The 922746-nt window shown below is 39.2% G+C and carries 857 protein-coding genes, 10 tRNA genes, 1 other RNA gene, 8 pseudogenes, 2 riboswitches and 2 other annotated features (1 of these 880 only partly in view); of the genes and pseudogenes, 184 read left to right on the top strand and 692 right to left on the bottom strand.

Annotation, left to right across the window (positions count from 1 at the left end; genetic code table 11):
• Positions 1-84 precede the first annotated feature (84 nt).
• A complete protein-coding gene (locus QE450_RS06750) occupies positions 85-1260 on the top strand; it encodes a stalk domain-containing protein (RefSeq protein WP_307298009.1) in 1176 nt (391 codons plus the stop codon).
• A gap of 161 nt (positions 1261-1421) precedes the next feature.
• Here QE450_RS06750 and QE450_RS06745 read toward each other — a convergent pair whose 3' ends face one another.
• Positions 1422-2087, bottom strand: a complete 666-nt coding sequence (locus tag QE450_RS06745) for a hypothetical protein (RefSeq protein ID WP_307298008.1) — start codon at positions 2085-2087, stop codon at positions 1422-1424.
• Between the two features lie 246 nt (positions 2088-2333).
• Between QE450_RS06745 and QE450_RS06740 the strand changes: the two genes are divergently transcribed.
• On the top strand, positions 2334-3503 hold the full coding sequence (locus QE450_RS06740; RefSeq protein WP_307298007.1) for a stalk domain-containing protein: 1170 nt from the start codon (positions 2334-2336) through the stop codon (positions 3501-3503).
• Positions 3504-3672: 169 nt separating this feature from the next.
• Complete coding sequence (locus QE450_RS06735) at positions 3673-4857, top strand: copper amine oxidase N-terminal domain-containing protein (protein ID WP_307298006.1); 1185 nt, start codon at positions 3673-3675, stop codon at positions 4855-4857.
• A 366-nt stretch (positions 4858-5223) separates the two neighbouring features.
• On the opposite strand, the gene rpsN is transcribed toward QE450_RS06735, so the two are convergent.
• Both rpsN and QE450_RS06725 read right to left on the bottom strand, forming a co-directional pair.
• Entirely contained in the window at positions 5224-5493 is a 270-nt protein-coding gene (gene rpsN / locus QE450_RS06730) for a 30S ribosomal protein S14 (protein WP_273615930.1), read from the bottom strand.
• Between the two features lie 175 nt (positions 5494-5668).
• On the bottom strand, positions 5669-6874 hold the full coding sequence (locus QE450_RS06725) for a GTP-binding protein (protein WP_373462041.1): 1206 nt from the start codon (positions 6872-6874) through the stop codon (positions 5669-5671).
• Between the two features lie 279 nt (positions 6875-7153).
• On the opposite strand from QE450_RS06725, the gene nikA reads away from it, so the two are divergent.
• The 6 genes and pseudogenes from nikA (at position 7154) to QE450_RS06695 (ending at position 13414) form a co-directional block, all read left to right on the top strand.
• Positions 7154-8689 carry a nickel ABC transporter substrate-binding protein gene (gene nikA / locus QE450_RS06720; RefSeq protein WP_307298003.1) on the top strand — a complete coding sequence of 512 codons (1536 nt, stop codon included), beginning with the start codon at positions 7154-7156 and terminating at the stop codon, positions 8687-8689.
• Positions 8690-8691: 2 nt separating this feature from the next.
• Positions 8692-9642 carry a nickel ABC transporter permease gene (gene nikB, locus QE450_RS06715; protein WP_307298002.1) on the top strand — a complete coding sequence of 317 codons (951 nt, stop codon included), beginning with the start codon at positions 8692-8694 and terminating at the stop codon, positions 9640-9642.
• Positions 9642-10493, top strand: a complete 852-nt coding sequence (gene nikC / locus QE450_RS06710) for a nickel transporter permease (protein ID WP_307298000.1) — start codon at positions 9642-9644, stop codon at positions 10491-10493. The genes nikB and nikC overlap by 1 nt, the downstream gene beginning before the upstream one ends.
• A gap of 3 nt (positions 10494-10496) precedes the next feature.
• Positions 10497-11300, top strand: a complete 804-nt coding sequence (locus tag QE450_RS06705) for an ABC transporter ATP-binding protein (protein WP_307297999.1) — start codon at positions 10497-10499, stop codon at positions 11298-11300.
• On the top strand, positions 11300-12088 hold the full coding sequence (locus QE450_RS06700) for an ABC transporter ATP-binding protein (RefSeq protein ID WP_307297998.1): 789 nt from the start codon (positions 11300-11302) through the stop codon (positions 12086-12088). The genes QE450_RS06705 and QE450_RS06700 overlap by 1 nt, the downstream gene beginning before the upstream one ends.
• A gap of 371 nt (positions 12089-12459) precedes the next feature.
• Positions 12460-13414: pseudogene (locus QE450_RS06695) on the top strand (LCP family protein).
• A gap of 26 nt (positions 13415-13440) precedes the next feature.
• On the opposite strand, the gene QE450_RS06690 reads toward QE450_RS06695, so the two are convergent.
• Entirely contained in the window at positions 13441-14025 is a 585-nt protein-coding gene (locus QE450_RS06690) for a TetR/AcrR family transcriptional regulator (RefSeq protein WP_307297997.1), read from the bottom strand.
• Between the two features lie 183 nt (positions 14026-14208).
• Here QE450_RS06690 and QE450_RS06685 point away from each other — a divergent pair, with 183 nt between their 5' ends.
• The gene (locus QE450_RS06685) at positions 14209-15405 is read left to right on the top strand and encodes an MFS transporter (protein WP_307297996.1); all 1197 of its coding nucleotides are present in this window, start codon (positions 14209-14211) and stop codon (positions 15403-15405) included.
• An 86-nt stretch (positions 15406-15491) separates the two neighbouring features.
• Here the strand turns inward: QE450_RS06685 and QE450_RS06680 are convergent, their stop codons facing one another.
• The 11 genes from QE450_RS06680 to QE450_RS06630 all read right to left on the bottom strand — a co-directional run bounded on the left by QE450_RS06680 (position 15492) and on the right by QE450_RS06630 (position 29370).
• Positions 15492-16250 (bottom strand): SDR family oxidoreductase, encoded by a 759-nt coding sequence (locus tag QE450_RS06680; RefSeq protein WP_273615920.1) that lies wholly within the window; start codon positions 16248-16250, stop codon positions 15492-15494.
• 395 nt (positions 16251-16645) lie between these two features.
• Positions 16646-17476, bottom strand: coding sequence for a LutC/YkgG family protein (locus tag QE450_RS06675; RefSeq protein ID WP_307297993.1), 831 nt, complete (start codon positions 17474-17476; stop codon positions 16646-16648).
• Positions 17466-19004 (bottom strand): LutB/LldF family L-lactate oxidation iron-sulfur protein, encoded by a 1539-nt coding sequence (locus QE450_RS06670; protein ID WP_307297990.1) that lies wholly within the window; start codon positions 19002-19004, stop codon positions 17466-17468. Before QE450_RS06670 ends, QE450_RS06675 begins: the two co-directional genes overlap by 11 nt.
• Entirely contained in the window at positions 19001-19729 is a 729-nt protein-coding gene (locus tag QE450_RS06665; RefSeq protein WP_274170222.1) for a (Fe-S)-binding protein, read from the bottom strand. The genes QE450_RS06670 and QE450_RS06665 overlap by 4 nt, the downstream gene beginning before the upstream one ends.
• Before the next feature lie 239 nt (positions 19730-19968).
• The gene (locus tag QE450_RS06660) at positions 19969-20727 is read right to left on the bottom strand and encodes a DeoR/GlpR family DNA-binding transcription regulator (protein ID WP_273615916.1); all 759 of its coding nucleotides are present in this window, start codon (positions 20725-20727) and stop codon (positions 19969-19971) included.
• 20 nt (positions 20728-20747) lie between these two features.
• Positions 20748-22223, bottom strand: coding sequence for a rhamnulokinase (rhaB, locus tag QE450_RS06655; protein WP_307297985.1), 1476 nt, complete (start codon positions 22221-22223; stop codon positions 20748-20750).
• Positions 22220-23434 carry an L-rhamnose isomerase gene (rhaI, locus tag QE450_RS06650; protein ID WP_373461955.1) on the bottom strand — a complete coding sequence of 405 codons (1215 nt, stop codon included), beginning with the start codon at positions 23432-23434 and terminating at the stop codon, positions 22220-22222. The genes rhaB and rhaI overlap by 4 nt, the downstream gene beginning before the upstream one ends.
• Before the next feature lie 588 nt (positions 23435-24022).
• Positions 24023-26092, bottom strand: coding sequence for a bifunctional aldolase/short-chain dehydrogenase (locus tag QE450_RS06645; RefSeq protein WP_307297979.1), 2070 nt, complete (start codon positions 26090-26092; stop codon positions 24023-24025).
• 359 nt (positions 26093-26451) lie between these two features.
• Positions 26452-27174: a ThuA domain-containing protein gene (locus tag QE450_RS06640; protein WP_307297976.1), complete on the bottom strand. Its 723-nt coding sequence runs from the start codon at positions 27172-27174 to the stop codon at positions 26452-26454.
• Between the two features lie 39 nt (positions 27175-27213).
• On the bottom strand, positions 27214-28158 hold the full coding sequence (locus tag QE450_RS06635; protein WP_307297972.1) for an oxidoreductase: 945 nt from the start codon (positions 28156-28158) through the stop codon (positions 27214-27216).
• A 51-nt stretch (positions 28159-28209) separates the two neighbouring features.
• Entirely contained in the window at positions 28210-29370 is a 1161-nt protein-coding gene (locus QE450_RS06630; RefSeq protein WP_307297969.1) for a Gfo/Idh/MocA family protein, read from the bottom strand.
• A gap of 182 nt (positions 29371-29552) precedes the next feature.
• On the opposite strand from QE450_RS06630, the gene QE450_RS06625 reads away from it, so the two are divergent.
• Positions 29553-29714 (top strand): hypothetical protein, encoded by a 162-nt coding sequence (locus QE450_RS06625; RefSeq protein ID WP_204824426.1) that lies wholly within the window; start codon positions 29553-29555, stop codon positions 29712-29714.
• 193 nt (positions 29715-29907) lie between these two features.
• Here QE450_RS06625 and QE450_RS06620 read toward each other — a convergent pair whose 3' ends face one another.
• From QE450_RS06620 to QE450_RS06605, 4 genes are all read right to left on the bottom strand, one after another.
• Positions 29908-32571: a cation-translocating P-type ATPase gene (locus QE450_RS06620; protein ID WP_307297967.1), complete on the bottom strand. Its 2664-nt coding sequence runs from the start codon at positions 32569-32571 to the stop codon at positions 29908-29910.
• Positions 32572-32825: 254 nt separating this feature from the next.
• Positions 32826-33875, bottom strand: a complete 1050-nt coding sequence (locus QE450_RS06615; protein WP_307297964.1) for a pectinesterase family protein — start codon at positions 33873-33875, stop codon at positions 32826-32828.
• Positions 33876-34129: 254 nt separating this feature from the next.
• The gene (locus QE450_RS06610) at positions 34130-34285 is read right to left on the bottom strand and encodes a hypothetical protein (RefSeq protein ID WP_273615907.1); all 156 of its coding nucleotides are present in this window, start codon (positions 34283-34285) and stop codon (positions 34130-34132) included.
• A gap of 224 nt (positions 34286-34509) precedes the next feature.
• Positions 34510-36108 (bottom strand): catalase, encoded by a 1599-nt coding sequence (locus QE450_RS06605; RefSeq protein WP_274172941.1) that lies wholly within the window; start codon positions 36106-36108, stop codon positions 34510-34512.
• 760 nt (positions 36109-36868) lie between these two features.
• Between QE450_RS06605 and QE450_RS06600 the strand changes: the two genes are divergently transcribed.
• Positions 36869-37591, top strand: coding sequence for an AAA family ATPase (locus QE450_RS06600; RefSeq protein WP_307297956.1), 723 nt, complete (start codon positions 36869-36871; stop codon positions 37589-37591).
• Between the two features lie 231 nt (positions 37592-37822).
• On the opposite strand, the gene QE450_RS06595 is transcribed toward QE450_RS06600, so the two are convergent.
• Together QE450_RS06595 and QE450_RS06590 are read right to left on the bottom strand one after the other, a co-directional pair.
• Positions 37823-38269, bottom strand: coding sequence for a nuclear transport factor 2 family protein (locus QE450_RS06595; protein WP_307297953.1), 447 nt, complete (start codon positions 38267-38269; stop codon positions 37823-37825).
• A gap of 18 nt (positions 38270-38287) precedes the next feature.
• Positions 38288-39502: an MFS transporter gene (locus QE450_RS06590; protein ID WP_307297950.1), complete on the bottom strand. Its 1215-nt coding sequence runs from the start codon at positions 39500-39502 to the stop codon at positions 38288-38290.
• A 445-nt stretch (positions 39503-39947) separates the two neighbouring features.
• Between QE450_RS06590 and QE450_RS06585 the strand changes: the two genes are divergently transcribed.
• The gene (locus QE450_RS06585; protein WP_307297948.1) at positions 39948-41594 is read left to right on the top strand and encodes an esterase/lipase family protein; all 1647 of its coding nucleotides are present in this window, start codon (positions 39948-39950) and stop codon (positions 41592-41594) included.
• A 244-nt stretch (positions 41595-41838) separates the two neighbouring features.
• Here QE450_RS06585 and QE450_RS06580 read toward each other — a convergent pair whose 3' ends face one another.
• The 20 genes from QE450_RS06580 to QE450_RS06485 all read right to left on the bottom strand — a co-directional run bounded on the left by QE450_RS06580 (position 41839) and on the right by QE450_RS06485 (position 66163).
• Entirely contained in the window at positions 41839-42648 is an 810-nt protein-coding gene (locus QE450_RS06580; protein ID WP_307297945.1) for a histidinol-phosphatase HisJ family protein, read from the bottom strand.
• 150 nt (positions 42649-42798) lie between these two features.
• Positions 42799-43959, bottom strand: a complete 1161-nt coding sequence (locus QE450_RS06575; protein ID WP_273615900.1) for an NADH-dependent flavin oxidoreductase — start codon at positions 43957-43959, stop codon at positions 42799-42801.
• Between the two features lie 182 nt (positions 43960-44141).
• Positions 44142-45620, bottom strand: a complete 1479-nt coding sequence (locus QE450_RS06570) for an MDR family MFS transporter (RefSeq protein ID WP_273615899.1) — start codon at positions 45618-45620, stop codon at positions 44142-44144.
• Positions 45595-46521 (bottom strand): TetR/AcrR family transcriptional regulator, encoded by a 927-nt coding sequence (locus QE450_RS06565; RefSeq protein WP_273615898.1) that lies wholly within the window; start codon positions 46519-46521, stop codon positions 45595-45597. Before QE450_RS06565 ends, QE450_RS06570 begins: the two co-directional genes overlap by 26 nt.
• Before the next feature lie 325 nt (positions 46522-46846).
• Positions 46847-47860, bottom strand: coding sequence for a metal ABC transporter substrate-binding protein (locus tag QE450_RS06560; protein ID WP_273615897.1), 1014 nt, complete (start codon positions 47858-47860; stop codon positions 46847-46849).
• Between the two features lie 60 nt (positions 47861-47920).
• Positions 47921-48841 carry a metal ABC transporter permease gene (locus tag QE450_RS06555; RefSeq protein WP_273615896.1) on the bottom strand — a complete coding sequence of 307 codons (921 nt, stop codon included), beginning with the start codon at positions 48839-48841 and terminating at the stop codon, positions 47921-47923.
• The gene (locus tag QE450_RS06550; protein WP_273615895.1) at positions 48787-49491 is read right to left on the bottom strand and encodes a metal ABC transporter ATP-binding protein; all 705 of its coding nucleotides are present in this window, start codon (positions 49489-49491) and stop codon (positions 48787-48789) included. Before QE450_RS06550 ends, QE450_RS06555 begins: the two co-directional genes overlap by 55 nt.
• 295 nt (positions 49492-49786) lie before the next feature.
• The gene (locus QE450_RS06545; RefSeq protein ID WP_307297935.1) at positions 49787-51145 is read right to left on the bottom strand and encodes an alkaline phosphatase; all 1359 of its coding nucleotides are present in this window, start codon (positions 51143-51145) and stop codon (positions 49787-49789) included.
• Positions 51146-51358: 213 nt separating this feature from the next.
• Positions 51359-52360 (bottom strand): aldose 1-epimerase, encoded by a 1002-nt coding sequence (locus QE450_RS06540; RefSeq protein ID WP_274170239.1) that lies wholly within the window; start codon positions 52358-52360, stop codon positions 51359-51361.
• Between the two features lie 94 nt (positions 52361-52454).
• On the bottom strand, positions 52455-53462 hold the full coding sequence (locus QE450_RS06535) for a Gfo/Idh/MocA family protein (protein WP_204824443.1): 1008 nt from the start codon (positions 53460-53462) through the stop codon (positions 52455-52457).
• Positions 53463-53555: 93 nt separating this feature from the next.
• Complete coding sequence (locus QE450_RS06530) at positions 53556-53918, bottom strand: replication termination protein (RefSeq protein WP_069325894.1); 363 nt, start codon at positions 53916-53918, stop codon at positions 53556-53558.
• Between the two features lie 668 nt (positions 53919-54586).
• Complete coding sequence (locus tag QE450_RS06525; RefSeq protein WP_307297928.1) at positions 54587-57763, bottom strand: bifunctional cytochrome P450/NADPH--P450 reductase; 3177 nt, start codon at positions 57761-57763, stop codon at positions 54587-54589.
• A 12-nt stretch (positions 57764-57775) separates the two neighbouring features.
• A complete protein-coding gene (locus tag QE450_RS06520; RefSeq protein ID WP_274170241.1) occupies positions 57776-58354 on the bottom strand; it encodes a TetR/AcrR family transcriptional regulator in 579 nt (192 codons plus the stop codon).
• A gap of 271 nt (positions 58355-58625) precedes the next feature.
• Positions 58626-59786 (bottom strand): acyltransferase, encoded by a 1161-nt coding sequence (locus tag QE450_RS06515; RefSeq protein WP_307297925.1) that lies wholly within the window; start codon positions 59784-59786, stop codon positions 58626-58628.
• 45 nt (positions 59787-59831) lie between these two features.
• Positions 59832-60041, bottom strand: a complete 210-nt coding sequence (locus QE450_RS06510; RefSeq protein WP_204824447.1) for a hypothetical protein — start codon at positions 60039-60041, stop codon at positions 59832-59834.
• A 231-nt stretch (positions 60042-60272) separates the two neighbouring features.
• On the bottom strand, positions 60273-60935 hold the full coding sequence (locus tag QE450_RS06505) for a general stress protein (protein WP_273615889.1): 663 nt from the start codon (positions 60933-60935) through the stop codon (positions 60273-60275).
• Between the two features lie 145 nt (positions 60936-61080).
• Positions 61081-63627 carry an ATP-dependent helicase HrpB gene (gene hrpB, locus QE450_RS06500; protein WP_307297921.1) on the bottom strand — a complete coding sequence of 849 codons (2547 nt, stop codon included), beginning with the start codon at positions 63625-63627 and terminating at the stop codon, positions 61081-61083.
• A gap of 182 nt (positions 63628-63809) precedes the next feature.
• A complete protein-coding gene (locus tag QE450_RS06495; protein ID WP_307297918.1) occupies positions 63810-64175 on the bottom strand; it encodes a DnaJ family domain-containing protein in 366 nt (121 codons plus the stop codon).
• Positions 64176-64346: 171 nt separating this feature from the next.
• Positions 64347-65153 carry an SDR family oxidoreductase gene (locus QE450_RS06490; RefSeq protein ID WP_273616290.1) on the bottom strand — a complete coding sequence of 269 codons (807 nt, stop codon included), beginning with the start codon at positions 65151-65153 and terminating at the stop codon, positions 64347-64349.
• 176 nt (positions 65154-65329) lie between these two features.
• Positions 65330-66163 (bottom strand): hypothetical protein, encoded by an 834-nt coding sequence (locus tag QE450_RS06485; protein ID WP_307297914.1) that lies wholly within the window; start codon positions 66161-66163, stop codon positions 65330-65332.
• A 388-nt stretch (positions 66164-66551) separates the two neighbouring features.
• Here QE450_RS06485 and QE450_RS06480 point away from each other — a divergent pair, with 388 nt between their 5' ends.
• Together QE450_RS06480 and QE450_RS06475 are read left to right on the top strand one after the other, a co-directional pair.
• Complete coding sequence (locus QE450_RS06480) at positions 66552-66791, top strand: hypothetical protein (protein ID WP_204824451.1); 240 nt, start codon at positions 66552-66554, stop codon at positions 66789-66791.
• A 358-nt stretch (positions 66792-67149) separates the two neighbouring features.
• Positions 67150-67503, top strand: coding sequence for a winged helix-turn-helix transcriptional regulator (locus QE450_RS06475; protein ID WP_204824452.1), 354 nt, complete (start codon positions 67150-67152; stop codon positions 67501-67503).
• Between the two features lie 169 nt (positions 67504-67672).
• Here QE450_RS06475 and QE450_RS06470 read toward each other — a convergent pair whose 3' ends face one another.
• The 3 genes from QE450_RS06470 to QE450_RS06460 all read right to left on the bottom strand — a co-directional run bounded on the left by QE450_RS06470 (position 67673) and on the right by QE450_RS06460 (position 70737).
• Entirely contained in the window at positions 67673-67816 is a 144-nt protein-coding gene (locus QE450_RS06470) for a hypothetical protein (protein ID WP_273615885.1), read from the bottom strand.
• A 279-nt stretch (positions 67817-68095) separates the two neighbouring features.
• A complete protein-coding gene (locus QE450_RS06465) occupies positions 68096-69568 on the bottom strand; it encodes an aldehyde dehydrogenase family protein (RefSeq protein ID WP_301263810.1) in 1473 nt (490 codons plus the stop codon).
• A 356-nt stretch (positions 69569-69924) separates the two neighbouring features.
• Entirely contained in the window at positions 69925-70737 is an 813-nt protein-coding gene (locus QE450_RS06460) for a class I SAM-dependent methyltransferase (RefSeq protein ID WP_301263811.1), read from the bottom strand.
• A 149-nt stretch (positions 70738-70886) separates the two neighbouring features.
• On the opposite strand from QE450_RS06460, the pseudogene QE450_RS06455 reads away from it, so the two are divergent.
• A pseudogene (locus tag QE450_RS06455) lies at positions 70887-72111 on the top strand (MDR family MFS transporter).
• 2 nt (positions 72112-72113) lie between these two features.
• Here QE450_RS06455 and QE450_RS06450 read toward each other — a convergent pair.
• From QE450_RS06450 to QE450_RS06440, 3 genes are read right to left on the bottom strand one after another with little or no spacing between them, the layout of a single operon-like run.
• Positions 72114-72482: a hypothetical protein gene (locus QE450_RS06450; protein WP_307297909.1), complete on the bottom strand. Its 369-nt coding sequence runs from the start codon at positions 72480-72482 to the stop codon at positions 72114-72116.
• A 41-nt stretch (positions 72483-72523) separates the two neighbouring features.
• A complete protein-coding gene (locus tag QE450_RS06445) occupies positions 72524-73408 on the bottom strand; it encodes an NAD-dependent epimerase/dehydratase family protein (protein ID WP_307297907.1) in 885 nt (294 codons plus the stop codon).
• A gap of 12 nt (positions 73409-73420) precedes the next feature.
• Complete coding sequence (locus tag QE450_RS06440; RefSeq protein ID WP_274170251.1) at positions 73421-74017, bottom strand: hypothetical protein; 597 nt, start codon at positions 74015-74017, stop codon at positions 73421-73423.
• 205 nt (positions 74018-74222) lie between these two features.
• Between QE450_RS06440 and metE the strand changes: the two genes are divergently transcribed.
• Positions 74223-76523: a 5-methyltetrahydropteroyltriglutamate--homocysteine S-methyltransferase gene (metE, locus tag QE450_RS06435; protein ID WP_307297905.1), complete on the top strand. Its 2301-nt coding sequence runs from the start codon at positions 74223-74225 to the stop codon at positions 76521-76523.
• A gap of 85 nt (positions 76524-76608) precedes the next feature.
• Here metE and QE450_RS06430 read toward each other — a convergent pair whose 3' ends face one another.
• From QE450_RS06430 to QE450_RS06415, 4 genes are all read right to left on the bottom strand, one after another.
• Positions 76609-76914, bottom strand: coding sequence for an NIPSNAP family protein (locus tag QE450_RS06430; protein ID WP_307297903.1), 306 nt, complete (start codon positions 76912-76914; stop codon positions 76609-76611).
• A gap of 15 nt (positions 76915-76929) precedes the next feature.
• On the bottom strand, positions 76930-77484 hold the full coding sequence (locus QE450_RS06425) for a nitroreductase family protein (RefSeq protein WP_273615876.1): 555 nt from the start codon (positions 77482-77484) through the stop codon (positions 76930-76932).
• Between the two features lie 132 nt (positions 77485-77616).
• Positions 77617-78273 (bottom strand): stalk domain-containing protein, encoded by a 657-nt coding sequence (locus tag QE450_RS06420; RefSeq protein WP_274170253.1) that lies wholly within the window; start codon positions 78271-78273, stop codon positions 77617-77619.
• Positions 78274-78681: 408 nt separating this feature from the next.
• On the bottom strand, positions 78682-79140 hold the full coding sequence (locus QE450_RS06415; protein WP_274170254.1) for a DIP1984 family protein: 459 nt from the start codon (positions 79138-79140) through the stop codon (positions 78682-78684).
• Between the two features lie 134 nt (positions 79141-79274).
• On the opposite strand from QE450_RS06415, the gene QE450_RS06410 reads away from it, so the two are divergent.
• A complete protein-coding gene (locus tag QE450_RS06410; RefSeq protein WP_307297900.1) occupies positions 79275-79760 on the top strand; it encodes a CYTH domain-containing protein in 486 nt (161 codons plus the stop codon).
• A 109-nt stretch (positions 79761-79869) separates the two neighbouring features.
• Here the strand turns inward: QE450_RS06410 and QE450_RS06405 are convergent, their stop codons facing one another.
• The 7 genes from QE450_RS06405 to QE450_RS06375 all read right to left on the bottom strand — a co-directional run bounded on the left by QE450_RS06405 (position 79870) and on the right by QE450_RS06375 (position 88423).
• Complete coding sequence (locus QE450_RS06405; RefSeq protein WP_307297898.1) at positions 79870-80274, bottom strand: hypothetical protein; 405 nt, start codon at positions 80272-80274, stop codon at positions 79870-79872.
• A gap of 320 nt (positions 80275-80594) precedes the next feature.
• Positions 80595-82013 (bottom strand): sugar porter family MFS transporter, encoded by a 1419-nt coding sequence (locus QE450_RS06400; RefSeq protein ID WP_273615872.1) that lies wholly within the window; start codon positions 82011-82013, stop codon positions 80595-80597.
• A gap of 290 nt (positions 82014-82303) precedes the next feature.
• Positions 82304-82789 carry a hypothetical protein gene (locus QE450_RS06395; RefSeq protein ID WP_307297896.1) on the bottom strand — a complete coding sequence of 162 codons (486 nt, stop codon included), beginning with the start codon at positions 82787-82789 and terminating at the stop codon, positions 82304-82306.
• Between the two features lie 30 nt (positions 82790-82819).
• Complete coding sequence (locus tag QE450_RS06390) at positions 82820-83149, bottom strand: low molecular weight protein tyrosine phosphatase family protein (RefSeq protein WP_307297894.1); 330 nt, start codon at positions 83147-83149, stop codon at positions 82820-82822.
• A 139-nt stretch (positions 83150-83288) separates the two neighbouring features.
• Positions 83289-84584 (bottom strand): 2-oxoglutarate dehydrogenase complex dihydrolipoyllysine-residue succinyltransferase, encoded by a 1296-nt coding sequence (odhB, locus tag QE450_RS06385; RefSeq protein ID WP_307297892.1) that lies wholly within the window; start codon positions 84582-84584, stop codon positions 83289-83291.
• Positions 84581-87478, bottom strand: coding sequence for a 2-oxoglutarate dehydrogenase E1 component (locus tag QE450_RS06380; protein ID WP_274170260.1), 2898 nt, complete (start codon positions 87476-87478; stop codon positions 84581-84583). Before QE450_RS06380 ends, odhB begins: the two co-directional genes overlap by 4 nt.
• 495 nt (positions 87479-87973) lie before the next feature.
• Positions 87974-88423 (bottom strand): GNAT family N-acetyltransferase, encoded by a 450-nt coding sequence (locus QE450_RS06375; protein ID WP_307297889.1) that lies wholly within the window; start codon positions 88421-88423, stop codon positions 87974-87976.
• A gap of 176 nt (positions 88424-88599) precedes the next feature.
• On the opposite strand from QE450_RS06375, the gene QE450_RS06370 reads away from it, so the two are divergent.
• Positions 88600-89547 carry a metallopeptidase domain-containing protein gene (locus QE450_RS06370; protein ID WP_307297887.1) on the top strand — a complete coding sequence of 316 codons (948 nt, stop codon included), beginning with the start codon at positions 88600-88602 and terminating at the stop codon, positions 89545-89547.
• A 169-nt stretch (positions 89548-89716) separates the two neighbouring features.
• On the opposite strand, the gene QE450_RS06365 is transcribed toward QE450_RS06370, so the two are convergent.
• From QE450_RS06365 to QE450_RS06325, 9 genes are all read right to left on the bottom strand, one after another.
• A complete protein-coding gene (locus QE450_RS06365) occupies positions 89717-92125 on the bottom strand; it encodes a glycoside hydrolase family 94 protein (RefSeq protein ID WP_273615866.1) in 2409 nt (802 codons plus the stop codon).
• 108 nt (positions 92126-92233) lie between these two features.
• Positions 92234-93058: a carbohydrate ABC transporter permease gene (locus QE450_RS06360; RefSeq protein ID WP_273615865.1), complete on the bottom strand. Its 825-nt coding sequence runs from the start codon at positions 93056-93058 to the stop codon at positions 92234-92236.
• Between the two features lie 51 nt (positions 93059-93109).
• A complete protein-coding gene (locus QE450_RS06355; protein WP_274170263.1) occupies positions 93110-94015 on the bottom strand; it encodes a carbohydrate ABC transporter permease in 906 nt (301 codons plus the stop codon).
• A gap of 145 nt (positions 94016-94160) precedes the next feature.
• A complete protein-coding gene (locus QE450_RS06350) occupies positions 94161-95423 on the bottom strand; it encodes a sugar ABC transporter substrate-binding protein (RefSeq protein WP_301263943.1) in 1263 nt (420 codons plus the stop codon).
• Positions 95424-95532: 109 nt separating this feature from the next.
• The gene (locus QE450_RS06345; RefSeq protein ID WP_273615862.1) at positions 95533-96792 is read right to left on the bottom strand and encodes a sugar ABC transporter substrate-binding protein; all 1260 of its coding nucleotides are present in this window, start codon (positions 96790-96792) and stop codon (positions 95533-95535) included.
• A gap of 76 nt (positions 96793-96868) precedes the next feature.
• On the bottom strand, positions 96869-97861 hold the full coding sequence (locus QE450_RS06340) for a LacI family DNA-binding transcriptional regulator (protein ID WP_273615861.1): 993 nt from the start codon (positions 97859-97861) through the stop codon (positions 96869-96871).
• 336 nt (positions 97862-98197) lie between these two features.
• A complete protein-coding gene (locus QE450_RS06335) occupies positions 98198-98500 on the bottom strand; it encodes a hypothetical protein (RefSeq protein ID WP_274170265.1) in 303 nt (100 codons plus the stop codon).
• Between the two features lie 138 nt (positions 98501-98638).
• Positions 98639-98905: a hypothetical protein gene (locus QE450_RS06330; RefSeq protein WP_273615859.1), complete on the bottom strand. Its 267-nt coding sequence runs from the start codon at positions 98903-98905 to the stop codon at positions 98639-98641.
• Positions 98906-99171: 266 nt separating this feature from the next.
• Entirely contained in the window at positions 99172-100251 is a 1080-nt protein-coding gene (locus QE450_RS06325; protein WP_307297877.1) for a lactonase family protein, read from the bottom strand.
• A gap of 205 nt (positions 100252-100456) precedes the next feature.
• Here QE450_RS06325 and QE450_RS06320 point away from each other — a divergent pair, with 205 nt between their 5' ends.
• On the top strand, positions 100457-101137 hold the full coding sequence (locus QE450_RS06320; RefSeq protein ID WP_307297874.1) for an S-layer homology domain-containing protein: 681 nt from the start codon (positions 100457-100459) through the stop codon (positions 101135-101137).
• Between the two features lie 157 nt (positions 101138-101294).
• On the opposite strand, the gene QE450_RS06315 is transcribed toward QE450_RS06320, so the two are convergent.
• The 12 genes from QE450_RS06315 to QE450_RS06260 form a co-directional block, all read right to left on the bottom strand.
• Positions 101295-101846: a GNAT family N-acetyltransferase gene (locus QE450_RS06315; RefSeq protein ID WP_307297872.1), complete on the bottom strand. Its 552-nt coding sequence runs from the start codon at positions 101844-101846 to the stop codon at positions 101295-101297.
• Positions 101847-102036: 190 nt separating this feature from the next.
• Positions 102037-103752, bottom strand: coding sequence for an ABC transporter ATP-binding protein (locus QE450_RS06310; protein WP_273615853.1), 1716 nt, complete (start codon positions 103750-103752; stop codon positions 102037-102039).
• 158 nt (positions 103753-103910) lie between these two features.
• Positions 103911-104624 (bottom strand): GntR family transcriptional regulator, encoded by a 714-nt coding sequence (locus tag QE450_RS06305; protein ID WP_307297869.1) that lies wholly within the window; start codon positions 104622-104624, stop codon positions 103911-103913.
• 61 nt (positions 104625-104685) lie between these two features.
• Entirely contained in the window at positions 104686-105771 is a 1086-nt protein-coding gene (locus tag QE450_RS06300; RefSeq protein ID WP_307297866.1) for a CehA/McbA family metallohydrolase, read from the bottom strand.
• Between the two features lie 4 nt (positions 105772-105775).
• Entirely contained in the window at positions 105776-106222 is a 447-nt protein-coding gene (locus QE450_RS06295) for a hypothetical protein (RefSeq protein ID WP_307297863.1), read from the bottom strand.
• A gap of 41 nt (positions 106223-106263) precedes the next feature.
• A complete protein-coding gene (locus tag QE450_RS06290; RefSeq protein ID WP_307297860.1) occupies positions 106264-107616 on the bottom strand; it encodes a hypothetical protein in 1353 nt (450 codons plus the stop codon).
• A 5-nt stretch (positions 107617-107621) separates the two neighbouring features.
• The gene (locus tag QE450_RS06285; RefSeq protein WP_274170271.1) at positions 107622-108455 is read right to left on the bottom strand and encodes an ABC transporter permease; all 834 of its coding nucleotides are present in this window, start codon (positions 108453-108455) and stop codon (positions 107622-107624) included.
• A gap of 2 nt (positions 108456-108457) precedes the next feature.
• Positions 108458-109612 carry an extracellular solute-binding protein gene (locus QE450_RS06280; RefSeq protein ID WP_273615847.1) on the bottom strand — a complete coding sequence of 385 codons (1155 nt, stop codon included), beginning with the start codon at positions 109610-109612 and terminating at the stop codon, positions 108458-108460.
• A 57-nt stretch (positions 109613-109669) separates the two neighbouring features.
• The gene (locus tag QE450_RS06275) at positions 109670-110722 is read right to left on the bottom strand and encodes an ABC transporter ATP-binding protein (protein WP_273616289.1); all 1053 of its coding nucleotides are present in this window, start codon (positions 110720-110722) and stop codon (positions 109670-109672) included.
• Positions 110723-110783: 61 nt separating this feature from the next.
• Positions 110784-111608, bottom strand: coding sequence for an ABC transporter permease (locus QE450_RS06270; RefSeq protein ID WP_273615846.1), 825 nt, complete (start codon positions 111606-111608; stop codon positions 110784-110786).
• Between the two features lie 412 nt (positions 111609-112020).
• Complete coding sequence (locus QE450_RS06265) at positions 112021-112704, bottom strand: HAD family hydrolase (RefSeq protein ID WP_307297854.1); 684 nt, start codon at positions 112702-112704, stop codon at positions 112021-112023.
• A gap of 223 nt (positions 112705-112927) precedes the next feature.
• Positions 112928-113443 (bottom strand): DUF3939 domain-containing protein, encoded by a 516-nt coding sequence (locus QE450_RS06260; protein ID WP_307297852.1) that lies wholly within the window; start codon positions 113441-113443, stop codon positions 112928-112930.
• Positions 113444-113747: 304 nt separating this feature from the next.
• On the opposite strand from QE450_RS06260, the gene QE450_RS06255 reads away from it, so the two are divergent.
• From QE450_RS06255 to QE450_RS06245, 3 genes are all read left to right on the top strand, one after another.
• Positions 113748-114731, top strand: coding sequence for a YpdA family putative bacillithiol disulfide reductase (locus tag QE450_RS06255; protein ID WP_273616288.1), 984 nt, complete (start codon positions 113748-113750; stop codon positions 114729-114731).
• Between the two features lie 114 nt (positions 114732-114845).
• Positions 114846-115298, top strand: coding sequence for a DUF441 domain-containing protein (locus tag QE450_RS06250; protein ID WP_373461954.1), 453 nt, complete (start codon positions 114846-114848; stop codon positions 115296-115298).
• Positions 115299-115437: 139 nt separating this feature from the next.
• Complete coding sequence (locus QE450_RS06245; RefSeq protein WP_204824496.1) at positions 115438-115944, top strand: ADP-heptose synthase; 507 nt, start codon at positions 115438-115440, stop codon at positions 115942-115944.
• A gap of 81 nt (positions 115945-116025) precedes the next feature.
• On the opposite strand, the gene QE450_RS06240 is transcribed toward QE450_RS06245, so the two are convergent.
• Complete coding sequence (locus QE450_RS06240; RefSeq protein WP_273615840.1) at positions 116026-116325, bottom strand: HesB/YadR/YfhF family protein; 300 nt, start codon at positions 116323-116325, stop codon at positions 116026-116028.
• Positions 116326-116844: 519 nt separating this feature from the next.
• Between QE450_RS06240 and QE450_RS06235 the strand changes: the two genes are divergently transcribed.
• A complete protein-coding gene (locus QE450_RS06235; RefSeq protein ID WP_273615838.1) occupies positions 116845-118590 on the top strand; it encodes an ABC transporter ATP-binding protein in 1746 nt (581 codons plus the stop codon).
• Between the two features lie 9 nt (positions 118591-118599).
• Positions 118600-120735: an ABC transporter ATP-binding protein gene (locus tag QE450_RS06230; RefSeq protein WP_307297847.1), complete on the top strand. Its 2136-nt coding sequence runs from the start codon at positions 118600-118602 to the stop codon at positions 120733-120735.
• A 75-nt stretch (positions 120736-120810) separates the two neighbouring features.
• Here the strand turns inward: QE450_RS06230 and QE450_RS06225 are convergent, their stop codons facing one another.
• Positions 120811-122082, bottom strand: coding sequence for a methyl-accepting chemotaxis protein (locus tag QE450_RS06225; RefSeq protein WP_274170280.1), 1272 nt, complete (start codon positions 122080-122082; stop codon positions 120811-120813).
• 342 nt (positions 122083-122424) lie between these two features.
• Here QE450_RS06225 and QE450_RS06220 point away from each other — a divergent pair.
• Positions 122425-123592: pseudogene (locus tag QE450_RS06220) on the top strand (AI-2E family transporter).
• 142 nt (positions 123593-123734) lie between these two features.
• Here the strand turns inward: QE450_RS06220 and QE450_RS06215 are convergent.
• The 4 genes from QE450_RS06215 to QE450_RS06200 form a co-directional block, all read right to left on the bottom strand.
• Positions 123735-124664 carry an S-layer homology domain-containing protein gene (locus QE450_RS06215; protein ID WP_307297844.1) on the bottom strand — a complete coding sequence of 310 codons (930 nt, stop codon included), beginning with the start codon at positions 124662-124664 and terminating at the stop codon, positions 123735-123737.
• Between the two features lie 115 nt (positions 124665-124779).
• Positions 124780-126489 (bottom strand): arginine--tRNA ligase, encoded by a 1710-nt coding sequence (gene argS / locus QE450_RS06210; RefSeq protein WP_307297841.1) that lies wholly within the window; start codon positions 126487-126489, stop codon positions 124780-124782.
• A gap of 582 nt (positions 126490-127071) precedes the next feature.
• Complete coding sequence (locus QE450_RS06205; protein ID WP_274172944.1) at positions 127072-127410, bottom strand: four-helix bundle copper-binding protein; 339 nt, start codon at positions 127408-127410, stop codon at positions 127072-127074.
• A 79-nt stretch (positions 127411-127489) separates the two neighbouring features.
• Complete coding sequence (locus QE450_RS06200) at positions 127490-128509, bottom strand: CobW family GTP-binding protein (protein ID WP_307297837.1); 1020 nt, start codon at positions 128507-128509, stop codon at positions 127490-127492.
• Between the two features lie 149 nt (positions 128510-128658).
• Here QE450_RS06200 and QE450_RS06195 point away from each other — a divergent pair, with 149 nt between their 5' ends.
• Complete coding sequence (locus QE450_RS06195; protein WP_307297835.1) at positions 128659-129171, top strand: MogA/MoaB family molybdenum cofactor biosynthesis protein; 513 nt, start codon at positions 128659-128661, stop codon at positions 129169-129171.
• 200 nt (positions 129172-129371) lie between these two features.
• On the opposite strand, the gene QE450_RS06190 is transcribed toward QE450_RS06195, so the two are convergent.
• From QE450_RS06190 to yfmF, 24 genes are all read right to left on the bottom strand, one after another.
• A complete protein-coding gene (locus tag QE450_RS06190; protein WP_307297832.1) occupies positions 129372-130370 on the bottom strand; it encodes an acrylyl-CoA reductase family protein in 999 nt (332 codons plus the stop codon).
• A 157-nt stretch (positions 130371-130527) separates the two neighbouring features.
• The gene (locus tag QE450_RS06185) at positions 130528-131982 is read right to left on the bottom strand and encodes a nicotinate phosphoribosyltransferase (protein WP_273615829.1); all 1455 of its coding nucleotides are present in this window, start codon (positions 131980-131982) and stop codon (positions 130528-130530) included.
• 91 nt (positions 131983-132073) lie between these two features.
• Entirely contained in the window at positions 132074-132616 is a 543-nt protein-coding gene (locus QE450_RS06180) for a cysteine hydrolase family protein (RefSeq protein ID WP_301261314.1), read from the bottom strand.
• 48 nt (positions 132617-132664) lie between these two features.
• The gene (locus QE450_RS06175) at positions 132665-133438 is read right to left on the bottom strand and encodes an NUDIX domain-containing protein (RefSeq protein ID WP_204824509.1); all 774 of its coding nucleotides are present in this window, start codon (positions 133436-133438) and stop codon (positions 132665-132667) included.
• Between the two features lie 71 nt (positions 133439-133509).
• Positions 133510-133908 carry a PaaI family thioesterase gene (locus QE450_RS06170; protein WP_273615827.1) on the bottom strand — a complete coding sequence of 133 codons (399 nt, stop codon included), beginning with the start codon at positions 133906-133908 and terminating at the stop codon, positions 133510-133512.
• 30 nt (positions 133909-133938) lie between these two features.
• Complete coding sequence (locus QE450_RS06165; protein ID WP_307297824.1) at positions 133939-134979, bottom strand: GNAT family N-acetyltransferase; 1041 nt, start codon at positions 134977-134979, stop codon at positions 133939-133941.
• Between the two features lie 132 nt (positions 134980-135111).
• Entirely contained in the window at positions 135112-135495 is a 384-nt protein-coding gene (locus tag QE450_RS06160; RefSeq protein WP_307297821.1) for a YlbF/YmcA family competence regulator, read from the bottom strand.
• Positions 135440-135574: a hypothetical protein gene (locus tag QE450_RS06155; RefSeq protein WP_307297820.1), complete on the bottom strand. Its 135-nt coding sequence runs from the start codon at positions 135572-135574 to the stop codon at positions 135440-135442. The genes QE450_RS06160 and QE450_RS06155 overlap by 56 nt, the downstream gene beginning before the upstream one ends.
• Before the next feature lie 32 nt (positions 135575-135606).
• Complete coding sequence (gene miaB, locus QE450_RS06150) at positions 135607-137157, bottom strand: tRNA (N6-isopentenyl adenosine(37)-C2)-methylthiotransferase MiaB (RefSeq protein WP_273615825.1); 1551 nt, start codon at positions 137155-137157, stop codon at positions 135607-135609.
• 169 nt (positions 137158-137326) lie between these two features.
• Positions 137327-138064 (bottom strand): L,D-transpeptidase family protein, encoded by a 738-nt coding sequence (locus tag QE450_RS06145; RefSeq protein ID WP_307297816.1) that lies wholly within the window; start codon positions 138062-138064, stop codon positions 137327-137329.
• Positions 138065-138176: 112 nt separating this feature from the next.
• Positions 138177-138749, bottom strand: a complete 573-nt coding sequence (gene pduL / locus QE450_RS06140; protein ID WP_273615823.1) for a phosphate propanoyltransferase — start codon at positions 138747-138749, stop codon at positions 138177-138179.
• 278 nt (positions 138750-139027) lie between these two features.
• Positions 139028-139288, bottom strand: a complete 261-nt coding sequence (locus QE450_RS06135; protein ID WP_017813748.1) for a stage V sporulation protein S — start codon at positions 139286-139288, stop codon at positions 139028-139030.
• A gap of 156 nt (positions 139289-139444) precedes the next feature.
• Complete coding sequence (locus tag QE450_RS06130; protein WP_273616286.1) at positions 139445-140239, bottom strand: TIGR00282 family metallophosphoesterase; 795 nt, start codon at positions 140237-140239, stop codon at positions 139445-139447.
• Between the two features lie 65 nt (positions 140240-140304).
• Entirely contained in the window at positions 140305-141846 is a 1542-nt protein-coding gene (rny, locus tag QE450_RS06125; protein WP_069327318.1) for a ribonuclease Y, read from the bottom strand.
• A gap of 366 nt (positions 141847-142212) precedes the next feature.
• The gene (locus tag QE450_RS06120) at positions 142213-142974 is read right to left on the bottom strand and encodes a regulatory protein RecX (RefSeq protein ID WP_273615822.1); all 762 of its coding nucleotides are present in this window, start codon (positions 142972-142974) and stop codon (positions 142213-142215) included.
• 143 nt (positions 142975-143117) lie between these two features.
• Positions 143118-144185, bottom strand: coding sequence for a recombinase RecA (gene recA / locus QE450_RS06115; protein WP_273616285.1), 1068 nt, complete (start codon positions 144183-144185; stop codon positions 143118-143120).
• A 320-nt stretch (positions 144186-144505) separates the two neighbouring features.
• Positions 144506-145774, bottom strand: coding sequence for a competence/damage-inducible protein A (locus QE450_RS06110; protein ID WP_307297808.1), 1269 nt, complete (start codon positions 145772-145774; stop codon positions 144506-144508).
• A gap of 165 nt (positions 145775-145939) precedes the next feature.
• On the bottom strand, positions 145940-146527 hold the full coding sequence (pgsA, locus tag QE450_RS06105) for a CDP-diacylglycerol--glycerol-3-phosphate 3-phosphatidyltransferase (protein ID WP_274170290.1): 588 nt from the start codon (positions 146525-146527) through the stop codon (positions 145940-145942).
• A 128-nt stretch (positions 146528-146655) separates the two neighbouring features.
• Complete coding sequence (locus tag QE450_RS06100; RefSeq protein ID WP_204824518.1) at positions 146656-147144, bottom strand: YajQ family cyclic di-GMP-binding protein; 489 nt, start codon at positions 147142-147144, stop codon at positions 146656-146658.
• Between the two features lie 126 nt (positions 147145-147270).
• Positions 147271-148335 (bottom strand): helix-turn-helix domain-containing protein, encoded by a 1065-nt coding sequence (locus QE450_RS06095; protein WP_273615819.1) that lies wholly within the window; start codon positions 148333-148335, stop codon positions 147271-147273.
• A gap of 37 nt (positions 148336-148372) precedes the next feature.
• Complete coding sequence (locus tag QE450_RS06090) at positions 148373-149140, bottom strand: DUF3388 domain-containing protein (protein ID WP_069327324.1); 768 nt, start codon at positions 149138-149140, stop codon at positions 148373-148375.
• Positions 149141-149462: 322 nt separating this feature from the next.
• Complete coding sequence (gene ymfI, locus QE450_RS06085; RefSeq protein WP_273616284.1) at positions 149463-150191, bottom strand: elongation factor P 5-aminopentanone reductase; 729 nt, start codon at positions 150189-150191, stop codon at positions 149463-149465.
• Between the two features lie 44 nt (positions 150192-150235).
• The gene (gene yfmH, locus QE450_RS06080; RefSeq protein ID WP_273615818.1) at positions 150236-151519 is read right to left on the bottom strand and encodes an EF-P 5-aminopentanol modification-associated protein YfmH; all 1284 of its coding nucleotides are present in this window, start codon (positions 151517-151519) and stop codon (positions 150236-150238) included.
• A gap of 2 nt (positions 151520-151521) precedes the next feature.
• Positions 151522-152805 (bottom strand): EF-P 5-aminopentanol modification-associated protein YfmF, encoded by a 1284-nt coding sequence (gene yfmF / locus QE450_RS06075; protein ID WP_273615817.1) that lies wholly within the window; start codon positions 152803-152805, stop codon positions 151522-151524.
• A 396-nt stretch (positions 152806-153201) separates the two neighbouring features.
• On the opposite strand from yfmF, the gene QE450_RS06070 reads away from it, so the two are divergent.
• Positions 153202-154278 (top strand): stalk domain-containing protein, encoded by a 1077-nt coding sequence (locus QE450_RS06070; RefSeq protein ID WP_204824522.1) that lies wholly within the window; start codon positions 153202-153204, stop codon positions 154276-154278.
• Between the two features lie 156 nt (positions 154279-154434).
• Here QE450_RS06070 and QE450_RS06065 read toward each other — a convergent pair whose 3' ends face one another.
• The 73 genes and pseudogenes from QE450_RS06065 to QE450_RS05705 all read right to left on the bottom strand — a co-directional run bounded on the left by QE450_RS06065 (position 154435) and on the right by QE450_RS05705 (position 232949).
• A complete protein-coding gene (locus QE450_RS06065) occupies positions 154435-157236 on the bottom strand; it encodes an FtsK/SpoIIIE family DNA translocase (RefSeq protein WP_307297801.1) in 2802 nt (933 codons plus the stop codon).
• 170 nt (positions 157237-157406) lie between these two features.
• Positions 157407-159086 (bottom strand): ribonuclease J, encoded by a 1680-nt coding sequence (locus QE450_RS06060; RefSeq protein ID WP_273615815.1) that lies wholly within the window; start codon positions 159084-159086, stop codon positions 157407-157409.
• 491 nt (positions 159087-159577) lie between these two features.
• Entirely contained in the window at positions 159578-160456 is an 879-nt protein-coding gene (gene dapA, locus QE450_RS06055) for a 4-hydroxy-tetrahydrodipicolinate synthase (protein ID WP_307297798.1), read from the bottom strand.
• Between the two features lie 51 nt (positions 160457-160507).
• Entirely contained in the window at positions 160508-161746 is a 1239-nt protein-coding gene (gene dapG / locus QE450_RS06050) for an aspartate kinase (protein ID WP_273615813.1), read from the bottom strand.
• 18 nt (positions 161747-161764) lie between these two features.
• On the bottom strand, positions 161765-162811 hold the full coding sequence (locus QE450_RS06045; protein WP_273615812.1) for an aspartate-semialdehyde dehydrogenase: 1047 nt from the start codon (positions 162809-162811) through the stop codon (positions 161765-161767).
• A 204-nt stretch (positions 162812-163015) separates the two neighbouring features.
• On the bottom strand, positions 163016-163471 hold the full coding sequence (gene dut / locus QE450_RS06040; RefSeq protein WP_373461953.1) for a dUTP diphosphatase: 456 nt from the start codon (positions 163469-163471) through the stop codon (positions 163016-163018).
• Entirely contained in the window at positions 163455-164708 is a 1254-nt protein-coding gene (locus QE450_RS06035) for a M16 family metallopeptidase (RefSeq protein WP_274170296.1), read from the bottom strand. The genes dut and QE450_RS06035 overlap by 17 nt, the downstream gene beginning before the upstream one ends.
• Positions 164709-164934: 226 nt before the next feature.
• Positions 164935-167043: a polyribonucleotide nucleotidyltransferase gene (gene pnp / locus QE450_RS06030; RefSeq protein ID WP_273615809.1), complete on the bottom strand. Its 2109-nt coding sequence runs from the start codon at positions 167041-167043 to the stop codon at positions 164935-164937.
• 225 nt (positions 167044-167268) lie between these two features.
• Entirely contained in the window at positions 167269-167538 is a 270-nt protein-coding gene (gene rpsO / locus QE450_RS06025) for a 30S ribosomal protein S15 (RefSeq protein ID WP_273615808.1), read from the bottom strand.
• 163 nt (positions 167539-167701) lie between these two features.
• A complete protein-coding gene (locus QE450_RS06020) occupies positions 167702-168652 on the bottom strand; it encodes a bifunctional riboflavin kinase/FAD synthetase (protein WP_273615807.1) in 951 nt (316 codons plus the stop codon).
• A 33-nt stretch (positions 168653-168685) separates the two neighbouring features.
• A complete protein-coding gene (gene truB, locus QE450_RS06015; RefSeq protein ID WP_307297789.1) occupies positions 168686-169627 on the bottom strand; it encodes a tRNA pseudouridine(55) synthase TruB in 942 nt (313 codons plus the stop codon).
• On the bottom strand, positions 169624-170601 hold the full coding sequence (locus QE450_RS06010; RefSeq protein ID WP_307297786.1) for a DHH family phosphoesterase: 978 nt from the start codon (positions 170599-170601) through the stop codon (positions 169624-169626). The genes truB and QE450_RS06010 overlap by 4 nt, the downstream gene beginning before the upstream one ends.
• 57 nt (positions 170602-170658) lie before the next feature.
• Positions 170659-171016 (bottom strand): annotated as a pseudogene (gene rbfA, locus QE450_RS06005) (30S ribosome-binding factor RbfA).
• Between the two features lie 17 nt (positions 171017-171033).
• Positions 171034-173562, bottom strand: coding sequence for a translation initiation factor IF-2 (gene infB / locus QE450_RS06000; protein WP_307297783.1), 2529 nt, complete (start codon positions 173560-173562; stop codon positions 171034-171036).
• Entirely contained in the window at positions 173537-173878 is a 342-nt protein-coding gene (locus tag QE450_RS05995) for a L7Ae/L30e/S12e/Gadd45 family ribosomal protein (protein ID WP_204824537.1), read from the bottom strand. The genes infB and QE450_RS05995 overlap by 26 nt, the downstream gene beginning before the upstream one ends.
• Entirely contained in the window at positions 173871-174179 is a 309-nt protein-coding gene (rnpM, locus tag QE450_RS05990) for an RNase P modulator RnpM (protein ID WP_273616283.1), read from the bottom strand. The genes QE450_RS05995 and rnpM overlap by 8 nt, the downstream gene beginning before the upstream one ends.
• A 119-nt stretch (positions 174180-174298) precedes the next feature.
• Positions 174299-175396 carry a transcription termination factor NusA gene (gene nusA / locus QE450_RS05985; RefSeq protein ID WP_273615802.1) on the bottom strand — a complete coding sequence of 366 codons (1098 nt, stop codon included), beginning with the start codon at positions 175394-175396 and terminating at the stop codon, positions 174299-174301.
• Between the two features lie 34 nt (positions 175397-175430).
• Positions 175431-175892, bottom strand: coding sequence for a ribosome maturation factor RimP (gene rimP / locus QE450_RS05980; RefSeq protein ID WP_204824539.1), 462 nt, complete (start codon positions 175890-175892; stop codon positions 175431-175433).
• 309 nt (positions 175893-176201) lie between these two features.
• Positions 176202-180521, bottom strand: a complete 4320-nt coding sequence (locus QE450_RS05975; RefSeq protein ID WP_273615801.1) for a PolC-type DNA polymerase III — start codon at positions 180519-180521, stop codon at positions 176202-176204.
• Between the two features lie 204 nt (positions 180522-180725).
• Positions 180726-182183, bottom strand: coding sequence for a proline--tRNA ligase (gene proS, locus QE450_RS05970; protein WP_273615800.1), 1458 nt, complete (start codon positions 182181-182183; stop codon positions 180726-180728).
• 273 nt (positions 182184-182456) lie between these two features.
• Complete coding sequence (gene rseP, locus QE450_RS05965) at positions 182457-183728, bottom strand: RIP metalloprotease RseP (RefSeq protein ID WP_273615799.1); 1272 nt, start codon at positions 183726-183728, stop codon at positions 182457-182459.
• 231 nt (positions 183729-183959) lie between these two features.
• Complete coding sequence (locus QE450_RS05960) at positions 183960-185108, bottom strand: 1-deoxy-D-xylulose-5-phosphate reductoisomerase (RefSeq protein WP_273615798.1); 1149 nt, start codon at positions 185106-185108, stop codon at positions 183960-183962.
• Positions 185109-185156: 48 nt separating this feature from the next.
• On the bottom strand, positions 185157-185957 hold the full coding sequence (locus QE450_RS05955; RefSeq protein WP_273615797.1) for a phosphatidate cytidylyltransferase: 801 nt from the start codon (positions 185955-185957) through the stop codon (positions 185157-185159).
• Between the two features lie 55 nt (positions 185958-186012).
• A complete protein-coding gene (locus QE450_RS05950; protein WP_273615796.1) occupies positions 186013-186780 on the bottom strand; it encodes an undecaprenyl pyrophosphate synthase in 768 nt (255 codons plus the stop codon).
• Positions 186781-186846: 66 nt separating this feature from the next.
• A complete protein-coding gene (gene frr, locus QE450_RS05945; RefSeq protein ID WP_273615795.1) occupies positions 186847-187401 on the bottom strand; it encodes a ribosome recycling factor in 555 nt (184 codons plus the stop codon).
• Positions 187401-188129, bottom strand: coding sequence for a UMP kinase (gene pyrH / locus QE450_RS05940; RefSeq protein ID WP_069327350.1), 729 nt, complete (start codon positions 188127-188129; stop codon positions 187401-187403). The genes frr and pyrH overlap by 1 nt, the downstream gene beginning before the upstream one ends.
• Before the next feature lie 203 nt (positions 188130-188332).
• Positions 188333-188983 (bottom strand): translation elongation factor Ts, encoded by a 651-nt coding sequence (tsf, locus tag QE450_RS05935; RefSeq protein ID WP_204824548.1) that lies wholly within the window; start codon positions 188981-188983, stop codon positions 188333-188335.
• Between the two features lie 135 nt (positions 188984-189118).
• Positions 189119-189814 carry a 30S ribosomal protein S2 gene (gene rpsB, locus QE450_RS05930; RefSeq protein WP_069327352.1) on the bottom strand — a complete coding sequence of 232 codons (696 nt, stop codon included), beginning with the start codon at positions 189812-189814 and terminating at the stop codon, positions 189119-189121.
• A gap of 228 nt (positions 189815-190042) precedes the next feature.
• Complete coding sequence (locus QE450_RS05925) at positions 190043-190672, bottom strand: MltG/YceG/YrrL family protein (RefSeq protein ID WP_307297770.1); 630 nt, start codon at positions 190670-190672, stop codon at positions 190043-190045.
• Positions 190669-191268, bottom strand: a complete 600-nt coding sequence (locus QE450_RS05920) for a DUF6115 domain-containing protein (RefSeq protein ID WP_273615793.1) — start codon at positions 191266-191268, stop codon at positions 190669-190671. The genes QE450_RS05925 and QE450_RS05920 overlap by 4 nt, the downstream gene beginning before the upstream one ends.
• A gap of 29 nt (positions 191269-191297) precedes the next feature.
• Positions 191298-191609: a hypothetical protein gene (locus tag QE450_RS05915; protein WP_273615792.1), complete on the bottom strand. Its 312-nt coding sequence runs from the start codon at positions 191607-191609 to the stop codon at positions 191298-191300.
• Positions 191610-191634: 25 nt separating this feature from the next.
• Positions 191635-193041, bottom strand: a complete 1407-nt coding sequence (locus QE450_RS05910) for a flagellar assembly protein A (protein ID WP_273615791.1) — start codon at positions 193039-193041, stop codon at positions 191635-191637.
• Positions 193042-193075: 34 nt separating this feature from the next.
• Entirely contained in the window at positions 193076-193864 is a 789-nt protein-coding gene (locus tag QE450_RS05905) for a FliA/WhiG family RNA polymerase sigma factor (protein ID WP_273615790.1), read from the bottom strand.
• Between the two features lie 15 nt (positions 193865-193879).
• Positions 193880-194329, bottom strand: a complete 450-nt coding sequence (locus tag QE450_RS05900) for a hypothetical protein (protein WP_273615789.1) — start codon at positions 194327-194329, stop codon at positions 193880-193882.
• A gap of 3 nt (positions 194330-194332) precedes the next feature.
• Positions 194333-194830, bottom strand: a complete 498-nt coding sequence (locus QE450_RS05895) for a chemotaxis protein CheD (RefSeq protein ID WP_273615788.1) — start codon at positions 194828-194830, stop codon at positions 194333-194335.
• Entirely contained in the window at positions 194823-195449 is a 627-nt protein-coding gene (locus tag QE450_RS05890) for a chemotaxis protein CheC (protein WP_273615787.1), read from the bottom strand. The genes QE450_RS05895 and QE450_RS05890 overlap by 8 nt, the downstream gene beginning before the upstream one ends.
• 4 nt (positions 195450-195453) lie before the next feature.
• Complete coding sequence (locus tag QE450_RS05885; RefSeq protein ID WP_204824557.1) at positions 195454-195915, bottom strand: chemotaxis protein CheW; 462 nt, start codon at positions 195913-195915, stop codon at positions 195454-195456.
• Between the two features lie 27 nt (positions 195916-195942).
• Positions 195943-198045, bottom strand: coding sequence for a chemotaxis protein CheA (locus QE450_RS05880; protein ID WP_274170304.1), 2103 nt, complete (start codon positions 198043-198045; stop codon positions 195943-195945).
• A 44-nt stretch (positions 198046-198089) separates the two neighbouring features.
• A complete protein-coding gene (locus tag QE450_RS05875; RefSeq protein WP_307297761.1) occupies positions 198090-199607 on the bottom strand; it encodes a protein-glutamate methylesterase/protein-glutamine glutaminase in 1518 nt (505 codons plus the stop codon).
• A 26-nt stretch (positions 199608-199633) separates the two neighbouring features.
• Positions 199634-200518, bottom strand: coding sequence for a MinD/ParA family protein (locus QE450_RS05870; RefSeq protein WP_273615784.1), 885 nt, complete (start codon positions 200516-200518; stop codon positions 199634-199636).
• The gene (gene flhF / locus QE450_RS05865; protein WP_307297758.1) at positions 200515-201864 is read right to left on the bottom strand and encodes a flagellar biosynthesis GTPase FlhF; all 1350 of its coding nucleotides are present in this window, start codon (positions 201862-201864) and stop codon (positions 200515-200517) included. The genes QE450_RS05870 and flhF overlap by 4 nt, the downstream gene beginning before the upstream one ends.
• Positions 201861-203894 carry a flagellar biosynthesis protein FlhA gene (gene flhA, locus QE450_RS05860; protein WP_273615782.1) on the bottom strand — a complete coding sequence of 678 codons (2034 nt, stop codon included), beginning with the start codon at positions 203892-203894 and terminating at the stop codon, positions 201861-201863. Before flhA ends, flhF begins: the two co-directional genes overlap by 4 nt.
• A gap of 27 nt (positions 203895-203921) precedes the next feature.
• Positions 203922-205010, bottom strand: a complete 1089-nt coding sequence (flhB, locus tag QE450_RS05855) for a flagellar biosynthesis protein FlhB (RefSeq protein ID WP_307297755.1) — start codon at positions 205008-205010, stop codon at positions 203922-203924.
• Positions 205011-205035: 25 nt separating this feature from the next.
• Positions 205036-205827 (bottom strand): flagellar biosynthetic protein FliR, encoded by a 792-nt coding sequence (fliR, locus tag QE450_RS05850; protein WP_273615780.1) that lies wholly within the window; start codon positions 205825-205827, stop codon positions 205036-205038.
• 11 nt (positions 205828-205838) lie between these two features.
• On the bottom strand, positions 205839-206108 hold the full coding sequence (gene fliQ, locus QE450_RS05845; protein ID WP_069327369.1) for a flagellar biosynthesis protein FliQ: 270 nt from the start codon (positions 206106-206108) through the stop codon (positions 205839-205841).
• A 37-nt stretch (positions 206109-206145) separates the two neighbouring features.
• The gene (gene fliP, locus QE450_RS05840; RefSeq protein WP_204824565.1) at positions 206146-206913 is read right to left on the bottom strand and encodes a flagellar type III secretion system pore protein FliP; all 768 of its coding nucleotides are present in this window, start codon (positions 206911-206913) and stop codon (positions 206146-206148) included.
• Entirely contained in the window at positions 206910-207440 is a 531-nt protein-coding gene (locus tag QE450_RS05835) for a flagellar biosynthetic protein FliO (RefSeq protein ID WP_273615779.1), read from the bottom strand. Before QE450_RS05835 ends, fliP begins: the two co-directional genes overlap by 4 nt.
• A gap of 12 nt (positions 207441-207452) precedes the next feature.
• Entirely contained in the window at positions 207453-207818 is a 366-nt protein-coding gene (locus QE450_RS05830; RefSeq protein WP_069327372.1) for a response regulator, read from the bottom strand.
• Positions 207819-207845: 27 nt separating this feature from the next.
• Positions 207846-209135: a flagellar motor switch phosphatase FliY gene (gene fliY / locus QE450_RS05825; protein WP_273615778.1), complete on the bottom strand. Its 1290-nt coding sequence runs from the start codon at positions 209133-209135 to the stop codon at positions 207846-207848.
• Entirely contained in the window at positions 209125-210123 is a 999-nt protein-coding gene (gene fliM, locus QE450_RS05820) for a flagellar motor switch protein FliM (protein WP_273615777.1), read from the bottom strand. The genes fliY and fliM overlap by 11 nt, the downstream gene beginning before the upstream one ends.
• 53 nt (positions 210124-210176) lie before the next feature.
• A complete protein-coding gene (locus tag QE450_RS05815; protein ID WP_204824569.1) occupies positions 210177-210659 on the bottom strand; it encodes a flagellar basal body-associated FliL family protein in 483 nt (160 codons plus the stop codon).
• On the bottom strand, positions 210656-210880 hold the full coding sequence (locus QE450_RS05810) for a flagellar FlbD family protein (RefSeq protein ID WP_069327376.1): 225 nt from the start codon (positions 210878-210880) through the stop codon (positions 210656-210658). The genes QE450_RS05815 and QE450_RS05810 overlap by 4 nt, the downstream gene beginning before the upstream one ends.
• A 79-nt stretch (positions 210881-210959) precedes the next feature.
• Positions 210960-211775 (bottom strand): flagellar basal body rod protein FlgG, encoded by an 816-nt coding sequence (gene flgG, locus QE450_RS05805; protein WP_204824571.1) that lies wholly within the window; start codon positions 211773-211775, stop codon positions 210960-210962.
• Between the two features lie 93 nt (positions 211776-211868).
• The gene (locus QE450_RS05800) at positions 211869-212249 is read right to left on the bottom strand and encodes a TIGR02530 family flagellar biosynthesis protein (protein WP_069327378.1); all 381 of its coding nucleotides are present in this window, start codon (positions 212247-212249) and stop codon (positions 211869-211871) included.
• Positions 212246-212989 (bottom strand): flagellar hook capping FlgD N-terminal domain-containing protein, encoded by a 744-nt coding sequence (locus QE450_RS05795; protein WP_307297741.1) that lies wholly within the window; start codon positions 212987-212989, stop codon positions 212246-212248. Before QE450_RS05795 ends, QE450_RS05800 begins: the two co-directional genes overlap by 4 nt.
• A 20-nt stretch (positions 212990-213009) precedes the next feature.
• Positions 213010-214467 (bottom strand): flagellar hook-length control protein FliK, encoded by a 1458-nt coding sequence (locus QE450_RS05790; protein WP_301261334.1) that lies wholly within the window; start codon positions 214465-214467, stop codon positions 213010-213012.
• Between the two features lie 100 nt (positions 214468-214567).
• Positions 214568-215497 (bottom strand): magnesium transporter MgtE N-terminal domain-containing protein, encoded by a 930-nt coding sequence (locus QE450_RS05785; RefSeq protein WP_307297737.1) that lies wholly within the window; start codon positions 215495-215497, stop codon positions 214568-214570.
• A gap of 69 nt (positions 215498-215566) precedes the next feature.
• Positions 215567-216010, bottom strand: coding sequence for a flagellar export protein FliJ (gene fliJ, locus QE450_RS05780; RefSeq protein WP_273615772.1), 444 nt, complete (start codon positions 216008-216010; stop codon positions 215567-215569).
• Positions 216011-216016: 6 nt separating this feature from the next.
• Complete coding sequence (fliI, locus tag QE450_RS05775; protein WP_273615771.1) at positions 216017-217336, bottom strand: flagellar protein export ATPase FliI; 1320 nt, start codon at positions 217334-217336, stop codon at positions 216017-216019.
• Positions 217323-218180 (bottom strand): FliH/SctL family protein, encoded by an 858-nt coding sequence (locus tag QE450_RS05770; RefSeq protein WP_273615770.1) that lies wholly within the window; start codon positions 218178-218180, stop codon positions 217323-217325. The genes fliI and QE450_RS05770 overlap by 14 nt, the downstream gene beginning before the upstream one ends.
• Positions 218173-219189, bottom strand: coding sequence for a flagellar motor switch protein FliG (gene fliG / locus QE450_RS05765; protein WP_069327385.1), 1017 nt, complete (start codon positions 219187-219189; stop codon positions 218173-218175). Before fliG ends, QE450_RS05770 begins: the two co-directional genes overlap by 8 nt.
• An 11-nt stretch (positions 219190-219200) precedes the next feature.
• A complete protein-coding gene (fliF, locus tag QE450_RS05760; protein WP_273615769.1) occupies positions 219201-220796 on the bottom strand; it encodes a flagellar basal-body MS-ring/collar protein FliF in 1596 nt (531 codons plus the stop codon).
• Positions 220797-220841: 45 nt separating this feature from the next.
• Entirely contained in the window at positions 220842-221150 is a 309-nt protein-coding gene (fliE, locus tag QE450_RS05755) for a flagellar hook-basal body complex protein FliE (RefSeq protein ID WP_069327387.1), read from the bottom strand.
• Between the two features lie 30 nt (positions 221151-221180).
• Positions 221181-221633, bottom strand: coding sequence for a flagellar basal body rod protein FlgC (gene flgC / locus QE450_RS05750; RefSeq protein ID WP_069327388.1), 453 nt, complete (start codon positions 221631-221633; stop codon positions 221181-221183).
• Between the two features lie 3 nt (positions 221634-221636).
• Positions 221637-222048 (bottom strand): annotated as a pseudogene (gene flgB, locus QE450_RS05745) (flagellar basal body rod protein FlgB).
• Positions 222049-222886: 838 nt separating this feature from the next.
• The gene (gene hslU / locus QE450_RS05740; RefSeq protein ID WP_273615767.1) at positions 222887-224287 is read right to left on the bottom strand and encodes an ATP-dependent protease ATPase subunit HslU; all 1401 of its coding nucleotides are present in this window, start codon (positions 224285-224287) and stop codon (positions 222887-222889) included.
• Positions 224288-224415: 128 nt separating this feature from the next.
• On the bottom strand, positions 224416-224958 hold the full coding sequence (gene hslV / locus QE450_RS05735) for an ATP-dependent protease subunit HslV (protein ID WP_204824583.1): 543 nt from the start codon (positions 224956-224958) through the stop codon (positions 224416-224418).
• 35 nt (positions 224959-224993) lie between these two features.
• A complete protein-coding gene (trmFO, locus tag QE450_RS05730) occupies positions 224994-226325 on the bottom strand; it encodes an FADH(2)-oxidizing methylenetetrahydrofolate--tRNA-(uracil(54)-C(5))-methyltransferase TrmFO (RefSeq protein WP_204824584.1) in 1332 nt (443 codons plus the stop codon).
• A gap of 176 nt (positions 226326-226501) precedes the next feature.
• The gene (topA, locus tag QE450_RS05725) at positions 226502-228607 is read right to left on the bottom strand and encodes a type I DNA topoisomerase (protein ID WP_307297724.1); all 2106 of its coding nucleotides are present in this window, start codon (positions 228605-228607) and stop codon (positions 226502-226504) included.
• Between the two features lie 37 nt (positions 228608-228644).
• Positions 228645-229784: a DNA-processing protein DprA gene (gene dprA / locus QE450_RS05720; protein ID WP_307297722.1), complete on the bottom strand. Its 1140-nt coding sequence runs from the start codon at positions 229782-229784 to the stop codon at positions 228645-228647.
• A gap of 275 nt (positions 229785-230059) precedes the next feature.
• Positions 230060-230989, bottom strand: a complete 930-nt coding sequence (gene sucD, locus QE450_RS05715; RefSeq protein ID WP_273615764.1) for a succinate--CoA ligase subunit alpha — start codon at positions 230987-230989, stop codon at positions 230060-230062.
• A gap of 42 nt (positions 230990-231031) precedes the next feature.
• Positions 231032-232189: an ADP-forming succinate--CoA ligase subunit beta gene (gene sucC, locus QE450_RS05710; RefSeq protein ID WP_273615763.1), complete on the bottom strand. Its 1158-nt coding sequence runs from the start codon at positions 232187-232189 to the stop codon at positions 231032-231034.
• Between the two features lie 277 nt (positions 232190-232466).
• Positions 232467-232949 carry a MarR family winged helix-turn-helix transcriptional regulator gene (locus QE450_RS05705; protein ID WP_273615762.1) on the bottom strand — a complete coding sequence of 161 codons (483 nt, stop codon included), beginning with the start codon at positions 232947-232949 and terminating at the stop codon, positions 232467-232469.
• Between the two features lie 231 nt (positions 232950-233180).
• On the opposite strand from QE450_RS05705, the gene QE450_RS05700 reads away from it, so the two are divergent.
• Both QE450_RS05700 and QE450_RS05695 read left to right on the top strand, forming a co-directional pair.
• Complete coding sequence (locus QE450_RS05700; RefSeq protein WP_204824589.1) at positions 233181-233609, top strand: organic hydroperoxide resistance protein; 429 nt, start codon at positions 233181-233183, stop codon at positions 233607-233609.
• 384 nt (positions 233610-233993) lie between these two features.
• Positions 233994-234632, top strand: coding sequence for a hypothetical protein (locus QE450_RS05695; protein ID WP_307297715.1), 639 nt, complete (start codon positions 233994-233996; stop codon positions 234630-234632).
• Positions 234633-234806: 174 nt separating this feature from the next.
• On the opposite strand, the gene QE450_RS05690 is transcribed toward QE450_RS05695, so the two are convergent.
• Positions 234807-234962, bottom strand: coding sequence for a hypothetical protein (locus QE450_RS05690; protein WP_301261341.1), 156 nt, complete (start codon positions 234960-234962; stop codon positions 234807-234809).
• A gap of 19 nt (positions 234963-234981) precedes the next feature.
• A complete protein-coding gene (locus QE450_RS05685; protein WP_307297711.1) occupies positions 234982-235656 on the bottom strand; it encodes a sulfite oxidase-like oxidoreductase in 675 nt (224 codons plus the stop codon).
• Between the two features lie 736 nt (positions 235657-236392).
• Here QE450_RS05685 and QE450_RS05680 point away from each other — a divergent pair.
• Positions 236393-237640, top strand: coding sequence for a replication initiation protein (locus QE450_RS05680; RefSeq protein ID WP_307297709.1), 1248 nt, complete (start codon positions 236393-236395; stop codon positions 237638-237640).
• Between the two features lie 85 nt (positions 237641-237725).
• On the opposite strand, the gene QE450_RS05675 is transcribed toward QE450_RS05680, so the two are convergent.
• Both QE450_RS05675 and QE450_RS05670 read right to left on the bottom strand, forming a co-directional pair.
• Positions 237726-238799 carry a glycosyl hydrolase family 18 protein gene (locus QE450_RS05675; protein ID WP_307297706.1) on the bottom strand — a complete coding sequence of 358 codons (1074 nt, stop codon included), beginning with the start codon at positions 238797-238799 and terminating at the stop codon, positions 237726-237728.
• A 402-nt stretch (positions 238800-239201) separates the two neighbouring features.
• Positions 239202-239831 (bottom strand): TetR/AcrR family transcriptional regulator, encoded by a 630-nt coding sequence (locus QE450_RS05670; RefSeq protein WP_307297703.1) that lies wholly within the window; start codon positions 239829-239831, stop codon positions 239202-239204.
• A 119-nt stretch (positions 239832-239950) separates the two neighbouring features.
• Here QE450_RS05670 and QE450_RS05665 point away from each other — a divergent pair, with 119 nt between their 5' ends.
• Positions 239951-241531, top strand: a complete 1581-nt coding sequence (locus tag QE450_RS05665) for an FAD-dependent monooxygenase (protein WP_307297700.1) — start codon at positions 239951-239953, stop codon at positions 241529-241531.
• Positions 241532-241630: 99 nt separating this feature from the next.
• Here the strand turns inward: QE450_RS05665 and QE450_RS05660 are convergent, their stop codons facing one another.
• The 28 genes from QE450_RS05660 to QE450_RS05525 all read right to left on the bottom strand — a co-directional run bounded on the left by QE450_RS05660 (position 241631) and on the right by QE450_RS05525 (position 267792).
• A complete protein-coding gene (locus QE450_RS05660) occupies positions 241631-243394 on the bottom strand; it encodes a YifB family Mg chelatase-like AAA ATPase (RefSeq protein WP_307297699.1) in 1764 nt (587 codons plus the stop codon).
• Positions 243395-243518: 124 nt separating this feature from the next.
• Entirely contained in the window at positions 243519-243887 is a 369-nt protein-coding gene (locus tag QE450_RS05655) for a YraN family protein (protein WP_274170325.1), read from the bottom strand.
• Positions 243884-244189, bottom strand: coding sequence for an EscU/YscU/HrcU family type III secretion system export apparatus switch protein (locus tag QE450_RS05650; RefSeq protein WP_307297697.1), 306 nt, complete (start codon positions 244187-244189; stop codon positions 243884-243886). The genes QE450_RS05655 and QE450_RS05650 overlap by 4 nt, the downstream gene beginning before the upstream one ends.
• Entirely contained in the window at positions 244186-246330 is a 2145-nt protein-coding gene (locus tag QE450_RS05645) for a hypothetical protein (protein ID WP_307297695.1), read from the bottom strand. The genes QE450_RS05650 and QE450_RS05645 overlap by 4 nt, the downstream gene beginning before the upstream one ends.
• Positions 246331-246652: 322 nt before the next feature.
• Positions 246653-247273 (bottom strand): ribonuclease HII, encoded by a 621-nt coding sequence (locus QE450_RS05640; protein WP_273615749.1) that lies wholly within the window; start codon positions 247271-247273, stop codon positions 246653-246655.
• A gap of 17 nt (positions 247274-247290) precedes the next feature.
• Positions 247291-248151 (bottom strand): ribosome biogenesis GTPase YlqF, encoded by an 861-nt coding sequence (ylqF, locus tag QE450_RS05635; RefSeq protein WP_204824600.1) that lies wholly within the window; start codon positions 248149-248151, stop codon positions 247291-247293.
• A 52-nt stretch (positions 248152-248203) separates the two neighbouring features.
• The gene (lepB, locus tag QE450_RS05630) at positions 248204-248875 is read right to left on the bottom strand and encodes a signal peptidase I (protein ID WP_204824601.1); all 672 of its coding nucleotides are present in this window, start codon (positions 248873-248875) and stop codon (positions 248204-248206) included.
• A 306-nt stretch (positions 248876-249181) separates the two neighbouring features.
• Positions 249182-249526 carry a 50S ribosomal protein L19 gene (rplS, locus tag QE450_RS05625; protein WP_069327410.1) on the bottom strand — a complete coding sequence of 115 codons (345 nt, stop codon included), beginning with the start codon at positions 249524-249526 and terminating at the stop codon, positions 249182-249184.
• A 197-nt stretch (positions 249527-249723) separates the two neighbouring features.
• Positions 249724-250095, bottom strand: coding sequence for a hypothetical protein (locus QE450_RS05620; protein ID WP_307297691.1), 372 nt, complete (start codon positions 250093-250095; stop codon positions 249724-249726).
• Between the two features lie 184 nt (positions 250096-250279).
• Positions 250280-251011 carry a tRNA (guanosine(37)-N1)-methyltransferase TrmD gene (trmD, locus tag QE450_RS05615; protein ID WP_307302605.1) on the bottom strand — a complete coding sequence of 244 codons (732 nt, stop codon included), beginning with the start codon at positions 251009-251011 and terminating at the stop codon, positions 250280-250282.
• Complete coding sequence (gene rimM / locus QE450_RS05610) at positions 251011-251532, bottom strand: ribosome maturation factor RimM (protein ID WP_204824604.1); 522 nt, start codon at positions 251530-251532, stop codon at positions 251011-251013. Before rimM ends, trmD begins: the two co-directional genes overlap by 1 nt.
• Positions 251533-251642: 110 nt before the next feature.
• Complete coding sequence (locus tag QE450_RS05605; protein WP_069327413.1) at positions 251643-251873, bottom strand: KH domain-containing protein; 231 nt, start codon at positions 251871-251873, stop codon at positions 251643-251645.
• Between the two features lie 22 nt (positions 251874-251895).
• Positions 251896-252168, bottom strand: a complete 273-nt coding sequence (gene rpsP, locus QE450_RS05600; RefSeq protein WP_273615747.1) for a 30S ribosomal protein S16 — start codon at positions 252166-252168, stop codon at positions 251896-251898.
• A 55-nt stretch (positions 252169-252223) separates the two neighbouring features.
• Positions 252224-253606, bottom strand: a complete 1383-nt coding sequence (ffh, locus tag QE450_RS05595; protein ID WP_273615746.1) for a signal recognition particle protein — start codon at positions 253604-253606, stop codon at positions 252224-252226.
• Positions 253607-253690: 84 nt separating this feature from the next.
• Positions 253691-254047, bottom strand: coding sequence for a putative DNA-binding protein (locus tag QE450_RS05590; RefSeq protein ID WP_273615745.1), 357 nt, complete (start codon positions 254045-254047; stop codon positions 253691-253693).
• A gap of 178 nt (positions 254048-254225) precedes the next feature.
• Entirely contained in the window at positions 254226-254876 is a 651-nt protein-coding gene (gene trhA, locus QE450_RS05585; RefSeq protein ID WP_273615744.1) for a PAQR family membrane homeostasis protein TrhA, read from the bottom strand.
• A 226-nt stretch (positions 254877-255102) separates the two neighbouring features.
• Positions 255103-256110, bottom strand: a complete 1008-nt coding sequence (ftsY, locus tag QE450_RS05580; RefSeq protein WP_307297686.1) for a signal recognition particle-docking protein FtsY — start codon at positions 256108-256110, stop codon at positions 255103-255105.
• A gap of 149 nt (positions 256111-256259) precedes the next feature.
• Positions 256260-259829 (bottom strand): chromosome segregation protein SMC, encoded by a 3570-nt coding sequence (gene smc / locus QE450_RS05575; RefSeq protein ID WP_307297684.1) that lies wholly within the window; start codon positions 259827-259829, stop codon positions 256260-256262.
• 158 nt (positions 259830-259987) lie between these two features.
• The gene (gene rnc / locus QE450_RS05570; RefSeq protein WP_069327420.1) at positions 259988-260680 is read right to left on the bottom strand and encodes a ribonuclease III; all 693 of its coding nucleotides are present in this window, start codon (positions 260678-260680) and stop codon (positions 259988-259990) included.
• 12 nt (positions 260681-260692) lie between these two features.
• Positions 260693-261931, bottom strand: a complete 1239-nt coding sequence (fabF, locus tag QE450_RS05565) for a beta-ketoacyl-ACP synthase II (RefSeq protein WP_273615741.1) — start codon at positions 261929-261931, stop codon at positions 260693-260695.
• Between the two features lie 123 nt (positions 261932-262054).
• Positions 262055-262288, bottom strand: coding sequence for an acyl carrier protein (gene acpP, locus QE450_RS05560; RefSeq protein ID WP_307297680.1), 234 nt, complete (start codon positions 262286-262288; stop codon positions 262055-262057).
• Between the two features lie 83 nt (positions 262289-262371).
• Complete coding sequence (gene fabG, locus QE450_RS05555; RefSeq protein ID WP_204824612.1) at positions 262372-263121, bottom strand: 3-oxoacyl-[acyl-carrier-protein] reductase; 750 nt, start codon at positions 263119-263121, stop codon at positions 262372-262374.
• Between the two features lie 55 nt (positions 263122-263176).
• Entirely contained in the window at positions 263177-264109 is a 933-nt protein-coding gene (gene fabD / locus QE450_RS05550; RefSeq protein WP_307297676.1) for an ACP S-malonyltransferase, read from the bottom strand.
• 46 nt (positions 264110-264155) lie between these two features.
• Positions 264156-265145 carry a beta-ketoacyl-ACP synthase III gene (locus QE450_RS05545; RefSeq protein ID WP_273615739.1) on the bottom strand — a complete coding sequence of 330 codons (990 nt, stop codon included), beginning with the start codon at positions 265143-265145 and terminating at the stop codon, positions 264156-264158.
• Between the two features lie 86 nt (positions 265146-265231).
• Positions 265232-266215, bottom strand: coding sequence for a phosphate acyltransferase PlsX (gene plsX / locus QE450_RS05540; protein ID WP_274170334.1), 984 nt, complete (start codon positions 266213-266215; stop codon positions 265232-265234).
• Positions 266199-266795, bottom strand: coding sequence for a transcription factor FapR (gene fapR / locus QE450_RS05535; RefSeq protein ID WP_204824616.1), 597 nt, complete (start codon positions 266793-266795; stop codon positions 266199-266201). The genes plsX and fapR overlap by 17 nt, the downstream gene beginning before the upstream one ends.
• 322 nt (positions 266796-267117) lie before the next feature.
• Positions 267118-267291: a 50S ribosomal protein L32 gene (rpmF, locus tag QE450_RS05530; RefSeq protein WP_069327428.1), complete on the bottom strand. Its 174-nt coding sequence runs from the start codon at positions 267289-267291 to the stop codon at positions 267118-267120.
• Positions 267292-267351: 60 nt separating this feature from the next.
• Positions 267352-267792 (bottom strand): YceD family protein, encoded by a 441-nt coding sequence (locus tag QE450_RS05525; RefSeq protein WP_273615737.1) that lies wholly within the window; start codon positions 267790-267792, stop codon positions 267352-267354.
• A gap of 225 nt (positions 267793-268017) precedes the next feature.
• Between QE450_RS05525 and QE450_RS05520 the strand changes: the two genes are divergently transcribed.
• Positions 268018-269238: a nucleotidyltransferase gene (locus QE450_RS05520; protein WP_307297667.1), complete on the top strand. Its 1221-nt coding sequence runs from the start codon at positions 268018-268020 to the stop codon at positions 269236-269238.
• Between the two features lie 22 nt (positions 269239-269260).
• Here the strand turns inward: QE450_RS05520 and QE450_RS05515 are convergent, their stop codons facing one another.
• The 4 genes from QE450_RS05515 to QE450_RS05500 all read right to left on the bottom strand — a co-directional run bounded on the left by QE450_RS05515 (position 269261) and on the right by QE450_RS05500 (position 272101).
• Positions 269261-270286 (bottom strand): YlbL family protein, encoded by a 1026-nt coding sequence (locus QE450_RS05515; RefSeq protein WP_273615735.1) that lies wholly within the window; start codon positions 270284-270286, stop codon positions 269261-269263.
• Positions 270287-270378: 92 nt separating this feature from the next.
• Complete coding sequence (coaD, locus tag QE450_RS05510) at positions 270379-270894, bottom strand: pantetheine-phosphate adenylyltransferase (RefSeq protein ID WP_307297662.1); 516 nt, start codon at positions 270892-270894, stop codon at positions 270379-270381.
• Positions 270887-271492, bottom strand: a complete 606-nt coding sequence (rsmD, locus tag QE450_RS05505) for a 16S rRNA (guanine(966)-N(2))-methyltransferase RsmD (protein WP_373462039.1) — start codon at positions 271490-271492, stop codon at positions 270887-270889. The genes coaD and rsmD overlap by 8 nt, the downstream gene beginning before the upstream one ends.
• Before the next feature lie 225 nt (positions 271493-271717).
• Positions 271718-272101, bottom strand: coding sequence for a NucA/NucB deoxyribonuclease domain-containing protein (locus QE450_RS05500; RefSeq protein WP_273616281.1), 384 nt, complete (start codon positions 272099-272101; stop codon positions 271718-271720).
• 451 nt (positions 272102-272552) lie between these two features.
• Here QE450_RS05500 and QE450_RS05495 point away from each other — a divergent pair, with 451 nt between their 5' ends.
• A complete protein-coding gene (locus tag QE450_RS05495) occupies positions 272553-272729 on the top strand; it encodes a YjfB family protein (RefSeq protein ID WP_069327434.1) in 177 nt (58 codons plus the stop codon).
• A gap of 141 nt (positions 272730-272870) precedes the next feature.
• Here QE450_RS05495 and QE450_RS05490 read toward each other — a convergent pair whose 3' ends face one another.
• From QE450_RS05490 to QE450_RS05475, 4 genes are all read right to left on the bottom strand, one after another.
• Positions 272871-273782 carry an SMP-30/gluconolactonase/LRE family protein gene (locus tag QE450_RS05490; protein ID WP_307297650.1) on the bottom strand — a complete coding sequence of 304 codons (912 nt, stop codon included), beginning with the start codon at positions 273780-273782 and terminating at the stop codon, positions 272871-272873.
• Positions 273783-273796: 14 nt separating this feature from the next.
• Positions 273797-274459 (bottom strand): SGNH/GDSL hydrolase family protein, encoded by a 663-nt coding sequence (locus tag QE450_RS05485; RefSeq protein ID WP_273615731.1) that lies wholly within the window; start codon positions 274457-274459, stop codon positions 273797-273799.
• 54 nt (positions 274460-274513) lie between these two features.
• Entirely contained in the window at positions 274514-275293 is a 780-nt protein-coding gene (locus QE450_RS05480) for an alpha/beta hydrolase (RefSeq protein ID WP_307297647.1), read from the bottom strand.
• Positions 275294-275481: 188 nt separating this feature from the next.
• The gene (locus tag QE450_RS05475) at positions 275482-276315 is read right to left on the bottom strand and encodes an AraC family transcriptional regulator (protein ID WP_204825023.1); all 834 of its coding nucleotides are present in this window, start codon (positions 276313-276315) and stop codon (positions 275482-275484) included.
• A 111-nt stretch (positions 276316-276426) separates the two neighbouring features.
• Here QE450_RS05475 and QE450_RS05470 point away from each other — a divergent pair, with 111 nt between their 5' ends.
• Positions 276427-278463, top strand: a complete 2037-nt coding sequence (locus QE450_RS05470) for a beta-galactosidase (protein WP_307297643.1) — start codon at positions 276427-276429, stop codon at positions 278461-278463.
• A 204-nt stretch (positions 278464-278667) separates the two neighbouring features.
• Here QE450_RS05470 and QE450_RS05465 read toward each other — a convergent pair whose 3' ends face one another.
• The 30 genes from QE450_RS05465 to rpiA all read right to left on the bottom strand — a co-directional run bounded on the left by QE450_RS05465 (position 278668) and on the right by rpiA (position 314339).
• A complete protein-coding gene (locus QE450_RS05465; RefSeq protein ID WP_307297641.1) occupies positions 278668-280176 on the bottom strand; it encodes a UxaA family hydrolase in 1509 nt (502 codons plus the stop codon).
• Positions 280173-281672 carry a tagaturonate reductase gene (locus QE450_RS05460; protein WP_307297640.1) on the bottom strand — a complete coding sequence of 500 codons (1500 nt, stop codon included), beginning with the start codon at positions 281670-281672 and terminating at the stop codon, positions 280173-280175. The genes QE450_RS05465 and QE450_RS05460 overlap by 4 nt, the downstream gene beginning before the upstream one ends.
• Positions 281673-282024: 352 nt before the next feature.
• A complete protein-coding gene (locus QE450_RS05455; protein ID WP_274170345.1) occupies positions 282025-283074 on the bottom strand; it encodes a phosphotransferase in 1050 nt (349 codons plus the stop codon).
• A gap of 504 nt (positions 283075-283578) precedes the next feature.
• A complete protein-coding gene (locus QE450_RS05450; RefSeq protein WP_307297637.1) occupies positions 283579-284103 on the bottom strand; it encodes a (2Fe-2S)-binding protein in 525 nt (174 codons plus the stop codon).
• Positions 284100-286475: a xanthine dehydrogenase subunit D gene (pucD, locus tag QE450_RS05445; protein WP_307297636.1), complete on the bottom strand. Its 2376-nt coding sequence runs from the start codon at positions 286473-286475 to the stop codon at positions 284100-284102. The genes QE450_RS05450 and pucD overlap by 4 nt, the downstream gene beginning before the upstream one ends.
• Positions 286476-286481: 6 nt before the next feature.
• Complete coding sequence (locus QE450_RS05440) at positions 286482-287438, bottom strand: FAD binding domain-containing protein (protein ID WP_307297634.1); 957 nt, start codon at positions 287436-287438, stop codon at positions 286482-286484.
• 319 nt (positions 287439-287757) lie between these two features.
• Complete coding sequence (locus QE450_RS05435; protein WP_307297632.1) at positions 287758-288414, bottom strand: nucleotidyltransferase family protein; 657 nt, start codon at positions 288412-288414, stop codon at positions 287758-287760.
• Positions 288380-289411, bottom strand: a complete 1032-nt coding sequence (locus QE450_RS05430) for an XdhC family protein (RefSeq protein ID WP_307297630.1) — start codon at positions 289409-289411, stop codon at positions 288380-288382. Before QE450_RS05430 ends, QE450_RS05435 begins: the two co-directional genes overlap by 35 nt.
• Positions 289412-289480: 69 nt before the next feature.
• Positions 289481-290803 carry a 5'-deoxyadenosine deaminase gene (locus QE450_RS05425; protein WP_273615720.1) on the bottom strand — a complete coding sequence of 441 codons (1323 nt, stop codon included), beginning with the start codon at positions 290801-290803 and terminating at the stop codon, positions 289481-289483.
• A 29-nt stretch (positions 290804-290832) separates the two neighbouring features.
• Positions 290833-292422, bottom strand: coding sequence for a gamma-glutamyltransferase (ggt, locus tag QE450_RS05420; protein WP_373461951.1), 1590 nt, complete (start codon positions 292420-292422; stop codon positions 290833-290835).
• Complete coding sequence (locus tag QE450_RS05415) at positions 292419-293675, bottom strand: pyridoxal-phosphate-dependent aminotransferase family protein (RefSeq protein WP_301261364.1); 1257 nt, start codon at positions 293673-293675, stop codon at positions 292419-292421. The genes ggt and QE450_RS05415 overlap by 4 nt, the downstream gene beginning before the upstream one ends.
• Complete coding sequence (gene allC, locus QE450_RS05410) at positions 293662-294936, bottom strand: allantoate deiminase (RefSeq protein WP_307297629.1); 1275 nt, start codon at positions 294934-294936, stop codon at positions 293662-293664. Before allC ends, QE450_RS05415 begins: the two co-directional genes overlap by 14 nt.
• A complete protein-coding gene (locus QE450_RS05405) occupies positions 294929-296320 on the bottom strand; it encodes an allantoinase (protein ID WP_307297627.1) in 1392 nt (463 codons plus the stop codon). The genes allC and QE450_RS05405 overlap by 8 nt, the downstream gene beginning before the upstream one ends.
• A gap of 81 nt (positions 296321-296401) precedes the next feature.
• Positions 296402-296752 (bottom strand): hydroxyisourate hydrolase, encoded by a 351-nt coding sequence (gene uraH, locus QE450_RS05400; protein ID WP_274170354.1) that lies wholly within the window; start codon positions 296750-296752, stop codon positions 296402-296404.
• Positions 296753-296812: 60 nt separating this feature from the next.
• Positions 296813-297331, bottom strand: a complete 519-nt coding sequence (gene uraD, locus QE450_RS05395; protein ID WP_307297624.1) for a 2-oxo-4-hydroxy-4-carboxy-5-ureidoimidazoline decarboxylase — start codon at positions 297329-297331, stop codon at positions 296813-296815.
• Between the two features lie 257 nt (positions 297332-297588).
• Positions 297589-299181, bottom strand: a complete 1593-nt coding sequence (locus QE450_RS05390; protein WP_307297622.1) for a PucR family transcriptional regulator — start codon at positions 299179-299181, stop codon at positions 297589-297591.
• 241 nt (positions 299182-299422) lie between these two features.
• The gene (locus tag QE450_RS05385; protein ID WP_273615713.1) at positions 299423-299860 is read right to left on the bottom strand and encodes a GNAT family N-acetyltransferase; all 438 of its coding nucleotides are present in this window, start codon (positions 299858-299860) and stop codon (positions 299423-299425) included.
• Between the two features lie 96 nt (positions 299861-299956).
• Complete coding sequence (locus QE450_RS05380; protein ID WP_301261368.1) at positions 299957-300718, bottom strand: class I SAM-dependent methyltransferase; 762 nt, start codon at positions 300716-300718, stop codon at positions 299957-299959.
• Between the two features lie 137 nt (positions 300719-300855).
• Positions 300856-302583: an ATP-binding protein gene (locus tag QE450_RS05375; protein WP_307297621.1), complete on the bottom strand. Its 1728-nt coding sequence runs from the start codon at positions 302581-302583 to the stop codon at positions 300856-300858.
• A gap of 28 nt (positions 302584-302611) precedes the next feature.
• Positions 302612-303706, bottom strand: coding sequence for a cobalamin B12-binding domain-containing protein (locus tag QE450_RS05370; protein WP_301261369.1), 1095 nt, complete (start codon positions 303704-303706; stop codon positions 302612-302614).
• A 235-nt stretch (positions 303707-303941) separates the two neighbouring features.
• On the bottom strand, positions 303942-304409 hold the full coding sequence (locus QE450_RS05365) for a hypothetical protein (RefSeq protein WP_307297618.1): 468 nt from the start codon (positions 304407-304409) through the stop codon (positions 303942-303944).
• Complete coding sequence (locus tag QE450_RS05360; protein ID WP_307297617.1) at positions 304406-306418, bottom strand: S9 family peptidase; 2013 nt, start codon at positions 306416-306418, stop codon at positions 304406-304408. The genes QE450_RS05365 and QE450_RS05360 overlap by 4 nt, the downstream gene beginning before the upstream one ends.
• Before the next feature lie 67 nt (positions 306419-306485).
• Positions 306486-307349, bottom strand: a complete 864-nt coding sequence (locus QE450_RS05355) for an ABC transporter permease (protein ID WP_273615707.1) — start codon at positions 307347-307349, stop codon at positions 306486-306488.
• 32 nt (positions 307350-307381) lie between these two features.
• Complete coding sequence (locus QE450_RS05350) at positions 307382-308299, bottom strand: ABC transporter permease (RefSeq protein WP_307297614.1); 918 nt, start codon at positions 308297-308299, stop codon at positions 307382-307384.
• A gap of 96 nt (positions 308300-308395) precedes the next feature.
• A complete protein-coding gene (locus QE450_RS05345) occupies positions 308396-309931 on the bottom strand; it encodes an ABC transporter substrate-binding protein (RefSeq protein ID WP_307297612.1) in 1536 nt (511 codons plus the stop codon).
• A gap of 37 nt (positions 309932-309968) precedes the next feature.
• Complete coding sequence (locus tag QE450_RS05340) at positions 309969-311198, bottom strand: M20 metallopeptidase family protein (RefSeq protein WP_307297611.1); 1230 nt, start codon at positions 311196-311198, stop codon at positions 309969-309971.
• Entirely contained in the window at positions 311198-311953 is a 756-nt protein-coding gene (locus tag QE450_RS05335) for a FadR/GntR family transcriptional regulator (protein ID WP_273615703.1), read from the bottom strand. Before QE450_RS05335 ends, QE450_RS05340 begins: the two co-directional genes overlap by 1 nt.
• 268 nt (positions 311954-312221) lie before the next feature.
• On the bottom strand, positions 312222-312704 hold the full coding sequence (locus tag QE450_RS05330; RefSeq protein ID WP_273615702.1) for a MarR family winged helix-turn-helix transcriptional regulator: 483 nt from the start codon (positions 312702-312704) through the stop codon (positions 312222-312224).
• Between the two features lie 130 nt (positions 312705-312834).
• Entirely contained in the window at positions 312835-313461 is a 627-nt protein-coding gene (locus tag QE450_RS05325) for an FMN-dependent NADH-azoreductase (protein ID WP_273615701.1), read from the bottom strand.
• 194 nt (positions 313462-313655) lie between these two features.
• Entirely contained in the window at positions 313656-314339 is a 684-nt protein-coding gene (rpiA, locus tag QE450_RS05320) for a ribose-5-phosphate isomerase RpiA (RefSeq protein ID WP_274170364.1), read from the bottom strand.
• A gap of 177 nt (positions 314340-314516) precedes the next feature.
• Here rpiA and QE450_RS05315 point away from each other — a divergent pair, with 177 nt between their 5' ends.
• The 4 genes from QE450_RS05315 to QE450_RS05300 all read left to right on the top strand — a co-directional run bounded on the left by QE450_RS05315 (position 314517) and on the right by QE450_RS05300 (position 322336).
• On the top strand, positions 314517-314714 hold the full coding sequence (locus QE450_RS05315) for a hypothetical protein (protein WP_273615699.1): 198 nt from the start codon (positions 314517-314519) through the stop codon (positions 314712-314714).
• A gap of 487 nt (positions 314715-315201) precedes the next feature.
• A complete protein-coding gene (locus QE450_RS05310) occupies positions 315202-316959 on the top strand; it encodes a methyl-accepting chemotaxis protein (RefSeq protein WP_307297608.1) in 1758 nt (585 codons plus the stop codon).
• A gap of 182 nt (positions 316960-317141) precedes the next feature.
• Entirely contained in the window at positions 317142-320852 is a 3711-nt protein-coding gene (locus QE450_RS05305; RefSeq protein ID WP_307297607.1) for a non-ribosomal peptide synthetase family protein, read from the top strand.
• Positions 320853-321127: 275 nt separating this feature from the next.
• The gene (locus QE450_RS05300; RefSeq protein WP_307297606.1) at positions 321128-322336 is read left to right on the top strand and encodes a S8 family peptidase; all 1209 of its coding nucleotides are present in this window, start codon (positions 321128-321130) and stop codon (positions 322334-322336) included.
• A gap of 267 nt (positions 322337-322603) precedes the next feature.
• Here the strand turns inward: QE450_RS05300 and QE450_RS05295 are convergent, their stop codons facing one another.
• From QE450_RS05295 to QE450_RS05280, 4 genes are all read right to left on the bottom strand, one after another.
• Positions 322604-323389: a hypothetical protein gene (locus QE450_RS05295; RefSeq protein ID WP_273615695.1), complete on the bottom strand. Its 786-nt coding sequence runs from the start codon at positions 323387-323389 to the stop codon at positions 322604-322606.
• A gap of 325 nt (positions 323390-323714) precedes the next feature.
• A complete protein-coding gene (gene fumC, locus QE450_RS05290) occupies positions 323715-325103 on the bottom strand; it encodes a class II fumarate hydratase (protein WP_307297605.1) in 1389 nt (462 codons plus the stop codon).
• Positions 325104-325212: 109 nt separating this feature from the next.
• Entirely contained in the window at positions 325213-325887 is a 675-nt protein-coding gene (locus QE450_RS05285) for a uracil-DNA glycosylase (RefSeq protein ID WP_307297604.1), read from the bottom strand.
• Positions 325888-326019: 132 nt separating this feature from the next.
• Positions 326020-326919 carry a methyl-accepting chemotaxis protein gene (locus QE450_RS05280; protein WP_273615692.1) on the bottom strand — a complete coding sequence of 300 codons (900 nt, stop codon included), beginning with the start codon at positions 326917-326919 and terminating at the stop codon, positions 326020-326022.
• A 489-nt stretch (positions 326920-327408) separates the two neighbouring features.
• Here QE450_RS05280 and fsa point away from each other — a divergent pair, with 489 nt between their 5' ends.
• From fsa to QE450_RS05265, 3 genes are all read left to right on the top strand, one after another.
• Positions 327409-328089, top strand: a complete 681-nt coding sequence (gene fsa / locus QE450_RS05275; RefSeq protein WP_273615691.1) for a fructose-6-phosphate aldolase — start codon at positions 327409-327411, stop codon at positions 328087-328089.
• A 144-nt stretch (positions 328090-328233) separates the two neighbouring features.
• Positions 328234-328692, top strand: coding sequence for a MarR family winged helix-turn-helix transcriptional regulator (locus tag QE450_RS05270; protein ID WP_273615685.1), 459 nt, complete (start codon positions 328234-328236; stop codon positions 328690-328692).
• A gap of 33 nt (positions 328693-328725) precedes the next feature.
• A complete protein-coding gene (locus tag QE450_RS05265; protein WP_274170367.1) occupies positions 328726-330108 on the top strand; it encodes an MFS transporter in 1383 nt (460 codons plus the stop codon).
• A 185-nt stretch (positions 330109-330293) separates the two neighbouring features.
• On the opposite strand, the gene yicI is transcribed toward QE450_RS05265, so the two are convergent.
• Positions 330294-332606, bottom strand: a complete 2313-nt coding sequence (gene yicI, locus QE450_RS05260) for an alpha-xylosidase (RefSeq protein WP_307297603.1) — start codon at positions 332604-332606, stop codon at positions 330294-330296.
• Positions 332607-333448: 842 nt separating this feature from the next.
• Between yicI and QE450_RS05255 the strand changes: the two genes are divergently transcribed.
• Complete coding sequence (locus QE450_RS05255) at positions 333449-334381, top strand: AraC family transcriptional regulator (RefSeq protein ID WP_307297599.1); 933 nt, start codon at positions 333449-333451, stop codon at positions 334379-334381.
• Positions 334382-334516: 135 nt separating this feature from the next.
• On the opposite strand, the gene helD is transcribed toward QE450_RS05255, so the two are convergent.
• The 12 genes from helD to QE450_RS05195 form a co-directional block, all read right to left on the bottom strand.
• On the bottom strand, positions 334517-336874 hold the full coding sequence (gene helD / locus QE450_RS05250) for an RNA polymerase recycling motor HelD (protein ID WP_307297598.1): 2358 nt from the start codon (positions 336872-336874) through the stop codon (positions 334517-334519).
• 231 nt (positions 336875-337105) lie between these two features.
• Positions 337106-337849 (bottom strand): type I methionyl aminopeptidase, encoded by a 744-nt coding sequence (gene map / locus QE450_RS05245; protein ID WP_274170371.1) that lies wholly within the window; start codon positions 337847-337849, stop codon positions 337106-337108.
• Positions 337850-338134: 285 nt separating this feature from the next.
• Positions 338135-338467 carry a four-helix bundle copper-binding protein gene (locus tag QE450_RS05240; RefSeq protein WP_307297597.1) on the bottom strand — a complete coding sequence of 111 codons (333 nt, stop codon included), beginning with the start codon at positions 338465-338467 and terminating at the stop codon, positions 338135-338137.
• Between the two features lie 80 nt (positions 338468-338547).
• Complete coding sequence (locus tag QE450_RS05235) at positions 338548-338988, bottom strand: MarR family winged helix-turn-helix transcriptional regulator (protein WP_069326325.1); 441 nt, start codon at positions 338986-338988, stop codon at positions 338548-338550.
• A gap of 50 nt (positions 338989-339038) precedes the next feature.
• Complete coding sequence (locus tag QE450_RS05230; RefSeq protein WP_307297594.1) at positions 339039-340124, bottom strand: FUSC family protein; 1086 nt, start codon at positions 340122-340124, stop codon at positions 339039-339041.
• A 96-nt stretch (positions 340125-340220) separates the two neighbouring features.
• Positions 340221-340757, bottom strand: a complete 537-nt coding sequence (locus tag QE450_RS05225; protein WP_273615677.1) for a DUF2062 domain-containing protein — start codon at positions 340755-340757, stop codon at positions 340221-340223.
• A gap of 168 nt (positions 340758-340925) precedes the next feature.
• Entirely contained in the window at positions 340926-341666 is a 741-nt protein-coding gene (locus QE450_RS05220; RefSeq protein WP_307297591.1) for a glycerophosphodiester phosphodiesterase, read from the bottom strand.
• Between the two features lie 158 nt (positions 341667-341824).
• Positions 341825-343261: a serine hydrolase domain-containing protein gene (locus tag QE450_RS05215; protein ID WP_273615675.1), complete on the bottom strand. Its 1437-nt coding sequence runs from the start codon at positions 343259-343261 to the stop codon at positions 341825-341827.
• Positions 343262-343468: 207 nt separating this feature from the next.
• Positions 343469-344497 carry an ABC transporter substrate-binding protein gene (locus QE450_RS05210; RefSeq protein WP_307297588.1) on the bottom strand — a complete coding sequence of 343 codons (1029 nt, stop codon included), beginning with the start codon at positions 344495-344497 and terminating at the stop codon, positions 343469-343471.
• Positions 344498-344729: 232 nt separating this feature from the next.
• Positions 344730-345344, bottom strand: a complete 615-nt coding sequence (locus tag QE450_RS05205) for a hypothetical protein (RefSeq protein WP_273615673.1) — start codon at positions 345342-345344, stop codon at positions 344730-344732.
• A 97-nt stretch (positions 345345-345441) separates the two neighbouring features.
• Positions 345442-345915, bottom strand: a complete 474-nt coding sequence (locus QE450_RS05200) for a DinB family protein (RefSeq protein ID WP_307297583.1) — start codon at positions 345913-345915, stop codon at positions 345442-345444.
• 33 nt (positions 345916-345948) lie between these two features.
• The gene (locus QE450_RS05195; RefSeq protein WP_273615671.1) at positions 345949-346155 is read right to left on the bottom strand and encodes a hypothetical protein; all 207 of its coding nucleotides are present in this window, start codon (positions 346153-346155) and stop codon (positions 345949-345951) included.
• A 288-nt stretch (positions 346156-346443) separates the two neighbouring features.
• On the opposite strand from QE450_RS05195, the gene QE450_RS05190 reads away from it, so the two are divergent.
• Positions 346444-346797, top strand: coding sequence for a sigma factor-like helix-turn-helix DNA-binding protein (locus QE450_RS05190; RefSeq protein ID WP_273615670.1), 354 nt, complete (start codon positions 346444-346446; stop codon positions 346795-346797).
• Positions 346743-346958: a helix-turn-helix domain-containing protein gene (locus QE450_RS05185; RefSeq protein ID WP_273615669.1), complete on the top strand. Its 216-nt coding sequence runs from the start codon at positions 346743-346745 to the stop codon at positions 346956-346958. The genes QE450_RS05190 and QE450_RS05185 overlap by 55 nt, the downstream gene beginning before the upstream one ends.
• Positions 346959-347131: 173 nt before the next feature.
• On the opposite strand, the gene QE450_RS05180 is transcribed toward QE450_RS05185, so the two are convergent.
• Complete coding sequence (locus QE450_RS05180) at positions 347132-347734, bottom strand: cupin domain-containing protein (protein ID WP_274170376.1); 603 nt, start codon at positions 347732-347734, stop codon at positions 347132-347134.
• Positions 347735-347897: 163 nt separating this feature from the next.
• Positions 347898-348467 (bottom strand): DUF1572 family protein, encoded by a 570-nt coding sequence (locus QE450_RS05175; protein ID WP_273615667.1) that lies wholly within the window; start codon positions 348465-348467, stop codon positions 347898-347900.
• Between the two features lie 386 nt (positions 348468-348853).
• On the opposite strand from QE450_RS05175, the gene QE450_RS05170 reads away from it, so the two are divergent.
• On the top strand, positions 348854-349573 hold the full coding sequence (locus tag QE450_RS05170) for a TetR/AcrR family transcriptional regulator (RefSeq protein WP_307297570.1): 720 nt from the start codon (positions 348854-348856) through the stop codon (positions 349571-349573).
• Here the strand turns inward: QE450_RS05170 and QE450_RS05165 are convergent.
• Entirely contained in the window at positions 349568-351520 is a 1953-nt protein-coding gene (locus QE450_RS05165; protein ID WP_307297567.1) for a bifunctional 2',3'-cyclic-nucleotide 2'-phosphodiesterase/3'-nucleotidase, read from the bottom strand. The two genes, QE450_RS05170 and QE450_RS05165, sit on opposite strands and share 6 nt — an antisense overlap.
• A gap of 352 nt (positions 351521-351872) precedes the next feature.
• On the opposite strand from QE450_RS05165, the gene QE450_RS05160 reads away from it, so the two are divergent.
• The 4 genes from QE450_RS05160 (at position 351873) to phnE (QE450_RS05145) (ending at position 355382) form a co-directional block, all read left to right on the top strand.
• Positions 351873-352820, top strand: a complete 948-nt coding sequence (locus tag QE450_RS05160; RefSeq protein ID WP_273615664.1) for a phosphate/phosphite/phosphonate ABC transporter substrate-binding protein — start codon at positions 351873-351875, stop codon at positions 352818-352820.
• Between the two features lie 146 nt (positions 352821-352966).
• Positions 352967-353806 (top strand): phosphonate ABC transporter ATP-binding protein, encoded by an 840-nt coding sequence (gene phnC, locus QE450_RS05155; RefSeq protein WP_273615663.1) that lies wholly within the window; start codon positions 352967-352969, stop codon positions 353804-353806.
• Positions 353807-353808: 2 nt separating this feature from the next.
• Positions 353809-354588: a phosphonate ABC transporter, permease protein PhnE gene (phnE, locus tag QE450_RS05150; protein ID WP_273616278.1), complete on the top strand. Its 780-nt coding sequence runs from the start codon at positions 353809-353811 to the stop codon at positions 354586-354588.
• Complete coding sequence (gene phnE, locus QE450_RS05145; protein ID WP_274170380.1) at positions 354585-355382, top strand: phosphonate ABC transporter, permease protein PhnE; 798 nt, start codon at positions 354585-354587, stop codon at positions 355380-355382. The genes phnE (QE450_RS05150) and phnE (QE450_RS05145) overlap by 4 nt, the downstream gene beginning before the upstream one ends.
• A 91-nt stretch (positions 355383-355473) precedes the next feature.
• Here phnE (QE450_RS05145) and QE450_RS05140 read toward each other — a convergent pair whose 3' ends face one another.
• The 4 genes from QE450_RS05140 to QE450_RS05125 all read right to left on the bottom strand — a co-directional run bounded on the left by QE450_RS05140 (position 355474) and on the right by QE450_RS05125 (position 358905).
• Entirely contained in the window at positions 355474-356091 is a 618-nt protein-coding gene (locus QE450_RS05140) for a sugar O-acetyltransferase (RefSeq protein WP_307297562.1), read from the bottom strand.
• Positions 356092-356210: 119 nt separating this feature from the next.
• Complete coding sequence (locus QE450_RS05135) at positions 356211-357359, bottom strand: hypothetical protein (protein WP_307297560.1); 1149 nt, start codon at positions 357357-357359, stop codon at positions 356211-356213.
• Between the two features lie 186 nt (positions 357360-357545).
• Positions 357546-358274: a class I SAM-dependent methyltransferase gene (locus QE450_RS05130; protein WP_307297557.1), complete on the bottom strand. Its 729-nt coding sequence runs from the start codon at positions 358272-358274 to the stop codon at positions 357546-357548.
• A 121-nt stretch (positions 358275-358395) separates the two neighbouring features.
• Positions 358396-358905, bottom strand: a complete 510-nt coding sequence (locus QE450_RS05125; RefSeq protein ID WP_301261394.1) for a hypothetical protein — start codon at positions 358903-358905, stop codon at positions 358396-358398.
• Positions 358906-359369: 464 nt separating this feature from the next.
• Here QE450_RS05125 and QE450_RS05120 point away from each other — a divergent pair, with 464 nt between their 5' ends.
• Positions 359370-360101, top strand: a complete 732-nt coding sequence (locus QE450_RS05120) for a superoxide dismutase family protein (protein WP_307297553.1) — start codon at positions 359370-359372, stop codon at positions 360099-360101.
• Between the two features lie 212 nt (positions 360102-360313).
• Entirely contained in the window at positions 360314-360625 is a 312-nt protein-coding gene (locus QE450_RS05115; RefSeq protein WP_273615656.1) for a hypothetical protein, read from the top strand.
• A gap of 32 nt (positions 360626-360657) precedes the next feature.
• Here the strand turns inward: QE450_RS05115 and QE450_RS05110 are convergent, their stop codons facing one another.
• Together QE450_RS05110 and QE450_RS05105 are read right to left on the bottom strand one after the other, a co-directional pair.
• Positions 360658-361197, bottom strand: coding sequence for a hypothetical protein (locus QE450_RS05110; RefSeq protein WP_307297549.1), 540 nt, complete (start codon positions 361195-361197; stop codon positions 360658-360660).
• 77 nt (positions 361198-361274) lie between these two features.
• Positions 361275-361796, bottom strand: a complete 522-nt coding sequence (locus QE450_RS05105; RefSeq protein ID WP_307297545.1) for an HPP family protein — start codon at positions 361794-361796, stop codon at positions 361275-361277.
• 115 nt (positions 361797-361911) lie between these two features.
• On the opposite strand from QE450_RS05105, the gene QE450_RS05100 reads away from it, so the two are divergent.
• Positions 361912-362811: a LysR family transcriptional regulator gene (locus tag QE450_RS05100; protein ID WP_307297543.1), complete on the top strand. Its 900-nt coding sequence runs from the start codon at positions 361912-361914 to the stop codon at positions 362809-362811.
• On the opposite strand, the gene QE450_RS05095 is transcribed toward QE450_RS05100, so the two are convergent.
• The 3 genes from QE450_RS05095 to QE450_RS05085 form a co-directional block, all read right to left on the bottom strand.
• Positions 362806-363294, bottom strand: a complete 489-nt coding sequence (locus QE450_RS05095; RefSeq protein ID WP_307297540.1) for a GNAT family N-acetyltransferase — start codon at positions 363292-363294, stop codon at positions 362806-362808. The genes QE450_RS05100 and QE450_RS05095 overlap by 6 nt on opposite strands.
• Before the next feature lie 46 nt (positions 363295-363340).
• Positions 363341-363829 (bottom strand): tetratricopeptide repeat protein, encoded by a 489-nt coding sequence (locus tag QE450_RS05090; RefSeq protein WP_307297537.1) that lies wholly within the window; start codon positions 363827-363829, stop codon positions 363341-363343.
• A gap of 142 nt (positions 363830-363971) precedes the next feature.
• The gene (locus QE450_RS05085) at positions 363972-364541 is read right to left on the bottom strand and encodes a ribonuclease domain-containing protein (RefSeq protein ID WP_307297535.1); all 570 of its coding nucleotides are present in this window, start codon (positions 364539-364541) and stop codon (positions 363972-363974) included.
• 201 nt (positions 364542-364742) lie between these two features.
• Between QE450_RS05085 and QE450_RS05080 the strand changes: the two genes are divergently transcribed.
• Positions 364743-365024: a hypothetical protein gene (locus tag QE450_RS05080; RefSeq protein WP_307297532.1), complete on the top strand. Its 282-nt coding sequence runs from the start codon at positions 364743-364745 to the stop codon at positions 365022-365024.
• A 1-nt stretch (position 365025) separates the two neighbouring features.
• Here QE450_RS05080 and QE450_RS05075 read toward each other — a convergent pair whose 3' ends face one another.
• Positions 365026-365478, bottom strand: coding sequence for a WapI family immunity protein (locus QE450_RS05075; protein ID WP_307297529.1), 453 nt, complete (start codon positions 365476-365478; stop codon positions 365026-365028).
• A gap of 54 nt (positions 365479-365532) precedes the next feature.
• A complete protein-coding gene (locus tag QE450_RS05070; protein WP_307297526.1) occupies positions 365533-365985 on the bottom strand; it encodes a WapI family immunity protein in 453 nt (150 codons plus the stop codon).
• A gap of 146 nt (positions 365986-366131) precedes the next feature.
• On the opposite strand from QE450_RS05070, the gene QE450_RS05065 reads away from it, so the two are divergent.
• Positions 366132-366407, top strand: a complete 276-nt coding sequence (locus QE450_RS05065) for a hypothetical protein (protein WP_307297523.1) — start codon at positions 366132-366134, stop codon at positions 366405-366407.
• Here the strand turns inward: QE450_RS05065 and QE450_RS05060 are convergent.
• The 6 genes from QE450_RS05060 to QE450_RS05035 form a co-directional block, all read right to left on the bottom strand.
• Positions 366402-367214 carry an imm11 family protein gene (locus QE450_RS05060; RefSeq protein WP_307297521.1) on the bottom strand — a complete coding sequence of 271 codons (813 nt, stop codon included), beginning with the start codon at positions 367212-367214 and terminating at the stop codon, positions 366402-366404. The two genes, QE450_RS05065 and QE450_RS05060, sit on opposite strands and share 6 nt — an antisense overlap.
• A gap of 54 nt (positions 367215-367268) precedes the next feature.
• Positions 367269-368111: an imm11 family protein gene (locus tag QE450_RS05055; protein ID WP_307297519.1), complete on the bottom strand. Its 843-nt coding sequence runs from the start codon at positions 368109-368111 to the stop codon at positions 367269-367271.
• 67 nt (positions 368112-368178) lie between these two features.
• Positions 368179-369525, bottom strand: a complete 1347-nt coding sequence (locus QE450_RS05050) for a copper amine oxidase N-terminal domain-containing protein (RefSeq protein WP_307297515.1) — start codon at positions 369523-369525, stop codon at positions 368179-368181.
• A 203-nt stretch (positions 369526-369728) separates the two neighbouring features.
• Positions 369729-369920: a stalk domain-containing protein gene (locus tag QE450_RS05045; protein ID WP_307302597.1), complete on the bottom strand. Its 192-nt coding sequence runs from the start codon at positions 369918-369920 to the stop codon at positions 369729-369731.
• A 12-nt stretch (positions 369921-369932) separates the two neighbouring features.
• Positions 369933-370187 carry a stalk domain-containing protein gene (locus QE450_RS05040; protein ID WP_307297511.1) on the bottom strand — a complete coding sequence of 85 codons (255 nt, stop codon included), beginning with the start codon at positions 370185-370187 and terminating at the stop codon, positions 369933-369935.
• Positions 370188-370201: 14 nt separating this feature from the next.
• A complete protein-coding gene (locus QE450_RS05035; RefSeq protein ID WP_307297508.1) occupies positions 370202-370639 on the bottom strand; it encodes a hypothetical protein in 438 nt (145 codons plus the stop codon).
• 178 nt (positions 370640-370817) lie between these two features.
• On the opposite strand from QE450_RS05035, the gene QE450_RS05030 reads away from it, so the two are divergent.
• Positions 370818-371768, top strand: a complete 951-nt coding sequence (locus QE450_RS05030) for a copper amine oxidase N-terminal domain-containing protein (protein WP_307297506.1) — start codon at positions 370818-370820, stop codon at positions 371766-371768.
• A 159-nt stretch (positions 371769-371927) separates the two neighbouring features.
• Here QE450_RS05030 and QE450_RS05025 read toward each other — a convergent pair whose 3' ends face one another.
• The 5 genes from QE450_RS05025 to QE450_RS05005 all read right to left on the bottom strand — a co-directional run bounded on the left by QE450_RS05025 (position 371928) and on the right by QE450_RS05005 (position 376106).
• Complete coding sequence (locus QE450_RS05025; RefSeq protein WP_307297503.1) at positions 371928-372215, bottom strand: barstar family protein; 288 nt, start codon at positions 372213-372215, stop codon at positions 371928-371930.
• Positions 372216-372311: 96 nt separating this feature from the next.
• Positions 372312-372752 carry a ribonuclease gene (locus tag QE450_RS05020; protein ID WP_204824707.1) on the bottom strand — a complete coding sequence of 147 codons (441 nt, stop codon included), beginning with the start codon at positions 372750-372752 and terminating at the stop codon, positions 372312-372314.
• Between the two features lie 371 nt (positions 372753-373123).
• Positions 373124-373444 carry a cupin domain-containing protein gene (locus QE450_RS05015; protein ID WP_307297497.1) on the bottom strand — a complete coding sequence of 107 codons (321 nt, stop codon included), beginning with the start codon at positions 373442-373444 and terminating at the stop codon, positions 373124-373126.
• Positions 373445-373493: 49 nt separating this feature from the next.
• On the bottom strand, positions 373494-374696 hold the full coding sequence (locus QE450_RS05010; protein WP_307297493.1) for an MFS transporter: 1203 nt from the start codon (positions 374694-374696) through the stop codon (positions 373494-373496).
• 294 nt (positions 374697-374990) lie between these two features.
• The gene (locus QE450_RS05005) at positions 374991-376106 is read right to left on the bottom strand and encodes a glycerol dehydrogenase (RefSeq protein WP_307297490.1); all 1116 of its coding nucleotides are present in this window, start codon (positions 376104-376106) and stop codon (positions 374991-374993) included.
• A gap of 389 nt (positions 376107-376495) precedes the next feature.
• Between QE450_RS05005 and QE450_RS05000 the strand changes: the two genes are divergently transcribed.
• Positions 376496-376993: a YhjD family protein gene (locus QE450_RS05000; RefSeq protein ID WP_274170406.1), complete on the top strand. Its 498-nt coding sequence runs from the start codon at positions 376496-376498 to the stop codon at positions 376991-376993.
• Positions 376994-377352: 359 nt separating this feature from the next.
• Here QE450_RS05000 and QE450_RS04995 read toward each other — a convergent pair whose 3' ends face one another.
• From QE450_RS04995 to QE450_RS04880, 24 genes are all read right to left on the bottom strand, one after another.
• On the bottom strand, positions 377353-377604 hold the full coding sequence (locus QE450_RS04995) for a hypothetical protein (RefSeq protein ID WP_273615638.1): 252 nt from the start codon (positions 377602-377604) through the stop codon (positions 377353-377355).
• 135 nt (positions 377605-377739) lie between these two features.
• Positions 377740-378069 (bottom strand): hypothetical protein, encoded by a 330-nt coding sequence (locus QE450_RS04990; RefSeq protein ID WP_069327821.1) that lies wholly within the window; start codon positions 378067-378069, stop codon positions 377740-377742.
• Between the two features lie 321 nt (positions 378070-378390).
• Positions 378391-378960 carry a xanthine phosphoribosyltransferase gene (locus tag QE450_RS04985; RefSeq protein WP_273615637.1) on the bottom strand — a complete coding sequence of 190 codons (570 nt, stop codon included), beginning with the start codon at positions 378958-378960 and terminating at the stop codon, positions 378391-378393.
• A gap of 80 nt (positions 378961-379040) precedes the next feature.
• On the bottom strand, positions 379041-380219 hold the full coding sequence (locus tag QE450_RS04980; protein ID WP_273615636.1) for a glycosyltransferase family 4 protein: 1179 nt from the start codon (positions 380217-380219) through the stop codon (positions 379041-379043).
• A 102-nt stretch (positions 380220-380321) separates the two neighbouring features.
• The gene (locus QE450_RS04975) at positions 380322-381134 is read right to left on the bottom strand and encodes a Cof-type HAD-IIB family hydrolase (RefSeq protein WP_307297472.1); all 813 of its coding nucleotides are present in this window, start codon (positions 381132-381134) and stop codon (positions 380322-380324) included.
• 22 nt (positions 381135-381156) lie between these two features.
• On the bottom strand, positions 381157-381924 hold the full coding sequence (locus QE450_RS04970; protein WP_307297467.1) for a pseudouridine synthase: 768 nt from the start codon (positions 381922-381924) through the stop codon (positions 381157-381159).
• On the bottom strand, positions 381915-383570 hold the full coding sequence (locus QE450_RS04965; protein ID WP_307297464.1) for an RsmF rRNA methyltransferase first C-terminal domain-containing protein: 1656 nt from the start codon (positions 383568-383570) through the stop codon (positions 381915-381917). Before QE450_RS04965 ends, QE450_RS04970 begins: the two co-directional genes overlap by 10 nt.
• A gap of 179 nt (positions 383571-383749) precedes the next feature.
• The gene (locus QE450_RS04960) at positions 383750-384229 is read right to left on the bottom strand and encodes a DUF309 domain-containing protein (protein WP_307297460.1); all 480 of its coding nucleotides are present in this window, start codon (positions 384227-384229) and stop codon (positions 383750-383752) included.
• Complete coding sequence (yjbM, locus tag QE450_RS04955; RefSeq protein ID WP_273615632.1) at positions 384213-385037, bottom strand: GTP diphosphokinase; 825 nt, start codon at positions 385035-385037, stop codon at positions 384213-384215. Before yjbM ends, QE450_RS04960 begins: the two co-directional genes overlap by 17 nt.
• 52 nt (positions 385038-385089) lie before the next feature.
• Entirely contained in the window at positions 385090-386184 is a 1095-nt protein-coding gene (locus tag QE450_RS04950) for a quinone-dependent dihydroorotate dehydrogenase (protein WP_273615631.1), read from the bottom strand.
• A gap of 214 nt (positions 386185-386398) precedes the next feature.
• A complete protein-coding gene (locus QE450_RS04945) occupies positions 386399-387820 on the bottom strand; it encodes a L,D-transpeptidase (protein ID WP_307297455.1) in 1422 nt (473 codons plus the stop codon).
• 237 nt (positions 387821-388057) lie between these two features.
• A complete protein-coding gene (locus QE450_RS04940; RefSeq protein WP_273615629.1) occupies positions 388058-388300 on the bottom strand; it encodes a ferredoxin in 243 nt (80 codons plus the stop codon).
• Between the two features lie 214 nt (positions 388301-388514).
• The gene (locus QE450_RS04935) at positions 388515-389804 is read right to left on the bottom strand and encodes a DNA polymerase IV (RefSeq protein WP_274170412.1); all 1290 of its coding nucleotides are present in this window, start codon (positions 389802-389804) and stop codon (positions 388515-388517) included.
• 438 nt (positions 389805-390242) lie between these two features.
• Complete coding sequence (locus QE450_RS04930; RefSeq protein WP_307297448.1) at positions 390243-390452, bottom strand: Imm26 family immunity protein; 210 nt, start codon at positions 390450-390452, stop codon at positions 390243-390245.
• Positions 390445-390951 (bottom strand): DUF6756 family protein, encoded by a 507-nt coding sequence (locus tag QE450_RS04925; RefSeq protein ID WP_307297444.1) that lies wholly within the window; start codon positions 390949-390951, stop codon positions 390445-390447. The genes QE450_RS04930 and QE450_RS04925 overlap by 8 nt, the downstream gene beginning before the upstream one ends.
• Before the next feature lie 14 nt (positions 390952-390965).
• Positions 390966-391412: a DUF6386 family protein gene (locus QE450_RS04920; RefSeq protein WP_307297442.1), complete on the bottom strand. Its 447-nt coding sequence runs from the start codon at positions 391410-391412 to the stop codon at positions 390966-390968.
• Between the two features lie 90 nt (positions 391413-391502).
• Positions 391503-391850 (bottom strand): hypothetical protein, encoded by a 348-nt coding sequence (locus QE450_RS04915; protein WP_307297439.1) that lies wholly within the window; start codon positions 391848-391850, stop codon positions 391503-391505.
• 11 nt (positions 391851-391861) lie between these two features.
• Positions 391862-392239, bottom strand: coding sequence for a hypothetical protein (locus QE450_RS04910; protein ID WP_307297436.1), 378 nt, complete (start codon positions 392237-392239; stop codon positions 391862-391864).
• Between the two features lie 42 nt (positions 392240-392281).
• Positions 392282-392659 carry a hypothetical protein gene (locus QE450_RS04905; protein ID WP_307297434.1) on the bottom strand — a complete coding sequence of 126 codons (378 nt, stop codon included), beginning with the start codon at positions 392657-392659 and terminating at the stop codon, positions 392282-392284.
• 38 nt (positions 392660-392697) lie between these two features.
• Entirely contained in the window at positions 392698-394314 is a 1617-nt protein-coding gene (locus tag QE450_RS04900; RefSeq protein ID WP_307297431.1) for a HEAT repeat domain-containing protein, read from the bottom strand.
• A 158-nt stretch (positions 394315-394472) separates the two neighbouring features.
• A complete protein-coding gene (locus tag QE450_RS04895) occupies positions 394473-394949 on the bottom strand; it encodes a hypothetical protein (RefSeq protein ID WP_307297429.1) in 477 nt (158 codons plus the stop codon).
• 13 nt (positions 394950-394962) lie between these two features.
• Entirely contained in the window at positions 394963-395505 is a 543-nt protein-coding gene (locus QE450_RS04890; RefSeq protein WP_307297427.1) for a hypothetical protein, read from the bottom strand.
• The gene (locus tag QE450_RS04885) at positions 395502-395957 is read right to left on the bottom strand and encodes a hypothetical protein (RefSeq protein ID WP_307297424.1); all 456 of its coding nucleotides are present in this window, start codon (positions 395955-395957) and stop codon (positions 395502-395504) included. Before QE450_RS04885 ends, QE450_RS04890 begins: the two co-directional genes overlap by 4 nt.
• 81 nt (positions 395958-396038) lie before the next feature.
• On the bottom strand, positions 396039-396599 hold the full coding sequence (locus QE450_RS04880) for an Imm50 family immunity protein (RefSeq protein ID WP_307297421.1): 561 nt from the start codon (positions 396597-396599) through the stop codon (positions 396039-396041).
• A gap of 186 nt (positions 396600-396785) precedes the next feature.
• On the opposite strand from QE450_RS04880, the gene cimA reads away from it, so the two are divergent.
• Both cimA and QE450_RS04870 read left to right on the top strand, forming a co-directional pair.
• Positions 396786-398405, top strand: a complete 1620-nt coding sequence (cimA, locus tag QE450_RS04875) for a citramalate synthase (RefSeq protein WP_307297419.1) — start codon at positions 396786-396788, stop codon at positions 398403-398405.
• A 306-nt stretch (positions 398406-398711) separates the two neighbouring features.
• The gene (locus QE450_RS04870) at positions 398712-399281 is read left to right on the top strand and encodes a M67 family metallopeptidase (RefSeq protein ID WP_307297416.1); all 570 of its coding nucleotides are present in this window, start codon (positions 398712-398714) and stop codon (positions 399279-399281) included.
• Between the two features lie 26 nt (positions 399282-399307).
• Here QE450_RS04870 and QE450_RS04865 read toward each other — a convergent pair whose 3' ends face one another.
• Genes QE450_RS04865 through QE450_RS04855 form a run of 3 tightly spaced genes read right to left on the bottom strand, consistent with a single transcriptional unit; the run spans position 399308 to position 402547 of the window.
• Entirely contained in the window at positions 399308-400045 is a 738-nt protein-coding gene (locus QE450_RS04865) for an exonuclease domain-containing protein (protein WP_307297413.1), read from the bottom strand.
• On the bottom strand, positions 400042-401124 hold the full coding sequence (locus QE450_RS04860; protein ID WP_373461950.1) for a DUF294 nucleotidyltransferase-like domain-containing protein: 1083 nt from the start codon (positions 401122-401124) through the stop codon (positions 400042-400044). The genes QE450_RS04865 and QE450_RS04860 overlap by 4 nt, the downstream gene beginning before the upstream one ends.
• Before the next feature lie 40 nt (positions 401125-401164).
• On the bottom strand, positions 401165-402547 hold the full coding sequence (locus QE450_RS04855; protein WP_273615611.1) for an ammonium transporter: 1383 nt from the start codon (positions 402545-402547) through the stop codon (positions 401165-401167).
• A gap of 478 nt (positions 402548-403025) precedes the next feature.
• Between QE450_RS04855 and QE450_RS04850 the strand changes: the two genes are divergently transcribed.
• Both QE450_RS04850 and QE450_RS04845 read left to right on the top strand, forming a co-directional pair.
• Positions 403026-403460, top strand: a complete 435-nt coding sequence (locus QE450_RS04850; protein WP_204825033.1) for a MerR family transcriptional regulator — start codon at positions 403026-403028, stop codon at positions 403458-403460.
• 27 nt (positions 403461-403487) lie between these two features.
• On the top strand, positions 403488-404171 hold the full coding sequence (locus tag QE450_RS04845) for a zinc metallopeptidase (protein ID WP_301261440.1): 684 nt from the start codon (positions 403488-403490) through the stop codon (positions 404169-404171).
• A 261-nt stretch (positions 404172-404432) separates the two neighbouring features.
• Here the strand turns inward: QE450_RS04845 and QE450_RS04840 are convergent, their stop codons facing one another.
• Positions 404433-405116, bottom strand: a complete 684-nt coding sequence (locus QE450_RS04840; protein ID WP_273615609.1) for a rhomboid family intramembrane serine protease — start codon at positions 405114-405116, stop codon at positions 404433-404435.
• Positions 405117-405237: 121 nt separating this feature from the next.
• On the opposite strand from QE450_RS04840, the gene tpx reads away from it, so the two are divergent.
• Positions 405238-405756 (top strand): thiol peroxidase, encoded by a 519-nt coding sequence (gene tpx, locus QE450_RS04835; protein WP_273615608.1) that lies wholly within the window; start codon positions 405238-405240, stop codon positions 405754-405756.
• Positions 405757-405919: 163 nt separating this feature from the next.
• Here the strand turns inward: tpx and QE450_RS04830 are convergent, their stop codons facing one another.
• The 4 genes from QE450_RS04830 to cshA all read right to left on the bottom strand — a co-directional run bounded on the left by QE450_RS04830 (position 405920) and on the right by cshA (position 409489).
• Positions 405920-406315 (bottom strand): DUF1499 domain-containing protein, encoded by a 396-nt coding sequence (locus tag QE450_RS04830; RefSeq protein WP_069327075.1) that lies wholly within the window; start codon positions 406313-406315, stop codon positions 405920-405922.
• A 204-nt stretch (positions 406316-406519) separates the two neighbouring features.
• Positions 406520-406709: non-coding RNA, 6S RNA (ssrS, locus tag QE450_RS04825), on the bottom strand.
• A gap of 122 nt (positions 406710-406831) precedes the next feature.
• Positions 406832-407698 carry a YesL family protein gene (locus QE450_RS04820; protein WP_307297403.1) on the bottom strand — a complete coding sequence of 289 codons (867 nt, stop codon included), beginning with the start codon at positions 407696-407698 and terminating at the stop codon, positions 406832-406834.
• A 207-nt stretch (positions 407699-407905) separates the two neighbouring features.
• On the bottom strand, positions 407906-409489 hold the full coding sequence (gene cshA, locus QE450_RS04815) for a degradosome RNA helicase CshA (protein ID WP_273615606.1): 1584 nt from the start codon (positions 409487-409489) through the stop codon (positions 407906-407908).
• Positions 409490-409882: 393 nt separating this feature from the next.
• Here cshA and QE450_RS04810 point away from each other — a divergent pair, with 393 nt between their 5' ends.
• The 4 genes from QE450_RS04810 to QE450_RS04795 all read left to right on the top strand — a co-directional run bounded on the left by QE450_RS04810 (position 409883) and on the right by QE450_RS04795 (position 414129).
• The gene (locus tag QE450_RS04810) at positions 409883-410704 is read left to right on the top strand and encodes a YitT family protein (protein WP_373461949.1); all 822 of its coding nucleotides are present in this window, start codon (positions 409883-409885) and stop codon (positions 410702-410704) included.
• A 251-nt stretch (positions 410705-410955) separates the two neighbouring features.
• On the top strand, positions 410956-411150 hold the full coding sequence (locus tag QE450_RS04805; RefSeq protein WP_204824744.1) for a hypothetical protein: 195 nt from the start codon (positions 410956-410958) through the stop codon (positions 411148-411150).
• Between the two features lie 256 nt (positions 411151-411406).
• Positions 411407-412579, top strand: a complete 1173-nt coding sequence (locus tag QE450_RS04800) for a putative glycoside hydrolase (protein WP_273615605.1) — start codon at positions 411407-411409, stop codon at positions 412577-412579.
• A 182-nt stretch (positions 412580-412761) separates the two neighbouring features.
• Positions 412762-414129 (top strand): MATE family efflux transporter, encoded by a 1368-nt coding sequence (locus tag QE450_RS04795; RefSeq protein WP_274170430.1) that lies wholly within the window; start codon positions 412762-412764, stop codon positions 414127-414129.
• Positions 414130-414219: 90 nt separating this feature from the next.
• Here QE450_RS04795 and QE450_RS04790 read toward each other — a convergent pair whose 3' ends face one another.
• The 4 genes from QE450_RS04790 to QE450_RS04775 all read right to left on the bottom strand — a co-directional run bounded on the left by QE450_RS04790 (position 414220) and on the right by QE450_RS04775 (position 418084).
• On the bottom strand, positions 414220-415101 hold the full coding sequence (locus QE450_RS04790; RefSeq protein WP_307297394.1) for a DUF72 domain-containing protein: 882 nt from the start codon (positions 415099-415101) through the stop codon (positions 414220-414222).
• 28 nt (positions 415102-415129) lie between these two features.
• Entirely contained in the window at positions 415130-415726 is a 597-nt protein-coding gene (locus QE450_RS04785) for a TetR/AcrR family transcriptional regulator (protein ID WP_273615602.1), read from the bottom strand.
• Positions 415727-416006: 280 nt separating this feature from the next.
• Positions 416007-416978 (bottom strand): 6-phosphofructokinase, encoded by a 972-nt coding sequence (gene pfkA / locus QE450_RS04780; protein ID WP_069327067.1) that lies wholly within the window; start codon positions 416976-416978, stop codon positions 416007-416009.
• Between the two features lie 26 nt (positions 416979-417004).
• On the bottom strand, positions 417005-418084 hold the full coding sequence (locus tag QE450_RS04775) for a tetraprenyl-beta-curcumene synthase family protein (RefSeq protein WP_273615601.1): 1080 nt from the start codon (positions 418082-418084) through the stop codon (positions 417005-417007).
• A gap of 396 nt (positions 418085-418480) precedes the next feature.
• Here QE450_RS04775 and QE450_RS04770 point away from each other — a divergent pair, with 396 nt between their 5' ends.
• Positions 418481-419794 (top strand): multi antimicrobial extrusion protein MatE, encoded by a 1314-nt coding sequence (locus QE450_RS04770; protein ID WP_273615600.1) that lies wholly within the window; start codon positions 418481-418483, stop codon positions 419792-419794.
• A 311-nt stretch (positions 419795-420105) separates the two neighbouring features.
• Here QE450_RS04770 and QE450_RS04765 read toward each other — a convergent pair whose 3' ends face one another.
• Positions 420106-420303, bottom strand: coding sequence for a cold shock domain-containing protein (locus tag QE450_RS04765; protein ID WP_069327064.1), 198 nt, complete (start codon positions 420301-420303; stop codon positions 420106-420108).
• A 153-nt stretch (positions 420304-420456) separates the two neighbouring features.
• Here QE450_RS04765 and QE450_RS04760 point away from each other — a divergent pair, with 153 nt between their 5' ends.
• The 5 genes from QE450_RS04760 to QE450_RS04740 all read left to right on the top strand — a co-directional run bounded on the left by QE450_RS04760 (position 420457) and on the right by QE450_RS04740 (position 424569).
• Positions 420457-420687, top strand: coding sequence for a hypothetical protein (locus tag QE450_RS04760; protein WP_204824752.1), 231 nt, complete (start codon positions 420457-420459; stop codon positions 420685-420687).
• A 9-nt stretch (positions 420688-420696) separates the two neighbouring features.
• Complete coding sequence (locus tag QE450_RS04755; protein WP_069327062.1) at positions 420697-420885, top strand: hypothetical protein; 189 nt, start codon at positions 420697-420699, stop codon at positions 420883-420885.
• 111 nt (positions 420886-420996) lie between these two features.
• Positions 420997-422787: an oligoendopeptidase F gene (pepF, locus tag QE450_RS04750; protein WP_307297389.1), complete on the top strand. Its 1791-nt coding sequence runs from the start codon at positions 420997-420999 to the stop codon at positions 422785-422787.
• A gap of 153 nt (positions 422788-422940) precedes the next feature.
• A complete protein-coding gene (locus QE450_RS04745) occupies positions 422941-423291 on the top strand; it encodes a LapA family protein (protein ID WP_273615597.1) in 351 nt (116 codons plus the stop codon).
• A 237-nt stretch (positions 423292-423528) separates the two neighbouring features.
• Positions 423529-424569, top strand: a complete 1041-nt coding sequence (locus tag QE450_RS04740; protein WP_307297387.1) for a M42 family metallopeptidase — start codon at positions 423529-423531, stop codon at positions 424567-424569.
• A 143-nt stretch (positions 424570-424712) separates the two neighbouring features.
• Here the strand turns inward: QE450_RS04740 and QE450_RS04735 are convergent, their stop codons facing one another.
• From QE450_RS04735 to hemE, 8 genes are all read right to left on the bottom strand, one after another.
• Positions 424713-426653: an ABC-F family ATP-binding cassette domain-containing protein gene (locus QE450_RS04735; protein ID WP_307297384.1), complete on the bottom strand. Its 1941-nt coding sequence runs from the start codon at positions 426651-426653 to the stop codon at positions 424713-424715.
• The gene (locus QE450_RS04730) at positions 426650-427273 is read right to left on the bottom strand and encodes a TetR/AcrR family transcriptional regulator (RefSeq protein ID WP_274170436.1); all 624 of its coding nucleotides are present in this window, start codon (positions 427271-427273) and stop codon (positions 426650-426652) included. The genes QE450_RS04735 and QE450_RS04730 overlap by 4 nt, the downstream gene beginning before the upstream one ends.
• A 12-nt stretch (positions 427274-427285) precedes the next feature.
• On the bottom strand, positions 427286-428122 hold the full coding sequence (locus QE450_RS04725; RefSeq protein WP_273615593.1) for a DUF92 domain-containing protein: 837 nt from the start codon (positions 428120-428122) through the stop codon (positions 427286-427288).
• Entirely contained in the window at positions 428122-428745 is a 624-nt protein-coding gene (locus QE450_RS04720; protein WP_307297378.1) for a fumarylacetoacetate hydrolase family protein, read from the bottom strand. The genes QE450_RS04725 and QE450_RS04720 overlap by 1 nt, the downstream gene beginning before the upstream one ends.
• Positions 428746-428791: 46 nt before the next feature.
• On the bottom strand, positions 428792-430306 hold the full coding sequence (locus tag QE450_RS04715; RefSeq protein WP_307297375.1) for a CapA family protein: 1515 nt from the start codon (positions 430304-430306) through the stop codon (positions 428792-428794).
• Between the two features lie 268 nt (positions 430307-430574).
• Positions 430575-432008: a protoporphyrinogen oxidase gene (gene hemG, locus QE450_RS04710; RefSeq protein ID WP_273615590.1), complete on the bottom strand. Its 1434-nt coding sequence runs from the start codon at positions 432006-432008 to the stop codon at positions 430575-430577.
• Positions 432008-432955, bottom strand: coding sequence for a ferrochelatase (gene hemH, locus QE450_RS04705; protein ID WP_273615589.1), 948 nt, complete (start codon positions 432953-432955; stop codon positions 432008-432010). Before hemH ends, hemG begins: the two co-directional genes overlap by 1 nt.
• A gap of 53 nt (positions 432956-433008) precedes the next feature.
• Complete coding sequence (gene hemE, locus QE450_RS04700) at positions 433009-434067, bottom strand: uroporphyrinogen decarboxylase (RefSeq protein WP_273615588.1); 1059 nt, start codon at positions 434065-434067, stop codon at positions 433009-433011.
• A gap of 345 nt (positions 434068-434412) precedes the next feature.
• Here hemE and QE450_RS04695 point away from each other — a divergent pair, with 345 nt between their 5' ends.
• On the top strand, positions 434413-435669 hold the full coding sequence (locus QE450_RS04695; protein ID WP_307302593.1) for an MFS transporter: 1257 nt from the start codon (positions 434413-434415) through the stop codon (positions 435667-435669).
• A 131-nt stretch (positions 435670-435800) separates the two neighbouring features.
• Here the strand turns inward: QE450_RS04695 and QE450_RS04690 are convergent, their stop codons facing one another.
• Positions 435801-436445: an O-methyltransferase gene (locus QE450_RS04690; protein ID WP_307297370.1), complete on the bottom strand. Its 645-nt coding sequence runs from the start codon at positions 436443-436445 to the stop codon at positions 435801-435803.
• 316 nt (positions 436446-436761) lie between these two features.
• On the opposite strand from QE450_RS04690, the gene QE450_RS04685 reads away from it, so the two are divergent.
• Together QE450_RS04685 and QE450_RS04680 are read left to right on the top strand one after the other, a co-directional pair.
• The gene (locus QE450_RS04685) at positions 436762-437913 is read left to right on the top strand and encodes a THUMP domain-containing class I SAM-dependent RNA methyltransferase (RefSeq protein ID WP_204824767.1); all 1152 of its coding nucleotides are present in this window, start codon (positions 436762-436764) and stop codon (positions 437911-437913) included.
• A gap of 63 nt (positions 437914-437976) precedes the next feature.
• Positions 437977-439995 carry an LTA synthase family protein gene (locus QE450_RS04680; protein ID WP_373461948.1) on the top strand — a complete coding sequence of 673 codons (2019 nt, stop codon included), beginning with the start codon at positions 437977-437979 and terminating at the stop codon, positions 439993-439995.
• A gap of 128 nt (positions 439996-440123) precedes the next feature.
• Here QE450_RS04680 and QE450_RS04675 read toward each other — a convergent pair whose 3' ends face one another.
• From QE450_RS04675 to QE450_RS04650, 6 genes are all read right to left on the bottom strand, one after another.
• On the bottom strand, positions 440124-440363 hold the full coding sequence (locus QE450_RS04675) for a YuzB family protein (RefSeq protein WP_204824768.1): 240 nt from the start codon (positions 440361-440363) through the stop codon (positions 440124-440126).
• A gap of 24 nt (positions 440364-440387) precedes the next feature.
• The gene (locus tag QE450_RS04670) at positions 440388-440690 is read right to left on the bottom strand and encodes an iron-sulfur cluster assembly accessory protein (protein WP_307297366.1); all 303 of its coding nucleotides are present in this window, start codon (positions 440688-440690) and stop codon (positions 440388-440390) included.
• 306 nt (positions 440691-440996) lie between these two features.
• Positions 440997-441257 (bottom strand): hypothetical protein, encoded by a 261-nt coding sequence (locus QE450_RS04665; protein ID WP_273615585.1) that lies wholly within the window; start codon positions 441255-441257, stop codon positions 440997-440999.
• A 239-nt stretch (positions 441258-441496) separates the two neighbouring features.
• Complete coding sequence (locus QE450_RS04660) at positions 441497-442135, bottom strand: class D sortase (protein WP_307297362.1); 639 nt, start codon at positions 442133-442135, stop codon at positions 441497-441499.
• Between the two features lie 6 nt (positions 442136-442141).
• On the bottom strand, positions 442142-444463 hold the full coding sequence (locus tag QE450_RS04655; RefSeq protein WP_307297359.1) for an autotransporter outer membrane beta-barrel domain-containing protein: 2322 nt from the start codon (positions 444461-444463) through the stop codon (positions 442142-442144).
• A 31-nt stretch (positions 444464-444494) separates the two neighbouring features.
• Positions 444495-445883, bottom strand: a complete 1389-nt coding sequence (locus QE450_RS04650; RefSeq protein ID WP_307297358.1) for a hypothetical protein — start codon at positions 445881-445883, stop codon at positions 444495-444497.
• A gap of 759 nt (positions 445884-446642) precedes the next feature.
• Here QE450_RS04650 and QE450_RS04645 point away from each other — a divergent pair.
• The 4 genes from QE450_RS04645 to mtnK all read left to right on the top strand — a co-directional run bounded on the left by QE450_RS04645 (position 446643) and on the right by mtnK (position 451645).
• Positions 446643-447737, top strand: coding sequence for a sugar ABC transporter substrate-binding protein (locus QE450_RS04645; RefSeq protein WP_307297356.1), 1095 nt, complete (start codon positions 446643-446645; stop codon positions 447735-447737).
• Positions 447738-447845: 108 nt separating this feature from the next.
• On the top strand, positions 447846-449375 hold the full coding sequence (locus tag QE450_RS04640; RefSeq protein WP_307297354.1) for a sugar ABC transporter ATP-binding protein: 1530 nt from the start codon (positions 447846-447848) through the stop codon (positions 449373-449375).
• Entirely contained in the window at positions 449372-450358 is a 987-nt protein-coding gene (locus QE450_RS04635; RefSeq protein WP_069327040.1) for an ABC transporter permease, read from the top strand. Before QE450_RS04640 ends, QE450_RS04635 begins: the two co-directional genes overlap by 4 nt.
• A gap of 72 nt (positions 450359-450430) precedes the next feature.
• Positions 450431-451645, top strand: a complete 1215-nt coding sequence (gene mtnK / locus QE450_RS04630; protein ID WP_307297349.1) for an S-methyl-5-thioribose kinase — start codon at positions 450431-450433, stop codon at positions 451643-451645.
• Positions 451646-451822: 177 nt separating this feature from the next.
• On the opposite strand, the gene racE is transcribed toward mtnK, so the two are convergent.
• The 6 genes from racE to QE450_RS04600 all read right to left on the bottom strand — a co-directional run bounded on the left by racE (position 451823) and on the right by QE450_RS04600 (position 455548).
• Positions 451823-452632: a glutamate racemase gene (gene racE / locus QE450_RS04625; RefSeq protein ID WP_273615578.1), complete on the bottom strand. Its 810-nt coding sequence runs from the start codon at positions 452630-452632 to the stop codon at positions 451823-451825.
• 81 nt (positions 452633-452713) lie between these two features.
• Positions 452714-453028: a YtxH domain-containing protein gene (locus tag QE450_RS04620; RefSeq protein ID WP_273615577.1), complete on the bottom strand. Its 315-nt coding sequence runs from the start codon at positions 453026-453028 to the stop codon at positions 452714-452716.
• Positions 453029-453154: 126 nt separating this feature from the next.
• A complete protein-coding gene (locus QE450_RS04615) occupies positions 453155-453796 on the bottom strand; it encodes a helix-turn-helix transcriptional regulator (protein ID WP_307297343.1) in 642 nt (213 codons plus the stop codon).
• 168 nt (positions 453797-453964) lie between these two features.
• Positions 453965-454438 (bottom strand): DUF86 domain-containing protein, encoded by a 474-nt coding sequence (locus QE450_RS04610; protein WP_274170453.1) that lies wholly within the window; start codon positions 454436-454438, stop codon positions 453965-453967.
• Positions 454439-454453: 15 nt separating this feature from the next.
• Entirely contained in the window at positions 454454-454741 is a 288-nt protein-coding gene (locus QE450_RS04605; RefSeq protein WP_204824780.1) for a Dabb family protein, read from the bottom strand.
• A gap of 153 nt (positions 454742-454894) precedes the next feature.
• Positions 454895-455548 carry a 50S ribosomal protein L25 gene (locus tag QE450_RS04600; RefSeq protein WP_274170454.1) on the bottom strand — a complete coding sequence of 218 codons (654 nt, stop codon included), beginning with the start codon at positions 455546-455548 and terminating at the stop codon, positions 454895-454897.
• 547 nt (positions 455549-456095) lie between these two features.
• On the opposite strand from QE450_RS04600, the gene QE450_RS04595 reads away from it, so the two are divergent.
• Positions 456096-456698 (top strand): transcriptional regulator, encoded by a 603-nt coding sequence (locus QE450_RS04595; protein ID WP_069327033.1) that lies wholly within the window; start codon positions 456096-456098, stop codon positions 456696-456698.
• 141 nt (positions 456699-456839) lie between these two features.
• On the opposite strand, the gene QE450_RS04590 is transcribed toward QE450_RS04595, so the two are convergent.
• From QE450_RS04590 to QE450_RS04520, 15 genes are all read right to left on the bottom strand, one after another.
• Positions 456840-457445 (bottom strand): hypothetical protein, encoded by a 606-nt coding sequence (locus tag QE450_RS04590; protein WP_307297337.1) that lies wholly within the window; start codon positions 457443-457445, stop codon positions 456840-456842.
• Between the two features lie 56 nt (positions 457446-457501).
• Positions 457502-458596, bottom strand: a complete 1095-nt coding sequence (locus QE450_RS04585; protein WP_273615572.1) for a GntR family transcriptional regulator — start codon at positions 458594-458596, stop codon at positions 457502-457504.
• Positions 458597-458642: 46 nt separating this feature from the next.
• Positions 458643-459104: an NUDIX domain-containing protein gene (locus tag QE450_RS04580; protein WP_307297334.1), complete on the bottom strand. Its 462-nt coding sequence runs from the start codon at positions 459102-459104 to the stop codon at positions 458643-458645.
• A 79-nt stretch (positions 459105-459183) separates the two neighbouring features.
• On the bottom strand, positions 459184-460347 hold the full coding sequence (locus QE450_RS04575; RefSeq protein WP_307297331.1) for a sn-glycerol-1-phosphate dehydrogenase: 1164 nt from the start codon (positions 460345-460347) through the stop codon (positions 459184-459186).
• 223 nt (positions 460348-460570) lie between these two features.
• On the bottom strand, positions 460571-461497 hold the full coding sequence (locus QE450_RS04570) for a prenyltransferase (RefSeq protein ID WP_307297328.1): 927 nt from the start codon (positions 461495-461497) through the stop codon (positions 460571-460573).
• Positions 461498-461711: 214 nt separating this feature from the next.
• Positions 461712-462170, bottom strand: coding sequence for a PTS sugar transporter subunit IIA (locus QE450_RS04565; protein WP_301261462.1), 459 nt, complete (start codon positions 462168-462170; stop codon positions 461712-461714).
• A 129-nt stretch (positions 462171-462299) separates the two neighbouring features.
• Positions 462300-463682, bottom strand: coding sequence for a PTS fructose transporter subunit IIC (locus tag QE450_RS04560; protein WP_273615568.1), 1383 nt, complete (start codon positions 463680-463682; stop codon positions 462300-462302).
• A 105-nt stretch (positions 463683-463787) separates the two neighbouring features.
• The gene (locus QE450_RS04555; RefSeq protein ID WP_307297325.1) at positions 463788-464552 is read right to left on the bottom strand and encodes a DeoR/GlpR family DNA-binding transcription regulator; all 765 of its coding nucleotides are present in this window, start codon (positions 464550-464552) and stop codon (positions 463788-463790) included.
• Between the two features lie 424 nt (positions 464553-464976).
• Positions 464977-466950 (bottom strand): PTS fructose transporter subunit IIABC, encoded by a 1974-nt coding sequence (locus QE450_RS04550; protein WP_307297322.1) that lies wholly within the window; start codon positions 466948-466950, stop codon positions 464977-464979.
• Between the two features lie 37 nt (positions 466951-466987).
• Positions 466988-467899, bottom strand: coding sequence for a 1-phosphofructokinase (gene pfkB, locus QE450_RS04545; RefSeq protein ID WP_273615565.1), 912 nt, complete (start codon positions 467897-467899; stop codon positions 466988-466990).
• A gap of 2 nt (positions 467900-467901) precedes the next feature.
• On the bottom strand, positions 467902-468648 hold the full coding sequence (locus QE450_RS04540; protein ID WP_273615564.1) for a DeoR/GlpR family DNA-binding transcription regulator: 747 nt from the start codon (positions 468646-468648) through the stop codon (positions 467902-467904).
• A gap of 367 nt (positions 468649-469015) precedes the next feature.
• A complete protein-coding gene (locus QE450_RS04535) occupies positions 469016-469978 on the bottom strand; it encodes a DUF1861 family protein (protein WP_273615563.1) in 963 nt (320 codons plus the stop codon).
• 20 nt (positions 469979-469998) lie between these two features.
• On the bottom strand, positions 469999-471078 hold the full coding sequence (locus tag QE450_RS04530) for a mannose-1-phosphate guanylyltransferase (RefSeq protein ID WP_273615562.1): 1080 nt from the start codon (positions 471076-471078) through the stop codon (positions 469999-470001).
• Positions 471071-472180, bottom strand: a complete 1110-nt coding sequence (locus QE450_RS04525; RefSeq protein WP_307297316.1) for a prenyltransferase/squalene oxidase repeat-containing protein — start codon at positions 472178-472180, stop codon at positions 471071-471073. Before QE450_RS04525 ends, QE450_RS04530 begins: the two co-directional genes overlap by 8 nt.
• 1 nt (position 472181) lies before the next feature.
• Positions 472182-473363: a glycosyltransferase family 4 protein gene (locus tag QE450_RS04520; RefSeq protein WP_204824797.1), complete on the bottom strand. Its 1182-nt coding sequence runs from the start codon at positions 473361-473363 to the stop codon at positions 472182-472184.
• Positions 473364-473746: 383 nt separating this feature from the next.
• On the opposite strand from QE450_RS04520, the gene QE450_RS04515 reads away from it, so the two are divergent.
• Positions 473747-474367, top strand: coding sequence for a 50S ribosomal protein L25 (locus tag QE450_RS04515; RefSeq protein ID WP_273615560.1), 621 nt, complete (start codon positions 473747-473749; stop codon positions 474365-474367).
• Between the two features lie 138 nt (positions 474368-474505).
• On the opposite strand, the gene QE450_RS04510 is transcribed toward QE450_RS04515, so the two are convergent.
• Positions 474506-475495, bottom strand: coding sequence for a D-cysteine desulfhydrase family protein (locus tag QE450_RS04510; RefSeq protein WP_307297313.1), 990 nt, complete (start codon positions 475493-475495; stop codon positions 474506-474508).
• A gap of 157 nt (positions 475496-475652) precedes the next feature.
• Positions 475653-476306 (bottom strand): serine/threonine protein kinase, encoded by a 654-nt coding sequence (locus QE450_RS04505; protein ID WP_307297310.1) that lies wholly within the window; start codon positions 476304-476306, stop codon positions 475653-475655.
• 224 nt (positions 476307-476530) lie between these two features.
• On the opposite strand from QE450_RS04505, the gene QE450_RS04500 reads away from it, so the two are divergent.
• Positions 476531-476908 (top strand): ribosomal protein L7/L12, encoded by a 378-nt coding sequence (locus QE450_RS04500; protein ID WP_274170464.1) that lies wholly within the window; start codon positions 476531-476533, stop codon positions 476906-476908.
• Between the two features lie 127 nt (positions 476909-477035).
• Here QE450_RS04500 and QE450_RS04495 read toward each other — a convergent pair whose 3' ends face one another.
• Together QE450_RS04495 and QE450_RS04490 are read right to left on the bottom strand one after the other, a co-directional pair.
• Positions 477036-478481: an FAD/NAD(P)-binding protein gene (locus tag QE450_RS04495; RefSeq protein ID WP_307297307.1), complete on the bottom strand. Its 1446-nt coding sequence runs from the start codon at positions 478479-478481 to the stop codon at positions 477036-477038.
• Between the two features lie 467 nt (positions 478482-478948).
• Positions 478949-480787, bottom strand: coding sequence for a UbiD family decarboxylase (locus QE450_RS04490; RefSeq protein ID WP_307297304.1), 1839 nt, complete (start codon positions 480785-480787; stop codon positions 478949-478951).
• Positions 480788-481095: 308 nt separating this feature from the next.
• On the opposite strand from QE450_RS04490, the gene QE450_RS04485 reads away from it, so the two are divergent.
• Complete coding sequence (locus tag QE450_RS04485) at positions 481096-482172, top strand: polysaccharide deacetylase family protein (RefSeq protein ID WP_273615553.1); 1077 nt, start codon at positions 481096-481098, stop codon at positions 482170-482172.
• A 222-nt stretch (positions 482173-482394) separates the two neighbouring features.
• On the top strand, positions 482395-483483 hold the full coding sequence (locus QE450_RS04480) for a low temperature requirement protein A (protein ID WP_307297302.1): 1089 nt from the start codon (positions 482395-482397) through the stop codon (positions 483481-483483).
• 143 nt (positions 483484-483626) lie between these two features.
• On the opposite strand, the gene QE450_RS04475 is transcribed toward QE450_RS04480, so the two are convergent.
• The 8 genes from QE450_RS04475 to QE450_RS04440 all read right to left on the bottom strand — a co-directional run bounded on the left by QE450_RS04475 (position 483627) and on the right by QE450_RS04440 (position 494001).
• Positions 483627-484301, bottom strand: coding sequence for a TetR/AcrR family transcriptional regulator (locus QE450_RS04475; RefSeq protein WP_274170469.1), 675 nt, complete (start codon positions 484299-484301; stop codon positions 483627-483629).
• Between the two features lie 276 nt (positions 484302-484577).
• Entirely contained in the window at positions 484578-486032 is a 1455-nt protein-coding gene (locus QE450_RS04470; RefSeq protein WP_307297298.1) for a glycoside hydrolase family 1 protein, read from the bottom strand.
• Between the two features lie 35 nt (positions 486033-486067).
• Positions 486068-487969: a beta-glucoside-specific PTS transporter subunit IIABC gene (locus QE450_RS04465; RefSeq protein WP_274170471.1), complete on the bottom strand. Its 1902-nt coding sequence runs from the start codon at positions 487967-487969 to the stop codon at positions 486068-486070.
• 422 nt (positions 487970-488391) lie between these two features.
• Positions 488392-488760 carry a hypothetical protein gene (locus tag QE450_RS04460; RefSeq protein WP_307297296.1) on the bottom strand — a complete coding sequence of 123 codons (369 nt, stop codon included), beginning with the start codon at positions 488758-488760 and terminating at the stop codon, positions 488392-488394.
• Between the two features lie 93 nt (positions 488761-488853).
• Complete coding sequence (locus QE450_RS04455) at positions 488854-491670, bottom strand: hypothetical protein (RefSeq protein WP_307297294.1); 2817 nt, start codon at positions 491668-491670, stop codon at positions 488854-488856.
• A gap of 20 nt (positions 491671-491690) precedes the next feature.
• A complete protein-coding gene (locus QE450_RS04450; RefSeq protein ID WP_274170474.1) occupies positions 491691-492212 on the bottom strand; it encodes an ABC-three component system middle component 1 in 522 nt (173 codons plus the stop codon).
• 2 nt (positions 492213-492214) lie between these two features.
• Positions 492215-493738 (bottom strand): hypothetical protein, encoded by a 1524-nt coding sequence (locus QE450_RS04445; protein WP_274170475.1) that lies wholly within the window; start codon positions 493736-493738, stop codon positions 492215-492217.
• A gap of 190 nt (positions 493739-493928) precedes the next feature.
• Positions 493929-494001 (bottom strand) — tRNA-Ala (locus tag QE450_RS04440).
• 234 nt (positions 494002-494235) lie between these two features.
• Between QE450_RS04440 and QE450_RS04435 the strand changes: the two genes are divergently transcribed.
• Complete coding sequence (locus QE450_RS04435; protein ID WP_307297290.1) at positions 494236-495210, top strand: ABC transporter substrate-binding protein; 975 nt, start codon at positions 494236-494238, stop codon at positions 495208-495210.
• 268 nt (positions 495211-495478) lie between these two features.
• Positions 495479-495562, top strand: a tRNA-Leu gene (locus QE450_RS04430).
• A gap of 73 nt (positions 495563-495635) precedes the next feature.
• Here QE450_RS04430 and QE450_RS04425 read toward each other — a convergent pair.
• A complete protein-coding gene (locus tag QE450_RS04425; protein ID WP_307297287.1) occupies positions 495636-496598 on the bottom strand; it encodes an aldo/keto reductase in 963 nt (320 codons plus the stop codon).
• Positions 496599-496994 carry a tautomerase family protein gene (locus QE450_RS04420; RefSeq protein WP_301261480.1) on the bottom strand — a complete coding sequence of 132 codons (396 nt, stop codon included), beginning with the start codon at positions 496992-496994 and terminating at the stop codon, positions 496599-496601.
• A 166-nt stretch (positions 496995-497160) separates the two neighbouring features.
• On the opposite strand from QE450_RS04420, the gene QE450_RS04415 reads away from it, so the two are divergent.
• On the top strand, positions 497161-498042 hold the full coding sequence (locus QE450_RS04415; protein WP_307297283.1) for a LysR family transcriptional regulator: 882 nt from the start codon (positions 497161-497163) through the stop codon (positions 498040-498042).
• Between the two features lie 208 nt (positions 498043-498250).
• Here the strand turns inward: QE450_RS04415 and nrdR are convergent, their stop codons facing one another.
• The 17 genes and pseudogenes from nrdR to QE450_RS04330 all read right to left on the bottom strand — a co-directional run bounded on the left by nrdR (position 498251) and on the right by QE450_RS04330 (position 517047).
• Positions 498251-498730: a transcriptional regulator NrdR gene (nrdR, locus tag QE450_RS04410; protein ID WP_204824817.1), complete on the bottom strand. Its 480-nt coding sequence runs from the start codon at positions 498728-498730 to the stop codon at positions 498251-498253.
• A gap of 123 nt (positions 498731-498853) precedes the next feature.
• The gene (locus tag QE450_RS04405) at positions 498854-499417 is read right to left on the bottom strand and encodes a lytic transglycosylase domain-containing protein (protein WP_273615540.1); all 564 of its coding nucleotides are present in this window, start codon (positions 499415-499417) and stop codon (positions 498854-498856) included.
• Positions 499414-500010, bottom strand: a complete 597-nt coding sequence (gene coaE, locus QE450_RS04400; protein ID WP_273615539.1) for a dephospho-CoA kinase — start codon at positions 500008-500010, stop codon at positions 499414-499416. Before coaE ends, QE450_RS04405 begins: the two co-directional genes overlap by 4 nt.
• A gap of 9 nt (positions 500011-500019) precedes the next feature.
• Positions 500020-500865, bottom strand: coding sequence for a DNA-formamidopyrimidine glycosylase (gene mutM / locus QE450_RS04395; protein ID WP_273615538.1), 846 nt, complete (start codon positions 500863-500865; stop codon positions 500020-500022).
• A 545-nt stretch (positions 500866-501410) separates the two neighbouring features.
• Positions 501411-504077: a DNA polymerase I gene (gene polA / locus QE450_RS04390; protein ID WP_274170481.1), complete on the bottom strand. Its 2667-nt coding sequence runs from the start codon at positions 504075-504077 to the stop codon at positions 501411-501413.
• Between the two features lie 169 nt (positions 504078-504246).
• A complete protein-coding gene (phoU, locus tag QE450_RS04385) occupies positions 504247-504906 on the bottom strand; it encodes a phosphate signaling complex protein PhoU (RefSeq protein WP_273615536.1) in 660 nt (219 codons plus the stop codon).
• A gap of 25 nt (positions 504907-504931) precedes the next feature.
• Complete coding sequence (gene pstB / locus QE450_RS04380; protein WP_204824823.1) at positions 504932-505687, bottom strand: phosphate ABC transporter ATP-binding protein PstB; 756 nt, start codon at positions 505685-505687, stop codon at positions 504932-504934.
• Positions 505688-505819: 132 nt separating this feature from the next.
• The gene (locus QE450_RS04375; RefSeq protein ID WP_307297273.1) at positions 505820-507007 is read right to left on the bottom strand and encodes a methyl-accepting chemotaxis protein; all 1188 of its coding nucleotides are present in this window, start codon (positions 507005-507007) and stop codon (positions 505820-505822) included.
• 125 nt (positions 507008-507132) lie between these two features.
• On the bottom strand, positions 507133-507864 hold the full coding sequence (locus tag QE450_RS04370) for a response regulator transcription factor (protein WP_204824825.1): 732 nt from the start codon (positions 507862-507864) through the stop codon (positions 507133-507135).
• Positions 507865-507953: 89 nt separating this feature from the next.
• A pseudogene (pnpS, locus tag QE450_RS04365) lies at positions 507954-509772 on the bottom strand (two-component system histidine kinase PnpS).
• On the bottom strand, positions 509769-510743 hold the full coding sequence (locus tag QE450_RS04360) for a bile acid:sodium symporter family protein (protein WP_273615533.1): 975 nt from the start codon (positions 510741-510743) through the stop codon (positions 509769-509771). The pseudogene pnpS and the gene QE450_RS04360 overlap by 4 nt, the downstream one beginning before the upstream one ends.
• 239 nt (positions 510744-510982) lie before the next feature.
• On the bottom strand, positions 510983-511843 hold the full coding sequence (locus tag QE450_RS04355; protein WP_307297270.1) for an SDR family oxidoreductase: 861 nt from the start codon (positions 511841-511843) through the stop codon (positions 510983-510985).
• Positions 511844-512169: 326 nt separating this feature from the next.
• Positions 512170-512595, bottom strand: coding sequence for a hypothetical protein (locus tag QE450_RS04350; protein WP_307297267.1), 426 nt, complete (start codon positions 512593-512595; stop codon positions 512170-512172).
• Positions 512596-512820: 225 nt separating this feature from the next.
• On the bottom strand, positions 512821-513765 hold the full coding sequence (mdh, locus tag QE450_RS04345) for a malate dehydrogenase (RefSeq protein ID WP_273615530.1): 945 nt from the start codon (positions 513763-513765) through the stop codon (positions 512821-512823).
• Between the two features lie 12 nt (positions 513766-513777).
• Positions 513778-515073: an NADP-dependent isocitrate dehydrogenase gene (gene icd / locus QE450_RS04340; protein ID WP_307297264.1), complete on the bottom strand. Its 1296-nt coding sequence runs from the start codon at positions 515071-515073 to the stop codon at positions 513778-513780.
• A 249-nt stretch (positions 515074-515322) separates the two neighbouring features.
• The gene (locus tag QE450_RS04335; protein WP_307297260.1) at positions 515323-516435 is read right to left on the bottom strand and encodes a citrate/2-methylcitrate synthase; all 1113 of its coding nucleotides are present in this window, start codon (positions 516433-516435) and stop codon (positions 515323-515325) included.
• A gap of 414 nt (positions 516436-516849) precedes the next feature.
• Positions 516850-517047 carry a helix-turn-helix domain-containing protein gene (locus QE450_RS04330; RefSeq protein ID WP_307297258.1) on the bottom strand — a complete coding sequence of 66 codons (198 nt, stop codon included), beginning with the start codon at positions 517045-517047 and terminating at the stop codon, positions 516850-516852.
• A 114-nt stretch (positions 517048-517161) separates the two neighbouring features.
• On the opposite strand from QE450_RS04330, the gene QE450_RS04325 reads away from it, so the two are divergent.
• Entirely contained in the window at positions 517162-517380 is a 219-nt protein-coding gene (locus tag QE450_RS04325) for a helix-turn-helix domain-containing protein (RefSeq protein WP_307297256.1), read from the top strand.
• A 246-nt stretch (positions 517381-517626) separates the two neighbouring features.
• On the opposite strand, the gene QE450_RS04320 is transcribed toward QE450_RS04325, so the two are convergent.
• A complete protein-coding gene (locus tag QE450_RS04320) occupies positions 517627-517983 on the bottom strand; it encodes a hypothetical protein (protein WP_307297254.1) in 357 nt (118 codons plus the stop codon).
• Positions 517984-518106: 123 nt separating this feature from the next.
• Complete coding sequence (locus QE450_RS04315; RefSeq protein WP_307297251.1) at positions 518107-518649, bottom strand: accessory gene regulator ArgB-like protein; 543 nt, start codon at positions 518647-518649, stop codon at positions 518107-518109.
• 823 nt (positions 518650-519472) lie between these two features.
• On the opposite strand from QE450_RS04315, the gene QE450_RS04310 reads away from it, so the two are divergent.
• Together QE450_RS04310 and QE450_RS04305 are read left to right on the top strand one after the other, a co-directional pair.
• Positions 519473-519943 carry a PH domain-containing protein gene (locus QE450_RS04310; RefSeq protein ID WP_307297248.1) on the top strand — a complete coding sequence of 157 codons (471 nt, stop codon included), beginning with the start codon at positions 519473-519475 and terminating at the stop codon, positions 519941-519943.
• Entirely contained in the window at positions 519940-520656 is a 717-nt protein-coding gene (locus tag QE450_RS04305; RefSeq protein WP_307297246.1) for a hypothetical protein, read from the top strand. The genes QE450_RS04310 and QE450_RS04305 overlap by 4 nt, the downstream gene beginning before the upstream one ends.
• Positions 520657-521026: 370 nt before the next feature.
• Here QE450_RS04305 and QE450_RS04300 read toward each other — a convergent pair whose 3' ends face one another.
• The 27 genes from QE450_RS04300 to QE450_RS04170 all read right to left on the bottom strand — a co-directional run bounded on the left by QE450_RS04300 (position 521027) and on the right by QE450_RS04170 (position 543189).
• Positions 521027-521290 (bottom strand): holin, encoded by a 264-nt coding sequence (locus QE450_RS04300; protein ID WP_307302588.1) that lies wholly within the window; start codon positions 521288-521290, stop codon positions 521027-521029.
• A 36-nt stretch (positions 521291-521326) separates the two neighbouring features.
• The gene (locus QE450_RS04295) at positions 521327-522238 is read right to left on the bottom strand and encodes a peptidoglycan recognition protein family protein (protein ID WP_307297244.1); all 912 of its coding nucleotides are present in this window, start codon (positions 522236-522238) and stop codon (positions 521327-521329) included.
• Positions 522239-522240: 2 nt separating this feature from the next.
• Positions 522241-522648, bottom strand: coding sequence for a hypothetical protein (locus QE450_RS04290; RefSeq protein ID WP_307297242.1), 408 nt, complete (start codon positions 522646-522648; stop codon positions 522241-522243).
• 64 nt (positions 522649-522712) lie between these two features.
• On the bottom strand, positions 522713-524215 hold the full coding sequence (locus QE450_RS04285; protein ID WP_307297240.1) for a phage tail protein: 1503 nt from the start codon (positions 524213-524215) through the stop codon (positions 522713-522715).
• Positions 524216-524222: 7 nt separating this feature from the next.
• The gene (locus QE450_RS04280) at positions 524223-524831 is read right to left on the bottom strand and encodes a phage distal tail protein (protein ID WP_307297238.1); all 609 of its coding nucleotides are present in this window, start codon (positions 524829-524831) and stop codon (positions 524223-524225) included.
• The gene (locus tag QE450_RS04275) at positions 524824-525192 is read right to left on the bottom strand and encodes a hypothetical protein (protein WP_307297237.1); all 369 of its coding nucleotides are present in this window, start codon (positions 525190-525192) and stop codon (positions 524824-524826) included. The genes QE450_RS04280 and QE450_RS04275 overlap by 8 nt, the downstream gene beginning before the upstream one ends.
• A 12-nt stretch (positions 525193-525204) precedes the next feature.
• Complete coding sequence (locus QE450_RS04270; RefSeq protein ID WP_307297235.1) at positions 525205-526101, bottom strand: pyocin knob domain-containing protein; 897 nt, start codon at positions 526099-526101, stop codon at positions 525205-525207.
• A gap of 12 nt (positions 526102-526113) precedes the next feature.
• On the bottom strand, positions 526114-526491 hold the full coding sequence (locus QE450_RS04265) for a phage tail fiber protein (protein ID WP_307297233.1): 378 nt from the start codon (positions 526489-526491) through the stop codon (positions 526114-526116).
• A gap of 9 nt (positions 526492-526500) precedes the next feature.
• The gene (locus QE450_RS04260) at positions 526501-527061 is read right to left on the bottom strand and encodes a phage tail domain-containing protein (RefSeq protein ID WP_307297231.1); all 561 of its coding nucleotides are present in this window, start codon (positions 527059-527061) and stop codon (positions 526501-526503) included.
• Entirely contained in the window at positions 527058-532193 is a 5136-nt protein-coding gene (locus QE450_RS04255; RefSeq protein WP_307297229.1) for a phage tail tape measure protein, read from the bottom strand. The genes QE450_RS04260 and QE450_RS04255 overlap by 4 nt, the downstream gene beginning before the upstream one ends.
• Before the next feature lie 196 nt (positions 532194-532389).
• Entirely contained in the window at positions 532390-532752 is a 363-nt protein-coding gene (locus tag QE450_RS04250; RefSeq protein WP_307297227.1) for a hypothetical protein, read from the bottom strand.
• The gene (locus tag QE450_RS04245; protein WP_307297226.1) at positions 532752-533360 is read right to left on the bottom strand and encodes a major tail protein; all 609 of its coding nucleotides are present in this window, start codon (positions 533358-533360) and stop codon (positions 532752-532754) included. Before QE450_RS04245 ends, QE450_RS04250 begins: the two co-directional genes overlap by 1 nt.
• 8 nt (positions 533361-533368) lie before the next feature.
• Complete coding sequence (locus QE450_RS04240; protein ID WP_307297224.1) at positions 533369-533704, bottom strand: hypothetical protein; 336 nt, start codon at positions 533702-533704, stop codon at positions 533369-533371.
• The gene (locus QE450_RS04235) at positions 533704-534078 is read right to left on the bottom strand and encodes an HK97 gp10 family phage protein (RefSeq protein WP_307297223.1); all 375 of its coding nucleotides are present in this window, start codon (positions 534076-534078) and stop codon (positions 533704-533706) included. The genes QE450_RS04240 and QE450_RS04235 overlap by 1 nt, the downstream gene beginning before the upstream one ends.
• Entirely contained in the window at positions 534075-534380 is a 306-nt protein-coding gene (locus QE450_RS04230; protein WP_307297222.1) for a phage head-tail adapter protein, read from the bottom strand. The genes QE450_RS04235 and QE450_RS04230 overlap by 4 nt, the downstream gene beginning before the upstream one ends.
• The gene (locus QE450_RS04225; protein ID WP_307297220.1) at positions 534367-534675 is read right to left on the bottom strand and encodes a head-tail connector protein; all 309 of its coding nucleotides are present in this window, start codon (positions 534673-534675) and stop codon (positions 534367-534369) included. Before QE450_RS04225 ends, QE450_RS04230 begins: the two co-directional genes overlap by 14 nt.
• A complete protein-coding gene (locus tag QE450_RS04220; protein ID WP_307297218.1) occupies positions 534662-535000 on the bottom strand; it encodes a hypothetical protein in 339 nt (112 codons plus the stop codon). The genes QE450_RS04225 and QE450_RS04220 overlap by 14 nt, the downstream gene beginning before the upstream one ends.
• A 25-nt stretch (positions 535001-535025) precedes the next feature.
• Complete coding sequence (locus tag QE450_RS04215; RefSeq protein ID WP_307297216.1) at positions 535026-536336, bottom strand: phage major capsid protein; 1311 nt, start codon at positions 536334-536336, stop codon at positions 535026-535028.
• Between the two features lie 90 nt (positions 536337-536426).
• Positions 536427-536990 (bottom strand): HK97 family phage prohead protease, encoded by a 564-nt coding sequence (locus tag QE450_RS04210; protein WP_307297215.1) that lies wholly within the window; start codon positions 536988-536990, stop codon positions 536427-536429.
• Positions 536959-538218 (bottom strand): phage portal protein, encoded by a 1260-nt coding sequence (locus tag QE450_RS04205; protein WP_307297214.1) that lies wholly within the window; start codon positions 538216-538218, stop codon positions 536959-536961. Before QE450_RS04205 ends, QE450_RS04210 begins: the two co-directional genes overlap by 32 nt.
• Positions 538215-539915 (bottom strand): terminase large subunit, encoded by a 1701-nt coding sequence (locus QE450_RS04200; protein ID WP_307297213.1) that lies wholly within the window; start codon positions 539913-539915, stop codon positions 538215-538217. Before QE450_RS04200 ends, QE450_RS04205 begins: the two co-directional genes overlap by 4 nt.
• A complete protein-coding gene (locus QE450_RS04195; RefSeq protein ID WP_307297211.1) occupies positions 539912-540283 on the bottom strand; it encodes a hypothetical protein in 372 nt (123 codons plus the stop codon). Before QE450_RS04195 ends, QE450_RS04200 begins: the two co-directional genes overlap by 4 nt.
• Positions 540284-540402: 119 nt before the next feature.
• Positions 540403-540711, bottom strand: a complete 309-nt coding sequence (locus QE450_RS04190; RefSeq protein ID WP_307297209.1) for an HNH endonuclease — start codon at positions 540709-540711, stop codon at positions 540403-540405.
• A 3-nt stretch (positions 540712-540714) separates the two neighbouring features.
• Positions 540715-542109, bottom strand: coding sequence for an SGNH/GDSL hydrolase family protein (locus QE450_RS04185; RefSeq protein ID WP_307297207.1), 1395 nt, complete (start codon positions 542107-542109; stop codon positions 540715-540717).
• Positions 542110-542175: 66 nt separating this feature from the next.
• A complete protein-coding gene (locus tag QE450_RS04180) occupies positions 542176-542448 on the bottom strand; it encodes a hypothetical protein (RefSeq protein ID WP_307297206.1) in 273 nt (90 codons plus the stop codon).
• Positions 542449-542577: 129 nt separating this feature from the next.
• Complete coding sequence (locus QE450_RS04175) at positions 542578-542790, bottom strand: hypothetical protein (protein ID WP_307297202.1); 213 nt, start codon at positions 542788-542790, stop codon at positions 542578-542580.
• Between the two features lie 159 nt (positions 542791-542949).
• Positions 542950-543189, bottom strand: coding sequence for a hypothetical protein (locus QE450_RS04170; protein WP_307297201.1), 240 nt, complete (start codon positions 543187-543189; stop codon positions 542950-542952).
• A 128-nt stretch (positions 543190-543317) separates the two neighbouring features.
• Here QE450_RS04170 and QE450_RS04165 point away from each other — a divergent pair, with 128 nt between their 5' ends.
• Positions 543318-544361 carry a hypothetical protein gene (locus tag QE450_RS04165; protein ID WP_307297200.1) on the top strand — a complete coding sequence of 348 codons (1044 nt, stop codon included), beginning with the start codon at positions 543318-543320 and terminating at the stop codon, positions 544359-544361.
• 34 nt (positions 544362-544395) lie between these two features.
• On the opposite strand, the gene QE450_RS04160 is transcribed toward QE450_RS04165, so the two are convergent.
• The 15 genes from QE450_RS04160 to QE450_RS04090 all read right to left on the bottom strand — a co-directional run bounded on the left by QE450_RS04160 (position 544396) and on the right by QE450_RS04090 (position 550535).
• Positions 544396-544911, bottom strand: coding sequence for a sigma factor-like helix-turn-helix DNA-binding protein (locus QE450_RS04160; protein WP_307297198.1), 516 nt, complete (start codon positions 544909-544911; stop codon positions 544396-544398).
• Positions 544912-544923: 12 nt separating this feature from the next.
• Complete coding sequence (locus QE450_RS04155) at positions 544924-545232, bottom strand: hypothetical protein (RefSeq protein ID WP_307297196.1); 309 nt, start codon at positions 545230-545232, stop codon at positions 544924-544926.
• Positions 545233-545291: 59 nt separating this feature from the next.
• Positions 545292-545609, bottom strand: a complete 318-nt coding sequence (locus QE450_RS04150) for a hypothetical protein (protein WP_307297194.1) — start codon at positions 545607-545609, stop codon at positions 545292-545294.
• Positions 545572-546090 (bottom strand): hypothetical protein, encoded by a 519-nt coding sequence (locus tag QE450_RS04145; protein WP_307297192.1) that lies wholly within the window; start codon positions 546088-546090, stop codon positions 545572-545574. Before QE450_RS04145 ends, QE450_RS04150 begins: the two co-directional genes overlap by 38 nt.
• Positions 546087-546440: a hypothetical protein gene (locus QE450_RS04140; RefSeq protein WP_307297190.1), complete on the bottom strand. Its 354-nt coding sequence runs from the start codon at positions 546438-546440 to the stop codon at positions 546087-546089. The genes QE450_RS04145 and QE450_RS04140 overlap by 4 nt, the downstream gene beginning before the upstream one ends.
• A gap of 25 nt (positions 546441-546465) precedes the next feature.
• Positions 546466-546639: a hypothetical protein gene (locus QE450_RS04135; RefSeq protein ID WP_307297189.1), complete on the bottom strand. Its 174-nt coding sequence runs from the start codon at positions 546637-546639 to the stop codon at positions 546466-546468.
• A 158-nt stretch (positions 546640-546797) separates the two neighbouring features.
• Positions 546798-547079 carry a hypothetical protein gene (locus tag QE450_RS04130; protein ID WP_307297187.1) on the bottom strand — a complete coding sequence of 94 codons (282 nt, stop codon included), beginning with the start codon at positions 547077-547079 and terminating at the stop codon, positions 546798-546800.
• Between the two features lie 150 nt (positions 547080-547229).
• Positions 547230-547562 carry a hypothetical protein gene (locus QE450_RS04125; RefSeq protein WP_307297185.1) on the bottom strand — a complete coding sequence of 111 codons (333 nt, stop codon included), beginning with the start codon at positions 547560-547562 and terminating at the stop codon, positions 547230-547232.
• Positions 547559-547723: a hypothetical protein gene (locus QE450_RS04120; protein WP_307297183.1), complete on the bottom strand. Its 165-nt coding sequence runs from the start codon at positions 547721-547723 to the stop codon at positions 547559-547561. The genes QE450_RS04125 and QE450_RS04120 overlap by 4 nt, the downstream gene beginning before the upstream one ends.
• An 11-nt stretch (positions 547724-547734) precedes the next feature.
• Positions 547735-548637: a DnaD domain protein gene (locus tag QE450_RS04115; protein WP_307297182.1), complete on the bottom strand. Its 903-nt coding sequence runs from the start codon at positions 548635-548637 to the stop codon at positions 547735-547737.
• Between the two features lie 5 nt (positions 548638-548642).
• The gene (locus QE450_RS04110) at positions 548643-548972 is read right to left on the bottom strand and encodes a hypothetical protein (RefSeq protein WP_307297180.1); all 330 of its coding nucleotides are present in this window, start codon (positions 548970-548972) and stop codon (positions 548643-548645) included.
• Positions 548973-549101: 129 nt separating this feature from the next.
• Positions 549102-549338: a hypothetical protein gene (locus QE450_RS04105; RefSeq protein WP_307297179.1), complete on the bottom strand. Its 237-nt coding sequence runs from the start codon at positions 549336-549338 to the stop codon at positions 549102-549104.
• Between the two features lie 90 nt (positions 549339-549428).
• Entirely contained in the window at positions 549429-550079 is a 651-nt protein-coding gene (locus tag QE450_RS04100; RefSeq protein ID WP_307297178.1) for a Rha family transcriptional regulator, read from the bottom strand.
• A gap of 14 nt (positions 550080-550093) precedes the next feature.
• The gene (locus tag QE450_RS04095; protein WP_307297177.1) at positions 550094-550282 is read right to left on the bottom strand and encodes a helix-turn-helix domain-containing protein; all 189 of its coding nucleotides are present in this window, start codon (positions 550280-550282) and stop codon (positions 550094-550096) included.
• Positions 550283-550298: 16 nt separating this feature from the next.
• Positions 550299-550535, bottom strand: a complete 237-nt coding sequence (locus QE450_RS04090; protein ID WP_307297175.1) for a helix-turn-helix domain-containing protein — start codon at positions 550533-550535, stop codon at positions 550299-550301.
• A 158-nt stretch (positions 550536-550693) separates the two neighbouring features.
• Between QE450_RS04090 and QE450_RS04085 the strand changes: the two genes are divergently transcribed.
• The 3 genes from QE450_RS04085 to ytvI all read left to right on the top strand — a co-directional run bounded on the left by QE450_RS04085 (position 550694) and on the right by ytvI (position 553565).
• The gene (locus tag QE450_RS04085; RefSeq protein ID WP_307297173.1) at positions 550694-551035 is read left to right on the top strand and encodes a helix-turn-helix transcriptional regulator; all 342 of its coding nucleotides are present in this window, start codon (positions 550694-550696) and stop codon (positions 551033-551035) included.
• A 12-nt stretch (positions 551036-551047) separates the two neighbouring features.
• Positions 551048-552235, top strand: a complete 1188-nt coding sequence (locus QE450_RS04080; protein ID WP_307297171.1) for a site-specific integrase — start codon at positions 551048-551050, stop codon at positions 552233-552235.
• A 214-nt stretch (positions 552236-552449) separates the two neighbouring features.
• Positions 552450-553565 carry a sporulation integral membrane protein YtvI gene (gene ytvI, locus QE450_RS04075; protein WP_273615527.1) on the top strand — a complete coding sequence of 372 codons (1116 nt, stop codon included), beginning with the start codon at positions 552450-552452 and terminating at the stop codon, positions 553563-553565.
• Between the two features lie 220 nt (positions 553566-553785).
• Here the strand turns inward: ytvI and QE450_RS04070 are convergent, their stop codons facing one another.
• The 6 genes from QE450_RS04070 to QE450_RS04045 all read right to left on the bottom strand — a co-directional run bounded on the left by QE450_RS04070 (position 553786) and on the right by QE450_RS04045 (position 562484).
• A complete protein-coding gene (locus QE450_RS04070; protein ID WP_373461944.1) occupies positions 553786-554196 on the bottom strand; it encodes an FxsA family protein in 411 nt (136 codons plus the stop codon).
• Between the two features lie 30 nt (positions 554197-554226).
• Positions 554227-554745, bottom strand: a complete 519-nt coding sequence (locus QE450_RS04065) for an acyl-CoA thioesterase (RefSeq protein ID WP_273615526.1) — start codon at positions 554743-554745, stop codon at positions 554227-554229.
• Between the two features lie 123 nt (positions 554746-554868).
• Positions 554869-556296 carry a pyruvate kinase gene (gene pyk / locus QE450_RS04060; RefSeq protein ID WP_204824835.1) on the bottom strand — a complete coding sequence of 476 codons (1428 nt, stop codon included), beginning with the start codon at positions 556294-556296 and terminating at the stop codon, positions 554869-554871.
• Between the two features lie 159 nt (positions 556297-556455).
• Positions 556456-557556 carry an acetyl-CoA carboxylase carboxyltransferase subunit alpha gene (locus tag QE450_RS04055; protein WP_307297169.1) on the bottom strand — a complete coding sequence of 367 codons (1101 nt, stop codon included), beginning with the start codon at positions 557554-557556 and terminating at the stop codon, positions 556456-556458.
• Complete coding sequence (accD, locus tag QE450_RS04050; RefSeq protein WP_273615524.1) at positions 557557-558456, bottom strand: acetyl-CoA carboxylase, carboxyltransferase subunit beta; 900 nt, start codon at positions 558454-558456, stop codon at positions 557557-557559.
• Positions 558457-558689: 233 nt separating this feature from the next.
• Positions 558690-562484, bottom strand: a complete 3795-nt coding sequence (locus QE450_RS04045) for a DNA polymerase III subunit alpha (protein ID WP_307297168.1) — start codon at positions 562482-562484, stop codon at positions 558690-558692.
• A gap of 232 nt (positions 562485-562716) precedes the next feature.
• Between QE450_RS04045 and QE450_RS04040 the strand changes: the two genes are divergently transcribed.
• Together QE450_RS04040 and QE450_RS04035 are read left to right on the top strand one after the other, a co-directional pair.
• Positions 562717-563481 (top strand): PDC sensor domain-containing protein, encoded by a 765-nt coding sequence (locus QE450_RS04040; RefSeq protein ID WP_307297166.1) that lies wholly within the window; start codon positions 562717-562719, stop codon positions 563479-563481.
• A 22-nt stretch (positions 563482-563503) separates the two neighbouring features.
• Complete coding sequence (locus tag QE450_RS04035) at positions 563504-564670, top strand: methyl-accepting chemotaxis protein (protein WP_307297164.1); 1167 nt, start codon at positions 563504-563506, stop codon at positions 564668-564670.
• A 429-nt stretch (positions 564671-565099) separates the two neighbouring features.
• Here QE450_RS04035 and QE450_RS04030 read toward each other — a convergent pair whose 3' ends face one another.
• The 6 genes from QE450_RS04030 to QE450_RS04005 all read right to left on the bottom strand — a co-directional run bounded on the left by QE450_RS04030 (position 565100) and on the right by QE450_RS04005 (position 572054).
• Entirely contained in the window at positions 565100-566437 is a 1338-nt protein-coding gene (locus QE450_RS04030; RefSeq protein ID WP_273615521.1) for a DRTGG domain-containing protein, read from the bottom strand.
• A gap of 227 nt (positions 566438-566664) precedes the next feature.
• On the bottom strand, positions 566665-567012 hold the full coding sequence (locus QE450_RS04025) for a YlbF/YmcA family competence regulator (RefSeq protein ID WP_204824841.1): 348 nt from the start codon (positions 567010-567012) through the stop codon (positions 566665-566667).
• Between the two features lie 132 nt (positions 567013-567144).
• The gene (locus QE450_RS04020) at positions 567145-567831 is read right to left on the bottom strand and encodes an HAD family hydrolase (RefSeq protein ID WP_307297160.1); all 687 of its coding nucleotides are present in this window, start codon (positions 567829-567831) and stop codon (positions 567145-567147) included.
• Between the two features lie 96 nt (positions 567832-567927).
• A complete protein-coding gene (locus tag QE450_RS04015; protein ID WP_274170488.1) occupies positions 567928-569316 on the bottom strand; it encodes a hemolysin family protein in 1389 nt (462 codons plus the stop codon).
• A 63-nt stretch (positions 569317-569379) separates the two neighbouring features.
• Positions 569380-570513, bottom strand: coding sequence for a radical SAM/CxCxxxxC motif protein YfkAB (gene yfkAB, locus QE450_RS04010; protein WP_273615518.1), 1134 nt, complete (start codon positions 570511-570513; stop codon positions 569380-569382).
• A 98-nt stretch (positions 570514-570611) separates the two neighbouring features.
• Positions 570612-572054, bottom strand: a complete 1443-nt coding sequence (locus QE450_RS04005; protein ID WP_274170489.1) for a bifunctional metallophosphatase/5'-nucleotidase — start codon at positions 572052-572054, stop codon at positions 570612-570614.
• Between the two features lie 110 nt (positions 572055-572164).
• Between QE450_RS04005 and QE450_RS04000 the strand changes: the two genes are divergently transcribed.
• The 3 genes from QE450_RS04000 to QE450_RS03990 all read left to right on the top strand — a co-directional run bounded on the left by QE450_RS04000 (position 572165) and on the right by QE450_RS03990 (position 574821).
• On the top strand, positions 572165-572896 hold the full coding sequence (locus QE450_RS04000; RefSeq protein WP_273615516.1) for a molybdenum cofactor biosynthesis protein: 732 nt from the start codon (positions 572165-572167) through the stop codon (positions 572894-572896).
• An 87-nt stretch (positions 572897-572983) separates the two neighbouring features.
• Positions 572984-574030, top strand: a complete 1047-nt coding sequence (locus QE450_RS03995; RefSeq protein ID WP_273615515.1) for an HD-GYP domain-containing protein — start codon at positions 572984-572986, stop codon at positions 574028-574030.
• Between the two features lie 161 nt (positions 574031-574191).
• Positions 574192-574821 (top strand): 3'-5' exonuclease, encoded by a 630-nt coding sequence (locus QE450_RS03990; protein WP_373461942.1) that lies wholly within the window; start codon positions 574192-574194, stop codon positions 574819-574821.
• Between the two features lie 68 nt (positions 574822-574889).
• Here QE450_RS03990 and QE450_RS03985 read toward each other — a convergent pair whose 3' ends face one another.
• The 8 genes from QE450_RS03985 to QE450_RS03950 all read right to left on the bottom strand — a co-directional run bounded on the left by QE450_RS03985 (position 574890) and on the right by QE450_RS03950 (position 581913).
• Entirely contained in the window at positions 574890-575216 is a 327-nt protein-coding gene (locus tag QE450_RS03985; RefSeq protein WP_307297151.1) for an MmcQ/YjbR family DNA-binding protein, read from the bottom strand.
• Between the two features lie 101 nt (positions 575217-575317).
• On the bottom strand, positions 575318-576715 hold the full coding sequence (gene sufB, locus QE450_RS03980; protein ID WP_204824849.1) for a Fe-S cluster assembly protein SufB: 1398 nt from the start codon (positions 576713-576715) through the stop codon (positions 575318-575320).
• A 33-nt stretch (positions 576716-576748) separates the two neighbouring features.
• The gene (gene sufU, locus QE450_RS03975) at positions 576749-577174 is read right to left on the bottom strand and encodes a Fe-S cluster assembly sulfur transfer protein SufU (RefSeq protein WP_273615513.1); all 426 of its coding nucleotides are present in this window, start codon (positions 577172-577174) and stop codon (positions 576749-576751) included.
• Complete coding sequence (locus tag QE450_RS03970) at positions 577164-578384, bottom strand: cysteine desulfurase (RefSeq protein ID WP_274170493.1); 1221 nt, start codon at positions 578382-578384, stop codon at positions 577164-577166. The genes sufU and QE450_RS03970 overlap by 11 nt, the downstream gene beginning before the upstream one ends.
• Positions 578381-579682, bottom strand: coding sequence for a Fe-S cluster assembly protein SufD (gene sufD, locus QE450_RS03965; protein ID WP_273615511.1), 1302 nt, complete (start codon positions 579680-579682; stop codon positions 578381-578383). Before sufD ends, QE450_RS03970 begins: the two co-directional genes overlap by 4 nt.
• 29 nt (positions 579683-579711) lie before the next feature.
• Positions 579712-580494, bottom strand: coding sequence for a Fe-S cluster assembly ATPase SufC (sufC, locus tag QE450_RS03960; protein ID WP_069326962.1), 783 nt, complete (start codon positions 580492-580494; stop codon positions 579712-579714).
• 248 nt (positions 580495-580742) lie between these two features.
• Positions 580743-581339 carry a DUF1802 family protein gene (locus tag QE450_RS03955; protein WP_274170494.1) on the bottom strand — a complete coding sequence of 199 codons (597 nt, stop codon included), beginning with the start codon at positions 581337-581339 and terminating at the stop codon, positions 580743-580745.
• Between the two features lie 109 nt (positions 581340-581448).
• A complete protein-coding gene (locus QE450_RS03950) occupies positions 581449-581913 on the bottom strand; it encodes a Dps family protein (protein WP_204824853.1) in 465 nt (154 codons plus the stop codon).
• Positions 581914-582146: 233 nt separating this feature from the next.
• Between QE450_RS03950 and mtnA the strand changes: the two genes are divergently transcribed.
• Positions 582147-583244, top strand: coding sequence for an S-methyl-5-thioribose-1-phosphate isomerase (gene mtnA, locus QE450_RS03945; RefSeq protein ID WP_301261498.1), 1098 nt, complete (start codon positions 582147-582149; stop codon positions 583242-583244).
• Between the two features lie 320 nt (positions 583245-583564).
• The gene (locus QE450_RS03940) at positions 583565-584107 is read left to right on the top strand and encodes a hypothetical protein (protein ID WP_273615508.1); all 543 of its coding nucleotides are present in this window, start codon (positions 583565-583567) and stop codon (positions 584105-584107) included.
• Between the two features lie 158 nt (positions 584108-584265).
• Here the strand turns inward: QE450_RS03940 and QE450_RS03935 are convergent, their stop codons facing one another.
• Positions 584266-584649 carry a DUF423 domain-containing protein gene (locus QE450_RS03935; protein ID WP_307297135.1) on the bottom strand — a complete coding sequence of 128 codons (384 nt, stop codon included), beginning with the start codon at positions 584647-584649 and terminating at the stop codon, positions 584266-584268.
• 117 nt (positions 584650-584766) lie between these two features.
• Between QE450_RS03935 and QE450_RS03930 the strand changes: the two genes are divergently transcribed.
• Both QE450_RS03930 and QE450_RS03925 read left to right on the top strand, forming a co-directional pair.
• Positions 584767-585354 carry a hypothetical protein gene (locus tag QE450_RS03930; protein ID WP_307297132.1) on the top strand — a complete coding sequence of 196 codons (588 nt, stop codon included), beginning with the start codon at positions 584767-584769 and terminating at the stop codon, positions 585352-585354.
• 178 nt (positions 585355-585532) lie between these two features.
• On the top strand, positions 585533-586390 hold the full coding sequence (locus tag QE450_RS03925) for a DegV family protein (RefSeq protein WP_301261501.1): 858 nt from the start codon (positions 585533-585535) through the stop codon (positions 586388-586390).
• Positions 586391-586484: 94 nt separating this feature from the next.
• On the opposite strand, the gene QE450_RS03920 is transcribed toward QE450_RS03925, so the two are convergent.
• On the bottom strand, positions 586485-589514 hold the full coding sequence (locus QE450_RS03920) for a PAS domain S-box protein (protein WP_307297128.1): 3030 nt from the start codon (positions 589512-589514) through the stop codon (positions 586485-586487).
• Between the two features lie 100 nt (positions 589515-589614).
• A complete protein-coding gene (locus QE450_RS03915) occupies positions 589615-590469 on the bottom strand; it encodes an alpha/beta hydrolase (RefSeq protein WP_273615503.1) in 855 nt (284 codons plus the stop codon).
• Positions 590470-590576: 107 nt separating this feature from the next.
• On the opposite strand from QE450_RS03915, the gene QE450_RS03910 reads away from it, so the two are divergent.
• The gene (locus QE450_RS03910; RefSeq protein ID WP_273616271.1) at positions 590577-591251 is read left to right on the top strand and encodes a 4'-phosphopantetheinyl transferase family protein; all 675 of its coding nucleotides are present in this window, start codon (positions 590577-590579) and stop codon (positions 591249-591251) included.
• Positions 591252-591652: 401 nt separating this feature from the next.
• Positions 591653-592897, top strand: a complete 1245-nt coding sequence (locus QE450_RS03905; RefSeq protein WP_307302583.1) for a pectate lyase family protein — start codon at positions 591653-591655, stop codon at positions 592895-592897.
• 111 nt (positions 592898-593008) lie between these two features.
• Here the strand turns inward: QE450_RS03905 and QE450_RS03900 are convergent, their stop codons facing one another.
• The 16 genes from QE450_RS03900 to QE450_RS03825 form a co-directional block, all read right to left on the bottom strand.
• Complete coding sequence (locus tag QE450_RS03900; RefSeq protein ID WP_307297123.1) at positions 593009-594466, bottom strand: hypothetical protein; 1458 nt, start codon at positions 594464-594466, stop codon at positions 593009-593011.
• Positions 594463-595758 (bottom strand): type III PLP-dependent enzyme, encoded by a 1296-nt coding sequence (locus QE450_RS03895; protein WP_307297121.1) that lies wholly within the window; start codon positions 595756-595758, stop codon positions 594463-594465. Before QE450_RS03895 ends, QE450_RS03900 begins: the two co-directional genes overlap by 4 nt.
• Before the next feature lie 109 nt (positions 595759-595867).
• On the bottom strand, positions 595868-596962 hold the full coding sequence (locus QE450_RS03890) for a Gfo/Idh/MocA family protein (RefSeq protein WP_307297119.1): 1095 nt from the start codon (positions 596960-596962) through the stop codon (positions 595868-595870).
• Positions 596962-598101 carry a UDP-glucuronosyltransferase gene (locus QE450_RS03885; RefSeq protein ID WP_273615499.1) on the bottom strand — a complete coding sequence of 380 codons (1140 nt, stop codon included), beginning with the start codon at positions 598099-598101 and terminating at the stop codon, positions 596962-596964. Before QE450_RS03885 ends, QE450_RS03890 begins: the two co-directional genes overlap by 1 nt.
• 94 nt (positions 598102-598195) lie before the next feature.
• Positions 598196-599626, bottom strand: coding sequence for an ATP-binding protein (locus QE450_RS03880; protein WP_307297117.1), 1431 nt, complete (start codon positions 599624-599626; stop codon positions 598196-598198).
• A gap of 30 nt (positions 599627-599656) precedes the next feature.
• Positions 599657-600469 carry an ABC transporter permease gene (locus QE450_RS03875; RefSeq protein WP_273615497.1) on the bottom strand — a complete coding sequence of 271 codons (813 nt, stop codon included), beginning with the start codon at positions 600467-600469 and terminating at the stop codon, positions 599657-599659.
• A gap of 4 nt (positions 600470-600473) precedes the next feature.
• Entirely contained in the window at positions 600474-601280 is an 807-nt protein-coding gene (locus QE450_RS03870; RefSeq protein WP_301261509.1) for an ABC transporter permease, read from the bottom strand.
• Positions 601270-602262 carry an ABC transporter ATP-binding protein gene (locus tag QE450_RS03865; RefSeq protein WP_274172951.1) on the bottom strand — a complete coding sequence of 331 codons (993 nt, stop codon included), beginning with the start codon at positions 602260-602262 and terminating at the stop codon, positions 601270-601272. The genes QE450_RS03870 and QE450_RS03865 overlap by 11 nt, the downstream gene beginning before the upstream one ends.
• A gap of 30 nt (positions 602263-602292) precedes the next feature.
• On the bottom strand, positions 602293-603309 hold the full coding sequence (locus QE450_RS03860; RefSeq protein WP_273615495.1) for a BtrH N-terminal domain-containing protein: 1017 nt from the start codon (positions 603307-603309) through the stop codon (positions 602293-602295).
• Positions 603302-603547 (bottom strand): acyl carrier protein, encoded by a 246-nt coding sequence (locus QE450_RS03855; RefSeq protein WP_204824870.1) that lies wholly within the window; start codon positions 603545-603547, stop codon positions 603302-603304. Before QE450_RS03855 ends, QE450_RS03860 begins: the two co-directional genes overlap by 8 nt.
• Positions 603548-603587: 40 nt before the next feature.
• Entirely contained in the window at positions 603588-604946 is a 1359-nt protein-coding gene (locus tag QE450_RS03850; RefSeq protein ID WP_301261512.1) for a preATP grasp domain-containing protein, read from the bottom strand.
• 15 nt (positions 604947-604961) lie between these two features.
• Positions 604962-606164 carry a radical SAM/SPASM domain-containing protein gene (locus QE450_RS03845; RefSeq protein WP_204824872.1) on the bottom strand — a complete coding sequence of 401 codons (1203 nt, stop codon included), beginning with the start codon at positions 606162-606164 and terminating at the stop codon, positions 604962-604964.
• A gap of 216 nt (positions 606165-606380) precedes the next feature.
• Positions 606381-606674 (bottom strand): acyl carrier protein, encoded by a 294-nt coding sequence (locus QE450_RS03840; RefSeq protein WP_204824873.1) that lies wholly within the window; start codon positions 606672-606674, stop codon positions 606381-606383.
• Between the two features lie 385 nt (positions 606675-607059).
• Positions 607060-608595 (bottom strand): methyl-accepting chemotaxis protein, encoded by a 1536-nt coding sequence (locus QE450_RS03835; protein WP_307297101.1) that lies wholly within the window; start codon positions 608593-608595, stop codon positions 607060-607062.
• Between the two features lie 188 nt (positions 608596-608783).
• Positions 608784-610223 (bottom strand): amidase, encoded by a 1440-nt coding sequence (locus QE450_RS03830; RefSeq protein WP_274170506.1) that lies wholly within the window; start codon positions 610221-610223, stop codon positions 608784-608786.
• Positions 610224-610390: 167 nt separating this feature from the next.
• Positions 610391-610582: a hypothetical protein gene (locus tag QE450_RS03825; protein WP_301261515.1), complete on the bottom strand. Its 192-nt coding sequence runs from the start codon at positions 610580-610582 to the stop codon at positions 610391-610393.
• 194 nt (positions 610583-610776) lie between these two features.
• Between QE450_RS03825 and QE450_RS03820 the strand changes: the two genes are divergently transcribed.
• The 3 genes from QE450_RS03820 (at position 610777) to hepT (ending at position 612122) form a co-directional block, all read left to right on the top strand.
• Entirely contained in the window at positions 610777-611217 is a 441-nt protein-coding gene (locus tag QE450_RS03820; protein ID WP_273615490.1) for a GNAT family N-acetyltransferase, read from the top strand.
• Positions 611218-611310: 93 nt separating this feature from the next.
• Positions 611311-611724 (top strand): type VII toxin-antitoxin system MntA family adenylyltransferase antitoxin, encoded by a 414-nt coding sequence (gene mntA / locus QE450_RS03815; RefSeq protein WP_273615489.1) that lies wholly within the window; start codon positions 611311-611313, stop codon positions 611722-611724.
• A complete protein-coding gene (hepT, locus tag QE450_RS03810; RefSeq protein WP_307297095.1) occupies positions 611721-612122 on the top strand; it encodes a type VII toxin-antitoxin system HepT family RNase toxin in 402 nt (133 codons plus the stop codon). Before mntA ends, hepT begins: the two co-directional genes overlap by 4 nt.
• Positions 612123-612198: 76 nt before the next feature.
• On the opposite strand, the gene QE450_RS03805 is transcribed toward hepT, so the two are convergent.
• From QE450_RS03805 to QE450_RS03785, 5 genes are all read right to left on the bottom strand, one after another.
• Positions 612199-613803 (bottom strand): glycoside hydrolase family 32 protein, encoded by a 1605-nt coding sequence (locus QE450_RS03805; RefSeq protein WP_307297093.1) that lies wholly within the window; start codon positions 613801-613803, stop codon positions 612199-612201.
• Positions 613804-613956: 153 nt separating this feature from the next.
• Positions 613957-615468 (bottom strand): glycoside hydrolase family 68 protein, encoded by a 1512-nt coding sequence (locus QE450_RS03800; RefSeq protein ID WP_307297090.1) that lies wholly within the window; start codon positions 615466-615468, stop codon positions 613957-613959.
• Between the two features lie 486 nt (positions 615469-615954).
• Entirely contained in the window at positions 615955-616800 is an 846-nt protein-coding gene (locus QE450_RS03795; protein ID WP_273615485.1) for a PRD domain-containing protein, read from the bottom strand.
• On the bottom strand, positions 616775-618328 hold the full coding sequence (locus tag QE450_RS03790) for a PTS transporter subunit EIIC (protein ID WP_307297086.1): 1554 nt from the start codon (positions 618326-618328) through the stop codon (positions 616775-616777). The genes QE450_RS03795 and QE450_RS03790 overlap by 26 nt, the downstream gene beginning before the upstream one ends.
• Before the next feature lie 233 nt (positions 618329-618561).
• Positions 618562-619146, bottom strand: a complete 585-nt coding sequence (locus tag QE450_RS03785; RefSeq protein ID WP_307297085.1) for a TetR/AcrR family transcriptional regulator — start codon at positions 619144-619146, stop codon at positions 618562-618564.
• 158 nt (positions 619147-619304) lie between these two features.
• On the opposite strand from QE450_RS03785, the gene QE450_RS03780 reads away from it, so the two are divergent.
• A complete protein-coding gene (locus tag QE450_RS03780; RefSeq protein ID WP_307297082.1) occupies positions 619305-619994 on the top strand; it encodes an SDR family NAD(P)-dependent oxidoreductase in 690 nt (229 codons plus the stop codon).
• Positions 619995-620131: 137 nt separating this feature from the next.
• Here QE450_RS03780 and QE450_RS03775 read toward each other — a convergent pair whose 3' ends face one another.
• The 7 genes from QE450_RS03775 to QE450_RS03745 all read right to left on the bottom strand — a co-directional run bounded on the left by QE450_RS03775 (position 620132) and on the right by QE450_RS03745 (position 629999).
• A complete protein-coding gene (locus QE450_RS03775) occupies positions 620132-621895 on the bottom strand; it encodes a glycoside hydrolase family 2 protein (protein ID WP_307297079.1) in 1764 nt (587 codons plus the stop codon).
• Positions 621896-621982: 87 nt separating this feature from the next.
• Entirely contained in the window at positions 621983-622795 is an 813-nt protein-coding gene (locus QE450_RS03770) for a carbohydrate ABC transporter permease (protein WP_273615482.1), read from the bottom strand.
• Between the two features lie 17 nt (positions 622796-622812).
• Positions 622813-623697 carry a carbohydrate ABC transporter permease gene (locus tag QE450_RS03765; protein ID WP_273615481.1) on the bottom strand — a complete coding sequence of 295 codons (885 nt, stop codon included), beginning with the start codon at positions 623695-623697 and terminating at the stop codon, positions 622813-622815.
• Positions 623698-623927: 230 nt separating this feature from the next.
• Positions 623928-625094, bottom strand: a complete 1167-nt coding sequence (locus QE450_RS03760; protein ID WP_307297073.1) for an ABC transporter substrate-binding protein — start codon at positions 625092-625094, stop codon at positions 623928-623930.
• A 185-nt stretch (positions 625095-625279) separates the two neighbouring features.
• Positions 625280-626884, bottom strand: a complete 1605-nt coding sequence (locus QE450_RS03755) for a response regulator (protein ID WP_307297071.1) — start codon at positions 626882-626884, stop codon at positions 625280-625282.
• A 28-nt stretch (positions 626885-626912) separates the two neighbouring features.
• Complete coding sequence (locus QE450_RS03750; RefSeq protein WP_307297068.1) at positions 626913-628703, bottom strand: cache domain-containing sensor histidine kinase; 1791 nt, start codon at positions 628701-628703, stop codon at positions 626913-626915.
• Positions 628704-628706: 3 nt separating this feature from the next.
• On the bottom strand, positions 628707-629999 hold the full coding sequence (locus QE450_RS03745) for an extracellular solute-binding protein (RefSeq protein WP_307297065.1): 1293 nt from the start codon (positions 629997-629999) through the stop codon (positions 628707-628709).
• Between the two features lie 369 nt (positions 630000-630368).
• On the opposite strand from QE450_RS03745, the gene QE450_RS03740 reads away from it, so the two are divergent.
• A complete protein-coding gene (locus tag QE450_RS03740; RefSeq protein ID WP_307302580.1) occupies positions 630369-631715 on the top strand; it encodes a family 43 glycosylhydrolase in 1347 nt (448 codons plus the stop codon).
• Positions 631716-631904: 189 nt separating this feature from the next.
• Here QE450_RS03740 and QE450_RS03735 read toward each other — a convergent pair whose 3' ends face one another.
• Positions 631905-632882: a DMT family transporter gene (locus QE450_RS03735; RefSeq protein WP_204824889.1), complete on the bottom strand. Its 978-nt coding sequence runs from the start codon at positions 632880-632882 to the stop codon at positions 631905-631907.
• A 137-nt stretch (positions 632883-633019) separates the two neighbouring features.
• Positions 633020-633178, bottom strand: a riboswitch (FMN riboswitch).
• Between the two features lie 386 nt (positions 633179-633564).
• On the opposite strand from QE450_RS03735, the gene QE450_RS03730 reads away from it, so the two are divergent.
• Complete coding sequence (locus tag QE450_RS03730) at positions 633565-633861, top strand: hypothetical protein (protein ID WP_274170519.1); 297 nt, start codon at positions 633565-633567, stop codon at positions 633859-633861.
• A 64-nt stretch (positions 633862-633925) separates the two neighbouring features.
• Here QE450_RS03730 and QE450_RS03725 read toward each other — a convergent pair whose 3' ends face one another.
• From QE450_RS03725 to QE450_RS03715, 3 genes are all read right to left on the bottom strand, one after another.
• A complete protein-coding gene (locus tag QE450_RS03725; protein ID WP_301261528.1) occupies positions 633926-634798 on the bottom strand; it encodes a hypothetical protein in 873 nt (290 codons plus the stop codon).
• A 122-nt stretch (positions 634799-634920) separates the two neighbouring features.
• On the bottom strand, positions 634921-635496 hold the full coding sequence (locus QE450_RS03720) for a hypothetical protein (RefSeq protein WP_307297060.1): 576 nt from the start codon (positions 635494-635496) through the stop codon (positions 634921-634923).
• Positions 635497-635621: 125 nt separating this feature from the next.
• Positions 635622-636497, bottom strand: coding sequence for a LysR family transcriptional regulator (locus QE450_RS03715; RefSeq protein WP_307297057.1), 876 nt, complete (start codon positions 636495-636497; stop codon positions 635622-635624).
• A 217-nt stretch (positions 636498-636714) separates the two neighbouring features.
• Between QE450_RS03715 and QE450_RS03710 the strand changes: the two genes are divergently transcribed.
• From QE450_RS03710 to QE450_RS03695, 4 genes are all read left to right on the top strand, one after another.
• The gene (locus tag QE450_RS03710; protein WP_301261530.1) at positions 636715-637698 is read left to right on the top strand and encodes an ABC transporter ATP-binding protein; all 984 of its coding nucleotides are present in this window, start codon (positions 636715-636717) and stop codon (positions 637696-637698) included.
• A 77-nt stretch (positions 637699-637775) separates the two neighbouring features.
• The gene (locus tag QE450_RS03705; protein WP_273615471.1) at positions 637776-638810 is read left to right on the top strand and encodes an ABC transporter substrate-binding protein; all 1035 of its coding nucleotides are present in this window, start codon (positions 637776-637778) and stop codon (positions 638808-638810) included.
• 11 nt (positions 638811-638821) lie between these two features.
• Positions 638822-640510 (top strand): ABC transporter permease, encoded by a 1689-nt coding sequence (locus tag QE450_RS03700; protein ID WP_307297053.1) that lies wholly within the window; start codon positions 638822-638824, stop codon positions 640508-640510.
• The gene (locus QE450_RS03695; RefSeq protein WP_307297051.1) at positions 640507-641829 is read left to right on the top strand and encodes an MBL fold metallo-hydrolase; all 1323 of its coding nucleotides are present in this window, start codon (positions 640507-640509) and stop codon (positions 641827-641829) included. The genes QE450_RS03700 and QE450_RS03695 overlap by 4 nt, the downstream gene beginning before the upstream one ends.
• 191 nt (positions 641830-642020) lie before the next feature.
• Here QE450_RS03695 and QE450_RS03690 read toward each other — a convergent pair whose 3' ends face one another.
• Together QE450_RS03690 and QE450_RS03685 are read right to left on the bottom strand one after the other, a co-directional pair.
• A complete protein-coding gene (locus QE450_RS03690; RefSeq protein WP_069326918.1) occupies positions 642021-642269 on the bottom strand; it encodes a type B 50S ribosomal protein L31 in 249 nt (82 codons plus the stop codon).
• Between the two features lie 115 nt (positions 642270-642384).
• Complete coding sequence (locus QE450_RS03685) at positions 642385-643440, bottom strand: globin-coupled sensor protein (protein WP_307297046.1); 1056 nt, start codon at positions 643438-643440, stop codon at positions 642385-642387.
• 269 nt (positions 643441-643709) lie between these two features.
• On the opposite strand from QE450_RS03685, the gene QE450_RS03680 reads away from it, so the two are divergent.
• Positions 643710-644429, top strand: coding sequence for a DUF2161 domain-containing phosphodiesterase (locus QE450_RS03680; RefSeq protein ID WP_307297044.1), 720 nt, complete (start codon positions 643710-643712; stop codon positions 644427-644429).
• Here the strand turns inward: QE450_RS03680 and QE450_RS23555 are convergent.
• Both QE450_RS23555 and QE450_RS03665 read right to left on the bottom strand, forming a co-directional pair.
• Positions 644426-645644: pseudogene (locus QE450_RS23555) on the bottom strand (aminotransferase-like domain-containing protein). The gene QE450_RS03680 and the pseudogene QE450_RS23555 overlap by 4 nt on opposite strands.
• A gap of 48 nt (positions 645645-645692) precedes the next feature.
• Positions 645693-646412 (bottom strand): response regulator, encoded by a 720-nt coding sequence (locus QE450_RS03665; RefSeq protein ID WP_274170528.1) that lies wholly within the window; start codon positions 646410-646412, stop codon positions 645693-645695.
• Between the two features lie 248 nt (positions 646413-646660).
• Between QE450_RS03665 and QE450_RS03660 the strand changes: the two genes are divergently transcribed.
• Together QE450_RS03660 and QE450_RS03655 are read left to right on the top strand one after the other, a co-directional pair.
• Positions 646661-647068, top strand: a complete 408-nt coding sequence (locus tag QE450_RS03660; RefSeq protein WP_373461933.1) for a hypothetical protein — start codon at positions 646661-646663, stop codon at positions 647066-647068.
• Positions 647065-648132: a phosphodiester glycosidase family protein gene (locus QE450_RS03655; RefSeq protein WP_301261535.1), complete on the top strand. Its 1068-nt coding sequence runs from the start codon at positions 647065-647067 to the stop codon at positions 648130-648132. Before QE450_RS03660 ends, QE450_RS03655 begins: the two co-directional genes overlap by 4 nt.
• A gap of 135 nt (positions 648133-648267) precedes the next feature.
• Here QE450_RS03655 and QE450_RS03650 read toward each other — a convergent pair whose 3' ends face one another.
• The 15 genes from QE450_RS03650 to QE450_RS03580 all read right to left on the bottom strand — a co-directional run bounded on the left by QE450_RS03650 (position 648268) and on the right by QE450_RS03580 (position 666302).
• The gene (locus QE450_RS03650) at positions 648268-648522 is read right to left on the bottom strand and encodes an AbrB/MazE/SpoVT family DNA-binding domain-containing protein (RefSeq protein WP_069326911.1); all 255 of its coding nucleotides are present in this window, start codon (positions 648520-648522) and stop codon (positions 648268-648270) included.
• Positions 648523-648718: 196 nt separating this feature from the next.
• A complete protein-coding gene (gene trmL, locus QE450_RS03645; protein WP_204824902.1) occupies positions 648719-649183 on the bottom strand; it encodes a tRNA (uridine(34)/cytosine(34)/5-carboxymethylaminomethyluridine(34)-2'-O)-methyltransferase TrmL in 465 nt (154 codons plus the stop codon).
• Positions 649184-649322: 139 nt separating this feature from the next.
• The gene (gene serC, locus QE450_RS03640) at positions 649323-650411 is read right to left on the bottom strand and encodes a 3-phosphoserine/phosphohydroxythreonine transaminase (RefSeq protein ID WP_273615463.1); all 1089 of its coding nucleotides are present in this window, start codon (positions 650409-650411) and stop codon (positions 649323-649325) included.
• A gap of 395 nt (positions 650412-650806) precedes the next feature.
• On the bottom strand, positions 650807-652231 hold the full coding sequence (gene glnA, locus QE450_RS03635) for a type I glutamate--ammonia ligase (RefSeq protein ID WP_274170531.1): 1425 nt from the start codon (positions 652229-652231) through the stop codon (positions 650807-650809).
• Positions 652232-652617: 386 nt separating this feature from the next.
• A complete protein-coding gene (aroF, locus tag QE450_RS03630) occupies positions 652618-653682 on the bottom strand; it encodes a 3-deoxy-7-phosphoheptulonate synthase (protein ID WP_274170532.1) in 1065 nt (354 codons plus the stop codon).
• Positions 653683-653971: 289 nt separating this feature from the next.
• Positions 653972-654946: a 4-hydroxy-3-methylbut-2-enyl diphosphate reductase gene (locus tag QE450_RS03625; protein WP_273615460.1), complete on the bottom strand. Its 975-nt coding sequence runs from the start codon at positions 654944-654946 to the stop codon at positions 653972-653974.
• 142 nt (positions 654947-655088) lie between these two features.
• The gene (locus QE450_RS03620) at positions 655089-656600 is read right to left on the bottom strand and encodes a sensor histidine kinase (protein ID WP_273615459.1); all 1512 of its coding nucleotides are present in this window, start codon (positions 656598-656600) and stop codon (positions 655089-655091) included.
• Positions 656601-656620: 20 nt separating this feature from the next.
• The gene (locus QE450_RS03615; RefSeq protein WP_273615458.1) at positions 656621-657310 is read right to left on the bottom strand and encodes a response regulator transcription factor; all 690 of its coding nucleotides are present in this window, start codon (positions 657308-657310) and stop codon (positions 656621-656623) included.
• Positions 657311-657515: 205 nt separating this feature from the next.
• The gene (locus QE450_RS03610; protein WP_307297022.1) at positions 657516-659171 is read right to left on the bottom strand and encodes a S1C family serine protease; all 1656 of its coding nucleotides are present in this window, start codon (positions 659169-659171) and stop codon (positions 657516-657518) included.
• A gap of 187 nt (positions 659172-659358) precedes the next feature.
• Positions 659359-660018, bottom strand: coding sequence for a response regulator (locus QE450_RS03605; RefSeq protein WP_273615456.1), 660 nt, complete (start codon positions 660016-660018; stop codon positions 659359-659361).
• A complete protein-coding gene (locus tag QE450_RS03600; protein ID WP_307297020.1) occupies positions 659987-661057 on the bottom strand; it encodes a sensor histidine kinase in 1071 nt (356 codons plus the stop codon). Before QE450_RS03600 ends, QE450_RS03605 begins: the two co-directional genes overlap by 32 nt.
• A gap of 3 nt (positions 661058-661060) precedes the next feature.
• Entirely contained in the window at positions 661061-662149 is a 1089-nt protein-coding gene (gene liaF, locus QE450_RS03595; protein WP_301261538.1) for a cell wall-active antibiotics response protein LiaF, read from the bottom strand.
• A 188-nt stretch (positions 662150-662337) separates the two neighbouring features.
• Positions 662338-664278, bottom strand: coding sequence for a threonine--tRNA ligase (gene thrS, locus QE450_RS03590; RefSeq protein ID WP_307297015.1), 1941 nt, complete (start codon positions 664276-664278; stop codon positions 662338-662340).
• 432 nt (positions 664279-664710) lie between these two features.
• Complete coding sequence (gene yfcE / locus QE450_RS03585) at positions 664711-665256, bottom strand: phosphodiesterase (RefSeq protein WP_273615452.1); 546 nt, start codon at positions 665254-665256, stop codon at positions 664711-664713.
• A gap of 134 nt (positions 665257-665390) precedes the next feature.
• The gene (locus QE450_RS03580; protein WP_274172954.1) at positions 665391-666302 is read right to left on the bottom strand and encodes a LysR family transcriptional regulator; all 912 of its coding nucleotides are present in this window, start codon (positions 666300-666302) and stop codon (positions 665391-665393) included.
• A 117-nt stretch (positions 666303-666419) separates the two neighbouring features.
• Between QE450_RS03580 and QE450_RS03575 the strand changes: the two genes are divergently transcribed.
• The 3 genes from QE450_RS03575 to QE450_RS03565 all read left to right on the top strand — a co-directional run bounded on the left by QE450_RS03575 (position 666420) and on the right by QE450_RS03565 (position 667915).
• Positions 666420-666752: an antibiotic biosynthesis monooxygenase family protein gene (locus QE450_RS03575; protein WP_307297010.1), complete on the top strand. Its 333-nt coding sequence runs from the start codon at positions 666420-666422 to the stop codon at positions 666750-666752.
• A gap of 193 nt (positions 666753-666945) precedes the next feature.
• Positions 666946-667521, top strand: a complete 576-nt coding sequence (locus QE450_RS03570; protein ID WP_307297008.1) for a nitronate monooxygenase — start codon at positions 666946-666948, stop codon at positions 667519-667521.
• Complete coding sequence (locus QE450_RS03565; protein ID WP_307297006.1) at positions 667469-667915, top strand: NAD(P)H-dependent flavin oxidoreductase; 447 nt, start codon at positions 667469-667471, stop codon at positions 667913-667915. The genes QE450_RS03570 and QE450_RS03565 overlap by 53 nt, the downstream gene beginning before the upstream one ends.
• 117 nt (positions 667916-668032) lie before the next feature.
• Here the strand turns inward: QE450_RS03565 and mqnC are convergent, their stop codons facing one another.
• The 5 genes from mqnC to metA all read right to left on the bottom strand — a co-directional run bounded on the left by mqnC (position 668033) and on the right by metA (position 673184).
• Positions 668033-669169, bottom strand: coding sequence for a cyclic dehypoxanthinyl futalosine synthase (gene mqnC / locus QE450_RS03560; RefSeq protein WP_204825060.1), 1137 nt, complete (start codon positions 669167-669169; stop codon positions 668033-668035).
• A 477-nt stretch (positions 669170-669646) separates the two neighbouring features.
• Complete coding sequence (locus QE450_RS03555; RefSeq protein ID WP_273616264.1) at positions 669647-669733, bottom strand: putative holin-like toxin; 87 nt, start codon at positions 669731-669733, stop codon at positions 669647-669649.
• Between the two features lie 98 nt (positions 669734-669831).
• Entirely contained in the window at positions 669832-670998 is a 1167-nt protein-coding gene (locus QE450_RS03550; RefSeq protein ID WP_307297003.1) for a trans-sulfuration enzyme family protein, read from the bottom strand.
• 6 nt (positions 670999-671004) lie between these two features.
• Positions 671005-672195, bottom strand: a complete 1191-nt coding sequence (locus tag QE450_RS03545; protein ID WP_274170538.1) for an aminotransferase class I/II-fold pyridoxal phosphate-dependent enzyme — start codon at positions 672193-672195, stop codon at positions 671005-671007.
• 47 nt (positions 672196-672242) lie between these two features.
• The gene (gene metA / locus QE450_RS03540) at positions 672243-673184 is read right to left on the bottom strand and encodes a homoserine O-acetyltransferase MetA (RefSeq protein ID WP_307296999.1); all 942 of its coding nucleotides are present in this window, start codon (positions 673182-673184) and stop codon (positions 672243-672245) included.
• Positions 673185-673321: 137 nt separating this feature from the next.
• Positions 673322-673455: riboswitch (SAM riboswitch) on the bottom strand.
• A 466-nt stretch (positions 673456-673921) separates the two neighbouring features.
• On the opposite strand from metA, the gene corA reads away from it, so the two are divergent.
• Positions 673922-674857, top strand: a complete 936-nt coding sequence (gene corA, locus QE450_RS03535) for a magnesium/cobalt transporter CorA (protein WP_204825064.1) — start codon at positions 673922-673924, stop codon at positions 674855-674857.
• Between the two features lie 266 nt (positions 674858-675123).
• On the opposite strand, the gene QE450_RS03530 is transcribed toward corA, so the two are convergent.
• From QE450_RS03530 to QE450_RS03460, 15 genes are all read right to left on the bottom strand, one after another.
• Positions 675124-677907 carry an HAD-IA family hydrolase gene (locus QE450_RS03530; protein ID WP_273615446.1) on the bottom strand — a complete coding sequence of 928 codons (2784 nt, stop codon included), beginning with the start codon at positions 677905-677907 and terminating at the stop codon, positions 675124-675126.
• 241 nt (positions 677908-678148) lie between these two features.
• Complete coding sequence (locus QE450_RS03525; RefSeq protein WP_204825066.1) at positions 678149-678613, bottom strand: disulfide oxidoreductase; 465 nt, start codon at positions 678611-678613, stop codon at positions 678149-678151.
• A gap of 4 nt (positions 678614-678617) precedes the next feature.
• Positions 678618-679361, bottom strand: a complete 744-nt coding sequence (locus QE450_RS03520; protein WP_273615445.1) for a DsbA family protein — start codon at positions 679359-679361, stop codon at positions 678618-678620.
• A complete protein-coding gene (locus tag QE450_RS03515) occupies positions 679351-680253 on the bottom strand; it encodes an ROK family protein (RefSeq protein WP_274170541.1) in 903 nt (300 codons plus the stop codon). Before QE450_RS03515 ends, QE450_RS03520 begins: the two co-directional genes overlap by 11 nt.
• 124 nt (positions 680254-680377) lie before the next feature.
• Complete coding sequence (locus QE450_RS03510) at positions 680378-681463, bottom strand: phosphodiester glycosidase family protein (RefSeq protein ID WP_307296993.1); 1086 nt, start codon at positions 681461-681463, stop codon at positions 680378-680380.
• A complete protein-coding gene (locus QE450_RS03505; RefSeq protein WP_274170543.1) occupies positions 681464-682342 on the bottom strand; it encodes a 5'-3' exonuclease in 879 nt (292 codons plus the stop codon).
• 148 nt (positions 682343-682490) lie between these two features.
• Positions 682491-682934: a GNAT family N-acetyltransferase gene (locus tag QE450_RS03500; RefSeq protein ID WP_307296989.1), complete on the bottom strand. Its 444-nt coding sequence runs from the start codon at positions 682932-682934 to the stop codon at positions 682491-682493.
• A 100-nt stretch (positions 682935-683034) separates the two neighbouring features.
• On the bottom strand, positions 683035-683469 hold the full coding sequence (locus QE450_RS03495) for a hypothetical protein (protein ID WP_307296987.1): 435 nt from the start codon (positions 683467-683469) through the stop codon (positions 683035-683037).
• Between the two features lie 211 nt (positions 683470-683680).
• Positions 683681-684043: an arsenate reductase family protein gene (locus QE450_RS03490; RefSeq protein WP_307296986.1), complete on the bottom strand. Its 363-nt coding sequence runs from the start codon at positions 684041-684043 to the stop codon at positions 683681-683683.
• A 70-nt stretch (positions 684044-684113) separates the two neighbouring features.
• Entirely contained in the window at positions 684114-685025 is a 912-nt protein-coding gene (locus tag QE450_RS03485; protein ID WP_307302577.1) for an RluA family pseudouridine synthase, read from the bottom strand.
• Between the two features lie 84 nt (positions 685026-685109).
• Positions 685110-685673: a cob(I)yrinic acid a,c-diamide adenosyltransferase gene (locus QE450_RS03480; protein ID WP_307296984.1), complete on the bottom strand. Its 564-nt coding sequence runs from the start codon at positions 685671-685673 to the stop codon at positions 685110-685112.
• A gap of 30 nt (positions 685674-685703) precedes the next feature.
• Entirely contained in the window at positions 685704-686249 is a 546-nt protein-coding gene (locus QE450_RS03475) for a hypothetical protein (protein WP_307296981.1), read from the bottom strand.
• A 165-nt stretch (positions 686250-686414) separates the two neighbouring features.
• A complete protein-coding gene (locus QE450_RS03470) occupies positions 686415-686669 on the bottom strand; it encodes an aspartyl-phosphate phosphatase Spo0E family protein (RefSeq protein ID WP_307296979.1) in 255 nt (84 codons plus the stop codon).
• A 117-nt stretch (positions 686670-686786) separates the two neighbouring features.
• Complete coding sequence (locus QE450_RS03465; RefSeq protein ID WP_204825077.1) at positions 686787-687989, bottom strand: aminotransferase class I/II-fold pyridoxal phosphate-dependent enzyme; 1203 nt, start codon at positions 687987-687989, stop codon at positions 686787-686789.
• Between the two features lie 90 nt (positions 687990-688079).
• A complete protein-coding gene (locus tag QE450_RS03460) occupies positions 688080-688580 on the bottom strand; it encodes an Lrp/AsnC family transcriptional regulator (protein WP_069327277.1) in 501 nt (166 codons plus the stop codon).
• A 204-nt stretch (positions 688581-688784) separates the two neighbouring features.
• On the opposite strand from QE450_RS03460, the gene QE450_RS03455 reads away from it, so the two are divergent.
• Positions 688785-690035, top strand: a complete 1251-nt coding sequence (locus tag QE450_RS03455; protein ID WP_307296972.1) for an NAD(P)/FAD-dependent oxidoreductase — start codon at positions 688785-688787, stop codon at positions 690033-690035.
• A 117-nt stretch (positions 690036-690152) separates the two neighbouring features.
• Here the strand turns inward: QE450_RS03455 and QE450_RS03450 are convergent, their stop codons facing one another.
• The 3 genes from QE450_RS03450 to QE450_RS03440 all read right to left on the bottom strand — a co-directional run bounded on the left by QE450_RS03450 (position 690153) and on the right by QE450_RS03440 (position 693695).
• Entirely contained in the window at positions 690153-690773 is a 621-nt protein-coding gene (locus tag QE450_RS03450; protein WP_273615434.1) for a hypothetical protein, read from the bottom strand.
• Positions 690774-690815: 42 nt separating this feature from the next.
• Positions 690816-691214 (bottom strand): DUF350 domain-containing protein, encoded by a 399-nt coding sequence (locus tag QE450_RS03445; RefSeq protein WP_204825671.1) that lies wholly within the window; start codon positions 691212-691214, stop codon positions 690816-690818.
• Between the two features lie 108 nt (positions 691215-691322).
• Positions 691323-693695 (bottom strand): endonuclease MutS2, encoded by a 2373-nt coding sequence (locus tag QE450_RS03440; RefSeq protein WP_307296969.1) that lies wholly within the window; start codon positions 693693-693695, stop codon positions 691323-691325.
• Between the two features lie 304 nt (positions 693696-693999).
• On the opposite strand from QE450_RS03440, the gene QE450_RS03435 reads away from it, so the two are divergent.
• Positions 694000-694446: a cytochrome c oxidase subunit II gene (locus QE450_RS03435; RefSeq protein WP_301261549.1), complete on the top strand. Its 447-nt coding sequence runs from the start codon at positions 694000-694002 to the stop codon at positions 694444-694446.
• A gap of 91 nt (positions 694447-694537) precedes the next feature.
• Here QE450_RS03435 and zapA read toward each other — a convergent pair whose 3' ends face one another.
• From zapA to QE450_RS03400, 7 genes are all read right to left on the bottom strand, one after another.
• Positions 694538-698176, bottom strand: coding sequence for a cell division protein ZapA (gene zapA / locus QE450_RS03430; RefSeq protein ID WP_307296965.1), 3639 nt, complete (start codon positions 698174-698176; stop codon positions 694538-694540).
• 179 nt (positions 698177-698355) lie between these two features.
• Entirely contained in the window at positions 698356-700797 is a 2442-nt protein-coding gene (gene pheT / locus QE450_RS03425; protein ID WP_307296962.1) for a phenylalanine--tRNA ligase subunit beta, read from the bottom strand.
• Positions 700798-700816: 19 nt separating this feature from the next.
• The gene (pheS, locus tag QE450_RS03420) at positions 700817-701830 is read right to left on the bottom strand and encodes a phenylalanine--tRNA ligase subunit alpha (protein WP_204825672.1); all 1014 of its coding nucleotides are present in this window, start codon (positions 701828-701830) and stop codon (positions 700817-700819) included.
• Between the two features lie 483 nt (positions 701831-702313).
• Entirely contained in the window at positions 702314-702943 is a 630-nt protein-coding gene (locus QE450_RS03415) for an ATP-binding cassette domain-containing protein (RefSeq protein WP_307296959.1), read from the bottom strand.
• Positions 702927-704309 (bottom strand): ABC-F family ATP-binding cassette domain-containing protein, encoded by a 1383-nt coding sequence (locus tag QE450_RS03410; protein WP_307296957.1) that lies wholly within the window; start codon positions 704307-704309, stop codon positions 702927-702929. The genes QE450_RS03415 and QE450_RS03410 overlap by 17 nt, the downstream gene beginning before the upstream one ends.
• A 552-nt stretch (positions 704310-704861) precedes the next feature.
• Positions 704862-704932 (bottom strand) — tRNA-Gly (locus QE450_RS03405).
• A 9-nt stretch (positions 704933-704941) separates the two neighbouring features.
• Positions 704942-705018 (bottom strand) — tRNA-Pro (locus QE450_RS03400).
• Between the two features lie 161 nt (positions 705019-705179).
• Between QE450_RS03400 and QE450_RS03395 the strand changes: the two genes are divergently transcribed.
• On the top strand, positions 705180-705503 hold the full coding sequence (locus QE450_RS03395) for a YbjQ family protein (protein ID WP_301261553.1): 324 nt from the start codon (positions 705180-705182) through the stop codon (positions 705501-705503).
• A 356-nt stretch (positions 705504-705859) separates the two neighbouring features.
• Here QE450_RS03395 and QE450_RS03390 read toward each other — a convergent pair whose 3' ends face one another.
• The 7 genes from QE450_RS03390 to leuB all read right to left on the bottom strand — a co-directional run bounded on the left by QE450_RS03390 (position 705860) and on the right by leuB (position 713055).
• Positions 705860-706831: an aldolase catalytic domain-containing protein gene (locus QE450_RS03390; protein ID WP_273615425.1), complete on the bottom strand. Its 972-nt coding sequence runs from the start codon at positions 706829-706831 to the stop codon at positions 705860-705862.
• A 113-nt stretch (positions 706832-706944) separates the two neighbouring features.
• A complete protein-coding gene (locus QE450_RS03385; protein WP_307296954.1) occupies positions 706945-708279 on the bottom strand; it encodes a DUF4129 domain-containing protein in 1335 nt (444 codons plus the stop codon).
• Positions 708276-709430, bottom strand: coding sequence for a DUF58 domain-containing protein (locus QE450_RS03380; protein WP_307296951.1), 1155 nt, complete (start codon positions 709428-709430; stop codon positions 708276-708278). The genes QE450_RS03385 and QE450_RS03380 overlap by 4 nt, the downstream gene beginning before the upstream one ends.
• On the bottom strand, positions 709431-710429 hold the full coding sequence (locus tag QE450_RS03375; RefSeq protein ID WP_307296946.1) for an AAA family ATPase: 999 nt from the start codon (positions 710427-710429) through the stop codon (positions 709431-709433).
• A 128-nt stretch (positions 710430-710557) separates the two neighbouring features.
• On the bottom strand, positions 710558-710965 hold the full coding sequence (locus tag QE450_RS03370; RefSeq protein ID WP_307296944.1) for a hypothetical protein: 408 nt from the start codon (positions 710963-710965) through the stop codon (positions 710558-710560).
• 182 nt (positions 710966-711147) lie between these two features.
• Entirely contained in the window at positions 711148-711696 is a 549-nt protein-coding gene (locus QE450_RS03365; RefSeq protein WP_273615421.1) for a peroxiredoxin, read from the bottom strand.
• A 264-nt stretch (positions 711697-711960) separates the two neighbouring features.
• A complete protein-coding gene (gene leuB, locus QE450_RS03360; protein ID WP_307296939.1) occupies positions 711961-713055 on the bottom strand; it encodes a 3-isopropylmalate dehydrogenase in 1095 nt (364 codons plus the stop codon).
• Positions 713056-713433: 378 nt separating this feature from the next.
• Here leuB and QE450_RS03355 point away from each other — a divergent pair, with 378 nt between their 5' ends.
• Positions 713434-714414, top strand: a complete 981-nt coding sequence (locus QE450_RS03355) for an aldo/keto reductase (RefSeq protein ID WP_204825093.1) — start codon at positions 713434-713436, stop codon at positions 714412-714414.
• A 214-nt stretch (positions 714415-714628) separates the two neighbouring features.
• Here the strand turns inward: QE450_RS03355 and QE450_RS03350 are convergent, their stop codons facing one another.
• The 13 genes from QE450_RS03350 to QE450_RS03290 form a co-directional block, all read right to left on the bottom strand.
• A complete protein-coding gene (locus QE450_RS03350; protein ID WP_307296937.1) occupies positions 714629-715708 on the bottom strand; it encodes a hypothetical protein in 1080 nt (359 codons plus the stop codon).
• Positions 715709-715912: 204 nt separating this feature from the next.
• On the bottom strand, positions 715913-717448 hold the full coding sequence (locus tag QE450_RS03345) for a 2-isopropylmalate synthase (protein ID WP_307302574.1): 1536 nt from the start codon (positions 717446-717448) through the stop codon (positions 715913-715915).
• Positions 717449-717654: 206 nt separating this feature from the next.
• Positions 717655-718647 carry a ketol-acid reductoisomerase gene (gene ilvC / locus QE450_RS03340; RefSeq protein ID WP_204825095.1) on the bottom strand — a complete coding sequence of 331 codons (993 nt, stop codon included), beginning with the start codon at positions 718645-718647 and terminating at the stop codon, positions 717655-717657.
• Positions 718648-718851: 204 nt separating this feature from the next.
• The gene (ilvN, locus tag QE450_RS03335; protein WP_273615417.1) at positions 718852-719340 is read right to left on the bottom strand and encodes an acetolactate synthase small subunit; all 489 of its coding nucleotides are present in this window, start codon (positions 719338-719340) and stop codon (positions 718852-718854) included.
• Positions 719337-721085 carry a biosynthetic-type acetolactate synthase large subunit gene (ilvB, locus tag QE450_RS03330; RefSeq protein WP_307296934.1) on the bottom strand — a complete coding sequence of 583 codons (1749 nt, stop codon included), beginning with the start codon at positions 721083-721085 and terminating at the stop codon, positions 719337-719339. The genes ilvN and ilvB overlap by 4 nt, the downstream gene beginning before the upstream one ends.
• 976 nt (positions 721086-722061) lie before the next feature.
• Complete coding sequence (locus tag QE450_RS03325; protein WP_273615415.1) at positions 722062-723024, bottom strand: ABC transporter permease; 963 nt, start codon at positions 723022-723024, stop codon at positions 722062-722064.
• Positions 723024-724103, bottom strand: a complete 1080-nt coding sequence (locus QE450_RS03320) for an ABC transporter permease (protein ID WP_204825098.1) — start codon at positions 724101-724103, stop codon at positions 723024-723026. Before QE450_RS03320 ends, QE450_RS03325 begins: the two co-directional genes overlap by 1 nt.
• The gene (locus QE450_RS03315) at positions 724096-725634 is read right to left on the bottom strand and encodes an ABC transporter ATP-binding protein (protein WP_274170557.1); all 1539 of its coding nucleotides are present in this window, start codon (positions 725632-725634) and stop codon (positions 724096-724098) included. The genes QE450_RS03320 and QE450_RS03315 overlap by 8 nt, the downstream gene beginning before the upstream one ends.
• 200 nt (positions 725635-725834) lie before the next feature.
• The gene (locus QE450_RS03310) at positions 725835-726872 is read right to left on the bottom strand and encodes a BMP family lipoprotein (RefSeq protein WP_273615413.1); all 1038 of its coding nucleotides are present in this window, start codon (positions 726870-726872) and stop codon (positions 725835-725837) included.
• 408 nt (positions 726873-727280) lie between these two features.
• The gene (gene rplT / locus QE450_RS03305) at positions 727281-727640 is read right to left on the bottom strand and encodes a 50S ribosomal protein L20 (RefSeq protein WP_204825101.1); all 360 of its coding nucleotides are present in this window, start codon (positions 727638-727640) and stop codon (positions 727281-727283) included.
• Between the two features lie 27 nt (positions 727641-727667).
• A complete protein-coding gene (gene rpmI, locus QE450_RS03300) occupies positions 727668-727868 on the bottom strand; it encodes a 50S ribosomal protein L35 (RefSeq protein ID WP_273615412.1) in 201 nt (66 codons plus the stop codon).
• A 15-nt stretch (positions 727869-727883) separates the two neighbouring features.
• Positions 727884-728378 carry a translation initiation factor IF-3 gene (gene infC / locus QE450_RS03295; RefSeq protein ID WP_204825674.1) on the bottom strand — a complete coding sequence of 165 codons (495 nt, stop codon included), beginning with the start codon at positions 728376-728378 and terminating at the stop codon, positions 727884-727886.
• A 456-nt stretch (positions 728379-728834) separates the two neighbouring features.
• Positions 728835-730073, bottom strand: a complete 1239-nt coding sequence (locus QE450_RS03290; protein ID WP_273616261.1) for a glycosyltransferase family 2 protein — start codon at positions 730071-730073, stop codon at positions 728835-728837.
• Positions 730074-730778: 705 nt separating this feature from the next.
• Between QE450_RS03290 and QE450_RS03285 the strand changes: the two genes are divergently transcribed.
• On the top strand, positions 730779-731306 hold the full coding sequence (locus QE450_RS03285) for a phosphatase PAP2 family protein (RefSeq protein ID WP_307296925.1): 528 nt from the start codon (positions 730779-730781) through the stop codon (positions 731304-731306).
• 118 nt (positions 731307-731424) lie between these two features.
• Positions 731425-732558 (top strand): MGDG synthase family glycosyltransferase, encoded by a 1134-nt coding sequence (locus tag QE450_RS03280; protein WP_307296923.1) that lies wholly within the window; start codon positions 731425-731427, stop codon positions 732556-732558.
• 37 nt (positions 732559-732595) lie between these two features.
• Here the strand turns inward: QE450_RS03280 and trmB are convergent, their stop codons facing one another.
• A complete protein-coding gene (trmB, locus tag QE450_RS03275; protein WP_307296921.1) occupies positions 732596-733303 on the bottom strand; it encodes a tRNA (guanosine(46)-N7)-methyltransferase TrmB in 708 nt (235 codons plus the stop codon).
• A 477-nt stretch (positions 733304-733780) separates the two neighbouring features.
• On the opposite strand from trmB, the gene mnmL reads away from it, so the two are divergent.
• The 5 genes from mnmL (at position 733781) to QE450_RS03250 (ending at position 737979) form a co-directional block, all read left to right on the top strand.
• Entirely contained in the window at positions 733781-734737 is a 957-nt protein-coding gene (mnmL, locus tag QE450_RS03270; protein ID WP_307296919.1) for a tRNA modification radical SAM protein MnmL/YtqA, read from the top strand.
• A 1-nt stretch (position 734738) separates the two neighbouring features.
• Positions 734739-735332, top strand: a complete 594-nt coding sequence (gene mnmM / locus QE450_RS03265; RefSeq protein ID WP_274170560.1) for a tRNA 5-(aminomethyl)-2-thiouridylate-methyltransferase MnmM — start codon at positions 734739-734741, stop codon at positions 735330-735332.
• A gap of 54 nt (positions 735333-735386) precedes the next feature.
• Entirely contained in the window at positions 735387-735776 is a 390-nt protein-coding gene (locus QE450_RS03260; RefSeq protein ID WP_307296914.1) for a VOC family protein, read from the top strand.
• A gap of 85 nt (positions 735777-735861) precedes the next feature.
• Positions 735862-736830: a type I phosphomannose isomerase catalytic subunit gene (locus QE450_RS03255; RefSeq protein ID WP_307296912.1), complete on the top strand. Its 969-nt coding sequence runs from the start codon at positions 735862-735864 to the stop codon at positions 736828-736830.
• A gap of 192 nt (positions 736831-737022) precedes the next feature.
• A complete protein-coding gene (locus tag QE450_RS03250; protein WP_307296909.1) occupies positions 737023-737979 on the top strand; it encodes an alpha/beta fold hydrolase in 957 nt (318 codons plus the stop codon).
• A gap of 62 nt (positions 737980-738041) precedes the next feature.
• Here QE450_RS03250 and QE450_RS03245 read toward each other — a convergent pair whose 3' ends face one another.
• From QE450_RS03245 to QE450_RS03150, 20 genes are all read right to left on the bottom strand, one after another.
• Positions 738042-738680, bottom strand: a complete 639-nt coding sequence (locus QE450_RS03245) for a LysE family translocator (RefSeq protein WP_274170563.1) — start codon at positions 738678-738680, stop codon at positions 738042-738044.
• A 213-nt stretch (positions 738681-738893) separates the two neighbouring features.
• Positions 738894-740294 (bottom strand): phytase, encoded by a 1401-nt coding sequence (locus QE450_RS03240; protein WP_307296903.1) that lies wholly within the window; start codon positions 740292-740294, stop codon positions 738894-738896.
• A 125-nt stretch (positions 740295-740419) separates the two neighbouring features.
• A complete protein-coding gene (locus tag QE450_RS03235) occupies positions 740420-740884 on the bottom strand; it encodes a GNAT family N-acetyltransferase (protein WP_274170565.1) in 465 nt (154 codons plus the stop codon).
• Positions 740885-740906: 22 nt separating this feature from the next.
• A complete protein-coding gene (locus QE450_RS03230; RefSeq protein ID WP_307296897.1) occupies positions 740907-741209 on the bottom strand; it encodes an antibiotic biosynthesis monooxygenase family protein in 303 nt (100 codons plus the stop codon).
• Between the two features lie 166 nt (positions 741210-741375).
• Positions 741376-742113 (bottom strand): Bax inhibitor-1/YccA family protein, encoded by a 738-nt coding sequence (locus QE450_RS03225; RefSeq protein WP_273615399.1) that lies wholly within the window; start codon positions 742111-742113, stop codon positions 741376-741378.
• A gap of 155 nt (positions 742114-742268) precedes the next feature.
• The gene (locus QE450_RS03220; RefSeq protein ID WP_307296892.1) at positions 742269-742991 is read right to left on the bottom strand and encodes a hypothetical protein; all 723 of its coding nucleotides are present in this window, start codon (positions 742989-742991) and stop codon (positions 742269-742271) included.
• Positions 742988-743482: an NUDIX hydrolase gene (locus QE450_RS03215; protein WP_307296889.1), complete on the bottom strand. Its 495-nt coding sequence runs from the start codon at positions 743480-743482 to the stop codon at positions 742988-742990. The genes QE450_RS03220 and QE450_RS03215 overlap by 4 nt, the downstream gene beginning before the upstream one ends.
• 13 nt (positions 743483-743495) lie before the next feature.
• Positions 743496-744272 (bottom strand): hypothetical protein, encoded by a 777-nt coding sequence (locus QE450_RS03210; protein WP_307296886.1) that lies wholly within the window; start codon positions 744270-744272, stop codon positions 743496-743498.
• Positions 744273-744299: 27 nt separating this feature from the next.
• Positions 744300-744830: a peptide-methionine (S)-S-oxide reductase MsrA gene (gene msrA, locus QE450_RS03205; RefSeq protein WP_307296882.1), complete on the bottom strand. Its 531-nt coding sequence runs from the start codon at positions 744828-744830 to the stop codon at positions 744300-744302.
• A 168-nt stretch (positions 744831-744998) separates the two neighbouring features.
• Positions 744999-745121, bottom strand: a complete 123-nt coding sequence (locus tag QE450_RS03200) for a hypothetical protein (protein WP_273593517.1) — start codon at positions 745119-745121, stop codon at positions 744999-745001.
• Between the two features lie 141 nt (positions 745122-745262).
• Positions 745263-745574, bottom strand: a complete 312-nt coding sequence (locus QE450_RS03195; protein WP_273615394.1) for a hypothetical protein — start codon at positions 745572-745574, stop codon at positions 745263-745265.
• Between the two features lie 31 nt (positions 745575-745605).
• Complete coding sequence (locus QE450_RS03190; RefSeq protein WP_274170570.1) at positions 745606-746040, bottom strand: GNAT family N-acetyltransferase; 435 nt, start codon at positions 746038-746040, stop codon at positions 745606-745608.
• A 101-nt stretch (positions 746041-746141) separates the two neighbouring features.
• On the bottom strand, positions 746142-746642 hold the full coding sequence (locus QE450_RS03185) for a DinB family protein (RefSeq protein WP_273615392.1): 501 nt from the start codon (positions 746640-746642) through the stop codon (positions 746142-746144).
• A gap of 38 nt (positions 746643-746680) precedes the next feature.
• Positions 746681-747430, bottom strand: a complete 750-nt coding sequence (locus QE450_RS03180; protein WP_307296875.1) for a YhfM domain-containing protein — start codon at positions 747428-747430, stop codon at positions 746681-746683.
• 184 nt (positions 747431-747614) lie between these two features.
• Entirely contained in the window at positions 747615-748319 is a 705-nt protein-coding gene (locus QE450_RS03175; protein ID WP_307296872.1) for a hypothetical protein, read from the bottom strand.
• Positions 748320-748423: 104 nt separating this feature from the next.
• Positions 748424-749494: a hypothetical protein gene (locus QE450_RS03170; RefSeq protein ID WP_307296870.1), complete on the bottom strand. Its 1071-nt coding sequence runs from the start codon at positions 749492-749494 to the stop codon at positions 748424-748426.
• Entirely contained in the window at positions 749491-751329 is a 1839-nt protein-coding gene (locus QE450_RS03165) for an HSP90 family protein (protein ID WP_307296867.1), read from the bottom strand. The genes QE450_RS03170 and QE450_RS03165 overlap by 4 nt, the downstream gene beginning before the upstream one ends.
• A 23-nt stretch (positions 751330-751352) precedes the next feature.
• Positions 751353-751790: a DUF7716 domain-containing protein gene (locus tag QE450_RS03160; protein ID WP_307296865.1), complete on the bottom strand. Its 438-nt coding sequence runs from the start codon at positions 751788-751790 to the stop codon at positions 751353-751355.
• A gap of 30 nt (positions 751791-751820) precedes the next feature.
• Positions 751821-752447: a hypothetical protein gene (locus QE450_RS03155; protein WP_307296861.1), complete on the bottom strand. Its 627-nt coding sequence runs from the start codon at positions 752445-752447 to the stop codon at positions 751821-751823.
• Positions 752448-752716: 269 nt separating this feature from the next.
• The gene (locus QE450_RS03150; RefSeq protein WP_273615385.1) at positions 752717-753391 is read right to left on the bottom strand and encodes an HD domain-containing protein; all 675 of its coding nucleotides are present in this window, start codon (positions 753389-753391) and stop codon (positions 752717-752719) included.
• A gap of 312 nt (positions 753392-753703) precedes the next feature.
• Between QE450_RS03150 and QE450_RS03145 the strand changes: the two genes are divergently transcribed.
• The gene (locus QE450_RS03145) at positions 753704-754612 is read left to right on the top strand and encodes a methyl-accepting chemotaxis protein (protein ID WP_373461922.1); all 909 of its coding nucleotides are present in this window, start codon (positions 753704-753706) and stop codon (positions 754610-754612) included.
• A 51-nt stretch (positions 754613-754663) separates the two neighbouring features.
• On the opposite strand, the gene QE450_RS03140 is transcribed toward QE450_RS03145, so the two are convergent.
• From QE450_RS03140 to QE450_RS03125, 4 genes are all read right to left on the bottom strand, one after another.
• On the bottom strand, positions 754664-755065 hold the full coding sequence (locus tag QE450_RS03140; RefSeq protein ID WP_483874645.1) for a DUF3592 domain-containing protein: 402 nt from the start codon (positions 755063-755065) through the stop codon (positions 754664-754666).
• A gap of 223 nt (positions 755066-755288) precedes the next feature.
• Positions 755289-756098 carry a PP2C family serine/threonine-protein phosphatase gene (locus tag QE450_RS03135; protein WP_307296854.1) on the bottom strand — a complete coding sequence of 270 codons (810 nt, stop codon included), beginning with the start codon at positions 756096-756098 and terminating at the stop codon, positions 755289-755291.
• A gap of 15 nt (positions 756099-756113) precedes the next feature.
• Positions 756114-756764 (bottom strand): DUF3885 domain-containing protein, encoded by a 651-nt coding sequence (locus tag QE450_RS03130; protein ID WP_307296851.1) that lies wholly within the window; start codon positions 756762-756764, stop codon positions 756114-756116.
• An 8-nt stretch (positions 756765-756772) separates the two neighbouring features.
• Positions 756773-757243 carry a VOC family protein gene (locus QE450_RS03125; protein WP_307296849.1) on the bottom strand — a complete coding sequence of 157 codons (471 nt, stop codon included), beginning with the start codon at positions 757241-757243 and terminating at the stop codon, positions 756773-756775.
• 129 nt (positions 757244-757372) lie between these two features.
• On the opposite strand from QE450_RS03125, the gene QE450_RS03120 reads away from it, so the two are divergent.
• Together QE450_RS03120 and QE450_RS03115 are read left to right on the top strand one after the other, a co-directional pair.
• Positions 757373-757909: a hypothetical protein gene (locus QE450_RS03120; protein ID WP_307296844.1), complete on the top strand. Its 537-nt coding sequence runs from the start codon at positions 757373-757375 to the stop codon at positions 757907-757909.
• A gap of 103 nt (positions 757910-758012) precedes the next feature.
• A complete protein-coding gene (locus QE450_RS03115) occupies positions 758013-758537 on the top strand; it encodes a hypothetical protein (RefSeq protein WP_307296841.1) in 525 nt (174 codons plus the stop codon).
• 30 nt (positions 758538-758567) lie between these two features.
• Here the strand turns inward: QE450_RS03115 and QE450_RS23550 are convergent, their stop codons facing one another.
• The 5 genes from QE450_RS23550 to recQ form a co-directional block, all read right to left on the bottom strand.
• On the bottom strand, positions 758568-758678 hold the full coding sequence (locus QE450_RS23550; RefSeq protein ID WP_373462037.1) for a helix-turn-helix domain-containing protein: 111 nt from the start codon (positions 758676-758678) through the stop codon (positions 758568-758570).
• A gap of 51 nt (positions 758679-758729) precedes the next feature.
• A complete protein-coding gene (locus QE450_RS03110; RefSeq protein WP_307296838.1) occupies positions 758730-760499 on the bottom strand; it encodes a B12-binding domain-containing radical SAM protein in 1770 nt (589 codons plus the stop codon).
• Positions 760496-761221, bottom strand: coding sequence for a thioesterase II family protein (locus QE450_RS03105; RefSeq protein ID WP_273615377.1), 726 nt, complete (start codon positions 761219-761221; stop codon positions 760496-760498). Before QE450_RS03105 ends, QE450_RS03110 begins: the two co-directional genes overlap by 4 nt.
• Positions 761222-761294: 73 nt before the next feature.
• Positions 761295-762134, bottom strand: a complete 840-nt coding sequence (locus QE450_RS03100) for a hypothetical protein (RefSeq protein WP_307296835.1) — start codon at positions 762132-762134, stop codon at positions 761295-761297.
• 145 nt (positions 762135-762279) lie between these two features.
• Complete coding sequence (gene recQ, locus QE450_RS03095; protein ID WP_274170589.1) at positions 762280-764163, bottom strand: DNA helicase RecQ; 1884 nt, start codon at positions 764161-764163, stop codon at positions 762280-762282.
• A gap of 168 nt (positions 764164-764331) precedes the next feature.
• On the opposite strand from recQ, the gene QE450_RS03090 reads away from it, so the two are divergent.
• The 5 genes from QE450_RS03090 (at position 764332) to QE450_RS03070 (ending at position 769952) form a co-directional block, all read left to right on the top strand.
• The gene (locus tag QE450_RS03090) at positions 764332-765999 is read left to right on the top strand and encodes an AraC family transcriptional regulator (protein ID WP_307296831.1); all 1668 of its coding nucleotides are present in this window, start codon (positions 764332-764334) and stop codon (positions 765997-765999) included.
• Positions 766000-766085: 86 nt separating this feature from the next.
• On the top strand, positions 766086-767066 hold the full coding sequence (locus QE450_RS03085; protein ID WP_307302568.1) for an ABC transporter substrate-binding protein: 981 nt from the start codon (positions 766086-766088) through the stop codon (positions 767064-767066).
• Positions 767067-767084: 18 nt separating this feature from the next.
• Complete coding sequence (locus QE450_RS03080) at positions 767085-768092, top strand: FecCD family ABC transporter permease (protein WP_307296828.1); 1008 nt, start codon at positions 767085-767087, stop codon at positions 768090-768092.
• Positions 768085-769110, top strand: coding sequence for a FecCD family ABC transporter permease (locus QE450_RS03075; RefSeq protein ID WP_307296825.1), 1026 nt, complete (start codon positions 768085-768087; stop codon positions 769108-769110). The genes QE450_RS03080 and QE450_RS03075 overlap by 8 nt, the downstream gene beginning before the upstream one ends.
• Positions 769111-769181: 71 nt before the next feature.
• Positions 769182-769952, top strand: coding sequence for an alpha/beta hydrolase (locus QE450_RS03070; protein WP_307296822.1), 771 nt, complete (start codon positions 769182-769184; stop codon positions 769950-769952).
• Between the two features lie 152 nt (positions 769953-770104).
• On the opposite strand, the gene QE450_RS03065 is transcribed toward QE450_RS03070, so the two are convergent.
• A complete protein-coding gene (locus tag QE450_RS03065) occupies positions 770105-771031 on the bottom strand; it encodes an alpha/beta hydrolase (RefSeq protein WP_307296820.1) in 927 nt (308 codons plus the stop codon).
• A gap of 38 nt (positions 771032-771069) precedes the next feature.
• The gene (locus QE450_RS03060; RefSeq protein ID WP_307296818.1) at positions 771070-771987 is read right to left on the bottom strand and encodes a LysR family transcriptional regulator; all 918 of its coding nucleotides are present in this window, start codon (positions 771985-771987) and stop codon (positions 771070-771072) included.
• A 113-nt stretch (positions 771988-772100) separates the two neighbouring features.
• Between QE450_RS03060 and QE450_RS03055 the strand changes: the two genes are divergently transcribed.
• A complete protein-coding gene (locus QE450_RS03055) occupies positions 772101-773396 on the top strand; it encodes an APC family permease (protein WP_307296816.1) in 1296 nt (431 codons plus the stop codon).
• A 118-nt stretch (positions 773397-773514) separates the two neighbouring features.
• Here the strand turns inward: QE450_RS03055 and QE450_RS03050 are convergent, their stop codons facing one another.
• The gene (locus tag QE450_RS03050; protein WP_307296813.1) at positions 773515-775497 is read right to left on the bottom strand and encodes a fibronectin type III domain-containing protein; all 1983 of its coding nucleotides are present in this window, start codon (positions 775495-775497) and stop codon (positions 773515-773517) included.
• 244 nt (positions 775498-775741) lie between these two features.
• Between QE450_RS03050 and QE450_RS03045 the strand changes: the two genes are divergently transcribed.
• From QE450_RS03045 to QE450_RS03025, 5 genes are all read left to right on the top strand, one after another.
• Positions 775742-776563 carry a hypothetical protein gene (locus tag QE450_RS03045; protein WP_307296808.1) on the top strand — a complete coding sequence of 274 codons (822 nt, stop codon included), beginning with the start codon at positions 775742-775744 and terminating at the stop codon, positions 776561-776563.
• Between the two features lie 200 nt (positions 776564-776763).
• Complete coding sequence (locus QE450_RS03040; protein ID WP_274170598.1) at positions 776764-777507, top strand: response regulator transcription factor; 744 nt, start codon at positions 776764-776766, stop codon at positions 777505-777507.
• A complete protein-coding gene (locus QE450_RS03035; protein WP_273615364.1) occupies positions 777507-778868 on the top strand; it encodes a sensor histidine kinase in 1362 nt (453 codons plus the stop codon). Before QE450_RS03040 ends, QE450_RS03035 begins: the two co-directional genes overlap by 1 nt.
• 37 nt (positions 778869-778905) lie before the next feature.
• A complete protein-coding gene (locus tag QE450_RS03030) occupies positions 778906-779934 on the top strand; it encodes an RluA family pseudouridine synthase (RefSeq protein ID WP_307296804.1) in 1029 nt (342 codons plus the stop codon).
• Positions 779935-780047: 113 nt separating this feature from the next.
• On the top strand, positions 780048-780563 hold the full coding sequence (locus QE450_RS03025; protein WP_274170600.1) for a hypothetical protein: 516 nt from the start codon (positions 780048-780050) through the stop codon (positions 780561-780563).
• 104 nt (positions 780564-780667) lie between these two features.
• Here the strand turns inward: QE450_RS03025 and QE450_RS03020 are convergent, their stop codons facing one another.
• Both QE450_RS03020 and QE450_RS03015 read right to left on the bottom strand, forming a co-directional pair.
• Complete coding sequence (locus tag QE450_RS03020) at positions 780668-782782, bottom strand: methyl-accepting chemotaxis protein (protein WP_307296802.1); 2115 nt, start codon at positions 782780-782782, stop codon at positions 780668-780670.
• A gap of 319 nt (positions 782783-783101) precedes the next feature.
• On the bottom strand, positions 783102-785216 hold the full coding sequence (locus QE450_RS03015) for a methyl-accepting chemotaxis protein (protein ID WP_307296799.1): 2115 nt from the start codon (positions 785214-785216) through the stop codon (positions 783102-783104).
• A 428-nt stretch (positions 785217-785644) separates the two neighbouring features.
• On the opposite strand from QE450_RS03015, the gene speD reads away from it, so the two are divergent.
• Positions 785645-786466, top strand: a complete 822-nt coding sequence (gene speD / locus QE450_RS03010) for an adenosylmethionine decarboxylase (RefSeq protein WP_273615359.1) — start codon at positions 785645-785647, stop codon at positions 786464-786466.
• Between the two features lie 5 nt (positions 786467-786471).
• Positions 786472-786981 (top strand): DUF6985 domain-containing protein, encoded by a 510-nt coding sequence (locus tag QE450_RS03005; protein WP_307296794.1) that lies wholly within the window; start codon positions 786472-786474, stop codon positions 786979-786981.
• An 80-nt stretch (positions 786982-787061) separates the two neighbouring features.
• Here the strand turns inward: QE450_RS03005 and QE450_RS03000 are convergent, their stop codons facing one another.
• Genes QE450_RS03000 through QE450_RS02985 form a run of 4 tightly spaced genes read right to left on the bottom strand, consistent with a single transcriptional unit; the run spans position 787062 to position 790596 of the window.
• Positions 787062-787718: a cyclodeaminase/cyclohydrolase family protein gene (locus QE450_RS03000; RefSeq protein WP_273615357.1), complete on the bottom strand. Its 657-nt coding sequence runs from the start codon at positions 787716-787718 to the stop codon at positions 787062-787064.
• Between the two features lie 38 nt (positions 787719-787756).
• A complete protein-coding gene (cysW, locus tag QE450_RS02995) occupies positions 787757-788629 on the bottom strand; it encodes a sulfate ABC transporter permease subunit CysW (protein WP_273615356.1) in 873 nt (290 codons plus the stop codon).
• Between the two features lie 24 nt (positions 788630-788653).
• Complete coding sequence (cysT, locus tag QE450_RS02990; RefSeq protein WP_307296787.1) at positions 788654-789520, bottom strand: sulfate ABC transporter permease subunit CysT; 867 nt, start codon at positions 789518-789520, stop codon at positions 788654-788656.
• Positions 789520-790596, bottom strand: coding sequence for a sulfate ABC transporter substrate-binding protein (locus tag QE450_RS02985; protein WP_307296784.1), 1077 nt, complete (start codon positions 790594-790596; stop codon positions 789520-789522). The genes cysT (QE450_RS02990) and QE450_RS02985 overlap by 1 nt, the downstream gene beginning before the upstream one ends.
• Positions 790597-790917: 321 nt before the next feature.
• Between QE450_RS02985 and QE450_RS02980 the strand changes: the two genes are divergently transcribed.
• Together QE450_RS02980 and QE450_RS02975 are read left to right on the top strand one after the other, a co-directional pair.
• On the top strand, positions 790918-791904 hold the full coding sequence (locus QE450_RS02980) for a Gfo/Idh/MocA family protein (protein WP_273616258.1): 987 nt from the start codon (positions 790918-790920) through the stop codon (positions 791902-791904).
• Between the two features lie 62 nt (positions 791905-791966).
• A complete protein-coding gene (locus tag QE450_RS02975; protein WP_307296781.1) occupies positions 791967-794063 on the top strand; it encodes a YheC/YheD family protein in 2097 nt (698 codons plus the stop codon).
• A gap of 111 nt (positions 794064-794174) precedes the next feature.
• Here the strand turns inward: QE450_RS02975 and QE450_RS02970 are convergent, their stop codons facing one another.
• From QE450_RS02970 to QE450_RS02955, 4 genes are all read right to left on the bottom strand, one after another.
• Positions 794175-796040: an S-layer homology domain-containing protein gene (locus QE450_RS02970; protein ID WP_307296778.1), complete on the bottom strand. Its 1866-nt coding sequence runs from the start codon at positions 796038-796040 to the stop codon at positions 794175-794177.
• A gap of 210 nt (positions 796041-796250) precedes the next feature.
• Positions 796251-796979, bottom strand: coding sequence for an HAD family hydrolase (locus tag QE450_RS02965; RefSeq protein WP_307296775.1), 729 nt, complete (start codon positions 796977-796979; stop codon positions 796251-796253).
• Positions 796976-797413, bottom strand: a complete 438-nt coding sequence (locus QE450_RS02960; protein ID WP_273615350.1) for an HD domain-containing protein — start codon at positions 797411-797413, stop codon at positions 796976-796978. Before QE450_RS02960 ends, QE450_RS02965 begins: the two co-directional genes overlap by 4 nt.
• A 101-nt stretch (positions 797414-797514) precedes the next feature.
• A complete protein-coding gene (locus QE450_RS02955; RefSeq protein ID WP_273615349.1) occupies positions 797515-798222 on the bottom strand; it encodes a DUF4241 domain-containing protein in 708 nt (235 codons plus the stop codon).
• 460 nt (positions 798223-798682) lie between these two features.
• Here QE450_RS02955 and QE450_RS02950 point away from each other — a divergent pair, with 460 nt between their 5' ends.
• Positions 798683-799408: a threonine/serine exporter family protein gene (locus QE450_RS02950; protein ID WP_273616257.1), complete on the top strand. Its 726-nt coding sequence runs from the start codon at positions 798683-798685 to the stop codon at positions 799406-799408.
• A gap of 29 nt (positions 799409-799437) precedes the next feature.
• Complete coding sequence (locus QE450_RS02945; RefSeq protein WP_273615348.1) at positions 799438-799860, top strand: threonine/serine exporter family protein; 423 nt, start codon at positions 799438-799440, stop codon at positions 799858-799860.
• A gap of 65 nt (positions 799861-799925) precedes the next feature.
• Here the strand turns inward: QE450_RS02945 and QE450_RS02940 are convergent, their stop codons facing one another.
• The 3 genes from QE450_RS02940 to QE450_RS02930 are packed head-to-tail and all read right to left on the bottom strand — an operon-like array spanning position 799926 to position 801800.
• On the bottom strand, positions 799926-800297 hold the full coding sequence (locus tag QE450_RS02940; protein WP_274170612.1) for a hypothetical protein: 372 nt from the start codon (positions 800295-800297) through the stop codon (positions 799926-799928).
• Positions 800298-800321: 24 nt separating this feature from the next.
• Positions 800322-800822 carry a hypothetical protein gene (locus tag QE450_RS02935; RefSeq protein ID WP_301261605.1) on the bottom strand — a complete coding sequence of 167 codons (501 nt, stop codon included), beginning with the start codon at positions 800820-800822 and terminating at the stop codon, positions 800322-800324.
• A 9-nt stretch (positions 800823-800831) separates the two neighbouring features.
• Entirely contained in the window at positions 800832-801800 is a 969-nt protein-coding gene (locus QE450_RS02930) for a DUF4261 domain-containing protein (protein WP_307296768.1), read from the bottom strand.
• Between the two features lie 220 nt (positions 801801-802020).
• Between QE450_RS02930 and QE450_RS02925 the strand changes: the two genes are divergently transcribed.
• Positions 802021-802527: a DinB family protein gene (locus QE450_RS02925; protein WP_307296765.1), complete on the top strand. Its 507-nt coding sequence runs from the start codon at positions 802021-802023 to the stop codon at positions 802525-802527.
• Between the two features lie 278 nt (positions 802528-802805).
• Positions 802806-803894, top strand: coding sequence for a M24 family metallopeptidase (locus QE450_RS02920; RefSeq protein ID WP_307296763.1), 1089 nt, complete (start codon positions 802806-802808; stop codon positions 803892-803894).
• Positions 803895-804043: 149 nt separating this feature from the next.
• Here the strand turns inward: QE450_RS02920 and QE450_RS02915 are convergent, their stop codons facing one another.
• Together QE450_RS02915 and QE450_RS02910 are read right to left on the bottom strand one after the other, a co-directional pair.
• Positions 804044-804805: a queuosine precursor transporter gene (locus QE450_RS02915; RefSeq protein ID WP_307296760.1), complete on the bottom strand. Its 762-nt coding sequence runs from the start codon at positions 804803-804805 to the stop codon at positions 804044-804046.
• Positions 804806-805106: 301 nt separating this feature from the next.
• The gene (locus QE450_RS02910) at positions 805107-806504 is read right to left on the bottom strand and encodes an L-cystine transporter (RefSeq protein ID WP_274170616.1); all 1398 of its coding nucleotides are present in this window, start codon (positions 806502-806504) and stop codon (positions 805107-805109) included.
• A gap of 509 nt (positions 806505-807013) precedes the next feature.
• On the opposite strand from QE450_RS02910, the gene QE450_RS02905 reads away from it, so the two are divergent.
• Entirely contained in the window at positions 807014-808705 is a 1692-nt protein-coding gene (locus tag QE450_RS02905) for a methyl-accepting chemotaxis protein (RefSeq protein WP_307296754.1), read from the top strand.
• Here QE450_RS02905 and QE450_RS02900 read toward each other — a convergent pair.
• A complete protein-coding gene (locus QE450_RS02900; RefSeq protein ID WP_307296751.1) occupies positions 808695-808892 on the bottom strand; it encodes a hypothetical protein in 198 nt (65 codons plus the stop codon). The genes QE450_RS02905 and QE450_RS02900 overlap by 11 nt on opposite strands.
• 433 nt (positions 808893-809325) lie before the next feature.
• Between QE450_RS02900 and lplA the strand changes: the two genes are divergently transcribed.
• Both lplA and QE450_RS02890 read left to right on the top strand, forming a co-directional pair.
• The gene (gene lplA, locus QE450_RS02895; RefSeq protein WP_274170618.1) at positions 809326-810327 is read left to right on the top strand and encodes a lipoate--protein ligase; all 1002 of its coding nucleotides are present in this window, start codon (positions 809326-809328) and stop codon (positions 810325-810327) included.
• Between the two features lie 30 nt (positions 810328-810357).
• Positions 810358-811155 carry a Cof-type HAD-IIB family hydrolase gene (locus tag QE450_RS02890; RefSeq protein ID WP_273615338.1) on the top strand — a complete coding sequence of 266 codons (798 nt, stop codon included), beginning with the start codon at positions 810358-810360 and terminating at the stop codon, positions 811153-811155.
• 130 nt (positions 811156-811285) lie between these two features.
• Here QE450_RS02890 and QE450_RS02885 read toward each other — a convergent pair whose 3' ends face one another.
• The 11 genes from QE450_RS02885 to cysT (QE450_RS02835) all read right to left on the bottom strand — a co-directional run bounded on the left by QE450_RS02885 (position 811286) and on the right by cysT (QE450_RS02835) (position 821926).
• A complete protein-coding gene (locus QE450_RS02885) occupies positions 811286-812206 on the bottom strand; it encodes a response regulator (protein WP_273615337.1) in 921 nt (306 codons plus the stop codon).
• Position 812207: 1 nt separating this feature from the next.
• A complete protein-coding gene (locus QE450_RS02880) occupies positions 812208-813614 on the bottom strand; it encodes a sensor histidine kinase (protein ID WP_307296742.1) in 1407 nt (468 codons plus the stop codon).
• 118 nt (positions 813615-813732) lie between these two features.
• Positions 813733-814383 carry an amino acid ABC transporter permease gene (locus QE450_RS02875; RefSeq protein WP_069327184.1) on the bottom strand — a complete coding sequence of 217 codons (651 nt, stop codon included), beginning with the start codon at positions 814381-814383 and terminating at the stop codon, positions 813733-813735.
• Between the two features lie 71 nt (positions 814384-814454).
• Positions 814455-815108 carry an amino acid ABC transporter permease gene (locus QE450_RS02870; protein WP_273615335.1) on the bottom strand — a complete coding sequence of 218 codons (654 nt, stop codon included), beginning with the start codon at positions 815106-815108 and terminating at the stop codon, positions 814455-814457.
• A 114-nt stretch (positions 815109-815222) separates the two neighbouring features.
• Entirely contained in the window at positions 815223-816065 is an 843-nt protein-coding gene (locus QE450_RS02865) for a glutamate ABC transporter substrate-binding protein (RefSeq protein WP_273615334.1), read from the bottom strand.
• A 50-nt stretch (positions 816066-816115) separates the two neighbouring features.
• Entirely contained in the window at positions 816116-816844 is a 729-nt protein-coding gene (locus tag QE450_RS02860) for an amino acid ABC transporter ATP-binding protein (RefSeq protein WP_204825180.1), read from the bottom strand.
• A gap of 232 nt (positions 816845-817076) precedes the next feature.
• Positions 817077-817886, bottom strand: a complete 810-nt coding sequence (locus tag QE450_RS02855) for an MBL fold metallo-hydrolase (RefSeq protein WP_307296732.1) — start codon at positions 817884-817886, stop codon at positions 817077-817079.
• 220 nt (positions 817887-818106) lie between these two features.
• On the bottom strand, positions 818107-819171 hold the full coding sequence (locus QE450_RS02850; protein WP_307302564.1) for a sulfate ABC transporter substrate-binding protein: 1065 nt from the start codon (positions 819169-819171) through the stop codon (positions 818107-818109).
• 75 nt (positions 819172-819246) lie between these two features.
• Positions 819247-820311, bottom strand: coding sequence for a sulfate/molybdate ABC transporter ATP-binding protein (locus QE450_RS02845; protein ID WP_273615332.1), 1065 nt, complete (start codon positions 820309-820311; stop codon positions 819247-819249).
• 2 nt (positions 820312-820313) lie between these two features.
• Positions 820314-821111: a sulfate ABC transporter permease subunit gene (locus tag QE450_RS02840; RefSeq protein WP_301261613.1), complete on the bottom strand. Its 798-nt coding sequence runs from the start codon at positions 821109-821111 to the stop codon at positions 820314-820316.
• Positions 821111-821926 carry a sulfate ABC transporter permease subunit CysT gene (gene cysT / locus QE450_RS02835; protein ID WP_307296726.1) on the bottom strand — a complete coding sequence of 272 codons (816 nt, stop codon included), beginning with the start codon at positions 821924-821926 and terminating at the stop codon, positions 821111-821113. The genes QE450_RS02840 and cysT (QE450_RS02835) overlap by 1 nt, the downstream gene beginning before the upstream one ends.
• 303 nt (positions 821927-822229) lie before the next feature.
• Here cysT (QE450_RS02835) and QE450_RS02830 point away from each other — a divergent pair, with 303 nt between their 5' ends.
• The gene (locus QE450_RS02830; protein ID WP_273615329.1) at positions 822230-822631 is read left to right on the top strand and encodes a secondary thiamine-phosphate synthase enzyme YjbQ; all 402 of its coding nucleotides are present in this window, start codon (positions 822230-822232) and stop codon (positions 822629-822631) included.
• A gap of 222 nt (positions 822632-822853) precedes the next feature.
• On the opposite strand, the gene QE450_RS02825 is transcribed toward QE450_RS02830, so the two are convergent.
• The 3 genes from QE450_RS02825 to QE450_RS02815 form a co-directional block, all read right to left on the bottom strand.
• A complete protein-coding gene (locus QE450_RS02825; protein ID WP_273615328.1) occupies positions 822854-823435 on the bottom strand; it encodes a TetR/AcrR family transcriptional regulator in 582 nt (193 codons plus the stop codon).
• A gap of 38 nt (positions 823436-823473) precedes the next feature.
• The gene (locus QE450_RS02820; RefSeq protein ID WP_273615327.1) at positions 823474-824115 is read right to left on the bottom strand and encodes a YigZ family protein; all 642 of its coding nucleotides are present in this window, start codon (positions 824113-824115) and stop codon (positions 823474-823476) included.
• Between the two features lie 191 nt (positions 824116-824306).
• Entirely contained in the window at positions 824307-825662 is a 1356-nt protein-coding gene (locus QE450_RS02815; RefSeq protein ID WP_069327173.1) for a glucose-6-phosphate isomerase, read from the bottom strand.
• A gap of 125 nt (positions 825663-825787) precedes the next feature.
• On the opposite strand from QE450_RS02815, the gene QE450_RS02810 reads away from it, so the two are divergent.
• Positions 825788-826684 carry an NAD(P)-dependent oxidoreductase gene (locus QE450_RS02810; protein ID WP_273615325.1) on the top strand — a complete coding sequence of 299 codons (897 nt, stop codon included), beginning with the start codon at positions 825788-825790 and terminating at the stop codon, positions 826682-826684.
• 167 nt (positions 826685-826851) lie between these two features.
• On the opposite strand, the gene ppnP is transcribed toward QE450_RS02810, so the two are convergent.
• A complete protein-coding gene (gene ppnP / locus QE450_RS02805) occupies positions 826852-827163 on the bottom strand; it encodes a pyrimidine/purine nucleoside phosphorylase (RefSeq protein ID WP_204825190.1) in 312 nt (103 codons plus the stop codon).
• Between the two features lie 112 nt (positions 827164-827275).
• Complete coding sequence (gene tkt, locus QE450_RS02800) at positions 827276-829336, bottom strand: transketolase (protein WP_301261615.1); 2061 nt, start codon at positions 829334-829336, stop codon at positions 827276-827278.
• A 482-nt stretch (positions 829337-829818) separates the two neighbouring features.
• Between tkt and QE450_RS02795 the strand changes: the two genes are divergently transcribed.
• The gene (locus QE450_RS02795) at positions 829819-830295 is read left to right on the top strand and encodes a hypothetical protein (protein ID WP_307296712.1); all 477 of its coding nucleotides are present in this window, start codon (positions 829819-829821) and stop codon (positions 830293-830295) included.
• Positions 830296-830591: 296 nt separating this feature from the next.
• On the opposite strand, the gene purU is transcribed toward QE450_RS02795, so the two are convergent.
• Together purU and QE450_RS02785 are read right to left on the bottom strand one after the other, a co-directional pair.
• A complete protein-coding gene (gene purU / locus QE450_RS02790; RefSeq protein ID WP_274170625.1) occupies positions 830592-831491 on the bottom strand; it encodes a formyltetrahydrofolate deformylase in 900 nt (299 codons plus the stop codon).
• A 153-nt stretch (positions 831492-831644) separates the two neighbouring features.
• The gene (locus QE450_RS02785; RefSeq protein WP_274170626.1) at positions 831645-832763 is read right to left on the bottom strand and encodes a deoxyribonuclease IV; all 1119 of its coding nucleotides are present in this window, start codon (positions 832761-832763) and stop codon (positions 831645-831647) included.
• Positions 832764-833161: 398 nt separating this feature from the next.
• On the opposite strand from QE450_RS02785, the gene QE450_RS02780 reads away from it, so the two are divergent.
• Positions 833162-834064: a TIGR01777 family oxidoreductase gene (locus tag QE450_RS02780; protein WP_301261618.1), complete on the top strand. Its 903-nt coding sequence runs from the start codon at positions 833162-833164 to the stop codon at positions 834062-834064.
• A 287-nt stretch (positions 834065-834351) separates the two neighbouring features.
• Here QE450_RS02780 and QE450_RS02775 read toward each other — a convergent pair whose 3' ends face one another.
• The 10 genes from QE450_RS02775 to QE450_RS02730 form a co-directional block, all read right to left on the bottom strand.
• The gene (locus QE450_RS02775) at positions 834352-836214 is read right to left on the bottom strand and encodes a DUF6382 domain-containing protein (protein ID WP_307296706.1); all 1863 of its coding nucleotides are present in this window, start codon (positions 836212-836214) and stop codon (positions 834352-834354) included.
• A gap of 110 nt (positions 836215-836324) precedes the next feature.
• Complete coding sequence (locus QE450_RS02770) at positions 836325-836837, bottom strand: A24 family peptidase (protein ID WP_273615318.1); 513 nt, start codon at positions 836835-836837, stop codon at positions 836325-836327.
• A 48-nt stretch (positions 836838-836885) separates the two neighbouring features.
• Positions 836886-838052, bottom strand: coding sequence for a TadE/TadG family type IV pilus assembly protein (locus QE450_RS02765; RefSeq protein ID WP_307296704.1), 1167 nt, complete (start codon positions 838050-838052; stop codon positions 836886-836888).
• Complete coding sequence (locus QE450_RS02760; protein WP_307296702.1) at positions 838021-840303, bottom strand: TadE/TadG family type IV pilus assembly protein; 2283 nt, start codon at positions 840301-840303, stop codon at positions 838021-838023. Before QE450_RS02760 ends, QE450_RS02765 begins: the two co-directional genes overlap by 32 nt.
• Positions 840304-840322: 19 nt before the next feature.
• Entirely contained in the window at positions 840323-840994 is a 672-nt protein-coding gene (locus tag QE450_RS02755; RefSeq protein WP_307296699.1) for a TadE/TadG family type IV pilus assembly protein, read from the bottom strand.
• A 1-nt stretch (position 840995) separates the two neighbouring features.
• Entirely contained in the window at positions 840996-841196 is a 201-nt protein-coding gene (locus tag QE450_RS02750) for a Flp1 family type IVb pilin (RefSeq protein WP_307296695.1), read from the bottom strand.
• Between the two features lie 12 nt (positions 841197-841208).
• Positions 841209-842087, bottom strand: a complete 879-nt coding sequence (locus QE450_RS02745; RefSeq protein ID WP_307296693.1) for a type II secretion system F family protein — start codon at positions 842085-842087, stop codon at positions 841209-841211.
• Between the two features lie 43 nt (positions 842088-842130).
• The gene (locus QE450_RS02740; protein ID WP_273615312.1) at positions 842131-843003 is read right to left on the bottom strand and encodes a type II secretion system F family protein; all 873 of its coding nucleotides are present in this window, start codon (positions 843001-843003) and stop codon (positions 842131-842133) included.
• A gap of 49 nt (positions 843004-843052) precedes the next feature.
• Complete coding sequence (locus tag QE450_RS02735) at positions 843053-844321, bottom strand: TadA family conjugal transfer-associated ATPase (protein WP_273615311.1); 1269 nt, start codon at positions 844319-844321, stop codon at positions 843053-843055.
• Positions 844318-845457 (bottom strand): P-loop NTPase family protein, encoded by a 1140-nt coding sequence (locus QE450_RS02730; protein ID WP_274170634.1) that lies wholly within the window; start codon positions 845455-845457, stop codon positions 844318-844320. Before QE450_RS02730 ends, QE450_RS02735 begins: the two co-directional genes overlap by 4 nt.
• A gap of 419 nt (positions 845458-845876) precedes the next feature.
• Here QE450_RS02730 and QE450_RS02725 point away from each other — a divergent pair, with 419 nt between their 5' ends.
• Positions 845877-847124, top strand: coding sequence for an outer membrane protein assembly factor BamB family protein (locus QE450_RS02725; protein ID WP_307296688.1), 1248 nt, complete (start codon positions 845877-845879; stop codon positions 847122-847124).
• A 102-nt stretch (positions 847125-847226) separates the two neighbouring features.
• Here the strand turns inward: QE450_RS02725 and QE450_RS02720 are convergent, their stop codons facing one another.
• The 3 genes from QE450_RS02720 to QE450_RS02710 all read right to left on the bottom strand — a co-directional run bounded on the left by QE450_RS02720 (position 847227) and on the right by QE450_RS02710 (position 848854).
• Positions 847227-847724, bottom strand: coding sequence for a thiol-disulfide oxidoreductase DCC family protein (locus QE450_RS02720; RefSeq protein ID WP_273615308.1), 498 nt, complete (start codon positions 847722-847724; stop codon positions 847227-847229).
• Between the two features lie 98 nt (positions 847725-847822).
• The gene (locus QE450_RS02715; RefSeq protein WP_273615307.1) at positions 847823-848098 is read right to left on the bottom strand and encodes a hypothetical protein; all 276 of its coding nucleotides are present in this window, start codon (positions 848096-848098) and stop codon (positions 847823-847825) included.
• 342 nt (positions 848099-848440) lie between these two features.
• Positions 848441-848854 carry an organic hydroperoxide resistance protein gene (locus QE450_RS02710; protein ID WP_069327155.1) on the bottom strand — a complete coding sequence of 138 codons (414 nt, stop codon included), beginning with the start codon at positions 848852-848854 and terminating at the stop codon, positions 848441-848443.
• A 164-nt stretch (positions 848855-849018) separates the two neighbouring features.
• Between QE450_RS02710 and QE450_RS02705 the strand changes: the two genes are divergently transcribed.
• Positions 849019-849528: a glutathione peroxidase gene (locus QE450_RS02705; protein WP_273615306.1), complete on the top strand. Its 510-nt coding sequence runs from the start codon at positions 849019-849021 to the stop codon at positions 849526-849528.
• A gap of 129 nt (positions 849529-849657) precedes the next feature.
• On the opposite strand, the gene QE450_RS02700 is transcribed toward QE450_RS02705, so the two are convergent.
• Positions 849658-849740 (bottom strand) — tRNA-Leu (locus QE450_RS02700).
• A gap of 190 nt (positions 849741-849930) precedes the next feature.
• The gene (locus QE450_RS02695) at positions 849931-850293 is read right to left on the bottom strand and encodes a helix-turn-helix domain-containing protein (protein WP_204825209.1); all 363 of its coding nucleotides are present in this window, start codon (positions 850291-850293) and stop codon (positions 849931-849933) included.
• 215 nt (positions 850294-850508) lie between these two features.
• Between QE450_RS02695 and QE450_RS02690 the strand changes: the two genes are divergently transcribed.
• A complete protein-coding gene (locus tag QE450_RS02690) occupies positions 850509-850715 on the top strand; it encodes a helix-turn-helix domain-containing protein (RefSeq protein ID WP_273615305.1) in 207 nt (68 codons plus the stop codon).
• A 216-nt stretch (positions 850716-850931) separates the two neighbouring features.
• Here the strand turns inward: QE450_RS02690 and QE450_RS02685 are convergent.
• The 3 genes from QE450_RS02685 to QE450_RS02675 form a co-directional block, all read right to left on the bottom strand.
• Positions 850932-851014 (bottom strand) — tRNA-Leu (locus QE450_RS02685).
• A 35-nt stretch (positions 851015-851049) separates the two neighbouring features.
• A tRNA-Lys gene (locus QE450_RS02680) sits at positions 851050-851125 on the bottom strand.
• A 14-nt stretch (positions 851126-851139) separates the two neighbouring features.
• Positions 851140-851214: transfer RNA gene (locus QE450_RS02675), tRNA-Glu, on the bottom strand.
• A 159-nt stretch (positions 851215-851373) separates the two neighbouring features.
• Between QE450_RS02675 and QE450_RS02670 the strand changes: the two genes are divergently transcribed.
• Together QE450_RS02670 and QE450_RS02665 are read left to right on the top strand one after the other, a co-directional pair.
• Entirely contained in the window at positions 851374-852159 is a 786-nt protein-coding gene (locus tag QE450_RS02670) for a DeoR/GlpR family DNA-binding transcription regulator (protein ID WP_307296674.1), read from the top strand.
• The gene (locus QE450_RS02665) at positions 852156-853031 is read left to right on the top strand and encodes a Cof-type HAD-IIB family hydrolase (protein WP_307296671.1); all 876 of its coding nucleotides are present in this window, start codon (positions 852156-852158) and stop codon (positions 853029-853031) included. Before QE450_RS02670 ends, QE450_RS02665 begins: the two co-directional genes overlap by 4 nt.
• Positions 853032-853221: 190 nt before the next feature.
• On the opposite strand, the gene QE450_RS02660 is transcribed toward QE450_RS02665, so the two are convergent.
• From QE450_RS02660 to QE450_RS02650, 3 genes are all read right to left on the bottom strand, one after another.
• A tRNA-Ser gene (locus QE450_RS02660) sits at positions 853222-853313 on the bottom strand.
• 3 nt (positions 853314-853316) lie between these two features.
• Positions 853317-853392 (bottom strand) — tRNA-Asn (locus tag QE450_RS02655).
• Positions 853393-853431: 39 nt separating this feature from the next.
• On the bottom strand, positions 853432-853917 hold the full coding sequence (locus tag QE450_RS02650; RefSeq protein WP_273593461.1) for a SprT family protein: 486 nt from the start codon (positions 853915-853917) through the stop codon (positions 853432-853434).
• A gap of 131 nt (positions 853918-854048) precedes the next feature.
• Between QE450_RS02650 and QE450_RS02645 the strand changes: the two genes are divergently transcribed.
• Positions 854049-854414, top strand: coding sequence for a hydrolase/acyltransferase (locus QE450_RS02645; RefSeq protein WP_307296666.1), 366 nt, complete (start codon positions 854049-854051; stop codon positions 854412-854414).
• A gap of 245 nt (positions 854415-854659) precedes the next feature.
• Here QE450_RS02645 and QE450_RS02640 read toward each other — a convergent pair whose 3' ends face one another.
• From QE450_RS02640 to QE450_RS02595, 10 genes are all read right to left on the bottom strand, one after another.
• Entirely contained in the window at positions 854660-856885 is a 2226-nt protein-coding gene (locus QE450_RS02640; RefSeq protein ID WP_274170640.1) for a Tex family protein, read from the bottom strand.
• A 193-nt stretch (positions 856886-857078) separates the two neighbouring features.
• Positions 857079-857429 (bottom strand): type II toxin-antitoxin system PemK/MazF family toxin, encoded by a 351-nt coding sequence (locus tag QE450_RS02635; RefSeq protein ID WP_069326106.1) that lies wholly within the window; start codon positions 857427-857429, stop codon positions 857079-857081.
• A gap of 3 nt (positions 857430-857432) precedes the next feature.
• Entirely contained in the window at positions 857433-857714 is a 282-nt protein-coding gene (locus QE450_RS02630) for a CopG family ribbon-helix-helix protein (RefSeq protein ID WP_069326107.1), read from the bottom strand.
• A 222-nt stretch (positions 857715-857936) separates the two neighbouring features.
• On the bottom strand, positions 857937-859124 hold the full coding sequence (gene alr, locus QE450_RS02625) for an alanine racemase (protein WP_373461907.1): 1188 nt from the start codon (positions 859122-859124) through the stop codon (positions 857937-857939).
• 248 nt (positions 859125-859372) lie between these two features.
• Positions 859373-860038, bottom strand: coding sequence for a hypothetical protein (locus QE450_RS02620; RefSeq protein WP_307296657.1), 666 nt, complete (start codon positions 860036-860038; stop codon positions 859373-859375).
• A 67-nt stretch (positions 860039-860105) separates the two neighbouring features.
• Positions 860106-860861, bottom strand: a complete 756-nt coding sequence (locus QE450_RS02615) for a hypothetical protein (protein ID WP_307296655.1) — start codon at positions 860859-860861, stop codon at positions 860106-860108.
• A gap of 1 nt (position 860862) precedes the next feature.
• Positions 860863-862119: an SPFH domain-containing protein gene (locus tag QE450_RS02610; protein ID WP_307296653.1), complete on the bottom strand. Its 1257-nt coding sequence runs from the start codon at positions 862117-862119 to the stop codon at positions 860863-860865.
• A gap of 182 nt (positions 862120-862301) precedes the next feature.
• Positions 862302-862793: a ferric iron uptake transcriptional regulator gene (gene fur, locus QE450_RS02605; protein ID WP_373461906.1), complete on the bottom strand. Its 492-nt coding sequence runs from the start codon at positions 862791-862793 to the stop codon at positions 862302-862304.
• 323 nt (positions 862794-863116) lie between these two features.
• Entirely contained in the window at positions 863117-864190 is a 1074-nt protein-coding gene (locus QE450_RS02600) for an SDR family oxidoreductase (RefSeq protein ID WP_307296651.1), read from the bottom strand.
• Between the two features lie 69 nt (positions 864191-864259).
• Positions 864260-864841, bottom strand: a complete 582-nt coding sequence (locus QE450_RS02595; RefSeq protein WP_307296649.1) for a TetR/AcrR family transcriptional regulator — start codon at positions 864839-864841, stop codon at positions 864260-864262.
• A 249-nt stretch (positions 864842-865090) separates the two neighbouring features.
• On the opposite strand from QE450_RS02595, the gene arfA reads away from it, so the two are divergent.
• From arfA to QE450_RS02575, 4 genes are all read left to right on the top strand, one after another.
• A complete protein-coding gene (gene arfA / locus QE450_RS02590; protein WP_273616253.1) occupies positions 865091-866578 on the top strand; it encodes an arabinosylfuranosidase ArfA in 1488 nt (495 codons plus the stop codon).
• A gap of 96 nt (positions 866579-866674) precedes the next feature.
• Positions 866675-868018, top strand: a complete 1344-nt coding sequence (locus QE450_RS02585; RefSeq protein WP_273615295.1) for an ABC transporter substrate-binding protein — start codon at positions 866675-866677, stop codon at positions 868016-868018.
• 117 nt (positions 868019-868135) lie between these two features.
• The gene (locus tag QE450_RS02580) at positions 868136-869026 is read left to right on the top strand and encodes a carbohydrate ABC transporter permease (RefSeq protein ID WP_204825221.1); all 891 of its coding nucleotides are present in this window, start codon (positions 868136-868138) and stop codon (positions 869024-869026) included.
• Between the two features lie 28 nt (positions 869027-869054).
• The gene (locus QE450_RS02575) at positions 869055-869897 is read left to right on the top strand and encodes a carbohydrate ABC transporter permease (protein WP_069326116.1); all 843 of its coding nucleotides are present in this window, start codon (positions 869055-869057) and stop codon (positions 869895-869897) included.
• A 94-nt stretch (positions 869898-869991) separates the two neighbouring features.
• Here QE450_RS02575 and QE450_RS02570 read toward each other — a convergent pair whose 3' ends face one another.
• Positions 869992-870945, bottom strand: a complete 954-nt coding sequence (locus QE450_RS02570; RefSeq protein WP_274170645.1) for an ArsR/SmtB family transcription factor — start codon at positions 870943-870945, stop codon at positions 869992-869994.
• 173 nt (positions 870946-871118) lie between these two features.
• Here QE450_RS02570 and QE450_RS02565 point away from each other — a divergent pair, with 173 nt between their 5' ends.
• The 3 genes from QE450_RS02565 to QE450_RS02555 all read left to right on the top strand — a co-directional run bounded on the left by QE450_RS02565 (position 871119) and on the right by QE450_RS02555 (position 873514).
• A complete protein-coding gene (locus QE450_RS02565; RefSeq protein ID WP_307296638.1) occupies positions 871119-872600 on the top strand; it encodes an alpha-N-arabinofuranosidase in 1482 nt (493 codons plus the stop codon).
• Between the two features lie 19 nt (positions 872601-872619).
• Positions 872620-872907 carry a hypothetical protein gene (locus tag QE450_RS02560; RefSeq protein ID WP_307296635.1) on the top strand — a complete coding sequence of 96 codons (288 nt, stop codon included), beginning with the start codon at positions 872620-872622 and terminating at the stop codon, positions 872905-872907.
• A gap of 79 nt (positions 872908-872986) precedes the next feature.
• Positions 872987-873514: a hypothetical protein gene (locus QE450_RS02555; RefSeq protein WP_307296632.1), complete on the top strand. Its 528-nt coding sequence runs from the start codon at positions 872987-872989 to the stop codon at positions 873512-873514.
• Positions 873515-873637: 123 nt separating this feature from the next.
• Here the strand turns inward: QE450_RS02555 and QE450_RS02550 are convergent, their stop codons facing one another.
• The 4 genes from QE450_RS02550 to QE450_RS02535 all read right to left on the bottom strand — a co-directional run bounded on the left by QE450_RS02550 (position 873638) and on the right by QE450_RS02535 (position 881417).
• Positions 873638-875914 carry a S8 family serine peptidase gene (locus QE450_RS02550; protein ID WP_307296629.1) on the bottom strand — a complete coding sequence of 759 codons (2277 nt, stop codon included), beginning with the start codon at positions 875912-875914 and terminating at the stop codon, positions 873638-873640.
• Positions 875905-876915, bottom strand: coding sequence for a S8 family serine peptidase (locus QE450_RS02545; RefSeq protein WP_307296625.1), 1011 nt, complete (start codon positions 876913-876915; stop codon positions 875905-875907). Before QE450_RS02545 ends, QE450_RS02550 begins: the two co-directional genes overlap by 10 nt.
• A gap of 394 nt (positions 876916-877309) precedes the next feature.
• The gene (locus QE450_RS02540; RefSeq protein ID WP_307296624.1) at positions 877310-880540 is read right to left on the bottom strand and encodes a S8 family serine peptidase; all 3231 of its coding nucleotides are present in this window, start codon (positions 880538-880540) and stop codon (positions 877310-877312) included.
• A 322-nt stretch (positions 880541-880862) separates the two neighbouring features.
• Positions 880863-881417 (bottom strand): GbsR/MarR family transcriptional regulator, encoded by a 555-nt coding sequence (locus QE450_RS02535; protein ID WP_273615288.1) that lies wholly within the window; start codon positions 881415-881417, stop codon positions 880863-880865.
• A 333-nt stretch (positions 881418-881750) separates the two neighbouring features.
• Between QE450_RS02535 and QE450_RS02530 the strand changes: the two genes are divergently transcribed.
• On the top strand, positions 881751-882953 hold the full coding sequence (locus tag QE450_RS02530; RefSeq protein ID WP_273615287.1) for a quaternary amine ABC transporter ATP-binding protein: 1203 nt from the start codon (positions 881751-881753) through the stop codon (positions 882951-882953).
• Positions 882940-884781: pseudogene (locus QE450_RS23545) on the top strand (glycine betaine ABC transporter substrate-binding protein). Before QE450_RS02530 ends, QE450_RS23545 begins: the two are co-directional and overlap by 14 nt.
• A gap of 132 nt (positions 884782-884913) precedes the next feature.
• Here QE450_RS23545 and QE450_RS02515 read toward each other — a convergent pair.
• From QE450_RS02515 to QE450_RS02505, 3 genes are all read right to left on the bottom strand, one after another.
• A complete protein-coding gene (locus QE450_RS02515) occupies positions 884914-885072 on the bottom strand; it encodes a hypothetical protein (protein WP_161594229.1) in 159 nt (52 codons plus the stop codon).
• Positions 885073-885126: 54 nt separating this feature from the next.
• Entirely contained in the window at positions 885127-885573 is a 447-nt protein-coding gene (locus QE450_RS02510; protein ID WP_204825230.1) for a NucA/NucB deoxyribonuclease domain-containing protein, read from the bottom strand.
• Between the two features lie 192 nt (positions 885574-885765).
• Positions 885766-887454: a methyl-accepting chemotaxis protein gene (locus tag QE450_RS02505; protein WP_307296613.1), complete on the bottom strand. Its 1689-nt coding sequence runs from the start codon at positions 887452-887454 to the stop codon at positions 885766-885768.
• A 435-nt stretch (positions 887455-887889) separates the two neighbouring features.
• On the opposite strand from QE450_RS02505, the gene QE450_RS02500 reads away from it, so the two are divergent.
• Positions 887890-888666: a sporulation protein gene (locus QE450_RS02500; protein WP_301261641.1), complete on the top strand. Its 777-nt coding sequence runs from the start codon at positions 887890-887892 to the stop codon at positions 888664-888666.
• Between the two features lie 172 nt (positions 888667-888838).
• On the opposite strand, the gene QE450_RS02495 is transcribed toward QE450_RS02500, so the two are convergent.
• Positions 888839-889600, bottom strand: a complete 762-nt coding sequence (locus tag QE450_RS02495; RefSeq protein WP_307296607.1) for an MBL fold metallo-hydrolase — start codon at positions 889598-889600, stop codon at positions 888839-888841.
• 118 nt (positions 889601-889718) lie between these two features.
• Here QE450_RS02495 and QE450_RS02490 point away from each other — a divergent pair, with 118 nt between their 5' ends.
• The 3 genes from QE450_RS02490 (at position 889719) to QE450_RS02480 (ending at position 891395) form a co-directional block, all read left to right on the top strand.
• Complete coding sequence (locus QE450_RS02490) at positions 889719-890129, top strand: Lrp/AsnC family transcriptional regulator (RefSeq protein WP_274170657.1); 411 nt, start codon at positions 889719-889721, stop codon at positions 890127-890129.
• Between the two features lie 71 nt (positions 890130-890200).
• Positions 890201-890518: a hypothetical protein gene (locus tag QE450_RS02485; RefSeq protein WP_273615279.1), complete on the top strand. Its 318-nt coding sequence runs from the start codon at positions 890201-890203 to the stop codon at positions 890516-890518.
• Between the two features lie 208 nt (positions 890519-890726).
• Positions 890727-891395: a PsbP-related protein gene (locus QE450_RS02480; RefSeq protein ID WP_307296603.1), complete on the top strand. Its 669-nt coding sequence runs from the start codon at positions 890727-890729 to the stop codon at positions 891393-891395.
• 155 nt (positions 891396-891550) lie between these two features.
• Here the strand turns inward: QE450_RS02480 and cls (QE450_RS02475) are convergent, their stop codons facing one another.
• Entirely contained in the window at positions 891551-893005 is a 1455-nt protein-coding gene (cls, locus tag QE450_RS02475; RefSeq protein WP_307296602.1) for a cardiolipin synthase, read from the bottom strand.
• A gap of 280 nt (positions 893006-893285) precedes the next feature.
• Here cls (QE450_RS02475) and QE450_RS02470 point away from each other — a divergent pair, with 280 nt between their 5' ends.
• Together QE450_RS02470 and nagA are read left to right on the top strand one after the other, a co-directional pair.
• Positions 893286-893948, top strand: coding sequence for a DeoR/GlpR family DNA-binding transcription regulator (locus tag QE450_RS02470; RefSeq protein WP_307296599.1), 663 nt, complete (start codon positions 893286-893288; stop codon positions 893946-893948).
• A gap of 150 nt (positions 893949-894098) precedes the next feature.
• Entirely contained in the window at positions 894099-895238 is a 1140-nt protein-coding gene (gene nagA, locus QE450_RS02465; RefSeq protein ID WP_373461905.1) for an N-acetylglucosamine-6-phosphate deacetylase, read from the top strand.
• 144 nt (positions 895239-895382) lie between these two features.
• Here nagA and groL read toward each other — a convergent pair whose 3' ends face one another.
• From groL to QE450_RS02420, 9 genes are all read right to left on the bottom strand, one after another.
• On the bottom strand, positions 895383-897023 hold the full coding sequence (gene groL, locus QE450_RS02460; protein ID WP_204825240.1) for a chaperonin GroEL: 1641 nt from the start codon (positions 897021-897023) through the stop codon (positions 895383-895385).
• Between the two features lie 85 nt (positions 897024-897108).
• Positions 897109-897390, bottom strand: coding sequence for a co-chaperone GroES (gene groES / locus QE450_RS02455; protein ID WP_069326136.1), 282 nt, complete (start codon positions 897388-897390; stop codon positions 897109-897111).
• 290 nt (positions 897391-897680) lie between these two features.
• A complete protein-coding gene (locus tag QE450_RS02450) occupies positions 897681-903044 on the bottom strand; it encodes a diguanylate cyclase (protein WP_307296592.1) in 5364 nt (1787 codons plus the stop codon).
• Positions 903044-904213 carry a small-conductance mechanosensitive channel gene (locus QE450_RS02445; RefSeq protein WP_307296591.1) on the bottom strand — a complete coding sequence of 390 codons (1170 nt, stop codon included), beginning with the start codon at positions 904211-904213 and terminating at the stop codon, positions 903044-903046. Before QE450_RS02445 ends, QE450_RS02450 begins: the two co-directional genes overlap by 1 nt.
• 341 nt (positions 904214-904554) lie before the next feature.
• Complete coding sequence (gene tatC, locus QE450_RS02440; protein ID WP_307296589.1) at positions 904555-905322, bottom strand: twin-arginine translocase subunit TatC; 768 nt, start codon at positions 905320-905322, stop codon at positions 904555-904557.
• A 65-nt stretch (positions 905323-905387) separates the two neighbouring features.
• A complete protein-coding gene (gene tatA, locus QE450_RS02435) occupies positions 905388-905621 on the bottom strand; it encodes a twin-arginine translocase TatA/TatE family subunit (protein ID WP_307296586.1) in 234 nt (77 codons plus the stop codon).
• Positions 905622-905794: 173 nt separating this feature from the next.
• The gene (locus QE450_RS02430) at positions 905795-906292 is read right to left on the bottom strand and encodes a MogA/MoaB family molybdenum cofactor biosynthesis protein (RefSeq protein ID WP_204825245.1); all 498 of its coding nucleotides are present in this window, start codon (positions 906290-906292) and stop codon (positions 905795-905797) included.
• Between the two features lie 121 nt (positions 906293-906413).
• The gene (moaC, locus tag QE450_RS02425) at positions 906414-906935 is read right to left on the bottom strand and encodes a cyclic pyranopterin monophosphate synthase MoaC (protein ID WP_307296582.1); all 522 of its coding nucleotides are present in this window, start codon (positions 906933-906935) and stop codon (positions 906414-906416) included.
• A 52-nt stretch (positions 906936-906987) separates the two neighbouring features.
• Positions 906988-907614: a 5-formyltetrahydrofolate cyclo-ligase gene (locus QE450_RS02420; RefSeq protein WP_307296579.1), complete on the bottom strand. Its 627-nt coding sequence runs from the start codon at positions 907612-907614 to the stop codon at positions 906988-906990.
• Positions 907615-907860: 246 nt separating this feature from the next.
• On the opposite strand from QE450_RS02420, the gene QE450_RS02415 reads away from it, so the two are divergent.
• Entirely contained in the window at positions 907861-909804 is a 1944-nt protein-coding gene (locus tag QE450_RS02415) for an ABC-F family ATP-binding cassette domain-containing protein (RefSeq protein WP_307296576.1), read from the top strand.
• 323 nt (positions 909805-910127) lie between these two features.
• Here the strand turns inward: QE450_RS02415 and QE450_RS02410 are convergent, their stop codons facing one another.
• From QE450_RS02410 to gltB, 9 genes are all read right to left on the bottom strand, one after another.
• Complete coding sequence (locus QE450_RS02410; RefSeq protein ID WP_307296572.1) at positions 910128-911732, bottom strand: 2-isopropylmalate synthase; 1605 nt, start codon at positions 911730-911732, stop codon at positions 910128-910130.
• A 94-nt stretch (positions 911733-911826) separates the two neighbouring features.
• Positions 911827-912113: a binding site (T-box leader), on the bottom strand.
• Between the two features lie 102 nt (positions 912114-912215).
• Positions 912216-912503 (bottom strand) — a binding site (T-box leader).
• Between the two features lie 63 nt (positions 912504-912566).
• Positions 912567-913646 carry a tRNA (adenosine(37)-N6)-threonylcarbamoyltransferase complex transferase subunit TsaD gene (gene tsaD, locus QE450_RS02405; RefSeq protein WP_307296570.1) on the bottom strand — a complete coding sequence of 360 codons (1080 nt, stop codon included), beginning with the start codon at positions 913644-913646 and terminating at the stop codon, positions 912567-912569.
• A 2-nt stretch (positions 913647-913648) separates the two neighbouring features.
• Entirely contained in the window at positions 913649-914155 is a 507-nt protein-coding gene (gene rimI, locus QE450_RS02400; RefSeq protein WP_273615264.1) for a ribosomal protein S18-alanine N-acetyltransferase, read from the bottom strand.
• 15 nt (positions 914156-914170) lie between these two features.
• A complete protein-coding gene (gene tsaB, locus QE450_RS02395; RefSeq protein WP_307296567.1) occupies positions 914171-915007 on the bottom strand; it encodes a tRNA (adenosine(37)-N6)-threonylcarbamoyltransferase complex dimerization subunit type 1 TsaB in 837 nt (278 codons plus the stop codon).
• On the bottom strand, positions 915004-915501 hold the full coding sequence (gene tsaE / locus QE450_RS02390; RefSeq protein WP_307296563.1) for a tRNA (adenosine(37)-N6)-threonylcarbamoyltransferase complex ATPase subunit type 1 TsaE: 498 nt from the start codon (positions 915499-915501) through the stop codon (positions 915004-915006). The genes tsaB and tsaE overlap by 4 nt, the downstream gene beginning before the upstream one ends.
• A 160-nt stretch (positions 915502-915661) precedes the next feature.
• The gene (gene cls, locus QE450_RS02385) at positions 915662-917092 is read right to left on the bottom strand and encodes a cardiolipin synthase (RefSeq protein WP_273615261.1); all 1431 of its coding nucleotides are present in this window, start codon (positions 917090-917092) and stop codon (positions 915662-915664) included.
• Positions 917093-917401: 309 nt separating this feature from the next.
• The gene (locus QE450_RS02380; protein WP_307296560.1) at positions 917402-918091 is read right to left on the bottom strand and encodes an ABC transporter permease; all 690 of its coding nucleotides are present in this window, start codon (positions 918089-918091) and stop codon (positions 917402-917404) included.
• Entirely contained in the window at positions 918088-919044 is a 957-nt protein-coding gene (locus QE450_RS02375) for an ABC transporter ATP-binding protein (protein ID WP_307302562.1), read from the bottom strand. The genes QE450_RS02380 and QE450_RS02375 overlap by 4 nt, the downstream gene beginning before the upstream one ends.
• A 278-nt stretch (positions 919045-919322) precedes the next feature.
• On the bottom strand, positions 919323-922746 hold the 3' portion of the coding sequence (gene gltB / locus QE450_RS02370) for a glutamate synthase large subunit (RefSeq protein ID WP_273615259.1). It continues 1178 nt past the right edge of the window; the window shows 3424 of its 4602 coding nt (coding positions 1179-4602); the start codon falls outside the window, past its right edge; its stop codon occupies positions 919323-919325.

Raw genomic sequence — 922746 nt, 5'->3', positions numbered from 1 at the left:
TATCTGACCTTCTGCAACTTCTTCCTTTCATATGCGTCCATATACATAACCACCTTATCACAACCAGGAAAGGAAATCCTTACCATGAAGAAAAAAATGATCTTCTCTGCTTTACTGTCGTCCACTTTGCTGTTGCAATCATCTTTATGTAATCCTGCATCAGCATCTAGTTCTTCCTTTCCAACTACATACACTTTTTATTTGGCTAATGATCCTAAAGGATTTATTGTAAATTCTACACTTATCCAGAATGGTACTATCTTTTTAGATATTCGTGAGTTAGCGGAAGATTCAGGGTTAACATTGGCTTGGGATTCAACAGGTCAACGTGCTTCGCTTAACGGATTTATGAAAAAAGCAGCGATTCGCTTAGGAAGTCGTACCGCTATGCTAGATGGGAAAATCGTTACACTGAGCGCAGCCCCTTTTAAAAAGAAAGAGAAAAAGACTAATAATGAAATTGTATATGTCCCTGTTCGATTTGGTGTACAACTACTGGGTGGTGATCATATCCAAGTAGATCGACAACAAGTTCATGTTACAGCCCGCAACATCAAGTATTATGATGTCATTACTGATGTCTACAATGGCTCTACCTATACTTTGAAAAAGGATGGTGGAGACTTATATGTAGCTTATGGGAAGCAGGCTCCGGTGAAGTTAGTCTCACTCGGCATCGATTTTGATTCGGTAGGTATGGAGTTTGAGTCAACTGCGGGTGGATTGTTGATCCTTACGATTAATAATGCTTACGGAGAACCACATATTCATAATCAGCAAGTAAAGCTTATTTTCCAAAAAGGAAAGTTGATCCGAAAAGCATATGCAGACTTTACCAGAGTCAACGACTCCGACATTGCTACGTACCAAGATAAGATTGTGCTAAGCGATGGGAAAATATTACGCATGATTGAAGATGGTACAGGAAATGTTGTCGATGAACTTGATCTGGTCAAGCTTGGTGGTGGGAGTAACGAAAAATACGCGGTAGAAGGACTGTACGATGATGTTATTCTTATGCGGACTGCCTCCAAAGGAAGACTTCTGCTGATCGATCGCCATACCAACCAATCTGTCACATTATACAAAGAACTACTAGATGCTTCGTGGCAAAAACAGATTAGCGAAGATGTAGATATCGATTCTTTTGGCTCAGGGGATTATCTGCAATTTGATAAAAGAGTTAATAACACCTTCTATTTTACTTTTCGTGCAGGATCTAATCAGGAAAAGCATTTCACCTATACTTTGAAATCGTAGATCGGCTTTTCGCATGTGTGTGGCAAGTTACTCGTACTCTATCTTTATTACATTTTCAAATAAAAATACACCTCGGATAGATACCAGACAACGTTGAACGCTATTCATATCTATCTGAAGTGTATTAGATTGTTATGAGCAATGAGCTACAACAGTTACAATTACGAATTCAATTCTGCTAATCGTGCACCTACTCTAGCTACAGCAACACCTTTGATCGGTGATCCATTAGAAGTAAAATTAACATAATACGTACCTGATTCCCAAGGCTTGGTTGTATATATCGACCAGTTGGTTCCACCTGCGATAGTAACTACACGTTCAGTCACAAGGTCACCTGTTGGTGAATCTTTGGATATGGATATAGCAATTCGTTGCTTCCCTTTGTTATTGACCCAGATTTTCGCATAACGATACCCTTTTTCTACTGTAAAAGGCTTGGACATCTGTGTCCCTGTTAAGCGTTCAACCAATACCGTTTGAGTCGATTGCGGTGGGTTTTTAGGATCATCTTTTTTTAACATAGTAGGAATGCCAGACTCTCTTTTGAAGAAAGAACTTCCTACTCTTTCTATTCTTCCTACTTTAGAACTTAATACGAAAGGTAATGGATCAACCGGCGCTAATATCGTATTATTTGCCACGTTGTTATCTGGACTGCTAATCACTTGAGTCTCTTCTGATTGTATATTGTAATACGTAATGATCGGTACGACTACGAGCAATACAATGAATGCTAGCGCGGTAAGTGTAATAACACGTACTTTTTTCGGCTTATCCCATTTTGCCCAAAAGTTCGAACTTGATGTCGATTTATTTTTTTCCATTACTAATACCCTGCTCTCTATGACTTAAATAGCAAAACTAAACTTGCTTCATACATCCTATGTATCGTTAAATGAACTCCTTTCTATGCAGTAGTGGTATCTTTGCTTTCAAAAAAAGTAACACTATCGCTTCCTAACACAAAAGCAATAAGTGTTACTATTTATATATAATTTATCTTTTTTATTGTTTAATTGTCAATTATAGTATAAAAATCAGCCGTTATCATCCAAAGGAGAATTTAAGTGATGTATAAAAAATGTGCTTTGGCAGTTATGATTACCACCTTATTAGCATCGACATTTCCCCCTATGTATGCTAAGTCTGCTACACCTGTTACTCCTTATAGTTACGAATTGAATTACGCTCAAAAAGAAGGTTATTATAGTCCGTCACATGGAAGCACAGTTACCCGTCAAGGTACAACGTTTGTCGCTATGAATGATTGGCTTACTGATCAATCTGGATTACAGATTACATGGGATCAAAGTGGTACACGCGCTTCTTTAGATGGCTTTATCAAAAAAATCGCTGTTCGTGTAGGTAGCCGTACTGCTCTGTTAGATCACCAAAAAGTGACTTTAAGTGCAGCTCCATTCAAAGCAATAGATCCTTTAAGTGAAAAGTCAGAATTATACCTTCCTATTCGCTTCGTTGTACAAGCTCTCGGTGGAACGGAGCTTCGTATAGACGCCGCAAATCATATGCTAGTTGCAGATCATCTACAATCTCTTAATGTTCTCAAAGATAGTTATCAAGGCACAACATATGCAGTTAAGAAAGCAAACGGAGATATTTATATAGCGCAAGGCAAAAATCTGGCTAAACGAATCGCCTCTATCAATGAGACACTGGATTTGGCAGGTATGGAAGTCACGGCTACGCCTAAAGGATTACGAATTATGCGTATCCATGATTCCTATGGAGAACCTCATATTAACTATCAGGATTTTACTTTAATTTTCAAAAATGGTGCTTTGATCAGGCAATCACATATGAATTATCATTGGGGTGTAGGTACAAATATTGAAATGTATAATGGAAATATTGTATTAAATGATGGTCAGACCTTACGAATGATTGAAGATGGTACAGGCAAAGTAGTAGACACCATTGATCTCTTCAAACTTGGCGGTGGCGAAGACATCTATACTGTCGAGGGATTACAGCCTGATTTCATAGTAGTACGTTCTATTAAAAATACACACTTAACTTTAATAGATCGCCAAACCGGGAAATCAGTTATTTTGTACAAAGAACTATTGAATGCGAATCAACAAGAAAAAGTCGAAGATGACGCACCCCCTATGGGTAGCGATGATCGACTGACTTACGTGAAGCGTAATGGGAATACCCTCTATTTCACATATGATAAAGGCTCTAAAAATGAGAAGAAACTAACGTATACGTTGAAATGATATGTGATCTGTAATCTATTACAATTCCATCTCTGTTGTTATTGATATAAAAAGTATAAATACACCTTGATCACTACTGCATCGTTGCGTATAAGATCAGAGTGATCAAAGGTGTAGTTTTTTTTAAGATCTGACTTAACCCATAGACAAGTAGAAAGGAATTACAGACATGAATCATAAATTAGCTTTTGCTGCTCTATTGGTGTCGAGTGCATTATTTTCAAGCTTTACACCTTCTACTTCGATTCAAGCTGCTTCTATATCTTCGCCTACCTATGACTTCAATTATGCTCAAGATCAGAACAATTATTATGGCTCTTCAAGTGGTACTACGATCACTCGACATGGTGTTACTTTTATTGAAGTGAAGGAATTATTAGCAGGCACATTAGGATTGAAGCTGTATTGGGATCAAAGTAAACAACAAGCGACTTTTAACGGATTTATGAAAAAGATCGTTTTTCGTATAGATAGCCGTACAGCCACAGTGGATGGTAAGTCTATAGCGATGACTAGCGCACCATTTATACTGCAAAATCCTACAACTCAACAAAAAGAAATCTATGTGCCGATTCGCTCTGTTGTACAATTTCTTGGAGGACATTCTTTACATATGGATTCACAAAAGCATGTGATTACTGCTGATCAATTACAAGCATTTAACGTCATTACAGATGTATACCAAGGTGATACGTATACGATGAGAAAGATCAATGGCGATCTGTACCATTCTCACCATAATAGCCAACCTGTTAAGATCGCTTCAATTCACACTCCTTTAGATTTTTTTGAATTTTCTAATATAGGTGTAAGTTCTACCTCCAAAGGATTACAGATGGTTCGTATCCAAAATGCTTCAGGAGAACCTCATATTTATCATGAAGATTTCACCATGATTTTCAAAAATGGATCTTTAATCCGTCAATCTTCTATGGATTATCATTTAAATAAACACACCAATAGTACAATGTATAATGGCAATATTATACTTAACGATGGTCAGAACTTACGAATCATTGAAGATGGTACAGGCAACGTATTAGAAAATATAGATTTGGTCAAACTGGTGGGTAAAAAAGATAAGTATGTCGTTGAATCTCTTCAGTCTGATATTGTGTTACTACGGGCGATCAGTGACTCTCATCTCACATTAATTGACCGCAAAACGGGTCAATCTGTTGTTCTATATAAAGAATTGCTTACTACTGAACAACAAAAATTAGTCGATCCTACGACCATGCCTTTCGGTGTTGACGACCGCTTAACTTATATCAAGCGTATTCATAACATGCTCTATTTCACTTACGGTAAAGACTCTGAAGATGAACAACAAGTAACTTATACGTTGAAGTGAAAAATCATTTATCTACCAATTCTCAAAACTTTGCTTTATGGTTGGTGTATACCAAAGTTCTTCTCAAATGAGATGGCTACTCTCCTGTATTTTATTTTGATACCGATCAGATTTTGAGTCGGTACAGATTTGATCAATGCGGATTTGAGTAGTATGTTGATTATTTATACTAACAACAAAAAGGTGCACACTTCTATGTAAAAAATCGTAGAAGTGTGCACCTTTTTAGTAACATATATGCAAAATTAAAGTTCATTCTAATCAATAGATTTATTTTACTAGATCCTATTTAACTCTATTTAATATATTCAGGCTAATAGAATGCGGTAGTGCAAAAATTATATTTTAGAATATGCCATTTTACTGTTACCAGCTTGCTTTCTGTACCCCGGGAATCTGACCTTTGTGTGCTAACTCACGAAATACGATACGGGATACTTTGTACTTTTGTAAATATCCTCTTGGTCTTCCTGTGATCTGGCAACGGCTTTTGAGTCGAGTTGGCGAAGAATTGCGTGGTAATTTTTGCAATGCTTCATAGTCTCCTTTTGCTTTCAGTTCACGACGCAAATCTGCATATTTAGCAACCATTTGCTCACGTTGTTGTTGACGAACGACTTTTGATTTTTTAGCCATAGTGTAATAACTCCTTTGTTATTCGTAATATTTATTGTTTATTTACAAAACAATTTATTCATTTTGTAGCACATGATTATTCTCTTGTTGATATGGTGCTATATATTTAGTGTCGATTCTAAAATCAATCTATGACACTAAAAAAAATAACGATATTACTACCTTATCGATCTGCTTATTGACCTAATTGTGGAAAAGGATCTTTGAACTTTTTCCAATTGGAGTTCATTTCTTCTTCAGTCAGTAAAGTCTGATCCAAAGACTGTTCAATCTGCGCACGATCCAGATGTATTCCAATCAGTACAAGCTTGGTTACGCGATCGCCCCACACCTCATCCCAATCTGTAGGTAAAGGATAATTTTCTCCCAAATGATATTGTCGTTCTTCCTCCGTCAGAGCAGCAATCCATAAGCCAGCCGGCGATAATTGCTTGGAACTGCCTGCTTGACTGAACGAGATCGCTGTCAGATTACGTGTAGCTAACCAGAGAATCCCTTTCGCACGTACTACTTCTTGTGGCCATTGTGTAATCCATTGCAACAAGCGCTCTGGATGAAAAGGAACTTTGCGTTTATACACAAAAGAACTGATTCCATACTCTTCTGTCTCTGGTGTATGCTCTTCTTTCATCATTTCCTGTATCCAGCCTGCCGATTGACTCGCTTGTTCGAAATCAAATCGCCCTGTATTCAATATCTCCTGTGGATCTACTTTGCCATAAGTGGAACGGATGATTTTGGCATTCGGTTGCAGTCCTCGTAGTGCTGTTTCTAATCGTTCTAATTCATCAGGCTCAATCAGATCACATTTATTCAAAATCAATACATCGCAAAATTCAACTTGTTCGATCAATAAATGCACAATACGGCGTGTATCGTCCTCCCCTGCGGCTTGTCCACGATCTGCAAGAGATTCACGCGAATAATAATCGTTCCAGAAGCCTTGAGCATCCACCACAGTGACCATCGTATCCAGACGGGTAAACTGCGTCAGATCGATTCCCTGTTCTTCATCAATATAGCTAAATGTCTGAGCGACAGGAACTGGTTCGCCAATGCCTGTCGATTCGATTAATAAATAATCATAACGTCCATCACGAGCAAGCCGTTCTACTTCGACAAGCAAGTCTTCGCGTAATGTACAACAGATACAACCATTAGACATTTCGACTAATTTCTCATCAGTTCGCGATAATCCTCCGCCATCACGAATAAGGTCTGCATCAATATTCACATCACTCAAATCGTTTACAATAACTGCTACTTTCAAGCCTTCGCGATTGTTTAACACATGATTAAGCAATGTCGTCTTCCCTGCGCCTAGATAACCACTCAATACCGTTACCGGAATCTTAGAAGATTGTTCGATCATCGTCATGATTGATTCCTCCACTTCTTTAATCGTAATTATTACTATTAATTCTATGAATACACTGTACTCCTCTTATTTCTGATTTGTCAAATGATTTTCAAAATATAAATGATATGAAAATACGGTCATACGATGATCATGTATATCAATTTTTAGTTTACAATCGTAATCGTAACGATTATTATTTAAGAGGTTGATCTGTTGATAATGTACTTCATTTACGTTGGAAGAAATCAACAGGAGTAAGCATAGTATGTACAGACTGACTATATATAAGGGGGATTTTTCTTGTTACTATCTTTTGCTCGCACATTACGTTACCCGGTCTCATTATTGATAATTGTTCTACTATTAAGCGGTTGTACTTCGCCATCTCCATCTTCTACAACTAGTGAAGCAACTCCCAAAAGGCTAACACTTCTATTTAATGTTCAAAGCAATACGATTGATCCACATACTGATGTGAACTATACCGCTTCGCGCGCAGGAATTAGTGAAACACTGGTTAAAGTCGATGATCAGCAACAATTACAACCCTGGCTAGCCACTTCTTGGGAAAGTAAAGATGGACAACACTGGACATTCCAGATTCGTCCAGATGTCACTTTCCATAGTGGTACACCCGTCGATGCTCAAGCAGTTAAAGATTCTCTCGAACGTGTGATTCAAACCAATCCTGCGATTCGTAATGCTCTACATATCGAGAAGATAACTGCTAAAGGGCAAACGTTACAGATTGTGACCGATACCCCTCTTCCTCAATTCCCGTCAGAACTGGTACATCCGAATACCGGTATTATAGATACAACTGTAGATGCAGGTACACCCAGTGGTACAGGTCCTTTTGTACTGGCTCAATTTAAGCCGGGGATAGAAGTCGATGTGAAGCGTAATCCTACGTACTGGGATGGACAGGTGAAGTTAGATGAAGCGACATTCTCATTTAATGAAGATGCTAATGCTCGTCTACTGGCTCTACAATCAGGGAACGCCGATGTGGTCTATCGTTTTCCTGTAGAAAGTCTATCTCAATTACAAACCGATCCTAATCTAGTGATCGAATCGGTTCCCGGCTTACGTGCTCATCAATTAATTTACAATATGAACCATACACATCTGGCAAAATTACCTGTACGTCAAGCCATCGATTCCCTTTTGAATCGTCGAGAGATTGTAGATGCTGTCATGTCAGGTCAAGCTTCTGTAGCCAAAGGGCCTTTTTTGACAGATTCACCATTCTCTCCCCCATACACAGACAAGCCATTTGATATACAGCGTGCACGTACCTTATTCGCTCAAGCTGGATATACAGTAAGCAATGGAGTAGTGACTGATAATGGAACACCGCTAACGTTCAAACTGATCACTTATCAATCACGTGCTGAGTTGCCTTTGATTGCACAGTTATTGCAAGCTAATGCTGCTCAATTAGGAATTAAGCTAGAGATTCAACAAGTGGATAATGCGGATGAGTATTTAGCAGAAAATAAAGATTGGGATATGGCGATCTATAGCTTTATTACAGCACCACGCGGTGATGCAAGTTACCTGCTCAATTCGGTCTATACCCCAACAGGCGGACTGAATTACGGACAAGTGAAAGATGCTCAATTAAATACATTAATCCAACAATTGAATCAAACGGTAGATGGTGATCAACGTAACCGTATTGCTCAACAAGCTGTCGAAATGATTGATCGCAACTTGCTACATTCGTACATTATTCATCCGAATAACTTTGTCGCTCATCAAAAAAATGTGAGTGGCTGGGTTACAAGCAAAAGCGAATATTACATGTTAACGAAAGATCTGGATGTGAATTAATTATGCGTATGTTGATACAAAAAATAACAGGATTATTGCTATTTCTGTTCATCTTATCGTTTATCAGCTTTTGCCTGCTCAAGCTTGTACCCGGTGATCCGGTACGTAGTATGTTGCGGGTAGATGATGTAGCTGTAACCAATGAGCAGATTCAGCAGATGCGAGCACAATTAGGATTAGATCAATCTGTGTTTGTTCAATATGGGTACTGGCTTCAAAATCTATTTTCATTAGATCTGGGGAACTCATATATGACCGGACGACCTGTATTTATTGAATTTATCGAAAAAATTCCGTATACACTGATGCTGACAGGTACTTCGCTATTAGTCATGATGATCATTTCGCTACCACTCGGGATTCTATCTGCTTTATACCGGGGTCGATGGACTGATCATATTAGTCGCATTTTTGCGCTAATCGGTTCTTCGATTCCAAGCTTTTGGTTAGGTTTATTATTAATCGATCTATTTGCAGTAAAGCTTAGAATACTGCCTTCTATGGGAGAAGGTTCATGGCAACATCTTATTCTGCCATCTATTACACTTGGTATCGCTATGTCTGCGGTATATGTGCGATTGGTGCGAGCCAGCATTTTGGAAAGTAGTCATCAAGAATTTATTCGTTCTGCTCGGGCTAGAGGAATTGGCAAAAAGCGTATTTTCACTTTTCATCTCATGCGTCATAGTCTAATTCCGCTATTAACTGTTTTTAGTGAAAGTATAGGTAGTCTACTTGGAGGAACGGTCGTGATCGAAGTTCTGTTTGCTTATCCTGGTCTGGGTAAATGGATTGTCGATGCGATTACAGCGCGGGATTATCCGATTATTCAAGGCTATATGCTATTTATGAGTATTTTTATCGTATTACTGAATATGGCTGTCGAATGGTCGTATCGTTATATCAACCCAGCGATTGCTATCGGTCAGCGGAAAAAAGGAGCGACTTCATGATGAATTTAAGAATAGGACTACGTTATTTCCTCTTGAGTCTATTCCTTTTATTCCTGATTCTCGCTCTAGTCTGGACACCGTATAACCCCTATCATATTCAAATGAGTGATAGGCTTCAGACTCCTAGTGCACTGCACTGGTTAGGAACCGATCATCTTGGAAGAGATCTGTTATCTCGTATTATGGAAGGTGCTCGGACAACGGTAGGGATCAGTCTTACGATTATGTTCGTATCGCTTCTTATCGGTGTTCCGTTTGGATTGTTATCCGGTTATATCGGCGGCTGGTTAGATAAAGGATTCAAAAAAATAATAGATGCATTTATGACATTGCCTGATTATATTTTTGCTCTGATTTTAAGTGGATTACTCGGGCCTGGATTAGTGAACTTGATCTTTGCGATTACAGCGGTCAAATGGGTTAGTTATGCAAGGTTAGTACGAAGTATTGTACTGGAACAACGACAAAAAGATTATGTCCGTCTTGCAGAAATCAGCGGAATGAAGCCATGGACATTAGTGATAAAGCATATTTTGCCTCATACGATCGGTAATCTTCTCGTATTGGCTACGCTTGATATCGGTAAAATTATTTTGATGATCGCTTCGTTATCGTATATCGGTCTTGGGCCACAGCCACCTAGCCCTGAATGGGGAGCGATGTTAAGCGAAGGAAGAACGTATTTTCAGACTGCTCCGCATCTTATGATTTTCCCGGGATTATGTATTGTGATTACTGTTCTACTGACTAATAGCTGGGGTGATATCCTACGTGATCGGTACGATGTTCATGTTCAACCCGTATTATCCAAACGTTCTGTTTCTTCGATTCTATCGCGCAAAGGAGTGTAACCTATGTTATCTATACAAGGATTGACTGTTCATCACCAATCACATACCCTTGTCCATCCGCTTGATCTTCAGCTAGAACGTGGAGAATGGTTAGCTCTTGCCGGTGAAAGTGGAAGCGGAAAAACATTAACCAGTCTGGCGATAGGTGGATTGCTATCAGCAGATCTTCATGCTCATGGCAGTATTGAGTTAGAAGGTCAACAATTATTGCATTTGCCAGAATCCGAACTTCGATTGATTCGAGGACGTGATATTGCATATGTATTTCAAGATTATCAGGGAGCATTCACTCCATTTATTACAGTTGGCAAGCAAATGGATGAAATGATACGTGCTCATACTTCCTTGTCTCGTCAACAGCGTCACTCTATTTGTATAGAACGATTAGAACAAGTAGAATTACCTGCCAAGCAAGTCTATCATAGATACCCGTTTGAATTGAGTGGCGGACAGTTACAACGTGCTGCGATTGCTACAGCATTACTTTTATCGCCTAAAGTATTGATTGCTGATGAACCCACTACAGCACTAGATAGTCTAACTTCTCGCTCTATCATTACGTTGATTCAGCGTATACAGCAAGAAACAGGTATTGCTATTTTGTGGATTACTCATGATCTACGTCAAGTACAGCGTACAGCAGATACATTGCTAATTATGAAGTCAGGTCAAGTCGTAGAATCTGGGAAAAGTCATAGTATCTTTTTCCATCCTACACATCCGTATACGATTCAACTGTTATCGTCGATTCCCAAGTTACCTTCTCGTTATCGTCTAGAATTACAAAATAAGCAGGTGAACATATAATGACTACTCTATTGCCTACTATTTTAACAGCAGAGCATCTAACCAAAACGTACAACGATCATAATCATCCTGCACTGTCTGATGTATCATTGACGATCCGTCAAGGAGAATGCGTAGGGATTGTTGGTGAAAGCGGTAGTGGTAAAAGTACACTGGCACGCTGTCTATTGCGTTTGGAATCGCTAGATCAAGGGACGATTGCATTTCGAGAACAACCGTATCATTCGCTAAAAGGATCTGCTTTGCGCCAAGCCCGTCAACGTATTGGAGCTGTATTTCAACATCCGACAGCCGCACTCAATCCGAAGCTTACTATTATCGACTCATTAATGGAACCACTTGATCTACAGCCAGCATTACGTCCTTCGTTTATCTCGTCTTATCACTACAATCGACAACAGATCGCGACTCAATTGTTAGAACAGGTTCATTTGCCGGCAACATTGTTATCTGCTTATCCACATGAATTAAGCGGTGGACAAAAACAGCGTGTAACGATAGCACGGGCAATTAGCGCTGAACCTGATCTGATTGTATTGGATGAGCCTACAGCAAGTCTGGATGTTACTAGCCAGGCGGCTGTATTGAAATTGCTACAAGAACTGCAACAATCTCTACATCTATCCTACTTATTTATTTCGCATGACCTAGCGGCAGTGTACCAGATGAGCGACCGTATTGTGGTCATGCGTCATGGACAGATTGTAGATCAATTTGTTGCAAATGATCTGTATCATAAAGAGCGACATGAATATACAGCTTCCCTGCTGGATGTATTTTTAGCGTAAAATTATCTATTGCTTCGTTTAAATTCAGCAAGTACTTTTCACTATTTTTTGAGAAGACGAAGTTGAACATATACTTTGAATAGATGCTTTTTTACAAGTTTGAAATTTGCTACTCTTATGACTTTGTAGCTCTATCTTATGAAAGCCTTTTTGACAGTAGATATCTTTCTCTACTTTTGAAAAGGTTTTTTTATTTATCATATTGTAATCATTATGTATATAAAATTATCTTTTCGATAGTTTTAAAGTTATATGTTATCTATTTATAAAGTAAATAATCTATAATATTGACAAATTGTTCATACATCCATATGATTTATAAAGACGTTTGAACTATAATAATAAGTGAGGTTGGTCATTTGCTAAAAAAGATACTACAGAAATGGAAATGGATTGTAAGCCTTTGTCTTATTGTAGGTGTAAGTACAGTTGGATATTATACATATTCGATTTACCAGTTTGCTCATACCATTTCGATTGCAGATGATACTTATCATTCGCCTGCTACTGATCACGAGCAAGCTACTCCTGTATCGATTCCCAAATGGGATGGTAAAGAACCTGTACATATTTTATTGATGGGTACAGATACCCGGGATGCAGATAGTAATGGACGCTCGGATTCGATGATGGTTGCCACGATTGATCCTGTGACCAAAAAAGCCTATATCATGTCTATTTTGCGAGATACGTATGTAGATATTCCGGGTCATGGAAGCAGTCGATTGAATGCGGCATATTCGTATGGTGGTGTAGAACTTGCCAAAGAAACGGTAAGTAATCTACTGGGGATTCCGATCGATTATTATGTAACGATCGACTTTGAAGGATTTAAAACGTTGGTCGATACAATCGGTGGTGTTGAAATCGATGTAGAGAAAAGATATGAATTATACCGATGGCGGTGATCAGCACCGATATGATATTCATTTAACCAAAGGATTACAGCATTTGGATGGAACGCATGCGCTTCAATATGTACGCTTTCGTCATGATGCTACATCAGACTTTACCCGCACCGAGCGTCAACGTAAGTTTTTAACTGCTCTAGCAGCAGAATTGCAAAGCTCGACTTCGATTGTCAAATTACCTAGTATTTTGAGTTCGATTGCACCTTATCTGCATACCAATCTTTCGCTGACTGATATGATCAAATTATCTTCACTCGGCTTAGATATCAATCTCGATAAAACCGAAAAATTGCAGATTCCTCCGAATCATTTACTGCAAGAAATCAAAGTTAAAGGTGCTTCAGTAATCGGCGTAGATAATCGCAAGTTGCACGAATATGTGCAGGAACAATTATCTGAGAGCAACGATAATTGAAGTTCAGATACAAAGTAGACATACAATTAATCTTTTAACAAAGACAAAATGCCTGTGATCGAATGTTGGATAAAAGAACGTTCCGGTCGTGATTTTAACATTACCGTAAGCCCTATTAACGATACGATTAGCGTCTGTGCCAGTGACTTGGTATGGACGCTTTTTGGTAGTTGTCCTGCTTGTACCCCCTCTTCTAAGCGTTCCTGAAAAATAACCGTCAAATACATCTGATGTTCGCGCGTTAAAATTTCGATCTTCTCATCATGGGTGGCTAGCTCCACCATTGTATTAATACAAAAACATCCTCTGCTTGGATTCTCTCCATAAGCTTCCTCAGCAATCTGTTCAAAAAAAGCACGAAATGCTTCTTGTACCGATACATGACTCTGCAACTGCTGATGAACAGATACCGCATGCCATTGATTGTATTTGCGCAAAGAAGATTCAAATAGTTCTCGCTTATCGCCAAAAGTAGCATATAAACTAGGACGCTGTATGCCCATTCCTGTTGTTAGATCTGTTAGAGAGGTCGCTTCAAATCCATTTGCCCAAAATAATTGCATTGCCGCATCCAACGCTTGTTCTTCGTTAAATTCGCGCTTACGTACCATTAGAATTTCACACACCTTTCTGTACTTATCAGTACAATATAATTTTACATATTATTATTCTTAATGTCAAAGGTAATGATTTTCTATTGACAAACGCTTTGCGCTAAAGGTATATTTCTTGCGAATCATTTTATACCAATCGGTATTTAATGAAAAAAATGACTACAAAGGAATGATTGATTCATGCAAACACAGACTGTACATAGACCATTTACTCGTTCTATCGCTTTTTTATTTGCTATTACTTGTGGATTAGCTGTTGCCAATATTTATTATGCGCAACCTTTATTGGACTCGTTAGCTGTAGCATTTGGTATTACTCATTCATTGATCGGTATCGTGATCACAGTCACTCAACTCTGTTATGCAGTAGGTCTATTTCTACTTGTTCCTCTAGGAGATCTGATACCGCGAAGACCGTTAATTATTGGACATATGGCATTGTCTGTGATTGCCCTTGTCGTTGTAGGGTTGTCTCCAACGGTATACATCTTGTTTGGAGGATTAGCTGTGGTAGGATTGTTGGCAGTAGTCACTCAGACACTGGTGGCTTATGCTTCTTCTCTTGCTAAGCCTATAGAGCGTGGACAGATCGTAGGTATCGTCACCAGTGGAATTGTGATCGGAATTTTATTTGCCCGTTCGCTTGCAGGATGGTTGACTGATCTAGCAGGTTGGAGGTCTGTCTATCTGGTATCTGCTTTTCTTATGAGTGTTATGACTATCATCTTGTTCAACATATTGCCGACTGACCGCCAAGTGAAATCCTCGTTATCTTATCCTCAGTTACTTTTTTCTGTGCTGCAATTGTATAAACAACAGCGCCTTTTACAAATACGAGGTGTACTCGCGATGTTGATCTTTATAGTGTTTAGTATATTATGGACTTCAATGGTATTGCCTTTGAGTGAGCCTCCATTTTCACTTACACATACAGCGATTGGAGCATTGGGATTAGCAGGGATTGCTGGCACACTTGGAGCAGTACGAGCAGGCAAATTAGCAGATCAGGGAAAAGCACAATGGACAACAGGTATAGCGCTTGTATTGTTACTGCTGTCATGGATTCCTTTGTCTTGGATAGGGCACTCGTTGTATTGGTTGATCTTAGGGATTGTATTATTGGATCTAGCGGTACAAGCTGTTCATGTGACCAATCAGAGCATGCTTTTTACTATTATGCCAGAAGCACGTGGTCGCTTAACCGCCAGTTATATGATTTTTTACTCTATCGGTAGCGCAATCGGTTCGATGGCTTCAACGATGATGTATAGTTATGCAGGTTGGAGCGGAGTATGTTATCTTGGTGGTGGAGTCAGTATTATTGCTCTACTATTCTGGTTAGTAACGCTAAAAAACCGGCTAACCACAAGTCTTTGACTTGACCTGTGATTAACCGAAGTTCTATTGGGGATGTATCTATGGATAGACTATATTTAGATATATAATAGGCAATAAAGTATCACTTATAATATCTGCGGAGAAGCTTTTTGACCATTCATATTTTGAAATATTTCATCCAATTCAGCTCGTGAAGCCAGACGGGATTTCTCTGAGCTACCGTAACCTACTTCTACTTCACCTGCTTCAATTCGCTCCATAATACTATCTGCAAATTCGTCTACAGGCACGCCCCAATCATGTAATCCTACTCCACCGAGATCCGTATTTACACCGGGTGGTATAATCTCAACTACATCGATCGGTGAACCTAATAATTGTTGACGTAACGATAAGGTAAACGAATGTAATGCTGCTTTGGTTGCGCAGTAGATTGGTGCAGACGCCTTAGGCGAGAACGAAAGCCCTGAAGTGACATTGATAATAGCCGCATTTGTCTGCTGACGAAGATGAGGTAAAAATAACGTCGTCAAATGAATTGGTGCATCCAAATTGATCGCAAGCTCTTGGCGATGAGCTGACCAACTAATTTGCGTATCTTGCATTGAAAAATTACGCTGGATGCCTGCATTATTCATAATCATATTTAATTTTGGGAACTCGGTTAGCACACGATCTGCCAGTCCAACACGATGAGCTTCTTCAGCGATATCGGTTACGATCGTATGTAATGCCGGGTATTGTTTTTGCACATCTTCCAACCACTCTTTACGTCTTCCACAAATAATAACAGTATTGCCCAGTGCCATAAATCGTTTGGCAAAAGCCAAGCCAATTCCTGAAGCTCCACCTGTAATCAATATTGTATTTCCTGACATTTTCATCGTATACCCCTCCATCTATTTATAAAAATAGGACTTCTATTCATATACCCATTTTTACACAAACGATAGCTTAAATAGGATAAAACCGTTTAAAAATAAGCTATTATTGGGATGGAGTGATACCGACAACGCTCTATACTTAGTGATTTAACATCTTCTTATTTTACGCCAAATGATCTATTTAAAATGACTAAAGGAGATGATAATAATGAAACAGCACAATCGATCTCACCGTCAAAAATGGAAGATGTTTTGGATAGTTCTATTATGTATTTTGATGTTATTTGTATTGATGGGAGTTTATCAGTTTATCTTTGCTATATAAAAAATACTGACTACAAATAACTGTAATCAGTACGTTTTATATACATATCTAGCTAGTTATCAGCAGTTCGTTAATCGATAGATTCAATCAACAACGTATACACAATACCAGGGCCATGTACACCGATCGTTAGTTCATTTTCAATATCCGAAGAACGGCTTGGACCTGAGATAAAATGAATACCCGCAGGTAGATGTTCTCTGCCTTTCGTATCCCATGGTAGTAGTAGTTCACCTAACCGTGTATGCAGTCGATCTATAGGAAGTAGGATTATACAGACTGTCGGTAATAAACTAACCGATCGACCTTGTAATTCAGAAGATGTGACCATAACTGTGCCTGTATAAGCGGCGGCTCCATCTGCGAATACAACCCCAATATCAGCTTCGGCGGCTCGTGCTTTCCATGCTTCTTCTGGATCGCTATTCCATGCTGAAATCTGCACATCTGGTAAGCGTTGTTCCAGTGTTAATGCTTGCATTTCCGGTAATTGCTGGCGAACAATATAACGGGCTTTGAGCAGATGACTCTGGTCTGCAATAAAAGTGCCTGCTTCTTCCAACGACTTCATCCGTAAGACATTGCCACCTACTTCGGTAAAATGCTTGGTGAATTTTTCGATCTTTTCAGCTTCATCCCAGTTGAAATCGTGCCAGAAATCCGGTGCACCACGAAAAGGATGTGAGGGTGCTTCTTGGATGCGTGGACGCTGTAGACGATCAGCAATATGATTCATAAACGCCTGCTGTTTGGATTTGGACTTTTGTTCCAATTCTTTAAGCCAATCTGCTTGTGATGATATAGATTGTGCAGAATCAGATGTAAGATGAGAACTCACAGGATTGGGTATAACTGGTGGCTTGCTAGAAGAAGGAGTATGTGATGTATCTTTATTGGTCATGCGACATCCCTCCTGTTCGGCTTGTATGCTTGCCATTTTGACGATCTGCAAGTACCTGTTCCATCCGCTTCTGTACAGCAGGGTCTATCGTTTTCGATTGACGTGCAGTGTCTGTCGATAATTCCTCCCATTGATCACGGAAAGAATGATCAGCTAATGTGGGTGCTACTCTGTACGTATTCCATCCTTTTAAAGGGCCTAATTTGAGTGTGATGCCTTTGTTATGCACTAACGGTTTTTGAGCGATTTTACCAAGTCTCATTGCCATAGCGAACCGTTTGGAATTCGCCATAAGAGTTGCGAACCCTTTCATGCCCAGTGCTTCAAGCTTATCGCCATGACCTCTTTCCACTTTGCGTCGTCGTAATGAGACAAGCATATCATGGAGCGGAATTTTGACAGGGCAAGCTTCATAACAAGCACCACATAGACTGGATGCACTGGCGATATCGTCCCACTCTGCAACATTTTTGTTAAGTGCAGGTGTTAAGACTGCTCCGATCGGCCCACTATATGTTCCACCATAAGAGTGACCACCGATCTGACGATATACCGGACAGACATTCAGACAAGCCCCACAACGGATACAATTTAGCAATTCTTGAAATTCAGGATCACCCAATTGCTGAGAGCGACCATTATCTACAATAATAATATGCATTTCTTCCGGTCCATCAGCATCTGCTGTCCGCTTCGGGCCACTGATTCCAGACATATACATCGTTAAGCGCTGTCCTGTAGCTGAACGGGGCAGAAGTGTAGCCATTACTTCAAGATCCGCCCATGAAGGCACAATCCGCTCCATACCCATCAAAGTAATTTGTGTCTTGGGAACGGTCGTCACCATCCGAGCATTGCCTTCATTTTCAAATAGCACCATAGAACCGGTCTCTGCAATCGCAAAGTTACATCCAGTCATCCCAATATCAGCTTCTAAAAATTTCTGCCGTAGTTTGCGCCGTACATATCCTGCTAGAATCGTAGTATCCGGTTCTAATGTTTCCCCGGCATCTTCAGATAATAATTCCGCAATCTGATAACGATTTTTGTGAATAGCTGGAATAACGATATGCGAAGGCCCTTCACCGGCTAATTGAATGATGTACTCTCCTAGATCACTTTCAATCGCTTCGATCCCGGACAATTCAAGCGTGCGGTTAATATGCACTTCTTCGGATACCATCGATTTGGATTTGATCACAGACTGCGCTTCTTTATGCTTGGCAATGGTCATAACAATGTCGGTAGCTTCTACTGCATTATCTGCGAAATGGACATGGACTCCATGACTACGAGCATTTTCTACAAATAGATTCAGATAATAATCCAGATGAGCAATCGTATGCAGACGAATCTGTCTACCGCGCTCACGCCACTCTTCCCAGTTACCATGTTCGGTAGATGCTACTTTTTTACCACTACGTAGACGATCGGTTGTAAAACGAACGGCATTGCGTAGAAAATCATCATTCAGCGCGATATCTGCCCGTTCTTTCACTGTTCCACGTGTCGAAGATGCTGGATTCATCGTATATTCACTCCTTCATATAGAAGTTCTGCAAGGTGCATCACTCGCACCTGTTCACCACGATGTCTAAGATTGCCCGCTATATTCATCAGACATGCCATATCAAGACCGACCAATACTTCAGCTTCTGTTTCTTTGATATGATCGACTTTCTCGGTCACCATAGCACCTGAGATATCTGCCATCTTTACAGCAAATGTCCCTCCAAATCCACAACAATCTTCCGCAAAAGGTAACGGCACTAACTCTAATCCTTGTACCTGATGTAACAATGCAATCGGTTCGTCTTTGATCCCGAGTAGGCGGCTACCATGACAGGACGGATGATACGTAACTTTGTGAGGAAAGGCTGCTCCGATATCGGTAATTCCTAATACTTTGACTAGAAATTGTGTAAATTCATATGTTTTGCTTTCTAGCTCATGGGCTAATGCTAGATATTCTGGTTCGTCTTTGAATAATTCAGGATAATGATGGATCATATACGTACAAGAACCAGATGGAGATACAACAAAGTCGCTAGATTCAAACGCTTTCAAAATCGTGCGTGCTGCTGTTCTCGTCTCATCCCAGTACCCACTATTGTAAGAAGGCTGACCGCAACAGGTCTGCACTGGAGGGAAATCAAGCTGGATACCATGTGCAGCCAATAGACGTACCATCGCTTCACCGACTTTGGGATAGATTGCATCACTCAGACAAGTAATAAATAACGATACTTTCAATCTGCACACCTCTTTCATTTATAAATAAGATGACAGCCATATCGTCTACGACTGCCATCTGTTATTTACATATCTATGCGCTATTGCTACCTATACTTGTATCCTGTTGTTATTCATGTCTTTGTTTATATCCATGCTATATTTTCGATATCAATAACGTCATTTTATTAGACAACAGACAACCATGTATCTTGACTGCCTCATTACAGGCTAATTCCATTTGTATAATATCAGCTTCCTCAAACTACCGTAACATTGATCGATTGTTCTTTGAATTGGTCGATGACAGCAGTAGATAGACGACGATCTGTGATCAATTCATGTACTTCACTAAGATCCATCACATGAGTGAATGCTTGTACACCGAATTTACTTGCATCCGCAAGCAAAATCACTTTATCCGCCATACCAACCATTTTCTGCTTCACTCGTCCTTGCATTTCATTAGACTCGCTAATGCCACGTTCAACATGAATCCCTTTGCAGGACAGAAATACTTTATCTACATAATACGTATCCAGTGAACGCTCAGCCAACGGCCCGACAAAAGACAATGAACGTGACAATAACAATCCACCTGTCGAAATGACATCTATCTTTTCTTTATTGCTAAGTTGAGTCGCAACACGAATCGAATTGGTCAGTACCGTTAACGGAATATCTGGTAGGCTTTCTGCCATATACCATGCCGTTGTACTGGCATCCAGTATAATGCGATCTTGCGGTTGAATAAGCTTAATCGCTTCTCTAGCGATACGCCGTTTTTCTTCTGCATATGTGATCTCACGTTCTGAAAATGGGGTCTCCGGTTGTTCATCTTTGACACTGACTGCGCCACCATGGGAGCGACGTAGTAATCCTTGACGTTCCAGTCGATCCAGATCACGCCGAATCGTTTCTTCGGTCACCTGACACTGTTCACTGAGTTCTGTTACACGCATACTTCCTTTTTCATTGACCAGTCTTACAATCATATCGTATCGTTCTGCCACCAACATATCAGCCACACTCCGTATCGTTATTGGGTAGACACTGTAATCAATCGCAGAAATTGCCCGTACGCTTCTTCCCAAGCTTGTACCTGCTCCGGTTCATAGATTTCGATAGGAAAAGAATGACGGATCACTGTTCTTGCTTCCTGCATGTTTTTGAATGTCCCCTGTGCTATCCATTGTACCGCTAAATTGCCAATTGCGCTTCCCTCTGCAGGCCCCGCCCATACCGGACGACCGATTGCATTCGCTGACCACTGGCATAACAGTTTATTTTGGATACCGCCACCTACCATATGCAATCCTTCAAAAGTATTACCTGATAATTGCTCGGTAAGTTCCAGCACATAGCGATATTTCAAAGCTAGACTTTCAAAAATACAGCGTGTAATCGCTCCATACGTATCTGGTGGTTGCTGACCCGTCTGGCGACAATACTGCCTAATCCGTGAACGCATATCACCTGCATGAAGAAACAACACATCATCTGGATCGATAAGAGCGGCAAAAGCTGGAGCTTGCTCTGCATCATGAATCCATTGTTCAAATGAATAGTGATGTCCTTCTCGCTCGGCTTCACGTTTCACTTCTTGGAAGATCCATAATCCCATAATATTTTTGAGCAAACGATAGGTACCGTAAGCGCCGCCTTCATTAGTAAAATTCCATTGCATCGCTTGTTCTGTAATCACCGGTTCACTCACTTCTGTACCCATCAGCGACCATGTACCACAACTCAAGTAAGCAAAATCTTTCGATACAGCAGGTACAGCTACTACAGCAGAAGCAGTATCATGTTCGGCTACAGCCGTCACAGGGATCGACGGAATACCAAGATCAACCATTAATGATGAGCGTAAGCGTCCTGCCGATGCTCCAGGTTGAACTGGTGTGCTGAACCATGAAGCTGGAATACCGATACTAGATAACAATTTGCGATCCCAATCCCTCTGTCTAGCATTAAAAAGTTGGGTTGTTGTCGCATTCGTAAATTCATTGATCATTTCACCAGTTAGAAAATAACGTAATAAATCAGGAATCATCAAAAAGCGTTCGGCTTCACTCAGTAAAGGTGAATCACTCTGACGTAATGATGCTAACTGATAGATCGTATTAAACGAAAGAAACTGAATCCCTGTCGTCTGGAAAATAGCACTCTGAGATAGATGTTCCTGTACTTTCTCCATCACTCCATGCGTATGCCAATCTCGGTAATGATAGGGATTGCCTAATAATTCTCCATGTCGCCCGATCAATCCATAATCGACAGCCCATGAATCAATGCCAATACTATCTGGCAACATATGCTCTTGCTTGGCAATTATCAATCCTTGCTGAATTTCATGATATAGACGCAAAATATCCCAGTGTAGACGATCGCCTACTTTGACCGGATCATTAGCAAAACGATGAATCTCTTGTGTCACGATCCGGTTATCGGTCAGTCTGCCAATAATCGCTCGTCCACTGCCTGCTCCTAGATCGTAAGCAAGGATACTCACCAGCTTGCACCACCTTTGCCTCTCGCTAGAATCGATTGACCGTAATGATCAGCCATATATGCTTTCATCGGATCAACAGGAACACCTATCTCTTCGCGAATCGAATGTAACAATGGAGTGACGTCAAATTCAAATGCTTTACGTACCGCATCTTCTGCTCCAAGTACATCGCCTTTACGCTGTGCTTCAGCAACTTCTTGATGATCGATCAACAGTGCTTTGGCATATTGAGTCTGTACATTCATCACCGAGCGAATCATCGCAGGAATTTTGGATTCAATATTATGCGATTGGTCAATCATATAGAGCATGTTATTAACGGTATTGACTAATTTCTGTTCCTGACTATCCAGCGCATCCAAAATCTGATAAAAGATTAAAAACAGCTCATACGGATTCATTGTACCGACAACCAGATCATCATCTGCATATTTATAACTGTTAAAATGAAATCCTCCCAAGCGACCTTCATCAATCAGATACGATACAATATGTTCGACATTGGCTCCGGGTAAATGATGACCGGTATCTACTAATACCTGTGCTTGCTCTCCTAATTTGAGCGACAAATTGTACGCCATGCCCCAATCGGCTATATCCGTATGATAAAAAGCCGGTTCAAAACATTTGTATTCAATCAGCATCCGCATATGAGGATCTAGCACTTTGTACATTTCTTGTAATCCTTCTAACATCCAGTGTTTCCGTTGACGAATACTGCCTTGACCGGGATAATTCGTTCCATCTGCAAACCAGAGACTGAAATCTGTTGATTTGGTTTCTTTGGCGATATCGACACACTCTTTCAGATGAGCAATAGCTTTGTTACGGACAGCAGGATCTGCATGAGTCACGCTACCTAGCATATAATCTTCATCTTGAAACAGATTGGGATTGATTGCTCCGATCGTAATTCCCAGACTTTCTGCATGACTTCGTAACTTGCTGTAATCATCTACCTTATCCCATGGAATATGAATAGCAACGGATGAACAAGCACCTGTTACTTTATGCACTTGAGCCGCATCTTCTAATTTTTCAAACGGCGTCCGAGGCACACCGACTTTTTGAAATACTTTGAAACGAGTTCCTGAATCTCCATATCCCCATGAAGGGGTTTCGATTTGTAGCGCTTTCAATCTTGAACGGACAGTGGTCAGGTCGATTCCGCGGGACTGTTGCTGTGCTTCAAATAAGGTGTAGGCATTCATCATATGTGCTCCTTTGGCAATTTTATGGATAGGTATCTTTGAGGGGGAACCGCTATGGGAATACAATTGTTCTTGTCGTCGCTGTTGAAGTCATATCCCTTTGATTTCCGCTTTGCGGTAGGGATATGGCTTCAAAGGCGAGCGCAGTTTATGCTTTCGAAGTAGCTTTCTGCGAAAGCTTTTAGCTCTTTCAGAACTATTGTATTCCCTCCGTTCCAAGAGGTGAGATACCTATCAAGTAAAGATTTTAAAGGTTAGGTTTTCGGGTAGCTAATGTTACTTTATTGGGAGATCATTTAGAGTGTTTAGAGTACTTTTTTAGCATAGGATGTTCATTTAATCATTGGAATGATTATCTGATTAATTTTATATTTTTGTTTTTTGTTTTTTTGAGTTTGATTTTGGCTATTTTTTAATCATTATGATCGGGATGCAATGATGATAATAAGTTTGAATAAAGAATTCTTATGATATAGATGATTTATGATTTCCATATTATACCTGTTGTTGAATAATAGAAATGAGTTTATTGATAGTTGTGATTTGTATTGCTTTTGTTTAGTATCTTCTATTTTTTTCTAACAAAGATTATCGGGTAAATGCGGCTGGGACGCCGCCGTCGATGGTTAGCATACAGCCGGTTGTTTTTTCGGCTTTGGATGAAGCAAAGAATGCGATACCTTCGGCGATATCTTTTGGATAAATATTGACGAGCAATGTGGTGCGTTTGCGGTAATGTTCTTCTAATTGATCGGGTTCGATGCCGTATGCTGCGGCACGTTCGTTACGCCAGTTGGAATTCCAGATCGCTGATCCTTGTAAAATGGCATCTGGTAATATCGTATTGACACGAATACCGTATTCTCCACCTTCTGCGGCGATACAGCGGGCAAGATGGGCTTCCAATGCTTTAGCAGAGCTATAAGCAGTTACACTTTTGCCTGCATAGATTGAATTTTTGGAACCGATAAATACCATGCTTCCGCCTAGTGCTTGTTCTTTCATTATTTTGAATGCTTCGCGGGCAACTAAGAAATAACCTGTACCCAGTACATTCATATTCAAATTCCATTCTTTAAGCGTTGTCTCTTCAAATTTACTCGAAGTGGCAAGCCCTGCATTATTAACAATAATATCGATTCCACCGTAATGGATTGCTGTCTGAGCATACGCTTGTGACACTTGCTCTTCGCTTGTTACGTCCATTTGTACTGCTAAAGCACGATGTGGTCCGTATTGTTGATTGATTTCATCGGCTACTTTTTGCGCACCTTCTAAGTTCAAGTCTGCCAATACTACATGCGCGCCTTCGCTTACAAGGCGACGAGCCGTTTCACTGCCGATTCCTCCTGCTCCACCTGTAATCAAAGCAATCTGACGCGAAAACTCTGTTTCCACAGGAGCAAGTGATAATTTGTACAATTCCAAAGGCCAGTACTCTACATTATATGATTCTGATTCACTTAGGGACACAAATTGTCCAAGTGAAGTTGCTCCACGCATTACTGCAATCGCACGATGATAGAGGGCTCCACTTACCAAAGACATCGCATGACTTTTGCCAGTATTAATCATGCCGATTCCCGGAATTAAGATGACACGCGGAGCGGCTTCAAACATCACATCGCCTTCATGTGCATTCTGTTCAAAATAAGCTTGGTATTTCTTTTTGTAATCGTCAATTCCTTGGATAACAGCTTGTTTGAGTCCTTCACTGTCCTCAGCGCTTGGTGTCCAATCAATAAATAGTGGTGTCATTTTGGTATGTACAAGATGATCGGGACAAGCTGCTCCTACTTGAGATAAAGAGTGAGAATCATTGGCGTTTACAAAAGAAAGTACATCTTCTGCATCATCAAAAGTTAAAATCATGTGCTTGCTGTCACTGACTGCTCCGCGTACTGCTGGCATAATATGAGCTACCAGTTCGCGACGTGTATTACTTTCTAGCGACTGTACTTTTTCGCCGCCAAACAAAGGTTGTTCTGATGCTTTTTGCTCGATATATAGAGCTGCTTTGTTAATCATTTCGATTGTTTTGGCATAGCATTCTTCCTGTGTTTCTCCCCATGTGACCAGACCATGCTTTTCCATCAATACCAGTTCAGCATTTGGATGATCCAGTACGCCTTGAGCGATCATTTTAGATAATGTGAAGCCCGGACGAATATAAGGAACCCATACAAACGTATCTCCAAAAATTTCTTTAGCAATTTCTCGACCATTATCTGCACAACACAGACTAATAATCGAATCAGGATGGGTATGATCCACATGTTTAAATGGTAAAAAGGCATGCAGTAATGTCTCAATCGATGGACGAGGTGCTTTGGCATCAATCATACAATTCGCAAGATAAGCAACCATTTCATCATCAGGCATCTCTTCTTTTTCAAATAATGGACGAATATCATCAAGTCGTAATCCTGTAAAATGCTTGGCTTCCATCGATGCCAGATCAGAACCGCTACCTTTTACATACATCACTTCAATCTCATGACCTCGAAAATCGGTAGTGATTTCTTTACTAGAGGTATTTCCTCCACCCCAGTTACATACACGACGATCTGAGCCAATCAGGTTAGAGCGATACACCAGTTGATCTACACCTTCTTTTATGTCTGCAACCTGCTGTGTGTTCCACTGATTCGGTATCATGATATTCCTCCATTGATTTATAAAGTTTGGATAATGATTTGAATATGTTTGTTTTGCTTTGATAGGAGTATATCATCTTTGAATACGTTTGAAAAGTTATAAAACAAAAATAAACGGATTTTATAATCATTTTGTTAACGCTTACTCAAAATATTACAGAAAATAAACCAACATAATAAAGATTCCTTTGTAATCAATTTGCAGATAAAAAGCCATTGTATGTGCGTCAGTTATTGCTCATAACATAAATAGAGTAATATGCTGATCAAGCACCTTCTACAATGGCTTCATAATATTATATCAATTTGGTACATCTATTTTATTGATTAATAATGCTTCCTTACATATTACTACAGCGTTTATTGACTATCTGCCATACCTGAATATAGTTGACTTGTAGTATTGGTGTCTGCATTTGCTTTTGTTTTGCCATCTGCTGCCCATAGTAATCCACGACGCATCATTTCTTTGACAGGCGGCATATCTACAATATCCGCATGGTGACCGAGCGAATTGTAATATACTCTTCCGACACCCCATCGTTTGGTCCAAGCCACAGGCATCTGCACCTGACCGTTAAGGCGATGTGGCCCGTCTACGATTGGAAATGTAGTTGTCGCTAACACTTCTACTGCGGGATCAATATGCAGATAATATTGCTCTGATGTCACTTGAAAATCGGCAATCCCTTCGACAAGCGGACTGGAACTTGATTTGATATTAACGGTATAGTCTACTCCATCATTTCCCGGATGAGCGACCCATTGACCACCTGTCATGAACTGCCAATCGACATTTTTACGAAAAGCATCGCACATTCCTCCATGACAACCAGCAAGCCCTGTACCTTGTTGTACCGCAGCAGAGACATGTTCCACCAATTCTTGTTCAATATCATCCATTGTCCATACCGGTACAATGAGATCAAGTCCAAGTAATTTATCTGCGTCTCTAAATGCTTCTAGATCATTAGCAAGCTCTACCTCAAATGAAGCTTCCTGTAGCACATCTGCGAATATTCGGGAGACTTGTTCTGGCTCATGTCCATCCCAGCCACCCCATACAATCAATGCTTTTCTCATCTTTAACACTCCTTAGTCGTCTAATGGATCGTGCCAAAATTAAGACAGTGTTGCAAATTCAGGTTGCTTCCATTCATACTGAACGCCTGTTAACGATTCAGATAGTGTCCATAATCGCTGAGAAATATCGGCTTGATATAGCTTATCAATATGATCATCTAATTTGGGATATCCTTTACGTCCACCTTTGCCATCCGGTCCTACATATTCTCCGCCATGAATAGTTGGAGAGGTTGCCGCATACAATGTAGGTAATGCACCCATCAAAGCTTTTTGTCCAAATGAACGAGATAACAGTCCAAATATGCCACTGACCGGCTTGCCTGAACCGCGTGAAGCCAGATTGGTATGCGTGAATCCCGGATGGCAAGCAACACTAATCGTATCTACTTGATGCTGGGCTAGACGCAACTGTAATTCACGGGCAAATAACATATTGGCAAGCTTGCTTTGACTATAAAATTTGAAAGAACGATAGCCTTTGCTACCATCTAAATTGTCAAAATCGATCTTACCTGCATATGCCGCTATACTGCTTAACGTCACAATACGAGCATGAGGTGTAGCTAACAATTGAGGTAATAATAAGCCAGTCAAAGCAAAATGCCCTAAATGATTACTACCAAATTGCAATTCAAATCCATCCTGTGTACGACTATAAGGAGGCATCATCACACCTGCATTATTGATCAAAATCGATAATTGATGATGATTTTGTCTGAACTCTTCTGCAAAATGACGAATACTCGCTAACTCGCTCAGATCCAGACGCATCAATTGTAATTTGGCGCTTGGATGAACATTCTGAATCGCTTGAAGTGCTTTTTGACCTTTGTCATAATTGCGTACAGCCATCACTATCTCTGCGCCCCGACCAGCTAGTATAGTAGCGGCCTCGTAACCGATACCACTATTTGCACCTGTAATCACGATTGTTTTGCCTTGCATGTCTGGCACTTGTAATTCATCCCAGTGTGTAGTCATTGAATGTCCCTCCTTTATATCGCTATCTTTTCTTACTTGACTGACATTGCGTTACATATCGGCGATATCGATCCAGCGACGTTCTTCTATCGAACGCTCAACCGCTTCTAATACCGCCTGACATTTCACCCCATCTTCAAAATTCGGTGAAGCTTGTCGTTCTTCTGTAATAGCATTCATCAGTTCTAACATTTCATGAATAAAAGTATGTTCAAATCCGATCGTATGTCCGGGTGGCCACCAGGCATCCATATAATCATGTACAGCATCTGTCGCTACTACCCGGCGGAATCCCTGTGTATCTGCTTCATCAGAAGTGAAATAAACTTCCAATTCATTCATCCGTTCAAAATCAAACTTTACACTTCCCAGACTTCCATTGATTTCAAATGAATTGGTCGAACGATGCCCTGCTGCAAAACGAGTCGCTTCAAAACTTCCTAAAGCTCCATTCACAAATCGACTCATAAATAACGTAGCATCATCGACAGTCACTTCACCTTGCGGGCCATCTTGATTTCCTTTTGCACTTAATCCTGTCATTTCAGTAGCTAGCGGACGCTGCTTGATAAAAGTCTCACTCATACCGATGACTTCTTTCATATCGCCTACTAAATAATGAGCAAGATCTATTAAATGAGCACCCAGATCACCATGTGACCCGGAGCCAGCAATTTCTTTTTGCAGACGCCAGACTAAAGGGAATTGGGGATCAAGCAACCAATCTTGTAAGAACCAGGCGCGAAAATGATGAATCTTGCCCAGCCGTCCACTATCGACTAGCTTTTTCGCTAAACGTACTGCCGGGGAGAAGCGATAATTAAACCCGATCATATGCACAATGCCTGCTTGCTTCGCCGCTGCTAACATTTCGCGCGAATCGGCAAGAGATAATGCTAACGGCTTCTCACAAAAGATATGTTTACCCGCTTGTACTGCTGCTAACGCAATTTCTTTGTGCATATTACTAGGTGCATTAATATCAATCAGATCGATATCAGGACGAGCAACTAAGTCTTGCCAGTCTGTGACATGCTCTGCCCAACCAAGTTGCTCTGCTGCTTGCTCTACTTGCTTGGAATCCCGACCACAGATTACAGACATTTGAGGCTTGGTTGCTTGTGGAAAAAACATCGGCAGACTGCGATAAGCATTACTATGCGCTTTCCCCATAAATTTATACCCAATCATACCAATATGTATATCTTTCATCTGATCTCCTCCTTAGAAATATAACGCTTTCATAAATAAGAATATCAATAATTCATCTAATTTTATTATGGCAGAATCCATAGTCGATCACAATCGAATCCAAAACAATGTTTGTCCGAAGCGATAACGGGTATATATAAAAAGGAACACTATACTGATTTCATTTCGAGGAGGAGTTAACCATGACAGAAGAAAACAAACAACCCGAAACTCATTCAGAAGATACACTGATGGAGAAAAAGAGAAAAGAGGATGGCTCCAATATCGAACCGCAAGCCGATGAATGGACAGCCAAACCTTCTCCAAAAGCAGCTGGAGATGACGATAAAACTGAGAAAGAGTAATCTTTGTCAGAACTCTTTTTAATCTAAATCCAATATGCTAGAGTAAATCCTATTTTGATTCTATACAGTATCATTAATAAATATAGATCTACTCTACTATTACAACATACAGCCTGTGATCAAGCATTTATCCGCTTCGATCACAGGCTGTTTTTTATCTGTTATTTTACATTTGAAATGTAATTTCTAACGTTTAGGACGAAGTTACTTGTTGGTTCCTTGTTACTCTAGTACGTATCCATTTAGCTACTTCCATCAACAATACTGCTCCTAATGCAAGCCCGGTAGCTACAGCCCACTGCTGTACACCAAACTCTACAGGAATAGAGAATATATCGCGTACGCCTGGAAGTAATGTGACTCCATATAGACACAGACATAGAGCTACTGCTCCCAATACATATTTGTTGCTAAATATTCCTACTTCAAATGCTGTCTGTACATTAGAACGTGCAGCAAAAGTCTGGAATGTTCTCGCTAAAATCAATGTTGTAAATGCCATAGCGACACTCATTTCTGGAGAGTGTTGTAAGCCGATATACTGCGACAAAATCACTGCAATACCGATCAGCACACCGCGTGTAATAACAGCTTGCATCGTTCCACCTGCAAAAATACCTTCATTGATATCTCGTGGCTTCCGACTCATCACGTCAGGTTCTGCCTTTTCCATCCCTAATGCAATAGCTGGTAAAGAATCATTTGCTAGGTTAATAAAAAGCAATTGAATCGCTGTAAACGGATTGATCCAATCCATAAGTAATGCAAACAAAATAGCAATGATAGCCCCTAAATTGCCTGCAAATAGATAGGCTATCGCTTTTTTGATATTATCAAATACGGTTCTACCTACACCGACCGCATTAACTATAGATACAAAGTTATCATCTGTCAGTATCATTGCTGCCGAGTCTTTGGCTACGTCTGTTCCACTCCCCATCGCAACTCCGATATCTGCTTGCTTGAGTGCTGGTGCATCATTTACACCATCTCCAGTCATGGCTGTAATTTTACCTTTTTTCTGCCATGCACGAACGATTCTAATTTTATTTTCAGGAGAGACACGCGCATAGACAGCGATTTTTTCTAATTGATTGTCTAGCTCCTGTTCAGACATTTGATCCAGTTCTTGACCGGTAACAGCAATATCCTGATCGTCCATAAGACCAATATCTCTACCAATCGCTTGCGCTGTTGTTTTGTGATCACCGGTAATCATCACAGTACGAATACCTGCCTTTTTGGATTCGGCAATCGAACCGGCAACTTCTTCACGAGGTGGATCGATCATAGCGCTCAATCCTACCAGAATCAGTTCCTGTTCATCATCTATACCAACTTCAGTCTGATCATTCGGTATAATCTTATATCCATAAGCCAGTACACGTAATGCACGATTGGAAAAGTCTTCATTCGCAGTCTGCATCCGCTCACGAATTTCATCGGTCAGTGGAACAACTTCATCCCCTACAAATACTTGTGTACATCGACCGATCAATACATCTGGCCCACCTTTGGTTAACATCGCTTTTTGATCATCAAAGGTATGAATTGTAGACATCAATTTGCGGTCAGAATCAAAAGGAATTTCTCCTTCACGTGGAAATTGTTCACGAATCTCATTGTAGTTTTTATTCTTTTTATTACTAAAAGCGATCAATGCTACTTCGGTGGGGTCACCTAATTCTTTGCCTTCATCATTGATATTAGAGTCATTACATAATACCGCGATATGCAGTAATCGGCGTTCTCCTTCTGACCATTGTTCTGGGTCATCGGGGAAATCGTCAGTACTTCCATCTGGCAAAAAGTAATCGACAACTGTCATTTTATTTTGTGTTAACGTCCCTGTTTTGTCTGTACAGATTACACTGGTCGAACCTAACGATTCCACAGCAGGCAATTTGCGAATAATAGCATGCTGTTTTGCCATTTTATTTGTTCCTACGGATAATACAATCGTGACAATCGATGATAATGCTTCTGGAATAGCGGCTACAGCTACAGCCACCGCGAACATTAATGCATTTAAGATTGCCGCTGTCATATCTACCACTTCATTAGCAAACCAGATCCGTCCTGCTTCTACGCCAAAGATCACAATACATAATAATAAAATAAAAATGCCTAACTTTTTGCTAAAACTTTCAAGCTTCCGTTGTAAAGGAGTCTGCTTGGCTTCTGCACTTTCGATCAGTCCAGCGATTTTACCTATTTCGGTATTCAATGCTGTTCCTGTAATCACTACTGTACCTCGCCCATAGACGACAAGTGAACCACTAAAGACCATATTACGGCGATCCCCGATAGGCGCATCGGCACCGATCACATCAATATGTTTGTCTACAGCTTCTGATTCTCCGGTTAGCATGCCTTCATCGACTTTGAGACTGCCTGATTCTAATAATCGTCCATCTGCCGGTACATAATCTCCAGCTTCCAGTAACACAATGTCTCCACGAACTAATTCTCTGGCTGCTACACTTTGCTTTTTACCATCTCGAATCACTTTGGCTTCAGGCGCAGACATTTGCCTCAGTGCATCTATAGAACTTTCTGCTTTGCGCGTCTGTACGACACTGATAATAGCGTTCAGTATTAACACAAAGAAAATAATAATCGATTCTACCCACTGCCCTAATACCAGTTGTACAGTAACAGCGACTAATAATACGATAACCATCGGATCTTTAAAATTTTCTAAAAATAATTTCCATGTCGGTGTTTTCTTTTTACCTTTCAGTTCATTATATCCTTCTGTTTCTATACGCTTCTCAGCCTCTTGCCCGGATAACCCTTGCGTAGAACTATCGACATCCTGTAGCACTTGATCGGCTTCTTGACGATAATACTCCATTCCACCACTCCTATTCATTGTAGTATCTTTGTTATGGCAATGTTGATATGTAGATGTTTTAATAACGTATAACAACGGTTTTATGTACTTTTTTTACCCAAAAAGTGCTACGGATTACCTGTATTTCATATGACGTTTTAGTGACAGATCAAAAAAGCACATCTACCACTTCTGCCGATGACAAAAGGAAGATCTGCTTTTTCAATAATGATGTGTATATAAAAGTATATTGAGAATATAAGCAAAATGATGTATTAATTCGCTTGTGTAGGATTCCACTGGTCATTTCCAGCAAGTACACTTTGAATAGTAATGACTTTGGCTTGATCATCGTTTAAAAATTTTGCCCATTTCACGCGTGCATTGTTGTTGGCTCCTGCACCTTTGCTTGCATATTCATAATAACGAGCAGTCGCCTCATTCGCTGGATCACGCCAGTTATCCCAGCCTGTAGGTTGAATATGTGCTCCCATATCTGTATTGATATACGTCACTGCTGAATAAGGACGCCATGGTCTACCCAGATACACGGATTGATTAGCCGTTCCACCACTGGTCAGACGGCTATTTAGAAATACATAGCCATATTTCGTGTCTGCTCCTGTAGAAGCGGCAGTTATATAACCTGCACCCAGACTATGAATCTGACATTGATCAAACACTGCTGTCGCTGATCCGAAAATAAAATCAACGGTTCCTTCAATATAACAATTTTTGAAATACTGTCTGCCTGTACCCGGTGTATATAAAGTATCTTGATACCCTAGAAAGCGTACATCGGTATAGATCGCTTTATCTGCATTATTATAGAAAGCTACAGCTTGCCCTGCATTCATACCTGCATTGTTGCGGAACGTAATCGTTTTGGCTTGAAAATAATCGCCTTTGACAGTCGTACTTGCACTATTGGTTGTACTTCCACTACTAGCATTGGTTGCATTGTAGCTAAGTATCGTGCCTGTTGCACTTTCACCTTGTAATGTAATATGGGGCTGAGTGATTGTTAATTTCTCTGTATACGTTCCATTTTTGATATAAATAATTTTCTGTTGAGTATTGTTAGCTGGAATCGAATTGATCGCCGCTTGTACACTTTTGTATTGACCTGAGCCTTTCAGATCGACCACTATGGCGCCTGACGGTATAGACGCTGTAGCTGTAGCCAATTCTGTAGCACTTGATGATGTGAGAGAATTAGCAGGTGCAGAAGAAATATGATTTGTATCCGCAGAAGTAGTTCCTACCATAGATAAAGATAACGCAGTAACAATCGCTGTTGTTCCTAGCACTGTCCATGTTTTCATCCAATCACTCCTTGTATGAGATAATTTCCCCAGAAAAAGATAACGCTTACATAAATCACTAAAATAAATATATTTTTAAATATTATTGGTACGGGTTTATATTACCTTTTATATCCTATTTTGGAAATATAAACATACAGAGATACTACCCAATAAAAAAGACCACTCTTAGTGAAAAGAGTGATCTTTGTGTTGAAATGTTTATTGGTATAATGCTTCCCTTTGTCTTGTATTTACGATGATGATATTTGTACTTATGCGATCAATTGCAATTCTTTCGCCTGTTCTTCAGTCAAAATAAACTGTTCATTTGCATACGTATCATCGTCTTGATCGACTCCAAACATTTGCATTACTTTGTCCCAGATTCCTTTTTGGACTGCTTCTTCACGTGTAATAATAATTTTCATTGTTTTCTCCGCCTTTGCTATATGTATATCGTCTTTCTTATCATTAAACCGTTTTCATCATAGACTAAACGACTAGCTGACAATCTGTGCATCTATCAGGCTCTATTTATGGCAAAATAAAACTCTCTATCGCATCGCTATGATCAGCGAATACAATAGAGAGCTTCTATAAGACTTTGTATTAATCATTTAATTACAGAGCAAAGTCAGTAATAACGACCGTATTAATACGGCTTCGCGTCATTTCCTTTTTCTTCTGCTAAATTAGCGGCTTTATGAGCACGATGTCTTGGTTTTTTAGAAGGATCAGCTTTGAGTTTAGCTAATTCATCTGTTACACGCTGTGCATACTCTGTGTCTGCTTGTTGTAAATTAGCGATAAATTTATCACTGATCACATCAGAGCATTCAAACAGATTAGCGGCGATATTTGCTACTAATTCATCGCGTTCCCAATCTTCAAAGTCACGATAAGTCTGACCTGCTTGTGCAAAATCGTTAGGACGATCTAGCTTCTGACGCATTAGATTCACATCATAATAATGCGGTTCATGATCAGCACCTGCTTTGGGAGATTCTTTAAGACCACCTAGAGAAGAAGGCTCATAATTGACATGAGGATTCTGCTTCGGTGCCGCATCCGGTGCATAACGCATTTGTCCACCCGATTGGTTAGTGGCTACGTTAGACTTCGGTGCATTAATCGGCAATTGTTGATAGTTTGCTCCTACCCGATGACGCTGAGTATCTGAATAAGAGAATGTGCGACCTTGCAACAACTTATCATCCGAGAAGTCCAATCCATCAACCAGTACACCTGTACCGAAAGCCACTTGTTCTACTTCTGTAAAGTAGTCTACTGGATTACGGTTGAGCGTCATTTTACCTACTGGAAGGAATGGGAATTGATCTTCCGGCCATAATTTGGTCGGATCCAATGGATCAAAATCCAATTCAGGATGATAATCATCACTCATAATCTGTACACATAATTCCCACTCTGGATATTCGCCACGATCGATCGCATCATACAAATCAACGGTTGCATGATTAAAGTCTAACCCTTGCACTTGATTCGCTTGTTCTTGCTTCAAATTCTGAATACCTTGTTCCAACGGTTCCCAGTGATACTTAATCAACACTGCTTCTCCGTCTTTGTTTACCCATTTATACGTATTCACACCGGAACCTTGCATTTGCCGGTAGTTGGCAGGAATCCCCCATGGTGAAAAGAGGAATGTTGCCATATGTGTAGACTCCGGACTATTTGCCAGAAAATCGAAAAAGCGTTCCATATCTTGCACATTTGTGATTGGATCAGGCTTAAATGCATGAACCATATCAGGGAATTTCAAAGGATCACGAATAAAAAATATTTTTAAGTTGTTACCAACCAAATCCCAGTTCCCATCTTCGGTATAGAATTTAGTCGCAAATCCACGCGGATCACGTAAAGTTTCCGGTGAATGATTACCATGCACAACGGTAGAAAAACGTACAAAAACAGGCGTTTGCTTTCCTTTTTCTTGAAAAAGCTTAGCACGTGTATACTTGGAAATAGGCTCATCGCCAGCCGTTCCATATGCTTCGAACACACCGTGTGCTCCAGCACCACGAGCATGCACGACACGCTCTGGAATACGCTCCCGATCAAAGTGAGAGATTTTTTCTAAAAAGTTGTAGTTCTCCAGAGTAATCGGACCTCGATTACCTACTGTTCTTACATTCTGATTGTCAGTGACCGGATGTCCCTGACGATTCGTTAACGTCAATTCTTCATCGTGTTCACTTGCTTGCGGGTGCTTCTGATTATCGTCTGCCATGGATAGTCCGCCTTTCGAGAAAGTATGAACTTGCTGTATTCCAAATGAACAATAATACACAGGTGCAAATTGTACAATTGCTTCTACTCTAATCTCCTTCAATAGAATGTACATCAATACAACGTACAATCATGAATAAAGAGAATAAAAGTATTACCTTTTTTTACCTGCCTGAGCACATTATAAAACATTTTTTGTACAAATAGTGTACTATTTTTAAATTTATGTCTGAAATGTGAATGAAGATATGATGAAGTTGGTAACGTTTGCTTTTCATTTTACACTTCCTTATAATAGAAATAATCAGGCTATGGTGCCCCTTCCTTCTACTTTCGCAAATGGATGTTTTATTAGGGATACCTGTTTCCTGATTTTTTTATGTTGTAAAGTAAGATGATTTTGCAAATATTATTTTTGAATAAGAACAGTTAGCGCTTATCGTATTAAGCGTTTAAGGAGTGAGCCTGATCTACGGATCAATTTTCGATTTATTTACAGCGTGAATTAAAAGTAATTATACATACTCAGCAACAGGAAACCCCATTGTCTCCACTAGATCAAGATCAGATTTTAGCGGACTTTCTGTAATAATGGCTATATCAGATCGCTATTTTTTGTTTCAAACATAACTCTTTGTACGTCTTAGAAGTGTAGTACCTGATGATGGCTTATAGATGCTCATTAGTTGCTGCACTTTTATTTATGTCAACAATTTGATAGGTATTACAAAGATAGATATCTCAAAAAGGAGTTCTTTATCATGTCTCTTCGAAAAATTACGTTATTGAAAGACAAAATTGAAGATTTCGATAGCTATCCATTTTCGCTTCCTTTTATTCGGCATATGGATCAGCTTTATCTGGAACATCCAGTTACATTTTTTGTGGGTGAAAATGGATCGGGTAAATCGACGTTGTTAGAAGGGATTGCTTATCAATGTGGATTTCATACAGCAGGTGGTTCGCGTAATAACAGTTATGAAGTCGATCAAGCCGACTCTGCTTTAGGTAAATATCTGCGTTTGTCATGGCTTCCCAAATTAACAAATGGCTTTTTCCTTAGAGCCGAATCTTTTTACCAGTTCGCTTCTCATATCGATGATGTAGATAGTACTCATAATTACGGGGGCAAGTCACTTCATCATCAATCTCATGGAGAATCATTTTTAACATTATTTACGCAAAAGTTCACCAAAGCACGCGAACAATCGATCTACCTGCTAGATGAGCCCGAAGCCGCTTTATCTCCTGCCAGACAACTCTCTTTAATGCGGATCATCAAAGACCTTTCGCCACGATCGCAGTTCATTATCGCTACCCATTCTCCGATCTTACTCGGCTACCCTAATGCTGAGATTATTAGCTTTGATCAAGATCGTTTACAACCGATAGACTATCAGGATACCGATCATTACCAGATCACCAGACGATTTCTGGAAAATCCAAAAAGAATTCTGGATGAGCTGTTTAACGATAACGACTAGAATTATAATTATTAGTAGTTTATTTTACAGAATGTAAACGACGATATTCTATCTAGCGAACATATTAACAATGATTTATGCAAATAGTCAGGTTACTTCTATCAGATCAACTACTCATTTCGTAAAAACTGCAAAATAAAAAGCCTTTATAGCTACAACTCCACTATAAAGGCTTTTTTATTTTCGTGATGATAAGAGCAATACCATTATGGTGAGCTTACTTATTCAGCACTAGATCACATCAAATTTCAACCGTTCCAATCGTGTATGTTGAATATACCATTGACCATCTATCGCTACAAACGTCTCATAGTAATAACCATACCCGTGAAATGATAGATGTTCACTTCCTTCAGGAAAAGTGACGTAATCCTCCATCGGCGAGATTACTTTTGCTTCGGTTGCAGAAATCAATTCAATTTCGGCACTATGTACCTGATGCACCGTTTCCGCAGGATGAACGAGGTCTTTGAATACTTTTACAATGATATCCCTGCCCTCTAACAAAGGAATCGGATTGCCTTCTGTGCTGAAATCAGCTACTGCATCAGGAGCAAATACATTGCCTAATTCATCCCACTGCTTCATATCAATAAGACGACAGTACCGGGATTTGGTTGTACGAATACCTTCATAAGCGAGTAACACTTCGATATCAGTCATAAATGAATATTTCATGGCTTGGCCTCCACTTTATCAGTCCAGTTCTAACCCTTTAGTCTCTTTCCCTAGAAAAGCAACTGCGGCTACTCCGATAAGAATCGTAACAAAAAAGATAGTGAAAATCGTACTAATCGCTACCCCTTTACCTACCAGCATCCCTACAAGAAATGGAGCGATAACTCCACCTATACGTCCAAATGCAGCCGCCATACCTACACCGGTTGAGCGTACTTTGGTTGGATACAATTCAGGAGTATACGCATATAATCCGCCCCATGCCCCTAGATTAAAGAAAGACAAACAAATTCCTGCCATCAATAGCGATGCTGTTGTGGTAGCAAATCCAAACCAAATTGCGCTAACCGCTGTCAAAACAAGATATACGATCAATACAAATTTACGACCGAATTTCTCAATAAAATAAGCAGCTGTAAAATAACCTGGCAACTGCGCCAACGTCATAATTAACACATACTCAAAACTTTTGATCAAAGTAAAACCTTTCAATCCCATCACAGAAGGTAACCATAAGAACATACCATAATAAGAAAAAACGACTGTAAACCATAATATCCACGCCATAATCGTTGTACGGCGATGTTCACTGCTCCAAATATCTGCTAATCCTTTCACAAACGAAGCCCGTCTGCCTGCTCCATTTTTCACAAACTTCGGCGAATCTTCGATGGCTCGGCGTAAATATAATGCATATAGCGCAGGAACAGCTCCTATAATAAAGCCCCATTGCCATCCATATTGAGCAATAACAAAATACGCAACAACCGCTGAAATAATCCAACCGAATGCCCAGAAACTTTCCAGTAATACAACTGCACGTCCGCGATCTTGTACCGATACGGATTCAGAAACCAGTGTAGAAGCAACAGGAAGTTCTCCACCAAGACCAAAACCTGCGATAAATCGTAACACTAACAACATTCCAAATCCTGTTGCTAATGCAGACAACCCACTAGCAATAGAGAATATGAGTAGTGTCCATAGCAAAATCGATTTACGTCCATAACGATCTGCCAGATATCCAGCAGTTGCTGCACCTACTGCCATCCCTACCGAGTTGATACTAGTTAGATAACCAATTTGTTGTGGTGCAAGATTCCAATCTTTTGCAAGTGCTGCTGCGATAAATGAGATCATTCCCACTTCCATCGCATCAAACATCCAGCTAAATCCAGCACTAACCAGCAACTTACGTTGCTTTGGATTTTGCAACATTTCTAACTTATTCATGCACTTTGCCCCTTCTTTCTCTGCGCTTGTACTTTTTGTTACATACTTTGCCAAACTCAATATCCGCTCATCGAAAATGAACGATGTGGACGTGTATAACAGCAGTTCTATTCCTAACACTACTGTTATAGTAGAGATCGCTAACAACAGATGACCTCTTTGCTATCGTCCAAAGTGAATATAGCATGTTCACGAATTCTATTATAACCAGATTTCTAAAAATATACCTCTCATCTTTTCATTTCAGCTATAAAAATTTTAAATTTTTATTAATAATAAGCATATCTATATAATCAGATGATCGATTATGTATTAATTTTCCAATAAAAAGACTAGATTTGTAAAACCATTTTATACATAAATAAGTATCGCTTCTAATATTTCAAAATTAAAATCTTTCTGAGGATAATACTTATTATCCAGACCACATTACAGGAGGAATATAATGAACATCAAGCGCACGCTTTTAGGGGTATCTTTTACAATGATTCTTGGATTAACTGCTTTGCCACAACAAGCATGGATGGCTCCCATTAATCCTGTGGTAGCACCTTCACCGGGTGCATGGGCAACAGGACAGACTCCTGCCAATGTTTCTCCCAACAAACCTGCTATTTTATTTGTACATGGTCTGACCAGTAAAGCGAATGTCTGGTATGAAGATAACGATATGTATGAGTACGCATACAAAAATGGATATGAGACTGCTTTTATCAATATGTATGATATTACAGGCACACCGGAAGACATGTGGAAAGACGGAGAATTACTTGCGAGCAAAATTCAAGAAATCAGCAAATATTTTGGCAAAAAATTAGTTATCGTGGCTCACAGTAAAGGTGGAGTAGATACCCAATCTGCGCTAGTGCGTTATAATGCTTACCCTTATGTTTCTCGCGTCATTACACTCAGTACACCCCATCATGGCTCACAATTAGCCGATCTAGCTTATAGCAGTTGGGCAGGATGGTTAGCAGATCTTGTAGGATCGCAAAGTCCGGGAACTAGCTCTCTTCAGACATCATATATGGATTATTTCCGCTCTGAAATGGCAAAAGATCCTGATGTTAATAAAGTGCCTTTTTACACAATGAGCGGTAACAAATGGTCTGGCTCTGGTAAAGCTTCTTATACATTCGGTGGGTCTTACTTATCATTGTTCGGTAGTAATGATGGTGTTGTGACTACAGAGAGCGCTCTATTGCCAGGTGCTACATTGATTCAGTCTGGTGCTTGGAATCATAAGACCGTTCGTACAGGGTCTTTTACTTTTGATCTATTTAAATCTTATCTAGGTACGGTGCCTGCTGCTGTTGCTAGTCTACATGCTCCTTCTGCGGTAACCAAAGACACGTATAACGTAGACTCAGATATACAAGACACCCCTGCATCTGTTAATTATATAGCTCAATCTTCTCCTTCGACCAATACTAATAGTGCTACCTCAGAAGAAGGTCATGGACAATATTATATTCGCGGAGGTCAACATTCCGGCACAGCCAATGAAATCTTAACTGTCGAAAATAATGTAAATCAAATCTCGCTTGATTGGATCAGCGATCAACCATTAACGCATTTAGAACTGATCTCCCCAAGTGGCAAAGTGCAAAAAGTCAAATTGCAATCTACTCCAGACGATGAATTTTTCCATGGGGCTTATCACCAGCTAGTTACTTTACCACAACCTGAAGCAGGAGAATGGAAAGTACAAGCAACCAGTGCAACGAAAGGCGCTTATCTAATGACAGCCGTCTATACACCAGGTGCAGAGCAAGCCGAATTGAAAACAAATCTTTCTAACAACCAACTACGTATGAATGTGAATACAGAAGGTCTGGATCAACAACGTACTCACCTGAACTATACAGTGAATTATTACCATCCGGACGGTAGCAAGCTTGCTCCTCCTACAGAGCGGAGCAATCGCTCGATGGCTACTTCAGAATCGGTGACTACACCTGTTACCAATACACCGTCTATTTATGTGGTGACAACCGATATTGATGGCTATACAGAAGCAGGTTATCCTTATCGTCGTACATTAGTGAAATCTGTTTATATAGATGAGCAAGGCAATACGTACGGCAATTAACATTATATCTGACGACAAATTTTGTACTTGATCATTCATTTGATTATATCTAAAGATCAGATAATTTACAGAGAATACGTATAAGCTCAAGATAGAGAAAAAGTTAGTCTCTATCTCGAGCTTTTTTTCTATGTTGAACTTTTTTTCTTATTTTATATATCTACTGACATGTATTGGTTTATCATTGAATGGCTTGATAGACACCTGCTAAGATGCTCTTATCCACCCCCTGTTGCTTTTGTATCTATTTCTTATCAAGATAGTATTCATCTAGTGCAACAGCTTGTGGTTGTCTTTGGTTATACGTATATATAGCCTTGAATCCACATTCTTTTGCCAATTGTATAGCATCACTAATCTCTGCTCCTGTATGTTCTACAAAATGTGAATCAGAACCGATCGTTAGCAATTCTCCACCCATTTGACGATATAACTGTAATACTTCTTTGGAAGGAAAAGGTTCTCCTGCTCCACCACGCCAGCCAGACGTATTGATTTCGATACCGATATGACGTGTGATCGCGGTCTGCAATATCGCTTCGATAACATCGTGATAATCACTCAGCTTATAATTTCCGATAGTACCTACTGCGTACCTTTTTAACAAATCTAGATGAGCAATTATATCAATGTCTGCATGCTGTACCATCTGTAATACTTCTCTAAAATACAGTTCATAATGATCGATACCTTCTTGAGCCAGAAAAAGTCTTAGCTTGCGTTCGTTCATATTATGTACAGATCCGAGAATAAAATCGAGCGGTTGATGCGCCAATGCTTCTTCGTATTGCGTCTGCATATAATGAGGTTCACACAATTCAATGCCTGCTTTGATGATTAATTTCCCTTCATATTGCTGTTTACACCTTTCGATCTCTGCCAAATACTGTGTAAAGTCTAAATGCCCGTACGTAGGCAATACAGGATTGACCGCATAGTGTTCTGTAAAACAAATCTCTTGCAGTCCACGCTCTACTGCTTCTGCACATACGTCACTCATCACAGCGCGTGAATCAAACGAATGATTTGTATGAACATGGTAATCATATATCATTGCTATTTTCCTTCTTTCTTTACAATTCTGTATGGCTTCTATTCAAGCCAATAACAGCTATCTATTCATAATATATATTCGTTTTACATCATAAAAAAGACTGCCCTTCTTCTACCGTAGCAGAAAAAGAACAGTCTGTATATTGAATGCTTATTTCGTTAATGTGCTTGATTCTTCTGCATCTTTCACCGGGAACCAACCAGTCATAGACATGATAGAGTTCCACAATGGATCTGGAACGACCAGACGATCTTGATCATGCTTGGTTAACGAATAATCGATTTCTGACTCACGACCGGATTCTACTTTTTCTACCCAGTCTGGATCTACGATCAATTCGCGTCCAAGTGCTACCAATGGTACACCCGTATTCAATACGTTTAATGCATCGTCAGGTGTATTAACAGCACCTACACCGATAACAGGAACTTTAGCGCCTACACGTTCTTGAATAATTTCAAGACGGGAGCGTTTGTCATCGACACCACGACGTGGAGTAGAAGCATATTCCATAAGAGATACATGCAAGTAGCTCAAGTTTTTCTCAGCTAGCGCATCGATCAATGTCAATGTATCCGCCATTGTGATACCAGGTGTTTCTGGTTCTTCTGGAGAGAAACGGTAACCTACGATAAAAGGTCCTTTAGCATGTTCTTTGACTGCGCGTTGTACTTCGTCTACCACAGCTAATGGGAAAGTAAGACGTTTTTCTAAGCTTCCGCCCCATTTGTCTTCACGACGGTTCGCATGTGGAGAAAAGAATTGTTGCACCAAGTATCCGTTAGCACCATGAATCTCTACACCATCAAATCCAGCTTCGATTGCATTTGCAGTCGCTTTACCAAAATCAACGATAATATCATCGATTTCTTGAGCTGACAATTCACGAGGAGCTGGAGCTTCTGTACCATCATTCGTACGATCTGTTGGAATAGCACTTGGAGCCGCTACATCGCCATTCACTAGATCAGGAGGACTTAGACGACCAGCATGGAAAATTTGCAAAACAGCTTTGGCACCGTTAGATTTCAACGTTGTCGCTAGTTTGCGTAGACCTTCTGTAAATTCAGCACCTGTTGCGCCGAATTGATTTTGGAAACCGATACCGCCTTTGGTTACATAAGCAACCGCTGTTACAGCCAAGCCTACACCTGCTGTACGGCGTGCATAATATTCAAGTTCTGCATCAGATACAGTAGCATCTGTATTAGAAGAAAAATGTGTCATAGGAGCAAGGACAATACGATTTTTTAATTCGATACCGTCATTCAGTTGGAAAGGTTCAAATAAAGATTTGTATTTTGTATTCAAAGGATATCTCTCCTATTCTCTTTATCGTTCATATTATTTAATGTGACTATATATATTATAGTAACCAATTCAATTTTATGCAAGTAATATACTAAAAATAATTAGGTATATTAAAATACCTATTGTCACCCTACAATGAATGTGAACAATAGGTATTTTGTCTATCTGTATTACAAGCTATTTTATGATTGAGAAACAGCTTTGCGTTTGTTGCTCATTTGAGACGATGAAGCTTTTTCTTCTTGTGAAGCTGTACGTTTATGTGGTGGTTCTTTTAAGAAGAAAATTAAGATTAATGCTAACACCGATAAGCCCGATGCCACTAAGAATGCCATATTGGTACCATGAATCAAAGCATTTTCAGTAGAATTTCCTAATAGAGCAGATGAAGAACTAGCATTCGTCAAAATTGTAATCAATACGGCTGTTCCGATTGAGCCACCAACTTGACGTAATGTATTGTTCATCGCTGATGCGTGAGATAACAGATGTGTAGGCAATTGGTTCAGACCTGCTGTTGTCACAGGCATCAATACCATCGACATCCCGAACATGCGCAATGTAAACATAATCGTAATATAAGTAATCGAAGTCGTAGACGTTAAAAACGCAAACGGAATCGTTCCACCTGCCATTAACACCAGACCGATCGTACTGATTACTTTCGCACCGTATTTATCAAAAATACGTCCTGTAATCGGCGACATAATTCCCATTAAGATCGCACCAGGTAACACAATCAATCCTGAATGTAATGCCGACATATGACGTGCATTTTGAATATACAAAGGCATCAATGTTGATGCACCGATCATCGCGGTAAATACGATTACTGTAATAATCATCGAGACAGTAAATACACGATCTTTAAATACGCGGAATTCTAACAATGGTTCTTTTAATTTGAATTGACGAGTTACAAATAAATACAAACTGATTGCACCTATTAAAATACTAATAATAACAATTGGATCACTCCAGCCTTTGGAAGCACTACTGAATCCGTACAATAGACCACCGAATCCAAGTGTCGATAACGTTACTGAAGTCATATCTAGCTTAGGATTACGAAGTTCACTTACATTTTTGAGAGCAAATACAGCAATTACAAGGTCGATCACTGCGATAGGTAAAATAATGTAGAACAGTGTACGCCATGAGTAAGAATCTACGATCCAACCCGACAATGTAGGTCCGATAGCTGGGGCAAATGAAATAACTAACCCGATCATACCCATTGCGGCACCACGTTTTTCTTTTGGAAAAATAACTAAAAATACAGTTTGCATCAGCGGCATAATAATACCTGCTCCTGCTGCCTGTACGACACGACCTACTAACAATGTTCCAAAGTTAGGTGAAATCGCTGCGATCAATGTTCCTAATGCAAATAATCCTACAGACGTAATAAAAAGCGCCCGTGTTGAAAATTTATCAATCAAATACGCTGTAATTGGAATCATAATTCCGTTGACTAACATAAAAATCGTTGTTAACCATTGGGCTGCTGTTGCATCAATATTCAGATCAGCCATAATATGCGGTAATGCAGTGACCAGTAGCGTCTGATTCAGTATGGCTACAAAAGCACCTGCTAGCATAATAGCGACAATAAGCGTAACGTTTAATTTCGGCTTATTCTGTGTTGAGATATTCTCCATCTTTCTTTTCCTCCCATGTTGCACGATATACATGTTGTAGTTGAGCTACTTCCTGTTGAAGCTCTTCTCTCTTCTGTAAATATGCGATTAATGCTTCCATCATAAATGTTTGTGGTATAACCTTTTTGCGTTCTGTGTTTAATCGTTCGGTGGCGGCAATCAGATCAGGACGATTAGATTCAGGCGAACGCTGATGAATCGCCAGATTCAGTTCTCTCATCACTTTACGCCATTCACTTTCGCCAAAATATTTCTGTCTAACATCTGGAACAGACAAATCGAATTGTTGCGCCATTTGCTCGGTAACTAAAGGCACACTGTGACTATGTTTTTGGATCATAGCTTCCAGACTTTCAACAACAAAATCAGATAAAGCAGACAGCTCAAAAACAGTGTTGTTGTTCCAACGTAATAAAAACATAAATTCTTTCACAATTCCTTGCATACACAAGGCTAAATCCCACACAATCGGCTCTACTTTGTTTCCAAAAGCCTGAAGGATCGCTTCTTTTTGCCAGTTCAACATAGTGCGCTTGAACTGCAACATCGCTGTGCGAATTTGTGTGCTTAACTCTAGGGGCATAGTCTGATTCAACACTAAGAAAAACTCATGCTTTAACACAAATTCTTGAAATTGTACTACGAGTTTCTGTGTAAATTGTTCTTTGGGTGATACATGATCTTCAAAATGTAATCGATTCGCTGCTAATAAAATCTCTTCATGCATCTGCTTCACAATCTGCAACAAAATGTCTTCTTTCGATTCAAATAACTTATAGATCGAGGCTTTGGACATATTGCACTGTTCTGCAATATCCTGCACAGTTGTTGAGAAATAACCTTTTTCTGCAAACAACTGCCCTCCTGCTACAAGAATCAAACGTTTACGTTCTTCTACCATAATTCATAACCTCTTCTGCACTATACTTTCACACATTTTCTCTCTATTGAAACGCCTAAAAACTTTATAGTACTCACGAAACTCTGTAGTTCTTATACTTACTATTTTATACCCCGTTACGAATGAAGTCAATCTTTGCAACCAATAAAATATGTAAAATTGTTCATAAAATTTTCTTTCACCATCTGATCGATATTTTTGATAACGCCTTACACATCTCTATGTATAACAAAAAAGACAGCCTCTATATACGATAGAGAAACTGTCTTTAAGATTAGATATATAATGATAAACGCAACGCAAACATTAACGTATACATACGTTATTATTCATTTAAAGCTTTTTCAAGCGCTGCTAAGTTAGTACGCATGACTGAGATGTAATTTTCACCAGCAGACGTTTCTTCACTTGTTAAGCCTTCTAATGGATTCAGTACAGCCGTTTTGGCACCGACTTCATCTGCAATTGTTTTGGCTACATTAGAAGAAACCAATGTTTCAAAGAAAATCGTTTTTACATTATTTTGTTTAGCAAAATCTACGATTTTGGCCATTGCTTCAGCGGATGGTTCTTGTTCAGGGGATAGACCTGCAATCGGTACTTGAGTCAGACCGTAATCATGAGCCAAATAAGCAAAAGCAGCATGTTGCGTAATAAAGTCTTTGCGTTTTACGTTAGATAGACCTGCTTTGTATTCAGCATCTAACTTTTGCAGTTCTGCAATATACGCATCTGCATTCTTTTTATAATCGGCTGCATGGTTAGGATCCAGTGCAGTCAAAGCGGTTTCGATATTACGTACTTCAGTCTGTGCCTGGATAGGAGACAACCACACATGCGGATCAAATTCTCCATGATCATGACCTTCTTCAGTAGCGTGTTCTTCTTCATGACCTGCTTCTTCGCCTTCATGTTCTTCTTCTGTACTTGCCATCAGTTGAATCCCGTTACTTGCATCGACTAATTTGGGACCACTGTCTCCTAATGTATCTTTCACTTGATCGATCCATGACTCTACGCCACCACCGTTATATACGAGCATATCAGCATCGGTCATTTTAGCGATATCTTGAGCAGTAGGTTCCCAATCATGAGGTTCTGTACCTGCAGGAACTAACACCTGTACATCGGCTAGATCACCGGCAACTTTGGAAGTGAATTCTTGCATTGGATAAAAGCTAGTCACGATATGTAACTTATCTCCACTTGCGGTAGAACTACTCGTACCTGCTGTTGATGATGCTGAATCGGAATTATTACCACAAGCTGCCAGCAACGTACTCATACTTAACAAAGCGATTAAAGGAAGTTTGATCCAACTCTTTTTTTTCATATTCATGTGTAATCACTCACCTTTCCTGATTCCTCTTTATTTATATATGATATGTGTTGATAGGATTTATCGTTTATTCAACACTTGTGTTTTCACTTTGCTATTTTGCTCACTACGATTTTGCCGTTGCCAGAATCGGCGACTATCAATATCAGGTGTATATCCATCACTGTTGTTACGATTCAAGCGATAATAGATACGTTGAATCCCCATACCTACTAATAAGAACGTAAGCAGTAATAGCGCTACTGTAGCACCTGGAGGGGTATTCACATAATACGAAGTCGTTAATCCTCCGAACATGCCGATCAGACCAATCGCTACAGCAATAATAAGTGCAGATGTAAATCCTTTGGCAAATCGAAGCGCTAGAGCAGCCGGTAAAGCCATCAAAGCAGATACTAACAACACGCCTACAATCGGCATCGCTGCTGCTACGGTCATTCCTGTTAATACAGCAAATGTCTGTGATAACCAGCGTACATGAGTACCACCGATCTGTGCAGTTTCTTCATCAAATGTTAGGTTATATAATGGACGTCTCATACTCACCCAGTAAATAATAACAAGTGCAAAGACAGTGCCTATAATCCATAGTTGCGTGGTGCTGACGGCTACAATCGAACCAAAGAGATAAGAACTAAAGCTACGGGTTAACGATGAGCTCATACTCATTAATACCAATGCCAGTGCTAGACCACCTGTCATAATCACAGCAACAGATACTTCTCCATATCCACGAAAATTACGTCTTAATCGTTCGATAATCAATGAGCCTAATAAAGCGATAATAAATCCACCAATTGATGGGTTGAAACCAAGTACAGCACCTATCGCTACGCCTGCCAAAGATACGTGAGAAAGCGTATCAGCCATTAATACCTGTCTGCGTAAAACAAGGTAAACGCCGAGCAGTGGAGCGATAACAGCAATCATTCCTCCGGCCCAAAACGCGCGCTGCATGAACTCGTAGTCAAACATGCCCATCCTCCACCCTCCTCTCTCTCCAAACGAATAATACGATCCAAATACGGCTCTGCTTCTTCTAATCCGTGTGTTACCATCACTACAGTACGTCCATGTTTTTGCACATGATGACGCATCAATTCATAAAATCCTTTACGGCTTTCGAGATCCATCCCTGTTGTCGGTTCATCCAGAATCAAAACATCGGGTTCTTGAGCGAGTGCACGAGCGATACAGACACGTTGCTTTTGTCCGCCAGATAATTCTCCTATTTTACGATCACGCAATTCCCACATGCCTACCGCTTCTAGTGATGATTGAACCAATTGAGCTTGCTGAGGGCCAAAGCGTCGAAATAATCCTAGATTCATATGACAACCGGAACGAACCAGTTCATAGACTGTACTAGGAAATCCACTATTAAATGAAGATACCTGCTGAGGTACATAACCGATTACAGGTTTGGATCCTTTTTCATTGCGCTTAATCTGTACTTGTCCACTCCAGGGTTTTAATATGCCTAACAATAATTTGAGTGAAGTGGTTTTGGCAGCACCATTGGGGCCGCTTAACGCCAAAAATTCATTACTATATATTTCCATCGATAATCGATTAACTACCGGTTCACGATCATATCCAAAGATAACGTCTTGCATCGAAGCTAATAACAAGATATAGCGCTCCTTTCATTGTTTCCGTTCTTATCGTAATTTTTACGAATACCACCTGAATAACTTTACTCCTATGCTATTCCTCTTGTCAACCTATTTAAACAAAATAATTACGATTTAGATTTTTTCGTTTCATTTACTTCATTTAGATGTCTAAATTACTTCAACATGATCTATCAAAAGCAAAAAAACAAGCCCTGTCCCTACCTTCGACTATTACGTCTGCAAGGTAAGAAGAGAGCTTGTTCATTCATGTATTCATGTATTCATGTATTCATGTATTCATGTTCAATGATTATTGTTTTAATAAAGAAAAGATAATTTTAGCGTTATCTGTATTATCAATTAAGCCAGCAAATCTTTCTTTTTGTGGGCCAAAAGCATATACAGGAACATCTTCACCTGTATGTCCGCCTGTTGTCCATCCTGTAAAGGAGCGCGTATCAAAAATCTTCTCAATCGCATTATCGATAGTAGTTACATCTTTTTTCACAGCTGCTTTTTGTACAGATTGAATCTCTGCTGCTGTTAACGGGATAGAGATATATTTTCTTAGTGTGCTTTTTACATTGGCACCTTTCGCGATTTCATTCGCCATAAAGTCAGGTGTACGTTTAGCTGCTTTTAACGATTCTACTTTGAAATTATATTCGCCACCAGCACCTAATGTCATTCCGCCTGTAGAGTGATCTGCTGTTGCTACGACTAATGTTTCACCATCTTTTTTAGCAAAGTCGATCGCTGCTTTGTACGCTTTTTCGAAATCGCCCATTTCGCTCATTGCGCCAACAACATCATTATCATGACCTGCCCAGTCGATCTGACTGCCTTCTACCATCAAGAAGAATCCTTTATCATTTTGATCCAGACGTTTGATCGCTGCATTGGTCATTTCTTCTAATGAAGGTGTTTTGTTCGTGCGATCAATCGCTTTGTCTAATCCACCTGGAGCGAACAATCCTAGTAATTGAGTAGTATTATTGTTCAACAAGCCATTGCGATCTGTTACATAAGCATAGCCTGCTTTTTTGAACTCTTCCGTTAGATTACGGTCTTTACGTACAAAATAGTCTTTTCCTCCGCCTAGCAGTACATCGACTTTATGCTTACCATTGATCATTTCATCAAAATAATCATCAGCAATTCCAGCCATATTTTTACGACTCGGATCATGAGCACCAAAAGCCGCTGGAGTCGCATGCGTGATCTCCGAAGTTGCTACAAGCCCGGTAGATTTACCGTTTTCTTTCGCTTGTTCCAACACCGTTTTCACGTTCGATTTGTCGTTATCTACTGCGATTGCAGCATTGTATGTTTTGACTCCGCCTGACATTGCTGTTGCAGCTGAAGCCGAATCGGTAATATTTTCTGCATCGTCTTCAGGATATGTAGTCTGTGCCCCTACAAGATAAGCATCAAAAGCTGTTTTTTCAACTGTTTTTGTTGCAGGGTTATCTTTGAAGTAACGGTAAGCAGTCATATAAGAAGGCCCCATACCATCACCAATTAAGAAAATAACATTTTTTACTTTAGCTGGTTGATTCAAAGCGGTCATGCCATCATCCTGAGCAAGTGCAGTCTGCGATACTCCACCTGTCAATGTGATTCCAGCAAGCGCCGCAATCGTAATCATTTTTTTCATCGTTTGTTTCATTTTGTACAAATCCCCTTTTTTATCAATTAGAAAATATATGTATCAACAACCATATTCAATATACCGATCATTTGTGAATTCTAAACCTCACTAATATCAACGCAATGTAAATTTATAAAACGCTGTAAAAAAGCATAAAAAAACGCTATCAATCTATCGATAGCGTTTTTAATATTATGTTCAAGTTCACTTAACACAACACTTCTATATCTGTTACTTCTGAATGGTATACAAACGAGAACTTTCTTCCCAGATTTCACCTTGTTGTAGACGGTATAATCCTTTTTCATCATCAGGTAGATCTACATTAGGTGCATTCACCAGATTAGTCTGTGGCTCAGGGCAGATAAATTCACCACACGCAATATTGTTCCAGATCATCCAGTGCTTATATGCTGTTCCTACATCATAGACTAATGTTACACCCAGACGTGTATCTGTAATTTCGGTAAAGTTACGTCCACGCTGAGGTACAGCTGTATAGTGATTGTCTGCTTCTTCACCAGAAGGATTCGCTCCATCTGCTTGGAACTGTTCTTCCCATGCCGACAATGGTTGGAATTCGCCAGTTGGTAACATACGCTCTGTCATCTGATAACGCTTACCAATAGTCGCTTTAAATGACATATCTTCTGACGAACTATCTTTCGCAAAAGGAGCATTTAACGCGGTATGGAAAGCAAGCATCACTGGCATATCTTCTGCGCCGTCATTACGGATTTGTATTTGTTGCAACAATCCATCGACAGACAATGTATATTTCAACTTCACTGTAAATTGATGTGGGAAATATTTATATACTTCATGGTGTTCATCTACACTTACACTAAGCAATACAGAACTGGATTGTTCATTAGCTTCGTACACATCTACATTCCAAGGAATGGTATGCAAAAATCCATGCAAATGATTATGTGTTTCTACTTCATTGATCGGGAAAGTATATGTTTTGCCATTCCATGTAAAAGTTCCATCTTCATAGCGATTCGGTGGGAAAAGAACGGGAATCCCATTTACCCCTGGATTCGCACGAAAAGCATCCATCTCATTTTCTTTGGGTTCACGCAAAAAGCGATATCCTTTTTCATGATCACGATAAGCAATAAGATTGGCTCCAATCGCTGGTAATACAATCGCTTCTTGCTTAGCATACGTCAATACAATAGCAGGTTCTCCTTGATACGATTGTTCAGAAGCGCTGGTAAGATTAGACATGAACAAATTCCCCTTTTCTTATTGTAAGATGTAAGATAGTTTGCTTGGCGAAAATTACTTTTCATTAGAGAAGTCGCGTTTATACTGCCAAACGCTAAACCAAACGGATTTTTTCTCCGCGTTTAGCAGATTCTAGGCATGCTGCGATTACTTTTGTATTACGAATAGCATCTTCAGGGCTGTAAGGCAATGGCGTGCCATCGATGACAGCCGCCGCGAACGCATCGACTTGAAGAGCGAAATGATTCGCTACCTGTACATTTTCTTCGCGTTTACCTTCATCGGTATAGATCATTACTTGAGGCTCGCCTTCGCTATCATTGCGTCCAAAAGCATACGGTAATTTAATGCGTCCTTTGGTACCTACAATTTCTAGAGCACAGCTAGGATACGCCCACATTCCACATTCAAATGTTAACGCCGCTGATCCGGGAAATTCAATCAGACCGGAAGCCATCATATCAACATGATCATGCTTGGCAGAAAAGAAACCTTGAACCGTCACTGCGACAGGTTCTGATCCAAAGTACATACGTGCAGCAGATACAGGATAGACACCCAGATCGTATAAGGAACCGCCGCCCATTTCACGACGATAGCGCACATTATCAATATCTTCAGCATTGTTAGATGTAAACCTTCCATGCATCGAACGAATCGTTCCTATTTCACCTGATTCAATAATATCCCGTACACGTGCATGCTTGGGATGATAACGATACATAAATCCTTCAGCAAATAGTACGCCTGACTTGCGACAGACATCTACCATTTCAGCCGCTTCCTGTGCATCTAGTGCCGCAGGCTTTTCGCATAATACATGCTTGCCGGCTTCCGCAGACTTGATCGTCCATTCTTTGTGCAAATGGTTCGGCAATGGGATATAGACTGCATCAATATCAGGATCTGCTAATAACTCTTCATAACTACCATAAGCTCTTGGAATATTACATTGTTCTGCAACCACTTGCGCCAGTTCTAGAGAGCGACTTGCGATAGCGAGTGTCTCATTACGTAGTGACTCATGAATAGAAGGGATGACGGCGCTTACAGCAATCCCGGCGGTGCTCATAATGCCCCACTTTAATTTACGTTCAGTCATGATTGTATTCCTTCCCTTCGTTTTAAATTAAATGATTTTAACTTTCCGGCAAGGAGGTTGCTTCGTTTCTTGCAGATTAATCCTTTTAGGACTTTATTTATAATTGTCTGTGGCGGCTTTGGTGAGCATACCAATACAACGATCGAGATCCACTTTGACTTGTTTTTTGTAGAGATTCGCTTTCTCATGTCCATCATCGGTAAAGTGATAGATAACAATCTCTTGAAAATCTACTTTGGGATCATTCCCTTTCAATTGCTTGGTTCGGTAAAGCACACCATCATGCACCAATTCGTGCAAAGCCCGATAAATTTCGCTCTGTGGAGGAGAATAACCAAACGACTCAAATCGTGCTTTCATCTCTTCTAGCATCTCATATCCATACCCATGATGTTCTTCAACCATAGAAATTAGATATAATTTGATAAAGGCTCGTTGTGCGATCATAAATGCCATTTCCTCGTCCCCCTTCTGCATACTGGTATGTGACCCGTTATCCAAAGGGTTAACCCATCAGAACATCTGTCCATGTTCTATTATATGAAATTTTCACTGGTTTGAAAAGTTAAGCAGTCTGTAATGACATAAGTAAAGTCAATAACAACTGTAATACAAGCGGAATGGATAGTCATATATTTGTGATTTGTGTCTTTAATGATTTTGGGATTTTAGCTTTCACGGTTGATACGAGATTTTGATTTTTTTATTATGAATTTTTCATATGTTGAAATAATTATAATAATAGTTATTGGAGTACTATTTCACGTTTTGCTATTCTATTCTTCTTCCTGTTTATTTCCGTCTATTTTCAATCGTTCTTATCCTGTTTCTTCCTATTTTTCGTTATGTAATGATAGAACTATTATCAATGTCTTCTATTTGTTCAGATATATTATCAGTTAATTATTATGAATTTTTCATGTATTTAAATAATCTTATAGTATGGAATTATATTCGTAAAATCTATATGTTTAATCATGAGATATCGTTGATTGAACACCCCACATGAAACATGAAAAAACACCTTCAATTATTCACTTCAACTTGTCTAAGAATAAGCTGATATGAATATTGAAGGTGTGATTTACAAAGGATGATAATATTTTTTTAGATTTTTGCTTATTTTAGATTCCTGTCCATACATCTTTGGCATATTGACCTTTACTTAGTAATTGGTCTAGCCATTGAACAGATTGTTCTTGATTCACTTTATGCACTTCTTGATAAGCTTCACATAATGTCTGTTCTACATCAGGAGCCATTTTGGTTCCATCCCCACAGATATAGAAATGAGCACCTTGATCGATCAGTTCGATTAATAAATGACTATCTTTTTTCATTTGATGTTGAACATATACTTTCACTTCTTCTTTTTCACGAGAAAATGCAGTATGCAATATGACAATGCCCTCACTTGCATATTTTTCTAACTCTTCTCGATACAAAAAGTCATGTTCGGGATGACGGCAACCAAAGTACAAGTGAGCTTGACCGAGTGTATTGCCTTCTTGTTGTAACGCTTCTCTTGCTTGCAAAAAGCCGCGGAAAGGAGCGATACCTGTTCCAGGTCCTACCATAATAATAGGTGTAGCTGGATCGTCCGGTAATTGGAAACCTGATTGTGGTCTACGAATAAACATCACAACAGATGATCCGATCGATTGCTCGGCAAGGTAATTAGAAGCGATACCACGGTATTCTCCCTGACCACTACGTGCTGCCCCGCGTACCACACTGACTGTAATACTGATTCGATCAGGATACGCTTTGGGCGAACTAGAGATTGAATAGTAACGTGGTTTGAGCGGTGGCAACAATTCTAAGAAACGATCAAATGGAATTTCGCAAGCTTCATACTTTTCAATCAAATCTAACATCGTAATTCGCTTAGCAAGCACTTCTGTTTTGTATGTTTCTTCATCTAATAAAGCTTCTAATTCTTTGCGATGTGGAGGACATATCGTATAAGCAGCAACTTCTCGAATCTGTGCGCGTGTGGCTGCATCTTGTAATTCTACGCTGTGTCCTAGCAAGTCCGGTAAGCTTACAGGGCGTTCTAACGGCAAGTGTGCTGCACTGCGTCCACTGCCTTTTAGCAATAAATGATCTGATAATTTTAAATGAAAACGTTCTGTTACTCGCTTGATCAGACTGGCTGGATTCTGCGGTAATATTCCCAGATGATCGCCTTCACGATACGTTGCTTCAGCAGGCAAAGACACTTCTATATGACGTGTACTGCGCCCACTATCATGATACTGTAGTTCACGATTTTCTAGAATTTCCGAATGAAAAGCATCATATGTCTCTGCAAGCGGTGTACCTACCATACCACTTACAAAACTAACTGATAGATTGCTATGTTCTTTCTTTTCTCCACCGCTATAATTCAGGTCAAAAGCACCCATCAATTGCGGCCATAGCTGCTCTTTCCAATCATCTAATTGCTTTTCAAAATCATCACTGGCATCGCCTTCACCTGCTTCATAGATACGACCTGCTCCTAGTTCAGCCAATCGTTGATCAATCAAATGGGGGATTTTTTGATACGTACTTGCCCAGTTATGATCTCCACAGCCAAACACTGCATATTTCACACCTTGTAATTCACCTGCTTCTGCTCCTTGCAACCAATCTACAAAATACTTCGCATTATCCGGCGGATTACCATTGTACGAAGCAGATACGATCAGCACCGCGCCTTCAGTTGGAAGTTTGGCTGCGTAATTATCCAGTGTAGCCACTTCACTACGGAACCCTAGATAATGACCGGTTTCTGCTAATTCACGTGCTATGCCTTCTGCGGTACCTAGATTAGAACCGTATAAGACCAGTAGCGGTGTATGATGACCTGCTAATTGAGGATCGGCTTCGATTTTTTGAGCTTTTTCTTGTTCTGGATTGGCTTTTTCCATAACTGCTACAGCTGTCGGACTTTTACGTACTTTGACTTGCATGGTGAAATGTTCTGGCTTGAGTGTTAAAGATTCTTTGATTTTGAGCTGGTAATCAGTATGATCTATTAATTCAAAATGCTTCAATACCATACCCAGTACCATAGTAGCTTCATGCATAGCAAATTGTTGCCCGATACATGCACGTTGTCCATTTCCAAACGGTTTGTAGGCATGATGAGGTACTTGACTATCATCTTCAAAACGTTCAGGACGGAATTCTTCTACATCTTCGCCCCATGCTTCTGTATCACGGTGTAACTTAGGAATTAATACACTGACTGCATCGCCTTTATTCAAATGATATTGTCCATCTAGAACAGTATCTTCTTTAGCATATAGAGAAAATGCAGGTGCTGTTGGCCATAGACGCAAAGCTTCATTCAAAATCATACGCACATAATCTAATTGTCGCACTTGCTTATACGACGGCACTGGATCAACGAGTATGCGATCTACTTCTTCATATGCTTTTTGCAATTTATCTTTATTTTTAAGTAAATAGTAAATAGCAAACGATAACAGTCCACTTGTTGTCTCATGCCCGGCAATCAGAAAAGTGATCATTTGATAACGAATATTTTCATCGTCTAAGGTTTCACCTGTCTCTGGATCTTTACCATTGAGCATATGAGATAGCAGATCGTCTGTACCTTCTGTTATTCCTGCACGACGCTCTGCAATCATTTGATCTACGGTAGCAAACATGTGTTCAATATCTTCCTTGTGCTGTTGCTTACGATCTATCGTTAAGTTATCTTGACTGTCTACATTTTGCAATTGACCCATCGCTTCTTCAAGAGCACGGCTCATACTTAAAATGAAAGGATGAGGTTGATCGCGGTAAAAGCTGTTAAAACGATAATTGAATCCACATAATCCAATCGTATCCAGTGTCAATCGAGTCATATCTTCAGGAACGTTGACACTTTCATTAGGATTCAAACGCGCCCATTTCTGTACCAGTTGAGTCGCAATATCCACCATCATGTTCTGATATCCTTGCATAGCCCGTTGACTAAAGCTAGGAAGTAAGATGTGATGAGCTTTTTTCCAATTAGGTTCATGTGTCCAGCTTGTGAATAATCCATCTCCTGTGAATGGGCGCACATTTTGAAGCGGAGTCCATATATTTTTATCAAATCGAGATTCGTCACAAGCTTCTTTTACTAACCGATGGCCGGAAAGATAAATCTGTTCTCTTCCTGGCAATTCCATACGAAAAATCGGTCCGTATTCATAAGATAATTTGATAATAGACTGTAACGGTGTCTCTGCATCAAGTAAGTGTAAATTGCCAAGTGAGCCTTCTTTTTTCGGTTGCGGAATATCAGTATAGGTGGTCATTATGATTCCTCCTTATTTCTTATATTCAATAGCGTTCCAACAACATTCTTCCACTTGCTCTATCAATTCTGCGGATAATACGACGCCTCCTAGACGAACGGCATTATACAATTCTTTGAAAGCTCCAAATACAATTGCTATTAATACAGGTGATGACATAGAACGAATCATTTTTTGTTCGATTCCATAATCACAAAAGGCATATAATCCTTTTTGTAACTGTTCAAATAATTGTTTATTTTCTAGAGTTAAATACCATCCCTGTGCATGAGTAACCAGAAAGTGCAGTCCGTTAATATCTTGCTTGGCAAAGGTAACCATTCCATAAAAAAAATGCCTGAACTGTGTTCGAACATCGTCGCCTTCTTGATACAATTGACCTACGGTAGCTTCTGTTAATGCCAATGTACCTTGCTTGAACAATGTATTCACCAGAGCTTCTTTATTTTCAAAATAACGATAAATGGTCCCTGCTCCAACTTTCGCAGCTTCTGCAATCATAGGCACTGTGGTGCCATCAAATCCACGATCAGCAAATAAAGAAAGAGCCGCCGATAAAATTAAATCTTGTTTGTTTAATGTAGCTTCCATTGACTTCACCCCTTCCATATTCGTTATATGCATGTTCTATACTTTTTAAAATTCATCATCATATTTTTTACATAATCCCTGTCTTAATTATTACCTTAATAAGAGCGGAATGAATATTCATTCCGTACTTATACTATAAACTGGATCAACTATCAGTTTCAACTTTGGTGATCTAAACCCTTGAAAAATCTACGTTTTGGCGTATATCTTATAGTAGATATACAGAAAAAAGCAGACATCGGTCTACAATCGATGTCTGCTTTTTTTATGATCATATTTTAACTTCACGCTTTTTACGTAACGACATACCTGTTAACCAGTGTCCATAAGGAATATGCGAGATCACATAGGTTACCAGTACCGATAACACAAGTGTAATAATCCATACCAATAACATTCTAATCGTAATATTCATTCCTGCTAATAATGATTCTTCAATGATATAACTGATTCTCAACATTAAAGCATGAGCTAAATAACCACCATATGAGTAACGACTCAATGTGATCCATAATTGTCGATGATACGTACCACCATTAGATTGAATACTCAAAGCTACAATATAGATCAACGCTAGAAAAGCAATCAAAAACAATCCCATAGCTGGTTGTAATAATGTTAATGCTATAAAACGTCGACCAAATGGAACTTCTGGAGGAAAATGCCCTAAAACGAGCCCTGTATAATACACCGCAAACAACCCGCATATCACTATCACAGGAAATTTAACCCGTTTTAGGATATCCAGGAACACATTTATATGTAATCCAGCCAAGGCACCTAATAGAAAATAAAATAAATAATAGATCACATTACGATCAGCATAGGTTGTAAAATAGGCACTAATTACCGGAATATGCAACGATGTTGCGGTATCCGTAATCAAAGGTCTTGCGAATAAAATAAGCTCATATCCAGCAATCAATCCGATGATTAGTAACCATGCACGTTTTCGTTGACCATTGACCCATTTCACTATTTTTCTGACAGCTATACGTAAAGGTGGAAACAATAAATACATCGGAATAATCATTACAATATACCATAAATGGTAACTTGATTTGCCAGTAAGCCAAAAGCGAATCATTGTAGTTATCGATTCCCAGAAGGGATGGTTATAAATGCCTACCATAAACGAATAGATAACGGACCATAACAGATAAGGCACAATAATATCTTTAAACCGTTTACGTACAAACGATACATAATTGATTTTGCCTTCATAGTTATAAAAAAGCACCAGCCCTGTGATGAAAATAAAGGCCGGTACTGCAAATTTGGCCGCTAATAGCAAAAGAGTAAGCCGAGCCCCATCCTCCATTTTCAATTCTGGGACTACAGAAAAATGAGCAATCGAATGCTGAAGCACGACAGCGGCAAAAGCCATACCACGCAGAATCTCGATTTCTCTTAATCTAGGTTTTTTTGTCATAATGTACTCCTGAAGGAATATTCAATACTTCTTCATAAGTCGGTCTTATGAAGTCAATCGTGACCCACAACCCCAGCTTGCTGTATTAGACATTGTTGGTGTTGGCATACGCTGTGATTCATTTTTGGGTGATGGTGACGGTGCACCTGGAAGACGAAGTTCGTTGCGTAATTTGTTGATCCATTTACGACGATTTCTCTTTTTGTCCTTTGCAGAACCAGATGTAGGCTGAGTCAGTTTATCCTGTACGTCCATGATTATAACCTCCTCATTGATATAGTAAAGGGGACATAATACATACCCTTTCACTGTCAGTATACCTCTTCTAACGATAATCTAACAGGGCATTTATAACCTAATGCACATTTTTTTGGGAAATTCATTAGCGAATCTAGTAGAATAATGACGAAAAGCTTACCTCCAGTCAATAATTTGACCAAAGATAAGCTTCTCTGCTGTCTATCTATTTAGATAATTTATTATCGATTATACGCCGTAACCGCCATTAGAATACGAAGTTAATTTGTTGTCTGATCCCTGACTATCATCATTTAGGCTATCTTTATCGACACCTTTGTGCACTTTGGATGCATTGGGATCTTCGGTAGTACGTGTCTCAGGTTGCGCTTGAGTAGTTGTACTCGTTTCTTTTGCACGGTAACGTGTTTCATTCAATGTACGGTTGTTACGGAATACACCGTATACATTATCATAACGATCATCATCTTCTACTAAGACAAGAATTTTACCGTTATTTACATAATCTTGGTACTCTGTAGCTTCATCTTCTGGAATACCCATACCGATCAAACCACCTAAAAGACCGCCTGCGCCTGCTCCAACAGCGGCACCAGTAATCGTTGCTGCAATTGGACCTGCTGCTAGAATTGGACCGATACCAGGAATCGCTAATGCTCCAAGACCTGCTAACAATCCTGCTGTTCCTCCAAGCACTCCACCTGTTGTTGCGCCTGTCGCTACGCCTTCAGGTGCTTTGGTATCTGTTTCTTCTGTAATATTGCGTAACTCTTCACGATCTTTAGTAATAACAGAGATTTCTTCTGAAGAAAAGCCCTGACTTTTTAATTGTTCAATCGAATTGGAAGCTTCTTGTTCTGTATTAAATACACCTACAATTTTCTTATCCATTGTAATTACCTCCCGAGTATGAACCTTCTTTAACTTACTATTATAAGGTTGTCTGTGAAGTTATTACCCGTCCTTAGATACCTTCAATCGGAATCAGAAAAAATGTATTGACAAATCAATATTTTTGTAGTTAGACACTTAGCATTTAAGATTGGCGAGGTTTCGCTCGATGTGTAGGTTCCGCTGTTAACGGATTATCTGGCCAATAATGTTTGGGATATCTACTTTTTAAGTCTTTTTTAATATCAAAATAAGCATGTTGCCAAAAGCTGATCAAATCATTAGTAACCTGTACCGGTCGTCCTGCTGGAGATAATAAATGTATCGTCAAAGGAATATGATGACCAATCATCGGTGTAGTCATACATCCAAATAGCTCCTGTAATCTAACAGCGATAAACGGGCGCTTTGGATCAGTATAGTTCACAGCAATACGTGATCCGCTAGGCACTTCGATATGTGTCGGCGCTAGTCTATCTATGGCTTGTCGTTGTTCCCAGGATAAGCGATGTAGCAATAATTCCGCTAGATTTATTTTTTTTAATTCATTGAAGCGACGGATTCCTTCTATATAAGGAAGTAACCATTCATCCATTTCTGCTAATAAAGTGCTATCATCCATTGCAGGATAATTAGTGTCAAGCTGATGCATAAAAGAGATCCGTTCTCTCCATTGTATGGCAGCTTTGGTCCAGTTCAAGCTATTCAGACCTTTATAACGAATCGCATGCATTATAGCTAATTGAATCTGTTCTGCGGAAGGCTTAGGATCAGATACCGATTGCAATAAGATTGCGCCTAGATAAGTATCGATTCGTGCAGATATTGATTCACGTTCTTCATCATAATCAACTTGGTGTACAGATTGAATATGATGGGCATGTATTCGACGAAGTTGTGATTCATTCACTTCAGCCGCTAGTCGAATCACACTATCTGTTCCTGTATCATCTAGTTGTGCTGCTACAATATAAGAAGCTGTTGTCAGATAGTCAGAACGATGTGCAGAAGAAGCAAATGAAGCACCACGCCCTATACGTAATAGAAATGTACCATTACCACGATTTTTGGCGATACGATCAGGATACGCTAACGATAACAACATCCCTGTATTGGATGTGGAAAGATCAGGATCAATTGAGCTAGGAGTATCATATCCTTGAATCAGACGTGACTGTTGTTCAAAACGCCGACTCCATTCTTTAATACGCTGAATAGCTCTAGGATCTACTTGATAAGAAGAATCACCCTGAAGAGCCTGTACCCGATGTTCCATATCTGCACCTGCTTCATGAAAAGATAACAGATCACGTTCTTGCAACAATGCCGCAAGATCACAAGCTTGTTGAACCATGCCCAAAGGAATAGCATGTACAATCATATGAGCGAGACGGGGATGTACACGTAGCTTGGACAATTCGCGTCCATGCGCTGTAATGCCTTTCTGCTCGTCTAATGCTTCTAAATCAATAAGCAACTGACAAGCTTGCTCATAAGCAGCTTGCGGTGGCTGATCCAACCAGCTTAATTCATTTATATCAGTTCCCCAGACAGCAATATGCAAAGCCATAGATGTTAGATCACTTTGGACAATCTCTGGTGAACGAGTAGTTGCTAAATAAGATTGTTCTTCTTCACTCCACAGTCGATAACATATACCTGCTTCTGTGCGCCCTGCTCTACCTCTACGCTGATCTGCACTATCTTGTGATACACGTTCTGTAGCTAGATGCTCCATCCCTGTACGAGCGGAAAAGACAGGAATACGGGTTAGGCCACTATCAATCACAATCCGAATCCCTGTAATCGTAATACTTGATTCAGCCAGTGAAGTAGCTAATACTACTTTACGCATCTTTTTTGCAGAAGGAAGGATAACCTGATCTTGCTCCGATGCAGTCATACCACCATGCAGAATCAGCAATTCGGTAGAATTATTGATCAAGTCGATAGATGATCTACATTCTCGCTGTACAGCTCGAATCTCACGTATACCTGGCAAAAAGACTAAAATATCACCTTCATGTTGTTGTAATGCTTCTTGGATGATATTAGCTACTTTTTTCGCCCAATCGGAATAAGGACGTTGATACATTTTAAAAATCGATTCACCCTGTATATAATACGTATGCACAGGATAAGTTCGACCTACACTAGACAGTATAGGAGCATCTCCTAATAAATGAGCTACAGGCTTAGGATCCATCGTAGCTGACATCACTATCACTCTTAAATCTTCACGCAAAATAGACCTGCTCTCTATCGTTAGAGCAAGCCCTAGATCAGCATGCAGATTCCGCTCATGAAATTCATCAAAAATAATCAAACCAATTTGTTCTAATGAAGGATCATGTTGCAACATCGCTGTCAAAATCCCTTCAGTAACGACTTCGATCACTGTGTTCTGACTTACTTTGTTATCCAGTGCCACCCGATAACCTACCGTTTCGCCTACTTGCTCTCCTAAGGAAGCTGCCATAAAACGTGCGGCAGAAATAGCGGCTACCCGCCGCGGTTCTAACATGATGATCCGCTTTCCTTGTAACCACGGTTCATGCAATAAAGCGATAGGAATACGAGTCGTTTTCCCTGCTCCGGGTTCTGCTGTGACTACGGCTACTCCTTGTTGCTCTAAATATATTTTCAAATCAGGAATCAACGCATCTACAGGCAAATTCAATAATTCAGTCAAAACATAATTCCTTTCTATAAGCGCCTGACGATATAAGCACTATTTGTTCTACTTTTATCAAAATGATGGTTAGCACAAAATGATTTAAACTCTTCTATTCAAGTCAGATATACTATCAAGATAATAGCATTAAAATAGTAGGTATATGATTGATCATTTTTATTTAGATATCTAGTATGATGTTAAGTTAATCGCTTACGAATTTGATGTTCATAGCGGTGATAAGAAGCATTGTCTTGTAGCCCTCGCTGGCTAGTAATTAGTTGTAAACGTAACGTTTTTTCATCCAATTTGCGATGTAACGCTTGTCGTTCACCTGCATGTTCACAAGCTGCAATCAGATCGGTTAACGTCAACATCTCTTGTTGCAATTGTAACTCCTCTGGAATAATACCTGCATTTTTCATAACTTTATAAGCCGCTCTTAATTCTTCAGGCACATGAGATAAATCTTCCAGTGCTAACGGTTTTCCTTTACCTTCCAGATCATCAAATTCTCCTTGTTGTATAGCTTCATTGATTTTCTGTTCTGCTAACCACGATAACATAGGATAGTCACCTCTTTGTTATAATGTTTGTATATATCATCTTCATTATACCTATTTAATTCACAGCGATCGATAGAATGACATGATAATATAACAAAAGAAGCTCCTATAACAGAGCTTCTTGATATGATACCATCATTTGATCTTTGTAATTAGATAGTCAGCAATAGATTAACACAATAGAGATTCGGCTCCATCAATCGTAATCTGTGCTCCTGTAATATGAGCCGCTTCTGGAGAAGATAAGAATGTGACCAGATCTGCTACATTATCTGCTGAACCGGATTGTCCAGCTAACGGTTGACGACCATGTGGGAATTCGATAGGAATCGCTATATTTCGTACCAGCTCATTTACTTCTGTACTTTGATCGATATTTGTAGAGATCGCTCCCGGACAGATTACATTGACACGTACTTTAAATTTAGCCAGTTCAAGAGCTGCCATTTTGGCAAAAGCAACTTGCCCTGCTTTGGAAGTACTGTATGCTGACATACCGAAGCTTGCAAATGTCGTGTTACCATTAATTGAACTGGTAATCACAATACTTCCACCACCATGCTCTTTTAAGAAAGGAAGCGCATACTTGATGGTGAGGAAAGTACCACCCAAATTCGTATTGATTGTACGTTGCCAATCTTCAAATTTAATTTCATCTATTGGAGCAAGAACTCCGTTAATACCTGCATTAGCGAAAACGATATCCAGACCTGTAAAATGCTCGGCTCCTGTTTGAATAGCATGTTTTACCTGTTCTTCATTTGCAATATCCATCTCAAAAGCCAATGCTGCATCAGGACGAATCGCATTTGCTTCTGCTTCTGTTTCACGTATACGTTCAAGCGATAGATCACATAAGATCACATTCGCTCCTTCAGCTACGAATTTAAGAGCCGTCGCTTTACCAATGCCAGAACCTGCTCCGGTAACCAACGCTGTTTTTCCTGCAAAGCGATGTATATTGATTGTAGATTCCATCATTTGCTCCACCCCTTTTGAATAAAATATGTATACACAGGCATTCTACCGTGTGCTTCAACAATTTACCCAATATAGATAGGGATGGAATCACTTTTTTTTATTTATTTAGCAAAATCGACAATATAAAACCGAACAGCACAATTCTGCTCGGTTTTATATTGTCGATTTTTAATTTAAGAAGGATCAGGTTGTTGTACCCAATCAAGTAACATACGTCGTAATTGCTTTTTATCTACAGGAACAGCAATTACCCAATCTTCATCATCTTGATTACTCATTCGAACGATCCAATTTGTATTCTGATCGGCTAACAATACCGCTCCTTGACGTTGCCAATTATCTTCTTCCCATTGAGAAAATTGAATTTCAGCACGCAAACTATAGTTATGCAACACTTTGGCAAAAATACGTGAACCTTCTGAATCACCTGTCATTTGCGTCAATTCTGTTGTGATCTTCTCTAAATGAATATGTTCTCCATGATGAAAATACTGATCAAACCAATGTTTGGAAAAAGTTAAAGCAGGCATTTCTCCAATAGCATTATTACTTAGTTTCATTCGTCGTAACAATAAAGTACAGGCTTTGTTCAGACTTCCGAGTTCTGTTAAAGTGTAACTTCCTGGCAAAGCAGAAGCTTGCTTAATATCAACTACTGTCTCATGAGTAAAATAGCTATTTCCTTCACGAACTTTATTAGTCGTATCTGTAGCATAAAAGTAACGGATACAACAGCCACGCTTGTAAGTGCCTACGAATTTCCCTTGTAAATAAGCATCTGGCGGGTGAAGCGATATTTCATCTTGATTATCTATCGTTAAACATCCTTTTTGTACAAGAGATGTACTTGCTTGCTTCCATATATCAGCCAATTCTTCGACTGTACTATCTTGTAACGGATTATCCATTCCCATGATCTGATCAAATCCAAGCACATTGCCTAAAAAGAACAGTTCTTTGTCTGTCAACGTTATCATAGTTTCTTTGGAAGAGTTCAAAGTTAACATGTAGGTCCATCTTCTCCCTTCAATACTGACATGTGAGCTTTTGTAACTATATAAAGGGCAATGATGTAGTAAATTATACAATAAAGGTTCTTAGTACCTATTCCAATGTAGCACTATAGACTTAATTTTGTCAATTGTTTCACAAAATATATTCCATTTTTACCCATATATGATTATTATAAGTAATATGGTATGTAGGTTTTAATGTAGCTTCATGAACATTATGTGTCTCACTTTAAAATTAATGCTCAGGTTTTAGGTGAAAATCATGTAATTTTAAGTTTTCTTTAAGGAAAGGTGATTACAATAAAGTCAAGTTAGTCGAAAGGCTAACACATATCAACTTTTGAAATCAAATTACTTATAACAATAAACGAGGTGATTAATAGTGAAAACGACAATTCTTTTAGAGAACAAGATGGTTCCGGTTTACTTTAACGCCGAGAATACACAACCAATGTCCAAGCTGTTAAGACTATTACGCAGAACGATTGAACACAAAATTGTAAATGGTAAAAAAATGATTAAAACGTGTCTAGATACTGTTATTAGTATTGAAGTTGTAGGTTCTGAAGCGATTTTGCATACTTATCGTGAAAGTGACACTCTAGCTTTATCTTTATACTAAAATGTAAGTGTTTTTCCTACTTCTTTATAGACATTACGATGGGCCTAACAACGGGAAGACTCCGTACGGCCCTTTCTGTCTGATGCTACTCTCTACTTACATAAATGACGTACTTGTCTATCATCAAATCGGTAATACTTATGAACAGATTATGTTCTATAGGCGTTATCGATTTTTTGCATACAATTTTATAGTTTTCAACAAAAATGCCTAATAATCAATTGTTCCCCAATTAACTTTAAGTAATCTAGTGTAATTTAAAAAGAAATATCTTTAAAGTTATTAAATTACTGAAGTGATAGTCTGTATCAAATGTATATTATGTGATATAATAGGTTTATTAAAAGAGGTGATATAGATGGATACATCAATGCTTTGTCCTCGATTCGAAAAGGGGATGCAGATTTTAAGTAAACGTTGGAATGGCTTAATTATTTATCAACTGATGGGTGGTCCTCAACGCTTTTGCTCTATTCAATCATCACTCCCGGTAAGCGGTCGTCTTTTGTCCGAACGCCTGAAGGATCTAGAGCATGAAGGAATGGTTGTCCGCCATGTATACCCTGAGACGCCGGTACGAATTGAATATGAATTAACTCAAAAAGGATTGGCATTAGAATCTGTGATACGCGGTATTCAGGATTGGTCTCAATCATGGGTAGAACCAGAAGCAATGGTTTTAGAAGCCGAGTATGCTCAAACAGCTAAATAAACAACCATGATAACTATAAAAAACATCCGCTCCCTTTAAGGAGAACGGATGTTTTTTTGTGAACTATCATTTTATACTATATGCATCATCAAATCTCAATGATTATCTATTTAAGATAAAAGAACTCTTTACAATAAAAGATTAGTATTACACATCATATAAAATCATGTTAGCTGATATACTGTTTATTTCTGCCTGCTTCTTGCTTTTCTGCACTCCGAATACGAATAACAAATAAGCGTAGTAAATTGGTACGAGTATGCTCATCGGCTTCACGGTTTAATTTACGGAGTATAAAACGATCTATTGACATGCCTGCTCAACTCCTTCTCAATTCACCAGAAGCATCGTTACCAATGACAGAAGCTATAATAAGATTATGGTAAATCTTCCGGTAAGAATTAATAACCGCATTTCCTATTTTTCAAACTACGATTATCATTTTTTTTGAATAAAATATATCTATTCTTTAACATATCTTTGTACAAAAAAACTGCTTTACGATCCCTAAAGAATCATAAAGCAGCTTGGCTTATATCATATGATTTTTTTAATTTTATATAAAAAAACTAATAAATATTATCGCTTTTTATTAAATATTAGGAAACTCGCGGTATTCGTGTTGAATACTGATCCAGCGTGTACGCGTAAATTTCTCAATAGCCCATTCTCCGCCAAAGCGTCCTAGACCGGAAGATTTCTCGCCCCCAAACATAACATGTGCTTCATCGTTTACAGGTTGATCATTTACATGGATCATACCACTTTCTACTTCTTGAGCCACACGATAACCACGCTCCAAGTTCGATGTAAATACAGAACCACTTAATCCGTATTCACTGCTATTTACTATGCGAATCGCATCTGCTTCGTCTTTCGCACGAATTAGCAAAGCAACCGGACCGAATAATTCATGTTGTGCTGCTGAATTTTCTGGAGATACTTCACTCAGAACAGTTGGTTCAAGTACACTACCTTTACTTTTACCACCGTATAACAATGTTGCGCCTTCTTTTTGCGCATTTTCGATAACTTCAAGTAGACGGTCTACTTCTTTTTCATGAATCAATGGGCCTACTAATGTTTTGGCATCAGCAGGATCGCCGAATTTTAGACCTTTGACTGTATTGGTGAATTTCTCTACAAATGTATCGTAGATAGAATTATCAATAACGATACGATTCAGTGCCATACAGATTTGTCCTTGATGGAAAAACTTCCCGTAGACTGCTGCTTCTACAGCTTTATCGATATCAGCATCATCCAATACGATCATCGCATTGTCTCCGCCAAGTTCTAAAGCGACATCTTTCAGATGTTCACCTGCTAATTTACCAATACCGCGTCCTACTTCGGTAGAACCTGTAAAGGAAATTAATTTAGGGATTGGATGCTTAACAAAAGCATCTCCGATTTCGCTACCACTACCACTTACAACACTGAGTACTCCTTTAGGCAAGCCTGCTTTTTCAAAAATATCAGCAATGAGTAATCCTGCTGTAATCGGTGTATCAGAAGCTGGCTTAATTACAACACCGTTACCTACTGCTAATGCAGGTGCTACCGAACGCATACATAAATGTAACGGGAAATTCCAGGGCCCGATGACACCAATAACACCTTTTGCTTCACGCACAACACGATTTTCTTTACCTGGAATATCAGAACCAATCAATTCCCCTTTGATACGGTATGGGAATGAAGAAGATTCTTCCAAAATGCGTACTGTTGTCATCCATTCACGTTCTGCTTTGACACGAGTACTGCCTGATTCAGCGATAAGCAAATCTACAATTTCTTCTTTACGCTCATTCATTTGCATCATTGCTTCACGCATTACTTTAGCACGAGCAGCAAGTGGCATTTTAGACCACTTTTTACCTTCTGTTTGTGCAGTTTTGTACGATTTATCCAGATCATTCTCATCCGAAGAACGCCACTCTACTAATATTTCTCCTGTATAAGGATTTTTATTTTGCATCATTTTATCTGAAGAACCTTCTACCCATTCTCCAGCGATAAATTGTTTATTCCAGTGTGCGTATTTCGATTGTACTAATGTCATTGTAATATCCTCCTTGGTGTACGTTATATATTGTTATTAATCCATTGACATACATTTTTGAATGGTATTTGTTATTTGATTCAGGTTGAGAAATTTGTAAAAGAATTTATTTGTATTTATAAAAACTGCTACACATCCAAATTCTAACTGAACGCTAAAAATAAATACTAAAAGCTAAATCATAACAATTAGTTAGTATATTACTATTGTTACAATAGCTTCTCGTATTCTTTACCCTTGTCTATAGATAAGCAAACATATATTGATAATTCATATATCATTATTGGTATATAAAAAAGCCAGTATCCCTTGAGATAGCTAGCTTTACACATATATTATTTTATTTTTAAATTAATCTATTTTGATTTGCGTCCTACAATAATTCCATGTGTACTCAAGCCTAATATGCTACGTTCTCGACAAGTGCGGAGATGATAATCTAACCATGTCTGGTACATACTTTCTTCAAGATGATCTATAGAACCGTCTATCGTATGAGTGACTCCGTCTGCGCCAGCATGGTCAATAATCTGAGCATTGGCGGCTAATATATCCTGTTCCATTTGTTCAGGTGATGTTACATACAAGTCTGTCCAAAAGCTGTCTTCTGCTCCATCGTAAAACACACCTTCTTGCAATACTTTGTCAATCACAGAAGAACGTAAATAACCTTGCTCTTTGACAGCTAACATAGGCACAATCGAATATTTATTGATATAAGCAACAATCAATATGCCTCCTGGACGCAATACACGCATACTTTCAGATAAACAAGATGCTCGATCTTCAGCAGAAGTAAGATGATAATACGGCCCTAGACAAAGCACCATATCCAGCGATTCAGTAGCTATTGTAGATAATGTAGTAGCATTTCCAATTTCAGCTTGTAAAGAATAGTTAAGTTCTAGTTGTAACGATTTGGCTTGAATCTGTTGTATATGCTTAGGGGTAATATCGATCGCTTTTACTTGATGCCCTTGTTTTGCATAATGAATCGCATATGCTCCGCTTCCTGCTCCACTATCTAAAATAGAAGATACTGGAGGTAACTGGGATAACCATGTATCTATAATATGTATAGTCGTAATATACTCTACCGCTCGAGATGGACGCTCAAATCGTGAATCTTCATCGTATAACTGATAAAACTTAGCTACTTGTTCCGACATTTTCAAGACCTCCTTTGTCTATTTCATCCCATTATATGACAATAAATAGGAAATGATAAGTATAAGTTAGTAAGCGATCTTGACAGCTTTTTATAACGGTGAGAAAATATTTTTTTGTACGATGTAGAGTAAAGGAGTGATTTGGAACGATGAGAACGTCTTTTTTACAATTGCGCGGTATCCATCCTTTGGCATGGACGATCATTGTAGGCACACTTTTTGGACGAATGGCGACTTCGATGAGTATTCCTTTTTTATCGATTTATCTGACTCAATCGTTAGGAGCTTCGCCTACACAGACAGGAATTACTGTAGCTGTGAGTTCTTTAGTAGGCGTATTTGCTAGCTTTTACGGAGGTTATATATCAGATCGTATTGGTCGCAAAAAGGTTATGATTTTGTCGATAGCTGGTTGGAGTATTGTATTTTTCGCTTTTGCTGCTTCGAATCAAATATGGATGTTTTTTGTAGTCAACACTTTAAATGGACTATGCCGCTCTTTATTTGAACCGACTTCGCGTGCATTATTATCTGAAGTTACACCTCAAGAACAAAAATTATTAATTTTTAATATGCGTTATACAGCGATTAATGTCGGTGTTGTTTTTGGCCCATTGTTAGGTTTATGGTTCAGTACCAATGGATCAAGCAGTGCTTTTATAATGGCTGGCTGTATCTATGTACTTTATACTGTTGTTCTTATGTTTCAATTTGGTAAACATCCTATACAATATTGAATCTACCTCTACGACAGAACAACGAATTACTTTGAAAAAAGCATTACGAGTTATTTCTCAAGATCGAATCTTTTTATACATATTGATTGGAACAACATTCTGTGTACTCGGTTATGGTCATCTCAATTCAACGTTGCCGCAATATTTAGCATTAGTTCCTGATCTGCACGATGGTGCTACATGGTTTGCGTATATGTTAACACTGAATGCGATCACAGTACTGATAGTACAATATCCTTTGGTCAAATGGGCTTCACGTTTTGCTCCTGTAGTCTCATTGATTATCGGTAATATTTTTGTAGCTACGAGCTTACTATTGTATGGGCTTGCCAGTACAGGTCTGGCATTTATGATCATTACTGTTATTTTCACAATAGGGGAAGTCTTGTTATTTACGATGATGGATATGTTAATTGATCGAATAGCGAAACCAGAATGGAAAGGAACGTACTTTGGAACGATTGGCTTTAACAATTTAGGTAATGTGTGCGCCCCTATACTTGGAGGTTTTCTACTTGATGTTAGAGGCGCACAACATAGTATGCAAATATTTGTACCACTAGCATTGACCTGTGCACTTGGTTTGCCATTTCTTATTGGTGCTTATCGGCGTATGAATCTATCTCATAAACATTGATCTCATTGGCGCTGAGTACGTATCTCACTAGCTACAATATCTAGAATAGAATGATCACCCCAGCTACTAACAAACGAATACATGGAAAGACTACTTAACCATTCTTCGCTTAATTCACCTTGCTCTACTTGAGCTAACAGATAATCACGTACAGGAGCTTCTGTACGTGACCAGGGAACAGTTCGCATTCCGCCTATTTCTTGTCCGGCGGAGCGACGATCCCATACAGCCGCTACTTGTTCTAACGAAAATATAATCGAATCCCCTTGTTCTGTCTGAAAATATACTTTCACCTGTTCCGGTAAAAGTATCACTTGCTGTATAACTCCATCTACCAAAGGAATATCTGCTATAAAAATATCAGTTACCATCGACGTACTCCATTCTTCCGTTACTTCTTTTATTAATACTGTTATTTAGTTGCTGAAGCAATATGCTTAATCAATTCAGGCATCCATTTTGACAATACATAGAATGTAAATCCAGCTTGCTTCGCTTTGGATGTATCCATAATCCACGAATCAGGAACACCAAAAGGAGATTGTGCTTTTTCATCTGTCTCGCTCTGTACGATAGCCTGTTGACCGGTTCCCTGCTCTACCCATTTGATAAATTCACGCAAGCTGACTTCTCCATCAGAACGTGCATTTACAGGTCCTGTTAGATCAGATGAAATCCCTAACCAGAACAAAAATTCTGCGGCTTCTTGCTCATGTATAAAGTTCATCTGTGCTTCGATATTCGAAATGCCTATTACTTCATTATTTAACACACGTTCTACATGAAAATGGAGCCGCTTAGTATAATCATTCGGCCCTAACACAATAGGGAATCGTACCGCCGCTAATGGAAAATCGGCTTGTTGAAAAAATACAGCTTCCGCTTGACGCTTGCCTTCTCCATAACTCAGCTTCGCTTCTGGATCTTCATCAATTGTATAATGATAGGTATCGACATCCGGTTCATGCAATACCGCTTGCCCAAACTCATAGACAGATAAGCTTGACGTTAGAATATAACGCTTTGCTTTGTGTTGGAAAATCGCTACAGCTTCACGTGCTTGCTGTGGTGTAAAGCAAATATTATCGTAGACCACATCATACTGCTGATCTCCGATCGCTTTTTCCAAAGCGACAGCATCTTCGCGATCAACAACTAACCGTTGAACCCGATCACCAAATTCATCTTCAGTCTGACCACGAGTCAGCAAGGTAACTTGGATATTTTCTTTCAGTAATAATTCCACCAGATTTTTGCCGAAAAATCGTGTTCCACCTAATACCAATACGTTAGTCATTCTTCATTCCTCCTATTTTATATCTAGTAGTTGGTGCGCTTTCCAGATGAATGTAGCCATTAAAATATAAACAAGTAGACCAAAAACAACATAGATCACTCCTAGCAACCCAGCTAACGTCACCATACTTCCTGTACTTGTAGATGATACAAATGCACTTATCGCTAATACTGCTAACGCTAAAATTTGATTGCATACATAAATAATCCAGCGCTGATAAGATACTTTTTTGAAATCTGGCAAGTTCTGCGCTTCTGCCATCTGCCCTATCCCTTTACATACCGTATAAATAATAAACAAATCAGCAATAATGACTAACAACGATACAATAGTTAGCCACCACGGTAAAGGTAATACATTGGCTTGATCAGGTAAAAAGATTTGAATAACGGCAAGTACAGCCGCAGCTATCGCAAATGGTTTACCTTTGGCGAATTGCGGATTTACTTTTTCTAATTTCATAAATCCAATAAAATACAAAATGCTTACAATGACAGTCGGGAAATAATCTAACCAGATTGCGGCTAATCCTAATCTGTTCAATCCTGTAATCACTATTCCTAATATAGCTTGACCTACAAAAGCCCAAAACAAATACAAAATACTCATGTTGTCCCCCTTTTTATTCCTTGCCTTTAACTATGTATACTGTTTCTTTCCTTTCTATCTTACCATCAAATGACTTTGTTACCAAAAAGGCAAATCTAGCTATAGCGTGGAATCATGATAGGATATAGGCAAAACGTATAACCATATCCTGCCAGAATACGCTATGATGATTGTACTAAACAATCAACTTTCAGGGGGAATAATAATGCCAAAAGTACTCAGTAGCAATATTGGTTATCCGCGTCTTGGTGAACAACGTGAATGGAAAAAAGCGCTAGAAGCATTCTGGAGTAACAAATCTTCGGAAGCTGACTTTTTACAAACGATGAAAGAATTACGCCTTGCTCATCTAAGCAAACAAAGCAAAGCTGGTATCGATCTAATTCCTGTAGGCGACTTTTCATATTATGATCACGTCTTAGATACGGCTGTTACTTTCGGATTAGTACCTGAACGCTTTGGTTATACAGGTGGCGAAGTATCCTTACAACAATACTTTGCGATTGCTCGTGGTACAGATCAAGCAACCGCAGGTGAAATGACCAAATGGTTCAATACCAATTACCATTACATCGTACCTGAACTGGGTGGAATTACACCGCAATTAACAGAAAACCGTCCATTGCGATTATATTTAGAAGCCAAAACAGAATTAGGTATTGAGACCAAGCCGGTATTGATCGGCCCGTATACGTTCCTCAAACTTTCTAAAGGATATGAAGCTTCTGAATTTAAGCAATGGTTAGATCAGTTAGCTCCTTTATATGTAGAGATATTGCAAGGATTGAACAAAGCAGGTGTACGCTGGGTTCAAATAGATGAGCCTTCACTAGCACTAGAAGTATCTGCTGAAGAATGGCAATGGGTGCAAGAGATTTACACTCAATTCAATCAGGCGGCTCCTGATGTCAATTTGCTGGTACAGACTTATTTTGAAGGTGTAGATGATTTTGGTAAATTAATCGATCTCCCTGTTCAAGGAATTGGCTTGGATTTTGTACATGGATTAGAGCAGAATCTGAATAATCTGGATGATTGGGGCTTCCCTGAAGACAAAATTCTAGGCGTAGGTCTGGTCGATGGACGTAATATCTGGCGCTCCAAATTAGAAGATAAAATTCAATTGATTCAAACGATCTCTCAAACGGTACCTGCGGATCGCTTGCTTATTCAGCCGTCTTGCAGTCTACAACATGTACCTGTGACAACTAACAGTGAAACGTCTCTTGATCCAATTATTAAAGACGCTCTTGCTTTTGCCGATCAGAAATTAGAAGAACTTGCGCTATTAACCAAAGCAGCTAATATCGGTGCTCCTGCTGTACAAGAAGCATTAGATCGCAGTCGTGAAGCTGTTGAACGCATTGCCAATTCGTCATGGCGCGCTCCGCAAGAAGAACATCTACAGCAAAATGAAGGTTCGGCTACACGTAATGTTCCTTTTGCACAGCGTCAAGTTATTCATGCAGACAAATGGAAATTACCATTATTGCCGACGACTACAATTGGTAGCTTCCCGCAAACTGTAGAAGTACGTCGTGCCCGTCAACTATGGCGCAAAGGCGAATTATCTCCAGCAGATTATAATCGTTTTATCGAAGAGCAGATTCAAGACTGGATTTCGATTCAAGAAGAATTGAATTTGGATGTATTGGTACATGGTGAATTTGAACGTACTGATATGGTTGAGTTTTTCGGAGAGCAGTTAGATGGATTTACATTTACACGCTTTGGTTGGGTTCAATCGTATGGTTCTCGTTGTGTCAAACCTCCTGTGATCTACGGTAATGTTCATTTTGTGAAGCCAATGACGGTGACAGAAACCAAATATGCTCAATCTCTAACCAGCAAACCTGTCAAAGGGATGCTAACAGGTCCGGTTACTATTCTGAACTGGTCTTTTGTACGGGATGATATTCCACGTAGTAAAGTGTCTTATCAGATTGCACGCGCTATCTCGGATGAAATTCTGGCGCTTGAAGCGGCAGGTATTGAAATGATTCAGGTCGATGAACCTGCTCTACGTGAAGGATTGCCTCTTAAACGTAACAAATGGCAGGAATACCTTGATTGGGCAGTAGGCTCGTTCCGTCTATCTACAGCGGCTGTACAAGAAACGACTCAAATTCATACTCATATGTGCTATTCGGAATTCCACGATATTATTGATGCTATTAAAGATATGGATGCAGATGTTATCTCTATTGAGACTTCACGTAGTCATGGCGAATTGATTTCTTCTTTTGAAGTGCATGGCTATGATAAAGGTATTGGTCTGGGTGTCTATGATATCCATAGTCCACGTGTGCCTGCCAAAGAAGAAATGGTACAATTGATCGAACGTGCTCTACGTGTACTCGATCCCAAATTATTCTGGATCAATCCAGACTGCGGATTGAAAACACGTGCTCATCCTGAAACGGTAGCTGCTCTTCAATTAATGGTTGAAGCGGCAGACGATATCCGTCACAAATTAGGACAAGAAGTGAGCGCAAGCAAGCTTTAATTGCACATAAAAGCCTTTCATGACTAGAGCATATTCCGACAGATGCTCTTGATCGTGAAAGGCTTTTGATTTATACATATCCTACTTATTCAAACACAGGACGCATAAAGCTACGTTCGTAACTAATAATACATTTGTTATGATTGGCAAATTCAAACGCTTGCTGGCATTCTTCATCTACCATCATCTTCTGACGATATTCTTCGTAATCAGCAAGGCTTGGAAAAGAAAACAAAGCATAGGCGATGTTATTCGCACCTTCATGTGGAAGAAAATACCCATGATGGGTCCCACCTAATTTGTGAACTAGCGGTATCCACATCTTAGCATACTGTTCAAATTCGTTTACTTGATAAGGATCTATCACATATTTGAGATAGCATGTAATCATCGTGTTCCTCCTAGTTTACTCACTAATCCAAACTGTTTTTTCAGCAAAAGGAGTACGTTTGCTTTGTTGATCGTTATTTTCAGGTACACCGATATAAAGGAAGCCTAACATTTTACCTTTTTCGCTTAGATCAAATGCTTTGCCCATCAATTCATGGTAACAAGGTTCGCCACTTCTCCAGACTGCACCCAGTCCTAACTCATGAATTTCCAGCAACATATTTTGAATCGCTGCAAATACTGCACCATATTCTTCAAGCTCAATAATTTTAGGATTATCAGCAGGTTCTACCGCTACAGCAATAATTAGAGGTGCGCGTTCTACCTTTTTACGTGCAGAAGAAAGACTTTCTTCGGTTACTTCACCATTACCTGCTACACTAGCAAGTGCTTCTGCTAACTTGTTACGTCCGTTACCTTCTAAAACGAAAAATTTCCAAGGTTCAGTCAAACGATGATTTGGTGCCCAAATTCCTGCTTCCAAAATACGCTCAATACTTTCACGCGGAATAGCATCCTGCTTCACTTTACCGATCGAACGACGATTACGAATACTTTCTGAAATACTCATCTATAACTTCCTCCTCTATGATAATCATTCTCAGTCTCTTGTTTATTGTACACGAAGTAGAAAGAAATCTCTAATTTTAGGACTATAAAATAAAAATAACTCCTTAAATAAGGAGTCATTTTTTTCTATTTATTACTTATAATACGAGCTTGGATAAATTACTACATTAGTTTTACTTTTCAATTCCACAGGAGACACTTTAACATACACACTCTGTTTACCAACTACACTAAACTCAACTTGACTTATTCCATCTTCTACTTTTACAAATTCTTTTCGCATTGGCTCAAAAGTTTTAGCATCTTCTATTTCTACTTCTAAATCATCCTCTATAGCTTGAATATTCAAAACTACAGTTTGGTATTTATTATTCGGATATAAGGCTATTCGATTTACAGCATCATTGAATAAAATAACTTCTTTATTTTCTTTTCCATCACCTGAAACAAACTTACTATCTTTTGTTAAAGCCACGCCAAAATCATAATCAATTTTCTCATTCATAATTGGTGTTTCTGCTAACTTTTCACCAAAATTGATTTTACCTGATTTAGTATCTACAGTAACATTTGTTTTTAAAGCTTCTTTAACAACACTTGCCGGTATGTATGTCTGTCCATTGATCGTGACCGGTTTAGTAGAATTAGAAGGTGCGAAGTTAAAACCGTTTACTGTGTACTTAAAGTTGGCTACTGTTGCTTGTACTGTTTTACTAGATGCTGCGTATGTAGTCGTTCCTCCGACTAACATCATTGCTGTTAACATTAAAACCAAATTTTTCTTTTTCATCTTTTCTTTGTATCCCCTTTCTGAATATGTATTCAGTATAAGTCTTAGGGATCAATTATTTAATAGTTCAAATTACCTAATTTTATTTTATGCATCATTTAATAGAGTCTTTATACTTATAAATTTAATTATATTAACAGATTTAACTTTATTTATGTAAAAATGAAGTTCATCTTACAAATCCCCGAACCCGCCCTCGCCTATATCTATGATCAGCATGTGGTAGTAACAATAATATGTGAATTGTACTCATGTAACAATACAAGGCTAATTTATTATTAAAGGACTCGAACCTTCAGAAATTGCCCCTAATTCCTACCCAGCGTCCAACTTAAACCAGTTGGCGGTTTGTATGCTCGCCTCAATAGATAATAGACTACCAACTTGTAAGTTTATATTTTTTAATGATTAATCGACTAATTCTGTTCTCCAGTTCAACTCTTGGATACGTGTATCCAGTTGGCGATAGGTTTTAGCAAGATTGTCCATCTCTTCTTGCAGTGTTCCAATATTGACTGTCGCTAGAAATCGAACTTCAGACTTTGTATAACGATCTTGCTTGATACTCGCAGTATGCATAAGATCATTCAATATATTTCGGCGTAAGCCTAATGTATCTCGATCGGCTAGAGCATCTGCTAATGTCATTTCATTTTCAAAAATCACTTGTGAATTAGTGCGATTAATACGTTTGATCAGTACATTCAATTCGGTCAATAAATGTCCCATTTCTTTCAACAATTCATTAGGACGCTCAGGAGGTTTTTCACCTTCTTGGACTTTGGCACTTCGGCTCAGACGTACTTTCATCTGTTCGATTCTTTTTTGCACATCAGAACGTAATATTAACGCTTCTGCTAATTTCATTCCTTTCACCTCCATTACCTATTTTTCATTATTCCGTAAATGTCCCTATCATTATAGGTATAACCAAACACTGTATCAATAAACCTTGTACAATATGCTAAAATAAAGAAAATAGTTATTCAGGAGGGCTTATCATGGGTAAAGAAATCGAAAAAAAATACGTATTACATACCTATCCAGCAGATTTAGATATTATACAGACCCAAGAAATTCATCAGACTTATCTGGCTACCAGTGAATCAGAGACACTACGTGTACGTAAATTAGTGATTGATGGTCAAGAACAATTCACGATGACACACAAAGCGGGTAAAGGTCTGGTTCGAGAAGAAACGGAATTTGATATCGGTGCTGGTATTTACGAGCAATTGATCAGCAAGTTGGATGTGATTCCATTGATAAAAACACGTAAAAAAGTAAAGTGGAACGATGATCAATTTGATCTTGATATTTATCATAACACTGTCCAACCTGATCTGATCACAATTGAGATTGAATTTGCAGAAGCAACGGATGTAGAACATTTTCAAAAGCCTGATTGGTTTGGTGAAGATGTTACCGGACAAAGCCAGTATGTGAACAGTGTACTATGGGAAGATATTCAATCAGCATCCAAGTAATATACAATGTATCATTGATATCGCCTACAAGTAGAGTCTATTAATAATCAATCATTCAAAATAGCGCATTTTCTTAGTGAACGTGGACTGTAGATGATGCGCTATTTGCTTATGATTCCTCTGCTTGTAATAAAGTATCCAAGCGAGCTATCTCTTGCTCAAATGCTTCTTGTTCGACAAATGGACATTCCCCTGAAAAATACCAATCGGTTAATAAAAAGATCAATTCATAGACTGATTGATAATAGGTTTCAGGGTAAGGATTTTTAGCGCGAAACGATTCATGAGAAGACCAATCTTTTACAAAATTCGTAAAAAACCAAAATCCGCGTGCGATATGACGCTCTAAAGAAATATTCGATTCCAAAGCAGTTATGTATGTAACCATCGTTCGTAATACTTGCGCTATATGTTCATGATCCCATTCCAAGTCTACACGTAACCGCAAAATAAAACTACCTTTCTCTCCTTCTAACTCATGCAAAAGTTGCTCTGTTACCCTCTTGTGATCCATCCTTTTCTCCTCCTGAACTTCAAAATCATACTATCTGCAAATGATACTTTCCAACTACCTAACGTATACTCAACCAGATCGCCCCACCATTACTGTTAAAATAAATCTTTGACGATAAGTTATGTATAGAAGTTATACTCTACCTTAATTGTAACGATAAGCGATATACAAAGCAAAAGGCTACTTTTAAACCAATATCTACGTGAATATATGTAAATACGACTTCTGTATAAAAAGTAATTTCTATAATAAAAAGCGACTTCCCAGGATCATTCTATCCTCACGAAGTCGCTTCTCTGTAACGTTAGATAATAATTATATTATTTAGCAGGAGCTGGTTTAACTTTAGCTTTTTTAGGTTTCTTTTTACCATAATTGCGGAATTTCTCTTCCAATTCTTCTAACGTAAAGCCTTTGGTTTCTGGTAAATACTTTTGTACAAATGTAATCGCCAATAAGCCCAAAGCAGCGAATAAGTAGAACGTCGCCGATAGTCCAATACCTGCCATCAATACAGGGAATGTTAATCCGACTAAGAAGTTAACAATCCATAAGCAGAATACGGTAACACCCATTCCGAATCCACGTAATTGTAAAGGGAATATCTCAGATAACATCAACCAGGTTACCGGAGAGATCGCTCCTTGTTGGAAAGCAAGGAATGTAACAGTTAAGGATAAGATCACATAAGGCAAAGCAGGTGAACCTTCCAGTACTGTTGAGAAAATCGCGATCAACAATAATACACATGTTGTACCGATCAAACCTGTTCTAAGCATAGGTCGACGACCAATTTTACCTAGCAACCACATTCCTAAAAATGTTGCTGCTACAGAGATGACACCATTAGCAATATTACTAATCAATGCTGCTTTTGTTTCAAAACCAGCATCTTTTAAAATTTCAGTTCCGTAGTAAATAATTGAATTGACACCGGTAATCTGTTGAACGACTGCGATACCCAATCCAATAAACATCAGGCGACGTATCCACGGTACAGCAAGATCTTTAAATCCTGCTTTTTCTGTACTTTCTTCTGCATCAAATGAAGCTTTGATTTCTTCTACTTCGATTTTTGCTTGTTCTTCTGTACGAATTTTGCGAAGTGCTTTTAATGCACGCTCATTTTTACCTTTTGCAACTAACCAGCGTGGACTTTCAGGAACACGTAGCATTCCAAAAAATAAGAAAATTGCTGGAATCGAAGCAATTGCTAACATGTAACGCCATACATGTGTATTATCGCCCATTGTTATACCTAGAATCGCATTAAAGATAAATGCAAGCAATTGTCCGCTGACAATCATCAGTTCATTACGTGTAACGATACCGCCACGTTTGTTAGCAGGAGACATTTCTGCTAGATAAGAGGGTACTGTTACTGAAGCACCACCTACAGCAAGCCCTAGTAAGAAGCGACAAATCACCATAACAGTTACGTTAGGAGCGAGTGTCGAACCCACTGTAGCAACGAAAAACAAAACAGCTAAATAAATAATATTTTGCTTACGTCCTAAATAATCTGAAAGTCGCCCTCCTGCAATAGCTCCGAATGCTGCACCAAATAAAAGAATACTAGCCACTAATCCTTCTGTAAACGAATTTAATCCTAGTGCAGCTGACATAAATGGTAAAGCTCCATTGATTACCCCTGTATCATAACCAAATAGCAATCCACCTAATGTAGATATTAAAATTATTTTGCGTAAAAAAGCTTTTTGACTTGCTCCCTTTTCCATCATCATCTCTCCCTATTGATTCCTAAAGCGTCATTGCAACTTGTTCTGTCTATGTACTTGCAACTATTGAGTCTATCGTTTGACACACTTTTCGATAAATCAAGATGTGTACTCGATTGATTCTAGCAATGACTAAACGTACTTTAGTTTCAGAAAAAACGCATTTACTTTCAACCTGTAATCAATATACCCAAAAGCATACATATTGAATAACATTATCAAGAGGATAGAAATTACATATAGTAATTAGATAGAAGGAGAGATCAAAGATACTTGATACTTATCATTTACTATTGATCTAAATATTTTGTGTCACTATACAGTTCAATAACAAATTCTAAAAACAAACTATCGACTACTTCAACTTGTACTTTTTCATCTGTCCACTTCAACGTTGTACCTGTTTTATTCTTCAACACAGTAGCCTTTCCATATTGTCGATTGAATACATCTGTTGCTTTAGTTAAATATTGATCTTTATGCTCATAATCATAGTAATTGATCATTTTTCTATATAACTTTTCAGTTTTTCGATCAAAATAATACATAATAACAATCTGACGATTCGTATCCTGATAAACCAACATATCCAAGCTTTCATCTTCTATACTTACATCCATAGGCTTTAATGTTTCAATCGATCTCACTTGTTCTTTATTTTGACCCAAAGCTATCGAATAAAAAGTTAAATCTGGATATATATGATGCTTGGTATGACCTAATCCAATACAGATTGCTACGTACAGCAAGCTCAATAAAATATATCTTTTAATCATTTTATCTCCTTTACTATTGAATCTTATACGTTATGTAATCTCAATATATTCGCTAACACTGGATTCTAGTAATCCGATCAATTCTTCATCCATAAATCCATAGTCGTCTGGAATATTCAAACAAATGATCGTTTTACCTATTAGTTCTTCATTGAATTTAGATTGGATTTTACGTTTATGCTTTTTTTCCATCGCAAAAATAATATCTGCCCAACCGATATGACCTGCGGTTACTTTGATGCGTGCATTTTCTTCTGTGCCTGCTGAGCGTACTTGATATCCTTCCAGATGTTCAAATATTTTTTCAGCCGTTAAGCTACGCCATTGATTACGACTACAGATAAATAACAATTTGTTCATTTCACTTTGCTCCCTTCTATCTGAAAAGTTAGATATCCTATTTTTCTCACAGCTCACCTTATTATACTGAACAGATGATAAATAAAACATCAAAAAGGAGCTCCCAACCTTCTGGAAGCTCCTTTTATTTACTTATAAATTAGCCTTCGATCAACAATGTTTCTGGATCTTCAAGCAATTCTTTTACTTTTACAAGGAAGCTTACTGCTTCGCTACCATCAATAATACGGTGATCGTAAGACAATGCAATATACATCATCGGACGATTTTCCATACGTTCTGCATCAATCGCTACCGGACGAAGCTGGATTTTGTGCATACCCAGAATCGCTACTTGCGGTGCGTTCAAGATCGGCGTAGATAGCAAGGAACCAAATACACCACCATTAGTGATTGTAAATGTACCGCCTTGCAACTCAGACAATCCTAAGGTGTTAGAACGTGCTTTGGAAGCTAGTGTGGCGATCTCTTTTTCGATTTGTGCAAAACCTAGACGGTCTGCATCACGAACAACAGGAACCACAAGACCTTCTTTAGCGGATACCGCAATACCGATATCATAGAATTTCTTCACAATTACATCATCGCCATCGATCTCAGCGTTGACCATAGGGAATTTTTTAAGCGCCCCTACCACTGCTTTGGTGAAGAAAGACATAAATCCTAAACCTACATCATATTTTTCTTTAAAAGCATCTTTACGACGTTTACGAACGTCTAAGATCGCTGTCATATCCACTTCATTAAATGTTGTTAACATTGCAGCATTATGTTGAGCTTCTACCAAACGATTAGCAATCGTACGACGACGACGTGACATCGGTTGACGATCTGCTGGCTTAGCAGGGTTATGTTCAACAGGTTTTTTAGCAGGAGCACTTTCAGACTTCGCTGGTGCTGGTTTGTCACCATGTTTGCGTACATCGTCTGGATTCACTCTGCCGATCGGATCATTGCTTTGTACAGATCCTAGATCGATTCCACGCTCACGAGCTAACTTGCGAGCAGCCGGTGTACCGATAGCATCTCCATTATCTGGTTTGCTCGTTACAGCGTTAGTGGATTTATCTGTTGTTTTTTCAGCAACCGGTTCAGAACCTTTAGCTGGATAGTTGATTGTAACTACATCATCTGATTTGCTTTCAGGCTTGGATTCTGGAGCTGGTTTGGATTCAGAAGCAGCAGGTTTGCTACTTCCACTTCCAGCACCGATCACACCTACAGATTCACCGACTTGTACCGTTTCACCTTCTTGCTTGGTGATTGACTCTACAACTCCGTCTTCTTCAGCGCTGATCTCCAAGTTGACTTTATCTGTCTCAAGTTCAAGTAGTACATCACCTTGACTGACAGTGTCTCCTTCTTTCACAACCCATTTTGATACCGTTCCTTCGGTTATAGACTCGCCCATTTCGGGTACTTTAATTTCACTCACAGCCGACTACCTCCCAGGGATATGTTGTTCTGTAAAGAATTTTGTTTGAGTGCTAATCCTAGTATACGTTGTTGTTCGATGGCGTGAATATGTTGATAACCACTAGCAGGGCTAGAACGTTCTGGACGACCGATATAACTTACAGCTACACCTTCTTGTGCTAGATCGCGCAAGCGTGCATCGGTATATCTCCAGTATCCCATGTTTTGCGGTTCTTCTTGTAGCCAGATAATTTCTTGTAAGTTCGTGAATTCTGCAAGGACTGCATTGATCTCTTCTTTCGGGAATGGATACAGTTGTTCTACACGAATCACATGTAACCAAGAGTAGTCTTCTTCTTTGTTTTTATCCAAAGCTTCTTCTAGATCGATCGCTACTTTACCCGTACAAAGAATCACGCGTTCTACAGCATTCTTTTTATCGCCCAACCCTTTTTGTTGCAGTATCGGTTGGAATGTTCCTTCGTTGAATTCCTCAGGTGAGGAAGCCACACGTGGATTACGAATCAAGCTTTTCGGTGCCATAACGACTAATGGACGCACAGTTTCTTCCTGAGTGCTACGTGCCTGACGGCGAAGTAGGTGGAAGTATTGTGATGCAGAAGTCAGGTTAGCCACTGTAAAGTTATCTTCTGCTGCCAATTGCAAGAAGCGTTCTGGACGAGCACTGGAATGCTCAGGACCCATACCTTCATGACCATGTGGCAACAACATTACAAGACTGGATTTTTGTGTCCATTTACTACGGCCAGCCGAGATGAACTGGTCAATAATAACTTGCGCTGCATTGGTGAAATCGCCATATTGTGCTTCCCAGATCACTAATGTCTCCGGTGCATATACATTGTATCCATATTCAAATCCAAGTACTGAAGCTTCAGACAATGGACTATTATGAATAGCAAATGATGCTTTCGCTTCTGGTAAACGATGTAATGGGCAGAAAGGTTCACCTGTCTGAGCATCATGCAATACCAGATTACGATGAGCAAATGTAGCACGTTCTACATCTTGTCCGGTAATACGAATAGGCTTGCCATCTGCTAAGATCGAAGCAAATGCCAGTGTTTCAGCATGTCCCCAATCGACTTTTCCTTCAGCGTTCAGTGCAGTCGCGCGGCGTTCTAGAATACGCTGTAATTTAGGATACACATTAAAGTTCTCCGGCCATTTCAGCAATCCTTCGTTAATTGTCTGTAGCAGACTTGCAGAGACTCCTGTAGAAGCTTCAGGTGCTTTGCTATCTGTATCAAGACGATTTACTGGTGCATTTGAATCTTCCGTATGATCTGTTTTCACTTCTTCGTAGATCGATTTGAGATGATCTTGGATTTCTGTTTTGAACTGTTCATAGCGTTTGTCATCAACTACACCTTGTTGTGCCAGTTTGTTACCGTAAAGTGAAGCCACACGAAGGTGATTTTTCACTTTGCTATACATGATAGGTTGAGTTGTCTCAGGATCGTCCGTTTCATTATGACCATAACGACGATATCCAATAAGATCAATCAAGAAATCTTTTTTAAATAGATTACGATATTCAGTCGCCATTGCTACAGCACGTAGACAAGCTTCTGGATCATCTGCGTTCACATGGATAATAGGAATTTCATATCCTTTAGCAAGGTCACTTGCATAATGAGTAGAACGTGAATCTCCGCTGTCTGTTGTGAAGCCTAGACGGTTATTAACAATAATATGAATTGTACCGCCATTTTGGTAACCTGTCAGCTGATTAAAGTTAAGCGTCTCTGCAACAATACCTTCACCTGCAAATGCGGCATCACCATGCATGATGATTGCTGCTGCTTTGTCAGGGTCCTGGCGTGGATAACCTTTGTCTGTACGATCATCCTGTGCAGCACGTGTAAATCCTTCAACCACCGGATTAACATATTCCAAGTGACTTGGATTATTTGCCAGTGTCAGACGGGTTTCAAAGCTTTGTCCTTCTGGAGTTACAGAACGGTGTGCACCTAAATGGTACTTCACATCACCTGTCCAACCAAAAGTAACACCCATCGAGCCTTCAGAAGGCATTGTATCTTTGTTCGGTGAATGATGGAACTCGGAGAAGATCTTACTGTATGGCTTACCAAGAACATGAGCCAGTACATTCAGACGACCACGATGCGCCATTCCCATAAGTACGTGTCTTGCACCACTGCGTGCAGCAATACGTACAATTGAATCTAACATCGGTACAAGGACATCATTACCTTCAATAGAAAAGCGTTTTTGTCCAATAAATGTACGATGCAAAAATTCTTCAAATTGCTCCACTTCTACCAGACGCTTGAATAACTCAATACGTTCTTCATCATCTAATGAAAGTGTAGATGAACCTGTTTCTACCTGACGGTTAAGCCAGTTCCGTTCTTTTTCATCATGTACATGTGCAAATTCATAAGCCAGTGGACCTGTATACTTCTTACGCAAAATTTGGATAGCTTCCCATCCGTCTTTTGCTTCTGGAGGTGCATTTTCCCAGATCAAAGATGCTGGTAGTTGTGCGAGGTCACGTTGTCCCAGTCCGTATTGCTCTGGATCGAGTAAGCGAACATCAGTCGCTGTACTTAGTCCAAGCGGATCAATATCCGCTGCCAGATGCCCGTATGTACGGATATTCCATACCAAACGTTCGGCTGCAACCGCTTTCTTCAACAGATTAGTGTCTACTTTAGCTGGTGTTTCTGTACTACTTACCACTGATTGACCAGATGATACGGTAACAGGAGCAACAGGCTCTCCATAACGTTCAAAAAGTTCACGGTATCCTTCATCTACAGAATTCGGATCTTGTTTGTACAGTTCATATTGTTCTTGTACATACCCCAAATTGGGTCCGTAATACGATTCCCACAGCCATGGTTGGTTTGATTCGTCGATAGTCATCGAGGATTCCCTCCGTCTTGAATTTTTTGTGAATATATTTGTGACGGAATTGCAACATATTTAATTATACCTCTATATGATAGATCACAAAATAGCCTAAAATTAGACTATGAACGAGTAAAACGTCTTTTTTTCAAGAAAACGTTTTCTCTCGCTGCACATAAAGAGTTATTCAGGTTTTTTAGCCCTTTTACGGCTATTTTTAATCCAAATACAGGAAAACAGAGATTTTGAGAATAGATATATCGCATTTTGTATATATCATTCTGCATATTCTAGTTGAATACTGAGCAGTGCATGCCCCCTCATTCGTACTAAATTACTCTTTACTCTTCCCATTCTACAATACATAGGTATGAATTTCCAATTTAAATGCTTACTATTTTTACCCAAATCTTCCTAAGATTGATTTCAAGCCAAAAAGGATAGATGAAAAAGTGTCACCACTGCTTCACATATCCTTCTTTTTTTGTTCACTTTTTGAGTGATTGGTAGTTATGTTGTTGTGATACGCATCATATCAATATGAGGAATATCATCTTCCAAATATACGTCTGAGATCGGTTCAAATCCATAACTATTATAGAATTTCTCCAGATAATGTTGTGCTTGAATTTTAATTTTATCTTCTTTTAATTCGTGCTGAATAAATTCGACACTGTTGCGAAATAACTCTTGTGCTAATCCTTTGCCACGATATTCACGCTTAACAATCACTCTGCCGATCGAAGCTTCTGTATAAGCGATACCTGCTGGAAGAAGTCTGGAGTAGGCTACAATCTCTCCATTTTCCTCTTTATATAAATGATAGCTAGCTAGATCTTTGCCATCGACTTCTTGATAAGGACAGTTCTGCTCTACAACGAAGATAGCCGTTCGTTCTTGTAAAATACGATACATTTCTAACGATGTTAATTCGTCAAATCTTTTGATATACCAGGTCATTATTGTTCTCCTTTTGTATCATCTTTTGAATTTTTGCGGAACACTCTTTAGTAATCGATATCAAGATTTTATATTTGATTAAAATTTAAAACAATAATTTCGATAATAATAAAGTAGAATGTTTTATTTGTACAATAAACATTTTAAATTATATCTTTCTAGCAGGAGGCAATAAAATGAGTATATGGAGTAAAGCTTTACTTTTATCTACTTCTATTACAGTTTGTGCTTCACTATTTGCATGTTCACCCCATTCTCTTTTCGCTACTCCAGTCAAAAAGAAACCGACTGTTGCTCATTCAGCCTCTATCGTTAAGACTACATTAAAAAATATGCCTGCCCGTTACAAATCTTCGATTGAATGGGTCTGGAAAAATCGGATGGTTCAAGAAGGATCCACGCTTCGTAAAAATCTTATTTTTGATCAGATTTTTGCAGGTAAAGGAACTTTAAATTATGTAGTACGCTGGCAATCTGACAAAAGTGTAACGTTAAAACAACGCCAACAAATCGAAAGTATGTTAAGTCGACAGGTTAATCATTGGAACGATTTATTGGTAGGTTATGAAAATTGGCCTTATTCTTCGATTAAAGTCAAAGTGGTCGGCTGGGCTTGCACAAATCCTGCACTCATTTTAAATAAACAAGCTAATGAAATAGTTTATACCGATTATATTATAGACGAATTAAATAAAACAGTACCTACTATTCCAGCTAAATTACCAATTGCTCCTACAAGCTTATCTCGTTTTGAACATTTTGAAGAACCACAATATATGTATCCAGGTGGTTTAGATAAACGATTCGATATGTATCTATGGGCAACAACTAGCTTTGGTGGAGGTGCTGGTGGAGACTGGGGACAACGGATGGCTGATGATTATATTTTAAACATTTTAAAAGCAGATCAAGATGAAATTATGGAACATGAACTTGGTCATGGCTTTGGTTTTCCTGACTTTTATGAACCACAAGATCGTCCACCCGGCGGATTCCCAGATAAAACATTGATGTGGGTAGGCAGTTCGATAACAATTACTAACTGGGATGCATGGTTATTACGATATACATGGAGTCAGCTTCGCAAAGATACCACTCGCTTTCCAATCACTTCATTTCAATGATCTATACGAACAAATAATATAAAATAGCTCTAATCTATCCAATACTGCCACTTGTTCTAAGTTAGCATAATGAACAGATAGAGCTATTTATAGTTTGCTTAGTATTTCATTATTAGGTTACATCGAATAATGTTACAACGATCTATTCAGATCAGATGTAGTAAACAGATTAACCCATAATCACTTTCACTTCGTGCTCTTTGCCATCACGGAAGTCTGGTAAAATATTGCCTTCAATCACTTTACCATCAACTTTGATTTCTTTAATACCACGAGCCACACCTGCTGCATTATCTACATGTAGATTATACGTAGCTCCGCGGAATGCACGACGATAAGTGAACTCTTTCCAATCTTTCGGAATACTTGGATCTACTAACAATCCTTCATTTTCAGCACGTACACCTAGAATCCAGTTGGTTGCCATGCGTTGTAACCATTGAGAAGAACCTGTATACCAAGTCCAACCACCACGACCATAGTTAGGTGAGATTGGGCCATCAGAGTTACCTGGTGTTACATATGGCTCGCCTACATAACCATTTGGATCGTCAGAACGGTTAGGAGGACAGATTTTGCTGTATGCTTCGTATGCTTTTTCTGGTTGACCGATCAATGTATATGCCCATACTGCCCATGTAGCAGCATGCGTGTAGACACCACCATTTTCACGTAACCCTGGAGCATAGCGTGTAATATAACCAATATCACGACGGACTTTGGTATAAGCAGGATATAGAAGCAATGCACCATGATCACGTAATAGATGTTTACTTACGCTATCCATTGCTTGTTGTCCACGTTCTTGATCAGCTACTCCCGAAATAACAGCCCACATTTGTGGATTCAAGAAGATTTGACCTTCTTCGTTTTCTTTTGAACCGACTTTTAATCCATCATCGTTGGTTGCTTGTAGATACCATTCGCCATCCCAACCATATTTGTTCAGTGCTGCTTTTAAGCTACCTTGTACTTCAATCATTTTATCTGCAAAAACTTGATCGCCACGTTTGGCAGCTACTGGTGCAAAGTTACCTAGAATAAGGTACAAGAACTCGCCTACCCAGAAACTTTCACCTCTCCACTCGTAACCGATCGCACTTAGACCATCATTCCAGTCATGCTCACCCATCAATGGAACACCACGCGGGCTAAAGCGTAAGAATGTTTTCTCGATCGCTAATTTACAATGTTCATACACTGTAGCTTCGCCACCATCTAAGAATGGAGTGACTTCATCCAAGATATCGTAATCTTGTGTTTCTTTCAGATAGGCATCCATGATGAACGGAAGCCATAGCAAGTCATCAGAACAACGAGTACGAGGACCGCCACCACGAATCGTGAACCACCAGTGAAGTACATCGCCTTCTTGGAATTGTTGGGAAGCATGCATAAGAATTTGTTTGCGCATCAATTCTGGTTTGCTTGTTAAGAAGATTTGAGAATCTTGCAATTGGTCACGATATCCATAACCTGCGCTTGTTTGATAATATGCTGTTTTACCCCATAGACGACAGGAGATCGATTGGTATTTCAACCATACGTTCGTCATAATATTCATTGCTGGATCAGGTGTATGAATTTCTTCCACATCGATCAATTCACTCCAGAATGCATGTACATCTTGAAGAGTACGTTCTGCTGCTTCAACAGTAGTGTATTTCTGGATCAATGCATCTGCATCTTCTTTTTCTTGCTCTGCTGCACCAATAGTGAATACAACCGTATGTGAAGCTCCTGCTTCTAGATTAATAGCGACACGTAGAGAAGCAGTAGCATCTCCAAAGCGTCCACTATTTCCTGCTAGTTCTTTGTCAATCATCGCTTGTGGACGAGATTCTTCACCATACATACCTACAAATGATTCTTTGTCTGCATCAAATGAAGATGGTGTTTCACTTGCCGCATGGAACGCTGTGTAAGGCCAGCTTACATTGTTACTGCGTCCTTTCTCATCCGGGAAGCTCCATAAGTATTTTTCAAGCTGAATCGCGTTCAGATCTTGTTTATATTCAGAATTCATAAAGATTTTGTGGAATTCACGATGTTCATCCGGTGCAAAACCTGGAGCCCATTCAAAATAAGTCGTTGCATCCAATTCGCGTGCTGTTGTGCTGTTATTGGTTACTTTCAATTGCATAATTTCAAGCGGTGCATCTGGAGCTACAAATACAGTCAATTCACTGCGAATTCCATCCACTTGTTGCGTAAATACGCTATAACCGATACCATGACGCACTTCATAAAATTCATATTCAGCCATAACCGGTTTCCAGCCTGCTGACCAGAATTTGCCTGAATTGCGATCACGTAGATAAATAAATTTACCCCATGAATCTTTGATTACATCTTGGAAAAGACGAGTGATCCGGTTCTGCCCTGCATTTCCACGCCATGAACAACCGCCACCTGCTTGCGATACCATAAAGGAATAATCGCCATTACTGATAATATTACTCCATGGACGTGGTGTACGTGGATTTGTAATTACATATTCACGACCATTTTCTGTAAAATAACCATATTCATTTTGGAAAAGTCCTGTTTGCTGTGTTTGATTTTGTATCGTTGACATTCAATATCCCTCCAAAAAGTAAACTTATATTCTATCCAAAATACGTTCTCGTAGAACGACTTGTCTCTAGTGCTACTGCATGACTGTGTTGTGCACTCAGGTATGAAATTACTTCATACCTGAAATAGTATATCCTTCGATAATATGACGCTGCATAAAGATAAACAGAATAACGATTGGCACTACCATGAATGAAGCACCTGCCATCTGAATCGCAAAGTCACCACCGTATTGACCTTTCAACAATGATAATCCAACAGACAATGTGTATAGATTTTCATCATTGGCAATAATCAACGGCCATAGGAAACTGTTCCAACCGCCGATAAAAGTCAAAATCCCTTGTACCGCAAAGATTGGCTTCGCAATTGGAATAACCAATTGGAAAAAGGTACGTAACTCACTTGCTCCATCCAATCGTGCTGCTTCGATCAAGTCAGCAGGAATGGTCGTCATAAATTGACGGAATAAGAAAATACCAAACGCATTAACCATACCTGGTAAAACAATACCTGCCATTGTATTGGTCAGATTCATTTGATTCAGCAATAGATACACTGGAATCATTGTTACTTGAGAAGGAATCATCATTGTTCCGAGTACAAGATAGTACAGAACATTACGACCCGGGAATTCAAATTTGGCAAACGCATATCCTGCTGCCGCATTTAAAAATAGACCGATAAAAGAGAAAAATACGATAACTAATGTGTTCCACAAATAGGTCGCAAATCTCATTTCTGTAAATAGACGTACATAGTTCTCAATCGTAGCTTGTTGAGGCCAGAACTTCGGCGTTAATGCAACTACTTCACTTTCTGGTTTGAAGGATGCAAGAATCATCCATACAAAAGGGATACACATCGCTATACTACCAATAAGTAGAAGCGCAATAATGACTGTTTTATACATCGGTTTGACTTGAATATCCATTTTGGAACCTCCCTTCATACTTTGTTCTGTGTTTACATTAATCTACAGAACTTAGTATTCTACATCGCTGTCTTTTTTACGTACTTTAAACTGGATCATAGTTACAAGAATAATGATGGCAAATAGAACAATAGAGCCTGCTGCTGCATAACCAAAGTTATTGCGTTGGAACCCTGTATTGTAAATAAACAATGCCATAGACATCGTACTGTTGATTGGACCACCTTTGGTCATAACAAGCGGCTCTTCAAAAAATTGAATCCAGCCGATTAGTGTTGTAATCGATACGAAAAAAGTAGCAAAGCTTAGTAAAGGAACCGTAATCTTAGTCAACTGTGCCCAGCGGCTTGCTCCATCAATCTGAGCAGCTTCGTAATACGTACGCGGAATCCCTTGCAAGGCTGCTAAGAAAATAATCATATTCAAACCGATTGCTTTCCAGACCGCCATAATGATCAATGAGAATTTAGCAATAACCGGATCTTGTAACCAGCTCACCGGATCAATCCCGATAAAGCCTAACATCTGGTTAATTAGACCGTATTGTGAGTTGTACAAATATCCCCAGATTACAGCTACTGCTACGATATTTGTAATCGAAGGCATATAGTAAATTACTCGGAAGGATTTGAAAATCCAACTGGTTCCTTGATTAATCAAAATCGCTATAGCCATAGAAATAATAACAACTGAAGGAACACCAACCACTACAAAAATAAGCGTATTAAACATCGACTTCTGGAATGTTGCATCCGAGAACAGTCGAACAAAGTTATCAAATCCATTAAATTTGATATTTGAGAAGTCCGCCAATCCCGATAAGTTCATGTTCGTAAAACTGATAAAAATAGCAATAAAGATAGGAATAAATGAAAACAAAAACAAAATAATTAGCGTAGGTGCTATAAACAAATATGGATATTTATATTTGTTTAATTTTTGCAAAGCGTTTTGCATATTGGATTCCCTCCTTCACAGAAGTTTTGACGTTCTGATATGCTATCGTTCTCTTCCAGATCCATATCAGTTGGTTATATCTGAGTATGAATCTGGCGAGAAGGATAGTTGATGTACATAAAATAGATGCTGTTATTGCGGAAGCTTATTCAGCTAATAAACTATCTGCTCCTGTATTCACTTCTTCCATCTGTTCTTTGATATCTGCTCCACCAATTGTAATTTGTTGTAGAGCAGCTTTGATCAAGTCACCGATAGATTCCCATGATTTCACAAATGGAGAAGGACGTGCTGTGTCTAATTGGTCACGGAAAGTTTGAACAATAGGTTTATTGTTAAATACTTCGTTATCCCAAGCTTTCATGTTGGCAGGTAGATCCTGATCGTGTTTATATTTAGCAACTTGTGTTTCAGGATCACTCATGAAAGCAATAAATTTAGCGGCATCGTCTTTATTTGTTGCACTGCTGAATACACTCCAGTTGGAACCACCAAGAATAGAAGCGCTTTTGCCACCTTCTTCTTTTGGAGGAATAATAGCTGTTGCCCATTGATCTGCTTTTAGATCAGGCAAATCGGTTTTGATCTGATTGGCAGACCACGGACCACTGACGAACATTGGAATTAATCCTTGACCAAATGAAGGTAACAATTTGATATCACTTTGATTAGGTGTTAGACCTTCTTTGAAGAAGCTGGTCAAATACTCAATCGTTTCGATATAAGCAGGTTGATTAAATTGTGCTTTGTTATCACTGCTGATGACTTCACTCCCATTTTCCCAAGCGTACGGAAGAGTGAAAGCTGCATCTTGAGTATCTAACAAAATACCGTATCTGCCTTTGCTTTTATCTGTTAATTTGGTTGCAGCATCTTTCAATTCAGCCCAACTTTTCGGAGCTTCGTTATAACCTACTTGTTTCAACAAATCTGTGCGGTAGAACAATACGCGAGTCTCCAAGTACCAAGGAATACCCACTAATTGATCATTGACCGTCATCGTTTCTTGTGCACCTTTGAAAAAGTTCTCTGGTTTGAGATTAGGAAACTCTTCTGTATAAGGAGTCAGATCAAGCAATGCTCCAGCATCAGCAAATTCTGGAATCCATGTTGTACCCATTTGGATAACGTCCGGTCCTTTTTTGGAAGCGACCGCTGTAAGCAATTTGTCATGAGCGTTATCCCATGGAATAAATTGCGTTTCTACTTTGATATCCGGATATTTTTTTTCAAAAGCCGGGATGAGTGTGCTAATAGCGTTATCTTCTCCACCCATACCCCATACTTTCAATACACGTTTACCATCTGATGTTGTAGGTACGCCTGCTTCTTCTTTATTTCCACAAGCCGCTAATACTAATGAACTGATCAGTAACAATACCAACATTGATTTCCACATTTTAAACATCCATTTCACCCCGTTAGTTTAGTAAAGGCATATGAATCTTTGGCAAAGGTACTACACGAACATGCAAAGCTTGAACGGGCAGAACCTCTGCCCTGTGGATATCATTAGATTAGTTGGCTAACAAGTCATCAGCCTGGCTGTTCACCTGATCCATTTGTTCTTGAACATCAGCACCACCGATTGTGATTTCTTGCATAGCTGCTTTGATTAGATCTGCAATACTTTCCCACGGTTTTACAAATGGTGCTGGACGTGCTGTATCCATTTGTGTACGGAACGTTTGGATATCTTTGTTAGATGCAAGTGATTTGTCTTCCCATGCTTTAGTAGTAGAAGGCAAATCTTTTGTCAATTCGTACCATTTCACTTGTACTTCTGGTTCATTCATATACGAAATAAATTTAGCACCATCATCTTTGTTCGTAGCACTGCTAAATACCGATAGACTTGATCCACCTAAGATCGAAGCACTTTTACCGCTTTCATCTTTAGCCGGGATCGTAACTGTTCCCCATTGATCGTCTTTTAGATCAGGCAATTCATCTTTGATTTGTTGTACAGACCAAGGGCCGCTAATAAACATAGGGATAATACCTTCACCAAATGATGGTAGAAGTTTTAAATCTACTTGCGAAGGTGCTAATTTTTCTGTAAAGAAACTGCTCAAGTATTTGACAGCATCCACATATGGTGGTTGGTTAAATTGAGCTTTGTTATCACTACTAATAACTTCGCTACCATTTTCCCAAGCGAATGGAAGTGTAAATACTTGATCCTGGCTGTCTAGCAAAATACCATAATTGCCATTTCCTCTAGCTGCCAGTTTGGTTGCTGCATCTTTCAATTCAGCCCAAGTTTTAGGTGGTTCGTTATAGCCTACTTCTTTAAGTAGATCTGCACGATAGAACAATACGCGAGTATCGATATACCATGGAATGCCTACAAGTTGATCGTTGTATGTCATTGTTTGTTGAGCGCCTTTGAAGAAGTTATCGACTTTCAGATTCGGATATTTGTCTGTATAAGAAGATAAATCTAGCAAAGCTCCAGCGTCTGCAAATTCAGGAATCCAACCCAATCCCATTTGCACAACATCAGGGCCTTTTTTGGAAGCGACTGCTGTTAGCAATTTATCATGGGCATTATCCCAAGGAATCGCTTGTACTTCGACTTTGATATCAGGATTTGCTTTTTCAAAATCAGGTACGATTTTGGAAAGAGCAGTACCTTCCGCACCCATTCCCCATACTTTTAGAACACGCTTACCATCCGCTGTTGTTGCAGCTGCTTCTTCTTTGTTGCCACATGCTGACAAGATCAGAGAAAAGATCAACATACAAGCTACAACCGATTTCCATGTTTTTGTCATTAAATTCACCTCGTTGTTATGATAGAAAATGCTTGCTGCTCGATATCGCTTTCAAAAAAACGATAAGGTACATCCATTATGGAGAACGTACAGTACCACGAGAAACTAATTCAGTATCCAGTTTATACTGTGGACTAACCGTTTCTCCTTTTAAAATCTGAAAAATCAGATGTACAGCTAATGCCCCTACTTCATAATCAGGCTGACGTACTGTCGTTAAAGACGGTGTCAAAAACCGCGCTTGTACAATATCATCAAAGCCTATGACTGATATATCATCAGGAACAACAATACCAGCTTCATTTAAAGCAGTTATTCCTCCTAATGCCATCTCATCATTTGCAAAAAATACAGCCTCTGGAATCTCGCCTTGTGCAATCATTAATTTGACTGCGCGATAACCGCCTTCTTCTGTAAAGTTGCCGATTAGATTCCAGCGTGGTTCAATCGTCAATCCATGTTTGTTCATCGCTTGCACAAAACCGTTATAACGATCTTTATTGTGCTTACTGCTTGCTGGCCCAGATACATAAGCAATTTTGCGATGACCGGCTTCGATTAGATGTTCAGTAGCTAAAATGCCACCTTTTTCATTATCTGCTTCAACATAACAGACACTTTCATGCTCTAATCTTCGATCTAACATTACGATAGGAAATCCTTCACGAGCCGATTCCAAAATCGTACGGTCTGGAATATTATGAGCAAGGATAATAGCTCCATCTACCCTTTTCTCTTTAATAAATTTGACCGCTGTTGATGATTCCCCACCAATAGAGCTACAAGCAATTAAGTCATATCCATTGTTGAGGCTGACTTCTTGCACGCCTTTGATCAATCTAGAATAGTACGGACCAGACAGATCACTTAACAACAAAGCAATCGTATTTGTTTTGGAGCGCTTAAGATCAGAAGCAATCCCATTCTTCTGATAATTCAACTGCTTAGCAGCAACAATCACTTTATCGCGTGTCTTAGGACTAACTCTTCCGATTCCATTTAGCGCATAGGACGCAGTCGATACTGCGACACCCGCTAAAGCGGCTACATCCTTGATCGTTGCTCCCATTGACTTCCCCCCTGGTGTTAATTAGCTAATCGAAACGTTTCGATAAAATCATAAAAAAATGATTTATCCTTTTCTATCCAGATGATAAACAAAGAGCTATAAAAATGGATTTTTATGGATTTTAAGCTAAAAAAGCTAATTTTATACGGTTTATTCACTAATTATTAATGGATTCTGTATAAAATTCATCATGTAGAGTTTTATATCATTTTGTCGAAACGTTTCTACACGCTTATTATATATCTGCTTGTAACCGATTTCAATACCTTTTAAAATTTTTTTGTTATTTTGTCGAATGTAGTGGTGTGAATCGCGGGTTAAACAAGGTGTCTTTTTTCAATCAAGTCCAAATCGATCGATATGATCTTGTAGTCCTTCTTGTTTTAAAATACGCAATTGCTCTACTCCAAATAAATCGAAATGTGGATAACGATCACGAAAATGAATATAACGAGGGTTAAGTTGGTGTTCTCTACACCAGTTTTGCAACTTTTCGATATCTGCACAACCTACTTTAGTCACTGTACGCATATTGGGAAATCGATCATCGATCCAATAATGAGTTAAAAAAGCGATTTGTCCATCACTTACTTGTTGCTTCCAATAGTTTAATTGTGATCGATCTATACCAAATGCCATATTTTTCACCTTTCTTAGACAAACATATCTTCATTTAAAGTGTTATCGGAAATAACTGTAGCAAAAAAGATCAACTCTATTGTCAGCAGCTGATCTGTTGCCTTAATGATCTTACTCTATTCGAACGCACTCAAGCGCTTAACTATTTTTTTCTTTTTCTTGCTCTTCTAGCTTTTTAGCCATACCTTCAGGATACGCATTTTCACTAGAGGACGAAGATTTAGTCGCATCTTTATCTTTTTCTTCTTTTTTCTCCATATTTAAATCTTCCATAGGCATAGGGTCTACATTTTGTTCGGATTCAAAACGATCGAACAGACTTTCATTTTCAGTTGGATAATGTTCAGGATGATCACGCTTGCCTTGTTGTTCTTCAATTTTATCGTTTTTTCTTGGCTCAGTCATCATTAATCTCTCCTTTGGCTATATCTACATCATAGAAAGTATAGAATTAATAGTAGTTACTGTACTTTACCTCTCTACGAAAAATTGAAACAATTTCTTCATCATCCTTATCAGAATTAGACTTATTCTCTGCAAAAGCATATGCGATACATAACAAAAAAATCGTGTCTATTTAGAACACTCTACAGCGACTAAAAGACACGATTTCCTTATTTACAGATAAAATGATTTGAATAGAACTTATATTCAATAAAGATTACATTCTATTACATGTATACAGACCATACACATACAGGTTTGGAGACTTCTACACTTTTACCTGTATATGTTAATTTACCTGTTGCAGCATCTACAGTGAAAGTAACAATATTATTGCCATCGCGATTCGCAGCAAGCAAATAATTACCATTCGGTGTCAATGAGAAATGTCTTGGATGTCCACCTTCTGTAGATACATGTTGTACTAGAGTTAATTGACCTGTTGCTTGGTCAACTTCATATTGCACAATACTGTCATGACCACGGTTAGATCCATAGACAAAGCGACCATCTTTGGAGATCGCAATTTCTGCACAACCATTTTCACCATCATAATCAGCTGGCAATGTAGAAATGCTATGAATTTCGCTTAATGTACCGTTGCTACCATCATATTGGTAAGCTGTTACAGTTGAATTTAACTCATTAATCACAAACGCATATTTTCCATTAGGATGGAATACAAGATGACGAGGGCCTGCGCCTGGTGCAGTCACTTGTTCTGCTACTCGCTCTAATTTGCCTTCTTCTTGATCGAGTGCATACGTATAAATACGATCCAATCCTAAATCCTGAACCAATACATATTTTCCAGTAGGATCATAGAACGAAGAATGAGGATGTGGACGATCTTGATTCGGATGTACACTATGCCCTTCATGTTGTTGTACATCTAACGATTCACCAATTTGACCATCTTCACGGATAGCAAATAATCCTACCATACCTCCATGATAACTGGTTACGCTTAAGTACTTACTATCGTCAGAACGCTGAATATGACAAGTAGGAGCCCCTACTGTATTTAGACGATTCAATAAATGGATACTTCCTTTTGCCGGATCAATAGCAAAAGACGAAGCTTCACCAATCTTCGTGCCATCAGAATAAGCAGCTTCCCCGATCGCATACAGTCGACCTGCTGGAGCATCGATATTTAGAAATGTAGGATTTTTAAGTCCCATAAAAGCATCGGTCTGAGTCAGTTCACCTGTTGCTTCATCAAAACTGTATACATACACACCGTTATCTGTTGATTCTGCATAAGAGCCTGCGAATACAAGCAAGCGTTCATTTGGGTTAGTCATATGTGATTCCTCCACTCTATTTATATGTTATTTATTAACTATGAACAAAAAGTTCCTCTATATAAGGTAACGCCTTCTGCACAAAAAATCAAAGTTCACGATCCAAATCCTCATATAGATTTATAAGAAACTGTAAGTTACACTGTAGATAATCCAACTTTTGTAAAGTCTATCTATTCTAATCTATCCAAGTGGGGTGAGTTCAATGATGGTTCGCAAATGTACATTAGGGCTTGCAAGTTTTCTATTACTAGCTTCAGGTAACCAAGCTTTTGCCGCTTTCGATGATCTGGATAACACCGTAGACAAAAAGAAGATTGAATATTTGGATGAATATCATATTTTGACAGGGATGACCGAAACTACCTATGCTCCAGAACGTTCATTAAATGTTGCACAAGGGGTAAGCTCACTTGTGAAAGGGCTTGATCTCAATATCGATAATATGCGATTTATCAAAAAGCCAGAAGCAAGTGATTACTATACACGTATCAGTAATGACGCATGGTATAGCCATGATATGATTGTCGCTCATCATAATGGACTGGATCTTCCAGCAGATGTAGATGTGACGACAGCAATGACACGCAGTCAATTTGCTACTTTACTCTGGCAAGCTGTCGAACAAGTCGATCCTGATATCAATGAATCCGGTGGTAATAATATAACGTCAACTAAATCTGATCCACAAATAGCTGATCATCACTCACTATCTGCTATAGATCAACAAATGGTAGAACAGATGATTCATAATGAGATCGCTACGCTGGATCAAAAAGGCAAATTTTATCCCGATGAACCGATTACCCGCGCAGAAGCCGCAGTCATGTTATACAATGCGATAGAATTAACAGGCAAACTGGGTAGTGTAGGCACAATCGAATAACAGAACAGAATTAGCATTATTTTATAAATAAAATATATTTAAAATAAAAATCCCTTTGACACAGCGCTTTTATAAGCATGAAGTCAAAGGGGTTTTTAGATTGATTTTAAAGTCATGTATTCTACTAGCTTTCTACATCGTAAGAAAGATCTGGCTTTTAATTTATCGCAAAACGTTGCCAATCTTCTATCGTAATCGCATATAGAACATGATCTTCCCAATTACCATTGATATGTAAGTAACGTTCAGCTAGACCTTCACGGCGAAATCCAGACTTTTCTAGCACACGTAATGATGGCGTATTCCATGGCATCACTCCTGCTTGTAACCGGTGAAGCTGTGCTTCGGTAAAAGCAAATTGCAGACATTGCTGAACCGCTGCTGAAGCATATCCTTTTCCATGATGATCTTGATCTACAAAATAGCCAAGATTTCCATTTTGAAAAGGTCCACGAGCCACTCCACTAATTTCGATTCTTCCTACCAATTGTTCACTAGCCGTTTCAAATATCCCAAATACATACCCTTGACCTGCTTCAAAATTATGTTCCCCATTAATTAGCATTTCTTGCTGAGCTTCAAGTGTCCAATACGATTCCGGACGAATAGGCTCGTATTTTTTGAGATAATCTCGATTGCGATTCCGTAGTTGCAGAACTTGCTCAGCATTCGCTAGAGTGAGTGGTTTTAAATAGATATTCGAATTCATGATTTATCCTCCTTTGTTGCATGTATGATCAAATACTTATTTGTGTTGTTCTATGATGATTAGCTAGACACAATCGTCCTATTATTCAAAAATCCAGTACCTTCTATAAGAACAATATGTTCTCTAGAAGAATACTGGATTTGAAGTAGATTAAAAAGATTAAACGATATTTTTATCAAGAATATAATGATTACGTACCGAATTGAGCGGCATGTAGACGGCTGTATGCACCACCAGCTTGAATGAGTTCATCATGAGCGCCTTGTTCAGCGATACCTTCTTTGGTAACAACGATAATACGATCTGCATTTTTGATCGTAGCCAGACGATGCGCAATAATCAATGTTGTTCTACCTTGCGACAATTCATTTAGAGATTGCTGAATTGCTGCTTCTGTCTCGGTATCAAGCGCAGATGTGGCTTCATCTAGAATCAAAATCGGTGGATTTTTGAGGAACATACGAGCAATCGATAGCCTTTGCTTCTGTCCACCGGATAGCTTCACGCCACGTTCTCCGATAATTGTATCCATTCCTTCTTCATACGAAGTAATCACTTCTTCAAGCTGTGCTTGACGAGCAGCTGTCCATATTTCTTCTTCGGTTGCTCCCAATTTGCCGTAAGCAATATTTTCACGAATCGTACCATCGAATAAAAATACTTCTTGTTGTACAACACCGATCTGGGAGCGTAATGAAGATAATGTCATCTTGCGAATATCAATACCATCTATCGTCACTTCACCTTCAGCAATATCATAGAAGCGTGGCAATAAACTACATATTGTTGTTTTACCAGCACCAGAAGGGCCTACAAGAGCCACTGTTTCTCCTTCGCGAATATGAAGATTGATCCCTTTCAAAATATAATCTTTACCTTCATAACCGAACGATACATCGTTATACACAATATTTCCTTTAAGCCCACTTACCTCTTGAGCATCAGGTAGATCATGAATCTCTGTATCAGTATTCAGCAATTCTTCAAAACGGCGGAAGCCTGCTATTCCTTTAGGATACGTTTCAATAACTGAATTCAATTGCTTAATCGGCGCTAAAAATACATTAGATAGCAGTACAAAAGCGATAAAGTCGCCGTAACTCATCCCTTTTTCAATCACAAACCATGTACCACAGACGAGTACAAAAATAGAAACGAATTTCATCAAAATATAGCTAATTGACGAATTCCACGCCATAATGCGATACGCAACAAGCTTAGTACGACGAAAACGTCCATTGTTGATCGCAAATTGACTGATTTCATGATCTTCGTTAGCAAAAGCTTGTACAACACGCATTCCGGTAACGTTATTTTCGACACGTGCATTAAAATCAGCGATATCTCCAAACATACGCCGGAAAGCGACTGACATTTTGCGTCCAAAAAAGAGTGATAAATAGATCATCAAAGGCACAACTACAAAGGTCAAAATTGCTAGATCCATATTAATACTAGCCATCAAAGCAAATGCACCAACAAGTGTCATCACAGCGATAAATAAATCTTCAGGTCCATGATGAGCAATCTCACCAATATCCATCAGATCATTGGTCATACGAGATACGAGATGCCCTGTCTTCGCATTATCGAAAAAGCGAAACGGTAACCGCTGCACATGATCAAATAGCTTTTTGCGCATATCGGTCTCAATATTGATTCCTAGCTTATGTCCCCAATAAGTTACGACATAATTGAGAAATGAACTGACGACAAATATGCCTAATAATCCCACACATGCCCATAAAATGACACGCCATTCTCCACCCGGAAGTAAATCATCGATAACGCGGTTTACTGCTAATGGAAAAGCTAATTCAAGAATAGCTGCAATAATCGCACAGCCAAAATCGATCACAAATAATCCTTTGTAAGGACGATAATAAGCAAAAAAACGTTTTAACATTGCTGTCTCCTTTTCTCCACATCATTGATGTGTAATTTAGAAATATATGTATTGTAGCTAAAAAAATAACCACCGGTGTAGTATAAAACTACATCCAGATGGCTATTATAGCATTAATTTTCTCCATTGATAATGATTATCATTTAATTTTAATTTATTTATCGTGTTCGTCTTATCCAAAATGTGAAAATATCGTTGCGAACATAGTCGTAAGAATATAATACTTTCCGATTCATTTCATCATAATGCGTCTGTTTAAGCAATAGAACAGCAGATTGTGGATGAACACATAACTTTTGACTATGTGGATCTGCAGAAAGTGGCACTGTCAATTCTGAGTCTGCTCCTACAATCTGAATACCTACCTGTTGTTCTAAATGTTGAAATAAAGATCCTGTAAATACACTTTCATCAAATGTATTGCCCACAAGTTGCACCGGCATATAGTTGATTGAATGAGCGACAATTTCGCCATTTGCCATTCGTGAACGTTCCAAAACGATCATCGGTTCATCGACAGATAGTTCCATTCGTTCAGCCACTTCACTAGGACACTTTTCTGAAATAATATAAGCTAATCGCTGGTCTTCTGTTAGACCTGCCGAACGAATCATATCTCCTATACTATACAGTCGATCCAGTGAACTTGGGATATGTTGCAATGTACGTGTCAAAAACGTACCACTGCCATGTTTGACAAACAATTTCCCTTCATCTCTTAGCTTACGAATGGCTCCACGAACAGTAGTACGACAGACTCTAAATTCAGTAGCTAATGTAGATTCAGAAGGTAATTGGTCTCCAGCATGAATATGATGTTCTGCGATCCATTGCTCGATACGAAGTTTGACGGTTTCCTGCTTGGCAGACATATGAATCTATACATCCTTTCTATAGGCAAAATATAAGAGTGTCGTAATTATAATCAGTTCATTATAGTGAATGAGTGATATAGATAGCATTGGTAAAAGCAATCATGCTATACGTTTCCGCAAAATATCCATACAGCTCGACCCGTACCCAGCTTAATACTTGGGTCTGTTCTAATTCACAATCATATACTTCTGTTTGCACTGGAATTTGTTGTTCGAACAATATTCCCCGGTTGCTATTTACTACTAAGCGTAACGATTGATCGGCTAATGTGTAATATTGCTGACGACAAATCGTATCTAACGCTATTTCTAACTTTAATTTTTCATAGGGTGGGCAATAGAGTTCTTGTCCAATATGATAACGCTTAGATTGATCATCATGAATTGGATGGGCAATATGAGCAGTAAAAGTAAGCAAAGGCCCCATCGTAACAGTGAGTGCTCCTTGACGAAGAGCGGTCAGAGCAGAATGATCTTTGGGTTCTAGCTCTACACGATCTGTATACGATACATCTGAAGTCTGCAACATATCTAATGAATGCCACAACTTTTCTTCATCTTCTGTACCTATGTATGTAATAGCCGCTGGAGCATCGTGATCTTCTGTGCGATGCCAATCCCGACCACTGGTAGCTGTTATTTGATGCCCTTCATTTAGTAAAGACGTCCACCAGGCAAAAGCACGCTGGCTGTCTTTTTTGATAGCTGGCATTAATGTAGACCAGACTTCAATATAATCTACTTTTTGCCAATTTTTTATTGGATATTCCCAATAACAACCTGTACAGATAGGGCTACCTATTCGAAATGGATGAGCAATACCTACAAGACCGCCCTGTGCATGTACCTGATCGATCCCTTTTTCAATATCATGTATACCCAGATTACGCCAATCCACATATTTATGAATTCCCATCGTAATCATATGCCCGTAGAACGTAGTCCATTCCATACCAGGAATAATATGAATACCTGTCTCGTGTTGAATACGCTGACGATCTTGTAGACCCGACTGTGTATTATGATCGGTGAGTGCAATACAATCAATACCTAGATGCAGAGCTGACTGTACCAGCTCATCTAAAGTGTGTTGTCCATCACTATGAAGTGTATGAGTATGCAATTCAGAAGGTATCCATTTCATATTGTTAATCCCCCCATACTTCAAGTTGATAATGACATTCTGGTGTCACAATCGAATGAACACTTAATATTACTTTCCATTCTCCTACAGGATTAGAACCTTTCCAAAATCCTGGCGAAGCATGATCTATTGATAAAAAATGAGTCTGTTGTGAGTCTTGCCGATGCGCTTGTCCGCGATGGGTTTGTGGATCATCGACAGATAGTGTAATCAGATTTTGTAGCGGAGCATACTTTTGCCATTCATGCTCTTGTGGCGCATCATAGCCGTATCGAACCATCGCAGATTCAATTATAGTTTGAGCTTGAGCGGTATCTGTTAACGTTTTGGGAGCATACTTGAACTCGATACGAATCATCGATGCTTGTTCTAATATCGGAAAAGTATACGTAATATGAGTCTGTGAAGCTAACGGATCAATACTACCAGATACGTGTAACCATTTTTCCATCGACAACTGTCTCCTTTTCCTTATCTGCTATATCCACTTCTCTAAATCAACGTCAAGCAATTCCACAATGTCTGTACAGGAGAGATCGAAGTCAATTCAACCTGTGTCTGTGATTGGATACCGATGGTTGGTCTATATTCCTGATCTAACATAAACGCATATATTCCTTTGACACCGATACGTTCTACCCCTTCTGGCAAAAGATTCACCCGAATCTCGGCAATATGATCAATCTGAGTGCCCGGTGGTAACTTAATCGTAGTCGAAAAATGTAAATCTGGTCCTTGATAAGCTGCGCGAAAATCAGCAACTCGCAAATCGTTAAAGCTCGATGACCACCATTCTTCTTGTCCTTGTAAGCGCACTTGATAATCAAGACAAGTCTGTTGGACATCTATACGAGCATTATAGACATCCAAAGCATATTTCGAACTCTGAATAAATACATATTGACGCTGATCTCCCAATTTCCATGAAGACGGATCGTTGTTACGATCTACGATATACTGACGATTCATTTCCCAATTGGTAATCTGATACGTGAACGGATACACACTCATAATCTGTTCACGTGGTTCTTGTTCAGGATACCAACGATAAGATGGTGGCAGAATCAAGCGATAATTCGACCATACTTCATCTACAAAGTTACCGTTAGCTGTAGCGGCTTGTAATACAGGTAGACCACCACAGTCGGTTTTACCTTGAAATGAAGTTGTCACATGATGAGGACCTTGATATGTAGCAGATAATACATGACCTGCATGATCAATTTCGACACGATACATCCATTCAATATCTGTAGTTCTGCCCCATTTACTCATCAATAATCCAGAAGGTGTACCTTCATCCTCATGACTGAATACCATATGATATTCAATTACCGTGCGATTTTCTTTCTGTTGCATCCAATACATGACAAGAAGCGGTGTATCTGTAAATGTACTTTCATAATCATGAGTCAGATTACGTCCATAGACAATCGGTGTATGCTGGTAGACCAGTGCTGACGAAGAAGTGACATCGATCCAGTGTGCCTCATAACTTTCCAAGCGAATCTCTTCTACTTTGGAAGGAGATTCAGGATCACGAAATTCCAATTCAATCTCATAAGTTCCTGCTTCCAGTTGCCCGAGCAAGCGGGGATATACAAAAGAGTCTTTACCATAAAATAAAATCAAATCTTGATTGTACTGTTGATTGACATAGATACGAACCATAGCTGACTCATGATTTTTCTGTTGCCAGTGACTATTACTCATAGCCTTTAGATGCAACTCTACAAACCCTTTTGCTGGAACATCTATTTGAAAATAACAACGTTGAGCACGTGTCAATAAAACATCTAATGTTGCTGTACTAATAACGTTAGCGTCATGTTGAGTGTTGTTCATCAATGTTATCCCTCTTTCCCCATCGTTCGAATATAGAAATAACCCATGACTGAACACAGTAAAAACATCAATACAGCCATCGCACTTGCAGTATGAGTCTCCTGATAATTAGAAAAGACTTGTTGCATAGCGACCCCTAATACTTGAGGAGCATTAGCACCAATTAGAAAAGGAGCGGTAAAACTACCGATTACGCCCATAAAAATAAATGTGATTGCTACCCACATCGTTTTGTAAGAGAGTGGCAAAACAAATCGAAAAAATAACTGCCAGATATTTGCCCCTGCATCACGTGCACTTTCGATAACCGAGTTAGGTACTGCCGCTAGAGCAGAACTTAGTAACATCGTTGAAAATGGAATATTAAACCATAAGTTAGCAAGTAATAACCCTTTGTAATCGTAAATAATTTTGGGAAATACATCGATTCCGATCAATAATAACAGTCTTGATAACCAACCATGATTACCATACATCGTAATCAGACCATAAGTGGCAATCACACCGGGTACAAACATGGGGATAAAATATAAGCGGTTGATCCATTGCACCACCCACCCATGACCAAACCGCAGATAGACGGCTAACGCATAACTGATCACTAACGATAACAAAGTAGAAACAACGGTTACATTTAATGTGTAGATAATATTTTTGCGCATCGTTGGCTCTGTAAATAAACGAATATAATTGGCTAATCCAAATCCACTACCATTTTCATCGATTAAGCTTTCTCGAATAGCATACAAAATAGGCAAGATCACGACAAAAAACAAAATAAGAAAGGAAGGGATAACTAGAGCAAGCCCTAGTATCCCTTTTTTTACAGTAGAATTCATCATCATTGACCTGCAACATCGGTCTGCCAGCGTTTGTAAATCTCTTGTTGTAGATCACCACCATTAAATTGACGGTACGATGCAGACACACTTGCAAATTTATCTTGTAATTCTTTGGACATTAGATCCCATTTGATCCCAGGGTAACCGTACATTTTGTTCACTACAATCGTCTGAGCTTCCGGTGTAAGTATATAATCAAGCAATTTTTGCGCAGCCTCTTTTTTGGTCGACATTTCAGGAACCATCAGATATGCAGGGCCACCTGTAAAAGCAGGGCTGATCTGAGTTAGCTTGGTTGTATCTGGTAATAGCTGTTTGTTGATCTGTTCTAGTGCCATATCTGACCATGCTGGAACCATATCTACTTCACCATTAGCAAGTAAATCGAGTGTGCCTTGATTTTTTTTCGGATAGATTCCTTGCTGATACATAGACGGCCCTAATTGTTTTAACAAATTAAATCCTTGATCCCATTTCTGTGCGATAGCAGGATCGCTACTATTCATATCTTCAGGGGGTAAAAAATTATAAATGGCTGTAGTTACAAATGAACTGCCTGCTCCACCTGTAGAAGGGTCATTATAAGCAAATTTGCCGGGATGTTGACGAATCCAATCGTATAACTCGTCTGCTGTCTTCGGAGGGTTAGGTACATTTTGGCTATTGTACGCCAGTACTACTGACGAAGCGCGGTAAGGAACAGCCATATCATTTACTTGTTTTAATATCGATGTGTCAATATTTTTGAGGTTAGGTACACTTGCTGTATCTAATTTGGCCCAGATTCCATTTTTGTTGCCTTTTGTAATATCGTCCAGACTACCTTCATATAGATCTACATCTACATTGGTCTGTCCACTTTGCTTGGCAGCTAAAAGGCGATCCAGTGCAGATTGTCCACCTGTTCCTGATGGAAGATATACCAATTTAACTTTGATCGTTGGATTAGCTTTTTCAAACTCTGGAATTAACGTTTCCCATAATTCTTTTACATTTAACGAACCACTGGTATACAAAGAAATCTCTGTGGTGTTTGCAGAAGAACTACTTGCATTGGCTTCGTTGGTCGCGGATTTGCCTCCACATCCGGCTAACGCCATAACCATACATAATCCAACCATCAGTAGAATACTCATTTTTGCTTTGTTTAACACAAGAACATCCTCCTTTAAAATAACTGCTTTTGAGATGAATTTAGCATGAGCTTCTTGTTATTTGTCTGCTTCCGATACACTGATTTCTGGAAAAACATTCATTTTACTAAACATCAGCGATATCGGTTGACCTGGATGTAAGGTAGCCGCTTGTTGACGAGGTACAAATACTTTAAGAACTTCTTCTTCATAATTGACTGATACTTCTGCATAATGACCGAGTACCATGACCTGACGAATATGACCTGTTAAGCCTTCTTCTTGTTCAGACAGGTACATGTCTTCTGGACGAACAGCAACGATACAATGTCCGATAGGCAATTCTAACTTTGGATTAGGCAGACGCAATCCACCCACTGTAATATGCTGTCCATCACTCACCCCCTTTAATACATTGATACGACCGATAAAATTAGCGACAAACAGCGATTGTGGCGTATCATAGATGTCCTGTGGTGTAGACAATTGCTCAATCTGACCACCATGCATAACTACAATTCGGTCTGAGATCGATAAAGCTTCTTCTTGATCATGTGTTACAAAAACCATCGTCATATCGGTAGCCATCTGAATATCACGTAATTCTTCACGCATCTCCATCCGTAGCTTGGCATCCAGAGCGGAAAAAGGTTCGTCTAGCAGTAATACATCTGGCTTTAATAGTAGTGCTCTGGCTAGAGCCACCCGCTGTTGCTGTCCACCGGATAACTGGGTAGGATGCTTGCTTGCTGCACTACCGAGTTGCACCATTTCTAAAGCGGCTTTCACTTCACGCTCCATATCTGCCTTAGTATATTTGCGGATTTTCAGACCAAATGCCAAATTTTCATATACCGTCATATGTGGCCACAGATTATAACTTTGGAATACCATAGCAGTTGGTCTTTTTTCAGGAGGCAACTGTAATATGCTGTTCCCACGAATTAAAATATCTCCACTATCCGGTTCCAAAAAGCCACCAATCGATCGTAAAACAGTGGTTTTTCCGCAACCCGATGGGCCCAGTAATGTCACCATTTCGCCTTTGGCAATCTCAAGCGAAATATTTTTCACACCATCGCCTGTTTTGAATATTTTGCTTATATTTCGAATAGATAATTGAGACTGCATGATTGTATTCATAACTCCTCCTGCTTCTTGGGTAACCATAGAATCTGCAATATAGTCCACTTTATTTCACTTGAAACCCACCAGATAATACATCTGCACTTACAAATTTGCGGGCAGCTACTAACAGAATCACTGTCGGTAATGTCAAAATTACAGAGAATACAGCACCTGTCGTATTCGGATAATCTGCGATAATAGAGTACATAATAATCGGCATCGTTTTGAAATCAGGAATCCCTACCAACAACGTGCCTTGCGCTTCATCCAATGAAGCTAAAAAGGTGAAAATCGAAGCGACCATAATACCGGGAAAAGCCATCGGGAATGTAATTTTCCAAAATACTCGAATCGGGCCTGCTCCTACATCGCGTGCCGATTCTTCTTGAGCCTGATGCACACTGCGAAAAGCAGACGCTGGAATCCATGTCATATACATCAAAGTGTTGACCATATGAATCAGTACAATGCCTACAAAAGTATTCATTAAGCCGAATTTGTAAAACAGAACAGCAATAGAGACATACAAGCCCATTTTCGGAAATGCATGAGTAAGCAAAAACGAAAATAAAAACCATTTACTTAGCGGAAATGAGATGCGTGCAAAAGCATAAGCAGCTGGTACACACACAATAATCGAACATACCGTTACTACCGTCGCAATCAGAAAAGACAGCGAAATAGATTGCAACACATCATCCTGACTCAACACAAATTGCCACCATTGTAGCGACCAGCTCTGTGGTAAAGCTGACGGGTACTGCCACTTACCGGATACAGCCAATATCAATAAATTTAGCAATGGTCCAAGAAAAAAAATCACAAAGACGATCAACAACAAAAACTCTACAATTTTGCGTTTACCTAACGCATGTAAATACCACTTCATAATTCATTCCTTTCTCTCACTGATCTGAACATATGTACTTTCACAAAGCGCTTATTTCTTAAACGTTAGTTATCCAAAGTTGTTTAGACGTCTATATCACTGACACTTCTGAGTATAGAAATGATTTATTTTCGCAAAATATGTCGAAATATAGGTTTACGTAAATATTGAAAACTATTTTTGTTTAGATTTAATATGTAATTAATAAAATAGCGCTACTTTGAGCTTGAATGGTTGGCAGTTTATATAGTACATACATTCAAAATAGATGCTTAGGTATGTAAATGTAAGTTGTAGGTATAGACATGCTCTTTTCAACAATATACCTAGCTTTTAGCAAACGAAAAAAAGAGACCTTACAATCAAGGTCTTTAGTGATGTTCTTTAATAATCGTCTTCGTTTATCGATAGGTTACTTCTTAACCCCCTGCCAAATATCCTCCAACTCATTCAACTCCTCAATCACATACCAGGGTTCTACACCCAACTGCTTATCCCACTCAAAACTTCGACGTAGAAAAATACCGCGCATGCCTGATTGGGAGGCTCCCCAGATATCGTTGGTAGGATGATCACCGACAAATATTGTTTCTTCTCCGGTTGTGCCTAATTTCTCTAATATCATCTCGTAAATCTTCGGATCTGGCTTTTTGATCCCTGCTTCACCTGAAGTCAAAATGACATCAAAGTAAGATTCCAATCCCAAATGCTTTACTTTGCCATATTGTATTTCATGTGCTCCATTGGTTAACATGCCTAACTTATACCCTTGATCCCGACATGCTTGAATAGCATCGAGCGCATGATTCATTAGTCGGGCTTCTTTCATATAGTGCTCTGTATAATAAGCAAATAATTCATCTACAGTAGGCTTCTCTGTCCAGGGTAGGAGTTCAACTAATTCTTCAAAAAATCCACGTTTAGGACGATACCCATCGGCATCAGCAATACGCATATACCCTAGTATATCTCTCGCTTTCTCTTCATTGATATGACCTAAATAATGACTGATCAACTTTTGCGAAAAGGCTCGAAACGTATAATCTCGATCCATCAATGTATTATCCAAATCAAAAATAATTGCACTAATCTTCATATTCTATCCACTCCTACAAGTAAATTATGTATACATTCTGCTAAAAGTATACCAAATCTTGTCTGGCTTCGCTTTTGCCTATCCTAAACATCTATCAAAATAGCAAACAACACAGCAAAAAACCCGCACATTGCTAAGCGGGTTTTATTAAGTATACAGTTTGCAGAGAATAATCTCTCTTTGGTCTGTGAATATTCAACTTTATGATAACCTGTAAATCATTTTACAATAATACGTAAGAATGATCTTCCTGTGCTTTGACATCAGGTAATGCCACAGGTTGACGATGGGTAACCATCATTTCTTGATCGGTCATATACAATTTGAATTCAGGAATCTCATGCAAATAATGCTGTTGATACAACATACGACAATCCACTTCGAAATACACAGAATCTTCTACAATCGGTAATTTTCCAGTCTCATTCATATAATCATCGACAGCAAGCTGTACACGATCCAAATGGTACGGAATAGACTGTTCTTCTTCTGCAAAAATTTCAAATGTCTCACGTGATAAATAGAACTTCTGGTCACTCACTCCGCCTAAATAACGAGCAATTCGTGGCAGATCGAGACTTCGATCTTCTTTCATCAACACCGTACGATTAATACCGTTATCCATTTCGCGTTCAAATTGCAATACGGCACACCGCAACTCATCTAATGTGACATGAACAGATGGTAACTTATTGACGTCTTCTTTGTCTTTTCTTCTAAATAGTCCAAGTACAGACATATCGGTCTCTCCTCCCTCAAGCTGGGATTATTAAGCGATCGAGTGCGAAAACGTTTTCAGATACGTGTAAAGAAAGTTGCTAACTTTTTTGTGCTTACTATCATTGTACCTCATTTAACATACATTGATTCAATTTTTTACAAATTTGTGCGTTTTGAACGTTAAATTGTGTCTATGTGCCTAAGTACGCTAGAATTTTATAACATATTAAGGTAGGATAAATATGGTTCTATTTTAATAACGATCTGAACGGATAAGATCGTTTATACAGAAAAGAGATTATGGAAGGAGCTAGACCACTGTGATGGAAGATGTAATTATTATCGGTGCAGGGCCTTGCGGGCTGTCTGCTGCAATCGAATGCACACGTTTAGGTATGAAGACATTATTGATCGAAAAGTATAATATGGTACATTCTATTTATTTGTACCCCACGAATATGCAATTTTTCAGTACCCCGGAACTGTTAGAAATCGGAGATTTGCCATTTTCAACTCCGTATGACAAGCCTTTCCGCCATGAGGCTTTAGCTTATTATCGTCGTGCAGCAGGTCATTATGATCTGCGTGTTCAACCTTATACAGAAGCGCTTGAGGTACAGCCACTACAAGACGGGACATTTGCAATTCAGACCACCAATCGTCATGGTGAAGACAAAACTTATACGGCACGCAAAGTGATTCTGGCGACAGGTTATTTTGATCATCCTAACTACTTGGGTATCCCGGGCGAAGAATTGGATAAAGTCACTCACTATTTCCGCGAAGCTCATCCTTATGCAGGTATGAAAGTAACAGTAATCGGAGGAAGCAACTCTGCTGTCGATGCTGCGCTTGAAATTGTACGTGTAGGGGCTCATGTCGATATGGTCTATCGTGGTAGTGATCTTTCGCAAAATATCAAATCATGGGTACGCCCTGTATTTGAAGGTCAGGTACTCAAAGGCAATGTGACTCTTCATCTTAATTCTAAAGTAACCGAGATCACTCCATCTCAAGTTATTATTACGCAAAATGATGGAGAAACAGCGACGATCGAAAATGATTTTGTACTTGCGATGACAGGCTTCCATCCTGATCGTAAATTACTCACTTCTGCTGGTATTGAAATGAGTGATGACATGGATAAGCCGAAGTTCGATCTGGAAACGATGGAATCCAATATTCCAGGCCTCTATGTAGCAGGCGTTATCGCTTCTGGTCGTAATGCTAATGAAGTATTTATCGAAACCGGTCGTCGTCATGGTAACAAAATTGCTAACCATATTCATAAGCAAATGGCTCATTAATCATTGTAGAATTTATACAGATCAATTACATGTAGTTGATTACCTGTAAAAAGTGTCCGCTTAGGCGGGCATTTTGCTATGTAAAGACATCATGAAAGGAGTGATCTTATCAAAATGGCTGCGATTGATACACCGGCAATAATTTTGTTAGTGCTTGTCGCTCTTGGGATTATCGGCAACAACTCTACCGTTACGATTGCAATGCTTGTGTTATTGCTTATTCGTGTATTAGGCTGGCATCAAGCATTCCCATGGTTGCAGAAATATGGCTTAACGATCGGAATTATTATTTTGACAATTGGTGTGATGACTCCACTCGCAAGTGGCAAAATTTCACTAGATACGATCCTTTCTTCTTTTTTAAGTTGGAAATCACTTGCTGCGATCGGGATCGGTTTATTTGTCGCTTATTTGGGCGGACGAGGAACCATATTAATGACCAATCAACCGACAGTAGTAGCCGGGTTATTGATCGGAACACTGATCGGTGTCGCTTTTTTCAAAGGTGTTCCTGTTGGGCCATTGATTGCAGCAGGTCTGCTCTCTTTATTAATCGGCAAATCCTAGCAACTATTCTACATGAGGACAAACTCTATTCAACGATTGTGCTTATCCGATAGGCTTAGGTGTGGTATACTTTCTAAATATGAATCGATGATAAAATGCTTATATTGAATGTGTTAGCATCATCCAGGAGGATACACCTATGTCTCAAACTTTTGTTATTGAAGCGGTTATGATCGCTATCTATGGTCAACTGCTTGATCCGGAAAAACCGGTAGAATATATTGTGCCATACACAAGTATTATGGAATTATACGAATTTGCTGAAAGTACTGAACCTCTAATGAATGAAGACAATGAGAATCAGTATGTCAAAACAAGAATTCAGCAATTGATTGCTTATTTCGAAGAACCGCTTAACAAAAAGAAAATTCAACGTTCACTGAATGTTCCGTGGGCTCAAAGTTCAGCTATTTTACTCAGTGAAAAAGTACAATTGAAAATTATCAATGCAATGGATAATGCTCATTATGGTGAATCGTTTGATCCGATTGAGACCGAAATGATTCTTTCTGCTCTAAAAAAAGAAGTTCCTATGTTAACCGATCAATTTGAAATGATTCATCGGATTATTGAAGCTAAAATCCCTGTTCAAGTGTATGATATTGAAGACTTTTCTTTTGCGCTTGAAGGAACACCTACAGTGTAATGTAAGTTGTAATATGTGGATCAATAAGCAAAAAAGCTTCTTCCTTATTCGAGGAAGAAGCTTTTTTCAGGTCTGTTCTGTTTACTGAGATTGCGGCATATAGGCGTACCGAATATCATCTTCATGCTCAATATATTCTACATTCAATTGATATCCGTTGATATACCACAAATCTTGATCTTCCATATAAAAATGGATATTTTCGACATCCTGCGTTAGTGCCGGACTCACTGGCGGTTCTACAGAAATACCTAATGAAAATCCAGGATGAATTTCACTATTACTACTGTATCGTGCATAAAAGCGCACAGCATCACCTTCTGCTAAACTCAATTCTTTTTTATACCAGCGTGCGGCTTCATCAGATACAACTATACTCATGATTTATACCACCTCTCTTTTTAACATTTACCCTATTCTCTAGCCTATTATAACACGATATCACTATTGCTTTTTTATTCATTTCCGTATATCCAAATAACGATACCTTAAAAAAATATGAAGATTTTATGAATTTTACGTTGACAATGCAAAAATTGCAATGATACAATCAACAGCAGACAGGTACTAATTTAGAAGTTATTACCATCTGCATACTACATTTGAGAAGAAAGGGTGAATCTCCATGGATAAAATGATGAACGTACATATTGACGCTTATATTCCCGTAGCTTTATCACAATTAAATATCGGAGCACCCCGGCAGATGGAATTCTTCAAGTAGATTGTGTACTTTAAATCACGCTTGATCTTTATCCACAATGATATCTATTTTTCATATGGCGGTTGCTCAGCAATCGCGCTATATGATGTCCATACAAGACACGTCGTTTGCGTTTGCAGACGACGTGTCTTTTTATGTGGATTTTGACCAGTGTTCGAAAGAAAGGTAGTGATGATATGTTTGCAGTTTTCAAAAATTTAGGCTGGTTTTTCAGTCGTGAACGAAAGCGGTACTTGATCGGTGTTATTTTATTGATCATTGCCGGCGTGCTTGAATTAGCGCCTCCCAAGCTGTTAGGAAGTGCGATTGATGAGATTTCAGGAGGAACGATTACTGTCTCTTCATTGGTTTATTATATTTCAGTCACGTTAGTTATTTTGGTTGTTATTTATGGAATTACGTATGTATGGATGCACAGTCTATTCGGTGGATCGAATCTAGTAGAGCGTCTTTTACGGACTCGATTTATGGCTCATCTATTGCGTATGACTCCACCCTTTTTTGAACGGAACCGTACAGGTGATTTGATGGCTCGCGCTACCAATGATCTACGTTCTGTTTCTATGACGGTTGGATTCGGAATGCTTACTCTTACCGATTCCACATTCTTTTTATTAACGATATTGTTAGCGATGGGATTTGTGATCAGCTGGAAATTAACGATCGCTGCGATTCTCCCTCTTCCCTTTATTGCTCTTGCTATGGCGATTTACGGAAAAGTCGTACATGAACGCTATACTCTGGCGCAAGATGCTTTCGGGGATATGAATGATCAGGTACTTGAATCAGTCGCAGGTGTACGTGTTATCCGTGCCTATGTACAAGAACGTTTTGATGAGAATCGTTTTGAAAAGATTACCGATGATGTCTATCGCAAAAACTTACGTGTCGTTATGGTCGATGCGCTGTTTGAACCGACGATCCGACTATTTGTTGGACTCAGTTATATTATTGCACTCGGTTATGGAATCTATCTGGTATTTCATAATGAGTTAACACTTGGCGATCTTGTATCGTTTAACTTGTATCTAGGAATGATGATCTGGCCGATGTTTGCAATTGGTGAATTGATCAATTTGATGCAACGTGGTAGCGCTTCGCTAGATCGTGTGAACGAAGTTCTCTATGTCAAACCGGATGTCGAAGATATCGCTCAACCGGTTCATGTACCATCGCTTCATAAGATTGAATTTAAAGATGTCACTTTCCGTTATCCTACTTCTACAGTGGATAATCTAGAGCATCTGAATCTACAGATTCGAGCCGGGGAAACGCTAGGCGTAGTCGGTAGAACAGGTAGTGGTAAGTCTACTCTACTCAAACAACTACTCTATGAATATCCTACAGGAACAGGTGAACTTGAAATTGGTGGTGTATCTATCCACGATATCGCCAAAGACCAATTACATGGATGGATCGGTTATGTTCCGCAAGAACAGATCTTATTCTCGCGCAGTGTGCGTGAAAATATTCGTTTCGGCAAATCAGATGCATCCGATGATGAAGTATTGAATGCGATCCATACAGCAGCATTTGACAAAGATTTGCATACACTTTCTGATGGTCTAGATACGATTGTCGGTGAACGCGGTGTTGCTTTGTCCGGTGGTCAGAAGCAGCGTGTATCTCTGGCGCGTGCATTTATCGCTGAACCTGAAGTATTGATTTTAGATGATGCTTTATCTGCTGTCGATGCTCGTACCGAAACTAGAATTATCGAGAATATTCGTACCAAACGTGCGGGTAAAACAACTCTAATCGCAACTCATCGCCTATCAGCGGTAGAACATGCAGATCATATCGTAGTACTCGATCGCGGTAAAATTATTGAAGAAGGAACTCATGCTGAATTGCTACAGTCGGATGGCTGGTATCGTGAGCAATATGAACGTCAGCAACTGGCAGATTCCTTAGAGGGGTAGGTGTCTTTATTGGAGACTCAAGATTATAACGAGCAACCCACAACGAAGCTCGATAACAAAACAATTACCAAAAGGCTTTATCAATACGCATTACGTTCGAAAAAAACATTTATTATCGCGTTGATTATGTTAGCGATCGGTGTAGGGGCTGAGCTTGCCGGCCCTTTTATCGCTAAAAATATTATTGATAATCATTTATTTGCAATTGAACAACCTTTTTATCAGACTTCTTCTAGTACCAATGCTGTCTTGTATAACGGTAACTATTATAAACGCGAAGGATTCTGGACAGCAGGCGAAACCAAAGGCGCACAGGCTCATGTGATCCAAAGTGGGACGAGCTTTTATTTTATCGAAGGTGCTGTTGAATCAACCAAAGGAGAACGCACGTACAGTAATGGTGTCTTAACAATTCAAAATAACCAAAGTACAGCGAAATATCCAGCGGTGCCGTTAACAGCCAACAAATTATTTTCATTTTACCAACCAGAATTATCAGGTATTTATAAGCTGATTGGCTGGTACTTTGTATTCTTGCTTATTACAATCATTATGGAATTCGGGAAAACCTACTGGTTGCAATCGTCAGCTAACAAAGTTATTCAGCAATTACGCTTAGATTTATATGCTCATATTCAGCGATTGCCAATTCCTTTTTTTGATAATCTGCCAGCAGGTAAAGTCGTATCACGTATTACCAATGATACGGAAGCGGTCAAAGATTTATTTGTCGCAGTACTGGCTAACTTCAGCTCAGGAATTGTATATATGATCGGTGTCTATATTGCACTGTTTTTACTAGACTTTCGACTGGGTCTGATCTGTTTGTTTGTTGTTCCATTGCTTGTTTTGTGGATTGTGTTATACCGCAAAGTTGCAACCAAATACAACACTATTATCCGTTCTAGACTTAGTGAGATTAACGCTATTATCAATGAATCGATTCAAGGAATGTCGATTATTCGTGTATTCCGTAAGCAACGTCAGACTCAAGAAGAATTTGAAAATCTAAACAACGATTATCTGTTTTATCAGAATAAAATGTTAAATCTAAATGCTTTTACTTCGCATAATCTAGTCAATGTGTTGCGTAGTCTTACATTTGCTATTGTATTATGGTATTTCGGTGCTTCTGCACTGGGCGGAGTTGAAGGTGTCATTTCACTAGGGGTACTATATGCGTTTGTCGATGTATTGGGAAGATTGTTCCAACCGGTTACAGGTATGGTCAATCAATTAGCAGCACTCGATCTTTCTATGGTATCTGCAGGACGTGTATTTGAATTAATGGATGAAAAAGGCGAGCCAGTAACCGATGGTGGAATGCCTCGTTACAAAGGTAATGTCGAATTTAAAGATGTGACTTTTGCTTATAAAAAAGATCCTGTTCTCAAGCATATCACCTTTGAAGCGAAGCAAGGACAGACAGTCGCTCTGGTGGGTCATACAGGTTCGGGTAAAAGTTCTATCATTAATCTACTGTTCCGCTTCTATGATCCACAGCAAGGCACGATTACGATTGATGGACAAGATGTACAACAGTTGCCCAAACAATGGTTACGTCAGCATATGGGCATTGTATTGCAAGATCCTTATCTATTTACAGGAACGATTGCTTCTAACGTCAATTTGGAAAATGAACAGATTTCACGCGAACGCATCGAACAGGCTTTACGTGATGTCGGCGCCGAGCAGATTTTGTCTGATCTTCCTAAAGGCTATGATGAACCTGTTATGGAAAAAGGAAGCACATTGTCGGCTGGACAACGTCAATTGATTTCGTTTGCTAGAGCACTTGCTTTTGATCCAGCGATTCTTATTCTGGACGAAGCTACAGCCAATATTGATACTGAGACCGAAGCTTTGATTCAATCGGCTTTGGATGTTTTGAAAAAAGGTCGTACGACTTTTATTATTGCTCACCGCTTATCCACTATCCGTAGTGCAGATCAGATTCTAGTCCTACATCGCGGTGAAATCGTCGAACGTGGTAACCATGATGAATTGATGGAAATCGACGGACGCTATCGCCAGATGTACCGAATGCAAGTTGGTTCTGGTTCTAACGCTATTGCTGATGGTACAGAGTCTGCCAAAGACAAAGAAGTTCCTGTACCTGCTCATCTAATTGGACGCACCACATAATAAACAAAAGAAGCCTGCATTATCCGTCAATTTGGATAAAGCAGGCTTCTTTTTATTTACTTATTCTCTCAATTTTTACAACGAAAACGCTTTTGTTTTTTCTAATAAACGACTGGTCATCATGCTCAGTTCATCAGACGATGATGAGATTTCTTCCATAATCGCTGTTTCTTCATGAGTAGCCATTGAGATTTGTTTGGCTCCTTCATAAAATTTATCAGCCATTTGACGAATCGTATGCACATTCTGGTATGTTAATTCTACACGATCGGTTTGTTCTGTGATCGAATGTTCCATTCCTTGAACAGCAGACATAAATTCATAAACTACATTTGCAAATTCAATCAGTGTAGATTCGACTTTATGCGTATTGGATGTTTCATTTTGTACCAGTTCATTTTGATTATGAATCAATTGCACTGTATCATGAATCTGAGATTGGACTGCCATAATCAGACTATGAATTTTTTGCGCAGAATCGTTACTTTGTTCGGCTAATTTACGAATTTCTGTCGCTACTACTGCAAATCCTGCTCCATGCTCCCCTGCATGCGCGGCTTCAATAGAAGCATTTAATGCTAACAAATGAGTCTGTTCGGCTAATTCTTTGACCGTTCCTGTAACAGCACCGATATCAGAAGCTTGATGATCCAGTAGACGTACCGTTTGTTCCGCTTGTGTCTGAGAGTCTGCAAGGGTGCTCATACCTGATTTTAACGATGAAAAAATATGCTTGGTTGCTTCTACCGATTGCTCCATATTACTGGACAATGCGCGCATATGAGATGACTTCTCTTTCATTTCTTGGAAAGAACCTAACATCTGCTCTGCCGTCTGTAGTGAAGATTCAGAAGATTCACGTTGCTTACCGACACCATGATAAATATCATCGGCTACTGCTGCCATCGATTCAATCTGGCTAGTCGCTTCTGTAATAGATTGACTTAAATTCTCTGCATTATGCGATGTTGTAGTGGTATTGTTAGAAATATCATTAATAATATCTTTAATATTAGTAACCATTACGCGAAACGCATCGTTAAGCACTTTGATCTCATCTTCTTCACGACGTTCTGGAATATCTACCATCAGATCACCGTCTGATACCCGTTTGGCGGCTTTGGATAAATTAACAATTGGCTTAGTTAAAAATTTAGAAATAACAAATCCTAATATTCCGCTCCATGTAATACCCATAAGCAATATAATAGATACATATAACCAATCACTCATCGCTGTTGCTAAATACGCTTTCAAGTAAAAAATAAAAAAAGCACTTGTTCCATACGTAATAATAGATACGCCGATAAAACTCAACACTAATTTTGAACCTAAAGATAATTTCATGATACACCTCATATATCTAAGATTTGGAGTAGAAATAAATAAGGTCATATACTGGATAATGAGTCAAAAGATGAGCCATACTTTGCTCCTACTTGTATTTACTTTTCTACCACTTGAGTCACTTATTAATTTAAATTTTAGCAAAAAATAAGAGAAATCGGTGTGATAAAAGTCATAGCAAAGTAAATTTTATGAGTCTTTCGACGCAATAATTATTTTTGTGTCTTTTTACATATCCTTGTATATGTAACTTGCTCTCTTGCTTGTAGCAAGCTATTCTTAACTTAAAGCTTTTTCACTAACCTAATTAGAGCATAACGTCGTCAAAGGGGATGAATCACTATGGAACGAACTCGGCTTTGGAGCGAGCGATTCAAATTATTTTTTCTAAACAATCGGTTTGTTATTTTTTTACTCGTCTTATTGTTAATCTCACTAAATATTTTTCTACTTTCCAAAATACCTTATGTGTTTACTCCTCTGTTTGTTTTGGTCAAAACGGTCATCTTACCGATCGTTTTAAGTGGTATATTGTTTTACTTACTAAATCCATTAGTGAATTTTCTGGAAAAACGTAAAGTAAAAAGAATTTATTCCATCATTTTGCTGTACCTTCTTATTATCGGTCTGATCGTATTAATTGTTAGTCTTGTGATTCCTGTCATTCAGACACAGATTCGAGAATTAATCCGTAATATTCCTGCCTTTTATGATGGAATTGTAAATCAGATTCAATACTGGTTGGGCGGCGATGTTTCCAAACAAATTCAACATACATTTAGTATCAATCCTAATGATCTGGTACAAAATTTATCGGAAAAAGGTTCTTCGATTATCAATCAGACGTTTACCGGTATCGGTGGGTTTTTGGGAGCATTAACAGAAACGATATTATCTATCGTTACAGTGCCATTTATTTTATTTTACTTATTAAAAGATGGTGCCAAATTACCGGGCTTTATTATGAAATTTGTACCGGTCACTTTACGTAGTCAGACAGGCAAAGTGATGTCTGAAATGAACCACCAAATTAGCTCATATATTCGTGGACAGATTATTGTAAGTCTATGTATAGGGATTCTACTATATATAGGGTATCAGATTATCGGACTTGATTATTCATTAGTGTTAGCCATTGTTGCTTCTTGTACGAGTATTGTTCCTTATCTAGGACCTGCGATTGCAATCACACCAGCATTGATTGTCGCCTTGGTGACTTCGCCATTTATGTTGCTCAAAATGGTAATTGTATGGACGATTGTTCAATTGGTTGAAGGTAAGCTTATCTCGCCACAAATTATGGGTAAATCACTTAAAGTGCATCCTATTACGATTATCTTTGTGATTTTAACAGCTGGTAAATTATTCGGAGTGGTTGGTATTTTGGTTAGCTGTTCCTGGATATGCAGTACTCAAAGTAATCGTGACTCATCTATTCGATTGGTTTAAAGTTAGCTCCAATCTATATGAGACCAAAAAAGCAACTGAACCACCTGTTATCAAGCCTTAATGAAATAACGTGTATTGCGATTTTCTTATTACATTAATCCATCAAAAAGACCTGAACCGACTGTCTATGTCAGCACAGTGGGATTCAGGTCTTTTTTGGTATAAAGATTTATTAACGTTGCAGATATACAGGAATTAATGCTTTATTTAGCTAGTTCTGGTGTATAACCTGCTGGTATTGTTGTTGTTACTTTACCTTCTGTAATCACTTGAGGATTCATTTCACCTGGAGCTGGTTTGGCTGTAGTATAACTAATCACTGCACGCTTATCATCTGTCAACTTTACATCAGTAATTTTGACCGAGTATCCCGGGTTAGGAAGCTGTACTGTCAATGTTACTGTTTGTTGATCTGCTGTATCGGCGGGTGCAATGCTAAGTTCTGGATCATAACCCATTTGACCACCATCCGTTTCGCCCGGTGTAGGAGTTGTTGTATCATCATTAGCTTTATTGTAGCGATCTACCATTTGTACGGCATGATATACCCACTCTGCTGCTTCCATACGTGTAATATCTTTGGTAGGCATAAATGCTTTACCCATTGTACTACGATCGATCACATTCATATTGACCAAATCTTGAATCGCTGCTGAAGCTGTTTTGCTGATTTTGTCTTGATCGGTAAAGACGACAAACATTTTTGTACTCGGGTACGTTCCTGTAACATTAATCGCTTCATGTAACCATAAAGCAAATTGCTCACGTGTTACTTTTTCTTCAGCATTAAATGTTTCTGGCAATGATAAGTTGTTTGCTTTGGCAATAAGCAAAGAATCGGTATACCATGCTTTACGTGCAAGATCATCACCTGGTTCTGTTACATCACCTTTAAGATCAAATGCTTTTACAAGGATTTGAATGGCTTGTGGTTGTGTTAATGTCATATCCGGCTTAAATTGAGTTGAGCTCACTCCGTTAATAACCCCTTTGTCATGTAACGCGTTGACAATTGTTTGATTATCTTTATCTTTTACATCTGTAAACGTAGAAGCTGCACTTGCACTTCCTGCCCCAGCAATTGCCAATGATAATGTTAATACTGCTACCGCTTTTTGTTTATGATTCCACATATATTATATTCCCTCCATTTGAATAGGTCTGTTGCTGAATAATGGTATGTTATTCAACCTTACAATGCCCTAGACGTACAGAAGTAATTATTTGTTGCACCTTTTTGATCTTATCTTACATCTGAGCTGGCGTCTCTATTCCTAATAACGTCATCACTCGTTTTAAATATAATCCGGTTTGTACCGTTAATGCTACACGCTGATTTTTCAATGCTGTAGGGGCATCTACAATACGATCTTTATTATAAAATTGGTTAAATAACTTCGCTATTTCGATAATATATCTAGCCAAAATGGATGGTTCATGTTGAGCAACCGCGCGCTCTAACTGCTGTGTATACGTAGATAAATGAACCAACAAAGCCCAACTTTCATCACTCCAAGGATGGTTGGATATTTCTTGTTCAACAGCATTAGGGTCTGATGTGACTTTTCTCAAAATACTCTGGATTCTAGCATACGTATATTGAATATAAGGCCCTGTTTCTCCTTCAAACGTTACAGCTTGTTGTAATGAAAAATTGATTTCGTTTTGACGATTATTTTTGAGATCACCGAAAATAATTGCACCAATACCTACTTGTTCAGCTACACGCTCTTTATCCGGTAAATCAGGGCTTTTTTCAGAAATAATTCGACGTGCCTGTTCTACTGCTTCATCCAGTACCTCCTCTAAAAAGACGACTTTTCCTTTACGTGTAGACATTTTTTTGCCATCGACTTTCATTAATCCAAATGATACATGTGTACAATCTTTTGCCCATGTGTAGCCCATTTTGCGAAGTACTTCAAAGACTTGTTTGAAATGAAGAGTCTGCTCTCCGCCAACCACATAGACTAATTGATCTGCACCCATCACTTCTTTGCGGTAAATAGCAGTAGCCAGATCACGTGTAGGATAAATCGTTGTACCGTCTGATTTCAAAATCAAACATGGTGGTAATTGGTGCTCATCCAATCTAACTACCTGCGCTCCATCGCTTTCTACTAACAATCCTTTGCTCTGCAATTGTTCGATCACCGCAGGCATTTTATCATTATAAAAACTTTCTCCCAACACATAATCAAATTCCACACCTAACCGTTGATACATGGGCTGAAGTGACTCTATACTCACATCTATAAAATACTTCCATAATTCTATCGCTTGAGCATCACCTTGTTCTAATCTGGCAAACCATTCTCTTGCTTCATCTTCTAACTCCGGTGCTTGTAGAACCTCTTCATGAAATTGAATATACACTCTTAACGATTCACGAATCGGATGATGCTTGAGCTGTTCTGGATCGCCCCAGCGTAAGTATGCTGTAATTAATTTACCAAATTGCGTTCCCCAATCTCCTAAATGATTGACTCTAATCGCTTCATATCCTGCTGCCTCATAGATCCGATGCAAAGCTGCTCCGATTACGGTAGAACGTAAATGCCCTACGCCAAATGGCTTAGCAATATTAGGTGACGACATATCGATCACAATTCGCTGCCCTGCGCCGATCTTAAGTTCTGTATTTTGCTTTTCTGCTAAGCTGGATAATAATTGAGCTCCATAATGCTCACGATTCCATTTCAAATTAACATAAGCACCTACAGCGGTAGCTTGAACCCAAGAATCGGGATGATTTTGAATCGTAGCTGTTAATTCAAGTGCAATCGCTTGAGGGGAACGTCTCCATGTTTTGGCAAGTAAGTAACAGGGAAATGCCAGATCACCCATTTCAATCTGTGGTGGAACTTCTAACATATGTATCAATTGTTCTTCAGTAAGCGATGTTAATGGTTGTAAAATCGAAACGGCTTGGTGTTGGAAAAAAGATGCTAATTTCATCGTTCTAGTCTCCTTTGAATAATATGATGGTACGTTGGTAATACTCAAAAAAACAGCAAAAAAGCACTCATCTTTTAAGTGAATTATCACTTAAGAGACGAGTGCTTATGATTAGCATTCCCGCGGTACCACTCTTTGTACAGTGTATTGATGATCGATCAGGACATACAATCCTATCACATTCATCAACTTTACTGTCACTTGATTACGATAACGGTGTCAGCCGGACTTATCTATACAGGTTCGCAACAGTATCTATGCGATCGCCCTTTCAATAAATCATTTCCCGAGTGCGGTTCACCTACGAATGTTTTACCGGCTCTCACTCTCCCGGCTCGCTGCTTAAACAGTGATCGTTATGGCTACTCTCTCGTTCATTAACGATAAATATTAAAGTTAGAATGTATTATACATACCATGTTAGGTTGAAGCAACTTTATTTTAAAAAAAATGTTTTCTCTTTTCGTAAAATGCATTCACCGCTAGGCTATCAATAACACTCAAACAAAAAGACCTTCGCAAATATGCAAAGGTCTTTAGCAATAGATATTTATCACAGTCATCTATGTATAAAGTAGTAGATTATGCAGCTACCATTAGGTCTTTACACATTTCTACACAATGACGGCAAGCTTCGATACATTCACGAGAATGTTGATTATCGTGCTTAGCACATTCAGCGATACAAGCTTCACATACTTTTGCACATAATTCAGCAATTTCACCTGCAAATTGACTACCTTGACTTAGCGATTGCGCGGTAAAAGAGCAGATTTCTGCACATTCACGAGTAATACGTATACATTCACATAATTTTTCAAGATTATATTCTTTCAAATTAGCCACATACGAAAGGTTACAAGCATTCATAGCCTCGACACAAGCTTCAATATGAGCATGGTATAATTTTTGATTAGTCATCATTAGTATGACCTCCGTTGAGATTGTAATAGTTATATCGAACTATTACCCCGGCTATACTCATATTGAAACTGTGTACTTACGATAATTTAGCAGCTTGCTCTTCTAATGCTAACAACTGTTCCTTTATCTGCCGTTTGTCGAAATGTTCACCGATAAAAACAGCCACATCCGGTACTTCTTTTTGCGGAGTAATCTTCATAAAATCCATTTCGCGATAAGCATACTGGAACAAAAATCGACTTGCGGTGTCGTTAAATGTTAGAATTCCTTTCGCCCGATATACTTCCGTTGGTAAAGACCGAATCACATTCTCAAAATCTTCACTATTGATCGGATGTTCAAAATAATGTGTATAGGCCATCACATGACTATGAGAACCATGCATATGCTCTGCATGATCATGAGTATGGTCATGTTCAGAGTGATCGTGCTGATGTTCACTAGCAGATGAAGTAGACTTATTTCTGTCCAGTGTTTCTTTGGCATCGACTACCGATGACAGGTCTGTATACAGTGTGCTTGGTACTTCACAGCGTATAGTAGTATGGATAGGTGCATACGCATTCCAGCCCCGCAAAATGCCTTCTAATTGAGTAATCGTTTCCGTATCAACACGATCGCTTTTATTCAAAATCAATACAGAAGCACAGCGAATCTGTTCTTGCATAAGACGATACGTTTTACCTTTTTGCTCTTGATACAATTCCCATAGATGAGCAGCATCGACAACGGTAATCAAATTTTTTAATTCCATACGGTTGTATAATGAAGTCTCGGTGACAGCATCTAAAATTTCGATTGGATTCGCCACTCCAGAGGCTTCGATAATAATCACATCAGGCTTTTCGGTTTCCATCAGATTGTACAATTCCATACTGAGATCTGCACGAATCGAACAACAGATACATCCACTTAATAATTCAGCCATTGCTACATCTTGATCAACCATCATCCCATCCAGATTGACATCGCCGATCTCATTCATAATGACAGCAGGTGTTTTGCCAAGTGCTTTCCATTCTTGAATCATATGTTGAAGCAATGTAGTCTTGCCACTGCCTAGAAATCCAGACAAAATATATACAGGTGTTGTCATTGATATCCTCCTTGTGCCTCTTTCTTTACTTTGTTCATTATTGGTCTACTCTTTTATTATACACTGACCTGGCAAGTGTTCATGATCAATCATGACCTGTGTTACAATGGCAAAGATGCTTGAATGAGAACAAAGGAGTGAATAATCATATGAGATCAGTGGATGAACATCGCGCAGAAGCACCTAATACTGTACACTGTATGGTAATTACAGTATCTGATACACGTACGATAGAAACGGATACAGGTGGACAATTATTGCAATCTCTGTTAACTGAACATGGTTATGAGGTTATCGATTATACGATTGTTAAAGATAGTTATGTAGGTATTCGTGAATTGCTTCATGATGCCGCAGAACGTCCGGAAGTCGAAGCTATTTTGTTAACAGGCGGAACAGGTATCGCACCACAAGATGTAACTTTTGAAGCGGTACAAAGTCTTTTAACTAAAGAATTGCCTGGCTTTGGAGAAATTTTCCGCTTTTTGAGTTTTACTGAAGATATTGGTTCGGCTGCGATTATGAGCCGTGCAATTGCAGGTACAATCGGAGGAACCGCTGTGTTCTCCATGCCTGGTTCACGAGGTGCTGTTAAGCTAGCAATGGAACGAATTATTATTCCCGAATTAGGTCATGTTATGCGAGAAATTTATAAAAAATAATTTTAATAGTTAAAAATGGAAAGTAATTATTATAAAATAGTTATTTTCTCGATAAGAAATGATGTATACCGCTGGTTATACTAATTACAATATATAGATGAAATTAGCGCAAAAAAATATAGCAAAAAGCACACTGTGATTGATAAACAGTGTGCTTTTCTATGTTATTTGTTATCTGATACAGTCACATGAGATGAACGTTAAGATGTTACTTTAATCAACTGACGACCTACTGCTTTGCCTGCTAGAATCGTTTCTAACGCTTGTGGTATCTCTTCCAGTGTATATTCGGTCACTGCCTGATTAATCGCTGTTGTCGGTTTCCAGTCGCTTGCTAGATGATTCCAGACTCGTTGTCTAATCTCTAACGGACAGAACACTGAATCAATACCGATTAGATGCGCTCCACGTAAAATAAACGGAAATACTGAACTTTCAAAATCATTACCTGCGGTCATACCAGATACAGCTACTACACCGCGATATGTTAATGATTTGAGACGCTCTCCTAATCCTTTACCACCTGTAGGATCAATAATACCTGCCCATGTAGATGTACCTAATGGACCTTTTACAGTCTGCTCTGCTTCTTCTCTAGAAATAATAGAGGTAGCACCTAATGTGGTTAACCATTCTTTTTGCTCTGCTTTGCCACTTGCTGCATAGACTTCATAGCCTAATGCACTTAGTATCGATATTGCGATCGTACCGACTCCACCGGTAGCTCCAGTGACAAGAATAGGGCCATCTTCAGGTTTCACTCCATGTTGAACCAATGCGTCGACAGACATGCCCGCTGTAAAACCAGCTGTACCAATAATCATCGCTTCTTTGGCAGTTAGCCCTTGAGGTAGCTTGATCAACCATTCTGCTGGTACACGAGCATATTCACTATATCCGCCATAATGACTAACTCCAAGCTTATAGCCTGTACAAAGTACTTGATCTCCTACTTGAAATTGTTCATCAGTAGAATGTACTACTTCTCCTGCCAGATCAATACCCGGTACAAATGGGTACTGCTTGACGATTTTGCCTTCTGCGATACTTGCCAGTCCATCTTTATAATTGACATCTGAATAAGATACTTTAATAGTTACAGACCCTTCTGGTAATTGATCCAACTGTAACGATTGAACCCCACCTGTAACTTCTTGATCTGTCTTTTCTAAAACAAAAGCACGAAATGTCTGTTCCATGTGATTCATCCTTTCTGTATTTCCTTGTTGATTATAATGATTAACGTATAATAAGGCAGCGATAAATTGTACAGTATACGAACAACACTCTCCTATGTATATAACCAAAAAACCTACCTTTAGCAAAAGGCAGGTCTGGTATAGGATTGAATATGAATTACAATTCTTCTTCTGGTAAATATTGCGCAAGTAATTTCTGCTTCATTTCCCAAGCTTTCACACTTACATTTACACGATAAATCTCAGGATTTAATTTACGCAAATATTCAGGCCAGAATTCATCCAATTGACTCACATGATAAGCGCGAATCTCTTCCAAATTAGGCATCGTATACACTTGCTTGCCTTCGATAAAAATAGGTTCTAACATCGGAACAGCTTTGTAATCTGATACATATTTACGGATATATGGATGTGCCGGGTTAAATAATTTAAGACGCTTGCCTTCGAGCGGATCTTTCTCATCAGGGAAACAGATATAATCAGCGATCGCTTTACCGTTGGTTGGATTAATAATCCGGTATACTTCTTTGGTGCCCGGTGTAGATACTTTTTCAGGATTAGCTGAGATTTTGATCGTTGGTACCATTTCACCATCAATCTCACATTCGACTAATTTGTATACTCCACCTAGAGAAGGTTGATCGGATGCTGTTATCAACTGTGTACCTACGCCCCATGTATCGATACGTGCTCCTTGAGCTTTTAGATCGAGAATCGTATTTTCATCCAGATCATTAGAAGCAACGATTTTGACATACGATAATCCGGCATCGTCCAGCATTTTGCGCGCTTGAATCGATAAGTAAGCAAGGTCACCACTATCCAGACGAATAGCGATCATCTTTTTACCACGAGCTTCCAAGTCTTTAGCTGTTTTGATCGCATGAGGAACACCGCTACCTAATGTATCAAAGGTATCGACTAGCAATGTTACTCCGTCTGGCATCGCATTGGCATAACGATCAAACGCTTCTTGTTCATTGCCAAAGCTCTGTACCCATGCATGAGCATGTGTGCCTTTGGTTGGAATGCCAAATCTTGCTCCTGCTAACATATTGGATGTTGCATGAAAGCCTGCGATATAGGCTGCTCTGGCTCCCCAGATCGCCGCATCTGCTTCTTGAGCGCGTCTTGTACCAAACTCCAATAGAATATCGTTACCGCCCACCTGCTTAATACGTGAAGCTTTGGTAGCGATTAGGGTCTGATAGTTCATAAAGTTAAGCAAAGCCGTTTCTACCAACTGTGCTTCAATAATCGAACCTTCTACGCGAATCAATGGCTCATCTGCAAAAACAACTGCTCCTTCTTTCATCGAAAACAGATTGCCATGAAAACGGAACTGGCGCAATTCTTCTAAAAACTTAGCGTCATAGTTTTCTTCCTGTTCTGCCAGATAAGCAATATCTTCTTCACGAAAACTCAAGTTGGTTATATAATTCACAATCCGTTCCAGACCTGCAAAAACGGCGTAGCCATTACCAAAAGGAAGTTTGCGGAAATAAGCTTCAAACACTGCTTTCTTATGATGTGTACCATTAATCCAATGAGCATACATCATATTGATCTGATACTTATCTGTATGTAAAGCCAGTCCCATTTCATTCATTACCATGTCACCTCTTCATTGTTGATCATGCAAAAGCAACTCTGCTTGCACGTCTTTCTGCTGCACAAGCAGAATTGTGAATCATTGCACATTAATAGCTATCAATAAGTTCTGCACCCATACTTTGTTCAAAATGACTGATTGCCCATACATGGCCTTCTGGATTAAAACTTGCGATTGCATCCGTATGGATCACTAATTTGAACCCTTTATTATAAGCATCTACCGCTGTATGCAAAACACAAATATCTGTGCATACTCCAATCAGATGCACTTCTGTAATTCCACGTTCACGTAACTTTAATTCAAGATCAGTACCTGCAAAAGCGCTATATCTAGTCTTGTCCATCCATACGATCTGCTGTTGATGATTCGCATACACTTCACTCAGTCCACCATACAATTCTCGACCTGCTGTACCACGAATATTATGTGGTGGAAAAAGATTGGTTTCTGGATGGTAAGCATCATTAGGCTCATGCATATCAACAGCCATCACTACATAATCATCGTTATTAACAAATTTCTCGGTCAACTCCACCATACGCTGTTCAATATCTATCGCAGGTTGTCCTACAGGTAAAGCACCATCTACAAAGTCACGAGTATAATCGATTACAATTAGAGCTTTCATAATATACGCCTCCAGATATCGAAATAACAATAACGACTCAGAATATCTTTACGAATAAATTGAAAGACGTGGTACAAGACCTGTAAAACGATATAATTGTGCAGGACGCTGAGAATACTGATTAGAACTTAACAAGTTCCCTTCTTCATCGTGAACCTCTTCAATAATCCCTTTGCGACTACGAGTTGATGTAATTTTACGAATAAAATTCGGTTCTTCAAAATCAGGCACAACTGCTTTGATCACCTGATACAATTCACTTAATGTAAATTCTGGCGGTAAAAACTTTTTAGCGATGACTGTACTAAGCATCTGTTCTTGAATCCGCATATATGCATCACGAATAATATCATGATGATCAAATCCAAGTTCTAGCTTTTCCAGTGCTTCTTCAATCGTAAATAGACCTACTTCTTCTGCATCGTCAGCCGCCTGCCGTTTCTCTAACACCTGCTCTTCTACTAAAGCAAAAAACGCATGAGAGATAATCCAACCACGAGGATCACGCCCTGGTTCACTATAGACACCGAGATACTCCAGATGGCGACCATCTACTCCTGTTTCTTCTTTGAGCTCACGTTGTGCTGCTTCAAATAACGATTCATCGTCGTGTGAAAATCCACCAGGCAACGCCCATTTCCCGGCAAAAGGCCATGAGCGGCGACGAATCAACATTACTTTCAATTCACGTAAAGGTAATGTTTTGGTAAAAGTCTTCCGCTCTTTTTTAGTCAAAGTAAACATAACAATATCGGCTGGTGCGCCATCGGGCGTACGATACTTTTTGACATCATACGAATGCTGTTTGCTGTTATCCGTCATCGTTATCACCACTGTTCATTTTATCTATTTGATAATATCATTATGAATGATTCTCTCAAATAGGTCAATCTTTATTTGCGAGTTGCTATAAATGTTGCAGTTGAGATAGCTCCTATTGTTCCTTCTGCGTTAGATACTTCTGCTTGCAAAGTCACTGTTCTACCAGCGAGATGAAGTATACGAGCTGTCGCAAACAGTTCGCCTTCTTTCATCGATTCTACAAAATGAGTGTTCATATTTGTGGTTACACAAGGTTGTCCATCTTGAATCGCCATCGACAACATCCCCATCACTTGATCCATCATCGACATCTGTACACCACCATGCACAATATGCATATGATTTAAATGTTGAGGTGTCGCTGTAAGCCCGATCGTAATATAATCCTGTTCACTTGCAATAAGACGGCAACCTAGTAGTCCCCAGTATAATTGTTCGCTTTTTTTTAATATTTCATCCCAATGTGTCAAAAAAATGCTCCTCCTGTTCAAAACGGCTTGTTACAATAACAATCCCATTTGTATCAAATCTACATAGCGCTGTTCAACCACTAATGCGTTTTTTTGAATCCCTTCAATCCGAAAACCCAATGAACGATATAAATGTAAAGCGCGTTCATTATTACCTTGCACATTCAATTCAAGACGGTGCAAATGACGATCTTGCGCCCAGTAAATCATTGTCTGAAATAACCGTCGTCCTATACCACGATTTGCATACTCTTGCAGTACACCTACAACAATATATACACTATGGCGATTACGTGCAACTTTGCCACCAATCGCTTCCAAATATCCAATAATCTGACCTTCGTGTTCAGCTAGAAAAATATTAGAATTAGCACTACGCAGTGCATAACGAATCATATCCCGTTGTTCTGCTTCATTCAAATTCCGCTCACCAGGCTCAAGCAACATAAAGGTAGTCTGCTCGTCTAATTTCTGCTTCATCCGAATCAAAGCACCAGAATCTCGAATCTGAGCAATTCGTACAGAGACAACCATCGCCAAATAAGGTTCTTTGCTATAAGGATACATATAAGATAGAGAGTTAGAATCGCCCCAACTCTTTTGCAAAATAATTTGATCCCGACATACAATACCATTTTCAATAATAGGATGTTCATAATGAGTAGTGAAATGATCATGTTCTATTCTTATGATGCGAAACCCATGTTTTTGATAAAAGGCAAGTGCGCCCAGACTGGAATTACCTGTAGCTACTGTAATAACGTTAGCTTTGAATTGCTTGAGTTGCTCTAATACTTCGTCCAATAACTTACTGCCTATACCTTGCCCTTCATAACCCTCTTCGACTGCGATATTCATAATTTCCCATTCTTGTGCTGTACGTTGAAGCACTCCACAGACTCCTACTATATGATTCGCTATCTCTGCTGTCCACCAACGACAATATGCTTTGTAACGCTGTATCGCTTCTAGATCAGGATCAGCAAGCATTAATAATGCAATAGGTATACATTCGTGATTGGATTGAGTACGGATTAACACAGAATCATAACCATAATTAGAAGATTCCATGACCATTCACTTCTTTCTGCATGTAGAGTCAACAATATGAAATCATATGGCAGGTACCTATAGAGATAGCCCATAGAGTTCTACAAAAATCAAAAAAGACGCGGCTATATGCTCCGCGTCTTTGGATTTGTTCTAGTCATTGCAGGACGATGGAGGTGAATCCTTACCGCTCTCTACATTGATTTTCTCAGAAACGGTATCATGAATAACTGAAATAACCATTTGTAACATGTCGTTAATTTCAACCTGACTTTCTTGATAATCCGATACTAATGGAATATCATCCAGTTCTTGTTGTAAGGCTGTTAATTCGCCTTCAATTCTAGCAATCATTTTTTCGTTTTTCATCGATTCAAAAGCAACAACTTCTTTTTGCTTTTTCTTAATCGTACGAATTAATTCTTCGATTCGTGGATGAGATTGAATCATTTTTTCTGCTCTTTTGAAATGATCCACTTCTTCACTTTCTGAGATCAGCGCAGCCAATTGCATTGGTTTTTGCCATAATATCTTCACGAATAAAAAGACCCTGTGTATTTAATTCAAGTGGTGCTCCGCCTGTCGTTGATTCAACATTGCGATCATGATGCTCCATCGACAATCCTCCGTTTACTTGCTCAAATTTAATTAATAGGCTACAGCAGGTTCAGCAACCAGTTCGCCTTTGATATAAAACGTTTTGTAATCGGTAATCTGTACGTGTACGAATTGACCGATCAAGTCTGCTGATCCTTCAAAATGAACTAATTTGTTAGAACGCGTGCGTCCTGCCAAAACCGTTGAATTGTTTTTACTTTCACCTTCAACCAGTACTTCAACCACTTGACCTAAGAATTTTTCACTACCGATTAAGCTGTAGTCTTTAATCGTTTGGTTCAAGCGTTGCAATCGTTCTTTTTTCACTTCCATCGGTACATTGTCTTCCATCACAGCCGCCGGTGTGCCTTCACGTGGTGAATAGATAAATGTATATGCCGAATCAAATCCAACTTCACGTACAAGTGATAATGTTTCTTCAAATTGCTCGTCTGTTTCGCCAGGGAAACCTACGATAATATCGGTAGTCAGTACAGCATTCGGAATAGATGCTTTGATTCTACCTACCAGATCCAAATACAACTCGCGTGTATATTTACGACTCATTTTTTTCAATACAGCACTGCTACCTGATTGTACAGGCAAGTGAATATGTTCTACCAGATTACCACCTTTAGCCAATACTTCGATCAGACGATCATCGAAATCTCTTGGATGCGATGTGGTGAAGCGAACACGCGGGATATCAATTTTGGAGATATCATCCATCAAATCTCCAAATGTATAGTTCATACCTGTCAAGTCTTTGCCATAAGCATTAACATTTTGACCTAGTAGTGTAATTTCTTTAAATCCTTGACGCGCTAATTCACGCACTTCAGCAATCACATCTTGCGGAAGACGACTGCGTTCTTTACCACGTGTAAAAGGCACGATGCAATACGTACAGAATTTATCGCATCCATACATAATATTTACCCAACCACGCATACCCTGCCGCTTTTTCGGTAAATTTTCGACGATATCTCCTTCTTTGGACCAGACCTCGACGACCATTTCTTTACTGAATAGCGATTCTTGAATCAAATAAGGCAGACGGTGAATATTATGTGTACCAAAGATCATATCGACAAAACCATGCTTTTGCATAATACGATTAACGACGCCTTCTTCTTGAGACATGCAACCGCATACGCCTAATAATAGGCCTGGCTTTTCAAGTTTTAATGTTTTGAGATGACCCAATTCACCAAATACTCGATCTTCTGCATTTTCGCGAATAGCGCACGTATTTAACAAAATAATATCTGCTTCTTCACGACTTTCTGTGGCTTGATAGCCCATCTGTTCTAACATACCTTTGATCGTCTCAGAATCATGCTCATTCATCTGACAACCAAATGTATAGACAAGATAATGCTTGCCTATCCCAACAGTACGTAGTTCTTCTGGAATACTTTCCTCATAGACAACTTGCACATCTTGTTTACCACGTTTCTTTTCTTCACGTTGATTCGGTTCAGATATAATATGGATTTCCCGACCTCGGATACGAATTTTTTTGCCGTTTTCATCTTCTGAAATCACTTTAGCATCCGAAAAATCAAAGTACTTGGAATAATCCTTAATTTCTTTTGACATGCTGCCACTCCCCACTGTAAGCATCATTCTAAAGTTTCTGTATGCCTCTTCCAACATCTTAAAAAAGCATTACTGCTAATTATATCATGCTTACTCTATTATAAAAAGCTGTCAAATCGTACCTGTTCCACCAGTACAATGGTTCATGTTCTTAGTTACTTAACAAGATTTAACGAGCATTTACTGTACCGATACGAATCTTAGGTGATTTGGCAGGATCAATTGCTTTTAATACTTTTAACAAATTGGCTTCTGATAAAGCGATACACCCATCTGTCGGTTGGGTGGAACTTCTCCATTTGTGTACAAAAATCGCACTGCCTTTACCTTTTACAATTGGATTGATATTGTACTTAACCACCATTCCATATTTATAAAGAGGATTATTCATTTTCTCATAAGATGCCCAGCGTTGGTTGGGGTCGCCCGATTCTGTCACTTTCTGATTATAATCACTAGAATTCACATCATCGACCCAGTAATCTTGAGCGGTGTATTGTTCATAATCTACTTGTAACCCTGTAGGCTTAGATGCTGTGCCAAACGCTGTTCCTAATGAATATGTACCGATTGGTGTTTTACCATCACCTTCTTTGGTTTTGCCCAGTCCATGCTTACCCAAGACCACAGGTAATGCCGATAATTGCAATGTCCATTGTCCATTTTGTTTGGTATATACCTGAAGTCTGCCTTTAAATGTATTGTTGTGCGCAGCGGTAACGAGAACCACCTGTTCTGTATGCAATTGATCAAATGTCCGAAAAAGATTTTGCTGATACGCATCTTGTTGAGCGCTAGGCAGATTGGATGCTGCTATACTTACCGATGTGATTGTATTCGTGATAGCACTTAATGTATACAAAATGATCGCTAACGATATCCATTTGCCTATACTTTTACATGACATCTATATTCCTCCATCGTACATTTGATTTTAATAAGGAATGTACCATAAAAAACATAAACAAAAAAGCCTATTTCTATAAAGCGAAATAGGCTTTTGGTATATCTATTTATGATTAATCGATAATTTCAGCAGTGTCGCCAGTCGCAGCACCGGAAGCATTTGCTTCATCTGTATCAATGTGCATATCCAAAGCGAAAGAATCGGATACACGTGCAATGACGTTTTCAAGAACAAGACCACGTTCACCAGACAAACGCACTTTTAACAACTCTTGATCTTTAATTCCCCATTTTTCTGCATCAGAAGTATGGAAATGAATATGACGTGCAGCTACAATCACGCCTTCTTCGATTTGCACTTCACCAGCTGGTCCTTTTAGAAGTACACCCGGTGTACCATCGATTTTACCAGACTCACGAACAGGAGCTTTCACACCAATAGCGAAAGAATCCGTACGAGAGATTTCCAATTGTGTTGCTGGACGAGCAGGTCCCAAAATACGAACTTTTTCAAACGTTCCTTTGCTTCCTACTACAGCAACCGTTTCATTAGCAGCAAATTGTCCTGGTTGGGACAACGGTTTGAATTCTGTTAATTGGTAACCTTCACCAAATAATACTTCGATATGTTCTTGGGTTAGATGAATATGACGTGCTGACACGCCTACAGGTACGATTTTACTCATGTAATCACTCACTCCTCTATTATTCTCTATTTCATTTGCACTTTGTAACAAAACGCACATACTCGTACATTTGCAAAATGCATGCTACTTTATTATACATCTTTTGTACCAAAAATGAAAAGCAACTCAGCAAAAAGACCTCCAAGCTTATAAAACAAGCTTACAGGTCCCAAGTATGCAAACAAATGACCACTTTCACCATCATCTCTGTTGCAAGAGGTATACACTATGATCGTTAGGACTATAGGTATCTACTTACGTTCAGGATAGCAGCAGTATTATCTAGGTTCTACAATCAATTTCATGGCGGTTCTGTCTTCTCCATCAATCACAATGTCCGTAAAGGCTGGAATACAAATCAGGTCAACTCCACTTGGTGCTACGAATCCCCGGGCAATAGCTACTGCTTTAATCGCTTGATTAAGGGCACCTGCTCCAATGGCTTGAAGTTCAGCGGCACCTCTTTCACGCAATACACCTGCCAATGCTCCTGCTACAGAATTCGGGTTGGATTTTGCTGAAACTTTTAATACTTCCATGATAAGTACCTCCCCTGGGAATGAATGATGGCTTGATTCCATGATTAGTAGATAATATTCGACAACATCTCTACTGTTCCTGCTGAATTAAATCAAAAATCGATTATTTTCAGAGAAAATTTATAAAGATTTTAAACATCCTGCTTCTACTTGAAACTATTCCATATGCCATTCATCTTCATACATGCGAATCTTTTCGATCTTTTTCGCTCTACCGGTCTGATCGTCTATATCCACATACACAGCATGAAAATGCCATTTGCCTTCACAAACTTGAAAACGTGCTGGCAACTGTGTCTGAAATTTATATAATACCGCATCACGCTGCATACCGAGTACGCCTTCATACGAGCCTACCATCCCTGTATCGGTCAGATAAGCTGTTCCGCCGGGTAGTAAGGTATCGTCATTACTTTGTACATGAGTGTGTGTACCAACGACCATAGAAGCTCTACCATCCAAATGCCATCCCATAGCAATCTTCTCAGAAGTGGCTTCTGCATGGAAATCAACTAATACGCAATTTACTTTCCCTTTAAGCTCATCCATAATCTCATCGACTTTGCGAAAAGGACAATCGATCGCTGGTAAAAAGGTACGACCCTGTAGATTAACAATACCTAACTGCTTACCGCCAGCTTTGATAATCGTATATCCACGACCAGGTGTACCTGGAGGAAAGTTAGCGGGACGAATCATACGAGGTTCATCATCTATAAATTCAAAAATCTCTTTGTTGTCCCATGTATGGTTACCCATCGTTATACCATGTACACCCATTTCAAAAAGTTGACGTGCAATCCCTCGTGTAATTCCTCGACCTGAAGCAGAATTTTCGGCATTCGCTATGATGATGTCCGGGGTATACTTTGATTTTAACCGAGGTAGCGTCTCTTTAATCGCTTTACGACCTGTACTTCCTACAATATCTCCAATAAAAATAACTTTAATGATAATTCCTCCGTCCACGAAGAGAAAAAGTGACCTGATTGCCAGGTCACTTTTCGCATCGTTCTTTATTTTGCGTAATCGACTGCTCTCGTTTCACGGATTACAGTGACTTTGATATGTCCTGGATAATCCAGTTCATTTTCGATCATTTTGGTAATATCACGTGCCAAACGGAAACTATCTGCATCATCCACTTTATCCGGTTGAACCATAACACGAATTTCGCGTCCGGCTTGAATAGCATAAGATTTCTCTACGCCTTCAAAGGATTCAGAGATTTCTTCTAGTTTCTCCAGACGACGGATATACGTTTCTAATGTTTCACGACGTGCGCCTGGTCTTGCGGCAGACAATGCATCTGCTGCACCAACAAGCATCGCTATAATAGAAGTGGCTTCCGTATCGCCATGGTGAGACGCAATACTGTTAATAACGACTGGATGTTCTTTGTATTTCTTAGCCAACTCTACGCCAATCTCTACATGAGAACCTTCCACTTCGTGATCTAGTGCTTTACCGATATCATGCAGTAAGCCTGCACGTTTCGCTAATGTGATATCTTGTCCCAATTCGGAAGCCATTAGGCCGGTAAGGTAAGCCACTTCCATGGAGTGCTTGAGTACGTTTTGACCGTAACTGGTACGGAATTTGAGACGACCCAAAATTTTGATAAGATCTGGATGAAGTCCATGTACGCCAACTTCAAATGTAGATTGCTCACCGTATTCACGGATACGCTCATCCACTTCGCGGCGTGCTTTATCCACCATTTCTTCAATTCTTGCAGGATGTATACGTCCATCTGCTACCAGTTTTTCAAGAGCTGTACGGGCAATTTCACGGCGAATCGGGTCAAATCCAGAAAGGATAACAGCTTCCGGTGTATCATCGATAATTAAATCGATACCTGTAAGTGTCTCCAATGCACGAATATTACGACCTTCACGACCGATAATTCTGCCTTTCATTTCTTCATTAGGCAAGGTGACAACAGAGACGGTAGTCTCGGCTACATGATCAGCAGCACAACGTTGAATAGCAAGAGTAATAATCTCACGAGAACGTTTGTCTGCTTCATTTTTCGCCTGTTGTTCAATATCCTTGATCATTTGTGATGTTTCGTGGCGAACTTCCTGCTCCACGTTGCTCAAAATGATACCACGAGCATCTTCCATCGACAGATTAGAAATTCGTTCGAGTTCCGCAACCTGACTGGTGTGAAGTTGTTCGATTTGTTGCTGAGTCTCTTCAATACGTTTCTCTTTGTTAGCCACTTGTTCTTCTTTGCGTTCTAATGATTCAATTTTTTTATCCAGCGACTCTTCCTTCTGCAACAATCGTCTTTCCAGGCGTTGATTTTCATTACGACGCTCACGAATGTCTTTTTCAGCTTCAGTTCTGAGTTTGTGCACTTCGTCTTTTGCTTCCAGAACTGTTTCTTTCTTTTGTGCTTCTGCTTCTTTCTTCGCACTTTCTACGATTTGGATAGCAGCTTGTTCAGCACTAGAAATTTTAGCTTCTGCAAGAGACTTGCGAATAAAATATCCGACCAAGAACCCAAAGAATAATGCGGCAACAACGAGAATTGTGGTCCAGAGAACTTCCATTCTGTTCACCTCCTCGCTGATTCCTCCAAGGTATTCCCTGGGAATTACATGTTCATTGGTTAATCGATGATTCGTCCCTTATGCATTTGTTTCATTGCTCATGCGGGTACATGTGCTAATTCCCTGTTCATAGGGAGATCAAACATTCTAAAATTCTTCAGAAATGCCTTGCTACAGAATCCATGATCACCTTCATCTTATCACCTGCCGGGAAAAGATGACGTAAAAATGACAATCTGCACAAGTACATTTTATTATTTGCCAAAAGACATTGTCAAGCAATTGCCGTAACCGTATTTATAGATGTCAAGTTTGTTACCCCAAATAAAGCGGTTATTCTGTTTTATTATATTTGGATTTTGGCGGTTATTCCCAATCATCTTCTGGTTTTTGTTGAACAGCTTCCAATGCTTTCCTTACAATATCCGAAGAATATCCTCTTCTCATTAAAAAAGCCATTGTTTTTCTTTTTTTATCAAAAACTTCTCCCGAAGTGGATTTCCATTTTTTTTCTGCCAATATAGTAGCACTGGCTATCTCATCATCTGGATCGATATCTTCCAAAGCTTGCTCAATATTTTCTTTATTTACACCTTTTTGGCGTAATTCTTGTCTGATCCATACTTTACCTTTTTTCTGACTTTTGACTCTCTGCTTCGCCCACTGTTGAGCATATAACTCATCATCGATCAATTTCTCTTGTTGTAATCGAACTAGAGTCGTTTCGATAATTTCAGGATGGATTTCTTTTTCTTTAAGTTTGCGTGCAATCTCGGTACGAGTTCTTGCTTTACGGCTTAAATAATTTAAAGATTCTGCATATGCTGTTTGACGTTCATTCGCAATAACAATATTTTCTAGTTCTTCTTTAGAAAAAGACATCCCTTTTAACAGCCTATATTTGATCATAACATCTTCATGTACCATAAGAGCCAATTCCCCGAAAGATAACTTGTAATGATGCCTAGGCTTACGTAGAGGGGTTACAGCCGTAATCTCTACTTCACCTTCCTCGGGAAACCCATCTAAGCGTTCTCCTTCATCTGCATAGATATCCCATTCTTCATCGCCCTCAGGTTCAGATGTAGTATTTGATGTTTTTTTGGAATAACGACGATAATCAGCCATAATTGTTTCCTTTCGTCTATCTATATTTTAAATCAGTGTATAGTGCTCATATGAATCTCTTATTAAATATAAATAAAAAACGCCCTGAACGTATTTCACGTCCTGGGCGCTACAGGATTTAAGCTTGAAGCATCTTAAAGTTATTATTCAGTTGCTTTAGAGAATAATTCTTGCTCTTCAAGACTCTCTTTTTCTTTTTCTTCAGCAGATGGTTCTTCAACCACTGTTGTTAAATTGCTAGATACACGAATTTTTTGCTCGATGATATCTGCAATATGCGGATTTTCTTTTAAGAATTGTTTAGAGTTCTCGCGACCTTGACCCATACGTTCACCTTCGTAAGAGTACCAAGCACCACTTTTATTTACAATATCGTGTTCTACACCGATATCGATCAAGCTACCTTCTTTAGAGATACCTTCTCCGTACATGATATCTACTTCAGCTTGTTTGAATGGAGGAGCAACTTTGTTTTTAACAACTTTGATACGTGTACGGTTACCAACAACATCGTTACCGTTTTTGATTGCTTCTATACGACGTACGTCTAAACGTACAGTGGAGTAGAATTTAAGCGCACGACCACCTGGAGTTGTTTCAGGGTTACCAAACATAACTCCAACTTTTTCACGAAGCTGATTGATAAAGATTGTGATTGTTTTGGATTTGCTAATTGCACCAGACAATTTACGCAAAGCTTGAGACATCAAACGCGCTTGCAAACCAACGTGAGAATCTCCCATTTCGCCTTCGATCTCTGCTTTTGGTACCAATGCTGCTACAGAATCGACAACGATAATATCAACAGCACCACTACGTACAAGTGCTTCAGCGATTTCTAGACCTTGCTCACCTGTATCTGGTTGAGAAAGTAGTAATTCATCAATGTTAACGCCTAAGTTTTTAGCATATTGAGGATCTAGAGCATGCTCTGCATCGATAAATGCTGCTTGTCCTCCAGCTTTTTGAACTTCTGCAATTGCATGAAGCGCTACAGTTGTTTTACCAGAAGATTCTGGTCCGTATATTTCGATAATACGTCCTCTTGGCATACCGCCTGTACCCAAAGCAATATCTAATGCAATAGATCCACTAGGAATAACTTCAACTTGCATATGAGTGGATTCTCCAAGTTTCATAACTGAACCTTTACCGAATTGCTTCTCTATTTGACGAAGCGCCATATCTAACGCTGCACGACGATCTGACAATAAACTCACGTCCCTCTTCTTCTTATTTATACTCTAATTATACTACTTTTTTTCTCATTTGCCAAGCTTTTTTCGAACATATATTCGTGTTTTTGATATGAAATCCATATTATATTACATTTATTGGTAATAAATCAGGATTTCATTTTTTTACGTAACTTTTTTACTTTTTGGGGTGTAAACATAAAAAAACCGCAACAAATAAATTTGCTGCGGTTCTTCCGTCTGCGCTTATTTTAACATAGTAGAACTATACATTGCAACATATGCTTGGCATGATAAGACGTCTGTCACACACGTCTGTACGCATTTTGTTACTGTTATAAAGATTCCTTCTGAAGTTCACTTAAACGAAGCCACAAACGGTATAGAATACTTTTGGCAGCGCGAACACGAATCGACTCACGATTGCCACGTATATTTAATTCAAATACCTGTGTAGGTTGATTCCGTTCTGCGAGTCCAATATAGACCAATCCCACAGGTTTGCGTTCTGAAGATCCTGGGCCAGCCACACCGGTAATCGAAACAGCAAAATCAGTATCTAATATCTTTCTTGCTTCATCGGCTAATACTTCGGCTACTTCCGGGCTTACTGCTCCTGGAGCTTCTTCGCCTTCTAACAATTCACGAGGTACATTTAACATTTTTTCTTTCATTTCGTTGGAATAGCAGACGATTCCACCAAGAAATACATTTCCACTTCCCGGAATAGCAGTTAGATTCTGCATCAATAGACCACCTGTGCAACTTTCTGCTGCTGTGAGTGTCAATTTCATACCTGTCATCATCAGCAAAATCTGTTCTTCGATTCCGATATCTTGATCAGCATACATATGGTCAGGCAAACGTTCCCGAATTTGAGATTCCATCTGTTTGAGTTTGACCATGGCTTCTTTTTCTGTAGCGGCTTTGGTTGTCAAACGAATCGTGACTTCGGCTTCTTTGGCATATGGAGCAATTGTAGGATCACTTTGATCGTTAATCAGATCAATCAATGCTTCCTCCAATGCAGATTCACCAATACCAGCAAATTTAAGCATTTTCGAATAAATAGGATGCTCATCTGTTAATACATGTTCTAACAACCATGGTTTTGCTTCATTTTCAAACATAGGCTGTAACTCTTTTGGTGGGCCTGGTAGAACAATATAATATTTTTCTTTATCTTCAATTGCTATACCGACAGCAAGCCCTGTGGAATTTGCCAATACATGGCTATTCTCAATAACCAGTGCTTGACGACGATTATTTTCAGTCATCGTAATATTTCTACCTTCAAAAAAGCTTGCGACTTTTTCCATAGAAGCAGGATCTATATAAATAGATCTGCCTAGCACTTCAGCTAATGCATCTTTGGTTAAATCATCTTGTGTTGGTCCGATGCCGCCTGAAAATAAAATAACATCTGCACGACTACTGGCAAGCTCAATCGCTTGTTTGAGTCGATTTAAGTTATCCCCTACTACAGTCTGATAATATACATCTATTCCTATATAGGATAATTGTTGAGATAAATATCTGGCATTCGTATTCGTAATTTGACCTAGTAATAGTTCTGTACCTACTGCGATAATTTCTGCTTTCATTACAAGTGCCTCCTCGTTATTAGGGTTGCTCTGTGATGTAAGTACTTAAAAAATAAACCAATCATACGTATGGCAAAAGGAAAAGGCAATAGAGAGAACCCTATTGCCACTTACGCTGCATTACTTGTTATATCACCTATTTGCTGTTAAACAGAAACAGGTAGTTTATTCGGAAAAATGAATAACCGATTTATTTTTGACAAAATAATCAATCCCTGAATAGATGGTAATCAACGTAGCTATCCAGATCATAATTTCTGCAAATGGAATACCTAGTAGAGCAAATGGAAAATTGTTAATCATCAAAGCAGAAATCGCAATAATTTGTGTAATCGTTTTGGCTTTGCCCCAATTGCTAGCAGCCATTACTTTACCATCTAATAAAGCGATCTGACGAAGTCCTGTGACTGCAAATTCGCGACTGATAATAACTACAACCATCCATGCTTCACATTTACCCAGTGCAACCAAAGAGATCAAAGCGGCAGATACTAATAATTTATCAGCCAAAGGATCAAGTAATTTGCCTAGATTCGTTACCAAGTTACGACTACGGGCAATATGTCCGTCAATTCCATCTGTACTGGCTGCAATAATAAAAATTAATGCTGCAATCAGATCGTTATAACTGACCTCAAAAGATGCTCCAATTTTTAAAAGCCCTTCTCCAAACGAAAAATTAACGAGCAGGAACAACATCATCACTGGTACTAAGAAAATACGTGTAAGCGTTATGCGATTAGGTAAATTCATTGTGTATCCTCCTTGCTGTATCTATTGTCCACAGCGAACCAATGATATGTAATTGCTCCCGCCTGCATCTTTTGTTTCATACTTTTACTGCCTCCATCAATTCTATAGCAAATAGGATAATACCGTGTTTATTTCATATTGGTGAATTGAAGATCCACAGTAAGGTCAGCTTTGCGAAGCAATTGAATCACTGCTTGCAAATCATCTCTATTCTTTCCGGTAACCCGAATCTGATCGCCTTGAATCTGACTTTTTACTTTCAGCTTCGCATCGCGAATCAATGTATTGATTTTTTTGGAGTTTTCTTGATCGATGCCTTGTTTTAATTTGAGTCGTTGACGTACTGTTCCCATCGAAGCAGACTCTATTGTTCCATATTCTATATTTTTGATCGGCAATCCTCTTTTGATCATTTTAGATTGCAAAATATCGATCAAAGCACCCAACTTATAATCGTCATCCGAAACAACAACTAATGTTTCTTTTTCCAAAGTTAGACTACTTTTGCTTCCTTTAAAATCAAAACGGCTCGCTAATTCTTTCTCCGTTTGAGTAATAGCATTGGTCATTTCTTGCATATCCATTTTGGATACGATATCGAATGAACTATCTGCCATGTGATCTCCCCCTTTTAGATAAAATTATAGAATATATGTTGTTACAAGTCTAATGGCACAAAAAGGACATCCTTAATCTGCTGTCTTATGGCAGCTTGAAGGTATGTCCTTTTGTGTGACTGACCATTAATTTCCGCTTGTCTCTGTAGAAGTTGATTCGTCAGTAGTTCCATCTGTAGAAGAATCTGTAGATGTGCTTGTAGAATCAGTACTACTATCTGTAGCAGCTTCTTTTACTAATTTTAGAACAATACGTGAAGTTGCTTTACCATCTGTGATTGGTTGTCCATTGATTGTAATATCAGTCGCTGGAGAATTACCAGATTTGATATATAATCCTGTATCACCTAGATCATAAGAAAGGTCTTGTCCACTTTCCGTATTATTGAAAAATAAACGTTCTCCACTAGAATCTGCTGATTTGTATACTTCAAGCCAACTTTGACCTGTTGCTTTGATACTTACTTTAAGCGGTGTTGTACCTGTGTAATTCACATTAAAAATAGTATTTCTTCCTTCTTTACCTGCTTGTGTAACGACAGGTTGTGATGCTGTATCTGTAGGCGGTGTTGTAGAATCTGTTGCTTCTTCATCCGTCCCAGTTGCATCAGGTGTTGATTGTTCTTGCTCTGTACCTGCTCCAGTAGGTGGTGTTGTCGTTGTACTTTCTGGAGTCGTTGTTGTGCTTTCAGGTGTTGTAGTCGCTGGCGGTGTAGTGGTGGTCGTTGGCTTCGTTGTTGTTTCTTGTTGCTGTTGACCTTTGTTATTACTTGCCACTTCAGGAGCGCCATTATCGTTACGTACTACAAAAATATAGACCAACACGACAATTAACAATGGGAATATCCACATTAATGTGGTTGATAACCATTTGCCGCTTCGTCCTCCTGATGAAGATGTTCTTCTTGCCGCTCGCCTTTGTTGCACTACCGGTTCCATCACTGCTTCTGTTTCGGTCTCTGGAACATCGTCTTGATGCTCTTGTAACAACTCGTCCGCACTAAGACCTACCGCTTCCGCATACGTTTTAATAAATGCACGTACATAAAAACTGCCTGGAAGCACCTTAAAATCTCCTGCTTCAATTGCTTCCAAATAGCGTTTACGTATTTTGGTCATTTCTTGCACATCATCAAGTGATAAACCTTTCGCAAGGCGGGCATCCCTTAACTGCCGACCTAGATCTGACATACTATTACCTCCTGCTTAGAATGTTTTTTGACTTTTTTTATATATCATCCGCATAACTTTCCGTGAATGTATCATAGACGATCTCTTCTCCCGGATTGTTGCGCAATTCAATAATAATGTTGAAATCACTGTATTCATAATCAGATTCCCGCACAAAAATATCGGGATGTTCGATCACTTTGGTACTTGGCATCGCCATAATATCTTGAAGCAATTGATGGTGACGTTCATTGGAACGAATCGTACTGACAATCCCATCGATAATAAAGATGTTGTTTGGATTGTTTTCCTCTTCCGATAATTGGCTTCGTACAGTTTGTCTTAGCAATGTCGAGGATACAAATGTCCAGCGTTTCATCGCACATACGCTACCTGCAATAATCGATTCTGTTTTACCAACACGAGGCATTCCGCGTAAACCGATAATTTGATTGCCTTCACGTTTGAAGATTTCACCTAAGAAATCAACCAGTAAGCCCAATTCATCTCTTGTAAAACGGAATGTTTTTTTGTCATCCGAATCACGCTCAATATAGCGTCCATGACGTACCGCTAAAATATCAACAAGCTTGGGTTGACGCAAAGCCGTCACTGTAATATTGCTAACTTTGGCAAGCATATCACCAAGTAGACGAATCTTCTCATCATCATCCGTCTCTAATAGCATACCACGTGTCTTACCCTCTACACCATTAATGGTCAAAATGTTAACATTCAGCATACCTAATAAAGACGCTACATCTCCCAATAGACCAGGACGATTTTTATGTATCCTGTATTCCAAATACCACTGTTTTAGTTCCACGTTCACCTCTAACCTTTCTATCGCATGAATACTTTCTAGCCCGAATCCTATGTCGATGGATCACACATTTATTTTTATAACGGCACTGCTATATAGTCATCAAAGCAGATAGTCTATACCAACTCCGACCCTTTTCTGCTATTCAATGCAAAGTCATTAACACGTTAATGATATATAAAATAAAATAGAAAGGCAAGAAGCAGACAGTAACAACTTCGTAATCACTCAAACTACAAGATTATAGCATGATATGAATAGAAGCTTCTATACCTAAATATAGAAGCTCCTTCATCGTATAATATCTTATGGATCGATAGCAATATCAGGTCAAAAATCCACCGTTAGGACTCACGACTTGACCTGTCATATAACCTGATTCCGGCAAAGCCAAAAAGTAAACCATCGAAGCAATCTCATCTGGTTCAGCGATTCGTCCTGCTGGAATCTCTTCTTCTAGTGACTCAATCTCTGCAGGTTCCAGATGAGCAATCATTTCAGTCCGAACGACTCCGGGGGCGATAGCATTCACTGTCACACCTGAAGGGGCTAGTTCTTTGGCTAACGCTTTAGTAAAAGCATTGATACCACCTTTACTTGCCGAATACAATACTTCACAAGAAGCGCCTGTAATGCCCCAGATACTAGATACATTAATAATCCGCCCATAGCGTTGATTGATCATATGAGGCATAAAGACTTGAGTACAGAGAAATACACTTTTGAGATTTGTCGCTATAACATCGTCGAAATCTTGTTCTGTCATATCGGTAAGCATGCCATAATGAGCAATTCCTGCATTATTTACCAAAATATCAGGCAACATATCATGCTGTTCTAACTTATCACGCATTCGCTTAATCTGCTCCATACTGCGTAAGTCTGCGGCAATGGTCAACACTTTCACACCATATTCCAGACATATACGAGCAACATCATTTGCTTCTTCATGCGAACTGCGATAATGAACAGCTACATTGATTCCAGCCATAGCAAATCGCTTTGCTGTAGCAGCCCCTATTCCTTTACTTGCACCTGTAATCAGTACAGTCATTTGCGAAAAAGGCTTGCTACTTGCAGCTACAGATTGGGGCTGATTCACGGACTAACAACCACCGATACAGCCAGTTGATCCCAGTTCATATGTTCACGCAAGCGAGCATTCACATCTTCTACTGTAAGCGATTCATAGATTGGAAGAATATCGAAAAAGTCGCTATCACGGAAACGATTGCGTGTGAATTCATGAGCGATACTTTCAGGTGAATTCAGCATACGCAAGTATCCACCAATTTTTTTACGCAATGCACGATCAAATGCATCCTGGCTAAATCCTGTAGCAATCACTTTATTGATCTCTTCTTGCAGACGTTGTACAAGTAATTTAGGATCGCGGGTATCTCCACCCATCATCGAATAACCATACTCTGTTGTACTGCTATAATCACTACCGAAATCATCGGAAATTAATTCTTCATCATACAATGTCTGATACAACTGAGTACTGTTACCAAGTAACAAATCAAGCATCAGCTTGGTCGTTAATGTACGACGTTGCAATGCTTCACCAGTCAGACCATTTTTGACTTCTTTTAGACCTAATAGGCATTTAGGCTCTGATACAGGCAAACGAACTTCATGCCATGGTTCACCTACAGCTACCGGTTCTTCTTCAAAGAAACGACTGATCGAACCTTGTGGTTGATAATCTTTGGCTTGCTGATTAGCACGCACTTGCTCGATCACTGTCGCAGGATCTACTCCACCTACTACAAATAACATCATATTGGAAGGATGATAAAACGTGTTGTAACACTCATACAGTGTATCTTTTGTAATCGTACTGATCGATTCAATCGTACCTGCGATATCAATACGTAATGGATTTTTTTGATACATTGCTTCTAACAATCCATAATATACACGCCAGTCGGCATTATCTTGATACATTTGAATTTCTTGACCGATAATCCCTTTTTCTTTATCTACATTTTCTTTAGTAAAGTAAGGGTTTTGTACATAATTAAGCAATGTTTCTAAATTATCTTCAATCTGTTCAGTTGCAGAAAATAAATATACCGTCTGCTCAAAGCTAGTAAATGCGTTAGCCGAAGCACCTTTAACCGAAAATTTAGAAAATACATCGACACCATCAGGTTCTTCAAACATTTTATGCTCCAAAAAGTGAGCAATCCCATCCGGTACTTTAACTTCTTCTTGTCCTTCTACTTGGAAATGATTATCTACAGAGCCATATTTGGTAGCAAATGTAGCATATGTTTTTTGAAATCCTTCTTTGGGAAGCACATATACTTGTAATCCATTATCCATAGTTTCGAAATATAAAGTTTCTTGTAAACGATCATAGCGGATACTTTCCATAATTATGCCTCCTTCTGTTCTGTCGTAAGGAAATAAATCGTATCAAGCGTTAATACACTTGCAGCAGACTGGATCTGCTCTGGTGTAACCGATTCTACTTCAGACAACAATTGTTCTACAGGACGATCTTTATCTGCAAAACGACCATTAAAGTCATAACCGATCATTTGATACGCAGAATCACGAGACTCTAACAAATCGTTACGGATCATGGCTTTGGTCTGACTAATCTCTGATTCACTGATGTCTCCAGCTTGTAGATTAGCCAATTGTTCTTTGATAATATTTAATGCTTTATCAAAGTTCTGTATTTCAATTCCTGATTGGATCGTTGTAATGCCTTTATATGGATCAAAGCGTGAGCCTACATAGTAAGCCAAACTTTCTTTTTCACGTACATTGGTAAACAATTTAGAATGCGGGAAACCACCCAAAATACCATTTGCTACCCAAGCGGAAGCATAACGATTATCTCCGTACGTAATCGGTGTACGTAATCCCATATTTAGTTTACCTTGACTGATTTCCATTTTTTCAACAATATGTTTGACTTCTGCACCAGCAGAGCGTGGAATCGATATTTTGTAAGCATGTAGTGTATTTGTTTTGCGAGCAAATTGACTGCCTACAAGTTCTAACACTTCTTCAAGTGTAGTATCACCTACTACATACAGATCCATCGTGCTATTTTCAAGCCATTGTTGATAACGTTCATATACATTAGCACCATTAAGCCCATCCAGATCACTTAATTGTCCCAAAGCGTTTAAGCGATAAGGCTCATCTTTGCACATTTCTTGAATACAACGTTCAGCAGCATAACGAATTTTATCGTTTACTACAGACTCCAAGCGTTTACGAACATTTTCACGTTCTGCGGTTACATATTTTTCACGGAATGCATTATTTTCAAGTACAGGATTGGTTACGGCATCTCCTAGAAAAGAAATGCTTTGTTTTAACAGCGATTCATCGGCAGATACAAACGAATCATTGATCGTATCCATACGGAATTGCACCATCTGATAATCGCCTTTTTTGTATACATCAAATCCAAAGCCTGCACCATACATATTTTCTAAAGCTTCACGAAATTGTGTTGTTTCTGGATACTTGGCTGTTCCTCTACGCAAAATAAAAGGAATCAAAGCTGTAGGAGTAACTGTATCTTCTGCAAGGGGGGTTCCCATATAAAGTGAAACGGCAAATGTTTTGAATCGTGTAGTTGGCATTACATGTACACGTATCCCATTTACTTCACCGCGTTCGAATCCGGTATTATTCAACGTCAAAACTCCTTTATCAAGCCAATTTGGTAATACTCTAACTTTACTTATTTTATACTAATCGAAATACAAGAAGCAAACGAGATGGTAGGTATTTCGTTATACTGCAATATAAGACAAAGTATTCAAAAAAGGCGTTGGGTTTCTTTCCTACCTCTATTTGTGATAAAATTTAGTCTCTGATAGAGGAATATAGACGTTCTAATGTCGAATTTCTGGAAATCAGCATCTTTATAGCAACATATTTTATACACACTTCGTCATACTATACGAGGAATGGTCATGCTCAACCTACCGAGCAAAAACAAAAAGGATTACGAAGGGGTCATACTTTAGATTACGTATAGTAAAAAAGTATATCTCCAAATCTAGAAAAAAAGGAGCTCGACGAACAACATGAAACTAAGAAAAAAACCTGTGATTATTGCTACTGTGTCCGCTCTTGCTATTTCCGGCAGTATTTTTGTAAATAGCACTTATGCTTCGCAAGCGACCAAGCAACTGAAAGCGATGTACAACAATATTAAAGTCATTTACAACAACCAGGAAGTGACTGTAGATGCCAGCCAAGAACCATTCATGGTCAATGGTACTACATACATTCCACTTCGTATGATGGGTGATGTATTTGATAAAAAAGTAACTTGGGACAATACGAACAAAATTGTAAATGTTGCTGACAAAACAACTCAAGTACCGCAAACGACTGTAGATACATTGAATTCTCAAATTCAAAATCTACAATTGCAATTGAATACAGCAACAGCACAAAATACAACAAAAGATACAACGATTGCTCAATTGCAAGCTCAAATCACAAGCTTAAATACTCAAATTACAGATTTGAAAAACAATAACACTAGCTCAAATTCAAACAGCACTACTTTGAACAAATTACAAACAACGCTTAACAATTCTTATGCTGATTACAAAGGTACAAGTGCTAATATTGAATTAACAGGTAATTCAGACAAATTGAAAGTGAATATCAAAGTCACTGAAAGTGTATGGAATGATCTGTCTACTTCTAACCGTAGAACATTGTTACAAAATATCGTAGACGCTATTCATGATAACAGCACTTATGATGATGCTACAGTAACAGGAACTGTAGTTAACAAAAACTCTGTTAAATTGCTAACATTCTCAACAAATAGCAGTAACAGTATCATCATCGGTTCAAATGTTGATTTGAGTACAGTTCAAACGACTTTGAATAACGACTTCGGTACGTACAAAGGTGTTAAATTATCGATTGAATTGTCTAACGATAATGATGAAGAAATCGTATTCCGTATCTATGCGAACAAAGGCGATTGGAATTCTTTAACTTCATACCAAACCAATACTTTGTTCAATAGTGTTGCTGAAGAAATTGACAGCGCCTATAGCAATATGAACAAAAAGATTTATGGATTTGTATATGATAGCTCTAACAAAACAAGTATTTTAGATCGTTATAACGGTTCATAAGATTCCGTTCGTTGAGCATTGAATACTCATAACAAAAAGAAGCGCTACTCGCTAATACATAGGAGTGGCGCTTCTTTTTGTTATAGTCTAGTCTATACCGAAAGCATCTACTTTAGACAGATAGATTGGATCTTCTACCGTCTATTTTAAAGCATATTATGAATTACTGGCTAACTTCTGCTGATATTGTTCAACAGTAATCAACACTTCACGAGGCTTACTGCCTTCATAAGGCCCCACAATACCATGAGCTTCCAGCGAATCAATCAGACGTGCAGCACGAGTATATCCAACTCTCATTCGGCGTTGTAATAGCGATACAGAAGCTTGCTTCCCTTCTACTACAATCTGCACAGCTTGATCATACAATTCATCCAACTGTTCATCTATATTGTTAACTGTATCATCAATCTCTGGCACAAGGTCTTCTACATATTGTGCATCACCTTGACCACGACAATAAGATACAATCGCTTCAACTTCTTCGTCAGACATAAATGCTCCCTGTACACGAGTAGGCTTAGAAGAACCTACAGGCATAAATAGCATATCTCCGCGCCCTAACAATTTCTCGGCTCCGCCCATATCCAAAATAGTACGTGAATCAATTTGTGAAGATACACCAAAGGCAATACGCGAAGGAATATTCGCTTTGATCACGCCGGTAATAACATCAACTGAAGGACGCTGAGTAGCAATAATCAAATGAATCCCTGCTGCACGCGCCATCTGTGCTAGACGTGCAATCGCATCTTCTACATCGCCCGCAGCTACCATCATGAGATCGGCTAACTCATCGACAATAACAACAATGTACGGTAAAACCGCTGCTGGATTATCTTTCATCAGGTTGTTATAACCTTCCATATTACGTGTACCTGATTTGGAAAATAGCTCATACCGTTTTTCCATTTCGACAACGATCTTTTTGAGTGCTAATGATGCACGCTTAGGATCGGTTACTACAGGTGCTAACAAATGTGGAATACCGTTATAAATATTCAACTCTACCATTTTGGGATCGACCATTAAGAATTTTACTTCATCAGGCTTAGCTTTGTATAAAATACTTGTAATAATCCCGTTAATACATACCGATTTACCCGAACCTGTAGCTCCTGCTACAAGTAAATGGGGCATTTTGGCTAAGTTACCTACAATCGTCTGCCCTGCGATATCCCGTCCAAAAGCAATCGACAATTTAGCTTCGGATTCTTTGAAAATAGATGTTTCCATTACTTCACGCATCGTGACCATAGCAACTTCGTTGTTCGGTACTTCTATACCGACTGCCGCTTTACCCGGAATCGGAGCTTCCATCCGTATATCTTTGGCAGCTAGTGCCAGTGCAATATCATCGGTTAAGCCTACGATACGACTTACTTTTACACCTACATCGGGTTGTAGCTCATAACGAGTTACCGCTGGTCCGCGAACAACTTCAACTACTTTCGCCCGTACTCCAAAACTTTCAAGTGTAGTCTCTAGCTTACGTGCAATCACCATATAATCATTCTGATCATTAGCAGTACTAATATTCTTCGGTTTGGCTAATAATGCAAACGAAGGCAATTTGTAAGGCTTAGGCTGTGGCACAGGAGGTGGTATAAGGGTTCCACCTTCTACTACAGAACCACTATTGGAATGTGGATGTCCTTCTCCAGCTTGATTATTTTCAGACGACATAGATTCTTCATCTGTATGGGTGATATCTTCTTCAACTACCTGTAATGGTGTTCCATTGGTGTCATTTGAATCAGTCTGAAGAATAGCTGTTAAAGCTTCTGCTTCTATATCTGTTGTTGAAGCATCAGTGCCTATATTCTCACTATGTGTGTCCTCTTCATTACGTTCTCCACGTTCATACTGCATTTGTGCAAAAAAATCACGAATAATAGGTGGTTTCTCATCTACCTGTCCTTCTGCATCTGCATTATCCCAGAGATCACTTTCAGGCGTAGTAGCTATCGCAGGTGAAGATAAGATATCTGCTTGTTGAGTAAGCTCTGCTTTTGAAGACACACGACTTTTGGATCTTGTTGGCATAGCAGTAACAACAGATGCTGGTGTAAGTTCTTCTTCTTCAAATTGAGCATCTATCGCTGCATATGGATTTTCCTCATCTTGTTCTGCTTGACGATTCCGTTTACGACTCCACGGAAATAGACCTGATGCAGAACGTTTGGAATCTTGTTCCTGTTCTTCTAGTTCGTCTTCATATGCTTCCATCTCGGCGGCTTCCGCTGCTTGCAGTTCACGTTCTTCTTGACGTTCAGCTTTGGCAATCTGCATCAATTCCAGCTTTTCTTGACCCCATGCCGATAATTGTTTTACATAACCACGTATACGCTGTACTAGATCAGCAACGGATAATTGAGTAATTAACATCAGACTGATAATCACCATAACTGTAGCGATTAATTTGGTTCCGATCACACCGAATAACATCATAAACAACCACATTTGCACAGCACCAATATAACCACCTGCCGCTTGTCTTGCTGGCAAAGAAGTTAATTGTTCAACCGGTACATATGTCAAAATACTGATTAATGTCGCCGCGCAAGTTAATAAAACCAAGCCTGATAATCTACCATTCCATCCTCGTGGCCATTTGCGCCGAAGCATAATAGCCAGCCCTATGTAAATGCCAACCAAAGGCAACACAAAATAGACCTTGCCTAGTATAAAAGCAGTTATGTAATGCAAAAATTCGCCTACTGCCGCTTGTCTGGATAAAGCAATCACAGAAAATGTGATTAAAATAATACCATAGACTTCATATTTTAACGTTGCCCAAGCCGAAGCTTTTACTTTGGTATTTCGCTTACGGGCAACCGGTTTGCGCTTTGTTGTCGTTGTTGTTTTCCGAGTCGCAGACGATGATTTGGACACCACTTTTTTTCGTGGTGAACTTTGTGCTGACTTGGACTTCTGGGTTGTTGTTGGCTTCGCCATTTGTCACCACCTCCGATGCACTATTATATCATATACCAAGCAAATGAAGTCTATTTGACTTCTAAAAAAAACGCAAAACCCCCGTTCATCACATGGGACCGTCCAATATACCATGTGATGAACGGGGGCGACTGGTTGCCTCTTACCCGTTTATTCTATATTTCATGAACTCAGACTTCCATAATGATCGGAAGGATCATTGGTCTACGGCGCGTTTGCTCATATAAGAAACGACCAAGAGAGTCTTTAACACTTGTTTTCAATGATGCCCACTCGTTCACACGTTCGCTCATTAAGCGTTGCAATGTGCTTGTTACGATGCGGTTCGCTTCATCAAGTAATCCTTCAGATTCACGAACATATACGAATCCACGAGAGATAATATCTGGTCCAGATACGATCTGTCCATCTTGTTTGCTCAGGGTAACGACAACAACAAGGATACCATCTTGTGACAATAGTTTACGATCACGAAGAACGATATTACCTACATCACCTACGCCTAATCCATCGATCAACACGTTACCAGAAGTGACTTTACCGGCTTTGCGTGCTACTCCACCTTGAATCTCAACTGTATCACCGATATCAATCATAAAGATATCTTCTGGAGCGATACCCACTGCTTCACCTAGTAAAGCATGTTTGCGTTGCATACGGTGTTCACCATGAATTGGGATAAAGAATTTCGGTTTCATCAAGTTAAGCATTAATTTAAGCTCTTCTTGTGATCCGTGTCCAGATACATGGACGCCTGAGTTAGAACCACTATAGATAACGTTTGCACCTAAGCGGAACAATTCATCAATCGTACGTCCAATATATTTTTCATTACCCGGTACAGGTGTAGCTGCAATAATAACAGTATCTCCCGGTAAAATATCGACTTTGCGGTGTGTCGAACGGGCCATACGTGTAAGTGCTGACATCGGTTCGCCTTGGCTTCCTGTAGACAGGATAACGACGCGATCTGCTGCCATTTTGTTTACTTCTTCCGGCTCAATAATCATGCCGTCTGGAATATCAAGATATCCAAGATCAGAAGCAATACCTACTACATTTACCATACTTCTACCGATTACAGTGATCTTACGACCTGTTGCAGCAGCAGCGTTAACTACTTGCTGAATACGGTGAACGTTAGATGCAAATGTAGCTACAACTACACGTTGTGTTGCTTTGCGGAAAATATCTTCCAACACAATACCTACATTGCGTTCTGAAGGTGTAAAGCCTGGTTTTTCTGCATTTGTACTATCAGATAGTAGTGCAAGAACACCTTTACTACCAATTTCAGCCATACGTTGCAAGTTAGCGAACTCACCATTTACAGGCGTATGATCAAATTTAAAGTCACCTGTGTGTACAACGTTACCTTCTGGAGTAGCTACACATACACCTACAGAATCAGGAATACTGTGGTTCGTACGGAAGAATGTAGCAGTGAGGGTGTTACCTAATTTAAGTTCAGAGTCTTCGTTGATAAGGATACGTTTCGTTTCGCCAAGCAAATTAGCTTCTTTCAGCTTGTTCTCCACTAATCCAATCGTTAATTTGGTACCGTATACAGGTACATTTAAATGTTTCAATACGTATGGTAGACCACCAATATGATCTTCATGACCATGCGTTAAAATGATAGCGCGCACTTTGTCACGATTTTCAGTAAGGTAAGAAATATCAGGGATAACGATATCGATCCCTAGCATATCCTCCTCTGGGAATTTAAGACCTGAATCAATCACGACAATGTCATTACCATATTGAATGACGTACATATTTTTACCAATTTCACCGACGCCGCCCAAAGCAAAGATCGTCAGTTTTTCGTTATTCGTTTTTTTCGACAATGTTATCTAGACCTCCTATAAGTATTGGACGTTATTACTAAATATTTTTAAACAAAATTTAATGTGTACATACAATTAATTACAAAACCTTCAATAAAGGTGGGTTCCCTTTTCAAAACGGATATCTATCAAACCGTTTCGATTCCGCAAGGAATCAGCACCCGAAAGCTTTATCGGTTCGTTGACCGTCTGCTGAGTTACACGAATACTTTGCCTGACAAAGGATTCATTCAGCAAACCTCTATTTCTTTATACCGCACCCAGTCACTTGAGATTATTATACATGATTAAAAAACAAAAACACAAGTCATGTTTACTTGAGTCTACTAAAGCCTTTATAATCTGCACGATTTCATACAAATTTTATGTAACGATTCGCTATATTTTGCTAACTACTTGCTATGTATTTATAAGAAATAGTTCTATGTTCATAAAAAAAGCTGCTCCAAAATGAGAGCAGCTTGTCTATTTATTCTATACTCATGATTTACTTATACAAACAATTGATCAATAAATTGTTGTTCTTGCTCTGTAGGCGGCAATAATGGCAATCTTACGTTACCATTACCAAAACCGCGTTTGGATAATTCATATTTAACCGCAGATGGATTAGGAAGCGGCTCAGGGCTCTCAAATAGCCCTTTGAAAATAGGGAACAGCTTTTGGTTAAGCTTCGCTGCTTCTACAGGACGACCGGCAAGATATGCTTCGATCATATCGGTCATTTCTGTTCCTACCACATGACTAGCTACACTAATAATACCATGAGCACCTACTGCAAGTGCTGGCAATCCTGAAGAGTCATCACCTGAATAGACGAGAAATCCTTCTGGTGCATGAGCCACAATCTGTGTCACTTGTTCAAGTGATGCACATTCTTTGGTTCCTACAATATTAGGGATCTCTGCTAACTTGAGTGTCGTGGCTACAGACATACTGGTGATCGTACGTCCAGGTACATTATACATAATAACAGGCAAGTCTGTTGCTTCTGCAATTACTTTAAAATGTGCATATATTCCAGCCTGATTAGGTTTATTGTAATAAGGAACAACAATCAGTACACCATCTATGCCTAATTTGGATGCTTCACGCGTCAAATGAATCGAATGACGTGTCTCGTTGCTTCCTGTGCCAGCAATAATTTTACATCGTCCTGCTGCATGTTTAACTGCAAATTCAAACATTTGTAATTTTTCTTCATCGCTTAGTGTAGGCGATTCACCAGTTGTACCGCATACGACTAACGATTCTGATTTTTGCTCATCAATTAAATAATCGATTAATCTTGCTGTAGCATCCCAATCAATCTCATCTTGTTCATTAAAAGGGGTAATCATCGCTGTCATTAATCTTCCAAAGTCTACCACTCTATTTCCTCCTTCAAATACGGAGCTATCCGATGACCTGTATTCAGCACATTATAGATGCAATTGGAATTGAGAATGCAGAGCACGTACCGCTTGCACCATATCTTCTTTTTTCACAAGCACCCATATCGTTGTATTCGAATCAGCAGATTGCAATATAGGAATGTTTTGCCCTGTCAGTGCAGCTACGATACGAGCCATAATTCCAGGCACTCCATTAATTCCGCCACCGATCACAGAAACTTTAGCGCAACCTGATAATCCTGTTGGTTGCAGACCCATTCCTTCCAATACTGCAAGCGCACGTTCTGCTTCGCTATCAAATACGGTATACACCGCTCCAAATGGCGTTACATTGATAAAATCGACACTGATACTATTTTCAGCCATCGCTTGGAACACTTTCAATTGAAGATGTTCTACCCCTTCTTGTTGGCCTACCGTAATCTGTGTAACGTTATTCACATAAGCGATACCTGTTACCAGACGATCGACGACACCTGTAGGTGTATCTGCAAAACGCTCCGATTGAGTGACAAGGGTTCCTTCGGTATCTCCAAAGGTAGAACGAACACGTACAGGTACTTGAGCTTGCATCGCAATTTCTACTGCACGCGGATGAATCACTTTTGCACCTTGATGTGCCATATTACAGATCTCATTATAGCTTACATAGGCAAGTGGCTTAGCATCTTCTACAATACGCGGATCAGCTGTTAAGATACCATTTACATCGGTATAAATATCAACCATATCGGCATGTAGTGCTGCTCCAAGCGCTGTGGCTGAAGTATCACTTCCGCCGCGTCCAAGTGTTGTTAGATCACCTGCTTCGCTTTGCCCTTGAAAACCGGTAACGATCACTACTTTGCCACTCTCTAATTCGCGTATCACGCGATCTGGACGGACAGCAAGAATACGGGCATTACCAAAATTATCATCTGTAATAAATCCAGCCTGTGCTCCTGTTAAAACGATCGAAGCAATTCCTTCGCTATTCAAAATACCACTTAACGTCACTGCCGAAATCATTTCTCCGCAGCCCATTAACAAATCACGTTCACGTGGAGAAGGAATACTGCCATTCAGTACAGTGCTCTCAAGTAATGTATCTGTAGCATAAGGATCTCCGCTACGTCCCATGGCTGAAACAACGATAACGAGCTTGACTTGCTCGGCAAGCTCGCGTTTGATATGACGAAGTACATGAACTCTCGCTTCAGGTGTAGATAGCGAAGTTCCTCCAAATTTTTGCACTAAAATATTTTGCTTTTCTACCACAGTAGACATAATAACTATGCGCCTCCGTTAGCTAATTGCTGGTGTTTTTGCTGCAATAATCTCGGCAATTTGCACGGCGTTCCAAGCTGCACCTTTAAGCAAGTTGTCAGATACAATCCACATATTCAAGCCACGTTCATGACCTAGATCACGACGTAAACGTCCTACAAATACATCATTTTTACCTGCTGCGTCTGTAGCTAGCGGGTAAGCTTGATTAGCCGGATCGTCTACTAAAGTGATACCTGGTGCATTTTGCAATAAAGCTTTCACTTCATCTAGATCATAATCCTGTTTTAATTCGACATAGACAGATTCAGAGTGACCATAGACAACAGGAATACGTACACATGTTGTTGTAACATGGATCGACTCATCTTCCATAATTTTTTTGGTCTCATTGACCATTTTCATTTCTTCCAGTGTATATCCGTTGTCCTGAAATTTATCGATTTGCGGGATCGCATTGAAAGCGATTTGGTGTTTGACCGGTAATGAGCCTACTGGCAAAATATCCGGATTCACTTCTTCGCCTTCAAGCACCGATTTGCTTTGACGTTTTAACTCATCAATCGCCTGATTCCCTGCTCCAGATACCGCTTGATACGTAGAAGCAATAATACGATCAATACCATAACGATCATAAAGAGGTTTCAGAGCTGCAACCATCTGGATCGTAGAACAGTTCGGGTTCGCAATAATACCGTTATGATCTGCTATACGGTCGCTATTGACCTCAGGAACGACAAGAGGGGTATTAGGGTCCATACGGAATGCATTTGTATTATCGATGCATACAGCGCCATGTCTGACGGCGTGAGGAGCGAGTGCCTTACTGATATCTCCTCCTGCGCTAAATAAAGCGATATGTACACCTTCAAAACTATCCGGTGTCGCTTCCTCTACTGTAACTTCCTGCCCTTTAAAGATTACCTTTTTCCCAGCGGAACGTGCAGAAGATAATAACTTCAATGTGTTCACCGGAAAATCTCGTTCTTCAAGCAATCTTACGATTTGTTGACCCACTGCTCCTGTCGCTCCTACGACAGCCACATTAAACGATTGATTAGACATCTGGCATATCTCTCCCCTTCGATTTCAAAAAGTCCATTTACATCTGAATGTAAACGTAAACGGCAGTCGCAAAGACTACCGTCAACTTTTAGCCAGTTTGCACTGGATTATAATTTCAGTGTTCTGCAATAATTGTAGAAATAATATCATTCCCTGTTATATCTTTCAACTGTTTTCGCAAAAACATTTTAATCATGTAAAGCTTTACTTCGTTCCTGTATGTCCAAAACCACCAGCACCACGTACCGTTTCTGATAATTGTTGTACTTCAATCAGATCTACCTCAGGTACAATTTGGAATACCATTTGCGCAATTCGTTCACCACGAGCGATAGCAAACGGTTCTTCTCCTAGATTGATCAATAACACTTTGATCTCTCCGCGATAATCCGCATCAATCGTACCCGGTGTATTTAGACAAGTGATTCCATGCTTATACGCAAGTCCACTGCGCGGACGAATCTGTGCTTCCAGTCCAGCAGGCATTGCTAATGCTAATCCTGTAGGTACTAATGCTCTTTTGCCTGGTTCTAACACCATGGGCTCGGTCACGGCAGCATACAGATCAAATCCAGAAGCAAGTTCAGACATTTTACGAGGTAATTCTAATCCTTCACTTCCGGGTAAAGCCATAATTTCAACATTAATAGACAAGTTCATCTCTCCTAACATGAGCAAGACTTCGTTCAGAATGACCTACCATTGCAAGCGCATAAGGCTCTGCAAACATATCATCAATCACTGAGCGAATATCTTCCATCGTTACTTCTTCAATATATTGCAATGTCTGATCGACAGTATTGTGTTTTCCAAGCATGATTTCGTTTTTACCCAAACGATTCATAATACTGCTTGTACTTTCTAGACTTAGCACCAGACTTCCTTTCAATTGTTGCTTTCCTTGATATAATTCTTGTTCAGTAATGCCATTGACTTTGACATCATGTAAAAGTGCATGTGTCAATTCAAAAACATCTTTGGTCTGCTTCGGTGCTGTTCCTGCGTAGATCGTAAACAGTCCGCTATCTGCATGAGCCGTATAATAAGAATAGACAGAATACGCCAATCCTCTTTTTTCACGAATCTCCTGGAAAAGACGGGAACTCATTCCACCACCCAGTGTATTATTCAGAAGAACCATAGCATAATACCGTGGATCATCTATTTTACCACCCGGGAAGTTCATACAGATATGATTTTGTTCTGTTTTTTTCTTATGAAAAATCTGTCCACCTGCAAAAGAAGGTATACTTAACTCTTGCTTGGTTCCATGATTATCAAAATCACCAAAATGTTTCTCCAGCAAAGGAATAACACTGTCGTCTATATTCCCCGCCACACTGATGACTGTATTTTCTATCGTATAATGTTCTTTCATGTATGCTCTAAGCTCGTCACTACCCATAGGATGAAGTCGCTCTTCGGTTCCCAAAATAGGATAAGCTAGTGGATGATCGCCATACGAAGACATCGTGACTAGATCGTGTACCAGATCATCTGGATCATCTTCATACATCGAGATTTCTTCCAAAATGACATTCTTTTCTTTTTTCAATTCTTCTGGATCCAGCAAAGAGTGGAAAAACATATCTGATAAAATATCAACTGCTATCGATAAATGCTCATCTAACACTTTTGCATAAAAACATGTATATTCTTTGGCGGTAAAAGCATTCACATCGCCACCGATACCATCAAATACTTCAGCTATCTTTTGCGCATCAAAGCGCTTTGTTCCTTTAAATAACATATGCTCGATAAAATGTGAAATTCCATTGGTCACTAAATCTTCATAACGTGAACCTGTTTTGATCCAGATTCCAATTGTGACAGAACGGAAGGTCGGCATTTTTTCCATAACTATTCGTAGACCATTGTGTAGTTGAACTCGTTCCATGCGAGGGCCTCCCATTCGATAAATGCATACCTATCCTACCAGACTTTTAAAAACGGCTCAAGGCTTCGCTTTCTTCACCTTGTCTAATCAGTCCATGTACTTCTCGCTATTTTTTCGCAATAGCGAAAATAAAATGCTACAAAAAAAGAGTCAGAATAAAATCTTCTGGCTCTTTGAATTGTTTTACTTTATTTAATCATTGCTACGTAAATAGCCATAGATGATCTTACGATTGTGTTTTCGCTGTTCCTTCAGCAACAAGTACAGCTTTGCGAGAAAGATTTACGCGACCTTGATTATCAATTTCTGTAACTTTAACAGTAATCGAATCACCGATAGCAATAACATCTTCTACGTTAGCTACACGCTCTGTAGATAGTTGAGAAATGTGTACCAGTCCATCTTTACCTGGAATAATTTCTACAAATGCGCCAAACTTCTCAATACGTTTTACTTTACCTAGATACGTTTCGCCAACTTTCACTTCACGTACCAAGTTTTCGATCATCGTTTGAGCTTGTTTGATCATTGCTTCATCCGAAGAACCGATAAACACGCGACCATCTTGCTCGATATCAATTTTTACGCCAGTCTCATCAATAATTTTGTTGATGATTTTACCACCCGGTCCGATAACATCGCGGATTTTGTCTGGATTGATATTGATAATCATGATTTTCGGAGCATAAGCAGAAAGGCTTGTTCTTGGCGTTTGAATGATTTCCATCATTTTGCTAAGAATAAATAAACGTCCTTCGCGTGCTTGGGATAATGCATCAGATAAAATTTGACGACTGATTCCGTCAATTTTGATATCCATTTGAATCGCAGTTACGCCTTCAGCAGTACCTGCCACTTTAAAGTCCATATCTCCCAAATGATCTTCCATACCTTGAATATCACTTAGAATCGATACATGCTCTTGATCTTTGATTAGACCCATTGCAATCCCTGCTACAGGTGCTTTGATTGGTACACCAGCATCCATCATCGCAAGTGTACTTGCACAAATACTTGCCTGTGATGTAGAACCATTAGATTCCAATACTTCAGATACAAGACGAATTGTATAAGGGAATTCTTTTTCAGAAGGAATAACTTTCATTAGTGCACGTTCGCCTAGAGCACCGTGACCGATTTCACGACGACCTGGTGGACGAAGTGGACGAGCTTCCCCTACGCTAAATGGAGGGAAATTATAATGATGCATAAAGCGTTTAGAAGATTCTGGTGCGATACCATCTAAAATTTGTCCGTCTCCAAGAGCACCCAATGTACAAATACTCAACGCTTGAGTTTGTCCACGAGTAAACAATCCTGAACCGTGTGTTCTTGGTAACAAGTCTACATCACATTCGATTGCGCGAATTTCAGCCAGACTACGACCATCTGGACGTACTTTTTCGTGAGTGATTAGACGACGTACTTCTTCTTTCACGATATCATGTAAAATTTCTTTTACGTCTTTCATGAGGTCAGGAGTCTCTATGTACTTCTCCTCAAAAAAGGCTACAGCTTCATCGTTAATCTCATCGATAGCATCTTGACGAGCTTGTTTTTCAGCTACACGTACAGCGTCAACCAAACGAGCTTGAGCATATTCACGAACTGCTGTATTTACATCGCTATCTACCGTATGAAGTTTAACTTCCATTTTCGGTTTGCCTGCTTTGCTTACTAGCTCTTCGATCGCTGCTACGATATGTTGAATTTCATCATGACCGAACATGATTGCTTCTAGCATAACGTCTTCTGGCATTTCGTTAGCTTCTGCTTCAACCATCATGATCGCTTCTCTTGTTCCTGCAACCACAAGATAAAGGTCACTCACTTCTTGTTGTGCAACTGTTGGGTTCACAATAAATTGTCCATCGATGCGTCCAACTGCTACGCTACCTACAGGACCATTGAAAGGAACATCTGAAATACTTAATGCTGCTGAAGTACCGATCATTGCCGCAATTTGAGGCTCGCAATCTTGCTCTACACTCATTACAAGGTTAGCAATTTGAACATCATTACGGAAACCTTCAGGGAATAACGGACGAATAGGACGGTCTGTCAAACGGCTTGCCAAGATTGCTTTCTCACTTGGACGACCTTCACGTTTGATAAATCCGCCTGGAATTTTACCTACTGCATATAATTTTTCTTCGTAGTTTACGGTAAGTGGGAAAAAGTCTAAGTCTTTAGGACCTGATGATGCCGTTACTGTACATAGTACTGCTGTATCACCGTAACGTACCATAACTGCTGCATTCGCTTGTTTTGCTAAACGACCTGTTTCAAATGTCAGCGTTCTTCCTCCGAGCTGCATTTCAACTCGCTGTTCCATGAAATTCCTCCTTTTTTAAGTCCATTATTTGTATTCTATAAAAAGGTGATGATTCCCTGCTTCAAGGAAATCTCACCGCTAGACTCTAAATCACTATTATCATTTCAATATTTATAAGAATAGTCAAATTACCTCTACTTACAAAAAGCAACCCGGCCGTCACCGTCGGCTCCGAAAAGACCATACGGCTGAACAACCAGGCTGCTTTGGACATACTGTTTAATTTTAGCGACGAAGACCTAATTTTTCGATCAATGCACTATAACGTTTAACGTCAGTCTTTTTGATGTAAGCCAAAAGCTTACGACGTTGACCAACCATTTTCAACAATCCGCGACGGGAATGATGATCCTTCTTGTGAGCGCGAAAATGCGTTTGCAGGTTCACGATGTTCTCAGTAAGGATAGCGACTTGCACCTCAACAGATCCTGTATCGGATTCGTGAGTTCTGTGCTCTTCGATCAATTGGTGCTTGCGTTCTTGTGTTAATGCCATCCTATTCACCTCCTAATAGTGTAATTCATAATAACCGTTAGCCTCGTTACCGACGGTGAGATCGTATAACCAAGCCAAGGTTTTGAAGACTGTCATTTATTAGAATGACAACGTTGATTAGTATAGCACAAACCAACATTAAATATCAACGGTATTCTTATGATTAATCTTCAAGGTTAGATAATAAGAAACGTGCACGATCTGCATCTTTGCGAATTTGAGTGACTAATTCTTCAATCCCGCTGAACTTCTGCTCGGGACGAATATAATCGATCAATTCTACCGCTAGTTGCTGACCATACAGATCACCTTGAAAATCAAGAATATGCGCTTCAAAGCTAGGTCTGGTCTCTCCTGTCTGGAAAGTAGGTTTGTACCCGATATTCATTACGCCTGCACGCCATGCTCCTTCAGCAAGAACACGCACAGCATATACACCGGAAGAAGGTACAACATAATTTCCATCCAGTTCTAGATTAGCTGTAGGGAAACCAATCGTCCGTCCACGCTTGTCGCCATCAATGACTTTTCCGCGAATTTGATAAGGACGACCCAATAGCTTATACGCGTGAGCAACATTGCCTTCACGCAATGCACTACGAATAGCTGAACTGCTTACTTTGTCTCCCTCTAACAAAAAGGCAGGAACTGTTTCTACAGATAATACATTTTCGCCAAATGTACGGAGTAGATCCGGATTCCCTTCCCCTTTATAACCAAAGTGGAAATCAAAGCCTACTACTACCGTATGCACTTGTAACGGACATAGCATTTGCTCATAAAATTGCAGCGGCGTTACCTGTGAAAAAGCATGATTGAATTCAGCAATGTATAACGTATCGACACCCATTGCACGCAACAGTTCTTCTTTCATTGCTAGCGGTGTAAGATAGCCTTCATAATCGCCTTTTCCCATAACTTCTTTAGGATGAGGATTGAAAGTCATCACTGAAGCAGGAACACCCAGTCGTCTAGCTAGACGAATCCCATGATCAATCACACTTGCATGTCCAAGATGCAATCCATCAAACTGTCCAATCACAAGTACTTGTGGTTTGGAAGCATGTTTCACTACATCTTCAGGCCATGGATAAGATAAATGTACTGTATTCATTACGATATCACCTGCAATTCCACAATGGATTCGTTACGGTAAAAATACTTTAACAGGTACAATTTCTTGTGCGGATTGTTCCAGACGAAAAATACCGATAAAAATTCCATCTGGTGCATACAATTTAAATACAGGCGAATCTGTTGTCTCATCAGTAGGTAGAAGTTGAGATTCGTCATGTGGCTTAATAGTATCAATACTGATACGTTTGCCCTGTAATGTATGCTTATATACCGAAGCGTCTACTGTATAAGAAGGTAGATTAGACATAGCTTGATCTGGCTGGATCAAATGTTGTTCTAATACGCCTTGTTCTACAGCTTCTGCAATTTGTTCAAAAGTTACACACTGATCGAGTGAAATACCAGCCGATTGTGTACGGATCAATTCAACCATCACCGAAGGTACGTGTAAAGCACGTCCAATATCTACACAAAGCGTACGAATATAAGTTCCTTTGGAACATAATGCTCGAAAAGAAACTTCAGGATGATCTCCTGCTTTGAAATCGATAATTTCTAATTCATAGATCGTTACTTCTCTTGCTTTGCGTTCAATCGTTTTGCCTTCTCGTGCTAATTCGTATAGACGTTTACCATCTACTTTGATAGCAGAGTACATAGGTGGTACTTGAGAGATCGTTCCAATCATTTGTCCGAGTACATGACGTACTTGCTCTTCCGAAACGTCTACAGAGTCAATCTGCTCCGTAATCGTACCGGTCATATCTTCGGTATCTGTAGCTATTCCTAATCGAAGTGTGGCTACATATTCTTTGGGCATTTCTTGCAAATATTCAACAATTCGCGTAGATCGTCCCAGACATAATGGTAATACACCTGTTACTGCTGGATCAAGTGTACCGGTATGCCCTATTCTTTTCATGCTTACAAGACGCCGAACTTTGGCAACTACATCGTGAGACGTAAAGCCCGCCGGTTTATGTACCGCAAGCACTCCATCAAATTCATTCATAATGACTCCTTCACCTGCTGGATCACCTGTGCTGTAACTTCTTCCAGAGTACCTTCCAAACGGCAGCCTGCAGCTTTGATATGACCTCCACCGCCAAAATGTTGAGCAACGGCTGCCACATTCACTTTACCTGCAGAACGGAGACTTGCTTTGACAGCATGATCATCAATCACTTTGAAAAAGATACCAACTTCGACGCCTTGAATATTGCGAGGATAGTTAACAATACCTTCTAAGTCTTCATTATCGGCTCCAGCTATAATCATATGTTCAGGTGTAACATGGACATGAGCAATTTTGCCATCTTCACTCAATTGTAATGTCGATAATGCCATCCCTAATACTTTTACTTGTGGTAAAGTCACTTCTTCTAACAACGTTTCTGCTAGATCAGGTCCATTTACACCAAGATCAAGTAATCGTGAAGCAATCTCCATCACTTTAGGAGAAGTACTAGAATAACGGAATCCACCTGTATCTGTTAACAGACCAGTATAAATAGCTTCTGCTACTTCTGTCGTCCATTTCACATCAAAACATTCAATCCAGTCATATAAAATTTCAGCAGTTGCGGCTGCATCTGCTTTGATCAGATTTACTTCGCCATAATTATCATTGGTTGGGTGATGATCAATATTTAAAATAGAGGCTGTATCGCTCATCCAATGGCTAACTAAACCGACACGTTTGAAATCTGCACAATCTACACAAATAACATGTTGATATTGACGTTCACTACCATCTGCTTGTTGATCAATAATCTGATCAGACAAAGTTAAATAGTGCATTCTTTTGGGAATCGGTCCTTCATTCACTAGTGTGAATTTTTTGCCTAGACAAGACAGAAGCCAGCCCACTGCTACAGTGGAACTGACTGCGTCTCCGTCCGGCTGAACATGCGAAACCACTAGAAAATCATCGTGCTCCTCAATAAATGCTTTCGCATTCAGAAGCCCCTGTTCATAGGTCTGCATCGCCGTCTCCTTTAAAGATCAAGCTATATGGCTTGATCCTTGTAAAAGTGTTTATCCTTATTCGTTCGTTTCGTCTTTTTTGATCTCACCCAAAAGTTCTTCGATACGACTGCCATAAGCAATCGACTCGTCGATTTTGAAAATCAACTCAGGAGTGTGACGCAAACGGATACGTTTGCCCAATTCAGAACGAAGGAATCCTGTTGCTTTTTCGATACCTTTTAAAGAATTTGCTTTTTGCTCTTCATCACCCATCACACTAAGGTATACCTCAGCTTGTGATAGATCATTAGTGACATCTACACCTGTTACCGTTACAAAACCGATACGCGGGTCTTTCATTTCACTTTGAATAAGCAAGCTTAATTCTTTTTTTGATTTGTTCTCCGACTCTACCTGTTCGGATTTTAGCCATGTTTTTTCACCTCGCACTTAGCGCTCTACGGTTTCCATTATGAATGCTTCGATAATGTCGCCTTCTTTGAGGTCATTGTAGCCATCTAATGTAATACCACATTCATACCCTTGAGCCACTTCTTTAGCATCGTCTTTGAAACGTTTAAGTGAATCAAGTTTACCTTCAAAGATAACAATACCATCGCGGATCAGACGGCTTTCAGCAGCGCGGACCATTTTACCGGAAGTAACCATACATCCTGCAATCGCTCCAACTTTACTGATTTTGAATACGCTACGTACTTCAGCGTGACCAACAACAACTTCTTTATATTCTGGATCTAGCATGCCTTTCATAGCTTGCTCGATTTCTTCAATAGCATTATAGATAACACGATGTAGACGGATATCTACTTTTTCTTGTTCTGCTGTTTGTGTTGCTTGGCTATCCGGACGAACGTTAAAACCAATAACGATCGCATTGGAAGCAGCAGCAAGGATAATATCAGAATCGTTAATCGCACCTACACCACGGTGGATAATTTTGACGCGAACGCCTTCGACTTCGATTTTTTCCAATGAACCTTTAAGAGCTTCAACCGAACCTTGAACGTCACCTTTGATAATAACGTTAAGATCTTTGATTTCGCCATCTTTGATATGTTGGAAAAGATCATCCAATGTTACGCGAGTGTTCGCACCCAATTCAGACTGGCGATGTGTAATCGCACGTTTGTCAGCGATTGAACGAGCTTTACGCTCATCTTCAAACACCATGAACGGATCTCCAGCTAAAGGAACTTCAGTCAGACCTGTAATTTCTACCGGTGTAGAAGGTCCTGCTTCTTTGAGGCGACGACCTTTGTCACTTACCATTGCACGAATACGTCCGAAACAGTTACCTGCTACAAAAGCATCTCCAACTTTAAGCGTACCGTTTTGAACAAGGACACGAACTACTGGACCGCGACCTTTATCTAGCTCAGCTTCAATAACTGCACCACGAGCACGTTTATCAGGGTTTGCTTTGTAATCATTGACTTCAGCAACCAACAAGATCATTTCAAGCAAGTCTTCGATACCATTACGTTTTTTTGCAGATACATTTACGAAGATTGTATCTCCACCCCACTCTTCCGGTACCAATTCATACTCTGTCAATTCTTGTTTTACTTTATCAGGGTTAGCGCCTGGTTTATCGATTTTGTTTACAGCAACAATAATAGGAAGACCCGCTGCTTTCGCATGGTTAATCGCTTCTACTGTCTGTGGCATAACGCCATCATCTGCTGCAACTACGATAATTGTAATATCTGTTACTTGTGCACCACGAGCACGCATAGCTGTAAACGCTTCGTGACCCGGTGTATCCAAGAAAGTGATTTTCTTTTTGTTAATTTCAACTTGATATGCACCGATATGCTGAGTGATACCACCAGCTTCGCCACCTGTTACATTCGTAGAACGAATCGCATCAAGCAATGTTGTTTTACCATGATCGACGTGACCCATGATCGTTACAACTGGAGGACGTGTGCTCAAATCAGCTTCATCATCGACTTCTTCAACCGTTTCAAAACGATCATCTTCAACCGCGATTTTGATTTCGACTTCTACCCCATAGTCACTAGCAAGCAACTGGATCGTATCTAAATCAAGCTCTTGGTTAATCGTAGCCATTACGCCACTTGTGATCAACTTTTTGATAACTTCTGAAGCATCTTTATGAAGCAATTTAGCTGTTTCACCAACAGTCATTTCACCGCGAACGATGATTTTCTTAGGTGTATTATCAATTTTCTCACGAGGAGGTTGGTTGCTATATTGATTTTTGCCGCGACCTTTACCACCACGACCGTTATTGTTACGGTTACCGTTGTTGCTTCCATAACGGTTACCACCACCGCCACCGGAGCGATTGCCTCCGCCTTGACCGCCACCAGTACTGTTGTTGCGTTTAGGACCGGCATTACCATTTCCAGCACCGCCACTAGCATTACGGTTACCATTGCTGCTAGTACTGCTGTTACCGCCTGTAGAACCAGCACTTCTTACTTGACCAGAAGGTTGACGGTTTTGAGAGCTGGATTGAGATGGTGGACGAGAAGCGCTGCTTGGTTGACGGCTGCTTTGTCCTGATGTTGAAGATGTTCTAGAACTACTGTTATTGCTTCCCGTACTTGGACGGTTACTTGATTGACTAGACGACGAGTTACTACGGTTACTGTTAGAGGAACCGTTTTGGGGTTTGTTATTCCCACTATTTGAGTTGTTCTGCGTTTTCGTATCCATACCTACCTGCTTTTCCTGTTGAATTTTTGGACGAGTACTATCCGCACTCGTGTTTTTGGTTGTTGCATTGACATGCTTATCCTCAGCATTGGATTTGATATCTTTGAAAAACTTTTCCACTTTGGATACAGCATCATTTTCCATAACACTCATATGATTATTGACCGGTACATCCAGTCTTTTTAAGATCGTAATGATTTCCTTACTACTCATATTGAGAGATTTCGCATATTCATAAACTCTCAGTTTATCCTTCTGCTCCTGTGTGCTCAATATATTCCACCTCCGAGGAATTCCCCATTCGTTTGCGGAATAACTCTGCGAAACCCTTGTCGGTTAGAGCCAACACGACTCGCCCATCTTTACCTATGCTTGAGCCGAGCTGATCACGATCATACCCAATAAGAAGCGGAATAGTGTAACTTCCGCATTTATCACGGAATTTTTTTTGTGTATTATCTGAAGCATCTCCAGCTAATACGACAAGGGTGGCTTCGCGAGAACGAATAGCTTTGAGAACCAATTCGTCTCCCGATAACACTTTGCCGGCTCGCATCGCAAGCCCGAGTAGGGATAGTTCGTTATTCATTAGCGCCTCTTTCCTGTACTGTACAAAAATCGTTTTCTACGTTGCTAAATTCGTTGGCAAGTTGCTCATATATTTCCGCACTAACAGGCGCTTTGAGTGCACGATCAAACGCACGACTCTTTTGTGCCAAACGAAAACAGGCCATGTTGCCACAAATATACGCACCACGTCCCGATTTTTTACCGGTCAAATCCATTTCTACCTGATCGTCTGGCGTACGTACAATACGCACTAGACTTTTTTTCGGCATCATCTGCTGGCAAGCTACACATTTGCGCAGTGGCACTTTTTTGGTTTTTATCATTATCTCATGTCCCCCTTCGAACTCCCCATATTGTTATCATAACATCAACATCCAAAGCGGCACCTGTCCCCTGCCATTTTGAGGGAAAGTCCTATCAGGCATACAAATGAAAATGTTTAGTCAACCGATATTGAATCTTGATGCATTTCTTCGCCGGCTTCTTTAGGACGACCATACTCTTCTTCTGCTTGCGTCTCGCTCTTGATATCAATTTTCCATCCTGTCAATTTGGCAGCAAGACGAGCATTTTGCCCTTTGATACCAATTGCTAGAGATAGTTGATAATCAGGAACGATTACACGTGCCATCTTCTCATCTTCAAATACTTGAACTTCAAGCACTTTGGATGGACTTAGAGCATTAGCAACATACTCTTCAACACTTTCAGAATAGCGAACGATATCGATTTTTTCACCGCGAAGTTCGCCAACGATCATCTGTACACGTATACCACGAGGACCTACACATGAACCAACTGGATCCACTTCTTCATTGCGTGAGAATACAGCAATTTTAGAACGGAAGCCTGCTTCACGTGCTACAGAACGAATTTCAACTACGCCATCAAAAATCTCAGGCACTTCAAGTTCGAACAAACGTTTAAGTAATCCTGGATGTGTACGTGATAAAATAATTTGAGGGCCTTTAGTTGTATTTTCAACTTTAGTGATGTATGCCTTAATACGTTCATTCATGGTGAATTTCTCGTTAGGCATCAATTCAGTTAAAGGAAGTACAGCTTCAATTTTGCCTAAATCTACATAGATGTTACGCGCATCTTGACGTTGAACGATACCTGTTACAATATCTTCTTCTTTGTCAATAAATGCATTGTAGATCAGACCGCGCTCAGCTTCACGAATACGTTGAGTTACGACTTGCTTCGCTGTTTGTGCAGCAATACGTCCAAAGTCACGTGGAGTCACTTCGATCTCAGCTACATCATCTAACTGAAAATTCGGGTTAATCTCACGTGCAGATACGACAGAAATTTCTGTACGTACATCCATGACTTCTTCTACTACATTTTTACGAGCAAATACTTTGATAACTCCTGTATTACGGTTCATATCAACACGTACATTTTGTGCCGCATTAAAATTACGCTTATAACTGGAAATTAGGGCTGCCTCGATCGCTTCAAACAGGATGTCTTTGCTAATCCCTCTGTCTCTTTCCAATTCATTCATTGCTTCAATAAACTCCATACTCATGTGCTTCAAGTTCCCCCTTTCAAAAAACTACCGTTTAAAAAATGATTGCCAGTCTTGCGCTGGCTACTTTTTCATATGGAATAGTGTGCGTTTTTTTGCCCGCTTCGATCAGCAATTCTTCATTCTCGAATGAAAGCAATCGTCCTTCAAATTCCTTCTGTCCGTCTAAAGGTGCATACGTCGTTACAAAAACATCTTTGCCAACTGCTTTTGCAACATCTTCACTCTTTTTAAGTGGACGCTCTGCACCTGGAGAAGATACTTCTAGAAAATAAGCTCCAGAGATCGGATCATTACCATCCAATTGTTCACTTAGATATTCGCTAACCCGACTGCAATCTTCGATATCAATACCGCCGTCCTTATCCACGAACACTCGCAAAAACCAGTTGTTACCCTCTTTTACATATTCCACATCGACCAACTCGAAGCCATGCTCACTCAAAAATGGCTGTACCATTTCTTCTACGGTCGTTTTAATCTTCGGTGTGCTCAAACAATTCAACCCTCCATCACCTTAAAATCCTATATGCAAAACATGTTGTTGAACAAATTCATTATTGCCGCTTTTTGTAGAAAATCGAACCAATTTAATTCTCTCGGTTCGATCGTCTGCGTCATTATTTCCTGTAAATGTATTCAACAACCTTATACCAAAGAGTAAAGAGTGGGTTTCCCCACTCTTCACAAAACGGTTTTATCTTCCTTATCACCTTAAAATTATATCATAATTCCAAAGGAGTGACAAGTAAATAACCTTGACTACACAGCGCTAGCGCTTGATGTAATCTTATCACAAGCTTTCTTAAAACAGCGACAACTGATTACTTTCTGGCAAGCCACGGAAGCAACCCATTTGAGTCATCAATTCTACAATCGTTTTACTTGCTTTGGACTTCTGTTGGAAATCTTCTATCGATAAATATTCTCCATGTTGGCGTGAAGCTGCAATATTACGTGCTGCATTATCACCAATACCCGGTACTGCGGAAAATGGAGGAATTAAGCTATCTTCATCCACTGTAAATGTTGTCGCTTCTGAGCGATACAGATCAACCGGTTGGAATTTGAATCCACGGGCTGTCATTTCCAGTGCCATTTCTAGCATCGGAATCATATTTTTTTCTTTGGTTGGCGCTTGGAATCCCATTTGCTCGATCTCTACAATTTTGCGATAGATCGCTTCGTATCCCTGACAACATAGATCAGGATCAAAGTCTTCAATCCGCACTGTAAAATAAGTCGCATAATATTGGATCGGATAATACAGTTTGAAGTAAGCCGTCCGCACTGCTGAAATAACGTATGCAGCCGCATGGGCTTTCGGGAACATGTATTGGATTTTAAGACAAGAATCAATATACCATTGTGGTACTTTGCATTTCTTCATCTCATCGATCCACTCTTGTGATAACCCTTTACCTTTACGTACACTCTCTGTAATTTTAAAGGCAAGACTGGCATCCATACCTGCTTTGTAAATTAAGAACAACATAATATCATCACGACAACCAATAACCGTTTTGATATTACATGTATTATTTTTGATCAAATCTTGCGCATTGCCTAGCCATACCCCTGTTCCATGAGACAGACCGGATATCTGTAATAAATCGGCAAATGAAGATGGCAAAGATTCAATCAACATCTGACGTACAAATTTGGTACCCATTTCTGGCACTCCATAAGTCGCTACAGGGCTACGCAATTGTTCTGCTGTAATTCCTAATGCTTCTGTCGAGTTGAACATACTCATGACTTTAGGATCATTCATTGGAATTTGAGTTGGATCGACACCAGTCAAATCCTGCAACATCCGCATCATCGTCGGATCATCATGTCCCAGTATATCAAGCTTGAGCAAGTTCGCTTCAAATGCATGATAATCAAAATGGGTGGTTTTCCATTCTGCTGTCACATCATCCGCTGGAAATTGAACCGGTGTAATATCTTCGACATCCATATAATCCGGCACAACAACGATACCGCCGGGATGCTGTCCTGTACTCCGCTTAACACCTGTACATCCAGACGCAAGACGACTGAGTTCAGCATTACGCCATTTTTTCTGATGTAACTCTTCATACTTTTTAGCAAATCCAAACGCTGTTTTCTCGGCCACTGTACCAATCGTACCTGCACGGAATACATTTTTTTCGCCAAATAATTCTTTGGTATAATTATGAGCTTTCGGTTGATAATCTCCAGAGAAGTTCAAATCGATATCGGGAACTTTATCCCCTTTAAATCCTAAGAACGTTTCAAATGGAATATCTTGACCTTCCCCTTTAAGCTTACCATTGCAATCAGGGCAGTCTTTATCAGGTAAATCAAATCCACTAGGAATACTACCATCTAAAAACCATTCGCTATGTCTACACTCTGGATTGGTACAGATATAATGAGCAGGCAATGGATTTACTTCAGAGATCCCCAGAAACGTTGCTACTACTGAAGAACCTACTGAACCCCTTGAACCTACTAGATACCCATCTTGATTTGACTTTTTAACCAATTTTTCTGAAATCAAATAGTTGGCAGAAAATCCGAACTTGATAATAGGTTCTAATTCTTTTTCAAGACGTTTTACTACTACATCTGGCAGATCTTCACCATAAATAGATTTCGCTGTATCATAACAAGTATTCCGAATTTCTTCATCTGCTCCATCTAAAATCGGTGTAAATAATTTATCCGGGAACAGTTCAAATGCTTCAAAACGTTCTGCTAATGCTTGCGTATTGGTGATAACAACTTCTTTTGCTTTGCTTTCACCCATAAAGCTAAATTCTTCTAGCATTTCATTGGTAGTACGTAAATGAGCATCCGGTTTACGTTGATCTTTAAGCGGGCTAAAGCCTGTAATCCCGTTAATCGTAATATCGCGGAACAATTTCTGTCTTGGTTCTAAATAATGAACATTTCCTGTAGCCACTACAGGCTTTTCTAATTTAGCTCCAATATCATAAATCTTATTTACTGCAATCTCTAACTCACGAGGACTTGCAACCAATCCTTTGTCTACAAGATGCATATACATCGTTAACGGTTGGATTTCTAGTACATCATAAAATTGAGCGATTTCTTCTGCTTCTTCAACCGATTTGTTCAAAACAGCTTCGAAAAACTCTCCCTTTTCACAACCAGACAGTACGATTAATCCTTCTCTATATTCAGTCAACACTGACTTAGGAATACGAGCTACCCGTTTGAAATACTGAGTATGCGATAAAGTGACTAATTTGAATAGATTCTTTTTACCAATCTCATTTAATGCATAAATGCCACAATGGAAAGGACGTACATTGGATAGATCCTGTCCTACAAATTCATTTAGCCGATCCAAACGAGTTAAGCGACGCTCTTTATCCGCATCACTTAATAAGCCAAATAAGATGCCTCCAAGTGCTATCGTATCATCTATCGCCCGGTGATGACTTTCCAGTGAAACTTTATATTTGGCTGCTAATGTATTCAGACGATGATTTTTCAATGTTGGATAGAGTAAACGGGCAAGTTCCAGTGTATCGAGTACCGGATTTTCCATTTCAGGTAAATCATGATTTTTGAGTGTTGCTTGAATAAATCCTATATCAAAACGCGCATTATGCGCGACGAGAATACCATCGCCAGCGAATTCTACAAATTCACGAATGACTTGATCAATCTCTGGCGCTCCGCGAACCATATCGTCTGTAATATTCGTCAATTGTTGAATATTATAAGGAATACGTTCATGCGGATCGACAAAAGTAGCATAACGATCTAACTCTTTGCCATCTACCATTTTGATCGCTGCAATTTCTATAATTTTGTTCTGTGTTACAGATAAACCTGTGGTCTCTATATCAAAAACGATATACGTAGCTGTTTTCAGATCAATCGGTTGAGGATTGAGTACAATCGCTACAGCATCGTTCACTACATTCGCTTCAAGTCCATACATGATTTTGATACCATGCTTTTTAGCTGCTTTATAAGCTTCTGGATAACATTGCACTCCGCCATGATCGGTTACAGCAATCGCTGAGTGTCCCCATGCTGCTGCTGTTTTCACATATTGATCGATCGGTGTAATTCCATCCATCGAACTCATTGTCGTATGCAAATGGAATTCAACGCGCTTTTCATCTGCATCATCTTTGCGTCCAGCCGGTGCTTTGACTTCACTAAGATCAGACGGAATCATAACAAGTTCCGGTATTGTCATAAAGCGATCATATTCCACTCTACCGCGAGCTTTCACCCATTTACCATTAGCCAGTAGATTCATAATTTTGAGATCTTCTTTATTTTTGGCGAACATTTTCATTTGTAACGAGTCACTAAAATCAGTTAAGAAATACGTAAATAATGTACTACCGTTACGAAGCTCTTTGCTTTCGAGTCCGAAAATTGTTCCTTGAATCGTAATTTTCTTTTCTTCATCTTGAATATCTTGTAGCGGTGTCGGTTGCTCTTTGATCTCATAACCGACTTGCAAGCGAACAGGTTCTCCATCTGCATCGGTATCTTCTTCAAACTCAGATTCCATACTGGTCATCAATTTCTCGATTTCTTCCAGTTCTTCTTTCCGACGTTGTACATGGAATTCTTCTACAGCTTCTGTTGTATTCTCCCCGACTTGAAGCTTGATCCGCAAAGTCAGATTAAAATAATCTTGATAAAAACGAATAATCGCTTGATCGATTTGTTTCTTTTTAGCCAGTTCCAATGACATATTATCGCTCATCGTCACTGTGACGGTATGATCATCTACCATATATTTAGCACGTGTCATCCAACCGTTGACCGAAGGAATTTCGCGTTGTACCCATTCCAAAAACATATTCCAATATTCTTCTACAATCTGTACAACATCTACAGCTTCATCGTATTGAAAAAGAAAACGAATTTTCGCGATATGTCCCATTTTCTCCTGAATATGCAAGCAAAATGCACGATAGGTAGGTGCTGCGACTAATGTTTCTTTAGCAATCACGATTTTCCATTCTTTGTTACTACGACTAATCTCTACACGATCAATCATCCCATCTGCAAAATGAGGCTCCATTAATCCAGCAGGTACTTGTGCCTGATTCATTAACAGCTCGAATCGTGTTCTTTTCTCTCCACTAACGCTCATAAGATCCCCCTTTCCAAAAAGCAACAAGCCTCCACAAAAGTTGGTATCAGACTGCCGTCTACTCCACTCTGTTGGAAGCTTGCCTGCTTCAATAGCTTTGAACCTTTAGCTATATGTTCATTTCAGCCCTATACCAACAGCAGCTAGAAATTGAATTGTACATGTATTTGATCTACCTGAATAGATCTTGTATGACCAAATATCTTAATACGCACGAGCGAATACAACAGTGTGTTTCGCTGGCTCTCCAGTTACTAGACATTTTTCTTTTTGAACATCTAATTGGAAAGGAATATTACGGATCGTTGCTCCTGTTTCTTCTTTAACTTTGGCTTCGGATTCGATCGTACCATCCCAGCCTGCGATAAAGAAGCCACGTTTTTCTTCCATAATAGCTTTCATTTCATCTAGTGTATCTACTTCATGCATGTTTTCTTCACGGAAAGCCAGTGCACGATCATACATTTCTTGTTGTACTTGCTCTAACATATTTTGAACTTCTGTAACGATATTTTCAAGAGCGACTTGTTTTTTCTCGCCTGTAATACGAGAAACCAATACGCATACTCCATTTTCCATATCACGAGGGCCAATTTCCAGACGAACTGGAATACCGCGCATCTCATACTCGTTGAATTTCCAACCTGGACGTACATCTGCACGATCATCAATGCCTACACGTACACCTGCTTTTTTCAACTCGGCAAATAATTCGTCAGCACGTCCTACCACCATATCACGTGTTTTAGGAGGGCCAATCGGAATAATCATGACTTGTTTTGGAGCTACTTTAGGAGGCAATGCTAATCCACGATCATCACCATGCACCATGATCAGCGCACCAATTAGACGTGTACTTACACCCCATGATGTTGTATGTGCATACTCTTGTGTATTTTCACGACTTAAGTACTGAATTTCAAATGCTTCCGCAAAGTTAGTACCCATAAAGTGAGATGTCCCTGCTTGTACTGCACGTCCATCTTTCATCATAGCTTCGATCGAATACGTATCACGTGCGCCTGCAAATTTCTCAGAAGGGCTCTTCTGTCCTGTAATTACAGGGATGGCTAAGAAACTTTCTACAAAGTCACGATATACTTCAAGCATACGCATAGTTTCTTCACGTGCTTCTGTTTCTGTCTCATGAGCTGTATGACCTTCTTGCCACAAGAATTCACTTGTACGTAAGAACGGTAATGTACGTTTCTCCCAACGAACAACGTTTGCCCACTGGTTAATCAATACAGGTAGATCACGGTACGATTGAATCCATTTAGAATACATATGTCCGAACATTGTCTCTGATGTAGGACGAATTGCCAAACGTTCTTCTAGCTTATCTCCACCTGCTTCAGTTACCCATGGCAACTCAGGGTTAAATCCTTCAATATGCTCTTTTTCTTTTTCAAAAAAGCTTTCTGGAATAAACAATGGGAAATATGCATTACGATGACCGGTTTCTTTGAAACGACGATCTAGATCTTGCTGAATATGTTCCCAAATTTCGTATCCATCCGGGCGGAATACGATACAACCGCGTACAGGTGAATAGTCCATTAATTCAGCTTTTTTGATCACATCAATATACCAGCGTGAGAAGTCTTCACCTTGTGGTGTAATTTCAGTTACGAATTGTTTGTCCTGCTTATCATTCGACATAAAAATGGATATCCTCCTGTAAGTAACCAAATATTTAGCGAGTGTACATCAATAATGGTAGCATTGATATCTGCCACTATTGCTCACTCATTTTATCTTATTGTATCACGATTGGTAGTGCTTGTTGAATGATTTCAGACAAAGAAGCAAAAGAGTGAGTATTGCAACATCCTTCAACTTTACGCTGAGGCGTACATGTTGCATTTCCACCCTTCTGCTTCTGTGGTCTTTCCTTTAGTATATCATGTCTGTCTAGATGTTAAAGGAGAGAAATTATCCTTTAATTAAACGTACAATATCATTATAAGTTACAGCAATCATAAGCAAGAATAACATTCCGAATCCGATTAAATGAACCAGACCTTCTTTGCTTGGTTCAAGTGGCTTACGACGTATCCATTCCACAAGTAAGAAAATCAAACGACTTCCATCTAATGCTGGAATAGGGAGCAAATTGAATATACCCAAGTTGGTACTGATTAGCGCTGTCCACAGAATCATACTGTCGAGTCCTTGTCTAGCCACTTCAGTCGTTACTTGAATCGTACCTACAGGCCCTGCAAGATCGTTCAGATGGAACTGTCCGAAAATCAACATTTTCAAACTTGTCAAAATCGTTGTACTCATATCGATAAAACGTTCACCTGCATAGCTGAATGTTTCACCAAATGAAGCTGAACGAGTCTGAGGTTCTACTGCTACACCGACTTTACCTACATTTTTTTCATTGGCTTTCGGAGTAATAGTCACCGTTTGTTCTTTACCACCACGTTCAATCGTCCATTCCATTGGTTTCCCAGCAGAAGATTCAATCAAACTAATCATTTTCACAGAATCCCCAGCAATGTTAGTTCCGTTAACCTTTTCAACTAGATCGCCTTTCATCAGTCCACTAGATTGAGCAGGAGAATTAGAAGTAACTTGACCCAAAATAACGCCAGTCGGATTCTCTACAGGTACACCTGTCATACGTACTAAGATCAGACAAAGAATAAATGCAAGAATAAAGTTCATCGCAGGCCCTGCAAAAATAGACAATGCACGTTGACCTACAGTTGCACTATTAAACTGACGATTACGCGGTGCAATCTGAATATCTTGACCTTTAATCGACATCATCGCTTTGGGATCTACATTAAAAGTCTGAATATCACCATCAACATCCAGTACAATTTTGAGATCGTCTATAATGTCTATCGATTGTACTTCACCACGAATTACATTTTTGCGATTATCTAATTGATCTACAAAAATCGTTTTTACCACTTCATTTGCTGTGCGAATAGCGATCGTCTGTCCGGGTTGAATCTCAACCAGTTCAGGATCTTCACCAGCCATACGTGCGTAACCACCGAAAGGTAATAGACGCAATGTAAATACAGTTTCATCTTTTTTATATGAAAACAGTTTTGGGCCGAAGCCAATAGCAAATTCGCGTACTAAAACTCCTGCACGCTTGGCAAAATAATAATGCCCCCACTCATGCACCGTTACAATAATAAAAAACATGAGTACCGTCATAACTACTACTTGAAGTGTCTCCAAATCGCCAAATCCTCCTTTTTCGCTTGCGACCGAAGGTCTGCACTTTTAGATTATCACTTTTGTACGGTCTGATACAAGCAGAGCATGGCGAACATCAAGAAATAAATTCCATTTCTGTTGATAATCCCGGTTATAGGCATAATCGTAATGATACAAAACCACTACCGCATAATCGATACGAAACGTCTATATTCTGATCACTTCATGATTTAAAATATATGATCTTCATACTTATAATACTGAAAATGCACTTGCTCTCGCTCTTGTCTGTGCATCAGTAGCATAAATAACTTCCAGTTCTGGATTGGCAATCACTTCATGCTGTTGTAGCGCATCTGCAATAATGTCTTCAATCAGTAAGAAAGGAATTTCTCCATTTAGAAACCGAGAAACTGCAATTTCATTAGCAGCATTAAATACTGTTGGAGCTGTACCGCCCAGACGACCCGCTTCAAAAGCCATACTCAAGCAAGGAAAACGAACATAATCCATTTCACGGAAATTCAATTGCCCGATCTGAGCTAACGATAGACGCGAAGAAGGAGCTTGCTGACGATCCGGATAAGTTAAAGCATATTGAATCGGTACACGCATATCAGGATTACCTAGCTGCGCAATAATACTCGTATCTACAAATTCAACAAATGAATGAATAATACTTTCAGGATGTAGCAATACAGAAATCTGATCATACGGCATATCAAATAACCAGTGTGCTTCGATCACTTCTAGTCCTTTATTCGCCATTGTTGCAGAATCAATCGTAATTTTAGAACCCATAGACCAGTTAGGATGTTTGAGTGCATCAGCAACAGTCACATGCTTCAATTGCTCTCGTGTACGATCACGAAATGAACCACCTGAAGCAGTCAACGTTAATTGATGTATACGTTCACGAGGTTCTCCATTTAGACATTGAAATAATGCTGAATGTTCGCTATCAATCGGCAACAATTGAACACCTTTTTGTCTAGCACGAGCTGTCACTAAATGTCCTGCTGTTACCAATGTTTCTTTGTTAGCCAGACCTATCGTTTTGCCAGCATCAATCGCTGCTAGTGTAGAAGGAAGACCCATGCTACCCATCACTGCTGTTACTACCGTATCGGCATCTGTTCCGGCTGCAATTTCAATCAGTCCTTGCTCGCCATAAAATACCTGAATATGAGCAGGCAATTGCTGTTTGATCTGTTCTGCTGATTCTTTAGAACCTACAGAAATTTTAGATGGCTTAAATTCCAACACTTGCTGCATTAACAATTCTATATTGTTGCCTGCTGCAAGTCCTTCCACTTCAAAAGCTTCAGGATGAGCACGTACAACATCTAATGTTTGAGTACCGATTGAACCTGTAGAGCCAAGAATAGCTAATTTTTTCATTGTGCACCCCGTTAGATTACAATAGGTTATCGTTTAAATGATTATTTATTAAAAAGGTAAAAGGAACGCAATATGAACAAGCGGAAATACCATTAACCAGCTGTCACAACGATCCAAAATGCCACCATGACCAGGTAGTAATTTACCAGAGTCTTTGATTCCATAGATACGCTTGTATGCCGATTGAATCAAGTCACCCATTTGTCCTACTACAGCCGCAGCAATACCTATACATATCGCATTGGTCATTGGAAGTAGTTGTGGTGATATCAGTGAAAAAATAACAGCCACTACAATAGCAAATACAACTCCACCAATCGCACCTTCCACTGTTTTGTTAGGGCTGATTGAAGGCCACAGCTTATTTTTACCCAACATTTTGCCTGTAAAATAAGCTCCAATATCACTAGCCCAAATCGAAGCAAGCAACATAAAGGTCCAGAATAATCCATGTCCATCTGGTGTCTGACGTGTATCTGCAATATATGCAAATCCTGTACCTATATAAACGGCTCCGATAAACAGTAGCGCCATTTGTTTAATATCCACTTTATTTTTGGAAATAACAGTAATGGATAACAACAATAGCATCACAATCCACATACTGTGATCATTAGACAACGGCGGTTCAAGATTCATTAATGTCCATGGGAAAAGCATATACAGTACACTAATATATCCGATTACTGCCGGTGCTCCAAACGGAGTCGACTTTGTCATGATTACAAACTCATAATATCCAATAAGAGCCATCACCACCAGCAGGCCATGATAAGCATAGCCACCGAGCAGGCAAAGCCCTAAGTAGAGTGTTCCGGCTACAATGCCAGTGATTATCCGCTCTTTCACAATCCATCCTCCATCCGAACAAATGGATATCCCCTGCCATTGCAGAGATTCCCATTCATTTCAAACCACCATATCTACGAGTTCTACGCTGGTATTCTACTACCGCTTCGATCATATGTTGCTTGCCAAACTCTGGCCAAAAAATAGGAGTAAACCACAATTCTGTATAGGCAAGTTGCCACAACATAAAATTACTCAGGCGAAGTTCTCCGCTTGTTCGTATAAGTAAATCAGGATCAGGCATCCCTGACGATTGCAAAACACGCTCAAAACTTTCAGAAGTGATATCTTCTATACGCATTGTACCGTTTTGTACCGCTTGTGCTACTTCTTTAACACCTTCAGTAATTTCATCACGACCTCCATAATTCAGAGCAAATGTAAGTACCAGCCCTGTATTATTAGCAGTATCGCGAATCGCTTTTTCCAAAGGCTCTATCGTATGAGGAGGCAATACCTCTTTGTGTCCCATCAAACGAATCTGTACATTTTTTTCAATCAATTCATCCAATTCAGATACTATAAATTCACCAGGAAGTTTCATCAAAAAGTCAACTTCCTCTTTGGGTCTTTTCCAATTTTCAGTAGAGAAAGCATACATGGTTAAATATTGAACTCCCAAGTCATCCGCAGCAATTGTGGCACGCTTTACAGCCTTCATACCATTTTGATGACCCATTACACGCGGTAATCCCAAACTTTTCGCCCATCGTCCATTGCCATCCATAATGATAGCGATATGCTTTGGAATATTATCTTGCGAAAGCTCGGCGGAAACCTGTAGCTCTTCCTTTTTCCACCACGAGCGAACACGCTTGAGCATCACTTTTCCTCCATGCCAGTAGTGAAAAGAGACAAACCCCACCTATTCGGAGGGGTCGTAAGTCTCTTACACTTCCATAATCTCTTTTTCTTTTGAAGCAAGTACATTGTCGACTTCCGCAATGAATTTGTCCGTAAGTTTTTGAACATCTTCTTGGTGACGACGTGATTCGTCCTCAGAGATATCTGTTTTTTCTAGCTTTTTGATATCTTCATTTGCATCACGACGAATATTACGAACCGCAACTTTAGATTCTTCGCCAAACTTTTTAGTTAATTTCACTAATTCAGAACGACGTTCTTCTGTCAAAGCAGGAATACTCAAGCGTACGATGTTACCATCGTTAGCAGGTGTAAGACCCAAATCTGACTTCATAATCGCACGTTCAATATCAGCTAAAGAAGATTTATCCCAAGGCTGAATAATCAATGTACGAGAATCTGGAGTACTGATATTAGCCAATTGATTAAGAGGTGTCAAAGCACCATAATATTCAACTTGTACGCGATCTAAAATAGAAGATGAAGCGCGTCCAGCACGAAGCGTGGATAGATCACGACTTAACGCTTGAATCGCTTTTTCCATGCGTTCTTCTGCACTTTTTTTGATTGATTGAGGCATTAATCTACACTCCCTTTGACGATCGTCCCGATCTTCTCGCCGAGCACGACCCGTTTGATGTTTCCTTCTTCGGTAATCGCAAACACGATGAGTGGAATATTGTTATCCATACATAACGATGAAGCTGTAGAGTCCATTACACCTAGATTTTGGTTCAAGATATCCAGGTATGTAAGCTGTTCGAATTTTTGAGCATTTTCATCTTTAAATGGATCTGCTGAGTAAACGCCATCCACTTTGTTTTTCGCCATCAAAATAACTTCTGCTTCGATTTCAGCAGCACGTAAAGCAGCTGTTGTATCTGTAGAGAAGAAAGGATTACCCGTACCCGCTGCGAAAATAACGACACGACCTTTTTCTAAGTGACGAATAGCTCTTCTGCGAATATAGGGTTCTGCGATTTGTTGCATTGCAATAGAAGTCTGCACACGAGTAGGAACTTCAATTTGCTCTAATGCATCTTGCAAAGCTAAAGAATTCATTACAGTAGCAAGCATACCCATATAATCGGCTGTCGCGCGGTCAATACCATTTGCGCTACCCGCGATTCCCCGCCAGATGTTGCCTCCTCCACATACAATCGCAACTTCTACACCCAACGCGACGACTTCTTTGATCTGATTGGCAATTGAGACGATTGTATCGGCATCAATACCGTATCCGTTTTGACCCGATAATGATTCACCGCTGACTTTCAAGACAACTCTTTTAAATACAGGTTTATTCAATTGTATACCCTCCACTTTGTGAAAATTAGTCCTGATGGTAATAAAGCCGGATAGGGCGCTAATACTGCCTGTTCCGGCTCTGCCATGAGGTTCTCGGAATGATAAGATTTTACAAAAGAAGGAACACAGTCTGTGTCCCTTCCTTCTGTTCTATTCTTAAATCGTGTTCCGGTTATTGTAAATCGCTTTGTCGCTAGTCGCGATTATTGATTTACTTGTGCCATAACTTCTTCAACAAAGTTGTCTTGTTTTTTCTCAAGACCTTCACCTAGTTCATAACGAACGAAGCGACGGATTGAAATATTTTCACCGATTGTGCTGATTTTTTCATTCAACAATTGATCGATTGTTTTATCAGGGTTTTTAACGAAAGTTTGCTCCATCAAGCAATACTCTTCATAGTATTTACCGATGCGGCCTTCAACCATTTTTTCAACGATTTTTTCTGGTTTGCCTTCGTTTAACGCTTGAGCTTTCAAAATTTCTTTTTCTTTCTCAAGAGCTTCTGTAGGAACTTCTTCACGACGAACATACAATGGGCTAGCTGCTGCGATTTGCATAGCGATATCGCGTGCAAACTCTTTAAATTGGTCTGTTTTACCAACAAAGTCAGTTTCACAGTTGATTTCTACCAATACGCCGATACGACCACCAGCGTGGATGTAAGATTCAACTACGCCTTCTGTTGCAGCGCGTCCAGCTTTACCAGCTGCTGCAGAAAGACCTTTTTCACGAAGTACGTCTACTGCTTTAGCGATATCACCATTTGTTTCTTCAAGCGCTTTTTTACAATCTAACATTCCTGCGCCTGTTTTTTCACGAAGTTCTTTTACTGCGCTAGCATTAACTGCCATTGTTGTAACCTCCATATAATTAAAAATTTAGTTTTTTTATACATCATCTTAAAAAAAGGGCAGTGAGAGGTTATCCACCTGCCAACCACCCTTTTTATTTTGTCATTCATTTAAAGACAATATGAATAGAAACAATTATGCAGTTTGCTCGCCTTGGTTAGCTTCAACCACAGCATCAGCCATTTTTCCAGTCAACAATTTAACAGCGCGAATCGCGTCATCATTACCAGGAATAACATAATCGATTTCGTCTGGATCACAGTTAGTATCAACGATACCTACGATTGGAATACCCAATTTACGTGCTTCTGCAACAGCGATACGCTCTTTACGAGGATCGATGATGAACAACGCGCTAGGCAAACCTTTCATGTTTTTGATACCGCCCAAGAATTTCTCAAGACGATCTTTTTCTTTGCGAAGCAAGATTACTTCTTTTTTAGGAAGAACTTCGAAAGTACCGTCTTCTTCCCATTTTTCCAACTCTTTCAAACGATTGATACGTTTTTTGATCGTTTCAAAGTTAGTTAGAGTTCCACCCAACCAACGTTGGTTGATGTAGAATTGACCAGAACGCTCAGCTTCTTCTTTAACAGAATCTTGAGCTTGTTTTTTCGTACCAACGAACAATACTGTACCGCCGTCAGCAGCGATGGATTTTACAAAGTTGTAAGCTTCGTCAACTTTTTTCACTGTTTTTTGCAAATCAATGATGTAAATTCCGTTTCTTTCTGTAAAAATGTAACGATCCATTTTCGGGTTCCAACGACGTGTTTGGTGACCGAAGTGTACGCCAGCTTCTAAAAGCTGTTTCATGGAAATAACTGCCATATCCATGTACCTCCTATTATTTTGGTTTTTTGTGTGCCTCCGCAAACGTCAACTTTCGGTAAAACTTTTCGTCTGAAAAGCACCTTTACCTGAAATCAGAATGCGTGTGTTTTAACACCATTAGTTAATATATCACATCAAATAGCTATTGCGCAACACCCAAATTGATCATTATGTATATGGGATCATATTCAGACGTGAAGCCGTCTTAATAATGCAGTAATCACATTATTGAGACGGCTCATGTGTAATCTTATCAATAATCGAATCCAGATCTTCACCCGCATTTAGCGTAAAAGTACCAACCTGTAATTTAGTATTGGCTTTGAGTTCTGAAACACGATTCACAAATTCTTTTTGACTGTTGATCACACCTTCTGTTTTTAAATTATAAGCGATATCATTAAGCATTTCTCCGCTTGTAATCTTAAAAGTAGTTGGTGTATTCGGTTGTGCCGGAGAACTTGGATTACTTGTTTTAGGCGTTGTTGAATTAGTGGTCGTTTTGGTTTCTTTAGACTCTGGTGTTGTCGGATCTTCTGGCGTCGTCGGTTGCTCACTGGTCGGTTCTTTTGTAGTAGACTGACCGTTCGCTTTTTCCTTCGCCTGTTTGGCTGCTTCTTCTTTTTGCTTTTCTTCTTGTTGCAACTGTTTCCACTCGTCGCTACTATAGACTTTCTCTGTTGAAGCATACACCTGCATATTTTGAGCTTGAGCCGCTTCTCGAATCTGCTCAGCTGTTAGCTGTGTACCATCAAGCATCGTTTGTCCTTTGCCAATATTGAAAAGTTGAAGCAATACAGCACCAATAATAATTCCTATTCCTATCCCAATCATCAAAGAACGGTTTTTAATCACGTATGATCCTCCTGTTTGGCCAACTGCAAAATCAATTGAACTTCGCCACGTTGTAAACCTACCGTTTTGGCTATTGTATCAATTGACTTCCCATTTTTGTAAAGGGCAAACAGTTCTTGATAGCGATCCTGAATACGTTCTGTCGTATCTGCTTGCTGTTCTACAATTGGCTCACTATGCTCTTGCGCCATTCGCGCAGCTGACTCTCGTAACGCATCTCCTTGCGTTCCTGTGCCCTGTGATGGCATATAAGAAGGATTCTGCGTAGGAGGTATCGGCTGAGCAACAGGTTGCATTATAACAGGATCTGGCTTTTGTTCTAACTGTATCAAACGTTGTCTCATTTCGGTTAACTGCTCTTGCAGCGCTAATTGCTTCGCTGTAGACTCTTGTTTGATTTTGGAGACTAGATCAATAATCTCTTCGTTCTCTTTCTCGATCTCGGCCATATAATGTTCCAATGTATCCTCTACTTTATCCACAGTAGCCATAGACTGAGCGGTAGCTGCCACATTACGAGCTTTGGGTAACAAAAATCCATATACAATCGCGACTGCCCCGATCAGAACAATATATATCCATCCTGGCAAATTCATTCAACTCACTTTTTATGTGGTTTACATTTTTAGAAAGACAAATCGATATTCTTGCCTTTGTAAGGATGTTCCGCTGGCGTAGCTTCAGGAGTAGGGTGTTCGTCTGATTGATGCTCGCTCGCCGTATGATGATGTTCTCCAGCTTCTCCATCATGAATAAAGTTGGAAGACGACTCGCTTACTTCTCCACTACGGTTACGCATACGCTCTGTATGCTCATTTATTTGCTCGGCCAGTAAAGTCTGATCAATCGCTGGACGCAACAAGTGCGCTTGTTGAATTTTACTCACTTCACTGGTTCTAGGAATAGCAATTTGCAATTCAATATTTCGCATACTCATTTCAAACACCCCACCTTATGGTCAATTAATGGTTGGAAACCATCACAATATCACCATCATCATATGTGAAGCTAACACGTTCAGAGGTATCCTTAATATATTTGGTATATCGACCGATCACAACTTTGGAACCGCCAAAAATCGTATGAATCACTTCAACTTTGGCTTTTGCTGATTCTTCAAGTGTTCTTTCAATTTCCCAAATACTTTCTTTGATTTCATCATGTTCACGCAGTTGGCTTTTTTTAGTCGCCGATAATTTAATACGCAAAGCCAATTTGTCTGAACCTAGTTGTCCAGCAGAAGCAAGCTGATCGAGTAAATGAAGTGCTTTCTCTGTTTTTTCCAAATTTTCCACATGCGTTTTTAATTCTTTACGCAACACACCTAATTGATTGCGTAGTTCAGGCAATACGCCTACTTCAATATCCGTTACTGTAAAGCTCGTATTACCAATGGTTCGCGCAACAACTGTTTCACCTGCTTGTAATTGTCCACCTACAATTAACCCTTTAGGTCCATTACAGAAAATACTTTTACCAGCACGCACGTTAGAATGCATAATACTTTGAGAAACAATTACCGCTTCACCAGCTTCTACATTTCCATCCTGGATAAATGAACTTTTGACATTGACGGCTGCTTTGACCAGACCTTTATGATAACCGATCACTCCGCCTGTGATTTCAATTGAACCACCAGCTTCTAGCTCTGCGCCTTCTACACCGCCAACAATTCTAATATCTCCAGATGCTTTAACGCGAAAATTAGATAACACATTACCACGAATAACGACTGTTCCTACAAAGTCGATATTACCTGTATGGTAATCTATATCTCCGTTAACTTCATACACAGGAAATACATTAATTTTACTTTTTTCGGTTAAAGATATCATACCATCCAAAGCAGCATATATAACGGTATGTTCAGGATTTAATACAATATTTTTACCTACTTTAAATCGAGCTTCTTTACCTGCTTTGTAAGGAATAGGTTCTCCTGTAACAGATATTCCATCTTGCCCTGGTAAAGGATCGATTTTTTTACCGATCATTTGTCCTTTACGAACATTGTTCAGTTGTACTAATTCTTTGTAGTCTACTTTACCATCTTGAGTTTCGAGTGGTCTTCTACCAACATCATCAAATGATACGGTATATTCAATTCTTCCATCTATTCCATTCACTGGCTTTTGTCCTTGAGCAACGATCACTTTGTCCAAAGTATAAGCTTCAGGATTGCTAGAAATTTGTTGTAAGATGATTGAATCAATTCCATTACTCAAGCCTTGCGTACGCAAAAATCCCTCCAGTTGTTCGGCTGTGCATTCAAATTCTTGATCAAACTTAGTAAATTCAAGATAGGCGACAGATTTATCATCAGAAAAAATAACTTTTAAATACGGGTCTATTGCTAATTGAGAGGTCACGCCTAATTCACCCTTTCATACAAGTAGCGGCGTCTCACATGTCTTGCATTAATAGACCTTTTTGCTTATCCAGTGCTCCACGTAATCGTAGAATAGCTTTGGAATGAAGTTGAGAGATTCGTGATGGTGATAATGACATGACTTCAGCAATCTCACTGAGTGATAGGTCTTCATAATAAAGTAGTGATACAACCGTTCTCTCTTTATCGGTAAGCTTTTCAATACCTTTCATAAGCGATTCTTTAAGTACAAAATCGTTTACAGTACGATCTGGATTTTTGGCTTTCTCATCTACGATCAAAGACATTCTTGTTTCAGACTCTTCTTCACGAATAGGATCTTCCAATGAAGTAATCGTCATAACCGCTACGTCTTGAAGCATATTTTGAAAGTCTTTTTCTGTAATATCCAAATAGTTACTAATTTCTGCATCCGATACAGAACGTAGATATTTTTGTTCCAATTGCTGATAGGCGTCTTCAATTTTGCGCGCTTTCTCACGTACCGATCTTGGAACCCAATCTCCTTGACGAAGACCATCCAATATCGCACCACGTACTCTCCAAGAAGCATATGTTTCAAATTGAAGTCCACGTTTATAATCAAACTTTTCAATTGCATCAATTAAACCCATAACTCCATTACTCATCAGATCATCTTTAGAGACATTTTTGGGTAATCCAATTGCAAGGCGGCTGGAAACATATTCAACGGTGCCATAGTAGTTTTCAATTAGCTTCTTCTTGGCTTCGACGTTTCCATACTCCTTCCACTGTACCCACAACTCTGAATGATTTAGATGGGTTGCTTTTTGCTCGCTCAATTGCTTTCACCCTCCTTACTTTTGTGTCAGGTGACGAACAGCCTTCGCCATTTCCTCCGGATCTTGTTGCTTGGTTGAAACCAGTTTGGGTGGATTAAGAGGAGCAAAGCTATCCTTTTCCACTGTGTCTGTTGGTTTCGGTGTTAGTAAGTCACTTAATTCCTGATCTTGATCAGGTGTGACTACATCAAATTGGCTGCCTCTATTTGGATCATCTGCGGAAACAGAAGTTGATTCATTTCCCGAAGAAGTAGGGCTAGAAGGCTTATTCGATGTTGCGCTTGCAGGATTGGCTAGAATCCCTAAAACAAAGCGCAACACGAATGCCAAGAAAAACCATAATGCGAATCCTAAAACCCCTCTAAATAAACTCGTGGTCCATAAATTGTTTTCGATAGAAGCAAAAAAAGTAATCAAAAAACCGATAAAGCCTAACCAGAGATTAATTTTAATATTCCCTACCATAGGCTATAATTCCTTCTTACCCATTTGTACACTTCTTATGAACAAAATCCCAGAAATACAATCCATCTCTATGGTTCGTCCGTAATTAGCGCCAGTGTCCTCTGCTAACAATGGAATTTTGTACTCTTCTAAAAACAATTTACATGCTTCCACATTACGAGGACCAATTCGCATGTGATCACCACCACTAGAAAAATTAAACATTTGAGCACCACCAGCCATTTTGGCAACCAATCGTGAGCGTGAAGCGCCAAGCTCAGTCATTTTGCGAACTAATTCTGGAAGTGCAGTATCTGCGTATTTTGCTATATTCAATTGTCCGTCTCTAGCAATATCCGATGAAGGAAGCATCACATGAGCCATCCCTGCAAGTTGAATGTTTTTGTCATATAGCGTTAGGCCCACACAAGAACCAAGTCCCGTCGTTCGAATAATTCCGGATGTTTTCACGACGTTTAAATCCGCCATACCCACTTTAACAATGTTTTGCTCTTCAATCATCAGTCAATGGAACTCCTAATGATTTGAAAATTTTATCAAAAGATTCAGGGTCCGGAATCAAGAAAAACTGCCCTTCCACTTCTTCTTTTCCTTCTAAAAATGTAGTATCGATCAACAACGCATCGTCACCCATTTCTCCGAATTGGATCAGACCGTAGTTCAAAATTGCGCCTGCCATATCCATTGCGAGTCCAGGCACTGTAGGTGTCATTGAAAGTTTGGTAAAGTCTGCTAATGAAGATAAATACGAACCTGCCAAAATATTTCCAATTTCTGAAAGTGCAGATTGTTCCATCTCATTAAAAAATTCTTCATCGCTGGCTTCAATCCCTGCTAAACGATGAAGCAATCCTTTACCTGCTTCAGGAGTTAGAATAAAAAACAAATTGCCCGGTGCTTCACCTTCTACACGAAAGAAAACAGCAAGAACGATTTGTTCAGGTCCGCCAACTTTATCAGCGATTTTTTCAAAAGGTAGAATTTGAACTTTCGGTACTGCCATATCAATCGGTTTATCTAAAAGCTGGGAAAGGGCAGTGGCTGCATTGCCTGCCCCTATATTTCCCACTTCTTTTAGAACATCCATTTTGAACCCTTCAAGATTACCAAAAAGGTTCATAAGCTTAATCCTCGATATTTTCTAGTTGACTGACTTCGCTTCGGTTCAAGACTTCAGCAAGGTTAAGCATAATCAGCAGCCGTTCTTCGTCCAGCTTAGCAACTCCATCAAGATATCTTGCTTTCACTCCGCCTACAACTTCTGGCGGTTTCTCAATACGTCCGCGATCTAAATCTACTACATCGTTAGCTGAATCTACAATAAATCCAACTTGAGTTGTATCTACCTCTACGATGATAATACGTGTTTGATCGTTATATTCATTTTCTGGAAGGTTAAAACGACCACGAAGATCGATAACTGGAATAACCACACCACGTAAATTAATAACACCTTTTACAAAATCAAATGTTTTAGGTACACGCGTAATAGGTAACATACGCTCAATCGTTTGTACTTTATCTACTTCAATACCGTATTCTTCTTTTGCAAGTTTGAAAACAATAACTTTTATATCTTCTGCCATGGTAAATCCTCCTTGTTATAAACTACATCACTTGATAAATGCATTCGGATCAATAATCAAAGCCACTTGGCCGTCTCCAAGAATCGTTGCTCCTGAAACGCCTTGAATATCTGGAAGATATTTGCCCAAGCTTTTCAGAACGATTTCGTTTTGACCAATGAAGTTCTCAACAGCTAGTGCTGCTAGTTTGTCACCTTTACGGATTACAACAATCTCTGTTTCTTCCTCTTCACGCTCATCAAAGTCTGGAACTTCGAATACACGACTTAGTGAAAGTAACGGAATATGCGTTTCACGATAAGGAATCAATTGACTACCATGCAAATCACGTACCTGTTTGGATTTGATAATGCCTGTTTCCACAATCGAAGTTAATGGAATCGCATATTTCTCCGAACCTACGCGGATCAACATTGCTGAAATAATGGACAATGTGAGTGGTAGTTGTACAGAGAACTTGGTTCCTTTACCTGGTGTGGAGTATACCGTTACATGTCCACCAAGTGATGAAATTTTGGATTTAACCACGTCTAGACCTACACCGCGTCCAGAAATATCAGAGATAACTTCTGCTGTACTGAATCCTGGTGCAAAAAGAAGTTGGTATACTTCTTCATCTTTCATTGTGACCGATTGCTCTTGAGTCACAACACCTTTTTTAATTGCGCTTTGAAGAATCTTATCGCGGTAAATCCCACGTCCATCATCTTCAATTTCGATAAATACATGATTACCACTATGGAATGCGCTTAGTTTGACTACACCGGTCTCGTCTTTACCTGCTGCAATACGATCTGCAATTGGCTCAACACCATGGTCAACTGAGTTACGCAATAAATGCACCAGTGGATCACCGATTTCGTCGATAACTGTGCGGTCTAGCTCGGTTTCAGCACCTGTGATAATCAAGTCTAGTTTTTTGTCTAATGATTTGGCCAAATCACGTACCATACGAGGGAAACGGTTAAACACTGTGTCTACCGGAACCATTCTCAATTTCAGTACGATATTTTGCAAATCACTACTTACACGTCCCATATGCTCGACAGCATCTGTTAATGCAGGTACTTTCACTTCACTAGCCAATTGCTCTAAACGTACACGGTCAATTAGCAATTCGCTGAATAAGTTCATAAGAACATCTAGGCGATCGATATCTACGCGAATTGTGCGAGATGGAGCAGCAACTGGAGATTTCGCAGCTGCTTTTGCTTGTGGTGGTGCTACTACTGCTTTATCTTCTACTACAGGAGCTGAAGTGGAAGGTGTAGCTTCTAAAGATACTGTTTCAGCAGCAATTGGAGATGATTGATTTGCTGGAGCAGACATTTCTTTCAAAGATTCTGCATCCAAACGTGTCATCGTTACATTCTCAATCTCAGATACGCCCAGAATCATCGTTTTAAGTTCATCTTGATCTTTTTGCGTAATGTAATACAGAGAGAAGCTACGATCGAATTTGTCTTGTTCGATATCTTGTGTAGACGGTTCGGATTTGATGACTTCACCGAAACGCTCTAACATATCGAATACCATGTATGCGCGAACCGCTTTTAATTGACAATCTTCACGAATAAAAACTTCAACGTAAAGTGCTTGATGACCTTCAGACATCGATTGTTCAATAACAGATTGCTGGAACTCATCCAATTGGATTCCTTTGCTCTCTTGAACAACTTCAGCATCAGCAGTTACAGCAGACGGTGTTGGCGTAGCAGCTACAGTTGCTGCCGGTGCAGCAGGTGTCATTTCTCCGCGTACAATCGCTTGCAGAGATTCCACGATTGCTGTTACATCCGCTTTACCTTCTCCACCTTGTGTAATGTCTTGAACCATGGATTCCAAAGCATCTAGACTTTTAAATAATGTATCGAAAATAAATTCTTGCATGGCTAATTTTTCATTACGTACCAAATCAAGTACATTTTCCATTTGGTGCGTCAATGCTGCTAAATCTTCAAATCCCATTGTTGCAGCCATACCTTTAAGCGTATGTGCTGAACGGAAAATAACTTGGACAATCCCAAGGTCAGCCGGGCTGCTTTCCAATTCCAGCATTTTTTCATTCAACGATTGTAGATGATCGTTCGACTCATCAATAAACATGTTTAAATATTGATTCATGTCCACCGTGAGACACCTCCTCCATAAGATAGCATATAGCTTGTTGTAAACTATTTAACGATTTGTATAAGTTTAGGCGCAATTTCTGGCAGTGGGAGCAGATGATTTACACATCCGAGCTCTACAGCCGACCGCGGCATTCCGTACACTACACAGGTATCTTCGTTTTCTGCGATGGTAGAGTTTATACCGCTATCATATAAATTTTTCATTTCTCTTGCGCCATCGCTTCCCATACCGGTCATTAGTACAGCATGACGCTGTAGATCGGTAAAAGGTTGGATAGAGGCAAAAAGCGTATCCACTGAAGGGCGATGTCCATTGCGTGGTGGTTCTTGAGAAAGCTGTATTCGGTAACTTCCTTGGCTACGAGTGACTGTCATATGATAGCCACCAGGAGCAATATAAGCTGTACCTGCTTGAAGAACCATTCCCTGTTCTGCTTCAACCACAGTAATACGACTTAAACTGTTCAAACGCTGTGCCAGAGATCGTGTAAAATTCGGCGGCATATGCTGAACAATCACAATCGGAGCCGGGAAGTTAGCCGGAATATTTTCTAGTAAGCTTTTAAGCGCCCTAGGACCGCCGGTAGAGCATCCAACTGCTACCAGTTGACGCCAAGGAGCTGTGTTACGTTCAACGGCTGCTGGGCGATTTAACGCAGGCGTAGCCGTTGGTGGTGAAGAAGGTGCTACTGGTTTTTCGATTTCTTTTTTGAAAACAGGTGCTACCGGCGGAGTAATAACCGGTTTTGTTCGTTTTGGTTCTTCTTCGCGCACAGGTTTAGTTGGAAGTTCCGGTTGCTTTTTAGCCGGAGTTCCAGTAACAAAAGATGGCTTGGACACAGGACGTGTATCAGCGGGCTTAGGAGCTACTGAACGTTTATCTTGCGCTGTTTTATCTGTTGATACTTCTGGACGTGAAGGACGTACATTTGTGTTTGGAGTCTGTGGTGCCGGTTTGACCTGAAAGCGCTCTGGACGACCTTGATCCAGACGTTTGTCAGCGTCGCGTTTTAATAGTTTTTTCTCAGAAGGTGCTGCCTGAGGCTCTGTGGAAGGTTGTTGACCTTCTTCGCGCAGCTCTTGACTGTCTTGCAGATATGGCGACGGAGCAACGTCAGCCGCCATGTTTTTTTGTTCAGCCCGTTTGCGGTTTCTTTCCAGTGCATGAACAGCGGTATGAAGTTGTCTGCGTAATTGTTGCCCAACTTCTTCGATATCTTGCGAATTACTGACCGAAGGCTTACGGATAAAGTCAAAAGCTCCGTTCTCCAACGCCATAATTGTTTCTCGCATACCCTGTTCATTAATGCCTGATAACATAATTATCGGCAGAGGACGCTGAGACATTATAATTTTTAGTGCTTCCAGACCATTCATTTCTGGCATTTCTACATCCATTGTAACAACATCGGGTTTAAGTTCGACTACTTTTTTAGCAGCTTCACGCCCGTTATTTGCAGTATCTATTACTTGAAACAGAGGATCTGTCTCAATTAAATCTGAAATGATTTTTCTCATAAAAGGAGAATCGTCAACAACTAATATTTTATAAGTTGCCATTATCAGCACCTCTGTTCCCTACAGAATCATTTAGTCCGTTTGAGCCATTTTTGCATAAATCCTTTGATTCCTGTTAAGGTTCCTTCTGAACTTGCATTTGGTGCAACCATGTAGCGTTGAGCCAACTGTTGAATGTCTTTAGAAGCAAGACATCCTGGAGAGTAAATTGAAAAAGGAACTTGTTTTTTTACGGATTGACTAACATGAGAATCGTCACTTACAAATCCCAAAAGCGGAATTTCCAAGTTCAGAAAGCGGCTAGTAACCAATCTAATTTTGTCTGATGTTTGTACGGCTTCTTTTTCATTTTCAGCCCGGTTTACTACTAGTTTGAAAGACACATCTTCTTCCATACCATGCACCACTTTAATCAAAGCATAAGCATCTGTAATCGAAGTTGGTTCTGGAGTAGTCACTACTATACATTCGTCAGCTGACATAATAAATTGTAGTGTTTCTTTTGATAAACCTGCGCCGGTGTCAAACAAAATGTAATCCATGTCTGTGGCGACTTTCTGAATCTGATCTGTAAAATAGATCAAATCTTTATCAGATAAAGAGAACAATGAAGACAGTCCAGACCCACCTGCAATATAAGGTAATGATCCTGCTCCCTTTTCAATAATCTCGTTGATCTGTTTCTCTCCGCTAAGCAGATGAGATAAATTGAATTTAGATCGCACACCCATCAGTACATCGATATTCGCCATTCCAATATCGGCATCAAATACCAGTACTTTCCGCCCTAGTCGCTGAAGTGCAAGCGCAAAATTAAGCGTGAAATTCGATTTCCCTACTCCACCTTTACCGCTAGTGATTGTAATAAACTTCGCACTGCGTGGTTCTGTTTGAGGAGGTTGCACCGTTTTAGACGACATCAAATTTCTTAATGATTGGGCTTGATCCATCATGGCAATATCTCTCCAAGTAATAGATTAGCGAGAAAATCTGGACTTGGCATCAACAGATCGTCAGGTACATTTTGTCCATTGGTCATATATGATAGACGTAATGGATATTCCTGAAGAAGATTGAATAATGCACCATAGCTTCCTGTTTCATCTGCTTTGGTGAAGATCACTTTGTCCAATGGGTATTTGCTGAAATGTTCTGTGATCGTTCTCATATCTTCCGTTTTGGAAGTAAACGATAACACTAGATACGTCTCACTATTTTCCAAAGGAGCCAACAAACTTTGTAATTCAGAAACAAGTAATTCGTTACGGTAGTTACGTCCTGCCGTATCCATTAGAATCAGATCACATTCAGCTAAACGTTGTAGTGAGCGCTGCAAATCTCCGGGAGATTGAACCACTTCTAAAGGAACACCTAAAATAGAAGCATAGGTTCTAAGCTGCTCTACTGCCGAGATACGATATGTATCCGAAGTAATAAAACCTACTTTACGTTTATATTTGAATAACTGTTCAGCAGCCAACTTTGCAATTGTAGTCGTCTTACCTACTCCCGTAGGACCTGCGACGTATACAATTTTGGTAGAAGTGTTGATGCCTCCACCGATGCGTGATTGCGTAAACTGTTCGATCTGAAATTTCATTGCTGCTTTGGCATCTACCGTAGTAATTAATTCAGGCGCTGGAAATTGCCCCATCGCTTCGCTTAACCACGTATCTAGCAGTTCTTGTTGAATGCCTTGTTTCTTTAAACGATCTGCGATTTCGATCAATGATTCAGGTAATGCTTCCATTTCTTTTTCGCGGCTCAATTCAGCCATCATTTTTTTCATTTCACGCAATTCTTCAAACAACTTCTCTTGTTGAAGTCCATCTGCTGACCCATTATATTCTGAGACGCGATGTACAGATTCCTCAGGTACTAAAGGAATATGCTGTAAAGTTGGTTGCGGAATCTCCGGTACCGATGGATTAAATGATGGAGCTGGTGCTGAAGAAGCTACCGAGTTACCTTCTGCTGACTGGGTTGGTTCTCCAGCAAGTGCTTGGCGCATCGATTCAGCAAAAGCTTCGCTTGATTTGCGATAAGCATCCGGTACTACACGTTTAGGTACAGCAGAGGCAGCCGGAATAATCGTTTCTGGCTGCGCTTTGACTGGTTCAGAAGCTTGCTCTTTTTCTACTGCGGCAATGACTTCAATCTTTTTCTTCTGAAACATTCCTAGAAAACCACCGGTTTTTAGCTCTTTTGTACTTAAAATTACAGCATCGCTACCAAGATCAGTTCGAATTTTTAACATCGCATCGGGCATTGTATCAACGATATATCGTTTTACCCTCATAAGTTCACCACCCCGACACTTTGAATTTCAACGTTAGGTTCAAGTTCACTGTAAGAAAGAACCGGAATATCCTGCATCGTGCGTTCAATCACTTGACGCAGATACATGCGTATAGCTGGCGAAGTCAAAACGATCGGTTGTTGTCCCATTTGTAACAGTCGATTTACTTGTTCGTTCATCTTCTGATACATCGATTGAGTCGATACCGGATCAAGTGCCAGATAACTTCCTTGTTCAGATTGCTGTACACTTTCGGCAATCTTTTTCTCCAGATTAGGTCCTACTGTAATCACACGTAGTGTTTCACCCTGGCTTGTAAATTGCTGCGTAATTTGTCGGGATAGAGCTTGACGTACATATTCAGTTAATACATCTGGATCTTTGGTATATGTTCCATAATCGGCAAGTGTCTCGAATATTGTAACCATATCCCGAATAGAAATTTTTTCTCTTAGCAATTTAACGAATACTTTTTGCACATCCCCTACTGCTAACACAGAAGGAATCAAGTCATCTACAAGTACAGGATAGTTCTCACGTAAGTTGTCAATAAGCGCTCTTGTTTCTTGACGACCCAGTAATTCGTGACAATGTTTTTTGATTAATTCTGTCAAATGCGTAGCTACTACAGAAGGTGGATCAACAACGGTATACCCTGATAACTCAGCGCGTTCTTTTGTTAATTCATCTATCCATAATGCAGGCAATCCAAAAGCTGGTTCTAAAGTCTCTATACCCGTAATCGAATCATCATCAAACCCAGGACTCATAGCGAGATAGTGATTTAGTAGTAATTCACCACCACCTACAACATTTCCTTTAATTTTGATGACATATTCGTTCGGTTTTAATTGAATATTATCCCGAATACGGATAACAGGTACCACAAGACCTAGTTCTAGCGCACATTGACGACGAATCATAATAATACGGTCTAATAAATCTCCGCCCTGTTGCGTATCTGCAAGAGGAATCAAACCATATCCAAATTCAAATTCGATTGGATCAATCTGCAATAAATTGATAACACTTTCTGGACTACGTACTTCTTCAATCTGCTGTTCTTCTTGTTGCTGTTCTGCTTCGACCACTTTTTGATCCAGATTCGACTGCATCTTCCGAGCAGCAAATACTAACAGAATAGCTAGAGGGAATGTTGTAATAAAGTGAATCGGTGTAAAAATACCTAACAGTGTAATTACGCCTGCTACGATATATAACAATTTGGGATATGAGAATAGTTGTGAAGTGATATCATCTGCTAAGTTACCCTCAGAAGAAGCACGGGTTACAATCAGACCAGCAGCTGTGGAAATAAGCAATGCTGGAATCTGGCTCACGAGACCATCACCAATTGTTAAAACAGAATACGTTGAAAGTGCATCAGCGAATGCCATTCCGTGAACAGTCATCCCGATAATAAATCCACCAATTAGATTAATTAAGAGGATGATAATACTCGCAATAGCATCCCCTTTAACAAATTTACTCGCACCATCCATAGCTCCGTAGAAATCGGCTTCACGTTCGATTTTGCTACGACGTTCTCTCGCTTGATGTTCATTGATAAGACCTGCGTTCAAATCAGCATCAATACTCATCTGCTTACCAGGCATAGCATCGAGTGTAAAACGGGCTCCAACTTCTGCTACCCGTTCCGAACCTTTGGTAATAACGATAAATTGTACAACCACAAGAATAAGGAAAACTACAAATCCAATAGCGATTTGTCCACCAGCGATCCAGCTACCAAATGTAGCAACAACTGAACCCGCATCCCCTTGTCCCAAAATCAATTTTGTTGTAGATATATTCAAAGCCAGCCGGAATAATGTAGTGATTAGCAACATAGCTGGGAAAATAGAAAATTCTAATGCTTCTTTCGTATTCATTGCAATTAAAAGAATAATCATTGCCAGGGAAATATTTATAATTAGCAATATATCGAGTAGCCATGTCGGGATCGGAAGAATCATCATCATAACAATTCCTATGACACCCGCAAGCACAACCAAATCTTTAGTTTTCAATGCTATCCAGCCCTCCGATCCCCTGGTTTACTTTGTTTTGCCTTTCATCTTGTACACATAAGCAAGAACTTCTGCTACCGCTTGAAACAGATCTCCAGGAATAGAATCTCCAATTTCTGATCGAGCAAACAACGCTCTTGCAAGCGGTTTGTTCTCCATCACGACAACTCCATGTTGTTTAGCTAGTTCTCTTATTCGCAGGGCGACGTAATCTTGTCCTTTTGCGATCACTTGCGGTGCAGCCATCTGACCATTGTCATATTTCAAAGCTACTGCAAAGTGAGTCGGGTTAGTGATAATAACGTCTGCATTGGGAACGTCCTGCATCATTCGCTGCATCGCCATTCGGCGTTGTCTTTCACGAATTTTCCCTTTTATCAACGGATCCCCTTCCACTTTTTTATATTCATCTTTAATATCTTGTTTGGACATCCGTATACCTTTATTGTGCTCATATCTTTGATACATATAATCAAAAATAGCAAGTACCAGTAAAGCCACCCCTACTTTGATTCCCAAGTTCATTGTTAATCCAGCTGTGTAATGAAGAATCGCTTCTACAGACATAAATGCTGTTTTGGATAATTCATGAGAAGCACCGGATAACGTCTGATAGACTAAATATCCTATTACTGAAAGTTTTAATATTGATTTTAAAAACTCAACAACCGAGCGCATAGAAGCAATATTTTTAAACCCTTTAATAGGATCAAGCTTGCTGAATTTAGGCTGTATAGGTTCTCCAACTAACAAAAATCCAACCTGTGCATAGTTGGCAACCAGAGCAAGTACGACGACTACGCCAAATACCGGTGATACTAACAACATAATTTGTATCGCATATTGACCTAGCATCTGCATAATATTAGCAACGGTAACATCTGTAGATAAACGATGTAGAAAAGAATCTGTGAATAGCCATTCAATTCGTTTCATAAAAAAACTGCTAAACATCATCAAAGAAAATAATCCACCTAGCAATACAGCAGAACCAGGTATATCCATACTTTTGGCAACTTGACCTTTTTTACGAGTTTCTTGCTTTTTCTGAGATGTTGCTTCTTCTGTTTTTTCTCCAGAAAATAATTGCAGATTGATCCGTAATCTGAATGCCAATTCACAACCTCCTTCCAAACGAAGTTTATTGTGGTCTGTTACCTACTACTTTTAAGAACGATTGCATTGCTTGAAATAATTGACCAAACAAATGTTCAAACAGATATCCAAAGCTTGGAGTTAACAGCATTAACATAAAGAGCCCAAGAATAATCTTTACAGGTACACCGATAACAAAAATGTTAAATTGCGGTGCACTACGTGCAAGAAATCCAAGTCCTACGTCTGTTAAAAACATTGCTACTACAATCGGAGCAGCCATTTGAAAAGCAATTAAAAACGAATTGCTAAATGTTCGTATCAAAAACTCACTCATCGAGCCGTCCATCATCTTACTCATAATTTCAGAATCAATCGGAATCCAGTCATAACTGTAAAGTACAGACTGAATTAAATAATGATGACCATTCATGCTCAAAAATAAAAGCATTGCAATCATATATTTCAGATTACCGAATAGAGGTGAAGAAGCACCTGTTAATGGATCAAGTACGCTAGCGATACCAAAACCTGTTTGAATATCAATAAACGCACCAGCCATTTGTATAACAGTAAACATTAAATATGCTACATATCCAAGCATCAAGCCAATCATAACTTCTCTCATCACGAGCAGAATATAAATTTCAGGGCTTTCGGATACCGTTACCGTTGTGCTTTTGATCAGATAAATCAGAAGCGAGATAAAGAATGCAATGCCTACTTTAAACGTATTTGGAACCCCTTTTGATGAAAAGACGGGTGAAACTACAAAAAAAGCAATCATTCGACAAAAAACAAGCAAAAAAACAGGAAAACTTTGCTGTAACATCTCCATAAGCAATCAGCCTAACCGACATATTTGTATAAATTGTCGAGAATATTATACGTGTAATCTACTAAAACACTCAGTATCCATGGACCGAATAGCAGAAGTGCAAGCATAACAGCCACGATTTTAGGTACAAAGGCAAGCGTTTGCTCCTGAATTTGCGTAGTCGCCTGAAAAATACTTACTAATAGACCGACTACAAGTCCAAGTACAAGCATCGGTGCGCTGACTTTGAGTACTGTATACACTGCCTGTCCCGCCATACCGATGATAAACTCCGAACTCATGATTAACCTCCCTTAATTAGGAACATCTCTAACTTCGCTAATTGAAGCTGAGTAAGAGGGACTTAACGACCAAATACCATCCGTCTACGAGAACGAACAGTAAAATTTTAAACGGTAATGAGATCATAATCGGCGGTAGCATCATCATACCCATAGCCATCAGTACACTGGCGACTACAATATCAATAACTAGAAACGGTATGAAAATCATAAAGCCCATTTGAAAAGCTGTTTTCAATTCACTGATTGCGTAAGAAGGCACCATAACCGTAAGCGGAATATCTTGAATATTGCTAGGTTTTTCTGCACCAGTGTAATTGAGGAAAAGAAGTAAATCTTTTTCACGTGTATGTTTGAACATAAATTCTTTAATCGGTATTTCAGCAGCTTTCAAAGCTTCCGTCTGTGTGATGCTACCTTTTAAATAAGGTTGAAGCGCTGTTTGATTCATTGTTGATAATACCGGCGACATTATAAAAATAGTTAAAAATAAAGCCAGCCCCACCAATACCTGGTTAGGAGGCATCTGGTTAGTCCCGAGCGACGTCCGGACAAAGCTGAGCACGATAACAATACGTGTAAAACTGGTCATTAAGACCAAAAATGCTGGCGCAACACTGATAATGGTAAGCAGCAACAGGATAGATAACGAGCTAGTTGCTGGTGCTGCATCTCCTGAGCCACTATCATTGCCGATCTGAATATCAATATTAGGTATCGGATCGGCAGTGGCAAATGCTGAACTTACAGATGTCAGACTAACGATAAAAAGCAGTACGAGCGTTATAATCAGCTTTTTTTTCATGAATCCCTCGACCGATCTGTAGAGTTTTCCTCCTTCATCAGCTCTTCCATCTTCTGTTTGCGATTTGGAATTTGGCGCAGCTTGCTTTCAAATACTTCTTGAAAAGCTTCTGTTTCGCCTAATTCCTCTTCTTGTACATCCGATTTTGGACGAAATCTTTCACTGATTTTGGAGATCAGTGGAGAAAGAATATTTTTCTGCTCCACCGCTTCTGTCTGAAATGAATTGATAATCAGCATAGCTTCTTCTGGATCAGAGATTTTATCTACTAACGTAATATCATCTCCAACACCAACTAAATATATACTGCTACCAATTTCAATAACTTGTAATGATTTATTTGGTCCCATTGCTACCCCGCCGATTGTGCGTATTGCACGACGTGATAACCAGGTTTGACTTTTGCGACCAAGAAATTTAAGCAATAAAATAATGAGCGCTATAATTACAGCCAAGACGATTATAACCCAGACTATGCTTAGGAAATAATCGCCTGTTCCTCCCATTGTGGCTGTTTCACCTGACATGGGAATAATCTCCTACACGCCAAGCGTTTTGCTAATAGCTTCGATAACGCGGTCAGCCTGGAAGGGTTTAACAATAAAATCTTTAGCTCCTGCTTGAATAGCATCAATAACCATTGCTTGTTGCCCCATCGCAGAACACATAATTACTTTTGCAGCTGCATCTAGCTTTTTAATTTCTTTAAGAGCAGCGATACCATCCATTTCAGGCATTGTGATATCCATAGTAATTAAATCAGGACGCAATTCTTTAAATTTCTCGATAGCTTGTGAGCCATCTTGTGCTTCCCCCACTACTTCATATCCGTTTTTACTCAAAATGTCTCGAATCATCATTCTCATAAAAGCTGCATCGTCCACGATAAGAATTCGGTTTGCCATTGATTTAAAATCCTCCCTAAATGATCATTATTGTATTTTTTGAATGCGGTCCCATTGGCTGATGATATCCGTAACACGAACACCAAAGTTTTCATCAATAACAACAACTTCGCCTTTGGCGATCAGTTTGTTATTTACAAGGATGTCTACTGGTTCACCTGCCAATTTGTCTAGTTCAATAATTGCGCCCTGAGACAATTCGAGGATATCTTTAATCTGCTTTTGGGTTCTACCTAATTCTACGGTTACTTTGAGCGGTATGTCCATCAATAAGTTCAAATTATTTTCATCCATGTTTGTTACTGATGGTGATTGGAAGTTTGCAAATTGAACTGGTTGAACATTAACCTCTCGTCCAGCCATACCACCGTAATGCTGTGGAGCCTGTGGTGGATAAGGCTGTGGCGGCATCGCATACCCTGGTGGATACTGCGGATACGGCGGGTATGGTGGATATGGTTGTTCAGGCGCTCCATATGGAGGCTGTTGGCCATAATCCGGTTGCATACCAGGTTGTGGCATAGCAGGCGGTGCAACGGGTTGCTGTGGAGCCTGTTGAGGTGGTACGGCAGCCGTAGGTGCTGGTGGTGCGACTGGAACTTCTGGTTCGGCTACAGTTTCTTCAACACCTCCATTAATTAATATATCTACCATATATTTAGCAAATTTGACTGTCAACAATTGCATGATTGTAGAATCAATCAAATCACCAATCAAAAGTCGGAATGAGATTTTGATTAATGTCTCATCATTAGGAAGCATGGTTACCCCTTGATCATTGCTTACATCAAGGATATCAATTCCCGGTGGTGAAATATTAACAAAGCGGTTAAAAATAGTAGACATTGAAGTTGCAGAAGAACCCATCATCTGATTCATCGCTTCTTGAACAGCACTAATATGAATCTCATTTAATTCTTCGTCTTTCGGATCTCCTTCGCCGCCTAACATCAGATCAGCGATTACCTGTGCATCTCTTGTTTGAATTACTAATGAATTGATACCTTGAAATCCATCTACATATTCAACATGAACAGCAACATGTGGTTTTGGAAATTCATTTTCAAACTCAGGACGTGTGATAATTCCTACTTGAGGAGTTGTAATATCTACTTTTTGTCCAAGTAGTGTAGATAAAGCTGTCGCTGCACTACCAAAAGTAATATTACCAATCTCACCAAGAGCATCCTGCTCCATAGGAGTCAAAAAGTCGTCTACCGTTTTGACAGACGATGACGAAGAAGTATCATCATCGCTTGCAGACTGTTTTAGCAAAGCGTCGATTTCTTCTTGTGACAAATAATCCTTACTCGTCAAAATCTTCCACTCCTTCACTCACAATTTCATCAATCTGTATAGCTACCCGGTCTTTTACAGTTCCCGGACTACCAATAAATTTAACTTTGTTACCAATTTTGATCGATAAAGCATCATGTACCGGTTTGTTTAAAGAAATCACATCGCCTATCGATAACCCGATAAACTCCTGAATAGATAAGTTTGATTCTCCCAATTCAGCAATAACAGGCAATGTAGCACGATTCACACGATGTTGTAGAGCTTCTACCTCTTCAGGAGCAGGCTCTTTTTTCTGAGAAACGAACCAGTGATGCGCAGATAGTTTGGTCATAATTGGTTCAATAACTACGTGAGGAATACATAAGTTGATCATTCCTGTAGTATCACCGATTTTGGTGCTTAGTGAGATCAAGGCTATCGTTTCATTGGGTGAGACAATCTGCATAAATTGAGGATTGGTCTCTAGTGCTTCCATTCTTGGTGAAAGATCAATAACGGTTTTCCACGCTTCTTGCAAACTATCAAATGTACGGCTGAACACTCTTTCGATAATAGTCGTTTCAATTTCTGTCAACGCATTTATTTTTGAAGGAGCGTTTCCTACACCACCAAGTAAGCGATCTAACATCGCATAAGCAATATTAGGATGAACTTCCATAACCATTCTACCTTCAAGTGGTTCAGCTTCAAAAATATTAAGTATCGTCATTTTAGGAATAGAACGAATAAATTCATCGTAAGGAAGCTGTTCTACCTGTACAACGCTAATTTGAACAAAAGTACGAAGTTGAGCAGAAAAATAGGTGGTCAGATATCTGGCAAAGTTTTCGTGAATCCTTGTCAAACTTCGAATATGATCTTTCGAAAAACGGACAGCCCGTTTAAAATCATATGCTCTAACCTTTTTCTGTGTATCTTCTTTTTTTAGTTCTTCTGCATCCATCTCACCGGAAGAAAGTGCTGCTAGAAGAGCATCTATCTCATTTTGGGATAATACATCTACCATAATCTCACCCCCCTTGCTAGTTTATTTATAATGAGAACTATCTTATTCCAAGATTAAATCGCACTCACAATAAAATTAGTAATCTCAATATCTACCACTTTACCTCCGTCTTCTGGAAGAGAACTGTTGATCAATTTAAGCAACTTATCATTAAGAGCATCTTTTCCTTTTGCTCCGTTCAAAGCATCTGGGTTCGTATCAGCAAGTGTTTTGATAATTAATGGCTTCACTTTCAAGTCTTTAATTAATTCAAAAGCTTCTTTTGTTTTGGCATCTTGAAGTTGGAATGAGAAACTCATATTGACTACATATGAAGGATCACCCAAGTTCGTTTTAATATCGTCTATTGTCGAAGAAACATCAGCAATTTCAGAAGCAGTCATTTTAGATAATGCTTCTTTTTCAGCTGCGGCAGCAGCTGCGGCACTTACTGGCTCTTTTTCTCCAAACATATTCCCCATCAAGAAATATGCGACCACACCGATTAATCCTACTGCTAATACCCCGCTAACGATCCAAGGTAGTAACTTCTTCATGATAATTCCTCCATATGCTGCACTTTAATAGTTCCTGTCAGTGTACCTATACTTTTATTGTATTCGTGGATGAGCTTGTTTAATTGATCTGCTTTTTCTAAAACGATAATTCGCTTACCTGTAGTTAATGTGACATACGTATCCGGTGTCTCTTCAATCATCTCGATCAATAGAGAGTTAAGCCACATCGGTGAGCCGTTCAATCTTGTTACAGGGATCATTTTGCCCCTCCTCAAAAAATGTCCTTATACAGCAAAAGGATGAGAAGGATAGCAATATCCTTCTCGAACCTTTAATTAATTATCGTTTCAAGTTAACGATTTCTTCAAGAATAGAGTCAGACGTTGTAATAATACGAGAGTTCGCTTGGAAACCACGTTGAGCTACGATCATTTCTGTAAATTCACTTGTCAAATCAACGTTAGACATTTCAAGCTGACCTGCTACGATTGAACCTGTACCTGTTTCAGCATTATTAGCTGTAGTCAATTCGATTGCACCATCAGTGATCGCATTTGGTGTTACACGATACAAGCTACCTCCAATTTTTTCCAAACCTTCAGGGTTAGTCACTTTAGCAACTCCCAAAGTCTGCCCAGTAGCTGTTGTACCATCAGCCAATGTATACAATAATTGACCATTTTGCTGAATAGTGAATGAAGTTGCTTCTTCTCCAACGACTACAGGAGCGCCGTCACTATCTACTACATAAGCACCATCAGAAGTTACAAGGTTACGGTTAGCATCGACGTGAAAGTCCCCTGCGCGCGTTAAATAAGGAGTTTCTTGATCTGCCGATAATTTAACAGCAAAGAATCCATCACCATCTAGACGTAAGTCTGTAGGGTTGTTTGTTGTCTGTGCACTACCTGCTAAATGAAGAGTATCGATAGAAGATACAGATGAACCCAACCCGATTTGTTGAGCATTTACACCACCGGCTGTATCTGTAGGAGCTGAAGTTCCTTTGACTGTTTGGCTCAAGATATCCTGGAACATTACACGAGATTGTTTGAAACCTACTGTATTTACATTGGCAATATTATTACCAATAACATCTAATTTTGTTTGAAAGCCTTTCATACCTGAAATTCCTGAATATAAAGATCTTAACATTGTGTTTCCTCCTATGGATGTTCAATTAGTGGGTTGAGACTGCTTCAGTCGGTCGGCAGTCTCCTGACTTTCCAGTGATGGTCCAGTCAGCAATCAAATAATTACGGCACTGTCGATTTGAGTAAAAACGTTGTCTTTCATTGATTTGCCATCCATGGCGGTAACAACGGTCCGATTGGGTACATTCACTATTAAAGCAACGCTATTCTGCATGAGTATCAGTGACTCTTTAGCACCTTTGGCAGCGGCTTTATCTATTGCTTGATTTACACTTTTCAACTGATCTGCACTAAGTTCTATTCCTCGCTGCTCTAATCGTTTAGAAGCATGATTGCTGAACTTTAGTAATTTGTTATCTAAAATATTTTGAAAGTCAGATGTTGAATTTTCGTTGTTTACGTTTTTGGTACGTCCCAGTAGACCTGAATTGAGATTAGTCGGATATAACTGACCTACTTGGATAGGACCACTCATGATGAACCTTCTTCACTAGCCGGTGTTGTTGTATCCGTTACAGGTTCTGATGTTGTCGGTGTTGCTTCTGTAGACGTACTTGCTTGTTCTCCTGAAGATGGAGTAGCTGTTTCTTCAGTAGTTGTAGTAGGCGTTGTTGCTGCTGGTTCAGTTGTTGTAGCTGGTGTTGTTGTTTCTACAGGTGCTGTTGGTGTCTCAGTTACGCCTGATGGTGGTGTTGTCGCTGGTGTTGTCGCTGGTGTAGGCGTTGTTGTATCTGTTTTGGTTGGTGTTGTCGTTGCATTTGCTGCTTCTACCATAGCAATGATACTAAGCGGAACCGCATTTTCTCCTACCTGCGCATATTGCACGCCAGCTTTGAGAACGATTGATCCTACAACTCCGGATTGATACGTTGTTGTTTTTTCACCTGTTGCACTATCGGTTTTTTCTTCAGGCCACGTGATTTTTTTACCGATCAATTGTGAAGAAGCTCCGAGTGAATTATCTACAGATGAACCTACAGAATCAATTTTTTTACCGATATTAATCAATTGTTCTAGTGAGGAGAACTGAGCCATCTGTCCGATAAATTCTGTGTTTTCCATAGGAGACATTGGATCTTGGTTTTTCAATTGAGCGACTAAGATAGTTAGAAATTGATCTTTACCTAGTTCACTTTTACTTGTCGATGCTGCTTTTTGTACATTGCCTGTTGAATAATTAGGCCACATGTTGGATGTTGATATTGCATCTGCCAATTATATTCACCTCCATTCGTTTATGCTTTCGCTACATACGTACTACCGTAATTCATAGTGCTTGATGCTGTAGCTGCTTTTGTTTCTTCGCGCCATTCTTTCAATTCACCATTCAACTCAACAGCAAGGATTGCATCGTCATTTTGTTCTTCTCTTCCGTTAGAACGTCTTCCGGATTGTTGTTGACCTGCACTAGAACCAAATCCTTGTCCGCCGTTATACATCTGTGATTGTAATGAAGAACTTTGCGTTACTTCTAGCTTTTCAACTTGAAGCCCTTGAGATTGAAGTGCTGAACGTAATTGAGACATTTGCTGATCTAACATATCTTTAGCCATATGCTTTTCAGTAATAAACTGAGCTAACACTTGACCATTTTGTATCGTAATTTTGACATCCACTTGACCCAAGTTTTCCGGGTTTAAAGAGATAGTCGCTTCAGACATTCCTTTAACTTGTTGAACGTCTAATTTATTAACGATAAATTTACTCATTTCATCTGGAAAGTTCTGAATGTTTACTGTAGTAGTTGGCACTACAACTTTAGCGGTTGGAGCAGCTTCAGCACGCATTGCAAATTGTCCTACAGTCATTACTACTGGTTCAGGTTGCTCGTCTGATTGATCAGATGTTGCAGCTTGATCTCCACTTGCATCTTTCGCAGCATTTTGAACAATGCTTTGTACTGCACCTTGTTCAGCAGCTTTTTTTGTTTCATCCACTACTGTGATCTGTGCCGCTGTATTAGCTTTGGCTTCATCTTTAGGTGCTGTGATAATAGCTCCTTGATTATTTACAGAAGTTGTTACTGCATCAGGTGTTTGAGTACTCGCTTTTTGTAACATCGTTTGTAATCCTGTTAACAATTGTTCAAGTTCAGGATTAGCAGCCTGTGTACCATTTTTAACAGCTTGTAAAGTATCTACAATTTGTGTCACAGCATCTGCAACTGCAAAGCGAAGTGTTTCCGGGTTTTTCGCTAGATTGTTCATCGCTTCCTGACCTGTATTCAAAACGTTAGCACCTGTTACATTTTGTGCTTCTGTTCCTTCTGTAGAAGAAGTCTGTTCTGAAGAACCAGATAAAACTTGTTGAACTTGTGTTAGCCAACCTTGTAATGATTGAACAAGAGCAGGATCCGTTGTAATCGCTTGATCCATATCTTGCAGTTTGTCTAACAAGTCATCTAGAAGTTTACCTACTTTTTCAACTTGTTCTCCATCTGTGCCCTCACCTGTAACATCAGTAGATTGCTGACCACCAGAAATCATCGCCTGTAGTGTTTCTAATAAAGAAGCAGCTGTACCCATAATTCCAGAAGCTGTTTGAGCTAGTGGATTAGCTGGTGTACCGTTTGTCCCCATCACTTGCACAAGAGCTTGATTAAATCCTGGAGCCGAAGCTACATTCGTACCTGATGCTTTGGTTGCCGTCGTTGCGCCTGCATTGCCTAATAAGTTTTGAAGTATCATACTCATTTATTATCACCTCCTTTAAGGAAAAGGTTAATAAGACAGACTTCCCAACTGTGCCCTATAGCCATACAATAGGAAATGCTTCCGACTGTTCTTATCATTATTAATTACCTGCCATAAGCTGATTAATAATTTTCACTGTTGCTGCTGGATCTTTAGTAGACATCGCAGAAAGAATTCCTGCTCTTGTAGTGTCATCCATTGTGTTTAACACTTTCAATACTTTCGCCTGGCTACCTTTAGCTGTTTGCAATAATAAATCTGCTGCACTAGCTGCTGGCATACTTGTAAATGTTTGAGCCAATGCTTGATCATCTAATTTAGAACTGGTAGTAGATGAAGCTGGTGTAGGAGCTACTGTTGTTGTAGCATTTTGCAAAGCTAGCGAAGTCACTGAAGCAACTTTGGCATCCATTTTTTGCAAAATTCCTGCTTGGTCTGTCGCATTCATTGCATTTAATATTTCTACTTGTTGAGGTGTAGTCATATTTTGCAAAATTGCTGCTGCTTTGGAAGAACTCATATTAGAGTATATTTTCGCAACATTTTTAACTTGTTTTTGATAATCATTAAGTGTTGATGTGCCTGTACTCGTAGTACCTGTAGCTGTTGTTCCAGTTGTCGTGCCTGTAGTTGCTGGTGTGGTTCCAGTCGTTGCCGGTGTTGTCGATGTTCCGTTCGTATTTGTTGTAGCATTCTTTTTAAGAGTCTCAATTTCTTTTGCTTGTTCTTCTTGAGTTGCTTTGGAAGCAGCAAGTTCTTTTTTTAATTTATCTACTGTAGCACTATCACTTTCTGATTGAGTAGTACTTGCAGTAGCACTACTATCTTTATCGGCAGAAGGCACCCAATTTTTCACTATAGGAATTTGGTCTAGTGTACTAAACATACTTTTACGTAAATCTACGTTAAATAACATAACAATTACGCCAACTAATACAAGGGTAAACAGAATTGGAGTCGCAATAAAAAGGAATCTTCCCATTCCGCCTGATTCCTTTTCTACTTCCATTTCTGGACTTTTCTTCGCCACGGTAAACCTCCTTGATCACAACATGCTTATTTCTTATTAGCGTCATTCAGGTATAGTTTGGTGTATATATTACTTGGAGTTCATTACATACCGTACTGTAGCCATTTCATCAAGATCGTTTTGTTCACGAACCATATATTCATGATTGAATTTAGTCTTTGCTTTGTCTTTAGCTTGTAGCCATACTTTTTCATCTACCATTTTTTCAGTCAAATGAAGTTTTTTGTGTTCTACTTCTACTTGAGCTTCACGAATATCAACAATTTTGCGCGATATGCATTGGTCTAGATAAACGACGTAACGCTGTAAATCTTGCAATTCAGAAATAGGTGCTCTATTTTCAATTGCCTGATTAATCATTTCCAACGTGCGACCCTGATCTTCCAGCAGTTGATCTAATGTTTGTTCCTGTGCTTGTAATTCTCCCAGTGCTGAAGATAGGAGCCATTCTGCCTGGTTTTTTGCACTTGATTTAATATCAACAACTTTTTGAAAAGTATACTGGAATTTCATAATTTATCAGCTCCTCGCAAATTCGGCAATCATCTGTTCTTGTGCTCCAGATAGTGTCGTTTTTTCATGTACTTTTTGTTTGGTAAATCTCCATATATCCTGTATACGTTCAATGGCTTCATCAATATCAGGACTTGATCCTTTTTGATAAGCACCAATATTAATCAAATCTTCGGATTCTTTAAAAACAGACATTAATCGTTTCATGTTATCTGCTGCATCTGTCTGTTCTTCTTCTACGATGTCTTTCATAACCCGGCTAATACTTGCTAAGACATCAATAGCTGGAAACTGTCCTTTATTGGCAATAGAACGATTTAGTACAATATGGCCGTCTAAGATACCTCTGACTGCATCGGCGATCGGTTCGTTCATATCATCACCATCTACCAACACCGTATAGAAAGCTGTGATAGAGCCTGTAGGCCCTGTACCTGCTCGTTCTAGCAATTTAGGTAAGCCTGCAAATACAGATGGAGTATATCCTCTCATTGCTGGTGGTTCACCAACTGCTAACCCTACTTCACGTTGAGCCATAGCATAACGAGTGACAGAGTCCATCATGAACATCACATTCATTCCACGATCTCTGAAATATTCAGCTATCGTTGTAGCAATCAAAGCACCTTTGATACGAATGAGTGCAGGTTGATCAGATGTAGCTACGATAACTACAGAACGTTGTAGACCTTCTGGACCAAGATCGCGTTCGATAAAATCGCGTACTTCGCGTCCACGTTCTCCAATAAGTGCAATGACATTCACATCTGCTTCTGTATTACGAGCAATCATTCCCATTAACGTACTTTTACCAACACCAGAACCAGCGAAGATACCTACACGTTGACCTTTGCCTATTGTAAGCAGACCGTCTATTGCTCTTACTCCTATACTGATAGGATCTTGAACCCTTGGTCTTGAAAGTGGATTAGGCGGTGTATTGAATGTAGAATAATGAGTCATTCTAGCTGGAATCAATGAACCATCTAAAGGTTGACCCAATCCATCTAGCACTTTACCTAGTAGTTCTGAACCTACTTGAACCGTAAGTGGTTTACCTGTACCTACAACATCGCATCCAGGGCCAATCGATTGTAATTCACCGAGTGGCATCAATAGCACTTTATTATCTCGAAAGCCAACAACTTCTGCTCTTAAAGGAGCAATACCTTTGGTTGGATAGATGTAACACACATCACCAATACTTGCGTCCGGCCCTTCAGACTCAACCATTAATCCAATTACTTGAGTGACCTTGCCATTAATACGAACCGGATCAAGTTGTTTGAGATATTCTAAATACCTTGAAGAATTAAGATCCTGCATTACTATTCCCCCGCTCTTCGTCATGAAGCGCTAAGCGAACCAATTCTTTTTTAATTTCGCTTAGTTGAGTATCAATACGAGCATCTACACTACCAAATGCTGACCGAATGACACATCCGCGATCGGTTACCGTCGAATCCGGTAAGATTTGAAGTTCTGCTTGAGAATCGATTGACAGTGTTAACTCTTCTCTAGCAGCATGTACAAAATCAAATTGACTAGGACTAATACATAATGTGATAACACCTTGTTCGCGTTTACGAGCCAGTGTTCTTTTAATGAGATCAATTACATAATCTTGTTGTTCTTCAAGCTTTTTATTGATTACTTTTTCAGCTATACCGCAACTTAGATTAACTAAAAAAGGTTCTGCTTCTTGAATAATTTGTTCTTTTGCTTCATAAGCTTGACCCAGAACTGTTTGTGCTTCTTGCATAACTTCACTCATATGAATTTGCATTTCCGCTTCTACACGTTCTCGACCTTCTTCAAAGCCTTCTTGAAAAGCTTGTACTTTGATCGCTTCAATCAAATGTTCATCTTGCTGGCGACGCTCTTCCCACCAAGCTGCTATCGTTTCTTGAGCATTTTGGAGGATACGTTCTGCTTCTTCTGCTGCTTCGCGTACTTGACGTTCTGCAAATTCTTTGGCATCTGTCAGCATTTCTTCTTTTAAACGAACGGTATGTTCATCCACATGAGGTTGATCATAAGCATGTGGATGAGAAACCGTATAAGTGTCTTGAGTAGCTCCATCAGATTGCTTGTAATAATCACGGCTGAAATCGAGCTTTTTAAGCACTTCTACCGGAATATATTGGGATGATTTGATCAAATTAGACAATGATATCATCTCCTCCACCGCGTGCTATGATAATTTCACCTGACTCTTCAAGTCTTCTAATAATTCCAACTATACGAGTCTGTGCTTCTTCTACATCTTTCAAGCGGACAGGCCCCATAAATTCCATTTCTTCTTTGAATGTTTCAGCCATACGTTTGGACATATTTTTGAATACCGATTCGCGTACATCTTCGCTTGCCACTTTGAGTGCCAATTGAAGATCGGCATTCTCGACATCCCGTACAATCCGTTGAATCGAACGATCGTCGATATTGACAATATCTTCGAAAACAAACATCCGTTTTTTGATTTCTTCAGCAAGTTCAGGATCTTGAATTTCTAGTGAATCAAGGATCGTTCTTTCTGTTCCTCGGTCAACACCGTTCAAGATTTGAACAATCGATTCGATACCACCCGCATTTGTATAATCCTGTGTAACCGTAGCTGATAATTTCTGCTCCAATACACGTTCAATTTGCGAGATGACTTCCGGTGATGTACTATCCATCATCGCCACTCTTCTTGCTACTTCAGCTTGTTTTTCCTGAGGTAGCGAAGAAAGAATAGCAGCCGCTTGTTCAAATTGTAGATAAGAAAGTACCAAAGCAATCGTTTGTGGATTTTCATTTTGAATAAAATTCAAAATCTGACTAGGATCAGCTTTACGAGCAAAATCGAAAGGTCTTACTTGTAATGTAGCTGTTAGTCTGTTAATCACTTCAAGAGCTTTGTTCTCACCTAATGCTTTTTCCAAAATTTCTTTAGCGTAATTAATACCGCCTTGAGAAATATATTCTTGAGCTAAGCAAATCTGATGAAATTCAGAAACGACTGAATCTTTCTCAGCACTTTCTACTTTACGTACATTAGCAATTTCAAGCGTTAATTGTTCTATTTCTTCATCCCGTAGATGTTTAAATATTTGAGCCGATACTTCCGGTCCGAGTGAGATTAATAATATGGCTGCTTTTTGTCTTCCGTTAAGCGCCTGAGTACTTCCCTTTGCCATCGATTCACCTCTTATTCATCAGCAAGCCATGTACGTAATAAGTTAACAAATTCATCCGGTTTCTTTTTGGCAAGTGATTCAAGTTGCTTACGTACCTGACTATCATTCGTCAAGTTATCCAAACTAATCGAAGGAAGCTCAGTTACTACTGGTAACAGCATATCTTCTTCATAGTCTCCTGTTTGTTGCTGTTTGCGACGACGTAAGATTATAAACACAACAGCCGCGATAACAAGTGCTGCGATTGCTGCAATAATCCAAGTCATATTATTAGCAAAAAATCCTTGATCTGTTGTATCTGTAGCGAATGCTTGTGAGAACACATTTACTTTAGAAGCTAAAGCAGGATCATTTTCTGCATAGGTCACACCATTTTCTGATAACGAAGTTCTAACAATACTTTCAAGCATGGTTTGAACTTGTTTATTCAAATCAGATTGTTGCGTAACCGTTTGACCTGCTACTGGATCAATAGCTACATTAATTGTTAAATCTTTTACAAAATAAGGACTAGATACAATCTCATTATGAATTTTATTTACATCATAATTGATTGTACTTTGAGATTTTTCGGATTCGTTACTACCTGATGATGAACCACCTGGATACGTTGGAGTATCTGTGCCTCCTGTTCCAGCAACACCACTATCTGGAGTAGAAGTACCTGTACTGCTTTCTTGGATCTGCTGTGCACTGATTTCGATACCTTTCATATTCTCGACATCTACAGGCTCTACACGATCTTCTTTAGAATTTTTTTGATCAAAATTCAAGTTCGAAGCAACCAGTACATTTACACGTTCAGGTCCTAGCAATCTTCCCAAAAACTGTCTTACATTATTTTCAACATCAGCTTCATATTTTTTCTGTAAAGCCATGTTTTCTTGTACTGCTCCAGCCAGCCCAGAAGGCCCGCCACCTTTAACAGTAGATACCAGTTCACTACCATCTGTTCCATTCGTGATTGTAATATTCGCAATCGGTAAATGTGGAACAGCAGTACTTACTAAATTGTAATAACCATCAACTGCTTCTTGCGTTACACGAAATCCTGGTTTGAACTGCATAACTACTGATGCTGTTCCTGTATCTTCGTCTTCTGTACTAGCAAAAAGACTTTCTTCTGGTAAATTCACCAACACTTTCGCATTGCTTACTCCGTTCATCTGTTTGAGCAATTGCGATACTTCACCATTCAAAGCGTTATTATATTTCACGTTAAATTCATTATCTGTCATACCAATAGCAGAAGAGCTTGCATTAAATTCGCTAAATCCGATCGTTCCGTTTTGCATTAATCCTTGTGATCCTACAGCGACTTTGGCTCTAGCAGCACTTTCACTTGCTACAGAAATGCTTGTACCATCACTACTTAACTGGTAAGGAATACCTTGTCCATCTAAATATTCCATAATCGCAGCGGAATCTGTAGCATCTAAGTTTTGGAATGCTACTTCATATTGGACTTTAGAAAATTGAATAGTTAGTACAACAATAGCAATAATAATAAATGCCAGCGTTGAGATCAGTAATATTTTTTGGTTTTTATTAAAATTCTTCCAGTATTGGACAAGTTTATCTCTATACTGGGCAACTCTTTCATTCACAATGTCACCCCACTCGAAACTATGCTATGGAACATATACAGCTACTTACAATTGAGTACGCATGATTTCCTGATAAGCTTCAAGCGCTTTGTTACGAACTTGAGAAACCATTTGTAGACTAAGTAGTGATTTCTCAGAGGCGACCATTACTTGATCCACATCTACTTGTCCTAGCAAGAACTTGTCGTTCATCTGGTGAACTGTTTTCTCCTGTTGTCCAACTTGATTCATAGCATCTTCTAAGTAAGAACCAAATTGTTCCATCGCTTCACCAGGTGTTGCTTTGGCTTGTGTCGTCATTCCCGTCGTCATCTTCAAAGGGGATGCAGCATTGAACATTGTGTTCTCTATCATTATTTACCCCACCTTTCCATTTTTGATCGTTTATTTACCAATTTGTAAAGCTTTGGTAATCATTGCTTTGGAAGCATTAAGTGCAGTTACGTTAGCTTCATATGAACGCGAAGCCGATATCATGTCCACCATTTCTTTTAAATTATCGACGTTAGGCATTTTTACATAGCCATCTTTGTCTGCGTCTGGATGTGTCGGATTATATACAAGTTTGAAAGGTTCTGGATCTTCTTGAATGGCTGAAGCTTTAACACCGTTAATCCCGTTGCGGCTTCCATTCATTGCGGAATCAAGTGTATCTGCGAAAGATGGTTTGTTTGTCGATAACACAACTTCTTTACGACGGTAAGGAACAGCTTCACCATTAACGACTTGTGCTCTTGTTGTCTCTGCATTCGCAATATTGGAGGAGACAACATCCATTCGAAGTCGTTGTGCTGTTAACGCAGAAGCACTAATATCAAAACTGCTACTAATTCTCATGGATTAGCTTCCTCCTTGAATAGCGGTTCGCATCATTTTAATCTGATGGTTAATTTGTTCGATGTAAGCATTGTAACGAAGTTGGTTTTCAGCAAGGTTACTCATTTCTACATCCATGTCAACATTGTTTAAGTTGTTGTTCATGACTGTACTTTGATTACTAGTGACCATTGCTTGCGGAACAGAGTTAGTATTACCAATTTGGAAATGTCTTTTATCTTCAACTTTACCACTAAATGGCATTTGAGAATCATCCATTTGGCTTTGAAGCATATTTTCAAAAGAAACATCTGATCTTTTTAAAATAAGGGGTATCTGCATTTGCTATATTGTTTGAAATTACTTGTTGTCGAAGTGTAGCAGCTCCCATTGCTCCTTCTAATCTTTTAAATCCAACATCATTTAAAAGGTTCATTGACATCACTCCTTTCAATATCCATGCTGTTCTGGAAAGTAAATTCCATATTTTTATCATAATTCTTTTTTTTTCGACAAAATCATCACAAAACTCATTCTCAGTTTATAGCTCTTTGTGCGTCATTCTTCCTAAAATCTTATAACATAAGTTTCCTAGAGAATTGGTCATAACACAATGAGAATAAAGCCCTATCTTTTGACAAAAACTGAGTCTTTTTGTCTTGTTTTAAAAATATTCTTCCAAATTACATGAAGAAAATACCATTTAAGAACAATAAAACCATGTAATAATTGTCGATTATGCACGAATTTAACTAACTTAACTTTTAAAGTCTAATATTAATTTTAAATATTTTAGGTCTTTTATCATTCATCTTATCATGATAAAAATTAACCAAATAAGTTAATAGATGAGCATAACTTATTTTTTCACGACATATAGCCTAGTGCATATTACTTACTGCAAAATAATTTTTAAAGATTTTGTGAATTTTCTTGCGTATAATCATTTATTTTTAGACAAATTTGCTTTTTTATAGAATAGTACATGCTGAGGAGAAACAATTTGCATGTTTGCGAAAATGAATCAATCATAACTTATTCATTGTAAAATGGCTAGTATAATATATACGTGTTGTTTACTATATCGGATCATCTAACAATAACTTGTACAACGTTTTTCTTTCTGTACTCATCATACCTCTTTCGCGACTACGAAAATATAGGAAAAAGGCGGGGAACTTTGAGAAACAGTACCCCACCTTTTTCCTAAAAAGATGATTTCCTATTCAATTTCGGTCTTTATCGACTAGTACAGGTGCTAGAGACGTAGCTCTTTACAAAATATATTGACTTAAATCTCTGTTTTGAGCAATCTCACGTAATTTTTCTTGTACATATTGAGGTGTAATAATCATTTTCTCTAACGTCAATTCTGGCGCTTCAAAAGATAAATCTTCTAACAGTTTTTCTAAAATCGTATGCAAACGACGTGCACCAATATTCTCAGTATTTTGATTAACTGCCGCTGCGATCGAAGCGATTTCTCGAATAGCTTCATTAGAAAATTCCAATTCTATATTTTCCGAACGTAAAAGATAGACATACTGTTTTGTTAATGCATTTTCAGGCTCTGTCAAAATATTTACAAAGTCCTCTAATGTCAAACTATCCAGTTCTACCCGAATTGGGAAGCGACCTTGCAATTCTGGAATCAGATCAGAAGGTTTAGACGTATGGAAAGCACCGGCTGCTATAAATAAAATATAATCTGTTTTGACCGGGCCATACTTCGTCATAATCGTAGAACCTTCTACAATCGGAAGGATATCACGTTGTACCCCTTCTCTAGAAACATCAGGGCCTGTACCACGTCCAGAACTGGTTACTTTATCTATCTCATCGATAAAAATAATACCTGTTTGTTCTGCACGACGTAGTGACTCTTGATTCACATCGTCCATATCCATCAATTTGTTCGCTTCTTGCTGTGTTAATATTTTGCGAGCATCTTTAATCGGAAGTTTACGTTTTTTTGTTTTTTTAGGTAAAAAGCTACCTAACATTTCTTGCATATTCATCCCCATTTGATCGTTGCCCTGACCTGCAAACATATCCATCAAAGAAGGCATAGAATCTTCTACTTCTACTTCAATCACATCATTTTCTAATTTGCCTGCTAACAGATCAAAACGCACTCTGCGTCTTTTATCTTGAATCGAACCATCTTGCTCAAAATTAGTCTGAGGTTCTTCCGTTTGATTTTGATTACCAAATAGCATTTCAAGCGGATTACGTTGTGATTTGTTTTTAAAGCCAGAAGGCACTAAAATTTCGACAATACGTTCATTTGCCATTTCTTCTGCTTGGTCTTTTACTTTTTCAGTACGTTCCAATTTGACCATACGAATAGCTGTTTCTACAAGATCACGCACCATAGATTCTACATCTCGTCCAACATAACCTACTTCAGTAAACTTGGTTGCTTCTACTTTGATAAACGGAGCATGAACGAGCTTCGCGAGCCTACGGGCAATCTCTGTTTTACCTACACCTGTTGGCCCGATCATCAAAATATTTTTTGGTACAATCTCATCCTGCATATTTTCAGGCAAAAGACTACGGCGATAACGATTACGAAGTGCAACTGCAACCGATTTTTTAGCATTTTTTTGTCCAACAATATACTTATCCAATTCGGTAACTATTTCTCTAGGGGTCAAAGCAGTGGTTGTCATGATCTTACCTCCATATCGATAAAAGTAGTGAACTGATAGTAACTATAGTGATTAAACAATATAACGATTATATAAAAACCGGTGCTTATCGCACCTGTTACTAAAGTACGCAGTAGCACCGGTCCATCTTACAATTCTTCTACAATAATATTATCATTCGTATATACACAAATTTCCGCAGCGATATGCAGTGAAGCTTCGACAATGTCTTTTGCTTCTAAATCTTTACCATGACGTTTAAGTGCACGTGCAGCAGACAAAGCAAAATTACCTCCAGAACCGATCGCAATAACATCGTCATCCGGTTCGATAATTTCTCCGCCACCAGAGATTAACAAAATTCCGCTTTGATCCATAACAATCAATAAAGCTTCTAATTTGCGAAGTACACGATCAGAACGCCATTCTTTAGCAAGCTCTACTGCAGCACGTTGCAAATTACCGTGATGCTCTTCAAGCTTCGCTTCAAACTTTTCAAATAACGTAATCGCATCAGCTACCGAACCAGCAAATCCAGCTAATACTTGTCCACGATAGAGGCGACGTATTTTTTTAGCATGTTGCTTCATAATAACATTTTGTCCGAATGTGACTTGACCATCACCAGCGATAGCTGCTTTACCATTGTGACGAACAGCACATATCGTTGTAGCGTGAAATGAGAGATCCATTTATACTTCCCCTCCTCTACATAATCAAACGTGAATTATTGTGTAACTTCTGTTTGCTCTAGCTCAAAAAATGTTTTAATACTTTCTAAAGCCTGATTTGCCAGCATTTCATTTTTTTCTTTTTTATTACGAATACGTTTTTCTGGTTTAGGTAATAGACCAAAATTGGCATTCATCGGTTGGAAATGATCTGGATCAGCATGTGTAATATAGTGAGCCATACTTCCTAGTGTACTCTCCAAAGGTAAATGAAGCAATTCTTGCCCTTTAGCTAGACGTGCAGCATTCATACCAGCAATCAAACCAGATGCGGCAGATTCTACATATCCTTCTACACCTGTCATCTGTCCGGCAAAGAAAATACGATGATCATTTTTAAGCTGATATGTATCTTCTAACAGCTTAGGAGAATTGATAAACGTATTACGATGCATCACACCAAAACGAACATACTCTGCATTTTCAAGACCAGGAATCATAGAAAATACACGACGTTGCTCGCCCCATTTCAAATGCGTTTGGAATCCAACTAGATTATAAAGAGTACCTGCTGCATTATCTTGACGCAATTGAACAACCGCATAAGGTAATTCACCTGTATGAGGATTAACCAAACCTACTGGTTTCATCGGTCCAAACAAAGCTGTTTGTCTACCACGCTTCATCATCACTTCGATAGGCATACAACCTTCAAAATAGATTTCTTTTTCAAAATCTTTTAATTGAGCCGTTTCTGCTTCGATCAGTGCTTCATAAAACGCATTGAACTCTTCTTCGTTCATCGGGCAATTCAGGTAAGCGGCTTCACCTTTATCATAACGCGAAGCTAAATAAACTTTATTCATATCAATTGAATCTTTTTCTACAATAGGAGCTGCTGCATCATAGAAATAGAAATATTCTTCACCCAAAAGTGATTGAATTTGTTGCGACAATGCAGGCGATGTTAAAGGTCCTGTCGCAATCACTACAATACCGTCTGTAGGAATTTGTTGTAATTCTTCATTAACTACGGTCACCAAAGGATGATTGTGTAGCGTAGAAGTAATCTCACCAGAGAATCCATCACGATCTACAGCAAGTGCTCCACCGGCTGGAACGGCATGACGATCTGCTGCTCCAAGAACTAACGAATTCAGCATACGCATTTCTTCTTTCATTACGCCTACTGCATTTGCTAAAGTATTGGAACGTAAAGAGTTACTACATACCAACTCTGCAAATTGATTTGTATGATGCGCTGGTGTTTTTACCACAGGACGCATTTCGTATAAGGTAACAGGTACACCTTGACTTGCGATTTGCCATGCTGCTTCACTACCTGCAAGACCTGCTCCAATAACCGTTACTTTTTGAATATCTGACACAATAAAAAACCTCCTGCATAATGCACTTAATCTAAATAGTTATAACTTGCACCCTGTTTAAATAAACAAGATACAAGTTATGATAGGTAACGTGGATCCAAAAGATCCACACTGTATTTAATGATACGTATTATACGTGAAAAAGTCTCAAAATCCTATTTTGTAGAAAGGAAACGTTAATCCACCTCTAATGCCTCATCTTCTGGTTCTTCCACCATTTCAGTATGATCACAATGAGTACATTGCAACTTCACACCTTGTTTGTTACGTTTTTCGACCATCATTGATTCACAGACTGGACAAGGTTTAGGTGATGGACGATCCCATGATACAAAATCACAATCAGGATAACGATCGCAACCGTAGAATACCCGACCTTTTTTACTACGACGTTCAACGACATGCCCTTCTTTACATGTTGGACAAGTAACCCCGATATCTTTAATAATCGGTTTGGTGTTACGACAATCTGGGAAACCAGAACATGCGAGAAATTTACCAAAGCGTCCTAATTTATAAACCATTGGCAATCCACATTTGTCACACAGCTCGTCAGACACTTCGTCTTCAATCTCAATTTCTTTCATTTCTTCTTCAGCAAATTCTAAGCGTTTTTCAAAAGATTCGTAAAATTCACTTAATACGTGAACCCAGTCTTCTTCCCCATCTTCCACATGGTCCAAGTTCTGTTCCATATTCGCTGTAAACTCAGCATTTAATATTTCAGGGAAAAATTCTTCCATCTGCTGAATAACCAATTCGCCCAGTTCTGTCGGCATAAATTTCTTTTCTTCAATCGCGACATAACCACGTTTTTGAATCGTTTCGAGTGTAGGTGCATACGTACTTGGTCGTCCTATCCCTAACTCTTCTAACGTTTTTACTAGACGTGCCTCTGTATAGCGTGGCGGCGGTTGAGTGAAATGCTGTTTGGGTTCGATCTCTTCTTTTTGAAGTTGATCGCCTTGAGCAAGTGGTGGTAAAAATTTGTCGCCTTCTTCTTTACCATCATCATTGCCTTCAACATATAATTTCATAAATCCTTGAAAACGTACTTTGGAACCTACCGCACGAAAAGTAGTAGGACCTGCTGCAATATCAACAGATAATGTATCCAATACTGCGGAAGACATTTGACTTGCAGCAAACCGTTCCCAAATCAATTTATAAAGACGGAATTGATCACGACTCATTAATGGTTTGAGAGAATCTGGATCACGTACAGCAGAAGTAGGACGGATCGCTTCATGCGCATCTTGAGAATTAGCAGCTTTTTTAGAATATTGGCGTGGTTCATCAGGAACAAACTCTTTACCGTATTTTTCTAAAATAAACTCTTTCACTTCTTCTTGTGCTGATGCAGCGATACGAGTAGAATCTGTACGCATGTAAGTAATAAGACCAACAGTACCTTCTTTGCCTAGATCAATACCTTCATACAACTGCTGAGCTACAGACATTGTTTTTGCTGCACGGAAATTCAATTTACGAGCCGCTTCTTGTTGTAAAGAAGATGTAGTAAATGGAGCTGAAGGATGACGCAAACGTTCACGCTCTTTTACATTGGTGACTTCAAAAGAAGAATCTCCAATAGCCGCCAAAATTTCTTTGACTTCTTCTTCATTATGAAGATCTTTTTTCTCACCGTTCAATTTGTTGAACTTGGCTTCGAACGTAGTATCATTGATCCTTAACTTCGCTGTAATACTCCAGTACTCTTCAGCTACGAAATCAGAGATTTCATTTTCGCGATCAATAATAATTTTAACGGCTACAGATTGTACACGACCTGCGGACAAACCTTTTTTTACTTTTTTCCATAATAATGGACTGATTTTATAACCCACTAAGCGATCTAATATACGACGCGCTTGTTGTGCGTTAACAAGATCCATATTAATTTGGCGTGGTGTTTTGAAAGCATCTTTGACTGCTTGTTTGGTGATTTCGTTAAAAACAACTCTACACATTTCGGATTCGCCAACATCAAGCGCATGGGCTAAGTGCCAAGCAATTGCTTCACCTTCGCGATCCGGATCGGCTGCGAGATAGACTTTTTTTACTTTTTTACGGGCATCTTTTAATTCTTTGAGGATAGAGCCTTTGCCACGAATAGTGATATATCTAGGATCAAAATTATGCTCAACATCAACACCGATTTGGCTTTTCGGCAAATCTCGAACGTGTCCCATGGATGCTTTCACAATATACTTACTGCCCAGGTACTTACCGATTGTTTTCGCTTTCGCTGGTGATTCTACAATAACAAGTGTATCTGCCATTAGGTTCGTCCCCCTTTCATTTTATCTTTTATATGATTTATATTAAGGTATATAACGCGCCAGAGCGTTGACTGATCTGTTTTTTTATGATTAAAGATAACAGAACCGTATGCAAAAGTCCAAAATCAAAATTCGATTGAACATGAAGTTCATCGATTGTTGCATCACCCTGCTCCAATATAAGGTATATCGTTTTTTCGTCTGTTGTCAAATCGAATTTTTGAGAAAAGGGTGAAATCGAAGCATTTGAGTCGTTAATTTCACTGGAATTTTCTTTCATTTCGTACGGATTATCACACCGTTTAATTAAACTTGAATCATATTCCTTCATTATATCTTCTGTAGATGTAACCAGAATGGCTCCTTGTTTGAGTAAAGAAAGTGTACCCTGACTTTTGGGAGAAGTGATCGGACCCGGTACAGCAAATACATCACGATTCTGTTCCATTGCAAAATCGGCTGTAATTAACGATCCACTTCTAGCATCTGCTTCGACAACAACAGAGCCATAGGAAAGCCCCGATATAATTCGATTACGCTGTGGAAATAGACCTGGCGAAGATTTGGTTCCTATCGGATACTCGGACAAAATCAATCCTTGATCTGCTATTCGATGATACAGTGAACGATTTTCCGCTGGATAGATCATATCAATAGCTGTACCTAGTACTGCGATCGTTGATCCATTTACTCTAAGCGCTGCATCGTGACAGACACTATCTATTCCTCGAGCCATCCCGCTTACTATCGTAACACCACGTTCTGCCATTTCACCAGCAAGTAACTCACCAACTTTACGACCATAAGCTGTCGGAACCCTTGTTCCAACCATGCCTATACAGAAGCTCGATAATAATTCTAATCTTCCTTTAGCATATAAGATCCAGGGTGGTTGAAAAGTTTCCTTCATTAAAGTAGGATACTCTTCATCTAGCATAGTAATAATATGAATCCCTTGATCTTTATACTTCTTCATTTTGGACATCAGATATTCCGGTTGTAACTGCTGTGGTAAAGATTGAGCAACTTTTTCAGGCATGCCTAATCCACGCCAGCTTCCGGCATCCCATTCCGGCAGTTCGCGCAGATCTACATGGTTCTGTAATATATCGCTCATTCTTTTCCAACCTATTCCAGAAGCTTCACATAGTCCAAGCCATACTAATTTCTCATTCATAATATAATCTCCTTTTCAGGAGCAGGAACAAATCATCCTTCTCCATTTAATCGTAAACCTAACTATTTTGCAAGCGTTTACTTCATTTTTAGGTATTTTCTTCCATTATTTCGATCTCTTTTTTCAAAATAAACGAAAAAGAACGCAAAAAAAGCAACCTTTGTCTCCTCAAGAGAATACAAAGGTTGCTTACCTTATACGTCTGTCACTATCTAATTACACCCATTATAAAGAACAGGCCATTAAAAGTCTATACCGATAGATTAAAGTCCTTTTTAGTGCGTAGTGCACTCACTTAAAAGACCTTTTTCTTCTAAAACTTCAACAAGTGTTGAACCCATTTCAGAAGGAGTAGGTGCTACTTTAATACCGCAAGATTCTAATTTAGCAATTTTTTCAGCAGCAGTACCTTTACCACCAGAAATAATTGCGCCTGCATGTCCCATACGTTTGCCTGGAGGAGCTGTTGCGCCGCCGATAAAGCCTACAACAGGCTTCGTCATATTCGCTTCAATCCACTCTGCAGCTTCTTCTTCTGCTGTACCACCGATCTCACCGATCATGATAACAGCACGTGTATTAGGATCTTCGTTAAATAATTTCAGAATATCAATAAATTCTGAACCTTTTACTGGATCTCCACCGATACCTACTGCAGATGATTGACCAATTCCACGAGTAGACAATTGATGAACAGCTTCATACGTTAATGTACCACTACGTGATACAACACCTACATAACCTGGCTTGTGAATGTAACCTGGCATAATACCAATTTTACACTCACCTGGTGTAATCACACCCGGGCAGTTAGGTCCGATAAGAACTGTTTTTTTGCCTTCTAGATAACGGGATACTTTGACCATATCCAATACTGGAATACCTTCTGTAATACAGATAACCAGATCTAGTTCAGCATCGATTGCTTCAAGAATAGAATCAGCTGCAAATGCAGGAGGTACATAGATAACACTTGCTGTAGCACCAGTTTTTTGTTTGGCTTCTACAACTGTATTAAAGACTGGCAATTTTACAGTTTTGCCATCTTCGAGTGTAATCTCAACATCAGTTCCACCTTTACCAGGTGTTACGCCGCCTACCATTTGAGTACCGTAATCTAGCGCACCCTTAGTATGAAAGAGTCCTGTTGCCCCGGTGATACCCTGAGTGATGACTTTTGTATGCTTATCTACCAAAATACTCATTGTTTAGACACAGCTCCTATCACTTAATTTAGGTCCTGGATTTTATACGAGAGCTACGATCTTCTGTGCTCCGTCCGCCATAGAATCCGCGGCAACGATGTTTAGCCCTGATTCAGCGAGAATTTGTTTACCTAAATCTACGTTCGTACCTTCAAGTCTTACAACTAAAGGACGATCCAGACCGATTTGTTTGGCAGCTTCAACTACGCCGTTAGCAATAACATCGCAACGCATAATACCACCAAATATATTAATGAAAATACCTTTTACACTACTATCGGACAAAATAATTTTGAAAGCTTCTGTTACTTTCTCCGTTGTTGCACCGCCCCCTACGTCAAGGAAGTTAGCCGGTTCGCCGCCATAATATTTGATAATATCCATTGTAGCCATCGCTAGACCTGCACCGTTGACCATACAACCGATATTACCATCAAGAGCGATATAACTTAGATCGTATTTAGAAGCTTCAATTTCTTTTGCATCTTCTTCATCCAGATCACGAAGTTCAAGAATATCAGGATGTCTAAAGATCGCATTAGAATCAAAGTTCAATTTCGCATCCAAAGCAATTACTTCACCATCGCCTGTTACAACCAGCGGATTGATTTCTGCAATTGAGCAATCTTTTTCGATAAAAGCAGTATACAAGGCAGTCATAAATTTAGCTGCTTTGTTCACTTGCTTAGTAGGAATATTGATTGCATATGCTAGTTTGCGAGCTTGGAACATTTGTAGACCAATAGCCGGGTCTACAGTTTCACGGAAAATCTTTTCAGGTGTTTTTTCAGCGACTTCTTCAATCTCAGTGCCGCCTTCTTCAGAAGCCATCATGACGACTCTACCTGTAGCACGATCGATAACAACGCCTATGTAATATTCTTTTTGAATATCACAGCCTTCTTCGATTAGAAGTCGTTTTACTTCTTTTCCTTCAGGTCCTGTCTGATGCGTTACAAGCACTTTACCCAAAATTTCTTGAGCATACGTACGTACTTCATCTAGACTTTTAGCTACTTTAACTCCGCCAGCTTTACCTCGGCCACCAGCGTGAATTTGAGCTTTGACAACACACACTGGGCTGCCCAGTGACTGAGCTGCTTCTACAGCTTCTTCTACCGTGAAAGCAACTTTACCTTCCGGTACTACTACTCCGTACTGTTTAAGTACTTGTTTTCCCTGATATTCATGGATATTCATTCAATAAATCCTCCTATCAACATGAATGCATTCCGGCAACATCACCCGGCAAATCAATAACCTTCAATATTGTAACATGTTTTTAAAACGCTTTCCTTAAAAATTTCGCCAATTTACTCCATTTACTGGAAGTTATCTTGAGTAAGCTAGCTCTTACTTAATATATCATGTATACGCTATCAAAGTAAAAAAATAAACACCCTTTTACCAAATTTCGATAAAAGGGCTGATTTTAAAGCTTTATTCTATTGCACAAGATACACGTATTTTGTATCCATTAAGACTTGTTATTCGCCATTTCGACATTCGTTTGGTGAATGTTATGAAGTAGCTGTTTAAACTCACCTAATAATTCTTCTAGCTTCTTCGTATTCATACATGTTCCGGTTAAAACATCATTCGGAATATTAACTGCTTCTTCTTGCAAATTTTGACCAGCTTCAGTCAATGTAATATGCACTTTACGCTCATCTTCTGTAGAACGCTTACGAATAATTAAGCCTGCTGCTTCCAGACGTTTAAGTAATGGAGTCAATGTACCTGAATCCAAATACAATGCATTTCCTAATTCTTTAACTGTACATTCTTGTTTCTCCCATAAAACAATCATCACTAAATATTGAGAATAAGTTACTCCCAAACGATCTAGCAATGGCTGATACATTTTAGTCATCTCACGAGAAGAAGCATAAATAGCAAAACAAAGTTGATTTTCAAGCTTTAACTGCGGGTGTGGATACTCATTTGATTCTGTAGTCATGCTATATCACCTACCTATAATTAATATGAAATATAAATATTCTTATCTAATATTTACCCAAAACGACAAAATTAGTGACGAACAAGAGTGTGCGAAATCTACTTTATACGTATGATTATATCATAAAATCTACTGATTTACATAAATATAGCGAAAAATATTTTACTTTTCATATTAATTGTGTTAAATTTAATTTTGTAAAATAAATCGTTCGAAAAGGTGGAGTTATTCATGTTAACAATTCAACAAAAAATGTATGAAACTACAGTAAAAGCAGTCGGCGGACGTGCAGGTTATATTGAATCTTCTAGTCCTGAACTTCGTTTAGATATTGCAACACCAAAAGAAATGGGTGGCGCTGGCGGTGCTGGTACTAACCCTGAACAATTATTTGCAGCAGGTTATTCTGCTTGTTTTGATAGTGCTCTAAATATGGTTGCTCGTATGCAAAAAATCAAACACGAAGGTACAGAAGTAAACGCTACTGTTATGTTTGGTAAAGCTGAAGATGGCGGATTTGCGCTAGCTGTAAAAATGGATGTTTTGGTTAAAGGTGTAGATCGTGAAGTAGCTACTAAACTTGTAGAAGAAGCTCACAATGTATGTCCTTACTCTCGTGCAACACGTGGAAACATCGCTGTTGAATTAAACGTTATCTAATTTTAGATTGTCCAACTTGTACACTATCCCTATAAACCCTTTCTAACTCTACCCCCTTATATAGAGTTTAGAAGATCATTTTGATATCGATTTAACGAAAGAAGCAGTCCCCTAACTGCTTCTTTTTTGTCTGTACATAAAACAATTTTTTTTATTATGATTTATTTTCAGAAAGAACAATTTCGTTACAAATCCTTCAAACCCTTGATATGACAGGAATATCATCATTCTTATAATGGATTGACATTTGTTACAAAATGTAAGGTTCGTGTCAAAATCGACTGTTATGTGTATGTATGTTATAGTGAAAAACGTTATTTCGTTATTCATATTCAAAAGATTCATCAACGTAAAGATGAACTTAACAAACAGGAGGTCCATTTTATGAAACTCAAAATCAGTACTTTTCTACTTGCACTAACCGTTGTAGCTGCGACCGCCGGCTGTTCTAATAACAGCACTCAAACACCAGCTAGCACTACAACACCAACAACAACGAATGAATCTACAGCGACAGACTCCTCTACAACAACAGGAGGAAGTACAGCTGTAACTGACAACGACAACAGCACAAGCGAAGACGCAACTGCGACAGACGAAGCAACAGAAAGCACAGACAAAACGACAACGGATACGACTACAGATAGCGATAAATCTGATATTTCTGTTGATAAAGTAGCTAGTGCAATCAAAACACAAAAAATCGATTTGATTTCTGCTCCAGATGAACAAAACAGTTGGGTATTGAATGATGTGAAAGCAACTCGTTTTGTTACTGATAAAGATTTAAATAAACAAGAAACGGTTTCAATTTATAGCTTCAAGTCTGCTGACGATGCTAAAAAAGGTCTAGAAGATTTGAAAACTCAAACAAGCAAAACTCCTTATGACTTGTTGAACAAATCAACATATATTAAAGGTAATGCTGTAGTGGTATATTGGTTTGAACCTTCTTTAAACCAAGGTAGCAAAGAAAAAGGTATGTTAGATGCTAAATTGCAAAAAGCTGTAGATAGCTTGTAATTGTAGTTTATCCCCTTTGAAGTAGTATTTATGTACATCAAGTATCTACTTTTCTAGGCTCACATTCGATCAACGAATAAAAAGAACCGTCCTTAGGGAACGGTTCTTTTTTGTATTCATTATTTTAAGTATTCTAGCTGTACTCAGTGTTGCTACGATCAACTAACAGAATATTTACTTTCTTCCACCTGTAAAAGGATTGATCTCATACGTAAGATCTCGCCCTGCTTTTTTTTCTTCTTCAGCGATACGTTTGCCAATTCCTGCATAATACAGTACACCAGCTACCGCAGAAACTACTGTTACGATAATAAAGCCTAATCCATTCATAGTTATCAGCTCCTAATGGTTAGTCCGCTTCACAATACTTCCATTCATCTTCTGGCATTTCATATTCATCTGAAGAAAAACGTTGTTCTTGGAAAGGATCAGCTACATTGTGAAAGCCATGATTTTCCCAGAATCCCCGTCGATCTTCTTTCATAAATTCAATGCCACGTATCCATTTTGCACTTTTCCAAAAATAAAATTTCGGTACAATCATACGCAATGGTCCACCATGTTTGGCTGTAATAGGCTTATCGTCGTAATTCCAAGCTAACAATACATCTTCATCCATCAAATCTTTCAGTGCTACATTGGTCTCATAATCAGGATCAGCATGAATCATTACATATTTGGCTTCAGATTTCACTTTTAGTAGTTTCATCAAATCTGAAAACTTAACACCTTCCCATACGGTATCAAACTTAGACCAGCGAGTTACACAATGAATATCGCTCACGGTACGCGTAACAGGTAGCTTTTGCAAATCTTCAAATGTAAAAAACTGCTCTTCTTCTACTTCTCCAAAAATACGTAGATTCCATAGATTCATATCATACTCAGGTACACTACCTTCATGCAAAATCGGAAAGCTTTCAGTAAGTGTCTGCCCTGGAGGTAAACGATGTTGCATATCTTGCCCTAATTCAGGCGTTTGAGGAACTCTAGCGCCTTTTAGACGATCTGCTTTATTTTGCATCATCAACTCTCCCATCTATTTCATGTATATTCTATATTTTAACATTAATCATTACCCATTTATAGCAACAGTTACTGATATGTGTGCTGACAAATACTTTGTTCAAATGCTTTATATACAGGATCGATTTTGATCATAAATTGAAATCGGACAAATATAGGGTCATTTACTTTAAAATCGCTTGTATTCGGTATATTTTCAGCAAAATAAGCTCATTTTAACTTTACTATGGACAAAAATAGGGTCAATATTTTGATTTTTGTATCATCACCCTATTTTTGTCCGTAGAAAAGCATTATTTGCTTATTTATGACCCTATTTTTGTCGCATTTCGTTTTATACTCAGCTTTTATTGGATCATATTGCTCGTTGATTTAGACCCTATTTCTGTCCATAGTATGCCCTACTATTGTCTATACTTTGTCCTATTTTTGTCGCATTCTACCCTACATTTGTCTATACTGTCACCCTAAATCTGTCTCAGGATTACCCTCTTTTAGTCTATAGTTGACCCTATAATTGTCCATCTTTCACCCTATTTTTGTCTTATTTTATGACTGCAAAGCTATAAGTACCAACACATTTACCAAGTGCTAAACAAGTAAATATTTTAAAACAATAAAAACAAGGTATGTAAAATAAGATAAACAACTCAAAGGAAATCATTGTGCTGATTAAGCTACTTTTATACCAGATAATCTATTATAATGAAGGAACGTCTTGGAGGTTATAACATATGAAGAAAAATAATTTAGTTACAAAGTCTAATGATCTTATTGAAATGCCTTTAAAAATGAGTGTAGTAGAGTTACGTATTATTTATGTGCTTATTAGTATTATTTCGCCTGATGATCAGGAGTTTCAACGATATCGTTTTAAGATTAGTGAATTCGCCAAATTAGCTGGTGTTAAAAACAAAAATATTTATGCACAAGTGAAAGAATATACGCTTAATCTAATGTCGCACCCTTTTTACATAAATGAAAACTTACAAGTAAACTGGTTAGCGTCTGCTGAATACTTTCCTAATGAAGGTATTATCGAAGTAGAATTTTCACCCAAGTTAAAACCTTATCTGCTTCAGTTGAAAGAAAAATTCACTTCTTTTCGGTTAAACGATATTTTAAAATTGAAAAGTGCTTATTCGATGCGGATTTATGAACTATTGAAACAATACGAAAAGTTAGGGCAACGAACTCTTAAAGTCCAACGTTTAAAAGAATTACTTGGTATTGAAGATCAGTATCCAGTGTACTCTGATTTTAAAAAGCGTGTAATTACCAAAGCACAGCAAGAAATCAATAAAAGTACCGATATCGAATTCAATTATGTAGAACGAAAAAGTGGTCGTAAAGTAGATGAAATCGTATTTACGATCAAAACCAAAGCCAAGCAAACAGTCACCATTCTTCCTCCTACCGAAGCATTAGCTGCTGTACAACCTCATACAGCCAATCGGTTAAGCGATCGTTTAAAAAAAGAATTTGGATTAACTACAGTCACGATTCAGACTATTCTAAAATCATATGAGAAAGAATATATTACAGAGATTTTGGATGTAGTCAAAATAGATGTACTAAGCGGACGTGTACATGATATTCCAGCTTATACTGTTGCTGCTCTAAAAAATGACTATCGTAAAAAGAAAACAGAACTGGATATCGAACTGGATCGACAACAAGCTCTCAAATTAGAAAAAGAACAAAAGTCTCAGTTACAACAACAATATTATGCAACAGTAGCTGAAAAGTTAAATCAGTATATTGTGGATATGAGTCAAGAGCAGTTAGAAATAGAAGTTGAAGCGATGTTACAAAGTGTGGCTGACAAAGATATCGAAATCATCACAGCAGATGTTCGTGATCCACAATTAATGTCAGGTGGTTACTTTAGGCAATATCTCAATAAAAAATACTTTTATCATTATACGTTTGATGTATTTATATCAGAAGTAACTGAACATGAAAAAAGAACCACTCTATAGAGTAGTTCTTTTTTTTACATTTCACTGTGTTTATACTGGAAATTCCTACATTTCTTCTGTCAGCTACTGCTAATACAATAATTATTTATTTTGTTGCGCTGACTCCTTTTTGTACTGCCTGCCAGAACTGTTGATCTTCCATACCTATCGCATACATAGATACCCCGGCAAGATTGTATTGCTGAGAAAGTTTTGCTTTTTGCTCAATACTTGTTGCATCTTCATACCACACCTCATGTTGATCGCCCTGACTGTCTGTGTAGCGTGCGGTCATAGAACCAGAAACGTTATCTCGTTTACCTGTAAGATGATATTTTGCCAGTAAAGCTGGAGTGTCTTTCCAACTGAGCATCACATTTTGATCATCATGTTCTTGTGTAGTCTGTGTAACATTCCAATCGTTACCGTATGCTGGTAATCCCATTAATACTTTATTGGAAGGTACTTGCTTTACAGCAAAAGCGAGTGAAGATTGTATCCACTCTTTGCCGGCAGAAGAACCAGGCTCACTCCATACGCCATGTTCATCATAGGTCATCACCTGTAACCAATCTGCTGCGCTTCCGATCGCTTTATAATCATAGGCTCCAGACCAGCCATCTTTGGGATCATCTTTCTGTTTGGCTGGTACAGATACCATCGTTTGAAATCCATTAGCTTTCATGACTTTGGCTGTATCTCGTACAAAGGTGCTAAGTGCTTGACGGTCTGCTGGCACAAGAGATTCAAAGTCTAGATTAACCCCTCGATATTGATTTTGTTTGACAGTTTGTAAAAGCCCTGCAATCAGCTTTTTCTTAGCTATAGGGTCTGTTATCACGTCATGTGCTGCTTCTGGATCCCAATCTGTTTCCCCGTAGTTAGAAACAAGCGCAAATGTATCGATCTTCCACTTATTCGCTTGTTGAACAGCTTGCTTAGGAACGCTCCCGATCAGATTGCCAGATCCATCTGTGTTTAATGTATCTGTAGACATTTGATTCATATAACTGTGATATTTATTAAATGCTGCTGGCGATGCATCAGTATAATAACCGAGCACAAGTGGCTTTGTCTGTGCTATTGATTTGCCTTTACTATCAGATGCCCATCCAATCGCTGTACAAATCATAAATATACCAACTACCATCACTACAATAAACGTACTTTTTCTAGTCATATGTGTTCCTCTCTACTAACGATTATGTGTTACATAGCATATCCTTTATGTTTATCATATAGTACCATTATATTCCATAAATACATATGTCATATATACAATTAAGCTATCACATGGAAAAAGAACAAAAATTTTATGCAACAGTTGCTGAAAAGTTAAATTGATATATTGTAGATATGAGTCAAAAACAATACATATAGAAGTTCAAGCAATATTACCACGTCTAGCTGATAAAGGCATCGAAATTATTTATCATAGTAGAGTTATCCACCGTTAATGTCAGGTGATTACGTTAGGCAATATTTGAGCAAAAAATACTTTAGTGATTACACATTTGACGTATGTTAGAAATCAATCAATCTTAAAAAGAGAAGTAGCTATTATAGCCACTTCTCTTTTTGATTATATAGTAGGCGCATAAGCACGAAGAAAAACGCGTACACCTTCAGTAATAATATGCTTCACTTGTTCTTGATCCAAAGCTTCAGGTTTCGGCTGATTAAATACAAGAAGAATAGTTAAAGCAACAAAGTGCTTTACAGCCATACGAGGATCAGGTATATCCAGCAATTTATTTTTTCCAAACTCTATAAATCTTTTGATAATACTTTCCTCTGTTGCTTGATCCATATTTTCATAAAAAGATTCTGGCAAATTAGCAACCTCTACCATAGCTAGGCGAATCAAAGCTTTGTAATCAGATGAACCATTTGCAGAGGCAACAATTTGTTCACAAAATAAAATAAGAGCTTGCTCCAAATCATTGAATTCCAAAAGGTGATCTGAAATCCCTTGTTCAATCATGTTCAGAACAGTTACACTCGTTTCTTCCATAACAGCAAGTAATAAGTGTTGTTTATCTCCATAATAATCATACACTGTGCGCTTAGACACTCCTGCTCTATTAGCAACAGCATCAACACTCGATTGATTAAATCCTTCAGATAAAAAAAGTTCTCGTGCTGCCGCAATAATTTTGGCTCGTTTATCTAAAGAACCTTTACGAATCTTTTTATTTTCTATCGTATTCATTCTCATATTCCCCCTTATTAAGTATATTATCAAAATTTGATTCAGATTCCACTTTACTAATTACACTGCACGGTGTAGTATAATTTATAATCTGCTATATTCCAAGGAGGATTTTATACATGGACACTCTATTTTCTTCTGTTGATGTGCTTATTGTTGGAGCTGGGCCTACAGGACTTACACTTGCTTGTGATCTTGCACGTCGACACATTAACCATCGTATCATTGATAAAAATTCCGTCTATAACGTAGCATCCCGCTCCAAAGCTATTCAACCTCGTTCACTTGAAGTCGTTGATGATTTGGAAGCGATTGATTACATTTTGGACACAGGTGTTGTAGATTTGCCTGTTCGTTATCATACTCCAGATGGTAAAAGCATAGACAAACCTTCTATTACTGTGGCTGTCAGTAGTAAGTTTGAGACACCTTACCGTAATCCCGTTTGGATTGCTCAATTTGATGTAGAAAAAGCATTACGTGATCGCTATGCTGTTCTTGGTGGTCAAGTCGAGTTAGGCGGCGAAGCTCTAAACCTTGTTCAAGATTTGAATGGAGTAACAGTAACGGTCAAGACATCACAAGGAGAAGAGCAAATTCATGCTCGTTATGTAGTCGGTGCAGATGGTGGTAAAAGTAATATCCGTAAGTTTATTCAATTTCCACTGGTTGGGGAAACATATGATGATGAGCGGTGGTATCTTGGGGATATCCAATTAGAAGGTCTGGATCATGATCATATTCATATTTGGACATCTTCAGAAGGAATGTTAGGACTAACTCCACTACCCCAATCGAATATTTGGCAACTACAAGCTACTATTTCAACAGAAATTCAAAATCCCGTAGAGCCGTCATTAGAAATGTATCAAGCTATGTTGGATCAGCGTGCTGGTGCCGGTCTTGTTGAGATTACTCATGCATCATGGTTGTCTATTTACCGAGTTAATGTGCGGATGGTGGAATGTTATCATAACAACAGAGTATTCCTTGCTGGTGATGCAGCACATGTTCATTCTCCAGCAGGAGGCCAGGGTATGAATACAGGTATACAAGATGCTTACAATCTTGGATGGAAGCTAGCCGCTGTCCTTCAAGGAGCAGATGCTACTTTACTGCATACTTATGATGAAGAACGCCGTCCTATTGCTCAAGCTGTTCTTCAAGATAGTTCTAAGAAAATCAAAGCAATTACTTCAACGGTGACTGAAAGTAGATCCTTGTCGCAATCTTTAAGTACAGTATCCGATGATCTGACAAGCGGGCTTCCTATTTCCTATCGCTCCAGTTCTCTTACTCGTTCATTTAATGGAAAAGATACTCTTCTTTTATTACCTGGAGATCGTGCTCCTAATGCTGACATTCTGCAAAACAAAGAATTTTCCGGAAATATTTTTGATCTGCTCCGTGGTACACATTGGACAGTTTTGGCTTTTGTAAATCATACTGATTCTTCTGTATTAGAAAATCTTACTCATGATCAGCTTCGACTATATTGTATACTTCCATCTGATACAAAGAGAACAGATCATATCATTGATCACGCAGGAAATGCTTATCGAATTTACAATATATTAAGTGAAGAACTCCTATTAATCCGTCCAGATGGCTATATTGCACTCCGTACTTCTATAGAAGAATCATCGTCTATTTTGCAATATTTAAATTCCATCTATTGCTCACATACTCCAGTGAAATAGAATATATGATGCAAACGAACAAAAAAGAAAAGAAGGAATCACATTAGTCATTCCTTCTTTTCACTCTTTAATCTATATTCTATTGATACATAGCACTACTTATCCATTCACTGGCTGACTCAGATCCAATTGCCGATATTGAATCGCTTCTGCAATATGAACCGCTTCTATCTGCTCCATATTTTCCAGATCAGCAATCGTTCTTGCCAATTTCAAAATACGATCTCTAGCTCGCATACTCATGCCTAATTGTTCAAATGCTGTTTCTAGCAATTGATTACCTGCATCTGATAAGAATGTATACTCACGTAACCATTTACCCGACAATTCACTATTCCAATGAATATCCAAATGCTGATATCGTTTCAATTGAATCTGATGCGCTTGCTCTACGATTGTGCGCATACTAGCCGAATCGTAACCGATATCTTCTGTGCCAGCTTTTGCCCGTTGCCAGTCTTGCTCAGTAGGTCGAGGCACTTCTATTTGCAGATCTATCCGATCTAACAAAGGACCTGATATTTTGGAGCGATAACGAGCAATCTGACTATGGCTACAAGTACAAGGATGAGCCGCATGGGTACTTCCAAGATATCCACAAGGACATGGATTCATTGAACCTGCCAATAAGAAATTAGCTGGGAATGAAAATACCGCGCGCGCACGGCTGATTGTCACTTGATGATCTTCTAATGGTTGTCGCAATACTTCTAATACCGATCTCGGAAATTCTGGCAATTCATCTAAAAATAAAATGCCTTGATGCGCTAGGCTCACTTCTCCTGGCTTGGGTATACTTCCTCCTCCAATCAACCCTGTGACTGTTGTACTGTGATGAGGCGCACGAAAAGGACGTACAGAGATCAAGCCAGCGTTAGAGTCTTTGAATCGTCCTGACACACTAAAAATCTTAGTTACTTCCAATGCTTCCGAGTCAGTTAATACCGGTAAAATCGTAGGTAGACGTTTAATGAGCATCGTCTTCCCTGTACCCGGAGGTCCCAGTAACAAAATATTATGCATTCCCGCAGCAGCAATCATCAATGCTCGCTTCACGTGTTGTTGTCCAAATACATCTCCATAATCTTCTTGCATCGTTGAAACAGAATGATTGATATATTGCTTTTTTGATCTTTGCACAAGTAATGGCGGAAGCACTACCACTTTACGTGGATCGGATTTCTTTTTAGTTATACCTGATATATCATTAACAGATTGAGATGTATTTATAGGATCATTTGAAGACGAGTTGGTCTGGATTTGTTTGACTACAATCTCCGGTTGACCTGGCAAAGACATTCGAAATGATTCGATATGATCCTGCTGAGCAGACTGGTCTTTTGGGAGAGTAGGCTGATGTAGTGCATCCGCAAATAAATCATTCAAATGATGAATTGCATACACATTGATTCCTTCAACCAATACTGCTTCTGCTGCATTTTCTTGAGGAACCAATACCGATTTCATACCATGTTGACGAGCTGTATCCACCATTGATAATACACCCGGCACAGGTCGCAATGTACCATCTAATGCTAATTCTCCGATCAGCAACATCTGCTCTGCATCAGGTAATATAATCTGATCACTTGTGGTCAAAATCCCCATAGCAATTGCAAGATCAAAAGCCGATCCTTCTTTACGCAAATCGGCTGGTGCTAGATTGATCGTTACTCGTTGATTAGGAAAAGTAAATCCACAATTTTTGATAGCTGAACGTACTCTTTCGATTGATTCTCGAATAGCTGAATCTGGCAACCCGATAATAGCAACCATCGGTAGACCATTTGACAAATCGGTCTCTACTTCAACCATTACTCCATTGATTCCCTGTAAACAAGCGCTAAATAATTTACCATACATACCAAAAAACACCCTTTCTCCAAAACCTTCTAAATCTCGCTCCTGATCACAGTGCGGATATACATGATGGTTTACTGAAAAAGGGTGCTTCCTCTATTTTCAATAGATTTTATTTTGACATCCATTAGACAAAAGCAGCTACAATATGCTCTAGTTCTACGACTTGATACGAATAATTCATCTGAATCGTTATGACATCATATCGAAAAGGAAAATGAGACTGCTGATTCTGATGAGCATAGACTTCAGCTGTTTCACGAATTTGTTTTTGCTTACGCCAATCTACCGATTCAGCAGGTGTACCAAATAGATCACTTGTACGACTACGCACCTCAACAATCACAATCGTGCCTTCATGATAAGCAATAATATCTAATTCACCACTACGACAGCTCCAATTGCGATAGCCGATCTGATAACCTTGCTGTTCTAAATAATAAGCTGCTGTATCTTCAGCGATACGTCCTTTATATTTGCGATCATCTGTTTTCACCGACCACGACCGCCTCGACTCAAATTCTTATCTGCACGATAAATAAAGCTAAGAATTTCGGCAACCAGTTCAAATAATTCACCTGGGATTTGTTGATCGAGATCAAGTTTGGACAGTACTTCTACCAAAGCAGCATCTTGTTGAACAGCGACACCAGCTTCTTTGGCTTTCTCAAGAATACTTTCAGCGATACGCCCTTTTCCTTTGGCGACTACTACTGGAGCTGTATTCTGATTCGGATCATATTTGAGGGCAACTGCTCTTTTGGCTCTCATGGCCATATCGTCTTTGGGTTTATTCATATTTTCATATCCACCCCTTTGTAATCAGGCGGTGCATACCGTTGTAAAAGATCGCTATCTGACATGCCAAGACTGTTGTCGTTCACTGTATCTGATCGAACTGGCATCGTATCTACTTTGAGCGATAGCAATTGGTATCCGAGCGCTCCCATAGCAGTAGCCATCTCTTCGCGTTTACTTTCGACAAGCGGAGCAAGCTGTTCTAGATCATTATGCACTTTAAGAGTCACAATTTTGTCTACTACATGTACATCGACAAGTGTTGGTCCTAGTGAATGCATATCGAGGTCGAACCATAGACGGCAGTTAGAAGCGTCTAGTTCTCCTTTAGGGCCACGACGAGACTGAATCTGTACAGAAGCCGTTTCTTGTCCGTCTGGTCCTCTAAACGGGACAAACATCGTTACTTGTGCAAAGGGTGCTGTACGATCAGTATTTAATAATAATTGCTGACCAGTTAATTGCTGAACCAATTGTTGTGCAGCATCTTTCAGTGCAGGTGGCACATCATCTGCGGCAGTTAGTTGAAGCAAAAGCCCTTTTAAAGTATCTTGAGCTTTACTAACCGCATCATCTGTATGAGAAGCCATCTGTTGAGCGATATGAGCCGGATTGGTGGCTTCTAGACTATTAGCATTTTTCAACAGAGCAGCATTCGGTAGAAGATCATCTGTTGGTACATTTTGCCCGTTCACTACTGTCTGTGCATTGGTAGTGGCTTGTTTGCTAGTTGCTGGATTGTTTAATTCTATTTCTGGATCTATTAGTAACTCATTAGCTGCTGTTTGCTGCAGTGCATTCGGATTCGCAGGATTCGCAACACGAGACGCAGGTGCAGGTAATTGCTCTTCTACTCCATTATTTAATGTACTATGCAGTACATTAGGCGCAAGAGCTGGATTTCCATTACGAGACGTTGCCGGATCTAAAGATGCCTGTGCTTGCGTTAGCCCATTAGCACTTAGAGATACTGGTGTCTGCTCAGTGCGTGTAGCTACTGCTTCAGGTGAAGAGTTATTGACACTTGCACGTACCATTTGTTGTTCATGCTCTGCTCCTAATAATTTCAGCACACGGCCTAACCAGGGTTCTGTGGTTTGAACTTTGGGATTGACTATTGATGCTGTATTTGTAGAGTTCGCTGTAACAGGTTCGGCATCATCTGTTGTTGCAGATAACGATGGGCTAACCGTTGTCGAAGCAGATGGAGTGATATCATCTGCTTGCTGTGCTTGAGTATTGACTGTTGCCATCGTCGCAGATGCTGTTGGTGCTTGAGACACAGTAGGATTTGGTACAGCTGGTGAAGTTAATTTACCACCAGTTGCATCTGTAGCCTGATCTCCAGATTGAGCCACTATACTTCCTAATTGATCAAGCACAGTCTGTAATTTTCCCAGTAAAGCAGACGTTGTGTTATTGCTTTGTGCTGGATTGGTATTTCCGTTAACTGCCGGGTTATTTCCAGATGTGTTTGAAGATACAGTCTCTGGATCTTGATTGGCATTTGTGCCTGTATTTACATTGGCTGCATTATCTTGTACTTGTGTCACTGTAGCACGAACAAGATTATCCAGATTACTTAATAGATCATGAAGCGGAGGTCCGAATATCGCTTGCTGTAGACCGCTCACGCTTTGCGCTGTAACAGGTAGACCTCGCTGAATAGCTACAGCCGCAGATTGTACCCATTCTCCTACAGGTACACCGGCTGGCTTTTGAGAAAGAGTTGCTTGTATATTTTTGACGTTATCTGCATTAAGTGTGATACCGGATGCTCTCATTTGAGTAATCATTTCACGATTTTCTTTGGTATCTGGTAAATTAAACGAATCTAATACTTCTCCCATAGATGCATTAGGTAAAGGATTCGCTGGATTGCCTGCTACAGGTTTGAGCACAGGCATTCCATCTTGATCAGGAGGCTGTACTTGTAGTAAAGTGGTTGCGCCTTGTTGTAAAGGAGTCTCTAATTTGGCTCTTACTTTGACTCCTTGAATTTGGACAACAGCTTCTTGTCCATCTTCAGATACGCTTGTCACCACTCCGCGGACAACTTGCCCTTCTTTCAATTCCATTTGTCGTGCTTCACCTGGTTTGCTATCTCCTATAAGTCCACGGAATAGTGATCCAATATTCATAGTAATCCCTCCTATCATTGTTTCTACTTGAACGTTGCCTACATTGAGGTATAGATAACAAGTAGACTATAAATAAATTCATAGTAATACAGACAATTTATAGTCTATGCTTATGTATATTTTGATTTAACGTTCGTCTGCTTGATTATCTTATTTATCGGTTAAAAAGGCATGGATCATGAGCGCCTATCTGTACAAAAAAAGAACCCGCTCTTTATAGTAAGATGCGGGTTCTTCCCTTAGCATGTCTATTTCTATCTTCACATAAAGTAATATAGATGCATGATAAATCATTCTATACTATAATTCAATCCTTTTATGCTTAAAATAAAGTCGGTTGTTCCAGTAACAAATTACCTAAAAAGCTTTTGCGATGTAATGGTGTGATTCCCTGCGCAATAATCTGAGCACGATGAACTTTGGTTGCATATCCTTTATGTCCGGCGATTCCGTAGCCAGGATATTGCTCTTCCCATTCACCTACACACAGACGATCACGAGTGACTTTGGCGATAATGGAAGCTGCTGCAATACTATGACTATTCGCATCTCCTTTGATAATAGAACGTTGTGGAATATCCAGATCAACCTTTTCAGCATCGACTAGAATATAGTCAGGAGATACGCTTAATTGTTGCAAAGCGATCTTCATTGCTAATCGAGCGGCTTGCTTAATATTGATCTCATCAATCGTTGCTGCATCAACATAACCTACACCTACAGCAAGTGCTTGCTCCATAATCTGATCATAGAGTTGCTCACGCTTTTTCTCAGATAGCTTTTTGGAGTCGTTCACGCCTTCAATGATTACACCTTCTGGCATAATCACCGCAGCAGCGATCACATCACCAAACAGACATCCTCGACCCACTTCATCTACACCAGCAATATAATGGTAACCTTCCAGTAGACATTCACGTTCATACTTTAACAATTCTGACATGATGATTCCTCCAATACTTAAGGAGTCTCCATGGAGATTCGTCCCATTTTACCTGCACGCAATTCACGTAATATGACTTTGGATGCTTTTTCTAAATCTATACGTCCACCGCTCATTAAGCAACCACGTTTGCGTCCGATTTCTTCCATAATTTCTACGATTTCATTCGGATTTTCAAAATCTTGTGGTTGTTCAGATAATTCAAAACGTTCAGCGATATTGTCCCAATAATGCTGACAGATGTATTTCATACCGAAGTAAGCAACATCTTCTACATTTAGAATTTCTTCACGAATAGCGCCTGTTACAGCCAGCTTATAACCGATAATTTGATCTTCAAATTTAGGCCATAGAATACCTGGTGTATCTAGCAATTCCATTTCTGTTCCTACTTTGATCCATTGTTGTCCTTTGGTTACACCTGGACGGTCACCTGTCAAAGCTATACTTTTTCCAGCAAGGCGATTGATTAATGTCGATTTACCCACATTCGGAATACCTACAATTAATCCGCGCATAGGACGTTGATTCATTCCTTTAGCTGCACGTTTGTCGCGCTTGTCTTTGAGCAATACTTTAGAGCGTTCAGCAATTTCTTTGATACCTTGTCCGCTTGCTGAGTCTAAAGGAAGAACAGCATGTCCTTCTTGCTTAAAATATTCAACCCATTCGGCAGTTACTTTAGGATCAGCCAAATCGGATTTGTTCAAAATAATCATTCTCGGTTTGCCCTGCAAAATCTCATCAATCATCGGATTACGACTGGAGAGTGGCAGACGTGCATCCACGAGTTCAATAACCATATCGATCAATTTAAGCTTCGATTCGATCTGGCGACGTGCTCTTGTCATATGTCCGGGAAACCATTGAATAGCCATCGGTTTTCCCCCTTACTTCTTTAAATTAGCTGTCCATATATGTTAGGCAGCTTTATTGTTCAACCCACTTCGCATCACTAAACGGCCAGAAAATAACATCTGCACGTCCAATAATATCTCCAAGCGGTATATAACCGATCATACGACTGTCTTGACTGTTGGAGCGATTATCTCCCATAACAAATACATGACCTGCCGGTACTGTTCCATCAGGGAAGTTCTCTGTTGGGAAATTATTGATATTATAATCGCTACCTTGTGCATGTGCCTTATCTAATGCAGCTTGGATATAAGGCTCACTGATTTCTTTACCATTAACGGTTACTTTGTCGCCTTCTACTTTGACGGTATCTCCAGCAACAGCGATTACACGTTTGATAAAGTCACGATTTTGAGAAGGTACTTTCAGTACAACCACTTCTCCAGGTTGTGGGGTACGGATATCATACAGAATTTTGTTCACGATCACACGTTCACCTGTATGAAAATTCGGTTGCATGGATGGACCGTCTACAATAAACGGTTCAAACAAGAACCAGCGGATAACGACAACGAGCAACAAAGCAACCACGATCGCTTTGATCCACTCTTTCGTTTCACTTTTCTTTTTCTTTTCAGGTTGAATCGTTCCTGAATCTGGAGTTCCTGTGTTGACAGGTTCTTGTACTTCTGTCGTATTTGCTGCATGTACTTCATTGTTAGATGGTTTTGTGTCTTGCTCCATAGGCCATGCCTTCTTTCCTGGTTGAATTGGCGCTTTGTATATGTACTGACTACCATATCCGGCTAAGCCTTATGTAGTGTATACCAAGTACCTATACGATTTCACTCTATCTATTTTACACACAATTTTATAAAAACCAAATTTTGAAGGATTCTATTCGTCAAGAAATACAAAAAATCCCGTCTACAGCCGTGTATAAAGGCTGTCCGGCGGAATCGGATGTTAATCATTATCATAAATAACAGCTTAAAAATAACGAAAAGGGCTTGTTTCACCAAGCCCTTCTCAATCGCGTATCCGAAAGGATTAACGACGCAATTCTTTAATTCTAGCTGCTTTACCGCGAAGCTCACGAAGATAGTACAATTTCGCACGGCGAACTTTACCACGACGAGCTACTTCTAGTTTATCGATTTTAGGTGAATTTACTGGGAAAGTTCTTTCCACACCGACACCGTAAGAAATTTTACGTACTGTAAAAGTTTCACCGATGCCGCCACCTTGGCGTTTGATTACAACTCCCTCGAACAACTGAACACGTTCGCGAGTACCCTCAATTACCTTAACATGCACTTTTAAAGTGTCTCCTGCACGGAAATTAGGGATATCTTTACGAAGTTGATCTTGAGTAATTTCTTGAATGATATTCATTAATAACTTCCTCCTTCCACACAGATGTTCATACGTCTCAGGGAATAATTCCTCATCATTGATCGTAGAGGACCATCAGATTCACACAACAGTCTAATACTATCATAGAACATCATAGAATAACAATACTTTTTCAAAAAAATTATAAAATAGTTGATTATTTGAGATCAGCTATAAGTATGCCTCGTCATTGCCGCTTACTCAAAGTCGCTATGTTCTAATAAAGATTGCAGACTTCTCAAGCGATTGATTTCTTGCTCAAATAGATGATGATCGGTTAAGCGACTATTTTCTAATGTGCGAAGTCTGGCTGTTTTTTGGTGATCGATACTACGATCAATTAATTTTACTACTGTATTGCGACCGCTATAATCAGAAATAAAATATTTTTTGTATGATTCGACTTCGATATAGATCAGATGCGTAAATTCCGGTAATAAATGATTCAGTACGATCGTAGCATCACGCTCTACAAACTCTTTATTTAACACCGAAGCATATCCTTGACTGCGCAAGTCACTGCTTAACCGATCTAACCATTGTGAATACTCCTTCTGCAATTCATTCATGATGTCTGAACTCCTATCTTTGTTACCTTGTTATGAGCGCTCTTACTGTAGGCTCAGTCTTATGCTCTAAATGATGACTTGAGCTTATTTATTGTTGCACCTATGTATATAGGGGGTATATAAAAAAGAATTTCCCTATAAGGGATCGATGAAGATCTTCCTACAGCGAAATTCTGATGTATATTTAGTTAAGCTGATTTTTGAGCCACTCGCGCTCTTTGGTTGTCAAATCAGCCTGTTCTAACAATTCTGGACGACGTTCTAATGTACGCAGTAACGATTGTTCACGTCGCCACTTCTCGACATTGGCATGATGACCGGATAATAAAATATCAGGTACTTTCATTCCTCTATATTCTACAGGACGCGTATAATGTGGATATTCTAACAGCCCTGTACTGAATGAATCGGTCACTGCACTGTTAGCATTTCCTAATACCCCTGGTAAAAGGCGCACAATACTGTCTACAGCCGCCATAGCGGGTATTTCCCCACCGGTAAGTACATAATCACCGATTGATATCTCATCGGTCACCAGATGCTCTCTAATGCGCTCATCGTAACCTTCATAATGACCACAGATAAAAATCAAATGTTCTTCTTGAGCAAGCTCTTCAGCTTTGTGCTGCGTAAATGGCTCTCCCTGTGGACACATCAAAATAATACGTGGAGATGTAGAAGTAGACGCGGGTGCTAAATCTTCTACAGCATCAAAAATAGGCTCTGGCTTGAGTACCATTCCCCCGCCTCCACCATAAGGTGTATCGTCTACAGTACCATGTTTGCTTTTAGAATACGTGCGGAAATTAATAGCATTCAATTCTACAATGCCTTTAGCTGCTGCTTTACCCAGAATGCTAGAACCAAAAACACCGGTAAACATTTCTGGAAATAACGTCAGCACATCGATCTTCATCATTCCAAAAGACCTTCCATCACATGGATCAGTACTTTTTTCTCTTCTACATTAATATCAAGCACGACATCATGGATGTAAGGAATCAATACTTCTTCGCCTTTATCTGGACGGACGACCCATACATCATTAGCACCCGGTTTTAAAATATCTACGATTTTACCAATTTTGGTTCCTTCTTCAGTAAATACTTCACAATCTAGAATCTCGTGGAAATAAAATTCGTCTTCTTCTAGCTCGATCGTATCATCTTTAGATACTTTCAATGTCCAGCCTTTATATTTCTCTACTTCGTTAATATTGCTGAATCCTTTAAAACGAACCACATACATATTTTTTTGCAAACGAGAGCTTACAATTTGAACTTCTAATTTACTGCCATTTTCTTCATTGATCATCCATAGCTTTTTACCTTCTGCAAAGCGAATTTCAGCAAAATCGGTATTTGGATAGATTTTGAGTTCTCCACGGATGCCATGTGTATTAGCTACTTTACCTACCGTTAAAAATTGTTCAGTCATGTTATTCTCCTCTAACAAATAATCTATCATTGATGCTATATTACCTTAAATTTGATTGAAAATGTACGAAAAAGGGCTAGGACATCATCCTAACCCTCTTTCGTATATTTTTAAGACATTATATCAACGGTCACCCGTTTATTAGTCTTGACTGCTGCTGATGTAACGACCGTGCGGAGAGCCTTGGCGATACGTCCTTGCTTGCCGATGACTTTACCGGCATCGTCCGGATGGACGCTAAGTTCGTATACGATCAAGTTCTCTTTTTCCACAACGTTCACTTTTACATCATCGGGATGATCCACGAGAGCTTTAGCAATAACCATTACTAATTGTTCCATAGATTCTCCTCCGAATCAGCAATTATTTTTGCTGTTTAAGCTCATGAAACTTTTTCATAACGCCCGCTTTGCTAAGCAAGTTGCGAACGGTATCAGAAGCTTGTGCTCCTTGTTGAAGCCATTGAAGAGCTTTTTCCTCATCAATCTTAGTTACAGAAGGTTCTGCAATTGGATTATAAGTACCGATTTCTTCGATGAAACGGCCATCACGAGGGGACCGAGAATCGGAAACCACGATACGATAGAAAGGCGCTTTATGAGCACCGATGCGTTTTAGACGAATACGTACTGCCACGAAAATTCACCTCCTTCAAATTAGTTCAATAGTATATACATTGCATTTCCTGGGCTTAACGGAAAGGAAATTTCATTCCTTTACCACCCATTTTTTGCATTTGTTTCATCATTTTATTGTTTTTGCCGCCGCCCTTAGGATCCATCATATCCGAGAACTGCTTCATCATACGGCGCATCTCATCGAACTGCTTGATCAGACGGTTTACTTCTGCAACAGACGTTCCGCTCCCTGTAGCAATCCGCTTACGACGACTATGATTAATCACTTCTGGATGTTGTTTCTCCTGAACAGTCATCGACTGAACAATCGCTTCGATACGTCCTACTTGCTTATCATCTACTTGTAGATTTTGATTTTTCATTTTTCCCATACCAGGAATCATGTCCATAATCTGATCAAGCGGTCCAAGCTTTTTCACTTGATCCATTTGCTCTAAGAAATCTTCGAATGTGAACTCGGCATTACGCATTTTGCGTTCCATTTCTTTTGCCTTGTCTTCATCGATATTCATTTGAGCTTTTTCGATCAGTGATAACATATCACCCATACCTAGAATACGTGAAGCCATACGTTCTGGATGGAAAGCTTCCATAGCGTCTAGCTTTTCACCAAGTGTTGTGAATTTAATCGGGCAACCTGTTACGGCTTTGACAGACAATGCTGCACCACCACGAGTATCTCCATCAAGCTTGGTCAATACTACACCTGTTAATTGCAATTGACTGTTAAAGTTCTCGGCTACATTAACTGCATCCTGACCTGTCATCGCATCTACAACTAACAGCACTTCGTCTGGATTCGTTAATTCATGAATCTGACGCAATTCATCCATTAATTCTTCATCAATATGCAAGCGACCTGCTGTATCAATAATCACGTAATCATTATTGTTCGTTTTGGCTTCTTGCAACGCTTGACGAGCAATTTCAACTGGACTTGTCTGATCTCCCATTGTAAATACAGGCGCATTGATTTGCTCTCCCAGTACTTGCAACTGCTTGATCGCTGCCGGACGATAAATATCGCCTGCAACCAGTAAAGGACGATGATTTTGTTTTTGAAGCATTTTAGCTAGTTTACCGGATGTGGTTGTTTTACCAGCACCTTGCAAACCGACCATCATAATCACTGTTGGTGGTTTGGCTGCTTTGGCAAGTTTGGACTGTGTTCCACCCATCAACTCGGTCAATTCTTTATTAACAATGTCGATAATAACCATGCCAGGTGTGAAGCTTTCCATCACATCTGTACCGACCGCTTTTTCTTTTACTTTGGAAATGAATTCTTTAACGACTTTGAAATTAACGTCTGCTTCAAGCAACGCTAACCGTACTTCGCGCATTGCTTCGTTTACATCTTCTTCAGATACTTTACCTTTACCGCGAAGTTTGCTAAATACGTTTTGCAGTCGTGTTGTTAAGCTTTCAAATGCCATGTGTCTTCACCTCCGTTTATTTCACCTAAATGTACTACGTGTGTATCTATATCGAATATCGTTACATGTATAAGTATATATGAATTAATCGTTACCTTCCAAGCGCTCTACGATATCCATCATATGCGATTGCTGATCATGAGCTATCCCGCTTGTAGATAATGTGTTTTTAAGTTCTTCTAGATCGCGTAAACGACGATAATGCTTTTCCATCAAACCAAGCTTTTCTTCATACATCTCTAATACTTGCTCGGCACGTTTGATATGTTCGTACACCGCTTGTCGACTAATACTGAACTCTGCGGCAATCTCTCCAAGAGAGTAATCATCGTGAAAATAGTATTTAAGGAACATCTGCTGTTTGTCTGTAAGCAGAAGCTCATAGAAATCAAATAATGAATTAACACGGGTCGTTTTATCGAGCCGATTCTCTTGACTCATCTGGGGCACTCCCTCCGTCAAGGAAAAACACTTTACACCTCATCAACGTTCTATATCATAGCAAAAAATAAAATAAGATGTCAAGCATAATTACTTAACATCTTATTACTTTTATAAATGGACCCAAAATATTGATATTTTAAGACCAAAATATGAACTTTTTAGGTCGATTTCATTCTTATAGATGAATCGGCAACACATAAAATAAAATCATAAAGAAATGCAAAATGCTTCCTGCGAGTACGAATAGATGCCAGACCGCATGATGAAAAGGAAATCCGCGCCATACATAAAAGATCGTTCCAAGTGTATACATCAGTCCGCCAATAGCGAGTAAAATAATACCACCGCTTGCCATATTGGTCGTTAACGGTTCCCAAGCGACAACGATTAACCAGCCCATTAAAATATAAAAAATCGTCGACATAAATAAAAACCGTTTGACGAAATACGCTTTAAACGCACAGCCCAAAATAGCTATACCCCATACGATTCCAAAAATACTCCAACCTAGAACTCCTTTAACAACAATAAGCATTAAAGGTGTATATGTGCCTGCAATAAATAGATAAATCGCTGAATGATCAAAAATTTCAAACAAATCTTTGGCTTTACCATCTCTAAATCCATGAACCAATGTTGAGCTAATATATAACAACAACATACTAACTCCATAAATCGTAAAACTGACTACATGCCACGGGCTACCTTTTAATGTAGCAAATACAATCAAAATAACAAGGGCAGCAATACTAAGAGCAGCTCCTATACCATGAGTTACAGCATTAGCTACTTCTTCTTTACGGCTATAAGTATGTGTATCAGCCATAATTCACTTCCTTTCTCCTAACCAATATCCCAAATCTACTATATCTACTTGATGCGTAAAGGTTATGTATACCAAACGAATTGGTGTCTATTTAGATATAAAAAAACAGTAGCCAGCGAACGTTATCTCTTATTATAATGTTCGACGGCTACTGTCTGAAATGATATATCTTATACTTCTAGTATAACGCAGTTGCTAATTCAGATGCTAGTTTTGCTATTCTTACTTACTCTTTAGAGTCGGCTTGTTCTGTCTCTTCCTCTTCTTGAATCAAACCAGCAAATAGAGCATGTACAAATTGCTCACTATCAAATGGTTGTAGATCATCGATCTTCTCACCCAAACCTACAAATTTCACAGGTAAATCTAATTCTTGACGAATCGCAACAACAATTCCGCCTTTAGCTGTTCCATCTAACTTGGTCAGTACCAGACCAGTCACGCCACTTTTCTCACCGAATAATTTAGCCTGACTTAATGCATTTTGACCTGTTGTCGCATCCAATACCATCAGTACTTCATGCGGAGCGTCTGGAATTTCACGTTGAATAACACGGAAAATTTTATTCAACTCATCCATTAGATTACTTTTATTTTGTAAACGTCCTGCGGTATCACATAGCAATACATCTGCTCCACGTTGCTTAGCTGCACGTACAGCATCGTACATTACGGCTGCCGGATCAGAACCTGATTGTTGCTTGATGACTTCTACCCCTGCACGTTGACCCCATACTTCTAATTGCTCGATAGCTCCGGCACGGAATGTATCTCCTGCTGCCAGTAGTACTTTTTTGCCTTCTTGTTTGAAACGGTGTGCCATTTTACCAATTGTTGTTGTTTTACCAACACCATTTACACCAACAAACAGAATAACTGTAATTCCATTTGGTTGCATATTTAAGCCTGTATTTTCGTTTCCACGAAGTAAACCTGTTAATTTCTCAGATAATACAGGTTGTAGTTCAGCAGCATTTTCGATTCTACGAATACGCACTTCATCACGAAGATCATCAATCAGTTCCATCACTGTGTTGACGCCCACATCTGCTCCGATTAGGATCTCTTCTAATTCTTCATAAAATTCTTCATCGATTTTTTTGCGACGAATTACAAGGTCAGATACTTTTTCGACAAAACCTTTACGTGTTTTTTCCAGACCATCACGGAACTGTTTGGTCACTGTTTCTGTTTTTGTAGAAATACTTTCTTTTAACTTTTTAAAAAAGCTCATGAGATTCCTCCAGATGATCTATAGTGTAAAGTGCTTAATATCAAGATATCTAACGATCCTATACATCCCGTTAGATATCTTAACGGTATTGATGTTACTTCAATCGTTATCGCTGTATACGAATATGCTGTCGTTCAAAAAAATGATTATTACGCAATATCTGCTTCTTCATCATCTAATTTGACAGAAACTAGCTTCGATACGCCGCCTTCTTCCATCGTGACTCCATAGAGCACGTCAGCTTCTTCCATCGTGCCTTTACGATGAGTGACTACGATAAACTGGGTAAGTCCTGAAAACTCTCTTAAATACTGTGCAAACCGCACTACATTCGCTTCATCAAGTGCTGCTTCTACTTCATCCAGTACACAGAACGGTACAGGTTTGACTTGTAAAATTGCAAATAATAATGCCATCGCAGTTAAAGCTCGTTCGCCACCAGAAAGTAATTGTAGATTTTGCAATTTTTTACCCGGTGGTTGTGCCACAATATCAATCCCTGTTTCTAGCATACGTTCAGGATCAATCAATACAAGATCAGCACGACCGCCTCCGAACAGTTTACTGAAGACCGTTCCAAATTGACCACGAATCGCATCGAATGTAACTTTGAAACGTTTGGACATTTCTTCATCCATTTCGCGAATAACTTGATATAGTGTTGTTTTGGCTTCAACCAGATCATTTTGTTGAAGTGTCAAAAATTCGTAACGCTCATTGACGCGTTGATATTCTTCGATCGCTCCTAGATTGACTTCACCCAAGTTGGTAATTCTAGATTTGAGATGACGTACCTCTTTTTCAGCAAACTCGATATCTTCAGGTAATTCATAATCTCTTTTTGCCATTTCGTAAGTGAGTTCATAATCTTCGCGTAATTTAGCTAGAATATTTTCCAACTCTACATCCAGACGATTGACTTGAATCTCTATTTTGCGAAGTTCATCTTCAACGACTTTGAGTTCATTTCGTTGTTCGCGCGTTTCGTTTTCTTCCAACTCTAACTTTTGTTGTAATCGCGCACGTTCTGCACGTTTTAACTCTAGTTGTTCGCTGGTCTCTGTACGTTTACGGCGTAGACGTTCCAATTCTTCACACTGACGCTTTTGTTCTCGTTCATTTTTTTCCAAATCTTTGACAATCACAGCCAGTTGATCACGATTGCTCTGTAACTCCTGACCATAATCTTGCGATTCTTCCTGTGAACGAGACAACTGCTCTTCCAGCGAAAATATTTCCTGACTGAGCTTACCTTCACGAATTTTGAGATCAGTCACTTTTTCTTGCAATTGCTCTTTGGCAGACTCATTTGATTTACGCATTTTTTCTGCATTTTGAATACCGTCTTGAATCGCCTGTTCTTGCTTTTGCAATTCAATCAGTTTCTGTTCTGCTTCTTTACGAGCTTTCGCAATAGTGGCTAGCTCTTCGGTATAGCTGCTTTTCTCTTGCCCATATAATTCATATTGTTCATTCACATGGCGTAACTCATGTTCGATTTGTTTGAGTTCACTTGCAACTTGCTGTTCTTCTGTACGTTTGCGATCACCATCTGCTCGCAATTGATCCAGACGATTTTCATGATCTTGCAATCGTTTTTGCACATCGATAATTTCTTTTTGTAGACGTTTGACTTGAGATTCACTTTCAACAATCTCATGTTCTAGTTGATCAAGTTGACGCTTGCGTCCTAGTAGATTGTTGTTCTTTTTGTGTTGACTACCACCGGTCATCGATCCACCCGCGTTTACCACATCACCTTCAAGCGTAACGATCCGGTAGCGATAACCGAGCTTACCTGCTATACGGTTGGCTTGTTCTAACGTTTCTGCTATAACTACACTACCGATCAGACTGCCTACGATCGCTGCATAACGCTCATCATAACCTACAAGCTCAGCACCGATACCAACAAAACCTTCTGCATTTTCAGCAAGTCGTTTGTCATTATCTTGCATTTTACGTGGACGAATAACATCTAGTGGCAAAAATGTAGCTCTGCCTAATTGACGTTGCTTCAAAAAAGCGATCGCTTTACGCGATACTTCTTCATTTTCCATAACGACATGCTGTACGGACGCGCCTAGTGCTGTCTCCATAGCCAGTTCTAATTTTTCAGGAACTGTAATAAGTTCAGCAACAGCTCCGTGTACACCTTGAAGCTGAGAATTGCGTGAAGCTTTGAGTACTTCTTTGACTCCTAGCATAAAGCCTTCAAAATCTTCTTGCATTTCCTGCATCGTATCACGGCGAGATATCAACGCTTCACGGCGCTGTTCCCATTTGCGAATAGCTGTCTGCATTTCTTCGCCAGACTTTTGCAATTTATGCAATTGCTCACTATGTTGAATATAATCAACACGTACTTTAGCGATTTCTTTGGCCAACTTATCGGTTTGTACCGCAGAAGCGGCTTTGCTATCTTCAAGCCGTTTTTTCTCAGTCTGCCATTTACCCGATTCGCTTTCAGCTCGTACCATCCGCCGCTGAGTATTCTCTGTCTGTTGATCAGCATACCGAATTTCATTACGAGCTTGTGCCATCGTATTCATCAATTCCAAAAGTTCACCTTTTAAACTTTCTTCTTGATGCTGTCCAATACCACCATTAATCTGCAACAAACTATTTTCTTCTTGAGCAATCATTTGTTGTAGTTCATGTAACTGCTTGGTCAATGTGGCAAATTTGGTCTGTAGCTGTTGACTTTCATCTGTGCGCTGACTGGTACGTTCTTCACTACGCTCTAAAGCTACACCTAATTGCTTTTGATTTTGCTCTAAATTAAGGCGGCGTTCTTTGAGTAATTCGCCCAGACCTTCAGACTTCTCTGTCTGCTCGCTATATTGCAACAACAGTCCTTGTAATGTTTCTACGGCTTCTTCAGCTTCACGTAGAGCACCACGTTCATTTTCAAGCTTCTCATCATGACCGGATACGACACTAGCTAGTCGTTGTTGTACTTTTTCCAGTTCAGCCATTTTGGCACTTGCTGTACTCCAAGCTGTATGAATCCGTTCAATCCCATGAACATAGAGAGAGATTTCTTTATGTTTAAGTTCTTCTTTCAGTTCTTTAAAATGAATCGCTTTGGTCGATTGTTCTTTGAGCGGTTCTATTTGATCTTCAAGCTCATGCACAAGATCATAGATACGCAATAAATTTTGCTCGGTATCATCTAATTTGCGAACAGCGTCTTTTTTACGAGATTTGTATTTTACAATACCTGATGCTTCTTCAAAAATACCCCGTCGATCTTCAGAACGAGTACTTAGTATTTCTTCGATCCGTCCTTGCCCGATAATCGAATACGCTTCTTTTCCGATTCCTGTATCCATAAATAACTCGGTGATATCTTTGAGACGACACGATTGTTTGTTAATCAAATATTCGCTATCTCCACTACGATGTACACGACGCGTAATCGTGACTTCACCGAAATCAAGTGGTAATGTCTGATCTTCATTGTCGAGTGTCAGCGATACTTCTGAATAGCTGACTGCTTTTCGACTATCGCTACCTGCAAAAATGATATCTTCCATTTTGCCACCACGAAGAGACTTGGCACTTTGCTCACCAAGCACCCAGCGGATTCCGTCAGATATGTTACTTTTACCGCTACCGTTTGGTCCGACAACGGCGGTAATGCCTTTTACAAATTCCATTTCTGTCTTATCAGCAAAAGATTTAAATCCTGCTAATTCTATTCTTTTCAGGAACATAGTTCGTTGTTCACCTCTACTGCTATTGTAGCATAATTACCTGCTGCTTCATCAATGGAAAAAGAGCAAAAAGCGGTCGATGCCTCTTGATTCACGCAAGCTGGCTGTGACTGCTCTTTGCTCTTTGTTTGTCCTGTAATTGTCAGAAAAGAGAACGGTTATTTCAACTTCAACCGATTCAATGCCGCGGCAGCTGCCCGTTGCTCTGCTTCTTTTTTAGAACGCCCGGCTCCCTGACCTAAACTCTCTTCTCCCATACATACTTCCGAGACAAACTCCCGCTCATGTGCAGGGCCTTTCTCTTCAATAATACGATACTCCAGTACTCCCATATTGTGATGCTGAGTTAATTCCTGAAGCTCGGTCTTGAAGTCCATCATCTGGAACTGCCCACCTGGAGAAATGCCTGAGAATACATGTGCGTTTAGAAAAGACTTCACAGCTTCTAAGCCTTGATCCAGATATAATGCTCCAATAAAAGATTCAAAAACATCAGCGAGCAGTGCTGGACGCTGACGTCCGCCTGTCAATTCTTCTCCTTTGCCAAGCAAAACGTATCTGCCAAAGTCGAGCGCTTCTGCAAATTTCACTAACGAAGGTTCGCATACAATCGCTGCACGCAATTTCGTAAGTTCACCTTCAGGACGCTCAGGATATGCATTGTACAGGTACTCCGACACTGTCAATTCCAAAACCGCATCGCCCAAAAATTCGAGACGCTCATTATCTTGATGCTGACTAAACCGATGTTCATTCACATAAGAAGCATGAGTGAACGCCTGTTTGAGCAATTGACGGTTTTGAAATTGGATTTGAATTTGCTGTTGTAGCTGTTTCACATCTCCGTTCAAGAAACTGACTCCTTACACTTCAAATTTCTTCAGGATGATTGAGGCATTGTGCCCCCCGAATCCAAAAGAGTTGGACATTACTACATTCAAATCTGCTTTACGCGCTTCATTCGGCACATAGTCTAAATCACATTCAGGATCTTGATCATGCAAATTGATCGTTGGAGCAATAATCTGATTTTCTAAAGATAGTGCACAGATTACAGCTTCGATACCACCAGCTGCTCCTAATAAATGACCTGTCATCGACTTGGTCGAACTTACAGCGATGTTATACGCATGATCGCCTAATGCCAATTTGATTGCTTTCGTTTCGGACTTATCGCCTACAGGAGTAGATGTACCATGAGCATTGATATAATCAATATCTTCCGGTGTAATTCCTGCACTGCGAATTGCCATTTTCATACAACGAGCTGGGCCATCAGGATCAGGCTCTGTCATATGATGAGCATCTGCGCTTAATCCATAACCGATTACTTCAGCATAGATATGAGCACCACGCTTTTGAGCATGTTCCAACGATTCAAGAATCATAATTCCTGAACCTTCACCCATTACAAATCCATCACGACCGGTATCAAACGGACGACTTGCTGTTGTTGCTTCATCGTTGCGTGTAGACATCGCACGCATCGCACAGAAACCACCCAATCCCGAAGGACGAATCGTTGCTTCAGCACCACCAGTGATCATAACGTCTGCTTCACCATCACGGATAAATTTAAATGAATCTCCAATCGCATGACTACCACTTGCACAAGCACTTACAGGAGCCAAGTTCGGTCCTTTTGCGCCGTGAAGAATAGATACATGACCAGAAGCCATATTAGCGATCATCATTGGAATAAAGAATGGACTAATCCGTTTAGGTCCTTTTTGCATCAGAATAGCATGTTGATCTTCAAACGTTCCTAGACCACCAATACCAGATCCGATAATAACCCCTACACGTTCAGGATCAGTATCTTCTGCAATATTAAGCTTACTGTCTTTTAATGCTTCTACAGTTGCTGCTTCTGCAAATTGAACAAAACGATCCATTTTACGTGCTTCTTTGCGTTCCATATAATCTTCTGCATTGAAGTCTTTGACTTCGGCAGCAATTTGCGTAGGATAGCCACTGACATCAAAACTTTCAATGGTACTTACACCGGATTGACCGGTAATAATATTATTCCAAAATGTATCTTTATCTTTACCAAGGGAAGTCATAACTCCCAAGCCTGTAATTACTACTCTATGCTTCAAACACATTCACCTCTATATCGACTGCATGTGTATATTTTTTGTTCCATCCAAAAGACAAAAGACGCCAAAATGAGGAGAAGTCCCGGCCCGCTAACAAGCAGGTAACGGGACTTTTGTTAAGCCTTAGGTATGAGATTGTATGTAATTTACAACTTCACCTACGGTCGTAATTTTCTCCGCATCTTCGTCAGAAATTTCCAAGTCAAACTCATCTTCCAATTCCATAACCAGTTCCACTACATCAAGCGAATCTGCTCCAAGATCATCTTTAAAAGATGATTCTAATTTAATTTCAGCTTCGTCAGCTCCCAAACGGTCAATAACGATGCGTTTTACACGATCCAAAACATCAGACATCCGTTTCACCTCCTCTTCCAAAGTATTATACGAAAATCACACGCAAAAAGCCACATATCCATAAAAGGGATATTGTACTTCTTTTACATGTACATACCGCCATCCACATGAAGCGTCTGCCCTGTCATGTAAGAAGCTGCTGGTGATACCAAGAAAGAAACAACCGATGCAATTTCCTCGGGTTGACCGAGACGTGCAAGCGGAATCCCTTCTAGCATTTTGTTACGCAGTTCTTCACTCAGTTCATCCGTCATATCTGTTGCAATAAATCCGGGCGCCACACAATTCACTGTGATGCCACGTGAAGCTAATTCTTTTGCCGATGCTTTGGTTAAACCAATCACACCTGCTTTGGCTGCGACATAGTTAGCTTGACCAGGGTTACCTAGTACACCAACTACAGAAGAAATATTAATAATGCGACCGTAACGTTGTTTCATCATGGGACGAGTCACCGCTTTGAGGCAATTGAATACGCCTTTGAGGTTCGTCTCAATCACTTGATCAAATTCGTCTTCTTTCATTCGCATGATCAGGTTATCACGGGTAATACCTGCATTATTAATCAAAATGTCGATTTTACCAAATGTTTCATTAACTTGTTTGACCATCGCTTCTGCTTCCGCAGCAATACCTACATTGGCGCGAACTGCAAAAGCTTTGACACCTAATTCTTCGATCAGACGTACTGTTTCGTTAGCAGCATCTTCACTACCTGCATAGTTGACTGCGATATCTGCTCCAGCTTCTGCTAGTGCAAGCGCAATACTACGACCTATTCCTCGTGAAGCTCCTGTAACCAAAGCAGCTTGTCCTTGAAGTGGCTTACTCATAACATACGCATCTCCTTTTCAAATGAATCATCTGATCCGGCTTCTGGAGGGAAGATTATACTTCCACTTGAAGTGCTTCTATACTTTCCAGACTGCTTATATTAATCAAGCGTACATTTTTATCTATTTTTTTGATCAATCCTGTCAATACGTTCCCAGGACCAATTTCGATAAAAGTATCCACACCTTCATTGATCAGAAAGCGAACACTATCTTCCCATAATACAGGAGAGTATACCTGTTCTACCAGTAATGCTTGAATCTCGCTTGCTGTGGTAACGGTTGTTGCTGTGACGTTCGCTACTACAGGCACTGTAGCATCGCGGAAAGATACCGACTGCAAACGTTCAGACAATTGATCTGCTGCTGATTTCATCAATGAAGAATGGAAAGGGCCACTGACTTCAAGCATGATCGCGCGCTTCCCACCAATTTCTTTGATTCTTGCAGATACAGCATTAACACCTTCTACCGAACCGGATACTACAATCTGTCCAGGACAGTTCACATTCGCAAGTTCAACAGCATGCCCTGTAGCCGAGATTTCAGCACATAATGCTGCTAAAGGTTCACGTTCTGCTCCAAGTACGGCTGCCATAGCTCCTTGACCGGATGGTACGGCTTGTTCCATAAATTGTCCGCGTGCACGAACAATAGCCACCGCTTCTTCAAAATCTAAAGCATTAGCTGCTACAAGAGCGCTATACTCACCAAGACTATGTCCTGCTACATAATCAGGTGTAATATTTTTAGATTTCAAAGCTTCCAGTAAAGCGATACTAGCTGTTAACAAAGCAGGTTGTGTATTCGCTGTTTGTTTCAATTGCTCTTCCGGTCCTTCAAAAGCAAGCTCACTGATACTAAAACCTAGTGTTTGATCAGCTGTTTTGAATAATTGTGCGGCTTGAGGTAGTGCATCATGTACATCTTTTGCCATACCTACTTTTTGCGCACCTTGACCTGGAAATACAAATGCTATTTTACCCATAGGAATAATCTCCTCCCTATTACTTCTACTCGTCCAATATATATCCTTACCAGACTAATACGGATGCGCCCCAAGTCAGACCGCCACCAAAACCAACCATGACTACACGGTCGCCTTCTTTGATACGTCCTAATTCTACTGCTTCTACCAATGCAAGCGGAATCGAAGCCGCTGATGTATTCGCGTATTTGTCTACATTAATCATGACACGATCTTCTGATAATTCCAGACGATTCATTGCGGATTGAATAATACGAATATTCGCTTGATGCGGAATTAAGATATCGATATCGTCTTTGGTCATTCCAGCTTTGCGAAGGACTTCATCTGTTGCTGAACCCATAACACGAACAGCAAATTTGAATACTTCACGTCCACCCATACGGATGTAATGTTGATTATTGCTTAACGTTTCTGTTGAAGCTGGCAAACGGGAACCACCGGCTGGCATCGTCAACAACTCGCCACCAGAACCTTCAGCGCCTAGATCGAATGATTTGAAACCACGACCTTCGCCTACTTCACCGATAATAACTGCTCCAGCACCATCACCGAACAATACACAAGTGTTACGATCTGTATAATCTGTAATACGAGATAGTGTATCTGCTCCGATAACAAGCGCATTTTTATATAAACCCATTTGCAACATACTCGTTGCAGATGCTAATGAATAGACAAATCCAGAACAAGCTGCTGATAAATCAAAAGCCGCCGCGTTTTTTGCACCTAATTTATCTTGCAAAATACAAGCGGTTGATGGGAAAAACGTATCCGGTGTAATCGTAGCTACAACAATCAAATCCAATTCTGTTGCATCCATACCTGCTGATTCTAATGCTTTGAGGGCTGCTTCATAAGCCAAATCAGAAGTTGCTTGCTCAGGAGCTGCAATATGACGTTCACGAATACCTGTACGACTGACAATCCATTCGTCATTCGTTTCTACCATTTTTTCAAGATCAGCATTTGTTAATATTTTTTCAGGAACATATTTTCCTGTTCCGATAATTCCGATAGGTAAAACATTAATCATTGGTGTCACTCTCTTCCCACTAATTTCCTCATCGTTTTCATTCCATGTCATTACGGTGGGGATGGATAAAACATGACGCAAGATGCTTATTGTATAACTTCTTTAGATATATTTTCAACTAACTGATTGCTGATCGCTATTCTTGCTTGACGAACAGCATGCTTAATGGCTCCGGCATCAGATGAACCATGACTTTTGAGAACAAGCCCGTTCAATCCTAGCAAAGGAGCGCCTCCGTGCTCTTTGTAATCCAGCTTGCTTTTTAGACCGCGAAGTTCAGGCATCAATAATGCTGCTCCAATCTTCGTTTTTAGCGATTTGCTAAATTGTTGCTTGAGCAGCGAGAACATAGCCGATGCTGTACCTTCAAGTGACTTTAACATAATATTTCCTGCAAAACCATCACAGACCAACACATCACATACACCATTAAGTACATCACGCGCTTCTACATTGCCTACAAAATTAATAGGTAATGCTTCTAGTAACGGATACGCTTCTTTGGTTAATTCATTTCCTTTGTTCGCTTCTGTACCTACGTTTAATAAGCCGACACGCGGGTTAGAAATGCCATGAACTTTATCTCTGTAAATGCTTCCCATTAGTGCATACTGGGCTAGATGTTCTGGCTTCGCATCCATATTCGCTCCAAGATCAAGCGCCAGTGTACCGCCATCATCAATCGTTGGAATCATAGGCGCCAGCGCAGGACGTTCGATGCCTTTGATACGACCGACAACCAGTAGACCTGTTGTCATCAGTGCACCTGTATTTCCTGCTGAGATCATTGCTTGAGCATTGCCTTCTTTGACCATACGACCTGCTACCACCATCGAAGCGTCTTTTTTGCGACGAACCGCTTTGACAGGCTCATCTTCAGCTTCAATGATTTCAGTCGTATGTACTATTTTTAAATTGGATGGAATCTCTGTAAGTAGTGCCCGGATACGAGATTCGTCTCCTACTAGAATGATCTCGGTATCTTGCCATTCTTTGGCGGCTTCTAGCCCACCTAATACATTGCTGTCTGGAGCGTGATCTCCGCCCATCGCATCAATGGCGATTATCATGATCTACTCCTCCTTCATGCTGTTCTTCACCGTCTGATCGATAAATCGTAAAGTTTCCTTGAAATACCATTTCTTCACCAACATAGGTCAGCACTTCTACTTTAGCTTTTCCTTTGCGTGAAGGGTTTGATTGTACGTATGCTTTGGCAATACATTTTTCACCTAGATGAACCGAACGAACAAAACGAATATCTGCCGATGCTGTCAAAGCAATCGCATCGTTAATAACCGCTACTGCTAATGAATTCGCCTGTGCAAAAATATGATGTCCACGTGCAATCTGTGTACGAGAAAATATATGTTCTTCACGAATTTCAAAAATTGAAATTCCGCTTTTGTCGAGTTGCAGATCAACAACATCTCCGATGACTTCATCTAGAGGAAGTGATTTTACCTGATCGTAGGAGCGCTCAGCCATCAACTTCATTCGCTCGCGCAACTCCGGTATTCCGAGTTCCATTCGATCCAGACGAATCGTCTGAATACTGACTTTTAGTTGTCTGGTTAATTCTTGATCAGTCACAAACGGATTCTCTTCGATAATCTTCACGAGCCGTTGTTGTCGCTGCCGTTTGGGCAAACGTTCGATGGCTACGCACCTCCTTGGTGTTACGCATATCGCACACAGATTTAGAATAGTTATAGAACATACCAACTATAATCTCTATATTGTTTATTACAATTCATAATATATGTAAACCTATGTGGTTTTAGTTGTTATTCATTTTTTAGAACCTGGTACTAAGAATGTAGTATAAAGCATATTGCACCAAAAAGAAAGTGCCTGGTCTAGGTTATACTCCAAACTTCTTTTTTCTGTGAACATTGTGTTGTATAGATAAAAGTCTACATACAAAAAAATAGTACTTCACCAAAAGATGAAGTACTACCTTTGTGAAAGACTATTGTTTGATAATCTCTCTTGATTTGTATGTTCCGCATACTTTGCAAACGCGGTGAGCCAATTTCATTTCTCCGCATTGCTCGCATTTCACCAAACCAGGTACTGCCAATTTAAAATGTGTACGACGTTTGTCACGACGTGTTTTGGAAGTTCTCCGTTGAGGTACTGCCATTGTTCCCACCTCCTTCATCTAATCAATCTTATCCAATGAACATATTACATGATCATTAAATCACTTAAAGAAATCTTTGAGTCCTGCCATTCTAGGATCGATAGGTGTGTTGTCACAACCGCAATCCTGCTCGTTCAGGTTGACTCCGCATGTCGGGCAAAGACCTTTGCAGTCTTCACTGCATAATACTCCAGGTGGAAGTTCAAGTACAGCAGCTTGTTCCATATATGGAGCTAGGTCAACAGTATCTGTATTCACATACAGCGTATCGTCGTCTTCTGCTACATCTTCTGGTTCTTCACCATGCTTGAATTCTTCCTGAATCTTGAACTGTAAGTTCAAATCCACAGGCTTCAGACAACGTACACACGCCATCTGTAAGTCAAGTTTCAGTGTTCCTTGTACATCAACCACTTCATTGACTCTTTGCGCCGCTTTCACATCTACTTGGAGAGGTGTATAAGACAGAACATCGCTATGTTCCTTTAAAATGGAACTCATGTCAAGCGTGTCATGAAACTCTATCGGTTGATCGCTTTGCGCCAATTTTCTAAATTGAAATTGCATCATTATCACTCCAAACAAACAAAAATTATTATACCGATTATACGCAAGCTTTGTCAATGAATATTTGTTAAGTTATGTATTTTGGTTAACACCTATTTTCGTTTATACTTATACCTATATTCGATCTGAAAGCTTGAAATTTGATAAAGGAGCCTACCTATGAAAGTCGCAGGAATTATTGTTGAATACAACCCGCTTCATTACGGACATTTACTTCATTTGCAAAAAACGCGCGAACACACACAAGCTGATGCTATTGTAGCTGTGATGAGCGGTGGCTTCACACAACGTGGTGAACCGGCTATTTTTGACAAATGGGCACGCACAGAAATGGCATTACAAGCTGGCTGCGATCTGGTAATCGAACTGCCTTCTGCTTATACAGTACAACCTGCTGAATGGTTCGCTTATGGAGCTGTATCACTTCTTGAACATACTGGAATCGTACATTCACTCGTATTCGGCAGTGAGTCTGGTTCGCTCTCCCAATTACAGGCTTTAGCTGACCTGCTAACGAATGAATCACCTGAACTGCGTCTGTTGATACAGAATAGTCTCAAAGAAGGCATGAGCTATCCTCGAGCGCTTGGTCAAGCAGTAGCCCGTCTCTATAGTATACCAGATCAAGCCGCATCTTTGTTAGCACAACCTAATAATACACTCGGACTTCAATATATTATTGCGCTTAATCGTCTACATAGTTCGATTGTTCCTGCTACGATCCAGCGCGAACAATCTCAGTATCATGATCTGCAACCGACTCATCATCAAATTGCAAGTGCTACAGCGGTACGTCAGTTACTTCTTAATAATGATCAGCAAGCCTCTTCGTATTTGCCAGAGACTACGATGAGTATTATTCAGCGTGAAGTTGCAGCAGGACGAGGTGCTGTAGAGCTTAATCAACTATGGCAATCTTTATTTCAAATGATTACAACTCATTCACCTGAACAATTGGCACAGTATTATGATATGAGTGAAGGCTTGGAATACCGCTTCAAAAAAATATTACCTACTTTGCAAAATTGCAGTATTACCGATCTGATTACAGCACTCAAAACCAAACGTTATACGTATACCCGATTACAACGGCTTATCGCTCACTTGCTATTAGGTCATACGACATCTGTATTAAATACTGCTAATTTGAAAAAAGGACCCGGCTATATTCGTGTACTAGGCTTTACCGATACAGGTAGAGAATTATTACGGCAAATGAAAAAGACCGCTTCTCTGCCGGTGATTACACGACCAACAGATACCGATCATCCTCATATGGAACTAGATATTCGTGCTTCCGCGATTCAAGCTTCTTGCTTTGCGGCGCAACAATCTTCTTATTTATATTCGGATTATCAACGTTCTCCGATAAGAGTATAGACATGTACAATCCAAATTAATATTACGAAGTAGATAATGTATTTAACGCTTTGAGTGCATCATCCAAAGTACTGACAGGAATCAATTGCATAGAGGATTTCATTTTGGATAACTGTGCTTTGGCATCTGCATAATTACCTTGAGGCACTAGAAAAATAGTAGCTCCTGCTTGCTGGGCAGCGACTACTTTGTGCTGAACACCACCAATTTCTCCCACTTGACCTTGAGGATTAATCGTTCCTGTACCTGCAATACGATGTCCTCGGGTCAAATCTCCTGCTGTTAATTGATTATAGATTTCTAACGTAAACATCAATCCAGCCGAAGGCCCACCGATATTCGTATTGGCAAAATTGACTTCATGTCTGGCATCCTCAGGTGCAATTTTTTGCACTTCTCCGATCGACACGCCAAATCCGACACGTGTTTGTCCCTGACTATCTTTAAATTGGGTTAGACCAATTTGCTCGGTGACTTGAGAGCCTGCACGTTCTAGTACTACTTTCACTTGCTGACCGTCTTTTTTAGTTTTTAAGACTTGTTCCAACTGTTCAAAAGAAGTAATCGATTGACCATCAATAGAGACGAATTTGTCTCCTGCATGAATCGTCGTATTCGTATCCGGTACACTGACGACAAATACATATTGCGGCTGTACACGATAAGGAATACCTGCTTTTTTGTAGGCAGCAGCGATCGCATAAGATTGTGAACTACTCATGTAATACAACTGCTCTGCTTCGTATTCAGCACGATTACTCTGGATCGTTTTGCGGACAATTTCTTCGTTAGAATCAAACAAAGAAGCAATCAGCATCGCTGTATTAGCATACGTTACAGAGATAGTCGTTAGCATAAATGTTCCTTTTTCATCGTTCTGTCCACCTGTCACACTGACAATCGGCTTCAGTTCATCTGCGCTACCAGGTCCATTGATCATATAAGGTGTTGGCATATACACAAGCACATACACAAGAATAACAACACAGATGATATACAACAAAGATTGTTTGCGACTCATCGGGGATTTTAATAATCGGCCAGGCATGGTTTTCGCTCCTTTGATTCTTTTACAGCCTATATTCATGGCTACTCTTATTATCCCATGCTTATGTTTTCAATTCCATATTGGCAATCTAGTTACTCGCTATCCGGTCCTTGACTGAATTTTTGCTTTAAATGTTGCTCTATAATAGGAGGTACAAAGTCAGATACTTTTCCATTAAAGCGAGCAATCTCTTTGACCACGCTAGAACTTAAATAAGAATATTTTGGATTGGTCATCATAAAAATCGTTTCTGCATCCGGATTGAGTTCACGATTGATTGAAGCCATCTGTAATTCATACTCAAAATCAGTCACTGAACGAATACCGCGTACAATCACCTGTGCTTGACGTTCACGTATGTAATTCGCTAACAGATCACGAAAACTTTCAATCGTCACATTAGGTAGATCGGCAGTAACTTCTTTTAACAATTCGACCCGTTCTTCTACACTAAATAAGGGCTTTTTGCTCATATTGTTTAGAACGGCTACAACCAGATGATCGAACTGTTTAGCAGCGCGATGAATAATATCCATGTGTCCCATCGTAACAGGGTCAAAACTGCCTGGATATACGGCTAGATGGGACTTGGTGATATGTTCATTCATGAGATGGTTGTCCTCCCTGTTGTTGTGGCTCATATTCGTATACATTAATCGCTGTTTCTCCATATACTGCATGACGAATACCTACAAAATGTTCTACTTCTTGTGGATAATCATGACCTGACTCATATTCCAAAACAATCGTGGCGGCTGGCGCTAACAATCCACGTTCATGCATTTCGTTCATCAGTTCAATACCATTTTTCATTTTATAAGGAGGATCGAGAAAAACGAGATCAAATGTAGCTTCACGTTTGGCTAATACTTTTAGCGCACGTCCTGCTTCATTACGGTACACTTCTGCTTGTTCCGTTAACCCTGTTGCTTGTAGATTGCCACGAATCACTTCGATACTTTTATGTTCCAAATCTATAAATACCCCTTGCTCTATACCACGGCTGAGTGCTTCGATCCCCAGACCACCTGTACCTGCAAAAAGGTCTAATACTTTACCACCATCAAAATAAGGTCCAATAATGCTAAAAATTGATTCTTTAACTTTATCTGTTGTCGGACGTGTTCCATTACCGGGTACAGCTTTTAATGGACGTCCTTTGGCACTACCTGATATGACTCTCATCTTACGCTCACCTGTCTTTATAATATTTCGTAGCACAGTCTATTTTTGCCTCATATGTTAGTTCTACGATGTACAAAGCTATCGTATCATATCATGTCTATGGTTCAAAAGGAATGTATCTTAGGCTTAGATCAGCAGGATAAATATAGTAATAGATATAGCGATATATAAATTGAAAAGCCCCTACAATGACTGTAGGGACTTTTTGTATTTTAAAATAAGTATACATATGACATCTAAAGTTGATTATTGCACTATGAATTTCACTTTGGTTCCATCTGGATATTTGGTGAGTTGGTTGCCGACCCAAGAACCTGCTCCACGATTATCTGACGGGGTCACATAACGGATATCTGCTCCTGTTCCGCCTTCCAGACACATCGCCATTGGCCATTCATCACGATCATAACCGGACTTAGTAGGTACTCCTTTTAAAGAATCTTCACGTCGTTGGTCTGCTCCATCACGATCAATCGTACAGACATCAGAATGTCCATCTGCAATGGCATCTTTGATATGATCTGCTGTTTCAGGGTAACGACTGGTTGGAAAAGTAAGCGTGTAATCATAGGCTGCTGCTGCGTATACCGTATTATGTATTTTGCCCTCGCCTTGAAATAAAACCGACATCGTAACCAACATCATAAACGTCATAGCTGTAAACAAAATCTTTTTCATACATCAACTTCCTTCCATTTTTTATTTAAATAATATAAGAACTGAGATTATTTTAACTTACATTTATGATTTTTAAAATAGGTTTATGTAAATTTAACAAACATAAATTGTGAGTAATATTTAATAATGTCCTACATTTCAGATTACATTTTACATGTAGTTAACACCTACCTTACATAAATAAACAAAAAAAGAACCCTGCCGATAACCGACAGGGTCTATATTTATATTTATTTCAAAAGGGGTATGCATGTATCTTAACCACTCCAGATGAAATTAATCTGATGATTGCCTGAAAATAAGATTAAATTTCTATACTTTTCATTTATATTTTAAAAAAGTTGTCCGATATATATTAGGTATGCCTTCTCATCCAATAAAGGCAACGAAAGGAGGTCCTATCATGGATATCGCTTCATTATCCACGGCAATGAGCCAAAGCTCGCTTTCACAAGCTGTAGGTATCAAAGTACTTTCGTTATCTAAAGACATGGCTGAACAACAAGGTCAACAGATGGCAGAAATGCTCAAACAAGCACCTCACCCGAATTTGGGAGGATCACTAGATATTCGCGCTTAAAAGAAGTTAAGATCACTTTTTTTTCTTCTATTTCTGCGGAATATGTAGCCTTGTCTGTGTTACACAGACTTGGGAACAGCGCAAAAAGCTTCAGTCTCGATCGATTGAAGCTTTTTGCGCTGTTTTTATAGATATTTACTATTACGATACGGATTGCTCAAGACTAGGTGCACGCTGCCCCTGATTAAAAGCAATAGTAGGCATGCCTTTTACACCCGGCTTAACCATAAACAACCCGCCTGCTAAAGGTTGATCTTCGCTATCATCTTGCGCTGTAGTGATATACAGTTCATCCAGATGTTCACCACCAAAAGCACAAGAAGTCACACAATTTACAGGTAACGATACTTCACCTATGACTTCTCCACTGGTCGGATCAATACGTGAGACACGTTGACCTCCCCAACGAGCGACCCATAACATACCTTCTGCATCGATCGTCATTCCGTCAGGGTATCCTTCACTTTCATCTACTGTAGCAATCACTTGTTTGTCCGAAATTGTACCTTCTTGCACATCATAATCAAAAGATACAATTTCAAGTGTTGGTGTATCAATATAATATAAAGTGCTATGGTCTGCACTCCATGCTAATCCATTAGACGTGGACACTTCATCTATTAACAAAGAAACATTGCCCTCTGTACTCAAGCTGTAAAATGCGCCTTGCTCTGATTCTCCATTCAAACTCATTGTTCCTGCAAGAAAACGCCCTGCTGGATCGCATTTACCATCATTAAATCGGTTACCCGGTCTACCTTCTTCAGGATCATGAATCAAGATTTTCTCACCTGTCTGAATATTCAAGCGATACAGACCACTAATCAGTGCGACAATCACTTCATTTTCCAAATAAGGCACTACGGCACTAATATGTTCCCCCACATCTACTGTACGATCTTGCTGAGTAGATGGATCATAAATATGCAATTGATATCCTTCGATATCTACCCATAATAATCGCCCAAATGATTGATCCCAACTTGGCCCTTCACCTAATTTGGCTTTGGCATCGATTACGATATTTGCTGTATAGGTTTTAATAAGTATCACTCCTTACATTTCCATTATGTCGTAGAACGGTTCCAATCGTATTGAACAGCTTGCAAGAATGAACGAGCAAGCACTAAATGTCCATTTTGATTCGGATGAACATGATCCCATCCATTGGATAATGAAGCTGGATATACATAAGCGGATAATGCGTCAAAAGCAGCTTGAGTATCAACAAAGATCGCTCCTGTTTCTTGCGCAATTCGCTTCACTGCTTCTCCGTATACATCCATTGTGGCACGCATCGGATCTTCAGTCGTTGTCGATAAGTAATATGGAGTCATTAAGACTAATCCTTTTACTTTCGGTAACGTCTGTTGTACCAGTTCACGCAAAGTCTGTTCATATTCTTCTAAATATACATGCCAATCGGTTTCTAGCGGATGACTGAATTGTCTCCATACATCATTGATCCCGATCATAATAGATACCCAATCTGGATCATGTTTGAACACATCTTCTTCCCAGCGTTCTTTGAGATGTTTGACTTGATCTCCACTTGTTCCTGTATTAAGAACACGAATATTATAATCAGGATAAACCGTTTGCAAAAGAGAATCGACTAAAGACACATACCCATTGCCAATCTCCCAGTATTGCCCTACAGGTCGACCGCGTCCACAATCTGTAACCGAGTCACCAATCATCAATAATGTGCTGTTTTTTTCAATTTTCATCTCTATCCATCTCCTCTACACTGACAAAAATAGGGTCATCGGCTAGTGTATAGATTACCAACCCTGACGTTGAAGCCAAATCATACATTGCTTGGTCCAGTTTCCCATAACTGGGTGTTCCAAAGCAAGCCCCTGCCCATGTCCACCACTCTCATAAATATGTAATTCAAATGGAACATGATGCTGTTCTAAAGCCAGTGCCATCTGCAAACTATTTTGTACAGATACTACATCATCATCTGTATTGTGCCAGATAAATGCAGGCGGGGTCTGTGCGGTAACACGTTGCTCTGCACTATAATCAGCTATCTGTTCCTCTGAAGCATCTGCTCCCAAAAGAGCTAATCTAGATCCTTCATGCCCGTAGTGCTTCATCGTAATAACCGGATAACACAAAATCATCGCATCCGGTCTCGAACTGATCGATTGAGTGATTCCTGCTACAGTTATCGGTTGTTCTTCATACACCGTACCGGTAATAGCGGCTAAATGACCACCTGCTGAAAATCCCAATATCCCTATTTTGGACGAATCGATTCCATATTCAGCCGCATGCGCCCGAACATAACGAATAGCACGTTTACCATCTTCTAACGGAATACGTTGCTGTTTCGGTGATAAACGATAATGAAGTACAAAAGCAGAAATACCATGTTCATTTAACCACTGTGCGACAGGCGCGCCTTCATGATCTGCACGATGTTCATATCCTCCACCTGGCAATACAATAACCACACTATCCGAAGAATCCACTATAAATGGTACCAAATAAGCTTTTTCTTCTGTAGTATTTATATCTTCTTCTACATCAATCCATATCTTTTCTACACTCACCTGATCATCCCCTTTCTGATATCACACTGGTTATCAATATATTGTAAGCGCTTAATAAAATCAACTCAATAATTGAAGCAGACCGGACCTATCCGCTTCATGATTCATTGATTAGACAAATATTAATGTCATTTATAGATTGCCTCGAACTCACATGCAATCCAACTTACATGCACTAGAAATTATATTTAATACAAATTACGAAATTGTTCAGGCGTTACATCTTCTAATCTACGGAATGTAGCTACAAAATGACTGGAATCCCTAAATCCTACCTGACCTGCCACTTCTTTGATCGTCATTCGTGGATAAAGTGTCATCAGTTCTTTGGCTTTACGAATACGTAGTAAAATAAAATACGCATACGCGGTCATACCGAATGTCTGTCGGAATAATGTATTTAAATGCCTTGCACTTACGCCTACTTGATCTGCCATATCTTCAAGCCCGATATTAGGATCGTCATAATGAGATTCCATAAATGACATCAGTGGCTTGAGTCGTTCGACTGTATGCGATAACGAAGGAAGATTGTTTACACGTCCATGCTTTTTGAGCAATGTTAAAAATCGGTATAGATCTGAACTGGTATCTAGACCGGATAGATCACGATCACTACGAATCTGTCCCAATAGACCACTAGCAAAAGTCTCTAATTCACATCCACGATCCCACTCATAATAAGCTGAATGCGATAACCCCAGTGTAGATACAATCGCAAGAGATTGCGGGCCACCAAATGTTAAATAAGCCGTCTCCCATACTCCGCTTATTGGACGATATCCATGAGCATCTCGGGGTGCCAGTAATACACCTGATCCTGCTTTGACCGTATAGCTGGTTCCGCCAAAATAAAGCTCGCCTTCTCCATTTACCGCTTGAATCCAATGATAACAAGGATACCCGTCTGGACGATCAATCGATTCTTGATCAGCATTGTACCCGATACTCTCCATATGAATAGGTAACTGTAAGTCTCTGAGCTCTGTAAAAAAACGGCGGTCAGGTATAGTTACGTACATATTTTTCACTTCCAATCTCCATATTTTTATATACTAAGCGCATTTTATTATATTTTATAAGGGAACGAGTTGAATTACTATAGAGTTATTCTTATACAAGGAGTGACAGTCATGATTAGCAGCAAACTTCCTAAAATTTTTTATGGTGGTGATTATAATCCTGAGCAATGGGATCAACAGACTCACCAAGAAGATTTACAACTATTTAAACAAGCAGGAATCGATATCGCCACAGTCAATGTATTCTCTTGGGCACGCAATCAACCCGATGAGGTTCATTATCAATTTGAATGGTTGGATGAGTTGATCGATAGCCTTTATGAAAGCGGTATCTATACCTGCCTTGCCACAAGTACGGCTGCTCATCCGGCATGGATGGCGAAAAAGTATCCTGATGTATTACGTACCGACAAAGACGGCAGAAAACGCAAATTCGGTGGTCGTCATAACTCTTGCCCTAACAGTCCAACTTATCGTAAATACTCGACAGAGATTGCTAGTCGACTTGCAGAACGCTACAAAGATCATCCAGCTATTGTGGTCTGGCATGTATCTAACGAATACGGTGGCGATTGTTATTGTGACAACTGCGAACGGGCTTTTCGTGTCTGGCTCAAAACACGTTACCAGACGCTAGATGCATTAAATACAGCATGGAACACTTCTTTCTGGGGTCATACGTTCTATGACTGGGATGAAATTGTATTGCCAAGTAATCTAAGCGAAGAATGGGGAGACGATAATACGAACTTTCAAGGGATGTCTCTTGATTATTCCCGCTTCAACTCGGACAGCATGCTCGAATGTTATCAACTAGAGTATGATGCGATTAAAAGTGTTGTTCCAGATGCACTGATTACGACAAACTTGATGGGCTTTTTCAAGCCTTTAGATTATTTTAAATGGGCAAAACAAATGGACATTATCTCATGGGATAACTATCCAGGGCTCGATACACCTGTAAGTTATACCGCTCTTGCACATGATCTGATGCGTGGTATCAAAAATGGTGATCCATTTATGCTTATGGAACAAACGCCTAGTCAACAAAACTGGCAAGCTTACAATTCGCTCAAACGTCCGGGTGTAATGCGCTTATGGAGCTATCAAGCCGTGGCTCATGGTGCAGATACGATTATGTTTTTCCAACTTCGCCGTTCAGCAGGTGCATGTGAAAAGTTCCATGGCGCTGTGATTGAACATGTAGGTCATTCCAATACTCGTGTTTTCCGCGAAACAGCAGCACTGGGTAGCGAACTTCAGACATTGGGTGATACTTTGCTTGATTCGCGTATTGAATCCAAAGTTGCTATACTGTTTGATTGGGACAACTGGTGGGCGATTGAGAAATCAAGTGGGCCAACAATTGCGCTCAAATATGTAGATCAGATACATAAATACTACAAAGCCTTTTATAACCGTAATATTCAGGTCGATGTAGTTGGCGTAGATTCTGATCTTAGCGCATATGAGCTGGTCATCGCCCCTGTTCTGTACATGGTCAAACCAGGTCTAGCCGATAAACTAGAACAATTTACACAAAATGGAGGCACATTTATCACCACATTCTTTAGCGGCATTGTAGGCGAGAGTGATCTGGTTGCACTTGGTGGTTATCCTGGCGAGCTACGCAAACTGCTTGGCATCTGGGTAGAAGAAACAGACGCTCTACTTCCTACGATGCGGAACCAGATTGTAATGAATCAATCATTAGGTGATCTAAGCGGCGATTATGAATGCGGAATGCTCTGCGATTTGCTTCATACCGAAGGTGCCGAAGTTCTTGCCCACTATGGTGATGACTTTTATAAAGGAATGCCTGTGCTTACGCGTAATACGTACGGCAAAGGAGAAGCATGGTATATCGCTTCCGATGGAGAAGAAGCGTTTATTGCTGGTCTTATGAAATTTGTAGCTGATCAAAAAGGAATTCAACCTGTTCTAGATACCCCAGCCGGTGTAGAAGCTGGACGACGTGTCAAAAACGGCGAACAATTCATTTTCTTACTCAACCATAATGCTGAAGCAGCTACTGTAGAACTGAACGATCTACAAGTAACCAATCTGCTCGATCCTGATCATACGAGTCAATCGATTGAAGTGCCTGCACGCGGTTCAGTGATTCTAAGTGCACCGTATAGCAGTTAAAACCAATTTAGAGTAATATCAATCTCAATTGGTAATATATGACATAGCAATCGATTAACATCCTTATTTTACCACGAATGAAGCGATACGTAAAATGTATTTAATTACATTTACGTATCGCTTTTTTTAATCTTATTTCTAGTTTTTCTTGTATGCTGAAGAGTGAATTTGCTGGCTTATATTGAGATACTAGACAGCTCTTTTTTATAAAATTACACCGTCTTTAAAAATAGCAATTTCACGAAAACCATGCTTTTCACTATTAGTCTGCTTACGTCCTGAAGCAATATCTACAATTGATGTTAATAGATCAAGTGATACTTCTTCCATCGTTTTTCCTTCTAATAATTGACCTGCATTATAATCGATCCAATGTTTTTTGCGATTGGCTAGATCGGATTGAGTAGCAATTTTCATAGTCGGTACAGGCCCGCCAAAAGGAGTCCCTCTACCGGTTGTAAATAAAACAATATGAGCGCCTGCCGCTGACAAAGCAGTAACAGACACAAGATCATTACCCGGTGCTTCGATAATATTCAATCCAGACTGATGTACCCTTTGACCGTATTTTAGTACATCGATGACTTGGGAGTGTCCACCTTTTTGCGTACAGCCTAGCGATTTTTCTTCCAGTGTTGTGATCCCTCCAGCTTTGTTGCCGGGTGAAGGATTTTCGTAAATATTTTGACCATGATTAACAAAGTATTGCTTAAATCCATTAATCAAATCTACCAATTCGTCAAATACTTGCGGAGTCTGAGCACGATTCATTAAGATGGTCTCTGCACCGAACATCTCGGGCACTTCGGTTAAAATAGCTGTTCCACCAGCAGAAACGATAAGGTCGGCTACAGAACCGACTAATGGATTGGCTGTAATTCCAGATAACCCATCCGAGCCTCCACATTTTAAGCCTATTTTTAATTTGGACAAAGGTACAGGCTGACGCGATATTTGTTCTGCTTGAGTAGCCAATTCTTCTAACAGTAACAATCCTGCTTCGATCTCATCATCTTCTTCTTGAGCTTTGAGATAACGAACTTTGTGAGCATATTCGTTTGGAATAACTTCAGCAAATTGTTCAATCTGATTGTTCTCACAACCTAATCCAATTACCAAAACACCTGCGGCATTCGGATGAAGTACAAGTGAAGCTAACAACTGCTTCGTATATTCCAGATCATCGCCTAATTGCGAACAGCCAAATGGATGTGGAAAATGATACACGCCTTCTACACGTCCTTGCATATCTGCATGAGCAGTACGCGCTAGTGCTTCGCAAACTTTATTAATACAACCCACCGTATTGATAATCCAGATTTCGTTACGAATACCCACTTCACCATTTTCACGTACATATCCTTCAAATGTCTGTAAATGTTCAGGTACATGATTAGGATTCCAGCTAGGCGTAGGTTCATACCGATAATCTAATGTGCCTTCTAAGCCTGTGCGTAGGTTGTGCGTATGAATCCATTGTCCGGGTTGAATATGCTCTTTGGCTTTGCCGATTGAAAATCCATATTTAATCACATCTTGATCTGGAGCAATATCATGTACCGCTATTTTGTGACCACGTGGAATATGATCGCTGACATTTAGGATAGTCCCATTTTCCAAAATAATCGATTCGCCCGGTGATACATCTCGAAGTGCAATCACAACATCATCTTGCTTCTGAATCGTTATGCAATCTTTTATCATCGTATTCATTGCCGTTGCTCCTCCAATATATGAATATTTGATACAATAGCTGCTTCTAATCCTTGAATCTGTGTTAAATCTTCTTCCCATATCTGCTCATCAGACAAAATAGAAGTCACAACTGTTAATAACTGTGATTGTTGCCAGTGTTCTGCAAGACGCTCAATATAGTCTTTATTATCTTTGATCGTCAGTGTTGCACCTGAGAATGTCTGAGCTTGATGAGGTTGTCCTTCTTCTGCTGGTTGTAATCGGTATAATAAGATCAAAGCCGCTAGTGAATATACGATCTCAGCAGGCAGTTGATTATATTTTTCTGTATACGCTTTCAATGTTGGTAAAATTCTTGTTTTGAATTTGCTTAGACTATTCAGTGCGATATCTTGTAATCGGTGTTCCAGATAAGGATTACGGAAGCGTTCAAATGTTTCTGTCGCATAAGACTTTAGCTCTTTCTCATCTAATGTGAGTGACGGAATCACTTCTTCTGTAATCGTTGAAATCATCCATTGGCTAAGATGTGGATCGTCCATCACATCACGCACAGTGGTTTTGCCGTACAATAAACCAACAGGTGTCATTAACGTATGAGCTCCATTTAGGATACGTACTTTACGTTCTTGAAAAGGCTGTAAATCTTTCACCCAGTGTACATTAAGTCCAATCTGTGCCAGTGGTAGCCTTTTATCTAATTCAGGCTCTCCTTGAATCGCCCACAGATGATAAGGCTCTGCTGTATTGATAAATGAATCTTCATATCCGTATTGCTCTACTAAACGTGCATATTCTTCTTCCGGTGGTAACCCCGGTACAATCCGATCAACAAGATTGTTCAAAAAGCGCTGTGATTGTTCTATCCATTGCACAAAATCAGTACCAAATCCAAAGTCATCTGCATAACGAAGCACATACTGTTTGAGTACATCACCATTATTTTCAATCAATTCACAAGGTAAAATTAATAACCCGTGACTTGAATCTCCTGCAAAATGTTGAAATCTTCGATATAAAAATACAGTTAATCGTGCAGGATAATTACGCAATGGCTCTCCTGCAACATAATTGATCGGTTCATACGTCAATCCTGCTTCTGTCGTATTCGATATAATAATATCCAGCGACTCTAATTCAGCTAACTGTAGAAATTGCTCCCATTCGGTATACGGATCGATAAACGTTTTGAAAACAGGAATAATCGATCGGTGCTCGGTCACTTCTCCATGTTGTACTCCTCTTGTAATTAAGGTATACAATCCATCTTGCTCTGCTAACTGTTGTAATTTGACTGCTCCATTCGGTGTCGGTGGGGTCAACGCAATACTGCCATGATATTTTCCTTGGGTAATACTTTCATAGATCATCCAATCAAAAAAACCTCTCAAAAAGTTACCTGCCCCTATTTGTAAAATTTTGATCGGCAATTGACGAATATTTTCAATCTTACGACGTTCATCCTGACTATTTATTCCGATTCGCAATGGTTGCATATATTTTCCTAGCGACATCGTATTCCTCCATTCCTTTATACATTTTCTTTTTGCTCATTTATAAATGGGTGTTATGCCTTTATACAGATCACTTGTTAAAGGATACACAATGACGTTCTCAATCGCTAAAATTGATGCATCAATATTGTTCACGTTAACATTTTACAAAATATGACTCTTATTTGCTACCTATTGTAGCATCAAATGAATAAAAATAGTCAAATAAAATATATTTAAATATTGTGAAATATCTTTTTTTACAATAGATATCCTGCATATGGTTTGGTTATACATAAAAAAATAGCGAATATCGATAACTTTTTCGACATTCGCTATTTTTATTTTCATTTTCGCGTCAATACAAAGTTCATTATTTAAAGATACGACGGCACAGTAATTGCAAAAGAGGCCCACTCTTCTCATACCATTGTAGTCCAGCATCCAGACGTTGTGCTTGCGCAATTACCACGTCAGCATCATCGATCCCTTCAAAATAACGACTTAAAAAATGCATAAATACATCGATACGACGCAACAAAATAAGTAATGGGATTGCTTCAATCTCTTGATCTGACAAATGAATTCGGGTCGCATACCCTTGCAAAAAAGCAGTACACTGCTTCTCATCAGCTACATTCCATTCCACTGTCTGCAACATATCTGACAAACAGACTGCCGGTTCCATCGCCCGTAAATCGCGTGTCACAAATTCAAAATCTAAAATCGCTGTAATCTGTCCATCTGTAGATTCCAGCATATTGGATGCGTTCAGATCACCATGAATCAATTGATGAGGTAATGATACCAGACGAGTGATCCGCATCAACTGCTCACCCAGACGTTCTCCAATACGATATAAAATATCTGCGATACTATTAAAGTCTTCAGGCGGATGAGCACAGAATGCTTCTAATCGACCTGGACTGCATAAAGGATACGATTGTCCCAACCGATAATACGGCGGATATACCGGATGCAGATCAATATCAATCTGCGCCAATGCGGCAGATAACTGCCCGGTCACCTGACCAAAGTGAAAAATCTCTTCTGTTGTTCTTAATTGAGGTGTATGACCATCCATATAATGAAATAACGCGGCTATTCTGCCAGCGCTACGAGAATCCTCTTCATTGACTGGCCCTGTAACATGAATTGTCTGTCCTTGGGTATCTTTTACAGGCTTCGGCGTATTCAGTCCAACTAGAACCGCAGGAAGCGCAGATAACACTTCATGTTCATAGCGAACTTTGTCCGGTTCTTTATGGGTTTCGTATCGTCGTAGCACATAGCGGCTAGACGCGTGATCTATAAACATCGTGGTATTATTCATACCGCCTTTGCCTTCAACCATATGCCAATTTCCAGATGGAAAATAATGATCTGCCAGTTGTTCCATGGAATCTATATATTCGCTTTCCAAAGGTTCCCCTCCTTGCTGCCTTTTGTAATGCGGGTAATGGAGAAGCTGATTGAGTCCATATCCATAAGAACTCTAGGTGCAGACACTGACTTATCACAAGCCCAAGTATGTTAGCCATAAAATGAGCTATTCAATCATACTTCATCTATTACATTGTCTGTCTACTATTCAGCAATCCTATCAGCTTATTGCATCTTATTTTCCGATGAAAAGCCAACGCATAACCTTTTACCTGTTCGTTAATAATATAACAATTCAGGTGTCCTTACCAATCCAAATTTTAGCGAATACCAAAAGTTTTACATTACACTTTGGTTACAGATCATTTATGAAGGGATAGAGGTTATATTGATGATGATAGTCCTTTGTTACAGGATGTATGAGGTATCTCTGGAACAACTATATGTACAAAACAAAATCCTTTCCCTCAATGCAATAATCTGCTGTAAGGAAAGGATTCACTCATGTATAGCATAGATCTATACGATATTTGTTCCTATAGATTCAACGAACGATGTGGGATGTATCTGATAATTCTTGCTGTTGTTGCTGGCATTTGGTAGCCGCACTCTGTACTGCGCGCATAATGCCACCGTATCCTGTACAACGACATAGATTACCGCATAATCCTTCTTTGATCTCATCATCATTAGGATGGGGGGTCTGATCGAGCAATGCTTTGGTGGAAATAATCATACCCGGTGTACAATATCCACACTGAAATCCCCCTTCTTCCAAAAAAGCTTCTTGAATTGGATGCAATTGCTCTTTGCTTTCTCCATGTAATCCTTCAATCGTTGTGATTTCTTTACCAGCACATTGGTATGCCATAGTCAGACAAGAATTGACCGGTTCTCCATTGATCATCACCATGCAGGCACCACAGCGACCAATTTCGCAAGAAACTTTAGTTCCTGTTAGATTCAAGTCTCCACGAATCACATCGACCAGACGACGCGAAGGATCAATATCCAATTCACGATGTTCTCCATTCACAGTAGCTTGCCATGTTGTATCTGTTGTTTTCATCGTGGACTCACCCTTTCTGCTTGCCATGTCTCTATCGGTTGAATCAGTAATTCCCTTGCCACTGGTAAATGAGGAACCCATACTCCGACAGCATCACGAATCGCAGCCGTGATTGCTGGTGCAAGTGCAACCGAGCCAATCTCTCCTATGCCGCGCGGGCCAAAAGTATCGCCTTCTGGTAAATCTTCGATTGCTTCAACTTCAAGTGAGGTATGCATGTCTTTGATTGTAGGAATAAGATACGTATCCATATTTTTGGTCAAATAATGTCCTTCATCCATCACTGCATCTTCGGTTAATGTAAATCCTAGTGCCATCACACTACCGCCTTCAATCTGCCCTAAAAATCCCATCGGATTAATGACAGGGCCTGCAGCAACAGTATGATAATTATCCAACAATTTTACATGTCCTGTTAATGTATTCACTTCTACTTCTGCCGCAACAGCCGCATACGTATATAAATAATGCCCGCCTACTACCGCATCCGGTGTAGTGGGATAAGCAAATTCCGTATCGAAAATCAATTCGTTTGACTTGCCTGCTACACTCATATGTGTTGCAATTTCAAGGTACGTAATAACAGGTTCAGATTCATCTACAACGATAAGATCGTCGCTCAGTAACCAGATACCTGCTTTCCCTGTAGTTAACTGCTCGTAAGGTACACCGGTAATCTCAGACGCTATCGTTAAAATGCTTTGGAGAAAAGGTGTCTTTAAGCGCTGTAATGCCATCCATGCCATCGTTGTTGAGCGTGAAGCTGTACTTGATCCACTATGAGGAACACGATCTGTATCTCCGATAACGATACTCAGATCATCAGGTTCACATTGGAACAGATCGATTAACATGATCTCTAACGTCGCAATCAGTCCTTGCCCGAATTCTTCATAGCTAAAGAAAACTTCAATCTTTCCCTGTTCATTTAGCGCAAGTCGTCCACCTGCTGGATCATCTATACCATAACCGAGACCTGCACCATGCATAGCCAGTGCTGCTCCTATCCCACGCTTGATCCACGGTGGCTGAAATGCAGACTTCTGTTCACTCATCCCACTCATAATCTCCACAGAACGATCTTGTTCATACTCTTGTGAAGGGTGTAGCTTGCGCTGCCATAGCTTGGATTGAGTCAGTGCTTGCATCACTTGTTCAAGACCATTGGTTTGTAAAATGCGTTGTTCTAGTGGCCCTGGATCATTTTGCTGGCGCCGATTCAACATCCGAAACTCCCACGGGTCCATCTGGATTAATTCAGCCAAGCGATCCATTTGCCCTTCCATCGCAAATATCGCTTGATTTCCACCAAATCCACGAAATTCGCCGGATAATCCATTATTGGTATACACAGATACCCCTTCTACATCTACATGCTCTATACGATAAGGTCCCATTGAATGCTCTGTGGCAAAATTAAGCACCGGCGCTCCAAGTGTTGCATAAGCTCCTGTATCAGCTACGATACGCACATAATGAGCGACTAAATGACCGTATTCATCAATCCCTGTTTTCATTTCAATCTTCATTGGATGACGCTTGAGTCCAGCACGAACCGATTCTTGTCTTGAATTATGCATTTTGATAGGACGACCACTTTTCAGTGCTAATAATGAACCATATGGTTGTACATTTAATTCATCTTTTCCACCAAATGAACCGCCGATTGGACTGGAGATGACACGAATCCGTTCTTCTTCCCATCCTAGAATACGAGCAATTTGCATCCGGTCTTTATATCCATGCTGTGTAGGGGCATAGACTGTTAGACGACCATCTTCTTCAGGAACAAATAATCCGCCTTCTGTTTCCATATAAGCATGCATCTGTCTTGGTGTACGATACACTTGATGAACAACATGAGCACAGTTGGCAAGAGCAGTATCGGTGCTGCCACGCTTCACTTGAGTCCGATGTAATACATTACCTTGTGGATGAAGTCTTGGCGCCGATTCTTCCAGTGCTCTATCTGTATCTGTAATCGTCTCTAACACTTCATATTCCACACGTATGAGAGAAAGAGCATGCTCGGCAATCTCTAATGAAGTTGCTGCTACAGCAGCTATTGCATCTCCAATATAACGCACTGTATCTTCGCATAATGCCGGTTGATCTGGTGTAGCTATACCAAAGCGATTCAGTCCTGGAACATCATGATGAGTAATTACAGCGATAACCCCTTCATATGCTTCTGCGGCAGATACATCCAATGATAGAATACGTGCATGAGGATGAATACTGCGTAATACGCGTCCATATAACATTCCTTCAGCAGTCATATCGGTCAAATACTGCAATTCTCCTGTTACTTTTTCTTTGCCGTCTCTCCGCTTACGCCAGCGTTCTCCACTACTTTCTCGATTCAGCAACATAGGCTATCATCTCCTTTCGATCTGTGCATGTATCGTTTCCCATAATCCTGCTGCTAATAGATTTCCTGCTGTTTGTTGACGATACTGTTCACTGGCAAAAGGATCGCTGTATGTTATAAATTCATCGCTTGCAAGTCGTGCTAAAGAAGTAATCATATCAGCTTGATATCGATTGCCTTCTAATAACTGTTCACATGTAGATAAGCGCATTGCGATACCAGAACCACCACCTGCGGCTATTCTTACCTGTGAAAAGTATCCTAATGGATCTATTTTGGCGCGAAATGCTACTGTGACAAGCGATGGTGTGAATGCTTCTCTGCGACCAATTTTCCGAAAAAAAGTAATCTCTTGTTGATGATCGACAGACTGTTCTATCGATTCTGTAGCTAACAAGCGATTCTGTTTCTCCAAATTTATTCCTAACAACACGGCATTGATACTTTTTCTACCGCTTTTCACGATCTCTAACCAATCGCTAAGATCCTGTTCGATCGTTGTCACTTCACTTCCAATATCTGCCCAATGAAGCGAGGCATTGTGTACCAGTAGAGCAGGAATAGCATCCCCTACAGCAGAAGCTATATTTCCGCCAATCGTAGCTTGATTGCGAATAGAAGGTGCTGCAATATGACGACACGATTCATATAACGCAGCTCCATGATGAGCGATATAAGCATCTGCTCCACATTCACGAAGCCTTGTTAATGCACCAATATATATATGTTGATCACTTTCATGAATTCCGCATAGATCAGCAATCGTATCCAGTCGAATAAAGTGCTCAGGTCTATTTACAATACCGCCTTCCCACTGCGTACGTAGTAATGTTCCTCCTGCTACGAATACTGCGTCGGCTCCATATTGACGTTTGATCATCATGGCTTCTTCTGCATCTGCTGGCTCCCAGACTTTACGTGAAAAAGGATCAGGAATCCTGCTCGTCTCTATATTCATTTCCATGATGTCACCTCCATTTGTTCTTTTCGCACGTTAGATGATCGAATATACCCTCCATCATCTATCAATTGAACAAATCTTAATGAAATTACGGTATTATGTCAATTATTCTTACTTTAATTTGTAGTAAATATAAATAAAGAGCTTTATTTTGTGCTTTGTGCACTTTTTAATTCTTCAAAATCAAATTAATATGTAATATATACTAACATATTAGAAATGAATTGATTTAATCATTATTTATGTAGAACTTATGTTACATAAGATGCTTGTAATTTCTAATGAAGCAGTAATTCAGTTATTAATAGATTATGATAGTTAGTTATGTAGCAGAACGTATATAATGCTGGATTTGAGCTAGAGCTTCAGGCGTATCAGCATCCCAGAAAAAATGATCTGGATATTTAACGATATTGCTATAGAAATCTGGATTCATGAATACTTTACGAGCTCCTTGATCACCTTGCAGTTGCTCTAGATAAGTCCACATATGGGCGGGGAAAATTACAGGAGGTTTGATGCCTTCATGATCAGCAGAAGCGATATAGTCGACATCAGGCTGATACTGATAGATTGTTATTAGTTCTGTTAACATGGTTGAGGTGATTAAAGGCTGATCGCCAAGCAAAATAAGTACGGCATCTGCTTGAGATAACCGTACTTGCTTCATACCACAACGAATAGAATATGACATTCCTAAATGAGCTTGTTCGCATACAACAGGTTGCATTTTGGAAGGATACTGGTCTGTCCAAGCTTGAATTTCTTGTTGCCATTCAAGCGAAGAATACGGAGCAGTCACTGTGACTACATGCTGAATCTGTGGATTGGTCAAAACGGTCGATAGTACTTTACCTCCGATCGTCGGTACAGGCTCAGATACAGGCGCGCTATCTGCTGTATACAAAGGCATACTCAATTTGTCTTTGCCCATCCGACTACTTTTACCCGCTGTAAGCACTAAGGCGGTGATGTTCATGTGTAACATCCTTTCTCGGTACAAGTACACGTCCACGTTTGACAGCGATCAGTTCGGCGATAATACTGATTGCAATTTCATCCGGTCCATCTGCCCCAATTGATAAGCCTACAGGAGAATGTAACGAAGGGTATGCTGGTAATTGATCCATTAATCGGCGTGTTCGTTCTTTGGAACCCATAATGCCTAGATAAGCACAATGCTGATCTACCATCAATTCCACCCATTCTCGTTCACGTGGAAAATTATGACTCATTAAGATCATATAGTCTTGTTCACCCGGTTGTATTTGTTCATATAAAGACTGTGGAAATCCTACGATACAGGTAGCGCCTGCAAACCGCTCCTCTGTACACAATCCAGCACGCCAATCCCCTATAACTACATCAAACCCGGATAACTGTGCTAGCGAACTTACAAGTATACTGTCATCACCAGCACCGATTAGAATAAGACGTGGCTTAGGACGATAAGTACGAACAAATGTATACTGATCCTTTTGCCCATCAGACAGAGATTCAGTACCTGAATTGGCATCATGAGCAAGCATTAACGGTTGATCTGATAATTGATAATCAATCTGCTCACCATTTTTTTGAAAAGAACGAGTAAGCACTACATTTTCACCTTGATCCAAACGATCATTTAATTCACGAATCACATTCAAAAAGGAACCTCTGACTGGCTCCAACAAAATATTTAATAACCCACCACAGCCGATATTTTCGCCCCATGATAGATCATCTGCTGGACGCATATCGTATTCCACGATAGATACTTGGGAACTGTTCCAGACATCATCTACACGAGCTACAAGATCGCTTTCCAGGCAACCCGGGCTTATACTGCCGAATTGTTGTCCATCAGCAGTCAGAATCATGGAGACTCCTTCTTTGCGGTATGCATGTCCTTCTACATGGACAACAGTAGCAAGAACTGTACGCATTTGTTGTTGATGTTGAGATAAAGCGATTTTGCACAGGTCTTTCATATCCATGAGTCTCCAGCTCCTTTGTTTTTTGAATGTGAATATTGCAAATATTCTCAGGTAGCAAGTAAGCCTGTATTACATACGTGTCATCAAACGTTTGATCGAACGATCGGATTCGCGTAATACAATACTGCGATCGATTGTTTTGACACGGCGATTTTCCAATACAACACTGCCATCAATAATAACGGTATCTACATTGCTGCGTGTTGCCGAGTACACGACTCTGGAATACACATCTACATCATACGAAGGGAATGTATGATAATCTTCCAGATCAAGCAAGACCACATCGGCTTTTTTGCCTACTTCTAGACTGCCGATTTCTTTTGCCATTCCTAGCACTTCTGCTCCGCCCATCGTCGCCATACGCAATACTGTTCTAGCATCCATAACCGTTGGACCATGAGGAACTTTCTGGATTAATGCAGCTAAGCGCATTTCTTGAAACATATCGAGGTTATTGTTACAAGGCGCTCCATCGGCTCCAAGACCAACATGGATATGACGATTCATCAAGTCTGGAATTTCAGCGATACCGGAAGAAAGTTTGAGATTTGAACCCGGGCAGTGGGTGACTTTCACTCCACGTTTGTACAAAATCTGCTTTTCTTCTTCACTGAGCCATACGCAGTGCGCCAGAATCAGACGTGGATTAGCAAGACCGATATGATCCAAATACACAATATTACGCATTCCTCGTTCTTGTTCGACCAGTGAAATTTCTCCACGATTTTCAGAAGCATGAGTATGGACTTTAACATGGTATTGAGCGGAAAGATCACGTACTTCGGTAAGCAGACGCTCTGTACAAGAAACAACAAATCGTGGACAGAACGCGTATTGAATACGTCCACCACCGAAGCCATTCCATTTTTCTAATAAATCTACACTTTTTTGAAGAGATTCGTCGGTGTCTTCCTGTAACGGTTCAGGGACATCGGTTCCATGATCCATCATTACTTTACCGGAGATGACCCGTAGCCCACTTTGCGCCATCGCTTGAAAAGCAGAATCGGTATGATGTACCGTCTCCATATCACAGATCGTTGTCGTTCCACTGGAAATCAATTCTCCAATTCCTAACAATGCAGAATAAAAAATCGATTCTTCATCATGAGCAGCTTCCAATGGCCAGATACGCTTACGTAACCAATCCATCAGTTCCATATCGTCTGCTCGACCACGAAATAATGTCTGGCACAAATGAATATGAGTCTGAATAAATCCTGGCAATAACGTTTTGCCTCGTCCATCTATTTCTTGATCGGCATGATCATCCAAACGTGGAGCCATTTTGACAATTTTATTATTTTCGATCAATAAATCCCCAATAAATACTTCTTCTCGCTCGTTCATTGTGACCATCTGTGCTTGTCTAATCATGATGCTTCCCATGATGCGTCCCCCTCTGTCTCTATCCCGCTCTATATTCCGATAGCAATCCCATCACTACGAGGATCAGCCGCACCGCTAAATACACCTTGTTCATTAATCATAATTCCTTGCGCTTCACCCATTACTGCATCATAATCACGAATTGGTTCTACGATATGCCCGTAAGCTTCTAAGCGCGAATAAATATCTTCATATGAACGGCTTTCGATTTTTAACGTATCGCTCATATCGCCCCATGTCCGTCCATACAACCATCGTGGCAATCCAATCGCCTGCTGGATCGTTAATTGATAATCAATCACACCGGTCAAAATAGATAATTGGGTCTGAGGTTGTCCTTCTCCACCTTGCGTTCCTAACAGCAGATAAGGTTTACCATTTTTCGTTACCATTCCTGGCATTAATGTATGGAAAGTGCGTTTACGTGGTTCCAATACATTCGGCGCCCGATCATCGAGTGAAAAGAATGAGCCTCGATTTTGCAAAATAAAACCACTATCACCCGGCACATAAGCAGATCCAAAATCAAAATAAAGACTTTGAATAAATGAAACTGTATTGCCTTCATCATCAGTTACAGCCGCATAAGCCGTATCCTGACCCATTGCAGGTGAAAGATGCGGAGACGCTTGAGGATGATATTGCATGTCATACCATAATTTTTTGGCATAGTCTTTGGATAATAATTGTTCTATAGGAATATCTCGAAAAGCAGGATCGGTTAAATAACGATCTCGATCTTGAAAAGCTTTTTTCACGGTTTCTACTACCAGATGATAAAATTCAGGCGAAAAGCGAGCAATAGACGACAAATCAACATTTTCCAAAATATTAAGCATCATCAATAGCGAGAATCCCTGTGTATTCGGTGGCATTTGATATACCCGGTGTCCTCGATAGGTGGTCGATACAGGTTCTACCCATTCTCCTTGATGCGCTGCCAGATCTTCCTTCGTTAACACACTACCATCTCGTTCTGTCGCTTCACCGATCATCTGTCCGATAGATCCACTGTAAAAACATGCACTTCCTTGTTCGCCAATCAAACGTAGCGTCTGAGCAAGCTTAGTCTGAATAACAATATCGCCTTCTACTAACGGAATACCATTAGGGCAAAATACCGATTGAAGATGAGTATCTTGCTGAATCCATTCCAGATCACGCATAATCCAGCGTGCTAGACTTGGTGAAGCTGGAAAGCCTTCTTCTGCGTATCGAACCGCCGGAGCGATAATCTCAGCCCATGGCAAACGTCCATACTTTTTCCAGACCGCTTCCCAGGCATCTACCATACCCGGAACAGTGACAGCCGCTAACGGGCCACGACTTGGAATAGTCGTATACCCTTGCTTGGTATACCATTCAGGTGTTGCTTTGGCAGCAGAACGCCCACTTCCATTATAGCCTTCAATCTTGCCCGTATGACCATCATGAATTAGAAAAAAAGCATCTCCACCAGGCCCTGTCATATGAGGATAGACGACACCCAGTACAGCACTTACCGCAACCGCAGCATCGAATGCATTGCCACCGGACTGCAAAATAAAGGCACCTGTCTGACTTGCTAAATAATGCGGTGCTGCAACCATTCCTCTACGCGATTGGGGCATAATGTTCACTGGTACGTCACCTCTTTCTGACCAGCATACACACTAAGTGCCGCTTGCACACCTTGTCCTGCCGGTAATTTCACACCATGGTGGATTAATACTGCTTCCAGAGCACCTAAAACATGAAGTACATTTTTGCGACTACTGCTATATCCCATACTACCGATCCGCCAGATTTTACCTTGTAGTGGACCAAAAGAACTGGCGATCTCAATCCCAAAATCATGAAGCAACATCGAACGTACACTTTCGCCATCTACACCTGCTGGAATTTGGATACAAGTAACAACAGGCAATCGTGCACTGTCATCGCCAAATAATTCTAATCCCATTCCGCGGATACCAGCTACAATCGCTGCTCCATTTTCTGCATGACGGGCAAACCGTGCTTCCAGACCTTCTTCTAACAAAATACGCAACCCTTCACGTAATCCATATAACATCGTTGTAGCTTCTGTATGATGATTAAGCCGCTTAGGACTCCAATAATCTTGCAATTGTGCCAGATCAAAATAATTACTGGCGATACGATTATGACCGGACATGCCTGCTAACGGAAGATCATTTGCCGTCCGAAGTCCACGCTCGATACTTTTACGTCCTAGAATCTTACGTTCCACTCGATCATTATACGTAATCGGTGCCATGCCTGAAGGAACAGACAGACATTTCTGAGTACCACCCATCACTGCATCGACTTTCCATTCATCCGTATAAAAAGGAACCCCTCCGATTGTAGCTACAGCATCTACGACAAAGAGCACATCATGTTCCCTACAAAAATGCCCTATTTCAGATAAAGGTTGCATACATCCTGTAGATGTTTCACCATGTACCATCGCTACAATGGTCGGTTGATATTGGACAATAGCTTGCTTTACGACTTCAGGATCAAATACAGTTCCCCATTCGGTCTCAATAGTCTCAACCTCTGCACCGCAGCGCTCAGCAATTTCAGTTAGTAAATGTCCAAATCGTCCGTAGATTGGAACCAGCACTTTATCACCCGGTTCGATTAAGCTAACCATCACTGCTTCAAGCCCTGAACGTGAAGTACCATCGACAGGAAAAGCCCATTGATTAGTAGTCATATACAACTCGCGTAACATTTCCATCGTTTCATTCATAATATCGGTAAAAGCAGGATCAAATTGCCCCAAAATAGGCATCGACATCGCTCGCAATACACGTGGGTCCACTTCCACCGGACCGGGTGTCATAATCGTGCGCGGGGGTGGCGATAAGTCTTTATAACGCTTCATGGTCTTCACCTCGATAAGCATATTGATATAGCAATTCGGTTAGTACTTTGAAGCCCTGTATAATATCAGCTTCGGCTGTATATTCTAACGGGTTATGGCTAATGCCTTCACGACTCGGTACAAAGATCATTGCAGAAGGACATTCTACACCGAAAATCTGAGCGTCATGCCCTGCTCCACTTGGTAACGATAGCGACGATATACCTGCTTGATCGCATACATGTTGCAGATCATCAATCATCGCTTGATGCATAGGAACAGGTTCTGCCCGTAAATGCTCTTTCCAGGATAATGTTAATCCTTCTTGCTCTGCTATCGCTGAAATTTCTTCATATAAAGCATCTGTATAATCATTCAATATCTGATGATCCAGATGACGAATATCCAATGTAAATGTTGTCTCTCCTGCAATCACGTTCGGTACATTCGGTGATACTTGCAGACTTCCCACCGTAGCGACCAATGGATCGCCCCATTCTAATGCAGAACGCTTGACGCTACTAATCATCAAGGCTGCACCTGCTAATGTATCTCTACGCCATTGCATCGGTGTTGTGCCTGCATGATTACTTTCACCGAGTACTTTCACTTCAATCCGGCGCTGACCTACAATCCCTGTAACTACACCAATCTGATGCCCTGTGCGCTCCAATACAAATCCTTGTTCAATATGAAGTTCGATATAAGCAGCAAATTCACGCTGACATGAAGAGTATATGGATTCACCTCCGAATCCTGCTTGCTTCATCGCCTGTTCCAAGCTAACCCCATCACGATCTTTCACTACCGGAACTTCGCTCACTTGATATGATCCAGTAATATTGCCTGATCCCCAATACGTTAAAGGAAATCGGCTACCTTCTTCTTCGGCTAGTGATATCACTTCAATCGTTCGTAAAGGCTCTCCATAGGTTTCTTTCAAATAAGAAAGTGCCAGTACACCTGCAACAACACCTAACGCACCATCGTATTTACCTCCAAATACAACAGTATCAATATGCGAACCTGTTACAATCGGTAGTCGTTCAGATTGCTTGCCTACTAACCGACCTGTAAGATTCCCGACTTGATCGTAAAAAGGTTCTAATCCTTGCATTTCCATATAATCAAACAATGCTTGTTGTGCTTCTAACCATGCAGGAGTGTATAACAACCGAGTGACTCCGCCTTGTTCATCAGCTCCAAATTGAGCCAGCCATTCCACCATACTGTGTAACTTTGCACTGTAATTTTCGATCATTGGCGCTGCTTGCTTAGCCATGAATCACTCCTCCTGTCTGATAAGCAATAAATTGTCCGATACATGTATCCGTCAATCCAGATGACTGGTCATATACAATGTGTCCGCGTACTATCGTCTTGTGCACCGTCGAGGAAAAGGAATATCCTACATAAGGGCTTTGACGATGTTTATCATACAGATCATCATGTTCCAGCGTATACGATTGCTCCAGATTCACAAGTACAAGATCTGCATCTAAACCTACTTTAATCTGACCTTTAGATTGAGACACTCCTACACGTTCAGCCGGATGCTTTGATAACATATTTGCTATCGCTGGCAACGAGATCTGACGCCGATGATAACCTTCTTCCAGCATCAATAACAATGTGCTCTGTGCTCCCGATATACCGCCCCATGCTTCAAAAAAATTGTTCGATTGCTTCATTTCAGGCGGGCAAGGCGAATGATCTGAAGCAATAATATCAATAAGCCCGAGTGCGACTGCATCCCAGAGAGCAGACTGCTCTGTAGCACTACGTAAAGGCGGTGCACATTTAACAAGCACACCTTGATCTTCTACATCTTGATCGGTTAGCACTAAATAATGAGGACATGTCTCTACAGTTACATCCAGTCCTTCTTGCTTAGCAGCGGTAATGATATCGACCGCTTCCCGGCTACTAATATGCACAAAATGGAGCGCACAATTTGTCTGACGGCTATACTCCAGTGCACGCTTCACAGCTATCACTTCAGCTTCAATCGGTCGGGAATCCAGATAATCTCTTACTCCTGTTCTTCCTTCTGCTACTGCTTGATTGGCTAGTGCAGATACAGTGGGTTCATCTTCAGCATGTAATGCAAGCACATGACCTAATCTAGCAATCTCTGTCATTCCAGATCGTAACGTAGTATCGTCTGCTCTGGTGAAGATATCTTTTCCTTCTCCACCCGGTTCTGACATAAATGCTTTGAACCCCACTACACCGCCTGCTGACATTTCTGCTAATTGATCAACATTTCCTTCTACCAGTCCACCCCAGAGTGCATAATCAACATAAGAATGTTGCTTGGCTACTTGCTTTTTGGCATCCAAATGTTCAGCATTTGTAGTCGGTGGTACACCATTTAAGGGCATATCAACATAGGTGGTTATTCCTCCTGCGGCAAGAGCTGCCGAACCTGTCTGAAATCCTTCCCAACTGCCTAATCCGGGTTCATTAAAATGAACATGAATATCAACGGTTCCCGGTAATATGTGCAATCCATCCGCTTGAATCACAGTCACTCCATGTGTATAAGGGATAGAAGGAGTTAGTGATTGTATTTTGCCATTTCGAATACCAATATCCATTTTGGCTACACGATCTGGTAATACAACAGTGCCTCCAGTAATAATCAGATCCAGTTCTGGTTGCATCCTCTACACTCCTTCCTTATTTCCTTTGATTCTCATCCTATAATCATGAGTTGTATGTCTAACGCTGGTATATCTAATCTATTAGCTTCCACGATAAGTGCTATATCCACCGGGAGCGACCAATAAAGGAATATGATAATTTTGTTCAGTATCTACAATATGGAAACGTAAAGGAACCTTTTCCCATAATAAGGTGTCTGCTGTACTGGTACCGATCGCACGATGATAATCACCAACATAAAAGATCAATTCGTACAATCCAGCTTGTATATGTTCGCCTGCTAATAATGGTTGATCGACACGTCCATCTGCATTAGTAAAGGCTGTAGCAAGTAATAGATTCTTTTCACTATAATAAAGTTCGATTTTGACACCCTCGGCTGGTGTGCCTTGTGCCAAATTCAATACATGAGTTGTTATTTTACCGCTCACTTGCTTCACCTGCTTTCTTTGTGACCTGTTTCTTGTTTGGCGGTATAAGATCTAGAATCACTAGGAAAGAAGTAATCCTTGCTCATCTGCCCACATTTGCAGTCTCAACCCTGCAATCGTATGTACCTGTCCAAGTGCTGTCTGAAATTCTTCTTCAGCCGGCTTTCCTGTCCGATGACGCATAGATTCCAGAATCTGATCAGTCGTTTTTGCTTTGACTGCTAAAATAAAAGGAAATTGATATTGCTCTGTATACACTTCATTCAATTTCGCTAATTGTTCATATTGCTCTGCCGATAGTCCAGTCAATCCTGCTCCTGCTTGTTCTGATTGTGAGTGGTCACTCATTTCGATTTTGGTTCCCAAATCTGGATGTTGTCTTAATAATGTTAATTGTGTCGATATATCAGAATCAGATACAATCTTTTTCATCGTATTTAACATGTCTTGTAAAGTATTAAACGGTCTTTGCTCCCATGCTTGTTCAGTAATCCAAGCGGAATGTTCATATAATCCACCAAATTGCTGTAAAAATTGTTCTTTAGTCCATGTCTGCCATGATTTCTGTGTATTTTCCAAAGGTTTTCCTCTTTTCGTTCGTTCTTTTTTATCATTTTACGTAAGGTTATAGAACATATCAACTAATCAGCTATAATTTTGTTATATAACATAACATTGAAGTAGTGTTTTGTGAATAATACAAAAAACCCTCACCAAAAGGTAAGGGTCTTTAGCATAATAATATGCCACTTGTATAGAGTTAATTTTGATGTAATCTTCAATCATTGATCCTTATATATCGATAACTTCTTCTAGCATCGTTACCATAGATCGACTTACGATTGTTGTTTATCTTTCAAAAATTTGCGGAATGTAAATACCATTTTAAGTTTGAGCAGATCGTTTGTCTTTTTAAAATCCATCTGAAGCAGACCACCGATCTTATCCATCCGATAGGTTACAGTATTACGATGCACATATAACTGCTTAGCGGCTTCATTAATAAGTCCGTCATTTTCAACAAAAGCTTCAAGTGTATTCATCAGCACTTGATTGGGATCGCTGTCTTTGATCAGTAACGGTTCCAGTATTTTGTGACAATACGTCTCCATAATATTCTCAGGAACATGCTGGAATACATAGGCAAATTCTAACGTCTGAAATTGTAAAGCAATATGTGTCATTCCAAAGCGCTTCGCTAACTTGCGAGTCTCCAATGTTTCTTGATGAGCTTCACGCAAAGAACTAGGTTCTGTCTTAATTTTGCTAATCCAGAAGCGTGGACTACCTCCATCATGACTAAGAGACTCCATATCTTCAAACCGATTGATCAAAAAAGCAGATAGTTCCTCACCATAATCTCGCTCAGATGGACAAGCATAGATCGATAAGATCCCTTCTTCGATCCGAAAATGTTGAGAAGGAAATAACTGCATCAGCGGATTATACTGCAACTCTTGATGAATCTGGGCTAGACGCTTTTCTGAAGAAAATGCTTGTGGCTCAAGTGTGGTTAATACACATTGATACGGCCCGGGAAATAAGTTCACTCCTAATCGCCCTGCACCTTCTGTAAGATCATCGAGAGACATTCGTTTGGATAGATATTGCGTGACCAGTGTACGCATTTTGTCTTGTACACCGGGATTCACATGCTCACGGTATGTCGTATCCATATGAAAAGCTAATACTTCAGCGGCTTGCTGGAATAATTCTTCTTCTTCTTTCAGTGGCATCGAGCTATCTGTAAATACCAGTAAAAATCCGTACTGTTCACTACGCTTCATAATCGGTACACGATAACAGCTACCCGAGTTCCATTTCACACGTGTTGGTGACATTTTCCACGGCCATCCTTGAAGTACACTGTCTCCGCCTTCACCGCCATTGTACAGAATATGTCCGCGTGAACCGATAATGGCTATCGGGTATTTCAAAATATCTTCCAGCACAGCAAACACATTTCCCTGTTGATCCTGATTAAGCGCAAACTGCATGAGACGCTTTTGCTTATGTAGAACTGATTGCAACAGTTTGGTACTCCGTTCGTGTTCTGCTTGAAAAAGAGCATTCATCTGATCGGAAAAAGTAAATTGAAAAGGAAGCTCAAGCAGTGGAAATTGTAAACGATCGGCTTCATCAATAATCGCCTGCGGAATCACTTCCCAAAATCGTCCTAACTTTACTCCAAGCCCTGCACAACCGCGCTCATTTAACTTGCGCATCAATTTGATCGCTTCTTCTTCACTGTCTTTCATAATAAAAGCAGTCGTAAATAACATTTCTCCGCTTTTGATCCAGTCGGCGATATCTGGCGCGTCCATAACATTCACAGACTTCATGAGTCGTGATGTTCCCCGGGCACCCGCAACAAGGCGCGCTTCAGACAGAGGATACACTGCGAGCGCTTCTTGAACCGTTAATTGCATACGAGTACCTCCTATTCCGCTAACATCTATACGAAATTCCAAATAATATTGTCATGTATTATAACATACAAATCATTTGCATTAGTATAACGATTATTTATACCTTTTCTCTTATCAGGCATCTTAATGCAAAAAAATACACCCTTTTCTCTTCTATAGTTAATGTCTGGTTTGATAATGATCCAGACCTATAGGGACAAAAGAGTGTATATAGATTAATAATGAGATTGCAATGTGTCTGTTATTCTTCTTCCTCTTCTACTTCATAACGGCACAGGTAACGTTCAGAAGCTGCATTTAGCTCTCCATTACCGATAACAGTAAAGCCGATATTGCGATAAAATTCTGCTCCTTCATCATCTGCTTCAGCAAGCAAAACAGAAGGTTGAGCAGTTTCTATCAATTCTAACAAAATACCACGTCCATACCCTTTACCACGTTCATTCGGAGCAATTGCTAAATGACGGATACGTAAAACGTCTGGTGTATCAGCTTCTTCTACACAGCCGATTACACCAATCCATGCGCCGTCTTCTTGATATCCATATAAATGCATATGATCCTGTGTATGATACTGTTGAATAACAGCCTCCAATACTTGTGGATCAGGAAATACGGCATATGATAATAATTCCTGTAATTGAGGTTGCTCTAATTTTTGATCGATCCGTTCTAACACACTGTATTCCTCCTGTACGGTTTGCTTGACTACTTCTCTATTTTACATGATGTGTCAAACAGTTACACAGTACAATATGTTTATCCTGCTTATAGCTTACTTGTCGGTAGATGACTGTACTTGTTGCAACACTTCAGGATGAGGCTGTGGATCTTCTTTACAAGCTGCAAATGTGATCCAATTGCCTTGTAGTTCGATCTCTTTGCCATCTTTGGTTTCTTCGATTGCTTGAGCAACTGCTTTGCGCTCGATAATATTCCAACCTTCATAATATTCATTTAAAAGTTCTAACAATTGTTCTGTGGTCAAATTCAGCTCGATATTGCCTTCTTCAGCTTCTTGCGTCTTTTGATCCACTTGTTGAACCGAAGAAGTCATAGAGATTAGATGAATACCACCTGTACGAGTACCTGCTTGCATGCTGTTAATTACTTTTTGCAATGAATCTTGGGAAGATACATGCTCTAAGCATCCGGTAGCAATCATATAATCATAAGCATCCGGCTCAATAGTGTAACTTTCTACATCACTGGTAACCGCTTCGATCCGATCAGCCACGTTGTATTCTTCTGCATATTTCTGCAATTGCTCAATCGCAGAATCTAGCAAATCGACCCCTACCACAACACCGCCTTCAGTTAATTGTTGAGCAACTGGAATCGTATGTCTGCCGACTCCACAAGCCATATCCAATACTTTTGGTGCAGGTGTATATTTTTGCAGACGTTCTAACAACTCCATCACAATCGGTGTAGGCCCTGCCATCCAAGTTCCAGGTTCAAACAATTTATTTTCTTCATAAAACTTTTCGTGGTAATCGGATTCTGATTCTCTAGCTGTGTCAAATGCTGCGCACATCATGTATCTCCCCTTATCATCAATTGGTATATCTACCATTACCCAAGTAATCACATATTATAAAGGGGAGCGCTCATTTATTTATAGATGTATACAAAAAAGGAACCTGCAAAGTGCAGATTCCCTGATCATTCTTTTTATTTGACTAAATATTCTAGTTCCCGACAAGCTTTTTCATAAGCAGGAGCTAGCAACTGGACGAGTTCTTGAACTCCTCGCAAATCATCTTCTTTAGCCAATGTTTCAATCTGATGCAACAATTGCGCCATATATTGAATTCCTATACTCAAGCTACCTGATTTGAGTTCGTGTGCAGCTTCAGACAATGCTGCTGCATCTTTACGGAGTACTAGCTTTTTTAATCGTTCTAGCTTGGTAGGTGTCTCACTTTTGTACATTTCGATAAGCGTCCGCAATACTTCTGGATCACCATCATCATTCAATTCCAGTATTTCTTGAATCACACTCATATCCAATGCTTTTTCATGAACGATATCTGGAAGCCATTTACGCATCATGACGGTTAGACTTTCAAGATTAACCGGCTTGGTCAAAATATCATTCATCCCTGCATCCAGACACTTCTGCCGATCTTCCTGACTGGTATTACCAGTCAAAGCAATAATCGGTACCGGTGAGCGCATCTCTGCTGTTTCTAATTCACGAATTTTGTGAGTAGCTTGCAGACCATCCATAATAGGCATACGGTTATCCATTAAAATTAAATGATAGGTTTGTCCAAGATATTTGGAGATGGCTTCTTGTCCGTTGCTGACTGTATGGACTTGTTCCATTCCCATCTTTTTCAGTTGTAGTTGAATCACCTGACGATTAATGGGATTATCTTCTACAATTAATATAGCTTTATCCGTCTGTTTATGATGCAAATGAGAAGGAAGTTGATGATGATCGATCTGCTGTTCATCGAGACTCGTATGGATTAACGCTTGAGTGTCCGAAGAAGCTTGAACTTTTTTGAGCGGAATATCGAACCAAAAAGTTGATCCTTTATTTTCTTCACTTTTCAAATCAATCGTTCCTTCCATCAGCTCTACAAATGACTTACAAATGGAGAGCCCCAGCCCCGTTCCTTCTACATCGTTTTTGCCAGGTTGATCAGCTTGTGCATAAGGCTGAAACATATTTTTTTGATTTTCTTCAGAGATGCCGATTCCTGTATCTGTAACTTCGATGTGAAGAACCTGTAAATTTGCACTGTTGTGTTTCAATTGTATACTGACTTCGATCTTTCCTTGTTTGGTAAATTTATTAGCATTACTGAGCAAATTAAGCAAAATTTGTCTTATTCTGCCGCCATCGCCCACCAATTCATTTTCTACCCGGTAATCAATAAAAGCCGAAATCACATTCTCATTTTTTTGCGCTTTGGGTTCACTTAACCGAATAATATGATCCAATAATAATCGCAAATCAATAGGTTCTTCTTGCAGTCTCATTTTGCCGGCTTCCATTTTGGAAAGGTCCAGCATATTGTTAATCATACTGAGCAATAGTTCAGCCGACTCTTGAATTAACATTACAGACTGTTGTTGCTCTTGCGATAATCCAGAACTCATTAAAATTTCGGACATACCGATCATTCCATTCATCGGTGTACGTATTTCATGAGTCATAATTGCCAAAAAGCGAGCACGTGCTTGATTGGCATGGATAGCTTCTTCTTTTGCCGCATTCAACTCAGCATTGGTTTTGGCTAACTGACGTTGTAGCGTAACCATTTCATTATTCATTGCTGAAAATTCAGCTAGTATTTGCTCTTCTTGATACTTGCCTTTAATCATCTTATGGGAAAGATCTTCTATCGTTTTACGCAAAATAGTGATTTCTTGTTCAGCATTCGTCATTGCGTTCATCTTCCCTTCTAAAGGCTATTCAACCTTTTACCGAGGGCTGGCTGCCTGACTCATTCAGGGCTACTAAGCTTGTCGCTATTTCAACAGCTTCATTTGCATCAGGTGCAAAACCATCTGCCCCAACTCGCTTCCACAGTTCCCTGTCAATATTAAACGGCAATCCGCCGACAATGATTTTGACATCTCTGGTTGATTCTTCAGCGCGAATTTTTTCAATTAAGTCTTGCACTAAATGAACGTGAAAGGTCATTGTTGCAGAAATAGCAATTACATCCGCCTGATGATGCACAATGGATTGTAAAAGACTGTGATCTGGAACATTAGCACCTAAATAATAGGTGTTCCAGCCTTCCATTTCAAAAAAATCAGCCAACATTCGAATCCCGATCTCATGTTGTTCTTCTCCGACACAGGCCGCAACTAAGCGATATCGTTCCTCACCTGCGCTTATCCAATATGGATACAGACGTGAAATGATACTTTGTGTTGCCGCTGTACAGAAATGTTCTTGAGCAATATTAATATCGCCAATTTGCCATAACCGACCGATCTCATATTGTACAGTCTGGAATATATGAATGTATATATCTTTGATAGGAGTATCGTTTTCAAGAAGATGTACGATAAGCGCGTAGGCCTCTTTGCGTTCTGTACGTAGCAAACAATCTAGGTATTGTTTTGCTTCTTTTCCTAATAACGAGGTATCCAACATGTACGATGTTTGCGATTCACTGGTTTGAACATGATGTATCCCCATATCCAGATAATCAATCACATTGGATTTGTGGGGATGATCAAAACTTTTTTGAAGCGCTTTTTTGATCGCATGTAAATTTACTAATAAATCTTGTTCGGATACTCGATATCCATTTAACAGTACTTTGAGCCATGAAATATAATTCATAAACAAACTTGGACTCTTCATCAGTACACTTTCAGCTAAATAGCTAATCGTATATAAAGAATCTTGCTTGGTTCTTATTCTGCCATTAGATCCAAATCGTTGCATTAAGTCTGGCTGCTGACGATACTGCATCTGTGTTACTTTTTCTGCAAATCGATCTGCTTGCGATATGAGTTGTTGTCCTGCTGTTTCTTCTCGTTGTAGTGCCATCGCGCCTGACCTCCTTGTCATAAAGACCTTACGAGGATCAATTCGCTTGCACAGATCGTAAGATGTGTTTATAACTGCTGATTATTCAGCTTATCATTTATATCCAGAATGTATACCTTGGTGAAATTTTCCCATAGATTGACGAATTAAGCAAGTTCTATAGGTTGCATTTCGCATATAAAACCCACTTTTCATATCTATATTAAAGTAAAAAAACAGAAAAAGCTGTCATGAATCAACAGCTTTCGTTTTTTAAACGTATTTGCATTGTCTGCGTATTTGATAGCGTTTGCGTATCTATCACAATTTCCCACTGAATACCGATTTTTTCGTTTATATTCGATATCATGTCTGAATGCAATAACAATCCTGATAATTGATTTCCGCTTTGTTGGTAATCCCGATGTTCTTGCAGTTGATATCGGAAGTATAAAAGTCGTTTGACACCACCGATATGAATAAACTTGAACCTGTATCCTTCAAGTATCGCTTGTTCCCATGGATCATTCATATCTGTCGCAATCTGTAGACGATCTAACATATCCATTTGCGGATCAGCTACATTTGACAATAAGAGTGTCCAATCTTTGTTATGAATATAAGCGATAATGGTTGCTGGATCTAATCCACTACTCATACAGTTCTCAATCCACAATCCTACAGGTAACGATAGCTTCACTTTTTCCAAAAATGGTTCTGTCATAAATGAACCTCTAGCGGACTATCTATATATTGCTTGATCCAATCATTCACATGAGTTAACAAGTCTACACGATAGCTAGGCTTACCACTTTTGAGTACCATATGATTAGAATCAGGATAGCGAACCATTTTGGTCACTTTGCCTTGACGTTTGAGTGCAGTATATAACTGTTCTCCTTGTTCGATAGGACAGCGCATATCTTGCTCTCCATGAATAATCAGTAGTGGTGTCTCTATCTGTTGCACATGAGCAAGTGGCGATTGCGACCATAACCGTTCTGTATCTTCCCAGGGATTACCACCGATTATCCCTTCTGTATAGGAAATACCAATATCGCTAATTCCATAAAAGGAAATCCAATTGGAAATACAACGCTGTGTAACAGCTACACGAAAACGATCATCATGAGCAATTATCCAATTGACCATAAGTCCGCCATAACTACCACCACATATACCTAACTGTTGGTCATTACATTCAGGATGATGTTGCAGTATATAATCTACTGCTTCTAGTAGATCACGATAATCGCCACCCCCGAAATCTTGACGACAAGCTTGAGCAAAATGCTGTCCATAACCGAAGCTACCACGCGGATTAATCATCATTACCGCATAGCCCTGTGATACTAATGCCTGCATTTCGTGGCTATAAGCATCAGAATACATCGCATGTGGCCCACCATGAATCTGTAAAATCAAAGGAATTTTAGAATCATGATCTACTATATCTGTTGGTTTCATCAACCACCCTTGAATCTGGATACCTTCTTTATTGGTATACCAAAATAATTCGGGTACCGATACACTGTAATCAGCTAGCCATAGATGAGTATTTGTTAACGGTTTTACTTCGTCCCATTGGATATTGGATACTGGAAGAAATGGAAATGTTACTAACTCATATGGATGAGTAGCATCAGCAACTAGCGCTACCATAATATCTTGTTGTGGAGCATAGACGATCTGATGAATATCTTTTCCACCTGTTGTTATTGGAGTACATACTCCTTCTTCGGTGATACGATATAGATCTACACTACCTTGATAAGTTCCTAATACATAGATAGATTGTCCATCTGTACTATAGATTGGCCCGGGTATCGCAGCCGCAGTCTTCATATCATTCAGTATAAAATTACCGAACTGAATCTGTGATTGTGGTGTTAACGAACGTATTTGCTTCGTTGATCGGTCTATTCGGTACACTTGATTCTGAGTACCACTGCCATATTCTCGATCATTAGCTATACATGTCCATGACTTTCCATCCGGTGCATATGCAAATTGGCTAATCATAAGATCATGATTGGTCTGTATTTCTGTATGTCCAGAAGCGATTTCTAGCGTGTATAAATCTTGATAAAAAACTAGATCCATATCACTATATATAATAGAAGCATTTTTTTGAGCAAGGTAACTTATTTCGGTTCCATCTGGTGACCAGACAGGTGATGAAACATCAAAATCGCCCTCTGTTATCTGTGTCATTTGACGAGTCGATAATTCAAGTAAAAACAGATGTTGATACGTTCCATTCCACAATCCAGAACCTTCTGCTTTGGGTGTAGTTCGCTCTACAATTTGTCCACGATCAGGTGCATGAGCTTCTACTTCACGCTCTCCTATCACTCGACTTGTCAATATGATAGATCGTCCATCTGGAGACCAGCGAAACAATCCTATTCCACGTTCAAGCTTGCTGTATTGATTTATTGAGCTATCAATCATATCCAATATCCACAATTGTGGCTTATGATCTGTTTTACGAATAAAGGCTAAATATCTGCCATTAGGCGACCAGTCAGGTGCATAATCATAATCCCCATCGGTTATTCTTTTCTTTTGCTTTCGATCGGCTGATTGATAATAGATATGCGTTTTGTATTGATTACGTTCAGCATCAATACTTTTGTACACATAAGCTATAGCTCCATCAGGATGAATCGAAGGATCACTTACCCAGTTATACTTATACAGATCTTCAGGTTGTATCGTTGTTTGACTCATCAGAATAGGCTCCTTTACAGATCGAATCGTTATTGATACCGCAACTATTTATCGCTTTTGTTATATGCTAGGACTGATCATTAGTAATGCGAGGATCTAATTTGTCCCGTAACCAGTCTCCTAGAAAAATAACTCCCAATACTGTAAATGTAATCGCTAATCCCGGAAAAGTAGCTACCCACCAGCTAGTCGCAATATATTGTCTACCATCACTGAGCATTCCACCCCATGATACATCAGGCGGTTTAATCCCTAGCCCGAGAAAGCTTAACGATGCTTCCATTAGAATCGTTGTTGCTACATTCATACTGGAAATTACAATTAATGATGACATCACATTCGGTAAAATATGACGGAATAATAAGCGACCTTGCCCTGCTCCTGCGGATTGCGCCGCTTTGACAAAATCGCGTTCTTTGAGACCTAAGACTTCACTTCGGATCACTCTAGCATAAGACACCCAATTGGTTAACCCGATTACGATAATCAAAGTTATCAATCCAGGCTGAGTTACAGCAAGTACAACCAATGCTAACAATATCGAAGGAATCGCTAGAAAAGAATCTGCTACTCGCATAATAATTGCATTGATCCATTTGCCATAATAACCGGATAACAATCCTAAGACTGCTCCAATCATACCGGATACCAGTACTGCACCTACACCAACAATTAAAGATACACGAGCACCATATACAATACGGCTCCAAATATCACGTCCTAGATTATCTGTACCTAACCAGTAACTAGATTCTCCTCCATCTAACCATACGGGTGGTTTGAGTCGTTTTAGCGGTGCAACTGAACCAGGATCATGAGTTGCTAACCACGGTGCCAGCAGAGCGCATAATACTACCGCCAAAATAATCAGCAATCCTAATGTGCCGGTTTTACTTTTTAATAACTGACGGATCATTCCTTGATCAGGCATATCTTATCATCCTTTCTAACATTCATTCCTGATCAACGGTACGTAATACGAGGATCAAGCAGACGATACGTAATATCTGTTAATAGATTTCCTATAATGACAATTAACGCAATCACAAATACGGATGCTTGTACAATCGCCATATCATGTGTATTCACAGCAGTTACTAGAAGTTGCCCCAACCCTGGCCAAGCAAATACAGTCTCTGTAATCAATGTACCGCCGATCAGACTGGTAAATTGTAGACCTACAATAGTCACCACAGGAATCAATCCATTGCGAAAAGCATGCTTCATAATAATAATAAATGGACGTAATCCTTTACTTTTGGCTGTGACTATATAATCTTGATTTAAAATTTCCAGCATACTGGAACGAACCAACCGCGTCATCTGTGCTCCAATACCGATACCAAGTGTAAAAGCAGGCAATAATAAATGTTCAATGCCACCTCTGCCTGATACAGGTAAAGCACCTAATATGACTGAAAATAACAAAATCAGCATAATTCCCATCCAAAAGTTGGGCATTGCTTTGCCGATCACCGAAATACCTGATATTAATAAGTCAGTAAATGTATTACGTTTTACTGCGGACAAAATACCAAGCGGAATCGCCATCACAATTGCAAAAATCATCGCTGCCACTGCTAACTCAAAGCTAGCTGGTAAACGCTCTAACACAAGCGGTAAAGCCGATTCTCCATAGCGAAATGAAGTACCAAAATCACCTTGAATCGCACTTCCTAAAAATGTAATGTATTGCTTATACAATGGTTGATCTAAGCCTAATGCTTCTGTAAGTACAGCACGATCTTCTGCTGTTGCTGTCTCGGGTAACATCAACGCTACAGGATCACCAGTCACCCGTACCAGAATAAAAACGATTAACGATACAAGTAGCAATACCGGAATAATTTGAAGTAGTGATTTCACAATATAACTTTTCAAGCTAATCACCTCCATACCTAGCATATAGTTCTTACATTTCAATGATTACGATAACAAAAAGCAGGGACGATACATTTCCATCCCTGCTGCATTTTTTTATCCATTCACAGGTGTAATATCATCTGCATAGAACATTTCATCACTTCTTGGTGTAAATTTCACACGACCATCAGCTCCATAAATACCTTCCATTTGGAACAAATACACAGCCGGACGTTCTTCTGCCAAAATCTGCTGTACTTCTTGATATTGTTTTTCACGAGATGTCGAGTCCATATTTACAAGTGCATCTTGTAACAACTTTTCAACTTTCGGATTGTTGAAGTCTGTTTCTCCTGCTGCTTCTGTTTTTAGATAACGATTGTAGTTATTAGAAGCATCGAACAATGAATTACCGATACCGATCATAAAGATTTCTTTGAATGACTTGGAGCTATAACGTTCACTAAAAGCACTAGGTTCCAACACTTCCAGATTGGCTTTGAATCCTGCTTCATTGAGCATCGCTGCTACAACTTCTGCATATTCTTTATACTGAGAAGATACGGTCATATTAAGTTCTGCTCCTGTATGACCTGACTCTTGTAACAATTGCTTGGCTTTGGCTGGATCGTATAAGGTCTGTTTGTATAGTGAAGGATCTGCTCCAAAGTTACCTGGCGTTACAGAAGTACGCGTCACAATCCCTGCTCCACCTGCAATACTATCTACAATCCCTTGCTTATCAATTGCCAAATCAATCGCTTCACGTACTTTAGGATCAGCCGTGACTGTCCCTTCGGTTTCACGCAAAATCAATTGCAATACACGTTGGATCGGAGCTTTCACAATTTGTTTTCCTTCTTCGCTTTGAATACGTTCGACATCAGTTGAAGGAATACCTGAAGCAATATCAATCCCACCTGCTAACAATTCCGATACACGTGTCGAAGCTTCTGGAATCGAACGGAACACCACTGTATCCCATTTCGGTGCATCGCCAAAGTATTTATCATTTTTGACCAGTTCTACACGATCATCTTTGATCCATTTGCTGAATTTGTAAGGGCCTGTTCCGACTGGATTTTTAAGAAAAGCATCGATTCCTTTATCTTTGATATATTTTGACGGAAGGATTCCTGCACCCATTTTGGATAAACGATTTAACAATAATGGATCAGGGCCATCGGTAATCATATCGACAGTATAATCATCAATCACTTTGACTTGTTGGATAGATTTGAAATACGAATTTTGTTTGAGTGCACTATCTTTGGCAACACGATCAATCGTATATTTCACGTCTGCCGCTGTAAAAGGATCACCATTATGGAATGTGACGCCTTCACGTAGTTTGAATCTCCATGTTGTATCATTTACCTGTTCCCATGATGTAGCCAGTACAGGCACTTTCTTTTGTTCATTATCATTTTTGACTAAATAATCAAACATATTTACCAGTACCGCTTCACTAGACGTATTGTTATTGTTATGCGGATCAAAGCTTTCGATATCTGTTGCATGCCCGATTGTTAATGTTTTGCTATTGGTCGCTGAATCAGTAGATGTTCCTTTGTTACTCCCACAACCTGCTACCACTATCGCTACTATAAGCAGTAATACTGTACTCGTTATCCAAGATTTTGTTTTCATACCTTCCACTCCTACCCTTTTGAGATCATATTTATTTTTATTTGTGATGATTCACTGGTTGATCCAAGTAATGTAATGCAAGTGCAGACAACGTGGCCACACCGTAAGGAAGTGCTGATTCATCCAGATCGAACATGGGATGATGTAATGGATAAGAAGTCTCTGGCTGTCCATTGCTTGTCCCTAAGCGGAAAAAGACAGCCGGTACTTTTTCTGCATAAAAAGCAAAATCTTCGCCACCTGTTGAAGGACGCGTATATTGCCATTTCGGCCCTGCTGCCATCAGATCACAAGTGGCTGTTAAGAAATCAACCATCTGGTTATCATTTTTGACAACAGGATAATTCATTTGATAATCCAGCTCATAATCAGCACCAAATGACGATACAATTCCTGCTATGATCTGCCTGATCTTGATCGGCATTTGCTGACGAACTTCCGCAGACAATGTGCGTACTGTTCCTAGCATTTCGACTTCTGAAGCAATAGCTGCCGCCATTGTGCCCCCTCGAATCTGACCGATACTCACAACCGCTGTCTCCAAAGGGTCTATCATACGACTTGTAATTTGTTGCAAAGCAGAAATGACTTGAGCAGACACAGCAATCGCATCAATTCCTTCATGTGGACGTGCTCCATGTCCTCCTTTACCAACAATACGAAGCGTAAAAAAGTCAGCAGAAGCAAAAGCCACTCCTTTGCATACTGATACTTCTCCTACCTGCAAACTCGGAAAAACATGTAAACCAGCCATTGCATCCACATGAGGATGCTCTAATACACCATCTTGAATCATTGCATCTGCTCCTGCTAATCCTTCTTCTGCGGGCTGAAATACGAATTTGATATTGCCGGATGCAGGTCGACCGATAGACGTTAACAATTGAGCGGCACCCATAAGCATAGTGGTATGAGCATCATGACCACACAGATGAGCTTTACCTTCCGATTGAGAAGCATAACTGGTTTGCTTGGCATCTTGAATCGGTAAAGCATCCATATCCGCTCGCAGTCCAATGGTTGGGCCGGGTTCTAACCCACGCCATAGCCCGACAACGCCTGTTTTCCCAATACCTGTCTGCACTTCAAGTCCCAGACTTTGTAAATGTTCAGCTACAATCGCTGAAGTTCGAACTTCTTCATACCCGATCTCAGGATGAATATGTAGATCACGGCGCCATGCGGTTAAATTCTCCTGCATAGACTGCGCAGCTGGTAATAACTGCGCCAGTCTAATCTGGATATCTTGCTGATCAGGATGATTCATTATGATTCACTCTCCTTTTCCAGAATCGATACCGGTTGATCAAATACGCGATGATAAATAGACGAAGCAGACTGCTCGATATGTTGACGCATTAATAGTCGGGAACGTTCGCCATCATGAGCACGAAGCACATCTAACAATTCAAAATGACTATCTGAATTGCGTACACGTACTTCCTGACTATAAGGCATCAGATCAAGCGCAGGATTGATTTTGGTACGAATCTCTCGCACTGCTTTTTCAAAATAAGAATTACCGGATGCTTTGGCAATCATCAAATGAAATTTCACATCTAGAGCACGAAATAACTCGCGTGAACAATCTTGTTCAATACTCATCTCCAGATACAGTTGTAATTGATGTAACTCTTCTGCTTGAATACGTTTTGCTGCTAAAAAAGCAGCTTCAGGTTCAATAATAAGACGGTACTCAAATACTTTGCTCCAGGACTCCCAATTGGTCGCAATTTGTTCATGATGACGATGATGTGAATTGAGCGTTAAAGGCAACACAAATGTTCCACCTTTAGCACCTACACGCTTCTCAATCAATCCTTCTTCTTCTAAGCGAGAAAGAGCTTCACGTACGGCTAATCGACTAGCATTGAACATCACTGCCATATCGCGTTCATTGGGAAGTTGTTCTTCTGGCAATAATTCTTTTAAAATAATAGATTCTTCTAATTGATCGAAAATAAAATCACTAACTTTTTTAGGAGAAACTTTCTCAAATTGTTGTGGAAAATAAGTTCGCATGCTTTCCTCCTGATTGAACAGATAATAGTGCAACGTAGAAGATTTATTGTGATAAAGTGGTATTTCGGATCATATGTCATATCAAATGGTCTTATTCATGACTATAATGGTATAAGGTACGAACTTTAGACCATTTAAGCAGACGACAAAAAGTGACTTTTATTTAATATACCTTCTGTGTACGCAGAGGTCAACGATTATTCATACCAAATTGATAGGTTTTATAAATATTAAATAAAAAAAGCCTAATCAGTGGTATAATCCCTGATTAGACTTCTTTATTAGCAGCGGCATATCCTAACTTTTTGAGCAATGGAATAATATCTAACTTTTCATCATGATTCAGACCTTGAGTCGCTTTCATAATCGCTTGTTTGTGACCGGTAAAAATACTTTCAAAAAATTGATTACCTTCTGCTGTAAGCTCTGCAAAAATAACACGACGATCATTATCACAAGCTCGACGGCATAACATTTTTTTCTTTTCTAATTTATCAACAACATACGTAATATTCCCGCTTGAAATCAATACTTTTTGTCCTATTTTCTGCAATGGCTGTGGATTTTCACTGTGGTACAAAAAGTCCAGCACACCGAATTCAGTTGGATTAAGACCATAACTTTGAATATCATCGTTGACTTGATTCATGACAGCCTGATAAGCACGTGATAAAATAATAAGCAAATGAAGCGATTCTTTTTCTTCATCACTTTCTGTGTTGGGATTAGGTTGTATGGATGAGTGTTTCATAGCTGAAACCTCCTTACACTAAGAATAGGTACATGCTAAACATATAGCGCCTGCGATTCTTTTTCATCGATTATTCCGAAAAATACACGCAGACGCTTTATTATTATATTACAATGGTCATAACTGTAACTTAGAAGTTTTGTGCAACTGTTGCTGCATTTTGAAGACCATCAGCAACGATTTGTTGTGAACGATCTGGGAATGCGTTGTGACCTTCGATGATGAATTTCTCAACATCTGTAATACCCCAGAATCCAAGCAATGTTTGTACATAACGTACAGCCAATTCGATATCAGCCCCAGGACCTTCAGAATATACGCCACCACTAGCGTGTAACAACATTACTTTTTTACCGCCAGCAAGTCCTACAGGACCTTCAGCAGTATATTTGAATGTTTTACCAGCTTGAGACAAGTAATCGAAGTAGCTATGCAATACAGCAGGAACTGCAAAGTTCCACAATGGGAATGCAATAACAACTTTATCAGCATCCAAAAATTGAGTTAAGTATTTGTTTACACGGTCAACAGCCGCTTGCTCTTCAGCAGATACTTCCATACCTTGAGAAGCTTTGAAGTTAGCACCCAATACAAAAGCATCATAGTAAGGGATATTTTCAGCGAATAAATCAAGTTCTACAACTTCATCTTGTGGATGAGCAGTTTTGTAGCTGTTAAGGAATGCTTCGTATAGTTGTACACTGACTGCTTGATCAGCAGGACGGTTGTTTGCTTTGACAAAAAGAACTTTAGACATGGATAAAATCTCTCCTTTTATTTGGACACTGTAATAGTATCAATTCATAAATCTTAATTTAAAGATAATATATAAACAAACTTTTGTCAACTATAAATTATATAGTGCCTTTTTCAATATTACATAGAGATAACCGCCTGATCACTTCCTCTATCAGACGGTTATTTTATGTTTTGCATACAACCTTTATCTCATCAGCGACGTGATGGTGCACGCAATACTTCGATTACGCCACTTTCATAAGCTACAACGACAGCACTAGCCATATGAATAAATAGTCCATTATCTACAATACCTGGCACATTATTCAGTTGATGATGTAAGCGAACAGCATCTTCAATCACGTCAAAATGACAATCGACTGTATAATTGCCATTGTCTGTTTTGAAAACATCGCCTTCTTTAGTTTGACGCAACACAGGCTTGCAACCAAAGCTGGCTAACTTTTCTATTGTCCATTCATGAGCAAATGTAACTACTTCTACAGGTAAAGGAAATGCACCTAATTTCTGCACTACTTTATTCTCACCTGTAATAATCATCACCTGACGACTGCGAGCGGCTACAATTTTTTCACGTAATAGTGCTCCACCGCCACCTTTGATCAAGTTAAGATCAGGATCGACTTCATCTGCTCCATCAATAGTCAGATCAATTTCGCCTACTTCTGCAAAAGGAATAATAGGAATAGACCATTTGCGAGCTAAATTTTCAGACTGAACGGATGTCGCTACTGCACGTATATGTAGTCCTTGCTTTACACGTTCACCGATTTTTTCGATAGCATACGCTGCTGTAGAACCTGTCCCCAGCCCAACCATCATGCCATCTTCTACCCAATCCACTGCTTTTTCTGCAGCCAACTTTTTAATGTTCATTACCTGTTCACTCCATTATTAGTCTAATAATTTATTGAATACCATGTTCATGATATGAAATAACAGAATGAATACCATCCATAGATTTCATGTAACATTTGAACTATACTGATATACGGGTGAATATTCTTAGCATCATACTATACACATTCACAAATTAAAAGGAGCCTAAAAACCATGCGAACCGAAAATCAGATCAAATCCAAACTCAACGAATTGACACTTCAAAAAAGAAATATCCAAACTCGTCTTGCCGATTTAACACCTGAAACTGCTTCTTATACCTCGCTCAATGAACAACTTGTTCGTATCGAAGATATGTCCAACATGCTTGAATGGGTACTGAATGAGCCTCTAGGAAAATATCATGCGTAATCATGCTATATTCTATTTTATCTGAATCAATTCAGAATTACAAAAGCAATTCCTCTCTATATTCCTGCCTTTTTTATTTCAAAAAGTGACATAATATACGCTTTTTTAAATTTTTTTAGGTCTTTTGATTCAATTCTATTGAACTATGTTTATAAAAATAAAGAAAATTGATTTTAACTATAAATTATTGGAATACAAATTCCGACATATAGAATTGAGTGTTACTGTGCCATATTTTACAGCGTTCTGGAAATAAAGCGACAAATTATTCGATAACGGCAAATTTTCTAATCATACTAAATACCTAATTTGCTTAATTTTTATTTGGTGTAATTTGTCACTTGTATTTCTTTTCGTTGTTTTCAACAGTCTCGTAACGGGTCCTCTATCAAATCTAAAAAATCTTAGATTGTTGGCTATCCTGACCGATAAGCTTTATAGGGGCACACAATCTTAGATCCACCAATCAAAAATAGGAGTGAGAGCATTGAAGAAAATCAGCAGACTATCTTTTTTCGCCAAAAACTTATTAATCTCAGCAGTTAGCATCATACTTATTGGTGTTATTTTGCTAGTGAGCAGCTATTTTACGCAGAAAACGATCTTAATTAATCAACTACATGGTCAAGTTCAGGCGGTAACAGATACTTTTGCTCAAGGTATTACAAATGCTGATGTTGAAAAACTTGTGGCAGAAAAAAGCTATGACGGTGCTAAACAAACCGAAATCCGTAGCTACTTAGATAATATTAACAAATACAACCCTAATATTTCACAAGCTTATATTTTTGGTACAGAACTAGCAGATGGCAACAAAACGTCTCTAATCGCTGTTCCAACTAAAGTTATGGAAGCTTTGAAACAAGGAAATATAAACATTGGATATTTGTATGAACAACCTACTGAAATCGTAAATGGTATTCAAGAAATGCTCAAAACTAAACAACCAACATTTACAAGTTTTTATACAGATGATCTTGGACTATGGACAACTATTTTGTATCCAATCCAAAATGCTGACGGTAAAGTTGTTGCTTATTTTGGCGTTGATGCTGATGCAAGTGCTGTTCCTGAAGGTCTGAATCAATTGTTAGTACGTGGTATTACAATCATGGTGCTATTCTTGATCGTTATCTTCTTACTTCAATTCTTTGTTGTTCGTAGAACACTAGCTCCTCTTCGTGAATTGATTCGCGGAATTGAAGATGTAAGTAAAGGTAATTTGGATATTCATATCAAAACAGGTAAAGACGATCTCGGTATTATCAATCACAAATTTAACCAAATGGTTGAAAAAATGAACAGTGTTATCGTCAATGTACAATCTGCTTCTCAACAAGTTACTGAATCTGCCAAAATGCTGATGGATACTTCATCTGATAATAGCGAGCGTTCATTAACATTAATTACTAATATTCAAGATATTGCAAATGGTATGAAATATCAGGAAGAAGCTACAGAAGATACAGCTAAAGCAATGAGCGAGATTTCAACAGTTATCCACTCTATAGCAAATAACTCTTCTAATGTGGCTGACCAAGCATATTCAATGGAACAAAAATCAGTTGAAGGTAACAAAGTAGTCAATCAAGTCACCGAACAAATGACATTGATCTCTCGTTCTGTACATGACACGTCCAAAGCTGTTGAATTGCTAGAAAGCCGTTCACAAGAAATCGGTAATATTTTGGGTATTATTACAGGCATCTCTGGTCAAACGAACTTGCTTGCATTGAACGCTTCTATTGAAGCCGCTCGTGTAGGTGAACATGGACGTGGATTCGCAGTTGTTGCTGGAGAAGTTCGTAATCTTGCAGAACAATCCGCTCAATCGGCTAACCAGATCAGTACGTTGATTACAGAAATTCAAACCGAGATTCAAAATGCTGTTACAGCAATGAAAAAAGGAACAGAAGAAGTAGAATACGGATTGTCTATTGCTGACCAAACTGGCAAATTGTTTGCCGAAATTCAATCTGTTACCAAACAAGTAACAGAGCAAATTCAAGATATTTCTAGTGCTACTCAAGAAATTTCCGCAGGTACAGAAGAAATGACAGCTACAACTGAGAACCTTAAAACAACAGCAAGTGTTGCAGCAGAAAATAGTGCTAAAGTATCTCAGCATGTAGAAGGTCAAAAATCTTCTATCATTTCTACAACAGATGCAGCTAATCAATTGTCTACAATGGCTGAGCAATTGCAAGAATTGATCTCTCATTTCCATGTACGCAAAATCGATTAATCATTAAATGGTATAAAGAATGCCTTCCACAGAACTTGTGGTTGGCATTCCATTTATATCCTAATATCTCTATGTTAAGAATTTTTTTGTTTATGTTATGAAGTCATATTTAATTCACATATATCGCGTATCCTTTTTTATATCCACCATTACAGCGATCAACTTCAAAGGAGAGATGTTTTATGTCCCTGTCGGAAAATGCCTTTTTACCTAATGATTATATTCAACTGCCTGCTTTGCAAATTCCACTAGATAATACAAGACAACAACAAAAAGACACTTTTGCTGTTTATCGTTTTGATCTTGGTGCCAAAATCGCTTTATACATCGGGACATTAGTCAACCCTATTGAGCGTCAAGCTGTTCTATTTTCTGCTTATCTTGGCTGGCTTTATCGTATCTCTGGGGAACATGAGATACATGCTGTATCTGGATCACCAACAGGATTATTTCCTTTCTCTCTTTCTATTGAAGATTATCCTCACTTTCAATCATTAGTAGATTATGTTCATGCTCAACTTGATACTACCCCTGCTACATCACCTGTTAAAAGTGAAACGATGTTTAATTTTGGTCAACAGATTCCTGCACAACCTGGACAAGTCATGAACTGGAATTTAGAAGCTCATGCCACTTCATTATCTATTGCTATCGAATATAACGATTCTCTGTTAACGGCTGCAACGATTGAAAGATTTGCAGATTATTATATCCGTTTGCTAGAAGGATTATTAGATAATACAACACTTCCTATTGGCTCTATTGATATCTTAAATGCTCAAGATCAAGCGGTATATCAAGAGATGAACAATACCACTTTCCCTTATCAACAGCAACAAACGTATCATGGTGCTTTTGAAGCTGCTGCACAACAATATCCTCAACATATTGCAGTCTCATTTCAAGGAACAGAATATACGTACGAAGAGTTAAACCAACGCGCTAACCAAGTTGCACATTTGTTGCTAAGACAAGGGTTACAACCAGGCGAGTTTGTTACGATGTACATTGATCGTAGTCTATATAGTGTGATTAGTTTATTGGGTATTATGAAAGCTGGCGGTGTCTATGTTCCTGTAGATCCTTCTCACCCTGATGAACGTAATCATTATATTGTTCAAGATACACAGTCTGCTTTTGTATTAATTCAACATAAATACAACAACAAAGTACTTCAATTAACAGAAGGCATTACTACATTACGTGGAATTATTGATATTGAATATCTTACAATCACATCTGATCCTCAATTTTTGTTAAATCCTAATGTTACCGTATTACCTGATGATCTGGCTTATGTCATCTATACTTCTGGATCTACGGGTAAACCTAAAGGTACATTGGTAGCTCATCGTGGTGTTGTCAATCTAGGCGAAATTTTACAAAGAGAATTCAATGTAACTTCTCAAGATGTAATGACTCAGTTTGCTACTTATAGCTTTGACGGCTCTGTCTGGGAAACAATTGCAGCCCTTTTCCATGGTGCTACATTATTCTTATTAGATGCTGAAGAACGAGTATCTATCGAGGAATTTGCAATTGCGGTTGAGCGTACACAGACAACGATTGTAACAGCTTTACCTACTGTATTTTTCAATCAATTATCAGCTTATTTGTCGGACGAAGGTTATGCACGCTTAGCTAGTCTCAAATTGATTGCAGCCGCTGGTGAAGCTTTGTATGGCAAACGTGTACGTACGTTCCAACAGAAATTTGGCAAGCCGATCCATCTGGTTAATGCGTATGGCCCTACAGAATGTACTGTATGTGCAACGATGCATAAAGTCGACCAAACGCTAACCGAAGATATCGTCAATGTGCCTATTGGACGCCCCATTTCTAATTATAAAGTCTATATTATGAATGAGTTCCAAATGCTTGCTCCTATCGGTGTTACTGGCGAAATCTACATTTCGACTGTAGGTATTGCACATGGTTATTTGGATCAACCTGAAAAAACAGCTGCTGCTTTTCTTCCAGACCCTTCCGGTAACGGTGAAAAAATCTATCGTTCAGGTGATCTGGCGAAATTGTTAGCGGATGGCACAATTGAATATGTAGGTAGACGCGATTCTCAAATTAAAATCCGAGGTCATCGTATCGAAATCGGTGAAATTGAAGATAGCTTAAATAAATATCCTAATATGCAAGATGCGGTTGTTGTTCCTAAAGTGGATGAAACTGGTCAAAATATGCTAGTGGCTTATTTTACTACGATTGATGGTACAGCATTGTCTCCAGCTGCGATTAAGCAATTTTTGTCAGATCGACTGCCTTCTTATTTTGTGCCACGATTTGTATGTCAGTTAGATGAGATTCCAATCTCTCCAACAGGCAAAGCAGAACGTAAAAAATTGATTGCTTATGATCATATTGAAATGCAAGAAACAGCTATAGACTATGTAGAGCCTCAAAATGAAACACAACTATTGATAGCTAACGCATGGTCTGAAGTATTGAACAAGCAACAAATTGGTATTCATGATGACTTTTTTGAAATTGGCGGAGATTCACTGAAAGTACTTCATGTTCTTACATTGCTAAAACCACAATTTCCGAATCTCAAAATTGCGGATCTGTTCACTTACAAAACTGTTATCCAATTAGAAGAGTATGTAAAAGAATTGGATAATGAAGTCGTCACCGAATCGACAGAAGTAACTATTCAACAAACGATAGATTTGGTTGAATACCCTGCTCGTATTCACGATAACTATTCAGGAGTATTGAATACGACTCATGTATTGCTAACAGGTGCTACTGGATACTTGGGATCACATTTACTGTATGAGCTGTTACAACAAAGTAATGCTCATGTATATGCACTGGTACGCAAAACAGGTAGTGCAGCCAGTATAGAGCGTCTTAAAGGCACAATGGAGTTGTATTTTGGACAAGAAATTTTACAGCACTTCGAAGATCGTGTTACTGCTGTAGAAGGCGATTTGGAAAGTGTACGTCTAGGACTTAGCGATAACGACTACCAAATGATTACAGATCGTATTGATGCGATTATCCATAGTGCGGCAGATGTAAGACACTTTGGAGATACAGAGCAATTTGCCAAATCAAATATCTATTCCACTGCTGAATTACTATCTATTGCAAGTACGCGTCCGGGTATTCGTTTCCATCATATTTCTACGATGGGGATTCCTGAAGACTTATCACTAGAGGGCAAATGGGATCAGGTCAAACAATCCGGTGCTCTTCTAGATGGTCTACACACAGAAAATATGTACACAAATAGTAAATTAGAAGCCGAAAAATTAATATTTGCAGCCGGTGAGCGTGGTATTCCGGTGAATATTTATCGTGCAGGTAATCTATCCAGTCAATCAGTAACAGGTCGCTTCCAGCGTAATATAGACAGTAATGCTATGTATCGTATGATCAAAGCGATGCTATTATTAGGCAAAGCACCAGCGGCTAATCAATGGATGGATTTTACACCGATCGATTATGCAGGTCGTTCGATTATTCATCTTGCTTTACAACCAGATACTGCCGGTCAACTATTCCATATCTGCAATCCGCAACAAGTTCATTACGATCATTTGATAGACATGATTAAAGAATTTGGATATGAGATAGATGTTTTACCTGCTAAACAATATGCTGAATGGTTATTAGATTCTTCGATTGAGAAGCAAGCAGAAGCTCTTTTACTTGCGATGGGACAATTAGATGGAGACGGAGCGAAAGATTCTGCTTATCGTCTAGCGAATCCGAATACTGCTCAACAACTGGAACAACAAGGTGTATTATGCGCCAAACCAGATTATGAATTTATTTCTGCTATGTTGAGTTATGCATCCAGTATTGGTTACTTCCCTACTGCACCTGTCAAAGAAGATGTAACGTTAGATGAAATGATTTCTAGCGATTATTAATCTATATCATGCTCAAAAAACGATAAAAACATGCAAAAGACCCGGCAAAATTAACCGGGTCTTTTATTTTTCTAAAAAGATTTTACACAACTTAATTGAAAACTATAAACTTATTGAAAATAAATCCGATATAAATAATACATAATAAGACATTTTAAGACAAAATAGAACAAAATAATTTTTGTCGTTTATTGTAATAATATGTTTCACAGTGTATAATCTGGTTAAATATATAATACTTAATACCTAATAATAAGCAGGGAGACCTAAGACTAATGAACTTTAAAAACACTAAATTAAAATTAACGGCGCTGATCGCCACTCTAGCTATTCCATTAACATTTTCATTATATACATCTTCTCTAAATCATACAGACTCAACAACTCATCGTTATCTTGTTGCTTACTCTGATACTCAGGGCAAACAAAATATCGAGAATGTTGCTGGTCAAGCTAATGATATTCATGCCTTTAACCATCTTAATATGGTAGCTGTCAATTTGACAAATGATCAAAAAGATCTTCTTGCTACTCAAACAGGTATCACAAGCATTGAACAAAATACAACTTATAAGTCAGCAGCTCAAGCTTTTGGCGCTAACATCAAAACTGTTAATGTCAAAGGCAATGAACAAGCTTCATGGGGATATGGCACAGTCGATGCTCAGATCGCTTCTAACGATAACTACACTGGTAAAGGTGTCAAAGTAGCTATTTTAGATACAGGTATCTCTGCACATCCTGAATTGAATATTGCTGGCGGTGTATCTGAAGTGGGCTACACTCAATCTTATGCTGATGATAACGGACACGGAACTTTTGTAGCAGGTGTTATTGGTGCTCAATCTAACGGTAAAGGTCTTGTAGGCGAAGCACCTGATGCTCAAATTTACGCTGTTAAAATTCTAGACAGTCAAGGTAATGGTTCTACCGAAGATCTAGCAAAAGGAATCGACTGGGCTATTCAAAATCATATGGATATTGTAAATATGTCTATCGCTTTTCCTGAAGATTCTCCTGTTGTAGAACAAGTACTTGCTTCTGCTGATCAAAATGGAATCTTGCTAATTGCAGCAGCTGGTAATAAAGGTACAGCTGATGCGGCTACAGATACTGTTCAATACCCTGCTAAATCCAGTCATGTTATCGCTGTGGCTGCTATAGATGATAATTTACAACGTGCTGATTTTTCTTCTAGCGGTTCTGAGATTGAACTGACAGCACCGGGTGTAGACATTGTAAGTACTTCTAGTAATGGTAAATATGAACTTCGTAGCGGTACATCTGTTGCAGCTCCATTTGTAACGGGTATGGCTGCTATTCTTAAAGAAGCTTACCCGGGTAGTACAAATACACAAATTCGTCAGGCACTGGATCAAGGCAGTATTGATTTGGGCGCAACTGGCAAAGACAATCTGTATGGTAACGGTATGATCAGCTTCCAGCATTTATTAGGTAAAACATCTATTCTTGCTTCTAATTAATGATCCCATGTCCGCTTTCCCTTGAAAGGCTGACATGTTCATATAGAGAATACTTTTCCCTGTTTTGCACTTGATGACGCAGCCTATATGTACTACAACCTATTCTATTCATATAGTATGATGATGATTTACATCAAACAACAATATGCATCCAAATAGCTAAGGTTATACCTGGGCTCATCCAAAAATAAAAGCGCCGTTCTCAGCCAGAGACACGACGCTTTTATTTTGTTCTGTTACTGCTTAATTTATCATTTGGGTAACTACTTATAATTCTGCAACCGATAAGCTTCCTTGCATCCAGTGTAACTCACTATCCCGAATGACATAATCAGCCCATTTCATATCTCCTATACCCCAGTTACGGAATTCGGTGATATGACGATAAAATTGCTCGATCATTGCTTCTTTCGGCTCAGCCATCAATGATTGAATCTGTTCACGTAACCGTTCAGGCTTCTCTCTAACGCCTTCTAAGACTCGCATCATCCACTTATGTCCCGGGTATAGCATTTCATTATGTGCAAGTACCATGCGTCCGCCAAATAACACCATATTCATTACCGCTTGATGCAACAAATACGCATCGTCACGCTTCAACGCTTGTCTACATTCTCCATACCAAGCTTCAAATTGAGCATAAAATCGGTGAATATTATTTTGCTTGAGCGACATCGGATACTCGGTAATCGTATTTAATACATCTCGTAATTCTGGAATATCTGAAAATACAACGATTGCACCCAAAAAGGCAAACCGTGCAGGTTCACTACCAAAGCGAGCTACTTTTTCCAAATAAGCCATACTAATGTACTTGCCATCTATGTTGTGCAAAGAACGTCCTACTTTACATTCGGCTCCATCATAATGTAACGAACCCGATTGGAAACGTTCTTCAAATTCTTGATCGGATACGATAATCATAATATTCATATCTGAATGAGGTGAAGAATAGCCATAAGCGACCGAACCAGTAATCAACAGCCCTTTCACTGATGAATCACCACGAAGATGTTCTGTCAGTTGTGAGAGACAATCCGATAATATATTCACACTGGCCCTCCTTGATTTCAATTTTTTTAGTTATCCATTGATAATGATAATTATTATCAATTAACTTGTATCGATATTGTAGCTTATTCAATTTCACTTGGCAAGCATTTATGGCGAATCTGTGTCTATAAATTTTAAAGTTGATAGCTATGTATTCACAATTCAGTGTAAAAGCAAATCTAGCGTTGATATGCTGTGGAACTAATCTAGCTTTTCCCCTATCAAAAAAAGCCTTTTTCATGTATCTCTGAAGATTGCATTCAGAAGATTACTTGAAAAAGGCTTGCTGATTAAAAATTAGATTATAGTTAAGTTTGCGATTCTATTATGCTTTTGGATGAATCATTTGTGAAGGATCGACATATTTATCGAACTCTTCTTCTGTTAATAATCCACTTTGCAATACAGATTCTTTCAAAGACAATCCTTCTTGGTGCGCATGCTTGGCAATCTTAGCTGCATTTTCATAACCGATATGCGGATTCAGCGCCGTCACTAACATTAACGAATTATCCAGATTGTGTTTAATTTGATTTACATTGGCTTCGATTCCGATAGCACAATGATCGTTGAAAGAGATCAACGCATCCCCAAGCAATTGAACCGATTGTAAGAAGTTATAAATAATAACAGGCTTGAATACATTCAATTCAAAGTTACCCTGACTTGCAGCAAATCCAATCGCTGCATCATTACCCATCACCTGCGTTACAACCATAGTCATCGCTTCGGATTGTGTCGGATTTACTTTACCCGGCATAATAGAGCTACCCGGTTCATTAGCAGGAATTGTAAGCTCTCCTAGTCCGCTACGAGGTCCACTAGCAAGCCAGCGCACATCATTAGCAATCTTCATCAGATCAGCCGCTAGCGCTTTGACAGCGCCGTGTACATAGACCACTTCATCATGACTGGTTAGAGCATGGAATTTATTCGGAGCAGTCACAAAAGATTTGCCTGTTAATTCTGAAATTTTCTCAGACGTTAATCGTCCAAAATCTGGATGGGCATTAATCCCTGTTCCTACGGCTGTACCACCGATCGCCAGTTCTTTCATTTCTTCTACACTCTGTGTGATCATACGTGTACTTTTCGCTAACATCGCTTCCCATCCACTGATCTCTTGCCCCAGTGTAAGTGGCGTTGCATCTTGTAAGTGAGTACGTCCGATTTTGATCAGATCTTTGAACTCTTCTGATTTCTGTGTAAATGTTTGTTGAAGTTTAGCAATCGCAGGAATCAAATGATCTTCTACAGCTAATACACCTGCTACATGTAATGCTGTCGGGAATGTATCGTTAGAACTTTGCGACATATTTACATCATCATTAGGATGTAGACGTTCGCTTTTGCCTTGTTCTTCAAGCAACTGATTACCACGATGGGCAATCACTTCATTGACGTTCATATTGGACTGTGTACCGCTTCCTGTCTGCCAGACTACCAACGGGAAATGCTCATCCCATTGACCTGTTAGAATCTCATCTGCGGCTTGAGCGATCGCATGTGCTTTATCAGTCGATAATTTACCTAATTGTTCATTAACAAGTGCTGCGCTTTTTTTTAGTAATGCAAAAGCATATACGACTTGCTTCGGCATTTTTTCTTGACCAATTTTGAAATTTTCTTTACTGCGCTGTGTTTGTGCACCCCATAATTTATCAGCAGGTACATTAATTTCACCTATTGTATCTTTCTCTACACGGTATTCCACTCGACAAAATCCTCCTTTGGATCAAATCATCTGTAAAATAGTAGGACAGATTAGCATTATATTGCTAAAGATTAACCTCTATGATTGTAACGCTTACATGCTCTGCAAATCAATCCTTTATACACCAATCGATCGGTTCCATTCCCTGAGACTGCAAAAATTGATTGGTATTGCTAAAAGGTTTACTGCCCATAAATCCTTTGTGCGCTGAAAATGGGCTTGGATGCGGAGATGTGATCACATGATGTTTGGTACGATCAATCGCTGCTCCTTTGCGCTGTGCATGACTTCCCCACAATATAAAAACAGCCGGTGTTTTTCGTTCGTTGACAGCCTGTACAATCCGATCTGTAAATGTTTCCCACCCTTGATTTTGATGAGAAGCGGCTTGTCCACGTCGTACGGTCAATACAGCATTTAATAATAGAACACCTTGCTCTGCCCAATGGATCAATGATCCATGCTTAGGAATAGCGCATCCGAGATCATCATGAAGCTCTTGATAGATATTATGTAATGAAGGTGGAATTGAGACCCCCGGTTTGACAGAAAAGCTTAATCCATGTGCTTGTCCTGGCCCATGATAAGGATCTTGCCCTAAAATAACGACTCTGGTCGATTCAAGTGATGTGTAATGTAAGGCATTAAAAATATCATACATATCTGGATAGATCGTTGCTGTGCGATATTCTTGTGCCAAAAATTGGCGTAACTGCAGATAGTATGGCTTTTGCAGTTCCGATTCTAATACGTCTGCCCAATCGTTACGAAAAATAGCACTCATAAATAAAGTTCTTCCTTTCATTGACTAGATTCTTGTATTATTAACCCTTTTTAACCATAACAAAAAATAGCAGTCTCTTCATCTCTCAGAAGAAAACTGCTATTTCTCGACATACGATAAATACTAATAATATTACAGACGAGATTTCAAAAAGTCGTTTGTAAAGTTTTTAAATTTGTGACTCATTTGATTCAAGCTATCTACCACTTCACTAAATTCATTAACTAAAATAGCTTGTTCTTGAGAAGATTTGGCTATTGCTGAGATCTCCTGCTCCATATATTGAATCGATTGTTGTACAGTTGATAGCGATTGTTCGATATTTTGAGTAGCTTGTTTGGTATCAACAGATAATTTACGCACTTCAGAAGCAACAACGCCAAAGCCTGCGCCTGCTTCACCTACACGAGCAGCTTCAATCGCTGCATTCAGACCTAATAAATTGGTTTGTTCTGAAATTTCGCGGATAAATCCAGCTACTTTATTAACATCTTTGGAATTTTCAACAGCTTCACGTGTATTGGACTGAATATCTGTTGTTGTTGCAGATAGTTGTTGAGATTGAGCAGCTACAGTCTGTACCATTTCGCTTAACTGTTCGCTAATCGTTTCTAGATTCGTTGTAAAATCAGCCAATAATTCATTATGTTGCAATGTATAAGCTGTTGCTAACGCACCGACAACTTTGCCATTTGCATCTTTAATAGGAACTGCTGCTGCATCTAATTCAAATCCATACGCAGAAGCCGGCACACGAGTAACAGAAGATACTCCATCTACCAGGGCAGTCCGTAGATTGTTATCGTCAGGTGAAACAGGTGTACCCGGACGCAAGCCAAGATCCAATTCTCTAGCAGGACGATAATATTTGAACTCTGTCATATCACAGACGCCTAACATAATATCGTTACCTACGATTTTTTCAAAATATTGCATACAAATTACCATCATATCTACAATGCTTATCGATCCATGACCTGTAATCGCAAAATTACCAGAATCATTTGTTGAATTTACAGATGTATTAGCCAAGTTGTTCACTCCTCATATCATAAATTGCTCATAATTTAATTTCGTCATTTTCAAGTTATTTATGAATAGTAGACTTTATATTTATTGTATATTACATAATGAATCTATCATTTTAAAATTATTTTTATTTCTTTTGAAAGTCTCATTTTGACAATAATAAGTGCATTTTTCTACTATATATGGTTTATTACAATTCTTAAAATCAACATATCGATTTGGGTTTGTCTTTGGTTCCCTTTCATTTGACCTCAAAACCAAAAGGAAGAGTTGTGTGAATGCTTTAATTATGGTAAAAATGATACATAGACATTGTTTTTCAGCAATTTGTCTTGGATAATAAACAATCGCTTAAAAGTGTACATATCGATCATTTTGGGTAATAGAATGATAGGTGTTTATTTCTAAGCGTGTTGTAGATACATGTTACAAATTGCAGTTTGATGCCTAACGTTATACAAATTATAGAATTTTACGAGGAGGAAAAGAGAAATGAAATTTTTCTTAGACACAGGTAACCTTGAAGAAATCAAACGTATTGCGCGTTTGGGAATCGTAGATGGTGTAACAACTAACCCTTCATTGATCGCTAAGGAAGGTCGCGTATTTAAAGATGTAATCGACGAAATTTGTGAGATTATTGAAGGACCAGTAAGCGCAGAGGTTGTAAGCCTTGATGCTGAAGGTATGTTAAAAGAAGCTCACGAAATCGCAAAATGGGCACCAAACGTTGTTATTAAATTGCCTATGACTGAAGAAGGATTGTACGCTTGTAACCAACTTTCTAAAGAAGGTATCAAAACAAACGTAACTTTGATCTTCTCCGCAGCACAAGGTTTGATGGCAGCTAAAGCTGGCGCTACATTCATCAGCCCATTCGTAGGTCGTCTAGATGATATCGCTGTTGATGGTATGAAATTGATTCGCGATCTTCGTACAATCTTAGACACTTATGGTTTGAAATCAGAAATTATCGCTGCAAGTATCCGTAATGTAGGTCATGTAGAAGCAGCTGCTCTTGCTGGTGCTCACATCGCTACTATTCCAGGTACTTTGGTTCCTGTTTTGTGGAAACACCCATTGACAGATAGCGGTATCGAACGTTTCTTGAAAGACTGGGAATCTGTTCCTCAAGCTAAAGAACAAGTAAAAGAAGAAGCTGGAACTAAATAAGCTATCAAGTATAATTGATTTATACTTTCCAAGCAGGGATCTTCGGATTCCTGCTTTTTTATTGCAAATTTTAATTGTTTTAGATATAATTGTTATAACATCTATTTTGGATCGTATCTTGATATGCTGAAAGGAGTACCTATTATGCAAGAGTTAGAATCGATCGGTTTTGTATTAGGAACGACCTACCGCAAAGTCAGTCAGTCGCTGGCCGTTCATTTAAAAGAACATGATATTACCCCTGAGCAATGGAGTGTTCTATATTATGTATGTGCACAAGAAGGAATGAATCAGAAAGTACTGGCTTCGCATGTATACAAAGATCAACCGACTACCGCTCGTATTTTGGATGTATTGCATCGCAAAAATTTAATTCGTAAAGAAACAGATCCGCATGATCGAAGAGCTTTTCTTGTCTATCCTCAACCTGCCGGGCGTGAACTTATGGAAACCATATATGCGATTGAGCAAAAACATAATCAAGATTTAACCGATCTGCTTACACCAGAGCAATTCAAAGAACTGCATCATTTACTGCATTTGTTACGCAACAAATTAGAGATAGATCCTGATACACATGAGACACTGAACAGTAAAGTATAGGATTGGTTACAGAAATGGAGAGAAATATAGACTATGGAGCATACTAACAAAGAGAACCTTTTATCAAAAGAACATATTCCATCCCAACAATCAAACCCCTCAATAGAGACAACACCTATAGCAGATATCGAGGAAGACGCCCCTTCTCGTCTGTGGACGAAAGAATTTTTGATTTTAACAGCTTGTAATTTACTTGTTTTTTTGAATTTGCATATGATCTTATCGTCCCTGCCTTTGTATATGCGAGAGCATTTCAATGCAGGCGATTTCTATGTAAGTCTATGTACTAGCTTGATGGCATTAGCTGCTATTGTGTCACGGTTATTTTCGGCTAGAGCACTAGAACTTGGTAAGCGAAATGTGATTTTGTTTGGTGGATTATTGATCGCCTTACTCGGTACTGTCGGATATTATTTTAGTGCGACGATTATTTTATTATTAGTAATGCGTGTTATTTTTGGATTTGGATTCGGAATGTACAGTACCACTTTCCCAACTATGGTATCCGATATTATTCCTCGCAAACGTATGGGTGAAGGTATGGGATACTTTGGTCTGTCGACTACTATCTCTATGTCGATGGGGCCACTAATCGGTATGAGTATTGAAAAGCAATATGGATTTACACCGCTGATTATTATTGGTTCGATATTTATTTTGATCCTATTCCCACTTGCTTATAGCCTTGTCAAAGGACAAGATAAAAAGATTGCTGAGCAAAAAATCGCAGCCGATCAACGTAAACTAGCTGCACAAGCCAAAGCACTTTCAGAAGGAATAGTTGTCGAAACAATAGATACTCCACCACTTCCTACAAAAGCTTCCAAATTTGAAAAAAGATTATTATTGCCGAGTCTGTTAAATTTCTTAATGTCATTAACATATGGTGGATTGGTAAGCTTTATCGCTTTGTTTGGTAAAGAAGCTCATCTTGCGAATCCGGGTTACTTTTTCTTATTTAATGCTTTGGCTGTAATTATTGTTCGTCCTTTCTCCGGTAAAATCTATGATAGTAAAGGGCCCAAAGCACTTATCGTACCTGGAGCAGTGATGTTAATTGCTGGTCTATTGCTGTTATCTTTCGCTCATTCTACATGGGGATTATTTGCTTCGGCAATCTGTTATGGTCTTGGCTGGGGAGCATTACAACCTACAATGCAGACATGGATGATTCAAGTAGTTAGCCCACATCAACGCGGAATGGCGAACGGTATGTTCTTGAACTCGCTTGATATGGGTGTAGCGCTTGGTGCTATGATCTTAGGAACTGTTGCAGGAATCACTAGTTATACTTCTATGTACCGCTTCTCTGCATTATTTATCGTCCTTTATATTGTGGTCGGTATTGTATATATGATCAAAGCCAAAACAACGCCTGCTCAGACACAACATAGTATTCATATCAAAATTAAATAATATCGATTTTATATTAAAATAAAACAATACTTCTGTTTCTATTAAAAAGACTGCCTCTACTAAATGTAGGAGCAGTCTTTTTTTAATATTTTATGGAGAATGATCTTCAAGTATTCATGAGATCATCTTAATCGTACAAACTTATAGATTGTTACCTAGACTGTGTTTAAAGGAATATTTATCAATTACAGTGTTACAGTCACTTTTTGGTCTTGCGATTTCAAAATAATGCCATGTTCACCAGTCAATTGATTCGCTCCTACAACTCCGCTTACGTCTGTAATACCACGTAATACGATAGACCATGATTTAAGCGTACCTTCTGCGGAGATATCAATGGTATTATTTTGACGGGAAGCTGTTACAACTGCTTCTTGCCCACCTTGCATATTGACCAGACGGATCGAAGTAGATTGCCCTTCTTCCAATTCAAAAATATGAAGTTCTACGCCATCGGTATAATCGTAATCTGGTTTGTTCTCTTCTGCACCTAGCGCAATAATGCTATTAGGCTTAACCAGTAATGGTAAATTCATAAAGTCGAACGTTTCATTGTACCAGCGTCCACCTTGTACTACATCTCCAGTTAAGAAATTAGTCCATTTTCCTTCTGGTACATAATATGTTGCTAACCCTTCACTATTAAAGATCGGAGCAACTAATAACGAATCTCCGAACATATACTGACGATCTAATGTATGTGTTGTTGGATCTTCATGGAAGTCCAACACCATAGGACGCATCATCGGTACACCTTGTTCAGACGCATTAACAGCCGCATCGAACAGATAAGGCATCAGACGGCATTTCAGCTTCGTAAAGGTACGCAACACATCAACAGACTCTTCATCGAACAACCACGGCACACGATATGATTCATTACCATGCAGACGGCTATGAGAAGACAACATTCCGAATTGTACCCAGCGCTTGTACACTTCCGGTGCAGCCGTCATTTCAAAGCCTGAAATATCATGACTCCAGAAACCAAATCCAGACACTCCTAGAGATAATCCACCACGTAATGATTCTGCCATTGATTCAAATGTAGAAGAGCAATCGCCGCCCCAGTGTACAGGGAATTGTTGTCCACCGACTGTAGCAGAACGAGCGAATAATGCCGCTTCATTTTTGCCAAGTGTTTCTTCCAACAATTCAAATACTACTTTGTTATATAAGAACGTATAATAATTGTGCATTTTCACAGGATCAGAGCCATCATAATACACAACATCGGTCGGAATACGCTCACCAAAGTCTGTTTTGAAAGAGTCTACCCCTTGATCAACAAGCACTTTCAGCTTGCTCTTGTACCATGCGACTGCATCTGGATTGGTAAAGTCGACCAGACCCATCCCAGCTTGCCATAGATCCCATTGCCATACACTTCCATCTTTGCGTTTGACAAGATATCCATTTTCCATACCTTCATCAAATAAATACGATTTCTCTGCGATATATGGATTGATCCAAGCACAGATTTTGAGCCCTTTTTCTTTAAGACGGGTAAGCATTGCTTCTGGTTCCGGGAACATCCGCTCATCCCAGACAAAATCACACCATTGGTATTCACGCATCCAGAAACAGTCAAAATGGAATACAGACAATGGAAGGTCGCGTTCTTTCATTCCATCGACAAAATGATTCACTGTTGCTTCATCATAATCTGTTGTAAACGAAGTCGTTAGCCACAGTCCAAATGTCCAAGCCGGTGGCAATGCAGGCTTACCTGTTAGAGTTGTATAGTTATCCAATACTTCTTTTGGATTGCGACCGCCGATAATGTAATATTCTAAGCTTTCGCCTTCTACGCTAAATTGTACTTTGGATACATTTTCAGAAGCGACTTCATAGGATACTTTTTCTGGATGATTAACAAATACACCGTATCCTTTGCTAGACAGGTAAAACGGAATATTTTTGTAAGCTTGCTCACTACTTGTACCGCCATCTTCGTTCCAGATATCAACGACCTGACCATTTTTAACAAACGGTGTAAAGCGCTCGCCTAGTCCATAAATATATTCACCGATCCCTAATTCCAATTGCTCGCGGAAAAAGACGCTATCTTCAGGTCCGTTAATATAACCAGGCCCACGATGAACACTACCGGTTAAATGACGACCGGCAAAATCAAAGCTAATCCCCCAATTGGTATTTTTACGAATGGTTGCTGTTAAATCTCCAGATTGAAAAACAGTACGATCCTCATCTTCGATCACTTGAACATCGGTCTCTAATTGAGCCAGTTCAAATTCAGGCAGTTTTTGGATTCCACCTTTGTGATGATTAAATTGTACTTTGATCACGTTAGGCATTGGAGAACTCAAAGAAGCTTTGAGCAATGCTCCATTTAACGTATCGCCTTTATGTACAATTTTTTTGGTAGCTGCATATAACGTTAATTCATTATTTTTGTTAACAATATCGCGAATATCTACAGGATGTTGCATACTATACCCTTTGCGTGTCATCCAATAGCCATCAGTAAATTTCATGTCATTTCCCCCAATAGTCTTTATTTGGTTATTAAAATGTATTTGTGCAAATCGCTTACCTATAGTTATAATAATATTGATAAAGAAAGCGCTTTTCTTCTTTTATTTTGATCATATGTGTAAGGATATTGATCTTTGGCTGATTTGGTGAGGAGTGGGGGATCTTTGATGGGGGTTGCTGCGTGAAGAAGGCGGTGCTTGTCGTCGCTGGTGAAGGAAAATGCCTTGAATAACTGCTCAAGCAGTTGGCATTTTTCTTCAAAGGCGAGCGCTTCGCTCTTTCAGCACCTCCTCCTTCCCTCCGCTCGTGGTAGTAGATCATCCGCTTCTCACAAGAATGCAGGAAATTTCAATAGGGTGGTGGGTAGGAAGTGCCCAATAACAGAGAAATGCGTTTGGTGAATATGATGGTGATGACTATTATGTATAGTGATGAGGAATTTAGCTTTTGGTGCTGGATATAGTATAAGAATATAATTACAAAGTTGTAGATATTATATCTGCTTATGGACTAGATCGTGCCTAGTATGTGGTTATAGAAATGTTTTATATATCAACCCTCGTTTGAAGAGTTAGTCGATATTATCAAAGCTGGGATTCCGATTGATGAGGTTTTAACCTTTAGAGATATCCCTTTATCTGATTAATATGTTCCACAGCGGAGCAGATGGAATGATTCTGGAGAAGTGAAGTGCTCGCCTTTGTGAACTAGTCTCACCATAGAGCGGTAATGAAACAAATTCGATGACAACAGCGATCGTAACAATAATCTATTTGTGGAACGTAAAGTAACTTCTAATATGAAATAGAAATTATTGCATACTATTTAAGGCGGTGATTGGATGATTCAGGAGCAGTTGCGTGAAGAGTTAAAAGAAGATCGGATTCACGGGAGTCTGATGTATCCGGTGAGTGTGTATCGGATGGATGATATTGAAGAAGAGACAGTGCTTGAATGTCACTGGCATGAAGAACCTGAATTGATTTTGGTGACGCAAGGAAGAGCGTTGTTTCAGATCGGTACGATTCCTTATGAAGTGCATGCAGGTGAAGCGGTATTTGTGAATAGTGGTGAGATTCATACAGCGTATCAGATGGAACATGAATCCTGTAGCTTTGTAGCGACCGTGTTCAGTATGTCTTTGTTAAATAGTGCAGGGTATGACATGGTACAAGCACGATTTATAGATCCGTTGTTACGTAAGCAAATGGTATTGCCTGTGCATATTCGTGGACAAAAAGTCTGGGAACAAGAAGTGTTGAAATTATTGACTGCGATTGTTGATATCAATGAACAACAGACAGCGACTTGTGAACTGACTACCAAAGCTTATCTTTATCTTCTTTTTGCTCAAATGATTGAACATATGGATACTCAAGTCACTCCTTTGCCCGCTCCAAGTGATAAAGTAGAACGTCTCAAAACAGTACTCGGTCATATTCATGATCACTACCAGCAACCGCTGCGTTTGCGAGAATTAGCAGAACAGATCAATATGAGCGAAGGACATTTTTGTCGCTTTTTTAAAAGTTTAACTCAAAAAAGCCCGATCGATTATATCAATCGCTATCGGACGCAACAAGCTTGCCGATTACTCGAAAGCAGTGATCGCAAAATTGTTGATATCTCTCTTGAAGTCGGATTTGATAGCTTGAGTTACTTTATTTCTGTATTCAAGCAACACCGGGGCTCTACGCCTTCTCAATATCGCAAACAGACCAATGGTGTCTCTAATTCATTGATTACTGAATTACAAAAAAGCAGTCTGGAATAAGATATGATAACAGCAGGATTACCTATAAAAAAAGGAGAACAACAGTAAAGTTCTACTGATGTCCTCCTTAGCGTATTTCATAGTTATTTCAATGTATTCTTAGTGAACGACTTGGATATTGTGATCTATGTGTAATCAACCACGATGATCATTCAATACATATCGCTCTTCGTCCATACCCGTAATAAATGGAGTCACTTCATCAATAGCATATAAATGTAACAAATGCATCGCCCGCGTACATGCTGTATAGAATAATTTGCGCTCTGCTTCACGATGATATTGTTGGCTGGAAGCATCATATAATACAACAGCGTCAAATTCTACACCTTTGGCAAGATAAGCAGGAATAATAACTGTTCCTTTTTCAAAAGCAGGTGTATTTTTAGTAATTTTGCGCAATGTGATCTGTTCTTTGAGCACTTGATAAGCTTCTTCACATTCACTTTCTGTTTTACAAATAATCGCTGTATACTGATAACCTTGCTGTTGCAGCCCATGAATATCTCGAATGATATCGTTATGCATCGATTCACGATCATCATATAGCGACACTTGTGGCTTATCTCCGCGGCGATTAAACGGAATAATATGCTCTCCGCCTTTCATCATCCCTCGTGTAAAGTCTACAATTTCATATGTCGAACGATAACTACGGGTCAAACGAATAATCTCGCTATTTTCTTTACCATACAATTCTAACAATGGATCTTCTTCATCAAACACCGAATTATGGCTATAAATCGCTTGATTCAAATCCCCCAAAGCAGTCATTCGCGCACGCGGGAATAATCGCTTCATAAATTCCAACTGGAACGGTGAATAATCTTGCACTTCATCGACAATCACATGCTTAATCGCATGATTGGAACGGAATCCTTGCAATTGTTCTTTGAGATACAGATACGGGGTTGCGTCTTCATATCCCAATTCTCCTTGATCGAGCCGGCTAACTGTTTGCCTTGCAAAATCTTCCCAACCTTCAGGCAATATACCATTATTGATTTTGGCAAATAACACTTCATCGGTAAACATTTTGCGATAAACCGCTTTGATATCTGCAAAACGAAGTCGTTTGACCCATTTGCGTAACGGTTTGAGCCAGTCATTCACAACCATACGTGCTGCTAATTCTGCTTCTAATTGAAAATCATCAAAAGAAGGCATTTTCCCTTTTTGCTTACGACGCATCATCGTATAAGCACGATGATAATCATCCGTACTCATCAACTGTACTTGTTCTTCTACCCATGCTTCTTTACGCTCTTTGCGTCCAAATAAACTGACTTCTTTAAGCAACCAATCACGCATTAATTCGATCCGATTTCCTAATTTGACAGCCGAATCAAATCCATAGAACTTATCTAGCATCTGTTGACGGGTTACGATATCTTTACCTTGAAAACGAATCGGACGGAATACCATGCCATCTGTTAATAATAGCTCGGTATAACGGCGAATGGCTTTGAGATAAGTTGCTGATGATTTGTAACGAATCCCTTGCACTCGTGCATCATGCTCCAAATCGTCTCTCCAGGCTAACAAGTATTCCATTTGTGAAAAGACATCTTCCAGATCAAATTCTCTGCCGATACGACGTTCTAGATACGCCTGAAATGTAGTCTGTAACATATTCTCTTCACCAAGCTCTGGCAATACAGTCGAGACATAACTATTAAACATCGAGTTCGGGGAAAAGAGTACCATCTGATCGGCACGTAAGCTATCCCGATAACGATACAGTAAATAAGCTACACGTTGTAACGCTGCTGACGTTTTGCCGCTTCCTGCTGCACCTTGTACGACCAATAGCCGACTACGATCGTTACGAATAACACTATTTTGTTCTTTTTGAATAGTGGCTACGATATTTTTCATTTGGTTATCTGCGGTATGACTAAGCACTTGCTGTAACAATTCATCACCGATCGTAACCCCTGTATCGAACAACACATCGATCTTCGCATCACGAATGACAAACTGACGTTTTAACTCCATATTTCCTTCGATATTTCCGACAGGTGTCCGATAAGAAGTAGGGCCCGGTGCTCCATCGTAATAAAGACTCGATACCGGAGCACGCCAATCATAGATCAAAAATGTCTCTTCATCATCATCTAAAAAAGAACCAATCCCTAAATAAATATGATCTGTTGCAGGTTCACCGACTTCTTTAAAATCGATCCGTCCAAAATAAGGAGAACCTGATAAACGACGTAATTTATCTAAAGTCAGACTCGAACGTTTGTGAGCCAATTCAATCTCGGTCAATACCTGTGATTGCTGACGTAGACTCGTTGAAGTTTCTCCTACATCATCCGGCTCACTGAAGTTAACTGTCACTTCATCCCAGAAGTCTTTACGCATACCGACAACATCGCCACGCGCCGCTCCAACTTCTTGTTCAAGCACAGCCATTTTTCGATTGATTTTGGTTGTTACATCATCTACTCGTGCTTGTTCATCTTTCCAATCCTGATCATCTATTGCCATACTGGATCATCTCCTTTGTCTATGTCTACACATTCTATGCAATTATAAATTTGACAATATATATTAATTATGTTATGTTAAATCTATATTGATAATTTTGGAATATTTATGCTCTTTTGCAGACCAAATTTTATTGTACGCTCATCTATTACAAATTGCAAATACCAAAGCCGCATGTCTGGAATAATCCAGCAATGCGGCTTTTTTTGATGATTGCATGTATATCTTTTTTTATTTAGTCAAAATAATAGGCTCGCCTTTGGTAATAATCATTGTATGCTCATATTGAGCTACAAAGCTACCATCATCTGTTTTGAGTGTCCAGCCATCATTACCTTCCGCTACTTCTTCGGCTTTGGTAGATACGAACGGTTCGTAAGCAATAACCATTCCTTCTTTCCATAATCCGTTATCGGTAGGATCGTAATAACTCAAAATATATTCAGGATCATCGTGTAACGATTTGCCGATACCATGTCCGGTCAGATTAGTGATGATAGTGAATCCTAATTTTTTGGCTGTATTATAAGTAGCTTTACCTGCATTGCTTCGCTTGGAACCTGCACGAATTTTCTGCGCTCCTGCTTCAAATGCCAAAATAGAAGCTTCACATAGCTGAGTTAATTTGGGATCACCGTTACCAACTACAAATGATACACCTGTGTCTGCAAAGTATCCATCTAATGAAGCAGATACATCTACATTGACTAGATCGCCTTCTTGAATAATACGATCACCTGGAATACCATGAGCCACTTCTTCATTTACACTAATACAAGTAAATCCAGGGAAATCATAAGTCACTTTAGGACCTGATAATGCACCATATTGTTCAAATAACTTAGCCGCATGCAGATCTAGATCGATCGTACGCATTCCTGGTTTAGTCATTTCTTTCAATTCATCACGAATAATCGCGACCACTTTACCTATTTTTTTTAATCCTTCGATATCTTGTTCTGTTTTAGCAATCATATCTTTTTCTCCTTTGTCGTAAACGTCAGGAAACGCCGACAAATAAGCAGGTATGATAGAACCTGTTTTTTGTCGACGACTTCGTGTCGCACTTCGGTATAATTCCTGATTCATCTTCTAGCTCATATTCTATATTGTATAATTAATCTTCACTCGTTACAAATAAATCTACTATTTTTCATTATTTATCATGTCATCTTTATAAGGATTATCGTTGACAAAGCAACGCAAAAAGGAGAGAATCGCTCTCTCCTTTTTGTACATATTTAGTATGACAATCGTTTGTCATGCAGCCATACTCCGACAAGCTTCAGCGCAGTGACGGCAGGCTTCGGCACAACGTTGACAATGGTCATGATCATGTTTGACACATTCTTGAGCACAATCTTCACAGATTTGCGCACATAGAGCACAAATTTGTTGCATATAAGGACTTTGCGAAGTCATAGCTTTGGCAGTATATGCACATATGTCTGCACATTCACGATCAAGTCGCAAACAGCCTCGCATCATATCCAAATGTTTTTCTTCCAGACAAGCGGCATAACATTGATTACAAGCTTCCATACATTCTAGACAAGCTTCTAGACACTTTTGTCTTTCCTCTACAGAGATCATGTTAATTCCTCCTTGGTATTAAGTTTAGCTCTACTTGTCATTTAACCAAAATAGAGAACCTTAATACAAAACAAACGGAATTAATCCAAGTTATCGATAATACGATCAAGCATTTTAATCGTTATATTGCGCTCTTCTACAGTAAATCCATTAAATACATCTTCGATCGTTTGACTGGCTTTATCACCGAGATCATCTACAATACTACGGCAATAATCCGTCAAATAGATAAGATTGGTACGGCGATCATCAGGATGAGGAACACGTACCACCATCCCGCGTTTGATCATATTATCGATCAACCTCGATACACTGGGTTGATCTTTGCGAGACAGACGTGCAAGACGATTCTGTGTCTGCCCGTCCCGTCTCCACAAAAATGAAATCAAAATCCATTGTTCATGTGTAACCGGATAGCCACCATCACGAAAATATTGATTTAAGCGATTGTGTGCAAGACGTGTAGCAATAGAAAGTTTGTAACCAATTGAGTTCTCTAATGTGTAGGGGATATTCGTCATTCCCATAAGTCTCCTTTTAAACAGTCATCTTCGATGTATCGACTTGGGTATTATTGCTTCCAAGGCCAAGTCGGAAAATTTCTGCGTTCCTGTTTCTCTTCGTTTTCTTTTTCAAATGTATCATGTTTAGAACTGGTATGATCTACTAAGCGATTAAGGCGTTCTAATTGATAGCCATAATCATACATCACAGCGGCTACAATAGACAACCTTAGAACACCGCTAAAATTTTCTTGATAGCGATCAATCATTGTATCCAAAAATTGATCGTTTGCTTGTTCTACTTCTTCAGCCTCATGGCCATCATTTTTAATCTTATTATCCAGCTTCAGCAAAATATGCTCATGGAACTTAATTAATTGTTCCAAATGATTATCGAAATAATCATCTAACTGCGGAGTACGTTCTGCTTGAAAATAATGTTGCTCTATAGCAGTTAGCACATCTACTCCCTTCCTAAGCGCTGTTAGCATTTGTTTGTTCACTACAATGTGTCGATGACGACTGAATGAAGCTCGTTTTAATTTTTTGAGTTCTTCTTCCATCAGATTGTACTTATCGCTTAATGACTGAATCGAATTTTCCAGTGCTTTTTTTTCTTCGCGAAACACAGATTCTTTGATTTCATCTGAAACCGCTGTCCGTAAAAGCAAAGATAACTTAGCAAATGTATTCTCAATCTGCCCTTTAAATTGTTCTAATGGCTTAGGTGGTGCAACCAGTATATTAATTAAAAAGGCAGATACGATACCAATAATACTGAGTGAAAAACGATTAAGCGCAAATTGCCATTGACCTGAAGCTTCCATTACCGAAATAACAGTAACTAATGTCAGGCCAATCGTATCTCCCATTTTGAGACGCAAACAAATCATAATCACCACAACACACATTAAGCCAATCGCGATCGGCTCGTTAGAGAAAAACATTCCTCCAAGTAGTGCTAGTATGGCTCCTAATGTATTGGTCTGAATCTGATCCAGAAAATAACGGAAAGAGCGGTAAATCGATGGCTGCATCGCAAAAATAGCAGCAACAGCAGCAATTACCGGTGGCGTCAGATTAAGCCAGGAGCTAATGTATAAAGCAAGCGTAACCGCAATTCCGGTTTTGAGCATGCGGGCTCCAAAATTCACATGTGTTCCTCCTTCTGAATAATACGGGTTCGAATAGATTAATCTTTGAGTATAATAGTGTTGTGAAAATAGTGGAATATATAGTATTACCCCAGATTAGTCCTTTTGTGAAGCAGAAGGATGAACTTTTTTACCTCGAAGTCTACGCAGTAACGGTATACGATACTTTAACATCACCCATTTGATCACAATATAAATAATAATTGCAAAAATAACACTGTTTACAGCAGCTCCTGTAATAAAATCAACCCCTGCATCACGCCAATGATGAGACTGGTGTATCGGTTGCATATAATCTTCAGGCCAGTCTGGAATATCAATCTTAGGCATACTAGCAGGAAGACTGGAAGAACGCCATAATGTCACTAAAAAATGCCCTGTATGATAATTAAGAAAAAATGTTAAGGGCCAGACAAAAGAATCCAATGAAGCAGCAAAAATCGCTGCTGGCATAGCTCCTTTGAACAAACGCGTTAATCCTAATGACAATATGGGACCGATCCCTATCAGCGGATACCAACTCGGGAATAATCCTACAGAAAAACCAATAGCTACTTGATGTGCTCCTTTTTTTAAGCGCAGCAGGCGAATCATATTTAATTTCAAAAATCGTCCCGGGTGAATTTTTTTCATCAGGACCTCCAATCAGAGCCTTATCCATGTCAGTATTCTTTATTGTAACTGGTTCTTTTACGTAAAGAAAGTCTGGCTTCATGGAATTTGTCGAAATATGACAAAAAGCGCCCTTCCGTATGATAACGGCATTAGGCGCTCTGAAATGTATAGCAATATACCTACTACTCAAACAATAATTTTATCGCGGAGTAATTGTGCCAAAATATCGGGATAATCGGTGATAATACCGCCAACTTCCATCTCTATCAGCTTACGCATCATAGCAGGATCATTCACCGTCCATACATTATAGATCACGCCTGCTTGCTGTGCGTGTTGAACAGCTTCTGCTGTCACTGTAGCATAATGAGAATGTAGAGCAGTAGCGCCTATACTGTTAGCATAATTCCACGGTCTTACCAGATTTTCCACATACAAAATCCCTGTCTGAATATCAGGTGCCAATTGTTTACACGTTTCCAGCGTATAATGATCAAAGCTTGAAATCACTACCCGATCAGCTAGACCATATTCATGGATAGCATCTACTAATTTCTGCTCAATCCCTATGTACGGCTCAATATTATTTTTGATCTCAATATTCAGGGTCATCTCTGTTGGTGCGATCCAGTTCAATAATTCGCTTAATAATGGCACATGTTCATTAGCAAATTGTTCACCATACCATGAACCTGCATCTAACGCTTTGATTTCATCATAAGTGACATTTTTGATTTGACCATCATATCCGGTAGTACGTTTTAAGTTTTCATCATGGATAAGAACAAGTTGTCCATCTTTGGTCATTTGTACATCAGTTTCAATCCCGGTTGCTCCCAATTCCAAACTTTTCTCAAAAGCCGCCATTGTATTTTCTGGGCAATACCCGGAAGCTCCTCTGTGCGCGTAATTGATAATCGATTTCATGGAATAGCTCCTTTTCGATATAGCTGATTTGTAATGTAAGTATTTACTTTACCAATTATACACTTTAATGATTAGCAGAATATAAAAAAACCACCTTTTATATATTCTAAAAGGTGGTTTTTTGCACAAGCGATTCATCGCCTATTCATGTTAAGCTATTATTTTACAAGGGCTTTATTCGCTAATACTTGTGTATCAGCTAACATTTTTTGCATATCCATACCGTAATGATTTCCTAGTAAAATAACGAGAACATCATCATCCAAATTATGCGTAAATCCTGTTGCATAACCTGTTCCACTACCATTGTGATAGATAGTACGTTTGCCGTCTACATTTTTGATCAAAAAGGCATAGCCATATGGCTTCAGATCCGAATACGTTGTAAACATTTTGTTTACTGTATCTTCACTCAAAATCGTATGATTATCAAACGATTTATACCATTTCATCATATCGTCCAGTGTCGAGTAAAATGTACCTGTACCGGATTGAGAAACATAGTAGCCCGCTTCATCCCAAGCATCGCCATCTTTTACATATCCAGTGATCGTTTTGGTTGCAGGTGTAGTCTCGCCTGTATCTTTCATATTCAATGGATCAAGGAACGTATGTTGAATATACTGTCCGTACGATTCTCCAGATACTTGTTGAATAATGTAAGCTAGCAATACATAACCCTGATTACTATAGTTAAATCGTTCACCTGGCTCAAAACGCAATGGTTTGGTTTTGATCTCATCAACAGTCTGCTCTAACGTCATTCCTTCAGTACGGGTAAAGTTAGAGTTAAAACCTGCGGTGTGAGATAACAGCATATGCACTGTAATTTCGTTACCACGCGGGAAATCTGGAATATAATCAGATAGATGATCAGTTAATTTCACTTTACCATCTTCGATTAATTTCATCACTGCGGATGCAGTAAACGATTTGCTTAATGAAGCGATACGTGATTTGCCATCAGGTGGTGTTGCTTTTTCGCCACCAGCTAATCCGTATCCTTTACGCATAATCACTTTTCCTTTGTAAGCTATCAGAGCAAGACCTGAATAATTTTGAGACTGTAAATACGTATCTACTGTTTTGGCAGAGCTTGCATATACAGTAGATTGATCTGGCGTCAAATTAATCGTAGTCACTTCTGGGGTAGAACTTACCGTCAAATTAGCTTTTAGAGAATCTGACAAAAATCGTGCAGGAACCATCATCGTACCGTATACGTTACGAGACACTTCTGGCATTTCAATCTCATATCCATCTAATGTAATCTTATTGGTATTCGGTGTATGTACAACCTTGTCTCCATGACTATACATAACAACAGAACGAGTCGAGGCATCCCATTGCGCTGTGGCTCCTAATTCACGAGCAGCTTGGCGTAAAGGAACCAACGTTGTTCCTTTGGTTACAAATGGTGCAGTCTCCCAGGTAACTTCTTTACCAGCAATCGTAATGATAGCGGGCTTTTCTGTAGTTGCTGCTTGAGCTTTGGGAGCGATATGCGAAGCAGGCGCAATTGTAGCAGTTAGTGCAGTAACGATTAGCAATTTGGTCGTTAATGATACCCAATTGCTCTTTTTAACAAATGTCATAACGGTAAAATCCTCCTAAATCAGATGTAGCATCAAACGCATGCTCACGTGGCCGGTAATATGCAGCAATATCTATTATAGTATTTCAGCCTTCGTACAAGCAAGGCGAATCATTTATTCGCTACCTTATACTTTACCAAAACCTTATTATAAGTGTGTACGCTATATCTCCTCTAAAAGTTGTGCTGATCTCTGATTTAGTCTATTTTATGACGATGAAGTGAGTTGTTGTACGGTATCTTTTATTTTGAATTGATCCGCAATAGGGCCTGTACTGATCCAATACTTGGCATTTACAGTATATAGATGCTTATGTTGAACAGCCGGCAAAGCTTGCCAGATAGGAGACTTCTGTAATTCGGCAAATTGAGACTGATCTTTCTGCAAATCTTCACTTGTGCCACCTGCGCTACCGGATGTGACAAATACATAATCAGCAGTGACTTCAGGAAGTACTTCTGTAGATAGATTTACATTTTGCTTATCAGGGTTTTCTGTGTGTAATTGAGATACAAGAGGCATAGGCATTAGCCCTAGATCGTTGTATAACATACCTGCATAACCTGGCAACTCTTTACCTTCTCGATCTTTATACCCTGGCAAATACAGGCGAATATCTTTGCTAGTCGTCCGCACAAAAGCAATCGTAGCTTTTGAACCTACGGCTGTCGTTATTGCTTTTTTGGCTTGTTGAACCTGAGTATTATGATCTGCTATGACTTGTTGCGCTTGATCTTCCAAATCTAATGCTTTACCTATTTTGACAATAGATGTTTTCCAATCTTCACGATCATACACAATCGTAGGAGCAATTAAGCTTAACTGATCATATGTAGTTCGATCAATCGTTGCACTGGCTACAATCAGATCGGGTTGTGCTTCTGCAAAAGCTTCTAAATTAGCTAATCCACTATCCATATTTAGAATAGATGCATTTTGAGCTTTCAAGCGATCTTCCAGATAATAGTTTTCACCTACAGATACACCTAATACTAATGGGGCTTGAAGTGAAAGTAAGATATCTTCCAAATTGTATGAAGCAATTCGCTTCGGATGTACCGGAATTGCTGTTGTGCCAAATACATGTTCTACTGATACTGTCTGTGCAGAGTCAGCTTGTTGATTGGATGTAGCTGATGATTGTGATGTACCTGTATTCGCTCCACACCCTGTGATGATTACACATAGCATGATTACAAACAAAGGTAACATTTTAACCCAAGATAATTGTTTCATTTTTTCACTCCTTATGTTAATTGAGAATAATTATCATTTATAAATATAACATAAGTTAGTCTATTGTGACGCTATAATGAGTATATTTTTAGATTTCGCTGTATACATATCCAAATGCATACAAAAAAACCTGCTAGTTCCCTTTAAGATGACTATGCATCTATGAGAATGTAGCAGGCTTAATTTTTTATCACATTATAAAGAATTGCAACCACAATAAAACAATAGAATATTAGAAAAATTCGTTATAGTGTATCACTACTTGCTTTAAAAATTGCAAAGATTGATCAATACTCGGCGCTTCTAGCAAATGATTCGCGTCAGGAAAAACAACGGTGTCTATATAAGGTAAATGGTTTATTTTGTCCTGACTAAGATGACTGAACATAGGATCATTGGTGCCATAGATTAACAATCCCTGAGATTGAATAATATACGGTACAGTCTGATCTAAAGGCGTTAAAAAAATATGACGTACCGGCAATGATTTGTATTGTTCAAATACGCCTCCTGCTATCAATGTACCGAGACTTTTGCTAATACTGATGTAGTTGGTATATCCAAACGCACTTAACTGTCTAATCACATCTGTACATTCTTTAATCAAAATATCTCGTTGATCTGATTCCAGTTCGGTTCGAGCCGCTTGATACCCGTATTCTAATTGCAATACATCATGCCCTTTTTCTAAAGCACTTTGGGCTGCGTAATACAATAAAGAACGTTCACAAGAATAACTTTTTCCCGGAAATAAAATGATTAGTGTAGAGGAACCTTGTGTCATATGTATATGTCTACATTTTGTCCCCCAATAAGAATCCGTTTCGATCATCTTCTTTTTAAGCAACATCATCGTCCCCCTCTACAAGCTAGCCTGATTCCCCATTGCACAAGCTATCTAGTATTCAAGTCATACAAAAGTAAAAGTTGTGTTCACATCATCCTTATCGTTGTAATCCTCTACGAATAAGATTGGCACTCACTGGCTCACGTCCCACTTCTCGCGCCCATACCGATAACTGCCCGACATGATGAATCTCGTGTGCGATCACATGACGCATCACTTCTCCATACGTTAATTGTTCTGTAGAGCCATCTTTACGTACATTATGCAGAATTTTGGTTTCTTGATCAGGTGTCCATGCTTTTACATAAGCGCCTACTTCTACATGCAATTGAGACGATAATGCACGTAATCGTTCTACCGTCTGATAATCTGCAAAATCAGTAAGCAAGCTGTTCTGATCTCTCAAATCATTAATCCAGCTATACTCTACATCGATAATATGATAGAGCGTATACAAGATACTACCGACTCCGCCTGTACGTTGTTGTAATAGTTCCTGTTGTGATAATGATTCACACCAATCGAACCATTCTTGACGTACTTGCCAGTTATAACGAAATAACATCTCCATAATAATCCCTCCTTTCTTGTTGGTATAGATATGCTATTGAAAACAATGATACAGATAAGTCTTCCCATTCATACTGCGCTGTTCGGGATCATAGATATGAGAAGTAAGTAATTGTTCTACGGTTAATGAAAGAATAAATTTCTGCAACTGAATCTGATCATCAAATTGCAAACGCAGTACCTGATCATGTTGGTCATCTTCTAATGTAATATCCCAAGTTCCTATATTCGCGTTTGTCATTTTCAAGCACTCCTTGTTGATGTGTGTTAACCCATAGTATACATGACATCCCTTTATTTTTCCTATCATTTCCTCTACCTGATTGTACAAATAAAATTACTTTGCGAGAGAACGACAGGCAAGCTATTTATCTATAGCAAAATAGAATGTATTAAGAATATGAACGCTATGATAGGGTACTTCTGTTTTATTATGTAATTTCTTCCTTATCCAAGTTGTATTTTTATCCAAATTTTTACTATAGATATGAAAGCTATTTTATCGCAAAGGAGGTACATACATACAATCATGTCAGACCTAACCACCAATCAGACGTACGAACGCTATAAGCAACAACTTCAGCGGATCGCGTGGCGCTTACAATATCGTACTCATACACGCCTCCGTAAAGAATTACCTATCTTATATGATTTTAGTAGTTCACCTTCTTTTGCAGAAGAAGTTGATTCTCAATTATTGGTGGAACAGTGGATTCACTCTCTACCTACTGTCAAAGAGCAAGAAGTTATACGTTCCCTTTTTATTCAAGAAAAAACCGAAAAACAAGTTGCCCAACAATTTAATATTTCACAACAGGCGGTGAGCAAATGGAAAAAGAAAGCACTCCAATCCATCTATCAGAAGATGAATTATGCCAATTGATTCGTCAAGCAGCTACATCCGACAAAAATGCTTTGCAAAAGGTAATTGATTTGTTTGAACAAGAAATGATTTCATTAAGTCGATTTATTAAAATGCCTCAGGAAGATGCTTTGCAGACTCTTAAGCTTGCACTGATCGAACTTATTTTAAGCGGCTTTTAAAACAACAAATAAGATCGTTTCTAGAAGATGTAGAAATGATCTTATTTGTTCGTTTTTAATAAAAATAAATGGACATCATAATACCCGATACCTCTGAAAGATAACTCCAGAGGATATCGGGTGTTTTAGTGCTTTGATTCAGAAAGAGTGTGATTACTGATACTAAACTTTAATTACTTTTTGCATTTTTTGCTGTCTTTATCATCGGTGTCTTCATCTGAGCGTGGATCATTATCAGTATCTGTACCTACTTTAAGTGTATCATCTGTTTCTGGATCGACAGGTCCAATCACTACCGTACTTGTGATAGGAGATACCAATTCTTCATAATCTTCTGCTGGAATACCATAAGCCAGATCGAATACTTCTCCCGGTGTAAATCTTAAAATATCTGAACCCGCAACTGTTGTCGGTTCATTGTTATTGAATACGACCAGAATATGCGTTTTGTCTGTTAGTGGCGTAATCCAGTGCCAGTAACCTTGTGGAATAAACAGTACATCCCGAGCTTTAAGATGATATTTCTGCAACTGTTTGTATACAGGATCGAAAATAACAAATTCCAGCTCGCCTTCAATCACATAATCGTATTCCGCGGAATTGGGATGCCAGTGTGGCTCACGAATATTACCTTTGGTCATATACAAATCAGTTGATGCGACCCCTTCAAGTGAAGGAATTTGCGAAACATTCGTCTCATATCCTACATTGTCTGCGTTGCGACGAAATAATACATTACCTTGTGTGTTGAATTTTAGATTCGGTGATCCTGCCATGTGAATATCCACCCTTCTCTTATCCATAATAGTGTTAGGTTCGAAAAGGAATCCGGTAAGGAGTCGCTATTCCCTCGCGTGCATCCTTCCGTTTCGTTCCTACACTGGTATGGTAATTAGAGCGTGATGTATACAACCTGATTACCGATTTATTTTCAACTGATTATTGTTTTAATTCACTATCAGTAAAATGGCGTATACCTTTTTCTTGTTCAAATTTGTTCTGATTATACGTAGCAGAGCTTTTACGCGGGATCGATAGGCTGTCCCAAGGACTGGTTTTGAGCATTTTGGCAATATAGACGATCTGTCCAACATGATAAGGATAATGAGCCAACTGCCGATTGATCGCTTCAAGCAACGTATGCCCTTCATTACGGATATAGATAATATCTTCTAATTGGTGAGGTTCAACCTGATCTAATGTAGCAAATAAACATTGCCAGCCTTCTTCCCATTTGGCTATAACGTCTGTGGCGGTTGCGAGATCATTTTCAAATTCTGCATCTCGATTGCGCCATTCTTTTTCACCATCGGTTGTCCATATATCAGTCCAACGTGATAACATATTTCCCCACAAATGCTTGACGATCATAGCAATACTATTACTTTCTTCATTAGGAATCATAAATAACTGTTCTTCTTCTAACTGAGCTATCGCTTTATCGCCTAATGTTTTGTAATACAGAAATTGCTTGCGCACGCTTGATAATATATTAGTATAGATATCCATCGTTACACGCTCCTCTGGTCATTTTGTAATATTTCCCTTTTCCTGTTATATAACAGTGTAAAGTACTGCAAGCGCTATTCCCAATTCTTTTTTATCATGTAAGCGATTAAATATTTATATAAGTAACTATTTACACTTTAGAAATAGGGATAAAATGTCGAAATATATATTATCGTGTAGTATTATTCTTCAATCAAGTCATTCATTTCAATATACTGGCTATTGGCATGAATAGGATAGATTGCAGTATGATAGATATACCGTAGCTTTTTCTACACAAATATTACTGATTAATAACTTTTGAATTGGTTTAACCATCTTATACCGTATAATGGTACTGCTCATTTGGATTGTGCATTGTTATATGCAGAAAGGAACTAACTATCATGAAGCACCATGCTAGACGCCAACGAGATAATGAACAATTACGAAGCAAAATTATGGATGCGGCACGTACTCTTTTTGTTACAGAAGGATACGCTCATGTGTCGATGCGTAAAATTGCAGATCGTATTGAATATTCACCAACAACGATTTATCATTATTTTGCAAATAAAGAAGCGATTGTACAAGAATTATTGCGTGAAGTGTACTCTCAATTCTTCACCGTTTTAACCAAGCAAGCAAATGAATTAGAAGAAAATGGATACGATATTCCAGCACGTCTATTTCTGGTTTCCAAAACGTATGTAGAATATGGTATTACGCATCCTGATCATTACGATATTATGTTTATCAGTAATCTTGAAGCGGTATCTAATGCAGAACTTGATGTTAACGATCGTCTCAATGGATATACGTTTCTCCATGAAGCGGTACAGATTGCGATTGATCAAAACTATATTATCCATGCAGAAGCAGATATGATTGTACGCTCACTCTGGGCAATGTTACATGGACTGACTACAACATTATCTAGCTTTGCAGAGAATATTGGTCAAGAAGAAGAGCAATCAGCACAGACAACACAAAAGGATATACCGTCTAAAAAAGACAACAGTATATCCCCGTATAAACAGCAAATTGTCGACTTTACCCTTCGTCATTATATGAACAGTATTCTCAAGCCAGGTACAGCGTTACCCGATTCTGATCCTGTTCTATAATTTCAAATGATAAATAGCAAATCCTTCCCCGTTTATTCCACTGTAAGATAGCTGTGGATAAGCGGATAGGATTTTTTGTGCATCCGGTGAAGACAATATCGTAATCGTGGGCTGTAATGATAAAGATGCGCGTTTTTTGTCTGATCCCCCCAGTGTAAGCGACCAATTATGATCAGCTTCTGGATGAATGATCTTCTGCTCTCGAATATACTGAATTAACACTTCTCGATTTTCTACAGGTACATCCAAGATCACACGCTCTCCATCTGGATTAGCAAAAGGTGTAGAATAGGCCCGGTATTGATTGGTGACCACTATATATTCAGAATGATCTTCGATCTCTTTCCCCTGATAACATAAAGCTTCGATTCGATAGGCTTGCGGATTCAATATATATCCTGCTGGATGATAACGTGGTGGCTGACATACATTAATCTGATACGTTATTCCGTCGATTATATCAAAGTTAAACGATGGGAACTCAGGATTAATCAGCGCTTGCTCTGCTGTAGATTGTAGATCAATCTGCTGATAAAGACCCGCAGACCATTCGAGCCATTCTCGAATCTCTGCTCCGGTTAGACGAACTGCACATAACGTATTAGCGTAATTATAAATATCTGAAGTATGCTGTAGCGTCAATTCGCCTGCTTCTATATAAGCGTAATAGTGAGGCCCATAACGTCCGCCTGTTTTAAAAGCAGAAGCAGCCGACAATATAGGCAGATGACCATACGTATGATCTGATAACGCTTGCTCTGCATACCATACTTGCGCATTATTAATCACTTGCACATAAGCGCTATCCATAATGAGTGAAAAATAACTGTACAATGGAATATCACTTTCACCTACAGGCGTCTGAATATGATCCAATATAATCTGATGAGCAATAGAAGCTATTTGTTCTAATTCAGTATCTGCTTCTACACTGGCAAGCCCTTGTTCCCGGTGATAGATCGCTCGTAATTGAGAAGATCCAGATTGTACTGTCCAGATATCATTTTCATATTGTAAATGTAGATCGATCATACCGAGATGGCTTCCCCATACTCCTGCTTCTACAGCAGGTATCCCGTTAATTGTTCCTCGCTCCAGGTCTACCCCTTGTTTACCTGCAAATTCATTGCTCGGAAATAGCTTATGCGCATGACCAAAAAAAATCGCATCTATACCCTGTATCTGGCTAATCGGTAACACCGCATTTTCAGTGAGTACACCCGGATCTTCCGAATCTACATATCCTGTATGTGCAAGCATAACAATAACATCAGCGCCTGCTTCACGCATCTGCGGAATCCAATACTCTACCGCTTCTACCATAGGTTGTACTGTAACTTTACCTTCCAGATGGGCTTTGTCCCATTGCATAATCTGAGGTGGCACTACACCAATCACACCGATACGAATAGGATGTATTTTTCTATCATCAGCTACAATCTGTCGCTCTAAGATTAGATAAGGTGGCAGTAATGTATCTGCTGTTCCTTCTCCTCTATCTGTTGACGAATCAATAGTGTCTATCGAAGTTTGATAAATATTAGCATTCGTATATGGAAAGTTCGCTCCTGTTATACATTGCTGCAAATAATCCAATCCATAATTAAATTCATGATTTCCTACTGTCGCTGCATCATAAGACAATCTATTCATTAACTGATACATCGGATGAACTTTTTCCCTACCTTCTAGCTCTGAATCCTGTTGCCAGAACAGACTGGAAGCGGCGTAATCGCCTAACGGATTCCCCTGCAAAATATCTCCATTATCAAACAGCAGATGATTATTCACTTCTTTACGTGCTTGATGAATCAGAGTAGCTGTGCGCGATAATCCAATATCTACAGTCTCTACATTTCGATAGTAATCATATCCTGTAAGACTTACATGTAGATCCGTGGTTCCTAATAAACGCAACTGAGCTGTAACCGGTTGCCTGGTATTCATGATAGACTCCTTCTTTCGCGTTCATAATCATAACCATTTTACAAAACATTTGACCACTGTTTAATATTTTACAAATAATTGACAGAATTCATCATTTGCGCTGACCCTTTGTATCCCATAAAAAAGTAGAATAGCATTTGTGGGTTGTTGATCATCATTTACAAATGTATAACAACTTTAAAAGTGATATTAACTATCATAGTTATACCTCAGCTGTTCGTAAATAGTAAATATCTAACCTACAAATGATTACATAAGGGAGTTTTGCATACTTCAAACTTGGCTATGGTCTACGTCATGTCTAGCTTTACCTACACAACCAGTAAGACTACTTTTCTAGGGGGAACTAAAAGTGTTTAAAAAAATATTAATGTTAAGTATGACTGTTGCTCTAGCAACAGGACTTGCCGCTTGTGGTAATCAAGCCGCATCTACAGGAACAAGCAATGCAGCCGAGTCTTCTAGCTATGTACCGACAGAATTGAAAGTACAATTTGTACCTTCACAAAATGCAGATACACTGGAAGCCAAAGCCAAACCACTTGAACAATTATTAGGAGATAAATTAGGGATTCCGGTCAAAGTTACTGTATCCCCTGATTACAATACAATCGTAGAAGCGATGGCTTCCAAACAAATTGACGTTGGTTTCTTGCCACCAAATGCTTATGTATTAGCTCACGACAATCGCAAAGCTGCTGATCTATTGCTACAAGCACTTCGCTTCGGTGTTAATGATGAGACCGGTCAACCAACAACCGATAAAGTAAACTTTTACAAATCTATGATTATCGTTAAAAAAGATTCCAATATCAAAACATTGGCTGATCTTAAAGGTAAAAAAATGGGCTGGCAAGATGTAACTTCTTCTGCGGGTTATGTATTCCCGGCGGCTGAAATGAAAGCAGCAGGTATTGATCCTGATACCGATGTACAAGGTGTAACGATCAAAGGACATGATGCAGCAGTAATGGCTTTGTTAAATGGACAAGTTGATGCTGTCGCTGTATTCCAAGATGCTCGTAACAATGTTAAAAAAGACGTTCCAGACGTATTTGAACAAACACGTGTCCTTCACTTTACGGCTCCAATCCCGAACGATACGATCAGCGTACGTTCAGATATGGATCAAGCATGGCGCGATAAAATCAGTCAAGCATTTATCGATATTGGTAATGATCCAGAAGGTAGCAAAATTATCCAAGAAATCTACAGTCATGTAGGTTATGAAAAAGGCGACGATAAAAACTTCGAACCTGTTCGTAAATATGCTGAAGCTGTAGGTCAAGCTACGAAGTAAACCAAGAATGTAGTGAGCATTGAGCAGCACCGTCCTTTTTTACGGGCGGTGTTTGCTATTTTACATAGCACACTGGATAGTAAGCTTACTTATTTCGCGGACAGCATCATGACATTATTATTCTGAATATAGAAAGTTGGCAAATCATGATTACATTCAATAACGTTTCCAAAGTCTATCCTAACGGCACCAAAGGACTTAAAAATATTAATCTTACGATCCATGAAGGTGAACTGGTTGTGATTGTAGGTTTGTCCGGTGCAGGTAAATCTACGTTGCTTCGTTCGATCAATCGGTTGATTGATATTAGTGAAGGCGATATTCAGATCAATAGCCAATCAATTACATCCGCTTCCGGTGCCAAATTGCGCCGTATCCGTCGTGGGATCGGGATGATTTTCCAAAGCTTTAATCTGGTCAAGCGCTCGACTGTGATGCGTAATGTATTATCCGGTCGAGTCGGTCATCATTCTACATTACGTACTGTGTTCGGCATGTTTCCCAAAGAAGATCATGAATTGGCTCTAGATGCTCTAGCTCGTGTTAATTTGCAAGAAAAAGCATATAGTCGTGCAGATCAATTATCCGGTGGACAGCAACAACGGGTATCTATTGCACGCGCATTGGCGCAACAACCTCAGATTATTTTAGCTGATGAACCTGTTGCTTCTCTTGATCCTTTAACGACCCGTCAAGTGATGGACGATCTTCAACGTATTAATCAAGAACTTCAAATTACGACGATTATCAATCTACACTTTATCGATCTGGCTCGTGAATATGCAACTCGTATTATCGGGTTACGGGCAGGAGAAATTGTATTCGATGGTACGCCTGCTGAAGCAACAGACGATGTATTTTCTCATATTTACGGACGACCGATTCATCGTGATGAAGTATTGGGCGCTAATGCACCGGGTGAAGATATCGTTACTGTTATTCCAGATGCTTCGGATATCAAAGTAACTTCTGGAGAACCATTATGAATATGACGATCGAAGCACCGACAGCTCCCAAAAAATATAAAAAAATCTTAACATGGTTGTTCTTTGTCGTTGTACTTGTGTTATGTAGTATCCAAACGGAAGTGACCCCTTATCAGCTTATACGTGGACTACCGCAAATGGGTATTTTACTGGGCGAAATGTTTCCTCCTGATTGGAGCTACTTGCCTACGATCTGGAAGCCTATGGTCGAAACGGTACAGATTGCATTAGTAGGGACGATGTTAGGTGGATTGTTAGCGATCCCTGTATCGTTATTGTGTGCTTACAACATTGTACAGAGTCGATTAGTGTCTTTGCCTGTACGATTAATTCTAAATCTGGTACGTACGATTCCTGATCTATTATTTGCTGCTATCTTTGTAGCGATTTTTGGAATAGGGCCGTTTGCAGGGATGTTAGCGATTCTATTTTTCTCTTTTGGACTGATAGCCAAGCTTACATTTGAAGCGATTGAAGCGATCGATCCAGGCCCCATGGAAGCTATGACAGCTGTCGGAGCGAATAAGATTCAATTGATTGTATTTGGAGTGATTCCGCAAGCATTGCCTTATTATATGTCTTATCTACTATATGCTTTTGAAATCAACGTACGTGCTGCTTCGGTACTCGGTCTTGTCGGTGCTGGTGGGATTGGTCTGTTACTGGATCGTTCTCTCGGATTGTTCCGGTATGACCGGGCAGCGATGATTATTTTGCTCACGCTTGTGATTGTACTGGTTATCGATTATGGAAGTAATGTATTGCGGAGGAAATTACTATGAATCATACCTTACCTGCTAAGCCACTTTGGCACAAAATTCGTCCGTATTGTTGGGTTCTTTTTCTAGTTGTTGTGTATGTATGGGCATTTAACGGTCTTCAATTTGAAGGTATTCAATCGACTGCCAAAAGTGTATCGTTATCGATTTTAGATGGATTTTTGCATCCAGATTGGTCATTTGTCTATGATCCAGCAGGCGAAGATTTACTGCGTGGATTGTTAGATACGTTAATTATTTCGATACTGGGTACATTCATTTCTGCATTTTTGTGTATTCCGTTTGCTTTCTGGGCGGCATCCAATATGAGCCGTCGTCGCCCTGTTTCTGGAACCGGCAAGTTCAGTCTTAGTGTGATTCGTGTATTCCCTGAAATGATCGTAGCTATCTTATTTATCAAAGCGGTAGGCCCGGGTTCATTTGCCGGCGTACTGGCATTAGGTATTCATTCGATCGGGATGCTTGCCAAATTATTTTCTGAAACGATAGAAAGTATAGATACCGGCCCCAGTGAAGCGTTAACTGCTGCTGGAGCCAGTCGATTACAAATTTTGTGGTTTGCTGTATTGCCACAAGTGATTCCGCAATTTCTGTCATACTCATTGTATCGATTTGAAATCAATATTCGCTCTGCTACCACACTCGGTCTTGTCGGTGCAGGCGGTATCGGAACACCACTTATTTTCGCGTTAAATATGCGTAATTGGAATCGAGTCGGTGTGATTCTATTAGGTATTATCATTCTTGTTATTTTAACTGACCTCATCTCCGGTTGGATTCGGAAGCGGATTGTATAAATGAAAAAAAGCATGATTACTCAAGTGTTATACAAGAGTAGTCATGCTTTTTTCGTTTGCATGGGGCACTATATGATTTTACATGTAAATACTATTGTTCAATCTCTGCTTCATATTCTGCTTTTTGCTGTTCCCAATACTGCTTATCTTCCTCTGTAATAGCACGTAGTACTTTGCAAGGATTTCCTACAGCGATTACGTTGTCAGGAATATCTTTAGTTACAATAGATCCTGAACCAATGACAACATTATTCCCAATCGTTACACCCGGATTAATCACTGTATTCCCACCTACCCACACATTATCTCCTATTGTAATTTCTTTGCCGAATTCTAAAAGGGTATTACGCACATCAGGATCAATCGGATGCCCCGCAGTATACACGCCTACTCTGGGACCAAAAAACACATTGTTCCCTATCTTCACTTTGGCAACATCAATAATAATACAATCAAAATTCGCATAAAAATAATCGCCAACCGTAATATGACAACCATAATCACAACGGAATGGCGGTTCAATAAATACCTTTTCACCCACCGATTCAAATAATTGCTGAAGTAATTCCGTGCGATACTCCTGTTGTTCTTCGGTTGTGTTATTAAATAATCGGGTAAGCATCCGAGATTTTTTATTATCTAGCGCAAGCTCTCCGACCCCTGCCATATATAACTTTTGTGCTAGCATTCTTTCTTTATCTGTAGGCATATGTATGTTCCTCCTTAATTCTTCATATTATTTAATAATCTGATGGATAACAAAAACCATCCCTTATAATACAGGAATGGTTTTTCTAAGTATATCTATTGTATTAAATTATCTTTATATTACTCTATCATCAGAATATTGCGAATCATTTTTAAATTACCTTGTGATTCCTCTTGTTGTTGCTCTGCTTGTTCTATCATCTTCAAATGTTCTTTGATTTCTTGGAGGTATTTTTGCTTTTGTTCTTCAAATTCGCTAAGAACATAACTGAGGTAAAATAATGCTGTTGATTGTTCGTCTGACTCTACATACTCTGTTACTGATTTTTTCCATGCAGGTAATAGATCATTCGAAATATCGTTAATATTTTCGGCTAACGCTTCAATCGCATGATATTCTGTTTTGTAATAATGTTCGAATATACTTTCACCTATAGAATTCTCATTATTGTCGATTTCTTGAAGCCAGTAATTGACTTGTTCATGAAAGGAACGTTGTTGTAAGTCCATCTTTAATTGTTTAAATTTAAAATCACCTTCATGTAATTCAGGAAGAGCTTTGTACAGTACTTCACGTTCCACAGTTTGTCTCATCATGATACTTCGATCAGTTCCAGAATAACCAATAGCACCAAAAAAGATAAAATCAGAAGTCTTATTTATTTTTGCTTCAATGCCTGTATCTTTTAAACGCTTAACTACTTCTTGTACAGCAATATAATGACCAAACTTAATAAGAGATTGGTTTATAATTATTAAAATATTGTTAAAATCCCCTTCATACAATGGAATAGACAATTCATCAACTTCAAAGTCAGATACTTTGTCCTCAATCATGTGAACTCCAGTTAAAATATCCAGAATTTCATCATTATGAAGTTGATTATCAAAAGAGAAATTCCCTAAATTATACTTATTGTAATTCAATTCTAGTATGTCTTTTTTTTCTGTAAAATATTTTTCTTGAGAACGTTTATATCGTTCCTCTGTATTTATATACAATTGAAAATCATAATATTCACTGGTAGCAACAGCCATTATATACACATCTTTATTATACTCAGAAGATATAAATTGCTCTATTTCATCCACACTTTGCTTATATAATTGCTCTATCATTTGTTCTTGTGTTATGTAAGGCACACCTGCTGGTAACTCGGGTAACTGATACAATTCATCATCTGTTGTCAAAATATAATTTGTAGGATTCAATACAAATGGTTTTCGATGTTTCATAGCTTTAGCAATATCAACCTCATAAAAATGCATAGTTGACCTTCTTTCTACGTCTACATAATAATGTTTCTTTTATGTATCGGTCATTTTATTACTCTGGATTAACATTTACTCAAAACAAAAAGGAGATTGCTCTCCTTTGGTATAGATCTATGTGATATTGATCTTCACTAGTACAAATATACATTCAATCATCCACTTGTACTTTTCATTGTTATTTTACAATTTGACCGCTTTAAACAAAATAAAAGAAGGCTTTCTTCGTTCTTGTTCAAGCTTCGGCATTTTCTCCAAACCTTCGGGAGTCGATTCGGGTTCGGTGATTTGTTGTATCATCAGTCCATGAGCAATCATGCCATTTACCAGTGTTGATACTTTCCGATGGTACTTAATCACATTGTCGACCACCCAATGTGTACTGCGCTGTCCTTCTTCTCCATAATTATCTATCGCATAATGCAGTCTATTCCCTTGCTCATCTTCTATCCACCCGTCCATATCTAACTTGGCTGTCGTGATCGGATGCTCGGTTGAAAAGACCAATGTTCCTCCCTGGCGTAACCACTTTGCAATCTGTGCCATCAGGCGATTATAGTCTGCTACATAATGAAAAGCTAAAGAACTTACAATCAAGTCAAACGATTCTGCTTCAAACTCTAATTCTTCCATCGGTGCATGAATATATGTAATTTGCGGAATCTTCGGCGCAATACTTAACATCTTACTTGAAATATCAGCTCCAGTGACATGTTCTGCTCCTTGCTCGACCATAGCTAAAGCTAACTTACCAAATCCACAGCCCATATCAAGTACCTGCAATCCTTGTAGATCTGGTAATAATGCTTTCAAAGCAGGTTGCTCTACAAAATCATTAAATGTAATCCCTGAGCTCCGCAACTCTTTATAATATTCAAAAAAAGTAGGATCATCATAAATATTTTGACGCATAGCACATAACCTCCTAGACGCATTTACTTTTTGCGATAAACTAAAATGTTCTGTCGTTTAAACCCATTATACAATATAAAATAAAACAAAAGAGCCACTAAATATGGCTCTCGTGTATGTATTAATAACCGCCTGTATTTGAAGCCCAGACTGGACCTTTGCCAGTAGCATAAAGAACAACGTTTCCATCATCTTGTACAACCAGGCTATCTCCAATTAATCCAGCAGGTACATTACCTTTATAATGTGCATTGCTCCATCCTTTAACATCTGCTGTCCAAAATGCGATACCTTTAGAAGGATCAGTAACGCGCAGTGTGTTAGGGAGAAGTGTTAATGCTTCTGGATATCTTTGAAATTCACGACCTAAAAATGTGTCATAGTATCTGAATACATCACCATCTGTATTGGTATCCCACATTGGAATGCCTGCATCGCGATACAATACCAAATTGCCATCGTTTTGCATAACTAGATTAAATCTACCACTTGGGGAGGATAACATCTGACCTTTAGCCAATGTCTCGCCAACGTTCAGTGTACTTTTAGCAGATGCAGCTGAAGCATGGTTGAACTGAAGCATAAATACTGCAAGTAAAACTAGAACAAACTTTAACGAAATACTTTTCATCATCATTTCTCCCTTTAAATATAATTTTAATTCCTGCCATAATATATTACAAATTTCAGGTATTATCAACTAATATTTAACATTATATATAATTAAAGGATTTAAAGAGTGATCGGTTATTTTATATAGTTTTTAATACAAATCGGGTATATTTTAATAAAATTATTACATTATAAGTATGATTGCTAGCTTCTAAATATAGGAAAAACAAAGCTAAATAGCTTCATTTACTTCAATCGATATCTATTTTTAAATCAACGCTAAAAAGTAATTTTAATAATTCTAATGATTATTTGATCATTTCTACTGGTTTTATTTCTATATCTTTATACAAAAAGATCACATATCGATATCTATTATTGTATGTATATATTCCTGTAACTTTGAGCACTTCTGCTTACAATATATTTTTAAGGGTATAAATGTAAAAAGAACCTATTTATTCAAAGGAGGAATTTGAACTTATGAAGAAGCCTTTAGGTAAAAAGCATATGGTACTTTCTTTTCTTGGTGGAGCTTTATTTTTCTCAGGAATTTCGTTTGCGGCAGATGCGACGACAGTCACTCCGAATACAGAGGCTTTAAAATTTTACGTAGATGGTGAACAAAAAGTCACTTCAGCTCAATATAATAATCAAGGTAGTGTTGTCCCGCAGTCTTTTACGTATAGTGGAACAACCTATGTACCTATTCGTCATGTAAGTGATCTACTTGGAAACAAAATGTACTGGGAACCTCATTCTGCTACGATCTCTGTAAACAGTCCAGTCGTCGAGATCAAAAATGCTAAAGGCGAGTCCATAGGTACAGCGATGCTGACACAAGATCAGAATAATGTGGATATCAAAATTAATGTCAAAAATCTACCGGCAGGCAAGCATGGAATTCATGTTCACCAATCGGCTATTACCAATAACGATTTTGCGACAGCAGGATCACATCTTAATCCAGGCGGACATGAACATGGTCGACTCAATCCCAAAGGACAACATACAGGCGATCTACCTAACTTAGAAGTAGCCGCAGATGGTACAGCTAATGCCACCATGGTATTACTAAATGCCAGTCTAGAAAAAGGAGATGAACATTCTCTTTTAGGTGCTTCTATTATTATTCACGCTGCTCCTGATGATGAAATGACGGATCCAACCGGAAATTCAGGAGATCGTATCGCTGGAGGAAATATTCCACAGTAATCTATAGTCTACACGTTGCTAAATAGAACGCTAGCTAAAAAACTCTCTATATCACTAGAGAGTTTTTTAGCGTTAACATATAATATATATCTTCTACTTTTAATTTGTTCTTTGCCGTAGGCGTAATGTCCAAAATAGTCTAAAATAGAAGTATCTTTCTCTATAGACTATACTGAGGATATCGCATTCCTTTGTGAAAGAGGTGTACATTCATGCCTATTCTTCGTAAGCCGATCAGACGCACAAGACAGATTATCACATTGATGGCTATTGTTGTCGTGGCTGTAACGTTTCTATATGTGAGCAGTATCAAGACTACAGAAGGTGTGTTCCGCGTAATTGGAGTGACCGATCAAGGAATTGTTGTTCAACAAGGTCAGCAAACAGCCAATCTCAAAACGACACCAGACATTATGCAATTGGTACAGATCGACCAGCTTTACTTTATCCGTTATCATTCAGACTGGATACGTAATCCCAAGTTAGAAGATATTCAACTGGTTGCTCCAAAAAGTGCAGGGTAAGGCAAAATATATCTGTTGCTTACCTGCACTTTTTATTTAAGAAATCGTTCTACTAATCCTGTAGCACTGACGTACTTGGGATTATAGTGCAGACGTAGAAGTACCTCATCTGTTGCTTCCCCTTTCACTCCTTTTACATAGAGAGTTCCTTTTCCTTTGTCTTTCAAATAACGACTGGTTTCTCTGTTAGAAGTGGTATCGCTAGTGTTGGTATGTTCATTGTCTTGTGAGTACATAAATGCAGTTTCAAATGTTCGATATCCTTTACCAAATACATACATATACTTATATCCATCGTTTGGATCATCATCTGTACCCAGACTCAAAAAGTAAATCTGCTGTTTCTTATGGTCTGCATGAGACTCTTGTAACCATTCATCTACAAACTTTTGGTGCTGCGGTTCAATCTGATTGAATTCGTATGTATAAATGTCTTGCAGTAACGGTTTCTCTACTTCTTGTTGGTGCTGTAAGATAGTTGGCTTCGTATATGTAGAAGGTTGTTCTGTACTTGTGCAACTGGTCAGCAAGATCATACTTGCGATAGAAGTATTAATAAAGATTTGTCGCATATCTTCTCCTGTCATAAGGCTTGGTAATAGAAAAAGGATCCTATCAAAAGATATAACCTTGATAGGATCCTTTTTTATTATATCCAAAATGTAGGATATTTTCTATTTTTGATTAAATTATTGTAGAGCACAGCTACGCATACGATGACAATTGAGCCGATTAACACCGGAGTCACTAGAAAAGACCACGTACTTGCTGCGGTTATAACTACAATAGGATTGGCACCAGCAGGCGGATGAGTCGTTTTGGTCAGTAACATTAGCGCGATGCCTAATCCAACAGCAACCGACAAAGACCAAATACTATTTCCCCAAAGATGATACACTGCTAGACCGCACAAAGTTGTGACCATGTGTCCACCTATAATATTTCTTGGCTGTGATACAGGAGCCTCTGGCAGTACAAAAGCCAGCACACAACTTGCTCCAAAAGGAGCTATTACTAAAGACCATTGCAATCCTTCAGCAATACTTTCTAATAGAAGTATCGTCAAAAATCCTCCTACAAAAGCAACGACAGCCTGCCATATATTTATTTTCAAAGGCGACCTCGCATGTGTTACGAATTTAGCAAAATAGGCTTTTATTGCTTTCTCCACTATCATTACTCCTCTATCCATAATGTTCTCTATTCAGAGTATACACGAATATAAGGTATCTATATAATGAATAATATTGATAAGTATTATCTAATAAAGTGATGGAGTGTTTATGATGCTAAATCAACTGGATGGTAAATATATTTATACGTTTCTCAAAACATATGAGCAACGCAATATCAGTAAAGCTTCGATAATGTTAGGCTTTTCTCAATCAACGGTGACGAATCATATTCAGATTCTGGAAGAACTATTACATGTGCAGTTATTCTATCGAACGATTAACGGTGTCATTCCTACAGAAAAAGGAAATATATTTGCAACATATGCTTATACGTTATTACAACTGACCGAAAAGTTACACGATAATCTTCATGAAGTGCAAGGAATTGTTCGAATTAAAGCGTTGGAATCATTTTGCGTGACTCACTTCTCCAAGCCCATCTTCGATTTCCTAGAAGATTATCCGACATCAGAAATTAAATTAACAACAGGTTTTCATCAAAGTATGATCGATGATGTGATTAACCAAAAAATCGATTTGGGTATTGCGCCTATCGATCCCAAGCTTAGTGCTATTCGCTATACGCCTATTTTAGAAGAAGAATTTGTCTTGATCGCCTCTACCCGGGTAAGTGAGGAAAAGCTACTGAGTCATGAAGTTCGGATGATAGGCTTCGGCAGTAATTGTATTTATCAATCTATAGCTAATAAAGTGCTTGTCGATCATGGCAAGTTGGATTATCAGAATATTGAGTATGCTAGCTTAGAAATGATCAAACAAACAGTGCTAAGTGGTATAGGTATTGCGCTCGTTCCCAAGTGTTCTGTAGAAAGTGAACTTCAAGCCAATACGTTAAAAATAGTATCTCTCGGTGAACCTATTATGATAAGTCATGGCATTATCGAATTAAAGTCCAAACCTCATAATGAAATTACAGAGTTATTCAAACAACGTATTATTGATCACTTCCAAGTGAATGATTCACTATCCACCTCATCTATACATTTATAAGACGAATAACATTGTAATCGATGTGCCAACAGTACCTACTTCTTGAAATCCTAGCCGCTTATACAAACGCACCACTGGATTGCTCGGGTCAACACTTAATGAGACTTGAGCAATCTGCTGTTGTCGCAATTCAGTAAGCAATGCTTCCATCAGTGCTGTACCGATACCCTGCCCGCGATAATCATCCAATACAGCTAATCCTAACTCTGGCGTCACATCATCAATATAACCATATCCCTGATTATCTTCGGGTAAGACTCTAGCGGTTACAGCTCCAATCGGTTGTTGTTGGTCGTTGATTGCTATATAACCCACATCTCCAGCTTGACCCCAATGTTCCACATACTTTGCTAAATGTGGTTCATGAATTACTTCCCGCTCAAAAGGCTTTTCCCCTTCACGTACATATAGCGACAAATACAACGTCTCCCACAAAAAATCCTGATCATCTGCTGTAACTGCTCGGATACTCCATGTATGCATATTAAACAGCTCCTTTTATTTATCTATGTAATCTGTGCATTCCTGCTTACTCCCACACCTGATCTAACTTATCGGCATAAAATAAAATCGCTCGATGATACTGTTCAATCCCTTTATCACTGGTTGTCTCTGCAAGTTCAGTCATTAATAACTTCATTCCTTCTGCATATTGTTCTAGATTGTACAGTACCATCGCATAAAACACTTTAAATTCTCGTTCTTCAGGATACTCTTGAATCGCTTGCTTGAAAAGAGCCGCTGCCTTGTCATAATGAGCTAATGTGCGATAAGTACTACCGAGTCCCAGCATCGCTCCTTGACGATCTTCCCCCTGTAATCCATTGGCGAGAGCTTGTTCATAATAAGGCACAGCTTGCGCTTCTAATCCTAGATTATCATACGTCCATGCCACCTGATATAACAACACAGGATCTTTGGGATCTGAAGACAACAGATTCAGTAAAATCGTCTTTGCTTGTTCGGCTTGTCCATTTTTGCGTAATTCAATCGCTTGTTGCATCTGATTATTTGTCATCTTGGTTTTCCTTTCCACTTGTTGTTATACTCCATTCTTGATTCGATTGATCATCTGTACGTATAAGATCGCTATCATTATAACAAAAGACCGACAATCATTGTCGATCTTCGCTATTGAATATAGAGTTGGAAATACCATTTTATTTGATCTGTTGAAATGAATCGTAATGATCGGTTGTTTTATAGATCAAGCCATCGGTAGAATACAATATCCGATTGGCTCCCCGAAAACCAGATGTGTAGTTGATATCAGCTTCATGCCATTTGCGCCCTTTGGATGTAGGCAACAATTTTTCGTAGTTACTAAAATAATCGCCACCAATACTTTTACCAGGGGCAACTTTATCCAGATTACCTTTCGACGATTCCCAGCCCAACGATTCTGCTTTGGACTTGGTGATGTAGTTACAAGGCAATTTTTTGTATTCTTTTAGATAATTCGCAACGCCATCAAAGGTATTGATGACTTTGCACGTATTCGATGCATTAGACTTGCTGGTGTTGCTACTCTGGTTATTTTGGGCTTGCCTAGTGTTGCTTGTCGATTTACTTGATGATTGATTCGGTGTCTGCGAATCATTTGAATCAACCTGTGCGGTCTGATTAGATGCTGTCGTACTTGTATTTGTAGAAGATCCATCTTGTAATTGGGTGATAAAAATAACACCCAATACCAGAATCAGTACAATACCTGATAATATCTTTTTCAACAAAAATGCCCCCTGTTCGATCTCTCTGTGTTGTGATTGATTATACTCTCCATGATAACATACCCTTTTTAGAGAGTATTGATGTAGGTTAGCGATATGATGTTGTTGCGGTATACTGATGAGATGATTTTATTGAATGTATACTCTATTACATAGTAAGAATTGAAAACATTGATCATAATTTAAAAGGAGTACTTCCTATTGAAATCCAAAATGGTATTACTAACTATAGTGCTTAGTCTGGCTTTATGTATCACTATGATCCAACCTCAGCTTGTCTATGCTGAACCATCTAATCAAAGCGATCAAGCAATAAAAGATCACCTGATGAAACAATATGGTCTATTACCTGCTCCACCTGAAAAACAGCCTTCTCTACTTGATCCATATCAGGCGGATTTTGGAGTCAGCTTTGGAGAAAGTGATTCTGTATCTTCTTTCTTACCTACTGCACTTTTACGCGTTTATTTTCGCTTGATCTGATCTAGTTATTATATCGACTGCATCGCTCTGGAAATTTTTTTAGCATCTCATCAATTTCTTCAATCTTTTGTTGTAATACTTCTTTTGTAGAGCAGATGATAAACTTTTTCTCATATTCATCTTGATCCGATTTTATTAGCTTTTGCGGATAAAACGCATGACTTAATCTAAGCTCAATCTGCCCTTCTTCGATATAAGAAACTTCAATTTCCGGATCCATAAATGCTGCGAACTTCCATGTCATCTGGTTATCTCGCACCGAAATTAACCAATCTCGTAACCCTTTCAATTCCGAAGTCATCATAGACGGACTGATGGCTTCCCAATGAAATCCATTTTGATCTTGAGCAATAATCTGTACGGTTAGCCAATCATCATACCATTCTTCTATACCTTCATACTGATACCCTAAAATCTTGATTTCTACTCTTGCGTTACCATCTATCCATAACATATGATATACCGCCTTATTTTAAAAATTTATGTATAAGATATTCTATACATCAGCTTATTGCTTGGTGGAACGCTGTGGAAATTCTACAATCATGTGATCCAATTGCTGTATGAGATCGTACAAAACGTCTTCAGGCAATTCCATAATGAGATTTTTTTCTATCGTTTGTCTACCATGCTCCATTAAGGCTTTAGGATAAAAAGACTGAGATATGCCTATTTCTACTGTTCCATTTGGAATATATGTAAAGCTTAATTCAGGTTCCATAAAATAGAACGTCTGCCACACCACATTCTGTACTCGTATCGAACCAAACCAATCTCGTAAGTCCTGTAATTCTTTAGCAAACATACAAGAACTGCTCGCTTCCCACTGTAATCCATTCTCATCTTGAGCGATCAACTGTACAGTTAACCAATCGTCATACATATATTCAACTTTTTCTAGGGGATAATCATAATGTAAGATGTTGAGTTCAAATCGGATATTTCCACTAATCCATAACATGTGATGTACCGCCTTTATTAAATTTAAGTGCAAGTAGTCAGTATACCAAACTTCACGAGTGACATCACTTTGCTATCAGAGTGACCGTATACAGCTAAAATAAGCGATGCTACGATAATGGCATCACTTTTTTGGAGGTTTACATTATGGACGATTTTGAAAAAGATTTTAATCAGTTTAAGTCGATGCGGATGGAAAGTATAGCGAATACCATTATTTATGGATCAGAAGAGTATAAGAAGTTGATGTTGGATAGTGATCGACTGTTTACCGAGTTATGTACATATGTGAAGCCAGAGGGAAGGAAATTGTTGATAGATTATTGTAATGTAGTGACTCTGCTACAGGGAATAGCAGAGTCGGTAATGTATGAGCAGGGGTTAAGAGATGGAATCAAAGTATTATCAGCAAAAATATTATAAAGTTTCTTTTTCTACTTCGTGCCATTTCAATTCCAACCAGTTAGGCGGTATATATACAGGTTCATAATATGAATATTCTAACTCTTCTGTAAATTGTCTAACAATCCATTCGCCATTCTTAGCTAACTGTATTTGAATGGTTTCATGGGCTACTGCTTTTCCATCTTTTATTAATTTTTCAGCATCTGACCAGTTCATTTCTAAACCTTTATTGAAATTAACTTGATCTATATATGTCTGATATTTTTGTTCTTTTTCTTTTTGCATATCTTCTGTGAACTCAGAGTTCCATACTTCTATAAATAAGAAACCTTTGAGTTTAGATTTTAATACCAACTCTTTGAATTCATCCGATACATAACATCTTGTACTCAATGATTCTGGAATTTTAAAGATATGTCGTCTAGTGTCTTGTAGAAATTCTTCTTTAAAAAAGATTTCATTATACCCTATAACTAAATCCAAACTTTTGTAAGGAACAGACTTAGATTTATCAACACAATCCATTACATTCAAAATATTACACATATACATTTTGTAATCAGGATTAGACATAGGTAAAAATTCTACATGCTCTTGAATAAGTGGCTCCATGATTTTTTTAGCTTTACCACTAAAAATAGGACGGCCCAATCCATATTCAGGAAAATCTTTTCCTTTACCTTTTTTCGCCACTTCTACTTCAACCGATTTCCAATTACTTTGAAGAGATTCTCCTTCTAAATAAGGAAGAAGTTTACGATCATTATCATTTTTAGTATATACACGCATACCTTCTGGATCAGATTTTAACAACCAAATTTTCATATAATACTCCCATTACAAATATTTATACATAAGCAGAATGATCAAAATATAGTTTTAAATAGTACTTTTATCTACCTCTTGCCATGTAAGATCAAGCAATATAGGTGGTATATACACAGGACTAAAAAACTCATACTCTAGATTTCTATTCAGTTGTCCGATTAAAATCTCACCTTTGGAATTGTATTGAATTTTCCAATCTGCACTAATGGCTGCTTTATCTAGTTTTAATTTTTCAATGGCTTCGTTCCAACTTAATGGATCATGTGGCTGATTATTAATTTTAATAATGTAAGCATCATATTCTTCCTTTATACGTTGTTCGTGTTGTTGCTCCAATTCAAAATCAGCTTCAGAATCCCAAATTTCTATAAAATCAATCCCTTTGATATCATTAACTAAAAGCAGTTCTCTAAATTCATCAGATACAAAATACGTCAATCTAGTCAGTCCAGGTATTTTAAATATATGCCTTTTTTCATTATCTTTTAATACAGATTCTAAAAAACAGATTTTACTATAGCTTCTTATTTCTCCATCAAGGATGGTATCAGGAATAGATTTTTCAGCATCTACGCATTCAATCACATTAATAATATTGCATATATAAAAATTAAAATCAGAATGTTGTACAGGAAGAAATTGAACCAAATCATTAACAAGTGGTGTCACAATCTTGAATACCTTCTCGCTAATAACAGGGATATAATTTAAATAAATAGCATAATCATTGTATTTATATTTTTGGTTGACTGTAATTAACTTATATTCTTCTGGCCATGATACTGGTAAAACTTCTCCATCAAAATAAGGAAGTTCAAATTCTATAGACTTTTGTAGATCAAAAATATCTAAACTGATACTGCTTGTATTAGGTTTTATTTTCCAAATTTTCATCTGATACTCCTCTTTAAAAACATTATTTTTCAAAGTTATTGAGTTCTAATTTAACTTTTATCCTATATTAAAAAAATGAAATATAAGATTTCACACTAGGATCATTCAAGTAATAATCATCAAAAGACATAAATTCATATTTGCGATTAGTATAATTGCCTCTTATAACACTTCCAGAAATATGATGACCTAATCCTAAACCATAATGAGTTTTAAATTTCCATTGTCCATTCGCATCTTTATCCATAGTAATAAAATCTTCGTCGGAACTAATAGAATACTTATCTAAATTCTCATTAGTTTGTTTAAAAGACCAATTGTATTCCGTATATACATAAGCGATCTGATCATCCGCATATAATACTGCAACATTTTTAGGGTATGTTTTATATTCTGCTTTTCCTCCTTCAATCGCTTGCTTCTTACTATTCGCAACTTCAAATGAAGCATATAATGCTTTTTTAATTTCTTTTACCTTCTCAGGTTCATTCATTTTAAGGTTGTTCACTTTATCATGAATATCATCTAAATAAAGAGCCTGATTCCAAGATGTTGAAGTATCTACTTTCCAAGCGTTATTCACTCTTATTAAGCGAAGCCATACTGCTCCAGGTTTTCGTGATACTTTACCTATCTCTAAATAAGGAACTTTCACCATTACTTCATCATGAGATATAAAAAACAGATGTTTAATTGTCCAATTTGTTACTGTAAGATATGGTTCTGGCCATTGTTCATCAGAGAAGGCTGTTTCGATCCAACCTTCATCATGTTCTAAAAAAGCAGCAGTATACATTGATAAATCTGGACTGTATCCTTCTGATGATCCTGTCATATAATGATTCACAAATTCTTTGACTTGATTCACTTGTTCAGTTTTATTATCCCAAGAATCCATTTTAACTATATTTTTTGAAACATCGTATTTCACATCATAATTTAACAAAGCAGCTATAAAATTAACCGGTATATACAAACGCCCATTTTTAAAAGTTGCAGTTGTTGGCATTGTTATATACTCGTCTGCAAAATCATATATGTTATTATTAATATAAATTTCTATAGTATTATCACCATCTCTAAATACTAGACGATTAAGAATTGTACTTGAAAGAGACTCTTTTCTTTCTACCAAAGACCTCTTTTCCCAACCTAGTGGTCTGCCTACTTTGAATCCAGTATTATTCAACAAATCTGCTGCTGATACCATCATTAATCCATCCTGCATAAAACCTTGTGTTTGAATAGTTTGTTGATTACCTTCTGTATTAATTTGTAGTGAATATGATTCTAATTTTGAAGGTTTTAGCTTATTCTCACTATCTGCATAAGCGATTGTAGACACAGGCAAACACTGCACGAGTAGTCCTGCTACAAGTACTCCTTTGATAATCAATCCATATATTTTTTTCATGTACAAACCCCTTTTATGTATGTTTTGTTACTAATAAGTACTCTTCCTATTAACGGCATTTGCTTCTATTTAATTTACATTTTTATTTTCTAGTTATTATCTTATTAAGCACAACATTCAGAATTTGAAATTTGACTACATCTACTAACAAAAAAAGGCTATTACTGCATCACACAGTAATAGTCTTTTTCCAATATATCTTCCTATCTATCACTAATATTCACATGCAATATTCCATCTACAGTAGAAGCATCCACTTGTGCACCTATCACTTCAGATACAAATCGCAAAGGAACCATCACATGATTAGGATATAATGGCATAACTGGAGCATCTACAAGTGTTTTGGCTTCGCCATCAACATAAGCTATTTTTCTACCTATTGTTAGTTCAATCTTTGTACCTGATTAGGCTAAGATAATGACCTGTTGCTTTTGTTTATCCCAATCTGTTGTCCCTCCTAGATGATCGGATACAAAACGAATTGGAACATATGTTATATTCGTTGTTTGCTCGATATAAGGTCCAGCATCTCCATTTTTTTCTATAGCTATAAGTGTACCATTGACTTGGACTTCAACCGTAAAGATCGCTCTAGCTTCTGCATGATTGGCTGTAATCATCATTAGAATTAGGCCACACCCTAATATCCATTTATACATATGTAAATTCTCCTCTATTTTAAAGTTATCTCTTTCTGCTCGATCACATTATTATCCCTTGTAAATACTACCTTATATACTCCACTTTCCCACTGTGTATTATGTAATGGCATTTCCCAAGCGGCTAAATCTCCCGATTCTTTTTCTTCCTTGATCTGCATGACTTTGCCATCTGACTTGCGGGTGACTGTTAGTTTAGCTTTTTGATTTAATTGTACATAAGGTTCATCTGGATAGATTGCTATAGCGAACAGTTGTTGATCGTTCGTAAAAGTTACGTCATCATCTACCATACCCGGTAGATCATCTCGATGTTGATGTCCAATTTGTAGATCGAACGATTGGACTCGTGTAGGATGTAATAACTGATAGAGTAGTATAGATAAACATAAGCTACCTAAGATAACCATCACCACTATCCATAATCTGAATGATTTGATGCGAATTTGCACATTATTTGCTCCTTTATTGGTCATAGTACTTTCACTTTCTTATAGGTAGAATCTTCATTTCTATATACATATGTAATAACAAAATAGAGATTAATCATAGGGACAAACTTTAATATATGTTATATTTTATATAATGCAACAAGAAACATCCATTATTTCAGCAAAGGAGACTATCACTATGCCATTTAGCAACCTACATATTAAGTTATTAACTACATGTATTCTCACTACTGCTCTACTTTCAACCGCTACTCCTTCTATTTCTGCTGCCACTAAGCCTATTGAAGTCGTAACTGCAACAGGAGTCGTTCCAACCGATGTCCCTCCTTATATGTTCAAAGGAACAGTAATGGTATCTTTACAAACGATTCAACAGATTCAACCTTCTGACATTCGCTTAACTTGGGATCAGGCGAAGCAGACAGCTACACTTTACTATACCGATAACGCTCAATCTCCATTACAGTTCCAAGTCGGAAGTACTTATGTTAAGGTCGATGGTAAACATGTAACCCTTGCTCAACCTGTGATCATCCACAACAAGCGTGTTATGGTTCCTTTACGTGCTATTAGTCAATTGATGGGATTGTCTGTACAGTGGGATCCTAAGCAAAATCGTATGGTTATTGGCAATACGGATCATCTATCTTCATCTGTTACGTCTACAGATTCTCTCGCGCAACAATTAGCCGTAGCACGTAGACACACACTGAATCTCAAGCAAGTTATGGTTCCACCTGAATTGCCTAGCATGGGACTGATGACAGTTACTTCTTATTTTCCTATAGGTGTATCCAATCGATATTTCCAAGATAATGGTGGACGAATTATTTATTATGAAGTTCGCAATAACCAGGCACAACAACTCTGGGCTGCGACATATGATGATAATAAGCCAGCGATTAATAAAGGTCTTTTATTCTTGCCTTACCAGATTACTAAAGAAGTCGGGACAAGACCTGTGGTATCGACACCTTTAGCTTATTACAAGGTCAATGCTTCTGTAGATAATCTATTCTACGGGTTGATCGATATCAATGGAAACCAACAAGAGATCGGACGAGTAGATGCTTCTTCGGCAAAACAAGCTTTACCCGTTATAGAGCAAGAATCAACTGATTTAAAATAATCAGCTTTGCTTATGATATGCTAACTCTTAGCACTTCTCTAGCAATCCAACTGTAACCAAACACAAAAAAAGCCGTCGCTCTTATAAGCGCAGCTTTTCTTTTTACCTTCTCAGTGATACATGAAATCTCTCTATATTGCCTATCTTAATCTTCTATATTCAATCTTCCACTTCATCCCTTACCCATATCCGAAAGCCATTACCTTCCGCTTGAGCTTCTTCCAATACACTCAGCACCTGATCGGCTTTGTCACCTAGACGTTGACGGCTTACACCATAGTTCAGCCACTCCATTTGTAATGGCAATTCGATCATACCTGTTAAGCAATCCCATAGTGCATCTAGATTTTTCCCATAAAATTCAGGCAATTCTAGCTTCTGCTGTAAAGTCTCATGTAATTCGGCGATTGTATGAAAGTCTTCGCCATTGATCGTTACCATTTTCATTATTATCTCATCCTTTACATCTTAAAGTGCTATTCATAGCGATATGCCAGAAGCAATTATCTGCTCTGGCATACGCGTATGAACAACGTTTATGTTCTACATTTTGGTAAATGAAGCATAGTGATCTGTTGTTTTGTACACTAGACCGTCGTTAGAGTACAAGATACGATCGGAGTTGCGGAAGCCGGAAGTGTAGTTAATATCTGCCTCACGCCATGTGCGTCCACTTGCTGTTGGAAGTAATCCTTCGCGGTTGCTGAATACATCTCCACCAATACTTTTACCCGGAGCTACATCTGCCAAGTTTCCTTTAGAAGACACCCATCCAAGCGCTGATGCTTGAGATTTCGTAATAAAGTTACAAGGCAATGTCTTGTTCGCTTTGATGTAATTCGATACACCTGTAAATGTGTTGATAATCGTACAAGTCGCTGCTGAAGCTTTTTCTGGCTGCGCAACAGGTGTTACTTGTGAACCGGTAAAGAAGACAACCGTTAACATCAATGCAAGTAGTGCTGTGGACAAAAATCTTTTCATTTTCCAGCCTCCTATGTAGCTTGTATTGGATGAACGTTGTTAACTTATAACGTCCTATGCACATTATAGGTAACAAGCATTCTCTTTACCATTTATATCACACAAGTTTGTTTAAAATTTTAAAATTAATCGCTTTATTTGTAAATATTTCTAAATATAACGTAAAATGAGAGTAAAAAGGACGTATTATGTACTACCTATTAGCTATATACGTATCATTTATATTAATATACACACTCTTTTTAATTTTACCATATTAATCCATAGAAATCTGAGATTCTCTAATTGGTTCTAGGTATGCCTTCTATATAGATAAGGATATAAAAATAGCTACCTCTTCACTTCATGTAAAGAGATAGCTTGATGTGCGTTTACAATTTTAACAAATCTTCGCGAATCGGAGTAAATACATCTAGCAGAGCAGAATCTTCTTCCAGTGCTACAACTCCATGACTGGCATGAGGCGGAATATTGATAGACTGTCCTTGAGTAAGTGTTGTCTGCTGATTATCGATCGTGAATGTAAATGAACCCCGTAGACAATAACTCATCTGCTGATGAGGATGGTGATGCTGGTATCCTTCTGCTCCTTTGGCAAAGTGAACTTCCATCATCATTAAGCCTGCATTGGCATTGAGAATACAGCGTTTCACCCCTGGTTCTGCATCTTCCCATACACCTAGATTGCTCATATCGATTCTGCCTCCTTTTGGCGATTAAGCAGTATACATTCTATTATCATCATGCCTTTACTGCTTCGTGTGCATCTGTACGTTTCCATTTGCGATAATTGCCCATAATAATCAATAACAGAATTAAAAAGGCTACCGCATAACTAGCGATCAACATTAAAGACACTTGAATCGGTGCACGATCCATCGTATAGCCGATCAATACAGGGAATACTGCATTACCGAAGCCTGCAAATCCTGTAATCAGACTGGTAACAGTACGCGCCATACCGGGTAGTGTATGATTGGCATAGACCATTGTGATCGAATAGACACCCGACATCGTAAATCCTAACAATGGCACTAACAGATACCCTGCCCATTCTTGACGGAATACAAGGAAGGCTAGCAGAACCAATAGACTAAGCGACATACTAATCAATAGAAAACGACTGTAATTCACACGACGAATAATCCAACTGGTTGCAAGTCGTCCAACGACCATCGCTCCCCAGAATGCACCAATACTGATCGAAGCATAATATTCCGAACTACCGAAATACGTAATAAAGATAGATGATAAGAAATTATTGAGACTGCCTTCAATTCCACAATACACAAAAATCATCAGCAAAAATATGCTTAATAATACTATTTTATGTCTGCCTGTTACCATAGCAGAAGGTGCAACTTCTACCGCATCGACAGCTTGATGAGCTGAGGACTCTTCTTCACCAGAGTATTGAATCCGCATCCATACGATCCCCATCACAAGCGAGATCAATCCTGTTACTGCAAATACCCATTGCCAGTGCCCGAGTGCGATAAAACCGCTTGCAAAAACAGGCATCCCTAACGCTCCCAGACCAAACGACACTTCCAAATAACTCATCGTTACTGCTCTACGACTTACAAATCGCTCCATAACTAGCGCAGCGACTACAACTTCAATTGCAGATACACTTAGACTGTTAAAAAAGTTCAAGACTGTAATCCACGAATACTGCGGTAATGTTAGCATCATCCCCTGCGTTATAGCGATAACAAGAGCAGAACTTGCCAGCGTTACCTTTTCACCAAAACGGTGCATCATATAAGCAGACAATGGAACTCCGATCAGGAATCCGATTGAACCGATGAATACCAGTGTTCCACCTTCAGTATAACTTAGATTGTAATGCCCGAGTAACTGCGGCATGATCGCTCCAATCGTAGTGACGACTAATCCTGCTAGAAAATACATCAGATATGAAGCAAACGCAAACTTTCTCATATTCCCAACCTTCCTTGCACTTACGCAACCATCTTTATTTACTGGATAAAAAAATACTTGTTGATCTCTACATTCTTATATCCTATCTTTCCTACCCTATCAGAAAATGTCGAATAATGAAAGCAAAAAAGCCTACTTTCACCAAATCAATGGTAAAAGTAGGCTTTTGTTTGTACTATAAAAAATCGTATGATTATATACTCACTTCTATATTATACCGTTACTACAGTACATCACTACAAAAATACTATAGTATGCATCACTAAAAGTGTCATATATTCAGATACGGTTTTATTAATTTTTCAATTTAGCTTTGTATGCTTTGGAGTATTGATCGGCAGCGATAATAGCATCTTTGACATCATCGGCGGTCACAGGGAACGGAAGATTATGAGCAGTCTCATCTGCTTTGGTAGCTGCTTCTGCTACACGATAAAGATCTTCATCTGTTGCATCTTGTAAATGTAGATCTTCTAATGTAACAGGTAATTCCAAGCTGATATAGAAAGAAATATAACGCTCGATTTCTTCAATAGAACGTTTTTCAAGTGCCAGTTGCGACAATGTACCAAAAGCGACTTTTTCACCATGTGTCATATGATGAATCTCTCCATCTAATACAGTGAATCCGTTATGGATCGCATGTGCCGCGGCTAGACCACCACTTTCGAATCCTAGTCCACTTAGTAGCGTATTCGCTTCTACAACTGATTCAAGCGCAGGTGTAACCACTTTGCGTTTGACCGATTCATAAGCAAGTACACCATAATCGAACAATACTTCTTCACATTTACGGGCAATCGCTTCAGCCGCAATCGTAGTCAGACCGCCCGCCATGGTTGTTGCACGCGCTTCGATAACTGCTCTTGCTTCTACCCATGTTGCCAGAGCATCTGCTATACCTGACGACAAGAAGCGTGGCGGTGCCCCTGCAATCGTTTTGGTATCGACAAGAATCAAGTCAGGATTTTTATTGTAAAATTTATAACTTTCGAATACACCTTCATCTGAGTAAATAACAGAAAGTGCACTGGTTGGCGCATCTGTAGAAGCAGTTGTCGGGATAATCACACTATATCCACCCAACTGATCGCTAACTGCTTTGGCTGTATCTAACGTTTTACCGCCACCTACACCAACCACGATAGTGGCTTGACCTTCTTTACCCAGTCCAGCTAGGCGATTGATCTCATTGGTTGAAGCTTCACCGTTAAATACGGCTTTGGTGTACTGTACACCCGCTTTGTCCAAGCTTTCTAATACCCGGTTACCTGCAATATCCCAGACAATATCATCGGCAATTACCAATGCTTTGCCATCGCTAATTCCTTTTACATATTCTCCTGCTTTATCAGTAACATCTCTACCCTGTACGTATTTTCCCGGGCTGATAAATATGCGTTCTGTCATGAAGATCTTCCCCTTCCAATATATCCATATTTGGTCGAATCGATCCTATTACTCCGCTATGTACCTGATGTGTGTACTTCCTTTTGTATTGCAAATCCTATTTATTCATTACAGTATTGATTAGGAAACGGCAATGCGGATCAATAGTCTCTTCTTATAATTTCACCAAAACTGACCTTTATGAACACTAAGCAGGTTAGCTTTTTCCTTTTCATAGGGTAAATTATTAATTGATCATGATGTTAATAAGGTGTAATCAAATATCTATAATTCTGCTAACAGCGAATCATATTTTATTTTGTTCGCCTTTTTTACGAACAAAGTATTGCATCTTTACAAGTTATACCATATAATAAGAACATAAGTTCTTATACTAGGTGGTGATATGAATGGCTGTATTTTTATCCGAAGAAGAACGCTCTCTGGTAAAAAGCTATCTGTTGCTTGTTTATATTCAAAAGAAATTTGATCGTGATGCTAAGTCGTTAGAAGAAAGCAATCAACTACCGTCGGCTGGATTATATATGGAAGTGATTCGTAGCGGTATGGACCGCACTAATCTATTGTTGTCAGAAGTTCGTCGTGATCTACGTAGCCATAATTTGCGATTGTACGAGATTGATCAATCGGCTACTCATGTTGAAGCTCAGATTCTGTGCAGTGGTCATCATGGTACTTTTCAATTAGGCATCACCGAGTTTCATCAAGAAGCGAACGAACGGATGCGTGCTTATCTGGGATTGTCTCCTGTTCCAGCTGTTCATACACCTTCGTCTTATGAAGATCAGGGTTCTCCACATCCTGCAACCGTGTCTAACAATACCAAGTTACGCGAACCTTCTCGTTACTCTGGTTATCGTCCTTATCGTACAGGTACTCTTGGTTAATTACAGTTGTTCTAGGGGTTAACAGATAGATATGACCTAGATTCAATCCTAATCATTGTTAGTGAAACCACACATTTCGCTATACTATATTTTCATTCAACTCCTTGAATGGCTTTTATATAATAAAAGCATCTATGATCTGTCTGCTATTTAGACGATCAATAGATGCTTTTTTTTGTGCAATTGTGCATTACTTTTCTATAGAACTTTGGATCACTCTCTGTAGAGCTTTAGATCAATCTCTCAAGTTCTTATTTTAATTACGATCATTTTGGTTATAGATAGATCCTAATTATGATATCGTTCGCGTGCTATTTAGCCTCACATACATGCTATATAGTATTTACAAGTATAAAGCTTTATTCCTCAGATGCTGGATGTACTGTATCTTCCATTTCATCTAAAGGGCTTCGACGCTCTTCTTTGGAAGGTTGGTAGATATAGCTACGGCTTAATTTCACTACATTACGATTCGGGCGACGAATCAATACCTGTTCATCATCCCATGCTACTACAATACCACGAATATCATTTTCTCGAATATCGTCACGAACGACACGGACTTTCTCACCGGATACCCGATATGCATCTAATTCATCATCTGTAATCATCATGTCACCCTCTTTTCTATTGTATTTATGTGTACAAAAAAAGACCTAAATGAAATCCCATTTAGGTCTGATAATTTGTTGAAATGTCTGTAGATTCTAGTTGACTGTAACGACAAAGGATTTTCCTAAAGCGGATTAACGCTGTGCAGGTTCTTTGGTATCATTTTTCTCGAACCAGAAATCAAGCACTTTAGCTGACATCACACGTTGTTCTACATATTCTACTTGATGAGCTGAAAATTCTTGCTCCCAAGCAAAATCCAGGTCTTTACACAATCCTACAATGGTCAATAGTTCTGACCAGGCAACATAGCGTTTATACCAAAAGAACTGAGGATGTTCAATCATATAGGGATACAGGTCATCAAATTCAGTGTGCTTACAATCCAAAGCACGCTCGAAGTGAATTTTTGCATCGGCTAGTTTTTTGATGAAGAACTCTTCAGTAATCGGTTCTTTCCCCATTGGTCTGCCTCCCCTCGATAACATATCTTTATTATAAGACAAATATACCCCATTTGGAAAGAGATTGCTCATATTTTCAACAAAAGGTTAAAGATATTTGTAAATGTAGTGACAGATGTGTAGATCGTTCACTTCATAATCATCTGTTGATTACTATGAGTTGCGTCTATACAACCAAACAAGAATATGGGTTATATTGTAACATATCGGAATCTTCTTTACCGAATATAAGACTTTGTTGCAACAAATTTTATTCAACTAGAAACTAATTGGTGAAATTGTCTATCTACATCCTAACTACGTCTAGTATACCACTTTGGATCACCCGAATGTAATTTGTCCATCTTGAAGTGAAGTAATTTTGACCAGTGAATCCAGACGAATATTCTGATCACGAATCGCTTGTGCTCCACTTTGGAAACATTTCTCGATTACAATACCTACTCCTACCAACGTTGCACCGGAACGTTCAATAATTCGAATCATTCCACGCGCCGCATCTCCATTAGCAATAATATCATCAATAAATAAAATACGATCATTCTCGGTAACGAATTGACGAGATAGCATAATATCAGTCACTATCCCTTTGGTAAAGGAAGGCACTCGCTCGATCAAAGAATCAGGATCAGCAAGCAAAGTCTTTTTACGGCGTGCAAAAACAAGCGGCACCCCTAATTCAAAAGCTGTTGTAAAAGCGACTGGAATCCCTGAAGACTCAACAGTGACTACTTTGGTCACACCTTCTGTACGATATAAATCTGCAAATTCTTTACCCATACGCATAATCAGTTGTGGATCAACTTGATGATTCAATAGTGCATCTAATTTCAGCACATCGTTAGACATAACCGATCCTTCTGCCAAAATACGTTCTTTTAATTCTTCCATTTTCTCCGACCCCCATCACCGGTATTCTTGTGTTGCCTTACTGTAATCATATCATTTATTGTGTGCTAAGATTGGCTTTTCTATTCTGGTTCATTCGGTAATATAGATACATTCGATACCGACTCTACTGAATTTTCAGGTTGAAATTCAAGGTATAGCTTTTTGAGTTCATTTACAATATGGCTTAATGAATATTGAGTTTTGGCTTTTTCCCAGCCTGTACGCGCCAATTCATACCGATACGAAGGATCATTGATCACTTTCTCTAGCGCATCAGCAAGTAGCACTTCATTTTCGGGTGGAACTAATAATCCATTGACACCATCTTCAATCTGCTCGGCAATTCCGCCAATATCTGTCCCTACCAATGCTAACCAGCACAATGCGGCTTCTGCAAACACAGAACCGAATGCTTCTGCGCGCGAAGGCAGAACAAAGATATCAAAGAAAGGCATAAACTCTTCTGGATGTAATGTATATCCGTAAAAAATCGTTTCTTCATAAATGCCTAACTTTTTCGCTAAGTCTTCAAGATCGGTACGACTCGGGCCATCTCCGATGATATGCAGTACATACGCTTGTCCACGCTGTTTGAGAAGCGCGCAAGCTTCTAGTAAGGTATCTAGCCCTTTGGCAGGAACAAGGCGACATACGGTGATCAGCTGAGCCACTTCATTTTCATGAGCGATTGGCTTGAATCGTTTCTCATCAAATCCATTCGGTAATACTCTAACTTGTTCAGGACGATCTAAAAAAGGCGCTAAGTATTGACGGAACGAATGAGACACCGTCATCAAAATATCTGCTTTATGTTCTAGTTCACGGTACAACGATGTCAAAAATTGATCTTCCAATCCACCACGTTCGATTTTACCATTCAAAATCAGCTCACGTTCATAACTGGAGTGAATCGTCTGTACCAGTGGTGTATCCGGGAATACTTCTTTCATCACCATACCGACCAGTGGATGATGAGAGTGAATCAGATCGTACGGTTTATTCAATCGCATTTTCGCCCACCAGCGATAATCTTTATACGTCTGAATATACTTTTGTACGATAGGGCTTGCACTATAGATCGTCCAGTCAAACGTTTCAAAAACTACATCTTCTTTTCCTTTATTACGAATCCGTTTGGGCAAAGAAAATAATTCCATCTCCCAGCGTGCAGAACTGAACCGTTCCTGCAAATAAGGGATCATGGACGATACGCCCCCTGGCTGTTCAGGAGGAAAAAACAAAGCTTGCAACAATCTCAAAATTGTTCCTCCTTCCTGTATGCTGATAATTATTGATTGTACCATGTATTGAAGTCAACCAACACAATAAAACCGCTCAAATTAGCGAGCGGTTTGGTAAATTTAAGCAGATATCAGTCCATGCTTGACTAGAATGTGATGAATCCCATCTTCGTTGTTAGATAACGTGACCTCATCTGCCGCCGCTTTGACTTCAATTGGAGAATTGTCCATAGCGACTCCGAGTCCAGCATACGTAATCATTGATAGATCATTGAAATAGTTACCAATAGCTATCACTTCGGAAGGAGCAATTCCTTTACTTTCAGCCAGTGCTTGTAGTGAAGCACCTTTGGAAGATTGAGGATGCATCAGATCGACAAAAAACTCTCCACTGCGTAGCATATTGAACTCTGGATTCCACGTACTCCATTCTGCATACGCTTGATCTAACTGCTCAATCGAAGCAAAAGCACTTAGCTTGAGCACAGGTTCTGTAAATTCGCTCCATGGTGGCAACACTTGAGGTGTCATCAGAAAGTTATCATACATTTTGCCAGCATCTGCTTGTAATTGATCTATAGAATCCACGTATAAGCCAAACGCAGTATTGATATCAAAATGGATATGATGTTGCTGGCAGTACTGGATATAGGGATCAAGCCCTTGCGCAGCTAACGGAAATTGATGCACAATCTCTCGCGTACCTGCATGAACAGTTGCTGCCCCATTGTGGACAATCACATAACCATCCTCGTGTAATCCTAACTGTTCCATGTACGGAATCGAGTTAATCGGTGTTCTCCCTGTGCAAAATACGATCTCTACCCCCTGCGCGGCGACTTGCTTGATCGATGCTGCGGTCTGTGGCGAAATCTCATGCTGATCATTTAAAAGAGTTCCATCCATATCGAGTGCAATTAAACGGTATGTCATTGTTCACCTGTCCTTACATTTATTATTCAGTTCCTCGCCCAATCTGAACCAGTTCTTCAGCAGTCAATTCGCGGTATTCTCCAGTTGGCAAAATTGGATCTAGTTGCAAAGCACCCATAGAGACACGCTTGAGGAAGGTTACTTTTTTGCCTACAGATTCAAACATCCGTTTTACTTGATGGAATTTGCCTTCCGATATGGTGAGACGAATCTGGGACATGGTTCCTTCTGGACTTGGCGTATGAGCAAGAATCTGTAATTCAGCAGGCAATGTCACATATCCATCTTCTAGTGTAACGCCTTTGCTGAATTGAACGATATCGTCTTCGGTGACTTCTCCAAGTACATCGGCTTCGTATGTTTTGGGTACATGTTTGCGTGGTGATAACAGTTCATGTGCTAATCGACCATCATTGGTAATCAGTAGCAATCCTTCGGTGTCTTTATCCAACCTACCTACAGGGAACGGTTCAAATACCTGATATTCGATATCCAATAGATCCACCACCGTAGAATCATGACGATCTTCAGTAGCTGAGATCACCCCTTGCGGTTTGTTCATCAGCAAATAAATATATTCCCGGTAATTCACCTGTTCGCCGTCAAATTCTAACTTTTCTTGATAAGGATCGATCTGTAGTCCGCTGTCTTTGATAACTTCATCATTGACTTTGATTCGTCCTTGCTTGGCTGCACGTTTGAGTTCGCTTCGTGTACCGTAACCTAGATTTCCTAATATTTTATCGACGCGTTGTTTTTTGACTGTTTTCTTCATAACCTTTATGTCCATCTCCATCCTGCTGGATATTCATTTTTAAGCATACCATCTAGCCATTTGCCCCATCCGACGGAATAACCGTCTATACATACCAGTACGTATCCTTTGGGCAAAGTATCTGCATTCCGTTCTACTCGCTCGGCATCTATCGTTAATGTTTCTCCTTTTAAATAAGAAATCGCTTCGGCTGAATGAGATTGCAGTTGAATACAGCGCTTCGCTTCTAAAGGTTGCAATGCGGTAGCAAGCGCATGCGATGGGGTGAAACGTCCATTCTTTATCGTACCTACAAACCAACCCGGGCGTACCACTTTAAGACCTTTGAGTTGCTCTTCTGTAATCGGAGATTGATAGATACGTCCACCGAAATGAATCCAGTTCTGCGACCATTCCAATTGTAGTTCACGTGCTGTAAATTCTTCGATCACTTCAATCATAGATAAAGATTCATGCTGATCGGCAGATGGAGCTTTGCTATCCGAACGACGTTCTTTACCTTTTTTACCTGAACGGCGGTCGCTTTTCCAATCTTGTTGCTCTTTAGCAGATTGGCGTTTATCTGCACGTTTGGGTTTGTCAGTATACGCTTTGGAAAATGTAGATGATTGTGTTACTTGTATCAAATGACTCTCTTCCAACTCTTCTGCTACTCCCTGATGATCCAGTACACAGATATAATGACCTTCTCCTTCAATGCGATGAGGCCATAGTCTAGCGCTTTTGGCAGTCTGTTCTAGTGAAGCTGTTGAGAGCGATTGATACGGAGTATCGCTATCGACATCCAAAGCTGTTCCGCTCAATACTGATGTTCCTGCTTGTAATTCCTGTTCTACTTGATGTGCCCAATCGCTATGACCGGTGGCGAAATGTTCTGCTTGTCGTGGTGTAGTCACTTGAAAGTCAGCATGCTGATCCAAAAATACAGCGATACTGCGCTCATTTTCTTCTGGAGCAAATGTACAGGTCGAGTACACGATTCGTCCGCCCGGAGCTAGCATTTTAGCGACAATATTCAAAATATCTTGTTGCATGATCGCACAGCGTTCGACTGAATGATTCGCCCATTGGCGTGCCATATCTTCATCTTTGCGGAACATGCCTTCACCTGAACAAGGAGCATCGACTAATATTTTATTAAAAAATCCTGCAAACTGCTCTGCGATATGCTCTGGCGTTTCATTCAACACAACTGCGTTACGTACACCGTATAATTCCATATTTTTGGCAAGTGCTTTGGTACGATCTGCGCTGATATCATTGGTCACCAATATTCCTTGACCACGTAGAGCCGCTGCAATCTGTGTAGACTTGCCTCCAGGAGCGGCACATAGATCAAGTACCCGATCCCCCGGCTGTACGTCTAACGCTTCTACAGGAGCCATTGCACTAGGTTCTTGAATATAATAAAGTCCTGCATGGTAATAAGGATGTTTGCCCGGGCGTGTGCCTTCTTCTACATAATATCCGGTAGGACACCATGGGATCGAACGCAACGCAAATGGAGTTATATGTTGAAAATCCTGATCGGTGATTTTGAGTGTATTGATGCGTATACCTGCATGGGGAGATTCTTGGTAGCTGTCTATAAAAGACTGGAATTCATCACCGAGCAAATCTTGCATCCGCTGCACAAATAGCGGCGGGAGTTGCAAAGCCATAATTGGTCGTTCTCCTTTAATTGGGGTGGTTAATAGATACACTTGTCTGAATCGATCCAGACAAACGTCATTTTATTTTACCATAGTTTAAAGCTATCCATAGCAAAAAGCTTGCCATTACGGCAAGCTTGATGTGTATTTAATGTGATTATTTTGCCAAGCGCTTATTTTGCCAAGCGCTAGAGTTCTTTTGATTTTGGGCCTCGTTCGTAGCCCATGCGCATTGGTAGATTCGGTTGAATAGTCTGATACGCTTGAGCTACTTCTTTTTGTAATAACGGATCAGTGATCTCGATATTGAGATCATAGAAATCAAAAGTTTGTTCTTGATAATGTTCTAGTCGCTCGATATACAATCTCACATCTGCCATTAGCTTTTCCATATTTATCCCTAGTGCATGATGTTGATAAGGCAGTAACTTACGATAACTGCTTTTCATCATCTTAATCGCACCAACGATTTTGTTATACGTATGATTCACTGTTCCATTACGGAAGTGAAATAGGGCTACTGCAATTTGTAGCAATCCTTGATATACCGGTTCTCGCTCTTTTTCCAGCCATAACTCTTCCAGCACTTCATGACATTCAAAGTAATCACGATCCCGATTAAAGTAGACCAGATACGCTACATACAGTGGCTCAAAATTGGCTTTCATCTTCTTCTCCACTTACTTTGACAGACTCTGCTCGAAGCATGGCTTTGATATCGCTGGATAATTCTTTGAGCCCTTCAAAGTCATGTTCTTGCCATAATTCATCAAATCTCCTGCGGAAGTCGATCGCTTCTACAATCAGATGGAAGAAATATAGCTTATGGATATCGGTCAGAATCCGATGGACGATACTGGAATCGTCTTCGAAGCTCTTCTGTGCTGACAAAATGTCTTCACGAATACTGGACATTTCATTATCAAGCACCATCGCTGCTTCCGCAGCCGTTTTAAGTCGGCTCCGAATATCATCAGGTAGACTATTGTGGTATTTATAATTTAAAGAGTGTTCAATCGTTGCCCAGAAATTCATAGCCAGTGTACGAATCTGAATTTCAGCAAGCACCATTTTTTGTCCAAAAGCGGTCTGTACCGGATATTCAGCAATCATATGGAAACTACGGTATCCGCTATCTTTGAAATTAGTAATATAATCTTTCTCGTATAACACTGTTAAATCTTTGCGAGAACGTACATACTGGGCAACCCAACGAATATCTTCTACAAATTGGCACATGATACGGATGCCAGCGATATCCTCGATTCCAGTTTCAAGCTGATCCATAGGTACGTCTAGACGTTTGGCTTTATCCAGAATACTCGATATCTTTTTGACACGACCGGTTACAAATTCAATCGGTGCATACTCCTGACGTTTTTTCAGTTCTGCACGCATTGTTTTGAACTTGACCTTTAATTCTTCAACCGCTTGCTCATAGGGAAGCAAGAATAATCCCCAGTCTCTTCCGTCCATCTTCATGCCTCCTCAGTCTATGACCTCTTCCTTGAGTCGAGGGTATATTGGATTAATGATGATCTGCTCCCACTGCCTGGGAAATGTGTGTGAATCCGTCACGTAGCATACGCTCCCGGATATCCATATGTATCTTCCGGGTCACTTCCGGTCCTTCATAGATAAATGAAGTATAGATTTCGACCAGACTTGAACCTGCTCTGATTTTCTCATAAGCATCCTGTCCCGAAAAAATTCCTCCACAACCGATAATAGGCAGTTTACCTTCTGTTTGACGATAGACTTGAGAAATAATCTCTGTCGATCGCTTGGTGAGCGGTCTACCACTTAATCCACCAGCTTCACTTGCATGCTGATGAGTTAATCCATCGCGGGATAATGTGGTATTGGTAGCAATCAGACCCGCTACTCCACTTGCAGCGATCGTATCGACCATATGTTCAAGTTCATTATCATTGACATCCGGTGCAATTTTGACCAGTACAGATTTGGAAATGCCATTTTGCTTCGCCTGGCGCTTCATTTCACCCATTACCAGTCTAAGCAAATCTTTCAATTCATCACCATGTTGCAAGTTACGCAGATCAGGTGTGTTAGGTGAACTGATATTCACTACAAAAAAATCAGCGTATCGATACAATGTGCGAATACAAGTCTCATAATCGCTAGCTGCATCCGCATTTGCAGTGACTTTATTTTTACCGATATTGACTGCTATAGGAATAGGTCTAGAAGATAACGAACGTAATCTTCCCGCCATAGCAGCTGCCCCTTCATTATTGAAGCCCATTCGATTCACAAGCGCTCCATCTGAAGGTAAACGAAACAAACGTGGCAATTCATTACCGGATTGTGCTTTGGGCGTTACTGTTCCGACTTCCATAAATCCAAAGCCTGACGCAGACAATCCTGGAACTGCCTGAGCATTTTTGTCGAGTCCTGCTGCAAGACCAACAGGACTCGGAAATGAAAGTCCAAACAATTCAGTCGTCATATCGGGTGTACTTTTCACTCCATACATCGACTTCATCGCAGCTAATGTGCCTGGTATACGCACCCCCGCGCCCAGACCTCCAATAACCATGTGATGTGCTTTTTCCGGATCCATCCGAAATAACATAGGTTTGAAAACATTGCGGTAAAGCAAGTTACATTCACTCCGTTCCTGGCATTTGCAAAAAGCCTTTATGCATGATTTTGCAGGAATTATTATCTATTAACCTGTAAAATCATTCTCTATACCAGTTTATCCTTTTCGGGGACAAAAGAAAAGCGCTCTTCTCATTTGAAAAGAGCGTCCACTGTGTACATAAACTCAAACGGTATATAATGAATCAATCCAGTCGCTACAAGGAACGATCCTAATTTAACCAGTGATAATGACGTGAAGGATCTGTCTGATCTTGTGTACGTTTTGTCTGGAATCGCACAGAGGGAACAGAAGTGTCTCCTGGCAATACATTACTGGCAATGGTTACTTTTGTTCCTAACGGAATCATATCAAATAATTCCTCTACATCGGCTTGATCCATCCGCACGCATCCTAATGATTCATCTTGACCTACACTATCAGGATCATTGGTACCATGAATAGCATAATTCGTATCCGATAACTGCATACCCCGACTGCCAAATTCTCCATTAGCTTTGCCATTTGGATTCATCACTTTAATCGATACTTGAAAAGTACCCTCGGGCGTTTTACTTCCACCAAGCCCTACTTCATAATTACGTAAAATAATCGATCCGCTAACTATAGCTAAACGATGCTTTTGTTTATCGACAATCACTTCAAGTGGTTTTGTAAAATAAGGATGATTCCCGAGTGTAGATGAGAATGCTTCGTCTCCGATTGTATTGCCGCTATCGTCAGTACTTTGGCTGCCACTGCTCTGTAGCTTCTTTAAAGCGGTAAACGTCTGGTTCATCGTATCCGAATTACCTGCTAACCAATTGCCTGGAAAAGGCGCTTCCAACTGATTCATTTGCTCTGGAAGATTTCCTTTAGCAGTTATATAATTGATCATCGCTGTTCTCATTACAACCAACTGCTCTTGTTGCTGTACCCAAGCCGCCGATTCATTTGGATAATGATCCAATTCTCCGGGTTTACACTGGCATGCTTTGGGATCATACGATTGAAGATCGATCTGTCCGGGCTGATCGGTGGCTGCCATCGTATATAAGACAGGCATATTCGGTGTCCATAATAGCCAATCGTCTTGCTTTTCCATACCTAGTACTGCTGCAACTTGTGGGGCTGTTTTTAACATTTGTTGTCTCATATATTTAGAAACGGCAGACAATGAAGCATTGGTATTATTTAGCGAAGCTTCTGCTGTAAAGCTAAGTGGAGCCGAGTATCCTTTGAACGTATCTGCTGGTTTCTTTTTTGAAGTAGCTGATGCTACTTTGGTCGGTGGCTTGGTGATATGTTGAGAAGAACGATCTGCAAGCGTCTGATCTGTGGCATGAGGAGCTTCTACAGAACGCAACGTAATTAAAAACAGTAACAATATAGCAAACACACTGTATCGCCAACGACGAATTTTGCGATCTCTTTTTTCAGCCATTTCCATAAGCTTGGCTTCGTAATCTTTCAAAATATCCGCAGGCACTTTACTATGTTCAAAAGCTTCATATACATCTCCAGCTTTGTTGTAACAGTAATTAGCTTTACCCATTTGTCCATCGGATTCATATTCTTTGCCAAGCAAATACCAGCCCATTCTGTTGTTGGGGTGCATTTTGACATAACGCTTTAGATAGAGTAGATTTTTCATTTATTACCTCCAGCATGGACACTACGCTCCAATAGTCTATATTGTCTCTATAGTATGTACAGTTTAGGGATAGCTATTTTATATTTAAAATATAATGCAATACTATGTATATCGGCTAATCTGTGTATTTCTTCAAGTTACTTCAAAATGAGATTATAAAAGGCGTTGAGAGACACATTTCGTCTCTGCAACGCCTTTTATCGGACCATGTACTTCTATTCAGTACACTAGTAAAACTTATTCAGCTTGAGCGAAAGGCTCATCAGCAATTTTGATTGAATCTGTAGGACAACCGTCACAAGCATCTTGCAAATCATCAAACATATCGTCTGGAATTGCCATAATACCGCGGTTAGCATCACCTTCATAAATCACTTCAGCCAAACCTTCATCATCATAATCATAAATGTCTGGAGCTGTTGCTCCACAAGCACCACAAGCGATACATGTATCTTTGTCAACCCAACTATATTTCCCCATCTTTATATATGCCTCCTATCGTTACTTACCAGTTGTCTTTTTTTAAGAACTGACACCAGTGTACATATACTCACAATATAATATAAAAGATATATTATTTCAAATGAATAACCAACAATTACCAGTACACAAATTGTAACACACCTGTACTACGAATCCAATTATTGATTAAAATTTAAACAATATAGATCAATATTGAATCATTACTTACTGATTATTCTTCCATGCCTGGCAAAATCATACCATCTTTTTGCAATGAAGTGCCTCTAATTTTGTGATTACGAATCAGGACTGAAGGATCATTGCCTAACATACCTGCTGTTAGTATCGCACTTTCACCAAATTTATCGCGTAACTTATCCATTACTTCATTTAACTGCTCTTTGACCGGCTGACGATTATAATCAAACAAGTCCATTTGCAAAGCAGCTTCTTCTTTGGGCTGTAAATTCTGAAGAGCCACTCCTAATAATCGAACAGGCGCACGATCTCCCCAATGACGATCATATAGTGCACAAGCTTCACGATACACTTCATCCGCCGTTTCTGTAGGAACAGCTAGTGACTTGGAGCGAGTGATTGTTTTCATATCAGGTGTGCGAATCGTAATCTGAATCGTCTGAGCGATTAATTTCTGACGACGCAATCGGCGACATACTTGATCGCTTAGATTAAGCATCACTCTTCTGATATCGTCACGATCTTGAATATCAGCAGGCAATGTTGTAGTATGCCCTATCGACTTACTGACTTCCCGATCAATCTCTACAGGCGAATGATCTATCCCATTTGCCGCTTGCTTGAGCCAGCTTCCCATTACACCAAATCTAGCTGTTAATCTGGCTTCATCTGCTGCTGCAAGTTGCCCTATCGTGCGAATGCCCATATCTACTAATTTGGCAGATGTTTTCCCGCCGATGCCAAACAATTGTCCACATGGCTTATCCCATAATAACTTGGGCATATCCCGTATACGCAATATCGAAATACCTTTAGGTTTTTTCATATCTGAAGCCATTTTTGCTAGTAATTTATTAGGCGCAATTCCTATCGAACAAGGTAAATGTAACTCTTCCCAGATCCGTTGTTGCAACTGTTCCGCAATCTGAGGTGGCGTGCCAAATTGACTTGAACCTGTGATATCCAAGTAGCATTCATCAATTGACGTTGCTTGCAACATCGGTGTGTAACTATACGCAATATTCATGAATGCCATTGAGTATTGTTTGTATAAATAAAAGTCAGGCGAAATTAAGATCAGATTCGGACATTTCTGCAATGCTTCTCTAACCAGCATGCCTGTTTTTACGCCACGCTTTCTCGCTTCGTAAGAAGAGGTAACCACAATTCCTTTGCGCAGTTCAACACTACCTGCGACAGCTGTGGGCTTGCCTTGATATTTTTCCGGTTCTTCTGCTGTATGAACAGAACAATAAAAAGCATTCATATCTACATGCAAAATGACTCTTCCTTTGGCAGGGTAGTAATTGGCATGGTGCCTCAAGCTGATCATCCTCCTTGCCTGTGCAGTCTTTACCCTATGGATTATGCTCTATCAGCCGAATCGCCTACAATAGATATCGTATGATTCTATTATATCGTATCTGTTTCATTTAGCCTATGATATGACGCAAAAATAAGTACAAATGTTCGGAGTTATTGAAATAGACATTGGGATATGGAGAGTCATGTGGATCATTTCAAATCTTTATTCCACTTGGAGATCATGCTAATTCGTGGTGAACGCAATATTACAATTGGCGGAATTGGTTCGATGAGATATTAGATGCTGAAGTTGTATTACAAAAAGCCGCAATGGCGTCTAACGGATCAAAATCGTTATTTGAATATGTAGCTCCTTTTGCGATAAGTCGGGAAAAGGACTTACTATTCTGGGATACACGTCCATCAAATTGTACAGAAGAATACCCGATCTATACTGTTAATACAGATCACTGGAATCATCAGGCGACCTGTCGTTATGTTGCTCACTACGATAGACTTGATCTTCTTGGATACAGAGTACACCAAATGAAAAAACTTTTTTAAATCGGTCATACAGAGTACTAATAACCTGACAGATCGCCAAGCGATTGTCTTTTATTGGAATGACCAAAATATCGCCTGCTTTATATTTTGCTTTTTCAAACATCGTCTAGCTCTTTTTTGCGTTTCTGAATACGTCCACTTATTGGTTCACCTATACCGATAATGACTTCATGATGAGTCTCGCACAATAACCATTGTAGCTTTTTGGAGACGATATAATATTCAGTCATTCCTGTTTGTTCAATTATCCATTGAATCGCATCTACATAAGCTTCATACACCCAATATTGTTTACCACTGTAAAAGCGTTCAGGAGCGAGAAACCAGACTTGTTCGGTGCGATCAATCAGTTTAGCAATCTCTCGGTACCCTTCTGCCCCTACCTGATAACTTACATACGGTTCTTGCAAATGATTGTATCCTCGCATTAATGCAGATTCGCTTCCTGCATGTGAAGACGTGATAAATCTTTGTGTGATTGTTGAAAGTATAGATGACCACTGCATTTTACCTACTTCGTGAAAGCGAGGAGCTGGAATACGATAGTGTTGTACGAGGTGTTCTATTTCATCCCTTGTACTAGCATAATGTTGACCAGACATATATACTGACCTCCTTATCCAATACGAATCAAATCTTCAAACTGATTGTTAGCGATTGCCTGTTCAGTTCGTAACAAAGCAAATTCAATATTTTGCTGTGTTCGTCCTATTTTCAAATGATATACGCCTGACTCAACCGTTATATATTGTCCACTGTCCCCATCTTCTGGTTCTAGCTCGCCCCCTGTCACATTTTCTGCTGCTCCTGCATACAATTGACCCGAAGGAAAATTGATCCATAATTGAACTACGGGTTGCTCGATCTCATCTACCTGTTGCATAGTATATAATCCATCTGCGCCTACATTGAGAAAAGCAATATTCCCTAGATTCACTTCTAACAATTCATCTTCAGGAATAGACCACCAATCTGATGTGTCTTCCAATCGATGCTTCAGTGCTTGCAGATCATAAATACAAAGTGTTGCTGTATCTGTCATCACTTGAATTTGGTTAGGCATTGGATCGTTCCTCCTTAATTATACTCATTTCATCATGTGCACATCTGATCCTGATTACAATCTCATCTCTTCCAGTATTCTTATGATTATTTACAATTCAATCCACTGTTCTTCTGTAGAAATACTCGTTTGGATGATATCAATCATTCGCCGTACAGGTGCATCATGTCGATGAAATAAACAATAAATATACACTTCACCTTCGGCTATAGATTCGATTGCTAGATCAGCCTGCTCCACTTGAATCTGTGCCACATCTGGCCAATCTGTATTAGAAGGATCTTTGATAACTAATCCAGCTTCTACCTGCTCAATCACCATATCACCTAGATCTAACGTAACCAAAGCTTGGCTCAACTGCTCGATTAACTGCCTGGCTTGCTGTTCTTTACTTATGCCCTCTTCTTCTATACATTGAATACCGTATTCCCAACCCACGATGACTCACCTCATAAATTTCCGAAAATAATAATCTCATCTGCCCATTCTAATTGAATCTCTAACCAGGTAACCAGCGAGCGGATAAATGCTTTGAGCTCACGATCTTTGGTCTGATAAGCTTTCATTTCTGCTAATATATTAGTCCAGAGCGCTTTGGCTATCGGATTAAAACCAGATGTATCAAAGTAACCATACCGATCATTGGTCACTGGATCAACAATAGGATAATGCTTTTTCAAATAAGGAATCAAATAATCAAAATCACCGGCATAAATAAAAACAGAATCGGCTTGAATCTGATCCCACTTCTCACCATAACGTGCAGGCAATAATTCATATCCTAGTAGTCCGTCAGCTTTACTATACTTATACGTAATCGTTCTCATTTGTTCATCCTCATTTCCTATTGAATGACATCTGTTCACAATTTAGGTTTGATTCGAAGATAGAAATGGATACATATACGACTTCATGATTTCGTTGGCTTGTTCTTGAGACGGTGGCTGTACATAAGGTTGTTCTTGTTCCAACCGTTTTACTTTTTGTTCAACAAATGCTTCATTCACCAGTGACGTTTTATTGTAAAAAGAAGCTTCAAGCTCAGCCATATCGCTTGCTTTCATCATTTTATAAAGTAGACTATTGAGCGAATCGCTACCAGCATACAATAATGAATCTGTTTCCTCACAAGAAAATTTCAAGTACAACATCGCTTTTTGAAAAGCAATAATCTCGGCTTGATTCACCTCTATCGCTCGTAAGCGTCCATCTCGATGATCATTTTGCTCTCTAAGAAATTCATTCATTTTGTACTCCTCCACTCTTATTGCCTTCTTGCCATCAATTACTTGCTATCCAGTTGAATAATCCATTCCAGAGTACGATGCTTACCTTGACCCAATACATTCTTACTTTGCTCTAAATAGCATAAAAGCTGTTTTTTCATTTCAATAGGAAGTTCTGCTCGAAATTGAGAATTTGCTTTGGTGATCCAACTGTCTAGTAAATGATTCACTGTATGCTCTACTATTCTATGCTCGGTTTGGACTAATATTCGCAATAAACTATCTAAACTTTGCCAGGAGTCAAAAGCAAACAGAATACGAAGAGCATTGCGCGAAATATGGGACAATGGACAATTTAGCACCAGTTGGATCAATCGTTCTCGATCTAACATATACGTGTATTGGATAAGCGTCTGTTTCGCTATTTTGGATACGCCGGGTTGCGGATCTACTAAAGCTTGAGAGAAAACATCTATATAAGCGGTAGGCTTTAATTTACCCAAAGCTGTCAACACAGCTTTACGTACTTTAATCTGTGTATGATCTTTGTATTCAGCTATAACTTCAGCATCTTCTGCTGTCCCCGTCTCTCCTAATCCAACGATTGCGACAGCCAGAGAGGACTCATTTCCATTCCATATCTGATCCAAATAATATTCGACATAGGGTATTGGTTTGATTTTGGGCAAATGACGACGTGCTGTCTCGCGAATCGTCAGATTATGACTCATCAGACCATCAATTAACGCAGTCTCGGCTTGCATTGGAAAATGATAACTTAGTATATCCAACGCCAGACGACGCAACGCCGGGAAATGATCGGCTAACATCATATACACGATATCCAGCCATTGATTCGATATCTTCTCAGACGACTTTTCTACTTCGATCGCTTGATCAATTTGACGAGCAGCCCATAGACGAATCGCTAAAGCATGATCTTGTAAAGCAGAAGTGAATAAAGCATATCGATCTGCCGCTTCTGTTTTCAACATCATGTTGTAGCAAAACTGACGAATATAGACATCTGTCGAATGCATATAATGTTCCAAAGCAGACCGAGCTTCAGGTTGCGCAATAAGCTGTTGAATCTGTGTATTCAACAATTCATGATGCTCTTTGCCACGCCCTACTAATCGCTGTACTAACCAGATCGACTGAATAAAGTATTCAGTATTACGAATATGTATTTTTTGTTTCAATGCACGATAAGCTTTGAATCGAATAGGAGATACCCAATCATTTAATCGAATCAGCAACCATGGAATTTCTGATCCATTTTGAAATTGGCTTAATCGTTGTACTGCCACTTCACGCACATATCCATCCCAATGAAAGCTAGCCATAATGATCTGAATAGGATGAATATCGTTAGACCAATGCAATACTGTCTCTGGGCGCAGCTCAATCCATGCTTTGCCACGTTGTTGATAATGAAAAGGAAGTGTTTCGCGACAGCGTTCACTTAACCAGATCAATTCACTCACAGGGCATTGTAGTAACAGATCACTAATTGCATTTTCAGCAGCTCTCACGATGTCAGCTCGTTCTGAAAATAAAAAAGATTTGAGATACGGAATAGCAGCTAACTGTCCACTTTCTTTAATTTGGACAAGGAGGTCGACCGATTCTTGCTCATACAATTGATCTAATAAATACTCTACATGAATAGACATACGCCTACTCTTTTTGATGCCACTCATATATTCACCTTCCTATTTTTCTGCGTTCTATGTTTGAGTCTGATATTCAGAAATCATAAAAAGATCGTGATACAACAATCTCTGACCCATAGATCATCGTAGCAAGCTCCTTTCATTACATGATTATCAGCTTATACATGGTCAACAGTACACTGATCCAATTGTACCCATAAGTTCTGTTCATCGTACCCGCTCACTCTACCTACTATTACAATCCCTATTCCAAGCGGAAGTCCTTCAATTTCTTCAGGTAACATCGCTCGATCTGCAATAGCATACGTATGCTCATCTAACTGAATAATACATCCTTGCGGATAGAACATGCGTAATACTCCTGTTACTGAATCACCGGGTAGATACCGTTGTTTGTAATAATCCCACTGTTTGCGATATTTGGAGATCGCTGATTCCCAGGCAATTTCAAATTCAACCACAACGATCTTTTCATCAGATTCGTATTCAACTTCTGTTTCAGCGAGCATAAAATCAGGAGCAATAGACACTTTGGAATCTGTGTCTGTCACTACAATTTGGCGATAAGCAATCTGTTGATCATCCACTTCAAAATAATATATTTCGTCTTCAAAAAATGATTTGATATACTCCACAAATCTATCCTCCTTATTCCAAGTACTCCATGCAGTCCTGTAACGTATTTTGCATATCTGGATCAGTCGTGTGACGTGAGATATTTTCAAATACAGGTAGAGCTTGCTTTAGAAGGAGATAACTGTAGACATAATAATTGAAAAAGACTTCTGAATCATATCCACGAGGTTCTTCATTTTCCCACTCTAATTCATCGTCTTGATCATCTTGATCCCAAAGATACACTTCTTCTAATAAAAGAGGCATCGGCTCCAATGTCTGCTCCGTATCTTCCAACTGTTCATGTTCAGAAAGAGCTTCTATCACTCCTGCATACAAATCGATCTCTACTACACTGACTTCATCTGGCGATTGAAGAGATAATTCTTTTAGCAAAAAGAATAGTATCCATGGGGTGACCTGCCATAATGTCAATTGATGTTCTACGATATTGGACAGACCACTATAATTTCTTTTAGCGATCATTTGAGGGACTTCTGTGGCTCTCCCATAAGGCGTAGTGATCCGATTCCACGGAATGTCTTGAATCGTTAATTGATCCAAAGAAACTGTCATTTGACCTCTCCTTTCTCCACTTGCTTCATCTGTGTATAGAATTGTAGATATTTGTGATCAAATCCTTGAAAAGCACGTGCTCCCCCGAATTGATGCGCTTGTTCAAACCATGTATATGCGTCGGACATAGCACCTGTTTCATAACAAGTTATACCGACATTAATTTTGGCTGAAGTATGTCTGGGATTATCTTTTACCGCTTCTACAGCAATCAACGCCCATTCGTGAGCCTGTTGATAATCTTGGCGATCCATATAGATGCTCATTTTACAAGAAGCAATCCATTCAGTAAGATCCCAATGCACTATAGGCTCTGGAAGCAACTCCCAAGCCTCTGTATATTTGTCTAACGCTTGCTCCCATTTGTGATCTTGATGCAACCGATTTCCTTGTTCTACAATAAACACAATTTGATCAGATAGCGGTTGATTATAATCTTCTAAATTAGGCACATTTCAGCCTCCTTTATACCTTACCTATCAATATTCATTCGAAGTTCTTCATCTTAAATCTGCTGTCACTTTCAACTCAACTTATGATTTGAATTCGGCTTTGATTCCGCCACAGAAGAAACTTCCTGACATCCCTTGTGCTGCTTCAATATCAACCACCATTAATGTCTCATCATAACGAAAATCCATTTCAGCAATTTCATTTTTTTCTACATCCGGTGCAGAAAATTCAATCTCTGTCGCTTCTAAAAACGTAAGCTTGATTGTATGATCTGCAAAAGGTTCTGCCAATTGAACATCTAACTCTACCTGATCTTTGCCAATATGATGATCGGTAATGATTCCATGTTCAAAATCAGGGAAATGACCTAATTTTGCAATAATATCTTTGCTACCTACAATCGATACCGTTGGCGAGAATGCTAATTGAATCACAATTTGGTCGCTCCATTCTAGCGGCTCATCTGTTGAAATGTATAATTGAATATGCTCTGCTGTTAATTCACGTACACTTGCCACAACATAATCACCCGCAGATACCATCACTACATCGTGTGGATCAAAAGGTAGTGGTTGTTCAGACGTATAATAAAGTGTGAATACCTTGTTATTTTGTTCAACTTTTTGAATATGTAATTGCATGTTGTAATGCCTCCTAGTAAACTAAATAAAATCAAAATTATCGTATCCCTTACATGAGTCAGGTGATATAATAATAAATTATACTAAAAAACAATGCTTTATTGACACCCCACTTCACAAATGATTAACGAAACACTAAAAAACAAGTATTCATTTTTTTGCACAAATGAAGGAGGACTCCCCATTATGTCAAAGTCCATATCGATTTTCGACACTACGCTTCGTGATGGTACTCAAGGTGAAGGGATCAGCTTGTCCGCAGATGACAAACTCAAAATTGCCAAAAAACTTGATGAGCTTGGTGTTCATTATATTGAAGGCGGTATTCCAGGCAGTAATGGTAAAGACATCGAGTTTTTCAAACGAGTACAAACACTTGGACTGAACGCCAAAATCACAGCATTTGGTAGTACACGTCGCAAGGGGAGTATTGCCCATCAGGACGATAATCTCAAACGGATGATTGAATCAGGTGCACAAGCGGCTACATTGGTCGGCAAATCTTGGGATTTCCATGTGCATACTGCACTTCAGACGACACTCGAAGAAAATCTAGCGATGATAGCAGACTCGATCTCCTACATGAAGCAACAAGGCATGGAACTGATTTTTGATGCCGAGCATTTTTTTGATGGATACAAAAACAATCCTGAATATGCTGTATCCGTATTGCGCACCGCGCGTGAAGCTGGTGCTGATTGGTTGACTATGTGCGATACCAATGGTGGTACACTTCCTCATGAAATTTATGAAATCGTATCCAGATTAAATCTTGAACTAGGCGGCGCTCCTCTAGGAATTCATACACATAACGATTGCGAACTAGCTGTAGCTAATACATTAAGCGCTGTTCAAGCCGGAGCAAGACAGATTCAAGGTACGATGAATGGATATGGTGAGCGTTGTGGTAATGCTAATCTGTGTTCGATCTTACCAACATTACAGTTGAAAATGGATTACACCTGTATCAGCAATGATCAATTGTCTCAACTTACCAACACCGCACGATATGTCAGTGAGATTGCGAATGTGCATATGCCTGTAAATCAGCCTTATGTAGGTAATGCTGCATTTGCTCACAAAGGTGGCATTCATGTTTCCGCTATTTTGCGTGATTCTAGAACGTATGAGCATATCGAACCTGAGAAAATCGGTAACAAACAACGTATTCTCGTCTCTGAATTAGCAGGTCAAAGCAATATCCTTTCCAAAGCAAAAGAAATGGATCTAATCCTTGACCCTGAAAATGAAAACACCAAACAGATCATCGGTAAAATCAAAGATCTGGAACATCAAGGATATCAATTTGAAGGTGCAGATGCTTCTCTTGAATTGCTGTTGCGTGAAGCTAATGGTGAGATCAAAGAGTTATTTGTTTTTGAATCTTTCAAAATGTTAGTTGAAAAAAATGCGGGATCTGCTGTTGTGTCTGAAGCTTTTGTCAAACTCAGAATCGGCGGAGAAAGTATCTATACAGCCGCAGAAGGTAATGGACCTGTGAATGCACTGGATAATGCACTTCGTAAAGCATTGGTCGAACATTATCCGAATTTGCGTGAAATGCATCTATCCGATTATAAAGTTCGTGTATTGGATGAAGCCGACGCAACCGCTTCTAAAGTTCGTGTATTGATCGAGTCGCAGAATTTGAGCAACACATGGAGTACGGTCGGTGTATCTGCTAACGTTATCGAAGCCAGTTGGGAAGCATTGGTAGACAGTATTCGTTATGCATTGATTGGTCAAGCTTTACCGGATCAGAGTGTCTCGAATGGCCCTTCTGTTCATGGGATCGTTAATCATTAATTATGAATGTACGTATCTTCAAGATAACTTCGCACTGTAATGCTTCATAGCGTTACAAGACGTTATTAAAGGCTCTCATTATGATGAGCTACTATGTCGTATGCCTGTAATCGATATCTGTATTTAGAATTTATAATTTGTATAATTTATATCAAAATAAGGTTCTGGATCGTATATCTTTTTGAGATATGCTTCTAGAACCTTATTTTATGACATCCTTCTAATGATAATGACTATACACAACACAATAAAAAAAGTGACTCCCCATAGCGTATGGAGAGTCTAATAAAGAGAGGGGTAAATACAATGGCAGACCTGCTGTGCACTGATAGAGAAACTACCATTTTTATTCGTCCAACAGCCCTACAGCTACTGACCGACCATATGAATAGCTCTCTATCCTCAGAAGTCTGCGGGGTCTTGCTCGGTAGAAAAGCAGCGGGCGGTATGCGCATCGAATCCTATCGGAAGTTACGCAACGTTGCACCTGACCCGCTGCACCACTTCCTTTTTGACCCTATTGAATGGGTTCAATGTTGTTATCAAGAGTCTGATCTGATCGGCATTTTCCACTCTCACCCTTTGTCAGCTCCAATTCCTTCGTCAACCGATCTTCATCAATTACAGTCATTTGGTGCTTTGACTCCTATCTATCTGATAGGATCACCCTCTACTTCCTGGGTAGATCATATACAAGCGCTTAATCAGCAATGGATTTCAAATCCACATCAACATCATTCAGACGATGTATATCCTGATCATACGCAACCTTTTACGATAGCAGGTTATTCTGTAATCCCTACTCCGCTAACAGACATTAAGACATCCCCACTGCCTTTGTATACATTGCAATCTTCTACATTACAATTATTTTAAATTATACTATTTTTTTGATATCAATCTTAAAAATTACTCAAATAAGCATACAAATCTTCCAGTGTATCCACCTGTTTGTGACGCATTAGACGAAGATACTCTCCCCATAACGATGCCGTCATTTTGGCATCTTCTAGTGCATGATGGCGAAGTGTAATTGGAATACGTGCTTCTTCCAATAATTCATCTAATCCGTAACTACCAAGTGAAGGCTTGAGCCATTTACCAATCATCATCGTATCCAGTATCCGATGTGTTAATTGAATTTTGGATGTTTTCCACAATGCTGCATTTAGAAATGCTTTATCATGACCTGTACCATGAGCGATCAATACCGATCTCCCGACAAAAGCCATAAAATCATGCAAACCATCTATCAACGACGGTGCTCCTTCAATCATTTCCTGGGTAATACCGGTAAGTTCTGTAATATTCTCAGGTACACTTGTTTTGGCATTGACCAAAGTATAAAAGTGTTCGTCTGTTACTTGGTCACCGATCATTTTGACTGCTCCGAAAGACAATATTTCATCTCCATGTTGCGCATGAAATCCCGTCGTCTCCAAATCGAAAACGACGGTTTCTAGCTTGCTCAGTGGCATATACAATACTTCAGGGCGACGCTGTTCACGAGAAAGAGATCTTATAAATGCCATTTGCTGTGCAGAAGGTGCACCGAATACGGAAGCAATAGCAGATGGAACCCCACCACTACGCAGACTTCTCCAAAAACCATTGTTCGCTGTTTTCACTGGCTCTTTCATAAGCGTCTCCTTTCTAAAAAGCGTAATTGCCGTTGAAGCACACGATGTGCTTTTTTAACCGTTCCCAGACTATCTCGAAGCTCGTGAAAAAACGGTCGTTGTTTCCAATCTTTTTGGGGCATAAATCCAGTACTAATATACAATCCATCGACTATTTGTACAGGCGTTGAATTACGCATACGCAGTGCTGTCAAAAAAGCTTCTTGCATCATTTCAAGCAATGATAACGTAGCCGCTTCTAATTGAATTAATCGCTCTAATCGCTTCAATGTAGACGATTCATAGATACCATGCTGTAACGCCAGATAGCGTGATGCATTTACGAGTGGAATATAGATACCATATTTCACATCAAAATCACCTGCATGTTCTCCAAATCGTTCTGCAACCACCTGACCTAATACATTAAGTGTAGCTTTGTGACGAACCGTATTACGAAGTACCGCCGCAGGCAACTGTGGTGTTTCTTTCACACCGCTATATAATGTATCTAACCATGCCGCTGAAAGTTCTGCATCGCCTGCCATATGACGCATATCGGAAGCGATAATCCAATTGCGAACAGGTTCCCAGCTCAGATCATTACGCCAACTATTCAATTGCGTACGCCAATCGGTTAGTGTTTTGCGCCACATCGGTTCAGAGCACATGACTTTACCCTGACATTTCTCATACCCTATAGCTTCTAATATATCGGCAAGTACACTTCCGAATTGCTTAAAATAAGTCTCTTTGCCCTCATGAGGTTCATCACTTATGATCAATCCGTTATCTTGATCACTCCACAATGTGGATTCCAATCTCCCTGCGCTACCGAAAACAATAAAAGAATATGCAACAGGAGGCGGACCGTAGCCCGCCTCACTCAATTGTTTTTCACAAATGATAACTGCCTGTTGCATCACATGATCGTGCATCTCATTGACCTGCTTCACCCATTGGCGTGTATCGCTATCAGGCAAAGCTTGATACAGTTCGGTCTGCATCGATATGCGCTTTTCTTTCAATAATTGCGGAGTATCAGCATCGGCAAGATCGCGCAAGGGAAGATCAAAAGAATGTTCATTCATCAGCTTCATCCCCTACTGCTCTTTCTTCATGATGTTGGAGAAAAGAGCGTTATTTGCGCGCGTCTTCGCCTAATGCTCTCATTTGCTCAGGATAACCATAAGAACCATGCTCACTAATATCCAAGCCCATCATTTCTTCTTCTTCAGTAACACGGATACCGTTGATCGACTTCATCACCCATAAGATAAGAAGAGAGATCACTAGAACAAAGATAAATGTACCGATCATACCTAACAACTGAACACCCAATTGATGGAATCCACCACCGTAGAACAATCCTGGCGAACCTACGCCTGTTTTTTCTACTAATTCTGGTGTAGCGAAGAATCCAGTAGATATAGCTCCCCACATCCCTGCAATACCATGTACAGAGAATGCGTAGATTGGATCATCGATTCCTGCTTTTTCAAACCATTGTGATGTAAAGAAGGTAACAATACCAGCTACCAGACCAATAACGATCGCTGCCCATACATCTACAAAAGCACAAGAGCCTGTGATTGCTACTAGAGCAGCCAGTACACCATTTAACATACTTGGAATATCTGCTTTACCAAAAACAACCCATGAGATCAATAGAGCGGCTACACCACCTGCTGCTGCTGCAAGGTTAGTCGTTAGCGCAACATAAGTGAAGAATCCATCATTTAATGTAGATAACGCACTACCTGGGTTAAAGCCCATCCATCCGAACCAGAGAATAAATACGCCGACTACAGAATAAATTTGGTTATGACCTGGAATGATGTTAGGTTTACCATCTTTATTGTATTTACCAAGACGTGGTTTAAGCATTAATGTAGCAGCTAGACCTGCTGTTGCACCTGTCAAATGGACAACGGTAGAACCTGCATAATCCTGCATTTGCATAGCGCCTAACCATCCGCCGCCCCATACCCAGTGAGCAATGATCGGATAAATAATAACTGTAAATAAAATACCGAAGATAATATACACACTCAACTTCGCACGTTCAGCAAATCCGCCAAAAGCAATTGACAAAGATACTGCTGCAAAGGCAAGATGGAAAAGGAACATCATCGAGATCGGAATACCGAGTCCAGATAGTGCATCAAAGGACCCCATCATTCCTTCACCACTTAAGAAAAATCCTTCATAACCGAAAAATCCATTACCATTACCAAATCCAAGACCAAATCCAAAAGCCCAGAAAGCAATGAGTGCAATACCCAGTGTTAGAATTGTTTTACCTGCAACGTGTCCAGCATTTTTCATACGGACTGAACCTGCTTCTAACAGTGCAAAACCAGCTTGCATGAACAACACCAGTGCGAACGCAAGGAACACGAAGAATGTGTTTAACCCTGTGGATACTTCAGCTGTTGTTACCTCAGCTGCTGCAAAAGCACTTAATGGAAAAGCAAGAAGGGTTGATGCCGCTAACCCCATAACGGCCCATTTTTTTCTCATATAACCCACTCTCCTTATGTAATATTACTTCACATGTCGTGAAATCCTTAATGTCATTATAATCAGAATAATGAAAGAATGACAAGAGTTAATTTTCAATTTTTGAAAATACTTTTTTTGTTACATCTATAGATTCTTTAATTCTTCACCGTTTAACATCGTCAAAGTCTATATTCATCAAGCTTTTGAGCTGTTTAGATGCTAGTTGTGATGATCTTTTTAATATTTATTTTCAATGCCTTTATTTATAGTACTTATATAGTATTCAGATCATTTTCATCTAAATTTAAGGGACAATGGTTATACTCATTGATAAGGTACCTAATCAATAATTACAGAATATGTAAAAGTAAGCATAACGTGAAACTGTATGGTTTGACTGTAACGTTTGTATTCCTGTAATATAAACAAACAGGATGCAAACTCAAGGGATCCTGTTTTGATCATGACTATAAATGGGGGTGGATACCTTGGGGATATGAAGCTTTACCGGATTGGCGAATTAGCTAAGACTGCCGGTATTAGTGAGCGAACAGTAGATTACTATACAAAGCTCGGATTAATACAACCAGAAAGTCGTTCCTTAAAAAACTATAGGCTCTATAGTTTTGAAACCTTAACACGCTTGGAACGTATAACAAAGTTAAAGCAGGATAAATACACTCTTGATGAAATTAGAGATAAATTGCACGCCTGGGATCGGGTTTCAGACGAAGAACAGGTTACGCAGCGACTTACCGAGTTGGAACAACACATGCTTCAATTACAACGTGAAGTACGTGAACTCGAACCTTTACTTTCGCAAATGAAGCCTAATCAAGCCAAACGTGCATTTGTTAATCTGATTCCTCAAAGTGCCGCCTGTATCGAGGCGTTAAAATTCCTGCTAGGTCAAAGTTCAGGCATGATGTAATTTGTCTATACTATGGAGGAATGAGAAATGAGTATTAATGCTTTCTTTTGGATTTTAATTATTCTTGCGTTTGGATTAACCATCTGGGCACAATTTAGAGTTAAAGGTACATTTAAGAAATATTCTCAAGTACCCAATGCACGCGGTCTTACCGGTTATGAAGCAGCTCGTCATATGTTAGATAGTAACGGTCTACAAGATGTTCCTATCGAACCTGTACGTGGCTCGCTAAGCGACCATTATGATCCTGTTCATCGGGTGGTACGTCTTTCAGAAGATGTATATTACCAAAACAGTATTTCGGCTGTATCTGTAGCTTGTCACGAGATTGGTCATGCGATTCAACACAAAACGCATTATCCGATGCTTGCACTTCGTCACCGTATCTTCCCGGTTGTTAATTTCACATCCGGTATCGCACCATTCTTAATTATTGCAGGTGCTATTTTCAGTTCATTTAGTCTTTTAGGACTTGGTATTATCTTCTTCTCGGCTGCTGTTGTATTCCAATTGGTCACTTTACCTGTTGAGTTTAACGCTAGTAATCGTGCAAGAGATATTATGGTTGCTGAAGGTTATGTGACTAATGAAGAAGAACGTAGTGTTGGTAAAGTATTGAATGCTGCTGCTCTTACGTATGTAGCTGCTGCATTGCTATCTGTACTTGAATTGTTACGTCTTGTATTTATGTTCGCTGGTAACCGCGACTAATATAACAATAGCGTGATCATACGAATCATACAAAATCGCAAATCGATTCAAAAAAAACCACTTTTGTTTAAACAAAAGTGGTTTTTCTTGTTCATTATTTTATTTTTTAATATTGCTGGTTAATTATATCTGTATAAATTGTATATTTTATTCAACCTTATTATAAACAACAGTACACTTTATTGATTTTCACATTTCGTACGCCTGTATCTACACCTTAGCGAATGTTATATCTATCCATTGTGCAGATACTATTAAACATTATTCAATCTTGTTCTGATTTTCTTGTTCAGACAGTGCTTTGGCATACGCTTCTGCTAGACGTCTCCATCTTCCTCGCAAGCCAGTTAATCTCAACATCAATCCGTAAATAAAGAATCCTGCTATTAACCCACCTACATGAGCCCAGATGCCGATACCAGGAACAACAAAGGTGAAAATAAGCCCTAGCACCAAAATCGTGTACATCGTCTTACGAGAAGCCTCATCCATAATCTGACGCTGGAACAACGCTATATACAAAAATGCTCCATAGATGCCATAGATTGCTCCTGAAGCACCAACAGCTACCACACTATTACCGGATTGTTGATATAATTCCAAACTGATTACATTTCCGATAATACCACTCGCCATATACAGAACTACATAACGCCAGCTTCCAATTAAACGTTCTAATGGAGGCGCAAATACAATCAGTCCAAAGCTATTCGATAACAAATGACTGAATCCATTATGCAAAAATATAGCTGTAATGACTCTCCACCATTGATCATACATAGGTACATTTGTGACAGCACCATAATCGGCTAGCGTCTGTGGATTCGTAGAACCACCGTTAAAGCTCAAAAAGATAAACACTGCCAGATTGATCAATAAAATCAACGAAGTGACTGGATAATACCGTAAGAAACTTTTCCAATTCTCATAACGGACAAATAACATAAGATCTTCCTTTACTGAATATAGTAGTGAATCGCATTTTTGATTTATTACCCTTACTCTATTATAATGAATTCTGGTTACGATTGCGAAATGATAGCAATGAATAAGGAGGCAATATGATATGGTACAAGAACGTACAGGTGTAGCTACTTTCAAAGGAAATCCTATTACACTTATTGGGCCTGAACTTAAAGTAGGCGATCAAGCGCCTGACTTCAATCTTAGTAAAAATCTACTTGAACAATCCACACTTAGCGATTATGCAGGTAAAGTAAAACTAATCAGTGTTGTTCCTTCTTTGGATACAGGTGTATGTGATGCACAGACACGTCGTTTTAATGAAGCCGCTTCTGAACTTGGTGACGATGTAATTGTGCTGACCATCAGTGCTGATCTTCCATTTGCTCAAGCACGCTGGTGCGGTGCCGCTGGAGTAGACCGAGTGATCACATTATCCGATTATCGTGATAATTCATTTGGTAAAGCCTATGGTGTATTGATTAAAGAATTTGTGATCGATATGCGTTCTATTTTTGTGATTGATCAAAATGATGTTATTCAATACGTTGAATATTTACCAGAAATGGCAGAACATCCAGACTATGATCAAGCTGTTGAAGCTGTAAAAAATCTACTATAGTATCATTATGATAGGTTGTACGCTAAAAGTGCTCATTCTTAGTATTACGATACAATCTCGGTAACGTTCCAAAAAAAGAAGCTTCCTTTTCACATATGATGTGAGTAGGAAGCTTCTTTCTAAATAGTATACCAAATACGTATGTATGAAGCATCTGGCTTCATTAAGTACTGGTTGTTTTGTATTGTGCTAGTTTTTTATCCAAAGAACCAAAAAGATTCAGGATGTTGCGATAATTCGCTCCCAGATCACCTAATGATCCACGAGAAGCTGAATAAATATCGATCGCACTACGCACAGGGCTTACCGATACAATCGATACCGTAATATCCATTGTGCGTCCAAAACCTGTTTTTTTCTCCAGTATAATTTCGCCTACACTTGGAACCTCATGTAATACTTTATAACCCGGAATTTTTTTGAGTGTTGAAGAAACCTCTTCCCATGCTCTTTCGCGGGATAGATTGTAATATCTTGTTTTCATTTGAGGATCTTTGGCACGATCGCCAGTTCCTTCTTGGCTACGTATAATCCCCACTAATGTTCTTTTTAACGACAAGATTTTTCCTCCTTTACATGTAAAGCCTACCTTATTCTAAGTGTATCATTAGTATATGAATAATAAAACTAATATTATGTAAGCGCACACGAAAAACGCCCTATTCTATCAATTCTGATTCAGAACTGTAGCTAGAGCGCTCTCGTATTCAATGTTTCGATCATTCACACTACACCAACTTCTTGCTTACTGATGAATCTACTAAAAAGTCCCGCATATGCCGTCTGATTACATTGTCTTCGAACCTGCGTAGCAGGTGGGTGATCGCAAAACTGTTTTTGAAGTCCCCGCATCCAATGGATAGGGCTGGTCAGCTACAGTTCAATTTGAATCTCCCAAGACATTGTTATTGGTTCAAAACAACAGATAATCAAAACGTACATTGCAGGATGTAAATTCATTATAAACCTGGTAGCGAGAAATGTAAACCTTTACACCAATTTTTTCCTGATACCTATTTTTATACCATAATACAGAGGGAAATCGATAGATAATCCGTGTATTGTTTTCGCTATGTTAACGTTCTTTATTTTTGGTCAAACTTTTTTTGACGTTCTCGTTCATCGAAGTAGGCTGTTTTTCAACATTAATCTGTTGCGCTTGTTCGGTAGGAGACTGATCTCCAATCACTAATTGTTCGTCTGCTTTTAATTCTTTTTCTTCATCTGCTAGTGCTTGCTTCTCAGACTGTTCTTGCATTTTGAGGAACATGCCATAGAAGTTAAAGAAAGCGAACCAAGCGATACCTGAAGCTAAAAAGAATACAAACAATACTGGATACTTTGTACCAATAAACAACAACGCTACTGTCCCTAGTAATGTAGAGAATAAGCGAAATGGTCTAACGATAGATAATAAAATTGCATTTTTGATAATATCTTTTAATTTCATATGATAATGAGCAATCATCGCAAAGAAATTAAATAATGATACAAATAATACTAATAAGAAGATTAACATCACAATTCCAAGCAGTTGAAGATTCGGGAATTGGTTCATATAGACGGTATAATCGACATACATAATAATAAACAATAAAGTATAGAAAAATCCGCCTAGCATACTTTGTTTATAATTTTCTTTATATCCTCTAAAGTACGTTTTAAAAACAGATACATCCCCTTCACCCATCACCCATTTACGAACAACGGTAAACAGAGCCGCTGTAGCTGGAAATAAAGTGAACGGTGCCATAATGCCCATTCCCCAATTGGCTTGCAGAATATCATTAGCCGTAAACCCTGGTTGCCCGAAAATAAATCGCATGACTAGAAAAAACAAAAATGGTGAAGAACAAATTACCCATAATAGGTTGCTACCTGCCAAGCGCATAATCCACTCGGATAGCCTGTATATTCCACCCATTACCCCTCTAAATTCCAAATCAATTTCCCCCTCACGTCTGCATCAGCATTTGGTTCTATGCCTATTTTCTCTGAACCTACATATATTAAATATACCTAACTCTTCATTATAATACCAGTGCCTATTAAGTATGTACGAGAATTGAAGGTTTCTCCTTCTTGTAAAACAAAAAAGAAAGTCAGGCGATTAGACCTGACTCTCTTATCTATATTGTATTTATTTTAATTATGCGTTGAAAGAATCGTCACGTTTTGGAGCTGGACGACGGTTTTCGCTGCTAGTTGTACGTGGTTTGTTACGATCACGTCCAGCATCTTTGTTACCTTTGTATCCGCCACCGCTAGAACTTCCGCCGCTGCTGTATCCACCGCGTCCGCCACTGCTGCTGTTGCCTTTGTATCCGCCTGTGCTACTTCCACCACGGTTATAGCTACCGCCTGGTTTACGTCCACCAGAGCGAACATCAGGTTTACGACGTTTTGCACGAATTGGATCTTCAGGAGTCAAGTCAACCTGTGCGTCTTTTTTCTCACCAGTTAACAATTTGATTGCTGCTGAAAGCAAGTTCACAGAATCATATTGTTCTAACAATTGGATAGCAATACCTTTGTATTCGTTCAAAGGAGTTGTATCGTCTTGTACTAGCTCAAGCAAGCGCTCAGCTGTAATACGTTGTTTACCTTCAATCGCTTCTGCCAAAGATGGTAGAGGTTTGCGCGCGATTTTTTGGTTCGTTACACGCTCGATAAAGTGCAAATGATCTAATTCGCGTGGTGTTACGAAAGAGTAAGCTGCGCCTTCTTTACCAGCACGTCCTGTACGACCGATACGGTGAACATAACTTTCTGGATCTTGTGGCAAGTCAAAGTTAACAACATGAGTTACGCCAGATACATCAAGTCCACGTGCTGCTACGTCTGTAGCAACTAGAACATCAATACTACCATCACGGAATTTACGCATAACGCTATCACGTTGGTTCTGAGACAAGTCACCATGCAAACCGTCTGCTGTATAGCCACGTTTTTGCAAAGCTTCTGCTAACTCATCAACACGACGTTTTGTACGTCCGAAAACGATTGCTAGCTCTGGAGATTCCATATCTAACAAGCGAGACAATGCATCAAATTTTTGACGCTCATTCACTTCGATATAAGATTGATCAATCAAAGGTGCGCTAACGTGTTTTGGAATTACAGAAACATGTTGAGGGTTTTTCAAGAATTGTTGCGCTAAACGCTTGATGTTAGCAGGCATAGTTGCTGAGAACAACATTGTTTGACGCTCTTCTGGAACTTGTTTCAAAATAGATTGGATATCTTCCATGAAACCCATATCAAGCATTTCATCTGCTTCATCCAATACTACAGTTTGTACATCATCTAGTTTGATTGTTTTACGGTTGATATGGTCAAGCAAGCGACCAGGTGTACCGATAATAATTTGAGGTTTCTTTTTCAAAGCGCGGATCTGACGAACGATATCTTGTCCACCGTAGATTGGCAATGAACGGATACCTTTAAAGCGGGATAATTTCTCGATTTCTTCTGCTACTTGGATCGCCAACTCACGAGTTGGTGCCATAATCAATGCTACAATTTTATCTTCCGAACGTTCGATCTTGTTAATAAGGGGTATGCCGAATGCTGCTGTTTTACCTGTACCTGTTTGAGCTTGTCCGATCATGTCACTGCCGCTCATAGCAATTGGAATAGCTTGTGCTTGGATAGGTGTTGATTCTTCAAAACCTAGTTCCATTACCGCTTGTAGTACTTTTTCATCTAACCCGAAATCTGCAAATTTAGTCAAAATATTCGTGCTCCTTCTATATTGTGGACAATCCACCAACTTGTTTGTATTCTTAAGTAGCAAATGAGTAGTATATACCTGCATCGCAGGAGGCCTTGTGGACCGCCACTTATTCTTTTTTTTGTTATGAACTATTGAATAATTCAGTAGTTAGTATAAACTATACCTTTGTTCAATAGTTTCTATGATGAAATAAATCAGTCTTGCGTTTATAGAATAGTCAACATAATTCAGCAAAACATCCCTACTCAAGAATATCTAAATCATTATATCACAAAATACACAATGATTACTAGCTGAATCATAATATAATTACTTTTGTGAAAGATACTTCTTATAAATTAACAGGTATACTTTCCATAACTTACTAACTTACAACCCGAGGTGATTTTTGTGTCAAAAAAAATCGGTGCCCTATTTGTTGTTTTTCTGGGCTCCTTATTCACAGCTGCTGCGTTTAACCTGTTCCTGATTCCCCATCAATTATTAAGTGGTGGTGTATCAGGACTTGCTATGTTAACCGGTTATTTCACACCGCTTAATATTAGTCTGCTTTACTTTGTATACAATATACCTCTTTTGATCGCGGGTTGGTTTTTGCTAGGCAAACGCTATATTTTACTTAGTATCGTTTCTGTTGCAGCTACCACATGGATGATGACTATTATTCCTGTTGAGGCCGCAGCACCCGATTTATTGTTATCTGCTGTATTTGGTGGTGTACTGATCGGAATAGGAGTTGGTATTTCGTTCCGGGTAGGCGGTTCTTCCGGTGGATTCGATATTCTGGGTTCTATCATTACTCGTTATCGTGATTTCCCTGTTGGTAATGTTATTGTTGGATTAAATGGTCTTGTTGTACTTGCAATGGGTTACTGGTCTAATGACTGGAATATCGCTCTTGCTTCAATGGTATCGATCTACATTGCTGGTAAAGTGCTTGATCTTATTCATGTCAGTCATGTCAAAGTAACGCTATTTATCGTATCGAACCATACTGATTTGTTGCTTGAAAAATTAATGCCTCTTCAACGCGGTGTAACTATGATCAAAGCAGAAGGTGCATTTTCTCATACGCCTAAAGATATGCTGATGACAGTAACGACCCGTTATGAATTAGCTGAATTGCGCAGAATTATTAAAGAAACCGATCCTGCTGCTTTTGTTAATATGGTCGAAACCGTTGGGGTTATGGGATCTTTCCGTAAAGGCTAATTGGGATTGATTAGACCTGTATAAAATTTTTATTCGAAAAATGTAAACTATTTTGGTTTTGCTATACACTGAAAGTCGCTTTTTGTCGTAATATATAGTAGACTAAAAACACGCCACCTCTACTTTTTATTATTTGCAGTTTGTGTTCAGTCCCTAACATTTGTTACACAGCCATGCTTTTCCTAAAGTTCTCATCAGAATGATTTCGTTCATTAAGCGTAATGATTCCAGAATAGGAAAGGGTGATTATTGTGGAAATGGAAACGGTCAAATTGTCACAAATCGTCATGAAATGGTTTCCTGATATGATGCCTTCCCTAAAACAGCAAGAATTGAACGCTGTTATCGTTTTACGTGATGGGTTGCGTATTTTGGAACCAGAGGATGCTATGGAAATTATCCACCACAGTATTTGCGAAAATCAAAGCCAGCAATTCATGCAATAAGATTAATTGATAACGATATTAAAAATGTCACTGTTACATCTTTTATAGATGATTGCAGTGGCATTTTTATGTTGTATACTTATATTGGTCACTCACTTGTTTCGCTATGGTTTTACATGTTTAAATAGTGAAGATGGGTATTTTTAGGCACTAACGGTAACAATTATGTTGCTTTACAGTTGATGGACATCCGTTATACTTAAAAAGTAAATCCATTCTGACGTCATGATTATACATACAGAGAAGGAGCTAACACATGGAAATTTTATGGGCAATTATGCTGCTCGCATCGACAACGCTTAGTGGTGGACAAGATGGACAAGCTACAGCTAAGTCCACTACGCTTAAATCCGCTTTGAACCAGGCGGCGATTCACAGTCAATTAAGTAACACAGAGGTAGATGCAGATAATCCTCCTGCCAAAATTGATCCGCAAGTAGATGCGCCTAAAGTAAAAGGTGTCTATGTTACTGCTTATAGTGCTGGTGGTTCGCGTATGACTACCCTGCTTGATCTTTTGGATAAAACAGAGCTAAATGCTATGGTTATTGATCTAAAAGATGACGCTGGATACATAACGTATCAAACCAAAAATGCCAAGTTAAAAGAAATGGGCAGTCCACAAAAATTTATCGCTGATCCAGACGCTATGATGAAACGCTTGAAAAAACATGATGTTTACCCTATTGCTCGTATCGTAGTATTCAAAGACTCTATCCTTGCCAAAAAACATCCTGAACTTTCTTTTGTTAAAAGCAATGGACAAGTATGGAGTAATGGTAAAGGTGACAACTTCGTAAATCCATATAACAAAGATGTATGGGATTACAATATTGAATTGGCTAAAGAAGCAGCAGCAATGGGCTTCAAAGAAATTCAATTTGATTATGTTCGTTTCCCGGAAGGATTCGAAAATCATGAATCCGAGTTGAAATTTACTAAAACCAAACAATCGCGTGTAGATGTGATTGCTGAATTTGTACAATATGCTCGTAAAGAGCTTGCTCCTTTGGGTGTACGTGTATCTGTAGATATTTTCGGTTATGCGGCTTCTGTACCTGCTGCTGAAGGTATCGGACAAGATTTTGCCAAAATTTCAGAAAACGTAGATGTTATTAGCCCTATGGTCTATCCAAGTCACTATTCTACAGGTTGGTTCGGTGTAAAAGATCCTGACAAAAACCCGTATGCAACGATTAAAGGTTCTATGGAAGATACATTGAAAAAGCTGAAACCACTTGGTGATCAGACGCCTATTATCCGTCCATGGATTCAAGACTTTACAGCAAGCTGGTTAGGTAGCGGTCATTATACACAATACGGTGCAAAAGAAGTCAATGACCAGATTCGTGCAATGCATGAAAAAGGAATCGACGAGTATCTATTATGGAATGCCGGTAACCGTTATACCGCTAATGCTAATTATTAATCTTTAATCTGTGCTTTATATATTAGAGCATACGTTATGGATCAGTAAGAACCCGGATCATTGTCCGGGTTCTTTTTTTGTCTATCCAAAAGAAATGATATCCTGTACAATCATTTTTTAATGGACTTATCTGAAAGTTCGTTCAAATACACATAATTGATTATCGTAAATGAGGTTAGTCTATGATCCCTACTGTTACACTTTTGCAGAAGTTCAGTCAGTTTTTGAAAATATTATTTCCTATTCTGATTACCCAGATTGCTTTATCTTTAATGACTTTTTTCGATACGAATATGTCCGGTCATGCCAGTGCAGAAGATTTGGCTGGTGTCGCGATAGGATCAAGTCTGTGGGTTCCGATTCAAGCGGGTCTTAGTGGTATTCTAGTAGCAGTGACACCGATTGTGTCACAATTAATCGGTTCGAATCAACGATCAAAAATCAGCTTTAATGTAGTGCAAGCTTTGTTATTATCAGTTGTTGTATCGATTGTGATTCTAATTATCGGTGGATTGTTATTAAATCCAATTCTGGATCTGATGAGTCTAGAACCTTATGTACGTGAAGTGGCTCATGGTTTTATTGTATGTTTATCTACAGGGATTATTCCTTTATTTGCTTACACGGTGCTGCGAAGTTATATCGATGCTCTAGGTCAAACACGATTTTCAATGATGATTACATTATGTGCGTTACCGATCAATGTCGCGATTAATTATTTATTGATTTTTGGTAAATTCGGATTCCCTAAGTTAGGCGGAATCGGAGCTGGTGTAGCATCTGCGATCACTTACTGGTGTGTATTTTTGATCGCCGTACTCGTTATACGTATCGCAAAACCTTTTCGCCAAGATCAGTTGTTTAGTAGATGGCATTCCCCTTCTTTGCAAAAATGGGGCGAAATTTTAAAATTAGGTATTCCGATGGGCTTTGCAATCTTTTTTGAAGTAGCTATTTTTGCTGGAGTCACTTTATTTATGAGCAACTACGATACGATGACGATTGCAGCTCATCAGGCGGCTCAGAACTTTGCTGCAACCCTTTATATGATACCGTTAAGTATTTGTACAGCGTTAACGATTCTAGTCGGTTATGAGGTCGGTGCTAAGCGTCTGAAAGATGCACGGCAATATACAAAGCTTGGTCTTGGCTTAGCGCTTGCTTTGTCATTATGCACCGCTGTGATTCTGCTTGCATTTCGTCAATCGGTATCAGCGCTTTACTCTTCTGATCCTGTATTGATTGATCTGATAGCTCATTTTATGATCTATGCTGCTTTTTATCAAATATCAGATGCTATTGCTACGCCTGTACAGGGAGCACTCCGAGGATACAAAGATGTGAATCCTGCTTTCGTTTTAACATTTATCTCGTACTGGATTATAGGATTACCTGTCGGTTACCTGATTGCTAATTATACCGATTATGCTGCTTTTGGGTATTGGATTGGTCTCAGTACAGGACTTGCAGTAGGCGCGATCACATTGCTGTCTCGTTTACTATGGGTACAACGACAAGCTATACATTTTGTACCTTCTGAATCTAAATAGTATTAAGTGATTCTTGATATTTATGTCAAACAATCATCGCTCAAAAAAAACAAAAGCGACATTCTCCTCAATCGGGAAAATGTCGCTTTTCTATTCTTGTCCACTCCAGTCGAAAAGATCAATCTGTTCCATTTCTACTTTCTTTTCTTCTGGAATAGCAGGTATCTCTTGTCCTAACATGCCCATCAATTGTCTGGCGTTATCTGCTGCATCTCCGCCAGAATTATTATTGAAAATCACACACACTTCATCCGATTGTTGTTCTAATCGTTGTAAGCGGTCTGCCCATTCTTGTAATTCTGCCTCATTATAGCGATACAGATAACGGACTTCCCGCCAATTCGGTTGACCCGATGAATTCCAGCCTGATTCATTACGGCCATGCATACGCACGACTGTTAATTGACGATCTGTGACCTCTTCTACAATCGGTACAGAACCAATTCCTGCTTGTGGTTCATCACAGATACTATGAATCCAGTTTTCTTTGCGCATGAATTGGATCGTTTTGTCTCGCATTTCAGGCGTGTACCAACTTTGATGACGAAATTCGAGTGCACATGGGTAATCTCCCATCAGTTCACGAATATGTCGAAGTGTTTTGACATTTTCTCGATTACAATCGAACCAGGGTGGAAATTGAAATAGTGCAGCCATCAATTTACCCGCTTGCTCCATCGTGCTAATCGATAAGCGAAATGCTTCAAACATTTCGGCTTCACTATCAAAAGGAATCTTGCCACGCGAATGCCCGGTCATACCCTGAAAAGCTTTTACAAGAAAACGAAAAGAACCAGGTGTTTCCTCGGTCCATTTTTCCATATTCCGCCGGGACTGGATCGCATAAAATGAACTATCTACCTCTACGGTGCGGAATAGTGAGCTATAAGTGGGTAATTTGTTCTTATTTGCTTCTTTGGTTAGATAAAGAGAATCATGATCTCCCCATCCGGTTAAACCGACAGTAATCATATGAAAATGAACCTCCTAGCTCTATCGATTACACTTTGCTTTGTTTCATTCCAATACCTGATACATATAAGTTAACAATATCTAATGCTAATTGTTCTGGTGCAACTTTGCCAGGAAGAAGCTGTGTAAATACAATACGTTCGATCGTGCCTACCAAACATTCTGCGACCATATTCATCCGAAAATCAGATTTGAATTGTCCAGAACGTTGTTCACCCGATAACATCTGCTCAACCCATTGAACCAGTTCTTGTTTCATATTTTGCGATTGTGGTGCCAAATGAAATCCTATCCGAGTTAAATAAGGGTTAGCATAAAAATAATCAAACATTAATGTCAACGTATGACATAATTGGTTCAATACCCCATCGGTTGAATTGATTTCAGGAAGACGACTTTCATTAATAACTGTCGTCAAGCGAACATGGAAAAGCTTCACTAACTCCTCAAAAACAGCATCTTTACTTTCAAAATACAAATAAAATGCGGGTTGTGAAAGCTTGGCTTCTGCAACAATAGAACTCACTTTCGTTTCGTGAAAACCATGAATAGCAAATTGTTTAGCAGCAGCGTGTAGCAAACGTAAACGGCTCTCCCTTCCTTTTGCTCCTTTTTCTCTCGCCAATGTATGGTAGCCCCCTTCTAGTTGGTCTCTCCAGTTCCTACGGAGTGAGGATATAAATGACTTACTCCCTTATAGTACAATAATTTAACCGTTACTTCTAATCTTTAATTCAAAATTTTTACCATTTCTTATCATATTTTTTACAAAAGTGATATCTAAAAACAATTTTTAACAAAATAAAAAGCGCGCAAATATTAGCAATCCGAAGATTACGTAAGATTTAGCACGCTTTTTAAAGTTAATGATTGAAACATTTACTTTTTTCTAAAGATAGCACTGATTATTGAGATAAACGAAGTGCCAGCTCATAAGTTTCATGATCGAACTCTTTTTTGCTATTTACTACTTTATCGATATCTGTCAATACGATTTCGCCTTTGATTACACCGCAAGCTTTATCGGATTCACCTTCGATTAATTTACGAACTGCAAAGTCTCCTAGACGACTTGCTAAATTACGGTCACGAGGAGTTGGTGTTCCACCGCGTTGAATATGTCCAAGAACCGTTACACGAGGCTCCAAGTTAGGATAATGGATATGCAATTGTTCTGCGATATCTTCTCCACGACCTGCGCCTTCAGCTACGATCACGATACTATGACGTTTACCACAAGCAAAGTTGTGATGCATACGATCAGCTACTTCTTTTAGATCATACGATACTTCAGGTACAAGAATAGTTTCTGCACCAGAAGCTAGACCAGAATGAAGAGCGATATCGCCACAATGACGACCCATCACTTCTACGATAGAGACACGTTCATGAGAAGACATCGTATCACGTAATTTGTTTACTGCATCTACCACAATACCTACTGCTGTATCAAAACCAATCGTTGTATCTGTATACGAAATATCGTTATCGATTGTTCCTGGCAATGCCATTGTTTTGATACCTAATTTACTCAATTTGTTCGCACCTTGATAAGATCCGTCTCCGCCGATAACAACCAATCCGTCGATACCGTGTTTGCGCAGAATATCAGCGCCTTTTTGTTGACCTTCAAGTGTCATGAATTCTTTACAACGTGCAGACTGAAGTACTGTTCCCCCGCGTTGGATAATATCACCTACACTACGTAGATCCATAGGGAAAATATCTTCATTTAGTAACCCCTGATATCCACGTTGAACCCCGCATACTTCAAGACCGAAATAAAGTGCGCTACGTACAACTGCACGAACCGCAGCATTCATTCCTTGGGAGTCTCCTCCACTTGTTAGTACTGCAATTTTTTTGACTGCTGACATTTCAAATTGCCCCCTTGTTAATATGTTTACAAATACTTGCGGATCACCTGGCTATTCAAGATAAAAAAGGCACGCATAGGAGGACCCTTTCGCAATAGCCGTTTAGAGATAGCACGCACTTCTTGTTGTGTTTTGACCTTGGGGTCTGTTAAGTATAGTGCGACTAAACCTTCAACAATCATAAGATGGAATGAAGCACCCGGCAGTTGATGTACATCTGCACGCGCCCAATCAACGATCTTCTCAATTCGATCAATGACTTTAATCGATGGGTCATAATAATCGCAAAAATTAAGATCGCCAGAATGCTGATCTTCTTCCTGATCAATCACATAATCCAGCATAATATGAAGGCAACATACATTTGGAAAATAAGCAGCATGTGCTTGCTTGGCAGCCGCATCATTCATGCCTGGAAGACCACTTGCTGCTAAAAACATCATAAATATACCTAACGTTGAACCTGTTGCAGCAGCAAACTCGTGCCAGTATAAATGAGGTGTACGATGCTTATGCTCAGACCACCACTCCATCAATGTCGCTTGACGTAATTCAGGAGCGATATGTTTGTATGTTTGTAAACCGCAATATAATTCAACCAGATCACGCAAATAAGGATATACAATATCGTAATCTGGAAGTTCACTAATATATCCCTGGCAAGCTTTTACCAGTGTAGACATATAACCAACTTCACTTTCGCTATTAAATACATAATAGTCTCTTGGTTCTACGCCTGGAACAATCGCATCAAGCAAAGCCTGGTGCAATAGACGAAAATCTTCAACATTTGTACATTGAGGACGATCCGATAAGTTATCGGCATAATCGCAAATCGTCTGGAATGCTACAATTAAAGGTAACAAATTATGAAATTGAGCCATATTCGCTACGGCATATACTGACCCACCATCACAGTGGAATTGCTTATTGCTTAGACTATCAAGCGCTTGATATCGCAATTCTGCATCAGGTATCAAGTTTGCCTGTTCGCGCCAGCGAGCAAACTCTTTACGGACTTCCGGTATTCCGTGTTTGTATACGCGTCTCATCAAAGAAACAGCATTACGCGGAAACGGATAACGGACTTTCATCATATCATTCAATGGGCTTCCTCCACATAGTTGTCTGTTGAACCTATCAGTATTATCATACATTATATTCAGAGTGCTCACAACGTACAATTGAATTTATCACACCGCGCCCTATATGGGTTTTGCTCATTTTCTTCTTCATTTTAAGGACATATATTTCTTATTTTCACTATGGTCTTTGAATAGAATACAAAAAGGATATTCAATGTTGGAAATCGGATCAAAAACACTACTTTTTGTTTTGACTTTCCACATAGACGCTTATGATCGTTTCTCCTCGCCAAATATACATAAAAACAGATAGAATTTTAAATAAATGTAACTTTTTGTTGTATAAATCATACTTTCTTCAAAACGGTTATGATATACTAACCATAATTTTTATAGACCAAAGGGAGAAGATTACATATGTCCACACAAGAACCGCTCTCATGGAGGCGGTTGTTTTCATTTTTTGTACCACTTGGAATTTCAGCTTCACTGGTCACCATTTCACATGTCATTATTAATCGTACACTTGCTTTTGCTGTGGATGCTGAAGTGGTGATTGCTAGCTATGCATTGGCAATGAGTCTGGTGACGATTACAGAACGACCGTCTACTTTATTACGCCAGACTTGTTCTGCTCTGGTTCGAGATCGACTTTCATTTAAAGCTTTGCTTAAAGTGACTTGGATTTTTCTAGCTTTTGTTTTAGCGATTGGAATACTGATTGTGTACACGCCTATAGGAAAATGGATATTCAGTACATTGTTCGGCATCAAAGATTCTATGGTTCCTCTGGTGATTGATGTGTATGCTATTTTGATGTTTGTGAGCATCTTTTCAGTTATTCGCAATATTTATCAAGGTATTATTATTACTAACAATCGTACCAAATGGTTAACGATTGGCATGGTATTCCGTTTGGCAGGAATGTACTCCTTATCGCTTTATTTTATTTATTATCATCACATTACAAGTGGAACTGTCGGTGCTATTTTATTTTTGACTGGTATGATTATCGAAGCGATTGTTAGTTATAGTGAAGGACGGAATATCGCCAAAAAAATGCCTGAAAAGCGTCCTGAACATCCTGTAGAAACACGAGCAGATGTGTTTAAATTTTATAAACCGCTTCTTTTCTCATCTTTTGTTGCCATGTTAATCGGCCCTGCTATCAATGTAGTGCTAGGTAAAACAGAAGGGATTGCTCTCGCTATTTCTTCGTTTGCGATAGCAAGTAGTCTATTGCAGTTAATGCTTAGCTTTTTTACTTATATTCATCAGATTGTATTGAATTTCTATCATATTGATCCCAAAAAAGTACGTCGATTCGGATTAGTGACTGGGTTTATACCTGTGACGTTGTTAGCTCTGATTGCTTATACACCTATGAGTTATTGGGTGCTCGGACATATTATGAATGTAAATGGAGAGCTATTAACTCAAAGTCTATATACACTGCGAGCTTTTGTATTATATGCACTGGTTATGCCCTGGTTAGATTATTCTAATGGACTTATTCTTTTACGTGGACAAACCAAAGCAATGTTCCGCTCTCAGATGGCGAATGCTATATGTACTTTTATTGTTCTGATTATATTATTGTTTATATTTCCGGCATGGAATGGTGTTATCGGAGCTTTGGCACAGTCATTAGGGCTTGCTGCTGAATTGGCTATTATTACGCTGGTCATCCGACGGACGGGCAGACGTTCCGGACTTCAAGTAAACAACTGATCATATGTGTAGCATGTTATAGATGAGAAAATAAGATTAATTCAAATACCTTTTGTTTGTTCTAGATTATGGTGGAGCAAATAAAGGGTATTTTTTGTTCATTTTGATAGATCATTTGAAATGATCTGCTTTAGAAGAGAACTTGATCTACTTTAAAAAAGACCTATTTGTTTGTATCTAGGATTTGTTTGTAAACATGAAAAAGCGCAAGCCCCTTGAAATGAATCAAGGAAACTTGCGCTTTTACTAACATATGGATGAACATTCAATGAATGCTCAATATATAAGTGATCCGTTACCGGATATCGGTCTTATAATTTAATTACGTTAGCTGCTTGAGGACCACGGTTACCTTCAGTGATGTCGAATTCTACCGCTTGACCTTCATCTAACGATTTAAAACCATCGCTTTGAATAGCTGAGAAATGTACGAATACGTCTTCTCCACCTTCAACTTCAATAAATCCGAAACCTTTTTCTGCATTAAACCATTTAACTGTACCTTTCATTCAAAAAACCTCCTAGAATATCGCCATATATGACGCATGAACCTAGTATAACGTACATGTTCTGAAATAGCAAATAAAACAGCTGTTATGATTTGCAATTAATGAAGGCAAAGGGTATGATTTTAGCAAACGAACAGGGAGTAGAATACTATAATGATAAAAAAACACCAGATTTATAAAAAAGACAATTGGAACATGATGACTGTTGAAGTTCAAGGACGCAAAATCGTACTGAGAGAAATCTCTGACGAATGGGGCGAAGAAACACATGATTTCTTGAGTCGTCCAGCTTTGATGCAATGGGCAAGTGATCGTTTTCCTAAAGAACGCTTTGAGACAGAAGCCGAATGGGAAGAAATTATGAATGCTTTCCGGGAGGTATAACCTTTTCCAATGAATTATACAGCGATTGTCATATTTATTATTCTTGCTTTTTTGCAAGGGTTTGTACTGATTGCTTATAAGGAAACCATTCCAGCGCCTTTAAAGCGCTGGCTTGCTATTTTTGCTATTGTCATGCTACTGGTTGCGTTCTTCTTAATGATCTACGGATTTTTGGTTGCCGTTAACCCTAACACATAATATAGCTTGATGTAGATCAATGTACTCTGGCGCTGAATGGATTATACCCGAATCAGTGCTATTCATTTCAAATATCTATTCATAATTATTGCTCAAGAGGAGGATTTATTTATGCAGCAAATACTTAAACGGTCTGAAGTGTCACAGGAAAATTGCTGGAATTTATCCGATCTGTTCGCAGATCAACAAGCTTGGGATCAAGCGTATGACAAAGTAAAACAAGAATTGCCTGAAGCGGCTCAATTACAAGATAAACTTCATACTGCTGAAGCAGTTAAGTCGGCATTTGAGCTAGAAGATCGTATCGGTCTACAGGTAGAACAATTATATGCGTATGCTCATATGCATCAGGATGAAGATACAACGAATCCTACATATCAGGCATTATCGCAAAAAGTTAAAAAATTAGGCGTAGAATTGGGACAAGCTCTTTCTTTTATCACACCTGAAATTCTAGGTCTGTCTGATGAGAAGTTAGATGAATTGCTAGAGTCTTCTCTTCTCGCTCCTTACCGCTTTACGCTACAAGAAATGAAACGGGAAAAAGCACATGTGTTATCACAAGCGGAAGAAGCTTTGTTAGCACAAGTAGGTAACCTGTCTCAAGCCCCACAGACGATTTTTGGGATGTTGAATAATGCAGATATGAAATTCCCTAACATTATTGATGAAAATGGTAATGAAGTAGAACTGACTCATGGCCGTTATATTCAATTTTTGGAAAATCCGAATCGTGAATTACGTGAACGTGCATTCAAAGCGATTTACAGTGCATATGCTCGTCAAAAAAATACGATTGGTGCTACACTAACTGCCAATATCAACAAAAATATGTTCTATGCAAATGTACGCAAATATCCATCTGTTCTGGAAAAAGCACTTTATGGAGATAATATTCCTAAAGAAGTGTATACGAACCTGATTGATACGATTCATGAAGGTCTTCCTCTACTACATCGTTATATTGCGTTACGCAAAAAATTACTTGGTGTAGATGAACTGCATATGTACGATCTATTTGCTCCACTTGTCGATGAATTCAAAATGGATATCACTTATGAAGAAGCAAAAGCGACAGTAGCAGAAGGTCTCAAACCACTCGGTGAAGATTATCAACAAGCGCTTCAAGCCGGTTACAACGAAGGCTGGATCGATGTGTATGAAAATGAAGGAAAACGTACAGGTGCTTATAGCTGGGGCGCTTATGGTGTCCATCCTTACGTTCTACTAAATCACAAAGACAATCTAAATAGTATGTTTACACTTGCTCACGAAATGGGTCATGCACTGCATAGTTATTATTCAGACAATGCTCTTCCTTATCGTGATGCACAATACACTATTTTCCTTGCAGAAGTGGCTTCAACTACGAATGAAGCATTATTAATGGATTATCTTTTGAAAAAATCGACTGATCCAAAAGAAAAAATGTACTTGTTAACTTATTATGCAGATCAATTCCGTACGACAGTTTTCCGTCAGACGATGTTTGCAGAATTTGAAATGATTACACATGCTCGTGCAGAAGCTGGCGAGTCCCTAACTCCACAAGAACTATCCAAAATCTACTATGACCTGAATGTGAAATATCATGGTGAAGGTATGCATGTAGATCAAGATATTGAAATGGAATGGGCACGTATTCCGCATTTCTATAACAGCTTCTATGTATATAAATATGCGACAGGCTTCTCTGCTGCAACTAGCTTCTCCAAACAAATTTTGGAAGAAGGACAATCTGCGGTAGATCGTTATACTGGTTTCCTGAAAAGCGGCGGTAGCGATTATTCTATCAATATTCTTGCCAAAGCAGGTGTTGATATGTCTACTCCAGCTCCTATTCGTGAAGCTATGAGTGTATTCGAAGCTCTAATTACTGAAATGGAACAGTTAGCAAAGTAAGTATTGAACATCGGTGAATCACACCCAGACCTTGCATTTCCTCCAATATTCGCCCAATACTTGTAAAGATATGTTTACAATAGGACTGATTGCGTTTTATAGATTAGATAAGGAAAGATTTGACCTTATGCTAATTTGAGGAGGTTATTTATTTTGAAAATGCAATGGATGCTTATTTTAGGTTTGATATTTGCACTGATTACCGCGGTGTTTGCCGTAATTAACGTGAATCCAGTACAGGTCAATCTTTATTTCAATGTAGTACAAGTACCTTTAATTCTTTTGATTATTGGATGCGCTTTGTTAGGTGGTCTAATTGTAGGATTTTATGGTATCTATCGTCAGTACCGTTTACAGCGTGAGATCAAACAACTGAAAGCAGAGTTAGCTCAGGTTCCAGCTGCTACGACTCCTTTGACTACATCATCTGTAGACAATGATCCGCTTAAACCGATGTATACTGATAATGATACGACTGCAACTTCTTTTTCTAACCGTAAGTAATTCATGCTGAAAGGCTACATGTAATTACTTGCTGATCAAGATGAAAAACCACTTATCTTTTGTTGTCTGATTTCAGTCAACAGATAAGTGGTTTTTTTGTTGGTTATTTTTTGAATCCATGATGGATATCCTATTTATAAAAGCAGAATATGAATCCATCTCCATTCATCAATAGCATATTATTGTAGTCAACGGATATTGTTAAAATTGGATTTATTATAAAGGAGACCTTTTATTATGACGATAACGATCAATCAAGATTATACGATCTCTTTGCTTACAGAATTATTATCTACTGTTAGTCCTACAGGATTCACTCACGATATTATCAAGCGGATTGCAGAAGAAGCAGGCAAATTTGGTGTAACTACAGAATACAACCAAAAAGGCGGTCTGATTTTGACAGTAGACGGTCAGGATGATTCCAAAACGATTGCTTTAAGCGCACATGTTGATACACTAGGTGCAATGGTACGTGCCATTAAGCCACAAGGAACGATTCGATTTACAATTCTAGGTGGATTCAGTATGAACAGTATTGAAAATGAATACTGCACGATTCATACACGTAGTGGCAAAACGTATACAGGGACTATTTTGTCTATTCAACCTTCTGTGCACGTATATGATGAAGCTCGCGGACTCAAACGTGAAGAAGAAAATATGGAAGTTCGAATCGATGAATTGGTAGATTCCAAAGAAGATGTCCAACAACTTGGTATAGAAGTTGGAGACTATATTTCATTTGATGCACGTCCTGTTGTTACATCAAGCGGATATATCAAGTCCCGTCATTTGGATGATAAAGCAAGTGTCGCTGCATTGTTTGCACTTTTAGAATCACAATACACCCAGAAATGGAAACCACAGTATCGCACTCAATTTCTTATTTCCAATTATGAAGAAGTAGGACATGGTACAGCTTATATTCCTGAAGGGATTCATGAAATGATCGCTGTAGATATGGGTTGTATTGGAGACGATCTCAGCTGTAAAGAAACAGATGTGTCTATCTGTGCAAAAGATTCTTCCGGCCCTTATGATTATGAAATGACAGGCAAATTAATTGAACTGGCTCAAGCAGGTAATATTGCTTATGCGATCGATGTATATCCTCACTATGGCTCAGATGCTTCTGCTGCTCTACGTGCTGGTAATAATATTCGTGCAGCCTTAATCGGGCCTGGTGTACATGCTTCCCACTCTATGGAACGTACGCATACCGATGCTGTTATCAATACAGCCAAGTTGCTAGGTGCTTATATTACTGCTAAATAAACATAGGGTGCATCCCTTGTGAATCAACAAAAAAACCTTCTTTCTTATCATTTCTGACGAGAAAGAAGGTTTTTTGATATATATACTGCTGATATCCTACTAACATGCTTGTACAATAACAGTCGTTGCAAATCGAATCTGATTTAGTTCTGACTTTGTGCTATCTTTTCAGCCAGTTCAGTTAGATACGTCCAGCGTTCCATAAGATGCTCTAGATGCTTCTCGGTTGCTGTCTGCTCAGCCATCAGCTCTTGCAGTCTTACAGAGTCACTGAACGCTTTCTCCATATCACTTGTAAGATCGACTAGCTTCTGCTCTGTTGCTGCAATATCATCATCAATTTTTTCATATTCTAATTGCTCTTTGTATGAGAATTTTAATTTATTCCGCCAAGCGTTTTTGTCTGGCGCAGGTGCTTTTTCTTTTACAGGTTCTACTGCTTTGGGTGCTACGACTGGTGCACTAGCTGCTTTAGCACTTTTGGCAAGATCAGCGATTCGCTCTTCATAATCACTGTAATTCCCTGCATGAATACTAACCTGACCTTCACCTTCAAAAGCAAAGATGCGATCACACGTACGATCTAGGAAGTAGCGATCATGTGAGACCGAGAATACAACGCCAGGGAACTCATCAAGATACTGTTCCAGAACGGTTAATGTAGTGATATCTAGATCATTGGTAGGCTCATCCAGTAACAATACGTTAGGTGCACCCATCAATACACGTAGCAAATACAATCTACGCTTTTCGCCACCCGATAATTTGGAGATCGGTGTCCATTGTGCTGCTGGTGTAAATAAGAATCGCTCTAACATTTGTGAAGCAGAAATTTTGCTACCATCTGCGGTTTCGACTACTTCTGCTACATCTTTGATATATTCGATCACACGCATCGATTCATCCATTTCTTGATGTTCCTGCGTGAAATAGCCAAATTTAACAGTCTGACCTGTAACCACATTACCTTCACTAGCAACCAGACGACCGGATACTAGATTCAGTAATGTCGATTTACCACGTCCATTAGGTCCTACAATTCCGATACGATCTCCTGGAACCGCATGATACGTCAGATCGTGAATGAGTTCTTTACCACCCAGTGTTAAAGATACATGATCCAACTCTACAATTTGCTTACCAAGACGAGATGAAATGGCTGACATATCCATCGCTTCATCACGACGACCAGGTCCATCATTTTTCAATTGTTCAAAACGGTTAATACGTGCTTGTTGCTTGGTTGTACGTGCTTTGGCTCCACGTCTGATCCATGCTAATTCACGACGTAATAGATTTTGACGTTTGTCTTCTGATGCTGCTTCTCGTTCTTCACGCTCTGCTTTGAGCTCAAGAAAACGTGAATAGTTGGCTTCATAACGATACAGACTACCATGATCCAGTTCGATCATGACATTTGCAACACGATCTAGGAAGTAGCGATCATGGGTGATCATTAGTAAAGCGCCACGACGCTTTTGCAAAAATTGTTCTAACCATGTAATCGAATCATGATCAATATGGTTGGTAGGCTCATCTAAAATTAATAGATCAGAGGGTTGAATAAGTGCAGACGCTAGCGCTACCCGTTTACGTTGACCACCGGATAGTGTACCCATCAAAGCATCATAATGATGAATACCTAATTTGGACAAAATATTTTTGGCTTCACTTTCAAGTGACCATGCATCCAAACGTTCCAATTCTTGATTCAAATGAATCAATTGCTCTAATACAGCTTCGTCTTCGGGATGAGTCTCTAATTGTTCAAGTACGTTCATATATGCACCGACAATTTGAAGTTCTTCTCCGCCACCATCAAATACCTGACGCAATACGGTTGCTTCTGGATCATAAGGTGGATTCTGTGCTAGATAACGAATACGCAATCCATTATTTAATGTCACACGTCCACTTTCTGTACTTTCCATCCCTGCAATTACTTTAAGAAAAGTCGATTTCCCTGTTCCATTGACTCCGACGATTCCGATTTTATCTTGATCTTCCATCCCAAATGAAGCATTTTCAAACAATACTTTTTCGCCGTAACTTTTGGAGATTGACTCCACTGTCATAATATTCATTGTGACTCACCTTCTTGGGAATTGTCCCGGTCTATTTGATCCTGATGATCTACCGAATGATTACATCCTTCTAAAAACAAACGTGCTACAAAATCTGTCCGTTCATGAAGTTGTTCTATCGGAAATTCAGGGTTGAATAAAATATCCATACGTATGCGATCCAGCATTCCAATATAGGATTCTGCACACCATACAGGCTGAGATACGCCACCTTCTGTGAGTACTTTCTCTACAGCTTGCATATAACGCAACATGAACTGCTTCATATAAGCCATAAGTTCAGGATCATTGTTGGGCGTACGGAAAAATAACTTGGTACGATGTTTGCGTTCAAAATAATACATCGAATGATGCTTAGCAATGACCAGTAAGCGTTCTGCCATCGTACTACAATTTTGCAAATTAGTATCTAAACCGCCGAGAAAATGTTCGCAATCTCGACGAGTAACTGCCATAAATAGTTCTTCTTTGCTTTTAAAATATAAATATACAGTGCCTTTCGCTATTCCCGCCTGGTGTGCGATATCTGAAATTTTGGTCTCATAAAATCCATTGGAACCAAAAAGATCGTAAGCAGCATCCAAAATCAATTCTAACTTTTCACCTGTGGTGCTGCTCATTAGCCCACTCTCCTATACCCATAAAAATATCAATGCTACCACTCCACCGATAATAGAGCTAAGCCCATTTACAATATCATTAGTCATCCATGACCAGCCACGTAAGTAGGATGTTGGACGATTACAGTGTACTTTGGTTTCTACGACTTTGCCGCAGACCTCGCATTGATACATGACTTGTACGGTTGCTCCTAAAAACGAATCGGCAAAACAACCGGCTAATCCGCCAATCAATCCAACAAGTGGCAATAGACCAATAGTAAGTATACCATCTTTAGCTCCAACACTGCTTGATTCTATAGATGCACCTGACCATAACGAAAATGCCCATGCGGCTAGACCGATCATCAATGCTCCTATTGCGGCTGCGACTGTACCACGAACCGATACCCCACCTGAAGCTCCTGGTTCTAATACACGACCATTCAATACAGAGCGCGGAGGCTTGCGGCTAAGGCTTCCCCATTCAGTCGCCCATGTATCTGCTGTAACAGTCGCCATCACGCCTACAAAAGCATATATCCATGCTGGATGAGGTATCACAGCATGACCCAGGCACAGAATCATACCCAATCCACCGTTCGCAAATACTTGCCCTGCATCACGACGTGACGTTTTGGCATAATCTTGTTCTAATTTACGTTTGCGTTCGCCTTTCATTTTGGACAGCAGACTACCACTGATAAAAAATAAAATAAGCAATCCAAACCATAATAGATTCCCTGCTCCATAATAAATGGTACCCATAATAGCTGCCGCATAGGCACCCGAACCGGATAACCACTGCTTTTTATACGCAAGTGCAGCGATCAATCCGGCGCATACTGCACCAATCAACCAATCTAACATTATTCAGCGATCCGGCACTTACCTACAGAAGCGCCTGCATAGATTAATTCAAATGTATCGCCAGTTGCTACAGGGCCTACACCTTCAGGCGTACCTGTAAAAATAATATCGCCGGCTGCAAGTCCATAATTGTCTCCGATATAAGCAATAATCGTTTCAAGAGAAAAGATCATATTGCGTGTGTATCCTAGCTGAACTTGTTGATCGTTTTTGAGCAAAGCAAAAGGTTGTTCAGCCCATGTAGCGGCATCCGGGAAAGGCACAAAAGCAGTCAATGGTGCCGAGTTTTTGAATCCTTTCGCTGCTGTCCATGGATGTCCTTTTTTCTTGAGTACACTTTGTACATCACGCAATGTAAAATCGATTCCCAGTGCTAATCCATCTACCATTTGTTCTACCGAAAGACCGGGTTCATAATCGCGTCCAATTCGAATCACTAACTCAGCTTCGTAATGAATCTCACCTTTGTCTTTGGGTAATACCAATTCAGCCTGTTCTAGAGGTACAGCTGCATGAGAAGGTTTCATAAAAATCATCGGTTCAGTCGGTACTTCATTCCCTAATTCTTCAGCATGAAGACGATAATTACGACCTACACAATATACGTTTTGAATAGCAGTCATTGTACATTCTCCTCTGTGATCAATAATATATGATGTATACATGAGATTAATTAGCAATAGCATTTCCTTTGGTATCAAATGCAATACTACTCGATAGTGTTTGTAATCGTTTGAGTAATGCTTGTGCTTTGTCTGATGTCATAGGTACAGGTTGACCTAACTCTGCGGTATATGGAATCACCTGCATACTGCAATCACCGTTTACTGTACATTTGGCTTGGAACACACCCGTATCCCATGTCTTTTCTACCAGTGAACGAGTAAAAATAAAATTGCCTGTACTGTAAGCAATCCATTTTCCTTTGTAATGCTCTAGCCCTTGCAACACATGCGGATGACCGCCAATAACAAGATCAGCTCCTGCATCGACAAATGTATGTGCTAGATCACTCTGATGATCTGCGAGAGTATCTGAACGTTCGACGCCCCAGTGAGCGACGACAACGACAAGATCGGCTTTGCTTTTGGCCTCGCGAATAGCCGCCTGTGCGGCTGTTGCATCATAAGCTGTTGCTACCCCTGCTTGATTCTTACCAGCATTCCAACTCGTTTCTGGAATGACTCGACTAAATCCCAAAAGAGCAATTTTAATTCCTTTACGATCAAAATAAACCGGGTGGTACGCACGAGCGCTGTCTTTGCCAGCTCCGACATAAGCAATCCCACTTTGATCCAGTTGAGCAATCGTATCGGTTAATCCTGTAATGCCTTGATCCAAAATATGATTGTTTGCTAAATTTACTGCGTCAATACCTGCTTGCGCCATATGTGGAAGCGCTTGAGGCGATGATTTAAAAGCATATGTTTTGTCAGCGGCCGTTGTATTTGAATCAGTCACAGGCGTTTCTAGATTCACCACTGTTAGATCATCCGAAGTAAACGAACCTTTAACATATTGATATGGATAATCATATCCTGCTTTTGCTAACTTTTCACCGACTTTTCCTGAAAACATCACATCTCCGCCAAAATTAAGCGTCACCGTCTGACCGGATGGTGTTTTGTTAGTAGCAGGCTGAAGTGCTTTGTTGGACGAATCCGAAGATGGTTCAGAAGGTGCTGACGTATTGGTAGATGAATCCGGTGTTGTTGTCTGTTCTGGCGCTTTATCGGTTGCTGTAGATTCATTAGATGGTGTATCCGATGATTGCGAGTCCGTTTCTTCAGCATTTTGCTCCAAATCAGAAGGTTGTGCTTCTTGATCATCAGTTGACGTCTGATCTAGATGCTCTACATCCCCTTCTGTCGTAGAAAGTGAAGGATCATTCTCATTGTCGTTGTCATTTTCATGATCTGACAGCTCTGAAGAATCATTGTTTTCTATAGCAGGATCAGGTACATCTTGATCTGATCTGTTTGCCGGATCTAATGTATTATCTGTCTGAACACTCGAAGCTTGCTGTACTTGCTGTGGCTTGATATGAAGCCAGTAATAACCGCCAAGCGCAACAATAGACAGAACCAGCACAGTGTTAAACATAATCCAATAACGGATCCGTTTTTGACGCTGTTTTTTTGCTTGCTGACGCTGACGAGATTGTTGAGACCTTGTTGTGTACATAACGAACTCCTTTAAAGCATAAAATAGTTTACTATACCAAATGTCTTTTTGACTATATCGAATCATATAGACCATTTGTAGCATTTTACACTTTGTCTATTATAACAGGTTATAGTTGTTCGGCAAAAGCTGACGTCTCTATACAAAAAAACCTTCTGTTGTGTTTGATCTCTATGACACATCTATCCAAGTGTATAAAAGATACGACGGATAGATGTGTTCAAAAGACTTTGCACAACAGAAGGTTGCTTATACAGCTATATGGTTATTACGAATGACTATTAGAAAATGAAGTCACTCGTTCTGCTTCTTTTATCGCCATTTCTTTGGCTGTACGAATACAGTCAGGTAGTCCTACACCATCGTATCCTGCTCCAAGTGCTAATACGCCTGGATATTGTGCTGCTAATTGAGCACGTAGCATCGCAATATTATCCATATGCCCTACTGGATATTGAGGCATCGAATGATGAAGTCGTGTAATCTCGGTAAATAATGGCTGTGCATCAATACCCATCAATTCACGCATATCATGTAGCACTTTCGCTGTAATCTGTTCATCCGTTTCATCAACAACTTGCTCATCACCAGAACGTCCTACATAGAAACGCATGAGTACACGATCATCTGGACTGGTATGAAGCCATTTAGTGGATGTCCATGTACATGCTGTAATCGTGCGACCTTCTTTACGCGGTACAAGGAAGCCAGAACCATCATATTCTGTCTCAATATCTTTGCGGTCAAATGCCATAACGACATTGGCTACAGATACATAATTGATCATCTCTAACGCTTTGGTATCTACCAGCGGCTTCAACAATTTGGAAGCAGCAAATGTCTGTACAGTGACAATCACATGATCGGCAACAACTTCTTGTCCATCACTTAATAACACAATATACGTACCATCTGCTTGAGGCTGAATCGATTGTACACCTGTATTCAGACGTAGATCTGCTGTAGATAATGATTCACCAAGACGATTAATCAGACTTTGTAATCCATTGCGGAACGTTAGAAATGCACTTTTCTTCGTACCTGTGTGCGTTTCTACAGGCTTACTCCCTGTATTCATTCCTTTGATCAAGCTACCATATTCACGTTCCACGACACCAAATTGCGGAAAAGTGGCTTGTAGACTTAACTTGCGTGTATCTCCAGCATAGATGCCTGCTAGCAATGGTTCGGTTACATTTTCCAATACTTCTTTTCCCAGACGACGTTCGATAAAGTCACCTAACGATTCGTCTTTGCCATCCATTTTGGCAGGTAATAGAAAATCATCCAATGCACGAATTTTGCCATCCATCGACAATAGATCACTTTCCATAAATGATCTTAATTCTGTAGGAATACCCAGCACCAGACCGGAAGGCATCGGGTGCAATTGACCATCATGCAAAATATACGTTTTCTTCGCATCAGGATTCGTGGTAACCAATTCATCTTCCATTCCAAGTTCTGTTGCTAGATCCACCATCGCTGTTTTGCGAGCAAGAAAAGAATCCGGCCCGCGTTCGATTACAAAACCATCACGTTGTAAAGTATTAACTTTTCCACCAATATGATCATCTTGATCTACAATCGTGATCTGTGCAGTAATTTCTGCTTCTTGCAAAAATTTGCGCATGTAGTAAGCGGCACTGAGTCCAGTCATCCCTGCGCCAATAACAACTACGCGGCGAGTAGATTGACTCATTACGCATACACCTCTTTATATTTACGAATGACTTCGTCTGCTAATACTTCCATATATAACGGATCAGTATTTAATGAATCAATACGCATAAGACGCATATCAATTTCAGTTGCTAATTCTTGTGCTTCAATATCCAGATCATACAATACTTCTAGATGATCAGATACGAATCCAATAGGAGCTACCAATACATATTTAACTTGTTCTTTAGCTAACTCTTGCATCGTGTCTAATACATCTGGCCCTAACCAGGGCTCAGCAGTACGTCCAGCACTTTGCCATGTGAACTGCCATGAAGGTACATTGGCACGTTCAGCAATCGCTTTGGAAGTCTCCATCAATTGATCACGGTAAGGATCACCCATAGTCAAAATACGTTCAGGTAGACTATGTGCACTAAACAATACACGTACTTGCTCACGCGTCGCACCTGTTTCTTCAAATAGCTCTAATTTAGCATTAACACGATTCGATAAAGTTTCGATTAATTTAGGATGCAAATGATAACTTTCGATAAATGAGATCGGCAAGTTATGTTTTTCTGCTGTTTCTTTCGCACGTTTGATATAGCTTGCTACACTCATTGTAGAATAATGAGGAGCGAGTACTATACCGACTGCTTCTGTAATCCCATCGGCTGCCATTTGTTCCACACCGTCTTCAATAAATGGAAAAGCATGTTTTAACCCCTGGTAACATACAAATTCCAATTCGCTGTCTTTGGTATGTTCATTGAGCATATCTTGCATGCCTTGAACTTGATTATCTGTATTCTCACGTAACGGAAAAACACCGCCGACAATCGCTTCATAACGATCTTTTAACTCTTTTAATTGTTCAGGAGCAGGTGGATTCCCGCGACGGATATGTGTGTAATAAGCTTCTACATCATCCAAGCTTGCTGGCGTACCATAAGACATAACCAAAACACCAATTTTTTTACTCATGATTCATTCTCTCCTTCAAATCGTATCGTTATTCTAGATTACCTATACATCCATTATTTCGAAGTGATGCGCTGACGAAGCACTTCTGCTGAATACTCATGGACATAATCTGTTAATTCTTTTAACTTATCAATCGAAGCTTCCGGGAATAGACCATGACCCAAGTTGAAAATATACCCTGGATCTTGTAAGCCTTCATCAATAATCAATTTGGCTTGTTCATGGATCAGTGAAGAAGGCCCGGTGAGCAAATAAGGATCAAGATTACCTTGTACCGCATATTTGTAATCTAACCGTTTGCGTGCTTCAGCAAGTGATACACGCCAATCAATACCGATCACATCTACAGGCAATTGACGAAGTTCCGGCAACAATTCTCCTGAACTCACTCCCGGGAAATAAATTTTCGGTACGTCCAAATCTTGAAGCTGATCAAAAATATATTGAATCGTTGGCAATACATACGTTTTGAAATCTCGTGGTGACAATGCTCCTACCCAGCTATCAAATAACTGGAATGCTTTGCCGCCATATTGTACATGGGCACGTAAATAGGTCGCTACCATATCTCCTAGCTTACGCATCAAGGAATGCCATAATTCCGGTTCACTATACATCATCGTTTTGGTACGAATATAGTTTTTGGAAGGTCTACCTTCGATCAAGTAGCTGGCAATGGTAAAGGGCGCCCCTGCAAATGTAATCAACGGAACTTCTAATTCTTTATCCAAAATCTGAATCGTTTCTAAAATATGAGACAAATCTTGCTCTACTTGAATAGGACGTAACCGCTCGATATCAGCAGCACTACGAATCGGATTCGCTATGACCGGGCCAATATTTTTGACAATATCAAAATCGATACCGATCGATGCTACAGGGTTCATAATATCTGAATACAAAATAGCTGCATCTACACCTAACTTGCGTACAGGCATCATCGTCACTTCTGCTGCAAGTTCTGGTTGCAAGCAAATTTCAAGCAAACTGTAATTTTCTTTAATTTTGCGATAATCGGGATCATAACGTCCTGCTTGTCTCATATACCAGACAGGCAAACGATCTACGTCTTGTTTTCGACATGCGCGTATAAAGGAATCATTATATGTCATCTTTTTTCCTCCGCTGCTTAATAAAAATCTTTCTCCTATAGTGCATCGCACGATAAGATCTATATCTGCCGTTTCAATCTATAATGATTTTGGCATAACAAACTATGGTTCCTGTCTACAATCTCACTTATTAATTATGCCCTTTTTTAAGTGGTGGGACAACTCCCCAACCATGAACATCCCATGACAATCCGATGAATCTAGCGCTTGGCACCATAAGCGCGACATCTCCTACTCCAATAAAAAGTGATTTTACATAGCAAAATTTCTTCCTTTTCACCCCTAAAAAGTGTCTTCAATTATGGTATACTATATGAATGGACTTTTTTAAGGAAGTGAAACATGATGCAAGCATGGAAAGTAAATCTGATCGTGTTATGGTTTGGTCAATTTCTGGTTAATGCAGGAACCACAATGATCATTCCTTTTATAGCGCTCTATTTATCACAAGATATCGGCGTGCAAGGTGAACACCGGGTAGCAATCTGGTCCGGGGTTATTTTTGCTGCCAACTTTGTGACTTCATTTTTGTTCCAACCGTTGTGGGGCAAATTATCAGATCAGTATGGACGCAAAGTAATGCTACTTCGCTCTGGATTCGGGATGGCGATTGTATTTACAGCGATGGGCTTTGCAACTCAGCCGTGGCATCTACTTGTACTGAGATTATTGAACGGAACGATATCTGGCTTTAATCCAGCTTCGATATCTTTGATCTCCAGCAGTACACCCAAAGAAAAAATGGGCTTTGCAATGGGAATCAGCCAATCGGGAACAGTTGCCGGTAGTATACTAGGCCCGTTAATCGGTGGAATTATGGCAGATACAGTTGGATTCCGCTCGATTTTCTATATTACAGGAACATGTATTTTTATAGCGACATTGTTAGCTTTATTCCTTGTACGGGAGAAATTCGATCGTCTAGCTGCATCTAAAATGCCTAAAGTATCGGTGCTATCGGGATTCCGCGAACTGAGCTTAACCCCGCAATTGCCTGCATTATTTACAGTGACTTTACTTCTACAATTTGCGATGATCAGTCCGATGACACTAATGCCTTTGTATGTACAGAAATTACATGGGACAGCCGAAAATGTAGCTTTCTGGGCAGGGCTGGTAAGTGCAGTCACCGGATTGTCCAATATGTTAATGGCTCCGATTCTAGGCAAAGTTAGTGATAAGTACGGAGCTCATCGAGTACTCACATTTTCATTAATAGGAGCAGGATTAATGCTAATCCCGCAAGCTTTTGTTCAAAGTGTAGAGCAATTGATTATTGTGCGCTTTATGATGGGGATCTGTATGGGCGGTCTACTCCCTAGCGTCAACTCATTAATTCGTTATTACACACCGGATGGTATGGAAAGTCGAGCATTTGGATTTAACAGCAGTACGACAGCACTTGGTAATATGACAGGAGCAGTTATGGGCGGTGTGTTGGCAGGCTTTATCGGTATTGAAGGGCTCTTTATTATGGCTGGGGTCTTATTATTGCTTAATATGGTATGGGTACGTACCAAATTGTACGTTAAACCTGGTGCACTAAAACACAATCCATCTAGCGCTATAGAGTCTAAGCAAAGTCAATATACTAAAAAGTGATGTTGTCTTCATGATCTGAACGATTTAATTATGATTCGATATGACACACAAAGAACCATCCGATCTCTTCTATAAGATAACCAGAAGAAATCAGATGGTTCTTTTATCAAAGTAGTTCTATATCCGTTGATCTATTTGACCATTGCTAATGCTAATCCATCGTAAGCAGGTAACAGCGTTCCAGTAAGTCTAGGATCAGTCACCATACGACGGTTGAACTCACGTACTGCTTGTACAGCAGGTCCATTTTTGTCTGGGTTCAGTGTACGTCCACGCAATAACAGATTATCACCGGCAATAATCGCTCCCGGGCGAGCCAATGTAATCGCATATTCCAAATAGTTCAAATAATTTCCTTTGTCTGCGTCGATAAAAAAGAAGTCAAATTGTCTTCCTTCTTGCTTCAATTGCTCCAGACTATGGATCGCTTCGCCAATCCGATATTCAACTTGATTTCCCAAACCAGCAAGTGTCATATGTTGTCTGGCAAGTTCTGCATAATCTGCTTGTAATTCTAATGAAGTAATGTGACCTGTAGATGTTAATCCTCTACCAAGACAGACACCGCTGTAGCCACCAAGCGCTCCGATCTCAAGCACTTGTTCTGCACGTGCTAACTGTACGAGCATGGTTAATAGTCGACCATATCCAGGCGCTACAGACACTTCTGGCATTCCTTTTTCACGAATCGTTTGTTTAATTTGAACTAATAATGGATCTTCTTGAAGCAATTCATCCATATATTGTTCAGCATCGGGCAATGATTGTTCTGTCATTATCTTGATTTCTCCTTTGGATATTATGATCACTGGTTATCATTTTATAGTCTGTTGATCATTTTTGTTTGGTTTTACATGGCGTTAACCTGTTACAATAGAAATTAAAATCAATATGTGCGGAGTACCTTATCCTATACAATCACGTATATAAGCGCAATATCCTTTTTAAAATAGCGATATGCCCTCAAATGATGCCTATTTATTTTATTTATATTGGCATAGAAACGTTTGTAAGTATAGCCTCATTCACCTATACTAGATTGTATGGTTTTCGGAACTACCCTACAAGTTTAAATGGAGTTGACATTGTAAAATGAAAGAATTGAAATTAATAGCGACTTGTCCGATGGGACTTGAAGCTGTAGTCGCAAGAGAATTAAAATTACTCGGTTATCATGATACTCAAACTGAAAATGGACGTGTTACTTTCAGTGGTGACTTTGCTGATATTTGCCGTTGTAATTACTGGTTGCGTACTGCTGATCGTGTATTGATCAAAATGGGCGAGTTCAAAGCTACCACTTTTGATGAATTATTTGAAGGCACCAAAGCCTTACCATGGGATCAATTTATCCCTGCTGATGGTGAATTCCCTGTATCTGGTCGTTCGCAAAAATCTCAACTAAGCAGTGTTCCTGCAAGTCAGGGGATTGTGAAAAAAGCGGTTGTTGAAAAGCTCAAATTAACGTATAACACCGAATGGTTCCCTGAAGATGGTGCATTATACAAATTAGATGTCTCTTTATATGATGATATCGCTTTGCTAACTTTGGATACAACAGGTCCTTCTCTTCACAAACGGGGCTATCGCAAACATGCAACAGAAGCACCACTCAAAGAAACATTAGCCGCTGCGTTAGTGTTACTTAGTCGCTGGGGTCCTCACCGTCCGTTATATGATCCATTCTGTGGTTCAGGTACATTATTGATTGAAGCCGCAATGATCGGTTGGAATATTGCTCCTGGACTTCGTCGTTCATTCCCTTCTGAAGGTTGGTCGATTATTCCTGATGAACTATGGGAACAAGCACGTGACGAAGCTTATGATGCTGTCAAAGACGATGTGCCTTTACAATTAGTCGGTAGTGATATTGATCCAGAAGCGATCGAAATTGCTCAAGCTTGTGCGAAAAGTGCAGGGCTTGGTAACGAGATCGAATTTAAAGTTATGCCTGTATCTCGTGTTCAACCACAAGGTAAATTCGGTTGCATTATCACCAACCCTCCTTATGGTGAGCGTCTAAGTGAAGTAAAAGAAGTCGAAAAAATGATTCGTGATCTAGGACGTGCCACGATTTATTTACCTGATTGGTCTGTATTTGCAATCAGTCCGACCCGTCAATTCGAACAATATTTCGGTCGTAAAGCAGACAAACGTCGCAAACTATACAATGGACGGATTGAATGTCAATTCCTTCAATATCTTGGACCTTTGCCTCCTCGTCAACCCAAAGTAGAAGCATAACCAACGTGTTATACAAATCAGATTCGTTTGATTTATTTTTTTCAACCGTAAGGAGGTCTGGCTTTGCCATACTTAACTTCTCGTTCAGAGCGTGGCAGTTGGCTTGATCGCCTGAAGTGGCTGGTGTCGTTTAGTCGAATAGATTATATAATTTTTATTATCCTAATGCTGACCAAATTAGTCATTTTGCATAGTCATTTGCATCTGCAAAATATTGATATGAATCCACTTGATGTGGTTACGGCTGTGGGTTCTATTATGCTTGCCTCTTTTTGGACGATCTTTTTGCCGTATCGTGGACGGATTATTGCTTTGATTGTATTAGATGTATTGTTAACTTTTTTAATTTTTTCAGATCTGGTTTATTTCCGTTATTTTCAAGATTTCATCACGATTCCTGTATTATTGCAAGCAGGTCAAGTCGACTCGCTTGGAGATAGTATCTGGGAATTGATCTATGTAGAAGATATATGGATGTTTGCGGATTGGATTGCGTTGTTACTTGTTGGGTTATTTTTGCTGATACGTCGTATACGTAGACGCACTCCGCGATATTATTCATCGAATCGCCAGCATTCCTCTATGTATAATGATCGTTTGCCCAAGCGCTTTTCCAAACGGTTTGTCCAAGGAATGATTATATTTGTGCTTGGTCTGGTATTGACAGTAGGGCCGATCAAATTTGCTACATCTACATGGGCAACAGGACTATTTGTAGGGAACTGGTGGAATATGTCTCTTTACAATGTAACCGGTCTACTTGCTTTTCATGGATATGATGCTTATCGATATGCTGATGATCATTTTGGCCCTCAAGATCAATTGTCGACAGACAAAACAGATGAAGTTAAACAATGGTTCGATGCCAAACAAGCCACTAGATCCAAAGCAGGTGATGATGATCTATTTGGTGCTTATAAAGGTAAAAATGTGATTGTAGTTCAAGGTGAAGCTTTTATGAATTTTGTGATTGGCAAAAGCTACAATGGACAAGAAATCACACCGAATATTAATCGTTTGATGAAAAAAAGTATGTATTTTAGCCAGTATTATCATCAGACCGGTCAAGGTCGTACATCCGATGCTGATATGGCTTCTAATGCTTCTCTTCATCCGCTACCGACAGGTTCGGTATTTATCCGTTATCCTGATCATGAATTTGATACGTTACCCAAAATACTCAAAAGCAAAGATTACAGTACCAATGTATTTCATGCTTATGAAAGTAGCTTCTGGAATCGGTCAATCATGTATCAAAATATGGGCTACGATACTTTTTACAGTAAGCCTGATTTTACGATCGATGAACCACTTGGCTGGTCTCTTGGCGACAAATCCTTTTTCCGTCAATCGCTTGATAAAATGACAGAGTTGAAACAACCGTTTTACTCTTTTTTGATCACTTTATCCAGCCATCATCCATTTAGCTTGCCTGCTTCTGTGCAAGAATTAGATATGGGCGATCTAAGCGGAACGACATTCGGTGATTATATTCAATCACTTCATTATGTCGATGCCGCATTAGGTGAAATGGAACAAGAAATGAAAGACAATGGATTATGGGATAAAACGATTCTTATGTTCTATGGAGATCATGATAATTCATTAAAAGAAAAAGAACCGATGGAAGAATTCCTAGGTCGTTCTTTATCTGATCTGGATATGGAACAATTGATGAATCAAGTGCCAATGCTTGTTCATTTGCCGGATGATCGTCATGCAGGTACTTATAATGAACCTGCCGGGCAGTTAGATATGACGCCTTCGATCTTGCATTTACTCGGTATTCAAGCGAGCCCTTATTATCTGATGGGTAACGATATGTTCAATCAGAAAGAAGATAAACTTGTTGTCTTACGTACTGGCGCATTTACCGATGGCAAAGTATTTTATATTCCTTCAGCAGATGGCATATTTGAAAATGGTACTGCTTATGATATGAAAACACGTGAAGTGACCGATGTGGAGCAAGCTCGTTCAAGTTATGATGAAGCACAAAAACGACTCAATATATCGGATGAACTCATCACGTACGATCTGATTCGTCAATTTCATGAAGCTAAATCTTCAACATCCAAATAATTGTTGGGAGTGTATAGTCTATTCGCTCATAGATTCACAACAGATAGATGGTTCAACAAAAAAAGCCTTTGTCGATCTACACATTATCGTGTGATTGACAAAGGCTTTTCTATTTTTATCCCTAATGATTATGCTTGCACAGATGGTTTTTTAATGAATTTAGATGCTTTTTCTAGAACTTCATCTTCTGTAGGTGCACTGACATAGCGACCGTTAATATAGACAAAAGCACGCTTGCCACAAGGCCCACAGTACGATTTACATCCTATTTTAATTTCAGCATCAGGAGCCATTTTTTCCAACTTTGGAATCATCGTTTTCAAGCGAACATGATTGCATTTATCACATACGCGAATATCGTTAGCCATTATACTTTCCCTTCTATAGCGGTCTTAGTGATCGCCATGATTGCCTTTGGAAGGGTTAGTAATAACGAAGCCTTCTTCTGGCAAATATAAATAATCAATCTTGATTCCATCTAACCAGGATTCATTTGGATCTACAGCTACATCAATTTCTTTATCTGTGCTTACTAATTCTTCTGCACCTTCTGGTTGACCTAAATCCATTCCATAATGAACATGATCACCATGAGAATTCGTAATAAATACGCGCAATTTTAGACCTTCATTTTCGGGTTTATCCAATTCAGTTTGAATCACTTTCGCTGCATTACGTGTAATTTTGACTTTCATAAGATCAGCTCCTCTTCATCGACTAGCCTGCTATATGCAGGAACCATATTTGGAATATCCGACCATTATATTCTTTTTTGAAAAAGAAATGAACCCAATACTACTTTTTGGGTTTCCTTTACTTCAACATTCATGATCGGTTCAGATACTTATTCCGTAACTTTAACCTATACTATTGTATAGCTCTACTGCGCAATACGCAAGACTAAGAGCGCTTAGAACTGCAAGCGCTCTTTATTTTATTCTACTATAAAAATAGACTTGGAACAGTGAACTATGATGCTATTCACAATTTGAATACTTTACTTAGCGAAGTTTCTTGTGTTCATAGACCATTGCTGTTTTGCGCTCTGCCCGCGTTACGAACCAGTTCATCATTAATAAAGTTACTCCAATATCATCTATAGGCATAAACGGCATTACATCAGGCAATACCCAATACGTTAACACAGGTATAAGAAACAATAATTTTTCTCCTAGAGGTAATTCCCGGGAGGTTAACAAGCTTGGCAGTCTTTTAAATACATGCGCCCATTGTTGTAACGAAAAAAATCGATTCCATTTCACAATCCATCTCTCCCTTTTCTATAACAAACCAATATCTACCGACACTTTTAGCGTCTTGCTCTAGTATTACGGTAAACTAATCAGAAAGTTTCAATTTTCTATAAGAACCTGTTCTAAATTTCCAATATCTATAGCTTTTCTCACAAAAAAGGCTCTCTTCGTTATAGTACTCGAAGAAAGCCTTAATTTATTTTATGATCTTGCATCTACAAACCTATTCTCTCTATCTATGCTACTTATTACGTTGATTGTGAGACGAGTTTTCCTTTGACAATAAGACGGTATTGACTGGAATGATCAGGGTAGCAAGTAATCAGCGTCACAATCGATTGCCCAGATTCAGGTTGTAGTACTTCGACTTGATCCGGTTCTACAATCTGAATATCGTAGACCTGATAAGCATACTTACCTGTAGATGTCTGTAACTGAAAAGCATCATGCTTATTCAATTCATGCAGACGATTAAAAAACTTGCCATATCGACTGGAACGGTGACCTGCAATAGAATAATTGCTATTGGTCTGCCCTGCTTCGCCACCACCACGAATATGCCCTAGAGCAGATTGTAATTGTTCTGGATCAGCGCCTTCTACAATAGCTGCTTCCAGATTCAACTTAGGAACAGTAAGGATTCCCTGTACACGAAGACCATTTACATTTTGACTGATCGTAGATGTTTGCTTATTTGTATTACTTTTGCTTGTCACAGATTGTATCTTAGCTTCTACTTCTCTACCTTGATCCAATCCTGTAGCAAACGTCTGCTTGAGTGAAGCTTGTACTTGATTCGTATGCCAGTTGGAATACAGTGTATAGCCAATCGTCGCTATACCTAGCAATAATAATAACGTTCCACATCTAGCTACAAATTGGGACATTACTGCTCACCGTCCTTGACGATCAAAGCGTAAAGAACGACGAACGATCCATCCGAGTATCACCATCAAGCTACCTAATGTGTAAAGTACTGTCGAGTCTGCCCATTCCCCTGTTTTTGGCAAAACAGACAAGGAAGGTGTAGACATATTGGTTGTAGCATCTGCGTTATTAGAATTTACAGTAGCCGCAGTGACGACTCCACGCGCTGGCTGTGAAGAGCGATCTGTAGATAAAGATACCAATTGTGGTACATCGGCAAAAGCTGTAATTACACGATTCGGTTGATTTGAATTGATATTATCGGATGGCAAAGCTGTGGCTTCCATATCGTCAATCATTACTGGACTAGGATCAGTAGTAGACGTTGTTGTTACAGTAGATGATCCAGTGTTAGTAGGAACAGGGTTAGATGTTGCACTATCACTAGATATATCTACAGGTACACGACTACCATTACTTGCAGATGAAATGCCATTATTTGTACTAGCTGTGTCGCTATTATTGCCAGTGTTTCCATTAGAGTTGTCACTGGTACTGCCTGTATTGTTGTTAGGATTAGAGCCATTATTGCTATTTCCACTTGTTGTATCATTATCGTTGCTATTATTATTGCCATTTCCGTTATTCCCATTATTTCCTGTATTACCTTCTGTTCCATTACCGTTATTGTTATCTGGTTGTTGTGGAACCGTCGGTGTATTGTTGTCTGGAGTTGTCGTATCTGGATCGTCTGTATTTGGTGTTGGTGTAAATGTTACATTTTCCAATACAGCTACATCGATACCAGGCAATACATTATCCAGTAACCCTACTGAAATAAGAGAAGAACGGTCTGTTTGACCTTCTGCATTTTGCTGACTGCTATTTTCCAAAATAGAAAGGTCTATCGCATCTACAATTAGATCAGTTGTCGCTACTTGCACAACAGCTTGTTGGTTAGTATCTGTGTTGTCGGTAGATGAATTATTGTTATCTAATACGCCTACGTGTAAGTCATCGCCGACTACAACAGTGTCCGTTCCACTTACTTCGACCACAGCTTCATGGTTGGTATCTGTAGTGTCGGTAGATGAATTATTGTTATCTAATACGCCTACGTGTAAGTCATCGCCGACTACAGTGTCCGTTCCACTTACTTCGACCACAGCTTCATGGTTGGTATCTGTAGTGTCAGTAGATGAATTAGTGTTGTCTAACACTCCTACATGTAGGTCGTCTCCTACCACAGTGTCAGTTCCACTTACTTCGACCACAGCTTCGTGGTTGCTATCTGTAGTGTCGGTAGACGAATTAGTATTGTCTAACACTCCGACATGCAAATCGTCTCCGACTACAGTGTCCGTTCCACTTACTTCCACTACAGCTTCGTGATTGCTATCTGTAGTATCGGTAGACGAATTAGTATTGTCTAACACTCCGACATGTAAGTCGTCTCCGACTACAGTGTCCGTTCCGCTTACTTCGACTACTGCGTCATGGTTGCTATCTGTAGTATCGGTAGACGAATTAGTGTTGTCTAACACTCCGACATGTAAATCATCGCCGACAATAGTATCCGTTCCACTTACTTCCACTACAGCTTCGTGGTTAGTATCTGTAGTGTCTGTGGAAGAATTAGTGTTGTCTAACACACCAACATGTAAGTCGTCTCCGATTACAGTGTCAGTTCCGCTTACTTCAACTACTGCGTCATGGTTGGTATTTGTAGTGTCGGTAGACGAATTAGTATTGTCTAATACTCCGACATGTAGGTCATCGCCGATAATAGTATCCGTTCCACTTACTTCCACTACGGCTTCATGGTTGCTATCTGTAGTGTCGGTAGACGAATCGCTGTTATCTAATACGCCTACGTGTAAGTCATCGCCGACAATAGTATCCGTTCCGCTTACTTCGACTACTGCGTCATGGTCATTGGTACTGTTGTTAATGGATTGGTTGTGTTGATCCAATACACCAACATGCAAGTCGTCTGCTACGATACTATCTGTTCCTGTCACACCCACTACAGCTTGATGATCTTGTTGATCAGTTGCCGTAGTTGTATGATTTTCTGGCAAAATATCAACGTCTAGTTCATCACCCAATATAGTATCTTCTGTCTGGATACTAATCACTGCATTCGATTCAGCAGTGTCTGTTGAAGATGACGTATTTTTATTTTGCAAAATACCAACCTGAACAGTACTTGAAGAAGATTCGTCGTGCTGAAGATCAACATGTACTAATGCATCACTTGTTGAATCTGCTGATACTGTTCCTTGTGACCATCCCAATACCGCCGCTAGACAACCTGTTGCTACCATTGTTTTCATTGACCATTTCATTGTTAATCGCTCCCTTTAATTTTTTATTTTTTCAAATAAAATAGGGAGCTTGCTGTGGTGGCTGTCCTGGTGGTGCATGTGTCCATTGATTACTGCCATGCTCAGATTGAGCACGATACGTTAGAAGATGGATACGATAATGCTTCCAATTAGCCAAACGATTATTGACAAATACATTTTGCGAATTGGAAGTATTACTATTAGACAATTCTGATACATTCGAAGAACCCGCAACGATTAATCCTTGAATGCCTTTAACATCAAGCCAGATAGCTGCTGCTGGAGAAACCGGTTGTGTACCTTGTTCACTTGAAATAGCAGGAATATTCTCTGATTGAGGTTGAACTATTGCTTGAGCTGTAGCAACATCTGTATCCGATACATCAGATACATTCGATACATTCGATACGGTCTCATCTAATGGTACAGCAGTTGTTTTGGATGCAGGATACTGAGGTTTTCCTTTTGGTTGTACTGGCTGTGGGACTACAGGTACATATTGTGTTGTCCCTTTCTGAATTGATGCAATCATAGCTTGTGGATCTTTATCGTTAGACTCATGAATCGGTGAAGATTGTACTGCCTCTGTTGATGGGGACTGGGTTGTTTTATGAACTGATGGGACAGCAGGTAGAGGCGGTTGTGAAGATGGTGTGATTTCCGGATTACCTTGAGTACTATTTTTCTGAGTATGGTGGGTTGTATTGGTGTTCTTAGATGGAGTTGGTGCTATCACATCATCCGGTACCGGAGTAGGTGTAACTTCTACTGGAAGCTGCGGTACAATCGGCGGAAGATGGATCACCGGTACATCTGGAACAACAGGTACTACTTCTGGGATAACGGTTGTCGTTGTATCTACAACAGAAGTCACAGCATCACTAGCAGTTTGAACAGTAGATTCAATAACACCTGTTACTGTATTGGTTGTATTTCCAACTGTATTTTGCACTGTTCCTGTAACATTGTTTACAGTTTGGTCTACAGAAGAAGTTACACTACCCAGTACGTCAGAAGATTGTCCTTTTGTTGCTTTATCTACCTCGGTAATTACATCAGCAGGGATATCTACAGCTTCTTTGACAACTTTATCTACGTCTGTCGTAACTTGATCTACAGTTGTAGATACTTGAGTTGTAGTATCTGTTACTGTGTTGGCTACATTATCTACTGTTTTGTCGACAGTCTCGGTTGTACCTTTGACAGTGTCTTGTACTACATCTGCAACTGTACTTGTTGTTTTATTTACTATATTACCGACTAGACTTGGTGTTGACTTCGAGGAGTCATTACCAGTGGATGATGTCTGAGTTGAAGACGATTCTGGATCAGGCACTTCTCCATGTGCACGTGCGATATCATGATGAGTAAAATAATATAAAAACAAAGCAATCAATAAAGCTAACACTCGATATTTCATAGGAGCTTTCACCTCCTTTCTATATAAGAATGTTGAGACAACTATGTTTAGACAATTATTACAACAGTTAAAGTTTTAATTACTTATATATTACCCTTTAGGTTACTCATTGATATCCATTTTTATACTTTTTTAGGATTAATATTTATTCTTATCGCATACTTTAAGCATATTGTTATTCGTATTGCGTCTATAGCCAATATCTATATAAAATGCTGGTTAATACGTCAAAAACCCCTTCAACATTTTGAAGGGGTTTTTGGTGATTTAGATAATACAACATATGAGTTGCAATATCTGATTTGATTTCTTTTATTTCGTATACGTGTCTGTTGTCACTTCACTATTCCTCAAAAGATCGAAGTCTACATCGTCTCCGAATACTGTATCTGTTCCTGATGCTTGAAGTGCAGAACTTGATTCGCTATCCATATTTTCACACTCTGATTCTTTGTTGTTCAAAATGTTCAGATTCAGATCATCTCCTAGAATACTATCTGTTGCTGAAACATCGATCGCCTGGCTATTTTTTTCTTTTTTGAAATAGAACAGTAAAAACAGCTATAAAATAAGGAATGAACTGCACCTCGAAAACCCAAAATACTGTCTTTCACATCATATTCAAACTGCATTTTTTCGACAAAAATCATCAAATAAAATAAAACCCATTGACATACTTGGTTTTAGCTTCTATATTAAATTTTAACATTATAAATTACTTGAAAGCTTTAAAGCGATTATGTACAGGGGGAAAAGAAAATGAAAAAAAGTTCAAAGTTTGCTAGCTTGCTTACATTAATGGTAGTTCTGCTGCTCGCTTTAAGTGCTTGCGGCAACGGTGCAGCTAGTAACGATACGGCTGCTACAGGTTCATCTACAGATCAACCACTTAAAGGTAAAAATATCGCTTTGATTATGCGTTTGAACAATGGTACATTTTCCGCTCAATATGTCGATGGTGTAAAAGATCAAGTAGCAAAATACGGCGGTACAGTCACAGTCATTACAGCAGATAATGATCTCAGTAAAATGGCATCTGCTCTTGATGCGGCTGTCAATCAAGGTGAATTTGATGGAATTTTACTAGATCATGGCGATGCAGGAGCACTAACAATGGGTGTGCAAAAAGCAGTCCAAGCCAATATTCCTATCGTTGCATTTGACTCTGCATTAGATGGTGTACAAGGTGTCACTAATCTAGCTCAAAATGATCAAAAAATGGCAGAGTTAACATTAGACCAACTTGCTAAAGATGCAAATGGTAAAGGCAATATCGTCAAAATCTGGGTAGCTGGCTTCCCTCCTATGGAATCTCGTCAAATTTCCTATAAAGCGTTTCAAGCTAAATATCCTGACATTAAAGAAATCGCTGCTTTCGGTACAGCAGACAATGCCCAACTAGATGCACAGACTCAGATGGAAGCTATTTTAAAACAATATCCGAACAAAGGTGATATTACAGCTGTCTGGGCAGCATGGGACGAATTTGCTAAAGGAGCAAGTAATGCGATTAAGCAAGCTGGACGCGATGAGATCAAAGTATATGGTATTGATCTTAGTGATGAAGACTTAGCATTGATTCAAGATAAAAATAGTCCATGGATCGCTTCTGCTGCTGTAGATCCAACAACGATCGGACGTGTACAAGTTCGTTATTTGTACCAAAAATTCGATGGAAATACAAAAGATGAAAAAGTAGAATTGGAACCTGTCTATGTACAGCGTGATGATCTACCAAAAGATAAAAAAGTAACAACAGCCGACCTGAATGAATATGTAAAAGGCTGGGGTGAAAGTGATCAAGGCAATACAGATAACCTAAAAGCACTTGAAAAATCTGTCGCTGGGAATTAATTAAATATACTTATTTCTACTTCACAGTAGACTCCAATTCCGGCGGTTTCTTAGGAGACCGATCCGGATTTTGTCTATATGGATAACGATTAAGAAAGGAAGAATCCGATGACTACTTCGATCGAACCATCATCTAGCAGTCTGGTGATGAGCGGAATCTACAAATCATTTGCTAATGTGCCCGCATTAACTGATGTTGAATTTACAGTAGGTAGCGGTGAGATTCATGCTCTACTCGGTGCTAATGGTGCTGGCAAAAGCACACTAATGAAAATTTTGTCCGGCGCTTATACAGCAGATCAGGGTCAGATTGTGATTAATGGTCAGCAAGTTCATATTGATTCCCCAGCCGCCGCCAAGCAAGCCGGTATTCAGTGTGTGTATCAAGAAGTGGATACTTCGCTTATTCCGCAGTTGTCGGTAGCCGAAAATATTTTATTAAGTCGTCTGACTTCTTCTCAAGGTAGTCCGATTCTGCATTGGAAATCGATATACCGACAAGCTGAAGATATTTTACAAAAACTTGGATTTGCTATTTCAGCCCGTCAGCCTGTGAGCGAATTATCGTTAGCCGAAAAGCAGTTAGTATTGATTGCACGTATTATGGCAGAACAAGCCAAATTTGTTATTTTCGATGAACCGACAGCTCCACTTAGTATGGAAGAAGCAGAACGCTTATTTACTATTATGGAAGACCTCAAAGCACAAGGGATTGGCGTTATTTTTATCTCTCATCGATTACCTGAAATTTTCAGAGTGTGCGATAAGATTACAGTGATGCGTGATGGCAAAAAAGTAAGTACTGTTCTTACAGCAGAGACAAATGCTAATGAAGTGGTACACTCTATGCTCGGTAGAGCTTTTGCAGAAGAATATCCCAAAACATTTGTACCGATTGGTGAACCTTTACTAACCGTATCTGATCTTGCGGCAGGTCGCTATGTGCAAGGGGTTAATCTTGATGTTCGGCGTGGTGAAGTGGTTGCTGTAGTAGGGTTAGTCGGAGCAGGCAAAACAGAATTGTCTAAACTCTTATTCGGAGCAGATCAACCGGAACGAGGATCGATTCAATTAAATGGTCGTACTATTCATTCCAAAACTCCTTATCATGCAGTCAGTTCTGGCATCGTGCTTGTTCCTGAAGAACGTCGCAAAGAAGGTATTCTGGTCAAAGAATCGGTATTGCATAATTTAAGCTTGCCTGTATTAAAAAAAATTACGAATCTTGGTATTGTATCCAAATCAGCCGAAAAACAGCATGGGGATCAATTGATTCAATCGCTAGGTATCAAAACATCGTCTGACCAGCAATTAACAGGCTATCTTAGCGGAGGGAATCAGCAAAAAGTAGCGATTGGAAAATGGATGCAGACCGATGCTGAACTTTTTATATTAGATGAACCGACCAAAGGGGTCGATATTGGTGCCAAACGCGATATTTTCAAAGTGATCGGAGAATTAGCGGCTCAAGGAAAAGGAATACTCTATCTCACATGTGAATTTGAAGAAGCGATCGGGCTGGCTGATCGTATTCTCGTGATGTGTGACGGTAAAATCATGAAATCTTTTGCTTATGGAGAAGCTTCACAACAAGAATTGTTATACTATGCCAGCGCTGGCCGGGAGGAACTTGTATGAACCACAAAATCGCTCAGTTTTCGTATCGTTATGGAGCTTTAATTTTTATCGGATTGGTATTACTATTTTTCTCTATTTATAATCAACACTTCTTCACATATAACAATATAAGCGATATTTTACGTTCGATCTCGATTGTTACATTTGTAGCGATAGGCATTACGATCTCACTTACGGTTGATGGATTCGATCTTTCTGCTGGATCGACAGTATCGCTGACTACGGTTGTAGTGGCGGCAATGATGGTCTGGCACCAGATGCCGTTGATTTTAGTATTGATTGTTCCGTTGATTATTGGTGCTCTAGTAGGCTTATTGAATTCCTTTTTAATTGTCAAAATTCGGATTCCTGATCTACTGGCAACGTTAGCTGTAATGTATATCGTCAGCGGGATTCATCGAACGTATACCAAAGGCTACTCGATCTACAATAATATGCAATTTCAAGATGGAACCAAAGCGCCCGGGGTAATGCTGGATTCGTTTCTCTGGATTGGTCAGGGTAAATTGTTAGGCGTTCCTTTTCCAGTTATTCTGATGCTGGTTGCCGTAATTGGTATGCACTTATTTTTCAAATATACACGTGGTGGACGGCAAATGATTATGACAGGTAGCAATGAAGAAGCGGCTCGCTTATCTGGATTGCGAGTGAATCGTGTACGTACTCTTGCTTATGTGGCTTCCGGTGTGTTTGCAGCGGTAGGCGGAATTCTGTTCGCAGCTCGTGTAGGTTCCGGTCAGATTGATGCAGGATCATCGATGCAAATGGATGCGCTAGCGGCTGTTTTTGTCGGCTATTCTGTATTCGGTGCAGGTCGTCCGAATGTAATCGGTACTTTTTTCGGTGCTGTATTAATGGGCGTACTGGTTAACGGTATGACTATGCTTCATGTGCAGTATTACACAACAGATATTATCAAAGGAGCAGTACTTGTTCTCGCTTTGGCAGTAACTTTTGTTCATCGTAAACGGCAAAAAGTATAAGACTTCTTTTTTATAAATGATCAATTAGCATTGTACTAAGTCACATCTTTTTTTATGAGGAGGATATACAGGATGACTCGTTCTGAACCATCATATGAAGCACTAACAGAAACAACCGCAATCGCCCTTGCCAAAACGTTAGAACTTTTCAGCTCAGATGCTGATCTTATCTGTCATGAGATTGGTGATGGTAATCTGAATATGGTTTTTCGGATCACCGAACCTGCGGCTAAGCGTGGCATTATTATTAAGCAAGCTCTTCCTTATGTACGTGTGATTGGTGAAGGATGGCCTTTGACACTGAATCGGGCTGTGATTGAAAGTAAAGCGTTACGACATTTTGCCAAACATGTTCCTCAATATGTACCTGAAATTTATTATACTGATCCTACTTATGCTATTACAGTGATGGAAGACTTGTCTCATCTCACTATTGTACGTACTGGATTAGCTAGCGGCTCTACTTATCCACTGCTTTCTACACATATTGGTGAATTTTTGGCAAAGACTCTGTTTGCAACTTCAGATTTTGCTATGGGTCCGCAAGAGAAGCGCGAACTTGCATTACAATTTCATAATCCTGAATTGTGTAAAATTACAGAAAACTTTGTATTTACGTATCCTCTATTCGACCATGAGACAAATGATGTAGAACCTATACTGCGTCCCATTGCTGAACAGATATGGGGAGATCAATTCCTTTTACTTGAAGCGGCAAAGTTAAAGCAGACATTTATCACTCATGCGGAAGCATTGTTACATGGTGATCTGCATACAGGAAGTATTTTCGCTAGTGATGAAGAAACGAAAGTGATCGATCCTGAATTTGCTTTTTACGGGCCGATTGGATTCGATATTGGGCTTTTTATAGCCAATACATTATTGTCTGCGCTCGCTCGTGAAGAAGATGGACGGGATGCTCTTTTATTCCATATCACCAATGTATGGGATGTATTTGTAGACACTTTTTCTACTCTATGGCAACAAAACAATGTAGAAGATTTTGCATCTATCGAGGGTTATCTGGAATATCAATTACAGCATATATTTGAAGATGCTGTTGGATTTGCTGGAAGTGAAATAATCCGCCGCATTTTCGGGTTGGCTCATGCACGGGATATCGAAGCGATCATAGAAGATGCTCATAGACTCACTGTTAAGCGCAATGCAGCGGCACTAGGACGTGACTTTATCGTCAACCGCTCTTTATACCAAAGCCCTGCACAACTCGTACAGGCGCTACAACAGGTCGTTACAGGAGCATCTATCGTTCATCCCTCATTGTAATAGACTACTGAACCTGTCTATTTAGATAAATGATACTTGCTCATCATAAGGATAAATGCTTAATCTATTCTTTAATCATATGTAATTCAATTCAAAATATAATCAAAAAAGCTACCTTCAACTTATACAGCATGAAGGTAGCTTTTTTATGTACTTATTGCAAATAGAATCATCCATTTACATCATTCGCGAGACTTGCCATAGTACTGGAGTAAGCTTGATCTGCTCTCCTAACCATTGACGGGCAATCTGTTGAAAAATCTCGGCTGTTCCACTACAGAAAAATTCATGTACAGGTAGATCTTCTGTAAGAGCAAGTTTTCCTTTATTGTACAAAATGGTACTGATCTCGCGTGCAGTCTCTTCGGCTGAATTGATCAATTTCACATCAGGCCCGACTGCTGCTTGGATCGCTTCTGTTAGAAACGGATAATGCGTACAGCCTAGAATCAGACAATCAATAGGATAACTGCGCACAGGTGCTAACACTTGCTGAGCTACCTCATAAGCTTCCTGATCCAAAAACACTCCACGCTCCACCAACGGTACGAAATCAGGACACGCCTGACTATACACTTGTACAAACGGTGATAATTGCTTCAACGCTGCTGAATATGCCCCACTGTTAATCGTTCCTAATGTACCGATTACACCGATAAAGCCTGTTTTGGTCGCGCTAATCGCAGCTCGTGATCCTGGATGGATAACACCAATCACCGGTATAGATACCTGTGCACTGATATGTTCCAATGCTGCTGCCGTTGCGGTGTTACAAGCAATCACAATCATCTTCGGCTGAAAGGTCATCAAATAATTCACAATTTGCTCGGTGAATTCTTTCACTTCTTCTAGAGAACGAGGCCCATAAGGTGCACGTGCTGTATCTCCAAAATAAATAATTTTTTCGCGTGGTAGTTGTCGCATCACTTCTTTAGCAACAGTTAATCCTCCCACACCTGAGTCGAATATAGCTATCGGTTGTTGCACGTACATATCGCTTCCTTTTCGTAAACTGTACCTATTATACCGTATACACAATTAGTAGCAAGTGAAAGATGTAACGTTTGTTTAGACGCTATAATTTCCTTTAGTTTGTGGACCTGGTTGATCCGCTTGTTCTGCTTTGAGAGCAGCTAGTTCTACTTTCACTTCTGCTGTTGCGATATTGATCTGTTCTTTCCAATCTTTGACTACGCCTACCACTTCTCTGCTCAGTTCTGCCAATTCACGACCTTTTGCTCCTGCAATACGAGCATTGGTGGAAATATCTGAACGCAGTTCACGACCGCCTTTAGGAGCTAGCAAAAGTGCTGTCGATCCTCCTACTAATAGTCCTGTCAAAATACCACATGTTAAACTTTTCGATTTGTTATGATTTGGCATCGTTATCTCTCCTTCGTTTCACTTATCTTTTCTATATGTGTATTACCCACACACCGCTTAAAAATCCCACCTGTTGATAGATCATCATCAGATAAATCAAAAAGCAGACCGATAATCGATCTGCTTTTACTCTGCATCTGCTGCTGAATTGGACGGAAATTGAATCTGATATACGCAACAATGTCCACCTTTGGCGATACATTCAGTTCGCTTTACATCTGCTTGTAGCAATTGTTCAAATAACTGTTGCTCACACTGACAAGCAATATCATAGCGATTCGCAATCTGATTGATCGGACAGTTATATTCATAAATCGTATACTGATCCTCACTTTGTTGCTCATAACGTGCCATATATCCACCATGATGCTGAATATCAGTCAAAGCAGCTACTCGTTCTTGGTGATCTTGAGTATCTGCAATACTTTGATAACGAGATAACAATTTCTGCTTACGTCCTTCAAATAATACAGCCACTGCGTCTTCATCCAACTCACTTAGCAGATCCAACGCTAGTTGATGATAATTATGAGGAAAATGTTCTTCCGCACGTTCACTTAACCGAAAGCGCAAAAACGGTCTGCCTGTTGGAATACGTACCGTTTCGGTAATCAATAATCCTTCTTGATCTAACGTATGAATATGACGTCTAACCGCCATCTCTGTAATATTCAATTCCCGTGCTAGCTCAGATACACTGAAAGGTCCTTGTGTTTTGAGCATAATCATAATACTGCGCCGGGTCGATGGTTCCTGATGGGACTTCATCGTATGACCCCCTTGCTCTAAATTGAAATAAAAATGACCCGATCCGCTTTGTCAGCGAAAAGGGTCACATTATCCCTTTGTGGATTAACGCTATTGTAGCGTATCCACTCAGCGATGTAAATTCCAAAGCATTCATTTCAAACAAGATATTTACAATATTATTCTATCTTATGTAGACGTCGAGGTACCTGATGCTCTGTCTACATTTACCACTGTTAACGAATCTAATTCTTGATCTAGATACGTATAAATGCGTTGACCGAATTCTTTTAATACCTCTACTAGAGGAGTAGTTAGCGGATGAAGTTCAGTGCGATTCCAATCATAATACTCTTGTACTAACGGACGACGCAGACGCACCAGTGCTGTCAACATTTCACCCATCGGTTGATCGATTACTTTTTCATCACGCATAATATCTACGATATCGTCATAACTACTAGCATCTCGCATAATAAAACCATCAATTAAATAACTGCCGATATCAGTTACACATTCAATCGCTAAATGAAGTGCCCGCTCTTGAACAAAACCAGAAATAAGACTGTTATCCCAATCCGTAGACACTTGTTGTAATGCTTCACATACATCTTCTAAGGCTACAATTCTTCGTTCAATCTGTTCACGGTTTATATAGTACAAAAGAGTCACACCGCCTTAGTATTCGTAGTCTGCTGCTATTGAACTTTCTCTCACACTATTCATGTATTCAATGATTTTCACATGTTCTGGATGTACTTGATACGCTTGTAAGCCTTCTAATGTCTCAAATGTAGCTGTTAACGCCACATCATAAGAACGTTCTGTACGCAAAATGTCTGCCCCGATTTCCAAAGCAATCAGTGAATCCACTTTTCCTTCCAAACTTCTTAATTTGGCTACGGTTTCATTCACGACTTCAGTTGTAGGATTTTTCAACTTAAATAAGACAATATGTTTGATCATAACAGAATAGCTCCTTTATATAGACAATAAGTTTCTTTCTTATCGTATCATAAATAATCAATAGATGCGCTGATAAAAAAAGCTGACACTCTTAAAGAGTATCAGCTTTTTCGTTATGCTATATAGTACGCATTGTACAGATAGATGCAACTATTATTCTTTACCTACTTCTGGAACTTCTTCGCCTTGATCATTTGTAGAAGCATCCGTAGTTTCAGCTTCTTCAGCAGTTGTAGGCTCAAGATCTTCTTCAGCTACACGAGGTACGATAACAGAAGCGATGATCTCTTCTTCACTTGATACCAATGTAACGCCAGAAGGCAATTTAACATCGCCAGCAGTTACTCTGTCGCCGATTTCCAATGCGGAAATATCAACTTCAAGGCTACTTGGCAAGTTTTTAGCCAAACCGCTTACTTCTAATTCTGTTGCTTGGTGTTGTAACACACCACCAGATTTAGTACCGATTGCTTCACCATGGAAGTCAATTGGCATGGTTACATGAATTGGTTTGGTATCGGAAACTTGCATAAAGTCAGCATGCAAGATGCGACCGTCTACACGTTGTACATCTTTAATAAGAACTTGTACTTCTTTTCCACCTTCTACAGCAAGTGAGAACATTTCTGCTCCACCACGTTTAACGTGAGCTAGAAGTTGTTTGGAATCTACATGTACAGGAACACTGCCCAAATCCGGGCCATATACTACACCTGGAACGCGTCCTTTTAGACGAAGTTCACGCATTTCAGAACGTTTTGAACTTTCTCTTTTTGTTGCTGTAAGTTTTTCATGACTTGTACTCATAAGTATTGGCCTCCTAATAATATAAAACGATTGTATGTTAGTTTTTTAATGTTGCAACCAATTTAGTAAGCAAATTGGCTATCGTCTTATTTAATACCCCATTACACAACAAATGTATCAGAAATGGATTTATTTTTTTCAAATAACAACCTGTATGTTCATCGATATCCTTCCAAAAGTGAGTGATATCAAGGAAAAAGAAGGCTTCTGTCTATACGCAAAAATATCTGGTTTTTTTCTCCAGTCTTCTGTGTATTTTATAAATGATAACGATATATCTTCCAAAAAAAGGATATAAGGATCACTTTTTTATCTTATTTTGTACGCATCAAATATCAATGACTTCTATTAAAATAAAGCAGATGGTTGTGATCCATCTTACTGATTTGGACAAGTAAATATGCTTATAATCATTCTTATTTGATAAATATTCTTAAATGGTCAAAAATAGTGACCATGTCAGCTTGAAACGAGCGTCTGGGTGTTGTAGGATGTTGAAAGGACACTAAACCTAATATCAAGAAAAAATAGATTAATCGGAGGAAATATGCCTAATCAACCAGAACGACACTTTATAGAGGCGTGGTCTCTGATCAACCGTAAGTACCTCGGCAAAGGAGTGCGAGTTAAGCGATTCCGCAGACCAACACGTTGTCAAATCCGCAATCGAGTATTGCTCGCTGTGCTCATGGTCAATGATATCAAACTATCTGAGCTTGCAGAACGGTTATCGGTTTCATCACGAAGCGTAAGCGCTTGGGTCTATGAAGGCCGCCTCCCTGGCAAAGCCAATCTTGAAAAAGTATGCCGGGAATTGGGATACCCGCACCACATTTTGTTTAACCAGCAGGTGATCAATAATAGCCCTGTGATTTGCCAGCAAGAACCATCTCGCTTTATGAAAAGAACGATTACTCGTTCACCGGTACGTAATCACATTTTGACAGGCTTATGTATGGTACATGATCTATCAGTAACCGATGTTAGCCATTGGATTGGTGTTCATCCAGGTACTTTCCGTAAATGGTTACATCAAGCTACACTGCCTTCACCAGCATTTCAAGAAAAAACAGAACAATTTTTCCGTATTCCCAAATCCGTCTTATTCGCTGACTGTGTATTGGGCGAAGATGAGAAATCTCAAGCGTAATTTAGCATATTCACATTGAATGTATAGGTACAACCAAATAAGCAGCACAAAAACTCCGCTTTCCCACGATATCTAGTGAGAAGCGGAGTTTTTATTGTGTCTGTTCTATAGACATGTCCCCTATTGAACTATAAATAACGATTATCCGTAAAAGTAATCATAGAAATTCGCAAATAATTCCGCTCCCAGAATCGGTTCAATCGCAGTCTTGAGCTGTTCTTCAAACGCTGGTAGAACTACACTATCATCATCTGTTATTTCAAAAATCTCAAATGATCCGTATACAACCTCAATAAGTAAGCTCATCGCTACAAAAAAATCTGCCAGTGTAGATGCAATCAAAAAAGGCTCGCCTGTATCATACCCTGCATATACAGGCGTCCCTTCTTCACTAGTTGCGACGATAATAGGATTACCTTTGCCCAGATCATCTGCAATAATCACAAAGTCTGCACGCCATGTATCGCTTTCTGTAAAAGGCTCTGACATGCCTACCCAGCGATAACCAATCAATGCTTGTTGCAACTGATCGATAGGCCAGAATATAATCGGAGCAAATCCAGTCTCAACCAGTACATCAGACGGTTTATAATGACTTAGATAATAATCCAATTCAGGTGAACTTGGAATTGTATCTGGCCATTGGTGCTGCAATGTATCCGGTGATACAGGTGTATATTGCCCGCTAACTTTATATTGATGATGAGTCTGTACCCATTGTGATAATGCTTGTTCTAATGATTTCATACATACACTCCTAATTACAATCTAGCTTATCTAGAGATCTTCACTGATCCAGACAGTTATGTGGGTATTACAGCAGGAGATGATGTCGATTCACGAATAATCAGCTCAGGGGTATGTATCTTTTCGCCTAAGCCCCGTTGTTCTCCATCTAACATTTGCAAAATCATTTCTGCTGCCGCTGTTCCCAATGCATGCTTGGGGTGACTAAGTGTTGTTAGCTTCACTTCTGTAGCTGTAGCTAGAAAAGAATCGTCAAATCCGACTAACGATAGATCATTCGGTACCGAAAGACCGGCTTCACGCACAACTTGAAGCAGATTAATAGCTAATTCGTCGTTATAGAGTACCCATCCGGTTGCACGCTCTTGAGCAGATTGCTTAATAAGCTGTTGGGCTTGTTGAATCGGTGCAGTGCTTTTGTCATCTGTAGTATACGTAAAAATCAATGACGGTTGTAAAGCAATCCCGTGCTTGCGATGCGCCGCAACGAATCCTTTCATACGGCGTACGCCTTGCATATCATCTGTTTTGAAAAAGCCAGCAATCCGTTGATGTCCCAGTTCTATCAGATGTTGAGCCGCTAAAAATCCTCCACGCTCATCATCCATTCGTAGACATGCGGAATCCATTTCTTCATAACTCGCATTAATCATCAGATAAGGTATTGAACGATTTTCAATAGTAAGAAAATAATTGAGATTAGCACTGCGTTCTCCACTTCGAGTAGGTTCTACAATCAAAGCCGCAGGAGACTGATTGAGCATCATTTCAAGACACTCGCGCTCTTTGGTTGGATCATTCTCTGTACTCGCTAGCAGTAGACGATATCCTTCGCTACGTAGTCTCGTTTCGATACCTTGCACAATTTGCGGGAAAATATAATCCGAAATATACGTAGTAATCACACCTACCGTTTTGTTGTCATCGACTGATTTGACAGCAGGATCAGCAACAAATGTCCCTTTGCCTTGCATCCGGTTCAACCAGCCTTCTCGCACCAATTCCCCTAAAGCCTGACGTACCGTTTGTCGACTGACACTGAATTGATCAGCAATCTCATGTTCCGAAGGCAATCGGCTACCTGGTAATAATTTGGATGAATGAATCCACGATAATATTTCATCTCGAACTTGTCTGTATTTTGCGGCCATAATTCCTCCGAACGATTGATAAAGACATAAGATAGATTTTATAAATCTATGTCACCATGTTAATCCACTTACTCTGATGATTGGTTTGTAAATAATGAGCAACTAATTTCCATGTATGCTTGTTACTTTCCCAATATAAATAACTTGCTACCTGATCGCTATCTATCCATGTATAGTTGTCATGCTCCTTGTTAGAAAGTTGAATTTGATCTATATCTACATAAAGAATATACATTCTTTTTAAAATAGTAAGTTCATCCAATTCAACTTTGATAGGATCTGACCATGTACATAAATCTGTGAGATTAGCGATGATTCCTGTTTCTTCATATACCTCACGTATACAGCTATCTACATGCTCTTCATTATTTTCGACACCACCAGTGATAGGTTGCCAAAATGCAATATCGGTTTCTTCTGAAATCGGAACATGTAGAATCAATATTTGTTTAGTTTCTCGGTGGATAATCCAACATTCAATACTATGTTTTACTTTTTTTGTCGACATTAGCGCGCTCACCTTAAAATCAATAATACATTTTGTATTATCGAATATAGATATTTTATTTTACCATAAACACAACTGATTAGATCAATTGATGTTCATTCATATATTTTAACCCTGTATAGCGGTTACGTAGCGTGTGAGCGGAATGTAGAGCCAGTTCTAACCATTCGGCTGGCATATCTAATTGTTCGTATTCACTTGGGCCACCTACTGCGGATAACCACTGCTTCATCTGTGCGCTGGTTGGAATATCTTTGTAAGCGGCAAAAGCTTGAACTTCTGGATGATCGATTGCTAATTGACGATAATGATCGGCTAGAAGTGCTGATGCTACTCCTACTTTGGCTCCATGTAAAATTTGTCTGTGTCCACCTTTGATCAGTTCCATTTCCCAGCGGTGAGAAATATGATGTTCTCCCCCTGACGCTGAGCGCGAATGATCAGCGATCAACATAGCTATTCCTGAAGCAAGTAATGAATACATAACCGTATAGATACCTTCTGCACTACCTGAAGCAATCAAATCTACTTTTTCAATACATTGATGAAGCGCTTCTTCTGTAATATCGTATACCAACTGATTATAAGGTTCTTGTCCAAGATCACGGGATACTTTCCAATCTGCTAATGAGGTGCATTTGCCTAACATATCACCAAATCCTGCGGCGGTTAATGTTTGCGGAGCATTGATCAAAATATTAATGTCTGCAAAAATAGCTTCTGGTGCTTTGGCTTGAAATGTTTCTTTGGTTCCATTCACAATAAGTGGTGCGCCGGCAGACGTAAATCCATCTACCGAAGCCGCAGTAGGAACAGACAAAAATGGCTTATTCATTTTGTGACTGACAATTCGCACAACATCATGAATCGTTCCTGAACCAATCGCTACAATTGCATCGGTCTGAGGAGTAACAGCTAACAACAATTGTACAATTGTCGCTTCATCCGCAATTACATCGCCTACTTTATTTTCACGTAACTCTAATTCTGTAATACCTACCTCAATACTTTGCAGTAAATCTATCGTTTGCCGACCTGCTGCTTCATACGTGAATTTATCATAGACAACCATAATATGCTGATAACGCTCGGTATGGATATATGCGGGTAACTTTCGAATAGCTCCTGCTTCTAATTCAATATGAATCCCTATCGTCTCAAAAGATTGATTACCTGCAATTAAAGCTGACTTTTGATTCCAGATCGTAATTTGCTCGTTAATAGATAATGATGGCTGCTTCATGTTGTCATCCCCTTTTGTATAATCAAGATACCGCTTACAATATTTTTCAACTTGTACATATAATTTATTAAATTATGCGCTTTTACATCTAACTTGTACATACATTTTAGAAAAATTTTGTAGTTATGTCTATCTTTTAAAATCATTTTGGCTTTGCTAAACAAAAAAAGACATCTTATTATAGATATCTTTTTTGCTTAACCTGTTTAAGTAGGATCTACTTTTACATAAACCATATCCAGCGCCCGACTAACAATACTAAAATCATTACTGTTCCGCATTGTAGCGAGGTTCGTAATGACAACCATAATAATTGCTGATGTGTCTGCAAGTTGCGCTTATTTTTCATATGCTGGTACATACGACATAACGGAATAGCTGTTAACAGCGCAAGAATACCGTAGATCGGCAATCCACCGACAAGTACACAGAGTAAAATACTGCACAAAGCCAGACATAATAAGAAAATCGAAAAGCGAAACGATTTTTGTTCTCCCCATACCACGACCAATGTACGTTTACCAACCTGTTTGTCTGTTTTCCAGTGTAAAAAGTGATGATTGAAAAAGGTCAATGTCGTTAGCAACCCCATAGGCAATGATAAAAAGAATAAACGTATATCAAAATGACCTGTCTGCACATAATAAGCACCCATCACCGGGAACACACCAAAACATAATACATGCGCCAGTTCACTACTGCCTTTACCGATATATCCATATTTGATCGGGGGAACGACATAAAATAAAGCAAGCAATCCGCCAATTCCTCCGAACAATAACACACCCCATCCACTTAAAAAGTATAATGTTAACGCGCAGACGATTGTGATAGCGAGCATACTCCATGTTACTTTTGCAAACGTTTGTTCACTCCATTTACCAGTCGTCAGATATCCTGAATCTGTCGAAATCGATTCTTCGGATTGATAAGCTGCAACATCAACACCACTGCGATAATCCCATAGATCATTAATCATCATCGAAAAAATATGTATTGCACTTGAACCAATCAATGTTAAAAGGAAAATCAGTACGCTAAATTGATCATTCCATATCCATGCTGCTAAAGCTCCCTGCACTACACAAATCGCCATCAAAGGCACAAAATGCAACCGCGAAGCCTGGCTAAACTCTACCCATTTACTCATTATGTTCCACCTTTGTATTAGATTCATCTTCTTGTTGATTTGCTTGGAATCAGATAATCTTCATTAACCGTATGTATGACTTTCAAACGCGTATCTATTTTAGATGTAGAGATCAGAATCAATAGATGATGATGCCAACGTATATTAAAAAAAGCGTATCACCTATAAACAGGCAATACGCTTTTATTTACATATCTATTCTATCTAATTAGGATTAACCGATCGTACGAGTTAAAATATCTATAATTTCTTGTTTGCTCTGAGCATTAATCAATTCAGCCCGAAATTCTTCATGAATTAATTTGCGAGAAAGAGCTACCAGAATCTGCAAATGTTCATTTCCTGCATTGGCTTCAGGTACACCGATCATAAATGCAATCTGAGCAGGCTGATCATCTAAAGATTCCCAATCAAGCGGTTCTGCAAAGCGTGAGAAAGCTAATGCTGCTTTGGCAACCCCGGATGACTTGCCGTGAGGAATAGCGACGCCAAAACCAATACCTGTTGAACTTTGTTGTTCACGTGCCATAACCGCATTAACATAAGCTGCTTCGTCCGTAACTGCTCCAGAAGCTTTCATACCTGCTGCCATTTGTTGAATCGCTTCTTCACGTGTTGTTGCTGTAGAAGGTAAAAATATACTTTCTGTGCTTAATAGTTCGCTGATATTCATGGGTAGTGTCACTCCTTCTAATAGTCATCATCTTATAGTTAACTGGTAGAACCTAAGCGAAAATAATGAAAATATGGACAGCGACCGGACAAATCATCGTTCCGGTCGCTTGTAGTGAATTATAATTACTTATAATTTAGCAGGTGCTTTGCGTTTAAGCAATAAGACCATCAATGCTGTAACGACAGTACCAATAACAATAGACAATACATACTGTGGCAAATGATCGATTGCATTCGGGATAAAGAGAACGAATACACCACCATGAGGAGCATGTAGACCTGCACCGAAGTACATTGATAATGCACCAGCTACAGCCGAACCTACCATAAAGGAAGGAATAACACGAATCGGATCAGCCGCACCGAACGGAATAGCACCTTCGGTAATAAACGATAGCCCTAGAATCGAAGCCACTTTACCAGCTTCACGCTCTTCTTTGGTAAAGCGATTTTTAGCAATAACAGTTGCTAACCAAATACCAAGTGGTGGAGTCATACCTGCTGCCATAACAGCCGCCATTGGCGTATAAAGAGAAGCACCTAGCAATCCTACTGCAAACGTATAAGCGGTTTTGTTGAAAGGACCACCCATATCGAGTGCCATCATTGCACCAAGAATAGCTCCTAGAATAATAGCATTTCCTGCACCCATATTCGTCAACCAAGCTGTCAAACCTGTCAACAACCATTCAATCGGTTGACCGATAACATAAACCATCAATAGACCAATAGCAAGTACAGACAATACAGGAACGATTAGAATAGGTTTGAGACCTTCAAAGTTTTTAGGCATTTTGATTGTTTTGATCAAGTAATGTGCAATATAACCAGCTACAAAACCTGCGATAATACCGCCGATAAATCCAGCGCCCATATCTTTAGCAAGTACACCGCCTACCAAACCAGGTGCAAGTCCGGGTTTACCAGCGATAGAGAATGAAATGAATCCAGATAATACGATAACCATCAGTCCCATTGAAGCGCCACCAATTGTGGATAAAGCGGCTCCGAACGAACCCTCTACTTGATCGACTCCGCCTTTAGTGAAAGCGAATAAGAATGAGAATGCGATAATCAGACCACCTGCAATAACAAGCGGTAACATATTGGATACACCATTCATCAAATGTTTGTAGAACATATTAGGCTTACGACCTGCATTTTCTTCAGGTGTCGCTGTTGGTGAAGCAGCAAGACCACTGGAAGCTTCTTTAGCTAATGCACGATCGATTAATTCTCCTGGAACTTTGATCCCTTGTGCAACTGCTACACGAATAACAGGTTTGCCTGCAAAGCGATCTTCATCTACATCTGTATCAGCAGCGATAATAATAGCATGTGCTTCAGCGATTTCTTGAGCGGTTAGACCATTCTCGACTCCAACTGCACCACGAGTTTCTACTTTGATCGGTACACCTTTTTGATCTGCAGCTTTTTGCAATGACTCAGCAGCCATGTACGTGTGAGCAATACCGGTTGGACAAGCGGTAACAGCCAATAATTTTTTCATGGTAATATCCCCTTATAATGAGTAATGGTCTAACCTTTATCGCCTTTATTAAAACGCTTTCAAATTCATCATGATGTATCATGTATTTCTGATCCTAACGTGTAGTTAAGCGATCGTCACACCTATACCTAGCTTTTTCAGTTGATGAATAATATGAAGCGGTACTCCAGCATCCATAATACAATGGTCAATCTCTGATACGTCTGCAAATTTGGCATAAGCGATATTACCAATCTTGCTATGATCTGCTAATAAAATAACTTGCTTAGCAATATCAATCATTTTGCGCTTAATAGCAGCTTCTGTCAGATTAGGGGTGGTTACACCTTCTTTGAGATCCAGACCGTTTGTTGCAATAAAAGCTTTGTCTACACGTACCATATCCAGTGAACGTTCTGCTATCGGCCCAACAAATGCTAGTGTGTCTGGCCTTAACAATCCGCCAATAATAGACAATTCAATATTCCGACAATCTCGAAGTTCGCTAAGAACAATGACCGAGTTCGTGATCACTCGAATACCGGACATATGCTTTAGTTCTTTTGCTAATGGAAGAGTTGTCGTTCCCGAGTCAAGCAAGATCGTATCACCTTGATGGATCATCTCTACCGCTCGTTTCGCAATGCGCTCTTTCTCTTCTCGAAAAGAATCTTCTTTGTCCACCATATTGGGTTCAAAATTAACACTTTGCAGTGATACGGCTCCCCCGTGTGTCCTTTTCAATCGCCTTGCATCTTCTAACTCTTTGAGATCCCGACGAACTGTTGAATCTGATACTCCAAAAGCTTCCCCTAGTTCTTGAACAGATGCCCGGTGATTCTCTTGTAAATATTGAACCATTTTATGCTTTCGTTCTTCTTCAAAAAGCATGGGACATTCCACCTGTCTACATATGTTAGCTAATAATGACGTTGAACATGTGCTCATGATCGATGATGATCGTTTACTGATTTTTTTCGACAATTTTCGTGATCGTTTGTGATTACTATTGATTGATTTTGATTATAACAGCGTTTTCATAGACTGTAAATAGATTTTTATAATTCTTTTGAACTATTTAATATACTAGGAGTTATAGATTATATATCGTCATTATCTTGCCTAATATTTACATTTATTTGCATGAATTCGCTCATTTTCTTTATTTTTTTTATAAAATAGTCATACAATACAAAATTCGACATTTAAATATGTTACTTTTGCAAAATGATACCAAAAAAACCTCTGTGAAAAGAACATTAGCTATATCCAATCAGCTTGATCTTCACACAGAGGTTTTGAGTATTATCTTTTATTATTTAGCTACAAGTGCTTTTTTCCAAAATCCTAAAATCAAACAAGAGATAACAGCACCAATAATAACTGCAACTAAGAACAATAAAGCAGCCATCAAATTACCATTATTAGCTAGAGCAGCTACAAATATTCCGCCATGTGGTGCAGGAATATTCAAATGCCAGAACTGAGTTAATCCGCCAGCAACCGCAGAACCAATAATACAAGACGTTAGAATACGTAATGGATCCGCTGCTGCAAAAGGAATCGCACCTTCGGTTATGAAGGACAATCCAAGCACATAGTTAGTTAGACCAGACTTACGTTCTTGCTCTGTAAATTTGTTTTTGAAGAATGTTGTTGCAAGTCCAATAGCAAGTGGTGGAACCATACCGCCTGCCATAACAGCCGCCATCATCGCACCGTTTGTATTACCACTTGATGTAAATACACCAATCGCAAACGCATAAGCGGCTTTGTTAAATGGCCCACCCATATCGATTGACATCATTCCGCCTAAGATCAGACCTAGAATAACAGCATTTCCTGTTCCCAGGTTATTCAAGACGTTAACCAACCACGTATTAATACCACCAAAGATTGGATCGAAGATATAGTATGAAATCGTACCGGTAATTAACAGACCAAGTACAGGATATAACAAAATCGGTTTGAGACCATCTAATGTTTTTGGTAATCCAGCAAGTAACTTACGTAGAGCAAGGATTACATAACCTGCCAAGAAACCAGCTGCTAGACCGCCGAGGAAACCAGCGTTAGAGTTCGCTGCCATTAGACCGCCGACCATACCAGGCATTAATGCAGGACGATCCCCAATACTCATTGCGATAAAACCAGCTAGGATTGGAATCAAGAAGAAGAATGCGCCTTCTCCGCCACCAATCGTTTGCAATAGCTTGAAGATTTGGCTATTTTCGCCTGCTGTCTGCTCGATTAAGAACGAGATCGCAAGTAAAATACCACCACCGACAACGAACGGCAACATATGAGAGATACCATTCATTAAGTCTTTATAAATTTTACTACCTATTTTTGTTTTTTCATTTGAAGATGAAGCTTCAGAAGAAGATTTGCCTCCAGCACTATGATAGATCGGAGCGTCTCCATTCATCGCTTTGCGAATCAACTCTTCGGATTTGCGAATACCATCACTAACCGGTCTTTGCAAAACAGGCTTACCATCAAAACGCGCCATTTCTACATTTTTGTCAGCGGCTACAATAACACCACTTGCACGACGAATTTCATCGTCAGTTAGTACAGTCTGAGCACCTTCGGAACCGTTTGTTTCGACTCTGATCTCTACGCCCATTTCTTGCGCTTTTTTGATCAATGCGTCTTCAGCCATAAAGGTATGAGCAATCCCTGTAGGGCAAGCGGTAACAGCAACCACGAATGGTTTGTTGTCTTTGCCTTCCAGCGTAGCTTCTGCTTGTTGCACTGTTGCATTTTCTTGTTGTTTGGCTTGTTCTCTTGCTGCTTTGGCTTCAGCTTTTGCTTTTTCCGCTGCTTCTTTTTCAGCTTGTTGTGTATCGAAAAGTGCGGATACTTCGTCAGGACTGGTTGTATTCATCAATTTTTCGATGAAATCGCTATCAATCAGTAGCTTAGAGAGCGCAGCTAATGTACGCAAATGTGTATTTGCTGCTCCTTCTGGTGCTGCAATCATAAAGAACAAATGAGCAGGTTCACCATCAAGAGACTCGTAATCTACACCTCTTGTACTTTTAGCAAAAACAACTGTAGGCTCGTTTACCGCTGTTGTTTTGGCATGAGGCATCGCAATACCGCCACCGATACCCGTACTTGATTCACTTTCACGTTTCAAAATCTTTTCTTTAAATAGTACTTTGTCATTGATTCTTCCACTGGTTGCAAGACTAGCGATCAATTCATCAATCGCAGCTTCTTTGGTTGTTGCCTGTAAGTCCATGATCATCGTTTCTTTGATCATTAGATCTGTAATTCTCATTAGGTTACACTCCTTTATTGGATTCAATCAATAGCTTCTATAATGTAACAATAGTAACTTGTGGGCGTAATTCTTCAATTTTTTCACGTGTCGCTAGATCGTCTGAAAAAGCAGTTGCACTACCAGAAGCAACACCTGTACGGAAAGCTTCAAGAGGATCATGAGTCGATACCAGTGTACCGGTAAATCCAGCGATCATAGAATCGCCTGCTCCAACAGAGTTTTTGACGGTTCCTTTAGGCACATTAGCGTGATAGACTTCTTCCGGTGTAATTAATAATGCACCATCACCAGCCATCGAGATCAATACATGTTGAGCACCAAGTTCTAGCAATTTGCGACCGTACGTAATAATATCTTCACGACTTGCAATCACAACGCTGAACAGTTCTGCTAATTCATGATGATTAGGCTTCACTAATAATGGACGATCTGCAAGTGCTTTGAGCAATGCTGGTCCTGTCGTATCAATTACAAATTCTGCTCCTGTCTGCTTACATACTTCGATCAGACGATCATAGAAATTCGCTCCCAAAGACGGTGGTACACTTCCTGAAAGAACAACCACGTCTTCTTTGTGCAATTGAGATAATTTGGCTACCAGTGCATCAGCTTCTTCCGTACTGATATTCGGCCCTTGACCATTAATCTCTGTTTCTTCTCCATGCTTGAGCTTTACATTGATACGTGTATCGTCTGCCACATGAACAAAATCAGTCGAAATATGTTCAGCATGAAGTTTATCTTCTATATATTGACCGGAAAATCCACCGACAAATCCAAGTGCTGTATTCGGTGCATCCAAACGATTCAAAATACGAGATACATTAATGCCTTTACCACCCGGAAGCTTTAAGTCACGCTTCATGCGGTTCAAGTCACCTAACTTCAATTCGTCCACTTCCACGATATAGTCTATGGAAGGATTAAGCGTTATTGTATATATCATGGTTATCCCTCGATTATTTTAGTTTTTTGAGCAATCGAACGTTGCCATTGTTCTGGCATCGCTTCTGTGATCAATACGGCTTCATTAAGACTAAACAATTTGGCAAACGTAATCTCACCGATCTTACTAGAGTCAGCTAATATATACGTCTGACTGGACAATTCATGTGCACGTCTTTTAATTAAAGCTTCTTCAGGGTCTGGAGTCGTATATCCCATCTCTGCATCAATACCGTTTGCTCCGAGAAAACATTTATCAAAGCGGAAGTTGTCCATATTTTGGAGCGCTATACTTCCAATAACGGCTTTGGTATGCATTTTCATCATCCCTCCCAACAAATAACTGCGGATCTGTTGATGAACGAGCGCTTCTACATGAGACAATCCATTGGTCACGACTGTAATGTCTTTGGCTTCAATATAAGGAATCATGGCAAGCGTAGTGGTACCTGCATCTAGATAGATACATTCTCCATCCAAAAGCTCTTGTGCTGCTAATTTGGCGATTACATCTTTTTGTTGAACGTTTGTGAATGTTTTTTCGTCCATACCAGGTTCCTGGCTTTTTTGATGAACTAGGGCTGCTCCCCCATGTATACGCTTTAGCAGTTGGCGACTTTCAAGATCGATCAAATCACGTCGAATCGTTGATTCAGAAGCACCTAAAATATCAACTAATTCTTGTAATTTAACTATGCTTCGTTCCTGTAAGCGCTGTAGAATTAAATGGTAGCGTTCTTCTGTCAGCATGTTCATTCCTCCAACTCCAACTATCGTATCACAAACCTAACAAAAAACAATCATTTTCGTTCAAAATAATCCATAAAAATTCAATCAATGACTGTTTTCGTTCACATTTTGATAAATATTTGGAGGAAATTGGATTGTTTGATAAGATTCACTATTATTCTTTTCGGTAAACTAATACATTTTGTAAAGCAATCTGTATCATATGTACGTTATTGATCTCTATTCTAATTGGGAGCGTTTCTATACCAATGATCGGAAAGCTTAATCTGATCATAAATAAAAGGCTATCCCTTATCAGATTACTGACAGGAGATAGCCTTCTTTATTTGTATCGTAATTCTATCTAAAATAGGATCTTGATAGACTCTTATGACATCGCTTCTGCCAGAACAATCTGCTCGTACTCTGTAAATGGATCAGGAATATCCAGACAATACGATTCTACATCACTAGCACCTACGTACAAGATCGCACGATCATTCGCTTCACGAGTCATTCCGCCACTGAAAATAACATCTACCAGATCAGGACGCTTAGCAGGTCCTTCAGGAAAATCACTTCGAACTGCTATAATTTTCATTGCAGATTTCTCACGTGTCCATGGATTCACGACAAAAGACATCGCATGATAATGAAGCATTTTCTGTTCGTCTCGATACGCTATATGCCCCAATACACCCAATAAGCCATTTTTCAATAAATGAATTTCGTTAGCGCCGCCCCATTCATTTTTATCAAATTGATCTTTAAATACAGGAGCGCTAATAATATTAGACTCTGACAAATTTTGAAACGATTCAAAAATACCAAATCCAATCAAAGCTACCGCTCCTTCTACACCAAAAGGTCTAGAAAAAACAGCTATATTACCATCAGCCATTTCATTGAGACGAAGATCTTTCATACTCCAGGGCCCACTGACTGCATATTCAAAATCACGAATCGTTTTGCCACGATACAATAAAGTACGCCATCCGATGATTTTATGATCTGGTTCTTGATTACGATAAATTTCAACGCCACCAAAAATCAATTCATTATCCAGCCTTGTAATAAATGGATCTTGTAATTGAAACGGAGTTAAATCTTCTTTCGGTTCCCAAACATCTCCATTACGAGTAAAAAAGATTACTTCAGAATCTTCGGAATTTCTTGCTTCGACACGTCCAGCAATATACAATTCGCCTTCATTCCAAAACGGAGCTGTAATATTATACACATCCAGATTATCTACTCCTGTAAAGTGAATCTTGGTTCCTTTTTCCTTAGCAGGTGTATATTCTAGCAGTAGTTCCCGGCACGTTTTGATATCCCATTCTAATTTCATCATGAGGTAAGAGGCAACCTTTCTCAGGTATATTCCTGAAGTCCTTTTTCTTTTAGCATGATTACCATATCTTTGATATCTTGCGCACGATCTTTGGCACAGATCAACAACGCATCTTCCGTATCAGCAATAATTAAATGGTCAATTCCTATCGTAGTAATCAATCGCTTTTCTCCATAAATAATCGAATTACGCGTATCAATACCTACATAATTGGCTTTGACAATATTGCCTTCTTCATCCGGTGGGAAAATAGCTCCCAATGCATCCCAGCTTCCGATATCATTCCAACCAAAATCGCCTTCAAGCACAACCACTTCATCACAACGTTCTAGAATACCGTAATCGATCGAAATGTTTTGCAATAGCGGATAAATCTGATTGATCATTTCTTCTTCTTGATCCGTTCCTAGATAAGCAATCAAAGGAACCATCGTTTTGTACAATCTCGGCAGAAAACGCTTAAAATTATCAATAATCGTAGACGTTTTCCAGATAAACATACCACTATTCCATAGATAATGACCTGTTTCCAGATAAGACTTCGCTTTGACAAACGTAGGCTTTTCTACAAATTCAGCCACTTCATATACAGGACAAGGTACACTCATCATAGGTTCACTTTTACATGAAATATAACCATAGCCTGTTGCTGCAAAAGTAGGCTTAATTCCTATAGTCACAATTTTATCAGTTTCCATAGCAATTTGGCATGCTTCTTCTAATTTAGCACGAAATTTTTCTTCCTGAGTGATATGATGATCGGAAGGAAAAACAATCATTAACGAATCCCCATGATTTTTTTCGATATAGAGAGCCGCTAGCAAAATACTGGCGGCTGTATTTTTGGATACAGGTTCGACAAGAATATTAGAAGCTTGCACACTGGTATGCATAATACTTTCCAGTAAAACAGCTTGAGAACGATGAGTCACAATAATCGTATTCTCCATCGGGATAACTCCATCAAAGCGCTGAATTGTATCATTTAACATAATATCATTACCACTGATATTTAATAATTGTTTGGGAAGATCTTGACGGGATAGAGGCCAGAATCTTGTACCTCCGCCACCTGCCAGAATCGTTGCAAATCTATTCATTACCCATCACCGCATGAGCCATGCAGTAAGAGACGATATTCTCTGACCCTTGATTGAGATTTAAGCCTACCGCATGAATTCCATCATAACATCCACCTGTTTGACGATCGATTAACGATTCATTGCGTGAATTGCGACCGTGGAACCATTGATAACATAGCAAAGCTTGATCATGATACTTTTGCACGCCAAGCACTTTGTACGCTTCATAACAAGCCATTAACATTTCCGAAGCTTCAATCGGTTGCTCATCATACGGCGCAGCAGGCTTGCCACGCTGTAACCAACCATGACTACCAATCGGTTTGAAATAACCTTCATCTGTAAATGTTAATTCTGCTAGAAAATCTAAGCTTTCTCGCGCTGTCTGCTGAAAAGCAGCAGTGTTCGAAAATTGAGATGCTTTGAACAAAGCCCATGGTAACATAGCATTACCATAAGTCACTTTATCTTCAAACCAATGCCAATCTGCACTGGCATGACCTTGATATAGATTATGCAGACGAATACCCATATTCTGAATCAATGCTTCAATTCGTGCACGTGGTAAGAAAGAAGCGCCTGATCTTTCCCCTGTAGCAAATGGGAATGTATAGGTTAGTGCATCCGGTGTTTCTAACATCGTCGTCAGACCAATTAATGCATAACCGATCGCTCTTGGCGCGCGGATATTTTCCAAAAAGGGAAGCGCACGATTAATCATAAATTTACACGTATTCTGCAAATTATCTGGAATCGAAGGTTCAGCAATCGTTACACCCAGTGCCCATAGGCATCTGCCCTGACAATCTTCTGAACCTGTTTTTTCTATAAATGTACGGTTATAATCCATAAAGTTACGGAAACTACCATTTTCATTTTGAGCATGATAGATAAACGCAAGATACGTATGAACAAGATCCAGAGACGCTTGATCTTGTTTGGTTTTGTATAGTAATACCGCTGCTATTAATGCTCTTGCATTATCATCAGAAGTATATCCTTTTGAACGGTCAGGAATACCAAATTTGGTATGTTGAAAAATACCTGTATCATCGGTTAAGCGTCGTAAATAGTGTGCTGATAGAGTAGATGTTGGCGTTGAATCGATGACATTTTCCATTTTAAACTGCACTCCCTTTTAATCCGTAACTGCTTGACATGACTTCACGAAACAACTGAGCATAAGACTTCGCAACTTCGCTCCACATCATTGTTTTTCCCAAAGCCATCGTTTTTTCTTCCATTTCTGCTTTAAGTGCTGGATGATCTAATATATTCAAAATATGCGTTTCCAAAGAAGCCGAGTCGTTAAATTCTGCCAGCAGTCCTCTTCCATCTGCTAACATTTCTATTGCATAACGGTAAGGAGTCGAAATAATAACTCTTCCATACCCTATGCCATAAGCTAACGTGCCACTAACTGCTTGATCTTTGCCTAAATAAGGAGTCAAATACACATCAGACAATACTAGCGACTGAACCACTTCTTCTTGTGTTAACAGTCGATCGACAAAAGCAACATTATTTTCAAGTCCAAGTTCAGATACCAAATCAGTTAGCTTCTGACGATATACTTCACCTACTTGTTGCTTAACCACAGGATGCGTTTTGCCCCAGATAATATAAAGTGCTTCTGGATGCGTTTTGACTACACCGCTCATCGCTTGAATAGCATATTCGATCCCTTTACCTGGACTCAAAAATCCAAATGTAGATAAAACTTGGCGATCGCTATATCCATAACGCTCTTTCAATTCTGTACGACTACCTGTGTCAACAAAAGGAACACCATGATGATACATTTTTATTTTTTCAGCAGGAATATTATACACTTCGATTAAGTCCTGTACTTTATTCTCTACCATTGTTACTACTTTATAACTAAGATCAGCAAGTTGTTTCATAATCTGACGCTGTTTATCACTAGGTTCAGATAGAACAGTATGGAAAATAACTATAAAAGGTATCGTTAACTGTGCTGCAAGTTCGACAACATATTCTCCACTTTCGCCGCCGTAAATACCGAACTCATGTTGAATAACCAGTACATCTGTATTGGATTGATTCAAATCATTAGCCGCTCGCAAGTAATCTGCCCGTTCAAATTGATTAATTTCACCCATTACCTGACTGCCGTATTCATAAGATTTATCATTATTAACCGCCATAATATGCGGTGGATTAAAGTCATTTATTTTTTTGATTTCATCAAGCATATCTTGCGAGAACGTAGCCAACCCGCATTCTCTTGGCAGACTTGTTCCCAAAAATACAATATTGCGTTTTGTTGTCTCTTCATTCATAGTTATTATCTCCCTTTTATTATATTTTTTTCCAAAATCAAATAACAAAAAAGAAATAAAGATATCTTTATTTCTTAAGATCGAGTTGATTTTATATTGGAGTGTGTATTTATAGTGTGCGTTATTAAATGTAGTCATGATGTATGTTCTTAGCTGATATGTGTATCTTTCCGTTCCTATCTGCTTCCCTAACTTTACCATTGTATAGATAAGTTGTCAAATAATTCACTTTCTAAGGTAACATATTTGACAAGCACTAAACTTGTAGTAACATATTAGATAACAACAAGAAAATGTGTTCGCATAGCGAGCTGATTAGACATTCATTGCTAATCGGCTTTTTTTGCGTAAAATTTTCTTGAATGTCCAAGGAGGCAATACAAATGAGTAATGCTATCGTATTAAATGAACGTAGTAGCCAACAAACAGGTTCGCAAATTCGCGGTCTAAGAAACAGTGGTCATATTCCTGCTACTGTGTACGGCAAAGACATTGGTAGTGTTTCTGTGATGGTGGAAGAGAAATTGTTTTTAGCTACTATTAAAGAAAATCCTCGTGCTATTCTTATGGCTGACATCCCGCAAAAAGGTAAAAAGCCGGTTACGATTCAACATATTCAAAAAGATCCGATTAGTCGCAAAATCTTGCATATCGATTTTCACCAATTGAATATGAATGTAGCGATGGACACTAAAGTAACGATTCATTTCTCTGGCGAACCTATTGGTGTATACGAAGGTGGCGTTATGCAAGTTGAATTGTATGAAGTTGAAGTTCGTTGTATGCCTGATGACTTGTTAAGTGCATTTGAAGTCGATATTACCAAAGTCGGTATCGGTGATCATTTATTAGTATCTGATCTTGAATTCCACAAAGGAATTGAAGTATTAACAGATCCTACAGCTGTTGTAATCAAAGTATCTGCTGCGATTGAAGCTGAGCTAGAAGACGAATCAGCAGAAGCTACTCCAGTCGTTCCAGAAGTAGACAAACCATCAGCATAATCATTTTTTGTAGATTTTATACGATATAAACTTATGTCAAAATAAATTACCATCGTATAATGTACTTATTTATCCACAACTTATAAGTCTGCTAACACTTTATTATTGTGTGTTTAGTGGACTTTTTTGTGTTCACTTTCAAAATTGAAACGATGAAGCATGTGGAAACAATCCATACAGACCACCTGTATGAATAAATAAAATGTTTTGCATATCCTCGAATGTGCCTTTGTGAATTTCTTCTAATAACCCGTAAAAAGCTTTGCCCGTATATACAGGATCAAGAATCACACCCTCTAATGAAGCTAAGTCTTGGATACATTTTAATTCTTGCGGTTGACTCTGAGCATAGCCTTTCCCTACATAACCGTCTATGATTTCTATCGCTTTTAACGGTATATGTACAGGTTGATCAATATATTGCGAACTTTCTTGGATAACTGTAGAGATCGCTTTTTGAAAATATTGTTCATCATCACATACATTGATCCCTATGATCCGGTGCGAAGTCTCAAGTAGTTGTTGAGCTAGCAGTAATCCAGCATGTGTCCCACCCGACCCTAATGCTACAACAATCGCATCAAATGAAATTCCTAACTCTTGTTCTTGCTGTACGATTTCTTGTAGCGCTGTATAATATCCAAATGCACCGATCCCACTGGAAGCTCCTTCTGGAATAACATAAGCTTGTTGTCCATGTGCAGAGATTTCACTAGCAATATCATTCATAATATCCATCCGGTGATCACGGTACGCTTCACTACTAATCCAGCGTACTTCTGCACCTAACAAATGATCCAATAAAACATTTCCTTCATACGTATCAGGTTGCTCACCACGTAATACAACGATAGCTTTTAAGCCTAACTTTGCTGCTGCCGCGGCGGTAGCCCGACAATGATTAGATTGAATCCCTCCACAAGTAATCAATGTATCGCACCCTTGATCCAGTGCTTCACGAATACAATATTCCAGCTTACGAATCTTGTTACCTGCAAATTCAGTTCCTGTCTGATCATCTCGTTTGATATACAAAGAAGGCCCTTGCAACTGTGCAGATAAACGATCTAATTTTTCTATCTTGGTCGGTAGATTAGCCAGTACAACCCGTTCTGGAAGATGAATCATAAGTTAGACCTCCTTAGTAGATGTTAGTATTACAGTAACCAGTTCAATATTGATTGCATAGAGCATAATCCTATCTATTACCTTCTTTTTGATAAAGACAAACACAATCAGCCATATATAAGGTATGAGTATAACTAAAAAAAGACACTACATAAAGTCAGTGTCTGGCAAGTTGGGCTTTTTTACGTTTGCGGTATACTTGATAGCCTTTGCGCACGCCTTCTAACATGACGCCGGGAACAGGAAATAAGATGCGAGAAGCTACTGGTAAATACAAACGGTAATAGGCTTTTTTGAAGTCGCTCCACATTTTACATTCTTCTTGTTTGTAAAAGTCAGAGATATCGACGATTAATCCTCGTCCATTTTCGACCATGACATTTTTGCCATGAATATCATGAGGACGTAATCCTTTGGAGCGAGCATAATCTAGTGCTGCATCAATATCTTTGATCGCTTGCTCGGATACGAGAATCCCTTTTTTCATACATTCATAGACGGTTACACCACGTAGACGTTTCAATACCAAAAAGTTTGCCCCTACATAATAACAAGCAGAATAGGCAGGATGTACGCCTAGCTTTTCATATACTTTAGCTTCTTCTTGTAAGCCGGGCTTACCGACTGCATATACTTTGACAGCATAATCTTCATAATCAGGATGATAAAATACAGCAGCATAATTCCCTGCACCGAGTAAAATCCATGGCTGAGGTGCATTTTTTACTTTTACAGGCTCCATAAAATGAAAACTTTCTACTATCACATTAGCGATTAATTCATCTGTTACCTGCTGTAATAATTTTTCCATCTAATACGCTCCCTATAGCTTCATTCGTAAAGTCATTATTGTGTGGCTACATATGTAAATGCTGTAGATAATCTACTATATTATTTTACGTTATAATGTGGCAAAAGGCATCATTATTTAATCTATTTATAGTATAAATGATATTCAATCTGTTGATCATATGACCCTATAATTGATCTATGCTATACTCTTGTAGATGAGTACATATAGAAAGGAGTTATCAAATGAATACATATGAAATTGTAGCGATAATTGCGCTTGTGTTGTCCGTACTGTTGCTATTGCGCGTCATAAGCTTGCAAAGTCAACTGAATGAAATGAAATCAGATCTAGAATGGCTCAAAAATCGACCGGGTAATGGAGGACTGACTTCTACCCATCGTCCCAAACCTCTCTCATCGTCTACAAGTGCTCCAGAACATACAAGCGTACCCTCAACGATAGATCAAGCTTCATTTGAAGAACGAATATTGTTTTTGACTCATGAAAACAAAAAAATTCAAGCGATCAAAGAAGTACGGGAAGTTCGTGGTTGGGGACTAAAAGAAGCTAAAGATTATGTAGATCAACTAGAAAATGAATACAAACAAAAAAACCTGTAAGCACGCTTTATGTGTTTACAGGTTTTTTACGTGCTAGACTTCTTTGCATATAAGCACTTTTTGGATACATAAGCTCGTTTAGTTGTATATCCGAAATCTTTATAAGAAATCTTCGTTACTATACAAATTATACATCGACAGTGTTGACTACTTTAGGCCACTGTCCGATAAATTCGTCTTCTGCATAAGCAAAAAATTGATGTAAAATATCTGCTCGATCATCTAAAAATAATTCGTCAGCTATCGCCCCGACTAACTTCGGTATCGCAAAGCGCATTCCTGAAATCGCAGAAGCCGACAACCCACAACTAACCAATGCAGAATAGTTAAACACATACAGCCCATGCAATTTGTCTTTCCCTACTTCATCTCTGCTCTGTAATGCAAACCCCGGACTAAGATAAGGATGAGCATCCAATAGTGGATTGGCAACTTCTGCTGGTGGTGTATATTTGTCACTCCAACGTGCAATATAAGATTCTACATCTTGCAATTCTGGACGTAACGCTGGATCACTTAACAATCCTGTACTGATAATTAAAAAGTCGAACGAAAATGTACCTTGCGGTGTAGTGACAACAGCTTGGTCGCCCACTTGCTCTACTTTTAGCCACGGTGCGCCTAAATGAAGTTGAAATCCATCCCAAGCCGATGCACGTTCAAATGTATCATTGGTAGGTGGTTGATTATATTTAAAAAAGTGCCCGATAGCTGCATATTTATCTTCATCTTGTAAAGCGGCAAACCGTTCGATCATCCCCGAGACTTCCATTTGGCGAATAGGATTAATACGTGGTAGATGTTCACGTCTTACAAATACATGAGCTTCACCGACACCTTGAGAAAGTGCAAAATTCGTATTATCAAAAGCAGAAGCTCCACCGCCTAATACAGCGACTTTTTTACCTCGTAATGGTTCGAAATCAATATTTGCCGAGGTATGAGCATAGAGATGTGCAGGTAAATGATCACGAATCATCGGTGGCACATGCCATTCTCCGCCCCCTTGTATGCCTGTTGCCAGTACTACTTTGCGTGCTAACAATATTTCTGTAGATGATACAGTCGATGATTGTGTACTTTCGATATGCAGACGATGAATTCCCTCTTCAGTCGGTTCAATCCGCTTCAAGCGAGTATGATTACGCACTGGAAGATTCAGAATCTGGCGATACCAGCGTAGATAATTCATCCAATCTCCACGTGGAATTTTATTGACTGCTTCCCATCCTTCTGCACCTGTCTGCGCTTCCCACCACGAACGGAATGTTAATGAAGGAATACCTAGATCAATCGAAGTTAAATGCTTGGGTGTACGCAACGTTACCATCCGCGCATATGTTTCCCAGGGGCCTTCGACGCCTTCTTTATTTTCATCAATAATCAAAATATTCGATATCCGCTCACGTAACAATCCAAAACCTGCACCCAATCCACTCTGACCGCCACCTACAATAACCACATCATAGACATGTCCTTCAGGGTGTTGCAATGGACGTACCCAATCGGCTCCTCCATATGCTAGATAAGAAAGGTCTGTTTTCACACGTTGATTCAGTTCTGCCAAGCTCATACTCTCTCATCCTTCCTGTGCTCTGTATCTATTTGAAGATAGAACAAATCTATATGATTCAGAACTGTTCTATATCAACTCTGCTTTTATTTATTAAAGATTATTTTTAACTTTTGAATTTTGATGTAAGAATTGCTAAGGAATAGACTTATTATATATGTATTATTCTTATTTTTAAAAGTTAATGATAGATTTATTGTCATCATTTCTAAATAAGCAGGTGCAAATTGGTATAATTAACGAATATAATTTCAAATTTTATAAATTATATGTCAGTTAATATTCCATTATAACTTTTATAAATAGTATATTCATCTATATATCACTTCAATATTTAACTTTTCTTACTCTTCATTTCTTACCATTTGAACTACGAAACGTTTGAAAATGTTTGCTACAACAAAAAGAACCTTTCTCTATAGGTAAGAGTAAAGGTTCTTTTTGCAATATTTCTGTGATTCTATTGATTATGACTTGGCTAATGAATTCAAACTAGCTCCCTGTACAAATAGTCGCTCAATATGTTGCGCTACCGTAGGATCAGGGATTAATGGTGGAGCTTGATGAGGCTTAGTGCGTGCATCGATAATGACATTATCGCAACCCCAATGCTTGTGCTTGGTAAAGCTATTTACTCCATATATATCATGAGATGGATTGCTACGGGTAAAGGTAACCCATAAGAAATTATCAATCGTCGCACTTAAAAATGGACTATCATCACACAAAATAATCAATGGACAATCTGGTAATTCACCACGATCGGCAATCACCTGACAGAGATCATTTAATTGCTGTTCGTTATGCTCATAATCTACAAAGCTAGCTCCTTGCAAAGCAACTACACCCGGCATGACCAGATGAGCTGTTCCACATTGTGGTAGATCATGTAAAATCGCTGGAACTTCTGTACATAACTCTCGCTTTGGCTCTCCTACAGCAGCGAAAATCACTTTACTACCTGTATTCAATCCTGTTCCTGAATAATCCAGTGTATCAATCGTTGTATTCGTATAGAAATGAATATCACGATGCAAATTGATTCGTTTCAAGATATAAGTAAGAAAATGTTCAACATCGTGAGAATCTAATGTCTCTTCTTCTTCCGCTGTCATAAATAAGTACTTGGCAAGACTTAACTGTCCTGTACCTAGAATCCGATTGGCAATTGTTAAAATTTCAGCCGGTTGCTTTACTTTCTGGTAAGGCGTGTATCGTTCACTACCAATTGCAAATAGTAATGGATGTACACCTGCCGCATCAACAGCATGCACTTCTTTGACTCCGGGAATCTCTTGCTTGATCGCTCCACCTGTTAACTCATGAATCAAAGCACCAAAAGCTGTATCTTCTTGTGGTGGTCTGCCTACTACAGTAAATGGGAAAATAGCATTTTTGCGTGCGTATACTTTATGCACTCGTAACATCGGGAACTCATGTGTCAGACTGTAATATCCAAGATGATCGCCAAACGGCCCTTCAGGCTTTGTCTCATCCGGGTAAATCTCACCTGTAATCACAAAATCAGCATCATTACTGATACAAAATTCATCTACATAACTGTAACTAAAGTGTCGCCCTGCTAACAATCCTGCAAATGTTAATTCACTCATTCCTTCAGGCAAAGGCATCACCGCAGATAATGTATGGGCTGGAGGGCCACCGATAAAACAGCTTACTTTCAGCGGTTTACCTTGACGATTAGCTTTCTCCTGATGAATCCCAATCCCCCGATGAATCTGATAATGGATACCGATCTCTCGATTCAGTTCATACTCATTCCCATTCAACTGCACCCGATACATACCTAGATTCGAGTTCATGATACCGGGCTTTTCTGGATCTTCACTATAGACCTGTGGCAAAGTCACAAAAGCTCCACCATCATCTTGCCAGTTCTGAATAAGTGGTAGATCAGCAATCTGAATTTCTTCAAATTCCGCAGGTAATCCACTCGATTTTTTCAAAGGTAATGCTTTACGAGCAGACAGCCCTGTACCTACATATTGAAAAGGATGCTTCAGTGCTTGCATCGGATTATTGCGTAAAGCAATCACATTTTGTGTCGATTCCCATGTATCTCTAAAAATAAATTTACTTCGTTCGACAGTGCCAAATAGATTAGAAACGGCACGGAATTTAGAACCTTTTACATTTTCAAAAAGCAGTGCAGGCCCACCTGCTTCAAATACACGCATATGAATCGCAGCCATCTCTAGATAAGGATCAACTTCTTCACGAATCCGAATCAAATGCCCGTTTTTTTCCAGATCATTCACACATTCTTCCATATTACGGTAGTTCATATTCCAGCTCCATTCTGCGTTCATTACTTGATCTATAATATCAGTTTACATTGGTTAAAATTTGATTTAAAAATAAGTATATATGTTATATCCCCATTATGGCATGGCGTAACGATATAGAGATGGTACTATTATGTGAACATGAGATCACTTCTTTTTAGTGTACGATATAATGCTGCAAAACGCATCTTATAGACTACATACGAGTCAGAATGATTTTTTACACTGTATATGTTATATCCCACTCTCTATTTTCCGATATTATGTCTATGGATGCCTCTCACTTTCTAATAAAGGATGATCTATGTATGAAATTATTCAAAACATCTGTGTATGTGGTTACGGGCCTTGTAACGACAGTAGCGATTGCGCTTATCTTGATGGCAGTGTATTCGGATCGAAATTTCTTCTCATCTTTTACCACTGCACAAGCAGATCGCTTGGGAGATTCTATTCAAGGAACTTCCAACGTAACAGTAAATCCACCATTATCCGCAGATCAACTTCCACCTGTAGAACAATTTGCTTCGATTGCCAAAAAAGATCATTATCAAAATAAAGTGGCTGTACTGATGTATCATGATATTGATCCGATCAAACAAGGTGGAGATATTATTACACCTGCTCTTTTTGCTTCTCAATTGGATTATTTGCGTTCTAAAGATATGAATTTTATTTCACTGGAACAGTTCCGTCTTTTTATGAAAGGTGGCAAAGTACCGGATAATGCGGTCTTAGTGACGTTTGATGATGGATATGAGAATTTCTATACTACAGCGTATCCGATTATGAAGGAGCGCCATATTCCCGGTGTAAGCTTTGTGATTACAGGAGATTTCAGTAAAGGCGCTCTTGTAGCCACTCCTCATATGACCAAAGCCGAAATTAAAAATATGACTAGCTCTGATCCGAATATGGAAGTTCAAGCGCATACCGACAAATTACATTATAAAACAAGCGATACTACTGATGCCCTTACAGCTCCACTGGTAAAAGATGGCGTAACCGAGACTCATGAACATTATCTAGCACGGATTGAGAACGATCTTAGACGCTGTGTAGAAGCACTTCGTCCGCTTACTCCTCATGTGATTAATACATTTGCGTATCCTTACGGATTGCATACACCAGAAGTAGAAAAAGTCGCTCAAAACGTAGGTATTCGTTATGCTTTTACAACTGAACTTGGTCTGGTCACACGTGATACTGATCTTATGACGATTCCACGTATCAATGGGGGCTCTCCACTGATTGATCCAGAACGTCTGTACAATTCAATCATGTGGGAAAACAAACTACCTGGACGCAATCTATTTATTCCTGATTCGATCCAGCATAGTGGTCGTGAAGCAGGAGAATCGGAAAAGTCTGACACTTCTAAATAAAGAATATGATCCACAATTAAATACAATCTAGTACCTGTATAAAAATGAATCCGTATAGGTATACCGTCCGCTATCAGTTACTCTAGATAGCGGACTTTTAGGTTGTACTTTTACATATAACAACTACTCAATTACGATAATGCTAAAATAATAAGCTGACACTTTTCTTCCAATTCTATACAATAGATATGGAAATAAGTTTGGTGAAAGAGGGGGCAATTGATGTTAGAAAAAAAGGTGACCTGGCTAGAGTTGTTTTATGATCTGCTATTTGTAGCTGCTGTATCCAAAGCGACCCATGTCTTACTTCATGTAGAACATGGTGGCATTTCACTCGAACAGTTAGGTAAGTTTTTACTTATTTTTATTCCGATCTGGTGGGCTTGGGTCGGGCAAAGTGTATACAACAATCGCTTTGGCAAAGACAGCTCCAAAGATCGGATATTTATGAGTGTGCAGTTATTTTTTGTACTGATTATGACCGCCAGTCTCAATATCGATTTTGATTCAAATTACATACCTTTTCTGATCGGATATATTGGGCTCAGGGCATTGATGGTTATTCAATACATGATCACCACTACGCAGGAGAAGCATCATCGCCAAGAAACGGCTCGTTTTTTCGGAACGTATTTCTGGGTCGGGATTGTTATTTCATGTTGTTCTTTATTTTTCGATTCTTGGATTCGTTATCTTATTTTATACGCAGGTATAGCTGTCGATATTATCGTGCCTTTGATCGGTCGCAAAAATCTGGTCAAAACGCCGATTCATACTGCACATTTGCTAGAACGATTTGCTTTATTCACATTAATCTTATTAGGAGAGTCCGTAATCAGTATGTTGTCTGTACTGCAATCTGATCAATTCACTCCTTCGTCGATCTTGTTTGCAGCAATGGCATTTGTGTTGATTATTGCAATCTGGTGGCAATATTTCGAAAATGTCGAAAAGCATGTTGATAAAGAAAAACAAACTGCCGGACAAACGATTATGTATGGGCATCTATTTATTTACTTTTCACTAAGTATGATTGCCGCTGCAATTCAACTGCTTTTTTTAGAGCAACTTTCGTATCTATTTATTTTGAGCTTTACCTTTGCGTCTGTACTGATTTATTTCTTAGCAGTAATGATCGTATTCCATCGCTATCGCTACCATAATTTCAAGCCACGATTTCAAGTGATGATCGGACTTGCACTGACACTGGGTATATTATTCGCTTTCGATTGGTTGGTGATGGTATCACCGCATGTGGTATTAGCAGAATTGATGATATTCTTTATTTTATTTGCTAAAGTCACTACGTAATATGTGTATCGTTAGACTTATAATTCATTGGTAGCGGATCATTTACCAAACACTTGCAAAATCCCTGTACTCCTTCCTTGATTAAGGTTAGAATACAGGGATTTTTTAGATATCATAACTATTGCTAGTGATGCTTAGGCTGATCATAAATTGGCTGCAATTCGTTGTTCGATTCCACTTAGAAAAATATCCAGCCCTGCTTCAAACATCTCATCTGTACCTACTTCTCCAAATAAGCCGTTTGTATACATTCTGCGAATAATACTGACTTTTTCAGGAGGAACTTGTTCAAATGCACGAAGTGCCCATTCTTCTAGTGACTGTTGATTTTCATCTTCCAGCTCATTCTCTACTTGTTGACGTTCATACTCGTCTAATTCATGACACAATACATAGTTAATAATACAGATAATATAGTTAAACTTTTCTTTGTCTGTAAGAGAGAGTGGTTCCAGAGCTTGTAGAAATTGATCAATCATCTGTAAATAATCACTTTCTAAAGGCAATGTTTGCATTAATAATTGTGCAGAGCAAGGATACTTTTTTAACTGATTGCGCATTGTAACAGCATAATGATGTAATTGTTCTTTCCAATCTCCCTGTGGCTCCATAGCCAAAAGAACATCTTTAGCTACATGATTGGCTAGTGCCTGAAAAAGCAATTGTTTGCTTTTAAAATACCAATAAATCGATGGTGCTTGAATCCCGATCAGCTTGGCTAATTTACGCATACTGAACTTTTCAATTCCATCTTGAGTTAACAATTCCCACGATGCTTCTAATACTCTGGCTTCTGTCACTGCTAGTTTTTTATTCATGTTATCCCTCTTATCTAACCCTACAAGATGGGTATTTACTTCTTATTGGTTCATGATACCATCTAACAGTGTTAGATTCAACTTGTAGAGTTAGAATGGCAGTTTACATATTTTAATTTGATGATTCTGCTTTCAAATTATGACTTATTGGCTTAGATAATTACAATATATTAAATTGCTAAATATTGAATTAACATAAAAAAAGTCTGCTTACCTCTTTTTAAGGAGCACAGCAGACTTTTTATTGTATCGTAGCAATAATTTATTCAAATATCTCTATTCCAACATGGCTCCATTACTCTCAATCACTTTCTGATACCAGAAAAAGCTATCTTTACGTGAGCGATCTAGTGTACCTTTACCTTCGTTGTCTTTATCCACATAGATAAATCCATATCGTTTCTTCATCTCGCCTGTACCGGCACTCACAAGATCAATACAACCCCATGGCGTATAACCGATCAGGTCGACTCCATCAGCGATCGCTTCTTGCATTGCGACCACATGTTGCTTCAAATACTCAATCCGGTAATCGTCATGAATACTGCCATCTGTTTGTACTTCATCGACAGCACCCAGACCATTTTCTACAAGCATTAATGGAATCTGATAACGGTTATAAATATTATTTAGTGACCAGCGTAATCCTTGTGGATCGATCTGCCATCCCCAATCACTTGCTTTGAGGTACGGGTTTTTGAGTCCCATCGATAGATTACCGCCTACTTGTTCTTGATCAGGATCAGCGCTCACACAAGTGGAAGAATAATAGCTAAATGTATAATAATCGACACACCCTTCTTTCAAAGTCTGCTCATCTTCCGGTTCGATCACAAGTTCAATCCCATGATCTGCAAAATAACGCTTAGCAAAGCCCGGATAAGCACCTCTCACCTGTACGTCTGAACACAAGAAGTTCGTTAAATTATCTTTCTGTTGCGCTAAAATCACATCTTCTGGATTCGAAGTCAGCGGATACGAACACATATAAGCAATCATACAACCGATTTTGAAATCAGGATTGATTTGATGCCCTAACTTCACAGCTTGGGCACTAGCGACAAATTGATGATGAAGTGCTTGATATCGTGCTTGCGGATCATCTTGTGATGTATCAACTAATTCTCCATTGCCTTTGGGAATCATCGCTCCAGCTAGAAATGTTCCAAACGGTAGCGTCAAAATATTGATTTCATTAAAGGTCAACCAGTATTTCACTGTGTCTTTATACCTTGTAAATAAAGTCTCGCAATAACGTATATAAAACTCTATCAGACGACGATCTGACCATCCGTTATATTTTTGCGCCAGAGCAAAAGGGGCTTCATAGTGAGATATCGTTACTAATGGCTCAATATTATGTTTTTTCAATTCAGCAAATACTTGATCATAGAACTGTAATCCTTCTTCATTAGGTTCCAGATCATCGCCATTCGGGAATATACGTGACCACGCAATCGACATGCGGAACACTTTAAATCCCATTTCGCCAAAAAGAACAATATCTTCTTTATACCTATGGAAATAATCAATCGCTTCATGGCTCGGATAGTTTAATGCAGGATCGAGTTCCGTTGTGATTCGGCGAGAAGTCGTATGTGTACCTGCGGTTAACATATCCGAGGTGCTTAGACCTTTCCCACCTTGATCATATCCGCCTTCTAGCTGATTCGCTGCTGTCGCTCCTCCCCATAGAAATCCTTGTGGAAATGTAGGCTGTAATGCGCTCATTGTGCAATTCCTCCTGTTAGATAGTTGTCAGTATATTAGATCAAAACAGTGATCAGATCTTCTTTGAAATGAATCGCTTGTTTATCTGTCTGTACTACATCTTGGAAATTAGCTGTATTGGAAATAATAACCGGTGTAGTCACGATATATCCAGCGGCTTTGATCGCTTCGATATCGAATTCCATCAATAATTGTCCTTTGGTAACGATATCGCCTTGTTTTACTTTTGGTGTGAAATGTTTGCCTTTTAACTTCACGGTATCTTGTCCTACATGGATCAAAATATCGACTCCATGATCACTGGTGATCCCAAGTGCATGCCCTGAGGACAACATCGAAGTTAATACGCCATCAACAGGCGAATATACTTTACCTTCAGACGGTTCAATTGCTATCCCTTTACCAAGCGCACCTGAGGAAAATGCTTCATCTTCTACAGCACTAAGTGGAAGAATCGTTCCTTGTAATGGACTTGCAATCGTTTCTTGAGCGATTTGGATCGTTGTTTTGGGTGCTTGTGGTTCTGTGACTTTTGCTGTTTCTTTATCGTCTTGGAACATAGCATACATAATGGCAAATCCAAGCACAAAACTAACTCCGATACCAATCAACATTCCATAGAATCCAGCATCGATACCATTTGGACCGATATAACTTGGAATCCCGAAAATACCCAATCCACCCATAATATAAGCTTTAGTACCTGCAAACCCGATAATACCTCCACCTACCGCAGCTGCTATACAACTGATAATAAATGGTTTTTTACGAGGAAGCGTGATTCCATAGATCGCAGGCTCTGTTACACCGAAAATACCCGAGATAAATGCCGGAATCGAAAGCGATTTGAGTTTGACATTTTTCGTTTTAAGTAAGATCGCCAATACAACACCTGTCTGTGCAAATGAAGCTCCGAACATCCCTGCTAAAACTGGATCGAATTTCATCACTGTTAAGTTATTGATCACAATCGGAACCAGACCCCAGTGTAAGCCGAAAATAACAAATACTTGCCAGAATGCACCGATCAACATTCCTTCAATAATCGGGCTTAAATTATAGACAAATAGTGTGCCTGCCCCTAACAATTGACCTGCCCATGTAGCGATAGGTCCAATAATAAGTAGCGTTAACGGAACAATAACAAGCAATGTACAGAACGGAACCAAGAATGTACGAACAACACTTGGAATAATTTTTTTGAAAAATACTTCTAATTTCGAACCTACATACGTTGCTAAAATAATCGGAATAACACTAGACGAATACGTCATCAAAATGACAGGAATTCCTAAAAACGTAATATGGATCGGCGATTCAAACAATGTACCTGCAAATAAAGTATACAATGGAGCGCCAGCGGTTAAGCCACTAAGCGAAGGATAAACCAGTGTTGCTCCAATCGCCATCCCGATAAAGATGTTGGCATTGAACTTTTTCGCAGCCGTATAACCAAGAAAGATAGGAAAGAAATAAAATAGACAGTCACCTAATGCATTAAGAATCTGGTACGTTCCTGATTCTGTGGTTAATACATGTAATGCAAGCAATAATGCGGTAAATCCTTTAATCATCCCTGTTGCACATAAAACGCCCAGAATTGGAGTAAATACGCCAGAAATCATATCAATAAAACGGTTGAATAAACTTACCTTTTCATCACTAGATGTATCTTGTGCTGTATCAGCTTGAAAGCCTCCGACTGCATTTACTTCGGCATATACATCAGGTACATGGTTACCAATAACGACCTGATATTGTCCACCGCTCTGAATAACAGTTACAACACCATCCATATTTTTAAGTACATCCGTATTTGCTTTGCTCTCGTCTTTTAATTTAAAACGTAATCGTGTGATACAGTGTGTCAAACTATTTACATTGTCCCGACCACCGATATTGTGGATAATGTCTTTTGCCAATTGTTCATATTTCATGGGATATCGCTCCTTTGACAGTGAAGTACGAAAAAAGGCAAAACCTAACTAGACCGCGTATAGTCATATACGATACGATCTGATTAGGTTTTGCCTGCATGACCAGTAACAATCCTATAGATATTTTGTTGAGTGTAGCTACATACTTAGCAGTGGTTCTCACTTTATAGTAAGCGCTTACTATAAAGCTATACTTAATTGCTCCAGATCGAGATATAATACGCAAAAAGGCAAAACCCAACACATGTCAGACCTAGCTACATGTACTGGGTTTTGCCTTTTCAGTAACAATCCCTAAAACAAGAATATCATCGTTTTATTCATTTGGCAAGAGAAAAAGTATACGCTTACATTATTTATTTTTTAAGGGAGATGTGAGTGCTTTTTCTTTTTTCGAATAAGTCTTTTAGTATCATGAAATTTTAAAATTCGTTCGTGATATTATGCCAGTTCACCAGATTCGGTAACTTCTGCACTCCCCAGTAATCTAATAAGATTTGAATAATTTCCTGATGACTGGATGTGTGGTAAGCATAATGTTGAAAAGCCGATTTGTCGCCTTCAGGTACCAACCGAATCTCAATCACCATCCCTTCCCCTTCATGTTGCTCCGAAGCGGCTTGTATGTAGATACTATGTTCGATCGGCTGACTTGGTGTGATAATGATATAGTCGTAGATACCTGTTTGGAAATCAAGAACGATATCTGAAATGACAGATGCTTCGATTGAGTCGTTGTTGTAGATCGTGCCGTTGCTGTCGATGCTGTAAGTAATATGTTGGTAGGACATGAGTTGGAACCTCCTGTAAGTGTTATGTATTTGGACGAGTCTATTATACGCAAAAAATCCGCCAAACACGAAAGTGTCTAACGGATTTGATTATTATAAATTTGTATTAATTATAGGACCTTCTGAACCATAACCTTCAATAAAATAATTTTTAATATTTTTATTTCTCATTTTTATAGATAATAATTCTGCAAAATTACTATCATGAGTAGATATAATAAGTCTCTTTTTATTAGATTCAGAATCTAATATCGCTCTAAGCACATCAATAAATGCTAAAGTATTCAAATCATCCATACTTTGTATAGGATCATCTAGAAGTAGTTGATTAAATATACTATATTTTTGAGTTAAACCAATTCCTAAAAATGTACTCAAGGCAAGTATATTTAACTGAGCTTGACTAAAAATTTGATCCAGATATAAATTTTCTTTTAAGTCTTTACTTGCATAATGTGTGCCTTTATTATCTACAACAACTTTCAAATCTTTATATTGCGTATGAGGATTTATAGATTCATAAATCCAAGTAATTATTGGATGTCCTTGTAATTGTTCTCCTAAAATATTAGTTTGCTTTTGTTTAAGTTCGTTATATTTACCTCTGATTAAAATTTCTTTATTCGAGATTACTTCTAATTTACTCTCGATACTTAATAAATTAGCATCTAATTGTTCATATTGAGATAAAATATCATCGTATTCACTAGGTAATTTTATATTAACTAAATTTTCTAAATTTCTAATCATACATTTAATTAATAAAGAGTTTCTCTTGATATATAAAAAATCTTTATTAAATTTTTCTAAATTATCAGGATAATATTCTGCTATTAAATCTATATTTTTAATTATTTTGATTTTATTTATTACTTCATCCAAACTAGGTTCTTCTTCAAATTCTAATTGTTTAATATTAGCATCAAACCACTTTTGTTTGGTAAGCAATATTTCATCTAATTCATTTAAGTTTACATCCCTTAATTCAATCTCTTCTCCAAATAAAATCTTACAACCTTTTCTTAAAGTATCCCATTTACGAGAAATAAATTCAGATTCCTGTCTTAATTCATTCTTCTGAAGATTATCAACTTGTTGTAATTGATCTAAACTAACTTTTATCTTTCCAAAATTTAATAAGAAATCTTTAGTTAATAATTCTAAAAATGTCTCTAAATTTTCAATAACCTCTATATTTATTAAATGAACTATTTCTGTAAGTTCATCATCTAAAAGTGATCTTTGTTTCAATAAACGCTCTATATCATTATTTCCTTTAGCCATTGTATCATTTATAATAGATATGAGAATGAGAGCAGTATTATTACTTTCAGAATCATTAAAAGAAGAATAAGAAAAATCAGTATTAAGACATATTGGACATGATGTGATAGATTGTTCCTCTTGTTGAATATACGATTTTACTTGATTTAAGATTTCTTGATAATTTTTATTTAGAGTTGAAAATTCATTTATAAAAGAAGTATTTTCTTTCTGTCTCAAAAGTATATTTAAACGTTTTTCATCTAACTCATTATATCGTTTTTTCAAAGTTTCTATTTTTATTATATCCTTGATTGGAAAAATCAACTGCTCTTGTTCAATAATTTCTTTAAAGGAATCGATAAATTTATCTAATTTCATAAAATCATTGTCCATATTATTCCATATTTCTTGCGAAACTTCTTTTTTTTCTTTATTAATACTATGGATTAATAAACTAAATATAAATTGATTATCTGACAATATATTTAGTTTTTCTGAGTTATCTTTTATTCTCAATAAATTATTATTCGATTTTTCTTGATTCTTATTTTGTCTATCTTGCAATCCTATAATACCATTATTTTTTAATTCCCATACATAAGTACTTTTTTTCAACCAATTTTCTGCATCTTTTAAAAGATTTATTAATTTTATATTAGAACTACCTATATTAAAATTTCTTATTTTTTCTTCTAAATTATCTTTTTCTCTTATAGCTATTTCATAGATCTTGCTAGCCCCCCTAAAGACAGTTGTATAATCTTTATTTTCCGATTCTAGAGACAGATTGATTAATTTTAAGGGGATATTTGGAAATCGTTCTTGTCTTTTAACAAATGGAATTAATTTTGAATATAATTTTTTAAATTCATCTATATAACTTTCAAAATCATTATACCCTACGTCCTGTAAATATTTATTAACATTTCCTTTTTTCCTTCCAATCTCTACTATATTAGTGTTATAGTCATTTTTTTTCTTATTAAAAATGCTTCCACTTCTTAAATATACACCTAACTCATTTATATGATTTGATATCTCTTCTTGTTGCAGATATCTCATAAAAAATGATTTTCTATCTTCTGGTGAAGTTTTTCTAATAAAGTCAGTAATTCCTTCTTGTGAAAGAATATGTGCTCTCGTGAAATTTTTAATGTCATTTGACTCTGGAACTAAATACTGTAAAATTTCATTGTTTAAGACTATTTTAGCTTGCTCTCCTTTTTTAATAAGTTGTAAAGTAGAATTATAATTAGTACTATCTGTTACTGCTAAAGTATTACTAAAGCTGTTTCTGGTGATTTTATCTCCATTATTAAATAATATTTCCACTACAATTTCACGATTAGCTTGTACTTGTTCACTTGATTTGCTAGAGGAAAACTTTAAATAATGACTTTTATTTAAATCATGTACTGAGTATGCTCCACCATGCTCAGATTTATAAAATTTTTCTAGTCGTATTACATTATCTGTTAAGCACCATTCTATTGCTTCAAAAAATGATGTTTTTCCATGTCCGTTAAAACCATGAAATATAATCAACGGACTATCTAGTTCATCAAAAACAAAAAAGCGATCTGTCCGATTTAAATTCTCTCCATACCCTCTAAAGTTTTTGATTTTCACTTCTGATAAATACATTTAATTCTCCCTCTCTTATATTAATCAGTTTCTAATATATCTTTGATTTGTATTAACAAATTATTCACTTCATCTTTATTATATATTTCGTTATCACTAGAGTAATTGTGCAATAGTGTATTTAACACTCTTTCTGGAACAACTAAGTTATCAAATTGCGTTTTTAATTCTTCTTCTTCTTTATACTCGATAATTATTTTTCTTGCTATAAAACGATTTTGGTGAATCTTGGCTATTTCAACTTCATTAAATTTATCTTCATCTGATTTAATATAATGAAGACCAACTACATAAATATCCCATAAAAATTTGGAAAGATGTATATCATCTGCTTGCATTTTATTGTCCATATTTTTCATTTCTTTTTCTATTTTTGTTCTTAATTGCGGAATAAGATAGACAGTTTCCATCAATTCTTCTAATGTCTTAATATCTACAATAATAATTATTTTATCTTGATTTAAATTACAAACAATCGCATCTTTTAGTTCTTCAAATTTATAAACATCTTTTAATGCCAATATTGCTTCTAGATTTTCCAATTTTATTCCTCCATCAGTTCTTTAATAAAAGGACACTGCCCTCTATATGATAATTCTAAACATTCAGTACATTTATAACGAAATGATTTATAAAGTTCTTGATACTTCACATTTTCTGGTATTTTACATATATCAATAACAGTATTATTAATAATATCAGAACTTAATTGACAAATTTTACTATCAGTATTAAAAATTATTATTTCTCCACCTATTGCTTTTGTTAGTTCTAAATTTTCTCGTGTATGATCAATAAAGCTAGTTAGCATTAATTTAGAACTTTTTCTTTTAGAACTTGCTGATGGAACAGCACGTAAAGAAAAATTTAAATTTTCACCAATTTTTATGTTATTAAGATTTGGATAACTTATTATGCTTATCGGATGAATATTTTTTTTAGTTTTAGTCATCATTTCCGCCATAGATTGAAATAATTTTATTACTTCAAGTGGATAATTATTTTTATTATTCATAATAAATTTTTTCATAGTTGAATTCATACTAAATTGATCAATATGTGTATACAATTGTTCTTTCAGCTCAATTAATAAGCTCATTACATTATCAATAAGCTCTTCATGTCCATTTTCCTTTAAAACAATTTCATAACATCTGAGTTCTTCCTCAATCTCATCAATCATTTCTTTATATTCTAATTTTTCTAAATATTTAGTAGCAATTGTAGTATGATTTTCTATAATTTTTTTATAATCAGATACTTTTATAGTTCTTAATTTTGAATTTACAGTTGAATCAAAAAAAGCTTCTAATAACAAAAGTGTAATTTTATTCTTATCCAATTCTGTAAAGCTAGCATTATACTTTGATAGTTCATCACTAATAATTTTTTTCAAACTTTGAATTGATTCGTACTTTTCTATTTTTACAGTTGGAAATTCGAAATCAATTTGAGCAATAAAAGACTTTAATTTAGATTCAGTAAATTTTATATCTGGAATAATATAAAATAGATATTCTTCAGGATTAGAATGGCTAGACAAATATTTTAAAAGCTCTTTTTTGTATTTAAATTTTTTTAAGTTAGAATCAAATTTTTCTTTAAATTCCTTATATTTTCCTTCTTTCACAGGTTTTCTATCGACTGATTCGTAGATAAAACATTCTTTTATATAAGCTATATTTTCGTCGATACCTGTATTTGAGTTCCAATTTGTAAAAAAATCAAAATCCTTCTCGCTTATAGGAACATTACATAGAAATTTATACCTTTTTGAAGAATCAAATACTTGAGAATTTGAAAATAAATCATAAAAATTGTATATACTATGTGTAATTGCTTCTTTATATCTTGTAAAAGTAGAATCTTTATAAAATTTTGCTTCTATTACAATATCTTTCTCATTAATATTTGCTTCATTAAAAACTCTAATGTCAGCACCGTACTCAATAGCAACATAACTATCTTCTTTAGCGGGATTATTTAATAAAAGGCTAATCTCTTTGCATGCAATCAATACTTGATAATAAAATCCTGCTATAGAATGTTTAACATCTGTTGAAGTCATACCTATATCTCCATTTCAGATTAGTATATTTGAATCACAACTTTAGAACTATTATTTTGAAATTATACCATACATTTTTAGAATTATATAGAAAAAAAGGGATATAATTATTGCTATATTATGGATTACATACAAAATATAAACAAAAAATCCGCTAAACACGAAATGTGTCTAGCGGACTTTTATTTTATGGAGCCTAGGGGGATCGAACCCCTGACCTCATCGCTGCCAGCGATGCGCTCTCCCAGCTGAGCTAAGGCCCCATGGATATGAGATTACAACTATGTAAAGCAACAACTACATTAATTTATCACATCCGCATGTACCTCGTCAAGAAGCATCCTCTCACACTACTTCTCCCCTTATCTGCAACCTCAATTCATACTTGTAACACCACAGTCTGTGACAAGCGGGTGACAGTTGGGCGGAAGCGTTGACTTTGGTTCTGTGTGTATTGGTATAATGAAGTATAGTACTCAGAAAAGAGGCGAAATGCATTGAAATTTAATACCACTTATGCCAAAGCAGGATTGGGATTACTCCTAATGTTGGTTTTTTTGACGGCTTGCGGACAGCCTAAAGAAACGCGTGCCGATATTTTCAATCCAAACGGGATCAAAACGATGCCGATCAATGATTCTTTTGGAACCGTTAGTATTCCTGTATCTCCAAAGCGTATTGCAGTCACTAGCCAGTATGCACTGGATTATCTGAATGCGATTGATGTGAATGTGGCACTGGCTCCTAAGCCGACAGAAAGCAATCCTTTTCCTATCTATATGACAGATGAAGAAAAGAACAATATTTCACTGATCGAAGGCGAAGGTACAGACATCAATCTATCTGCACTCAAAGGGCAAAAGCCTGATCTGATCTTTACCAATAATAGCGATCGTGCCGTATACGATGAATTGTCCAAAATTGCACCTACGATCTATATTGCGCAAATGAATGATTGGCGTAGTGAGCTGTATAACTATGGTACGATCGTTGATAAAGAAACCGCAGTAAAGCAGTTTTTGAATGCATTTCAGCAAGCAACCAATGCAAGCAAATCGAAGCTAACCCCGATTATTGGTACATCCACTGTAGCAGCGGCTTCGATGACCAAAGACGGTATGACATTATACAACAATGCCAAAAATGGTGTCGGTGAAGTGATGTATCAGGATATGGCACTGAAAGCTCCGGCTAATTTGCCAACAGATACAGTATCTGCTCCAGCCACAGTTGCACAATTGCAAAGTATCAATCCTGATTATCTGTTTATTTCGACAGGGGTTAAAAACGATACACCAGAAGCATTGACCAAACGCATGACAGCTACAGCAGATGGTGCTACATGGAATCAATTAACAGCCGTACAAAATGGGCATGTCTATATTGTAGATCCTTCCTTTTTCAATAATACCCCTCCTGCTAAAACGTATGTATTAGAAACGATTTTGAAAAAAGTACAAGGTAACTCTTAATCTAGTCAGTCTTCTGAATGATGATTTTATAACAAAATTGCTTATGTAAAAAACAACGGTGAATCAGCGTCCCTTTTGATAGATATCGGGAACAGCTTATATGATTCATCGTTGTTTTTTGTTACATGCTAATTACGTTGATACAACAAGCAAAAAAACTTGTATTCACTTTTCAAATCCGATATAATCGTACTTACGGTGATTTATTCACCACTCCCACATTGACTTCTTAGACATACTTCATGATTAATGTGGAAGTTACATATTCGCGGTCATGGCGGAATTGGCAGACGCGCACGGTTCAGGTCCGTGTGGGCTTACCCCCGTGGAGGTTCGAGTCCTCTTGACCGCATCCCTATTGTTTACTAAGCTTGTCTCGTATATTGCGGGATGGGCTTTTTTATATTTCTATTGCTTTAAGATATTCAATGAATAGATGCTATATGGTTTCTTAATGATACAGGCATAGCTCCAAATTGTAGAACTTGTTCTATTTCATTGATATGCGCTGTACGACTTGCTCCGATCAGCATCGAATCAACTTGCGGATGTTCGATTGTCCACCAGAGCACTAACTGTACCAGCGTACATCCTACTTCTTCTGCTATTTGGCGGTACGTATCGACTTTGGCAAAGTTCTCGTTGGTAAAATAGTGCTTAATCCGTTCTTCTCCTTTAGCCAGGCGACTTTCTACAGGAATCTCTTGCAGTGATCTATACCGTCCTGCTAATATCCCTCTCGCTAATGGGCTGTAAATGATCTTGATGATACTCACTTGCTCACAGTAAGGAAATACTTCTTGTTCTACTGCACGAGCAAGCAAATTGAACTCAGATTGAATCGAAGCACATGCTGTCCAATGATGTGTATGACTGATCTCATAAGCAGAACGTAGCTGATCTACAGCAAAATTGGAATAACCAATCGCTCTAACTTTACCTTGTTGCACTAGATCATGTAATACAAATAACGTTTCTTCCAGTGGAGTATGAGGATCGAACTCATGTACTTGATACAGATCGATATAATCGGTTTGCAGACGTTGAAGCGAACGGTCGATCTGTTGTGTAATATGCTGGCGTGACAATCCTTCGTCCATCTTGCCCTCACCCATACGCATGCCTACTTTGGTCGCAAGTATAACCTGATCTCGTTTTCCTTTAAGACTATTTCCAATCATCTGCTCGCCTAATCCATCTCCGATATGATCGATATCTTGCCTTTTTCCATAAAAGTTAGCAGTGTCGATCAGAGTCATACCGATATCTAGACTATGATCTATAATACGTTGTGAAGCAGAAGCATCGATCCATCTTCCAAATGCCATCGTTCCCAGACCTACTTTGGATACTGGAATATTCGATTTACCTAATATCTGCTTATCCATTCAATTGTTCTCCTTAACCATCTGCGCCAATCCACTTCCAAATGACCAGTCTTCGAATTCAGTCTCGACCAATATAATAAATACATCTTCGATCCGAATACCCACTTGTTGTGCTAACGCTGTTGCTAACTGTTTATACAGATTTGTCTTCTTGACCACGCCTCGACCAGACTTCAAGGTAATCTGGATATATAATAATCCATCTGAGCGATCTCCTTGTAAATAGTGGCGATCATATACAAACTGCTCTGGCTGATGACTATGAAAGACTTGAAAACAATCATTCTCCGGTACATCGCAACAATCGATTAAAGCGGATAAAATAACCTGACTCATCTGTTGTAACTGTTCTGCATTATACTGATTATGCATATAACTTACTCTTGTAAATGGCATATCGCTGATCCTCCATACGATTGAATTGGTTGTTACTGATATAAGCTTTTGTGAATACTATGATTGTATCTATATTCTCTTTATTTATATAATAGATAATAATCATAAAGATCATTCGTTTTACCGATGAAGATATTAAAAGGAAAATGTACTAAGGAGGTGCATTATGGATTTAACAGAATTGATTGCTTTTCAGACCGTCATGCAAGAAGGTACTTTTGCCAGAGCAGCCGAAAAGCTGAATTATGCTCAATCTACAATTACTAACCAGATCAAACGATTAGAAAAAGAATTAGGATTGACTTTGTTTTATCGTAATTGGGAAGCGACCTTAACACCTGCCGGGCAACGATTTGCTGAACAGGTCGATCAATTAATCCATCACTGGCGTTATGTCGGTGATATAGCCAAGCAATTGAATGAAGAAGAAATAGGTACTTTACAGATTGGTGTCACAGAGACATGGGCAGATCGTTATTTGCCTGCTATTTTATATCAATTTCGGCAATATCGACCCAAAATCACTTGTGAAATTACAGTGGATAATTCGGCTTTTTTGCAAGAGTGTCTACAACAGGAGAAAATATCGTTAGCTTTATGCGCAGATTCGGAGTCGTCTCACGATTATGTATTTGAACCTTTACAACAAGAATCAATCTCGCTGATTATACCGGCTAATCATGTATTGGCGAATACCCAAGCAGTGACTATCGACGAGTTATTATCGCATTTGTTGATTATCGGACAATCGTCGTGCAAGTATCGCTTTCAGGTGGAAAAAGCTTTTAGAACGTATGAGCAAGAACCGTTATTTTACACAATCAATCAACTTTCTTTAATTCCGCTTTATGCTGAACAATTAAATGGGATCGGGATTGTACCGTCTTCTTTGAGTGTAGATGATACGTATACTGTTTTACCTTTTCCTTCTGTAGATCACCATTTGCAGATTGGCATTTTACAACCCCGGCGTATCAAATATAACAGCGGTATGCAGCAACTGTTTGTAGAAGAAGTTCGGAAGTATTTTAAAAATCTCCGTGAATAGTAAACTTCGATTCGATATGGATTCAATCATAAATAGTAGTCGCTCCCATACTTCTATAAAGAAATCGCCATGTATAAATATGGGATCACAAGAATATACAATATACCAAAAAGAGCACTCTACTTGTTATTGTAGAAGTGCTCTTTTTTTGAAATATACAATAGACGTTCATACCTTTATTAGCAATCTTAATGCGATCTAACAGGAATTAGCTATTTGAGCTATCGCTCTCGTCTTCTTTTGACAGCAGACCTTTGAGTTCTTTCATAAACATATTAATATCTTTAAATTGACGATATACCGAAGCAAAACGCACATAAGCTACTTCATCGACAGGATACAACTGTTCCATGACTAATTCGCCTACAGCACGACTTTCCACTTCTGCCATCGCTGTAGTATGTAGACTTTTTTCCACTTCAGAGACGATCATATCTAGTTGATCTACCGATACCGGACGTTTCTCACAAGCGCGAATCAGACCGCGCAGGATTTTGTCACGACTAAATTCTTCACGACTTCCATCTTTTTTGATCACAATTAGCGGTGTTTCTTCCACCATCTCGAACGTCGTAAAACGGCGATTGCAACTTTCACACTCACGTCTACGACGAATCGATTTATTATCATTGGCTGGACGGGAATCCAGCACCTTGGTTCCATTGTGACTGCAATATGGACATTTCATTGCTCACGTCACTTCCTTTCTCGCCAACCGTTCATTCGGACATCATTTCAGTTAAGTTCATGCATATATATTCAGGATGTGAGTAAATATGAGTTACAGAATCCAACATAGTGCTTGTTCGATCTAAAAGGCATCGTATAATTCAGTATACTGCTTATAATAATATAATACACGTTGGACATAATGTCTCGTTTCCCCGAAAGGAATATCTTTGACATCTTCTAATGTACCGTCCCATTTGCCGGAACTTAGCCATGATTTTACATTACCAGGGCCTGCATTGTAGGCAGCAATTACAGCGATTTTGTTACCGCCGAACTGACGATTAAGCTGTCTAAGATACCATGTACCAATCTGAATATTTGGATCGATTTCATGCTTGACCGTTTCCAGTGACATGTTATCCAAGTGTGCTTGCTCCATAATCCATTGCGCCGTATTCGGCATCAGTTGCATAATACCGAGTGCGCCTTTTTTGGATTCCATACTAGGCTTAAAGTTAGTCTCGACTCGAATAATAGAAGCGACTAGAAAAGGATCGACTTCATAAGCAGAAGCATGAGCACGAATCTCTTCTTTATACTCTATCGGATAAATCCATCCTAGCCAGCGACTATTGAAAAAAACCACAATCACAACAAGCACGAATAGCGGTAAAAGAAATCGTTTACGAACCAATTTCTTCATGAAAGACCTTTACTCTGCCAGAACTGTTCCAATTGAGCATACGTGTCCTCAAGGGTACCGCTATTATCAATTACAATGTCAGCCACTTTTTTCTTTTGCTCAATATCCATCTGAGCGTTAATCCGTTTCCAGGCTTGTTCTTCAGTAAGTCCATCACGTGAGATCAGACGCTGTAATTGAACAGGCTGAGGCACATATACGACCATAATCTGATCAAACGTATAGACCCCTTTGGCTTCCAACAACAGCGGAATATCTGCTACAACCAGTGTATCTGGATACTGTTGTTCTAATTCTACTGTACGTGTCTGAATCAATTCACGAATCGCTGGATGGGTAATATCTTCAAGCGACTTCCGTTCTTCGGGATGGGTGAAGATATGTTCCCCTAACTTTTTGCGATTCAGTGTTCCGTCTGCTTGCAACATGTCTGCGCCAAAGCGTTCTACCACTTGAGATAGCACAGGATGATTCGGCATCATCACTTCGCGCGCAATCAGATCCGCATCAATCAGCTTGGCTCCTTTGGATGATAACCATGCCGAGACAGAACTTTTACCTGTGGCGATTCCTCCGGTTAACCCGATATTCATGATATCACCTCAATGTTTCTGACGAGTAGGTAGCGGCTGACACACCGGACAAAAGTGTGTTCCTCTTCCGCCGACAACCGTCTTCTCGACAAGTGTTCCACATTCATAACAAGGTTCTGCTTTACGACCGTAAATACGTAGACTGTGCTGGAACATGCCCATTTCGCCTTGACCATTTACATAGGACTTGATCGACGAACCACCTGCTTCTACAGCATCCGCAAGTGTGGATACTATCGCTTCATGCAGACGGGTTAATTGTTCTGCTGACAATGTATTAGCAATCTGCTCTGGATGAATCCCCGAACGGAACAACGCTTCATCGACATAAATATTTCCGATCCCTACCACATACTTCTGATTGAGCAATACAGGCTTAATCATCGTACGGCGCTTGCTCATCATATGGATAAATTGCTCTGCTGTAAATTCCGGTGCAAGAGGTTCAAGCCCCAGATGCATCAGTGGCTTCGACTGCAAATCTTCATCTTTTTTGAACAAATGCATTGTGCCAAATTGACGCACATCTTTGTACCGAAGTTCAGTACCATCTGTAAAATGAAAAATCACATGAGTATGCTTCTCAACAGGTTCATCCTGAGTATAGACCCCATAGCGTCCTTCCATACGTAAATGAGAAACCAATACCAAATGATCCATTACAATACGCAAAAACTTCCCGCGACGCTCTACTTTCTCAATCGTATGCCCTTGAAGCTCTATCTCAAACTGCTTATGATCATCTGGCAATTGAACAATACGTGGTAAAGATACCGTAACATGATCAATCGTTTTGCCGGCAACCAAGGTGTTTAACGTGCGTCTAACTGTTTCTACTTCCGGCAATTCCGGCATAACCTTTCACCTTACCTTTAATATAATAAATTTATGAGTTTTAAAGTCATCACACTGCATCGTTATACGAATAATTAAAAGATAATGAAAGCAAAACAAATCACTCTCAAATAAGTAATCATAAAACACTTTAATAAGTGAAATTATAACTAGTAGAACTAATATGAATTTGAGAAAATGATACCCATACATCACTAAATAATAACTTAAAGTCACATGTCAAAATTACTTATCTCAAAAACACAAACCTCAAATTTTTCCCCAAACAAAAATATTCAGCGAGCTGAATATCACTGCTCTCAAACTGCTGCACCCTCCACCAGCGCAGCGACGTGGATGCTCTTCTCCATGCTCGGAGTGGAGGTCAAAGAAATGATCCGATAGAAGCGAAGCGTTCGCCTTTAAAGATTGGATATGACTGCTACAGCAGTGATTCAAGTATCCAATCTTTAACAGCGATCGTAAGGATCATCTCTTTGACGGAACGAATCACCATTCCACCTCCAAGCATCCCTCGCTTCTCTACCCTTTTAATTATAGACTATTTACTTCGCTTCATACCAGTTCGCACCATAGCTTACTTCAGCTTTGAGAGGAACCGATAAAGACAATGCTTTTTCCATCACTTCTGGTACCAATGTCTTCATTTGTTCTAGCTCATCAGCAGGGACTTCAAATACCAATTCATCATGTACTTGAAGAAGCATACGGCTGTTTAACTTATGGTCTTTGAGCGCTTGATCCATATGCACCATCGCTAATTTGATAATATCTGCGGCTGTACCTTGAATCGGTGTATTCATCGCTGTACGATTTGCAAAAGAGCGCAGATTAAAGTTAGACGAGTTGATATCCGGTAGATAACGACGACGTTCTAGCATCGTTTTAACGAATCCATCTTTTTTCGCTTCCACTACGATATCATCCATATAACGGCTAACGCCTTTGAATACTTCTAGATATTGATTGATAAAGTCGCCCGCTTCTTTACGAGTAATGCCTAGATTTTGAGATAATCCATAATCACTGATTCCGTAGACAATACCGAAGTTAACCGCTTTGGCAGAACGACGCATATCGCCATCGACTTGCTCTTTGGTCACGCCGAATACATCCATCGCTGTTTTGGTATGAATATCCATATCATGCAAAAAGGCATCTTTCAAACCTGGATCATCTGCCATATGAGCAAGTACACGCAGTTCGATCTGAGAATAATCGGATGATAAAATACTCCAACCACTTTCAGATGGCACAAATACTTTACGTAATTTACGTCCTTCTTCCAGACGAATCGGAATATTTTGCAGATTCGGAAACTGACTGGATAAGCGACCTGTTGCTGTAATCGTCTGACGGAAGAACGTATGCACTTTGCCAGATTTGGGATGAACTTCTTTTAGCAATCCTTCTACATAAGTGGATTGCAATTTAGCAAGCTGACGATACACAAGAATCAACTGCACGATATCATGATAAGGTGCTAATTTTTCCAGTACATCGGCACTGGTTGAATAGCCTGTTTTGGTTTTTTTCTCTACAGGTAGACCTAGACGATCGAATAGAATCTCACCTAATTGCTTCGGTGAATTCAGATTAAATTCTACACCAGCCATCCCATGAATCTCTGTCACTAATAGATTAATCTTTTGTTCGAACTCTTTGCCTAGTTCACGCAATTCGTCTGTATTTACAGCAACACCTTGTTTCTCCATATCCGCTAAAATACGGGACAATGGCATTTCCAGATCATTAAATAAGCTGGTCATTTCATTTTGTTCCAATTGTTCACGTTGTAATGGAACCAATTCACGAATCGCTGCTGTTTTGCGTGCAAGATGATGACTCAATACGTCTTCTTCAGGCACTTTATATTTAGCCCCTTTACCAAACACCGTCTCGTCTTCTGGCATATGAGGTAGACCATATTTGGCTCCAAGAGCATTTAAGCTTTGTCCTGATTCTGTAGGATCAAGCAAGTAGGCTGCAATCTGCACATCAAAAGAAGCACCTGCAAAAGGAATATCGCTCCAGTACAATACAAGATCTGCGCGATGTAGATCATGTCCATGCTTCGGAATCGATTCATCGGCTAACCATGCACGTACACCTGCTGCACGCTCACTAAGCAACGTCTCAGGCGTCATAAAGTAATACTGATCTGGCGCTGACAATACAATACCGACCAGTTCAGCATGATGCGGATTATCTCCATGACTTTCGATATGCAATACTTCGACAGTATTCAGTACTTTTTCCAATGCAGGAAGCTGTTCTTCGCCTACAATAGTTACTTCTAGCTCAGAAGCTTCTACTTGAGCAGGATCATGCAGATCTTCTCCATCAATATCAGACAGATTGAGGCGCTGAATAATCGAATTAAATTCTAATTTACGCAAAGCTACAATTGATGTTACCGGATTGAATCCATCATATTTCATACTTTCCCATGTTGCATCAAAAGGAACATCACGGAAAATAGTCGCTAACTCTTTACTCATCCGAGCATCATCGGCATGTGCTTCTACTTTTTCTTTCATTTTGCCTTTAAGTTGATCGGTGTTCGCTAAGACTTCTTCTACACTGCCAAATTGATGTAACAATTTGAGTGCTGTTTTTTCACCGACACCTGGAATACCCGGGATATTATCAGATGTATCACCCATCAATCCTTTTAGATCGATAATTTGAGCAGGTGTTAAGCCGTAACGTTCTTCGATTTCTGCTGGGCCGTAAGGTTCAATATCACTTACACCTTTGCGAGTGAGTGCAATTTTGACGTGATCTGAAGCCAGTTGTAGCATATCTTTATCACCACTGACGATCAGCACATTACGTCCTTTTTCTTCAGCCGTACGGGATAATGTACCAATAATATCATCAGCTTCATACGTATCTAATTCAAAGTACGTAATACCAAGACCGGTCAATAATTCTTTAAGCAATGGAAATTGCTCGGATAGTTCTGGTGGTGTTTTTTGACGTCCACCTTTGTAATCTCCATAAGTCGTATGACGGAACGTGATTTTACCTGCATCAAAAGCAACCATCACATGTGTTGGTTTTTCTTCTTCCAGCAAGCGAATCAACATATTGGTAAATCCATAGACTGCATTAGTATGCTGTCCACTTTTGGTTGTCATCGGTTGTTGCATCGCAAAAAAAGCACGATAAATAATACTATTTCCATCTATTAAAAGAAACTTTTCCATAGAACCTCCTGTAATTAGAACATCTCTATATTTAACCATGTACTGGTTGATGATTAGGATTAAGATTTGCTCTTTCTATGATACCACAAGCCCTTCTAATCAAAAAATAAAAGCACCGGATTTGTGTCCGATGCTTTGGGATTGCTTTATAATATAACCTATTTGTACATTAACGATTAAGATCAGGACGTACGCCTGTCACAAGGTAGACGACACTTTCGCCAATATTGGTGGCATGATCTCCGATACGTTCGATATAACGTCCTGTCAGATTCAGCAACATCACTTGTGGGCCGTCTACAGCATGATCGATCATATAGTTATGCAGTTCACGAATCATTCCACTATACATATGATCCACTTGGTCATCGTCTACACCGACTTTATAAGCCAGATCTGTATTTTCATCCAGATACGATTGGATCGATTCTTTGGTCATTTGTCCTACGATATCTGCCATACGCGGAATATCTACTAATGGCTGAATCAATGTAGAATCTTGTAGACGCAACGTTACTTTAGCGATATCGAGAGCCAGATCACCCATACGCTCTAGATCACTAGAGATTTTGAAAGCTACAATAATACGACGTAAATCTTTGGCTACCGGTTGTTGTGTTACGATCAGGCGTGAACCGATTTCCATTACTTTCTCTTCTAATTCATTTAACTTATAATCATTACCAATAATTATTTTTGCCTGTTCGATATCAAGGCGTTGTAGTGATAGCACAGCTTCTTCCAAAGCATGTACTACATGATCTCCCATAGCAGTGAGCAACTGACGTAGCTCTCCTAGACTTTGGTCGAATTCTTTCCGGTTGGGCATGAACAAGTCCTCCTTGGTGTAGGTATTAGCCGAATCTTCCCGAAATATAATCTTCTGTTCGAGAGTCCGTAGGGTTGGAGAACATCTCCGGTGTATCGGATGATTCCACAATTTCTCCATTTAAGAAAAATGCAGTCTGATCTGAAATACGCGCTGCCTGATGCATATTGTGTGTTACCATCACAATCGTATAATCTTTTTTGAGCTCACGCGTTAATTCTTCAATCTTCAATGTAGAGATTGGATCAAGTGCTGAAGTGGCTTCATCCATAAGTAGAATATCCGGTTGACCTGCTAGGGCACGCGCAATACATAGGCGTTGCTGTTGTCCACCGGATAAGCTAAGTGCAGAACGTTTGAGATAGTCTTTCACTTCTTCCCACAACGCAGACTGACGCAAGCTTGTTTCTACGATCTCATCTAGATCTTTTTTGGAAGTAACCCCATGTAGACGTGGACCATAAGCTACATTTTCGTAGATGGACTTGGGAAAAGGATTCGGTTGTTGAAATACCATACCTACTTGTTGACGCAAATTTTCGACTTCTACATTTTCTCCGTAAATATTAGAACCGCTGATCTCCACTACGCCTTCGATGCGTGTGCCTGGAATCATATCGTTCATGCGATTCAATGTACGAAGCAATGTTGATTTACCACAACCGGAAGGGCCGATAAAAGCAGTAATCGCTTTTTCTTTAATATCCAAATTAATATGTTTAAGAGCCTGATGTTTCTCATAATACAGGTTCAATTGTTCAATACGTATAATCGCTGACACAAGGTACACTCCCCTGATTTTCAATTCATTTTCGGTGACAAATGTTTTTTACATCTATTCATCATAAATCATATTTGTAAATCCCATCAGTTCGAATTGTAAACGGAATGTAAAAAATGTAAGCCTGATAAATTAACGCTGTAAAGCTTGCGCAACGATACTGGTCAAATGATCCGCTTGATCAGCGGATTGCATCAATTGTTCTGCATTTTGAGAAGCTTGTTCTGCTTCGACTGTCATTTTGCCAAATAATTGATTCGCTTGCTGAATATAGATCATACTTTGATCCATCACTGTCTCGGTCGTATGAGTGGACGAAGCAGATTGCCCAATCATTTCACCAAGTCCGGTAAGTAATCGATTTACATCTGTAGAAAGAGTCGTAATATGCGAAGATAATTTGCGCATTTCTTCTGCGACGACAGCGAATCCTTGTCCTGCCGCTTTAGCCCGTGCTGCTTCTATCGAAGCATTAAGCGCAAGCATATTACTCTGACCTGCAAGATCAGTTACCGTATGCACGACTTTACTTGCTTGTCCTGTGTAATCAAGCATCTGTTCTGCGAGTGTACGCTGACGCACTACTAACTGTTGTACTTGCTGAAATTGTTGATGGGCTTGATTGAGATCGTGTTGCCCGGATATCGTCTGTTGCTTCATCAGATGAAGCTCCTGATGACTGGCTTGAGCAGCTTGTTGTACCACTTTAACCGCATCTCCAATCTGCTCAACAAACTGACGTGTGTCGTGCAAAGAAGAAATCCGTCTTTGTTCTGTAGCTAATTGCAGATGATTAGACAGCTCCATAATATCGCGTATCGTCACTATGCCTGCTAATCGTTCTTGATCTATTAATACAACACATTCATAAAAAGAATCGCCTTCACGAGCTAGCGCAGCATCGACCACAATCGAAGCTTCTGTATCGATATCCATCACTAACATATTAGACTGACTAAACATCACTGTAGAACGAGTGTCATACAATTCACTGGCGAATCGGCTTGCCATATGTCGATAAAATTGTTCACGCATAATCAGACCTTCTGGGCGCTCCTGTTCATCACACAACACAATACAAGGAAGATGAGTCTGGCGCTTGAACCGAACAAAAGTGTCCCGGCATGTTTCTTGAGCACGAATAGCAGGCACTGTTATTACATAATGACGTAGACGAAGTTCTTTTGCGTCTGTGTGCATATGGGATTCTACCTCTGTTGCTATTATCTGATCTACAGGTTCTATAATCGCTTGCTTATTTTCTTTCTCTATATCAACCGGCTGCATGATTTCAGGTTCACGTATCAGCATGTCTAACATGATTGATGACCTCTCCTAACGAATTAATATAGTCTTTAAGACTCATAGACTAAGACTAAAGGATCAATGTAAAAATTAATCCTTTAAAATACGCTAAGTATGTAAAAAACGCTCGACACTCCATATTAAATGGAATGTTGAGCGCTTGTTTTTTTGCGTACTACTAATTTATAACCAACCCCACGAATCGAATCGATATGTACCGATTCAGGATCAAGTTCTAATTTTTTACGTAAAGAGCTGACATGTACATCGACAGTACGTTGACCACCAATATAATCGAATCCCCATACTGCGTTCATCAGATCATCCCTTGTCATCACTACTCCTGGTTTGCGTGCCAGATAGAGCAAGACTTCAAATTCTTTCGGACGCAGTGTAATCTGTTGTGTACCGAGGGTCACTTCGTATTTATCAGGATAGATCGTTAAATCCCCCAGTTCAATACGACTCTCATGCGATAACTCTTCTTCAGGTTGATCTTCTCTACCTGTTGCACGGCGTAATACAGCAGCTACACGTGCTAATAGTTCAGATACACCGAATGGCTTCGTAATGTAGTCATCGGCTCCTGCTTTGAGTCCTTCTACCACTTCTTCTTCTGCATTTTTGGCTGTCAAAATGACTACAGGTGTACGAACCCCTGAACTGCGCAATTTACGCAAAATATCTAATCCCGCCATGCCCGGCAACATCAGATCAAGCAAAATCAATTCAAACGGTTCACTTTGCGCACGATCCAATCCTGCACTTCCATGATCTTCTACAGTGACTTCATATCCTTCTTGTGTCAAATTGTAAGACAACAATCGAGATAACGTTGATTCATCTTCTATGACCAGTAATCGTTTAGCCATGATAACCTCCCACAAGGGTTCGCATTTCATACATCAATGTCAGCATATCACTCTTATGTTAACCCTGTGTAAAATGATGTAATAAAATATCAAATATCTGGTTCATCCTCTTGTAACAACGGCAAATTGACTGTAAATGTTGTTCCAATATTAACTTCACTTTCCACAGTTACCGTCCCGCGATGTAAATCAACAAGATGCTTAACAATCGATAATCCTAGACCCGTACCCCCTGAACTGCGTGAACGGGCTTTGTCTACTCGATAAAAACGTTCAAATATACGTGGTAAATCTTTTTTGGGAATACCCATACCTGTATCTCTTACATGGAAAAGAATACGCTCTTCTCCGTTCTCAGAACCTTTTTCCTCGACTGTTAATCTAACTTTACCACCATCTTGAGTATAGTTTACCGCATTAGAGATCAAATTGACAAAAATCTGCCGTAATCGATCTTCATCGGCTTCCATAAACATTTCTTCCGGCACATTCATATCTACTGTAATATTCTTTTTGGCAGCCGAAGAATTCAACATTTCCCGGATCGTATCAAAAAAAGGCTGTAAATGAATCGGTGAGAAGTTTAGTGGCGAACGCTTGGATTCAATTTTGGATAATTCCAGAATATCTCCGATCAGACGGTTCAACCGTTCACTTTCATCATAAATAATTTGTAAAAAGGCACGCGATGTCTGTTCATCCTGTACACCGCCACCTAATAATGTTTCGGCAAATCCTTTTACAGCAGCAATAGGGGTTTTCAATTCATGCGATACATTCGCTACAAATTCGCTACGCATTTTTTCCAAGCGACGAATATTGGAAATATCCTGAATCAAGAACAACATCCCTCTGTACGTATCATCATCTTCAAACATCGGTACACCATCGATCTGAATCAAGCGTGGCTCTGGATCATACAATGTCTGTTCATCATGAATACGCTCTTTGCGTCGCAATCCTTCACCTAGTAGCTTGGTCAATTCATAATGACGTTTTAACTCATGATAAGACTTACCGGTTAGACGCTTAGAACTGACTCCTAACACTTCTTCAGCGAACCGATTCACCAAGTGCTACATTTCCTAATGAATTGACCATCAACATACCGCCAGTCATATTAGCCAGTACACTTTGTAGCAGGTCTTCGTTATCGCGAATAATTTTGAGTTGTTTTTCCAGACTATCTGCCATATTATCAATCGCTTTACCTAATTCACCAATTTCATCACGCCGTTCTAAGCGTACACGTGCGCCGTAATCCAGACGAGAAATACGATTGGCAACTACAGTGATATGTTCTAGTGGCTTGGTTAACCCAGATGCTACCCGATAACTTACCACAGCAGCAACTAGAAATAAGATCAGTAAGCTGATACCCATAACTGTCCAGGCGTTGCGTACCCCTACTTCTACCGCTTCCAGACTCATTGATAATCGAATATATCCATCAAACAGATTGCCTGCTTTTACAGGAGCTGCAATGTATAACATATTTTTGTCCAGTGTCGCACTATAACGAATCGCACTACCGACCCCACCCGCAGCAGCCGCGCGAATTTCTTCACGATCCATATGATTGTTCATCGTATGTGGATCACTTTCAGAATCGCCAATAACAGTTCCATCTTTTTCGATAAAAGTCACTCGTGAATCGGTTAAATTCCCTATCTGATGGGCTTCTTGCGAATAATATTGAAATACATCTTCAGAAGGCTGACCGTCTGTTCCTGTTGCTTTAAAATCAAATGTGGTTTCTAACAAACGGATCTCACGCACCATATTGTCTTCAAGTGTGGCAATATGTGAGCTTTTGAATATTTGTCCCATTGTGAGTGCTGCTGCTAGACCAAGTACACCAAGCAGTATCATCAGAATCAATGTCAGACGAATGCGAAAAGGCTTCATGCATCTCTTCCTTTACGATAATTTGAAATACGCATAAAAATAGAATATTGGAGGGTAGCCATTGGTTGTTGTAACATAATTCCTAGCACGACCGGAACCGCAGTCTGAGGGCTAAAATAAGCCATCGCAATCACCATTCCGACCGAGATATTACGCATCCCTGAAGCATAGGCTAGTGTAACAGGCAAAGTCTGCCCTTCTCCTTTGCGACGAAGTATAGCAGAAGCCACATAACCCAGTCCATAGCATAACGCAACCAGGAGCAATACAGACGGTACGACTAACAACAGATCCCGACGCAACGTTTGCAATTGAGGCGCAATAGCAGCCGCATTTAATAATACAACACCTGCAAAACATAACTTCGCTAATGGTTGAGTGATTGGAGCAGACCAATCTCTGAACTTGCCACCGGATATCTCGTACACGACCATACCTGCAAATGTAGGCAATACGATCAGTAACAATAAATCTTTGAACATATGTAAAGTATCGAACTGTATATCTGCACCGAAAAAGACCTCGATTAACAGGGGCACGACGAAAGGGCTAATGGCTGAATCTACGATTACTAGCGTCAATGCTAACGCTACATTACCGAAAGACATTCCTACCCATAATACAGAGGATACGCCTAATGGAATCGCTGCAAATAGCACCAGCCCTACTGTATATGGTGAATCGCTACCAAATAGCAGCAATCCCAGTCCATATGCGATAAGTGGTGCAGCCACATGGGCTAGCAAAAGAGTAACAATAATCGGTGCAGGTCTGGTCAATACGCCTTTTAAATGATGTCTTCCACAACCAAGTCCCATCACAAATGTAACATAAGCAAATAAGCCTGGAATCCAACCGACAAAAGGTAATAATGGCTTGGATATAAAGAATCCCAGAACCAGTGTACATGGAATAATCAAAAACATATACTTTTCAAACAAACGAGTAAATGTAGCTGCGTGTTCTCTCATTATGTAGTCATCATCTCCAAAAGGTAACATATTTCTGTGGTATATATCACTTATCATAACAAGTATTATCATACCAGAGGTTGTAGAATAAGTCGCTTTCATCGTTCGGATGATATTTGGACTGTATTCAAAAAAAGACGATAGAACAGGTCAATTATGCCTGCTCTACCGCCATGATATCTTTATTGTTATATGAATATCTTTTCTACTGTATTCTGTATCTTTATATAATATGCAAATTAACCGTTAATGATCTCGCCGCCATTAACATGAATAATTTGACCACTAACATAAGAAGAATCTGTACTTGCCAGATATACATAAGCTGGAGCGACTTCTTCCGGTTGACCCGGACGCTTCATCGGTTGGCTTGCTCCGAATTTGCTTACTTTTTCTTCGTCAAATGATGCAGGAATCAATGGTGTCCAGATTGGCCCTGGAGCAACTGCATTGACACGAATTCCTTTTTCTACAATATTCATCGACAATGCACGTGTAAAGGCTGTAATTGCACCTTTGGTAGAAGAGTAATCTAGCAATACTGGTTCACCGCGATACGCTGTGACTGATGTAGTATTGATAATCGTAGAACCTTCTTTAAGATGTGGAACAGCTGCTTTGGTGATAAAGAACATACCGAAAATGTTAGTACGGAAAGTACGTTCCAATTGCTCTGCTGTAATATCTACAATACTTTGTTGTACATGCTGTTCTGCTGCATTGTTAACAACAATATCAAGCTTACCTAATTCGGATACTGTTTGCTCTACCGCTTGTTTGGCAAAAGATTCATCTCCTATATCGCCTGGAAGTAGAATACATTTGCGTCCTTCTTGCTCTACAGCCTTTTTGGTTTCTTCTGCATCGCTGTGTTCATCTTTATACACAATCGCTACATCTGCACCTTCTTTGGCATACAAGACGGCTACAGCACGACCAATACCGCTATCCCCACCTGTAATGATTGCTACTTTATCTTTAAGCTTACCTGCTGCTTTATAGGCAGGTGCTTTATATTCTGGACGTGGAGTCATTTGCGATTCGATACCTGGTTGTTTTTCCTGATGTTGTGGAGGTAATGTTTGTTCTTCGCTAGACATAATGAATTCTCCTTTCGAATATGAAAATGGATAATTTACAATTACAATAACGTAGATCCCGTTGTTGCTTCCGTCCATTATTACCACTGTCTATACATGTTTAAACATCTATTTTTTACATTTTTTATGTATTGAAATTCAATATTTAGGGTAAATATCCTTACCTTTTATCACTGAAACAGACTTAACATGTAAAAAACCTTAATACATAAAAATACATAAAAAAACCGTCACTGATAATAGCAACGGTTTTTAACGTAAAACATTATGTGTATGGATTGATCCATGGTCTACTATGTGTGAATTACCCATTGAATAGAATTCGTTTAAATAATATCGCGGAATACCATAAAGAAACTAATAACAACCAGACATACTGCCAGAATCATACTCAATGAACGAATTTTACCGATATGAGCTGTAATACTTTTGTTCTCGTTAATATCTGCTAATGCTAAGCGCAAAGGCTTGCCCATAATGCCACCGATTGCTGCAATCGCCAAAAATAGCACGAATACTACAACCATCCAAGCGACAGAATAATTGCCTTTGGTCATTAAATATCCACCTGTTAACAACTGTACAATCAATCCAAATTGAGCGATTCGATTTAATGTACGAATCAGCGCAATACTACCTGATTGTGCTTCTGCTGAGCCATTTGCTAATTTACTTGTTACAACAGGTAAAAATAAGTAAAAACCCATCGATAACGCTCCCAAAATGTGTATAAACACCAAAACTTCAGCCATGATAGAACCTCCTCTCATTTCATCAATCACAGACCATCACTACTGCTCTGCTATACTTCATTATTTTAACGGATGATGATATGAAAATACATATTTTCGCCTTAATTTTATCGACTGTTGTGTCTATTTTTTGTCATATCGACAAAAGTATGTCTATATTCAATCTGAACAAAACCATAACAAAAAAGGCCTCCACATAAGGTGGAAGCCTTTTTGTACTCACTTTTAAACGTTCACGATTTGGATCACACTACGGACAGAATCAGCGGATTTCTCAAGAGCTGCTTTTTCATCGGAGGTCAATTCCAATTCAAAGATTTTCTCAATACCACCGCCACCCAGAATAGCAGGTACGCCCATAAAGAGATCGTTATAACCGTATTCGCCTTCCAAATAAGCAATGATCGGTAGAATACGCTTTTTGTCTTTAAGAACAGCTTCTGTCATTTGTACCAGTGACGCTGCCGGCGCATAGTAAGCACTACCATTGCCGAGCAGATTCACAATTTCGCCCCCGCCTACACGGGTGCGTTGTACAATTTCTTGAATACGTTCTTTGGAGATCAATGTATCGATCGGGATACCACCGACGCTAGAATAGCGTACCAGCGGCACCATATCGTCTCCATGACCACCTAATACAAATCCACGTACATCTTCTACAGATACATTTAATTCTTCTGCAATAAAAGTACAATAGCGCGCTGTATCCAGTACACCGGATTGTCCAATCACACGATTTTTGGGGAATCCCAAAGCTTGATAAGCTACATAAGTCATCGCATCTACCGGATTACTCAAAATAATCACAATCGCATCTGGAGAATACCCTTTGACTTGTTCGCATACCGACTTCACGATTCCTGCATTTGTGTTGACTAGATCATCGCGGCTCATGCCCGGCTTACGAGCGATACCTGCTGTGATAATAACTACATCCGAAGATGCTGTATCTTCATAATCAGATGTCCCTTTAATCTGGCTGTCAAACCCTTGTACAGGGCTAGCTTCCATCATATCGAGCGCTTTACCTTTTGTTGGGTTCTCCAACTGTGGAATATCAACCAGTACTACGTCACCAAGTTCCTTTTGAGCAAGCATCAAAGCTGTAGTGGCGCCGGTAAAACCAGCACCGACCACTGTGATTTTTTTGCGCTTAATGACGGTCATAGGTTTATCCTCCTACATGTTTTCGATGATTTTGTCAGCGAACTCAGAGCATTTCACTTCTGTTGCGCCATCCATCAGACGAGCAAAGTCATAAGTAACTGTTTTGTTGTTGATTGATTTTTCTAGACCTTTGTAGATCAATGCAGAAGCATCGTTCCATCCCAAGTGATCCAACAACATTACGCCAGACAAGATAACAGAACCAGGGTTCACTAAATCTTTGTCTGCATATTTAGGAGCTGTACCATGAGTCGCTTCAAAAATAGCATGTCCTGTTACATAGTTGATGTTTGCGCCCGGTGCAATACCGATTCCGCCTACTTGTGCAGCAAGAGCATCAGACAAATAGTCACCGTTCAAGTTCAATGTAGCAATCACATCAAATTCATTTGGACGAGTAAGTACTTGTTGCAAAGCGATATCAGCAATCGCATCTTTCACGATGATTTTGCCAGCATCTTCAGCTGCTTTTTGCGCTGCATTTGCTTCGTCTGTACCTTTTTCTTCTTTGATCTTGTCATATTGTGCCCAAGTGAACACTTTATCTCCGAATTCTGCTTCAGCCACTTCATAACCCCAGTTTTTGAAAGCTCCTTCAGTAAATTTCATGATGTTTCCTTTGTGTACCAAAGTTACTGTTTTGCGGTTGTGATCAATTGCGTATTGAACAGCAGCGCGAACCAGACGTTTGGAACCTTCTTCAGATACAGGCTTAATACCGATACCGGATGTTTCAGGGAAACGGATTTTGTTAACGCCCATTTCGTCTTTTAAGAATTTCAATACTTTTTTCACTTCTTCTGTACCTTCTTGGTACTCGATACCTGCATAGATATCTTCTGTATTCTCACGGAAAATAACCATATCTACCAATTCAGGACGTTTTACAGGAGAAGGTACACCGTCAAAATAACGAACGGGACGAAGACATACATATAGATCTAGTTCTTGACGAAGTGCTACGTTCAATGAACGAATACCACCACCGATAGGTGTAGTCAAAGGTCCTTTGATCGCTACAATATATTCGCGAATCGCTGTCAGCGTATCAGCTGGCAACCACTCATCGTATGTATTGAATGCTTTTTCGCCGGCAAATACTTCATACCAAGCAATTTTTTTGGAACCGCCGTAAGCTTTTTCTACTGCTGCATCCAATACACGTACAGATGCTTTCCAGATATCGCGTCCTGTACCATCACCTTCAATAAAAGGGACGATCGGGTTATTAGGTACGTTAAGAACTCCATTATCAATTGTGATTTTCTCACCAGTAGTAGGTAATTCGTATTTTTCAAACTTAGGCATAATCATGTTCCTCCTTAAGGGATATGGCTGTGACATCGTCAGAGAAGGCGTTTACACATGATGAAAAGAAACTTGGAATAGCTGATACGTTTGAGTATCATGTACTCGCTCGTTTCTTCTCATCTCTAGGCATGATACACCCATTTTGTATATGCTCACCTTCACAGACATGCACAGTTCTGTATTTTATTTTACCAGACGTTGGGTCATATGAGAAATATCTACTTGTTTATAATTAAAAATTTACGATTAACGTTGTTCAATCGGAATATATTTTTGATCAACCGGCCCTACATATTCTGCACGTGGACGGATAATACGGTTGTTTTCGTATTGTTCCAAAATATGTGCAGACCATCCAGATACACGACTGATTGCAAAAATAGGTGTGAACAAGTTACGCGGAATTCCTAGCATTGTGTATACAGAAGCAGAATAGAAATCAACATTTGGTTTCAATCCTTTGCTACCTGTTACAATTTCTTCGATCCGAATACACATTTCGTATAGGCTCAAATCGTTATTCATTTCGCCTAACTCTTTAGACATTTTTTGTAAATGCTTGGCACGAGGATCACCATTTTTGTATACACGGTGACCAAAGCCCATTATTTTTACTTTATTGTCGAGTTGTTCTTGGATATAACTTTCTAGACGATCCATCGAACCGATCTCTTCTAGCATTTTCATAACGGCTTCATTTGCTCCGCCATGTAGTGGCCCTTTAAGCGCACCAATTGCTGAAGTGATACCGGAATGAATATCAGACAATGTAGCTACTGTTACACGAGCAGCAAAAGTAGACGCATTCAATTCATGATCTGCGTGCAATACTAGCGCTTGATCCAAAGCTTTCACTGCTGTGTCTTCAGGCTCTTCGCCATTTAACATATACAAGAAATTATGAGCAATCGATACGCCTTTTTTAGGAGCAACCGGCTCTTTACCAGCAGCAATACGTCCAAGTGTAGCTACGATAGCAGGCAATTGCGCTTGTAATTTTACGACTTTTTTATGGTTCGCTTCTTGGCTCATATCTTCTGCTAGATCATCATATAGAGCAAGAGCAGAGATCGCACTACGAAGAGCTGCCATCTGATTCATATCTTTAGGATAAAGTTTCATTTGCGCAATCAATGGTTCCGGTAAGGTAGCATATTCATCTAGATCTTTTTGCAATTGATCTAGCTCTGCTTGATTTGGTAATTTACCAAACCACAACAAATAAGCCACTTCCTCAAAACTTGCGTTAATGGCTAGGTCATCGATATCGATTCCACGGTATGTAAGTACGCCGTCGACGATCGAACTAATAGATGAGCTTGCTGCAACAACGCCTTCCAATCCTTTAGTAGCTGTCATATTACTCTCTCCTTTGCAGAACGGAATGATTGAGATTTTGCCCATTTTCGGGAATGAAAACATTTACATTTTTAAATATGGAAAATTTTAAAAACTAGATATTGAGGTCCCTCACAATTGTTCAAAAGAGTTCTAATGATCCAAACACCTACCATTAACCTTCCAAGGACCTTCACTCATCATACTTTATTTTGACGGAGTTGTGAACAAAATGAAGACTGTTTGTGACATTAAATTGTTTTATTGCGATGATAAAAAAAATAAAATGTCACCTTGTTTCAATTTAATTCATTATAGTTCATAATCTCTTATAAGATAATAGAGTTAACGCTTTCAATAAGTCAAGTTGTGTCAACAAAAATCACCCTAATTCACTCCTTTAGTGGGAAGAATGTGGGTGATTTTTTTCGGAATTTATATTAGAAAATTAACAGTTTGAAATTTTATATTATACAAATCTAAAAGTTGAGCAGCTATTGATAATGGCAATTCAGAAGGATGCCCTTCGTAATGTGAAAGAGTTCTTACTGATAACGACATATACTTTGCTACTTCTTCAATGCTATATCCAAGTTCTATTCTAATTCTGCTTAAATCTTTTTTTTCATTCATTTAAGTAAGTACCCCCTAATAATTATGTTCTAGATTTGTTCTCTTTCGTGATTAGGGGTATTGAGTTATAATCTTCATGGGTTTGACCTTCCTTTCTGCAGAAGGAGCAATAAAGTGTATAACATCTCTAGAGGGAGATGTTTATTGCGAAAATTACTCAAAAGTAGAAATATGACACAAACTGAATTCGCTCTGCGATCTGGGTGGTCGCAACGTATGGTATCTTATTACTGTCGTGACGAGAGAAAGATGAGTGTCGAAGCCATGTATGTTGCTTCTTTAATTTTAGAAGTCAATATGGCGGATCTTTATGAGTGGATTTTAGAGCAATAAACAGTTGCGGTGTCCGCCGCATCTCCACAGAGATATTTAGAACTTATAGGTTCTAATCGTAATAATTATACATTCTATTATATGTACTTCATCTGCTATATTGATTCTCAATTACCTTCTTACAAAATAAGTCTATCATGGCATTTATGTAATTATTGTCGAAATATGACATTACAAAATGCGAATCTAATGCCTTCGATTTTTCTTGACATCTTGATCAAAAAATGATAAGTAAAAAAGGCTCTTTTAAGAGCCTTTTCTTATACGAAATTCTTTTATAGTTTTGAGGTATTTAATAAGTTCTTTTTTACCTTTAGCTATAACTGCTGTCTCTTCAGTATTATGAAAGTGAGCAAGTAAAGGTTCATGCTTTTCTTTTGATTCGGATATATAAGAAATTTGACTTTCATCTGCTAAAGTCCCATTGTCCAACTGGATAAATCCAAACACCTTAATGCACTCTGACAAAGTCGAGATACTTACATAAGATGCGTTTCTAGTAAAATAACGTGGAACAACATGACCAGAAACTTTGAAAGATTGAATTTTATAAACTTCTTCAGAATCAAAATTTTCGAATTCACCAGTCTTTTTCTCATCCATAATACGTAACCCCAACATCATCATACCTATTTTTTTAAGGATTTTGGAACTGGACGTGCCCCAATAGGTCCTTTTCTTTTCACAGCCGATTTCATTGCATCTTTTTTCAAAAAATTAATAATGTTACGTGCGTTTTTTTGTTTCAACTTGCTCACCTCCCTTCCAGATCGGAAGAATTAAAATTGCTTGTAATGCAAAAGTAAGACATATAACAGGTGAGGCTATCAAGAAATTACTAAACACAATAGCTGTAGAAATAAATTTCAAGTAAGGATCAATTTTAGATGGATTTAAATTTTCAAAATCATTTGGAGAGAACAAAGCAAAAATAATTACATTACCTATATTTAGAATTAAAATCAATTCAGAATTCAAAGTAATCAAAGTGATCAGTGCAAATAAACCGCCAGATACAAAAGCGCACAAAGTCAGTGAAGACATATGTACACCACCTGAAAACCTTCTTATTAAGACAAAAAGCATCATTGCCAATAAAGATAGCAGAGTATTTCCTACAATGTAACCAAAGATAATAGTCATTATTATAGTAAGTAGATAATTTAAATAGATACCGATTTGCCATTCCAATACTTCAACATCTACATCATTATCAGGATCACTCATTTTTAAATTATTTGCTAGTTTAGAAGATATGATACTGATCACCAACTCATATCCCCTTTCTTAGAAAAATAATAGGCTATACCAAAACTAATTACAGATAAGATAAATAGTATAGACGGATTGCCATCGTGCAAAAACAAAACTGTAGCTGAGATTGTAATAAAAGAAATAACGGTACTGATTATGATTTCTTTATTTTGACGCGATGAATAGTCCTCAGAATCATCGAAATCGTGCGGTGGCATTAAAATAAAAGAGAACCCTAAACTATATCTCCACAACAACCAGCACAACAAAAAAGTAAACAATTCAGTGCTTATTTGTACTAAATAAACTGATAAACCACTTAATTGCGTAAGTACGCTACTGTTCATAATACCAGTAAATGTGAAGAAATAATAGAGTAGGAGTTGTATATTTGTAAATAATATAAACCCACTAGAAGCAACAAAGGCTGAGTAATGAAATTTCATTTGAATTATATATCTAAAGAAAAATACAAAAATTAAAAATTGCATTGGCAAATCAAATAGGGGTAAATGAATTACCATTCGCATCAAAAAAGAAAATAAAGCTATAACTAGTGTTAGTAAAGATATTTCTTTTATGTAGAAATTGATTGGTAATCGGTACAGTTTGAACATAAGGAAGATCATTGCTAATGCATCAAAGATACTAAATAAAATATAAAGAAAAGATTCCACTGTACACCATCCCGTACGCTTATTTATAAATAAAATTATACGGTAGAATAATACTTTTACAATAATTATTTGTAAATAATCAAAAATATATAGCGTGATTTACCTAGTTCTTATATACTAATTCCATTAGATGGAAATTAATGCAAGACGGGGGTACTATGATGGCTAAAATTGATAAGTTAAAAGAAAAAGCATGGGATCTTTTACAACCTGGGGAAGAAATGCTTGCTGTAGTTATGGGGGCATGTGAGAGTAAAATCTTAGGTAAAGACACTCTTAGAACAGGCATTTTTGTAGCTACACAAACGAGGATATTTTTTTATTGTAAGAGAACATTCGGGTATGATTCTGAATCGTTTCCGTTTTCTAATATCAGCTCTATAGATGCTGGGAAAAGTCTTTTAGGTAGAAATCTAACTTTCTATGCTTCTGGAAACAAAATTAGCATGAAATGGATCACTATAGGCGAATACGACAAATTTATTGAGATCGCTCAATCAAATATTGGAAGCAAATCTACTACTTCCTTTGTTGATCCATTAGATCAATTAAAAAAATTAGGTGAATTACGAGATTCGGGAATACTTACTGAGCAAGAATTTTTAAATAAAAAAAGAGAACTTCTTTCATGATAAAATTTCAGAAGAAAAGAGAACAAAGAAATATAGAAGCAGATCAAACAATGGACTATATTTTAAATTATTTTGATAAAGAATTATATAAATTCTCAAATAAATCTTTAAAAATAAAATTTATAAGAATTTTTATTTTTATATTAGTTACACTCATAGGTCCTGGTCAGATATTTCTCGAAAATACTTTTTTTTACAACTTTCCAAATTCACCCCTTACTCTATTAGTAATTTTTAGCACTCTTAGTATGATATTAGGTTTGGCTACTTTTGCACGATATTTTTTAGAATTTGTTATATGCTTTATTCTCATTTATGCAGTTGCATTTCTTAGAATAGATATGACAGGCAATATTGATATGTATAGTCTTATATATATCATTGGATCTGGTATCTTTATATACCTTATAGTACAAGTTCTAGATTACGTATTTCGTAATTCTCTCTACCTTGCTAGTAAAAAGGAAGGAAAAGATGAAAAAGAATTAAGAGTCAAATATCATAAAGGCTATGAACAATTATATTCTGAATTCGATCATGCCAGTAATATAATGACTTTCATAGCAGCATTTTCTATCGTAATAAAACAATTAAATGTTATCAACGAAGGGATCTTAACACAAACTGTGATTTTTGCAGCTTTATATATTTCAATAATAAAATTATGCGGATCTACAATGAAAAGAAATTTAACCAAATTTAAAGAAAATTAAAAAAATGAAACTTGCTAACTAACTAGACGTAGTATAACTCACACTTAAAAGGAGGTTTTAAATGCTTACTAGATTTTCTTTAGAAGTTAACGATTTCGGTTCATTTTTAGATCATCTTAAAGAATTGCAACAAGACAATATGAATTCTCTCATGAATGTGGTATTGCAATTTCTATTAAATGTAATTCAAGCACACTTTATGATAATTACGGTTTTGATCCTGATAGTAATTTTGGGGATTTATTTTATTTTCAATGCAAAAAAAATATTTCGAAAATTTACAATACGAAGATAATGTTCTTTAAAAGGATAAAAAGGCAAACCCTTGTTAGTTTCTAGCAGGAGTTTGCCTTTTTGATTTTCAAGTCAATTATTTTTTCGTATTTCCAGGGCGATTTGCTAAAGCTAATTCAAATAATCCTGTTGCTGATAATCCAGCTAATCCCCCAGCCCATAATCGTCTAGTCAAATCCAGATCAGTGAAGGGATATGCTACCGCGCCAATACCTAATCCAATTGCAACACCGATCACAGGAAGTAAATTCTTCGGAACCTTAACAGAGGTTTTAACTAATTGAACCGATCCCAAAATAACTACTGATAATGTAGAAGCAAATGCTAATACCACTTGCATGTTATCCATATTAAATCCTCATTTCTTTTTTTTAGTTTATTCAGTTGGCATTCCAGCCGCCGCGCGTAAGTGATTAGCAAGATTATTGAAGTGAGTCATGCTCGTCTGATCGCCTTTCTCTTTGGCGACGAACCAAGCTGGCGATAACCAGCGCACAATCAATTCTTGAGCATTAGATTTATGAAGTTTCACAGGCCCAGCCAGTGGCGATAAATTATCATCCACTCCTGCTGCTGATCTTAAGTTGTCTGCTAAGCGGCTAAAATGCCCTACTTCTGGCTCCTGCTTCAAGTCATAAGCCTTCTTCCATGCTGGTCTTACATAGTTATCAATCAATGCTTTAGCAACGTATGTCGTCAGTGGTGTGAAGTCTGACGGTACAATGACTGTATCTTGCATTTCGGATTTCACATCATACAGCAAATCCTTCAATGTCTTGCCACCCAAGTTCAAAGCATTATCGCAATCAATCTTCCGCGATGGATCTAATTGTTTATGACTAGCAATATGGACAAGCGGATTACGGTTGAACTTCTTACAGCAATAAGCCAGATACCATACAAAGCGTTTATAAGCTTCAGCAAAATTAATGTTACCGCCGTAACACAATTCAATCCCTAGTGCGGCATTATTCGAATCGTAGCCAAATTGCTCATTATCTGTAGTCACGTTGTACAAGACATGCCAGGCTTTTTCGGCACGATCTTGACCAGTACCGGTCGGGATAATCTCCAAGATTTTTTTATCATCAATAAAGACTTGTGCTGAAGCTGATCGACCGACCAACGTTTGAAAATAATTAAAATGATTGTCTGCCGTTGCTCCTTTATTGCCCGTATCATGAGCAACTAAAAAGACCGGATCGCCTGTGGTGAGTAGGCTACCCGGTCTTACATTACTCCGCTTATCAATATAGCGACGCTCAATACTATATTTGTTCAAGTCCATGCTTATAATCCTCCTTTGATAAATACCGCTGTAACGATAGCGATTATTGTTCCACCTAATACATAACTTAAAAATTTGAACCATTGTTGATTATTAGAGATCCGTTCTTTTGCACTATCTTGTTGTAATTGCTGTAGCCAGTTAAATAATTTCAATTCCAACGTATCAAATTTAGTCATAACCTGTTCATACTGCATTTTGTTTTGTCGTGCCCCGTCTTTCAATTCGTGAATTTCTTCATCATGTCGCTTTTGATTCTGTTCAATTAAATTGAATCGAGCTTCATCAGCTAAAGTTTGAGCAGCCAACCGAGCAAACTCAGAACTCAAGCTTTGCATTTGTCTCATATTTTCTTCTTGTTGCTGTCGGATCTGTTCGATAGTAATCACATCTCCTTCTGGTAATGTCATGTCGTTCCCCTTCTCTCTATAGATGCCTTATATATAAAGTAAAAAATCAGATAGAATTTACAATTTAATAATTACCACCCCCACGACTTTGTATAAATAATTGGGTAACTACCGTTGCTTTAACTCTCGCTCTGATATTTGAATAGAATTTGATTTCATGAAAAGCACCACGAGTGATCTTTCCATCATTGTCTTTATCTAGAAACTGAATGAGATCCAATTCTCCGTCTGTTCGATCATAATATTCAGCGGCACTAGAACCGTCCACATCTATATAAAGAACTTCACCAGAATAATCACTTTCGTGTACGCCTTCTGCATCAAAATAGCGATACTTCTCTAACCCCCAATTTAGCACCATCGAATTAATACGTGTTGTCTGTTCAGGTACCCAAACTTTGATAATACCTGGATAAGAAAAATCGATATTTTCATCAAAGTTTTTGACATCAATATTGGTTGCGCCCTGCGAATAGACATCGCTAATATATTGACGATTACGAAGATCAGCGATACTGCCAGCGACAGTCTTGGTTTTATTTGCAATCTCTAATTGAACATCACCAGGAGCGCCAAGAACGTTCCCTTTTTTCTTATTGACCACTCTTGCATTAATATCAATACCTAATTCTTCATCGATCACACGGACACGGACACCTGTTTGAAATCGATCGACAGGATCTTTGGTCAGTTGATAAATCTCTGAGGCATCTACGGCATAAGTGATTGCCGGTTTTTTCGCTTCGTTCAAATTAGCGATCGTTGTCGCTAGTAACGTTTCAGGATATTCAATCCGCTTGTCTACAAATACGCCTGTAATCAGACCGTAGCGATCGATGAACTGTTGTTCGGCTTTGACATATGGAATACCGTTATTCAAATCAGAAAATGTCAATTGATTAACACCTTCACCATATCCCAATCCCAGCATCAAAGTGACCAATTGAGAAGCATCTTCTTCCTTGGTAATTGACTGCATATTGATGCCATAGCGAATGTAAGTCTGCATCGTATCGTCTGATCGAACGAGTTTCAATGTCCAAGGAAATGAAGTCGTGTCATAAGTCCACATATACTCTTCAGCAAAAGGCTGCGGAACGCTAAATAAGGCTCCTAGTAAATTTTCATTTTCCCAGTTGTATTCGAACTGGCGATCAAATTCGCACATTCCTAATTTCCAACGAGTTATCGTCTGGCGATCAAGAATATATTGAATAACATCGCGGCTATACACACCCAAATTACCGACCGTATGGTACAAAAAAAGCACGTCATCTAGCAAAGTAGCTAGAACGTGCTCACATTGATAGGTTTTGACGGTGCCAGATGACTGTCTATTGAACTTTGGTTTGAGTATCCGATACAATTCCAATCGTTCATCATTATCAAACACCTCAGCAAAATAGAACGGCTGACAGTATTGGTTCTTTTCATCATCAGCCGGCAACGAAAAAGCAGCTGTCCAAATCTCATTCAGTGGACATTCATACGAAATATCGAAAGCATTTTCTAAATGAGCCACCTTTTGCATATGAATATTATAAATAGTGACATAAGATTTTTTCATAAGCACCTCATATAAAGCGATCTCGATGAGTAATACGAATTAACATATTCCTTCCGGCTGCATCATCTGAATAAACAATACTATTAGGCCCCAAGTTCAGGTCAAAAAATTCGCCATTCATTAGATGAAGCGCGTTATTCCCGTTTTGAGTAACGATCAATCGAGACGAATCAATAACGATCCGATCCCCAGGAGCAAACGATCCGTCTAACTGTAGATAGCTTTGCTGATAATAAGCAGGCGTTACACTCATATCAGATTGCCCGGATATAATACTAGATACGTTCATTTCTCGAATGTATCTAGTGCTCATATCTGCTAACCCGTGCATACCTACTGAATTCAGGAAGACATCAAAACTGATTTCTCCTACATTGCCAGATACTCCAGACATGACAGAATCGACATTGAATTCTAAACTAAAATTCATCACATAACGGGTATATTCTTGGTCTGGATGATTGAATAACTCGGTGTTAAATCCTTGATCAGCTTGCCCTAACCCTGTAATCATTTGAGAATACAGATTAGTTTCAGCCGACATCCTAACCGATACATCTATATAACCCTCGTCTTCAGCTAAAAGATTAAATCCACCGGTGTTAAATTCAAGCATTTCCTATAACCTTCCGCACTTCAGTGTAGTAATCATACTCATTGTATGTCGGCACTTCAGATACGGAAATGACACCTTTATTGACAAGCAGTTTAAATAGATCGGTAAAGGTACGACGTACATCTTGCTCAAACGTTAACGGCACTTCTGGTTTTTCACCCACCTTGTACCAACCAATATCATTATCGAATTCCATATCCCAATATTCAAGTAATGCCCCTTCAGGAAGGGGATTCATAGCGACTTCTTCAAAAACAGGATTTCCTTCATCGTCTTTTCTTGTTTCTATACTCATGTACTGGTAATCCCAAGGTCCATAACTATAAGGATTTCCATTTAGCAAAATAACCTCTTTTCTCACGTGAATCGCCTCCTATTTTGCTTTCCAACCCAGATTACCCGAGCCGGATTCTTTGACATAAAGCGTTGTCGTTGTTCCACCATCCAAACGGATATACAATTTGCCAACGGACGCAACAACTACGCCTTCAGGCACACCCGTTCCATAGATTGCTTGAGTCACTTCTGACCAAGGTGTCCACGGTAACCCTGATCCATTAGATCGAGTCCTCCAAAAACTACGTCCAGAACTTACTGAAATAATGCGCTGTTCAATATAACCCTCACCTGTCGAAAACACAGACAGCACCCCCCACTCACTGTTAAGGGGAACATCTGAATAATTACTAAATGCAGCAAGATGATAAATGCCAGGATCAGTCGCATTGTTTAAACTTGTATTAGTGGATGGAGTTAATCGACGTACAACACCAATGGCTTTAATATTATTTTCTGCATTGGTTTGAGCAGTGGTAGCTTTATTTTGTGAACCTACAGTTGTTTCTGCTGCATTAGCAAGGTCGTACGCTTTTTTTACCGCATTTGGAGTAGCCGCTTTATCTGTAGCACCACTACTAACAGCATCACTAAGTTGCACAATTCCAGCCTTAGTAGTAGATGCTGTACTCGGAATATTATCTAGCACGGCTTGCCAATCATATTCCGTAAATGTTCTGGCTATTTTCGTTCCTACTGCCCACCCTTTTGCTGTTCCTTGAAGACCACGAACACAACCTGTTAGATCGTTCCCTGTGATTCCAGCATAAGCAATCGTTTCAGAAGTTTCCCCAGATAGAAGCGTACAAATATTAGGTGCTGGTGGTAACTTGCTACTATCGGCTACACTCACTGTCGTAGACGTTGAAGTAATTAATGTACTCAATTCTGTTTTTGGTGAGTTGACCTTGCCCGGATATAATATATTTGCCACGTTATATTCCTCCTAATCCAGATCGATACTCAGTTCGCCTGTCAGAAATCTTAAGCGATCTGAGACTTGAACGGCTCTTGGATTTGTGTTTTCTTTGAATGAAAGTAGATTACCAGCGGTTGGAGCATCAAAAATAGCTACATGAGCAATGGTTCCCCATTCGGCTGTGGCCAAAGGAAAAACAACATCTCCTGTATTACTGACTGTACCTTTGCCAGCGACTTGACGTGGTGTTCCAAAAGTAACAACTTGCCGGGTATAACTCCCCCCGGATACCTCTTCACCTGTATTATTATCCGTAGGATTAGTTTTAAATAATGCCACGTAGACTGTTTTGGAAGTGAAATTTTCATTGAGTACTTTTTCTTCTAAATAATTAGAGAATCCCATACTTGCCTCCTATTCAATCCGAAATTCATTTACTAATCGGATTTTGTTAATTGTATTTGTCCCTTGATTCGTTAACACAATATACGGTTCTGTTCGGATCGTTCCTGAAGATTCAATACTGATCGTTGATGGTGACTGACTCAAATTCGTTTCTAATAGTCGCTCACTTGATTTAAAAAGAGGATCAAAAGCGGTTAATGTAAGCGTAAACTTACCAAAGCCCATGATCCTATCGATGTCTAATGATCCTGTATAACGTACCGTAATCGATTGATCGGGCCTTGAAGCCAATATCAGTTCGTGCGATCGTGGCTTCCCATAGCTGTCTACTAAATAACCAGCTAAACGGATAGCGGCTTGCTCTAGTTGTAAATGATCTTTGGTAATAAAGACACAATCGTAATTAAACACCCTTGATCCTACATCAGCGCCGTAATCCCAAGAACCATTACGACCGGCAATTTGAAGCGTTCGGTCGATCGTTCCTGGTAACATGGGACGCTTTGATGTGCCAGCGACCAAGAACCCTAACTCTGTATTACTTCTTCCTGTGAGCCATATAACATTCATCGTGCGCCCCCCATTCCCCGACTCGCTTGTTGTGTTAAATCGAATAATTCTTTGGCTATCGCTTTGATATCCTGATCTGAACGTACATTGAAATTGGCACCAGCAAATAAGCCCTCCATGTTAAACACAGGTGCTGTATTTGTAGATGATGTAGAAGATGCACTCGCAACGTCTGTTTGATTAATCAAAGGCATTGCTGCTGTAGCTAGATGAGAAGCTTGGCTTTTAACATTAGATACCATCGAAGCCATACCATTAACCAATCCTTGACCAGCCATTTCCCCGATCCAAGCCATTTCACGCGAAGGTGAATGAATGTCCAAAGCTTTCTGCATCGTTTTACTCACAGCATTGGCGATATCTTTAGCTTGAGCAACAACTTCACCTTTCATCGATTTCAGACCATTGAGCAAGCCTTGCATTGACTGTTTACCAATCTGAGACAGCGATGCATTCATAGCGTCAAATTCTTTCTTACTTCCACTGCTGATCTCTTTAACAGAAGCTAAGAATTCTTTTTTCAGCCCGTTCATTTCTTTAGCTGCATCAGTATGCAATTTCACGATCTGAGCGTTTGTATCCTCGCGCAATCCAGTGAACTCACCAACCGCAATCTCACGGGACTCAGCACTCTTCTCTAGCCATAAGCTACTATATTGAGATAACTGATCAGTCGTCAATTGATTAAGCGCCAGTAACTGAGGTAGCGCTTTAGGACCCAGTTCCCGAAGTTCGGCAAGTAATCCTTCATCAATCCCTTTGGTAGCAAGTTGGGCGATCTGTTCTGACCAGGTACGTAAGTAGTCGACTTGCCCTTTCAGATTCTCAAGCAATTCTTGTCCAGTCATTTCTGACTTATCGGTGACCGCATCAAAAAGACCGGCAAAGTCATTGATCGATGCTGCACGCTGAGTAACTGCATCTTCATAAGCTTTGTTCAGTCTCAATTCTTCCGCTGCTACATTGTCATTCACTTCTTTAGTCTTCGCTAAAAAGTTCTCACTAGCGGTGGATAGCTTCTCATAGATTTGGACACGAGTATTTCCAAGTTCTTCTTCAGCCGCTTTGCGCTGTTCACTGCCCTCTTTATAGCGACCTTGAACTTTCTCCCACATATCTAATTCTTTAACAAGCGATAATGTTCCATTTTCTGAACGTTTATCGATAAAGGCTTTTGTCTCGTCGTATGATTTCTTCGCCGCTTCGATCTGCTCTTTGGATAGATTTTTATGTTGAGCCGCAATCTCTTGAGTCACCTTGCGACTCTGATCAGACGTTTTCGCATACTGAGATTGGATCTGTTGAAGCGCTTGAATATATTCAGAAGTATCTAAATGACCTAGCTTCTTCTCGCTTTGCGCGGTAGAGAAAGCTTCTGCAAATGACTTTTTGATTTTATCAGCCGATGTTTTTGAACCTGCTGCGGCATTGGCTGCATTCTTCACAATCTTATCCATTGCTTTAGAAAACGAAGAATCAACTGTCTTAGCTACATCATTAGAAGCATTCGCTACATCTTTGGATTTATTTTTAATCCCGATCGCTAGACCTTCGCTGACATTTTCACCATATTTCATCGTAACCCTTGACGGTGACTTGATGGATAAGGCTCCACGAATCTTAGACTTGATCGTTTCGGCAACATCACCGACTACTTTTTGAACTTCAGCTAATTTATTTTTGATACCATTAATCAAACCTTGAATGATATCTTTACCCCACTGTAAAGCACTAGAAGGCAAATCTTTGATGAATTTGAATGCTGCATCGATTCCTGTTTTAGCTGCTGATTGAATCGTTTTGATTGTGGCCACTATTCCATTTTTCATACTTACAAACATATTCACGCCCAATGTACGTAACGTAGTCGGCAATGTTTTGAAGAAATTAAGCACGGCATTAAACGCTGTCTTGATCGCTTCGCCTGTGGCTGTGACCGCGGTAGAAATACCACTCTTCAGACCATTCCAAGCTGATACAGCCGTACTCTTAATCGTGGTGAATATCGATGCCATGAACTGAGCAGAAGCCTGAAAACCAGTCTTGATCGCTTCCCCAATCGCTGTCACGATGGAAATAGTAACTGTTTTTAAACCATTCCATCCATCTGTGGCTAGTTTCTTGATCGTCTCAAAAACAGTACCTATGATTTTGCTCATTAATTCAAAGCCTGTTTTAACGACAGATTGAACAAGTTGCATCGCGGAAGTGAATACTTGCTGTATTCCACTCCATGACTTACTGAATCCGGCTTTAATATTGTCCCAAATCTTCGCAATATCCTCTTTGAGCCTACCAAAATCTCCGGTGACTAAATCCACTAGGATCAATAAAGCACCTAAGAATATGTTTCTCAACACTTCCCAAGCACCAACAAAGTAATTTTTAAGACCTTCCCACACTTGAGATATCCCATTTTTGATATTATTAAACTGCTCTACGATAAGTGGGATAAACGGTGTAACAATTCCTGTAATAAAGCCTACAATTGCTGTCCATGCTGTGGATACAGCCGAAGCAATCGAATCCCACACGCCTTGAAGCATTGCGACCAGTTCATCCCAATGATTGAAAATGATTAGTGGTAAGCCGATCATTGGTGCCGACATAGCGACGACTTCGCCCGGTCCACTACTAAAGAATCCTTTGATCTTCTCCCACAGTCCAGCAAAGAAATCCAAGACGCCTTGCCAAGCATCGGTCAGAGTCGATGTAATGCCATCCCATAAACCTGAGAAGAAGCCCGGCGTAGCTTCCCAAGTACTTTGAATACCCGTAACTAAGTTAGCGAAAAATTCTTTAATGCCTTCCCAAGCTGAAATCGTGAAATCAGATACCGTTTTCCACAAGTCTACAAAGAATTTACTGATCGGTTTCCAGTTAGCAATAATAAGTACTGCGGCTCCTATGATTGCCGCTACTGCAATACCAATCGGGCCTGTAGCAACTGTGAAGGCGGTACCTAATGCTGCCCCAATAGTTGGAAGCAACGGTAATACTACTGAAATACCTGTTGCAATTGATCCAATAGCACTGACCAGACTACCAATCACCAAAATAATAGGTCCGATGACTGCGGCAATCCCACCCAAAGTCAAAACTAATTTAGTGGTTTCAGGAGACATATTCGCTAGAACATCCGAGAACGCCCCGATACCTGCTTTAACTGAGGGTAATATATCCTCTGCGATCTTCAACATCGCTAATCCAAGCGGTTCTAATGATGATTTCAAATCCCTAAACATTTCAGTTAAGCGATGACCAAAATTATCATACATATCTTTACCGGCTTGATTCGTAGCCCCTTTGAACTTATCGATCGAACCGATCCCGGAATCTAATGCTAGAACAACATCAGACTCTAAATCTTCCCACTGGGTACCGAAAAGAGAAACAGCCAATTGCGCTTGTTCGGTTGGATCTTCAATTTCTCTAAGCTTCTGAATAACAGCAACCATAGCGTCTCGACCTTGCACGGAACCATCAGTTAATCCAACAAGAATATCATCTGCTCCGCCTAAAATACCGGACAAGGTTTCATAAGCTTTTGCGGCATCTGCTCCGCCTTTTTTGAAATTGTCTACCATTTTGTCAGTGACTTCTTTGGTAGACAATTTCACTAACTCAGCATATTCTTTGGTTTTGCTACCGCCTGTGGTCAATGCTTGGACATAATCTTGAATATCATCAGGAGCGAATAATAGATCCATCGCCAAAGTCGTATTCTTACTACCATCTTTAATCCGAATATTAAATTCCTTGATGGCATCCCCGACTTTGTCTAGGTTAAATGCTCCTTTTTCTGCCCCTTTTAGCAAGATTCCTAAAGCTTCATCAGCACTGAATCCCATTTTACGGAACTGTGGGGCGTACTCTCTCAAGCTATCCAATAGTTCGTCTGAGAAATTACCGCCTTTTTGGAAACCGACGGTGACCAAATCCATTGCATCCGATCCCGAAATCTTGAAGTTCTTCATCAATACCGAAGCGGTTCGGGTCGATTCATTGATCTCAGCATCGAATACATCTTTCAAAATGAATGCTTTCTTGGTGAGTGTAGATAAATCTTGAGCATTCAATCCCTGAATATTCGTACTCGTTGTGATCAGTGCGTCGTTGACTTCTTCTAGCCCTTCACCAAACCCATCATTGTATAAAGTCTTGGCTACTTCTTTTAATTTTTGTGCTTCTTCAGCGGTTAATCCAAGCGCTGCTTTAATCTTTCCTGAAGCCGAATCAAAATCATTGGCTACTTTAAGAGATGCAAGACCGAACGCCGTGATCGGTGCTGTCAAACCAACGGTCAGAGCGGTTCCAACACCTTTGATTTTGTCGCCAGTTTTAGATAATGTTTCACCCATTTTCTTGAACTGCTCTGCGGCTGTGGTTGCATTATCGCCAGCATCATCTACATCGCCATTCAAGTTGCGAAGTTGCTGACGGAATCCATTAATATCTTGTTCAGTCCGAATAATCTCACGTTGGAAATTCCGGTATTGTTCGGCTGATATTTCGCCATTTGCAAACTGCTGATTGACTTGCTGTTGAGAATCTCGAAGGATACGCAACTTATCGCTACTATTCTCAATCTGTTCCGAAAGTAAGCGCTGTTTTTGAGCCACTAATTCTAGGTTGGTCGGATCAAGTCTTAACAACTGATCGACTTGCCTTAACTCACCTTGCAAATCTTTAGAACGTTTATTGATATCCTGTAGCGCCTGATCAATAGATCTGGTATCGCCATTAATCGTGACGGTAATCCGATTCGCATTTAAAGCATTCATACTATCGGTCAGCGATTGAAGTTGTTGCTCTGTCCGAGTCACTTCACGATTGAACGCCCTGAATTGCTCAGGCGATATATCACCATTTGCAAACTGCTGATTAACTTGCTGTTGTACAGAACGTAATTGGTTCAGCTTTTCGCTTGTATTCGCAATCGAATCGGTAAGTATCTGCTGTTTCTGAGCGATCAGATCAGCGTTACCCGGTTCGAATTTTAATAACCGTTCTACATCTTTGAGTTCGCTCTGCAATGATTTACTTTTTTTATTCACATCAGATAAAGCAGCAGACAGTTGGGTAGTGTCTGCGCCGATCACAACGTTAATCCCTTTAATATTATCAGCCATCACTCACCCCTATCTGCCAAAGAACGCATCAATATCTGACTGATCCGCTTGACGTGGTTCGTCACTTTCCTCTTCTGTGCCCATATAGCTTTGAGCGATTTGAAAAAGACTTTCTACAGTTAGTTCATTCAATTCTAAAAAACTAAGACCGATCCGCTTGCTGAGTGCAAGAAGATCGGTCTCAAAGTTAACAGGCTTAGTGTTTTTGTTTGTTGGCTGCTTGTTGGACGTTGGAGAAACCTTTGCGAAACAAGCCTTGCATTGCTTCCTCTACAATTCCCAACATGAATTCTGGATCTGAGAAATCAGCTCCGTCTAATTCAGATAACCACTTTTCGAAACTACTAGGAAATTCTTTTCCATAAGCTGCTGATTTCGCCATAGCATAAGCAATTTGTAATAGAACAATGATATCTAAATTCTCAATACCATCTTGCATACTTTGAAGCTTGATTACATCTTGCAAAATATCGGAATTAAATGACTGACGATATAACAAAGGAGTCAAAGGCGATGCTTTGATTGTTACCTTCGTTTCACCAAATAAAAGTTCGCGCATTATGCCGTACCTCCCGAGGTTTTAGATGTAGTCGGGGTCGTAAATACAGGAATATATACACCGTCAAAAAATTTCTCATAGGCGTCAGAACCCGCCGGAAGATCAGCACGCGGAACCATTTTGTCAGCCACTTTGATTGGTGTAGCCGACATGCCTAAAACATCTGTGTTTGGTGTGATGCTTTCGTTTTTGGTCGTTTGCTCTTTTGCTGGGCGGCTAGATACCTGGCATCTGTAATAGACTGATCGACGAGCGTAAGCATCGCCTTGAATCTGGAACATTAAAGCGAATTTTCTAGGTGTACCATTGGCATCTTCGACAATCGCTTTATTGTTATCAATCAACCAGCCCAACATCATTGCTTTAATTTCATCAATAACGTTTGCCATTTCAAGTTCACCAGTGTATCCATTGTTGGCTGTTAGTCTCCAATAAGCTCCGTTATCCGCATAGAATACGACTTCATCGCCCACAGCGGTTGGTGTCCAGCGTACTGCCCCTGGAATATGAATAGGCTTTTCCCAAGCTGGTACTGCGTCTGTTGAAGCCTCTGTTTCAAAAGCTACGTGAACATTTTCTAAACCGTAAGTTACCTTATTTTCTGCCATTTTAAAATTCACTCTCCCATAAGTTTGATGTCGTAAACGACTTGGTATAAATTTTCTGTCTCGATAAATATTTCTGTTTTGCTGTAAGGCATACGAATCGCTTTTAATTTATCCTGGACTAATTTTTCAGCGCCCAAATCTTTCTTGGCTGTATACAATTCCACCTGAAAGGTGCTGATTGGTACAAAATTCTGATTGTCTGCCATCACGTCACTTGAATATGAAAACAAATAAATCAGATAGGGCGGATTCGGTACCGGACTATTTTCTGTTGCTGTGAAATGCGAATAAGCCACCGGATATCCCAGTGACTTAAGATGTTCATATAGTTCTGGCTGCGTCATTATCCACCGTTCCTTATCACTTGCCTAATGTCATTCAAAAGTTGAGCAGCGTGACGTTCAAATGCTGGTATTAAATGAGGGATGCCTAAGACTCGTCCGCCATTTTTCTTGGCATGTCCCTTCTCCAACAAATGGACAAGATTATAATATTTCTTATTCCATACGACTAGCTTCTGTTGTCCACCGATTTTACGCTTAGTGATGATAAATCCTTTAGCATAATTGCCGCTCTTTTTAGGTGCATTTGCAGCGGCTTCATTTCGAACGGCTTCTGCCGCCACTTTTACTTTATTATCTACAGCAACAGAAACATTGTCCGCATAATTGATAACCGATTCCATAATATTGCGTGATAAATCATCAATAGCAGTCATTGCCGATCCGCCCTTTCACATACTAGCTCTGTAATTTCTTGATTTTTGCTATACGTCCGTATCAATTTGTAATCAATCTCTTCATGTCTGATCCATTTTTCCCCACCATATTCAATTGTTCTGATCTGAAAAGATATCTCAGGTCGGAACTCAGTAAGAGCGGCTTGATAAAATTCATTACGCTGAATCGAAACTTTATTAGTAAAAACCAATCTTTCTACAGGTGATCCAGGTAGTTCGTTTCCGATCTCATCTGTCATTACTGGAAACGTAATTAATTTAAGTTCATCACGAAATAACATTGATCACTATCACCTCAGTATATTCTTGAGATAAAAGTAAATGATTTTTGATCATCAGATAGGATTGAGTTAGTTTTTCCGAATCGGGATTGTCCCATCCGAAATTCGCTTTCACATAAACAATCAAGGCACGACGAATAAGCGAATCCTCATCCGAATCCGCTTTAACTGGTAATACACCAGCTAATTTCAAATCATGCCTTGCTGCTTCAATCAAATCTGCTATTTCCTCATCGTATGAAGTCGTACTTTGACTGATACGAAGAGCCGTTTTTGCTTTATCAAGTATCCCCATCTAAATCGCCACCTGATACGGTTGGTTCTGTTACATCAGAAGGAGCTATAAGCACTTCTTTTAAAGCCTTCTCCGCTTCTTCTGCTGCTTCTTTTCCTTTGACCTTCTCACCATTAGACAATTCGTAATATGCACCGCCAACGTGATGTGGGAATATCATCTGGTCGACTGGATCAACATCTACCAATTCAATAGGCATTGCAATAAACCCTGAGTCCGCTAATGCTTGAATACGCAAATGATCCGTTTCAACAATAGCTTGACCAGGAATCATAATCCTACCAGTGTGGGCATCCCGAAATTCTTTTAATACTATATGCTTCATATCGCAAATTCCTTTCTGATTTTAATTATGCTGTAGCTACTTTTGTCCGTAAGATCACAAATGCCTTAGTATCCCTTACATCCCCATCGACAATAGTATAGCCCATATAGTCTGTGATCCGCTCACGAATATGATCTTCGGTATACATCGTAATATCTTCATTGATATTTGCTAGGTATCCTGAGCTTGGGTTACCGAACAAAATTTCACCTTCTGGAATAGACGCATCTGGTTTGATCGTTCTACCAAAGATTCGTCCTACACCATTTGCTGTCACGTCAGTGACGAACAATGGTCTACCCATCGCATCCGACATGGTTGCTAACATGTTCCAAATCGTTGTATTACTTGCATAGATATTCACACCTGCTGCATAGGAAGAATGGATACCACCCATAGCTGCTGTAAGATTGGTATAGCTAAGACTATTTGATGTGTATTCAATAATTTGTGGTGTATTTGTTTGGTTCGCAAGAGCGGTTTTAATGCCATTTGGTTCTGGCTTGAATACCTCGCCTGCTCCTGGCTTTCCTCGACCAGCATAGACAGCATAAGAAAGCGCAATACCCATGCGATCGCCAATTTCTTTAATGATATAATCCACAAAATCATTCACAGCCATTTTCTTAAGTTTCCAAGTAACCTCAATCGCTTTAGCTAATTCACAGCCAGTCAAGTCCATTGTGCCGAATCCTAATTTATCCGTAACCACTTTAGTCGGCTCGTCATACCAGCGTGCATCAATAGCGTTTCCGTCTGATTTTTTCATTGTAAGATTTCCGCGCACTCGCAATTTATCAACATCTGCCCAGAGTGGATATCCTTCTTCTGCACGCTTCCAAATACCAGCAGAAACCGTAGTCGGGATTAACACAGCAGAGTTTTCAGTATTATGCGTAAAATCACGATACTCTACATTGACACGGTCATACATAGAACGCTGTTCTTCTTCCAAAGCTATACCCATCATATCCCGTGCCCACGCTGAACGATATTCAGGAGTTTCAATCGCTTGTTCCCATTTCAAATCTACCGCATGACGCTGTTCTGTATTACCACCTGATGGCAATAAGGTACCCATAGGATTAGCTGTAATCGTGCCAGTATTAATTCCACCTGCAATTTTTTGACGGCGTTCCAATTTGGATTTTTCTTCATCCAATTCACGAAGCTCTTTATCCAGTTCGTCCAAACGATCCAAAGTCAGATCATCTTCACTAGATAATAACGTTTGGATTTCGCCTTTACGCTTTTCAATTTCTCCCAAGCGTGTTGGGCCTGCAAATAATTGCAGATTCATTTTTAAAGAGCCTACTCGTTTTTCTTTTTTGAACATTCGTGTGTTCCCCCTGATAATTAAAATTTAGATTGCATAGAAAGTCGTTTACGACGTTTAGCCAAAAGCTCTGCATTTTTAATTTCTTGTTCAGCACTCACAAAAAGACCGAGCTGAAATATTGGTCGTATCATATGCAGGAATATCGACCGCAGACACATCAAATAACCGCTTGATCTTGCGGATCGTGCGGATATGGTTTGTTGAATCGTATGCAGATTCTTCTGCAATATAGGCATAACTCATACGATCGATGTAACCGCCTTGAATTTCTTCATATAGCTGACGACCTTCTGCGGTTCCATCGAGTTTGGCACGGATGTACAGCCCACTCTTATCTGTTGTTAAAGACAAGGTTTGATTACGTGTGCGTGCAATGACTTTACCTCCATGATTGTAATTAAAAATCACATCACTCATATTGGCTCCATCAAAGGCTCGATCATCGACTTGTTCTTTATATTCAATGCCATCGTATTCAAATAGAACGGTTTGCTCATTGAATCGACAAGCATATCCTTCTACAAACAGTTCCTGACTTTCACCGGAACCTTCTGTACCGGCTGCCCTAATTTCAAACTGTTGAAAGAATCGATAATCTCTGTCTTTGCGAAAGATTTCTTCAACCGTCTTCGGTTTGATCATCATCGTCATTTACTTGATCCACCTCCTTCCCTTTCGGATCATCCGTTTGACCTACTTGATATTCATTGGCTTTAGATGCATCTACAAAATTAAGTGAGATAATCCGTTTGTCGCCATCTTCCACCGGAGCCATATTGAACACTTCCAGTCCTTGATTCAGGCTCATCATTCCACGATCAACCATCATAGTGACGACACTTAGTTTAGTCGTGTTGGATGCATACTGTAAGCGGTTAGCTTCGAACACAATCTCATTGCCATGAGCTTGTTCATTGTCTGTAAATACTTTGGACGTGAACTCAAGACTCATCTGTACAGCTAGAGGTTCTAATACTGACTCGTAGAAAGCATTCCATTCATCTTCTGAATACTTCGCCATCACAATACCTTCATGAATACCGAAGAACTTATAAACTTTCTTTTCGATGATATCCATCTGTTTAGAATCAATCACAACTGGACTTGTTTTCAATTCGGTATAGTCCATTTTGGAATCAGCTGCGGCTACACCTCCATTATTCGAAATATCCATATAATCTTTGACAAAGATATCACGTTGCCTCTTCATATCCGTAGGGCTTAACATCCCTGTAAACTTCAATATCCCTCGCAAAAATGCTGACGATTTAATCGCATTCATTATTCCCTGATTACTGGTATTAATGAGTTCTAACGTAGGTAAAAGTGGGATATCTGCACTGTCTCCAAAAAGATCCGACGTGTTAAAATGTCTCCGCAAGTGAATAACTTCGTCATAATGAACAGTCATTTGACGACCGCCAGCAAAATAAAACTTCAAATATAGTTCATCTTGATATTCCAGCAGCTCTACGGTATTAGACACGATCGGATAAAATCCAGCAACTCGCATACCGTCACTTTGAATTAAGATAAAAGCGTTACTTCTCAAATATAATTGTGTGACTACTTTGTAGAAAAAGTCGTATGCATTCATATGAGGATTTGGACGAACAGACAGTAAACGTTCAATCGTTTTGCCCGGTCTTTGAATTTCACCATCTAGTTTGCGAACATGCTTCGGTTTTAATTTGGCTGCATTGCTTGCAATTGCGTGTATGGTTGAACGCACTACATCAGACGCATAAGCATTGTCTCCAAATCCACGAAATGTTGGCGTGTATCCTGAAATAGATTGATATTGAGCATACGGTTTTTCTGTGTCGGTCGTATTCGCAAAACTTCCAAACATTTTCGACCAAATACCCAGTTGACTCACCTCTCACTCATCATTGCTTTATAATCATTCATGTTATTAAAGAAAACAGTATATGCAATCAACAAAGAGACAGCGCCATCAATGCGCTGTCTCTTATTCTTGCCCTTGATCGGGCGAATATTATCATTATCATCATGTTTCACTGCTGTATTCGTTAAACACCATTTAGTAATAGGGTTATTATTATAGTTGATCAGCTTTGCCTTAAGATCAGCGCCCATTTCCTTCATCGGTTGAGATAATGTCTGTGCCCCTTGACGAACAATAGAAAGTTCAAAACCATGATCTTTCATTTCTTGAATCCAATATTGTGAACCCCACGGATCATAGCCAACCCAAAGAGGGCGAATCTCATATTTATTGACCATTTCCAAAAACCAAAGTGTGACATCAGAATAATTGACTTTATTTCCCGGACACAATCGCAATAGCCCACGATCTGACCAAATATCATAAGGTATTTTATCTTCTGTCTTTCTTAACTCCACCAATTCTTCAGGTAGAAAATACATTTGGATTCCGTAAATTTTACCCGTTGAAGGCTTCATGATTAATAGAGTCGCACAGCTAAGGTCAGTTGTACTGGAAAGATCGACACCACCCACCGCATAACAATCACGTAATTCTTCCATATCAAAAGTTTCCATGTTATTAATATCTTCAAAGGATAACCAAGACTCTGCGCTTGTTTCACGCACATTAAAATCTTTGGTCAGTAAATTTTTAACAAGCATCGAATTGGCTATAGCTTTATTCACTTTCGTTCGTAGCTGATCTTCTTTTTTGATTGTACCTAATCCCGGATTGGCTTTTCTCCAATTCACTGAATTGGTCCATTCTAATCGATCATCTAACTCATAAACGATGGGAAGAAAACGATCATCGTGATATCCATCGGAATCACCATATCCATTTAAGATCATTTCAGACTCACTATATTTCTGATCATATACAGCTTCTCGAACCGTACCCGCTGTTGTGATCATTACCAATAGGGGTTGCTCCCGTGAACTTGTACCATCGACAATAACATCATAAAGATTCTTATCTTTCCAAGCGTGAATTTCATCAAGTAATGCACCATGTACGTTCAACCCATCTAAGGTATCCGAATCAGAACCTAGCGGTTTAAAAGAGCTGTCATTCCAATCTGATACTAATTCACTGACCAATGGCTTAATTCGCTTGAGTAATGTTGGTGATTTTTTCACCATTCTCTTGGCTTCCATCCAGACTAATTTCGCTTGATCTTTTTTGGTAGCTACTGCATATACTTCGCTACCTGGTTCACCATCTGCCACTTGAAGATAAAGACCGATTCCCGAAGCTAACGTAGATTTACCATTCTTCCGGGCAACCACCAAAAAGACTTCACGATATTTACGAGTGCCATCTATTTTGTGAACAAATCCAAAAGTAGCTGCAATAAAGGCTTGTTGCCACAATTCCAAATCAATCGACTTGCCGCCCCATTTACCTTTACTATGCTTACAAAAATTTTCGATGAACTCAATGGCATGATTGGCTTTGCTAGGAGAGTATTCATACACACTATCCACATCGTATACGTCTTTGGCTAATTGCTTATATACACGACGCACTTTATCTCCAACGATTTCTTTTCCCGATTCAATTCTATCCCAATAATCGATAATAGGATTATGCACCAACGGATATTTTTTGCGTAAAGTACTCATCGGCTATTCACGAATTCATCAAACCCATCGTCGTCCTTCTTTGGTACTGCTTTAGGTCGAAGATCGGTAAGCTGTTTCATAATCACGCTATGATTTTTGATCATGGTATTATAAATTTCTACTTCTGGAGACTTTTTGGTGCCCCATTGATTCTCGCCATTCTGATATTCACTAACTGCACCATTTTCATTAATGGTATCTTGCAATTCCTGCAAGGTCACAGACATGAAAGCGGCATTACTTATTAAAGAAACTGCGATGTTTTTGGTTTTCGTGTCAAGTTCACTGAACTGTCTCCGAAGTCTCGCGATCTCCTTTTTAATCTTCTCTTGTTTGGACGACTCAACTGATTCCTCTCTAGCCGCCATATTTCATCCTCCCCTAGAGACCACACCCCCCTATAGAGTGACCTGTGTGTTTTTTGAAACTCCCCTCACCGGTCCCCTCAGTTTTAAAAAAAATAAAGAAAAGGGGGGGATATCCAATTTTATTCTTTCAAATAATCTGTATTTTTAATTAAATTTCCATAATTATCGAATATTAAACCCTTTTCTAAGGCTTCTTTATTGCCGTGATGCTCCTGATTATGGCAAGTCTGACAATGTAATTGAAGGTTAGAATGATTCAGAGTAATCATAGAATTATTTATATTTTCAGGAGTAAGATATATTTTGTGATGTACAATCTTTCCTGGTGCTCCACAAATCTCACAGAGTCCATGAACACTGACAATATAAGATTGTCTGCATTTCTCCCATGCTTTCGACTTATAGAATTTCTTAGCGAATTCTTTCATCGGTTATGCCTTTCTCAGATCAGCCAGATAAACATCGTAATCTGCTTTAGTTCCTGTGATTCGAAGTAGCAACCTCAGTCGGTCTACTGTTGCTGGTACTTTGAATGTAGGAGTCCTTAGCGTCAATCTGCCTGAAGGTGAGTAGGATAAGTTCGGTGCTGCTGACTCATGGAATAAACCATAGTACTGCGCCACAGTAGCAGATGGACTATTAGTACGGCAATCAATCCCGAACTCTATATTTGTAATATCACTACCAACAGCAATCTCCAATTCAATCTGCCCATATACATTATCGCCTACTGCCCATACACTTAGCGGTTGAGTGGCTGGTGATACTTCACGATATAATAGAGCATTGCCTAAGTTGGTTCCTCCTACCAATGACACATACAAGTGATCTCCCGGATAGTCGACATTTGCTTTCTTGGTTGCTGTCACTGTAGTACCTGACACATAACCACCCAGTACCCAACCATCTGGTACTGTACCTGATACAGTAGCGCCTGTACCTTGTGCTGTACTTCCTCCCGTGCCATACATGACTCCGTTGACCAATAGATTATCTGGATCATCCTTTGAACGACTAAGAGTAGATGGTACTAATGTGATATGCTTCTTGATCTCTGCCGCTGCTATCTTAGCCATCTTAACTGCACCGAGTGCACTAGGATGGGTTTCATCTACTGTATGATTCAATGCCGCTGCTGTAGCATCTTGAGTTAGATAAGCAGAACCCATATCTACCAAGATCAGACCTGGTTGTGTTCTGGCATATTCTTTCAATGCACGGTTATAACGATAGTATTCCGTCTTTTGTTGTTGTGTGGTCCACTTACTGGTTGGTGTAGCTGTAGATGCAATCACACGAATACCAGCAGACTGAGCACGCTTGATGTACTCTTTCATATTGTTGAGAACGAAAGCGGCTGTTTTGTTTTGGCTGAAATCATTCACACCAAACATTACAAAGATATAATCAGGACTCAGCGCAATCGTATCATTTAACCTGGCAAGGATCTGATCAGAACGTTGTCCGCTTCCGCCTACATTCTTGACCAATGTAAAGGATTGCCCCAGGAAAGCATTAAGCCAAGTGAAGTATCCACGGTCTGAATAGTGAGTAGCTACATTATTCAAAGCTGTAATTGAGTCACCATCAATGACGATTGTGTTTACTGGTTCTACTAGTGGCTGGCCACCGCCTAGATCGCTATGTTTAGCCGTTCGCATCTGTCCATCTTCACCAGCTACCATAAGCATTAATGGCATGGTTCCTGATTGAACACTTTGATTTAACGGCTTCGATCCGCTAGGACTGAATACTTTCAGTTCATTATTATCTTCTACAAGCAATACAGCTTTCATAACCTGTTGACCCAAGTGACTATTATTCATTTATTCTCAACTCCTTTTTATAAAATAAAAAAGCCGTCCCCTTAGGAACGACTTAAATGCAAAAACTTATAATTTTTTATTACCTTCTTCCCAACTTTCTACAACATCAATACCTTGAAAAAGTATATAAACTTGATAGTTTTTGTTTCCAGGTGCGTTTCTACCCTGTAACTGAAAACTAATATATTTTTTATCGTTTAGGTATTTATAAGCATTAAAAACTTCTAAATCGTTTAACGGCTCTCCCTGTGTAGGAATTACTAGAAAGCCTTTTTTATTTTTGTGATATACATCATACAACTCTTGTAAAATAGAACATCTTAAATTTTTGCCTTTCAATAATTTCCATAATATCACCTCGAAGAATTATTTAAATACTCACCTAGCATAATATATAATTCCCATTTATAAACATATAATAATTAAAAAGCCATTCCTTTAGGAATGACTTCACTATTGTTTACTCAACTATGGAGAAACAAGTATTTTAACTTGGCAATCATCACATATATACTTTGGCTCTCGTTCATTTTGTAAACGAGTAATTACCATGTCCATTGCAGGAGTATTGTGATCATAACGATCAAATAAATCATCCCAACGTTCTTGGTATGTTAAATTCCCGTTGCATTGCGGACATGTACTGATATCTTCATTTTTTATTGTTATTATGTTTGACATTTCTTCACCTCCTCTAAACCCATATATCGGATTTTGAGGTAAATTATTTAATATTAAGTGAATTTAAGCAAATTAGTGGAGTCGAACCACTATATCCCTATCTGCATGAAAAAAAGACCGGATATAGACCCGATCTTTTGTGTGTGAAAAAGAGTTATTTTATTTTAAGTGTCTGATTGCTTTTGCGACCAATTCAGGAATTTCTAAGCCTTCCTTTTCAGTCATTGTTTCCGAATAGACAACAATTTGTCGTCCGTCTGCATCTGTAGGATATCCATTCTCATGAGAACCGCTATATTCTACTGCAATTTCATGTACTGAATTTTCAATCGCTTCTGAACGATCTTCAATAACATGAAATACTGCTTTGTCTGTTTTATCAATATATCCATAAGGCATATTAGTTTACTCCTTCCTATAAGTAGTTGTTTATTAATAGCTTTCACTTATAGGTGGCATTCGTACGGGGAAATAATATAATATATATGTAATGATAATTTTTAATTCCTGATGAGGTGAATTATAAAGTGAATGATAATGAACCAAAAACTGAGCAAACTATAAATGAAAGTAGTTTGCTTTTTCAATCTGGTACTTTTCAAATTCATCGATCTCCTAAAGGATACTTAGAGTGGTCATGGAAAGATTTACCGGATGATCTAACAAGTGTTCTAGTTTTAGAGTGTACAAAAATAGAGGCTTTAATTAGCACAGAAGTACCTAAATTTCATGAGAAAGTTTGTTATGAAGTTTTATTCAGGTCAATTACAGCATGTCTAAATATTCCCCAGCGTCCTGAATTTTCCGATTACAAAACAAGAATTGTAAATGAATTATCTTACGCTAAAGACTTTGTAAGAAAGAAAATTAATTTGGGTACAGTTTTCGTTTCTTCATCTTCAAATATCACTATTTATATGGAACGAAATAAAGAGTTAAGATGGTATTATGAAGGATTGCCAGAGTATATGGTAATTTCATTTTCGGAGTTTAGAAGATTGCATAGCTTATCTAATTCACTACTTAACGGTGTAAACAGAGAGCTCATAAATCGTAATCTTGCTGTCGCAATGACTAATTCAAACATTCTTCAAGATCCTGATCGCAGTTCTGCTCAATTTAGTGAGATCGAAAATTCCATTAAAGAACGTGCCACTGCAAGGGTAAAATTTAACATATTATTATTAATAAGTACACTAGGTCTTGTTATTATATTTTTATGTTTTTACTTCTATTTTTCCTACGTTATACCTGAAATTATTAGCAACTTAATAATAGGCGCAGCTGGTGGAACCTTAGGCTCTGTAATTTCAGTTATTCAACGAAATGATAAGATAACTGTTGATTTCCTCTTATCTCCTTTAGCCATTGGGACTGAATCAATATCTAGGTTGTTGTTGGGAATAATATTTGGAATAATACTTGTTCTGTTGATACAATCAGAACTTATTACTTTATTCTCTATAAAAAATATCTCAGCGCTTTGTGTATTAAGTATTATTGCTGGATTTAGTGAAAGGTTTGTTCCCGATTTTTTAGATAAAATTATTAACAAAGATAATACTACTTAGCAAAAAAAGTCCGCATATATGCGGACTTTTTTTGCTAAATTAAAAACAAACTAGAATAAAGATCTTCTGAAATTTTTATTTGTGCAGATTCTACATAAGATTGAACGGTGGATTTCTTAATATTCAAAAGTAAGGCTATCCTTCCCAGTGATAAACAATCACCATGAGCCATTGTATAACATTCCCGCTCACGTGGAGAAAGCCGAGATAGCGCATCTTCGATTTGGAATCTTTGATATTCTGACAAGTTAGATGGACTACCGGCATTAGAACCCTGCACAAATGACTGCATCCGTATAGGATCAACTAGCTTTTCCCGTTGATAGGCTGATCTGCGCTCAATTCCACGCTTATTACCCGGTTGTCTACCCGTTTCTAGCCATTGCATCGCATATTCGCAATCACTAATCATACCGCTAATCAGTTTCTTATCGTCTGCATCTGCCGTCTTGTAAAGCTTCTGTAGCTGATTTCTAGCCTGACGGTAACTGAGTGTCGTAGCTGGCGGAAGCGTCCAATGTGCGCCGTCTGGTAGCTTCTCTGGTATCATTCTATATCCCCCTTACACATATCCGAATAAATCAGACTGTCCTTCAATAACTTCTACACCTTCGTCTGCTGCATCCACAATCAGCCCATCATCCAGCATGAATCTTGGAGCCTTATACAGCATATCTGCATGTATCTGCTCACCAGCCTTCGCCCTACGGCGTGTATCTTGATATTCTGCTTTCTTTGTCCAAACCCAATATTCTTTTGCCGTAACCATTTCTTGCTTGCCTAAAATTTTAGCTTTGAAGTCTGTTGTAGATTTCTTATTGACCGCTGCCATGCGATCTGCGCGTTCTTGACGAGTTTCTAATTTAGCCATATTGATATCTCCTTATGAATAAAGTAGGGACAGTAGCACTGCCCCTGTGTGTTATAGACTTACCATTCATTCCGTTCTCTAACAGTTGCTAATTGCTCTGGTGTGATTTCAAGATCGACCGGATCATAATTGTCTTTGATGAACTGTATGTTATTGCTCAAATTGTTATTGCTCAAAGATAGCAGTGACATCCATTTGTAAAATTCTTCGATGTTTTTTTTATCAGGCTTGCTCAAATCCTTGCTAACAATAAGTAAAGCTTCTGAAATATCTGTAACATCGCCGAACTCATCTTCCCAATCGAAACAATCTTGTCCATCGCATAAAAAGCGATTGTCTTTATTCTTGGCTTTGAATGCTATTACTGGTATGTTCATCTGTATTACTCCCTTCTCGGTAGGCTGTGATTTCCTTGTGGATCAGATTCATGAAATCATCCCATCCGCCAAGTTTGAATTCTTCGTCTAGTGCTTCATCTATCGTGTTAACGAGTTCCTTGAGCTTATCCCGTTCCTGCTCCGCTAATTCTGCCTGTCTACCATATTCCAATTGGAAACGGCACGCTTCATGATAATCATTACAATATCTTTTTGCCCTGCTTTCCTGATGTTTCGCTTCTTCCTCCGCTTTATCTGCCCGTATACGTTGAGCTTCTAACTCCTGCTCTGCGGCTTCTGCACGCATTAAAGCATTTGTCATAGCAACGAATTGTTTAGATGATTCAGAAGCTAACTGATTGGTTCTAGCTTTCATTTTTTCTGATTCTTTGATCCAGTATTCAGAAATTGAAAATACGGCTGTAACACACGACTTATCCAGAAATTCTAAATCTTTCTTTGCATCCCGTTGTTGTGTCATACCTCTGTATCTCCTCCCTCTACAGGCAAATTGATAACTGCGTAATACTTCATGCCGCCTATAAGGGAATTGTTGATATGCCATGAGTACTTTCCATCAAAAACAGCATGCTGTGCAACCAGCACTTTATAGCCATTACTTACTAAATGATTGACGTGACTTTCGATTGAACGATCAGTACTATCGTATTTGATCCATCTTATTCCGCCTGGCATTTCTTTAACTGTGTATAGTCGTTCACCATCACATTCATCTAACTCTAAACCATCATCAATTTTGGAGCGGTAAACTCCATCTTCTAAATACACATCTTCGTACGCTCTTCCGCTAAGCTTTGATAAAACTATCATTGGTTATCTCCCCTTTATAGGCTGACTATAGTGTTCTTGCTTCAACAATTTTTAGATTGCTACATCTGACCCATTCGTTATGTGATGCAAAATCGACATATATCCAGTCGCTATGTTCAGGACAACGTTTTACTGTTCCGTACACTCCTGCTTTGTCTTGAACCCAACAACCTTTATAGAACTTCTCTTTATCAGCCATGTGTATCTCTCCCTCTGCTCTGATTGAGCTATTCCAATTCCGCACAGTTTGTTTCGCCACATTCCGGGCAAGCTGGTTCTTCCAGATCAGCTTCAACTCCAAATTTACGACTACAGTTTTCACATTCATATTTAATAAATTGCACGTTATTCATCCTCTCAAAATAAAGTAGGTTCTATATCCAATAAGTGCTCTTCTAAACCAGCAATGATTTGTCGGTATCCAACGATGCTTTTCTTGTATCTTGGAATGATTATTGACTCTAAGAAATCGCCATATGCCTTTTGTTCAGTTGCGACTTTCGTTTTAAGAGAATTACGGGAAACTTTCTCAACGATTTCTTTACACCGATCAATCTCGGCTTGATCGGCATCAATTGCCGCTTCCCATCCCCGGATCTGGCGAAGATAATGTTGATTCCAGACTTCGCTTGCATTCATTTTTTACTCCGATCTCCGCGTTGCTCTTGCTTGATGAAAAAAGTAGGCTTCTTATGACTCTTTGGGATCGGTTTTGCAGGATCTAAATTGGCTATCTGTTCAGGAGTTAGGTGATACACTTTACATTCAGTGCTATAACTGCCAGCAATTTCACTCGACTTCCGGGGTATTGGCGTTCCCATCTAAATCATCCTCCCAACGTTGTACGCTTGATGCGATCTGCAATAGTCTGGCTGCCGCTGCTATACATTCTTCCCGAACCACTTGAGCAGATTCACCACCACCAAGCGCAAGTGATATACCATCAACTTCCGACATGAGGATATCCATTTGAACGGCAATATCCATGCCCTCACAAGCGCCTTTCCTGATGTTGATAAATTTGTCCATATCTAATGCGAAATTAGCTACTTCCACACCGACCAATTTACTTTCCAAATATCCTTTACCGCCGATCTCAAGAAGAATTTTTGATTTGCTCATGTTAATACCTCCGATTTATTAACTTTTTTGATACCGCCACGTTGGAACAAATGCGGATGAAATTCCTTCATAGTCTCCAAACCTGAAATTCCCAACAACCGTTTAAGCTTTATCCGATAAGCACGTCTACGTTGCTTCGCTTTGATCTGTATACGATTCATTCGATTCACTCCTAATCGGACATTTTTTCTGCTAATTCGTACGCCTGCTTCATGATTCGATCAATTTCTTCTTGAGAAGTAGGTGGTTTGTCTGATCTTGATTTCACTACTGGTAATTCTGGCTTGCTTGGTTTGCTGTATGGACGCTTCGGCTGAACTACTGGCTTACTCTTATCTCGATGCGCCTTTGCTTCTTCGCGTGACTTGATTCCGTCCTTGATCCATCTGTTACAAATTGTTTGTAGAAAACGTAAGCTTGGTTTACTTCCACTCTCACCAGCTTCTAACATGGATTCGGTTATAAATTCATCTGTACAACCTTCTGCTTTTAGTTTCCTGATATATTCTGAAAAAAGATTTGGCATGACGATCTGATTAAATACTTTGGTATAGGTTTCCATCACTGAGGATTCAGATTCAATATCCTCTTTATCTGTAGTAGTAGATTTAGTACTATCAATACTTAGTTCTTTATCAATACTTAGTAGCCGCCGATCCTGTACATGTACAGGAGCTACATGTACAAAAGGTACATGTACAGAATCGGCATGTAGAGAATCTTGTACTTTGCCATTTTCGGCTTGTACTTTGCCATTTTCGGAATGTAGAGGATTCAAAGAAGGATGCTCAAATATTTGTGTTTCCCAAGATACAATCCTTTGACCCTCTCGGATCGGAATGCGGTTGATATATCCTAATTCTTTGAGTTCATTCCAACCGGCACGCAATCCCTTTTCACCATCTGTGCTATGCGAAGCTAATTCTTCAATGTGAAACTTCCAGTTGTTCGGAAGAGTTAGAACATAAGCTAGTATCCCTTTTGCTTTCCAAGACAAATGTGGATTGTGTAAAAATCTCCGATCCATAACCACATAATTCTCGTCTTTGACAATTCTATATATCTCGTCTGCCATTATATTTACATCCCTTCACTTTCTAACGCGTTTATAATAGTTGCCAGCAAACGGCGTACTTGTATGCCCCTCACGTCCTGATCCAACCACCTGTGGCAAGGTACACATACATGAGCCAAATCCGATGCTGTTGTTTTATGCTTAATGTGTTTACGTCCTGTTAAATGAGCACGTTCAGCAGCAGGAGCCTTTCCACATAGTTCACAGATACCTAGTGACCGTTCCTTTAAAGCTGCATCTGCATCATTGCCGATATCTCCACGTTGGCGCTGTGTAGGCTGTGCACGCTTAGACTGACTTGGTTTAGCAGCAGGGTTATATCCGAAATCAATCATTCAGACCTCTTGTAAGCAATACAGCTCCACTTGTTCCTGCTATGGTTATGATCGTTACTCCAACGATCATGTATATAATGAGCATTGACGACACCTCGATCAGATGATATATTTTGATTGACTTATTTTTTAGGACTTCGATTTACTAGACCGCACGTTTCCCCGTGCGGTCTTTTTCTTTTTGCGACCGGGCTTTTTTGGCATATTCGCCAAGACTTCACGAGAATCTATTTGTTTTAACTGATCGGTTAGTTTACTCACTTCCGATCTTATTTGTGTATCCAATTCTTTATTAGAATTAGGCAATTGCAGATAACATTTTCTTAATTGCAAACGTATCAGCTTCACTTGCTTGGATTTGCTCATTCTTTCTACTCTCCCTCCAAATGATTCTTGCCAGTATACGATGCTGTGACGGACTACGATCAAACCAGATACGAGCCATTTCAGGAAGCGTCATAACTCAATCTTCCTGATCGGAACCCAATGATTTACGTAGTCGACTACAGCTTGTATATCTGTTTTTAAAATGTCTTTGTAACTAGGCACTTGCCAACGGTTACGTACTTCCTTGTGAAGCTGTCTAAACAATTCTCCGCGCTCAGATTTAGCAGGCTCCATACTACAAACTTTTTGATTGATCGTTTGCTGTAGTAAACGTTGTTGCCCTGAATTTAAAGTGATCTGACTCTCCAACCTTGATTCAAAATCATCTAACCGATCCGCAATCAACATCTGTCCATCTAACAGATTTTGAGTAGCCTGTAGCAAGGCTTGCATTCCTTTCTGTGGAGCGACACTCTGGTCACGCATTCGGTTGAACTCCATAATGTACATTTCCTTGAATCTAGCCGCTTCCTTACCCGTGTAGCCCATGACCAGAAAAGAAAATCCATCTTGAGTAATTAAGTACTTAGGCTTGGAACGATTACGCAAGTCGGTATATCCAATAGGCACGAAATTGTGCCGATTAAATTCCTCGGTACACTCCAATTCACGAATATCTTGCATCACACGTTTATGTTCTTTCCCAAATACCTCTGCAACTGTCAAACTGTCCGTGACAGTCCTTCCGTTTTCGATAAATACTAATTTGTTCTGATTCATATAACTGAGCCTCCTTATTGACCGCTTGCAGCGATCAATTTATTTTCATATTCAATAAGCCATCCTTTTTTAAAACGTCGAAATTGACCCTGCTTAAAGCTTTTAAGCTCGCCTTTTTTGACCATTCTCGCAACTGTAGAACGACTTACACGAAGATAAGACATTACGTCATCAATGCTCAAAATTTCTGGGAAGTTATCCAATGCTATTCCTCCTTTGTTAGACAGTGGTTAGTAATTCTAACTTAAAGTTAGGATTTTCCTCAAAAAAAATGATGTTCCCAACTTCACATTGAAATACTTCTGAAAGCTTTACAGCATCTTCCATAGAAACGCTAGATGGTCGATCTTCCATTCTTGTATAAGTACTAACGTGAATGCGAAGCTCTGACGCGATTTTGGTCTTAGTGAGCTTACGAAATGCTCTCCATTCCCTTATCGTTTTTCTTACACTCATATATTGTGATGCCTCCTTTCCTGATTAAAGAATATCTAACTTAAAGTTAAATGTCAACGTATTTAGCAAATAAATTAAGTTAAAGTTAGAAAAACTGTGGAAAAAACCGTAATATAGTGCTAATATGAACTTACTTATTAAAAACGAGGAGAATTAAATTGAAAAAAATTGTGTTCGCTGAAAACCTTAAAAAGTATAGAGAAGCTAAAGGTATATCCAAAGAAGAATTAGGAGAGCGTGTTGGAGTATCAGGAGTTACTATTGGTTATTGGGAAAGCGGAAGAAACGAACCTAGAATGGGTAAAGTCGAATTGATTGCTAACATTTTAGGCGTTGAAATCGATGACTTAATGTTTGAGAACAATAAAATTAACTCAGCTTTACATAATGCAGAACTTTCAGACGATCAAAAAAAGGCTCTCGAACTCATTATGTCTCTTCCTGATGAAGAGGTTAAAATGTTCAATCTACTTATGGAAAGATCTTTAAAAAAAGATTGAAGGTGATAATTAATGGCAAAGAAATATAAAAACGTCAGAGAACGAAATGGGAAATTTTATTATCGGTATAGTATTAAAGATGCAGCTACTGGAAAAAGGAAGCAAAAAGAGACTAAAGGTTATGATAGCCCGAAAGAAGCTGAAAAAGAAGGTATAAAAATTCAGTCTGAAATTATTCGAGGTTCTTATATCGAAACCAAGAATATAACATTTGCTGATTTTTCAGATCATTGGTTAGAAACATACTCTAACACTGGAGTCAAACAAAGAACTGTAGATATCAGAGCCAGTTCTTTAGTAACGCTGAAACGGAGATTCGGTGGATTAGGGATGAATGAAATAACGCCTGTTCGCTACGAAGCTGAACTTAATAAATTGAAAGTGGATAATTACAGTAGAAGTTCTATAGATGGTTTTCATGCCATCATGAAAATGATCTTTAAAAAAGCAGTCGAGCTTGAAGTCGTTAAGAAAGATATAACTCCCCAAGTTAATTTACCCGATTTTTCAAGAACTGTTGAAGAACTTGAATTAGAAGAAGACATTCCTAATTTTATGGAAAAAGAAGAACTAGCCACATTCTTGAAAATAGCCACAAGTGAATTTGAAGAAATTCAATATGCTCGATTGTTATTTTTGGCTGCTTATACAGGCATGAGGATCGGCGAAATATGCGCTTTGAAAATAACTGACTTTGATGAACTAAATAAAAAAATGTCTGTAACAAAAACTTTATATGTAAAAACTAAAATGACAGAATATATTTTAAATACACCAAAGAATAAAGGATCTATCAGAAAAATAGATTTAGGTTCCAAAGTCATATCAGTAATCAAGGAACAGTTGGCATGGAGAAATAGTTTTAAAATGGAATATAGAACGTGGTTTCATGAAGAAGGAAATTTTCTTTTTGTGAATGAAGGAAAAAATATGGGATATCCAGTCCACCCTGCAACCATACGAAAATACATGACTGATGTTTTAAGCGCCGCAAACCTTCCTACAAGCCTCACACCACATTCCCTTCGTCATACATTCACTTCCCTTATGTCCGAGGCTGGAGTAGAATTACAATCCATACAGCGACTATTAGGACATGAAGACGATCATACAACTAAAAGAGTATATCTTCATATCACAAAAGCCAAAAAAAGAGTTGCCGTAGAGAAATTAGATGCATTAATGGACGGAGTTTGGTGATTTTGTGGGTAGTATGTGGGTAGGATTTCTATAAATCTTTATTTTAATAAGGTTTATAGTACCTAATTGTTTTATTGCGATGATAAGAATTTTTTTGTAACCCCTTACAGTATCAATTATAAGCCCTTTCGTTTCAAAAGTCTTGTCTGCCGTTTAACATCATATATGATGCTGATTACATAATTACTATATTGAACATAAGGAGATCAATTCATTGAACATTATGATCCGTAATCGGATTTTACGTGGAATATGGGTGCTTGTAGCAATTATTATCACTGCAATTGCTGTGCGTTACCTTTTTCCACTTCTGTACCCGTTATTGCTTGCATGGTTATTCGCTTATGCGATGAATCCGTTAGTTAGACTTCTACAGAATCGTGCTCACTTTCCACGCTGGTTAGCAGTCTCGCTCTCATTGCTTGTTTATTTTGGTGGTCTGCTCGCTTTACTTTCGTTTTTGGTAACAAGATTGGTTCAACAAACTATCACTCTTATGCAAACATTCAATGATCATATGGATAGCTGGCGTCAAATGTTTGTAGGCTGGACGAAAAACGATAGCCTGCAAAATATCACTAATCAAATCAATGGTTTTCTGAAAGAAACCCCTTATGGAGATACGATCAACAACAATCTAGACCAGACTACACAAAGTCTTTCTAGTACGATTAGTGGTATTGTTACAGGGATTCTAAATTATTTACTCGATTTTCTAACCGCATTACCTAACTTTGCCTGGATTATTGTCGTTATTGTATTATCTGCCTTTTTTATCAGTAATAGCTGGGAAAAACATACCCGTATCGTAGCTGGATGGTTTCCTTCAAATATTAGACTGACGATGGTTACCATTTGGCGGGATTTGCAAAAAGCATTGTTCGGATATGTACGTGCTCAATTTATTTTGATCTCGATTACAGGCATTATTGTGATTATTGGACTATTTATTTTACGAGTTGAGTCTGCTCTACTGATTGGTCTACTGATCGGTGCTGTAGATCTACTGCCCTATCTAGGAGTAGGAATTGTAATGATCCCATGGGCGATCTATACTTTTATGAGCGGCGATATTAGCTTGGGGATTGGTCTAAGTGTACTTTATGTCATTGTATTGATTGTACGGCAGATTATGGAGCCTAAAGTGCTAGCTAGTAGCGTAGGTCTTGATCCTTTAGCCACTTTAATCAGTATGTTCGTCGGCTTGAAGCTATTTGGTGCATTAGGTCTATTGATCGGGCCGGTCACACTGGTGATTGTCTCTGCGCTTAATCGTGCGAATGTTTTCCGTGATCTGCGTAACTATATTGTCAATGGCAAAGCGAGATAATTCATTGCATCACAGAAAAAGTCTAACTACACCATTCATACCAATCAAAATAGATATCTTATAACGGTATACCAAAACAGGCAGTACTTTTAGAATCTAACTTCTAAAGTACTGCCTGTTTGTTATGATGGATCGCTATCATCAGCATGATCATATATCTAAATGATGATTGATAGTGGTCATACTATTTACAGAGTCAACATCATGACTACTTATACTATTATTGACCACCACGATGAATAGTAATACTACCCTTTTTCATACGCTTCTCTATCCAGCGTAATAACAGATTCCGATAAATAGGACGTGTTAATGGAAAAACAAGGGTGAACCCGATAATATCCAAAATAAAACCAGGCAAAACAAGCATCACTCCACCTACAAAAACACATAGGCCATCTAACATTCGCCGTCCCGGTGGTTCGCCAGCATCCATTTGCTTTTTGGTATCTTCGATCACTTTACGTCCTTCAAATCTCATCATTAATATACCTACCAGTGAAGTGGTCAGCAAAAGAATAAGTGTATTCCAACCACCGATCCATTCAATCATCTGTAAAAAAACATACCATTCTAGGAGCGGTACGATAATAATAAATGCAATAATCCATTTGCCGATTCCTTTACCCAAACGTACCTCTCCTTTCTCAATCCCAACCCACTACATCTGTAAAGATTCTACAAGTGCATAATACAACGCTGGCACTTGTTTATCAAGTCGCACAGGCTTGAAGTCTTTATTAACCCAGACATGTCTTGTAGAACCGCTGGTTAAAGGCTCGCCGGGTAACACTTCGTCTGCTTTGAAGATAGGGCGCTCTCCAGAAGATGAGGAATCTCCAACAGAAGTATCATGCTCATCTAACAGATGAATTTTGTACTCATAATCAATCCGTAGCTTAGAAAACTCTGTTATACGGGTATAGATTGCTACACGATCATCATATCTTGCTGGATGTCCATATGACAATGACGCATCGATTAATGGTAACAATAATCCTGCGGCTTCCATATCCCTATAACGGAATCCCAGATCCCGAATCATTTCTGTACGTCCCAATTCAAACCAGTTCAAATAATTTGTATGATACACTACACCCATAGGATCATTTTCTTGATAACGTACGCGAAAAGCAATACCATGCCAATCGCTAGGTAAATGTAATTGTTCTTTTGCCATCATGCTGTACCTCTACTTTCATTTCAAAATGTGAATATCTCTATAAAAATCATCAAAAAAAGCAATGGAATGATCCACTGCTTTCTCTGATGTCATACTATCTTGCTATTAATTAATGTGAAATTATGATTTAGCAGGCATTTGAGCCACTTTGATCAAGTTCGTAGAACCGGATTGACCCAAAGGAATACCCGCAGTAATAACAACCAAATCGCCTTCTTTTAGAAGACCTGAATCATGTCCACCTTGCAAAGCAATTTCAAACAACTCATCTGTAGAATGAGCTTGTGTACCTTTAACAGGCAATACACCCCATGCTAGAGAAAGACGACGCATTGTTTGATCCAATGTAGTTACTGCGATAATTGGAGATTGAGGACGGTATTTAGAAACCGTACGTGCAGTATGACCGGATTCTGTAGAAGAAATGATCGCTGCTGCATTCAAGTCCATAGCAGAGTTTGTTACAGATTGGCTGATTGCTTCAGTTACTGTTGTTTGTTGAGCATGTGTTTGTTTTAAGAACAATTCGTGATAGTTCAAAGCAGACTCTGCTTTTTCAGCAATACGAGACATTGTCAATACAGATTCAACTGGGTATTTACCAGCAGCTGTTTCACCAGAAAGCATGATAGCATCTGTACCGTCAAAGATAGCGTTCGCTACGTCACTTGCTTCAGCGCGAGTAGGACGCGGGTTACGTTGCATCGAATCCAACATTTGTGTAGCTGTAATAACTGGTTTCCCTACGCGATTACATTTTTCGATCATGCGTTTTTGTACCAATGGTACTTCTTCCGCAGGAATTTCTACGCCCAAGTCACCACGAGCAACCATCAAACCGTCAGATACAGCAAGGATTTCATCCAAGTTGTCGACACCTTGTTGGTTTTCAATTTTAGAGATGATGTGGATATGGCTACCACCTTTGCTCTCTAACAATTGACGGATTTCAAGAACATCGCTTGCTTTACGTACAAATGAAGCTGCGATAAAGTCTACACCCTGCTCGATACCGAAGATAATATCGTTAGCATCTTTTTCTGTAATACCTGGAAGTGAAATGTTTACTCCTGGTACGTTAACGCCTCTACGACTTTTAATTTGTCCACCGTTAACGATACGGCATTTAATTTCAGTACCTTGAATTTCAACAACTGTCAAACCGATCAAACCATCATCGATCAAAATTGTTGAACCGACTTCAACGTCACTTGGAAGGTCTTTGTAAGTAACGTGCATACGGTGTTGGTCACCCAAAATGTCTTCTGTAGTCAAAGTTACATATTCATCTTGAACCAATTCAACTGGCTCTTCTTTAAATTTACCGGTACGGATTTCAGGACCTTTGGTATCCAGCAGGATGGCTACTGTTTTACCTAGTTCTTTGCTAGCTTGTTTAATGTTTTTAACGCGGTTACCATGCTCTTCAAAATCACCATGAGAAAAGTTTAGGCGAGCTACGTTCATACCTGCCATAATTAATTTCTTTGTGTTTTCTAAAGATTCACTTGCCGGTCCGATAGTACATACAATTTTAGTTTTACGCATAATTGATTTTCCTCCGTTTTTAAAGGTCTCTCTTTATTTTGTTTTCCCAACATGGCTTGCCGAAACCATTCAACAAGCCCCAACAATTAAATCTACTACAGTTTGCCTGCTTTGTATAGAAGATTGTCAAAATTCCTCAGAAATTGTGGAAAAGCTATCTTACGAATGACGTTTGGAACGCGAAGATTTAGTAGCTACTTTCTCTTCTTCATTCCCAAGAATAGGCTCCACATCGGATTGCAATTCTTCTTGAGGCTGATCTTCTATATTGACTTCCGATCTACTCGCTGGCAATGTTCCCATCGCTTGCTCTGTAAATTCGCCGATTTTGCGGAATTTCTGATAGCGATCTTCAATCAACGCTTCTGCACTCATTTGAGAAAGTTCACGCAAATGAATAAGCAGATGTTTTTTGATCGCTTCACCTGTTTCTTCGTAATCTTTGTGCGCTCCCCCACGAGGTTCAGGAACGATATCTTCGATTACTTCCATCCGTAACAGATCTTCCGCTGTAATCTTCATCGCTTCCGCTGCTTGATCGGCTTTGGATGCGTCTTTCCAGAGGATAGAAGCTGCACCGTTTGGCGAAATCGCTGAGTAAATCGCATTTTCTAACATAAGTACACGGTTACCTACACCAAGTGCCAAAGCACCGCCACTACCGCCTTCTCCGATCACTACACAGACTACAGGAACACGCAATTTTGCCATTTCCCATAGGTTACGAGCAATCGCTTCAGACTGTCCGCGTTCCTCTGCTGTATTACCCGGATAAGCACCCTTGGTATCAATAAATGTAATAATCGGACGTCCAAATTTCTCCGCTTGCTTCATCAGGCGCATCGATTTACGGAATCCTTCAGGATGTGGGCTCCCAAAAAAGCGAGCGATATTGTCTTTGGTATCTTTTCCACGTTGATGACCAATAATCGTCACCGGATGACCATCCAATTTGGCAATACCACCAACAATCGCTAGATCATCGCCATACATACGATCACCATGCAACTCCATAAAATCACTAAAAACAATCGAAATTAAATCGAGTGATGTAGGACGCTGTTGATGTCTTGCCAGATGCATTTTCTGTGCCGGTGAAATCTGAGTGTATATTTCACTTTCCATCTGACGATAACGTTCTTCCAAACGTGTAATCTCATCGTTGAAATCTATTCCTTTTTCTTGTCCGAATTGCTTTAACTCGTCAATTTTTTTGCGCATTTCAACGAGAGGCATTTCAAAAGGCATTTCTCCTGCCACTTAAAATCCCCCTTTTCCACTGTGAAAATCTAATAATTGAGATAAAGTAGACTTCATCTCTTTGCGGTGAATGACCATATCTAGCTGACCATGTTCCATATTGAATTCTGCTGTTTGGAAATTATCTGGTAATTTTTGGCGAATCGTCTGTTCAATAACGATACGTCCAGCGAATCCGAACAATGCTCCAGGTTCAGCAATATTAACATCTCCAAGCATTGCAAAACTGGCAGATACGCCGCCCATCGTAGGATCAGTAATTACAGAGACATACAATCCTCCATTTTCTTGAAAACGAGCTAACGCTGCACTTGTTTTGGCCATTTGCATCAGACTTAAAATACTTTCCTGCATCCGCGCTCCACCAGAAGTCGAGAAAATAATCATCGGAATCTTACGCGCATCTGCATGTTCAATCGCACGAGTGATCTTTTCGCCAACAACCGAACCCATACTGCCACTAAAAAAGTCAAAGCTCATTACAGCAAGTACTGCCGGTTGACCATCGATTAGACCTTCTCCTGTAATCACCGCATCACGCAGACCAGAGTTCATTTTCTGTTGCTCTAGCTTGCTTGCATATCCAGGAAATTTCAAAGGATCTTTGGACTCCATACGAGCATCCATTTCTGTAAACTGTCCATCATCCACAGTCATCATAATACGGTCAATCGCATTGAGACGCATATGGTAACCACAGTTAGGGCAGACTTTCAGGTTTTTCTCCAGCTCTTTACTATAATGAATTGTGCCACATTTGCTACACTTGTTCATCAAGCCTTCTGGAATTTCACGCTTAGGACGTTCCTGCTGTTCTTCAGTAGACTCTGTGTCATTCCCCCAACGTTGGGATGGAATGGTTGCATATTTTTTTTTCTTTTGAAATAAATCTCTAAACACAACTACACCTCTCCAGCCGTATACGCATTCCGCTATTCATGGAATTCATATCATATATTATTCACTTATACCGAGCTAATTGGACTTAAAATGTTCACAAAATAATTGCAGTGCTTTAAGCCCACATAATGGGATAATGATAACATACCACACTTTTTTACCGCAACAAAGATAAGTGAAGATAAATTGGCACATTGACGGGTTGACAATCAATGTGCGCTAGCATTTTAAACTTATTTGACTTTAACGGTCCCTTCGCCTAACATCTGCTCCATTTCCTGAAAAAGCTCTGGTGAAGGCTTAATACTATAGGTTTCACTGAGATCGAATAACTTTTGCGTTTCCTCGTAAAATAGTAATGTACCTACAGGCCCAGCATGACTTGCCAGCAGTTGTTTTAGTGCGGCTAATTTATCTGCTTGTTGAGACTCTTTAGTAATTTTGATAAATACACGTTGTTTCAATACTGGTTCAGGATTTCGGTCGGTATGAGGAGCATCGTTTACCACACTTGCTACACCACCACCGGATGAAGCAGGCGCTGTCTCCTGATGATCAGCGGCTACCTTTGGGGCAGACGTTGTACTTTTGGCATAAGGCTTAGAAGCCGAACTGGATGTTGATTTGTTAGCTTGCTTGGTCTGACTGGTAGCTTTATTTTTGGCGATATGCATCCGTTGACGAGCTCTAGTCGCTAACTCACGGGCAGATCCTTCGTTAAGAGTAGCTACTTCTTCCGCTAACAATTTGAATCCGTCCTCTTCTTTTTGCAATTTACCACGTACGCTGAGCAGTAATCCTTTATCCACAAGTGTACTACTTTTGCGCCATACTTCCGGGAAAAGAACTACTTCACACCGTTCAATCTGATCTTCTAGTTCCATAAAAGCCATCGATTTGCCTTGCTTGGTCGTAATCATTTTGAGCGATACGACCATACCAGCTACCGCTACTATGCTCTCATCTTCACCCTCATGTAGATTCATTAATCGAGATAATCCTGTATCTTCAATTACCTGTTCATAATCATCTAATGGATGACCCGATAGATACAGCCCTAACAATTCACGTTCAAATTCAAGCTGTTCGCCCGTTGTATAAGGAGCTACATCAGGATAAGAAACTTCCCAGTTATGAGTCTCTACAAATCCCAGATCGGCAAACATTTCGATCTGCAATTCTTCACGTTCTTTGCGCCATTTGGCTGCTTCTTTGATCGTATCATCGAGCATTGTAAGCAACTGTGCACGATGTCCGGGAAGACTATCAAAAGCTCCTGCTTGAATTAACGACTCGATGACGCGTTTATTACAAGCTTTGGGATCGACACGACGGCAAAAGTCGATCAGGCTGTCGTAAGGACGATCTTGACGTTCTTTGATAATGCTATTGATCGCTTGTGTACCGACATTTTTGACAGCACCGAGACCGAAGCGAATATTACCTGTAATAGAAGGCGTAGAAGATTTGGACGTTTCAGATGGTTCAGTCACTTGTAGCTGTTCGTTATCTGACTGCGATGCTTTGGCTAACAATTGCTGTTCTAACTCCTGTTGCATCGCTGCGGTTACCGGTGTAAATGTAACTCCACTCGTATTCACGTCAGGTGGTAATACATCAATCCCAATACGACGACACTCCAGTACATACTCGGCAACTTTGCGATGCGTTCCCATGACCGCTGTTAACATCGAAGCGATAAATTGCACAGGGTAATGTGCTTTGAGATAAGCGGTCTGGAACGCAAGCACACCATATGCCGCCGCATGCGCTCTTGGGAATCCATAATCTGCAAATCGTACGATCATATCGTATACTACATTGGCTTCTTCTTCGGTATAAGACTGTTCTATACTTCCTTTAACAAAATGCACTCGTTCTTCATCTAGAATCTCACGCTTTTTCTTGGAGACTGCGCGACGTAACAAATCGGCTTCAGCCAGTGTAAAACCAGCCATCTGAGAAGCAATCTGCATAATCTGTTCCTGATATACGATAATGCCATAGGTATCGCTTAGAATAGGCTCCAAATCAGGATGCGGATATTCTGGAATCGTGCGGCCATGCTTGGATTCGATATATTTAGGAATAAAGTCCATTGGACCTGGACGATACAAGGCAACGACCGAGACAATATCTTCAAAAGCAGTCGGTTTGAGATCGCGTAACACCCGTCTTACTCCCGGTGATTCCATCTGAAATACGCCCATTGCATCACCTTGACTGAGCATCTCATACGTCTGTGGATCGTTATCTTCAATCTGCGCAAAATCAACCGGATGCCCTTCTTGTTCTTCGATCCATGTCATACAGCGTTCCATAATCGATAACGTACGCAGACCCAAAAAGTCCATTTTGAGCATACCTATTGATTCCAAGCTTTCCATCGGATATTGAGTCAATACAGCAATCTCGCTACCTTCTTGAATCGGAACAATATCGGTTAACACTCCGCTTGAAATCACAACTCCTGCGGCATGAGTCTTCTTAGAAGCATGACGTGGCATACCTTCTACTTTGAGCGCGGTATCGATCATTTCACGAACAGGTGCAGACTTTTCATACCGATCACGTAATTCAGGTACTTGATCTAATGCTTTGCTGATCGTCATTCCTACTTGCGCCGGAATTAACTTGGCAGCTTTGTCTGTATCAGCATAAGGAATATTCAGTGCTCGTCCTACATCTCGTACGGCTGCACGCGCAGCTAATGTACCAAATGTGATGATCTGAGCAACATGATCTCTTCCATATTTGGAAACAACATATTCGATCACTTCATCACGACGTAGATCACTAAAATCGATATCAATATCAGGCATAGTGATCCGCTCTGGATTGAGAAAACGCTCGAATAACAGCTTATATTTGATCGGATCGACATTGGTAATTTCCAGTACATACGCAACCAGACTACCTGCTGAAGATCCCCGTCCCGGGCCTGTGACGATACCTTGAGAATGGGCATATTTCATAAAGTCCCATACAATCAGGAAATAATCTGCAAATCCCATACTGCCTATCACTTTCAATTCATAACTTAATCGTTCTTCAATCGTCTGACGTTCTTGAGGATCATTCCAGTACATCGTATCTTGATAACGTTGCTCTAAGCCTGTACGACATAATTGTTCCAGATAACGTTCCGGTGATAGCTCATCAGGAATCGGATAATACGAAGGCAATAACGACTCGCCAAAAGTCAGCTCCAATTCACAACGATCGGCGATCACTGTTGTATTGGTAATCGCTTCAGGAACATGACGGAATAAGGATTCCATCTGCTGACTGTCTTTTAGATACAACTGATTGGTTGGAATCCGAAAACGACCTTCATCATCCATCGTTTTACCTGTACCAATACAGATTAAGACATCTTGCGTTTTGGCATCTTCTTCCGTTAAGTAATGCACATCATTCGTAGCTACCAGTGGAATATGAAGTTCTCTGGCAAGATCGATTAATAACGGCATTACTTTTTTCTGTTCTGGAATATGATGATCTTGCAATTCTATATAGAAATCTTCACCGAAAATCGCTTGATAACGAAGAGCGGCTTTTCTAGCTTCTTCCGGTTGTTCATGTAATAAATGTTGCGGAATCTCTCCTCCAAGACAAGCACTCAGACAAATAATACCTTCGTGATACTGTTGTAACATTTCAGCATCTACACGAGGCTTGTAATGGAATCCTTCTAAATGTCCAATCGAACTCAGCTTCATCAGATTGCGATAACCGATTTCATTTTTGGCTAACAATAATAAATGGTGAATCGGTTGATCTTTGCGTGCTACCTTTTCTTTGCGTGATCCAGCCGTATAATACACTTCGCAACCGATAATCGGCTTAATGCCATGTTGCTTACATGCTTTATAAAATGGAATAGCTCCATACATTACACCATGATCGGTGAGAGCTAGTGCTGTCATGCCTGATTCTGCGGCTTGGCTGACAAGATCCTTTATGCGCGCAGCCCCGTCCAGTAGACTGTATTCGCTATGCACATGCAGGTGAACAAATGGGGTCATACGCTTCCCTACTTTCGTCAAAATTATTCATTTTTGAAGCCTATTTTGATATCTATTCATTACTTCTTATTTTATCATACTCGTCAATAAATCTTGCATTTCTTCTTTATCTCATAGGAATATTACACCTATTTCGACATATGGTGACAAAATTTCTAAACTTATCGGAAAAACTGCCGATAAACGTATCAATGTCAACTTTAATTGATTTCATTCATCGGGGGAAATAATAATGAAAAAACAACTGATTATGATTATGTCATTAATCGCACTTATTCCGTTACTGGTTTACGGGACATTCAGTTTGATCACAACAAGCAATAAAATAGAAAAAGATGCTTACAGTATGAACGAACAGAATGTTAATCTGGTGCTTCAAAAAACAACAGCTTTAATCAATTCTGAATTTGAGATGTTGCAACAATTATCGGAAAATCCAGAGATCAAAGAGTATACACCTACTCAATTAGCAAAAGTTAAAAATTTATTAGTATCTGTCGGTAAATTACACCCTGAAATTCAATCGATTATTTTTACTGCTACCGATGGTGAACAAATTGCTAAAAGTTCTGATGGCGATTTGAGCAATACCAGTGATCGTGATTATTTCAAACAGTTAATAGCTACCCAAAAACAAGTTGTTTCTGATATTTTGGTTAGTAAATCTACAGGTAAAAAGATCGTTACTGTTGTTTACCCTGTATTTGATACAAACAACACACTCAGTGGTATGGTTCAAGTCACATTGCCTTTAGATAGCATGAGCACCTATGCCAAAGAATTTTCTACAAACGGTCAGACGGCTTATATCGCAGACCGCACAGGAACGATTCTTGCTCACCCTGATCCGAATTCATTAGATAAAGATATCAAAGACACCCCTTCTTTCCAAAATGCTTCTCAAGGCACTCCAGGCACACTAACTTATGGTGAAAAATCAGACCGCGTATTAGTCTCTTATTGCCAAAGATCCTTTAACGGGATGGAGCATATTTAGCGAAAAACCATATAATTTGATTATGGCAGATTCAAATATACTATTCCGCAACAGTATTATTATTCTGGTGATTTCTCTTATTCTTGCAATTATCGCTGGTTACATCTTCTCTACTCGCCTCACTAAGCCTATTATGCAACTTGTAAAAGTTACCGAAGCGGTAGCGAAGGGCGATCTAACGTCTACTTGGGATATCAAATCCAAACATGAGATCGGTGCATTATCTACTGCCCTTGCAACGATGACGAACAGCTTGCGCGAAATGGTGTCGCATTTGAAAGATACGTCGCTTCATCTTGCTTCTTCTTCCGAACAATTAACAGCAAGTGCTGGTGAGACTTCTAACGCTTCTCAACATATCGCATTATCTATTCAAGAGATGGCAGAAGGTTCAGATCGTCAATCGGAATATGTAAATCATACCTCGTCGACTGTCAATCAAATGGCTACAGGGATTCAAGGAATTGCTAGTAGCGCTCATGAAGTAGCTTCCAAAGCAGTTATGGCTTCTGAAAAAGTAAATGAAGGCGATACAGCGCTCAAAGCAGCAGATAGTGAAATCAGTAAATTGAAATTCATTTTCGGAGAACTGTCCGGTTCGGTTCATAGTCTAAATAATCATTCAGAGACAATTGGACAGATTGTGAATGTAATTGCCCAGATCGCTAAACAAACCAACCTATTGTCACTTAATGCAGGTATTGAAGCGGCTCGTGCCGGCGAACATGGTAAAGGATTTAGTGTAGTAGCTAAAGAAATTCGTAATTTAGCTGATGAAGCTTCTTCTTCTGCTAATCAGATCAGCGCTTTGATCGATAGTATTCAATCGGAGATTCATACTGTTGTAGATCGCACAGAAGCCGGTTCTCAAGAAGTCTTGCAAAGTATTTCGGCTGTACACACAGCGGAACAATCATTCGGTCTGATTCGTCAGTATGTACAAGAAGTGACTTTCAATATTCAAAGTGTATCTGATGCTTCATCTACTCTTTCTAAAGGTACAGAGCAAGTAATCCGTTCGGTTCATCAAATGTCTGAGATCACTAATACTTCAGTAGGTGAGATTGAATCGGTATCTGCTGCTACTGAACAGCAATTAGCAACAATGGAAGAAATCGCAGCTTCTTCTGCCGTATTGTCTGATGTTGCTCAAGAGTTAAAAGGCATGGTTGAGAAATTCCAAGTCTGATGATTGGTTGATGTAGTAGAAGTAGGATTGATGAATAAACTGGACATTGTGTAAAAAAAGAAGCTCTACAGGTGAGTTGATCTGTAGTGCTTCTTTTTATTGAATAAGGATGGGGATTGTGGTGCCCGGCGCTTATATTGCCAAGCGCTTGATGTAAGATATTTTGCTTTGCAAAAATCACTTTTTATTGAAGTTGGTCGCGCTTATGATGCAAAGCGCTGGATGTAAGATATTTTGCTTTGCAAAAATCACTTTTTATTTTATATGTCGCGCTTATATTGCCAAGCGCTTGATGTAAGATATTTTGCTTTGCAAAAATCACTTTTTATTTTATATGTCGCGCTTATATTGCCAAGCGCTTGATGTAAGATATTTTGCTTTGCAAAAATCACTTTTTTATTTTATATGTCGCGCTTATGATGCCAAGCGCTAGTGGTCAATGGATTGTAGGGTTAGGATGCATTTGGCTACAGGGAGTTCGTCGTAGGACATTTGAATTTCTAGCTTGCATGTACGGCGACTGGATTCTAAGATGATCGGGCGAATGACTACTGCATCTTCAATCTGGATCGGACGTAGAAAATAAGTGCTCATATTGTCCAGTACATAATCGCATCCGCTTAATAATTTGGCTGTACGTGTAGCGGCTTGAATCATGACTGTAGTCAACACACCTTCTGAAATGGTACCCAAATCGGTCGCCATCTGCGGGGTGATAAATCCATGAAATACGATTCCACCGTCTTCATCTTTTTCTTCAGCAAATCCATTCCAAATCAAATGATCAAATGTCTCCCCTGTACCTGCATTGGGCTGTTGCTGTGCATCTCTCATCGCTTGCAATACTTCGTGACGGGTTACGGTGCTGATCAATTTCCGATTACGATCTACAATCGGTAAAAAGTCGACCCCTTCCCACATCATCGTCTGTGCTGCTGAAGCAAGCGAAGTCTGTAACGTAGCTGTAATCGGGCGGCGAATCAGTACTTTTTCGATCGGTTGTTCTGGTGTTAATTCTTCGATCTCTTTTCGTCCTACAATACCGATCACCCGGTTCCATTCGTCTACCACAGCTAATCGAACATACCCTGTTTTCTCTGTCATTTCACGAAAATCTTGAGCTGTGCTAGACGCTTTAAGTACTTCTGGCTTTGGCTTGCCTGCAATAATATCTTCAACCAGCATAATTTTCTTTTTGATCATCCGATCAAAGATGGCGCGGTTGATCATCGAAGCTACTGTAAATGTATCATGACGGGATAAGATAATAGGCAAATCACATTCATCTGCTAATGCTTTCACTTCTGCACTTGTGCCGAATCCTCCGGTAATCAAAACGGCTGCGCCATGTTCCAGTGCAAGCGAATGAGCATCTTCACGGTTACCGACAATCAATAAGCTTCCTGCTTCCACATAACGCATCATCGCTTCTACTTTCATCGCACCGATCGCATATTTAACAAGTGTTTTATTAAGACCGCCACTTCCGCCAAATACTTGACCTCCGACAATCTCAGCCACATCCGCAAAAGTAAGCTGTTCAGAGATACCACGCGGTTTCTTTTCTACACGAATCGTACCTATACGTTCACGCGTCACTACAATACCCATATTTTCAGCTTCTTTAACTGCTCGATAAGCCGTTCCTTCGCTCACTCCCATATGTTTGGCTAGTTTGCGAACTGAAATTTTGCTACCGACTTGTAGCTTTTCAATATGTTGTAATAACTGCTCATGCTTTGTAATCGTCTCATCCTGTTCTTCCAACTGTAACACCACCGTTCTTGATCTGTATCACTCCTATTTGATTATAGCACAAAAACAAGCGCCTCCAACCATAGATATCTGGCTAGAGGCGCTTGTGATGGCGCTATTTTGATATATTCTTTTGAAAGTAAGTTATCTCTCTCAAATCATATATACTTTAAATTTGTAATAATTATCAACCTGTTATAATTTGATAACCGCCATGTATTAAAACAGATATTAACGAATTACGCGTTCTCGCCACCGTATAGATCGCTCAAACTTTCTGTAATAATTTTGTTGATATCTTCAATAATTACACTTAGACGTTGCTCTGCATCGAACAAGCGACGAATATTCAAGTTCAAGTTTAACACTTCAAATACTTTTTCCATTTGTTCCATTTCTTCTGGATTCGGCATATCTCCAGACATCATACGTTGTTGAACTTCCATTTGACGCGTACGGAAATCATCTAACATACGTTTGCTTTCTGGATCATTTTCAATCAGCTTCATTGCTGCTGTAATGTCTTCTACTTCTTTACTTTCGCGGATCGATTTCGATAGTTCGTTAGCTTTGTCATAAATATTCATTATTGTATCCCTGCTTTCTTTGATATCATTTTTATATTGTACCCAATCATTGGCGATTTGAACTTTTACTAGAGTAACTGATTTGTTAGCAGAAGTAAAATTAGACGAATCAAGCTTAGTGAATCCTAGTTATTATTCTGCTTGATCATACAATGTAATCAATTGATCAAAAGAAGTAATAATCACGTCTGAACCTTCCAACTCGGACGTATCTCCAAAGTCTGCATAATTACAGCCAATCACGACCTGACCGTTCTTTTTCCCTGCTTCTACGTCTGAAGAGCGGTCTCCCACCATCCATGCTTCGGTTATATGATGGTTGGTTAACAGTAATTGGACTAGATCGACTTTGGAAGCGGTATTGTATTCTCCTGCACTATACACACCCTCCATTAAAGGAGACAATTGATGAACTTCAGCCGCTCCTTTGACGTACCCTTCCAGACCATTACTTGCTACAAATAGACGTATACCTTGATCATGCAGATATTGCAATGTTTGGTTGACCTGTGGATACATCGCAGAGATTCCTGCTGCCATTTCATCTAGTTGTAGTTGCAATAACAGTTCATTTGCTCTTGCGACTGTGGGAGCACCTGCACCTGGAATCACACGTGCCCAGATATCTTCAAGCAACATGCCAAGACAGCTTAAAATGATCTCTTCCGGTGGTGTTTCTCCGTCATACAGACCTTCTTGCTTTAACATTTCAAACGTTTTGTGATAGGCAGGAATCAGTACGGTCTCTGTCTGAAAAAGAGTACCATCCATATCAAACATCATCGCTTGAGGCTTGCGTAACTTCGGTTGTTCATTCATTTCTGCGTAACTCCTATCTATGTATGATGGGCAGCATCACACTGCCCTTAAATCATGACGTATTGTATAGGTTATTCTGCATTAATATACAACTTTTTAATCGGAATCGTTTTCATCTTCTTCATCATCTGTAATCTCAGGAACAGGATAGATACGCACACGCATAATACGTAAACGCTCCGCTTCTGCCACTTCAAAAGTTACCCCATCAATTTCTACTTTACCGCCTGTTTCGGGAACACCTTCAAGCTCTTTAAACATCCATCCACCGATTGAATCGACTTCATCATCATCGATCTCAACACCGCTTAGTTCATTTACATCTTCAATCAACATTCGTCCATCGACCGAGATTGTATCTCCATCTCGCTCCATATCAGGGCGTTCATCTTCAAATTCGTCATACAATTCACCGACGATTTCTTCCAGAATTTCTTCTGCTGTTAATATTCCGGCTGTTCCACCATATTCATCGACAACCAGTGTTAACTGAGAATGGTTTTTTTGCATCATTTGTAATACATGACTAATTTCCATAGACTCAGGTACATTCAAAATAGGTCGTGCCAACGCAACCAGATCATACGGTTGGTTCACAGGCGATAATAATACATCTGTAATATGCACAAAACCGATAATACGGTCTTTATCTTCTACGGCTACAGGGTAACGTGAATGTTTGGTTTCATTGATAATCGCCAAATTTTCTTCTTTGGAAAAGTTCGTATACAAACAAGTCATATCTGTACGTGGCAACATGACTTCGCGTGCAAGTAAATCAGAGAACTCGAAAATATTGTTCATCAGTTCCATTTCGCCTTCATCAATCACACCGCTTTTGGCACTTTGATTCATCAAAATTCGAATCTCTTCTTCCGAGTGAGCTGCTTCTGCTTCATTGGCAGGCTCTATACCTACAGCACGTAACACAGCGTTAGCTGCTGCATTTAATACCCAGATAAACGGGAAGAATACACGATAAAAGAATAATAATGGTGCTGACAGCCATAACGATACTCCTTCTGTACGCTGAATAGCGAGCGACTTCGGAGCCAATTCACCGATAACAATATGTAGAAATGTAATTACAGCAAAACCGATAATGACAGAAATTGTGGTCACTAATGGAGATTCACCGAACCCTAACTTGTACATAATTGGTTCGACAAGTAATTCCGAGATCGCAGGCTCACCAATCCAACCGAGTCCAAGAGATGCCAGCGTAATCCCGAATTGGGTAGCTGATAAGTAAGCATCCAGCTTCTTGTTGACCTTAAGCGCGTATCCTGCAAGCTTGTTGCCTTCACTCTCTAATTGTGTCAAGCGAGAATGACGTACTTTCACAAGTGAAAATTCAGCAGCTACAAAAAAGCCGTTTAAAAATACGAGCAGTAAAACCAAAGCCAAATTCAATACTAAAGTTCCTATCTCAAACTCCGAATGGCCCAACCAGAACGCCCCATTTCTTCCATAGTTAATCAGCATTCTGCGTTATGCTGTTGTCATCTTTTTATGTCTGTAATCTGATAACGCAAAATGCTTATTGATTTACAAAATAGCTTTACGTGATTTGAAATCTGTATTTTTGTAATACATGTCTGCTACGAGCAAATTCGGTCCACAGCAAGCTGCCGCATCACAATGGCAATTCACTGTCTGATTCAGTGGATGATTGTTGGTCCATTCGCTAAATACATCATCAAGCTGGCTATGAGACACATTGCCAAACGCTGGAATAGCCGCAAAATCTGTAACAAATACATCCCCTGTAAACATATTAACGTTGACCCGATTACGTCCATCTGGATCATTACGAACAGTTACATTACGCTCACGATGCAGACGGTTAATCAACTTGCGATCTTCAGCATCAGAGTTACAAGCGAAGAATGGCAATGTTCCGAATAACATCCACATGTCTTGATCTCGATGATCTAACAAATCATGAATCGCTGTACGGAACTCAGCTAGTGAGACTACAGGCAAATTCGCTGCAAAATCGGCTGCATACATCGGGTGTACTTCATGACGTCTACAACCCATTTCTTTGATCAATCGATGAATCTCAGGTAATTTGTGATGGGTACGATAATTAATCATCGTTTCCGCCGAAATAAACATGCCTGCTTTGCTCAAAAGTTGAGAGTTTTCAATCATTTTATCGTACATTTTGACAGCAACTTCACGAGGAACAGGATGTCCACTGTTCGCAAAACCCACTTCATGAAAATCATCTACAGATGTATAGTTAAATGAAATATGCATCACATCTAAGTACGGTAATAATTTCTCATAACGCCCGATATCTAATGTTAAATTAGAATTAATCTGTGAACGAATACCACGCTCACGCGCATATTTAAGCAAAGGAACGATGACTTCATCCACCGTTTTTTTGCGGAAAGTCGGTTCACCACCGGTAATACTGATTGTCTGAAGATGTTCCACTTCATCTAATCGCTTCAACATCAAAGGCAAAGGAATCATATCCGGTTCACGCATCACCAGTGAATCTCCAACTGCACAATGCTCACAGCGCATATTGCATAGATTGGTAACTGTCATCTCCACGCTGGTTAGCGTATTGCGTCCAAATTTGCGAAGTGATAGCAAAGGGTCCCACGGATCGTAACTTGGGGATAACTCTTTAAGAGGCCATTCACTTCTTTGTATTACTGTCATTTGCTTTCACCTTATTTCATGTATTAACCTTAAATCATGTATTGCATAACGTTCTTTGACTCATTAAATATGCAAAATATGACGCAAGATCTCATTTATCATACCATAAACCATCGTTTTTCGGCAGACGCTAACGCTGCTCCCGGTGTCTGCAACTGCATTCGTAACAGATCGCGGATAAATTCAGGCAAGATATATTTCACTTCATGACTTTCACTAAGAGACATATAGCCGATGCCAAATGTGAACATATCCAGACAACCTACACTGTATTCTTGTTCATCTTTCAGCTCTTGATCCCCTAAGCGAATAGCTGTAATACGATCATAAGCAGGTCGGGATAGATCATACGAGATATCTATTCCATCTACACATAGACAACCAAGCACTTTCCCTCGGAATCCAAATCCCATAATCGTTTTGTGTGTAAATTCAGGCAAAAGCGATTGTTCTAACGCTAACTTGATATTTTTTCCTTGAAGCAACGTAATACATGGATTTACCGGAGATGGGCATAGACGATGAAGCAGACCTTCTGTGACTTCGCCTGCGGGCAGATCGGCTAACAGTTGACCTGCATTCACAATCGACAATTCTGCTCCTGTAAATTGACGTACAGCCTGTGCAAGCAAATTACCAAATGGAGACTCTTGTTCATAATGAATTTCAAGTGGCGCTTCTAACATCGCTACGGTACGATTCATTCGTTCTTCAGCACGTTGGCGATGAATCACAATCGCATTTTCTATCGACGCATCACGTTCCATATGTTCAGTGATCGGAATGAGTCCTCCATCCAGTAGATGAGCACGTGCTCCCTGTGTATCTTTTTTCCAGACCATTTCTCCGATATATTGACCGAACTTGCCTGCGGCTCCAAGTACTGTAGAACCAATCCAGAGCGGACGATCTAACACATGGTGGCTATGTCCTCCTAGAATCACATCAATCTCAGGCAACTGCTCAGCAAGCTTCTGATCGGTAGGTAAGCCCAGATGGGATAAGACAACCAGTAAATCCACTTCATCACGTAACTTTGCTACCCAGGGTGCTAGACTGGCTATTGGATCACTGACATTCCATCCTAGCAATTCGTAATAATCGCTATATTGCGCTGTAGCCCCGATCAGACCTATTTTCCATGTTCCTTTTTGAATAATCCGATGGGTCTCCATCCACACAGGTGGAACACCGCTCTCCATCTCTTCTACATTACTGCAAATAATCGGGCAGCTAATTCCTGCATACGCTTGATTAAGCAGTTCAGGCGTATAGGTCAGACCTTCATTGTTCCCGATCGTAATCGCATCATAACCGGTCATATTAATAATATCGATATTGGCTCCACCGGCAGACCCTTCTGTCTCAATCGACATACGATCCATATGATCACCGATATCCAATACCAATAGCTGCTCTTCACCCAAACGTTGCTTGCGTTCTGCGATGATCGCTGCAATCGCACCCATATTTTCAAAATGACTATGAATATCATTGGTGTGTAATAGTGTTAATGTATCTTCCACTTCATTTATGTTCATAAATAGTATGTCCTCCTGCATCCGTTCCCTTTGATTGGGGTTATATAATATACATATGAACTTATGATATATTAAAGAGATCGAAAAAGCACATGGAGGCGTTAAATATCATGCAACAATATACTGTTCGACTATTTGCAGGTCTTGCTGAGCGCGTTGGCCAATCGCAAGTTATTATAGAAACTCCATCCTCTGAAGAGCTCACAGTCGCTCAATTAAAAGAACTTTTGTCTAAACAATATCCAGAAGCAAAAATAATGATCGAAGCTGCCTTCGCTGCTGTTAACCAAGAGTACGCTTTAGCCGATAATAGGATTAAGCCTGTGGATGAAATTGCTTTGATTCCTCCTGTATCCGGTGGATCAGGAATAGACACTACTACTTCACAGACAACGGACGGTTTATATCTCATTACCAGTGAACGATTACAAGCTGAAGATGTGATCGCTAAAGTGATTGATCCTAATCATGGAGCAACGTTAACATTTATCGGAACCACTCGTGAAATGACAGGTGCGATGCAGACCGTTCATTTAGAATATGAAGCTTATATACCGATGGCACTTCATCAATTGCAAAAAATTGGAGATCATATTGCAACAACATGGACAGGAACACGTTGTGCGATCAGCCATCGTATAGGAACAGTAGGTATAGCGGAGACCAGTGTGATTATCGCTGTTTCTTCGGCTCATCGTAATGATGCTTACGAAGCTAGTCGATTTGCGATTGAACGTCTTAAAGAAACTGTACCTATTTGGAAAAAAGAGATCTGGGCAGATGGTTCAGAGTGGAAAGGTGTTCAAACAGGTCCTTGGAACCCCACCGAGCCAAAATCTTGAGCTAAATGAACTGATTTCAACATTGATCCTGCTTTTTTTTCCTGATATGATACATTTACAATTTGTTTAATAAACGGGGTGCCCACATTGAGAGTGCATGTTACCGATTTGAAGCCGGGAGATACGCTTCTTAGAGATACATTCAATACATTCGGCATTCATATTATGCAAAAGGGCCATACTCTTCAGCGGGAAGATATTGCTAAACTGCTACAGCATGGTGTGGATGATGTCGACATTGAAGAAGTTTTCTCAGAACCTGCCGATATTAGCCAATCTTTATCTAGCCATCCTCTTCAAGATGCAAAAGTTCAATTTAATAGCGCTCTACAAGGGTTTGAAGATTTATTTCTAAACGCAGCCGCTCGCGGAGAGTTCGATGGTAGTCAGGTAGATGCCAAATTACAACCTTTACTTACAGAGTTACAAGAACAAAAAGATGTCGTATCTGTACTACTTTTTCTAAACGATGATAACAACTATACGTATACTCATTCACTACAAGTAGGGATGCTCTCTTATTACCTTGCAACATGGATGGGATATACCGAACAAGAAGCGTATCAAGCAGGTAGAGCAGGTTATTTACATGATGTTGGCAAATCCAAAATACCTAGTCATATTTTGAATAAGCCCGGACGTTTGACTACAGAAGAATTTGAAGAAATGAAGCGTCATACGATTTATGGTCACGATATTATTATGCAGTCTACAGGTGACAAGATCAGTGCAATGGTAGCTTTACAACATCACGAGCGCACAGATGGCAAAGGATACCCTAACGGACTGAGTCTAGATGAGATACATCCGTTATCACGTATTACGGCTGTAGCGGATGTGTACAGCGCTATGACGACAGCCAGAGTCTATCAGACCAAGCAAGAGCTATTGCGTGTTCTAAAAGAATTGCATAGAATGAGCTTTGGTCAACTGCATGCGGAGACCACTCAGACATTTATCCGTAATATGCTACCTAACTTTATCGGCAAACAAGTATTGCTTAGTTCTGGAGAAGTCGGTCAGATTATTATGACCAATCCTTCTAACTTCTTCCGTCCACTTATCAAAACGGACAAAGGATTTACAGACCTGGCGATGCAATCGAATTTGGATATTGAAGAGATCTTTATGTAAGTGGTTACTAGGTAATTAATAGATTTCAATGTACATGAAATAGACAAACAGACGTAACTGGCGGCGATCTTTCGTTGTCAGTTATTTTTGTGGTTTGTGGGCACTACCTTATACTTAACAATATAAGAACCGCCACTCAGAATAGAAAGGAGTATTATCATATGGATTTTGTAACTGTCGACTTTGAGACTGCCAATTCTAGTCGATCCAGTGCATGTTCGATAGGGATTGTAGAAGTATCGCAAGGAAAAATCGTGTTTGAACAAGAATGGTTGATTAACCCTGATCAACATTTTGATCCGATGAATATCAGTATTCATAAAATTACGCCAGCGATGGTCAAAGGTCAGCCGACTTTTCAAGAATTGTGGCCGACACTGTTACCTTTTTTTGAAAATAAATCAATCGTGGCGCACAATGCTTCATTCGATATGAGTGTATTACGATATTGTCTGGATCATGCGCTACTGGATTATCCTGCTTTTGATTATTACTGCACGTATCTATTTAGCAAAAAAATACTATCACATCTGCCTTCTCATAAATTGAATGTGATCTCCAATCATTATGATATTACCTTTAACCACCATGATGCGTTAGAAGATGCACGTGCAACAGCTAATGTGTTGTTAAAGTTGTTAGAACAAGAACAGCATATCAGCCCTGCCGAACTTGCCAAAGCACATGGCTATCAGATTGGTCAGATGTATACAGGTGGGTATAGATCCTTCTCTGCTTCGTCTGCGAAAAGTAAAAAGAAATTCGGATTCCGTTCTAACTCAAGAAAATAAAGATAGTTTATTTCTCAGATACGAACTATGTACTTTACCTGTATAGATAAAGACTGCACAACAGTATATTATTTTGTCATTTCATAACTGGTACTGATTAAATGCTTCAAGTCTGTTGCCAAAATAGAACCGTCCAATATCACCGAGTTCCAATGGTCTTTATTCAGATGATAAGCAGGCACGATAGACTCATATTCTGCTCGCCATTGTTCGATCATACCAGGTTCACATTTCACATTGATCCAGATATGATCTTCTCTTTCAAAAATCCATGCGAATGTTTTTTTGTTATGTCGGTGTCGGATTAACGTCCAATTGGCATCTTTGAATGGATGATCTTCATATACATTGTTGTATGCCATACAATAATCTATTGCTTCTTGTTTGCTTTTCATAAGTGATCATTCCTTTAAATTTATAAAAAAGCGGGGCAGAATCGGGGCAATCCCCCTTTTCTGTCCCGCTTTTAATGTAAAATTCCTTGCTATAAAAGGAATTAACCGATAGAACCTTCCATCTCAAATTTAATGAGACGATTCATTTCTACTGCATATTCCATAGGCAATTCTCTTGTAAATGGCTCGATAAAGCCCATAACGATCATTTGCGTTGCTTCATCTTCGCTTAGACCACGACTCATCAAGTAGAAGAGTTGATCTTCAGATACTTTAGATACGGTCGCTTCATGCTCAAGAGTGATGTTATCGTTCTTGATCTCATTGTACGGAATTGTATCTGAAGTGGATTGGTTATCCAGAATCAGCGTATCACATTTGATATTGGATTTAGAACCTTCGGAGTTACGTCCGAATGATGCTAGACCACGATACGTTACTTTACCACCATGTTTGCTGATCGATTTAGACACAATTGTAGATGTTGTATCCGGTGCAAGGTGAATCATTTTTGCGCCAGCATCTTGATGTTGTGCTTTACCTGCAACAGCGATAGACAATACCATACCTTTAGCGCCGCGTCCTTTAAGAACAACCGCAGGATATTTCATTGTCAATTTGGAACCGATGTTACCATCTACCCATTCCATTGTTGCATTTTCTTCAGCAACTGCACGTTTGGTTACCAAGTTGTAGATGTTTGGAGCCCAGTTCTGAATCGTTGTATAACGTACACGAGCATCTTTTTTACATACGATCTCAACAACAGCACTATGCAATGAGTTCGTGCTGTAGATTGGCGCTGTACAGCCTTCTACATAGTGAACCATACTGCCTTCGTCTGCGATGATTAGCGTACGCTCAAATTGACCCATGTTCTCGGAGTTAATACGGAAGTATGCTTGTAAAGGCACTTCGCATTGTACACCCTTCGGTACATAGATAAAGCTTCCGCCTGACCATACTGCACTGTTCAATGCTGCAAATTTGTTATCTGTTGTAGGGATAACGGTAGCAAAGTATTCACGCAAAATTTCTGGATGTTCTTTCAAAGCTGTATCTGTATCCATAAAGATAACGCCTTGATCTTCCAATTCTTTTTGCATGCTGTGATATACAACTTCAGATTCGTACTGAGCGGATACACCAGCCAAGAATTTTTGCTCTGCTTCAGGAATACCTAATTTATCAAAAGTTTCTTTAATTTCTGTCGGTACTTCTTCCCAAGTCTTACCTTGTCCTTCAGATGCTTTAACATAGTACTGGATATCGTTGAAATCCAAGTCACTGATGTCGCCGCCCCAATCAGGCATAGGCATTTTTTCGAATTGTTCCAAAGCTTTCAAGCGGAATTCTAACATCCATTCCGGCTCATCTTTCATGCGAGAGATTTCCATTACGATCTCTTTGTTCAGTCCTTTACCGGATTGAAAAATAGACTTGTGATCATCACGGAAACCATATTTATATTCTTCCATTTCTGGTGCTGTTTTAGCCATTTGTGTAGCCTCCCCATCTAATTTGTGAAGATTTTAGTTGTCTTCTGTGGCAATTCCCTTGCGTAGGGCATTCCAGGCCAACGTAGCACACTTGATGCGAGCAGGGAATTTATTTACTCCAGATAGGGCTTCGATCTCTTCGTATTCTTCAAATTCCACATCTTCGCCCTTCATGAGAGCAGAGAAGCGGTCTGCAAGTTCAAGTGCTTCTTCATAAGTTCTGCCTTTTACAGCTTCTGTCATCATTGAAGCGGAAGCCATACTGATTGAACAACCGTCTCCAGAAAATTTGGCATCTTTCACTTTGTTATCTTCCACCAAAAGTTGTAGAGATATTCGGTCACCACAGGTTGGGTTGTTCAGTTCAACCGTCATCGCTCCGTCTTCAAAAGCACCGCGGTTACGTTGATTTTTGTAGTGATCCATAATCACACGGCGGTAGAGATCATCAAGTTTCATCGCCAAAATACTCCTTCGTCTGAACCAACGCATCGATCAAACGATCTACGTCTTGTTCATTATTATACAGGTAAAAGCTTGCGCGTGCCGTAGAACTTGCTCCAAGCCATCTCATTAATGGCTGACAGCAATGATGTCCAGCACGAATAGCTACCCCGAACGTATCAAGTACAGTTGCAAGATCATGAGGATGAACACCATCCAGATTGAACGTTACAATACCGACTTTACGCTTAGCAGGTCCATAAATCGTCAAACCTTCGATCTGAGACATACGTTCCATCGCATAATTCGCAAGATGCGCTTCATGCTTTTCGATTTCATCCATTCCAATTTCAGTCAGGAAATCAATCGCTGCTCCCAGTCCAACCGCTCCAGAGATAATCGGCGTACCGCCTTCAAATCTCCACGGAGCGTCTTTCCAGTCAGATTCGTACAATCCCACATCATTAATCATCTCACCACCGAATTCGATCGGTTCCATTTGAGCAAGCAATTGACGCTTACCATATAGAGCTCCAAATCCAGTAGGTCCACACATTTTATGACTGGAAAATGCGTAAAAATCACAATCCAGATCTTGTACATCGACTTTCATATGCGGTGTACTTTGTGCACCATCTACGACCATAATCGCACCATGACGGTGAGCAATCTCAGCAATTTCTTTGACTGGATTGACTACACCAAGCACGTTAGATACATAGACGACCGAGACAATCTTTGTTTTGCTGTTAATTACTTTTTCCACATCAGCCAGATCAATATTACCATCTGGTTGTAGCGGAATATATTGAAGTGTTGCTCCTGTTGCCTTGGCTAATTGTTGCCATGGAATCAGATTACTATGATGTTCCATCGGTGTAATCACGATTTCGTCCCCTGGTTGTAGACGAGGACGACCATAAGAAGAAGCCACTAGATTGAGTGCTGTTGTTGTACCACGCGTAAAGATAATTTCTTCACTGCGTCCTGCATTAATAAAGCGAGCAATCTTTTCACGAGCACCTTCATAAGCGTCAGTCGCCCGTGTTCCCAGTGTATGAACGCCGCGGTGTACATTGGAGTTATCGTGCTCATAATAATGATTGAGCGCATCCAGTACAACCTGTGGCTTCTGAGAGGTTGCTGCATTATCTAGATAGACAAGCGGATGTCCGTTTACTTCCTGATGTAAAATCGGAAACTGCTCGCGGATAGCTGGGTTCACTGACCTAGCTTCCTTTCAACCAGTTCCTGTAAACGAGTCTGCAAACGTTCCAAAGGAATATCCGATACGACTGGAGCCAGGAAACCGTAGATAATCAGTCGCTCTGCTTCTGGACGAGTAATACCACGCGACATCAAGTAATGAACTTGTTCAGGGTTAACCTGACCTACAGATGCTGCGTGTCCTGCCATAACATCATCTTCGTCGATCAAAAGAATCGGGTTCGCGTCACCGCGAGCTTTTGGACTCAACATCAATACTTTTTCAGTCTGCTCACCATTCGAACGAGTTGCACCATGTTCGATTTTGGTAATACCATTAATGATAGCATTCGCAGATTCGCGCATGACAGCACGAGTGATCATTTGGCTTGTTGTATCTTTACCAAAATGAACTGCTTTGGTTGTATAGTTCAAACGTTGAGAACCAGAACCTACAGCAATGATTTTGGCATCAGATGTTGAACCATTTCCTTTAAGCACTGTTGCTGTATCTGTAACTGTATTGCCATCGTTCATTTCACCGATGATCCATTCAATAGAAGCATCGTTTTCAGTGATTGCGCGACGGTAACTCATATCTGTCGTACTGCCACCGAATTGGTGAACTGTTGCATAGCGAACTTTAGCGCCTGCTTTAGCAACAATTTCAACTACACCGTTATGGACACGAACATCGTCTCCTGCGGAAATATAGTTATCTACATACGTTACAGAACTGTTCGTATCAGCGACAACTAGAATACGAGGTGCAAAAGTAGCACCAGCATTTTCAGTTAAAAAGATCGCTTGTACAGGAATATTAACTTCTACGTTTTTAGGAACGTACAAGAATGCTCCACCATTCCACATCGCTGCATTAAGAGCTGTTAATTGATGCTCGTCAGGTGCAACGACTGTTGTTAGATAAGGCTTCACCAACTCTTCGTGTTCACGAGCAGCTGTTTCCAAATCTGTAAAAATAACACCTTGTGCTTTCAATTCATCAGATAGACTAGAGAAAATCGCCCCTGAATCTTTTTGTACAATTAGGTTATCGGATTCATTGCCTTCAACCAGTGCACTGATCAATGTAGGCAACTCTTCTAATGTTGATACTTTAACAGGTGCCTGATAAGTTCCATAATCCGAAAGATCCCATTTGTCGATCTTGGTTTTTTCCGGCTTAGGAAGTTCAAGTTTGGAAGCAAGTTCAAGTGCTTTCAAACGGTTCTCAGTCAACCATGCTGGTTCGTTCTTTTGTTGAGATAATGATTTAAGAGCTTCCAGATTTAATGGAAGTATCGTTTGCAATGTCATGTTATTAGCTCCTCCTTCCGTACAGTGTTTTACGCTTCTTGACCTACAGTTTCGTCTGTAATACCAAGTTCTTCTTTAACCCAATCGTAACCTTCTGCTTCAAGACGAGCAGCTAATTCAGGGCCACCGGACTTCACGATACGACCTTGCATCATTACGTGTACATAGTCAGGAGTAATATAATCAAGTAGACGTTGATAGTGAGTAATGATTAAGAATCCACGATCTTCATTACGCATTTTGTTTACGCCGTTTGCTACAATTTTAAGAGCATCAATATCAAGACCAGAGTCAATTTCATCTAGGATAACTAATTTTGGCTCAAGCAATAACATTTGCAAAATTTCGTTACGTTTTTTCTCACCACCGGAGAAACCTTCGTTCAAGTAACGGTGTGCGAATTCAGCATTCATGTCTAGCTCTTTCATGCTTCCTTCCATTTGACGGATAAATTTGATCAATGAAATCTCTTTACCTTCTTCACGACGTGCATTGATCGCACTACGCAAAAAGTCAGAGTTTGTTACGCCTGTGATTTCACTTGGATATTGCATCGCCAAGAACAGACCTGCACGAGCACGCTCATCTACTTCCATTTCCAACACATCTTCACCATCTAAAGTGACTGTTCCTTCAGTTACTTCATATTTAGGATGTCCCATCAAAGCAGATGCTAGTGTACTTTTACCTGTACCGTTAGGTCCCATGATTGCGTGGATTTCTCCACCTTTCATTGAAAGGTTAATCCCTTTAAGGATTTCCTTATTGTCGATTGTTGCTTTCAAACCTTCAATGACGAAATTCGTTGCCATAATAGTTTTGACCTCCAGTGAAATAAGTAGTTTGGTTGGATCTATATCTGTCAACAGAGAGTATAGTGACACAACTTCTCTGATGTACGAAACATAAAAAGACATTTAGATAAAGTCTAAGAATAAATCTCTCTTAGAACCATTCTAAACTGATTCTCAACGATTCTCAAGTTATTTTATAATAAATTTGAAGTAGTCGCAATGAAACGCGTAATCTTACACCATGCAAAAAAGACCTGACCGATCACTCAGTCAAGCCTTGTAGAATGTCCCGCCTGTTGCAAAGCTTGCAAAATGACAGTTCTCATTCGCTCAAACTCCGCAGCGTCCAGCACCGGCGTCAATTCGCTCGTCACCAGACCACTTGGTATAGAAATCCATGATTTGCAGCCCAGGTACTGGTCCTGCACAGGGATCTCTATCGGTCGTTCAAGTATATATACCCGCACAATCAGTAAATGAAGCGGACTTTTTCTTTTCCAATGCAAACGTTCTTCGGCAAACGTATCTGTCCAGATATGCTGGTCCAGTAAAGCATCTAGCTGGTCTTGCTCGAATATTTCCAAATCATCGGTCACTTCTGCATACAGACGAATACCAGCTGATCTCGTATCAGGAGACCAGCCGTTAAGTGATTCGTCTACCAAATGATTATATTGAGATTTGAGCAATTCACGACGTTGGTGCTCATAAGTTGGATATAAGTAAAAGGAATGATCTTTCAATTCAAAGTGACGTGTTTCTTCAACAATGCCACCTTTGCGCATCAAAAGTATCTGTGTTCCTTGCTCCAACGCCTGAATAACCGAAGCCCATTCTTTTAAAGCCAATACTGATTCCGCCATCCATCGTCGCCCTCACTTTCTGTAACGGTTTGTTATCACCTATTATATCGCAGATGTGAAGGACTTCAATGTAGCAGGGTGACACTTATGCAGTACATCTGAGATGGGATTAGTTACCCAAGAAAGAACGAAGCATCCACATGTGTTTTTCAAGATCTGCTTTGAATGCAATCAACATATCTGCTGTTGGTTGATCATCAGCCTCTTCTGCCAATTCAATTGTTTCTTGGAATTGCTCATTCACTGTAGCGAAGTCTTCGATCAATGTTTGTACCATTGTACGCGCATCTTCTGTTCCGTTCGCTTCTTGAATAGTAGCTAGTTCCAAATATTCTTTTAACGTTGCAGCTGGTGAACCTTTAAGAGTCAATAGACGCTCAGCGATTTCATCCATTTTCAACGTTACTTCGTTGTACAATTCTTCGAATTTGATATGCAATGTATAGAAGTTTTCACCTTTTACATACCAGTGGAAATTATGAATTTTTACATATAATACATTCAGGTTAGCAACCTGTAAATTTAGAAGTTCTTCAACTTTTTTAGTTTGACCTTTGTTAGTTGTATTCGTCATGATTAGTTATCCCTCTTTCTTCATTTAGGTTTAAGTATGGAGACTTTCTATCCTCAGCCTCGTCTGTTTACAAATTACCCTTGTATTTCATCTACGAAACAAATAGATATTGAAAAAAGACTGTGCAAATCCTTTCTTTTCCGATATCCTATATTTTAACGTTTACTATTTAAGTGTTGGTTATGAATAAGATGTATGTTTGACGATATATAGGACAAGGAGTGTTTCTTTATATGAATCCATCATTTTCAACTTCGGATGAGAATCCAGTTAAAGCGCCATTTGAACCTCTATTATCATTGCGTTGGGATAACGATAAATTACTAATGCTTGATCAACGGTTATTGCCGGATGAAATTATAATGCTTGAATTGTTTACGTCCGAGCAAGTCTTTGAATCTATTCGCTCAATGAAAGTACGCGGAGCACCTGCTATAGGTATCTCTGCGGCGTATGGCGTTGTTCTAGGCTCATGGGAATATAAAGGCGAAGATGCAGACCACTGGCTCAAACATGTGCTCAAAACGGCTGCTTATCTGGCTGAGTCTCGTCCAACTGCTGTTAACTTGTTCTGGGCTTTAGATCGTATGAACAAAAAAGCTCATCAATTAGCAGAACAAGCTGGTACAACTGCTGATCGTAATGCAGGTCTTTTAGAAGAAGCAATAGCTATTCATGTGGAAGATGAAGAAGTATGCCGGATGATTGGTGAACATGCCCTTCCTTTATTTAGCGATGGTATGGGTGTATTGACGCACTGTAATGCAGGTGGACTGGCTACTGCCAAATACGGTACAGCACTTGCTCCTATGTATCTTGCTCATGAAAAAGGAATCAACTTAAAAGTCTATGCCGATGAGACTCGTCCTGTGCTTCAAGGTGCTCGTCTAACAGCATTTGAATTGCAACAAGCAGGTATTGATGTTACGCTTCTCTGTGACAATATGGCAGGTATGGTGATGTCTAAAGGTTGGATTCAAGCGGTTATCGTAGGTGCAGACCGTGTGGCTGCTAATGGTGATGTAGCGAATAAGATCGGTACGTATAGTGTTGCTGTTTTGGCAAAAGCACACAATATTCCATTCTATGTAGCTTGCCCTTTATCTACTATTGATCTATCAACTGCCAGCGGTGCTGAAATTCCGATTGAAGAACGTTCTGCGGAAGAAGTAACTGAAGGATTTGGCAAGCGTACTGCTCCACAAGATATCAAAGTGTTTAACCCGGCATTTGATGTAACACCTAACGAATACGTAACTGCAATTATCACTGAAAAAGGTATTGTTTATCCTTCGTATGAAGAAGGTCTAAGAAATATATTTGAAGTGTAATCCATACTCATATTATGTCCGTATAATGTGATATCTGCTTTGCATCACGTATGATTTTGTTGAGCCGACCGGGTCCGATAGGATACCGGTCTTTTTGCCCCGAAATACAATATATTTTTGTAACATATTTCGACAACCCATCCGATAAAAGGTATAGATAAGGCTTACATTTCTATGGTTCATATGTGTTTGCTTGTTGATACAATAATAATAGGTTCCGAAGTATTTACACATGATATGCTTCATTTTAAAAATGCTAGGTTATAATGAATTGTAAAAAAATTTTAATATTCTGATAGGATAAGTGAGATGGGAGAATCATGGATAAAAAGCCAACTAACGACGAAGCCGAATTTTTATTTAACGTTGACCTGATGATCTCTGGTCGAAACAACGCTGTTGCTCTTCAAAAACTGCTTGAAATTCTCAATAATCACGAAGAATTGGCGGATTTTAGAGTTGTTTCTGGCATCAAACTTGGACAAAAGATTGAAAGTTCTTTGAAAGATAAAACCAAACAACAAACGCCTTTAGATATCTCAAGTATATCTGAAAGCAAACAATCGATTACAGCTCAAACTGCATCACTGGTCAAAAAACTTGAAAAACAAAAACAAGAAGTGAAATCAGCGGCTATCTTGCATGAAAAAATTGAAAACGATATGAACAGCTGGTTAGCTCTTTACATCAAAGATAATACATTGGTACGTTTAACGATTAACAATCGTGGTGATCGTTTCTCGATACCTTGTCGTATCTTAAATTTTGATAATGAAAATCAAACGATTAGTGTATATCATGTAGATGAAAAACAAGTGTATACTTTCAAATTGAATGAGATTGATGATTTTCAACATACTTAAATCGTTTTCTTGCACATGTATTCTTTTAGTAAAGACAATGATCAAAAAAAAGCGTTTTTCTCTTTTACAGAGAAGAACGCTTTTTTTGATTACTTTATGATTTGATTATCTTACGATTAGAAATAATGATTAGAAGCAAATGCTAGTATCTATACTTTTTACGCACGTTTGCCGTATTTGGCACCGACTAACGCTAGCATTAACCAACCAGCGATAAAGCATAATCCACCTATAGGTGTAATCGCTCCTAACACTTTGATTCCAGTGATACTCAATACATATAGACTGCCTGAGAAAATAATAACACCGACCGTAAACAATCGACCTGCCCAGCGTAATAGACTCGATTCACCAATCACTCCTGCTAAAATAGCAACCATAATAATCGCTAATGTATGTACAAAGTGATATTCTACCCCTGTTTTGAATGTCTGCATTAATTGTGCACCAATAATAGGTTCTAATAAATGAGCACCAAAAGCGCCGATCCCTACTCCAATCATTCCTAGAATAGAGCCGATAATTAAATATGTGCGTTGCATGAATATGCCTCCTGCTAATCTGTTTATTTTGATTATACCTTACTCAAATACTTGCATTTGTGAGGAAATTATGAAAAAGTAACGGTACATACATATACTGTAAAGGAGATTACATTTATGGACCCTTATGATCCAAAACGCAATTCATCATTTCCTAACCTGAAAAAAGATACGGATTCTGATCCAGCTCCAGACAATGAATTTAGAGATCCATTAGTATCAGAGCCTGTTAGAGAAGATTATGCTTCACCTACCGCTCCACCGCACTATACTGATTATAACCAGTATACCGTGAATGATCCATATGCGTTGCCACCCGGTCAAAAATGGCCGCATTCTAAATTAGGCGTAGCTTCTTTTGTGATTGGACTATCTACGATTGTGATCAATATTATTTTGGTGGTTATTGCTGTCATTATGGTTGCTTCTGCTGTTGGAAGTACAGGGACTTCTTTGGAAATGTTAGATGAAGAAAATATTACCGCATGGATGTCTGGCATGTTAGGCGGACTGGTTGTACTTATTTTGATCTGGGGATTTATGATCTTTGCTAACTTTACCGGGCTTGTATTAGGTATTGTTGGTTGTTGCATCAAGCAACGTCGCAAAATTTTTGCAATTCTTGGCGTGGTGTTAAATGCTCTTCCAGCCGCATTCCTATTACTTTCTTTGCTTCTTGGTATCTTTTCAGAAGGCAATTATTAAAAGCGATGTGTGATTAGAGTAAGTGATCAGTAATATTAGTAGCAGGTAGTAACTTCTATTCTTGTGGATAGCAGTCACTATCTGCTTTTTTGTATACTGTGAATCATGATATACTATTAGAATGTATGCTTATAGGTATATAGAATAATTGGATTCGATTGAAAGACAGGAGATTATTATGACATCTATTCGTATGTTTGTAGATAGTACTTGCGATTTGCCGAAAACATGGTTACAGGAAAATCAGATCGGTGTCGTACCTTTATATGTGAATTTTAATGATGAAGTATACAGAGATGGTATAGATATCACCCCAGCCGAATTGTATGAAAAAGTAAAACAGACCGGACAAACACCCAAAACGTCTGCACCTTCCCCGGCTGATTTTATTCAAGCGTTTCAGCCTGTTATTGACAATGGTGACACGATTATTTATATTAGTCTGTCCTCTGCGCTCTCTTCTACGTATGCGAATGCACATCTTGCCGCAAATACATTTCCCGCAGGTGCGGTCACTATCGTCGATTCTTTAAATTTATCCAGCTCGATCGGCTTATTAGTTATGAAAGCTGTTCAAGCGATCCATCAACAGCAATCGGTTACAGAGATTGTACAGTTACTTGAATCAATGCGTTCACAAATAGAGACCGAGTTCGCTATTGACTCTTTAGAGTATTTGTACAAAGGTGGACGCTGTTCTGGAATGCAAAACCTGATTGGTAGCTTGCTCAAAATTCGTCCGGTTATTCAAGTGACTACACAGGGTACACTTGTGCCGGCTTATAAAATACGAGGCAAGCGTGAAAAAGCAGTCGAACAACTTCTTCGCAATACACTGGCTCATCGACATGCTATCGATCAAGATGTTATTTTTGTAGTTCACTCATTTGCAGAAGCAGAAGCAAGACATATGCAAGCTGTATTGCGTGAACAAACCGATGCTCGCCAAGTTATGATTACTGAAGCTGGCTGCGTTATTTCCAGTCATTGTGGCCCTCAGACTATCGCTATTATGTATGCTAGAAAAATGGATTGATCCAGTACTAGACGCTAACTATTCATTAGTTATATGCAAAAAACCTGTTAAGAAGCATCGTTGATGGTATGCCTCTTAACAGGTTTCTTTATATTTAATTCAGTTGTAATGGAATACTAAAATAGAATGTAGATCCATGATGTTCTTGACTTTCGACTCCAATCGTTCCATTCATCAGCTCGATCAGATTTTTGCAAATAAACAATCCTAGTCCTGTTCCTCCATAACGACGATTCATAACCGGATGTACCTGCGAGAATGAATGAAATAATTCATTTAATTTATCTGCTGGTATGCCTATGCCTGTATCTGTAATGCGGAAGTGCAACATCATTCCATCATCTTGCGACATATAAGAAATGCCAGCGCTAATCCGAATATTTCCTTTTTCTGTAAACTTAATCGCATTACCGATAATATTGACCAGTACCTGCTTAATGCGAGGCATATCGCCGCGAGCGAGTTTGGGAACTTCCTGCTCTATATTTTTTTCAAATCGTAGATGTTTACTTTGAGCTGTAGGCAAAAACCATTGATAGACTTCATTGATTAACTCATGAAGATCAAACACATTTTGTTCCAGTTCTACATTTCCATTTTCCAGTCGATGCACATCCATAATATCATTAATAATCTGCATCAATTCGTTACCACTCTGGCGAATAATATGAATATAACTAGCTTGTTCTTCATTGAGGTCAAGATCAAGCATCAATTCAGCCATACCGACAATCCCGTTCATCGGTGTACGAATCTCATGGCTCATCATCGAAATAAATTGTGACTTCGCATAAGCAACCCGCTCTGCCGATTCTTTTGCTTCGATAATTGCTTTCTCATTCGTGCGATCGCTAAACACAACCACTACACCTATAATCTGATCTCGATCTCGCAACGCATTGGTCTGATAAGAAGCAAAAAAGCTAGAACCATCGCGGCGAAAAAACACATCTTCTGTTACCCGTCTTGAAATGCTGTCTTGCATCGTTAACTCTACTGGATGATGGGCAAGAGCATACGGCTCTCCATCTGCTCTGGTATGCATTAACACATCGTGTACAGGCGATCCTATAAATTCTTCTTTGGACACGCCTAACATAGAAGATGCTGCTGCATTCAAAAAGATACCATTACCTTCAGTATCTACTCCATAAATGCCCTCTGAGACAGAACTCAAAATTAAATTGTACTCATCACTGATCTTTTTAATCTGTTCGACATACTTTTTGCTTTCTGTAATATCTGTCGCTATTCCGAATACACCTGTAATCTCGCCACTTACGATAATAGGTACATTTGTAATATTCACTTCTATTTGATGACCGGTATGATGTACTAAAGTCGTCTCGTAATTTTGTGGTAATCCCATTTTGGCTTTGTTGAAATGATCTAATGCTTGCTCACGTAGATCAGAATGAATCAACTCGGCAAAGTAGATATTTTTTAGTTCTGTGCGATCATATCCACTTTGAATTTCGGCAACAGGATTAAGATTAAATAAACGACCTTGTAGATCAAATGTATAGACACCCGAAGGATTGTATTCGACAAGTGATTTGTAACGCTGTTCGCTTTCTTGTAGACGCTGTTCAGCTAATTTCCGATCGGTTACATCTCTGGATACAGCGATCACTGTGCCCTTGATTCCTTCAACCTGACTAGGGGTATACGTTGCTGTACTCTCTAACCAGATATAATGACCTGCTTTGTGTTGAAAACGATAATGTACCGTCTGTTGCTCGTTGTGCTCTGTGACCGTTGTAATCCCGTTGATATAATCACGTACATTTTGAAAATCTTCAGGATGATAAAAAAGATAAGCACTTTTGCCGATCAGTTCTTCGCCTGTATAACCAAGCAACTTTTTCACAGAAGCAGATGTATATACAAAACTCAAATGTTCATCTGCGGTATGCGAAGAAATCAAGTCCAATGTATTATTGGACAGCATACGATATTGCCGTTCACTTTCACGAATCAGATCTTCCATCAGACGACTTTCTGTTATGTCTTGAATAGTACCTACGATTTGGCGTGTACCATCTTGATCATCGGTCACCAGAGTTCCCTGAATATTCACTGTTTTGATCTGATTAGTGCGATCGACCAGTCTACATTCGATATTGATATGTTCTTGAGCGACCGATTGCCGAAAAGCAGTCCGTACTTTATCACGATCATCATAATGTACCATTGCCAAAAAATGACGATATAACAATTTAGCAGATGGAGATTCCAACCCTAAAATAGCCAGAAATTGCTCTGAACAGATTAATTCCTGTGTGTCCAAATTCCAATCCCAGTATCCAAAGCCTGCGATACTTTGTGCCAGTGCTAACCGTTCTTCGCTTTTGCGAAGTTCTTCTTCCGATTGCTTACGGGCAGTAATATCGCGTCCTATCCCCATATATTGACATATTTCTCCATGCTCATCTGTAATCGCTTTGACTGTAAGTTCGATCCATTTATACGTTTTGTCTTTGCATATACAACGAATCTCAACCGCTTTGCGAGATTGAAATGGAGGTTCTAACTGCAAAATATCTTCTGGATAGATTAAATCGGTAGATAAGGTTTGTATTAATTCTGAAGGTAAATACCCTAGAATCTTTTCTACAGAGGGCGAAATGTATGTAATTCTACCTTCTGCATCCGAGCAAGTAATCAAATCATCTGCATTTTCAGAAATTAAACGATACATTCGTTCAGCTTCTTTAAACTTTTGTTCGATATTGTTGCGTGAAGTGATGTCTTTGGCAATTCCGTAAATGCCTACAATTTCTTTCTGAATTACGATCGGTGTATATGTAACATCTAGATCAATCAAATGCCCTTCTCGATGGTAAATTTGAGTCTGAAATTGAACAGATTTGCCCTCCAATACTTCTGCAACATATGGAGAACGTATATCAGTACGTTCTTCTCCAAAAATTCTATTGTTATCAACATGTTCTAGCATATCTATGGTATAACCTGAAATCTTCTCTACACCTGGATTGATATAAATGTAATTTCCCTTTTTGTCCATAACGTATATCGCATCAGGGTGGTATTCAAAAAGAGATCGGTACGCACCACTTTCAGATATCAGGTTTTGAAGAATTTCATGTTCATGATTGTCCAATGGTCTATCCCTCTCAATCTTTCTTATGCCCTTAATGTAAAGCAATGATGAACTGTTTGGACTGGTGATGATGGTCTACTTTACTATTAACCTATATTGGTCATGATCCTTTCAAATGTAGCGCAAAAAATTCACTTACAATTTCAAGTACATCATTTCGAGTCATAAAAGTAGTCGAAGAATGACCGACACCTTCCAAAATATATAGATCCACTTCCGCAGACATCGCTGCTAACGCATCATACAAAAACTGACTTTGACGTAGCGGTACCACTTGATCTTGATCTCCATGCATAATCAAAAACGGCGGTACTTGAGCAGGAATATGAGAAGAAAGATGATGAATCGGATTGGATTGATCTGCTGTGTCTATTTTATGTCGTAAAGGTCCACCCATCAGTAACGAGATTACAGGCAATTCGTATTCACTCTGGAAATCTGCCTGAATATCAACCGGACCTGCAAAATCGACTACCGCTTTGACACTACTGGAATAACCTTGCCATTGTCCTTGTTGATCCCATTCGGATTGGTCTCCAGTTACACCTACTAATGCAGATAAATGAGCACCTGCGGAGTGTCCCCAGATGCCGATATGTTCTGGATCGATATGATAATCAAGCGCATGAGCACGTAAAAAACGAATCGCTGTTTTGATATCTTCTAATTGTGCAGGAAAAGGCGCTTTGTTGACTGTTCGGTATTCTACACAAGCGATCACATATCCTTGACGGGCTAATTTGGAAAGAGCAGGAATATGTTTGTAAGGATCGATATCTACCCAAGCTCCACCGACCACCCAGACGATTAACGGCAACGGTAAATGAGAAACCGGACGCAAGATATTCATTTTTAATGATTGTCCATTTGCAAAACGAGCAAATTGAACGTCTGGAATCAACTGAACAAAATAACCGTCCTCGGTCTGATGAGCTAAATGTTTGATTTCTGGCACAATGTTTCCTCCTTGAAAATGATATTGTATAATTTAGACAACAGAACCATTTCTTTATATAGCAATAGAGCCAAACTCGAAAGTGGGGAGACGAGAGATTGATTACAGTGACAGGGATACATCTGCCTGATTTATTATCGTTAGAAGATATGGATATGTTACGTAGTAAAGTATCATCTGCAAGAAAAGAAGCTTCTTTGAAATTTGTTAGACAGCAAGATGCTCAGCGTGGATTAATAGGAGAACTGCTTATTTTATATAGATTACGTACCCATTATCATTTGCAAGATGATCAGATTCAGTTAGACAAAAATAAGTATGGCAAGCCTTACTTACGCAACTATCCCCATATTCATTTTAATGTATCCCATGCAGGTAACTGGATTGTATGTGTTGATGGTGATGTTCCCGTAGGTATTGATATTGAACAGGTACGTCCAATAGATTTTGGAATAGCCAAGCGATTCTATACTCCTGATGAATATCAATTGGTATTGAACGCACCGGAAGATCGACAGCTACAGACTTTTTATGAATTATGGACATTAAAAGAAAGCTACATCAAATTTGTAGGCAAAGGGCTTTCTATTCCGTTAGATTCATTCTCTATTTTGCAAGATGATATCCAAAACTATCAAGTGACTTCTACGAAACCAATCGACACCCCAAGTTTTTTCCGTCATATTTCTATCGATTCACAGTACAAATTAGCCGTCTGTGCAGCAGAACCGTTAGGTCCTCTTCCGCTCGTGATGCTAGATTGGACTGAACTAATTCCGTAATTTTATACATATGGGAGCATTTAGTTCAAATTTAAGTTTATTTTTATGCAATTTGTATAACTATGTATTATACACTTCTATAATCATAACATCTAATTCCTATGATTTAAAAGGATCTTTGTGATATATCCTCTATAACAAAGGTCTTTTTTGTGTTTTCTATATGTAATCATTTACACTTATATTTACGTATTTATTCTTATATTGTCACTTTATGTAAAAATGATTACGCTGTATAGGTGGTTAGAAAAAAGTACCCGGGCTTTCTTTTTAACCTCATCTGCTTATTCACTTGTCGCGCTTACTATTGTCTTGCTTATGATATGGATACGATTGTATATACTCAAGGAGGAATAAGATGTATGCATAAAAAATGGAGTATAGGATTAGCTACATTATTAATGTTCTCATCAATAGCAGTCTGGAATCCTTCGGTACAAGCGGCTACAGATATAGGCAAAGAAACATTAGGAACTAAAAATGGCTGGGCAGCTTATTCTGGTGGAACTACAGGCGGTGCCAAAGCAACCACTGCGAATATATTCACTGTAACTAATCGCAAACAGTTAGTAGATGCGCTTGGAAGTGCTACTAATACTACTCCTAAAATCATTTATGTAAGCGGTACAATTAATATCAATGTAGATGATAATAACCAACCACTCGGTGCCAATGATTATAAAGACGCTGGCTATGATTTTAATGCTTATCTCAAAGCTTATGATCCGGCAACATGGGGAATGTCTAAAGTTCCTTCCGGTACACAGGAAGACGCTCGTAAAGCTTCGCAAAAAAATCAAGCTAGCCGAATAAGTATTACTATCCCTTCCAACACTACGATTGTAGGTAAAGGTACCAATGCTATCATCAATGGTGTTAATTTTCAGGTGAAAAGCGGTACAGACAATATTATTATTCGTAATATTGAATTTCAAGATGCTTATGATTATTTTCCATCATGGGACCCTACAGATGGCAGTACAGGCAATTGGAATTCTGAATACGATAGTATCACGATCAAAGGGGCTACTCATTTATGGATAGATCATTGTACATTTGACGATGGTGCTCATCCTGATAGTGGCAATGGAGAATATTATGGTCGTGAATATCAACATCATGATGGTGCTGTAGATATGAGTAATGGTGCTGATCTATTAACTCTGTCTTATAACTATTTCCATGATCATGACAAAACTACGATTATCGGTTCAAGTGATAGTACAACCAGTGATGAAGGTAAATTACGTGCTACTTTGCATCATAATTATTATAAAAATACAGTTCAACGTACCCCTCGCGTACGCTATGGACAAATTCATGTGTATAACAATTATTATCAAGGCAGTACTACAGGCGCTTATGCTACCCTGTATATCTGGGGTATTGGCAAATCTTCCAAAATCTACGCTCAAAATAATGTGATTGATGTAACAGGCCTAACCGCAGATCAAGTCGCAAGTCCGCTTAAAGGCACCGCACTGTATGATACAGGCACTTTACTAAATGGAGTCGCTATTAATGTTGCTACCAGTGCAGGTCTGAGTACAGATGTAGGTTGGACGCCTACGTTGTATGATGCAATTGCTACTTCTACGACTGTCAAGGCTACTGTGACTGCTCAAGCAGGCGCTGGTAAACTCTAATCTAAGTTGTACCTATCAAATAAGCCGTAGGATTCTCTTAATGATTAGAGAGTCCTACGGCTATTTATGATTTCATGTGAATAATCTGAATTATGCTATACATTTGATGATTTATTGAGAACGAATAGCAGTCATCGTTGTATGCCAGTACTCTAACTGGGCTTTGACTTGCTCATCTTGCGCCACCTTCTGCATTCGCTCTACCACATTACGTAATGTATCATATTGACTGGCTACCCACGGTTTGGTTTGAAGCAGTTCGCACCAGAAAGCGATCAGACGATCTGTTCGTACTGAATCAGTCTGAGCTAACTGTTCCCATAACTGTTGATCGATAATCAGCATAATTTCTATCCATTCATTAGGATGATCTAGCTTTTCTAATTGATCGAAGATTATCAATCGGTCTTCGACCGTTTTGCGTAGCTGACGATCTACGACACGCCGTTTTAATTCACGCGATTGCTCCAATACAGATACAGGCTGAATACTTTGCTTGAGCACAGTGAGCATCATTTGCAAGGCTACTTCTTCTTCACCACGCATCGTATAGAGCATTTGCGACGCGCGCTCTAAGCTGGCTATATTGTGACTTCGATTGTATTTGAGCAATAGATTACGAATAATTGTTGCTTTACGAGTTAGTTCTTTTAACGCTGGCATTAATGTAGGATGCTGATCTACTATCGCTTGTAAGCCTGTTACATTTTGCGTCAAATACGTTAATCGTTGCTCCATCGCTTCTTTGTGTTCGTACCAGATATGGAATGCCCGAATATCGGCTTTGATATGATTATCGATAAAGTTCTGAATACTATTTTGTAAAATATCATAGATTTCCATACCATAAAAGTGGGCGCTGGCTTGCTGAATATCATTACGTCTCCAAGATGACGGGCAAGAATCTACATAGTCTTGCAACTGTTCAATCAGACCCTCTAATGTAACAACTACAGCGATCACTTTGGGAGAATGTACAGGTGCTTGCTGATAGCGAATCGTAATGAGACGCTTATGCGATTCTTGAAATGAGAAATGAGCTGCTAGCACTTCTTCGATAGGAATAGAATACTCTCCATATTGAAAATCGCGATTGTATCCGCTTGCCCAGAATATACCCTGCTCCAAATCATATCCATGTAGCATAATATCATGAGAATAATGCTCTTCTTGATAAAAAGCAGTATGGGACAAATAAAATTCATCAATAAACATCACCAGATACTTTTCTTCATTAATAAGCTGTATCCATGTATGAATCAATTGCTCTGCATTCAGATCTGCACAATCGGTCTCATTCGTCTCCAACCAGGGATAGTCGCTAAAGTCATGTGGATGGTAAAAATCAACCCACTGGTAATTAGGAGAACTCAACTGGATAAATTGATGATACACCCACGGCAAACACTCTTCATGAGTCATAATAACAGATAGAGCATACCCCAAGTACTGATATCCTTTAACAAAAGGTTTGGCTAAAGGCAAGATTTTCTGCGAATCAGACGGAATAGGTTGACGGACTAACGATGCTTCGTAATGAGTATAGGAATACGTACTAGAATTCATCATGGCACCGCCGTCCATTCTGTAGAAGGTACGATATTTTGCTGTCGCAGTAACAAATCTTCAGGATCGCCTTGCTCACGAATCAAATACGATTTGCCTTTATAATACAGCACCTCAGCAGGTGTAGCATGCCCCAGAAATTGAATAGGGCTGTATGTTAATCCATACGCACCGGATTGCAGAATACATATGTAATCACCAGCATGGATAACAGGCAACTCTACATTTTTGAATAAACAATCATCCGGCGTACACAGAGGCCCTACAATACTGGTAACCTGCGTCTGCTCTGTATCTGGCGTATGATGTCTTGGAATAATTTCGATCGGATAATTGTTGCGTGGTCGTCTACCTCGAAATGTAGCTCCTGCATGGTGGTGCATCCCACCATCCACAATCACAAAATGTTCGCCTTTGGATACTTTGGTATATTGCGCCTGACAGACATAGATTCCAGCAGCGGCTAATAAATAGCGACCACTTTCGATAATAAAAGAACTATGGCGCAGATGAACACTATATTCATCTATGAGCAGTGTCAGTTGTTGCATCACATATTCTATATCCAGTGGACGTTCATGGGAAAAGTAAGGAACTCCAAATCCACCACCCAGATTCACAATATCCAGTTGAACCGAATATCTAGCTTGAAGTTGTGCTGCCAAAGATAAAGTATATCTAAAATTACTCAGCAACACCTCTGCATCCATAATCTGTGTACCCGCATAGACTTGAATACCGATCACTTGAATATGTGACATCTCAGCCGCACGCTGAAATACTTGATCAAGTTGAGACTCATCAATCCCAAATGGTCGGGCTACCCCTGCCATCTGAATGGACGATCCCCCGATTCCTTCTCCATCTGGATTCACCCGAATACCGACTCTTACATGGCAATCATATTCTGTAGCAATCTGATGAATCGTTTCTAACTCTGCTAGTGATTCGATATTGATACAATAAATCTGATGCGCTATTGCTGTCCGTAATTCTTTTTCACTTTTCCCCGGGCCTGTATAAATAATCTCTTCTGGTAAATACCCTGCCGCTTCAGCGAGACGCAATTCTCCTAAAGAAGCAATCTCAATATGACAGCCCCATTCACGTAAAAGGCTAGCTAGCGCTATATTGTTATTGGCTTTTAACGCATAATGCAATTGAACTTTGGGATGTAGCATTTGTTGAAAAGAGTGAATATGATCAGCTAATTGATCTCCATTGTAATAATAAAAAGGCGTTGGATACTGCTGTAACGCTTCATATAAAGGATTATTTTCTGATAAATGACTCATCCATGTTCATCTCCTAACCATTTGGCATTACACATGCAACCATGTTCAACGAGAAAAAGATTTTGATAAGAAAAAGATGTTTGCTAAACCACATATCTGTATGGATAACTCAAGATATAACACTTTTGGATTTGGCAGTCGCATGAATATGAGATAGCAGGTGGATACGCTCTACCGATTCATCCAACGAATGATGATTGGACGGATGATGAACCGTATCACGAAAAAAGCGTAATTGATTTACATAATAATTCATTGGCTCAAAAGTATGATAACGAACTTCACCTGTTTCTTGCCCATTTTCCAGCAACGCAATCTTTAACTTCAATTTATAAAAGCCTAGATTACAGCGGAAAAAGTCATTAATCGTTATCGTTGCGTGTTCAAGGTAAACAATATGACGGCTACTATACGGCTTCTCAAATGAGAATATCGCTTCTGCTGTTACTCCATGAGCAAGTCTGGCTTGCGCTTCAAATGTCCAATCGCATCCATTCGGCCCATCAAATAGAGAATGTCCATCAAATTCACCATGTTGTATACCGATCACCTGTTGTAAAAATTGGAGCCAATAACAACCCAAATCCCAGAAACATCCTCCACCTTGCTCTGGATGGCTTCGGTAATTATCCTGATGATTGTCTTTGGCGGGTATCGTAAGCTGGGTCACTGTACGTATCAAATCTCCATATTCACCAGACTGAATCAACTCACGCAATGTGTGTTGCCACGGATGATGTGCTACCATAATCCCTTCGATCAATTGCAATCCATAATGCTGTGCCGCGGCACCCATCATCGGCAATTCTTCTGGATACAAACAAAGTGGTTTTTCGACCAGTACATGTTTGCCTGCGGATAATGCTTTGCGAATCCATGTTGCATGCAGTTCATTACTCAGCCCTATATAGACAGCATCTAGTTGAGGATCAGCTAACAATTCGTCCAAACTGTTATAAATCGTTGCAATTCCATAATGTTCTGCTAGCGATTCGGCTTTGGATAAAGTGCGATTAGCAACGCCTACAATTTCCAGTCCATCGACATAAGGTGCAGGATCAAGAACAGCACGTGGCACAATTCCTGAACAGCCTAGAATGCCTAATTTGACAGTTGATTCTGGATGGTGACTTACTTGAGCCGAAAGAATATGTTCATCTGCGTCTGTGGTGGATTGCCTGATACTCATTTCAGAAGATTTCATCATAATGTACCTTTAGCCATCGTAGGATGAAGAAGCTGCATATGACGTTGAATATACTCATCTGCGTACGCTGGAAATTGTTGACGGGCTTGTAGTAATTGCTGATGCATCTGTTCCAAAATATCGGTACCTCCACCATATTCACTCATCCAACGTTCATAAGATAATCCGAATCCGTATTTTTCCCATTGAGCTGCATTCTGAGCTTCATGTTCACCAAAAGGATCTAAAAAGATAATCGGCGTACTGAGTGCAAAAGAATCTGCTAATGTCCCTCCACCGGGCTTGCTCACGATCGCTTGTACATTGCGTTCAATCTCGCACAAAATATGATACTCTGCTCGTGATTCATACTGAACAGACTGATCTGCTTGCACTTCTCCTAATGGCGGAAAGGTATGCTTACCCTGTTCATTTTGTTGCCATGTACGCCATTCTGGATTCATTCGATAATAGCGTTGTCCCTGTTCTGAAGTGCCTCGTTCATCTTGATCATATAGAATAATATCCAGTCCATAGCCCACTTGTTCTAATTCGGCAATACGTTCACGATACGTCCCCATTCCCCAACCACCGCCATGTACCAGCAGTCGATGTTGCCTTTGACTATACGGAATCACAGGGTCTGATAAAGGGATATCGATATACGTGTACATCTCTTGTTCTCCATGACCAAATAGCCAGACTTCATGATAACTCTCATGTAGCTGACCTAATCGTTTGCGTACACTTTTCCAGGAAGGAGAATCGACCACATCCAGATACAATAAATCCACATGGATATTGGCTTCACCTACCTGCTCCCGATAGCGATCTAAAATGTATATCCAGTGCCCTGATAAACAAATAAAATGTTGCCTTCCTTCGGATTCCCACTGCTGTAACAATGTTGCAATCTGTTCATCATCCATACTTTTGCGGATATCTTGTGGAATTCGCTGAGACATCAATGCAACTGAAAAATCAGCATGATATGCTTGCCGGCTTTTATCTACTTTTTGCAATTGATCGGATTGCATAACATTTTCAAATACAAGAACGTCTGTCGGAATACCCATACGCTTCAAGCTTGCTTCTACAAGTAGACCGGGTGTATAAAAGCCTAATCCAAAACCAGAACACAATATCGTTACAGTCATGATCATCAAATCCTTCCATGTATAGGATGGTGAAGAAAAGAACTATATTTTGAGTGATAAAAATGAATATTAAAGTAGAACATTCTCTATTTGATTAATTTAATATGCTAAATTGGTTCGTTTCTAATAGTTGTTCAAATCGAGTCAATAGTTGTTGTTTGATATAGTCATGAGTAGCTACAACTGAAAGGTAGATTCTGCCTTTGTGCTTTTTGTTATCATTACGGAAGCGATGATTCACATGTAAAGCGGCTGATGTTAATGGGATAATACCTTGTTGGCGATTCGGCAGATAGAGCAGATTCGCTTGTTCTAAAAGATGAAGTAATTGCTCATGCGAGACTTCGCCTGTATGGGACACATTATAGTTGGTCATATTACCTACCAGTCCGTACGTACGTAGATATTGATCCATCTGGTGCTTAATCAAGCTCATTGATTTGCGAGCGTTAATCTCTACCATTGGCTCAAGACTACCATCTTGCAACACCATAGAATCAATACAGACATGTCCAAAGTAACCATCTTGATACAACTGCTTACCGATCTGCTCCATCAGAGCAAAATAACCTTCTTGTTCCAGTCGCATCATAAAAGCAGGATCAGGAGAAAGCGACTCACGATAAGCAAATTGAGAGTTAGCTAACCATTGAACAGATAACATTTCGATATTTCCTTGTGGATCGATATAGAATTGGCAGGAGAAATCACGTTCTTTTTGCAGATACTTTTCGATTAGAAATTGAACTTTTTTCCCTTTTTCCTCTTGTTTATGCAGACCATGACCAATCCGTACAAGAAGTTCAGGAGAATCGATCAGCATATTACCTTTGCCTGATACACCGTAATTGTCTTTGATTAAAAAAGACCCTTCTTTCAGCCATTCGCTTCCTTTCTCAACCAGGTCTTCACTGCTTTCTACAAGTACCCCTACACCGCTCAAGTTGAGCTTTTGTTTCATTTGGGCAGAATAGTGTTTGGTATTGACCTTTTTGACGACTTCCAGATCAGGAGCATGATAACCGATTCCAAATCGTTGATTCATCTCTTCGATATGAGGAATCCATGCAAATGGAGATAAAGTCATCGTAGATAATGGAAATGGAGCGGTTAGCTGTTCATCTTGTTCTTGCATCCACTGGAAAACAGACACAGGACGTGCAGACATCCCTGCTTGTTTGCCTGCACTCAAGCGATTGATTCCTGCCATCGTCTGATCTTGCCCTGCTAGAATATGATCTTTGATTTTGGCGGCATCCATTTCCAAATCTTGTGTATTTCCATATACGCTAAATCCCAATTGCTGAATATATTGACGCTGTGCTGGCTCAATTGCATAACGAGTAAATAGTAGATCTCCTGGATAGCAAAAAGTAAATAACAGTTCATCCATCGCCGTAACTATTTTCTCTGCTTCTTTATCAGGTAAAGCTGGCAAAGTAGCTAGATCATCTTCACGCCAGTACAATTCGGCTTCAAAAGCACCCATGTGTAGCAATGGCTGGTTACCAACACGTTCACTCATATGTATATTCCTCCTTTAGTTAGTAGCTCATTATTGACTGGCACTGGAATAATGACGCAAAGCATAACTCCAGATCACACGAATAATAATTAACAACCAGACCGGTGCAAGCAATGCCCACCAGATCATCCCTGGATTCAGAGCACCCATCACAAACATAGGTGGAAAATTGCAAATTACGAACACAGGCAATAAAAAGGTTCCCAAACGCTGAATAATACGATTATAAACAGCCATCGGGACATAATTCGTTTCAAAAACGCTATTGGACATATCGGTGACTCCTGTCGTCTGTACTGTCCAAAATGCAAGCAATTGAGGCAATAGAAATACCGAATAAGCAATCAACACTCCAATAGCGATAAAAAAGATAAATCCACCCACATGGTAAAAGTCTACCGGTAAGCCCATTCGACTCCAGCCAATTGCAACCATAATAGCGCCACCGACCACATTTGGAATCGTATATCCTAATTCAAATTGGCGTAAAGTCACTGCAAATTGCAATGAGATTGGCTTGGTAATCAACACATCCAGTGAACCGGTACGCACTTTATCCGGTAACTGTGTGAAATTAGTAAAAAACAATCCGCTGTACAATCCACTCATAATCGTAAATACGCCTACATATAACAAAATCGCATCCGGCGACCAGCCATTAATATCGGTTCCTACCTGATAAGGCAGAATCGCATATAATAGCTTGATCAGTAGATACGCAGTCTCAATCAGAAAAGCTGTAATAAAATTAGTACGGTATTCCATTTGCGACATCACAGAGAATTTCATAAATCGTCCATAAATACGTGAATATCGCTTTGCTTCTTTCCAGATCATTTGCATATCATTATCCTCCCACCGCTACATAACGGCGCACTCCTGAACTCCATACCCACCTAGCTACTAGCAAAATAACAACGATCCATAACCATTGCATACCAATCCCTGTTACCGCTTCTGTTGGAGTTAATTTGCCTGTAATCATATTGACAGGAAAAAAGACAATATAGGAAAAAGGCAACATACCTAATAATTTGGCGATAGTCTCTCCGAAAATCGTTAACGGAAATACACTGCCACTAGCAATATAAATAATCAACGATAACGTATAAAATAATCCGGTAGATTCTGTCAGCCAGAAAGCAATACCACTAAGTGCATAATAGATGACAAAATTCAGTAACAGAGCGCCGGGTAATGCAATCAGATAACGTAGCGCACTATCCCAACCGACAGGAACATGTAGACCGATCCGCAACCAGATCAATACGACCGCTGCAAATACAATAACAAGAACAGACTGAACAGCTTTGGCTCCAAGAAATTTCAAAATGCGATATGCAAAATAATTTAACGGCTGTACCAAAAATTTACCTAATCCGCCTTCTTTGATATCGCCAGCGATCTCGTATTCAAATCCAGCTGCGACTAATTTGCCTGTGACTGCCGCCATAATGATATAGATCAGCATTTCTTGAAACGTATATCCTACTATCGTTCCCTGACCGGAGGATTGAAAAATCGCTAACCATAAAAAAAACTGGGTCATCATTGGTACAAAAAAGCTCACCAGTTGAATCCAATAATTAGTCCGGTATTCCATTTCATTCTGGATCCCCATATGTAAAATTTTGCGATATACTTTATTGGGCATGGGGCAATCCACCTTTTTCGTACAGAATCGCAATCCCTTCTTCTAAAGGAATATCTTCTATCGTAAAATCGATCACTGGTAAATGATCCAGTATTTCTTTGGATTTGCGTAATACATCGTGTTTGCTTAATTCAAATACGACTTCCAATTCAGAGCGAGAACGGATTTTGCCATATCCATTTAAAGACAGTTCCGATACTGGGGCTGACAGTTGGATTTTGAGCAATTTCCAGGAACCGATCACATCATTTACACTTTTGAGATCACCATCGTAGACCAGTTGTCCATGATTGATAATCATCGTTCGTGAACACAAATCTTCAATATCACGCATATAATGACTGGTTAACAAAATCGTTGTATTGTACGTCTGATTGTATGTTTTGAAAAATTGTCTGATTTTACTTTGAGAAATAATATCAAGTCCGATAGTCGGCTCATCGAGCAAAATGACTTTCGGGCGATGAAGTAGCGAAGCAATCAATTCCATCTTCATCCGTTCGCCTAGAGACAGACGGCGTACTTGTACATGTAACTGTTCACTTACACCGAGCAATTCTACCAGTTCATCCAGTGTGCGCTTATATTCAGTATCGTCCAGATCATAGATTAATTTGTTGAGTTCAAATGAATCGCTTGCAGGCAAATCCCACCACAATTGATTTTTTTGACCCATCACAATCGAGAACTGACGTTTAAATTCTTTTTTACGTTCCCACGGGGTATATCCAAGTACAGAAGCTTCTCCATCACTAGGATGTAGAATACCGGATAACATTTTGAGCGTTGTTGTTTTTCCTGCTCCATTGGGTCCGAGGAAGCCTACAATCTCGCCTTCGTTAATATCAAAGCTCAGATCGATCACTGCTTCTTTATGCAGTTTTTCCCGTTTGAATAAATTAGAAAATGATTTGCGTAAGCCAGGCTCTTTTTTGTAATATTCAAATGTTTTGGATAGTTGATTTAATGTGATAGCAGACAGATGACACGACCTCCTTCATGTTGCCTATTCCTATAGACGGACCTGATGTACCGTCATTCTCATGCGTTCTAATACCGCTTTTAATTCTGCTAATAAACGCAGACTATGTTGAATATATTCTGGTAATTTATCACGATTAACACGTAGACCTATTTTGTACAATTGAAGCAGATGTCTTTTCCATGTTTGTCTGAGTTCATACAGATCTGATCGCAATAGATCTGTATAATGTTCACCGCCCATCAATCCTTCATACCGACTAATAAATTGCTCGGTATATTGCAGTAAATGCATCAAGCTCTCTATCCGTAACTGGTAATATAACGTATCGCAACTGGCTCGAAATTGTTCATCATCCATATCTAACAAACGATCCAGATCACAGAACAAAACAGCATAGGCAGACCAACTTTCTTGCAAAAATTGCTCTAAATGAAGATCACATGCTTGAATGACTTTTTTTACACTCAACTCTTCTGCTGGATTTCCATTGAGATACGCGTATTCTGATATGCCTTCTAACAATAAAGTGAGATTGGTTTTGCCACTATAACTAAGCACATGCCCTGACTCTTCTAACAAAAAATGATCAGATACATACGCTTCATCTTGCTTCATATCTAACCCGTACAATTGGATAACATGCCCTTTACTCGGATTATTTTGATACACTGGATGGAAATTCAGACAATGACTTTGTAAATGCAAAAGAATACTTTTCCCATTTTCCAAAGCATTAGACCAATCCTGTAAAATTAAAAAATCGTTTCGCTTTGAAAGCGAAGGATCGATAGTGACATGTTTCACTTCAACCTGTGTATTGGTTGACCATTGAGATAACAAATCCGCCATCGGACGTAGACCAAATGAATCGAAATTCCCTTTGTACGAGATCGACAACCCGTTGCAAAGAAAATACAAATCAGCTTCATCCGTATATACACCTTGACGCAGTAGCAAAGCGTGCAGGCTAGCATAAAAGCAATGCTGTCCTGGCGCTCCTACTGTTTCAGGCAAAACTTGTTTGGCAAGTGACCTTTTAAACATATTGGGCTAATATATTTTCAATTCGGCGTAACGTCGATAATTCTTCCAATAGTAGATTATCATCGTCAATCATGATGTTTAGATGGTTTTCCAACTCTACAATTAATTCGACTGCCGATAATGAATTAAGACCATACTCTCGTAGATCATCGTCTGGCTGTAGATTTTCCAGATCGCCTGGAGCCATTTTTAACACTTGAGCAAGCAATGGTACAACCTGTTGTTCACTTACTTCCATCGTTGTGCCTCCTTTTAACATATCGTTGACGATCACTTGGTTATAATCCTGCAATAATGTGTTCCAATTGTTCTTCCAGTCGCTGCGCTTCCTTTTGAGTATCTGCAATTACAATTGCAAAAATCCGATTGTTATACCCGCTGGTGGTTTTACTGGCTGATAATGTACCTGCCGTATAAATCCATACACCAAATGGATGCAAAGACGTATACAACAGATCATGCTCTTCCAACGTCTGACAAAGGGCTTGATAAGTTAAGCGCTCTTTCGTAATATGCCGGAAATAACGAGAACGAAATATTCTAAGTCCAAACACTTGCGGTAATAATGAAATATACGTGGATAACGTAAAACGCCCGTTAATTTCGATAACAGGAATCAACTCACCACTTTCATCAATAAAAGCATCTATCGAAGCGATCCCGCGATACTGCTTTTCATACAAATAGTGCCCTAATTCCATCGCATATTGACGGGATTGCTGCCGAATCGTTTCGCTTACACCTGAAGGCATATACGACCCAATATAGACAGTGCCATCCACAATCTGACGTTTGAGTGAAAAGACTTCTACATCTCCATCAGGATGAATATAAATCTGGTAATTCAAATCCATTTGCTTTTTGTGCCAGCGTTCCACCAACCATGCTTGGTCTGGATTATTTTGCTTGCGTGCAAAACGGCTCATCACACTCAGCGTTGCATCAAGCTTTTGCGTACCCTGTAATAAATACAAGCCTTTGCCAGAAGCGCCATAAGGTTCTTTAATAATAATTTGCGCTTCTGCATCAGCTGTACCTATCGCCAAACACTCACGTCTAATCTCTTCTACTGTCGCACATACAGTTCCACTACTAACAGGAAATCCTAATTCAATCGCTGCTTGGCGACTGAATATTTTGTCATTGACTAATTTACAGATATCCGAAGGCGCTCCGATATACGGAATCTCACAAGTACGCGCAATTTCTTCTTCCCACTGCGTAACAGCATAAGGAACCAGATACGTTTCTTCATAAGCTGCACGCCCTTGCATACCGTATAACTGCAATCGTTCTAACAGCGCTTCATCTTGCAAAATTAATTGCGATATCGATACAAAAGGATCATCACTTTCCCCTTCAGGAATCTCGATTCGAGGTAACTCAAAACCCAGATTTTCCAACATATCTAGATAATCCGGGTCTGGTTGTTTACGCAAAATCATAATATCCTGCTTACGACAGAGTAAAAGATTCATCTCTTCTATTCGATTGACTACTTCTTGTTCCTGGGGATCACTCACTCCTTTACTGATATTATGCCAGACCGATTCAGCACCAATATTAAAAATCCATACTAAGCGACCTTTATCACGCCGATCGGTCAAAGCATCCATTAAAGATAGCTGCTGTCTCATAAACTCCCTCCGCTCTTAAATATAGTCGAGCGAATTGACTGTACCTGCACCATGTAGATACAATACACTGCACTTCGAGCACGCAGGCGTTAGCCCTTCTTTATTAATAATATGTCTTACATTTTCATATTCTTCAGAATCCCAGATTTCTTTCAAGCTTTTCTCTTTCAAGTTCCCTACAGTAAACTCGGAAAAGAATTTACAAGGCATAACACTACCATCCGGTACAATATCTGTACGTGATGTTAACGCCAGACAGTGATTAGAACAACGACTTGTCATTTCATCACCATGAATAAATTTATCAATTTCATCGTAATCTAGACCTGGTTGATAACGAACACGGATTTTCCAGATACGGTCATTGATCTTATGCAAGTCTTCCATCAATGCATCCATACGATCTGGATTGATTTTATATTTAAATGCATGCCAGCTACTGATATGACGCTCATCCAACTGACGCAACCACTGGAATTTTTCTGAGAAATACGTATCCATTTTGAGCGATGTTTCCCGTGAAATATACCAAGGGAAGCACAGCATCACTAGATCTAACTTTTTCGATTCGAAAAATTCTAGCAATTCAGTCATACGTCCAATCATATTGTCATTAATAACTGCATGAACAGAAATTCTGCCTTTGTATAATCCTTGATCACGTAATTCAACTAGGCGATCAATTTGTGCCATTGTTTTTTGAAATGTGCCTTTACCACGAATCAGGTTATGCTCATATTCAAATCCTTCAACAGCAATAAGTAACTCTAAATTTTCAGAGAGATCCAAAATAGGTTCCAAAAATTTATCGATCAGCAATCCATTCGTACAGATCGTCATCTCACGACGATCATTTTGAATATATTCTAATATTTGTCCAAATTGACGGTGGAACATCGGTTCTCCGCCCCATAGATACAAGCGAGATTTAGCTTCTTTGGTATCATCCAACAGTTGTTTGAAAATAGCCGGGTCCAGATCCATGTTCTGTTCCGCTTTATCCATTTGATGATGATATCCATCTTCATTCCATTGGAAACAGTGTGTACACCGTAGATTACAACGGTTGGTTAATTTAATCCCTAGAGATTGAGGGATAGGCGTTTTGTATGTCGGATCTTTAATCTGATTACGGTAAGAGACAGTTGCATTACGAACAGTTCGTTTGATCAGTTGGAATTCTTTGCGGTCAATGGTTACTTCGCTTCTTGGTTGCAAAAAAAACACCTCTTCCTTTGAATTCAATGTTCAAAGCATACTTGAATCTGATGACGCATAGCATCATAAGCCCGATAAGTGTCAGAAAAAGTGATTTTGTACACAATTTGTACATCAATATGTGTTAGCGGTATTCGATAAAATCGGTTTGGAATAAGTACCTAAGCGTGTAATTATGGTTAATAAGTGTTAGCGCTTTAATTTTTATGTAAGCGCTTATAACGTGTTGACCTTTTCTTCAGTCAGATTGTCTTGACCTGTCTCATGACTCACAAAATTGCAGAACGCTTGTATAGAGCCCAAATGCTCCATATCAAACTCTTCAAAATCAATTTCAACATTAAAGTCATCTTCTACACGTAAAATAAAATGAATTAATTGGATTGAATCCAGTCCGGCATCGTGAATAATATCAGAATCGCGGTCTAGACGTGTCAAACAGGAAGGGTCTTGTTTTACCTCACTAATCATAGTAATAATTTGCTCTACAGAAACCGGGGATTGCTGCATTCTAATTCCTCCTTCTAGATATAGATGTATCGAGTGGCGAGAATCAGGTAAAGCACAATTACAGATGAAGAATATAATGAACTAAAAATGGTGCTGTACAGCCGATAATCCCATGCACCAATTAATGGAATTATATGCATATATATTCATCTATATTCCAGAAATAGTCAATCCTTATAATAAGAAACTGGTCAAAAGACCCAACGTGCATAATTACCACTAAAAAAAACACTACTCGTATGTGAAAACCACATGAGTAGTGTTTGTTCAATCGTTTTAAAACACTTTTTGATCTTTGTTTTACAGAAAGCAAGTAGATACCCCTATAATTATTTTGTCGAAATCATGCATGAATCTGAATACATTTTGTCCGTTTATTGACAAATTAAGAAGCTTTTTCAGACACAATTTCGTCACTTTCTACTAGAGCATTATTTTGATCCAATGAATGATTTAATATATCGATCAATTGTTTTAACTCATCAATACTGTTTGCGATGCTGCTTACTCGTATTGATTGTTCTTGTAAGCTCGAAGTCATTTGTTCAATAGAAGCACTCGATTGTTCTGTAACGGCAGAGATCGTGCCTGTTTCTAATACAGAATGGCGAATACCTTCGATCAATTCTTTGATCATACTACCGATTTCTACCGAGCGATCTGATACTGTATTAGCTTCTGTCATAATATCTCCAAAAGATGATTCTGTCTGTTCCGCAGAGAGCTGAATCACATCAATCGCTTCTTTCCCTTGCTGAATACGACCGGATACTACTTCTGTCTGATCATGAATACGATGCAAAATATCGGTAATCAAGACGGTCGATTGCTGTGCTTCACTAGCTAGATCACGAATTTCAGTAGCGATAACAGCGAAGCCACGACCATGTTCTCCAGCGCGTGAAGCTTCGATTCCTGCGTTAAATGACAGCATATTGGTTTGACGAGCTATATTTTCGATAGCTTGAGAAACGGAAGAAATTTCTTGTGCATAATTGCGTAAAGTATCCATTGCAGCATGTGTGTTATCAATCGTCTGCCCTACTTCATGCACACCTTCACGTAGACGGATCACTTGCTCATTGCCTGAACGTGTTAAGGAAGCAGTTCGTTCAGCAAGCTCTGTCATATGATTAGCAGTATTACCAATATTGCGGATAAATGTTTCTGAATTTTGCATCGATGTATTAATTTCGCCAATACTACTTGCTTGGGAATCAATACCTTTAGCAATTTCATTAAATCCTGTATTTAATTCTTTACCTATGCGATCGGTATCTTCTGCATTACGTTGCAATTGTCCGCCAAACTCGGTCAATTCTTGTGCAGAACGTTCTACTTCTTGAAGTAAATTATCAATTTGCGTTTTTTGTTGATGCAAGTTGCTCATCATTTTCTGACCCAAAATACAAATCGATACACCAGCAGATCCAACCATGATCGTTACGACCACCAGTACAATAATATCCAATACAGAGATCGTTGTAACGATAGGATCAAATATTAGCAACACTGCTTCTAAAACAACAGCATAGATAGTCGCTACAATACTTACACGCATATTCAAGTAAACGACAGAAAGCGTCACATAGATTAGAAAAGCAGACCATGAAGCTTGAGAAGGAAGTACCCAGATCACTGTCGTACAAGCGATAAATGATAATGGTGTTAATAGATATTTACCTATAGATAAATGATTGGTCTTTTTGAAAATAAAGAAAGCAGCTGGTACCAAAATACATACGCAAACGATTAAATATAACCATGCATACAAATCAACCAGATGAAGAAAATACATTGCTCCATAAATAGGAACACAACTGGTTAAAATAATAGCCAATGTATATAGCAAAAGCTTAGAAGCTAATCTTTCATAAGGTGTTGCTTTTGTTTTGTCATTTTGTGTTAATACGCTGTTCATAAGCGCCTCCTTCGATGTGTTGAATTCTCATTAGTGAAATAGTTCTATTTTACTATTTCGTCAAAATTCAGCAAAAAGTTTACAGTTAATTCACTAAATTTTTTAGTTATTTTTTTGCATAAATAATCACGTAAAAAAGCAGTAACTCTGAGATCAGAATTACTGCCTTTTTCTTCTATATGAACAGCTTATAACATTGGACTTCTGCGTGCAGGTACTGTTTTTTCAAAAGCATAAGCGATTCGGATCAAGTCAGGTTCTTTGTACGCTGTACTCATAAAGCTGATTCCGAAAGGCATACCGTCTCTACGATATCCTGCCGGTACAATAATCGCTGGATAACCACCTACTGCTGGTGCATCGGTATGCCAGGATGGCGTAAAGATGGCATCCAACTGATGTTCTTGAAGCAGACGGTCGATTCCTTCTTCACGCGCCTGGCGCCAGTTGTTAAGACGTGCTTGAATGTATTTGGCTTCTGTTAATGTACCTGATGTTTCATACTGGGCTTTGATTAAAATCTCCTGCCCATATTTAAGAGCGTCTTGATGATGAAGATGATTATAATCAATCATATCTTGCAGTGTACGAATTCTGGAATGTGCTCCTAACGTGGATAGATAACTATTCAGAGCAGACTTGAATTCGTATAATAATACTGTCATGTCTTCTGATACAATTTCTGGAAGATCGGTATGTTCTATAATCACTGCTCCAGCATGATACATCGCTTCTATCGACGCTTCGATAATTGACTTTTCTTCGTCACTACATTGCTGTTCAAATGCCCGGTTAATGCCTATTCTCGCTCCACGTAGTCCTTCTGGATCAAGATAAGCGGTATAATCAAGCGCAGGTGTTGGTGAAATTTGTGTCGATACATCTTGTTCATCTTTGCCTGTTAATGCACTTAACAAAATGGCTGCATCTTCTACATTTCTTGCCATCGGCCCGGCTGTATCTTGCGTATACGTAATCGGTACAATTCCTGTGCGGCTAATTAATCCCAGTGTAGGCTTGATACCTACCAGACTGTTTTTACCTGATGGATTCAGAATCGAACCTGATGTCTCTGTGCCTACAGCGACTGCACATAGATTGGCTGCTACAGCCGCTCCCGAGCCTGCGCTTGAACCGCCTACATCTAATCGTCCGGGGCCATACGGGTTAAGAGTCTGCCCTCCGCGAGCACTATATCCATTTTGCATATTAAAAGCCATAAAGTTCGCCATTTCAGTTAGATTGGTTTTGCCTAAAATAACCGCTCCAGCGTTGCGTAATTGCTTCACTAAAAAAGCATCTTCCGGTGCAAATGAATCTGCTAATGCCAGCGATCCTGCACTGGTATGCATATGATCGCCTGTATTAATATTGTCTTTGATCAATACAGGTATGCCATGCAGTTCACTACGAATATGTCCTTGAGCTCGTTCTTGATCCATTTGAGTAGCCATATAGATAGCATCTGGATTCAGTTCAATAACAGATCGCAACATCGGCCCATCCTGATCTATTTCTGCTATACGCTGCATATATAAAGAGGTTAACGATACAGAAGTCTGTTCTCCTGCCTCCATCCATTGTTGCAGATCTCGAATACGTGCCTCTTGTAAAGGAAAATCGATCATATCTGTGCCCCTTTCAACTTCGCTTACAATCTTCTATCGATTCTATAATTGATTGGTCTGTTGTGCAAATGTTAACCTGTATCTATGTATCATTATAATGTACAAAAAAAGAACCTGACATGTAGATTCAGATTCTTTTGCTCAATGGTATCGTAATCCGTTATCTATTAGCTTAACCATACACCTATCCCTACAACAGCAGCCAGTATACCCACGCCAATCAACAAATTCGTAGCTTCATATAGAAAAGAATACCCTTTGTGTTCTCTGCTTTCTCGTTCTTTATGTTTGAATTGAGCGGCTCTTTGTGCATTTTCATCAAGTGGACGGTCTCCTAGATTAGTAAACATCTCATTCATCTTATTCAACTCCTTCGTCTTTTCAATATTTTAACAGACTTTGGTGGATGCTGTAAAATGGGGCGGTTTACATTTATCATCATTTCGTTAAAATATAAAGACAGTCTATTACTTCTTTATCTATACATATTTATTATAGAAGTAATAACAGAAATCATCACTATAGAATACGAAGTAAAGGATGGAGCCTACAGATGGAACTACTGATTAAGCAAGTCGAAAATGAATATGAATTGGATCATTGCCTGTTTGTTCGCAAAGCCGTATTTGTGAATGAACAGGGTGTACCTTTGGACGAAGAATACGATGAGTGGGATAATGCAAGTACAACTATTCCGCATATTATTGTATATGATGGTGAGACACCTGTGGCGACTTCACGTCTGCGTGTTGTTGAAGGAGTAGCCAAGTTAGAGCGTATCTGTGTATTACAAGAATACCGTAAGTATGGTGTTGGCAAAATGCTTGTTGACCATATGGAACAATTAGCAAGAGAACAAGGGCTAACTCAAGCCAAATTACATGGTCAGACACAAGCAGCAGCTTTTTATGAGCGCTTAGGATATGTACAGTCTTCTGATGTATTTTTGGAATCAGATATTCCTCATGTCTTGTTCACCAAATCATTATCATAATAGGTGATTATTCATAAACATGAAATAGTCTGTAATTATACATGATCTACTGACTATAAAATAAAACTTTACACAATCAAGGAGTTGTTGCACTTGTCTATATTATCTCTGTCTCAACAGCAACAACTCCTTATTGTGGAAGAGTTGCGTAGCCGATGCGATGCTCATACAATTATTATTTTTGGTTCGGTTGCCAAAGGTACGATGCGACCTGAAAGTGATATCGATATTGCTTATTTATCTTCTATACGCAGATCGACATACCAGCGATTTCGGATTGGGCAACAAGTAGCCGACTTATTGGATAGAGATGTAGATTTGATTGATTTTCAAGAAGCAAGCACTGTATTTCAGATTCAAATCGCTACTACAGGAATTGTATTATATGAAGAAAATCCTTTGCTAAGGCAACTCTCCTATATGCAGGCTTTTCGCGAGTATGTACAATTGAATGATAAGCGACAATATCTACTAGATCACTTTATAGAGAAAAGAGGCACGCTATGAATCACGATATTTTACTTAACAAAACGGCTACGATTCGTCGCTGTGTTGCCCGTATTCTTGAAGAATATGCCGGCGAAGAAGATAATTTATTCAACTATACCAAGCAAGATTCGATTATTTTAAATCTTCAACGGGCTTGCGAAGCTTGTCTTGATCTGGCGATACATATCATTTCTGAACGTCATCTTGGAGTACCGCAGAGCAGTCGAGATGTGTTTGATCTGCTTTTTCGCAATGGAATATTGGATAAAGAACTGAACCAAAGTATCAAAGCTATGGTTGGTTTTCGGAATATAGCTATTCACGATTATCAAGGCGTACAGGTAGAAATTATTCAAGGCATTATAGAAGAACAATTGGACGATTTCGAAAAGTTTATTGCTGCGATCAGCGCTTAATGAATCAAAGATACTGTTATCAAAAAAACCGAACACTTTTGATTGAATAGAGATTCAAAAGGTTCGGCTTAATTGATTATGAATTAAATTGTTTTAAGACTACATTTTCAAAAATGGCTTTGCCACCTTCTGCAAATAGACTGATTCCTTGATCTTCTTTGTTCGGGAAAATCAGACTCGAATATGCCACTGTACCATCATCTACAAACACTTCGATACTATTTTTGTCCACTAACACTTTCAAATGAACTTTTTTCTTATCGGTATTAAATGCCGCCTGACTTTCCAGACTTTTTCCATTCGTATCAGGATGTCCGGTGTATGCTCGGTTCACATACGTATACTTGCCTTCTACGAACACTCCTACATCCACATGACGGCTTTTGTCCGCCGATTCTCGTAGACGTAATCCTACATTTTTCAAGTCAGACCATGAAATATCAGCATCTAACTGATAAGAAGCTCCGCTTATAGGGAGTGCTTCCGTGCCTTCAACTTCTATCCGTTGAACCGTCTGGGTAGATGCAGGAATCTGGCTGATTGCTCCGATCGGTTGCGAAGATAGATCATAGGATTGACCATTGAATCGAAGTCGTATTTTACGAACAATCGAATCCATGCCGTTAAATCCTTCTTTCATCGTCGGTGTATTGTTCACGTAATCCCAATTGTTCATCCAACCAAAAGCATAACGTTGTTCATACGGATTAGAAGCTCCAGCAATTTCAAATGTTACTGCCGCATACCAATCAAATCCATGATCCAACCATTTCGGTTCTTTGCGGTCAGCTATAAATTTCTTGCCATTAAAACTTCCTGTCCAGTAAGCATACGTATTTGGATTACCTGCTCCGCGACCATTAGCGCTCGCACCCAGCACCCATTTATAAGCTCCATTGGCGGCTTGCATGAGGTATAGATCAGGACATTCCAGTATCCCTACATTGTCTGTAAGAAATCCACTGGTATACGTCCAATGCTTCAAATTAGTCGATGTGTAAAAGCCTATTTTGTTTCCTTCTGCCATTAACATAATCCAGTGTTTGGAACGAGCATCCCATGTTATTTTCGGATCACGAAAATCCGCAGTTCCGGGATTGGATAAAATAGGTTTTTTTCCATAAGGCGTAAAGGTATTACCTCCATTTTTGCTATACCATAGATACTGTTCTTGTGCTCCACCATTAGCTGAAGGTTGCGTTACGATAGCGATAAAAGCATTTTTACCAAATCCAGCGGTATTGTTCGTATCGACAACGACAGAACCTGACCATGGATCACCATTTTTATTTGTATATTTAGGAATGGCTACTCCATGATCTTGCCAGTGAATCAGATCGGTAGAAGTAGCATGACGCCATTCGGTGCCATTGCCATTCGGATAATCTTTGTTATAGAGATAATAGTAGTGATACTTTCCTTTAAAATAAATAGGACGTTGCGGATCGTTTTTCCATTTGTCCGGTACTGTAAAATGATAATCAGGACGTTCGCTACTGACAGATGTTGCATTTGTATTAGAAGCGCTATAGTTAGGAAGACTGTTCTGAGTACTCTGAGTGCTTCCTTTTGCACTAGTCTGTGTAAAAAAGTAGAGTAAAGCACCTAATATAATACATCCGAACACACTGAGAACAACGAGTGTCCGGCGATATTTCGATGCATGGTTGCTGTTGTTCAAGTGAGCACCTCCATATATTAGTGTTTCCTTTTTGTGACTGCATTTCAATCTACAGATAAAAGCAATAAAGGAAAAGAAAATGCCGCTCTTTGACGGACATTTTCTTTTCCTGTCTCTTTATTGAATCTTCAAGACTTATTGATTAGAACGTATTTAATTAGAAGTGACTTGACCTTGCTCTAAAATGCTATTAGGAACGACTTTGGTTTCACTGCCGTCAATTTCTACTTCAAAGCTTGGTGCAAATGTAGAATGATGATCGGTATAGAATCCTCTGTTGGTCATATAGCTAGTAATCACGACTTTGTTGCCTTTTACTTGTGGAATTGCGAAGTGAGCATAATTCCATGTAACATCACGTTTGTTCAAATCTTGGTGCAATACCAGTCCACTACCGTTAAGTGGTTTGTAAGGCCCATCAATCGAATCAGCTACATATCCAAGCATATAGATATCTTCTGCATCAACACCATCTACGAACATTTTAGCACCGCGTGTATCTGTGAATAGGTACCATTTGCCGTCTTTTTCAAAAATGTTAGCACGTTCGATCTCATCGGTTACTGTATTGGAAGCAATCAATGGTTTCATTACTTTTTTAAGAGAATAATCGTTATTCAATTCAATAATACCTAATGCACCGTTCGCAATCGTCATGTAATTACGACTCGGGTTATTCATTACTTTTTGGTATTCTGATTTGAAAAAGTCGTCATCTCCACCATAGTAAGCTTTGTTCGAGAACATAGATTGACCTTGATAACCTGTTTCAGAACCTGTATTCGCTTCAAATACTAGATATTTGTGTCCATTGTCTTCTACATAATGCGGATCTCTTAATGTGTGGTTATCGGAATAATCACCCGCACGGAATGCTTGATCAACTGTTTGATACATTTTGCCATCACCATCAAAAATAGACTTGAGGTCTTCTACACCGTTGACCTGAAGTGTTCCATTGGAAGGTTCAGATACATTGATTTGAGCAGTGGTTAATGTTTGTTTACCAAAAAATCCTTTATCTACATCCCACGGTTGACGGTTAGTATAGAACAAACGCACTTTGCCGTCTTTGGTCATTGTCGCAGAACCTGACCATTCTTCAGATTGATTATTTAAGATCGTATCGTTAGGAACCATTTTGTCGTTGTCTTTAAATACACGACCTGCATTTTTCCATGCATCTAATGATTGGTCCCCTGCTTTTTTGTAGAACAGATAAATAAATGTATCTGACGATACTTTTGGATCTCCTGCTAGTCCAAAGACGACTTCATATCCATTATAGTTCGCTACAGTACCATCTGCATTTTGCAATGGCCATGTATCCCATACATCAAGATCAATCGTATTGCCATTTGCATCTTTACCTTTAGCAGACGGAATGTTGCGAATGGTAGATGCATCAAATTGTGGAACTTGATAGCGAGATTCTTTTTGCTGACTAGCTATTTTCAATGCATCAAAGCGTGTAAGATGTGTAAATCCATAAGTATCATTAAAAACAGATGATGGTGTTTCTACAACAGGTGTTGGCGGAGTTGGCTGTGTACCATTTCCGTAATCTGATTCTGAACCACTTGCAAAAACAGAAGTTCCTCCTGTTAGCATAGTAGCTGCCATCATTATAGCGGCTGTTTTTCTTGAGAAATTCTTGATTTTCATTTTGTTCTTCCTCTCTAATTTCAAATTGTGGCTGTTTTGGCGCACAAAAAAGACCTAAAAATTCCTCTGAAGAACGAACGACACTTGTCGCCCGGATTCCTCACGGAGTTTTTAGGTCTTGCCTGCTTTACCAGTAACACACCCGAATATGCTGTTGCTGACATTTATTCTATAGGGCAAATCGATAACACACTATAGACTGAATGAATCAATTTGCAAAAAGAGGAAAAAGGATAATTCTGTAAATTTTCATTGATTTTCATGATATTTAGTCTTATTTTCACTGTTTCAAAGTTTACAATTTTGTAATCTGCAAGAATTTATCCATACTTTGTACCTAGTCAATTGTATATTTATGCTATTAACTGCAACCTATCGACTCGGGTCGTTAGTCTATATGAATAGTTATGTTTGGTGGGATTAGCGACTTTTATTCCGCTATCCACAGAATCATAAGCGACTGTACAAGTGAATTCTTTTATATTATCAGGAGCTATGACCCAGTCTTTCCCGTAGACGATTCACTTCGATCGTCATTAATACGCACTGACTCTCTGTAAAAGTGTAATCATATTCATCTTCCATATTCTCTGCCATCTCTTCTACTTGCTCATATAATGTTTTATATTTCTCTACCGCAATCTGAATCAGCTCGCGATTAAGCTCACTTCCTGGCTGATCTTTTTCATATTCTTGCAGAATACTTTTCAGTTGGCTGATCAAGCGCTCATAATCGGCTGACTTATGATCCAGTGGTTGGTGCAACATGTATTCGATATCTTTAACCATATCTTTGATCATGGCAGCCATACTTGTCGCTGTTTCTTGAGCTCCTGCATTCATTCGTGCGGTATGAATATGCATTGCAATATATCCGACTTCATCTTCAGGAATATCGATCTGCAAGTGCTGTGTAATCAACTGCTTCGCATGTAGCCCGATCTCAAACTCTGCGGGATACAGCAATCGAATCTCTTCTAATAAGGTATTATGAATAATCATGCCATTGCGCAGACGTTCTAGAGCAAATGACAAATGATCGGTTAAGGCAATATGAATATGTTCATTAAAAGAAACTTGTAATTCTTGTTCTGCATACGAAATAATCCGTTCAGATACAGCGATCTCTTCTTCAGGCAACTTTTGTAGCATTTCTTGAAGATACCCGTAACGCTCTTGATCTTCCAATACAAATAGCTTTTCGATGCGCTGGGTATCTACGATATCGTTTTTCCCTTTTTCAAAAGAGATACCGCCGCCCATAGCGATCTTTTCTTGTCCATGATCATCGACGACCACAGCATTATTATTGAGAATCTTTTTGATCTTCATAAGCTCCTCCTGTGAATTTACGAACAAAATGTGAGATATTGTATCGAAAAGCTGGCTTTTCTACCCCTAGCAACAGAGTCGTCAAAAACGCAATTCCGGCTGCGAGCAAAAAGCCTATCATATAATGAATAAAATTCAGTTCTCCAAAAGGAACAATATAGACTAGCATAGGAATCCCTGTTAATCCAAATGAGCTGGCTACTACATGATGCAGACCGACATAAGCGCCTCCGACTGCTCCACCGATCGCCGCACTTAGAAAAGGGCGACCTAACTTGAGATTTACCCCGAGCGCAATCGGTTCTGTAATACCGAGAAAAGCGGTAATCGATCCAGATAAAGCGACTTTTCTTAATTCAGGATTACGAGTCGCCAAATAGACAGCGAGTCCTGCCCCGCCTTGTGCCATATTCGCCATCGACCAGATAGGCAATAGAAAATTAACACCTACATGAGGGTCTGAGATAAGTGCAATCTCAAGCGCTTGTATGCCTTGATGTAGACCGGTTAATACAATCGTGCTATATATACCACCAAGAATAAATCCGAACAATGTTCCGCCGTACGTGAAGAGATATTCTAGCCACTGACCTATCCATTCTCCAAGCCAGATCGCAATTGGACTGATTAATAAAATAGCGAGCGTACCGCCTGTAATTAGACTGATCGCTGGAGCGAGAAGTGTAGATGCAGAGGGTGGCAGAATACGACGTATGCCTTTTTCTATCCATGCCATTACTAATGAAGCTAGAATAATCGGCATCATTGCACCTTGATAACTAAATTGAGGTGCTACCATTGTATTAACGCCTTGTACAGTTGTATGACCAATTAAGATCGCTAGATCAGGCTGAGACATCGCAATACCTAGTACTGCTCCTATCGCCGGAGTACCTCCAAATCGTTTTACTGCATGATAACCGAACAGTACACTAATCACTTGAAAAGCAGAACTTGTCAGTAATCCGAGTAATCGGAACCATACTGCATCTTCTGCTACCCAGCTCGAAGACTGTAGAATTGTAACCATTCCTAATAAAATACCTGCTGCTATAAATAACGGTAATATAGGAATCAAAATATCTGAAAACACCGTCGCTACCTGTATAATACGCCCGGCTATTCCCCGTCTGCGATAGGAATACTGGGATTCTGATAACTGATCGACTTGCGATGCTGTACCAGCTTGATCTTCTACAGGTGGCTGTAGATGCGCTGATTGTTCATGCTGACGAAGTACAATATTCATTTTCCGATGTAATTTATAGACAAGTTCAGGGCCGACAATAATCTGTAATTGCCCCGGCAATCTATTAATATTTTGCACTTCTTTGATCTGTTGCAGTTCAGCCTCGTTGATTGGATGATCATTTTTCAATTTCAATCGGATACGTGTTGTGCAGTGCATCACTTCTACTAGATTATCAGGCCCACCGGATAAATGGATAAGACGTCGAGCAAGCTCTTCGGTCGGGTTGCCCTGCGCATATCGTTTACGAGAAGATGGCAGATTTTTTTGATCTGACAACGCTATTCCTCCTTTATCGGGTTGAATCCAGAACGAATAAGCCTACTTATCTTTGGATCGTAGCGTAGTTTGGGAATATTCTGAAATGTTCATAAAATGTATAAAGTAACAACTTTGTAGTATAGGATAGTTTGCGGATTATGACAATCTTTCGTGTGAATTTCAGTAACAGGTCAACTATAGTTTACATAGTTGACCTGTTATTGATTAATCCTTATTATTCTCAGCATGATTTAATGTTTTTTAGCAACCTCTACTATGTTGCTAAAATGTATTTCGCTTAGTTGTTCAATCACAACTTCAATATCTAGATTGTCAGAATTAGAAATCCACATACATATTACGCCTACTAATCCTGAAACTATATATTCTAAGCTTACTTCCATTTTTTGATCATATGTTTGATAAGCCAGACCATTAACAATGATTTTTTTAAAAGCTTCTTTTAGATGACCTGTAAAATGGGGTTGTACGTTTTCGCTAAGCATTGTTTTGTACAATAAATTGTCCTCTTTAATCATAGTAAGCATTAGAATCAAACTCGAAATAAACCTTTCTCTATCTGCTTCTTCTACTCTTTCACTTTCTAAAGGAATACACACATTTAGCTTTTCGATACTTTCCTGACATATATTTTCCATCAATTTCGATTTATCTTCGTAATGTAAGTAAAATGTATTTCGGTTAATCATAGCCTGGTTAGCAATATCTTGTATCGTTATACGTTCATACTCTTTAGTTTGAACTAATCTTAAAAAAGATTCTTTTATGGCTTTTCTTGTTTTTAAAATTCGCAAATCAATTTTTGGTTTAATCAAAAATAGTCCTCTTTTCTTTAAAATAATAAGCATATTTATAATTTTTTTTCATTATATGTTGTTTTGATGAATATTGACCATTGTATAGTCTAATTATGAAAACTACAATTCAACTATCATTAATTCAACATTTATATTTTATAAAAGGAGAACTTGATATGAAAACTTTAGTTATTATTGGTGCAGGCAAGGGCTTAGGATTATCTTTATCTAAAACATTTGGAGCACATGATTTTCGTATTGCGTTGGTTGCACGTAATGCTGATAAACTACAAGAAATGGTTGACGAGTTAAATAGTAAAGGTATTGAGGCGGCTTATTTTGTAGCTGATATTCATGAAAAGCACCAAATTGAAAAAGCTATTTCAGAGATAGAAGAAAAATACGGTCAAATTGATGTAGTTGAATTTAGCCCTACTTCAAGTAATTTTCCTCCAACATCTGTATTGGATTTAACAATCGAAAATGCAAAAGACTCTTTCGAAGGCTACGTATTAAGTGCAATTAATGTTGTCAATTCTGTTTTACCTGCCATGTTAGCTAGAAATGAAGGCAGTTTATTATTTACAACAGGGTTATCTGCCTTTTATCCTATACCCATGATGGGAAATGTAGGTATTGCTATGTCAGGGTTACGAAATTATATTACCAACCTTCATAATGAAATTTCATCAAAAGGTATTTTTGTTGCTCATCGTTCATTAGGATTAATTATTAAAGAAGCAGGATCTGGTACAGTCAATGACCCAGATGTGATTTCAGGTATGTGGTATAAGGCATATAGTGAGAAAAAATCTTGGGAAGAAGAATATCCTAAAGGCGTTACTCCACAAACTCTGGTTTTCTAAAAGTTTTTATGTATTTGTATATCCTTAAAAGATTTTGGTAGATGATATGCAAAAAGTGTTGCTCTATACCTTAGACTCATATAGTCAGGTATAGAGCAACACTTTTGTCTACTTATAATAAAGGATCATGTATATATTTAGGATAAGTTCATAACGATACGGCGAATATCTTCGAGCGGCACTTTGGGCTTACGGTCATATGTAACTAGACCATTGATCTCCTGCTCTACATCGGTGAGCTGAGTATAACAGAATCCTTGCACGATCGGAGAGCGATGTAGTGGACGAATAACAGCGGCTAAGCGTTGTAGATAATCTTCATCGTTGTCTGCACCTGAATAGCCCCAGCCTTCCCACTCACTTTTTTTATACGCGATTCCGCCAAATTCTGTGATCAGAATCGGTTGCCCTTGATACGTTGCTCCGCCGACAAAAATCTCACGATTACCGGGTAGACTATGTACAGCCTTTTCAATCGAAGCATAACGTTCATCCAATACTTCTTCTTGCCATGCATAATCATGAATCGCTACCAGATCAGTCTCCATCATTTCCCAGCCATCATTATAAATAACAGGACGAGTGTCATCGAGTGACTTGGTTAAATGATATAGTGTTAGTCCATGCTGTTGTTGACGCTGGTCATTTTTCACATTGGGGATGCCCCAGCTTTCATTCATCGGTACCCAGACCACAATCGATGGATGATTATAATCACGCTCAAGCACTTCTTGCCATTCCTGTGTAAAACGGCGTACGTATTCTTCTGAATAATTATAAGCATTCGCCGCTTCTCCCCATACTAGCAGACCTTTGCGATCACACCAGTATAGAAAGCGTGGATCTTCCATTTTCTGATGCTTACGCACTCCATTAAAGCCCATCGCTTGCGTTAATTCGATGTCTTGAATAAATGCTTCATCCGACGGTGCAGTTAAGATTCCATCAGGGAAATAACCTTGATCGAGTACTAGACGTAGAAAGTATGGACGATTATTTAAATGAAGCTTTCCATTTTCTATCGAAATTTTACGCATCCCAAAGTACGATTGCACAGAATCAATAACAACATCCTGCTCTACTAACTCTAGCTGAATATCGTATAGATGCGGTTTTTCCGGTGACCACCAGTGTCCCAGTTCATGATCGTTAAAATCATGTAAACCAATCGAACGTGTATGTTCTGTATGGGTCACTACAAATTCATCTTGTGCGACAAACTCGCCTGCAAATGTAATCGTTAATCGTGTCCGTAATTCTTTTTGCATTGTCGCTGGAGAATAAAATAACCGCACTTTGATTTCATTCTGATCAATATCAGCCGTAAATTTAGCTTTGCGAATATGAGCAGGTTCAACCGCTTCGAGCCATACCGTCTGCCAGATACCGGTAGTACGGGTATAGAAAATGCTAGCCGAGTCTTCTTTCCAGTATTGCTTGCCCCGCGGTAATGTCACATCTTGACTATAATCTTCTACACGCAATACGATTTCGTTATGATCTGCTTCTAATAGTTCGGTAATATCCGCTTGAAAAGGAGTATGTCCACCTTCATGAAATGCCGCCCATTTTCCATTGATCCACACAGTCGCTGTATAATCCACCGCTCCAAAATGTAAAATCATTCGTTTGCTTTTCCAATCCGCTGGCACTTCTATAGATTTGCGATACCAGACCAGATCATGAAATCCTGTATCCCCGATACCACTCAGTTCACTTTGAAAAGTAAAAGGAACTTGAATACTTTGATCAAATACATCTTGTCGATCCAGATGCCATTTCTGCTGATCACCGACACGCTCATCGTCAAATGCAAATTCCCATGTTCCATTTAGATTGATCCAGTCTGCTCGTTCAAATTGTGGTCTTGGATATTCAGAGCGAGTTGTTGTTGCAGTCATAATTGTAATTCCTCCTTTGAATGGTAAGCGCTTGTATAATGATGCTTCAACTATATTCTTATTCGTTAACTACTCAAAATACTGACTTTATAACTCTTTACCACCTGTAAACGCAATTCCTTTAATAATCTGCTTCTGGAAAATTAAAAATACAATCAATACCGGAATCGCTGCCAGCGCATTAGCAGTCATTGGAAGGGCATACTGCTGTACATAAGAACTCTGGAACATCGGCAATCCTAAAGTAATCGTCATATAAGCTTTGTCCGAAATCGAGATCAGTGGCCATACATAATCATTCCATGCACCGATAAAGCTAAAAATACCTAAAGCCGCTAAGGCAGGACGAGACAACGGTAAAAAGATGCTATACCAGACTTTAAAAAATCCGGCTCCATCAATCCGAGCTGCTTCTTCAAGGTCTTTCGGTAATCCATCAAAAAATTGCTTGAGGATAAAAATACCCATCGGTCCCGCAACCGCAGGCAAAATAAGAGAAGTTCGTGTGCCAAGCAGACCTAGATCTCTCATAAAAAGATACAGCGGAATCAATGTCGCTTCTGCTGGAATCATCAGTCCGGATAAAAACAAAAGAAACATAAATTTACTACCCGGAAACGTAATCCGAGAAAATGCATAAGCCGCCATCGAAGATAAGATCAGTACAAGCGCTGTGGTGATCACAGACACCATTAAGCTGTTGCCCATCCAACCGAAGATGGGAGCTTGACTCAATACTTTCTCGTAGTTTGCAAATGAAAGATGAAATCCATTACCAAATACATTTTCTCCTTCTGGCGTAAACGATAAAGCTAACATCCAGACGACAGGGATCAGAAAAAATATCGCCAGTACGACAGCTACAATACGAATAAAATAATAATAAATACGATCCATCATAGATGACTCTCTCCTTTCTAAGATTCCAGTCTCCGCAAAATAAAGGTCTGCACTAAAGAGATCACTAGAATAACGATCATAAGCACAAAAGCAATTGCTGACGCATATCCCATCTGGAACGTTTGAAATCCATTTTCATAAATCGAGAATACGACCGTTTTGGTTGCTCCTGCTGGCCCTCCGCCTGTAATCAATTTGGATTGACCAAAGATTTTGAACGAAGCGATAGTCTGAAGCACAATCACCAGTATCGTAATGCGTGATAATGATGGCAAAGTGATATACCAGAACGTCTGCCAGCGATTCGCCCCTTCGATCTGCCCTGCTTCATAAAAAGAGGCTGGAATATCTTGAAGCCCTGCTAGAAATAAAATAAATACAAACCCTACTGTCCACCAGATAGTAGACATAATAATAGCCGCCCAAGCCAGGGTCGGTTGTGACAACCAGAAAATCTCTTCATGAATCAGTCCTAATGCACGCAAAATCTGATTAAACAATCCTGTATACGGCTGTAAAAAAATCACCCAAATACTAGAGATCACAGAAACAGATAATACATATGGCATGAAAACAGAAATTCGGAAAAAAGACTGTCCACGACGTATCCCATGAACCAGAATAGCTAACAGTAGACCAATTCCACTGACTAATGGCACACTGATGATTGTAAATATTACGGTATGCATCAAATTACTACGGAACTCTTCATCTGCGATTAAGTTAGTATAGTTTTGAAATCCTACAAACACTTTATCTCCTAGCAAAGACCAATCATAAAAGCTAATACGTAACCCGTACAAAATCGGAAATAAAGAAAAGAGCGCAAAGAAAATCGTATACGGCAAAATCATTAATATGCCTGTTATCCATCCTTGATGCGCTAAAGATTTGGTGCCCATAATCGTCTACTCCTTTCCAAAGTAAGATCAAACAAAAGAAGCGGTATGATCTTGATATCGCTCCGCTTCTTTTGTTATGACTTATTGCTCCCTCTTGCTATCTTTATTTGCCGGTAATTTTGTTTGTCGAAGCATCTGCTTTTTGAAGGGTAGTCGCTGGATCTTGCTGACCTGCTAACATTTTTTCAAATTCTTTCACAACATTATCGTTGACCTGTCCTTGTTTTTCGTTACGAGGCCAGTATATTTACAAAGTCAGCCGATTGAGCATAATCGCTACGATATGGCATATCTTTGAACTCTTTAGAATCCAGTACTTTGGTAACGCTTGGAATATGCCCTGCTTTTGCCCACATATCTCCATGCTCTGCTAACCAATTCGCAAACGTTAATGCTGCTTGTTGTTTGGCTGGATCTTCCTGACTGTGTTTGGGCAACGCTAATGTATGCGAATCGCCCCATGTAGCAGGTTGATCATAGATTTGTGGCATCGGTACAACCGCAAAGTCTAATCCTTTAATATTTTCAAATGAACCGGTACTCCATACTCCTGTAATCAATACAGCCGCTCGTTGATCTTGGAATAACTTCACCGCATCATTCACATTCGGTGGAATTAATTTGGATGTATATAAGCTGTTCACGTATTCTAATGCTTGCTGAGCTTGTGGATTGTTAAGCGCTGCTTGGCCATTGTCATCATAGAACTTACCGCCACCGGTTAACTGGTTATAGAATCCCCAGAACATCCAGTAAGCATCAATCCGTACGCTAGGTTGTGCTAGTGGAGCGACATCTGCTGGAACAGCCTCTTTAATTTTGGTTAGAAATGCAGTGAATCCTTCTGGTGATGGGTCGTATACGGGTTTGCCATCTTTCAACACACCTGCTTTTTCCAGATATGTTTTGTTGTAATACATTACGATGGCATGGGTATCTAATGGAATCGAGTAATGCTTACCATCATAGATCGTAGATTCTAGAATTGTAGGATTAAATTCATCCCAGTTGACTTTGGAACCTGCGGCAAGATCATCCAGTGGAGTCACATAACCAGCAGGTACAAATTGAGGCATCCGCGAGGAGTGCAATACCGCTAGATCAGGTGCTTGATCGGAAGCTAAAGAAGTTTGTAATTTGGTATAATAATCTTCTGAGCGATTACTCAGTTGTTCGACTTGAATATCTGGATTTTCCTGATTGAACTTATCGACCATAGCCGTCATAAATTCTCCATCGCCACCACTGAATGGTGTCCAGAATGAAATTTGTGTTTTACCGCCTGTTTTACCACTTTCCGAACTGCTGGCAGGTGCGCTCCCTCCAGCACAAGCAGATAAGATCAACATCGCCATCAGCAATATACATCCGGCTTGAATACCTTTTGTTTTTCTCATTAATACAACCCCCTTATCGAATAAATAAGTATGTGCGTTTTTTAGATAACGCTTACATTTAGAATCTTAATTCATTCTTTAAGGGGGAACCATGACGCTTTTTTCGATGCTATAGACATATATTTAGGTCTGTCTAGTGAAGCAGTTCTTTATTGCAGATCATAATTAAAGAATCTATCTGTAAATTACACAGGATGTTGGTAATGACGACGACTATCCCGATACTGCTTGGGTGTAGTACCCGTTTCTGTTTTGAATACTCGATTAAAATGGCGAATATTCACAAATCCTGTATCATAAGCAATCGTAGCAATTTTCTCATCGGTATGAATCAATCGCTTGATCGCTTCTCGAATTCGTATCTCTGTCAGCACTTCGACAAATGAATGCCCTAATCGATGTTTGAACAGACTACTGAGATAAGAAGCATTCAAGTAGACTTTTTCTGCCATTAAACTTAGAGTGATCGGCTCTGCGTAATGTTCTTCAAGGTAACGCACCACCTGATCAACCGCATGGATCACATGCCCTTCTTTGCGCTGAATCAGATCATATAACGAATACAATAATTCTCCGCAATATTGTGCGAGTTGCTGACGCTCATTAATCAACAACACATGTTGCAAAATCATACCCATATCCTGCTTATTTAGCCATTCGCTAAGTACTTTGTAATCCAGTGCAATCTCATAACACTCTAATAATATTTTGCATATTTGTTGCTGGATCACTTCTGGATGATTCATTTGCCTGCATAATCGTTCGATAAAAGCTTGCACTTGTCTTGTTAATTCTTGTCCATTTTCCTGTGCTAATAACTGTTCCAAAAAGTGTCTGTCTGCTGCTTGCAATCGAGATAACGGCATCGTATTCGTCGCTGAAGATTCATAGACTAGCACTTGATCTCCTCCCGAAATTAAGCGATATAACAGAGCAGTCTCTGCTTCACGATAAGATTTCGGTACCGATTCTAGGTCATCTACTCCGCCACCGATCCCAATCGTAACGGTCATTTGAGAGATGCGCTTAATAGTGCGAATTAATTGTCCTGACAATGATCTGATTTGCTGTGCTGTGGCTTCATTTCGATCACTATTGATCAGAGCAATCACTTTATGATGATCTATAAATGTGTATCCTTGTAAAGGTTCTATGATCATCTCACGTACAAATTGCTGAATATACAAAAAGAATAACTCAGGATCATTCTGACGATAACGCTGTTCTGTAACCGAATCTCGATCCAATTGCACAATCAGACAATATATTCCGTTATGAGGAAAAGAAATACTGGCTTGATCGAATAACTCACCTTCATCATAAGCTATATTGCCATGAATCAGACTACTCAATAACTGCTGTCTAATGACTTGCTGACTGGGCATATGTTCTACTACAGATTGGGATTCACTTTCTTTGCTCAATTCTGCTTCTACTTTGCATAATGCGGTATACAGTTCTTCTTTATTCACCGGTTTGAGCAAATAATCTCTAGCGCCGCTACGAATCGAACTGCGAGCATACTCAAAATCATTATGTCCACTTAGCACAATACAGCGAATAGTAGGATACTGTTCTGCCAGTGTTGCTTGCAGTTGAATACCATCCATACGAGGCATCCGTATATCGGTAATTACCAGATGAGGACGTTGAGACTGAATCATTTCCAGCGCTTCCAATCCATCTCTGGCTTCACCGATAACTGTCCATTCCAGATTAGATTCATGAATTAAATGAGTTATTCCTTTGCGAAAAATCATCTCATCATCAACAATTAAAACGTTATACATAAGAAGAGTCTCCTTTCTTCAAGTCATCTTAATAGATCATGTCAGATGCAGGCATCACAACAGTAACGCGCAGTCCTCCTTCATCCCGATTATGCAACGTAATGCCATAATCATTGCCATACTTGAGAGCAATTCTGCGATGAACATTGACCAATCCATGACCTCCCGGGCCTTCTGGCAAAATACCGGCTTCCATATGACGATGTTGTTCTTCGATCCATTCTTGCTCCATCCCCGGGCCGTTATCAATCACATCTATCTGAATCTGCTCCTGCTCTATATGAACGTTTATCTGAATATAAATATCACCACGCCCTCGTTCTAAGCCATGAATAATTGCATTTTCTACTAATGGTTGTAGTGTCAGACGAATAATAGGGCTGGATAACAGCGATGGGTCTGCATGAATCGTATACGTTAAGCGCTCATCATACCGAATACGCTGAATCGAAAGGTATCCTCGGACATGATCCAGTTCTTGCTCGATCGTCACTTCACTATGATCACTGCCAATACTATACCGGAGTAATGCACTGAGATGATTGGTCATTTGAACCACTTCACGATTGCCTTCAAGCTCCGCATACATACTGATCGAACCGAGTGTATTGTACAAAAAATGAGGATTGATCTGGCTTTGAAGTGAAGCAATCTGCGCATTTTTTTCCCGAATCTCTGTTTCATATAATCGATAAGTTAAAGTCCCTAGACGGGATACCATAATATTAAAAGTACGACTCAAATGACCGATTTCATCTGTTTGATGAACAGGTAACGTAATATCAAACTCTCCACGTTCTACAAGTTTCATAGAATCGCGTAGTACACTAAGCGGTCTTGTAATTCGCATCGCATGAAAGATAGATACAATGACCGAGATAATCAGACAGATTCCGCCTAACCAGATCATTTGCCGATTAACCTGCTCGGCATCTTGTACCAATACTGCTACAGGAACTGCTTGCAGTACGGTCCAATGAGTCACAGGTGAGGTCTGATACGTGAGCAGTACCGATTGCTTGCCATTATGAATCGTTAACGTACCTTCTCCTCCATACTGCTGTAGCGTAGAATCGTCGACAGGAAAAGAAGGGCTTTTATAAATCAATTGCTTATGCTGATCGATCATTGCAAATAACGATGTAGGCGAACCTGCCAGATGTGTAATCCGATCAGTCAATGTCTCGGCAGGCACATCAATCACTAGCACGCCTAATTCTTGGCCATTATCCAGACTACGAATTTTACGAGCAATCGAAAACACTTGATAGACCGTTCCATTATCCGATAATACTGCATGAGGAGCGATAAAATACCCTTTGCCTGACAATTCAGTATCTAACGCTAATAATCGTTCTCGATCGCCTGATTCTGCAAATCTGCCCGGACTATCCGGCAATTCTACATATGAAGAATGTGTATGATTGGTAAATAAAGCGACGCCTGCAATATCGACACGTCCATTCACCCGAATACGCCGCACAAAGCTTTCCAACAATAAGCGATCTTCATATCGATCAATCACTTGATCTTGTGTATCCTGTTCTAGATAATCCATAATTTCTGGCGATTGATACGGCAATACAGATAATAAGACTAACTCATTCATATACGCATCCAAATTCGATGTGAATTCGCGCACTACATCTGCCTGATATTGACCTGCATTGGTTTGAATCGAATCCGAGTACCCTATACTAGAAATCCATGAAGAAATGATCAATGGAATCGAAATTAATGTAATATTCATAATAATCAACCGGGTAACTAATCGCATATTTTTCCAGCGACGAATCCAATTTTTGATAGATATCTGCATGACTTACTCCTTCAAAATCTGGTTAATCAAAGGCTCTAAATGATCAAGCATCTGATCTACACTTTGCTTACCGTACCAGATTTTCTCCAATTCATTAATCAGTGCATCGCTGATCATAATCTGCTTCGGATTGCTGGGGAAATATTCAACATGATTGGCTTCATCTACATACTCTTTTCGCAAAGGTAGGGAAAGATAAGCTTGTGATAGTGCTTCCGATTGTACCGCAGGCACATGCCCTGCTTCTCCCCATACTGCTCCATGCTTGGCTAACCAGTGTGCAAATTTGACAGCCGCTAGTACTTTTTCTGGATCTTGTTCATGATGGGTTGGAAAAGCAAGCGTATGTGCATCTCCCCATGATCCTGCATGGTCATAGATTTGCGGAAATGGCATTACACCAAAATCCAAATCAGGTACTTTTTCAAAAGAGCCGATAGACCATACACCTAGAAAAAGCATTGCTGCTTTCCCTTGAGCAAATTCATTCGAAGCATCATTAATATTAGGCGGAATTAACTGTTGCTCATACAGGGAAGTGACTAATTCTAAAGAGCGCTTAGCGGCTGGCATATCAACAGAGGCACGTTGTCCGTCAGCTGTATACAATTGTCCTCCCCCTTCGATCTGCGCATACAATGACCACCACAACCATAACGAATCGATCCGTACGTTCGGTACAGCAAGTGGTGCTACATCCTGTGGAATATGCTTTTGTAAAGTCTGCAAAAAGTCTACAAATCCTTTTTCTCCTGGCTGTATCTGCACCTGTCCATCACGATACAATCCTGCTTTGGCTAACCACTTTTTGTTATAATACAATACGCTAAAATGTGTATCTAAAGGAATCGCATAATGATTGGTCTGCATCATCGTTCTTGCCAGAATAGACGGATTGAAGTCTTGCCAGTTCACACCTGCTTGAGAAGCAACAGTATTTATATTTTGGATAAAATCGGCGGGTATATATTGAGCGAACATCGACGCATGTATGATCGCTACATCAGGCGCTTCTTCAGTAACGATAGCTGTCGATAATTTGGTATAGTAATCATCTGATTTATTATTTTTCATCGTGACGACAATATGATCGGTATTTTCTTGGTTGTATCGTTGTACCAGTTCATTCATAAAAGAGATATCTCCACCGCTAAAAGGTGTCCAAAATGATATCTGAATAGGATCTGTAGTCGATAGATTAGCTACTGACTGTGGATGAGAACGATCCCCTATAAACGATGATATCCCGCTTCGATATAGACTGTAACCGAGTATGCCGATGATGACTATTATCACCACAAGCAACCCATATAATTTTAACCTTGTCATAGGCAACCAATATTGCTTGATCCATCTCACCATATAACCTAACCTCACTTTGTAGATGTACTCGATATAAAGCAAAACAAAGCATATGAATTACGCCTAATGTACCTGTTTGATCTCAAAGTGTAAACGGTTAAACTCTTCATTCAGACCTTCCCGTTCATATCTCCAATAGAATGTCTATCCATCCAAAATATCGTCCTGTTCCCCGACATTATTCTGCGTTACAGTTCGTATTGTAAGCGTTATCTATTTACTATACTGAGAGGGGCTGAATCAATGAAACGTCATCGCTTGATCATTAAAGGAGGAGTTTTATTTTTGCTATTTACTTTACTTATGAGCACTAGTATTAGTATCGCTTCTGCGGCATCTGTCCAAAAACAGTTTTATAATGTCATTATGCAGGATGGTGCAGATCCATGGATGTATAAACATACTGATGGATTCTATTATTTCACAAAAACGACAGGTAACAATGTCACGATCTGGAAATCTTCTACATTAACCGGTATTGATGCTGCTGAAAAGCGTGAAATTACAACAGGTGGGCAAAATGTATGGGCTCCTGAAATTCATTTTCTAAATGGAGCATGGTACATTTACTATGCCAAAGACGACGGTGATAATGCGAATCATCGCATGTATGTGATGCAGAATACTAGCAGTAACCCGATGCAAGGCACTTGGGTAGATAAAGGTCAGATCACAGATACTACCAATCGTTGGGCAATCGATGGGACTCCATTATCGGTGAACGGGCAGTTGTATTTTATCTGGTCAGGCTGGGAAGGTTCAGAAAATGTAAGACAAAATCTATATATCGCTCATATGAGTAACCCATGGACGATCGATTCAGCACGTGTTGAGATTGCTCGTCCTACGTATGCATGGGAGACCAATCACCAACCGAATGTCAACGAAGGCCCTCAAGTGGTGATCAAAAATAACAAAATCAATCTAATCTATTCAGCTAGTGGAAGCTGGACGAATGATTATGCGCTAGGTCTAATTACAGCACAGACCAATAGCAATTTATTAAGCCCTTCAGCTTGGAGCAAACGCACTCAACCTGTATTTGCTTCTGCTAATGGGGTGTATGGACCCGGTCATGCTTCATTTACTACCTCTCCTGATGGCAAAGAAGATTGGATCGTTTATCATTCTGCCAAATTTAATAATGCAGGTTGGAACCGGGAAATTCGTACACAGAAATTTAGCTGGAATACAGACAATACCCCTCAATTCGGTCAACCTCTTAATCCTAATGTACAGATCGCTATTCCATCCGGTGAACCGGATCGCACCCGTTATGAAGGTGAACAAGGAACATTCGGTGGTGTCGCGTATGCTTCTTCAAGCCCTAATGGTTCAGGACTATCCAAAGCAGGTCATATCGATACAGACGGTAGTTATGTTCAATATACGGTAAATATCCCGACTACAGGAACGTATATGCTAGCTGCACGTACAGGTAATGGCACAGATGGACTGGATTGGTCTACTCTTCGACTATCGGTCGATAGCGGCAATCCAACAGACTTCTTTATTACCAATAAAGGTTGGGAAAATTGGGGATTATCGACACAACGTCTATCATTGACAGCAGGTAATCATACGATTCGTTTTAGCAAAGGAAATGGTTACGGAGAATTAGACTTTTTCGATCTTGTACCTATCAAATAAAAACAATATACTTTCCGATTTAGATTAAAAGCTACTTCATATTCGATATATCATTACATCGATATCTTGTACAAACTAAAAAATCCTGTCTACTCCAGCGATATTCCGCTAGATAGACAGGATTTTTTTATATAAAAGTTAGTATTTATAGATTATAGAATCTATGATTTCTTGATAACAAAGAAATGGTTATGCAGAAGGTACGGCTGTTTTGGCATCAGATGGTTGCTGACGTCTGGAAATAAAGAACAATGCTACCCAGATCAACAAAAATCCGACCAATTGAGCCCATGTTAATAATTGTCCAAATACGATCCAGTTAATAACTACACCGACTAATGGGAAGCTTAGTTCTGCTAATGTAGCTACAGAAGCTTTGGTTGTAGACAATCCTTTGTAGTACATTAATAGACTTAGCAAGCCTGGCAACAATGCTTGACCTAGCAAATTCAGAGATACGGCTGCAATTCCACCAGAATCAGCAGATAAGCTCCAAGCTGCACCTTCATGCCATGTTAATACAAGCAACAAAGGTAAAGCCATAATAAAGCGTAATGATGTTACGGTCTCATATTTCATCTGACCTACCATTAAGCGTCCCATCACTGTAGATCCACCCCATAATGCTGCTGCACCTAGAGCAAATAGACTACCAACTTGTACAAATTCACTCATATGTCCGATAGGAATAGCGAATCCAAATGTTAAAATATACGTTCCTACTAATGCTAAAGCAAATAACCAACCAAATCCACGCGGTAATACTTCTTTTAAAATAATTCGAGCTAATACAATCGCAAAAATCGGTTGTAATTTCTGTAATAACAAGACAGCATTGAGATTACCATGAGCCAGTCCCATCGTGAATAGAATCGTAGCAATCGCCGATCCACCCCAGGATAAGAACAACAATGCTCCGATATGACGCATTTTCAATCCTTTTAATTCAGCACGGTTGACCCATAATACAGGAGCCGCCGCTAGAAAAACAATCAAATGCTCCAACAATACCAATTGAGTTGAAGTCATTGTTTTGAGTAAAATAATTCGAAACAGTGGATCAACGCCCCATAACGCTGCTCCTACAAAAACGAGCCAAAATCCACTTTTAATATGACGCTGTCTAGCTGATGATGCTGTTTTGATGTTATAACTTGCATTTTCCATGATTCAAACTCCCTACGTGATTAGAATTTGAATATGAGATCTCATACGGAAAGCCCCCGTTTATCAACGTACAATAAACGGGGGCTTGATCAAATAAACGTGCAACTGTATTTTACAATACACTGGCAAGCTTATTGGTTGATCTTCTCCCATCCGGACTGTACCGTCGGCTCTGGATTCTCACCAGATCAGTCATTTTTCAAAAAAGAAAAATGAGTCGCGGGCTACCCTTTCTTTCAATTATAAAAGAAACGTTCACCGCCGGTCGGGAATTGCACCCTACCCCGAAGATCTCTATTCGATTTTGGTTTGTTAATATAAAGAAGCTACTCTCATGTTTAACCATGAAAATAAGATTTGAAAACTTTCTTGTATCAAACATTCAATATATCTCATTATAAAGATACTTTTAGTAACTTGCAATAGTTTCGTACAAATAAATAGTTTACAACATATTTAAATCCTTAATTCCGATCAATTAACTATACTATACAATAAATAGAATGAATGTCTAGTAGCTATCAAATGTTTCTATAGATACATTGATTTTGTAAATGAGAGTAGTCTATAATCCTATTTATTTATATTACTCTATTGTCACATTTCTGTAACAGTTGTATAATCATAGAGGATTTACATCTTTAAACAATAAGTAGTACATAACTGAGAGGGGTAGAAAAATTTGGATTACAATTCGCAAAACAATGGTTACCCGCCTGCGCAACCAGATCAACGCACAGGAGTATTAACATTCAAAGATTGGATGCTTACGATTTTATTAATAATTATTCCGTTCGTAAATATCGTAATGTTATTTGTATGGGCATTCGGTGCAAATACCAATGTATCTAAAGCTAACTTTGCTAAAGCTTACTTGATCTGGTTGGCTATCGGTATTGTTGTATCTATTATTTTCTCTATTTTATTTGGTTCTTTAATGGCTGCAACAATGAGCAATATGGACCGTAGCGGATATTAATAGCAAAACAAAAAGAAGCACCTCGCAGGGTGCTTCTTTTTTGTCTACTTTTAAGTAGATGCTTTTAATAACGATCTAAGACTAACTGTGTTTTCAACGAATCTTGAGGGACTAACCAACCTTCTTGATTCAAATAGTTCATTAATTGCTGACGATCAGTTGCAGCGGTATTGTAATCATCGGTTTTGAACGAAATCTCAATCACAGGCTCAGTACCTGTACCGGAAGCATTACGAATCGGCCAAATTTCTACGTCTACATCGATTCCATTCCAGCTACCTTCATATTTACTCGCCATCACCGGGCCATACGAGCGCGATGCTTTTAACTGCTTTTCACCCCAGCTTGATCCATCTTTCCACTTTTTCAATTTACCTGGCAAATTATCGACAAGCAAAGATAATGCTTTACTATCCGCAGGCAATGTTGCTCCTGATGTTGTTGCTTTTGATTTTTTATCGTTAGACAGGCTTAATGTCTGCTTGCTGTATCCCCAATCGACTTCTGCTTCATAGTTCGTATCGGAAGCATCAAATCCTTGTTGATTAGCCAGTGTTAATGCTGCATCAATATTTCCATTTGCAATACTGTAACGTTTTTTATACGTCATTTCAAAATTGTCTTTATCTTCTTTTTTGCGGAAACGTACATTCCAACCTTCGCTATCCAATTGCTTATCACTTGTATCGAAATACTCTACAGCAATTTTTTGCGCTTTGGCAGGCAGATCAAACGCATCTTGTACCTCAGATTGAATCGTCAGGTCGCTGTTCAAAATATCATCGTCCAGCATAAATTTAACCTCATACGTTGGTGTGAGATTGGCGGCTTTGGCATCAACAACAGATGTAGATTGTGGAATATACAACCCTGCGAACAACACACTGCTTAACAACACCAATGGAGCTTTTTTACCTAATTTCAATCCTAAATTCATTTGCAAATTCTCCCCTGTCTGTGGAATATCATTTGACTACTATTCCAATGTAACAGTGAAAAATGATAGCGGAATCAACATATCTAATTGATTTCGTAAAACATATCTATAGTTTCTATATGCTATTCATCACTTTTTCGATGCTTTTCGGGTTTTTGATACAAAAAATAAAAGATGCTGACAGTTAATAACACAATACTACTTATAGCAATTATCCAATGATATGAAGGCAGAGATTGATCTGTTACAGATTGCTGGGCAGGCAATGCTAATTCTTTATCCTGTAAAAACTTGTACTCTACTGAAGTAAGCTCGCTCACTTTTTTGGAAGTCCCGCAAAGTGGATTTTCCCATTCACCATCTTTTTGATTTAGAAAAAAGATATATTGATTTCCAACTTCGCTTGGACCGTTCAAAGCTCCCCATGTACTATTTTCTTTGATTATTAATTGCCGTTGCTGAATATTTTTATAACTTTTTAGAATAGTTAATACCACTTGGTGATTTTCACTATTTTGTCTATTTAACTGCTGGATTTCTTTTACTTGAGCAATCACTACCCCATCATATTTAGCATAAGCATCTTCTACAGTTAAAATATAAGCACAAGAAAGAGCAGATACAGAGGAAGTACCTCCCCATCCTATTGACGTTATACTGAACATCAATATGATACTCCATCTTAGTATAGTATTCATCTACACCATGCTCCCTTTTCAAATCGTTTATGTTGGATATTCATTATTTCCAGAATAAAGCTATATCTAACAAACGTTCGGAAAGCCATGATGTTGCATTATAATTTATTTTCTATTGCATCGATCTAACCAAACGATTTTACAAACTGATGAATCAGCCCTGAATAATGACGTTGACTGTTGTATACATAATAAATGTAACGATGAAAAGGTGTATTCGGTAATGGTCGCATATGAAGTAGACCTTGTTGCACTTCTTCTTCCACTGCCATTTTGGACAAAAACGAAACATATTCGCCTAACATCACCGACTTCTTAATCGCTTCCGGTGAATCCAGTTCCATATACTGCTCTGACCATACCCCTACACTACTCATCCAACGATCACTTAATTGGCGGGTACTTGATTCACTCCCATGCAAAACAAATCGACTTTGCCGTAGCGTATCTATATGCAACTCTTCATAGTCTGCTAACGGATGATTCGGTGCAAAAATAGCAACCATTTCATCTTCATCTACTAATCCTTTTACCAATGAAGGATGTTCAAAAGGTTCTGTTAGCATAATGCCCAGATCGATTTCATGATTGATTAACATTTCACGAATTACAGGTGAAGTCTTAACAGCAATCGAAATGCTTACACCTGGGTAAGCGCGACTGAACTCATTAATAATAGAAGGTAATAAATAAGTAGCCGGTACATAACTCGCTCCGATACGCAAATTGCCACGTTCCAAAGCGCCAAATTCTTGTACCACTCTTCTGGACTCTGCCGCGAGAGCATTAATTTTGATCGCATAATGAAGTAATGCCTTGCCTGGTTCTTTGAGCATCACTTTGCCACCTCTAGATTCGAACAAAGCAACGCCCATTTCTTTTTCCAAGCTTTTCATATGAAATGTAACTGTAGGTTGCTTGAGCCCTAACTCATCTGCAACTGCTGTGATTTTGTGATGACGATCCAATAATTCCACGATTTGTAATTTGATTAAATTCATTGATGAACCCCCTGTAACTACTTTTCTTTCACCGTACCATAGAAACATTCGATGATTGTCAAAAGGAACACACTAAAAACTTAATGTTGCGTTTACATTCCCCACATACCCCGTGCAAATTGAGCAGATATACTACGTATAGAAAGTAGTTCAGGGCAGCAATGATACATCTTTATGTATGCTCATGAACAAGCGTCAAAGATAGGTGGAATACACAATGACAGCATTAACGATTCAAGGCATCAGCAAATCTTTTGAAGGTGTACAAGCTTTGCAAGCGACTGATCTGGTGATCGCTTCTGGCAAATTCACCACATTACTAGGGCCTTCCGGTTGTGGCAAAACGACATTGTTACGCATGATCGCCGGACTAGAGACACCGGATCAAGGAGAATTACGAATAGCAAACGATATTTTGTATTCTTCCAAGCAACGTAAAAATGTACCTCCACATCGCCGGGGATTCGGGATGGTCTTTCAAGAGTTTGCGCTATGGCCTCATTTAACAGTTTTTGAAAATGTAGCTTTCAGTCTACGAGCTTCCGGTCAGAAAAAAGATATTCAAGCACGTGTGCTCACAGCACTGGAACAAGTTCGTTTACAAGGGATGGAACAACGCTATCCGCATCAACTTTCTGGTGGACAACAACAACGTGTCGCTTTTGCTAGAGCGATCGTGATGCAACCGCGATTAATTTTATTCGATGAACCGCTCAGTGCATTGGATGCGATTTTGCGTGATGAAATGCGAACCGAATTAATGAATCTGGTACAGCAATTAGGTGTTACGGCTCTCTATGTGACTCATGATCAGACAGAAGCGATGGCGATGTCAGATGAGATTATTGTGATGCAGTCAGGATCTATTTTACAGCGTGGAACACCAGAGCAAATTTATCGACAGCCTTCTCATCCATTTGTCGCTCGCTTTATTGGTCATTCCAACTGGATTGATAACGGTCATCAGATGGTTCGCCCTGAGCATATCCGCTGGTACAGCAATCATTCTCCTGACGAACATATACATACCGGAATGATCAAGCAGGTCAGTTATATGGGCGATCGTTATGAGATTCTGTTGGATATGGGCGAAGAACGTCTATGGACAGCGTATCAAGATGAACGCATGACTGTGGGTGAATCGGTCACTATTTATATTTCAGCACACCATGTGCATACACTGAATCCTGTCCCTGTCTAACCGATGATCTTGATCCCCTTTTATCAGCTAGACTTTTAATTCAAATATGGACTCAACCACTTTAGGAGGAATAAATAATGAAATGGAATCAATTATGGCAAAAAGGAAGTTTACTTGCTCTAACAGCAATCTTAGGAACTACGCTTGCAGGTTGTAGCACTTCTACAGGCGCATCCGGTTCAGCACAATCACCTACCAAAGATGCGGGCACACTTGTTGTCTATAGTGCAGGCCCTGAAGGATTAGCCAAAAAAATTCAAGCAGGTTTTGAAGCCAAAACAGGTATCAAAGTAGAAATGTTTCAGGGCACTACAGGCAAGATTCTTTCTCGTATGGAAGCTGAAAAAGCAAATCCTGTAGTTGATGTGGTTGTACTTGCTTCTCTTCCCTCGATGCAAGCTTTAGCCAAACAAGATATGACGCTTGCTTATCCAGAAGCAGTGAATCACGATAAATTGGTCAAAGACTGGTCAGATACAGATGGCAAATATTTTAGCTACAGTGCATCTGCATTAGGTATTGTATATAACACCAAACAAGTAACGACTCCACCGACATCATGGGCAGACCTAGCGAAGCCTGAATGGAAAGACAAAGTCAATATTCCTGATCCTTCATTATCTGGTTCTGCACTTGATTTTATTACCGGTTATTTAAGTGCTGAAGGTGATAAAGGTTGGTCATTATTTGAACAGTATAAGCAAAATGGTGTTGCAATCGCAGGAGCTAATCAAGAAGCGCTTGATCCTGTTATCACTGGTGCCAAATCAGCTGTAGCCGCTGGTGTCGATTATATGGCGTACAAAGCCAAAGCAGATGGCGAACCTGTTGATATCGTCTATCCAAAAGAAGGCACAGTCATTAGCCCTCGTCCAGCAGCCATTATCAAAACAAGCCAACATGCCGATCAAGCCAAACAATTTATTGATTATCTGCTGTCAGATGAAGCACAACAAATGGTAACCAGTGCTTATCTATTGCCAGGTAGAACCGATATTACGGCTGACAATCGTACGAACCTGAACGACATTCCAACATATCCTGTGAAATGGGACTGGATGGGCGAACACAGCGAAGAAACAACAACCAAATTTACGAACCTATACAAATAAGTGGTGATCCTATGATGAAAACAAAGACCAACCAAACTTTATTCTCCTATCAAAAAATCAGTACGGCTGCGGCATTTTTGCTGCTCGCCGTACTAATTCTATTTCCGCTTCTGATGATTTTTCGAACAGCAATTGAACAAAACGGTGTGATTGATCTTATGGCTCCTTTACGTCTGCTCGGTCAAAGTGATCTTACGTCGGTCATGTTCAGTACATTATGGCTAGGCTGTTGCGTTATTATCGCGACGACTGTTCTAGCTCTTCCTTTAGCTTGGATGATGGCCAAAACAGCGATCGGCAGACAACGCTGGTTAGATGTTGTTTTTTTAATTCCTTTTATGACCCCACCTTATATCGGTTCGATGGGTTGGATGTTATTTATGCAAAAGAACGGTTATATGGAGCAATTATTGCCTGCTTCAGCAACCATCACACCTGCTTTTTTCAGCTTTGGCGGGATGGTGATGATTATGAGTCTGCATCTATTTCCATTTCTATATCTTATTCTTCGCAATACGTTAGAGCAGATTGGCGGAAGCACAGAAGAAGCTGCTTCTGTACATGGTGCTTCATTTAGCTATCGGTTCCGGCGCATTATTTTACCATTGCTATTATCCAGTTATGCGATGGGTGCATTATTGATTTTTGTCAAAACGATTGCTGAATTTGGTACACCTGCTACATTTGGTCGCAAAATTGGCTTTTATGTGATGACCTCTGAGATTCATAAATATATTTCTAGCTGGCCGATAGATTTTGGTAAAGCAACTTCACTGGCTTCTTTGCTGTTAACAGCTTGCTTATTGATGTGGTATATCCAGAGTATATTAAGCAGTCGCTATTCTTATCGCTTAACAGGTGGTAAAGGAGTACGAAGTAAAAAGTATTCGTTACGAGGCTGGAGCGGTATTATCTGCTGGTTGTATATCGGGATATTGCTGATTACATCTATCGGGATTCCTTACTTTTCTGTGATTACAGCATCTTTATTACGCTTGCGCGGAACAGGGCTGGCGATGGGTAACTTTACATTACAGCATTATAGCGACTTATTAAGCTGGGGTTCTGAAAGTATGGAAGCACTGATTAATAGCTTTACACTTTCACTTGTAGCGGCGACTATTGCTGTACTGATCGGTACATTTCTAGCGCTGAAAGTAGGATATGGCAAACGATGGTCACAAAAATGGATCGACCTTTTTAGTTTAATGCCTAATACTGTACCCGGTATTGTTATTGTGGTGGGATTAATCTTATTCTGGAATTCTCCATGGATGCCCATCCCTCTTTACAATTCATACGGTATGGTTGTACTAACGTATATTATTTTATTTTTGCCGTACACTTTACAATATGTCAAAGCCAATAACGGGCAGATTGATCCTATTTTATTACAAGCGGGAGCGATTTCTGGTGGTCGTCCATTGTATGTATTTCGGCGGATTTTACTGCCACTGCTGGTTCCGGGTATGATCGCAGGTTGGACGATGACCTTTACGATTGCGAATCGCGAGTTGGTGGCTTCCCTGTTGATTTTGCCACCATCTATGCAGACTTCGGCAACTTATATTTTCGCTCAATTTGAACAAGGTGCTGTCTCAATGGGTATGGCGATGGCTGTAGTTTCAGTGGGGATTACGACAATCTTGCTACTGATGTTACAGACACTACCTGCTTATCGGAAGCAGCAATTATCATGATGGAACTTACTATACTTGGTGGCGCAGGTGAACATGGTCGATCCAGCTATCTACTCCAACAGGGGGAGCAGAGTCTATTGCTGGATTATGGTGTCAAAAAAGAAGGTGACGGACAATATCCAATCACACCTGATATCGATGAAATGGTCGCCAGTCTGCAAACTGTTTTTTTGTCTCACGCTCATGAAGATCATTGTATCGCTCTGCCTTTATTGTATAAGCATGGTTATACCGGCGAGGTCTGGACAACCCGGGCAACGGTTGGACAATTACCTGCTTATTTTGAAGCATGGAAAAGGTATACCGATCACCGCTCGGCAACACGTCCGTACGATGACGAAGATCAACAACGCATCCAATTCCGTTATTTAGAAGATATTGTCCCACCGGGGAGCTGGAGCCCTTTGTTGCCTCATCTTGATGTATGTTGGGGACGAGCAGGTCATTTACCGGGTTCGATCTGGCTGGCACTGTGCTGGCATGATAAGTATATTTTCTTTTCAGGAGATTATACGTCTGAATCACAGTTGTTAGCCGCAGATCGTCCACTACACCAGACACGATTAATTTCGAAAACGCAAACAATTCCGGGTATTATACCTGATCTGGATATAGCGATCATAGATGCTGCATATGGCGTTGATCCTGATCATCAAGATAATAAGCTAACTCAACTAAAACGGCATATCGATGAGACGCTCCGGCAACAAGGAGCCGTTATGCTTCCTGTTCCTGTGTATGGACGAGGGCAAGAATTGATATTGTGGGCAAGTGAAGAGTATCCTGATACGCCATTGCTTGTGGAAGCGGGCTTACTAAATAATTTGCGTTCTTTCACTACAGATACCTACTGGCTTCATGCTCAAGCATGCGCACGAATAGAACGTTTGCTACAACATCCGTATTTGTATGTGATGGATGATGAACAATCTCGTAATGAACTGCCTGCGCAATACACATCGTTTATTTTATTTACCGATGATGGAATGATGCAATCGGTCAAAGCTCAACAGCATTACGAACGAATCGCTCACAATGAACATAATGCGGTGATTTTTACAGGTCATCTGGCTCATGGGTGCTTTGGACGCAGGTTGTTGCTTGATACCGAGCGAGAAGGTTGTAAAGTCTATTACGTACGCTACAAAGTCCATCAAGGGCTACCTGATGTAAGACGTATGCTACTCGATCTCAAAAGCCCACCTGCTCTACTCGTACATGCTACCAAGTCACGTACCGATGGACTTGCGTTACGATTAGAACAAGAAGGCTTTCACCGGATACATTCTTTACTCCCACAAGACAAAATACAATTTTGAGTGACAGCGATGATCATGGGAAGGGCTATGCTTGAACATGATCATCGAATATCATCTTCTATTATCCTTTTGTAGTAAAAAGGCAACAAAAAAAGCGTACCATATTCATATCCTAGGATACGAACAGGTACGCTTTTTATGACGGTTCAAAACAGTTCGAAAACGTTTTGAAATTTCGCTCAACTTACGTCTTAGTTTTTCAAGCCGTATTTTTTGTTGAACTTGTCTACGCGGCCACCGATGTCTGCGTTTCTTTGTTTACCAGTGTAAAACGGGTGAGAAGCAGAACTAGTATCAACGCGAATCACTTGATAAGTGTTGCCATCTTCCCATTCCATAGTTTCGCCGGAAGTTTTAGTTGTTCCACTCAGGAACTTATATCCGCAACTTGGATCAAGAAAAATAGCTTGTTGGAATTTAGGATGTCCTTCTTTTTTCATGAGTATCACCTTCGTTCATAAAATTAATCGCACTTTTCTTATTATACACCGTTATATCGAAATGTCAAAGAACTTATGTTTTTTATTTGCAATTAATTTTAAGCATTTTTCAAGATCATTTTGGGTTCGCATGCGTCCCTACTACAACTGTAGAATCTATAGTGTCTGTATGTTGTAATTGTTCTAATTCATAAGCTACTTGTTGGATCATATCTGCAAAAGCCGCCAATTCTTGAGAACGTCCTGCTTGATGACGTGACCATTCTACATTTTTACCAAATTCAGACTGTACTTGATCAAGCTTGGTCATAATCACTTTCAAAGTCATACTGATATCTTGTAATGCATTCTGGGACGATCCTGCTAACTTTCTTACTTCCTGCGCTACAATACTGAATCCTCTGCCATATTCACCAGCATGAGCCGCTTCAATCGAAGCATTAAGACCTAATAGATGGGTCTGTTCAGAAATCTCACGCATAACTGTACCCACTTTGCTGATTTCTTTGACCTCATGACCTAACTCGTCCATCTGTTGTAGTGAACTTTCTTGAGACTGCGCCATTTGATCTGCTGATTGTGAGATCACTCTTGCATTATCATTTAATTTGACGATCATTTCGCTCATCTGATTTACCGCTTCGGTTACAGCTGTTAACATATGTTGCTTTTGATTCGCCATTTCTTGAATACGATACTGCTCTCTTTCACCGTAAGCTTCAAGCACCAGTTGCGAATCTAAATTGAACATTTTGGTCAGAGCATGTAGCACTTTTATCCATTGATCTGGCAATTCGCGCTCTAATACAACCGTTGCAATATTGGTATAGGTCATATAAGTCCCTAGATAATAATCAGAATTAAGCCCTATTCGTGAATGAATACGACCAATCTTTAACCTTTGCTCGATAAAGGATTCATCTATCGTTCCAGATGCTAATGAAATCCAATAATCACGCTGTGTTTGTTTGAGACGATCTATCGTAGAACCAGCTTGCTGAATAATATCATGTAATACTGGATATTGCTCTATATGATTGTAGAATTGATCAACAACCTCATCGACCACTTTCACAAATAAATCATAATGTTGATGCAGTAATTGCAAGTCAGCTTCTTTCAAGCCAATATATTGAAGTTGTTGCTGTCGTTGTGCAGATACTTCGATCATGCTTGATATCCCCTCTTTCTCTCTAATACATACACATATATTTATTCGTATTTTACCTTTTATTGTAAAATATAGCCAATTGAAAGTGTTAGTTGTATCTTTATGTGTAACATTAATGAACAATCGATTTTTAAACGTACTATTATTCGATCTCTTCTGCTTCATGACTTCTATGTTATTATCCTGCTATGCTATACTTTCGAACATAACACTGAATATAAGTACTATGACATAGATACAAGATATACCTATCTAAAGGAGAGAATATCGTGGCTGTACAACGAGAAACCGAACTGTATCTTCCTATCAAACAATTTTTCACTGCTCAGGGGTATGATATCAAAAGTGAGGTTAAACATTGCGATCTAGTAGGCATACGAGAACAAGATCATGAACCCCTTATTATCGAAATCAAAAAAACATTCAATATTGCACTACTGCTTCAAGGTATCGAACGGCTAAAGCTCAGTTCCAATGTATATCTGGCTGTAGAAAAAAATCGCGCCAAAAAAGGAGCTCATAGTCAGCGTTGGCGTGAGATTACTGAACTATGTCAGCGTCTAGGATTAGGATTGATTGTAGTGACGTTGTACAAAACAAAAGCTCCATTTGTAGAAATATTATGTAGTCCAACATTGTCTTCCAAGCCTGCCAAAGCGGTACGTCGTGGGAGTCGCAAACAACGATTATTACAAGAAATTGCCGAACGTAGCGGTGATTACAATCTAGGTGGCAGTACAGGAACTCCTCTGATTACCGCTTATCGCGAAAAAGCGCTGCGCATCGCTTCTGCGTTTGGTACTGACCTTTACTTATCCCCGCGACAATTACGGGAACGAAGTGGTGTCGGTAGTACAGCAGCGATTATGCAGCGCAACTATTATGGTTGGTTTGAACGTGTAGCACGAGGTAGTTATCAATTGACCCCAGCAGGTATACGGGCTCTACAACAATATGCTCATGTGATCGAGAATCAGAAGTTGCTTTAACTGCGCAGTTCAGCAATACACTCCGAAATAAGATTCATTCCTAACAACAGCTCATCCCGTCCAGGATGGGTAAAGTTAAGACGAATCGCACTGTTACCTTCATCGCTTGCATAACATCGTGCTCCTGGCAAAAAGGAGACACCTTTAGACATAGCATGTGTAAGTAACTCTTCTCCATCTAACTGATCCGGCAAAACAGCCCATAAAAACATACCGCCTGAAGGAACATCTACCTGGGTTCCTTGCCAGTTGGGACGTTTGAGCAATTCTAGCATTAATTTAATACGAATCTCATATTCGCGATTGAGCATTGTAATATGATTATCCCAATTGAAGCGAGGCGATTGTAATAGACGCAATAAAATCGCCTGATTCATCGAACTGGATTGCCAATCTGCTGTTTGCTTGGCAGCTGACATCACTTCAATCAAACGTTGATCTCCTGCTGCCCAACCTACGCGCAATGCAGGAGCGATAGTTTTGCTGAATGAACCAATATACAGAACATGATTCCCCACCTTGCTCCCGATCCAATTGAAATAGACTCGGATAACGACGGCGAAAAGAACGAACCGACTCCAGTCCATAACGCAAATCTCCATACGAATCGTCTTCAGCGATTAACAATTCATATCGCTTACAGAGCTCTAGAATAGCTTTTCGACGCTCCAAGCTCCATACTCTTCCTGTAGGATTCGCAAAGCTTGGTGAAGCGCACAGTAGCTTAGGACCATACGCTACAATAAGTCGCTCCAGATCTTCTGGAATCATTCCTTCTTCATCACAATCTACATGAAGTACATTTGCTCCTTGTAATCGAAGCACTTGCAGACACCCTGGCGAAGCCGGAGATTCTACCAGTACTGTATCTTCTCGATCGACATAAATACGCACTAACAAATCGATCGTTTGCTGACTGCCTGATGTTAACAAAATATCTTCAGGATCTACATTCAATTTCTGATCGATTTGCCAGCGTGTGTTCAGCCATTTCCGTAAAGCTAATGAACCTGCGGCTTCTCCATACTGAAGAACAAGAGGCCCTGCTGAGAATACAGCACCAGCAGCTTCTCCTAATTGTGCCAGCGGAAATAGTTCTTCTGCTGGTAATTCTTCAGCTAATGAAATCCATGATTCACGACGCTGCCTGTTATCAATCGACCTGACCGAAAATGAAGGCATATGACTCACACTTGCTGCAAAAGAAAATTCCACCGCTCCAGCCTCCTGTACGATGCTTTTTCAAGATCATACACCTGAACTTTAATCCAGAGCAACCTCTTTTACTGGAACAATACTTTCAGGTGGTGCAATTATGCTGGTCATAGGTGCATTATTAAAAGAAGCTGTATGCGAATACAACGTATATTTTTCGATAGCTTGAGCCCGGCTGTTTACACCAAGTTTATGATAAATTTTGCGTAAATAATTATCAACAGAACGTCGGCTCACACGGATCATATAAGCGATCTTATCGTATGTAAACCCCTGTGTAATTTGAATCATAATCGTGTGTTCGATTTTGGAAAGATCAAAATAACCATCGGTAGGAATTTCAGCAGGAATAGGAACTACTCCTTGATGAAGCCATGACAGAGGAATAACCGTTGATCCTTGACGCAGACTACTGATCAGATGTAACAATTGAGCTGGCGAAGATTCTTTCGATAACATGCCACTGGCACCCATACTCATGAGTCCTGCAAATAAGGATAAATGATTGTCGCTGGTAAGCACAATCACATGGCTATCTTTACTCGCTTGCTTAACTTGACGCAAATAAGATTGAACTGATCCTTCAGGTAATGCATCATCAAGCAAAATGAGGTTAGGTTGAACACTTGCTACTAAAGCGACTCCATCTTTTACAGAACTGGCAGTTCCGATAACACTCAAATTGGCTGTCTCTTCTAGTATCATTTTTGTTCCAAGCATCAGCGCCGGATGATTATCAATAATGATAACCTTCCAAATGTCTTCCATTTTGATACTTCCCCCTTTATCAACAGCTATTAGTTACTGCTTATTAACATATATCTTGATATCGGCATCTTTCACTAGATTTTTAACGTTTTTTGGATATTTGTGGATATGATCTTATGCGAGAATTGGATAATAGAAGAATGATATTGGAAGAATATAGAATCTTATCTGGTAAGATAGACTGGCTATATCGGACATGTTAAAATGGATTTTGGTCAAAAATAAAAGCTTTATCGAGGTGAGTGAATATGCAGTCAAACGCAGAGTCTTCCTCCCGAACAACGATGCGACATCAGACAAACAAAGGGTCCTCTGCCAAATGGTTTTTAGTGTTTTGGATATTGATTATTGGACTGGGTGCAACGATCGCCTACTTATATAGCAATCATATGAAACAACAGATGATCGCGTCGATCAAAGCAGATACGGAACGGCAAATCGCTGTATTGCAACATGATTATGAGACTCGATTAAATGATATGTCTAAAGAAATGACCGCTTTGCAAAGTAAAGTCGATTCTTTTAATGAATTGCTTACATTTACGAAAGACAATGCCAGTAGCAAAACCGATAATAGCAACAAATTGTATACCCAACTCAATGAAGTGCAAAAGCAACTTAATACACTACAAAAGAAAATGGATTTGTTAAAATGACGATGCGTGTTAAAAAAATCAATCGTTTGTTGATGTTAGCGACAGCACCTTTTGCTGGATTGTTATTTATATTGGTATTTCAATCGAATCAGGTTGCCGTTCCTTTAGATATCCAAAAATATGCGCCGGTTAGTCAACTCAGCGATCAATCAGAACAGATTCTTACCCATCTGGATCAAGCTGAAAAAGTAGCTGTACAGACATCGTCATCGATTGAGCGCACAACCAAGTTATACAATCAGACCACATCGACGATGTCTCGTATTGTGCAGACGGCTTCTACACAGGCAAATAAACCTGAACAAATTTACAATAAACGAATCACGTCCAAATTAGGAGCGGCTTCAGAGAAAGTAAATAGCAATCGAATCCATATTGAACTATACCGTCTGAATCCAGGCACGTACAAAGCATATGCTATGAAAATCAAACTAAAAGAACCTTCTGCTATGAATATGACACTAGGCAAAGATTCATTTGGTGGATCTGAAACGACACTGACTGCTGTTCAGCGATCAGGGGCAATAGCAGGTATTAATGCTGGAGGATTTGCAGATGGAGGAGGCAAACGCTATCCACTCAGTACCACTGTACTCAATGGAAAATATTTAAATGGATTTCAATCGACATTCAAAGATTTATTTTTTGTTGGGATGAATAAGTCAGGGCAGTTGATCGGTGGCAAATTTACAAGTAAAGCTAATCTGGATGCGTTAGATCCTTCATTTGGTGCTTCTTTTGTACCGGTATTAATTCAAAATGGAAAAAAAGTACCGATTCCTGCGAAATGGAAAGCTTCGCCTTTGCGTGCACCACGAACAGTGATTGGTAAATACAAAGATGATCAAATTATTGTTATCGTAGCGGATGGATACAATGAAAATGGTAGTTCTGGTGCAACTCTAGTCGAATTGCAAAACAAGTTATACAAAATGGGCGTTGTTGATGCTTATAATTTAGATGGCGGTGGCTCCACTTCGCTTATTTTGAACGGACGTGTAATCAATCATCCTTCCGATGGAAGCTTGCGTCCTGTTCCAACTCATTTTTTATTTTTCAAATAAGTATATGTACACCTATTATAGATAAGATAAAAATAACCTTCCAACACAATATCGTGCTGAAAGGTTATTTTTATTTCGCATTTTATCAAGATAATCTAACTATCTTAAAATTTAAAATGTTACTTATTTACTAAATTAAGCATTTTTAGGAATTAAATTCATTTCTTCCATACATTGAGCACATACATAACGCTCTTTGAATTCCCCTACTTCTTCCATTGATCCGCAAAATACGCATTTCGGACGATATCTTTCTAAAATGATATGATCCCCCTGTACTAAAATTTCTACAGGATCTCCTTCATTCATTTGATATCTTTTGCGCAAAGACTTTGGTAACACGATTCTTCCAAGTTGATCGACTTTACGTACAACGCCTGCTGGTTTCATACTAATACACACCTCACTAATATTTATACTTTGCTGATTGAAGCAGTAGAGAAATGAAGTCATTATAAAATTTGGAATATCAGCTATATATTCACTGAATTTTAGTACTTCCTTTTATTTCTCCACTTACTTCTTGAATCCTGCTAACTTTTATTATTTCCTACTAAAATTACGATACAGAGTCAATTCATACCAATTAATCTAAATGTAAAAAGTTAAGTTGGCGTAATGCTTCATATACGATAATGGCTGCTGAATTTGAAAGGTTCAGTGAACGCACATCATCTGACATTGGCAGACGCATAGCTGTATCTGCATTTGCTGCAATTAATTCAGGTGGTAATCCTTTAGTTTCTTTACCAAATACGAGAAAATCACCATCTTGAAATTGAAAATCAGAATATCTATTTTTCACTTTAGTTGTTGCAAAGAAAAAACGGTGATCTGAGTAGGTCTTTTGAACCTCTTCGAAAGAATCATGATATTCAATATTGACGGCATGCCAGTAATCGAGACCTGCTCTTTTCAAAGTAGAATCGTCCGTTTTGAAGCCTAAAGGACGGACAAGATGCAGATGCGTTCCTGTAGCTGCGCATGTTCTAGCAATATTGCCGGTGTTTGCCGGGATCTCAGGTTCAACGAGTACAATGTGTAGTGCCATAGGTTTATTTCCACCTTTTATATAGTTCTTTTTGATTATAACCGATTTCGGTAAAATGCGACAGCTTTTGACAAAAATAATTGGAAATTTTTTTTAAAAAAGCCTTCCCAGAGGGGAAGGCTGTCATTCCTTAGTACATTCAGCCATTTTTGCTCTGAAATTCCTTCATAAACTCAACCAGAGCATTGCAGCTTTCATAAGGAACAGCGTTATAAATCGAAGCACGTAGACCGCCTACGCTACGGTGACCTTTCAAGCCTATAAATCCAGCTTCTTCCGAAGCTTTAACAAATGCTTTTTCTAATTCTTCAGATGCTAGACGGAATGTAACGTTCATGATCGAACGACTTTCAAGTTCAGCCGCCCCTTTATAAAAACCATTACTGTTATCAATCGCATCATAGATTAAAGTAGCTTTGGCTTCATTTTCACGCTGAATACCTTCAAGTCCGCCTTTTTCTTCAATCCATTTTAAAACTTCATTTACCATATATATCGAAAAAGCAGGCGGTGTATTGTATAGCGAATTATTTTTAGCATGCGTGCTGTAGCGGAATATCGATGGAATATGCTTAGGCGATTCGTTAATGAGTTCTTCTTTTGCAATAATAACGGTTACTCCAGAAGGTCCCAAATTCTTTTGCGCGCCTGCATAGACCATATCAAGCTTACTCATATCTAATGGACGACTCAAAATATCACTCGACATATCTACCACTAAAGGAATATCTCCTGTATCAGGAAACTTACTAAATTGTACGCCTTCAATCGTTTCATTGGAAGTGATATGCACATAAGCTGTATTTGCAGGTAGATCCAATTGACTTAGATCAGGTAGCTTCATATACTTATCTTCTTCTGAGGAAGCTACAACCGTTGTGTCTCCTACTAACTTCGCTTCGCTTAACGCTTTGCTTGCCCAGCTTCCTGTAGCTACAAAACCTGCTGTCTTGCCTTCAGACAGTAGATTCATTGGAATCATAGCAAATTGAGTGCTAGCGCCTCCTTGTAAAAATAACACCTTGTAACCTTCCGGGTTGCCTAACAACGACAACAGACGATCCTGAGCTTCGCTATGTACCTTTTCATATACTGCGCCACGATGTGACATTTCCATAATAGACATTCCTGTATTTTGATAATCCACAAATTCTTTTTGTGCACGCTCTAATACTTCTAAAGGCAATGCAGCAGGTCCAGCATTAAAATTGTACGCTCTTTTTGTCATGTTGTTCTCCACCCTTTCAATTTCAACATTCCACTTTTTGTTTCGCCAGATCACTTTCCATCTCTGTAAGCACACTTATACTGCCAAGTGCTTAAATAGTAAGATGTAAGATATTTTGCTTTGCAAAAATCATTTCTCATTTTACTCGTCGCGCTTATAGTACCAAGCGCTTAGATGTTAGGTTTGTGCTAAATGATTATCGCTATGATATCAGCTATTCTAGGGGTGATCAAGTGTCTTTTGTCACTTGCTATCTAACATAATGCGATATCTTGTGAACAAAATAAAATGTAATCGTTTTATTTTTCTACTCATATAAAAATCCTCCGGACATGATGTTCCGGAGGATTCTGATTACTTGATCTCTACGATCTAGTGTGTGAGATAAGTAATAATTAGCAATCGTAGTACAAGCTGAATTCGTGTGGATGTACGCGAATTGCAACATCTTTCGCTTCTGCACGTTTGAATGAAATGTAGTTTTGGATAAAGTCTGCTGTAAATACATCACCTTCAAGCAAGAAGTCGAAATCTTTTTCCAATTCATCCAAAGCTTCTTCCAAAGATGCTGGAACACTACGGATACCTACTTTATCTTCTTCAGGCAATTCATAAATATTTTTGTCAAAAGGACCATATCCTAATTCACGAGGATCCATTTTTTTCTTGATACCATCAAGACCAGCCATCAACATTGCCGAGAATGCAAGGTAAGGATTAGCTGTAGAATCCGGTGTACGGAATTCGATACGACAACCTTTAGGTGTTACAGAAGCAATCGGAATACGAACTGCTGCTGAACGGTTACCTTTCGAGAACACCAAGTTAACTGGAGCTTCATAACCAGGAACAAGACGTTTGAAAGAGTTCGTGCTTGGGTTAGTCAATGCGATCAATGCTGGAGCATGATACAAGATACCGCCCAAGTAATGTAATGCCATTTCACTCAAGTTCGCATAAGCACCTTTTTCGTAGAACAAAGGCGTATCGCCATCAAAGATAGATTGGTGAACGTGCATACCGCTACCGTTATCACCGAATAAAGGTTTAGGCATAAACGTTGCTGTTTTGCCATATTGTTGTGCTGTGTTATGCACGATATATTTGTATTTCATTAAGTTATCAGCTGTTAATTTCAAAGTGTCAAAACGGAAGTTGATCTCTGCTTGTCCAGCAGTAGCTACTTCATGGTGATGACGCTCAATGCGAAGTCCTGCTTCTTCAAGCAAGCGACACATTTCGCTACGAATATCCTGTTGAGAATCGACAGGAGCTACTGGAACATATCCGCCTTTTTTACGGATTTTGAAACCAAGGTTGCCGCCATCTTCTTTGCGGTTTGTGTTCCAGAATGCTTCGTTAGAATCAACGGAGTAAGAGGATACATTCACATCGCTTTGGTAACGTACATCATCAAAGATAAAGAACTCGGACTCAGGAGCAAAAAATGCTGCTGTTCCTACACCGCTTGTTTGCAGATATTCTTCCGCTTTCTCTGCAATACCGCGCGGATCACGTTCATAACGCTCGCCGTCCGGGGTGAAGATATTGCACATAATGTTCAACGTTGGATGAGCAGTAAAAGCGTCGATAAATACGGACTCCGGATCTGGCATCATCACCATATCAGACTCCTCAATACCGCGGAACCCAGGAATTGAAGAACCGTCAAACGCAACACCATTTACAAAAGTATCCTCATCCACTTCACTAGCTGGCAAAGAGATATGGTGAGCACGACCAGACAAATCCACAAAACGAAAATCAAACCACTCAATGTTGTTTTCTTGTGCAAGCTTCAATACGTTTTCTACCGCCATTTGTACTTTCCTCCCCAAATTTCCGAACATTACACTCTTTTTCGATGTCGAATGTTCATTCTCTCGATTTTTTTTCTGTCGTCATTATAAATCGTAAAACCTTACATCGTCAATAGCCTTTTTACATATCCCTAAAATTTATGTAAGATATGCTTACACTCATAGCTTACCAAAAAAGAAAACAGCTCGTCAATCCGTCAATTAAAAATCGGATAGAGTGAGCTGTTTTTTTAAACCTTACATGATTTTCTAAAATACTAATATATTCCAGCTATACCTAACATGAAAATTAGACAAGCTATGCAGAAATGGTTTTTGTTTTTGTACAGACGTGTCCCTATTCAAATCAACTCAATTTTAAATAATATTCGGTTAATTTAAATATACTACACTTGGACAGAGGATTCAAAAAACGCTGCTGGTGCTTTGGCAGTGCTGAACGTTTTGCCAATAATAGGCGACAATTGTTCCAGATCACGCAGTAATTTAGCAAATTGATCCGGGAATAAGGATTGTACACCATCACCAGTCATCGAATTATCAGGATCTGTATGCATTTCGATAATAAGACCGTCTGCTCCAGCAGCTACTGACGCTTTGGTCATAGGCTCTACCAGTTCACGACGTCCTGTACCATGACTTGGATCAGAAATGACAGGTAGATGGCTCAATTGTTGCAATACAGGAATAGCCGATAGATCAAGCGTGTTACGAGTGTATGTCTCAAACGTACGGATACCACGCTCACATAGCATTACATTAGGATTGCCACCTGCCAAAATGTATTCTGCTGCATTCAAAAATTCATCATATGTTGAACTGAATCCACGTTTAAGTAACACAGGCTTTTTACTTTCTCCTAATTTGCGCAACAGATCAAAGTTCTGCATATTACGTGTACCGACTTGCAAAATATCAGCGTATTCGCCACAGATATCTACATATTCCGGTGTCATTACTTCTGTAATCGTTAGCAGTCCATGTTTCTTCCCTGCTTCTGCCATCATAATTAGTCCTTCGACTCCTACACCTTGAAAGCTGTAAGGGCCTGTACGTGGCTTAAATGCTCCACCGCGTAATACTTGTCCACCAGCAGCTTTGACCAGACGAGCAATCTCATCAATCTGTTCTGCTGATTCCACTGCACAAGGACCACCCATGACAACTAACTCGCCACCACCGATCGATACATCGCCTATTTGGATCACCGTATTTTCAGGATGGAAATCACGACTCGCTAATTTGTAGGATTTGGAAATTTTCATCACTTTCTCTACGCCTTTCATCTGCTGTAAATGCTCCATCAAGCGAGGTTCGGCTGTTCCAATAAGACCTATAACCGTATGATCTGCTCCCCGAGAAATATGGGCTTGTAAGCCTGCTTGTTCTATAACAGTAGTAATCTCTTTTACTTGCTCCTGCGGTGTTTGGTTCGATACGATAACGATCATTTGTAATCTCCCTCTCTGTATGTGTTGATGATGATATTAAAATAGATAGCTGACTATATAAAATGATTTGGATATGTGATATTTATTATATTTTTACATCATCACTTAGACGCTTGTTCGCTTTTAAGCTTTTAATCACTAAAGTAAATATACAGCACTCTGTTAGACATGTCAAGCTGTGTCATAGTACAAAATCTTGTACGCATAGTATAAAGAATATAAAAAGAAAAAGTGCCTCTCCCATCAAGGGTTAGACACTTTAAATACATCATTTCGTGGACAATGTCCATCAGTGACGGACAGGTTGATTGGTGGTTCTACCTTTTTTCTCACGCACAGGAGGTAATAAACGTTTAGGATCTACTGTTCTTACCATTTCCCATGTGGATTCATCATCATTATCGTATTTTTCTAAATAGTTAATGACTTCTTTGGTAATTGGAGTTGGTGTAGACGCGCCAGCCGTAACAGCTACTCTACTTTTGCCAACTAACCATTCACGTTTAAGCTCTGTAAGATCCGAGATCCGGTAAGCCGTAACACCTGCGATTTCTTCGGATACCTGTGCTAGACGATTAGAGTTGTTACTACGCGGATCACCTACAACGATTACAAGCTCTGCTTGACCTGCTTGTTCTGCTACCGCTTCTTGACGAACCTGTGTCGCTAGACAAATCTCGTTGTGCACTTCTGCTCCCGGGAATTTCTCTAGAAGTTTCTTCATAATTAAGCGAATATCCCATTGGCTCATTGTCGTCTGATTCGTAATTACAATCTTGCCTGCTGGAATCTCCAATTGGTCGATCTCTTCTTCTTTTTCTATCAAGTAGACTTGATCCGGTGCAACACCAATCGCACCTTCAGGTTCAGGATGACCTTTTTTACCGATATAAATGATCTGATAACCTTCGCTTGCTTTATCCTTGATAAGATCGTGAGTACGCGTTACATCAGGACAGGTCGCATCTACAGTCGTTAATCCTTTTTCACGAGCCAGACGGCGCACTTCAGGAGACACACCATGAGCGGTAAAAATAACCGTTCCACTTTCGACTTGCTCAAGAATTTCTACACGATTCGGTCCATCTAATGTAATAATACCTTGATCTTCAAATGATTGAGTGACATGACTGTTATGCACAATCATACCGAGTATATAAATAGGCCGTGGTAAGTCAAGGTTCTTGGCAGCTTGCTGAGCAAGCACCATAGCATCTACTACACCATAACAATACCCACGCGGCGCAATCTTTACAATTTCCATGAAGGGGTACACCTGCTTTCTAGGGTTGGCTTATCTTACGAAAGAAGCAATAGCAACTTCATTATAACCCATTTGATAGGGCGCAGGAAAGGAAAGTAGCAAACCTAGCTTCAAAAAGTGACTATTGTTTGCTACTTGTTGTCTATTCTGGTTTTTTGGTATCAGAAATCTCGTTTTCAGGTTCGGCTTCAAATACAGGATCGATTTTATTTTCGACTGGTACAGCCGCTAATGGAAGCCAGATTACAAATGTTGTTCCCTTGCCTTTAGCGGTAACTACTTCTACAGAACCTGCGTGCTCATCGATAATCCATTTCGCTATCGATAATCCCAAGCCTGTACCCGGCGTTACACCGCGCGATTCATCGGCTCGATAAAATCGCTCAAAAATATGAGGTACTTCTTCTTGATCCATACCGATCCCTGTATCACTAATTCGAATCCCAATCTGATTTTGATACAATACGGTATCTAGAGATACTGTACCCTCTTTGGTATATTTAAAAGCATTCTCAATAAAAATAAACAACATTTGTTGTAGATAATCTTTGTTACCATAAATATGATAGTCGTCTAACGCCACAGTATTGGCTGGTTGCCATGTTGCTTTGTGCGGGATAAATTGGGCGCGTCTCATCACATCATCCAGAAGAGCACCCGCAGGCAAGCTCTCCATCACGATCGTCTGCCCTGCATCGGCGCGAGCTAACGAAAGCATATCATTAACCAGGCGACTCATTCGTTTGGATTCATCTGCAATATCATTAATCGATTCCATCGACAATTGCTTCAGACTTTCTTCATCTAAATGAGGCGCTTCATGAGGTTTTTTGTTCCATGCTTTTTGCAATAAATCGACATTACCACGAATGGTGGTCAGTGGAGTACGTAATTCATGCGAAGCATCAGATACAAAGCGACGCTGTGCAGCATAGGCTTCTGCTAGGTCTTTATAAAATACTTCGGTTCTGCCTAACATTCCATTAACCGTACTAATCAACTGCCCGATTTCATCATGAGGTCCATCATAATCGATTCGTACACTAAGATCTTTTCCTTTTTGGATCTGACTAGCAGCATCAATAACCTTTTCGATAGGAGCCATAGATTTGCGCGCCAAAAATAAACCTAATGTAAACGCAATAAATAATGTAGCCAGCGATCCTACAATCAGTGTTACACGCAGATCATCAAATAACTGGCGAGCATCTGTCATATCCGCAGCTATCATTAATACGCCAACCATTTTGGCCTGGTTATCAATCGAATAGGGTATCCCACCGTAAGCGACCAGATAAGTACGATCATTATATTGAATTTGTTTTAATTCATTTGGTATTTTGTTAGAAGCAGGCGCTTGCAAAAAAGTACCATTAATATTGTTGTTAATTCCATTGGTATAATTTTTGAGTTTGACCCGAAACCCAGCGTCTGCCAAACGATCATGGTCTTTCGGTGACAAAAACACATCAATCTGCTCATCATTGACTTCGCTTACAATGATCTGTGTTTTACTAATCTGCTCGATTAGACGATTCTGCAAATCTTGATACGTATTAAAATAAACAAATCCATAAATCGCTATACTAAAAAGCATCAAAGTCACTGCCAGTATCCCCGAATACCATACCGTCAGTCTTAAACGTATTGACATACTGTCAGCTCCTTCATTCTCTAGCTGTTATTTCTTAAAATATAGCCAGCACCACGGATCGTCTGAATCAGACGTTTGCCGCCATGCTCTTCTGTTTTCTGACGAAGCATCGCAATATACACTTCAAGTACGTTCGATTCTCCGCTATAGTCATAACCCCAAATTTTATCCATAATCAAATCTCTTGATAAGACACGTTTCGGATTTTGCATAAATAAATGTAACAATTCAAATTCTTTCGCTGTTAATTCGAGCCGTTGCCCATCTCGTGTGACTTCACGCGCATCAGGATCTATCGTTAAGTCTTCAAATGCTAGACGTGTACTTGTAGAAGCTTCGGATTCAGGTTTGCGTCGTAACAATGCTCTAACCCGTGCCAACATTTCTTCTAGCGCAAATGGTTTGACCAGATAATCATCTGCTCCAGCATCCAAGCCTTTTACACGGTTCTCTACTTCATCTTTTGCTGTTAACATCAAAATAGGCACAGAACTACCAGCTTCACGTACACGACGACAGACTTCAAATCCATCCACTTGTGGCATCATCACATCTAATACCATTAGCGCAGGATCATTTTCTAGCATCTGCTTTAACCCTTCTGCTCCATTAGAAGCAGTCAATACTTCATATCCTTCAAACGCTAATCCACGACGTAACATCGAAATAATTTTTTCATCATCATCAATAATTAAAATAGTTGCTCTCATCGGTCTTACCCCTTTACTATGTCTTTTTTAGTAAACATTATGATTGTTATTTCTTCTATTGTAACAATGAATAGTTATTTGTCGATACAGTCATAAGAAAGGCGGAAAGGTATGCCCTTTCCGCCTTTCTGTATCTACTTATGATCTTGTAGTTGATCTATCATATACTCAGTACGACTCAGCATATTGATTTCGTAACTTTCTATTATTGACCTGTACCGCCTGTACTTGGAGAAGTCGTATCAAAGTCATTGCGATTACCGATCGTTACTTTAAGATCCATCGTTTTTCCATTACGAATCACATTCAGTGTAGCCGAATCGCCAACTTTTAGTTTTTGAATAGCTGCGACTAGATCCTGACTGTTTGTATATTTTGTACCATTGATTCCTGTAATTACGTCATAAGAACGTAGATCAGCTTGATAAGCAGGAGATCTGTACAATACTTCTGTAACTACAGAACCTTCTGTAGTATCAATACCCAACTGTTTGGATACTTCAGCTGTCAATGACATAAGAGAAGCACCGATAAATGGAACAGGTGTTGTTGGGATTTTCTCACCTTTTTTCAGTTGATCCACTACATTTAAGATCACATTAGAAGGAATCGCAAACCCAATCCCTTGTGCATCTTCACTAACCGCTGTATTCATACCGATAACTTGTCCATTCATATTAAGCAATGGACCACCGGAGTTACCAGGGTTGATAGAAGCATCAGTTTGCAATAAATGAGTATAATCTGTAGATTGTCCATTGGATGCATCAGATGCTGTAATGCTACGTTCTTTAGCACTTAACACCCCTGCTGTTACAGTATGGTCAAATCCTTGAGGATTACCGATCGCTACTAACCAGCTTCCGATCGCCACATTATCAGAGTTACCTAGAGTCACAGATGGGAACGTTTCTCCAGATTTAGGTTCGATTTTTAGTACAGCAAGGTCAAGATCTGTACTTTTACCCATTAATTTAGCAGTGTACGGTGTTTTGTTGTTTTCAAGAGTTACTTGAATTACATCTGCTTCACCGACTACATGCGCATTCGTTAAGATATATCCAGATTTATCAAAAATAAATCCAGATCCAATACCGAGTGGAGTAAGAGAACCGGAAGAACCGCCACTGCTATCTCCGCCATTGCCTCCACCTTCATTACTTCCTCCGCCTTGATCACCGAAGAAGAAACGATAAGCTGGATCATTGTAAGGACTGTTTCCGCCGCTAGCTGCACCGGATTTGGACAACGTTTCAATTTTTACAACAGCAGGGCTGGCGCTTTTTGCTACTTCAGCTACATCTGCTGATCCAGCAGGCAATGCTGCTTGCGTTACAGAATTATCTGTTGTAACAGCAGAAGCAGGAGCAATGTTGGTTGTCGTTGTTGATTCGGACTCTGGGGTAAATAGATTAGCACGATCTGCACCAAACATCCCTGCTGTCATAATCAACATCCCTGCTAATATAGAAGCAATAACTGTTTTGGCAGAAGTTTTAGGTTTGTTGTATTGAAATTGACTGGTTTTGCGGTTGCCATTGTTATCATCATGATTTCCATTTAGAGAATCAATATGATCTGTACGTGGCGGTGGAGTTGAACTCGTTGGATACACTGGACGACTAGATTGCGATGGAGTCATTTCCATTTTTCTAGCTTCCTGAACAGGTTCTTGTCGAACTTCCTCTCCATCTTTATCTTTGCTTAGTGATTGGAAAGGACCATATGAGTAATAATGCGATTGGTCTGATGAAGAATCATTATTCGAGTTCGATTCGTTGGTATTACGGTTTGCTGTATCATTGTTTTGGCCATCAGGATTGAAGCCATTATTCAAATCATTTTTGTTCTTTTCGTCCATTGAAGTCAACCTCCCAAGGTTCCCATGATATTAAAATAACCGGATGTGTTATTTGCTACATCCTTATATTCGCTTATTAACCTTAATCTCACCTTAAAAACAATTAAAAAGAAAATAAATCCTAGATGAGTAAGTTAATATACCATAAGTTTAGGAAATGTTATCAATTTTTGTATATGTGAGTACATTAATGTTGACTGACCCAACCTTTGCGATGAGCATAAATAGCCAGTTGCGTCCGATCCTCTAATTCGCATTTCATCAACAAATTACTGACATGTGTTTTGACTGTTTTGATACTTATATGTAATTCTTCAGCAATTTCTTTGTTACTCATGCCTTCTGCAATCAACATCAACACTTCACGTTCACGAACCGTCAATTGAGAAGCTTCATTTTGTACAGTACTGCGTTGACGAATCCCTCTAGTAAGCGCTTGAGAAATATCACCGGTCATCACAGGCATCCCCCGGCTTGCTCCTTGCAGTGCATAGATTAACTCTTCAGCAGATACTGTTTTTAAAATATAACTGACTGCCCCTGCTTCAATCGCTTCTACCACCAGCTCGTCTTCCAAAAAGCTAGTTAAGATCACAATTTTCATCTGTGGATAATTCTGTAATACCAGACGGGTAGCTTCAACCCCGTTCATGACAGGCATCATCATATCCATCAAAATTAAATCAGGCATTTCGTGTTCATTACTTTGTTCTAACCAATCAAGCACTTCTCTACCGTTAGCCGCTTCGGCAATAATATGAAATTGCTCTTCTAGCATTAGATATGTTTTGAGACCCATTCGCACCATATCATGATCATCCGCTAACAGAATTTTTATTTTCTCCATCATGATTCTCCTCTTCTTCATGAATATCGAATTTGGGAATATGGATACGTATTGTTGTTCCAGCACCAGGTCGACTAATCACTTCTGCTTGTCCGCCTAACTTTTCAGCTCGTTCTGACATAATCGTTAATCCATACGACCCTTGCTTATGCATCGAGCTATTGAATCCTTTACCATCATCGCTAATATGCAGAGCTACATGATGGCGATCTTCTTGTAAAGACAGACTTACAATCGTGGCATCTGCGTGTTTGATAATATTAGCAAGCGCTTCTTGTACAATAAGAAAAAGCTGACGTTCTTTTGCTTCCGTCAGTCGCCCTGTTAATTCAATATCTTGCATTCCTTTAAGGCCATTGTGACGACAATAATCTGGAAACCAGAATTCTAATGCTTCTGCTAAAGAACGTCCTTCCAGTTCTAAAGGTCGAAGCTGTGTAATCAATGCTCGCATTTGTTTTTGCGCTAATTGCGACATTTGAATCACTTGATCCATCACGATTTTGGCTTGTTGTTCATTTTTTTCTAACATTTTCGGTAACGATGAAGCAGACATATGAATAGCAAATAATTGCTGACTGACTGAATCATGTAGATCACGAGCCATCCGTCGTCGTTCTTCCAATACCGCTCGTTCGGTCTCAATCGCGCGCTCCATGACTTCTTTTTCACCCAATTGCTGTAAAATTCGCATTTTCCGTTCAACTGTACTCATCATCGTATTGAACTGTTCATGCACCCGGTTAAAGGATTCATCTTCTGTAGGCTCCATCCGTATACTAAAATTCCCTTTGCCTACCTGAGCCATTTTTAAATGAACATAATCAATCCGGCGCTGAACACGTTGACCTGCTATATAACCTGCTGCCATACAGATCAGAATAATACCTGCAATATAATAGTACCAAACATAGGGTACACTGAGTATAATGTACCCTTGTCTGATCGCTAGAAAAATAATAATAATGGTCAATAATCCACCTGTTGTGAAAAAGCCGATTAATTCCCATTTGATATTTTTAAACCATTTTGTTCGCATCCATTAACCCACCCGACTAATCTGAATATCACCGATAAAAGCATTGACTACAAGTTCTATTTGCTTGCCTGCTTCTTCATATCCGATCGTTTCACCATCCATATGACTCATCATACCTTCGCGCTCACGTCCAAGAATATTCATATCGCCGATAAATGAATTGCCTTGCGCTTTGATGCCTACTTCAATTCCACTTGGAATATAGACTTTCACATCACCGATAAAAGCAGAAATTTCGATACGGGTTACACCATACGCAATCTGTGCTTTGGTTAAGTCTAACATGGTATCACCAATAAAATGAGAAATATTCATCGGTTTGAGTTCAAAATAATCTTTACCAATATGCACATCACCGATAAAACCAGATTTGGTTTCTACTGAAGGATCATAATCGTAATCATAATCATAACCGCATTTTTTGCGATGATGTTTTTTCCAGTCATGACGATGCTGTTTCCATTGTTCACGATGTGCATCTTTATTTTGATTTTTATAATAAGAACGAATATCTTCTTTATTTAAATTGATTTTGGTGCGAAACGATTGCTGATCTGTACCATACGTAGAACGTGGAGATTGCGAAGATGACGAAGAACGCTCTACAAATTCTTTAGTATAATCTGTTGAATGAACCGGTTTGCCTTTACGCTCCATTTCTTGTTCAAACCAATCATCTAATGGAGATGCAGGCGGTGGTGGTGGTGGAGCAGAATAATCTTCATTCAATGGTGGTTGTTGTTTAGAAGACTTTTTCGGTTGACGTCGATTGAAGATCAAATGCAATCCACCTAATACCAGTAGCAATGGCATCATCATTTTGACTGCATCGATTAACGAATAATCAATCATACCTATATTTCTACCTAAAAAGTAAACACCTAGAACAGTCATAATCCAACCACCGATATCACGTTTACATTTAAAAAGTAATTCGTTTAATCCTATTTCTAATAAAATCAGCGGCCATAACAATGAAATCACATCGCCGATGCCCCAATCGATTAAATTCATTCTATTTAACATAAATACGACGCCAATTCCGATTAAGCCTATACCCCAGAATGTTTTGCGGAATAAATGTCTATTCATTCTCGTTCCTCGCTTTCTGTACTTCTATATATGTAGTGTACTCATAATTAGAACAGAACAATAGTGGCATCAGAATGAACTTCGTATCCGCCTATAGACGGAGAAAAGCCCTAATCAGTAAATCATACCTGAATTAGGGCTAGTGTAACAGCTTATAAATGATAACGAAATAGTTAGCTATACGTTATTTAAAAAATAGTACGATCTGCGATTTGATCACGTAACATTTTGATCGTTTCTTCGACAGACATCATACCGATATCGCCTTCGCCGCGTTTACGAACAGATACCGAATCAGCGTTCATTTCGTTCTCACCGACAACGAACATATACGGAATTTTTTCCAATTGTGCTTCACGAATTTTGTAACCTAATTTCTCGTTACGTAGATCGGATTCTACAGTTACTCCACTACGACGAAGATCGTCTTCTACTTTGCGGGCATATTCTTCAAATGCACCGGATACTGGAATGACTTTAGCTTGTACAGGAGCCAACCATAATGGCAATGCACCAACAAAGTTTTCCAATAAGAATGCTGTAAAGCGTTCCATTGTACCCAAAATACCACGGTGAATAACGACCGGACGATGTTTTTGTCCATCTTCGCCGATATATTCTAATTCAAAGCGCTCTGGCAATAAGAAGTCCAATTGTACAGTAGACAATGTTTCTTCTTTACCTAGTGCTGTACGAATCTGTACGTCTAGCTTCGGACCGTAGAATGCTGCTTCGCCTTCTGCTTCATAGAAAGGCATATCCAGACCTTCAACAACTTCACGTAACATACGTTGCGAATTTTCCCACATTTCATCGTCAGGGAAATATTTCTCTGTATCTGCAGGATCACGGTAAGATAGACGGAAACGGTAATCGGTAATACCGAAATCTTTGTATACTTCCATAATCAATTCAATCACGCGTGCAAATTCTTGCTTGATCTGATCTGGACGTACGAATAAGTGAGCATCATTTAGCGTCATCGCACGTACACGATGTAGACCTGTTAATGCACCCGACATTTCGTAGCGATGTTGCATACCCAATTCTGCAATACGAATCGGAAGATCACGATAGCTACGTAGATCACTTTTATACACCATCATATGATGCGGACAGTTCATTGGACGAAGCACCAATTCTTCATTATCCAATACCATTTTCGGGAACATATCATCCTGGTAATGTTCCCAGTGACCGGATGTTTTGTACAAATCTACATTACCTAATACTGGTGTGTATACATGGCTATAACCCAATTTTTCTTCCAAATCTACGATATAGCGTTCCAGTGTACGACGCAATTTGGCACCATTTGGCAACCAGATCGGTAGACCTTGACCGACAAGTGGAGAAAATGTAAACACTTGTAGTTCTTTACCTAGCTTACGGTGATCGCGTTTTTTAGCTTCTTCTAAGAAATGAAGATGTTGCTCTAGTTCTGGCTTTTTGTTAAAAGCTGTTCCGTAGATACGTTGCAACATTTTGTTTTTGCTATCTCCACGCCAGTAAGCACCTGCTACACTTAGCAATTTAAATACTTTTAATTTAGAAGTGGATGGTACATGCGGTCCACGACATAGATCAAAAAACTCACCTTGATCATAAATCGTGATTACACTATCTTCTGGCAAAGCTTCAATCAATTCGATTTTGTACGGATCTTCCAGTTCACGGAAAATGTTAAGTGCTTCTTCACGACTCACTTCACGACGTGTAATCGGTAGATTTTCAGAAACGATACGTTCCATTTCTTTTTCAATCTTTTGCAAATCTTCTGGATTCAAAGGATGTTCCAAATCCATATCATAATAGAAACCATCTTCAATCACAGGGCCGATTCCCAATTTTACTTCATTTTGACCAAATAAACGTTTTACAGCTTGTGCAAGTAAATGCGCTGTACTATGACGAATCACTTCTACGCCTTCCGCACTATCAGGAGTAACAATTTCGACTAACGCTTTGTCATGGAGTGGTGTATTTAAATCAACTACGATACCATCCAATTTCCCTGCTACTGCACTTTTGAACAAACTTTTACTGATTGAATTGGCTACATCTCCAATTGTACTGCCTGCTTCATACTCACGGACAGAACCGTCCGGTAAGCTAATCTGAATCGCCATATTATTTCCTCCTTAGTAATATACATTTATTGGTGTATCTGCATGCACTGTTATCAACTGTTTTATTCGTAATTTTTACAATTAAAAACAGCAAAAAGCACCCATCCCGCAAGGGACGAGTGCTGTGTATGTACCCGTGGTTCCACCCTGATTCGATCTGTTCGTAGAATAAGCTTCTTTTTGGCAGATCCTTCATTCGACATCTGATAACGGGGATGATCCGATAAAATATAATACCGAAACGACATACAGATTCGGATTCAATTTTATAGCTCTAAAGGGGTAAGATTATAGCTGTCACAGGAAGGAATTGCAGCGTCTTACTTTCCTTCTCTCTGTACAGGACTATCACTATAACTCATATCTTTATCGAGGCTTTGTCCATTTAGATGATACATTGCTTCATCATTATAAAAGTGTATCGGTCAAGCGTCAAGAGAATGAGATCGATTTGATCATATTGTCATCAAAGTCTTTCACTGTAAATGTACCATGTTCCAAAATACCGTATGAATTAGGATAGTCTTCTTTCGGTAAAGCGACAGAACCTGGATTAAGCACATAGATATGATCTTGCAGATCAGCTACAGGTACATGAGTATGCCCTTGAATAAATACATCTCCTGGTTGTAACAACGGTAGATTATCAATACTGTATCCATGACCATGCGTAACATAGATGCGCATCCCTTCATGATACAACATGATATAGTCTGCCATCATCGGAAATTCAAGTAACATTTGATCCACTTCAGAATCACAATTTCCTCGTACAGCGATAATTTTGTTTTTATATAAATTCAATGTATTCGCGACTTCAGATGGATTATATTCTTCCGGTAATGGATTACGTGGGCCATGATACATATAATCCCCTAAAAAAATCAATTGATCCGGTTGCTCAATCTCAGCTTTTTCCAACACTCGTCTTAACCAGTGCAACGATCCATGTATATCAGAAATAAACATTAATTTCATAACATCTAAAGCTCCTTCAACAAATAGGTTATTCTAGCTTTTATGCCAGTGAAAAAAGATGTGCTAACGTAAATGCACTTATATATTATATCACTAACTTCGATATAACCCTATTATCAACCTAACAGCTGTTATTACAGTAATTGATTGGATATAGCCACATCAGCTATCGGGTACTGATCTACAAAAGACTGAATACAGTCGATAAATTTCTGTGCCGCAGGTGACATCGTTTTGAACGAAGTTGCAGCAATTCCAATCGTTCGATGATGTGCTCCAGCCAGTGGTCGCAAACACAAATCTTCTGTATACATGGAGTGCAAAATCATTTCAGGTAACATACTAATGCCCAGACCATGTTTCACCATCGCTATAATGGCATGATCATCTTCTAACCGATATTTGATTGTTGGGGTCATATGGGCTTGATTCCAAATCATTTGTACATCGGTATCACAACCTGCTACTGGCATCACAAACGGTTCATCTACAATCTGCTCAAGCTCAATATAATCGTATTGATGCAAAGGGTGATGGGCAGGTAATACACATAACATTTGATCTTGATACAAAGGAATAGATTGTAGTGTTGAAGATACGGGTAAGTTCACAAATCCCAAATCTGCATGACCTTCCACAATCCAATTCTCTATCTCATCATAATTACCATCTAATAATTGAATATCAATATGAGGATACTGTTCTTGAAATTGTTGCATAATCTGTGGCAACCACTGAATCGATACACTTGAAAATGTGCCTAAAGTGACTGTACCTGTCTCTAATCCTTTAATAGCATCGACTTCGATCAGCAGTTGATCATTGATTTGCAACAGTTCGTTTATCTTTTTCAATATTCGTTCTCCACTATCCGTCAGACGAATCCCTGATCGATTGCGAATTAACAATTTCAATCCCAATTCATTTTCTAATCCAGATATCGCGTGGCTTACCGCAGATTGAGTAAGATTAAGGGATTGGGCTGTTTTGGTCAGACTTCCCAACTTCACGACTGTACTAAAAATCTGATATTTATGAAGATGTATACTATCCACCTCTTTTATACTTGAAAATAATTCATACTTATTATTATAAACATTCATTTTATTTATGCGAATAGGCTAGATATACTTAACTCAAAGTGAAGTGAAAGGATGACGAATATGAATCTATTATCCAATCGTTTTGAAGTACCTTATTATGCAGTGATTTTCACCAGCCAACGAGCGACAGGTGATCAAGGATATGGGCAAATGGCAGATCAGATGGAATCGATGGGACGAGATCAAGCCGGATTTCTAGGAATCGAAAGTTATCGTGAATCTTCAGGAGCAGGCGTGACGATCTCTTATTGGAAAACACTTGAAGATATTCGTCACTGGAAAAGTAATCCTGCTCATCAGATTGCTCAAAATAAAGGAAAACAAACATGGTATCAATCGTATTCGGTGAAAATATGCAAAGTAGAAAGTGCTTACGATTTTGAAAATATGTAAGAATATTCTCCTTCCTATCTAAAAGTACAAAATGATGTACTATGTTCATTAAAATTGCCTTCTTTGCAAATAAAATGTTCAAACGTATGATGGTTTTGGAACCACTCTATCGACTAGAGTGGACTAATTACACTTCATAGTAATGCATAGCTATACGTTATGTACTATTTGATAAGATGGAAGGATGAATATAATGAGTAATCGGGTAGCCGATATTCTTGGAATTGAAAAGCCTATTATACAAGGCCCTATGAGCTGGATTACAAATGCTGAATTTGTAGCGGCTGTCAGTAACGCAGGAGGTTTGGGGATTCTTGGCCCTAATGCTGGTCAAACGACTGTTACCGTTTCGCCAGAAGAAACCGCAGAACGGATGCGCCGTGAGATTCGCAAAACTAAAGCACTCACAGATAAGCCATTTGGAACAACTGTTATTGTCGATGGCGATTTGAAATACACCTGGCCTATTTTGGAAATTATTATTGAAGAAGATGTCAAAACGGTTCTTCTCAATGGGGCTGAAGGAACACTCACAGAAAAGATTGTGAATCCTTTAAAAGAAGCAAATATTAAAATTATTTATCGTCCTTTGAATCCAACTCTAGAAGATGCTAGAGCTGCTCAAGCTATGGGTGTAGATATCTATGTCGTAACAGGGTTCGATGAAGGCGGTACTTTACCAACAAGTATTATTCGGTACATTTACGATCACGCCTATGATTGTCGATGTGCTAGATATTCCAGTCGTCTCTGCTGGTGGAATTGGTGATGCTCGCGGGGTTGCAAGTGCTTTTGCTTTAGGGGCAGAAGGTGTCTTTTTGGGAAGTCGGTTTATTCCTACGGTTGAAAATCCAGCAGCAGAATCGGTTAAGCAAAAAATCGTAGATGCTTCTGCTTCTGATTTGTTGTTGTACCGCACTTTGCCTGCTTATTATCGTTCACTGCCTACGCCACTTGTTGAGAAATTAGTAGACATGGATCAACAAGGAGCATCTCGTGAAGAAATTGCTCAAGCTGCTGGTGGTGCTGGTGCTATACGTATCGGTATGCTTGAAGGCAACGGCGAAGGTGGTATTATCACTGTCGGAACGGGTATTACACCTATTACCAAAATCCAAACTGTACAAGAAGTTGTAGATGAATTAGCAACAGGTATCTGCTAAGACTGTCACTTTAATAAGAATATCCTATTTTCATTTTGGCATCCTAATAAGCAATACAAAAAAAGCTCAACGATCATTATAAACTGATCGTTGAGCTTTTTTATGATTACATACAGATTAGTTCTGCATAATAAAGTCATGAGCGACTTTTTGCGTCTCATCGTTAAATACTTTGAGAATATTATATTTGGTATCCCGTTGAGCAGGAATTTTGCCTGCTTCACGAATAATTTGCAACGTTTGCTCAATATTTACTTTGTGCGTTGTACCTGCCGCAGATACTACGTTTTCTTCCATCATCGTACTACCAAAGTCATCACAACCGTAATGAAGAGACATTTTACCTACTTCTGGTCCCATCGTTACCCATGAGGATTGGAAATGCTTGATATTATCAAGTACGATTCGACTGATAGCTACATTTTTTAGATATTGTTCTGGTGTTTGCTTTTCAGCTTTCATATTGGTGTTATCCGGTTGGAATGTCCACGAAATAAAAGCAAGGAAACCTTCAGAATCATAGCCATTACGGATACATTCATCTTGTGCTTCACGTACACGCAATAAATGAAGAGCACGTTCTTCCATCGATTCACCGAATCCGATAACCATTGTCGCTGTTGTGTTCATGCCTACTTTGTGAGCTGTCTGCATAACGTCCATCCAATCACGCCAAGAACCTTTCAAACGACTGATTTTACGACGAGTACGATCATCTAGAATCTCTCCACCACCACCTGGCAATGAATCAAGTCCAGCTTCATGAATCGCACGTACTGTATCTTCCAAAGACATACCAGAGATTTCTTTCATTTTCATAATCTCAGCAGGCGAGAAAGAGTGCATGGTGATATTAGGGAAGTTCTTTTTAATCTTTTTCAAAAGATCGGTATAGTATTCAAAAGGAAGATTAGGATTTACTCCACCTTGCATCAAAATTTCAGTTCCGTTTACATCTTCGGTTTCCTGAATTTTTTGCAAAATGACCTCATCCGATAACACATAACCTTCTTTTGAATTCGGACTACGATAGAAAGCACAAAAACGACAAAATACGTCGCAGACATTCGTATAGTTAACATTACGCCCAATCACAAACGTTGTAATTGGATCTGGATTTTTGCGTAACATTAATTGATTGGCTACATGTCCCATTTTCTCGATCTCATCGGACTCATATAGCATAATAGTTTCTTCTAAATCTAAGCGTTCGCCCCGTTCGGCTTTTTCCAAGATACGGTTTACCGCGCTCATATTGCAGCCTCCCTTATCCTATTCAGACATCTTACTGGTGTCTGAAGGTGAATTTGAGCATTGTCCTATATATAACCCATTTAGGCACAAAATGCATATCTAAAAATTGAAATAATGACAACACATTCATCGTACCATATTTCACAAATGAAAAATAGTCGTTGACTGTGACAGGAAGGTGATATTTTGTAATAATAATTATACATATCGTATCAACTAAATGCTGATTAGATAAGGGAATTTAGCGATTTTATCATTTGAAAATAATTTATTTTCATTTTAGAATATGATATAGCCTGAGTATATACAACATTATATTGTGAATTAGATATTTGTCGCTTTTTAGATGTATGCTATAAAAAAGCAGAAAAGATGCGTCAACATCTTTACTGCTTGGCAAAAGTCTGCTTTAAGAGTAGTCGGCAACTCAGGTGGATCTAATTTATTAAAATAGACCGAACCCTTGCTACAGGCGGTCTATTTCTTTTTGTTTTGGTTCATAGCTACTATAATCGTCACAACCAAACCCAGTATTGAAACAATAAGGATACCAAATTGGATCATTAACGTTTAATTCTACTTGTTATCATACATAAAAGCGGTATACCCTATTTTAAAAGGTATACCGCTTTTTTTCACACTTTTAATTTCTACATTCAAGACTAATCTTGTAAAGCTTGTTCCAGATCAGCAATCAGATCATCAATATCTTCTAAACCTACAGAAAAACGTAACAATCCATCGGTAATTCCACGTTCTTTACGTACGCCTTCACCCATAGCGGCATGAGACATTGTTGCCGGATACGATAAAATACTTTCGACTGCTCCTAGACTTACAGCCACTAAAGGCAATTGCACTCGATCCAATACTTTTTTGGCACGCTGTCCTGAACCAACATCAAAGGAAAGCACAGAACCTGCACCTGACGATTGAGCCGCATGAATGGTGGCTCCTGGGTGATTGGCTAATCCCGGATAATATAATGCTGTAATATCATCACGTTGACTCAGCCAGTCTGCTAATTTGGCAGTACTTTTTTCAGAATGATTCATTCTAGCTGCAAGAGTCTTCATTCCCCGAATAAGTAACCAGCAATCTTGAGGGCCAAGTACCGTTCCCAGTCCATTTTGTAAATGCTTGAGTTGAGCACCAATCTCAGGGGTACGTGCAACCGCTAATCCTGCCAGTACATCACTATGTCCACCTAGAAACTTGGTCGCACTGTGCAACACAATATCGACGCCTATTTCGATCGGACGCTGATAATAAGGAGTCATAAACGTATTATCTACCATAGTAAGTAAATGATGTTCTTTCGCCCAAGCGGTTACTGCGCCGATATCTGTAATTTTGAGCGTTGGATTTGATGGTGTCTCCATATAGACAGCTCTTGTATTGGGACGAAGCGCATTTTTCACTTGATCCAGATCGGTCATATCTACGAAACTAATCTCGATATTCATTCGATTCAATACAGTAGTCAGAAAACGATATGTACCCCCGTACACATCTTCAGTCACGATCACATGATCACCTGCGGATAGAATCAGAAAGGCAGTAGAAATCGCCGCCATTCCTGAAGCAAAAGCATATCCTGAAGCTCCGCCTTCTAACAAAGCAATATAATCTTCTAACGCTTGACGGGTTGGATTGCCTGAACGACTATAATCATGAAGTGGTGGATTCGAGATATCTTCTTGATGAAAAGTAGACGCTTGATAGATCGGTACACTGGATGCACCTGTTGTTTTGTCGATTTCAGCACCAAAGTGAATCAGTTTGGTATCTATTTTGCGTGAAGCTTGACGATCTGAAGAATAAGTCATTATCGATCACGCTCCTTCTACTTCAAGGCGTGCTACTTCCAGCGCTTGATCAAGATCAGCAATCAGATCATCAATATGCTCAATCCCTACAGAAAAGCGTAACAGACGATCATCGACACCAATCGCTTCACGAATCTCAGTTGGAATATCTGCATGTGTCTGTACCGTTGGATACGTCATTAATGATTCAACGCCACCTAGACTTTCAGCAAAAGCAATCAATTGAATACTACGCAAAATCGGTTCAATATAACGCGCATCTTTCACTTTAAACGAAAAGATACCTGTATTTCCGCTAGATTGACGATTTTGGACATCATATCCCGGATGATCCGGTAGTGCAGGATAGAACACTTCTGCAATCTGCGGATGATCTACCAAATGCTTCGCCATTGCTGTAGCATTATATTCATGACGCTCCATCCGCAATGCCAATGTTTTCATTCCACGCATTAATTGATACGAATCGGTTGGGGACAATACGGCTCCGATAGAGTTATGCAGAAAAGCCATTTCAGCGGATAATTCTTCCCCTTTGGTCATAATCAATCCTGCTAACACATCATTATGTCCACCTAGATATTTGGTAGCACTATGAATCACGATATCTGCTCCCAGTTCGATCGGACGCTGGAAAAAAGGAGTCAACAGCGTATTATCAACAATCGTCAGCAACTGGTGGCTTTTCGCCCAAGTAGCTACAGCTTTGATATCGGTAACCATCATTAACGGATTAGTTGGCGTCTCAATAAATACAGCTTTGGTATTCGGTTGAACTATTTTTTCTAACGCTTCTAGATCATTGGTATCTACATAAGAAGCAGTTACTCCAAATTTGGATAAAATACGCTCCAACAGACGGTATGTGCCACCATACAGATCAAGCGATACGATCAGATGATCTCCCTGACCGAAAAGCGCAAAAATGGTCTGTAAAGCAGCCATACCGGAACTACAGGCAAATCCTGCATCTGCTGATTCTAATGCTGCTGCCGCTTGTTCTAGTACAGCGCGAGTTGGATTGGTTGTACGAATATAATCAAAGCCTGTACTTTTACCAAGAGCGGGATGACGGAAGGCAGTTGATTGATAAATCGGAAAATTAACTGCCCCTGTTACCGGTTCATTAATCGAACCGATCTGTGCCAATTTGCTTTCAATGTTAAGAGTTCGTTCGCTTGAATGATGATCCGTCATACTATAATTCCTCCTCTGAAATAACAATCGATTGGGTTGATCTCAAATTAGATACAGTAATTACCTGCTTCAGCTTTGGCACTTTCCAAATCATATGGTGTTTCTTGGTATACATAATAGTTTAGCCAGTTGGAAAATAATAAGTTGGCATGAGCACGCCATGTAGAAGGTGGTGTGCGCGATGGATCATTATTGGGAAAATAATTTTTCGGCGGTGCGACATCCATTCCTTTAGCGATATCACGTTCATATTCCCATTTCAGTGACAATGGATCATATTCAGAATGCCCTGTTACAAAAATCTGACTGCCATCTTTGGTAGCGGCTAGGTATACTCCTGCTTCTTCCGATTCTGATAAAATCTCCAGTTCAGGAATCTTGGCAATATCTTCATGACGTACTTCGGTATGACGGGAATGAGGCGCAAAGTACAACTCATCAAATCCTCGTAACAATTTTACATTTTCTTTATTTAATGTATGTGGGAATACACCAAAACACTTTTCAGGCAAATCGACTTTGGGAACACCGAAATGATGGTAAAGCCCTGCTTGTGAAGCCCAACAGATATGCATCGTTGAAGTAACATTCTTTTTACTCCAATCAAAAATCCCTTGAATCTCTTCCCAATAGTTCACATCTTCAAAGTCCATTGTTTCTACAGGAGCGCCTGTCACAACCAGACCATCAAAGCGTAGATGTTTGACTTCTTCAAATGTTTTATAAAATAAGTTCAAATATTCAGTCGATGTATTTTTGGAAATATGGGATTGTGCATGTAGTAAATAGATATCAATTTGAAGCGGGCTATTTCCGAGTAAGCGTAGTAACTGCGTTTCGGTTGTTTCTTTAGTAGGCATCAAGTTCAATATAGCAATTCGCAATGGACGAATATCCTGTTGAAATGCTTGGCTATCATCCATTACGAAAATATTTTCTCCAGTTAATACTTCTTTGGCAGGTAAGCTATCCGGAATCTTAATTGGCATGTTCGTTCACTCCTTGGATGTGTGTATTTCTTATCATTTCAGGAGAAAGGTTCATTATAAGTATATACAAAAATGACCTTTCTCCTGATACTTGAGAAAGGTCATTTGCGATATGTTCGCGTATATAATAGACGCCTCTCTCATCTGTCAGCAGATATTAAGTCTAGAATGATCCATCAACTTATATCTCTGCAAGAATTAGCACCGTGCGGTTATACCGCCGGTTGCCGGGTTTCATCGGGCTAGTCCCTCCACCTGCTCTTGATAAGATTTGCTTATTCAATTTAAAATAACATGTTTTGATACTTTTCTTATACCATAATTTATACTATTCTACGGTCTGCCGTCAAGTGCTGTGAAAAATGTATTAGATTGAACCGATAAATAAGTTGTTGGTAACTATATTGGTTGATTTCAAAAAGAGGTTTCTTATTTAAGCTTGAAAGGCTTCCACGACCACGGTATACTTAACAAGTATTTGACGTTTTTTCATGGTTTTCATAAATATCTAAATCACAAAGAGGTGAATTTCAAAATGGAAGGCGACCCGAGGCCCAGTTGGCAGCAGGACGGATGGACAAATTGCAGGAAACAAACGACAACCATAGGGCACTGGAGTAACGCGCCATTATTGAAAAATCTTCTCCGTTTTTCATAAATTATAGCGAAGCTTTGTAAACAAGTGTGCGGTTGCCGCTTCTTTCCCTGCTCATTTCATAATAAAGGAGTAGAACACAATGAAAGTTCGGCACGTCAATGCTGGAGCATTTACTCCAGTAGAAAATATTACCGACACACTGGTAGCACCTGAAGAAGGATTTTATTGGATCGACGCAGATTTGGAAGATTTGATTGAACTACAACCCCTTTTTATGCTTCATGATCTGGCTGTAGAAGATTGTTTGAGTGAGGAAGAACAGCGTCCTAAGATCGAAATTTATGAAAGTCATTATTTTATTGTAGTCAACAGTATTCGTTTTGATAACGAAGAGATTTTTTTGCGCGCCTTGAATATTTTTCTAGGACGGCATTATATTATTACGGTGACCAAGCAGAAAATTAATGAATTGCGTGTCCTCAAACCGATTTTATGGGAAGAAGAAGTGAGTCGCGCTGATAAATTTATGTATTTGTTAATTGACCTTGTCGTTGATAATTACTTCGCTGTCGGTGACCGGATCGAAGATCAGATCGAACTACTGGAAGAAAATATATTGATGCATACCAAAAAATCGCATTTGAACGAAATTATCGGTTTGCGTGGCGAAATTTTATGGCTCAAACGTGTATTGGGACCTCAGCGTGAAGTCATCAATACATTGAATAAAAAAGACCTCCGTTTGATCGATGATCAATTGCAAAAATATTTCAGTGACGTGTATGAGAATGCGGTTAAAGTATCTGAGATGTTTGATACGTTCCGCGATCTGATGGGTAACTTACGAGAAGCTTATCAGTCCAGTATCTCTAATCGTGCGAATGAAATCATGCGTGTATTTACAGCAATCACAACGATATTTATGCCGTTAACTGTAATTACAGGTATTTATGGAATGAACTTTGAAGATATGCCTGAATTGCATTGGCGTTTTGGTTATCCATTGGTGATCGGGATTATGATTACGCTAGGTTTGACTATGTTTTTCACTTTCCGCAAAAAAGATTGGATCTGAAAAGATTAAAGCTGCCCTTATTCATCGTCAATTGATGAACAAGGACAGCTTTTTTTGATTTCACTTGTTCGCGCTTATACTGCCAAGCGCTGATCGTAAGATATTTTGCTAAAGCAAAAATCACTTTCTTATTTTACGGGTCGCACTTATATTGCCAAGTGCTATAGGTCGCGCTTATGGTGCCAAGCGCTGATGGTAAGATATTTTGCTGATGCAAAAATCATTTTTTTATTTCACTGGTCGCGCTTATGGTGCCAAGCGCTTAATCAAGGTAGTTGCATCCAGCGGATCATGGTTTCTAGGTTTAGTCCATCTAAGCCGGGTACTGTAAAGTGTGCACTATCTATTCGGGTTAGTGAACTTACAGCGATCGTTTTCATTCCGATTTGACGGGCAGATTGGATCGATTCGGTAGAATCTTCAATAACCATCGTGTGATAAGGATGAATATTGACCGCGTTAGCTGCTTTGATAAATATTTCAGGATCAGGCTTACTGAACTCTACATCATCTGATGTAATAATACGATTGAAATATTGTCGTACTCCTAATTTTTCTACCACTTCTTCTGCATCACTACGGTGAGATGCCAAAACAACAGCGATATTATGGTCGGCAAAATGTTGTAGTAAATCTTCTACACCTGGCAACAATTCTGCGGATTCAATCGTTTCTGATTCTTCATCAATAACTGGAATAACTACTCCTTCCAAGCCAAATACTATTGCACACAGATCACGATTGTTTGCTTCAAGTGGCTGTGTCATTGCAACTACATATTCTTGTCCATAATGTTCTATCGTTAAAGGTTCTCCGCGAACAAGACTGTATGTTGTTTTGTTGCCTTCTACATTAACATTGACAAGGCGATCTTGAAATTGTACCCGGAACGAGTACTCTGTCCAGCTTGGCGGTAATTTCGGTTCAAAGTGTAATCGACCGTCATATTGACGCATACCTGCAAATCCACCAATAATCGTTAACCAGCTACCTGCCATTGATGCAGCATGAATACCGTCTTTAACATTACCATGAATATCATCCAGATCCATACGTGCCGATTCGATAAAGAAGTTATACGCATGATCCATATTGCCGAGCTCTGCTGCAATAATCGCATGAATCGCTGCTGACAACGAAGAATCATGTGTTGTTAATGGCTCATAATAGGCATAGTTTTTGACTTTTTCCAGCTTGGTAAATTTCTCACCTAGCAAATAAAATGCCAGAATCAGATCCGCTTGCTTGATCACTTGCTGACGATAAATGACCAATGGATGGTAGTGCAACAGTAATGGATAATTTTCAGCCGGTGTATTGTCAAAATCCCATACGCCTTTATCCAGGAAAGAATCATCCTGACCGATCAATCCATTTTGGCGATGAATATAGATTTCATCCGCAGCACGTGCCCAATCTGCAATTTCTTCTTCGGTTAGTCCCATAACACTGTGCATCGCTAGATAAGAATCTGGAGTTAATTCTTCCCACTGTGTTAATTCATGTACAGTAAATTCTAATGCATCTTTGACCATAATATTTGTATACGTATTGTTATTTACAATCGCTGTATATTCATCAGGGCCAGTCACTCCATTAATACAGAATCCTTTACCTGTAATCCAATTCCCTACAGATAAGAAAAATCTTGAAATCTCGATCAACATCTCCAGACCTTTGCTCTGCAAAAAGTCTTGATCGCCTGTCGCTTCTACGTATTGAATAATCGCATGAGCTACATCGGCATTGATATGAAATTGAGCCGTTCCTCCTGGATAATAAGCAGAAGCTTCTTCTCCGTTGATCGTACGCCACGGGAATAGAGCACCTTCTGCTGCCATTTCTACTGCACGCTCTCTTGCTTTGGGCAATGTATAATAACGGTATTCTAACAGACGCAAGGCTAACTCGGGCTTGGTATACAAGAAGAATGGCAACATATATGTCTCTGTATCCCAGAAATAATGTCCTTCATACCCTTCGCCTGTGATTCCTTTCGCACTAATATTCGTTTTGCCATCACGACCGACCGATTGGAATAATTGATACGCATTGTATCTTAATCCCTGTTGTAACAGTTCATCGCCTTCTACATTCACATCTGCAATTTCCCAGAATTCATCCAGATATTCTTTTTGTTTTATCGTTAAAGCATCCCAGCCATTTGCTTTGACTTCTTTTAACGTAGATTGAGCCAAAATTAGCAAGTGATCTACTTCATAATCTTTTGAAGAATAATAAACGATAGATTTATCCAATGTAACAGATTGTCCTTCGTCTACTTGCATAGTAAATGCTTTCGCAATACGCTCATCTTCTTGAATCGTTGATAACGTATAGTCATAATCTAACGTATGCTCTGCGCCACACAATAAATGAAATTCTGTTTCGGTCGTACGTTGCTCTAGAGCCATAAACGTATTTTCTTCATACGACTGAACCGTATGTAATACTTGTCCTCCAAAAGCTGACCCTGCTCGTGGATCGTCTGCTGATATTTCATTAGTCACTTTACCATTTAAGGCAGAGATCAATTTAATTTCTCCTGTAAAATTAACAGGCTTCACTGTATAGCGAACCATAGCTACATGCTTATTATCAAACGAAATTAGGCGCTGTGTATCCACTTGCACTTGTTTACCTGTGCCACTTTCCCATACGACATGACGCGATAAAATCCCATGTTGCATATCCAAAATACGTTCGTATTCTATCACACGACCGCTCAATAAATTAAATTGTTCGCCATCGATAAATAACTCAATAATTTTGCTATCCGTTACATTTAACATCGTCTGACGCTTACGGGCATAACCAAACGCTTCTTCTCCATACGTAATATCTGCTGAATCGTAAAATCCATTCAAATACGTACCATTCAGTGCATTAATACCTGCACCTTCTAATCCTTCTTCAAAATGACCACGCATTCCCAAATATCCATTAGCAACCGTAAAAATAGTTTCTCCTCTACGATTGTGGATAGGGTCAAACGAAGATTCTCGAATCGACCACGGCTCTACTTCATATATTGAATTGCCTTCTCTCATTCGACATTCCTCCACTTTTATCTAGTTATTGAACAGTATTCTCTTACTATAGTTAACCGTTAAACGTACTCATTACATCAAATAGATCAAAATTGATTCAAAACAGACGTTTTTTTCAAGTCCTACTGTTCATACGTCAGGTTCATATATTTCTATCGTTGGATTATAAAAAAAGTCTTCTTTTCAACAATAAATGCTAAAAAGAAGACATGGTACTGATATCAATCAACGGTATGATTACTTATTCTGTTTCTTCATCTTCATAAGCGATAGCATCTGCTGCGCGACTACCTCTCCACAACAACAAAGCGATCAAGATAAACGCAATCAATGCCATAAAAGGAATCGTAATAAAACCAAACCATTCAAAATAAGGCTTATTGCAAGGAACCCCTGTTGTACATGGTAAAATTCTGCTCAAAGCTGGAATATGTTGCTCTGCATAATGGTAAATCGCTACACATGCACCAAGAATAACGAGGGGCATCGAATATCTGACAATACGTCGATCATTATGATAAGCAGCGATACCGAGCAAAATTACCTGTGGATACATAAAAATACGCTGATACCAGCATAATTTACAAGGTTCTAGCAACATTACATCACTCAAATACAGACTTCCACCAGTAGCTACAATAGCGACTATCCATGCTAGAAATAAATAGTATCGTGCTAAAAAAGATGGAGACGATTCTGTATTCATCGCATTAGCCCTCCGATCCGGCTTCTGTTTTAGCTTTCTCAATTGCTGCTTTGAGTGCAGTATAATCGCCTAGATCGCCTGTATATTCTACTCCGTTAATATAGATCGATGGCGTGCCTGGAAGATTTAATTCTTTGCCTTTATCGTATTGAGCTTGTACTTGTTTGGCATACGTTTTATTTTCGATATCTTGACGAAGCTTGGTAGTATCAATTGACGCATCTGCTTTTTTAGCTAAATTAACAAGAAAATCGGTAGTTGCCCATTCTGTATTTTCATCGCCTTGATTAGTATAAATAGCGTCAAAATATTTCCAGAACGCATCATTGTTTTGGTGATACACAGACTCTACAGCCAAAGCTGCTGTTGTGGAATCAGGTCCCAAAAACGGGAAGTTCATAAAGTACATAGCGGCTGTACCATTAGAAATATAATCTTTTTGAATCTGTGGCACAATAATTTCATTGAACTGCTTACAAATCGGACATTTGAAATCGCCAAATTCTACAATTTTGACAGGAGCTGTGGTTTCACCTTTGACAGGAAGCTGATTGTAATCAAACGTAGTCGCTTCGGCTGTTTTGTTGTTCGGTACGAAAATAATAAGTAGAACAATCACTGCAATCACAGCTACGGTTCCAATAATAAGATTACGCATTAACTTCTTTTGACGTAACGCTTCTTTTTGTTTGTATTCTTGTTGTTGCTGTCTTTTGATGGCTGGGTTTACTTTTTTCTTATTCGCCATTGGTTGCACCTTTTTCTCCAGACCATGCTAGATCTGCTAATGCAAGCGCTCCGCATAATCCAGCATTATCACCCAATTGTGGAGGGACGATAAATTGGTCAATTTGTTCATTTAAGCTAGGATGCTGTACATAACCAGCTAAAAGCTTTTGTAATTTTTCACGAATTAGCGGGAACAATTGCTCTTGCTTCATCACGCCGCCACCCATCACAATTTTTTGTGGGGATAGAATCAATACATAGTTCATTAATGCTTGCGCCAGATAGTAAGCTTCCATTTCCCATGCAGGATGTTCTGGAGTTAGCTCAGAACCTTTAACTTGCCAGCGTCGTTCAATCGCAGGGCCAGCTGCTACACCTTCCAGACAATCGCCATGATAAGGGCAGAATCCTTCAAAATGATCATCAGGATGACGACGAACCAAAATATGTCCCATTTCTGGATGAGATAGTCCATGTAGCATTTTACCATCGACTACTGCTCCAGCACCAATACCTGTGCCTACCGTAATATAAATACAGCTCGCTAATCCTTGCGCTGCTCCCCATTTGTGTTCGCCTAAAGCCGCGCCGTTCACATCAGTATCAAAACCGATCGGTACATCAAAATGCTCTTTCATATGTCCTACAATATTGTATTGTCCCCAGTGTGGCTTGGGTGTAGTCGTTATGTATCCATAAGTTGGGCTGCCTTTAATCGGATCAATCGGTCCAAAAGAACCTATCCCGATCGCTTCAACCCCTTTACCTTCAAAAAAAGAAATTACATTTTTCATCGTAATCTCAGGCGTTTCGGTTGGGAAACTTACTCTTTCTAAAATTTCTCCATCCTCTGTACCGATCCCGCATACAAATTTAGTACCGCCTGCTTCAATAGCCCCTAATTTTTTCATAAATGATAGTTCTCCTTTGAGTTATCCTGTATGGACAGATTAGTATTCCCCTAGATTAGTGCAGAGATGCTCCATATTTGATCATATATGATATTGAAGTCGAGATGATGTCGACACTACTGCTTTATGAACCGCTTGCACCAAAAATTAACGTATTGCTTAATAAGCGTCCGGGTGCAGTAAGCATACGTCCATTTGCATACATTCCCGATGAAGCGCCTCCATCTAAATTCATCGCTTGTTTAGCGCCAAGCTTTTGCATAATAGCTGCCCATTGTTTCATCGTTGCTCCTGGAACAGTTGCAATCATCACCGAACCATCCGCCATTATTGCAATCCCACTACGTGCACCAGCAGCAGTCAAAATTTTAGGATCTTGGAATCCTTCTGCTTCTGCATTTAGAGCGATTTTACTGTCTTTTACCAATCTTGGGCCTGCACCTACCGCAGTCACGACTTGTTGCCATGGAATATCTTTCCCATTGATATCCTGGTAAGCGATATTCATGTTGACAGTAGCACCTACCGTAAAGCGATCAGCCGCGTATTTCTGATCTCCTGTATACACGAGCACATATCCATTAGATGGAATTTTGGTTTTGTTGTTGTTTCCTTTATGCGTTACTTTGCCATTCACTACAGTAACTGCAATTCCACCTGTGAAGCCTGTATTGGTACCTCGATCAGACGTGTAGATAACAGATGTACTAGAAGCACCGGGAAGACGATTCACCCAGATAGCGTACCAGCTAGACGATTTGCCTGTTGTCGATTGCACTGTTCCTGTGACAGACAATCGCAACGAATCCATCAACGCTGTACCATTTGCCAAAAATCCTATCGTTGTGCCATATCTGCCCAAATGCGCGATACGACCGTTCTTAATTAACGTACCATAAGGATCAGGCGCACCACCATATGCTTCAAAAAAAGCACCATTAATAGCTGCTTGAGCACTATAATGTTTGACGATAGAAGATAAAGAAGCAGTCTGACCGACTTGTTGATTAGCTAGTCCTATACCTGTTTTGGTTCCTTTGGGAATACGAACAGTCTGTACAGTAAATGTTCGTCCAGTAGCAGACACTTTCTGCGTTGAGGCTTTGATTCCTGATTCTGCTGCTACCGCTGAAGAACCAGCAATAGGTAGCAAGCACAAAATCAGAATCATAGACAATATAGCGATCATTAAGCGCGATAATATTTTCATTTAAAATACACCTACGCCTAACATAGAACAAAGACTTTTGATCTCTAGTTCTTCAAATTTCGTTAGAATGATATCATCTTCTAAAAGCAAAAGACTGGCATCCAGCGAACAGACGACAGGTACTTCACGATGAATCGCCGCCAAGCGATGAGACATATGAAGCATATCAAGATCATTTTCAATTTTTGTACGAATCGAAGGTGTTAATTGATCTAGATTTTCCAAAATTCCTGCGATTGTTCCATACTCTTTGACCAGCTTAATCGCTGTTTTTTCACCGATTCCTTTGACTCCCGGATAGTTGTCACTAGCATCGCCCATCAAAGCTTTCATATCAATAATCTGAGCAGGTGTTAATTCCTTTTCTTCCATTAGTGACTCAGGCGTATAGACTTTGTAATTACCATAGCCTTTTTTCATAATAATCACGCTAGTCCGTTCATCCACTAGCTGTAACATATCATGATCTCCTGTCAAAATCAGAACTTCCATATCTGCTTCAAGCTCACGTGAAATGGTACCGATACAATCATCGGCTTCATAACCGGGTGCACTTAGATTAGGAATCCCCATACTTTCAGTCACTTCCAAAATCAAATCAAATTGCGGAATCAAATCATCCGGTGCAGCCGAACGATTTCCTTTGTAAGCAGCAAATTCTTCGGTACGAAACGTTTTGCTACTAACATCCCAACAACAAGCGATATGAGTAGGATTATACAGTTGTACAGCGTCCCATAGATAACGTACAAACCCGTAGATCGCATTCGTAGGAATCCCTGACTTTGTGCGACGAATATAACCGGATTGCGCTGTTGCATAATAAGCTCGGAATAACAGTGCCATTCCATCGACTAACATTATTTTTTGATCTTTCATTATCTTCACTTCTACCTTCTCTCTTCAATACAGATGAATCCAATCTGAGTATATCATACCGAATTTCTGCGACACTGTACAAGTATTCACAAGACTTTAAATTTTCTGCCTATTCTATCTTGGGTTCTTTATTTTCATACTAATTTATTTATATCGTGCGACTCATAAAGATATCCACTTCATCTTCAGAATCAAGCTCAAATCCAAAACGTTCGTAAAGTCTTTGTGCCGGGCTACCTTGTAGCACATTGAGATGAACGACTTTCCCTTGCAGATAAGGTTGAGCTAACAATTGATGAAGTGTCTGACTGCCTATGCCTTGACCTTGAACATCAGGATACATATAAAAATGCTCTAACATGTAACCCTCCTGTTCTGGCTTTAAAGCAACGCAACCTGCTATCTTTCCTTCCACTTCGATCAACCATGTATGACTCGGATCAAAAGCATTACGAAAGCGCTGACGAACCTTATGCTCATCAAATCGACCCAGACGGGTAAGATCTTCTTGCAGAACCATCGCCCGTAGTTCAGCCAATTGCTCTCTATGTATAGATGATGCTTGAACCAGATTAAGTTGTGATTGGTGCATAATCTCCATCCTTTAATCATTTATATTTATAAAAATCGCTCTATACCTGAGATGATCATGATCCATGTTCAGATATAAAGCGACTCCAATATATTATATATTATTGTTTTTTGATTTTGTACGTAAATTCCCATACGGCTTCATTACCAGAATAACGCCCTCTATTTTCGGTCACTGTGACCAACACTTTAACTGTTGAACCTTTGCTAGAGATCGAAGAGACATTTACTGTTTTGGTATTTTCGCCTTCGTCGGGAATTTTATCTTCTTCTACAACATAGCCATACAATTTGATACTTCCCTTCGAATCTACACTTACATTCATACTTTTGCCTTCATTGATTGCTTTACCAGCTACTGCTGCTGCAATAGACCACTCATTGCCTACATGATCATTTGATACTAATCGTGCTTGTTCAAAAGTCACTTTGTACGTAGACGATGCAGCATACACAGGCGTAGATGCACTACTACTGAACAAAATTGCACTTCCTAACAAAAGAATCGCCGATGCTTTCGACCATACTTTATTCATACCCTTTTCCCCCATTTTTGTAATTATAAATCACTCATATTATCGTTTCTTTTGCAAATAATGTAAATAAATAATTGTCTAGTGACTAGCTGTGTTGAATCATATAAATAGCAATAAACATAAAAAAGCCTTTTGTCTGGCAAATATCTGCTCAGCAAAAGACTTTTGGACATACTCTTTAGGTGGATCGCTATATATTATTCTTTTTACTTTACGCTTTCCATGCTTCTTCATACATCAATTCTTTGAATCCTACTGTCACTTTATCCCCATCTGTTACAATCGGACGTTTAATCAATTTACCATTTTCAGATAACAATTGTAGTTGTTCTTGAGCATCCATAGATGGTAATTTTTCTTTTAGATTCTGACTTTTATAGACTTCACCGCTGGTATTGAAAAATTTCTTCAATTCCAGTTCGCTATGTTCAACCAATTCACGTAATTGTTCTGCGGTAGGTGGAGATTCTACAATATGAATCAAGTTCAATTCATGACCTTCTGCACGTAACCATTTGATTGCATTGCGACATGTACTGCATTGTGGGTATTGATATACTGTTAATTTACTCATTGGCTTACATTCTCCTTTAATACTGGATTAAAAAATGATTTTATTGACATGAGAATATTCCACTTCACCATCAAGCTTCCCGTCCTCGTAATTCTGCATCCAGTATTGCTAAATCTTCAGGTAATGGTGCGTGAAAAAGCATCTCTTCACCTGTAACTGGATGTACAAAACCTAGCTCAACAGCGTGTAATGCTTGTCTGCCTGCAAGTTGATCCAGTTGAGCGATAGAGCTAGAAGGGTCTATATTATTGTCTGGTCGCGCGTAACCATATAACCGATCGCCAACCAATGGGCAACCGATATGCTTCATATGTACCCGAATCTGATGGGTACGTCCGGTCTCTAATTCCAGTTCAACTAATGATACATCACGCTCTGGAAAAGATTCTAGCACTTGATAACGGGTAGCTGCTGAATATCCATCCGGTGTGACTACTCGCATATGAGGCTCAACCAGATCACGATCAATCGCTCCTTCGATGCGATCTTGCCGTATCGCCGGAATATGATGCACATAGGCGTGATATCTTTTCTGGACTGTATTCTGCATCATTTGTTCTGAGATATGTTGATGTACATACGGATTTTTGGCGATAGCCAGCACACCCGATGTATCTTGATCTAATCGATGCACCGGACGGAAGCGGAACTTCTCTCCGCGCTCTTGCCAGTAATGAACTACTCCATTTGCCAGTGTATCGGTGTAATGTCCGCTCGTAGGATGCACGATAATGCCTGCTTGTTTGTTAACGATCAATAGATGCTGATCTTCATAGATCACATCGATCTGCTGGGCTTGTGGCAAAATATCATCGGATTGTTCTCGCTCCATCCGAATCTCTAATAGATCGCCTGCTTGCACTTTGACGCTTACATATACATGTTGACCATTCAGCATTACTCCTTGCTCTGTCATTTTAAGACGTGAAAGCAATTTGCGTGAAATGCCCATCCGGCGTTGCATAATATTTTTGAGAATCATACCTTCATCTTGCGGTTGGATCGTATACAATATTGGTTCGTAATAATCGTTAGTATCGTTTTTAGCATTAATCACAATAGTCCCTCAATCACGTCGAAATACTTTTTGACTACGAATATATTCGATATCTGTGATGCCTGAACGCACATTCGCTGTACGCGCAATCACAAAAAAATAATCTGAAAGTCGATTTAAGTATTTACGCACATTTATATTAATATCTGTTATTGCACCCAGTGTTACCACTCTTCGTTCAGCGCGACGACATACCGTACGACACACATGTAGTGAAGCAGCTAACGGATGACCTCCTGGTAAAATAAACCGTTCTATTGGTGGATTTTCTGTCTCATACTGGTCAATCCACTGTTCCAATTGAACCGCTAATTCAGCATGAACTTTATACTTACTTTCATCTAATTCAACAAAGGCTAGGTCTGCTCCACAATCGAATAATTCATGTTGTATCGCCAGCAATTGCTCCTGAATATCTGCGTGTTCACTATCCGCTATCGCCAATGCTTGACCGACAAAGCTATTTAGCTCATCAATCGTGCCGTATGCTTCCACACGAGCATCGTCTTTGCTGACCCGACCTCCGATCACAGAAGTCTGCCCTTCATCACCTGTACGTGTATAAATATTCATTTGTCCCTCCATATGGATGATAGAACGATTTTATTCTGTCATCGCTTTTAAGATTTTGAGCGATTTATTATAATCCGCAAACACAGGAATGGTAGCATACAGATTGTCCGGCGTATATTTGATTTGTTTAAAGATACTCATTTGATCGACAGGAATCGAGAATAGATGCTTTTCTTGTTTATCTACATCTTCTGCGGATGCACTACCCATCGTTACACCGCGAGCATACGTTTTGGAATCAAAATCTTTATCCAACACCATATGCCCCCCATTAATCGAATAAGATTTCATATCGTTTTCTGGCAAAATAATAATATCATCTTGTCGATCGACATATTCTAACGTTAACTTTTCAGCGGAGTAAATCGGTGTTGTATTGACTGTTATTTTCATTGTACTGCCAAGCTTGGCCTGCAAATCTTGTTTGACCTGATCTGCTAATTCTTGTGAAAATCCTTCACTACCCATAATAAAAACAGTCACTTGATTAGGATCTTTCGGTTGATCCCCACCACAAGCTGTCAAAACGAATACCATACTCATGCTTAGTAGTAACCCTTTTATCCACAATTTCACCCAACGTTCCTCCTTCAATTCACTATATCCCATCATACCACAGCTATTTGACGTAAAAAAAGAAGCTCCTTTTTGAGGACCCTCTGTTGATTTCAGGCTATAAATGTTACATCGTATCCGCTATAACAAGATCGATCATATCTCAACATTCTGTTTTGATCTGAGTTACGAATGTTTTTGATGAGAGCGCATATATTCGTTAATTTTGAGGTCAAGCAACATGCTGATTTCAACAACAACTTCTGATGTAAAAGATTGCTCTTCCAAAAATAACTGTTCCATACGCATACGAAGCAAATAAATTTCATCCTCTAGGGAAAGTATCTGTGAAGACTTCTCTGAGGACGTAGACCATACTCCATTACTCTCTGCAATGTTATGTCCACGATATCCCGGCAAATTATATTCAGCGCAATACAAATAATCCCCTCCCTTGAGTCATGATTTCCTGCTTCCAAAGACCCATTATATCACAGGATCATGTAAATGAAAGCAGGAAAATTGTTAATTCAAGGAAAAAAGAAGATTATGTGACAATTATTTTATTTTAGCTACGAATGAACCTATTCTTTCCAATGCTTCACTTAATTGTGCGACAGATGTAGCATACGAACAACGGATAAATCCTTCGCCACCTAACCCGAATACACTACCCGGAACAGCCGCTACTTTTCCTTCCACTAGAAGCTGTTGAGCAAACTCTTCAGAAGTCAGCCCTGTATTCTGAATACTTGGAAAAGCATAAAAAGCGCCTTGAGGTTCATGACATTCCAGACCAATACTGCGGAATCCATCGACAATTAGACGACGACGGCGATTATAGGACTCTACCATCTTATCTTTTTCACCTAATCCATTGGTCAATGCTTCTAAAGCGGCTACTTGACCCATTACAGGAGCACACATGACTGTGTATTGGTGAATTTTGAGCATCGCAGAAATGAGATCACGATGACCACAAGCATACCCCATACGCCAGCCTGTCATCGCAAATGCTTTGGAAAATCCACTGACCAAAATAGTCCGTTCTTGCATACCCGGAACCGATGCGAAGCTGACGTGCTTCGTACCATATGTTAATTCTGCATAAATTTCATCAGAAATCACGATAAGATCATGCTTTTCGACCACTTTGGCAATCGGCAACCAATCTTCATACGTCATAATTGCCCCTGTTGGATTACTTGGATAACAAAGGATCAAAATTTTGGAACGTGGAGTAATCTGTGCTTCTAATGCTTCTGCCGTTAATTTAAAATTGTCTTTGGCAAAAGTCTCAATACCGACAGGGATTCCTCCACCAATAGCTGTAATCGGTGAATAGGAGATATAACAAGGTTCAGGGATCAAAATCTCATCTCCCGGTGTAATCAGCGCACGCAAAGCTAGATCGATCGCTTCGCTACCTCCGACGGTCACCAGAATCTCATCTTTCGGATCATAGGCGGTTTTGAATTCATTTTCCAAATAACCTGAAATTGCTTCACGAAGTTCAGGCATACCGGCATTAGAAGTATAACGTGTATATCCACGCTCTAATGAATAGACACAAGCTTCACGTACATGCCATGGTGTAATAAAATCGGGTTCCCCTACACCTAGCGTAATAATATCTTTGCTTGCACTCACCAGATCAAAGAACTTACGAATACCCGAAGGCTTAATATCTTGAACTAATGGTGAAAGGTACGAAGTCATCGACTTGGATGATCCGGTCTGTTGTTCATTATTGACAATCATAGCAATCCTCTTCCTTCAGCGCTCTATTCCGTAAGCGCGATTTCTTCTGCTTATATCAAAAAGAGTTGTGTATCACAACGAATATTCATGTTATGGAGAGATAATCAAGCGGCGGTCATCTTCATGCTCTTCAAAGATAATGCCATCTTGCTTGTATTTTTTAAGGATAAAGTGAGTTTTGGTAGACAATACCGATTCAATAGGAGATAAACGATCTGAAACGAAGCTTGCTACTTCTTTCAAATTGGTGCCTTCTACTTCAACCAGAAGATCATAAGCACCAGACATCAAATAAACAGATTTTACTTGTGGATACAAATAAATGCGTTCTGCAATACCTTCAAATCCTCTGCCACGTTCCGGTGTAATCTGTACTTCAATTAACGCTGTAACTTTCTCGTCATCGACTTTACTCCAGTTCACTACAGATGTGTACTTCACGATCACATGCTCATCTTCCAATTCACGAATCGCTTGAGTCACTTCTGCTTCATCAACACCTAATAATGTAGAAAGAAGTTGTGGTGTGCGTCTTGCATCTTCTTTTAACAAATCTAATATTTGTAATTTAAGGTCGCTCAATTCTTTCATAATGTAATAGCCTCCAAGTGCGCAAGATTAATCATAAGTATGACATGAATCGCCCATTTCTGCCAACCCTCTGATTGAATCATTGTATGTCAAACGATTATCTGAACGAACTGCTTCAAGAGGATAGCAATCAGGTTACTTAATGTTATTACTTAGACAGTCAGCACCGGTCGCCTATTATTATACCTTGAGGAGCGAAATATTATGGATTTGCACACTAACCGTACAGCATGGGACAAAACACTATCTGAATCCGAGACACCGAAATACCAATCATTACAAGAAAATATTGCCTGTGATGTACTTATTATTGGTGGCGGAATGGGCGGAGCTTTGTCTGCGCGCGAACTTGCACATCGAGGCATTAATGTAGTGCTTGTAGAAAAATCAAAAATCGGTCAAGGTAGCTCTGTCGCCAATACCGGTTTACTTCAATATACTAACGATAAAATGATGACTTCTTGCATCAATACATTTGGTGAACAAAATGGCGTATTGTTTTACCGCCTTTGCCAGCAAGCGATGGAGTATCTAATCGACATTGCTCCAACATTACCGATTGATGCTCAATTGATTCCACGCAGTAGTCTATATTATGCAAGTAATCCTGAAGATGTACCTGCTTTGAAAGAAGAATATGACAATCTCAAACGTTTTGGATTTGAAGCTGAATATTGGGATGCAGAAGAAATAGCGAAACGTTTTTCTTTTGAAAAAGCGGGTGGATTGTATACGCATGGCGATGCTGAAGTGAACCCTTATCGCTTTATTCATGCATTGATGGCTGATGCAATGAATCATGGTGCACAATTATATGAAGGTGTAGAAATCACAAGTCATGTTGCTGATGATACAGGGGTTACCTGTTATGCAGGTAATATCGAGATTCGTGCACGTACTGTAATCTATGCTACAGGTTATGCGACTCAAGAAATGAAAAAAGAACGTGGCGCATTTCTAGAAACGACGTATGCGATTATGACGAACCCTGTAGAAAGTTGGGATGGTTGGCATGAGCAAAGTATGGTCTGGGAAACGACACGTCCATACCTGTATATGAGAACAACTGCGGACAACCGAATCGTTGTAGGTGGCTTGGATGAGCCATTTACAGATCCGGAATGGCGCGATGTTCGTATGGTGAAGCAATCTCAAAAGTTGCTAGAAGAAGTACAGACACTATTTCCAAATGTAGGTGAGTTGTCGATTGATTATGCATGGGCAGCGGTATTCGGTTCTAGCCGTGATGGATTGCCTTATATCGGTGGACATCCTGATTATCCTCATAGTTATTTTGTTGAAGGATATGGCGGTAACGGAACAGTCTATAGCGCTATTGCAGCTCAATTGCTAGCAGATACGATTACTGGAATCGAGCGTCCTGAATTGCAACTGTTTGGCTTAACACGTACAACCAAGCCTTCCCCTGCAACAGTCGACGATATTGTGGTGTAATCCACAGTAACCGATTTATTGCATAATCATATCATCCTATATTACACAGCAAAAAGCTCTTACCCTCACCTATTAACAGGTAGAGAATAAGAGCTTTTTATTTATTGTTCGATATGCTTATTGTTCGTTTAAATTAGTAATCTTGTCGATAATCGCTACACGCTCATCTTCACACAGACTTTGATGCACATGGAAGCAACTTGGACATACATATACATTCACTTTAAATGTAGATGGTAAAATCGCTACATTTTTGGCTGTTGCAGGCAAAGGGGTAAATCCAGCTCCACCCATTGCTTGCGTACCTGCAAGCAACATATACTCCTGACAATGTGGACATTGCGGAATCTCTTCTTGCTGATCCAGCAATTGCTCTACATTTTCTTCATACTGCACCATGTTGAAATTCTCATCACCATATTGCTCAATCGTTTTGAGTGAAGATAGACTTGGTTGTGTAAATAGTTCTGCATCGTTCAACAGACTGGTTGCTCGGGAAGCAAAAGATTGTTGCTCTTCTTCAGGTTGAGCAACAGGTGCTACAGGAGCTCTACGAACTTCAGCAGGTGGCTTCTGTCCGCCTTCCACATACTCCTCATCTTCGTCTTCATCTAAAGCAATATTAAGCGTACGATAACCATTTAATTCATTATGACAGTGCGGGCACAATTCTTCCGGTCCAAATTCGGGGTCCCATACAATCTCACTATCACACCAAGGACATATTGTTGTATCCATGTTGTAATTCCTCTCATCACTCATATTTCAGTTCAATCTTGATTATAAAATAGTTGCCCCTATCACGTACGATAAGGAGATCGATATAATCATGGAGATCAAACCTACAGCTTTGTTATCTGCTGCAATTTCTTCATCAATTTTAAAAACAGGTGTCAAAAATTCAAATATAAAATAAGCAGCTAGAAGCAAAACAAAACCGATAACCGACCAGCCGAGACTTTCATATACCGTACTATGCGCTTCGATCGAAAACCGCATAATATTACAAATCCCGAAAATCTTACCGCCTGTTGCCATCGCTACCGCTACATTACCGCGTCTTATTTCGTCCCAGCATTTATATTTGGCTACCATTTCAAAACACCATAGAAATACGATAAGCTGTAGTACAGCTACCGAGAAAAAACCGATCATCATCCCGACCGGATGTGCAAGCATCGGATCAATATAATCTTTCACGCCACTTCATAGCTCCTTCCGGTACTGAAATCATCTACAGACATTTCTATTCATTACGCATGAACACTGTAATGGTTTCAAGCCGGATTATTTCAGTACAGCTACAGTAACGCCATTGCCGCCTTCATTGTATTCACCGGTACGGAAACTTTTAACATGCTTATGACGACGCAAGAAATCTTGAATCCCTGTTCTTAACACACCTGTACCTTTACCATGAATAATATAAATCTGCCCCAGGTTCGCTAAAAAAGCTTCATCAAGAAAACGATCCACTTCCATTAATCCTTCTTCTACATTAGCACCGCGTAGATCAAGTTCAGAGCGCATATTGTCTTCGCGTGAACGTTTGATCGTGGTTGCTTTCTTCTGTGGCTGTGCGTTGATCGTAGCGGCTGACTGTACTAATTCTAGATCACTTAACGCTACTTTCATTTTCAAAATACCCATCTGTACGACAGCTTCTTTGGTTCCCGATAATTCTACGATATGTCCACGTTGATTCAGACTATACACCATTACATCATCACCAGGACCAAGTGGTTTGACTTTTTTGGACTCGGTAGAAGAAGTAGATTTCTTCTTCGCACGTTGCCCTGGTGTAGCATCATCCAATTGTTTGCGAGCTGCAATCAGCTTGTGATCTTTTACAGAAGCGCCTTCTTCTTGCGCAAGCTGGCGTAATGAACGAATCACTTCATCGGCTTCTTTACGCGCTTTTTCGATAATCTCACGTGCTTCTTCGTCCGCTTTTTCCAGACGTTTATCCCGTTGTTCTTCTAATCTAGCAAGATCACGTTCATAACGACCACGTAATTTCTCCATATCAGAACGCAATGTAGCTGCTGTATTACGATCTTCTTCTGCACTTAAACGATTACTTTCGAGGGAAGCGATCATATTTTCAACACGTTGATCTTCTTCTCCAACTTCGCCACGCGCAACATCAAGAATCTTTTCAGATAGTCCCAAGCGTGAAGCGATAGCGAATGCATTACTACGCCCCGGTACACCTATTAGCAAACGATACGTAGGGCTTAATGTATTCACATCAAACTCCATACTGGCATTGATCACGCCTTTACGATCATAAGCATAAGCTTTCAGTTCGCTAAAGTGAGTCGTTGCAATCATTCGACAACCTTGTGAATGAATATGCTCCAGAATCGCAATCGCTAACGCTGAACCTTCTGCCGGATCAGTTCCTGCTCCTAATTCATCAAACAACACCAGACTTTTTGGCGTCATTTGCTCTAAAATCGAGATAATATTGGTCATATGACTTGAAAATGTACTTAAATTCTGTTCGATACTTTGCTCATCACCAATATCCGCATAGATCGCATCAAACACACATAATTGACTGCCTTCATCAGCCGGAATAAATAATCCTGACATCGCCATCAGACTCAGTAATCCAACTGTTTTCAGTGTAACGGTTTTACCACCGGTATTCGGGCCGGTCACAATAATGCTGGTATGCTCATTGCCGAGTTCAAGATCAGTCGGCACTACATGAGCAAGTGGAATCAATGGATGACGTGCTTTTTTCAATTTCAAAAATCCACGATCATTCATCTTCGGCATTGTTGCGTCCATCGAGCGAGCTAATTTGGCTTTGGCAAAAATAAAATCAAGGTCTGCCAGAATATCAATATCATAATTCAGCAATTCGACCTGATCCGAGACTTGAGCTGTTAGCTTCTGCAAAATCACTTCAATCTCGCGTTCTTCACGTAACTTGGCTTCACGTAACTTGTTGTTCATCGCTACAATCGCTTCTGGCTCAATAAATAGTGTCGCACCTGAACCGGACTGATCATGAACAATACCACCGAAGTGAGCACGGTATTCTGCTTTGACCGGAATTACAAAGCGATCACCACGAATCGTTACTAATTGATCTTGTAACATTTTGGCTACACTTTGAGAACGGATCATACTGTCCAGCTTCTCGCGGATACGTACTTCACCTGAACGTAGTTCACGACGTACTGCTGCAAGTTCCGGGCTTGCTGAATCCATCACATGAGCAGAGTCATCAATACAAGCACGAATCGCTTTTTCCAGTGGACGTTGATCAGAGATCAGTTCGACCAGATCAGCTAGCATCGGTACAGGATTTTCTTCATGTACCATCTCAACATGACGACGTGCACGTCTACCGCCCATAATCGTATTTGCAATACCTAATAGTTCACTTGGATTCAATGTACCACCAATACGTGCACGACTCACTGCTGCACTGATATCAACAATCCCACCAAAAGGCGGAGTTCCTTTAAGACGATCAACCAATGTCGCTTCATCTGTTGTTTGAAGTAACTTTTTGACATGCTCCAAATCGGTATCCGGTTGCAAAGCAAGCGCTGCGCGTTTACCGATAGAAGTGGCTGCATGTGAAGATAATGTATTCAAAATTTGACCATACTGCATGGTATGGAATATTTTTTCGTTCAACGTAATGACACTCCTCTAACTAACAAATTCCTTTATAATATAATGCACTACTTCTTATTATACATCTAGACCAAATATTCACAAAATACTTGCAGGACAAATAATAAATAATGGGTATATGATCAGAAGCTAACTGATCTCATTTACTTTCTAAATGATTACTTGATGAAACGTATTTCTTTTTTTCGCCATATTTTATTTTAAATTTGATGATACCGGTTACTCTTTATGTAGAACAGAGTTATACTATTTATGAATATTGGCAATGATCATTATTATATATCACTATAGGAGGAATCAATGCATGTATACCCCATCTCAACCGAATACCAAAGTAAATACGTATAAAAGAACGCTGATTATCGTTAGTATGATGATCGCAGTCATGGTTCTTTTATCTGCTTGTGGTCAGAAAAATGAATCTGCTACCAATCAACCTCAAAGTGGTGTTACCGAGACAGGTGTTGCACCTGCTGATGGTACAGAACAATTGATGATTAAAGCAACCAATTATGCATTTGACCAAAAAGAATATCATGTCAAAAAAGGACAACCTGTACAGATCGTATTTGAAAGTGTACAAGGTAATCATGGTGTGATGATTCCAGCACTTAATGTCGATCTGGATTCACAAAATACAACAGCAACCGTTACTCCACAAGAAGCAGGTCAATTTGATATTGCTTGCTCAATCATGTGTGGTTCCGGTCATAGTACAATGGTTGCGAAATTAATCGTAGACGAAGCATAATCGCTTATAGCTATTAAATATTATTAAAAAATCCCTTTCTGTTTCACTACAGCTAATATATGTAGTGATAAGCAGAAAGGGATTTTGATATCTAATTCTGGTCCTGCTCGATTAATTCCATCCACTCATTGTATTCAATTTCCAAACGATGATGCTGTTCTCGCAATTGTTCTAACTCACCTATAATACGTTCTTTCTCTTCACGCTGATCTTGCAGTTCGATATGAACCAATCGTAATTGGTGGGAAGACACTTCGTATTGCTGCAATATTTCTTGCATTTCTTCTGACTTCTGTGTTTCTACTGTAGCCAGTTGATCTTGTTGCTCACGCCATTCACGTTCTTGTTGCTCTAAACGCTCAATATGCTGTGCTTGCTCTTGTTGTAATTGCTCGGTTGCTTGAATACGTTGTTGCCATTCATTTAATTCTTGACGCAACTGATGGCTTTGCTGTTCTAAGCGTCCGATTTCTTCCAGATACCCTTCTTCATTACGACTCACTGTCCGATAATCTTCTTCCAGTTGAGTATACCGATCGTTCCATTGATCGATATTATGATTCGCTTCTTGCAAAATCTGCTCTTGTTGCCCGAGTTTATCTTGTAATGAAAGCAACTCTTGATTCAATGTAGCTACCTGAGCTTGTGCATCTTGATGATATTGCTGTTCTTGTGACCATTGAGCTTGTAACGTATGCAATTCATCTTCTTGTTCACTAGAACGCTCACGCCACATTTCCATTTCTTCCTGAATCGCTGATTTTTGCTGTTGCAGTTCATTTAACTGATCGATACGTTCAGACTGTAACTCTTCTAAATCTTGGTATTGATATTCTAATGTCTGACGTTGTTCTTCGATAACACGAAGCTGTTCTTCAAGTACCTGGCGTTCTGCTTGAGCATCTGTCCACCGGGCTTGCAGACGATTCACTTCATCCTCTTGTTGCGTTGACAATTCGCGCCATGTCTCGGCTTCTTCGGTGGCAGTAATCATCTGTTGTTGTACATCTTCCAATTGTTGTTGAAGAGATGACTGCTCTTTTTCCAGTTGATGACGTTGTTCTTCCAGTGTCTGCAACTGTTGTTCTAATTGCCCAACCTGCTCACTCACTTGAGACAATTGAGCTTGAGCTTGTTCTACTTCTTGCTCTTGCTGGCTAGAAAGTTCGCGCCATGTCTCAGCTTCTTCTTGCGTATTGGCTAATTCTTGCTGCGCCTCATGAAGTTGTTGATTTAAAATAATCTGTTGTTCTTCTAATTGTACTCTTTGCTGCTCTACTGTCTGCGCTTGTTGTTGCGTATCTAGTAATTGAGCTTGAATCCGTTCGACCTCTTGTTCCTGCTGTCCTGACAGCTCACGCCATGTCTCTGCGTCTTCTTGAGTAACCGTTAGTGTTTCTTTCAGTTCCACTAATTGTTGATTCAGATCAGATTGCTGTTCTTCTAATTGCTGCACTTGTACTTGAACTAATTCATGTGCTTCTTGTTCTGAAGTGTATTGCTGTTGTAAAGCCGTATATTGTTCCTGCACTTGAGCAAGTTCAGCTTGAATTTGAGACACTTCTTGTTCTTGTTGTGTTGATAATTCACGCCATGTGCCAGCTTCTTCTTGCGTTACAGTTAATGCTTCTTGAAGTTCTACCAATTGTTGCTGTAGCTCTGACTGTTCTGTTTCCAGCACATGTACTTGATTTTCCAGATCATTACGCTCGCTTTGGATACTATTCGACTGTTGTTGCAAAGCCGTATATTGTTCCTGCACTTGAGCAAGTTCAGCTTGAATTTGAGATACTTCTTGTTCTTGCTGTGTGGATAATTCACGCCATGTTCCGGCTTCTTCTTGCGTTACGGTTAATGTTTCTTGAAGCTCTACCAATTGTTGCTGTAGTTCTGACTGTTCTGTTTCCAGCACATGTACTTGATTTTCCAGATCATTACGCTCGCTCTGGATACTGTTCGATTGTTGTTGCAAAGCCGTATATTGTTCTTGCACTTGAGCAAGTTCAGCTTGAATTTGAGATACTTCTTGTTCTTGTTGTGTTGATAATTCACGCCATGTTCCTGCTTCTTCTTGTGTTGCTGTGAATGATTCTTGAAGCGTACTTAGCTGTTGATTCAGATCATGTTGTTGCTCTTGTAACTGTTGTGCTTGCGTCTGTACAGATTCATGCTCGGTCTGTAACTGTTCACTGGTTGCTTGTAATGATTCATACTCTGCTTGCACTGTAGCATATTGTTGTTGTAGAGACGTATATTGTTGCTGTTGCTGTGCAAGTTCGGACTGAGCTGTCTGTAATTCCTGTTCTTGTTGATCAGATAATTCATGCCATGTGTCTACTTCTTCTTTGAGCGTAGCATTTTCTTGACGTAGTTCAGTTAATTGTTGATTCAGTTCTGACTTTTGTTCTTCCAATTCGTTAAGCTGTTCTTCTATCGCTACACGCTGTTCTTCCAATACAACTTGTTGCTCTTGAGCTTGTGACCATTCTGCTTGAATACGAGCCACTTCTTGTTCTTGTTGACCGGATAGTTCACGCCATGTTTCTAATCTTTGTTTGGTAGCCGATACTTCGTTTTTAGCATCTGCTAATTGTTGTTGCAAAATAGACATTTGTTCTTTGGTTGCAGATGCTTGCTCTTCCAACGTTTGACGTTGCTCTTGAGCTTGTGTTAATTCGATCTGCACTTTTTGTACTTCTTGTTCTTGTTGCTGTGCTAATTCATACCAACGATTGGATTCTTCTTTGGATTCTGCTACCTCTTGCTGAGCAGTATCGAATTGTGCTTGTACTGCTGTCAATTGTTGTTGAGATTCGCTTAATTGCTGTTCTAATTGTTGTTGTTCTGCTTGTACATTTGTTAAATGAGCTTGTACTGTCTGCAACTCCTGCTCTTGCTGTACAGACAATTCGCGCCATGTCTCGGATTCTTCTTGCGCTTCTGCTATTTGTTTGGTGAGCTGATCATATTGTTCTTGTAATCTTTGTAACTCTGTCAGTGTACGTTTGTTATTTTCCTCCAGTTCGGCATGATCCTGTTGCACACGATCATGTTGTTGTTGTAACAGTTGCAACTGCTCTTCTAACTCCATTACTCGCAAACTGGACACTTCTTCATTTTCAGTCAAAAGATTAATCTCACTGCGTAAATTTTCTGTCGTTTGTTGCAGATTTTGTTCCAGTTCTACATTGGATTTCAAAGCTTTTTGAAGAGCTTCTTCAGCAATTTTCCATTTGTGCTGTATTTGTTCGTTATTTAATTTGTGTTCTTGATTTTGCTGTTGTAACTGTTTGTTTTGACCTTCCGCAGAAGTTAACTTTTGCTGAGTCTGTGTTAATTGAGCAGATGTTTCTTTCACATTTTTTTGTAATTGTTCATTGGTCGTCGTTTGTTGTTGATTGTCCTGTTGTAATTTCTGAATCAATTCTTGTTGTTGAGCTTTTACACTTTGCAGTTGTTCTAGCTCTGTATTTAAGCGCTCTTGCTCTGCGATCGCTTTATCAAATTCAGACTGATTGATCTGGGCATTAATCGATTCTTCCGCCATGTGTACAGCTGCTAATACAGCTAATTTAGCTTTATCTAAATGAGAATGAGCTTGCGATATATCGTTCATATGCTCGTCTACATAACGAGCAATTTGTCTCATATAATCGGCACTCGTGCCAACTAATTTATAAGTTGTTCCATAAATATCCACGTTTACTCGAATACGTTCGGGTGTCGTCACAATCGTGCCCTCCTTTACTTCTTCTGTTTATTCTAGTTGGATGTAGACAAAAAAGCCACATCGATTGTTATTCGATGCGACTCTTGTCAATTCCTGCTATCATCCCTAACAAACATGATTCTTTATTTCCGAGTCATTTGGATAGGGAATCTACGCAGTATAAAGATTGGACAAAATGATTACTTACGCAGTTCTGCACCAAATTGTTCAGACAATACCGTTAAGACTTGATCATGCACAGTGGTTACTTCTTCATCTTTTAACGTATGTTCTGCATGACGATATACGATAGCTATCGCTACACTCTTCTTGCCTTCGCCTACACGTTCACCTGTGTATACGTCAAATACTTGTACGGTTTCTAACAATTCTTTCGCTGTCAGGCGAATAGAAGCTAATAATTCTCCTGCCGCTACGTCTTCGTTGATCACAACAGCGATATCGCGTTGTACAGAAGGGTAACGTGGCAATTCGCTGTATACGATTTTCTCATCAGCTTCTTCATATAATGGAGCCAATTGAATCTCTGCTACATACGTATCTTCAAGATCAGACTCACGTTGAATATCAGGATGAATCTGTCCGATTACACCGATCCATTGTTGCTGACTGCCTACTTGCAAGTATACAGATGCAGAACGTCCTGGATGGAATCCTTGTGGTTGATCTGCTTTGTATGTGATCAACGATTGCAATCCTAGATATTGTAGCAAGCTTTCTAAAGCGCCTTTGAGATCGAAGAAATCGACACGCTCATTGCCTGTATTCCATTGCGCTTGTTGACGTCTGCCTGTAAGCAATAGTCCAAGTAAAGGAACCTCTGTCGGTTGACGAGTCAATTCTTGCTCAGAGCTGAAGAATGCACTACCGATTTCGAATAAAGCTAGATTTTCTTGTTTACGATTACGGTTAAATGAAGCTGTCTCTAACAATTGCGGAATCAATGTGCTACGTAATACACTACGATCTTCACTCATTGGCATCGCTAGTGCAACTTGTTGCTGTTCTCCACGCAATTGCGGGAACAGATCATTTTTCGCTGGATGAGTAAATGAATACGTAATTGCTTCTTGATATCCACCATGCGTTAGCAAATGACGAATCGTACGACGCAAGCGTTGAGATTTGGTTAATGCTCCTGGTGTTGTTGTACCTTCAATAGAAGTCGTAGGGATATTATCATATCCATATAGACGAGCCACTTCTTCGATCAAATCAACATCGCGTACAATATCACCACGACGAGTAGGAACACGAACTTCTAATAAATCTTGTGCTACATCACCGCAAGGGAATTGCAAACGAGCAAATATCGTTTTGATTTCAAGTAAAGACAACTCTGTACCTAAATAACGATTTAATTTACTTAAAGACAATTGTAATGTTTTCTCTTCTGCGACTTGTACCACTTCTTCTACGATACCTTCATGAATTAATCCATGAGCATAACGAACGATCAATTCAGCCGCACGATTTAGCGCAGGCACCACAGCAGAAGGATCAACTTCTTTTTCAAAACGTTGACTTGCTTCTGAACGAAGCCCTAAACGACGTGATGTTTTGCGAATCGTTCCACCATCGAACTTGGCAGATTCTAATAAAATGTTAACAGTAGATGCAGTGACTTCCGTCTCAGCACCACCCATAACGCCAGCAAGACCTACAGGTTGTCCACCGCTTGTAATCAGCAACATACGATCGTCTAACTTGCGTTCTTGATCGTCTAGTGTAGTAAGTACTTCACCTTCACGTGCCATACGCACTTCGATAGCACCTTGATTTAATTTGTCAGCATCATAAGCATGAAGTGGTTGTCCGTATTCCAACATTACAAAGTTGGTAATATCTACAATATTACTGATCGGACGAATACCTGCTGCAATCAGACGATTTTGCAACCATAATGGAGAAGTACCTACTGTAATCCCGCTAATATAACGAGCAGAAAAGTGACTACATTGTTCAGTTGCTTCAATATTCACGGAAATATGATCTGCTGCTGCATCTCCAGCTTCAACAAAATTCAGTTCAGGCAATGTCACATCACGACCTAAAATAGCACCAACTTCATAAGCCGCTCCTAACATACTCAAGCAATCTGAACGGTTTGGAGTCAGATCGAAATCTAAAATTGCATCGTCTAAGCCAAGCAATTGTACAATCGGTGTACCGATTTCTGTGTTTTCAGGTAACACCAAAATACCTTCTTGTTGATCTTTAGGTAACAATTTATCGTTAATGCCTAGTTCTTTCGCAGAACAGATCATTCCTTGAGATAATACGCCACGTAATTTGGCTTTTTTAATATCCATACCGCCTGGTAATTTGGCACCAACAAGTGCTACAGAAACTTTTTGCCCGGCATCGATATTTTTAGCACCACATACGATCTGTAAGTCTTCACCTTGTCCGGCATCAATCACACATACATTTAATTTGTCTGCATCAGGATGTTTTTCTTTGCTTTTCACATAACCAACAACAACATTGGTAATCCCTTGATTACGATATTCGACGCTGTCGATTTCGATTCCTGAACGTGTAATGCGCTCAGCTAGTTCTTCTGGAGTGACTTGATCCAAAGAAACATATTGAGACAGCCATTGTGTAGATACTTTCACTGCTATTCACTCCTTTATATTAGATACGTGAGAATTGTTTGAGGAAACGCATATCATTGCTGTAGAAATGACGAATATCATCAATACCGTATTTCAAAATCGCTATCCGTTCTACGCCGATACCGAATGCAAATCCACTATATACTTCAGGGTCGAAACCGCCCATTTCTAACACTTTAGGATGAACCATACCGCAACCTAATACTTCGATCCAGATACGCTCACCGTTCTTTTTCACAAACGTAACGTCTACTTCTACGCTAGGCTCTGTGAAAGGGAAAAAGCTTGGACGCAAACGAATCTCTGTCGATTCACCAAACATTTCACGCGCAAATTGAAGCAATGTTCCTTTCAAATCACTCATACGAATTCCTTTATCGATCACTAATCCTTCGATTTGGAAAAATTGGAAAGAGTGAGTCGCATCGTCATCATCACGACGGTATACAGCACCCGGACAAATAACTTTCAAAGGAGCTTTTCCTTTTGCTGCTTCCATCGCACGAATCTGTACAGGAGAAGTATGCGTACGCATCAGCAAATCTTCTGTGAGATAGAACGAATCTTGCATATCACGAGCAGGGTGATTTTTAGGCAAATTCAATGCTTCAAAGTTATAATGATCACTTTCAGCTTGAGGGCCTTCTGCTACGCTGTATCCCATACCTAAGAAAATATCTTCCATTTGTTCGATTACTTTGTTGATCGGATGAATACCACCTTGTGGCAATCCACGACCTGGCAATGTTACATCGATTTTTTCAGCTGCTAGACGTTCATTCGTCTCAGCACGTACAAATTCTTCTTGCTTGCGATTAATAACTTCTTCAATCGCTTCACGCACTTCATTGGCTACTTGACCAACAACCGGACGTTCTTCAGCGCTAAGCTTACCCATACCACGCAATACTTCAGTTAAAGCTCCTTTTTTACCAGAGTATTTAACACGTAGATCAGCTAGCTCTTTCGGTGTGGCTACTTTTTCTAATACTTCCAGTGCTTCTGATTTCAAAGCAAGCAAATGTTCTTGCATTTGGACGATTTCGCTCATCGTTGTTAAGCCCCTTTCTTCCTATCCCGCAGTGTGTGAACTTTATCAAAACAACAAAAAAAGGCCTTCTCTCCCCTTAAGGGACGAAAAGACCGTGGTACCACCCTTGTTAGAAATTTATAATCTGTATCTCAACATAGAGTCTCCTCTATCTCAATCACATGTAGATTATAAGCTTCTCGCTCGAAACGACGATAACGGATCGTTACACCGGCTATTCCTAATCTACAAATCAGCTTGCTTACGCCACTAACTTATATTTCAGAACGCTGCTCCAGAGTGAACTTCAACAGCCTGCTTCTGTAAAAATGCTCTCAATCTAATGGCATTTTCTCCCTGTACGACAGTACTGTTTACTCTTCTCTTTCGTTGCAGATGTCATAGTGAAAATAGATACTCACTATTTTACAAACAACCAGCCTTCCCGTCAACGATTGTTATACAAAAAAGAATATTCTATTTGATTTACGAATGAGACGAGTACGATGCTAACTCTTTGCGTAACGATTGAATTTCTTGCCAGACAGGATCATTAGCTAAATCTTCAATAGATTGTGTCGATTTGGGAAGATGTTCATGGGATCGAGAAGACGAATGAGATTGCTTCTGATCTGCAAGCCCAGCTAACAATTGAGATAGACGCAATTCTAGCATCATACGTTGTTGATAACCTTCTACTCCACCTGCCATAGCTTCTTGTTGCTGATGTGCTTTGGCTGCTTCATATTCTTCTACAGTTCCTTCAAACCATTGATAATGATGATTATGTTCTAACTGTAACAATCGAGTCGCTAATCGCCGTACTAACATCCGATCATGAGAGACCAAAATAATCGTTCCTGAGTATTGTTGTAACGCTGACTCGATCACTTCTTGTGCAGCGATATCTAGATAGTTGGTCGGTTCATCGAGAATCAACACATTTGCACCGCCAAAATATAATCGTATTAATGCGACCCTACACTGCTCTCCCATACTTAGATGTCCAATCTGCTTATACACTTCTTCGCCACGGAACAAAAAACAACCTAAGATCGTTTGCGCTTCGGTGCGTGTCATAGAAGGCAACACAAGCAGACTATCCAGTAAGGTCATTTTCTAACGGCAATCCTTCGAGTTCCTGTGAAAAGTAGCCTATATTCAGTGCTGGATGATGCCATAATTCACCACTGGACGGTTGAAGCTGTCCGAGTAATAACTTGATCAGTGTCGTTTTGCCTGACCCATTTGGCCCTGTAATCGCAATACGATCGCCACGTTGTACATTCATATCAAGATGTTGAATCAAAGCTTTATCTTCATGCTCTATATTCTGATGTTGTTGTTCTACTGGCTCTAGATCAGCATCATACGCAAAACTTACATCATCTAACCGAATTAAGGTATGCCCTTTAAACTCACTCGCTTCTAGTTCAAAATTCATTTTATCAGCATCACGTGGTTTTTGAACGCTTTCTGAATCTAAACGTTCCAGCGCTTTTTCTTTGGCATGATAGCGTGAAATATTTTTGTTCGCTTTATCTCTATAAAAGCTTTTAGTAATTTTCACTTCATTTTGCTTACCGGCTGCCCGATGCGCTTGTTCGAACCATTGCTGATAATTGCGAATCGATTCTTCTAGCGCTTTGCGCTGCTGTTCTTGCTTTTTGTAAAGCGATTCTTGCGCTCGTAATTCACGCTGTTTGTGTTCTCGATAATCGCGGTATCCACCTTTATACTTGGTCATTCCTGTCTGTGTCAATTCACATACAGACGTCGCCATCCGATCTACAAATTCACGATCATGTGAGACAAATAACAAAGTACCTGTGTATTGTTGCAATCGCTTTTCTAACCATTCCATAGTCTCTGTATCGAGATGATTGGTAGGTTCGTCTAAGATCAGTAATTGCGTTTCACGTGTTAAGACAGATGCTAGACGAACTCTTGTTTTCTGACCTCCGCTTAACTGTGTATAAGGTACATTCCATAACTCAGATGTAATGCCTATCGTAGTCAATTGCTTTTCCACTTCAATTTCCCATAGAAATCCATCTTGCTTTTCATATTGTTCTAACGTACTGCCATATTGTTCCAAAACCTCGTTGTAATGATCGCTTTGTTGTTCCACTGAAATATTCTGGAGTTGTTGCTCTAATTCATCTAATTGTTGGCGTAAGTTCCACAATTCTGGCTTACCTTGTCTCGCTATTTCTAACGTTGTCCAGCCTTGATGAATATGCTCAATATCATCTTGCTGTCTCATCCAATCCCATTGCTCCAGTGGTAAAAAGCGTTCGATTTTGCCTTCTGTAGATTCCGTATCATTCATTAGCAGTTGAATCAATGTACTTTTGCCACTTCCATTCTCACCGATCAAGGCGAGACGTTCTCCTGCTTCTATCTGTAGATTCACTTGTTCGAAAATTCGTTGACCGTTCCAGTCTTTTGCTAGATTGCTTACTTTTACGATGGTTGTCATTGAACATCATCCTCTCTGAAATCATAAAAAAACCGCCAGAGCAGATGCTCTCGCGGTGATTAATGCTAACGTCAGATCGTTCATTATCCATATGTAAAATAAGCAAAAGGATATAAGTATACAGTGCTTCTACTTTACGATTGGTCGTGTCTATTTGTCGCCTAAGACATCATTAATCACAAAAGTAAAACCATTTTCTTCATCCTGAACTGTTATGATCACAGTTTCCTATTGCTATCCATGGACATACGTCTCCCGTTTGCATCAGCCGCTTGAGCTGTCTGCCTGCTTCATCATGTGCAGTTCGTAGGGACATTCGTATGTTTACTTCATTGGACAATAGGACCCTCTCATTTCTTCAGAATGGTCAGCTTGAAAAGCATAACGTATATAATTACCGCTGACAACGACAGTATAACAGAGCTTTCACAAAAAACCAAATCTTATTGTGCTACTCATACTCATTTATATTCGTATACAGGCATTACAAAAAGATAAATACAACAAAAAAAGCCTTTGCTTTCGCAAAGACTTTCTCTTAATATTTCAGTAAGCGGGTGATGGGAATCGAACCCACGCTATCAGCTTGGAAGGCTGAAGTTCTACCATTGAACTACACCCGCATAAATGGATGGTCGGGATGACACGATTTGAACATGCGACCCCCTGGTCCCAAACCAGGTGCTCTACCAAGCTGAGCTACATCCCGAGGTCACGTTTGGAAAGTCATTAGGCTTTCTTAACGACAAGATATAATATATCATATTCATTTTTATCTTGCAACTTCTTTTATTTATGTATCATTTTGAATAGCGTTACGTATATAAAAAGTATAATATACGCTTTATCAATCAGACAGGAGTGATACAAATGATTATCGTAACGACTGAACATATTCCAGGTTATCGAGTAACTAATGTGCTAGGCTCAACTTTTGGTGTCGTTGTACGTGCACGCGGAATAGGTGGCGATATTATGGCTTCTTTTAAAGGATTAGTCGGTGGTGAAGTCAAGCAATATACTCAAATGATTGAAGATGGTCGCCGTCAGGCTTTAGATCGAATGGTTGAAAGTGCACATACAATGGGTGGTAATGCAGTAGTAATGATGCGATTTGATAGCGGAGATATCGGTAATAGCATGAGCGAAATTGTTGCTTATGGTACAGTTGTTACCATTGAACCGATCACATGAGTTTTTTTAATATGGGTGCTATCTATTTCGTATTACAAATCGCTGGTTTTCTAGCTTTACTTTTAATAAGCTGGTACTTTTTTGATAAGCGATACAAAGGAAAATAACGATCTTCTCAACAACAAAATGATATTCTCAAGCATTCCTATCCTACCCCTGAGGTCTTTGTCGATCCTGCGGATGGCAAAACATATCGAGTCTACTATCATGAACAGACAGGTACACGTTCGTATGTGGAAGAGTATTCTCAATCTTAAAATGATCTTTACTTAGAACACGATAAACCAAAAGAGCAACCTTCCTTAATGACTGGAAGTTGCTCTTTTGGTTTATTCAGTATGCTTTTTTAGCTAATTCTATTTATTTCCTTTAGAAGAATCGAAGCTCACTTCTGGAGTCGTCAACTTATCGTAGAACTCAACCGAATTATCTTTGTCGTCTGAAGCACGAAGTGCCATCGCAGAACGTGGATGTTCATCCAATGATCCTGTGATCATATAAGGAATGATATAACCCCACTCTTCTTTTTCACGCAAAGCAATCATATGCTTGTCGATCATTTCTAAGACTGGACGCAATGTGTACTTGGTATTTTTTAAATGAGTCACTAGCAATTCAGTCGGACAGTTACCTGCCGCGCGACCCATACCGTATACAGAAGCATCTAATAATTCGACACCATGCTCTGCTGCTACAAGCGTATTCGAGAATGCCATTTGCATATTGTTATGGGTATGTACACCCAGACGTTTATTAGGCAAGTTAGTTTTGAATTTATCAACCAAATAAATCATGTCTTTATAATCTAGACTACCATAGCTATCTACGATATAGACAACATCAACAACACTATCGTTGATCAATTCAAAAGCTTCTAGTAGTTCATTTTCCATTACGTTAGACAATGCCATAATATTGATCGTTGTCTCATATCCACGATCATGGAACGTTTGTACCAATTGAAGCGCTTTGTCTACATCTTTGATATAACAAGCTACACGAATCAGGTCTAACATACTTTCTTCACGTGGCAAAATATCTTCTTCCGCAACACGACCGATATCTACAAGCGCAGACAACTTAGTTGTTCCTTTTTGAGGAATAACTGTACGCAAGAAATCGTCATCTAGAAAGCGCCAAGGACCTGCTGCTTCTGCACCTTTAAGTAATTTTGGAGAGTTTTTGTAACCGATCTCCATGTATTCTATACCTGCTTCGTTCAAACTTTTATACAAATCTTGTACAAATTCTACGCTGAAATCCCAGTTGTTCACTAGACCTCCATCACGAATCGTACAGTCTACAATTTTGCTTGGATTAAGTTTCATTGTTAATCTCCTTTCAGCCGTTTCATTCTCTCCATGATACTGTAAGCATCCTTTAAAAGTAAAGAATTTTCTAACACGCTTTAAAGCTTCACATGAATAAATTCATGAAATATTCAATCTTTTTTCTCCCAACCTTTCAGTTCTTCAGCATCCACAGACTTGGCACCATACCGAATCTGATTGTACCAGTGTATCAATATCGAGATACGTTGTTCCGAATAGGTTGACGATTCCTTTGGATTTAAATCAATCATTTTGCGTCCAAGTGTATTCGGTGTATCGCCCTTATGCTGATCTAGACCACGCTTTATTCCTCGCTGAATCAATCGTTCATAATGATAACGCACACGTTCAGCAGGATCATCCGGCATTTTCTTTTTAAAATTCATTCCTATAGATACAGATGTGGGACGAATCTTTTCGGTTTGATCGATATATCCTGAAGATGGCTCTTGTATAGGTACTACAATATCACTTTCGATCCCTAGAATACGTAATAACCAGCGCCAGAGTGGTGGACCATATTTGCGAAGTAGACGGTATAGAAACAGCCCTACACCTATTACAAAAGCAGCTAGAGCAGCAATCATAATGATCTGAGCGATTCGCTCAATCCACTCCGGATTCAAAATAGAAGGGCTTTGCTTTGGTAAATCCATTGGTGGTAGCAATGGGGGCGGTGTCATAGGTTCAATCATTTGATTAGGCACAGTAGGTTCATTATTTTGGAAAAGAGACAGTATTTTCTGCCACAACCAGCTCAATATCACCGACAATTGTGTACTACCGCCGATAATCGCAATCAATCCAATCAGAATCCATGTCCAACGCCGACTCCGACGAATAACCAATTGAAGAGCAGCTAGAGGAAATCCATCTTCCCAGACAGAATAGCTTATCTGACGGGAACCACACCGCATAAGAATCGCAAATAAATGAATCATACCTGCTACATAAATTGAAAAATGAGTAGATGACAGATCACCTTCTGAACCTGTAATCACATAGAAAATCCATGCTACAATCAGTAAAACCAATTGCAATGTTAACGGAAATAGTTGATCCCAATCACCCATTACTAGCATATTACCGCGAAATAATCCAACAACTAACATACATATACTGGCTATCCAGATCGATGATAAGCCCACCTGTTGTGTCATTGTCCAAAGTATAATAGATCCTACAACTATCCATACTATAGACCAACTGATGATTTTCCATTTTCCAGAAGAAGGTCTACTGGCGATACGTAATGTAATTCCCAGACCACCTGCACATAATAGCCACAATGCCCATAGTACAGGCTGATCTGTATGAAATAGATACGCATCTAACAGAACTATAATCGGATAACAGGCGGCGACTTCTGCCAGCATATAGGCAAGCGGTTGCCAGTGACTAAAGATTGAATAGCTTGTTATCGTTGAACGACTTTTGGTTGTCATACGCTCACCTTCTTACGAGGTTGGTGATCTTGCATAGTCTGATAGTGGTTAGATTTCTTCAACTGCTCTATACCAGGCACATGCAAAATGCTCACAGTAGAGCCAGACTGTTCTAATGTCGTGATAGCTTGCTTGATCGGTTCCGATACATGCGGAGTAACGATCAAAATATCCATGTTATTACTCTGTCCATGTTGCGGAACAAAAGATTGTAAAAATTCATGAAAAGGCAATCTACTTTTTAATTGAACTTCTGCCATACATTGTAGTAATGCTGATAATTGTTCACTTCCGTAAGCGGGTAAAATGCGAGCATCTTGTTCATCTTCTGTTGCAATAATCGCATTATGTCCAAATCCTGCTTTCATCCCTTTACCGATTAGATCTGCTGCGATCGTTGCACAATAACTAAGACCACACTCTGCTACTATCGGTTCGGTGACCACTCTCCACATCTGTTCACTAATTTCAATATTCAGAAGAATCATTACGTCTGGATCAGCACTATATCCCTGACGATACACTTGTAATTGACCTGTGCGTGCTGTCGCTTTCCAGTGAATCTGATTCATCGGATCACCCGAGCCGTATTCTCGCACTCCTGTAATCAAAAAAGGATCTTCATTCGTCCAGCGTCTAACTTCTACTTCACCTTGCCAGCTTCGATATGCTTCTGGCATCTCATCTATCGCTGTATATGCCGGATAGACAGTCATCGTAGATTCAATCCGAAGCGGACGATTCGCACGCGTCAATCCAAATACATCCCCTGCACTCATCAAAGCGCTATCCATATGGAAAACACCACGTTGTCGACAAGTAATCTGATGCCTGCGAGTAATACGTGTAAGCGCAGACAAACTAAATAGACTGGTATGATTCTGATACAGTGTGCCTTCGCTGATCGCTGTCTCTGCTTGATGACCGAATTGAAAGCCTGCTGGTAAAATAGACTCTAATCGTAGCCAGGGTACAGGAATACGGCGCTTATTTTGAATAATCTCGATCATTTCAATATCTTCGCCCACATGACAGTAAGTTCGGGACAATTTGCGCTCATAATCGATCTGTCGAAGAGATCGTCTGCCTAACACTAGAGCTTGAAGTAAAACAACGACTCCAGCAATCAGAAGTAGCCAGAAAAACTCCATTTACTTCACTCTACTTTCCAGATTGGCTTCAGTAGGAACCTGTTCAGTATCGAGAATAGATTGGATCAATAGATGAGCTTTATGTTTATCATTGTGATGTCGATTTTTAAATACCAACCGATGGGCTAATACCGGAGATGCCATCGTCTGAATATCATCGGGTAATACATAATCTCTCCCTTGAATAGCTGCATACGCTTGAGCAGCTCGTAGTAAGGCTTGTGTGGCTCGCGGGCTTGCACCTAGAGCAATCTCTTCGTGTCCACGTGTAGCTTCTGCAAGACGAACAATATAGCCTAATAGATCCTCATGAATAGTAACTGCCTGACATAGCTGTCTTGCTTCAATAATTTGTTCACGAGTTACTTGTTCAAAAACAGAACTTGAATTAGAATCTGTAGTTGTTTCTTTACTTGCTTGTGAAGGTAACGATGTTCTGCGTAAAATCTCAATTCCTTCTTCTGAGGAAGGATAACCCATCGACATTTTTAACATAAATCGATCCATCTGAGCTTCCGGTAATGGAAAAGTTCCCTGATTATCTACAGGATTTTGCGTAGCGATCACCATAAATGGATTGTCTAATTTCATCGTCTCTCCATCTACACTGATCTGCTGTTCTTCCATACATTCCAGCAGACTGGATTGAGTACGTGGGGTTGCACGATTGATCTCATCTGCAAGTACGATATTAGCAAATAAAGGCCCTGCTCGAAATGTGAATTCGCTTTCTTTTTGATTGAAAAAATGAATTCCAGTAAGGTCAGAAGGTAATAAATCCGGTGTAAATTGGATGCGCTGAAAATGACAACTCATCGCTGCTGCTAACGTTTTGGCAAGCATGGTCTTACCGGTACCCGGCACATCTTCCATTAATACATGTCCAGAAGCAAATAAAGCTGTTAGTAGTAGTTGAATCTCATGATCTTTACCTACGATAACTTGTCCTACTTGTTGCTGAAGGCGATCAGCTAGTGTCTTAACTGTATATGTATCCATTATTTAGATCTTCCTTTCTGTACCTATCTAGTTTTATCATACAGTGATTTGGATGAAATGCAAAAAAGGAGAAGCATAATATAGAGCTTCTCCTTTTTTATATATTCAATTGTTCGTAATGTATAAGCTTACTTGTGTTGAAGACGAGAGCGACGTAGACTCATAACAGCAAGGCGTCTTTTCAGATCACGTTCCCATTTCTCATCATTGATTTTTTTGGCTACAGCGAGCAGGTCTAGACCCATATCGATCTGACTTTGCACCATGGTCATTGGATCATCTTCTTCCATATTCACGCAATTCTCGAACATGGTTGCTTCATCTTCCATCACATAATCCTGAAAATCAATCTCAGGTGTGCCATCGCCATGCGCATACTCAGCCAAAATCTCATACTCACTTTCTACTTTGTAGTGAACTTCAACCCGTTCACATACAGGACATACGAGTAGGGGAACATTATGAACCTGGGTTCGAAAATGTTTTAAAGTCCCTTTCGTACCTATCATACTGCCGCCGCCACAGCAAAAGCTCATGTTGCTCACCCTCCATACATTATTCTATGATTTTCAACCTTACCCCAATATCATCAAAATAATTGATTGTGAATGATTATTAACCAGCTTGTGTCCATTCTACACTTTTTTGGGAGAAGACAAAACCCCCCCATTCGTAGAATATACGAATGAAGGGGCAAAATAGATTACTTTTTCTTATATTAAGAAGTAACTAATGTTTTTTGTCCTGGTTTCCAGTTCATTGGGCACAATCCACCAGATTGTAGAGCTTGCAATACGCGAAGAGTTTCTTCTACGCTACGACCTACATCGTTGTGGTTAACCACTTCATATTTCAATTCGCCTTCTGGATCGATGATGAATAGACCGCGAAGAGCTACGCCTTCTTCTTCGATCAATACGCCATAATCAGAAGCAACTTTTTTCGTAATATCGGAAGCCAATGGGAAGTTCAATTGACCTAGACCATTGTTTTCTGGAGCAGTGTTAATCCAAGCTTTGTGACTGTGAATAGAGTCAGTACTTACACCAACAATTTCAGTATCCAATGCTTTGAATTCTTCAGCTGCATCACTAAGTGCAGTAATTTCTGTAGGGCATACAAAAGTGAAATCTAGTGGATAGAAGAAAAATACCAACCATTTACCTTTGTAATCGGACAATTGAACGCGTCCAAAATCTTTACCGTCACCAGAAACGGTCTCCATGTTAAAATCTGGTGCTTGTTTACCTACCAAACGATCTGCCATAATCCAGTATTCCTCCTTTTATATAAGAAAAGTTAATAAACACTTTTCTTTCCTATCTGTATGATAACTCTAAACGCTATGACAAGAATGTTATCATCGACCCAAATCAAAGTCAAGATTAGAAGAGATACTTTATTATAATAATTCTAAATAAGGATTTTTCAGTACAATTTAATGTCTGCTGGCTCTAGCAAAGAGAGCTAATGTCACATTTTGATCACATATACAAACGATAAACGATCTCCAAAATGTGAAATGAATGGATTATGCTTTTTGCATCGCTGCTACGATCAAATCACCCATTTGTGAAGTCGATAATGCCTGACTCTTATCTATAGCAATATCAGCTGTACGGTGACCTTCATCTAATACTTTAGCAACAGCGGCTTCAATCGCATCGGCTGCGTCTGCATAATTGAATGTTAGACGGAACATTAACGCTACCGACAAAATAGTTGCTATTGGATTTGCCAATCCTTGTCCTGCAATATCAGGAGCTGAACCGTGTACTGGCTCATACAATCCGAAGCTTCCTGCATCGGTACTGTCTCCCATAGAAGCAGATGCTAACATCCCGATCGATCCTGTTAACATCGCTGCTTCATCACTAAGAATATCGCCAAACATATTTTCAGTAACGATCACATCAAAGCTAGATGGACGACGAAGCAATTGCATCGCACAGTTATCCACCAATACATGCTCTAGTTCTACATCTGGATAATCAGGAGCGATCCGATTTACCGTTTCACGCCATAGACGAGACGTTTCCAGTACATTCGCTTTATCTACAGAAGCTAATTTTTTACGACGCTTTTGAGCAATTTCAAAAGCTTGACGAGTAATGCGCTCGATCTCAGTCACATTGTATACACAAGTATCTACCGCTTCTTCCCCATGTTCACCTTGTCTTCTTAATTTTTCACCGAAATAAATACCGCCTGTTAATTCACGTACTACCATTAAGTCTGTACCTTCTAATACTTCTGGCTTCAATGTAGATGCTTCTTTCAAGCAATCGAATACAACTGCTGGACGCAAGTTAGAAAATAACCCTAATGCTTTGCGAATCCCAAGTAGACCTGTTTCTGGACGTAATTCTTTAGAGTTGTTATCCCATTTCGGGCCACCTACAGCTCCAAGCAATACAGCATCTGCGCTTTTACAGACATCTAACGTTTCTTGAGGAAGCGGTGTTCCTTTTTCGTCTATAGCAATTCCGCCAAATAGCGCATGTTCCGTTTCAAAAGAATAACCGTATAATTCTTCTGCTTTTTTCAATACTTTTTCTGCTTCTGCTACAACTTCTGGTCCGATACCGTCACCAGCAATTACTGCAATTTTTTTTACGTCTGTCATATTAGAAGTCTCCTTTTATGTTAAGTTCGTTCATTTCACCTATACACAGTTTTATCATACATGTCAGGTCTTAGCCAAGATATACAAACTATGACCTTCATAGGCAAATCCTATAAGCTTCTTTTCATAAATAAGATTGAGCAATTGTAATTGTATTTTGTATAGAATAGAAATGGTTTTTTGCTTAAAATAATATGTTATTTCAAGCTATAACTTTTCTCATTCCCACTTCCGTATTCTTATATGTTATAGCAACATAGGAGTTTGTGCCAAATTATGGATAAAGAAATTTGCTGTTCACAGGTACAAGGTCTAAAATAGTTACGGAGTGCTGTTCAACACGACATTCAATATTTTAAAAACAGAGGAGTGCATATTATGGATTATTCATATCTTGGTAAGTCAGGGTTAAAGGTCAGCCGTATTTGTCTGGGCACCATGAATTTTGGACCTGTTACAGATGAGAAAGAATCATTCCGAATTATGGACGCTGCTCTTGATGCAGGCATCAACTTTTTTGATACTGCGAATGTATACGGATTTAAAGTAGGTGTTGGAACAACTGAAGAGATTATCGGACGTTGGTTCAAACAAGGTGGTAACCGTCGTGAAAAAGTTGTGCTCGCAACTAAAGTATATGGAACGATGCATAAAGATTTGGATGGCCCAAATAGCGATGGTGGATTATCTGCTTACAAAATTCGTCGTCACCTTGAAGGTTCTCTCAAACGCTTACAAACAGATCATGTGGAATTGTATCAAATGCACCATATTGATACGAATGTAAGTTGGGATGAATTATGGGGTGCATTTGAAGTCGCTGTTCAACAAGGTAAAATCGGTTATGTCGGTTCAAGTAACTTTGCTGCATGGCATATCGCTATCGCTCAAAAAGCGGCTGAAAACCGTAATTTCTTAGGTTTGATTTCAGAACAGCACAAATATAGCTTATTGTGTCGTCAACCTGAATTGGAAGTTCTTCCGGCTGCTCATGCGCTTGGATTGGGTGTTATTCCGTGGAGTCCACTTGATGGTGGATTGCTTGGACGTAATGCACTCAAAAAAATCGAAGGTTCACGCAGTGGTGGCGATGCCAATCGAGTAGATCAACATAAAGAACAGCTAGAACAATATGCTGAATTGTGTAATGAACTCGGTGAACCTCAAGATGTGGTTGCTCTGGCATGGGTACTTGCTAATCCAGCTGTTACTGCTCCAATTATTGGACCACGTACAGCAGAACAATTTGAAAGCTCTTTACGTATTATCGATGTGAAGCTAGATGAAGCTACAATGACTCGTCTAGATGAAATATTCCCAGGTCCAGGTGGAGCCGCTCCTAAAGCTTACGCTTGGTAAACGATACGCTGTCTTCTATAAGTATTTTATTTTTTATACATGAATAAGCATTAGAAAAAGCTCTTCTACTTGTCTGCAAAGACAAAAGAAGAGCTTTTTTTATTGTTGCTAGCTACTTGCTAGATTGTGGCTAATTATTTGCTGTAGTATTGCTAGTTTATTGCTATCTAGTCATTTGCTAGTATCACTTTACTATTTTTTAACGCTCATATAATTAAAGAGTTTCTACCAGAATACCTAACGGTGTAGAAGAAGCACCTGCAATCATCAAAGCAAACGTATATTTACTATTTCCGGGTGGCGCATTAAGTGTATAGACAGGACATGCTTGTGTGTTGGTACGCATTAATGGAACACCATACGTCTGTCCATCTTTGCGAACAGCTCCACCATAACTACCACCACGTGGATTCAGTGAAATTTTGATCGTACGTGTTTGTGAAGATGGGTTATTAACCGGAACAGTAACATTGTAGACTGCTCCAAATTGAGCACGATTATCTAGAGAACTCGGTAGTTCACTATTGGCTGCTGTAAATAATTGATCGGCTGGTAATGATCCATCTTTTTTCGTTTTTGCAGCTGTTGGATAAATGACACGAGCGGATCCTACCGTATAGACAGGTGTGATTGCATTGGTCTCAGAAAAGTTCCAACTACCACGTGGATGAGCCTGTGGTGCAGGTGGCAACGGTGCTGATTTGATCAAAGTAAGATCATATGCAGTATCACGTGAAGCAACTGTACGCACTTCATAACTGATCTGTCCGCTATCTGTACTTTCTACTGTAAAGTCATACATAAATCCAAGCAATTTACCCGGCGGTACAATAAAGCTCTCGATCAAGCCAGATTGTAACTGTTTGATCAATGGATTCTCAGCGGTACGTTGATCGGCTGTTCCTCCTAATGTAGCTCTGGAAATACAAGTACCAATATCGTTAATCCAGTTCACATCATCTCCACCGACCCGGTATTCACGAGTAACCGATGTAATGCGAAGAGCACCATGATTAGCTTTATTTTCAAGTGTAATTCCGACTTTCACTGGATCTTTAAGCACGTTATAATGCCATGCAAAAATGCGGTGTTGTACCGTTTTGTTATTAGTCTGCACTACATCATGCCATAATGTACCATGACGTACAGGGAAATTCGCTTCATTCAACGTTTCTGGATTATCACTTACCATTAAGCGCCGGGTACCGCTTTTGGTAGCTGAAGCGATATCGTACTGAACAATTCCGGTAGTGTCTACTACTTCGATAGGTAAGTCTTTACCTTGACAGGTCATACTGTATTCCTCCTCTGATTTGATATTATTTTGATCTAGACGACAGACTACACTTCTACTTCTACTTCTACTTCTACTTCTACTTCTACTAAATAAATAACCACACTGTCATTTACAACAGTGTGGTTAAAAGGTCTTACATTATATAAAGTAAAAAATCACGAGGTATTTACAACCTACATTATTATTTTTTTGAAAAACTTTTTAGATCATCGAAATATTGTCACGTCTACCATACGTTTTACGCTTTTCAACCAGACGATTTAATGAGTCAACATACGCACGAGCACTCGCTTCTAGAATATCTGTACTTACCCCGCGACCTTGCGCTGTAATACCATCTTGCGTTAGAGCGACATGTACTTCACCCAGTGCATCTTTACCCTGCGTTACCCCTTTAATCGAGTAATCCGCTAGTTTTACTTCTTCTTGTGAAGCTTTGTCGATTGCATTGTAGATAGAGTCCACAGAACCGTTACCGCTAGATTCTTCTTCACGTACTTCTCCATCCGCAGTCGATAAACGAATCTTCGCTGTAGGTGCTCCTTCACTATCAAAGGAAACAAATAACGAATCCAATTGGAACAACTCGGGTGCATCCGCAAGACGCTCTTCTAACAAAGCAAACAAATCATCATCCGAGATTTCTTTTTTCTTATCAGCCAAAATTTTAAATTTAGCAAAAGCTTCATTCAATGCTTCTTCTGTCAGGTCATACCCTAATTCGATCAAATGCTCACGGAACGCATGACGACCCGAGTGTTTACCCATTACTAATTTGGTTGCTTTAAATCCAATCGTTTCTGGACTCATGATTTCGTAAGTCGTTTTCTCTTTCAGCATACCATCTTGGTGAATACCGGATTCATGAGCAAATGCATTAGCTCCAACAATCGCTTTGTTACCCGGGACGACCATACCTGTCAATTTGCTGACAAGACGGCTAGTACGAGCAATTTCAGAAAGAGTCAGACTGGTTTTGGCACCAAAGAAATCTTGACGCGTTTCCAATGCCATCGCTACTTCTTCCAACGCTGTATTCCCTGCACGTTCCCCGATTCCATTAATTGTACCTTCGATCTGATCTGCACCGTTCAAAATTGCAGCCAACGCATTCGCTGTTGCCATACCTAGATCATCATGACAGTGAGCGCTCAATTGTACTTTTTCAATATTAGGTACATTTTCTTTTAAGTGTTTGAAAATGTTACCGTACTCATAAGGTGTCAAAAAGCCGACTGTATCTGGAATATTTACCACATAAGCGCCTTCTTCAACAGCCATAGTAACCATTTCTACCATAAAGTCGTATTCAGTACGTCCTGCATCTTCTAATGAAAATTCAACTTTGTCAAAATACTGACGTGCATAACGAATCGCTGAACGTGCTGTATCTTTCACCTGTTCTTTTTCCATCCGAAGCTTATGTTGACGGTGAATCGGTGAAGTCGCCAAGAACAGATGTAGGCACGGATCTTGCGCACCTTTCAGTGCCTCGCGTACCGCATCGATATCTTGTTCTCTAGCTCGCGCCAGACCGATAATACTTGCATTTTTGACTGCGCGTGCTACAGCGTTAACCGCTGCCAAATCTCCAGGTGATGCTGCCGGGAATCCAGCTTCTATCCGATCGACACCCAATTTTTCGAGTTGATAAGCAATCTCTACTTTCTCGCGAGTATTCAAGTTCACTCCCGGCGATTGTTCTCCATCTCTCAATGTGGTATCAAAAATATAAATTTTTGCGCATCATCGCACCTCCTTGTTTTTTTGAAAAAAATACCGATATGCAGTAAGGCTGATATATTCCTATTCCTTACTACATACCGGTCTTAACGATACTTGGGTTCACTTCATAATGCTTGTACTGCCCAGAGATAGCAGAAAATTTAATATCCAACTATCTTTGCTTATTTCATTTAGACAACATAGATAAGTTTAATTTTTTATTTTTTGATCCAGTGCATCATACCGCGAAGTTCTTTACCTACTACTTCTAGTTGGTGCTCGGATTCGTTACGACGAGTCGCTGTCAAGAATGCACGACCGGATTGGTTCTCAAGCATAAAGTCACGTGCAAATTTACCTTGTTGGATATCAGACAATACTTCTTTCATTGCTTTTTTCGTATCTTCAGTAACGATACGAGGACCTGTTACATAGTCACCATATTCTGCTGTGTTACTGATAGAATCACGCATTGTAGACAATCCACCTTCATACATCAAGTCAACGATCAATTTCAATTCGTGTAGACACTCGAAGTATGCCATTTCAGGAGCATAACCAGCTTCTGTCAATGTTTCAAATCCAGCTTTAACTAGCGCACTTACACCACCACATAGTACTGCTTGCTCACCGAACAAATCAGTTTCTGTTTCTTCACGGAATGATGTTTCGATAACACCTGCACGTGTACAACCGATACCTTTAGCATAAGCTAGACCGATTTCTTTTGCAGAACCTGTAGCATCTTGATGAATCGCGATTAGGCCTGGTACACCGAATCCTTCTTCATATGTACGACGTACCATGTGTCCTGGAGATTTAGGAGCAATAAGCAACACATCGTTACCTTCTGGAGCTACGATTTGTCCAAAGTGAACATTGAATCCATGAGCGAATAGTAATGCAGCATCAGGTTTCAAGTTAGCTTCGATATCGCTTTTGTATACACTTGCTTGTGTTTCATCAGGCATCAAAATTTGTACAAGGTCTGCACGTTTAGTTGCTTCTGCTACAGATAGTACTTCAAAACCATCATTTTTTGCTTTGTCAAAAGATTTACCTTCACGAAGTCCGATTACTACAGACAATCCGCTATCACGCAAGTTTTGTGCATGAGCATGACCTTGACTTCCGTAACCGATAATTGCGATTGTTTTACCTTTCAATACGTTCAATTCTGCATCATTTTCATAGTAAGTTGTTATAGCCATTTCTTATTCCTCCTCTAATGTATGAAGCTTGTTCTCGGTATACACCGGTAGTCATAATACGCAACCCTCTGACAAGAGCGGGTATTTCAAAAGATAACATAATATAGAAGAAACTCATTTCATCTGTAAACTACACCTGAATATACATAGGAAGTTATACAGTTATCTTTTCAAATTACCCGCTCTTGCCTGATCAATAATCTTTTATACGTTACCGCGTATCATCGCTGTCGCGCCTGTGCGGGAAAGTTCACGTATACCATAAGGCTTCAACAATTCAAGCATAGCATCAATTTTGTGAGTATCTCCTACCACTTGAACCATAAGGCTGTTAGGGCCGATATCTACAACTGCTGCGCGGAACGTTTCTACAACTCCCATAATTTCTGGACGTTCAGCCGGCTCTGATTTTACTTTGATCAATGCTAATTCACGTGTAACCATTGGCTTGGAGCTTAGATCGATAACTTTGATAACATCAATGATTTTGTATAGCTGTTTTTCGATCTGTTCTAACGTTTTTTCGCCGCCTGTAGTCACAATAACCATGCGTGACAATCCTACTTCTTCCGATTGACCTACTGTGATACTTTCGATATTGAATCCCCGACGGCCAAAGAGTCCTGAGACTCTTTGAAGAACGCCGGGCTGATCATTCACTAAAACAGCGATTGTATGCTTTGTAATATTCATTCTTCATCCCCCATTAACATTTGATCAATGGTAGATCCCTGAGTAACCATTGGATACACGTTCTCATGTTTGTTAACAACAAACTCGACAACGACCGGGCCTGGTGTATCCATTGCTTCTTTCCAAGCGGCTTGTGCTTCTTCTTTATTGGTAGCACGTAGACCTTTAACACCATACGCTTCTGCTAATTTTACAAAATCAGGGCTGCCTGCAAGATCAATATGACTGTACCGATTATCATAGATCAATTCTTGCCACTGACGAACCATACCCAATACCTGATTATTCAAAATAACAATTTTGACTGGAATATTATTGATCGCGCAGATCGCTAATTCTTGCGAACACATCTGCATCCCGCCATCACCATTGATCGAAATAACCAGACGTTCTGGATTTGCCATCTGTGCTCCAATAGCTGAAGGGAAACCAAAGCCCATTGTTCCGAGTCCACCTGAAGTCACCCATGAACGAGGTTGGTTAAAGCGATAATATTGTGCAGACCACATTTGATGTTGACCTACATCTGTTGTTACGATCGCTTCTCCGTTGGTTGTATCATTAAGCATTTCTACCACCCATTGTGGCTTCAATACTTCATCTGAATCATCATAGCGGAAAGGTTTTTCTTGTTTCCAACCTGCTACTTTAGCCCGCCATTCATCTGCTTTTGCCGCATAAGGTACATTGACATTTAACATTTCCAATACCGTTTTTACATCGCCTACGATAGGAATATCAACTGCTACATTTTTACCGATTTCAGCAGGATCAATATCGATATGAACAATTTTGGCATGTGGTGCGAATCCATCTAGCTTACCTGTTACCCGATCATCGAATCGTGCTCCGATATTGATAAGTAGATCTGATTGTTGAATCGCATTATTAGCTGTATATGTTCCATGCATCCCCGGCATACCGATCCATAGATCGTTACCACTTGGGAAACCACCAAGCCCTAGCAAAGTTGTTGTAATCGGGATACCTGTAGAAGTAACGAACTTGAATAGTTCTTCATGACCTCCAGAATATACAACTCCACCACCTGCCAGAATCAATGGACGCTCTGCTTCAGCGATTGCCTGGTGCAATTTATCTAATTGTAATCTGTTAGGTGTGACTGTTGGATTGTAACCACGCATCGCTACAGGTTCTGTATGTGGTTTGAATAATGCTTTTGCTGCTGATACATCTTTAGGAATATCGATCAATACCGGACCTTTACGACCTGTATTGGCAATATGGAATGCTTCATGAATCACTCTTGGCAAGTCCTCTACATCACGTACTAGATAACTGTGCTTGGTGATTGGCATTGTGATACCGGTAATGTCTGCTTCTTGGAAAGCATCTGTTCCGATCAATGTTGTTGCTACGTTACCAGTGATCACAACCAGAGGTGTTGAATCCATATAAGCTGTTGCAATTCCTGTTACCAGATTGGTTGCTCCTGGTCCGGAAGTAGCGATACATACGCCAACTTTACCACTAGCACGAGCATAACCGTCTGCTGCATGAATAGCACCTTGTTCATGACGTGTTAGCAAATGTTTGAAATCTTCAAATCCATGCATTGCATCATAAATATATAATACTGCTCCACCCGGATAGCCAAAGACACAATCTACACCTTCCAGTAGTAAGCTACGAAGTAACATTTCCGAACCTGTAATCACTTCCGGTTTCATCCATTTCTCACGCAATTCATCTGTTGATTGTACATTAGGTATATTCGTACTCATAAGTCATCCTCCTCCCAAAAATTCACATCAATCTTACATTGGCAAATGAACAATATCCCTTGATCCAGCTTAGGATGTACAGTACAGATTTTCTGTTATAACTGGAAGAAAGACATCAAAAAAGCCTTTCGCCGCCTCAAACAGAAAAATCTGTTATTGAGGGACGAAAGGCTAAGCTTCCGTGGTACCACCCATATTTGCGCACAGCTTCACAGCATAAGTACGCCTCATAAAGTAAAGTAGATTAAGACTTTACTTGTTGTCTGTAACGTAGACCTTACGATTTTCCCTAATAATCATATTTGGAGTCAGATATAAATCTATAAGATCCACATCTACTTAAACATGCCTTTCAGGAAAACAGCTCCGAGGTGAGCTCGTATATAAGGGATTCTGATGAAGCTTACACCAAATGCTTCACTCTCTGGACAAAAGAGCCCTTAAAACTTCGTCCTCTTCATTGCCGATACATAGTATTCAATGATTACTGCCGCTTACGCTTGTCAGCGACTCAAATGATTTAGGAATATTATATGATTCATTTTCGATAGAGTCAATACTTCTTTTTTGTCATTCTTTACAATCCCATTTTAATACATCATTTGTTACATACTTAAAAAAAGTAATCAAAACAAGCTTTATCAGTAATCTATATGATAATTTATACCAAGTAATTTAGTATGTATTTTGTTCTTTATGCACAACATCTATAAATAGTATAAAAGAAATCTTTGTCTAACAAGCACTAAAAGTTGGAAAAAATGCTGACTCACTTGCTTTATGTATCTAAATAAGTAATTGGTTAATTTTACTTTTTTATTCATACAGCATCTCTATAAAATTTAAAATAGTGATCTCTTTTTAGGTCAAAATTGATTTTATTTAATAGCTTGCAGATATAAAAAAAGTCGAAGTTCAGAAAAATCCAAACTTCGACTTTATTCAATCATGTACCTGTATTACTTTTTATACCGACTTAACGTTTACTTGGATCATAAGGTTGTCCCAGTGCAGAAGGTGCGCTTGAACGTCCTACTGCTGCAACCAATACAATAATCGTTAATACGTATGGCAACATATAAATCACTTCTTGCGGAATACTTTGTGTCCAAGCAAATAGCTGTACATAGTTACGCACTGCTTGAGCGAGACCGAAGAATACAGCCGCTCCGAATGCTCCCCATGGATTCCATTTACCAAAAATCATAGCTGCAATCGCAATATAACCTTGCCCTGAAATCGTATTATGCGAAAATGTTCCTGTAGTTGTCAGTGTAATTGTTGCTCCACCGATACCAGCAAGTGCTCCACTGAGCATAACTCCGATATAACGTAACCGATTGACTTTGATCCCTACTGTATCTGCTGCACTTGGATGTTCCCCAACAGAACGTAGACGAAGACCAAACGGTGTTTTGTACAATACATAATACGTAACAATAACAGCTATTACTGCTAAATACGTTGTAGGATACGCATGGAAAAAGACATCGCCGATCAATGGAATAGTAGATAGATAAGGAATATTTACTTTATCAAACCCAGAGATCAATCCGGTTTCACCTGCACCATCAAATAACAATTTAACCATGTACAATGTACTACCAGCAGCCAAAAAGTTAATTACAATACCGCTGATAACCTGATCCGCTTTGAACGTAATCGAAGCTACAGCATGAATCAATGAAACCAATACTCCAAATACGATCGCTGCCAATACACCAATACAAGCTGCGCCAAAGCCGCTTAATCCTGCATCTTGAGCATAAAATCCTGCTACGCCTGCTGCAAACGCACCAAAAATCATCAAACCTTCTAGCCCTAGATTAGTAACCCCAGATTTCTCTGAGAAAATACCGCCTAAAGATGTAAAGATAAGTGCTGTAGCAAAGACTAGCGTCGTATTAATCAGCTGTCCAATAATAGTCAACACGTCCATTACAACACCTTCTCTTTCTTACGTTTAGCATAAAAAGGTTTTAAGACCCAACGTACAATGCCTTGCGCTGCAATAAAGAATATAATCGCTCCGATAACAATCCGTACAATTTCCGGTGGAACATCAGCACTAAAGCTCATCCCTGCTGAACCATACGTTAATGTACCAAATAGAATCGAACCTAAAATAATACCGAATGGATTATTGAGACCAATCAAAGCTACGGCAATTCCATCAAATCCAGTTCCTGGTGAACTTGCCATAACCGATTGATATTGGAATACACCAAGTACTTCAAAAGATCCTGCTAGACCTGCAAACATACCACTGATAAACATCGCTTTGACAATGTTGCGATTCACGTTCATCCCTGCATATTTGGAAGCATCCTGGTTAAAGCCTACAGCACGAAGCTCGTACCCTTGTTTTGTTTTCCACATAAATACATAGAAGAACACAGCCGCAGCCAGAGCAATAGCTGTACCCCAGTGCACACGAGCATTACCCATCATTTCAGATAACCACATGATAGCAATAGATGCACTTGGTTGAATATCTTCAGAACGGTTTTGACCTTGTAACAACATAAAGTGATTAATTACAAAGTTAGCTAGATACAGACCGATCCAGTTCAACATAATACAGGAGATAACTTCATTAACACCACGAACTGCTTTGAGGAAACCAGCGATAGCCGCCCACAATCCTCCAAAGACAGCACCAGCAATAATCGCAAGCGGTGCATGGATATAAGCTGGTAGACCATGAAGGTTCACAGCAACCACTGTAGCAGCTGTCATTCCAATTAGAAATTGTCCTTCGCCACCGATATTAAATAGTCCAGCACGTGCTGCAAAAGCAAACGCCATACCTGTCATAATCAAAGGTGTCATTTCACGAATAGCTTCACCGAAATCATACGGATCACCATATACACGTGTGAGCAATGCAGAATAAGCATCTATCGGATTGTATCCGCCGATCAGCATAACAATCGCACCTAGAATCAGACCCATAATAATTGCAACAATTGGCAACACAAACGAATCTTTGGTAATCGCTTTGAGAATATTATTCATGTGCTGCACCTCTCTTCGCGGTGCTTCCTGCCATCATCAAGCCTAATTCCTGATCATTGGTTTTGTCTGGTAGCACTTCGCCTACAATTTGTCCTTCATAAATAACAGCGATGCGATCAGATACGTTAATAATTTCATCCAGTTCAAATGAAATCAACAATACCGCTTTACCTTGATCACGCTGTGCAATCAATTGTTGTTGTACAAATTCTATCGCACCAACATCCAGACCACGTGTAGGCTGAGCAGCAATCATTAATGTAGGATTTTTATCAATCTCACGCGCAATAATCGCTTTCTGCTGATTACCACCGGACAGTGAACGGGCATGTGTAGCAATACTTGGTGTACGTACATCAAAGCGTTCGACAAGGCGTGTAGCATGCTTATCAATCGCATCAAAGTTCAAAAACCCACCTTTATTGAATGGAGCTTTATAATACGTTTCTAGAACCATATTTTCACTCACTGAAAAATCGAGTACCAGACCGTGCTTGTGACGGTCTTCTGGAATATGAGAGACACCGGATTCTGTAATCTTACGTGGAGACAAATTAGTGATGTCTTTACCAAGTAATTTGACAGTACCTCCATCTACATGACGTAGACCGGTTAATGCTTCAATCAATTCACTTTGACCATTACCATCAACACCGGCAATACCCAAAATTTCGCCTGCTCGAACTTCTAAATTCAATCCTTGCAAAATAGCTGCGCCTTCTTTGTTGTTAGAAATGATATTTTCCATTTGCAATACAACATCGCCTGGTTCAGCTGGCTTTTTGTCTACTTTGAAAGTAACATTACGGCCGACCATTTTTTCAGCCAGTTCTTGTGGTGTCGTTTCTGACTTTTTGACGGTATCGACTACTTTACCACGACGAATAATAGTTACATTGTCGGCAATTTGCATAATTTCTTTCAACTTATGTGTAATCAAAATAATCGATTTTCCTTCAGCCACAAGACGCTTCATAATTTCCATCAATTCCGAAATTTCTTGCGGAGTCAATACTGCTGTTGGTTCATCAAAAATCAAAATTTCCGCTCCACGATATAATGTTTTCAGTATTTCTACCCGTTGCTGCATACCTACTGAAATATCATGAATTTTGGCATTTGGATTGACTTGCAGACCATATTGCTCTGAAAGCTGACGAATCTCTTCAGTCGCTTTTTTATAATTGATTCGGGTTCCCTTTTTCGGTTCTGAACCCAGAATGATATTCTCAGTAACTGTAAATGGCTGAACGAGTTTGAAGTGCTGATGCACCATACCAATCCCGAGCTCGATCGCTCTGTTAGGACTGTCAATGATCACAGGTTCTCCATTAACTTCGATACTACCTTCTTCAGGCTGATAAAGACCAAATACAATATTCATCAATGTTGATTTACCTGCACCATTTTCACCTAAAAGAGCATGAATTTCTCCCTTGTGCAGCTTAAAGCTAATAGAATCATTGGCAATAATACCAGGAAAGACTTTTGTAATTTGTTTCAACTCTACCACAGGGGTTGCTGCACCCATGAGATCACCCTTATAAGCGTATTGATTGGTACAGACAGCAAGAACTGTCTATAACCGAAAGCTAAAAATTATGAGATTTTCCGAAACGACAACTGATATTTACATCGAACCATCAGGTTATAAACGTGACAACAAGGCTAGTGTCTATGAACCAGCCTTGTTGTTGTTTTTATTTGAAAAGCATATTAATGATCAAGTAATTACTCGCTAGGAACTTTCAATTCGCCGCTAACAATTTTAGCTTTGTAATCATCAACGAGTTTGATTACATCAGCAGGAACATTTTTGGAAGAAGTATCTGCTAAGCCTACGCCATCCTCTTTAAGTCCCAATACTTCTGTACCACCAGCAAATGTACCATCTACGACTTCTTTAGAAACTTTTTCTACAGCAACGTCTACACGTTTAACCATAGAAGTCAAAGTCACTTTATCACCAAATTCTAGTGATTGGTCTTTATCTACACCGATAACCCATGCCGTTTGACCAGAGTTAGAACGGGAAGCTGCTTCGTTAAATACGCCTGTACCTGTACCACCAGCAGCATGGAAAATGATATCCGCGCCATCGTTGTACATTGTAGCTGCTGCTGCTTTACCTAGATCAGGTTTATCGAATGCACCTGTATAGTTAACAAGCAATTCAGCATCAGGGTTTACTGCTTTGATACCTGCTTTAAAACCAACTTCGAATTTTTTGATCAATGGGCTATCTACGCCACCGACAAATCCGATTTTGTTGGATTTTGTCATTTTACCTGCTACTACACCTACTAAGAAGGAACCTTCATTTTCAGAGAAAGTTACAGATTTAACGTTAGGAGCATCGACTACACTATCAATGATAGCTAATTTTGCATTTGGATTTTGTTTAGCAACAGTAGCAATACCATCTGCTAAGCTAAAACCAATACCCCAAGTTAAGCTGTAATCACCTTTTACAAATTGATTCAAGTTAGGAATATAATCCTGATCGGATTTACTTTGCAGATATTTAACTTCTGCTCCGCTTTCCTTTTGTACTTTTTCAAGAGCTTCCCAAGCAGATTGGTTAAATGATTTATCATTTACGCCACCTACGTCAGTTACCATACCAATTTTAACATCGCTTTTTGCTGCTCCGCCTGTAGCATCGCCACTCCCTGCGTTGTCAGTACCGTTGCTTTTGTTCCCACAAGCTGCTAATACCAATGAAAATGCTAGCAACATAATGAGTGAAAGTTTGTACGCCTTCTTCATGAATCTTTTTCCCCCTTAGAAGTATAAGCTATGATCTGCTGCCTCTCTGTCTGGATACGAACAATTTTTACCCTTATCGAGCTCAATATTCGTTATAGGTGCAGATTTAACAGTCGATGAACAAATTATACAATCAAGTGGTAAGAAAATCTACTATTTAAATTACTATTGGTCAATTAATTTACGATTTTATTTTCTGTAAGCGCTTTATTATGTAAGAAAATACTATTTTATGTTAAACCCATGTAATATTACCGTTCATACTCTTTACACATTTTACGTTTTAATGCGTTAAATCGCGATTTTCATGTTATGTTTTATTACTATGTATTTTTTGCTACTAATTTGCGTATAAAAAGAGCCCCCGGATCATCCGACGGCTCTTTATGCAACTCATAAGAATAAATCTTATGCGTTAATTTTTTCTTTAGCTACATTAGCCAATGAGTTAAACGCGTTAACATCATTTACAGCCAATTCAGCTAGCATTTTACGGTTGATATCAACGCCAGCCAATTTAAGACCGTGCATCAATTTGTTGTAAGACAATCCGTTAATGCGTGCTGCTGCGTTAATACGAACGATCCACAATCTGCGGAAGTTACGTTTTGTTTGACGACGGTCACGGTAAGCATACACCAAAGATTTGTTAACTTGCTCTTTTGCAGTTTTAAAAATACGGTGTTTCGAACCGAAGTAACCTTTTGCTAATTTAAGAATTTTCTTATGTCTGCGACGTGTGACGAATCCGCCCTTCACTCTTGCCATATCAGTAAACCTCCCAGTAAATTAAAATTATTTAAGATTAGATAATTGTTGTTTCAAACGTTTTACATCACCGCTAGACATCAACGGGTTTGTTCCCAAAACGCGTTTTTGACGTTTGGATTTGTGAGAAAGCAAGTGGTTTTTGAACGCTTTATAGCGTTTTACTTTACCTGTTCCTGTAATTTTGAAGCGTCCTTTTAAACTACTATGAGTTTTCATTTTCGGCATTTTAATATCCCCCTTTTAATTTTTCGGCGCCAAGATCATGATCATGCTGCGGCCTTCCAATTTTGGTTGGCGCTCTATTGTACAAAGTTCTTCAACTTCAACTTTTACACGATCCAATATTTTTTGACCAATACTTGCATGTGTAATTTCGCGACCGCGGAAGCGGACCGAGCATTTCACTTTGTCGCCATCTTTTAAAAATTTAACAACATTGCGGAGTTTAGTTTGATAATCATGCTCCTCAATGTTAGCACGGAACCATACTTCTTTAAGATCAACGATCTTTTGGTTTTTGCGTGCTTCTTTCTCTTTCTTCTGTTGCTCGTAGCGGAATTTACCATAGTCCATAATGCGACATACAGGTGGTTTCGCTTGTGGAGCTACATTTACAAGATCCATGTTCAAATCGATTGCCATCTGCAATGCTTCACGAGTAGGCGTAATTCCGATCTGTTCACCTTCAGCACCAACCAGGCGTACTTCTTTAACCCGGATTTCGTCATTGATCATATGTTCTTTACTAATAACTTTCCACCTCCATATTATGATCGTACAACTATATTAAATATAGAAATCAAAAAGGGATGCAGGTCTAGTCACCTGCATCCCTTGATCAGCTCATATCCATAACAAGACAAATTCTTGTTATTACATTCAGATCAATGAACCAGCCGACTATTATCGGGCAGGTGAGAAGCAAAGCTTCTACTTTGTATATCTCAATCACGTACTAAAATAGTATACCATATGCTTTTAATATATACAAGCTTTTTATAAACCTAAAATAATCATTGATTTATAAGACTTTTGAAATCTTATTTAATCGCTGTATTCTATGTTGCTAGTCATCTGTTGCTTTGTTAACTATAGCTGTAATTTATATTTACTTATAAAAAGAACCTGTACAACAGATAGACTGTTATACAGGTTCTTGAGTGAGATATCTTTGTGTAGCTTCAAGCGAGATTAACCTTGTTTGCTTTGTACTTCTTCCAAACGTACAACACGCGTATGTTGCGTATGGCTCCATTGTTTGTTGTTTTGTGTGAAGAAAGCATAAAACGTAATTGGCCACCAAGATAGACCGTAGATAGGGAACAATAGCAAGTATAGATATACTTTCCAAGACTTCACTTTTTCTAATGCCATTGCAAGAATAAAAGTAACAACATTGGCACCAATTGCTGTAATAGCTACCCACATTGGTAGGTAATTATAGATAGTAGCGATATGTGGTCCACCTAGAATAGATGTATCGATCCACATAGCAGCAGTCATTAAGAATGTAATTAAAACGATATATACGTTGACACTATACAATGCCAAGTCGAATTTGATAATGCTCATTTCTTTTACACTTTTCCATAATAGCGGGAAGAAATAACGACGAGCTACTGTAAAGTGACCTTGCATCCAACGCAAACGTTGGCGAGAAGAAGCTTTGAATGTTAACGGCTTTTCATCAAATACTTTTGCATCATAGCTAAAGCGCGGATAGATTCCTTTTTCTGCACAACGCATTGTAAATTCTAAATCTTCTACAAGGCTTGTTGCGCCCCATCCGATTTCTTTCAATAGTTCATTTTCAAAACACATACCTGTACCACCCAGGAAGTTCGCCATATTCAAATTATGACGGGACAATTGCCATAGACGGTTGATGTACCAGTAAGATACGCCATAAGCAGCAGTGATCCAAGAATCTTCTGGATTCTTTGTATCAATATAACCTTGAATAACGCGTGCACCTTCACACATATCGTTGTTCATTTCTGTCAAGAATCTGTGATCTGCCAAGTTATCAGCATCGAACATTACGATACCATCGTACTGACGAGGCATACTCCACAATTCTCTTAGCATCCATTCGATCGCGTATCCTTTACCGCGTTCTGCTGGATTGGTACGTACACAAGCATTCATTCCATGGCTACGTACGATATCTGCTGTACCATCTGTACAGTTATCACAGATAACAAACACATCATATAGTTCAGCCGGATAATCCATATTTTTTAGATTTTCCATTAATGCTCCAATAACGGTCTCTTCATTGTGCGCTGCAACTAGAACAGCAAATGATTTCTGTGGAGCATGATCCGCTCTTTTTTTCCTTTTAACAATTCCGAATAGCGAGAATGAAAACTGATATACACCGATAACTGCCAGTAGAACCTGGAGCACGATAAATATAGCATCAATAATGTTTCCCATAATAACTGTGAACCTCCTTAAATTTTAAAACCACAATATAACAAATTCATTCTTTTTCTCTAGATCACTAATTTCAAGACGTCACATTTTAAATTTAATTTTTAGCATGAGTCGCTTTAAAACTTTTCACCCCAGATGATTATACTATGACGAACATTAAAGTTATGTTACAAAACGATTACAAGCGACATTAAGATTTTGCACATTTTTTATGGATTTGTCAAAATTCTAAAAGAGGGTATACGGTTAAAAACCATGGAATTACGACGAGTTATATGCAATAAATGTTACAGAACAAGGTTTAACGCCATTTTATGCCTATTTATGTTCTATTTGCTTATTTTTATTGCTAATGGTGTTGGATTTGTATGAGGATAAATAATGAAGCTATGATGACTGATTGAGTTGTGGGTGTATTTCTTTGAATTTTTAAACGTATTTATTTGAGTTGAACCATGTTATTGATAACGATTTACATATTGGTTAAGGCGCATGTGAATGACTTTTGCCATTCTCGGGTAAGGGTAATAAGAAATACTTTTGGATTATTTTGCAAATCAGGTTTAAACTATTGGGTAACTTACAAAAGTTGTATCTATTTTAACACTCTGTTAACGTTATAAAGCTTGAAAAGCGTACTGAATAAAAATATGATGAATATAAGCCGAAAATTGGCAATTAATACGGGGGTCTCTCATGCGTCAGTTTCTTATTCGCCTACAAACGATGGAGCAACACATTTTTAGATGGTTTAACTCAAGGCTCCATAATAAGTTCCTAAATTTATTTTTTTACTACTTAACGAATTTAGGCGGAGCTACGTTCACGATTATAGCGACTTTGGCAGTATGGCAATTAGCGCCATTTCCTTGGAGCCGCGCAGGTTTCCAAGCAGCTGTAGCATTAGCGATTAGCCATGTGCCTGTAGCTATTGTTAAAAAGCTATACCCGCGTATTCGTCCATACTTAGCTATTCCCGAAACGATTACGTTCCGCAATCCTTTAACAGACCATTCGTTTCCATCAGGACATACCACAGCGATCTTTTCCGTTACTGTTCCATTTATGCTGACAGATCCACTCATGATTCTGTTGCTGTTACCATTCGCACTGATTGTTGCTGTGTCTCGTATGTATTTAGGATTACATTATCCTTCAGATGTACTGGTTGGAGCTGCAATTGGAACATCGGTAGCGATGGGTACATTTGCATTATGGCCGTAAAGAGGCTATTCTAGCAATATTACCGGATTGTTACAGTAGTATTACAGAGAAAGCTGAAATGTTTGCTTCCTCTACTCCATTTTATTAGAGAATACCTTGCAGAAAAGGTGAACTGGACGTGTCAAAATATAGAGTGCTGCTTTTGTCGGAAGGTTTTGGTTCTGGTCACACACAAGCTGCTTACGCACTAGCAAGTAGTTTACGCAAAATCTCACCGAATATTCAGACTAAGGTACTGGAACTCGGTAGTTTCCTTAATCCTAAAGTGGCTCCACTCATCCTAACCGCATACAAAAAAACGGTCATCTCGCAGCCACGACTTGTGCGTATGATGTATCGCAGCCAATACAAAAAATCGATCAATCGGCTAGCCACGCTAGCTTTACATCGTCTCTTCTATACACATACACATAATGTGATTCGGCAATTAAAACCAGATGTGATTGTATGTACACATCCGATTCCGGGAGCTGTGATTTCAAGGCTCAAACGATTAGGACTGCGTACACCGTTATGTATGGTTATTACAGATTATGATGCTCATGGTACATGGGTGAGTCCAGAGGTGAACCGTTATCTGGTATCTACACCTGATGTACGTTCCAAATTAATTCAGCGTGGTGTACCGATTCAGAAAATTGAAGTTTCTGGTATTCCTGTCCATCCAAAGTTTTGGGAACATACAGGCAAAGTCGAATTTCAACAGAAGTTTGGACTTGAAAATATGCCGACAGTACTAGTGATGAGCGGCGGTTGGGGATTGATGAGCGATGATGTGGTAAATGCGTATCTTACCAGCTTCAGCGATAAGATCCAATTTATTTTTTGTTTTGGTAACAATGAGAAAGCTTATCGCAAAGCTAAGCAGAATGTGAACTTTAATCATCCTAATATTCATTTGATTCGATACACTAATGAAATTGATCAATTGATGGAAGTATCCGATCTTCTTGTAACCAAACCGGGAGGAATGACATGTACTGAAGGATTAGCTAAAGCGATCCCGATGTTATTTTATAACCCTTTACCTGGACAAGAAGAAAAAAATTCTCAGTATTTTACGCAACAAGGTTGGGGAGAACCGATCACTTCGATTGATGTGGTTACCGAATGGATGGACTTGTTGATGAATGATTATGACGCTGTTGTAGAGCAACGTAAACAAAATATAGCTCAGATTGATCGTTATAATCCAACACAAAGTGCTCATAGTATTGCTGAAATGGTAGAAAAAAGTAAGGTCTTATCCTAAATTAACGGATAAGACCTTACTTTTTTTATGTTATAAATTAATATTTATCTAGACGCATCGCTTGATATTCACGCAAAACGTCTTCACCGATCAATACTTCGCAACGATGAATATTCATCCCTTTGCCCATAAATTTAGCTTCGTATTCTGTCATGACATGTTCTTCGTTGATACCATCACGATGAAGATTCAAGCTAATATTGGTCATTTGTAGACCGTAATCGGCAAATGAATTTAGTGAAAATTCAAATAATGTTTCAGAATCGGTTTTGAAATGAATTTCACCACGAGTATTTAACAATTTACAATACATGTCCAAAAAGCGTGGATGTGTTAAACGACGACGACCATGCTTCTTTTTCGGCCATGGATCGCTGAAGTTAAGATAGATTCGCTCAATCTCACCAGGAGCAAATACGTCTTCAATTTTTTCGATATTTGCGCGAGCTAGCTGGATTGTCGTCGGTTCTCCGCGTTCTGCTTCTTCCCATGCCATTCTTGTTTTCTCACTGGCACGACGTACCAATTCATCATACATATCGAAGCCGATATAATTGACATTTGGATGTTTGACACTCATTTGGCTGACAAATCTTCCTTTGCCCATTCCAAATTCAACATGAATCGGCAGATCATTTCCAAAACGCTCTTGCCATTTTCCTTTATATTGTTCAGGATTCAGCACGACCAAATCTTCCTGCTGCTCCAATCCTTCACGTATTCCTTTTCTACCTCGTAAACGCATGTCGTTCCTCCGATTTCAATGGTCTATATAGTGATCCTACTACTAAGGCATTATTGTGACGAAGAAATGAGCAAATGTAAAGCATTTATCTGCATCATTATCTGGACACAGGAAAAAAGGATCTCCCTTCTCTGCAAGCAGATCAGAAAATCCTTTTCTCTATATTTGGAATTGGGGTCCAACAAATTTAGCAATCATAGTCTACCATTTTTCGTTATAAAATTAAATGGGTATCGTGATAAACTATGAAAAAATTAAGCTTTTAAGACGTTTCTACCTTTGATTACCCCTTTTTTGTAGAAATGAAGCGAACCTTAATTTTAAATCATTTATTTTGCAAATAATATTTTGAACTTCGTCACCTGTTGCTATCTTTTAAATCTAGATTTTTGTTACAATATAACCTGATTAGCGAGATATTACACATGTTAACGAACTGTTAAATACTTAATGAAGAACGATTGAAGGAGCTTCACTATGCTTATAACTCAAGATACATCCACTCCCCTATTATGGAGTGATAAAAGGTTTCATACGTGGAATACAGAGATGCGTGAACAATTTGGAAATAAAGTATTCAAAGTAACACTAGATGCTGGCTTTACCTGTCCGAATCGTGATGGTTCGATTGCTAAAGGCGGTTGTACATTCTGTAGCGCTCGTGGTTCAGGCGATTTTGCTGGCAGTCGTCGTGACGATCTAGTGACTCAATTTAATCATATTCGTGATCGTCAGCACCAGAAATGGCCTCATGCACAGTATATTGGTTATTTTCAAGCGTATACGAATACGTATGCTCCTGTAGAACAATTACGCGAATATTTTGAAATTATTTTGAAGCAACCGGGAGTTGTCGGATTATCGATAGCAACTCGTCCTGATTGTCTGCCTGATGATGTTATTGATTATTTGGCTGAATTAAATGAACGGACTTATCTGTGGGTCGAAATGGGTCTGCAAACGATTCATGAGTCTACTTCTACACTTATCAACCGTGCTCATGATAGTCAATGCTATGAGGAAGCTGTAGCCAAATTGCGTGCTCGCGGTATTCGAGTGTGTGCACATATTATCTATGGATTACCTCAAGAAACACATGAAATGATGTTAGATACAGGTCGTGCTGTAGCTCAGATGGATGTGCAAGGAATCAAAATTCATCTTCTTCATCTGATGCGCAAAACACCGATGGTCAAACAATATGAAGCTGGATTGTTACGCTTCTTGGAAAAAGATGAGTATATCAAATTGATTGTAGATACTCTTGAAATTTTGCCGCCTGATATGATTGTTCATCGTCTTACAGGAGATGCACCTCGTGATCTATTAATCGGTCCAATGTGGAGTCTACGCAAATGGGAAGTACTTAACGGAATCGATGATGAATTGAAGCAACGTGATACATGGCAAAGTAAATATTGGAGAGCATTATAATATGGGATTTTTGTCTGTTTTGAGTTATGCACACAAATTGGTTGCAGAGCGTCTGGATGCTCACAACGGCTATGCTATAGACGCAACTGCTGGTACAGGTGTAGACACACTGATGCTTGCTAAGACCGTAGGCAGAAGTGGTCAGGTATTCAGCTTCGATATTCAGCAAGAGGCTCTTGATCGCACACAGGAGCGTTTAGACAAGGAACAGCATACTGTACTTGCTCCTGTGCAACTGATTCTGGATAGTCATGCTACAATGAACCAGTATATTCCTGATCATTTACATGGTAAAATCCAAGTGATCATGTTCAATCTAGGTTATCTTCCTTCAGGAGATTTGAGTATTATTACTGAACCGGATTCAACATTGACTGCTTTGGCATCTGCTTTTGATCTATTAGCTATTCGAGGTATACTAACGATTGTTCTGTATCCGGGGCATCCCGGTGGTGCTGAGGAAGCAGAAGCTGTGCAAGCGTGGGCTTCTACTCTGCCTGTCGCGATAGCACAATCGATTATGTACCGCCAATTGCAACGACAAGATGCACCTTATCTGATTGCGATTGAGAAAAAAGGATCGCCAACATCATGAATAAGTATGCCCTACTGTATGTGATGTAACATTATATTGAAGGAGTGAGTATGGATGGCTGTACGCAAACTAGAACATGTAGGTATTATGGTGAAATCGATAGAAGTGTCGATTGCTTTTTATGAAGATGTTATAGGTTTGAAGCATCTTGAAAATGCTGGACATATCGATGAGCATATCAAACTCGCTTTTCTTGCTTTTCCAGACCAATCGCAAACTGAACTTGAATTGGTTGAAGGATACACAGGTGAACTCGCTAATGAAGGCAGAGTGCACCATGTCGCTTTTGCAGTAGATGATATTGAACAAGAATATGCACGCATTCAAGCACTGAATTTGCACGAATTGGATACCGAAATTACGACTTTACCTAATGGCAGTCGCTATTTTTTCTTTAGTGGCCCGGATGGAGAGCGTCTGGAATTTTTCCAATCTGCACGTTAAGATAGATACAGATTGCTTGGAGAGACAAAATGCATAGGATACATAGAACGGTTGTATACCTATTACACTTGGAGGAGAGATAATAATGACTAATCCATACCCGCTTCAATTTCAACCGGAATTTAAAGAACGTGTGTGGGGCGGACGTGCCCTTGAACAATTTGGCTGGGATATTCCTGAAGGTGTGATTGGTGAAGGCTGGATGATCGCGGATCACCCGAATGGAACTACTTCTGTAATCGGTGGCGAGTTGGATGGTGTCAGCTTAACCGAACTTACGCAAAAATTCGGTCGTGATTGGTTCGGTACCAAAGGCGTATCTGAAGTGAATGGACGTTTTCCATTGTTAATCAAATTGCTGGATTGTAATGACGATCTTTCAGTTCAGGTTCATCCTACAGATGATTATGCAGGGCTTCCTAAAGGTGAACTTGGCAAAACCGAAATGTGGTATGTACTTGCTGCTAAGCCAGGCGCTAAGATCATTTATGGTCTTAAAGAAGGCGTGACTCGTGAATCTTTAGCAGAAGCGATTAAGAATAATAAAATTACAGATACACTGCAAGAAGTTTCGGTAGAAGCAGGCGATACCTTCTATATTCCTGCCGGTACTGTACATGCCTTATGTGCAGGCGTATTAGTTGCTGAAATTCAACAAAATTCAGATACTACCTATCGTCTGTATGATTACGATCGCCCAGGTTTAGACGGTAAGCCTCGTGAACTTCATATTGAAGATTCTCTTAATGTAATCGCTTATGAAGGCGCTGGTGCAACGACAATGAAAACAGACGGTCTTGCTGCCGGACAATGGTTACAACTCGCGGCTTCCCCTTATTTTATTGTTGAAAAAGGTATTGTCGACGGTGCATGGGAATTATCGACTACAGCAGAAAGTTTTACTATTCTAGTGATTGCTGATGGCAAAGGTACGATTGCATGGGGCAATGAACATGTCGCTGTAAAAGGTGGACAATGCTTCTTATTGCCTGCTAATTTAGGACAATACACATTAGATGGTCATTGTACGGTTATTCGTTCTTATTTGCCATAAATAATGTAGCGATACTGACTTCAAATGATATCTATTTCAGCGGTGTATAACTCTACTTTAATTTTGATTCAATCATTGGAATACATGGTTAACATTGCTTAGATTGTATTTTGTAAATAATACCAAAATAGACCTGTACAAACCTACATCGATTGTGTAGATTTGTACAGGTTATTTGCAAGGAGGGATAGGATGCTCGAACATACATTTACTATGACTGATCCTGAAGATGTTGCTGTACATGTATATGAATGGCGTCCAGAAGATCAAGCTGATCAGCTACCTGTGCGTGGTATTGTTCAGATTACTCATGGCATGTCTGAGACCGCCAAAAGATACAAACGGTTGGCAGAATCACTTACTGCTCAAGGATTTATTGTCTATGCTCATGATCAACGTGGACATGGCTTAACCGCTTCAGGGCCAGAATATTTAGGCGATCCTGGTGATAACGGATTTTATTGGATGACTCAAAATGTGATCCAATTATCCAAATGGATTCAAGATCATCACCCGACGTTACCTCTTTTTATTATGGGACATAGTATGGGTTCTTTTATTATTCAAAAAGTGATGTATGAGCAACCTGATCTGTATGATGGTTTTATGTTATCAGGCACAAATGGGAAACGTAATCTGCTTCGAGTCGGTAAGCAAATTGCTCATCTTCAGCAACGGTTTCGTGGTCAGGTGCATCGTAGTCTGCTATTAAATATCATTGTATTTGCTTCTTACAATAAAGGGCTCCCCCGTCCACGTAAAACATTTGACTGGTTATCGCGTGATCCTGATGAAGTGTCATTATTTATGAATGATCCTTTTTGCGGAAAGCTACCTTCTGTACGCTTTTATGTTCATTTTTTTGAATTATTATTAGAGATTCATCAACCTGGGCATATGAAGCGTATTCCAACGGATAAACCTGTGTATTTATTTAGTGGTGAACGTGATCCTGTAGGGCAGTATGGTAAAGGGGTCAAGCAATTGTATCAACAATATCTTCAGTTAGGTCTACAAGACGTTAAGCTAGATCTGTATCCAGATAGCAGACACGAGACGCTCAATGATATTAATCGTGATGAAGTAACGGCTAATGTAATTCACTGGTTAGATGAACATATATCCAGTGCAACGATTGCATCCAAATAAAGCAACCTCTCCTATTCTAGTAGGTAGAGGTTGCTTTATTTTTGTACACCTATAATGATTTATTATGAAGAGACATTCCGTGATGTACGTAACAGATTGAGACCTAATAAAATAAAAATACTACCTGTAATCTTATTCATATATGTAGCGATACGACTAGATTGTAGACGATGTGCCATTTTGCTTGAAAAGACTACTAACAACATACACCATAAGATGCCCGTTGTACTAAATGTAAGTCCTAGCAAAATAAATGGAATCGCTCCATACGTCTGTTCCGGGCTTACAAATTGCGGGATAAATGCTAAGTAAAACAAAGCTACTTTGGGATTCAGTACATTGGTCATCATCCCTTGTAGATATACTTTACGATTACTTTGAGAATCTACAGCTTGCATCGCTTGAGCCGATTCGTGACGCGCCATTATCGAACGTATCCCTAACCAGATCAGATAAGCAGCTCCAATCCATTTGACTATATTAAAAGCTAGTGCAGACTGCATAAGGATCAAAGAAAGTCCCAGACCTGCTAACAATGTATGTACTAATGAACCAGAGATAATACCGTATACTGACATGATGCCTGCCTTTTTCCCTTGAAAAATACTACGACTCAAAATATAAATCGTATCACTGCCAGGGGTGATATTCAGCAAAATACTAGACAGTATAAAAATCCAATAATGTTCGATTCCCCACATCTATCTTCACTCCTATCTTTTTTTCTATTTGAAGATTATACATGCTTTGATCGAAAATGGGTATAGAACATATGACTTTTAAAACGATACATTCAGATGACAATACAAAAAAATACAGACAAACGTATCTTATAGATACATTGTTGTCTGTATTTTGTGAAAGTAACACTTATAGCTAGTACATGATTGACTATTCTACCATCGCTTAGAAATTTATTGACGATTTTCTAATTTTCTTGGATCAGGGCTAGTATTGGCTGTCATTGCTACACCTTCATGTAGACCTGCATCAATAGATTGCCATGGAACCATTTTGAAGTTTTGATTAATCTTTTTGCCATTTTTCAAATTCTCATCATCTTGCGCAATAAATACACCATATGGATATTGGCTACCCATATTAGCACCTAATACATCTATTCCGTCTGTCTCGGTAGTTCCATCTATTCCTTTTCCATCGTTGATCGTAAAGTTAGAGATGTACTTGTTATTATCTTGACGATCATACACAGCATACGTATTGTTACCTTGGCTAGAAGCCATCAAATACCCAGTTCCATTGGCTCCGTAATACAGAGTTAAGCCCTCAATATCATCGTGCAAACGACGTCCATCTGCGATATCTACAGTACCTAATGGTTGATTACCACCATCCGGTTCAGCGCTGTATTTCCAGATCGCTGCATCTTCTTCAGCAATATACAATGTGCCGTATTCGTCATCCGCAACCATACCTTCGGATTGTGTATCTAATTTGAAATGACGTACTAATGTGCCTTTCACTTTGCCTTTGCCATTATCCGTTAATTCATATTGCTCAAATTCGCCCTCTTTACCCAAAACAAGCGCATAATATTTGTTTGTTTTCAAACTATGATACAAGCTAAATCCATACACTTCGCCCATTTTGGATTTGATCGGGTTAGCCAAAATATTGGTAAGTGCTCCTGTTTTGCCATCAAAAGAAAAAATGTCTACAGTATTAGACGAACGATTGGTCGCACCAACAATATCTACTTTTTTACCATTCAAAGGAAAATCGTAACGTAGATCTGTATTGTTCATTTTACCTGTGCTGTATGATTTTAATTCTTTCCCTTTTAGATCATAGACTAACATTCCGCCACCTTTGTTCGTAGCAATAATCTTGCTATTCGAAGCATTGGAAGGATCGAGCCAGATCGCGGGATCGTCAGCCGCATCTTCACCGGATTCTACAGCATCTGTCTCCCCTGTCGGTTGTACTGCGAACACAGGTACTGCGTCGGCAGGATCATTGAATTTGGCATTTTCAGCATTAATCATTGTTAGTAAGGTTTGTGGGATATAAGTAGCTCCCTGTTGCAATTCAGCCGCTTGTTCCAATGTACCGCTTTTGCCTGCTAAGCGATATTTCTTTTCACCAACTGTGATTGAACCTGTAATGCCATTTTTCAATTGGAAAAAGGCAGCTTTGTCTTCCCCATCCCAGTACATTTTGCCACCCATTGCTTCGATTGATTGTCTAAGAGGAACGGATGAACTCTCTGCTGCATGTACAAGCGGACTCGCTACCGCTGCTGTAATACTGATTCCTGCCATTAATAAAGCCGTTTTACCTATGTTCTTCAACATTTCATCTGCTCCTTATGCGATTACGCTATGTATGGCGTGTCATACCCATCGATTTAAATATAGGTCATGATTGTTAGCGTGGAGTCTGTGTTGTGTAAAGTTCAGGTAAAGCGCAGGAATTCCATTTATTTATCCAAATCTAGCTTCTTTTCATAGCAAAGACTAATTCCATCATCTTCATAATCTGCAAACACAGGAATACGATAATAGCCGTTACGCTCATAAAAAGCAGTCGCTTCAAACTGCTCTGCACCTGTCTCCAGACGAACAAAATGACATCCTTGCTCAATCGCTTTTTGCTCTAATGCTTGTAACATGTTGCCAGCAATCCCTTGTCTACGGTAAGTAGAATCAACAAAAAATCGCTTCAATTCTACACTGTCTGTATCCAATGGTCGGATAGCGCCACAACCTACCGGTGTATCGTCTATATAAGCAACCATAAATGTAGTGTGAAAAGCATCTGGATGATCAAGATCGATCGTATAAATATTTTCCTCGTCATACCGTTGTTGCAAATCTTTATCTAATGCCTGAATTAATGTTCTCAAATGAAGATCAGTTGGCGGAACTTGCTCGATACGAATCATAGTTATAACACTCCTTCGGTGATTAAGATTGAGATGATTCTACAATTTCATAATGATGAACTGCCGGGAACGGATCATAGTAATGATGCAGTAATTTTTTCCATTCTTGATATTCTGCTGATCCGCGGAATCCTTCAGTATGATCAGCTAATGTCTCCCAACGAACTAACAATACGTATAGATTGTCAACTTCAAGGCAACGTTGTAATTCATGAGATATGTACCCTTTCATACTGGAAATAATCTGTGAAGCCTGGCGAAAACTTTGCTCAAACTCATACGTTTGACTTGCTTTTACTTGTAAATTAGCTACTTCTAATATCATAAAATAATGGCCTCCTTATACGTTAATAGGTAGCAGTATACGAATGATTCAGCACTACCCATAATGAGTTTGATTTAGTATAAATGGCTTTGCGATTTCGTTCAACCTGAATGTGCAAAAAAAGCCTTGCTCCTACAATCAGGAACAAAGCTTTTATATTGATTATTTAATTACGGCTATTCAATTTAGATAACAAACGTAGAATTTCCATATACAACCAGATCAAAGTTACCATCAGACCAAATGCTGCATACCATTCCATATATTTAGGAGCACCTGATTGCGCTTCTGTCTCAATAAAATGAAAATCTAACAATAAGTTAAGTGCAGCAATCGCTACGATAAATAAGCTAATACCGATACCAATCCAACCTGTTTCATGAATAAACGGTACATTGATTCCAAAAAATCCTAAAATAATATCAATAAGATATACAAGAGCTATTGATGCTGTACAAATCACGATCCCAAGTGCAAATCCTGGTGTGACTTTGATAATACGCAGTGTGTAGATCGCTAACATCAAAAATAACGTACCCACAGTAATCAAAATCGCATTGATGACGATTCCCGGGTAACTATAATCGGTCCACGCCGAGATAGCTCCTAACATTAATCCATTCAAAATGACATATAACGGTGCTGTTACAAACGCTGCTCTTTTGAAAAAAATAGTGATTAATGAAGTCACCAGACTACCGATTAGACCCACAATCAAAAAGCCTGTTACATCCTGTCCTTGATAATACAAATACCATGTGTACACTGCCGCAACCATCAATAAAGCAAGAAGTACCATTGTTTTCCCTACTGTACCGCCAACCGTCATTGCACCTGCTTTAAAGTCACTTTCTTTAAAATCCGAGAATGCTTTTTCGCTAAGTGCTGGATTGTTTAACGCCATATGATCATCTCTTTTCTGTCTAAAATGTAAAATCCCCTTTTTCTATACCATGACTGTTATCGATTACTTGTCCATTATAGGTGGGAATGATTCATTTGAACAACCATAAATAGGTAATTTATCATAAATATTTATGAGGATGTAGTTCTTACAATCTACGTATTCACCCATTTGGCGCGTAGTACAAATACTTCTTTATTATTTTTAATCGTTTCGGCTAGATTACTACTTGTCGTTGTATGCTCACCGTCATTATTAACACGCATCGAAAGATCGACCGTTTTGTTCATCGGAATTGCACGCTGATCTAACATTGTACTCGACATAGAAGTAGAAGCATGTACTGGAACATATGTATACTCTAGACTGGTAGAACTGAGTCCAACTTGAATTGTGATATCTACCTTCTCTTGACCATCATTTTCTTTTTTAGAATAAGAGCTAATCGTCATCTGTTGTTCTCCTGTTGGAATAGGCACATTGTTATACAACATTTGTTCTTTGAGCTGTCCATTGCGATAATGATCTATCCATGTTCGGACTGTTGTTACTTTTTGCTGATTGATATTTACTTTGGCGATCACGATATTTTCTAATGTTTGGGCTTGTAACTTTTTATATTCAGAATCAGTATTAGGTAACACATATAACTGAATCATCTTTTTTTGTTTTATCGCTTTTTTGGTAGCTTCTTTAGCTTTGTATTGTTCGATCAGATCTGTGGTTAAACCTTTTTTTGAAGAAGGCTGTGTGACAGGATCAGTCACAAGCATATCAGGGGTTTGGATGACTTTAGCTGTGGCAGGGTGTGATGAAAAAGATTGATTTTCACAACCTACTACTAGAATCAGTAATAAGACTATTATTGTTTTTTTCAATCGTTTGGCTTCCTTTCAATCATAGGATGATCATGATTTCCTAGAAATGATTTTAGAAAATATTGCACTACGGGAAGATCAGGTGGATTGATCATCTGCGGTAAATCAAACAGATCAAAAAATTGTAATTCTTGAACTTCAGAACATTGAGCTTGCAGTGAACCGCTATACTCTCTACATACATAAGCTGCAACTACGTTATACACTTCATCACCATGTGGATACTGATAATACAGTTCAGGCCCCGAGAAGATATCCAGTAGCTGCAAATGCACAGCTACCAGTCCTGTTTCTTCTTCCAATTCGCGCTTAGCGACTTGTTCTAATGTCTCACCCAGTTCCATACTTCCACCTGGCAATCCCCAACAATGATTATCGGCACGCTTTTGCAATAGAATCTGTTGTTGATCATTCATCAATACGACCGTAGCACCAGCCATAATAAGAGGTCTGCTTCCTACAACTTCTCTCAGTTCAGTGATATAGCTCATCCACCTTTGCTCCTTATTGAACAGCGATAATTTGCTGTTTGGTCTGTCGCGCGATTTCTCTGCCTTCTTCATCCAGTGAAGCATCTAACATCGCAAACCATGTATCAATATCCATTTTGTCTTTACGAGCAGTCAAAATAATTTTCACTGCTTCCATCGCATGCGGTAGCATAGGCACTCCGCGCATATACAAAAAGGTATCATCTGTAATATGAAGCTGCTTATAAATATCCATTAATTCATTTAAAACAGTAAATGCACGATCATATTCTTTCGCATCTGCCAGTGCACGACAAGCATAATACATCATCTGTGGAATCGGTACACCTTCATCATCTTCAGCTTGTGCCCGTAATTGTTTGGCTTGTGTATAAGCTTCCATACCTTGATCGATATGACCTGCTAGAATAGCCGATGTCATCAAATTAAACCAATCATTAATATCGCTATACTCTTTTGCTAACCACTCGAATGTTGCCCGTGCTTGTTCATATTGTTCTAAGCGAAAATACGATAAAGCTGTTAGACCGTATGCTTCTTTCACTACATACGTATCTAGAGATGAACGATACGGTTCTACCTCTTGCAAGACTTCATTGAACTTTTCTTGTTGAAACAATTCACGCAACCGATCCATTTCTTGAAATTCAGGATTGGCTAGATTCACTTGCTGTTGTGCTGGCTCCTGATCTGACGCGGATACTGAAGCTTCTTGTTGTTGTGTAGAGGCGTTATCTTGTTCAGTGGATGCATCGGAATTTTTACCAAATAATGAACGTAATTTTTTCATCATATATACTCCTTTCTGGTAGCTATTTTAAGATTGTTGCCAGTTGTTATCGATAAATTCATCCCGTCCGGATTGTTCACGATCTTCTTTATAATGTTTAGGATTCTTTTTGTGATAATCTTGATGATATTCTTCGGCTGGATAAAAAACAGGCGCAGGCAAAATCTCTGTAACAATCGGTTGTGTAAATCGACCACTTGCTGCAAGTTCTGCTTTGGATTGAAGCGCTAATTCTTGTTGTTCTTCATTATGATAAAAAATAGCAGTACGATACTGTGTACCACGATCTTGAAATTGTCCGCCATCATCGGTAGGATCTGTCTGTGGCCAGTACAGTTCTAATAATTTCTCGTAAGCAAATAAAGATGGATCAAATGTAATTTCGACCACTTCATAATGACCGGTATTGCCTGTTTTGACTTGTTCATATGTTGGATTTTTGATATGTCCACCTGTATAACCAGACACAATCCCATGAACACCCGGTAATTCTTCAAATGGTGTAACCATGCACCAGAAGCATCCTCCTGCAAATGTTGCTTTTTGTAATTCTGACATGTACGTGATCCCCTTCTGTTTACAAATATATTTAGTACACCTTTATTATACGTATGTTTAGAAAGCATTACAAAAGCCGCAACACCCAGATGATCACTCATCTTATGCTTGCGGCTGATTTTAAAAATTCATATGGCTTATCGTAATAAGCATTGTATAGACTACCTGCTATTTCTGTTCAGGAATATAGACGACAAACCCGCTATCTTCACAAAACACATCACTGAATTGATATACCTGTTTGTTATCGACAAACAACCATTCCAGCACTCTACGGATGACTTGCAGCATGATAGTCCCCTCTCTTCATTTCAACTTCGCCTGTATGGCTTATCGTCATTTTAAGGTCGAGAACTATCGTTGTCAATCATGATTTTTGTAAATAAAATAAGCAGATATTAACGCTGTGTAAACGTTTCAATATAAACGGATTTATGAGGAAGAAATATCAAAGTAATGACCGAATATCCCTAAAGAATCAATCGTCAAATTCCCTTTATTCGTTGAGTATTCATCTGTTGTTTTTTTGTACAAAAACAAATGACGTTCTGCTCTGTCTTTCCATTCAATCGCTTGTCCATTGATACTGCAATCTCTGGTTACACTAGCGCTGGTACACTTCAAATTATATTGGTCGACCAACCATTGATTATATGACTTTTCCCCTGGTACCGTTGCAATCATACTCAAAATAAGTGCAAAAAAGATCATAATCAAAATCCATTTTTTTCTTTGTTTCGGCAAAATGTAATCAGCTCCTATAAATGTGAGAACGCTATAATACTTTGTAATGGCTTCGATGAGGATTGCCATGCTCTTGCTTAAATGCTAGCTGTATATAGAACTGACTGGCTTGCTCACTGTTTGTATACAATACAAGTATATTATAGAACTTCTTCGCTTCAGAAGTCACTTTTTGCACCAATTGCTTGCCGATTCCCAGATGGCGATAGTCAGGATGAACATACAGTCGTCGTATTCGACCTGTAGAATGGTCGGAAAAAGGATCTTGATTCAAGCCGACTACTCCTATAATCTGCTCCTGCTCTCGAACGATATACAGAGCTTCTCCTTCACCTGAAAATGTATTTTCTCCTGCTACGTATTCGTTAACCAATCGCCGAAGATGCTTGAACCCTTCTTGTTCACTTCGGATCACTAAAGGTTCCAGTTCATGTACTTTCAATTGTTCTACAACAGAGATGATCATATGTATAACCTACTTTCTTTAGATATTTTCGTTCAACATAAATACAGATCATATCCCTACTTGAATAGAGGAATATGATCTGTCTGAATATACTCTTTTATTTAGCTATGTTCAACTTTAGACTTTTTACTCTGGTTGATCATCGTCTCGATACGTTCATTGCCTAGAATCTGGCGGAAATGATGAATCATATGCTCGATATAATCAGCAGCCAGCCATTCCAAAGTCACACTTTCTCCAGAAGGCAAAATACCTTCTTTGGTATAATCTTCTTCTGGAATCTGAGCAAGTACTGTCGAAATCTGTACATTGCGATTGATCCAGAGCTGAATCACATCATACGGATCATAACTATTATGATAATCATTGAGTTCTACCCAGCGATCTTGATCATACCCTTCGATCGGAATAGGATAATCAGACAGAGCAATTTTGACCAGACGTATATAATTGTTGGCTGCCGAATCACATAGATGACCGACAATTTCTTTTTTAGACCATTTGGCAGGATGAGATTTGGCGCTAAATTCGTCTTGAGGAATACGATTCAATTCGGTCTGAAAATGCAACACCAGATTCTGAAGTCGTTGACTGTAATTCATTAAAAATCCTCCTTTAGCAAAATAAAATGATCATCAATCTAACGAATATACACGCCAAAATAATACTGACTGTTGTTATCTTTATTCCATGTCGCAGAAAGTACATACTTTGCATAACCACGCTCTAGAGGCACAGTGTACATTCCAGATCTATCTACTTCTACTGGAAAATGCTCTCCATTTTTTACCATGTATAATTCTATTTTAGCAGGCTTGGTTGGAAAGTCGACTTTTATTTGTGATGAAGGTGCAACTGAAATTGCTTGACCCTCAATCTCTTGATCTAATGTATCAGGTGCTGGTGGTATGCCACATATAGATTCTAACTGATGTGTCTCTGGATTCCACTTAGACGAGCAAAATGCTCCTGAATATAACGGAATCGTTGTCCCACTGATTCGTACTGTAGGCTCTAGTAGTCCTTCTGGAAAAGTAGTGCTTTGAAGAATCATATCTCTTAATCGATTCGTATCTGTATTGGAAATACGATAACCTTGATGACTATCCGCACCATCTAAAAGTAACCCTTCTGTATGTGCATTATGTTCAAATCCTAGTGAAAGCGAATAGTGATGAGTTGTCTGATCATTATCAACTAATTCTACATTATACTCTGTAAACATATCGAGTATGCCTTCAACAGGCTTCGCATGTTCAATTGCATCTACAATGATCTGTAGATCGTCTGGATGTGTAAATGAAGCCTCTATACATGAATCATTCTTCCATGTGGGATTACAGGCAAATGTTGCTTTCTGGATCGTATCATGAGGATCTTTTAATCCCATATGAAAAAGACCATTATCGGCTTCATGATTATAAATAGCTAATAATACAATAATGCCAACGACTACTAAAATACGTGGATAGATGATTACCTTCCCCTTCTTCTAGATAATATATACAAATAATACCATTTTACGTTCAAAACAAAAAGACGCTCTTCACGAGCGCCTTCGGTTCCAGCTTGGATTACTGGATATCAGTATACAATCGAACATAATTTATATGTTGTGATTGAGTATTATACGAGAAGATAAGAAAAGATTTTGGAAACTTGGGATTGGTCAGATGATAAGTGGCTTCTGCTGTATAAGCTATATCTTTCGAAGTATCATTGGTCTCAGCAGGCTTACCTAAGTTAGCGATAACCGTATCTATCTTTAATTTTTTGTAAACATCTGCCCCTGAAGTGAATTCTACTATTTGATCATTAGCATCGAAAGTCACATCGAGTGTGCCGTAACTCAGCATAGGTCCCTCTGTCCCACCTAATTCAGGCTCACCTTGTAACTGAACTAATGTTGACCGACTTGATCCCAACGATAGACCTTCAGGTAGATCAGGCAATGTACCTTTGTTGGCGGCTTCTAAAATGGTCGTACCAGAGATATCAGTGTCATCGTCGGTAACAGTACTTGTTGCAGATGAAGAATCAGTAGTAGAAGCAGATGATTCTTGTTCTGTTGTAGTCGGCGCCTTCTCTGTCTCAGTAACAGCCGGTTCTACGATCTCATGCGCCGATGGGCTTGCAGATGTAGAAGAAGGGGGTGATGGTTGATTACCACATCCTGCTACAAGCAACAACCCTACGATGAATAAACTGGCTTTGCCGAGTCCAATTGATAGTCGTCTTTGGTTAGATAATGAATTACGATTACATGTAGATCTATTCATTTCATATTCTCTCCTCTGTATAACTGATTCATTGAACATAGTATATAGAGAACATGTATCTGCGATATGAACGAATGTATCTAACTTGTAAATAATAGATGCTTTTATAATTGTTGGATCAACGTCGTATAGTAGCTATTACCATTGCGCTGATCTAATTTTCCTGCTGTCTCTAATGCCATTTGTTGCAGACGATTAGCCAGAGCAGGTAGATCATTTGCTTCCTCAGGATAAGAATAGCTAGCTGGTAATTTAACAGATGTCACATTGCTATCGGCAACCAGACGCTTGAACAGTACAGCCGCATACGCATTAAACATCATCTTATCACGCGGATTCTCATGATCCAAAGATAATCCAACCCATTGTTCGAATACTTCCAAAGCCTGCAAAAGATCGATATTTAATAGGTAATACATATGCTCACCTGAATGAAGTACAAAGTCACGATTGCCTTTAATCAGGCGATAGCCTTGTTTTTGATATTTCTCTGCTTCTTCTAATTTACCTTGACGATACAATGGCATTAACACTTTCGATAATGTCAGATGAGGAACTTCACCACAAGTCATTCGTCCTTTCAGAATAGGTCTAGCTGTGCGAATAATCTGCTCGTCATTACCTTTCATCACTTCAAACTCTACGAATTGATGTTGTTCACATGCTTCACAATCGCTCATCTCATCACGATCCATCGCTTTGGTCTTATTTAAAAATTGTTGTGCTTCTTCCACTTCACCATAATCTTTAAGTAGTGAAAAGCGATAGTAATAATAAGAACGTTCACTATATCCGAATTGTTCATAACGTTTACGCATATCTACTAATAATTCATCTATTTGTGCTCGGCTGACTTCTGGAAACGAAGCAATCGAATCCAAAATCCATTTGTATGACCATAATAATGTAAAATCATCATACTCCTCTGGTTGTTGATCAAATTGACCTAGTAGCCATGAGAATGCTACCAGTGCTTTCATGGGGTGACCGCTAAAAGTACAAGTTTCGACTAATTCTTCGCGTGCACTATAACCCTGTTCTACATCACCAAGACTATCTGCAATCCGAATCGCTTCTTCTAATAAAGCGATTTTGGCTCGCCCATTAGGCAAACTATACGCTTGATCCATAATATCTTCAAAATCTGGATTGATCTGTTCAGGTTGGTTATTCATTCGGTATGTCCTCCTTGATCTGTATTCGCTGATAATCCCCAATCTAAAAAGCGAACAATGCCTTGATTCAATACTTGCATCTCTTGTCTGTTCATAGGATAGTGACCCATCATCAATGCATTTACATATAACATTTCGATAGCGACAACAATCATACTTTCATTTTTGGCTTGGAAAATACGCTCTACAACTGAATTGTTTATATTCAGATAAAGTGTCGAATAAGCAGACTGTTGCAATGAAGAACTTAAACTTTGCAGTACAGAAGTTAAAGCAAGCGGGCTAACTGATTTGGATGTCTCAATAGAGCGCAAATCCGAAGCTTCTTGCGATAAAGTAAATAAGGCTGGTAAATCTTCCGGCTTGAACCGTTTGAGCTGAATCTGACAGCGGAACCGTTGCAAAGCAACATCTGCATAACGAACCGCTTCATAATATTGCTTGCGCTCTTCTGTCGTAATATCGGTAAAAGCAAGAGAGACATCTTCTGGAATTAAGCGCTCTGTATTCGCTTCTGCACATACTTCAGGAAGAAGCGCAATCAGTTCTGCATCGTACACATAACCACCATTCACCACTAATAACGATTGTGCAGAAGCAACATGAGTAATCTGACGATATTCGTCCAGACTGGTCGTATAATACATTTTCTGATTATCTGCTAGTAATTCATGTACTTTACGGCGACCGTATGTTGTCTCAAAAGGCAACCAGCGATAAATAATCTGGAAAAATGATGTATCTTCAACCGCAAGAGCTTTCATTGATAACGCATGCAATTGAATAATGCGTTGCAATCGATCAGGCTCATATTCTGCCATACGTAGCAACTCAGCACGAATACTATTTCCTAGTTCTTGTCGGACTTCTTCCAATTTCTCATTTTCGTAGAAATGTTCACGAGATGCTGTCGGTTGTAATTCATCTGTCCAGATAATACTTTTCACAAAAAACGCCCAGTCTGGCAAAATGTTTTCTGCTTTTTCTGAGACTAGCATATATTTCAAATAGACTCGATTCGATTTCTTCACATTCAGATTCACAGAGTGTGGCAAAATATAAGCGATACCACCTGTACGTCCTGAAGCAGTTCGCAACGGAATATAATCTTGAAATCTCTCTCCGAGTAGACGCTGTCCCAGTTGCAATACTTCATCACGATGACCTCGTGCTCGTTCTGGATCATCTAACCATACAGGACGCTGATCGTTAATAATGCGCTGAGTCTGCTCATCACGAAATGTAATCGGATAGGGCAATAATGCACCATAATCATAGATCCATTGTTGCAACAATTCAGATTCATAATACATTTCGCAATCAGGCTTGCAACGTAAATATACTTTGGTTCCTGGGGATAATTCTGTCTCTAGTTCACGAATATGATAGGTACCATCTGGATTACCACGCCACTCTAGCGCTTTGCCACCTTTGGCAGATTGAGTCACCATAACGATCTCATCACTCACCATAAAGCAAGATAACAGTCCAATCCCGAATCGTCCGATAAAGGAAGTCTCTTGGGTAAACGCATCTGCTCCACTACGCTTAGACGATTGACCGATCATCGCCAAAAATTCATGTACATCTTCTCTTGTTAAGCCAATGCCATCATCTTCGATCATCAATGTCGACTCAGCACCTGAACCTGTTAACTCAAGATGGATACTTCCTTGATAAGTAGCATCTTGTTGCGAACGCGCGGTTACAGCATCGACAGCATTTTGTAAAACTTCACGTAAAAACACTTTAGGATTACTGTATAAATGATTGGATAAAATATTAATCATTCCACTAAGATTGACCTGAAACCGATATGTATCTGACTCACTCATAGAACACAACTCCTTCAATAATTTTAATGATTGTCCATTCTAGCTACAACTTCGTCGTATTCCAAAAAAGCATCGTACTCGTAATAATAATTAATCGCAATCACCATCATTTCAGGTGTAGGCGTCTTGCCTGTATTGTGCAAAATATCAATAATATCTTCAAATGTAGCCAATTCTAACCACGTTTGTATATGTTGATCATCCACCCAATCAGGAAAAATATCTTCACGAGCGTTGGTAATGGTTGCTCCTTGATACTCCAATTCATTCAGCCAATCTTCATTAAAATAATAAATAGGGGTAGTAAGCGGATTGCTTTCCCACTTTTTCACATTAAGATAGAGCCATTGATTTTCTATCTTATTCATCACAGGCAATAGTTCTACAAAATGATCAAACTTGGCGTGTTGTAATTCTCCTTTCTCATATAAATCAACGATTTGCTGTTGATTTGGATTCATATCATTTCCCTCCTCTTGTGGCAAATAAAATCACACTGTACTATGACTGTGTTCATACTTATGCTGTACCTTTTGTAATGCTTTGACGATCCCATCTCTATTTTTGGCATCTTTCATATACTTGGGTAAGCGATAAGACGCATGCCGCTTAATATACAAAGAAGGCTTCACACGTAGATCAGCCGAAATATAATCAATAAGATAATTCAAATGTTCATGATTCAGTGCCCAGATCAATTTGCCTCGATAATGGGTAAGCAAATATAGATTTAATTGAAAAAAAGGGTCTTTCCCATCTTTAATCACAAATCCAGAAGAACATCCATGAGATGTTTTCTTGTTGAGAGGTACTTGATTACTGGTATGGCAGTATGGGCAACGAATATGTACATTTTTATGTTGCTGTTGACCTTTGTCTGTCACTTGCACGTTAAACCAACGCTCGCAAGATGTACACACCCCGCTTGCTCTATAATCATAGTCCATTGGATACTTTTGCATATAAAAACAATGGGAACATCGCATTTCTATTGATTCATTGTCGGTGATAGAAGCAGGGCCAGCACATTTAGGGCATTCTACCAGTACCGGTTTGCCATGATGCAATAAATACCAGATACTATAAGGCTCACCTAATTCATCGAAAAAACGTTTCATGGTGCATCTCTCCTTTGTGTAGTATATCGTATTGTATGGATAAGTATTTCCTTCCACACAACAAGAATAATATCAGCTAGAAGTAGGTGTAATAACGTATAACTACTTTGACAAGCCATACAATCATAGCCACATTTATTCTGTATTACCTTACTTTTAAGTATACATTTCTCCAAAGTACAGAACAAGCGTTTGACCTGAATGCAAAAAAAACTTGCGTAGGGTCATATCTTTTTCCCTACTGCAAGTCTTAATGTATTCTTATTCATTTAGATTTCGCCATTCCATTCTTTGTAAAAGCGGTCTACATATTCTTGCATATATTGATGACGTTCTTCGGCGATAATACGTGCAGAAGGCGTATTGATCATATCTTTTAATTTGAGCAATTTTTCATGGAAATGATTAATAGCTGTACTCTTCTCATTGCGATATTGTTCAGAAGTCATTGAAGTACGGACTGGAATATCAGGATCATGAATAGGACGACCAGTATGCCCTGAATAAACAAATACGCGAGCGATAGAAATAGCTCCAATCGCATCCAGACGATCAGCGTCTTGTACAATCTGTCCTTCAAGTGTACGTACAGGAGGGTTGTTCCCTCCATTGTAAGACATAGTAGCGATAATCTCTATTATATGTTCCACATCGGCTAGAGGGATCGATTGTGTATCTAACCAATCGGTTACTTTACGCATACCTGCTTCTTTGGAGACATTGAGCTTTTCGTCTGCTACATCATGAAGCAAAGCCGCCATCACTGCAACAAATCGATTGCCTCCTTCAGTCGCTGTAATACGTTCGGTCATTTGTACAACACGGTGAATGTGCCACCAATCATGCCCACTCGTATCCTCAGAAAGAACCGATTTCACAAATTGGGCTGTATCTTGAATCACTTGTTCTTGTATCTGCTCTGTACTATTCGGTGTGGTTGTCATTGTGGTATCGTCCTTTCGCTCTAAAGATTATCAAGATTACGTGGTCGGACAAAAAGTATACATGATTTTGGATATACTGTACATCTATCGCTGTATTTTTATCGAAGTTTGTATCAATACATCCATATATATGTAAATTTATAATCGAATATATGGCTCTAACCCTAATTAAACGCTTGAAAATGGTCGATATTATAATCAATATAAACGTGAGACTTCTATCTAAAAATAATCCTTACTTAAATGATCTTACTCGTTTTGAAAAAAAGAATAGCTGAATTGGATGATTTTATTTGTGAGAGGAAGTTACTTGTGCAGAACTATAATCAACAATCAATGGATGCTTTAGTAGTCAAAGCTTTGGAGAATAACCTTGCTATTATTCGATTTGATACTCATCGACGTGTAGCTTATGTAAACGATATTTTTGCTCGTACTATGGGTTATACACGTGAAGAAATGCAAGGAATGGATCATCGGTCTTTTTGTTTTCCTGAGTTTGTGAACAGTCCTCAATATGAACTATTTTGGAAAAGTCTTTTATCTGGAGAAAGCTTTCAAAATAAAATCGAACGTATGGATGCTAGCGGCAACTCAATCTGGTTAGAAGCCACGTATATGCCTATTTTCGAAGATGACAATCATCAAGTTATTGGTATCTCCAAAATCGCAACCAATATTACACAGCGCCAAAACCATATGACTACTGTCGTCACCGAGCTACAAAATATGGCAGATCATATGAGTGAGCGTGCCAACAAAGGGATCAACCGCAGTCAGGAATTATTGCAAAGTATAAACAAAATTGCAGATGTCTCTGCTGAAAACAAACATACTTTGATGAATCTTCAGCAACAAGCATTATCGATTCAAGGAGTAGTACAGACGATTCGAGATATTTCTTCTCAGACGCATTTGCTTGCTTTGAATGCAGCGATAGAAGCCGCTCATGCCGGAGAATTTGGACGTGGGTTCGATATCGTTGCCAAAGAAGTACGCAAGCTATCGAAAATGGTAGAACAATCTATTATTGAAGTACGTGATAGTGTAGATGCGATTACACGCGAAATTGAGAAAATTGCTAAGGGCACCAACGAAGCCCAATCTACCGTAGAACAAAGCCAGCAACAGATTCAAGTAGCGATGAGTGATTTCACCCAAATCTCTTCGGCAGCTCAAGAATTAGATGTTCAAGCACGCGAAGTATCGGTAATCCTTTAATTTAATAAATAGACTCAAAAAGACCGTTCTATATGAGCAACGGTCTTTTTGTTATAACATAACAGCTAGCACTCCACTTCCCAAAAACACCACACCTAGAAATGCTACAAACCAAACTTTACTCCATCCTCCACTAATCCCATCTGCAATCACAGCAGATTGTGGATCAGCCGGATCGTATAAGATGTTGATCCTTGTTCCTCTAAGATTAAGACTATATTTGGTTCGAGATGGATGCCAGAACGAAACAATATGTCCTGTTGTGGTATAGAACTCTACTTTAAAGCTACGTCTTATATTCACATAATGCCGATCATCATCGTCTCGATCATCAAAATCTAGATCGGTATCAATGTCTATATCCGTATGACGATCTACGATTACGCCTACAGTGCGTGTCCAATGACGTAGTCGGTACAAGTGAGTCTTCAGCAAGCGCCAGCTTACATACAATAAAAACAAACCTATGATAAATAAAAGTGGGGTAAACAAACGACCTGTCCAGTGACCCATATGAAAATGAAAATGAATCGAAATAATATTCCTCTCCTCTTATGTAGATAAAGGTATATACGTTCGATTTATTATTTTGTATTCAAAGTATTACTACTAAGTATTTTTTGTTTCTTTTCCTTTCTGATTTGCGTATTGGTATGACTTAGATAATTACTGAATCTCAAATTGAAGGCATATCAGATGGCATCTGTGGTGCTTGGTGATTGGTATATTGCCAGCTCATAATCGTTGCGCTGTCTTTGCCCTGTTGGGTATGAATATGTTGTAAGATGGACTCTATATTTGACGTAAGATCGTGATCATTCACCAATGCCTGATATACATTTGTAGGATGTTCAAAATAATGATCAGGCGTATCGACTACACCATCTGTCATTAAGACGATAATATTATTCCCTGCTCGTAACTGCCTTTTGCCAATCGTGTAACAAGGAACTTCCAGATCGAACGTATTCACCTGTCCAATCCATTCATAAAACTGTCGCTGATTCAGTCCATATTGACCCCAGGCGGCTAGGTCAGGATGAAGTAGATATGCCATACAATCACCTACAGAAAACCACCATAGATAAGCTTCTTTTTGCAAAACGATCAGACAAGACGTTTCTCCGGTTACCTGCTGACACGCTTGACGAAAATACACACTGGAAAACAAGTCTACGATATACTTTTCAAATACATCGAATAGATCAGGTTGTTCTAACATCGCTTGAAGTCTAGATTCATCTTGTTGTAACGTATCGATAATCAGTGCTGCACTGGTCGCTGTCTGATGAGCATCCAAAAGAACAGCCAGCCTGGCAGAACCATTTGCACTTTGCTTCACCAATAAGCCATCTTCATTTTTATAAGCGCCTGCTCCTGTATGCCCGCCGTACCATCCTATATGTATCCCATGTTGCTCTGTCATCGTTGGCGTATCTAAAAAAGGTTGCTCACTTCCGACCCATCTATAACTGCTAGCAATCATAAGTACCTCCTTTATTTATGTCCCAAAAACCTGATCCATCTTTTCCAAATCATATGGTAAAAGCCAATCATAATATTGCTCATACAAGCGTTGTAATGAACCTTTTTGCATGCCTACAATATCGAGTCCACGATCATCATACATATGGAAGATGATTTGTTGCTTGGGTTCTATAAGATACACGCTTTCAGATAAAGAAGCTCCTCGCTCTGGAAAATCTGTATAACTAATCGCTTTGAAAATCCCTGCGTAATCAAGATCATGGATCGTACACCATACATATTGGCTTTGAATATACTCGTTTAATTCTGCTGTATCTTCATCATAATCAAGTTGTTGCGAATGGAGCTTAACCTGTGAAAAACATTCTAGTTGTAGATACGTTGATAATACCTGAACTTCATTTCGCTCAATACGCTCAATATCAGATAATACAGCCTGATAAGTAAAAGTCAGTACACATACTTGTTCACTTTCAGCAAATACAGCTTTAAATAAAGATACAGCACGTTGTTGAAGTTGTTCAAAATAAGTCGGATCATCAATACCACGATAAGGTACTCCTAATTCAAACCGTAATCCTAAAGGAAAGTTATAAAACAAAGGCACTTCTAACTTCATTTGTGGAAAAGTCTGCTCTAACCAATCATTAAAATCATTATTCATAACTGTAGTCACTCTTTACCTCGCTTGGACTGTAATTCTTCCCATTCATGCAAATAGATCATCTGTTCCTGATCGGATGTATCTAATTCAATCGGACAAATAAACTCTAACAAGTTACCATCAGGATCATCAAAATAAATAGCCGCATGCGCTTGAGGTCTATTTGGTAATACAATCGGGGCGATCGGTTGAAAGCCAAACACTTCGCGTACATCAATTCCTTTTGCTTTTAGCCACTCTTTAGCTTGCTGGATATCTTCATAATCGACGCGAAATGCAATATGACGCAAAGAAGGATGATATGGAGTATTGACCTGTTCCCCTTCCCATAACCCTAGCCAACTGATTCCTTTTTCGATCCACACAAAACTCAGACTTTCTCCGCGGTGGGCAATCTCAAGTCCCAATTTTTCATAAAAAGCGAGTGATCTATTCATATCTTTGACAGGTAGCAATGCTTCGTACAATCCTTTAATCATCATAATCCTCCATTCGTAGATGTAAAATTCAATGTTTCTTTACTATTCTACCTCAATATTAAAACTTGTCTAATTGCCCAAAATAGGGTTATATACACATATATCCGTTTACAATCAGGGGGCGTTTTGATGAAATCCAATTCACATACAACTGTACCTTATGGCTATGAACCTGTTATCGAAAAAAGCAAAGGAACGCTAATCTACTACGATTCGTTTGAACATACTACAGATGATGATCTGAACTTGGCGCTACGAACGATGGATTATATGCAATTTACACGCTTGGTGCTCTATCCACTGCATGAGCAGACAGTAAAGCGCATGTCCAAAGAGCCGGTATCTGCTTATTACAAACGTGAAGATCGCCTACATGCCTGGAAACGAGAAACCGAACGTAAAAGTATCACCGTAGAAGGCTGGGATGGTAAGCGTAAAAAGTATACTCCTATCGAAGCCGCATTACGCCATCTGGTAGATCAATACCAATCTCCTTATTTTCTACTGATGACTCCTGATATGGCGAACTTATTCGCGTCATTTTCTTCTTTTGAAGAATGGATCAGCAAGCTCAAAATCGTTTTGACAGAAGAACCTAATTCTCTTCATCCACGGATGCAAAAGTATAGCAAACGTTGGGTAGTAGCAGGAGTCGAAAAAGAGTAATTCGTCTATGTTTCTGCCTTTTCAAAAATACTTAATTAAGTTATAATCATACAATAAAACATTTATTTACGTGCTATGTATAGGGCTGAAAGGTAGGATAATCATGGAACGCATGCTTCAACAGATTTTGCAGGAAATCAAATCAGTCAAAACAGATGTGCTATCGCTTCATCAAGATAATCAATCTCTAAAAGACGGCATACAAGAACTCAATCAGAATCAAATTCTTTTAGCAGAAAGACAGTCACAACTAGAAAAAAAACAACTTCAATTTGAACAAAATCAAACGGATTTACAAAAAAATCAATTACGCATGGAAGAAAACCAGGTTCGTCTGGCTCAAAATCAGATCCAACTAACAGAAAGTCAATCCCGCTTGGAGCAAAGTCAATCACGACTAGAAGAAAACCAAGTTCGCTTAGAGCAAAATCAAGTTCAAACCAATATTAAAATCAGCGATATTCACACTGCCGTCGTTCGTCTTGAAAATGATCAACCCAAAGATATTGTCGCTCTGTTAGAAACGTTTGATGATTATTTTTGTGAAAAAGATTCGGAATTAGCTATACTGAATCATCGTATATTTCGAGTAGAATCTAGATTGGAACGTATGAGTATGCGTGCTTAAGCCATCCTGAAGGATGGCTTTTTTTATTGTCTATTTATTCTCTGCTTCTTCTTGGTCTGGTTGGTACTCAATCAAGTCAGAAAATTGACACTGAAATGCCTCACATAATTTATTTCTTACAAAATCAGTAACGCTATGTATTAAATAAAAACACCAGCTATATCATTACAATATAACTGGTGCTTCTTGGTTTTACATCGCTGCCCCTTCGGGCGATAAAGCAGTAGTGAAAAATATAGGTTTTTGCTGTTCATTCTGCTGATACGCTACCAGTAACAGACTGCGTCCTTCGCTTGCCGTTAATGGTTCACCGGCAAGGATTTTATCCAAACGGAATGGCAGTTCTTCCATCACTGTATGTTTATGAAGCTCTTTATCATTTAATTTCAAATCAACAAACTCGGTTGAAAAGTCTTCCGGTTGTTGAATCGCATGTCTGATATGGCTGGACATTTGATCTTTGTTCATCGTGAAGTCCCACCAGATTTTACGTGGTTTGTACTTATGGTTGAGGAAGTAGTCTAACTTCATCAGTCCCAGTACCACATCCATACGCGGTGTCTGGCGATCCATTAAGAAGGCTTGTAAATGGGTAAATAAATCTTCCAATTGGTGACCGATCTTTTGCCAGCCTTGGGCTTCCCAGTAATTCCCGAACTCCTGGAAAAAGTCGAATGGCGACTGGAACTCGTTATACAGCAGATAGTTCAGCGTATAATCCATCCGATGCGCATTCCAGTATTTCTCCAATACATCTTCCAGACGCTTCAAGCGTACAATATCTTCAAATGACAGCTTATCGCTACTCAGAATCTCATACGGCGCATGATCCATATACGTATACTGATACTTGTCTGCATCGATTCGCAGCCCTGTTCCGCGTAACATTTTGAGGAATCCTAATTGCAATTCTTCTGGCCCTAAAGCAAATACGTCGTTAAATGTTTTGCGGAATGTATCATAATCTTCAAGTGGCAATCCTGCAATTAAGTCCAAATGCTGGTCGATATTACCCGACTCTTTGATCTTTGTTACTGTCCGGCTAAGCTTGGTAAAGTTCTGACGACGCTTCACCAGTTCATTGGTCGGATCGTTAGTGGATTGCACACCAATCTCAAAGCGGAATACACCCGGTGGTGCATGTTCTGCTAGATAATCTAACACTTCGGGACGCATAATATCTGCGGTAATCTCAAATTGGAATGTACATCCATTATGATTTGCTATTAAGAACTCGAACATTTCCATCGCGTAATCACGCTTAATATTAAATGTACGATCGACGAACTTGATTAATTTGGCACCTTGATCGATCAAGTACAGAATATCGCTTTTGGTACGTTCGATATCAAAGTAGCGCACACCGACTTCAATACTGGATAAGCAAAATTGACAGCTAAACGGACAACCACGACTCGTTTCAAAATATACAACCCGCTTAGCAAGTTCCGGTACATCTTCGACAAATCGGTATGGAGAAGGTAATTCATTGAGATCAAGCTTCGGACGACCTGGCATCATAATCAGTTCTTCGCCTTTGCGGTATGCTACCCCGTAGACAAAATGATATTTGCCTGCTCCTTCGATCTCTTGTAGTAAATGATGGAACGTTTCTTCGCCTTCACCAATCACGATAAAGTCGATATTGCTCACACGCTTCATCCAGTATTCGGTATCATAAGATACTTCAGGTCCACCGAGTACAATTTTCACTTCTGGCATGACTTTTTTGAGAATATCGACCACTTTAATCGTTTCTTCAATATTCCAGATGTAACATGAAAATCCGATCACATCCGGTTTACGTTGGAACAAGTCAGATACGATATTCATCACCGGATCTTTGATTGTAAATTCGGCAAGTTCAATATCAAAGTCTTTTTCACTAAAAGCTTTTAGGCAACGAATCGCAAGTGATGTATGAATATACTTGGCGTTCAATGTAGATAATACGACTTTCATAGCGATATGCTCCTCTCATGCTGTAACAAAATCATTCGGATATCGGCAAGCACCTGTTCTGCGCAAGTATTAATAAAGAAATGTCCACCATGATAAGATTTGAATGTCGTTGGAAGTGATGAATACTCACTCCATGCCTCGATATCTATCGTTGTCATTTGATCCTGTTCTCCGGTTAAGACAGTGATCGGGAACGGAAATACTTCATACTGCTTGTTATAGCGATATTGCTCTACAAGCCTAAAATCGGCACGCAATACAGGAATAATCATCTCCAACAATTCCTTATGTTCCAGTATAACATCCGGTATTCCGCCGAGGGTAATGACTTTTTCTATAAAGGCTTGATCTGAGAGTTGGCTCCATTCTTTGCGACTGGCAATATGAGGAGCTACTCGGCCTGAGAATAGGCTTGTTACCGGATAACGACCTGTTTCGGTATACACTTTATGTATCATTTCAAATGCAAGAAGACTGCCCATACTATGCCCAAAAAAAGCAAACGGACGATGGTCTTGAAAATACGGTCGGATCTGCTGCCATAGATCGTTAACAACTACTGCCACATCGCTAACTAATGGCTCTGCAATTCGGTGTCCATGACCGGGAAGCTCAATCGGAATCAATTCAATCTGTGGCTGTAATGATTTTTTCCATGAATTATAAATATAAGCATTACCACCTGCATACGCTAACGTAAATAATCGAATCTTATTATTCATCTGTATTCCTCCATATGATTGTTGGGATAGCGCTATGCAGTAAATATACTGATTCGGCATGATAGCAAATCTGTTACAAGCATCCCAATACCCATCCTTCTAACAGACTCAATTGATATTCTGCTCTGCTTAATGTAGGCAAAGACAGATAAGGTGCTAACGTTTCTTCTTGATCGCGTTCTTGCATCCATGCTGCAATATAATACGCATCACGTTCATGTTCACTGTAGGTGGATATATTGGATAGATGAGGTTCGGTGATCATTCTTCTTTTGTACAATGAAGGATACGCTTCGACAATCACATGATGTTGTTTTGGTATTATTTTACCATCAAATGGCCAGAAGTGGATGTTCATTCCATGTCTTTTTTGCCAGTATCGTAGACGATAAATCCATGCTAATCCGGTATGGGTCGAATAAGAGACTGCCCCTTGCATCCCGGAGACACGATCCAGATCGACTACACTTTTGGTTGAAGGTACAAATTCACGTTCCACTAATCGCTTAGCGATAGAGTTGGTGTAATGGGCTTGTTCTTTACTTTGCTTCATGGTAAGTCTGGTCGTCTGCCATGTCTGATAACTCCATTTGAGAAAATCATCCCACTGATCCAACTGCAATTGTTGCAACACTGACAAAGGATACGACAGCCCATGATCGATACCGATAATCATTCGTTCTTGACTGGATAATAACTGATCCCGTAACCAGAGATACACTTCTTCTCTTGACCAGAGATGATCTTTGTCAGATGATGATGTGCTAGAAGTAAGCGAACTCACAGTAGAGGGATAGACTAGAGAAGCAGGTGAATAGATACTTCCCTGCACAACAGCCAGACCTTTAATTTTGGAGCGTGGCTTATCTGCTCCCGAGTAATCTATTCCGATATATTTTTCAAATAAAGGCATATTTATATTCCTCCGCATGTTCTTATCCTGCCATGACCTCATTGGCAAACATTACAAAAAACCGATACTTCTTACCGATAAGCTCTTTTCAATATAGATTGTGAAAAGAAACTTGATCGAAGTATCGGTTGTTGGTTGGTTTCTTTTAAAATTCTTCCATATCGTAACGTCCTTGATCCATATCCATACTTTCTTTCTGGAAAAAGGCTAAAAATGGTTCGCCATATTTGCGGAATTTCACTTCGCCGACCCCTTTGATCTCCAGCATTTCGCCTTCGCTTTGCGGTTCGACAACACTCATTTCACGCAATGTTGCATCATTGAAAATAATATAAGATGGTACACCTTCACGTGATGCCAGTTCACGACGAATCAGACGCAATTGCTCAAAGATTGTCTCGTTAACTGCTGAAGCATCGTTATTACGGCTAGTGCTACGACTACGGCTAGAACCTGAACTACTTGAAGCTGAAGTCGCTATTGGACGTGGTGCACGTTGCATGACTTTACGCTGTCCTTTGAGTACTTCGGCTGCGATCGGTTGCAATTTCACGACCGGATATTGCCCTTCGGTTAACAACAGATATCCTTCGGCTGCCAGTACATTGATCCGCTCAGAGATTTCTTTTTCTGATAAATGAGACATTAATCCATGAGTAGGCAATTGATCGAACTGATATTGCAGTACTTTTTTGTTACGTGAACCTTTGAGCACTTGCGCTACCACCGAGACACCGAATCGTTCACGTAGACGATGAATACAGGAGAAGATTTTCTGCGCATCGATCGTCATATCGACTAACTCGCGAGCATCCCGGCAAGAGCTACATTGTCCGCAGGGTTCACCCGAATGTTCTTCATGAAAATAATCGAGCATCGCATTACGTAGACATTTGGTTGTATAACAGTAATCGACCATTTGTTGCATTTTGCGATAATCGTTATGTTTGCGATCACCTTCATGCATATTTTGTTCCAGTAAAAATTTCTGGGTCATAATATCTTGCGGGCTAAATAATAAAATACATTCACTAGGATCGCCATCACGACCTGCACGACCTGCTTCTTGAATATAAGCTTCCATATTTTTAGGCATATTATAATGAATAACATACCGAACGTTAGACTTGTCGATACCCATTCCAAATGCATTCGTAGCCACAATTACGCGAATATCATCATAAATAAAAGCTTCCTGACTCTGATCCCGTTCATCATCACTCATTCCGGCATGATAACGTCCAGCCGCTACCCCACTACTGAGCAGACGACTATACAGATCATCTACATCTTTACGGGTAGCCGCATAGATAATACCGGATTCATTGTCATGAGACTTGGCATAATCGATCACAAAGTCACGTCTCTGCGTACCACGCATGACCGCCATCGCTAGATTATCCCGACCCAGTCCTGTAATAAATACCTGTGGATCATCTAATTTTAAAAGACGCAAAATATCGTCACGCACTTCCGGTGTTGCAGTTGCTGTAAAAGCGGCAACGATCGGACGCTGTGGCAATTGATTTACAAATGGTGAAATTTCAAGATAACTGGTACGGAAATCATGACCCCACTGCGATACACAGTGTGCTTCATCGACAGCGATACACGTAATATTCACACCGTTCATTTCTTCGCGGAACCAATCCAGTTCTAAGCGCTCGGGTGCAACATATAATAACTTCAGGTCGCCACGACGTGAAGCTCGAATCCGTTCATTCACTTCTTTACCTGTTAACGTGCTATTAATATAAGCCGCCGGAATCCCTGCCGCTGTAAGTGCATCGACCTGATCTTTCATCAGTGAGATCAGCGGTGAGATCACTAACGTCACTCCGTCATTAACCATCGCTGGAATCTGATAACAGATCGACTTACCGCCACCTGTAGGCATAATTCCGAGTGTATCCTGACGTTGTAATAGACTATTTACTATCTTCCGTTGGCCTTCTCTAAAATCTTCATATCCAAAATACTTCTGTAACAAAGTCTGTGCTTCCTGCATCACAGGCGCTTGCACGCTCATTGCCAAAACTCCTTATCCTGATTCTGTAGTGATAGTGTTGCTTTCTTCTGCTTCAAATCTATACTCCTATTTTAACAGAGAACGAACGATAATTCTCAGCAACTTATCAATTCTGATATAATATATGTGATAATGATTATCATTTTCATATGTAAAGGAGAATCAATATTGAACTTTCCACAGATGACATCGATAACTACCCAAGCAACTGTTCAAGCACATCCTTATGTATTACAACTGCATCATGCAGATATTCAACATATACAACCTCAGACTTCATTGTCATTAACACAGATTATGGCGACTCATATGACTATTCTTGTGCTGATCGAAGGCGAATGTATATTAAAGCGTGAAAATGATCCCTACCCTATGAGAACAGATACAGTCTATCTATGTCATTCCGGTAGTACATTTGCTTTGTCTTCCGAACATATGGATACACAGGTAGCGATGCTTCATCTGGAACTGTATTTGCCACATCCAGACGATCCTAGACAATTGCAGTCTGCTACCGATTCTCAACACTTATATTTTCCGGCTGAAGCTACACTTCCGTATGCCAGTGCAAAGTGTCAGCAGATTTGCTCTACTTTTCGTTCGACTCATGTGTTACATCGCTGGCGTGCTCAGATTGATGCTATTGAATTGTTGTTTGAAGTGGCTACAGCCAAAGAAAAATGTACACTCCAACAAGAAGATGGTCTGGTGCGTGCTCGAAATTATATTGCTGATGATCCTCAGCAAGCACATACGCTAGAACAATTAAGTCAGATCGCTGGACTTAGTGCCAAGCATTTCTCTGATGTATTTAAAAAAACCTATGGTCAAAGTCCTCATGAATATATGACTGAAATTCGTCTTACGCAGGCCAAACAGTTGATGCTTCGTTCAGGCTACAAACTCAAAGATATCGCACATGAAGTCGGTTATCGGGATGAATTTTATTTTAGTCGTGTATTCAAAAAAGAGACAGGTGTATCGCCTTCGACATATATACACAAACGCAAGCAAAAAGTAGCCGCTTATGCTAGTGTGTCTACACTTGGTTATCTGCTACCGCTTGATATTGTACCTTATGCCGCTCCACTACATCCCAAATGGTCAGGATATTATCTAGAACGTTACGGTGCAGATATTCCTTATCATTTGGAATATGGAAATTCAGATCAGCAGACTCATACCGCTATACGACAGCTAGAAGAACTCAAGCCTGATTGGATCGTATGCTCACACGATATTCAAGCCGAAGAATATACACAGTTAAGTCAATCTGCTCAAATGATTACATTGCCAGCTCCACAACGTGGTTCATGGCGAACAGGCTTATATCAACTGGCAGAACAACTTCAGATGAATGAAGAAGCCAAGCAATGGATTAATACATTTGATCAACATACCGCACGTGTTAGAACGTTACTTACCCGTTCCGATGGTTCCAGACCTACTGTATTATTTGTGCGTATGCTTCATGATCAGTTATACAGTCTCGGTTCAGCTGGATTATTAGATTATATCTATGACGAACTGGGAATACAGCGACCTCACGATACACCGGCTGACGATAATGAAGAGGATATAGTGACATGGGATCAATTACAAGCAAGTGATGTAGAACATATTGGTATCTTAATTCGTCAAGATTCGGAGACATTAGAACACTGGCATCGATTACGGCAATCTTCTCGCTGGCTTGATCTTCCAGTAATCCGTCAACAACAATTGCATATTCTAAGTTCAAGTCCATGGCGCGAATACTCTCCTACTGCTTTGACCAGAGTACGTGAAGAGCTAATACACTACTTATCCGCCAAAAGTCCATGTGCTATCCGTTGATTGTCTATGGCAAAGCACAAATATAACCTCTATGATAGCTATTGAGAATATTTCTCACTGATATTGAGGGGAGTTATATAATGATTATGAAAAAAACAATTACGTCTATATGTATGATTGCCACATTTGTAATATTGGCTGCATGTGGTAAGCCTATAGCGACAGAAGGAACTAGCTCTTCAGCAACTACACCTGTAGCTTCGACGGATTCAGCTTCTACAGCTACGCGAACGATTACGTATCTGGACAAGTCTTATACGATTCCAGCCAAAGCCGAACGAATCGTGATTACAGGTTCTTTGGAAGCAATGGAGGATTCTATTTTACTTGATATTCATCCTGTTGGCGCAATCTCTGTCTCCGGTAAGTTTCCTCCTTTGTTCGCTTCGATCACTGATCAAGCAGAATCAATAGGAGAAAAAATCGATCCTAACTTTGAAAAGATTTTGTCTCTCAAACCGGATGTTATTCTCGGTACAACCAAGTTCGATCCGGCTATACTGGAAAAATTACAACAGATTGCCCCAACTATTCCTTATTCGCATGTTGCTACAAACTGGGAAGAAAATTTGACCCTGTTAGGTGAAATTAGTGGCAAGCAAAAACAAGCAGCACAAGAAATCACTGCTTACAAAGCTAATTTAGAAAAAGCGAAAACGTCTTTACAAAGTACATTAAAAGATAAACAAGTATTGCTGGTTCGTATGCGTGAAGGAGCTGTCTGTCTATACGGGCCTGACTTATATTTTAATCCTGTATTATACAGCGATCTGGGATTAGCTATTCCAGCAGAAGTTGCCGCTGCCAAATCACAAGAAGCGATCTCCATTGAACAATTTGCTCAAATGAATCCAGATGTGTTATTTATCCAGTTTTCAGAAGATGAGAATCCAGATGCTACAGGCGCTCTGGAAGATTTGCAAAACAATCCGATTTTCCAAAGTATTCAAGCTGTCAAAGATGGCAACGTCTTTGTCAATGTAGTTGATCCGCTCGCTCAAGGTGGAACAGCGTATAGTAAAATTCAATTTCTTCAAGCTTTTGTTGATACGTTACAATCCAAATAAGAAGGTAATGAATCTAATATGTACAACATTTATAGACTACCGGCAGTGATCTTTTGGACTGCGCCGGTAGTTATTATTTTCATCATTGTGATATCTGTTCTATATGGAGCCAAAAACATCTCATCTCTTGATGTCTGGAACGCTATCTTTCATTTTGATACTGGTAATGTCGATCATCAGATTATACGTCATTCAAGGTTACCGCGCGCGATCGGTGCTTTGTTGATCGGGGCTTTTCTTGCGATGTCTGGCGCAGTCATGCAAGGGATTACTCGTAACGATCTAGCTTCCCCTTCACTACTTGGTGTATTGGATGGTTCTGTATTTGCGATTACATTATGTATGATCTTTGCACCGTCTATACATGGAAGCAGTCTGATTGTGGTATCTATGTTAGGTTCGGCTTTTGGCATGTTATTGGTATTTGGAATGTCTTATCTGATTCCAGGAGCACAGTCACCGATTGTTCTAGCTATTCTAGGCACATTAACCGGTATGTTTTTGAATGGATTAGCTGATGCGATTGCGATGTATTTTCATGTATCTCAGCGGATTAGTTATTGGTATAACGCTCGCTTATATCAGATTGATCCTGAATTGATTCAATTATCGCTTCCATTTGCTATTGTCGGCTTTGTGATTATGTTGATTATTGCGCGCTCTATTTCTGCGTTATCTCTAGGCGAAGAAATATCTACAGGTCTAGGTCAACGGGTCAAACTTATCAAATTGGCGGCTTTTATAGCAGTTGCTTTGTTATCCGGTATTTCTGTGGCTCTAGCGGGAAAAATTGCTTTTATCGGCTTGATTGTTCCTCATATTGCCAAAATGATCGGCGGAACCGATTATCGCCGTATTATTCCGTTATCCGGTGTACTTGGAGGGATGTTTCTAGCTTGTTGTGATATTTTATCTCGGTTTGTAAATTATCCATTTGAGACTCCTATCGGTGTGATTACTGCTTTATTCGGTGTTCCTTTTTTCCTTTACCTGATTCGTCGTAAAGGAGGCTCACGACATGAATAAAGATTCTCAAGCACGCTATATATCGATCATGAGTATTGGAATAGTGTTGATTTTGCTTATAGTGGGAATCGGTCTTACGTATGGTGAACTTAGACTGTCATGGATTGAAATGATGTCTACACTGCTTCATAGATCGAGTGATGCTTCTCATTATATTGTCATTTTTCAATTTCGCTTGCCTCGTATTGTATTGGGTCTAGTGATAGGAGCAACCCTCGGGATTGCAGGAACTGTCGTACAAAGTCTCACTCGCAACCCATTAGCTGATCCGGGGATTCTAGGGATTAATGCAGGCGCAGGCATGTTTATTGTGCTGTTTATGTTTTTGATTCGTGATCAGATCGATATCACAGGAAATATAGCGATTATGATGATGCCTTTATTCGGAATGATAGGCGGTTTGTTAGCTGCTTTACTTATTTTTCTACTTGCCAAAGATCAACACGGGCTTAATCCACAACGATTGATTCTGGTAGGGATCGCTATCACTACAGGATTCTCGGCAGTTACGTTATATGTATCGCTCAAAATGAATCCGCAAGATTTTGAAAAAGCATCAGCCTGGTTATCTGGAAACTTTAATTCTGCGAACTGGTTATTTGTTTTATCGATGCTTCCATGGATAGTAGTATTGCTTCCGTGGTTGCTTGGTCAGACACGACTGCTAGATGTTATGCGCTTAGGTGATCATACACTGCTTAGTCTAGGAATACCTTTGCGCCAAAAGCGTAGTCAATTGATGTTTATTAGTGTAGGGCTTGTAGCGGCTGGTGTGGCTGTATCCGGTAGTATTGGCTTTGTAGGATTAATAGCTCCTCATATGGCGACCCGGCTTGTTGGACTTGCTCATCGGCGTGCTCTTCCACTTAGCGGTGTAATCGGTGCTTTACTGGTGCTTATTGCTGACTTTATCGGACGAACTTTATTTTCGCCAGCTCAATTGCCTGTAGGGATCGTTCTTTCGATTATAGGAGCACCTTATTTTGTATGGTTATTAAGTAGACGTCGCCAAGCATAATGATCGTCTCGCACAGATAAGATGATATAAAATCAGCTACCAAAAAGTCTGTAGTTGAAAGGAGATACTTGATGAAACGGACAGATCAATTGGATATATTAGGACGCAAATTAACGGTATACTTACCGCCTTCTTACCACCTTTCAGAATGTGATTATCCTGTAATCTATGTACAAGATGGAGGTCAATTAATAACTCACTGTCAAAATTATATCGAACGATTATTTCGAGAACAGTTGCTACATGAAGTGATTCTAGTAGGCGTACATACCGATCGGCGTACTTATGATTATACCCCCTGGCCAGCTCTGGCTTTGAATCCTCAATTTCCTGCTTTTGGTGGACAAGCCCACTCTTATATTGATGAATTAGCCGATCAGGTAAAGCCTCATATTGATCAACGTTATCGGACACTGACAGACGCTATTTCTACAGGGATAGTCGGTGGTTCTTTGGGCGGGTTGGTCAGCATGTTTGCTGCGTACTGGCGACCGGATATATTTGGCTGTGTGGGTATGCTTTCTCCTTCTTGCTGGTATGAAGGAGTGATGAATTATATCGAAGAACATCCGGCTCCTTCCGCTGATCTCAAGCTATATGTGTCGATAGGCAATTGTGAAGGATTATACAAACAGAACAGTCAACAGCATATGTTCCAAAATGTACTATCTGCATGTGAATTGTGGCAAGCAAAAGGCTTTCCTGCACACCAGTTTCTGCTTGAGATTGAAGATGGCGGTACTCATGATCTGATGTTTATGACGCAATATTTTATCAAATCATTACAATTTCTTTTTGGTGCTTCTAATGCAGCCTATTCTGGCACAACCTCTTACAGATAAGGATCTTTAGATACAACTCATGCTTGCTAATAGACTATGACTCAGACAACACAAAGCAGACCTCTTACGATTACAGTAGAAGGTCTGCTTTGTTTACTTTTCCAATATTACTATCTACGCGATATTGAATAACAGCTTTGAAGATCTATCGGTTAACGATAAATCATTGTTGCTACATCATGTAACGATTGTCTGGCTGCGATACTGATGCCTGCCAGTTGGAAAAAGCCATGATTCACACCTAGATAACGACGACAATGCACATCTACATCAGCTAGTAATAATTTGCGATACAAAGCTTCATTTTCGAATAATAACGGATCAAATTCAGCGGTTAACATATACGTTTCTGGAAGCCCTGTAAGATTCTCTGCATATAACGGGCTGACTTCTGGATGATTTAACGGTAAATCACCAAAATAAGCTTCATATCCACTGATCAATACATCTCTAGTTATAATATAATCGTTGCCATACTGTGCATATGTTGTACTTGTACCGCTAGCATCAAGCATCGGATAAATAAGAATCTGACGCTGTGGCAACCAGTCGCCTTGCTCTTTCAACCGCAGACATGTCACCAGCGCTAGATGTCCTCCTGCACTATCTCCTGCAATCGTTATTCGGTTACGATCTCCGCCCCATGCAGTCACATGCTCACGAACAATCTGTACAGCGCGTACAGCATCATCATGTGCAGTTGGATATGTATACTCTGGTGCTAATCGGTATTGCACAGCAATAACCAGAGCTTTACCTTCATAAGCCAACTGACGCATCTGTTGATCATGAGTCTCCAAGTCTCCACTGACAAAGCATCCCCCATGATAATAGATCAATACAGGCAAGTCCGTCTGATCTACCGGTTGGTAAAGGCGTAATGTGATATCATCAATATTCACATCTTGAATAGAATAAAGCTCTACTTTGTCTCCTGCCAATGGGACTGTACTCAAATATCCTGCACGACGTTCTTCGATACTTTGATGAAGTACAGACGGACGACCTGCTTCTACAAACTGTTCTACCAGTTGACGTATTCCTTTTTCCAAATGATCTAAATGTTCTACTTTATGCATTGTATATGTTCTCTCCTGTCATTCGATATAATCTATATTTACACAGTATTGATCAAAGGAGCATCTTGCCATTCGGTAGCATGACGATGCACGATTTTTAGAAAAGCATCCAAAGCAGGCGATTGCCACTTTTTCAAATGATAACTCAGTTGTGTATACACTTGTTGTTCACGATCATCCCAATCTAATCGTGCTAATTTGTGTTCTTGTAGTTCACGTTCTACTGCTACAAGCGGTAAAAAAGAAATGCCCAATCCTGCCATCACACATTGCTTGATTGCTTCTATACTCCAAAATTCCAGACTGGGATCAGGGAAAATGCCATGACTATTTAGATATTGTTCAAATAGTGTTCGATACGTACAACCCGATTCAGTATGCAAAATCGTTTCGGTACGCAAATCTTCTGGAACAATATGAGCTTGACCGACTAATGGATGATCAATAGGTGCGATCATCGCCATCTTTTCATACACAAGTGTCTCCATATGCAGTTCACGATCTTCCAGTTCAGGTTGTAACAGAAACGCTATATCCAACGCTCCACTACGAATCATTTCTAACAGTTCTGAACACGCACCCGGTTTGAGAATGATTTTGACAGCGGGATGATGTTTGCGATATTCACGAATAATATTAGGTAACCGAAAAGCAGCTAGTGATTCTGGAGCCCCTATAGTTAATGTACCCGACATTTCTGCATCCGAACGAATCGCATCTTTGGCTAATGCATGCATTTTGGATATTTCTTGTGCATACGGAAGTAAACGACGCCCTGCATCAGTAAGCAAAATCTTTTTTTTCATTCGATCAAACAACGGTGTACCCAACTCTGCTTCAAGCGCTTGAATCTGTGCGGTAATGCTAGATTGCGCATAATCTAAACGCTGAGCTGCACGTGTAAAGCTTCCCACTTCTACTACGACTAGAAACGTAAATAAATGTCTGGATTCCATATTTATCTCTCCCATCGGTTTTTTAGATGGATTGCATTTGAAATTTCCGTTTTTCCGATAACCCTATTATCTGCTACGCTGTAGCAAATGACAAGGAAAGCAGGGAAATTAAAATGAACACTTCACATTCATCTCATCTAAAACGGACGATCGGTTTACCACAAGCTGTCGCTCTTTATATTGGAGCTGTTCTTGGATCAGGTGTATTACTTGTTCCCGGACTGGCGGCTCAAATGGCTGGCCCTGCTTCACTGATTGCATGGGGATTTATGACGTTGTTGATTTTGCCAATGGCTTTGTCGATGGGATTATTGTCTGCCAAGTTCCCGAATGCTGGCGGAGTCTCTCATTTTGTGAGTATGGCTTTTGGGCCGCGTGCAGGTGCATTGGTCGGTTGGTTTTTCTTATTATCTGTTCCGATCGGTGCACCTGTAGCCGCTCTTACCGGTGCAGGTTATATGACAGCTGCGATGGGCTGGGATGAATCGGTTCGAATCGGGATAGCGATCGTGATGTTGCTGGTTGGATTAATCACCAATTGGTTCGGGATGCAAGTGGCTGGCAAAATCCAAATTGCAGTCGTTATTTCTATTGTAGCTGTACTTACATTTGCGATTATCGCTGCTGTGCCTGAGATTCAAGCCGTTCATTTCACTCCATTTATGCCGCATGGTTGGACAAGTATCGGACAAGCGGCTGCGATATTGTTCTGGTGCTTTATTGGCTGGGAAGCCGTATCTCATATGTCCGAAGAATTCAAAGATCCACGTAAAGCAGCGATTCGTGGTGTTGTGATTGCTGCGATTATAGTAGGCATTTTGTATTTTCTAACTGCACTGGCGACTGTAGGTACACAAAGTTATCTGATAGGTGGATCAGATGCTTCACTGGTGTGGATAATCAGTCGACTGCTTGGTTCATGGGGTGCTGTATTAGCTGGGGTTACCGGTATCTTTATCTGTACAGCTACTATTATTGTGTATGTGGGTGCTTCTTCTCGTGTTGCTTTTGCATTGTCCAGACAACAATATGCTCCTAAATGGATGAGTCTATTATCTGCTAGATACAGTACACCTGTAGGCGGTATTCTTTTTCTAAGTGTATGCTTCGGGTTGATTACTGGTTTGTACGCAAGTCATATTATTTCGTTAACCACTTTAATTCAATTGCCTAATGCGACTTTTATTTTGACCTATCTTGGTGGATGTGCCGCAGGGATTCGCTTATTACGTGAAAGTCGCTTTGGATGGATCATTAGCTGGATTTCTTTTGTAGCTACAGCTATTATTTTTCCATTTACAGGTTGGGCTATTTTGTATCCGGTAGCGATCACAATAGTATTCGGAGTCACTCTTCTTATCCAATCCAAATATCGAGTGAACAAAATACCACTTTGGGATCAAAAGTGAAAATAATTGATACGATAACAAAAGCTGTTTTGTAAGCATCTCGCCTACAAAACAGCTTTTTGTTTGACAACTATCTTAATTGTATCAACTTATCTCATGATTATGCCGATTGCTGTATCTAATGAATACTATACGTATCTGTACTTACTGTTGGATCTGTAATATCACTATACGTATCAGTTAGCACCGTACTATGCGGGTTGGCACTATAAAACAATAATAATTCTTGAAATGTCACCCATGTGGTGGTCGTCTCCGTCAATATCATAATGCCTTCATATTTGCCTGCTGGCACAGGAATAGGTGCTAATACGCCGCCAAAAGGATTAAAGTATGCTTGAATTTTGCCATCATATAATAGATTCCAATCATTGCCCTGTAGACCATAGATAGTGAATGCCTGCTTACCCGGAACATTCAACATGCTGACTAGTTGAATCGCATCCAATGAAACAGGCTTGGGAAAATGATAATTAATCGTTCCACTCTTATGATTGCCTGTATTCGGTATCCAATAGGTAGATAGATCGCCATCAATCGTATATTCTGGTCGTTGGTTATCGTAATAACCGACACTGGTTACCGTAGTTCCTTTGGGAACAGGATCACCGGTCGCATAACTCATCGGTGTAGCATGTACAATATTGGAATAGTTTTGATTTTGCCCGTTAACAACAGCATTAACAACAAAGTAATACGGAACACTGTTATTATCTAGCCCTGATACTGTGTAATTCTGGTACTTATCTGCATTCACAGTAATCGTCTGCCCTAGCAAAATATCTGGATATTGCTTCATATAAGTGATGCGATATTGATCGGCTGCTGGAACTGTATCCCATGTTAAATGTACTTTTCCATTTTGCGGTGTAGCCTGTAGACCGGTCATATAAGAAAGATCGCTTTTATATAATAGTTCATTTACTACGACTGGAGCGGCTGTAGAGCTAATTTCTATTTTGAGTAATTGGTACCAATCTGGCTCAATAGGGATACTATTAATCGCTATCGGAGACGTAGAACCTTGTACATGTACTGTTTTTTGCCCGATCAACGTATTGCTGTGTTCCCCTTCTTCGTATATTTTATACGTAATATCACTTTCCACTGGCGCTGTTATCACAAATTGAAGTTCATTTATATATAATGGATATCCGACAAGATAGCTTAGTGTTGCATTTTTACTGTTGTTTTGAGTTTTCCATGTGGATGCTATATCTCTATCCATTGTATTTTCCACAGGATTACGGTAAAACTCACTACTTGCACTTTTACCTGTATTGACCGGGAAATTATATCCGGGTACTGGCATGCTTAGTACTTCTGTGGCGTAATTCGTCCGTACTCCATTGCGTACTCCGGCTACTGTAAAATAATAAGCAGTGCCTGTTGTCAGATCAGGAATCTGTACATCTGTATACGTATCTGCTGATACAGTGATTGTCTCTGTATAATGCCCTGAAGTCGTACCATAACGTATTTGATAATGATCTACATTCGCAAGTGGTTGCCATTGAAGCGATACTTCTTCATTGTTATTGGTCGCTTTGAGCTGTGTTGGAGCAATGCTAGTCGTTGTAGGACCTAGATTCACTTCACTCATTAGCAACCAATTACGCGTAGAACTCACCGAAATATCAATTCCTTCATACCAGCCTATTTGTACAGCTATTGGCGTAAGAGCTTGATATTCACTGGCAGTCACATGAAATGTACGTGTTGCAATCGTACGCCAGTATCCATTTTGCAGACCGCGAATTGTATATGTCTCATACCGATCTCCCGCGCCTCCTGTAGAGACTTGTACACCTTTCAGATTCACAGCTTCTGGAAAGTTCATTTGAATACGTCCTGTATTACTAGATACTTTCCATATACTATGCCAATCACCATCTCCAATATTTTGCGGTACAAATGTTGGATCATACGTAGTCGAAGTATACGTTGTACCTACAGGTATACGACTCCCGACCATCCCTTCACTTCCATCTGTTACCGCCGAAGCCGCTTCGATCATCTTCGCCTGTGGGATAAAAATGACCAGCATACTAAAGATACACAAATACAGCCACCCTTTACTTAATTGAGATTGGCTTTTCATAATTGACCCCCTTTTATCATTTCATACAAGTGGAAATGCTGTTATCAACGGGTTATGTATATTATTGGATGCTTAATTAATAGCACAATATGGATTTAATGTATATTTTTATTTTATTAGATGATTTGAATCATGTAGAGTGCTTATACTTTTATCATTTCATACACTTTTCACACATCTATTCCATTATTCTCACATAACCTCTTGATAAGATGAATTTACATTCTAAGAAGAGGTGATTCCAATGAAAAAATGGACAAAAAATGCGGCAGTATTATTAACAACAATCAGTGTATTAGGAGGAGCAACAAGCGCTTTTGCAGCTACACCGACAACAACTACTCCAACCACACAAAAAACGACTACACCTGTAACAGCAACGCATAAAACAACAGCTACTCCAGCTAAAAAAGTAACAATGCCAGCAAAATCGACTGCAAAAACAGCAAAAACGGTTACAGCTAAACACAGAGCAACCAAAGCGAAACATAAAGCTACTAAAGCCGCTCATAAAGTAAAACACAAAGCAACAAAAGCAAAACATAGAGCTACCAAAGCCGCTCATAAAAAAGCGACAACTCACAAAACAGCAGGTACTACACATAAAGTCGTTACTACAACTCCAAAACACAAAGCAGCTCGTCATGTCGCTAAATCAGTAGCTACCAAACACCATGCTAAAAAAACGACTCACAAAAAAGCTACAGCCCACAAAAAAGCAAATGCTACACACAAAGTAGTAACTAAAGCTCCAAAACACAAAGCAGCTCGTCATGTGAGTAAACCAGTTGTTGCCAAACACAATGCTAAAAAAGCTACTGCTACAAAAGCTACAGCCCACAAAAAAGCAAATGCTACACACAAAGTAGTAACTAAAGCTCCAAAACACAAAGCAGCTCGTCATGTGAGTAAACCAGTTGTTGCCAAACACAATGCTAAAAAAGTTACTTACAAAAAAGTAGCTCATAAAAAAGCAGTTGCTCACAAAGCAACAACGAAAACAACTGCTACAAAAGCGCCTGTAACTAAAGCAACAACACCTGCAAAAACAACAACACACAAATAAAAGGATCGCTTAGATACATCAAGTTCCTTTTAGCTACAAATGTAAGCTTGCTAAGTTATGACTAAAACTCACTCTTAAAGACGGGACTGCCTAGCAGGTTCCTGTCTTTTTGCTTTAGGCAAACTTTGATATTGGTGACCCTGCTCTGCTACATTAAGATTAGAACGTTTATATCTCTGGAAAGATAAGGAGTTACCGCTATGACCAAACTATTTGTAGTTGATGATGATCCGTCTATTTTGCAATTAATTTCTGAGTATTTACGCAAAGAACAGTATGAAGTATTTTCCTTTGCTCATGGACAACAACTGGTTGAACAGGTACAACATGAACATCCGGATTGTTTGATTTTGGATATTATGATGCCTGGTATTGATGGGCTTACTTTATTAACCGAACTTCGTACATTTACAGGTATTCCTATTATTATGATCTCGGCGCGGGGCGAAGAAGTGGATCGGATCAACGGTTTGGAATTGGGTTGTAATGACTTTTTGAGTAAACCTTTCAATCCTCGCGAATTGGTTGCACGTGTAAAAGCAATGCTTCGCTTAATCGACACTGGCAAGCGTGCAAGCAACCCGGTCAGTGTGTCTGCTGTTACAGATACGGCTACACCATCTGTACCTGAAGCTTCTACCTCTTATGTTTATGCAGGTAATTTATCGATCTCGGAAGAATTTCGGCAAGTGCTTATCCAGAATAACGAATTGTATTTTACTTCACGTGAATTTGAATTGTTGTTATTTTTGGCGACCCATTTACAGCGTCCATTCAGTAGAGAACAATTGATTCAGCAAGTATGGAATTATGATTTTTTCGGAGAATTACGAGTTGTAGATGATCTGGTCAAACGGATTCGCAAAAAATTAGTCCAGTATCAATCGACACTGACGATAGACACGGTATGGGGATTCGGCTACAAAGCCGCTATACATGAATAATGAAAACGATTCGTGGCAAAATGTTGCTGTCACTTTGTGTAGGTATGCTGATGACGGTAGCGATTACCGTCTTTTTCTTTGTACAATTAATGGATGATATTTTACTCAATCAAGTCAAACAACAATTATCTGCTCAGACGATCAAAGCAGCCCACATTTTGAAAGACCAAGATATTGATGGACTGGATAGTACAGACTTCCGCTTTTTTATTAAAGATATTTTGTTTTATGCTGATTATTTTGTACTTGATAAAAACAATAAAATTATCACTTCCAGCAATACGCAAAACAATGGTAAAATCCTCAAAAACTTTTCCAGTAATCATCAAGGATATATGCAGTTAAACGGCAGTAAAGTGTTATACAGTGAAGCTCAACTCAATCATCAGCCATTTCGCGTGATTCTGTACTCTCCTTTATCATCAGTACGTGCCCTATATATTCCTTTGTTACGAACCACTTTATTATCTATCGGCGCTAGCTTTATCGTTATTTTATTTATTGCTTTATTTGCTGTCTGGCGCATGGTACAACCGCTCAATCGGTTAAAAGAAGCAGTCAGTCGGTATGAACCTCATTTACAACCTAATGAACATTTTTTACAAGCAGATCATACCGAAATAGGGGAATTGATCAGTACGTTTCAATTGATGGCCAACCGATTACAGCGACAACATCAATACCAGATTGAATTTTTGCAAAATGTATCCCATGAACTGAAAACACCACTGATGTCGATTCAAGGATATGTCTTTGCGATTCAAGATCAGGTCGTCACAACCGATCAAGGATTAGAGATTATTACTACTCAATCGAAGCGCTTGATTCATATGGTCGAGAAATTACTGCAATTATCGAGACTTGAAAGTGTAGATGAAGTCTGGCAACAGACCACGATTGATCTCAAAACGATGGCAGAAGAAGCGATTCATTTACTACAGCCAGCAGCGCAAGAGCGTAATATTCAATTACAAGTCATCGGCCCTTCACTGATTATCGCGATTGCGGCTGAACAAGTTTTTCAAATTTTACTGAATCTGCTTCAAAATGCTGTTCGTCATACTGCAACACAAGTACAGTTGATCATCGAACCGACTTCAGATCAGCAATCATGGTGTATTCATATCGACGATGATGGAGAAGGATTATCAGAGGAAGAACGACAGCAGATTTTTCAACGCTTTTATACAGGCAAAAGTGGAGTTACCGGGCTAGGGCTTGCGATCTGTCAACAAATCGCATCCCATTTGCAAGCAGAGCTTCTATGTACTTCTTCCCCGCTTGGAGGGGCTAGATTTACCTTAATCCTACCCAAAACTACAGAATTAACAAATACGGGTGCAAGATCACTATCTCCATGATATAGTGAAGGGGTTAATTACAGGAGGCTTACAGCTTATGCAAAAGAAAAATTCCCGTTCTCATTCATCTTCAAATCGTTCCAAAACAACGAAATCAGGTCATAAAGGTAAACCGACCGCCCACTCATCCAAAGCGAAAAGCAGCTCATCTCGCAATGGTTCCTATCGTGGCAAACCACTTCCACCTACGGTCTATACAGTGAAGGAAGCGACAGAACTTCTTCCTTTTTTACTGGATAATCTTACACATATCAGCCGTAATTCGGTGAAATCGATATTGGCGCGTGGTCAGGTCATTATTAATGAAAAAACCGTTACAGCGTACAATCATATGCTTCGTCCCGGTCAAGAAGTAATGGTTCACAAAGAACCTCCGGTTGCCGCACCTGCGATGGTCGGTCTATCGATTATGTTTGAAGATGAGCATTTGATTGTGATTCACAAAGATGCTGGACTACTTTCTATCGCATCGGATAAAGAAAAAGATGTCACAGCTTATCGTCAGCTTACCGAGCATGTACGTGCGACTGATCCAGAACAACGTATCTTCGTAGTTCATCGGTTAGATCGAGATACATCCGGTATAATGATGTTCGCCAAATCTCATGAAGTTCAACAACAATTGCAAAATACATGGCGTGAAAGTGTAGAAGAACGTACCTATGTAGCGCTTGTTGAAGGCGAAGTGAAAAAGCCTGAAGGAACGATTTCTTCATGGCTGAAAGAAAGCAAAACACTTAAAATGTTCTCCAATTCACATGATAATGGTGGACAACATGCTATTACTCATTTCAAACGATTACAAAAAACACGCGAATATTCCTTATTAGAAGTTCGCTTAGAAACAGGACGCAAAAATCAGATTCGTGTTCATATGGAAGATCTAGGGCATCCTATCGTTGGCGATAAAAAGTACGGCGCTCGTGCTCAAGGTGTAGGTCGTCTTGGTCTACATGCACGTGTACTCTCTTTTATTCATCCTGTTACCGGTGAGACGATGCGCTTTGAAACGGATATTCCTAAAAGCTTCAAACATCCTTTTAAAGATGCGCCTGAATCCACATAAGTGATCATGTATGCTGTTATGAAAACAGGTGCTGAACTGCACCTGTTTTTTGATGCTTATCTCTTTTTACGTATGTTATAATCACCACTACCCATTATTTATAGGAGGCAATTATGCTTAATTTTGAACAAAAGCTTGAACTGCTACAATCGTATCCACAACTACAACGTAAAGATGTTTCTCTAGGTCGTGTGAATTTCCATTATGAAGACAGTGCCTATGAGAAAAAAATTGTCGCTTTTCATATTCATCCGAACGGTAACGGTTATATTTATGCTGGATTATTGCATAACTACGAAACCGATGATAAAGGATTTGTAAATATCCGCGATTATTCGGAAGAACAATTACGCACATTACTGGATGAGACGATCCAAGCGATGTCGTACAACCACAAAACGGTTGAGTTGAAAGAAAAAGAAGAAGCAAAAGCTTCTTTCAAATTAGCAACGACGACTTCTACAGGCGGTACATGGATCGATGAAGATGGACATATTCTAACGCTAAAATACGAAGATGAGATGTGGTGTGTCTATTCCGGTCTGAATTTAGATATGGCTTTTGAATCCCGCAGTGAAGCTGGCGACTATCTCAAAGACGAAGGATTCAAACCACAGACTCAAGCTTAATTTTTATGGTAAAATTAATCGTTACATCGGTAATCATATAAAAAAAGGTCATCTACTCTCAAACTACAGAGCAGACGACCTTTTTTTGTAGAATGATATCTATATTAATCGCGCAATTTGAATTTACTTAGATCTTCTTGCAGTTGGGTAGACATATCACTTAATGATTCTGCAGAAGCATTAATTTCTTCCATCGAAGCTAATTGTTGCTCGGTTGCCGCAGCCATTGTCTCTGCTTCGTCCGATGTACGCATTGACACTTCAGACACTTCTACAATAGAAGCTGTTACTTCTTCCATCCCTGCTGATATTTCTTCAGAGGTAGCTGATACTTCTTGAATCTGGGCACTCACTAACTGGGTAGCATTCAAAATTTCATTTAACGTCTGATGAGCATTCTGAATAGCTTCAATACCGCTCTCTGTTTCTGTCTGTGTCTGTTCCATCGATTGAACGGCTTGTTGAACCAACTGTTCGATATCAGCCACCAGACGGGAGATTAAGCCTACAGATGATTTGGTCTGCTCTGCTAACTTACCTACTTCTCCAGCTACCACAGCGAATCCACGTCCATGCTCTCCTGCACGAGCCGCTTCAATATTCGCATTTAGTGATAACAATTGAGTCTGTGCGGCAATATTCATAATCACAGTGACAATCTGTCCAATTTCTTGCGAATGCTCTGCTAACACTTTGACGGTATCGCCGGATTGATGAACCGAATCACGAATACTTTCCATTTGATTGACAGCAGATACCAATTGCTGATCGCCAAATTGAGCACGTCCTGTCGCTTGAATCGAAGATTCAGCAACTTCTGATGCTGATTCAGCAATACGAGCGATACCAACCGACATTTCATTCATTGCATTAGCCGTTTCTTCGGTTGCTTTTTTCTGCGTATCGGTTCCTGAAGAAACCCCTTGAATCGCTTCTGCAATTTGTTGCATCGCTTGAGTCGATTCATTAGCGACATCTTTAAGTTGTATAGAAGCGGCGGATGATTGGGCGGCAATATCCTGATTACGACGTAATAATAGATTCAATTCTTGAATGGTCTGATTAAAAGCGTCTCCGACCTGACGAAGCTCGTCTTGAGTAGTGAGATGAATATGCTGAGATAAATCGCCTGATGCCATCGCTGTCGCTCCATCACGCAAACGTTGTACAGCTTCACGAACACTCCGGTAAAAAGCAAGATAAAATAAAGTCACTAATAGTAAAGCGAGTATAGTAATTCCGATAATAATGTTTCTGGATTCGGTTAAGCCATGAATTCGTTGTTGCAACAATTCATTCAGCTCATTAGATATACTATTTGTAAATGTATGTGTAGCCTCTATAGTCTGAGTTGCAGCATCATAAAATGTTGATGGGGTTGTAGCAAACGTTTTATCTGTGATTAGATCATTATTTACAGTTGTAAGGAATTGATCTAATGTTGCAAGTGTTGTTTTCCCTTGTGCACCCAAAATACTTTCTAATTGACTGTTATTTTTATACGCTGTGTCTAGAGAATCAGCAATTCCGTCACGAAGAGATTGCATTTGACCTTTTTCTAGCAAAATATCAACCAATTCAGCTTCTGTTATCTTTTTCTTTTGTAGAATGTTCTGACCTTCTCCACGAAGTTGAGCATTTTTTTCCATAGTCTGAGTTAGTTGATTCACGAAAACATCCATTAAATAATAAGAATCAATCTCTGTATCTAACGACATGCCTGAATCGTCTGCTGTAATCAGTACAAAATTATTCATTTTATTAATAATAGCGGTATGGCGATCAAAGCTGTCTGCATTATTTAATGAGAATTGTTCTGTTTGTAGAGTTTTCCAATCTGCTTGGATCGATTGCCACTGCTTGCTAGAATCTGCAAATTCATTTTGAGCTACAACTTGATCGATCTTTTGGATTTGTGTATCGATTTCTTTTTCTGTAGTTTCGATATCTGGTTTGACGTTTGTTAATCCATTGGTATAACTGCTATATAGTGCGCGATGTTCTTGAACCGCTAGAAAAAGAGGAATAATACTATTTATAGAAGTGATTCCTTTTTGCTCTTGATGAGTAATATCAATTTTTTCTTGATGTGTGTTAAACCAAATGACAAATAGCATAATAATCGGAATACAGAACAAAAAACTAATCAGCATAAATTTTTGTGCGTAATTCAATCTAGATATTACTTTGGTAAAAGGCAACAGAATCTTAGTTGACATTGACATTTTCCACCTTTGTTCGACATTTTTTTCGTTGAATCCACTATTTTTATCGGACAGTTTACACTGTTAAGTAATAGAAAAAATAAAATGATGTTCTATTTTAGGTATCTCATGTCATTCATTATGATGTAATCTTTACTGCTTACGTGTATCTGTGCTGGTATCAATAAAAATATCATTTTGCATTTTACAGTACTGTTAGTAATGATCTATATAACAAAAGATGTAATTCATAAGCTCAATTTGTAATTTCAAAAAAGGCTACCTACTCTGAATGTACAGCACAGATAACCTTTTTTGAGACATACTATCTATATTAATGACGCAATTTGAACTTGCTGAGATCCTCTTGCAATTGGGTAGACATACCACTTAATGATTCTGCGGAAGTATTGATTTCTTCCATAGAAGCTAATTGTTGTTCGGTTGCCGCTGCCATCGTCTCTGCTTCACTCGATGTTTTAGCAGACACATCTGCAACTTCAATCATAGAAGCTGTTACTTGCTCCATACCTGCTGATATTTCTTCAGAGGTAGCAGAGACTTCTTGAATCTGAGCACTTACCACTTGAGTCGATGCCAAAATATCTTTTAACGTCTGATGTGCTTGTTGAACTGCTTGAATCCCTTGCATCGTTTCGTGATCTGTTAGTTGAATAGAAGCGACCGTTTGCGATACTAATTCAGTAATATCACGGACTAACATAGAAATCATTTCTACAGAAGACTTCGTTTGCTCTGCTAACTTACCTACCTCTTCAGCTACTACGCTAAATCCTCGGCCATGTTCACCAGCGCGCGCGGCTTCAATATTTGCATTTAATGATAGCAATTGAGTCTGTGAAGCGATCCCCATAATGACAGTTACAATCTGTCCGATTTCGTTAGAATGTTCGGATAGTGTACGGACTTTGTGACCTGATCCATCTACTGACTGACGAATACTTTCCATTTGTGCTACAGCGTCGACCAATTTTTGATCTCCAACATATACCAGTTCTGTTGCTTGAATAGACGACTCTGCTACGCCTGATGCCGCTTCAGCAATGCGTGTAATACCTATCGACATTTCGTTCATCGCATTCGCTGTTTCATTCATTGATTTCTTCTGTCCTTTGTTGCCTTCAGAGACGCTTTGAATCGCATCAGCAATTTGTCCCATTGCTAATGTCGATTCGGTCGATACGATTTTCAAATGAGCAGAAGCTGTTGCAGATTGATCCGATACTTGTTGATTACGATGCAACAACTCATTTAGAGACAACATCGTTTGGTTAAATGCATCTCCCACTTGTTTCAGTTCATCTCTAGTCTGAAGTACAATCGTTTGCGAGAGATCCCCTTGCGCCATAGCATCTGCACCATTTTGTAAGCTTCTGACTGATTGCAAGACATTGCGGTAAAACGCGATATAAAATAGTGCCACAAGTATAAGGACGAACAAAGTAATTCCCAAAATCAGATTGCGCATATACGTTAATTCTTGTATACGTTTGGCAATGAGAACATCTAATTCATTAGCAATAGATTCTGAAAACTGTTGTAAAGACTGAATCGTTTGCGTACCTGCCGCAAAATAATCTTTAGAAGAACCTTTTAAGCTTTCATCATTAATAATTTGATTGGTGACGATATCTACAAATGCATTCATTTGACTGATATTTTCGTTTCCTTTTTCAGCAAATAATTGTTTTAACTGCGGGTTATTGTCATACGCTGTATTTAAAGAATTAGTGATATCTTCAATCGTTAATTTCATTTTGCCTGTATTTTCTGTGATTTTTACAACGGTATCATGATTATTCTGTTTGCTAATCAGTAGTGCTGTTCCTCTACCACGCATTTGTGCTACCATATCTGACGTTTGCGCTAATTGTTTGGTAAAAATACCAGCTAGTGAAGTGGAGTCAATATCGCTATCTAGAGATAATCTCGATTCATTCGCACTTTTTGTAATAAAATTCATCATTTTTTGGATCAATTCACTGTGACGAGTAAAACTATCTTCTGCATTTAAAGAAGATTGTTCTTTTTGTAATATACTCCAATCTGTTTGAATACCTTGCCAGATTGTAATCGATTGAGGTAGTTGTTGCGATTGGATAATAGGATCAATTTTTTTTATTTCTGCGCTAATATCTTGTTCAGTCTGACTCAATTGTGATTGAGCATTCGTATCTCCTGATACATAATTGCCATAAAAAGCACGATGATTCTGCATCAGTAAAATAAGTGGGAAAATGCTATCAATATTAACTATTCCTTTTCGTTCTGAAGATGACATTTGAATTTTAGCTTGTTGATTCTCAAACCAAATACTGGTTAATAAGAGTAAAGGTAGCGCACATAATACACTAATTAATATAAATTTTTGTGCGTATTTGAGCTTAGATATAACAAACGTAAATGGGGATAGCAATTTCTCTATCACGACAATAACCGCCTTTTTTCGACATTTTATAGTTCTTAATACTTATCGTCACTATTATTATTTTATTTAATAGATAGTGCAAAATTTTTTTGTGGACTATAAAATAGTGGAAAATCAAATATCTTATCTACTCAAATGACCTAGCTGTAGAAGTTGATGTTTTACATTTATAGCTATGGATATTAGGCAAGGCATCTGTTAACATTGAATCGTATGTAACGACCATATTCAGCATTCGGTTGGCATTTTATCATGCTAATACGTACAGCTTAATAGCTGAATGTTTTTGAATAAGTCATTGGGGTATATGAATAGTATTTGCTATTACTAAGTGCTCGGCACTTTAAATATACAACTGTCCGATCCATACTATGTATTGAAGCAACACAACATGGATATCGATATCGACGACAATAGGGGGAATACAGATGGGATTGACACCGCAACAGCGCATTCAGCTTCATAATTTTAACAACTTAACAAAATCTTTAAGCTTCAATATGTACGATATTTGCTATACACGCACGAAAGAAGAGCGTGAAGCCTATCTTGCTTATATTGATGAACAATACAATGCAGATCGTCTAGGGAAAATCTTAACGAATGTATGTGATATTATTGGAGCTCATGTGCTGAATGTGGCGAAGCAAGATTATATTCCACAAGGAGCAAGTGTAACGATGTTGATCTCTGAAGGTCCGGTAGAGACAGCACCTAATGCTTCTTTTGAAGAATCACCTGGTCCATTGCCAGAGCATGTATTGATGCATCTGGATAAAAGTCATATTACCGTGCATACGTATCCTGAATACCATCCTGATGAAGGTATCAGTACATTCCGCGCGGATGTTGATGTGTCTACTTGTGGCGAAATCTCACCACTAAAAGCATTGAACTTCCTTATTCATTCATTTGATACGGATATTATGACAATGGATTATCGGGTACGTGGATTTACTCGTGATATTCAAGGACACAAGCTATTTATCGATCATGATATTAGCTCGATTCAGAACTATATTCCTTCTGAAATCAAAGACACTTACGATATGATCGATGTGAACGTCTATCAAGAAAATATTTTCCATACGAAATGTAAATTAAAAAAATTCGATCTGGATAATTATCTATTCGGCTATACCAAAGAAACATTGACTGAAGAAGATCAAGATCAGATTACACAACGTCTCAAAATGGAAATGGACGAAATCTATTACGCCAAAAATATGAATACAGATCGTTCGGTCTAGTCATTATGAGTGAAGCTATTCTACGAAAAATAGACCGACGCAAAGAAGATTGGGGCGCAGAGTTCTATGCCCCTGTTTTTAATCAATATATGGGCGTCTATGTTGGTGATCCGGACATTTCTACAGAAGCGGTAGAAAAAGTAGTTCAAGCGTTTAATCAGTTGGATCAGGATACCCTTGCTAAATTATTTCAATTTTCATGGGATTACTGTAAAAGCTTCTGCGATTATGTAGGCGACCAAGAGTGTCCGTCTATTCAACAACCCGAAGAAATTTTACAGTATATCGAACCTATTGATCTGATGATAGAGATGGATCCCGAACGAACCGAGACGATTATTCGTATAGAGCTAAATTGCGATTGGGAAGTAGAACATGGATTAGAATGGTTGATTCGAGATCAGCAAATTTTGTATGTAGGTAGTTGCGAAGTTCCTGACGCATGGAAAGAACTATCGTACTATGAGAACTACAGTCTTAACTTTGCTTTTGGCAACAATTACGATAATCTTTAGCAAAAAAAGCTCCAAACCTATTCACTGTGCTTGAGCGTGAATGGTTTGGAGCTTTTTATGTTGTACGATCATTTGAGCTTCTATGCATGATCACTAGCGATACGTTGTCGAACTTGTGTTAGACATTTTTGTTTTAATGTAGTTACTTTTTGCATAAAGCTATCTGCACGCTGTTGATAATAATGATGTTGTTCTTCATCTTGCAGAGTCACCAGATTAATTTCTACCGTTAGCAGTAAAGATTGCGCCGAAGCTTCAAACAAAATAATACTGATGCCGACATCCGATAAAACAGTTCGATTGCATATCTCAATCAACGGTGATGCGCTATACAGACCGTACAGACAACATTCCATTAACTGTAGCGGAATATCAATCGACTGTAATTTCATCGTCTGTAGAGTTTGCTTGCGTTCCTGCTTTTCTTTGTCAGTATGATGTGGCAGACGTAAAGCTTCAATATATTGTCCAAATGATTCCATATCTTTATTCATCAAATGCTCACAAGCACTTCTAATCTTATCCATATCTTGTAGTGCTTGATTCACTTCTACTTGCACTTCTTCATATCCTTCGCCTTGCGAAAAGTGGGCGGTCATCGAAGTCATCGCTGCACCGAGAGCTGCAACAATTGCAGACACACTACCTCCACCAGGTGTCGGTTCTGCTTCTCCTAACTGCTTCATTACTTCACGCAAAGATTGATCCCAAGACACTGTATTAACTTCTTTATTCACCTGTACGCCCTCCTGATAAAATCATCTTATGATGTATTTTACCCTGTTTGGCGACGATTCATTTGCCATTCCAAAAAAGCTTTGGTCAATAACGTCAATACCGCTAGAAATACTAGTAACGACGACACTGCAAATGAAGCGGAAAATTGATATTCATTGTACAGAATTTCGATATGCAGTGGTAATGTATTGGTTTCTCCGCGAATATGACCGGATACCACCGATACAGCTCCAAATTCGCCCATAGCGCGTGCATTACACAAAATAATGCCATACAGTAAGCCCCATTTAATATTAGGCACAGTCACCCGCCAGAAGATTTGCCAGCCTTTCGCTCCAAGACTTGCTGCCGCTTCTTCTTCCTGTACGCCTTGGGCTTGCATAAGTGGAATTAATTCACGCGCTACAAAAGGAACAGTCACAAAAACAGTCGCTAATACAATCCCCGGCAAAGCAAACACAATCTGAATATTATGCTCATCTAACCATGGTCCAAGATATCCTTGAGCACCAAATAACAAAATATAGACTAACCCTGCAATAACAGGCGATACAGCAAAAGGTAAATCGATCAAAGTAATCAGCGCATTTTTACCACGAAAACGAAATTTACTAATCGTCCATGCCGCCGCTATTCCAAATATCGTATTCAGCGGTACAGCAATCAAAGCGACGACTAATGTTAAGCGTAGTGCTGACAAAGCATCTGAATCTGTAATAGAAGCTTCGTATACACTCCAACCTTTTTTGAAAGCTTCGATAAAGATACAGACTAACGGCAACACCACCATTAAGCCTAGAAATAACAAAGCAATACTAATCAATGTCCAGCGTACAATGCCTGATTCATTGATATGCCGGGGACGATCCGCAGATGTGTGCGAAAGGTGTGCAGTAACAGCACCAGCCATATGTCGATCTCCTTTCTTGGCAATCTATCCGCCTTCAATCGTGCGGCGATTTAACCGCCATTGCATAAAATTAATCAGCAATAACAACAAAAACGAAATAATTAACATTACCAATGCAATCGCTGTAGCTCCTGCATAATCATACTGTTCTAATTTGGTCATAATGAGCAGTGGCGCAATCTCTGTTTTGAGTGGCATATTACCTGAAATAAATACAACAGATCCGTATTCCCCTATCCCACGAGCAAATGCCAGTGCAAAGCCTGTCAATAAAGCAGGCATTAATTGTGGCAATACCACTCGATAAAAAGTTCGCCAGCGATAAGCACCTAACATCACTGCGGCTTCTTCTGTTTCTTGATTCAAGTCTTGCAATACTGGCTGAACCGTACGGACGACAAAAGGAATACCGATAAAGATCAGCGCAATCGTGATACCCAGAGGGGTATAAGCAATTTTCCAACCGAGCGGGGTAAATAACTGCCCTATCCATCCATTCGGTGCATAGATTGTCGTTAATGCGATCCCTGCTACAGCTGTTGGCAAAGCAAACGGCAAATCGATTAAGCTATCGATCACCTTTTTACCCGGAAAACGATAACGTACCAGCACCCAAGATAACAGTAGCCCGAATATCAGATTAATAGCTGCCGCGCAAAAAGCAGTGCCAAAACTAATTCGATACGATGCCAATACACGCGGATCAAGAATGGTATGCCAGAACTGTGCCCAACTGAGTTCGGTCGTTTTGATAAAAATACTTGCCAGTGGAATCAAAACAATTAGACTTAAATAAGCAATCGTGAACCCCATCGACAATCCGAATCCCGGCAAAATAGTACGTACTTTGGATGGACGAAGCTTGGTGGTACGAACAGGTTGAGTACTCATTAAGAACCCGGTGTATAAATCTGATCAAATAATCCACCATCACTGAAATGCTTCTGCTGTGCTTCTCTCCATCCTCCGAAATCTTTATCTATCGTCAATAACTTCATTTCTTTAAATGTATCTTTGTATTTAGCGGCGATCTTTTCATTGATCGGACGGTAGTGATTTTTGGCGGCGATCTCTTGTCCTTCATCCGAATAGAGATACTCCAGATACGCTTTGGCAACATCCTGTGTACCATGTTGCTCGGCTACTTTGTCTACAACAGCAACCGGCGGCTCTGCTAAAATACTGATCGATGGATAGACAATTTCAAATTGATCAGGCCCTAACTCATTAATAGATAGAAAAGCTTCATTTTCCCAGGCTAACAATACATCGCCTAATCCTTTTTCTACAAAAGTAGTCGTAGCTCCTCTGGCTCCAGTATCGAGAACAGGGACATGTTTGAATAATTGGGCAAGATAAGCTTTTGCTTTTTCTTCATCATTGTTGTTTTGTTGTAGTGCATAACCATAAGCGGCAAGATAATTCCAGCGTGCTCCACCGGATGTTTTGGGATTGGGTGTAATGACCTGTACATCGTCTTTGATCAGATCATTCCAGTCTTTAATATTTTTGGGGTTGCCTTTGCGTACAAGAAATACAATCGTGGATGTATACGGAGAACTATTATGTTCAAATTTGGACTGCCAATCTTCAGCAAGCAATCCTTTGTCTGCAATCGCATCAATATCATAACCAAGTGCTAAAGTAACCACATCTGCTTTGAGCCCATCAATAACAGAACGTGCTTGCTTACCAGAACCACCATGAGATTGTTTGATCGTAACGTCTTGACCGGACTTCTCTTTCCAATATTTTTGAAAAGCAGTATTGTATTCTTCATACAATTCACGTGTCGGATCATACGATACATTCAGTAGCTCTACCGCATCTTTATTGGAACCTGTATTTCCTTCAGCGTTGTTAGTAGCACTACTATTTCCCCCGCAAGCACTCAGCACAAGTACTAAACTTAGCAACACACTAAATACAGACCCTAATTTGTAGCTTCCCTTTTGATTGTCTCTCAATCTCAACACCCCATCATTTCGATTTTTCTACTTAAATTTAATAATTCCTACCTGTTTACTTTGTTATGTAGAAACTTTATCAAGCTTTGTATCGACAATCAATATAACTTTTTATATTTTTGGGTAAAACTGGATAGAAGTTTGTAGCATTTCAAGCGTTCAGATAAAGAACATCTATATCATCTCCAAAATGAATCTTTTTTCTTTTACAAACATGCTTTGTCATATCAAGGGTGACTCGGGTATAATATTGTATATTGAATACATGTATCCGTACATATTTCGGGGTACCCATATATGACGAATAGAGAGGACGATTCCATGATCCGGTTTGGTATTATAGGCACTAATTTTATAACAGAGCGATTTATTGATGCTGCGCAACGGAATGATGATTTGCAGATTACTTCACTGTACTCACGCACACTTGAACGTGCACAACAATTTGGTGGCAAACACAATATTCCACATGTGTTTACAGATATTGCAGAAATGCTAGAAAGCGGGCAAGTAGACGCTGTCTATATTGCTAGCCCTAACTCTTTTCATGCAGAGCAAGCAATTCTATGTATGAATCATGGTAAGCATGTATTATGTGAAAAACCACTGGCTTCTAACGTAACCGAAGTTCGCGCTATGATCGAAGCCGCTAAGCAAAACAACGTTACTTTGATGGAAGCGATGAAATCAACGATGATGCCGAATCATATTGCGATTCATGATAATTTGTATCGGATCGGACAAGTACGTCGTTATTTTGCAAATTACGGGCAATATTCTTCTCGTTATGATGCTTACAAAGAAGGCAATATCCAAAATGCATTTAAACCTGAATTCTCCAATGGCGCTTTGATGGATCTCGGCGTTTATTGTCTGTATCCGCTTGCAGTAATGTTCGGTCGCCCGAATGAAGTGAAAGCTACAGGGGTAATGTTAGAATCCGGTGTCGATGGTGAAGGTAGTATTATTTTGTCTTATGACGAAATGGATGCTGTCGTAATGTATTCCAAAATCACAGACTCCTCCCTCCCTTCTGAAATTCAAGGTGAGTTAGGCAGTGTACGTATTGACAAAATCAGTGAACCTCAACAAATTACGATTACGTATCGTGGCGGATATGAAGAAGAGATTAATGTGAGTCAATCCGAACCACCGATGTATTACGAGATTCGTGAGTTTTTGAATTTGATTATCGAAGGTAGACAACAATCGTCTATCAATTCATGGGAACATTCTTTGATTACATTTGAAATTATGGATGAAGCCCGCCGTCAATTAGGTCTGGTCTTCCCTGCTGATTCTAACTAATCACAGACTAGCAACAGAATAAGCGCTTACGCTTTTCTGGATAAAAGGAGTGTCTATCACCTTTGAGTATTGGTATATATCATGCTACTCATCCTTTGCAGTTGCTTCCTTCTGCACGTATAGAGGCTATGGTGGATGCGGCAGTAGAGCTTCAAGTGGAGATTCTTTTTTTCGATGAAAAAGGACTTGATCTCAAAAACAAACAGGTTACTGCTTCGGTTCCAGACCCTGATCAACCAGGGCAATGGATTATTCAGACACTTCCTTTACCAGATATCGTGATCAACGAAATGGGCAAGCTACCTAAAGAGCGATCTTCGGTAGAACAAAAGTTAAATCGGATGGTCACGTTCACATCACATCCGATTCATGGCAAATTGCGTATTCAACAATATTTGAGTCAATCGGAATCTTTAGCTCAACTGGTTATTCCTACACAGCCCTGTCGTAATATCCACAGTGTACAAGACTATTTATCACATTATCGTCATGTGATTGTTAAGCCAGATCGTGGACGACAAGGTCAAGGGATTGTAAGTATACGTATGACCGGACAAGAAGAATTTCTATGGCAGACAGCCACAACTGAACAGATTATGACATCTGCTGGATTAGAGAAGTCATTGATGGCGCTGATTGAACATCAAGATTATCTAGTACAACCGTATATTCATTGTCAGACTACAGATCATCGTCCATTCGATTTTCGTATTCATGTACAACGTAATCATCAAGGGGATTTTGAGATCACGAGAATCTATCCACGGATTGGTGAAGCTCATACTGTTGTAAGTAATTACAGTCAGGGTGGAACTACAGCGTTGTGGACATCATGGTTACAAGCACAATTTCCACAGACCGCAGATTATTGGATCAATACTTTACCTGAGGTTGGATTGCAATTAGCAGAGTATATTGATGCGATGTATGATTATCCTTTGGATGAGTTAGGGATAGATGTAGCGATTGATCATGAAGAAAAGTTATGGTTCTATGAAGCGAATACAGCTCCACAGACACGTGATCATGAGTATGAACGTGCTATGCATACGATCGGTTATGCTCATTATTTAGATCAGCGTTATCATATATTGGAGCAATTGCCTTCATTACCTGATGATCAAATTATGATTGGACTGTTAGCCGAACATCATGGCAATGATAGTGATGAGAATTTTATCGAAGCTTGCGCTGCTGTTGCTGCTGTTAATGGAGCTAGATTAGTACGCATCTATGCTGATGATATCTTTTTTCGGCAACAACGACTGTTAGGTTATGTATGGGAGCAAGGCGGATTTGTTCCTTATGCGTGTCGTTATCCTGATGTAGTATTTGATCGATTGAAAAAAAGAGGAATTGCTGCTTATTCTCGCATGTATGACGCGCTGGCTTCGATTCCTGCTACTCATGAATTGAAAAGCGGTTCGATGAGTAAAGTGCATATATATCGTCTGCTAGCAGATGCTTCTGAGATCGTCTCGGCATCGGTGATTCCTTTTCACGATATGCAACAATCTGATCAAGTGGTGGAATTTATGGAGCAGTATGAAAATACGGTGCTCAAACCTGATACTGGCTCACACGGGCAAAATATATTTAATATTCAGCAACGGGAGTCAGATTATGAAGTGTATGATCAATCGTATCTGCATTACCTAGATGCTACTCAATTGGATCATTTTGTCCGTATGTCATTAGGTAAAGGTTATATTTTTCAACAGTTTGTAGATAGTTCTACTACAGAAGGTCACCCTTTCCATCTTCGTACCCATGTGATGAAAGTTGGCGAAGGACAATGGAAAGTTGCTTTTGTACAACCTTTTGTTGCCGTATCCACGTATCGTAAAGTGACTAACCATGCTCAAACGTTACGTTTATCTACCAAATGGGACTGGTTTCTAAATATGGAATACGGCGAAGCGCCCGGACAACAAATGGATCGTCGTGTTCGTCAATTAGCGATCGAGACAGCAACTCATCTTGAGAAACGTCTGGGACGTAACTTCCCTGAAGTAGCGATTGATCTAGGAGTCGATAAGCAACGTAATATTTGGATATTTGAAGCGAATTTTAACCGAATTGGCAATTCATTTCATGCTTTTGAAGCTGCTAAATATGCAGTTCCTTATGCAATCTCTTTGTATAAGCCCTTATCTTAATCAGAAAGTAATCTGTTATGCTTATATACAAAATAAAACCGGAATATCCTGCTGCTATAGATCAGCAGTGAATATTCCGGTTTTTTGTTGCTTTCTATGCGTTTACGATTATTAATTAAGAAGCCCTGAATCTTGTAGCCATTTCACCAGCATAGTTGCTCCTTCAGACTGGGTCGTAGTTGGAGAAGCTGTTAATGCGGATCCTTTAGCAGATTCTACACCTGTATTGTTCCCTGAAGAGATCGCTTGATCTAATTCTGCTTTTGCCCATTGGCTGGATGAATTGTTACTAGCATTTGCCATATTGTTAGCGTTACTGCTTTGATCCAATCCATAAGCAGAAGCAGCTCGTGTTAAAATAACAGCCAGTTGCTCTTTGCTAATCGTACGGTTCGGAGCAAATTGAGTAGCTGATATTCCGCGTAATACACCTGCATGATAAAGTGCTTGAATTGCTTTGGCTTCCGATGATGATGGATCAATATCAGTGAATGTTGAAGCTGGAGCACTATTCACATTTATACCGAGTGCATTGACCAGATAGGAAGCCAATTGTCCGCGTGTTAACAATCCATCATTAGCCACAGTAGCTTGATTGCTAACCGGAATAATTTGTTTATCAACTAATTTTTTCAATTCTGGTGAAGCATTGGTCACATTGTTAGAAGGATTGACTTTGACAATAGTAAATGTCCCATTTTCCAGACTATGAATACTGGCTTGACCTTGATTATCAAATACAACAGGAACTACATGCGTACTTCCATCGGTATCGGTAGATAATGCAATATATTGATCATCGCTAGCAGCATTTTCAGGAGCAGCTACACTTAATTGTACATAACGATTGTTGTAATTATTAAGTGTATTGACTGTACCATCATTATCGATTTGAACACTGACTTGATATGTTCCACCTGCTGTAGTGACCGGATTGCCTGCCCAGTTACTGAACGACGCAGGTGATACTTTTTCAGCTTTGATCGTCCAATTCGCTGTAGTGTTATTACTCAGATTGAGATTGCGATTAACATTAGTAAATGCAGATGCTGGCACATAGATGCGGACGTCGCCTGTTTGAATCGCTAATCCATTTTGCTTGGCTACTAATGATTGCACCACATTACCTGCAAAATTGAATTGATATTGTTGCTTACCTGTAATTGCATTAGCAGCAATCGTAATCGTTTCTTTCGGCGCGGCGACTTCGGTAGCTGCATGAACACGATCGTAGATCAGATCAAGTACAGCACTATTATCGTCTGACTTGGATAAGGTTGCTGCACCTTTGGTACGTTCACTATTACTACCTGTTGCTGTTCCATTGGTATCTTTTGTTGAATGTACTGCATCAATAGTTACCGGTTGTGCCACCACAGGTGTAGGTGTAGAAGGCGTAGTTGGTGCTGGTGTTGTCGGTGTATTTGATGAAGGATCTTTATCTTCTTTGTCTTTTTTCACTTCGATTGTTACTGTAGCGACTTCTGATTGATTGTTTTGTGGATCAGTAACATTATACGTAAAAGTATATGTTCCGACAACTGTTCCGGAATATTCAAATGTACCTGTAGATGTATTGGTTAATACGACTTTCCCTTGTTGTGGTTGAGTCAGTAAATGATATGTTAGATTGTCGTTAGTTTCTTCATCTGTAGCTTGTAACTGACTGCTAAATACTGTTGATTTTTTGATGATAAAGCTTAAACTTTTCGCGATTGGAGCCGCTCCACTTTCTCCATGTGTCAAAGAAGAAGAGCTACCAAAGAAGTTTTGCTCAAAATAAAGCATTGAATTACCATTGTATACGGTAGGTTGGTCTGAAGAAGTCTGATATGAACTGGAAGAAGTAGAAGGCGATGATAGACTTTGTGCTCCTGTTACAGTGGGTGCTGCGACTAATCCAGTCGCCAGAATAGAAGTACCTGCGATTTGCATAACCTTTTTGACTGTAGAATTCTCTTTGTTTGTATTTTTCATACTTAATGATCCGCCTTCTCCCTAATGAATATAACGTAACGATTTAAAATACTTAACTTATTAATATATTGTATTTTTATCGGAATTTTATACATTTTTTTGAATAGAATTTTAGCGAATATTGTTAAAATATAAAGAAAAAGCAAAGACACTATCTATGTCTTTGCTTTTTCTTTATATTTCCTTATTGTAAATTGTAATAATATGATATTAAGATAGTTGTGTAGCGATCATCGCTAGTAGCTGAGTGCGAATCTCTGTATAATTGACAGCTTCTGTATCTGGCTGATGATCCGATTCACGAATCGCATGACGAGCATTGAACCAGATCATATGCCAGTGAGCACTGACGGCTCCCACTACATCATTACGCCAGGAATCACCGATAAAGTAGCTATATTCCGGCACTGTATCTGTCTGTCGATTGACATAAGCAAATATAGCAGGATCAGGTTTTTCCAAACCAATCTCCCCTGAAATAAATATTCGATCACGCGCAAATACTTGATCCATATGTAATGCGCAAATCTTTTTCCATTGATGTTCAGCAGGCCCATTGGTTAATAAGCCCACCGTGTAACCTTGATCCATCAATTCATGAATCAATTCGACTACCCCATCATACGGACGAATATCGTACTGGCATCCTAAATAAATCTCCTGCATATGCTTAGCTTGTTGCTCATTGATCTCAATCTCAAATTCCTTCAAAGTCAAAATGAAGCGCTGGTAACGCATTTCTTCTAACGAAAGAGCATGAGGATTCTGAGGCGATACTAACACTTCACTATAATAACGAAAACGTTGATATACATCGCCATACGATAATGACTCCTGTTGGTCTGGAATCACTGTTTGCAATGCTTCAAAGAGCGGTTGCAAATGATCGTATAACGTGTCATCAACGTCAAAAAATATACCTATTTGTTGTGGATTCAATGGGTCGGATTCTCCTCGGTCATTAATTCATCCAGCGCTTTACCATATTTACTGATACGTTCCATATCTTTGTCTGTTGAGCTCAAAATACGTGACGGGTCCATATTATCTTCAATATCGGCAATTTTGACTGGACGAGCTAATGAATTTTTTTTAGCACGTTTTACAAATTCATGATAATCTTCATCTTCACTACGACTTAATGCTTGGACAGCTTCTACAATTTCATTAGAAAATCCTTCAGCAGATAAATCATGAGCTGTTACATCGGTGTCTTCCAACACATCATGCAAAACAGCAATAATTCGTTCTTCTTCAGTCGTCATTTTTAACATCACGCGCAATGGATGTAAAATGTAAGGTAAGCCTGATTTGTCTGTTTGCCCTGAATGCGCACGGGTCGCTAAAATAATAGCACGATCTAAATTACTCATCTTATTCACATCCTTTGGTTAGAGTGATTATGTTGATACACATGTTATTTATTACACACGTATAGCCGGATGAATCACTTCACCCGGCTGAACGTTATCAATTAATCAGGATATACATTAAAATCAGTTAACAATTGTACACATTGACCATCACTATCATAACCGATATAACTATGGTAAATACCGTTACCAAAACCGCTAGAAAACAGTGCGATATTATGCCCGTTATCCAGTTCTTGCACCAGCCAGCTTCGTGTATGAAGATAGGACTCTTCTGCTGCTAATTCCCATGCTTCCATTAATTCTTGAGCCACTTCAGGATTTTCTTGTTCTTGTTGAAAAGAAAGCCATGCATATGCTTCGGCATCTAGAAAACTACCTGTGCCAGAATCCACTGCATACCCCCAACGTTCATGTTCATCCATTTGATATAAGCTAGCATCTGGCTGAACTTCACGCTCTGCACCTACCCATCTAGCAACAGGAGCTTGACTAAACGTAATGCGTGCAAAAGCAATCCGTTCATCTACATGATCTTTATGCCGATCTGTTGGATCGGTAATACGAGCAATAGATAATTCTATTGGAAAAGAACCTGTGGGGAAAGTCTGTACAAAAGGTGTAGATTCGATCAAGCTGTATGGATCATCGGCTACAATCTTGCCGGTTATCACACGCAGTTCCCCGATAGACTTGGTATAAAAAGCAAGATTACGTCTCTGGCCTCTCCATAATTTAACTTGTTCTAAGGCAAATCCGTCTTTAAAAACTTCTTCCAGCACCTTACTTTCTTTAAGAACCTCGCCCATCTTCTTTTCCTCCAATCAGATGTAGATTATTTCCCATTATACTCCTATTTAAAGAATACGGTACATGTTATGATCAAAAAGTTTTGAATTTTCACTTAAAATTTTTGGATATTGAGTGCAATATCTGCATTACTCGCATAAACCTCACATTTACCATTGAATGATAGCGTAGAATCAAGCATAATATGATACGATGCTGTAACAAGAGTTCATTCAGAAAATATTGCTTTATCGCGTTTGGATTGCCAAGCGCTGGATGTAAGATATTTTGCTTTGCAAAAATCATTTTTGATTTGAATAGAAGAATTCGCGCTTATGGTGCCAAGCGCTAGATGTAAGATATTTTGCTTTGCAAAAATCATTTTTTTATTTTATATGTCGCGCTTATATTGCTAAGCGCTTAGAACGGAGAATAGCTTTGGATCAACCATCAACGATCAGTCGGGCGATTTTTGAAATTATGGATACTTGTCTGCTGGCCGGTAAAATTATGTTGCAAAGTGGTGCAGAGACTTATCGGGTAGAGGATACGATGATTCGTATTGCAGAAACGCTCGGTATTCCCGGGTCGCACAGTTATGTAACCCCTACAGTGATTATGTTTTCTACCAATGGAACAGATCCTGCTAAATTGATACGTATTGCAGAACGGACAACCGATTTACACAAAATTGCTCAAGTGAATCTGGTGTCACGCCGTATCAGTAGCGGGGAATTGAATGTCAATGAAGCATATGAGTTATTAAAAGTGATTGAAGCTGCACCAAGTGAATACAGTGTTCGTTTGCGAATTATTGCAGCAGCGATTGCTAGTGGATGTTTTAGCATTATGTTTCAAGGAAGTTGGAGCGACTTTTTGCCTGCTATTGTAGCAGGTGGGGTAGGTTATGCGGCTTCACTTTATTTACACCGCTGGGTACAAGTAAAGTTTTTCGCTGAATTGTCTGCGGCATTTCTGATCGGATTATTAGCAGCTATATTTATTAATTTGGGCTGGGGCGATCAACTGGATAAAATTATTATCGGTTCTATTATGCCACTGGTTCCCGGGTTACTTATCACCAATGCGATTCGTGATCTGATGGCAGGTCATTTGGTATCCGGTATTTCCAAAGGAGCCGATGCGCTTTTAACCGCTTTTGCGACCGGATCAGGAGTAGCGATTGTGTTAACATTTATCTATTGAATTTAGAATGAGAGAAGGTTATATGCATTATGCTGGCGCAATTAATTACCAGCTTTATTGCTTCGGCAGGGTTTGGTATTATTTTCAATGCTCCGCGAGCTTCTTTACTACAATGTGGCATCTCAGGAATGTTAGGCTGGATGGTGTATATATTGCTGTATGAAACATTGACTCCTGTCTCCGCTTCTCTGATCGCAACTGTTATTGTTGGTGGAGTCAGTCAGATTTTTGCTCGTATGTACAAAACACCGGTGATTATCTTTAGTGTAGCTGGTATTATTCCACTTGTTCCTGGAGGACTTGCTTACAACGCTATGCGCAAATTTGTTGAAAACAATTATGCTGTAGCTATGGAATTAGCTGCTCAAGCCGCTATGATATCCGGCGCTATTGCTCTTGGTCTAGTGTTATCCGAAGTTCTGAATCAAATGATACGCCGCGTGATCAAATAGATCCCGGCGTATTTTTTATATTTTATCTCGGCTGTAATGCTATTAACAGGATATTCTATTTATGATTATACGGGCAACCGTTCTGCGCTATAATCTTCAATCAAGCGATCAATAAACTGATCTTCCACTTCTAATATAGAAGCAGTACAGATCATATCGATATCATCACTTACATACGCCGCTAGATCCGAATCTCCGCCACCTTGCATCACCTGTGTAAAAGCTAAGCGGCTCCATTCAGTAATCTGTGCTTGCTCTGCTTCGGTAAGACGATCTCGCTCTAATTTCTGATAAGCACCGATCCACTCGGTATCAAAATCAGCACGATCTCGATACTCTAGATACGATGCACTGTCTAGTTCTTTGAGCAAAGAAGCAGGCAGTAATGATCCTTGCTGTAATTTTATTTTCAAAGCTTCGATCGATTGCTTATCCATGCGCAACCTCCTTGAATTTTATCACTAGACAATCGTACCTTGTTCTAACCGAATCCATAGATTCACATGATCAAATCCAGCAACGACTGCTTTTAACAAATGCCCCGGATATAAGCTTTCGGCAGGAATCCCTTTGACACAGTCGCCTACATTAATCACACCTAGCGCATCATTCGGTAGACTCAAAATAATGCCTTGCGGATAAATAACTTCAACGATGCCTTTAACATGATCGCCTATTTTAAATGTTTGTTGCGTCTTTTCCCAATCTTTCATATAAGGCTTCATTGCTTCTTGCCATACTTTTTCAAATTCTTCGGCTGAAATATCTTCCCGAATCGCTTGATTCATATCTTGATCAAACTGTTGATCATATAGACAAAAATGTAGCTCTTCATCACGTTGACTGGATACGATCCACCGTTCTTCATCTTCGATCACTTCACGCAATACCGTCTGTTCTTCATTAATTTCAAAATAATAATTCTCATCATTCTCTTCATAGCTCAAACGGTAATATTCCATAACCTTGATCTACTCCTGACTTTGGGAACGACTAGATTCCTGTACTCCTGCATAATAAAGATTACCCGGATTAAGATCGATCACTACTCTACGAGGGGCAATCAATGAAAATTGATGCTCACACGTCCAGCGCTGTTCTTCATCTTGTCCAATCGTTTCTCCATCGGTAATAATATCGCCTTGCTCATATAGATAATGCGCAATATCCATCAAGAAACCAGCCACTTCATTCGGATTCATATCATAAAAGTGACACTGCACATCCGGCACACCGAGCGCAGCTAACCCACAACTATCCATAACCATCTCTTGACGTTGTTGCTCGGATTGAATATTGTACAATCGAATATTTAGCGCGCCATACAGATCTTGTTCTTCTTGTAGAGCAGCTAAAAAAGCTTCTGGTTGAATCATTTTATCACTGCTACGCCAGTAAATTGCATCACATGGAGCAACTTCAAGTATAGCACGCAACACTTGATTAAAAAGTTGTAGACGCTGTTGATGAGGTAGCCCGCGTGCCATCATATCGGTCAACATCAATTCATAATTACATTGCTCAACGACCGCCGAAGCTTCTTGCCAGTGCCATGATTGCTGTAGAGCAGTCGCATAGGATTCCACTTGAATTGGCGTTTCTGAAGGCATAAGCACCGTTTGTACAGGCAAGTCTCCATCTTCATAATTGATGATATGATTGAGATGGAAAAAATGGTAATAATCTTTCGGGTCTACTTCTGTCTCTACATCATCAGTAGGGTTAGCTTCCCATACAGCCAGTGATTCTTGTTCGGTTCCTTCATCGTCTACAATGGTATGAAGAGGCCCTGTGTATTCCTGTACTTTGGCATACAGTATATCTCGATCTATAGTGGGTGGTGTACAATATAGCAATTGTGCAGAGTATATATTAAAAAATCCAAAATCCTCATCAGCTTGTTCATTTTGCTCATTATGATCGTGTTCATTCATACTCATAACATATCTTTCCCCTTTCGCTCAATGGCTCACTTAAGTAGTATTAACCTTTTTTTATGTAGTCGGCGCATTATTCTATGATTTACTGGTAACAGATGTTCGTCTTTTATCATACAATTCCTATGTGTTAACGTAAACCTATGATTTGGTCAGATTGGATTGTAAAGGGTGAAGTATGTTTAAATAGACTTATAGGCTAACAGCCAAGGAGGTCATGAATATGATTCATCCCAATACGATTAAAGTACGTGAAGATATTTGGAATTTTGCAAATGCTATTGATGAAAATGTAATGAATGAACATAGTCAGCCTAATAAGTGGACGATAGCACAGGTGTTAGAACATTTGTATCTGATGGAAACGGCAATTACAGCAAGATTACGAATGAAAGTAGCAGAAAACAATCCAGCTCCTTCTTCTATGCCGTCGACTCCATTTCATCTTACTCTGGATCGCAATCGTCATACGCCTGCACCTGCTGCTCTAGTACCTGCTGATAAGCACTGTACACTGATTGAATTGCAGACAAGACTGATACGTTCACGCGAACTTTTTGTTGAATTGATCGAAAGTATAGATCCAGTGATGCTGGAAAATCGTACGATGGATCACCCTATATTCGGCCCACTTACTTTACAAGAATGGACTGAATTTATTGGACTTCATGAACAACGCCATTTAGAGCAAATGAAAGAAATCGAAGCAGAATTATCACAATATCATTAATAGGCATATCCTTTATCTTAAAGATCACATAGATAATCCTTGATATGAGCAATGATCCAGAAGTAATCCTGCTTTCTAACAAGCCTTCTCTTCTATAAGAGAAGGCTTTTTTAATCTATAATACGTATCAGATCGTTTTATACTATGTACCAGATTGTTAGGATAAATGAGATGATAGAAGTGCCGAATCTTGTACGTATTTGTCCTAACAGCTATTCCACGTTAAAATAGATATAATGTGACAACGTATTCTATAAACGATAAGGGGACTAATACACATGGACGACAGAATCGCCAAAATTCGTGGACATATGCAAACAAATGGATTGGACAGCTTACTGATTACCGATCCCAAACATGTATACTATCTCACTGGATTCGCCAGTGATCCACATGAACGCTTTTTAGGGCTTTTTATTCCAGATGGAGACGAAGCCTTTTTACTATTACCTGCACTTGATGAAGACAAAGCTCGGAGCGCTTCTAGCGTCCCACGTATAGAGACACATACGGATACAGACAATCCTTATGTACGGTTGAAACAATGTGTCAAAGGTAGTATTGGCAATCTGGGTATTGAAAAAGAAAATTTATCTGTTGCGAGATATGAACAACTGTCAGAAGTACTCGGGGCGACTTCGTATCAAGATATCGGCAGTATGCTTAATTCAATGAGATCACGCAAATCACCGGACGAAGTGAAACGAATGAAACATTCTATCCAATTGATCGAAGAAGTATTACGTCGTGGTCTATCCAGTGTACGTATTGGAGTGACAGAGATAGAATTAGTCGCTGAACTTGAATACCAGATGAAAAAAGTAGGTGCTGAAAAACCTGCTTTTGATACGATGGTTCTATCCGGTCCGAATACTGCTCTTCCTCATGGCGTACCGGGTACTCGTAAAATTGCTGCAAATGAATTATTGATGTTCGATCTTGGTCTATTTGCAGATGGATATGCTTCAGATATTACGCGTACATTTGCTATTGGAGAAATCGATGCTGAACTGAATAAAGTCTATCATACGGTGCTAGCTGCTAATGAAGCTGCTATTCAAGCGACTAAGCCAGGAGTAACTTTTGCCTCTATCGACAAAGCTGCTCGTGATGTAATTACAGAAGCTGGATATGGTTCTCGATTTGTCCATCGTCTTGGTCATGGATTAGGTATGGATACTCATGAATATCCTTCTGTACATGGTCAAAATGAAAATCTATTGCAAGAATGTGTATTGTTCACTGTTGAACCAGGTATCTATATTCCAGGTCATGGTGGCGTACGAATCGAAGATGATGTTATTGTGACTGCGGATGGTGTAGAAGTGCTAAGTTCATTCCCTAAAGAGTTAACAGTTTTAGGTTAATTTGCACCTTCACATATACTATTTCTGATTATTATTGCTGATTTTTGATATATTTTATAGCAGTACGTTATATGCTGTTAGTTCATCTCATACAAAAAAGACACGCCTCAGATCAGTTAATCTTTTCTGGACTGCGTGTCTTTTTTATATTATGGCTTGGCTATTTCTTGTGTTTCTGCTTCTTTTTCTTTAGCGATCTGGTAGCTAATCATTAGCGGTTTGTCTTCTTCTGCTACTTTCATACCTCGTGCAATGTACAAGAACGGTGTACCTGCTGCGGTAAGTACGAATTTAAGAATATACGTTGTTAAAAATATTTCAATCCAAACTTGCCATTCGTATACACCCAAGAAAGCAATACTACAAAATACCAGTGTATCGACAAATGAACTGATCATTGTACTTCCGTTATTACGTATCCATAATTGATGTGGCGCAGGAAACAATTGGCGCAACCATGTATATAGACGTACATCTAGGAATTGACTAATTACATATGCAGATAGACTAGCTACCATCAATGTAGGAATTTGGTCAAAAATTCTTGCTAAAGCAAATTGTACTTCTTCAGAATCATCAACACCAGAAGGTGCAAATCCTAAAGCCATTTTCATAACAATGGTCGTCATAATCAAAGTGAAAAATCCAAACCAAATCGCTTTCCTTGCTACTTTAGGTCCAAATTTCTCATTCAACAGATCGCTTGCTAAATACATACTCACATACATCGTATTACCAAGTGTCGTCACAATCCCAAATAATTCGATTGTTTTAATTACTTGAATATTGGCGAGTACTGTAGCAACCCCAATCCAAGCATACATTCCTTTAATTCCAAATAACCGATAACATAACGTAAACAATCCATAATTGACGATAACAAATAAAATGCCCCACCATATATTGAACATACTTTTCCCCCTAGTTTTGATAACGCGGGATGGTTACGAACCGCGGATCAATCACTGAAAACCTGTTTTACTTTATCATACGAGCAAGCAAGCTGCCAACTATTATAACTAATTTTTCCATAAAAGATATGTCATTATAGATATTGATCTTCTTTTGAGCTGAAAATAACAGGCATCATATCAATCCTACCACTTTATTAAAACCCAAAAAGTCTACTCTTTATCTATAACGATAAGGAATAGACTTTTTGAATGTTTATCTATTATTGCATATACGCTAAAATGAATGATTATTTACGAATTAAGAAGCTTCTGCTGTATCCAGATCACGATCAGGTTGATTGTATACCTCTTTATTCTGTTCTTTTAGCAATTTACTACTAATTACGCCAGATGTCATTGATCCGCTAACATTCAGTGCTGTACGCCCCATATCGATCAATGGTTCTACAGAGATCAATAGACCTGCTAGAGCAACCGGTAGATTCATCGTAGACAATACGATCAATGCTGCAAATGTAGCTCCACCGCCTACACCAGCTACACCTAATGAACTGATTGTAACCACTGCGATCAATGTCAAAATAAACTGCCAATCTAATGGATTGATGCCTGCCATTGGTGCAATCATAATCGCTAGCATAGATGGATAAATACCTGCACATCCATTTTGTCCGATAGTCGCTCCAAAGCTAGCAGATAAGTTAGCAATCCCTTCGGATACACCTAACTTCTTCGTTTGTGTTTCTACATTCATTGGAATCGTAGCCGCACTTGAACGCGAAGTAAAAGCAAATGTAAGTGTAGGAATAATCTTTTTAACATATTGAACTGGATTCAGACCTGAGATCGCTAAAATAATCAGATGAACAACAAACATTGCGATCAAAGCTACATAAGAAGCCACTACAAAGTTAATCAATTTCAGTATTTCTTGACCACTTGTCGTTGCAACCATTTTAGCAATAAGCGCTAAAATACCGTAAGGCGTTAGACGCAGAATAATCGTTACCATGCGCATAACCACACCGTAGATCGCTCCCATCATATTCTGGAACATTTCACCTTGTTTTGGATTTTTGCGTATAAGACCCAACGCTGCTACCCCAACAAATGCTGAGAAAATAACAACTGCTAACGTAGAAGAACGACGAGAGCCTGTCATATCTGCAAAAGGATTAGTCGGAATAAATTCCAACAACTGTGCAGGTAACGACATATCTTCTACATCACCTAGACGTTCTTGCAATATCACGCCACGTTGTTGTTCCGCTTCACCAGCAGGAATATCAAGAGCAGTTAGATTGAATCCAAGTGCTACTGTAATTCCTATCGCTGAAGCAATTGCGGTAGTGAATAGCAATACCCCGATAATCGAACCACTGATTTTACCTAAATTTTGCTTACCACTCAGATTAAGAATTGCCATAATGATCGATACCATAATAAGTGGAATAACGACCATTTGTAATAATCCTACATAGCCACTACCTACAAGATCGAACCATTCCATAGAGTCAGAGATCACTTCTGAATCCGGCGTATAGATCCATTGCAAGACTACTCCGTATGCAATACCAAGGATTAACCCGGCAAATACTCTTTTTGTAAATGAAATATGCTTTTTCTGCATCCAACCGAGAAGAACGATCAGTAAGATCAGAACAGCTATATTCACAATAACTAGCAAAACATTCATTTTGACACCCCTTTGATATATATGTAGTGACTGAATAGCGAGTCGCATTTCATTTTAGCATAATGTCTAGTAAACAGGTAGGGTTATTTATAAGATATATTCATCATGCTTTTTCTACATTTTTTGCGCTTTTTATAGAAAAAAATTAGTTTTATAGCTAAATAAATGAAAAAATACCTATTCAAACAGTGGTCGATTGATATAATATAGATAATTATTTGTATCTTTTTACTCAGTACTTTAAGCTTATATACGCAATTATTCATGTCATATTTACAGATAAACCTGTTTAAATAGGATGGATATTGAGAGGGGTCGAATAAATATAGTTCTTTTTACTTAAAATATACATAGAATTGTATATTTAGTTTGTTTTACTTGGAATATTTGCGCAATTATCTATGTCACATTTTGTCACGTCACTAGGGGTCAGTTGGAAAAGGTTGTTTAGCTACTTTTTGATGAAAGAAAGAGTAACTGTTTTTAAGTATGGGAAGGGGTAAGTTTGCATGTTCAGAATCAATCAATTTATTAGCCGTAAAATTATGGTGACGTTCGCTTTACTTATTGTAGCAGTCTGTATTGTACTCAGTCTTTTCTTTTTCTTTATGACTCAAAGAATAATCAATCAAAATGTAGTTCCTCAATTCCGTCAAGTCTTGAATATCGCTATGGATGGTATTATCAAAGGAATGGATAATACACAAGCTATGCAAGCAGCACAAGGCAACAGTGGCGAGATCATGAAGATCGAAACATACTTAGAAACTCAACTTCAAGCCTATCAATTGGATAATCTATATCTACTTCGTATTGAAGAAAATAAAGCCGTTGTAGAAGCTGTAGCGAATAGCTCCAAAAATTTTAAAGACAAGCAAGAAGTTCAACTAAGTGACAATATCAATACTGCAATGTCACAAGGCAAGCTTTTGACAGACTTGTATCAGACCGATGCTGGTTCTACAGTAACTTATTATTATCGTGTACCGGGTAGTTCAGTAATTGTAGCAGCTAGTATGGATGCTAGTTTTGTAAATGGAATTATTTCTAACTTAATTTGGACAACTGTAATTGTAGCGATTGTAGCTCTTGCCGTATGTTTATGGGTCGCTTACAAATTCAGTCGTAAAATCACTCTTCCTCTTGCCCGTCTGGTTCGTCATACTCGTCTAGTCGCAGAAGGTAATCTACAACAAGAGATCAAAATGACAGGAAATGACGAGATTGCTCAATTGGCTCGTGGATTCCGCCTGATGACCGAGAACTTGCGAACAATGGTTCATCAAGTATTGGATAGTTCAGACAAAGTAGCTGTAGGTACAGAAGCATTAACTACACGCTTAAACAAAATGCAACATATGGTGGATCAATCGGTTCAATCTGTAACCAGTATCGAATCGGGTAGTGAAATGATCGCTAATACCACTTCTGAAAATGCACGTGCGATGGAAGAAATCACTACAGGTATTCAGCATATTGCTTCGTCTACCGCTGAAATTTCAGAACAGATCGGTGATGCTTCAGACAGCGCGATTACCGGTAACCAAATGGCACAACAAGCTGTTACACAAATGGGTTCTGTTGAGCAAGCAGTACAGGATACCAAATTATCTGTACAGACATTAATCGACCGTTCTGAATCAATCAGTCAAATTCTAGTAGCAATGAGCGATATCACTAAACAAATCCGCATGCTTTCCCTGAATGCTTCGATTGAAGCCGCTCGTGCAGGCGAACATGGACGCGGATTCGCTGTTGTTGCTCAAGAAGTAGGTAAGCTTGCTGAGCAATCCCGTCACTCTACTTATGAAATCGAAGAAGCGTTAGAATCGATTCGCGAAGAATCTCAAAAATCGACACATTCAATGGATATCGTTAATAACGAAGTCAGATCAGGAACAGAGTTAGTTCAACAAGCAGGCGAAGCTTTCAATCGCTTTGTCGAAATGATGCAAATCGCTAACCAAACTGTTCAATCTGCATCAGCTGCTACTCAAGAAATCTCTGCTGGTTCAGAAGAAGTGAGCGCTTCAGTCGACGAAACTGCCGAAATCACTCACAAATCCCTATCCAACGTCAAAGCCATCGCCAAAAACGCCGAACGTCAATCCGGCGAAATGTTAGCTTATGTAGAGATCATGCGCGAACTCAACAACGAAGCTCTATCTCTACAAAATATCGTGAGCAAATTCAAAATCTAATCCATTTGCCAACCATATACCAAAAAAAACTTATATCCACAAATCCCATCCAGACCAGTATAGCCATCAAGCTATACTGGCCTTTTTTTTCAAATCCACCATCACCCTCATCTTTTCTTTCCCCCTCCACCAAATCCCTATTAACCTCTCTTAATATCCCACCATCTATATCTATATCTATATCCATTCCCTATACTATTTCCCTTTTCATCTTTCTCGCTCACGTTCTTTTCTATTACACCTCCCCACTTCACTCCCCCCACCTATTTTCATCCCCCACTCCCTGTACCACCTTATCTTTTCTGCCCTTCTCCCCCCGGGTTTGAGCATTTTCTCTCCAGCCGATACCCAGCGGAGGGGATCAATTCTTCTGAAAGAGCGAAGCGCTCGCCTTTGTAAAGAAATCCCGACCGCTAAGCGGTTATTCAAAGGGATTCCTTTACAACAGCGACGACAAGAAGAACTGATCCCCGCAGCCTTCTCAGCTCCCAACCCACCCCCCTTTCAATCCCCCTCCCCCTTATATTTTCCTATTGTTTGGTTTACAATAAGAAAGCAGACAATTTACCATACTTTTTGATAAAAATCTGTTAATGATGAGTACAAACGGAGGAAGAATCATGCTTTTTATTGATAATCAGGGAATTCACGATCCAACCATCAATCTGGCAATCGAAGAATTCGTACTTAAACATTTGCCAATGGATGATAGCTACCTGCTTTTTTATATTAATGAACCCTCAATCATTATCGGTAAGCATCAGAACACGATCGAAGAGATTAACGCTGAATATGTAAAAGAAAATCATATTCATGTCGTGCGTCGTCTTTCTGGTGGTGGAGCAGTGTACCATGATCTAGGGAATTTAAGTTTTAGCTTTTTGACCAAAGATGACGGTCAATCGTTCCATAACTTCCGTAAGTTTACTCAACCGGTGGTTGAAGCATTGCACCAATTTGGCGTTAATGCTGAATTGTCTGGACGTAATGATCTTCAAGTCGGTGAACGCAAAATTTCAGGAAATGCACAATTTTCTACACGTGGACGGATGTTCAGCCATGGTACATTGATGTTTGATTCTGAACTGGATAATGTACAATCTGCTCTTAAAGTAAATCCAGAGAAGTTCAAATCCAAAAGTACCAAATCGGTTCGTAGTCGTGTAGCAAATATCACCGAGTTTTTGGAAAAGCCGTTAACGATGGAGCAATTCCGTGACGATATTTTACGCCATATTTTCGGTGTCGAACCTTCCGAAGTGCCTCAATATGTACTGACAGAAGACGATTGGAAAAAAATCCACGAAATCTCTGCCGAACGTTACCGTAACTGGGATTGGAACTATGGTCAATCACCTGAATCCAATATCAAGCATACTCGCAAATTCCCTGTAGGGATTATCGATCTACGTATGGATATCAAAGACGGTCATATTCATGAGATCAAAATCTATGGTGACTTTTTCGGTATAGGCGATGTAGCGGATATTGAAAATAAATTGCGTGGTCAGCGTTATGAAGAAAGTGCAGTACAGACCGCACTTGCTGATACAGATATTAAGCACTATTTTGGTAATATTGAATTAGAGGAATTTGTAGGATTAGTATTTTTGCAAGACTAGAATGAGATAGATAAAAGGAGAGTTACCTACATGTATAAATTAATCGCAATCGATATCGACGATACACTGATCAATGATAATAAAGAAGTAACACCTGCTACACAGACTGCTCTTGAACAAGCTGTAGCCAAAGATGTAGTGGTGACACTCGCTACAGGTCGTGCTTACGCTTCTGCTCAAGCGATCGCTCGTCAAACAGGACTCAATGTACCGATTATTACGTATCAAGGAGCATTGGTTAAAAACTTGATGGATGAAAAAGTATTGTATGAGCGTTATGTACCGATCGAAGCCGCTCGTAAATTATTTGAATATTGCATCGAACACAATTTGCATTTGCAAACCTATATCGATGATAAATTATATGCGCGTGAAGTAAATCAACATTTGATTGATTATGCAACATTGAACGGTACACAGTACCATATCGAACCTGACTTCAACAAATTGATTGAGCAACCTACACCCAAAATGCTGATTATTGATGATCCTGCATTTTTAGATGAATTACAACCTATTTTGCGTGAATTGCTAGGCGACAGTGTTCATATCACCAAGTCCAAACCTCAATTTCTTGAAATTATGCACAAAGAAGGAACCAAAGGGGCTGCACTCACGTTCCTTGCAGATTATTTCAATTGCGATCTAAAAAATGCAATCGCTGTAGGTGATTCTTGGAATGATCATGAAATGTTAGAAGTAGCGGGTCTAGGCGTAGCGATGGGTAATGCGATTCAACCTCTAAAAGATATTGCTGATTACATCTCTGCTAGCAATAATGAAGATGGCGTAAAAGAAGTAATCGAGAAATTTATTTTGAACGCTTAATATATCTTTCATCTGAAAATCGTATGTAACAAACAAGCACCTTGCCAAGGAGTATAGGATCATCTGCATCATTATGTGCTAGATAATCCTATACTCTTCGGAAGGTGCTTTTTTATGCGTTCTGACTCTATTATCTATTTTTCATCTGATCCAATGCTTCTAGATATAACACTTGCAAAAACTTTTTGATACTGACTTTGCTTTTGCCATCGTCTCGCTCTTCATCGATTTCTTTCATTTTGGCACGAATATCTTCAAAGTCGAAATACAGTGGCGCATAATGTTCAAACTTGGGATTACCATAATCGGTTAGCCCTATCGAAGCTAAATGATTCAGCGCTGTTGTCACTGTCCGTCTGATGCGTTGCTCAATCGCTTTGGCTTCTTTATCGACTTCGCGTGGAGTATGCTTGTAACGACTCGCTGCGGCTTCATACAATTGTCGAAGAGGCGGAAATGAACCTGGCTTACCTTGTTGTTCCAAAAGGATCTCCATAATCGCTGTCAAATCACCACATCCTGATTCGCCTACGATCCCTAGATTCATATAAATAGGACGTACCATATCATCGACTGTTCGAGGCTTCACAGATGTAGAAGAAGACGTATGAGGTGATATCTGACTAAGGGTATCCAATTTGGATAAAGATGATTTGAGTTCATTCAAATAATGCTTGATTTCTGTATGCTCACTCACCCGAGACAGTACTGATTCTACTTCTATCCGGTTGATCGGCTTACGAATAAAAAATTCAATCCCGGATTGATAAGCTTCGCCTACCATTTCTTGATTTTCAATCTGCGAGATCATAACGTATTTGCCATGATAGCCCTGACGCTTCAATTGGGTAATCGTTTCTAATCCATCTTGATCCGGCATCAACCAATCGATTAGCACTACATCAGGATGCGTCTCCAAAATAATGCGTGTTCCTTCTTCCCCACCGCGTGCTGTACCAATCACTTCGCCAAGCTGACTTTCTTTGATGATATTTTCAAGCATCGCACGAGTTGCTGGATCATCATCTACAATACAAAAAGATAAAGCCATCTTATTCCCCCTTTTTCAACAATAACGTTGGTAATTTCACTTCAAAGACTGTTTTCCATAGTGATGTATCTGCTTCTTGTAGTTGAATACGTCCTCCTAGCGAAGATACAATATCATGTACATGAGAAAGCCCTATGCCTGTAGCCGCACTTCCACCTTGAGCAAATTTAGTCGTAAATCCAGGTTCAAAAATCAATTCACGTGCTTGTTGCTCTATTCCTTTACCCGAATCATACACAGTTAGTACCGTATCTTGTCCTTGTTCGCATACACTGACCTCAATCGAACCCTTTTCACCCAAAGCTTCGACAGCATTAGATGTCAAATTGTTCAATATCGTGAGCAAAGGAATATATTCAGAAGTACTATAATTCACTTCTAAACGAGCGGTAAATGTTACTTTTTTATCTAACATCGTGGCATATTTACGATTGCCTCGTATTGTATAATCGAGAATTTCGAACAGTGATAATACCGTTTTTGATTGTTGATCAAATAATTTGAGTAAGCCTGCGGCAATACGTTGTGAGTCTTTTTTGACTTCATGTATTTCCTGGGTAATACTCAGTTGTCGTTGACTGTATTCTGTCAGACCTTCTCGCTTCATATCGGCATACAATCGGTAACTACTACTGGTTAGATGCTCTATCGTATCCATCGATTTGCGCAAATAAAATACTTCACCATATAAGCCTGCATTGACAGCTAACATCTGTTCCATTCGCTTTTTCTGTTCACTATGAAGTGCACGAATCTGACTGACAGCGATACTGCTATATAATCCAGTCGTAAAAAATCCACGAATAACAGCGACTAGAAAAATATAGCCCCATGTAGCTGGAATCATAATATCACTACCTGTGAGTCCCCAGCGACAGATCATTTCGACCGTATTGGAGCCAAAGTCGATAAGTGCAGTCACTCCACTTAATAACAGTAGATTCATCTGAGGAAGTCGACTTTGAATAATAAACATTCCGATTGCAAAAGTCATATAGTACAACCCTGCTGAAGTATGCACACGTCCACTTTCTTCGATTGAAAATAAATGAGGTGCCGAAATAAAATCTAACACCATCCGAAATACAACTACAGTCAAAGCAGTAAATACCCCTGTTTTCAAATAAGGCAGACGATTCATCAATAACATTAATAATAGAAAAGCACTACCACCCAGACCAATACGAAACAGATCACCCTGTACCGGATTGATTTTAAATTCCCCAGCTACTGCTGTACCGATTGCTACAGTAAGGATCTGGATTTTTTCATTTTTAAAAAAAGTCGCCATCCGTCCTTCCGCTCCTCTGGAACTGGTTTCTGCTGCGACTTGCTGATTGACTAACGAGTACTTTACCTTTGTCATTAGCTTATAAAAAGTATTTTGAAATTGTTTATATGGTATCATACATTTTCCCTTTCAGGCTGTATACTTTTACAAATTACTTACAAATCTTGATTTCACATACCAAAAACCGGCTTCCCTACGGAAACCGGTGATATAAAGGCACACATAATGATCCATGTTAAGCTGTTTTGGTTTCTAACCGTTTGGAAATTAACGATAGCGCATAATTAATCACAAAATAAATAACAGCGATTAATAATAAGATGGGAATCGGGTAATTTGAATTTTGTCCCATAATAATCTGTGCATTGTGTACCAATTCTGCAAGCGAAATAATAACAGCTAATGACGTATCTTTGAGTAGCGAAATAAACTGACTCACCAATGGTGGAACCATTTTGCGTAGTCCTTGTGGTAACACAATATGCCATAACGTTTGCATTTGCGTAAGCCCTGAAGAACGTGCAGCTTCTACTTGTCCTTTGGGAACTGAAGTTAGACCGGCACGTACAATCTCCGAAATCATCGAAGCTTCAAAAGCAGTTAACGCTACAATCGCTCCAAAGGTGATCGTCATTTTGATACCAATCTCTGGCAAGCCAAACTGTACAAACAAAATAATAAGCAATAATGGCAAATTACGCAAGACTTCTACTATAACCATTAATATTGGTGATAAAATAGGTACTTTAGCGTACCGAATCGTACCGACAATACAGCCGATTACAAAGCTAAGTATAATAGCGATAAAGGCTACAAAAAGTGTTATTTTCAGCCCTTCCATAAGAAAGCGCAAGTTATCCGGTGAATATGCTCCTATGAAATCCATAGATTGCCCTCCTTTGGTTCCTCTGACTCTTACTTTTTATTTCTGTGTTATGAGAAAACGTATCTCAATCGTTATGAATTTTTCGCCCATTTGCGTTCCAATACAGATGCTCCATAACTCATTGGTAAAGTCAGCACAAGATAGAACATCGCTGCAAAAATATAAGTACTGAAGATAACATATGTTTCGCTACTGATTTTGTCTGAAAAATACATCAGATCCAGACCAGCTACGATCGTAAGTACAGAAGAGTTTTTAATCAGATTGATAAATTGATTACTAAGCGGCGGAATAACCAATTTGATCGCTTGTGGCAAAATGACATGAATCATCGTCTGAATATAAGTCATTCCCGCCGAACGAGCTGCTTCAGATTGTCCTTTAGGTACTGATTGAATACCTGCCCGAATCGCTTCTGCTATAAATGCCGACGTATAGACGGTTAAGCCTAATGTACCTGCGGCAAATCCATCTAATTTGACACCGATTGAAGGTAATCCCCAAGAGAAAAACAATACCACGATCAAAATAGGAATATTTCGTATAAATTCAACATAAGCGGTACCGAACCACTGTAATGGCTTTACACCACTAATTCGGAAAATAGCAATAATCGTTCCTAATACAAAGCTACCAATCAATGCCAGTACACTCGCTTTGATCGTATTCAGAAACCCTTCCAAATATAAAGGCAAATAATCGACAAGAATCGAAAAGTCCAACATATATTCTGTACCTCCTTAGCCTGTGTATACATCATCAAACAAAAAGGTAGGCAACGATTGCCTGTTGCCCACCTTCTGTATGTGTTACGAATGATCGCTTCAAGAGATCATGATTTAGGTTGTTGGCTCTTTACCAATCCATTTTTTATAAATTTCATTGTAAGATTTGTCAGCTTTCATATCGGTTAGAGCTTTATTGATCGCTTCAACCAATTTGGTTTCGCCTTTTTTCACAGCGATACCGTAAGGCTCATCTGTAAATGGCTTACCTACTACTTCATAGCCAGGATCTTGCGCAGCCATACCGTACAGAATCGCATCATCTGTTGTTAAAGCATCACCTTTACCTGCTTTGAGTGCGTTGAATGCATCTTGATAATTATCAAATTCCAATACCGTTACACCTGGTACTTTATCTTCAATATTTTTAATCGAAGTTGCACCTTTAGAAGCAAGTACAGTCGTATCTGCAGTTACATCTTCAATTCCTTTGATCGGGCTACCTTTTTTCACTAATAGAGATTGTCCTGCTTGGAAATACACATCCGAGAAGTCTACTTCTTTTTTACGCTCATCTGTAATCGTCATCGTTGCGATAACCATATCAATATCGCCATTGTTAAGCATAGGAATACGTGTTTTGGATGTTACTTCTTTGAACTCTACTTTGCTCGCATCTCCTAAAATACTTTTTGCTAGAGCATGAGCCATATCGATATCGAATCCTTCTACATCACCTGTAGATGGGTTTTTTAGACCGAATAATTTGGTATCATATTTTACACCTACGATTAATTTATCGCGTTCTTTAATTTGATCCAGAAGAGCATTTGAACTTGCTGTGGACGAAGAAGTCGGTTTGCTTACGCTACATGCTCCGAGTACTGTAACAATAGCTACCATACACGCTAACAACATCGCTAATTTTTTAACATTGTATCTTTTTTGATTTTTCATAAGTAAATCCCCTTTTCTATGTGTTATTAGTGAACTATAGAGATTAGATATTAGTGATTTAACAAGCGACTCAAGAACAATTGTGCACGCTCTTCTTTTGGATTAGAGAAGAATTCTTCAGGTGTAGCTTCTTCTACAATTTTGCCTTGATCCATAAAGATCACGCGGTCTGCGACTTCGCGAGCAAATCCCATTTCATGAGTAACGACAACCATAGTCATTCCTTCTCTAGCGAGTGCTTTCATAACATCAAGTACTTCACCGACCATCTCAGGGTCTAATGCAGAAGTCGGTTCATCAAATAACATAATTTCAGGTTTGACAGCAAGACCTCTAGCAATCGCGACACGTTGCTGTTGTCCCCCGGATAATTGAGAAGGGTACGCATTCGCTTTTTCTGCTATACCTACTTTTTCTAAATAATACATAGCTGTCTCTGCCGCTTCTGCTTTGGATACACCTAATGCTTTGATAGGAGCCAGTGTAATATTATCGATTACTTTTTTATGGGGATACAGATTAAAATGTTGGAACACCATCCCAATTTTACGCCGAAGCTTATTGAGATCTGTTTTGCGATCATCTACTCTTACATTGTTGACCGTTAACTGTCCACTACTGGTATCTTCAAGACGATTGATACATCGGAGCATGGTGCTTTTACCAGAACCGGAAGGCCCGAGTACAACAACCACTTCTCCTTGCTTGACATGAAGATTAATTCCAGTCAGCACTTGAAAATCTCCATAGAACTTGTTAACTTCATGGAAGGTAATCATCATATTCCTCCTTAAAATTCCATAAATAGTATATGTTATGTTTCTCTTGTTAGTTATACTTACATTTTATATAATCTTAAGCTACACCTATGTAAAACTACACAATCCTACATTAAATAGTAGTAAATTTCTGTTTTATTCTAAATAATGATCATAAAAATGCAAATAAACCGGTAAACAATCTACCGGTTTATCGTATTTCTCTATATGGTGAATATATTTATTCTTAGTGTTATTCAGATAATAGCGAAGAATAATTGCCTAAATCTACAGTCATGCCTGTGCGAGCGATACTAACACTGGCAGCCAAATTCAAATCTTTACGCAAATCTACTTGATGAGACATATGCGTATAGATCGTTTCAGAAGGAACCACTTCATCTATAAGTTCAGCCGCTTCATACATATCATAGACAGAACGAGTATGATATTCTGCTTCTTCACGAACAAAGCTTGTTCCTAAAATCAATAAATCTAACATATGCATCGGTTTTTTCTGTTCTTCATCAAGTCCAATAGCATCCGAGCAATATACCCAGGCAAACTCATTTTTTTCAAACCGATACGCATAAGAGTATCCGTTATGTCCATGATGTACTTTCCATGGAGTAATACTCCAACCATTCAATTCCATTCCTTGATCATTCGCTATCAATTCAATATAACTACTAATCCATGGAAATTGCTTACCGATCGCATCCAATACTTCTTGTGGAGCAAATAAGCGACCTTTTAATTGTTGCCAGCGACAAGCATCCGCCCATTCTGGCAAACCTCCAATATGATCAAAGTGTGCATGAGTCACAATAACGTCTGTAATATCTGCACGACGATTGATCATTTCCATCTGTGTTCGCCAATCAGGTCCACAATCTAATAAAAAGTCTCCTTCAATACCTTCTACCAGTACAGAAGATCGTAACCTTCGGTTCGTTCCACCACTACGTGCTTCTTCACATACTTCACACTCACAATATACTCTTGGCACGCCCATTGCATCGCCTGTTCCTAAAAATGTTAATCGATCTACTCGTCCGTTCATGTTTATATTCTCTCCTTGAGCGTTGCCATCTAGTATCATTTATTATATCATTTTCTTGTATCTTTCGACATATGAATCGTGACCTTTGGCTTAGTTAAAAAGGTAAGGTATTTAGGTCTTGTTCTGCTTTTACCCACAAAAAAACTTCTTTAAGCGTGAAATGAGCTTCACGTAAAGAAGTTTTTTAATTTTATGCCCAATAACATCTATTTATGTTATTTTATATCCCAGCTAGCACCTGATACCATATTCCACGACTAGAATATAGATTTTTGCGTACTTCACTCCATCCACCCAAATAGTTAATATTAAACAGTCCTTTTGGTGTAGGATACTCACTTACGTGTTTTGCCATCACTTGTTCGTTCACAGGACGGAACCCATGCTTTGCAAATATTTCTTGGGCTTCTGGTGTCCACAAATAAGCAAGAAATGCTTCAGCCACTTTACGTGTTCCATGTTCATCGACATATTTATCGACAACTGCGGCTGGATTTTCGATCAGAATAGTATCGTCAGGTATAACCACTTCGTATTTAGCTCCTTGCGCCATTCGTGCAAGCAATTCATTTTCATACGTTACAATCACATCGCCTACACCATATTCAAATGCCGCCATAGAAGCACGTCCGCTTTTGTCCAATGACTCCACATTTTGATGCACTGCTTGTAGAAAAGCTTTTGCCGCCGCAGGATCTTTTTGACCTTCATCTCGTTCAGATTGCTTGAGACCTGCACCATAGATCGCATTAATATCCCACTGCGCACCACCGGATGTTTTGGGATTAGGGTATAACACTTTTACCCCTGGCTTGGTGAGATCATTAAAGTTATGAATACCGAGAGGATTGCCTTCACGTGTACCTAATACAACGATAGAACGTGTAATCATTGCTTTATGCGGTTCATCTCTCCATGTATCTTTGACCAGTCCAGCTTTTACTAATTTATCAATATCACCTTCTAGTGATAACAAAGTAACATCAGCTTCAAATCCACCTGCAATTGCTCTAGCTTGCGTACCTGAAGCTTCATACGATTCTTGAAATTTTACATTTTGCCCTGTTTTGGCTTTCCATTCTGCTTGAAACTTGGGTAAAATTTCGCCTACAGCATCTTTGGCGACACTGTATGCACCAATCACTAAAGTAATATCTTTGCCATCATTGGACACAGCACTAGCAGAAGCAGTAGCGTCTGTTTCTGTTTGATGACTACAAGCTGACAAGACTACACTCATGATAAGTAGTAAAGCCAGCACTAAACGACTACGGATCATAGACATTCTCAAGCGATTGTTCTTCAAGCCCAATCCCTTCCTTTCCCGCGTTCACAGACCATACTCAGCTTACTTTTGCTGTTAAATAAACATCGATAACGTATCATTTTTCAGGCGGTTTTCAGCAATCCAACTTTCTTGATCATTAAATAGATATGCCCGGTGCACCATCACATGTACAGATTGTCCGATTTCTAATGTTTCCTTTTCCAGTGAACGATAGGTGATCAATGAATTCTGACCCACCTGTACTTCAACCAACCACTGACTGCCCCGGAAATGAAGATGTTTTACTGTACCTTTCTCGGTAGCAGATAATAATGGAAATTCACTGGCATGACCTACTTCAATATATTCAGGGCGAATCAATGCATGAATACCCGGATGAGACTGCTCATGATCGAATCCTTTTAACAGCGATACTTCATCTACAATTGTTGATTCTCCAATAAAGGAAGCAACAAAAGGAGTCGAAGGTTGTTTGTAAATATCCCACGGTGTTCCTTTTTGCTCTAATCGTCCACCATTAATAATCATAATCTCATCAGCTACTTCAATCGCTTCATCTTGATCATGAGTCACAAAGATCGATGTAATACCGACACGTTCAATCAATTCACGAAGCCATGTACGTAATTCTTGCCGAATCTTAGCATCGATCGCAGCAAATGGCTCATCTAGCAATAACAATTGCGGTTCAGGCGCAAGAGCACGCGCAAAAGCTACCCGTTGTCGTTGTCCGCCTGATAACTGATGCGGATAACGATGTTCAAATCCTGCTAATCCTGTGAGTTCTACTAATTCCTGTACACGTTCTTTAATCGCAGACTTTTTCATTTTTTTTACGGTTAGACCAAAAGCGATATTATCGAATACGGTCATATGTTTGAACAACGCATAGTTTTGAAAAACAAAGCCGATCTCGCGTTCTTGTGGAGGTAGTTGATTGACTTTTTGTCCATGAAAAATAATATCGCCACTATCCGGTGATTCTAGTCCAGCTAACATACGCAAAATAGATGTTTTTCCTCCACCACTTGGACCTAATAATCCGATCAGATGACCTTTTTGTACATTGAAGCTAACGTCTTGTACAGCGTGAAATTGTCCAAAATGTTTATCAAGGTTACGAACTTCCAGATGCATACTCAGTGCACTCCCTTTCTCTTCTTGGCGCGTTCCATTAACAATAATAATCCTACAGAAAATACAGCCAACACCAGAGCAACTCCATTAGCAGCAGTGACATTGAAGTTCTCCATATCTTGATACACCAGCGTGGTTGCTGTTTGTGTTTTGTTAATAATATTGCCTGACACTACCAATACTGCTCCAAATTCGCCCAAAGAGCGTGCAACTGTCAAAATCGTACCGTAAATCACAGCCCAGCGAATCGAAGGCCAGGTGACTTTCCAAAACGTTGTCCAACTATACGCGCCTAATGTAGAAGCCGCTTCTTCTTGATCATTCCCTAACTCTTGTAGTACAGGCATAACTTCACGCACCATTAATGGAAATGTAACAAATAGTGTCGCAATAACCATCCCTGGAAAAGCATAAACCACTTTAAATCCAATCTGTTCAAAAAATGTACCAATCACTGTATCTGGCCCTAGCAATAACACAATCATTAATCCGCCGATTACTGGTGAAACTGCATAAGGTAGATCGACAATACTGTTGAACAGTTGTCTTACTCTACGGCTTAGCCATGTTCCCCGTACCAGATAAATGCCCATCATAATCCCAAAGATTCCATTTAAAATAGTCACTACAATAACGATAAGCCCTGTCATCATCAGTGCATGTCTTGCTTCGGGACGACTTAATGCATCAATAAATCCACTGGTTCCTTTATCAAAAGCTCCTGTTGCCAGTACAGCCAAAGGAATCAAAATCAATATGCTAAAAACGATCCATGTGAGCGGAATCCAATATTTTCTCATTAGCGTGCTCTCCTTGTCTGTACTGCATTAATCAGCCAAAGAATAAGAAACGATAATGTTAATAAAATAACCGATACAGCAGCGGCTCCTGCTTCATTATCACTTTCTACTTCACCAAAAATATATACGGAAGCAGTAAGTGTACGTCCTGGAATATTACCAGCTACCAGAACGACAGCTCCAAATTCAGCCAATGCTCTTGAAAAAGCCAGCATAGCTCCACTTACAATACCCGGTGTCATCGATGGTAAGATCACTCGAAAAAAAGTATCTCGTTTGGAAGCTCCTAGTGTATAAGCCGCTTCTTCAGCCGAATGATCGATTTCTTCCAATAATGGCTGTATCGCCCGAATCACAAATGGAAAGGTCACAAATACCATCGCAATAATAATCGCCGGCTGATGAAATACGAACTGAAAGCCTAGCGTATCTGCTAATTTGCCCATCCAACTGTTCGGCCCTAATAAAACGAGAATCATCAATCCGCCTACAGCAGTCGGTAAAGCAAAAGGCAAATCTACAATACTATTTAATAAAGACTTCCCTGCAAAATCATAACGTACCAACACCCATGCAGACATCGTACCGATCAACACATTAATAAGCGTAGCAATCAGCGCTAATTTTAAGGTTAATAGAACAGCTTTCCATGCGATAGGATCACTGATATTCTGTACAAATGCTGCCCAACCTTCTGAAAATGAGTTTACATACACTCCTACAATCGGTAGTACAATCAATAGTAGAAAATACAATAATACGGTAGAGCGAAATCCCCAAGTCCATCCTTTATGACGCAGCAATGTACTATTCACGATATGACTCCTTTGCTTTAACCTTTATTTCCTATTAGTATACTCGGCTTTAAATCTTAGCAATACTTTAGCAAATTGTTATACCTACCGTCAATTAAAAGAGTACTTTTTGTCAAAATGGTTAATAGTGTTAAATGTATTGATATGATAAGCATTTCGTGCAAAATGGGTAATACAGAAGTAGATAGTCACTTATTTTGCGATCTGATTTCAGATCAATTTTCGCAATATTTTGTCTATATATGTAAAATAATAATCGTTGAATATCCAATTTGAAAAAAAGCAGAGAAAGAAGGAATAATGATGCTGTATACATTGCCCATTTCAACGAGTAAACGTGATGCAATGAGAGATATTACGCGTGATGTGTCTTCTTTAATTACGCAAAGCGGAGTACAAGAAGGTATTGTCGTGATCTATTGTCCACATACAACCGCAGGTATAGCGATCAATGAAAATGCTGACCCTGATGTAAAGCATGATGTGATTATGCGGTTGGATGAAGTCTATCCATGGGAACATCCTAAATACCGTCATATGGAAGGCAACACAGCTTCCCATCTAAAATCAATTACGACCGGCCCTTCACAGACCGTTATTATTCAAGAAGGTCGTATGTTACTTGGACGCTGGCAAGGAATTTACTTCTGTGAATTCGATGGTCCTCGCAAGCGTGAATATATGGTCAAAATTATAGCAGGTTAATACAAAAGGCGATCTATCCATATATATATTGTGGATAAATCGCCTTTTGGCATGATACATTGTTACCCCGTCATGTGTGTAGTGTCTATAGCGATACATGAATTTACTATAGGGGATTACCGTTTTGACAAGGGAAAGTCTTAAAGTATGCAGATATAATCCCGCTTGCTTTGAATCAGTGACCTGATTCTTATTTGTATAAGCAATCATTGTATTGTCCCTTCACAGTACACGACATAATGTCTTGACATGGGCAATAACAGCCGGCTTAATTTCATCATATCCAACACGATCTTGAATATAATACGAAATAAAACCATGAATCGATAAAAATAAACTCAATGGCACAGTATTCATTGCTTCAGCCGTATGATTGGATGTGTTCATAGATTGACGGATAATAGAAGCAAATAAATCAAAACATCGTGCTTGTTCTGCACGACAATAACTTAACAGCTCTTCATCTCGTGTCATAAACATAATTTCATACTGATGCGCATTATCCAGCCCGAACCGAATAAATTCGATCAACAAAAGCTCTACTTTGCTCCATTCCCCATGTTCAGGTTTGTCTTTGACTTCTCTAAATAACACACATAGATGATCAAAATCTTCCATCACAATCGCATAAAACAATTCTGCTTTTTCTTTAAAATGATAGTACAACGAACCATGACTATACCCCAAATGTTGACCAATACTACGCATTGAAATTGCCCGATATCCTTTGGTGACGAACAGATGTCTGGCAGCTTCGAGAATTCTTTCTCTGGATAATTCTTGTTCTACCGCTCTTCGTGCCATGATTACGATTCTCCTTCAAGCATTTTGCATAGTCTGATTCAAAATGCAGCTTCGATAAAGTAACGCTGTTCACCTTCAGTGATCACAGATTGTCCCTGCGTAATATCAGTGATCCATGCTTTGAATGCTTCGGCTTCACTTGCAACAGGTAAGCAATTCATAATCACTTTATCGGTAAAATCAGTCTCGGCTGTGCGAATACCGCGATTTCGCAATTCATTTTCTACTTTGCCGAGCCAGGTGTAATCCAATTCTACTGCAACTTCTTGATGAAGTATACGAGTAATTGCTTCCCCTGCTTCAATCGCCGCTACAGCGCCGTCTGTATACGCACGAATCAATCCACCTGCGCCTAACATAATCCCTCCAAAATAACGAGTGACTACAATCGCTACATCTTGAAGTTGCTGATTTTTGATCACCTCCAAAATCGGCTTGCCTGCTGTACCGCTTGGTTCTCCATCATCTGATTGACGTTGTATTTCTGCACGCGAACCAATCAAGTAAGCAGAACAATTATGAGTTGCATTCCAGTGTTGCTTTTTAATTCGTTCTATAAAAGCAATCGCTTCTTCTTCATTTTGTACAGGCATCACATGCCCTAGAAAACGAGATTTTTTGATCACGATTTCTTTGACACCTTCTTGCTTTACTGTACGATACCGTTCAGGCTTATCCATTTTAATCCCCACTTTATTCATTAGACACTGTACTATTCTGCTATGATGCTGGATGTATGTAACGCAGAATAGCGCTTGTGTTTCCAAAGATATAATACACTATATTTAAGTATCAAGAAAGCAGTTCCCTGACATCACTGTCAAAGAACTGCTTTCTCGTATTGATTTATTCTATTTTAACTTAAAGTGACTTATTCGGAAAGTCTTGCTTCAAGTTCTGCTTTTTGTTTTTCAAATCCTGGTTTACCTAGCAATGCAAACATATTCTTTTTGTAAGCTTCTACGCCTTCTTGGTCAAATGGATTTACACCTGACAAGTAACCGCTGATTCCGCAAGCTTTTTCAAAGAAATACACAAGGTATCCGAAAGAATACGGTGTTTGATCTTCGATATTTACAATCAAGTTAGGTACTTGACCATCAGTATGAGCAAGCAATGTACCCTGGAATGCTTTTTTGTTTACAAAATCAAGTGTTTTGCCTGTTAAGAAGTTCAAGCCATCCAAGTCATCTGGATCAGATTCGATCGTAATATGACTAGCTACATTTTCAACTTGTACTACTGTTTCGAAAATGTTACGGCTACCGTCTTGGATAAATTGACCCATAGAGTGCAAGTCTGTTGAGAAATCTACAGCTGCTGGGAAGATACCTTTGAAGTCTTTACCTTCACTTTCGCCGAATAGTTGTTTCCACCATTCAGATACAAAGTGTAACGAAGGCTCATAGTTAACTAGAATTTCGATCGCTTTACCTTTACGGTATAAAGCATTACGCACTGCCGCATATTGGTAGCTTTCATTTTCAGCAACATTAGGATTGCTGTATTCTTTCGCTGCGTCTGCTGCACCTTGCATCATTTCTTCAATATTGATACCTGCTGTAGCGATAGGCAACAATCCTACAGGAGTCAATACAGAGTAACGTCCACCAACATCATCAGGAATCACGAATGTTTCGTAACCTTCTGCATCAGCCAATGTTTTCAAAGCGCCTTTTGCACGGTCAGTTGTTGCATAGATGCGTTTTTTCGCTTCTTCTTTACCATATTTTTTCTCGAGTTCTGCGCGGAAAATACGGAAAGCAATCGCTGGCTCTGTTGTTGTACCTGATTTGGAGATAACATTCACAGAGAAATCTTTACCTTCAATATTTTCAAGCAATTGGTTTACATACGTAGAACTGATGTTGTTACCAGCGAAATAAATTTCAGGCGTTTTGCGTTTGTCTTTAGGTAGTGTGTTATAGAACGAATGAGTTAACATTTCGATCGCTGCACGAGCACCTAAGTACGAACCACCAATACCGATAACGATCAATACTTCGGAATCGCTTTGAATTTTTGCTGCTGCTTTTTGAATGCGAGCAAATTCTTCTTTATCGTAAGCTGTAGGCAAATCAATCCATCCTAAGAAATCAGAACCTGCGCCTGTGCCGTTATGCAATTGTTCGTGAGCCAAACGAATCGGCTCTGCAAAATAATCCACTTCGTGTTGAGCGACAAAAGAAAGAGCGTTACTGTAATCAAATTTAACTGTTTTAGCCATAATATTGTTACCCTCCCAAAATAAATTATGATACGGTCCCATACCCAATGTGCTAGTGAACATGCTACACTAAATGGATAAGTATAGATGTTCTAACTCACTTACGATATGGAGGAAATCAAGCTATGAAAAAAATCGGATTTATTGGCCTTGGCACGATGGGTCTACCTATGGCAGCCAACTTGCTCAAAGCAGGTTATACCTTAACTGTATACAATCGTACAGCATCCAAAGCAGAATCTCTAGTTCAACAAGGAGCCCATCAAGTACATACTCCGCGTGAAGCTGCTACAGATCAAGATATGGTGATCACGATCATTAGTGATGATGCTTCGATTGTTGATGTGTACGAAGGTGAAGATGGTATTTTAAATGCTGTCCAAAACGGATTAACGGTTATGGATTGCAGTACCATTTCTCCATCACTTGTCAAACAACTAGCTACTTCGATTACAGACAAAGGCGGTCAATTTCTAGATGCTCCTGTAACCGGTAGTGAGCCTGCTGCTATTGATGGAACACTTGTATTTATGGTTGGCGGTGACCCACACGTTATTGATGCTCATCAAGATGTATTTGAGACACTAGGTCGCAAAGTCATTCCAATGGGTGCTAACGGTAGCGGTGCAACTGCCAAACTTGCTCATAATACGATCGTAGGTATTCATACGGTTGCTCTTGCGGAAGCTTTTGCTGTAGCAGCCAAAGGCGGGATCGATCCATCGGCATTTTATGAACTGGTACGTATGGGCGCAGCCGGCAGTCGCACAGCTGAACTTAAAGGTCAAAAAATTATCGATGGTGATTACACCAACCAATTTTCATTAGCATTAATGCTCAAAGACCTCAAACTTGCGTCTGTGCTTAACGATACCAACGGTGTACCTTCGCCTATGCTAAATCTGGCAAAAAGTATGTTCCAGATCGGTCAAACCAAAGGATATGGTGATGACGATCTTTCTGTTATCGCTAAATGTTATGAAGAATGGATCGGTCAAACGATCAACGGCAAAGAGCTGTAATCCTATATCCATAGTACAGTATAACGGTATTTCATTGTCTTTCGCATGATGTATCGCACAGGTGATGGATCACTTGATTACGCATGAAAAGGGTAAGTTCTCAGTATAATCTATACTGATGAGCTTGCCTTTTTTGCGATCTACTTTTTGTGCTGACTATATTGCTATTAAGCATAAGAGCAACAATAATCAGTAACCACAGCAATCTCAAGTTTGAACTTGGTATGAGCAGGCACTTCAAATGTTGCCTGTCCTTTAATATCTAACCATTCTTCGGTATCTGGTAACAGGACACGAAGTTCACCGGACAGAATTTCCATCGTTTCGTGTTGATCTGTTCCAAATTCATAAGAGCCCGGTAACATAATCCCTAACGTAATTTTGCTACCATCTGGCAAAATCACAGCACGACTTGTTACTTTGCCTTCATAATAAATATTAGCTTCTTTGATTACTGTAACCTGTTCTAATTGCGTCATAAATTCAGACCGCTCCCCTGCTCATCATTTGAAATACAGACCTAGAAATAGTTATAAAAAGGTGCAGAAATGGCGCTTTGCCAACTTCTGCACCTTTAACAGTACTTTATAATTATTTAGACAATAAACCTTTAACATGTTGAACAACGTTCTCAACAGTAAAGCCATATTCAGCCATTACGCGATCTCCTGGAGCAGAAGCACCGAAAGTTGTAATTCCGATAATTCCACCTTTGTCACCAGTATAACGTTCCCAACCGAAAGTTTGAGCCATTTCGATCGCAAGACGTGGTTTAACATCAGGCAACAATACAGAATCTTTGTAAGCTTGGTCTTGTTGTTCGAACAATTCCCAGCTTGGCATACTGATAACACGTACTTCGATACCTTCAGATGCTAGTGCTTCTTGAGCACGAACAGCCAATTGTACTTCAGAACCTGTTGCAATCAATTGTGCTACTGGTTGTCCCGCTTTAGCATCAGATACCACATAAGCACCTTTTTTGATGTTTTGACGAGAATGTTCTACAGTACCTGGCAAGATCGGCAAGTTTTGACGAGTCAATACAAGCGCGATAGGCCCTTTTTGGTTTTCCATAGCATGAGCCCAAGCAGCAGAAGTTTCGTTACCATCAGCTGGACGAATCACTGTCAAACCTGGAATGATGCGTAGAGAAGCCAATTGCTCGATCGGTTCGTGGGTAGGACCATCTTCACCAACAGCAATACTATCATGAGTCAATACATACGTTACAGGCAAGCCCATAAGAGCAGCCAAACGTACAGCAGGACGCAAGTAATCTGTAAATACGAAGAATGTACCACCAAAGATTTTAACGCCTGTATGAAGAGCAATACCGTTCATTGCCGCAGCCATACCGAATTCACGTACTCCGTAATAGATGTTACGACCAGCATAACTTTGAGGAGTAAAGCTGTCTAGACCATTTAGGTGAGTCATTGTTGAACTCTCAAGGTCAGCAGAACCGCCTGCTAATTGAGGAACACCATTGATTAGACCATTCAAAGCATTACCAGAAGCTACACGAGTAGAAACTGCTTTGTCTTCTGTAGTGTAATGAGGAAGTTCTTTGTCCCATCCTTCGCTTAATTCGCCAGCGATAACTGTTTCGAATTGAGCAGCTAATTCAGGGTTTGCTTTTTTGTACTCAGCAAATTTCTCATTCCATGCATTGTTCGCTTCTACACCACGCTCTTTTACCTTAGCGAAATATTCACGAACTTCGTCTGGTACGTAGAAATCTTCTTCGTATGTCCACTCGTAAGCTGCTTTAGTCAATTTCGCTTCAGCAGAACCTAGTGGAGAACCGTGAGTACCACCGTGACCGCCGATACCTTGTTTGTTCGGGCTACCGTAACCGATCACTGTTTTTACTTCGATCAATGTTGGACGAGAAAGATCAGCTTTTGCTTCTTCCAAAGCAGCCGCAAGTGCAGGAAGATCGTTACCATCTTCTACACGAATCACTTGCCATCCATAAGCTTTATAACGGTCTTCTACATTCTCAGAGAAAGAAAGACCTGCTTTACCATCCAATGTAATATCATTGGAATCGTACATCATGATCAATTTACCTAATTTCATATGACCAGCCATAGAAGCTGCTTCACTAGAAACGCCTTCCATCATATCGCCATCACCACAGATAGCGTATGTGAAGTGATCAACAACATTGAAGTTGCCTTTGTTGTAAGTCGCTGCCAAATGAGCTTCAGCAATCGCCATACCTACAGCCATACCTACACCTTGACCTAGAGGTCCAGTTGTAGCATCAACACCAACAGTATGACCAAACTCAGGGTGACCTGGAGTTTTACTGCCCCATTGACGGAACTGCTTGATTTCGTCCATTTCCAAGCCATAGCCTGAAAGGTGTAGCAAGCTGTACAATAGCATAGAACCATGTCCAGCAGAAAGTACAAAACGGTCACGGTTGATCCAAGTAGGATTAGCCGGGTTATGTGTCATTGTTTTAGCAAATAATTGGTAGCCCATTGGTGCAGAACCCATCGGCATACCAGGATGTCCGGAATTAGCTTTCTCGATAGCATCGATAGAAAGCGTACGGATTGTTGAAATCGCCAGATTGTCCACGTTGGAGTTCTCTGATTTACTTATACTTTGTTCTTGCTCTTGTTTCTTGTCAGTCATGTTAATCCTCCTCATTCTTCTTGGTAAAGCGAGGTGCTTGAGATTCTATTTCATCTGAATATCAGATCTTAGCAAAGTCGCAAATGAAATAAATCCTCTTGAGTCTTTCAATTTGACTTATTAGCCTTCAACCATTGTAACACTTGTTTGAGAAGTTTGCCAGAACGTTATTTAACTTCATCCTTATTTATACCCAAACTGGCTATAACGAAAAGGAAGTTATGCATTTAGTTTTAGAAAAACACGTTTTATTTTATCGTATTTCGTCTGTTATTCCGGCTAGTCTGTTGTTATAGCTGTTAGTAACTATTGTGTGTTATTAACTATTTTCTGTTAGGAACTATTTTTGCTAGTGGTAATAACATACGGATAAGCGATCGCTCAACATAATGTACGTTGCAAAGTACGTTGCAAAAATTATTATTCATTTTATGACATTCAGTCGCGTTGTTAATTTTAAGCGCTAAAGAAATGAGGTTTTCATGATAAAGCAGAATCGGATATGGGTCGTCGAGTTTACGTATGCATTGTTGTTGGGCTTGATTAGCGGGTTTATTTTGGGCTTCTTTTTGAAATGGATTCAATATGCAACTGGTTCATTGGTTTATACACTTTTATTGAATATCGATTTTGTTCCTTTTTTACCGGAACGTTTGCCTGAACCGATTGAATTTGCTTTACATCTTGTGGTGGCGATCATTATTGCCTGGATCTACAGTATATGGATTCGAATTTCTCCGCATCCGTGGAAGTACGGTCTATATATTGGTATTGCCTCTTCTTTTTTATTTATTCCGTTAACATTGATGTCTGATCGAGTGCCAGACATTACCGATATAGTTGCTTACGGGTACTGGTTAGCAGGTCATTTGTTATACGGATTGTCTTTAGGATTACTTGGAACAATATTATTAATACGCCGAAATAGAGCCGAAATAGAAAAGAACAATAAGCTTTAATTCCAGATTTTCTTTTGTGCAGATTAGTGAATACTATGTAGATCATTCCCACTATTTTTTATGTAATTTGATGTAGCAGGATTACATTTATAAATTTTCTTTGGATAGAGCTGTATCTATATTCTCTTTAGCATACTTGATCTGTATTAACACAACATTAACGTAGTAATAAAAAAAGCACGAATGATTTTCTGCTAAATAACAGCAAAAGATCATTCGTGCTTTTTACATATTTATAATACAGCTTGTCATATACTGCTATCGATTGAATAAAAAGCGATTATGATGACAAAGGATTAATTAAAAACGACTGTTTTGTTTTGATGTACCAGTACACGATCTTCTGCGTGCCATTGCACTGCACGTGCTAATACTACACGTTCAATCGTACGACCAATACGCTTCAATTCATTTACATTGTCGCTATGACTTACACGTTGTACATCCTGCTCAATAATCGGGCCACCATCAAGCTCTTCTGTTACATAGTGAGCTGTTGCACCAATAATTTTAACACCACGATCATACGCTTGCGCATAAGGCTTACCACCTACAAATGCAGGCAAGAACGAATGGTGAATATTGATAATCCGATTACGGAAATGCTCAATAAATAACGGCGAAATAATTTGCATATAACGAGCAAGTACAATCAGATCAATATCTGAACCGATCACTTCTAATTGCTTTTGCTCTGCTTCTTTTTTCGTATCCGCAGTCACTGGAATATGATGGAAAGGAATACCAAATGATTCTACATAGCTACGCATATCATTATGGTTACTGATCACCATTGCAATATCTGCATCCAGATCACCTGCTTGCCAGTGCCATAACAATTCCACCAGACAATGATCTTCTTTGGATACAAAAATCGCTAGTCTTTTTTTGCGACTCACCTGATTAATCGTCCATTCCATTTTGAACTGATCTCCTACTGCTTGAAAATCACTTTCTAGCGCAGGTAGATTTTTACTTAATTCAGGTAGATCAAATTCGACACGCATAAAGAACATACCGCCTGCTGGATTCATCGTATATTGATCAGATTGAACAATATTCGCTCCATGTTCAAATAAAAAGCGTGATACAGTAGCTACGATTCCAGGGCCATCCGGGCAAGAAATCAGCATACGGGCGCGATTTTCTTGTTGTTCTTCTCTTGCAGTTTGATTTCGTTTTACATGTACTTCCATTGAATCTTCGTTCCCCCTTCAAATATCTTATATTACAATCTATGTCATGATGCTAAGAAAGTAAATATATTTATTCAAATTTATTAATATTCATTCAAAAAAATGTGTTTACTTATCCTGATATGATTAGCTATTCATAGACATTGGGTGCAATTAAAGAATACTTTTCCCTGCAAAGTAAGCAGTTAAACGGTGATTCAATGCTTCTTCACTCAACTCGGTAAATAATCCTTCAGCAATCACCATATCGTATAGACGTTCCATCGGTTCACGAGGGTCTGCTTTACGCGCTTTAGCATCGCTTTTCAGCATATCCCATGTTTCCAAAATATATGGACGTGCTTCAATCTGTTGCCCTTCAAAGAAATGATGTAATTTTTCTACATCTTCCAAGAAACCTGCTCCAAAGCGACCAGTTAGATCACCACGTAGCAAAGCAATTTCAGCTTCGTACATCGGACGCTGTGTTTTCGCATCTTTACCGATCCACGGCGTTTCCAAAATAAACGGACGACCTTTCAACTGATCATGATGCACAACACGACTAAGTGCTTCATAACCGATCCAACCCGAACCTAGTGTAGTATGACGGTCTTTGCCTGCGCCTGTTGGATTTTTACTATCGTTCACATGGACAACAGTAAGTCGATCCAATCCGATAAGACGATCAAATTTCTCCAAGACTCCGTCCAAATCATTAACAAGATCATAACCGGCATCATGGGTATGACATGTATCAAAACAAATCGTTAAGCGCTCATTATGAGGAACCATATCAATAATCTGCGCAATTTCTTCAAAGCTACGTCCTACTTCTGTTCCTTTGCCAGCCATTGTCTCCAACGCGATATTTACATCCGTTTCGGATACACCGGATAATACTTTTTCCAGACCTTCTGCAATACGTTTAATACCAAATTCAGCATCCATATCTGTAAAAGCACCTGGATGAAGCACGATATTACGCACCCCGATTTGATGAGTACGACGAATTTCTTCTTGTAAAAAATCAACTGCCAATTCGTAGATATTTTCTTTGTAAGAACCTAAATTAATGATATAAGGTGCATGCACAACGATTTCTTCTACACCCATCGTTTGCATTTTTTGTTTGCCTTCTTCAATAAATAACGTATCTATAGGTTTACGGCGCGTATTTTGCGGCGCTCCGGTATATATCATAAATGAGCTTGAGCCATATGTATCTGCCTCATTCGCTGCACTGAGTAACCCTTTACTGGAAAGTGATACATGGGAACCGATCTTTAACATAGTGTATTTCCTCCTTATTGTTCCGCTATTCGCGAATCTCACCTATTTTAACGTGAATACCAAAATAAATCTAGAAATAGCTGTGCTTTTCATCTTAAATTCATCGTCTGTTGATCAGATCACCTGTAGCAATTATGGGTAATCATTGAATAGAAGAATAATTAATGCTTAACATCAGTGGAATAAGATTAATCTATCTTATACATGGATAACTATATTGATTATATGACTGGATTCATAGATTGAATGTACTAATGTATTTTCAATAAAGATTATATAGAAAAAGAATGTATAGAATCGGATAAACATAATAAATATTGTTGATGTAAACAGACTCTACTATAGGCGTCACGAACAGGACATAGTGAACTCACTTTAGATTAAATAGGAGGATTTATATGAATATTGTTGTGTGTGGTGGTACAGGTTTAGTAGGTAGTCATTTGGTTCCATTTTGGCTTCAAGAAAATCATGATCTGACTGTAGTGACTCGTAAGCTTCCAGATACATCCAAATCTAATCCAGCAGTAAACTATATCACCTGGAACGATATGGAACAAAATCCTACTCAATTAGAAGGGGCAGACGTGATCGTTAATCTTTCGGGAGAGACGCTAAATCAAAGATGGACAACCAAAACCAAACTTGAATTAGTAGAATCAAGAATGAGAACGGTTAATATCGTTTCCAAAGCGATCGAGGCATTAAAGAAAAAGCCTGAAGTCGTTGTTCAAGCAAGTGCTATGGCAATTTACGGTACTTCAGATACGGAAACATTTGATGAAAATAGCCCTAAAAGAACGATGAATTTTCCTTCTAGCCTTGCAGAACAATGGGAAGCAGTAGCGGATAGTATCAAAGGTGTCCGTCTAATCAAGCTGAGAGTTAGTATTGTACTCGACAAACATAAAGGTGCATACCCGATGATGAGACTCCCTTATATCCTTATGGCTGGGGGTAAATTAGGATCAGGAAAGCAGTGGAACTCATGGATTCATATTGATGATATGGTGAGATTGATCGACTTTTGTGTTAAAAACAAAGCGATTGAAGGCCCGATCAATGCGTCTTCTCCTAATCCTGTACGTTATGCGGATCTGGGAAAAACGATAGCTAAAGTTACGCATCGTCCACACTGGTTCCATGTTCCAAGTATTGCGCTCAAACCAACATTAGGAGAAATGTCAGATATTTTACTAGATGGACAACGTGTTATCCCGAAAAAAGCAATGGATCATGGATTTACGTTTCTTTTCCCTGAGATATATGGAGCTTTAGAACATATCGAAAAAACGCAATAATTTAGAGATATTTAGAGATATGATGTAATGCGGTATCTTCTAATTATCAACTCTATAATCATACATGTAAAATAATAGACTGTTTGCTTATACTTATTATTTGTACAGGTTGGAAAAAAGAATAAAGGCGATTTCTTTAATATACTCTAAAGAAATCGCTTTTTTGCTGTAGTGTCTTACGTCTTTGCTGTAGTATCTTACTGCCTGACTCTTTTGCTATAGTATCTTAATTATTTAGCTTTTATCATTTATTAATCACAATGATAGTACATAGCTTTAAAATTATATCAACCTAACCGCAACGTATATACTGCTTGCGCAATAGTAAAAGTATCACCTTCATGTAAAAGATACTCTTTGTACGGTACGATTGGTTCTCCTTTAAGAATAGTTCCATTACGCGAACTTAAATCTTTGATCGTAATTTGTTGGTCACTAATTTCCAATTCTACATGATTACGTGAAGTGCCAGTCGATTTTTCCAAATAATGAACACCTTCTGCAGCTCTACCAATAATAAAGCTTCCTCGTGTTAAGCGGATAGGCTCCATCTGCATCGTTCCATTTTCTCTACGTTCTAAATATCCTGTAAAGGGTTGAACTCCCGAATGACTATAAGCCTGATCATTAGAAGCATCTTGTCCTAACAATACAGTTGCCATATGAGGAGAAAGCATCTCTGTACTATGATGAGATGATTGTTGTGAATAATTGTCTTCATGATAATTAGGTATAGATGAAGCCTGTGCTGAACGACCAAACTCTATAGGTGAACCTGTAGTAGAATAGGAGCCTGACTGTTGTTCATTTCTATTCATCATCGCATTTTGACTACGAATCGATAATTGTTCTGGTGTATCCGAACCAAAAATAGCAGCAATATTCTCATCCCGCCAGCGCAGCGGATCAGGTGCCGGTGTGGAAGGTATCGTTGCTGAAGCTAGCCCTCCTCCGCCTGCTAACACAGGATCTGCTTGCCAGCGCCAACTTTCGTTTCCATCTTCCTCTTCTGACTTCTTATTACGAACAAAAGAAGGCATTTGAAGCCCATTTTTAAGTGGAGATTTACCTTTCAAGATCATATAAATTACTAAACCGATCGCTACAGTCAAAGCTGTACAACCATACAACATAAAATCATTGCTATGCGAAAGATAGCCAAATTTCCAGATCATAGCTGTTACTAAAGCTCCTCCTGCTAGCAAATATGTTCGATGAGCTGAAGGCATCGGTTGTACTTCCTGATCTGGTGTCGGTTGTGTTGAGGTAGCTGAACTTTGACCTTTAGACATTTTGGTTGGCTTATGATTCTGCTGGCTTGGTAAAGAAGGCGCAGCTACTTCTGATAGATCTGTTCTTTTTTTCTTATTCTGCATATGTTGTAAAATAGGATTGTTTGCAGGTTGAGCTGGAATATTTACTTCTTGTTGGTATCTAGAATTAGCAGATAACGATTCTTGTGATGGTATAGCATTTGAAAATGACTGAACTTGCTTATTTCGTAATTCTGCCGGATCAATCCATTTTGAAGTAGCAGATTGAGCAGGTTGTGGCGTAAGATCTATCATTTGCTGTGGATTGCCAAGTAATTCAAGCAGTAACATTTTGATGCCTTTGATCGTAAAATCTTCTGCATGACAGTAACGCAAAATGCGCTGAATCTGGTTACCACTTAATTCAGCTACAGAAGTCATCCACCTGGAAGCCAGTTGACTCAAAATCATTTGTACAGGTTCTTCATTTAATGTTTCCATAACCGGAATATATGTAAAATGTAATGTGCCCGCTTGTAGTGAACCTTCTACAAAAATATATTCTTCATCCAGTACATAATTGGTCATCGACAACATATGCTGACTACTTTCTTCGAGAGTAGAAACCACTTGTAATAATAGACCTAGATACTCTGCAATGCCCATCATTTCGCCTTGCATACAATGTTTAAGCATTCGTTTGCCTGTAATGTCATAACGTAGTACAGCTTGTAGATCGACTTCTTGTAAATGAAGTTGTAACACTCCGCGAATACGAGAAGCTAGCATCATTCCTGTCTGTGCTTTACTCAGATCGCTATTTTGAAAACCTTGCTCACGACCTACAATCATATATGTTTTGCCATCTTGTACAAAATCCTGTGTTAATTTTTGCATGATCATACATGCCCCCTTACTTTCTTTGCCTAATATTAATGTGTATACAAGATACTCAAATGACAGCATGTGAATGATGAATCACTTATGCTGTGTAAGCAGATTTAGTTTTATGTGATAAAAAAATAACAAAAAGCGACTCCTGGTAATACGGCGGTCATAAAAGGGAATGTTAAAAATTGTTGGTGTTCAGCTTCTGTTGAGCGAATCGATTGTTTCCATAACACAGAACCTGCAAGCTTCCAGAATACTCTACGCATACGTACAATCGTTTCACGTCTCCACAGCATAATAAAGAGACCAATGATACCTGCGAAAATAATAGAATATATCATTACCTGTGCAGTCATTCCCATCCCAAACCATACACCGATCCCACCAAACAATTTCACATCACCTGCGCCTACAGCCTTCATCCAATGAAGAATAAGCATGATACCGAATCCCAATAGAAACCCTTTACCAGCAAAAGCTAGACCATCCCAACCAGACATTACCGCATGATATAGTAATCCACTGACTATAAATAAAATATTCAGTATATTAGGAATTTTGCGTTCTTTGATATCTGTCCAAAATGCCCATAATATAAAAACTCCACCGCCGATAAATATCGTTTCCATTGCTATTCTGTATCCCCTTTTAATATCCAAATAAATATTATAGTTTGATTATGAAGCTGCACTACCAATAACAGGTCGACCATCGTATTCTGCCACTTGGAATACACCTCTAACTTCTTTTCCATCTGCTGTAGTGATTGTGTAATTCGCCCATCCCGGTGTTGCATTAGAAGGGATTTTCCATGTCCAATTCACATTGCCCTCTGCATCGACTGTCGCCTGACCCAATCCCTGTGCAGTACTGTTTCCACTTTTATATTGAATATTAAGATGAACCGTTGTACCGGGTGGTGCTTTGGCTACAATTGAAATATTTGATTCTGGATGAGCAGGTGAAGGAACCGACACTACAGATACGCCTGTCTCTTTAGTGGCTTCTGCGACTGCATCTTCACCAAATTCTCCAGTATCTCCAATCCACAATCGTTCGGTTGCTCTTGCTTGCAACACAATCGGTTTAAAGATCAAAGGAATTTTGAAAGGTAATTCGTAACGGATCTCAATTCCAAAATACGGATGCGTTTTGGCTGTAAGATCAGGTACGGTGACTTGAGTGACATGAATACGTTCATAATCCAATTTATTTTCTGCTGATAGCTTCTGCATCAATGGTTTGATCATTGTATCGAGTGCAGGTGCAGATAATTGATTTTTCATTTCTTGTAACTTGATATCTCCACTACTTGCCGCTTCCATCATCCATGTATTTAGCGGAGCAGGGACAGAATCTTGATATTTGGATGCCAGTTCTGTAAATGTTAATTTGGGTAGTCGCATCGATTCAGCAGGCAGAATTTTTTTTGCAACCAAATTATCTGCGGCTAATTGAACAGGATACATATGAGTAGCTACATATCTGGCTGTATCAGAAGTTACATTTTGCATCGCTGTATATACCAACGTCATTTGCACTAAATAGACTAGAAAAATAGAAATAAATAAAAAAATCGGTAATACCATAGCGGCTTCTAATACGATACTGCCTCGTTCTCCATTTTTAAAAAAAGTACATTTTGCACGACGATTTGGAGAAGGATTTTTGAGTTCATATACATTATTAGAAGGTGAAGATTGGGAATGATAGGTATGATCAAATCGATCATTTGTGCTTTTGGAAGAGTAGGTAGCAACAAATCGGGATGCAGTGTTAAACACACCGATTTGCTGAATCCTATTTTTGCTTTTAATAGGAGTAATCTGCTTGTTTATCTGCATAATACACACCCTGTTCTATAGAACTATTCACGCTGGTTGAGTTCACCATTTTGATTACACCTGGTAAAAACCAAATAGGCATCGCTGTTCGTATATGAGCAGACGCATACGTATTTCGTTCTGCTGGATTGATATCTGTTAAAAAGCGAATTAACGCCAACATACGAGACATTTTTTTCTCATTACTAGGTTGCAACAAAAACAAACGCATATAATCTCGATATTCAAATTCTATCGGGAAATACGCCGATAATTTCGTTTTACCTGTATTGAGCAGTTCGATCATGTCTTTGATTGCCATCTCTACTCCATAAGCAACTCCTGCTGCAAGAACAGCTAGGGGATGCCCTAGATTTGCATTTTTAACAAGTCCTTCAGCAGTACGAATCGCAAGTCTCATTCCAAAAATTTCGCTATATGCCGCAGCAATATTAGCAGAAGGATCGTTAATACCGTAAATAATGTATTCAATCTGCTGATTACGTACTCCAGCCTCTTCAAGCGCATCTGTAATTGAGCCTTCTGATAACGTATCTAATAACCCTTGAAGCTGAATAATATCGAACGTATTAAAATACTGAATCGCATATTCATTTTGGAAAAATTCATTTCTTCCTGCTAGAAGAGCATCGGATAAACCACCAAATACAACATCCATCGCACCCATAGCGTTTTTGCTTTCTTTATAAGGATCATTATCCATAGTAGAGTCAGAGGTAGCTCCTCCATCTGCACCGTTAAAAGCGATACTTTCTTTGTAATATCCATCTACTTCATCGAATTCTTTAGCTAATAACCTTGCAGCAGCGGCTGCCCCTACGATTTGAGCCAACATTTTTTTAGCTTTTTTCAATTCTTCTTTTGCTTTCGCTTCTGAAGCTGCTTTTGTTTCTGTTCCTGATCTTGCTGCTTTGAGATCATGCTCGATCACACCCATGATTCCGTTAGGCGCTTTGCCTGTATAATTATCAATATATTTTTGTAAAAGCTTAGCGGTACGAATGGTACTGCTTTTTAACGAGTTAGCATCGCCAGTTGTTTTGGTAAGTTGAGCTGTAGCTTCTGTAATTAAGTTGCTAATAGCATACGTAGCTGTCGTGTAATCATCTTTTTGTGTTTTGATCGAACTTTCCATTTTGCCCAGTAGATCATCCGATAAAACAAGTTGTTCTAGATTTTTGCGAAGTTCTGCTAATTTAGCTTCCGATTCTGCATCTCCAGCATTCGATCCACCCGGTATATTTGTATTTCGTACTCGTTCATATGCTTCATTTTGTGTACGTGTTTTGGCTTCTTCAATAATGCGAGCAATTTCTTGATTATATTGTTTGATTTTAACCATAATTTCATTGGCGTCTTTGTACGTATTTTCGTGAGTATTAATTAGATCTTTGTAATCTCGTGACAAATTAGATAGAAATGTTTTAGATTTACTTTTGTACGCAGAAATTTTGGCTGTATTGATCGGACTTTTATCTTTTTTCTTACGCTTTTTATCTTCAGCTATCAAAGCTGTATAATTATTGAACTGAGCTGCAATATCGGCGACTGACGTAATCGCTCCTACATTTTTGTTAGCGATAGAATTTTTGACAGGATTCATAATTTTAGTTGTTAATTCTTGAACTTCACCTGCCGTTTTTTTCTGCAAAGCTATTAATTTATCTATTTCTTGTTCACGCTTATCATAGGGCTCGCGTACATCTTCTAGGACATTAACCGTTTGACTTGCTTCTTTTAGTACACCGGACATGCCTTTAAATTTATCTACAATTTCTATGGTGAAATCTATAGGCGCTTTATATTTCATTTCTTCTTGAATCTGGTGATTAAAAACATCATAACTTCCTAAAGGTCGACTTAATTGAATCGAAGTGTTAGCTGCTTTCATCGGAATTAATTTAAAACTATCTGTATTCTCGGTATAATTAAAATTCTCATTTAACGCCGTATCTAACAGTTGTGTAGGATCAGATTCTCCTGCAGCAAATAATCCGTATTGTTGTTGGAGATCGGTATCAAACGCAGACATTGCTGAACGAACAGCTGCATGTGCTAATCGCTCGGATTGTACTTCCATCGCTGCTATACGCGAGTAATCGATAAAAACTGCTGTAAATAAAAAAACACCTGCAAGTACAACAATCATAAAAATAGAGACAGCGCCTTGTGTATCTGCTAACTTGCGTAGTAATAACTTTTTCCAATATGTGATTTTTAGTCTTACTTGTGATTTACGTGCTTTTCTCAAAATGATTCACACTCCTGCTTCAACTACCTGCTGCTGTAGAAAACCATTGCAGTACGGTTCCAGCACGCCCCATGTTCATAGCCGTACCATATTTCCCCGTAAATTTGGCTCCGTAATAACGCATTAATTCAATCGTACGAATAAATTCTACTGGTTCCACAACAACTGAACTTGCGCTAACTTCACTTCGTAGTGGATGACCCAATTCACGTTCTAATGCCCCTAATGAAATAGGTTCACTTAAAGTTGTATTTACATTTCGCATCATCAAATGGTTGTTATACGTTGTATTCCCAGTCATTTTGCCCGGTATCCATGAAGCAGCCGCTGATAATTTAGTTGCTGGCAATGATCCACTACCTCCACCTGGAATAGCAACATTTGCTGTATTGGTAGCTCCTGCCCATCCAAAGAGTGCACTGATCATACTATCATCTGTAATACGCCAGTACAGACCATCATCTTGACCTTGCGGAAAAGCACCTGTATTTATATCTTTATGACTGTTATCCCACGTATACGCAGCACGCTCTGAAGTTTTGGATGCTGCTTGTTTGAGCATTGTATTTTGATATTGGTACATACACATAAATAGAATTAACAACGTTGTGAACAGGATAATAGGAAAAACGATGGAAGCTTCAAGTGTGAAGCTCCCTTTAGTATTTTTCCAAAAACGTTGGATATTCATATTAAGGTTGTTTAAATGTTTCGCTTTTAGTTTGAAGATGAGCAAGTAAACTATTAACAATACCAGTAATTTTTTCTTTAAAAGCTAAAGCAATAATCAAAATAACTGCTACGATAAGTACCATTTCTAATGTCCCAATACCTTCTTCATTACTCCAGAAGTTTTGAACTGCGCTCCATGAACCTTTAATTAAATTTGTCATTATATTTTCCTCCTACATATTCATCATCATAAATGCTGGCGTACCGACAAGAACCATAACTACTACAAAAATCAAAACCATAGGAAATACCATTTTAGAAGAAGCTTGTTCTCCTCGTACACGACTTACAGCTTTACGTTTATCCCACAACGTACGTGAAAGATCGCGTAATGCTAATCCAAACTCTCCACCACCCCGACGGAAATTAAGCAGTACTGTTGTTGTAAACACCGAAACTTCCTGAACTCCACATCGTTTACTGAATGACTCTAATCCTTGCTGAAAAGAGTAGCCATTCTCCATTTCACGTACCATACGATATAATTCTTTGTACAATGGATGATCTGCGTCTTCACCTTGTTTACGTTGTACACAACGTACAATCGCTTTTTGGACTGTTTCGCCTGCACCTACAAGAAGTACAATTTTATTCAAAAATTCAGGCAATTCCAGTAAAATATCTTGTTCACGTTCATGAACTTTTTTTTGCAGATCGCGGAACAATCCAACAGGAAGCATTACCGCTAGCCCTACTCCCATAACTAACCATGTCATACTACCGCCCGAGATCGCCGCCATCAACAATCCACCTGTTAGTAATAACCAGATATAGCCCGCCATTTCTGCAATATAAAGCAAGGTCATTTCACCGCTACGATGCACCCCAAAACCTTTTTGAATCGAGCTCTGAATCCGGTAAAACACCCCTGAAAATCGTGATACAAAGCGAATTTTTTCGAGCAATACCAACATAGCTGGTAAAAGTGGTCTTAGCTTAATCACTTCTAATGGTAGCTTGGCAAGCTCTTTATGTAACGTACTGGCACTTTGATTCAGTACGACCCATCCGATCACTAATGCTGTCGCCAACAACCCTTCCAACCATATCAAAAGCAGTTTGTTCACCTCCCTTCCAGCTTATTGTGATACTGGTTTACACTTTGATATTCATAAACTTCCGAATTAACCAGTAACAGAACCCCAATGCCGCCAAACAAATCGTAGAAATCACAATACCAATCGGATTACCATATAATGGCTTCATAAAGTCTGCTGCTGTTACATTTAAAAAGATCAGAAAGAAAAAGGGAGTCGCTACAAGCGCATTAGATTCAAATTTTTTCTGCGAAATCATAACGGATATCTCTTGCTGAATATCTAACTTTTCACCGATAGTTGCAGACGTTTTACGTACTACTTCTACCAGATCACCACCGGTACGCTTACACGTCACAAATACATCTGCAAAATTCGTAATATCTTCATTCATCGCTCGATCGCTAAAATCTTGTAATGCTTCTTCTATGGGTTGCCCATACTCCAACCGTGTAGTAATAATATTCAGTTCTCGAATCATATCGTTATCACCATCTGGATATAACATCCGTAAGTCCTGCGCTGCTTCGCGAAATCCATTTTCCACTGAACGTCCTACAGCTAGCGAAGATGACAATGAATATAACGCTTGTTTGAAATGGGAACTCAAAGCAGCACGTTTGCGTTCTAGTAAATGTTTGCGAAGTAACTTCGGCATAAACCATGCTCCTATCGCCAATACACTAGCAATAATCCATTGATGGTAAAATAAATAGCCAATCATCATAAACAAAACTGCGCACAATACAATACAGCTTATTCGCTGTAAAGCAGATAAATGATACACCGTATAATCAGCTAACTCTGCGCGCGGCTGTTCAGAACGTGCAAGTGGTGGAAGTGGCGACGAAGATGGATTAGGTACAGCAGGATTGACTTGTGCTACAGGTGTAGCCGGTTGCCTTTTTCCTGCTTGATTAGCTTTGAACATATTGTTCTCCTTTCTTCATATGTCTTTACGTAAATGCTGAGTAAATACGTTATACTCTGCTATGTTCCGCAGTAGGTGTATACATCGAAGCTAATTTACGCCATTCTTCGATTCCAGCAGCTCGTAATTTATCTGTATGAATCAATAGATTGCCTGTAGGTACAAGATCGCCGATAATTCGACCTTCTTTTTCACCAGACTCTTGAAATACGAATAAAGGATTCAAGACCACTTCACCATCTACCATTCCTCGTACTTCGGAAATTTCTACAATACGGCGTGAACGATCACGCAAGCGAGCCAAATGAACAAAAATATCAATCGCTGAACTAATCTGCTTACGTACGACTTGCATCGGTAGATCTGCTCCGCTAAGCACCATCGTTTCTAAACGACTGATCATGTCTACAGCGCTGTTAGCATGACCTGTAGATAATGAACCATCATGGCCTGTATTCATCGCTTGTAGCATATCCAGTGCTTCTGAGCCCCTAACCTCACCGACTACAATCCGATTGGGACGCATACGTAGAGAAGAACGAATCAGATCACGTATTGAAATTTCACCTTTTCCTTCAGTATTGGAATTACGTGTCTCCATAGAGACAAGATTAGGAATCGTTTTGATCTGTAATTCCGCCGAATCTTCAATCGTGATTACACGTTCATCCTCAGGAATGTATTGAGAAAGAGCGTTAAGAAAAGTAGTTTTTCCAGAACCTGTACCACCACTGATAAAGATATTAAACTTACTTTGAACAAGCGTCTGTAGCAAGTTAGACGCAACAGGAGCAATTGCGCCCATACGAACCAGATCACTCATCGTCATCGGTTGCTCTGGAAATTTACGAATCGTCATCGTAGGACCTTTAAGCGCAACAGGTGGAAGTACAATATTGACACGTGATCCATCTTTGAGTCTTGCATCAACAATCGGAGAAGATTCATTGACCACCCGGTTAACACCCGATACAATCGTCTGAATAATATCTTCTAATCGATCTCTAGATTCAAAGACTGTAGCATTACGCATCACTTGTCCATTACGTTCAATAAAAATATCAGTATGGCTATTGATCATAATCTCGGTCACACTTTTATCATCTACAAGCGGTTGTAAAATATCTAATCCACGAAACGAATCAAATACTTGCCGTACTAACCGTCTTTTCTCACCAGCTGTTAAGTTAGGATAACGTTGTTGATCTAATACTTTCTGCTCGATACGTTGCATCAGTTCATCATCATCGATAGTAAATGTTACATCTAATCCAGATCGTACTTCATCCCGTAATGTTATAAATAAGTCTTCGTTCACATTTCCACCCCATTAGTACTGCGAAGATCATATGTACCGGACTGGCATAATTTCAGAATATCTCGTTGAAAAATAGGAGAGCACCATAACAATTCGCTATTCGTCACTTGCTTCCAAGAAGGAACATATGCCAGTGTACCTTCTAATTGCATATCTTCTACCGGCAATACATTCACAATACTGCCGTTAAATTTGTTCATAATAAACGACGTTTTGGCTCGCAATTCCTGATACAAGCTTGCATAATGATTTTCCCAATAAGACATCCAGATCGCTGTTTTGTTCATACAAGGTAGATCATCCGTTAATAGCCATAACACTCGATCACTTTCTTGTAATGCCACCTGTATCCGGTCATGCCAGCTAGATTCTCCATCAATAACGATATGATCGTATTCACCACTATTTACAAGATAACGAATTAACATTTGCGTTTCTTCTTTTGTCATTCGCAATAATTCATTTAAATTCTCAGGCGGTTCAAACGTATCAGCTTTCATTTCTTCGGCATACACTGCGTATGAAGAAGGAAGATGAGTAGGCATTTCTTTTTTTTCAGCAAATGCTTGCAGATCATACAATAAGCGTGATAGTCCATTACCTTGTTCTCGTTGCTGATCCCAATGAAGTAACCATGTACTACTTGCTGATTCTAGATTCAGATAAAATACATGATGCCCGCTCATACTAAGTTGCTTGACCATATTAATTGCAGTGATCGATTTGCCACTACCTGGAACAGCAGAATGTACCATCGTTACAACAGTACGATTATCACGCCGTATTACATCTGTGCTTGCAGGCTTGGTCATTGCACATAATTGTTCTAGCAAACTTTGTAAAGGCTGATATTTCGCAATCGAAGGACCTTCAAGAGTTTTTTCTCCGTATTCATTTAGACAGACCCACCGATGTTTCTGAATATTTTCACTATCTAACCAGCTTTTAAGAAAAGAATCTTCTGCCGCTACCAACCCTGAATGTTCCCCACTATTCATATAGGTGCGAAATGTAGCTATATTCGAAAATGCTCTGATTCTTACTTTAGATCCATATTCACTGTCTCTTACATAGCGCAGTAACAATTCAATATACTGGCTATCTTCAACGCCCAGAACAATTTGTACTGGAGCCATAGACGTTCCCCCTCAAAAATGCAACAAAAAAAGCACCGTTTAAATACCACACAATATACATTGTGCGATGCTTAAACGGTGCTTCCGTTGCATGTGTTATCCAATTAACGATAGAATATCATACATTTTATAGGTCTGCAATACTATTTTACTAAAAAATTCAAAAAAATATTGAATAATATGAATATATAGTCTCACTTTTAGTTAGTATCTTTATGATTTAGTAAAGTATATATACCTATACAGTAGTCTAAATAACTATTTTATAGGTATAATAGATATTTACCATTTGTGTAGTACAAGTTTTTAATATAGAGATATTACATTATAGTTACATCTGTTGCATTTAATTAAGATAAGGTTAAATGGATACAGAGTAATCAACTCAGTCTATGCCAATCAGGAGAGGTGGAAAATTTATGTTTCAACGCCCTATTAACACTAAGCCATGGGCAGCTTTGCTTTTGACAGGAGCAATCTGTATGGCTTCACCTTCATTTATGTATGCAGCGGATACCGTTATGCCATTAACGAATCCTTCGTGGACTTCAACGTCCCTGTTCACCGATAAGATGGATAATGCTATCGCGACTCGTGCAACCGATGTACACGCGCTTCCATCTAAAAATCTGGTGTATGTACATACGCAGCAAGATATCCCTAATACAACCGGTCAGACGAAAAATAACTGGTATCTGGATACAGTCAAAGCTTTCGATATCAAAACGGGGAAACTGAAATGGCAGTACACTTTACATGAATCTGCGGGGCCTTACACATTAAATACAGATATGATCTATTCAAGTTATGGAACAGTGTATGTGTATGCCGCATATTCTGATGGAACATACAAACTTCACTCGATCAATTCAACAGGTAAACTCAACTGGGTCAAAACATTAACAGAAGCAAGCAGTATTACAATGCTCAAAGATAGTTCTTTATTAGTCTCTTCTCAAGGAACTGTAAATACAAAAGGTGTTGTCAAATCGACAATCAGTCGTTACGATTCTATGGGGACATTACTGAATACAAAAAATATTCAAGGTACTGTGCTCAAAGCAGAAGGCGATCGTATTATTGTGACTGCTAGTAACTTGCTCAAAAATCAAAATGGTTGGGAAGCTGTTCCTAATCCGAAGATCGATGTATACGGTCTAGCTTTGACCAAATTATATTCTTATCAGTTCCCTGCGAATATCAATATTTATGGAGATGGCAGTGACTCGATGTTTGTTCTAAAAGACAGCACCGTCTTAATTCGGACGAATATCGATCGTACCAAAAATAAAATGTTTGCATTCAATGCCAAAGGTAAATTGATGTGGGGACGCAATATTCCAGGTGGTTCACTCACCCAATCTACTGGCACTGGATACGTGGTTTATGATAAACAAATGATGAAATTATATAACACGTCTTCTAGCAAAGTGATCGCTTCTCGTGAATTAGAAGGTGAACCTTCTGCTGATTATACATGGGTACAAAAAACAAATGATGGTAATCTAGCTGTTAATTTGGATGATCGTACGTATATTTTATATCCAACAAATCTTTCAACTGTGCATGTATTCAAAAATAATGCGTTAAGTGCACCAAATGATTATGTGAACCATACTATTTATTCAGTAGATGAAGATATGCTTGCCAAAATGGTATTAAAATAATATCCTCTAGCTTTTGACCTTTAAAATAGTATTCAAAAAGCACCTCTATCCGATAAGGACAAAGGTGCTTTTTAATATATATCTTTTTAGTATAGAAAGAGATTAATCTATAAATCGTCCACGAATCTCTGGACTAGGTAACATACATTGATCTGATTTGCCAAACCAACGGTAACGGTTTTGAGCTACATAATTATAGACGGCATCACGGAATGGCTTCGGTACAAGCATTAATGCAAACATCATCGGCCATGGAAAACGTAATTTGCGAGCAATACGCAGTGCTCCTGTAGAACGAGTATAATACTTACCATTTTCGATCAATACAAAAGTATCCATCGTATCGGTGCGGATTCCACCGCGTTTGAGCAATTCTTGTCCTATCTCTGATTGAATCGAAGCAAAATGGAATGTTCCTTTAGGATCACGAGCAATAATGATTTTGGTTAAGCCCTGACAAAAGTGACACACTCCATCTACTAGCACAATAGAATGATCCCCATGAATTAATTGTTGTACTTCTGTTGATGTTTTATCTGTTGGATCACCTGGTTTGGATACTGGTGCTTGACTGGTTGCAGGTACATTAGCAGTTACCATTATAGTATTCCTCCTTATAAATTCATAACAGAATATAGAAAAAAGACGCAAGGGTACAAAACCCCCGCGTCTTCAATTTAATGAAAACTATTTACATATTAAGAAAGTGCTTTATCAATCAATTGACGATCTTGAATCTGTTGATTGATTTCGCCTGCAAATGCATCCATACATTTACAAATAAAATCTTTACGGCATACTGGGCAAGGTGTTGTTAACAAACGATTGATGTTTGTCATTTTCCACTCTGGGAAACGATTGTAAAACACACGGCATTGTGTTCCATCAGCAAGTGTCAAAACAAATTCGTACAAACCATCTTTTTCATTGATACCAGCTTTTTGTAATTCCGTAATATTCGGTCTATATGCCATTAATGATCACCCATTATCCTTTAAATTTCGGTCTAAAACAATAGAAATTCACCTATGTCATCTTAAAGAATTTTGCTTTGCCTGTCAACTCATTTTGATTGCGGGGGAGCAACAATATCGTCAAAAAGGCAATCATAGCAATAGATTTGATCATTTTACTTGTACAAATTTATTTTAAAAATACTCTGTTATCTACACTTACCCTTCTCTATCATTTTTAATCTTTTGATTCTAAGATAATGATCATTTTCAGCCTAAATTGTATAGATAAAATAAAAAAGAACCTGAAAATATTCAGGTTCTTTCATCTATTGTGCTTATTTAAAACAAATACAATCGAAATTAAACAATATTCAATTGTACATCAATATTTCCGCGAATTGCTTTGGAGTAAGGACAGAATTCATGTGCTTTTTTAGCAATGTCTGTCGCTTCTTCTTTTGATAATCCAGGAATATTAATATCCATACGTACGGATAGTTTGAATCCACCATCTGTATCTTTATCAAGCATAACGTTATTTACAATTGTAGTATCTTTTACATCTACTTTAGCTTGGCGTGCTACGTTTGCTAGTGCACTTTGATAACAAGCACCGTATCCTGCTGCAAATAATTCTTCTGGATTCGTACCTGTACCTCCGCCGCCACCTAATTCTTTAGGCATAACCAAGTCTACATCGAGTCCACCTGTAGTTGATTCCACTTTACCTTGACGTCCACCGTGGACTGTTACTTTTGCTGTATATACTGCCATTTCTTTTCAGCTCCTTGTAATAGGCTATTTTAGACCAACACTATATTTGTAAAGCATTTCTAGCAAAATGAAACGTAAGACACACAATGAACTCTATTTTTTGAAATTAAATTGTATCATGTTATAATAGGTTACCAAACAAAAAAGGGTGGTGGAGTATTAGTATGAGTGTCTATGATTACGCTGTTGATAATATTCGTGGAGAAAAAGTACCGTTAGAAAATTACAAAGGCAAACCTATGTTAATCGTCAATACAGCGAGTAAGTGCGGATTCACTCCTCAATTTGCCGGTCTTCAAGACTTATATGATGAGTTTAAAGATCATGATTTCGAAATTTTGGGATTTCCAAGTAATCAATTTGGTCAACAAGATCCTGGTTCTAACGAAGAAATTTCTGAATTTTGTCAGTTGAATTATGGAGTTACTTTTCCTATGTTTGAAAAGCTAGAAGTCAAAGGTTCTTCTGCACATCCACTTTTTCAATATTTAAGCAAAGAAGCTCCCGGGATACTAGGCTCCAAAGCAATTAAATGGAATTTTACCAAATTCTTAATTGATCGTAATGGTAAACCTGTCAAACGATATTCACCTCAAACGACCCCAGACAAAATACAAGCAGATATCCTTGAATTGTTAAAAAATGATACAGATTCTTCATCTACACCATCATAATTTTTTATAGCATCCTAAAATTTAATACAAAAAAGCCTTTTAAACCTAGAGACATATAAATATCTCTTACTGTTTAAAAGGCTTTTTGTGTTGAGGAATATGTAACTTTGTATTCGATAAAGCTTATAATGCGGTCGAGAGGACTCGAACCTCCACGGGTATACACCCACTACCCCCTCAAGGTAGCGTGTCTGCCATTCCACCACGACCGCGTACATATCACGTTCTTATAGCGAACCTCCATATTATACTATCCTGAACGTCACTTGTAAACCTTCTTATACTTCCCATACTTAATAAGCATAAAATGAACACTGACTACTACGCTTTGTTATATATATAGTACAAATTACTTCATATAAAAAGCCCGTCATTGAACGACGGACTTTGGAATACCTTATATTATTGATCTTGCTTTTTATTTTTGCGATACACTGTGAATTCAATATATTCTTTAATAAAACCTTTTTCCTGTTCTGACAGTATTTCATCTTGGCAATTCAATTGCCCCATTAGTTCAAAAAAATAAGGATCAGTCTGCTCTTTAATTAATTCAGGAAGACGTTCTTGCCCTGTAAGCAACCAATCCAGACTTGTGTTAAAGTAAGCGGCAATTTCTATAAGCTTATGTGTACCGGGTGTCGATTTGCCTCTTTTCCAATCACCAAAATTACCTGTACTGATTTTTAATTGTTCACAAAATGATTTTTTAGTAATCCCTTTATTCTTAATCAATATTTCGATTCGATCATAGATAGATTGCATATTGTACCTCCACTCCCGACGTTATTATCTTTAGATACTCAATTAAGTTATTTTTATTGATTAACAACTTAAAAAAGTATATACTTACTTTAGCGACATTTTTTTACTACTTTCCCTAAATAATTATATCACAGGTTGTTCAATAATAAATTTGAGACTCTTTATTTGCAACCTAAGCATACATCATTTTATGTTAAATTAAGGGGTGATTTCTATTGAATCGTAAGCAGCCCGTTACCCCCTTCGGTTGGGCAATCAAGCAACGTCTAGCAGAATTACAGATGGATCAGAAGACATTTTGCACGCGTTACGGGATTCCTCCTTCCCGCTTATCCAATCTTATTAACGGGACACGCAAAGCAACCAGATATCGTAAACAAGTCGCTGACCTGCTTGATATTCATGATTACTGTAACCACTGATATGCGTACATAGGTCACCTATAGCTCTTGCACTATACAGCAGATCAAGATTGATTCGCATCATATTTATGTATTCAAAGCTCTACTACGGATATGACGAATAGAAATGAATCACTCGTTATATTCTACCAAAAATAAGCACTCTATTCTATCCTATATTTATAACATTAGAAAAAAAGTCCATGCTATAACAGCTAGGACTTTTTTTACTTTATATGCGGTCGAGAGGACTCGAACCTCCACGGGTATACACCCACTACCCCCTCAAGGTAGCGTGTCTGCCATTCCACCACGACCGCTCAATAATATAACTGAGGACTATTGTTTACAAAAATGGTGAGCCATGAAGGGCTCGAACCTTCGACACCCTGATTAAAAGTCAGGTGCTCTACCGACTGAGCTAATGGCTCTCAATGTAGATAAATGGTGACCCGTAGGGGACTCGAACCCCTGTTACCTCCGTGAAAGGGAGGTGTCTTAACCACTTGACCAACGGGCCATGCTTTTAACAACAGACATGAGTATAACAAGAATCGATATAGATAGCAAGCATTTCATAGTGAAATTATTTTACTTATCATTTACAGAAATGCACTTGTTAAATGACTTACTATTACTTATAATTACTTATATATACTTAATCAAAAGGGGTATTCTTATGTATCAAGAGGAACGAATGCTTCATATTTTGGATTATCTGAAGAATCATCAACGGATTAATATTGAAGATATTTGCCGATTGTTCGATGTATCCAGAGATACCGCCCGGCGTGATCTTGTACGTATGGAAGAGCAAAATTCGATTATTCGTACACGTGGTGGTGCACTGCTTCCTTCTTCTGAAATGATTATCCCCAGTTACCAAGATCGACTAAATACGGTTTCTTCTGAAAAGAAAAGTATCGGCAAAGTCGCTGCTTCACTGATTAGTGATCGTGATTGGGTTATTCTTGATTCTTCGACAACTGTACAAGCTTGTGCTGAATTTCTAGATGCTACGGGTTGTACGATTATTACTAATTCTATCAATCAAGCAGATATTTTATCTGAAAAGGAAGATATTACGATTCATCTCTTAGGCGGACAACTACATACTCAGCATCGTTATGTGTATGGTTCAGCAGCGATTGAACGACTTTCGCATTATTTTGTTCAGCGTGCTTTTATTGGTATTGGTGGCATTTCGGCTAAAGGGCTTACTTCGGTGTCTGATGAAGAAGGCATGATTAAGCATAAAATGATGCAACAAGCAGATATCGTTATTGTTTTAGCAGATCAATCCAAATTCGGCAGAGAACTGTTTTATAAATTTGCAGATTTGTCTGAAATTGATCTGATTATTACAGATCGTGCTCCTACACCAGAAATGGCGGAGTTATTAAAAAAATATGAAATTGAAGTGCATATTGCCAATCAACCTATTTTAAAGGAGATAAGTCTATGACTGTTAAATTAATTGCTATCGATTTGGATGGAACGTTATTAAGCGCCCATACTCATGTAAGTGAAACAAATATTCAAGCGATTCGTACTGCGCAACAAGAAGGGATTGTAGTTACTATTGCTACAGGGCGCGAACATGGTAACGTACGTGAAATCCTGCAAGCATCCGGTCTTCAAACTCCTGTTATTTCTTCAAATGGTTCTGTGATTCATGATGAACAAAAAAAACAACTATTTGCTTTGCCATTGGATCGTCAAGCAGCTAATGAAGTATTGCAATGGTTAGAAAGCAACGAATACTATTATCAGGTGCATAGCGATCGCGGCATTTATACAGTAAACAATAGTCATCAATTATTAGCGATGGAAGTAGATCGCTTGCTGAGTACCGATCCTGATCCAAGCTTGCTCAAGATGCTAGAAGCGATGCAGTTCCACCATGAAAATGCAGGATTTTTACGAATCTCTTCCTTTACTGAAATTCCAGATCAAGCGGATCTGTATAACGTTATGGCATTGTCTTTAGATTCAGAGAAGTTACAAATAGGACGAGACAAATTCTCTAATCGTGATGATATGACGATGGTGATCTCAGGTAGTCATAATTTTGAAATGGAACATAAACAAGCTTCTAAAGGATTTGCTTTGCAACGTCTTGCTGAACATTTCAATATTGCGATTGAAGATACAATGGCTATCGGTGATAACTACAATGATGTATCTATGCTCCAAATCGCAGGCAAAGGTGTAGCGATGGGCAACGCCGATCTAGAAGTCCAATCCTATGCTGATGAAGTTACCAAAAATAATGAAGAAGATGGCGTAGCTCATGCGATTTATAAAGCAATGGGTATGACGATCCCTTCTGCTTAACAGGCTACCTTTTCAATTTTATCTTGCCCTTATTTATTGCTTTATATAAAAAAAGATTCTGATATCAGTCAGAATCTTTTTTTATATTTTACTTCTACACGTTGACTATACAAATATAAAAAAGGACCAGCAATTGCTGATCCTTTTGTTGTATGTACCTATGATCTTACTTATTCTACTCATTCTTATATGGCGGAGAGAGAGGGATTCGAACCCTCGCACCGCTAACGCAGTCTAACCCCTTAGCAGAGGGTCCCCTTATAGCCACTTGGGTATCTCTCCATATGGCTCCCCGAACAGGACTCGAACCTGTGACAACTCGATTAACAGTCGAGTGCTCTACCAACTGAGCTATCAGGGAATATCTACAAAGAATAATATAGGTAGTACAAGAAATAATTTACCATGATTCCTGAGGCAAGTCAAGCTGTTCCAAAGTTAATTTACCACTGCATTTGCCACAACGATATTTGTCTGGATTCATTTTTCGTTTGCGTAAATATTGAGTCTGGCATGCAGTACATAATAGTTTGTAACGGTACAATTCTTTGCGTTTTTGTTGTTCTATCGCAGGTGGAGCCTGACAATATCGGCTTCCTCCTACACGTTTGAGCCAGTATTTGAATTCCGCATCACGGTGCCGATAACCCATTCCATGAATATGTAAATGATAATGACACAATTCGTGTTTGATAATCCGTTCTACTTCTTCTATACCAAATGCTTCTAGTTGATGCGGATTGATCTCTATATGATGACTCCGCAAAAAGTAACGTCCACCTGTCGTACGTAATCTAGCATTGAATACAGCACGATGACGAAAAGGCCATTCGAAATGCTCCAGCGACAGTTGTTCCACCCACGTTTGTAATTCTTCGTTAGTCATGGACAATATGGCTCTCCTTTGTATCTGTTTTCCTGTATTTTAATCTCTTCTCTTGAATTTTAACTTTATTGTAAGCTACACTTCAAGTATAAATTATATAACCTATTCGATATCTAAAGGAGAATCTAATGATGACTGCTACAAACATGCGTTATGTGCTATTGCAACAAGATTCACAGCTTTTTTATATAGAAATGCCTGCTGATTATGCTTACCAATTAAGCGCCCTTAACCTTAGATTACATAAAGAAATCAGTAAATTAACAGCCGCAGACATTCCTGCTCTGCCTCGTGCTATTGCAGAATGTAATGATTTAGAACTGTTAGATGAGCATGCTTCGATTACAGGCGGACTGGATTATATCAATGCATTAGAACGTTCTTTTGCAGTGCTCAAAGAAAATCATTATCCTTTAATCTCCTTATTGACCGAAATTAGAGCTTTGCAAGCGCAATTAGAACAATGGTATGAAGAATACGAAGAGACTCAAGTATAATACTTCTTTTCAATTAATTATTTTTCTATCGTAAAACTCTATTTCTCAAACATCCGATATCCAGCACATACACATTCATGCCCACCTTATATCTGGCTACAACAAAAAGCGTACATCTCTCGAACGACTATTCGAAGAGTGTACGCTTTTTAGATTACCTTTGGAGTTATTTATCTTTTACGATTTGTACCATATAATCTCGTATACATAACAAGAATGCCTTAGAAAAAGCTATTCTAATTGCTTTACGCTTGAGCAGCTTCATCCGCAGAGGATTTGCGCATCGTTAAGCCGACACGACCTTTTTTGTGGTCTATATTCAATACCCACACTGTTACATTATCTCCAACAGACACGACATCCATCGGATGTTTTACAAAGCTGTTGCTCAATTGTGAGATATGCACCAATCCATCATTTTTGATACCGATATCGACAAACGCACCAAAATCAATAACGTTACGAACGGTACCTTGCAATTCCATACCTGGTGATAAATCTTCTATTTTCAAAACATCTGTACGGAAAATAGGCAAAGGCAATTCATCACGAGGATCACGTCCTGGACGTTGTAAGCTATCCAAAATATCGCGTAATGTCGGAACTCCGATATCCAATGTTTCTGAAGCTTGTTCTACATCTACATTCGATAACGCTGTTACTGCTTCAGGTGTACCTAATTGTTCCGGTGTAATCTTCAGTGATTTAAGCAATTTGGTTGTCGCTGCATAAGACTCTGGATGAATCGATGTATAATCGAGCGGATTTTCTCCACCATTGATTCGTAAAAATCCTACACATTGTTGCAAGGACTTCGCACCAAGACGAGGTACTTTTTGCAATTGTTTACGACTTGTAAATTTACCGTTTTCTTCGCGGTATTTTACAATGTTTTTGGCAATCGTCGCATTAACGCCTGCTACATACGATAACAGCGATGGAGAAGCTGTATTCACATCTACTCCAACATGGTTAACTGCGGACTCTACAACGGCTTTTAGACTGCTCTCCAGATGTTTCTGAGACACATCATGCTGGTATTGCCCTACACCAATCGCTTTTGGATCGATTTTGACCAATTCTGCTAGAGGATCTTGAACACGACGAGCGATCGAAGCAGCACTACGCTGTGCTACATCGAGATCTGGGAATTCTTCTTGAGCAAGCTTGGAAGCGGAGTATACACTTGCTCCTGCTTCACTAACGATCAAATAAGACAATTCTTGATCTGTAATTTCTTGAATGAGTTCTGCTACGAACTGTTCGGATTCGCGCGAAGCGGTTCCGTTACCGATAACGATCAATTCAATATCATACTGCTTGATCATACGACGGAAGATTTCAGCCGCTTCACGCTTTTTGTTATGCGGTGGAGTTGGGTAGGTCACTTCTACTTCAAGCAGTTTACCTGTACCATCTACAGCCGCTAATTTACAGCCTGTACGATAAGCCGGATCGACACCAAGCACACGTTTTTCTTTGATCGGTGCTTGTAGCAATAGATTCCGAAGATTGCCTGCAAAAATAGAAATTGCTTGTTGATCGCCTTTTTCTGTTAGTTCTGCGCGCACTTCCCGTTCAATCGATGGTGCAATTAGACGTTTGTATGCATCTTCAATCACGGTAAGCAAAAGATCACGCACTGCCGAAGAACCTTTAACCAGTTGTTTTTCCATATAACGATGGATCGACTCTGGTTGTACTTCAAGCTGTACTTTCAAAATATTCTCACGCTCTCCGCGGTTGATCGCTAAAATGCGGTGAGGTGGCATTTTTTTGGCTAATTCACGATAGTTGTAATACATTTCGTATACAGACTCTTCTGTTGGTGCTTTGGCTTCTGTGACCAACATCCCTTGATCTAACGTATATCTTCTAATCCATGCACGTAGATTCGCATCATCGGATATCGTCTCAGCAATAATATCCATAGCACCTTGTAGTGCTTGATTACTGTCTTCTACGCCTTTATCCGCATCAATATAGCGCTCTGCTTCAACTAATGGCGCAGGGCTTGCATGTTGTTCCATAATCCAGTTAGCAAGGGGTTCTAATCCTTTTTCTTTGGCTACACTGGCACGTGTTTTACGTTTCTGGCGATATGGACGGTACAAATCTTCTACAACCTGCAATTTAGCTGCATTTTGTATCGCTGTTGCTAATTCTTCTGTTAATTTATCTTGTTCACTGATGATACGTAGCACTTCATCTTTACGTTCTTGCAGATTACGCAAATATTGATGGCGTTCTTCGATATCTCGTAATTCATTTTCATCCAATTCGCCTGTCATTTCTTTACGATAACGGGCAATAAACGGAATAGTATTACCTTCTGCAAGTAAATCGATCGTTGTGCGAATCTGTTTTAATGAAATCTGTAATTCGCTTGCGATTTGTTTAATAATTTGTTCACGAACCTGCTGTTCGGTGACTTTGGCTTCTGCTTCTGTAATTACTTTTTGTTCAGACAAATCCTATCCCTCTTTCTCTTCTCCCTACAATGGAGATTCCTCGCATAATACCTTTATTATCTCAGACAACGCTTTTGATTTCCACCTGATTGCATAACTTCTCTCTTAGAGATGCTCCAGAGACACTATCTTGTTCTCTATATCCATACAAAAAAACCCGGTGTAATTCACCGGGTCGGAATTGTGGTCAGGCTTAAAATTCAACTAAGCCCAAACTGATCTGGAGCGCATCATGTACACGACGCATTGTTTCTTCATCCAGATGTGTGATTTTGTCAGTCAGACGCTGTTTATCAATAGTTCGAATCTGTTCCAGCAAAATGACGGAATCTCTATCAAACCCATGAGATTTCGCGTCAATCTCCACATGTGTTGGCAATTTGGCTTTTTGAATCTGTGCCGTAATTGCCGCTACAATAACCGTTGGACTGAAACGGTTGCCGATATCATTCTGGATAACCAGAACCGGCCTCACGCCGCCCTGTTCGGAGCCGACGACGGGCGATAAATCTGCAAAAAATACATCGCCACGTTTTACGATCAATGTCTACACCCCGCTAACTAAACGGTCCAGAGTGATGTCCGCCTCTTCCTCCGCATGAAAAGCTTCGCAAGCAATTCTCAGATTAATTTTGGCCATTTCCATATATCCACGCTGCATCGCTTCACGGATATACCGCTTTTTGCGTTCAGTGAGATAAATTTTTGTGGCTTTTCTGATTAGTTCACTGCGATCGGAATCTTCTAAAGCTGCGATACCATCCACTTCTTGCAGAAGTTGATCCGGCAAACGGATCATAATGCTCTGCGCATTTTGCATGTTGTCCAACTGTCAAGCACCCCCAAAACCTTTTCCAGCTCTACCCCTATAGCGGCTGTATTGGCATCTTTCGTGCACGAATCTAACTTCCTGGTCTTTGCGACACATACGACATATGAGGCAAGTTTGCTGCCATCATTATAAACCAGATCATAGGTGTGCGTACAGACCTTTCTTGATACTTATGTAAGATTCGCCGTAAATAGTTGGTTTCCTTCTGAATTTACAAAGTTAATTTGTAAAATGTGTAAGGGGATTCCAAAGGGTGACAATGGCATTATTCCGGTAATAAGCACGCGGAACTCTAGCGGCAATCATACAAACGACTTCGTAGTGAATCGTACCTAGCTTAGATGCAAGCTCATCAGCAGTAATCACAGCATCTTGCTGTCTGCCAATTAAGACAACCTCTTCGCCGATTTGGATTTCTTCTGCTTCTTCAGCAAAAGATTTAAGTGATACCATGCATTGGTCCATACAAATCGTTCCTACTACAGGGACACGACGACCACGAATCAATACTTCCGCTACTCCCGTTAACATTCGAGAATAACCATCAGCATAGCCAATAGGAAGTGTTGCAATATATTCATCACTTTCGGTAACATACTTACCGCCATAACTTACTTTGGAATGATCAGGAAGTTGTTTGACATATGTTACTTCTGTTTTGAGCGTCAATACTGGAGTTAATTCTATCGCCTGTTCGTTCACTTCAGCTGAAGGATACAGCCCATACAATGCAATACCTATCCGAACCATCTGAGGTGATAGTTCAGGAGTATCAATAGCGGTAGCACTGTTCCCCGTATGTATGATAGGGATAGAGTAACCCAGTTCACGTAATTGCATGTTCACCTGTTGAAAACGTTCATATTGTTCCAATGTATAACTTTTGTCTAACTCATCAGCTTTGGCAAAATGGGTAAACATTCCTTCGATCTCAAGTTGTGGCACCTGGAAAGCTCTTGTAATAAAATCAACTGCCACATTTGTTAAAAGACCAATTCTACCCATTCCACTGTCGATCTTGATATGAGCTTTAAGCTTGCGTTCGGAAGAATCAAGCACAAGTTCAGCTATCGCTTCAAGTACATCCTCCGTGAATACATTAAGAGTAATATCATATTCATAAGCAGCAGATATACCTGCCGGTCCGGTATAGCCCAGAACAAGAATAGGCATACGTATACCTTGCTGACGCAGCTCAATCGCTTCATCCAAAAATGCCACACTCAAATAATCCGTACCTAATCGTTCCAATTCTCGTGAAATTTCAACTGCTCCATGTCCGTATGCATTACCTTTGACACAGCATAACAATTGAGTTTGTGGAGATAATGCTCCACGAAAAGCTTCGTAGTTGGCACGTAATGCATCCAAGTTAATGTCTGCTCTTGTTGCTCGATACTGTTGCACTTGCAGTCACCTTCTAATCCGTTTTTGCCTATAAAGGGCAATAAATATATGTTAATGCGGAAGTAAGATAACTGTCAATTACACTTGGATACATTAACAAGGCAAATATTAAAAAAGACGATGTTCCGTAGTGCAATGATGCCTTGCGGTTTCGTCTTATATCGTAGTATTTACCCGCTTCATGGTCGATAGAAGCGGGATTTTGAGGATTTTGCAAATTTACATTTAAAATTAGAACATTTACTTTTCTATTCATACACAACTGTGTTTCCACAGTATTCACAATCCTTCGTTTCATGCGGTGCAATCGTATAAATCGCTCCACAACCGGAACAATCTACCTTTTTAGGTTGAAGATTAGGAGTAGGTGGTGGAGTGGGTGAAGGATTCATTTGCTGATTACGTTGCTGTTGTTGCCATGATGTATAAGGTGCTGTTTTAGGATCTAATGGATTAAAAATTTTGTAATCGGTTGTTGTCGTACTGTTGCCATTCATATTACTCGTTGTCGTTGTGGTAGATGAATATGATGTTGTCGTATTACTATGATGATTAGGATTCGGCTGACGATGTGGAATATGTTGCATATCTTCGCGATCAATTGTATGAATAGAACCTGATGAATGATTTTGGTGCTGCTGTTGACGCTCATTATGAATTTCATTTTGGCGAGCATACCAATCTTTTTGTGCTTGAATTTTTCGATTATGCCGTTTGATTTGTTTGACACCAAAATAAACAAGTAAAAAACCTGGTAAAAATGTAAATAAGGATACTATAATCCAACTTCCCCAAAGACTACCCATAGGAATAGAAGCGCCTGAAGGATCTGGAATAAAAATCCCAATAGACATTATTCCCCATACTAATAAAAAAGGAATACCAATTATAATCATAATGATACCTAGTGCCATATAATAAACCCCTTTATATGTTTCTCTTTTCTTATTCTTCAAATTACTCTCTTACTATTTATGTGTATCAAGACTTTACAGTAATAAGCTTACGATTACGTTGTTGCAGTACAGTTTGAACCGAATCAAATAATGCTTTTACATTCTGTACTTGCTGGGTCGCTTTGTGCTCGTCTTGCATTTGGCTTTGCATCATTTGTTCTTTTAAATGTCTGACTTCATGCATTAACTGCTCTTCTTCTTGCCAAATATCAGGATGAGTCACAGGATCACTAAAGCGTACATTTTCTTCAAGATTAGTGAGTAATTGTTTGAGTTCGCTGCGATAGGGTTCTTGCCAACCTTTTAATTGCAGATTCGATTCGCTAAGTATAGAACGAATTTCTTGAATACCGAGCATTTGCAATCGTTCTTCTTTATCAATGCCACGTTCTGTCTGCATAAACCAGATCAATAACCCACCAATTACAAAAACAGCACCAAACGTAATCAATTGAATCCAGATATACAAGCTAGCCGGTACAGCAATCACTAACCAGAGCACTACAGCATACAGAATCGTTAAAGCTTGATACAAAACAGCTACAACAGCCAATCCCATAAAAGCAGGAACTGTCTTTTTAAATTGTTCTGCTCGTAATGCACCCCAGCCTGCTAAAGACCATACACATGTTTCTGCCAACACAATCGTAGCCAATGACACCCAGAAGCGAATATCTAATATATGAAAAGAAGCTAACAAAAAAAAGCCAATCACTGTAATCGTCAAAATAACACCGTATAGTAATGTGATGATTTTGAGTCCTAAGCGGTTATCAGTCATATTATTGTTCTCCTTCTGGTGTGACCCGTTGACCACATTCCGGACAGAACTTTTGACCTGGCTGAACAGCATGTCCACAACTACTACATGTCATCACTGCTGAAGCTCCACATTCCGGACAGAATTTGACGCCTGCTTTGAGTGCTGTCCCGCAACTACGACAAGGCTTCGCAAATGCTTGTCCACAGCTTTTACACGCTGTAGCGTTTTCTGGATTATCTGCTCCACAGTGTTCACAAGAGTGATATTTATCTCCACAATGAGCACAAAATTTGGAACCTGGTGTTAACGGTTGACTGCATTTATCACAAGTTTGTGTAGCTGCCGAATTGGATGATGTAGAACTGTTAAATTGCACATGACCTGATCCACCGGTGATATCCATCACCCGCCCAAGACCTGCCATTCCTTGTCCAAAAGCACCACCCAGACCAAAGCCCATCCCCATGCCTAGTCCAGCACCCATCACTCCTGCTTGAGTACTACCTTCATTTTTGGCGGCACCTTCTAATGTATCAAAGCTACGTTCTTGTTGATAGGTATATCCGACAATATCCATTTCAGCTTTGCGTGCTAAAGCTTCTTGCAATCTTTTGACGGATGGATCGTCATCCGGTGTATTGACCGAATCCATATACAGATTAACAATCTCAATCCCAAAGTCTGCGAAAACCGGCATCATTTTTTCTTTCACATGATTAGAAATTTCGCTTATGTAAGCATTAATTTCCAGGATACTGATCTGCTTGTGAACCAGATAAGAAGAAATACTCTCATTGATATTCATTAACAATAGTCCGCGGAAATAACGTGAAATATCTGCCTGATCAAATTGAGATAATGTCCCGACCAATTTCACTAGAAATTTACGTGAATCTTCAATACGAATACCCATCTGTCCAAAAGCACGTACTGGAATAATAATTTTATACTTAGGGTCTTGTAGTTGAATCGGTGCCGTTGTGCCCCATTTCATATCTAAATTGCTAATTCGATTCACATACCATATTTCTGCTGCAAATGGAGAATGTCCACCAAACGGAATATTAACAATATTGTTAAGTAGTGGAATATTGAGTGTGCTCAGTGTATGTCTGCCTGGCCCAAAGGTATCAAATGCTTTACCGCCTTTGTACAATATAGCTTCTTGAGATTCGTTAACGATCAGTTGTGTCCATGTGCCTAACTCTTCATTAGGATGTTTCCAAGCATATACATCTGGTGTTCCGTCGTATTTTATTACTTCTACTAATGCCATCTTTCTTCCCCTTTTCTCTATCTTTATATTCGTATTATTACATACGTACGACCTATGAGATAAGTCTCAATTTTGGCAAATGAAGGACAATCTGTTATTTCGCGCTATCCTTTATTTCGGTTGCGTATTTGTGAAAATAAAGATAAACACAAAAAAAGAGCCATTCATGGCTCTTTCTGGAATTAAGAAACTGCTTTGCATTTGTTGTTTGCTTTATTTTTGTCACGTTCTTTGACCCGACACTCTGTGCAGATACCCTGAAAATCAAGACGATGATCAGTAACAGTAAATCCATATTCACGTTCAATACGCTTTTCAAGCGGTAGTAACCAATCATCCATAATTTCTTCTACATTTCCACATTCTGTACAGATCAGATGATGATGCAAATGAGGGCTATTTGCTTGACGAAGATCGAATCGAGCTGCTCCATCGCCGAAATTTACTTTCTGAACTACATGAAGTTCAGTCAACAGATCAAGTACACGATACACCGTCGCCATACCAATCTCAGGAAATTGCTCTTTGACTAATAAAAATACTTCTTCCGCACTTAAATGATCTTTTTCATGTTGGAGTAATACCCGAATTGTCGTTTCACGTTGAGGTGTTAGTTTGTAGCCTTTTGATTTTAAGCGCTCTTTAATCCGGTTCAATTGTTCTGTCAGTATCATTATGTGTTCACACCTTCCGGTTAAATTTGCAAGATATCTACAGATTCTAAGATGAGCATAATCTGGTTTTCACGATAAATCTATATGTTCTAGCACAACTTGTTATGCAATTATTATAATACGATAACAATATATAGTATTTATACTTAGAATAATTATAATTCTATAATAACTAAAATGTAGACGTCTTGTAAAGCATATTGGATAAAAAAGTAAATTTCTTACGCAAAAAAACGTCAATAAAAAAAGATAAAATCTAAAATCGATTTTCACCCTTTTGTTGACGTTGTTATTACAAGCTATTCTATTTCTATCGTTGTCATTTATATATGAGACTGAAGTTGAAGACGAGCATGTAGATCATGTATCACTTTTTGCAATCCATTGATGGTAATTGTAGATTGAATACCATATTTAGCTTCGATCTGGCGTACAGATTCTAATGGATAGTCTTGATTAACAATAAAATCAATAGAAGCTGCTGGCACACCTAACTTTTGCCCAAGCGATGTACCCAGTATATATTTGGCTAAGTAAGGCGGAACAGACCATATCGGTTGAGGAGCATTCAATTCTGAACTGATTAGCTTCACCAATTGCTTCATGTCATATGTATGTGCAGGGCGATTTAATAGATAGTATGCTTGCATATGAGGTAACTGTGAATGTTGCTGTTCCGATAATAAGCAGATCAGAAAGTCAGCGATATAATCGACATGAACTAAAGGCAACCAATGATGCTTTCCACCCGGTACAATACGCATCTTTCCTTTACGTACAGCATCGACTACGATTCCTAATCCTCCTAATTGCGGAGTGTCTCCTGTCATTGAATCTCCAATCACCACTCCTGGATGAATAATCGACAATGGAAATTGATGTTGTAATGATTGCTTACGAATATAAGCATCGGCTTTGAATTTCATCTGTTCATAAGGGGCTTCATGTTGTAATAACTGATCCAATCGTTCTGGAAACTGTACATATTCTTCGGTAACCGGGCTTTTGTAACCTACAATATGAATAAATTGCTTTAAAAGTTGTGCTTGATGAATCTGGCTTGCCAACTCTGCAATATGAATAGCACCTTGCATAAAAGCAGACTGGGCTTGATTGGAATGAAGTAAAATATCCATCGGTCCGCCTGCATGAATAATCGTATCAGCTTGCATCGCTAGGCTCCAATCTTCATGAGACAATCCCAAATGTGGCAATCCTAGATCTCCTTCTATCGCAATAATTTGTAAGGTATCACTCCACTTATGTAATCTTCTCCACTCTTTCCATCGTTGTAAAGAACGAACCAGTACAATGATGCGATAATCGGTTGCTAAACATTTTTTCAAAATAGCCTTTCCAATAAACCCTGTAGCACCTGTCAAAAATAAAGTATCCATATTGTCTCCTTTTGATGTTTATTCACATTTTTATTTTAGTACCGATCTGTACTAATATCTTCAAAAAAATTACTTCAGCATCGCTGCCAAAGCAAAAAGTGATGATCGAATCATTTGTGGATTTTGATGAACATGACCTAAAAAAAGCCCTCCTTCTATAGTAGATACGATTAATGAAGCAACAGCGGGTGGTTGCAACGAATCATTAAATTCTTTACGCTGTATCCCTTCAATGATCAATTGTTCTACGACTATCACTTGCTGTTCAAAAAAATGCTTGATCGTATTTCGAATATGTTCTGCTTCAATCGGTGTCTGAGTGTATAACGTCAAAAATGGACACCCTCCCAAACAATCGACTTCTTCCATGATTAGAAGTTCAGTAAATCGTTGCAGACGTTCCCATACAGATTGATCATGCTGAGCAGCGATATGTGTAATCTTTTCTGTATATTGTGCAATCAGTTGATGAATAATAGCTGCTAACAGTTCTTCTTTACTTGCAAAATGGTAATAAATATTAGTCTTAGAAACTTTGCTTACTGCTACAATCTCATCCATTCCTGTCGCTAAATATCCTTTTTGTAAAAACAATTCTGTGGCTAACTGCATAATCAGATCACGATTTGAGGTTTTATTTTTTTTTGTCATAATTAGTACTATACGGTACTAAAATTAATATAGTCAACTGTTATTGCTTTGTGTAGGCCTATCATTTACATTTTTATTTTAGTTAATGTTTATGTTAATTATTAATATTATTATTGACTGTATAAAAAATATATGCTACATTTGCTTTGTTAAATTATGCAAGAAGTATCCAAATGAAGCGTTATCATTAATGATGATCGATGATAGAAAGGATGAATATTATTGTCACAGTCTAACCTCAAAGCTAAGATGGTCGTGGATAAAGCTTTCCGTATCGCCGAAATTGATAAACGCATTTATGGTTCCTTTATCGAGCACTTAGGTCGTGCCGTATATGGTGGTATATATGATCCTTCTCACGCGTCCGCAGATGAAAGCGGTTTCCGAAATGATGTCAAACAATTGATACAAGAGCTACAAGTGCCTATTATTCGCTATCCTGGCGGTAATTTTGTATCCGGTTACAACTGGGAAGATGGTGTTGGCCCTGTTGCTTCTAGACCGAAACGCTTAGAACTAGCTTGGAAAACAGTTGAGCCTAACGAAGTCGGTACAAATGAATTTATGAAATGGGCTAAAGAAGCAGGTTCGGAAGTGATGATGGCTGTCAATCTGGGAACACGCGGTATCGATGCTGCTCGTAATCTTATCGAGTATTGCAATCACCCGGGCAACTCTTATTACAGCGACCTACGTAAACAACATGGAGCTAGTGATCCTTACAATATCAAAACATGGTGTCTTGGTAATGAAATGGATGGCCCGTGGCAAATCGGTCACAAAACAGCCGATGAATACGGTCGATTAGCATTAGAAACCGCTAAAGCGATGCGTCAAGTTGATTCTAGTATTGAGCTGGTTGCTTGCGGAAGTTCCAATACAGGCATGCCTACATTCCCTGAATGGGAAGCTACTACACTCGATCACACGTATGAAGCAGTTGATTATATTTCACTTCATCAGTATTACGGTAATCCTACCAACAATACAGCAGATTACCTTGCTCGTTCGATGGATATGGATCATTTTATTCATACCGTTATCTCTACATGTGATTATATTAAAGCGAAAAAACGCAGTAAAAAAACAATGAACTTGAGCTTTGACGAATGGAACGTATGGTATCACTCTAATGAGGCAGATAGCAAAATGGACCCTTGGAGTATTGCTCCACCACAATTGGAAGATGTCTATAATTTTGAAGATGCTTTGTTAGTTGGAAGTATGCTACTTACCTTCTTACGTCACGCCGATCGTGTCAAAATGGCTTGTCTGGCTCAATTGGTCAATGTTATCGCTCCGATTATGACTGAAGATGGCGGACGTGTATGGAAGCAGACGATTTTCTATCCATATATGCACACTTCTACATTTGGACGTGGTGTATCCCTCAAGCCTGTTGTTGATTCTCCTAAGTATGATGCTAGTGATTATACAGATGTTCCTTACTTAGATAGCGCTGTTGTGTATGACGAAGAAAACGAATACTTAACGATCTTTGCACTGAACCGTCATTTAAGCGAATCGTTAGATTTGAATTGTGATGTACGTTCATTCGAAGGTTACCAGATTGAAGAACATATTGTTCTTGAAAACGATGATCTCAAAGCTGTAAATACAGCAGATGAAGAAAAAGTTGCGCCACATCGCGGTGGTCAATCTCAACTAGATGATGGCATGTTAACCGCTCGCCTTGCTAAAGCTTCGTGGAATGTAATTCGTCTACGTAAAGCCTAAGCTTCGCCTTATTGCCTAAAATCAACAAGGTCATGATTTGAATCTGTACAGTGGTCTATGAATTACTTTTTTGAAATTAAAGGGGAGGTTTAAACTATGTTGCGTCAAAAAAGTTGGCTGATTGTCTTGGCGAGTGTGTTGATGTTGTCTTTGGTGCTTGCAGGCTGTGGAGGTTCTAAAAAGAATTCAGATCCAAATCAATTAACATTTATGTTCCGTGGTGGACCGGATGAGCAAAAAGCATATAATGCGGTAGTCGAAGAATTTAAAAAAGATAATCCTGGAGTTACGGTCAAAGTCATTCAGACGACCGGTGATCAATATGCTACTAAATTACAAGCAGCGATTACAGGAAACAGTATTCCTGATGTATTTTTCTACAATCCTGCTGACCTTAAAGCATATGTAAATAGCAATATCCTATTAGACATTAGCAAGTATATCGAAAACAACAAAGAAGTTGACCTGAAAAACATGTGGGCTGATGGCGTGAATTTCTATCGCTATGATGGTAAAGAAGTGGGCAAAGGCGCACTATACGGACTACCAAAAGATTTGGGTCCTTTCTCCCTCGGCTATAACAAAACCATGTTTGAAAAAGCAGGCATCCCTCTGCCGGACAAAAACAAACCTTATACATGGGATGAATTTATCAAAGTCAATCAAGAGCTAACCAAAGATACCGATGGTGATGGCAAATTAGATCAATTCGGTACTGGACTTAACGTACAATGGGCGCTACAAGCGTTCGTATGGAGTAATGGCGCTGATTGGATTGATAGTACACATACGAAAGTGACAATCGATGAACCTAAATTTATCGAAGCTCTTCAATTCTTTGCAGATATGCAGAACAAATACAAAATCACGCCTGCTATTGAGCAAGCACAAACACTGGATACGTACCAACGTTGGATGAGAGGCGAACTTGCATTCTTCCCTGTTGGACCTTGGGATCTAAGCACGTATGATCGTGAATTGAAATTCGATTATGATCTGATTCCTTACCCTGCTGGTTCTACTGGCAAAACAGCAACATGGATCGGAAGTCTAGGTATTGGTGTATCTAGCAAAACAGCCAATCCTGAACTTGCTGCTAAATTAGTAACCTACTTGTCTGCTTCAAAAGAAGGTCAAGAAGCGTTAGTTAAATCTGGCGTACAGATTCCTAACTTGCAAGATATGGCGAAAACATGGGCTGCTGATACATCAACCAAACCAGCCAACAAAGAAGAATTCCTCAAAATCGTAACTGAGTATGGCAGACCATTACCAGGTCAATATACGTACAATGCAGAATGGTATGACCTTTTCTTCACAGATATTCAACCTGTAATCGATGGTAAAATGTCTGCTGCTGATTATGTCAAACAAGAACAACCTAAAATGCAAAAACTACTTGACCGTGCTGTAGAACAAGATCAAAAATCTAAAAAGTAAGCTGTACCTGCTGTAATAAATCAGAGCCATTTTGAATATGGTGAAAATGATGTTAGCTTTCCCTAGATCCAGATGGGACTAACATCATTTTCATTCCAGATGAATTAGGGGTGAATTATGAAAACCAAATCTAATCTGTATCGTAAAGAAAAATATTTTGGTTATTTGTTTATTTTGCCACCCGTTGTCGGTTTCTTACTGTTCACACTTTATCCTGCACTATATTCGGTATATGGATCATTTACCGATTGGAATGGTCTTGGACAGATGAACTTTATCGGGTTGGATAACTTTAAAGATATTTTGACAGATGATTTCTTCTACAAATCAATGTTTAACACCTTATTCTTAATGATCGGTATTCCGATTGGATTGGTTATTTCTTTACTACTAGCACTTGGACTTAATCGTAAAATCCCAGGTACCACTACATTTCGTGTGATCTATTATGTACCGGTTATCTCTTCACTCGCTGCAATCTCGATCCTTTGGCAGTGGGCATATAACGGGGACTATGGACTTGTGAATCAGTTCCTTGATCTATTTGGTATCAAAGGCCCTAACTGGTTAGCAAATACCACTACTGTCAAACCAGCGTTGATTATTATGACGATCTGGAAAGGTCTTGGATATTCAATGCTTCTATATCTGGCTGCTCTTCAAAGTGTGTCTCGTAGTTACTATGAAGCGGCTGAATTGGATGGTGCAAGTGGATTCAAAATGTTCCGTCACATTACATGGCCGATGGTGAAGCCAGTTACGTTCTTCCTTGTCGTTACGAATATTATCGGGGGATCACAGATCTTTACCGAGATCAATATTATGACACCTACAGGTGGACCGGAGTACTCTTCAGCTACAATCGTATTCTATATCTGGCAAAAAGCTTTTGATAACTTACAAATGGGTTATGCTTCCGCAATGGCTGTTATTTTAGGACTATTTATCTTTATCGTTACATTAATTCAGTTCAAAATGAATGAGCGTTCAAGCTTTGATGTCGATTGATTATTAGCTGTAAAGGAGTGAGTACAGAATGGTTCATACGAAGCAACAAAAGATAAGCAATGCGTTCATTTTTGTTTTACTCTGCATAGGAGCTATTGTTATGATCGCTCCGCTACTTTGGATGGTATCTACTTCTTTTAAAGACAGACAAGATGTATTTGCACTTCCACCTAACTGGATTCCGGCTGTGTTTCATTTTAATAAATATCAAGAAATCTGGACAGCAGGTCCATTATTAAGCGGTATTATCAACAGTCTGATTGTTGCTTTAACCGTAACGATTATCGGAACAATTACATCCAGTCTGGCAGCTTTTGCTTTTGCCAAACTACGCTTTCCTTACAAAAATCAAATCTTTTTACTATTGCTTTCTTCAATGATGATTCCGTATCCAGCAGTCATGATCTCTCAATTTATTATGTTCTCTGAATGGGGATGGGTAGATACATTATTACCACTGATTGTACCGGGATTGTTCGGTAATATTATTATGATCTTCTTTTTAAGACAGTATCTGTACAGTATTCCTAATGCGATTATTGAAGCTGCCAAAATCGATGGAACCTCATACTTCGGCATTTATGCCCGTATTATTTTCCCGTTGATCAAGCCAGCAATAGCCGCTCAGTTAATCTTATGGTTTATGGGAATCTGGAATGATTACTTGCCTCCTATTCTCTATCTGAATTCTCCTGAAATTCAGACGTTACAGATCGTTATTGCTAACTTTAACGCCAACTATGCGATCCAAAGTGATTATCCATTAATTATGGCGGCATCTGTTGTATCGTTGTTACCAATCTTAATTATTTTCTTGATCTTCCAACGTCAGATTATCGAATCTGTGGCGATCTCAGGGGTAAAAGGATAATCATTACCCCCTCTCCATCTGTTCTAACTCAATGTTAACAACAAAAAAAACGGCTAGAGCCTATGCTCTGTAGCCGTTTTTTTGTAGGGTTTGATTACGATTGTGGTTCTGCTTCGCGTGCACTGGCATTCGCAGAATGAATTAATTTGTCATAATATAATCGGAACACAATATCTTGATTATAGTTACCAAATCCTCTACCGAACAGTGTTAACCCACCGACATGCTCAGACGAAGGATCTACAGCAATACGTAATGTCCATTGACGATCACGTACATTGACCTGATCCAAATTCACATCAGACAACTTTTGTCCATCCATATATGTACCATCTCTGGATACAGTCAGATGCTTGAGTAGTCCATATTGATTTACAATATCTGGCCACCATTGTGGATTGTACTTACCACGCTTATCTCCGTAATCGCCTGGACTTGTCCATGTTCCTAATTTCACTTCATTTAAATAAAATGTAATGTCTGAAGGAAAACGGTTATCTGTCAAAGGAGCTTCTGAAGAAATCTCAAGTGAAACTAATAATTCTAAAGGATTTTCGGTAGACAACAAAAAGTTAGGAATCTTATACTCTATAAATCCTTCACTAAACCACAAAATTTTGGCTTGAAAACGTTCTGCATCAAAAAAATAACGGGTATCATCTACTTGCCCGATAAACTTCTCGGCTGACGCTAAACCACAAGTCGGTTCTACTTTGAGGTCTGTATAATGTCCTATTGAAATTTCACTTTCATGGTATTGGCGTAAATGCTCGACTTTGTTCGGAAAGTTAATCTGCGCTTCCTCTACTTGAAGTGAACATATTTTTTGTACGCCACCTTTACCAGGTTGCATACTGGTTGAAATAATTCCTGCTTTTTCTAGCTTTTTTACATGCATAGATACAATGGCACTGGTTAAACTTACTGCTTCCGCTAGTTCACGAATATTCATAGGTCGTATAGCAAGTAATTGAATGATTTTGTGCCTTACACTGCTTGCGAGTGCTTCATACACAGGCAATGATTTATCCGAAATATCCAGATTCATATTCAGGCTCCTCCAATACCAAATGTGTGTAACGTAAACGAATACCTTTCCACTATATCGTTATGTTAATAAAAATACAAACGTTATTCTATTTATGTCGCAAAATTATATTATATATTATCAAAAAACGTGTTATTATCGTCATGTAAGCGATATCAAGGAGGTATATATATATGATTAATATGAATATGAATATTCAAGATATCACAGGGAAAATCAGTCGGCATATCCACGGACAATTTGCTGAACATCTAGGTCGTTGTATTTATGAAGGCATCTGGGTAGGTAAAGATTCACCTATTCCTAATATCGAAGGCATGCGTATTGATGTGATTGAAGCGTTACGAAAACTACATATTCCTGTTCTGCGCTGGCCGGGAGGTTGCTTTGCAGATGAATATCATTGGAAAGATGGAGTCGGCCCTGTAGACCAACGTGCTCGTATGGTCAATAACAACTGGGGTGGCGTAGAGGAAAATAATCATTTTGGTACACATGAATTTCTACGATTATGTGAGTTGCTTGAGACAGAACCTTATATTAGCGGCAATGTAGGTAGTGGTACAGTCCATGAAATGCAGCAATGGGTGGAATATATGACGCTGGATGGACAATCTCCAATGGCAGACTGGCGTAAGCAGAACGGTCAGGAAGAACCATGGACATTGACTTATTTTGGTGTCGGAAATGAAAATTGGGGTTGTGGTGGTAATATGCGCCCTGAATATTATGCCGATCTCTACAGACACTATTCTACGTATGTTCGTAACTATGGAGACAATCAGATATACAAAATCGCTTGCGGAGCTAATAGTGATGATTACCACTGGACAGAAGTGTTGATGCGCGAAGCTGGACACTTAATGAACGGATTGAGTCTACACTACTACACCCTTCCTTCTGGCGATTGGACATCAAGCAAAGGTTCATCCACTCATTTTACAGAAGAAGAATGGTTTACTACGTTCAAAAATACATTGTATATGGAAGAATTGATTATTAAGCATTCCAAAATTATGGATAAATATGATCCTGAGAAAAAAGTAGGCATGATTATTGATGAATGGGGAATCTGGACAGATGTAGAGCCAGGAACCAATCCAGGCTTTTTATATCAGCAAAATACATTGCGCGATGCTATCGTCGCTGGGGTGAATTTAAACCTCTTTTACAAATATGCTGATCGGATCAAAATGGCAAATATTGCGCAGATGGTCAATGTACTGCAAGCAATGATTTTGACAGAAGGCGATCAATTGATACTGACTCCAACCTATCATGTATTTAATATGTATCAAGTGCATCAGGATAGCGAGAGAATAGACTTACAGTATACTAGCCCTCAATATACGATGGGTGCTCAATCGATCGATAAAATCAGCGCAGCGGCTTCAAAAGACCATCTGAATCGTGTTCATCTGACGATCTGTAACTTGAGCCACAATGAAAGTCAATCGTTCTCTTGCCAAATTGAAGGTTTCACCCCTGCTGATATTCAAGGCAAAGTATTAACAGCTTCAGCACTGAACACACATAATACATTTGAACAACCAGAACAGATCGTACCGGTAGCTTTGAATGTTTCTTTTGCCAAAGACGGCACGCTAACTTTTGAGCTTCCAGCGGCTTCTGTCGCAGCGATTACGTTGATCTAACAGAGAGGACGGTCTGCTGATGCCAGCAATCACTCATGGGTGCAAAGGTTGTAACCGTAGCCCTCAATTGTCTGAAGAAAAGATTGAAGTATTGGTCGCTATAGCCATCCAGCACAAACAGCCACATGAGCTAACACCTGAAACTGTACAACAAGCACGTATGAATACCTGTCTGTCTTGCCCTTCTTTACAATACGGAACCACCTGCAAACACTGTGGATGTCTTGTTCATATCCGTACACGCTTGGCTGCATCTTATTGCCCTTCTCCTTATGGATCACAATGGGAAAAAGAAGATGTGCTATAAGACATTCTAAGGTATAATGCAAACGGGAATGGTTAAGTAATAGAATCACAACCCGTATTGAATTCTTGGAGGTCTGGATATGACAACACATCAAATTGAACAATTATATGTTGAAGGTATTATCAATGACGATACACTAACTGATATTTTGCACCAATGGGCTGTTGTGCCCCTACTGTATGATGATGGTCATGAGATCAAAGTCGAAGATTATTTCAATCATTTGGAATATTCATTGGGTGTAGAAGCTTATGCTGCTGCTCAATCCCTATATGAGCTATCTGTACAAGCTTCTCGCCGTTTTGCAGAACCGGATGTATATGAAGTGTTGCAAGACTGTATCAGCTTACAGGAAGACCTGTGGATGACGAATGTTCTGACATTGGGAGATTGGATTCACTGGATGGAACAAGCGGCTCAAGGGCAACTGAATCTGCCTGTAGTTGATTTCCATAGTCTGTTCGAAGATTTGCCAGAAGGATATATGATTCAAGATTTTCATGATGATCTATTATTTATGCTTGAGCAAGAAGATCATCCTAAATATCAGGAAGCGTTACAGCAACAACAATCCTTGTATCGCCAACTAGGTGTGTCTGCTTCGTAATCAGGCGATTATAATGATACGCTACTCATATTACTTTATAGCAACAAAAAAGACGCTCAGCTAATAGCTAGAGCGTCTTTTTGTTAGATATTACTTATTTGGCGTGTATATGCTGCTTCAATATTACTTTTTAGGAGCAGTAATTTTAACCAAAGCATTTACAGTTACTGTTGCTGTTGGATCAGTCACAGAAGTGATTTGAACTTTCAACTTCGCCATACGTGAACCGGATGCTGGATACTTGATTAATACACCATTGTTATCTACATATTTCGGATCATCGCTAGACAATACTTTGTAATCTACACGATTATCAGTTGGTAATGTAAATACAGATTGTCCAAGGACATTGTTACCATCAATGATGTAGTTAAATGGTTTTTTCGCTGTTGCAATACGTGTTTTCTCTGTACCTACAATACGGTATTGAGCAGAAGATGTGTAAATAGAGTTGCTATCTACTGAACCTGTTGGAGATACATTGTAAGCAGCCAATTGCAATTTGTACGTGCCTGGCTCTAATGCTTTAAGAGATACTTTACCATTTTCAGTAGCCATAATTACATTATCAATATCATTGAATTGGTAGTATCCTGGATCAAATAAAGGATAACCGTCTTCTGTTGGAGTCTGTACATATTGAGCCGCTGTTCCTCTAAGCTCATCATCCAGACCATATACATTCAATTCAATAACATTTGAATTTTTGGATGTTAAATGGAAACCAATATCCGTTACATCTTGTTTACCATCCAAACGAATATTCGTGTTGCTTACGGTTACTTCTTGAATACCCAAGCCTGTATCCGGTAATTCAGTACCTACATGAAGTACAAATGGTAAATGCAATGTAGGATATCCGTTCGCTGTTAATACTACTTCGCCTTCATAAGGTCCTGTTGCCGCAGAAGCATTAGGTTTCACAGCTAATGAGAATTCTTTTGTTGAATTGCCGCCTAGCAAGATCGAACCGTTAGCATCCAATCCTTTCAGTGTAGCACTGATATTGCTTACATCCGGTGTTGACGTCGAATTGTAAGGATCAGAAGTTACATCAGAATGCAATTTGATGCTTGCTTTGTAAGATACAGATAATGAAGAAGTGTTTTTCAATTGTAGTTTTTTCGTTTGTTCTGCACTACCTGGTTTTAATACGCCAAATGCAGCAGAAGAACCATAGTTAGTGACTGTTTTCTTATTCAAGTTTTTGTCTAGAATTACGATAGGTTCTACCGTTTCTAGTAAAGCTGGTGAATAGACAGCTGCTGCTACATTCGCACGTCCAGCACCTTGAGAATATACATCATATTGTTGATCATTTTCATCTTTGATCACATCTGCTGTATTCACCAATGCTGCACGAATATCAAATGGTGTCCAATCTGGATGTTCTTGCTTGAGCAATACAGCTAGACCTGCGATATGCGGGCTTGCCATACTTGTTCCGTTTTGACGCGTATATGCTTCTGCATACGAAGCATCTTTGATAAATTTACCATAAGCAGGAATCGTTGATTCAATACTTACACCTGGAGCTACAAGATCTGGCTTGATACCTAGTAATCCATCTTGGTTTGGTCCACGTGAGCTGAAGTCAGCCATCGTATCGCCACGTTTTTCTGTTTTTGGATAACTGCTTCCGAATTTGAATGTTAGCGCATCAGCAGAAAATTTCAATGCTTCTCTTGCAAGAGCACGTCCTTCTTTACCAGCCATATCAAATGTTGGAATGTATTCAAAACCATCACCCAAGAAAGCGCTAGAACCGATCTGTCCGTCACGTCCACTTACACTTTCAGACAAATCAGCTTGCAATGGATCAGACGCTTTAACATTACCGTTGAAAATGATTGCTGCTTTGGCTCCATTTTCTTTGGCTACTTTGATTTTGTCTACGAATGTAGCACTACCACGCGAGATCAGAACCACTTTATCTTTTACATCTTTTCCTACATAATCACCGACTAGACCTAATCCTACATAGACACCGTCTAGTGGAGAAGTACCCAGTATTCTTTGGAAATCTTCATTTCCTGTACGCCAAGCCATCAAGTTCAATCCATACGATTGACCATAAGCATCTGCTGTTACTGTTGTAGTGTCATCAGCATTATGATAATTGACTGCCGCTGCACTCACTGCTTCTGCTGTAGCATCAGCTTCAGTTTTGTATACAGATGCTGTTACTGTCGAAGTAAACTGTTTGGTAGGGATTGTAGAAGCTCCTACAGAAATCGCTAACTGAGACGATGCAGGTGAACCCATAGAATAGTAGTAATATCCTTGTTTGGCTGCATTACCGTTCGCAATAACAGCAACTACACCGCTAAGTACAGCATTGTTGATCGCGATAACGTCCGGTGAGTTTACATCTTTTTCAGCATCAGAACCTAAAGACAAGTTGATAACGTCCATACCGTCTTTAAAACCGCACGTTCGATACCATCTATTACCTGTGCAGAAGAACCTGAAGAACGTCCTGTTTCTGCGTTACGTCCTAATACTTTGTATACATAAAGGTCTGCATCATAAGCGATCCCTTTTTGTACAATATCACTTGTTTTGTTAGCGGCACGACCTACGATTGTTCCAGATACGTGAGTACCATGTGATGTACCTGCAAATCCTGTACCGTATGGATCATCTTCGATTGCGATTGGTGGTTCTTCATATGGATCGTTATCTTTTTCAAAAGAATCGTATCCGCCTTTATAAGCGCCTTTCAAATCTGGATGTTCATAATCGACACCTGTATCAATAACGCCGACTTTGACACCTTTACCTGTCAAACCTTTTTGCCAAGCTACAGGCGCACCGATTAAGTTCAAAGGTGAAGCATCATATGTAGCAGTTGTTGCTGTCAACGAAGGAGGGTCTTGTACGGGAATCGTGTAATACACACTATTTTCATAGATGGATTTTACACCTGGCAATTCAGCCAATTTAGGAATTTGATTCGCTGGAATCGAAACTTCCATCCCGTTAAGAACAGTGTTATAGCGATAGTTCACTTTTAACAAAATGCCTTGTTCTTTAGCAGCATTGACGATAGCCGCTTGCTGAGAATCAATCGCTCGTTCTGTTGATTCAGTTGCAAAGCTACGAACACCTGCTTCAGCTGCATATTGACCTACAGCAACTGGCTGATTGGACAACTGCACAATAACGCGAACCACTTTACTGGAAGTTACATTTAATTTAGGAGAAATAACCGGTGCTTCGTTAGAAGTCTGATTTAGTAAAACACTTGGTAGATTACGTCCTATTTCATAAGGAGAGGATGCTGTGCCTGTGCCTGCTTCAGCTGCGAAAGAAGCAGTCGGCGATAATAAAGTACCTACAGCAAGAACTGCTGCCATGGAGACAACAGAAAATTTACGGATAACGTGTAACTTCGTCAAATGATTTCCCTCATTTCGTTAAGTTAGATAGTGTACTCGATGATTTTTTTACCGAACTTGAAAGTAGCCCCAGAATTAAACCGTTAACATCTTACTTTTTGTGTGAGCTATAGTAACCTCCTTTACGAAGAATGTGAGGAAGATTTTGTAACATAAAATTATATTACCACCTGAATTAACCAGTGGCTAGATATTTTATCCATCTATAGACAAAATTTGCGTTAGTTATAATGAAATAATGATTTTTTATCAATCTTTACCCATTAATTAGAATATATTACATTAAATGGAATAAAAAAGAACCTTCCATATCGGACTAACTTACCTGACGGTTTTGTTAGTTTCTACATGAAAGGTTCTTTTTGTCTTAACAAGTGCTATTTACAGCTTTTAATTATTTTGCATTTGCTTTGATTTTGATCAATGCTTTGACTGTTGTTTTGACGGTAGGATCTGCTACTGATTGAATCTGAATATTTAATTTGACGATACGCGATCCAGATGTTGGATATTTTAAAAGTGTTCCGTTGTTGTCTACATACTTCGCATCGCTTGAAGATAATACTTTGTAGGTGATGCGATCTGTATCGTTCAGTGCAATGACTGGCTTGCCGATTACCTGTTGCCCATCCAAAATATAACGAAATGGTTGTTCCGCAGTATGAATCCGATCTTTCTCTGTTCCTGTAATCCGATAAGATGAATATGCAGGATGAACCGACTCAGGATCGGTCACACCTTGTGGGCTCACATGATATACAGCTAATTCTAATTTGTATTGTCCCGGTGCAAGTACTTTCAGCGAAGTTCCGTTATTATCAGCTACCATTACTACATTATCGATATTATTAAAGTTATAATATCCTGGCTTGTATAGCGGATATCCTTCATCTGTAACAGGTTGTACGACCTGCGCCAGTGTTCCTTGAGCAACATCGTTCATATCATATACATTCAATTCCATTACATTGGAATCGGTAGCTGTCAAATGAAAACCAACATCTATACTGTCTTGCTTGCCATTCAAACGAACATTTCGATCACTTAATGTCACTTCTTGTATCCCTAGACCAGCATCAGGAAGACTGGTTCCTACATGGAGAACAAATGGTAAATGCAATGTAGGATACCCATTCGCAGTTAATACCACTTCTCCTTCATAATCTCCTGTTACAGCTGTAGCATCCGGTTGAACGGCCAGAGCAAACTCTTTTGTTGATTTGCCACTCACTACAATCGAACTGTCTGGATTTGTTCCTTTTAACCTTGTAGCGATATGGCTTACATCCGGTGTAGATATAGGTTGATACGGATCTGAAGTAACGCTTGGATTCATGTGTACACTAGCTTGATATTGAATACTGGTTGTCGATGTGTTTTTGATCTGTAATGTTTTGGATTGTTCTGCTCCACCTGCTGCGATTACGCCAAAAGCAGCAGACGAACCATAATTCGTCACTGTTTTCTTTTTCAATTCTTTATCCAAAATTGTAATCGGTTCTACCGTTTCAAGAACAGCCGGAGAATAGACAGCATCTACTACATTGACACGTCCACTTCCTTGAGAATAGACATCATATAAAGTACCTTCTGCGTCTTTGAGTGGTGTCGCTGTATTTGCTAACACTGCTCGAATATCAAAAGGAGTCCAGTCAGGATGTTCTTGTTTTAACAAAGCCGCTAATCCAGCTACATGAGGACTAGCCATACTTGTTCCATTTTGCCGTAAATAAGCTTCTTTGTATGAAGCATCTTTAATAAATTTGCCGTACGCTGGAAATGTGGATTCAATATTGGTACCTGGTGCAACCAAATCCGGCTTAATTCCAAGCAATCCATCTTGATTAGGGCCACGAGAACTAAAATCAGCTATCGTATCTCCTATTGAAGATGTTTTGGGATACTGATTGCCAAATGTAAATGTTAATGGTGTAGCCGGAGATTTCACAACTTTTCTTGCTAATGCACGTCCTGCTTGTCCTGCCATATCAAAGCTCGGAATATAAGGATACCCATCTCCAATATAAGCTCCGCTTCCGATATTTCCATCTCGCCCTGCGATATGTTCGGATAAGTCAGCTACAGTGGAATCATTGACTTGAGCATCACCATTGAAAATAATAACCGCTTTGGCTCCTTTGGATTTGGCAAGTGTGATTTTGTCTGTAAATTTAGAACCTCCGCGTGACATCAACACCACTTTATTTTGTACATCTTTGCCTTTATAATCATCATCCAATCCCAAGCCAACATATACACCTTGATACGAAGTTTCTCCCAAATATTGAGCGAAATCATCTTGTTTGGTGCGCCATGCGATCGCATTTAATGGATAACTTTGTGCATACGTATCTTTACTAACTGTATCCGCACCATATACAGAAGCGGTAACAGTCGCTTGGTATTGAGTGCCGGGAACGGTAGAAGCTCCTACAGAAATCGCTAATGGCGAACTAGCTGGAGAACCTAGCGAATAATAGTATGAGCCTGGCGCCGCTGCATTGCCGTTCGCAACCACGACAACGACACCGCTTAATACCGCATTATTAATAGCAATCACATCTGGAGAATTGACGTCTTTGTCTGCATCTGTACCTAACGACAAATTAATAACATCCATATGATCTTTGACAGCATGTTCAATTCCATCGATAATTTGCGCGGTTGTACCTGTAGAGCGTCCAGTCTGCGAATCACGTCCTAATACTTTGTAGACATGCAATTCAGCATCATAAGCGACTCCTTTTTGCACAATTTCACTGGTCTGATTCGCCGCTTGACCGACGATTGTACCGGATACATGTGTACCATGCGATGTACCTGCAAATCCTAATCCTTGCGGATCGTCTTTTACAGATAAAGGAGGATCTTCATAAGGATCATTATCATGATGTACTGAATCATATCCGCCTTTATAAGCCCCTTTCAAATCAGGATGTTCATAATCAATACCTGTATCAATAACACCGACTTTGACCCCTTTACCGGTTAACCCTTTTTGCCAGGCTAACGGAACGCCGATAAGATTGAGCGGTGAAGCATCATATGTAGCAGTTGTTGCAGTAAGTGCAGTTGGTTCCTGCACAGGAATCGTATAATAATTATTATTTTCATAAATCGACTTGATCCCGGGAATTTCAGCCAATGCTGGAATCTGATTGGCAGGTATCGAAATCTCCATTCCATTTAGTACAGTGTTATAGCGATAATTGACAGTCATCTTAATTCCTTTAGCTTGAGCAGCAGCACTAAAATTAGACTGCTGTGAATCTATTGTTGTAGCTGTAGACGCCATTACTTGCTTATCTTCTATAGATGAAGTGGTTGAAATTAGTGTTCCTTTATCAGCTTCATATTGATTGACAGCAATAGGTTCATTATTTAGCTGTACAATCACGCGAATAATTTGATTGGATTTTACATTGATATTAGGCGAAATGATTGGAGCTGAATCAGCAGACGAATGCAGTAATGATCGATTCGCAGTTGACGTTAATTCATACGGAGCAGTGATCGTGCCTACTTCAGCAGCAAAGGAACGGGTCGGCGATAACAAAGTACTTACGGTAAGTAATGCTGTTAGTGTAATCATAGAACAGGTACGCATAGCTTTGACTTTATTCAAATGATATCCCTCTTTTCAGTGACTAACGTTCACTTATTTTTTCCTTACAATCGTTTGACATAAATTAGACATACGTCACAACCACTTCGCAAATACAGATTTATTTGCTTTTTTATTATGCCAATTTTGTAATACAAAGCTATATTACCATCAGATACCATGATCGACCAGACCTAATATATAAATATGTATAATGTTTTGATAGTTATATTTGGATAATTATATTCTAAGTAAATAAAATAGTGATTACTTGTATTAAAACAAAAAAACCACCTTTACCTGATCAATAGGTGAAAGTGGTTTTATTTTATAGAGTACTATTCTATTCTTCTTTAGGCACAAAATCGAAAATCTGTCCTTCTTCCATTAGATCAATCAATCGATCTAACCACATATAATAGCGAACTGCTTCTTCCATTTTTTCTTTATCTTTGTTCAATACTTCTGTAGCAGGTGACTCGCTATCCAACTCTACAATCAATTTATCAATTTCTTTGATCGACTTGCGTAATACTAAAATATTACTTTCTACCGATTTGCGCCATTTGATTGCAAAGAAATCAGTAAATGTCTGGTACCAATCATATTCGACTTCATATAAGTCTTTGCGTGATCCTTTTTCCCATACTTTATTGACCATACGTAAATCTAATAAATTACGAATACCGGTGCTCATACTGGTTTTGCTCATTGCCATTTCTGTTCCCATATCATCTAAAGTCATAGGCTTGTCTGCAAAAAAGAGCATGCCATATAAATGTCCTGTCGATAATGTAACTCCATACAAATCCATATTGCGTCCTATCACTTCAATAACTCGTTTTCTTACTTTCTCTACTGCTTCTTGCTGTGATTCATTTAATTGGTCCAAGCTCATGCTTGCACACTCCTATTCTATATATACAGTTTATTCTTTATGATCTGAATTTTAAGTTTCCTAAATCATTTTAAAAAAGATATTGTCAAAAGTAAAGTTTCAAAATGAATAGCATCGGTGAGTATATGAGAGAATATTAAAGTATTCCATATAAACTTTCTGTACAGTTTTTTCTGTACATACTAAATATACGGGTTTTACGGTTGATTTGCAAACTTATATTTGTTACAATGAATCTCGTTGGTTTGCAAATGATGAAAATAATCATTTATTTTCTGTAAATATAATGTTTTTCATCTTTATCTTCCTACTATATAAAAGGGGTGACAAATAGTGTCTATTTTAGAAATCAAAAATGTAAGTAAGTTGTTCGGTCCTAATGCAGAACAAAATGCCAAATTATTGGATCAAGGCTGGACGAAAGAAAAAATGGCGAAAGAAAAACAGATTACTGTTGGTGTCAATCGTGTAAATATGGAAATTGAAGAAGGCGAGATTTTCGTTATTATGGGATTGTCCGGTAGCGGTAAATCTACATTGGTTCGTATGTTCAATCGTCTGATCGAACCTACATCCGGTGAAATTCTGGTGAATGGTAAAGACCTTCGCAAAATGAATAAAGAACAACTTCGCAATGTGCGTCGCAAAACAATCAGTATGGTATTTCAAAAATTCGCTTTATTCCCTCATCGTAGTGTTCTCGAAAATGTGGAGTATGGACTTGAAATTCAAAAAGTCGCTAAAGCTGAACGTCGTACCAAAGCAGAGACTTCTCTTGAATTGGTTGGACTTAAAGGCTGGGAAAACAAAATGCCTGATGAATTAAGTGGTGGTATGCAACAACGTGTAGGTCTAGCACGCGCTCTAGCAAATGATCCTGAAGTTCTTTTGATGGATGAAGCATTTAGCGCCCTAGATCCACTGATTCGTCGTGATATGCAAGATGAATTACTTGAACTGCAAGACAAAATGAAAAAAACAATCATCTTTATTACGCATGATCTGGATGAAGCTCTTCGTATCGGTGATCGTATTGCTCTTATGAAAGACGGAGCTGTTGTACAAATCGGTACACCGGAAGAAATTATGATTCAGCCTGCTAACTCGTATGTTGCACGCTTTGTCGAAGATGTTGATTTGTCTAAAGTATTAACTGCTGCTCATGTCATGCGCAGACCAGAAACGATTACATTGGATCGTGGACCTCGTGTAGCGCTTGAATTGATGCGTGAACGTGGTGTATCTAATCTATTTGTAATAGATCGTTCCAAAAAATTACTCGGTATTATTACCGCAGAAGATGCTGTAACAGCAATGAAAACACAACAAAAACTAGAAGACATCTTAATTCGCGATGTGCCTCAAGTTGAACCGGAACGCATGCTAAATGAGTTGTTTGAATTAGTCAGCACAGCTAAATTGCCTGTTGCTGTAGTAGATGAACGTGATCGCTTAACAGGTGTATTGATTCGTGGAGCATTACTTGGTGCACTTGCCGGCGAAGTAGATAATGGAGAGGTGAATGAATATGCCTAAGATTCCTTTAGCACAATGGATTCAAACGTTAGTAGATTGGCTGAGCCTGCACTGGGCAGGATTTTTTAAAGGCGTATCTAACATCATTAGTTATGTCGTCGATATTTTTACGTATTTCTTTATGTTGCCACACCCGTTCTTATTCGTCATCATTGTCGGTATACTCGGTTATATCGCGAATAGATGGTCGCTCGCTATATTCTCAGCACTTGGATTTTTACTAATTTACAATCTGGGATATTGGACAGAAACGATGAATACATTAGGTCTTGTTATCACGTCTGCTCTAATTTCCATTATCATCGGTGTTCCACTCGGTATTATGTGTGGTTCTAGCAAATTAGCTGCACAGATCATTACACCGTTACTTGATTTTATGCAGACGATGCCAGCATTCGTATACTTGCTACCGGCTGTAACATTCTTCAGTCTAGGTGTTGTACCCGGTGTAGTTGCATCTGTTATTTTCGCTATTCCACCAACGATTCGCCTGACTCATTTGGGAATCAAACAAGTTTCCGAAGAATTAGTAGAAGCGGCTGACGCATTTGGGTCAACCGGTGGACAGAAACTATTTAAAGTTCAATTGCCATTAGCATTACCAACAATTATGGCAGGTATTAACCAAACGATTATGTTATCTCTATCTATGGTTGTTATCGCATCTATGATCGGTGCTCAAGGTATCGGTGCTGTTGTATACCGTGCTGTAGGACAACTTAAAATCGGTGAAGGTTTTGAAGCAGGTCTAGCTGTTGTTGTACTTGCTATCGTACTTGACCGTCTTTCTCAGAGCTTATTCAAAAGCGGTCGCAAACAACGCGCTTAATAGTAACTCACTAACTACAACAGCAACATTTGAAAATATGAATAAAAGGGGCGAATTATACGCATGAAAAAGCATAAAAACTTGCTGCTTTTCTCCTGTATTATATTGATCATGATCATTTCTGCCTGTAACCCGAACCGTCAACCATTTCCATCGTTCCCGGGCAGTAAAACAACCAATAGCTCCGATGCTATTGGCGATCAAGTCGGTTACCAGATTATTGGTATCGATGCAGGCGCAGGCATTATGAAAGCTACACACAAAGCCATTGAAGATTATAAATTAACAGATTGGACATTGGTTGAAGGTTCTAGTGCAGCGATGACAGCTACACTGGATAAAGCAATCAAAAATGAAGAGCCTATTATTATTACAGGTTGGACACCACACTGGATGTTCAGCAAGTACGATCTTAAATATTTAGATGATCCGAAGAAATCATACGGAGATGCTGAAGAAATTCATACCCTTGCTCGTAAAGGATTGCAAAAAGACGATCCAACAGCTTACCAATTTTTAGACCGTTTCGAATGGAGTTCTGATGAAATGGGTGAAATGATGGTAGCGATTCAAGCAGGTACTGATCCTGCTGTAGCTGCTAAAGATTGGGCTGAAGCTCATGCTGATCGTGTAGATGAATGGACGAAAGGCTTGAAAAAAGCGAACGGTAATACATTAACACTAAGTTATGTAGCTTGGGATTCTGAAATCGCCAGTACCAATCTTATGAAATATATTTTAGAAAATAAATTAGGTTACAAAGTCACTGCTCTACAAGTAGAAGCAGGCCCTATGTTCACCGGTGTTGCTAATGGTGATGCAGATGCTACTGTAGCTGCTTGGTTACCACTCACACATGCTGACTATTGGGAAAAATACAAAGCCAAATTGGATGATCTTGGTCCTAATATGACCGGTGTCAAAGTAGGTCTTGTTGTTCCTAAATATGTAAATGTGGATTCGATTGAAGATTTGCAACCTCAAGCTGCTGCTAAATAATCTTTACCTTTGATAACATTTACTTTTATAGCATTTAAATAGAAAGACAAAAAAAGCTATCTTTGAAATCGTCAGTGATTTCAAAGATAGCTTTTTTAATGCATTACAATAGCAGTCTATATCGATTGAAGCTTATTCTGGATCATCTTTGGTATCGTTAAGTTTTTTAACCCACAATCCAAAAGCAATACAAGCTACTACTATCATTACTGCATACAATAAAATGTAAGGTGTGTGTGCATTAAATTCCATAAATAAAGGCAACACAGCCGGCAAAATAGAAGTTCCCATCAGGTATTCCTCCTTTATAAATTTTCAATAACGAATTTTTAATCAATCCTTATCTTATTTTACCTCAAATAATACCCTTGTGCCATCTGAATAATTGTCTAATTGGTTACCTATCCATGAACCTGCACCGCGATTATCCGAAGGTTTGATATAACGAATATCTGCACCTTCTCCACCTTCCTGACACATTGCCATAGGCCACTCATCTCGATCATAGCCTTTTTTGGTAGCTACTCCTCGCAAAGACAATTGACGATTTGCTTTGGCGCCCCCACGATCTATCGTACAGATCGCAGAATGTCCTTCTGCTATAGCATCTTTAATGTGAGCTGCGGTCTTAGGATAACGATCAGCAGGCACGACAAGGGTATAATCAGCTTGTCCATTTGATGCTTGGTTAGGATTTAGTATCCCACCTAGATCAACATGTCCATTCACTAGATAAATAACCCCTGCTAGAATCGCAGTAACCACAAATCCCCATATTTTTTTAGAAGACATCCATCGTTCCTCCTGTTGTTCTGATCTCCTTATTATAACCTGTCCTCCAACTAAATAGGAACAGACGTTTCATATATCAAAAAAAACACAAAATTCTTCTATCTAAAAGACGAACTCTGTATCATCAGTTCATCTTCTATACAGAAGAATTTTGTTATATTTTGCTTACTTATTTATCTATTGAATCTAATCTTATACGCGGAACTTGGCAACTTCACTCTGCAAGTCCATAGATAGATGGCTTAATGATTCTGCTGCATTGGAGATTTCGCGCATAGATTCTAATTGGATCGTTGAAGCTTGTGTCGCTTCTTTAGAATCTGACGTGATTTGTTGAGAAAGACCTGCAATTTGACGCTCAGAATCTAGAATTTTAGACGAACTGGATGAAATTTGATTAGATGCCGCCGACACTTCTTGCACCTGTTCTGTAACAAGTTGGATCGCACTTTGTACATTTTGGAAAATAGTACCCATTTGTTGTACAGCTTGAGTACCACTTTGTACTTCTTTGGCGCCCTCTTCCATTTTACTTACAGCATGAGAAGTTCTTTGAATAATATCTTCGATCTTTTCGTTGATCTGTCTAGCTGAGTCATTTGAATATTCAGAAAGTTTTTTCACTTCACTCGCAACAACAGCGAATCCAAGACCATGTTCTCCTGCACGAGCAGCTTCGATAGAAGCATTCAAAGAAAGCAAGTTAGTCTGTCCAGCGATATCACGAATCACTTGTACAATCGTAGCGATCTCTTTCGATTGCTCTGCTAATTCATAAAGTGCTGTAGCTGTTGCTTGTACAGTCTGATCTACATTTTTCATTTGTAATACAGTTTGCTCTACATTGCTTCCACCATGTTCTACATCACTCAATGCTTTGGAAGAAGAGTCAGCCACTAATGCTACAGATTCAGCAATACGATAAATATTGTTTGTATTTTTTTCTAACAATTGTTGGTTATCCATGACTTGTTGTAATTGACGTCCTGCCGAAGATGAGATTCCTGTTACAGTAGTTGTAGCTTCATCTGCTGTTTTTACAGATTCTTCGGATGTCGCTGTTAATTCTTCTGAAGCCGCAGCCATCTGCTCTGCACTAGAACCGATAACTTGCATCAATCCACGTAGATTATTTTTCATCTCATTAAACGAAGTTGCCATTTGTCCCAATTCATCTTTACTTGTAATTTGAAGATCAGCAATCGTTAAATTACCATGAGCAATTTCTTTAGCACCTTCAGCGACAAGAGCAATTGGTTTAGAGAACATACGGATAACGAAGTATGCAATTAGAATACCAACAATCACAGCAATCACACTGATAATCATTAAAGTATACAATGTTACATTTGCACTATTATTCGTTTCGACCTGTGCTTCTTTTAATAGATTAGCATGATATTCTTCCATTTGTTGTGCTTTATCTGCTAAAGATAATGCCATTGGAACACACTGTTCTTGTACCATTTTTGTATAAGCAGCTACATTATTTTGTTGTTTGTATACGATAAGTTGATCTGTAATACCACCATATTGCATTTCAAGATCAGATAATTCTTGTAACATTTGCGAAGCTTTGGAATCGTCTGCTAACTTTTGTTGCCATGTAGCGATATCTGCAATTAATTTTTCTTTGTTCTGCTTGAACATGTCTAATTGATTGGTATCCCCTGTAAGTAAATATCCTCTTAAATATTTCGTCTGATCGCCTGCCAAATAACGAAGATCTTTAATCGCTAATATGGTCTGTACTCGTCCATTAAGCAAATTTTGATAATTTTTGCTTGCTGTGTGAACTTCATATCCTCCAATAGCGCCTACAAGCAAAACGATAAGTATCATAATAGAAAAAACCCCTGATAATTTCTGTTTAATATTCATTTTGCATACTCCTCTACTTTCATATCCATTGCCCACAATTTAAAATTACAATTTCAGGAAATCGTTGATAATAATATTATCGGTTTAATCAAGATATGTAACATAAGCATTTATACCTATTTTTCGATAAAAAACGACATATTGCGCATTTTATATATTATTTATTTTTCTTGAAATACATTTCTAATCCTTTACAGTTAATATATCTAACTTATTACTCCTTTTCTCAATTAGTAACAAACTTTAAGCCTACATCTTAATACCTATATTTATAATAGATGAAACATGGTTACTCACTTATATTTGTCGAATAATTTTGAATATTAAAAGAACAGGTCACAACATTTTATAAAAAAATAAGAAACGTCTGTATGAATCTGCCGTATATGTTCATATCTGAATTAGCAATTTATTATACAAAAGGGGAAATGTCCAATGTCATTCTTTAACAAAATGCTTGCTCGTGTAGGCGTAGGCGCAGCCAAAATCGATACTATTTTAGAGCGTACAGAGTATTATCCTAACGAAGATATTAACGGAGTGGTTCATATTCAAGGCGGTAACGTCGATCAAGAAGTTGGTAATATTTATATTAAAGTGATGACTGAATATATTCGTGAACATGATGAGAAAAAAGAACATGTACAATATGCGATGGCTCAATACAAAGTGTCTGACGAAATGGTTGTAAAAAAAGGACAAAAGTTAGAAATCCCGTTCTCCTTTATTTTACCGTCTCAGACTCCTATTACTTTTGATCGTCAAAAAGTATGGTTGCATACCGGACTAGATATTGGCATGAGCCTTGATCCGACCGATCACGATTATATTACCGTTCATCCTCACCCTTATATGGATACCGTCTTCCATGCTACCGAGTTGTTAGGATTCCATTTCCACAGTTCATCAGTAGAATATCTATCCCGTTCTCGTTATGGTGTACCGTTCGTACAAGAATTTGAATTTACACCAGGACGCGAATTTAGTAATCGGATTACCGAATTAGAATTAGTGATGCGCCTAGAACCTCATGGACTACAAGTACTGGTTGAAGTGGATCGCCGTGGACGCGGACTAGGTGGATTATTCGCTCAAGCATTTGATATGGACGAGCGTCATGCATGGTTAGAACTGCGTGAAAGTGAATTAAATCGTGGCGCAGAATATATCGCAGACAAATTAGAAAATTTAATTATTAAGCAAAGTCGTTAATAAGCAGAAATTGCTAAGCATTGATAAAATATAAGCAAACTTAAAAGGACGATCTACGCAAATTGGTGTAGATCGTCCTTTTTACTTAATCGCTTCTAATTTTTGATCTAACGTGATTGGACGTGTGAATACTTCCAATAGTAAAGTTCCTCTATTCCTATCATTTCTAATCTTATAATGTGTATGATTCTCCATCTTCTGGCACTAATAGTTGAGAAGAGAATTCCTTTTCAGCGGCAAATCTTCTCAATTCTTGTCTGGATAGTCCCCAATGGTTCGCTGCTTCCATATGAACAGCCATGATCGTTGCAGTCGGTGTCGCTTGATAAACTTCATACACATCCTCTTTGTCCATAATGATTGGCCCACCTTGCAAAAGTTGATTGGCTCCTGCATTCACTACGATCACTTCCGGGTGGTGAGTATGAATCGTTTCTTGCAAGCTTTGATACCATACCGTATCACCGGCTATATATAATGTTTTCTCCTCGTGATGTTTAAATACTACTCCAGATACATGTCCCATAAGGTTCACCAGATCTCCTCTACCATGCTCCCCTTTTGTTTTGGTCAATTGAATACCTTCAAATACAGTATCTTCTTGCAAAATCTCTACATTGTGAAAACCAGCACTTCGAACTTTGTTTGCATCTTCTTCGTTTTGAGTGAACAGTTTTACGTGTTTTGGCAATACTTCTTTGGCAGTATCATCCCAGTGATCCAAATGTAAATGAGTCACAATCACTGCATCGATATGGTCGATAATGTCATTTATAGGCACAGGTAAATTTTGTAACGGATTATGTTGATCTTGTCTTGCTGAATTTGGGAACGGAGGATATGCACCTTTTTCTGCCAAAAAGGGATCAATTAGAAACTTTTTCCCAGCGTAGTTGACGATCAATGTAGCGTTGCGTATGAGCTGTATATTCATGTGTGTAACTCCTTTTGTTTGATTTACATACAGTGTATACTATTGAAACATTGCAAATACATGGCATAAATAAAGTATTTTTGCTGTTTGACTTTATTAATGAAGGGATTTGAACAAGATGTTGGATAACACAGATAGGCAAATCCTAGAAGAGCTTTCTAAGAACAGTCGAATCTCTATGAAAGAACTAGGAGCAAAAATACATTTAAGCGGACCTGCCGCTTCTGCACGAGTCGAAAAACTAGAAGCTAGTGGAATGATTGAAGGATATACGATCAATATTAATCAGATCAAGATGGGGTATTTTATTCATGCATTGATTAATATTTACACCAAAAGTACTCATCATCAGCCTTATCTTTCTTTTCTAAAAACACAAGAACCTTATGTGATCCATAATTATAAAATCAGCGGAGACAGTTGCTATATTCTAGAATGTAAATTCCCATCTAATGAAGAACTGGATAAATTTCTTATTCAATTAAATGAGCATGTTAATTATAAATTATCGATTATTATCAATAAATAAAGAACTTTCGTGTATGCACAGAAATCTATAGCCTATAATAGAATAGTTATAGTATGAAAGGAGCTGATATTATGTCTAAATTTTATATGGTTAGAGAAGAAAAATATTCTAGTTATATTCAAGAGACGTTGAATCAGTTGATCCAAAAAGAACAACTTGCGTTATTAGAAGCAGGTCATCAAACCACTCATCAAGATAAAGTTCTATTGTACTGCTCCACTCATCACGATGAAGAAGATACTCCTTATAAATATATTTATTACTTAAATGAAACGGCTAGAATCATTTTTGAAATCCATAACATTCATCTTACGTATTCAGCAACAATTCCTGAAATCGCTCTTCCTCCTCATTGCTCTAAGCTAATAGAAGCGATACGATCTGTATAAAACAAGCGCACTCCATGTATTGGGGTGCGCTTGTTTTTGTAATATCTAATATAAAAAAGAATGACTCTTCATATTCTTCCTTAATTTGCCGATAAAGATAGTGTTATGTATATTTTGTAGATACATGGCTACATTTATTTTCCGACATAAGGCACAAGTTATATTCTCAGCCGATGAGACAATACACATATAAGGGGTTATTATTCAAATGTACAAAAAAATCGTACCAGTCATTTTACTATCTGTAGCTTTAACAGCTTGTGGATCTGCTAACAAAGAAGCTACTCCAGCAACTGAAAGTAACACAGTAGCAACGAATGAATCTGCAACAACAACTGCACCTACTACAGCAACAGAAGAAACAGTTGCTGAGAACCCGGATGTACAAATAGCTGATGCTGTTGAAATGAAAACCTATAAGGCGGATGACTTCAGTATCAATTATCCAGCTTCATGGGTAGAATATGATACCACAGCATTCAACCAACCTTCCATCAAAGTCGCTTTCAATGATCCAGCACCTAAAGTTCAATTTGCAGATAATGTAAATGTAACCGTTAATGCTATTGATGCTAATACTACAATCAAGCAAGTCGTTAATACAACTTTAGCTTATTATGAGCAAGATACAACAACTATGCCTAACTTCAACCTAATTACTAATGAACAAGATGCTATTCAAAATCATGCTGTTATTATAGGCGAATACACACAACCTCAGACAAAAGTTGCAGTAATTCTTACTCAATTGATCGTTGTAACTCAAAAAAAATTGTATACTTTATCTATTTCTATGTCTCAAAATAATTATGATAATGGTGGCCAAGAGCAAGTAGCACAAATGATTGAATCATTCTCATTTGCTGATAATTCATAAGATAAACATAACAAAAAGACGATTTGCATACATTGTGCAGATCGTCTTTTTTGTTTTTATTTTGGATACAATTCTAATGCAGATTAAAAAATAATACATATCACCTTTATAAATAAATATTAAATCTCTCATTTTAAGAACATACTCTTTTCAGATCAAAGAATAGGTGAAAGCAACCTGGAAATACCTTCTTTAAACTTGATGATCCATGATCTATTCTGGTAACGCTCTAATGTAAGTTCACTGCTCACTAGACTGTCTTGATCAAATAAATCATGGAGTTGCTTGGCGATCTGCTCATCGTACACAATCGCATTAATCTCAAAGTTCAGCCGAAAGCTGCGAGAATCAATATTCATCGTCCCTACAGAAGCCACTTCTTCATCCACCACAATCGTTTTGGCATGTAAAAATCCTTTTTCATACAAAAGAATTTTAGCTCCATAATCCAGTAATGTCCCTACATGTGCCCATGTTGCCCAATAGACAAACGGATGATCTGGTTTGTTAGGGATCATAATTTGCAGATCAATCCCTGAGATCAGAGCAATCTTACACGCGTCCATAAAGCTGGCATCCGGAATAAAATAAGGAGTCTGAATATAGACATTCTTTTTAGCCGATAAAATCATCTTAATATACATATTTTTGAGATGTTCTGTCTCCGAATTAGGTCCACTGGAAACGATCTGGATCATACTGTTACCCTGATGCTTTTCAGAACGGTATTCAAATTCATGATAATCTTCTTTTTGTTCTTTACGAGCTTGATGCCAATCTAGAATAAATCTGCCTTGAATATGGTTAACTGAATCGCCTTCTATTCTAAAATGGGTATCTCTCCAATAACCAAACTTTTGATCTAATCCAAGATATTCATCGCCGACATTAAATCCACCAATATACGCAATCGTTCCATCAATAATGCAAAGTTTGCGATGATTTCTGTTGTTAATACGGAAGTTGATTAATTTGAAAAAGGAAGGGAAAAATACTTCGACTTCTCCACCGGCTAACTGTAGCTCTTTAAAAAAGGAACCTGAGATTTTCTTAGAACCTACTTCATCGTAAAGTAATCTTACTTTTACACCTTCTTTGGCTTTTTGAGTTAAAGCATCTCTTAATCTTTTGCCAAGTACATCGGGTTGAATAATATAATATTGGATATTGATTTCTTGAGTAGCTGATTGAATATCTTGGAACAAAGCATCGAACTTAACATGACCATCGTCGAAAATAACGATCTCATTGTCATTCGATAATAAAGCATTGGTTGATCTAAGGTTGAGTGTGACTAATTCATCATATTTGGAAGGTATCGGAAATTCATGAGACTGCTTATCTTGCAGTGTAAGTAACTGCTTATCGACTTCAGCTTGTACAAATCCGCGTTCTTCCGCAGAAAGCCCGTAGAAATTTTTCTTTTTAAGATTACGCCCCAGAAAGATATACACTAGAAAACCGACGATCGGAATAAAAAAGAGAATCATCAACCAAGCCCATGTATAGCCAGCATCTCTTTTCTCAAAAAACAGAAATCCGATCGACAACGCAATATTAATGACGGTAACGATTGAAACGATCAGTGTAACTACATTTCCATATTCCATATGTACGTCCCTTCTTATAAAGTCACTTTTACTTCGTCTATTAACGTAATAACACGTCTTTGTATAAATGTATAATCCTAATATAGTTAGTTTAAAGCTTCAAGTCATGAATCACAAATAGATATTACATTGTTACATCATAATTACACTATTATGTTAAACATTGATGTACTTTATCATATTAGCACATTCAAAATACTTATAAATCATTAATAATTTTAAAATAATGCTTGAATATCATTAAATAAAAACATAATATTACTTACATGAGGTGATTATCATGTATCAAGAAGAACGATTACTGAAAATACTAGAATATTTAAAACAGCATCAATCGATGAGCGTAGCTGAAATATGTACTGAATTTGAAATATCCAAAGATACAGCTCGTAGAGATATTGTTAGATTAGTGCAAGAAGGAGTCGTTATCCGTACTCATGGAGGAGTCTCATTACCTCAATTAAAAAAAGAAATATTGTCTTATCAAGATCGTCTGATTGATGAAGCCGAACCTAAAAGAAATATTGGAATGTTAGGCGCTCAACTTATTCAAGATCATGAAACGATTATTTTGGATGTATCCACGACTGTACAATTTGTCGCAGAACAAATTAAAGCTCAACATCTCACCGTTATTACTCACTCTATTGATAATGTAGGTATCTTATCAGATCGAGAAGATATGCAAATTTATTTGCTTGGTGGTTATTTAAATGTGAAAAACCGTTCTTTATTTGGTCCTTCTATTCTTGATAAACTTAGTCAGATTCGCGCAGATAAAGCTTTTATTGGGGCTGTAGCTATCGGTTCAGATGGTATTTACTACTCTTATGAAGAAGATGCCCGGGTAAAGCAGGAAATAGCTAGAAGATCAGATCAAGTCATTGTGGTAGTAGATCATACTAAATTTACAAGTAAATCATTTTATCGATTAGATTTTTGATCATGTAGATATTTTAATTACCAATCAGCCTGTTCCTAACCCATTAAAAGAAATACTTAGTCAGAACAATATTACGGTTATTACTTATCAAGAGGATGAACATGGAATAGATTATAATGACTAAGTCATATCATAAGGATGAGCATATCTATGTATACTATTTTGCAAAATGTAGAACTAGTACTTCCAAATGAAACTTTAACCCTTGTTCATATAGGAATCCAAAATGGAAAAATTGTAAAGATGGATACAGCCCCTATTTCTACAAATGGAGAATATCAACAAATCGATTGTAAAGGACATCGGTTAATCCCTGGCATGATCGATGTTCATATTCATGGAGCCAATGGTTTTGATATGATGGATGGTCGTGAAGAAAGTATACAAGAAGTGTCTCGTACATGTGCTTCTACAGGATGTACCTCGTTTCTCGCTACTTCTGTCAGTTCTACGATTGAAGATCTTTTAGCGATGATCGACAGTGTGAAACGTGTCGTCGGTCATGAAGTAGGCGCTAAGATCGCAGGCATTCACTTAGAAGGGCCTTATTTAAATCCAATACGTAAAGGTATGCAAAATGAAAAGTATTTGCGTCATCCTGATCTAGAAGAAATGAAGATGATCTTTAAAGAAGCCGACTCTCTGATTAAAATGGTGACGATTGCTCCAGAGTTACCGGGAGGGATGGAACTAATCTCATTTCTCAAAGAACAAGGTGTTATTATATCTATTGCTCATTCGGATGCGACTTACGAAGAAGCCAAAAAAGCATTTGCAGCTGGTGCAAGTCATGTCACACACTGTTTCAACGGGATGCGACCGATCCATCATCGTGATCCAGGAATTGTTGTAGCTGCTTTTGAAGAAGAACATGTCAGTCTTCAAGCGATTGTAGATCATATTCATTTGCATCCTGCTATTATTCGATTAATGCATCGTTCAAAAGGTGCTGAAGGTATCGTTTTGATCACAGATGCTTTACAAGCGATGGGTATGGGAGACGGGGATTATCTGTTTGGAGGTCACCATGTAACGGTAACCAATGGTGTGGCTAGATTACATGATGGAACACTAGCTTCAAGTACAGTTACGATGAATGAAGCACTTCGGTATACGGTTGAAACAGGAATTTCTTTGACAGATGCTGTACAGATGGCATCGACTACGCCAGCACGTATTCTGGGTCTACAGCAAAAAGGAGCAATTGCAGTAGGTATGGATGCAGACCTTGTGCTACTGGATGATGACTTTCAAGTACAATGGACTATGATCGATGGTCAAATATTATAATAGTATTACATAAAAAAGAAGCTTCTCAAAAGTTTATGCAACTAATGAGAAGCTTCTTTTTTATAAATTTATTATGGTCGAAATATGGTCAGTATAATGATAAAACAGTTCAAAATCCTTTTATATCAAGGATTCTTTTCTGTTTTACATCATTCCGCCCATTCCCCCCATGCCACCCATACCGCTCATATCAGGAGCGCCACCAGCGCCAGCAGGTTCTGGTTTGTCAGCGATAACTGCTTCTGTTGTTAAGAACATAGCTGCTACAGAAGCTGCATTTTGTAGTGCAGAACGAGTTACTTTCGCAGGGTCAACGATACCCGCTTCGAACATGTTTACCCATTCGCCTGTAGCTGCATTGTAACCAATACCCACTACTTCTTTTTTCAGACGCTCAACGATTACAGAACCTTCTTGTCCAGCATTCGCAGCGATTGTACGGATAGGCTCTTCAAGAGCACGTAGTACGATGTTTACGCCTGTTTGCTCATCACCTGTAACTTGTACAGCAGATACTGCTGCATATACGTTCACAAGCGCTGTACCACCACCAGATACGATACCTTCTTCAACCGCGGCACGAGTTGCGTTCAAAGCATCTTCGATGCGTAGTTTGCGCTCTTTCAATTCTGTTTCTGTTGCTGCACCGACTTTGATAACTGCAACGCCACCAGCTAATTTAGCTAGACGCTCTTGCAATTTCTCTTTGTCGAACTCGGAAGTTGTTTCTTCCAGTTGGGAACGAATTTGGTTCACACGAGCATCGATATCCGCTTTGTCTCCAAAACCGTCTACGATGATTGTGTTTTCTTTGGTTACACGTACTTGGCGTGCTGTACCCAATTGCTCGATTGTTGCTGTTTTTAGGTCTAGACCCAATTCTTCAGTGATCACTTGACCACCTGTAAGAGCAGCGATATCTTGCAACATAGCTTTACGACGGTCACCAAATCCTGGAGCTTTAACAGCTACAGCATTGAATGTACCACGCAATTTATTTACAACAAGCATAGCTAATGCTTCGCCTTCGATATCTTCAGCAACCAATACCAATGGTTTGCTTTGTTGTACTACTTTTTCAAGCAATGGCAAGATTTCTTGTGTGTTAGTGATTTTTTTGTCTGTGATCAAGATATATGGATTTTCTAGAACAGCTTCCATTTTATCTGTATCTGTAATCATATATGGAGAAAGATATCCACGGTCGAATTGCATACCTTCTACTACTTCAAGTTCAGTAGCGAATCCGCGAGATTCTTCAACAGTGATAACACCGTCTTTACCTACTTTTTCCATAGCTTCAGCGATCAATTGACCTACTTCTTCGTCAGCCGCAGAAATAGATGCTACTTGAGCGATAGACTGTTTGTCTTCCACATGTCTAGAAATGCTTTGCAATTCTTGAACAGCAGCACGAACAGCTTTTTCAATCCCTTTACGGATAACCATAGGGTTAGCACCAGCAGTTACGTTTTTAAGACCTTCACGAATCATTGCTTGAGCCAAAACAGTAGCTGTTGTTGTACCATCACCAGCAACATCGTTTGTTTTAGTAGCAACTTCTTTTACTAATTGAGCTCCCATGTTTTCGAAAGCATCTTCTAGTTCGATTTCTTTTGCAATCGTTACACCATCATTTGTGATCAATGGGCTACCGAATTTTTTCTCAAGAACAACGTTACGTCCTTTAGGTCCCAATGTAACTTTTACCGCATTTGCAAGAGCATCTACACCACGAAGCATTGCGCGACGAGCATCTTCACTGAATTTAATTTCTTTAGCCATAAGAATAGTTACCTCCTTGATATTTTAAAATCATTATAATGACAGACCGGCGTATGCCGACTGTGTAAATGTATATTCGTTGGTATTAAGATAGAATAGCGTGAATATCGCTTTCTTTCATAATCAAATATTCTTTACCTTCGAATTTAATCTCTGTTCCAGCATATTTGGAGAAAAGGACACGATCGCCTTCTTTTACTTCCAAAGGAATACGCACTCCATCTTTTAATTGACCGCTACCTACAGCAATAATTTTGCCTTCTTGCGGCTTTTCTTTAGCAGAGTCTGGAAGGACAATACCAAATGAAGTTGTTTGTTCCTGTTCGATCGCTTCTACCAATACACGTTCACCTAAAGGTTTGATCATGAAAAATAGCCTCCTTAAAATAATATATTGATTTGTTTCATGTGATGGTTGTTATTTATGTAATTAGCACTCGACACCTTTCAGTGCTAACAACCAACTTTATGATACTCAACTTGAGCGATAATTTCAAGTCTCTTTGTGTAAATTTATAAAAGTTCGGTTCAAAATAAGAAATAACGCACCATACAATCACTCTTACAATTACCCAATCCCAGGGAATAAAACATCATTCTGGTTATAAAAAAAGAAATCAACGTGATTTGGATATCTTCACATTGATTTCTTTTGCTTTATAAAACGTTGATTGTAACGCAGTTTCTACCTTTGGTTTTGGAACGATATAACGCTTCATCTGCCAGTCGATAAATCTTTTCTTCAGTCAGTTCATCGTCTACCGCGGTCACAACCGCCAGACCTACCGAAACAGTAATATACGGGCTGGCATCATTTTGATTATGAGGAATACGCAATTCTTCGATACAAGCACGCAATGATTCAGCAAATTCATGAGCTTCTTCAATGCCTGTACTAATATGCAAAATAGCAAATTCTTCCCCGCCCAGACGAAAAGCCATATCTGTTCTTTTGCGCATCTGAGCTGTTAGTGTAGAACCGATCATCCGTAATACATGGTCACCTTCATAATGACCATACGTATCGTTGTACTTTTTGTAATGATCGATATCTAATAACATAAAAGCAAGCCCTTTTTGCTCTTTAGCTGCTTTTAAGATTTTGTGCACAATACGATCGTTAAAGTGGCGACGATTATACAAACCTGTTAGATCATCTATAATCGAGATACGTTCAATTTTCTTTTTGTCTGTAATATTATGACCGATAAACGTATACCCGGTAATCTGATTATGATTCAAAATAGGCTCAATAATCATGGCTAACCATAACAGACTTTTATCTTTTTTCGGTTGAATTAATTCACCATTCCATGTATTTTCTTCATCCATCACAAAGATATCATAAGAACCTTCGCGGCGATCTTTAGAATATAAGAAATGGTGCTTGGTACCGATTAATTCTTCGCGTGCATACCCGGTCATAAGGCAGAATTCTTCGCTGACCATCGTAATTTCGCCCAGCAGATTCGTTTGAACGATAATTACATTTTTATCTACAATGTTAAAGTATTTACTTAGTTCTTCATTTTTGATTGCCAATTCTTCTGTGCGTTCTGCCACCAGGTTCTCCATATTGGCATAAAGACTAGCATTTTCTATAGAATAGACCATATCTCTGGATAACAAATTAATCATTTTTAGGCGCTCATTGGTGAATGCACCTGTCATCAAATTATTTTCCAGATAAATAATAGCAATCAATTTGTTCTGATTGTACAACGGCATACATAATACAGATTTAGGTTGATGTTCTGTAATATACGAATACGCCGCTAGTCCGATTCCAGAGCGAGCATCGCTATGAAGCAACGTTTGTCCACTATGGGCGACATAATCAATGATTTCCCATGGGAAATGATGATGTTGTTCTCGGTCTTGATCATGGTGCAAGACAATATCCATTTTATTGCCTGCATGATTGTATCCCCCTTCTACCCACAGTGAGAAGTTGGATTGCATAATCATACAACCACGTTCTGCACCTGCATTCATAATCACAACTTCCATGATTTTTTGTAGCAATTGATCAAGATCAATTTCTTTGGAGATCATCTGTGATGCTTTGAACAACAAATGAATATCGATATTATCGGTGGAAGAAGTGAGTGTAGTCTCTGTATGCGATGGAATCCACTGCACATGATACATCAAGTCTTGATACTGCTTTTCCAGATGTTCTACTTTGGCTTTGGCACCCCAGACCGAATAATAATAAGAAGCTTGCTTGAAAAAGTAAGCCGCCAATTCATTTAACGTTCTGGATTTGTAGAAACGGGCAATTTGTTCGCTTGCTATCGCTTTGTAACGCGTAAAATTACCATGTCCACTAGAAGATAATGCAAGATGATAATATTTTTCTGCTTCTTTGTATTTGCGATTGATCCGTAACCATTCAGCTTTCATCATATGTTGCTGGGTTAAAAAGTTATGAGGAAAATGAATTGCCCATTTTTTCATTCTTCGGTACTCTTTACGCATACGTAGACGGGCAGTCTGCTTCTCTCCTACGCTTAGCTCATCATAACAAGCTGCAATATTCATAAACGTATAAAACGAGAACTCTTCCAAAAATGTTGAACCTGCCAGTGTCCCAACGACTTTGTATGCTTTATCGATATATTCTAGCGCTTGTCGATAATTTTCAAAAATAAAAGCAATCTGGATTTTGTTAATATAATAAATAGCAATTCCCGAGTAATAATTGGCAGCCGTCAACTGCTCCAAATACGCTTGTTCGCTAAAAGAATCATCGTCAAATGAATCGGTCTGCTTCAATTCTCCGGCAAGTACGCGAAACTTCTGACGTGATAAATGGGCGGTTGCTAGCGCTTCTTTGTATTTGGTATTTTCGATCATAGATATCATCTGATCGCTTTCTTGCAGATACTTTTCAATTTCAAGTGCTGGATTCCAGAGATTGATGTAATAACAAGCATGCGCCAGATACAACATATCACCAGACAGTATACTGGAATCAATCGCTTGGCTATACTGTTCTTCTAACAATTCCCACTCATGACTCCAACTGTAGCAAAATAAGGTATACAGCACTTTAACAAGGCTACGCCACTGTAGATCATTGAACTTCTCATTAATATCGATCGCCAGTTTGCCATAATCTTTTGCACCTTTGAGATCGCCCATACCTGACAATAGCATCGCATATCCGATATAAGCACCTGCTGATTCAGGCCCATTTCCATATTGGATCGATAGATACGTTTTTTTCAAAACAGCCCATGCAAATAGTGTCTGTTCTCCTGAAATAAAAGCAGGTGGAATAAAACTTACTAACAAGCGCATCACTAATTTGATTTTCTCATCTTGCACTTCAGGGCCATGCAATAATTGATGAGTTGTTTTGCCACGAAGCTTGAGTTTGACGCGTATAATCTCTTTGCCTACAATCGCCATATTCAGCTTGGTCGGTACAGACATACCAAGACTCGCCAGACCTAATTTACCAGCATCTATCGCTTCTTTCATCATTCCAAGATACATATAATGGTTAGACTGCATTTCATAGATGGTAGCGAGTTCGAGCGGTGTCTTTACATGATTAATTAGTATAAGACTGGCTTGATCTGCCGACTCCAGTTGATGAACAAGATAAGAACATTCGCTATACAGATAATACAGGTCAAATGTAGTCTGATAATCTGTTGTCCAACTGTCCGTATCCAAAAGACTTAACGCCATTTCAAGAAACTGGCATGCAATCTCATAACCAAATGCTTCTTTTGCACGCTTGGCAGCTCGGAGATTGATCTGAATAATTCGCTCACGCTCTTGAGTCGATTGAACTAACGATATTCCTTTGTTCAAATGCCCTGCGATATCCATACTATTTTCACGCACTTTATCGACTGACCAGTGATCTAACAATAACCATCCGATCTGCAGATGTAGACTTTGACGACTCTGTGGATCTAGCATTTGATACAATGCTTGCTGAAGCTTATCATGCCCGAATGCAAATGGAACATCTAACTGCTTCAATTCGATACTTACTTCTTCTACACTGCTTAGCATTTGATAATTGGAATGCAGAGGTGTAATAATATCGTCTTGAACTGCCTGGGTTAAAGACTCTATGATCACTGTAGGGGTGGCATCGCTGACCAGATGAAGAATTTGCCAATCAAAACTACGACCAATAGCAGCAGCTAATCCAAGAATATGTTGCATGTGTACAGGCAATGTTTGCATTTTACTAATCAGATAATCAATCAGATCTTCATTCATCGTCATCTGTGTAACTTGCGCCTGATTCAGATTCCATGTGCCTAATTGATCATCAAAAAAGATCGCTTTATTTTTGTACAAATCTTTTAAAATTTCATGGATAAAAAAGGGATTTCCTTTGGTCTGGTGATAGATATTATCGCGTAAAGGCTCAATAATGGTCGCTATTGTTGTACCTAATGTATCTTCGATCAGATGTTGTACATGCAGTGCGGATAACGAAGTCAATTCAATATGATGCACCATTGCCTGTGCTTCTATCTCCTGCAAAGCTGTCGCTAACGGATGACCGGGATTGACTTCATTGGCACGATACGAACCGATAATAAATAGCTTTTTGAGACTGCTACTTTCCATCAATCGTCCTACCAATTGAATACTGGATACATCCGCCCATTGTAGGTCGTCTAGAAATAAGACCAGTGGTCGTTGTCCTGCGGTTAATCCTTCAAGAAAACGTATAAATGATAAGAAAAATCGATTGTTTTCTTCTGTAGGATTGAGTGGTTCTAGCATCGGCTGTATACCGAGTATTTGCTCTAATTCAGGCAACCATTTAGTGATAACACCTGCATTGTTACCCAGACAATTACGAAGAGAATGCTGTAGTTGTTGCTTTTCTTCCGGCAGTCCTTTGAGATACTGCACCAGCAATGTACGAAAAGCTTGAATAATAGCACTATACGGAATATTTTTATTATACTGTTCGAATTTTCCTTGAATAAAATAACCACGTTCTTGTGAAATAAAGCTGTGTAGCTCATTTACAAAAGAAGTTTTACCTATTCCTGCTTCTCCAGATACTAATGCCAATTGAACTCGCTCTTGAATCCCTTCGGTCAAAATGCGTTTCATTTTACTTAACTCTTCATCACGTCCATGCAATCGTTGTGGAATATGAAATAGACTTAAACGGTCTTCATGTCCGATCTGAAAATCAGCTTGAGGATCATAGCATTTTCTAAGATCCGCTTTGATCCCGTATGCACTGCGATAACGATCCTCCGGTGATTTTTCTAACAGTTTCATAATGATATCCGATAATGGACGAGCAATTTCACCATTTGAAAGTTCATACGGTGAGATTGGCTTTTTGGCTATAATCGCATAGATCTGTTCTACAACTGACTCAGCAGGATGTGGCTTTTGTCCGGTAACCATCTCGTACAATACAACACCTAGAGAATAAAAGTCAGAACGGTAATCGATATTACGATTAATCCGTCCTGTTTGTTCAGGTGAAATGTATGATAATGTTCCTTCCATCACGCCTGCATTTTGAAATTCTTGCTTTTCATTGGTGAGTTTGACAGATAAATCAAAGTCGATAATTTGAATCTGATCGCTTTCACGGTTCCAGATTAAGTTAGCAGGTTTGAGGTCTTTGTGAATAATCTGCTGTTCATGGATACGTCCAACAATATCAACAATTTTGATCGCTAAGCGCAAAATCGTTGATATTTCTAACGGCTCATCCCGGATTATATTACGTAGCGATTGCCCATCGATATCTTCCAAAGTAAGTACAAAAAAACCACCGCGTTCTTCAAGTTGAATCGGTTGGATTACACCGTCTACTGCACCTTTCAGTTCGGATAGCATTTTGTATTCTTTTTTAATACGCATCACTGCTTCATATGTGGATGCTTTGGCTCCTAGAACCTTGGCAATAACTGTTTGTCCGGAAAGATTATCAATGCAACGATAGATCGCCTTACTTCCATGATCGGCGATCTCTTCAATCACTGTATATTTTTGATCTTTCCATATCATTAGTGTTCCCTCGCTTTATCCCCTGTTCCTACAATTTCAAAATTAGGATCAAATTTAAATACATATGCACCTGTTAGCCAAATAACCCAACAATTGACGCCAAAGAATAAATAACCGAAATAGCCCAAAATAGGCATTTCTGAAAAGATATGAATTTTATCTAAATAAGGAACAGAATATTTCCAATAATTCGGATTGACTGGAATCCCCTGATTAAACCATTCACTACCAAAGTTCCACATTTCCCAGAAGAAACCATTCGCTACGGTAGCAATCGCTATTAACAGAAGCGGCGACCAATTACCATTCTTAATCGATGTAAATGGTGTCCAAAAGCCGATTAATCCCATAGCTGCTGATAACATAGGCACCAATGCCACCCATAATACAAAGAACAACTCGAACGGGAAATATCCCATTGCAAAAGCAAGGATCAATCCTACGATATAGAACGCTATAAGTAATGGTTTGTTCAAATGAATTTTAGGTCCATTGCTGTACCTCTTTTTCAAAGCTGGAAACGTCTGAAGCAATAAATACCATTCGATAATCGCTGGTAATACAGTAGTATACGACAACGCAAACCAAAAAATATTACCAAAGTTCGAAAATACATCTTTATTTGGATAATACCAATTTTCCATAACAAAAAAGTTCAAATATTCAAACGCAAACCAACTAAAACAAGAAACAATTGCCAGCAACTGCATTATGTATAGCTTGCTGGATAAAAGAGAAACCCCGTTATTTCTTTTGTATACGATACCATCCAAAATCAAAATAAATGCCCACCATAATGGTACAAAAGTATACGGTTCAAGTAAACTTACAAATCCTGCGCGAGACCATATAATAAACCAGCAGATCAATAATATTGGAAAAGCAGCCCAGAACCAGATCGGAAAAGCTACTTTTGATCGGACAACACGTACCGTTTTCTCTTTTTTAAATCCAAACAAACGTGGAAATAACAAAAAGGCAAGTATAAAAGCAGCGATCACACATGCTCCTATAAAATAGATTAAGTTAAATCCAGGATCTTGTACATTATTCTGTACAGGAAATACTCCGTATCCCGGAGGTAATCCGTCCCATTTTGCCAGACTCCCCAGTAATGGCAAAATAAAAATCAACGCAAATGTAGTCAATAAAAACGATATTTTTTTCATGATATTTATCCCCTTTTTCGTTCCTTCCCTTACCATTTTAGTACAACCACTCTGTACAAATACTGAACAAAAGGCGCTCTTTTTTGCTTTATATATGCTTTTTTGCAGTATTTGTCATATTTGACGATTATTTTGTTTTCCTTTCTATATTTCAGAATAATTTCTATTTTCTCTCTTCTATTTATAATAGTTGCTCTTCAAAAAAGATAGTGATTTTTTTAGAAAAATGCACATTAAAAAAGAGCATTTTGACTAGCTTTGTCTGATTTGTCAGATCAACGCTATTGCAAAAATGCTCTTTTCTTTTGATTGATATCTTAATATCACTTGTTGAGTTGAAGTTAGTCGTACTTTGGCAGTTCTTCATCGAGCCTTATAGCATCTAATCGTTGTTGTTTACGATAAACGATCCCGGACAAAATAACACTTAATTCATATAAAAATAACAATGGAATAGCAACTAAAATATCCGATACAAAATCCGGTGGGGTAATCACAATAGCTATAAATACGAGTACAAGATAAGCGATTTTTCGTAATTTTCGCAAAAGTGCTGGATTCAAAATACGTAAAGTTGTCAAAAACATAATTAAGATAGGCAATTCAAACAAAGCTGCTACAGGAAACACGATATTGGACATAAACGTAAAATATTGTACCACTCCATACGTTTCAGCAAGTCCCATATTCCGAGTCACATTGGATGTAAACGTCAGCGCCATTGGAAATACAACATAATAGGCAAATAGAACGCCTAACAAAAACATCATAAATACAAAAGGAACATAACGTAATGCTGCTCGGCGTTCTTTATCTAAAAGTCCTGGACTTACAAATGCCCATATCTGGTATACCGTCACTGGTAGAGTTAGCAACAAAGCAACTACCATTGCAATTTTCATATACAACCCGATACCATCCCAAAATGAGAATACATGAAATACCAGATTTCGTGCGGTCTCTGCGGCTACTAAATACTGATAAATCGGTTGAGCTACAAATAGTCCCAAAATCATCCCTAGAAACAATACAGCAATAATAACAATCAATCTACGCCGTAACTCTCCTATATGTTCGATCAAAGACATCTGCTTTTCAGGATTATCCATATGTTCCTCCTATCTCAAAAGAAAATCCCTTCCGTAGGGAAGGGATTCGGAATCGTCTACATTCTTTAACGTTTATCTTCTGGTTGAACAGGTGGAATCACTTCTGCGGACTGGATCGAGTCGGTACGAGTCTTAGATGTTGTATCTTCATCTTTCATCATATCGCGTGTACCTTCCTTAAATTCACGGAAAGTTCGTCCTACTGCACGTCCTAATTCAGGTAATTTGTTCGGACCAAATAAAATAAGCGCCAATACAATCAACAATATAAATCCAGTAGGTCCTATACCAGTTAGCATTCGGTATTCCTCCTTATTCATGAGACAAAGCGTGCTTTGTCTGTTTCATCATAGCATATCGAAATGTACACTTCATCTTTAGCCCTATTATAAGTTAACGACAAAAAAGCACAATTCTTTAAGCAAAAAAATTGTGGAACATCAATCACTCTGCTGTATACACTTCATCAGTCTTAACGCTCATCGGTATTGCTGTACTGTCCGGTAATCATTAACAACGCTTCAGGTAATTGATCCATAATCGCTGCTAGATGCTCGTGTACACCTTTGGGAGTGCCTGGCAAGTTCACAATCAGACTACGTTCACGAATACCACAGATCCCGCGAAATAGCATTGCCGAACGATTCTTTTTCATTACTGTAGCTCGCATCGCTTCTGCCATGCCGGGTACTTCGCGTTGAATGACACGACGTGTGGCTTCAGGGGTTACATCACGCTGAGCTAGTTCTGTTCCTCCTGTGGTTAATACCAAATCAGCATTGAAGTACTCTGTCATCTCAATCAATGCAGCAATGATCTCATCAGGCTCATCAGGCACGACCCGGTATTCAACAATTTCTCCACCTAACTCTTCTTCAATTAATTCGCGAATGACTTGTGCACTGGTGTCTTCTCTTTCTCCTCGTGCACCTTTGTCACTGGCTGTAAGAATAGCTGTTCTCCAAACCATGCTCTCACCCTCCCCGTCTATCTGGCATATTCATCTATTGATTACAACTATTTTCATGTGTTCAGGTGGATCACTATTCTTACTCTATAATATTCGGCTAAATGCTACATATGGATGACTTCTATTCTTCTCTTTTAAAATCTCCACTTTTTCCGCCGCTTTTCGACCACAACATCGTTGGCCCGATCACCATATCTTTTTGTAATGCTTTACACATATCATATACAGTTAAAGCAACCGCTGACGCTGCTGTCAAAGCTTCCATTTCAACGCCGGTTTTGCCTTCTGTTTTAACTTGTACTTTGATCTGAAGTTCATCATGATCGTTATCGTCAAACATAATATTTACACCGGTCAATGGCAACGGATGACACATTGGAATCCAATCGGATGTACGTTTAGCCGCTTGAATACCAGCTACCTGTGCTACAGCGAGTACATCTCCTTTGCCAATTTGCCCTGCTTTGATCGCAGACAAGGTCGTCGGGAGCATCTTCAATGTTGTTACCGCTATAGCTGTACGTGATGTACTTTCTTTATCTGAAATATCAACCATTCGGGCGCGACCTTGCTCATTAAAATGAGTCAATTTCCCTGTCGGTGTTGGTAATCCTTCGTACTCTTGATTGTGGTTATCAGTCATGTATATTCATCCCGCCTACGATCTTTACTGGTATTGATACTATCTACTATTTCTATTTATCGATTAGCACATATTCAGACGCCATAAACAGCACGTCGATACGGAAATCATGCGATTCCATAGGAATCTTTTCCGTGATTTGCGTGCCAAAAACAAACGCTCCGCATACAGGCAAATCAGATGAATGTTGTTGCTGTAATCTGGACATAAAGCGATCATAATATCCGCCACCGTAACCGATCCGTCCACCTTGTCGATCATAACCAAGTCCCGGTACAAGCATAAGATCAATCTGATCCCATTGCGATTCTGGTAATGCAGACAAATGATGTCTCGGTTCAGGAATACCATAAGCACCCGGTTCGATATCATGAACACCTGTAATTGGGTATACATGAAATAGTGCATCTTGCTTTGCATCAATTCGTGGAGCAAGTACAGTATCTCCTGCTTGCCAGCATTGATGTAATAATGGCATCGTATCCGGTTCATCTCGATATGCTAGGTAAGTAAATATAGTTAACGCAGATTTCTTTTTCTGTTGACGCAGTTGATTCATATATGATGCAGCAGCAGCACAAATGTCTGCTGATTCTTGTATTCGTTGTTCAGGAGTTAAAACCATACGCTTACGCTTTAATTCTTGTCGTAAACGTTGTTTATTTGAGATCATTTCCATCGTTTACCTCCTAATACAGACCAGGCTGTCATAGGAATAATAAGCCTGAATGACCATTGCAAATTTCGCAAAAATCCCGATAGTGACAGTGTATCATTCTTCTTTCCAAAAACCAACTTCACCTTCTATTAAAAATGATCATACGGTGCAAATTAACATCCTTTCATGTAAACTAAATACAATAACTCTTTTTATACAAATATATGATTGTCCATTATATAGATGATGTGGAGGCTCGATAAGTCAATGTTACTGCAAGCAAATGGAATTACAAAACGATATGGAATCACCCCTATTTTGGAAGGCTTAAATCTACAAGTCGAAGAAAGAGAACGGATCGGTCTTGTTGGAGTCAATGGCGCAGGCAAATCCACGTTGCTCAAAATTATTGCTGGTGAAATGTCTTATGATAGTGGACAGATTTTCCGCAACAAAGAGATGACGCTTGGTTATCTAGCGCAAAATAGCGGATTGCATCACGGGAGTACGATCGGTGAAGAAATGCGTTCTGTGTATGCGAACTTGATCGATACCGAACAAGAATTACGGACAATGGAACAGCAGATTGCTGATCCTGCTATGATGGAAGATGATAAAGGATATGCCGATCTACTTGCCCGCTATGCTGAACGCTCGGAATGGTTCCGCGAACAAGGTGGATATGAAATGGATACTCGTATTCGCAGTATTTTACATGGTATGGGTTTTGGTGACTTTTCCCAAGATACTACTATTGATACGTTAAGTGGCGGTCAGAAAACAAGACTTGCTTTAGCCCGTATTCTTCTACAAGCGCCTGATCTATTAATGTTGGATGAACCGACCAACCATCTGGATATTGATACATTAACATGGCTAGAAGATTATTTACGCGGTTATTCTGGCTCATTAGTGGTTGTATCGCATGACCGTTATTTTCTAGATCGCTTAGTTACAACGATTGTTGAGATCGAACGTCATCGTTCCAAACGTTATACCGGTAACTACAGTCGCTATATTGATATCAAAGCTGCTGAATACGAAACAGCTATGAAGCAATTCGATAAGCAACAAGGCGAGATTGCTCGTATGGAAGCTTTTGTGCAGAAAAATATTGTAAGAGCTTCTACCACCAAACGTGCTCAAAGCCGTCGTAAAGCACTCGATAAAATGGATCGATTGGATCGCCCTGCTGGTGATCTCAAAAAAGCTAACTTCTCATTCGGTGTCTCTGTAGTCTCTGGTAAAGAAGTATTGCGTGTCCATCAGCTTACGTTGTCTTATGAAGATAAGCAGAAGTTATTTGAGCCGATTTCATTTGAATTAAGACGTGGAGATATGGTTGCACTTATCGGACCTAACGGAACAGGCAAAACAACTATGCTCAAAGCACTTATTGATGAACATGAACCTGATACAGGCAAGATTGAATGGGGAGCCAAAGTAAAAATCGGTTATTATGATCAAGAACAAGGTCATCTGAATCCAAATAATACAGTACTTGAAGAAGTATGGAGTAGTTTCTCGCATCTAGAAGAAGTGCGTATTCGTACAGTGCTGGGTAACTTCTTATTTAGCGGTGAAGATGTACTCAAAAAAATATCTGCACTTAGCGGCGGCGAAAAAGCGAGAGTGTCTTTAACCAAGTTGATGTTGCTTGATGCAAATATGTTGATTCTGGATGAACCGACCAACCATCTCGATTTGATGAGTAAAGAAGTATTGGAATCAGCATTGATGGATTATGAAGGCACCCTACTATTTATTTCGCATGATCGGTACTTTTTAAATAAAATGGCTGAACGAATCTTAGAACTTCGACCGGAAGGCTTAACTGCTTATCTGGGTAATTTCGATGATTATTTAATCAAAAAGCAAGAATTACTTGAAATAGCGACAGAAAATGCGTTGCTACAATCGAAAAATAATTCGACTTCAACAGCTACTCCTGAAGAATCTGTTGCTAACTCTTATGAAGAAAGCAAACAAGCCAAACGAGACGAACGTAACCGTCAACGCCGTACAGAACAATTGGAAAAAGAAATCGCAGATTGGGAAGAACGTATCGGTGAATTAGAGCAACAATTGACGCTACCTGAAGTCTACCAAGACTATGAACAAGTACAAAAACATCAAGCAGAAATTGCTGATTTGCAACAGTCTTTGGAACACGCTTATGAAGAGTGGGAGACATTAGCTGTAGAATCATAAGCTATTTTGTCAATACTTGTACACGGAATTGTAAAAGATCAAAACATTTATTAAAATCAAGTAAAAAAGTTTACGAACAAAGTTATCCACAAAAATAACGATTTATTCACTATAAAAAATGACCCATAAGGGTCATTTTTCACTGTTATTATACTATTTTCTGTCCATATCCATATTTATCCACCGAGTTATGCACATTATCCACAGATTTTGAGCAAATAAGGTGATAAACATATCCCCTATTTCATGATTTTGAAAAAGCTTCGTATAATCACTTATTTTGTACTTATGCACACTTTGTGGGGGATATGTGGATAACTTTGTTAACATCTTGACAAATCGCTCTTCATTCTAACGGTTTCTGTAAACGCCTGATTACATGCAGATACAAAAGCAACAGCTGCGGTTTGCAACGAATCTTGTCCAGAAGCCGTACCACGGAATGTTTGTTTCTGGTAACAGATTGTTGCCACAGCATCTGTGTATGCTACTCCGTTTGTATAGAACGATTGCATTTCCATATCTTCCAATTGTATACCTTCTATTTCACCTTCTGTGCGTTCTATGATCTCTTGTTCGATATATTGCTGAATTGCTTGTTGAATACTATTCATAATTGATTGCATCGTTCCAATAGCGCTCGATTGAGTTGTATATTGATGATTATGGCTGTTAAGAATAACTTTGGAGGCTATCGTTCCATCTGAATGAGCATTCCACTGAATATCCGCAATCGAAAGTTGAGACTGCGTAATTGCAGTTGAATTTCCTGTCAACATTAATAGCTCTTCATCTGTCACATGATGCTTGTGATCTGCGTATTTTTTAAAATCTTCATACCATTGCTGAAGTTGTTGTTCTTCAGGATAAATATCATATTGTGCTAGACGATTAGATAGAGCATGTCTACCTGAATGCTTCCCTAATATAATCATAGTACGCGGAATGCCTAATCGTTCTGGACTCATAATTTCATAAGTCGATAGATCTTTTAACAATCCATCCTGATGAATTCCTGATTCGTGCCGGAATGCATTTCTACCGATTACTGGCTTGTTATATGCTACTGGAAATCTCATCGCTCGACTAACCTCATGGGAAATCTCATATAATGCATTTGAGCGTATATTCGTTGTTACATCCAGACTATTACGGCGCGTTTCTATTGCCATAACTAATTCTTCCAATGCACAGTTACCTGTACGTTCACCGACTCCATTAACAGTGACTTCTACTTGATCTGCGCCTGCTTGAATAGCTGCTAGACTATTTGCTACTGCTAATCCTAGATCATTATGACAGTGTGCACTCAATTGAACATTATTGGCTCCTCGTGCTCCTTGACGAACCGCTCTAAACATCTGTCCGTATTCGTCGGGTAAAGCATACCCCACGGTGTCAGGCAAATTAATAATAGTAGCACCTGCGGCAATAGCAACCTCTACCATTTCTATCAGATCATCAATAGCTGTTCGAGAAGCATCCATCGCTGTAAATTGCACACGATCTGTAAACTGCTTGGCAAAAGACACCATATCATGTGCAATCTGCACGGTCTCTGCTCTTGTTTTGCGTAATTGATGTTGCAAATGGATATCGGAAGAAGATAAAAATAAGTGGATTCTGCGATTAACAGCATCTTCTGTTGCTTTGGCGGCGGCTTCGATATCGATTTTTACTGCTCGTGCAAATCCACAAATCTCAAATTGCTGAAATGTTCTAGCTATTTTCTGTACTGCTTCGAACTCTCCTGGACTGGAAATAGGAAAACCAGGTTCTATCACATCTACACCTAATGCTTGTAGTCGTTCTGCCAATGTTATTTTCTGATTCCATTGTAGTGTCGCTCCCGGTGCTTGTTCTCCATCACGCAAAGTGGTATCCAAAATAGTAATCTTTTTATAGTTTGGCTGATTGATTTGACTCATCACATTCACGCTCCCGAATTGTTTTTTTTGCGTACATTGATACATACATTTTAAGAAAAAAGAATACAAAAAAAGCCTAACATCTTTCACTAATGTAAGAGACGCCAGACTATGCTGTCGCGGTACCACTCTTGTTGGAATCGTCTTGATTCCCGCTTGATCTGAACAAGTCCATGTACATAGATAAAAAGGATTTGTACTTGTCAGCATTGGATGACGGGAATGACCCGTAAGTAAGTACAATGATTACATCTATAATCATGTTCCCTACTTCCGCTCCCAGGCGAGTTCAAAAGACGGCCTACCTTATTGCGTCGCACCTTCCCGCAACTCTCTGATTGTGGTAGCTTTCTTTTTACTACTCCTGTTCTTTGCGTGTGTGTATATGATATTATAAGCATATTTGTGAATTCACATTCGTTATCTATTCCAATAGAGCGATAATATCCTTTTACGAAAATACCAAAAAACCGCCATCTCTGTAAAAGAGACGACGGTTGATTTACCTTCGCGGTACCACTCTTATTGGACGCTGATTAGAATCATTCAAAACGGCGTCCCGCTTTATCCATTAAAATGCATTATATGAAATACACGTTTAATGGTATCCGATGACGGGGGTCAACCGTAATGATGTACCTGTCTACTTGCTAGACTTTCCATCATTCCGCTCCCGGGTGAGTTCAGGGCTGCCTTCATACTGCGTTGCACCATCCCGCAGCTCTCTGGATTCAGACTAATCTCCCTACTAATCCCGTTCCAAGCGTTTATTCTATTTAAGATGAAGTTCATTATAGATAACGAATTATTGGTATTATAAAAGCAAGAATTGTATTAGTCAATACTATTTTCTGTTTGTGGAACAGGTTGATACGTAACTGACCATTTTTCAAGCGAAAAGGAAGGTTCTGCTTTCATATCTAATGCAGTAAATTGTTGATGTTTCCATTTCAGATACGCAGCCGCTCCGATCATAGCTGCATTGTCTGTACAATATTCAAATGGTGGGATCAATAACTGAATCTGTTCCTTTTCACAACGCTCGGTTAGATTCGCTCGTAGTCCACGATTCACAGCTACACCGCCGCACAATAACAACTGCTTGGCTCCATACTGTTTGACAGCGCGTACTGCTTTTTCCACCAATACTTCAACCACTGATTCTTGAAATCCACGTGCAATCTCGCCTATCATCGGTTCTTCGCCACGCATCTTTTTCTGATTGACTACATTAAGTACAGCCGACTTCAATCCACTAAGACTGAAATCATATGAATCTGCTTCTAACCATACTCGTGGCAAAGTCACTGCCGATCCTGCTTCCATCGCCAGGTTATCTACATACGGGCCACCAGGATAAGGGAATCCCAAAGCACGAGCTACTTTGTCGTAAGCTTCACCTACAGCATCATCACGTGTGCTACCGATCAATTCAAATTGACCTTCTGATTGTAATAACACCAACTCTGTATGTCCACCGGATACAACCAGCGCCATCGAAGGATACTGAATATCTGCGGTTAAATTGTTAGCATAAATATGCCCTGCGATATGATGTGTTCCGATTAATGGTTTGTCCAGCGCAAATGCTAAACTTTTCGCCGCCATAATCCCTACTAATAATGCGCCTACCAGGCCAGGTCCTTGTGTAACAGCGATAGCAGAAATGTCTTGTAACGATACGCCCGATTCGTTGATCGCTTCTTCGATCATCAATGTGATACTTTCCACATGCTTACGTGAGGCTACCTCCGGTACAACACCGCCAAACGCTTTGTGCGTCTCAATCTGACTTGATACGAGATTGGACAGCACGATTTTACCATCTCGCACAATAGACACTGACGTCTCGTCACAGCTCGTCTCTATCGCTAGAATATGGCATCCTTCACTTTGTCTATCTTGTTGCATCATGTTTATTCCACGCTTCCTTCCAACTGATCTTGCGCGTCTGATAGCTCACACCACATAATCATGGCATCTTCATTATTATCAGAATAATATCCTTTGCGAATACCTGCATTGGTAAATCCAAGCTTCATATATAATTGCTGAGCAATCTCATTAGAGACACGTACTTCAAGCGTCATACGTATCATGCCTAATTCTAGCGCCCAGTTCATCAGTTCAATTAACAATCCTTCACCCAGTTTGCGTCCACGATAGGCTTCTCGAATTGCAATATTAGTCACATGCGCTTCATCCATAATCGTCCACATGCCTGCATAACCGATCGTGCGTCCATCGATCACCATAACCATATAACGGGCAAAATGGTTCATCGTCAATTCATTGCGGAACGCTTCTTCTGTCCAGGGCAGTGTGAACGCTTCATGTTCAATCTCCATCACTTCTGGAATATCGTCAATCGTCATTTTACGTAGCACAGGTTGCTGTTGATTCTGCTCGTACAATAATGCCATGAGCACACTTCCTTTCTATTTCGATTGGCGTAGCAAATTCGCTTCTGCTTCTGACAACTGTGTGTAATTAGGCAATAGATGATGCGTCTCATTATATGTTTCAGTGAAAAGAAGACTTGCTCCTATTTCTCCTGCACAACCTGCATCCAATCCACACTCTACTATAGTTAATCTGCCTTTTACTATATCTCGTAGTTGCTCTGCTCGTTCTTGATGATTCGGTGTTTCACCTACGATCAAAATATGATCCGGGCGCTCTTGTTCAGATAACGCCTGATATTGCTCTGCTATTTGATTCATCCAGTGATCCATTAGCATGATGCGATCCTCTTCTAAACGATGGGGCAAAGATAGAGTCTGCTCTGTCTCAGTGATGTGATTAGCTCGAAACTCAAATAACGACGTATATACTTGAGCACGACGACCATCCATCAATGGAATAATCCAGAATGTTGATTCTGCCTCATCTGTTGTTGAAGCTGAATCTGCTGATGTTGTATTAATGTATTCTTGATATCCGCTCCAAGCCAGTGCTGCTAGGCTGGAAAAGCCTACTACTGGAATATTTAATGTCCATGCTAATGTTTTGGCTGTCGTTACTGCAATTCGGATACCGGTATATGAACCAGGGCCTACACCTACAGCAATACCTGTTAATTCATTGCGTGCTGTGTTGGACTGTTCCATTAGCTTCTGGATTCCATTGACCAGACCTACCGAATGATTACGATCGGCATAACTATTTTCAGCTACAAGTACTGTGTTGTCTTGCATTACAGCTACATTCTGAGCAGCTGTAGATGTATCCAAAACCAAAAACCGCTTGCGCGGCTGTTCGTTGATTTCACTCATTGATTGTCACTAACTCCATTCTGTATTAACTCACGACACCATGCTGAATAAGGCTCTCCATAACCTGTACAGATGAACTTGCGTGTATCGTCTTCGTTGACTGTAATCTCAATCTGCAAACGCTGGGCTGGCACCAAGTCAGGAATAATACTTGCCCATTCAACCAGTGTAGCACCCTGTCCATAAAAGTATTCATCTAACCCCAGATCAGCCGCTTCATCTTCACTAATCCGGTATACATCCATATGATAAAAAGGCATACGTCCTTCATATTCCTTAATAATCGTAAATGTGGGGCTATTCACCAAAGCAGTCACACCTAGATAAGAAGCAAATGATTTAGAAAAATGCGTTTTGCCTGCACCCAAATCTCCATCTAGCGTAATGATCGTGCCTGGTGCAGAACGTTTTGCTAAAAAAGCAGCCAATTGATCGGTATCTTCCAAGCTTTTGCTTATAAATGTATATGATATTGCAGGTAATCGTTCAGACATGTGTTCCTCCATTAAAAGGGCAACCGACAGATCATCTATACCTAATACGTATCGTTTGCCAAATCTTTTGATAGAGCGATTATACCATATTCTTGAGCCAGTTCCTTGTTAAGATCACAGACTGTTGCAGAAACATGCAAGTGGATAGATAGGTGCTATTTTATAAAAGGGGTGACAACATTCGTGATAACGTCTCCATCGTTTTTTGCATACGAGATCGCTTGATAAATTGCTCATAATTCAAAAGACGACTATGTTCCAGATCACGTTCAAAATCTTCCATCAACCGCTCAATCGTAGACTGCTCTGCCAACACAGCAACTAATTCGAAATTGCTATAAAAACTACGCATATCCATATTAGCCGTACCTACTGAAGCCAATAGATCATCAATGACCATCACTTTAGCATGGACAAATCCTTTTTCATATTGATGAATACGTACTCCTGCACGCATCAATTCTTGCATATACGATAGTGACGCATAATGTACAACCTGTGAATCAGATACTTTAGGAATAATAATATCGACCTGTACACCACTAACAGCGGCTGTTTTGAGTGCAGTATAGATACCTGCGTCTGGAATAAAATAAGGCGTGGTAATACAAATACGTTGCTTCGCTACAGCAATTGCACTAAAACATAACTCTTGAATAGCATCCCAGTTCCGATCAGGTCCACTGGATACAATTAATGCACGTTCATTACCTGCACATTGATGTTTTGGAAAATAAATCGAATCTGTGATTCGTTGCCCTGAAGCAAATTCCCAATCTTCTAGAAATACGGTTTGCAAAAAGTAAACAATATCTCCGCGTGTCTCCAGATGAGTATCTCGCCAGTATCCAAGCTTAGGATCATAACCCAGATAATCATCCCCTATATTTAATCCACCCATAAATCCTACTTCACCATCAATCACCAAAATTTTGCGATGATTACGATAATTGACTTCACGCTGAATAAACGAAGTAAACGGAGGTAAAAAGAAATAAAATTCAATCCCTGCGGCTTTTAACTGACGCACAAATTTGTATTTCAAATGATAACTTCCTAATCCATCACATAACATTCTAACTTTGACTCCTGCTTGTGCTTTGCGGATTAGAATCTCGGTAAATTCTTTGCCTATCATATCATCTCGAAAAATATAAAACTGAATATGGATATGATGCTCTGCTTGCTCTAACGCTCGCAACATAGCTGAAAAAGTAACTTTTCCATCTGTCAGCACTTTAATATCATTACAAGCAGTGATCGGATTTTCAGTTAAATGAGACAATAATCCGAATAAACGCTCTTCGTTTTCAAATTTCGGATTGCCCATATCTTGTGCATGACGTATCACATGAGATTGTCTCCATAGACGATGACGAACTTCACGGAAAATAATCGTTCCTTTTTTGCGAATCGTACGACGAATCCGATAATTACGAGCTACAAAATAATAAAGTACAAATCCTAAAAAGGGAACACAATATGAAATAAACATCCACGCAACTGCTTTGGATGGACGACGAAACTCAAGAATCAATATAATCCCTGTTTGAAAAATAAAAATAAGGCAAATCAGTACAATCCAAATCATATGAGGCTTCCTTTCTATACCACTTTTCTTGAAAACCTATTATCTATCAGCGAAACTACAATATCCTTTAGATTCACTGTTATAGGTTAATCACTTCCTCTATCCTTATAACCAACTCACTATAAGTTGATTCATTCATTTAAATGTAATTATTACCATATCAAAAAACGCTACTCTTCCGCAGAAGAATAGCGCGTATCTTATGATCATGTGATAGCGTTTAAGCTCGAACATCTCTTTTGACAAAAGAAAACCATGTTATTGCGATAAACACGATCATATACACAAGCAATACACCTAAAGAGAATCCTAATGAGGTGACACCAAATGTGCCTGTAGGTGAATTAAAATATACTGTGTCAGATCCAAATTCGTAGACAGTAAATATTTCACAACTCCACGATCTTCCGGCTCAAGGAATAGTCGGAAAATACCATTCAATGTTCCGCCAGAGAAATACAACAAAATTGAAATCATAATCGCTAACGCTGTAGAACGGAATAACGAAGACAGCATAAAGGCAACAGTAATTAACACTAAAGCGCGAATATAATTATATACAATCGTCAGTAAAAGATCAGGTGTAGGCCCTGATAAAATGCTACTGCCTGTCGTTGGAAATAAAATATAAGCAAAAATCATATTCAAAATAACAAATAGAATTGTAGCTACTAACGAAAATAAAATCACAGCAATATATTTAGATAGTAAAATTTTCCAACGATCCCATGGACGAATCAATAACAGCTTAATCGTTCCTCTTGAAAATTCACTTGATACTGATTCGGAAGCAATAATCAGCGACAACATAATAACAATAAAATACAAAATAAATGACTGATATAGTACACCTGATGCTGTAAAAGGAACATCTACGATTTTAAGAAAAATCGGCACAATCGGTGAACCGATAATCATTAAAATGCTCAAAATCCATGTTGACTTTTTAAGTACAATTTTGAGATTTTCATTATGTACCAGTCTCCAGAAATTCATCATAATTGTCCTCCTCGCGTCAATTCTAAGAATTGATCTTCTAAGCTACGTTTGATCGGACGAATCGAATACACAGCTATACCATTTTGCACAAATAACGTATTCAGTCGTGCTACTTCTTGGCGATCTGCTTCAATCGTCCATGTACTACCTTCCACTTTGCCGGCTGACGCTAATTGAGCTGCTAATTCAGGTTGATCCAGTTCAAATACAACGGTTACTTTCGCTATCAGATCCGCTTCTGCTTCTTGAGTCGTATGAAGTTCACGTACATCGATTAATTTCCCGCCATCAATCACAGCAATCGCATCACACATCAATTCCATTTCAGCAAGCAAATGACTGGATACAAACACAGTCGTTCCTTGTTCACGAGTCAACGCACGTAAATAATCTCGTAGCTCTCGTATACCCTGCGGATCAAGTCCATTGGTAGGCTCATCCAGAATTAATAACTTGGGACGGTGTAGCAATGCTTGTGCGACTCCTAGACGCTGGCGCATACCTAGTGAATAGGTGCTTACTTTTTCATGAATACGTTCTGTTAAGCCGACAAATTGAATTACCTCATCAATTCGCGCTGGATCTACACCAGGCGACATACGAGCATATTGCATTAGATTCTGTCTACCTGTCATATACTTGTACATTTCGGGATTTTCGACAATCGCGCCCACTTTGGCAATAGCTTCTTCAAAATGAGTACGAATACTTTGACCTTCGATCAAAATATCCCCTTCTGTAATGCTCATCAGCCCTACCATCATACGGATCGTCGTCGTTTTCCCTGCACCGTTAGGGCCTAGAAATCCAAATACTTTACCTGCTGGAATATCCAGAGTCAAATGATCGATTAACGTTTTGCCACCGATCACTTTACTTACATTGACAAATTGAACTACAGGTAGATGACCTGCTGCATAAGGGACTTTGGTGTCTGTGAGTGGTTCTTTCATATGCTGTTCTGTAGAAGACATGATTGTATCGGAATTGGATTCCATCTGTTTTCCTCCTGCTCTATGTATCAATCTCAATAATGGATACGTGCTCCATCTTTTACCCAGTGTATCATAGTTCAAGCTAGACATAAAAAAAGAACCTGTTGACTGGAATATTCCAGTAACAACAGGTTCTTCAATCCATTATTTAGATAACCATTACTTGAGATGCTTTAATCCTTTTCTATTCTATAACATCGAAAAGGGCTAACAACCATCCCAATGATGCTAACATACTACGCACCGGAACGTGCCAGTTCACGCATATTGGCTTCAAAGGCTGCAAGTAATGCTGCTTCGCCTGTTAGACCTGTATCGTGAACTTTTTGAATTTGCTCGGTCATCCGTTTGTAGTCTTTAGGGATAACACGTACAAAGTCTTGAGATTGTTGATTCCAGTCTTGCAATACACGTTGTCCTGCTTGGCTACCCGTATACTCCACATGACGTTCGATCAGAGATCGTACTTCTTCCAGTTCAGCTGCATCTTCAATCGATTCAAGTAGAACCATTTCAAGATTACAACGCTCTACAAAGCTACGATCTGGATCAAGCACATAAGCAATACCGCCAGACATCCCTGCTGCAAAGTTACGTCCTGTACTGCCTAGAACAACAACCCGACCACCCGTCATATATTCACAACCATGATCTCCTACGCCTTCAACGACTACATTTGCGCCAGAGTTACGTACAGCAAATCGCTCACCAGCGATACCATTAATATACGCTTGACCGCTTGTAGCGCCATACAGAGCCGTATTTCCGATAATGATATTATCTTCTGCTACAAATGTAGCTTTGGCATCTGGACGAACAACTAATTTACCACCAGACAATCCTTTACCTACATAGTCATTACAGTCGCCTTCTACTTTGAGCGTCATTCCTTTAGGAACAAATGCGCCAAAGCTCTGACCTGCTGATCCTTTGAAGTTAAATGTGATTGTATCTTCCGGTAAACCTGCTGCGCCATATTTACGTGTGATCTCGCTACCTAAAATAGTACCTGTCGCCCGGTTCACGTTACAGATCGCAAGGTCAGCTTCTACACGCGTACCATTTTCAAGAGCTGGAGTTGCCAGTGGAACCAATTGTTGCATATCCAATGTCTCTTCCAGTTGGTGATTTTGTCTTTGGATTCTGTAGCGTTCACTACCTTCTGCAAGCTTAGGCTCATGAAGCAATACAGATAGATCCAGACCTTTTTTCTTCCAGTGTTCTGCCGCATCGACAGCGTCCAGACAATCCATACGTCCTACCATTTCTTGAACAGTACGGAAACCAAGTTCAGCCATAATTTCGCGGAAATCTTCAGCTACAAATTTCATAAAGTTTACAACATGATCAGGATCACCTGTAAAGTTTTTACGAAGCTCTGGATTCTGTGTCGCTACACCTACAGGACAAGTATCCATCTGACAGACACGCATCATAATACAGCCTAATGCTACAAGTGGTGCTGTAGAGAAACCATATTCTTCTGCGCCCAATAGAGCAGCTACCGCTAGATCACGTCCGCTTAGCATTTTACCATCGGTCTCCAACACAACACGATCACGAAGATTGTTCATAATCAATGTTTGTTGTGTCTCCGCTAGACCGAGTTCCCACGGCAAGCCTGCATGACGAATAGATCCTTGTGGAGATGCACCTGTACCGCCATCATAACCACTTACCAAAATAATATCTGCACGACCTTTAGCAACACCTGCTGCGATCGTACCTACCCCTACTTCAGCTACCAATTTTACATTGATATCTGCGCGTGGATTTGAATTTTTGAGATCATAGATCAATTCAGCCAAATCTTCAATCGAATAAATATCATGATGCGGTGGTGGTGAAATCAGACCTACACCCGGTGTAGAACCCCGAACTTCAGCAACCCACGGGTACACTTTACGTCCTGGTAATTGTCCACCTTCGCCCGGCTTCGCACCCTGCGCCATTTTGATCTGAATTTCATCGGCATTGACCAGATAATTCGATGTAACACCAAAGCGTCCAGAAGCCACCTGTTTGATTGCACTACGACGTGAATCTCCATTTGCGTCTGGAACAAAGCGTGCAGGATCTTCGCCGCCTTCACCGGTGTTACTTTTCCCACCGATACGGTTCATCGCAATAGCCAGACTTTCATGAGCTTCTTGACTGATCGAACCGAACGACATCGCACCTGTTTTGAAGCGCTTGAAGATCGATTCCAGTGGCTCTACTTCTTCCAAAGGAATAGGTGCGCCATTTGGTTTGAATTTGAGCATCGAACGCAATGTCAGACGTTGCTCATTTTCACCTTCAACCAGTGCTGCATATTTTTTGTACAATTTATAATCGCCCGTACGTACAGCATGTTGTAATAAATGGATCGTTTGCGGGTTGAATAAATGTTTCTCCCCGTCATTACGCCATTGATAATCTCCACCTGAATCGAGTACTTTGTCATTGCCATCTTTGTCTGTAAACGCACGATTATGCTGAGATAGACTTTCGGCTGCAACTTCTTCCAAACCAATACCGCCAATACGAGAAGCGGTCCAGGTAAAGTATTGATCGACAAAATCTTGCTTCAATCCTACAGCTTCAAAAATCTGTGCGCCACGATAAGATTGAATCGTCGAAATACCCATTTTAGACAGAATTTTAGTTACGCCTTTGGTAACACCTTTAACATAGTTTTTCACAGCTTTTTCATGTGAAATTCCACGTAGTAATCCTTGTTTGATCATATCTTGCAACGATTCAAATACCAGATACGGATTGACAGCACTAATACCGTAACCTAATAACAAAGCAAAATGATGCACATCACGAGGTTCACCAGATTCAAGCAACAAACTGACTTTCGTTCTTGTTCCTTGACGAATCAAATGGTGATGCAAACAAGCGACAGCAAGCAATGAAGGAATAGCTGCATTTTCTTTATCTACACCACGATCGGAAAGAATCAAGAAATTATGACCTTTACGAATAACACGATCTGCTGCTGCACATAGATTGTCTAATGCTTTACGTAATCCTTCTGCACCTTCTGCTGCTGTATAGAAAATAGGAATAGTCATCGCTTTGAATCCAGGACGACGAACATGACGGATTTTGGCAAAATCTTCATTCGACAATACCGGTGTATTCAAAATAATCTGACGGCAACTTTCTGGTTGTGGATCTAATAAATTGCGTTCCGGTCCAATCGATGTTGCTGTTGACGTTACAATCTCTTCACGAATCGAATCGATCGGAGGATTGGTTACCTGTGCAAACATCTGCTTGAAATAATTGAATAGTCGTTGCGGACGATCAGACAGTACCGCAAGCGGTGCATCATAACCCATTGAACCAATCGCTTCAGCACCTGTAGATGCCATAGGCTCTAGCACTTTACGCAACTCTTCAAATGTATACCCGAACGATAATTGCAATTGCTCAATATTGCTATGATCCGGTTGAATCGCTTCTGGTGCGTCTGGAATCTCATCCAGATTCATCAAATGCTCTTCAAGCCATTCGCCATACGGTTGTTCAGAAGCAATTTTATCTTTGATTTCTTCGTCTGAAATAATACGACCTTCTGCTGTATCTACCAGCAACATACGTCCTGGACGTAGGCGGTCTTTGTACAGAATATCTTCTGCTGGAATATCCAGTACGCCTACTTCCGAA

Source organism: Paenibacillus sp. SORGH_AS_0306, assembly GCF_030819345.1.
In the GTDB taxonomy this organism is placed as follows: domain Bacteria; phylum Bacillota; class Bacilli; order Paenibacillales; family Paenibacillaceae; genus Saccharibacillus; species Saccharibacillus kyungheensis.
Note: the sequence above shows the minus strand (reverse complement) of the source record. Positions and strands in the feature narration are given on the sequence as shown.

Bases quoted from the DNA above. Each gene is read 5' to 3' on its own strand.
- QE450_RS04960 (WP_307297460.1), bottom strand. From the start codon at position 384,229: ATGAAAGCCAATTTTGAGCCACTGTATGTAGCGTATCTGGTCTACTTT.
- QE450_RS06275 (WP_273616289.1), bottom strand. From the start codon at position 110,722: ATGCAGTCTCAATTATCTATTCGAAATATAAGCAAAATATTCAAAACA.
- QE450_RS03210 (WP_307296886.1), bottom strand. From the start codon at position 744,272: ATGAAAAAATTACGTTCATTATTTGGTAAAAATTCCGATGCATCCACT.
- QE450_RS04255 (WP_307297229.1), bottom strand. From the start codon at position 532,193: ATGGCTGATAATATTAAAGGGATTAACGTTGTGATCGGCGCAGACACT.
- QE450_RS03660 (WP_373461933.1), top strand. From the start codon at position 646,661: ATGCAGTCAAACGCAGAGTCTTCCTCCCGAACAACGATGCGACATCAG.
- QE450_RS05340 (WP_307297611.1), bottom strand. From the start codon at position 311,198: ATGAATCATCCTGATCAGCAAGATATCCAGATTAGACTGGCGCAGTTA.
- QE450_RS02955 (WP_273615349.1), bottom strand. From the start codon at position 798,222: ATGGGCGAGGTTCTTAAAGAAAGTAAGGTGCTGGAAGAAGTTTTTAAA.
- rpsN (WP_273615930.1), bottom strand. From the start codon at position 5,493: ATGGCTAAAAAATCAAAAGTCGTTCGTCAACAACAACGTGAGCAAATG.
- speD (WP_273615359.1), top strand. From the start codon at position 785,645: ATGGGATTGACACCGCAACAGCGCATTCAGCTTCATAATTTTAACAAC.
- QE450_RS05705 (WP_273615762.1), bottom strand. From the start codon at position 232,949: ATGACTACAGAATCAAATGAGTATCCACACCCGCAGTTAAAGCTTGAA.
- QE450_RS04125 (WP_307297185.1), bottom strand. From the start codon at position 547,562: ATGAGCAAATCAAAAATTCTTCTTGAGATCGGCGGTAAAGGATATTTG.
- QE450_RS04540 (WP_273615564.1), bottom strand. From the start codon at position 468,648: ATGCTGACAGAAGAACGCTACCATTTAATTCTACAGCGCTTACAGGAA.
- QE450_RS02820 (WP_273615327.1), bottom strand. From the start codon at position 824,115: ATGGATAAGCCTGAACGGTATCGTACAGTAAAGCAAGAAGGTGTCAAA.
- rpiA (WP_274170364.1), bottom strand. From the start codon at position 314,339: ATGAACATTAAAAAGTTGGCTGCAGAAAAAGCAGTGGATTGGGTAGAA.
- QE450_RS05225 (WP_273615677.1), bottom strand. From the start codon at position 340,757: ATGAAAAAAATTCACCCGGGACGATTTTTGAAATTAAATATGATTCGC.
- dapG (WP_273615813.1), bottom strand. From the start codon at position 161,746: ATGTCTACTGTGGTAGAAAAGCAAAATATTTTAGTGCAAAAATTTGGA.
- QE450_RS03350 (WP_307296937.1), bottom strand. From the start codon at position 715,708: ATGACCTGTCAAGGTAAAGACTTACCTATCGAAGTAGTAGACACTACC.
- QE450_RS04555 (WP_307297325.1), bottom strand. From the start codon at position 464,552: ATGCTTTTTGAAGAAGAACGAAAGCATAAAATGGTTCAATATTTACAA.
- ilvN (WP_273615417.1), bottom strand. From the start codon at position 719,340: ATGAATATTACAAAGCATACAATCGCTGTTTTAGTGAATGATCAGCCC.
- nrdR (WP_204824817.1), bottom strand. From the start codon at position 498,730: ATGAAATGTCCATATTGCAGTCACAATGGAACCAAGGTGCTGGATTCC.
- QE450_RS06605 (WP_274172941.1), bottom strand. From the start codon at position 36,108: ATGGCAGACGATAATCAGAAGCACCCGCAAGCAAGTGAACACGATGAA.
- QE450_RS03620 (WP_273615459.1), bottom strand. From the start codon at position 656,600: ATGTCAATACGTTTAAGACTGACGGTATGGTATTCGGGGATACTGGCA.
- tatA (WP_307296586.1), bottom strand. From the start codon at position 905,621: ATGCTAACTGGTATAGGACCTACTGGATTTATATTGTTGATTGTATTG.
- QE450_RS06360 (WP_273615865.1), bottom strand. From the start codon at position 93,058: ATGGATATTCAAGTCAAACCGATGTATAAAACAGTCATTATTGCGCTT.
- QE450_RS06525 (WP_307297928.1), bottom strand. From the start codon at position 57,763: ATGACCACCTATACTGATATTCCGCAACCGAAAAAAGAAGGCTCACTT.
- QE450_RS02845 (WP_273615332.1), bottom strand. From the start codon at position 820,311: ATGCATCTGGAAGTTCGTAACCTTGATAAACATTTTGGACAATTTCAC.
- QE450_RS04280 (WP_307297238.1), bottom strand. From the start codon at position 524,831: ATGCTTGAATTTAACACCGGTGGATTTAATCTTTTAGCTGAAGACGAG.
- QE450_RS02615 (WP_307296655.1), bottom strand. From the start codon at position 860,861: ATGACTGATAACCGCTTAGGACTCAAAATCATCACATTACTATACGGT.
- QE450_RS06640 (WP_307297976.1), bottom strand. From the start codon at position 27,174: ATGAGAAAAGCATTGATTGTATGGGGTGGCTGGGATGGACATGAGCCA.
- QE450_RS02960 (WP_273615350.1), bottom strand. From the start codon at position 797,413: ATGAGTAATTTAGATCGTGCTATTATTTTAGCGACCCGTGCGCATTCA.
- QE450_RS06155 (WP_307297820.1), bottom strand. From the start codon at position 135,574: ATGGAGCATCATGATCGCAATGTTGAATCAACGACAGGCGGAGCACCA.
- QE450_RS06670 (WP_307297990.1), bottom strand. From the start codon at position 19,004: ATGAATCCAGCATCTTCGACACGTGGAACAGTGAAAGAACGGGCAGAT.
- QE450_RS02470 (WP_307296599.1), top strand. From the start codon at position 893,286: ATGTATCAAGAAGAACGATTACTGAAAATACTAGAATATTTAAAACAG.
- QE450_RS02495 (WP_307296607.1), bottom strand. From the start codon at position 889,600: ATGAATATACAGCTCATACGCAACGCTACATTGATCGTCAACTACGCT.
- QE450_RS02840 (WP_301261613.1), bottom strand. From the start codon at position 821,111: ATGAGAAAATATTGGATTCCGCTCACATGGATCGTTTTTAGCATATTG.
- QE450_RS04425 (WP_307297287.1), bottom strand. From the start codon at position 496,598: ATGGATAAGCAGATATTAGGTAAATCGAATATTCCAGTATCCAAAGTA.
- QE450_RS02775 (WP_307296706.1), bottom strand. From the start codon at position 836,214: ATGCAAAAATTAACACAGGATTTTGTACAAGATGGCAAAACATATATG.
- QE450_RS03545 (WP_274170538.1), bottom strand. From the start codon at position 672,195: ATGACGGATCATCATTCAAGCGAACGAACTCTTAACATTGAAAGCAAA.
- corA (WP_204825064.1), top strand. From the start codon at position 673,922: ATGAAAGTTCGGCACGTCAATGCTGGAGCATTTACTCCAGTAGAAAAT.
- QE450_RS06630 (WP_307297969.1), bottom strand. From the start codon at position 29,370: ATGAAAGATATACATATTGGTATGATTGGGTATAAATTTATGGGGAAA.
- QE450_RS04660 (WP_307297362.1), bottom strand. From the start codon at position 442,135: ATGTCCCAATTTGTAGCTAGATGTGGAACGTTATTATTATTGCTAGGT.
- mutM (WP_273615538.1), bottom strand. From the start codon at position 500,865: ATGCCGGAATTGCCGGAAGTAGAAACAGTTAGACGCACGTTAAACACC.
- QE450_RS04715 (WP_307297375.1), bottom strand. From the start codon at position 430,306: ATGTACACAACAAGGTCTCAACAATCTCGTCAGCGTCAGCAAGCAAAA.
- QE450_RS06735 (WP_307298006.1), top strand. From the start codon at position 3,673: ATGAATCATAAATTAGCTTTTGCTGCTCTATTGGTGTCGAGTGCATTA.
- QE450_RS04510 (WP_307297313.1), bottom strand. From the start codon at position 475,495: ATGATTCATCTTCCAGAACGGGTTGTACTGGCTAATCTACCGACCAAG.
- QE450_RS03710 (WP_301261530.1), top strand. From the start codon at position 636,715: ATGACAGCATTAACGATTCAAGGCATCAGCAAATCTTTTGAAGGTGTA.
- polA (WP_274170481.1), bottom strand. From the start codon at position 504,077: ATGGAAAAGTTTCTTTTAATAGATGGAAATAGTATTATTTATCGTGCT.
- QE450_RS03570 (WP_307297008.1), top strand. From the start codon at position 666,946: ATGAGTAATCGGGTAGCCGATATTCTTGGAATTGAAAAGCCTATTATA.
- QE450_RS05665 (WP_307297700.1), top strand. From the start codon at position 239,951: ATGGACACTCTATTTTCTTCTGTTGATGTGCTTATTGTTGGAGCTGGG.
- lplA (WP_274170618.1), top strand. From the start codon at position 809,326: ATGCTTTTTATTGATAATCAGGGAATTCACGATCCAACCATCAATCTG.
- QE450_RS03715 (WP_307297057.1), bottom strand. From the start codon at position 636,497: ATGAATTTAATCAAATTACAAATCGTGGAATTATTGGATCGTCATCAC.
- QE450_RS05110 (WP_307297549.1), bottom strand. From the start codon at position 361,197: ATGCGACAAATCTTTATTAATACTTCTATCGCAAGTATGATCTTGCTG.
- QE450_RS03555 (WP_273616264.1), bottom strand. From the start codon at position 669,733: ATGATCCAATTTGGTATCCTTATTGTTTCAATACTGGGTTTGGTTGTG.
- QE450_RS04305 (WP_307297246.1), top strand. From the start codon at position 519,940: ATGATAAAATTTCAGAAGAAAAGAGAACAAAGAAATATAGAAGCAGAT.
- QE450_RS03245 (WP_274170563.1), bottom strand. From the start codon at position 738,680: ATGTGGGGAATCGAACATTATTGGATTTTTATACTGTCTAGTATTTTG.
- QE450_RS03895 (WP_307297121.1), bottom strand. From the start codon at position 595,758: ATGAGTCATTTATCAGAAAATAATCCTTTATATGAAGCGTTACAGCAG.
- QE450_RS04615 (WP_307297343.1), bottom strand. From the start codon at position 453,796: ATGAAGTCCCATCAGGAACCATCGACCCGGCGCAGTATTATGATTATG.
- QE450_RS06515 (WP_307297925.1), bottom strand. From the start codon at position 59,786: ATGACAAAAAAACCTAGATTAAGAGAAATCGAGATTCTGCGTGGTATG.
- QE450_RS02890 (WP_273615338.1), top strand. From the start codon at position 810,358: ATGTATAAATTAATCGCAATCGATATCGACGATACACTGATCAATGAT.
- QE450_RS04455 (WP_307297294.1), bottom strand. From the start codon at position 491,670: ATGTATTTATCAGAAGTGAAAATCAAAAACTTTAGAGGGTATGGAGAG.
- QE450_RS03130 (WP_307296851.1), bottom strand. From the start codon at position 756,764: ATGAATAATGATTTTAATGATTGGTTAGAGCAGACTTTTCCACAAATG.
- proS (WP_273615800.1), bottom strand. From the start codon at position 182,183: ATGTCGAATGATAAGCAGGACAAACAATTCGTAACTGAAATTACACCA.
- QE450_RS03840 (WP_204824873.1), bottom strand. From the start codon at position 606,674: ATGCAGCAATCCCCGGTTTCTGTAGAGCAAATTATTACTATGATTAGT.
- QE450_RS03250 (WP_307296909.1), top strand. From the start codon at position 737,023: ATGCTCGAACATACATTTACTATGACTGATCCTGAAGATGTTGCTGTA.
- QE450_RS03615 (WP_273615458.1), bottom strand. From the start codon at position 657,310: ATGAGAGCAACTATTTTAATTATTGATGATGATGAAAAAATTATTTCG.
- pucD (WP_307297636.1), bottom strand. From the start codon at position 286,475: ATGTTGCTGAATCGAGAAAGTAGTGGAGAACGCTGGCGTAAGCGGAGA.
- QE450_RS02870 (WP_273615335.1), bottom strand. From the start codon at position 815,108: ATGTTGGACTTTTCGATTCTTGTCGATTATTTGCCTTTATATTTGGAA.
- groL (WP_204825240.1), bottom strand. From the start codon at position 897,023: ATGGCTAAAGAAATTAAATTCAGTGAAGATGCTCGTCGCGCAATGCTT.
- QE450_RS03200 (WP_273593517.1), bottom strand. From the start codon at position 745,121: ATGCTGCAAGTCATCCGTAGAGTGCTGGAATGGTTGTTTGTCGATAAC.
- QE450_RS05485 (WP_273615731.1), bottom strand. From the start codon at position 274,459: ATGAAAATTGAAAAAAACAGCACATTATTGATGATTGGTGACTCGGTT.
- QE450_RS05435 (WP_307297632.1), bottom strand. From the start codon at position 288,414: ATGAACATCACCGCCTTAGTGCTTACAGCGGGTAAAAGTAGTCGGATG.
- QE450_RS06625 (WP_204824426.1), top strand. From the start codon at position 29,553: ATGACAGAAGAAAACAAACAACCCGAAACTCATTCAGAAGATACACTG.
- QE450_RS03320 (WP_204825098.1), bottom strand. From the start codon at position 724,103: ATGAATAATATTCTCAAAGCGATTACCAAAGATTCGTTTGTGTTGCCA.
- QE450_RS06545 (WP_307297935.1), bottom strand. From the start codon at position 51,145: ATGAAACAAACGATGAAAAAAATGATTACGATTGCGGCGCTTGCTGGA.
- msrA (WP_307296882.1), bottom strand. From the start codon at position 744,830: ATGTCAGAATTACAAAAAGCAACATTTGCAGGAGGATGCTTCTGGTGC.
- QE450_RS04640 (WP_307297354.1), top strand. From the start codon at position 447,846: ATGACTACTTCGATCGAACCATCATCTAGCAGTCTGGTGATGAGCGGA.
- QE450_RS04855 (WP_273615611.1), bottom strand. From the start codon at position 402,547: ATGAGAAAAAAATGGGCCGTTATGGGGTTAGCGGCATCAACCCTTCTT.
- QE450_RS04320 (WP_307297254.1), bottom strand. From the start codon at position 517,983: ATGGATGAGAAAAAGACTGGTGAATTCGAAAATTTTGATTCTGAAGAA.
- QE450_RS04795 (WP_274170430.1), top strand. From the start codon at position 412,762: ATGATCCCTACTGTTACACTTTTGCAGAAGTTCAGTCAGTTTTTGAAA.
- QE450_RS04300 (WP_307302588.1), bottom strand. From the start codon at position 521,290: ATGCAAGTGGTATTAGCATTTGCTTCTACATTATCAGTAGTTATTTTG.
- QE450_RS04760 (WP_204824752.1), top strand. From the start codon at position 420,457: ATGATAAAAAAACACCAGATTTATAAAAAAGACAATTGGAACATGATG.
- yicI (WP_307297603.1), bottom strand. From the start codon at position 332,606: ATGAAATTTACTGATGGCTATTGGATGACACGCAAAGGGTATAGTATG.
- QE450_RS02885 (WP_273615337.1), bottom strand. From the start codon at position 812,206: ATGGCTTTATCTTTTTGTATTGTAGATGATGATCCAGCAACTCGTGCG.
- QE450_RS06320 (WP_307297874.1), top strand. From the start codon at position 100,457: ATGATGGTTCGCAAATGTACATTAGGGCTTGCAAGTTTTCTATTACTA.
- QE450_RS06600 (WP_307297956.1), top strand. From the start codon at position 36,869: ATGTCTCTTCGAAAAATTACGTTATTGAAAGACAAAATTGAAGATTTC.
- QE450_RS05235 (WP_069326325.1), bottom strand. From the start codon at position 338,988: ATGACGAATATCCCCTACACATTAGAGAACTCAATTGGTTACAAACTT.
- QE450_RS03170 (WP_307296870.1), bottom strand. From the start codon at position 749,494: ATGAATAACCAACCTGAACAGATCAATCCAGATTTTGAAGATATTATG.
- QE450_RS03500 (WP_307296989.1), bottom strand. From the start codon at position 682,934: ATGCACCAATCACAACTTAATCTGGTTCAAGCATCATCTATACATAGA.
- QE450_RS02505 (WP_307296613.1), bottom strand. From the start codon at position 887,454: ATGAATATTAAACAGAAATTATCAGGGGTTTTTTCTATTATGATACTT.
- QE450_RS04890 (WP_307297427.1), bottom strand. From the start codon at position 395,505: ATGACAGTTTCTTTGGATCAATTAACGATTCAAGACATTCCGTGGAAT.
- QE450_RS03575 (WP_307297010.1), top strand. From the start codon at position 666,420: ATGAATCTATTATCCAATCGTTTTGAAGTACCTTATTATGCAGTGATT.
- QE450_RS04550 (WP_307297322.1), bottom strand. From the start codon at position 466,950: ATGAGAATTACAGATCTAATGATCAAAGAAACGATGATCATGGACTTA.
- QE450_RS02575 (WP_069326116.1), top strand. From the start codon at position 869,055: ATGGTTCATACGAAGCAACAAAAGATAAGCAATGCGTTCATTTTTGTT.
- fur (WP_373461906.1), bottom strand. From the start codon at position 862,793: ATGATACTGACAGAACAATTGAACCGGATTAAAGAGCGCTTAAAATCA.
- mtnK (WP_307297349.1), top strand. From the start codon at position 450,431: ATGACTCGTTCTGAACCATCATATGAAGCACTAACAGAAACAACCGCA.
- QE450_RS04335 (WP_307297260.1), bottom strand. From the start codon at position 516,435: ATGACAGCTACTAAAGGATTGGAAGGCGTTGTTGCAGCAAGCTCATCT.
- QE450_RS05450 (WP_307297637.1), bottom strand. From the start codon at position 284,103: ATGAAAACAACAGATACAACATGGCAAGCTACTGTGAATGGAGAACAT.
- QE450_RS04970 (WP_307297467.1), bottom strand. From the start codon at position 381,924: ATGGACATAAAGGTTATGAAGAAAACAGTCAAAAAACAACGCGTCGAT.
- QE450_RS03685 (WP_307297046.1), bottom strand. From the start codon at position 643,440: ATGATCGAAGTATCTGCACAACGACAGCAACAACTTCAATATATTGGC.
- liaF (WP_301261538.1), bottom strand. From the start codon at position 662,149: ATGAATAGACATTTATTCCGCAAAACATTCTGGGGTATAGGCTTAATC.
- fliE (WP_069327387.1), bottom strand. From the start codon at position 221,150: ATGATAGAGAACACAATGTTCAATGCTGCATCCCCTTTGAAGATGACG.
- QE450_RS04725 (WP_273615593.1), bottom strand. From the start codon at position 428,122: ATGTTAGATTGGTTGATTGGTGCAGTATGCGCCGGATTGATCGCTGCA.
- QE450_RS03055 (WP_307296816.1), top strand. From the start codon at position 772,101: ATGAACACTTCACATTCATCTCATCTAAAACGGACGATCGGTTTACCA.
- QE450_RS03950 (WP_204824853.1), bottom strand. From the start codon at position 581,913: ATGACGAATACAACTAACAAAGGTCAAACTAAAAAAGTTGAAGAACTT.
- QE450_RS04265 (WP_307297233.1), bottom strand. From the start codon at position 526,491: ATGGGATTCTCTAATTATTTAGAAGAAAAAGTACTCAATGAAAATTTC.
- QE450_RS04565 (WP_301261462.1), bottom strand. From the start codon at position 462,170: ATGAATATCAGCGAACTATTAAGCACAGAAAGTATATTTTTACCTTCT.
- QE450_RS04005 (WP_274170489.1), bottom strand. From the start codon at position 572,054: ATGAACATAAATGAAGTGGAAGATACATTAACACTATTACACACCAAT.
- QE450_RS04240 (WP_307297224.1), bottom strand. From the start codon at position 533,704: ATGACGCAGCCAGAACTATATGAACATCTTAAGTCACTGGGATATCCG.
- QE450_RS02715 (WP_273615307.1), bottom strand. From the start codon at position 848,098: ATGGCATATAGACCGAATATTACGGAATTACAAAAAGCTGGTATCAAT.
- QE450_RS03520 (WP_273615445.1), bottom strand. From the start codon at position 679,361: ATGGCGAATAAGAAAAAAGTAAACCCAGCCATCAAAAGACAGCAACAA.
- QE450_RS04910 (WP_307297436.1), bottom strand. From the start codon at position 392,239: ATGAGAACGATTACGTATAAGTATAGTAAAGCTGACGGACTACTAGGA.
- QE450_RS02515 (WP_161594229.1), bottom strand. From the start codon at position 885,072: ATGGGAACTTCTATTTTGCCGGCTGTGTTGCCTTTATTTATGGAATTT.
- QE450_RS05210 (WP_307297588.1), bottom strand. From the start codon at position 344,497: ATGAAACAATTATCTTGGGTTAAAATGTTACCTTTGTTTGTAATCATG.
- QE450_RS03770 (WP_273615482.1), bottom strand. From the start codon at position 622,795: ATGATGGATCGTATTTATTATTATTTTATTCGTATTGTAGCTGTCGTA.
- QE450_RS04155 (WP_307297196.1), bottom strand. From the start codon at position 545,232: ATGGCTAAATTAGAAACTCGTCAAGAACGCGCAGATCGCATGGCAGCG.
- QE450_RS03225 (WP_273615399.1), bottom strand. From the start codon at position 742,113: ATGGCGTTAAACAATCCAGCACTTAGCGAAAAAGCATTCTCGGATTTT.
- QE450_RS04420 (WP_301261480.1), bottom strand. From the start codon at position 496,994: ATGCCATTTACAAGAGTAAGTTATATGCATAATCAGTATAATGCAGAA.
- tpx (WP_273615608.1), top strand. From the start codon at position 405,238: ATGGTACAAGAACGTACAGGTGTAGCTACTTTCAAAGGAAATCCTATT.
- QE450_RS03695 (WP_307297051.1), top strand. From the start codon at position 640,507: ATGATGGAACTTACTATACTTGGTGGCGCAGGTGAACATGGTCGATCC.
- QE450_RS05495 (WP_069327434.1), top strand. From the start codon at position 272,553: ATGGATATCGCTTCATTATCCACGGCAATGAGCCAAAGCTCGCTTTCA.
- QE450_RS02585 (WP_273615295.1), top strand. From the start codon at position 866,675: ATGTTGCGTCAAAAAAGTTGGCTGATTGTCTTGGCGAGTGTGTTGATG.
- infC (WP_204825674.1), bottom strand. From the start codon at position 728,378: ATGATCAATGACGAAATCCGGGTTAAAGAAGTACGCCTGGTTGGTGCT.
- QE450_RS04695 (WP_307302593.1), top strand. From the start codon at position 434,413: ATGCAAGCATGGAAAGTAAATCTGATCGTGTTATGGTTTGGTCAATTT.
- QE450_RS03175 (WP_307296872.1), bottom strand. From the start codon at position 748,319: ATGAATAGATCTACATGTAATCGTAATTCATTATCTAACCAAAGACGA.
- QE450_RS06035 (WP_274170296.1), bottom strand. From the start codon at position 164,708: ATGGAACGAGTTCAACTACACAATGGTCTACGAATAGTTATGGAAAAA.
- QE450_RS04140 (WP_307297190.1), bottom strand. From the start codon at position 546,440: ATGATAGTTTTATCAAAGCTTAGCGGAAGAGCGTACGAAGATGTGTAT.
- QE450_RS02925 (WP_307296765.1), top strand. From the start codon at position 802,021: ATGATTCATCCCAATACGATTAAAGTACGTGAAGATATTTGGAATTTT.
- QE450_RS05185 (WP_273615669.1), top strand. From the start codon at position 346,743: ATGGAAAAAGAAAGCACTCCAATCCATCTATCAGAAGATGAATTATGC.
- mnmL (WP_307296919.1), top strand. From the start codon at position 733,781: ATGCTTATAACTCAAGATACATCCACTCCCCTATTATGGAGTGATAAA.
- pfkB (WP_273615565.1), bottom strand. From the start codon at position 467,899: ATGATATATACAATAACGCTTAATCCTTCCATAGACTATATCGTGGAA.
- QE450_RS04170 (WP_307297201.1), bottom strand. From the start codon at position 543,189: ATGCCTTATGGATATATTGATAAAACAGACAAAGCAGTATTTCATGTT.
- QE450_RS03940 (WP_273615508.1), top strand. From the start codon at position 583,565: ATGGATAAAAAGCCAACTAACGACGAAGCCGAATTTTTATTTAACGTT.
- nusA (WP_273615802.1), bottom strand. From the start codon at position 175,396: ATGAGTATGGAGTTTATTGAAGCAATGAATGAATTGGAAAGAGACAGA.
- QE450_RS06120 (WP_273615822.1), bottom strand. From the start codon at position 142,974: ATGGCTGATTATCGTCGTTATTCCAAAAAAACATCAAATACTACATCT.
- QE450_RS03725 (WP_301261528.1), bottom strand. From the start codon at position 634,798: ATGAATTTAGGATTGAAATTAGGTAAAAAAGCTCCATTGGTGTTGTTA.
- QE450_RS05120 (WP_307297553.1), top strand. From the start codon at position 359,370: ATGAAGAAGCCTTTAGGTAAAAAGCATATGGTACTTTCTTTTCTTGGT.
- fliQ (WP_069327369.1), bottom strand. From the start codon at position 206,108: ATGAGTTCGGAGTTTATCATCGGTATGGCGGGACAGGCAGTGTATACA.
- QE450_RS05640 (WP_273615749.1), bottom strand. From the start codon at position 247,273: ATGTCAGAATTGTTAAAGTATGAACGTGAATGTCTACTGGAAGGTTAC.
- QE450_RS05650 (WP_307297697.1), bottom strand. From the start codon at position 244,189: ATGAATAAACCCAAAGACGATATGGCCATGAGAGCCAAAAGAGCAGTT.
- QE450_RS03060 (WP_307296818.1), bottom strand. From the start codon at position 771,987: ATGGAATCCAGACATTTATTTACGTTTCTAGTCGTAGTAGAAGTGGGA.
- QE450_RS06750 (WP_307298009.1), top strand. From the start codon at position 85: ATGAAGAAAAAAATGATCTTCTCTGCTTTACTGTCGTCCACTTTGCTG.
- QE450_RS03040 (WP_274170598.1), top strand. From the start codon at position 776,764: ATGACCAAACTATTTGTAGTTGATGATGATCCGTCTATTTTGCAATTA.
- QE450_RS02945 (WP_273615348.1), top strand. From the start codon at position 799,438: ATGCTGGCGCAATTAATTACCAGCTTTATTGCTTCGGCAGGGTTTGGT.
- QE450_RS06070 (WP_204824522.1), top strand. From the start codon at position 153,202: ATGAAACTAAGAAAAAAACCTGTGATTATTGCTACTGTGTCCGCTCTT.
- helD (WP_307297598.1), bottom strand. From the start codon at position 336,874: ATGGCAATAGATGATCAGGATTGGAAAGATGAACAAGCACGAGTAGAT.
- QE450_RS04755 (WP_069327062.1), top strand. From the start codon at position 420,697: ATGAATTATACAGCGATTGTCATATTTATTATTCTTGCTTTTTTGCAA.
- QE450_RS03700 (WP_307297053.1), top strand. From the start codon at position 638,822: ATGATGAAAACAAAGACCAACCAAACTTTATTCTCCTATCAAAAAATC.
- QE450_RS05325 (WP_273615701.1), bottom strand. From the start codon at position 313,461: ATGTCTAAAGTTCTTTTTGTCAAAGCAAACAACCGTCCTGCTGATCAA.
- cls (WP_307296602.1), bottom strand. From the start codon at position 893,005: ATGGAATATGGAAATGTAGTTACACTGATCGTTTCAATCGTTACCGTC.
- QE450_RS03035 (WP_273615364.1), top strand. From the start codon at position 777,507: ATGAAAACGATTCGTGGCAAAATGTTGCTGTCACTTTGTGTAGGTATG.
- glnA (WP_274170531.1), bottom strand. From the start codon at position 652,231: ATGGCGGTAGAAAACGTATTGAAGCTTGCACAAGAAAACAACATTGAG.
- fliJ (WP_273615772.1), bottom strand. From the start codon at position 216,010: ATGAAATTCCAGTATACTTTTCAAAAAGTTGTTGATATTAAATCAAGT.
- QE450_RS06565 (WP_273615898.1), bottom strand. From the start codon at position 46,521: ATGGTAGAAGAACGTAAACGTTTGATTCTTGTAGCAGGAGGGCAGTTG.
- QE450_RS03070 (WP_307296822.1), top strand. From the start codon at position 769,182: ATGAAACGGACAGATCAATTGGATATATTAGGACGCAAATTAACGGTA.
- QE450_RS04945 (WP_307297455.1), bottom strand. From the start codon at position 387,820: ATGAAAAATCTACTCTATCTAAAGCGTTATGTCAAAATGCACCCCAAC.
- QE450_RS04080 (WP_307297171.1), top strand. From the start codon at position 551,048: ATGGCAAAGAAATATAAAAACGTCAGAGAACGAAATGGGAAATTTTAT.
- QE450_RS06740 (WP_307298007.1), top strand. From the start codon at position 2,334: ATGTATAAAAAATGTGCTTTGGCAGTTATGATTACCACCTTATTAGCA.
- QE450_RS06450 (WP_307297909.1), bottom strand. From the start codon at position 72,482: ATGGTAACTGATATTTTTATAGCAGATATTCCTTTGGTAGATGGAGTT.
- QE450_RS03455 (WP_307296972.1), top strand. From the start codon at position 688,785: ATGGATTTGCACACTAACCGTACAGCATGGGACAAAACACTATCTGAA.
- QE450_RS03385 (WP_307296954.1), bottom strand. From the start codon at position 708,279: ATGACAACCAAAAGTCGTTCAACGATAACAAGCTATTCAATCTTTAGT.
- QE450_RS06685 (WP_307297996.1), top strand. From the start codon at position 14,209: ATGCAAACACAGACTGTACATAGACCATTTACTCGTTCTATCGCTTTT.
- QE450_RS05025 (WP_307297503.1), bottom strand. From the start codon at position 372,215: ATGAAAATGGTAACGATCAATGGCGAAGACTTTCATACAATCGCCGAA.
- QE450_RS06195 (WP_307297835.1), top strand. From the start codon at position 128,659: ATGAGATCAGTGGATGAACATCGCGCAGAAGCACCTAATACTGTACAC.
- fabG (WP_204824612.1), bottom strand. From the start codon at position 263,121: ATGAGTAAGCCACTTCAAGGACAAGCTGCTTTGGTTACAGGAGCTTCA.
- QE450_RS04250 (WP_307297227.1), bottom strand. From the start codon at position 532,752: ATGCGCGAACTTTTATTTGGTGAAACGAAGGTAACAATCAAAGCATCG.
- rplT (WP_204825101.1), bottom strand. From the start codon at position 727,640: ATGGCAAGAGTGAAGGGCGGATTCGTCACACGTCGCAGACATAAGAAA.
- QE450_RS02510 (WP_204825230.1), bottom strand. From the start codon at position 885,573: ATGTCTTCTAAAAAAATATGGGGATTTGTGGTTACTGCGATTCTAGCA.
- QE450_RS06530 (WP_069325894.1), bottom strand. From the start codon at position 53,918: ATGGCATTTATGATCGCACAACGAGCCTTTATCAAATTATATCTAATT.
- QE450_RS05680 (WP_307297709.1), top strand. From the start codon at position 236,393: ATGAAGAAAAATAATTTAGTTACAAAGTCTAATGATCTTATTGAAATG.
- QE450_RS06295 (WP_307297863.1), bottom strand. From the start codon at position 106,222: ATGGAAAAATGGTTACACGTATCTGGTAGTATTGATCCGTTAGCTTCA.
- QE450_RS03860 (WP_273615495.1), bottom strand. From the start codon at position 603,309: ATGTTTAAAAGGTCACTTGCCAAACAAGTTTTGCCTGAAACAGTAGGA.
- QE450_RS02480 (WP_307296603.1), top strand. From the start codon at position 890,727: ATGTACAAAAAAATCGTACCAGTCATTTTACTATCTGTAGCTTTAACA.
- QE450_RS03890 (WP_307297119.1), bottom strand. From the start codon at position 596,962: ATGAAATCTTCTGAAATGAGTATCAGGCAATCCACCACAGACGCAGAT.
- QE450_RS03025 (WP_274170600.1), top strand. From the start codon at position 780,048: ATGCTTAATTTTGAACAAAAGCTTGAACTGCTACAATCGTATCCACAA.
- QE450_RS06645 (WP_307297979.1), bottom strand. From the start codon at position 26,092: ATGATACCGAATCAGTGGAACACACAGCAGGTTGCAGACATAAAAGAA.
- QE450_RS02720 (WP_273615308.1), bottom strand. From the start codon at position 847,724: ATGGTAACTGCTAATGTACCTGCAACCAGTCAAGCACCAGTATCCAAA.
- trmD (WP_307302605.1), bottom strand. From the start codon at position 251,011: ATGAAGATCGATGTGCTGACGTTATTTCCAGAAATGTTTACCGGTGTT.
- QE450_RS06020 (WP_273615807.1), bottom strand. From the start codon at position 168,652: ATGAATACAGTACATTTATCTTATCCATGGCCTGAAGATGTAGTGAAA.
- ftsY (WP_307297686.1), bottom strand. From the start codon at position 256,110: ATGAGCTTTTTTAAAAAGTTAAAAGAAAGTATTTCTACAAAAACAGAA.
- QE450_RS04730 (WP_274170436.1), bottom strand. From the start codon at position 427,273: ATGAGCAGCACCACAGGTGAAAAGTTAGAATTGATTTTGGATGCTGCT.
- pgsA (WP_274170290.1), bottom strand. From the start codon at position 146,527: ATGAATTTACCTAATCGCATAACGCTTACACGTATTTTCTTAGTACCA.
- rhaI (WP_373461955.1), bottom strand. From the start codon at position 23,434: ATGAATGCCTACACCTTATTTGAAGCACAGCAACAGTCCCGCGGAATC.
- QE450_RS03005 (WP_307296794.1), top strand. From the start codon at position 786,472: ATGAGTGAAGCTATTCTACGAAAAATAGACCGACGCAAAGAAGATTGG.
- QE450_RS03085 (WP_307302568.1), top strand. From the start codon at position 766,086: ATGAAAAAAACAATTACGTCTATATGTATGATTGCCACATTTGTAATA.
- QE450_RS05405 (WP_307297627.1), bottom strand. From the start codon at position 296,320: ATGCAACCAGAACTGGATCTGATTATTACTGGAGGCACTGTTGTATTA.
- mtnA (WP_301261498.1), top strand. From the start codon at position 582,147: ATGAATCCATCATTTTCAACTTCGGATGAGAATCCAGTTAAAGCGCCA.
- QE450_RS06680 (WP_273615920.1), bottom strand. From the start codon at position 16,250: ATGAAAATGTCAGGAAATACAATATTGATTACAGGTGGAGCTTCAGGA.
- QE450_RS04490 (WP_307297304.1), bottom strand. From the start codon at position 480,787: ATGAACTACCGTAATATGGAAGAATGTGTGAATGATCTGGAAAAAAAC.
- QE450_RS04585 (WP_273615572.1), bottom strand. From the start codon at position 458,596: ATGGCCGCAAAATACAGACAAGTTCGAGATGAAATATTATCGTGGATT.
- QE450_RS06585 (WP_307297948.1), top strand. From the start codon at position 39,948: ATGAACATCAAGCGCACGCTTTTAGGGGTATCTTTTACAATGATTCTT.
- yfcE (WP_273615452.1), bottom strand. From the start codon at position 665,256: ATGAAATTAATGTTTATTTCTGATATACATGGATCGTTGCACTGGTTA.
- QE450_RS04230 (WP_307297222.1), bottom strand. From the start codon at position 534,380: ATGTTATTTCGTGATGAACTTAAATTAATTACGTTTCCAGTAATGACA.
- sucD (WP_273615764.1), bottom strand. From the start codon at position 230,989: ATGAGTATTTTGGTAGATAAGCATACAAAAGTCATCACTCAGGGTATC.
- QE450_RS04605 (WP_204824780.1), bottom strand. From the start codon at position 454,741: ATGATCAAACATATTGTCTTATTTAAGTTGAAAAATCCTACAACTGAA.
- QE450_RS05020 (WP_204824707.1), bottom strand. From the start codon at position 372,752: ATGAAAAGATTTTTGTCCACAGCACTACTTGCATTGATGTTAACGGTT.
- QE450_RS02865 (WP_273615334.1), bottom strand. From the start codon at position 816,065: ATGAAAAATCAAAAAAGATACAATGTTAAAAAATTAGCGATGTTGTTA.
- sufD (WP_273615511.1), bottom strand. From the start codon at position 579,682: ATGACATTGCAAACGATACTTCCATTAAATCTGGAAGCTCTTAAATCA.
- QE450_RS04520 (WP_204824797.1), bottom strand. From the start codon at position 473,363: ATGAATGAAGAGACAACAAAACGCAATATTGTATTTTTGGGAACAAGT.
- QE450_RS05355 (WP_273615707.1), bottom strand. From the start codon at position 307,349: ATGCCTGATCAAGGAATGATCCGTCAGTTATTAAAAAGTAAAACCGGC.
- QE450_RS06100 (WP_204824518.1), bottom strand. From the start codon at position 147,144: ATGGCAGATAGTTCATTCGATATCGTATCCAAAATGGATATGCAAGAA.
- QE450_RS05430 (WP_307297630.1), bottom strand. From the start codon at position 289,411: ATGGATATGAAAGACCTGTGCAAAATCGCTTTATCTCAACATCAACAA.
- QE450_RS05190 (WP_273615670.1), top strand. From the start codon at position 346,444: ATGTCAGACCTAACCACCAATCAGACGTACGAACGCTATAAGCAACAA.
- QE450_RS04525 (WP_307297316.1), bottom strand. From the start codon at position 472,180: ATGGAAAATGTCATCGATTCAACGCCAACATCTACTCTATCAGCACAC.
- QE450_RS05695 (WP_307297715.1), top strand. From the start codon at position 233,994: ATGAAACTCAAAATCAGTACTTTTCTACTTGCACTAACCGTTGTAGCT.
- QE450_RS02695 (WP_204825209.1), bottom strand. From the start codon at position 850,293: ATGCAATCTATCTATGATCGAATCGAAATATTGATTAAGAATAAAGGG.
- QE450_RS06375 (WP_307297889.1), bottom strand. From the start codon at position 88,423: ATGACCTGGTATATCAAAAGATTTGACGAATTAACATCGTTAGAAATG.
- QE450_RS04770 (WP_273615600.1), top strand. From the start codon at position 418,481: ATGTCCACACAAGAACCGCTCTCATGGAGGCGGTTGTTTTCATTTTTT.
- QE450_RS04150 (WP_307297194.1), bottom strand. From the start codon at position 545,609: ATGAACATACCAGTAATAGCATTCAAAGCCAAGAATAAAGACAATCGC.
- QE450_RS03375 (WP_307296946.1), bottom strand. From the start codon at position 710,429: ATGGATACATATACAGTTAAGACACTAGCTGATCGCCTTCAGCAACAA.
- QE450_RS05415 (WP_301261364.1), bottom strand. From the start codon at position 293,675: ATGAAGCGTTATAAAGACTTATCGCCACCCCCGCGCACGATTATGACA.
- map (WP_274170371.1), bottom strand. From the start codon at position 337,849: ATGATTGCTAAAACAGAACAAGATATCGAAGGATTAAAAAAAATAGGT.
- QE450_RS05700 (WP_204824589.1), top strand. From the start codon at position 233,181: ATGTTAACAATTCAACAAAAAATGTATGAAACTACAGTAAAAGCAGTC.
- QE450_RS03235 (WP_274170565.1), bottom strand. From the start codon at position 740,884: ATGATTCGTATCGAGCAAGTTCCGCCAACTGATCTTCATTTGAGAACA.
- QE450_RS04290 (WP_307297242.1), bottom strand. From the start codon at position 522,648: ATGACATTACCAGAAGGAGATGTGATTACTATCGAACAGATCCGACAG.
- QE450_RS04045 (WP_307297168.1), bottom strand. From the start codon at position 562,484: ATGACCCCATTTGTTCACCTGCATGTGCATAGCGAATACAGTCTACTG.
- QE450_RS05095 (WP_307297540.1), bottom strand. From the start codon at position 363,294: ATGCATACATGGAGTATCCGAGCAGTTACAGCAGATGATCAGGATTTT.
- trmB (WP_307296921.1), bottom strand. From the start codon at position 733,303: ATGCGTTTACGAGGTAGAAAAGGAATACGTGAAGGATTGGAGCAGCAG.
- fabD (WP_307297676.1), bottom strand. From the start codon at position 264,109: ATGGGTAAAATAGCATTTGTATTTCCAGGTCAAGGTGCGCAAAAAGTA.
- QE450_RS02875 (WP_069327184.1), bottom strand. From the start codon at position 814,383: ATGGATTTCATAGGAGCATATTCACCGGATAACTTGCGCTTTCTTATG.
- QE450_RS05255 (WP_307297599.1), top strand. From the start codon at position 333,449: ATGATTCAGGAGCAGTTGCGTGAAGAGTTAAAAGAAGATCGGATTCAC.
- QE450_RS05390 (WP_307297622.1), bottom strand. From the start codon at position 299,181: ATGCAATTAACGGTTCAAGAAGCGCTCGCAGTGTATCCTCTGTCTGAA.
- QE450_RS04200 (WP_307297213.1), bottom strand. From the start codon at position 539,915: ATGAGTACTTTACGCAAAAAATATCCGTTGGTGCATAATCCTATTATC.
- aroF (WP_274170532.1), bottom strand. From the start codon at position 653,682: ATGATCGTTATCGTATCGAACCAAACACCGCAGGAGCAAGTAAAAGAG.
- yfkAB (WP_273615518.1), bottom strand. From the start codon at position 570,513: ATGACAGTAATACAAAGAAGTGAATGGCCTCTTAAAGAGTTATCCCCA.
- QE450_RS05335 (WP_273615703.1), bottom strand. From the start codon at position 311,953: ATGCGAACTTATTTTCCACAACAATTTGAGAAAGTTTCTCCTAAAAAA.
- QE450_RS03485 (WP_307302577.1), bottom strand. From the start codon at position 685,025: ATGATTCTCAAAAATATTATGCAACGCCGGATGGGCATTTCACGCAAA.
- nikB (WP_307298002.1), top strand. From the start codon at position 8,692: ATGCGTATGTTGATACAAAAAATAACAGGATTATTGCTATTTCTGTTC.
- QE450_RS04690 (WP_307297370.1), bottom strand. From the start codon at position 436,445: ATGACAGAACAATCATTGCCCGATGCTGAACAATATATGGATGAATTG.
- QE450_RS04100 (WP_307297178.1), bottom strand. From the start codon at position 550,079: ATGAATCAGAACAAATTAGTATTTATCGAAAACGGAAGGACTGTCACG.
- QE450_RS05315 (WP_273615699.1), top strand. From the start codon at position 314,517: ATGCGAACCGAAAATCAGATCAAATCCAAACTCAACGAATTGACACTT.
- groES (WP_069326136.1), bottom strand. From the start codon at position 897,390: ATGATCAAACCTTTAGGTGAACGTGTATTGGTAGAAGCGATCGAACAG.
- QE450_RS02915 (WP_307296760.1), bottom strand. From the start codon at position 804,805: ATGTTCAATATATGGTGGGGCATTTTATTTGTTATCGTCAATTATGGA.
- QE450_RS05240 (WP_307297597.1), bottom strand. From the start codon at position 338,467: ATGATCTCTGTAGAGGAAAGACAAAAGTGTCTAGAAGCTTGTCTAGAA.
- QE450_RS05050 (WP_307297515.1), bottom strand. From the start codon at position 369,525: ATGAAAAAAATATATGGATTGATTATCAAAGGAGTACTTGTAGCAGGA.
- QE450_RS02940 (WP_274170612.1), bottom strand. From the start codon at position 800,297: ATGGATAAGCAATCGATCGAAGCTTTGAAAATAAAATTACAGCAAGGA.
- QE450_RS03855 (WP_204824870.1), bottom strand. From the start codon at position 603,547: ATGGAAGTAAGTGAACAACAGGTTGTACCATTGCTTGCTCAAGTGTTA.
- QE450_RS04175 (WP_307297202.1), bottom strand. From the start codon at position 542,790: ATGTCAAACATAATAACAATAAAAAATGAAGATATCAGTACATGTCCG.
- QE450_RS05265 (WP_274170367.1), top strand. From the start codon at position 328,726: ATGGAGCATACTAACAAAGAGAACCTTTTATCAAAAGAACATATTCCA.
- QE450_RS04235 (WP_307297223.1), bottom strand. From the start codon at position 534,078: ATGACTGCTATTGATGATTTATCACGCAATATTATGGAATCGGTTATC.
- QE450_RS02810 (WP_273615325.1), top strand. From the start codon at position 825,788: ATGAAAAAAATCGGATTTATTGGCCTTGGCACGATGGGTCTACCTATG.
- QE450_RS03925 (WP_301261501.1), top strand. From the start codon at position 585,533: ATGACATCTATTCGTATGTTTGTAGATAGTACTTGCGATTTGCCGAAA.
- QE450_RS03155 (WP_307296861.1), bottom strand. From the start codon at position 752,447: ATGAAACGTTTTTTCGATGAATTAGGTGAGCCTTATAGTATCTGGTAT.
- QE450_RS02740 (WP_273615312.1), bottom strand. From the start codon at position 843,003: ATGTTCAAAGCTAATCAAGCAGGAAAAAGGCAACCGGCTACACCTGTA.
- QE450_RS06705 (WP_307297999.1), top strand. From the start codon at position 10,497: ATGTTATCTATACAAGGATTGACTGTTCATCACCAATCACATACCCTT.
- QE450_RS03850 (WP_301261512.1), bottom strand. From the start codon at position 604,946: ATGAGACAGCAGCTATCTTTAATGGATGCTTTGACCGATCGGCGTGAT.
- QE450_RS04995 (WP_273615638.1), bottom strand. From the start codon at position 377,604: ATGATTACAGATGATGAATTAGATGCATATCGGGTATCCGGTGAGAAA.
- fliR (WP_273615780.1), bottom strand. From the start codon at position 205,827: ATGGAGATGTTACAGCAAAGTTTTCCTGTTTTTTTGCTTGTTTTTTGT.
- QE450_RS04470 (WP_307297298.1), bottom strand. From the start codon at position 486,032: ATGAGCGCATTACAGCCTACATTTCCACAAGGATTTCTATGGGGAGGA.
- QE450_RS05170 (WP_307297570.1), top strand. From the start codon at position 348,854: ATGAAGCACCATGCTAGACGCCAACGAGATAATGAACAATTACGAAGC.
- QE450_RS03880 (WP_307297117.1), bottom strand. From the start codon at position 599,626: ATGAGTGAACGTGTTGGTAACCAGCCATTGCTACACATGGGTGCTTTT.
- QE450_RS03990 (WP_373461942.1), top strand. From the start codon at position 574,192: ATGGATTTTGTAACTGTCGACTTTGAGACTGCCAATTCTAGTCGATCC.
- QE450_RS02950 (WP_273616257.1), top strand. From the start codon at position 798,683: ATGGATACTTGTCTGCTGGCCGGTAAAATTATGTTGCAAAGTGGTGCA.
- QE450_RS05465 (WP_307297641.1), bottom strand. From the start codon at position 280,176: ATGAATACGATGATAAAAGATTGCATAACGATTCAGAAGCAAGATGAT.
- QE450_RS03795 (WP_273615485.1), bottom strand. From the start codon at position 616,800: ATGAAGATCAAAAAGATTCTCAATAATAATGCTGTGGTCGTCGATGAT.
- QE450_RS05130 (WP_307297557.1), bottom strand. From the start codon at position 358,274: ATGCGTCAAAATATTTATGATGATCCTACTTTTTTTGAATATTATAAA.
- QE450_RS06335 (WP_274170265.1), bottom strand. From the start codon at position 98,500: ATGGCATTTGGTATAGATCGATCACAATTAAACTATTGGAAGCAACAA.
- QE450_RS04370 (WP_204824825.1), bottom strand. From the start codon at position 507,864: ATGGCTAAACGATTACTGGTCATAGAAGATGAATCAACGTTATCTCGA.
- rplS (WP_069327410.1), bottom strand. From the start codon at position 249,526: ATGAATATCATTCAAGAAATTACTCAAGATCAACTTCGTAAAGATATC.
- QE450_RS03230 (WP_307296897.1), bottom strand. From the start codon at position 741,209: ATGATATTAGAAGTAGCTAATTTACAAGTAAAAGCAAGTCAAACGTAT.
- QE450_RS04800 (WP_273615605.1), top strand. From the start codon at position 411,407: ATGGAAATTTTATGGGCAATTATGCTGCTCGCATCGACAACGCTTAGT.
- QE450_RS03380 (WP_307296951.1), bottom strand. From the start codon at position 709,430: ATGGAGTTTTTCTGGCTACTTCTGATTGCTGGAGTCGTTGTTTTACTT.
- QE450_RS06465 (WP_301263810.1), bottom strand. From the start codon at position 69,568: ATGACATTAGTACAATCGAAATACGCACACTGGAATAAACAATTTATC.
- QE450_RS06200 (WP_307297837.1), bottom strand. From the start codon at position 128,509: ATGACAACACCTGTATATATTTTGTCTGGATTTCTAGGCAGTGGCAAG.
- QE450_RS04580 (WP_307297334.1), bottom strand. From the start codon at position 459,104: ATGTCGACAAAAAAAGTAAAACATAGTATTGAATGTTGGATTATCCAC.
- QE450_RS06325 (WP_307297877.1), bottom strand. From the start codon at position 100,251: ATGACTAACCCAAATGAACGCTTGCTTGTATTCGCAGGCTCTTATGCA.
- QE450_RS03830 (WP_274170506.1), bottom strand. From the start codon at position 610,223: ATGATCGATTTTCCTTTACAAGAGGCACGTATTCGAGATCTGCAACAA.
- QE450_RS05915 (WP_273615792.1), bottom strand. From the start codon at position 191,609: ATGAGTATGCGAAATATTGAATTGCAAATTGCTATTCCTAGAACCAGT.
- yjbM (WP_273615632.1), bottom strand. From the start codon at position 385,037: ATGGACGGAAGAGACTGGGGATTATTCTTGCTTCCCTATGAGCAAGCG.
- QE450_RS06460 (WP_301263811.1), bottom strand. From the start codon at position 70,737: ATGTCGGAACAAGTAGCTAAGTTTTATCAGTTATACGATGAAGATTCA.
- QE450_RS05975 (WP_273615801.1), bottom strand. From the start codon at position 180,521: ATGAGCGTTAGTGGAGAGAAAAGAACACGATTCGAGCTGTTAATGAAT.
- QE450_RS03605 (WP_273615456.1), bottom strand. From the start codon at position 660,018: ATGGAGAAAATAAAAATTCTGTTAGCGGATGATCATGATATGGTGCGA.
- QE450_RS05685 (WP_307297711.1), bottom strand. From the start codon at position 235,656: ATGCAAAATAAAGCAGATCGTCTAAAAGGCGCTAGAGTTCCTCAAACG.
- QE450_RS05690 (WP_301261341.1), bottom strand. From the start codon at position 234,962: ATGAATGGATTAGGCTTTATTATCGTAACAGTAGTTTCTGCGGTAGCT.
- QE450_RS06745 (WP_307298008.1), bottom strand. From the start codon at position 2,087: ATGGAAAAAAATAAATCGACATCAAGTTCGAACTTTTGGGCAAAATGG.
- rimM (WP_204824604.1), bottom strand. From the start codon at position 251,532: ATGACTGAACAATTTTTAACGGTAGGTAAAGTAGCTAATACACATGGC.
- QE450_RS06300 (WP_307297866.1), bottom strand. From the start codon at position 105,771: ATGAAATGGATACCTTCTGAATTGCATACTCATACACTTCATAGTGAT.
- QE450_RS03415 (WP_307296959.1), bottom strand. From the start codon at position 702,943: ATGACCTTACTGGATAGTCTGCTTGTGTTGCCTTCTATGACACGCACC.
- QE450_RS04000 (WP_273615516.1), top strand. From the start codon at position 572,165: ATGCAACAATATACTGTTCGACTATTTGCAGGTCTTGCTGAGCGCGTT.
- QE450_RS05425 (WP_273615720.1), bottom strand. From the start codon at position 290,803: ATGGGAAGCATCATGATTAGACAAGCACAGATGGTCACAATGAACGAG.
- QE450_RS04905 (WP_307297434.1), bottom strand. From the start codon at position 392,659: ATGAATGAATTTCTTAGAGAGCAAAATGATCATCGAGATGGACGCTTA.
- QE450_RS04495 (WP_307297307.1), bottom strand. From the start codon at position 478,481: ATGAGCTTGGCAGAACTGAATCAACGTGTGAAAACAGACCTTTCTTAT.
- QE450_RS03665 (WP_274170528.1), bottom strand. From the start codon at position 646,412: ATGGAAGACATTTGGAAGGTTATCATTATTGATAATCATCCGGCGCTG.
- miaB (WP_273615825.1), bottom strand. From the start codon at position 137,157: ATGTCAAAAGAAATTAAGGATTATTCCAAGTACTTTGATTTTTCGGAT.
- QE450_RS03750 (WP_307297068.1), bottom strand. From the start codon at position 628,703: ATGCAGATATCTATCAAAAATTGGATTCGTCGCTGGAAAAATATGCGA.
- QE450_RS04655 (WP_307297359.1), bottom strand. From the start codon at position 444,463: ATGAAATGGTCAATGAAAACAATGGTAGCAACAGGTTGTCTAGCGGCG.
- tsaE (WP_307296563.1), bottom strand. From the start codon at position 915,501: ATGTCTGAACGATTACCTGCAATATCATATACATTTATAAGCAAAAGC.
- QE450_RS02785 (WP_274170626.1), bottom strand. From the start codon at position 832,763: ATGTTAAAGATCGGTTCCCATGTATCACTTTCCAGTAAAGGGTTACTC.
- QE450_RS03045 (WP_307296808.1), top strand. From the start codon at position 775,742: ATGAAAAAATGGACAAAAAATGCGGCAGTATTATTAACAACAATCAGT.
- QE450_RS03160 (WP_307296865.1), bottom strand. From the start codon at position 751,790: ATGAATCCAAATCAACAGCAAATCGTTGATTTATATGAGAAAGGAGAA.
- QE450_RS06505 (WP_273615889.1), bottom strand. From the start codon at position 60,935: ATGGATAAGAAAATTGTAGGTGTATTTAATACAGAACAAGAAGCTTCC.
- QE450_RS04185 (WP_307297207.1), bottom strand. From the start codon at position 542,109: ATGAATAATAGTCACTTGGGTCAACAGGTTATGAAAGCTGTATTGCTT.
- QE450_RS05815 (WP_204824569.1), bottom strand. From the start codon at position 210,659: ATGAAGAAGTTACTACCTTGGATCGTTAGCGGGGTATTAGCAGTAGGA.
- QE450_RS05010 (WP_307297493.1), bottom strand. From the start codon at position 374,696: ATGAGAAAGTTTGCGTTTGCTTCATATCTGATGTATTTTCTAGCAGGA.
- QE450_RS05800 (WP_069327378.1), bottom strand. From the start codon at position 212,249: ATGAGTGGTCCTATCCAAGTAGGTCAGTTATATCCGACTAATCTCAAT.
- QE450_RS06610 (WP_273615907.1), bottom strand. From the start codon at position 34,285: ATGAAAATTATTATTACACGTGAAGAAGCAGTCCAAAAAGGAATCTGG.
- QE450_RS05365 (WP_307297618.1), bottom strand. From the start codon at position 304,409: ATGACAGAACCATTTTTGGAAAAAGTGAAGCTATCGTTACCTGTAGGA.
- QE450_RS05380 (WP_301261368.1), bottom strand. From the start codon at position 300,718: ATGTGCGCAGCATTTGACACAGCTAGAGAATCAGAATCCGATTACCAC.
- QE450_RS06510 (WP_204824447.1), bottom strand. From the start codon at position 60,041: ATGGACGTACAGGATAAACTGACTCAGCCTACATCTGGTTCTGCAAAG.
- QE450_RS02850 (WP_307302564.1), bottom strand. From the start codon at position 819,171: ATGTCTATGATCCGTAGTCGTTTAGTGCTGGCTTTACTACTTATCATG.
- QE450_RS04445 (WP_274170475.1), bottom strand. From the start codon at position 493,738: ATGACTTCAACAGATGTTAAACATTCTATAGCAGGATTTTATTATCAA.
- icd (WP_307297264.1), bottom strand. From the start codon at position 515,073: ATGCCTAAGTTTGAAAAATACGAATTACCTACTACTGGTGAGAAAATC.
- QE450_RS02825 (WP_273615328.1), bottom strand. From the start codon at position 823,435: ATGGCACGAAGAGCGGTAGAACAAGAATTATCCAGAGAAAGAATTCTC.
- QE450_RS03885 (WP_273615499.1), bottom strand. From the start codon at position 598,101: ATGACTGTAACGATATTGTGTTCTGGTTTTGGATTAGGCTTTTATACA.
- QE450_RS04215 (WP_307297216.1), bottom strand. From the start codon at position 536,336: ATGTTCAAAAAAGAAAAACGAGTAGGCTCTTTAAAAATGAATCTGCAA.
- QE450_RS06440 (WP_274170251.1), bottom strand. From the start codon at position 74,017: ATGAGTATTTTGTATTTGTTTTGGGCTTTTGTAGGTCAAGCTATATTA.
- QE450_RS05885 (WP_204824557.1), bottom strand. From the start codon at position 195,915: ATGGCAGAAGATATAAAAGTTATTGTTTTCAAACTTGCAAAAGAAGAA.
- QE450_RS05790 (WP_301261334.1), bottom strand. From the start codon at position 214,467: ATGAGTATGATACTTCAAAACTTATTAGGCAATGCAGGCGCAACGACG.
- QE450_RS03490 (WP_307296986.1), bottom strand. From the start codon at position 684,043: ATGAGTAAATTAACAGTATATCAATACCCACAATGCAGTACATGTCGC.
- QE450_RS02535 (WP_273615288.1), bottom strand. From the start codon at position 881,417: ATGAGCTTGGACCAATTAAATGAATCACAGCAAGAAGCAGTAGAGAAA.
- pyk (WP_204824835.1), bottom strand. From the start codon at position 556,296: ATGCGTAAAACTAAAATTGTATGTACTATCGGACCGGCAAGTGAATCT.
- QE450_RS06345 (WP_273615862.1), bottom strand. From the start codon at position 96,792: ATGACAAAAACATGGAAATCGGTTGTAGCTTGTATGTTGATCTTTTCT.
- tsf (WP_204824548.1), bottom strand. From the start codon at position 188,983: ATGGCAGTTAATGCTAGCGCAGTAAAAGAACTTCGTGAAAAAACAGGC.
- QE450_RS05870 (WP_273615784.1), bottom strand. From the start codon at position 200,518: ATGATGGATCAAGCCCAATCATTAAGAAATTTGATGTCGTCTAAAACG.
- QE450_RS06355 (WP_274170263.1), bottom strand. From the start codon at position 94,015: ATGCAAAACGCTTTGCAAAAATTAAACAAATATAAATATCCATATTTG.
- QE450_RS02430 (WP_204825245.1), bottom strand. From the start codon at position 906,292: ATGGTTTGGAGAACAGCTATTCTTACAGCCAGTGACAAAGGTGCACGA.
- QE450_RS06110 (WP_307297808.1), bottom strand. From the start codon at position 145,774: ATGAAAGCAGAAATTATCGCAGTAGGTACAGAACTATTACTAGGTCAA.
- QE450_RS03705 (WP_273615471.1), top strand. From the start codon at position 637,776: ATGAAATGGAATCAATTATGGCAAAAAGGAAGTTTACTTGCTCTAACA.
- QE450_RS03075 (WP_307296825.1), top strand. From the start codon at position 768,085: ATGAATAAAGATTCTCAAGCACGCTATATATCGATCATGAGTATTGGA.
- QE450_RS03065 (WP_307296820.1), bottom strand. From the start codon at position 771,031: ATGCATAAAGTAGAACATTTAGATCATTTGGAAAAAGGAATACGTCAA.
- QE450_RS04415 (WP_307297283.1), top strand. From the start codon at position 497,161: ATGGATTTAACAGAATTGATTGCTTTTCAGACCGTCATGCAAGAAGGT.
- recQ (WP_274170589.1), bottom strand. From the start codon at position 764,163: ATGAGCGTGCAAGCGCCTGTGATGCAGGAAGCACAGACTTTGTTACAG.
- QE450_RS04020 (WP_307297160.1), bottom strand. From the start codon at position 567,831: ATGAATGAACAACCGAAGTTACGCAAGCCTCAAGCGATGATGTTTGAT.
- QE450_RS04505 (WP_307297310.1), bottom strand. From the start codon at position 476,306: ATGGAAAAATTATTACAGCAGGTAACAGATGAATTAATCGCTAATGTG.
- QE450_RS04990 (WP_069327821.1), bottom strand. From the start codon at position 378,069: ATGGGGAAAGAACCGATTACTGAAGAGTTCTTCATCAAAAAACTAGCC.
- QE450_RS04595 (WP_069327033.1), top strand. From the start codon at position 456,096: ATGCCTAATCAACCAGAACGACACTTTATAGAGGCGTGGTCTCTGATC.
- QE450_RS03765 (WP_273615481.1), bottom strand. From the start codon at position 623,697: ATGGGCACCAAATCTTTAGCGCATCAAGGATGGATAACAGGCATATTA.
- QE450_RS06180 (WP_301261314.1), bottom strand. From the start codon at position 132,616: ATGAAAGCTCTAATTGTAATCGATTATACTCGTGACTTTGTAGATGGT.
- QE450_RS04740 (WP_307297387.1), top strand. From the start codon at position 423,529: ATGACGATAACGATCAATCAAGATTATACGATCTCTTTGCTTACAGAA.
- QE450_RS06290 (WP_307297860.1), bottom strand. From the start codon at position 107,616: ATGAACAACACTCAACATGACGCTAACGTTATTAGTACAGCAACATTA.
- QE450_RS05360 (WP_307297617.1), bottom strand. From the start codon at position 306,418: ATGAGTCAAACAACGATACAACCTGAAGATCTGTATAAGTATAACTGG.
- fliM (WP_273615777.1), bottom strand. From the start codon at position 210,123: ATGGTAGATGTATTATCCCAAAATGAGATAGATGCTCTTCTAGCAGCA.
- QE450_RS05890 (WP_273615787.1), bottom strand. From the start codon at position 195,449: ATGAACCTTTTTGGTAATCTTGAAGGGTTCAAAATGGATGTTCTAAAA.
- QE450_RS04040 (WP_307297166.1), top strand. From the start codon at position 562,717: ATGAAAAAACAACTGATTATGATTATGTCATTAATCGCACTTATTCCG.
- QE450_RS06420 (WP_274170253.1), bottom strand. From the start codon at position 78,273: ATGAAAAAGAAAAATTTGGTTTTAATGTTAACAGCAATGATGTTAGTC.
- QE450_RS04160 (WP_307297198.1), bottom strand. From the start codon at position 544,911: ATGATACCAGAGAAGCTACCAGACGGCGCACATTGGACGCTTCCGCCA.
- QE450_RS04195 (WP_307297211.1), bottom strand. From the start codon at position 540,283: ATGGCGGCTAGAGAGGAATCAGTTGAGTCGTCCAAACAAGAGAAGATT.
- QE450_RS04845 (WP_301261440.1), top strand. From the start codon at position 403,488: ATGAGTATTAATGCTTTCTTTTGGATTTTAATTATTCTTGCGTTTGGA.
- pduL (WP_273615823.1), bottom strand. From the start codon at position 138,749: ATGAGTAAAATCGTACCTGTAGGCGTGTCAGCACGTCATATTCATCTA.
- flgG (WP_204824571.1), bottom strand. From the start codon at position 211,775: ATGTTAAGATCTTTATATTCAGGAATTTCAGGTATGAAAGGCTTTCAA.
- QE450_RS03930 (WP_307297132.1), top strand. From the start codon at position 584,767: ATGGACCCTTATGATCCAAAACGCAATTCATCATTTCCTAACCTGAAA.
- QE450_RS04965 (WP_307297464.1), bottom strand. From the start codon at position 383,570: ATGGCTTTGCAACTCCCGCCGCTATTTGTGCAGCGGATGCAAGATTTG.
- QE450_RS03510 (WP_307296993.1), bottom strand. From the start codon at position 681,463: ATGAAAATATTATCGCGCTTAATGATCGCTATATTGTCTATGATTCTG.
- QE450_RS06395 (WP_307297896.1), bottom strand. From the start codon at position 82,789: ATGATTAAAAGATATATTTTATTGAGCTTGCTGTACGTAGCAATCTGT.
- pnp (WP_273615809.1), bottom strand. From the start codon at position 167,043: ATGGAACAGCGAGTTGAAATGCAGCTCGGAGGAAGAACGCTGACATTT.
- QE450_RS06245 (WP_204824496.1), top strand. From the start codon at position 115,438: ATGTCTCAAACTTTTGTTATTGAAGCGGTTATGATCGCTATCTATGGT.
- QE450_RS04115 (WP_307297182.1), bottom strand. From the start codon at position 548,637: ATGGCAGACGAGATATATAGAATTGTCAAAGACGAGAATTATGTGGTT.
- QE450_RS04120 (WP_307297183.1), bottom strand. From the start codon at position 547,723: ATGAATCGTATACAGATCAAAGCGAAGCAACGTAGACGTGCTTATCGG.
- QE450_RS02725 (WP_307296688.1), top strand. From the start codon at position 845,877: ATGTTTCAACGCCCTATTAACACTAAGCCATGGGCAGCTTTGCTTTTG.
- plsX (WP_274170334.1), bottom strand. From the start codon at position 266,215: ATGATAATCGCCATTGATGCGATGGGCGGAGATCACGCTCCAGACAGC.
- rpsB (WP_069327352.1), bottom strand. From the start codon at position 189,814: ATGGCAGTTATTTCCATGAAACAGCTTTTAGAAGCTGGCGTACACTTC.
- QE450_RS04650 (WP_307297358.1), bottom strand. From the start codon at position 445,883: ATGAAATATCGAGTGTTAGCTTTATTGATTGCTTTGTTTTTATATTAT.
- QE450_RS03030 (WP_307296804.1), top strand. From the start codon at position 778,906: ATGCAAAAGAAAAATTCCCGTTCTCATTCATCTTCAAATCGTTCCAAA.
- QE450_RS06265 (WP_307297854.1), bottom strand. From the start codon at position 112,704: ATGAAGATTAGTGCAATTATTTTTGATTTGGATAATACATTGATGGAT.
- QE450_RS03285 (WP_307296925.1), top strand. From the start codon at position 730,779: ATGCGTCAGTTTCTTATTCGCCTACAAACGATGGAGCAACACATTTTT.
- QE450_RS03165 (WP_307296867.1), bottom strand. From the start codon at position 751,329: ATGAGTGAGTCAGATACATATCGGTTTCAGGTCAATCTTAGTGGAATG.
- sufB (WP_204824849.1), bottom strand. From the start codon at position 576,715: ATGGCTAAAACAGCACCAGAAATGGAAGAATATAAATATGGTTTCCGT.
- QE450_RS06690 (WP_307297997.1), bottom strand. From the start codon at position 14,025: ATGGTACGTAAGCGCGAATTTAACGAAGAACAAGCGTTGGATGCGGCA.
- QE450_RS02900 (WP_307296751.1), bottom strand. From the start codon at position 808,892: ATGGATATAGATATAGATATAGATGGTGGGATATTAAGAGAGGTTAAT.
- QE450_RS05645 (WP_307297695.1), bottom strand. From the start codon at position 246,330: ATGAATATTGGATCACTATTCCGTGGACTTATAGGAGATAGCAAACCA.
- QE450_RS05040 (WP_307297511.1), bottom strand. From the start codon at position 370,187: ATGTATAAATGGATATTAGGGTGTGGCCTAATTCTAATGATGATTACA.
- QE450_RS06485 (WP_307297914.1), bottom strand. From the start codon at position 66,163: ATGTTAACTTTGAACTCTTCCAAAGAAACTATGATAACGTTGACAGAC.
- cysW (WP_273615356.1), bottom strand. From the start codon at position 788,629: ATGGCTGGTGCTGTTACTGCACACCTTTCGCACACATCTGCGGATCGT.
- ymfI (WP_273616284.1), bottom strand. From the start codon at position 150,191: ATGACTGTACTGATTACAGGTGCAAGTAAAGGAATAGGGGCTGCTACA.
- QE450_RS03905 (WP_307302583.1), top strand. From the start codon at position 591,653: ATGTTCTCATCAATAGCAGTCTGGAATCCTTCGGTACAAGCGGCTACA.
- QE450_RS06065 (WP_307297801.1), bottom strand. From the start codon at position 157,236: ATGGCGAAGCCAACAACAACCCAGAAGTCCAAGTCAGCACAAAGTTCA.
- QE450_RS03935 (WP_307297135.1), bottom strand. From the start codon at position 584,649: ATGCAACGCACATATTTAATTATCGGCTCTATTCTAGGAATGATTGGA.
- QE450_RS03690 (WP_069326918.1), bottom strand. From the start codon at position 642,269: ATGAAAAAAGAAGGACATCCTAAATTCCAACAAGCTATTTTTCTTGAT.
- argS (WP_307297841.1), bottom strand. From the start codon at position 126,489: ATGAAATTAGCATCTTTTTTCCAACACCAAGCCGTTTCGATTTTACAA.
- QE450_RS03150 (WP_273615385.1), bottom strand. From the start codon at position 753,391: ATGACAACCACACCGAATAGTACAGAGCAGATACAAGAACAAGTGATT.
- metE (WP_307297905.1), top strand. From the start codon at position 74,223: ATGCCAAAAGTACTCAGTAGCAATATTGGTTATCCGCGTCTTGGTGAA.
- QE450_RS05875 (WP_307297761.1), bottom strand. From the start codon at position 199,607: ATGGCAACTTATAAAATATTAGTTGTTGACGATTCTCCTTTTATGAGA.
- QE450_RS05375 (WP_307297621.1), bottom strand. From the start codon at position 302,583: ATGACGAATGCTGAACAAGAAATCACTATTTTGCGTAAAACGATAGAA.
- lepB (WP_204824601.1), bottom strand. From the start codon at position 248,875: ATGGAGCAAGACACAAAACCATCTAACAATGAAGTACATGCAGCAAAT.
- QE450_RS04600 (WP_274170454.1), bottom strand. From the start codon at position 455,548: ATGAGTACAAGTCATGAAAAACTTACAGCAACAAAAAGAGAAAGTTCA.
- QE450_RS03100 (WP_307296835.1), bottom strand. From the start codon at position 762,134: ATGCCTTTATTTGAAAAATATATCGGAATAGATTACTCGGGAGCAGAT.
- QE450_RS05070 (WP_307297526.1), bottom strand. From the start codon at position 365,985: ATGTTATGGATTAGTGGAAATATCCGATTTGAACTCAACATCTTACAT.
- QE450_RS02905 (WP_307296754.1), top strand. From the start codon at position 807,014: ATGTTCAGAATCAATCAATTTATTAGCCGTAAAATTATGGTGACGTTC.
- QE450_RS06240 (WP_273615840.1), bottom strand. From the start codon at position 116,325: ATGAGTATAGTTGTATCTGATGAAGCCGCACGCTGGTATAAAAAAGAA.
- QE450_RS06675 (WP_307297993.1), bottom strand. From the start codon at position 17,476: ATGACCAATAAAGATACATCACATACTCCTTCTTCTAGCAAGCCACCA.
- QE450_RS02610 (WP_307296653.1), bottom strand. From the start codon at position 862,119: ATGGCATTAGTAGAAGTAATAAAATACGACGGAACACCAGATGTATAT.
- hepT (WP_307297095.1), top strand. From the start codon at position 611,721: ATGAATCACGATATTTTACTTAACAAAACGGCTACGATTCGTCGCTGT.
- QE450_RS03900 (WP_307297123.1), bottom strand. From the start codon at position 594,466: ATGATGAATTCTAGTACGTATTCCTATACTCATTACGAAGCATCGTTA.
- QE450_RS02560 (WP_307296635.1), top strand. From the start codon at position 872,620: ATGCCAGCAATCACTCATGGGTGCAAAGGTTGTAACCGTAGCCCTCAA.
- QE450_RS05835 (WP_273615779.1), bottom strand. From the start codon at position 207,440: ATGTCAGGTGAAACAGCCACAATGGGAGGAACAGGCGATTATTTCCTA.
- QE450_RS04790 (WP_307297394.1), bottom strand. From the start codon at position 415,101: ATGATTACTGTCGGTTTAACCGGATGGGGAGATCATGATTCTCTTTAT.
- rny (WP_069327318.1), bottom strand. From the start codon at position 141,846: ATGGAAGTTCTCTGGACCACAATTCTCGTTGTTGCCGCATTATTCTTT.
- QE450_RS03985 (WP_307297151.1), bottom strand. From the start codon at position 575,216: ATGAAAAGCAAACAAGAAGCAATAGATTATTGTATGGCATACAACAAT.
- fliI (WP_273615771.1), bottom strand. From the start codon at position 217,336: ATGCAGGATCTTAATTCTTCAAGGTATTTAGAATATCTCAAACAACTT.
- QE450_RS03720 (WP_307297060.1), bottom strand. From the start codon at position 635,496: ATGAATACTATACTAAGATGGAGTATCATATTGATGTTCAGTATAACG.
- QE450_RS04015 (WP_274170488.1), bottom strand. From the start codon at position 569,316: ATGCTGATTAACTATGGAAGAAATGGGGCGTTCTGGTTGGGCCATTCG.
- QE450_RS04065 (WP_273615526.1), bottom strand. From the start codon at position 554,745: ATGGCAAAAGAACAATTACATTTACCTAGCGATTGGCATGGTATTGCT.
- QE450_RS05330 (WP_273615702.1), bottom strand. From the start codon at position 312,704: ATGAAACACTCATCCATACAACCTAATCCCAACACAGAAAGTGATGAA.
- QE450_RS03760 (WP_307297073.1), bottom strand. From the start codon at position 625,094: ATGAGAAAAACAAAAGGTATTCAAGCCGGATGTATATTGCTGATGGCG.
- QE450_RS03755 (WP_307297071.1), bottom strand. From the start codon at position 626,884: ATGTATAACGTTTTAATTGTTGATGATGAGATGATTTTTCGCAAAGGA.
- QE450_RS02860 (WP_204825180.1), bottom strand. From the start codon at position 816,844: ATGATTACCTTCCATGAAGTTAACAAGTTCTATGGAGATTTTCAAGTG.
- QE450_RS05005 (WP_307297490.1), bottom strand. From the start codon at position 376,106: ATGACAGAACGCATATTTATCAGCCCGGGAAAATACGTACAGGGTAGA.
- QE450_RS06010 (WP_307297786.1), bottom strand. From the start codon at position 170,601: ATGCAGACCTATGAACAGGGGCTTCTGAATGCGAAAGCATTTATTGAG.
- cls (WP_273615261.1), bottom strand. From the start codon at position 917,092: ATGATTTGGATTGTACTGATTTGCCTTATTTTTATTTTTCAAACAGGG.
- QE450_RS03110 (WP_307296838.1), bottom strand. From the start codon at position 760,499: ATGAAAGTCGTATTATCTACATTGAACGCCAAGTATATTCATACATCA.
- QE450_RS03740 (WP_307302580.1), top strand. From the start codon at position 630,369: ATGAGCACTAGTATTAGTATCGCTTCTGCGGCATCTGTCCAAAAACAG.
- tsaB (WP_307296567.1), bottom strand. From the start codon at position 915,007: ATGAGTGAAATCAACGAACAGCCGCGCAAGCGGTTTTTGGTTTTGGAT.
- QE450_RS06045 (WP_273615812.1), bottom strand. From the start codon at position 162,811: ATGTCTAATCAATCGTTTAATGTGGCTGTCGTAGGAGCGACAGGAGCA.
- QE450_RS05300 (WP_307297606.1), top strand. From the start codon at position 321,128: ATGAACTTTAAAAACACTAAATTAAAATTAACGGCGCTGATCGCCACT.
- QE450_RS04685 (WP_204824767.1), top strand. From the start codon at position 436,762: ATGAAAGAATTGAAATTAATAGCGACTTGTCCGATGGGACTTGAAGCT.
- QE450_RS05475 (WP_204825023.1), bottom strand. From the start codon at position 276,315: ATGTACGTAACTATACCTGACCGCCGTTTTTTTACAGAGCTCAGAGAC.
- QE450_RS03355 (WP_204825093.1), top strand. From the start codon at position 713,434: ATGGATTATTCATATCTTGGTAAGTCAGGGTTAAAGGTCAGCCGTATT.
- QE450_RS05140 (WP_307297562.1), bottom strand. From the start codon at position 356,091: ATGCCTACAGATAAAGAAAGAATGCTAGCACAAAAGTTATATATGGCA.
- QE450_RS05015 (WP_307297497.1), bottom strand. From the start codon at position 373,444: ATGAGCAATCTAGGTGTATGGGAAGATGCAGAACCAGGGGTGAAACGC.
- QE450_RS06410 (WP_307297900.1), top strand. From the start codon at position 79,275: ATGGGTAAAGAAATCGAAAAAAAATACGTATTACATACCTATCCAGCA.
- QE450_RS06445 (WP_307297907.1), bottom strand. From the start codon at position 73,408: ATGACTAACGTATTGGTATTAGGTGGAACACGATTTTTCGGCAAAAAT.
- QE450_RS03105 (WP_273615377.1), bottom strand. From the start codon at position 761,221: ATGAATAATAAGATTCGATTATTTACGTTAGCGTATGCAGGTGGTAAT.
- QE450_RS05090 (WP_307297537.1), bottom strand. From the start codon at position 363,829: ATGACAAATAATCAGATGCAACAAGCGATTGAATTACGCAAAAATGGA.
- QE450_RS06555 (WP_273615896.1), bottom strand. From the start codon at position 48,841: ATGGGCATGTTTGACTACGAGTTCATGCAGCGCGCGTTTTGGGCCGGA.
- QE450_RS02380 (WP_307296560.1), bottom strand. From the start codon at position 918,091: ATGATGAATTTCTGGAGACTGGTACATAATGAAAATCTCAAAATTGTA.
- QE450_RS05165 (WP_307297567.1), bottom strand. From the start codon at position 351,520: ATGAATACCAGGCAACCGGTTACAGCTCAGTTGCGTTTATTAGGAACC.
- QE450_RS04310 (WP_307297248.1), top strand. From the start codon at position 519,473: ATGGCTAAAATTGATAAGTTAAAAGAAAAAGCATGGGATCTTTTACAA.
- QE450_RS06145 (WP_307297816.1), bottom strand. From the start codon at position 138,064: ATGTCATGTAAAAGTATAGGCAAATGGATATCGTTAGCGATCATTTTG.
- QE450_RS02795 (WP_307296712.1), top strand. From the start codon at position 829,819: ATGATAAAGCAGAATCGGATATGGGTCGTCGAGTTTACGTATGCATTG.
- QE450_RS06590 (WP_307297950.1), bottom strand. From the start codon at position 39,502: ATGAATAAGTTAGAAATGTTGCAAAATCCAAAGCAACGTAAGTTGCTG.
- QE450_RS02485 (WP_273615279.1), top strand. From the start codon at position 890,201: ATGTCTAAATTTTATATGGTTAGAGAAGAAAAATATTCTAGTTATATT.
- QE450_RS06660 (WP_273615916.1), bottom strand. From the start codon at position 20,727: ATGTTGGTGGCAGAACGATACGATATGATTGTAAGACTGGTCAATGAA.
- QE450_RS06405 (WP_307297898.1), bottom strand. From the start codon at position 80,274: ATGGATCACAAGAGGGTAACAGAGCAACTTTTGCATGAGTTAGAAGGA.
- QE450_RS06520 (WP_274170241.1), bottom strand. From the start codon at position 58,354: ATGGAAGCTACATTAAACAAACAAGATTTAATTTTATCGGCGGCTCTT.
- QE450_RS02730 (WP_274170634.1), bottom strand. From the start codon at position 845,457: ATGGCTCCAGTACAAATTGTTCTGGGCGTTGAAGATAGCCAGTATATT.
- QE450_RS05440 (WP_307297634.1), bottom strand. From the start codon at position 287,438: ATGGAAATGAATATAGAGACGAGCAGGATTCCTGATCCTTTTTCACGT.
- QE450_RS05545 (WP_273615739.1), bottom strand. From the start codon at position 265,145: ATGATTAATGTTTTACCTATCGGAATTATCGGAACAGGAAAATATGTT.
- QE450_RS02595 (WP_307296649.1), bottom strand. From the start codon at position 864,841: ATGACAAAAAAAAATAAAACCTCAAATCGTGATCTGATTATGCAGTTA.
- QE450_RS03610 (WP_307297022.1), bottom strand. From the start codon at position 659,171: ATGGACGAAAAGAACAAAAATGATTTGAATAATGGCTTCAATCCTGAT.
- QE450_RS03530 (WP_273615446.1), bottom strand. From the start codon at position 677,907: ATGAGAGAAGGCAATTCAATATATGAAGTAGAGCCGTGGTCGATTCGA.
- cimA (WP_307297419.1), top strand. From the start codon at position 396,786: ATGTCAAAGTCCATATCGATTTTCGACACTACGCTTCGTGATGGTACT.
- QE450_RS05135 (WP_307297560.1), bottom strand. From the start codon at position 357,359: ATGCATTTTTATGAGGTTGATATTGCTAAAGCTATGAAACATCGAAAA.
- QE450_RS06390 (WP_307297894.1), bottom strand. From the start codon at position 83,149: ATGAACAAATTGTTATTTATCTGTAGTCGTAATCAATGGCGTAGCTTA.
- QE450_RS04670 (WP_307297366.1), bottom strand. From the start codon at position 440,690: ATGAAAGTCAAAATTACACGTAATGCAGCGAAAGTGATTCAAACTGAA.
- QE450_RS04925 (WP_307297444.1), bottom strand. From the start codon at position 390,951: ATGTCTGGTCAACATTATGCTAGTACAAGGGATGAAATAGAACACCTC.
- QE450_RS06635 (WP_307297972.1), bottom strand. From the start codon at position 28,158: ATGACTACACACTGGGATGAATTACAAGTGCCAGACATGCAAGGCAAA.
- serC (WP_273615463.1), bottom strand. From the start codon at position 650,411: ATGACAAAAAGAGCGTACAATTTTAATGCTGGACCTGCTGCATTGCCT.
- QE450_RS02580 (WP_204825221.1), top strand. From the start codon at position 868,136: ATGAAAACCAAATCTAATCTGTATCGTAAAGAAAAATATTTTGGTTAT.
- hslV (WP_204824583.1), bottom strand. From the start codon at position 224,958: ATGGATCTCTCATTTCACGCTACAACGATATGTGCTGTTCGTCACAAT.
- QE450_RS04025 (WP_204824841.1), bottom strand. From the start codon at position 567,012: ATGAATATTTATGACAAAGCTAACGAACTATCGAAATCGATCCGCGAA.
- QE450_RS03495 (WP_307296987.1), bottom strand. From the start codon at position 683,469: ATGAATAAAGTATGGTCGAAAGCATCGGCGATTCTTTTGTTAGGAAGT.
- QE450_RS02710 (WP_069327155.1), bottom strand. From the start codon at position 848,854: ATGGCAGTATATACAGCAAAAGTAACAGTCCACGGTGGACGTCAAGGT.
- QE450_RS04940 (WP_273615629.1), bottom strand. From the start codon at position 388,300: ATGGGGAAATATAGTTGGGTTGACAAAGATACATGTATCGCTTGTGGT.
- ilvC (WP_204825095.1), bottom strand. From the start codon at position 718,647: ATGGCTATAACAACTTACTATGAAAATGATGCAGAATTGAACGTATTG.
- QE450_RS05675 (WP_307297706.1), bottom strand. From the start codon at position 238,799: ATGACTAGAAAAAGTACGTTTATTGTAGTGATGGTAGTTGGTATATTT.
- ylqF (WP_204824600.1), bottom strand. From the start codon at position 248,151: ATGGCTATTCAATGGTTTCCCGGACATATGACAAGAGCACGTCGCCAG.
- pepF (WP_307297389.1), top strand. From the start codon at position 420,997: ATGCAGCAAATACTTAAACGGTCTGAAGTGTCACAGGAAAATTGCTGG.
- QE450_RS04405 (WP_273615540.1), bottom strand. From the start codon at position 499,417: ATGAAGAAATTGGTTCGTAAACGATTTCTTTTACCGCTATTCGTGCTT.
- thrS (WP_307297015.1), bottom strand. From the start codon at position 664,278: ATGGCGATTCAGATTAGCTTACCGGACGGTTCTGTCCGTGAGTATGAA.
- QE450_RS04220 (WP_307297218.1), bottom strand. From the start codon at position 535,000: ATGAAGCATATAGTATTAAAAGAATTTCGGGATGCCCACACTGGTAGG.
- QE450_RS06330 (WP_273615859.1), bottom strand. From the start codon at position 98,905: ATGACTGAGCCAAGAAAAAACGATAAAATTGAAGAACAACAAGGCAAG.
- QE450_RS06215 (WP_307297844.1), bottom strand. From the start codon at position 124,664: ATGTGGAATCATAAACAAAAAGCGGTAGCAGTATTAACATTATCATTG.
- QE450_RS04560 (WP_273615568.1), bottom strand. From the start codon at position 463,682: ATGAAAAAATTATTGGCTGTTACCGCTTGTCCAACCGGTATTGCTCAC.
- QE450_RS02555 (WP_307296632.1), top strand. From the start codon at position 872,987: ATGACAACACATCAAATTGAACAATTATATGTTGAAGGTATTATCAAT.
- tkt (WP_301261615.1), bottom strand. From the start codon at position 829,336: ATGACTGACAAGAAACAAGAGCAAGAACAAAGTATAAGTAAATCAGAG.
- QE450_RS03020 (WP_307296802.1), bottom strand. From the start codon at position 782,782: ATGTCAACTAAGATTCTGTTGCCTTTTACCAAAGTAATATCTAGATTG.
- QE450_RS04870 (WP_307297416.1), top strand. From the start codon at position 398,712: ATGGCAGACCTGCTGTGCACTGATAGAGAAACTACCATTTTTATTCGT.
- QE450_RS03325 (WP_273615415.1), bottom strand. From the start codon at position 723,024: ATGGACGTGTTGACTATTATTGGACAGCTGATTAATACGACGCTAGTC.
- QE450_RS04930 (WP_307297448.1), bottom strand. From the start codon at position 390,452: ATGTTTGAAAAAGCAAAATATAAAGCAGGCGATATTTTGGTCATTCCA.
- QE450_RS04350 (WP_307297267.1), bottom strand. From the start codon at position 512,595: ATGGCTGAAGTTTTGGTGTTTATACACATTTTGGGAGCGTTATCGATG.
- QE450_RS02910 (WP_274170616.1), bottom strand. From the start codon at position 806,504: ATGAATGTTTTGCTAGTTATTGTGAATATAGCTGTTCTGATCTTACTG.
- QE450_RS05055 (WP_307297519.1), bottom strand. From the start codon at position 368,111: ATGAAAATTTGGAAAATAAAACCTAATACAAGCAGTATCAGTTTAGAT.
- QE450_RS02980 (WP_273616258.1), top strand. From the start codon at position 790,918: ATGATCCGGTTTGGTATTATAGGCACTAATTTTATAACAGAGCGATTT.
- QE450_RS04145 (WP_307297192.1), bottom strand. From the start codon at position 546,090: ATGACACAACAACGGGATGCAAAGAAAGATTTAGAATTTCTGGATAAG.
- QE450_RS02620 (WP_307296657.1), bottom strand. From the start codon at position 860,038: ATGGCACTAGGTATCATTATGATTATAATTGGTATTCCTTTTTTATTA.
- QE450_RS04515 (WP_273615560.1), top strand. From the start codon at position 473,747: ATGAGTAATGCTATCGTATTAAATGAACGTAGTAGCCAACAAACAGGT.
- QE450_RS03395 (WP_301261553.1), top strand. From the start codon at position 705,180: ATGATTATCGTAACGACTGAACATATTCCAGGTTATCGAGTAACTAAT.
- QE450_RS05195 (WP_273615671.1), bottom strand. From the start codon at position 346,155: ATGACAAACGCGAATATAGGAACTTGGGATATTACATTAGAAGATGAC.
- QE450_RS03480 (WP_307296984.1), bottom strand. From the start codon at position 685,673: ATGAATATTTATACACGTACAGGTGATGAAGGGCAGACTTCTGTGATC.
- QE450_RS06095 (WP_273615819.1), bottom strand. From the start codon at position 148,335: ATGTCAGATCTAGGTCGGCAGTTAAGGGATGCCCGCCTTGCGAAAGGT.
- QE450_RS02780 (WP_301261618.1), top strand. From the start codon at position 833,162: ATGAATATTGTTGTGTGTGGTGGTACAGGTTTAGTAGGTAGTCATTTG.
- QE450_RS06185 (WP_273615829.1), bottom strand. From the start codon at position 131,982: ATGAATGAAATGGGACTGGCTTTACATACAGATAAGTATCAGATCAAT.
- QE450_RS03240 (WP_307296903.1), bottom strand. From the start codon at position 740,294: ATGTTGAAGAACATAGGTAAAACGGCTTTATTAATGGCAGGAATCAGT.
- flhF (WP_307297758.1), bottom strand. From the start codon at position 201,864: ATGAGGGTAAAACGATATATCGTTGATACAATGCCCGATGCGATGTTA.
- QE450_RS02420 (WP_307296579.1), bottom strand. From the start codon at position 907,614: ATGGAAATGATCTCAAATAAACAACGTTTACGACAAGAATTAAAGCGT.
- QE450_RS05175 (WP_273615667.1), bottom strand. From the start codon at position 348,467: ATGGATATCTATACTAATATATTATCAAGCGTGCGCAAGCAATTTCTG.
- QE450_RS05065 (WP_307297523.1), top strand. From the start codon at position 366,132: ATGGACGATTTTGAAAAAGATTTTAATCAGTTTAAGTCGATGCGGATG.
- QE450_RS03465 (WP_204825077.1), bottom strand. From the start codon at position 687,989: ATGATTGTCAATAATGAACAACAGACCGGATCATCCAAGTCGATGACT.
- hemH (WP_273615589.1), bottom strand. From the start codon at position 432,955: ATGAGTAAAAAAATTGGTGTTTTGGTTATGTCTTATGGTACGCCAGCA.
- QE450_RS02645 (WP_307296666.1), top strand. From the start codon at position 854,049: ATGACTGCTACAAACATGCGTTATGTGCTATTGCAACAAGATTCACAG.
- QE450_RS03390 (WP_273615425.1), bottom strand. From the start codon at position 706,831: ATGAAACTTAATCCAAGCAAAATTGTAGACTGTACGATTCGTGATGGA.
- QE450_RS04360 (WP_273615533.1), bottom strand. From the start codon at position 510,743: ATGAGAGAACACGCAGCTACATTTACTCGTTTGTTTGAAAAGTATATG.
- QE450_RS03650 (WP_069326911.1), bottom strand. From the start codon at position 648,522: ATGAAACCAGCAGGCGTTGTACGTAAAGTCGATCAACTTGGAAGAATC.
- QE450_RS06595 (WP_307297953.1), bottom strand. From the start codon at position 38,269: ATGAAATATTCATTTATGACTGATATCGAAGTGTTACTCGCTTATGAA.
- QE450_RS06350 (WP_301263943.1), bottom strand. From the start codon at position 95,423: ATGTTTAAAATGTGGAAATCAATGTTGGTATTGTTACTGATCAGTTCA.
- QE450_RS05215 (WP_273615675.1), bottom strand. From the start codon at position 343,261: ATGACATTTGTTAAAAAGAGCAATTGGGTATCATTAACGACCAAATTG.
- QE450_RS06535 (WP_204824443.1), bottom strand. From the start codon at position 53,462: ATGACTGAACGTAAATTAAAGTGGGGCATTATGAGCACCGCCGGGATT.
- QE450_RS05895 (WP_273615788.1), bottom strand. From the start codon at position 194,830: ATGATTGAAGAGCAAAACATTGTTAAAGTGGGTATGGCGGATTTAAAC.
- QE450_RS03445 (WP_204825671.1), bottom strand. From the start codon at position 691,214: ATGCTTGCACATCCGGTCGGGATGATGATCGGTTTTTTCTCGGTAGCT.
- QE450_RS06620 (WP_307297967.1), bottom strand. From the start codon at position 32,571: ATGGAGTATTATCGTCAAGAAGCCGATCAAGTGCTACAGGATGTCGAT.
- fsa (WP_273615691.1), top strand. From the start codon at position 327,409: ATGAAATTTTTCTTAGACACAGGTAACCTTGAAGAAATCAAACGTATT.
- QE450_RS02855 (WP_307296732.1), bottom strand. From the start codon at position 817,886: ATGAACGGACGAGTAGATCGATTAACATTTTTAGGAACAGGCGATGCA.
- QE450_RS05830 (WP_069327372.1), bottom strand. From the start codon at position 207,818: ATGGCAAACCGAATTCTTATCGTGGACGATGCAGCTTTTATGAGAATG.
- QE450_RS02755 (WP_307296699.1), bottom strand. From the start codon at position 840,994: ATGAATATCCAACGTTTTTGGAAAAATACTAAAGGGAGCTTCACACTT.
- fliG (WP_069327385.1), bottom strand. From the start codon at position 219,189: ATGGCAAAGGGAAGTACTCAGGCGCTTAACGGAAGACAAAAAGCAGCC.
- QE450_RS03525 (WP_204825066.1), bottom strand. From the start codon at position 678,613: ATGAATACAGAATCGTCTCCATCTTTTTTAGCACGATACTATTTATTT.
- acpP (WP_307297680.1), bottom strand. From the start codon at position 262,288: ATGTCTGATGTTTTGGATCGTGTAAAACGCATCGTTATTGACCGTTTG.
- QE450_RS04500 (WP_274170464.1), top strand. From the start codon at position 476,531: ATGAATACATATGAAATTGTAGCGATAATTGCGCTTGTGTTGTCCGTA.
- coaE (WP_273615539.1), bottom strand. From the start codon at position 500,010: ATGAATATCGGGTTAACCGGAGGAATCGCCACAGGTAAAAGTTCTGTC.
- QE450_RS05345 (WP_307297612.1), bottom strand. From the start codon at position 309,931: ATGAAAACAAAATCTTGGATAACGAGTACAGTATTACTGCTTATAGTA.
- QE450_RS02880 (WP_307296742.1), bottom strand. From the start codon at position 813,614: ATGATACCATATAAACAATTTCAAAATACTTTTTATAAGCTAATGACA.
- QE450_RS04535 (WP_273615563.1), bottom strand. From the start codon at position 469,978: ATGATGAAATTAGAATGGGATATCAAAACGTGCCGGGAACTACTGCTA.
- QE450_RS06490 (WP_273616290.1), bottom strand. From the start codon at position 65,153: ATGGAATCTACAATCAATATACATCGCTTTGCAGGAAAAACAGCGTTG.
- QE450_RS05285 (WP_307297604.1), bottom strand. From the start codon at position 325,887: ATGAGTGCTATTTTTCGTAACGATTGGGCAGACGTATTAGAATCGGAA.
- QE450_RS04620 (WP_273615577.1), bottom strand. From the start codon at position 453,028: ATGCCAAATCATAACAAATCGAAAAGTTTAACATGTGGTATTTTGACA.
- QE450_RS06700 (WP_307297998.1), top strand. From the start codon at position 11,300: ATGACTACTCTATTGCCTACTATTTTAACAGCAGAGCATCTAACCAAA.
- QE450_RS05270 (WP_273615685.1), top strand. From the start codon at position 328,234: ATGCAAGAGTTAGAATCGATCGGTTTTGTATTAGGAACGACCTACCGC.
- QE450_RS05200 (WP_307297583.1), bottom strand. From the start codon at position 345,915: ATGGAGATGTTATTTCGTTATAACTGGCAAGTACGTCAAGAATGGTTC.
- QE450_RS06430 (WP_307297903.1), bottom strand. From the start codon at position 76,914: ATGATTACATGCTATCTCAAATATGTGATAGATCCTTATCAAGTAAAC.
- QE450_RS06470 (WP_273615885.1), bottom strand. From the start codon at position 67,816: ATGTCAATAGATCGTTTTATACTCCGTAAATTAAACCGTGAAGCCGAT.
- QE450_RS02570 (WP_274170645.1), bottom strand. From the start codon at position 870,945: ATGAATCTGGATATTTCGGATAAATCATTGCCTGTGTATGAAGCACTC.
- QE450_RS06560 (WP_273615897.1), bottom strand. From the start codon at position 47,860: ATGAATATGAAAAAAAAGAGTTGGATCAAACTTCCTTTAATCGCTTTG.
- QE450_RS03410 (WP_307296957.1), bottom strand. From the start codon at position 704,309: ATGACAACCATCGTAAAAGTAAGCAATCTAGCAAAAGACTGGAACGGT.
- QE450_RS04765 (WP_069327064.1), bottom strand. From the start codon at position 420,303: ATGAAAGGTACAGTTAAATGGTTTAATGCAGAAAAAGGTTTCGGATTT.
- flgC (WP_069327388.1), bottom strand. From the start codon at position 221,633: ATGAGAATTAGTAGCAGTTTTGATATTAGTGCTTCTGCGTTAACAGCA.
- QE450_RS02665 (WP_307296671.1), top strand. From the start codon at position 852,156: ATGACTGTTAAATTAATTGCTATCGATTTGGATGGAACGTTATTAAGC.
- QE450_RS06205 (WP_274172944.1), bottom strand. From the start codon at position 127,410: ATGACTAATCAAAAATTATACCATGCTCATATTGAAGCTTGTGTCGAG.
- QE450_RS04225 (WP_307297220.1), bottom strand. From the start codon at position 534,675: ATGGGGATACTTGATAAAGCAAAAACGGCTCTTCGTATCAGTCAAAGT.
- QE450_RS04485 (WP_273615553.1), top strand. From the start codon at position 481,096: ATGAAATTATTCAAAACATCTGTGTATGTGGTTACGGGCCTTGTAACG.
- QE450_RS06380 (WP_274170260.1), bottom strand. From the start codon at position 87,478: ATGACTATCGACGAATCAAACCAACCATGGCTGTGGGAATCGTATTAC.
- QE450_RS06285 (WP_274170271.1), bottom strand. From the start codon at position 108,455: ATGAATTCTACTGTAAAAAAAGGGATACTAGGGCTTGCTCTAGTTATC.
- QE450_RS02920 (WP_307296763.1), top strand. From the start codon at position 802,806: ATGGACGACAGAATCGCCAAAATTCGTGGACATATGCAAACAAATGGA.
- QE450_RS03435 (WP_301261549.1), top strand. From the start codon at position 694,000: ATGTATACCCCATCTCAACCGAATACCAAAGTAAATACGTATAAAAGA.
- QE450_RS04850 (WP_204825033.1), top strand. From the start codon at position 403,026: ATGAAGCTTTACCGGATTGGCGAATTAGCTAAGACTGCCGGTATTAGT.
- purU (WP_274170625.1), bottom strand. From the start codon at position 831,491: ATGGAAGTACATGTAAAACGAAATCAAACTGCAAGAGAAGAACAACAA.
- nagA (WP_373461905.1), top strand. From the start codon at position 894,099: ATGTATACTATTTTGCAAAATGTAGAACTAGTACTTCCAAATGAAACT.
- QE450_RS05000 (WP_274170406.1), top strand. From the start codon at position 376,496: ATGGCTGTATTTTTATCCGAAGAAGAACGCTCTCTGGTAAAAAGCTAT.
- QE450_RS03625 (WP_273615460.1), bottom strand. From the start codon at position 654,946: ATGGAAATTGTAAAGATTGCGCCGCGTGGGTATTGTTATGGTGTAGTA.
- allC (WP_307297629.1), bottom strand. From the start codon at position 294,936: ATGGCTAAGCAAGCAGCGCCAATGATCGAAAATTACAGTGCAAAGTTA.
- mnmM (WP_274170560.1), top strand. From the start codon at position 734,739: ATGGGATTTTTGTCTGTTTTGAGTTATGCACACAAATTGGTTGCAGAG.
- QE450_RS03180 (WP_307296875.1), bottom strand. From the start codon at position 747,430: ATGGGATTAAAAGATCCTCATGATACGATCCAGAAAGCAACATTTGCC.
- QE450_RS05060 (WP_307297521.1), bottom strand. From the start codon at position 367,214: ATGAAAATTTGGTTGTTAAAATCTGATCCAGAAGGTATGCGTGTATAT.
- QE450_RS04865 (WP_307297413.1), bottom strand. From the start codon at position 400,045: ATGAAAGAGCCAGTGAAAACAGCGAACAATGGTTTTTGGAGAAGTCTG.
- QE450_RS04330 (WP_307297258.1), bottom strand. From the start codon at position 517,047: ATGAATGAAAAAAAAGATTTAAGCAGAATTAGAATAGAACTTGGATAT.
- QE450_RS04245 (WP_307297226.1), bottom strand. From the start codon at position 533,360: ATGGCAGAAAATAAGGTAACTTACGGTTTAGAAAATGTTCACGTAGCT.
- mqnC (WP_204825060.1), bottom strand. From the start codon at position 669,169: ATGAGCGCGGTAAACCGTATCTTGGAAAAAGCCGAACGGGGCGAACGC.
- QE450_RS04190 (WP_307297209.1), bottom strand. From the start codon at position 540,711: ATGAAAGAATTCGCTAAGAAATTCTATAAGTCGAAAGCATGGGAGAAA.
- QE450_RS05180 (WP_274170376.1), bottom strand. From the start codon at position 347,734: ATGGCAGGATCACCGAATCTAAAATTCAACACACAAGGTAATGTATTA.
- QE450_RS02500 (WP_301261641.1), top strand. From the start codon at position 887,890: ATGTCATTCTTTAACAAAATGCTTGCTCGTGTAGGCGTAGGCGCAGCC.
- QE450_RS06540 (WP_274170239.1), bottom strand. From the start codon at position 52,360: ATGTCTAATCTTACCAGCGCTTCTGAACAATCGTATCAAGGAGAACCT.
- QE450_RS02450 (WP_307296592.1), bottom strand. From the start codon at position 903,044: ATGATATGGAAAGATCAAAAATATACAGTGATTGAAGAGATCGCCGAT.
- arfA (WP_273616253.1), top strand. From the start codon at position 865,091: ATGGTCGTGGATAAAGCTTTCCGTATCGCCGAAATTGATAAACGCATT.
- QE450_RS04110 (WP_307297180.1), bottom strand. From the start codon at position 548,972: ATGATTGATTTCGGATATAACCCTGCTGCTAAACCAAGTCAGTCTAAG.
- QE450_RS06270 (WP_273615846.1), bottom strand. From the start codon at position 111,608: ATGAAGTGGTATTTACATGCGTTAGGTAAACGCAAAATTGTAGAGTTT.
- QE450_RS04460 (WP_307297296.1), bottom strand. From the start codon at position 488,760: ATGTCCTACCAACATATTACTTACAGCATCGACAGCAACGGCACGATC.
- QE450_RS06315 (WP_307297872.1), bottom strand. From the start codon at position 101,846: ATGAATTCGAATATCTATTTAAAACCACTCACTCTAGCGAATGCTGAG.
- QE450_RS06225 (WP_274170280.1), bottom strand. From the start codon at position 122,082: ATGAAATTATCTTTAGGTTCAAAATTAGTGTTGAGTTTTATCGGCGTA.
- QE450_RS03080 (WP_307296828.1), top strand. From the start codon at position 767,085: ATGTACAACATTTATAGACTACCGGCAGTGATCTTTTGGACTGCGCCG.
- tsaD (WP_307296570.1), bottom strand. From the start codon at position 913,646: ATGATGCAACAAGATAGACAAAGTGAAGGATGCCATATTCTAGCGATA.
- QE450_RS04130 (WP_307297187.1), bottom strand. From the start codon at position 547,079: ATGAATGCAAGCGAAGTCTGGAATCAACATTATCTTCGCCAGATCCGG.
- QE450_RS05305 (WP_307297607.1), top strand. From the start codon at position 317,142: ATGTCCCTGTCGGAAAATGCCTTTTTACCTAATGATTATATTCAACTG.
- QE450_RS03255 (WP_307296912.1), top strand. From the start codon at position 735,862: ATGACTAATCCATACCCGCTTCAATTTCAACCGGAATTTAAAGAACGT.
- QE450_RS03600 (WP_307297020.1), bottom strand. From the start codon at position 661,057: ATGCGAACAAAATGGTTTAAAAATATCAAATGGGAATTAATCGGCTTT.
- QE450_RS06305 (WP_307297869.1), bottom strand. From the start codon at position 104,624: ATGTCTGCCAAGCAGGAAACCGTCAAACTTCGTATCGAGCAATGGATC.
- QE450_RS04575 (WP_307297331.1), bottom strand. From the start codon at position 460,347: ATGAAGCAGCCATCATTATCTATTAACGAGCAAATTACGATCTGGAAT.
- frr (WP_273615795.1), bottom strand. From the start codon at position 187,401: ATGCCTCAATCAATCAAAAAAAGTGCAGAAGAACGCATGGAAAAAGCG.
- QE450_RS05515 (WP_273615735.1), bottom strand. From the start codon at position 270,286: ATGCCTGGCCGATTATTAAAATCCCCGATGAGTCGCAAACAATCTTTG.
- QE450_RS05100 (WP_307297543.1), top strand. From the start codon at position 361,912: ATGCTAAATCAACTGGATGGTAAATATATTTATACGTTTCTCAAAACA.
- QE450_RS02765 (WP_307296704.1), bottom strand. From the start codon at position 838,052: ATGCAGATAAACAAGCAGATTACTCCTATTAAAAGCAAAAATAGGATT.
- QE450_RS05670 (WP_307297703.1), bottom strand. From the start codon at position 239,831: ATGAATACGATAGAAAATAAAAAGATTCGTAAAGGTTCTTTAGATAAA.
- QE450_RS02490 (WP_274170657.1), top strand. From the start codon at position 889,719: ATGTTGGATAACACAGATAGGCAAATCCTAGAAGAGCTTTCTAAGAAC.
- QE450_RS05995 (WP_204824537.1), bottom strand. From the start codon at position 173,878: ATGAATAACGAACTATCCCTACTCGGGCTTGCGATGCGAGCCGGCAAA.
- QE450_RS02650 (WP_273593461.1), bottom strand. From the start codon at position 853,917: ATGACTAACGAAGAATTACAAACGTGGGTGGAACAACTGTCGCTGGAG.
- QE450_RS04465 (WP_274170471.1), bottom strand. From the start codon at position 487,969: ATGAAATATGAACAATTGGCAAAAGACATTATCCACAATATCGGTGGT.
- QE450_RS04285 (WP_307297240.1), bottom strand. From the start codon at position 524,215: ATGAAAAAATCTTATGTCACTATTTATAATATTCATATGCAAAAGGTG.
- QE450_RS03460 (WP_069327277.1), bottom strand. From the start codon at position 688,580: ATGAAAGAATTGAGCGACCTTAAATTACAAATATTAGATTTGTTAAAA.
- QE450_RS06165 (WP_307297824.1), bottom strand. From the start codon at position 134,979: ATGGAATCTTCTAATTATGGTTATGATTCTGTGTTAATCCGTACTCAA.
- QE450_RS03875 (WP_273615497.1), bottom strand. From the start codon at position 600,469: ATGCAAATGATCTGGAAAGAAGCAAAGCGATATTCACGTATTTATGGA.
- QE450_RS05590 (WP_273615745.1), bottom strand. From the start codon at position 254,047: ATGAGTCAAGAGAATCGGCTCGATAAAACGACCCGTGTTAATTCATTA.
- QE450_RS03825 (WP_301261515.1), bottom strand. From the start codon at position 610,582: ATGAATGAGATGTTTACTAATCTAGGAGACCGTCCACTTGATGAAAAT.
- mdh (WP_273615530.1), bottom strand. From the start codon at position 513,765: ATGACCGTCATTAAGCGCAAAAAAATCACAGTGGTCGGTGCTGGTTTT.
- QE450_RS04645 (WP_307297356.1), top strand. From the start codon at position 446,643: ATGAAAAAAAGTTCAAAGTTTGCTAGCTTGCTTACATTAATGGTAGTT.
- QE450_RS03955 (WP_274170494.1), bottom strand. From the start codon at position 581,339: ATGGCGGAATCAGTATTGGCTTTAAAAGAATGGGCTTCGGTTATTCAG.
- QE450_RS03780 (WP_307297082.1), top strand. From the start codon at position 619,305: ATGAAAACTTTAGTTATTATTGGTGCAGGCAAGGGCTTAGGATTATCT.
- QE450_RS05520 (WP_307297667.1), top strand. From the start codon at position 268,018: ATGAAAGTCGCAGGAATTATTGTTGAATACAACCCGCTTCATTACGGA.
- phnC (WP_273615663.1), top strand. From the start codon at position 352,967: ATGATTACATTCAATAACGTTTCCAAAGTCTATCCTAACGGCACCAAA.
- QE450_RS03450 (WP_273615434.1), bottom strand. From the start codon at position 690,773: ATGGATACAACAATATGTCCTTGGTGTGATAGTGAGATTGTATGGGAC.
- pheS (WP_204825672.1), bottom strand. From the start codon at position 701,830: ATGCAAGAACATTTGCTTGCTTTGAAATCAGAAGCACTGGAAGTATTA.
- QE450_RS05900 (WP_273615789.1), bottom strand. From the start codon at position 194,329: ATGGTAGGGAATATTAAAATTAATCTCTGGTTAGGCTTTATCGGTTTT.
- hemG (WP_273615590.1), bottom strand. From the start codon at position 432,008: ATGAGTCAATCTACTCGCCGCGTAGTTGTTATTGGCGCAGGGATGACT.
- QE450_RS02970 (WP_307296778.1), bottom strand. From the start codon at position 796,040: ATGAAAAATACAAACAAAGAGAATTCTACAGTCAAAAAGGTTATGCAA.
- QE450_RS03120 (WP_307296844.1), top strand. From the start codon at position 757,373: ATGAAATCCAATTCACATACAACTGTACCTTATGGCTATGAACCTGTT.
- QE450_RS03550 (WP_307297003.1), bottom strand. From the start codon at position 670,998: ATGACTTATTCTTCAGATCGTCAAGCTTCACGCAAAATAGATACCAAA.
- QE450_RS03820 (WP_273615490.1), top strand. From the start codon at position 610,777: ATGGAACTACTGATTAAGCAAGTCGAAAATGAATATGAATTGGATCAT.
- QE450_RS04375 (WP_307297273.1), bottom strand. From the start codon at position 507,007: ATGTTAGACATGCTGATACGTGAACCTGAAATCATGCAGCCGGTTGAT.
- QE450_RS04210 (WP_307297215.1), bottom strand. From the start codon at position 536,990: ATGACGATGATGATCAAACCGAAGACGGTTGAAGAAATCTTTCGCAAA.
- yfmH (WP_273615818.1), bottom strand. From the start codon at position 151,519: ATGGAAAGTATCCGCTATGATCGTTTACAAGAAACTTTATATTTCGAA.
- sucC (WP_273615763.1), bottom strand. From the start codon at position 232,189: ATGAATATCCATGAATATCAGGGAAAACAAGTACTTAAACAGTACGGA.
- QE450_RS05075 (WP_307297529.1), bottom strand. From the start codon at position 365,478: ATGTTATGGATAGATGGTAACGCAAGAGTAGAAATCAAGATTTTAGGG.
- QE450_RS04570 (WP_307297328.1), bottom strand. From the start codon at position 461,497: ATGAGTAAATGGGTAGAGTTTAGCCAGGCTTCGCGGTTGCATTTTGTG.
- truB (WP_307297789.1), bottom strand. From the start codon at position 169,627: ATGAATGAATTTGATGGAGTGCTTGCGGTACATAAACCGGCGGGCTTT.
- QE450_RS06425 (WP_273615876.1), bottom strand. From the start codon at position 77,484: ATGAGTATTTCAGAAAGTATTCGTAATCGTCGTTCGATCGGTAAAGTG.
- QE450_RS04840 (WP_273615609.1), bottom strand. From the start codon at position 405,116: ATGTTATTTGTCCGTTATGAGAATTGGAAAAGTTTCTTACGGTATTAT.
- QE450_RS03310 (WP_273615413.1), bottom strand. From the start codon at position 726,872: ATGAAGAAGGCGTACAAACTTTCACTCATTATGTTGCTAGCATTTTCA.
- QE450_RS05960 (WP_273615798.1), bottom strand. From the start codon at position 185,108: ATGAAAAAATTAGCTATTCTTGGCTCTACAGGTTCAATCGGTACTCAA.
- QE450_RS04900 (WP_307297431.1), bottom strand. From the start codon at position 394,314: ATGTCTATTCATGTAGAGTATTTATTAGATCAATTGTATGAGCAAGAA.
- QE450_RS06370 (WP_307297887.1), top strand. From the start codon at position 88,600: ATGAGTATATGGAGTAAAGCTTTACTTTTATCTACTTCTATTACAGTT.
- QE450_RS04635 (WP_069327040.1), top strand. From the start codon at position 449,372: ATGAACCACAAAATCGCTCAGTTTTCGTATCGTTATGGAGCTTTAATT.
- QE450_RS02815 (WP_069327173.1), bottom strand. From the start codon at position 825,662: ATGGCTAAAACAGTTAAATTTGATTACAGTAACGCTCTTTCTTTTGTC.
- QE450_RS03370 (WP_307296944.1), bottom strand. From the start codon at position 710,965: ATGAGCTTTTGCTGTGGCGGCGGCAGTATGATAGGTACGAAAGGGACT.
- QE450_RS05950 (WP_273615796.1), bottom strand. From the start codon at position 186,780: ATGCTCAAGCGTGTTCGCTCGTGGTGGAAAAAGGAAGAGCTACAGGTT.
- rpsO (WP_273615808.1), bottom strand. From the start codon at position 167,538: ATGGCATTAACACAAGAACGCAAGCACCAATTGATCGAAGAGCACAGA.
- QE450_RS03870 (WP_301261509.1), bottom strand. From the start codon at position 601,280: ATGCCCAATAAAGTATATCGCAAAATTTTACATATGGGGATCCAGAAT.
- QE450_RS03260 (WP_307296914.1), top strand. From the start codon at position 735,387: ATGGCTGTACGCAAACTAGAACATGTAGGTATTATGGTGAAATCGATA.
- QE450_RS04975 (WP_307297472.1), bottom strand. From the start codon at position 381,134: ATGACATACCGTTTAATTGCACTCGATATGGATGGAACTCTTTTAAAT.
- QE450_RS04475 (WP_274170469.1), bottom strand. From the start codon at position 484,301: ATGAATAAAAAACTAGCAGTGACAGAAGCCAGAGTATTAGAAGCATCG.
- metA (WP_307296999.1), bottom strand. From the start codon at position 673,184: ATGCCAATTAAGATTCCGGATAGCTTACCTGCCAAAGAAGTATTAACT.
- rpmF (WP_069327428.1), bottom strand. From the start codon at position 267,291: ATGGCAGTACCTCAACGGAGAACTTCCAAAACACGTCGTGACAAACGT.
- QE450_RS05125 (WP_301261394.1), bottom strand. From the start codon at position 358,905: ATGAAAAGTATTTCGTTAAAGTTTGTTCTAGTTTTACTTGCAGTATTT.
- fliP (WP_204824565.1), bottom strand. From the start codon at position 206,913: ATGAAAAAAAAGCTGATTATAACGCTCGTACTGCTTTTTATCGTTAGT.
- QE450_RS04035 (WP_307297164.1), top strand. From the start codon at position 563,504: ATGGCAGATTCAAATATACTATTCCGCAACAGTATTATTATTCTGGTG.
- QE450_RS04675 (WP_204824768.1), bottom strand. From the start codon at position 440,363: ATGGCTAACGATATTCGCGTATGTGATAAATGCAATCATGTTCGCTTG.
- QE450_RS03515 (WP_274170541.1), bottom strand. From the start codon at position 680,253: ATGAAAAAATTAGGGGCTATTGAAGCAGGCGGTACTAAATTTGTATGC.
- QE450_RS06475 (WP_204824452.1), top strand. From the start codon at position 67,150: ATGGATACATCAATGCTTTGTCCTCGATTCGAAAAGGGGATGCAGATT.
- QE450_RS03190 (WP_274170570.1), bottom strand. From the start codon at position 746,040: ATGATCATCTCTGTTGTAGAACAATTGAAAGTACATGAACTGGAACCT.
- QE450_RS02750 (WP_307296695.1), bottom strand. From the start codon at position 841,196: ATGACAAATTTAATTAAAGGTTCATGGAGCGCAGTTCAAAACTTCTGG.
- QE450_RS06310 (WP_273615853.1), bottom strand. From the start codon at position 103,752: ATGTTAAAACGTTTTTTTGCTTATTATCGTCCTTACAAAGGATTATTT.
- QE450_RS02770 (WP_273615318.1), bottom strand. From the start codon at position 836,837: ATGGAAACGATATTTATCGGCGGTGGAGTTTTTATATTATGGGCATTT.
- QE450_RS03775 (WP_307297079.1), bottom strand. From the start codon at position 621,895: ATGACTGCAACAACAACTCGCTCTGAATATCCAAGACCACAATTTGAA.
- rpmI (WP_273615412.1), bottom strand. From the start codon at position 727,868: ATGCCGAAAATGAAAACTCATAGTAGTTTAAAAGGACGCTTCAAAATT.
- QE450_RS03505 (WP_274170543.1), bottom strand. From the start codon at position 682,342: ATGAAAGATCAAAAAATAATGTTAGTCGATGGAATGGCACTGTTATTC.
- QE450_RS05525 (WP_273615737.1), bottom strand. From the start codon at position 267,792: ATGAGTTCCATTTTAAAGGAACATAGCGATGTTCTGTCTTATACACCT.
- QE450_RS05660 (WP_307297699.1), bottom strand. From the start codon at position 243,394: ATGTATGGTAAATTATTTAGCGCTTGTTTACAGGGAATCAATGGAGTA.
- phnE (WP_273616278.1), top strand. From the start codon at position 353,809: ATGACGATCGAAGCACCGACAGCTCCCAAAAAATATAAAAAAATCTTA.
- QE450_RS02705 (WP_273615306.1), top strand. From the start codon at position 849,019: ATGAGTGTCTATGATTACGCTGTTGATAATATTCGTGGAGAAAAAGTA.
- QE450_RS02375 (WP_307302562.1), bottom strand. From the start codon at position 919,044: ATGAAAGAACCACTCACAGACACCAAAGTCCCTTATGCAGCAGGTCAT.
- QE450_RS06570 (WP_273615899.1), bottom strand. From the start codon at position 45,620: ATGGAGAATATCTCAACACAGAATAAGCCGAAATTAAACGTTACGCTT.
- tatC (WP_307296589.1), bottom strand. From the start codon at position 905,322: ATGGATAATCCTGAAAAGCAGATGTCTTTGATCGAACATATAGGAGAG.
- QE450_RS03735 (WP_204824889.1), bottom strand. From the start codon at position 632,882: ATGGAAAATGCAAGTTATAACATCAAAACAGCATCATCAGCTAGACAG.
- hslU (WP_273615767.1), bottom strand. From the start codon at position 224,287: ATGACAACCACTGCTTTGACCCCTAGAGAAATAGTTACCGAATTGGAT.
- dprA (WP_307297722.1), bottom strand. From the start codon at position 229,784: ATGAATGAGAAATTAGTATGGCTTGGACTATGTGAAGCTTCTGGAATA.
- QE450_RS04105 (WP_307297179.1), bottom strand. From the start codon at position 549,338: ATGAGCAAATCCAAGCAAGTGAAGCTGATACGTTTGCAATTAAGAAAA.
- QE450_RS04135 (WP_307297189.1), bottom strand. From the start codon at position 546,639: ATGGCTGATAAAGAGAAGTTCTATAAAGGTTGTTGGGTTCAAGACAAA.
- QE450_RS02935 (WP_301261605.1), bottom strand. From the start codon at position 800,822: ATGGAATATTACCGTTTGAGCTATGAAGAGAATGATGAGAATTATTAT.
- QE450_RS04590 (WP_307297337.1), bottom strand. From the start codon at position 457,445: ATGAAATCATTAGAACAAGCATTATCACAATGGGTACAGACTCATCAT.
- QE450_RS05470 (WP_307297643.1), top strand. From the start codon at position 276,427: ATGATTAGCAGCAAACTTCCTAAAATTTTTTATGGTGGTGATTATAAT.
- pfkA (WP_069327067.1), bottom strand. From the start codon at position 416,978: ATGTCAGCAGTCAAAAAAATTGCAGTACTAACAAGTGGAGGAGACTCC.
- smc (WP_307297684.1), bottom strand. From the start codon at position 259,829: ATGTTCCTGAAAAGAATAGAATTAGCAGGATTTAAATCTTTTGCTGAT.
- QE450_RS03365 (WP_273615421.1), bottom strand. From the start codon at position 711,696: ATGGCAGATCGTTTGGTAGGTAAACAAGCACCAGATTTTAACATGGAG.
- QE450_RS04860 (WP_373461950.1), bottom strand. From the start codon at position 401,124: ATGAAGCTGATGAATGAACATTCTTTTGATCTTCCCTTGCGCGATCTT.
- trhA (WP_273615744.1), bottom strand. From the start codon at position 254,876: ATGGCTGATACACATACTTATAGCCGTAAAGAAGAAGTAGCTAATGCT.
- QE450_RS03185 (WP_273615392.1), bottom strand. From the start codon at position 746,642: ATGAATTACAGTCAACGACTTCAGAATCTGGTGTTGCATTTTCAGACC.
- QE450_RS06615 (WP_307297964.1), bottom strand. From the start codon at position 33,875: ATGAAAACATGGACAGTGCTAGGAACAACAGCGATTGTTACTGCGTTA.
- QE450_RS03315 (WP_274170557.1), bottom strand. From the start codon at position 725,634: ATGGGTGCAGCAACCCCTGTGGTAGAGTTGAAACAAATTACAAAAGTC.
- QE450_RS04920 (WP_307297442.1), bottom strand. From the start codon at position 391,412: ATGCCTAACCAAATTCAAGTGATGACAGATACAGCAACACTTTGTATT.
- sufU (WP_273615513.1), bottom strand. From the start codon at position 577,174: ATGAAACTTGATGATCTCTACCGCCGTGTGATTATGGATCACTACAAA.
- QE450_RS06495 (WP_307297918.1), bottom strand. From the start codon at position 64,175: ATGTTATCGTGGTTAGCAGAACAGAAAATCAATGAAGCTATACAACAA.
- ffh (WP_273615746.1), bottom strand. From the start codon at position 253,606: ATGGCATTTGAAAGCTTAACAACACGACTGCAAAACGTATTTAGCAAA.
- QE450_RS02565 (WP_307296638.1), top strand. From the start codon at position 871,119: ATGATTAATATGAATATGAATATTCAAGATATCACAGGGAAAATCAGT.
- coaD (WP_307297662.1), bottom strand. From the start codon at position 270,894: ATGAATGAACATATCACCAAGTCCCATCTAGCCGTATATCCAGGCAGT.
- QE450_RS02445 (WP_307296591.1), bottom strand. From the start codon at position 904,213: ATGAAAAAAATATCGTTTTTATTGACTACATTTGCGTTGATTTTTATT.
- leuB (WP_307296939.1), bottom strand. From the start codon at position 713,055: ATGACAGACGTAAAAAAAATTGCAGTAATTGCTGGTGACGGTATCGGA.
- QE450_RS05460 (WP_307297640.1), bottom strand. From the start codon at position 281,672: ATGTCGCTAGGAAAATATATGCAACCATTGCGAATCGGAATAAATAGT.
- QE450_RS05115 (WP_273615656.1), top strand. From the start codon at position 360,314: ATGCCTATTCTTCGTAAGCCGATCAGACGCACAAGACAGATTATCACA.
- QE450_RS04295 (WP_307297244.1), bottom strand. From the start codon at position 522,238: ATGGACTTGAACAAATATAGTATTGAGCGTCGCTATATTGATAAGCGG.
- QE450_RS03215 (WP_307296889.1), bottom strand. From the start codon at position 743,482: ATGAGCTATATCACTGAACTGAGAGAAGTTGTAGGAAGCAGACCTCTT.
- QE450_RS05220 (WP_307297591.1), bottom strand. From the start codon at position 341,666: ATGAAATCGATTATCAATTACGCGCACAGAGGAGCTTCCGGGTATTGC.
- QE450_RS06580 (WP_307297945.1), bottom strand. From the start codon at position 42,648: ATGATATATGATTACCATGTTCATACAAATCATTCGTTTGATTCACGC.
- topA (WP_307297724.1), bottom strand. From the start codon at position 228,607: ATGGCAGATACACTTGTTATTGTAGAATCACCAGCGAAAGCGAAAACA.
- cysT (WP_307296787.1), bottom strand. From the start codon at position 789,520: ATGAGTACTCAACCTGTTCGTACCACCAAGCTTCGTCCATCCAAAGTA.
- QE450_RS03115 (WP_307296841.1), top strand. From the start codon at position 758,013: ATGGAACGCATGCTTCAACAGATTTTGCAGGAAATCAAATCAGTCAAA.
- QE450_RS05605 (WP_069327413.1), bottom strand. From the start codon at position 251,873: ATGGAACAATTAGTAATGGTTATTGCTAAAGCTCTCGTGGATCATCCC.
- QE450_RS06190 (WP_307297832.1), bottom strand. From the start codon at position 130,370: ATGGAACAGACATTTCGTGCTTTTGTTTTAGAAAAGACAGATCAAGAA.
- QE450_RS02600 (WP_307296651.1), bottom strand. From the start codon at position 864,190: ATGGATACTTTATTTTTGACAGGTGCTACAGGGTTTATTGGAAAGGCT.
- QE450_RS04480 (WP_307297302.1), top strand. From the start codon at position 482,395: ATGTTAGAAAAAAAGGTGACCTGGCTAGAGTTGTTTTATGATCTGCTA.
- QE450_RS06415 (WP_274170254.1), bottom strand. From the start codon at position 79,140: ATGAAATTAGCAGAAGCGTTAATATTACGTTCTGATGTGCAAAAAAGA.
- QE450_RS03800 (WP_307297090.1), bottom strand. From the start codon at position 615,468: ATGAAAATCAAGAATTTCTCAAGAAAAACAGCCGCTATAATGATGGCA.
- sufC (WP_069326962.1), bottom strand. From the start codon at position 580,494: ATGGCAACGAATTTCGTCATTGAAGGTTTGAAAGCAACAATCGACAAT.
- QE450_RS05620 (WP_307297691.1), bottom strand. From the start codon at position 250,095: ATGAATGAATTGCAGAAGGAGTATTCACAATGGTTAGATCGGTTAAGC.
- QE450_RS04090 (WP_307297175.1), bottom strand. From the start codon at position 550,535: ATGAGTGTAAGAAAAACGATAAGGGAATGGAGAGCATTTCGTAAGCTC.
- QE450_RS02415 (WP_307296576.1), top strand. From the start codon at position 907,861: ATGTTACTGCAAGCAAATGGAATTACAAAACGATATGGAATCACCCCT.
- QE450_RS02410 (WP_307296572.1), bottom strand. From the start codon at position 911,732: ATGAGTCAAATCAATCAGCCAAACTATAAAAAGATTACTATTTTGGAT.
- QE450_RS03565 (WP_307297006.1), top strand. From the start codon at position 667,469: ATGATTGTCGATGTGCTAGATATTCCAGTCGTCTCTGCTGGTGGAATT.
- QE450_RS04735 (WP_307297384.1), bottom strand. From the start codon at position 426,653: ATGAATATTATGACAGTGGAGTCAATCTCCAAAAGTTACGGCGAAAAA.
- dut (WP_373461953.1), bottom strand. From the start codon at position 163,471: ATGAACTTGTCTATTAATGTTGAAATTATGGCTTTACCCGGAAGTGAA.
- QE450_RS03835 (WP_307297101.1), bottom strand. From the start codon at position 608,595: ATGAACAGCGTATTAACACAAAATGACAAAACAAAAGCAACACCTTAT.
- phoU (WP_273615536.1), bottom strand. From the start codon at position 504,906: ATGCCCAACCGGAAAGAATTCGACCAAAGTCTAGGAGAGCTACGTCAG.
- rimI (WP_273615264.1), bottom strand. From the start codon at position 914,155: ATGGCATTATTGTACGAGCAGAATCAACAGCAACCTGTGCTACGTAAA.
- QE450_RS04260 (WP_307297231.1), bottom strand. From the start codon at position 527,061: ATGAATGTTATATGGCTCACAGGAAGAAGTAATACAGAGTTAGGGTTC.
- QE450_RS03655 (WP_301261535.1), top strand. From the start codon at position 647,065: ATGACGATGCGTGTTAAAAAAATCAATCGTTTGTTGATGTTAGCGACA.
- QE450_RS04530 (WP_273615562.1), bottom strand. From the start codon at position 471,078: ATGAATAGATTTGCAACGATTCTGGCAGGTGGCGGAGGTACAAGATTC.
- QE450_RS06365 (WP_273615866.1), bottom strand. From the start codon at position 92,125: ATGTCAACGATACAAAATCAAACACAGCAAACAGGACTTTTCCAAAAT.
- nikC (WP_307298000.1), top strand. From the start codon at position 9,642: ATGAATTTAAGAATAGGACTACGTTATTTCCTCTTGAGTCTATTCCTT.
- QE450_RS04720 (WP_307297378.1), bottom strand. From the start codon at position 428,745: ATGACTGCTATTCAAAACGTATATTGTGTAGGTCGTAATTATCGTCTT.
- QE450_RS05370 (WP_301261369.1), bottom strand. From the start codon at position 303,706: ATGGCACTACAACGAGAAGAAACAGCAGGACAACAACTCATATCGCAA.
- QE450_RS06400 (WP_273615872.1), bottom strand. From the start codon at position 82,013: ATGGAAAAGGGAGCAAGTCAAAAAGCTTTTTTACGCAAAATAATTTTA.
- QE450_RS06255 (WP_273616288.1), top strand. From the start codon at position 113,748: ATGGAAGATGTAATTATTATCGGTGCAGGGCCTTGCGGGCTGTCTGCT.
- QE450_RS04985 (WP_273615637.1), bottom strand. From the start codon at position 378,960: ATGGAAGAATTAAAAGAACGTATTTTGGCAGAAGGATCGGTTATGTCT.
- QE450_RS05920 (WP_273615793.1), bottom strand. From the start codon at position 191,268: ATGAATTTGCCAGGATGGATATATATTGTTCTGATCGGGGCAGTCGCG.
- moaC (WP_307296582.1), bottom strand. From the start codon at position 906,935: ATGACTGATAACCACAATCAAGAGTACGAAGGATTACCAACACCGACA.
- QE450_RS06250 (WP_373461954.1), top strand. From the start codon at position 114,846: ATGGCTGCGATTGATACACCGGCAATAATTTTGTTAGTGCTTGTCGCT.
- hemE (WP_273615588.1), bottom strand. From the start codon at position 434,067: ATGACATATAATGATTCCTTTATACGCGCATGTCGAAAACAAGACGTA.
- QE450_RS06175 (WP_204824509.1), bottom strand. From the start codon at position 133,438: ATGACGGATAACAGCAAACAGCATTCGTATGATGTCAAAAAGTATCGT.
- trmL (WP_204824902.1), bottom strand. From the start codon at position 649,183: ATGGCACTACACATTGTACTCGTTGAACCTGAGATCCCGGCAAACACC.
- ppnP (WP_204825190.1), bottom strand. From the start codon at position 827,163: ATGACGCAATTAGAACAGGTTACAGTAATCAAAGAAGCTAATATTTAT.
- QE450_RS05810 (WP_069327376.1), bottom strand. From the start codon at position 210,880: ATGATCCCTGTAACAAGATTGAACGGCTCACCGATGTGGCTTAACTCT.
- QE450_RS02830 (WP_273615329.1), top strand. From the start codon at position 822,230: ATGCTGTATACATTGCCCATTTCAACGAGTAAACGTGATGCAATGAGA.
- QE450_RS06235 (WP_273615838.1), top strand. From the start codon at position 116,845: ATGTTTGCAGTTTTCAAAAATTTAGGCTGGTTTTTCAGTCGTGAACGA.
- QE450_RS02930 (WP_307296768.1), bottom strand. From the start codon at position 801,800: ATGAGTATGAATGAACACGATCATAATGAGCAAAATGAACAAGCTGAT.
- QE450_RS06260 (WP_307297852.1), bottom strand. From the start codon at position 113,443: ATGTCTGTACTTGGACTATTTAGAAGAAAAGACAAAGAAGACGTCAAT.
- QE450_RS04355 (WP_307297270.1), bottom strand. From the start codon at position 511,843: ATGTCTAGCGAAGAACAAACATTACCTCCACAACATCAGGAAAAACAA.
- ilvB (WP_307296934.1), bottom strand. From the start codon at position 721,085: ATGAGTACGAATATACCTAATGTACAATCAACAGATGAATTGCGTGAG.
- QE450_RS05030 (WP_307297506.1), top strand. From the start codon at position 370,818: ATGCCATTTAGCAACCTACATATTAAGTTATTAACTACATGTATTCTC.
- QE450_RS03135 (WP_307296854.1), bottom strand. From the start codon at position 756,098: ATGATTGCTAGCAGTTATAGATGGGTCGGAAGTGAGCAACCTTTTTTA.
- phnE (WP_274170380.1), top strand. From the start codon at position 354,585: ATGAATCATACCTTACCTGCTAAGCCACTTTGGCACAAAATTCGTCCG.
- QE450_RS02670 (WP_307296674.1), top strand. From the start codon at position 851,374: ATGTATCAAGAGGAACGAATGCTTCATATTTTGGATTATCTGAAGAAT.
- QE450_RS04880 (WP_307297421.1), bottom strand. From the start codon at position 396,599: ATGCAATTACATATTCAAAAAGTTGAACAAAATAACAAGGTATTCACA.
- QE450_RS06340 (WP_273615861.1), bottom strand. From the start codon at position 97,861: ATGGGAGCAACGATCAAGGATGTAGCCGCTTTAGCGGGTGTCGCAGTA.
- QE450_RS03125 (WP_307296849.1), bottom strand. From the start codon at position 757,243: ATGATTAAAGGATTGTACGAAGCATTGCTACCTGTCAAAGATATGAAT.
- QE450_RS06135 (WP_017813748.1), bottom strand. From the start codon at position 139,288: ATGGAAGTATTAAAAGTTTCAGCAAAATCCAACCCGAATTCTGTAGCA.
- QE450_RS03050 (WP_307296813.1), bottom strand. From the start codon at position 775,497: ATGAAAAGCCAATCTCAATTAAGTAAAGGGTGGCTGTATTTGTGTATC.
- QE450_RS05500 (WP_273616281.1), bottom strand. From the start codon at position 272,101: ATGTCGGTTTTATTTCAAGGCGAGGGCAAAATACATAATACGGTATAC.